Annotated in this window: 864 protein-coding genes, 9 tRNA genes, 1 other RNA gene, 15 pseudogenes and 1 riboswitch (2 of these 890 running past the window's edge); of the genes and pseudogenes, 372 read left to right on the top strand and 517 right to left on the bottom strand. The window is 59.7% G+C overall.

Features of this window, described 5'->3' with window-relative positions:
- Window positions 1-495: the 5' end (the start) of a beta strand repeat-containing protein gene (locus tag P0D52_RS04760; RefSeq protein ID WP_394694291.1), read on the bottom strand. 8682 nt of this gene lie to the left of the window's left edge; only the first 495 of its 9177 coding nucleotides appear in the window; its start codon is at window positions 493-495; its stop codon lies off the left edge, out of view.
- A 596-nt stretch (window positions 496-1091) separates the two neighbouring features.
- Between P0D52_RS04760 and P0D52_RS04755 the strand changes: the two genes are divergently transcribed.
- Both P0D52_RS04755 and P0D52_RS04750 read left to right on the top strand, forming a co-directional pair.
- Window positions 1092-2474 (top strand): MFS transporter, encoded by a 1383-nt coding sequence (locus P0D52_RS04755; RefSeq protein WP_394694290.1) that lies wholly within the window; start codon window positions 1092-1094, stop codon window positions 2472-2474.
- Between the two features lie 86 nt (window positions 2475-2560).
- On the top strand, window positions 2561-4333 hold the full coding sequence (locus P0D52_RS04750) for a hybrid sensor histidine kinase/response regulator (RefSeq protein WP_394694289.1): 1773 nt from the start codon (window positions 2561-2563) through the stop codon (window positions 4331-4333).
- On the opposite strand, the gene P0D52_RS04745 is transcribed toward P0D52_RS04750, so the two are convergent.
- Both P0D52_RS04745 and P0D52_RS04740 read right to left on the bottom strand, forming a co-directional pair.
- Window positions 4330-4980, bottom strand: coding sequence for a response regulator transcription factor (locus P0D52_RS04745; RefSeq protein ID WP_394694288.1), 651 nt, complete (start codon window positions 4978-4980; stop codon window positions 4330-4332). The genes P0D52_RS04750 and P0D52_RS04745 overlap by 4 nt on opposite strands.
- A 209-nt stretch (window positions 4981-5189) precedes the next feature.
- Window positions 5190-5265: transfer RNA gene (locus P0D52_RS04740), tRNA-Lys, on the bottom strand.
- Window positions 5266-5372: 107 nt separating this feature from the next.
- Here P0D52_RS04740 and P0D52_RS04735 point away from each other — a divergent pair.
- A complete protein-coding gene (locus P0D52_RS04735) occupies window positions 5373-5990 on the top strand; it encodes a hypothetical protein (RefSeq protein WP_394694287.1) in 618 nt (205 codons plus the stop codon).
- Here P0D52_RS04735 and tgt read toward each other — a convergent pair.
- Complete coding sequence (gene tgt / locus P0D52_RS04730; RefSeq protein ID WP_394694286.1) at window positions 5987-7117, bottom strand: tRNA guanosine(34) transglycosylase Tgt; 1131 nt, start codon at window positions 7115-7117, stop codon at window positions 5987-5989. The genes P0D52_RS04735 and tgt overlap by 4 nt on opposite strands.
- Window positions 7114-8172 (bottom strand): tRNA preQ1(34) S-adenosylmethionine ribosyltransferase-isomerase QueA, encoded by a 1059-nt coding sequence (gene queA / locus P0D52_RS04725; protein ID WP_394694763.1) that lies wholly within the window; start codon window positions 8170-8172, stop codon window positions 7114-7116. The genes tgt and queA overlap by 4 nt, the downstream gene beginning before the upstream one ends.
- Before the next feature lie 68 nt (window positions 8173-8240).
- Here queA and P0D52_RS04720 point away from each other — a divergent pair, with 68 nt between their 5' ends.
- Window positions 8241-9275, top strand: coding sequence for an endonuclease/exonuclease/phosphatase family protein (locus P0D52_RS04720; protein WP_394694285.1), 1035 nt, complete (start codon window positions 8241-8243; stop codon window positions 9273-9275).
- Window positions 9276-9423: 148 nt separating this feature from the next.
- Window positions 9424-9837 (top strand): hypothetical protein, encoded by a 414-nt coding sequence (locus tag P0D52_RS04715; protein WP_394694284.1) that lies wholly within the window; start codon window positions 9424-9426, stop codon window positions 9835-9837.
- A 180-nt stretch (window positions 9838-10017) separates the two neighbouring features.
- Here the strand turns inward: P0D52_RS04715 and P0D52_RS04710 are convergent, their stop codons facing one another.
- The 8 genes from P0D52_RS04710 to ssb all read right to left on the bottom strand — a co-directional run bounded on the left by P0D52_RS04710 (window position 10018) and on the right by ssb (window position 17505).
- Window positions 10018-10470, bottom strand: a complete 453-nt coding sequence (locus P0D52_RS04710) for a peptidylprolyl isomerase (RefSeq protein WP_394694283.1) — start codon at window positions 10468-10470, stop codon at window positions 10018-10020.
- Window positions 10471-10476: 6 nt separating this feature from the next.
- Window positions 10477-11478, bottom strand: coding sequence for a peptidylprolyl isomerase (locus tag P0D52_RS04705; protein WP_394694282.1), 1002 nt, complete (start codon window positions 11476-11478; stop codon window positions 10477-10479).
- Window positions 11478-11969: a pantetheine-phosphate adenylyltransferase gene (gene coaD, locus P0D52_RS04700; protein WP_394694281.1), complete on the bottom strand. Its 492-nt coding sequence runs from the start codon at window positions 11967-11969 to the stop codon at window positions 11478-11480. The genes P0D52_RS04705 and coaD overlap by 1 nt, the downstream gene beginning before the upstream one ends.
- Window positions 11966-14272: a DNA gyrase subunit A gene (locus tag P0D52_RS04695; protein WP_394694762.1), complete on the bottom strand. Its 2307-nt coding sequence runs from the start codon at window positions 14270-14272 to the stop codon at window positions 11966-11968. Before P0D52_RS04695 ends, coaD begins: the two co-directional genes overlap by 4 nt.
- Before the next feature lie 257 nt (window positions 14273-14529).
- The gene (locus P0D52_RS04690) at window positions 14530-15318 is read right to left on the bottom strand and encodes a penicillin-binding transpeptidase domain-containing protein (protein WP_394694280.1); all 789 of its coding nucleotides are present in this window, start codon (window positions 15316-15318) and stop codon (window positions 14530-14532) included.
- A gap of 104 nt (window positions 15319-15422) precedes the next feature.
- Entirely contained in the window at window positions 15423-16163 is a 741-nt protein-coding gene (locus P0D52_RS04685; RefSeq protein WP_394694279.1) for an EF-hand domain-containing protein, read from the bottom strand.
- Between the two features lie 125 nt (window positions 16164-16288).
- Entirely contained in the window at window positions 16289-17035 is a 747-nt protein-coding gene (locus P0D52_RS04680; protein ID WP_394694278.1) for a hypothetical protein, read from the bottom strand.
- On the bottom strand, window positions 17032-17505 hold the full coding sequence (gene ssb, locus P0D52_RS04675) for a single-stranded DNA-binding protein (protein WP_394694277.1): 474 nt from the start codon (window positions 17503-17505) through the stop codon (window positions 17032-17034). The genes P0D52_RS04680 and ssb overlap by 4 nt, the downstream gene beginning before the upstream one ends.
- Before the next feature lie 125 nt (window positions 17506-17630).
- Between ssb and uvrA the strand changes: the two genes are divergently transcribed.
- Window positions 17631-20507, top strand: coding sequence for an excinuclease ABC subunit UvrA (uvrA, locus tag P0D52_RS04670; RefSeq protein ID WP_394694276.1), 2877 nt, complete (start codon window positions 17631-17633; stop codon window positions 20505-20507).
- Here uvrA and P0D52_RS04665 read toward each other — a convergent pair whose 3' ends face one another.
- The 5 genes from P0D52_RS04665 to P0D52_RS04645 all read right to left on the bottom strand — a co-directional run bounded on the left by P0D52_RS04665 (window position 20508) and on the right by P0D52_RS04645 (window position 25457).
- Window positions 20508-21398 carry a hypothetical protein gene (locus P0D52_RS04665; RefSeq protein WP_394694275.1) on the bottom strand — a complete coding sequence of 297 codons (891 nt, stop codon included), beginning with the start codon at window positions 21396-21398 and terminating at the stop codon, window positions 20508-20510. It lies immediately after the preceding gene.
- A 70-nt stretch (window positions 21399-21468) separates the two neighbouring features.
- Window positions 21469-22449 (bottom strand): hypothetical protein, encoded by a 981-nt coding sequence (locus tag P0D52_RS04660; RefSeq protein ID WP_394694274.1) that lies wholly within the window; start codon window positions 22447-22449, stop codon window positions 21469-21471.
- A gap of 69 nt (window positions 22450-22518) precedes the next feature.
- Window positions 22519-23415 carry a hypothetical protein gene (locus P0D52_RS04655; protein WP_394694273.1) on the bottom strand — a complete coding sequence of 299 codons (897 nt, stop codon included), beginning with the start codon at window positions 23413-23415 and terminating at the stop codon, window positions 22519-22521.
- 72 nt (window positions 23416-23487) lie between these two features.
- Window positions 23488-24306 (bottom strand): hypothetical protein, encoded by an 819-nt coding sequence (locus P0D52_RS04650; RefSeq protein ID WP_394694272.1) that lies wholly within the window; start codon window positions 24304-24306, stop codon window positions 23488-23490.
- Complete coding sequence (locus P0D52_RS04645; protein WP_394694271.1) at window positions 24303-25457, bottom strand: energy transducer TonB; 1155 nt, start codon at window positions 25455-25457, stop codon at window positions 24303-24305. Before P0D52_RS04645 ends, P0D52_RS04650 begins: the two co-directional genes overlap by 4 nt.
- Window positions 25458-25559: 102 nt before the next feature.
- Between P0D52_RS04645 and trmFO the strand changes: the two genes are divergently transcribed.
- Together trmFO and P0D52_RS04635 are read left to right on the top strand one after the other, a co-directional pair.
- Complete coding sequence (trmFO, locus tag P0D52_RS04640; protein ID WP_394694270.1) at window positions 25560-26951, top strand: methylenetetrahydrofolate--tRNA-(uracil(54)-C(5))-methyltransferase (FADH(2)-oxidizing) TrmFO; 1392 nt, start codon at window positions 25560-25562, stop codon at window positions 26949-26951.
- A gap of 57 nt (window positions 26952-27008) precedes the next feature.
- On the top strand, window positions 27009-28979 hold the full coding sequence (locus tag P0D52_RS04635) for an alpha/beta fold hydrolase (RefSeq protein WP_394694269.1): 1971 nt from the start codon (window positions 27009-27011) through the stop codon (window positions 28977-28979).
- Here P0D52_RS04635 and P0D52_RS04630 read toward each other — a convergent pair.
- Entirely contained in the window at window positions 28976-29800 is an 825-nt protein-coding gene (locus P0D52_RS04630) for a squalene/phytoene synthase family protein (protein ID WP_394694268.1), read from the bottom strand. The genes P0D52_RS04635 and P0D52_RS04630 overlap by 4 nt on opposite strands.
- 114 nt (window positions 29801-29914) lie before the next feature.
- Between P0D52_RS04630 and P0D52_RS04625 the strand changes: the two genes are divergently transcribed.
- Window positions 29915-30520: a superoxide dismutase gene (locus P0D52_RS04625; RefSeq protein ID WP_394694267.1), complete on the top strand. Its 606-nt coding sequence runs from the start codon at window positions 29915-29917 to the stop codon at window positions 30518-30520.
- Between the two features lie 91 nt (window positions 30521-30611).
- Here the strand turns inward: P0D52_RS04625 and P0D52_RS04620 are convergent, their stop codons facing one another.
- The 16 genes from P0D52_RS04620 to P0D52_RS04545 all read right to left on the bottom strand — a co-directional run bounded on the left by P0D52_RS04620 (window position 30612) and on the right by P0D52_RS04545 (window position 44446).
- The gene (locus tag P0D52_RS04620) at window positions 30612-31238 is read right to left on the bottom strand and encodes a urate hydroxylase PuuD (RefSeq protein WP_394694266.1); all 627 of its coding nucleotides are present in this window, start codon (window positions 31236-31238) and stop codon (window positions 30612-30614) included.
- A 63-nt stretch (window positions 31239-31301) separates the two neighbouring features.
- Window positions 31302-32270, bottom strand: a complete 969-nt coding sequence (gene secF / locus P0D52_RS04615) for a protein translocase subunit SecF (RefSeq protein ID WP_394694265.1) — start codon at window positions 32268-32270, stop codon at window positions 31302-31304.
- Between the two features lie 10 nt (window positions 32271-32280).
- On the bottom strand, window positions 32281-33864 hold the full coding sequence (gene secD / locus P0D52_RS04610) for a protein translocase subunit SecD (protein WP_394694264.1): 1584 nt from the start codon (window positions 33862-33864) through the stop codon (window positions 32281-32283).
- Window positions 33865-33870: 6 nt separating this feature from the next.
- Window positions 33871-34248, bottom strand: a complete 378-nt coding sequence (yajC, locus tag P0D52_RS04605) for a preprotein translocase subunit YajC (RefSeq protein WP_394694263.1) — start codon at window positions 34246-34248, stop codon at window positions 33871-33873.
- A gap of 83 nt (window positions 34249-34331) precedes the next feature.
- On the bottom strand, window positions 34332-35315 hold the full coding sequence (locus P0D52_RS04600) for a peptidoglycan DD-metalloendopeptidase family protein (RefSeq protein WP_394694262.1): 984 nt from the start codon (window positions 35313-35315) through the stop codon (window positions 34332-34334).
- 76 nt (window positions 35316-35391) lie between these two features.
- The gene (locus P0D52_RS04595; protein WP_394694261.1) at window positions 35392-36039 is read right to left on the bottom strand and encodes a protein-L-isoaspartate(D-aspartate) O-methyltransferase; all 648 of its coding nucleotides are present in this window, start codon (window positions 36037-36039) and stop codon (window positions 35392-35394) included.
- Window positions 36036-36824: a 5'/3'-nucleotidase SurE gene (gene surE, locus P0D52_RS04590; protein WP_394694260.1), complete on the bottom strand. Its 789-nt coding sequence runs from the start codon at window positions 36822-36824 to the stop codon at window positions 36036-36038. Before surE ends, P0D52_RS04595 begins: the two co-directional genes overlap by 4 nt.
- Window positions 36821-38098 (bottom strand): serine--tRNA ligase, encoded by a 1278-nt coding sequence (gene serS, locus P0D52_RS04585; protein ID WP_394694259.1) that lies wholly within the window; start codon window positions 38096-38098, stop codon window positions 36821-36823. Before serS ends, surE begins: the two co-directional genes overlap by 4 nt.
- Before the next feature lie 67 nt (window positions 38099-38165).
- Window positions 38166-38984: a twin-arginine translocase subunit TatC gene (gene tatC / locus P0D52_RS04580; protein WP_394694258.1), complete on the bottom strand. Its 819-nt coding sequence runs from the start codon at window positions 38982-38984 to the stop codon at window positions 38166-38168.
- The gene (gene tatB / locus P0D52_RS04575; RefSeq protein WP_394694257.1) at window positions 38981-39433 is read right to left on the bottom strand and encodes a Sec-independent protein translocase protein TatB; all 453 of its coding nucleotides are present in this window, start codon (window positions 39431-39433) and stop codon (window positions 38981-38983) included. The genes tatC and tatB overlap by 4 nt, the downstream gene beginning before the upstream one ends.
- Before the next feature lie 9 nt (window positions 39434-39442).
- Window positions 39443-39685, bottom strand: coding sequence for a twin-arginine translocase TatA/TatE family subunit (locus tag P0D52_RS04570; RefSeq protein WP_394694256.1), 243 nt, complete (start codon window positions 39683-39685; stop codon window positions 39443-39445).
- Between the two features lie 77 nt (window positions 39686-39762).
- Complete coding sequence (gene scpB, locus P0D52_RS04565; RefSeq protein ID WP_394694255.1) at window positions 39763-40533, bottom strand: SMC-Scp complex subunit ScpB; 771 nt, start codon at window positions 40531-40533, stop codon at window positions 39763-39765.
- Window positions 40530-41333, bottom strand: a complete 804-nt coding sequence (locus P0D52_RS04560) for a segregation and condensation protein A (protein ID WP_394694254.1) — start codon at window positions 41331-41333, stop codon at window positions 40530-40532. Before P0D52_RS04560 ends, scpB begins: the two co-directional genes overlap by 4 nt.
- Window positions 41330-42343, bottom strand: a complete 1014-nt coding sequence (nagZ, locus tag P0D52_RS04555; RefSeq protein ID WP_394694253.1) for a beta-N-acetylhexosaminidase — start codon at window positions 42341-42343, stop codon at window positions 41330-41332. The genes P0D52_RS04560 and nagZ overlap by 4 nt, the downstream gene beginning before the upstream one ends.
- Entirely contained in the window at window positions 42340-43182 is an 843-nt protein-coding gene (locus P0D52_RS04550) for an SPOR domain-containing protein (RefSeq protein WP_394694252.1), read from the bottom strand. Before P0D52_RS04550 ends, nagZ begins: the two co-directional genes overlap by 4 nt.
- A gap of 73 nt (window positions 43183-43255) precedes the next feature.
- The gene (locus P0D52_RS04545) at window positions 43256-44446 is read right to left on the bottom strand and encodes a deoxyguanosinetriphosphate triphosphohydrolase (protein WP_394694761.1); all 1191 of its coding nucleotides are present in this window, start codon (window positions 44444-44446) and stop codon (window positions 43256-43258) included.
- A gap of 82 nt (window positions 44447-44528) precedes the next feature.
- Between P0D52_RS04545 and P0D52_RS04540 the strand changes: the two genes are divergently transcribed.
- Window positions 44529-44858, top strand: coding sequence for a HesB/IscA family protein (locus P0D52_RS04540; protein ID WP_394694251.1), 330 nt, complete (start codon window positions 44529-44531; stop codon window positions 44856-44858).
- Window positions 44858-45529: a nitroreductase gene (locus P0D52_RS04535; protein WP_394694250.1), complete on the top strand. Its 672-nt coding sequence runs from the start codon at window positions 44858-44860 to the stop codon at window positions 45527-45529. Before P0D52_RS04540 ends, P0D52_RS04535 begins: the two co-directional genes overlap by 1 nt.
- A gap of 27 nt (window positions 45530-45556) precedes the next feature.
- Here the strand turns inward: P0D52_RS04535 and P0D52_RS04530 are convergent, their stop codons facing one another.
- Both P0D52_RS04530 and P0D52_RS04525 read right to left on the bottom strand, forming a co-directional pair.
- The gene (locus P0D52_RS04530; protein WP_394694249.1) at window positions 45557-45910 is read right to left on the bottom strand and encodes a hypothetical protein; all 354 of its coding nucleotides are present in this window, start codon (window positions 45908-45910) and stop codon (window positions 45557-45559) included.
- A gap of 30 nt (window positions 45911-45940) precedes the next feature.
- Window positions 45941-46312, bottom strand: a complete 372-nt coding sequence (locus P0D52_RS04525) for a hypothetical protein (RefSeq protein ID WP_394694248.1) — start codon at window positions 46310-46312, stop codon at window positions 45941-45943.
- A gap of 33 nt (window positions 46313-46345) precedes the next feature.
- Here P0D52_RS04525 and P0D52_RS04520 point away from each other — a divergent pair, with 33 nt between their 5' ends.
- The 3 genes from P0D52_RS04520 to P0D52_RS04510 all read left to right on the top strand — a co-directional run bounded on the left by P0D52_RS04520 (window position 46346) and on the right by P0D52_RS04510 (window position 48400).
- Entirely contained in the window at window positions 46346-47134 is a 789-nt protein-coding gene (locus tag P0D52_RS04520) for an exodeoxyribonuclease III (RefSeq protein ID WP_394694247.1), read from the top strand.
- A 94-nt stretch (window positions 47135-47228) separates the two neighbouring features.
- The gene (locus P0D52_RS04515; protein WP_394694246.1) at window positions 47229-47600 is read left to right on the top strand and encodes a hypothetical protein; all 372 of its coding nucleotides are present in this window, start codon (window positions 47229-47231) and stop codon (window positions 47598-47600) included.
- Window positions 47600-48400 (top strand): DUF2145 domain-containing protein, encoded by an 801-nt coding sequence (locus tag P0D52_RS04510; protein ID WP_394694245.1) that lies wholly within the window; start codon window positions 47600-47602, stop codon window positions 48398-48400. The genes P0D52_RS04515 and P0D52_RS04510 overlap by 1 nt, the downstream gene beginning before the upstream one ends.
- Before the next feature lie 41 nt (window positions 48401-48441).
- On the opposite strand, the gene P0D52_RS04505 is transcribed toward P0D52_RS04510, so the two are convergent.
- The 5 genes from P0D52_RS04505 to P0D52_RS04485 all read right to left on the bottom strand — a co-directional run bounded on the left by P0D52_RS04505 (window position 48442) and on the right by P0D52_RS04485 (window position 55415).
- Window positions 48442-49434 (bottom strand): DUF3137 domain-containing protein, encoded by a 993-nt coding sequence (locus P0D52_RS04505; protein WP_394694244.1) that lies wholly within the window; start codon window positions 49432-49434, stop codon window positions 48442-48444.
- Between the two features lie 166 nt (window positions 49435-49600).
- Entirely contained in the window at window positions 49601-52462 is a 2862-nt protein-coding gene (locus tag P0D52_RS04500) for a valine--tRNA ligase (RefSeq protein WP_394694243.1), read from the bottom strand.
- A gap of 69 nt (window positions 52463-52531) precedes the next feature.
- Window positions 52532-53176, bottom strand: coding sequence for a DUF2497 domain-containing protein (locus tag P0D52_RS04495; protein ID WP_394694242.1), 645 nt, complete (start codon window positions 53174-53176; stop codon window positions 52532-52534).
- A 95-nt stretch (window positions 53177-53271) separates the two neighbouring features.
- Window positions 53272-54618, bottom strand: a complete 1347-nt coding sequence (locus P0D52_RS04490) for a TolC family outer membrane protein (protein WP_394694241.1) — start codon at window positions 54616-54618, stop codon at window positions 53272-53274.
- Between the two features lie 143 nt (window positions 54619-54761).
- Window positions 54762-55415, bottom strand: coding sequence for a protein-L-isoaspartate O-methyltransferase (locus tag P0D52_RS04485; RefSeq protein ID WP_394694240.1), 654 nt, complete (start codon window positions 55413-55415; stop codon window positions 54762-54764).
- Between the two features lie 141 nt (window positions 55416-55556).
- Here P0D52_RS04485 and P0D52_RS04480 point away from each other — a divergent pair.
- Window positions 55557-55630, top strand: a tRNA-Cys gene (locus tag P0D52_RS04480).
- Between the two features lie 34 nt (window positions 55631-55664).
- On the opposite strand, the gene P0D52_RS04475 is transcribed toward P0D52_RS04480, so the two are convergent.
- A complete protein-coding gene (locus tag P0D52_RS04475; RefSeq protein ID WP_394694239.1) occupies window positions 55665-56009 on the bottom strand; it encodes an Mpo1-like protein in 345 nt (114 codons plus the stop codon).
- Window positions 56010-56264: 255 nt separating this feature from the next.
- Here P0D52_RS04475 and P0D52_RS04470 point away from each other — a divergent pair.
- The 4 genes from P0D52_RS04470 to P0D52_RS04455 all read left to right on the top strand — a co-directional run bounded on the left by P0D52_RS04470 (window position 56265) and on the right by P0D52_RS04455 (window position 62686).
- Window positions 56265-56340, top strand: a tRNA-Asn gene (locus tag P0D52_RS04470).
- A gap of 146 nt (window positions 56341-56486) precedes the next feature.
- Entirely contained in the window at window positions 56487-57554 is a 1068-nt protein-coding gene (locus P0D52_RS04465) for an efflux RND transporter periplasmic adaptor subunit (RefSeq protein WP_394694238.1), read from the top strand.
- Window positions 57551-60754 carry an efflux RND transporter permease subunit gene (locus P0D52_RS04460; RefSeq protein WP_394694237.1) on the top strand — a complete coding sequence of 1068 codons (3204 nt, stop codon included), beginning with the start codon at window positions 57551-57553 and terminating at the stop codon, window positions 60752-60754. Before P0D52_RS04465 ends, P0D52_RS04460 begins: the two co-directional genes overlap by 4 nt.
- 57 nt (window positions 60755-60811) lie before the next feature.
- Window positions 60812-62686 carry a VWA domain-containing protein gene (locus P0D52_RS04455; protein ID WP_394694236.1) on the top strand — a complete coding sequence of 625 codons (1875 nt, stop codon included), beginning with the start codon at window positions 60812-60814 and terminating at the stop codon, window positions 62684-62686.
- Here the strand turns inward: P0D52_RS04455 and P0D52_RS04450 are convergent.
- The gene (locus P0D52_RS04450; protein WP_394694235.1) at window positions 62683-64527 is read right to left on the bottom strand and encodes an ABCB family ABC transporter ATP-binding protein/permease; all 1845 of its coding nucleotides are present in this window, start codon (window positions 64525-64527) and stop codon (window positions 62683-62685) included. The two genes, P0D52_RS04455 and P0D52_RS04450, sit on opposite strands and share 4 nt — an antisense overlap.
- A gap of 61 nt (window positions 64528-64588) precedes the next feature.
- Window positions 64589-64855, bottom strand: coding sequence for an HU family DNA-binding protein (locus P0D52_RS04445; protein ID WP_109260761.1), 267 nt, complete (start codon window positions 64853-64855; stop codon window positions 64589-64591).
- A 226-nt stretch (window positions 64856-65081) separates the two neighbouring features.
- Between P0D52_RS04445 and P0D52_RS04440 the strand changes: the two genes are divergently transcribed.
- Window positions 65082-65267 carry a hypothetical protein gene (locus tag P0D52_RS04440; protein ID WP_394694234.1) on the top strand — a complete coding sequence of 62 codons (186 nt, stop codon included), beginning with the start codon at window positions 65082-65084 and terminating at the stop codon, window positions 65265-65267.
- On the opposite strand, the gene P0D52_RS04435 is transcribed toward P0D52_RS04440, so the two are convergent.
- From P0D52_RS04435 to P0D52_RS04420, 4 genes are all read right to left on the bottom strand, one after another.
- On the bottom strand, window positions 65254-66246 hold the full coding sequence (locus tag P0D52_RS04435) for a hypothetical protein (protein WP_394694233.1): 993 nt from the start codon (window positions 66244-66246) through the stop codon (window positions 65254-65256). The two genes, P0D52_RS04440 and P0D52_RS04435, sit on opposite strands and share 14 nt — an antisense overlap.
- A 67-nt stretch (window positions 66247-66313) precedes the next feature.
- Window positions 66314-67066 (bottom strand): hypothetical protein, encoded by a 753-nt coding sequence (locus P0D52_RS04430; protein WP_394694232.1) that lies wholly within the window; start codon window positions 67064-67066, stop codon window positions 66314-66316.
- Window positions 67063-68055 carry an NADP-dependent oxidoreductase gene (locus tag P0D52_RS04425; RefSeq protein ID WP_394694231.1) on the bottom strand — a complete coding sequence of 331 codons (993 nt, stop codon included), beginning with the start codon at window positions 68053-68055 and terminating at the stop codon, window positions 67063-67065. Before P0D52_RS04425 ends, P0D52_RS04430 begins: the two co-directional genes overlap by 4 nt.
- A 27-nt stretch (window positions 68056-68082) precedes the next feature.
- On the bottom strand, window positions 68083-68943 hold the full coding sequence (locus P0D52_RS04420; RefSeq protein WP_394694230.1) for a hypothetical protein: 861 nt from the start codon (window positions 68941-68943) through the stop codon (window positions 68083-68085).
- Window positions 68944-69083: 140 nt separating this feature from the next.
- Here P0D52_RS04420 and P0D52_RS04415 point away from each other — a divergent pair, with 140 nt between their 5' ends.
- The 3 genes from P0D52_RS04415 to P0D52_RS04405 all read left to right on the top strand — a co-directional run bounded on the left by P0D52_RS04415 (window position 69084) and on the right by P0D52_RS04405 (window position 72304).
- Window positions 69084-70007, top strand: a complete 924-nt coding sequence (locus P0D52_RS04415) for a Gfo/Idh/MocA family protein (RefSeq protein ID WP_394694229.1) — start codon at window positions 69084-69086, stop codon at window positions 70005-70007.
- Window positions 70008-70050: 43 nt separating this feature from the next.
- A complete protein-coding gene (locus tag P0D52_RS04410; protein WP_394694228.1) occupies window positions 70051-71697 on the top strand; it encodes an NAD+ synthase in 1647 nt (548 codons plus the stop codon).
- A gap of 217 nt (window positions 71698-71914) precedes the next feature.
- A complete protein-coding gene (locus P0D52_RS04405; protein WP_394694227.1) occupies window positions 71915-72304 on the top strand; it encodes a hypothetical protein in 390 nt (129 codons plus the stop codon).
- Window positions 72305-72462: 158 nt separating this feature from the next.
- On the opposite strand, the gene P0D52_RS04400 is transcribed toward P0D52_RS04405, so the two are convergent.
- Window positions 72463-72735 (bottom strand): hypothetical protein, encoded by a 273-nt coding sequence (locus P0D52_RS04400; RefSeq protein ID WP_394694226.1) that lies wholly within the window; start codon window positions 72733-72735, stop codon window positions 72463-72465.
- Between the two features lie 190 nt (window positions 72736-72925).
- Here P0D52_RS04400 and gltX point away from each other — a divergent pair, with 190 nt between their 5' ends.
- The gene (gltX, locus tag P0D52_RS04395) at window positions 72926-74257 is read left to right on the top strand and encodes a glutamate--tRNA ligase (RefSeq protein WP_394694225.1); all 1332 of its coding nucleotides are present in this window, start codon (window positions 72926-72928) and stop codon (window positions 74255-74257) included.
- Here gltX and P0D52_RS04390 read toward each other — a convergent pair.
- Window positions 74254-74808, bottom strand: coding sequence for a TIGR00730 family Rossman fold protein (locus P0D52_RS04390; RefSeq protein ID WP_394694224.1), 555 nt, complete (start codon window positions 74806-74808; stop codon window positions 74254-74256). The two genes, gltX and P0D52_RS04390, sit on opposite strands and share 4 nt — an antisense overlap.
- 100 nt (window positions 74809-74908) lie before the next feature.
- Here P0D52_RS04390 and P0D52_RS04385 point away from each other — a divergent pair, with 100 nt between their 5' ends.
- A complete protein-coding gene (locus tag P0D52_RS04385; protein ID WP_394694223.1) occupies window positions 74909-75895 on the top strand; it encodes a LysM peptidoglycan-binding domain-containing protein in 987 nt (328 codons plus the stop codon).
- On the opposite strand, the gene P0D52_RS04380 is transcribed toward P0D52_RS04385, so the two are convergent.
- The 5 genes from P0D52_RS04380 to glmU are packed head-to-tail and all read right to left on the bottom strand — an operon-like array spanning window position 75892 to window position 82154.
- Window positions 75892-77256: a class II 3-deoxy-7-phosphoheptulonate synthase gene (locus P0D52_RS04380; protein WP_394694222.1), complete on the bottom strand. Its 1365-nt coding sequence runs from the start codon at window positions 77254-77256 to the stop codon at window positions 75892-75894. The genes P0D52_RS04385 and P0D52_RS04380 overlap by 4 nt on opposite strands.
- On the bottom strand, window positions 77253-78629 hold the full coding sequence (gor, locus tag P0D52_RS04375) for a glutathione-disulfide reductase (RefSeq protein WP_394694221.1): 1377 nt from the start codon (window positions 78627-78629) through the stop codon (window positions 77253-77255). Before gor ends, P0D52_RS04380 begins: the two co-directional genes overlap by 4 nt.
- A gap of 12 nt (window positions 78630-78641) precedes the next feature.
- A complete protein-coding gene (gene rpiA, locus P0D52_RS04370; protein WP_394694220.1) occupies window positions 78642-79343 on the bottom strand; it encodes a ribose-5-phosphate isomerase RpiA in 702 nt (233 codons plus the stop codon).
- Window positions 79340-80809: an NAD-dependent succinate-semialdehyde dehydrogenase gene (locus P0D52_RS04365; RefSeq protein ID WP_394694219.1), complete on the bottom strand. Its 1470-nt coding sequence runs from the start codon at window positions 80807-80809 to the stop codon at window positions 79340-79342. The genes rpiA and P0D52_RS04365 overlap by 4 nt, the downstream gene beginning before the upstream one ends.
- Window position 80810: 1 nt before the next feature.
- Window positions 80811-82154 (bottom strand): bifunctional UDP-N-acetylglucosamine diphosphorylase/glucosamine-1-phosphate N-acetyltransferase GlmU, encoded by a 1344-nt coding sequence (gene glmU, locus P0D52_RS04360; protein ID WP_394694218.1) that lies wholly within the window; start codon window positions 82152-82154, stop codon window positions 80811-80813.
- A gap of 110 nt (window positions 82155-82264) precedes the next feature.
- Here glmU and P0D52_RS04355 point away from each other — a divergent pair, with 110 nt between their 5' ends.
- Window positions 82265-82945: an HAD-IA family hydrolase gene (locus tag P0D52_RS04355; RefSeq protein ID WP_394694217.1), complete on the top strand. Its 681-nt coding sequence runs from the start codon at window positions 82265-82267 to the stop codon at window positions 82943-82945.
- On the opposite strand, the gene P0D52_RS04350 is transcribed toward P0D52_RS04355, so the two are convergent.
- Entirely contained in the window at window positions 82946-83200 is a 255-nt protein-coding gene (locus P0D52_RS04350) for a phosphoglycolate phosphatase (RefSeq protein WP_187165266.1), read from the bottom strand.
- A gap of 253 nt (window positions 83201-83453) precedes the next feature.
- On the opposite strand from P0D52_RS04350, the gene P0D52_RS04345 reads away from it, so the two are divergent.
- The 4 genes from P0D52_RS04345 to P0D52_RS04330 all read left to right on the top strand — a co-directional run bounded on the left by P0D52_RS04345 (window position 83454) and on the right by P0D52_RS04330 (window position 87339).
- Window positions 83454-83528: transfer RNA gene (locus P0D52_RS04345), tRNA-Val, on the top strand.
- Window positions 83529-83673: 145 nt separating this feature from the next.
- Entirely contained in the window at window positions 83674-84693 is a 1020-nt protein-coding gene (locus P0D52_RS04340) for an extracellular solute-binding protein (RefSeq protein WP_394694216.1), read from the top strand.
- Between the two features lie 7 nt (window positions 84694-84700).
- Window positions 84701-86308 (top strand): ABC transporter permease, encoded by a 1608-nt coding sequence (locus tag P0D52_RS04335; protein ID WP_394694215.1) that lies wholly within the window; start codon window positions 84701-84703, stop codon window positions 86306-86308.
- Complete coding sequence (locus P0D52_RS04330) at window positions 86305-87339, top strand: ABC transporter ATP-binding protein (RefSeq protein WP_394694214.1); 1035 nt, start codon at window positions 86305-86307, stop codon at window positions 87337-87339. The genes P0D52_RS04335 and P0D52_RS04330 overlap by 4 nt, the downstream gene beginning before the upstream one ends.
- Here the strand turns inward: P0D52_RS04330 and P0D52_RS04325 are convergent.
- From P0D52_RS04325 to P0D52_RS04315, 3 genes are all read right to left on the bottom strand, one after another.
- Window positions 87336-88406, bottom strand: a complete 1071-nt coding sequence (locus tag P0D52_RS04325) for a Leu/Phe/Val dehydrogenase (protein ID WP_394694213.1) — start codon at window positions 88404-88406, stop codon at window positions 87336-87338. The genes P0D52_RS04330 and P0D52_RS04325 overlap by 4 nt on opposite strands.
- A 117-nt stretch (window positions 88407-88523) precedes the next feature.
- Entirely contained in the window at window positions 88524-89096 is a 573-nt protein-coding gene (locus tag P0D52_RS04320; RefSeq protein ID WP_394694212.1) for a uracil-DNA glycosylase family protein, read from the bottom strand.
- Window positions 89097-89101: 5 nt separating this feature from the next.
- Window positions 89102-89347 carry a DUF3253 domain-containing protein gene (locus tag P0D52_RS04315; protein WP_394694211.1) on the bottom strand — a complete coding sequence of 82 codons (246 nt, stop codon included), beginning with the start codon at window positions 89345-89347 and terminating at the stop codon, window positions 89102-89104.
- 28 nt (window positions 89348-89375) lie between these two features.
- Here P0D52_RS04315 and P0D52_RS04310 point away from each other — a divergent pair, with 28 nt between their 5' ends.
- Complete coding sequence (locus P0D52_RS04310) at window positions 89376-90098, top strand: acyltransferase (protein ID WP_394694210.1); 723 nt, start codon at window positions 89376-89378, stop codon at window positions 90096-90098.
- On the opposite strand, the gene P0D52_RS04305 is transcribed toward P0D52_RS04310, so the two are convergent.
- Window positions 90095-91375, bottom strand: coding sequence for a NupC/NupG family nucleoside CNT transporter (locus P0D52_RS04305; RefSeq protein WP_394694209.1), 1281 nt, complete (start codon window positions 91373-91375; stop codon window positions 90095-90097). The two genes, P0D52_RS04310 and P0D52_RS04305, sit on opposite strands and share 4 nt — an antisense overlap.
- A 92-nt stretch (window positions 91376-91467) precedes the next feature.
- Here P0D52_RS04305 and P0D52_RS04300 point away from each other — a divergent pair, with 92 nt between their 5' ends.
- Window positions 91468-91659 (top strand): DUF1289 domain-containing protein, encoded by a 192-nt coding sequence (locus tag P0D52_RS04300; protein WP_394694208.1) that lies wholly within the window; start codon window positions 91468-91470, stop codon window positions 91657-91659.
- 4 nt (window positions 91660-91663) lie between these two features.
- Here P0D52_RS04300 and P0D52_RS04295 read toward each other — a convergent pair whose 3' ends face one another.
- Both P0D52_RS04295 and dusA read right to left on the bottom strand, forming a co-directional pair.
- Window positions 91664-92485, bottom strand: a complete 822-nt coding sequence (locus P0D52_RS04295; RefSeq protein WP_394694207.1) for a sulfite exporter TauE/SafE family protein — start codon at window positions 92483-92485, stop codon at window positions 91664-91666.
- On the bottom strand, window positions 92482-93477 hold the full coding sequence (gene dusA / locus P0D52_RS04290; RefSeq protein ID WP_394694206.1) for a tRNA dihydrouridine(20/20a) synthase DusA: 996 nt from the start codon (window positions 93475-93477) through the stop codon (window positions 92482-92484). The genes P0D52_RS04295 and dusA overlap by 4 nt, the downstream gene beginning before the upstream one ends.
- A gap of 108 nt (window positions 93478-93585) precedes the next feature.
- On the opposite strand from dusA, the gene P0D52_RS04285 reads away from it, so the two are divergent.
- The 3 genes from P0D52_RS04285 to P0D52_RS04275 all read left to right on the top strand — a co-directional run bounded on the left by P0D52_RS04285 (window position 93586) and on the right by P0D52_RS04275 (window position 97336).
- Window positions 93586-94134: a hypothetical protein gene (locus P0D52_RS04285; RefSeq protein ID WP_394694205.1), complete on the top strand. Its 549-nt coding sequence runs from the start codon at window positions 93586-93588 to the stop codon at window positions 94132-94134.
- A 56-nt stretch (window positions 94135-94190) separates the two neighbouring features.
- Window positions 94191-94700: a response regulator gene (locus P0D52_RS04280; protein ID WP_394694204.1), complete on the top strand. Its 510-nt coding sequence runs from the start codon at window positions 94191-94193 to the stop codon at window positions 94698-94700.
- A gap of 167 nt (window positions 94701-94867) precedes the next feature.
- The gene (locus P0D52_RS04275) at window positions 94868-97336 is read left to right on the top strand and encodes a PAS domain-containing sensor histidine kinase (RefSeq protein ID WP_394694203.1); all 2469 of its coding nucleotides are present in this window, start codon (window positions 94868-94870) and stop codon (window positions 97334-97336) included.
- On the opposite strand, the gene P0D52_RS04270 is transcribed toward P0D52_RS04275, so the two are convergent.
- From P0D52_RS04270 to P0D52_RS04165, 22 genes are all read right to left on the bottom strand, one after another.
- Window positions 97337-97873 carry a periplasmic heavy metal sensor gene (locus P0D52_RS04270; protein ID WP_394694202.1) on the bottom strand — a complete coding sequence of 179 codons (537 nt, stop codon included), beginning with the start codon at window positions 97871-97873 and terminating at the stop codon, window positions 97337-97339.
- On the bottom strand, window positions 97870-98283 hold the full coding sequence (locus P0D52_RS04265) for a hypothetical protein (RefSeq protein ID WP_394694201.1): 414 nt from the start codon (window positions 98281-98283) through the stop codon (window positions 97870-97872). The genes P0D52_RS04270 and P0D52_RS04265 overlap by 4 nt, the downstream gene beginning before the upstream one ends.
- Window positions 98283-98909 carry an RNA polymerase sigma factor gene (locus P0D52_RS04260; RefSeq protein WP_394694200.1) on the bottom strand — a complete coding sequence of 209 codons (627 nt, stop codon included), beginning with the start codon at window positions 98907-98909 and terminating at the stop codon, window positions 98283-98285. Before P0D52_RS04260 ends, P0D52_RS04265 begins: the two co-directional genes overlap by 1 nt.
- Window positions 98910-98954: 45 nt before the next feature.
- Window positions 98955-99485, bottom strand: coding sequence for a hypothetical protein (locus P0D52_RS04255; protein WP_394694199.1), 531 nt, complete (start codon window positions 99483-99485; stop codon window positions 98955-98957).
- 1 nt (window position 99486) lies between these two features.
- Window positions 99487-102423 carry a bifunctional [glutamine synthetase] adenylyltransferase/[glutamine synthetase]-adenylyl-L-tyrosine phosphorylase gene (locus P0D52_RS04250; RefSeq protein WP_394694198.1) on the bottom strand — a complete coding sequence of 979 codons (2937 nt, stop codon included), beginning with the start codon at window positions 102421-102423 and terminating at the stop codon, window positions 99487-99489.
- 31 nt (window positions 102424-102454) lie between these two features.
- Window positions 102455-103876, bottom strand: coding sequence for an ATP-binding protein (locus P0D52_RS04245; protein ID WP_394694197.1), 1422 nt, complete (start codon window positions 103874-103876; stop codon window positions 102455-102457).
- Window positions 103877-103893: 17 nt separating this feature from the next.
- The gene (locus tag P0D52_RS04240) at window positions 103894-104565 is read right to left on the bottom strand and encodes a winged helix-turn-helix domain-containing protein (RefSeq protein WP_394694196.1); all 672 of its coding nucleotides are present in this window, start codon (window positions 104563-104565) and stop codon (window positions 103894-103896) included.
- Between the two features lie 26 nt (window positions 104566-104591).
- Complete coding sequence (locus P0D52_RS04235) at window positions 104592-106073, bottom strand: Do family serine endopeptidase (protein WP_394694195.1); 1482 nt, start codon at window positions 106071-106073, stop codon at window positions 104592-104594.
- 114 nt (window positions 106074-106187) lie between these two features.
- Entirely contained in the window at window positions 106188-107408 is a 1221-nt protein-coding gene (locus P0D52_RS04230; protein ID WP_394694760.1) for an alpha/beta fold hydrolase, read from the bottom strand.
- An 81-nt stretch (window positions 107409-107489) separates the two neighbouring features.
- Complete coding sequence (locus tag P0D52_RS04225) at window positions 107490-107840, bottom strand: cytochrome c-type biogenesis protein (protein ID WP_394694194.1); 351 nt, start codon at window positions 107838-107840, stop codon at window positions 107490-107492.
- A gap of 2 nt (window positions 107841-107842) precedes the next feature.
- Window positions 107843-109765: a heme lyase CcmF/NrfE family subunit gene (locus P0D52_RS04220; protein WP_394694193.1), complete on the bottom strand. Its 1923-nt coding sequence runs from the start codon at window positions 109763-109765 to the stop codon at window positions 107843-107845.
- On the bottom strand, window positions 109762-110205 hold the full coding sequence (gene ccmE / locus P0D52_RS04215; protein ID WP_394694192.1) for a cytochrome c maturation protein CcmE: 444 nt from the start codon (window positions 110203-110205) through the stop codon (window positions 109762-109764). The genes P0D52_RS04220 and ccmE overlap by 4 nt, the downstream gene beginning before the upstream one ends.
- Window positions 110202-111140: a tetratricopeptide repeat protein gene (locus tag P0D52_RS04210; protein WP_394694191.1), complete on the bottom strand. Its 939-nt coding sequence runs from the start codon at window positions 111138-111140 to the stop codon at window positions 110202-110204. The genes ccmE and P0D52_RS04210 overlap by 4 nt, the downstream gene beginning before the upstream one ends.
- Complete coding sequence (locus P0D52_RS04205) at window positions 111137-111754, bottom strand: DUF938 domain-containing protein (RefSeq protein ID WP_394694190.1); 618 nt, start codon at window positions 111752-111754, stop codon at window positions 111137-111139. The genes P0D52_RS04210 and P0D52_RS04205 overlap by 4 nt, the downstream gene beginning before the upstream one ends.
- Window positions 111755-111828: 74 nt before the next feature.
- Window positions 111829-113172 (bottom strand): hypothetical protein, encoded by a 1344-nt coding sequence (locus P0D52_RS04200; protein ID WP_394694189.1) that lies wholly within the window; start codon window positions 113170-113172, stop codon window positions 111829-111831.
- A 54-nt stretch (window positions 113173-113226) separates the two neighbouring features.
- The gene (locus P0D52_RS04195) at window positions 113227-114609 is read right to left on the bottom strand and encodes an ATP-binding protein (RefSeq protein WP_394694188.1); all 1383 of its coding nucleotides are present in this window, start codon (window positions 114607-114609) and stop codon (window positions 113227-113229) included.
- Window positions 114606-115280 carry a response regulator transcription factor gene (locus tag P0D52_RS04190; RefSeq protein ID WP_394694187.1) on the bottom strand — a complete coding sequence of 225 codons (675 nt, stop codon included), beginning with the start codon at window positions 115278-115280 and terminating at the stop codon, window positions 114606-114608. Before P0D52_RS04190 ends, P0D52_RS04195 begins: the two co-directional genes overlap by 4 nt.
- 8 nt (window positions 115281-115288) lie before the next feature.
- Complete coding sequence (locus P0D52_RS04185) at window positions 115289-115618, bottom strand: PepSY domain-containing protein (RefSeq protein WP_394694186.1); 330 nt, start codon at window positions 115616-115618, stop codon at window positions 115289-115291.
- A 51-nt stretch (window positions 115619-115669) separates the two neighbouring features.
- Window positions 115670-116536, bottom strand: a complete 867-nt coding sequence (locus P0D52_RS04180; RefSeq protein WP_394694185.1) for a DnaJ C-terminal domain-containing protein — start codon at window positions 116534-116536, stop codon at window positions 115670-115672.
- A 42-nt stretch (window positions 116537-116578) separates the two neighbouring features.
- The gene (locus tag P0D52_RS04175) at window positions 116579-119182 is read right to left on the bottom strand and encodes a glycoside hydrolase TIM-barrel-like domain-containing protein (RefSeq protein WP_394694759.1); all 2604 of its coding nucleotides are present in this window, start codon (window positions 119180-119182) and stop codon (window positions 116579-116581) included.
- Window positions 119183-119210: 28 nt separating this feature from the next.
- Entirely contained in the window at window positions 119211-119651 is a 441-nt protein-coding gene (locus P0D52_RS04170) for a hypothetical protein (protein WP_394694184.1), read from the bottom strand.
- A gap of 133 nt (window positions 119652-119784) precedes the next feature.
- The gene (locus P0D52_RS04165; protein ID WP_394694183.1) at window positions 119785-120240 is read right to left on the bottom strand and encodes a YcgN family cysteine cluster protein; all 456 of its coding nucleotides are present in this window, start codon (window positions 120238-120240) and stop codon (window positions 119785-119787) included.
- 55 nt (window positions 120241-120295) lie between these two features.
- Between P0D52_RS04165 and P0D52_RS04160 the strand changes: the two genes are divergently transcribed.
- The gene (locus P0D52_RS04160) at window positions 120296-122248 is read left to right on the top strand and encodes a transglycosylase domain-containing protein (protein WP_394694182.1); all 1953 of its coding nucleotides are present in this window, start codon (window positions 120296-120298) and stop codon (window positions 122246-122248) included.
- Here the strand turns inward: P0D52_RS04160 and P0D52_RS04155 are convergent.
- Window positions 122245-123069 carry an ion transporter gene (locus P0D52_RS04155; protein ID WP_394694181.1) on the bottom strand — a complete coding sequence of 275 codons (825 nt, stop codon included), beginning with the start codon at window positions 123067-123069 and terminating at the stop codon, window positions 122245-122247. The genes P0D52_RS04160 and P0D52_RS04155 overlap by 4 nt on opposite strands.
- Before the next feature lie 147 nt (window positions 123070-123216).
- On the opposite strand from P0D52_RS04155, the gene P0D52_RS04150 reads away from it, so the two are divergent.
- Window positions 123217-124302, top strand: coding sequence for a DUF2336 domain-containing protein (locus P0D52_RS04150; RefSeq protein WP_394694180.1), 1086 nt, complete (start codon window positions 123217-123219; stop codon window positions 124300-124302).
- 5 nt (window positions 124303-124307) lie between these two features.
- On the opposite strand, the gene P0D52_RS04145 is transcribed toward P0D52_RS04150, so the two are convergent.
- The 3 genes from P0D52_RS04145 to P0D52_RS04135 form a co-directional block, all read right to left on the bottom strand.
- Window positions 124308-125510 carry a mechanosensitive ion channel family protein gene (locus P0D52_RS04145; protein ID WP_394694179.1) on the bottom strand — a complete coding sequence of 401 codons (1203 nt, stop codon included), beginning with the start codon at window positions 125508-125510 and terminating at the stop codon, window positions 124308-124310.
- Window positions 125507-127096, bottom strand: a complete 1590-nt coding sequence (locus P0D52_RS04140; protein ID WP_394694178.1) for a peptide chain release factor 3 — start codon at window positions 127094-127096, stop codon at window positions 125507-125509. The genes P0D52_RS04145 and P0D52_RS04140 overlap by 4 nt, the downstream gene beginning before the upstream one ends.
- Window positions 127097-127165: 69 nt before the next feature.
- The gene (locus P0D52_RS04135) at window positions 127166-127501 is read right to left on the bottom strand and encodes a DUF1491 family protein (RefSeq protein ID WP_394694177.1); all 336 of its coding nucleotides are present in this window, start codon (window positions 127499-127501) and stop codon (window positions 127166-127168) included.
- 56 nt (window positions 127502-127557) lie between these two features.
- Between P0D52_RS04135 and P0D52_RS04130 the strand changes: the two genes are divergently transcribed.
- Together P0D52_RS04130 and P0D52_RS04125 are read left to right on the top strand one after the other, a co-directional pair.
- A complete protein-coding gene (locus P0D52_RS04130; RefSeq protein ID WP_394694176.1) occupies window positions 127558-129123 on the top strand; it encodes a hypothetical protein in 1566 nt (521 codons plus the stop codon).
- A 30-nt stretch (window positions 129124-129153) separates the two neighbouring features.
- On the top strand, window positions 129154-130008 hold the full coding sequence (locus P0D52_RS04125; RefSeq protein ID WP_394694175.1) for a hypothetical protein: 855 nt from the start codon (window positions 129154-129156) through the stop codon (window positions 130006-130008).
- On the opposite strand, the gene P0D52_RS04120 is transcribed toward P0D52_RS04125, so the two are convergent.
- Entirely contained in the window at window positions 129994-131688 is a 1695-nt protein-coding gene (locus P0D52_RS04120; RefSeq protein WP_394694174.1) for an ATP-binding protein, read from the bottom strand. The genes P0D52_RS04125 and P0D52_RS04120 overlap by 15 nt on opposite strands.
- Before the next feature lie 214 nt (window positions 131689-131902).
- Here P0D52_RS04120 and P0D52_RS04115 point away from each other — a divergent pair, with 214 nt between their 5' ends.
- The 3 genes from P0D52_RS04115 to P0D52_RS04105 all read left to right on the top strand — a co-directional run bounded on the left by P0D52_RS04115 (window position 131903) and on the right by P0D52_RS04105 (window position 133858).
- Entirely contained in the window at window positions 131903-132913 is a 1011-nt protein-coding gene (locus tag P0D52_RS04115) for a hypothetical protein (protein ID WP_394694173.1), read from the top strand.
- Window positions 132914-133120: 207 nt separating this feature from the next.
- Window positions 133121-133396: a hypothetical protein gene (locus tag P0D52_RS04110; RefSeq protein WP_394694172.1), complete on the top strand. Its 276-nt coding sequence runs from the start codon at window positions 133121-133123 to the stop codon at window positions 133394-133396.
- Between the two features lie 39 nt (window positions 133397-133435).
- On the top strand, window positions 133436-133858 hold the full coding sequence (locus tag P0D52_RS04105) for a SufE family protein (RefSeq protein ID WP_394694171.1): 423 nt from the start codon (window positions 133436-133438) through the stop codon (window positions 133856-133858).
- Here P0D52_RS04105 and P0D52_RS04100 read toward each other — a convergent pair.
- The 13 genes from P0D52_RS04100 to P0D52_RS04040 form a co-directional block, all read right to left on the bottom strand.
- Window positions 133809-134453 carry a DUF6456 domain-containing protein gene (locus tag P0D52_RS04100; RefSeq protein WP_394694170.1) on the bottom strand — a complete coding sequence of 215 codons (645 nt, stop codon included), beginning with the start codon at window positions 134451-134453 and terminating at the stop codon, window positions 133809-133811. The two genes, P0D52_RS04105 and P0D52_RS04100, sit on opposite strands and share 50 nt — an antisense overlap.
- A gap of 143 nt (window positions 134454-134596) precedes the next feature.
- On the bottom strand, window positions 134597-134947 hold the full coding sequence (locus tag P0D52_RS04095; protein WP_394694169.1) for a helix-turn-helix domain-containing protein: 351 nt from the start codon (window positions 134945-134947) through the stop codon (window positions 134597-134599).
- 133 nt (window positions 134948-135080) lie between these two features.
- On the bottom strand, window positions 135081-136796 hold the full coding sequence (locus P0D52_RS04090; protein WP_394694168.1) for a Na(+)/H(+) antiporter subunit D: 1716 nt from the start codon (window positions 136794-136796) through the stop codon (window positions 135081-135083).
- On the bottom strand, window positions 136789-137106 hold the full coding sequence (locus P0D52_RS04085; RefSeq protein WP_394694167.1) for a hypothetical protein: 318 nt from the start codon (window positions 137104-137106) through the stop codon (window positions 136789-136791). Before P0D52_RS04085 ends, P0D52_RS04090 begins: the two co-directional genes overlap by 8 nt.
- Window positions 137107-137108: 2 nt before the next feature.
- A complete protein-coding gene (locus tag P0D52_RS04080) occupies window positions 137109-138569 on the bottom strand; it encodes a proton-conducting transporter membrane subunit (protein WP_394694166.1) in 1461 nt (486 codons plus the stop codon).
- Complete coding sequence (locus P0D52_RS04075) at window positions 138566-140095, bottom strand: monovalent cation/H+ antiporter subunit D family protein (RefSeq protein ID WP_394694165.1); 1530 nt, start codon at window positions 140093-140095, stop codon at window positions 138566-138568. The genes P0D52_RS04080 and P0D52_RS04075 overlap by 4 nt, the downstream gene beginning before the upstream one ends.
- Window positions 140095-140613 carry a cation:proton antiporter subunit C gene (locus P0D52_RS04070; RefSeq protein ID WP_394694164.1) on the bottom strand — a complete coding sequence of 173 codons (519 nt, stop codon included), beginning with the start codon at window positions 140611-140613 and terminating at the stop codon, window positions 140095-140097. The genes P0D52_RS04075 and P0D52_RS04070 overlap by 1 nt, the downstream gene beginning before the upstream one ends.
- Window positions 140613-141056, bottom strand: a complete 444-nt coding sequence (locus P0D52_RS04065; RefSeq protein WP_394694163.1) for a Na(+)/H(+) antiporter subunit B — start codon at window positions 141054-141056, stop codon at window positions 140613-140615. The genes P0D52_RS04070 and P0D52_RS04065 overlap by 1 nt, the downstream gene beginning before the upstream one ends.
- Window positions 141053-141616 carry a DUF4040 domain-containing protein gene (locus tag P0D52_RS04060; protein ID WP_394694162.1) on the bottom strand — a complete coding sequence of 188 codons (564 nt, stop codon included), beginning with the start codon at window positions 141614-141616 and terminating at the stop codon, window positions 141053-141055. The genes P0D52_RS04065 and P0D52_RS04060 overlap by 4 nt, the downstream gene beginning before the upstream one ends.
- A complete protein-coding gene (gene mnhG / locus P0D52_RS04055; RefSeq protein ID WP_394694161.1) occupies window positions 141613-141972 on the bottom strand; it encodes a monovalent cation/H(+) antiporter subunit G in 360 nt (119 codons plus the stop codon). Before mnhG ends, P0D52_RS04060 begins: the two co-directional genes overlap by 4 nt.
- Window positions 141972-142289, bottom strand: coding sequence for a monovalent cation/H+ antiporter complex subunit F (locus P0D52_RS04050; RefSeq protein ID WP_394694160.1), 318 nt, complete (start codon window positions 142287-142289; stop codon window positions 141972-141974). The genes mnhG and P0D52_RS04050 overlap by 1 nt, the downstream gene beginning before the upstream one ends.
- A complete protein-coding gene (locus tag P0D52_RS04045; protein ID WP_394694159.1) occupies window positions 142286-142768 on the bottom strand; it encodes a Na+/H+ antiporter subunit E in 483 nt (160 codons plus the stop codon). The genes P0D52_RS04050 and P0D52_RS04045 overlap by 4 nt, the downstream gene beginning before the upstream one ends.
- A gap of 110 nt (window positions 142769-142878) precedes the next feature.
- Complete coding sequence (locus P0D52_RS04040; protein ID WP_394694158.1) at window positions 142879-143979, bottom strand: DUF2336 domain-containing protein; 1101 nt, start codon at window positions 143977-143979, stop codon at window positions 142879-142881.
- A gap of 124 nt (window positions 143980-144103) precedes the next feature.
- Between P0D52_RS04040 and P0D52_RS04035 the strand changes: the two genes are divergently transcribed.
- On the top strand, window positions 144104-145345 hold the full coding sequence (locus tag P0D52_RS04035) for an MFS transporter (RefSeq protein WP_394694157.1): 1242 nt from the start codon (window positions 144104-144106) through the stop codon (window positions 145343-145345).
- Window positions 145346-145426: 81 nt separating this feature from the next.
- A complete protein-coding gene (locus P0D52_RS04030; protein ID WP_394694156.1) occupies window positions 145427-147724 on the top strand; it encodes a S9 family peptidase in 2298 nt (765 codons plus the stop codon).
- Between the two features lie 49 nt (window positions 147725-147773).
- Here P0D52_RS04030 and P0D52_RS04025 read toward each other — a convergent pair whose 3' ends face one another.
- From P0D52_RS04025 to P0D52_RS03985, 9 genes are all read right to left on the bottom strand, one after another.
- A complete protein-coding gene (locus tag P0D52_RS04025; protein WP_394694155.1) occupies window positions 147774-148385 on the bottom strand; it encodes an energy transducer TonB in 612 nt (203 codons plus the stop codon).
- 147 nt (window positions 148386-148532) lie between these two features.
- Window positions 148533-150020 carry a tetratricopeptide repeat protein gene (locus P0D52_RS04020; RefSeq protein ID WP_394694154.1) on the bottom strand — a complete coding sequence of 496 codons (1488 nt, stop codon included), beginning with the start codon at window positions 150018-150020 and terminating at the stop codon, window positions 148533-148535.
- Window positions 150021-150074: 54 nt separating this feature from the next.
- The gene (locus P0D52_RS04015) at window positions 150075-150692 is read right to left on the bottom strand and encodes an energy transducer TonB (protein WP_394694153.1); all 618 of its coding nucleotides are present in this window, start codon (window positions 150690-150692) and stop codon (window positions 150075-150077) included.
- 9 nt (window positions 150693-150701) lie between these two features.
- Window positions 150702-151106, bottom strand: a complete 405-nt coding sequence (locus P0D52_RS04010) for an ExbD/TolR family protein (RefSeq protein WP_394694152.1) — start codon at window positions 151104-151106, stop codon at window positions 150702-150704.
- A gap of 15 nt (window positions 151107-151121) precedes the next feature.
- Window positions 151122-151538 carry an ExbD/TolR family protein gene (locus P0D52_RS04005; protein WP_394694151.1) on the bottom strand — a complete coding sequence of 139 codons (417 nt, stop codon included), beginning with the start codon at window positions 151536-151538 and terminating at the stop codon, window positions 151122-151124.
- A gap of 4 nt (window positions 151539-151542) precedes the next feature.
- Window positions 151543-152064 carry a MotA/TolQ/ExbB proton channel family protein gene (locus P0D52_RS04000; protein WP_394694150.1) on the bottom strand — a complete coding sequence of 174 codons (522 nt, stop codon included), beginning with the start codon at window positions 152062-152064 and terminating at the stop codon, window positions 151543-151545.
- 14 nt (window positions 152065-152078) lie between these two features.
- Window positions 152079-153479, bottom strand: coding sequence for a MotA/TolQ/ExbB proton channel family protein (locus tag P0D52_RS03995; protein ID WP_394694149.1), 1401 nt, complete (start codon window positions 153477-153479; stop codon window positions 152079-152081).
- 24 nt (window positions 153480-153503) lie between these two features.
- On the bottom strand, window positions 153504-154271 hold the full coding sequence (locus tag P0D52_RS03990) for a DUF3450 domain-containing protein (protein ID WP_394694148.1): 768 nt from the start codon (window positions 154269-154271) through the stop codon (window positions 153504-153506).
- A 509-nt stretch (window positions 154272-154780) separates the two neighbouring features.
- Window positions 154781-154856: transfer RNA gene (locus tag P0D52_RS03985), tRNA-Gln, on the bottom strand.
- A gap of 121 nt (window positions 154857-154977) precedes the next feature.
- Between P0D52_RS03985 and P0D52_RS03980 the strand changes: the two genes are divergently transcribed.
- Together P0D52_RS03980 and sppA are read left to right on the top strand one after the other, a co-directional pair.
- Window positions 154978-155054 (top strand) — tRNA-Pro (locus P0D52_RS03980).
- Between the two features lie 138 nt (window positions 155055-155192).
- The gene (gene sppA / locus P0D52_RS03975) at window positions 155193-156962 is read left to right on the top strand and encodes a signal peptide peptidase SppA (RefSeq protein WP_394694147.1); all 1770 of its coding nucleotides are present in this window, start codon (window positions 155193-155195) and stop codon (window positions 156960-156962) included.
- Window position 156963: 1 nt separating this feature from the next.
- Here sppA and P0D52_RS03970 read toward each other — a convergent pair whose 3' ends face one another.
- Window positions 156964-158175: a DUF3667 domain-containing protein gene (locus tag P0D52_RS03970; RefSeq protein ID WP_394694146.1), complete on the bottom strand. Its 1212-nt coding sequence runs from the start codon at window positions 158173-158175 to the stop codon at window positions 156964-156966.
- Window positions 158176-158272: 97 nt separating this feature from the next.
- Window positions 158273-159889, bottom strand: coding sequence for a peptide ABC transporter substrate-binding protein (locus P0D52_RS03965; protein WP_394694145.1), 1617 nt, complete (start codon window positions 159887-159889; stop codon window positions 158273-158275).
- Window positions 159890-160016: 127 nt separating this feature from the next.
- Here P0D52_RS03965 and P0D52_RS03960 point away from each other — a divergent pair, with 127 nt between their 5' ends.
- Both P0D52_RS03960 and P0D52_RS03955 read left to right on the top strand, forming a co-directional pair.
- Window positions 160017-160652, top strand: a complete 636-nt coding sequence (locus tag P0D52_RS03960) for a hypothetical protein (RefSeq protein ID WP_394694144.1) — start codon at window positions 160017-160019, stop codon at window positions 160650-160652.
- Window positions 160653-160671: 19 nt separating this feature from the next.
- Window positions 160672-161472, top strand: a complete 801-nt coding sequence (locus P0D52_RS03955; RefSeq protein WP_394694143.1) for a hypothetical protein — start codon at window positions 160672-160674, stop codon at window positions 161470-161472.
- Here P0D52_RS03955 and P0D52_RS03950 read toward each other — a convergent pair whose 3' ends face one another.
- Together P0D52_RS03950 and P0D52_RS03945 are read right to left on the bottom strand one after the other, a co-directional pair.
- Window positions 161473-162378, bottom strand: coding sequence for an ABC transporter permease (locus P0D52_RS03950; protein WP_394694142.1), 906 nt, complete (start codon window positions 162376-162378; stop codon window positions 161473-161475).
- Entirely contained in the window at window positions 162375-163307 is a 933-nt protein-coding gene (locus P0D52_RS03945; RefSeq protein WP_394694141.1) for an ABC transporter permease, read from the bottom strand. Before P0D52_RS03945 ends, P0D52_RS03950 begins: the two co-directional genes overlap by 4 nt.
- A 327-nt stretch (window positions 163308-163634) precedes the next feature.
- Between P0D52_RS03945 and P0D52_RS03940 the strand changes: the two genes are divergently transcribed.
- On the top strand, window positions 163635-164561 hold the full coding sequence (locus tag P0D52_RS03940) for a hypothetical protein (protein WP_394694140.1): 927 nt from the start codon (window positions 163635-163637) through the stop codon (window positions 164559-164561).
- On the opposite strand, the gene pdxH is transcribed toward P0D52_RS03940, so the two are convergent.
- Window positions 164552-165217, bottom strand: coding sequence for a pyridoxamine 5'-phosphate oxidase (pdxH, locus tag P0D52_RS03935; RefSeq protein WP_394694139.1), 666 nt, complete (start codon window positions 165215-165217; stop codon window positions 164552-164554). The genes P0D52_RS03940 and pdxH overlap by 10 nt on opposite strands.
- Before the next feature lie 85 nt (window positions 165218-165302).
- Here pdxH and P0D52_RS03930 point away from each other — a divergent pair, with 85 nt between their 5' ends.
- From P0D52_RS03930 to P0D52_RS03915, 4 genes are all read left to right on the top strand, one after another.
- The gene (locus tag P0D52_RS03930) at window positions 165303-165797 is read left to right on the top strand and encodes a DnaJ domain-containing protein (protein WP_394694138.1); all 495 of its coding nucleotides are present in this window, start codon (window positions 165303-165305) and stop codon (window positions 165795-165797) included.
- A 50-nt stretch (window positions 165798-165847) separates the two neighbouring features.
- A complete protein-coding gene (gene aroC / locus P0D52_RS03925; protein WP_394694137.1) occupies window positions 165848-166936 on the top strand; it encodes a chorismate synthase in 1089 nt (362 codons plus the stop codon).
- A gap of 96 nt (window positions 166937-167032) precedes the next feature.
- Window positions 167033-168472: a hypothetical protein gene (locus P0D52_RS03920; RefSeq protein ID WP_394694136.1), complete on the top strand. Its 1440-nt coding sequence runs from the start codon at window positions 167033-167035 to the stop codon at window positions 168470-168472.
- A gap of 133 nt (window positions 168473-168605) precedes the next feature.
- Complete coding sequence (locus tag P0D52_RS03915; protein ID WP_394694135.1) at window positions 168606-169349, top strand: hypothetical protein; 744 nt, start codon at window positions 168606-168608, stop codon at window positions 169347-169349.
- Window positions 169350-169351: 2 nt separating this feature from the next.
- On the opposite strand, the gene P0D52_RS03910 is transcribed toward P0D52_RS03915, so the two are convergent.
- From P0D52_RS03910 to P0D52_RS03855, 12 genes and pseudogenes are all read right to left on the bottom strand, one after another.
- Window positions 169352-170086 (bottom strand): TlyA family RNA methyltransferase, encoded by a 735-nt coding sequence (locus P0D52_RS03910; RefSeq protein ID WP_394694134.1) that lies wholly within the window; start codon window positions 170084-170086, stop codon window positions 169352-169354.
- A 4-nt stretch (window positions 170087-170090) separates the two neighbouring features.
- A complete protein-coding gene (dxs, locus tag P0D52_RS03905; RefSeq protein ID WP_394694133.1) occupies window positions 170091-172007 on the bottom strand; it encodes a 1-deoxy-D-xylulose-5-phosphate synthase in 1917 nt (638 codons plus the stop codon).
- A 20-nt stretch (window positions 172008-172027) separates the two neighbouring features.
- Window positions 172028-172915: a polyprenyl synthetase family protein gene (locus P0D52_RS03900; protein WP_394694132.1), complete on the bottom strand. Its 888-nt coding sequence runs from the start codon at window positions 172913-172915 to the stop codon at window positions 172028-172030.
- Window positions 172915-173160: an exodeoxyribonuclease VII small subunit gene (locus P0D52_RS03895; protein ID WP_394694131.1), complete on the bottom strand. Its 246-nt coding sequence runs from the start codon at window positions 173158-173160 to the stop codon at window positions 172915-172917. The genes P0D52_RS03900 and P0D52_RS03895 overlap by 1 nt, the downstream gene beginning before the upstream one ends.
- Window positions 173161-173224: 64 nt before the next feature.
- Entirely contained in the window at window positions 173225-173818 is a 594-nt protein-coding gene (locus P0D52_RS03890) for a histidine phosphatase family protein (protein WP_394694130.1), read from the bottom strand.
- A gap of 44 nt (window positions 173819-173862) precedes the next feature.
- A complete protein-coding gene (locus P0D52_RS03885; protein ID WP_394694129.1) occupies window positions 173863-174801 on the bottom strand; it encodes a histone deacetylase family protein in 939 nt (312 codons plus the stop codon).
- Between the two features lie 39 nt (window positions 174802-174840).
- The gene (locus P0D52_RS03880) at window positions 174841-175245 is read right to left on the bottom strand and encodes an SET domain-containing protein (protein ID WP_394694128.1); all 405 of its coding nucleotides are present in this window, start codon (window positions 175243-175245) and stop codon (window positions 174841-174843) included.
- A 136-nt stretch (window positions 175246-175381) separates the two neighbouring features.
- A pseudogene (locus P0D52_RS03875) lies at window positions 175382-176109 on the bottom strand (SDR family NAD(P)-dependent oxidoreductase).
- A gap of 24 nt (window positions 176110-176133) precedes the next feature.
- A complete protein-coding gene (gene lepB, locus P0D52_RS03870; protein WP_394694127.1) occupies window positions 176134-176778 on the bottom strand; it encodes a signal peptidase I in 645 nt (214 codons plus the stop codon).
- Between the two features lie 21 nt (window positions 176779-176799).
- Window positions 176800-177585 carry a signal peptidase I gene (gene lepB, locus P0D52_RS03865; protein ID WP_394694126.1) on the bottom strand — a complete coding sequence of 262 codons (786 nt, stop codon included), beginning with the start codon at window positions 177583-177585 and terminating at the stop codon, window positions 176800-176802.
- Window positions 177585-177905: a YbjQ family protein gene (locus tag P0D52_RS03860; RefSeq protein ID WP_394694125.1), complete on the bottom strand. Its 321-nt coding sequence runs from the start codon at window positions 177903-177905 to the stop codon at window positions 177585-177587. The genes lepB (P0D52_RS03865) and P0D52_RS03860 overlap by 1 nt, the downstream gene beginning before the upstream one ends.
- Window positions 177902-178129, bottom strand: coding sequence for a hypothetical protein (locus P0D52_RS03855; RefSeq protein WP_394694124.1), 228 nt, complete (start codon window positions 178127-178129; stop codon window positions 177902-177904). Before P0D52_RS03855 ends, P0D52_RS03860 begins: the two co-directional genes overlap by 4 nt.
- Before the next feature lie 103 nt (window positions 178130-178232).
- On the opposite strand from P0D52_RS03855, the gene P0D52_RS03850 reads away from it, so the two are divergent.
- Window positions 178233-178610, top strand: coding sequence for a hypothetical protein (locus tag P0D52_RS03850; protein WP_394694123.1), 378 nt, complete (start codon window positions 178233-178235; stop codon window positions 178608-178610).
- On the opposite strand, the gene P0D52_RS03845 is transcribed toward P0D52_RS03850, so the two are convergent.
- A complete protein-coding gene (locus tag P0D52_RS03845; protein WP_394694122.1) occupies window positions 178607-180385 on the bottom strand; it encodes an acyl-CoA dehydrogenase in 1779 nt (592 codons plus the stop codon). The two genes, P0D52_RS03850 and P0D52_RS03845, sit on opposite strands and share 4 nt — an antisense overlap.
- 107 nt (window positions 180386-180492) lie before the next feature.
- Between P0D52_RS03845 and P0D52_RS03840 the strand changes: the two genes are divergently transcribed.
- Genes P0D52_RS03840 through P0D52_RS03810 form a run of 7 tightly spaced genes read left to right on the top strand, consistent with a single transcriptional unit; the run spans window position 180493 to window position 186331 of the window.
- Window positions 180493-181083, top strand: coding sequence for a YceI family protein (locus P0D52_RS03840; protein ID WP_394694121.1), 591 nt, complete (start codon window positions 180493-180495; stop codon window positions 181081-181083).
- A gap of 3 nt (window positions 181084-181086) precedes the next feature.
- Window positions 181087-181671: a cytochrome b gene (locus P0D52_RS03835; protein ID WP_394694120.1), complete on the top strand. Its 585-nt coding sequence runs from the start codon at window positions 181087-181089 to the stop codon at window positions 181669-181671.
- A 4-nt stretch (window positions 181672-181675) separates the two neighbouring features.
- Window positions 181676-182230: a YceI family protein gene (locus P0D52_RS03830; RefSeq protein ID WP_394694119.1), complete on the top strand. Its 555-nt coding sequence runs from the start codon at window positions 181676-181678 to the stop codon at window positions 182228-182230.
- A gap of 41 nt (window positions 182231-182271) precedes the next feature.
- Entirely contained in the window at window positions 182272-183225 is a 954-nt protein-coding gene (locus tag P0D52_RS03825) for an L-threonylcarbamoyladenylate synthase (protein WP_394694118.1), read from the top strand.
- On the top strand, window positions 183222-184628 hold the full coding sequence (locus P0D52_RS03820; RefSeq protein WP_394694117.1) for an FAD-binding oxidoreductase: 1407 nt from the start codon (window positions 183222-183224) through the stop codon (window positions 184626-184628). Before P0D52_RS03825 ends, P0D52_RS03820 begins: the two co-directional genes overlap by 4 nt.
- Window positions 184629-184686: 58 nt before the next feature.
- Window positions 184687-185478: a peroxide stress protein YaaA gene (gene yaaA / locus P0D52_RS03815; RefSeq protein WP_394694116.1), complete on the top strand. Its 792-nt coding sequence runs from the start codon at window positions 184687-184689 to the stop codon at window positions 185476-185478.
- 52 nt (window positions 185479-185530) lie between these two features.
- Window positions 185531-186331 (top strand): 3-hydroxybutyrate dehydrogenase, encoded by an 801-nt coding sequence (locus P0D52_RS03810; RefSeq protein WP_394694115.1) that lies wholly within the window; start codon window positions 185531-185533, stop codon window positions 186329-186331.
- Here P0D52_RS03810 and P0D52_RS03805 read toward each other — a convergent pair.
- A complete protein-coding gene (locus P0D52_RS03805; protein ID WP_394694114.1) occupies window positions 186328-186930 on the bottom strand; it encodes an SOS response-associated peptidase in 603 nt (200 codons plus the stop codon). The two genes, P0D52_RS03810 and P0D52_RS03805, sit on opposite strands and share 4 nt — an antisense overlap.
- A 64-nt stretch (window positions 186931-186994) precedes the next feature.
- Here P0D52_RS03805 and P0D52_RS03800 point away from each other — a divergent pair, with 64 nt between their 5' ends.
- On the top strand, window positions 186995-187384 hold the full coding sequence (locus tag P0D52_RS03800) for an NUDIX hydrolase (protein WP_394694113.1): 390 nt from the start codon (window positions 186995-186997) through the stop codon (window positions 187382-187384).
- A gap of 32 nt (window positions 187385-187416) precedes the next feature.
- Window positions 187417-187839 carry a TIGR02301 family protein gene (locus tag P0D52_RS03795; RefSeq protein ID WP_394694112.1) on the top strand — a complete coding sequence of 141 codons (423 nt, stop codon included), beginning with the start codon at window positions 187417-187419 and terminating at the stop codon, window positions 187837-187839.
- Here the strand turns inward: P0D52_RS03795 and P0D52_RS03790 are convergent.
- Genes P0D52_RS03790 through P0D52_RS03780 form a run of 3 tightly spaced genes read right to left on the bottom strand, consistent with a single transcriptional unit; the run spans window position 187836 to window position 190902 of the window.
- Window positions 187836-188603 (bottom strand): hypothetical protein, encoded by a 768-nt coding sequence (locus tag P0D52_RS03790; protein ID WP_394694111.1) that lies wholly within the window; start codon window positions 188601-188603, stop codon window positions 187836-187838. The two genes, P0D52_RS03795 and P0D52_RS03790, sit on opposite strands and share 4 nt — an antisense overlap.
- Entirely contained in the window at window positions 188603-189946 is a 1344-nt protein-coding gene (locus P0D52_RS03785; RefSeq protein ID WP_394694110.1) for a dihydroorotase, read from the bottom strand. The genes P0D52_RS03790 and P0D52_RS03785 overlap by 1 nt, the downstream gene beginning before the upstream one ends.
- Entirely contained in the window at window positions 189943-190902 is a 960-nt protein-coding gene (locus P0D52_RS03780; RefSeq protein WP_394694109.1) for a glycosyltransferase family 9 protein, read from the bottom strand. Before P0D52_RS03780 ends, P0D52_RS03785 begins: the two co-directional genes overlap by 4 nt.
- Before the next feature lie 64 nt (window positions 190903-190966).
- Between P0D52_RS03780 and P0D52_RS03775 the strand changes: the two genes are divergently transcribed.
- The 5 genes from P0D52_RS03775 to P0D52_RS03755 all read left to right on the top strand — a co-directional run bounded on the left by P0D52_RS03775 (window position 190967) and on the right by P0D52_RS03755 (window position 195897).
- Window positions 190967-191749 carry a YgfZ/GcvT domain-containing protein gene (locus P0D52_RS03775; protein WP_394694108.1) on the top strand — a complete coding sequence of 261 codons (783 nt, stop codon included), beginning with the start codon at window positions 190967-190969 and terminating at the stop codon, window positions 191747-191749.
- 45 nt (window positions 191750-191794) lie between these two features.
- A complete protein-coding gene (locus tag P0D52_RS03770) occupies window positions 191795-192388 on the top strand; it encodes a DNA-3-methyladenine glycosylase I (RefSeq protein WP_394694107.1) in 594 nt (197 codons plus the stop codon).
- A gap of 255 nt (window positions 192389-192643) precedes the next feature.
- On the top strand, window positions 192644-193765 hold the full coding sequence (locus P0D52_RS03765; protein ID WP_394694106.1) for a beta-ketoacyl-ACP synthase III: 1122 nt from the start codon (window positions 192644-192646) through the stop codon (window positions 193763-193765).
- Window positions 193762-194880, top strand: coding sequence for a beta-ketoacyl-ACP synthase III (locus tag P0D52_RS03760; protein ID WP_394694105.1), 1119 nt, complete (start codon window positions 193762-193764; stop codon window positions 194878-194880). Before P0D52_RS03765 ends, P0D52_RS03760 begins: the two co-directional genes overlap by 4 nt.
- Before the next feature lie 9 nt (window positions 194881-194889).
- The gene (locus P0D52_RS03755) at window positions 194890-195897 is read left to right on the top strand and encodes a TolB family protein (protein WP_394694104.1); all 1008 of its coding nucleotides are present in this window, start codon (window positions 194890-194892) and stop codon (window positions 195895-195897) included.
- A 5-nt stretch (window positions 195898-195902) separates the two neighbouring features.
- Here the strand turns inward: P0D52_RS03755 and P0D52_RS03750 are convergent, their stop codons facing one another.
- Both P0D52_RS03750 and P0D52_RS03745 read right to left on the bottom strand, forming a co-directional pair.
- Window positions 195903-196277 carry a hypothetical protein gene (locus P0D52_RS03750; protein ID WP_394694103.1) on the bottom strand — a complete coding sequence of 125 codons (375 nt, stop codon included), beginning with the start codon at window positions 196275-196277 and terminating at the stop codon, window positions 195903-195905.
- Window positions 196278-196330: 53 nt separating this feature from the next.
- The gene (locus P0D52_RS03745) at window positions 196331-197173 is read right to left on the bottom strand and encodes a universal stress protein (protein ID WP_394694102.1); all 843 of its coding nucleotides are present in this window, start codon (window positions 197171-197173) and stop codon (window positions 196331-196333) included.
- A gap of 99 nt (window positions 197174-197272) precedes the next feature.
- Between P0D52_RS03745 and P0D52_RS03740 the strand changes: the two genes are divergently transcribed.
- The 5 genes from P0D52_RS03740 (at window position 197273) to nadC (ending at window position 202478) form a co-directional block, all read left to right on the top strand.
- The gene (locus P0D52_RS03740) at window positions 197273-197908 is read left to right on the top strand and encodes a YfbR-like 5'-deoxynucleotidase (RefSeq protein WP_394694101.1); all 636 of its coding nucleotides are present in this window, start codon (window positions 197273-197275) and stop codon (window positions 197906-197908) included.
- Window positions 197905-198858: an NAD regulator gene (locus tag P0D52_RS03735; protein WP_394694100.1), complete on the top strand. Its 954-nt coding sequence runs from the start codon at window positions 197905-197907 to the stop codon at window positions 198856-198858. Before P0D52_RS03740 ends, P0D52_RS03735 begins: the two co-directional genes overlap by 4 nt.
- A gap of 145 nt (window positions 198859-199003) precedes the next feature.
- Window positions 199004-200137, top strand: a complete 1134-nt coding sequence (gene nadA, locus P0D52_RS03730) for a quinolinate synthase NadA (protein WP_394694099.1) — start codon at window positions 199004-199006, stop codon at window positions 200135-200137.
- Window positions 200138-200142: 5 nt separating this feature from the next.
- The gene (locus tag P0D52_RS03725; RefSeq protein WP_394694098.1) at window positions 200143-201636 is read left to right on the top strand and encodes an L-aspartate oxidase; all 1494 of its coding nucleotides are present in this window, start codon (window positions 200143-200145) and stop codon (window positions 201634-201636) included.
- Window positions 201633-202478 (top strand): carboxylating nicotinate-nucleotide diphosphorylase, encoded by an 846-nt coding sequence (gene nadC / locus P0D52_RS03720; protein ID WP_394694097.1) that lies wholly within the window; start codon window positions 201633-201635, stop codon window positions 202476-202478. The genes P0D52_RS03725 and nadC overlap by 4 nt, the downstream gene beginning before the upstream one ends.
- On the opposite strand, the gene P0D52_RS03715 is transcribed toward nadC, so the two are convergent.
- The 8 genes and pseudogenes from P0D52_RS03715 to P0D52_RS03680 all read right to left on the bottom strand — a co-directional run bounded on the left by P0D52_RS03715 (window position 202475) and on the right by P0D52_RS03680 (window position 212987).
- Window positions 202475-204013 (bottom strand): hypothetical protein, encoded by a 1539-nt coding sequence (locus tag P0D52_RS03715; protein ID WP_394694096.1) that lies wholly within the window; start codon window positions 204011-204013, stop codon window positions 202475-202477. The genes nadC and P0D52_RS03715 overlap by 4 nt on opposite strands.
- 60 nt (window positions 204014-204073) lie before the next feature.
- Window positions 204074-204832, bottom strand: a complete 759-nt coding sequence (locus P0D52_RS03710; RefSeq protein ID WP_394694095.1) for a cell wall hydrolase — start codon at window positions 204830-204832, stop codon at window positions 204074-204076.
- A gap of 197 nt (window positions 204833-205029) precedes the next feature.
- The gene (ppdK, locus tag P0D52_RS03705) at window positions 205030-207702 is read right to left on the bottom strand and encodes a pyruvate, phosphate dikinase (RefSeq protein WP_394694094.1); all 2673 of its coding nucleotides are present in this window, start codon (window positions 207700-207702) and stop codon (window positions 205030-205032) included.
- Between the two features lie 134 nt (window positions 207703-207836).
- A complete protein-coding gene (gene glyS, locus P0D52_RS03700) occupies window positions 207837-210146 on the bottom strand; it encodes a glycine--tRNA ligase subunit beta (protein ID WP_394694093.1) in 2310 nt (769 codons plus the stop codon).
- Window positions 210147-210158: 12 nt separating this feature from the next.
- Complete coding sequence (locus tag P0D52_RS03695; protein WP_394694092.1) at window positions 210159-210752, bottom strand: glutathione S-transferase family protein; 594 nt, start codon at window positions 210750-210752, stop codon at window positions 210159-210161.
- Window positions 210749-211589 (bottom strand): annotated as a pseudogene (locus P0D52_RS03690) (glycine--tRNA ligase subunit alpha). The gene P0D52_RS03695 and the pseudogene P0D52_RS03690 overlap by 4 nt, the downstream one beginning before the upstream one ends.
- Before the next feature lie 455 nt (window positions 211590-212044).
- On the bottom strand, window positions 212045-212773 hold the full coding sequence (locus tag P0D52_RS03685; protein WP_394694091.1) for a tRNA1(Val) (adenine(37)-N6)-methyltransferase: 729 nt from the start codon (window positions 212771-212773) through the stop codon (window positions 212045-212047).
- Window positions 212766-212987, bottom strand: a complete 222-nt coding sequence (locus P0D52_RS03680; protein WP_394694090.1) for a DUF2007 domain-containing protein — start codon at window positions 212985-212987, stop codon at window positions 212766-212768. Before P0D52_RS03680 ends, P0D52_RS03685 begins: the two co-directional genes overlap by 8 nt.
- Before the next feature lie 228 nt (window positions 212988-213215).
- Between P0D52_RS03680 and P0D52_RS03675 the strand changes: the two genes are divergently transcribed.
- Window positions 213216-214151, top strand: a complete 936-nt coding sequence (locus P0D52_RS03675; protein WP_394694758.1) for a polyprenyl synthetase family protein — start codon at window positions 213216-213218, stop codon at window positions 214149-214151.
- Here P0D52_RS03675 and P0D52_RS03670 read toward each other — a convergent pair whose 3' ends face one another.
- The 4 genes and pseudogenes from P0D52_RS03670 to P0D52_RS03655 all read right to left on the bottom strand — a co-directional run bounded on the left by P0D52_RS03670 (window position 214152) and on the right by P0D52_RS03655 (window position 219232).
- Window positions 214152-215147 (bottom strand): glycosyltransferase family 4 protein, encoded by a 996-nt coding sequence (locus P0D52_RS03670; RefSeq protein WP_394694089.1) that lies wholly within the window; start codon window positions 215145-215147, stop codon window positions 214152-214154.
- Complete coding sequence (locus P0D52_RS03665) at window positions 215144-216025, bottom strand: 4-(cytidine 5'-diphospho)-2-C-methyl-D-erythritol kinase (RefSeq protein ID WP_394694088.1); 882 nt, start codon at window positions 216023-216025, stop codon at window positions 215144-215146. Before P0D52_RS03665 ends, P0D52_RS03670 begins: the two co-directional genes overlap by 4 nt.
- Entirely contained in the window at window positions 216022-217749 is a 1728-nt protein-coding gene (locus P0D52_RS03660) for a tetratricopeptide repeat protein (RefSeq protein WP_394694087.1), read from the bottom strand. Before P0D52_RS03660 ends, P0D52_RS03665 begins: the two co-directional genes overlap by 4 nt.
- 45 nt (window positions 217750-217794) lie before the next feature.
- Window positions 217795-219232: pseudogene (locus P0D52_RS03655) on the bottom strand (electron transfer flavoprotein-ubiquinone oxidoreductase).
- Between the two features lie 86 nt (window positions 219233-219318).
- On the opposite strand from P0D52_RS03655, the gene P0D52_RS03650 reads away from it, so the two are divergent.
- The 4 genes from P0D52_RS03650 (at window position 219319) to P0D52_RS03635 (ending at window position 223605) form a co-directional block, all read left to right on the top strand.
- A complete protein-coding gene (locus P0D52_RS03650; protein ID WP_394694086.1) occupies window positions 219319-220194 on the top strand; it encodes a uracil-DNA glycosylase in 876 nt (291 codons plus the stop codon).
- A gap of 405 nt (window positions 220195-220599) precedes the next feature.
- On the top strand, window positions 220600-221733 hold the full coding sequence (locus P0D52_RS03645) for a PA0069 family radical SAM protein (RefSeq protein WP_394694085.1): 1134 nt from the start codon (window positions 220600-220602) through the stop codon (window positions 221731-221733).
- 155 nt (window positions 221734-221888) lie between these two features.
- On the top strand, window positions 221889-222458 hold the full coding sequence (locus P0D52_RS03640; protein ID WP_394694084.1) for a ribonuclease HII: 570 nt from the start codon (window positions 221889-221891) through the stop codon (window positions 222456-222458).
- A gap of 118 nt (window positions 222459-222576) precedes the next feature.
- A complete protein-coding gene (locus P0D52_RS03635) occupies window positions 222577-223605 on the top strand; it encodes a site-specific DNA-methyltransferase (RefSeq protein ID WP_394694757.1) in 1029 nt (342 codons plus the stop codon).
- Here P0D52_RS03635 and mutY read toward each other — a convergent pair.
- The gene (gene mutY, locus P0D52_RS03630; RefSeq protein WP_394694083.1) at window positions 223602-224669 is read right to left on the bottom strand and encodes an A/G-specific adenine glycosylase; all 1068 of its coding nucleotides are present in this window, start codon (window positions 224667-224669) and stop codon (window positions 223602-223604) included. The two genes, P0D52_RS03635 and mutY, sit on opposite strands and share 4 nt — an antisense overlap.
- 47 nt (window positions 224670-224716) lie before the next feature.
- On the opposite strand from mutY, the gene P0D52_RS03625 reads away from it, so the two are divergent.
- The 9 genes from P0D52_RS03625 (at window position 224717) to P0D52_RS03585 (ending at window position 232883) form a co-directional block, all read left to right on the top strand.
- Complete coding sequence (locus P0D52_RS03625; RefSeq protein ID WP_394694082.1) at window positions 224717-225235, top strand: DciA family protein; 519 nt, start codon at window positions 224717-224719, stop codon at window positions 225233-225235.
- A gap of 4 nt (window positions 225236-225239) precedes the next feature.
- Window positions 225240-225998 (top strand): DsbA family protein, encoded by a 759-nt coding sequence (locus P0D52_RS03620; RefSeq protein ID WP_394694081.1) that lies wholly within the window; start codon window positions 225240-225242, stop codon window positions 225996-225998.
- Window positions 225998-226720 (top strand): DsbA family protein, encoded by a 723-nt coding sequence (locus P0D52_RS03615; protein WP_394694080.1) that lies wholly within the window; start codon window positions 225998-226000, stop codon window positions 226718-226720. Before P0D52_RS03620 ends, P0D52_RS03615 begins: the two co-directional genes overlap by 1 nt.
- 55 nt (window positions 226721-226775) lie before the next feature.
- Window positions 226776-230210: a chromosome segregation protein SMC gene (gene smc / locus P0D52_RS03610; RefSeq protein ID WP_394694079.1), complete on the top strand. Its 3435-nt coding sequence runs from the start codon at window positions 226776-226778 to the stop codon at window positions 230208-230210.
- A 110-nt stretch (window positions 230211-230320) separates the two neighbouring features.
- Window positions 230321-230653, top strand: coding sequence for an AtpZ/AtpI family protein (locus P0D52_RS03605; RefSeq protein WP_394694078.1), 333 nt, complete (start codon window positions 230321-230323; stop codon window positions 230651-230653).
- Between the two features lie 10 nt (window positions 230654-230663).
- Entirely contained in the window at window positions 230664-231449 is a 786-nt protein-coding gene (locus P0D52_RS03600; protein ID WP_394694077.1) for a F0F1 ATP synthase subunit A, read from the top strand.
- Between the two features lie 48 nt (window positions 231450-231497).
- A complete protein-coding gene (locus P0D52_RS03595; RefSeq protein ID WP_109260931.1) occupies window positions 231498-231734 on the top strand; it encodes a F0F1 ATP synthase subunit C in 237 nt (78 codons plus the stop codon).
- Between the two features lie 76 nt (window positions 231735-231810).
- Window positions 231811-232377 carry a F0F1 ATP synthase subunit B' gene (locus P0D52_RS03590; protein ID WP_394694076.1) on the top strand — a complete coding sequence of 189 codons (567 nt, stop codon included), beginning with the start codon at window positions 231811-231813 and terminating at the stop codon, window positions 232375-232377.
- Between the two features lie 11 nt (window positions 232378-232388).
- Window positions 232389-232883 carry a F0F1 ATP synthase subunit B gene (locus P0D52_RS03585; protein WP_394694075.1) on the top strand — a complete coding sequence of 165 codons (495 nt, stop codon included), beginning with the start codon at window positions 232389-232391 and terminating at the stop codon, window positions 232881-232883.
- A 46-nt stretch (window positions 232884-232929) separates the two neighbouring features.
- Here P0D52_RS03585 and P0D52_RS03580 read toward each other — a convergent pair whose 3' ends face one another.
- From P0D52_RS03580 to argS, 6 genes are all read right to left on the bottom strand, one after another.
- Complete coding sequence (locus tag P0D52_RS03580) at window positions 232930-233247, bottom strand: hypothetical protein (RefSeq protein WP_394694074.1); 318 nt, start codon at window positions 233245-233247, stop codon at window positions 232930-232932.
- A 142-nt stretch (window positions 233248-233389) separates the two neighbouring features.
- On the bottom strand, window positions 233390-234973 hold the full coding sequence (gene gcvPB / locus P0D52_RS03575) for an aminomethyl-transferring glycine dehydrogenase subunit GcvPB (RefSeq protein ID WP_394694073.1): 1584 nt from the start codon (window positions 234971-234973) through the stop codon (window positions 233390-233392).
- Window positions 234970-236319 carry an aminomethyl-transferring glycine dehydrogenase subunit GcvPA gene (gene gcvPA, locus P0D52_RS03570; RefSeq protein ID WP_394694072.1) on the bottom strand — a complete coding sequence of 450 codons (1350 nt, stop codon included), beginning with the start codon at window positions 236317-236319 and terminating at the stop codon, window positions 234970-234972. Before gcvPA ends, gcvPB begins: the two co-directional genes overlap by 4 nt.
- Before the next feature lie 20 nt (window positions 236320-236339).
- The gene (gene gcvH, locus P0D52_RS03565; protein WP_394694071.1) at window positions 236340-236705 is read right to left on the bottom strand and encodes a glycine cleavage system protein GcvH; all 366 of its coding nucleotides are present in this window, start codon (window positions 236703-236705) and stop codon (window positions 236340-236342) included.
- 18 nt (window positions 236706-236723) lie between these two features.
- Window positions 236724-237818: a glycine cleavage system aminomethyltransferase GcvT gene (gene gcvT, locus P0D52_RS03560; RefSeq protein ID WP_394694070.1), complete on the bottom strand. Its 1095-nt coding sequence runs from the start codon at window positions 237816-237818 to the stop codon at window positions 236724-236726.
- 150 nt (window positions 237819-237968) lie between these two features.
- A riboswitch (glycine riboswitch) is annotated at window positions 237969-238059 on the bottom strand.
- 58 nt (window positions 238060-238117) lie between these two features.
- Window positions 238118-239800, bottom strand: a complete 1683-nt coding sequence (argS, locus tag P0D52_RS03555) for an arginine--tRNA ligase (protein WP_394694756.1) — start codon at window positions 239798-239800, stop codon at window positions 238118-238120.
- An 89-nt stretch (window positions 239801-239889) separates the two neighbouring features.
- Between argS and P0D52_RS03550 the strand changes: the two are divergent.
- Window positions 239890-240069, top strand: a pseudogene (locus P0D52_RS03550) (DUF1801 domain-containing protein); the annotation flags it as partial.
- Window positions 240069-240521 (top strand): ribonuclease HI, encoded by a 453-nt coding sequence (rnhA, locus tag P0D52_RS03545; RefSeq protein ID WP_394694069.1) that lies wholly within the window; start codon window positions 240069-240071, stop codon window positions 240519-240521. The pseudogene P0D52_RS03550 and the gene rnhA, both read left to right, overlap by 1 nt.
- A 3-nt stretch (window positions 240522-240524) precedes the next feature.
- On the opposite strand, the gene P0D52_RS03540 is transcribed toward rnhA, so the two are convergent.
- The 3 genes from P0D52_RS03540 to P0D52_RS03530 are packed head-to-tail and all read right to left on the bottom strand — an operon-like array spanning window position 240525 to window position 242467.
- The gene (locus P0D52_RS03540; RefSeq protein WP_394694068.1) at window positions 240525-240977 is read right to left on the bottom strand and encodes an NfeD family protein; all 453 of its coding nucleotides are present in this window, start codon (window positions 240975-240977) and stop codon (window positions 240525-240527) included.
- 12 nt (window positions 240978-240989) lie between these two features.
- The gene (locus P0D52_RS03535) at window positions 240990-241961 is read right to left on the bottom strand and encodes an SPFH domain-containing protein (protein WP_394694067.1); all 972 of its coding nucleotides are present in this window, start codon (window positions 241959-241961) and stop codon (window positions 240990-240992) included.
- A gap of 23 nt (window positions 241962-241984) precedes the next feature.
- Window positions 241985-242467, bottom strand: a complete 483-nt coding sequence (locus tag P0D52_RS03530) for a peroxiredoxin (protein WP_394694066.1) — start codon at window positions 242465-242467, stop codon at window positions 241985-241987.
- Between the two features lie 111 nt (window positions 242468-242578).
- Between P0D52_RS03530 and P0D52_RS03525 the strand changes: the two genes are divergently transcribed.
- Window positions 242579-243145, top strand: a complete 567-nt coding sequence (locus tag P0D52_RS03525; RefSeq protein WP_394694065.1) for a YqgE/AlgH family protein — start codon at window positions 242579-242581, stop codon at window positions 243143-243145.
- Between the two features lie 2 nt (window positions 243146-243147).
- Here the strand turns inward: P0D52_RS03525 and P0D52_RS03520 are convergent, their stop codons facing one another.
- The 10 genes from P0D52_RS03520 to coxB form a co-directional block, all read right to left on the bottom strand.
- Entirely contained in the window at window positions 243148-244278 is a 1131-nt protein-coding gene (locus tag P0D52_RS03520) for an EAL domain-containing protein (protein ID WP_394694064.1), read from the bottom strand.
- Window positions 244271-244852, bottom strand: a complete 582-nt coding sequence (locus P0D52_RS03515) for a GNAT family N-acetyltransferase (protein WP_394694063.1) — start codon at window positions 244850-244852, stop codon at window positions 244271-244273. The genes P0D52_RS03520 and P0D52_RS03515 overlap by 8 nt, the downstream gene beginning before the upstream one ends.
- A 44-nt stretch (window positions 244853-244896) precedes the next feature.
- Window positions 244897-245583, bottom strand: a complete 687-nt coding sequence (locus P0D52_RS03510) for an SURF1 family protein (RefSeq protein WP_394694062.1) — start codon at window positions 245581-245583, stop codon at window positions 244897-244899.
- A 12-nt stretch (window positions 245584-245595) separates the two neighbouring features.
- Window positions 245596-245895 (bottom strand): DUF983 domain-containing protein, encoded by a 300-nt coding sequence (locus P0D52_RS03505; RefSeq protein ID WP_394694061.1) that lies wholly within the window; start codon window positions 245893-245895, stop codon window positions 245596-245598.
- 69 nt (window positions 245896-245964) lie between these two features.
- Window positions 245965-246828: a cytochrome c oxidase subunit 3 gene (locus tag P0D52_RS03500; protein WP_394694060.1), complete on the bottom strand. Its 864-nt coding sequence runs from the start codon at window positions 246826-246828 to the stop codon at window positions 245965-245967.
- A gap of 72 nt (window positions 246829-246900) precedes the next feature.
- A complete protein-coding gene (locus P0D52_RS03495) occupies window positions 246901-247476 on the bottom strand; it encodes a cytochrome c oxidase assembly protein (RefSeq protein WP_394694059.1) in 576 nt (191 codons plus the stop codon).
- A complete protein-coding gene (locus tag P0D52_RS03490) occupies window positions 247454-247699 on the bottom strand; it encodes a hypothetical protein (protein WP_394694058.1) in 246 nt (81 codons plus the stop codon). Before P0D52_RS03490 ends, P0D52_RS03495 begins: the two co-directional genes overlap by 23 nt.
- Window positions 247696-248679 (bottom strand): heme o synthase, encoded by a 984-nt coding sequence (locus P0D52_RS03485; RefSeq protein ID WP_394694057.1) that lies wholly within the window; start codon window positions 248677-248679, stop codon window positions 247696-247698. The genes P0D52_RS03490 and P0D52_RS03485 overlap by 4 nt, the downstream gene beginning before the upstream one ends.
- 60 nt (window positions 248680-248739) lie before the next feature.
- Window positions 248740-250389, bottom strand: a complete 1650-nt coding sequence (ctaD, locus tag P0D52_RS03480; RefSeq protein ID WP_394694056.1) for a cytochrome c oxidase subunit I — start codon at window positions 250387-250389, stop codon at window positions 248740-248742.
- 11 nt (window positions 250390-250400) lie between these two features.
- Window positions 250401-251249: a cytochrome c oxidase subunit II gene (gene coxB / locus P0D52_RS03475; RefSeq protein ID WP_394694055.1), complete on the bottom strand. Its 849-nt coding sequence runs from the start codon at window positions 251247-251249 to the stop codon at window positions 250401-250403.
- A 236-nt stretch (window positions 251250-251485) separates the two neighbouring features.
- Between coxB and P0D52_RS03470 the strand changes: the two genes are divergently transcribed.
- The 4 genes from P0D52_RS03470 to P0D52_RS03455 all read left to right on the top strand — a co-directional run bounded on the left by P0D52_RS03470 (window position 251486) and on the right by P0D52_RS03455 (window position 256721).
- Window positions 251486-252040 carry a hypothetical protein gene (locus P0D52_RS03470; RefSeq protein WP_394694054.1) on the top strand — a complete coding sequence of 185 codons (555 nt, stop codon included), beginning with the start codon at window positions 251486-251488 and terminating at the stop codon, window positions 252038-252040.
- Window positions 252041-252128: 88 nt separating this feature from the next.
- Window positions 252129-253541, top strand: coding sequence for a metalloprotease TldD (gene tldD, locus P0D52_RS03465; RefSeq protein ID WP_394694053.1), 1413 nt, complete (start codon window positions 252129-252131; stop codon window positions 253539-253541).
- Window positions 253542-253655: 114 nt separating this feature from the next.
- Window positions 253656-255752, top strand: a complete 2097-nt coding sequence (locus P0D52_RS03460; protein WP_394694052.1) for a TonB-dependent receptor plug domain-containing protein — start codon at window positions 253656-253658, stop codon at window positions 255750-255752.
- Window positions 255753-255821: 69 nt separating this feature from the next.
- Window positions 255822-256721: an aspartyl protease family protein gene (locus P0D52_RS03455; RefSeq protein ID WP_394694051.1), complete on the top strand. Its 900-nt coding sequence runs from the start codon at window positions 255822-255824 to the stop codon at window positions 256719-256721.
- Window positions 256722-256819: 98 nt separating this feature from the next.
- Here the strand turns inward: P0D52_RS03455 and P0D52_RS03450 are convergent, their stop codons facing one another.
- The 3 genes from P0D52_RS03450 to P0D52_RS03440 form a co-directional block, all read right to left on the bottom strand.
- Window positions 256820-258535 (bottom strand): peptide MFS transporter, encoded by a 1716-nt coding sequence (locus P0D52_RS03450; protein ID WP_394694755.1) that lies wholly within the window; start codon window positions 258533-258535, stop codon window positions 256820-256822.
- A gap of 198 nt (window positions 258536-258733) precedes the next feature.
- Window positions 258734-260107: a glutamate--cysteine ligase gene (locus P0D52_RS03445; protein WP_394694050.1), complete on the bottom strand. Its 1374-nt coding sequence runs from the start codon at window positions 260105-260107 to the stop codon at window positions 258734-258736.
- Between the two features lie 70 nt (window positions 260108-260177).
- Entirely contained in the window at window positions 260178-260924 is a 747-nt protein-coding gene (locus tag P0D52_RS03440) for a 16S rRNA (uracil(1498)-N(3))-methyltransferase (protein ID WP_394694049.1), read from the bottom strand.
- Window positions 260925-261000: 76 nt separating this feature from the next.
- Here P0D52_RS03440 and ubiA point away from each other — a divergent pair, with 76 nt between their 5' ends.
- From ubiA to P0D52_RS03400, 8 genes are all read left to right on the top strand, one after another.
- The gene (gene ubiA, locus P0D52_RS03435) at window positions 261001-261933 is read left to right on the top strand and encodes a 4-hydroxybenzoate octaprenyltransferase (protein ID WP_394694048.1); all 933 of its coding nucleotides are present in this window, start codon (window positions 261001-261003) and stop codon (window positions 261931-261933) included.
- A 72-nt stretch (window positions 261934-262005) separates the two neighbouring features.
- A complete protein-coding gene (locus P0D52_RS03430; RefSeq protein ID WP_394694047.1) occupies window positions 262006-263472 on the top strand; it encodes a M16 family metallopeptidase in 1467 nt (488 codons plus the stop codon).
- 13 nt (window positions 263473-263485) lie between these two features.
- Window positions 263486-264898: a M16 family metallopeptidase gene (locus P0D52_RS03425; RefSeq protein ID WP_394694046.1), complete on the top strand. Its 1413-nt coding sequence runs from the start codon at window positions 263486-263488 to the stop codon at window positions 264896-264898.
- A 107-nt stretch (window positions 264899-265005) separates the two neighbouring features.
- Entirely contained in the window at window positions 265006-265398 is a 393-nt protein-coding gene (locus P0D52_RS03420) for a hypothetical protein (protein ID WP_394694045.1), read from the top strand.
- Between the two features lie 80 nt (window positions 265399-265478).
- Complete coding sequence (locus tag P0D52_RS03415; protein WP_394694044.1) at window positions 265479-265913, top strand: MarR family winged helix-turn-helix transcriptional regulator; 435 nt, start codon at window positions 265479-265481, stop codon at window positions 265911-265913.
- Between the two features lie 74 nt (window positions 265914-265987).
- The gene (locus P0D52_RS03410) at window positions 265988-266764 is read left to right on the top strand and encodes an enoyl-CoA hydratase (RefSeq protein ID WP_394694043.1); all 777 of its coding nucleotides are present in this window, start codon (window positions 265988-265990) and stop codon (window positions 266762-266764) included.
- Window positions 266764-267672: an aminotransferase class IV gene (locus P0D52_RS03405; RefSeq protein ID WP_394694042.1), complete on the top strand. Its 909-nt coding sequence runs from the start codon at window positions 266764-266766 to the stop codon at window positions 267670-267672. Before P0D52_RS03410 ends, P0D52_RS03405 begins: the two co-directional genes overlap by 1 nt.
- Window positions 267669-268403: an HAD family hydrolase gene (locus P0D52_RS03400; RefSeq protein WP_394694041.1), complete on the top strand. Its 735-nt coding sequence runs from the start codon at window positions 267669-267671 to the stop codon at window positions 268401-268403. Before P0D52_RS03405 ends, P0D52_RS03400 begins: the two co-directional genes overlap by 4 nt.
- A gap of 1 nt (window position 268404) precedes the next feature.
- Here P0D52_RS03400 and P0D52_RS03395 read toward each other — a convergent pair whose 3' ends face one another.
- Entirely contained in the window at window positions 268405-269484 is a 1080-nt protein-coding gene (locus tag P0D52_RS03395) for an MBL fold metallo-hydrolase (RefSeq protein ID WP_394694040.1), read from the bottom strand.
- A 100-nt stretch (window positions 269485-269584) separates the two neighbouring features.
- On the opposite strand from P0D52_RS03395, the gene P0D52_RS03390 reads away from it, so the two are divergent.
- Together P0D52_RS03390 and P0D52_RS03385 are read left to right on the top strand one after the other, a co-directional pair.
- A complete protein-coding gene (locus tag P0D52_RS03390) occupies window positions 269585-269884 on the top strand; it encodes a GNAT family N-acetyltransferase (RefSeq protein ID WP_394694039.1) in 300 nt (99 codons plus the stop codon).
- Window positions 269885-269917: 33 nt separating this feature from the next.
- Complete coding sequence (locus tag P0D52_RS03385; RefSeq protein ID WP_394694038.1) at window positions 269918-271261, top strand: serine hydrolase domain-containing protein; 1344 nt, start codon at window positions 269918-269920, stop codon at window positions 271259-271261.
- A 7-nt stretch (window positions 271262-271268) separates the two neighbouring features.
- Here P0D52_RS03385 and P0D52_RS03380 read toward each other — a convergent pair whose 3' ends face one another.
- Window positions 271269-271667, bottom strand: coding sequence for a hypothetical protein (locus tag P0D52_RS03380; RefSeq protein ID WP_394694037.1), 399 nt, complete (start codon window positions 271665-271667; stop codon window positions 271269-271271).
- Here P0D52_RS03380 and P0D52_RS03375 point away from each other — a divergent pair.
- Window positions 271666-273168 (top strand): UbiD family decarboxylase, encoded by a 1503-nt coding sequence (locus P0D52_RS03375; RefSeq protein ID WP_394694036.1) that lies wholly within the window; start codon window positions 271666-271668, stop codon window positions 273166-273168. The two genes, P0D52_RS03380 and P0D52_RS03375, sit on opposite strands and share 2 nt — an antisense overlap.
- A gap of 23 nt (window positions 273169-273191) precedes the next feature.
- Here the strand turns inward: P0D52_RS03375 and P0D52_RS03370 are convergent, their stop codons facing one another.
- Window positions 273192-273863: a DUF4386 domain-containing protein gene (locus P0D52_RS03370; protein WP_394694035.1), complete on the bottom strand. Its 672-nt coding sequence runs from the start codon at window positions 273861-273863 to the stop codon at window positions 273192-273194.
- Window positions 273864-273901: 38 nt separating this feature from the next.
- Complete coding sequence (locus P0D52_RS03365; RefSeq protein ID WP_394694034.1) at window positions 273902-274570, bottom strand: hypothetical protein; 669 nt, start codon at window positions 274568-274570, stop codon at window positions 273902-273904.
- A gap of 156 nt (window positions 274571-274726) precedes the next feature.
- On the opposite strand from P0D52_RS03365, the gene P0D52_RS03360 reads away from it, so the two are divergent.
- The 11 genes from P0D52_RS03360 (at window position 274727) to P0D52_RS03310 (ending at window position 283933) form a co-directional block, all read left to right on the top strand.
- Entirely contained in the window at window positions 274727-275914 is a 1188-nt protein-coding gene (locus P0D52_RS03360) for a helix-turn-helix domain-containing protein (protein ID WP_394694033.1), read from the top strand.
- A 140-nt stretch (window positions 275915-276054) separates the two neighbouring features.
- Window positions 276055-276492, top strand: coding sequence for a peptidylprolyl isomerase (locus P0D52_RS03355; protein ID WP_394694032.1), 438 nt, complete (start codon window positions 276055-276057; stop codon window positions 276490-276492).
- Between the two features lie 397 nt (window positions 276493-276889).
- On the top strand, window positions 276890-278221 hold the full coding sequence (locus tag P0D52_RS03350; protein WP_394694031.1) for a dicarboxylate/amino acid:cation symporter: 1332 nt from the start codon (window positions 276890-276892) through the stop codon (window positions 278219-278221).
- A 53-nt stretch (window positions 278222-278274) separates the two neighbouring features.
- The gene (locus tag P0D52_RS03345; RefSeq protein WP_394694030.1) at window positions 278275-278493 is read left to right on the top strand and encodes a hypothetical protein; all 219 of its coding nucleotides are present in this window, start codon (window positions 278275-278277) and stop codon (window positions 278491-278493) included.
- 59 nt (window positions 278494-278552) lie between these two features.
- Window positions 278553-278948, top strand: a complete 396-nt coding sequence (locus tag P0D52_RS03340; protein ID WP_394694029.1) for a hypothetical protein — start codon at window positions 278553-278555, stop codon at window positions 278946-278948.
- On the top strand, window positions 278948-279610 hold the full coding sequence (locus tag P0D52_RS03335; RefSeq protein WP_394694028.1) for a DsbA family oxidoreductase: 663 nt from the start codon (window positions 278948-278950) through the stop codon (window positions 279608-279610). The genes P0D52_RS03340 and P0D52_RS03335 overlap by 1 nt, the downstream gene beginning before the upstream one ends.
- A gap of 59 nt (window positions 279611-279669) precedes the next feature.
- Complete coding sequence (locus P0D52_RS03330) at window positions 279670-280101, top strand: hypothetical protein (protein WP_394694027.1); 432 nt, start codon at window positions 279670-279672, stop codon at window positions 280099-280101.
- A gap of 12 nt (window positions 280102-280113) precedes the next feature.
- A complete protein-coding gene (locus P0D52_RS03325; protein WP_394694026.1) occupies window positions 280114-280506 on the top strand; it encodes an MAPEG family protein in 393 nt (130 codons plus the stop codon).
- Between the two features lie 104 nt (window positions 280507-280610).
- Entirely contained in the window at window positions 280611-281912 is a 1302-nt protein-coding gene (locus tag P0D52_RS03320; protein ID WP_394694025.1) for a TldD/PmbA family protein, read from the top strand.
- A 16-nt stretch (window positions 281913-281928) separates the two neighbouring features.
- A complete protein-coding gene (locus P0D52_RS03315) occupies window positions 281929-282171 on the top strand; it encodes a DUF4170 domain-containing protein (RefSeq protein WP_394694024.1) in 243 nt (80 codons plus the stop codon).
- Entirely contained in the window at window positions 282152-283933 is a 1782-nt protein-coding gene (locus P0D52_RS03310; RefSeq protein WP_394694023.1) for an ABC transporter ATP-binding protein, read from the top strand. The genes P0D52_RS03315 and P0D52_RS03310 overlap by 20 nt, the downstream gene beginning before the upstream one ends.
- Here the strand turns inward: P0D52_RS03310 and P0D52_RS03305 are convergent, their stop codons facing one another.
- Window positions 283934-284587 carry a hypothetical protein gene (locus tag P0D52_RS03305; RefSeq protein ID WP_394694022.1) on the bottom strand — a complete coding sequence of 218 codons (654 nt, stop codon included), beginning with the start codon at window positions 284585-284587 and terminating at the stop codon, window positions 283934-283936. It abuts the gene before it with no gap.
- A 98-nt stretch (window positions 284588-284685) separates the two neighbouring features.
- Here P0D52_RS03305 and P0D52_RS03300 point away from each other — a divergent pair, with 98 nt between their 5' ends.
- The 4 genes from P0D52_RS03300 to P0D52_RS03285 all read left to right on the top strand — a co-directional run bounded on the left by P0D52_RS03300 (window position 284686) and on the right by P0D52_RS03285 (window position 288661).
- Window positions 284686-285435 (top strand): lysophospholipid acyltransferase family protein, encoded by a 750-nt coding sequence (locus P0D52_RS03300; RefSeq protein ID WP_394694021.1) that lies wholly within the window; start codon window positions 284686-284688, stop codon window positions 285433-285435.
- Between the two features lie 65 nt (window positions 285436-285500).
- Window positions 285501-286700 (top strand): 3-deoxy-D-manno-octulosonic acid transferase, encoded by a 1200-nt coding sequence (locus tag P0D52_RS03295; protein WP_394694020.1) that lies wholly within the window; start codon window positions 285501-285503, stop codon window positions 286698-286700.
- Entirely contained in the window at window positions 286697-287707 is a 1011-nt protein-coding gene (gene lpxK, locus P0D52_RS03290; RefSeq protein ID WP_394694019.1) for a tetraacyldisaccharide 4'-kinase, read from the top strand. The genes P0D52_RS03295 and lpxK overlap by 4 nt, the downstream gene beginning before the upstream one ends.
- Before the next feature lie 9 nt (window positions 287708-287716).
- A complete protein-coding gene (locus P0D52_RS03285) occupies window positions 287717-288661 on the top strand; it encodes a lysophospholipid acyltransferase family protein (protein WP_394694018.1) in 945 nt (314 codons plus the stop codon).
- Here P0D52_RS03285 and P0D52_RS03280 read toward each other — a convergent pair.
- Genes P0D52_RS03280 through xseA form a run of 3 tightly spaced genes read right to left on the bottom strand, consistent with a single transcriptional unit; the run spans window position 288610 to window position 291232 of the window.
- Complete coding sequence (locus P0D52_RS03280) at window positions 288610-289491, bottom strand: M23 family metallopeptidase (RefSeq protein ID WP_394694017.1); 882 nt, start codon at window positions 289489-289491, stop codon at window positions 288610-288612. The two genes, P0D52_RS03285 and P0D52_RS03280, sit on opposite strands and share 52 nt — an antisense overlap.
- Complete coding sequence (locus P0D52_RS03275) at window positions 289488-289715, bottom strand: DUF2093 domain-containing protein (RefSeq protein WP_394694016.1); 228 nt, start codon at window positions 289713-289715, stop codon at window positions 289488-289490. The genes P0D52_RS03280 and P0D52_RS03275 overlap by 4 nt, the downstream gene beginning before the upstream one ends.
- A 29-nt stretch (window positions 289716-289744) precedes the next feature.
- Window positions 289745-291232 carry an exodeoxyribonuclease VII large subunit gene (xseA, locus tag P0D52_RS03270; protein ID WP_394694015.1) on the bottom strand — a complete coding sequence of 496 codons (1488 nt, stop codon included), beginning with the start codon at window positions 291230-291232 and terminating at the stop codon, window positions 289745-289747.
- Between the two features lie 99 nt (window positions 291233-291331).
- Between xseA and purD the strand changes: the two genes are divergently transcribed.
- From purD to P0D52_RS03255, 3 genes are read left to right on the top strand one after another with little or no spacing between them, the layout of a single operon-like run.
- Entirely contained in the window at window positions 291332-292612 is a 1281-nt protein-coding gene (gene purD, locus P0D52_RS03265; protein WP_394694014.1) for a phosphoribosylamine--glycine ligase, read from the top strand.
- Between the two features lie 27 nt (window positions 292613-292639).
- Window positions 292640-293917 carry an amidohydrolase family protein gene (locus P0D52_RS03260; protein ID WP_394694013.1) on the top strand — a complete coding sequence of 426 codons (1278 nt, stop codon included), beginning with the start codon at window positions 292640-292642 and terminating at the stop codon, window positions 293915-293917.
- A complete protein-coding gene (locus P0D52_RS03255; protein WP_394694012.1) occupies window positions 293917-294981 on the top strand; it encodes a phosphotransferase in 1065 nt (354 codons plus the stop codon). The genes P0D52_RS03260 and P0D52_RS03255 overlap by 1 nt, the downstream gene beginning before the upstream one ends.
- Here P0D52_RS03255 and P0D52_RS03250 read toward each other — a convergent pair whose 3' ends face one another.
- The 3 genes from P0D52_RS03250 to P0D52_RS03240 are packed head-to-tail and all read right to left on the bottom strand — an operon-like array spanning window position 294982 to window position 297083.
- Complete coding sequence (locus P0D52_RS03250; RefSeq protein ID WP_394694011.1) at window positions 294982-295398, bottom strand: hypothetical protein; 417 nt, start codon at window positions 295396-295398, stop codon at window positions 294982-294984. It abuts the gene before it with no gap.
- Window positions 295399-295455: 57 nt separating this feature from the next.
- Window positions 295456-295863 carry a DUF4345 family protein gene (locus P0D52_RS03245; RefSeq protein WP_394694010.1) on the bottom strand — a complete coding sequence of 136 codons (408 nt, stop codon included), beginning with the start codon at window positions 295861-295863 and terminating at the stop codon, window positions 295456-295458.
- A 2-nt stretch (window positions 295864-295865) separates the two neighbouring features.
- Entirely contained in the window at window positions 295866-297083 is a 1218-nt protein-coding gene (locus P0D52_RS03240; protein ID WP_394694009.1) for an acyl-CoA dehydrogenase family protein, read from the bottom strand.
- 88 nt (window positions 297084-297171) lie between these two features.
- On the opposite strand from P0D52_RS03240, the gene P0D52_RS03235 reads away from it, so the two are divergent.
- Together P0D52_RS03235 and P0D52_RS03230 are read left to right on the top strand one after the other, a co-directional pair.
- Window positions 297172-297903: a TSUP family transporter gene (locus tag P0D52_RS03235; RefSeq protein WP_394694008.1), complete on the top strand. Its 732-nt coding sequence runs from the start codon at window positions 297172-297174 to the stop codon at window positions 297901-297903.
- 11 nt (window positions 297904-297914) lie between these two features.
- Window positions 297915-298499: a GNAT family N-acetyltransferase gene (locus P0D52_RS03230; protein WP_394694007.1), complete on the top strand. Its 585-nt coding sequence runs from the start codon at window positions 297915-297917 to the stop codon at window positions 298497-298499.
- On the opposite strand, the gene P0D52_RS03225 is transcribed toward P0D52_RS03230, so the two are convergent.
- Window positions 298483-298944, bottom strand: coding sequence for a nucleoside deaminase (locus P0D52_RS03225; protein WP_394694006.1), 462 nt, complete (start codon window positions 298942-298944; stop codon window positions 298483-298485). The genes P0D52_RS03230 and P0D52_RS03225 overlap by 17 nt on opposite strands.
- 14 nt (window positions 298945-298958) lie before the next feature.
- Here P0D52_RS03225 and P0D52_RS03220 point away from each other — a divergent pair, with 14 nt between their 5' ends.
- Together P0D52_RS03220 and rsmD are read left to right on the top strand one after the other, a co-directional pair.
- Window positions 298959-299732 (top strand): pseudouridine synthase, encoded by a 774-nt coding sequence (locus P0D52_RS03220; protein ID WP_394694005.1) that lies wholly within the window; start codon window positions 298959-298961, stop codon window positions 299730-299732.
- 1 nt (window position 299733) lies between these two features.
- Window positions 299734-300297: a 16S rRNA (guanine(966)-N(2))-methyltransferase RsmD gene (rsmD, locus tag P0D52_RS03215; protein ID WP_394694004.1), complete on the top strand. Its 564-nt coding sequence runs from the start codon at window positions 299734-299736 to the stop codon at window positions 300295-300297.
- Here rsmD and mutL read toward each other — a convergent pair.
- The 9 genes from mutL to P0D52_RS03170 form a co-directional block, all read right to left on the bottom strand.
- Complete coding sequence (gene mutL, locus P0D52_RS03210) at window positions 300294-302108, bottom strand: DNA mismatch repair endonuclease MutL (protein WP_394694003.1); 1815 nt, start codon at window positions 302106-302108, stop codon at window positions 300294-300296. The genes rsmD and mutL overlap by 4 nt on opposite strands.
- A gap of 31 nt (window positions 302109-302139) precedes the next feature.
- The gene (locus tag P0D52_RS03205; RefSeq protein ID WP_394694002.1) at window positions 302140-302427 is read right to left on the bottom strand and encodes a TMEM165/GDT1 family protein; all 288 of its coding nucleotides are present in this window, start codon (window positions 302425-302427) and stop codon (window positions 302140-302142) included.
- Window positions 302428-302499: 72 nt separating this feature from the next.
- Window positions 302500-303030 carry a DUF3035 domain-containing protein gene (locus tag P0D52_RS03200; RefSeq protein ID WP_394694001.1) on the bottom strand — a complete coding sequence of 177 codons (531 nt, stop codon included), beginning with the start codon at window positions 303028-303030 and terminating at the stop codon, window positions 302500-302502.
- Window positions 303031-303098: 68 nt separating this feature from the next.
- The gene (lspA, locus tag P0D52_RS03195; RefSeq protein WP_394694000.1) at window positions 303099-303683 is read right to left on the bottom strand and encodes a signal peptidase II; all 585 of its coding nucleotides are present in this window, start codon (window positions 303681-303683) and stop codon (window positions 303099-303101) included.
- The gene (locus tag P0D52_RS03190) at window positions 303658-304581 is read right to left on the bottom strand and encodes a bifunctional riboflavin kinase/FAD synthetase (protein ID WP_394693999.1); all 924 of its coding nucleotides are present in this window, start codon (window positions 304579-304581) and stop codon (window positions 303658-303660) included. Before P0D52_RS03190 ends, lspA begins: the two co-directional genes overlap by 26 nt.
- A 9-nt stretch (window positions 304582-304590) precedes the next feature.
- A complete protein-coding gene (locus P0D52_RS03185; protein ID WP_394693998.1) occupies window positions 304591-305034 on the bottom strand; it encodes a MaoC family dehydratase in 444 nt (147 codons plus the stop codon).
- Window positions 305035-305095: 61 nt separating this feature from the next.
- Window positions 305096-305941, bottom strand: a complete 846-nt coding sequence (locus P0D52_RS03180; RefSeq protein ID WP_394693997.1) for a TIGR01459 family HAD-type hydrolase — start codon at window positions 305939-305941, stop codon at window positions 305096-305098.
- A 42-nt stretch (window positions 305942-305983) separates the two neighbouring features.
- Window positions 305984-307198: an EAL domain-containing protein gene (locus P0D52_RS03175; RefSeq protein WP_394693996.1), complete on the bottom strand. Its 1215-nt coding sequence runs from the start codon at window positions 307196-307198 to the stop codon at window positions 305984-305986.
- A gap of 98 nt (window positions 307199-307296) precedes the next feature.
- Complete coding sequence (locus tag P0D52_RS03170) at window positions 307297-307968, bottom strand: OmpA family protein (protein WP_187165490.1); 672 nt, start codon at window positions 307966-307968, stop codon at window positions 307297-307299.
- Between the two features lie 247 nt (window positions 307969-308215).
- Here P0D52_RS03170 and groES point away from each other — a divergent pair, with 247 nt between their 5' ends.
- Window positions 308216-308503: a co-chaperone GroES gene (gene groES / locus P0D52_RS03165; protein ID WP_394693995.1), complete on the top strand. Its 288-nt coding sequence runs from the start codon at window positions 308216-308218 to the stop codon at window positions 308501-308503.
- Between the two features lie 59 nt (window positions 308504-308562).
- Entirely contained in the window at window positions 308563-310215 is a 1653-nt protein-coding gene (gene groL, locus P0D52_RS03160) for a chaperonin GroEL (RefSeq protein ID WP_394693994.1), read from the top strand.
- Between the two features lie 64 nt (window positions 310216-310279).
- On the opposite strand, the gene P0D52_RS03155 is transcribed toward groL, so the two are convergent.
- On the bottom strand, window positions 310280-311368 hold the full coding sequence (locus tag P0D52_RS03155) for a glycoside hydrolase family 3 protein (RefSeq protein WP_394693993.1): 1089 nt from the start codon (window positions 311366-311368) through the stop codon (window positions 310280-310282).
- Window positions 311369-311670: 302 nt separating this feature from the next.
- On the opposite strand from P0D52_RS03155, the gene P0D52_RS03150 reads away from it, so the two are divergent.
- Both P0D52_RS03150 and P0D52_RS03145 read left to right on the top strand, forming a co-directional pair.
- Entirely contained in the window at window positions 311671-312594 is a 924-nt protein-coding gene (locus P0D52_RS03150; protein ID WP_394693992.1) for a hypothetical protein, read from the top strand.
- A gap of 107 nt (window positions 312595-312701) precedes the next feature.
- On the top strand, window positions 312702-312854 hold the full coding sequence (locus P0D52_RS03145; protein ID WP_394693991.1) for a hypothetical protein: 153 nt from the start codon (window positions 312702-312704) through the stop codon (window positions 312852-312854).
- A 169-nt stretch (window positions 312855-313023) separates the two neighbouring features.
- Here P0D52_RS03145 and pgi read toward each other — a convergent pair whose 3' ends face one another.
- Window positions 313024-314628, bottom strand: coding sequence for a glucose-6-phosphate isomerase (gene pgi / locus P0D52_RS03140; RefSeq protein WP_394693990.1), 1605 nt, complete (start codon window positions 314626-314628; stop codon window positions 313024-313026).
- 48 nt (window positions 314629-314676) lie between these two features.
- Between pgi and P0D52_RS03135 the strand changes: the two genes are divergently transcribed.
- Window positions 314677-315138: a hypothetical protein gene (locus P0D52_RS03135; RefSeq protein ID WP_394693989.1), complete on the top strand. Its 462-nt coding sequence runs from the start codon at window positions 314677-314679 to the stop codon at window positions 315136-315138.
- On the opposite strand, the gene P0D52_RS03130 is transcribed toward P0D52_RS03135, so the two are convergent.
- The 4 genes from P0D52_RS03130 to P0D52_RS03115 form a co-directional block, all read right to left on the bottom strand.
- Complete coding sequence (locus tag P0D52_RS03130; RefSeq protein WP_394693988.1) at window positions 315135-317225, bottom strand: protein-disulfide reductase DsbD family protein; 2091 nt, start codon at window positions 317223-317225, stop codon at window positions 315135-315137. The two genes, P0D52_RS03135 and P0D52_RS03130, sit on opposite strands and share 4 nt — an antisense overlap.
- Before the next feature lie 97 nt (window positions 317226-317322).
- Window positions 317323-318099 carry a SapC family protein gene (locus P0D52_RS03125; RefSeq protein WP_394693987.1) on the bottom strand — a complete coding sequence of 259 codons (777 nt, stop codon included), beginning with the start codon at window positions 318097-318099 and terminating at the stop codon, window positions 317323-317325.
- Between the two features lie 139 nt (window positions 318100-318238).
- A complete protein-coding gene (locus P0D52_RS03120) occupies window positions 318239-318859 on the bottom strand; it encodes an OmpW family protein (RefSeq protein ID WP_394693986.1) in 621 nt (206 codons plus the stop codon).
- 100 nt (window positions 318860-318959) lie between these two features.
- Window positions 318960-321107: a TonB-dependent receptor gene (locus P0D52_RS03115; RefSeq protein WP_394693985.1), complete on the bottom strand. Its 2148-nt coding sequence runs from the start codon at window positions 321105-321107 to the stop codon at window positions 318960-318962.
- Window positions 321108-321210: 103 nt separating this feature from the next.
- Here P0D52_RS03115 and P0D52_RS03110 point away from each other — a divergent pair, with 103 nt between their 5' ends.
- Both P0D52_RS03110 and P0D52_RS03105 read left to right on the top strand, forming a co-directional pair.
- Window positions 321211-321639 (top strand): transcriptional repressor, encoded by a 429-nt coding sequence (locus P0D52_RS03110; RefSeq protein ID WP_394693984.1) that lies wholly within the window; start codon window positions 321211-321213, stop codon window positions 321637-321639.
- A gap of 18 nt (window positions 321640-321657) precedes the next feature.
- A complete protein-coding gene (locus P0D52_RS03105) occupies window positions 321658-322575 on the top strand; it encodes a thioesterase family protein (protein WP_394693983.1) in 918 nt (305 codons plus the stop codon).
- Here P0D52_RS03105 and P0D52_RS03100 read toward each other — a convergent pair.
- The 5 genes from P0D52_RS03100 to P0D52_RS03080 form a co-directional block, all read right to left on the bottom strand.
- On the bottom strand, window positions 322572-323405 hold the full coding sequence (locus tag P0D52_RS03100; protein WP_394693982.1) for a type IV pilus biogenesis/stability protein PilW: 834 nt from the start codon (window positions 323403-323405) through the stop codon (window positions 322572-322574). The genes P0D52_RS03105 and P0D52_RS03100 overlap by 4 nt on opposite strands.
- A gap of 35 nt (window positions 323406-323440) precedes the next feature.
- Window positions 323441-324250, bottom strand: coding sequence for a hypothetical protein (locus P0D52_RS03095; protein WP_394693981.1), 810 nt, complete (start codon window positions 324248-324250; stop codon window positions 323441-323443).
- A 74-nt stretch (window positions 324251-324324) separates the two neighbouring features.
- Window positions 324325-325215: a LysR family transcriptional regulator gene (locus P0D52_RS03090; RefSeq protein ID WP_394693980.1), complete on the bottom strand. Its 891-nt coding sequence runs from the start codon at window positions 325213-325215 to the stop codon at window positions 324325-324327.
- Between the two features lie 9 nt (window positions 325216-325224).
- Window positions 325225-326064: a class I SAM-dependent methyltransferase gene (locus P0D52_RS03085; RefSeq protein WP_394693979.1), complete on the bottom strand. Its 840-nt coding sequence runs from the start codon at window positions 326062-326064 to the stop codon at window positions 325225-325227.
- A 179-nt stretch (window positions 326065-326243) separates the two neighbouring features.
- Window positions 326244-327743 (bottom strand): amidohydrolase family protein, encoded by a 1500-nt coding sequence (locus P0D52_RS03080; protein WP_394693978.1) that lies wholly within the window; start codon window positions 327741-327743, stop codon window positions 326244-326246.
- Window positions 327744-328207: 464 nt separating this feature from the next.
- Here P0D52_RS03080 and P0D52_RS03075 point away from each other — a divergent pair, with 464 nt between their 5' ends.
- A complete protein-coding gene (locus tag P0D52_RS03075) occupies window positions 328208-328639 on the top strand; it encodes a DUF2141 domain-containing protein (RefSeq protein WP_394693977.1) in 432 nt (143 codons plus the stop codon).
- A 701-nt stretch (window positions 328640-329340) separates the two neighbouring features.
- On the opposite strand, the gene P0D52_RS03070 is transcribed toward P0D52_RS03075, so the two are convergent.
- Genes P0D52_RS03070 through P0D52_RS03030 form a run of 9 tightly spaced genes read right to left on the bottom strand, consistent with a single transcriptional unit; the run spans window position 329341 to window position 337686 of the window.
- Entirely contained in the window at window positions 329341-331530 is a 2190-nt protein-coding gene (locus tag P0D52_RS03070) for a 3-hydroxyacyl-CoA dehydrogenase NAD-binding domain-containing protein (protein ID WP_394693976.1), read from the bottom strand.
- On the bottom strand, window positions 331527-332066 hold the full coding sequence (locus P0D52_RS03065; protein WP_394693975.1) for a hypothetical protein: 540 nt from the start codon (window positions 332064-332066) through the stop codon (window positions 331527-331529). The genes P0D52_RS03070 and P0D52_RS03065 overlap by 4 nt, the downstream gene beginning before the upstream one ends.
- Complete coding sequence (locus P0D52_RS03060; RefSeq protein ID WP_394693974.1) at window positions 332063-332311, bottom strand: hypothetical protein; 249 nt, start codon at window positions 332309-332311, stop codon at window positions 332063-332065. The genes P0D52_RS03065 and P0D52_RS03060 overlap by 4 nt, the downstream gene beginning before the upstream one ends.
- Window positions 332308-332784 (bottom strand): cupin domain-containing protein, encoded by a 477-nt coding sequence (locus P0D52_RS03055; RefSeq protein WP_394693973.1) that lies wholly within the window; start codon window positions 332782-332784, stop codon window positions 332308-332310. Before P0D52_RS03055 ends, P0D52_RS03060 begins: the two co-directional genes overlap by 4 nt.
- Window positions 332784-333992 carry an acetyl-CoA C-acetyltransferase gene (locus tag P0D52_RS03050; protein WP_394693972.1) on the bottom strand — a complete coding sequence of 403 codons (1209 nt, stop codon included), beginning with the start codon at window positions 333990-333992 and terminating at the stop codon, window positions 332784-332786. Before P0D52_RS03050 ends, P0D52_RS03055 begins: the two co-directional genes overlap by 1 nt.
- 28 nt (window positions 333993-334020) lie before the next feature.
- Complete coding sequence (locus tag P0D52_RS03045) at window positions 334021-334410, bottom strand: hypothetical protein (protein ID WP_394693971.1); 390 nt, start codon at window positions 334408-334410, stop codon at window positions 334021-334023.
- A gap of 1 nt (window position 334411) precedes the next feature.
- Window positions 334412-335380 (bottom strand): acyl-CoA dehydrogenase family protein, encoded by a 969-nt coding sequence (locus P0D52_RS03040; protein ID WP_394693970.1) that lies wholly within the window; start codon window positions 335378-335380, stop codon window positions 334412-334414.
- A complete protein-coding gene (locus tag P0D52_RS03035; protein ID WP_394693969.1) occupies window positions 335381-337159 on the bottom strand; it encodes an acyl-CoA dehydrogenase C-terminal domain-containing protein in 1779 nt (592 codons plus the stop codon). It lies immediately after the preceding gene.
- A gap of 20 nt (window positions 337160-337179) precedes the next feature.
- The gene (locus tag P0D52_RS03030) at window positions 337180-337686 is read right to left on the bottom strand and encodes a MerR family DNA-binding transcriptional regulator (RefSeq protein WP_394693968.1); all 507 of its coding nucleotides are present in this window, start codon (window positions 337684-337686) and stop codon (window positions 337180-337182) included.
- Between the two features lie 130 nt (window positions 337687-337816).
- On the opposite strand from P0D52_RS03030, the gene P0D52_RS03025 reads away from it, so the two are divergent.
- From P0D52_RS03025 to P0D52_RS03005, 5 genes are all read left to right on the top strand, one after another.
- A complete protein-coding gene (locus P0D52_RS03025) occupies window positions 337817-339943 on the top strand; it encodes a hypothetical protein (RefSeq protein WP_394693967.1) in 2127 nt (708 codons plus the stop codon).
- A 177-nt stretch (window positions 339944-340120) separates the two neighbouring features.
- A complete protein-coding gene (locus P0D52_RS03020) occupies window positions 340121-343384 on the top strand; it encodes a peptidoglycan-binding protein (protein WP_394693966.1) in 3264 nt (1087 codons plus the stop codon).
- 12 nt (window positions 343385-343396) lie between these two features.
- Complete coding sequence (locus P0D52_RS03015) at window positions 343397-344332, top strand: sulfite exporter TauE/SafE family protein (RefSeq protein WP_394693965.1); 936 nt, start codon at window positions 343397-343399, stop codon at window positions 344330-344332.
- Entirely contained in the window at window positions 344329-345129 is an 801-nt protein-coding gene (locus tag P0D52_RS03010) for a TIGR02186 family protein (RefSeq protein WP_394693964.1), read from the top strand. The genes P0D52_RS03015 and P0D52_RS03010 overlap by 4 nt, the downstream gene beginning before the upstream one ends.
- 3 nt (window positions 345130-345132) lie before the next feature.
- Window positions 345133-345576 carry a DUF3429 domain-containing protein gene (locus P0D52_RS03005; RefSeq protein ID WP_394693963.1) on the top strand — a complete coding sequence of 148 codons (444 nt, stop codon included), beginning with the start codon at window positions 345133-345135 and terminating at the stop codon, window positions 345574-345576.
- Here the strand turns inward: P0D52_RS03005 and pdeM are convergent.
- Together pdeM and P0D52_RS02995 are read right to left on the bottom strand one after the other, a co-directional pair.
- Window positions 345573-346268, bottom strand: a complete 696-nt coding sequence (gene pdeM / locus P0D52_RS03000; protein WP_394693962.1) for a ligase-associated DNA damage response endonuclease PdeM — start codon at window positions 346266-346268, stop codon at window positions 345573-345575. The two genes, P0D52_RS03005 and pdeM, sit on opposite strands and share 4 nt — an antisense overlap.
- Entirely contained in the window at window positions 346261-348720 is a 2460-nt protein-coding gene (locus tag P0D52_RS02995; RefSeq protein ID WP_394693961.1) for a ligase-associated DNA damage response DEXH box helicase, read from the bottom strand. The genes pdeM and P0D52_RS02995 overlap by 8 nt, the downstream gene beginning before the upstream one ends.
- A gap of 148 nt (window positions 348721-348868) precedes the next feature.
- On the opposite strand from P0D52_RS02995, the gene P0D52_RS02990 reads away from it, so the two are divergent.
- Window positions 348869-349822 (top strand): hypothetical protein, encoded by a 954-nt coding sequence (locus tag P0D52_RS02990; protein ID WP_394693960.1) that lies wholly within the window; start codon window positions 348869-348871, stop codon window positions 349820-349822.
- A 55-nt stretch (window positions 349823-349877) separates the two neighbouring features.
- Here the strand turns inward: P0D52_RS02990 and P0D52_RS02985 are convergent, their stop codons facing one another.
- Window positions 349878-351509 carry an AbgT family transporter gene (locus tag P0D52_RS02985; protein WP_394693959.1) on the bottom strand — a complete coding sequence of 544 codons (1632 nt, stop codon included), beginning with the start codon at window positions 351507-351509 and terminating at the stop codon, window positions 349878-349880.
- Window positions 351510-351649: 140 nt separating this feature from the next.
- Between P0D52_RS02985 and P0D52_RS02980 the strand changes: the two genes are divergently transcribed.
- The 9 genes from P0D52_RS02980 (at window position 351650) to P0D52_RS02940 (ending at window position 357313) form a co-directional block, all read left to right on the top strand.
- On the top strand, window positions 351650-352480 hold the full coding sequence (locus tag P0D52_RS02980; RefSeq protein ID WP_394693958.1) for a mechanosensitive ion channel family protein: 831 nt from the start codon (window positions 351650-351652) through the stop codon (window positions 352478-352480).
- A 38-nt stretch (window positions 352481-352518) separates the two neighbouring features.
- Window positions 352519-352854, top strand: a complete 336-nt coding sequence (locus P0D52_RS02975; RefSeq protein ID WP_394693957.1) for a DUF6460 domain-containing protein — start codon at window positions 352519-352521, stop codon at window positions 352852-352854.
- Between the two features lie 63 nt (window positions 352855-352917).
- Window positions 352918-353742: a response regulator gene (locus P0D52_RS02970; protein WP_394693956.1), complete on the top strand. Its 825-nt coding sequence runs from the start codon at window positions 352918-352920 to the stop codon at window positions 353740-353742.
- A gap of 52 nt (window positions 353743-353794) precedes the next feature.
- On the top strand, window positions 353795-354289 hold the full coding sequence (locus P0D52_RS02965) for a PaaI family thioesterase (RefSeq protein WP_394693955.1): 495 nt from the start codon (window positions 353795-353797) through the stop codon (window positions 354287-354289).
- Entirely contained in the window at window positions 354282-354698 is a 417-nt protein-coding gene (locus P0D52_RS02960) for a PaaI family thioesterase (protein WP_394693954.1), read from the top strand. Before P0D52_RS02965 ends, P0D52_RS02960 begins: the two co-directional genes overlap by 8 nt.
- A 4-nt stretch (window positions 354699-354702) precedes the next feature.
- Entirely contained in the window at window positions 354703-355785 is a 1083-nt protein-coding gene (locus P0D52_RS02955; protein ID WP_394693953.1) for a helix-turn-helix domain-containing protein, read from the top strand.
- 85 nt (window positions 355786-355870) lie between these two features.
- Entirely contained in the window at window positions 355871-356611 is a 741-nt protein-coding gene (locus P0D52_RS02950) for a CPBP family intramembrane glutamic endopeptidase (RefSeq protein ID WP_394693952.1), read from the top strand.
- A gap of 221 nt (window positions 356612-356832) precedes the next feature.
- Entirely contained in the window at window positions 356833-357198 is a 366-nt protein-coding gene (locus tag P0D52_RS02945) for a thiol-disulfide oxidoreductase DCC family protein (protein ID WP_394693951.1), read from the top strand.
- Window positions 357173-357313 carry a DUF2256 domain-containing protein gene (locus tag P0D52_RS02940; RefSeq protein WP_394693950.1) on the top strand — a complete coding sequence of 47 codons (141 nt, stop codon included), beginning with the start codon at window positions 357173-357175 and terminating at the stop codon, window positions 357311-357313. The genes P0D52_RS02945 and P0D52_RS02940 overlap by 26 nt, the downstream gene beginning before the upstream one ends.
- 830 nt (window positions 357314-358143) lie before the next feature.
- Here P0D52_RS02940 and P0D52_RS02935 read toward each other — a convergent pair.
- Window positions 358144-359064, bottom strand: a complete 921-nt coding sequence (locus P0D52_RS02935) for a histone deacetylase (RefSeq protein WP_394693949.1) — start codon at window positions 359062-359064, stop codon at window positions 358144-358146.
- Window positions 359051-360070: an NAD(P)-dependent alcohol dehydrogenase gene (locus P0D52_RS02930; protein ID WP_394693948.1), complete on the bottom strand. Its 1020-nt coding sequence runs from the start codon at window positions 360068-360070 to the stop codon at window positions 359051-359053. The genes P0D52_RS02935 and P0D52_RS02930 overlap by 14 nt, the downstream gene beginning before the upstream one ends.
- Before the next feature lie 84 nt (window positions 360071-360154).
- Here P0D52_RS02930 and P0D52_RS02925 point away from each other — a divergent pair, with 84 nt between their 5' ends.
- Window positions 360155-361483: an MATE family efflux transporter gene (locus P0D52_RS02925; protein WP_394693947.1), complete on the top strand. Its 1329-nt coding sequence runs from the start codon at window positions 360155-360157 to the stop codon at window positions 361481-361483.
- A 93-nt stretch (window positions 361484-361576) separates the two neighbouring features.
- Here P0D52_RS02925 and P0D52_RS02920 read toward each other — a convergent pair whose 3' ends face one another.
- Both P0D52_RS02920 and P0D52_RS02915 read right to left on the bottom strand, forming a co-directional pair.
- Complete coding sequence (locus P0D52_RS02920; RefSeq protein WP_394693946.1) at window positions 361577-362617, bottom strand: quinone-dependent dihydroorotate dehydrogenase; 1041 nt, start codon at window positions 362615-362617, stop codon at window positions 361577-361579.
- On the bottom strand, window positions 362614-362964 hold the full coding sequence (locus tag P0D52_RS02915; RefSeq protein WP_394693945.1) for a DUF952 domain-containing protein: 351 nt from the start codon (window positions 362962-362964) through the stop codon (window positions 362614-362616). The genes P0D52_RS02920 and P0D52_RS02915 overlap by 4 nt, the downstream gene beginning before the upstream one ends.
- Before the next feature lie 121 nt (window positions 362965-363085).
- Between P0D52_RS02915 and P0D52_RS02910 the strand changes: the two genes are divergently transcribed.
- The gene (locus P0D52_RS02910) at window positions 363086-363712 is read left to right on the top strand and encodes a helix-turn-helix transcriptional regulator (RefSeq protein ID WP_394693944.1); all 627 of its coding nucleotides are present in this window, start codon (window positions 363086-363088) and stop codon (window positions 363710-363712) included.
- A 184-nt stretch (window positions 363713-363896) separates the two neighbouring features.
- Entirely contained in the window at window positions 363897-364253 is a 357-nt protein-coding gene (locus P0D52_RS02905) for a PRC-barrel domain-containing protein (RefSeq protein WP_394693943.1), read from the top strand.
- A gap of 12 nt (window positions 364254-364265) precedes the next feature.
- Here P0D52_RS02905 and P0D52_RS02900 read toward each other — a convergent pair whose 3' ends face one another.
- The 7 genes from P0D52_RS02900 to P0D52_RS02870 all read right to left on the bottom strand — a co-directional run bounded on the left by P0D52_RS02900 (window position 364266) and on the right by P0D52_RS02870 (window position 369379).
- Complete coding sequence (locus P0D52_RS02900; protein ID WP_394693942.1) at window positions 364266-364484, bottom strand: helix-turn-helix transcriptional regulator; 219 nt, start codon at window positions 364482-364484, stop codon at window positions 364266-364268.
- Window positions 364485-364486: 2 nt separating this feature from the next.
- Window positions 364487-364912, bottom strand: coding sequence for a hypothetical protein (locus tag P0D52_RS02895; RefSeq protein WP_394693941.1), 426 nt, complete (start codon window positions 364910-364912; stop codon window positions 364487-364489).
- A gap of 2 nt (window positions 364913-364914) precedes the next feature.
- Window positions 364915-365334: a hypothetical protein gene (locus tag P0D52_RS02890; protein WP_394693940.1), complete on the bottom strand. Its 420-nt coding sequence runs from the start codon at window positions 365332-365334 to the stop codon at window positions 364915-364917.
- A 2-nt stretch (window positions 365335-365336) separates the two neighbouring features.
- Entirely contained in the window at window positions 365337-365774 is a 438-nt protein-coding gene (locus tag P0D52_RS02885) for a hypothetical protein (RefSeq protein ID WP_394693939.1), read from the bottom strand.
- Between the two features lie 100 nt (window positions 365775-365874).
- A complete protein-coding gene (locus P0D52_RS02880; protein ID WP_394693938.1) occupies window positions 365875-367458 on the bottom strand; it encodes a lysine--tRNA ligase in 1584 nt (527 codons plus the stop codon).
- Window positions 367459-367551: 93 nt separating this feature from the next.
- The gene (locus tag P0D52_RS02875; RefSeq protein WP_394693937.1) at window positions 367552-368784 is read right to left on the bottom strand and encodes a hypothetical protein; all 1233 of its coding nucleotides are present in this window, start codon (window positions 368782-368784) and stop codon (window positions 367552-367554) included.
- 136 nt (window positions 368785-368920) lie between these two features.
- Window positions 368921-369379 (bottom strand): ABA4-like family protein, encoded by a 459-nt coding sequence (locus tag P0D52_RS02870; RefSeq protein WP_394693936.1) that lies wholly within the window; start codon window positions 369377-369379, stop codon window positions 368921-368923.
- Window positions 369380-369719: 340 nt separating this feature from the next.
- On the opposite strand from P0D52_RS02870, the gene P0D52_RS02865 reads away from it, so the two are divergent.
- The 7 genes from P0D52_RS02865 to P0D52_RS02835 all read left to right on the top strand — a co-directional run bounded on the left by P0D52_RS02865 (window position 369720) and on the right by P0D52_RS02835 (window position 375386).
- Window positions 369720-370370 (top strand): TetR/AcrR family transcriptional regulator, encoded by a 651-nt coding sequence (locus P0D52_RS02865; protein WP_394693935.1) that lies wholly within the window; start codon window positions 369720-369722, stop codon window positions 370368-370370.
- Window positions 370363-371295 carry an HlyD family secretion protein gene (locus P0D52_RS02860; protein WP_394693934.1) on the top strand — a complete coding sequence of 311 codons (933 nt, stop codon included), beginning with the start codon at window positions 370363-370365 and terminating at the stop codon, window positions 371293-371295. Before P0D52_RS02865 ends, P0D52_RS02860 begins: the two co-directional genes overlap by 8 nt.
- A 7-nt stretch (window positions 371296-371302) precedes the next feature.
- On the top strand, window positions 371303-372226 hold the full coding sequence (locus P0D52_RS02855) for an ABC transporter ATP-binding protein (protein ID WP_394693933.1): 924 nt from the start codon (window positions 371303-371305) through the stop codon (window positions 372224-372226).
- Window positions 372223-373326 (top strand): ABC transporter permease, encoded by a 1104-nt coding sequence (locus P0D52_RS02850; protein ID WP_394693932.1) that lies wholly within the window; start codon window positions 372223-372225, stop codon window positions 373324-373326. The genes P0D52_RS02855 and P0D52_RS02850 overlap by 4 nt, the downstream gene beginning before the upstream one ends.
- Window positions 373327-373413: 87 nt before the next feature.
- Window positions 373414-373896, top strand: a complete 483-nt coding sequence (locus P0D52_RS02845) for a SixA phosphatase family protein (protein ID WP_394693931.1) — start codon at window positions 373414-373416, stop codon at window positions 373894-373896.
- Window positions 373897-374010: 114 nt separating this feature from the next.
- Window positions 374011-374862 (top strand): glycosyltransferase, encoded by an 852-nt coding sequence (locus P0D52_RS02840; protein ID WP_394693930.1) that lies wholly within the window; start codon window positions 374011-374013, stop codon window positions 374860-374862.
- A gap of 32 nt (window positions 374863-374894) precedes the next feature.
- A complete protein-coding gene (locus P0D52_RS02835) occupies window positions 374895-375386 on the top strand; it encodes a hypothetical protein (RefSeq protein ID WP_394693929.1) in 492 nt (163 codons plus the stop codon).
- 506 nt (window positions 375387-375892) lie between these two features.
- On the opposite strand, the gene P0D52_RS02830 is transcribed toward P0D52_RS02835, so the two are convergent.
- Window positions 375893-376852: an IS1595 family transposase gene (locus P0D52_RS02830; protein ID WP_394693928.1), complete on the bottom strand. Its 960-nt coding sequence runs from the start codon at window positions 376850-376852 to the stop codon at window positions 375893-375895.
- Between the two features lie 103 nt (window positions 376853-376955).
- Here P0D52_RS02830 and P0D52_RS02825 point away from each other — a divergent pair, with 103 nt between their 5' ends.
- The 8 genes from P0D52_RS02825 to P0D52_RS02790 all read left to right on the top strand — a co-directional run bounded on the left by P0D52_RS02825 (window position 376956) and on the right by P0D52_RS02790 (window position 384186).
- Window positions 376956-377177, top strand: coding sequence for a DUF6471 domain-containing protein (locus P0D52_RS02825; RefSeq protein WP_394693927.1), 222 nt, complete (start codon window positions 376956-376958; stop codon window positions 377175-377177).
- The gene (locus P0D52_RS02820) at window positions 377138-378046 is read left to right on the top strand and encodes a hypothetical protein (RefSeq protein ID WP_394693926.1); all 909 of its coding nucleotides are present in this window, start codon (window positions 377138-377140) and stop codon (window positions 378044-378046) included. The genes P0D52_RS02825 and P0D52_RS02820 overlap by 40 nt, the downstream gene beginning before the upstream one ends.
- 54 nt (window positions 378047-378100) lie before the next feature.
- Complete coding sequence (locus P0D52_RS02815; protein ID WP_394694754.1) at window positions 378101-378802, top strand: glycosyltransferase family 2 protein; 702 nt, start codon at window positions 378101-378103, stop codon at window positions 378800-378802.
- Between the two features lie 228 nt (window positions 378803-379030).
- The gene (locus P0D52_RS02810) at window positions 379031-380500 is read left to right on the top strand and encodes an efflux RND transporter periplasmic adaptor subunit (RefSeq protein WP_394693925.1); all 1470 of its coding nucleotides are present in this window, start codon (window positions 379031-379033) and stop codon (window positions 380498-380500) included.
- Window positions 380497-381180 carry an ABC transporter ATP-binding protein gene (locus P0D52_RS02805; RefSeq protein ID WP_394693924.1) on the top strand — a complete coding sequence of 228 codons (684 nt, stop codon included), beginning with the start codon at window positions 380497-380499 and terminating at the stop codon, window positions 381178-381180. Before P0D52_RS02810 ends, P0D52_RS02805 begins: the two co-directional genes overlap by 4 nt.
- Window positions 381177-382409 carry an ABC transporter permease gene (locus tag P0D52_RS02800; RefSeq protein ID WP_394693923.1) on the top strand — a complete coding sequence of 411 codons (1233 nt, stop codon included), beginning with the start codon at window positions 381177-381179 and terminating at the stop codon, window positions 382407-382409. The genes P0D52_RS02805 and P0D52_RS02800 overlap by 4 nt, the downstream gene beginning before the upstream one ends.
- Window positions 382410-382428: 19 nt before the next feature.
- Window positions 382429-383133 carry a DUF4197 domain-containing protein gene (locus tag P0D52_RS02795; RefSeq protein WP_394693922.1) on the top strand — a complete coding sequence of 235 codons (705 nt, stop codon included), beginning with the start codon at window positions 382429-382431 and terminating at the stop codon, window positions 383131-383133.
- Window positions 383134-383154: 21 nt separating this feature from the next.
- Window positions 383155-384186: an NAD-dependent epimerase/dehydratase family protein gene (locus tag P0D52_RS02790; RefSeq protein ID WP_394693921.1), complete on the top strand. Its 1032-nt coding sequence runs from the start codon at window positions 383155-383157 to the stop codon at window positions 384184-384186.
- On the opposite strand, the gene P0D52_RS02785 is transcribed toward P0D52_RS02790, so the two are convergent.
- From P0D52_RS02785 to P0D52_RS02750, 8 genes are all read right to left on the bottom strand, one after another.
- Complete coding sequence (locus tag P0D52_RS02785) at window positions 384183-384986, bottom strand: sulfite exporter TauE/SafE family protein (RefSeq protein ID WP_394693920.1); 804 nt, start codon at window positions 384984-384986, stop codon at window positions 384183-384185. The two genes, P0D52_RS02790 and P0D52_RS02785, sit on opposite strands and share 4 nt — an antisense overlap.
- Before the next feature lie 70 nt (window positions 384987-385056).
- Entirely contained in the window at window positions 385057-385941 is an 885-nt protein-coding gene (rfbA, locus tag P0D52_RS02780; protein ID WP_394693919.1) for a glucose-1-phosphate thymidylyltransferase RfbA, read from the bottom strand.
- 13 nt (window positions 385942-385954) lie between these two features.
- On the bottom strand, window positions 385955-386995 hold the full coding sequence (gene rfbB / locus P0D52_RS02775) for a dTDP-glucose 4,6-dehydratase (RefSeq protein ID WP_394693918.1): 1041 nt from the start codon (window positions 386993-386995) through the stop codon (window positions 385955-385957).
- Window positions 386996-387159: 164 nt separating this feature from the next.
- Window positions 387160-389310: a M13 family metallopeptidase gene (locus P0D52_RS02770; protein ID WP_394693917.1), complete on the bottom strand. Its 2151-nt coding sequence runs from the start codon at window positions 389308-389310 to the stop codon at window positions 387160-387162.
- 141 nt (window positions 389311-389451) lie between these two features.
- Window positions 389452-391545 (bottom strand): M13 family metallopeptidase, encoded by a 2094-nt coding sequence (locus P0D52_RS02765; protein ID WP_394693916.1) that lies wholly within the window; start codon window positions 391543-391545, stop codon window positions 389452-389454.
- Between the two features lie 118 nt (window positions 391546-391663).
- Complete coding sequence (locus P0D52_RS02760) at window positions 391664-394873, bottom strand: efflux RND transporter permease subunit (protein WP_394693915.1); 3210 nt, start codon at window positions 394871-394873, stop codon at window positions 391664-391666.
- A 33-nt stretch (window positions 394874-394906) separates the two neighbouring features.
- Window positions 394907-396199 carry an efflux RND transporter periplasmic adaptor subunit gene (locus P0D52_RS02755; RefSeq protein WP_394693914.1) on the bottom strand — a complete coding sequence of 431 codons (1293 nt, stop codon included), beginning with the start codon at window positions 396197-396199 and terminating at the stop codon, window positions 394907-394909.
- A gap of 9 nt (window positions 396200-396208) precedes the next feature.
- Window positions 396209-397597 carry an efflux transporter outer membrane subunit gene (locus tag P0D52_RS02750; RefSeq protein WP_394693913.1) on the bottom strand — a complete coding sequence of 463 codons (1389 nt, stop codon included), beginning with the start codon at window positions 397595-397597 and terminating at the stop codon, window positions 396209-396211.
- 245 nt (window positions 397598-397842) lie between these two features.
- Between P0D52_RS02750 and P0D52_RS02745 the strand changes: the two genes are divergently transcribed.
- The 6 genes and pseudogenes from P0D52_RS02745 (at window position 397843) to phoB (ending at window position 404697) form a co-directional block, all read left to right on the top strand.
- Window positions 397843-399231 carry an ATP-binding protein gene (locus P0D52_RS02745; RefSeq protein ID WP_394693912.1) on the top strand — a complete coding sequence of 463 codons (1389 nt, stop codon included), beginning with the start codon at window positions 397843-397845 and terminating at the stop codon, window positions 399229-399231.
- Window positions 399232-399373: 142 nt separating this feature from the next.
- Window positions 399374-400999: a phosphate ABC transporter permease subunit PstC gene (gene pstC / locus P0D52_RS02740; protein WP_394693911.1), complete on the top strand. Its 1626-nt coding sequence runs from the start codon at window positions 399374-399376 to the stop codon at window positions 400997-400999.
- Window positions 400992-402728, top strand: coding sequence for a phosphate ABC transporter permease PstA (gene pstA / locus P0D52_RS02735; RefSeq protein ID WP_394693910.1), 1737 nt, complete (start codon window positions 400992-400994; stop codon window positions 402726-402728). Before pstC ends, pstA begins: the two co-directional genes overlap by 8 nt.
- Window positions 402722-403271 (top strand): annotated as a pseudogene (locus P0D52_RS02730) (phosphate ABC transporter ATP-binding protein). The gene pstA and the pseudogene P0D52_RS02730 overlap by 7 nt, the downstream one beginning before the upstream one ends.
- A gap of 20 nt (window positions 403272-403291) precedes the next feature.
- Entirely contained in the window at window positions 403292-403993 is a 702-nt protein-coding gene (phoU, locus tag P0D52_RS02725) for a phosphate signaling complex protein PhoU (RefSeq protein ID WP_394693909.1), read from the top strand.
- 14 nt (window positions 403994-404007) lie between these two features.
- The gene (gene phoB, locus P0D52_RS02720) at window positions 404008-404697 is read left to right on the top strand and encodes a phosphate regulon transcriptional regulator PhoB (RefSeq protein ID WP_394693908.1); all 690 of its coding nucleotides are present in this window, start codon (window positions 404008-404010) and stop codon (window positions 404695-404697) included.
- A 3-nt stretch (window positions 404698-404700) separates the two neighbouring features.
- On the opposite strand, the gene P0D52_RS02715 is transcribed toward phoB, so the two are convergent.
- Entirely contained in the window at window positions 404701-405216 is a 516-nt protein-coding gene (locus P0D52_RS02715) for a GcrA family cell cycle regulator (protein ID WP_394693907.1), read from the bottom strand.
- Between the two features lie 211 nt (window positions 405217-405427).
- On the opposite strand from P0D52_RS02715, the gene P0D52_RS02710 reads away from it, so the two are divergent.
- From P0D52_RS02710 to P0D52_RS02700, 3 genes are read left to right on the top strand one after another with little or no spacing between them, the layout of a single operon-like run.
- Window positions 405428-406243, top strand: coding sequence for an ABC transporter permease (locus P0D52_RS02710; RefSeq protein WP_394693906.1), 816 nt, complete (start codon window positions 405428-405430; stop codon window positions 406241-406243).
- A 57-nt stretch (window positions 406244-406300) separates the two neighbouring features.
- The gene (locus tag P0D52_RS02705) at window positions 406301-407482 is read left to right on the top strand and encodes an aspartate aminotransferase family protein (RefSeq protein WP_394693905.1); all 1182 of its coding nucleotides are present in this window, start codon (window positions 406301-406303) and stop codon (window positions 407480-407482) included.
- Between the two features lie 5 nt (window positions 407483-407487).
- Window positions 407488-408387: an Hsp33 family molecular chaperone gene (locus P0D52_RS02700; protein ID WP_394693904.1), complete on the top strand. Its 900-nt coding sequence runs from the start codon at window positions 407488-407490 to the stop codon at window positions 408385-408387.
- Here P0D52_RS02700 and P0D52_RS02695 read toward each other — a convergent pair.
- Together P0D52_RS02695 and apaG are read right to left on the bottom strand one after the other, a co-directional pair.
- The gene (locus tag P0D52_RS02695) at window positions 408382-409839 is read right to left on the bottom strand and encodes a TrkH family potassium uptake protein (RefSeq protein ID WP_394693903.1); all 1458 of its coding nucleotides are present in this window, start codon (window positions 409837-409839) and stop codon (window positions 408382-408384) included. The genes P0D52_RS02700 and P0D52_RS02695 overlap by 6 nt on opposite strands.
- A gap of 18 nt (window positions 409840-409857) precedes the next feature.
- Window positions 409858-410274, bottom strand: a complete 417-nt coding sequence (gene apaG, locus P0D52_RS02690; RefSeq protein ID WP_394693902.1) for a Co2+/Mg2+ efflux protein ApaG — start codon at window positions 410272-410274, stop codon at window positions 409858-409860.
- Between the two features lie 114 nt (window positions 410275-410388).
- Between apaG and P0D52_RS02685 the strand changes: the two genes are divergently transcribed.
- From P0D52_RS02685 to P0D52_RS02670, 4 genes are all read left to right on the top strand, one after another.
- Window positions 410389-411402 (top strand): 2'-deoxycytidine 5'-triphosphate deaminase, encoded by a 1014-nt coding sequence (locus P0D52_RS02685; RefSeq protein WP_394693901.1) that lies wholly within the window; start codon window positions 410389-410391, stop codon window positions 411400-411402.
- A gap of 49 nt (window positions 411403-411451) precedes the next feature.
- Window positions 411452-411525 (top strand) — tRNA-Gly (locus tag P0D52_RS02680).
- 112 nt (window positions 411526-411637) lie between these two features.
- Window positions 411638-412621 (top strand): hypothetical protein, encoded by a 984-nt coding sequence (locus tag P0D52_RS02675; RefSeq protein WP_394693900.1) that lies wholly within the window; start codon window positions 411638-411640, stop codon window positions 412619-412621.
- 42 nt (window positions 412622-412663) lie between these two features.
- Window positions 412664-413035: a tRNA-binding protein gene (locus tag P0D52_RS02670; protein WP_394693899.1), complete on the top strand. Its 372-nt coding sequence runs from the start codon at window positions 412664-412666 to the stop codon at window positions 413033-413035.
- Here P0D52_RS02670 and P0D52_RS02665 read toward each other — a convergent pair whose 3' ends face one another.
- The 3 genes from P0D52_RS02665 to P0D52_RS02655 all read right to left on the bottom strand — a co-directional run bounded on the left by P0D52_RS02665 (window position 413036) and on the right by P0D52_RS02655 (window position 419318).
- A complete protein-coding gene (locus P0D52_RS02665; protein ID WP_394693898.1) occupies window positions 413036-414634 on the bottom strand; it encodes a BCCT family transporter in 1599 nt (532 codons plus the stop codon).
- 3 nt (window positions 414635-414637) lie between these two features.
- On the bottom strand, window positions 414638-416608 hold the full coding sequence (locus P0D52_RS02660; RefSeq protein WP_394694753.1) for a tetratricopeptide repeat-containing sulfotransferase family protein: 1971 nt from the start codon (window positions 416606-416608) through the stop codon (window positions 414638-414640).
- A gap of 121 nt (window positions 416609-416729) precedes the next feature.
- Window positions 416730-419318: a TonB-dependent receptor gene (locus P0D52_RS02655; RefSeq protein ID WP_394693897.1), complete on the bottom strand. Its 2589-nt coding sequence runs from the start codon at window positions 419316-419318 to the stop codon at window positions 416730-416732.
- A gap of 324 nt (window positions 419319-419642) precedes the next feature.
- Between P0D52_RS02655 and P0D52_RS02650 the strand changes: the two genes are divergently transcribed.
- The 7 genes from P0D52_RS02650 to P0D52_RS02620 all read left to right on the top strand — a co-directional run bounded on the left by P0D52_RS02650 (window position 419643) and on the right by P0D52_RS02620 (window position 431038).
- Window positions 419643-420167, top strand: coding sequence for a MarR family winged helix-turn-helix transcriptional regulator (locus P0D52_RS02650; protein WP_394693896.1), 525 nt, complete (start codon window positions 419643-419645; stop codon window positions 420165-420167).
- A gap of 775 nt (window positions 420168-420942) precedes the next feature.
- Window positions 420943-421566, top strand: a complete 624-nt coding sequence (locus tag P0D52_RS02645) for an outer membrane protein (RefSeq protein ID WP_394693895.1) — start codon at window positions 420943-420945, stop codon at window positions 421564-421566.
- A gap of 283 nt (window positions 421567-421849) precedes the next feature.
- A complete protein-coding gene (locus P0D52_RS02640; RefSeq protein ID WP_394693894.1) occupies window positions 421850-423619 on the top strand; it encodes a histidine kinase in 1770 nt (589 codons plus the stop codon).
- Entirely contained in the window at window positions 423616-424329 is a 714-nt protein-coding gene (locus P0D52_RS02635) for a LytR/AlgR family response regulator transcription factor (RefSeq protein ID WP_394693893.1), read from the top strand. The genes P0D52_RS02640 and P0D52_RS02635 overlap by 4 nt, the downstream gene beginning before the upstream one ends.
- Before the next feature lie 128 nt (window positions 424330-424457).
- Entirely contained in the window at window positions 424458-426395 is a 1938-nt protein-coding gene (locus P0D52_RS02630; RefSeq protein ID WP_394693892.1) for a peptidoglycan DD-metalloendopeptidase family protein, read from the top strand.
- A gap of 33 nt (window positions 426396-426428) precedes the next feature.
- A complete protein-coding gene (locus P0D52_RS02625) occupies window positions 426429-427379 on the top strand; it encodes a hypothetical protein (RefSeq protein WP_394693891.1) in 951 nt (316 codons plus the stop codon).
- A gap of 341 nt (window positions 427380-427720) precedes the next feature.
- On the top strand, window positions 427721-431038 hold the full coding sequence (locus tag P0D52_RS02620; RefSeq protein WP_394693890.1) for a S8 family peptidase: 3318 nt from the start codon (window positions 427721-427723) through the stop codon (window positions 431036-431038).
- Between the two features lie 155 nt (window positions 431039-431193).
- On the opposite strand, the gene P0D52_RS02615 is transcribed toward P0D52_RS02620, so the two are convergent.
- From P0D52_RS02615 to P0D52_RS02590, 6 genes are all read right to left on the bottom strand, one after another.
- Window positions 431194-432371 (bottom strand): IS3 family transposase gene (locus P0D52_RS02615; RefSeq protein ID WP_394692203.1). Its coding sequence is split into 2 segments (ribosomal slippage): window positions 431194-432119 and window positions 432119-432371, totalling 1179 coding nucleotides; the frame shifts between segments, so codons are not numbered across the junction.
- Window positions 432372-432525: 154 nt separating this feature from the next.
- The gene (locus P0D52_RS02610) at window positions 432526-432960 is read right to left on the bottom strand and encodes a hypothetical protein (RefSeq protein WP_394693889.1); all 435 of its coding nucleotides are present in this window, start codon (window positions 432958-432960) and stop codon (window positions 432526-432528) included.
- A gap of 673 nt (window positions 432961-433633) precedes the next feature.
- Window positions 433634-434137: a hypothetical protein gene (locus P0D52_RS02605; protein WP_394693888.1), complete on the bottom strand. Its 504-nt coding sequence runs from the start codon at window positions 434135-434137 to the stop codon at window positions 433634-433636.
- Complete coding sequence (locus P0D52_RS02600; protein WP_394693887.1) at window positions 434130-434570, bottom strand: hypothetical protein; 441 nt, start codon at window positions 434568-434570, stop codon at window positions 434130-434132. Before P0D52_RS02600 ends, P0D52_RS02605 begins: the two co-directional genes overlap by 8 nt.
- An 88-nt stretch (window positions 434571-434658) precedes the next feature.
- A complete protein-coding gene (locus P0D52_RS02595) occupies window positions 434659-435030 on the bottom strand; it encodes a hypothetical protein (protein WP_394693886.1) in 372 nt (123 codons plus the stop codon).
- Window positions 435031-435171: 141 nt separating this feature from the next.
- Window positions 435172-435378, bottom strand: a complete 207-nt coding sequence (locus P0D52_RS02590; protein WP_394693885.1) for a helix-turn-helix transcriptional regulator — start codon at window positions 435376-435378, stop codon at window positions 435172-435174.
- A gap of 137 nt (window positions 435379-435515) precedes the next feature.
- On the opposite strand from P0D52_RS02590, the gene P0D52_RS02585 reads away from it, so the two are divergent.
- On the top strand, window positions 435516-436607 hold the full coding sequence (locus tag P0D52_RS02585) for a hypothetical protein (protein WP_394693884.1): 1092 nt from the start codon (window positions 435516-435518) through the stop codon (window positions 436605-436607).
- 3 nt (window positions 436608-436610) lie between these two features.
- On the opposite strand, the gene P0D52_RS02580 is transcribed toward P0D52_RS02585, so the two are convergent.
- Both P0D52_RS02580 and P0D52_RS02575 read right to left on the bottom strand, forming a co-directional pair.
- Window positions 436611-436964, bottom strand: a complete 354-nt coding sequence (locus P0D52_RS02580; protein WP_394693883.1) for a hypothetical protein — start codon at window positions 436962-436964, stop codon at window positions 436611-436613.
- A 913-nt stretch (window positions 436965-437877) separates the two neighbouring features.
- Window positions 437878-438732: a hypothetical protein gene (locus tag P0D52_RS02575; protein ID WP_394693882.1), complete on the bottom strand. Its 855-nt coding sequence runs from the start codon at window positions 438730-438732 to the stop codon at window positions 437878-437880.
- Window positions 438733-439010: 278 nt separating this feature from the next.
- Between P0D52_RS02575 and P0D52_RS02570 the strand changes: the two genes are divergently transcribed.
- Together P0D52_RS02570 and P0D52_RS02565 are read left to right on the top strand one after the other, a co-directional pair.
- Window positions 439011-439292 carry a hypothetical protein gene (locus P0D52_RS02570; protein WP_394693881.1) on the top strand — a complete coding sequence of 94 codons (282 nt, stop codon included), beginning with the start codon at window positions 439011-439013 and terminating at the stop codon, window positions 439290-439292.
- A complete protein-coding gene (locus P0D52_RS02565; protein WP_394693880.1) occupies window positions 439289-440362 on the top strand; it encodes a tyrosine-type recombinase/integrase in 1074 nt (357 codons plus the stop codon). Before P0D52_RS02570 ends, P0D52_RS02565 begins: the two co-directional genes overlap by 4 nt.
- Before the next feature lie 14 nt (window positions 440363-440376).
- Here the strand turns inward: P0D52_RS02565 and P0D52_RS02560 are convergent.
- From P0D52_RS02560 to P0D52_RS02535, 6 genes are all read right to left on the bottom strand, one after another.
- Window positions 440377-440453: transfer RNA gene (locus tag P0D52_RS02560), tRNA-Arg, on the bottom strand.
- Window positions 440454-440529: 76 nt separating this feature from the next.
- On the bottom strand, window positions 440530-442389 hold the full coding sequence (locus tag P0D52_RS02555) for an ABC transporter ATP-binding protein (protein ID WP_394693879.1): 1860 nt from the start codon (window positions 442387-442389) through the stop codon (window positions 440530-440532).
- A gap of 12 nt (window positions 442390-442401) precedes the next feature.
- Entirely contained in the window at window positions 442402-443829 is a 1428-nt protein-coding gene (locus P0D52_RS02550; protein WP_394693878.1) for a sulfotransferase family protein, read from the bottom strand.
- Window positions 443826-444677 (bottom strand): sulfotransferase, encoded by an 852-nt coding sequence (locus P0D52_RS02545; protein WP_394693877.1) that lies wholly within the window; start codon window positions 444675-444677, stop codon window positions 443826-443828. Before P0D52_RS02545 ends, P0D52_RS02550 begins: the two co-directional genes overlap by 4 nt.
- 169 nt (window positions 444678-444846) lie before the next feature.
- Window positions 444847-446973: a reprolysin-like metallopeptidase gene (locus P0D52_RS02540; RefSeq protein ID WP_394693876.1), complete on the bottom strand. Its 2127-nt coding sequence runs from the start codon at window positions 446971-446973 to the stop codon at window positions 444847-444849.
- A 77-nt stretch (window positions 446974-447050) separates the two neighbouring features.
- On the bottom strand, window positions 447051-448034 hold the full coding sequence (locus tag P0D52_RS02535) for a P1 family peptidase (protein WP_394693875.1): 984 nt from the start codon (window positions 448032-448034) through the stop codon (window positions 447051-447053).
- A gap of 32 nt (window positions 448035-448066) precedes the next feature.
- Here P0D52_RS02535 and ggt point away from each other — a divergent pair, with 32 nt between their 5' ends.
- Both ggt and P0D52_RS02525 read left to right on the top strand, forming a co-directional pair.
- Entirely contained in the window at window positions 448067-449755 is a 1689-nt protein-coding gene (gene ggt / locus P0D52_RS02530; RefSeq protein ID WP_394693874.1) for a gamma-glutamyltransferase, read from the top strand.
- On the top strand, window positions 449756-450187 hold the full coding sequence (locus P0D52_RS02525) for a hypothetical protein (RefSeq protein ID WP_394693873.1): 432 nt from the start codon (window positions 449756-449758) through the stop codon (window positions 450185-450187). It begins immediately after the preceding gene.
- Here P0D52_RS02525 and P0D52_RS02520 read toward each other — a convergent pair.
- Window positions 450165-451571, bottom strand: a complete 1407-nt coding sequence (locus P0D52_RS02520; RefSeq protein WP_394693872.1) for a sensor histidine kinase — start codon at window positions 451569-451571, stop codon at window positions 450165-450167. The two genes, P0D52_RS02525 and P0D52_RS02520, sit on opposite strands and share 23 nt — an antisense overlap.
- Window positions 451572-451743: 172 nt before the next feature.
- Here P0D52_RS02520 and rpmH point away from each other — a divergent pair, with 172 nt between their 5' ends.
- From rpmH to P0D52_RS02470, 10 genes are all read left to right on the top strand, one after another.
- Window positions 451744-451878 (top strand): 50S ribosomal protein L34, encoded by a 135-nt coding sequence (gene rpmH / locus P0D52_RS02515; RefSeq protein ID WP_109261113.1) that lies wholly within the window; start codon window positions 451744-451746, stop codon window positions 451876-451878.
- 20 nt (window positions 451879-451898) lie between these two features.
- Complete coding sequence (gene rnpA / locus P0D52_RS02510) at window positions 451899-452255, top strand: ribonuclease P protein component (RefSeq protein ID WP_394693871.1); 357 nt, start codon at window positions 451899-451901, stop codon at window positions 452253-452255.
- Window positions 452256-452276: 21 nt separating this feature from the next.
- Window positions 452277-454046 carry a membrane protein insertase YidC gene (gene yidC, locus P0D52_RS02505; RefSeq protein ID WP_394693870.1) on the top strand — a complete coding sequence of 590 codons (1770 nt, stop codon included), beginning with the start codon at window positions 452277-452279 and terminating at the stop codon, window positions 454044-454046.
- Between the two features lie 41 nt (window positions 454047-454087).
- The gene (gene yihA, locus P0D52_RS02500; protein WP_394694752.1) at window positions 454088-454690 is read left to right on the top strand and encodes a ribosome biogenesis GTP-binding protein YihA/YsxC; all 603 of its coding nucleotides are present in this window, start codon (window positions 454088-454090) and stop codon (window positions 454688-454690) included.
- A 9-nt stretch (window positions 454691-454699) separates the two neighbouring features.
- On the top strand, window positions 454700-455713 hold the full coding sequence (locus tag P0D52_RS02495; RefSeq protein WP_394693869.1) for a DUF1036 domain-containing protein: 1014 nt from the start codon (window positions 454700-454702) through the stop codon (window positions 455711-455713).
- Complete coding sequence (locus P0D52_RS02490) at window positions 455710-456408, top strand: pyrimidine 5'-nucleotidase (protein WP_394693868.1); 699 nt, start codon at window positions 455710-455712, stop codon at window positions 456406-456408. Before P0D52_RS02495 ends, P0D52_RS02490 begins: the two co-directional genes overlap by 4 nt.
- Window positions 456405-457229, top strand: coding sequence for a 2,3,4,5-tetrahydropyridine-2,6-dicarboxylate N-succinyltransferase (dapD, locus tag P0D52_RS02485; protein ID WP_394693867.1), 825 nt, complete (start codon window positions 456405-456407; stop codon window positions 457227-457229). Before P0D52_RS02490 ends, dapD begins: the two co-directional genes overlap by 4 nt.
- Window positions 457230-458372 (top strand): succinyl-diaminopimelate desuccinylase, encoded by a 1143-nt coding sequence (dapE, locus tag P0D52_RS02480; RefSeq protein ID WP_394693866.1) that lies wholly within the window; start codon window positions 457230-457232, stop codon window positions 458370-458372.
- Window positions 458369-458941, top strand: coding sequence for a hypothetical protein (locus P0D52_RS02475; protein WP_394693865.1), 573 nt, complete (start codon window positions 458369-458371; stop codon window positions 458939-458941). Before dapE ends, P0D52_RS02475 begins: the two co-directional genes overlap by 4 nt.
- 161 nt (window positions 458942-459102) lie before the next feature.
- Window positions 459103-459357 (top strand): 1-deoxy-D-xylulose-5-phosphate synthase, encoded by a 255-nt coding sequence (locus P0D52_RS02470; RefSeq protein ID WP_394693864.1) that lies wholly within the window; start codon window positions 459103-459105, stop codon window positions 459355-459357.
- On the opposite strand, the gene truA is transcribed toward P0D52_RS02470, so the two are convergent.
- The 6 genes from truA to rmuC are packed head-to-tail and all read right to left on the bottom strand — an operon-like array spanning window position 459354 to window position 464119.
- Window positions 459354-460091, bottom strand: a complete 738-nt coding sequence (truA, locus tag P0D52_RS02465) for a tRNA pseudouridine(38-40) synthase TruA (RefSeq protein WP_394693863.1) — start codon at window positions 460089-460091, stop codon at window positions 459354-459356. The two genes, P0D52_RS02470 and truA, sit on opposite strands and share 4 nt — an antisense overlap.
- Window positions 460091-461023, bottom strand: coding sequence for a methionyl-tRNA formyltransferase (gene fmt / locus P0D52_RS02460; protein WP_394693862.1), 933 nt, complete (start codon window positions 461021-461023; stop codon window positions 460091-460093). The genes truA and fmt overlap by 1 nt, the downstream gene beginning before the upstream one ends.
- A 48-nt stretch (window positions 461024-461071) precedes the next feature.
- Window positions 461072-461677, bottom strand: a complete 606-nt coding sequence (locus P0D52_RS02455; RefSeq protein ID WP_394693861.1) for a hypothetical protein — start codon at window positions 461675-461677, stop codon at window positions 461072-461074.
- A gap of 3 nt (window positions 461678-461680) precedes the next feature.
- Window positions 461681-462202: a GNAT family N-acetyltransferase gene (locus P0D52_RS02450; protein ID WP_394693860.1), complete on the bottom strand. Its 522-nt coding sequence runs from the start codon at window positions 462200-462202 to the stop codon at window positions 461681-461683.
- On the bottom strand, window positions 462199-462726 hold the full coding sequence (def, locus tag P0D52_RS02445) for a peptide deformylase (RefSeq protein ID WP_394693859.1): 528 nt from the start codon (window positions 462724-462726) through the stop codon (window positions 462199-462201). Before def ends, P0D52_RS02450 begins: the two co-directional genes overlap by 4 nt.
- Before the next feature lie 31 nt (window positions 462727-462757).
- A complete protein-coding gene (gene rmuC / locus P0D52_RS02440) occupies window positions 462758-464119 on the bottom strand; it encodes a DNA recombination protein RmuC (protein ID WP_394693858.1) in 1362 nt (453 codons plus the stop codon).
- A gap of 104 nt (window positions 464120-464223) precedes the next feature.
- Here rmuC and P0D52_RS02435 point away from each other — a divergent pair, with 104 nt between their 5' ends.
- Window positions 464224-465357: a GNAT family N-acetyltransferase gene (locus tag P0D52_RS02435; RefSeq protein ID WP_394693857.1), complete on the top strand. Its 1134-nt coding sequence runs from the start codon at window positions 464224-464226 to the stop codon at window positions 465355-465357.
- Here the strand turns inward: P0D52_RS02435 and recR are convergent, their stop codons facing one another.
- The 13 genes from recR to P0D52_RS02370 form a co-directional block, all read right to left on the bottom strand.
- On the bottom strand, window positions 465358-465963 hold the full coding sequence (recR, locus tag P0D52_RS02430) for a recombination mediator RecR (protein WP_394693856.1): 606 nt from the start codon (window positions 465961-465963) through the stop codon (window positions 465358-465360).
- Window positions 465964-465969: 6 nt separating this feature from the next.
- A complete protein-coding gene (locus P0D52_RS02425; protein WP_394693855.1) occupies window positions 465970-466293 on the bottom strand; it encodes a YbaB/EbfC family nucleoid-associated protein in 324 nt (107 codons plus the stop codon).
- Window positions 466290-468092: a DNA polymerase III subunit gamma/tau gene (locus tag P0D52_RS02420; RefSeq protein ID WP_394693854.1), complete on the bottom strand. Its 1803-nt coding sequence runs from the start codon at window positions 468090-468092 to the stop codon at window positions 466290-466292. Before P0D52_RS02420 ends, P0D52_RS02425 begins: the two co-directional genes overlap by 4 nt.
- A gap of 29 nt (window positions 468093-468121) precedes the next feature.
- Window positions 468122-468219, bottom strand: an RNA gene (ffs, locus tag P0D52_RS02415) — signal recognition particle sRNA small type.
- Window positions 468220-468265: 46 nt separating this feature from the next.
- Window positions 468266-469189, bottom strand: coding sequence for an SRPBCC domain-containing protein (locus tag P0D52_RS02410; RefSeq protein WP_394693853.1), 924 nt, complete (start codon window positions 469187-469189; stop codon window positions 468266-468268).
- Window positions 469186-469650, bottom strand: a complete 465-nt coding sequence (locus P0D52_RS02405; protein ID WP_394693852.1) for an SRPBCC family protein — start codon at window positions 469648-469650, stop codon at window positions 469186-469188. The genes P0D52_RS02410 and P0D52_RS02405 overlap by 4 nt, the downstream gene beginning before the upstream one ends.
- Window positions 469622-469987: an ArsR/SmtB family transcription factor gene (locus P0D52_RS02400; RefSeq protein ID WP_394693851.1), complete on the bottom strand. Its 366-nt coding sequence runs from the start codon at window positions 469985-469987 to the stop codon at window positions 469622-469624. The genes P0D52_RS02405 and P0D52_RS02400 overlap by 29 nt, the downstream gene beginning before the upstream one ends.
- Window positions 469988-470114: 127 nt before the next feature.
- Window positions 470115-471683 (bottom strand): VWA domain-containing protein, encoded by a 1569-nt coding sequence (locus P0D52_RS02395; protein ID WP_394693850.1) that lies wholly within the window; start codon window positions 471681-471683, stop codon window positions 470115-470117.
- 68 nt (window positions 471684-471751) lie between these two features.
- Entirely contained in the window at window positions 471752-471961 is a 210-nt protein-coding gene (locus P0D52_RS02390; protein ID WP_394693849.1) for a hypothetical protein, read from the bottom strand.
- A gap of 78 nt (window positions 471962-472039) precedes the next feature.
- Window positions 472040-473026, bottom strand: a complete 987-nt coding sequence (locus P0D52_RS02385) for a D-Ala-D-Ala carboxypeptidase family metallohydrolase (protein ID WP_394693848.1) — start codon at window positions 473024-473026, stop codon at window positions 472040-472042.
- The gene (locus P0D52_RS02380) at window positions 472932-474521 is read right to left on the bottom strand and encodes a murein L,D-transpeptidase (protein WP_394693847.1); all 1590 of its coding nucleotides are present in this window, start codon (window positions 474519-474521) and stop codon (window positions 472932-472934) included. Before P0D52_RS02380 ends, P0D52_RS02385 begins: the two co-directional genes overlap by 95 nt.
- A 61-nt stretch (window positions 474522-474582) precedes the next feature.
- Complete coding sequence (locus P0D52_RS02375; RefSeq protein ID WP_394693846.1) at window positions 474583-475371, bottom strand: metallophosphoesterase family protein; 789 nt, start codon at window positions 475369-475371, stop codon at window positions 474583-474585.
- Window positions 475368-476210, bottom strand: a complete 843-nt coding sequence (locus P0D52_RS02370; RefSeq protein WP_394693845.1) for a diacylglycerol/lipid kinase family protein — start codon at window positions 476208-476210, stop codon at window positions 475368-475370. Before P0D52_RS02370 ends, P0D52_RS02375 begins: the two co-directional genes overlap by 4 nt.
- Window positions 476211-476307: 97 nt before the next feature.
- Between P0D52_RS02370 and nudC the strand changes: the two genes are divergently transcribed.
- A complete protein-coding gene (nudC, locus tag P0D52_RS02365; RefSeq protein ID WP_394693844.1) occupies window positions 476308-477204 on the top strand; it encodes an NAD(+) diphosphatase in 897 nt (298 codons plus the stop codon).
- 69 nt (window positions 477205-477273) lie between these two features.
- Here nudC and P0D52_RS02360 read toward each other — a convergent pair whose 3' ends face one another.
- Window positions 477274-477813: a porin family protein gene (locus tag P0D52_RS02360; RefSeq protein ID WP_394693843.1), complete on the bottom strand. Its 540-nt coding sequence runs from the start codon at window positions 477811-477813 to the stop codon at window positions 477274-477276.
- Between the two features lie 306 nt (window positions 477814-478119).
- Here P0D52_RS02360 and P0D52_RS02355 point away from each other — a divergent pair, with 306 nt between their 5' ends.
- Complete coding sequence (locus P0D52_RS02355; RefSeq protein WP_394693842.1) at window positions 478120-478866, top strand: c-type cytochrome; 747 nt, start codon at window positions 478120-478122, stop codon at window positions 478864-478866.
- On the opposite strand, the gene P0D52_RS02350 is transcribed toward P0D52_RS02355, so the two are convergent.
- The gene (locus P0D52_RS02350) at window positions 478863-479711 is read right to left on the bottom strand and encodes a C40 family peptidase (RefSeq protein WP_394693841.1); all 849 of its coding nucleotides are present in this window, start codon (window positions 479709-479711) and stop codon (window positions 478863-478865) included. The genes P0D52_RS02355 and P0D52_RS02350 overlap by 4 nt on opposite strands.
- A complete protein-coding gene (locus P0D52_RS02345; RefSeq protein WP_394693840.1) occupies window positions 479712-481079 on the bottom strand; it encodes a leucyl aminopeptidase family protein in 1368 nt (455 codons plus the stop codon).
- A gap of 115 nt (window positions 481080-481194) precedes the next feature.
- Between P0D52_RS02345 and P0D52_RS02340 the strand changes: the two genes are divergently transcribed.
- Window positions 481195-482004 (top strand): tetratricopeptide repeat protein, encoded by an 810-nt coding sequence (locus tag P0D52_RS02340; RefSeq protein WP_394693839.1) that lies wholly within the window; start codon window positions 481195-481197, stop codon window positions 482002-482004.
- A gap of 6 nt (window positions 482005-482010) precedes the next feature.
- On the opposite strand, the gene P0D52_RS02335 is transcribed toward P0D52_RS02340, so the two are convergent.
- The 10 genes from P0D52_RS02335 to P0D52_RS02290 form a co-directional block, all read right to left on the bottom strand.
- Window positions 482011-482511, bottom strand: coding sequence for a hypothetical protein (locus P0D52_RS02335; RefSeq protein ID WP_394693838.1), 501 nt, complete (start codon window positions 482509-482511; stop codon window positions 482011-482013).
- Window positions 482512-482570: 59 nt separating this feature from the next.
- The gene (locus P0D52_RS02330; protein WP_394693837.1) at window positions 482571-483548 is read right to left on the bottom strand and encodes a type II secretion system F family protein; all 978 of its coding nucleotides are present in this window, start codon (window positions 483546-483548) and stop codon (window positions 482571-482573) included.
- Window positions 483549-483557: 9 nt separating this feature from the next.
- A complete protein-coding gene (locus P0D52_RS02325) occupies window positions 483558-484547 on the bottom strand; it encodes a type II secretion system F family protein (protein WP_394693836.1) in 990 nt (329 codons plus the stop codon).
- A 2-nt stretch (window positions 484548-484549) separates the two neighbouring features.
- On the bottom strand, window positions 484550-486034 hold the full coding sequence (locus P0D52_RS02320; protein WP_394693835.1) for a CpaF family protein: 1485 nt from the start codon (window positions 486032-486034) through the stop codon (window positions 484550-484552).
- An 8-nt stretch (window positions 486035-486042) separates the two neighbouring features.
- Window positions 486043-487581, bottom strand: a complete 1539-nt coding sequence (locus tag P0D52_RS02315) for an AAA family ATPase (RefSeq protein WP_394693834.1) — start codon at window positions 487579-487581, stop codon at window positions 486043-486045.
- A gap of 15 nt (window positions 487582-487596) precedes the next feature.
- Window positions 487597-488274, bottom strand: a complete 678-nt coding sequence (locus tag P0D52_RS02310; protein WP_394693833.1) for a CpaD family pilus assembly protein — start codon at window positions 488272-488274, stop codon at window positions 487597-487599.
- A gap of 12 nt (window positions 488275-488286) precedes the next feature.
- The gene (locus P0D52_RS02305; RefSeq protein ID WP_394693832.1) at window positions 488287-489744 is read right to left on the bottom strand and encodes a type II and III secretion system protein family protein; all 1458 of its coding nucleotides are present in this window, start codon (window positions 489742-489744) and stop codon (window positions 488287-488289) included.
- Window positions 489745-489754: 10 nt separating this feature from the next.
- Window positions 489755-490606 (bottom strand): Flp pilus assembly protein CpaB, encoded by an 852-nt coding sequence (cpaB, locus tag P0D52_RS02300; RefSeq protein WP_394693831.1) that lies wholly within the window; start codon window positions 490604-490606, stop codon window positions 489755-489757.
- Window positions 490607-490719: 113 nt separating this feature from the next.
- On the bottom strand, window positions 490720-491223 hold the full coding sequence (locus tag P0D52_RS02295; protein ID WP_394693830.1) for a prepilin peptidase: 504 nt from the start codon (window positions 491221-491223) through the stop codon (window positions 490720-490722).
- 139 nt (window positions 491224-491362) lie between these two features.
- Window positions 491363-491521 (bottom strand): Flp family type IVb pilin, encoded by a 159-nt coding sequence (locus tag P0D52_RS02290; protein ID WP_187165614.1) that lies wholly within the window; start codon window positions 491519-491521, stop codon window positions 491363-491365.
- A gap of 277 nt (window positions 491522-491798) precedes the next feature.
- On the opposite strand from P0D52_RS02290, the gene P0D52_RS02285 reads away from it, so the two are divergent.
- The 3 genes from P0D52_RS02285 to P0D52_RS02275 all read left to right on the top strand — a co-directional run bounded on the left by P0D52_RS02285 (window position 491799) and on the right by P0D52_RS02275 (window position 493429).
- Window positions 491799-492284: a pilus assembly protein N-terminal domain-containing protein gene (locus tag P0D52_RS02285; protein WP_394693829.1), complete on the top strand. Its 486-nt coding sequence runs from the start codon at window positions 491799-491801 to the stop codon at window positions 492282-492284.
- A gap of 88 nt (window positions 492285-492372) precedes the next feature.
- Window positions 492373-492900: a TadE/TadG family type IV pilus assembly protein gene (locus P0D52_RS02280; protein ID WP_394693828.1), complete on the top strand. Its 528-nt coding sequence runs from the start codon at window positions 492373-492375 to the stop codon at window positions 492898-492900.
- Window positions 492893-493429 carry a TadE/TadG family type IV pilus assembly protein gene (locus tag P0D52_RS02275; protein WP_394693827.1) on the top strand — a complete coding sequence of 179 codons (537 nt, stop codon included), beginning with the start codon at window positions 492893-492895 and terminating at the stop codon, window positions 493427-493429. The genes P0D52_RS02280 and P0D52_RS02275 overlap by 8 nt, the downstream gene beginning before the upstream one ends.
- Here the strand turns inward: P0D52_RS02275 and P0D52_RS02270 are convergent, their stop codons facing one another.
- The 8 genes from P0D52_RS02270 to putA all read right to left on the bottom strand — a co-directional run bounded on the left by P0D52_RS02270 (window position 493430) and on the right by putA (window position 505346).
- On the bottom strand, window positions 493430-494227 hold the full coding sequence (locus P0D52_RS02270) for an aminotransferase class IV (protein WP_394693826.1): 798 nt from the start codon (window positions 494225-494227) through the stop codon (window positions 493430-493432).
- Complete coding sequence (pabB, locus tag P0D52_RS02265; protein WP_394693825.1) at window positions 494227-495498, bottom strand: aminodeoxychorismate synthase component I; 1272 nt, start codon at window positions 495496-495498, stop codon at window positions 494227-494229. Before pabB ends, P0D52_RS02270 begins: the two co-directional genes overlap by 1 nt.
- Window positions 495495-496259, bottom strand: a complete 765-nt coding sequence (locus P0D52_RS02260) for a tyrosine-protein phosphatase (RefSeq protein ID WP_394693824.1) — start codon at window positions 496257-496259, stop codon at window positions 495495-495497. The genes pabB and P0D52_RS02260 overlap by 4 nt, the downstream gene beginning before the upstream one ends.
- A 111-nt stretch (window positions 496260-496370) precedes the next feature.
- Entirely contained in the window at window positions 496371-497834 is a 1464-nt protein-coding gene (locus tag P0D52_RS02255) for an AMP nucleosidase (RefSeq protein ID WP_394693823.1), read from the bottom strand.
- Window positions 497835-497879: 45 nt separating this feature from the next.
- Window positions 497880-498917 (bottom strand): ribonucleotide-diphosphate reductase subunit beta, encoded by a 1038-nt coding sequence (locus P0D52_RS02250; RefSeq protein WP_394693822.1) that lies wholly within the window; start codon window positions 498915-498917, stop codon window positions 497880-497882.
- A 136-nt stretch (window positions 498918-499053) separates the two neighbouring features.
- Complete coding sequence (locus tag P0D52_RS02245; protein ID WP_394693821.1) at window positions 499054-499875, bottom strand: lipid A-modifier LpxR family protein; 822 nt, start codon at window positions 499873-499875, stop codon at window positions 499054-499056.
- Between the two features lie 193 nt (window positions 499876-500068).
- Complete coding sequence (locus P0D52_RS02240; protein ID WP_394694816.1) at window positions 500069-501922, bottom strand: ribonucleoside-diphosphate reductase subunit alpha; 1854 nt, start codon at window positions 501920-501922, stop codon at window positions 500069-500071.
- 304 nt (window positions 501923-502226) lie between these two features.
- Entirely contained in the window at window positions 502227-505346 is a 3120-nt protein-coding gene (gene putA, locus P0D52_RS02235) for a bifunctional proline dehydrogenase/L-glutamate gamma-semialdehyde dehydrogenase PutA (RefSeq protein ID WP_394693820.1), read from the bottom strand.
- Between the two features lie 205 nt (window positions 505347-505551).
- On the opposite strand from putA, the gene P0D52_RS02230 reads away from it, so the two are divergent.
- Window positions 505552-506631, top strand: a complete 1080-nt coding sequence (locus P0D52_RS02230) for a glycosyltransferase family 4 protein (RefSeq protein WP_394694815.1) — start codon at window positions 505552-505554, stop codon at window positions 506629-506631.
- A 54-nt stretch (window positions 506632-506685) separates the two neighbouring features.
- On the top strand, window positions 506686-507159 hold the full coding sequence (locus P0D52_RS02225; RefSeq protein ID WP_394693819.1) for a hypothetical protein: 474 nt from the start codon (window positions 506686-506688) through the stop codon (window positions 507157-507159).
- A 111-nt stretch (window positions 507160-507270) separates the two neighbouring features.
- Here the strand turns inward: P0D52_RS02225 and P0D52_RS02220 are convergent, their stop codons facing one another.
- From P0D52_RS02220 to P0D52_RS02125, 20 genes are all read right to left on the bottom strand, one after another.
- Window positions 507271-508365, bottom strand: a complete 1095-nt coding sequence (locus P0D52_RS02220; protein WP_394693818.1) for a substrate-binding domain-containing protein — start codon at window positions 508363-508365, stop codon at window positions 507271-507273.
- A 99-nt stretch (window positions 508366-508464) separates the two neighbouring features.
- On the bottom strand, window positions 508465-509577 hold the full coding sequence (locus tag P0D52_RS02215; protein WP_394693817.1) for an OprO/OprP family phosphate-selective porin: 1113 nt from the start codon (window positions 509575-509577) through the stop codon (window positions 508465-508467).
- 184 nt (window positions 509578-509761) lie between these two features.
- Window positions 509762-511831, bottom strand: coding sequence for a phosphonate ABC transporter, permease protein PhnE (gene phnE, locus P0D52_RS02210; RefSeq protein ID WP_394693816.1), 2070 nt, complete (start codon window positions 511829-511831; stop codon window positions 509762-509764).
- A complete protein-coding gene (gene phnC / locus P0D52_RS02205; RefSeq protein ID WP_394693815.1) occupies window positions 511828-512628 on the bottom strand; it encodes a phosphonate ABC transporter ATP-binding protein in 801 nt (266 codons plus the stop codon). The genes phnE and phnC overlap by 4 nt, the downstream gene beginning before the upstream one ends.
- A gap of 69 nt (window positions 512629-512697) precedes the next feature.
- A complete protein-coding gene (locus P0D52_RS02200; protein WP_394693814.1) occupies window positions 512698-513171 on the bottom strand; it encodes a hypothetical protein in 474 nt (157 codons plus the stop codon).
- The gene (gene gspN, locus P0D52_RS02195) at window positions 513168-513893 is read right to left on the bottom strand and encodes a type II secretion system protein N (RefSeq protein ID WP_394693813.1); all 726 of its coding nucleotides are present in this window, start codon (window positions 513891-513893) and stop codon (window positions 513168-513170) included. The genes P0D52_RS02200 and gspN overlap by 4 nt, the downstream gene beginning before the upstream one ends.
- Window positions 513893-514393 (bottom strand): type II secretion system protein GspM, encoded by a 501-nt coding sequence (gene gspM, locus P0D52_RS02190; protein ID WP_394693812.1) that lies wholly within the window; start codon window positions 514391-514393, stop codon window positions 513893-513895. Before gspM (P0D52_RS02190) ends, gspN begins: the two co-directional genes overlap by 1 nt.
- Window positions 514390-515583 (bottom strand): type II secretion system protein GspL, encoded by a 1194-nt coding sequence (gene gspL / locus P0D52_RS02185; RefSeq protein ID WP_394693811.1) that lies wholly within the window; start codon window positions 515581-515583, stop codon window positions 514390-514392. The genes gspM (P0D52_RS02190) and gspL overlap by 4 nt, the downstream gene beginning before the upstream one ends.
- Window positions 515580-516566 (bottom strand): type II secretion system minor pseudopilin GspK, encoded by a 987-nt coding sequence (gspK, locus tag P0D52_RS02180; RefSeq protein WP_394693810.1) that lies wholly within the window; start codon window positions 516564-516566, stop codon window positions 515580-515582. Before gspK ends, gspL begins: the two co-directional genes overlap by 4 nt.
- The gene (gspJ, locus tag P0D52_RS02175) at window positions 516563-517207 is read right to left on the bottom strand and encodes a type II secretion system minor pseudopilin GspJ (RefSeq protein WP_394693809.1); all 645 of its coding nucleotides are present in this window, start codon (window positions 517205-517207) and stop codon (window positions 516563-516565) included. The genes gspK and gspJ overlap by 4 nt, the downstream gene beginning before the upstream one ends.
- Window positions 517204-517566 (bottom strand): type II secretion system minor pseudopilin GspI, encoded by a 363-nt coding sequence (gene gspI / locus P0D52_RS02170; RefSeq protein ID WP_394693808.1) that lies wholly within the window; start codon window positions 517564-517566, stop codon window positions 517204-517206. Before gspI ends, gspJ begins: the two co-directional genes overlap by 4 nt.
- A complete protein-coding gene (locus tag P0D52_RS02165; protein ID WP_394693807.1) occupies window positions 517566-518060 on the bottom strand; it encodes a GspH/FimT family pseudopilin in 495 nt (164 codons plus the stop codon). The genes gspI and P0D52_RS02165 overlap by 1 nt, the downstream gene beginning before the upstream one ends.
- Window positions 518057-518500, bottom strand: a complete 444-nt coding sequence (gene gspG, locus P0D52_RS02160; protein WP_394693806.1) for a type II secretion system major pseudopilin GspG — start codon at window positions 518498-518500, stop codon at window positions 518057-518059. The genes P0D52_RS02165 and gspG (P0D52_RS02160) overlap by 4 nt, the downstream gene beginning before the upstream one ends.
- Window positions 518501-518511: 11 nt before the next feature.
- Window positions 518512-519738 (bottom strand): type II secretion system inner membrane protein GspF, encoded by a 1227-nt coding sequence (gene gspF / locus P0D52_RS02155; RefSeq protein ID WP_394693805.1) that lies wholly within the window; start codon window positions 519736-519738, stop codon window positions 518512-518514.
- Window positions 519725-519898, bottom strand: coding sequence for a hypothetical protein (locus tag P0D52_RS02150; protein ID WP_394693804.1), 174 nt, complete (start codon window positions 519896-519898; stop codon window positions 519725-519727). The genes gspF and P0D52_RS02150 overlap by 14 nt, the downstream gene beginning before the upstream one ends.
- 22 nt (window positions 519899-519920) lie before the next feature.
- Window positions 519921-520733, bottom strand: coding sequence for a GspE/PulE family protein (locus P0D52_RS02145; protein WP_394693803.1), 813 nt, complete (start codon window positions 520731-520733; stop codon window positions 519921-519923).
- Entirely contained in the window at window positions 520730-522667 is a 1938-nt protein-coding gene (gene gspD / locus P0D52_RS02140) for a type II secretion system secretin GspD (protein ID WP_394693802.1), read from the bottom strand. The genes P0D52_RS02145 and gspD (P0D52_RS02140) overlap by 4 nt, the downstream gene beginning before the upstream one ends.
- Complete coding sequence (locus P0D52_RS02135; protein WP_394693801.1) at window positions 522664-523440, bottom strand: type II secretion system protein N; 777 nt, start codon at window positions 523438-523440, stop codon at window positions 522664-522666. Before P0D52_RS02135 ends, gspD (P0D52_RS02140) begins: the two co-directional genes overlap by 4 nt.
- Window positions 523441-523619: 179 nt before the next feature.
- On the bottom strand, window positions 523620-526223 hold the full coding sequence (locus P0D52_RS02130) for a TonB-dependent receptor domain-containing protein (RefSeq protein WP_394693800.1): 2604 nt from the start codon (window positions 526221-526223) through the stop codon (window positions 523620-523622).
- Window positions 526224-526304: 81 nt separating this feature from the next.
- Window positions 526305-529097, bottom strand: a complete 2793-nt coding sequence (locus tag P0D52_RS02125; protein ID WP_394693799.1) for a beta strand repeat-containing protein — start codon at window positions 529095-529097, stop codon at window positions 526305-526307.
- Between the two features lie 409 nt (window positions 529098-529506).
- Between P0D52_RS02125 and P0D52_RS02120 the strand changes: the two genes are divergently transcribed.
- Window positions 529507-530742 carry a type III PLP-dependent enzyme gene (locus tag P0D52_RS02120; RefSeq protein WP_394693798.1) on the top strand — a complete coding sequence of 412 codons (1236 nt, stop codon included), beginning with the start codon at window positions 529507-529509 and terminating at the stop codon, window positions 530740-530742.
- Between the two features lie 18 nt (window positions 530743-530760).
- On the top strand, window positions 530761-531807 hold the full coding sequence (locus P0D52_RS02115; protein ID WP_394693797.1) for a deoxyhypusine synthase: 1047 nt from the start codon (window positions 530761-530763) through the stop codon (window positions 531805-531807).
- A 147-nt stretch (window positions 531808-531954) separates the two neighbouring features.
- On the opposite strand, the gene P0D52_RS02110 is transcribed toward P0D52_RS02115, so the two are convergent.
- Window positions 531955-532263, bottom strand: coding sequence for a DUF1244 domain-containing protein (locus tag P0D52_RS02110; RefSeq protein ID WP_394693796.1), 309 nt, complete (start codon window positions 532261-532263; stop codon window positions 531955-531957).
- Between the two features lie 126 nt (window positions 532264-532389).
- Window positions 532390-533751, bottom strand: coding sequence for a mechanosensitive ion channel family protein (locus P0D52_RS02105; protein WP_394693795.1), 1362 nt, complete (start codon window positions 533749-533751; stop codon window positions 532390-532392).
- 146 nt (window positions 533752-533897) lie between these two features.
- Here P0D52_RS02105 and P0D52_RS02100 point away from each other — a divergent pair, with 146 nt between their 5' ends.
- Window positions 533898-534947 carry an aromatic ring-hydroxylating dioxygenase subunit alpha gene (locus P0D52_RS02100; protein ID WP_394693794.1) on the top strand — a complete coding sequence of 350 codons (1050 nt, stop codon included), beginning with the start codon at window positions 533898-533900 and terminating at the stop codon, window positions 534945-534947.
- A complete protein-coding gene (locus P0D52_RS02095; RefSeq protein ID WP_394693793.1) occupies window positions 534948-536252 on the top strand; it encodes an APC family permease in 1305 nt (434 codons plus the stop codon). It abuts the gene before it with no gap.
- Between the two features lie 13 nt (window positions 536253-536265).
- On the opposite strand, the gene P0D52_RS02090 is transcribed toward P0D52_RS02095, so the two are convergent.
- From P0D52_RS02090 to P0D52_RS02075, 4 genes are read right to left on the bottom strand one after another with little or no spacing between them, the layout of a single operon-like run.
- Window positions 536266-537642, bottom strand: coding sequence for a DUF3526 domain-containing protein (locus P0D52_RS02090; RefSeq protein WP_394693792.1), 1377 nt, complete (start codon window positions 537640-537642; stop codon window positions 536266-536268).
- Window positions 537642-539069, bottom strand: a complete 1428-nt coding sequence (locus P0D52_RS02085; protein ID WP_394693791.1) for a DUF3526 domain-containing protein — start codon at window positions 539067-539069, stop codon at window positions 537642-537644. Before P0D52_RS02085 ends, P0D52_RS02090 begins: the two co-directional genes overlap by 1 nt.
- The gene (locus tag P0D52_RS02080) at window positions 539066-539779 is read right to left on the bottom strand and encodes an ABC transporter ATP-binding protein (protein WP_394693790.1); all 714 of its coding nucleotides are present in this window, start codon (window positions 539777-539779) and stop codon (window positions 539066-539068) included. Before P0D52_RS02080 ends, P0D52_RS02085 begins: the two co-directional genes overlap by 4 nt.
- A 17-nt stretch (window positions 539780-539796) precedes the next feature.
- The gene (locus tag P0D52_RS02075; protein WP_394693789.1) at window positions 539797-541989 is read right to left on the bottom strand and encodes a TonB-dependent receptor; all 2193 of its coding nucleotides are present in this window, start codon (window positions 541987-541989) and stop codon (window positions 539797-539799) included.
- A gap of 560 nt (window positions 541990-542549) precedes the next feature.
- Here P0D52_RS02075 and P0D52_RS02070 point away from each other — a divergent pair.
- On the top strand, window positions 542550-543200 hold the full coding sequence (locus P0D52_RS02070) for a MarC family protein (RefSeq protein ID WP_394693788.1): 651 nt from the start codon (window positions 542550-542552) through the stop codon (window positions 543198-543200).
- Between the two features lie 85 nt (window positions 543201-543285).
- The gene (locus P0D52_RS02065; protein WP_394693787.1) at window positions 543286-543459 is read left to right on the top strand and encodes a hypothetical protein; all 174 of its coding nucleotides are present in this window, start codon (window positions 543286-543288) and stop codon (window positions 543457-543459) included.
- Here the strand turns inward: P0D52_RS02065 and P0D52_RS02060 are convergent.
- The 5 genes from P0D52_RS02060 to P0D52_RS02040 form a co-directional block, all read right to left on the bottom strand.
- Window positions 543456-545009: a GNAT family N-acetyltransferase gene (locus P0D52_RS02060; protein ID WP_394693786.1), complete on the bottom strand. Its 1554-nt coding sequence runs from the start codon at window positions 545007-545009 to the stop codon at window positions 543456-543458. The genes P0D52_RS02065 and P0D52_RS02060 overlap by 4 nt on opposite strands.
- Before the next feature lie 8 nt (window positions 545010-545017).
- Entirely contained in the window at window positions 545018-545854 is an 837-nt protein-coding gene (aguB, locus tag P0D52_RS02055; protein WP_394693785.1) for an N-carbamoylputrescine amidase, read from the bottom strand.
- Between the two features lie 13 nt (window positions 545855-545867).
- A complete protein-coding gene (locus tag P0D52_RS02050; RefSeq protein ID WP_394693784.1) occupies window positions 545868-547097 on the bottom strand; it encodes a serine hydrolase domain-containing protein in 1230 nt (409 codons plus the stop codon).
- 37 nt (window positions 547098-547134) lie between these two features.
- Entirely contained in the window at window positions 547135-548151 is a 1017-nt protein-coding gene (locus P0D52_RS02045; protein WP_394693783.1) for an agmatine/peptidylarginine deiminase, read from the bottom strand.
- A 112-nt stretch (window positions 548152-548263) separates the two neighbouring features.
- Window positions 548264-551551: a carboxypeptidase regulatory-like domain-containing protein gene (locus tag P0D52_RS02040; protein WP_394693782.1), complete on the bottom strand. Its 3288-nt coding sequence runs from the start codon at window positions 551549-551551 to the stop codon at window positions 548264-548266.
- A 340-nt stretch (window positions 551552-551891) separates the two neighbouring features.
- Between P0D52_RS02040 and P0D52_RS02035 the strand changes: the two genes are divergently transcribed.
- From P0D52_RS02035 to P0D52_RS01955, 17 genes are all read left to right on the top strand, one after another.
- Complete coding sequence (locus P0D52_RS02035) at window positions 551892-553445, top strand: ArnT family glycosyltransferase (protein ID WP_394693781.1); 1554 nt, start codon at window positions 551892-551894, stop codon at window positions 553443-553445.
- Window positions 553446-553514: 69 nt separating this feature from the next.
- Window positions 553515-555557 carry a type II secretion system secretin GspD gene (gene gspD, locus P0D52_RS02030; protein ID WP_394693780.1) on the top strand — a complete coding sequence of 681 codons (2043 nt, stop codon included), beginning with the start codon at window positions 553515-553517 and terminating at the stop codon, window positions 555555-555557.
- Window positions 555554-556315, top strand: coding sequence for a prepilin peptidase (locus tag P0D52_RS02025; protein ID WP_394693779.1), 762 nt, complete (start codon window positions 555554-555556; stop codon window positions 556313-556315). The genes gspD (P0D52_RS02030) and P0D52_RS02025 overlap by 4 nt, the downstream gene beginning before the upstream one ends.
- 12 nt (window positions 556316-556327) lie before the next feature.
- Entirely contained in the window at window positions 556328-558445 is a 2118-nt protein-coding gene (locus P0D52_RS02020) for a class I SAM-dependent methyltransferase (protein ID WP_394693778.1), read from the top strand.
- Window positions 558442-559494, top strand: a complete 1053-nt coding sequence (locus P0D52_RS02015; protein ID WP_394693777.1) for a rhamnan synthesis F family protein — start codon at window positions 558442-558444, stop codon at window positions 559492-559494. The genes P0D52_RS02020 and P0D52_RS02015 overlap by 4 nt, the downstream gene beginning before the upstream one ends.
- On the top strand, window positions 559494-561113 hold the full coding sequence (locus tag P0D52_RS02010; RefSeq protein ID WP_394693776.1) for a GspE/PulE family protein: 1620 nt from the start codon (window positions 559494-559496) through the stop codon (window positions 561111-561113). The genes P0D52_RS02015 and P0D52_RS02010 overlap by 1 nt, the downstream gene beginning before the upstream one ends.
- Entirely contained in the window at window positions 561113-562309 is a 1197-nt protein-coding gene (locus P0D52_RS02005) for a type II secretion system F family protein (RefSeq protein WP_394693775.1), read from the top strand. Before P0D52_RS02010 ends, P0D52_RS02005 begins: the two co-directional genes overlap by 1 nt.
- Before the next feature lie 9 nt (window positions 562310-562318).
- Window positions 562319-562720 carry a type II secretion system major pseudopilin GspG gene (gspG, locus tag P0D52_RS02000; protein ID WP_394693774.1) on the top strand — a complete coding sequence of 134 codons (402 nt, stop codon included), beginning with the start codon at window positions 562319-562321 and terminating at the stop codon, window positions 562718-562720.
- Window positions 562692-563165 (top strand): GspH/FimT family protein, encoded by a 474-nt coding sequence (locus tag P0D52_RS01995; RefSeq protein WP_394693773.1) that lies wholly within the window; start codon window positions 562692-562694, stop codon window positions 563163-563165. Before gspG (P0D52_RS02000) ends, P0D52_RS01995 begins: the two co-directional genes overlap by 29 nt.
- A complete protein-coding gene (locus P0D52_RS01990) occupies window positions 563152-563493 on the top strand; it encodes a prepilin-type N-terminal cleavage/methylation domain-containing protein (protein ID WP_394693772.1) in 342 nt (113 codons plus the stop codon). Before P0D52_RS01995 ends, P0D52_RS01990 begins: the two co-directional genes overlap by 14 nt.
- A complete protein-coding gene (locus P0D52_RS01985) occupies window positions 563490-564143 on the top strand; it encodes a type II secretion system protein J (protein ID WP_394693771.1) in 654 nt (217 codons plus the stop codon). Before P0D52_RS01990 ends, P0D52_RS01985 begins: the two co-directional genes overlap by 4 nt.
- The gene (locus P0D52_RS01980) at window positions 564140-565018 is read left to right on the top strand and encodes a general secretion pathway protein GspK (RefSeq protein ID WP_394693770.1); all 879 of its coding nucleotides are present in this window, start codon (window positions 564140-564142) and stop codon (window positions 565016-565018) included. Before P0D52_RS01985 ends, P0D52_RS01980 begins: the two co-directional genes overlap by 4 nt.
- Window positions 565015-566037: a PilN domain-containing protein gene (locus tag P0D52_RS01975; protein WP_394693769.1), complete on the top strand. Its 1023-nt coding sequence runs from the start codon at window positions 565015-565017 to the stop codon at window positions 566035-566037. Before P0D52_RS01980 ends, P0D52_RS01975 begins: the two co-directional genes overlap by 4 nt.
- A complete protein-coding gene (gene gspM / locus P0D52_RS01970) occupies window positions 566034-566519 on the top strand; it encodes a type II secretion system protein GspM (RefSeq protein WP_394693768.1) in 486 nt (161 codons plus the stop codon). Before P0D52_RS01975 ends, gspM (P0D52_RS01970) begins: the two co-directional genes overlap by 4 nt.
- Window positions 566516-566998 (top strand): hypothetical protein, encoded by a 483-nt coding sequence (locus tag P0D52_RS01965; RefSeq protein WP_394693767.1) that lies wholly within the window; start codon window positions 566516-566518, stop codon window positions 566996-566998. The genes gspM (P0D52_RS01970) and P0D52_RS01965 overlap by 4 nt, the downstream gene beginning before the upstream one ends.
- 138 nt (window positions 566999-567136) lie before the next feature.
- The gene (locus P0D52_RS01960; RefSeq protein WP_394693766.1) at window positions 567137-569347 is read left to right on the top strand and encodes a reprolysin-like metallopeptidase; all 2211 of its coding nucleotides are present in this window, start codon (window positions 567137-567139) and stop codon (window positions 569345-569347) included.
- A gap of 8 nt (window positions 569348-569355) precedes the next feature.
- On the top strand, window positions 569356-570036 hold the full coding sequence (locus P0D52_RS01955; RefSeq protein ID WP_394693765.1) for a hypothetical protein: 681 nt from the start codon (window positions 569356-569358) through the stop codon (window positions 570034-570036).
- 50 nt (window positions 570037-570086) lie between these two features.
- On the opposite strand, the gene argC is transcribed toward P0D52_RS01955, so the two are convergent.
- The 5 genes from argC to P0D52_RS01930 form a co-directional block, all read right to left on the bottom strand.
- Entirely contained in the window at window positions 570087-571007 is a 921-nt protein-coding gene (argC, locus tag P0D52_RS01950) for an N-acetyl-gamma-glutamyl-phosphate reductase (RefSeq protein WP_394693764.1), read from the bottom strand.
- Window positions 571004-572323, bottom strand: a complete 1320-nt coding sequence (locus P0D52_RS01945) for an acetylglutamate kinase (RefSeq protein WP_394693763.1) — start codon at window positions 572321-572323, stop codon at window positions 571004-571006. Before P0D52_RS01945 ends, argC begins: the two co-directional genes overlap by 4 nt.
- Window positions 572320-573333 carry an N-acetylornithine carbamoyltransferase gene (locus P0D52_RS01940; protein ID WP_394693762.1) on the bottom strand — a complete coding sequence of 338 codons (1014 nt, stop codon included), beginning with the start codon at window positions 573331-573333 and terminating at the stop codon, window positions 572320-572322. The genes P0D52_RS01945 and P0D52_RS01940 overlap by 4 nt, the downstream gene beginning before the upstream one ends.
- Window positions 573334-573436: 103 nt before the next feature.
- Window positions 573437-573751, bottom strand: a complete 315-nt coding sequence (locus tag P0D52_RS01935; protein ID WP_394693761.1) for a hypothetical protein — start codon at window positions 573749-573751, stop codon at window positions 573437-573439.
- Between the two features lie 166 nt (window positions 573752-573917).
- Window positions 573918-574202 carry a hypothetical protein gene (locus P0D52_RS01930; protein ID WP_394693760.1) on the bottom strand — a complete coding sequence of 95 codons (285 nt, stop codon included), beginning with the start codon at window positions 574200-574202 and terminating at the stop codon, window positions 573918-573920.
- 122 nt (window positions 574203-574324) lie between these two features.
- On the opposite strand from P0D52_RS01930, the gene kdsB reads away from it, so the two are divergent.
- The 4 genes from kdsB to P0D52_RS01910 are packed head-to-tail and all read left to right on the top strand — an operon-like array spanning window position 574325 to window position 578065.
- On the top strand, window positions 574325-575107 hold the full coding sequence (gene kdsB, locus P0D52_RS01925; protein WP_394693759.1) for a 3-deoxy-manno-octulosonate cytidylyltransferase: 783 nt from the start codon (window positions 574325-574327) through the stop codon (window positions 575105-575107).
- Window positions 575104-575724 carry a histidine phosphatase family protein gene (locus P0D52_RS01920; protein WP_394693758.1) on the top strand — a complete coding sequence of 207 codons (621 nt, stop codon included), beginning with the start codon at window positions 575104-575106 and terminating at the stop codon, window positions 575722-575724. Before kdsB ends, P0D52_RS01920 begins: the two co-directional genes overlap by 4 nt.
- Complete coding sequence (locus tag P0D52_RS01915; protein ID WP_394693757.1) at window positions 575721-576863, top strand: CaiB/BaiF CoA transferase family protein; 1143 nt, start codon at window positions 575721-575723, stop codon at window positions 576861-576863. The genes P0D52_RS01920 and P0D52_RS01915 overlap by 4 nt, the downstream gene beginning before the upstream one ends.
- The gene (locus P0D52_RS01910; protein ID WP_394693756.1) at window positions 576860-578065 is read left to right on the top strand and encodes an NAD(P)/FAD-dependent oxidoreductase; all 1206 of its coding nucleotides are present in this window, start codon (window positions 576860-576862) and stop codon (window positions 578063-578065) included. Before P0D52_RS01915 ends, P0D52_RS01910 begins: the two co-directional genes overlap by 4 nt.
- On the opposite strand, the gene P0D52_RS01905 is transcribed toward P0D52_RS01910, so the two are convergent.
- Both P0D52_RS01905 and P0D52_RS01900 read right to left on the bottom strand, forming a co-directional pair.
- Window positions 578062-578370, bottom strand: a complete 309-nt coding sequence (locus P0D52_RS01905) for a hypothetical protein (RefSeq protein ID WP_394693755.1) — start codon at window positions 578368-578370, stop codon at window positions 578062-578064. The genes P0D52_RS01910 and P0D52_RS01905 overlap by 4 nt on opposite strands.
- A 119-nt stretch (window positions 578371-578489) precedes the next feature.
- Complete coding sequence (locus P0D52_RS01900) at window positions 578490-579176, bottom strand: SDR family NAD(P)-dependent oxidoreductase (RefSeq protein WP_394693754.1); 687 nt, start codon at window positions 579174-579176, stop codon at window positions 578490-578492.
- A 169-nt stretch (window positions 579177-579345) separates the two neighbouring features.
- Between P0D52_RS01900 and P0D52_RS01895 the strand changes: the two genes are divergently transcribed.
- The gene (locus tag P0D52_RS01895) at window positions 579346-584217 is read left to right on the top strand and encodes an alpha-2-macroglobulin (RefSeq protein WP_394693753.1); all 4872 of its coding nucleotides are present in this window, start codon (window positions 579346-579348) and stop codon (window positions 584215-584217) included.
- Window positions 584217-586259: a penicillin-binding protein 1C gene (pbpC, locus tag P0D52_RS01890; protein ID WP_394693752.1), complete on the top strand. Its 2043-nt coding sequence runs from the start codon at window positions 584217-584219 to the stop codon at window positions 586257-586259. Before P0D52_RS01895 ends, pbpC begins: the two co-directional genes overlap by 1 nt.
- Before the next feature lie 81 nt (window positions 586260-586340).
- On the opposite strand, the gene P0D52_RS01885 is transcribed toward pbpC, so the two are convergent.
- The 6 genes from P0D52_RS01885 to P0D52_RS01860 form a co-directional block, all read right to left on the bottom strand.
- Window positions 586341-587270: a hypothetical protein gene (locus P0D52_RS01885; RefSeq protein ID WP_394693751.1), complete on the bottom strand. Its 930-nt coding sequence runs from the start codon at window positions 587268-587270 to the stop codon at window positions 586341-586343.
- A 128-nt stretch (window positions 587271-587398) separates the two neighbouring features.
- Window positions 587399-588253: an alpha/beta fold hydrolase gene (locus P0D52_RS01880; RefSeq protein WP_394693750.1), complete on the bottom strand. Its 855-nt coding sequence runs from the start codon at window positions 588251-588253 to the stop codon at window positions 587399-587401.
- 11 nt (window positions 588254-588264) lie between these two features.
- Window positions 588265-589371 carry a ferritin-like domain-containing protein gene (locus P0D52_RS01875; protein ID WP_394693749.1) on the bottom strand — a complete coding sequence of 369 codons (1107 nt, stop codon included), beginning with the start codon at window positions 589369-589371 and terminating at the stop codon, window positions 588265-588267.
- A 96-nt stretch (window positions 589372-589467) separates the two neighbouring features.
- The gene (locus P0D52_RS01870) at window positions 589468-590403 is read right to left on the bottom strand and encodes a sterol desaturase family protein (RefSeq protein ID WP_394693748.1); all 936 of its coding nucleotides are present in this window, start codon (window positions 590401-590403) and stop codon (window positions 589468-589470) included.
- Between the two features lie 5 nt (window positions 590404-590408).
- Window positions 590409-590819 carry a hypothetical protein gene (locus P0D52_RS01865; RefSeq protein ID WP_394693747.1) on the bottom strand — a complete coding sequence of 137 codons (411 nt, stop codon included), beginning with the start codon at window positions 590817-590819 and terminating at the stop codon, window positions 590409-590411.
- A gap of 70 nt (window positions 590820-590889) precedes the next feature.
- A complete protein-coding gene (locus P0D52_RS01860; protein ID WP_394693746.1) occupies window positions 590890-593442 on the bottom strand; it encodes a TonB-dependent receptor in 2553 nt (850 codons plus the stop codon).
- Window positions 593443-593617: 175 nt separating this feature from the next.
- Between P0D52_RS01860 and P0D52_RS01855 the strand changes: the two genes are divergently transcribed.
- The 9 genes from P0D52_RS01855 (at window position 593618) to rpmE (ending at window position 605180) form a co-directional block, all read left to right on the top strand.
- Window positions 593618-594826: a serine hydrolase domain-containing protein gene (locus P0D52_RS01855; RefSeq protein ID WP_394693745.1), complete on the top strand. Its 1209-nt coding sequence runs from the start codon at window positions 593618-593620 to the stop codon at window positions 594824-594826.
- The gene (locus P0D52_RS01850) at window positions 594826-596430 is read left to right on the top strand and encodes a GMC family oxidoreductase (RefSeq protein ID WP_394693744.1); all 1605 of its coding nucleotides are present in this window, start codon (window positions 594826-594828) and stop codon (window positions 596428-596430) included. The genes P0D52_RS01855 and P0D52_RS01850 overlap by 1 nt, the downstream gene beginning before the upstream one ends.
- Before the next feature lie 14 nt (window positions 596431-596444).
- Window positions 596445-597851 (top strand): coniferyl aldehyde dehydrogenase, encoded by a 1407-nt coding sequence (locus P0D52_RS01845; protein ID WP_394693743.1) that lies wholly within the window; start codon window positions 596445-596447, stop codon window positions 597849-597851.
- A 3-nt stretch (window positions 597852-597854) separates the two neighbouring features.
- Window positions 597855-598589 (top strand): SDR family NAD(P)-dependent oxidoreductase, encoded by a 735-nt coding sequence (locus tag P0D52_RS01840; RefSeq protein WP_394693742.1) that lies wholly within the window; start codon window positions 597855-597857, stop codon window positions 598587-598589.
- An 85-nt stretch (window positions 598590-598674) separates the two neighbouring features.
- The gene (locus tag P0D52_RS01835; RefSeq protein ID WP_394693741.1) at window positions 598675-600981 is read left to right on the top strand and encodes a penicillin acylase family protein; all 2307 of its coding nucleotides are present in this window, start codon (window positions 598675-598677) and stop codon (window positions 600979-600981) included.
- Window positions 600982-600991: 10 nt separating this feature from the next.
- Complete coding sequence (locus P0D52_RS01830) at window positions 600992-602674, top strand: alkaline phosphatase D family protein (RefSeq protein WP_394693740.1); 1683 nt, start codon at window positions 600992-600994, stop codon at window positions 602672-602674.
- 176 nt (window positions 602675-602850) lie between these two features.
- Window positions 602851-603846 carry a hypothetical protein gene (locus P0D52_RS01825; protein ID WP_394693739.1) on the top strand — a complete coding sequence of 332 codons (996 nt, stop codon included), beginning with the start codon at window positions 602851-602853 and terminating at the stop codon, window positions 603844-603846.
- Between the two features lie 3 nt (window positions 603847-603849).
- Entirely contained in the window at window positions 603850-604863 is a 1014-nt protein-coding gene (locus P0D52_RS01820; RefSeq protein WP_394693738.1) for a peptidoglycan -binding protein, read from the top strand.
- A gap of 98 nt (window positions 604864-604961) precedes the next feature.
- Window positions 604962-605180 (top strand): 50S ribosomal protein L31, encoded by a 219-nt coding sequence (gene rpmE, locus P0D52_RS01815; protein WP_394693737.1) that lies wholly within the window; start codon window positions 604962-604964, stop codon window positions 605178-605180.
- 75 nt (window positions 605181-605255) lie between these two features.
- On the opposite strand, the gene P0D52_RS01810 is transcribed toward rpmE, so the two are convergent.
- A complete protein-coding gene (locus P0D52_RS01810; protein WP_394693736.1) occupies window positions 605256-605765 on the bottom strand; it encodes a DUF1465 family protein in 510 nt (169 codons plus the stop codon).
- A gap of 67 nt (window positions 605766-605832) precedes the next feature.
- Complete coding sequence (locus P0D52_RS01805; RefSeq protein ID WP_394693735.1) at window positions 605833-606027, bottom strand: DUF1192 domain-containing protein; 195 nt, start codon at window positions 606025-606027, stop codon at window positions 605833-605835.
- A gap of 78 nt (window positions 606028-606105) precedes the next feature.
- Between P0D52_RS01805 and P0D52_RS01800 the strand changes: the two genes are divergently transcribed.
- Window positions 606106-607092: an NAD(P)H-quinone oxidoreductase gene (locus P0D52_RS01800; RefSeq protein ID WP_394693734.1), complete on the top strand. Its 987-nt coding sequence runs from the start codon at window positions 606106-606108 to the stop codon at window positions 607090-607092.
- A 155-nt stretch (window positions 607093-607247) separates the two neighbouring features.
- A complete protein-coding gene (locus tag P0D52_RS01795) occupies window positions 607248-607937 on the top strand; it encodes a DUF1013 domain-containing protein (protein ID WP_394693733.1) in 690 nt (229 codons plus the stop codon).
- Here the strand turns inward: P0D52_RS01795 and P0D52_RS01790 are convergent.
- From P0D52_RS01790 to P0D52_RS01780, 3 genes are all read right to left on the bottom strand, one after another.
- On the bottom strand, window positions 607913-608722 hold the full coding sequence (locus P0D52_RS01790) for an SDR family NAD(P)-dependent oxidoreductase (RefSeq protein WP_394693732.1): 810 nt from the start codon (window positions 608720-608722) through the stop codon (window positions 607913-607915). The two genes, P0D52_RS01795 and P0D52_RS01790, sit on opposite strands and share 25 nt — an antisense overlap.
- A 14-nt stretch (window positions 608723-608736) precedes the next feature.
- Window positions 608737-609606: a tetratricopeptide repeat protein gene (locus P0D52_RS01785; protein ID WP_394693731.1), complete on the bottom strand. Its 870-nt coding sequence runs from the start codon at window positions 609604-609606 to the stop codon at window positions 608737-608739.
- A gap of 88 nt (window positions 609607-609694) precedes the next feature.
- Entirely contained in the window at window positions 609695-609865 is a 171-nt protein-coding gene (locus P0D52_RS01780) for a YdcH family protein (RefSeq protein WP_187165709.1), read from the bottom strand.
- A 91-nt stretch (window positions 609866-609956) separates the two neighbouring features.
- Between P0D52_RS01780 and P0D52_RS01775 the strand changes: the two genes are divergently transcribed.
- The 3 genes from P0D52_RS01775 (at window position 609957) to P0D52_RS01765 (ending at window position 611303) form a co-directional block, all read left to right on the top strand.
- A complete protein-coding gene (locus tag P0D52_RS01775; protein ID WP_394693730.1) occupies window positions 609957-610559 on the top strand; it encodes a UbiX family flavin prenyltransferase in 603 nt (200 codons plus the stop codon).
- Window positions 610556-611023: a TIGR02444 family protein gene (locus P0D52_RS01770; RefSeq protein WP_394693729.1), complete on the top strand. Its 468-nt coding sequence runs from the start codon at window positions 610556-610558 to the stop codon at window positions 611021-611023. Before P0D52_RS01775 ends, P0D52_RS01770 begins: the two co-directional genes overlap by 4 nt.
- 64 nt (window positions 611024-611087) lie before the next feature.
- Window positions 611088-611303, top strand: a complete 216-nt coding sequence (locus tag P0D52_RS01765; RefSeq protein ID WP_394693728.1) for a YdcH family protein — start codon at window positions 611088-611090, stop codon at window positions 611301-611303.
- 2 nt (window positions 611304-611305) lie between these two features.
- Here the strand turns inward: P0D52_RS01765 and P0D52_RS01760 are convergent, their stop codons facing one another.
- Window positions 611306-612043 carry a GGDEF domain-containing protein gene (locus P0D52_RS01760; RefSeq protein WP_394693727.1) on the bottom strand — a complete coding sequence of 246 codons (738 nt, stop codon included), beginning with the start codon at window positions 612041-612043 and terminating at the stop codon, window positions 611306-611308.
- Window positions 612044-612194: 151 nt separating this feature from the next.
- Here P0D52_RS01760 and purE point away from each other — a divergent pair, with 151 nt between their 5' ends.
- Genes purE through P0D52_RS01745 form a run of 3 tightly spaced genes read left to right on the top strand, consistent with a single transcriptional unit; the run spans window position 612195 to window position 614593 of the window.
- Entirely contained in the window at window positions 612195-612686 is a 492-nt protein-coding gene (gene purE, locus P0D52_RS01755) for a 5-(carboxyamino)imidazole ribonucleotide mutase (RefSeq protein ID WP_394693726.1), read from the top strand.
- A gap of 6 nt (window positions 612687-612692) precedes the next feature.
- Complete coding sequence (locus P0D52_RS01750) at window positions 612693-613769, top strand: 5-(carboxyamino)imidazole ribonucleotide synthase (RefSeq protein ID WP_394693725.1); 1077 nt, start codon at window positions 612693-612695, stop codon at window positions 613767-613769.
- A 41-nt stretch (window positions 613770-613810) separates the two neighbouring features.
- Complete coding sequence (locus P0D52_RS01745) at window positions 613811-614593, top strand: metallophosphoesterase (protein ID WP_394693724.1); 783 nt, start codon at window positions 613811-613813, stop codon at window positions 614591-614593.
- On the opposite strand, the gene P0D52_RS01740 is transcribed toward P0D52_RS01745, so the two are convergent.
- Window positions 614590-615291, bottom strand: a complete 702-nt coding sequence (locus tag P0D52_RS01740) for a COQ9 family protein (RefSeq protein WP_394693723.1) — start codon at window positions 615289-615291, stop codon at window positions 614590-614592. The two genes, P0D52_RS01745 and P0D52_RS01740, sit on opposite strands and share 4 nt — an antisense overlap.
- 109 nt (window positions 615292-615400) lie before the next feature.
- Here P0D52_RS01740 and rpsU point away from each other — a divergent pair, with 109 nt between their 5' ends.
- Window positions 615401-615661, top strand: a complete 261-nt coding sequence (rpsU, locus tag P0D52_RS01735) for a 30S ribosomal protein S21 (RefSeq protein WP_394694814.1) — start codon at window positions 615401-615403, stop codon at window positions 615659-615661.
- Window positions 615662-615725: 64 nt separating this feature from the next.
- On the opposite strand, the gene P0D52_RS01730 is transcribed toward rpsU, so the two are convergent.
- The 3 genes from P0D52_RS01730 to P0D52_RS01720 all read right to left on the bottom strand — a co-directional run bounded on the left by P0D52_RS01730 (window position 615726) and on the right by P0D52_RS01720 (window position 618698).
- Window positions 615726-617186, bottom strand: coding sequence for an ABC transporter permease (locus P0D52_RS01730; protein WP_394693722.1), 1461 nt, complete (start codon window positions 617184-617186; stop codon window positions 615726-615728).
- Window positions 617186-618118: an ABC transporter ATP-binding protein gene (locus tag P0D52_RS01725; RefSeq protein ID WP_394693721.1), complete on the bottom strand. Its 933-nt coding sequence runs from the start codon at window positions 618116-618118 to the stop codon at window positions 617186-617188. Before P0D52_RS01725 ends, P0D52_RS01730 begins: the two co-directional genes overlap by 1 nt.
- Window positions 618119-618203: 85 nt before the next feature.
- Entirely contained in the window at window positions 618204-618698 is a 495-nt protein-coding gene (locus P0D52_RS01720) for a DinB family protein (RefSeq protein WP_394693720.1), read from the bottom strand.
- Between the two features lie 83 nt (window positions 618699-618781).
- Between P0D52_RS01720 and P0D52_RS01715 the strand changes: the two genes are divergently transcribed.
- Window positions 618782-619357 carry a YceI family protein gene (locus P0D52_RS01715; RefSeq protein WP_394693719.1) on the top strand — a complete coding sequence of 192 codons (576 nt, stop codon included), beginning with the start codon at window positions 618782-618784 and terminating at the stop codon, window positions 619355-619357.
- Between the two features lie 33 nt (window positions 619358-619390).
- On the top strand, window positions 619391-619720 hold the full coding sequence (locus tag P0D52_RS01710; RefSeq protein ID WP_394693718.1) for a TraR/DksA family transcriptional regulator: 330 nt from the start codon (window positions 619391-619393) through the stop codon (window positions 619718-619720).
- Here the strand turns inward: P0D52_RS01710 and P0D52_RS01705 are convergent.
- From P0D52_RS01705 to P0D52_RS01665, 9 genes are all read right to left on the bottom strand, one after another.
- Entirely contained in the window at window positions 619717-620337 is a 621-nt protein-coding gene (locus P0D52_RS01705) for a class I SAM-dependent methyltransferase (protein WP_394693717.1), read from the bottom strand. The genes P0D52_RS01710 and P0D52_RS01705 overlap by 4 nt on opposite strands.
- A gap of 507 nt (window positions 620338-620844) precedes the next feature.
- Window positions 620845-621129 (bottom strand): hypothetical protein, encoded by a 285-nt coding sequence (locus P0D52_RS01700; RefSeq protein ID WP_394693716.1) that lies wholly within the window; start codon window positions 621127-621129, stop codon window positions 620845-620847.
- A 56-nt stretch (window positions 621130-621185) separates the two neighbouring features.
- A complete protein-coding gene (locus P0D52_RS01695; RefSeq protein WP_394694813.1) occupies window positions 621186-621959 on the bottom strand; it encodes an inositol monophosphatase family protein in 774 nt (257 codons plus the stop codon).
- A 20-nt stretch (window positions 621960-621979) separates the two neighbouring features.
- Window positions 621980-622546 (bottom strand): elongation factor P, encoded by a 567-nt coding sequence (gene efp / locus P0D52_RS01690; RefSeq protein ID WP_394693715.1) that lies wholly within the window; start codon window positions 622544-622546, stop codon window positions 621980-621982.
- A 118-nt stretch (window positions 622547-622664) separates the two neighbouring features.
- Window positions 622665-623150, bottom strand: coding sequence for a hypothetical protein (locus P0D52_RS01685; protein WP_394693714.1), 486 nt, complete (start codon window positions 623148-623150; stop codon window positions 622665-622667).
- Window positions 623147-623734, bottom strand: coding sequence for a glycoside hydrolase family 108 protein (locus P0D52_RS01680; protein ID WP_394693713.1), 588 nt, complete (start codon window positions 623732-623734; stop codon window positions 623147-623149). Before P0D52_RS01680 ends, P0D52_RS01685 begins: the two co-directional genes overlap by 4 nt.
- A 144-nt stretch (window positions 623735-623878) precedes the next feature.
- The gene (locus P0D52_RS01675; protein ID WP_394693712.1) at window positions 623879-625135 is read right to left on the bottom strand and encodes a hypothetical protein; all 1257 of its coding nucleotides are present in this window, start codon (window positions 625133-625135) and stop codon (window positions 623879-623881) included.
- A gap of 12 nt (window positions 625136-625147) precedes the next feature.
- Window positions 625148-625768, bottom strand: coding sequence for a thiamine phosphate synthase (thiE, locus tag P0D52_RS01670; RefSeq protein ID WP_394693711.1), 621 nt, complete (start codon window positions 625766-625768; stop codon window positions 625148-625150).
- Between the two features lie 39 nt (window positions 625769-625807).
- Window positions 625808-626992, bottom strand: coding sequence for a hypothetical protein (locus P0D52_RS01665; protein ID WP_394693710.1), 1185 nt, complete (start codon window positions 626990-626992; stop codon window positions 625808-625810).
- Window positions 626993-627169: 177 nt separating this feature from the next.
- Between P0D52_RS01665 and P0D52_RS01660 the strand changes: the two genes are divergently transcribed.
- Both P0D52_RS01660 and P0D52_RS01655 read left to right on the top strand, forming a co-directional pair.
- Entirely contained in the window at window positions 627170-627562 is a 393-nt protein-coding gene (locus tag P0D52_RS01660) for a hypothetical protein (RefSeq protein ID WP_394693709.1), read from the top strand.
- A 165-nt stretch (window positions 627563-627727) separates the two neighbouring features.
- Window positions 627728-628195 (top strand): hypothetical protein, encoded by a 468-nt coding sequence (locus P0D52_RS01655; protein ID WP_394693708.1) that lies wholly within the window; start codon window positions 627728-627730, stop codon window positions 628193-628195.
- A 164-nt stretch (window positions 628196-628359) separates the two neighbouring features.
- Here the strand turns inward: P0D52_RS01655 and mltF are convergent, their stop codons facing one another.
- The gene (gene mltF / locus P0D52_RS01650; RefSeq protein WP_394693707.1) at window positions 628360-629724 is read right to left on the bottom strand and encodes a membrane-bound lytic murein transglycosylase MltF; all 1365 of its coding nucleotides are present in this window, start codon (window positions 629722-629724) and stop codon (window positions 628360-628362) included.
- Window positions 629725-629773: 49 nt separating this feature from the next.
- Entirely contained in the window at window positions 629774-630622 is an 849-nt protein-coding gene (locus P0D52_RS01645) for a CPBP family intramembrane glutamic endopeptidase (protein ID WP_394693706.1), read from the bottom strand.
- A 101-nt stretch (window positions 630623-630723) separates the two neighbouring features.
- Between P0D52_RS01645 and P0D52_RS01640 the strand changes: the two genes are divergently transcribed.
- A complete protein-coding gene (locus P0D52_RS01640; RefSeq protein ID WP_394693705.1) occupies window positions 630724-631206 on the top strand; it encodes a MarR family winged helix-turn-helix transcriptional regulator in 483 nt (160 codons plus the stop codon).
- Window positions 631207-631575: 369 nt separating this feature from the next.
- Here the strand turns inward: P0D52_RS01640 and P0D52_RS01635 are convergent, their stop codons facing one another.
- Complete coding sequence (locus tag P0D52_RS01635; protein WP_394693704.1) at window positions 631576-632583, bottom strand: beta/gamma crystallin-related protein; 1008 nt, start codon at window positions 632581-632583, stop codon at window positions 631576-631578.
- A gap of 181 nt (window positions 632584-632764) precedes the next feature.
- Between P0D52_RS01635 and P0D52_RS01630 the strand changes: the two genes are divergently transcribed.
- Window positions 632765-633475: a hypothetical protein gene (locus P0D52_RS01630; RefSeq protein WP_394693703.1), complete on the top strand. Its 711-nt coding sequence runs from the start codon at window positions 632765-632767 to the stop codon at window positions 633473-633475.
- Window positions 633476-633678: 203 nt separating this feature from the next.
- Here the strand turns inward: P0D52_RS01630 and P0D52_RS01625 are convergent.
- From P0D52_RS01625 to rfbC, 7 genes are all read right to left on the bottom strand, one after another.
- Window positions 633679-634856, bottom strand: a protein-coding gene (locus tag P0D52_RS01625; protein WP_394692869.1) for an IS3 family transposase whose coding sequence is annotated in 2 segments (ribosomal slippage) — window positions 633679-634604 and window positions 634604-634856 — 1179 coding nt in all. Because the reading frame shifts where the segments join, the coding sequence is not laid out codon by codon here.
- Window positions 634857-635011: 155 nt separating this feature from the next.
- Window positions 635012-635344: a hypothetical protein gene (locus P0D52_RS01620; RefSeq protein ID WP_394693702.1), complete on the bottom strand. Its 333-nt coding sequence runs from the start codon at window positions 635342-635344 to the stop codon at window positions 635012-635014.
- A gap of 710 nt (window positions 635345-636054) precedes the next feature.
- Window positions 636055-637083: a class I fructose-bisphosphate aldolase gene (locus P0D52_RS01615; RefSeq protein ID WP_394693701.1), complete on the bottom strand. Its 1029-nt coding sequence runs from the start codon at window positions 637081-637083 to the stop codon at window positions 636055-636057.
- A 42-nt stretch (window positions 637084-637125) separates the two neighbouring features.
- On the bottom strand, window positions 637126-638316 hold the full coding sequence (locus tag P0D52_RS01610; protein ID WP_394693700.1) for a phosphoglycerate kinase: 1191 nt from the start codon (window positions 638314-638316) through the stop codon (window positions 637126-637128).
- 21 nt (window positions 638317-638337) lie between these two features.
- The gene (gene gap / locus P0D52_RS01605) at window positions 638338-639351 is read right to left on the bottom strand and encodes a type I glyceraldehyde-3-phosphate dehydrogenase (RefSeq protein WP_394693699.1); all 1014 of its coding nucleotides are present in this window, start codon (window positions 639349-639351) and stop codon (window positions 638338-638340) included.
- 78 nt (window positions 639352-639429) lie between these two features.
- Window positions 639430-640296, bottom strand: a complete 867-nt coding sequence (gene rfbD / locus P0D52_RS01600) for a dTDP-4-dehydrorhamnose reductase (RefSeq protein ID WP_394693698.1) — start codon at window positions 640294-640296, stop codon at window positions 639430-639432.
- The gene (gene rfbC, locus P0D52_RS01595) at window positions 640293-640856 is read right to left on the bottom strand and encodes a dTDP-4-dehydrorhamnose 3,5-epimerase (RefSeq protein ID WP_394694812.1); all 564 of its coding nucleotides are present in this window, start codon (window positions 640854-640856) and stop codon (window positions 640293-640295) included. Before rfbC ends, rfbD begins: the two co-directional genes overlap by 4 nt.
- A 142-nt stretch (window positions 640857-640998) precedes the next feature.
- On the opposite strand from rfbC, the gene P0D52_RS01590 reads away from it, so the two are divergent.
- On the top strand, window positions 640999-642204 hold the full coding sequence (locus tag P0D52_RS01590) for an NAD-dependent epimerase/dehydratase family protein (RefSeq protein WP_394693697.1): 1206 nt from the start codon (window positions 640999-641001) through the stop codon (window positions 642202-642204).
- On the opposite strand, the gene P0D52_RS01585 is transcribed toward P0D52_RS01590, so the two are convergent.
- Entirely contained in the window at window positions 642201-642887 is a 687-nt protein-coding gene (locus tag P0D52_RS01585; RefSeq protein WP_394693696.1) for a sulfotransferase, read from the bottom strand. The genes P0D52_RS01590 and P0D52_RS01585 overlap by 4 nt on opposite strands.
- A gap of 6 nt (window positions 642888-642893) precedes the next feature.
- Window positions 642894-644057 carry an acetylornithine deacetylase gene (gene argE, locus P0D52_RS01580; protein WP_394693695.1) on the bottom strand — a complete coding sequence of 388 codons (1164 nt, stop codon included), beginning with the start codon at window positions 644055-644057 and terminating at the stop codon, window positions 642894-642896.
- A 126-nt stretch (window positions 644058-644183) separates the two neighbouring features.
- Between argE and P0D52_RS01575 the strand changes: the two genes are divergently transcribed.
- Together P0D52_RS01575 and P0D52_RS01570 are read left to right on the top strand one after the other, a co-directional pair.
- Window positions 644184-645731 carry a pilus assembly protein TadG-related protein gene (locus tag P0D52_RS01575; protein ID WP_394693694.1) on the top strand — a complete coding sequence of 516 codons (1548 nt, stop codon included), beginning with the start codon at window positions 644184-644186 and terminating at the stop codon, window positions 645729-645731.
- Window positions 645732-645838: 107 nt separating this feature from the next.
- The gene (locus tag P0D52_RS01570; protein WP_394693693.1) at window positions 645839-647323 is read left to right on the top strand and encodes a pilus assembly protein TadG-related protein; all 1485 of its coding nucleotides are present in this window, start codon (window positions 645839-645841) and stop codon (window positions 647321-647323) included.
- Here the strand turns inward: P0D52_RS01570 and P0D52_RS01565 are convergent.
- From P0D52_RS01565 to P0D52_RS01550, 4 genes are all read right to left on the bottom strand, one after another.
- The gene (locus tag P0D52_RS01565) at window positions 647320-647946 is read right to left on the bottom strand and encodes an FKBP-type peptidyl-prolyl cis-trans isomerase (RefSeq protein ID WP_394693692.1); all 627 of its coding nucleotides are present in this window, start codon (window positions 647944-647946) and stop codon (window positions 647320-647322) included. The two genes, P0D52_RS01570 and P0D52_RS01565, sit on opposite strands and share 4 nt — an antisense overlap.
- A 46-nt stretch (window positions 647947-647992) precedes the next feature.
- The gene (locus P0D52_RS01560) at window positions 647993-648502 is read right to left on the bottom strand and encodes an SRPBCC domain-containing protein (protein ID WP_394693691.1); all 510 of its coding nucleotides are present in this window, start codon (window positions 648500-648502) and stop codon (window positions 647993-647995) included.
- Between the two features lie 106 nt (window positions 648503-648608).
- Window positions 648609-651461: a M16 family metallopeptidase gene (locus P0D52_RS01555; protein ID WP_394693690.1), complete on the bottom strand. Its 2853-nt coding sequence runs from the start codon at window positions 651459-651461 to the stop codon at window positions 648609-648611.
- A gap of 94 nt (window positions 651462-651555) precedes the next feature.
- A complete protein-coding gene (locus P0D52_RS01550; RefSeq protein ID WP_394693689.1) occupies window positions 651556-653415 on the bottom strand; it encodes a dipeptide ABC transporter ATP-binding protein in 1860 nt (619 codons plus the stop codon).
- Between the two features lie 148 nt (window positions 653416-653563).
- Between P0D52_RS01550 and P0D52_RS01545 the strand changes: the two genes are divergently transcribed.
- The gene (locus tag P0D52_RS01545; protein WP_394693688.1) at window positions 653564-655816 is read left to right on the top strand and encodes a PAS domain S-box protein; all 2253 of its coding nucleotides are present in this window, start codon (window positions 653564-653566) and stop codon (window positions 655814-655816) included.
- On the opposite strand, the gene P0D52_RS01540 is transcribed toward P0D52_RS01545, so the two are convergent.
- The 4 genes from P0D52_RS01540 to P0D52_RS01525 all read right to left on the bottom strand — a co-directional run bounded on the left by P0D52_RS01540 (window position 655813) and on the right by P0D52_RS01525 (window position 660773).
- Window positions 655813-656745, bottom strand: coding sequence for an acyl-CoA desaturase (locus tag P0D52_RS01540; RefSeq protein ID WP_394693687.1), 933 nt, complete (start codon window positions 656743-656745; stop codon window positions 655813-655815). The genes P0D52_RS01545 and P0D52_RS01540 overlap by 4 nt on opposite strands.
- 157 nt (window positions 656746-656902) lie before the next feature.
- On the bottom strand, window positions 656903-658780 hold the full coding sequence (locus P0D52_RS01535) for a polysaccharide biosynthesis protein (protein WP_394693686.1): 1878 nt from the start codon (window positions 658778-658780) through the stop codon (window positions 656903-656905).
- A gap of 83 nt (window positions 658781-658863) precedes the next feature.
- Window positions 658864-659400: a DsrE family protein gene (locus P0D52_RS01530; RefSeq protein WP_394693685.1), complete on the bottom strand. Its 537-nt coding sequence runs from the start codon at window positions 659398-659400 to the stop codon at window positions 658864-658866.
- Window positions 659397-660773 (bottom strand): spinster family MFS transporter, encoded by a 1377-nt coding sequence (locus P0D52_RS01525; protein ID WP_394693684.1) that lies wholly within the window; start codon window positions 660771-660773, stop codon window positions 659397-659399. The genes P0D52_RS01530 and P0D52_RS01525 overlap by 4 nt, the downstream gene beginning before the upstream one ends.
- Window positions 660774-661090: 317 nt before the next feature.
- On the opposite strand from P0D52_RS01525, the gene P0D52_RS01520 reads away from it, so the two are divergent.
- The 3 genes from P0D52_RS01520 to P0D52_RS01510 all read left to right on the top strand — a co-directional run bounded on the left by P0D52_RS01520 (window position 661091) and on the right by P0D52_RS01510 (window position 667280).
- Window positions 661091-661417, top strand: coding sequence for a UrcA family protein (locus P0D52_RS01520; RefSeq protein ID WP_394693683.1), 327 nt, complete (start codon window positions 661091-661093; stop codon window positions 661415-661417).
- A gap of 227 nt (window positions 661418-661644) precedes the next feature.
- Window positions 661645-663357 carry an autotransporter assembly complex family protein gene (locus P0D52_RS01515; RefSeq protein ID WP_394693682.1) on the top strand — a complete coding sequence of 571 codons (1713 nt, stop codon included), beginning with the start codon at window positions 661645-661647 and terminating at the stop codon, window positions 663355-663357.
- On the top strand, window positions 663354-667280 hold the full coding sequence (locus P0D52_RS01510) for a translocation/assembly module TamB domain-containing protein (protein ID WP_394693681.1): 3927 nt from the start codon (window positions 663354-663356) through the stop codon (window positions 667278-667280). The genes P0D52_RS01515 and P0D52_RS01510 overlap by 4 nt, the downstream gene beginning before the upstream one ends.
- Here P0D52_RS01510 and P0D52_RS01505 read toward each other — a convergent pair.
- The gene (locus P0D52_RS01505) at window positions 667277-668881 is read right to left on the bottom strand and encodes an AMP-binding protein (RefSeq protein WP_394694811.1); all 1605 of its coding nucleotides are present in this window, start codon (window positions 668879-668881) and stop codon (window positions 667277-667279) included. The two genes, P0D52_RS01510 and P0D52_RS01505, sit on opposite strands and share 4 nt — an antisense overlap.
- Window positions 668882-668976: 95 nt before the next feature.
- Between P0D52_RS01505 and P0D52_RS01500 the strand changes: the two genes are divergently transcribed.
- On the top strand, window positions 668977-670173 hold the full coding sequence (locus tag P0D52_RS01500) for a 3-oxoadipyl-CoA thiolase (RefSeq protein ID WP_394693680.1): 1197 nt from the start codon (window positions 668977-668979) through the stop codon (window positions 670171-670173).
- Here P0D52_RS01500 and P0D52_RS01495 read toward each other — a convergent pair.
- From P0D52_RS01495 to P0D52_RS01450, 10 genes are all read right to left on the bottom strand, one after another.
- Window positions 670170-670415, bottom strand: a complete 246-nt coding sequence (locus P0D52_RS01495; RefSeq protein WP_394693679.1) for a hypothetical protein — start codon at window positions 670413-670415, stop codon at window positions 670170-670172. The genes P0D52_RS01500 and P0D52_RS01495 overlap by 4 nt on opposite strands.
- Window positions 670416-670419: 4 nt before the next feature.
- Window positions 670420-670812: a RidA family protein gene (locus P0D52_RS01490; protein ID WP_394693678.1), complete on the bottom strand. Its 393-nt coding sequence runs from the start codon at window positions 670810-670812 to the stop codon at window positions 670420-670422.
- Window positions 670809-671981 (bottom strand): acyl-CoA dehydrogenase family protein, encoded by a 1173-nt coding sequence (locus tag P0D52_RS01485; RefSeq protein WP_394693677.1) that lies wholly within the window; start codon window positions 671979-671981, stop codon window positions 670809-670811. The genes P0D52_RS01490 and P0D52_RS01485 overlap by 4 nt, the downstream gene beginning before the upstream one ends.
- A 1-nt stretch (window position 671982) precedes the next feature.
- The gene (locus P0D52_RS01480) at window positions 671983-672792 is read right to left on the bottom strand and encodes an enoyl-CoA hydratase family protein (RefSeq protein WP_394693676.1); all 810 of its coding nucleotides are present in this window, start codon (window positions 672790-672792) and stop codon (window positions 671983-671985) included.
- On the bottom strand, window positions 672789-675065 hold the full coding sequence (locus P0D52_RS01475; RefSeq protein ID WP_394693675.1) for a bifunctional salicylyl-CoA 5-hydroxylase/oxidoreductase: 2277 nt from the start codon (window positions 675063-675065) through the stop codon (window positions 672789-672791). Before P0D52_RS01475 ends, P0D52_RS01480 begins: the two co-directional genes overlap by 4 nt.
- Window positions 675066-675155: 90 nt before the next feature.
- A complete protein-coding gene (locus P0D52_RS01470; protein WP_394693674.1) occupies window positions 675156-675773 on the bottom strand; it encodes a DUF3501 family protein in 618 nt (205 codons plus the stop codon).
- A gap of 12 nt (window positions 675774-675785) precedes the next feature.
- Window positions 675786-677141, bottom strand: coding sequence for a (Fe-S)-binding protein (locus P0D52_RS01465; protein ID WP_394693673.1), 1356 nt, complete (start codon window positions 677139-677141; stop codon window positions 675786-675788).
- A 92-nt stretch (window positions 677142-677233) separates the two neighbouring features.
- Entirely contained in the window at window positions 677234-677653 is a 420-nt protein-coding gene (locus P0D52_RS01460; protein WP_394693672.1) for a rubrerythrin family protein, read from the bottom strand.
- Between the two features lie 109 nt (window positions 677654-677762).
- A complete protein-coding gene (locus P0D52_RS01455) occupies window positions 677763-678167 on the bottom strand; it encodes a Fur family transcriptional regulator (RefSeq protein WP_394693671.1) in 405 nt (134 codons plus the stop codon).
- 36 nt (window positions 678168-678203) lie between these two features.
- The gene (locus P0D52_RS01450) at window positions 678204-679664 is read right to left on the bottom strand and encodes a sodium/proline symporter (protein WP_394693670.1); all 1461 of its coding nucleotides are present in this window, start codon (window positions 679662-679664) and stop codon (window positions 678204-678206) included.
- Between the two features lie 125 nt (window positions 679665-679789).
- On the opposite strand from P0D52_RS01450, the gene P0D52_RS01445 reads away from it, so the two are divergent.
- Window positions 679790-680983, top strand: coding sequence for an acyl-CoA dehydrogenase (locus tag P0D52_RS01445; protein WP_394693669.1), 1194 nt, complete (start codon window positions 679790-679792; stop codon window positions 680981-680983).
- Window positions 680984-681031: 48 nt separating this feature from the next.
- Here the strand turns inward: P0D52_RS01445 and P0D52_RS01440 are convergent, their stop codons facing one another.
- From P0D52_RS01440 to P0D52_RS01405, 8 genes are all read right to left on the bottom strand, one after another.
- The gene (locus tag P0D52_RS01440) at window positions 681032-681811 is read right to left on the bottom strand and encodes a hypothetical protein (protein ID WP_394693668.1); all 780 of its coding nucleotides are present in this window, start codon (window positions 681809-681811) and stop codon (window positions 681032-681034) included.
- Window positions 681812-681881: 70 nt separating this feature from the next.
- Window positions 681882-682697: a hypothetical protein gene (locus P0D52_RS01435; protein ID WP_394693667.1), complete on the bottom strand. Its 816-nt coding sequence runs from the start codon at window positions 682695-682697 to the stop codon at window positions 681882-681884.
- A gap of 59 nt (window positions 682698-682756) precedes the next feature.
- Window positions 682757-683689, bottom strand: a complete 933-nt coding sequence (locus tag P0D52_RS01430; protein WP_394693666.1) for an RDD family protein — start codon at window positions 683687-683689, stop codon at window positions 682757-682759.
- A complete protein-coding gene (locus P0D52_RS01425) occupies window positions 683689-684690 on the bottom strand; it encodes a stage II sporulation protein M (protein ID WP_394693665.1) in 1002 nt (333 codons plus the stop codon). Before P0D52_RS01425 ends, P0D52_RS01430 begins: the two co-directional genes overlap by 1 nt.
- Window positions 684687-685976 (bottom strand): DUF58 domain-containing protein, encoded by a 1290-nt coding sequence (locus tag P0D52_RS01420; RefSeq protein ID WP_394693664.1) that lies wholly within the window; start codon window positions 685974-685976, stop codon window positions 684687-684689. Before P0D52_RS01420 ends, P0D52_RS01425 begins: the two co-directional genes overlap by 4 nt.
- Window positions 685976-686941, bottom strand: coding sequence for an AAA family ATPase (locus P0D52_RS01415; RefSeq protein WP_394693663.1), 966 nt, complete (start codon window positions 686939-686941; stop codon window positions 685976-685978). The genes P0D52_RS01420 and P0D52_RS01415 overlap by 1 nt, the downstream gene beginning before the upstream one ends.
- The gene (locus P0D52_RS01410; RefSeq protein WP_394693662.1) at window positions 686938-688407 is read right to left on the bottom strand and encodes a hypothetical protein; all 1470 of its coding nucleotides are present in this window, start codon (window positions 688405-688407) and stop codon (window positions 686938-686940) included. The genes P0D52_RS01415 and P0D52_RS01410 overlap by 4 nt, the downstream gene beginning before the upstream one ends.
- Window positions 688407-689171 carry a hypothetical protein gene (locus P0D52_RS01405; protein WP_394693661.1) on the bottom strand — a complete coding sequence of 255 codons (765 nt, stop codon included), beginning with the start codon at window positions 689169-689171 and terminating at the stop codon, window positions 688407-688409. The genes P0D52_RS01410 and P0D52_RS01405 overlap by 1 nt, the downstream gene beginning before the upstream one ends.
- A gap of 162 nt (window positions 689172-689333) precedes the next feature.
- Here P0D52_RS01405 and alr point away from each other — a divergent pair, with 162 nt between their 5' ends.
- From alr to P0D52_RS01380, 5 genes are read left to right on the top strand one after another with little or no spacing between them, the layout of a single operon-like run.
- Window positions 689334-690422, top strand: coding sequence for an alanine racemase (gene alr, locus P0D52_RS01400; RefSeq protein WP_394693660.1), 1089 nt, complete (start codon window positions 689334-689336; stop codon window positions 690420-690422).
- A 40-nt stretch (window positions 690423-690462) separates the two neighbouring features.
- Window positions 690463-693048, top strand: a complete 2586-nt coding sequence (locus tag P0D52_RS01395; protein ID WP_394693659.1) for a M14 family zinc carboxypeptidase — start codon at window positions 690463-690465, stop codon at window positions 693046-693048.
- A gap of 7 nt (window positions 693049-693055) precedes the next feature.
- Entirely contained in the window at window positions 693056-693853 is a 798-nt protein-coding gene (locus P0D52_RS01390; RefSeq protein ID WP_394693658.1) for an enoyl-CoA hydratase-related protein, read from the top strand.
- Window positions 693850-694242 carry a DUF4345 domain-containing protein gene (locus P0D52_RS01385; protein ID WP_394693657.1) on the top strand — a complete coding sequence of 131 codons (393 nt, stop codon included), beginning with the start codon at window positions 693850-693852 and terminating at the stop codon, window positions 694240-694242. Before P0D52_RS01390 ends, P0D52_RS01385 begins: the two co-directional genes overlap by 4 nt.
- A gap of 6 nt (window positions 694243-694248) precedes the next feature.
- Window positions 694249-695391: a CaiB/BaiF CoA transferase family protein gene (locus tag P0D52_RS01380; RefSeq protein ID WP_394693656.1), complete on the top strand. Its 1143-nt coding sequence runs from the start codon at window positions 694249-694251 to the stop codon at window positions 695389-695391.
- A 139-nt stretch (window positions 695392-695530) separates the two neighbouring features.
- Here the strand turns inward: P0D52_RS01380 and P0D52_RS01375 are convergent, their stop codons facing one another.
- On the bottom strand, window positions 695531-698422 hold the full coding sequence (locus P0D52_RS01375) for a TonB-dependent receptor plug domain-containing protein (protein WP_394693655.1): 2892 nt from the start codon (window positions 698420-698422) through the stop codon (window positions 695531-695533).
- A gap of 258 nt (window positions 698423-698680) precedes the next feature.
- Here P0D52_RS01375 and P0D52_RS01370 point away from each other — a divergent pair, with 258 nt between their 5' ends.
- Both P0D52_RS01370 and P0D52_RS01365 read left to right on the top strand, forming a co-directional pair.
- Window positions 698681-699466: a LytR/AlgR family response regulator transcription factor gene (locus tag P0D52_RS01370; RefSeq protein WP_394693654.1), complete on the top strand. Its 786-nt coding sequence runs from the start codon at window positions 698681-698683 to the stop codon at window positions 699464-699466.
- Between the two features lie 80 nt (window positions 699467-699546).
- A complete protein-coding gene (locus P0D52_RS01365; protein ID WP_394693653.1) occupies window positions 699547-700053 on the top strand; it encodes a hypothetical protein in 507 nt (168 codons plus the stop codon).
- Here the strand turns inward: P0D52_RS01365 and fghA are convergent.
- The 4 genes from fghA to P0D52_RS01345 all read right to left on the bottom strand — a co-directional run bounded on the left by fghA (window position 700050) and on the right by P0D52_RS01345 (window position 704711).
- A complete protein-coding gene (fghA, locus tag P0D52_RS01360; RefSeq protein WP_394693652.1) occupies window positions 700050-700880 on the bottom strand; it encodes an S-formylglutathione hydrolase in 831 nt (276 codons plus the stop codon). The genes P0D52_RS01365 and fghA overlap by 4 nt on opposite strands.
- Window positions 700880-701971: an S-(hydroxymethyl)glutathione dehydrogenase/class III alcohol dehydrogenase gene (locus P0D52_RS01355; RefSeq protein WP_394694810.1), complete on the bottom strand. Its 1092-nt coding sequence runs from the start codon at window positions 701969-701971 to the stop codon at window positions 700880-700882. The genes fghA and P0D52_RS01355 overlap by 1 nt, the downstream gene beginning before the upstream one ends.
- Before the next feature lie 10 nt (window positions 701972-701981).
- Complete coding sequence (locus tag P0D52_RS01350; protein ID WP_394693651.1) at window positions 701982-704087, bottom strand: amidohydrolase family protein; 2106 nt, start codon at window positions 704085-704087, stop codon at window positions 701982-701984.
- Between the two features lie 75 nt (window positions 704088-704162).
- Window positions 704163-704711: a DUF4334 domain-containing protein gene (locus tag P0D52_RS01345; RefSeq protein ID WP_394693650.1), complete on the bottom strand. Its 549-nt coding sequence runs from the start codon at window positions 704709-704711 to the stop codon at window positions 704163-704165.
- Between the two features lie 108 nt (window positions 704712-704819).
- Here P0D52_RS01345 and P0D52_RS01340 point away from each other — a divergent pair, with 108 nt between their 5' ends.
- The gene (locus tag P0D52_RS01340; RefSeq protein ID WP_394693649.1) at window positions 704820-707885 is read left to right on the top strand and encodes a TAXI family TRAP transporter solute-binding subunit; all 3066 of its coding nucleotides are present in this window, start codon (window positions 704820-704822) and stop codon (window positions 707883-707885) included.
- Here the strand turns inward: P0D52_RS01340 and P0D52_RS01335 are convergent.
- The 7 genes from P0D52_RS01335 to P0D52_RS01305 all read right to left on the bottom strand — a co-directional run bounded on the left by P0D52_RS01335 (window position 707882) and on the right by P0D52_RS01305 (window position 715591).
- Window positions 707882-708544, bottom strand: a complete 663-nt coding sequence (locus P0D52_RS01335; protein WP_394693648.1) for a sulfite oxidase heme-binding subunit YedZ — start codon at window positions 708542-708544, stop codon at window positions 707882-707884. The two genes, P0D52_RS01340 and P0D52_RS01335, sit on opposite strands and share 4 nt — an antisense overlap.
- Window positions 708545-708549: 5 nt before the next feature.
- Complete coding sequence (gene msrP, locus P0D52_RS01330; RefSeq protein WP_394693647.1) at window positions 708550-709527, bottom strand: protein-methionine-sulfoxide reductase catalytic subunit MsrP; 978 nt, start codon at window positions 709525-709527, stop codon at window positions 708550-708552.
- A gap of 120 nt (window positions 709528-709647) precedes the next feature.
- Window positions 709648-710874 (bottom strand): efflux RND transporter periplasmic adaptor subunit, encoded by a 1227-nt coding sequence (locus tag P0D52_RS01325; protein WP_394693646.1) that lies wholly within the window; start codon window positions 710872-710874, stop codon window positions 709648-709650.
- Between the two features lie 7 nt (window positions 710875-710881).
- Window positions 710882-713248: an FtsX-like permease family protein gene (locus tag P0D52_RS01320; protein ID WP_394693645.1), complete on the bottom strand. Its 2367-nt coding sequence runs from the start codon at window positions 713246-713248 to the stop codon at window positions 710882-710884.
- A complete protein-coding gene (locus P0D52_RS01315) occupies window positions 713242-713949 on the bottom strand; it encodes an ABC transporter ATP-binding protein (protein ID WP_394693644.1) in 708 nt (235 codons plus the stop codon). The genes P0D52_RS01320 and P0D52_RS01315 overlap by 7 nt, the downstream gene beginning before the upstream one ends.
- A gap of 77 nt (window positions 713950-714026) precedes the next feature.
- Window positions 714027-714662, bottom strand: coding sequence for a glutathione S-transferase (locus tag P0D52_RS01310; RefSeq protein WP_394693643.1), 636 nt, complete (start codon window positions 714660-714662; stop codon window positions 714027-714029).
- Complete coding sequence (locus P0D52_RS01305; RefSeq protein ID WP_394693642.1) at window positions 714659-715591, bottom strand: rhodanese-related sulfurtransferase; 933 nt, start codon at window positions 715589-715591, stop codon at window positions 714659-714661. The genes P0D52_RS01310 and P0D52_RS01305 overlap by 4 nt, the downstream gene beginning before the upstream one ends.
- A gap of 190 nt (window positions 715592-715781) precedes the next feature.
- Between P0D52_RS01305 and P0D52_RS01300 the strand changes: the two genes are divergently transcribed.
- Both P0D52_RS01300 and P0D52_RS01295 read left to right on the top strand, forming a co-directional pair.
- Entirely contained in the window at window positions 715782-716189 is a 408-nt protein-coding gene (locus tag P0D52_RS01300) for a YciI family protein (protein WP_394694809.1), read from the top strand.
- Entirely contained in the window at window positions 716189-716596 is a 408-nt protein-coding gene (locus P0D52_RS01295) for a DUF1761 domain-containing protein (protein ID WP_394693641.1), read from the top strand. Before P0D52_RS01300 ends, P0D52_RS01295 begins: the two co-directional genes overlap by 1 nt.
- On the opposite strand, the gene P0D52_RS01290 is transcribed toward P0D52_RS01295, so the two are convergent.
- Together P0D52_RS01290 and P0D52_RS01285 are read right to left on the bottom strand one after the other, a co-directional pair.
- Window positions 716593-718002: an FG-GAP repeat domain-containing protein gene (locus P0D52_RS01290; RefSeq protein WP_394693640.1), complete on the bottom strand. Its 1410-nt coding sequence runs from the start codon at window positions 718000-718002 to the stop codon at window positions 716593-716595. The genes P0D52_RS01295 and P0D52_RS01290 overlap by 4 nt on opposite strands.
- Window positions 718003-718085: 83 nt before the next feature.
- Entirely contained in the window at window positions 718086-718727 is a 642-nt protein-coding gene (locus P0D52_RS01285) for a TetR family transcriptional regulator (RefSeq protein WP_394693639.1), read from the bottom strand.
- 120 nt (window positions 718728-718847) lie between these two features.
- Between P0D52_RS01285 and P0D52_RS01280 the strand changes: the two genes are divergently transcribed.
- Window positions 718848-720155, top strand: coding sequence for an amidohydrolase family protein (locus tag P0D52_RS01280; RefSeq protein ID WP_394693638.1), 1308 nt, complete (start codon window positions 718848-718850; stop codon window positions 720153-720155).
- On the opposite strand, the gene P0D52_RS01275 is transcribed toward P0D52_RS01280, so the two are convergent.
- The 4 genes from P0D52_RS01275 to P0D52_RS01260 are packed head-to-tail and all read right to left on the bottom strand — an operon-like array spanning window position 720152 to window position 725704.
- Window positions 720152-720988, bottom strand: coding sequence for an alpha/beta fold hydrolase (locus P0D52_RS01275; RefSeq protein ID WP_394693637.1), 837 nt, complete (start codon window positions 720986-720988; stop codon window positions 720152-720154). The genes P0D52_RS01280 and P0D52_RS01275 overlap by 4 nt on opposite strands.
- Before the next feature lie 27 nt (window positions 720989-721015).
- Complete coding sequence (locus P0D52_RS01270) at window positions 721016-722389, bottom strand: spinster family MFS transporter (RefSeq protein WP_394693636.1); 1374 nt, start codon at window positions 722387-722389, stop codon at window positions 721016-721018.
- Window positions 722386-723330: an alpha/beta fold hydrolase gene (locus P0D52_RS01265; protein ID WP_394693635.1), complete on the bottom strand. Its 945-nt coding sequence runs from the start codon at window positions 723328-723330 to the stop codon at window positions 722386-722388. The genes P0D52_RS01270 and P0D52_RS01265 overlap by 4 nt, the downstream gene beginning before the upstream one ends.
- Window positions 723331-723382: 52 nt before the next feature.
- Window positions 723383-725704 (bottom strand): TonB-dependent receptor, encoded by a 2322-nt coding sequence (locus P0D52_RS01260; protein ID WP_394693634.1) that lies wholly within the window; start codon window positions 725702-725704, stop codon window positions 723383-723385.
- A 212-nt stretch (window positions 725705-725916) separates the two neighbouring features.
- Between P0D52_RS01260 and P0D52_RS01255 the strand changes: the two genes are divergently transcribed.
- Together P0D52_RS01255 and P0D52_RS01250 are read left to right on the top strand one after the other, a co-directional pair.
- Window positions 725917-726615: a TetR/AcrR family transcriptional regulator gene (locus P0D52_RS01255; RefSeq protein WP_394693633.1), complete on the top strand. Its 699-nt coding sequence runs from the start codon at window positions 725917-725919 to the stop codon at window positions 726613-726615.
- Window positions 726616-726708: 93 nt separating this feature from the next.
- A complete protein-coding gene (locus P0D52_RS01250) occupies window positions 726709-728265 on the top strand; it encodes a class I adenylate-forming enzyme family protein (RefSeq protein WP_394693632.1) in 1557 nt (518 codons plus the stop codon).
- Between the two features lie 138 nt (window positions 728266-728403).
- Here the strand turns inward: P0D52_RS01250 and P0D52_RS01245 are convergent, their stop codons facing one another.
- Window positions 728404-731286 carry a TonB-dependent receptor plug domain-containing protein gene (locus P0D52_RS01245; protein ID WP_394693631.1) on the bottom strand — a complete coding sequence of 961 codons (2883 nt, stop codon included), beginning with the start codon at window positions 731284-731286 and terminating at the stop codon, window positions 728404-728406.
- Between the two features lie 270 nt (window positions 731287-731556).
- Here P0D52_RS01245 and P0D52_RS01240 point away from each other — a divergent pair, with 270 nt between their 5' ends.
- Window positions 731557-732327: a LytR/AlgR family response regulator transcription factor gene (locus P0D52_RS01240; RefSeq protein WP_394693630.1), complete on the top strand. Its 771-nt coding sequence runs from the start codon at window positions 731557-731559 to the stop codon at window positions 732325-732327.
- A gap of 9 nt (window positions 732328-732336) precedes the next feature.
- Here P0D52_RS01240 and P0D52_RS01235 read toward each other — a convergent pair whose 3' ends face one another.
- The 3 genes from P0D52_RS01235 to P0D52_RS01225 form a co-directional block, all read right to left on the bottom strand.
- Complete coding sequence (locus P0D52_RS01235; protein WP_394694808.1) at window positions 732337-733455, bottom strand: class I SAM-dependent RNA methyltransferase; 1119 nt, start codon at window positions 733453-733455, stop codon at window positions 732337-732339.
- A 70-nt stretch (window positions 733456-733525) separates the two neighbouring features.
- Window positions 733526-734122, bottom strand: a complete 597-nt coding sequence (locus P0D52_RS01230) for a thymidine kinase (RefSeq protein ID WP_394693629.1) — start codon at window positions 734120-734122, stop codon at window positions 733526-733528.
- Window positions 734123-734179: 57 nt separating this feature from the next.
- Entirely contained in the window at window positions 734180-734959 is a 780-nt protein-coding gene (locus P0D52_RS01225) for an RluA family pseudouridine synthase (RefSeq protein ID WP_394693628.1), read from the bottom strand.
- 116 nt (window positions 734960-735075) lie between these two features.
- Between P0D52_RS01225 and moaA the strand changes: the two genes are divergently transcribed.
- The 8 genes from moaA to P0D52_RS01185 all read left to right on the top strand — a co-directional run bounded on the left by moaA (window position 735076) and on the right by P0D52_RS01185 (window position 741047).
- Window positions 735076-736095 carry a GTP 3',8-cyclase MoaA gene (gene moaA / locus P0D52_RS01220; RefSeq protein WP_394693627.1) on the top strand — a complete coding sequence of 340 codons (1020 nt, stop codon included), beginning with the start codon at window positions 735076-735078 and terminating at the stop codon, window positions 736093-736095.
- A gap of 2 nt (window positions 736096-736097) precedes the next feature.
- Window positions 736098-736355, top strand: a complete 258-nt coding sequence (locus tag P0D52_RS01215) for a MoaD/ThiS family protein (protein WP_394693626.1) — start codon at window positions 736098-736100, stop codon at window positions 736353-736355.
- The gene (locus tag P0D52_RS01210; protein ID WP_394693625.1) at window positions 736352-736825 is read left to right on the top strand and encodes a molybdenum cofactor biosynthesis protein MoaE; all 474 of its coding nucleotides are present in this window, start codon (window positions 736352-736354) and stop codon (window positions 736823-736825) included. Before P0D52_RS01215 ends, P0D52_RS01210 begins: the two co-directional genes overlap by 4 nt.
- Window positions 736809-737321, top strand: a complete 513-nt coding sequence (locus P0D52_RS01205) for a molybdenum cofactor synthesis domain-containing protein (RefSeq protein ID WP_394693624.1) — start codon at window positions 736809-736811, stop codon at window positions 737319-737321. The genes P0D52_RS01210 and P0D52_RS01205 overlap by 17 nt, the downstream gene beginning before the upstream one ends.
- Before the next feature lie 4 nt (window positions 737322-737325).
- Window positions 737326-737817: a cyclic pyranopterin monophosphate synthase MoaC gene (moaC, locus tag P0D52_RS01200; protein WP_394693623.1), complete on the top strand. Its 492-nt coding sequence runs from the start codon at window positions 737326-737328 to the stop codon at window positions 737815-737817.
- Window positions 737814-739004: a gephyrin-like molybdotransferase Glp gene (gene glp / locus P0D52_RS01195; protein ID WP_394693622.1), complete on the top strand. Its 1191-nt coding sequence runs from the start codon at window positions 737814-737816 to the stop codon at window positions 739002-739004. The genes moaC and glp overlap by 4 nt, the downstream gene beginning before the upstream one ends.
- On the top strand, window positions 739001-739759 hold the full coding sequence (locus P0D52_RS01190) for a sulfite exporter TauE/SafE family protein (RefSeq protein WP_394693621.1): 759 nt from the start codon (window positions 739001-739003) through the stop codon (window positions 739757-739759). Before glp ends, P0D52_RS01190 begins: the two co-directional genes overlap by 4 nt.
- 91 nt (window positions 739760-739850) lie before the next feature.
- Entirely contained in the window at window positions 739851-741047 is a 1197-nt protein-coding gene (locus tag P0D52_RS01185) for an NAD(P)/FAD-dependent oxidoreductase (RefSeq protein WP_394693620.1), read from the top strand.
- Window positions 741048-741055: 8 nt separating this feature from the next.
- Here the strand turns inward: P0D52_RS01185 and P0D52_RS01180 are convergent, their stop codons facing one another.
- The 6 genes from P0D52_RS01180 to P0D52_RS01155 form a co-directional block, all read right to left on the bottom strand.
- Window positions 741056-741427 carry a response regulator gene (locus P0D52_RS01180; protein WP_394693619.1) on the bottom strand — a complete coding sequence of 124 codons (372 nt, stop codon included), beginning with the start codon at window positions 741425-741427 and terminating at the stop codon, window positions 741056-741058.
- 84 nt (window positions 741428-741511) lie between these two features.
- Window positions 741512-743986, bottom strand: coding sequence for a zinc-dependent metalloprotease (locus P0D52_RS01175; protein WP_394693618.1), 2475 nt, complete (start codon window positions 743984-743986; stop codon window positions 741512-741514).
- A gap of 156 nt (window positions 743987-744142) precedes the next feature.
- On the bottom strand, window positions 744143-744346 hold the full coding sequence (locus P0D52_RS01170) for a hypothetical protein (RefSeq protein ID WP_394693617.1): 204 nt from the start codon (window positions 744344-744346) through the stop codon (window positions 744143-744145).
- 129 nt (window positions 744347-744475) lie between these two features.
- Window positions 744476-745936, bottom strand: a complete 1461-nt coding sequence (locus tag P0D52_RS01165) for an SLC13 family permease (RefSeq protein ID WP_394693616.1) — start codon at window positions 745934-745936, stop codon at window positions 744476-744478.
- A 69-nt stretch (window positions 745937-746005) separates the two neighbouring features.
- Complete coding sequence (locus tag P0D52_RS01160) at window positions 746006-746869, bottom strand: alpha/beta hydrolase (RefSeq protein ID WP_394693615.1); 864 nt, start codon at window positions 746867-746869, stop codon at window positions 746006-746008.
- A gap of 47 nt (window positions 746870-746916) precedes the next feature.
- Window positions 746917-750030: a TonB-dependent receptor domain-containing protein gene (locus P0D52_RS01155; RefSeq protein ID WP_394693614.1), complete on the bottom strand. Its 3114-nt coding sequence runs from the start codon at window positions 750028-750030 to the stop codon at window positions 746917-746919.
- 183 nt (window positions 750031-750213) lie between these two features.
- Between P0D52_RS01155 and P0D52_RS01150 the strand changes: the two genes are divergently transcribed.
- The 3 genes from P0D52_RS01150 to P0D52_RS01140 are packed head-to-tail and all read left to right on the top strand — an operon-like array spanning window position 750214 to window position 754213.
- The gene (locus P0D52_RS01150) at window positions 750214-751521 is read left to right on the top strand and encodes a TetR/AcrR family transcriptional regulator (protein ID WP_394693613.1); all 1308 of its coding nucleotides are present in this window, start codon (window positions 750214-750216) and stop codon (window positions 751519-751521) included.
- Window positions 751518-753011, top strand: a complete 1494-nt coding sequence (locus P0D52_RS01145) for a lyase family protein (protein WP_394693612.1) — start codon at window positions 751518-751520, stop codon at window positions 753009-753011. Before P0D52_RS01150 ends, P0D52_RS01145 begins: the two co-directional genes overlap by 4 nt.
- The gene (locus P0D52_RS01140) at window positions 753008-754213 is read left to right on the top strand and encodes a M14 family metallopeptidase (RefSeq protein ID WP_394693611.1); all 1206 of its coding nucleotides are present in this window, start codon (window positions 753008-753010) and stop codon (window positions 754211-754213) included. Before P0D52_RS01145 ends, P0D52_RS01140 begins: the two co-directional genes overlap by 4 nt.
- Before the next feature lie 284 nt (window positions 754214-754497).
- On the opposite strand, the pseudogene P0D52_RS01135 reads toward P0D52_RS01140, so the two are convergent.
- Window positions 754498-754713, bottom strand: a pseudogene (locus P0D52_RS01135) (IS6 family transposase); the annotation flags it as partial.
- 328 nt (window positions 754714-755041) lie between these two features.
- On the opposite strand from P0D52_RS01135, the gene P0D52_RS01130 reads away from it, so the two are divergent.
- Together P0D52_RS01130 and P0D52_RS01125 are read left to right on the top strand one after the other, a co-directional pair.
- Window positions 755042-756013, top strand: coding sequence for a hypothetical protein (locus P0D52_RS01130; protein ID WP_394693610.1), 972 nt, complete (start codon window positions 755042-755044; stop codon window positions 756011-756013).
- A 9-nt stretch (window positions 756014-756022) separates the two neighbouring features.
- Window positions 756023-757618, top strand: coding sequence for a hypothetical protein (locus P0D52_RS01125; RefSeq protein WP_394693609.1), 1596 nt, complete (start codon window positions 756023-756025; stop codon window positions 757616-757618).
- 122 nt (window positions 757619-757740) lie between these two features.
- Here P0D52_RS01125 and P0D52_RS01120 read toward each other — a convergent pair.
- Window positions 757741-757863: pseudogene (locus P0D52_RS01120) on the bottom strand (IS6 family transposase); the annotation flags it as partial.
- 328 nt (window positions 757864-758191) lie between these two features.
- On the opposite strand from P0D52_RS01120, the gene P0D52_RS01115 reads away from it, so the two are divergent.
- Window positions 758192-758782 carry a hypothetical protein gene (locus tag P0D52_RS01115; RefSeq protein ID WP_394693608.1) on the top strand — a complete coding sequence of 197 codons (591 nt, stop codon included), beginning with the start codon at window positions 758192-758194 and terminating at the stop codon, window positions 758780-758782.
- A 180-nt stretch (window positions 758783-758962) separates the two neighbouring features.
- Here the strand turns inward: P0D52_RS01115 and P0D52_RS01110 are convergent, their stop codons facing one another.
- Window positions 758963-760495, bottom strand: coding sequence for a glutamate synthase-related protein (locus tag P0D52_RS01110; protein ID WP_394693607.1), 1533 nt, complete (start codon window positions 760493-760495; stop codon window positions 758963-758965).
- 377 nt (window positions 760496-760872) lie between these two features.
- Between P0D52_RS01110 and P0D52_RS01105 the strand changes: the two genes are divergently transcribed.
- The 5 genes from P0D52_RS01105 to P0D52_RS01085 are packed head-to-tail and all read left to right on the top strand — an operon-like array spanning window position 760873 to window position 767973.
- Window positions 760873-761940, top strand: coding sequence for a galactose-1-phosphate uridylyltransferase (locus P0D52_RS01105; protein ID WP_394693606.1), 1068 nt, complete (start codon window positions 760873-760875; stop codon window positions 761938-761940).
- Window positions 761940-762956, top strand: coding sequence for a galactokinase (locus P0D52_RS01100; protein ID WP_394693605.1), 1017 nt, complete (start codon window positions 761940-761942; stop codon window positions 762954-762956). Before P0D52_RS01105 ends, P0D52_RS01100 begins: the two co-directional genes overlap by 1 nt.
- Before the next feature lie 21 nt (window positions 762957-762977).
- Window positions 762978-763955: a UDP-glucose 4-epimerase GalE gene (gene galE, locus P0D52_RS01095; RefSeq protein WP_394693604.1), complete on the top strand. Its 978-nt coding sequence runs from the start codon at window positions 762978-762980 to the stop codon at window positions 763953-763955.
- A complete protein-coding gene (locus P0D52_RS01090) occupies window positions 763952-766012 on the top strand; it encodes an alpha-galactosidase (protein WP_394693603.1) in 2061 nt (686 codons plus the stop codon). The genes galE and P0D52_RS01090 overlap by 4 nt, the downstream gene beginning before the upstream one ends.
- Window positions 766012-767973, top strand: coding sequence for a beta-galactosidase (locus P0D52_RS01085; protein ID WP_394693602.1), 1962 nt, complete (start codon window positions 766012-766014; stop codon window positions 767971-767973). Before P0D52_RS01090 ends, P0D52_RS01085 begins: the two co-directional genes overlap by 1 nt.
- On the opposite strand, the gene P0D52_RS01080 is transcribed toward P0D52_RS01085, so the two are convergent.
- From P0D52_RS01080 to P0D52_RS01060, 5 genes are all read right to left on the bottom strand, one after another.
- A complete protein-coding gene (locus P0D52_RS01080) occupies window positions 767970-769409 on the bottom strand; it encodes an SLC5 family protein (protein WP_394693601.1) in 1440 nt (479 codons plus the stop codon). The two genes, P0D52_RS01085 and P0D52_RS01080, sit on opposite strands and share 4 nt — an antisense overlap.
- Window positions 769410-769678: 269 nt before the next feature.
- Window positions 769679-770116, bottom strand: a complete 438-nt coding sequence (locus tag P0D52_RS01075) for a hypothetical protein (protein ID WP_394693600.1) — start codon at window positions 770114-770116, stop codon at window positions 769679-769681.
- 57 nt (window positions 770117-770173) lie between these two features.
- A complete protein-coding gene (locus tag P0D52_RS01070) occupies window positions 770174-770719 on the bottom strand; it encodes a hypothetical protein (protein WP_394693599.1) in 546 nt (181 codons plus the stop codon).
- Between the two features lie 9 nt (window positions 770720-770728).
- Window positions 770729-771133, bottom strand: coding sequence for a DUF1761 domain-containing protein (locus P0D52_RS01065; RefSeq protein ID WP_394693598.1), 405 nt, complete (start codon window positions 771131-771133; stop codon window positions 770729-770731).
- A gap of 66 nt (window positions 771134-771199) precedes the next feature.
- Window positions 771200-772090 carry a helix-turn-helix domain-containing protein gene (locus tag P0D52_RS01060; protein WP_394693597.1) on the bottom strand — a complete coding sequence of 297 codons (891 nt, stop codon included), beginning with the start codon at window positions 772088-772090 and terminating at the stop codon, window positions 771200-771202.
- 138 nt (window positions 772091-772228) lie between these two features.
- Here P0D52_RS01060 and P0D52_RS01055 point away from each other — a divergent pair, with 138 nt between their 5' ends.
- Entirely contained in the window at window positions 772229-772855 is a 627-nt protein-coding gene (locus P0D52_RS01055; RefSeq protein ID WP_394693596.1) for a TetR/AcrR family transcriptional regulator, read from the top strand.
- Here the strand turns inward: P0D52_RS01055 and P0D52_RS01050 are convergent.
- A complete protein-coding gene (locus tag P0D52_RS01050; protein WP_394693595.1) occupies window positions 772852-773544 on the bottom strand; it encodes a hypothetical protein in 693 nt (230 codons plus the stop codon). The two genes, P0D52_RS01055 and P0D52_RS01050, sit on opposite strands and share 4 nt — an antisense overlap.
- A 263-nt stretch (window positions 773545-773807) precedes the next feature.
- A complete protein-coding gene (locus P0D52_RS01045; RefSeq protein ID WP_394693594.1) occupies window positions 773808-776639 on the bottom strand; it encodes a TonB-dependent receptor plug domain-containing protein in 2832 nt (943 codons plus the stop codon).
- Between the two features lie 288 nt (window positions 776640-776927).
- On the opposite strand from P0D52_RS01045, the gene P0D52_RS01040 reads away from it, so the two are divergent.
- Genes P0D52_RS01040 through P0D52_RS01030 form a run of 3 tightly spaced genes read left to right on the top strand, consistent with a single transcriptional unit; the run spans window position 776928 to window position 779043 of the window.
- A complete protein-coding gene (locus P0D52_RS01040) occupies window positions 776928-777725 on the top strand; it encodes a LytTR family DNA-binding domain-containing protein (protein ID WP_394693593.1) in 798 nt (265 codons plus the stop codon).
- Window positions 777722-778402, top strand: coding sequence for a hypothetical protein (locus tag P0D52_RS01035; RefSeq protein ID WP_394693592.1), 681 nt, complete (start codon window positions 777722-777724; stop codon window positions 778400-778402). The genes P0D52_RS01040 and P0D52_RS01035 overlap by 4 nt, the downstream gene beginning before the upstream one ends.
- Before the next feature lie 14 nt (window positions 778403-778416).
- On the top strand, window positions 778417-779043 hold the full coding sequence (locus tag P0D52_RS01030) for a hypothetical protein (RefSeq protein WP_394693591.1): 627 nt from the start codon (window positions 778417-778419) through the stop codon (window positions 779041-779043).
- Window positions 779044-779129: 86 nt separating this feature from the next.
- Here the strand turns inward: P0D52_RS01030 and P0D52_RS01025 are convergent, their stop codons facing one another.
- From P0D52_RS01025 to P0D52_RS01015, 3 genes are all read right to left on the bottom strand, one after another.
- On the bottom strand, window positions 779130-779828 hold the full coding sequence (locus P0D52_RS01025; RefSeq protein WP_394692972.1) for an IS6 family transposase: 699 nt from the start codon (window positions 779826-779828) through the stop codon (window positions 779130-779132).
- A complete protein-coding gene (locus P0D52_RS01020; protein WP_394693590.1) occupies window positions 779825-780019 on the bottom strand; it encodes a hypothetical protein in 195 nt (64 codons plus the stop codon). Before P0D52_RS01020 ends, P0D52_RS01025 begins: the two co-directional genes overlap by 4 nt.
- Before the next feature lie 348 nt (window positions 780020-780367).
- Window positions 780368-781282, bottom strand: coding sequence for a LysR substrate-binding domain-containing protein (locus tag P0D52_RS01015; protein WP_394693589.1), 915 nt, complete (start codon window positions 781280-781282; stop codon window positions 780368-780370).
- Between the two features lie 115 nt (window positions 781283-781397).
- On the opposite strand from P0D52_RS01015, the gene P0D52_RS01010 reads away from it, so the two are divergent.
- The 5 genes from P0D52_RS01010 to P0D52_RS00990 all read left to right on the top strand — a co-directional run bounded on the left by P0D52_RS01010 (window position 781398) and on the right by P0D52_RS00990 (window position 784603).
- A complete protein-coding gene (locus P0D52_RS01010; protein WP_394693588.1) occupies window positions 781398-782264 on the top strand; it encodes a pirin family protein in 867 nt (288 codons plus the stop codon).
- Between the two features lie 153 nt (window positions 782265-782417).
- Window positions 782418-782957: an NADPH-dependent FMN reductase gene (locus P0D52_RS01005; RefSeq protein WP_394693587.1), complete on the top strand. Its 540-nt coding sequence runs from the start codon at window positions 782418-782420 to the stop codon at window positions 782955-782957.
- 1 nt (window position 782958) lies between these two features.
- Window positions 782959-783204, top strand: a complete 246-nt coding sequence (locus P0D52_RS01000; protein WP_394693586.1) for a DUF2798 domain-containing protein — start codon at window positions 782959-782961, stop codon at window positions 783202-783204.
- Between the two features lie 112 nt (window positions 783205-783316).
- On the top strand, window positions 783317-784024 hold the full coding sequence (locus tag P0D52_RS00995; protein ID WP_394693585.1) for a DUF4386 domain-containing protein: 708 nt from the start codon (window positions 783317-783319) through the stop codon (window positions 784022-784024).
- An 84-nt stretch (window positions 784025-784108) separates the two neighbouring features.
- Complete coding sequence (locus P0D52_RS00990; protein WP_394693584.1) at window positions 784109-784603, top strand: NAD-dependent epimerase/dehydratase family protein; 495 nt, start codon at window positions 784109-784111, stop codon at window positions 784601-784603.
- Here the strand turns inward: P0D52_RS00990 and P0D52_RS00985 are convergent.
- On the bottom strand, window positions 784551-785249 hold the full coding sequence (locus P0D52_RS00985; protein WP_394693583.1) for an IS6 family transposase: 699 nt from the start codon (window positions 785247-785249) through the stop codon (window positions 784551-784553). The genes P0D52_RS00990 and P0D52_RS00985 overlap by 53 nt on opposite strands.
- A gap of 51 nt (window positions 785250-785300) precedes the next feature.
- On the opposite strand from P0D52_RS00985, the pseudogene P0D52_RS00980 reads away from it, so the two are divergent.
- Window positions 785301-785804, top strand: a pseudogene (locus tag P0D52_RS00980) (transposase); the annotation flags it as partial.
- A gap of 206 nt (window positions 785805-786010) precedes the next feature.
- A complete protein-coding gene (locus P0D52_RS00975; RefSeq protein WP_394693582.1) occupies window positions 786011-786814 on the top strand; it encodes a TolB family protein in 804 nt (267 codons plus the stop codon).
- A 98-nt stretch (window positions 786815-786912) separates the two neighbouring features.
- Here P0D52_RS00975 and P0D52_RS00970 read toward each other — a convergent pair.
- A pseudogene (locus tag P0D52_RS00970) lies at window positions 786913-787611 on the bottom strand (IS6 family transposase).
- A 131-nt stretch (window positions 787612-787742) separates the two neighbouring features.
- Between P0D52_RS00970 and P0D52_RS00965 the strand changes: the two are divergent.
- The 6 genes from P0D52_RS00965 to P0D52_RS00940 all read left to right on the top strand — a co-directional run bounded on the left by P0D52_RS00965 (window position 787743) and on the right by P0D52_RS00940 (window position 796246).
- Window positions 787743-789094 (top strand): IS3 family transposase gene (locus P0D52_RS00965; protein WP_394693581.1). Its coding sequence is split into 2 segments (ribosomal slippage): window positions 787743-788078 and window positions 788081-789094, totalling 1350 coding nucleotides; the frame shifts between segments, so codons are not numbered across the junction.
- Window positions 789095-789424: 330 nt separating this feature from the next.
- Window positions 789425-790243 carry a LytR/AlgR family response regulator transcription factor gene (locus P0D52_RS00960; protein ID WP_394693580.1) on the top strand — a complete coding sequence of 273 codons (819 nt, stop codon included), beginning with the start codon at window positions 789425-789427 and terminating at the stop codon, window positions 790241-790243.
- A 146-nt stretch (window positions 790244-790389) separates the two neighbouring features.
- Complete coding sequence (locus tag P0D52_RS00955) at window positions 790390-792744, top strand: S41 family peptidase (RefSeq protein WP_394693579.1); 2355 nt, start codon at window positions 790390-790392, stop codon at window positions 792742-792744.
- A gap of 72 nt (window positions 792745-792816) precedes the next feature.
- Complete coding sequence (locus tag P0D52_RS00950) at window positions 792817-793446, top strand: TetR family transcriptional regulator (protein ID WP_394693578.1); 630 nt, start codon at window positions 792817-792819, stop codon at window positions 793444-793446.
- A 12-nt stretch (window positions 793447-793458) separates the two neighbouring features.
- Window positions 793459-794718: an MFS transporter gene (locus P0D52_RS00945; RefSeq protein ID WP_394693577.1), complete on the top strand. Its 1260-nt coding sequence runs from the start codon at window positions 793459-793461 to the stop codon at window positions 794716-794718.
- Between the two features lie 82 nt (window positions 794719-794800).
- Window positions 794801-796246 (top strand): FG-GAP-like repeat-containing protein, encoded by a 1446-nt coding sequence (locus tag P0D52_RS00940; RefSeq protein ID WP_394693576.1) that lies wholly within the window; start codon window positions 794801-794803, stop codon window positions 796244-796246.
- A gap of 80 nt (window positions 796247-796326) precedes the next feature.
- Here P0D52_RS00940 and P0D52_RS00935 read toward each other — a convergent pair whose 3' ends face one another.
- The 3 genes from P0D52_RS00935 to P0D52_RS00925 form a co-directional block, all read right to left on the bottom strand.
- Entirely contained in the window at window positions 796327-797025 is a 699-nt protein-coding gene (locus P0D52_RS00935; RefSeq protein WP_394693575.1) for an IS6 family transposase, read from the bottom strand.
- A 129-nt stretch (window positions 797026-797154) separates the two neighbouring features.
- The gene (locus P0D52_RS00930; RefSeq protein ID WP_394693574.1) at window positions 797155-797814 is read right to left on the bottom strand and encodes a pyridoxamine 5'-phosphate oxidase family protein; all 660 of its coding nucleotides are present in this window, start codon (window positions 797812-797814) and stop codon (window positions 797155-797157) included.
- Complete coding sequence (locus tag P0D52_RS00925; protein ID WP_394693573.1) at window positions 797811-799175, bottom strand: pyridoxal phosphate-dependent decarboxylase family protein; 1365 nt, start codon at window positions 799173-799175, stop codon at window positions 797811-797813. Before P0D52_RS00925 ends, P0D52_RS00930 begins: the two co-directional genes overlap by 4 nt.
- 108 nt (window positions 799176-799283) lie before the next feature.
- On the opposite strand from P0D52_RS00925, the gene P0D52_RS00920 reads away from it, so the two are divergent.
- Complete coding sequence (locus P0D52_RS00920; protein ID WP_394693572.1) at window positions 799284-800291, top strand: helix-turn-helix domain-containing protein; 1008 nt, start codon at window positions 799284-799286, stop codon at window positions 800289-800291.
- Between the two features lie 209 nt (window positions 800292-800500).
- Here the strand turns inward: P0D52_RS00920 and P0D52_RS00915 are convergent, their stop codons facing one another.
- The 6 genes and pseudogenes from P0D52_RS00915 to P0D52_RS00890 form a co-directional block, all read right to left on the bottom strand.
- Window positions 800501-801199 (bottom strand): IS6 family transposase, encoded by a 699-nt coding sequence (locus P0D52_RS00915; protein WP_394693571.1) that lies wholly within the window; start codon window positions 801197-801199, stop codon window positions 800501-800503.
- A gap of 621 nt (window positions 801200-801820) precedes the next feature.
- Window positions 801821-802522 (bottom strand): annotated as a pseudogene (locus P0D52_RS00910) (IS6 family transposase).
- A gap of 154 nt (window positions 802523-802676) precedes the next feature.
- Complete coding sequence (locus tag P0D52_RS00905; protein WP_394693570.1) at window positions 802677-804695, bottom strand: pentapeptide repeat-containing protein; 2019 nt, start codon at window positions 804693-804695, stop codon at window positions 802677-802679.
- 261 nt (window positions 804696-804956) lie between these two features.
- Window positions 804957-805445, bottom strand: a pseudogene (locus P0D52_RS00900) (transposase); the annotation flags it as partial.
- Window positions 805446-805498: 53 nt separating this feature from the next.
- On the bottom strand, window positions 805499-806197 hold the full coding sequence (locus P0D52_RS00895) for an IS6 family transposase (RefSeq protein WP_394693569.1): 699 nt from the start codon (window positions 806195-806197) through the stop codon (window positions 805499-805501).
- A 279-nt stretch (window positions 806198-806476) separates the two neighbouring features.
- On the bottom strand, window positions 806477-807478 hold the full coding sequence (locus tag P0D52_RS00890) for a TolB family protein (protein WP_394693568.1): 1002 nt from the start codon (window positions 807476-807478) through the stop codon (window positions 806477-806479).
- Between the two features lie 90 nt (window positions 807479-807568).
- Here P0D52_RS00890 and P0D52_RS00885 point away from each other — a divergent pair, with 90 nt between their 5' ends.
- The gene (locus P0D52_RS00885) at window positions 807569-807862 is read left to right on the top strand and encodes a hypothetical protein (RefSeq protein WP_394693567.1); all 294 of its coding nucleotides are present in this window, start codon (window positions 807569-807571) and stop codon (window positions 807860-807862) included.
- A gap of 178 nt (window positions 807863-808040) precedes the next feature.
- On the opposite strand, the gene P0D52_RS00880 is transcribed toward P0D52_RS00885, so the two are convergent.
- The 28 genes and pseudogenes from P0D52_RS00880 to P0D52_RS00745 form a co-directional block, all read right to left on the bottom strand.
- Complete coding sequence (locus P0D52_RS00880) at window positions 808041-810848, bottom strand: TonB-dependent receptor plug domain-containing protein (RefSeq protein ID WP_394693566.1); 2808 nt, start codon at window positions 810846-810848, stop codon at window positions 808041-808043.
- A 772-nt stretch (window positions 810849-811620) separates the two neighbouring features.
- Window positions 811621-812319: a hypothetical protein gene (locus P0D52_RS00875; protein WP_394693565.1), complete on the bottom strand. Its 699-nt coding sequence runs from the start codon at window positions 812317-812319 to the stop codon at window positions 811621-811623.
- Complete coding sequence (locus tag P0D52_RS00870) at window positions 812320-813456, bottom strand: serine hydrolase domain-containing protein (protein WP_394693564.1); 1137 nt, start codon at window positions 813454-813456, stop codon at window positions 812320-812322. It lies immediately after the preceding gene.
- Between the two features lie 214 nt (window positions 813457-813670).
- Window positions 813671-814282, bottom strand: a complete 612-nt coding sequence (locus P0D52_RS00865; protein WP_394693563.1) for a helix-turn-helix domain-containing protein — start codon at window positions 814280-814282, stop codon at window positions 813671-813673.
- 536 nt (window positions 814283-814818) lie between these two features.
- Window positions 814819-815793, bottom strand: coding sequence for a TolB family protein (locus P0D52_RS00860; protein ID WP_394693562.1), 975 nt, complete (start codon window positions 815791-815793; stop codon window positions 814819-814821).
- 62 nt (window positions 815794-815855) lie between these two features.
- Window positions 815856-816806 carry an alpha/beta hydrolase family protein gene (locus P0D52_RS00855; RefSeq protein WP_394693561.1) on the bottom strand — a complete coding sequence of 317 codons (951 nt, stop codon included), beginning with the start codon at window positions 816804-816806 and terminating at the stop codon, window positions 815856-815858.
- A 59-nt stretch (window positions 816807-816865) separates the two neighbouring features.
- Window positions 816866-817600 carry an alpha/beta fold hydrolase gene (locus tag P0D52_RS00850; protein WP_394693560.1) on the bottom strand — a complete coding sequence of 245 codons (735 nt, stop codon included), beginning with the start codon at window positions 817598-817600 and terminating at the stop codon, window positions 816866-816868.
- A 304-nt stretch (window positions 817601-817904) separates the two neighbouring features.
- The gene (locus P0D52_RS00845) at window positions 817905-818603 is read right to left on the bottom strand and encodes an IS6 family transposase (RefSeq protein WP_394693559.1); all 699 of its coding nucleotides are present in this window, start codon (window positions 818601-818603) and stop codon (window positions 817905-817907) included.
- Window positions 818604-818789: 186 nt separating this feature from the next.
- A pseudogene (locus tag P0D52_RS00840) lies at window positions 818790-818981 on the bottom strand (IS6 family transposase); the annotation flags it as partial.
- 54 nt (window positions 818982-819035) lie between these two features.
- Window positions 819036-820610, bottom strand: coding sequence for a M13 family metallopeptidase (locus tag P0D52_RS00835; protein ID WP_394694807.1), 1575 nt, complete (start codon window positions 820608-820610; stop codon window positions 819036-819038).
- A gap of 54 nt (window positions 820611-820664) precedes the next feature.
- Window positions 820665-821366 carry an IS6 family transposase gene (locus P0D52_RS00830; RefSeq protein WP_394693558.1) on the bottom strand — a complete coding sequence of 234 codons (702 nt, stop codon included), beginning with the start codon at window positions 821364-821366 and terminating at the stop codon, window positions 820665-820667.
- Between the two features lie 222 nt (window positions 821367-821588).
- Window positions 821589-822233 (bottom strand): response regulator, encoded by a 645-nt coding sequence (locus tag P0D52_RS00825; protein ID WP_394693557.1) that lies wholly within the window; start codon window positions 822231-822233, stop codon window positions 821589-821591.
- The gene (locus P0D52_RS00820; RefSeq protein WP_394693556.1) at window positions 822230-824068 is read right to left on the bottom strand and encodes an ATP-binding protein; all 1839 of its coding nucleotides are present in this window, start codon (window positions 824066-824068) and stop codon (window positions 822230-822232) included. Before P0D52_RS00820 ends, P0D52_RS00825 begins: the two co-directional genes overlap by 4 nt.
- Before the next feature lie 195 nt (window positions 824069-824263).
- Complete coding sequence (locus tag P0D52_RS00815) at window positions 824264-825829, bottom strand: hypothetical protein (protein WP_394693555.1); 1566 nt, start codon at window positions 825827-825829, stop codon at window positions 824264-824266.
- Window positions 825830-826184: 355 nt separating this feature from the next.
- Window positions 826185-827918: a UvrD-helicase domain-containing protein gene (locus P0D52_RS00810; protein ID WP_394693554.1), complete on the bottom strand. Its 1734-nt coding sequence runs from the start codon at window positions 827916-827918 to the stop codon at window positions 826185-826187.
- The gene (locus P0D52_RS00805) at window positions 827918-829486 is read right to left on the bottom strand and encodes an ATP-dependent endonuclease (RefSeq protein ID WP_394693553.1); all 1569 of its coding nucleotides are present in this window, start codon (window positions 829484-829486) and stop codon (window positions 827918-827920) included. Before P0D52_RS00805 ends, P0D52_RS00810 begins: the two co-directional genes overlap by 1 nt.
- Before the next feature lie 100 nt (window positions 829487-829586).
- Window positions 829587-830285 carry an IS6 family transposase gene (locus P0D52_RS00800; RefSeq protein WP_394693552.1) on the bottom strand — a complete coding sequence of 233 codons (699 nt, stop codon included), beginning with the start codon at window positions 830283-830285 and terminating at the stop codon, window positions 829587-829589.
- 83 nt (window positions 830286-830368) lie between these two features.
- Entirely contained in the window at window positions 830369-830818 is a 450-nt protein-coding gene (locus P0D52_RS00795; protein WP_394693551.1) for a hypothetical protein, read from the bottom strand.
- 127 nt (window positions 830819-830945) lie between these two features.
- A pseudogene (locus P0D52_RS00790) lies at window positions 830946-831092 on the bottom strand (IS6 family transposase); the annotation flags it as partial.
- A 142-nt stretch (window positions 831093-831234) separates the two neighbouring features.
- The gene (locus tag P0D52_RS00785; RefSeq protein WP_394693550.1) at window positions 831235-833142 is read right to left on the bottom strand and encodes an SHOCT domain-containing protein; all 1908 of its coding nucleotides are present in this window, start codon (window positions 833140-833142) and stop codon (window positions 831235-831237) included.
- A 545-nt stretch (window positions 833143-833687) separates the two neighbouring features.
- Window positions 833688-834320: a hypothetical protein gene (locus P0D52_RS00780; RefSeq protein WP_394693549.1), complete on the bottom strand. Its 633-nt coding sequence runs from the start codon at window positions 834318-834320 to the stop codon at window positions 833688-833690.
- Window positions 834321-834381: 61 nt separating this feature from the next.
- Window positions 834382-837216 carry an ankyrin repeat domain-containing protein gene (locus tag P0D52_RS00775; protein ID WP_394693548.1) on the bottom strand — a complete coding sequence of 945 codons (2835 nt, stop codon included), beginning with the start codon at window positions 837214-837216 and terminating at the stop codon, window positions 834382-834384.
- A 348-nt stretch (window positions 837217-837564) separates the two neighbouring features.
- Window positions 837565-838263, bottom strand: coding sequence for an IS6 family transposase (locus tag P0D52_RS00770; RefSeq protein ID WP_394693547.1), 699 nt, complete (start codon window positions 838261-838263; stop codon window positions 837565-837567).
- A 128-nt stretch (window positions 838264-838391) separates the two neighbouring features.
- The gene (locus tag P0D52_RS00765) at window positions 838392-839342 is read right to left on the bottom strand and encodes a hypothetical protein (RefSeq protein WP_394693546.1); all 951 of its coding nucleotides are present in this window, start codon (window positions 839340-839342) and stop codon (window positions 838392-838394) included.
- Between the two features lie 33 nt (window positions 839343-839375).
- Window positions 839376-841313: a peptidoglycan DD-metalloendopeptidase family protein gene (locus P0D52_RS00760; protein ID WP_394693545.1), complete on the bottom strand. Its 1938-nt coding sequence runs from the start codon at window positions 841311-841313 to the stop codon at window positions 839376-839378.
- Between the two features lie 128 nt (window positions 841314-841441).
- Window positions 841442-842212 carry a LytR/AlgR family response regulator transcription factor gene (locus P0D52_RS00755; protein WP_394693544.1) on the bottom strand — a complete coding sequence of 257 codons (771 nt, stop codon included), beginning with the start codon at window positions 842210-842212 and terminating at the stop codon, window positions 841442-841444.
- Window positions 842191-842889 carry an IS6 family transposase gene (locus P0D52_RS00750; RefSeq protein ID WP_394693543.1) on the bottom strand — a complete coding sequence of 233 codons (699 nt, stop codon included), beginning with the start codon at window positions 842887-842889 and terminating at the stop codon, window positions 842191-842193. The genes P0D52_RS00755 and P0D52_RS00750 overlap by 22 nt, the downstream gene beginning before the upstream one ends.
- A 194-nt stretch (window positions 842890-843083) precedes the next feature.
- Window positions 843084-843287: a helix-turn-helix domain-containing protein gene (locus P0D52_RS00745; RefSeq protein WP_394693542.1), complete on the bottom strand. Its 204-nt coding sequence runs from the start codon at window positions 843285-843287 to the stop codon at window positions 843084-843086.
- A gap of 111 nt (window positions 843288-843398) precedes the next feature.
- Between P0D52_RS00745 and P0D52_RS00740 the strand changes: the two genes are divergently transcribed.
- The 9 genes from P0D52_RS00740 (at window position 843399) to P0D52_RS00700 (ending at window position 851399) form a co-directional block, all read left to right on the top strand.
- A complete protein-coding gene (locus P0D52_RS00740; RefSeq protein WP_394693541.1) occupies window positions 843399-843977 on the top strand; it encodes a hypothetical protein in 579 nt (192 codons plus the stop codon).
- A gap of 141 nt (window positions 843978-844118) precedes the next feature.
- Window positions 844119-845099, top strand: coding sequence for a hypothetical protein (locus P0D52_RS00735; protein ID WP_394693540.1), 981 nt, complete (start codon window positions 844119-844121; stop codon window positions 845097-845099).
- Window positions 845100-845170: 71 nt separating this feature from the next.
- Window positions 845171-846484, top strand: coding sequence for a DNA methyltransferase (locus tag P0D52_RS00730; protein WP_394693539.1), 1314 nt, complete (start codon window positions 845171-845173; stop codon window positions 846482-846484).
- Window positions 846481-846930 (top strand): DUF5681 domain-containing protein, encoded by a 450-nt coding sequence (locus tag P0D52_RS00725; RefSeq protein WP_394693538.1) that lies wholly within the window; start codon window positions 846481-846483, stop codon window positions 846928-846930. The genes P0D52_RS00730 and P0D52_RS00725 overlap by 4 nt, the downstream gene beginning before the upstream one ends.
- Complete coding sequence (gene terL / locus P0D52_RS00720) at window positions 846920-848356, top strand: phage terminase large subunit (RefSeq protein ID WP_394693537.1); 1437 nt, start codon at window positions 846920-846922, stop codon at window positions 848354-848356. The genes P0D52_RS00725 and terL overlap by 11 nt, the downstream gene beginning before the upstream one ends.
- 112 nt (window positions 848357-848468) lie before the next feature.
- Window positions 848469-848681, top strand: coding sequence for a hypothetical protein (locus tag P0D52_RS00715; RefSeq protein ID WP_394693536.1), 213 nt, complete (start codon window positions 848469-848471; stop codon window positions 848679-848681).
- 134 nt (window positions 848682-848815) lie between these two features.
- Complete coding sequence (locus tag P0D52_RS00710; RefSeq protein ID WP_394693535.1) at window positions 848816-849217, top strand: DUF3489 domain-containing protein; 402 nt, start codon at window positions 848816-848818, stop codon at window positions 849215-849217.
- Window positions 849217-849711: a DUF2924 domain-containing protein gene (locus P0D52_RS00705; protein ID WP_394693534.1), complete on the top strand. Its 495-nt coding sequence runs from the start codon at window positions 849217-849219 to the stop codon at window positions 849709-849711. The genes P0D52_RS00710 and P0D52_RS00705 overlap by 1 nt, the downstream gene beginning before the upstream one ends.
- Window positions 849708-851399 carry a recombinase family protein gene (locus P0D52_RS00700; RefSeq protein WP_394693533.1) on the top strand — a complete coding sequence of 564 codons (1692 nt, stop codon included), beginning with the start codon at window positions 849708-849710 and terminating at the stop codon, window positions 851397-851399. The genes P0D52_RS00705 and P0D52_RS00700 overlap by 4 nt, the downstream gene beginning before the upstream one ends.
- A gap of 305 nt (window positions 851400-851704) precedes the next feature.
- Here P0D52_RS00700 and P0D52_RS00695 read toward each other — a convergent pair.
- A tRNA-Ser gene (locus P0D52_RS00695) sits at window positions 851705-851794 on the bottom strand.
- A 55-nt stretch (window positions 851795-851849) separates the two neighbouring features.
- Window positions 851850-852575 (bottom strand): hypothetical protein, encoded by a 726-nt coding sequence (locus P0D52_RS00690; RefSeq protein ID WP_394693532.1) that lies wholly within the window; start codon window positions 852573-852575, stop codon window positions 851850-851852.
- A 153-nt stretch (window positions 852576-852728) separates the two neighbouring features.
- Here P0D52_RS00690 and msrA point away from each other — a divergent pair, with 153 nt between their 5' ends.
- The 4 genes from msrA (at window position 852729) to P0D52_RS00670 (ending at window position 856888) form a co-directional block, all read left to right on the top strand.
- Complete coding sequence (gene msrA / locus P0D52_RS00685; protein ID WP_394693531.1) at window positions 852729-853373, top strand: peptide-methionine (S)-S-oxide reductase MsrA; 645 nt, start codon at window positions 852729-852731, stop codon at window positions 853371-853373.
- A gap of 172 nt (window positions 853374-853545) precedes the next feature.
- Complete coding sequence (locus P0D52_RS00680) at window positions 853546-854289, top strand: DUF4386 domain-containing protein (RefSeq protein ID WP_394693530.1); 744 nt, start codon at window positions 853546-853548, stop codon at window positions 854287-854289.
- Window positions 854290-854350: 61 nt separating this feature from the next.
- Window positions 854351-855907, top strand: a complete 1557-nt coding sequence (locus tag P0D52_RS00675) for a murein L,D-transpeptidase (RefSeq protein ID WP_394693529.1) — start codon at window positions 854351-854353, stop codon at window positions 855905-855907.
- Window positions 855908-855916: 9 nt separating this feature from the next.
- Window positions 855917-856888 (top strand): D-Ala-D-Ala carboxypeptidase family metallohydrolase, encoded by a 972-nt coding sequence (locus tag P0D52_RS00670; protein WP_394694806.1) that lies wholly within the window; start codon window positions 855917-855919, stop codon window positions 856886-856888.
- On the opposite strand, the gene P0D52_RS00665 is transcribed toward P0D52_RS00670, so the two are convergent.
- Window positions 856885-858204 carry an NADH:flavin oxidoreductase/NADH oxidase family protein gene (locus P0D52_RS00665; RefSeq protein WP_394693528.1) on the bottom strand — a complete coding sequence of 440 codons (1320 nt, stop codon included), beginning with the start codon at window positions 858202-858204 and terminating at the stop codon, window positions 856885-856887. The two genes, P0D52_RS00670 and P0D52_RS00665, sit on opposite strands and share 4 nt — an antisense overlap.
- Before the next feature lie 77 nt (window positions 858205-858281).
- Between P0D52_RS00665 and P0D52_RS00660 the strand changes: the two genes are divergently transcribed.
- Entirely contained in the window at window positions 858282-858944 is a 663-nt protein-coding gene (locus P0D52_RS00660) for an HAD-IB family phosphatase (protein ID WP_394693527.1), read from the top strand.
- On the opposite strand, the gene serA is transcribed toward P0D52_RS00660, so the two are convergent.
- The 4 genes from serA to P0D52_RS00640 all read right to left on the bottom strand — a co-directional run bounded on the left by serA (window position 858941) and on the right by P0D52_RS00640 (window position 864788).
- Window positions 858941-860146 carry a phosphoglycerate dehydrogenase gene (gene serA, locus P0D52_RS00655; protein ID WP_394693526.1) on the bottom strand — a complete coding sequence of 402 codons (1206 nt, stop codon included), beginning with the start codon at window positions 860144-860146 and terminating at the stop codon, window positions 858941-858943. The two genes, P0D52_RS00660 and serA, sit on opposite strands and share 4 nt — an antisense overlap.
- 63 nt (window positions 860147-860209) lie before the next feature.
- On the bottom strand, window positions 860210-860740 hold the full coding sequence (locus P0D52_RS00650; protein WP_394693525.1) for a peroxiredoxin: 531 nt from the start codon (window positions 860738-860740) through the stop codon (window positions 860210-860212).
- A gap of 62 nt (window positions 860741-860802) precedes the next feature.
- Window positions 860803-864231: a hypothetical protein gene (locus P0D52_RS00645; RefSeq protein WP_394693524.1), complete on the bottom strand. Its 3429-nt coding sequence runs from the start codon at window positions 864229-864231 to the stop codon at window positions 860803-860805.
- Entirely contained in the window at window positions 864228-864788 is a 561-nt protein-coding gene (locus P0D52_RS00640; RefSeq protein WP_394693523.1) for a hypothetical protein, read from the bottom strand. Before P0D52_RS00640 ends, P0D52_RS00645 begins: the two co-directional genes overlap by 4 nt.
- A gap of 129 nt (window positions 864789-864917) precedes the next feature.
- Here P0D52_RS00640 and P0D52_RS00635 point away from each other — a divergent pair, with 129 nt between their 5' ends.
- Together P0D52_RS00635 and P0D52_RS00630 are read left to right on the top strand one after the other, a co-directional pair.
- Window positions 864918-865601, top strand: a complete 684-nt coding sequence (locus P0D52_RS00635; protein ID WP_394693522.1) for a 2OG-Fe(II) oxygenase — start codon at window positions 864918-864920, stop codon at window positions 865599-865601.
- 37 nt (window positions 865602-865638) lie between these two features.
- Complete coding sequence (locus P0D52_RS00630) at window positions 865639-866511, top strand: DUF3883 domain-containing protein (protein ID WP_394693521.1); 873 nt, start codon at window positions 865639-865641, stop codon at window positions 866509-866511.
- On the opposite strand, the pseudogene P0D52_RS00625 reads toward P0D52_RS00630, so the two are convergent.
- Window positions 866508-867885 (bottom strand): annotated as a pseudogene (locus P0D52_RS00625) (elongation factor 4). The gene P0D52_RS00630 and the pseudogene P0D52_RS00625 overlap by 4 nt on opposite strands.
- A gap of 125 nt (window positions 867886-868010) precedes the next feature.
- Here P0D52_RS00625 and P0D52_RS00620 point away from each other — a divergent pair.
- From P0D52_RS00620 to P0D52_RS00605, 4 genes are all read left to right on the top strand, one after another.
- On the top strand, window positions 868011-868442 hold the full coding sequence (locus P0D52_RS00620) for a BLUF domain-containing protein (protein ID WP_394693520.1): 432 nt from the start codon (window positions 868011-868013) through the stop codon (window positions 868440-868442).
- 96 nt (window positions 868443-868538) lie between these two features.
- Window positions 868539-869135 (top strand): DUF1134 domain-containing protein, encoded by a 597-nt coding sequence (locus tag P0D52_RS00615; protein ID WP_394693519.1) that lies wholly within the window; start codon window positions 868539-868541, stop codon window positions 869133-869135.
- A 9-nt stretch (window positions 869136-869144) separates the two neighbouring features.
- On the top strand, window positions 869145-869660 hold the full coding sequence (locus tag P0D52_RS00610; protein ID WP_394693518.1) for a GNAT family N-acetyltransferase: 516 nt from the start codon (window positions 869145-869147) through the stop codon (window positions 869658-869660).
- Window positions 869661-869922: 262 nt separating this feature from the next.
- Entirely contained in the window at window positions 869923-871338 is a 1416-nt protein-coding gene (locus P0D52_RS00605) for a DEAD/DEAH box helicase (RefSeq protein ID WP_394693517.1), read from the top strand.
- Between the two features lie 168 nt (window positions 871339-871506).
- Here P0D52_RS00605 and P0D52_RS00600 read toward each other — a convergent pair whose 3' ends face one another.
- The 8 genes from P0D52_RS00600 to rpmI form a co-directional block, all read right to left on the bottom strand.
- On the bottom strand, window positions 871507-872121 hold the full coding sequence (locus P0D52_RS00600) for a nucleotidyltransferase family protein (protein WP_394693516.1): 615 nt from the start codon (window positions 872119-872121) through the stop codon (window positions 871507-871509).
- A 1-nt stretch (window position 872122) separates the two neighbouring features.
- Complete coding sequence (gene pheT / locus P0D52_RS00595) at window positions 872123-874522, bottom strand: phenylalanine--tRNA ligase subunit beta (RefSeq protein WP_394693515.1); 2400 nt, start codon at window positions 874520-874522, stop codon at window positions 872123-872125.
- Window positions 874519-875154 (bottom strand): hypothetical protein, encoded by a 636-nt coding sequence (locus P0D52_RS00590; protein ID WP_394693514.1) that lies wholly within the window; start codon window positions 875152-875154, stop codon window positions 874519-874521. Before P0D52_RS00590 ends, pheT begins: the two co-directional genes overlap by 4 nt.
- On the bottom strand, window positions 875147-875596 hold the full coding sequence (locus P0D52_RS00585; RefSeq protein WP_394693513.1) for a hypothetical protein: 450 nt from the start codon (window positions 875594-875596) through the stop codon (window positions 875147-875149). The genes P0D52_RS00590 and P0D52_RS00585 overlap by 8 nt, the downstream gene beginning before the upstream one ends.
- 59 nt (window positions 875597-875655) lie before the next feature.
- Window positions 875656-876738 (bottom strand): phenylalanine--tRNA ligase subunit alpha, encoded by a 1083-nt coding sequence (gene pheS / locus P0D52_RS00580; RefSeq protein WP_394693512.1) that lies wholly within the window; start codon window positions 876736-876738, stop codon window positions 875656-875658.
- Window positions 876739-876808: 70 nt separating this feature from the next.
- Window positions 876809-876994: a DUF1272 domain-containing protein gene (locus P0D52_RS00575; RefSeq protein WP_187165862.1), complete on the bottom strand. Its 186-nt coding sequence runs from the start codon at window positions 876992-876994 to the stop codon at window positions 876809-876811.
- A gap of 6 nt (window positions 876995-877000) precedes the next feature.
- Complete coding sequence (gene rplT, locus P0D52_RS00570) at window positions 877001-877357, bottom strand: 50S ribosomal protein L20 (RefSeq protein ID WP_394693511.1); 357 nt, start codon at window positions 877355-877357, stop codon at window positions 877001-877003.
- A gap of 35 nt (window positions 877358-877392) precedes the next feature.
- Window positions 877393-877596: a 50S ribosomal protein L35 gene (gene rpmI / locus P0D52_RS00565; protein WP_394693510.1), complete on the bottom strand. Its 204-nt coding sequence runs from the start codon at window positions 877594-877596 to the stop codon at window positions 877393-877395.
- Between the two features lie 33 nt (window positions 877597-877629).
- On the opposite strand from rpmI, the gene P0D52_RS00560 reads away from it, so the two are divergent.
- Window positions 877630-878517 carry a PepSY domain-containing protein gene (locus P0D52_RS00560; RefSeq protein WP_394693509.1) on the top strand — a complete coding sequence of 296 codons (888 nt, stop codon included), beginning with the start codon at window positions 877630-877632 and terminating at the stop codon, window positions 878515-878517.
- On the opposite strand, the gene P0D52_RS00555 is transcribed toward P0D52_RS00560, so the two are convergent.
- The 6 genes from P0D52_RS00555 to P0D52_RS00530 all read right to left on the bottom strand — a co-directional run bounded on the left by P0D52_RS00555 (window position 878514) and on the right by P0D52_RS00530 (window position 884422).
- On the bottom strand, window positions 878514-878945 hold the full coding sequence (locus P0D52_RS00555; protein WP_394693508.1) for a MerC domain-containing protein: 432 nt from the start codon (window positions 878943-878945) through the stop codon (window positions 878514-878516). The two genes, P0D52_RS00560 and P0D52_RS00555, sit on opposite strands and share 4 nt — an antisense overlap.
- A 139-nt stretch (window positions 878946-879084) precedes the next feature.
- Window positions 879085-880908: a hypothetical protein gene (locus P0D52_RS00550; protein WP_394693507.1), complete on the bottom strand. Its 1824-nt coding sequence runs from the start codon at window positions 880906-880908 to the stop codon at window positions 879085-879087.
- Window positions 880909-880947: 39 nt separating this feature from the next.
- Window positions 880948-881430: a peptidase S1 gene (locus P0D52_RS00545; RefSeq protein WP_394693506.1), complete on the bottom strand. Its 483-nt coding sequence runs from the start codon at window positions 881428-881430 to the stop codon at window positions 880948-880950.
- 214 nt (window positions 881431-881644) lie between these two features.
- Window positions 881645-882184, bottom strand: a complete 540-nt coding sequence (infC, locus tag P0D52_RS00540) for a translation initiation factor IF-3 (protein ID WP_394694805.1) — start codon at window positions 882182-882184, stop codon at window positions 881645-881647.
- A gap of 125 nt (window positions 882185-882309) precedes the next feature.
- Window positions 882310-883287 (bottom strand): glycosyltransferase family 9 protein, encoded by a 978-nt coding sequence (locus P0D52_RS00535; RefSeq protein ID WP_394693505.1) that lies wholly within the window; start codon window positions 883285-883287, stop codon window positions 882310-882312.
- A gap of 4 nt (window positions 883288-883291) precedes the next feature.
- Entirely contained in the window at window positions 883292-884422 is a 1131-nt protein-coding gene (locus tag P0D52_RS00530) for a glycosyltransferase family 4 protein (RefSeq protein ID WP_394693504.1), read from the bottom strand.
- A gap of 88 nt (window positions 884423-884510) precedes the next feature.
- Between P0D52_RS00530 and P0D52_RS00525 the strand changes: the two genes are divergently transcribed.
- Entirely contained in the window at window positions 884511-885287 is a 777-nt protein-coding gene (locus P0D52_RS00525; protein ID WP_394693503.1) for an alpha/beta hydrolase, read from the top strand.
- Here P0D52_RS00525 and P0D52_RS00520 read toward each other — a convergent pair.
- The gene (locus P0D52_RS00520; protein ID WP_394693502.1) at window positions 885269-886123 is read right to left on the bottom strand and encodes an SDR family oxidoreductase; all 855 of its coding nucleotides are present in this window, start codon (window positions 886121-886123) and stop codon (window positions 885269-885271) included. The genes P0D52_RS00525 and P0D52_RS00520 overlap by 19 nt on opposite strands.
- Before the next feature lie 59 nt (window positions 886124-886182).
- Here P0D52_RS00520 and P0D52_RS00515 point away from each other — a divergent pair, with 59 nt between their 5' ends.
- Window positions 886183-886836 carry a hypothetical protein gene (locus P0D52_RS00515; protein ID WP_394693501.1) on the top strand — a complete coding sequence of 218 codons (654 nt, stop codon included), beginning with the start codon at window positions 886183-886185 and terminating at the stop codon, window positions 886834-886836.
- Between the two features lie 8 nt (window positions 886837-886844).
- Here the strand turns inward: P0D52_RS00515 and P0D52_RS00510 are convergent, their stop codons facing one another.
- From P0D52_RS00510 to P0D52_RS00500, 3 genes are all read right to left on the bottom strand, one after another.
- Window positions 886845-888602 (bottom strand): DUF885 domain-containing protein, encoded by a 1758-nt coding sequence (locus P0D52_RS00510; protein ID WP_394693500.1) that lies wholly within the window; start codon window positions 888600-888602, stop codon window positions 886845-886847.
- Between the two features lie 72 nt (window positions 888603-888674).
- A complete protein-coding gene (locus tag P0D52_RS00505; protein WP_394693499.1) occupies window positions 888675-889559 on the bottom strand; it encodes an SDR family oxidoreductase in 885 nt (294 codons plus the stop codon).
- 14 nt (window positions 889560-889573) lie between these two features.
- A complete protein-coding gene (locus tag P0D52_RS00500; RefSeq protein ID WP_394693498.1) occupies window positions 889574-890449 on the bottom strand; it encodes a hypothetical protein in 876 nt (291 codons plus the stop codon).
- Window positions 890450-890534: 85 nt separating this feature from the next.
- On the opposite strand from P0D52_RS00500, the gene P0D52_RS00495 reads away from it, so the two are divergent.
- Together P0D52_RS00495 and P0D52_RS00490 are read left to right on the top strand one after the other, a co-directional pair.
- Window positions 890535-891926 carry an amidohydrolase family protein gene (locus P0D52_RS00495; protein WP_394693497.1) on the top strand — a complete coding sequence of 464 codons (1392 nt, stop codon included), beginning with the start codon at window positions 890535-890537 and terminating at the stop codon, window positions 891924-891926.
- A gap of 6 nt (window positions 891927-891932) precedes the next feature.
- Window positions 891933-892451: a hypothetical protein gene (locus P0D52_RS00490; RefSeq protein ID WP_394693496.1), complete on the top strand. Its 519-nt coding sequence runs from the start codon at window positions 891933-891935 to the stop codon at window positions 892449-892451.
- Here P0D52_RS00490 and P0D52_RS00485 read toward each other — a convergent pair.
- On the bottom strand, window positions 892448-894163 hold the full coding sequence (locus P0D52_RS00485) for a hypothetical protein (RefSeq protein WP_394693495.1): 1716 nt from the start codon (window positions 894161-894163) through the stop codon (window positions 892448-892450). The two genes, P0D52_RS00490 and P0D52_RS00485, sit on opposite strands and share 4 nt — an antisense overlap.
- 157 nt (window positions 894164-894320) lie before the next feature.
- On the opposite strand from P0D52_RS00485, the gene sdhC reads away from it, so the two are divergent.
- The 11 genes from sdhC (at window position 894321) to P0D52_RS00430 (ending at window position 903798) form a co-directional block, all read left to right on the top strand.
- A complete protein-coding gene (gene sdhC, locus P0D52_RS00480) occupies window positions 894321-894725 on the top strand; it encodes a succinate dehydrogenase, cytochrome b556 subunit (protein WP_394693494.1) in 405 nt (134 codons plus the stop codon).
- Entirely contained in the window at window positions 894722-895105 is a 384-nt protein-coding gene (sdhD, locus tag P0D52_RS00475) for a succinate dehydrogenase, hydrophobic membrane anchor protein (RefSeq protein ID WP_394693493.1), read from the top strand. The genes sdhC and sdhD overlap by 4 nt, the downstream gene beginning before the upstream one ends.
- Before the next feature lie 19 nt (window positions 895106-895124).
- Window positions 895125-896912 (top strand): succinate dehydrogenase flavoprotein subunit, encoded by a 1788-nt coding sequence (sdhA, locus tag P0D52_RS00470; RefSeq protein ID WP_394693492.1) that lies wholly within the window; start codon window positions 895125-895127, stop codon window positions 896910-896912.
- 382 nt (window positions 896913-897294) lie between these two features.
- The gene (locus tag P0D52_RS00465) at window positions 897295-897705 is read left to right on the top strand and encodes a hypothetical protein (protein ID WP_394693491.1); all 411 of its coding nucleotides are present in this window, start codon (window positions 897295-897297) and stop codon (window positions 897703-897705) included.
- A complete protein-coding gene (locus P0D52_RS00460; protein WP_394693490.1) occupies window positions 897698-898114 on the top strand; it encodes a DUF3052 domain-containing protein in 417 nt (138 codons plus the stop codon). The genes P0D52_RS00465 and P0D52_RS00460 overlap by 8 nt, the downstream gene beginning before the upstream one ends.
- A gap of 92 nt (window positions 898115-898206) precedes the next feature.
- Window positions 898207-900108: a PQQ-binding-like beta-propeller repeat protein gene (locus tag P0D52_RS00455; RefSeq protein ID WP_394693489.1), complete on the top strand. Its 1902-nt coding sequence runs from the start codon at window positions 898207-898209 to the stop codon at window positions 900106-900108.
- A gap of 44 nt (window positions 900109-900152) precedes the next feature.
- Window positions 900153-900560, top strand: coding sequence for a DUF2306 domain-containing protein (locus P0D52_RS00450; RefSeq protein ID WP_394693488.1), 408 nt, complete (start codon window positions 900153-900155; stop codon window positions 900558-900560).
- A gap of 65 nt (window positions 900561-900625) precedes the next feature.
- A complete protein-coding gene (locus P0D52_RS00445; RefSeq protein ID WP_394693487.1) occupies window positions 900626-901246 on the top strand; it encodes a hypothetical protein in 621 nt (206 codons plus the stop codon).
- An 89-nt stretch (window positions 901247-901335) separates the two neighbouring features.
- Window positions 901336-902115 (top strand): succinate dehydrogenase iron-sulfur subunit, encoded by a 780-nt coding sequence (locus tag P0D52_RS00440; RefSeq protein WP_394693486.1) that lies wholly within the window; start codon window positions 901336-901338, stop codon window positions 902113-902115.
- A gap of 84 nt (window positions 902116-902199) precedes the next feature.
- Entirely contained in the window at window positions 902200-903303 is a 1104-nt protein-coding gene (locus P0D52_RS00435; RefSeq protein WP_394693485.1) for an FG-GAP repeat domain-containing protein, read from the top strand.
- Between the two features lie 114 nt (window positions 903304-903417).
- Complete coding sequence (locus tag P0D52_RS00430; RefSeq protein ID WP_394693484.1) at window positions 903418-903798, top strand: VOC family protein; 381 nt, start codon at window positions 903418-903420, stop codon at window positions 903796-903798.
- Here P0D52_RS00430 and P0D52_RS00425 read toward each other — a convergent pair.
- The gene (locus P0D52_RS00425) at window positions 903795-904646 is read right to left on the bottom strand and encodes a 1-acyl-sn-glycerol-3-phosphate acyltransferase (protein WP_394693483.1); all 852 of its coding nucleotides are present in this window, start codon (window positions 904644-904646) and stop codon (window positions 903795-903797) included. The genes P0D52_RS00430 and P0D52_RS00425 overlap by 4 nt on opposite strands.
- 126 nt (window positions 904647-904772) lie before the next feature.
- Here P0D52_RS00425 and P0D52_RS00420 point away from each other — a divergent pair, with 126 nt between their 5' ends.
- On the top strand, window positions 904773-905327 hold the full coding sequence (locus tag P0D52_RS00420; RefSeq protein ID WP_394693482.1) for a hypothetical protein: 555 nt from the start codon (window positions 904773-904775) through the stop codon (window positions 905325-905327).
- 9 nt (window positions 905328-905336) lie between these two features.
- Here the strand turns inward: P0D52_RS00420 and P0D52_RS00415 are convergent, their stop codons facing one another.
- Entirely contained in the window at window positions 905337-906023 is a 687-nt protein-coding gene (locus P0D52_RS00415) for a hypothetical protein (RefSeq protein ID WP_394693481.1), read from the bottom strand.
- A gap of 141 nt (window positions 906024-906164) precedes the next feature.
- Here P0D52_RS00415 and P0D52_RS00410 point away from each other — a divergent pair, with 141 nt between their 5' ends.
- The 3 genes and pseudogenes from P0D52_RS00410 to queG all read left to right on the top strand — a co-directional run.
- Window positions 906165-907145: a cation diffusion facilitator family transporter gene (locus tag P0D52_RS00410; protein ID WP_394693480.1), complete on the top strand. Its 981-nt coding sequence runs from the start codon at window positions 906165-906167 to the stop codon at window positions 907143-907145.
- A gap of 31 nt (window positions 907146-907176) precedes the next feature.
- Entirely contained in the window at window positions 907177-907842 is a 666-nt protein-coding gene (locus tag P0D52_RS00405; protein ID WP_394693479.1) for a glutathione S-transferase family protein, read from the top strand.
- A pseudogene (gene queG / locus P0D52_RS00400) lies at window positions 907823-908722 on the top strand (tRNA epoxyqueuosine(34) reductase QueG); the annotation flags it as partial. The gene P0D52_RS00405 and the pseudogene queG, both read left to right, overlap by 20 nt.
- 73 nt (window positions 908723-908795) lie before the next feature.
- On the opposite strand, the gene arsC reads toward queG, so the two are convergent.
- Both arsC and P0D52_RS00390 read right to left on the bottom strand, forming a co-directional pair.
- Window positions 908796-909143, bottom strand: coding sequence for an arsenate reductase (glutaredoxin) (arsC, locus tag P0D52_RS00395; RefSeq protein WP_394693478.1), 348 nt, complete (start codon window positions 909141-909143; stop codon window positions 908796-908798).
- On the bottom strand, window positions 909140-909985 hold the full coding sequence (locus tag P0D52_RS00390; protein ID WP_394693477.1) for an HpcH/HpaI aldolase/citrate lyase family protein: 846 nt from the start codon (window positions 909983-909985) through the stop codon (window positions 909140-909142). The genes arsC and P0D52_RS00390 overlap by 4 nt, the downstream gene beginning before the upstream one ends.
- 23 nt (window positions 909986-910008) lie before the next feature.
- Between P0D52_RS00390 and P0D52_RS00385 the strand changes: the two genes are divergently transcribed.
- Entirely contained in the window at window positions 910009-911559 is a 1551-nt protein-coding gene (locus tag P0D52_RS00385) for a DUF429 domain-containing protein (protein ID WP_394693476.1), read from the top strand.
- Window positions 911560-911590: 31 nt separating this feature from the next.
- Window positions 911591-912724 (top strand): serine hydrolase domain-containing protein, encoded by a 1134-nt coding sequence (locus P0D52_RS00380; protein WP_394693475.1) that lies wholly within the window; start codon window positions 911591-911593, stop codon window positions 912722-912724.
- 9 nt (window positions 912725-912733) lie between these two features.
- On the opposite strand, the gene P0D52_RS00375 is transcribed toward P0D52_RS00380, so the two are convergent.
- The 5 genes from P0D52_RS00375 to P0D52_RS00355 all read right to left on the bottom strand — a co-directional run bounded on the left by P0D52_RS00375 (window position 912734) and on the right by P0D52_RS00355 (window position 917078).
- Complete coding sequence (locus P0D52_RS00375) at window positions 912734-913324, bottom strand: hypothetical protein (protein ID WP_394693474.1); 591 nt, start codon at window positions 913322-913324, stop codon at window positions 912734-912736.
- Between the two features lie 116 nt (window positions 913325-913440).
- On the bottom strand, window positions 913441-914394 hold the full coding sequence (locus P0D52_RS00370) for an alpha/beta fold hydrolase (protein WP_394693473.1): 954 nt from the start codon (window positions 914392-914394) through the stop codon (window positions 913441-913443).
- A complete protein-coding gene (gene rarD / locus P0D52_RS00365; protein ID WP_394693472.1) occupies window positions 914391-915284 on the bottom strand; it encodes an EamA family transporter RarD in 894 nt (297 codons plus the stop codon). Before rarD ends, P0D52_RS00370 begins: the two co-directional genes overlap by 4 nt.
- A 124-nt stretch (window positions 915285-915408) precedes the next feature.
- Window positions 915409-916425: an aspartate-semialdehyde dehydrogenase gene (locus P0D52_RS00360; protein WP_394693471.1), complete on the bottom strand. Its 1017-nt coding sequence runs from the start codon at window positions 916423-916425 to the stop codon at window positions 915409-915411.
- A 290-nt stretch (window positions 916426-916715) separates the two neighbouring features.
- Window positions 916716-917078, bottom strand: coding sequence for a hypothetical protein (locus P0D52_RS00355; RefSeq protein ID WP_394693470.1), 363 nt, complete (start codon window positions 917076-917078; stop codon window positions 916716-916718).
- 308 nt (window positions 917079-917386) lie between these two features.
- Here P0D52_RS00355 and P0D52_RS00350 point away from each other — a divergent pair, with 308 nt between their 5' ends.
- A complete protein-coding gene (locus P0D52_RS00350; RefSeq protein WP_187165903.1) occupies window positions 917387-917599 on the top strand; it encodes a cold-shock protein in 213 nt (70 codons plus the stop codon).
- Window positions 917600-917671: 72 nt separating this feature from the next.
- Here P0D52_RS00350 and P0D52_RS00345 read toward each other — a convergent pair whose 3' ends face one another.
- Window positions 917672-918673: a glycerophosphodiester phosphodiesterase family protein gene (locus P0D52_RS00345; RefSeq protein WP_394693469.1), complete on the bottom strand. Its 1002-nt coding sequence runs from the start codon at window positions 918671-918673 to the stop codon at window positions 917672-917674.
- A gap of 63 nt (window positions 918674-918736) precedes the next feature.
- On the opposite strand from P0D52_RS00345, the gene P0D52_RS00340 reads away from it, so the two are divergent.
- Complete coding sequence (locus tag P0D52_RS00340; protein ID WP_394693468.1) at window positions 918737-919261, top strand: hypothetical protein; 525 nt, start codon at window positions 918737-918739, stop codon at window positions 919259-919261.
- 7 nt (window positions 919262-919268) lie between these two features.
- Here the strand turns inward: P0D52_RS00340 and P0D52_RS00335 are convergent, their stop codons facing one another.
- Together P0D52_RS00335 and P0D52_RS00330 are read right to left on the bottom strand one after the other, a co-directional pair.
- On the bottom strand, window positions 919269-919577 hold the full coding sequence (locus P0D52_RS00335; protein ID WP_394693467.1) for a hypothetical protein: 309 nt from the start codon (window positions 919575-919577) through the stop codon (window positions 919269-919271).
- A gap of 90 nt (window positions 919578-919667) precedes the next feature.
- Entirely contained in the window at window positions 919668-919847 is a 180-nt protein-coding gene (locus tag P0D52_RS00330) for a hypothetical protein (protein WP_394693466.1), read from the bottom strand.
- A 170-nt stretch (window positions 919848-920017) separates the two neighbouring features.
- On the opposite strand from P0D52_RS00330, the gene P0D52_RS00325 reads away from it, so the two are divergent.
- Entirely contained in the window at window positions 920018-921949 is a 1932-nt protein-coding gene (locus P0D52_RS00325) for a transglycosylase domain-containing protein (protein WP_394693465.1), read from the top strand.
- An 84-nt stretch (window positions 921950-922033) separates the two neighbouring features.
- A protein-coding gene (locus P0D52_RS00320) for a hypothetical protein (RefSeq protein ID WP_394693464.1) crosses the window boundary here: on the top strand, window positions 922034-922746 show its beginning. 967 nt of this gene lie beyond the right edge of the window; 713 of the gene's 1680 nt are visible here — the first part of the coding sequence; its start codon is at window positions 922034-922036; the stop codon falls past the right edge of the window.

Here is a 922746-nt window from a genome sequence, read left to right as displayed (position 1 = left end):
CATGGCCGAATCGAAGGCGATCAGCCAGCTGACGGAATCCAGATTGGTTGATGCCGAATTGTTTCGCTGCAAACCGGTTATCAATGGCGCGAAATTATCGACGTCGAAAGTGTTGTCATTCGTTCCGGTCGGCGTGGTGTCGGTCAGGGCGTTGCCCGCGCTATCAGTAATGTCCTGCCCCCCTGCGAAGGACAGGGTGACGGTCGCATCAAGATCGGCCATGTCGCCGCCGGACACCGTCACATCGACCTGCGTTCCGGTGAAACCGGACGTGCCGATTGTGGCCCCGGTCGGGCCGCTTACCGAGAAGTCCGCATCCCCGACATTGGTCACGGTCTCGTCAAACGTCACCCGCCAGGTCAGGCTATCGGCATTGGTCGGCGAGGTCGACGGCGTCTGGCGCTCAATGGAGGCGATGCGAGGGGCGGTGGCGTCGGGAACATACGCCCCGCCGGACGCCTGAATGTTGGATATCGTAGTTGTGTTATTTGCCACCTCAGCCGTGACCGTGATGGGAGCGGCCCCAGGCGCTGTACTTGTAAACTGCCAGTTGAGGCTGCATGAGCCGCCCCCGGATGGAGCGTTGCATAGATACTGACCTCCACCGAAATCCGCGCCGCACCCCGCCCCCGAGCAGGCAGTGACGGAGGGCGAACTCGTCTGCCCATCCTCGTAAACAACAAACGAGACTATGGGAGGCCCGCTGAGGCGGTTGATCACAGAGAAACCATAAGTCAGACCACTTGGTGCCAGGCCGCCCCCAGAACCAGCTGAGCACGCCCCGGTGGCGTCATTGCCCCAAACTTCGCCGTTTGGAGCTATATCTGGACAACTGATTTGCGCCGAGGCCATTGAAGTCGCAGCCAGCGCAATCCCGATTGCGGCCGCGATGATTATTACGCCCCGACGAGCCGCAATCGCGAACCTGAACGAATTGAACATGATATTCCCCGCATTGACCTGATGTCCGGCTGCTACGCGAAAGCGCAATCCGGATTGCGGTCGATTAACGGCGCACAGAACAGAACAAACAATCGCCCAAAAGGGTGGGTCCGCGCTATAAAGGCCGGAAGTGTGGCGGGAGAGCACAGGTGAAACGTCCGGCAGATACAGGCGAATCAGGCCATTTGAGCTTTGCCAGCAAGGCAGGCTATGGCCTCGGCGATCTCGGCTTCCTGCTTGTCTGGCACGGCAGTGCGCTCTTCCTATTGTATTTTTATACCGACGTCCTCGGCCTGCCGCCCGGACTGGCCGGAGCCATTTACCTGATCTCCATGATCTGGGATGCCGTCTCGGACCCGATCGTGGCCGCATGGGCCGAGCGCCGGGCCGCTCGCACAGGCCGCTATGCGCCGATCATCGCCATGGCCGCCTTACCCGTTGGCCTGACCTATGGGTTGATGTTTATCGCCCCGCCCCTGTCCGGGCTCGCACTCGCGGGATGGGCGCTGGCCACGCATCTGGCTTTCCGTACCGCCTATACCATCGCCAGCATGCCCTACAATACACTGCCCGTGCGCCTGACAACCGATGGAAAGGCACGCAGTGCCCTCTCCGGCTTTCGCGTGTCCGGTGCCGCGACCGGCGCTGTGGTCACAGCTGTTCTCACCCCCGTCATCGTGCAGGCCAATCAGACCGCGGGCCGCACCGAAGCCTTCGGATATATGATCGCCGCCATTCTGGTCGGTCTGCTGGCTTCCGCCCTGCTCTTCACTTGCAGCCGGGTCGTTCGCGAACCGGAAATGCCGGCGCAGGACGCTGAACGCCCCGATTACCTCTCCGCCCTTTTCGGTCTGTTTCGCGCCGCACGCGGCAATACGCCCCTGCTTCGTCTGCTCGCCATCATGGTCGGCGGGACGATTGCTCAGGGCCTGTTCCTGCAGAATATGCTCTATTTCCTGACCCACGTGATCGGCCGGGCGGACCTCATCACCCCCGTTCTGGCGGCCTCGGCATTTGCGGTCATTCTCGCAGCTCCCGTCTGGGTCATTCTGGCCGCCCGCACGTCCAAACGTGTCAGCCTGATCAGCGGCCTCGCCGTCGCCGTGACCGGCTATGCGGCCATGGCGCTGGCACCGCCCGGCGGCGCAATGGTGCCAATGGTCTCCGTCGCGATTGCAGGCATTGGTGGCGCTGCCATTCCGGTGATGTTGTGGTCCATGGTCCCGGACGCGATCGAACATGGCGAACTGACGACCGGATTGCGCGTCGAGGCCCGCACGTTCGGGCTGGCCACCTTTGCGCAAAAATCAGCGGTAGGAATAACGGCCGTTATCATCGGTTTTATCCTGGCAAGCGCGGGGTATTCGGGAGATGCCGCTCCGCCGCAATCGGCACTGACCGCCATCCGCATCATGGTGTCCCTTGCGCCCGCGCTTTTGATGGCCGGCCTGATTGGGATCATCTGGACCTATCCGATCTCGCAATTGCGGCATCAGGAAATTCTCGCGGCACTGAAGCTGAAACAGAAATAGGCAGACCGCCCACCCTTTCAGGTGATTGCGCCTGACGCAAAGTGAGGGACAATCCATCCAAGAAATGTAGACACACGGGACGGTGAATGGCCGCAAACGACGCCACCTCTGACACGAACGATCTCAAAGCCCAGATTCAACACGATCTGGACGAGGTGCGTCTTGGACAAGCGCGTCTATTGCTGAAGCGGACACGAACGTCGTGTCTGATCGTGGAAGGCGTCATCCTCTATTTCACCGCCCTGATTGCCTTTTCCGGCCATCCTGTTTTCGCCGGCATCTGGCTGGCGCTGACCAGCATGATGGTCCTCATAGTTTTCCTCTACGGGCAAGCCTTCAGAAACGGCATCTCGCCGGAAAACCACAAGCGCTATCTGCGTGGCCATACGCTCATCTCTGCCATGACCGGGCTCGTATGGTCCGGCCTCGCCATTGCCTACCTGGACCCCTCTTCAACGCTGAACCTGTTCATTGCCGTCAATATCGTCGTTTCGATCGCCCTGGGCGGTATGTTGCCGAGTGCCGAATACCGGCCCACCTTCATCAGTCTTTCAACCGGCATGTTTCTGCCCTTCTCCCTGTTCTGGCTCGCAACCGTTGACGGGCCCGCCCGCTTGATCGGCGTCGGATTGCTGATCCTGTACGGGTTCGGCCTGCTGGTCAGTGCGCGCTCTGAACTGCAGACGATCGAAACGCTGGCCGCCGAGCGCAATCGGCGCCTGAACCAGAAACTTCAGGAACAGAACCGCAAGATTGAAAGAGCCAGCGCGGAAAAGTCGCGTTTTCTGGCGGCGACCAGCCACGACATGTCCCAGCCTCTGCAGGCCCAGGGCTTTTTCATTCGCGCACTGAAAGAAGAAGTCACCACAAAGGAGCAGGCCGACCTGTTGGCGAAAATCGAAGCGGCCTGGCGTAGTCAGAAAGACATGCTGCAAGCGCTCGTTGAAACCGCCCGCCTCAGTAGCGGCGCGATCACCGCCAGAACCAGCGCATTTGACCTCGCCGAAATCCTGACGGAAGTCGAGGCCGAATTCGCCGAACTTGCGCGCCAGAAGACACTCTCTCTGAGCATCGGGAAATGTAGCACTGCGGTTGAAACAGACCGGGTCCTCTTCGGCCGAATTCTGCGCAATCTGGTCGCGAATGCGATCAAATTCACCCCGCAAGGCGGGCGGGTCACGATTGATTGCCATGAATGCAAAGACGGTGTTCTGATTGAAGTAACAGATAACGGCCCCGGCATAAGCGAGGCTGATCAGGCTCGGATCTTCGAAGAATATGTCCAGTTGGGTGATGGCCCCGATCCGGAAGGCCTTGGTCTGGGATTGCCCATCGTCCGGCAACTGGCCGAAAAGCTCGCCCTTCCGCTGGAATTCAAGAGCCAGCCCGGATGGGGCACGCGCGTGGGTATCAGATTACTCGCAGCCAGCCGCGCCCCGGAGCGAAAAACAACATCCTTTCCGGATAAGCCCATCGAAGGACCACCGCTCATCCTGGTGATCGACGATGAAGCCTCCGTGCGTGAAAGCCTTGCGATGTTGCTGACCCAGTGGGGTTGCCGGGTCATCGCCGCAGCCTCCGGCCATGAGGCCAAGCGGATCCTGTCCTGGGCCAATGAAGCCCCCGGATTCATTATCGCGGACAAGCGTTTGTCGAACGGAGAAGACGGAATTGACGTCATTGCCGCCTTGCGTGACGAAGTGCTGGACGATATCCCCGCAGCCCTCCTGACGGGCGAAGTCTATGATTTTGCCAAGCTCGCTGAACTGGAAGATGTCACCATCATTCCAAAACCGGCGGAAAGCGAAGCGCTGCGTGCAGCGCTGGATCAGGCGCTCGAAGGCCGCACAGCAAACTAGATCAATCCCAGCAATACCGCCTTGTGGACACAAGCCGTCCGGGTTCGCACACCGAGCGCTTCAAAAATCGAGCGCAAATGCGATTTCACCGTGTTCTCACTGATATTCAGGCTCTCGGCGATCACCTTGTTGGTGGCACCTTCCCCTAGCATCTTCAGAACCACAATTTGGCGCGGGGCGAGCCTGGGCGGCTCCGCAGCCGAATTCCAGACCTCCTCACCTGCATCCAATACCACTGTTTGCGTCGCGTCAGGGGCATCAAAGACCGTCCCCCCGCCCAGAATACACGACACCGCATCTTGCAGGACGCTGATATCGGAAGACTTGGGAACAAACCCGCTCGCGCCCAGGCGCTGCATCTCGCTGACCGGCGGAGGGGTCGCAATTCCCGATAGCATTAAAACGGGTGGCGCATTCTTGTGCTTCGAGATCGCCGACAGCAGCGCCAGACCATTCATCCCTTTCATGACCAGGTCCAGAATGATCAGATTAAAACCTGTATCGCTCGACAACGCTTCCAGAAACACCACCGGGTCTTCAAAGGTCGAGACCTCATACCCGTCGCCGGTACCAGCCAGCAATGCGCTGAAGCCTTCGGTAAACATCCGATGATCATCCACCAGAGCGATGCGAACGGTTGAACTCATTTAATCTCTGGCCGGTCCATTTGCGCTTTTGCCGATACCGGTCATGCGAGCCGGGAATCAACCTGCCCACACAACTGTACATGCCACAGTTAGTGCAATCACAATCATCAGGCAAACCGCGGCGTGAACCGCGCATCGGGCCGCTTTTGTCGCCCGGCCTCCGATGCTGAGGCGCCGGACTATGCGTTATATTCGATAATTGGAAGAAATGGTGAGCCGGCAGGGGTTCGAACCGTGGACCTACTGATTAAAAGTCAGTTGCTCTACCGACTGAGCTACCGGCTCCCCGATGGGAGCGCCGGACCTATCCGCTTCGCATGGATACGTCAATAAGCAGCCATAATTTTGGGCAGTATACTGGCATATCTGTTTCAGCCGACTGGAGCACATTCATGAACCCGACGTCGCTTTTACGTTCGATCCCTGTTGTCTCGGCCATTCTGGTATCCTTGACGGCCTGCGCCTCCAATGGCGTCACTTCTGCCGGTATGGACGAAACCCGCAGCGCCGTGAGCGATGCCGTCGGTCTGCCCCGTGACCGCCCTGGCCGGATCATGGTCGATGAAGGCGACGAGACCGTCCCAACGCCTTATGGCGGTGAAGGGGCGCGCCGCGTCTGTTCGACAACCGCCCGTGACATTGCCCGACTGACCGCAGTCCTTGGGCCTGAGAACATTTATGTTCCCGAAGAACGCGAGGACGAAACCGAGGAGGAACGCAGCTGGCGGGAACGGTCCGCCATGTGGGCCGGCCGCAGCGGCAACGCCATCTCCAGCGGCGCCCGCGACCTGTACAGATCCACGATTGTCGGACTGAATCCGGCACGCCCTGTCTTGCGTTTTGTCGGCCGGGCGGGAGAAATCGAACGGGAAGCCCGGGCCCAACGCATCACCGCTCTTAATCGGCGCGCCTATCTGCGCGGGCTTTTTGATGGCTTCGGTTGTTCCGACAGCTACCTGACCCGTGCATTCGACGAGTACGAGCTATCGCCCGAACCGGGCACTGACTAGCCGCGCCGCGCTTCGCCTTCAGCCCACCGGGCGCGGAAGTCCGTTACGAACTGGTCGAACGTGCCCGCGGCAATGGTCGCCCGCATCCGCGCCATCAGCTGCTCATAATACGCAATATTATGCCAGCTGAGCAGCATGGCAGCGAGATATTCGCCGGCCCGGACGAGGTGGTGAATATAGGCCTTTGAATAGTCGCGGCTGGCGGGGCAGTCGATGGACGCGTCCAATGGCGATGTATCCTCGGCAAATTCCGCCCGCTTCAGATTGACCGGGCCGAAGTCCGACCAGGCCTGACCATGGCGTCCGGAACGGGTGGGCATGACGCAGTCAAACATATCGATCCCGCGCGCCACCGCCTCAACCAGATCAATCGGCTTGCCGACGCCCATCAGATAATGTGGCCGGTCGGCGGGGAGTTCGGGAACGGTGTAATCCAGCACCTCGCACATGGTTTCCAGCCCTTCACCGACGGCCAGACCGCCGACGGCATAGCCGTCAAACCCGGTTTCAACGAGGCGCTGCGCCGATTCCTTGCGCAGATTTTCGTACACCGCCCCCTGGACAATGCCGAAAAGCGCCTGGGTATCGCGTTCGCCAAATGCCGCCTTGCATCTCGCGCCCCAGCGCAGCGACATTTCCATGGAGGCTCGGGCTTCGTCCTTGGTGCAGGGAAAGTTCGTGCACTCGTCCAGCTGCATGGAGATATCCGCACCCAGAAGGTCCGCCTGGATCTCGATCGCCCGCTCCGGCGTCAATTGGTGTTTTGAACCGTCAATGTGGGACTGGAACTCCACCCCTTCCTCGGTCAGCTTTCGCAAACCCGCCAGAGACCAGACCTGGAAGCCGCCGGAATCGGTCAGGATCGGACCATCCCAATTCATGAATTCATGCAGCCCGCCGAGACGCTTCACCCGCTCGGCCCCGGGCCGCAGCATCAGATGATAGGTATTCCCGAGAATGATATCCGCGCCCGCTTGCCGGACCTGTTCAGGATACAGCGCCTTCACCGTCGCCGCCGTGCCGACGGGCATGAAGGCCGGCGTGCGGATATCGCCGCGCGGTGTTTTCAGAACCCCGGTCCGCGCCTTGCCATCTGTAGCGTGAATTTCGAAGGGAAAGGCACTCATCTTGCGGCCTCGATCAGACAGGCATCGCCATAGGAAAAGAAGCGATAGTTTTCCGCTATTGCATGGGCATAGGCTGCCTGCATCCGGTCCAGTCCTGCCAGCGCCGAGACCAGCATGAACAGGGTGGATTTCGGCAGGTGGAAATTCGTCAACAAGGCATCCGTCACCTTGAAGCGGTAACCCGGCGTAATGAAGATGTCCGTGTCCATCGTGCCCGCCCGGACGCCGCTCTCAGTCGCCAGACTTTCAATCGTGCGCAGCGCCGTGGTGCCGACCGGGATAACCCGCCGCCCCTCCGACTTCGCGCGATGGATCAGGTTTGCACTTGAATCAGATATTTCACACCACTCGGCATGCATTTGATGTTCTTGTACATTTTCCGTTTTGACCGGCAGGAACGTTCCCGCGCCGACATGTAGAGTAACCGTTGCGGTCTCAACACGTCGTGCTGCCAAGGCCTCCATCAAGCGATCGGTAAAATGAAGCCCGGCGGTCGGAGCCGCAACGGATTCGGTTTTGTTCTCTGCCGCGAACCGGGTCTGGTAATCCTCATCATCCGCCTCATCGACCGGGCGCTTTGATGCGATATAAGGCGGCAGCGGCAACGAGCCGGCCGCTTGAATCGACGCCTCAAGGGCATGACCTGACCTGTTGAATTGAATCAGGAAATCACCGCCTTCAGGCTTTGCTTCAATGGTCGCGACAAGGTCGCCGAAAATTATTTCATCGCCTTCGCGCAGGCGCTTGCCGGGCTTGGCAAACACCCGCCAACGGCTCGCATCGACCCGTTTGTGCAAATTGACCGAGACGGGCACATCACTACTGTCCGCATTCCGCGCGGGCCGAAAGCCGCTCAGAGCCGCGCGCATTACCCGGGTATCATTCAGCACCAGCAGATCACCGGGCTGCAAGAGCGCCGGCAGATCCAGCACCCCATGATCCCCTAGCCTGCCGTCAGACGCGATGTGCAGCAATCTGGCAGCATCGCGCGGCCGCGCAGGGCGCAGCGCAATCCGGTCTTCCGGGAGAACGAAATCGAAATCACTTAATTGCATGGTGGCGGGGTCTATCTTTTGCCGCATTGCACGGCAAGCTTACCGCTGTTCAGGCCAAGGAGAGGCGTGTGAATTTCAGATTCCGGCAACCGGCACGCCGCCTTCTTCTGGCCGATCTGGTCGTCCTGCCGTTATGCGCTGTTGTGGTCCTGCTGTGGCTCGCCCCATTCTGGAATTTTGCGGATCTCTACCGGCAGCTCTGGCCGGTTTGGGCAATGGCCGGGATCGTCATTCCGGGATTAACGGCGCTGTTGAAACGGTGGTCTCACACGGTTGTCAGCGCGCTACTCGTCGGGCTGATCCTTTTGGCGGCAGCAACCGAATTCTGGCGCAGTCAGACGCAGCCCTATTCTTTGACCATGCCTGATGATCCGGTCATGTTAACCGTCGCCACACACAATGTGTGGGGCCGGAATTTCGATCCTGAGCACACTATCAGTGTCCTTGAAAGTCTCGATGTCGATGTGATCGGCCTGCAGGAAGCTTTTGGCAATTCCCGCGGAATTGAATCTGCCCTGCTGGCAACCCACCCCTTCCGCGCCCGATGTGACCGGCACGCCACGCGTCTGGTCTCCCGGCTCGAAATCATCGACTCCGGCTGTCTGGAGTGGCGCGATACGGACTGGCCCGACAGCCGCCTCGCTTTATGGCGTTGGGAAGTGCCGCGAACGGTCTGGGCCCGTATCCGGCTGGCGGATGGCAGCGATGTGGTGGTCGTCGTAACCCATATGACCTGGCCCAACCCGTTATCCGTGCAAAATGAACAACGGCGCAATCTTGCCGATCTTATCGCCCGAAGAGACTGGGACAGTGTCATTCTCATGGGCGACTTCAATGCCGCCGCGCCATCCGTCGCGCTGGACCGGATTGAACGCGACATCGGCCTTCAAAGGCGAACGATCAGCCTTCCAACCTGGCCCTCATCGAGAACCGTCAGCCGCCGCATCGGCGTCCCGTTACCTGATCTGCCCGGCATGGTCGGGATCGACCATGTCTTCGCCAGCGCTGACTGGACCACACTCGACACCGCGGCAGGCCCAATAACCGGCTCGGATCACCGGCCCGTCGAGGTGACACTTTTTCGAATGCGGGAAGCAGGCTAAGCCGCTTCCAGCCTCGTCCGAGTCCAATTTTTGAGATAGTATTGGTGCAGTAATATCCTGTCGTTGTTTGTCTGCAAGAGAGCTCGTAGCAGCCATGAAAATCAGGGAGAATACTACGGACCGTCTCGTAATCGTTCGAAGTAGTGCAATGGAGCGACTCTTCTTCTCCGCCACAATCGCCATTGGCTTTGCAATCCTCTTTTTTGGAGATGCTTTGGACGCGCCTTTCTGGGTTCGCCTGTGTTTCTTCGCCCTGTTTGTTTCGGGCGGGATATTGTTCTGGTTGATGAGCGCTAAAGTAACAGTGACGCTCGATGGCCGAGTAGGTGAAGCGCGGGTTCACTGGGCGCGAATGACAGGCGAGAAAACTCGTTCGACGAGCCTGGAGGAGATCGTGGAGCTACGCGCCCAGATGGGGGAAGACGCGGGTCGGCTCAGATTTCATCTGGAAGACGGTTCAACCATACCGCTTACCCCATACAGCTACAGTGGCGGGGGCCACCCACTGGTTATCGAAAGCGTCAACGCCTGGCTTGCCAATTGGACCCAAGGAAAGACTTGAGGCATGCTGGTCTGATCAGCCCGCGCCAGTTTGGGGTAACGTTAGATATTGTCGCTGCGTTGCTCAAAGGGTCTTGGATCACGAGCTTGCTGCATCGACTGGGCCCCTTCTGGAATGGGCTCGAAGCCGACATCTGGCATCGTTGAGATAATTGGGTCCTGACCCTAGATTTTGATCCAACTAAGCGTCGACCAGTTTTGCTGAGATGATCTTGCCGGGATTGCGTGGCGGTTCGCCCTTGGGCAGGGCGTCCACATGTTCCATACCGGAAATGACCTCACCCCAGACTGTGTACTGGTTATTGAGGTAGGGCACTTCATCAAGACAGATAAAGAACTGGCTGTCGGCGGAATTCGGATCGGACGCCCGCGCCATGGACATGGTGCCGCGCACATGCGGCTCAGAATTGAATTCAGCATCAATATTCTGACCGGATCCGCCCATACCGTTGCCATTCGGGCATCCGCCCTGTGCAACAAAGCCGTCAATCACGCGGTGAAAGGTCAAACCGTCATAAAACCCGTCAGCCGCCAGCTCTGATATCCGGGCAACATGTTTGGGAGCGAGGTCGTCGCGCAGCTTTATGACGACATCACCGCCGTCGAGTTGAAAAACCAGATTTTTATCAGCCATTTGAATTTACTCCGTAATACGAACGGGAACGTCGACTTCACACACATCCGGTGCCTCGCCGCCCTCGCCCTGCGCCATCAACCAGTCGGCGAAAGCTTGTGAATTGGTATCAATCACCTCAACGGTAACCTGCCCGTCGAAGTCGGTATCCGAGCCGACGCGCATCGAACGAATCGTATCCGGTGTAAAGCCCGGATCCTGTCCAGCAGTGCCCACGGCGATCGCATTGACGGCATCCTGACCCGCGCGCACCCGGCCCCAGACCGTATATTGCGCATTCAAATGCTCTGCATCGCCCCGCGTGATATAAAACTGGCTGCCCGCGCTGTTCGGATCGCTCGTACGCGCCATGGAGGCTGCGCCCTCGCAATGAAGCAGCCAGCTTTCCACCCGGCCGTCAGCGGTAATGCTGGCCAGCGCGGCGGCTTGTGTGCCGGCCGGAAAGCCGTTCCAGAAACCGGCACGCGCCATTGACGGATTGCTGCGCGGATTGATGACGCGATCCTGTGTTTCGAAAATCGGCATCTCATTCGGGTCGCGGCGCATGGTGAATTCGCCGGGCACGCGATCCATATCGGTCGAATGCGACGGATTGGTCCGGCTGCCCCCGCCTTGCGCAACGAACCCGTCGATCACCCGGTGCCAGACCAGAAAATCATAGAAGCGCTCATTGGCCAGCGTCGTCATGCGCTCGACATGTTGTGGCGCGAATTCCGGCGCCAGCTCAATGACGATCATGCCATGATCGGTTTCAATATAGAGCAGATCGTCCTGCTCGACCGTCCGCCAGACACCGTCAGGAAAATCGTATTCCTGTGGATCGGCCGACACGGCCATTGTCTCGTTATCGTCCTGAACAAGCGCCGCCAGGCGGGTTTCATTTGCCGTTTCCGCAGCCTCATTGGCGGATTCTGCCGCACCGGCATCCACTTCTGTGCTAGTGTTTTCAGCGCACGCACCTGTCGCCAATACCAGCGCAATCGCGCTCGACATCCAAACTCGTTTCATCACGCAAACTTCTCCAGCAACATATTCTTGACCGATGGGGACACAAACGCACTGACATCCCCGCCCAGCCGGGCAATTTCCTTGACCAGTCGGGAGGCGACCGCCTGATGCCGCGGGTCCGCCATCAGGAATACGGTTTCAATCTCCGAATTCAGACGCTGGTTCATCCCGACCATCTGGAACTCATATTCGAAATCCGAGACCGCCCGCAAACCGCGCACAATGCTGCTGGCCCCGATTTCCTCGGCAAAATGCATCAGCAGGCCATCGAACGGGCGGACCTCAATCTCTGTGTCTGTTTTCAAGGCCTCGGCGACCGCTTCCACCATGGACACACGCTCGGACAGCGAAAACAGCGGCCCCTTGTCCTCATTGATCGCCACGCCGATCACCAGCTTGTCGACCAGCTTCACCGCCCGGCCAATAATATCCACATGGCCATTGGTGATCGGGTCAAACGTTCCGGGATAAAGGGCGACGCGTTGGGTCATGCCTCGCTATCGCCTTCAGTGGCTGGACCGTCAGTGTCAGGATTTTCGCCCTCGACTACCGCGTCCTCGTCGGCATCCTCTTCGCCACTGTCTGCCACGCGCACGACAGAGACAACCGACTCCCCGGCGCGTGGTTTGAGCAGCGTAACCCCCTTGGTGGACCGTCCCGCAATCCGCACGGTATCCAGCGGGAAGCGGATCAATTGGCCGCCATCGGTCACCGCCATGATCTGATCGGCATCTTCCACGGTGAAGCTGGCCGCCAGTGGCACGCCGCGCGACAAGTCATGAGCCGCAACGCCCTGCCCGCCGCGATTCATCACCCGGTATTCATAGCCGGACGAGCGTTTGCCAAATCCGTCCGATGCCACCGTCAATACGAATTGTTCGGCAGCGCCCAGCTCGGCGATCCGCTCGGACGAAAGCGCGGCATCCTCGCCCTCTTCGAGCGAAATTTCATCAATGTCCTCAGCCTCCTCGGCCCCGGACACAGCGCGCCGCATGGCCGCGGCATGCTTCAGATAGGCCCGCGCTTCCTCTGTGGTCACGTCGACATGGTGAAGCACAGCCATCGAGATGACGTGGTCGTCCTTGCCCAGACGTACGCCCCTCACCCCGACCGAATTCCGGCCACGGAAGACGCGAACATCGGTCGTTGCGAAGCGAATGGCCCGGCCTTTTCGTGTGGTCAGCAAGACATCGTCCGCCTCGGTGCACAGACGCACATCAACAATCCGGTCTTCACCTTCGAGCTTCATGGCAATCTTGCCATTACGGTTGACCTGCACGAAGTCGGAGAGCTTGTTGCGGCGTACCGTGCCGGACGCGGTCGCAAACATGACGTCCAGCTTTTCCCATTCGGACTCGTCTTCCGGCAGCGCCATGACCGACGTGATGGTCACATCCTCATCCAGCGGGAAGATGTTGACCAGCGCCTTGCCGCGCGTGTTCGGCGCACCAATTGGCAGTCGCCACGTCTTCGACTTGTAGACCATACCGTCCGACGAGAAGAAAAGCAGCGGGGCATGCGTATTCGCGACGAACAATGTCGCGACAAAGTCCTCGTCTTTCATGGACATGCCCGAGCGGCCCTTGCCACCCCGACGTTGGGCCCGATAGTCGGAAAGCGGCGTCCGTTTGACGTAACCGGCATGGGTGACCGTCACGACCATTTCTTCGCGTGCAATCAGGTCTTCGTCTTCGACTTCCAGCTCGACATCCAGAATTGTGGTCCGGCGCGGAACAGCGAACTGGTCGCGCGCTTCCAGCAATTCGGTCTTGATGATCTCCTGCACACGGGCGCGGGAACTGAGGATATCGAGCAGATCCTTGATCTTCTCCGCCAGCCCCTTGGCTTCATCGCCCAATTCCTCACGGCCCAGAGCCGTCAGGCGAGCAAGACGCAGATCCATAATGGCCTGGGCCTGTTCCAGCGTCAGGCGCAGCGTCTGGCCATCTGAGAGAACGGAACGCGGATCAGCGACAAGCGCCACAAGCGATGCCACGTCCTGCGCCGGCCAATCGCGATCCATCAACTGTTCGCGTGCCGTCGCCGGATTGGGCGCTTTGCGGATCGTCGCAATAACTTCATCGATATTGGCCACCGCCAGGGCAAGACCAACGATGACATGGGCGCGATCCCGAGCCTTTTTCAGATCATGCCGGGCCCGGCGTGCTACCACTTCCTCGCGGAAACGCAGGAAGGTTTCCAGATAGCCCCGCATCCCCATCAGAACCGGGCGGCCGCCTACAAGCGACAACATGTTGACGCCGAAATTCTGCTGCATCGGCGACCAGCGATAAAGCTGATTCAGGATTACTTCGGCATTCGCGTCCTTTTTCAGCTCGATATAGACGCGCATTCCCGTGCGGTTGGATTCATCGCGAAGATCGGAAATGCCTTCGATACGCTTGTCGCGCACCAGCTCGGCGATCTTCTCGATCATGTTGGCCTTGTTCACCTGATAGGGAATGGCCGTCACGACAATGGCCTGACGGTCCTTGCGGACCTCTTCAATGCTCGTCGTGGCCCGCATGATCACTGATCCGCGCCCCGTCGACAGCCCTGCGCGGGCTCCGGCGCGGCCGACAATCTGTGCACCAGTCGGGAAATCCGGCCCCGGAACGATCTCCAATAGCTCGGCATCCACTTCGCCGAGGTTGTGTGGCGGGATGTTGGTGGCCATGCCGACCGCGATGCCGCTGCTGCCGTTGACCAGCAGCGGCTTCAACCCGTCGCGCGCATCGGGAATCGCCCGGCTGACAATCACCGACATGGCGTAATCGAGATAGGAGGATTTCATCTCCTGCTCGATCGAGATGGAGGTCACGCCGCTCTCAAAGGGCGGGGTTTCGTCCGAAACGGGCGGTTCGTTTTCGTCGTTCAAAAGCGACTTCTCCGGTCTGTCAGGCACAACAGCCGGGACAGGCCGTCATGCGTATCTCACCGGCACAGGAATCACCGGCAATCGCTGACGGCCAGCCTATCGTCTGCAGGGGTATTTATCAAACAGCGAAGGCCGCAACGGCGCAGGCCGATTGAGGCTGAAACCGGGCCTGTTCAATCTTCCGGAGACAGATCAAGTCCCGTCACCGTCTCGAGGGCGTATCTGGCAATGCGGATCCGGTTACGTCCGTCGTCTTCGGCAAAATCGAGTTCCATGTTCATCGCGAAGAAAAACACGTCATCGCCGGTTTCAAGCCAGCCAACATACCATCCCGTATTCGGTTCATCGCGGATCGCCCAGCCGGTTTTCGCGCGTATAACCCAATCGTCGCCACGATCCGCTTCCATGATCTCGATCACACGATCCATGACGTCTGCGCGGAATGGCAGGTCGCGGGAATAAAGCCGCCCAAGGAAATCTATCTGCTCCTGCGCAGAAATCTCCAGCGGCCCTTCAAGCCAGAACAGGTCTGGGGAGTCCGGTGCACCGATATCGCCATTGCCATAGCCCATGGCTGATACCAGCTCCTGCATCCGATCATGACCCACCTCGCGGACCCAGGACTGATAAGCCCAGACGGCTGACCGGCGGAATGCAGATCGAAGGCTTTGATCCTGGTCCCAGCTACCGCCGCGTTCAACGCCGTCCCAGGCAATGGTATCGCTGACCGGGTCCTCGATCACGCCGGTCTCGAGAATGATGAGGGAATTGGCGATCTTGAAGGTCGAGGCTGGAAGGAAGCCCTGCGCCGCGCGTTCAGGATTGGCGGTCCATTGATGCTGATCAGACAGGCGCTCAACAACAATGGTGCCGACCGAATTGAAGAGTTCGAAGACGGGATCGAGCTCTTGAGCCTGCGCAGTCGCGGACATCATCAAGCCCAGAATTATCAGAAGCCGCATTCTTTCTCTCCTCATTTTCGCAAAGCCTTGCAGGAGATTACGGCGGCAAAAGGACAAAGCCGGGACGGTTAGGACAACCGCCCGCCCCGGCATCTTCCCGTGGGTTAGCTGTTTGCCATGAACTCACTAAAATCAAGCCGCTGATTTCCATCAGCATCAAGCTCGAGCACTAGCTCCTCGGCAGCATCTTGTGGCGACTGATTGGCCTCAAAGCCGACACTGCCCAGTGCGGTGGCCAACTCATCAATCGAAATCATTTCATCAACATTGCGGTCCAGAGCCACGAAGCTCGCTCGCATCAACGGCACATAGCGCCCCGAAAACTCATAGCGGGAAATCGCGCCGTCCTGGTTGCGGTCATAGCGAGAAAACTCCCGCCTCGTATGACCTTCCAGCTCGCGCAGACTGACTTCCCGCCGCAGGGCTGCTGGATCAGCGTTCGGATTCCAGATCAGCCCCTCATCACGGACCGACGACATGAATTCCTGGAGGCTGATGCTGTTGCTGCTATCGGAATCCATTTCCGCAAAAACGGCCGCGCCGTCCTGAGCCATCGAAGGCGAAGCCAATGCGAATGTTAGCGAAAACGCGCCGGCAACAAGCAAGCCAAGAGACTTCGCCGGATGATTGGAAACCACTGAGGTCATGGAAATAATCCTTTCGAGATTGGGAACAGCGCGTTCCGTACCCGGTTCGACTTCAGAGGAAACAAGCGATCGGACTGTCTCACTGACGCTTTCGCCACGTTCTCGGGATAGCGCCAGCAATGCCTGTTTCTGAGAATACGAAATTCTCACCTCAAGCATTTCGCTTTTCTTTTCAGAATAAGAACGATGTTTAGACAAAACGATATCTCCTGAGCGGCAACCGAACCGGCTACAAAGCACAGGACAATTCATGCCGGGTCGCGGGGAGATTTTAAGCGAAATCAGGTTCGGACACGAGAAAAAACATGTCCGGACAAGCCGATCTACTCGCTGTCGGCCTCCAGCTCTCTGGCCCCGATCGTCACCGCCAGAAGGGCCCGGTTGCGCGCCATGTTCTGTTCCACCATCCGCTGGGCGGAGGGCCAGACTTCGCGCGGCTTCAGCCATTCGTTTTCCGGCATCGGCGCAGAATTGGTCGCGGCGATATATACGCTGTCGGAGGCGGAACAAATCCACCAGGGCGTAAACTCACCTGTGAAAATCTCGCCATTTTCCTGCAACCGGTCCAACGCTGCCTGCATCCGGGTGACGTTGGCAAAAGACTGACCATCGTCTGAAATATTCATAAAGGACGCGACTTCACCGCCGGCCATATCTGTGACAATCGGCACACCGTTCGTGGCGGTCGAATCCAGACAACGCAATGCGTCATAAAGTGCCCTGCCGCGTGCCAGGAAAAACACATACACCGCCTGATCCGGATCGAAGGACGCATAACGGCGGGCCGCTTCAAACAGATAGGCGGCCGGAATTTCATTGCGGGCATTATAAAGCTGCTCGGCAATTTCCCGGTCACGAGAACGGTCTTCGCCACGCATGACGCCCATTTCGGCCAGCACTTCGCCCCACGCTCCATCTCCAACGACAAAACTGGTGCTGTTACCGTCGGACAGGGTGACTTCTGTCAAAACCGGGTGGCGCGTACCGCCAACCACCATCTGCGCAGAGGCCAGACCGGCAAAAGCTGCGGCGGCCAGAAGGCCGCCCATAAACTTGGAACACTTGATCAAAACGGTATCTCGTCATCCATGTCATCATTCCGGAAACTGTCGCGGTTGTCGGACACCTGTCCGCCGCCACCGGATTGATTGCTGGCACGATCATAACCCCCGCCGCCGGAATTGTCGCCCCGGCTGTCCAGCATCTGCAATTCGCCGCGGAAACGCTGCAGCACGACCTCGGTCGTGTACTTGTCATTTCCATCGCGATCCTGCCATTTGCGGGTCTGAAGCTGGCCCTCGATATAGACCTTCGAGCCCTTTTTCAGATAGTTCTCCGCAACCTTGGCCAGGTTCTCGTTGAAAATCACAACGTTATGCCATTCGGTTTTTTCCTTGCGCTCGCCGGAATTCTTGTCCCGCCAGCTCTCGGATGTCGCAATACGCAGATTGCAAACCGGGTCTCCGGAATTCAATCGACGGATCTCCGGATCCGCTCCGAGATTGCCCACAAGTATGACCTTATTGACGCTGCCCGCCATATCCCCATCTTCCTCTGTCTGCTCAAGTCCATCCCAACGGTGGACCGGAGATAAATGTTCACATAATGTTCCCGCAGTCAAATGCGTGATTCCCCGCAGTTGAACGCACCACGAGGCCGAAGTCCATGTCCGATCCCATGAAGTCCATCCGCGTCCAGGGCGCACGCGAGCACAATCTCAAGGATGTCTCGCTGGAAATTCCGCGCGACCAGCTGATTGTCTTCACTGGACTTTCCGGGTCTGGTAAATCCTCTCTGGCCTTCGATACCATCTATGCCGAAGGTCAGCGGCGATATGTGGAAAGTCTGTCGGCCTATGCCCGGCAATTCCTGGAATTGATGTCGAAACCGGATGTGGATTCGATTGAAGGCCTGTCGCCCGCCATTTCCATCGAGCAGAAGACGACATCTAAGAACCCGCGCTCGACCGTCGCGACGGTTACCGAAATCTACGACTATATGCGCCTTTTGTGGGCGCGTGTGGGTGTGCCCTACTCGCCGGCCACGGGGCTGCCGATTGAAAGCCAGACCGTCAGCCAGATGGTCGACCGGCTGATGGACCTCGAGGAAGGGACACGCCTCTATCTGCTGGCGCCCGCCGTCCGGGGCCGCAAGGGCGAATATCGCAAGGAGTTTGCGACCTGGCTGAAGGCCGGCTTTCAACGCGTGAAGGTCAATGGCGAATTCCATTCTCTGGAAGAGCCGCCAGTGCTGGACAAGAAATTCAAGCATGACATCGACGTGGTCGTGGACCGTGTCATCATCCGGGAAGGTTCAGAGCAACGCTTCGCGGAATCGCTGGAAGCCGCTTTGAAGATTGCCGATGGCATTGCCATTGCCGAATTTGCGGACAAGGACGAAGGCGAGGACGAACCGCGCCGCATCATTTTTTCCGAGAAATTCGCCTGTCCGGAATCCGGATTCACCATCGAGGAAATCGAACCGCGTCTGTTTTCGTTCAACAATCCGTTCGGCGCTTGCCCGGCCTGTGACGGGCTGGGCCAGTCGTTGAAATTTGACGAGCATCTGGTTGTGCCGGATCGCGGCAAGAGCCTGATGGATGGCGCTATCGCTCCCTGGAGCCGGACCACTTCCCGGCTTTACCAGCAAACCCTGACGGCGCTGGCCGAGCATTTCGGCGCTTCCATGGTGGAGCCATGGCGTGACCTGCTGGATGATTTCAAGAAGGTCGTGCTTTACGGCACGAAAGAGAAGATCAAATTCACCTACGAAGATGGCTTGCGGACGTTTGAGACGACCAAGTCATTCGAGGGCGTGGTCCCCAATCTGGAGCGCCGTTGGCGCGAGACGGATTCCAACTGGGTGCGGGATGATCTGGCCCGTTTCCAGTCGGCCCAGCCGTGTGAAACCTGCGGCGGCAAGCGCCTCAAGCCCGAAGCCCTCGCCGTCAAGATTGGCGAGCTCGACATTTCCGAAGCCAGCCACAAATCCATCGGTCTGGCGGCCGACTGGTTTGACTCCGTGGCCGAAAACTTCACGCCGCGGGAAAAGGCGATTGCCGAACGCATCCTGAAGGAAATCCGCGAGCGCTTGCGGTTTCTCGTGGATGTCGGCCTCGATTATCTCACGCTCGACCGGGCTTCCGGCACCCTGTCCGGCGGGGAAAGCCAGCGCATTCGCCTCGCCTCGCAAATCGGCTCCGGCCTGACCGGCGTGCTCTATGTTCTGGATGAGCCCTCCATCGGCCTTCATCAGCGGGACAATACCCGCCTTCTGGAATCCCTGCGGGGCCTGCGCGACCTTGGCAACACCGTGATCGTCGTCGAGCATGACGAGGAAGCCATTCTGACCGCAGATCACGTCGTCGATCTCGGACCGTTCGCCGGCGTTCATGGCGGCGAAATCATTGCCTCTGGCAAGCCGGAAGAGATCAAGGCGAACCCCAAGAGCCTGACGGGACAATACCTCTCCGGGGCGAAGGAAATCTCCATCCCCGATACACGCCGCAAGCCAAAGAAGGGCCGCAAGATCGTGGTTGAAGGCGCAACCGGAAACAATCTGAAGAACGTCACGGCCGAATTTCCTCTGGGGATATTCGTCTGCGTGACCGGCGTGTCGGGCGGCGGCAAATCCACCCTGACCATCGAGACGCTGTACAAGGCCGCAGCCCGCAAGCTGAACAAGGCCCAGAATGTTCCCGCCCCCTATGAACGGATCAAGGGGCTCGAATATCTCGACAAGATCATCGATATCGACCAGTCACCGATTGGCCGCACGCCGCGCTCCAATCCGGCCACCTATACCGGAGCCTTCACCCCCATCCGCGAATGGTTTGCCGGCCTGCCGGAATCCAAGGCCCGCGGTTACAAGCCCGGCCGCTTCTCCTTCAACGTGAAGGGCGGACGCTGTGAAGCCTGTCAGGGCGATGGCGTCGTGAAAATCGAGATGCACTTCCTGCCGGACGTTTTTGTGCCGTGTGATGTCTGCCATGGCGCACGCTTCAATCGCGAAACACTGGAAGTCACTTTCAAGGGCAAGTCGATCGCCGATGTGCTGGACATGACGGTGGAAGAAGGCGCGGACTTCTTCAAGGCGGTGCCTGCCGTGCGCGACAAGATGGAGACGCTGAAACGGGTCGGCCTCGGCTATATCAAGATCGGCCAGCCCGCCACCCAGCTGTCCGGCGGTGAAGCCCAACGTGTGAAGCTGTCAAAGGAATTGTCAAAACGCGCCACCGGCAAGACGCTCTACATACTCGATGAGCCCACCACCGGCCTGCATTTCGAGGACGTCAACAAGCTCCTCGAAGTACTCCACGAGCTGGTGGAGACCGGCAATACGGTTCTGGTGATCGAACATAATCTCGACGTCATCAAAACCGCTGACTGGCTGATCGATCTGGGTCCCGAGGGCGGCGATGGCGGCGGCGAGATCGTTGCCGTCGGCACACCGGAAAAAGTCGCGGACGTCGAGGCCAGCTGGACCGGCCGTTATCTCAAACCGATGCTGGAACGCGATATCGCCCGCAAGAAAAGCGCCTGATCAGGAGAAAGTATCTGCGAGTGGCCGGTTGCTTTCGTCGATCTGCAGCGCGGCATAGCTGGCGATGCCGCGCATCATGAGGGCGGGCGCCAGATAGATGAGCTGAACGATGGCATAAAAGACGAAGAGGAGTGGCCAGCTCGCCGTCTGGCCGGATTCCATCTGGCCCGTCTGATCAAAGGGCATGACACCAATGACCCCGACAAAGAGGCCATACGCGATCAGCGACAGGGCAATGGCAACGATAAAACTGCCCAGCAATGGCCAGAATATCCGCCGCGCACCCTGAATACCGGCACCGATGGAAATTCGCCCTTTCAGAATCCCCAGCGCCAATACCGGCGAGAAAAGTGTCATTATCGCGCCCGTCAGCACGAATATGACCAAAACGACGAGGCTGCCCGCCAGCATCGCGCCAGCCGGGCCGGCAGCCGCGAAAAGTGCGGTGATAATGACCGCTGCGATACTGACCAGAAGAATCGCACCGAACATGATGAGACCGAGCAACAAGCCGGTGAGCGCGAAGACGCCCTCATCCCGGCCGATCCGGAATGGAAAAATGCCGTCATCCTGTCCCCGCACAAAAAGCCGCAACCAGGCGCATTCAAACAGAACGCCCAGCACGAGGGCGATCCCCATGAACGGGAGAAGGCTGGAGATATAATCGCCGGTCACTCGGAGCTGTTCAGAATCCGAGACGGTGCCGCCAGCACCCATTGCCATTTCCATGTAGGCGGCCATCTCGTCGCCAGCAGCCTGCAATTGAAACGCACTCAGTGCCGCCCCGTAGACAATCGTCCAGACCGCCAGCGTTACAAAGGCGCGTGGCCGCGCACGAATGACTTCAAATGCAAAGCCCAGCGCTTTCCCAACATCAAAATTCGGCTTCATGTCCGGCTCCGGTCTGACTTGCACCCAGCAACTGTTTCAAACCAGACCGGATAGAACATCAAGCACGCCATCAGTCAGATTCTGACGTCGGAGCCGCCGGCCGGGTCGACAAGGCCGTATAGGCACCAACGCCATGCCAGATGGCATCCACAAATGACCGGAGAATCACCGACAGCAATCCCGCCGCAATCAGCGTGGAAACCGTGCCCGTCGACGTCAGCGATTCGGTCAAAAGGGCGACGATCTGGTCCGGATCCGGCTCCTGCCCGGCCTGCGCCATGGTGAAAAGCTCGCTCAGTGTTGGCCACAATGCGCCGAGGAAAGCGAAATTCAGGATCAGGCCGACAACAGACGACAGAACAAAGATGAGGATTCCGGCCACGATATAGCTACCCAGTACCGGCCAGAAGACGCCCTTCGTCGCGCTCCATCCCGGAAAAACAATCCGCTTTTCGAGAATGGAAAGGGCAGGCGCAGCCGACACCCGGATCGCGATGAACAGCGCGGCAAACAGCAGAGCCAGAACAAATATCCCGATCGCCAGACCTGCCGCCAGACCAGCCCCGGCCTCACCGCCGCCCGAGAACGCCATCGCAGCTGTTACTCCCACAATCACCATCAGGAACATGGCCGCGAAATAGAAACCCACGCCAATGGCAATCAGGCCGAGATTGGTAACGAACAGGTGCAGTTCGTCGCCGCCAATGCGGAACGGAATGATCGGAGCCATCTCTTCCCGGACCAGCAGCCGAAGCCAGGCCGCCTGCGCCATCAGCGACACCACAATGCCGCCGATTGAAATCAGCGGCATAAACGCCATCGAACTGCCCATCCGGCTCAACATTTCCGCTTCGTCGGGCGGCGTGACGGACGCCGCAATCTGGAGCATCCAGATGTAGAACTCGCCCAGTGTCAGCCAGGCCAGATAAACCAGCCCGCCGGTCAGCAGCGCTTGCCACAGCGCAATCCAAAGAACGGCGATCGGATGCTTTCCGGCAATTTGAAAGAAGCGGAAAACGGCGCTGCCGAAATCATATGATCGGGTGCTCATCGACACCTCCCCTATTGTCCCGAATGAACAATCGCAGATCAGGGCGAATCTGTCAGCGGGAATATGGGGTCAGTCGTCCCCGCCCCAGGCGCGGTAGAGCGCCGTGGTCAGCCCGGCAAATAACGGCGTCGTCAAAAAGGCCGCCAGCCAGCCATGCAGGAATGCCAGCGGCACATAAACCGGCCAGCCAGGAACAAAATCGCCGTCGGAAAACAGGCGCGCCGGCTGATGGACCGGTGCATCAAATGCGTGTTCCGTAATAACCCCCAGCCCGTGCACCAATAGCCCGGCCGGTACAAAACACAGGATTGCGCCCAGCACGACGGCGAAACCGCGCTTGTGCGTGATGGCCATCACCGACAGTGCCTGGACTTTGCGCCGGGCGATACTGGCGGCCGGCGCAATCAGCAATCGCCCGGCAAATCCACCCACCAGAACGGCAAAGATCACTCCCAGGCCAATCGCCACCCCCCATTCCGCCGGACCGTAGTAAGCGGTCAGATCAGGGATATTTCCCGTCGCAACAGGATCCTCCGGCGTCAGGCCTGCGGCCTCGCGGGACACGATGGATACAGCCCCCATCAGCGCCGCATAGATCACGAGCGCAATCCCGGCGGCAACAAAGATCAGAAAGAAGATCAGGGCCCAGGACGCGGCAAGCCTCAGCTCATCGGCGCCCAGCTGATATCCCAGAAAGCCGACCGGCTGCCCGCGCACCGCGATACGGAACATCGCGGCCTGGGACAGCGCCGTCGCGCCATACCAGCCCAGAAAGGCCAGGAGATAGAGCGACCAGTTTGGCGGCACGGACTCGTTGGTGACCGCCCCCGTCTGCCAGGTCAAGGCGATCGCGGCCAGGCCCGGCAGAATTGCCGCCAGGGCGGCCGAACCGGCATTGTGCCGGAAAAAGCCCAGCGTCTTGATGATCGCGCCCGGCAGGGCAGAAAAAGAGGATATCCGTGTCATGACCGCGAACCTATCCTGTCCGCCGGATACGGCAATGCGTCAATTGCGGCGAAACTGTCGGCCTTTGCCGTCTCAGTCTGACTCTGACGGCTGGAGGCAAATCGGCGATTCATCATCTACAATAAACCAGCTCGGAATGCAGGGTCCGAATTCGATCAGATGATATCCGTCAAAATAAATGTCATGACTTCGCCGCCCGCGTAAAGCGCGCTGCACTTCTCGTGGTATATCACCCGGATAGGAAAGGACCAGACGCGACCGCCGGATATCGCCGTCGCGGTCCGTTTCGATGTCAAAAACGGCATAAGCCGTATCGCTGGTGGACGCATCAAACCGGATAAAGAATTCGGGGAGCCCGCCGCATCGATCATCGTCAATACGATATGGACTCGCGATATATGGGCTTCCAAAAGCAAAAATATCGTCCGGTGGATAAGTACCGAAATCTTCCGCAAATTGTTGGGCCACAAAGCGCCACTCATCGCGCAGTCCGCCCGCTGAGTTATGGACACGTTGCGCGACGAAGAAGTAGAATTCGTCACCATCCAACCCGATAGCCCGACGTGAAAATCCAGTGGCAAACGCTAATCGGGCGGCAAGAGGTGTCCAGGCACACCCGCGATCTCCGATCAGCCGAAGGGCACTGGATGACAGCAGCGACACTGCCGCCAGATTCTGCTCTTCCCACGCTGTCTGTGCCGCAAGTACAAGCAACTCCTCGCGGCCAGCGCATTGGTCAACGAGTTCCGCGGCGCTGATAATGGATTGGGCCTGACCCGCGCGCACGGCGCGCCGCACTTCGACCCGATCAACGACGGCGGTGCATTCCGATTGGGCTTCAATCGAAGCCTGAGAAAGGACTGCGGCGAATATCAAGCTTTCGAGCATCATTGATTCGACAACTGAAAATCAAACTGAACATATTTTCCCGGACGTTCTACGGGCTCACCGTCCACCATTGCGGGCGTGAAACGCCACCGCCGCAAAACCGCTTCCGACGCATCCGCAAATATTGTGTTGGGGACCGAGAAAATGGTTTCGATATCGGTGGCGCGCCCTTCCACCGAAACAGTGTAGCGAAGCAGGACTGTGCCTTCGAGGCCGCCAGCCGCGGCGTCTGCAGGATAACGCGGCGGCAATCGACGATCCGGTTCGGCATCCACGACAACTGCATCTGGACCAAATGAATTAATCCATTCCGGCGTTTCGTAACATGACGATTGACCGATTGAGCAGGAAGCGGGTCGAAATCCGCTGTTTTCTAACCTGCTGATAAGTTCGGCGCGTTCGTCGGCAGACATCTCCCCGCGCATGTAGCTGGCCCAAGCAATGGCAATTCTGCTGGCCTCGTCGCCAGCAGCGATTTCATCATTAATGTAGCTGGTAAGCGTGAAATAATATGCGGCTTCGCTGGCTTGGCGGTTAACCGCGGCGTTCAATCCGGCCAGAAATGCCAGACTGGCGGTTTCGTCATTGGCGATCGGGCCGATATAGGCCAGCGCTTCGAGCGCTTCTTGGGCGAACCGACCACCGCGCACAGCATTGCCGTCCTGCATGTGTGCAAATGCCCGGATCATCTGGCTCTGATAAAGCCCCGTCCATCTGGCATCGCTGATCGGCAAATCATCAAAGGCACCTACAGCTTCGGTCGACAAATTGCGGGCGCTTCGATAGTTACCGGCGAGATAGTGGGACTGAGCGGCAAGTCGTAGATAACCAGCAGTGGTTTGAACATCAATTGAACCGTCATGCGAGAGCTCCGCCGCGCGTTCATACGCTTCTGCCGCGCCAGCATTATTGCCGACAATCAGCGCGACCTCGCCGTAATTCGCGGCCAATATGGTGGTGGTTGCGGCGTCAACATCGCCCGCTTCCGCCGCCCGCCAGGCGCGTTCAGCCTGATACGCCGCATCGGCCCAGTTTTCCGCATCGACAGCGGATTCATAGCCGCGATAGGCTTCGGCGACGTCTGACGGCAAGCCCTGGCCGAGCGCCGCAGACGCCAGCAACACACTGGCCAGAATTCCGATCAGAAACCGCATACAACTCCCCTGTCCTGAAGGCCTGAGCGATACCTTACACGCTGCGCTTGAAATTGCGAACAGTGCTTGGGTTAGTCGGCATCACCCGCTATATGCCGCTCCATGACAAAACCAGTCCATATTATCGGCGGCGGAATGGCCGGATCGGAAGCCACCTGGCAACTCGTCAATGCGGGCATTCCCGTTATCCTGCACGAGATGCGCCCGGTCAAACAAACCGAAGCACACCAGACCGATGGTCTGGCCGAGCTCGTGTGCTCCAACTCCTTTCGTTCCGACGATGCGCAGAATAATGCCGTCGGCCTGCTGCACGAAGAAATGCGGCGCGCGAACAGCCTGATCATGGCGGTTGGCGACAAGGTGCAGGTGCCAGCCGGCGGTGCGATGGCGGTGGATCGCGACGCCTTTTCCCGGGTCGTCACCAAAAACTTGAGCGAACACCCGCTCGTCACCATTGAACGCGGCGAAGTAGAGGGGCTTCCGCCCGAAGACTGGGACAGTGTGATCATCGCCACCGGCCCCCTCACCTCTCCGGCGCTGGCCAAGGCGGTGCTGGACTATACGGATGAGGATTCGCTGGCCTTTTTTGATGCCATTGCACCGATCATCGAGCGTGACAGCATCAATATGGATATCGCCTGGATGCAGTCGCGTTATGACAAGGGCGAAACCGAGGCCGACCGCGCCGCCTATATCAATTGCCCGATGGACAAGGAACAGTATGACGCCTTCATTCAGGCGCTGCTGGATGGTCCCAAGACGGAATTCAAGGACTGGGAAAAGGACACGCCGTATTTCGAGGCCTGTTTGCCGATCGAGGTCATGGCCGAACGCGGACCGGAAACCCTGCGTCACGGCCCGATGAAGCCGCGCGGCCTGACCAACAAGCATAATCCCGACGTCAAACCTTATGCCGTCGTCCAGCTCCGCCAGGACAATCAGCTCGGCACGCTTTTCAACATGGTCGGTTTTCAGACCAAGCTGAAATACGGCGCGCAGGGCGAGATTTTCCGCACCATCCCCGGGCTGGAAGATGCGAAATTTGCGCGTCTCGGCGGCATTCACCGCAATACGTTCCTGAATTCGCCGAAATTGCTCGACGAACAGCTTCGCCTCAAAGCCCGACCTGCCTTGCGATTTGCCGGACAGGTCATCGGTGTCGAAGGCTATGTCGAAAGCGCTGCCATGGGATTGATGGCGGGCCGGTTTGCAGCCGCCGAACGTCTGGGCCAAACGCTCTCGCCGCCGCCAGACACCACCGCCTTCGGAGCCCTGATCCGCCATATCACCGGCGGACACATGTCCGGCGCCAAAGCCAGTTTCCAGCCGATGAATGTGAACTTCGGTCTCTTCCCGGATATCGAAATCCCGCTCAAGACCGAAGACGGAAAGCGCATTCGCGGCAAGGACAAGTCGGTCGCCCGCAAGCGCGCCATGAGCGCCCGCGCGCTCTCCGACATCGACAACTGGTTACAGGCTCAAGCGAAGCCCTAGATTGAATTCCCGGCGAAGCTGGTCCAGCATCCCTCCAGAGTTCTGGGGAGATAGGTTATGCGTCTACTGATTTCAGCGAGCCTGCTGGCGTTCACATTTGCGGCAGCCGAGGCACAGCAACCGCCTGCTGAAGCCTTTGCGCGGTTGCCCGCCATCAATATGCCAACGCTGTCTCCTGACGGAAGCCGCATTGCCTATATCGCCAATGATGGCGATGCCAGCGCGCTCTATGTCTTGAATATTGATTCTGGTGAACGCGCGGGCGTCGGCGCTTCCGCAATCCGGCCGATAGATATCCTCTGGGCCGGAAACGAACGCGTCATGATGATCGCGAGCGAGACCCAGCGTTTTACCGTCGCGGCACGTCGCAATCCGATTGATGTCTCTGCCGCCTTTTCGGTCGAGGCGGACAATCCCTCGAACGTGGTCCAGCTACTGGCTGATGAGCGGCTCATCCACCCTTATGAAACGGGCCGCGGCAATATTGTTGGCGTCGATCACGATGCCGGCAATGTCTACATTCCAGCCATTGAAGCTCCCCGCCAGAGCGGCGTGAGTTCGTCGCGCGCCAGCGACGCGCAGCAAGACCCGAGATATTCGCTCTTCCGGGTGTCTGCCGACGGCGGCTCGGTTTTTCGCGCCGTACAAGGCCTGCCGGACCAGCAATCCTGGTATATCGACCCGGACGGCACGCCATTGCTGCGGGAATATTTTGATGACGAACGCGATGAATACCGGGTTGATGCCTATCGCGGAAATAGCTGGGTAGCGATCTATGAAGCCAATGATCCGACATTCCGGTCTGTCGTCGCCGGCGTCACAGCGGAAGACGAAGCGGCACTGGCTTCTTACCGGAATGGCTATCTGGGCCTTCGCACCTATGATCTCGCCACCGGCAATGAAACGCCCAACGCGATCGCGCTCGACAATCAGGACCTGTCGCATGTCATCGAAGACCCCTATTCGGGCCGGCTGATCGGGGTCACCTATCCGGATGGCAATATGCAGACCCGCTGGCTGGATGATGAAATGCAGGGCTTGCAGGACGCCCTTGTCGGTGCGCTGGGAGATCCGTCGGCGACAATCACCTCATGGTCGCGGGACCGGACCCGTTTCATTGTCCGGACGAATGGGGCGGATAGCGTCCCCACCTACTACGTCTATGATGACACGGCCCGCAGTCTCTCCATTCTGGCCAGCGAATATCCGGAACTGGAATCCGTTACACTCGGGACGCGGCAGGAATTTGAATTCACGGCCCGCGACGGCGCCACGATCTCCGGATTCATCACACTGCCGCCCGGCGGCGGAACCAATCTGCCCGCCATCGTTTTTCCGCACGGTGGCCCGGAAAGCTTCGATGTCGGCGGGTTTGACTGGCGTGCCCATTTCTTCGCCTCTCGCGGCTATGCCGTGATCCAGCCCAACTTCCGCGGTTCTGATGGTTTCGGTCAGGCATTTCGTGACGCCGGACGCGGCCAGTGGGGCACCGGCGTGATGCAGCACGACGTCACTGACTCGCTGGCGCACGCCGTGGCGCAGGGCTGGGTCGATGGCGACCGGGTCTGCATCTATGGCGGCAGCTATGGCGGATATGCGGCGCTCGCCGGCGGTGCTTTTACACCGGACCTCTATCAGTGCGTCGCCGCCTATGCCCCCGTCACCGATATCGGCCTGTTCATTGGCGAGATCGGCGTCAATCGGGGCGCCGGCAACTGGATTGTCGATGCCTGGACCGAAATCCTCGGCGGCAGCATGACGGCGGAAGACCGGCAACGGCTGGACAATATTTCACCCATCCACAACACCCGCAGCTACCGCGCGCCGGTCTTGCTGATGCATGGCCGCGAAGATTCGGTCGTGCCCATCGCGCAAAGCCGCCGCTTCGAAGGCGAAATGGAAAGTGCGCGGCAGCCGGTTGAATATGTCGAGATGCGCGATGCCGACCACTGGCTGACCAGTCAGGCCACGCGGCTGGAGATTCTCACACGGCTTGAAGCCTTTTTCGCAGAGCATATCGGCGACTAGAGCCGACCCGAAAGCGAGGCTTTGAGCAGGTCGAACTGACGCGCGATTTGCGGCCGTTGGAAATCCGTCCGGTAAAGGTCTTTCGACGCCTTTGCTTTGGCCAGCGTTGCGCGTGCCAGCCTCGCCGGTGCCAGCGCGGGAAACAGATGCGGCGGACATTTTTCGCCAGCATCCAGCGCGGTCAGTTCATTTTCGAGCACGCCGATGACACTGGCAAAAGCAGCATGCGCCCGTTCAGGCTCGCGTCCGCTGGCGAGGCGATGGACGTTGAATTGTGCGGCCGTCAGCGCATTTTCAGGAACAAGCGCCATCTTCGTGCCGGCCCGGTATCCGAATTCCCGGCACCAGTGCGCCAGTCCCGTGGCCCGGGCGGAGGCGCGGATCACGGCCTCGTCGGATTCTCCGCCGCAGATACGGGCGGCAATTTTTGTCAGCGTGCCCCAGCGCCGATCCATGATCGAACATAGGGCCGCTTCATCCATCAATCGCTCGGGCAGCGTGCCATCTTCCACACCGTCGATGATCCGGATCAATTCATCGGCCTCGATTTCGAAAGTCTGATCCAGCAAGCCCGCCATGCCTTCATAGGCGGCATGCCGGCGGACTTTGCGTGGCGTTGAAAACAGGTCGGCGACCGCCTCCCTGTGCCAGGCAAAGCGCATGGCCTGGATGGCCGGCTCACGCGCCTTGAACGGGATGGACTCGATTTCCTCCACCCAGGCATAAAGGTCGCTCAACGCCTGGCGAATGCCCGCCGGTGCAAAGAGCGCTGCCAAGGCGCGATCCGGGACACTGCCAGGATATCTCGCTGCGTTTGTCATGACTTAATCACGTAAACTCGCTGGAAATTCGGAACCAATTGCCCATATGCGGGGTTCAACACCTAACGCGCTGACCGCGTGAAGTCTTGGAAGTTCATCAGAAAGGACACCGATATGGCCCATACCCTCCCCGACCTTCCTTACGAACAGAACGCGCTGGAACCGCACATTTCATCCGACACGCTTGGCTTTCACCACGGCAAGCACCACGCCGCCTATGTCAGCAAGATGAATGCCGCGATCGAAGGCAGCGACAAGGAAGATCTGTCGCTGGAAGACCTCATCCGCAAAGCTGCCGCCGAGGGCGATCAGGGCCTGTTCAACAATGCGGCGCAAACCTGGAACCACACCTTCTACTGGAACTCGATGTCACCCAATGGCGGCGGCACGCCGTCCGGCGACCTCGGTGACCGGATTGATCGCGACTTCGGCTCGTTTGAAGGCTTCAAGAAGGCGTTCGCAGATGCTGGCGCGACGCAGTTTGGTTCCGGCTGGGCCTGGTTGGTCGTCAAGAATGGCAAATTGGAAGTGCGCAAGACGCTGAACGCCGAAACGCCGCTCACCGAAGACGGGGTTGTGCCGCTTCTGACCATGGATGTCTGGGAACACGCCTACTATCTCGATTATCAGAATCGCCGTCCCGACTATATCGAGACCTTCCTCGACAAGCTGGTAAATTGGGATTTCGCCGCGAGTAATCTGAAAGATTCCGGTCAATAGCAGACTCTGAAATGAGATCGCCCGGACAAGCCGGGCGATGACGCAACATATTCGTCATGCCCCGGTATATCCGGGGCATCTCTTTTTCAGCCTAGCCGAACAGGGTCTGGGCCCCTGCCATGGCTACCAGCATGGGCAGGGAAAGCAGCGTATTGGTCCGCGAGAACAGCATGGCCGTCCGCGCCGCTTTCGGCTTTGCATCGGCTTCGGCCTCAACAAGCCCAAGCGCGATTTTCTGGTTGGGCCAGATCACGAACCAGACATTGAACGCCATGATCAGCGCCATCCAGATGCCGATCCCCAGGAAGGAATACTGGGCGGAATATCCATCCGACAGGAGGCCAAAGGCCAGCACATCGAGGAAGCCGTAAGAGCCCGCGGCCTGACGCAGGCCGATAACGATCAGTCCGGTCAGGACCGTGAATGCCGCCCCCCAGCGGAACCAGAACAGGGCTTTGGGCGCAATATGCTTGCCGATTGCCGGTTTCATTTCGTCCGGAATGTCCGGCATGGTAGGAATCTGGACGAAATTGAAATACCAGAGCAAGCCAATCCACATGACGCCGGCCACAACATGGCTCCAGCGCGCAGCGGCCATCCAGAAAGCCGAACCAAAACCGATGCTGTCATAGGCAAAGGCGTACCCGACCAGGAAAATCACGGCCAGCGCCAGCGAAACGTGAATAGTTGTACGCAGATTTGTCAGTATTGAAGCCATATTGGAATCCTCCCCGATTCACATATCGGGGAGGACCATATCAGGCTCGCATGAAAAGCGAAATCAGGCTTCAGAGCTGTCGCGCTTGACCTTCGTCACCAACAGCAACGGTGCCGCTACGAAGATCGAGGAATATGTCCCGATCACGATGCCGAAGATCATCGCAAAGGCAAAGCCCTGCAAGGCGGCACCGCCCAGGAGCCAGAGCGAGAACAGGGCCACAAGCGTTGTGAGCGATGTCAGAATCGTCCGCGACAGCGTCTTGTTGATCGCCAGATTGAGAACCTCGTCGAGATCCTTCTTCTTGAACTTGCGGACCTTCTCCCGGATGCGGTCATAGACGACGACGGTATCGTTCATCGAATACCCCACAATCGTCAGAATGGCGGCAATGGTAGAGAGATTGAACTCAAGCTGCGTCACCGAGAACATGCCGATCGTGATGATCACATCATGCACCAGAGCCAGCACGGCGCCGACGGAATATTGCCACTCAAACCGGAACCAGATGTAGGCCAGCATCAAGACCAGCGCGACGACAATGGACATGATGCCCGCCTCGACCAGCTCACCGGAGACTTTCGGCCCCAACACCTGGACAGAGCGGTATTCAATCGTCGGATAAAGCTCACTCAGCGCCGCCTGCACTGCGAGGTTCGCCGCCTGCTGCGCCTGCTCGGCTTCAAGGCCTTCACCTTCCTGCGGCTGGACACGGATCAGGGCGCAATGATTGCCATAGCACTCCGAGCCTTCAGTCAGTTCCGACAGGCCCTGCAATTCGATCGCGCCGAGCCCCAGATTGTTCAGCACGCCGCGCATTTCATCGATGCGGGCGGAATCGATTTCCTCTTCCGTGCGCACTTCGAGCGTCACACCACCGGTGAAATCAATACCGAAATTAAGACCCATCGACAGGAAAGCGGCGACGGAGGCGATGATCATCAGGGCCGAGAAGCCGAAAGCGGCAAAACGCGCCTTGATGAAGGGAATGGACGTTGTGTCCGGGAAATAATTGATGAGTGCGAGGGACATGGGCCGGCTCCTAAATCGGGAGTTTCTTGGGCTTCAGCCCCTTCACCCACATCGCAATCAGCAAGCGGGAGAAGACGAAAGCGGTGAAAACAGAGGTGATGATGCCAATCCCCAGCGTCACGGCAAAGCCGCGCACAGGGCCCGCGCCGAGCATGTAAAGCACGCCCGCTGCGATCAGCGTGGTGATGTTGGCGTCCAGAATGGCCGACAGGGCTTCGGAATACCCCTTCTCGATCGCATTGGCCGGAGATCGTCCATTTCGCGATTCTTCGCGTATGCGCTCGTAAATCAGCACATTCGCATCCACCGCCATACCGATGGTCAGGATGATCCCCGCAATTCCCGGCAGAGTCAGCGTCGCCTGCAAGCCGGATAGCGCGCCGAGAATGAGCGTCACGTTCAACAGAAGGGCGAGATTGGAGAAGACGCCAAACAGCGAATAGGCCACCAGCATGAATACAATCACGCCGATAAAGCCGATGATGACGGCAATGGTACCGGAATCAATCGAGTCCTGCCCGAGACCCGGACCAACGGAGCGCTGTTCAACGACCGTCAGTTCTGCCGGCAAGGCACCCGCTTGAAGCAAGACGGCCAGATCATAGGCGCTCTCGAAGGTGAAATTCCCCTGGATCACACCGGAGCCCCCCAGAATCGGCCCCAGAATCACCGGCGATGAAATCACCACATCATCCAGCCTAACGGCAAAACGGCGGCCAACATTCTGAGCGGTCACCCGGCCAAACGCAGCAGCGCCTGTTGTATCGAAGCGGAATTCAACAACCGGGCGGCCTTCCTGAAAGGTTGAGCCGGCATAGGTCAGGTTTTCACCGGACACCATCGCCCGGCGTTCAACGGCGATATAGGGTTCCGACAAATCATCCTGCTGGAGGATCATCACGCCGGGCGGTGTCCGGCCCTGGCCATCGGCGCCGACCGGTACGTCTGAGCGGACCAGGTGGAAGGTCATGCGCGCCGTCGTACCGACAAGCTCGATAATGCGTTGCGGGTTACTCTCGCCCGGCACCTGAACCAGAATGCGCTCATCACCCTGCCGGGCAATGGTCGGCTCGGTTGTGCCCGAGGCATCAATCCGGCGACGGATCACTTCGATGGACTGGGCAATCGTGCGATCGCGAATATCCACCAGAGCGGCATCGGTCAGTGACATGCGAATCGTGCGCTCCGCATTATCGCGGCTGAACGCCACCGTCCGCGAGGCGGCGCCGGTCAGGCCCATACTGCCATCGCCAATCGGCCGGGACAGGCTTTGAAGCCGGTTATAAGCCTCATCCATATCCTCGGCACGGGCAATACGGATGACGACCTCTTCGCCAATCACCGCATTGGCGGCGGTCGGAATGGTCGGTTGCTGGCGGAAAAGCACACTGGCTTCCTGTGACAACCCATCCAGACGTTCGGAGCGAACCCCCGGCAGGTTGACCTCGAAAACGAGGTGCGAACCGCCTTGAAGGTCAAGACCGAGATTGACGGTCTGTCCCGGCACGGGGGCGAAATTCGGCAGGGCAAACCAGATGCCCAACAACGAGACGGCCGCGATCAGCCCGATTTTCCAATTGGCGAAATAGAGCATAAGCTCCTACTCCGAAACGGTTTTGCTGGCCGGCTTTTTGTCCGACTTGGTATCATTTGCCGCTTTCGGCTGGGTGCGGGCGCGAACTTCGGAAACGGTCGCGCGCATGACACGCACCTTCACACCGGTCGCGATTTCCACTTGCAGCTCGGCCTCGTCGACCTTGGTCACCTTGCCGACAATCCCGCCGGCCGTAACGACTTCATCACCCTTGGAGAGAGCTGCAACCATCTCGCGATGGGCTTTCATCCGCTGTTGCTGCGGACGGATCAGCAGGAAATAGAAGACGACGAAGATCAGCAGAAGCGGTGCGAACTGGATAAAGGCCCCTGCCACTCCGCCGGGTGCGCCTGCGGTGGATGCGATGGAAATAGCGTCAAACATGAAAAAGCCCCTGTGGCGTGCCGTTTATTGAAAGGTCGCGGGAATATATCGGGACGCGCGTCCCATGCAACAAGGGTTGGCGGTTAACTTCCCTGCAGATGCCCCATTGGATCTTCCGGAGTCACGCCCCGGCGGATCTCGAAATGCACCTGAGAGGTATCCACCGATCCGGTTGATCCGGCTTCCGCGATCAGTTGTCCCTGATCCACCCGGTCACCTTCCGCTACTAACAGGCGGGAATTGTGCGCATAAGCCGTCACCCAGCCGCCATCATGCCGGATCAGGACAAGTTCGCCATAGCCCTGCAACTCACCGCCGGCATACACAACGGTGCCTGCCGCGGAGGCGCGGACACTGTCGCCCTCATTGGCGGCGATATTGATGCCGTCATTGCGCCGACCATCCGGCTTGGGTCCGAATGTCGAGATGATATCCCCGCGAATGGGCCACTGGAATGTCACCGGCCCTGTACTCGCCGGTGGCTCGCTGCGCGCGGGCGGATCACGCCGCGGGGGCGGATCGGCGCTCTCCACAGTAACCGGCGTTTCGCGCGTCACATTGGTGCGGGGCCTTTCGGTCCGGACGGGCGGTGGCTCGAGCGAGACCGTGCGCACCTGACCGTTCGGAATCCGGATTTCCTGCCCCACCTCAATGGCATAGGGCGCGCCGATTCCATTGTGAGCGGCCAGGTCCAGATAATTGATATTATAGCGCAATCCGATCCGGTAGAGATTCTCGCCCCGCCGCACGATGTGCGAGGACGGACGCGGGAAAATCAGTTCCTGACCGGCGAATAACTCATACGGCGGATACAGCCCGTTGGCATTGGCCAGGTCTGACGTCGACACGCCGCAATCCTCGGCAATCTCTGACAGCGTATCACCGGACCGGACGGTATAGCGCTCGCCCGGATCGCAGCGCGGCGCTGAATTCAGGACCGATGGCGACGGTCCGCTGGTATTCGCGCGCCGGTAATCAATGTGCGCAGGATCCCGCGGCGACGGCGTCGCACAGGCGGCCACAAAGGCCACCAGCCATATCGATAGGATCAGACGAACGAACAACACGGTGCGATTTTCACTCTGGTAAACCGGCTACAGTAAGCCCAAGAGGCGTTAATCAGCCGTTAGCCCTGTTGCCGAATCAAAGTGTTTTTGTTTCGCCCTCCACCAGAGGAACAAAGCGGACATCCATTATGGCAGCCTCGTCCAGCTCACCGGTTTCGGTCCGGGTATAGCGAATGAGCGTCTGTGTCCCGCTGTCATTGTTCACCGGGACAACAGCAATACCGCCTTCTTTCAGCTGCGAAAGCAACATATCCGGCCGCACGGGGGCGCCGGCCGTGACAATGATCCGGTCAAACGGTGCCTGCTCCGGCCAGCCCTTGGTCCCGTCACCGATACGCGTGGTGATATTGGTCAGACGCAAGTCGGCAAACCGGGACTCGGCCTCCTTGGCCAGGGTCCGATATCGCTCGATCGTATACACGCGGCGCGACAGGCGCGACAGGATGGCCGCCTGATATCCCGACCCCGTCCCTATCTCCAGCACCTTGCAGCGATCATCCACCTTCAGAATCTGGGTCATCAGCCCGACAATCAGCGGCTGACTGATCGTCTGGCCGCAATCAATCGGCAGGGCCCGGTCGTCGAAGGCATGGTCCTGGAACCGTTCCGGCACAAAGACATTGCGGGGTGTGCGTTCAATGGCGCCCAGCACATGCCGGTCCGTCACGCCGGACCCGCGCAGGCTCATCACGAGCTGGATGACGCGGGGCTCGACGCCGGTCATTTGCGTGGCGGTGCCCCACCCAGAAGCCCCTTCAGGCGATGGTGGGTTTCCATATGCGTGAGATCGACATGCAGGGGCGTAACGGAAATGCGCCCGCCCATCACGGCATGCAGATCATCACCCTCCGGCGGGCTCTGCGGCGCGCCGCGAAATCCGATCCAGTAATAGTCAACGCCGCGCGGGTCGGTGCGCTTGTCAGCGTGCACAATCGCCTGATCGCGGCGGCCCTGCTTGGTCACCTCCACTTCCGTGACCTCTGCTGGATCACGATCCGGGAAGTTGATATTGATCAGCACATCCTCGGGCCAGCCTTCTTCAAGAAGCCGGCGGATGATCGGCGCGCCGAAGGTCTCGCAGACCTCCCAGCGCGGCTCGGCATTGGGCAGGAAGGAATAGACCTGGCTCAGTGCAATCGAAGGGATGCCCAGCTGCATGCCCTGCATGGCACCCGCAACCGTTCCGGAAAACGTCACATCCTCGGCAACATTGCCCCCGCGATTGACCCCGGACAGCACCAGATTGGGCTTTTTGTCCGTTATCAGATCCTGAACGCCCATCAACACCGCATCGGTTGGCGTGCCGGAGATCGCAAAGGATTTGTCGGCGACCTTGCGGACACGCAGCGGATCATGCAGCGTCAGCGAGCGCCCGGCCCCGGACTGTTCCTCGGCAGGCGCGGCAATCCAGACATCGTCGGACAATTCCGCGGCGATCTTTTGCAGCGATTTCAGCCCGCGAGCGCGAATGCCATCATCATTGGTCAGAAGTATGCGTGGGTTTTTCATGCGCCCAGCACCTCGAGGCCGCCCATATAGGGCCGCAGCACGTCCGGGATGGTGATCGAGCCATCTTCATTCTGATGGTTTTCCATCACCGCCAGCATGGCACGGCCGACAGCGACACCCGAGCCATTCAGCGTGTGCAGGAATTCCGGCTTCTTCTCGCCTTCGCGGCGGAAGCGCGCATTCATGCGGCGCGCCTGAAAGTCCCCGCAATTCGAGCAGGAAGAAATCTCGCGATACGTGTCCTGGCTCGGCAGCCAGACTTCCAGATCATAGGTCTTGCGCGCCCCGAACCCCATATCGCCGGACGACAGAAGCATCACCCGGTAGGGCAATTCCAGACGGCGCAGAATTTCTTCTGCGCAATTGGTCATGCGCTCCAGCTCGTCTTCTGACTCTTCCGGCCTGGTCACGCACACCATTTCCACTTTCTGGAACTGGTGCATGCGGATCAGACCGCGCGTATCGCGCCCCGCCGACCCGGCTTCGGCACGGAAACACGGCGTGTAGGCCGTCAGCCGTGCCGGGAAATCGCCCTCGGCATGGATGGCGTCGCGAAACAGATTGGTCAGCGGAACTTCAGCTGTGGGGATGAGCCAGCGATCATCATCCGTGTGGAAAAGATCCTCGGCGAATTTCGGCAGCTGTCCGGTTCCGAACATGGCCCCATCACGGACCATGTAAGGCGGGCTTACCTCGGTGAAGCCGTGCTCGGACGTGTGCACGTCCAGCATGAATTGCGCCAGCGCTCGCTCGAGGCGCGCGAGCCCACCTTGCAGAACCGCAAAGCGCGCGCCCGACATGGCGGCCGCGCGTTCAAAATCGAGTTGACCCAGCCCCTCGCCCAGATCGACGTGATCCTTCGGTGTGAAGCTGAACTCTTTCGGCGTGCCCCAGCCGCGTACCTCTTCATTGTCGGCTTCATCCTTGCCGACCGGAACATCGTCCATGGGAATATTGGGCAAGCCGGCCAGGTGCTGGTTCAGCGCCTCTTCGAATTTCGCCGCATCCGCGCCGGACTCTTCCAGCACCGATTTGAGACGATCCACCTCGGCCCGCAGCCGGTTGAACTCGTCCTCATCGCCCCTGGCTTTCGCCTGACCGATCTGTTTGGAGAGCGTATTGCGCTCGGTCTCGGCTTCCTGCTGGCGGCCAACCGCGTCCCGGCGCTTCCGGTCCAGACGCAAAATCTCGTCCGATTGCGGCTCCAGGAATCGCTTGGCGAGGCCCTGATCAAAGGCTTCGGGATTGTCGCGGATCAAACGGATATCATGCATGGCGGGACCTGAATGTCTGTTTCAGCGCGGGTGATAGCGAGCCGTCCTGCGGCTGGCAATGACCGGATCAGGATTCGGCGTCCGCCTCGGCGGGTTTGGGACGTTTTTCGACCATCCGGACCCCGGCAATCGACAGGCCATAAAGGGCCATCAGCACCGAGCCGAGGATAAGCTGGCTGATCGGGTCCGGCGGCGTCACAAAGGCCGCAAACACAAATATGCCCAGCAGCGCGATCTTCCACGACCCCATCAATTGCTTGGAACTGACGATGCCGGCACCGCCCAGAAGCATGAGCAGAACAGGCAATTGAAAACTGAGGCCGAAGGCCAGGATCAGCGTGGTCACCAGATTGAGATAATCCGATACCCGGGTCAGAAGCTGGATCGAGACCGAATTCTCGCCGCCAATCTGTTCCTGACTCAACGCAAAGCGCATCACAAAGGGCAGAACAAAATAATAGACAAAGGACATGCCCGCCACGAACAACGCCGGTGCGCCCAGCAGGAAAGGCGCGAAGGCACCGCGTTCATTCTTGTACAGGCCGGGCGAGACAAAAGCGAAAATCTCATAGGCCAGCCAGGGGAAAGCCAGGACCAGCGCGCCGAACAGCGCCAGTTTGACTTTCACGAAGAAGAATTCGAGCGGCGCTGTGAAAATCAGTTCCAGCGACAAATCCCCGTCGCGTACGCGGGCGGCGGCATCTTCAAATGGCACCAGCAGGAAATTGTAGATTGGCTCGGCGAAGGCAAAGCAAATCCCGAAACCGATGATCAGCGCGATCACCAGACGGATCAGCCGCATCCGCAATTCAACCAGATGCTCCATCAGGGGCGCACGGCTGGCTTCGACTTCATCCTCGATATCGGTGCCGATTTTCTCGTTCATTCCTCGACCGTCGGCTTGGCCGCCTTACGCTTGGGTTTTGTGTAGGGCTCGACCGTTGGCTGGCTCGGTTCGGCTGGTTCAACACCGGCATCCGGCTTCTTCTTGTCGATCGTATTGTATTGCTGCTTCTCGGCGGCGGCATGTTTGCGCTCGACGATCGTCTCGTGCTCCAGAGAGGCGAGATCGCGCTTCACGTCGTCCAGCTCACGCTTGGCTTTGGCAACCGGATTACCGGACTTCAGGGCTTCGATCTCACGGCGAAGCTCGGACATTTCGGCCTCGCGGCCCATATCATCAAAACTGCGCTGGAAATCGCGTGCCATCTGCCGGGCCTGCCCGACAAAGCGTCCCACCCGCCGGAACAGCATAGGCAGGTCTTTGGGTCCGACCACAATCAGGGCCAGAACCGCAAGCACAATCAGTTCGGGAGCGCCAATGCCGGGATTCATGTCCGGGCCCTAGTTCCGCGTCTTTTCTTCCTCGCGAGAGGTGGTCGCCGATTCCTCCGACGCCGCCGGTTCGCTGATTGCGGCATTGCCGCCCTCACTCTCGTCGGTTCCGTCCTCGCCTTCTTTCAGCCCCTTGCGGAAGCTGGTGATGCCTTTGGCGACCTCACCCATCAGACCCGAAATACGGCCCGCGCCAAAGAGCAAGGCTATAAGAACGACGATAATCAGAATTTGCCAGATGCCCGGTGCCATATTTTCCTCCCGCGGGAATAATTCACTGACAGGATTAGACGAGCGATCTGCCCGCGTCCATTTGCATGGTCAGGAAATTACGATTCGCTGTCATCCTCGTCCATGAAATCGACATGGAAGAGATGTGCATCTTCTTCCGGATCCAGCGGATCCTCGCCTTCCAGACCCTCTGACAGGCCGGGGTCGGGAATTTCAAAACCGGGCGGCAGACGCGCATCCAGGAGCCCGGCGGCTTTCAGGTCCGCCTGCCCCGGCAGATCGGCAATGGAGGCCAGGCCGAAATACTGCAGGAAGCCATTCGTCGTGCCATAGGTTACCGGCCGGCCCGGTGTCCGGCGGCGGCCTCTGGGGCGGATCCAGCTAAGCTCGAACAACAGGTCGAGCGTGCCTTTGGACACTGCCACACCGCGAATTTCCTCGATCTCGGCGCGCGTGACGGGCTGGTGATAGGCAATGATGGCGAGCGTTTCGAGTCCGGCATCCGAAAGCTTGCGCGGCTCCTCGCGGATGTCTTGCAGCAGCCCGCGCAAATCCGGAGCCGTTTCAAACCGCCAGCGCCCGCCGACCTCGGTCAATTGCACGCCCCGATCCGCATAGTCTTCCTGCAGCTTCGCCAACAGGGCCTCGACATCGCTTTCGGCCGGCAAGCGTGTTTGCAGGGTCTCGATATCCAGCGGCTCGACAGCGGCAAACAAAAGAGCCTCTATCCGGCGCAGGCGATCCTGCTCGGCATTCACCGCCAGACGCGGCCCTTTTTCGTCACTGCCCGTCTCGGTCTGGCCCTGACGCGATGCACGTTCGCGAAGCTTTTCAATCGCTTCGTTGATGGGATCGGGCTTGTCCGTCATGTCCTGGACCTGTCCTCCTTGCCTCTGACCTCAATGGGATCATAGGCTTTCGCCTGACGCAATTCGGCATGACCTTCCTTTGTCACTTCCAGAGCCGCCAGTGTCGAACTCGCCAGAACAGACCGGCGGGGCGGCGCATTCTGACCGAGCTCCATATCGGTCGGCAAAAGACTGTCCAGCGTCTTCCAGTGCTTGATCTCCGGCAAAATTCGCTCCAGCCGCGTCCGGGCGGCATCCAGCGCATAGACCTTCGGCAATTCCGGCCGGTAATTGGCGCGAACGGACGCCTGGCGGCGTTTGGAATAGGCGCTCAGCAAATCATACAGGCTGGCTTCGTATTTTGACGCCCGCAGCGTACGCACCCCCTCCGGCATGCCGCGCGGGAAAATATCGCGTTTGAACAACTTGCCGGCAAAGACAGCGCTGCCCGCCGCGCGCATGGCATCCAGACGGCGAAGACGAAACGCCAGGGCCGCCGCCATCTGTTCCGGTGCGATTTCCTCGTCATCCTTGGTGGGCTTGGGCAAGAGGAGGCGCGATTTCAGATAGGCCAGCCAGCTCGCCATGACGAGGTATTCCGCCGCCAGATCAAGGCGTTTCCCCGCAGCCCGGACAAAGGCGAGATATTGCTCCGCAAGTTCCAGGATGGAGAGTTTGGTGAGATCGATTTTCTTCTTTCGGGCCAATGCCAGCAAGAGATGCAGCGGCCCCTCATAGCCATCGAGATCAACGAACAGAGCTTCATGATCGGCGTCTTCGGCGGCTTCAAACGGCAGGTCTTCCTCGAACTCCTCGCTCATGTCCGGACTCCGGCCAGGAGCGATTCCAGCTGGGTGAGGCCCGACTGGACATCGAACTCTTCGAGCTGTTCGCGGGCCGCTTCGGCCCGGCCGACGCGCTCCAGCGCCTTGCCCGCTAGAAGAGGCGCCACATTCGCGATGGCCTCCATCTCGTGGCGATCACCATTGCAATGCAGGACGACATCGCAATCAGCGGCAATGGAGCGCTCGGTCCGTTCCGCGAATGAGCCCGACAACGCCTTCATCGACAGATCGTCGGTCATCAGCAAACCATCAAAACCGATTTGCTCTCGGATATAGCCGATGGCAATTTCCGACATGGTCGCCGGCGCGCTGTCATCCAGCGCGTCATAAACGATATGCGCCGTCATCCCCATCGGCGCATGCTTCAAGGCCGCAAAGGGGGCAAAGTCGGTCGCGGTCAGAAGGTCCAGGCCCTCCTTCACGCGTGGCAGGTGAAAATGGCTGTCGGCATCCGCACGCCCATGGCCCGGCACATGCTTGATCACCGGCGCAACACCGCCCGCTATCAATCCGTCCATGGCCGCCTGCCCCAGCGCAGCAATCACATCGACATCGGATCCATAGGCCCGGTCACCGATCACGGCATCCGCCCCTTCTATCGCCAGATCCAGGCAGGGCGCGCAGTCCGCATCAATACCGCTTGAGCGCAATTCATGCGCGATCAGCCGATGATTCAGCCAGACGGCTTCCTTTGCAGCCTCGGCATCGTCGGCATAAAGCTGGCCGAACATCGCGGCGGGTGGCGCATCCCGCCATTGTGGAGCGCGCAAGCGCTGAACCCGGCCGCCTTCCTGATCGATGAAAATCGGGGCTTCCCGGCCGACGACATCGCGCAGCGACACACACAAGCGCGCGAGTTGTTTGGGGCTCTCCACATTGCGGGCAAAGAGGATGAAACCCCACGGATCGGACTCGCGGAAAAAGGCGATTTCACTATCGCGGAGAGTCGGACCCTTCAGGCCGAAGATTGCGGCGCGCGCACTCATCTGCGGGTGGCGTAGCAATCCTGCCCGCGCGCCTGCAAGGCCGCACAGAAGGCAGAGGCTTCATCACGCCCGGCAAAGGCTGCAATCCGCAGACGATGATAAGTGCCGCGCCCCTCGATTTCGGCAGACTGGATATCCGGCGAGGCCCCGGCAGATATATCGGAATAACCGGTGATGAAATTCACCCAGGCGCTTTCCGCTTCATCCTCGGTCCGGAAAGAACCGATCTGCACCACCCAGCCGCCGCTGGACGTCGGGACAGGAATAGCCGACGTATCCGGCGTCTCGTTAGCGGGTGAAGTTACAGGGGGCGTGGACACCGGCGTTTCCGCCAGCTCGACCGTTTGCGCGGGTTCCGTGCGTTCCGGCTCCGTGCGTTGAGGCGGCGGTGTATTGACCGCGACATTCGTTTCGGCCGAACCACTGTCAGACGTACCCGATGTGGTCTGATCCGGCGTGGTCTCTTCCAGACGCAGGGCGGGACGCCCACTATCCTCGACCGGCTCTTCCGGGCCAGCACGCGGCGTGGCTCCACCGTCACCGGAGGTATCCCCCGAAATCCGCTCATAGGCCTCGATATCAAGGTCCGGCGTTTCCGTTCCGCCCGGATCGGCAGGGCGTTCCCGATAAGGGGTTGCATCCGCCATGATCCGCGAGGGTTCGTCACGGTCACGCACGCCCTGCTGATAGGCGCTCCAGACCACGGCGATGAACAGCACAAAGACCGCCGCAGCTGTCGTCAGTAGCAGCGGGCCGCGGCGCGAATCCTCGCGCGCGTCGAAAGTTTCATCATCCTCGTCATACTCGCCGAGGGGGTAATCGGTATCGCGATCGCTCATAGCGTTCCGTTCCTGATCGGCCGAATCACCTGACCACTTTCAGAATAACACCAAGAACGGGTGTTTTCGGGGGTCAGAAGTAGCCCTGAACTGTGAATAACCGATGATGCTCCTCCAGAGCATAGCGATCCGTCATTCCGGCAATGTAGTCGCAGACATGGCGCGCAAGCTCAACACTGCCCGCTTCTCCGGCCTGCTTCCGGAACCGCGTGGGCAGGAGGCCAGGGTCGGAATGGAAGAGGCCAAACTGCTCTCTGACCACCCGTTCGGCCTGCGCCATCATGCGGTTCACCTTGTAATGCCGATACATATTGGCGAAGAGATGGCGGCGCACTTCAGCCAGTCCGACCAGCATGTCATTCGAGAACGCCGCCGTTTCCCGGCCCGCCTGACGAATTGCATCGGCGCTTTCGGGCTGAAGCGCGTCGAGGCGCGTGCGCGTTTCATCCAGCACATCGGTCACCATGCGGCCGATCAGCTCGCGCACCATTTCCAGTATCAGGTTTTCCTCGGCGGTCGACGGATAGCGCTTGCGCACAGCGGCCAGCGTCTCACCCACCAACGGTAATTGGGCCAATTCCTCGAGATTGAGAAGGCCGGCGCGCAGTCCATCATCGATATCGTGGTTGTTATAGGCGATATCATCCGACAGGGCCGCAATCTGGGCTTCCAGCGAGGCAAAGGAGGATAATTCCAGCTCCCGCCAGTGCGAGTAATCGGTGATGCCCCACCCCAGCTGATCCTCGCCCCGGACCGGCGTCACCAGCGGACCATTGTGTTTGACGATGCCCTCGACTGTCTCCCAGGTCAGGTTCAGCCCTTCAAATTCGGCATAGCGAACTTCCGATTTGGTAATGATGCGCAGCGTGTGGGCGTTGTGATCAAAGCCGCCATATTCCTTCATGCATTCCGCCAGGGCACGCTCGCCTGCATGACCAAAGGGCGGATGACCCAGATCATGCGCGAGTGCCAGCGCTTCGGTAAGGTCTTCGTCCGCATCCAGCGCGCGGGCGATTGTGCGGGCAATCTGCGCCACTTCCAGCGAATGGGTCAGGCGGGTGCGATAATGGTCGCCCTCATGAGCGACAAACACCTGTGTCTTTTCCTTCAGTCGGCGGAAGGCTGTGGTGTGAATGATGCGGTCGCGGTCGCGCTGAAAAGCCGTTCGCGAAGCGCTATCCGCCTGCGGAAAGACCCGCCCGCGCGAGCGCGAGGGATGGCAGGCATATTTCGCCCGGCTGCGGTCTGTGGCGCCCACACTCATCATCTTGTCCTTCACGGGTTTGCGTTCCGGCGAATGCGGTCCATATATCACGTCACCAACAAACGAAAGCCGGAGCCGTCCCATGACCGCCCCCCAGATTGAACTGACCGCGCGCGCCGCCAAGCGCATCAACGCCATTCTCGAATCCGAGAAGGCGGGCGTCATGCGTATTTCCGTCGAGGGCGGGGGGTGTTCGGGCTTTTCCTACAAATTCGATCTCGATCAGGCCGCATCCGACGATGATACGGTGCTGGAGCTGGATGGCGCGAAAGTCGCCATCGACAGCGCCTCCCTGCCCTTTCTGGCGGATTGCACGATTGATTTTGCCGACGATCTGATCGGCGCGACCTTCAAGATCGAGAACCCGCATGCGACAGCGGCCTGTGGCTGCGGCGTTTCTTTCTCGATCTGATGGATATTCTCGACGCGCTCCGCTCGCGCATTTCCACGCGTGGCTTTCTGGACAAGCCGGTCAGCGAAGCCACAATCCGCGCCATTCTGGACGATGCCCGCTGGGCGCCGTCCGGCGGCAATCTCCAGCCGTGGAAAGTCCATGTCGTCGCCGGCGAGGCCCGGCAGGCGATCATCGACGCGGTGAAGGCGAAAATGGAGGCCGACCCGTTTGGCGATGAAAACGCTTTCCCGGTTTATCCGGAGGAGCTGTGGGACCCGTATCGCTCGCGCCGCTATGCGGTCGGCGAACAGATGTATGATATTCTGGCGATCCCGCGCGAGGACAAGGCCGGACGTTTCGGCCAGGTCCTGAAGAATTTCGAGTTCTTCGATGCACCGGTGGGCCTGTTCTTCACCATTGATCCACGCATGAACCCCAATCAGTGGGCGCATCTCGGCATGTTTATCTATGCCGTCACCCTCGCCGCTGAAGGCCACGGCCTCGCCACCTGCATGCAGGAGGCCTGGACGCGGTTTACAAAGACCGTCGGCTCCGCGCTGGGCCTGCCGGAAGATGAGCAGGTCTATTGCGGCATGGCGCTTGGCTATGCGGATCCCGAGGCCCCGCTAAACACGATGCGCACAGAGCGGGCGGAGGTGGACGAGATCGCCAAATTCCGGGGCTTCTAGCAGGGTGCTCTGAAAGAGCACTCGCTATCAGCAAATGCCGCCAGCGCAGCGGCCCTCGCCCGTTGCAACGAGCACAATCAATGGGATCAGCCAGACTAGCGGGACCAGCAAGCCGATCAGCATCCCGTTTCGCGGCCGGAAAAAGAAGGTCAGCCAACCGGCCGCCAGACCAATCAACGCGAAAAGCGGACCGGCCAGAATCCATAAAACAAGAAGATCCGGCAGCCCACCGATCTGGGTGCCCAGCGAAATCATTGTCGATGGCAGCCAGAGCAAAAAACTGCCCAGCAGAATTCCAAGATCAAACAGGCCGACCAGCACCATCAGAAACAGGGCCCAGATGGTGATCCGCCGCCGGGGTGTTGAGGGAGCGCCAGCCATCAGCTTTCCTCCGGTTTGACCGGTCCACACTCAACACACCCAGTCACCATCGCAACGCCCCAGCGCATTGGCGAAGATGGCCAGAACGCTCAGCCCCCAGAGCAGGGGCGGAATAATGACGATGCGGATGCCCGTCACCGGTCGGAAAAAGAAGGTGATCCAGCCGACCAGCAGGCCTGCACCTGCAACAAACGGCCCGGCAAACATGATCACGATCACCGCCCCCAGCGCGAAGCCCGTGTCCTGACCATCAAAAGCGGTGGTGAATGTCATCAAATTCGGCGCCCACATGGCGAGGCCGAACAGCCCGATCGCCACAGCGACAAGGCTGGCAAATAGCAGGCGAACCACTTTCCAGACCGTGATCCGCCGCCGCGGGGGTGCTACACTTCCATCAGCCATCAGAGATTCTCCTGCCCGCAAGAAAGACCGCCGATGACCATCACCATCGCCACCTGGAACGTCAACTCCGTCAAAGCCCGCTTGCAAAGCGTACTCGACTGGCTGCGCGAGGCGGCGCCGGACATTGTCTGCCTGCAGGAAATCAAGACGATAGACGAGAATTTCCCGCGCATGGAGATCGAGGATCTCGGCTATAATGTCGAAACCCACGGGCAAAAATCCTATAATGGCGTCGCCATCCTCTCGAAATTTCCAATCGATGAAACCGTCGTGGGACTGCTTGGCGACGACGAGGATGACCAGGCCCGCTATCTGGAAGCGGTGATCTCGACCGATGACGGCGTGGTCCGCGTCGCCTCCATCTATCTGCCCAATGGCAATCCCGCGCCGGGTCCGAAGTTTGACTACAAGCTGGGCTGGATGAAGCGCCTGAAAGCGCGCGCCGAGGAACTCCTCACTTATGAGGAAAACCTGGTACTCGCGGGCGACTATAATGTCATTCCCGGCGATGCCGATGTGCACGACCCGGCCGCCTGGGAAGGCGACGCTCTTACCCGACCGGAATCCCGAGACGCGTTCCGCGCGCTTTTGTGGCTGGGCTTTACCAGTGCGTTCGAGCAATGCGATGGCCGCGCGCATCAATATACGTTCTGGGATTATCAGGCCGGTGCCTGGCAGAAGGATCATGGCATCCGCATTGACCATTTGCTGTGCTCACCACAAGCCGCTGATCACCTCAAATCCGTCGAAATCCATAAGGCCACACGCGGCAAGGCCAAGGCGTCCGATCATGTTCCGGTCGTCGGCACCTTCGACTTTTGATGCAAATTTTATTCACGTAATCATTCATATTCCCGTCAGTCCCTGACTGCTTGTCTCCGCGATACCGGGGGGAAAGCAATCGGGGAGGTCTGTCATGAGACTCCGAACTTTATTGCTGCCGGTATTTGTGGCGGCCAGCGTGTCGCCGGCTTTGGCGGCGAATGGCGATTCCGTCCAGGCGTCGGGCGACTCGGTCGAGGCGTCGGCGCAGGTCGCGGCAGAACTGGCGGGCGCGAGCATCCCGGTCGCCATGGGATCCGCCGTCATCATCGCCGGCAGTGGCGCGGCCATTGCTACCGGAAATTTTGGCTATGCCGAACGCGGGTTTGATGTGGGCGGAGCGATCATTGATTTGCCGCGCGACGAAAACGGCGGCTTTGTTGTATCCGACACCGTCATTGTCGCAGACCCTCCACCGGATGTGCCATTCGACGCCCCGTCGCAACCGGACAAGGGAGAAGACTGATGCGCTGGCTCTTCCTGATCATCGCCGTCCTTGGTCTGTCCACTCCTGTTCTGGCAGGCTCGAACGCCGCACCTTCCGGCCGCTTCACGCCGCAGGAGGCTGCCGACTTTTCCAAGCAGATTGAACGCGATCTGGCCGCGCAACAGGCCCGTTTGGCCATTGTCTTTCGTGCCGGGGAAAGCCGTGATGAATTGCCCGACGGCGTGCGCTATACGCATGGCGCCTTCTGGATTTACCAGCCCATCGAGACGGCCGGGGGCACCACGGAATATGGCTATGCCGTGTACAATCTCTATCACGGCGAGGAGGACCGCCTTACGTCCAGCCTTGTTCAGGACTGGCCCATCGACTTCACCCTGCCCGACGGGAATGGTCAGGTCGGCATCATCATTCCATCGCCAGAGATGCAGCGGCGCCTGATCGCGCTGGTCGCCTCAACCGATTACGCAGCGCTGCATAATCCGGACTATTCACTCGTTTCCAACCCGCATGACCGGCGGTTCCAGAACTGCACCGAATTCATGCTCGATGTCATCGCGGCAGCCGCTTGGCAAACGACAGACATCGACCGGATCAAGACCAATCTCCGGGCGCATTTCCGTCCCGCACAAATTCGCCTTGGCCTATTGACCCGGATTTTCGGACCCATGGTGGACGAACGGTTTCGCACCGCTGATCACGATGGCCGGATCCGGACCGCAACCTGGCGCACCATGGCGGATTTCATGCTGGAAAATGGTCTGGCCGCTAACGTTTACGAGCTCTCGGCAGATCACTTGTCGGGCGATGGGACACTCTGATCCTTCAGCGCGGTGGCGAGAATGCCTCGCCACCTGTCGGTCTATGGACGGGTTTCTTCCAGCACGTTCTCGCCGAGTTCAGGCGGGCGGACCATCAGGTCCAGCATGCCGGTCACCAGTTCGATCTCGCTCAAGAGGGTACGCACGCGCTTTTCATCATCCAGCGGTTTGAACAGGCTGCCCGGTTCGAACAGATTTCCCGTTTCAACCGCGATCAATAGCTCGCCGCCGCCCTGACGCTCGTCGAAGGCCGCGCGGACCTTCTTGCCCTTCACGGCGGTTTCCAGTGCGATCAGCCGCTCCATGAAAGTCGGCGTCAGAAGGTAACGCGACATCACCTGGTCGGTGGAATAGACCTCGAATATCTTCTCGAATTTCGGATCAACCAGCCCGACGCGTTCCAGCTTGGTATTGCCGAAATTCTTACGTCCCCAACCTTCCAGCGCATTGAAAATACCGGCATCTCGGGTGATCACGGTCACGCCTTCAACGGTGCGCGGAAACTCGACGCGGATCAGCAGCCCGCGAAAGACGGTGACCCAGGTGGTTTTCTTGTTCGACCGGCGGCGCTGTTCCAGCTTGGCCTCGTAGAGCTCGAAGACAGAGCCATGACGTTCGCCGATGAAATGATCTTCGAAACTGTCGCGCTGTGAGGACGGGATCAGCCCGTGCTCGCGAAAAACGCTGAACCGAGCCGGGGCGGGCGGCCTCAGCGAATACTGCATGGCCGAGGCTTCGGCGAGCCGGTTCAACAAGCCGACCTTTATTTCCTTGCGTAGCTCCATGAATTTGGTGCTGCCGAGGAAGCTGCCGCCCATAACGGAAACGATAAAGGCGAAAAAGCCCAGCGGTTCGGCGGAGTTGGCGACAAAGAAAATCGCGGCAATGAGTCCGATCCCGACACCCCCTCCCACGCCCAGAAACAGGCGTTTCACGGCGTCCTTGCGGCGGTCCTCGCGTTCGGACAGGAAGGGCGAAAGCTCATCTTTCCAGATGGCTTCCATTTCGGGCGAAAGCGGCGTTGAGTCGGTCATGGGTGAACGTTAGCGGCAGCGCCGTCAGGCGCAAATCGAAATCTCCTACGTCCGTCATCCCGGACAGGCACGGCCTGATCCGGGACCCATTCCGGCGATTCAATGCCTCGGCATAGGTTCCGGGTTCACGCCATTGGCGTGCCCCGGAATGACGAGTAGTCGGCAGCTATCCCAAACGCGCCCTTGCCTCTTCCAGAGCGGCTTTTTGCGCAGCGTAATCGGCCATCTTGGCACGCTCCGCCTCAACCACCGCCGCCGGGGCGTTGGCGACAAAGCGCTCATTGCCCAGCTTTTTCTCCAACCGCGTGATCTCACCGGTCGTGTTGGCGATTTCCTTGTCCAGGCGGACCCGCTCGGCATCAAAATCAATGACGCCTTCCAGCGGCAGGGCATAGGTCGTATCCGCCACGACAATCTGGGCCGAGCCGTCCGGTGCTTCAGCCGCCGGGCCGATGCTTTCGAGGCGGGCCAGCTGACAGATCAGCGAGCTATGACGCTCCAGCCGCTCTGCCAGATCGCGGGACGCGCCCACAGCCAGACCCGCCGGCTTCGCTTTCGCCGGGATATTCATCTCCGAGCGCAGCTTGCGGATTTCGGTGATCAGGCTGACCAGCCAGTTCATTTCGTCCTGCGCCGCCGCATTCGTGAGACCGTCCAGCTGCGGCCAGCCCGCGACGATCAACAGCGTGTCGCGGCCCTTGTCTCCGGCCGTCTTTGCCCACAACTCCTCGGTGATGAAGGGCATGAAGGGATGCAGAAGCTTCAAGGCCACTTCCAGCACATAGGCTGTGGTCGCCCGGGTCTCGGCTTTCGCGGCCTCGTCCTCGCCATTGAAAAGCGGCTTGGCAAATTCCAGATGCCAGTCGCAGAACACATTCCAGACAAAGCGGTAGGCCGCGCTCGCCGCTTCGTTGAAGCGGTAGGTTTCAAGCCCGGTCGCAACGGCTTTGGCCGCGACCTCGGCTTCACCCAGCAGCCACTGATTGACCGTCTGCTTTACTGCTTTCGGATCAAAATCAGGATCCGGCAGGCAATCATTCATCAGGCAGAAGCGCGCCGCATTCCACAGCTTGGTGCCGAAATTGCGATAGCCCTCAACCCGGTCTTTCGACATGCGGATATCCCGGCCCTGTGCCGCCAGCGCGGCCAGCGTGAAGCGCACAGCATCCGCACCGAATTCATCCACCAGCTCCAGCGGATCAATCACATTGCCCTTGGATTTCGACATCTTCGCGCCGTGCTCATCGCGCACCAGGGCGTGGATATAGACATCCTTGAACGGCACGACGGGTTGGTCATTCTCATCCCGCATGAATTTCATGCCCTGCATCATCATCCGGGCGACCCAGAAGAAGATGATGTCGAACGCCGTCACCAGAACGGAGGTCGGATAGAAGCGCTCCAGCTCCTTCGTCTGCTCCGGCCAGCCCAGCGTCGAGAACGGCCAAAGGCCCGAGGAGAACCAGGTGTCGAGCACGTCTTCGTCTTGCCAGATCGCGTTGATTGGCTCGCCATCGGCAGACTTGTTCAACTTGATTGCGTCAGCCCTGTCAGACGCAATAACGACGCCACCGCCGAAATGCTTATTTGCTTCGGCAACTGCCTCTTCTTCGCTTTGGGCCACAAAAATTTCGACAGAACTCGTGATAAAGTGCCCTTCTTGGGCGCGCCTAAAACCATACCAAGCGGGTATCCGGTGCCCCCACCAGAGTTGCCGCGAGATGCACCAAGGCTGGATGTTGCGCATCCATTCAAAATAGGTCTTTTCCCAATTCTTCGGATGGAAGGTCGTGCGGCCGTCTTCCACGGCGGCAACGGCATCCTTGGCCAGCACATCGGCTTTCACAAACCACTGATCGGTCAGGAAGGGCTCGACCACCACGCCGGAGCGATCGCCGAAGGGCTGTTGAACTTTTTTGTCCTCAATCCCGTCCAGCAGGCCCAGCTCGTCCATGCGCTGCACCAGTTTCTCGCGCGCCTCGAACCGGTCGAGCCCTCGCCATTCTTGCGGAATGCGCATCGCGCCTACCGCCACTTCATCCATCGAACCAATATCTTTCAGGTATCGCGCTTCTCGATCGAAGATATTGATGAGCGGCAACTGATGCCGCTGACCGACTTCATAATCATTGAAGTCGTGCGCAGGCGTAATCTTCACCGCGCCCGAGCCCTGCTCCGGATCGGCATGCTCATCGGCGACTATTGGAATCTCGACGTCCGCGATCGGCAGGCGGATTGTCTTGCCCACCAGCCCGGCATAGCGCTCATCATCGGGATGCACGGCGACGCCGGTATCGCCCAGAACGGTTTCGGGCCGGGTCGTCGCCACGACGATATAATCACGGGTTTCCCATTCGGTCGCCTTGCCGTCCTCGTCGAAAGCGATCGGGAATTCATAGGTCGAGCCATCGGCCAGCGGATAACGGAAGCGCCAGAAATGTCCGTCGACTTCCTTGTTTTCCACTTCCAGATCAGAGATCGCCGTCTGGAAATGCGGATCCCAGTTCACCAGCCGTTTGCCACGATAGATCAAGTCCTGATTGTAGAGCTCGACGAAGACTTTCAGTACGGCCTTCGAGAGGCCCTCATCCATGGTGAAGCGCTCGCGACTCCAGTCGCAGGACGCGCCCAGCCGGCGCAACTGGTTCAGGATCGTCCCGCCGGATTCCGCTTTCCATTCCCAGATGCGCTCGATGAAAGCCTCACGGCCCATATCGCGGCGCGAGATATTGCCTTCGGCAGCCAGTTGGCGCTCGACCACCATCTGGGTTGCGATACCGGCATGGTCGGTTCCGGGCTGCCACAGCACCGCCTTGCCCAGCATGCGGTGATAGCGCACCAGCACGTCCTGCAGCGTGTTGTTCAGCGCATGACCGATATGCAGGCTGCCCGTCACATTGGGCGGCGGGATGACGATGGAGAACGTCTCCGCATTCGGGTCATCCTTCGGCTGGAAGGTCCCGGCTTCTTCCCATTCCGCGTACAGGCGCGGCTCGGCGGCTTTGGTATCAAATGTTTTGTCTAGCATGGCGGCGGATACATAAAGGGCGCCGACGATTTCGTCGACGCCCTATTCTTTTCTGTTTCAGTTACGGGCTTAGCGTCGACGCGAAATGCGCTGGATTTCACCTTCGACTTTTTCTTCCACGATACGCGGCAGGTTTGCATCCAGCCATTCTTTCAGCATCGGGCGCATCATCTCGCGAACAATGCCTTCCAGAGTCAGGCCATCGGCGCTGGCAACCCGAAGGTTTTCAGCGAGCGCATCAAATGCGCCAGCCGCCGCTGTTGCCGCCGGCGTACCAACGAGTGTTTCTTCATCGGATTCAGGTTCCGGTGCCGGCTCGGGCGCCGCTTCCATCGCGGGCTCGGGCTCAGGTTCCGGTTCCGGCAATTCCACAACAGGCTCGTCCTCTTCGCGGTCGACAATCATCAGATCGTCATCAATCGCGAGCGGGTCCGTGCCGTTGCCAACATCTTCAACTTTTTCGGTGAGCTCGAGAACTTCTTCCTCTGCAGCCGGTTCCGGCTCGGGAGCGGTCTCTGCAACGGGCTCGGGTTCCGGCTCCGGTGCCGGTTCCGGTGTTGGCTCTGGCGCCGCTTCAGCGGCAGGTTCGGCCGCCTGTGCCTCCTCGGCTGGAGCCTCGGCGTCGCCACCTTCCTCGTCCTCGTCAATGATCCGCCGGATCGATGCGAGGATTTCCTCCATGGATGGTTCGTTTTCTGCAGCTTCTGTAGGCATGAGCGGGCAATCCCTCTTCCGACGCTTCCCCTGTTGGGCGAATTAAAGCCGGTCTTCTGGCCAACTGTCCACCCGGAAACACCAGTTTTTTACGGTTAATTCCACGGCGTGAAGTCGAAATCACCGCCGGCAGCCTCGGACACATAGGGTTCCGGCTCGCCGACAATGTTCAGCGTATCCGCAGTGAGGAGCCCCATGGCCTGCAACAGCGTCAGTCCCGCGACATAGGAATCCCGCTGCGCGCTGGCGAGCGTCAGGCGGGCATCCAGCAATTCCTGCTCGGCGTTCAGCACATCGAGCGTCGTGCGCAGACCGACAAAGGCTTCCTGCTGCACGCCTTCGAGCGCGATTTCATTGGCTTCGACCGATTGCTGGCTGGACTCAATCACAGAGCGGCTGGCCACCAGATTGTTGAACGCCGTCGTGACGACTTCCGTCACCTGACGACGGGCAGCGGTAACGCGCATCCGCGCCTGATCGGCATTGAAGACGGCCTGACGGACGCGGGACCGATTGAGCCCACCCGTAAACAGCGGTACCGACACCTGAGCCGACACCGAAACACGGTCGGTTTGATCGCCGGAGATTTGCTGGTCGCGACCGCGGCTGGCCGACGCCGAGAGCGACACGTCGGGCACATAGGCACCGCGTGCGGTCTGAATGGAGGCACGCGCCGAATCTTCCGTGAATGCCGCAGCGCGCAACGGCGGGCTGAAATCGAGCGCAATTTCTAGAGCGTCTTCGAGGGTTGCCGGCAACTCCGGAAGCGGTGGTTCTTCTGCCAGCGTCGCCGGATACTGCCCCACGAGCGCCGCATAACGCGCGCGGCTGGCCGCCAGCTGAGACAGCGCCGCGGCAAACTGGGCACGCGCGCTCGAGAGCCGTGCCTCGGCCTGAGAAACGTCCGTGCGCGTAATTTCGCCGACTTCGAAACGATCTTCGGCCGCATCAAGCTGAGCGAGAAGTACTTCGACATTGTTGCGGCGGATTTCCGCGATCTCGACGTCGCGGCGGACATCCAGATAGGCGGTTGCCGCTTGCAGCAGAATATTCTGTTCAGCGCCGCGCAATTGCTCGCGCGTGGCCTGCACATTGGCTTCGGCCTGGCTTATCGCGCCATTGATCTCGCCGCCTCGCCAGATCGCCTGATTGGCGTCAATCCGGTAGGTTTGCGGTGTTACGGTATTGGACTGGTTGAAGAACCCGCCCGAACTCTCCGTTGTCGTATTGCTGATCCCGGCTGAAGCCGAAACGCTCGGCAACCATCCGGACCGGGCCTGGGTGATGGTCTCCTCAACGGCTCTGAGGCCAGCGCGCTCTGCCTGCAGTGTCGGATTGGAGCGATAGGTCAGCTCCAGCGTTTCCTCAAACGTTTGAGCCTGAACCGGAAGCGTGAGCAGGGCAGCCGCGAACGCGCCCGTGGAGATAATTTTTCTGAACATGTGAAACCCTCGAATTCCGCCCCAGTTTATACAGGAATGCGCGCAGGCATAGTGTCGGCTTTGTAAGGTTTGTAAAACCACCGCGTAGTGAACGTTGTTCACATAATAAACACAGCCAACAAATCAAGTGGCGCTTTGCCGCATCAGAAGACGAAGCCGGCGGCCTTCTCGAAACCGGGAATGATTCGCGGCGTTGAATCGAAGACCACGCGCTGGCCAATGCTGTCGCCGGACCGCGTGTAGATCATCGCTTTGCCAACAGAGCCCCGGCGAACAATCACGGCCAAACGGCCGCTATCTTTCAACTGGTCGAACCAGACGCGCGGCGTTTCCTCGACAGCGCCTTCGACAAAGATGACATCGTAAGGCCCCTGCCCCGGCGCGCCCTTGAGCGGGTCGCCCTCCAGCACGGCGGCATTGTCGCATCCGGCATCAGCCAGAGCGTCGGACGATTTCTTTACAAGCGCTTCGTCAGCTTCCACGCACACAACGGTTTCGGCCATCCGCGACAGCACGGCAGCGGCATAGCCGCGCCCGCTGGCAATGTTCAGGACCAGTTCGTCGGGCTGCACCTGCGCCGCATGAATCAGCAGGCCCAGATCGCGCGGACGCAGCATCCAGCGGCCCGCTGCCGCTTCGACTTCGCAATCGGCATAGGCGACGGCGGCCTTGCTTTTCGGCATGAATTTATGGCGCGGCAAGGTGCGCAGCGCTTTCAGAAGACGGCGGTCTGTGACGTCAGCTGTGTGAATCTGGCTGTCGACCATTGCATCGCGTTCACGGGAAAAATCCGGCACGTGGGCCCCCTCTGATTTACCAAGGCGTGGCGCTTATATCGCGCGTTGAAAGCCTGCGGCAACACTTGATGACGGCAATCGTGCGAGAACACGTTGCCGGAACGTTTTGGCTCGGTTACAAACCGCGCTCACCGCAAGGATGGCTCCGTGGCGGAGTGGTGACGCAGCGGATTGCAAATCCGTGTACCCCGGTTCGATTCCGGGCGGAGCCTCCAACTCAATCGAGACTTGCCAATAAACGGATGGCGATTATTCCGCAGCCTGCGGTGCCGACACACCCGCGCGCTGCAATTCCGATTCGAGTTTGCCCGTGACGGCCAAAAACAGCATGTGATAATCGCCCCGCAGCGACCACAGCGGATAGGTGAAGGTCGCCGGCTTGTTCTTTTCAATGAAGGCATGGCTGACCCAGGCGAAGGAATAGCCCGAGAGCGGAACAGCCAGCAAAAGCCACCAATTCATCGTCACCAGCGCAAAGATCAGCACACCAATGGCGAGAATCGAGCCGATATAATGAAAAATCCGCGTTTGTGGCTTGGCGTGCTCTTGTAGGTAGTAGGGAAAGAAATCGCCATATGTTGTGTATTCACGCATGTCTCCGCACCTCCCGCTAAGACTTCTGCAATCAGGTTGAATCTTTTTCGACCAAAAGGCCAGAGCGTTAACCTCGCATTTACCCTCTTCTGGGAATGTATGCATGTCTTCCCGTGAAGACACCCCACCATCCACCCAATGCCTTGTCGGGAGCCAATTTGGCTCCCGATTTTTCTTTGTGCATTTGTTGGAGCATCAAGGCTTGCCGCCGGAACAAATCCAGTGGTATAGCCCCGGCCTCATTGCTAAGGCTTTTCCCTGGTAGCTCAGTTGGTAGAGCAGGTGACTGTTAATCACCGGGTCGGCGGTTCGAGCCCGTCCCAGGGAGCCAGCAATGACGCCCCTCCCCTGACATAAAATACCACTCAGATTCGAAAAACACTGATCAATTTTGATGTTCGGTCTGTATTCCGGTGGGGATTCGGCCTATCTCGCACATGCAACATAGCCTGCGGGCGAATCAGACGGATACTCATCATGCGCTTCAATGGCCGCTATATCGCTGCGTTCGCCATCTTCGTCATTGTCGGGACATTTTTCCTGTTCGGTTCGGTTTTCAATAATCGCGACAACGGGCGCGCCGCAGAAGACGGGCAGGCACCGTCGCGGGCGCCGCGTGTCGTCTATGAAATCTTCCAAGCCGACGAACAACCCGGATTCATCTCGCTGCGGGGCCGCACCGAGGCGGTCCGTGAGGTATCGGTTCGCGCGGAGACCGGCGGCCGGGTCGTGGAAGCTCCGGCACCGGAAGGCGCGCGCGTCTCCGAAGGCGACCTTCTCTGCCGACTTGAAGTCGATGCGCGTCAGGCCGCGCTGGATCAGGCCCGCGCCGATCTGCGCGCCGCTCAGCAGGAATATGAAGGCGCGGTGACGCTCAGCGACCGCGGCTATCGCTCACAGAATTCGGTCGCCGCACTGGAAGCGGCGCGGGATGGCGCCCGGGCCCGCCTCGAAGCCGCCCAGCAGGAAATGGCGAACATCTTCATTCGTGCGCCTTTTGACGGCTGGTTTGACAGTCGCGACGCGGAAATCGGCGATTTCCTGTCGCCGGGCCAGTCCTGCGGCACCGTTCTCGAACTCGACCCGCTATTGGCGGTTGCTCAGGTCGCTGAACGTGAGGTCGGCGCGCTCGAGCCCGGCATGGCGGGACGCGTTCGCCTGATTACGGGTGAAGTCGAGGACGGCACCATCCGCCGTATTTCGCATCAGGCAGATCCGGCGACCCGCACTTTCCGGACCGAGATTGCCATTCCAAACCCGGACGGAGCCTTGCGGTCCGGCATTACAGCCGAGATCATTATTCCTCTGCCGCCGCGGCCGGCGCATCTGGTGCCGACCACCGTTCTGGCGCTGAACGATGCCGGCAATATCGGCGTGCGCATTATCGATGCCAACGACCGCGTCAGCTTTGTCGAGGTCGAATGGCTGTCTGATGAATCCGGCGGCAGCTGGGTGGCCGGCCTGCCCGATCCGGCCCGCGTCATCGTTCAGGGCCAGGATTTTGTCGAGGATGGTGCCGTCGTTGACTCGGTGACGGCACAATGACCGGCATTGTCGATTTTGCTGTTAATCGCGTCCGGATGATTCTGGTGATCTTCGGCGTGCTGCTGATGGCGGGGCTGGTCTCCTATATCACCGCGCCCAAGGAATCCGACCCGGACGTGCCCATTCCCTTCGTGGGCGTCATTGTTCCTCTGGAAGGCCTGTCCCCGGAAGACGCCGAACGGCTGATTCTGCGGCCGGCCGAAACGGAACTGCGCGCGATCGAAGGGCTGGAAGAGCTGAACACGACCGGCCAGCTGGGCGCGGGCTCGATGGTGCTGGAATTTGACGTCACCTTTGACGCCGATCAGGCCATCGTCGATGTCCGCGAGGCGATTGATCTGGCGCGCCGCGAGTTTCCGGAAGATGCCCGCGAGCCGGTCCTGCGCGAAGTCAATGCAGCCCTGGCTCCGGCCATTGTTGTCCAGCTTTACGGCGACGTTCCCGAACGCGCCCTCTATCGTCTGGCGCGAGACCTTCAGGACGAGCTGGAAAGCCTGCCCTCCGTGCTGGAAGCCAATCTGGCGGGGGCGCGTGAGGAATTGCTGGAAGTCATCGTCGATCCGGCGCGCCTGACCTCCTACGGCATTTCATCTGCGCAGGTGATCAACGCAGTTCAGTCCAACAATCAGCTTGTCGCCGCTGGTGCGCTCGATACCGGCGATGCCCGTTTCCAGGTCAAGGTGCCGGGCCTGTTCGAAACGGCTGAAGACGCGCTTTCGCTGGTCGTGGCCCGCAATGGCGATTCCGTCGTCACGCTCGCCGATCTGGCCGATGTGCGTCGCACCTTCAAGGATCGCGATGGCTTTGCGCGCTATAATGGCCGCCCGGCTTTTTCGTTGCAGGTCGTCCGGCGCCCCGGCGCCAATGTTATCGACATGACCGCTGAAGTCCGCGAAGCCGTGGGGATCGCCGCCGGCAATTGGCCGGAATCGGTGGGGCACGCCTTTTCGCTGGATGTATCGACCTATGTGCAGGACAGCCTCAACAGCCTGACCAGTTCCATCACGCTGGCCATTGTTCTGGTGATGATCCTCGTGGTCGCTGCGCTCGGTCTTCGTTCCGCTTTGCTCGTCGGCATCGCGATACCGTCCAGCTTCCTGTTCTCTTTCCTGCTGCTTAGCGTTTTCGGGTATTCGGTGAATTTCATGGTGATGTTCGCCATGGTTCTGGCCGTGGGGCTTCTGGTCGATGGCGCCATCGTTGTCGTCGAGTATGCGGATCGAAAACTCGCCGAAGGCACGCCGCGCCGCGAGAGCTACGCCATGGCCGGCAAGCGCATGTTCTGGCCGATTGTCTCCTCGACCGGCACCACGCTGGCCGCCTTCCTGCCCTTCCTGTTCTGGAACACGATTCCGGGACAATACATGTCCTATCTGCCCACCACGCTGATCTTCGTCCTGTCATCGGCATTGGTCATGGCGCTGGTCTTCCTGCCCGCCTTGGGGTCTGTCATCGGCAAACAACCAATGAAGGGCGATCCCGGCACGCTGGCCATGCTGTCCGCCGAGAGCGCGTCCAAACCAACGGAGCTGCCGGGTATCACCGGTCTTTACGCCCGCACCATCGCATCGCTCGTGCAGCGCCCCCTGACCGTCGCAGGCGTAACGCTTGCCATCGTGATCGGAACGGTTTTCTGGTTCGGCGCTACACCGCACCGTACCGAATTCTTCCTCGATACCGAACCGGAGCAGGTTTACGTTTTTGTGCGGGCGCGGGGCAATCTGTCTCCGGCCGAGCAATATGGCCTCGCCGTGCAGGTAGAAGAGCGCCTCGATGATATCGACGGCATTCGCGGCTACTTCACAACTGCCGGTGCCGCTGCCCAGTCCGGCAGTTTCAATGACGGTGTTTCCGGTGCGCCATCAGATGCCGTCGCGCGTATCTTCATCGAATTCTATCCGCACGGACAACGCCGCGATGGCCGCGAAATTCTCGCCGACATCCGCGAAGCCGTCGCCGACATTCCCGGCCTCGTGACCGAAGTCCGCCCCTTCGAGAATGGTCCGCCGGTCGGCAAGGATGTTCAGGTGGAATTACGGTCCGACAATTTTGAAGCGCTGGATGCCGCCGCCCGGGCCGTCCGTGCCCGCCTCGATCAGACCGAAGGGCTCGTTGACATCGAAGACACGCTGCCCCTGCCCGGTCTCGAATGGCGCCTGCAGGTCGACCGCGAGGAAGCCGGCCGCTTCGGGGCCGATGTTGCCCAGATTGGCGCCGCCGTTCAGCTCGTGACAAATGGCGCGCTCGTGGGGCGTTATCGCCCCGATGATGCCGATGAGGAGGTGGATATCCGCGTCCGTTTCCCTGCCGAATACCGGGGCATTGAGGCGCTGGACCAATTGCGTGTGAATACGCCGGAAGGCTCCGTACCCTTCAGCAATTTCGTAACGCGCAGCGCCCATCAGCGCGTCGACTCCATCAATCGCCGCGATGGCAAGCGGGTCATCGAGATCCGGGCCAATGCGGATGACGGTTTCGCCGCCAATCTCTTGCGGGACGAATTGCGGGCCTGGATCGATACGGAGCAGGCAGAGGGCCGGATTTCCACAGATGTCGACATCCGCTTCCGGGGCGCGGACGAGGAAACCGCCGAGGCCGCCGAATTCTTTGGTGTCGCCATGCTGGCCTCACTCTTCATGATGGCCGTCATCCTCTTGTGGCAGTTCAACAATTTCTGGCACGTTTTCCTGACATTGCAGGCCGTGGTCCTGTCTGTCGTCGGCGTCATGATCGGCATCCAGCTCTCCTTCCCCTACATCTCCGTCCTCTTTGTCGGGACGGGGGTGGTGACGCTGGCCGGAATTGTCGTGAACAACAATATCGTGCTGATCGACACCTTCCATCGCTTGCGGGAATCCGGCTTCGGCGTCGATGAAGCCATTGTGCGCACGGCCGCCCAGCGCCTGCGACCGGTCATGCTGACCACGATCACCACAATTTTCGGCCTGTTGCCCATGGTCTTCCAGATCAACGCAAATTTCGGCACTGGCGTCATCGGCATTGGCGGACCGTCATCGGAATGGTGGGTGCAGCTTTCCAGCGCCGTGGTCTGGGGGCTGGGCTTTGCGACGCTCCTGACGCTACTGCTGACGCCGGTCTTCCTCGGTGTTCCGCTGCGGATTGCGCGCTTCTTCGGCATCGCCAATGAAGACAACGCGGTTTCCACGCATAGCGACGCTGAAGCCGCCCCCGCCGAGTAAATCTGGTAAATCCTGAGTTGCCATGGCAATCTCCACCTAGATTTGGGGGAGACTGTCATGCGCGCATTCATCACATTCCTGATTCTTGTCCTGTTGCCCTCTGCCGGGTTTGCCCAGGACTATGCCATCGAGGCGACGCAGGAAGCCCACATTCGCCAGAGCATCGAGGTCAGCTGGACAGCGGCCGACGAGACCGGAAACATGATTGAAATCCGGCCATTGGAGGAGGGTGCCCGGCGCGTGGCCTATTCCTACCTTCAAACAAATCCTGAATACATCGAAGCGCCCGAACAGCCCGGCGTTTACCTCCTGGTCTTCACGCATGGCGGCGATGTCGTCGCCAGTCAGCCGCTAAGCGTCGTCATGGCGGAAGCGACAATTGCGGCTCCGGAAGCTGCCGGTGCCGGGGAATCGATCGAGGTGAGCTGGACCGGCCCTATCAGCCGCAGCGACTTTATCGCATGGGCGGAGCGCGGCGGTGATCACATCCGGGGCTCATCCTACGGTTATGTCGGAAATTCTCCCGGCGGCAGCCGCAGCCTGCGCGCACCCGCCGATGCGGGCGAGTATGATGTCGTTTACATCACCGGCAGCACTATTCTGGCCCGAGCGCCCGTCACGGTCGGCAGCATATCCGCAACCGTGACCGCACCAGCGACCATTCACGCCGGTGGCAACATAAACGTGACCTTCGAGGGACCAGAAAACTCCGGTGATCTCATCACATTCGGTGATCGCGATGGTGATTCTCGCGCCGGCATCGGCTCCTACACCTATGTCGGAAATGCCACCGGCAACGGCGTGACTCTTCGTGTCGGCGAAACGCTCGGCGAATTCGATGTCGTGTATGTGTCCAATGGCCGGGTCATTGGCCGCTCTCCCATCGACATTGTCGAAGCCAGCGTTGCGATTGACGGCCCCGGCGAAGTCCACGCCCGCTTCATTTTCAATGTGGCCTGGGAAGGCGCCGGCAATGGTGGCGACATGGTCTTCATTTCCGATGCCGATGGGAACCGGTTTGATTACAGCTATATCGACCCGCAAAGCCCGACGGTCGAATTGATCGCGCCAGAAAATATCGGCGACTACACACTCGTCTATCGCACGCCCGGCGGTGCCATCATGGATACCGAGCCACTGTCGGTCACGCCGGCACCCAATCCGCCCGGAGAGCTGATCGTGACCCAGAATCGCGCAGCCCTCGGGGCCGGCGATGCGGTCGAAATCATCCTGGATGCATCCGGCTCGATGCTGCAGCGTATTGGCGGCGATCGGCGCATTGAGATTGCAAAAACCACCCTCACCGCTCTCGTCAACGAGACGATCCCCGAAGGCACCGGCTTTGCCTTGCGCGTTTTCGGTCATCGCGAGGCCGATAGCTGCCGGACGGATCTCGAAATTCCGCTCGGTCCGCTGAATGCCGCGGAAGTCACTGCAACCATCGCCGACGTGAACGCCATGAATCTTGCTCGCACGCCGATCGGAGCGTCCATCGCTCATGTTCGTAGCGACCTGGCGGCCGCGACAGGTCAGCGCGTTCTGGTCGTCCTGACGGATGGCGAGGAAACCTGCGATGGCGATGCGGCCAGCGAGATTGCCGCTCTGCGCGCACTGGGATGGGATATCCGCGTCAACATTGTCGGCTTTGCGATTGATGATGCCGAACTGGAGCAGACATTCGAAAGCTGGGCGGCTGCCGGTAATGGCAGCTATTTCAGCGCGGTGGATGCCGAAGGCCTGGCGGACGCCATGACGCGGGCCGTCGCAACCCGCTTTGAAGTCATCAACGGAGACGGCGAGATGGTAGCATCCGGCCTGACCGGTGGCGATCCGATCACCTTGCCTACGGGCGATTATCGCATCGTCGGTGGCGACGCCGAGGTCAACGCCACGATCATTTCCGAAGAAGTCACGACCGTCGGACTGGATTAGGCCGGTTCTGACGCAGCCTCGGCCTGACGCCGCCACATCTGGGCATATAATCCGTCTTTCTGGAGCAATTCGGCATGCGTGCCACACTCGGCGATCCGGCCCGCTTCGAGGACCAGAATCTGATCGGCTCCGGCGATCGTCGAGAGCCGGTGCGCCACGGCCAAAGTGGTTCGCCCTTTCGCCGCTTCCGCGAGGGCGACCTGCACCTCACGTTCGGTCTCGGAATCGAGCGCTGAGGTCGCCTCGTCCAGAATCAGAAGCCGTGGATTCTTCAGGATGGCCCGTGCCACACCGACGCGTTGCTTCTCGCCGCCCGACAGTTTCAGACCCCGCTCGCCCACGCGTGTTTCCAGCCCCTCCGGCAAGTCGCGGATGAAGGCACCCAGCTGGGCACGATCCGCCGCTTCCATCAGCTGCGCGTCATCCGCCGCCGGATCGCCATACTGGATATTGGCGCGCAGCGTGTCGTTGAAGAGGACGACATCCTGCGGCACGAGTCCCAATTCGGCGCGCAAGGATTCCTGCGTCACTTCCCGAATGTCCTGGCCGTCAATCTCGATCCTGCCCGATGCCGGATCATAGAAGCGGAAGAGCAATTTCAGGAGCGTCGATTTGCCCGCACCGGACGGCCCACAGACGCCGGTAAAACTGCCCGCTGGCAGATCAAAGCTGAGCCCGTCAATCGAACGGTCACGCCCCTCATGGGAAAAGCTGACCTGATCAAACCGGACTGCCCCGCCCCGATCCTCGAGCGCAACAGCCTCCGCAGCATCCGCAACATCCGGCTCGATCGCCAATGTCTCGAACAGGCGTTCCATATCAACGGCCGCCTGACGGATTTCCCGATAGGCCCAGCCGAGAATGTTGAGCGGTTGATAGATATTCATCAGGATCAGCGTCACGGCGGCGATATCACCCACACCCATGACGCCATTCCAGGCTTTCCAACCCGCCACGACGGCCATCGCCAGAAGCCCGAGATTCATGACAAACGCCTGCAAGCCATTCAACAGGGCCAGCGAACTCATGGAGCGGGAGGCAGCGTCTGCATAGCGCGTCAGCGCCTCGTCATAGCGGTCGGTCTCGCGCCGCTCGGCGGCGAAGGACTTTACCGTCTCGAAATTCATCAGCGCATCGACGGCCCGCGCGCTGGCTTCGTTGTCGGCCTCATTCATGTCGCGGCGCAGCTTGACCCGCCACTCCGTCACCGCCGCCGTCGACACGGCATAAAGAGCAACCGTGACAACGGCGATCACCGGGAATTCCCAGCCATAGGCGACGCCCATGACGGATGCCGCGAGCAGCAATTCCACGACCGTCGGCCCGATATTGAACACGAAAAAGCGCAGGAAAAAATCAATCGCGCGCGCACCGCGATCAATAATGCGGCTCAGCGCGCCCGTGCGTTTGGTCTGGTGATAACCGATAGACAGGCGCTGGACATGACCGAAGGCGCGCACGGCCATCAGGCGCTGCGCATCCTGACTGACGGGGGCAAAGAAGGCATCCCGCAATTGCGGCGCTCCGACACTCATGAAGCGGGCGCCGGCGTACAGCAGAAAGGCGAGGACAAAGCCCCAGATGGCCGTATCGGCCGTTCGCTCGGTAATGGCATTCACCCCCTCGCCAAAGGCCACCGGGGCCGTCACGGCGAAGACCTTGGCGATCAGGGTCAGGATCAGGGCCAGCGCCATGCGGGGGCGCCAGCGCCGCATATCGTCTGACAGGAGAAGCTGGAAGAGCCGGCCCAGCGCTTTTCGAAAATCGCCTTCGGGCGGCTTTGTGTCGGTCGGTGTCATCAGCGTCAGATAGGATGAAGCCGGCGCAATAACCAGAGCCAAAAGAAAACGCCGCCCGGGTTTCCCCGAACGGCGCTTCTTCAACCGAAGTTGAAAGACAGACTTAGATGTCTTTCAGGCCAGCTGCCGGACGGAAAGCCGCCGACGTCTTGGCTTTGGACATCATTGTCTCGCCGGTGCGCGGATTGCGAACCTGGCGGGCTTCACGATGCTTGGCATAGAAGGTGCCGAAACCGGCCAGCTGGACATTGTCCTTGCCTTTGACGGCGCCAACAATGGCTTCGATCGTGGCATCGACAGCTTCGCCAGCTTGAGCTTTGGACATGCCAGTGGAGTCGGCGACAGCCTTGGCGAGATCTGATTTGTTCATTTTGGGTCTCCCCCAGAGTGTTGATTAGGTGCCCTGCAGACGGGTGCCTGCAAGGCGCAACAGAACTGTTGACCTCCCAATTGAGGACGGAGGCGACCTATAAAGCAAGGCCAAACCGCTGGATTTCGCCGCTGCAGCAAGGGATTCCGGCAGTTTTCCGCTGTTTTTTGCAGTCCGGCACGGCTTTTGCGGTTAACAAATCATTATGAACCGCAATGAGCCACCCATGAACACTGCCAACGCCCTGCGTATGATTCGGCTGATTCCCGCCCCGATTCTCGCTGCCATTGCCGGATTTGCTCTGGTGAAAGCCATCGGTCTGGACGGCCCCTGGCCCGAACTCGCCGGCGCAATCGCGGGCGGCTATGTCCTCGGCGTGATAGCGCGGCGGGCCAGGATCAGTTCGCGCTGAGCGACGCACCGTAAGCTTCGGCCAGTGGTCTCAGATCATCCGGTCTGTACAACGTGAACAGATCACGGACTGCCGCATCGGAGTCCGCCGCACTCTGATGATGATACTCACAAATCCGGAAACCCATCCAATAGCCGATCTGCGCCGGCCAATCTGCATGATCGGGATGACGTCCGGAAAACCAGCCCGGTACGGAAAAAGGCGGCGCATCCATCACGGCCTCAAACTCGGACCAAAGCGCCCGTTCATTGGCTTCACCGTAAACGTGCCGATCACCGAGGCGCCAGCCAGAGGCCAGATAAGTCAGATATTCCGCGCAGCCTTCTCGAACCGCGACCGCCAACATGTTGCCGCCTTCCGGACTGTAAATCGACCGATAAGCTTCCAGCCCGCCTTGGGCGGCGAGTTGAAGAACGTGGGCATTCTCATGAATGACAACCTGGGGCAGGTCACTGGCCTCAGCCCGGCCACCGGTGCCGCCGGGGAATTCCGACATGTCGGTTTCCGCCGTCAGCGCGATCATATCCACTGCGACGGCGATATTGATCTGCGGTCCCGCTGCTCCTGCGGCCAGCACCGGTGTCCCGCCCGCGCGCTGGTCAGCAACCATGAAATAAGTCGGCACCACCTCGCCCGCCGGCGCCATGGCTTCCAAGCGGCTCAGCGCTGACACGATCTCGGGTTCGCGCAATCGGATATAGCCCTCCAGTTCAGGAAGGCTGCGATAATAGCCCGGACGTTCCGAATAGGCGTCAGCGATGGACGCAGCACTGGTCTCATAGCGTTGCGCATACGCCTGAAAAACCGGACTGGCCTGCGCGACGTATGACTCCATCGCCGACAGAGGGGATTCCCCGGCCTCGATAGCATCCAGTGCCGCATTGAATTCCTGCAGGTCAACGAAGTGGAGTTCGGGGTCGGCATAAGCCGATGCGCCCCACACCAGACCGAGGCAAAAAGCGGTTTTGATCATTTTCATTGTGAGCTCTCTTTTTCAATCAACCGAAAAAGAGATGCGGAAAAAGCCACTTTCAGATGCACATCGATCAGCCAGCAGCGCCGTTATTGATCATGTAATAGGCATAACCCATGCCCATCAGGGCCATGACAATACCGCCAATCAGAACATAGATCATGGTGACAGCCGCAAATAGGGCACCCTTTAGAATCGTCCCCGTCAGGGTGGTCGCCAACACGCCCCTGCTACCTCTTACGAAGAATATCCAGTAGGACAGAAAGACGATCAGCGGCATCCAGCTGATCAGGAGTGTATTCCCGGTCAGGGCCGAAATAATCATGCCCGCAAGTCCGACGATCGTGCCGCCAGTGAGGACTCCGAATGTCAGATTTACGCGGGCCACCCAGTTCAGCGACTTGTTGAAGGTCCCGATCAGGAAAGCCGACAGAGCGGTAAACCCGCCAACGACAATGGCATGCAGAAATGTAGCGGCATTGCCGTAATGCTCAGCAATCTCCTCTATCGAAGCATTGAACAGCCCCTCTATGCGCGGAATGTTCTCAGGTTGAGCCTGCCACTGACTGACCAGAAGCCCCGCATAGCCGCCCCACAGGAAGGATATGAACACCTGCAGGGCAATCATCCCGACGAACAACCGGACAGCGGGCGTATAGGTTATCCGGTCATTCGCGGCATAAGACGCAAACACAACATTCGGCCGGATGACGATGTCCTTCAGCGTTTTCAGCGCACGAAAATTGACGCCAAACGCATCTTCCAGCGTGTTGTCGATTTCCTCGCGCTTGTCCGGACGCTGCGTATCATCCGGCTCCTGGCTCACACTTTCACCAGCATCTTTCCGGTATTGGCACCCGAAAACAGGCCAAGGAAAGCGTCGGGCATGTTCTCGATTCCCTCGACAATCGTATTGCGCGGCTTGACCTTGCCTTCGGCCATCCACTTGCCGAGATCGCCAATAAAGGCGGGCAGGAGGTCGAAATGGTCCGAGACGATGAAACCCTGTATCCGCAGGGACTTGCCGACAATATAGGTCAGATTATCGGTGATCTTCGCGCCCGGGTCATTATAGCGCTGGATCATGCCGCAAGCGGCAATCCGGCCCTTGGGCTTCAAAACTTCCAGTGCGGCGGTCCAGTGAGTGCCGCCGACATTTTCAAAGTAGGCATTCACACCGCCGCCATTTGCTTCGGCCACAGCCTTGTCGAGCCGGTCCACCGCCTTGTAATCCACCGCCGCATCGGCCCCGATGGACAGGCAATACTCCACCTTGTCCTGCCCGCCGGCCGTGGCCACGACCTTTGCGCCCATCGCCTTGGCAAACTGGATCGCGGCGGATCCCACCGCCCCGGCACCGGCGGAAACCCAGATGCTCTCGCCCGCCTGCAAATCGATGCAGCGCTTCAGCCCGACATAGGCCGTCATGCCGGTCAGCCCGGCAATGCCCAGATAGTCTTCCGGCGCAATGTGCGTGGTATCGATCTTGTTCAGGCCGGCTCCGTCCGAGATATAGGCTTCCCGCCAGCCATGCATGGAATTGACCCAGTCGCCTTCCTTGAACTTCGGATTATGGCTTTCCACAACCTGGCCGACGGCACCGCCATCCATCACGGCATCCAGAGCGAACGGATCGACATAGGTGCGCACACCGCTCATCCGCCCGCGCATATAGGGGTCAACCGACAGGAATTTGTTGGCCACCAATACCTCCCCTTCACCGGGGGATCCGATATCTGTCTCCGCCATTTTGAAATTGGCGGCGGTCGGCTCGGTCTTGGGATAGGCAGTCAGGTGAATTTCACGGGATTTCATAGCGTTACTTTCTGGGTCAAGGGAGGGTCAGCTCATCCGCATGAGCTCGAGGATGGACAGGTCATGCCCGATTTGCAGTGCAAAGTGCACCAGAGCAAGCTGCGCGATGGCAATCAGAACAAACATGATGGGCGTGACCATGACCTGGGCGAATATCTGCAGCCCGACCAGTAGCCGATTGGTCGAATAAAATCGGAACATGAGCCTGCCGATAGCGACGAAATACCAGATCAGCGATATTCCGAATCCGGCCCAGAAAATGGACGCATCGCGGAACAGGAAAAACAGGCCGAAGAACGGGAAAATGAGGATGTAGGACGCGTTCGTCGCCGACAGATAAACCAGCAAATGCCCGAAGAGTGACCGCCGCATATAGAAGAGTTTCAACAACAGCAGATAGGGCAGCGTCGACAGAAAGGTCAGCGGCATGGTGGTGAAAGAGGCGAGACGGCCGAGCGTCTGATCGACATTTGCCCGGCATTCCGCCATTGCATTCGACCTGAGAACCTCCAGCGCATCAGCCGACAAACTGCCTGGGTCCGGCATTTGCGAAAACATGACCTGACAATCCGGGGCTGTCATCAGCCACTCATTCATGGTCTCGGTATTCTCATTCACTTCCAGCGCCTGAAGCGTCATGCCGTTCGGCAGCTCGACCAGCGCCATGAAGACAAATTGAAGCCCGAACAGGACAAGAAAGAGCCGGATGACCGGCACGTATTTTTCGCGGTCACCGGCAAAGGCGGCCTCCACGACGCGCGGCGTATGAATGAAGGTGTCCCAGATGGTGCGGAATATGCGCGTATCCACGCCAATCGCGGCATCGGCGACATCATCGACGTCTGCGCGCGACGGGCGCGCATCGTCCGGCTTGTTCGGATCGCTCATCCGGTCCCTCCCTGCGCACAAACTAGCTGGCACGGCGAATCTCACAAGAGGCGAAACGCGGAAAAGTCCGGCAACAATTGTTGAAGCCTCTGACTGCAGCGTTTCCTTGCCGGTAAGGTCTTGCCTGCTAGTCAGCGTTCATGAGCACAACCGACACCCAGATGAAGGCGGGCGTGATTGGCGCTGGCGTTTTCGGCGGCCACCACGCGCGCAAATATGCAGCCTCTGATCGCGTGCAGCTGGCTGGCGTCTTCGACGTCGATGCCGAGCGCGCCGAATTACTGGCCCACCAGCTTGAAACCAGGCCCTATACCGACCTCGACGCCCTGATCGCAGATTGCGACGCCGTCACGGTCGCCAGTCCGGCAGTCAACCACTATGCCGGCGTGAAAGCCGCATTGCTGGCAGGCAAGCATGTCCTTGTTGAGAAGCCGCTGGCCGATACTGCGGCACGCGGCGAAGAGCTGATCCAGATCGCCCGCGCCCGAAATCTCGTCCTTCAGGTCGGCCATCAGGAACGCTTCGTGTTCAATGCCATGGGCGTGTTCGACATCGACGAAGCGCCCCGGCGCATCGCGGCCCGCCGCATGGGTGTGCGCTCGACCCGAAATCTGGATGTTTCCGTCACGGTGGACCTGATGATCCACGATCTTGATCTGGTCATGGCGCTGGCACGTTCGCCGCTTGCCAGCCTGGACGCAAACGCCAGCAAGATTTTCACAGACCTGCCGGATGCCGCCGATGTGCGCATGGTATTCGAGGATGGATTTGAAGCCGTGCTGGAATCCAGCCGGGCCGCCGAGGCGCTCGATCGCGTCATGCGCCTCGATTACGACAGCGGCTTTCTGGAAGTCGATTTCGTCGCCAAGACCTTCGTCAACGAGACCGGTTTTGATCTGAATGCCGACTTTGCCGAGGACCCGAAGGCGAAGGATTCGCTCGGTGCCAACGTCAATGCCTTCATCGAATCCGTGCTGGACGGAACACCCGTCGCCGTGCCGGCCGAAGCCGGTCTGGCCGCCCTCGCCGTCGCACGGGATATCGACCGGGCTGCGGCGCTCTGACTTCGCGCTTGAACCTGCGTCCTCGCAGGGCTAGATCGCGCCCATGACAACGCTGCGAATTGCTTCCGCCCAGCTGAACCCGACGGTCGGCGATATTTCCGGCAATCTGGAAAAGGCGCGGGCAGCCCGGGCCGAAGCCGCCGCGGGCGGCGCAGACCTTGTCGTTTACCCCGAGCTGTTCATCCTTGGCTATCCGCCTGAGGATCTGGTGCTGAAGCCGGCCGCGGTCGATGCCTGTCATGACGCCATAGAGGCTTTCGCAAAAGAGCCCGGCATCGCCGCACTGATCGGCACACCCTGGCGCAAAGACGGCAAGCTCTACAATGCTGTCGTCCTGATTGATGAGGGCAAGGTTCAAGCCGTTCGTTTCAAGCACGACCTGCCCAATTACGCCGTCTTCGATGAAAAGCGCGTTTTCGCGCCCGGCCCCCTGCCCGCACCGGTCGACTGGCGCGGTATCAAGCTGGGTCTGCCCATCTGCGAGGATATCTGGCTGGAAAACGCCCCGCGCGCCCTGGCCGCGGCGGGGGCCGAATTCTTCATCTCCATCAATGGCTCGCCCTGGCGGCGCACTATCGAAACCGAACGCCGCGAGGCGTTCAGGAACTGGTCCGACCTCAACGTGCCGCTGGTCTTCGTCAATCAGGTCGGCGGACAGGACGAGCTGGTCTTTGACGGCGCGTCCTTTGCCTGGAATCCGGATGGCGCAGAAATCCAGCGCCTGCCCGCCTTTGAAACCGCCATCGCCTTTGCCGACTGGACCAAGACCAATTCCGGCTGGACCGGCACCAGCGATCAGGCCTCCAGAGTTCTGACCGGGCTGGAAGCCGACTGGCAGGCCACCTGTCTGGCGCTGGGCGATTACGTCAACAAGAATGGCTTTCCCGGCGTCGTGCTTGGCATGTCGGGCGGCATTGATAGCGCCATCTCGGCCGCCATTGCCGCCGATGCGCTTGGCCCGGATCGCATCTGGGCGGTCATGATGCCGTCCAGATACACGTCCGATCACAGCCTTGAAGACGCCAGGGCCTGTGCCGAAGCGCTCGGCGTGCGCTATGACATCATTGATGTCGAGCCCGCCATTGCGGCCATGGGCGGCATCCTCGCCGATGCCTTCAAGGGCACGACGCCCGATGCGTCCGAGGAAAACATCCAGTCGCGCATGCGCGGCGTCGTGCTGATGGCGCTCTCCAACAAATTCGGCCCGATGGTCCTGTCGACCGGCAACAAGTCGGAAATGGCGGTGGGTTATGCCACCCTCTATGGCGATATGAATGGCGGCTATAACGCTTTGAAAGACATCTATAAATCGGAAGTCTATCAGCTCGCGCGCTGGCGCAATGAACAGAATGCCTCGCCCGGCCTTGCCCCCGCCGGCACGGTCATTCCGGAACGCATTATCACCAAGGCCCCGTCCGCCGAGCTGAAACCCGATCAGACCGATCAGGACAGCCTGCCCGATTATGATGTGCTGGATGAAATCCTTACCGGCCTCGTCGAAGACGAGTACGGGCCGAAGGAAATCGCGGCCCAAGGCCATGATCCGGCGCTGATCGCGCGCATCGAGAACATGCTCTACCGCGCCGAATACAAACGCCGGCAAGCGCCTCCGGGCGCCAAGATCGGGCGCAAGAATTTCGGCCGCGACCGCCGCTATCCGATTACGAACAAGTTCCGGTCGGTGAGGTAGCGACACTTTGCGGGTTTCTCGGCAGTTTAAGAGCTTGGGTAGCGACTAACCCGGGTCCCTCGGACTCGATCCGAGGGTCCATCTAGTTTTTCTGATGGATGCCCGGGTCGAGCCCGGGCACCCCGGTAATCGTGGGGCATCAAAGCCGGAAATTGGGGCCTTAATACTGCCTAGAAGCGGCGATTAGGTAATGCTGCGTCAAAATTGGGAGCCATTGATGTTCCGGATATTCATTATTTCGTTTGCACTGGCCTCGTCTCCCTCGTTTGCGCAAAGCTCCGAAGACTGGCCACCTCCACCGGGGCCAATTTGTGGTGAGGTCGAGTCCGGCGTAGTACCTGAGTTTCGTCGACATGAGGCAGAGCTAACCCCGGAACGATTTCGCGCCGCAATCGACGCGATGAATACGCATGTGCTGGAATGGACAATCGGAAGCACCGCTTACAATTTTCCGGGCTCAGAAGCCGACATGGCCTGGACAAATCATATGACCATCATCCGATTGTATGTCCTCAAGCTCGAAGCGTTGAGTGCAGAGGGCGAAGAACAACAACTGGCGATCAATCGGTTCTGTGATGCGCTTTCCACCGCGCTCGTTATGGATTAGCAGCACGGTCCAATTGCTATCCCTGCGGCAAATTCCGGCGGGGGTGGTGGTGCTGATTTCCCACCCACTCACCTCATCCTGAGGCGCTCGCGAAAGCGAGCCTCGAAGGAGGCGTCCAACGCTTTGCATGCTTCAAGGCTGCCCCTCCATAATGTCGGCTACTGTTGACCATCAATCATTTCACCGGGCGCGCCTTCGCCTTCATCGCCGTCAGTTTCCTCATCACCCGCTTGCGCTTCCACAGCGCGGGCGGCTTCGCGAGCGGCAGCGGCGCGAGCGGCTTCGCGCGCCGATGGACGGCGCATTTCCAGAGGCGTGACCAGATTGGAACTGGCCCCGCTGTCGCTCGTCCGGCGCGTCGCGGAATCTGTCGTTGTGGCGCATCCGGCAATGCACAGCCCGAAAAGGGCAACAAATAGAATTCTGATCATATCCCCGGCCCCTTCTGAACACTTGGCTCCACGATCGATAGCACGGATCGTTTCGTGAGGGTGAGTTGAATATTCAAAAGTATGGCAACATGACCGCCACCGCAGACCGGCGCTGCGAACCGCCCCTCACCCTTGCCGCAATCGCGCATCAGCGCTAAGCCGCGCGCTTCTGTTTCAGCAGGTAAATTCCATGAGCACCAAAGTCCGCTTCGCCCCCAGTCCGACCGGCAAATTGCATGTCGGCAATGTCCGCACCGCCCTGACCAACGTGCTGCATGCGCGCCAGACCGGCGGAGTCTTTGTGCTGCGGATTGACGATACGGATCTGGAACGCTCGACCAAGGCGTTTGAAGACGGCATCCGCAAGGATCTCAGCTGGCTGGGCCTGAATTGGGACGAGACCTTCAAACAGTCGGATCGCTTTGATCAATATGATGCCGCGGCACAGAAGCTGAAGGATATGGGGCTCCTCTATCCGGCCTACGAAACCGGTGACGAGCTCGACCGCAAACGCAAGATCCAGCGCGCACAGGGCAAGCCGCCCGTCTATGACCGCGCCGCTTTGAAGCTGACGGACGACCAGAAGGCCGCCTATGAGGCGGAGGGCCGCAAGCCGCACTGGCGCTTCAAGCTGTCGGGCAATCCGGTCAGCTGGAATGATCTCATTCGCGGTGAAACGACGATTGAAACCTCTTCGCTCTCTGATCCGATCCTGATCCGCGAGGATGGCTCCTATCTCTACACCCTGCCCAGCGTCGTCGATGATATCGATGCGGGCATCACCACGATTATTCGCGGTGAAGACCACACCACGAATTCGGGTGCGCAGATCGAGATTTTCCTTGCCCTTGGCGGCAAGGCCCCGGAATTCGGTCACCAGGCGCTACTGGTCGGTGCCGATGGCGGCAAGCTGTCAAAACGCCTGGGCACGCTGGCCATCGAGGATTTGCGCGAAAGCGAGGGCATCGAGCCGATGGCAATCCTGTCCCTGCTCGCCAAGATCGGCACGTCCGATCCGATTGATGCCTATACCGATATCCAGACCCTGATCGACCAGTTTTCGTTCGAGAAATATTCGCGCGCACCGGCACGGTTTGATCCGGAAGAGTTAAAGCGCATCAATGCCCGCGTCCTGCACCAGCTCTCCTATGCGGAGGTGAAGGACCGCCTTGCGGCCATGGGCGCCGATGGCGGCGAAGCCTTCTGGCATGCCGTCGCACCCAATCTAGAGCGCCTGTCGGATGCCACGAGCTGGTATACGCTGATCGAAGGACCGGTCACGCCGGTGATCGAGGATGCAGATTATATCGCCGCGGCCGCCGCCAGCCTGCCGGACGGCGAGTTGACCGGCGACAGCTGGGGGGAATGGACCGGCAAGCTGAAAGAGGCCACCGGACGCAAGGGTCGCGACCTTTTCATGCCGCTGCGCCTCGCTCTGACCGGCGAAAAGCATGGACCGGACATGTCGGAACTCTTGCCGCTTATCGGACGCGAACGTGTCCTGGAACGCCTGAACGGCTAGTCGCCAAGTTTGCCCAGAAGATGGTCGATGGCCTCGCCGGCTTCGGTGTGGACGCTGACATGATCGTGGAAGCCATCCGGCGTGAAGCCCTCCTGTTCTGTGCGATAGAGCAGCTTGAAGAAGGGCTCCCAGAAGGCCTCGACATCCAGGAAAGCCACCGGCTTGTCATGCTGGGACAAGCGCTGGCGAGACAAAACGTCGAAGATTTCTTCCAGCGTGCCAACGCCGCCCGGCATGATCAGGAAGGCATCGCTTTCCTCGATCAGCATGTTCTTGCGGATCGACATTGTGGTGACAATACGGGTCTCGGCTTCCTCGTACAGGCCCTCGGTCTTGATCATGAATTCGGGAATCACGCCCAGCACCTTGCCGCCGGATTCCAGGGCCGAATGGGCGGCCTGCCCCATCAGGCCAACATCACCGCCCCCATAGACCAGACGGCAATTGCGATCGGCGATAGCTTTTCCGGCTGAACGCGCTGCCGTGACATAGGCAGGGCTGCGCCCCGTAGCTGAACCGCAAAAAACACCAATCGACCGTAGTTTCGCCATTTCTATGTGCCCTTCTGACTGTGAAAGAGATCATAAGCCGCGATTGTGCATGTTGCGACAGTCGATGGCCGTGGTAGACCAGTAAAAAAAGGAGTTCGGCATGACCGCCATGCGGTCCCTCATTCTCGCCGCCATTCTGGGCGCTCTCGCAATCGGCGCAGCTGCCGTTTTCGTGCTTACGCGCGCGCCTGCCCCTGTAGAGGTCGCGGAGACATCGGCACCAACACAATCCGCGGTCAGTGAAGACATGTTGCCGACGACGCCGGCACCGACCTTCGACATTGTCCGAATCGACCCGGCCGGTACAGCTGTTATCGCCGGCCGCGGCGTGCCGGAATGGACGTTGCAGATTCTGGCCGATGGCGACTCCATCGCCGAAACCGAAATCGATGATCGCGGCGAGTGGGTGATTATTCTCAACGCCCCCTTGCCGGCAGGTTCAATCGAATTGTCTCTGGCCATGGAATCCCCGACCGGCGAAATCATTTCCTCCGAGCAAACGGTTCTGGTGTCGATTCCGGAGTCCCGCGACGAAATTCCACTCGTCATCATTACGCGCCCGGGCGAGGCCAGCGAGGTTCGCCAGGGACCGATGACCGGTGTTTCGACCGGACCGCTTTCGCTTGAAACCGTCGATTATGATGATGAAGGTGCCGTGATTTTCGCGGGCCGCGCGACGCCGGGCAATCGCGTCCGCGTCTTTGCCAATGGCGCCATCGTCGGTGAAACCAGCGCCAATCCGGATGGCCGCTGGTCCTTGCGGGCCGCGGAAACCCTCGCGCCGGGAATTTACGATCTGCAGATCGACATGTTGTCGATTGATGGTCAGGTGGAAGCCGTAATCGCTCTGCCGTTCGAGCGCGTTGCACCGGAAGATATCCAGCTTGGCGAAGGCCGGGTTATCGTGCAGCCCGGTAACAGCCTCTGGCGGATCGCCCGCCGGGTCTATGGCGAGGGTTTGCGCTATACGGTGATCTATCGCGCCAACCAGGACCAGATCCGCGATCCCGACCTGATCTATCCGGGCCAGGTTTTCTCGACACCCAGTCAAGGTGACATTCCGCAGGATGAAAACGACGACGGCTAGGCCGCGCGGGAGCTTCCCGTGCGGGCAGCCGTCAGCGCCTCGGCAATCCGGAACGCCATATCCAGCGCCTGATCGGCATTGAGCCGCGGGTCACAATGGGTGTGATAGCGGGACGACAAATCCGCTTCGGTGAGCGCTTTGGCGCCGCCAACGCATTCGGTCACATCGCGGCCTGTCATTTCAAAATGCACACCGCCCGGATAGGCACCCTCACCCGAAACGGCCTGCATGAAGCCTTCCAGCTCATTCAGGACTCGGTCGAAATCGCGGGTTTTATAGCCGCTATCCGTCTTTACGGTGTTGCCGTGCATCGGATCGCACGACCACACGACCGACCGGCCCTCACGTTCCACGGCCCGCACCAGATGCGGCAGTCGCTCCCGCACGCGGTCAGCGCCCATCCGGCTGATCAGGACGATCCGGCCCGCTTCATTATCGGGGTTCAGCTTGTCGAGGACCGGGAAGAGATCATCCGGCTCCATGGTGGGCCCGCACTTCATGCCGATCGGATTCATGACACCGCGCGCGAATTCAACATGCGCGCCTTCCGGATGGCGTGTCCGCTCGCCAATCCACAGCATATGCGCCGATGTCGCCAGCCAGGCATCTCCCGTGGAGTCGCGCCGCGTCAGCGCTTCCTCAAAGGGCAGATGCAAGGCTTCATGGCTGGTATAGAAATCAACGCCTTCCAGACTGCGCGCGGCATCACCGGTAACGCCGCAGGCCCGCATGAAAGCGAGCGCTTCCGAAATACGCCCTGCCAATTCGGCATAACGATCACTGGCCGGGGAATCCTTGATGAATTCCAGCGTCCACTGATGGACATTGCCAAGGTCGGCAAAGCCGCCGGATGCAAAAGCCCGCAACAGATTGATCGTCGCGGCCGATTGTTCATACGAACGGATCAGTCGCTGCGGATCCGGACGGCGTGCCTCCGCCTCGAACGCCATATCGTTGACGCTGTCGCCGCGATAGCTGGGCAATTCGACCCCGTTCTGCGTTTCAAACGGATTGGAGCGGGGCTTGGTAAACTGACCGGCAATCCGCCCCACTTTCACAACCGGCTTGGCAGCTGCAAACGTCAGGATGACCGCCATCTGCAGAATGACACGGAAAGTATCGCGGACATGATCCGCCGAAAATTCCTTGAAACTCTCGGCGCAATCCCCGCCCTGCAACAGGAAAGCCTTGCCGGCCGCTACATCCGCCAGCTGCCGACGCAAACGCCGGGCTTCTCCGGCAAAGACCAAAGGCGGCTTTACCGCAAGCTCAGCCTCGACGCGCTGCAGGTCCGCGGCATCGGGATAATCCGGCAGCTGGGCTGCGGCTTTGTCCCTCCAGGAGGCAGGTGTCCAGCTCATGAGATTTCCGGCGGTGTCCATTTTTCCTTGAGCGTCACCAATTCCTCGGCGACAGTCGGGTGAACCGCGCAAGTCGCATCAAACTGCGCCTTGGTCAAACCGGCTTTCACGGCAATTCCGACAGCCTGAATGATTTCCGGGCTGTCATCCCCGGCCATATGCACTCCGACAACGCGTTGATCATCCTGTTTGACGACGAGCTTCACCAGCATCCGGCTTTCCGATCCGGACAGCGCATTTTTCATTGGCTTGAAGGTCGCTTTGTAGATGTCGACATCGCCAAAGGTTTTGCGGGCTTCGTGCTCGGTCAAGCCAACCACACCAACCGGCGGCTGGGTAAAGACCGCGCTGGCGACATCGGCATGATCGAAGGCCGTCGGCTCGTCGCCGAAAACGGTTGCGGCAAACGCCGCGCCTTCTCGGATCGCCACAGGCGTCAGATTGATACGATTGGTGACGTCGCCCACTGCGTAAATATTATCGATATTGGTCCGGGAAAAACGGTCCACGATGATGGCACCATTGTCCGACGTCTCCACACCGGCTTTATCAAGCCCGAGGCCTTTGGTGTGCGCATCGCGTCCGACCGCCTGAATGACGACATCCGCTTCCAGTTCTTCTCCGGTATCGGTGAAGACCCGGCGCTGGCCGTTGAACGTGTCCTCGATGCGGACGATATTGGCGTGAGTCATCACACGAACGCCCGAACGCTTCAGCTCGCCATGGATATGGGCGCGAATATCATCATCAAAGCCGCGCAAGACGGTATCGCCGCGATAGATCTGGCAGACATCGGATCCAAGTCCGGCAAAGACCTGAGCGAACTCGCACGCAATATAGCCGCCCCCTGCGATCACGACTTTCTGCGGCCGTGATTTCAGCAGGAAGACTTCATTTGACGATGTGGCGAGTTCCGCACCTTCGATTTCCAGGCTGGCCGGCGAACCGCCGACGGCCACCAGAATGTATTTCGCCGTTATGGTTTTGCCGCCATTGACCAGCCGAACCGTATGCCTGTCTTCCAGCTCGGCGCGGTCCTGGAAAATCTCGACGCCCGAATTGGACAGGTTTTTCCAGTAAATGCCGGAAAGGCGGTCGACCTCATCGTGAAGGTTGGACGTGAGTTTGGACCAGTCATGGCTGACATCGCCGACACTCCAACCATAGCCTTCCGCCTCCTTGAAGGCCTTGCCATAGGCCGCCGCATAAACGAGGAATTTTTTCGGCACACAGCCGCGGATCACACAGGTCCCGCCGACGCGATATTCTTCAGCAATGGCCACACGGGCGCCGCGCATAGCCGCCATACGCGCCGCTCGGACCCCGCCGGAGCCCGCACCAATGACGAAAAGGTCGTAATCAAAATCTGTCAAAACTATTGCCGCCTACAATTCCATAATCCGTGCGCCACGATCTTCACCGACGATGACGACGCGCGCCAGACCGATGAACAGGCCGTGTTCCACAACGCCGGGAATGTGAACAAGCCGGTCAGCCAGGCCCGGCGCGTCCGGGATAGATTTGCAGGCGCAATCAAGGATGTAGTGCCCGCCATCCGTGATGAAAGGCTCAAGCCCATCACCGCGGCGGCGCAAATTCACCTCGCCACGTGCAATGCCGGTCGCCCGCATCGCATCAAATATCTTTTTAGCCGTAATCGTGAAGGCAAATGGATCCACCTCGACGGGCAAGGGAAAATCGCCCAATTGTTCCTTCAGCTTGGTTTCATCGATGATGACGACCATCAAATCCGAGGCATGGGCGATAATTTTCTCACGCAGCAGGCACCCGCCACCGCCCTTGATCAGCTGGAATCGGCCATCCACTTCATCTGCCCCGTCAACTGTGACATGGATCCGGTCGACATGATCAATGGGCTTCAGCGCAATTCCGACGTCCTTTGCGAGCTGTGCCGTTTGTTCCGAGGTCGGCACACCGATAATGTTCAAGCCGCCCCGAACCCGCTCGCCCAGCTGCTTTACAAACACTTCAGCCGTCGATCCGGACCCGAGTCCAACCGTCATGCCGTCGCTGACATATTCCAGCGCCGCCGCGGCAGCGTTGATTTTCTGCTGAGACGCGCTCACGAGTTTACGCCGGCCAGGAGGACGTATTTCAGCTCGGTGAATTCCTCCACGCCCCATTTGCCGCCTTCACGGCCAATGCCGGACTCCTTCATTCCACCAAACGGCGTCGAGGCCGACCCGACCATCGGGGCGTTCACGCCCACCATACCGTAGTCGAGCCCCTCGGACATGCGGTGCACGCGGCCGATATCGCGCGTGTAGAGATAGGCCGCCAACCCGTAGGGCGTGTCATTGGCGAGCTCGATAATCTCTTTTTCGTCCTTGGCGCGATAAACCGAAGCAACCGGACCAAAAATCTCGCTCCGGGCAATCGCCTGATCGAAGTTTCCGCCTTCAAGAAGCGTTGGCGCATAAAAGGAGCCGCCCAGCTCATCGGCGAGGGGCTGTCCACCGACCCGAACACGAGCGCCCCCGGCAACCGCATCCTTCACCAGTTGATCAACGCGGGCCACCGCCTCATCGTGGATCAGCGGGCCGATATCGCTGCCGGAGTCGAAGCCATCGCCGGCCTTGATCTTGGCAATTTTCGCTTCGAGCAATTCGAGAAACGGATCGGCCGCGCCGTTCTGGACAATGATACGGTTTGGCGACACGCATGTCTGTCCACCCGAGCGGAATTTGGCCTGCGCCACACCTGCAGCGGCGGATTCAAGGTCCGCATCGTCCATGACGATGAAGGGCGCATTCCCGCCGAGTTCCAACGCAACACGTTTCACGCCGTCAGCCGCCTGGCGCATGATCAGCTTGCCGACTTCGGTCGAACCCGTGAATCCGATCATGCGGACTTCGGGCGACCCGATCATGACGGGACCAAGGTCCTCGGCATTACCGCAAATCACATTGAAGACGCCGGCGGGAAAACCCGCACGATGCGCCAGCTCGGCCAGAGCAAGAGCCGTCAACGGCGTCTCAGGCGCCGGCTTGATCACAATGGAACACCCGGCAGCCAGCGCCGGTGCGGCCTTTCGGGTGATCATCGCTGAGGGAAAATTCCAGGGCGTGATACAGGACACGACGCCGACAGGCTGATGGAGCGTCCAGCCACGCGTACCCGGAAATGGCACGGTGACGGTCTCGCCATGAATACGGACGGCTTCCTGCGCCGACCATTCGATGAAGGCAGATCCGTAAGCCACCTCGCCTTTGGCTTCGGCCCACGGCTTGCCCATTTCGGATGTGATCAGAGTCGCCAGATCATCAGCATTCTCATTGATCAGGTTATACCATTTGATCAATATCCTTGTGCGCTCGAACGGTGACGTCTTGCGCCAAATTTTGAAGCCTTCCGATGCGGCAGCGATCGCTGCTTTCGCACCATCGGCCCCGACATCGGATACGTCAGCCAGCTTGCTCCGGTTGGCCGGGTTGTCCACCGCGAAGGTCTTGGCACCGGAATGCCATTCTCCGCCAAAATAGGACTGGGTCTTGAAAAGAGTCTTGTCCTTCAGCCGATCGGACAGGTTCATTTTAACGCTCCGCTTTTCGCTTTTGCATCGCCGCGCGAAAACGCGACGCCCAGCCGTTCTTGTTTACCTGCTTGGCGCGTCCCAACGCCAGAGCATCTTCTGGCACATCATCCGTCACCACGCCGCCCGAGCCCGTATAGGCACCTTTGCCGATGGTGACCGGAGCGACCAGCGACGAATTCGAGCCAACAAACGCGCCATCGCCAATAACGGTCTGATACTTTCCAAAGCCGTCATAATTGCAGGTGATGGTACCCGCGCCGATATTCGCCTTCGCGCCAACCGTTGCATCCCCGATATAGGAAAGATGATTGGCTTTTGCACCGGGGCCGAAGGTCGATTTCTTCACTTCAACGAAATTGCCGATGCGGGCCCCCGGCCCGATATCCGCTCCCGGGCGAAGCCGCGCATACGGCCCGATATCCGCACCGGAACGTATGATGCACCCCTCCAGATGGGAGAAGGCGTGAATGATGGCACCGTCCTCGACCGTGACTCCCGGCCCGAAAACGACATTCGGCTCGATGATGACATCACGGCCGATTTGCGTGTCATATGCGATGAAAACCGTTTCGGGGGCCGTCAGCGTCACGCCTGCGCGCATCACTTCTTCGCGGCGGCGGCGCTGCCAGCTGGCTTCGGCTTCGGCGAGGTCGACGCGGGAATTCACACCGAGCACTTCGGCTTCATCGCCTTCCACCGCAATCGCTTTCAGTCCGCGCTTGCGCGCAAGTCCGACCACATCGGTCAGATAATACTCGCCATTCGCGTTTTCATTCGTGACTTCACCGAGCAGGTCGAACAGGAGTGGCGCAGGCGCAGCCAGAACGCCCGAATTGACAAAGCCGATTGCGCGCTCTTCCTCGCTGGCATCTTTGAACTCGACAATCCGGTCGAGAATGCCGTCTTTCACAACAAGCCGCCCATAAGCGCCGGCGTCCTCGGGCGTAAAGCCCAGCACCGCGACCGACGCACCCGATTCGAGCGCCGAAAACACCTTTTCGACCGTCTCCGCCGTAATCAGGGGGGTGTCGCCGTAGAGAACAATGACGTTTCCGATGAAACCGGCCATGGCGGCTTCGGCACACTGGACGGCGTGTCCCGTCCCCTGCGGCGGATCCTGCAACGCCGTCAGCGTATTGTTCGCTTCGCCCAATTCACCGATTTGCGGGGATTTGTTGCCATAGACGGACACAATGCGCTCCGCGCCCGTTTTGCGCGCCAAATCAATCGACCATTCCAGCATCGGGCGTCCGCCAACCTGGTGCATACATTTTGGCAGATCGGATTTCATTCGAGTGCCAAGGCCAGCGGCGAGTATAATCGCGGCGCGAGGTGCGGTCATATGCGGCTCCTGATCCCTACTGCGTTGCAAATCGGATAACGGGCTATAGACCATTCAAATACAGGAAGCGACCGCCTGTTTGGGGGAGATCGCAGACTTGAGGGTCAGGAATGATGACAGACTGTTTCCATGGTGCCGGGATTGCCTTTGATCTGGACGGAACGCTCGTTGATACAGCACCGGATCTTGTTCGCGCGCTCAACGAAGTAGTGGCGGCAGACGGTCTCGGAAATGTGGCTCTGGAGGATGTCCGGGCGATGGTCGGTCGGGGCGCCCGCGTCCTGATCGAAAGGGCCTATGCCGCCCAGCACCGGAAGATAGAATCCGATACCGTTGATCAACGCGTCGCTGATTTCATCTCGGTATACAAATCCGGCATAGCCGATCTCAGCCGCCCGTTCGAAGCGGCGGTAGATGTACTGGACGTTCTGAAAGCGCGTGGGGCGCGTCTTTCAATCTGTACGAACAAGCCGAGCGAGCTCGCAGATGCTCTGCTCGAAGCGCTTGAACTGACAGACTATTTTGAACGGATTATCGGCCCGGATCGCACGCAGGCCAAAAAGCCCGATGCCGCCCATTTCTGGAGCGCAGTCGGCGATGCGGGACCCAATCTGGCCCTCATCGGCGATTCCATTACCGATGCCGCGTGCGGACAGGCAGCTGGCATTCCGTGCATCATCCTGACCCACGGATACAGCGAAATACCGCATCAGGCGCTAGGCGCTGATGCGGTAATCGATGATTTCAGAAGCTTGCCCGATACGCTGGAAAAACTCTGGCAGGGCCTATAATCAGGCCGAGCGCAGTTCCGGCATGCGGTCATTGGCCGTCCGACGATCAGGCGTCGAATCATTGGCCGCACTTTGACGGCGCGGCATGCCATTGACCATGTTCGAGCGGACATCGGTCCGTGCCGACCGCATGGCCGGCATGAATCCGGCATCCACCAGTTCAATATTTACATCATAGCCCCGGTCAGCCCAGTAGGCTTCAATCCGTTGCTTCAGTCGACGCGCGCCTTCCGGCGTGCAGAGGTCATTGCTCATAGCGATACTCCGAACCGGCGGGCCAATCCCGCCTGGGTTACGTGCGCTCCCCTCTTGGAAAACGGAGACTGCGTGAAAAACACTGCCTCTCCGCACCACCTGTTAACAGGCTGGGCGGCTCTATGACGATTTCATGTCGCCGCGTCAAGCCATCCCGGCCAATAATTTATAAAAATTTAGAATCCTCTCTTTCGATTGTTTGCGAGGCTTGACCTCAGCGGTTGCCACAGCCTATACGCCGCGGCTCTGGAATGGGCGATTAGCTCAGCGGGAGAGCACTGCCTTCACACGGCAGGGGTCGCTGGTTCAATCCCAGCATCGCCCACCATTCCCCTTCAATTCGTTGATTTTGTTATCCGCATCACAAATCGCCATTTGCGGTTTTCCGATGCGCTGCATTTCGCCGCAGGCCTACTACTTGCGAAACATTCGCAAAAATGTAAGTGACAGGATCAGAGATTACGGAGCTCATCATGACCCGCCTGTTTTTACCTGCGCTCATCGCGTTATCGGTTGTCGCTTGCAGCCAGCCCACCGAAACCGAGATCGTGAACGTCTATTCCGCCCGCCATTATGATTCGGACCAGGTGGCGTATGAGCGCTTCACGGAAGAAACCGGCATCGAGGTTCAACTGATCGAGGCCAGCGGCGACCTTCTGATTGAACGAATTCGGACAGATGGTGACCGCAGCCCCGCCGATGTCGTAATCACCGTGGATGCCTCGCGCCTTCAGCGCGCTGAAGAGGCCGGACTTTTCGCCCAGACCGATTTTTCGTCAATGGCCGCTGGCGTTCCCGATCGCTTCATTGACCCGGACGGTTACTGGGTCGGGTTTGCGTTGCGCACCCGCGTGATTGCCTATGCAGAAGATCGTGTCGATCCTTCCGAGATCACCAGCTACCTGGATCTCGCGGATCCCCGCTGGCAGGGCCGCATCTGCATTCGCAGCTCTGATAACGCCTATAATCAATCCTTGCTGGCCGCTATTATCGCCCATCATGGCGAGGAGACCGCAGAGGCCTGGGCCCGCAGCATGGTCGCCAATTTTGCGCGGCCGCCTCAGGGTGGCGACACCGATCAGTTGCAAGCCGTTCATGCCGGTGAATGCGACGTCGCCGTGGTCAATCACTACTATTATTTGCGCCTGAAAAACTCCGACAATCCGGACTATCAGAGTGTGGCGGACTCCATCGGGCTGGTTTTCCCGGCCGGGGAATACGGCACCCACGTGAATATTTCCGGCGCTGGCATCGCCGCCAACGCCCCTCACCCCGAAAATGCACAGGCCCTCATTCGCTTTCTGCTCAGCCAGGAAGGGCAGAGGATTTATGCCGAACTCACGAACGAGTTTCCCGCGGTTACCGGAGCCGAGTTCGACAATCCGTCTCTGGATGAACTGATGGGGTTCCAGGCCGACACTCTCAACATGTCGACCCTTGGCGATAACAGTGAAGCCGCCCGCCGGGTATTTGACCGCGCCGGATGGCCCTAACCCTCGCATGACCAGATCCAGATCGGGTCCCGCGCTATTTGGAAGTCTGGCCGCCCTCGTGGCGGCCGGACCGATTCTGGCGGTGGTCTGGATTGCGATGACCGCTCCCTGGGGCGATTATCTGCTGCATCTGATCCAGACCCGGCTTGCCGGCTACGTTCTGAACACGATCATCGTCACAGCCACGGCCATGGTTCTCGCAGGATTTGTCGGCACGGCAGCAGGCTGGATTATCGCCCGACTTGAATTTGTAGGGCGCGGAATCTTCGCCTGGGCGCTGGCGCTGCCTCTGGCGGTCCCTGCCTATGTCGCGGCCTATGGCTGGCTTGATCTCACGGAAGCGGCCGGCCCGCTGCAAACCCCTCTGCGCGATGCCGGACTCGCCTCACTTGCCAACCTCCTGCCAGTCGTAAGAGGCCCGCTTGGTGCGGGCTTCGTATTTGCCGTCACGCTTTATCCTTACGTCTATCTGATTGCCCGTCAGGCATTCTCGGATCAGCATCCGGATATGCAGAATGCGGCGCGCACTCTGGGGGCGTCCAACTGGCAAACGCTCACCGGCGTCACGCTTCCCCTCGTCCGCCCTGCACTGGCGGCCGGGCTGGCTCTGGTTGCCATGGAATCAATGGCCGATTTCGGCGCGGTAGCGCATCTGGGCGCGCCAACACTGACAGTCGGCGTGGTTCGCGCATGGGCGGGCGCAGGATCGGTTCCGGATGCAGCACGTCTGGCTGTGCTACTCGCCTTTTTCGCCTATCTCGCTTTTGCGCTGGAACGCCAGAGCCGGGCCCGCGCCCGCTTTGGCCAGTCTGGCGGCGGCCGGCAGCGCTACCAGCGCATACAGCTCGGCCTCCGACAATCTGTCATCGCCATTTTCGCTTGCCTGCTGCCCATCATACTGGGACTGGCACTGCCCCTCGGCCGACTGCTCTATCTGGCGCTCACGGAGCCCGCTGCGCGCGGCGTGGTGGAAGCACTTCAGCACTCACTGACTCTGGCCAGCATCACCGCCATCCTTGCCGCCATTATGGGATTGGGCGCGGCCTATGCCATCCGCGGCGGCACCAGATTTGGCATATTGTCTGCCCGCCTCGCCAGTCTCGGTTATGCGGCACCGGGCGCGGTTGCGGCTGTGGGGGCGCTCGTTCTGTTTGGCGGGCTCCAGAACGCACTGGATGGTGTTTGGGGCGGGCAATTTCCGGTCCTGCTGTCGGCAACGGCAGGCGCGCTGATTTTCGCGTATCTTTCACGGTTTGCGGCGGTCGCCATTGCGCCCAGTGAAACGGCTCTGTCGCGCGTGACACATCGCCTCGACGAGGCCGCCAAAACGCTTGGTGCCAGGCGCCGGCGCATTGCAGTGGAAATTCACTGGCCTTTGATACTTGGCGGCGTTGGCATTGCGGCGCTGATGGTGTTCGTTGAGGTCATGAAGGAACTTCCTGCCACCATGATTCTGCGACCGTTCAATACCGACACACTGGCAGTCATTGCCCATAACTATGCCGCGGATGAAAGGCTGGGACAGGCCGCCCTGCCATCCCTGATCATCGTGCTGGCGACCATTCCCGCCATGGTGCTTGCCGCGCGTTCGCTGACCCGCGGAGCTAGCCGATGAGCGCACCCATCCTGTCTGTCCGCGGCGCCAAAAAATCCCTTGGCGGCAACCCGGTTCTAAAGGGCGTCGATCTGGATCTGTATCGCGGCCAGGTGAGCGCGGTGCTTGGTCCGTCAGGCGCCGGTAAATCCACCTTGTTGCGCGGTATTGCGGGTCTCGAGAAACTGGATGACGGACAGATCCTGGCAGGCGAGCAGGTCTGGGATGATGGCCGGCATTCCACCCGCGCCGAAGCGCGCCGCGTCGGCGTCGTGTTTCAGGACTATGCACTCTTTCCCCATCTCACGGTCGAGAAGAATATCGCCTTCGGCCTGAAAGGCCGGATGTCGAATGAGGCGGCAAGTGAACGCGTATCGGCTTTGATCAAACAGGCCGAACTCACGCCCTTCACGCGGTCCTACCCGCATGAATTGTCCGGCGGCGAGCAGCAGCGTGTTGCCCTCGCCCGCGCTCTTGCGCCGCGCCCCGATATCATCCTGCTCGACGAGCCCTTCTCCAGTCTGGACCGCCGTCTGCGCGCCGATTTGCGAGCCCAAACCATGGCGGCCATTCGTGAGGCCGGAGCGGCCGCACTGATCGTCACCCACGATGCCGACGAAGCTTTCGAGACCGCTGACACGCTCTTCCTCATGGAAGATGGCCGCATCATCCAGTCCGGCGCGCCCTCTGAAGTCTATGGCCGGCCGGTGTCGCTGACATCGGCGCGCCTGCTCGGCGATATCAATGTCATCAATAGTGTCGCCAGAAGCGGGAAGATGAAGACTATTTTTGGTGAAATCGACGCGCCTTCCGGCTACGACGGTGTCGAAATGACTGTTCTGGCGCGCCCGGAAGACCTGCATCTTGCTGAAGATGGGACCGATTTCCTGATTGAAGATATTCGAATCCGGCAGGGCCGGCAGCGTATCCGCGCGACGGCGCCGGATGGCTCGCTGTGGATCGTGGAACTGCCGCTGACGCGCACCACCAGAAAGGGCGAGACATTGCGCCTCGCCCTCAATGAATCCTCGATTTCGGTTCTGAAAGCCTAAGCGGCCGCCGCTTTCGCCGCTGCGGCTTCTTCCAGTCGGGCACGCGCCATTTCATCGGCGATGACATTGGACGGCCGGCCTTCATTCTCGGCGCGGTCGAGAATTTCGCCCAGCGTCGCTTCCAGCCCGACCAGCTTGCCCTTCACCCATGCCGGATCGAAATCACCACGGATTTCGCCCATCACATTGATGATGCCGCCGGCGTTGATGACGTAATCAGGGGCGTAGAAGATGCCGCGCTTTTGCAGCTCGGCGCCCATGTCGCGAGTCGCGAGCTGATTGTTTGCGGCACCGGCCACCATCTTCACTTTCAGACGATCGATCGTGTCCGGATTGATAATCGAACCCAGCGCGCAGGGGGTGAATACATCTGCATCCTGATCGTAGATGGCATCCTTGTCGACGATAACAGCGCCGAAATTGTCGACGTGTTTCTGCAAGGCCTCGACATTCATATCCGCAATGATCAGCTCGGCACCAGCCTTGGACAGATGTTCACACAGATAACTGCCGACATGACCGGCGGCACCCTGAACGGCGACACGAATGCCGGTCATGTCTTCTGAACCGGTCGCGCGCTTCACACAGGCGCGAATGCCCCGGAATACGCCTTCAGCCGTCACCGGTGATGGATCGCCAGAGGCCGCCTTGCCTTCCGGCAGTCCGGTGACGTGGGCGGTTTGCTTATGGACGCTGACCATGTCGGCCGGGCTGACGCCGACATCTTCGGCCGTGATATAATTTCCGTTGAGCGCATCAACGGCGCGGCCAAAAGCCTGGAACAGCGCATCCCGGTCAAACGCCCCTTCCGGCTTCATGATGACGCTCTTGCCGCCGCCAATCGGGAGGTCGGCCATCACATTCTTGTAGCTCATGCCCTGTGACAGGCGCAGCGCATCCTGGAGCGCATCAGAGGACGTCTCATAGGACCAGAAACGGCAACCACCGCAGGACGGGCCCCGTGCGGTCGAATGCACGCTGATGATAGCTTTCAGACCGGTTTTCTCATCGGTCGCAAACAGGACTTTTTCGTGATTGTCGAAAGAGGGGTGTTCAAAAACACTCATGAGCCTATCCGTCATATCTGGCCGGCTTTTCCGGCGTCGCGCCCGCCGGGGGAGAATTCGGCGCGAGGCGGCGTGGGGATAGCTTTCCTTGACCTTTACGGCAAGCGCCGGACGCGCCTATTTCAGAAGAGATTCCATATTGCGCTGCACCATTGGCAAGAGCTCTTCCTCGAACCAGAGATGCCGTTTCAGCCAGGTATTATTGCGCCAGGAGGGATGTGGCAGCGGCACATAAAGCGGCGCATATTCGCGCCATGCCGCGACCGTATCGGTGACAGAGCCCTTATACCGGTTTCCCAGCACAAATTTCTGGGCATAGCCGCCAATAAGGAAAGTCATTTCGACGTTGGGAAGCGCCGCATCGAGCTTACTTTGCCATAGGCGCGCGCATCGGGGCCGGGGCGGCTTGTCGCCGCCCTTGGCATCAAGCCCCGGAAAGCAAAATCCCATGGGCGTGATGGCCACCAATTCCGGATCGTAGAATTGATCTGCGTCAATCCTCAACCATGCCCGCAATCGGTCGCCCGACGGGTCTGTAAAGGGGCGGCCGGACGCATGAACGCGGGTGCCCGGTGCCTGGCCGATAATCCGGATCCGAGCCGGGCGCGCCGCCTGCACGACCGGGCGCGGCTCCGGTATTTCGCCGACACACGCGCGGCATGCACGAATTTCTCTCAGGAGCGCGTCCATCAGACTTACGTTTTCAGGGTGATGCGGTAGACGCCCTTGAATTCGGATGGATCAACCGGTTTTCCCTTGCGCAGGATGTCGACCTTGCCCGCCAGAGCCAGACGCGTGGCGCTCTGCTTGACGGCCCCCAGCCGGCTCCGCCAGTTTTCGGGATCCAGCACCTGTGCCACTTCAGCCGGGCTGATTGACTTGCCAGCGCCGCTCGCCTCTACAAGGGACAGGATGGCATTATCGACCGTGTCATCATTCATGAACGTCTTCTAACCTGCGAAAGCCGATATGCGAAGAGACCACCGCCCCTACTGGATGCACGCCGCCTGGGAAAGTTTTGAAAACGCCTGGGCCCGGCATTTTCTGGCACCACATTTTGAGCAATTAGGGCCGGCAGCAAAACTGACCCAGCCCTGGCACATCGAGGCCTTCGGTCCGAATATCTCTATCGGCACCGCTCTGCATATTGTGGCCACCGCGGACCAGAAGGTGCGCCTGACCGTATGGTCACCGGCGGATCAGGGCGGAAAGATCGAGATCGGCGATGCTGTCTTTATTGCGCCCGGCACGCGCATTCAGGCAACACGGTCCATCAGTATCGGGCATGCCTGTCTGTTCGCCGCCAATACAACCGTCACCGATAGCGACTGGCATGGCCTCTATAACCGCGTCGATCCGGCACCCGAAGGCCGCCCCGTGATTCTGGGCAACAATGTCTGGGTCGGCGATGGCGCCTTTATCGGCAAGGGCGTCACCATCGGCGACAATGCCGTCATTGGTGCCCGGTCTGTCGTAACCAGAGACGTTCCGCCCTATGCAGTCGTGGCGGGAGCACCGGCCAGAATCGTCAAGATGCTAGATGAAAACACACCCATGCAAACCCGGCTCGATCTCGTCGGAGAGAGCCGCAAGCTGTCCGGCTTTATGGACAACGCCTATCGCAAGGCGCTCAAGGGCAATTCGACCCTTGGCTGGCTGAGGTCAAAACTCTTTCCGCGCCGGGGCGACTAGCTGAACAGGCTTTGCGGCAATGTCCCGATGACAGCGCCGGTCATCAGCGTGGCGAACGTTCCCGATATCAGCGCTTTCGGTGCCAATCCCAATATGTCCTCGCGGCGGCTGGGCGCGATCGCCAGCATGCCGCCGATCAGAATCCCGACGCTCGAAAAATTGGCAAAACCGCAAACCGCATAGGCCATGATCAAATGACTGCGTGGCGAGAGATCATCACCCAGCGCGGCCAGCCGCTCATAGGCAATGATTTCGTTGAGCGCCGTTTTCAGACCCATCACCGCGCCGGCATCCGTGGCTTCCGACCAGGGCACACCTGCCAGCCAGACGATGGGCGCGAATGCCCAGCCCAAAATGCGATCCACCGTTAGTGGCAGTCCGCCAACATCGGGCAAGGCCCCGAGCATCATGTTGACTAGCGCCACGATGGCGATGAATACCAGCAGCATGGCGATGATGTTGATGAACAGCTTCACGCCGTCTGTGACCCCGGTGGTCAAGGCATCCATCGAGGAATGATAGACCGTCGTCGGGATTTTTTCGGTTGTGCGGTCTTCGTCGCCATCCGCATCAGCAGGATGCATCAGCCGGGCAAGCAAGACGGCCGCCGGAATCGAAATGAGCGAAGCCGTCACAATATGACCGGCCGCGCCATCAATGACGCCGCTCAGCTGGCCGACATAAACGGCCATGACAGAACCTGCGACAGTCGAGAACCCGACCGTCATGATCAAAAAGAGGTCGCTGCGGCTGATTTGTGGCATGCGCGGCCGGATCAGCAGGGGCGACTCGGTCATGCCGAGGAAAATATTGGCCGAAGCCCCCAGGCTGGCGGCACCGGACAAACCCAGTGTTTTCCGGAAAGCAAATGCGAAGCCTCGGACCACAAATTCGAGGATGCGCCACCGCCAGAGCAGCGCGGAAAGCGCTGATAAAACAATGACCATTGGCAGAGCCTGAAAGGCAAAGATAAACGTCCGTCCCGAATTGGATTCGTCAATGACAAATGGCGCGCCGCTTCCGGAAAGATATCCGAAGACGAAGTCGACGCCTTCCATCGTCGCAGTTTGCAAGGCCTGAACGACGCCGGTCAGCGATCCGAGAAACGCCCGCGTCGGAGCGAAGGAATAGAGCGCGATCGCGATCAGGAATTGTAACGCCAGTGCGCCGCCAATCAGCTTCACCGGGACCGACTTCCGGGGACCCAGAACCCAACAGATCGCGATAAAGGCAAACAGGCCCAGAAAGCTGCGCAGCTGCAATCCCAGATCTTCCATGAATTCCCCCGTTTGAATATCGCAACCTATTCCCTGTTCTGGCAAACGGGCAATGCTTGCGTGCACGGCAAAGCGCGCTAGATATCGATCTCATGAGCATCTGGTCGCCCTGCGTCAAAGTCTGTTTCGTCGACCCCGACGCCGCAATCTGCGTGGGGTGTTTCCGGACCCTGCCCGAACTTGCGCAATGGACACGGTTTTCAGACGCAGAACGCGAAGCGATTGGCGCTGAATTACCAGAGCGCAAAAAGGCTTATCGCGAAAAGAAAGCTGGATCGTCCTGACGATCTAGCCGCCGACAGCAGCCTCGCGAAGCAGGCTCACCGCTGTTGCAATCAAACCCAGCGCAAACAGGCGGCGTAAGAGTTTTTCGGGCATGGAGTGCGCCAGTCTCGCGCCGATCGGGGCCACAAAAAACGCTGATGCTGCCAGAATCAGAAAGCCGAGCCCATCGACATATCCCAGCGCGGTAGGGGTCCGCCCCGGCTCGTCCCAGCCCCAGAGAATGAAGCCCAGCGCGCCCGGAACACCAATCGCAACGCCGAAACCTGCAGCCGTTGCAACGGCCTGGCGAATGGACTTGCCGCAAAGCGTCATCAGGGTGACACCAAAAACACCTCCGCCAATGCCGAGAAGAGACGACAAGCCGCCAATCATCGCGCCCAGACCTGCTCTGGCAGCACCGCCCGGCATTTTTTCGGCCAATTGCCAGTCAGGCCGGCCGAAGAAGAATTGCGCCGACAATAGCAAGGCCACGACCCCGAACAGCCCGGTCAGTCCGCGTCCCGGAATAACGTCCGCCACATATCCGCCGATCAGGGCACCGGCCACAATCCAGGGCGTCCAGGTCTTCAGGATCTGAAAATCAACCGCCTTGTGGCGGGCATGCGCCGAGACCGAGCGAAGCGATGTGGCCACAATGACCGCCAATGACGTGCCGACCGCCATATGCATGCGGGGACCGTCATCATACCCCAGCGCGCCGAGTACAAAGTAAAAGGCCGGCACCATCACGACGCCGCCGCCGATTCCGAAAAGCCCGGCAATGAGGCCGGCAAACAGGCCGGTTGCGATCAACGCTCCCGCCAGCCCGATCAGTTCGGCGCTCATGCGGTCGCCAATGCGGGTGATATGGCAGCAAGGGCGGCCATGACAACATCAATACCCGCCCCGTCCTTCACGGCATTCTCGGAGAGAATGCGCCGCCATTGTCGTGCGCCCGGGCGGCCGTGAAACAGGCCAAGCATATGCCGCGTCATCGAGTGCAGCCGAACGCCCTTCGCCAGCTGATTTTCGATATACGGCAGATAGGCCAGAACAGCATTATCGGGCGTACTAACGGGAGTTTCAGTGCCATAAATCAGCGGATCGACCCCCGACATTTCCCATGGTGTATGATAGGCGGCCCGCCCCAGCATGATACCGTCCAGGTTTTGTTGAGCTTCGATGCCCGATTCCACAGTCTCCAGCCCGCCATTGAGAATGATCTCCATATCCGGAAAGGCGGATTTCATCTGGTAGACAAGGGCATAATCGAGCGGCGGAACGCTGCGGTTTTCCTTCGGACTCAATCCTTTGAGCCACGCTTTCCGGGCATGAATGATCGCCGTAAAAATACCTCGCGACCGGACCCGCTCCAGTAAATCCGGCAATGCCTTTTCGGGGTCCTGATCATCGACGCCGATCCGGCATTTCAGCGTGACCGGAACACTGACTGCGTCCTGCATCGCCGAAAGGCAATCAGCGACGAGCTCCGGCTCCCGCATCAGGCAAGCACCGAATTTGCCCGATTGAACACGATCTGACGGGCAGCCAACATTGAGATTGATTTCGCAATAACCCAGATCCGCGACAATCCGCGAAGCCTTTGCAAGCTCGTTCGGGTCGGACCCGCCCAGCTGGAGCGCGACGGGTTGTTCCGCCGGGTCAAAACCGATCAGACGATCCACATCGCCATGTGTTACCGCAGCACTGGTCGCCATCTCGGTATAGAGGAGAGCATGACGGGTCAGGATGCGGTGGAAGGCCCGGCAATGGCGGTCGGTCCAATCCATCATGGGGGCCACGCAAAAGCGGCGGTCGGGTTTCACAGTCATCGTCATGGCCGCTCCATAGCGCGCCGCAACAAAATCAACAAACCGAACAGACGGCTTAACGCTGTTCTAAGGCCGTTTTGCTAGTTTTTCGCCAAGTGACCGGAGCAGACCGCCATGGCAAAAGCCCATTTTCACAAGCATCAGCGTGTTTTCGTGCGCCCCGTTGGCACATGGGCCTTGATCGAACAGGTCAAGCCACACTGGGTCAAAGGCATGGATGAGCCGGTGCGGATTTCCTATGATTGCGGTCTGGGACGGGACTTCACGACAGATGAATTGTCCGAAGAAGAGCGCGACGAACAGGATACGGGCCGCTGGCGCCTGATGCGCGCCAAGAATAAATGGCAATCGCCCGATGAATGCGCTCACCACCCCTTTCCGGGCACGTTTCCGATCGTCGTGACCGATCAGCAGGATTGGGGCGGCTGGCGGGTGCCCGGTGCGGAATATGACCGCGATCCGCAACTCATCGAGTTCCAGGCCCGCGTCATCACTGCTGCGCCGACCTTGATGAAGCTTGCGGAAAAGCTTGCAGAGCAAGCCGAGAAGCCCGACGAATTGCCAGACGAACTGAGGGAGATTGTGGAGGTGGCCCGGGCGACGCTCAAACGGATCAAGTCCCGGCCATCCGGCACTGCACCATCGAGCGCCCGCGCTGCTTAACGTCAGCCTAACCGTTTAGTGTTAATTGGACCGTTCAATTAATAACGGTTGGGCCGATGGCTGCAGATCTGAACAAGCTTTCCTTCCTGATTGTCGATGACAACGCCCATATGCTGAAGATCGTTCGCACTTTGCTGAACGGATTCGGCGTTACAAAGATTTATGAGGCCTGCTCTGGACAGGAAGCCATCGAAATCATGCGGAATGAGAAAATCGACATTGCGATTCTCGATTTCCAGATGGACGGCATGGACGGGCTGGAGCTGATCAAATATTTTCGGGATGAAGATCGTATGGAAAATCCTTTCATGCCGATTGTCATGCTGTCCGCCTATGCCGAAAAGACCAGAGTGCTGGCCGCACGCGATGCCGGTGCGACGGAATTCTGCGCTAAACCCATCACCGCCACGGACCTCTATCGCAAAATCGGAGCGGTGATCGACCGCGCCCGGCCCTTTGTCAGAACAAAGGTTTTCTTCGGCCCGGACCGTCGCCGGCATGATCCCGACAAGTATAAGGGACCGGAACGCCGGTCAGATGACCCGGCACAGCCCAACGTCGGCTGATCACCTGCCAAAATGTTGGTCGACAGCCTGCCTGTTGGGTCTCTAATCTGGGCAGAATGATTCGCCGTGATTCAGCCCCGCCCGCAAGGGCCAGAAATGTTCGCCCGGAGCGGCGGGGGAAAGCTGCCAGCGATAAACCCCATTCCTTTTCGGGTGAAGTCCGCGGCGTGGTCTGGATTGTGCTGTCCGTTATCCTGTTCACCGCCATGTTTGGCGGTGTCATCGGCTTCAAGCTTTATCAGGAAAGCGTCACTGCCAGATCGGAAGCTCAGGAAAATCATTCGCGCGAAGCGGTCTATCGCGCCGACGGGGCAACAGCGGTTCTGCGCGAAACCCTGACCGCTGTCCGCGTTGCCCTTTCGGATGCTGACAGCATCCCGCCGGAACAGTTTCACAACGTCCTTGATCAACGTCTGGATCCGGTTCGCTCGATCAATGCTGTGCGGGACGTGATACATCTGGCACCGGGTGAAAGCGTTCCGGCCAATCTTCAATCGCTGACCGGCGCAGCACTCGCTGCCCCGTCTGGTGTGACATCCGTTGTGGCAAATCCGGACGGGATTCCGGAAATTGCGGCCGCCATACCGGTGAGGACCCAGTCGGGTGAAGTGGGTGCCGTTCTTGTTCGGCTTGATCCCTCAGCCTTGTTACCCGTAGCCGATCCGGCCCATGTGGCGATCCTGCTGGGCGCGGATGGTCGCGCACTGGCCATGCAGCCACCGCGATCTGACGGTCTCTTTGCCGAGCCACTGTCGCGGCGTTTCGGATTGAGCGACGGGCGCGTGCAGCAGATTGCCCAATCGGGTGAAGCCCTGACGGGTATCCGTATCGGTGAGCGGGAAATGGTGCTGGCGGCAGCGGCATTGCCCTATGAGGGCCTGACGATCGCCGTGATCGGTGTGCCCAATATCAATCAGGGTGCCTGGACCCGGACGCGTATTCTCTACGGGCTTCTCTTTGTGGCGCCGGTGATTTTCGCTATTGGGTTATCGGCGGCCCTCTCGACCCAAATGAATAGTCTCAAATCGGCGCGTGTCGCTTTGGGCGATAGCGAGAAGCGGTTCCGCCTCGCTATTGAAGGCGCGCGCTGCGGGGTCTGGGACTGGGATCGAAAGCGGGACACGGTCTACCTGACGGACTCCTTTGCGCGCATTATCGGCCGCGATGAAGCCATGATGCTGTCCGGCTCGGAATTTCTCGCCCTCTTCAGCCAGCATGACCGGCAACGGATTGCGGCGGCCATTCGCGGCTCCAGCAAGGCGGGGGATATTGATATCGAGGCGCAGGCCAGCAGCATGCCGGTCTGGTTCCACCTGCGCGGGCGCCCCTGGGGCGAGATGCAGGACGGCCTTACGGACCGCCTCGTCGGCGTGGCGATTGATATTACCGAACGCAAGGGCGCTCAGGCGCGCGTCGCTGCCGCTGAGAACCGTCTGCGGGCCGCCCTGGAATCCATGTCGGAATCCTTTGTGCTGTGGGATCCGCGCCGCCGCCTGGTGATGTGGAACCGTAAATTCCGTGATTTCTTCGACTTCACTGAGAACGGGCTGAAACCCGGCATGTCCTATGGCGATGTCGAAGCCGGTGCCGGCCGCGCCATCCGGTCGGTGCAAGGCGGCGCGAATTCCGGTGAAGCCTATGAGATGGAGTTGAAGGACGGACGCTGGCTGCACTATTCAGAACGCGCCACCAGCGATGGCGGTCTGGTCAGCGTGGGCGCCGATATCACGGATCTCAAAAATCAGGAGCGCGCCCTCAAGGATTCCGAACAACGTTTGCGAAACACGGTCGAGGATGTCCGCAAGAACCAGCAGCGCATTGCTGAGCTTGCAAACAAGTATGAGCAGGAAAAAATCCGGGCCGAGGAAGCCAATCGCTCGAAGAGTGAGTTCCTCGCCAATATGAGCCACGAACTGCGGACGCCCCTGAATGCAGTGAACGGTTTCTCGGAGATCATGCTGCGCGAAATGTTCGGCCCGCTGGGCGACAACCGCTACGTTGATTACGTGAAGGACATCCACACGTCCGGACAGCACCTCCTGTCGCTGATCAATGACATTCTGGATATGTCCAAGATCGAAGCCGGCAAGATGCAGCTTCAGAAAGAACCCATCAGCCTGTCGGATATTGTCGAACAAAGCACGCGCCTCGTGAAAGCCCGCGCCGACGAAAAATCCATCCGGTTGGTCACGGAACTTGACGATAGCATTCCGGATATGACCGCCGATCCGCGGGCCTTTAAACAGGTGATCCTGAATCTCCTCTCCAATGCGGTGAAATTCACGCCGGAAGAAGGCCGCGTCACGATCCGCAGCTTTGAGTATGAGAGCCGGCTTGCGCTACAGGTCGCGGATACCGGCATCGGCATTCCGAAAGAAGACCTGCCACGCCTTGGCCGCCCCTTCGAGCAAATCGAGAGCCAGCACTCCAAGAGCCATCAGGGCACGGGCCTCGGTCTCGCCCTGTCAAAATCGCTGGTCGAAATGCATGGCGGCGAAATGAAAATCGACAGTGAACTGGGCGAAGGCACGACCGTGACAATCATCGTGCCATTCGATGGTGGTGAATCTGACGATGTCCCGGCCTTCGATGAAGGGCCCCGGTCTTTCAGCGAATCCGAAACAAACGCCGCCTGATCAGAAGCGCTCGGGTGGTGGCCTCCGATCGTCACCGCGCGGACCGCGCCGGTGCGGCGGTGGGCCGCGGCGGCCCGCTTGCATCGCTTGCATTCTTTCCTCTGCCGGCAGATCGGCAATGACGTCCAGTACGATCGCCTCGAACGCGCTCTCCATGGCGAAGCGCCGTTCCCGCAAATCATTCAATGCGGCCGCCGCAGACTCAGGATCATAGGGCGTGGCCGACAAGGCGCGTTCTGCCGCCAATTGTGCATCACGGGCATCCATCATCAGTTCGCGAATGGTCTCGCGCTCCGCGTCAAACCGATTACGCGCAATCTCCCGCTGTTCTTCAGGCAGGTTCCGCATGAAAGCGCGAATATTGAAACCGGGCCCGCCCTGCCGACCCTCACCGGGTGGCGGCCTGTGGCCATCGTGAGGCGGACCGCTGTCAATGCGCGGCCCTCCAACCACTTGATGCAGAACCAGCCCGGTCATCACACCATTGGCGGTCAGCGAGATCAGCAGGGCGACAATCCAGGGCAAGGCGCGGGTCATGCGTCACTCCATTCCCATGCGGACCAGTCTTCCATCAGGCCATCGAAAGCATCGGCATATTCCAGAGAAATTGTGTCGTCCTGTTGCGCCGGCACAAGCGTGCCGCCCGCAAATCCGCCCATCAGGCCAATCACCAGCGCCGCGGCTGCCGCGACCGCGGGGCGCCGCCAATCGGCATCAAATGCCGGTTTCGGAAAGGCGCGCATGATCCGTCGCTCCAGCAGATCGCTGGCAGGTACAGGCATTTCTTCAGCCAGAATTGCGTCCAGCTGGGCCGCCTCTCGCAAACACGCCGCAGCGGAGGGCTCGGCCTCCAGAAGCGCCGCAGCCGCCGGGCGCACCGCCTCCGGCCAGCGCGCGATATCCCCGCCCCAGCTCTCCGCCAGTGATTCAAATTCCTTCATGTCCATCACATCACCTCCGGCGTTGATCCTGTCGAACGCGACAGGCTGGACATCAACTCTTCTCGTTGCGGCATCAATAATGCCTTTAGTGTTCGTCTTCCGCGGGCCAGCAAGGATTCCAGCGCTTCGACACTGACGTCCAGGCGCTCTGCCGCCTCGATATTGCTGAAGTCCTGAAAATGGCAGAGTTCCAGCGCCAATCGTTGCCGCTCTGGCAGGGACCTGATGGCTTCCGTCACACTCATACCGGCCTGGTTTGCCACCATGGCGTCATCTGCTGCAATTGCGCCATCCTGCATTTCAGGCGGCGTTTCCATTGTCGCCTCGCGCTTTTTTCGCAATCGGTCCAGACACAGATTGGTCGCGATCCGGCACATCCAGCTCTCCAGCCTTGCCTTACCCGGTTGCCAGTTTGCGGCCGCCTTCCAGGCCCGCACAAATGTGTCTTGCGCCAGGTCCTCGGCCTCTATCGGATCCCGCAGCATTCGCCGTCCGATGGCCAGGACGGGTTTGAGCGATCTTTCCATCAATTCACGTCCGGCAGCCTGATCACCCGAAGCGATGCGGCGCATCAGCGCCGCATCGGCCTCGAAGTCAGGCGGCGTTCGACCGTGTGAGGGGCTTTCAGGCATATACGCTCAGCAACCTTTCATCCCCTCATCTGGATCGAAATGGTGTCAGTCACGCCACCAGAAACGGCGGCTCTCGCGCCGATTGCTGGCAGATTCGACCGCAGCGTCCAGCTCGTCCGGCGAAATCACGCTATCATTGTTCGTGTCGAGGCGTTCAAAAATCCGGCTCTCGCCACCCATGAATTCATCACGTGAAATCTGACCGTCGCCATTGGCATCACGGCCTTCATGACCACGGCGGCCGTGCCGGCCATGGCGGCGTCCGCGTGGGCGATCTTCGCTGGCACCTTCGGCGTCGCGGATCGCCGCCAGGCGCTGATGCATGGGAGAGCGGTCTGCCGACGACAGGACCCCATCGCCATTGCGATCCATCCAGTCGAACATCTCGCCTTGCAAAGCGCGGACTTCGGCGAGCGTGATATTATTGTCCTGATTGGCATCGGATGCGCGGAGCATCATCATGACCTGTCGGGGTCCATGATCACCGCGACCACCGGGCCCGCGATGCTGGGCGTCTGCTGCCGCAGCGAATACAAGCGTGCCGGCCAGACCGGCAAGAATAAGGGAGGATTTCATTTCAGTCTCCAGATTGTGACCTCGCACCCCATAGAACGAAGCGTGGCGGCTGATCCGTCGCATCGTCCTGCAATTTGCCCAGGCAGGTTTCAAAAATTGTGCGGATCTCATCCGCCCGTGCCTCAATGAAGTCGCCCAACGCATTGATATCATTCTGACCAGCGACGTCAGACAGCCTCTGCGCGAAAGCGCGCGACGCGGAGTAGGGATCAAATCCGCTGCCATGGGCAGTCCGGATGATTTGCGACAAATTGAGCCAGAGCCGCATGGATTGACGCAAGGATTGCGCTTCGTCTGCTGTCAGCAATCCGGCCGCCTCGAGCGAGGAAATCTGCGTGGCGGTATCCACGCAGCGTTGATATTGTCCACGTTGGGCGAGCAATAGCCGGCCGGTCTGGGCGAGAAATTCGATATCGAGAATCCCGCCGGGCCGCCGCTTCAGATCCCATGCGCCCTTGGCCGGGCGGTCACGCTCCAGGCGGCGGCGCATGTCCAGCACATCCTGTACGATCTGTGCCGGCTCAGCCTCGCTCGTCAGCGCGCGCTCGATGTCCTCGCTGATCCGCTTGGTCAATTCTGCGGATCCCGAGATCACGCGGGCACGCGTCAGCGCCATGCGCTCCCAGGTCCACGCGCTCGCCTGATAGTATTCGCCAAAACTGGACAGGCGCACCGCAACGGGGCCCGCCTTGCCCGAAGGGCGAAGCTGCATGTCTGTCTCATACATGCTGCCTTCTTCGGTGGGCGAGGACAGAGCGCTCACAAGGCGCTGCGTCAGCCGTGTGAAATAGGCAGGAGCCGCCTCATCCTGTCCCTCGGCCGGATCATAGATCACCATGATGTCGAGATCGGAATCTGCCGCCAGCTCATGGCTCCCCAGCTTGCCCAGTCCGAGCACCGCGAACTCACCGGGCGGCGGGCCGTATCGTGCTTCGATCTGCTGGCGCGCGACATCTGCCATCGCCTTGATCGCCGTATCCGCCAACTGGCCAAAAGCCGCGCCGGCCGACTTGGCATCAGCCCGGCCGACCAGAAGCTGCGACCCGATCCGAAAGCGTTCCTCGCGGACCAGTCGTCGCCCGCGATTCATGGCATCTTCGGCATCCATCGCCTCCGCCATCTGATACGCCATGCGGTCCGCCAACTCGGCCGACTCATCATCGCCAAGCGGGGTCGAAAAGCGCGTTTCCATCATGACGTCCAATACCGCCGGACGCTGCGCCAGAGTGGTCGCCATACGCGGTGCCAGTCCGATAATCGTCACCAGTTCCCGCGCCAAAGCCGGTTCGTTTTCCAGCATCGAAAGCGGCTGCACGCCCATGGGCAGGCCCTCGATAAAGGCCGCAAACCGCGTAAAGGCCGAATCCGGCTCACTCGTTTCCGACATGGCTCGCAGAAGGCGCGGCGCAACGCGTGTCAGCACTTGCCGGGCCCTGTTGGTGCGCAAGGCCCGCGCCTTGCCCGCCAGCCAGGCATTCATGCGCGACCATGCTGTCTCCGGAAATTCAAACCCCAAGGCGGATAATGTCTCGAGGGTTTCCGCCGTCGGCTCCACACCGGTAAAGACAAGGCTGCCGGACTCATCCGCCAGACTCTCTTCATGGGAAAACTGACGGGAGAATGTCGCATGCACGCCCTGCAGCGTCTCCACGATTTGCGTATCCAGCGCCGCGACGGACGGCAATCCGGCGAGGTTTGCAATGGCGGTGCGGCGATCATCGTCTACGGGGAGAGTCTGCGTCTGTTCGTCCGCGATCATCTGGATGCGGTGCTCGACCGTCCGCAAAAAGCGATAATGGCCTTGGAGCGATTCCGCACTGTCACGATCAATGATATCGGCATCGGCCAATACCGTTAGCGCTTGATAGGGTGATCTCTTCCGCAAGGCCGGCATGCGTCCACCCATCACCAATTGCGGCACCTGAGCATAAAATTCGATCTCGCGAATCCCGCCCCGCCCCAGCTTCAGATCATGCCCACCAGGCCGGATCTTCGCGCGGTCTCCGACGGCCTGAATTTGCCGTGCCAGAGAATGGATATCCTCGACCGCCGCATAATCCAGCGTGCGCCGCCAGATGAAGGGCCGCATATCCTCTAGAAAATGACCTGCCGCGTCTTTGTCGCCCGCACAGGTTCGCGCCTTGATATAGGCCGCCCGTTCCCAGTTCTGGCCGAGCGATTCATAGTAATTCATCGCCGCCGTCACCGACATGATGGGCGGCGTCGCCGAGGGATCCGGACGCAGGCGAAGATCGACGCGAAAGACATACCCGTCAGACGTATTGTCTTCCAGCAATCGCACGAGCGACTTGATCAGGCGCGGCAATCTCTTGCCCGGATCGTCTGCGACAGGCCCCGTCAGTAGATCAGGATCGAAAAGGGCCACCAGATCAATATCGCTGGAAAAATTGAGCTCGCTGGCGCCCAGCTTTCCCAAGGCCAGAATGAAAACACCCGGGATCGGGTTGTTGATATCTGTGTAAGGGTCGAACTTTCCGGCGTCCGCGCCCAATCGGACAAGCCCGGCCAATCCGGCTCTGACACAGGCATCCGCAAACTCAGACAGAATCGAAGCGGCTTCCATCACCGCCAGCGCGCCCGAAATCTCGGCAAGGCCGACCGCAAGATGCGCATCGCCTTTCAGCGTGCGAAGACTGGCCCCGAGGCTTTCTTCCGCATCCGCTGACTCAGCCGCCGCCATGACCTCGCGGGATAGTCTGCCAATGACGCAGCGTACATTCTGCTCTGCCAGCTGCTCCAGCAAGGCCTCACGCGTTCTTGCCAACCGTGCCAGATAAGGCGAGTTGGCAAACACGGTATCCAGAAAGCCGGCACCGCCGGGTCGCAATCCATCGGGATAGCGGCACGGCCGCTCATGCAGCTGGACGTCGATCGGATCGAAAGACCGGAGTGCGAAAAGAGAGTCAGCGAAAGCCATAAGAGGAAGCCTTACTGCTTCGCGCTCAAATTCAAGCCTTCTCTTCGTCGGCCGGGAAGATCATGGCAATTCGCAGCCCGGGTCCATGACCGTCAACGCCGCCCGCGCCTTCATCCAGCGTGAGAGCGGCACCGTGAACATCAGCGATGGCCTTGACGAGACTCAAGCCCAGCCCGGAGCCGGGTTGATTGCGCGATTTTTCAAGGCGGACAAAACGTTGCGTCACGCGGATACGATCCGCTTCGGGTATCCCTGGACCGGTATCCGTGACCGAGATTTCTGTCCGGCCATCACTACACTTGCGCAGACGTAACTGGATGGCCCCACCCTCGGGCGTGTATTTGACCGCATTGTCCAGCATGTTGGCCATGGCTTGCGAGACAAGGCTTTTATCGCCCCGGATCTCAAGCCCCGCCTCCACCTGCATACCAAAACTGTGACCGCTATCCTCGCAAACCGGTTCGTATAGCTCGCCGATATCTGTCACCAGGGGTGCCGCGTCGAAACTCTCGAAGGAATCGCGGCGCTCGCCCGCTTCAATGCGAGAAATGCTCAGGATGGCATTGAAGACGCCGAGCAATTCATCCGAATCGCTGAGGGCTTGTTCCAATGCTGCCTGCCGGCTCTGACGATCTCCGTCATCGCGCAGGGCATCTTCCATCCGATTACGCATCCGCGTGAGCGGCGATCGCAAATCATGCGCAATGGAATCACCGACATTGCGCATGCGCTGCATCAACTCTTCCAGACGCTCCAGCATGGCATTGAAGTTGGAGGATAGCTCGTCAAGCTCGTCGCCCGATCCATTGCGCGGCGCCCGTGGTGAAAGATCGCCGCCCTTGACCATCCGGGCCACAGCATTGATGGCATCCAGCCGCCTGGAAAACCGGCGGCTGACGACAACGCCCGATGCAATACCGAGCGCAATCACAAGCGCCGACGCGATCAGAATGGCGCGCAACATGCGTCCGATCAGCCGGTCTTCGTCTTCAAAGTCCACGCCGATGAAGACGGAATAACCATCGCCGACTTCCACCAGCCTTGCCCGGGCGCGGCGGCTGTCGCGGGCCTCGTCTTCCTCACCGGCGGGGGCCCGCCCGTAGACGAAGTCGAGCCAGCCCTCATTGTCCGGCTGTGCATCCGGCAATCCGTTGAGATTGCCGGACAAAACGCGGCCATTCGGGTTGATCAGGAGATAGAGGAAGTCACTGCCGCCGACGGTCCGTTGCAGAATATAGCGATTGACGCCGTCAATTCCGGAGTCCTCGAACCGCCGGTCCAGAGCCGCAAATTCGTCGAGAATGACGGCATCGGTACGCCGCAGCGCGGCCCCCGCCGACGCCGCATAGACGAAGGCCAGGATCAGGAAGCTGGACAGGGCAAACAGCGCCGCCGACAACAAGGTCAGACGGAAAGCAGTCGTTCTGACGAAAGACGGCAGGCGCCGTGTCATGATCTCTCGCTCCGGGCTCAGGCCTGAAGCCGATACCCTGCCCCGCGCACGGTGTGAAGCAAAGCGTCATCGAACGGCTTGTCGATCTTGGACCGCAATCGCGAGATATGCACATCGATGACATTGGTCTGGGGGTCGAAATGATAGTCCCAGACTTTTTCCAGCAGCATGGTGCGCGTCACAACCTGGCCGGAATGCTTCATGAGAAACTCCAGCAGTCGGAATTCGCGGGGTTGCAGCAGGATTTCCTCGCCACCGCGAATAACCGTCCGCGCCAGAAGATCCATTTCAAGATCGCCAACAACCAGCTTGGTCCTGACGGCTTCCGGATCGCGGCGGCGGGCGAGTGCTTCAACCCGGGCCAACAGCTCGGCGAAGGCATAGGGTTTGACGAGGTAGTCATCGCCGCCCGCCTTCAGGCCTTCAACGCGGTGATCCACTTCACCCAGCGCCGACAGGATCAGGACCGGGGACGAGACGCCTTCATCGCGAAGGGATTCAATGACGGAGAGGCCATCCAGCTTTGGCAACATGCGGTCAACGACAAGAATGTCGTATTCCGCCGAGCGCCCCATGGCGAGGCCCTCCTCGCCATCCGCGGCATGGTCGACCACATGGCCGGACTCCTTGAGGCCCTTGCGGATATAATTCGCTGCCTCGCGGTCATCTTCGATGATCAGAATTCGCATTTTCCCAGCCTTTTCTGTCGTTATCGCTATACGCGGTCCAGTGTCAGCGCGACGTAGCGCTGGCCGGCGGCGTTCTGAACAAGAAGAAGAATGGCGGTCCGGCCATCTTCGCGCGCTTCATCAATGGCATTTTGCAGATCATCCACATCGGAGAGGTCTTCCCCGCCGGCTTCCAGAATGACATCGCCCGGACGCAAGCCCTTTTGCGCGGCCTCGCTATTGGGCTGAAGGTCCACAACAACAATGCCGTTCTCCACCGTCACGCCAAGGCGATCGAGGCCCTCTGAACCTGCCGGAACCACCTGCATTCCGAAGAAGACCGTCTGGGGTGCGGCATCCGGTTCGATCGACTGCATCGTGCTCAGATCAGTTTCTGTTGGGCGGTCACCCAGCGTGGCGCGAACCACGACATCTTCGCCGTCACGAATGACGTTAAAGGTAACTTCGGTACCGGCACCGATACTGCCCACACGGCGGGTGAGCTCCGCAGAACTGTCAACGCTTTGACCATTGACGGCGGTGATCACATCCATCCGCTGGAAACCGGCATTGTCCGCTGGCCCGCCGGCGACAATGGACGACACGATGGCACCGCGTTGTTCATCAAGGCCCAGGCCCTCGGCAATATCGTCAGTCACATTCTGGATCTGAACGCCGAGCCAGCCACGCGCGACACGGCCATCGGCCAGCAATTGATCGACAATATTGGCCGCGACATCAGACGGAATCGCAAAGCCGATTCCGACATTGCCGCCGGAGGGCGAGAAAATCTGCGAATTCACGCCCACGACTTCGCCATCGAGGCTGAAGGTCGGACCACCGGAATTGCCGCGATTGATCGGCGCATCAACCTGCAGGAAGTTGTTGTAGACACTGGACGGGAGCTCCCGGCCCGTCGCCGAGACGATACCGGCCGTTGCCGTGCCGCCCAGACCGAACGGATTGCCGACCGCGACAACCCAGTCGCCCACGCGGATCGACGGATTGCGATCCAGGACGACAAACGGAAAGTCGGCGTCCTCATCGGTCTCAACGCGCAGCAGCGCGATATCCGTCAGCGGGTCTGTACCGACCACTTCGGCGGGATATTCCTCACCATTGGAAAGCGAGACCGTGATTTCACTCGCATTTTCCACGACGTGATTATTGGTAACGACATGGCCCTCCGCAGACACAAAGAAGCCTGACCCCAGAGACCGGCCCTCGCGTTGTTGGGGTTGATTGGGGAATTGACGTTCAAACCATTCGCGAAATTGCGGCGGCATGCCGTCAAAATTCGGCGTGACATTCCCTTGCAGGTCTGCAGACGGGGCAATCCGGGCATTGATGGACACGACCGACGGGCTCACCTCTTCAATCAGATCGGCAAATGACAGGGGCGCGCCTGCGGGAACCGCCGCCGAATAACGTGGCGCGTCGTCCGTCTGTGCAAAGGCAACGGGGCCGGTCAAAGCCAGAGCCGCAACAGCAGCCGGGATGATCGAGAAATGGCGAAGTCTGGAAAACATGGGATTTCAGTCCTCTCGCAGGTTTTGGATTCTGTCAGGCAATGTGTCGCCTCGCGGATATCATCGAGATGTCCGCTTTCTTACGAAAACATTACGAATGGTAGTTGTCTCTGTTCAATCGACAAGGCGCGATCGCACCTGGACCTCGGAATGCAGCGTTTTATGCACCGGGCAGCGATCGGCGATCTCCAGCAATCTCTGCCGCTGCGACTCATCCAGATCGCCCTCGAGACGGATGGATTTGTCGAATACATCTATCTTGGCCGTCTTGCCCTGCTCGCAGCTTTCACAATCCTCGGCATGGCTCTTGTTATGGACGACCGTCACCGTGACCCGGTCCAATGGCAGCTTCTTGTGCCGCGCATACATGCGGATCGTCATGGACGTGCAGGCCGCCAGCCCGGCGGACACATAGCCATAAGGCGTCATGCCGGAATTATCCCCGCCCACAGAAGCCGGTTCATCGGCGAGCATGGCAAATTCCTGATTCACCACCCAGTTCTGAAACTTGCCCAGGCCGGTTTCCTGCACGACGACGCCATCCTTGACGGGCTTTGGCGGCGCGGGCAACGGGTCCGGAGCCGCATAGCGTTCCGCCCAGGCCGAGATCACATCGGCCACGTGAAGGGCATCGCATTCGCGCGTCAGCAAATGGTCGGCATTATCCAGGCTGAGAAAACTCTTCGGATGCTTCGCGGCAACAAAGAGACGCGAGGCGTTGTCGATGCCAACCGTCTCATCCGTCGGTGAATGGCAAATCAGCAGGGATGCCTTCAGATCGCGGACGGAGTCTTCCAGTGTATGGTTGGCGATATCCTCGAGGAATTGCTGCTTGATCTTGAACGGGCGTCCGGCGAGCGAAACGGTCGCCTCGCCGTTCTCGTTGATCTCGTCCACCGAGGCCGCGAACTGGTCCGTGACGTGTTCGGCATCGGCCGGCGCACCGATGGTCGCCACGGCTTTGGTCGAGGGAATGCGATGCGCAGCAGCGATCACGGCGGCACCGCCGAGACTGTGGCCAATCAGGATCGCGGGCGCTTCATACTCGGAGGCCAGATGCTCCGCCGCTTTCACCAGATCGTCAATGTTGGAGGAAAAATTCGTATTGGCGAAATCACCTTCGGACTGTCCCAACCCGGTGAAATCGAATCTCAGGACCGCGATACCTTCCCTTGCCAGACGGCGCGCGATGCGGGAGGCTGCGTGAATATCCTTGGAACAGGAAAAACAATGTGCAAACAGGGCGTAGGCGCGTGGTTTGCCATTGGGCAATTCCAGCCTCGCAGCCAACGTGTCGCCCAGCGCGCCCTTGAATTCGATTTTTTCGGATTGCAGCATGAATTGTCTCCTCGGTCCTGCCGGAGGATTTGGGCTTTATCGTGCCCACCTGCAAGTCAAACCGCTATAATGCTTTCGTCACCTTCTGCGTGAGGCAACGCCCACCAGTGCGGCTCCAATCAGCAGGAAGACAATCGGAAGAATATAAAGCGGTGCTGTTCGCGCCGACAGGCGCGGCCGCATCAATACTTCATCGCCATATCGTTGAGCCAGCGCAATGCGGATGGAGTCCGGCTCGGCCCCAAGCCCGATCTGGGTTCGTACAAACAAACGCATATCCTGTGCGAGCGCCGCGTCAGAATCGGCAATCGACTGTCCCTCGCAAACGACGCAGCGAATTTCCTGCATCAAATGCGCCGCTTCCAGTTCCTGCGCGGGCGTCAGCTCGACCGATTGCAGCGAAAGGACCAGCGCGATCAGAGTAAACATGGCTACGCCTCCAGCCGTTTCGCGCTCAGGGCCCGGCCGACAGATGCCATCAACCCGCCCAGCACGATCAGCATGGCCCCAAGGCCCAGCAACCAGACCATCGGATTGAAGGTGACGCGGACTTCATAGGCAATCTCGCCATTGTCACGCGCTCGGGGCTCTCCCAACGAGACATAGAGATCGCCGGCAATTCCGGACCGGATCGCCACTTCCCGCGTCGTTGTATCGGCAGCCGCATAGAAACGTCTTTGCGGAAGCAGTTCGGAAAGCCGGCCATTATCGACCACAAGACGCGCTTCATCCGCCAGATAATTCGGCCCGTCCGCGCGCCGCACACCGTCGAGCGTCAGCGTAAAGTTCGGAATCTCGATCTGTTCGCCTTCGGCCAGCGCCTGCACCTTCTCGGGCGCACCGGTGGAATCGGCCACGGCGCCCAGCGCGATCGCCACAACGCCGGCATGAGCCATGACGCGGCCCGCAAGGCTGAATCGAGCCCCGGCACTTTGCAGAACGCGGTGTTGCCAGAGATCGGTGAGAACGCCCGCAATCGTCCAGCCGGCAAAGGCTGCAGCCGCAATCGCCACCGGCGACGCATCGATCAGAAATGCCCAGAGCCCCGCAAGCACGCCGGGCAATATCCAGGCCGCCGAACGGATCGCCAGCCGCCGGTTAAAGCCTTCCTTCTTCCAGGGCAGGAAGGGGGCCAGAGGCAGGAGGATCAGCAAAGCGGCCAGGAACGGCGTCGCAGTGGCATTGAAGTAGGCGGCACCCACCGAAATGCCGGTCACGCCAAAGGCCGTCATCACCAAAGGATAGAGCGTGCCGAACATGACCGTGCCGGTCACCGCCGCAAGCAGCAGATTATTCACGCCGATAAAGGCTTCCCGGCTGGTAAGGGCAAAGCCGTCGCCCGCGCCCAGTTTCCCGGACCGGAAAGCAAAGAGGGTCAGCCCGCCACCGGCCAGAATGGTCATGATGGCAAGAATCCAGAGCCCCCGTTCGGGATCAAGCGCAAAGGCATGAACCGAGGTCAGAACGCCGGAGCGCACGAGGAAGGCCCCCATGGTCGACATCGTGAATGCCATAATGGCAAGGAAGGCAGTCCAGCCGGCAAAATTACCGGACTTTTCCGTCGCAATGGACGAATGGATCAAAGCCGCCGCGATCAGCCACGGCATGAAGCTGGCATTTTCAACCGGGTCCCAGAACCACCAGCCGCCCCAACCGAGCTCGTAATACGCCCAGAAAGCGCCCAGCGCGATGCCGGCCGTCAACGCCGTCCACGCAATCAGCGCCCATGGCCGCAAGGCCGTCGCAATGGCGCGCCCCCCTCGCCCTTCGATCAACCCCGCAACAGCAAGAGAGAAGGCGGCGGAGAGACCAACATAGCCGATGTAAAGCGTGGGCGGATGGATGGCGAGCGCAGGGTCCTGAAGGATGGGATTGAGATCGGCCCCCTGGATCGGCACGTCCAGCAAGCGGTCAAACGGATTGGACGCAAAGGCCAGAAATCCGAGGAACAGGATCTGGAGAATGCCTTGAATGGACACCGCCCGGTTCCTCAATTGGTCGTCCTGCTTCAGGGCAAAGCGCGCGAGCGCGGCCCCCACCCCGACCAGCAAGACGCACCAGAGCAACATGGAGCCCTCATGCCCACCCCATGCTGCGGCGACCTTGTAGAAAAGCGGCTTGTCGACATGAGAATGCCCGGCGACATAGGCGACGGAAAAATCAGATTGCAAAAACAGAACGATGAGAAGCCCAAAGGCTGTCATGGCCGCGGCAAGCGCGATGTAAGCAGAACGCGCCGACAGTCTGGCCATCGGAACCGAGCCGGCGGATGCCGCGCGCCATCCGGCAAAAATCTGCAGGAAGGACAGCGCAAACGCCAGCGCGACAAGGAAGCGGCCGATTTCGGCAATCATTTCTCGTCCTCACCTTGCCAGACACCGCTATCGCGCAGCGCTTCCGCCACTTCGGGCGGCATGTATGTTTCATCGTGTTTGGCCAGTACAGAGCTGGCGGCAAAATCACCGGAAGGCTCAAAGGCTCCCTCGGCCACAACGCCCTGCCCTTCACGAAACAGGTCCGGCAATGAGCCCGAATACGTCACACGGATTGTGGCCGCACCATCGGTCACAACAAAATTGGCGCCGCCTTCCGCAGGGCGTTCCACACTGCCCTCTTCGACCAGCCCGCCAATACGAATGCGTTCACCGATGCCGGGATGGTCAGCCGCCACCTCGCTCGGACTGTAGAACAGCACGATGGCATCGCGCAGGGCGACAAGGGCCAGGCCAATCGCAGCAATGAGAATCACACCCGCGACGGCAACCATGATCAGTCTTTGCGAACGGGCTCTCATTCACTTTGTCCTTCATCGGGCTGGAGGGCTGCATAAAGCAGGTCCAGTATCGTCATCGCCCCGGCTTGACCGGAAAAACGGGCCCGGGCCTCCGCGAGGGCGGCCATGCCGCCCGCCTCATCCCCGACCATACCGCGAACCCGGATTAAACGCAGATAGTCCGCGAAACCGGCCTCGCCACTTGCAACGCGCGCTTCCAGCCGTTGAACCATGGATGCAATGCGCGTGCTTGGGTCGAAGTCTTCCGACGCAGCGGCCGCCTCGACCGCCTCGGCATTGACCTGCGGCTGCGAAAGCAGCTGGAAGGCCTGTTCGGCGATCAGGATTTTGTAGGGATCGCTATCGTCCAGCCTTTCGATCAGGCCGAGCCAGATCGCTTCGGCTTCATCGACATCCCCGGATTGAAATGCGCCCAGCCCCAGAAAAAAGGGCGGCTCCGGCATATCAGGGTCCAGGCGCGCCGCTTCGGAAAAAGCCGCCACCGCATCATCCGTTACCCGTCCCTCATTCAGATTCATGAAGGTCTGGCCCAGATCCGACAAAGTCCGCGCATTCAGCTCGAGATGTAGCGACCTCTGAAACGCGTTGATGGCTTCCAGCTCCCGTTCGGAGCGGGCAAGCATTCGGCCCAGTTGGGCCCAGGCGACGGCATCCGTCTCGTCTTCCCGGAGGATATCGCGCAGGCGCTCCATCTGCTCGTCGCGGCTGAGGTCTGCCGGATTGGCAGCTCGCCGTTCCGCCGCAGCTTGCTGATACGGGACGCCCGGCGCTTGTGGCTGCCCGCCTGCGAGATAGGTCGCACCCGCGAGCAGGATCAGTCCGGCAATAATCGCCGGCGCCAGCCATCGCGGTTGCAGCCGGGCTACCGGCCAGACCGCAATGCCAACAATTGCAAATCCGATGACGGCAAGAATAACGGCGAGCCAGACCATCATTCAGGCCTTTTGAAAATCAGCGACAGATTATTCGCCGGCATGTCGATCCGCTGCTCGAGTTCAAATCCGTGCCCGGCAAACAGTTCGACAACCTCATCCAGAGGGCGCACGCCCCATTCCGGGTTTCGGGATTTGAGACTGGCGTCAAAATCGAGATTTGACGGCGCAGATGCCGCCCCTTCGAGAAACGGTCCATAAAGGAATATCCGCCCTTTCGGATGGAGAATATGTGTGGCGCCTCGAACCAGCCCTTGCGCTGTCGCCCAGGGCGATATGTGAATCACATTGCAACACACCAGATTGTCGATCTCGGCCAGCCCGTCGCTCCAGCCGTCTCGGGAAACATCCAGATCCAGCGGCATTTGCATCGCGCTGATCTCCCTGGCACGCGCTGCCTGACTTTTGCGGGAGGCTGAATCAGGGTCGCTCGGCGTCCAGTGAACATCCGGTCGGCGCAAGCAAACCGCCTCGCCATGTTCGCCGGTTCCCGAACCGATTTCGAGCACGCGTGCTCCGCTTTTGAGGAGCGGGCACAAAATGTCGGCGATAGGCTGCGAGTTGCGCGCGGCACTCGGAGAAAAAAGCTTCTCCTCGGCCGACTCGCGGGATTCCATCGCAATCGTTTTTGGAGGGACGTTTCTATCCATACCTGCGGGATAGGCAGGACGGACCGTTTAGGCAAGACGCATCAGGCCGCGTTTGCGCGAACCGCGACACTCCGCCGCTGAATCAGATCGGCATTTTCATCATCATTGAATGCGTGCATGTAGCGAATGCAGATATCGAGCGCGGCCGTTGCTTTTTCGACGTCCTCGCCTTCGGCGGCGCGCAATATCTCCAGATAGGCCCGCACCGTGTCATCCATTTCCTGACGAACGGAATCCGCCGCATGTTTCTGTGAACTGCCAACCGCGGCCTGAGACGACCACTCCGTCGCAATGGCGAGAAAACGCAACTGTGCTTCGGTTTTCAATATGAGGTCTTCTTTCGGCAAGGCCCCCGGCTTAGCCAATCCCTGCTTGCCTTTCGAAACGCCTGGCACAGCTCGGGGAAAGTCTGTTTCAACCTGCTTGAAAAACTCTTCCAGCGCGGACGAGGCCTTGGCACGGATCGCGAACAGCGTCTTGCCCCAGTGACCATCCTTGCGAATGCCGAACTCCCGCGTCATTCCCACCGAGACTTTCACAAACTGCTCAAGCGCATGCCCGGCTGCATCAGCTTCTGCGATGGTCTCAGGGGCCTTGTCGAATTGTCCGGCGTAAAAATCAGCGTTCGCCAGAACAAGGTCACCGATGTCTGCCAGATCGGTTTTTGATACCAGGGCATCATCGCTCTTCCGGCCGATTTTCTCGACAACACGAAAAATTTGCGCGGTCCGGGTCAGGCGGGCCGTCAGGATTTTCAGAAACCAGAGACTGGCTTCTGGCGCCGCAGAACAGATTTCATCATAGGAATCGCGCGCGCGGCTCACGAGTTCCGGCGACAAGTCCTTAATGACAGGATCAAACGGCTTCAGCGCTGCGCCCAACGCCGCATCATGCGCCAGAAGACAGGCAGCGTCCTCAATCAATCGCGCATATTCAGCGCCGAAGGCGCCGGTCAGCCGCGTCTTCAGTTTCTTGTCCGATTCGGCTTGGTCAATCAAAGCACTAAGGCGTTTCGCAGCGTCCGACTTCCAGGCCTGAATGTCTTCAGGACCTGCGCCTTTGCTCGGCGCGTCCAAAGCCGAAAGCTCTGCCATTGCGTCGAGTTGATTCAGTGCGTCGAGTTGATTCAGATTGTCCGCCGAGAACCGTGCGTGGGACGGCGGGTCTGTTTCTCGCCCCGTAACGTCCACGAACTTGCTGAATAGTGGGGGAAGAGCAACCGTCTCACCAGCGTTTTGACGCCGGTCATCCTCAAGCATCTTGAGCGTTTCAGCCAATCGCCCGTTATCGCCCGCTGCCATGAGCAGCTTCTGGCGGATCTCGTCCGGCAGGCTCTCCCAGAGGGCCGACAGGCTTTTACGCTGGCTATCAGTTAACGGTTTCATCGCATTCACAGACTTTCCAGTCTGAAATCATACGGGAATAGAGTTAATCGGGCTTTATCGTTGACGCCCGGGTAAATGAAGCTCTGCCGACAGGCCTCCGAGCTGCGAAACGCCCAGCTTCAACTCCCCGCCATAGACGCGGGCAAGATCGACAACGATCGACAATCCAAGACCGGTTCCGGGTGTTTCCTCGTCCAGGCGCACGCCGCGTTTCAACGCCGCCTCGCGCTGGCCCGCATCCATTCCCGGCCCGTCATCTTCCACGCGCAGATATATCTGGCCATCGTCGCGAAGTCCGGCGGTGAGTTGAACAATTCCTGCTGCCCATTTGCAGGCATTGTCACAGAGATTTCCGACCATCTCTTCCAGATCCTGCCTTTCCCCGCGAAAGATCAGATCGGCTTCGCAATCGGCCGAAATGGATTTCGCCTGCCGCGCATAGATCTTGTTCAGGGTCCGCGTCAGGTCATCCACAACCGGGGTCACCTCACAGCGCGCACCAATGGCCTTGGCATGAGCCGCCGCGCGCGCACGGCGGAGATGATGATCGACTTGCCGGGACATGGTCTCGGTCTGTCGCCGGACCAGTGACGACAGCTCGCCATCATCGGCAGATGTCTCATTCAAAAGCACCGCGATCGGCGTCTTCAAGGCGTGCGCCAGATTCCCGACATGGGTTCGCGCCCGCTCGACCACTTCGCGCGAATGGTCCAGTAGAGAGTTGAGCTCGACACCCAGCGGCTGCAGCTCGACCGGATAATCGCCTTCAACCCGTTCGCTCCGGCCTTCGCGCACCTCGGCAACGGCGTCGCGCATCTTGAACACCGGATCGAGGCCGATGCGGACCTGGACGATAACCCCGGCCGCCAGCACCACACCAAAAACAAGAAATACGCCTATGGAAACAAAGGCAAAGCGGCGGACTTCGGCATCTGCTGGCCGCCGGTCCTCGGCGGCAATCGCGAGAATTCTCCCGACTTCGCCGGGCAGTTCCACGCCCTGGATTACGACCCGGAGCGACTGATTGTCGGGGCCTTTTGTATTGTAGGACACTGGCTGGCCAAAGTCCGCGAGTGCGGTTTCAAACGCGCTCGGCGAGATATAGATCACCTCGTCCAGCAGGGATTCGGATTCACCGAGCACCTCGCCCGGTTCGCCGTCATCAATATCGTTGATTTGCCAGTAGAGCCCCTGAAAGGCACGATTATACCGGCTATCCAGAGGCGGTTGAGCGGGCACAATCCGCCCGGATGACGTCCGCTCGGCGGTCGCGATCAGGGTCAATGCCACGGCTTCCAGACGGTCATCCAGCGTTCGCAGAACAGAGTTCCGGAATAGCGTCGTCAGGGCAAGCGCGACCGCAATAAGGGCGACAAGTGTCCAGGCCGTCGCCGTTAGTACAAGGCGGCGAAAAAGCGATCTGGAGCGCGTCTTCACGCGGCCTTGGCGTCAGGATCAATCAGCCGGTAGCCGAGCCCGCGAACGGTCTCGATGCGATCCGAACCGATTTTCTTGCGCAGACGGCCGACAAACACTTCGATCGTATTGGAATCCCGGTCAAAGTCCTGATCGTAGATATGCTCGACAAGTTCCGAGCGGGAAATCACGCGGTCCTGATGATGCGCCATATAGCTGATCAGACGAAACTCGTGAGAGGTCAGCTTGACCGGAGCGCCATCAATGAAGACCCGCGCACCGCGCGTATCCACCGACAGAGAACCGCAATCGATGCTCGAGGATGCGTGCCCTGCCGCGCGGCGGGTCAGCGCGCGCAGGCGCGCCAGCAATTCTTCGGGATGGAAGGGCTTGGTGAGATAATCATCCGCCCCGGCGTCAAACCCGGCGACTTTCTCGCTCCAGCGATCACGCGCCGTCAGGATCAGCACCGGGAAAACCCGTCCGTCCTGGCGCCAGCGTTCCAGCACCGTCACGCCATCAATCTGGGGCAGGCCCAGATCGAGCACGACGGCATCATAAGGTTCGGTATCACCCAGGAAATGACCATCCTCGCCATCGGTGGCGACATCAACGGCATAACCCGCATCGGTCAGGGCCCGATTGAGTTGACGGTTCAGATCCGGATCATCTTCTACGACGAGTACACGCATGTTTTCACCTATCGCTCGCCAATTACCTGGCCTGTCCGCGCATCGACAATAACGTTCACACGGCGGCCTTCGCGCGTCAGGATCGTCACCACATATTGTGGCGAAGAGCCGCCTTGCAGCTGTGCGTTCAACACCTCGGCACCGGGATAACGGCCGCGGACAATGGAAATCGCCCGAACCGCCGGGATGACATTCCCGGAATCGCGCGCATCCCGCGCCTGACCGGCAGAATAGTTATTCTGCATGCCCTGCGCGTTTGCCGCATTCATGGGCAAAACCGCTCCGGACACCGAGAGCAAAAGGGCCAGGCCCGCCGTTATGAAGTGTCTTTTGTCCATGAACGGCAATCTGCCCTTTCGTCACTGAACGCCCGCTGAATGAACAAATAATCAGATTTTGACGTTTTTGCGAGGGTTGTATCCCGCAGGCGGCGTCCAATCCGACAGAAAATCCCGGAGCGCTGCATCATCGGGAACATCGATCATCAAGCGGACGATCTGGTCGCCCGGCGCTTTGCCCTTCCGTTCAATGCCGCGCCCCTTGAGGCGAAGCAACGATCCGGATGTGGAATTTGGAGGGATTTTGACATCAACATCGCCGTGCAGGGTTGGCACGCGAACCTTGGCACCCAGAGCCGCTTCCTTCACCGAAACGGGTAGATCGAGCCGGATGTTGTCGCCATCGCGGCTGAACCAACGGTGCGACTTGACCTTCAGAGTGATCAGCAGATCGCCATTCGGGCCGCCTTGCTGGCCTTTCTGGCCCTGACCGCCCAGACGAAGCACCTTGCCGTCTTCGACACCCGCCGGAATTTTGACGGACACCTTGCGTCCATCCGGCAAATGAATGAGCTGGCTGCCCCCTTGAGCCGCCGTCGCGAATTCTATTTCGAGCGAGGCCGACAGATCGCCGCCACGCTGTGCCCGCGGCGCGCTGGCGCCAAAATCATTGAAAAGGTCCGAAAAAATGTCGGTAAACTCGCCGCCTTGCCGCCCCTGACGCGCAGACCGGAAATGATGATGCGGCGCGATCTCATCGCCATTGGCATCAATTTCGCCGCGATCATAACGGGCGCGCTGCTTCGCGTCGGAGAGCAAATGAAAGGCGCGGCCAACTTTCTTGAAGCGTTCTTCCGCTGTCTTGTCATTCGGATTGGCGTCCGGATGCAGCTTTTTCGCCAGCGCGCGGTAAGCCGACCGGATTTCGGCCGGAGACGCGGACTTGGAAATGCCCAGTATTTTATAAGGATCACTCATTGATCCAACTGCTGCCGGAAACCCGGCAGATTGGCAAGCTGGCTATGGAGTAATTCTCAAAGAGGCCGGGCGGCCGGGGCCGAAATGCGCCGACACCTGCTGCACTTCGACGTCGAATGCCGGAAGCGGACTCGTAATCCAGCTTTCCAGATCCGCCCATGCCAGCTGCGCGGAAGGCTGCGTCACCTCGAAGACATGGCGGTTTTCGTCTTCAACTCTGATCGTGATCTGGTAGCGCTCGTCATCTTCATTGAGCGGAATTTCCGGGGCAACCCAGTCATCCGCGCCGATACGGGCGCGCCGGATCCAGCCGACATCAAATCCACCAGGCACGCGGCGCGATTTGAGATGGGCCGGCGCAAGCGGCTGAATATCCCGTCCTTTATAGGTGCCCATCACTGACGAATACAGCGCAGCGTCCGGCGCGAGACCGGACGGCAATCCCATGAACGCGATCTCCTGACCACGCTCATAAGGCGCCAGGCTCAATGTGAAAACGCTCGAATCCAACACCACACATCTCGCATTTTCAGGCATTTCCGAAAAATCGGTGGGGCCATCCGCCAGCAATCCCGTCAGGCGATACCGCCGCTCTCCGACCAGCTCTGTGGACCGGAATTGGAGCGTAAACCAGCGATAGGCACCGCGGATCGCCAACCGGTTCGCTCCTGCCAGAACATGCATCCCGGAATCCGACGAGACGTTGCCGCCAAACAATTCAATGATGAGCGGCTGCGCCTCGATCCATCGGCCTTCGGGAAGGTCTTCCGGTGCGGCAACCACGATCCCGCACGTCGTCGGTTCGTTTATGGACAGCCTTTCGCGCCAGTCCGTCCCGGTTTCGCTCCAGACGGCGACCTCTCCCGGCCAGGGGTCGGCAAACGCTGCGGCCAACAGCCCGCCACGCGCTGCTCGCTCGCCGGGCTGAGGCGGAAGATCGATCAGGGTCAGAACAGGCTGTGACGCAGGCTGCAGAGGGTCGCCAACGCCATTGAGCGTCGAGCCGGAATAAGCCATTGTCCGGCCCAGATGTGTGGACGCTTCGATCGCCCGTTGCGACAGGCCGGTGACTGCATCCAGCGTGAGACTATCCCCTTCGAGGGCAAGCGTATCGCCCGCTTCAAAGGCCAGGCTCGACGGCGCAAGCATGAACTGCCACTGACGGGCCCCGGCATGTGTCTCCGCCAGAATATCCCGGGCCCAGCCTTCCGCTGTAACCTCATCGGCCAGCAGGGGAAGGCGGATGTCCACAACAGCTTCCAGATCAGACGTTTCGCGCCGCGCATAAAGACTGCTTGGACGGTAGTCCGGTGCATCCAGCTGATAGTGGAGGCGCACGTCACGCGGCAAAGAGCCGATATCGGTGAGTTGTATCGACATGGCCTGTCCCGACGCGGGCATCACCAGGCGCGAGGTGGACACATCCGCCAATGACTCCCGGCCTGAAACGATCACTTCCGGACCGCCGGAACGATCCACAATGCTGAAACCGTAGGCCGTCATCAATGGCCCGAGCGCGTCGCGTGCCGCCATGGGCTGATCGATCACAAAGCCGGACACCAGCCCGTCCAGCGTTCCGGAGACCGTCCCGAGCCCACTTCTTTCGGTCAGTTCATCGACGACGAGAGACAGCGGCGCCAACCCCGCCCGGCCATTCAGCCAATGCCCCAATCGCCAGTTATCGCCATCCGACCAGATATCCGACCGGCTTGGGAAATCCGGAAACGGCCGCGCATCCCAGGTCCAGACATGAATGAGGCCGTCTGCCACCATCGGTCCGCCATAAACGCTCGATACCGGGTTCTGGCCGCTCGTGTCGGACCAGTAATCAAGCACGGTTTCGATATACCGCCGCTGGATCAGATCATCTCGCGCACCGCTGGAATAATAAGGCTGAAAACTCTCCGCGCTCTTGGGATCGACAAAAACATTGGGCTGATTGGCCCCCTTGCCGATGGCCGGACAGCCCAGCTCGGTCAGCCAAACCGGCTTGGACTCCGGCGCCCAGCCTGTCGGACTGGTGGATTCGACTCCGGCCTTGCGATCATGGTGGGCATTGGACCACCAGTTCCGGATATCCTTGTATCGGAAAACCCATGGCTTTCCGTAGCCTTCATCCGCGATGGGGGTGCGGATCTGGGCATCGCGATCCGCCACGCTGGCATAATGCCAGTCATAGCCTTCACCGCCCTCGACATTGCTGCGCAGATAGTCCGGGTCGTGATCGGACGCCGCCACCGCCGCATCCAGATGGCTATCGCCTTCGCGCCAGTCGGAGAGCGGCGCATACCAGTCAATGGCGACCGCATCGATGTCCGCATCCGCCCAGGCGGCATCAAACTGGGGCCCGCGAAGGCTGTCAGGGTCCTCGGCCGAGAAGACATAGCCTTCCGCGCCATTGGGCCAGACCAGCCGCCGCCTGGAGCTTTCGAAGTGCGGGCGCTCTTCCGGCAGACCGATATTGGCCAGCCCGGACGGGCCGCCAATCAACACTTCGCGCGCATCGCTCAACGTTGGAGCAATCAGCCCGATACGGCGGCACCCGGCGGCAATCTGAAGCCGTATCCATTCGGCCCCGGCACGGGTTTTTCCGGCCCCGCGCCCGCCCAGAAACGCCCAGATATTCCAGTCCCCATCCGGTGGCAATTGCTCCGGCCGGGCCCAGAAAAGCCAGTCATGGCAAAGTGTCGGACCTTCCTGATCCGTCAGCGTTTCGAGAAATTCGGCTTGAATCTCGGGTGGCCCGTAGCCGATCGAGGCGGCGTTTGATCTCGGCCCGCATCTCGGCAATGTCTTCGGCTCCATACGCCGCGGGAGCTTCCGGAGCCGCCGCCGTTTTCAGTTCTTTTTCCAGTTTCACCAGCATGTTCAGCGCCCGCATCCGCTTGACCGCAGACTCAACGCCGCCCTTCAGCAATTCGGTTTCGGTCCGGATCAATTCCCTGCGCAGCGCTTCCAGATGATATCGCGCGCGGAGCGCCGGCTCGTCCTTTGAATGCGTGCGTATCCTGTCTCGGACCCAGCTATCGCTGAGCCCGGTCAGAGCCATGATATCCGCGATGGTGGCACCGGCTTCATACTGACGGATCAGCAATTCCCAATCCGTGCGGTCCAACCGCCTCGCCGTCATTTCTCCGACCATGCCGTTTTATAGCCCGGCGACCGCGCGCTCAGGATCGTTTGTCTGAATTAAGGTTCAGCGCTTTGGATTGTCCGGCCTTTTTTCGGATCGCCGGAAGGATAAGGCCTCACCTATCCCCGCTTTCACCCGGCCACTCCCGGATGAAGTCTTCATAATCGGCATCATCCACCCGCATTTCGCTGGTCACCTGACCGCGTACGGACATATTCGCCTTGAAGGTCGATTGCGGGTCGCCGGTCACCAGCGGATGCCAGTCCGGCAAATCCCGGCCTTCATGGATCAGCCGGTAGGCGCATGTCTTCGGCATCCAGGCCAGCTGCCCGACATTGTCAGGCGTCAGCCGCACGCAATCGGGCACCCGCACCGAACGATTGCCATAATCCCGGCACTTACCGGAAGCCCCGTCATAGAGCTTGCAGGAGAGCGAGGTGAGGACCCGGTCACCCTCTTCATCCTCCAATTGGACGAGACAGCATTTCCCGCACCCGTCGCAGAGCGATTCCCACTCTTCCGGCGTCATCTCTTTCAGTGATTTCACTTTCCAGAAGGGGGGATTGGACATATTCGCCTAAACCTTGCCACTTTGTGCGGGCTGATACCCGGCAGGGGAAATCCGGATGACTGCTTTCAGAGCCGACCTTCTAGAGGAAAAGCGCCGCAAGCGCGAACGGCGCGCATGGATTCTGACCATTGGTTTTGCAGCGACGGTCATTATTGGCGGAATTGTCGGCGGTATTTTCTGGCGATGGGCCTTCTCGGACATGCCCGCCCTTCCCGCCAATCTTGAAATCCTGGCGGATGTCCGGCGCGAAAACAGCATCACATTGCTGGACATGAATGGTGCGGTGATCGATGTGCGCGGACCGCTTTATGGCTCACCTGTGGAACTGGATCGTCTGCCCGATCACGTCGCGCAAGCCTTCATCGCCATCGAGGATCAGCGCTTCTACGAGCATTCAGGCGTTGATCTGCGCGGTACTTTGCGCGCCGTTTTTGCCAATCTGCGCGCCGGTTCAACCGTTCAGGGCGGCTCGACCATCACCATGCAGCTGGTGAAAAATCTCGTCCTGACGCCCGAGCGCTCCATGCGCCGGAAAATCCAGGAAATGCGGCTGGCCCTGCAACTCGAACAACGCCTGAGCAAGGACGAAATTCTCCAGCTTTATCTCAACCGGATCTATTTCGGCGCCAATGCTTACGGCATCGAAGCGGCGGCGCGGCGCTACTTCCAGAAATCCGCCGCCGAGCTCACCATTGCCGAAGCGGCCATGCTCGCGGCCCTGCCCAAAGCGCCCAGCCGCCTGGACCCGACGAGCAATCTCTCTGCAGCACGCGAACGCGCGGCGATCGTTCTCGCGGCCATGGAAGAGGCAGGTTTCATCACGGCTGAGGAGCGCGCCGAGGCGGAAGCCAATCCCGCTTCACCCATCGAGCCGGAGCCCGAAACCTACCGGGACCCCGCCATCTTCGGATATATTTTCGACTATGCCGTTCAGCTCGCAGAAGCCGAGCTGGGCGAATTGCCAGCTGACGCCATTCTTCAGGTGACGATTGACCCTGCGCTACAGGAGGATGCCTTTCGGACGCTGACCGCCCGGATGAATGAGGAAAGCGAGGCGCAGGGCGCTGGCGAAGCCGCCCTGCTGGCAATGACGCCCGATGGAGCAGTCCGCGCCATGGTCGGCGGGCGCGATTATCTGGCGACACAGTATAACCGTGCCGCACAAGCACGCCGCCAGCCCGGCTCGGCCTTCAAGCCCATCGTCTATCTGGCCGCTATTGAAGCGGGCGCATCCCCCTTCAGCGTCTATTATGACGAACCCGTAGATCTCGAAGGCTGGCAACCGCGCAATTTCGGCGGCAATTATCGCGGCCGCGTGACCCTGCAGGAGGCCTTGCGGCGTTCGATCAATACCGTCTCGGCTCAGATCATTGACGAAATCGGACCGGAAATCGTTGTGGACATGGCCGGTCGGCTGGGTATCGAGACCGATTTGCCTCCGCTTCCCGCCTTGTCTCTGGGCGCGGTCGAAGTCACGCTGCTGGAATTGACGGCGGCCTATTCCACCATTGCCAATTCAGGGACACGTCATCCCGCCCGTTTCCTGGAGCGTGTGACGAATTCTCGCGGTGATATCTTGTGGGAACACCCGGCCGCTGAACCGGAACAGGTTGTCGAGGAAGCCGATGCGCTGACCATCTCGACCATGATGCAGGATATCGTTCTGTCGGGCACGGGCACCGCTGCGCGCCTGCCGGACCGTCCAACGGCCGGCAAGACCGGCACCAGCCAGTCATTTCGCGACGCCTGGTTCCTCGGCTATTCCGCCGACTATATTGCGGGCGTCTGGGTCGGAAATGACGATGACACGCCGACCAATAATGTCACGGGCGGTGGCCTGCCCGCCCGCATCTGGCGGGACTTCATGATAGCGGCACACGATGATCTACCCGCGCGCCTTCTGGCAGCCCCGGCTCCGCGTGAGCGTTCCGCGCATGAAGAAGAACTGGCCGCCTTCTATTCGGAATTGCTGAATGCATTCGAAGCCGAAGTGAACGCCGTCCCCTAGCGATTCATGTCCGCCCGCAGCGCCTTTAATTCTTCCCGGATCGCCTTCATTTCCGCCATCAGCAAATCCCGGTCTTCCTGCGCCTCGGCTTCCGCTTCCAGCGCGCGCTCCTCTTCCTCATCGAAATGTTTCGATTGCAGGGAATCCACGATCACGGCGATGAACATGTTGAGGACGGCAAAACTGGTGAGCACGATGAAGATGAGAAAAAACAACCAGGCAAACGGGTAATCTTCCATCACCGGCCGCGCGACATCCATGGCCCAGCCTTCCAGCGTCATCACCTGAAACAACGTGAAGGCCGATGCCCCGAGCGATGCAAATTGCTCTGACGAGCCCCCAAACAGCTTCGTCGCCATGACCGCGGAGACGTAAAACATCAGCGCCAGAACGGCGAGAATCGCACTCATGCCGGGAATGGCCTTCATCAGGGCTTCGACGACCTTTCGCATGTCCGGCATGACGGAGAACAGGCGGAAGACGCGCAAAATCCGCATCGCCCGCAGAACCGTGAAGGCTCCCGCATCCGGGAAGAGCGAGACAGACACAATAATCAAATCGAACCAGTTCCAGCCGGATTTGAAGAAGCGTGGCCCGTAGGCGACCATTTTCAACAGCAGCTCAATGACAAAAATCGTCACGATGATCGTATCGACCACAGGTATGAGCGTTGCCACCCACTCCGCTTCAACCGGATAGGTTTCCAGCCCGAGCGTCACAGCATTGAGCAGGATCAGCCCGGTAATGAAATTGAGAAAAACCGGAGTCTCGACAAATTTGACCAGCTGGCCCCGCCAGCCCGTCTGCCTATCCACTGTCATACCGCCTGCTCCCGATTCCACGACGCCTGATTATCGCCACAGCCCGGCGGGCGCAATGCTGCATAACCCGGTCTGTTAACCAAAAGCGCCCACCGTTTCTTTACCGGTTTGGGCCATCATGGATGAAACAGAATTTCGGCGGGAAAAATGGCGGTCCAATCCAATCTTCACAAACTGATAGATCTCGCCAAGGAAAAGTCCAGCGAGCGTCGCCGTGAACTCCTTCGCGAGGTCACGGACCTGTTCTTTGACGATGTTCCCCGGCAGGGCTCTACCGAACTCGCACAGTATGATGGCGTCCTGTCCCGTCTTGCTGAAGACACGGCGGAGGACGCCCGCGCCGAACTGGCCGCACGATTTGCAGATGCGCCGGAAGCTCCGCATGGCCTGGTCATGCAGTTGGCGCGCGATGTCATTGAAGTGGCGGCACCGATTCTGAGAAAATCGCGGGCGCTCAGCGAAGAAGACCTGCTCACGATTGCCGAAAACACCAGCCAGTCGCATCTGAAGGCCCTGACCGCGCGCCCGACAGTGCCAGAGGCGGTCGCCGACACGATTGTCCGCCGGGGCAATGACGACACGGTCGTATCGCTCGTCAGGAATAGCGGCGCCCGTATTTCCCGCGCGGCCTTCGAAAACATCACCGAGCGTGCCGAAACCAATCCGGATCTCCATGCGCCACTGGTCGAGCGCAAGGAAATGCCGACCGATCTGCTCAACGACATGCTGACCGTGGTCGAAAGCCGCCTGCGCGATCAGATCCTGCAAAAATTCGACGGCATTGATCCGGACGAATTGCAGCAGGCGATTGATGCCTCTCATGCCCGCCTTGAATCGCGCCTGTCCAATGACAAGGATGCCGATGAGGCCAAGCGCTATGTAAATGCCATGAAACTGCGCCGCCAGCTGGACGGGGCTTTGCTCGTTCGCCTGTTGCGCGAGGGGCATATCATGCGCTGTGCAGCGGGCCTGTCGATCATGACGGATACCGATCTGGGCACGGCCAAGCGTGCCCTTGAAAGCCCGAGCATTGATCCGCTCTGCCTGCTTTGCAAAGCGGGTGGTCTGGATCGCACCCTCTTTGTGACGCTGTCGGTCATGCGCAACGCCGGCAAGGGCGACGCTCTGCGCGACGCGCGCGAATATGGCCGCATCTTCGACGAATTGTCAGAGCGGGAAGCCCAACGGGCCATGCGCTTCATGACCATGCGAAAGAATGCCAGCGCCGCGTAAGGGCGTCAGGATTCCCCGCCCGAATTTTCCGGTTGCTGGATCAATTTCGGCTCGGATTTCGATTCCGGCGGCAAGAAGACTTCCGAACCATCGTCCACATAAATGGTTTGCGACGGGAAAGCGAAGGCCGTGCCAGCCTCTTCGACGATCTTTTTCAACTCAAACGCCAGATCTTCCTTGATGCGCAGCCACTCCGTCCAGTTGGTCGTAATGGTGAAGGCATAAAGCTTGAAGTCGATCGAGGACGGACCGAAGGCATCCACGCGCATGAAGGTGGTCACCTCCGGCGGTTTTGCAAATTCGGGATGGTTCAGAACATAGGCCAGCGTTTTGTCGCGGATATAGGCGAGCTGTTCGGTTGTGGTCTTGTATTCCACCCCGATGGCCCAGCTGATCCGGCGATGCGTCATCCGTGAGAAATTGGTGACCGCGTTATCCGACAGCTTTGAATTCGGCACATAGACCGGCCCCTTGTCGAACCGGCGCACCACGGTGGATCGGAAATTGATCTTCTCGACCGTTCCCTCAACCACGCCATCAACCTTCACCCAATCGCCCGGCAAGAAGCGCCGTTCCGTCAGGATCAGCACGCCGGCAATCAGATTCTTGAACAAATCCTGCGCACCGAGCCCGACCGCGACCCCGAAAAGGCCGAGACCCGCAACAATCGGCCCGACCGGAATGGACCAGACTTCAAGCACCGCCGCTGCGCCGACAATGACGAACAGGATCTGCAGCGACTTGGTCATCCAGTCGATCATCACTGGCGTCAGTGACTTTGCGATCACGTCGAGGCTGCGCGCGACCGGGCGGACGGTATTATGAAGCGCCCAGAAAAGCGTGATGGCGATCAGTGACTGAACCAGACGTGCCCCGATGGATTCCGGCCCGCCCAGGCCGATAATCGTGGTGGCAATAAACAGGCCGATAATGACCGGTATCAGCTGGAAAGGCCCGGCCAGGGCCTCGACGACAGCGTCGTCAATCTGATTGGCGGTCTTTTGAACGACCCGCCGCATGGCACTGACCAGCCAGCGCGAAATCATGCCGCGCAGGAACAGGGCGGCAAGAACGGCCAGCATCGCCAGCAGGCCCTGCCCGATGCTCGCGCCCAGAAAGCTCGTATTCCAGACATCGACGACCAGTGCCCACAATTCGGTGGCCTGTGTCTGGGCGGTTTCAATCAGGGTTTCGCTGGACGTACTCAACTGTTTCGCTCCTTGGCGCGCAAGAATTTCAGATCGGGCCACTTTTCTTCCGAATAGCTGACTTCCCAGGAAGATTTGGCCAGGAAAACCGGGTCACCATCAATGTCTTCGGCAATCGCACTCTTGTGACGATCAGCAAACTTCTCGATGTCCGCTTCAGAGCCATTGATCCATCGCGCCAATTCGTAAGGCGCGGCTTCAAACGTCACATCCAGCCCATACTCGACGGCCACACGCTCCGCCATCACCTCGATCTGCAACTGCCCCACAGCGCCGACGATAAAGTCGCCGCCAATCACGGGCCGGAAGAGCTGGGTGACGCCCTCCTCGGCCAGGGATTCCAGCGCTTTCTTCAAATGTTTGGCTTTCAACGGATCAGCGAGCCGCGCCCGGCGCAAAATCTCCGGCGCGAAATTCGGAATACCGGCAAACAGGATGTCGCCGCTTTCGCTCAGACTGTCGCCGACGCGCAAAAGTCCGTGATTGGGAATGCCGATCACATCACCCGCGAAGGCCTCATCCGCAATCTCGCGATCCTGCGCAAAAAACATGATGGGAGACGACACGGTCAGCGATTTACCCTTGTCGGTTTTCAGCTTCATGCCGCGTTTGAATTTGCCCGATGCCAGACGCAGGAAAGCGACGCGGTCGCGATGGTTCGGGTCCATATTGGCCTGCACCTTGAAGACGAAGCCGGAGACTTCCTTGCCATCCGGCGTGACCTCTTCCGGCGTTTTCCGGATGACGGCCTTCTCCGTCTGGGGGCCCGGCGCGATGTCCGCCAGTGCATCCAGCAATTCGATAATGCCATAGCGGCGCAGGGCCGAGCCGAAATAGACCGGCGTCATATGCCCTTCGCGATAGGATTGCGGGTTGAAGTCCGGGCACAATTCGCGGGCCATTTCCGTGCCCTCTTGCAACTCCGCGAAGACATCCGGGCTGAGCAGTTTCTCGGCCTCAGCGGCCGGGACGCGCTGGCCCGACGACAATTCGCCATCATCGGGACGGAAGGGGATGAATTCGTTGGTCTGCAAATCCATGACCCCGCCAAAGCGTTTCCCGGAGGCCGCGGGCCATTGCATCGGCGCTGTATCAAGCGCCAGCTTCTCCTGGATATCATCCAGCAATTCTTCCGGCGCGAGCGCTTCCCGGTCCAGCTTGTTGATAAAGGTCAGGATCGGAATGTCGCGCAGGCGGCAGACCTCGACCAGTTTCAGGGTTCGCGGCTCAACACCGCGCGCCGCATCCAGCACCATGATGGCACTGTCGGCCGCCGTGAGCGTCCGGTAGGTATCTTCTGAAAAGTCTTCGTGGCCAGGCGTGTCGAGAAGATTGAAGGTCAAGCCGCGATGCTCGTACGTCATCACCGAGGCCGAGACCGAAATCCCCCGATCCTGCTCGATCTTCATCCAGTCCGAGCGCGTCCGCCGGTTTTCACCACGCGCCCGCACCTGACCGGCCAGCCGGATAGACCCAGCGGCGAACAGCAAATTCTCGGTGAGAGTGGTTTTACCGGCATCCGGGTGAGAGATAATGGCGTAGGTGCGCCTCTTGGCCCAGTCTTCGCCCGATGAAGTCGCGCTCATATCGGTTCTTTTATCTGATGTTGTGAGGGCCGGACCTAAAGGCCCTGAACTGAACTGGCAAGCCTCAACTCAGGCTTCCACCGGCTCGGTCAGAAAGTGGCGCCCCTGACGGTCCTCAATCTCCACGACCCAGAGGTCGGGATCATCCTCCAGACGCCGATCACAATAGTCATTGAGACGCGCATCCTCGACGGGATCCGGCCCCAGCGGCTGAATCCAGATTCGCTGCCCCTCCATGTCCCGGGCCGGTACATAGAAGTTGGATGTGCCGTCCAGACGGCAGACCCGCACCAGAACCGCGCCGGCGTCGACATCGCCCTTGCGGATAACCCCGCCCATGGCGCCCGCAACCTCTGCACGTCTCAAAAGGGCCTGCACCCAAATTTCTGAACGAATCCGATTCATTTCCATTGATGGCAAGCCAATTGCTTAATAAAGTGTGAATGGGTGGGGAGCGTATCATGACAGCACGTGTTTTGCGTTGGGTTTTCGCGGTATTCGTTGGCCTTCAAGCGGCGATGGCGATGGCGGAAGAGAGTGCCTCCGTCTCGATACACGAAGTTCCGCTTTCAAATCTCAACAATGAAATCAATGAATTGGGCATCAATGCCGACACGGGTGACGGGTTGCTTCAATTCGCTCTGGCCCCGACTATTACCCCCCTCGAAGGCCGGATTTTTCTGGGCCTGACCCCCGAAAGCTCCCATAGCGCCGCGTTGATTGTAATCGTGAATAATACACGCGCGGTCCGCATTGAACCGGCAGATGGGCCGATAACGGCTGAAATCGAACTCCCGGGGCATGTTCTGCGCACCGGCACCAATATTGTCAGCCTCGCCCTCGAGAACGATGAAAATGATGGCTGGCGGCTGGATGGAGCCAATTCGCGCCTGCGCGTCAGTTTTGAAACCACTGGCCAGGCCACCAGCCTCGGCGATATTGAAGCCATTCTGGGATCCGATATTCCACCGGTAAACACGGTCTATATCGAGGACCGGCGTAACGACGTCATGCTGGAAGCGGTCATCGCACAAGGCATTGCCATGCGCATGGGGCGGGCTCCTGAGTTCGTCGAGACCGCCGACGGCGCTGATATGCGTTTTGGCTATGTGATTGATCCGACACTCGATGGCCCGGAACTCCGCTTTTCCGGCGAGGACCTTGATGTCGTGGTCGCAGGCCGTCACCAGCAGGATATGGAAACCGCTGCGCGGCTCTTCGCCAGCCGCTCCATCCGCCTCGCAGAAGAGTCCTTCACAGTCGCAGACGCCCTGACGTCGGCAGCCATCGGAACGGAAACCACGCGCGTCCAGATGGACGGCCAAACGCTTCGCGAATTTTCCCAGGCCCGCCTGCCCTTCGGGGATGGTCGCGGCGCGCAGACCGCCGTGATTATCACCGAACCGGATGGTGAGGGCCGGCTCGCCGCCATGTCCATCATGGCGCGGACCGCGCTCGTCCACGGCACGGCCTGGATTTATGCCTGGTATGGATCAGAAAGCGACAATGCGCCGGAAGACCGCAACATGGTCTTCATTGGCACCGCCGCCCTCTCGGATCGAAACCTTCTTTCCGGAGCGCCGGTGGAATTCCGCACAGCGCTGCGGGCAGCCGCTGAACGGGCGGGCCGGCGGACCGGGCTCCGCCTGTCATCTGCGGCCTATGCCGACGACGCCATCAATCCCGCCGGAGTCGCTACCGTCTTTTCGGATCCGCAAAATCCGACGCGCTGGATTGCCGGCTTCACTTCGCCGCAACCGCAAGGCTTCAACCGGGCCTCGGAAATTCTGTCCCGATCTGCGCACTGGGCTGCGCTCTCCGGACGCGCCGCGCTGTGGGATGCGAATGGTGTGACCGGCTATGACTATTCCGTCGTCGGTACACCCTCCCTGGCCGAACGTTTTGGCCTGCCGGATTTCTCCATGCGCGAAATCGCGGCCCTGCTTTTCCTTCTGACATTGCTGTTCGTATTGCGGGGCGCATGGCGCCGCCGCCGTGTTCACGACAAATCAAGAGGTTGGAAATAGGCTCTGCTCCCGAATAACAGGGAGTCGTCCATGCGTGCCGCCTTGGCGGCTCTGGTCGTTATCAGCGCCGGAGCCGATGCTCAGACAAATCGCGACATCTATGCGCAGCGCGCCCTCGCCCGCGCGCTCGATGAACGCTGTCAGCTCTTCAGCGAAAACGAGCGGCTCGCTCTGGACGGAGCCTTTCTGCAAGCTCGCGGTGATCTCCTACGCGCCGGTTTCGACGCCAGACGGATCGATCAGACCTACGACCAGATATCGCGCAATGCGGCCAATCAGCCCTGCAACAGCGAAGCGACGCTAGCAGTCGCCGCAAACATCCACTCCGCCTATGTCGGCTGGCAAAGAGAGCGGTTTCAGGACTATGTCGGTGCCCCGACCTTATGGCGCGCCAACCGCCCATACGGTTATGACAGCTGGGTGGTCACCCAGACCCTTCTCGACGCCGACCATTCCCTCATGGTCGGGCTCTATAATTCGGATCAGACCTATGCATTGACGATTGCAGCGGCTGTGACGTCCGAGATCGCTTCGCTCACCTTGCATGTGCGGGATACTGATATGTCGCCCGAGCTGCACGATCCAAGCCTGGGCGGCCTGCTGGAGATCGAGGGCCTGCCATCCTGGACGCCTTACTTTCCGCCCGCGGCAGGCAGCCGCCGCTTCATACCCTCCGCCCGATGGTCGGATGAAGATCTCGCCTATTTCAGCTTCAGCGAGTCGGCTCTGGAAGCCTTTGCCAATCTTGATCCGCGGGAAGCCGCCCGGATCGAAGCTTTCAATTCCGAAGGAAATCTTGTGGCCACGCATTATGTCGGAATAGGTGACTTTGCGGCCGCGCTCGCCTTTGTCCGGTCTTCGCCGGACTGGTCAGGCGGACGATGACGCCAGAGACTGGCTGGCTTGCTGAGCGCGCTGAATTCGGGAATGCACTTCCAGCGGATCGCTTTCCGTCGGGCCGCTTTCTTCGCCGAGGCGAATAACCGGCATCCGGACCGACACGGTCGTGCCCTCACCCAGCGTGCTCTTGATCGTCATCTCGCCGCCATGCATGGCCGTCAGCGCTTTCACCAGCGACAGGCCCAGACCGGATCCCCGCTCGTCCGACTGATCCGCAGTCGAGGCCTGCATGTATCGCTGCCCAAGACGGTCGAGTTCGGCAGGCGCAATACCCGGACCGCTATCGCCGACGGCGAGCAGCAAATCCTCGCCCTGTATTTTGGCCATAACTACAATGACGCCATCCTTCGGCGTGAACTTGATGGCATTGGACAAGAGGTTCAGCAGAATCTGCCGCAACGCCTTGCGGTCCGCATTGACCGGAATGGGGCCAGAAATATCCAGCTCTATCTGGACACTGGCCTGCTCGGCGCGTTGAGACAGCATGCGCGTGCAAAGCTCAACGACATCCGTGGCGTCAAAATTTTCACGGCTGAGCGAATAGCTGTCCGCCTCGATCTTTGACAGATCAAGGACGTCCCCGATCAGCTCGAGCAGATGAAGGCCACTTTGGTGGATCAGCTCGGAATATTCCGCATACTTTGCCGGAACGGGTCCGAAAAGCCGCGACTTCATGGCATCGGAAAAACCGATAATGGCGTTCAATGGCGTCCGGATTTCATGGCTCACAGAGGCCAGGAATTCCGACTTGGCATGAGTCTCCGCCAACGCCGCATCACGTTGCTGAACCAGCTCGTCATTTGCAAAATGGCCGGACGCGTCGACAGATTCCGCCGGAACCATCGCAAGCACACCATCGGATGACCGGAAGAGCTGAACCGCTTCGGAGCGGCCTTTGGACCCGCGTACTTCTGCCCGCACCGGTGTTTCGTCAGCGGGCACAGAAAAGGCGACCGCATCATCGGGATCGAATGCGAGGTCGGATACCGGCACGCCCGCCATCTTCGGCGGCATGCCCGGCATCATGGCGCGCATGGCACGCGAGCAGGCGATAATCTCACCGTTTCTCTCGGCGACCAGAGCAACAGGCGCGCTCTCAAAGGCTCGGCTGCGCAGTCGATGCTTGGAAGCAAGCGCCCGTAATTGGCGGCGCGACCGCATTCCGCGGGCTGCTGACAATGTAAAGCCAACCGCGATAAATGTGGCCGCCGCAAGAAATCCGGGCGCAAAGACCATCAGCGCGCCCGGAGGTGTCACGAGCAATCCCGTGAACTGGAGCCCTCCTGCAAACAGAGCCGTGAAGCCGGCCAATGCGGCAGATTCTGTCACCGTCCGCCGGTCGGCATAGGACGCCGCAGACGCGACCGGCAGTAAAAACGCCAGGGCTGCCGGGCCGAACAGACCGCCCGAAGCCGCCGCAATAGAGGCTGCCAGCGATACCCATAGAAGCGCGAGTACCAGACGGCCAAACCGGCTGGCTTGGCGGCGCGCCAGGAACAATCCGGCGATTCCCGGTATCATGCAGGCAAATACGCCGCCCAGGGCAACGGGCGTCGCGGCCGATGAGGCCGCAATGATCATCGGCGCCACGCTTGCCAGAAGCGCCACCCACAAGAGGTGCGCCAGAATTCCGCCATGTCTGAGGAGCGGGTTTATCAAACGCATTATTGGCGTCAGCCTCCGATTGTCGCGACTCGGTCAATTGCCGCACATCGAACCTTGTCTCCCCCACTTAACAAGACGTTAATTCGTGGGCAAATTCGTTAACGCAACACTTCATCAAGCCTTGGTGCAAGAAATTCTGCAGGTGACTGGCGCTCGCGCCTCAGTCGGTTCAAGATACAAAGATCAGCGCCCGTCGGCATAGGAGAGTTCAATCGTGCTTAATGTCTTGTTTTCAGCGATAGCCATGGTGGCCGTGCTTCAGGATGACGGCAGTACGGCGGCCGATAGCCAGCCGGTTTTGCGATTGGACGCTGTTGAAAGCGCTGAACACAATGTCGACAACGACATCGTGCTGCGGTCTGCCAGCCAATATGCCGGTTTCCATCGGACGCTCGGAAATATCCGCGAGCGCGAAATCACATCCGGCGCTGTCCTCGACCAGTCGATGGACGAGATCTCGGTCTATCTGGCCCGGGAACGTCTGGTTCGCGCCTGGTTGGCCTATTCCTCGCTGATTGCCGAGCAACACCCGCAATTCCTGGACGATGTGCGTGACGTCGCCGATTATTATGGCCGGGATGCCGCTGTCGCAGCTCTGGCCAATGATCCGGCCTATGCGGGCGCTTTCAGATATGCCGATCAGGCCAGTGAATCCGTTCTTCAGGCGATTGACGAGGACTCCGGCCAGATCCGCGATCTGGGCGAACAATATCGCCAGTCCGCCTACGCCTTGCAGAACGAGCGCTGGGCAAATGCGATTTCACGCGACCGGCAGAACCGCCTGGCGGCGCTGCGTGCCGCGGACGATATCTCGGCACCGCTGGCCAGCGATATGTTCACCACGAGCTTTATCAGCGAAACCGATATCGGAGCCGCCTCCAGCCTGTTTGCGACGCCCTCGCCGCGACCAAGCCTCGCGCCATCCACGCCCAACCTGACCCTGGAAGCCGATGTGCCGTATGAGCCCGATCGGGTGCGGGTTGGCCGCATTCTGTCCATCGCGGCTTTGCGGGCAATTGGCGAGGATTCCCGCTACACAGAGGAATCGATCCAGTCACTTCTGGCCGATCCGCTCGCACAGCGCTGTATTTCGTGGGCGCGGGTCAACCTTGCACAGTGCGTGGCGGCCGCTCATTTCGAGTATGAAGACTCCTTCTGCATCGCCCAGCATGCGCTGATTGAGGTGTCAGACTGTCTCGAAGCGGCGCAGGATCGGCAGGATTAAGCCCTACTCGCGCCAGATTGGCTCAATCCGGCACACCGTAAACAACAAGTAAAGAATCAGCTTCGTTTTCTATTTATTAGAATTTGCGTGAAGCCTTTTGATCTTTATTTTCTATTAACACGCGTTTCGATGGAAAACCGCTCCGGGTTTGGCTAGCCTCCTTCTTGCAGTTGGAGAACTGTAGGTAATCGAAGGACTGGCCAAACCATGGGTTTTGCATTTAGAGCGATTTTCTGGATAGCCATCGTTGCGGCCTTTGCGCCCGCCAGCGTTTTTTCCAGCGAAGGCGTCAGTGCGCCCGACGAATTGACCGACCTCATCGCTCAGGGCCAGCGCGTCCATCAGGTGTGTACGGATCTCCCCGCACTCTGTGATCTGGCCAGCGAAGCCGGCGGCCTTGCTGCTATCGCCGCCAATGAGTCCGTCAGCCGGGTTGAAAACTGGCTGGACGAACGCGAGGCGGCTGCCGCCGACGCATCCTGATCCCTTGCCCTTGAGCGGGGAGCGTTATATTCGCCGGGCATGAGCCCTGATACCAAATCCGATATTGATGATCTGATCGAGGAATTTGAATTCCTTGGCGATTGGGAAGAGCGTTACCGATATCTGATCGATCTGGGACAGGCCATGGCGCCCCTGCCGGAGGCTGAAAAGACCGACGAGCGCAGGGTCAAAGGCTGCACCAGCCGTGTCTGGCTGGTCATTGATCCGCCCGAAGGCGATCATTTCCGGTTTCGCGCCGATTCCGATGCCCACATCGTCAAGGGATTGGCGGCCTTGCTGGTTCGGCTCTATTCCGGCCGATCCAGGGACGACATTGCCGACATTGATCCCCGGGACATTCTCATCCGAATTGGTCTGGCCGAGCACTTGTCTCCACAGCGCTCGAACGGACTCAATTCGATGATTGCGCGGATTCGTTCTGAAACCGGGGCATCGGACTGAGATTGCACGCCCGAACCATTCCGTAATGAATGGCGAGACGCTGCAGGGCGAGTTTGAGGATCGCCTTCCCCGAACGCCGCGGCCAGTTGGCCGCCCTCTCGGCGGCCTCCAGACCGGTTTCCGTCAGGCAGACCGCACTGAGCATGGTGTCGAGGCCCGGCCCGACAGCGTCAAGCGCATCGATAACGCGGTCCCGGGCGTCCATGGCAGACATTGGCGCGTCTTCCTTTGCCCGTGACCGCCCTGTTCGGACAGGCGCCATATAGCCCTCCCAGTCCGGGGTCACACGCTCGACCAGAACAGAACGGCTATAATCGTCCCGCAGGCGCTCACCAGCGTCGAACTCCACCTGGCTGAGCCAGGCCAGGCCGGTACGGGGGTCGGGTTTCAGCCAACGCGCCAGCGGCGAATCGGCCAGATTGATGTCGCGTTGAGAAATCCGGCCAGCCTCATCGATAAAATTGCGGCTAACGGATTGTGCCCGCGAGGACCGGAAATCGCCGACGGATCGCTCTGCGAGAGTTGAGAGCGTCACAGCCAGTCCATATTCGCCCGCATCCATCTCGGCAATCAGACCTTCGCCCCGCGCCCGCAAAAAAGTCCTCCGGTCAATCCGGGCCAACGGCCTTCGCCTTTGATCACCTTGCGGGTAAATACCAAATTCCTCTGCCGCGTCCGACACCGGCTTGAGGCGCGCACCGGGCGTTGCAAGGCGTCTTTGCCATCGCGGCACGGGCGTCATCGCCCGGCCTCGCCCACGGTTTTGGGTTCCGGTGCCGTCCGAAGACATTCTTCAAGGCCATCCAGCCAGGCATCAAAATCGGGATCATCCCGCCGATCCTCAACGATCTGGCAGGCATAGGAGGCCGTTGACCGGTCCCGTCCGAAGGCCTGCCCGACCCGGGCCAGATTCAGCTCGTACGCCACATGGGAAAGATACATCGCGACTTGCCGCGCAAACGCGACTTCTGATGACCGGCGCGTTGGCGCGGCGATCTCGTCTGCTGGCACATTGAAGGCAAAGGCAACCGTTTCACGCGCCAGCCGCGCCCGTGCCAGATCCCGTTCGGGAAATTGCTGTCCACACATTTGTCCATCCGTTCTTCACTCTTGAGGTCATCATAAGAGCGTTTCGGAAATGTGAGGATAACATTCCTATCGTTATGGCAGAATGCCCTTACACACCTTATGGGTGTGAAAGGGTATTGCGTTGCATAACAGGCTAACCGGCGACGTAGGCGATCACCATCACAAGGCCGAGCAATACACTCGTCCAGATCGCCAGCAATCCACTCGGGACGTCACGGCTGAGCGCACCGGCCGGGCTGAACAGATTGAACAGCTTGTCTGCCACATTGCGTCCGGCCGCATTCAGCCGATTGGTAATCGACGCCATCAAACGCCCGGTCATGGCCGCAATCCATTTGACGGCACCATCACCCAGGCGGCGATAGAACCAGTCCGTGTCCAGATTGATGGACCGGACCTCCTGCGGATACCATTTCAGTTTGACCAGAAGCGAGAAGGCAAACAGAGCCGCGATCAGAAGCTGCATCTGACCCACGACGTGGTCAAACGTATAGGGTTCGTATTCGACCGGGTACGGCAACAGGCTGTAGAGCACGCCATAATTGATGCCCAGATAGATGCAGAGGAAGGACGCAATCCCCATGGCCAGGAGCATGTTCCATGGCGCCTCCTTGACCCTGTGCCCGCGGTCGTGACTGAAGAAGGCAAAATACGGGATCTTGATACCCGAATGCTCCAGCACGCCGGCGGAGGCAAAGACGAGGATCACAAACGGAATCTCGTAACCACCATAGGCAACGGCAGACAGAGTCAGGGCCTTGGCCACAAATCCGGAGAAGAGCGGGAAGGCCGAGATCGCCCCCGCCCCGATCAGACAGAAGAAGGCCGTAAACGGCATGGATTTGTAGAGCCCGCCTAGCTCTGATGCCTTTGTATGGCCGACGCGCATCAGCACGGCACCCATGCTCATGAACAGCAGGGCCTTGTAGATGATGTGGACGAAAGCGTGAGCGGCCGCGCCATTCAGGCCAAGCTCTGTGCCGACGCCTATGCCCGCGACCATGAAGCCGAGCTGGTTGTTCAGCGAATAGGCCAGCACCTTGCGCAAATCATTCTCGATCACAGCATAGAAGACCGGGAAAGCCACCATGATCGCGCCAATCCAGACCAGAATATCCAGTCCGGCAAATCCGCGCGCGAGCGCATAGATGGCCAGCTTTGTGGTGAAAGCCGAGAGCACGACCGCGCCTGTGGCGGTGGATTTGGGATAGGCATCCTGCAGCCAGTTATGCATCAGCGGGAAGGCCGCCTTGATACCGAAGGCCAGAAGGATCAGCAGACCACCCGGCGCATTGACGTCGATCGCATTGAACTGCCAGCTGCCGGAATGGTTGGCGTAAAGCACTGCGCCCGCAAGCAGCAGAACACCGGACAGGACGTGGATGGCCAGATAGCGCAGGCCGGCGCGGAACGCTTCCGGATTGCGGCTCGCCCAGATCAGGAAGACCGACGAAATCGCGGTCAATTCCCAGAAGAAGAACAGCGTCAGCAAATCCCCGGCAAACACCGCCCCGAGGCCCGCGCCGGAGTAAATCAGCGTCGAGGCATCCGCAAGCTTGTCACGGTCATGCAGCGCATAAATGGAGTTCAGGAAAATGGCGAGGATGAAGACGAGGCCCCAGACCCGCGATAACGGGTCAAAACGGTAGGTTTCAAATCCGAAACCGGCCAGATCCATCGCACCGAAAATGCCGACTTCCGGCGTCAGGAACCAGACAGCCGCCGCCGCCAGAGGCGCGGCAATCATCAGCATTTTGCGCAGCGTATAGGACGGTGAAATCGCGGCCAGCAAGCCGGCGAGAATGACCGGTATGGCGGGCGAGAGACCCGCGGTGATCAGATCAGTCATGATCACCCTCCTGGTCGTAATAATTCTCCGGACGGCCCAGCAAGCGGCGCAGCGGCCACCCCATCAGAACGGCCAGACAGAAGCCGAAAAAGCCCTCGATCTCATAAAAACCGAATACATCGTCATATTTCGAGACGGCGTGAAACGGATAAAGAAATTCCAGCAACAGCATCAGCGCGGCCAACGCTCCGAAAAGATAGAGCGGGATCGCCTTGGTCAGCGGATGATCCAGCCACAAAAACGGTCGCGCGGCCGGATGAATATCATCCAGGTTTTCGGAAGTATCCGGAGGCGTTGTTTTATCGCTCATGCTTAAAGCTCCACCCCGAAGACGGGGGCAAGGAAATCAGTCAAAGGCCCGATGAGGAAGAACAGAACGGTGACGCCCGCAGCCGTAATCACCGGCGGCAAGACCACCAGCAACGGTCCGCTCTGCTTCAGCCCCTCTTTGGGAGCCGGGTCGAAGAAACCGCGACCGGGAATCGGCAGGAGATAGGCCACGTTCAGAATGGACGAGAGGATCAACGCCCCGATCAGCGCCAGCTGGCCGGTCGTGGCCGCACCCATCATCAAAAAGAGCTTGGGCCACATTCCGCCAAAGGGTGGCAGTCCGATGATCGCGAAGGCCCCGACAGCGAACGCCCCGAATGTCCACGGCATCAAGCGGCCCAGACCGCGCATATCGGAGATTTCGGTTTTCTTGCTGGCCGTATAGATCGCACCGGCACACATGAAGAGCGTGATCTTGCCCCAGGCGTGCATGACGACCTGCAAGGCCGCGCCCAGCAAAGCCAGGGGTGAAGCGATCATCGCGCCCAGCGTGACATAGGAGAGCTGGCTGACCGTAGAGAAAGCCAGGCGGCGTTTCAGATTATTGCTCGACATCGCAATGACCGACGCCAGCACAATCGATATCGCTGCAATCCATGCCAGCCAGTTGGACGCCGGAGCCGCCTGAATCAGCTCCGGACCGAAAATGTAGGTACTAACCTTGAGGATGGCGAACACGCCCGCCTTCACCACCGCCACGGCGTGCAGCAGGGCCGACACCGGAGTGGGCGCGACCATCGCATTCGGCAACCAAGGGTGAACCGGCATCAGAGCCGCTTTACCGATACCGAAGGCAAAGAGCACGAGCAGCACGCTGGCAACCAGCGGAGAGGCTTCTCCATTGAGGAGGCCGCCAACGGTAAAGTCCGTCGATCCCGCGATGAATTGCGTCGCGATTATCGCGGGCAGCAGCAGGCCGATGGAGGTGCCGAGGAGAATGGCCAGATAGATCGCCGCTCCCCGGCGCGCCTTGTCGTCGCCCTTGTGCGCGACCAGCGGATAGGTCGACAGGGTCAACGCCTCATAAAAGAGGAACATGGTAAGCAGGTTGGACGACAGCGCCACGCCCATGGCGCAGGCAATGGCAATCGTGAAGAAGACGAAGAAGCGGGTCTGATGCGTCTCTTTATTCCCGCGCATATAGCCTATGGAATAAAGCGAATTGACGATCCAGAGCCCGCTGGCCACCGCCGCAAAAAGCGCGCCCAGCGGTTCCAGTTTCAGGCCGAAGGACAGACCGGTCGATCCGATTTCATAGACCAGCTCCGGGCGCTGTCCGGTGACCGAGACGAGATAGGCGACATTCAACGCCAAGAGGATGGCCGCTGTCAGTGTCGCGCCTTCCCGCAGATTGGGGTATTTGCCCAAGAGACCGACGAAAACGCCGCCGATCAACGGAATCACCAGCGCCGCAATCATTGCGATTTCAGGAGTCCAGCTCATCGTGTCGCTCCCGCAAAGGCGGCTTCAGCGGCGGCATTCGCCATGGAAATCAGGAAGTCCGGCTGGAAGAAGAACCAGATATTGGCAAAGGCCAATATCCACATCGGCGCCAGCATCAGCCAGGGCGCACGTGCATGCGCAATCGCCCCGGTCCGGTCATGATGCGGCTCGGCGACCCAGATAGCAGCCAGCATCCGCGCCACATAGGCCAGCGCGATAAGGGAAGACAGGATCAGTGCGGCCACGGCCCACCACCAGCCATTCTCCAGCGCGGCAACGCCAAGATACCATTTCGACCAGAAACCAACCGTCATCGGCACGCCGACAAGGCTGAGCCCGCCAATTGTAAAGGCGACCGAGGTAAATGGCATGGACCGCGAGAAGCCGTTCAGATCGGAAATCCGGCGGATACCAAACCGGATCGCGAACGCACCGAGCGCCATGAACAGCGCGCCTTTCATCATGGCGTGATTGACCAGATGCAGCATGCTTGCAGAAACGCCGGCGGCCGTTCCCATACCAAGGCCGAGCATCATATATCCGACCTGCCCGACCGAAGAGAAGGCCAGAAGGCGCCGGGCATCATCCTGAAACACTGCCTGAACCGACGCGACGATCATTCCGATAATGCCAAGAATGGCGAATACCCACAGGAAGCTGACTTCCACGAAGGGCGCTTCCGGCCAAAACACGTCGAACAGGAAACGCACGAGGGTGTAAAACGCCACTTTCGTCGCGGTCGACGCCAGGAAAGACGTGACGAAATTGGGCGCATAGGCATAGGCATTGGGCAGCCACAAATGCAGCGGGAACATCGCCGCCTTCAGGCCGAGGCCGACAATGATGAAGGCGAAGGCCGCCTGCACCACCCGGCTATCCGAAATATCTGGCAGGCGTGAGGCCATATCGGCCATATTCAGCGTACCCGTCGCCATGTAAAGAAAGCCAACGCCAATCACGAAGAAGGTCGCGCCGATGGTTCCGAGAATGAGATAATTATAGGCAGCCGTCAGCGCGCGGCGATCCTTGTCCGCCCCCATGCCCACCAGCACATAGGTCGAAATCGAGGAAATCTCCAGGAAAACGAACATGTTGAAGGCGTCACCCGTGGTCGCCACCCCAACGAGGCCGGCAAAGCAGACCAGAAAGGCCGCGTAGAACAGCGCTTGCCGGTTTTCCGCAATTTCGTCGGCCACACTCGGCAAGGCATAAATCACGCTCAATATGCCAAGTACCGCGATCACCAGAAGGAGAACAGCGTTCAGCCCGTCAATCCGGAATTCAATACCGGCAGGCGGCGCCCAGCCCCCCATCGCGTAGGAGACCACTCCACCGGTCTGGACATCGACGATGATGGAAACGGCCATCAGCGCTGAGAAAACGACAGCCAGCACCGTTACACCCCAGCCCAGACGGCCATTCGGCATGACCGCCGCGACCGCTGCCATCAGGAGCGGCGCAACCACAACAATGGCCGGCGCATGCGTCGACAATGACGCCGGCAAAAGCGAAGCCAGAAACTCCATCAGGTGTTTCTCCTTGCACTATCAACGGCGTAATCCGCCCGGTTGATCGCTTCATCCTCGATGGTGCCATAGCTTTCGCGGATCCGGACGACGAGGGCGAGGCCGACGGCCAGCGTCGCCACACCGACCACAATCGCCGTGAGGATCAAGACATGCGGCAGCGGGTTGGAGTAGATCAATTCTGTCGTTGCATATGCGGGGTCAGGATGCTGAACCGAGCCGCCAATGATATCGGATGAAGCATTGGCAGCTGCGGCACCATGGTCGGTGGTCGCGGCGAGGCCGTCGCCGTATTCACCTTCTCCCCCATGTCCTTCGGAATACTCCGGAAGGATGGGTGGCTGCCCCCCAAAGACCTTGCCGATGGTGATATAGAGCAGGAAAACCGAGGTCTGGAACAGGGACAGGCCCACGAGGCGCTTCACAAGATTACCCGTAGCGACCACGGCATACAGACCGGTCATCATCAGAATGATGACGATGATGAAATTGAATCGTTCCGCGAGAATTTCGATCATTACCACTCTCCCTCCGGAATATCGGGAGCCCGGCCCGCAAACGCATAGAAAATCGCCATGATCACGGCGAAAACCGTGGAGAGAACGCCCAGCTCGACCAGAATAATGCCGATATGCTGGCCAGTATGGTGCGACAGATCCGGATGCAGAACGTCATAGTCCAGGAAATTCGCGCCCAGCAGCAGCGTCGCGACGCCTGTGCCGCCATAGAGCAGCACTCCGAACGCCGCGAGAAATTTCACAAACCAGGTCGGTACAGCCCTTTTGGCGTTATCCACCCCGAAGATGAGGGCGTAGAGGATCACGGCGGCAGCGACGATCACACCGGCCTGGAAGCCGCCGCCCGGGCTGTAGTCGCCATGAAAATGAACATATAGACCGAAGACAACGATCAACGGAATCAAGAGCTTCGAAACAACACGAAGGACCAGATGCGGGTTCATTCCTCATCTCCCTTCTTTTTGCGCGGATTCAAACCCAGCAAGAGCATCACCCCCAGACCGGCGGCAAAGATCACAACGGTTTCGCCAAAGGTATCAAACCCCCGATAGCTGGCGAGCACCGCCGTCACCACATTGGGAACGGCAATTTCATTGGGCGTCGACGTGATATAATCCATGCCGACATAGGAGTTGGCCGGAGAATTGGGGTCGCCATAGACCGGCATGTCCCCGACCGCATAGAACAGTGCCGCGCCGGCCACCGAGACCACAATCAGTGCCGCCCAGTGCCGTATGGCTTTAACCGGCTCGGCTTCACGCGCGGTCAGCAACATTGCGGCCAGCATCAGAACGGTTGATATCCCCGCCCCGACCGCAGCTTCGGTAAACGCCACATCGACCGCATCCAGCGACACAAACCAGGCCGCGGACAGAAGACTGTAAACGCCCATCAGCATGACGGCGGCAAACAGGTTTCGAAGCCGCACAATGGCGATGCCAACGGCCAGCAACATGCCCATCAGCGCGTAATCGAGCAGCTGGGTCCAATCAAACTCGGTCATGATTTGTCACCCGTATCGGCATCTCGCGGATGGGGAGGTTGGTGGCGCGACAATAGCGGATGCAGCCCCGCTCGGTGTGCGGCATTGGCCACAGCATGGGTCGCCGTCGGGCTGGTCAGAAACAGGATGAAGCCCACCAGCAGCAGCTTGGCTGACAGCAACGTAAATCCGGCCTGCAACATCAGCGCCAGCACAATCATTTCCGCGCCAAGCGTATCGGTTACGCCGGCAGCATGCATGCGCGTATAGAAATCCGGCAAACGCACGACACCAATGGCACCGGCCAGAACGAAAATCACACCAACCGCCATGAGGGCGATGCTGGCGATATCACGGATCAGGAGCAGCGTTTCCATCAGTCATCATCTCCGTCGATCGCGCGGCGGAGCGACATTTGCGCGAGCGCAATTTCCAGCGAGCGGTAGCGGAAGAATTTGAGGATGGCGATGGTCGCAACGAAATTGATCAGGGCGTACAGGAGCGCAATATCGACACCGTCCGCGCGCCCGACCAGCAGGCTGAAAATCAGCAATAACAAAACCGTTTTGGTGCCAAAAGAGTTGGCCGCCAGAACGCGGTCATACAATGTCGGCCCTGCAAACAGGCGTCCTAGCATGATCGCCATGGCCAGAGCCATCGCCAGTGCGGCCCCCAGATTTGCCCACTCCATCATGAGGGTTCTCCATCGGTGGCGCGCGCCGCATACAGATTCATTTCGGCAAAGCCTTCCGGCGCCGTAAATGACGTATCGAGTGCATGGACCAGATAGGCATCGTCCTCGACCTCGACTGTCACTGTGCCCGGCGTCAGCGTGATCGAGTTGGCAAACACGCAGCGCGCGAGGTCCGATTCGGCTTTCACCGGAACGCGCACCAGTCGCGGCGTGATATCGATTTCCGGCTTCAGGGAGGCCTTCAGAACGGACAGATTTGCTTTGGCAATCTCTCCGCCCAACCAGATATAATAGGGAATCAGGGTGTGAAGACGCAGAAAGGGCGCGGTTTCCCGATCAATAATCCGCATCCGCAAAACGAGCACCATGGTGATCACCACGCTGGCAGCACCAAAAGCCAGCAGGGTGATTTTGTCGTATCCCGACAAAACCCACCAGAGTAATGCCAGCACAAGACTGAGGCTTACCCCGTAAATCATGCTCCCTCCCGAATGCCTTTTTCGAATGCGTCGATGGGGAGGCTTTTAACCATGCCTATCCGGCTTGGCCAGTATTTCACTCGGATTACTGCACACCATTATGAATGGGGTTATTTCTGCCGGTCGTCACCGGCTTTGGACCAGTCCCAATATCGCAGGACTGTCTGGGCTTTTTCCACCGAAAGGGCATCATAGACAGCCATGGCGCGTCTCACGCCTTCCGATGCGCTGAACCCGCCCAGCCCTTCGCAGAGCTGATCCAGGAATTCCCGGTCCGCACCCGTTGCCTTGCAGAGAATCGCCAGTGGTTCCCCACCCGGGTCATCGCAAATCCGGCCGATCAGGGAATCGCTGATACCCGCAATCAGACCAAGCTCACCGATCAGTTCCGGTTCGGCACCGCGAACACGAATCTGGCTGATCACCCCCTCCATCGACCCATATTCGGAGGCGTCCGATGCATCGCGATTGCGTTGACGGCGATCAACAAATTTCAAAGCCCGATTAACGAGTGGATCCGCCCAGCCTTCGGCCGCCGCCATCGAAAACACTTCGTCGGTGGCCTCGATCATCAGCGAGCGGCCCACCGCAAATCGCTGAAGCACCAGCTTTCGATTGGCATGATCACAATACCAGAACAGTTGAAGCGCCGCGCGTGGCCGCAATTCCTGACGCTTCAACAGTGCCGCGACATAACCCGCCTCGTCCTGAGCTAGGGCCACGATGTGATTGATCGTGGGCGGTGCCAGACGGGCCCCGTGATTCCTGAGGAGTGTGGTGATGACCGCTGGCTCGCTCATGGATGCCAATGCCGCTGTTACCGTTTCAGACACCGACTGTCTCTCGGCAATGAGTACGCGGTGCCCCGTCGTTCCCGACCGGCTGATTTCCATCAGGTCGAAGTCGGAAACGGCCTCGGACGTTTGCAATAGCGGCGTCGCAATCTCGATTTCATCCGCCGCCAGAAGCTTTACAATATTGGCCGGCGCATCCTTGATTTCCGCCAGCCGCTGGGCACACCGGCGGCGAATGCGGGCATCGCTATTGCGCAGAATTTCATACAGCAGATCGCCGACAATCCAGCGTTCCTGCGGACTGATGACGCTGGAGGGCAGGCAGATAATATCCGCCAGACGCCGTGCAATCGCGGTTCTAGCCCGTCCGGTTTCGGCGGCAGTCTGGGTCAGGGTAAGGGGTTCGGGCTCGCTCATCACAACACCTGTTGGCCTGAAACTGCCTTCCAAGCCGTTAAACAAGCGTGTGCGATGCCATGACGCCTTGCACTCCGCTACCCGGCTGGCCAAGTTGATGATCGGGTCTTCGCCGGGGGGCGGCATGACAGCAGTGGAAATCCGAAAAAGTCCGGCACCATTCGCCGCCTATCTGGTTATCGTGGCCGGTTGGTTTTTCGGATTCGGCCTCCAGACCACCCTCTTTCCCGGCATCGTCTACTTCACGCTGACAGACAGCACGCCCCAGCAATTGGGCTTTGCGCAAATGGCGCTAACCGCCCCCATGTTGCTGCTGCTGCCCGCCGCCGGCGTTCTGGCCGAGCGTCGCGGCCGGCGCCGCATTCTGATGGTGTTTTACGCAATGGCTGCGGTCCTGGCGGCCATGCTGGGAGCATTGCTGGTTTATGGTTATCTCACCTACTGGCTGCTCGTCATCTACGCGCTGGCGGTCGGATCCTGCGGCGCCTTTGTTTTGCCGGCCCGCGATTCGGCCATCAATACCGTCGTCGATATCGCCAATCGCTCGGGCAAACCCATCACCCTCCAGAAAGCCGTTGTGATCGCATCGCTGGTCCAGTTCGCCGGACAGATCACCGGCATGGGCGTCGGCTATCTGGCCCGGTGGACCGGACCGGGGCCATTATTATTCCTGCAGGCAGGCGGCTTCCTACTGGGCGTCATCGCCACGGTCGGCCTGCCGCGTCTGAAGGCGCGGCGAACCGCGACAACCCATGCCATGCAAGACCTCGTCGAGGGCATAAAGACGGTCTTCCAGTCGCCCGTAATCGGATCCATGACAGCGGTGATGGTCGCCGTGGGCTTCTTCGTCGTCGGCGGGGCCTTTTTCGTTGTCATTCCGGTCTTGGTCCGGGATGTCTATCAGGCGGGCTACGGAACGCTCTCCAGCCTTCTGGTCGTATTCTGGATCGGGGCCTTCATCGCGAACGCCCTGCTGGCGAAGCTGAGCCATATCGAACGCCCCGGCAGAGCGGTCATGCTGGCCCAGCTCGTCACCGTCGTCAGCCTCGGCGGACTGGCCTTGCCACTGCCGCTGGAAGGCCTTTACGCGCTGGACTTCTTCTGGGGTCTGGGCGCCGGAGTCGCCATCTCGCTCAGCCGCTCGGTCGTCCAGGAAAATGCTCCCAAGGAGATGCTGGCCCGGATCATGTCTGTCTATCAGCTCGGTCTGTTTGGCGGCATGCCGGCAGGTGCGGCGATGATGGGCATTGTGGTGGCGGCATTGGGCCCCAGAGAATCCGTCCTGATCCCGATGATCGGCCTCGCCCTTGTCCTCGCCGCGATTTCGATCTTCACGCCCATATTGTCGGTTCGCCGGAAGAGCTGACCCGAACTGCCCAGCAACATGGCCAGCGCTGTTCGGTCGCGCGATACTGATGACAATAACAGGACCGGAGATTTCACGCTCATGAAAAACCTTCACGCCCGCACTCTGACCGGTGTAGCCGCGATGGCTTTGTTGTCTGCTTGCAGCGAGCCCGTTGAGACCGCTAACGCCCCGACCGAATCCAGTGGCGGATCGCATACCACCCAGACCGAAACCCCTGGCGAAACCAGCACAGAGACCTCGAATATGAATTTGATTGCCCGCGCACAGTCGATCACGCCGCCATCCGCCGCCCGGCGCCCTGTCACGATTGAACAATTGGGACGGACCCGGACCGACGAATATGCCTGGCTGCGCGATGATAACTGGCAGGAAGTCATGCGCGACCCATCCGTTCTGGACCCGGAAATCCGCGCTCATCTGGAAGCGGAGAATGCCTATTACGAAGAGGTGATGGCCCCGACATCCCAATTGCAGGAAACCATCTTCCAGGAAATTCGCGGCCGGATTCTCGAAGACGATTCGTCCGTGCCCGACCGGGATGGCGATTTCGAATACTATTCCCGCTTCCGTCAGGGCGGCCAGTATCCCATCTACGCCCGCCGTCCGATTGATCCCGAAACCGGGGAAGCGGGCGAAGAGCAAATCCTTCTGGACGGCGATGCCGCAGCCGAGGGCATTGATTATCTTGATTTCGGTAATGTCGATCACAGCCCGGACCACCGTTGGCTGGCCTATGGCGTCGATATCCGCGGGTCAGAATATTATGAAATCCGCATCCGCGACCTTGAGACCGGCGAGGATGTCGCCACGCTCACAGATGAGAGCACAGGCAATTTCACCTGGGCGAATGATTCCGAGACCCTGTTCTGGGTCTGGCGCGATGCCAATGGGCGCTCAAAACAGGTCTGGCGTCAGGGCCGCAGCGAGGCTGAGGGCGTCATGGTTTTCGACGAGGCCGATGATGGCTTCTTCGTCAATGTCGGCCGGACCGAAGGCGACAGCTATATCGCCATCTCCACCTCGGGGCACACGACCAGCGAAGTGCATCTGATTGACGCCAACAATCCTGCATCCGATGCCATGCTGGTGTCGGCGCGCGAAACCGATGTCGAATACTCGCTGACCGAGACCGGCGACGGCTTCTTCATTCTCACCAATCTTGATGGCGCGGTCGACTTCCAGATCATGCGGGCCCCTCTCGATGCCCCGCAGCGGGAAAACTGGGAGACGGTGGTCGAACACCGCCCCGGCACGCTGATCACCGGTTTGATGGGTTTCCGCGACTGGATGGTTCGGGTCGAGCGTGAAAACGCCCTGCCCCGGATTGTCATCCGCGACCTGTCCAGCGGCGAAGAGCATAATATCGCCTTTGCCGAAGAGGCCTACTCGCTGGGCATTGATGCAGGGTATGAATTTGCGACCGACGAGATGCGGTTCAGCTATGAAAGCCCGTCCACGCCGGAAGAAACCTACGATTACAACATGGCCACGCGGGAACGCGTCCTGCGCAAGCGCCAGGAAATCCCGTCCGGCCACAATCCGGAAGACTATGTGGTCCGGCGGATCATGGCCCCGGCGCATGATGGCGAGATGATCCCGGTCACCATCCTCTATCACCGCGATACACCGATCGATGGGTCCGCCCCGCTCATGCTTTATGGCTATGGCAGTTATGGCATCACCATCCCTGCGGCCTTCCGGGTCACGCCGCTCTCGCTCGTCGATCGCGGCATGGTCTATGCCATCGCCCATATTCGCGGCAGCCAGGCGCGCGGCTATGAATGGTATCTCGATGGCAAGCTTGGCCTGAAGATGAATACCTTCCGCGATTTTGTCTCGGCCGGCGAAGCGCTCGCAGCCGAGGGCTTCACCTCCCGCGGCAATATTGTCGCCTATGGCGGATCTGCCGGTGGCTTGCTCGTGGGCGCAGCGATCAACATGCAGCCGGACCTGTTTGTCGGCGCCATTGCGGCCGTGCCCTTCGTGGATGTGATCAACACCATGTCTGATCCCACCCTGCCGCTGACGCCGCCGGAATGGCCGGAATGGGGCAATCCGATCGAGGATGAAGAGGCCTATGATACCATCGCGGAATACAGCCCGTATGATAATGTTGCGGCCATCGATTACCCGCACGTCCTTGCCACGGCGGGCCTGACCGATCCACGCGTCACCTATTGGGAGCCAGCCAAATGGGCGGCCCGCCTGCGCGCCACCCGGTCCGATGACGGCCTCACCCTGATGCGCACCAATATGGGGGCCGGACATGGCGGCGCTTCGGGCCGCTTCGACAGCCTGCGCGAGACGGCCGAGAACTGGGCTTTCGCCCTGATGACGGTGGGCCTCGCCGACGCGGACGTCGAGTCTGGCGAATAGGCATGAAAAATGGACCGGGCGGGCATCGCCCGGTCCATAAGTCTGACGTCTAGTCGCCGAGATTGAATTCCAGACGGGTCTGAACGCCGCGATACATTTCCGGCACGCCATTGCGGACGCGCGGATTATAGCGCCAGCGCTCGACCGCCCGGACCGATTCCCGGGCAAAGCCGGATGAGGCACATTCCAGCACCTGGATATTCACGGGTGATCCCTGGGTCGTGACATCGAACTGCAAGACACAATCCCCCTCAATCCCGCGTTCGGCTTCCCGGACGGGATAGGCCGGCGGAATACGCACGAGTGGCTGCACGTCCCTATCGGAAATGTTGAAGTTGGTGGATCCGTTGTCGATCGGGTCAATCTCGACGCCGGGTATGGTGCCGGCAATGACGTTGAAGTCTTCAACGGGTAATTGCGACGCCTGAGCAATCACTTCGGGCGGTGGCGGTGGTGGATCCACCGGCAGGACCGGCTCCAGATCAGGCGGAGGCGTTGCATCAATCACCTCGACGGTCGGAAACAGGTCAAACTGCAAATCCGGCGTCGCCGGTCTGAGCTCTCCCTCGACCGAGATCAGATAGGACATGAAAAATGCCAGTGATACCGTCACAAGGCCGGCAAATGGCAGACTGATGGATGTTCTCAAGATACGCTGCATATGGCGCTCCCCTTCCAAGCGCCCCCCTCTCCCAACATGACAATCCCGTAAGATTGCGGCGAGTTTGCGCCCGCACGGCGACCATTTCGGCAACAAAAAACCCCGGTCCGAAGACCGGGGTTGGTTGTTTGCGAAGACAGGGGCCGGTCAGCCGGCTTCTGTTTCGGTTTCGGTTTCTGCCGCAGCCTGTTCAAAGCCCGGCCCACCGATTTGCTCGCCATAGGTATTGAAGAATGGCTGACACCGTTCCGGCACCGTCACCATGGCCCGGCCTTCATCGTCGAAGTCGTCCTCTGTACCGACAATCGTGATATTGGCGATCTCGGCATCGATCGTGATGCGGCACTCCTCGACCTCAACGCGGCGGCGAAGCAATTCACGTTCCCGCTCGGCGTTGATTTCATTGGTGATGAAGGTCACCCAGCCGCTGCAGGTCCGGCGGCTTTCAGAATACTGCGTGCACCCGCGGAAGGCCTGCAAGGCGCTCTGACGATTACCCTGTTCATAGCGAACGGTTCCAAGAAGCGCCTGAGCATCGCCGGTGCGGTTCAATCCGCCGCGCGCCAGCGCGGTCTCGAATGCCGACTCGGCCTCGGCCAGGCGGTTCTCCTGATAATAGGCTTCCGCCAGTCGCAGATAGTCTTCGCCACCGCCTTGCTGGGCGACGGCTTCGAGCACCGGAATGGCCCGGTCATACTCGCGCGCCTGACGCCACATATTTGCAAGGATTTCAAGGTTTTCAGCACTGCGCGAAACCCGGCCGGCATTCATTTCCCGTTCCAGGATAACGGCCCCGCGATAGGGATATTCGAAATAGCTGTAATACTGGGCGAGGCGAACCAGTTCGCGTTCATCCGTCAACATGCCATTGAGATACATCAGCTTGTTGGCTTCAAATGCGCCGGATTCATTGTTGGTTTGCGCCATCAGCGCCACCAGAGACGTCCAGATATTGCGCTCACCCGGCCAGCGTTCGACCATCTGGGTGATCAGGCGCAATTGGTCCTGAGTCCGGTTCAGCTGCTGGAAATAGAGCAGCAGCATATCGAAATTCCGCCGCTCGCGCGGGCTGGCATTGTCGAATTGCATTTGCGCGTAACGCAGACCTTCCGTGAAACGTTCGGCCTGAGCATAGGCCTGAGCCAGCAACATCGTCAGGCTGGGCGTCAGGGTCGCACCCTCGGAAATCGCGCGCTCAAGCTGGGCAATGCCTTCCGAGTAGCGTTCGGACACGATGTAGAGCTGACCGATATTGGTCCGCAGGGACGTCGATTCATCCTGTGTTGCGGCACCCGTGGCAATCGCGGCTTCAAAATCGCGGATCGCCAGATCAAGCCGGTCCTGATTGTAATAGGCCACGCCCCGCATACGGCGAATGATGAATTGCTCATACGGGTTCGGGCCCTGGCCAAGAAGCGGCGTCAGCGTGTTGATGACGCAGGACAGGTTGTCAGCATCCAGACATTCCTGTGCCGCCAGAATGGGCTCACCGATTTGCGGTGACATTGTGCGGTCTTCTGCACTGCCCTGTTGTTCGTCCTGATTCCGGTTTCGGCGCTGGGCATCAGCGCTGGGCGCCGCCATCACAAAAGTGAAGGCAGCCGCCACGGCAAGTAAGGAAATCCGATTAATCATCACGCTTCCTCTGCGTTCCTTTGGTGGTGACCGGAAATTTGCCGGCCACCCGATTTACTCGTCCAACTGATAGTCAAGTTGAGTCTGGACACCCGTCCGGGTCTGGGCCACGCCATCGACGATCCGGGGGCTGTAGCGCCAGCGCTCAACCGCGCGGATGGACGAACGCTCGAACATGCTGCTCGAACAATCCAGCGCCACGATATCAATCGGCGTTCCGTCCGGAGACACGTTGAACTGCATCAGGCAATAGCCTTCAATCCCGCGCTCGGCCGCCCGCGGCGGATATTGCGGCGGAATCCGGACCAGAGGCTGGGCATTCCGGTCCGAAATGTTGAAGCTGACATTGCCCGAATTCAGCTGCGGTGCATCGAATTCTGGAATACTGCCCACGATGGTCGACAGGCTTTCGGTCGGCAGATCGGAGGCCTGACGCTCCACCTGTGGCGGCGGGGGCGGCGGATCAACCTGCTGCACGTCATCGATCGAGGTGTCGCGACGCCGTGCGTCTTCCTGCGCGACTTCGGGATTGATATCGAACCGCAAGTCAGCACCCTCCTCCTCAGGCGGTGGCGTCTCAACAAAGATGAGCGTCCGCATAAGTGTGAAAAGCGCGAAGGTTACAATGATCGCAACCGGAATGCCGATGATAAGTCTGATTATACTTCCCATCAGTGTCCCCTAGCTTTCTTCCGAGATGTTGATTTCCTCAACACCCAGTTCGGTGAGTATCTCCTGGATATCGAGGACGGTGCCGATTGGCGCGTCCTGATCTCCCTGGATCATCGCTTCAGCGCGAGGATTCTCGGACAATAGCTGCTCGAGAACGCCCCGCACCTGTGTGATCTCGTACACATCGCGATTGATCCAGATCTCGTCGGCCGATGTCACCGCCACAAGAAGTGTCGGTTTCATCTGCTCGCTCTGATCTACATCAGGCCGGAAAACATCCACGCCCGGTTCTTTCACGAATACAGCGGTCACGATGAAGAAAATCAGGAGAATGAAAACGACGTCCAGCATGGGCGTCATGTTCAGTTCGACATCTTCCTCGTCTTTCTGTACCCGGCTCCCACGTCGAGCCATATCTCTCTCCCCGAGCTAGTTGTCGTCGTCGCCGCGTGAGCGCTGGATCGACACTGAAATTCCGTTGGATCGCATATCATCCCAGATCAACGATACCGTACCATGGAGCGCTTCATCATTGGGCTCGATCAGAACCGCACTCTGAGGCGCTTCGGCCCGGATCCGTTGAACCGCGGCCAATACCCGGTCTTCACTGGTCGGACGCTGGTTCACGAAAACGCGGTTATCAGCGTCCACCTGAACCAGAATAACTGGATTCGGCGGCGTATCCGGAGTGTCCGGACTTGGCGGCGGCGGCCGCATATCAAACCCCTGCTCCTGCAGGAAGGTCGCTGTCACGATGAAGAAGATCAGGAGAATGAACACGATGTCGAGCATCGGCGTCATGTTCACTTCGGCCTGATCATTTCCTCTATTGGAACGTCTGCGCATATCGCTACTCCAGTTCCAGCTTGTCGGCGAGGATATTGGTCCGGTGCTTGGCGAGGCGCTCGATCTGATTTGAGAAAATCAGACCCGACAGCGCGGCCACCATGCCGGCCATGGTCGGGATTGTCGCGCGGGACACACCCGCTGACATCGCCCGCGCATCCGACGATCCGGCCACAGCCATCACGTCAAACACCTGAACCATACCCGTCACCGTACCCAGGAGACCAAAGAGCGGAGCCACCGCAACGAGCGCTTTGACGAGCTCGACATTGTGTTCCGCCTTCTGGCGAGCCTCGGAGATCAGCTGATCGCGGATGGCGTGAGCTGTCCACGAAGTGTGATCGGACCGTGCAGACCATTCCTGAAGCGCCCGCTTCGCATCGCCCGCCTGGGCGAAGAAGAAGTAGGCCAAACGTTCCAGGATAAAAGCCCACATGATGAACGTGACCGCCATGATGGCGACGAGCACAGGCCCGCCGCGATCAAGGAATTCGTTCAGTCCGCCAATGGCTGTTTGGAAATCCATTTTCCGGACCTCCCCTAAGCTGAACGGCCAGCACGCTCTTCCGCGTGACGCGCGACGATGCCTGCCGCCTGTTCTTCCAGCGTTTGCTGTACGCCGCGAGAGAAGCTCGCTGCGAAGCTGTGAAGGAACAACAGAGGAATGGCAGAAACAAGGCCGAGCACCGTGGTGACAAGGGCTTCCGAAATACCACCGGCCATGATCCGCGGATCACCCGTACCGAACAGGGTAATCTGCGTGAAGGTCTTGATCATACCGGTCACCGTACCGAGGAGACCCAGCAGCGGAGCAATACCAGCAGCCAATTTGAGGAAGTTGAGACCGAATTCGAGCTTCGGCACCTCTTTGAGGATCGCCTCGTCGAGCTTCATCTCGATCACTTCTTCCGAGTGATCCTTGACCGATTCATAGGCCAGCATCACGCGGCCAAGCGAATTGCCCTTGCCAGGCGTCGAGCGACGCTTCTGACCGGCAACGGCCATCGATTCGAGAAGCAGCATCAACAAGCGGAACAGACCGAAGGCAACGCTGACAACCAGCAAGCCGATGATGATCTTACCAACGATCCGGCCCTGTTCGATCCGCTCGCCGAGATCCGGAATATCCCGGTAAACGAGCAGCAGACCACCGCGGGACGGATCAACCGGACCGGATGTAATCTCGCCACGCTCGGCATTATAAAGCCCCATGGCAGCCGAACGGATATTTGCCGGCGGTTGGGACGGCAGAGCTGTCAGGCGATAGCTGGCACCGGCGTTGGCTCCTTCCGGAATTGCCCACTGGGTGAAATACGCTTCGCCGCCACATGTGGCGTAGGAAACGAAGACACCCACGCGGGTCACGGACGGACCATCGCAGGAAAGGTCAGCGACGTTAGCCGAGTATGATGCGATCTCGGCCTGATAGATCATTTCTTCAGTGATCGAACGCCAGATCGTATCAAGCTCGGTGCGGGTCGGCAGCACGCGGCTGTTGGACAGGTCGAGAAGCGGCGCAGCACGACCGGTGTGCTGAGAGCTGGCAAGCGACGCCTGGATCAGCGAGCCGAATTCGCCAGCCGATTGCCGGGCGACGCCGAACAATTCGCCGAATTCACCCTGCGCGACGCGCAGCTCTTCGGCGAGCACGTCGACCTCTGCAGCGTTGGCTTCAAACTGGGCTTCAAGGCGATCTGCCTGGGCTTCCAGAGCCGCCAATTCCTGGCGGGCACCGGCGAGCAGCGAGGTCTGCTGGTTCCGCGCAGCGCGGAATTCGGACAGACGCTGCTGGTTTTCCGCAGACGCTTCACGCACGTCCGAGCGGACGCGGTCAAGCAATTGATTGATGCTGGATACCGGCTGCTGTTGTGCAACAGCGCCACCGGCAAGAGCGGTACCGAATGCGACCGCTGCGGCAAGTGTTTTGAGATTGAATTTCATCACAAATTCTCCGTCAGGGCCGAATTATTGATCTTCCGAGCCGGGAAGCGGCACGGTGAAGACTTCCGGCGTCGTCACTTCACGTGCGATGCGGAAAGCCCGTTGAACGTCGTTGTTGTAGCTGCTTGGCACTTCGACCCAGTCGGAGGCCCCGGCGTACAACATATCGAGCGACCCCTGTGTGTCACGGATCAGAGCAACACGGCCGATCTGCAATACGGCCTGCGTCACATCAGCTCCGTCAATCACGGTCGTTGATTCATAAACGCGCAATCCGCGGCCATAGGAGGCCTCAATGTCGTAGCGGTTCAGAATAACGCGATATTTCTCGGCAGCTGACACGTCGGGCTCGTCAATGAGCTCGTAAAGATCGTCGACGCGTTCAAGACGGGCTTCGTGCTGGAACGGAAGGTCCAGCTCAACAAACTGGCGGAGATTGTCCACCATTTCGCGAAGCATCGGGATCAGGTCGCGCTGAATATTGCCGACGCTGTCGATTTGCAGGCGAAGCGAGTCCAGCTCGTTTTGCTGCGACTGGATGAAGACTTCCTGCTGCGCGACATAGAGCCGCTGGCTTTCGATCTGCTGCAGCAGAGCCCGGTATTCCAGCTCGGCATTGGTCCGGTCATCGTCGATCGAGTCGATTTGCGACTGCGTCGAAGCGCCGTCCTGTGTCGATTGAGCGCCTGTAGAAAGCGCCGTCTGCAATTGGGCGTCCGCAATACCGGCCACGCCAACGGAAAATACCGCTGCTGCGACTGAAGTGCGAAGCCATTTATTCAAGTTCGCCATGTCTCGCCTCACGTTGAACAGCGCGGCTTTCCTCCGCCACGCCTGACTGACTGTTTATGCTATTCCGGCAACAATCGCCGAATAAGCCCCTGCTTGTTCTGAGGCCGGACGGCCGCAAAGCGCCGGCCCGAACCTGCAGATTCGAAATAGAAGTCGGGAAGCACCCCAATAAACAGAACCCTTCCCCTCGCTCTGCGGGAGTAGCCCTCCCGTCTCGTTCGGCGAATTACGCCTTCTTAATCTCGACGCTAACCAAGTGAAGCGCGTCAATCAATAGACAGACTCCTATTGAATACCGTGACAATGGCAGTTTTATGGTGAAACTTCCCGCGCAGGGTGAATTCTTGCCATCCGGTTGCCGCAGAACACGAAAAGCGCAATGGCAAAGCACGTTTCACGCAACGGCGGGCGCGGGTTCACGAAAACGTGTAGCCGATCCCGCTGCAAAAAGTCTTCATTCGCCGCTTCGCGAAGCCCTGAAAGGCGGGAGAATCAATTTCGGAAAGATATGGCTGGGGCGGGAGGACTCGAACCTCCGCTCTTCGGTACCAAAAACCGCTGCTTTACCAACTAAGCTACGCCCCAGCAGGCCGGCCGCATGTCGCGGCGGAGGCGGTAGATAACCGCTCACTGCAGATGATGCAACGGGGTGATGCTGTAGTGATTGAATCCGGCATCAGCTTTGTCTATAAGCCCGCGCTCCGGTCGGAGTATAGCTCAGCCTGGTAGAGCACCGTCTTCGGGAGGCGGGGGTCGCAAGTTCGAATCTTGCTACTCCGACCACTCTACCGCATTTCGTTGTATACAAGGCACATCCGCGGCGGAATCTCCCGCCCGGGATGGAAGACCTGACTTTCCCCCACGCCTTTCGGCACAATATGCGCATTGTAGGAAACAGCGTGCGCAATTCGGGACAGTCTCATGAAACAGTTTTTCATCGCCGTTATCGGCACCGTGGTCGGTTCAATCCTGACACTCTTCATTCTTTTCTTCGGACTGATCGGACTGATCATGGCTATGGGAGCCGACGCCGAAGAGGATACCGGTCTTCCTGCCGGGCGGATTGTGCTGGAAGTCGATCTGCGCGAAAGCCGTCTTGATCAACCCTCGCGATCGCCCTTCGCCTTCGTCGAATCAACCTCGACGGTGGATCTTGTCCGGCTTCTGGACAGGGCAGAGCGCGACAATCGTGTCGCCGGCCTGTTTATCCGCGCCAATGAATTCGGCATGGGCCCGGCGCAGGCTGAAGAAATCAACCGCGCGATTGCGGCTTTCCGCGACAGTGGCCGATCGGTTGTCGTTCACTCCCAGGGCTTTGTCGGGACCTCCATCACCAACTATCTCGCCATTTCCAGCGCCGATGAAATCTGGCTGCAGGATACGGCCAGCTTCGCAACATCCGGCCTTGCCGGCGAAGTGCCCTTCTATGGCGATGCACTGGAGCGCTTCGAAGTGGATGCCGATTTCATCCAGTTTCTTGAGTACAAGAATGCGCCCAACACCTACACGGAATCCGGGTTCACGCCGGAGCATTTGGAATCCACCCTCTCCTATTTCGGCTCTATCTATGATGTGGCTCTGGCCAATTCGGCCAGTGGCCGCAATCTCGATATCGAGGCTTTCAGATCGCTGATCGAATCCTCGCCACATTCAGCCGAAGCCGCAGCTGAGGCCGGCCTCGTGGACCAGCTCGGTCATGTCGCAGCCGCGCGTCAGGCCGCGATGGAGCGGGCCGGCGGGAATGTGACATTCGCGGATATCGACGCCTACCGGATGAGCGGCGTGCTGGCCGAGGCCGGGCCGCGCATTGCCCTGATTGAAGGTCAGGGCGCCATCGTCACCGGCCCGGGCATTGCCTCGCCCTTCGGCGGCGATCCGATCATCGGCAGCGATTCCATGGCCGAGGCCATTTCAAATGCCGCGTCGACGCCCGGCGTCCGTGCGATTCTGCTGCGGGTCGATTCGCCCGGCGGCTCTTCCGTTGCATCCGATCAGATCTGGGATGCCATACAGCGCGCGCAGGATCGCGGAATTCCCGTTGTCGTGTCGATGGGCGGCGCGGCCGCGTCCGGGGGATATTATATCGCAGCCCCTGCCGACCACATCGTCTCCAATGCCACCACCATCACCGGTTCAATCGGCGTCTATGGTGGCAAGGTCAGCCTCGGCGACACATTCGGCCTCGTCGGCATCAATTTCGAGGAAGTGGCCGTGGGCGGCGAATTCGCAACAGCCAATTCGGCGAACTCGCCCTGGACGGAGGAGCAGCGCGCTGCGGTCGAAGGCCAGCTCGCCGACATCTATGACGACTTCACACAGCGTGTCGCCGATGGCCGCGAAATCGATATCGAGACCGTCCGCGAGATCGCCCGTGGCCGGGTCTGGACCGGTACGCAGGCGCTGGAAAATGGCTTGGTGGACGAAATCGGCGGCTTCATGGAGGCGGTCGCGGCGGCGCGCCGCCTGGCAGGGCTCGAAGAGGGGCAAACCGTCAATCTGCAGCGCTTCCCGCGTGAGCGGACACCGTTTGAGGCCTTCCAGGAATTGTTCGGTGTATCCGCCGAGGGGGCCCAGTCGCTGGCGCAGCTGAATGCCCTCATGAACTCACCGGAAGTCCAGGCCCTGATCGAGGCGCGCCAGTCCTCCGGCGTCGGCAATGAATTGCGCGCACGGACGGCTCAACCGCGATAGATCAGGCCGTAAACAGGCCGACAATGATCAGGATCAGCAACGCGAAAAACAGCACGATGGCATAGGTGAAATCGAGCGAAATCGTTCTGAGCACGGACATGATCCGGCCGTGCTCATAAACGACCCTGTGCATGCGGTAGACGTAGAAATTGCTCCACAGAATGAAGATCAGGATGGTCCACTCATTCAGTATGCCGCCCAGCAGATTCAGAAGGGTCAGAAGAACAAATATGAAGGCATGAAAATGCAGCGATGCGATCAGATGATCGTAGAAATAGAAACCCCGGCGCCATAGCTGACCAAAGGCCAGAATGAGAGCGTGAACGGGAAGCAGCGCAACAATCAGATAGGTCGTGTTAGCCTTGATCGAGTCCAGCCAGCGCGACGGGTCGCGGATGATGACTTCAAGCTGGTTGGCAATGATCCGGCGCGCCGTAAGTGGCAGCTCATCGGCACCCGTCAGCTCCATGCGCCCAACACCGGGCAGAACGACGCCCTCATCCTCGATCCTGCTGACAGTCTCCTGTGCATCTGCCCCGGACGGCGCGGCATAATCTTCCGGCACCAGGAAATGGCGCATCCCGGCAATTCTCTGCTCGCGCAATACAGCACGCTCCTCAGCAGACAGCTCAGCCGTACCCGCCTCATCATCAGCGTTACCAGCGCCTTCAGAATCCGCCAGCGCCGCCCGCATGCGCGCGATATCATCGGCCGCTTCAGGGTTGCTGTCGCGCAATTGCGCTTCTGTTGAAGCGAGCTCTTCGATGGCGCGATCCGTATCAGGCAGATCCTCGCCGCTGAACAGACCACCGCCTCCCCCGAACCCGCTCCAGAAGACGAAGAAGAAGATGACGCTGGCAACCAGTAGCAAGCGGAAGGGTTGAACATAGCGGGCGCGAACACCTTCGAGATAGTGGCGCGTCAGATAGCCGGGACGGAACAGAAGTTTGGGCAGGGTCCTCCAGAGCTTGCCATCGAGGGAGAACATCAGACCGTCCAGAACCTCCCAGAAAAGGCTCCAGATCGGGCGGTGGAAACTGTCGCTGTCCTGCCCGCAACTATGGCAGACCGGGCCTTTCAGCACGGTTCCGCAATTCGAGCATTCTCCTTCAACCGATGTATCGAACCGCGAGCGCGAATGTCCCCGCCGGGCCTTGCCGGCTTCAGAGGCTACAGAATCGGCCACCATTGCATCGGTTATCGGATCTGACATGAAAAACCCCTCCCCCTGCGGCGCAACCTACGCCGAAGGGGAAGGGGTGCAAAGGCCATTTCCGGTCACTCATGTGACACGGTTGGTCAAAAGCAGATTATTCTGCGTCCTGAAGGCACATGAAACGTGTGCGATGAATGTGGACGATATTGTCTTCCCAGCCGGTCACTTCCGGACTGACCACCGCACGGTTGACGTAGAAAACCACCGGAATGATCGGCATGTCGTCAATCATCATCTGTTCGGCTTCCGCCATCATGCTGGCCCGGACTTCCATATCCAGTTCCTGGTTGGCGCGCGACACCAGATCATCATATTCGGGGTTGCGATACCGGGAATAATTCATCGGGATGGAGCGCTCTTCGGCCAGGAAGAGGAAGTTGTACGGATCATTATAATCCGCAATCCAGCCACCATCACCGGCCTGATAGTCGGCCGAGCGCAGGTTTTCATAATGGATCTGGGTTTCAATCTGGACGATCGATACATTGACCCAATCGGCAATGCTGTCCCAATCCTGCTGCACGACGGGCGCAATCCGCGGATTGTCGCCTGTTGACCGGTGCGAATACTCGAATTCGAGCGGATTATCCGGACCATATCCGGCTTCCATCAGAAGCTCGCGCGCGCGTTCCCGGCGCTGCTCCATGGGCCAGTCGGCCCATTCCGCCTCGACACCGCCGGCATAATTGGCGACATCCGGCGGAACCAGCGAATAGGCCGCAGACCGGCCATCGCGGTAGATTTCCTCAGCCAGGAATTCGCGATTGATCGCCATTCCCAGCGCATTGCGGACACGCGCATCGCTGAACGGCTCGAAATCATTGTTCAACGAGAAATAGACCGTGCCCATATAGGGGTGAACGCGGACATAGTCCGGCATTTCGCGGCGCAAGCGGTCGATATGCTGGCCCGGAAACTCGTTGTTCAGGTCAAGCTCGCCGTTCTGGACACGGCGGACGCCCGCTGCGGCATCCACGGTCGGATAGTAGAAGACTTCGTCAATGCAGACATTCTCATTGTCATAGAACAAGGGATTGCGCTGCACGTGAACAAAGTTGTTCGTCGACCATTGCACCAGTTCATAGGGGCCATTGACCGCAATATGTTCCGGCTGGATCCACTGATCGCCATACTGTTCGACGACATGCCGCGGAACCGGGAAAGTCGTGTAGTGGGTCAACAGGCCCGGAAGATAGGGAGCCGGGTTTTCGAGGCGAATTTCCAGCGTCCGGTCATCCAGCGCTTCAACGCCAACAGCCTCCAGCGGCATTTCGCCGGAATTGACGGCCTGGGCATTCTCGATCGGATAGAGCAGCGAGGAATACTGGGCCAGAGTTGCCGGGTTCAGAATACGCTGGAACGCATATTCGAAATCACCAGCGGTGACGGGCACACCATCCGACCAGACGGCTTCACGCAGAACAAATGTCCAGGTCAGGCCATCTTCGCTGACGGTCCAGCTTTCTGCCATTCCCGGAATGGGCGCAGCATTGGCATCATCGGTGAAAAGTCCGATGAACATATCGCCGATGACATTGTTTTCCCACGTTCCGCTCGCCTTGTGCGGGTCAAGCGTCAGGGGTTCAGCGCTATTGCCGCGGTGCAGGACAATGGCATTCTCATCCACATCTCCGGAGCCTCCGCAAGCCGCTAGCACGACGGCCGAAGCCGCCATCAACAAGGTTGTCCGGAAAATCGATTTATTCATCATGGCCAGGACTCTCTCCGTTCCCGTCTATCAATCTGTGACTCTGCATCTGGTATTGCGTCTCACGGTCGACAGGACCGGAGCGCTCACGCATAGTCTGCGAAATCAAGTAACTGATAGCAAGTGTAACATGAATACGCGATTACTATTCCTTCCGTTCACGCTTCTAATCACAGTCCCGGCTGCAGCTCAGGATGCGTCCTCCCCGCTCTCGCCGCTCTTCGAATGCCGGCAGATCAGTGATGAATCCGCGCGCCTCGCCTGCCTCGATGCGGCCGTTGACGAGCTCTACCAGTCTGAAACAAGCGGTGAAGTCGTGGCGGTGAACCGCTCCGACATTGAAGCTGTGGAAGAGGCAACCTATGGCCTCAACATTCCTGAATTCAGATTGCCAAGCCTGCCTAGTGTCAGCCTGCCCAGCCTGTCGGCCCGCCCCTCATCTGATATTGCGGATGCCGCGCAAGCACGTGACTCCGAATCCGATTCGGCAACGTCCGAACGTCGCGTTGTTCGCAATGAAGAAGGCGACATCACCGGCATTGAAGGCCTTGGCGTGGCAAACCTTGACCGCGATGCCTATGATCGCCTGATCATCACCCTGCAAAATGGCCAGGTCTGGCGGCAGATCGACGATACGCGGGTGCTGATTTCGCGGCGCCAGTCACCGTCGGATATGACCGTCGCGGTGCGCAGCGCCGCCCTCGCCTCACACCAGATGCAATTGAATGGCCGCGGACGCTGGTTCCGCGTAAGCCGTGAAGAATAGTCCGAAGGATTTTCGCAAAATGAGCAAGCGCCTCCCGTTGAGAACCACCATTCTGTCCGCCAGCGCACTGGGACTGATCCTGTCATCCGGCGCTATCGCACAATCGTCCGACCCGATTGACGATATTCTGGTCTGTCAGCGCATCGCCGAGGAAAGCGCGCGCCTGGCTTGCTTCGACGCGGCCGCCGGCCGCCTCACAGAAGAGCGCGAGAATGGCCTGGTGGCGATTTACCGGCAGGATGTCGAGGCGGTAGAGCGCGATTCCTTCGGCTTTGATCTGCCCAGCATGCCGCGCTTGAGCCTGTCGATGTTCGGCAATGGCGGTGGTAATTCACCTGATCCGCTGGATCCCGCTTCGACACCCGAACGCCTCGCCGCCGCAGAGGCCGGCGAGCCGGTCCGCACTGCGCCGACACAATCTGATCCGGATCCGGTTCAGCCCTCCGCTGACGAATCCGGAGACGACTCATCTTCTCGTGGCCTCTTCGCGCGCCTGACAGGCCGCGGTGGTGAGGAATCCTCGCCGCCTCCGGCTGCCACCCAAGGCGAACCGGTCAATGGCGTGCAAGTCGTCGAACGCGACGATGAAGGCGGCGTTGAACGCGTCGTCATGCAGATCGAACGTGTCCGGTCGATGGGATATAATCGAAATCGTTTTTACATGACGAACGGTCAGGTCTGGGACCAGTCCGCAGCCTCGCGCATCAGCTATGATGAAGACGAAACCAATTTCGCCGAAATCCGGCGGGCGTCACTCGACAGCTATCTGATGCAGATCAACGGTCGTGGCCGCGCCATCCGCGTCCACCGTCACCGGTAATCAGCGATCTTTCGGATCGATGGCGTCCCGGACGCCATCGCCGATGAAGTTGAAGCAGAACAGCGTCAGCATCATGGTGGCGGCGGGGACAATCAGCGTCCACGTCGCAATCTGCATGTCCTGGGCGCCAAAGGCGATCAACCGGCCAAGTGAGGTCAACGGCTCCTGAACGCCCAGCCCCAGGAAGCTCAGAAAGCTCTCCGCCAGAATGACCACGGGAATGGTCAGCGTCACATAGACGATCACCGGACCCAGAACGTTCGGAATGATGTGTCGGCGGATAATGGCGAGTCGTCCGACGCCGGCCGCTTCGGCGGCTTCCACAAATTCCATATTCTTGATGGCGATGGTCTGCCCGCGCACGATCCGCGCCATGGTCAGCCATTCCACCGCACCAATGGCGACGAAGATCAGGATGATATTCCGGCCGAAAACGACCATCAGGATGATGACGAAAAAGATGAAAGGCAGGGAGTACAGCACATCGACGATGCGCATCATGACCTGATCGACCCGGCCACCGATAAAGCCCGCCGTTGCGCCCCAGAACACGCCGATCACCAACGATACCAGCGACGCGACAACGCCCACCATCAGGGAGACGCGTAAGCCGATCAGAGTGCGCGCGAAAAGATCCCGCCCCTGCGCATCAGTGCCGAAAATATGCAGATTCTCGAATGTCGGCGCCAGCCAGACGCTTTCGCGATAGATCGTTTCATGGCTATGCGGCCAGACAAAGGGCCCGACCACGGCGATCAAGACCAGAATACCCAGAATGATCATACTGCCGACAGCCGCCTTGTTCCGGAAAAGACGCGCAATGGCATCGTCCCAGAGCGAACGGCCTTCAACTGCGGCCGTTTCGATGGCCGCTGCATTTTTCTCGGATCCAATCGTCGTGTTCATTCGAACTTCACCCGTGGATTCAGCGCCGCATAGACAAGGTCAGCAAGCAGATTGAGAAGTATGATCAGCGAAGCGTAGAGAATGACCACGCCCATGACGACAGTGTAGTCACGCTGCAGAGCGGCCATCACGAACTGACGGCCAATCCCCGGAAGCTGGAAAACCTGCTCGATCACGATCGAGCCTGTCACCAGCGCCGCAGAGGCCGGGCCGATATAACTGACCAGCGGCAATATCGCAGCCCGCAAGGCGTGGCGGAACAGCACGGCCGGGCCCGAAAGGCCCTTGGCGCGCGCCGTCCGGATGTAATTGGACCGCAAAACCTCGATCATGCTGGCTCGCATCAGTCGCGAGACGATGGCGATTTGCGGCAAGGCCAGCGTCACAACCGGCAGTACAAGGCGTTCCGGCGTCATGCCATATCGCGGATCCAGCCCGCCGACGGGCAGCCAACCGAGGCCGATACCGAAGACCAGAGCCAGAATTGGCCCCATCACAAAGGGCGGAATCGTAATGCCGCCCATGGCAAAGCCCATGACGGCAAAGTCCGTGAACTTGTTTTGCCGCAAGGCGGCAAGCGCCCCCATCAGGGAACCGACCATCAGGGCTAACAGGATCGACAAGCCGCCAATCGTGGCACTGACCGGAAAACCTTCGGAAATAATGTCGGAAACGGTCTTGTCGCGAAACCGCAAAGACGGGCCGAGATCGGCCTGCGCCAGATCACCCAGATAGGCGAAATACTGTTCATGCAGCGGGCGATCAAAACCGAAGTGTTCCAGAATATTCTGGCGCACTTCTTCCGGCATCGGCCGTTCGAGATCAAATGGACCACCCGGCGCGGCGCGCATCATGAAGAAAGCGACTGTGATAATGACCAGTAATGTGGGTATGGCGATCAGAAATCGCCGGGCAATGTATCCGAACATATACGTGCTAACCCTGCTTGTATCTGGTCACCGTTTCATGCGGCGCACCGGAATGTCAATCAATAGCCCGCCGCAGTACCAAGCTGCGATCTTCTGAAGCAGCATCGTCTTCCGATGCCGAAAAGGCACTCGGTGCGGCCTGTACAGCGGCAAGGATTAATAGAACCAGAACAGCCCTGCGCAAGCGCGCTGACACAAAATTGATAGCTTGAACCCATCCCGGCATGATACAGACCCGTTTCAACTCGGGGCTTCCCTCGCAAGCTTTGGACCGTTAATCACAATGTAAGTGTGCCCATTCACGGGCGATTTGGACAGGACGCGAGCATGAATAGCGCCTTCTGGTGGTCAGATTGGGCTTACAGGGACGGTGTCGTCTCCGTCAAAAGCACGGGGCACAAACTGCCCTTGCGCCGTAAATTCATTGCCGTCTGCCTGAACTGGCTGGTTTTCTATGTCTGTATGGAAGCCTGGCGTCTGGCCTCGCTGCGCCAACGCGGTCCGCGGATAGCCTTCACCCCGCAAAGGCCCCGCCCCTGGTATTTCATCTGGGCCTGCACGCATGCCATTGGCGGCCGGATCGTCCGCAGTCAGAACAAAGCCGATCTGACCATTTATTTCGAGGACACGACCGCTTCGCCTCCGCCGCAATTGCCGCAAACGGCGGCTCACATGAATTTTGGCTGCTGTGATGTGTCCAAATCCCATGTTGCGGATATTTTCGAGCAGACCTTCGGCTATGGCATCGCGGTCGACCCTTCGAGCTATGTGGGGCCGGTCGTCGAGAAATCGGAAATCAATGGCGCCCATGACGGCCGCGTGCTTCAGGCCCCCTTCGAGCCAAAGTCCGGTTGCGCCTATCAGCGTCTCGTCGACAATCGCTGCGGCGATAATCAGGTGATGGATTATCGCTGCGTCATTGTCGGCCGCGAAATGCCCTTGCTTTTCGTCAAGCGCCGCAAGATCGGAAAACGCTTCACCAACATCAATTGTGATGTGCGGCTGGTGGAAACCTCGGAGACATTCTCCGAGACCGAAACCGCTCAGCTCATCGAATTTGCCGCGCGCATGGGTCTGGAATGGGGCGCAATGGATGTGCTGCGGGACCAGATGGATGGCCGCCTCTATGTTGTGGACGTCAACAAGACGAATATCGACCCACCGATTGCCATGCCGCTCAAGGACAAGCTCAAAGCCACGTCGCGGGTTTCAAAATCCTTGAAAACCTTTGTGGATGCCCGCGCTCAGGGATAGAGGCGGTTCGTTGTCCATCCCGCGTCCGAACGATCAAACACAAGCCGGTCATGAAGCCGGAAGGGGCGGTCTCTCCAGAATTCGAAATGGACGGGCGCAAGCCTGAATCCGGACCAGTGTTCCGGGCGCGGCACGCTGCCAACCCCGAAGCGGGCCGCCGTCTTTGCCACCGCCTTCTCCAGCGCAAAGCGGCTTTCAAGCGGGCGGGATTGTTTTGACGCCCAGGCCCCGATCCGGCTGTCGCGGGCGCGGGAGGCGAAATAGGCATCCGCTTCTTCGTCGGAAACCGGTGTCACAGAACCGCGCAGGCGGACCTGGCGGCGAAGACTCTTCCAGTGAAAACAGAGCGCGGCTTGCGGGTTGGCGCTGATTTGCAGCCCCTTGGCGCTTTCCAGATTGGTATAGAAAACAAAGCCCTCGGTATCGAAATCCTTCAAAAGCACCATGCGGACATCCGGCAGGCCGGTCGCGTCTGCGGTCGCAAGTGCCATGGCGTTCGGATCATTGGGTTCCTTGACCTTGGCATCGGCAAACCAGTCGGCAAACAGAGCGAACGGGTCCTCCCGGTCGAAGATTTCGGCGGCATTGGCATTTGCGGTGGCCTGATACTCCTTGGCACTGGGGGATCGGGGAATATCGCTCGTTTTCCGGGTCATGATCTCAGCTCCTCGCTGCAAATGGATATAGGCGCTTCCGCCGCGTCAACCAATCAGGAACCTTCATCAACTTACGTTGCGCAATATGTGGGGATCTGATCCGGATATTGCGCGTGCGCTTGATGTGTTGGGGCTGCCCCCCGATGCCTCCATGGCGGAAGCCAAGTCGGCCTTTCGGCAAATCGCCAAACGCCTCCATCCCGACCATACGGCGCCCACGCCGGAAACCCTGTCCCGGCTGGCGGACGCTATCCACGCCATCCGGGCGCTGGAGAAATGCGACACGCTGGAGGTCGAACTGGCTCTGTCGACGGACGATGCCCGGGACGGCGTGACGCGGACCGTGACCCATCGCGGCCGGAGCGGTGTCTTTCGCATCCTGCCGGGCACGACGGCCGGCACGCGCATTGCCGCGATCGGCGATCCGGCATTTGCAATCGTGATCCGTATCGAGACGCAGACACAGGCCCATGAATCATCAGGAAATGCCGGCTTGCACCGCTTCGTAGATGACTTCGTCAAGGGCTCGCCCACGGCTCGTCTGGCTGGCTGGCTGCGAAAGGCCCGCTCGGCCGCGTGACGCTGCCGCCCGACTGATCTAGCTTGAGGCCGGAAAGAACGGGCCAACCCATGTCGAACAACACATTCGGACGATTATTCCGCGTCACTACCTGGGGCGAAAGCCACGGACCGGCGCTCGGTGCCATTGTGGATGGTTGCCCGGCCGGTCTGCGTCTCGATGAAGGCATGATCCAGCCCTGGCTGGATAAACGCCGCCCGGGCTCCAGCCGCCATGTCTCTCCCCGGCAGGAAGCTGATCGGGTTCAAATCCTGTCCGGAACGTTTTCGGACGACCGCACGAATGGCCCGGTGACCACAGGCGCACCGATTTCCCTGCTGATCGAAAATACCGACGCCCGGTCAAAGGATTATTCCGATATTCGCGATAAGTGGCGGCCGGGTCATGCCGACTACACCTATGACGCCAAATACGGGATTCGCGATTATCGCGGGGGTGGCCGGTCTTCCGCGCGGGAAACCGCAGCACGCGTCGCGGCAGGGGCGATTGCCCGCCAGATTCTGGGACCGGATATTCTGATTCGCGGCGCGCTCATTCAGCTGGGGACTGAGCCCGTCGACTGCTCCGCATGGGACTGGGATGAGATCGACCGCAATCCGTTTTTCTCGCCCGATGCCAATATCGTTGAAACCTGGGAAGCCCATCTCGACCAGCTGCGCCGGGACGGATCGTCAACGGGCGCCATCGTCGAACTGAACGTCAGCGGCCTTCCTGCCGGATGGGGCGAGCCGGTTTATGGAAAACTGGATGCCGAGCTCGCCGGAGCCATGATGTCCATCCCTGCCGCCAAGGGCGTGGAAATCGGCGCGGGCTTTGCCGCAGCCGCCATGCGCGGCGAAGAGGCGGCTGATGAAATGCGCGCGGGGGAAAACGGTCCCGAATTTTCGAGCAATCACAATGGCGGCGTTCTCGGCGGCATTTCAACGGGACAGGATCTGGTCCTGCGTATCGCCATCAAGCCGACCTCGTCGATCCGGACCGAGCGCAAGACGCTCGACCGGGATTTCAACGAGACCACCATTTCGACCAAAGGACGCCATGATCCCTGTGTGGGCATTCGGGCCGTCCCTGTTGCCGAGGCCATGGCCGCCATCGTTCTGGCCGATCAGATGCTCCGTCACAGAGGGCAGATGGGCTAACCTGAACCGGACGTTCATATTAGCGTCATGACGGCTTCGTTAACCTTGTGGCAATGGGTCGCCCCTGTGCGGCTTATCCGAAAGGAGAAGCAATCCATGCTTACAATCAGATTATCTTCGCTGGCCTTCGCAACGACGCTCGCCATTGCAGCGGTGGCTTCCATTGAAGCCCCTCGAGCCGAGGCTCTTGTTCAACAGACAGACGCGCCCCTTCTGGGCGCATCGCTCGATTCATCCCAGGACATCACACTCGCGCAGAATGATGGCCGGCGTGGTGGCCGGGGTGATGGTGCGCGCGGCGGCCGCGGTGGCGGCGATGGCGCTCGGGGCGGTCGCGGCGAAGGGGCCCGCGGCGGACGTGGCGGGCGCAATAATGACGGCGCACGCGGCGGACGGCGCGGCGGCGCAGTCATGCCCAACGAATCCGGCGGCAGGCGGACGGCAACAGCTCCCACAAATACCGGCGGCCGAGGTGACGGTGCGCGCAGTGGCCGTGGCGGCGGAGCCTATACAGGTTCCGGTGGACGCGGCGGCCGGGGCGATGGTGCCCGCGGTGGCCGGGGTGGCGGAACCTATACCGGCACCGGCGGACGCGGTGGTCGCGGCGATGGTGCCCGCGGCGGACGTGGCGGCGGAACCTATACGGGTTCTGGTGGACGTGGCGGCCGCAATGATGGCGCTCGCGGCGGCCGTGGAGGCCGGAACGACACCTATCGCGGTGGACGCGGAGGTCGCAACGATACCTATCGCGGTGGGCGCGGTGGCCGGAATGATACCTATCGCGGCGGCCGCACCGGCCGCAATGATGGCGCACGCGCCGGTCGCGGCGGTGCCTATCGCGACGGTTGGCGTGATGGCCGCACAGGCAATCGCAACGGCATTCGCGATCAACGCAATGGACGCGGTGATGCCTATAATCGCGGCGTAAGAGATGGCCGGGGTGCCCGCATCAACCGCCATAATGGCTATCGCGGTGGACACACCTTCCGGGATTCCCGAGGCTCGTATCGCCGTGGCTATGTCAATGGCCGCCTGGATGCCCGCCGCTATTACAGCAGCTATCGCCGTCCGGTTCGCAATAACTGGCGCTATCATGCCCGTTATTATGATCGCGGTTATAACAGCTATAATTACCATTATTATGATCGCGGATGCCGGGCCAATGGTGATCAGGTTCTGGCAGGAGCCATTCTCGGTGCCCTGTTCGGCGTCGCCGTGGCGGATGATGACGCAGCCGGTGCATTGGTCGGTGGCTTCTTCGGCGCGGGCCTTGGGTCTGCCCTGAACTCCTGCGACCGCGGACAGCTGCACTATGCCGTGAGCTATTCGTTCTCGAACAATAGCCCCTACTACTGGCACAACCCCTATTCGGGTGTTCGCGGCGTGGTTTATGCCCGCGACTACTACACGGTCGGCAATCGTCGTTGCCGCTGGGGTGATGCGGAGATCTACATGCCGGATGGCAGCTTTGTGATCGACGAAGTGCGCATGTGCCAGGATGCTTATGGCCGCTGGCAGGTCGCAAACTACCAGTAAGCCTTAACTCACGGCGAACAGAGAACCGGCTCCTGAACAGGGGCCGGTTTTTTGTTCATCCTGGGCTCATCCGGTGTGGCATAGGTTTTGATCAGAAGGTCAGACAGACTGGCCTCGGAAATGGAGTTTTATCATGATCGGTTTTCGTACACTGCTCGTTTCAGCCGCATCGGTGATGGTGCTCGTCCCGGCGGCTCAGGCTCAGTCGCAATATCAGTCCCAGGCCGAGTGTGAGTCCAATCGTCAGGGCCGCCAGGTGGCCGGTGCGATCGTCGGGGCCATTCTCGGTGGCGTGATTGGCGCGGAAATCGAGGATGAGATCGATGATCGCGACAGCTATCGCGGCCGGGGATACCGGGGTCATCGCGGTCACCGCGGCCATCGTGGTTATCGCGGACGTGGCGGCCATCGCTATAACGAGCGTCATGAGAATGACGTCGCCGTTGTCGCCGGTGCCGGTCTTGGCGCTCTCGTTGGCGCGGGCGTCGCAGGCGGACAGCCTTGCGAGCCGGACTACAACAACCGCAATGCCGGTTATTACAACAATGATTATGGCTATCAGGACCCGTATTACGACAACGGATATAACAATTCCGGCTATACCGATAACGGGTATTATGACGATGGCTATTATCAGGACGGCTATGCCGACAACAATTACGGCAATGATCCCTACTATGGCAGCACGACCCAGTACGGAAATGAAGGCCTCGCCGGCGCGCCCGTCACCTCAGGCCGCGTGTATCAGGCGGGCACGCCCCAGACCGGGAATTGCCGCTGGATGACGACCCGCAGCCAGAACCAATACGGCACAGTTACGGCGAATGACGTCTATATGTGTCAGGGCGTCGATAATATCTGGCGTCCGGCGCAATAGCGCTAACCCTTTCGGGCGTGGACGAGGAATTCGCGGTTTCCGTCCCCGCCCGCAATCGGGCTATCGGTCACACCGCGAATCTCAAAGCCGTGCCGGCCATTCAGCCAGATCCGGAAACGTTCCAGCGCCGCCCCCAGGGCGGCATTGTCCTTTACCAGCCCGCCTTTGCCAACATGCAAACGTCCGACCTCGAATTGCGGCTTGAACAGAGCGACCAGATCACAGCGCTCGGCCGCCAATGAGAGCGGCGTCTCGATCACTTTCGCCAGACCGATAAAGCTGGCATCGCAGGTGATGATCTCCGGCGGTGCCGGTAGACTTTCCGCCGTCAGATCGCGCGCGTCAGTCTGTTCCAGAGACGTCACCCGTTCGTCCTGCCGGAGCGTGGAATGAAGCTGGCCCGTCCCGACATCCACACCGGTCACATGGCGCGCTCCCGCTTCCAGCAGAACCTCGATAAAGCCGCCGGTCGACGCCCCGACATCCAGACAGGTCTTGCCCGCGACATCGACCTCAAACTCATCCAGAGCGCCTTTCAGTTTGAGCGCCGCGCGGCTGACATAGGGGTGGAGTTTTTCGGCTGAAATCACGGCACCTTCGGCAACCGGGAAGGACGCCTTGCGAACAATCCGGCCGTCGACCAGGACCTTGCCGGCCTCAATCGCCGCACGCGCCTGCGCCCGGCTGTCAAATTGTCCGCTTGAGACGAGATGGACGTCCAGCCGGGCCTTGCTCACGGCCTTATTGGGCAGCGCCGATGACGGCGGCAGCCTCATCCTCGCGTCCGAGCGCGTCGAGCACGCAGCTGACGATGTGCGGCGATGTCAGGCCGGCTTCGGCATACATCGCATCCGGCGTGTCCTGATCCTGGAAGATATCCGGCAGGGTCATCGTGCGGATCTTGAGCCCGGCATCGAGCGCCCCGCGATCCGCCAGCATATGCAGCACGAAAGCCCCGAAACCGCCGCGCGCGCCTTCCTCGATGGTGATCAGGACTTCATGCTCGCGCGCCAGACGCAGGATCAATTCCTCGTCCAGCGGCTTGGCAAAACGGGCATCGGCCACCGTTGCCGACAGGCCCCGGGCGGCGAGATCATCCGCTGCCTTGAGTGTTTCCTGTAAGCGGCCACCCAGTGACAGAAGCGCAATATGGCTGCCTTCCCGGACAATTCGGCCCTTGCCGATTTCAAGCGGTTCGGCGTTCTCGGGAATATCAATGCCTATGCCCGACCCGCGCGGATAACGGAAACCGCTGGGACCATCATCAATGGCAACCGAGGTCGCCACCATGCGCGCCAACTCGGCCTCATCAGAGGCCGCCATCAGCACAAAGCCCGGCAGCGCCCCCAGATACCCGATATCGAAGGCACCGGCATGCGTCGCGCCATCCGCGCCCACCAGACCGGCCCGGTCAATCGCAAAGCGGACCGGCAGCTTCTGGATCGCCACATCGTGGACAACCTGATCATAACCGCGTTGCAGGAAGGTCGAATAAATGGCCGCAAAGGGCTTCATCCCCGCCGCCGCCAGTCCCGCTGCGAAGGTCACGGCATGCTGTTCAGCAATGCCGACATCGAAGGTCCGGTCGGGGAAGGCCTCACCGAACAGGTCCAGCCCGGTGCCGCCGGGCATGGCAGCCGTAATGGCGCAAATGCGGTCATCGCGCTTTGCTTCCCGGATCAGCGACTGGGCAAAGACTTTGGTAAAGCTTGGCGGGCCACCGGCTGATTTCTTCTGCTCTCCGGTGACGACGTTGAATTTCGCCACACCGTGATACTTGTCGTCAGATGCTTCGGCAGGCGCATAACCCTTGCCTTTCTGCGTGACGACATGAACCAGAACCGGGCCGCGATCAAAATCCTTCACATTGTTCAAAACCTGGGTCAGCGCCTCCAGATCATGGCCGTCAATCGGGCCGACATAGTAAAAGCCCATCTCCTCGAACAATGTGCCGCCCACGGCCATGCCGTGCGCATATTCCTCGGCTTTGCGGATGGTTTTTTCCAGGCCAACCGCCTTCGCCATCGCCTTGCCCACCTTTCGGAAGGAGCGATAGCCGCGTGAGGAGACGAGATTCGCGAAATAATGGCTCATCGCCCCGACAGGTGGCGCAATCGACATGTCATTATCATTGAGAATAACGACCATGCGCTTGGCCATGGCGCCGGCATTGTTCATGGCTTCATAGGCCATGCCGGCCGACATCGCGCCATCGCCAATGACCGCAATCACATTGCTGTCTTCGTCTTTCAGATCACGCGCCACGGCAAAGCCGAGCCCGGCGGAAATGGACGTGGAAGCATGGGCTGCACCGAACGGATCATATTCGCTTTCCGAGCGCTTGGTGAAACCGGACAGGCCGCCACCCTGACGCAGCGTGCGGATACGGTCGCGGCGGCCGGTCAGAATTTTATGCGGATAGCATTGATGGCCGACATCCCAGATCAGAACGTCTTTCGGTGTGTCGAAGACGTGATGCAAAGCCACAGTCAGCTCGACCACTCCCAGGCCCGCCCCCAGATGCCCGCCAGTGGTCGAGACCGCATCAATCGTCTCGGTCCGCAATTCATCGGCCAGACGGGTCAGGCTGGCGAGATCCATATCCTTCATGTCTGCCGGTGAGGACACAAGATCGAGGGTGGGAGTTTCAGAGGCCATCAGCTTTCGCTTTCAGTTCTTCAAGAGCGCCGTTCAAGCACATAATCGGCCGCGCGTCGCAAAAGGTTCGCACTTTCACCGAAAGGTTCAAGGTGATCCTTCGCTTGCGCGGCAAGACGACGCGCCCTGTCTCGCGCACCATCAAGGCCAAGAATGGTCACAAAAGTGGCCTTGCCTTGATCATCGTCCTTGCCCACGGCCTTTCCGGTTTCATCGGCATCGCCTTCGGCATCCAGCAAATCATCGCGAATCTGGAAGGCCAGACCGATATCATGCGCATAGCCTTCCAGCGCCCGCCGGACATCTGCCCCGGCCCCAGCCAGGATAGCGCCCGCTTCTGCCGAAAACGCGATAAGGGCACCGGTCTTCATGCGCTGCATGCGCGTGATCACATTGATGTCGGCCTTGGCACGATCCGCGCTCATGTCAATCATCTGACCGCCGACCATACCGCGCGCGCCCGAACAGGCCGCAAGGCGCGCGATCAATTCAACGCGGCGCGCCGAGCTCGCATCCGTATCCGGGCTCGCCAGAAGCTCGAAGGCAAAGGTCTGCAAGGCATCGCCCGCAAGCACAGCCGTCGCCTCGTCATATTCCTTGTGCACCGTCGGACGGCCACGGCGGACATCGTCATCATCCATGCACGGCAGATCGTCGTGGATGAGCGAATAGGCGTGGATGCACTCGATCGCCGTGGCGACGCGCAAGAGGCCGCGCTCATCAGCGCCAACAATCCGGCCGGCCTCGATGGTAATGAACGGGCGCAGCCGCTTTCCGGGCCCCAGCGCCGCATATCGCATGGCCGACAAAAGTGCTGATTCCGGTCCGTTGGCGCGCGGCAGCAAGGCGTCCATGGCCACGGTGACGCGATCAGCGGTCTCCGCCAGAAGGGCGCGAAAATCGTCCATCAGGTCAGACCGGCATCTTCCGTTTTCATCTGGCCGTTATCATCCAGAACGATTTTCTCGACTTTGAGCTCGGCTTCGCGCAGCTTTTTCTCGCAATGGGCTTTCAGGGCTGCGCCGCGTTCATAGATCGCGATGGATTTTTCCAGCTCGACATCACCGGATTCAAGCTGCTGGACGATGGCTTCAAGTTCGGCCAGCGCCGCTTCAAAGCTCATTGTGTCGATAGCGGTTGGTGTATCGGACATATCGTCCTCCCGGGTTCAGTCATCAAACTAGGCGGGCGGCCGGCCCGCGGCAATCAGATACGGCTCAGTCGCAGCGCTCATAACGGCGGCTGGACCAATAGGTATCGCCTCCATCCTGAACGCATTTCCAGCCGCGGCGGCGAAGGGGCGGACGCAGCATCCGGTTAAACCAGCCATGCGCGCACAGGACAACCGGTCCATTCTGGGCAGCAATGACCAGCTTGTCAGCGGCGCGTTCCGCCCGCAGCTCGGCCTCGCGCCGTGTCTCCAGACCGCGCGCTGCACCGAACCACCACCAGATGCGCGCATAGACGCCCCAGGTGCCGGGTTTCAGCGTGCCGATCATCTGCGGCGGCGGCAAAGGCGCCTCCACGAAATCAGGATCAATCACCAGCCGCCGATTCGGAGCGGCGGCGCGCGCCGTTTCAATCGCGCGCGGCAAGGAGCTGCTGAACACCACGGACGCCTCGGCTGCAGCATTCACAAGCAATTCGGGCGGGGTCTGGCCGGGCGCGAGCCCTGCCGCATCATAGCCCTTCCACCAATGCTCATAGCCTTGCCAGTCAATACGCACCGTCCGGTCAGCATCGGGCTGTCCGTGACGGGCGATTGTGATGGAGCCGGGCTGCGGCTTTTCATGGGAAAGGGTCTCAGCCATAAAGTCCGTGGTTCGGGGCGTGACAGGGCTGCCGACCGGCTCCCCTAGCCCCTCGACAGTGTTTCGGTGAATGCGGCCGCCGAACGGCCCAACGCTCCGTTGTCGTAACCGCCCTCAAGGCAACACACAAGCCGCGAAGATGCCGTTTTGCGCGCCAAATCGCACAGCCGCGACGCCGCCCAGATATAATCGCTCTCATCGAGAAGGATACCGCCGAGCGGGTCCGCCCTGTGTCCGTCAAACCCGGCGGAGACAAATATGAATTCCGGCGCGAAAGCCTCGACTTTCGGTAAAAGATCGGCCTCCATCCGCGCGCGCCAGACCTCACCGCCACAACCGGCAGCCACCGGCACATTCACGACATTGCCATTGAGTCCCGTTTCATCCTCCATCCCGGTGCCGGGATAGAGCGGCGACTCATGGATGGACGCGAACATGACGCGCGGCTCGCTTTCCGCGAGATCCTGCGAGCCATTCCCATGATGCACATCGATATCGATGATGGCGACGCGGGACAGGCCATGATGTTCCAGCGCGTGCATGGCAGCTACACCAGCATTGTTGAACAGGCAAAAGCCCATAGGCCGGTCGCGCTCGGCGTGATGACCGGGCGGGCGCGTCGCGCAGAAGGCCGCCTCCCCCTCGCCGTCCATGATCATGTCCACCGCCTGCACCGCAGCCCCGGCCCCGCGCAGGGCCGCATTCAGCGACCCGCGGCACATGAAGGTATCAAAGTCGAAGCCGTGAAAGGCTTCATGATCGGCCGGTTCGCCATTGAACACGGCATCGACATGGCGGGGCGTGTGCATCCGCCCGACTTCTTCTCGGGTCGCAGCCCGTGCCTGAATACGATCGAGCCCGGCCAGTGACGGCGTATCCGCCATCGCATCCAGAACCGCCCGCAAGCGCGGCGGGTTTTCAAAATGCGGCGGCGGGACGCGATGATCGAAACCCGCATCGGAGGTCAGGATGAGTGTCTTCATCCCCCCGATCTAGACCGATGACGCTCCGGCGGGAAGGTGTCAGATATGCCGGTTCTGAAAATCCTGCACACGCGACGGCAGGATAACGAGGCTCGGCATGAATTCGCTGTAATTGCAGGTCAGCTCCTCACCCTTGCGGATCGCCCGCCGGGCAAAACCATCACCATCCGCGCGAAACTCGATTGAGGCATCATCGCTATGGTTCAGAAAGCGGGAGTGATCGCCGTCGAGCAGATACCCGCCCAGCCCGGCATCGAAATAGGCATAACGCTCGATGAAGCGCTGAAAGACGGGCGAGGCCCGGTCCAGCTCTTCGGGGGTCACCACCCGGTCGATGGAGATGTCGAGTGTCCAGACGCGTGCGCCTTTCCGGACCGGTTCGGCCGCAAACACGCCAACGCCCTCGATCAGGCTGGGACCGGCAAAAGTATCAATGAGCAACATGGGTCGAAAACGCCAATACAGCCTGCGTCGACAGGCTGGAAAGACAAGCGAATCTACCGATCCGCAGAGTACGACGCTCCAACGCCCATAATGGGAGTTTTACGAAAAACGCAATTCACATTTTTCGCCAGACCGGTCAGTGTGTCAGCGACACATTCATGATGTTGACGCCATCCGGCGCCGGGGGATTTTCCGGCACGAAAAAGTCCGGCAGCAATTCCTCGCCCGGCGAGACCGAATACTGGTCCAGATCGGTAATGCCTTCGGACACCAGGAAGCTGTCATCGATCAGGAAATTGCCCGTGAACTCGGACGCCGGCTTGTTCAGCACATGATAAGCTGTGTCGGCCAGAATCTCCGGCTTGCGGCAATTCTTGAAGGCTTCTGTACCCGCCAGCACATTGGCGATGGCGGCGGTGGCGACGGCGGTGCGCGGCCAGATGGCGTTCGCGGCGATCTTGCCCTTGAACTCGCCAGCCCAGCCCAGAATGCACAGGCTCATACCGTATTTCGCCGAGGTGTAAGCCACGTGCGGGGCGAACCATTGCTCGCGCATGTCGAGCGGCGGCGACAGCGCCAGAATGTGCGGGTTTTCGTGCCGCCGAAGTGATCGACCGTGTTGGCCACGGCCTGCTCGACATTCTCCCCATCGCGGATATCGACCACCAGCGGCAAGGCCTTGCCGCCCGCCTTCTCGATCGCCTCGGCCGCGGTGTAGATCGTGCCTTCCAGCTTCGGATGAGGATCGGCGGTCTTGGCGGCCACGACAATATTCGCCCCGTCGCGTGCGCAGCGCTCGGCGATTGCGAGGCCAATGCCCCGGCTCGCACCGGTAATGAAAATCGTTTTTCCTTCAAGCGACATGGCGCTCTCCTTCGCGTGATTTCGCTATTCCGCAACGCGGCCGATTATGTGACTGACAGGGACAAAGCCGTATCCACCCCGCGAGCTTGGCACGCGGCTATCTATGGCATTATCGCGATTGTCACCCAACACAAAAACAAAGCCCTCGGACACTCTAAAGGGGCCTGCATCGTCGAGGAGGGATTCATCATTTTCCTCAAGAATGTCGACTGTGGTGCCGTCTTGATAAACTTCCTGATACCGAACCAAATCGCGCGGGCGGCGTCCAGACGATGTCAGCGTGAGTGTACCGGCCTCAGTTCGCTCAACCTGAGCTCCGTCCACCACGACCCGTCCAGCGGAAAGCTCAACGACCTCTTCTGGCAGACCAATGACCCTTCCGACGACGCTTCGCTCGATTTCCTCTGACCAGAAAATGATCACGTCGCCTCTCTCAGGCGGTCTCGCGAACAGCCGGAACTGCATACCGCCGCTCCAGCGTCGACCTATTCCGAATGCAAGTGACTGGTTTGAAAAACCGTAGGCGATCTTGTTGACCGAAACGAGGTCACCAGCTTCGATGCCAGGCATCATGTTTGCCGAAGGCAACCGGTAAGCTGCCCAACAGGAGAAGATAGCCAAAACCCCGACGAGGCTGAATACAACAAGCGCCGAGACCAAGCGTATCATCAAAGCCCTCCTAGGGACTGACTAGTATTGCAAGCCACGCCAGACGCGGCCGGTCGGACAATAGAGCCCATCCTCACGACGGCAACGATTCAGCGTGAACATGACGGTCTCAGCCCGGCCGACAACCTCCGTCAATTCAATATAGCCCGGACCTCCGCTTTGCGGATATTGCGGATTGGGCGCCACGCGGCTGTCGGTCGAGCTGTCGCGATTATCGCCCATCACGAAAATCTCTCCTGCCGGCACGCGGAAGGGACCGGCATTGTCCAGCGGATGGGAATCCGAGCGCTCGTAAATATCGTGCATCACACCGTTTGGCAGCGTCTCCACATAGGCATCAACGGTCACCGGCTGGCGCCCGCGATGATCAATATAGGTGCGTTGCCCGATTGGCTCGCGTTCAACCCTCTCGCCATTGATAAACAGGCGGCCGTTCTGGACCATGATCACATCGCCCGGCAGGCCGATGACGCGCTTGATCAGATTGCGGCGGGTTTCCGGAACCCGGAAAACAATGACATCGCCGCGCTCGGGATCCCGCGGGAAAATCCGCGTCTCCAGATTGTCCGGCAGATAATAGCCCAGACCCAGCGGCAGCGAATGACGCGAATAGCCATAGGCCCATTTGGACACCAGCACCCGGTCCCCGACCTCCAGTGAAGGCTGCATGCTTTCAGATGGAATGTGAAACGGCGCAAACAGGAAGGTGATAATCGTCAGCCACACCCCGGCTACACCAGCAAAAAAACGAATTGTATCCATGACTTCACCGGCCGCATTTCCGGCCAGCCTTTTTATTGTCGACATCACTTGAGCTTTACCGCCGTTCCATAGGCCAGAATTTCAGATGACCCTTCCATAATGGCCGAGGTCGAGAAACGAAAGCTGATGATGGCGTCAGCGCCCATTTCTTGCGCATTTTTAAGCATCCGCGCATAGGCCTCGGAGCGGGATTTTTCCAGCAATTCGGAGTATTCATTCACTTCGCCGCCAATGAGATTGCGGAGCGACGCAAAAATATCGCGAACGAAAAACCGTGCCTTGACGACGCTGCCGCGGCAAATGCCCAGAATTTCTCCAACTTCCCGGCCGGGAATCTCATGCGCCATGGTTACGGGAAGGGTCATGATGAACTTTCTTTATCGGCGCTCGTCCGTTCCTCGACGGCGGTGAGGAAGACCAGCGCAATGCCGGCGGACGGGATGATGGCAAGGATGAGCCATAATATCGACCAGGGAAAGGCAAGTATCCAGTCAGAAAGCCGGGCAATCGTGATGGCAATCGCCAGCGCGATGGCGCCTCCGAATACCAGCCCGTATCCGAGCCGCAAGCGGGTCTGAATGCGCTGCATGGGGGATTGCCTCCGTCGGACCTTTTCTGGTCATATTTCTATGGTGCGTTGCTCCGGCAACGAAAACAAGCCTTTAAAGGTATGTCAGACGATTGAGGCGCAGATGAAAAATGTCACTCCCCAACCCACCGCGACCGAAAATTCCGATGATCGGCTGATCGCCGGTATCGGATATGTCCTGTTTCTGGTCGGCCCCACCAATCTGGTGACGATGATTATCGCCGCCGTCATCGCCTATATGCGGCGGGACAAGGCGCCAGAATGGATTGCCACCCACTATGAGTTCCAGCTTCGCACCCTGATTTATGCGGCGGCACTGCTCGTCGTTTCGATCATCTGTGCGGTGACCGTCATCCTGTTGCCGGTTGCGATTCTCATCTGGGCGCTCTGGTCGATCTGGGTCATCGTCCGCGTCATTGTCGGCCTGATCCGTCTGGTTGATGGACGTCCCAATCCGGACCCGACAACCTTCTGGGTCTAGGCGCCCAGAGCAACGTCATCCGCCAGAACCGCCATGCCGGACTGGATACCCGCCAGTGCGGCCGGAGCTGTGCTCAGAACCGTCTCGGCGAAATGCCGGGCCAGGGTGATCTTGCCATGAGCGAAAGCCGGATCACCCTCGGCGTTTTTCAAGCGCCGCTGCGCTGAAACCGCGCCGACACACAAGAGCCAGCCCCCGGTGACATCGCCCGCCAGTTTCAGGAAGGCGGTCGCACCCGCCAGCACATCCGAGCGATCCCGCCCGGACGCGGTCGCCCATTTGGCCGCCGCTTCGAGCGCATCCGCAGCCGGTCCCAAGCGCTTGGCCAGTTTCGGCAATTCCGGATTGGACGAAGTCGCGCAATCTTCCACGGTCTGACGAATGTCCGCCAGCAATTCCCGCATCGGCGCGCCGCCGGCCATGGAGATCTTGCGGCCGATCAGATCCATCGCCTGGATGCCATTCGTGCCTTCATAAATGGGCGCAATCCGCGCATCCCGGTAATGCTGTGCGGCACCGGTTTCCTCGATAAAGCCCATCCCGCCATGTATCTGGATACCGAGCGAGGCAACCTCCACCCCGACATCGGTCGCCCAGGCTTTTGATATCGGCGTCAGCAATTCCTCGCGGCGTTTGGAATAGGCGCGGTCTTCTTCATCGGGTTCGAATTCCGCCTCGTCGGCAGAGACCGCGCAATTATAGCAAATCGCGCGTGCCGCCTCGATCTTGGCTTTCATCGTGGTCAGCATCTGGCGCACGTCCGGGTGGTGGATGATGGCATGCGGTCCATCACCTTCCGCGCCGGGCGCGCGGCCCTGCTTGCGCTCCATTGCGTAGGCCAATGCCTGTTGATAGGCGCGCTCGGCAATGCCGACACCTTGCACACCAACGGCGAGACGCGCGGCATTCATCATGATGAACATGGCCGCCATGCCGCCAAATTCCTCACCGATCAGCCAGCCCTTTGCGCCGGACATTTCCATCACGCAGGTCGGGCTGCCATGAATGCCCAGCTTGTGTTCGAGGCCGATGGCCTGGATCGCATTGCGCTCGCCCAGCGAGCCGTCCTCATTCACCAGGAATTTCGGAATGACGAAAAGCGAAATGCCTTTTGTCCCGGCCGGACCATCCGGCGTGCGCGCCAACACGGTGTGGATGATATTCTCGGCGCAATCATGCTCGCCCCACGTGATGTAGATTTTCTGGCCGGTAATCGCCCAGCTGCCATCGCCATTGGGTTCGGCCTTGGTTCGCAGCGCACCGACATCGGAACCCGCCTGTGGTTCAGTCAGCTGCATGGTCGCTGACCATTCCCCGGTCAGCAATTTCGGCAGATACATCGCCTTTTGTTCGTCGGAGCCTTTCGCGATCAGCGCCTCAATGGCCCCGAAGGTCAGCATCGGCCCGAGACTGAACGCCATATTGGCCGATTGAAGCGTCTCCATGACAGCCGCGCCAAGAACACGTGGCAAGCCCATTCCACCCACCTCGGTCGGAAATTGCAGGCCCTGCCAGCCGCCCTCCACGAACTGGGCATAGGCTTCCTTGATACCCTTTGGCGTAGTCACAACGCCATTCTCCAGCGTGCAACCTTCCAGATCTCCGGGCCGGTTCAGCGGCGCGAGCACATCGCCGGAAAACTTTCCGGCCTCTTCAAGGATCGCGGCGGTCAGGTCAGAGGAAAGTTCCGGAAAGGCCCCCGTCGCCTTCAGCCCGTCCATGACGGCGATTTCTTCCAACGCAAAGCGAATGTCATCTATTGGTGCGCGATACATGGCCGGTCCCTCAGCTATTTCTCGCGACAAGATAACGCGGGAAAACGCCGCGTCGACCATTTGGAGATGCGGCAAAACACACTATTCTGATTTTTATGAGATTTCTCTTGCCCCTTCTGATCCTCACCCTGGCCGGTGCCTGCGTCAGCGCGCCGACACAAGACCCCGCCGAATTGCCGTCCGGAACATGGCAGCTGGATACCGACCACGCCTCGGTGCACTGGCGGTCCCGGCATTTCGGTCTCGCCTGGTACACGGCGCGGTTTGACCAGATTGAGGCCAGCCTGACTTTTGACCCCGCCGATCCGGGACAAGCTCAAATGACGGCCATCATCGATGCCGGCTCTGTGTCGACCGGCAATGAAACCTTCGACGACACTCTGCGGGGACCCAACTGGTTTTCGGCCGAGCGCCATCCGCAAATCCTCTTTCAGTCCCGCAGCATTGAAATCACGGGTGAAGATACGGGCGTTGTTGAAGGCGAGCTGACCATTCGAGGCGTTACGCAACCGGCGCGCATGGATATCACTTTCTATGGCGGAAACTTCAACTTTCTGGAAAACAGGGATGTTATCGGATTCGGAGCCGATATGATTGTGTCCAGAAGTGATTACGGCATCGGACCATTTATTCCGGCGGCCATCGCCGGTGACGAAGTCAGAATTCGAATCGAGGCGGAATTTCTTCGCGAGGACTAAGCAATGACCCAGACCCAACGTTACTCCACCGTCGCCATTACGCTTCACTGGCTGATTGCCGTCCTGATCATTGTCATGATTTTTGCCGGCTGGCGCACGGACGATATGCGACAGGCCCTGTTGGCCGGCGATATGTCCGTCGATCCCCAGACCGTGGCGATGCTGTTCAACTGGCACAAGACGATCGGCCTCCTCATTCTGACCCTCAGCATTGTCCGGCTCGTCTGGCGTCTCACCCACAAACAACCCTCCCTGCCGGAGGGCATGAATGGATTTGAGCGCTTCGCGGCCACGGCCACGCACTGGGCTTTCTATGTGCTGATCATCGGCATGCCGCTCTTTGGCTGGATCGCGGCCTCGGCGTCGAGCTTCCCGAGCTATTTTTTGAACATGGAAAGCCTGCCGATCCCCCAACTCGTGGGCGACGATGAAGCGCTCTACGGCGTGGTCGCACAGATTCATTCCAAGAGCGCCTGGGCTATTCTCGGGCTTCTGGCGCTCCATATTGCTGCCGCATTGAAGCATCACTTTATCGACCGCGACGATGTCCTGACCCGCATGGTCGTTTTCCTGAAGCCACGAGGCTAAACCGATGAAACTCCTCCCCCTTGCCCTGTCGCTTTTTGCGGCCGGCCCAGCTCTTGCGACCGACTGGACGCTGGACAGAGACGCCAGCGCCGTCACGATCGAGACGACGGCCTTCGGCCGCGAGGTCACCGGGTCTTTTTCGGATTTCAATGCCGAAATCCGTCTGGATCCGGCCGATCTGGACAACGCCCGTATTGTCGGTCTCGTCGACGTCACCAGCGGTGATACGGGCAATGCCCAGTATAACTCCCAGATGACGGGCAATTCCGGGCTGGATGGAGACGATCATCCGGTCGCCGAATTTGTGTCCGAAACAATCTCGCTTGGCGATGACTGCGAAGATGGCGATGGCGATTGCTATGTCGCCAATGGCACACTGACCCTCGCCGGAAACACCCAGCCAACCGATCTCTTTTTCCGGCTCTCGATCGACGGGGACCGCGCCGTCGCCGATGGTCGGATGACTGTCCTCCGTCAGGACTTCGGTATCGGTTCCGGTGAATGGGGCGATGCCGCAACAACCGTCGAGATTCACCTTCACATCGAAGCCACGCGCTAACCGGTCTTGATCATGCCGCCCGCCCGGCGCTAGGTGCGCATATGACGGCATCCATTCTTCCCGGCCACGACCCGGCCTCCATCGCGGCTGCCTGCCGCGTTTTGCGTGAGGGCGGGCTCGTCGGCATGCCGACCGAGACGGTTTACGGACTGGCGGCAGACGCCGCCAATGGCAATGCCGTCGCGGCGCTGTATGCCGCCAAGGGCCGTCCGAAATTCAACCCACTGATCTCGCATGTTACCGGGCTGGACATGGCCGAGACGCTGGGCCGCTTCAATCCTGTCGCGCGCGAACTCGCCCATGCCTTCTGGCCCGGACCGTTGACCCTGGTGGTGCCACGACTGACCGATTGCCCCGTCAGCGAACTGGCCTGCGCCGGTCTGGACACTCTTGCCGTGCGCGCGCCCGCTCATCCGGCCGCGCAGAATCTGATCGCGGCCTTCGGCGGGCCGCTCGTTGCCCCCAGCGCCAATCCCTCCGGCGGTGTCAGCCCCACACGCGCCGCGCATGTTGCCGAAGGGCTGGGATCGAGGATCGGCCTGATTCTGGATGGCGGCCCCTGCGATGTGGGCGTTGAATCGACCGTTATCGGATTCGACGGGGATAAGGCGCTCCTTCTTCGCAAGGGCGGATTGGCCCGCGCGGAGATCGAGGCCATCACCGGACCGCTAGGCCGCCCGGATGCGGATTCGCCCAAAGCCTCGCCCGGCATGTTGAAGAGCCATTACGCGCCACGAGCCGCCCTGCGCCTGAACGCCACAGATATCCGCGAGGGCGAGGTTCTGCTGGGCTTTGGTGCCGTCAGCGATGCCGAATTGAACCTTTCGCCGACCGGCGACCTTCAGGAAGCGGCGGCCAATCTCTTTGCCTGTCTCCGGGAACTCGATGCCCGCGGCGTACAAGGCATTGCGGTTTCGCCGATTCCCGATGAAGGTCTGGGCGAAGCCATTAATGACCGCCTGCAACGCGCCGCCGTGCCTAGGGATGCCGAATGATTTCCGCCGAAACTCTGGACGCCCTCAAAACCGCACTCGGTCCCAAAGGCTGGAGCATGGACCCGCACGAAGTGGCGCCCCACACGCGCGATTGGCGGGGGCGCTGGCAAGGTGAAACCCCCATCCTCCTGAAGCCGGCCTCGACGGATGAGGTCGCCGCCATCGTGAAAATTTGCGCCGATGCTGCTATCGCCATCACCCCGCAGGGCGGCAATACCGGTCTTGTCGGCGGCTCCATTCCGCAAGGTGAGGTGCTTTTGTCTCTCGCCCGCATGAAAGCCGTGCGTGAGGTCGACACGGCCAATGATTCCCTCACCGTGGAGGCCGGCTGTATCCTTGAGGCCATTCAAAACCTCGCCGCCGAACACAACCGCCTTTTCCCGCTCAGCCTCGGATCCCAGGGCTCGGCCACCATCGGCGGCTTGATCTCGACCAATGCCGGCGGCGTACATGTCCTGCGCTATGGCATGATGCGCGATCTGGTGCTGGGCCTTGAGGCCGTCTTGCCCGATGGCAGGGTATGGAATGGCTTGCGCGGCCTGCGAAAAGACAATTCCGGCTATGACCTGAAGCAAATGCTGATCGGGGCCGAAGGTACGCTGGGCATTATCACGGCTGCCACGCTCAAACTCTTCCCGCGTCCTGCGGAAACGACAGTCGCCTTCGCCGGCATCCCCTCTCCCGCGGCGGCGGTTGAATTGCTCGGCATCGCCAAGGCGGCTTCGGGCGGCGCATTGTCGGCACTGGAACTCATTCCGCGCAATGCGCTGGACATGGTGATTGAGCATATCCCCGGCAGCCGCGATCCCCTGTCAGCCTCTCACCCCTGGTATGCGCTCCTGGAGATCGGCGCGGGACGTCCGGGCGAAGGCCGCGCGGCCATGGAAGCGGCTCTGGAAGCCGGATTCGAGCGCGGTCTCGTCGAGGATGCCGTCATCGCGGAAAGCGAGGCTCAGGCGCTGGCGCTCTGGCAATTGCGCGAACCCATCGCCGAAGCCGAGAAAGCCCATGGCAAGGCGGCCAAACACGACGTCTCGATTCCGGTCTCGAAAATTGCCGCCTTCATCGAAGAAGGCACCGCACTGGCCGAGAAAATGGTCGATGGCGCCAACGTCATTGCCTTCGGTCATGTCGGCGACGGAAATGTCCATTTCAACGTCGCACACAAGACCGCCGGGGCCGGTGAGGACTTCGTGGCCGCCTGCCTTCCCGCCACGGAAGCCATCTATGATCTGGTCCAGACTTATGGTGGCTCCATTGCCGCCGAGCATGGCGTCGGCACGCTGAAAGCGGCTGATCTGGCAGCGCGCCGTCCGCTCGACGTCGAGCTTATGCGGGCCATAAAATCGGCGCTGGATCCGCAGGCGATCATGAACCCGCGCGTCCTGATCCCGGTGCGCTGAACTCCCACCCTTTAAACGCGCGCCGCATCAGCCTAAATCTTCAGATAAGGAGATTGCCATGCTTGTTCTTTTATCGCCCGCCAAGCTCATGAATTTCGATGATGTCGCGACGCCAACGCCGACTCAGCCGGAATTGCTGGACCGGGCGGCGACGCTGTCGAAAACCACGCGCAATCTGACCAAAACCAAGATCCAGCAAATGATGGGATTGTCGGATGACCTCGCCCAGCTGAACTATGAGCGCTTCAGGGCCTTCGATCCCGAAAACACGCATGGCAAACCCGCCGTGCTGACATTTGCCGGGGATGTCTATCGCGGTCTCGACGCCACAAGCCTCGATGAGGACAGTCTGAACTGGTCACAGGACCATGTGCGCATCCTGTCAGGCCTTTACGGGCTCTTGCGTCCGCTCGATCAGATTCAGCCCTACCGTCTGGAGATGGGCACGAAGATCAAGACCCGGCGCGGCGAAACACTTTACGATTATTGGGGCAGCGATATTGCCAGGGCGCTGAATGCCGCTCTGGAGACGTCACCCACGCGCACCATCGTCAATCTCGCCTCGAACGAATACTTCAAGGCCGTCGACAAGAAGACGCTGAAGGCTGACATCATTGATGTGGCCTTCAAGGAGGAAAAGGACGGCAAATCCCGTCCGCTCTTCATGTTCACCAAGCAGGCCCGCGGCAAGATGGCCCGCTGGATCATCGAGAACCGGATTGATGATCCGGCGAAGCTCAGTGAGTTCAACGTCGATGGATACCGGTTCGTAAAATCAGCTTCCAGCGAGACGCGACTGGAATTCTCCCGGCCTCAGCCCGCGCCAAAAGCCGCGCAAAAGGCCGCCTGACGCCTGAATCTTCAAATGGTGCATTGCAGCAAGTCCTGCTATGGGCTTTGCCATGAGCACGATTCAGACAGACCTCTCCGGCCAGACGGCCATCATCACCGGCTCCACCAGCGGGATTGGCGCCGCCCTCGCCGAGGGCCTCGCGGCCAATGGCGCGAATATCGTGCTCAACGGTCTGGGTGACGCAGATACCATCGAAGCCTTGCGCGCCGACATGGCCGGGCGTCATGGCGTCGACGTGCGGTATCATTCCGCCAACATGCTCAAGCCGGAAGACATCGCCGACCTCGTCCGGTTCGGACACGCGGAATTCGGCCGCATGGATATTCTCGTCAACAATGCCGGTATCCAGCATGTCGAGAAGATCGAGGATTTCCCGGACGAGAAGTGGGATGCGATTATCGCCATCAATCTCGCCTCCGCCTTCCATTCGATCAAGGCCGCCGTGCCGATGATGAAGGCACAAGGCCGCGGCCGCATCGTCAATATCGCGTCGGCTCACGCGCTCGTCGCTTCACCCTTCAAGTCGGCCTATGTCGCGGCCAAGCATGGCATAATGGGCCTGACCAAGACCGTGGCCCTGGAAGTGGCCGAACACGGCATCACGGTGAACGCGATTTGCCCCGGCTATGTTCGCACTCCGCTCGTGGACGGCCAGATTGCCGACACGGCGAAGGCGCGCGGCATCAGCGAAGAGGCCGTGGTGCGCGATGTCATGCTGAAAGCACAGCCGACAAAGAAATTCGTGGAATACGACGAACTGGTCGGCCTGATTCTCTATCTCGCGTCTGATGCGGGCGCATCCTGCAACGGGGCCGCTTTCCCGGTCGAAGGCGGCTGGACCGCCGCCTAGGCCGCAGTGACCGTCAGCGTTCCATCCGGCGCGGGCGCAGCCATTTCCAGCAGGAATTGCGGATCCGCCTCGGGATCGAGCCAGATTTTCTGCGCCTGAGCATCCAGAATCACCGGCATGCGGTCGTGATAATCTGCGGCATCGGCATTCGGCGTTGTGGTCAGCACGGTGAAGGTCAGCTGTTTCTGGCCATCGCCGCGATCGCGCGCCTCCCACAGGCCGGCAAAGATCAGAAGCGAACCGTCAGCCTTGGAAAACCGCCACTTCGTCTTGGCGCCCGGCTTTCCTGTCCATTCATAGAAGGCCACCGCCGGCACCAGCGCCCGTTTGCGCTTGAATGCGGCCCGGAACATGGGCTTTTCCGCGACAGTTTCCGCGCGCGCATTGAACATGGGCCGTTTGGGCTTTTCCCTGAGCCAGGCTGGCTCCAGCCCCCAGCGCATCAATACGACCTTGGTCTGCCCGTCCTGACCAACGGCAATGACCGGGCCCGTATCGCCCGGCGAAAAGTCCGCATCGCGCACAAAATCCGGCACATCCAGCCCCAGCATCTCGGCGAGCGTCTTGGGGTCGACCTCTATGTCATAGCGTCCACACATGGGGTGTTCCTGCCGCGATTCCGGTCTAGCTTGGCGCGCAGTACCGGATCGTCAAGGATGGAATATGACCGAGCAAAAACGACCATTGGCCTGTGTCGGCGTTGTCTGCCGGCGCGGCGAAGATGTCCTGCTGATCAAGCGTGGCCGGGAGCCTTTGAAGGGCAAATGGTCCATCCCCGGCGGCAAGATCGATTTCGGCGAAAGCGTTCGTGATGCGGCCTTGCGCGAACTAAAGGAGGAAACCGGCGTCGAAGGACGGATCACACGGCTGATTGATGTGGTCGATTCCATCATCGACGGCCAACACTATGTGCTGATCGATTTCGAGGCGGAATGGGTCAGCGGCGAGCCGGTGGCCGATGACGATGCCGACGCCGCGGAATTCGTGCCCGCCGAAGAAGCGATGCAACGTGTCAGCTGGGATGAAACCCGCCGCGTCATCACGCCCGCCTAGACCTTGCCGCATTCCTTTGCCAGTGAGTATCCATGCGCTGGATTGTCATCCTTTTTCTGATCATCTCCGCCCCGGCCCTTGCCCAGGACAAGCCGGGCACGCGCGTCTCTAACACGACCCAGAGGGTCACCCAGGACGAGACCGATCCGTTTCGCGATCCGGGCCGCACCCTGCCCTATCTCGCCTATACGCTGGGGCAATTGCACTATCTGGCCTATGCCTGTGAAGGCGATGAAACGCAGGAATGGCGCAATCGCATGATCGAGCTGCTCGAGCTAGAAGCGCCATTGAGCGGTAATCGCCGCGAACGCCTGATCGATGCCTTCAATGATGGCTATCAGGTCGAGCAGCGCGCCCGCATTCGCTGCGGTGCGGATGCCGAAGCCGAGCGGCGCGATCTGGCCCGGCGCGGCGCGCAAATGAGCCAGGCCCTGCTCAACGAAGTTCTGGACTAGCCGTAATAATCTCCTTCGGCCGCCCGCAGCTTGGATTCTTCCTTGTGCGGCGGGAAGACTTCCAGCTTCACATGCTGGCGGCGATTGGTGGAGATCACGAAAAACCGCTTGTCCGGATAATCCATCTTGCACTCCAGCATGGCCGAAGTGATGAGGTCGACATTCTTCGTGTCATCATCGGACATGCCGAAACTGTGCGGCAAATCCCGTCCATAGGCATCCAGTCCGCGCTCGACGCACATGCGGATGGCCTTGCGTTTCAGCCCCGCCGTCGTCAGGTGCGGCCCGAGCTCGTTTCGAACCTCTGTGTTGGATACGCCGAACACGGCAATGTAGAGCGGATCCTCCGGCAATTCGCCGGCCTCTTTCAGAATGGCAATCCCGGCCTTGATCGTTTCGCTGGAATGTTGGCGGGCCGTTACAAAGGCGACCGGCCGCTTTTTCAGAACGGCATAACGGAAAATGTCCCAGGACGGGCCTTTCCAGCCATCGCCCGCTTTCAGTGCCCGGCGGATATCCCGATGCAGATACTCCTCGCCATTGCGGTCCTTGCCATCGGCAAATTCGCGAAAGGCCCGCTCGGGCGGCGCCGCCCAGTCTTCCCAGTCGCCAGCCACACCCAGATAGGCCCGGATGCCTTCAAACTCTCGCTGCGACATCGTTTTTTCTTCGCCGGTGACGGTATTCAGCAGATGCACCTTGGTCGGCAGATGCAGGATATTCTCGTCGATATCGAAGAAATAGAAGCTCGTACGTTCTCCCATTACGCTGTCTCCTCGGGCAGCGTTTCCATGAAGCGGACCGGCGCGCCCTGTCCGTGTGCCAGCAGTTCATTGTCGCGCATCACGGTTGTGCCGCGCACGATGGTCGCCATCGGCCACCCCTTGGCGGTCATGCCGGTAAAGGGCGACCAGCCGCATTTGGATGCCACCCAGTCTTCGGTGATTTCGCGCTCCGCCTTCAGGTCGACAATGGTGAAATCGGCATCCCAGCCGACCGCCATCCGGCCCTTGTTGGCAATCGCGAAAATGCGTTGCGCGCCATGACTGGTCAGGTCGATAAAGCGCTCAAGGCTCAGGCGGCCTTCGGCCACATGGGTCAGCATCACCGGCACCAGTGTCTGCACACCGGGCATGCCGGACGGGCTTTGCGGATAGGGCCGTTCCTTTTCTTCGCGCGTATGCGGCGCATGGTCAGACCCGAGGACGTCAAACAATCCCTGATCCACGCCTTTCCAGAGACCCGCCACATGTTCGGCACTCCGGATGGGTGGATTCATCTGGGCAAAACCCTTCAGGCGCTCATACGCTTCCGGAGCCACCAGCGTCAGATGCTGAGGCGTCACTTCACAACTGGCGATATCGCGATTGTGCTGCAGGAATTCGACTTCCTCGGCGGTCGAGATATGCAGCACATGGATGCGCTTGCCGGTCGCGCGGGCAATCCGCACTAGACGCTTGGTCGACATCATCGCCGCTTCGGCATCGCGAACCTCGGGGTGGCTGGTCCAGTCGCCATCACGGGCGAGACCCCGCCGGTCAGCCAGACGGTATTCATCCTCGGAATGGAAAGCCGCGCGGCGTTTGATCGCGCGCAAGACGCGCTCCACGCCGGCATCATCCTGCACCAGCAGGGAGCCGGTGGATGCGCCCATGAAGACTTTCACGCCGCAGCAGCCCGGCATCTGTTCCATGATCGTCAGATCAGACGCATTGTCATTCGTGGCGCCGGCATAAAAGGCATGATCGCAATGCATGCGATCCCTGGCCCGCGCCAGCTTGTCATTGAGCGCGTCCGGGTCCGTCGTGGTCGGTTCGGTATTCGGCATCTCGAAGACTGTCGTCACGCCGCCCATGACCGCCGCAAGCGAGCCAGACTGGAGGTCTTCTTTCCATTCCAGCCCGGGCTCACGGAAATGCACCTGACTGTCGATCACCCCCGGCAGCACCGTCAGACCGGAAGCGTCGAAAACGTCACCGGCATCGGCTTGTGACAGATCGCCCATCTTGGCGATTTTGCCGTTGATGACGCCGATATCAGCCTTGCCGCGACCGGCATGATTGGCGACATCGCCGTTTCGAATAATCAGGTCGTAGGTCTGGGTCATTTTTCTTCCGTCCGTTCCAGCAGCCGGTTTGCCGCTTCCAGCACTGCGCCGACACTCAGATCATCCAGCAGGCTGGACGGGTGATGGCGCCAGTTCGGGAATTGCTTCTTTGTTTCTTCGAGCCCGCGCGGCCCGCGCACGGTCGCACATTGATCGCCATAGGGACCATACAACATTTCGTCCGATGGGCCGAACAGGCCCAGCGTCGGAGTCCCCATGGCCGCCGACATATGCATCAGCCCGGAATCATTGCCGATGAACAACCGAGCCCGCTCAACAACAGCCGCCACATCAGACAGGTAAAGTTTTCCGGTCAGATCCAGCACGCCATTGTCCGGCAGGGCATTGATGATCGGGATGGCATGGTCTTCGTCCCCGGGGCCGCCGACGATGACGACACCCGCCCCCGCCATGGCCCCTCCTGGCGAAACCAGCGCTTTCACCACCTCCGCGAAACTCGTGGCGGGCCACATCTTGAACGGCAGGCTGGCCGAAGGACACACCGCCAGCCAGTCGCGCCCCGGCGGCATCCAGGCCAGCGCCCGTTCGCGGGCTTCGTCAGCAAGATAGATTTTCGGCGAAGGCGGCGGATCGAGCCTCAAAACACCGGCGGCCTCGCGCACCTTGTGCATTTTGACCTTGGTACTTTTCAGCGGTTTGCGCTGATCCGCGATCAGCAGGTAGGAAATGGCAGATCCGCGAAGGTCCACGACCAGATCCCAATGGCGCATTACCAAGCGCCGCCAGAGCCCGAACCAGTGAAGGCCAAGGGGCTTCTTTCGAACGATAATCAACCGCTCCAGACCGGGTGTGTTTTCCAGCACCGGTTGGGCCAGAGGCCCGCAGGCAATGGTGAATTTCGCGTCTGGCCATTGCCGGACGAGATAGTCGAGCACGCCGGAATTGATCACGGCGTCGCCGATGCGCGTAGAGGTGATGAAAAGTATCCGCTTCATCACCTGCGGCTTAAACCATGGCTTGCCCCTTGGCCAGCAGAAGGCTCAATGCCATATGGCTGCCATGAGTGAACCGATTTCCCACCTCTCCGACCGCGCCGTTATCCGGATAAGCGGACCGGATACACGCGAATTCCTTCAGCGGGTCATCACCAATGACCTGAAGCGGTGCGCGCCGGGCACGCTGCAGGTCGGCGCCTTGCTCACCCCGCAAGGGAAAATCATCTGCGATTTCCTGATCCATGGCGAAGAGGCCGGCGTGGCGCTCGATGTCCAGGCGGAGGCAGCGGACGCGCTTGTCAGACGTATGACGCTCTACCGGCTTCGCGCCAAAGCGGACATTGCGGTGGATACCAATGCGTTTGTTGTTTCCGGAGAAGGTCTGCCCGACCCCCGCTCTCCCGAACTGCCCTTGCGCGCGATCGGGACCGACAAACCGGCAGCGGATGGCACAACCAGACAGGCCGATCTGGAGATCGCATCGGGCGTCCCCGCCTTCGGGCGCGATTATGGAGAAGCGGACGTCTTTCCCACCGACGTCAATCTCGACCTCTATGGCGGGATTGGCTGGCGAAAGGGATGCTTCATCGGACAGGAAGTACTCTCGCGCATGAAAAGACGGGGAAATATCCGCAAGCGCACCGTGGCAGTGGTCTCACCTTCCATCGAACTGGAAAAAGGCGATGCCATCACGGCAGGCGATGTCCCGCTCGGAAACATCACCTCGTCGGCGGGCAAATCTGCAGTGGCGATTCTCCGGCTCGACCGGCTGGAAGCGGCCAGTGAAGCGCCGGCCGTCAAAGGCGAAGCCGTGACAATTACACAGCCCCCGATTCCGTCTGACTGAATTCCCCCACTCGCCAACGGGACAAGCGGGGTCTAAAGCGGAGTCATGACGGTTACACCGATTTCGCGCTGTCCCTGGGCGCCGGACCATGATCCGCTCTATTCCGCCTATCATGATACGGAATGGGGCGTGCCCGAGTATGATTCGCGCGCGCTGTGGGAAAAGCTCGTTCTCGACGGCATGCAGGCCGGGCTGGCCTGGATCACCATTCTGCGAAAGCGGGAAAGCATTCGCGAAGCCTTTGACGGCTTTGATCCGGTAAAAGTCGCTGCTTATGATGACCGCGATATGGACCGACTGCTGGCCAATCCCGGCATTATCCGCTCCGGAGCGAAGATAAAGGCCGCCATTGGCGGTGCCCGCCTCTTCCTCGACATGCAGGAAAACGGCGAGAATTTCTCGGATTATCTCTGGGCCTATACGGGCGGCAAGCCGCTCCAGAATGAATGGGAAAGCATGGCCGACGTTCCGGCCAAAACGCCCCTGAGCGAAACCATCGCAAAAGACCTGAAGAAGCGGGGTTTCAAATTCTGCGGACCTGTTATCGTTTACGCCTTTATGCAAGCCGTAGGCATGGTCAACGATCACCTGGTTGCCTGCCCGCGCCATTCAGTTGTTCAGAAAATGGGAGTTCGCTGATGCTTCGCGGAATGATTCTCACCCTTTCTCTTTTGACTTTGGCCGGTTGCTCGACGCTTGAATGGCCAGAGCGCGATGACGACGACTTGACCGCGCAGGAATTGGGCGATGCCGATTGCCGCCTGGCGCGACCCTCCGATCCGGCAGGGCGAGGCGAATGGGTTTGTGAGAACCCGCGAACCGGCGAAATAGAACGACAATCGGAAAATCCGGTTTTCGGAAACGAACAGCGTTGAAACTGAACGGACAGAATTCATGACAAATGCGGTTATCCGGTCCTCGGGTCTCTGGACCCCGCCAGACAGTGTCAGCAATGACGAATTGGTGGCGTGCTATAATGCGTGGGTCGAGCAGTGGAATGGCGAGAACGCCGATGCGATAGCCGCCGGACAGGTCGAGGCAAAATCCCCCTCCTCCTCCGGCTTCATCGAGAAGGCCTCCGGCATCAAGTCCCGCTATTCGGTCGACAAGGCGGGCGTGCTCGATATCAACCGCATGCGCCCGCAAGTCCGGCGCCGCGAGGATAGCGAGATTTCCATGATGGCCGAAGCCGGTCTGGCCGCGGCGCGGGAAGCGCTGGAGCGTGCCGGGCGTGATCCGAAAGACGTGGACGGCGTCATCTGTTCGGCCACGACCATGCAGCGCACCTATCCCTGCATTGCCATCGAGATCCAGCATGCGCTGGGCATTGACGGATTTGGCTATGACATGAGCGTCGCCTGTTCGTCGGGAACTTTCGGCCTCATCAATGCGGTCAACGCAATCCAGACCGGACAGGCGAAATCCGTCCTGCTGGTGACCCCTGAAATTACCACGCCGCAGCTGAATTTCCGCGACCGCGACAGCCATTTCATCTTCGGCGACGTGGCCGTCGCCCTCCTCATTGAACGCGATGACATGTCAGAGGATGGCTGGAGTATTCTCAATACGCGCATGAAGACGTCGTATTCGAACAATATCCGCTCGAATTTCGGCTTTCTGAATGCCTGTGAAAGCCCGGAGCCGGCCTTTGAAGATCGCTATTTCACCCAGGAAGGCCGGCGGGTCTTCAAGGAAGTCTGCCCGATGGTCGCCGAACTGATCAATGATCAGCTGGCCGCAAATGACCTGTCAGCGAAGGACATGAAGCGCTTGTGGCTGCATCAGGCCAATATCAACATGAACATGATGATTGCGCGGAAAGTCTTCGATCGCGAATTTACGGTCGACGAAGCGCCCGTCATCCTGGACGAGTTCGCCAACACCGCCGGTGCGGGCTCGCTGGTGGCCTTCCATAGGCACGCGGACGGGTTTGCGGCAGGCGAAAAAGGGCTCCTGTGTTCCTTTGGCGCAGGTTATTCGATAGGCTCAGTGATCTTGGAGAAGCGAGCGGCATGAGAGATTGCGTCATTCGATCGGTCGGCTGGACCGCCCCGGAAGCCAGTATTTCCAATGAGGAACTGGTCGAGGTTTTCAATACCTATGCGGATCGGTTCAATACCGAGAACGCCGAGGCTATTGCGGCCGGCTCGCTGGCCGAAATCCCCCATTCCAGCGAAAAATTCATCGAGCAGGCGTCGGGCATTCTGAACCGCCATGTTGTCGACAAGGCTGGCCTGATGGATCTCGACCGAATGCGTCCGCGTATTCCCCATCGCGAGAAGGAAGCCCTCGCCTTTCAGGCCGAATTCGGGCTGTCGGCCGCGAAAAAGGCCTTGGAGAAGGCTGGCCGCACGGCCGAGGATGTGGATGGGGTTATCGTGGCCTCTTCTGCCCAACAGCGGAATTTCCCGGGCGTCTCCGTTGAAATCCAGAATGCGCTCGGCATGACGCGCGGCTGGGCCTTTGACATGACCATGGCCTGCGCCTCGGCGATTTTCGCCATGCAGCAGGCGCGTGAGCTGATCCGCACCGGACAGGCCGATGCCATCCTGATCGTCTGCCCGGAAATCATGAGCGCGATCAATCATTATCGCCGCCGTGAAGTTCACTTCATCTTCGGTGATGCGGCCGCAGCCATCCTTCTGGAAGCGGGCGATCGCGAGCCCGGCGGTTGGGAGCTGCAGGGCGTGCGTCTGGAGACGAAATGGTCGAATGCATTGCGCTCGGATTTCGGCTTCATGAACCACACCGAATTCGAGGAAGACGAACCGTTTGAAGCCTTCGTCGATCAGGACGGTCACCGCGTCTTCCGCGATGTTATTCCCATGGCATCTGGCGTGTCGTCGAAGCTGATCGCCGATCTGGGTTATCAACCGCACGACATCCGCCGCGCCTGGTTGCATCAGGCCAATATCCGGATCGTTCAGGCGGTCGCCAAGAAAGCGCTGGACCGCGAACCCACCGCCGATGTCGCACCGATCATCCTCAACGAATTCGGCAATACCTCGTCATCCAGCGTCCTGATGACGTTCGATATGCACTCCCGCGATATGAAGCCTGGCGAACGGGGCCTGATGTGTGCGTTCGGGGCGGGCTATGGCTGTGGCGCCGCAATCATCCAGAAGAGATAGGGACAAGTCATGAGGCAGGAATTCAAATGGACCGCCGGATTTGCAGCACTGCTGCTGGCCTCGTGCAGCGGTCCCGCAGATACGCCGGCCGAAACTGACGATATTTCGGACGCAGCGGCCACGTCTGACCCGGCCCCGGCCGAGACAGATATTGCTGCAACCGAGACCGACAACGACACCGCCGACGCAGAAGCCCTGCCGGGCACCGATATTTCGCTGTCCACACTGGTCTGGATTGACGGCCTGCCCCGAATTGCCGATCGACGCGTCGTGACGCAGCGCGGGCTTTACGACAACCAGCCTGCTTTCGATGGTGCGGGCGGCTTCTATTTCACCAGCGAAACCGAGAATAACCAGACCGATATCTTCCATGTGGATACCGCGTCCGGCGAAGTCAGCCCGGTCACACGGACGCCGGAAGAAAGCGAATATTCGCCGCGCCCGTCACCCGATGGCTTGTCCGTCACATATATTCACCAGGCCCCCGGTGGTTATGGCGGTCAGGTCTATCGCCACATGCTGGATGGTTCGTCGACCGGCCCCGTCCATGAGTATGGCCCGGCGGGATATTATGCCCTGTCGGCGGATCAATCGCAGATGTTGTTATTCGCGCTGACGAATCCCTTCAGCCTGCGCTGGGTGAATCTGGCACTCGGCATAGAGAGCGAAGTCACCACCGGTCTGGGCCGCGCGCTTTATTCGGCGCCGGACGGACAATCCGCCTATTTCACGCTGGAACACCCGGAAGGCGGATACATCATCAACCAGTTCAGCTTTGATGATTCCTCGGTGACGCCGGTCTTCCGCCTGCCCGGCGAGACCGAAGACTATGCCGTCTTCACAAACCCGGAAGGCGAACTGGCCTGGCTGGCGGCGTCTGACGGCACGCTCTATTATCGCGACACGCATGCCAGCTGGCAGCCGGTTGATGATCTGGCGGCGATGGGGCTGACCGGAATTTCCCGTCTGGCCGTTTCACCGGACGCGGATCAGCTCGCCATCGTCGCAAACGAATAAACGGGTCAGACTTTCACGACATCCGTGATCTTGTAGGTGAGATCCTCGCCATCCGCTTCGTGGATGGTGAGGTATTCGCCCAGCCGCAAGGCGTGATCGCCGAGACGATAGACCGGCTCATCCGGCCCCTCATCTTCTTCGTCATAGCGGAAATACCAGTGGCTGCCACGATGCGTCAGCCAGCCATCGGCCTTTTCGTCCTCGTCAGGAGAAAACCGCAAGACCGTGCAGTCCTGCTTGTTGGCGCGCCAGAGTTCCAGATCGAGATGTCCCGACGCATCCAGCGGCGCAACGACCGTATAACCCCGGTGGTCGTCGCCATCAGGATGGCTGGTTCCCGGATTCCGGGTCAATCTCATCACAACGCGCGATAACGCCATTCAAGCCTCCATGAATATCCATACTCACAAGAGGGAATTAAACATCGGCACCGTCAATGGGCAAGCAACATCGCCGGACCATCTGACGCAGCCAATAAAGTCCGGGTCACACCGCCGAACACAAATTCGCGCAGACGGGAATGACCATAGGCACCGGCGACCAGCAGGTCCGCCCCTTCAGCGCCCTGTAACAGACGCTCACCGACATTGCCTTCATAGTCATCAATGCTGACCATCTCCGCCCGCTTGCCGCGAACCGAAAGCCAGTCGAAGAGCCGATCGATAGAGGCCGCACGCCGATCGCGATATTCCAGCCCGCGATCCGACTGCAGTACTTTGACAGTCTTGGCAGATGAGATCAGCGGAACTCCGGCATAGATTGCGCGCGCGGCTTCCCGAGAGCCATCCCAGGCAATGGCAATGCTTTCCGGCGGTTCCTCCGACTCGCGGCAAATATAGACCGGCGTTTGCTCGTCAATCAGGATCGCCGTCACCAGCTCCGCCAGAGGTCCGTTGCCCGACGCCGCATGATGTGATGTCACGACGAGCCGCGACAGACGCGTCTCCGCCGCCGCATCGGCCGGTTGATCCGAAATCCTCAGGAACCGGCCCCGTACCGCCGTCAGCTCGGCATATTCCAGCGCATCAATAAAGGTATTCTTGGCGTTCTCGGCACTCTTGTCGGATTCCGTCTGGATCGAAGTCAACGCCCCGGCCATGACCGAGGCGGCGGCGCCGCTGGGCCCGGCCCACATCATGAAATCACTCGGGTCCGGCTCCAGCAGAACGGCATCAAGCGTCGCATCAAACCGGGCCGCCAGACGCGCTGCTGCGCGCGCGGGTATCAGGTCGTGCTCATCTCCCTGCAGGGTGACGATGATCCGCTCTTTGGCCATGATGTTCTCCGGCAGCTAACAGACAGGCTTGATCTCGAAAGGATCAAGTTTAGGAACGGGTGAAAATAGTAACGGCTGACTAACCAAGGATAAAGGGAATTGCGAAAGCCTTCACACGCAAAGGATGCTCCACCGCGCGCGTGGCAACGCATGCTCTCCGGTCGCCGGCTGGATTTGCTCGACCCGTCACCGCTGGACGTCGAGATTGATGACATTGCCCATGGTCTGGCGCGTGTCGCCCGCTGGAATGGCCAGACGCGCAGCGCCTATGCGTTCTCCGTCGCCGAGCACAGCGTCATCGTCGAGTCTATCGTCCGGACGCTCTATCCAAAGCTCGAACCACGCTGGTATCTGGCCGCGCTGCTGCACGATTCGTCCGAATATGTGATTGGCGACATGATCAGCCCGTTCAAGGCCGCTCTGGGCGTGAATTACCGGGAATTCGAGGACCGGCTGGAGGCGGCCGTTCACATCCGATTTGGCCTGCCGCCAAAAGCGCCCATCGCCATCAAGCGCAAGATCAAGCGGGCTGACCGGATCTGCGCGCACCTGGAAGCCGTTCAGATTGCCGGCTTTGGCGAGGACGAGGCGCGGCAATTCTTCGGGCCGGTTCCGGCAGATATCGATATCGAGATCCGCCCGGTTCCCGCCAACAAGGCCCAGGCCCTTTTCCTCGCGCGTTTCCATGAATTGATGGCGGATCTGGAACCGGCCGGAAAGCGGCGCTCCGCATGAGTATCCCGCCTGTCGCCGTCGGCCTGAATGCCGTCGTCATGGCGGCGGGCGAGACGGCACCGCAAGTGCTGGTCGTGCCGCGCGGCGAGGAGGAGCCTGCCCTGCCCTTCGGCCCGTTTGACCCGGCCCGGCACCGCACTTTCGAGATCGGCCTGCGCGAATGGGTCAGCGAACAGGCGCATTTCCAGCTGGGCTATGTCGAGCAACTCTACACATTCGGCGACAGGGGCCGCGAAGCGCCGCTCGCCGATCTACCGTCGTCCGAGGAGGCCCGGATTATCTCGATCGGTTATCTGGCGCTGACACAGGACGCCGCTGATCTGCCGTCTGGCGGCGGCGAATGGCAAAGCTGGTATCGCTTCTTCCCGTGGGAAGACTGGCGGACGGGCAAGCCCGCCATACTCGCCGATCAGATCGAACCGGCCTTGCGCCGCTGGATCGATGAGGCAGAAACCGAAGGCCGCCGCGAAGCGCGCCGCGATCGCGCCCGGATCACCTTCGGGCTGGATGGCCGGGGATGGCATGAAGAACGCTGTCTTGATCGTTATGAGCTTCTCTACAGCGCCGGCCTGATCGCCGAAGCCGCGCGGGACCGCAAGGAAGTGCAAGGCATGACACCGGTCAGCCGCTCCATGGCCTCCGACCATCGCCGCATCGTCGCCACCGCCATCAGCCGCTTGCGTGGCAAGATCAAATATCGGCCAATCGTGTTTGAACTGATGCCGGATCTCTTCACCCTGTCGCGCCTGCAACAGGTCGTCGAAGGCATTGTCGGCTTTCCGCTGCACAAGCAGAATTTCCGCCGCGCGCTGGACCGGACAGGATTTGTCGAAGGCACGGGCAAAATGTTGGCCGGAACCGGCGGCCGCCCCGCCGAGCTCTTTCGCTATCGCCGCGATGCTGTGCGCGATACACAGGCCACCGGCATCACCATTCCGCGTTCCCGATAGTTTACAGCCAAGCGTTTGTTCCGGGCTTGACGCCGGACAGGGAGAAGCCTAATTAGGCTCAATAAGAGCAAAAGGCGGTTATCCCATTTGACCGCCTTTCTCTGAACCTGATAAATGCTCATTTTGAGCATAAATGGAGAGACCGATGGATCGTATGGACTGGACCCGCCCTAACTGGCGTTGTGATTCGGAACCGGCAGATCCGTCTCCGGAAGAAAAGCTGGTTTATGACGACGAGGTCAAAGCGGAAACCGATCATCTCTATGACCGCGTCAAGGACGTCATCCTGCCGGAGGAATGGCCTGCGCACGCCCCCCTGATTGCGGCCATCAACCGCCTCAAGAAAGAGCGCGGCGCGATCATTCTGGCGCACAATTACATGACGCCCGAAATCTTCTCCTGCGTCGGCGACCTCTCCGGCGACAGCCTCGCCCTTGCCCGCATGGCAGCCGATGTCGAGGAAGACATCATCGTCCAGGCCGGCGTCCACTTCATGGCCGAAACCGCCAAGATCATGTGCCCGGACAAGACCGTTCTGATCCCCGACATGCGCGCCGGCTGCTCGCTGGCCGAAAGCATCACCGGCGAGGATGTCGCCGCGATCAAGGCGAAATATCCGCACCTGCCCATCGTCACCTATGTGAACACGTCCGCCGCCGTGAAGGCCGAGGCCGATGTCTGCTGCACCTCTGGCAATGCCGTACAGGTGGTGGAATGGGCCGCGAAGGAATGGAATACCGATACCGTCATCCTCATCCCGGATGAGTTTCTGGCGAAGAATGTCGCCGCCAATACCGATATCCGCATCCTGACCTGGAAAGGTGCCTGCGAGGTCCATGAGCGCTTCACCGCCGAAGATGTCGAAGCCTTGCGCGAAGGCCATCCCGGCGTTGTGGTCCTGACCCACCCGGAAAGCCCGAGCGATGTAGTCGCGGCCGCCGACTATGCCGGATCAACAGCGGGCATGGCGGCCTATGTCAAAAACAACCAGCCGGCCAAGGTCGTCCTCCTGACCGAATGCTCCATGAGCGACAATGTGGCGATCGAGAATCCGGGCGTGAAATTTGTCCGCCCCTGCAATCTCTGCCCGCACATGAAGCGGATCACCTTGCAGAATATCTATGACGCGCTGCGCTATAACCAGTACGAGGTCGAGGTCGACGAGAACGTCGCCGAGCGCGCCCGCGTCTCGATCCAGCGCATGCTCGATCTGCCCAAACCCGACAGCCCGGCCATGTTCAACAAGGACCGCCCGGCTGTTGAGGTAGAGCTGGTCTAGGGCCGTTGACCACCCCCACCCTCATCATCGGAGCCGGGATTGCCGGCCTCTGGACGGCGCTGAAGCTCGCGCCGCAACCGGTCATCCTTCTGACCGGCGCACCGCTGGGTGAAGGCGCGGCCACGGGCTGGGCGCAAGGCGGGGTCGCTGTTTCAGCCGGTCGCGATGACAACATCGACGCCCACACCATGGATACGATTGCTGCAGGCGCGGGCCTCACCCGGCGGGATGCGGCGCATGCTCTGGCTGCGGGCATCGGCGCGGAAATCGACGCCTTGCGAACGCTCGGTGTACCGTTTGAAACAGATGCAGACGGCGGCCTGGCCATGGGGCTGGAAGCGGCCCACAGCCATGCTCGGATCGCCCACATCAAGGGCGATCAGGCCGGGGCCCTTATTCTGGAAACCCTCATCCGGGCTATCCGCGCTGCCGGTCACATCACCATCCGCGAGAACATGTGGGCGACCGCCCTTCTGCCATCGGCAGACGGCGGCTGCGCCGGGGTCGTGGCGCGGGACGCACATGGCCGTCGTCACGAACTGATCGCCGCCCAGACCGTTCTGGCAACGGGCGGCTATGGCGGATTGTTTGCCGACACGACCAGCCCGCGCGGCGCAACCGGTCAGGCCATGGCCATGGCATCCCGTCTGGGCACTGAAATCCGCGATCCCGAATTTGTGCAATTTCACCCCACCGCGATCCGCACGGGGTCCGACCCCCTGCCGCTCGCCACCGAAGCGCTGCGTGGCGACGGCGCGGTTCTGGTGGATCGTGACGGCCACTCCATCACCGCCGGACAAGACCTGGCAGCACGCGATATCGTCGCCCGCGCCGTCCATCGCGCGCTTCAAAGCGGGCGCGGTGCCTTCCTTGATGCGCGAGACGCTGTTGGCCCGCATTTTCCGGAGGCGTTTCCCGGCGTCTTTGCCGCCTGCATGGCCGCCGGCATTGATCCACGGACGACACCCATTCCGATCGCGCCGGCGGCGCACTACACGATGGGCGGCATCGCGACCGACATTGACGGACGCACCACGATCGATGGTCTCTGGGCGGTCGGGGAATGCGCCTGCAACGGATTGCATGGCGCCAACCGGCTGGCCTCCAACTCACTTGCTGAAGGCCTGGTCTTTGGCCATCGGGCGGCGCGGACGATACGGCGCACGCCGGTCCGGTCTGCAAGGCCGCTCGCGATGTCCGAGCCACCTGCCCTGCCTGGCATAGTATTCCAGGGGCTGCGCCGGGCGATGAGCGATCTTGCCGGCGTCACACGCCATCGGGCGGGCCTGACGGATCTTCTGAGCCGGATTGAGCGCCTGCAGGCCCGCTTTGGCGAGACGAATGAAATCCTCGTGGCGCGCACGATTGCTGAGGCGGCCCTTGCCCGCACCGAAAGCCGCGGCGGGCATTATCGCGAGGACTATCCACGAAGCCGCGTGCAGGCTATCGACACCGTGCTCAATCCTGCGAACGTAGAAAGATTGGTCGCTGCCGAATGATTCCGCCCCTGCCCACCGATATTGTCCGTGACGCTGTCCGGCGCGCCTTTGCCGAAGATCTGACCGGCGCGGGAGACGTCACCTCGCTGGCCGTCATCCCGACAGAGGCCAAGGCGCGCTTTGAAATCCGCAGCCGCGACAATGGCATTGTCTGCGGGCTGCAACCGGCTATGGAGGCCTTCATTCAGGCCGGGCCGGATCTGTCGCTGGACGTGCTCGCAAATGATGGCGACCCGGTCGAGCCCGGCGATATCGTGCTGAGCGTCGATGGCCCGGTGCGGGAGATCATGCTGGCCGAGCGAACCGCGCTGAATTTTCTGGGGCGGATGAGCGGCATCGCCACCCTGACCCGCCGCTATGTCGATGCGGTCATGGGAAGCAAGGCGAAGATCGTCCATACCCGCAAGACCACGCCGGGCCTGCGCGCCTTCGAGATTCAGGCCGTCCGCGCCGGCGGGGGCTCACCGCACCGCTACAATCTGTCAGATGCCATCCTGATCAAGGATAATCATATCGCGGCGGCCGGTAGCCCGGCGAAAGCCGTTCGCGCAGCCCGCGAATATGCCGGGCATATGATGCGTGTATCGTGCGAGATTGACCGTATCGAAGATCTATCCAGCGTCATGAAGGCGGGTGCCGATGTGGTCCTGCTGGACAATTTCTCGCTGGAGGACTTGCAGGCCGCTGTTGTACAGGCGGCCGGCCGCGTCATTCTGGAAGCGTCAGGCGGGGTCAATCTCGATACAGTTGCGGATATTGCGGCGACCGGCGTCGACATCATCTCCGTCGGCGCACTGACGCACTCCGCCCCGAATTTCGATTTCGGACTGGATGCGGTCTAGCCGGGTGCCGCATTGGTTGTCACAGCCACCGACGTTCCGCCCCGCGCGTTTCCGTTCTCGGTAAAGTCCAGAAATATCCGGTTCACCGCCGGATCATTCGCAATGGCCTGTCCCTGTGCGGTCGCGAAAACCGTGAAGGTGCGCACCTGATTGCTCGCGAAATTGACGGTCAGCGATGCCGTGGGCGCCGCAAGGCAAGCGCCACCCGCCTGGTTCGTCGTTTCGCAGATCGATAGCGCCAGCAGTGGCGATGACAGTGCAAGCGGCACATCGACCGCGTCCGACGCCGGGCCACTGGCAAGACCAGAGCGCGGCGTGACGGTAATGGAACCAGCAGCGCCAATATCCATTCCAGCCACACCAATGCCCCCGCGTCCGGTATTACCGCCGAGATACAGAACGCCGTCACCGCTCGCCGTAGCCGCGATGGCAATCACATCCGGCTGCTGCACGGTATCGGAACTCATTTGCAATGTGTTGACCCCAGGAATGATAGCCGCCTGCGCCTCGTCGCATCGGAAGGCGAATTCCAGAGGCTCCGGTGTGAACGGGACGCCCGAATTGAAAAACTCCTGCACGGGCGTAAAGGCCATCACGAAGCTCTGGCTGCTGCCCGCCGGAATACCGACCGGCGTATCCACCGTCCCGGTCAAGGCATTCGTATTCGGGTCGGTCGTCTGATAGCTGAAACCGCCCTTCACCACGGTCAGTAAATCGATGCGGCAATTGCTGAGCGCCGAATTTCCACCATTCACAATCGTTGCAAAGGCCGTCGCCGCTGAATTGAAAGGCACGGACCGGCTGGTCGGAAGGACGGCAGCGGATACGGGTGAATTGGAAATCGTGATCGTCGTCTGCAGCTGAAAGGTTTCCGGCGGACTGCCGGCATTGTCATTGGCATCACCGCTATCGGGATCGACGGACGTAAAATCCAGCGTGGCTTGATACTGGCCGGCCGCGGCCGGCGTGGTGAATATCCCGCTGCGAAGCGATGCCATCACAGCGGAGCTGAAACCGGCTGTATTATTGGCGGTCGAGCCGTCACCGCCCCGCGGCAACGTGATCGTGATGATATTATTCTGTTGCCCGTCATAACTGTGCTCGATCTGCGGCTTGAGCGGGTTGGTATTTCCATCAAGATTGGAATCTACCCATGCACTATCTGAATCAATGGCATAGACCGGAAAAAGACGATCCGGTCCGGGCGAGCCCGCATTGAAATCAAATCCATACGCGCCGATCCGGGTGCCCGCTGGTCCCAGCGAATCAAAGCCGTTGAAAATGAATTCTGGTGGCAAGGTCAAAACGACCTGGTAGGTCTGGCTCTCGCCCAGCGAGATGGCAGAATCCACGCGGAAACCGGTCGGACGACCGGGCGCAAGATTGCTGAAAACCAGGCTCTGTGTGCCGGGCGCAGTGAAGGCCTCAGGACCATCCAGCGCAGCGAGCGGCGGCTGCGGCGGCTGATCGATACCCAGCTCCTCGCACCCCGCTAGCATGATGACGGCCAGAACAACGATCGCGGAAACACGCATGACGAACCTCCCCTGTTAGGAGAAGTCTAGCGCCATTACACTCGTGTTTGAAGTGCGCAGCTAAAGATCGCGTTCGCGCAGCTCGCGGCGTTCCCGGCTGTTCGGGAAGCGATAGAAGACGTGCACACCAATCTGACCGGTCTGAACCAGCGAGTCATTCCAGTGCGGATCAACCGCCGTCGTATGATAGTGCGTGGCGCGGCGGGTGCGCGGCGGCGCAAAGCCGATGGCGACGTGTTCGGCCACCAGTTGCGAGCGGCGCCAGGCGCGGCCACGCGGTGTCCGGCTCATCGAGCCATCGCAGGTAAAGCTGAACTGACAGCCTGTTGTCCGCTCGGACCCTTCATACACAACGCCGCAAATCGTATCCGGATAGACCCGGTGATTGACGCGGTTCATGATCACTTCGGCCACGGCAGTCTGCCCGGCAAAAGTTTCGCCGCGGGCTTCGTAATACACGGCCTCCGACAGGCAGTGGATTTCCGCCGCGTCAAAGCGGGCGCGCTGGATATGGGTGGCGTCAAACGTGCGCAGATCGGCACCGACCGGGCGCATCAGAACACGGGCCCCTTCCACTTCATCGGCAGCCAGCGACAGCGAGGCCGCACGCAAGCCATAAGGCGCGGACCAGCCCAGCAAATCCTCGAATTCGACATGACGGGCCGCAAGCTCGCGCCAGTAGGCGGCGTCATCCTGCGACTGCGCCCGCATGGCAGCCAGCGGCAGAAGCGCGGCGCAGAGCACCAGCGTCAGCACGGCAGCTGAAATCTTCGCAATACGCATCTGCGCATTGGTGAGTCGTGTTACGTCTGCAGTCATTCAAGCCCTGTTCCGGGTCACGGCATCCTCATCTATTCTATGCAATTAGATGACCAATCGCTGAATAGAGATAAGCTGAGGCGTGCGGTCGATTATAGCGGCCACCCGTCTGCGTCAATCATCTGTCACGATTACAAATGGGTCATTCAAGCCGGCATTTCAACACCGGCAAGTAATCACATCAAGGATTCAGAGACTTAAGCGCGAGCCTTCAGGGCCGCCTGTGCGGCCGCAAGTCGCGCAATCGGCACCCGGTATGGCGAACAGGACACATAATCAAGGCCGACCGAATCACAGAAATGAATCGATGCCGGGTCGCCGCCATGCTCACCGCAAATGCCCAGTTTCAGACCGGGGCGTGTGGCCCGGCCGCGCTCTGCGGCAATGCGGACGAGATCACCGACGCCGGACTGATCCAGTGTCACGAAGGGGTCTTTCTCGAAAATGCCCTGAGCAATGTAGTCCGGCATGAACTTGCCGGCATCATCCCGCGACAGGCCGAAGGTCGTCTGCGTCAGATCATTCGTGCCAAAGGAGAAGAATTCGGCTTCCTCGGCGATATCGTCTGCGCGCAGCGCCGCGCGCGGCAATTCGATCATCGTGCCAATCAGATAGACCGGCGCCTTGCCACTTTCAGAGGCCACTTCATCGGCGATTCTGGCGACGGCGGCTTTCAGGATGGAAAGTTCCTTGGCCGTGGCCACCAGCGGGATCATCACCTCGGCGACCGGCTTGATGCCGGTCTTTTTCTCGACATTGACCTGCGCCTCGAAGATGGCGCGCGCCTGCATTTCGTAGATTTCCGGGAAGGTAATGCCCAGGCGGCAGCCGCGATGGCCCAGCATCGGATTGGATTCCGACAGGGCTTCCGCGCGCTGCATCAACAGCGCGGCAGACAGGCCCGTCGCTTCGGCCACGGCGTGAACATCTTCCTCGGTATGCGGCAGGAATTCATGTAGCGGCGGATCGAGCAGACGGATGGTGCAGGGGCGCTCTTCCATGATCTCGAAAATGGATTCGAAATCGGCGCGCTGCATGGGCAGGATTTTCGCCAACGCGGCGACGCGGCCCATCTGGTCTTCCGCCAGGATCATCTCGCGCACGGCGGCGATCCGGTCCGCATCAAAGAACATGTGCTCGGTGCGGCACAGGCCGATGCCTTCCGCGCCGAACTCCTTCGCGGTCTGAACGTCGGCGGGGGTTTCGGCGTTAGTGCGCACCTTCATGCGGCGCGCCTTGTCCGCCCATTCCATCAGCCGGCCGAAATCACCGCTGAGTTCCGGCTTGATCATGTCGATCGCCCCGGCCAGCACTTCACCGGTCGAGCCATCAATGGTGATGAAGTCGCCGTCCTTCACCGTCCGGCCACCGGCGGTAAATTGCTTCGCGGCATAGTCGATGCGGATGCCTCCGGCACCGGAGACGCAAGGCCGCCCCATGCCACGCGCGACGACAGCAGCGTGCGAAGTCATTCCGCCGCGCGCCGTGACAATGCCCTGCGCCGCATGCATGCCATGAATGTCTTCCGGGCTGGTTTCAATCCGCACCAGAATGACCGGATCGCCCTTCTTGGCGCGCAATTCAGCCTCGTCGGAATCAAACACCACAATGCCCGCAGCCGCGCCGGGAGAGGCCGGCAGGCCGGTCGCCAGCACGTCGCGCACGGCGCTGTCGGCAATGGTCGGGTGCAGCAATTGATCCAGCTGGGCCGGATCAACGCGCATCACGGCTTCTTCCTCGGTGATCAGGCCGGATTCGGCCATATCGACGGCAATCTTCAACGCCGCCTTGGCGGTGCGCTTTCCATTACGGGTCTGCAGCATCCACAACCGCCCGCGTTCGACCGTAAATTCGATATCCTGCATGTCGCGGTAATGGCGCTCCAGAACATCGAACACCGCGGCCAGCTCGTTATAACTGTCCGGCAGGGCTTCCTGCATGGAGGGCTGGGCATCGCCCATTTCCTCGCGCATCTCCTGCGTCAGGCATTGCGGTGTGCGGATACCGGCGACCACGTCCTCGCCCTGCGCATTGATCAGGAATTCGCCATAATAGGCGTTGCGGCCCGTCGACGGATCGCGCGTGAAGGCCACGCCGGTGGCAGAGGTCTCGCCCATATTGCCGAATACCATGGCCTGGACATTGACGGCCGTGCCCCAGCTTTCCGGGATGTCGTGCAGCTCGCGATACTTGATCGCGCGCGCCGTCATCCAGCTATCGAAGACCGCGCCAATTGCGCCCTGCAATTGCTCGCGCGGATCGGTCGGGAAATCCCGGCCCAGCTCGTCGGCTGCGGCGCGCTTGTATTCGTCCACGATGACGACCCAGTCATCGGCTGACAGCTCGGTATCGAGCGAATAGTCATTCTCTTCCTTGAACGTCTCCAGGATCTCCTCAAAGATCGAGTGATCCAGTCCCAGAACGACGTCCGAATACATCTGGATGAAACGGCGATAACTGTCATAGGCAAAGCGCTTGTCGCCCGAGAGTTTCGCCAGACCTTCGGCGGTTTCATCATTCAGGCCGAGATTGAGGACGGTATCCATCATGCCGGGCATGGAGGCGCGCGCGCCGGACCGCACGGAGACGAGCAGCGGATTGGCCGGATCGCCAAACGCCTTGTCCGTCACGCTTTCCAGATTCTTCAGCGCCGCATCGATTTGCGCGTCGAGCTCGGCGGGATAGGCCTTGTTGTTTTCATAATAGGCGACGCAGACCGCCGTGGTGATGGTAAAGCCCGGTGGCACGGGCAGGCCCAGCTTGGCCATTTCCGCAAGGTTCGCGCCCTTGCCGCCCAGCAATTCCCGCTGGCTGGCATCGCCCTCGCTGGAACCGCCACCGAATGCATAGACCCACTTTGTCGCGCTCATTGCGTCGTCCCTTTTGTCTTCCCCCCTTCGAGGCATTCGTTCCGAATGCACCTCGCCGGAGAGGTAGAGCCAAATTTCTTTTCACCTCATCCTGAGGTGCCCGCGCCAGCGGGCCTCGAAGGAAGAGGGAAAAATTATCCCTCGATGCGGCCGAAATCGGCCACGCTGTGCGCCGCGGCCCGGATCGACGCCAGAAGGCGCAATCTGTTGCGGCGCAACATGTCGTCTTTATCGTTCACGGTGACTTTGTCAAAGAAGGCATCAACCGGTCCCCGCAGGGAAGATAGACCGCGCATCGCGCCGTCAAAGTCTTCCGCCTCAACCGAGGCCTGAATCGCCGGGCGCGCCTTTTCCAGCGCGGCAATCAGCGCCTTTTCCTCGGCTTCAACCGGGGCGTAACCGCCGTCGAGCTCGCCGTCGAACGCGCCCTCGCCATCGGTTTTTTCCTCGGCCTTGAGAATATTTGCCGCACGTTTGTAACCCGCCAGCAGCGCCTTGCCGTCTTCGGTATCGAGGAAGCCTTGCAGCGCCCGCGCACGGTCGGTGACGCGCACCAGGTCATCATCGCCGAGCGCAAACACCGCATCGATCACATCGTGCGAAATGCCATCATCCTTGAGGTGAACTTTCAGCCGGTCGGCGAAGAAGGAGATGATCGTCGGCAACATTTCATCCGGGAGCAGAAATTCCGCGATCTTTGCCTCGATAAAATCCGCAATGGCATCGGTACGATAAGTACCGTTCCAAACGCCATCGGCCTGCGAAATGACAATTTTTCCGGCGGCATCTCGACGCAGCTCATTGGCGTTTGCCAGATCAAGGATCGTAACCGCTTTGGCAGTCGTTCCTTCGAAATCATGATCAAAAGAATCGCTCTGCCAGTAGACGCTGCCATTTTTCCAAGAGGATTTAACAAGCATATCAAATGCCGAAACAATGGTGGCACCTAAATCCAGCCTGACTCCACATTCCAACAATATCCGAATAACCCCCAGCGCGGCGCGGCGCAGGGCGAACGGGTCTTTCGAGCCGGTCGGTTTTTCATCAATCGCCCAGAAGCCCACCAGCGTATCAAGCTTGTCGGCGAGCGCCACGGCGGCACTGACCGGCGCGGTGGGGACGGCATCGGAGGGGCCTTGCGGCTTGTAATGATCGCGGATCGCATCGGCGATTTCTGCCGGTTCGCCCTGCTCCAGCGCGTAATAGCGGCCCATTGCGCCCTGAAGCTCAGGGAATTCATAGACCATCTCCGACACCAGATCGGCCTTGGCGAGGCGCGCCGCGCGCTCGGCCATGTCCGGATCAGCGCCCACGGCGGGTGCCAGTTCGCGCGCCAGCGCGGCCACCCGCTCTACCTTGTCCGCCACACTGCCCAGCTTCTGGTGGAAGGTGACCTTGTCCAGCTGGGCCGCCATTTCCGACAGCGGCGTCTTGCGGTCATTATCCCAGAAATGCCGGGCATCCGAGAGGCGCGCCGACAAGACCCGCGCATTGCCTGCCGCAATCGCCACGCCGCCATCGGGCGCGTCCTGATTGGCGACCACGACGAAATTCGGCGCGAGGTCGCCCGTCTTGGGGTCGCGCACAGCGAAATATTTCTGGTGCGTCTTCATCGACAGCTGGATGACTTCCGGCGGCAGATCGAGAAAGTCCGGATCCATCTGCCCGAGCAGCGGAATGGGATGCTCGGCAAGGCCGGCGACTTCGGTCAGCAGTCCGGCATCCTCGATCAGTTCCAGACCGGCATCGGCGCAGACTTTCTTCGCGCCTTCGAGGATCAATTCCTCGCGGCGGTCGCGATCAATGAGGACATACCCCTCACCTTCCAGCTGGGCCTTGTAGTCGGCAAAATCCGTCACCGTGAACGGTCCCGGCCCATGCATGCGGTGACCTTCGGTAACATTCCCGGCCGTCAGGCCGAACACCTCAACCGGCACCACCTCGCCGCCAAACAGGCAGACAATGCGTTGCAGCGGGCGCACCCAGCGCTGGGTCTTGTCGCCTTCGCCAAACTTCATCGATTTCGGCCAAGGGAAATTCTTCACAATCTCCGGCACGACAGAGGCGATCACATCCGCCGTTTTCACGCCCGGCTTTTCAATCACGGCGACATAGAATTCGCCCTTCTTGTCCGACCGTTTTTCGCACTGATCGAGGCTGGAAATCCCCGCCCCGCGCATGAAGCCTTCCAGCGCTTTTTCCGGCGCGTCGGTGCGCGGCCCCTTGCGCTCTTCGCGTGTCGGTTCCGTCTCCTCGGGAAGATCATCAACGACAAGTGTAAGCCGCCGCGGCCCTGCGAAAGCTTTGACTGACCACCAGTCCGTGAAGTCCAATCCACGCGCTTTCATCTGTTGTTCGAACAGATTTACAAGCTCATGCTCTGCACGCGGTTGCATGCGCGCCGGGATTTCCTCGGAAAAGAATTCAAGCAGCAGCTGGGGCACGTTGTTCTGATCCTAACCCGCAAAGACTTTCTGGAAGGCCGGGCGCGACTGCACCGCCTTGATATAGTTTTCATAGCCGGGACGCATTTCGAACATGCCGAATTGTGTCGCCCAGCCCAGCGCACCGCCGATCAGCACGTCCGCCGCCGTAAACCAGTCGCCGAACAGATAGGGGTCGGCTTTCGCCAGGCGCGCATCCAGCACATCCATGACCAGTTCGACATTGCCCCAACCGGCCTGCTGGCGCTGGGTCTCGAATTTCAGCCCGGCCTGCATCATGGCCGGATCAATGCACGCGCTCTGATAGGCAATCCAGCGCAGATATTCACCGCGCCGCGGATCATCAATCGCCGGTGCCAGATCGTTTGGCGTTTTATATTTGTCGGCGAGGTAGATCGCGATAGCGGTCGTCTCGGTGACGATGGTGTCGCCATCCTTGATCGCCGGGATTTTCCCCATCGGATTGATCGCCAGAAATTCCGGCGTGCGCATCGAGCCGTCATCATAGGCGACCGGCCGAACCGTATAATCGCAGCCAATCTCTTCGAGCAGCCAGTGCGTCATCGCCGCCCGCGATTGCGGATTATGATAGAATTCGAGGCTCATGCCGCTTCTCCTTTTTGGGAATGGACCCACGCTTCTGCGCAGCCCTTGGCCAGTTCGCGCACCCGCGCAATCCAGCTGGCCCGCTCGGCCACCGAAATCGCGCCGCGCGCATCGACCAGATTGAACAGATGCGAGGCTTTCAGGCAGTAATCATAGGCCGGCAGCGGCAAGGGCTTGTCCAGCGATAACAAGGCCATGCATTGCTTTTCAGCGTCGGTGAATTGCCGCATCAGCATGTCGACATCGGCATGCTCGAAATTGAAGGCGGAATACTGGCGTTCGGCTTCCTGGAAGGTAAACATTCTCCACGCCCTGCAGATACATGGCGAGGCGTTCGAGGCCGTAGGTCAGCTCGCCGGAGACGAGCTCCACATCCATGCCGCCGACCTGCTGGAAGTAAGTGAATTGGCTCACTTCCATGCCGTCGCACCAGACTTCCCAGCCCAGCCCCCAGGCCCCGACCGTCGGGTTTTCCCAGTCATCCTCAACAAAGCGCACATCATGCAGCTTGCGGTCGATGCCGATGGCGTCGAGCGAGCCCAGATACAATTCCTGCAGATTGGCCGGGCTCGGCTTCAGCAGCACCTGAAACTGGTAATAGTGCTGCAAACGGTTGGGGTTCTCGCCATAGCGGCCATCCGCCGGACGGCGCGAGGGCTGCACATAGGCCGCTCGCCAGGGCTTTGAACCCAGCGAGCGCAGCGTCGTCGCCGGGTGCAGCGTGCCCGCGCCCACTTCGGTGTCATAGGGCTGCAGAATGGCGCAGCCCTGCTCGCCCCAATAAGCCTGCAGGCGAAGGATCAATTCCTGAAAGGACGGCGCAGCTTTTTTGCTCATGGAAATATCAGCCCCGACAGCCGGAAATCCGGCTCTGGATAAGTCGCGCGGACACTAGGAAAGCAGGGCCCGTCAATCAAGCAAGGATGGCGGTTGGAGCGGTGACTAGGGAATCTAGCTTTCGGTTTAATTTTCGCGCTGAATAATCTCTTTCCAGATTAAAATACCGATTATCGCGTCGACCTCGCATTTAACGCCAACTCCCAGTCGATCATAGTATTGGCTTCGCTTCCTGTGAAAAAATTCAACCGTCGCGGGCGAGGAATTCTGAATAATTTTTGGGTGGGAAATTAGATACTCAGCAAACAAGCAACCCAAAATCAAATCTTGAAATTTGCTTAGATTGTGAGGAATACACCGCCGCATTTCGGGAATGACACTCGAGGCTTCCGACAGAAATTCGTCGGGAACGCGTTTAAGCATCCAAAACCAGCGTTGGAATAACCAACCGTAAATCACCGCAACTCAACCCGGTCAGAACCGCGCAGGATGGACTCCGCCTCTGCGGTGTATTTCCGGTCAGATCCGTCATGCAGCACCAGTGGCGGCAAGAGCTTCATCGGACCGCGCACGCCCTTGCGGGCCGAGACCAGAATGCGCTTGGCCGGTTGATCGGCATAGGGCGCGACCGGTTTGACCACGACATCGCCGAACCACTTCTTCATCAGGATCAGAATGTCATCCAGACGGTCGGCGCGATGCACCAGCGTCACCCGCCCCTTGGGCATCAGCACTCTATTGGCCAGGCTGATCCAGGTTTCCAGCGGCACGCCCTGCCCCATATAGGCCGCCTGCTTCTGGAATTTCGGCGGCACCATTTTCTTCGGATCATCATAATAGGGCGGATTGAAAAACACCTGGTGCGCCAGACCCAGATGCCCCGGATTGGCGACATCGGCATGAAAGGCGACCACGCGATCCGCCCAGCCATTCGCCGCGATATTTTCATCCGCAAAGCCGAGCATGACGTTGTCTTTGTCAAAGCCCTGAAACCGGCTGACCTTGTTGTGATACGCCGCAACCAGCATCGCCGCGCCCGATCCACAGCCAAATTCCATACCGACATGTTCCGGTTTGAGGTCGATGGACGCGCCCAGAAGCACCGCATCCAGCCCGGATCGAAACCCGGCCTCGGACTGCCGGGCAATCACCTTGCCATCCAGCAGCGTGACCGGCTCAGTCATCGGGCAAATCGTCAAACGCCGCTTTCAGAGCGGATTTCGCCTGATGGGCTTCTTCATCAATCACCATGATCCTGCGTTTGATGAAAGGCACAGCTCCCGCATAGGCGCCGGCCGTTTCGCCATCCAGAACAATCGGTTCCAGCCCCGCCTGCCGCAAGACATTCTCGGCAAAGTTCAGCTCGACGGGATCATTCGTTCGAAAAACCTCGATCACGGACAGATCGCTCCTATTTGATGGGCTGCGACGATCAGCGCAGCGTTGCCAGCTTGCGGCAGTGTCCTCGCGTTTCTATTGTCGCTCAAGTCTAATGGGCCGTGGCTGTCGAAGGAAACCGGTTTGGATATCAGCGCAATTGCCAACCAGGCGCTTGAGCGCGCGGGCGAAGCAGTCGCGTCAAAGCCAAATGCTGCCGAGAAACTGGCGCGTCTGGCCGATGGCGAGATGAAGGCTGTGAATGCACTCATTCTCGAGCGCATGGGCAGCCCGGTGCCCCTGATTCCGAAACTCGCGAAATATCTGGTCGAGGCCGGCGGAAAGCGCGTGCGCCCGCTGGTCACCATCGCGGCGGCCAACATGATCGGCTATTCCGGCGAGGCGCATCTGAAACTCGCCGCCGCCGTTGAATTCATCCACACCGCCACCCTGCTCCATGACGATGTCGTGGACGAAAGCGATCTGCGCCGGGGCCGCAAGCCGGCCAATCTCGTCTGGGGCAATGCGCCCAGCGTGCTGGTCGGCGACTTCCTGTTTGCCCGCGCCTTCATGCTGATGGTGGATGCCGGCTCGATGGCAGCGCTGAAATCGCTGTCGCAGGCCTCCAGCATTATCGCCGAGGGCGAAGTCCGGCAGCTCGCCGTCAAGGGCGATATCGATGCCACGGTCGGCTCCTATATGGAGATCATCGAGGCCAAGACCGCCGCCCTCTTTGCCTCTGCTGCCGAAGTCTCCGCCATTGTTGCCGGCCGCCCGGCAGAGGAAATCGCCGCACTCGACACTTATGGCCGCGAACTCGGTCTCGCTTTCCAGCTGGTCGACGACGCGCTGGATTATGGCGGTCTCGCGCAGGCACTGGGCAAGAATACGGGCGATGATTTCCGCGAAGGCAAGGTCACCCTGCCCGTCGTTCTGGCGCTGCAAAAGGGCGATGACAGCGAAAAGCGCTTCTGGGCGCGCGTCATGTCCGAAGGCGAGCAAACCGACGCTGATTTCGAGACCGCGCTCGAATTGCTCCACAAGCATGAGGCGCTGAAATCCACGCTGGCCACCGCCGAGGACAAGGCCCGGACGGCTCAGGCGGCACTGGCGATTTTCCCGGACAATGAGTGGAAGACCGCGTTGAACGATCTCGCCGAATTCGTGGTGCAGCGCGCCAGCTGATCAGGATTTCAGATCCATCCCGGCTTTTGCCGCCTTGCGGCGGATCAGCGTATGCAGGGCGGTCAGCACAAGAACCATCGCACTGAAGGCGGCAAAGGGTGCAGGTCCGCCCAGCGCCTTCGCGCCAATCGCCAGCCCGACGCAAAGCATCGAAATCGCGAAATAGGCCAGCGCAACATGCCAGTGCGGCCAGTCCATCCTGACCAGCAATTGATAGGCATGGGTCCGGTGCGGGCTCAGGAAACCGATCCGGTTTCTGACCTTGCCAACGAGGGTCAGCAGCACGTCCGCCAGCACGGGCAGGATCAGCAGCGGAAACAGCCAGATATCGGTCGGCGCTTCAATAAGCTGCAACCCGGCTACGGCCACGATGGCGCCAATGGCCAGCGAGCCGACATCACCCAGAAACAGATAGGCTTTCGGCACATTGAAGATCGAAAATCCGACAAGGCCCGCGGCCAATGCAAATCCTGTAATCGACGTCACACCGACACCGATCACGCCCAGCCCCAGCCCCACCGGAATGAAAATGGCGACGATCAGCCCGTCCGATCCGTCCATGAAATTGGTCGCATTCGCGGCCACGAATATCCAAAGGACCGCGCCCGCAAACCCCGCCAGCCAGGGCAGCGCGAGGGCCATATCCGGCGTGATCCCGATGGCGGCCACCGGCCCGGTCAGCCAGACCAGAAGACTGGACAGCGCAATAATGATGACAAATTTCAGCCGCGTACCCAGCGCCAGAAGATCATCGCCCATCCCCAGAAGGCCAAAGCCCAGCGCGGCCAGCGCGAGGGGCCGCACCTCCTGCCCCATCCACATCGCCAGCATCAGGCCCAGACCGATCGCGGCCAGAATACCCAGCCCGCCGCCACGCGGCGTCGGCCGGGAATGACTGGAACGATGATTGGGGTGATCCAGCACACCGGCCCGCTTCACCAGCCAGCAAACGCCAAGTGAAAGGGCAAAACAGCAGAGGATCAGCACCGAGCTCATGCGGGCGTTATCGCCGAAGCGCCTGAAAAGACAACCGGCTGAACAAGCCAGTCCGGATGTTCAGACGTCAACCGGGCCGCTGCTACATCCCGTTCTGCCGCCGCCGGGTAGATCGCAAAACATGTTGCGCCGGAGCCGGACATACGGGCCAGATCTGCCTCATCCGCCGCCCCCAGCGCTGTCAGCACATCGCGAATGACCGGCTGAACCGACATTGCGGCATCAGTCAGATCATTCGTGGCCGCGCGAAGCGATTCGAGGATTGGCGCACGGCCTGTGTCCGCCGTCGGCCGGAATGCGGCACCGGTACCGGCAGGCATTGTGTCAAACGCCAAAAAAACCGGCCCGGTCGCCACCGGCAGACGCGGATTGACCAGCAGGGCGTGAAAATCCGGCCAGGCGTCGATAGGACGAATCCGTTCGCCGCGCCCCGTCATACGCAAGGGCTGTGACCAGACACAGGCCGGCACGTCAGAGCCGATTTCCGCTCCGATCCCGGCCAGCATGTCCAGCGGCCAATCCAGCTCCCAGAGCCGGTTGAATGCGCGCAAGGCGGCGGCCGCATCGGCCGAACCGCCTCCCAGCCCGGCCCCGGCGGGAATATGCTTTTCCAGTGTGATCTGACCGGCCGGTTCGCATCCGGCGGCGTTCGCCAGCGCACGGGCCGCACGGATGACAAGATTGTTCTCTCCGGCAGACAAGCCGACCGCTTCCGGACCACTGATATGCAAGGAGAGTTCGTCTGCTGGCGCAACGCTCAGCTGATCTCCCCAATCAGCAAAAACAACAATGGAATCGACAGGATGATAGCCATCCTCGCGCAAGGCACCGACGCGCAGGGCAAGATTGACTTTTGCCGCCGCAAATTCCCGGATCAAGGCGTTTCGGACGCCGCGTCCGCGACCCTCATATCGGCCAACTCGGGTGTTTCCCCGGCCAGACGCGCCATCAATCCGATGCGCTCATCCTCATCTGGGTTGAGCCCGAGCGCACGCTCCCACTGGAAGCGCGCTTCCAGTTCGCGGCCAACCTGCCAATAGGCATCGCCCAGATGATAATTGATCGTCGGCGCTTCCGGCGACAACTCGACCGCGCGCTCCAGATGCTGGACCGCCAACTCGTAATTGCCCTGCACATAATGGGCCCAGCCGAGACTGTCGATAATATGACCCTGATCCGGTGAAATCGACGCCGCCCGCTCGATCATGTCGAAGGCCTCGGCGATATTCATGTCGCGGATGACCCACATATATCCCAGATAGTTGAGCACTTCGGCTTCGTTGGGAGAGATCATCAGCGCCGACTGGAAATCAGCTTCCGCCTGCGCCCAGCGGCCGGTTTGTTCATAGCACATGGCCCGGAAATAATAGTATCGCCAGTCCGGCACCAGGTTTTGCGCCTCGCGGGCTTCCAGAGCGCGCGTGTACAATTCTGCGGCCAGCGTGAATTGTCCCGAAGATCGAAGCAGGTCGGCATAGACCAGCTGGGCCTCCACCGCACCGGTCTCGTCGGAAATCTCGCGCGCTTCGGCCAGCGCCGTGTCCAGATCACCTTGCGTGGCCCGCAACCAGATGCGGTCGATATCGGCGGGCAGGCGGAACGGGCCTTCGGGAACCGAATTATAGGCCTCGATGGCAGCATCCGACAGTCCGGTATTTTCCAGCGCCCCGGCCAGCAGCATGGCGGCGGGTGCATAATCGGGATCGAGACGATTGGTCAGACGCAGATAGACAACAGACAGATCGATTTCGGCTTGAGAGGCGAGCGCCGCAGACGGGCCGAAAAGGGACCGGGCTGCCGCCTGGCGAATCGTCATCGGACGCGGCATCCGCCGTGTCTCGGCGGCGATGCGCCGGGCCTCGGTAACGCTGCGCTCGATCGGATTCTGGCGCAGATAATTTTCATACAACTCGATGGCGTCGTCCCGGCGGCGTTGCCGCAGCAGGAAATCGCCATATTGAACCACAGCAATCCGGGTGAAAGGGCTTTCGCTGATCGCCGCCTGATAGGCCGCATCCGCCGCAGCGTCATCGCCGGCATAATCCGCCAGCAAAGCGCGGTGCATGGTCAGGAAGGCGGCCGCATATCCCGGCACGGACGCCGATCGGGCGCGGATCAATGCACCGTCGATATCGCCACTGCCCGCGCGGGCCCAGTCGGACATCAGGGACGCGATAAATTCGTTGAACGGACCCAGCTGCTCGGCATCCAGCCAGTCTGCCGCCTCGCTATAGCGTTGCTCGGCGATGGAATCGGCGGCCAGGAAAATCCGCGCGAGCCGCGTTTCATCTCCCGACAGGGCCGAAACCCGCGCCGCAGTGATGGCCGTCTCATCATCGCCCGACAAAACGGCCGAAAGGAAGGTCCGCTCCGCAAGTATGGGACTGTCCGGCTCCAGCTCCCAGGCGGTGGCATAATAATCAGCCGCGCCCTCGGCATCGCGTGACGTGCCGGCGACCCGCCCGGCGAGAAACGCGCCATAAGAGGACACGCCCTCATCTTCGGCATCGGCAAAGGGCGAGGACGGGTCAGAAGCCGTTGTCTGACAGGCCGTCAGGGCCAGTGCAGACATCCCGGCAAGCAGGAAAAGAGAGAACTTCATACCGTCACGATACGCCTTACATTGCGACACACAAGCCGGACCGGCCTACATGTTGGAGTAGATCGGTCCCTGCCCGCCTTCCGGCGTGGTCCAGTTGATATTCTGGTTCGGATCCTTGATGTCGCAAGTTTTGCAATGGACGCAGTTTTGCGCGTTGATAACAAACGACATTTCACCGGACTTTTCATCCTCGACCCACTCATACACACCTGCCGGACAATAGCGCGCCGACGGCCCGGCATAGACCTCCAGCTCGCTGGATTTCTGCAGCGCCATGTCCGCCACCTTCAGGTGGACCGGCTGATCTTCTTCATGATTGGTGTTGGAAATGAAGACGGATGACAGGCGGTCAAAGGTCAGAACGCCATCGGGTTTGGGATAATCGATCTTCTTGTGCTTGTCGGCCGGCTCGAGTGATTCCGCGTCGGTCTTGCCGTGGCTCATCGTGCCGAACAGCGACAGACCGCCAAGGATGTAGTTCATCCACATATCCATGCCGCCCAGCATGACGCCGAAGAAAGTGCCGAATTTCGACCAGAGCGGCTTCACATTGCGGACCAGCTTGAGATCCTTTGCGACCCAGGACGAGTCATAGTCGGACTGATAGCCACTCAGCTCGTCGCCCTCGCGGCCAGCCTGCACCGCTTCGAAAACGCGCTCGGCCGCCATCATGCCGGTCTTCATGGCGTTATGGCTGCCCTTGATACGCGGCACGTTTACAAAACCGGCTGAACACCCGATCAGCGCGCCGCCCGGGAAGGTCAGCTTGGGAACCGACTGGAATCCGCCCTCGGTGATCGCCCGCGCGCCATAGGAGAGACGCTCGGCCCCGTCGAACAGATCGCGAATTTGCGGATGGGTTTTGACCCGCTGGAATTCCTCGAAGGGCGAAATATACGGGTTCTTGTAATTCAGGTGCACGACATAGCCGACCGACACCAGATTATCGCCCCAGTGATAGAGGAAAGAACCGCCGCCCGTCTGGTTATCCAGCGGCCAGCCCATTGTGTGCTGGACCGTGCCCGGCTTGTGATGTTCCGGTTTTACTTCCCACAATTCCTTAAGGCCAATGCCGAATTTCTGCGGTTCCTTGCTGTTCACCCAACCATTTGCAGACCGCCCCGAGCGAGCCGGTATAGCAGCCATGATTGGTCATGAAGGGCGGAAAGGCGAAATTCGGAAAGCGGAAGCTGGAATGCTCTGACAGGGCGAGGAAAATATCGTCCTTCACTTCTGTTTCCAGCGGGCAGCCTTGCTCGCGCCAGTCCGGGATCAGCTCATTGAGGGCTTTCGGGTCCATGACAATGCCGGACAGGATGTGAGCGCCCACTTCGCCGCCCTTTTCCAGAACGGCGACGGAAATCTCCGCGCCCGCCTCGGCCGCCATTTGCTTCAACCGTATGGAGGCGGACAGCCCGGCCGGCCCCGCCCCGACGATGATGACGTCATATTCCATCGACTCGCGCTGAACGTCGTCTGACATGTTGTGCTGCTCCTTGCCCCGCAGTGCTTCGCTTTCTCTATGATCTGTCATAGCTTAGCTGTTCATATTCAGCTAGGGCACATTACGTGTCCGATCCAGCCGAAAGCCGCATGTTTCCGACGATGCCCGAAGCCGATACTCGATCCCGCGCCCTGAAAGCCCTCACCGGCTGGTGGGAGGATATGGGAATCGAGGCCGAGCTGGCGCCGCCGGCCAAACCCAAACGCCTCGCCCCGGCCGCCGCGCCCGAGCGGCCGCCGCGCGACCCGCTGCAAACGCCGCAAAAACCCGCGATTGCCACGCCTCAGGCCGCGCAGGCCGCCGGTTTCGGAACGCCCGATGGTGATCCGGAAGAGGCCCGCAAGGCGGTCGCCAGGGCCAGCACGCTGGATGAATTGAAGGCCGCCATCGAAGCCTTCGACGGCTGCGCCCTGAAGCGCACGGCGCGCAAGACCGTCTTTGCGCGGGGTAATCCCGAGGCCGCCATCATGATTGTCGGGGAAGCCCCGGGCCGCGATGAGGACGAACAGGGCAAGCCCTTCGTCGGCAAGGCGGGCCAATTGCTCGACCGGATGATTCGCGCCTCCGGCCTCGATCCGGAAACCGACGTCTATATTTCCAATGTCCTCAACTGGCGCCCGTCCGGCAATCGCACGCCGTCCACCGAGGAAACCGCCATCTGCCTGCCGCTGATCGAGCGTCATATCGCATTGGCGAATCCGAAAATCCTGGTCTTTGCCGGAGGCGTCTCGGCGCAAGCGCTGCTCCGCGCCACGACCGGCATCATGAAATTGCGCGGCCGCTGGTCTGAATATCGCGTCAAGGACGCCGACGGCGAAGCTGGCGAGCACATCCCCGCCATGCCGATCTTCCACCCGGCCTTCCTCCTGCGCCGCCCGCAGGAAAAAGCCCGCGCCTGGCGCGACTGGCTGGAAGTGGTGAAGAAGGTGGAAGGGGTTTAACCCCCTCACCCTGACCGCTCATCGCTTCGCGAATTCGCGCTCTTCCCTCTCCCTCGAGGGAGAGGGAAAGGGTGCGAGCCCGTCGGGCGAAGCGCCCGAGGGTGAGGGGGTACAAAGCGCGACAAACCTGATTGGCCGGCATTGACTGTAAGGCCTTTTATGTTCGCAGATTTTCTGCGCGCTCTTACACCGTCATCCCTGCGAAAGCAGGGAACCAGAGCGACATTGGCGACAAATAAATCCATGCGCGCAATCGGCGCAGCGGTGACACTCGCGGCTGGTTGGCTCAGGGCGTGCCGGTGGAAATTGCGGAACTGGGTCCCTGCTTTCGCAGGGATGACGGGAATGTGGATATCAGCGCCACTCGTTCTTGATTTGTTCCATTATTAGGAACATAATCCTGACATGTCGAAAGCCCCCCGCACCCCGCCCTGCCTGAATTCGTCGACCGACCTGACCGGCGATCCCCTGCCCCAGCCCTTGCAGCCCAGAGGCAGAGGGGCGCGGTCCAATCGCAGCAATCGCTTCGAGGACAAGGCCTATGAGCCCTTCGATGATGGCTGGCGCGAAACGGACCCCGAACCGGGACAACTGCGCACCGTCACCCTGATCGATTCCGCGCGTACCATCATCACCCGGAACACCTCGCCGGACATTTCCTTCAACCAGTCGATCAACCCCTATCGCGGCTGCGAGCATGGCTGCGTCTATTGCTATGCCCGCCCCAGCCACGCCTATTGGGGCTATTCGCCCGGCCTCGATTTCGAGAGCGTCATCTTCAAGAAGCCCGAGGCGGCACGCCTCCTGGAGCGTACCTTCCTCGACCGGCATTACCGGCCCGAACCCATCGTCATCGGGGCCAATACCGATTGCTATCAGCCGATCGAACGGCGCGAGGAAATCACCCGCGACATCCTGAAAGTCTGCGCCGCCTTCAGCCACCCGGTCAGCGTCATCACCAAATCCGCCCTGATCCTGCGCGATCTGGACATCATTGCCCCCCTGGCCAGGAAGGGATTATTCCGCGCCGCCATTTCCATCACCACGCTGGATCGCAAGCTGGCGCGGGATATGGAGCCCCGGGCGGCGACGCCCTCACGGCGGCTGGAAACCGTGCGCTCGCTCAGCGAGGCGGGCGTCCCCGTCACTGTCATGGCAGCGCCGATGATCCCGGCCCTCAATGATCGCGAGCTGGAAGCCATATTGAAAGCCTCCGCCGAGGCCGGCGCGATCTCGGCTGGCTATGTGCTCCTGCGGCTGCCAATGGAGATCAAGGGCCTGTTCAAGGAATGGCTGGCGACCACGCGTCCGGATTCAGCCTCGCATGTCATGTCGCTGGTGCGCCAGACGCGCGGCGGCGAAGAATATGATTCTGCCTATGGCAAACGCCAGCGCGGAGACGGTCCCTATGCCCGCCTGCTCGCCAACCGTTTCCGCCGCGCGATAGAACGCTATGGCCTGAAGACACGCGGTCCGGGCCTGCGCTGTGACCTCTTCGAACGGCCCCTCGCCCGCGGCAATCAGGGGAGTTTGTTTTGAACCCCTCACCCTCGAAAACCGGTCACTATCGTATCCGATTTTCTCTTCCCTCTCCCCTTTCGAAGGGGAGAGGGTAAGTGGGCGAAATCGCGAAAGCGATGAGAGCGCTGGGTGAGGGGTTTTTACACATGCGCCAATCAGGCTAGCTAGGTCACATGGAAAAAAGGCACACCATCGCCGGGATAGACGAGGCCGGCCGGGGCCCGCTGGCGGGGCCGGTGGTGGCGGCGGCCGTGATATTGCGGGAGTCTATCGACGGGCTGAACGATTCCAAGAAGCTCAGCGAGAAACGCCGGATCGCTCTGGCGCACGAAATTCGCGAAACCGCCCTCTTCGGCGTCGGTATTGCCGAGCCCGAGGAGATTGACCGCATCAACATCCTGCAGGCGACGATGACCGCCATGCGCCGGGCGGCCGTCAATCTGGGCGAAGTGCCAGCCGAATTCCTGATCGACGGCAATCGCACGCCCGATCATCTGCCGGCTCCGGCCAGATTTATCATCGGCGGCGATGCGCTCGAGCCGGGCATTTCCGCAGCCTCCATTGTCGCCAAGACCGTCCGTGATGACCTGATGATCCGCGCCGCCGAGCGCTGGCCTGCCTACGGGTTTGAGGGTCATAAGGGCTATGGGGCCCGCACGCATCTGGATGCGATTGCCACCCACGGCCCCTGCCCGATCCACCGGATGAGCTTCTCGCCCATGCGACAACCTGCATTCGTTTAACCGCCCGTTAGGCCCGAGGCGCGATTCTGGGCCTCAACAAGGTTAATTCGGGTGGAGTAAAGCAGTGACCAGCAAGCTGCCAGTCAATCAGATTCTGCAAGGGGAATGCGTGGATGTCATGCGCACCCTGCCGGATGAATGCGTCGATCTCGTCTTCGCCGATCCGCCCTATAATCTCCAGCTCGGCGGCGATCTGCATCGCCCGGACAATTCCAAGGTTGATGCGGTCGATAATGACTGGGACCAGATCGGCAATCACGATGATTACGACCTGTTTTCCTGTGCCTGGATGGAAGAAGCCAAGCGCATCCTGAAGCCGAATGGCGCGATCTGGGTGATGGGTGCCTATCACAATATTTTCCGGGTCGGCTCTTTCCTGCAGGATATGGGCTTCTGGATCCGCAATGACGTGATCTGGCGCAAATCCAATCCGATGCCGAACTTCAAGGGCACGCGCTTCACCAATGCGCACGAAACCCTGATCTGGGCGTCCAAGACCAAGGACGCCAAGCCGACCTTCAACTACGCCGCCATGAAGGCGCTGAATGACGGCGTGCAGATGCGCTCCGACTGGGTATTGCCTATCTGTTCGGGCGGTGAACGTATCAAGGCCAGCGATGGCAAGAAGGCGCATCCGACCCAGAAACCGGAAGCCTTGCTGCACCGCGTCCTCCTGGCGACGACCGCACCCGGCGATCTTGTCCTCGATCCCTTCTTCGGCACCGGCACAACCGGCGCCGCCGCCAAGCGGTTGGGCCGCAAATTCATCGGTATTGAACGCGAAGACGCCTATGTGCAGGTCGCGACCGAGCGCCTGGAAGGCATCCGCCCTGCGGCGGCGGAAACACTCGCGGTAACAAAATCCAAGCGCGCCGAAGTCCGCGTGCCGTTTGGCAATCTGGTCGAGATGGGCCTCGTAAAGCCCGGCGACACGCTTTATTGCTCCACGGGCAAACGCACAGCGCGTGTCCGCGCGGACGGCTCCATCCTGTCCGGCAAGATTGAAGGCTCGATCCACAAGGTCGGCGCCGAGATCCAGAATGCGCCATCGTGCAATGGCTGGACCTTCTGGCATATCCGCAAGAAAGGCACATACGCGCCAATCGACACGCTGCGCGCCGAAATCCGCGCCGCGATGGAAGCCTAGAAACTGGCCCGAACCGCCTTTTTCATCAGGCTGGGCAGGGCCAGCTGATCGATTTCGCTGACGGCATACCAGCCGCCTTCGATCGGTTCCCAATCATCGGCGGCCTCGGCGCGCCACATCTGCAAGTCCAGCGTGAAATGCGTGAAGACATGCCGGACCAGACCTCTTGTGTCCCAGCTCGTCTCAAACGGCGCGAGAGCCTTCGCCTCGGCCTCACGCCACGCATTTGTGCGCCACTCCGTCGACGGCACTTCCAGCATACCGCCCAGCAATCCCCGGGGCGGGCGTTTGCGCAGCCATATATCCGGCCCCCGAAACACAGCAAAGCCAATGGCCTGACGGTGCGGCTTGGCAACTTTCGCCGCCTTGACGGGATAGGCCTCCGGCTGGCCTTGCGCATGGGCGGCGCATTCCGCACGCCAGGGGCAGGACGGACAGTATGGCGAACGCGGCGTGCAGACCGTTGCGCCCAGATCCATGATCGCTTGCGCATAATCGCCGGGACGATCGGGTGAGGCCAGCGCCGCAGCGATACGCTTGATCTCCGGCTTGGAATTCTTGACCGGCAGAGGCAGGGCGCAGAGCCGTGTGATCACCCGCTCAACATTGCCATCGACCACACTGGCCGGCAGATCAAAGGCCGCCGCCCGGATCGCCGCCGCCGTATAAGGGCCAATTCCCGGCAAGGCCAGCAGGGCCGCCTCGTCGCTGGGAAAATCGCCCCCGGCCTCGGAGACGGCGCGCGCACAGGCCATCAGATTGCGCGCCCGGGCATAATAGCCCAGCCCCGCCCAAGCCGCGAAAACCTCATCCTCGCTGGCCGCCGCGAGATTCTGCACGCTCGGCCAGCGCTCAAGAAACTTGAAAAAATAGGGTGTGGCATGCGGCACGGTGGTCTGTTGCAGCATGATTTCCGACAACCACACGGCATACGGGTCCGCGATGCGTCCCGCCTTCCGGTCCTCCGGGCGGAGGCGCCAGGGCAGGCTTCGCCCCTCGGCATCATACCAATCCAGCAGGCGGGCGCGCATGTCAGCAATCGGAAGATCGGCGTCTCTTGTCATGGCGAATAAACTTGTCTTGTCCGCGCGCTCAGGCAACGATGATTGTCATGGCATCCTCCCAACGCCCGACCTCTCTGGAAACGCTGGCCGCGCGCTATCTCAACAAGCGCCGGGGCAAGCCGGCGTTTCGCGGTGCCCCGCCGGCCGGACGGGCGGCAGCCAAAATCCTGAAACCGCTGGCGGCAAAATTCGGCCCCGGCACGGACCGGATGGCCGAACACTGGGGCGAAATTGTCGGCGACCGGCTGGCCGGGTGGTCGTCGCCGGATGCCATTCGCGGCGGAACGCTCTATATCATTGTCAAAGGGCCCGCCGGGGCCTTGATCGAAGCAGATGCACCGAGAATTCTCGAACGCCTGAAGACAATTTCGGGCGCTTCGGCACCGGCACGCCTCCGGGTCAAGCAGGGCAATCCCCGCCCGGTGGGGGAAGGTTCACACGCGCTTGTGAACCGCGAAGTGAAAAAAGACATGAGTGAAGGGGTAGAGATTGACCCGGATGCCCGGCTATCTTCTGCCCTGAAACGGTTTGAGCGGGCGAATGAGCGCCGCAAACGCGGAGAATGAACGAATGACACTTACACGACGGGCTCTGGCCCTTACCTCGATAGCGTCGGCTGCCCTTCTCGTCGCGTGCGGCGGAGGCGGATCTTCCTCGTCCGGTGGCGGCACCCAGTTCGAACGGGCCGGCGACCGGGCTGTCGGCTCGGCTGATGCTCCGGTGACACTCATCGAATATGCCTCGACATCCTGCCCGCATTGCGCCGACTTCCACGATGAAGTCTATCCGACCATCGAGTCGCGCTATATCGACACCGGTCAGGTCCGTTTTGTGTTCCGCGAAATGCTGACGGGCCAGCCGCAACTGGCGCAGGCCGGATTCATGCTGGCGCGTTGTGCGCCGGAAGACCGTTATTTTGACGTCATCGGCCTTCTGATGGACCAGCAACAGGCCATCTTCCAGGCTGCCGGCAGCCCGACGGGCGCACGCGGTGAATTCTGGAATATCGCCCAGACGGTCGGGATGACACGGGATCAGTTCAACGCCTGCATTTCCGACGCCGAGCTGCGTCAGGCGGTCGGCGATGCGCACAATCAGGCCATCGAAGACGGCATTGACGGTACGCCGCGCTTCATCATCAATGGTCATGTTCTGGACGCTGACCGCACGGGCGGGCAGCTGGTCTATTACTGGAATGATGCGCCCCTGATGATCGATGGCGAGACCGTGCCCGCGACGGTGGATGAGGAAACCTTCGTTCGCATTCTCGACCACTTCGTCGCTGAATCCGGCGGCGCTGCCGCCCCAGCCGATTCCCCGGAGGAATAATGACTTTCAGGCTTCTGACGCTCGCTTTCTGCACGCTTCTGATCACAGGGGCCGCTTCGGCACAAACCCCTCATCCGGGCGAAGAACGCCCGGATGACCGGGCCGTCGGGGAGGTCGATGCACCAATCCGCATGGTGGAATATGCGTCGGTCGCCTGCCCGCATTGCCGATCCTGGTATGAAACCGTCTGGCCGATGGTGCAGGACGAATTCATCTCGACCGGTGAAATGCGCTTCATTTATCGGGAGATGCTGACCGGTCAGCCACAATTGGCCGCCATCGGATTCATGATCGCGGATTGCGCGCCAGAGGATCAGTATTTCAACGCCCTGCACCTGCTATTTGAAACCCAGAACGAGATTTTCGGACTGGTTCAGGAACAGCAAAGCACCGCGCCGGTCTACTATCGCGTCGCGAATGCTCTGGGTCTGTCGGAAGACGAGGCGAATGCCTGTATTGAAGATGAAGCCATGCAACAACGCGTGCTGGCACGGCATCAACAGTCGGTCGAAGACGGTGCAGGCGGCACTCCGGCCTTCTTTATCAACAATTATTTGCTGACCACGGACCCCACACCGGACGGGTTAGCCTATGTTTATCATGTAGATGGCGAGCCTTTGATGCTCGATGGCCAATTGGTGCCGTCTACACATGATGCAGACACATTCCGCCGAATCATTTTGTATTTGGCCTATGAGCACGGTGAAAACACCGGCGAATAGGATGGGTCAGACGGCAGCCACAAGGCATAGGACCGTCATGTAGGGACGGGACTGCGTGGAATTCAACTCGCTCAGGCTGACCGGCTTCAAGTCGTTTGTGGACTCGACCGAGCTCTCGATCGAGCCCGGCCTGACAGGCGTGATTGGTCCCAATGGCTGCGGCAAATCCAATCTTCTGGAGGCGCTGCGTTGGGTGATGGGGGCCACCTCCGCCAAATCCCTGCGCGGTTCCGGCATGGAAGACGTCATCTTCTCCGGCACCGATGCCCGTCCGTCTCGCGAGCATGCCGAGGTCAAGCTGGTCATCTCCAATGCAGACCGGACCGCGCCTGCCCGTTTCAACGACAACACTATTCTGGAAGTCGTCCGCCGTATCGTGCGTGGCGCCGGATCCAGCTACAAGGTCAATGGCGAGGAAGTTCGTGCCAAGGACGTGCAGCTTCTGTTCGCCGACGCCGGCACGGGCGCGAACTCGCCCGCCCTTGTGCGGCAGGGCCAGATCAGCGAGCTGATCAACGCCAAACCTGAAAACCGCCGCAAGGTATTGGAAGAAGCCGCCGGCGTCTCTGGCTTGCGCGCGCGCCGTCATGAAAGCGAGTTGCGGCTCAAGGGCGCGGAAACCAATCTCGACCGCTTGCAGGACGTCATTGACGAACTGGAATCCCGGCAGGCCGATCTGGAGCGTCAATCGCGTCAGGCCGCTCGCTATCGCAAACTCTCGTCTGATATTCGCGGGCTGGAAGCTGCGCTCTGGCTTCGCCGCTGGCGCGAGGCTGAAGCGGCTGTCGAAGCCGCAGCCGAAGCGCTGGAAGCCTCACGCGGCATCGCCAGTCAGGCCGCAGAAGCAGCGGCCTCGGCCAGCCTGATGGCCGAAAAATCAGCGGCCGACCTCGACCCGTTGCGGCAGGCGGAGGCTGAAGCCAGTGCGGCTCTGCGGCGCATCGAGCGCGAACGCGACACGCTTGACCGCGATGCCGCCGATGCCGAACGTCACGTACAGGCGCTGGAACAACGCCTTGCCGATCTGACATCGCAGATCGAGCGAGAGGGCCTGATCGGTGAGGACGCCGAAGCCGCCATCAACCGCATTCGGGAGGGCATCGCCGCCCTTGAAGCCGAAGCAGAAGGCGAAGCGTCCGCGATGGAAGCCGCTGCAGGCGTGCGCGATGAACGCGACGCCGAGCGTCAGGAAAAACAATCCGCGCTCGATGATGCCTCCAACCGCTTTGCCGCCATCCGCGCCGAACGCGATGCCGCCGCGCGCAACCGGACGCAGGCCGAACAGCGCGTTTCCCGTCTCAATCTGGAGCGCGATCGGGCCAATCAGTCCTTTGCCTTGCTGGGCGAAGGCGATGAAAGCGAGCTCACTGCCATCATCAAGGCTGCTGAAGCCGCTGAAGCCGCCGTGGAAGGAGCCCGCAATACACGCGACAAAGCCGAGGCAGCGCGGCTTGAAAGCGAAACCGCGGAACGAGCCGCTCTTGAGCCCCTGAGCGCCCTTCAGTCGGAAGCCTCGGCGCTGGAGCGGGAAATCGCCACTCTGACCCGGCTTCTGGAACAGGATCATGTGGAGGACCGGGCGCTGGATTCCATGCGCGCCGCTCCCGGATATGAAAAGGCGCTGGGCGCCGCGCTGGGTGATGATCTCGAAGCTTCACTGAACGAGGAATCGTCCCGGCATTGGGGCGGCAATGCCCGCAAGGCGGCTGACCTGCCATCTGGCTGTGAGCCACTCTCGAAATTTGTCGAAGCCCCAGCCGCCCTTGCCGTCCGGCTTGCCGCCATCGGTATCGCCGATGCGCAATCCGCCAGCGAATTGGCAGGACAGCTTCAGCCCGGACAGCGCATTGTCACACGTCAGGGCGATCTCTGGCGCTGGGACGGATATGTCTCGCGCGCGGACGCGCCGTCTGCCGCAGCCGCCCGCCTGGAGCAACGCAACCGGCTTGAAAATGCCCGGCAGGAAGCCGCCGCGCTGGAAGAGAAAATCCAGGCCGCGTCGGATGGCGTGGATGAAGCCCGCCTTGCCCTGGCACAGGCCCGCGAATTTGAACGCAAGACGCGCCAACAGGCCGCCGAGGCCGAACGCGCCGCCCGGGACGCTCAGTCAAAAGCGGCAGGCGCGCGCGAAAAGGCCGCACGCGATAATGAGCGCCGCGCCGCCCTCTCGGCAGAAATCGATCGGCTGACAGCCGAATGCGAAGACGCCCGCGAACAGCTGAAAGCGGCTGAAGCCTCGCTTAAGGATGAAGCCGGCCTTGCAGCCGCGCAGGAAAACCTGACCACCGCCCGCGAGGCTGCCGATCAGGCGCGCGCCATTTTCGACGAAGCGCGTCAGGCCTATGAAGACCTCGCCCGCGCCTCTGCCGACCGGCAACGCCGGATCGCGGAAATGGGCCAGGAGCGCAATGAGTGGCAGACCCGGGCACAAAGCGCCGCGACGCGCCTGGATGAATTGACTACTGCCCGCGACGACACCAGCCAGAAACTGGAAGCGGCGCGTCTGAAGCCGGGTGAGATTCGCGAACGCCTCGGCAAGATTGGCGAAGCGCTCACCGAGGCCGCGCGTCTCGCTGAAGAGGCCCGCGACCGCGCCCTGGGCGCCGAAACCGCCGCGAAAGCCGCTGACGGCGCAGCCCGCACGGCGGAACGCGATGCGTCGACCGCCCGTGAGAAGCGCGCGGCTGATGAAGCCCGGCTGGCGGCCGCCAATGAACGGCTTGATGAAACCGATTCGCGCCTGCGCGAAGCCACCGGCGAAACCGCTCTGGTACTGGCAGAGCGCGTCGAACCGGCTTTTGAAAAGCTGGGTCTGGATGATCTGGAGCGCAAGCTGGACGGATCCCGCCAATCGCGCGAGCGCCTGGGCGCGGTCAATCTGCGCGCCGATCAGGAAGCGACCGAGCTTCAGGAAAAGCGCGATGAGCTGGTCAAGGAACGCGAAGATTTGCTGGCGGCGATTGATCGCTTGCGCAAGGGCATTGATGCCCTGTCGCGGGAAGGCCGGGCACGCTTGCTGGAAGCGTTTGAACGAATCGATCAGCATTTCCGCCAGCTCTTCGAAACCCTGTTTGAAGGCGGCCATGCCGAGCTCGCCCTGACGGAAAGCGATGATCCGCTGGAAGCCGGGCTTGAGATCTTCGCCTGCCCGCCGGGCAAGAAGATGGAGCGGATGTCGCTGATGTCCGGCGGCGAACAGGCACTGACGGCGTCGGCACTGATCTTCGCGGTCTTCCTGTCCAACCCTGCCCCGGTTTGCGTTCTCGACGAGGTCGACGCGCCTCTTGATGACGCCAATGTGGATCGCTATTGCCGGATGCTGGATGAAATGCGGCGTCTGACGGCGACTCGTTTCCTCATCATCACCCATAATCCGCTCACCATGTCGCGCATGGATCGCCTCTATGGCGTCACCATGGCCGAACGCGGTGTTTCGCAGCTTGTCTCCGTTGATCTCGCACGTGCGGAACAACTCATCGCCGCTGAATAATTTTTCTCTTATTTTTCATAAGGATAATATGCGCATAGCTATGCTTGACTTGCCCTCCCCCCTTGTCTAGCTTGCGCGCGCTTTCCGGGGGTCCGGATGGCAACCAGATCATGATGTCCAAACGCGACGAACCAGACCGGAGCAATCCTGAAGATCACCTCGCCGATTTCGAGAAAAGGCTATCTGCCAAGCTCGAAGCCCGGAGAGTAGAGGATCACAAATATGACCGCCCGCAACAGGGCTGGGCAACAGGATTGAGGTACGGAACGGAGTTCATGGTTGGAGTATTGGTAGGGGCGTTGATCGGCTATCTGATTGACGTCCTCTTTAATACCCTGCCGTTTGGATTGTTGATCGGGACTTTTTTGGGATTTGGTGCTGGGACGGTCAACGTCGTTCGAGCCGCAAAAGAACTGAGCGAACGCGCATCGCGCGAAAATTAAGGGGCCGGCCGTGGTAGACACGAACCCGATCAAACAGTTCGAGATTCATGAAGTCGCTCCGCTGGAGATCGCGGGCTTCAACCTGGCTTTCACGAACTCTGCATTCTTCATGTTGCTGGCGACCGTGTCGGTAACCCTGCTGATGGTTCTGGCCACCAACAAGCGCGCCCTGGTACCGGGCCGCGGCCAGTCGATTGCAGAAATCCTCTACGGATTCGTGGCCGACATGGTGCGATCCTCGGCAGGGAATGAAGGCCTGCGCTTCTTCCCCTTCGTCTTCACGCTCTTCATCTTCATTCTGGCCGGCAATATGTTCGGCATGTTCCCCTATCTGCCGCTGCCGATTCCCGGCGTCGACAATCACAGCTTCACCATTACCAGCCACATCATTGTCACGCTGACACTTTCGCTGATGGTCATGGCCATCGTGGTCGGCTTTGGTGTTTACAAGAATGGCTTCAAATTCCTGAAGCTGTTTGTTCCGGCGGGCGTGCCGCCAATTCTCTATATTATCGTGACGCCGATCGAGGTCATTTCCTTCCTCTCGCGTCCGATTTCGTTGTCCGTGCGTCTGTTCGCCAACATGCTGGCGGGACACATTCTTCTGAAAGTGTTCGCCGGCTTTATCATCATGCTGGCAAGCGCAGGCGCCGCCTGGGGTATTGTCGGTGTCTTGCCGTTTGCAATGGTGATCGGACTGACGGCGCTGGAATTCCTCGTGGCCTTCCTTCAGGCCTACGTTTTCGCCATTCTGACTTGCATTTATCTCAACGACGCGCTTCACCCGGCACACTGACGGGTAAAGCCAGACTATCTAACCGGACCGCTTACAAGGAGCTCCAAAATGGAACAGGGTCTTATCGATCTCGGAAAATACATCGGCGCTGGCCTCGCTTGCCTCGGCATGCTGGGCGCCGCCATGGGCGTGGGCAACATCTTTGGTTCCTTCCTGCAAGGTGCCATGCGCAACCCCGCTGCTGCTCAACAACAATTCGGCACGCTGATCTTCGGCTTCGCCGTGACGGAAGCTCTCGGCATCTTCTCGCTGCTGATCGCGCTTCTGCTTCTCTTCGTCGTCTAGAACGACAGACAACGTATTGGCCGCGGGCTTGCGGGCCCGCGGCTGACGGTATTGTGCTAACGGAAAGAGTCGTCCCATGACGCTCATTGCGCTGATGAATCTGGCGGTCACCGCGGCTGAGGAAGCCCACGGCGGAGAGCATGAAGCTTCCGGCGCCTTCCCGCCATTTGATCCGACCTACTTTGCATCGCAGATCTTCTGGCTCCTGATTTCGTTCGGGGCGCTGTATTTCCTGATGTCCCGCTGGGTCCTTCCGCGGATTGGCGGCATCATTGAAGAGCGCCGTGACCGGATTGCCGACGATCTGGATGCCGCTCAGCAGGTCTCTGCCGAGGCCGAAGAAACCCGCGCAGCGTATGAGCAGGCTCTGGCCGATGCCAGGGCTCGCGCCCACAGCCTGGCCGCTGATGCCAAGGCCGCCATGGACAAGGAAATCGCCGCCGAGACCGCAGAGGTCGACGCCGCCATTGCCGCCAAATCTGCTGAGGCTGAAAAGGCTCTTGCCGAAGCGCGCACCAAGGCGCTCGCCGAAGTGCGCAACATCGCGTCTGCAACTGCGGTGGACGTGGCTAATGAAATCGGTGGTCTGAGCGTGACCGAAGCGGACGCCGACAAGGTCATCACGGCCCTCGAAGGCCGGTAGGAGAAACGCGTATGACTTATCTCCTGAACGACACCTCATTCTGGGCCACAGTCGCCCTGGTCATTTTCTTTGGTATCCTCGTCTGGGCCAAGGTTCCGAGCATCATCTCCAAGCAGCTTGATGATCGCGCCGACAAGATCCGCGGCGATCTCGATGAAGCCCGCCGCATGCGCGAGGAAGCACAGGAATTGCTGTCCAGCTTCCAGCGTAAGCAACGTGAGGCAGAAGCCGAGGCCGAAGCCATCATCGAGCAGGCAAAATCCGACGCCAAAAATCTGCGCGAAGAAGCCCGTGTCGAACTCGCCGCTCGCATGGAGCGCCGGACCGCGCTGGCCGAGCAACGCATCGCGCAGGCCGAGGCCCATGCGGTTGCAGAAGTGAAGGCGCTGGCCGCTGACCTCGCAACCGATGCGGCGGCCCGGCTGATCGCTGAAAACACAAAGAAGGCGGACCACACCAAGCGTCTGAAAGACGATCTGGCCGATCTGGAAACCAAGCTGAACTGATCAGCGCATTATCGTGAAAGAAAAGCCCCGGTTCGCCGGGGCTTTTTTATGCCTGACGGGTCGAAGGACCATCATCGGGATCGTCGTCTTTTTCGCCGAAGACGCTTTTGACGCGTTGCCAGATGCCCGGATGGCGCTTCAGGAAGCCGGTGATGATACGGTGGCCCCTGGCTGAACTGCCCGCCAGCATGATCGCGCCAAGAATAAACAGCGGCAAACCGATCGGGATGAAGGGCGTTATCAGCGCCAGAGGTATGGAAATCACCATCAGCGCCAGGCCCAGCGCGATCCCGATCATCCGCAGAACCGTCGCAATAACGCTGCCCAGCGGCGTCTTGCTCATATTGTTCAGCGTCTCGTTCATAGGCCTGCTTGCGATCCTGACATTCCGGTCAATGGCTTAGATGGCTCTGCCTATTCGATCTTCAAGTCGGCGGATATCACCCATTCGACACATAAACAGTGAAAAAGTCCGGAATCAGGCAAAACGCTGACTCCGGACTGATTTATTCAGCGGCTTGCAGATCGTCCGCCGGTGGCGTCCAGCGCAGAACGGGCTGGCGTGCAGCACGGGTTTCATCAAGGCGGCGCATGGGCGCATGGATTGGGGCGGTCTTGAACCGGTCCGCCTCACCGGCCGACGCGGCTTCGGCCAGCCCCAGCAGCACATCACAGAAGCGGTCCAGACCGGACTTTGATTCCGTCTCGGTCGGTTCAATCAGCATGGCCCCGTGCACGACCAGCGGGAAGTACATGGTCATGGGGTGATAGCCCTCATCGATCATGGCTTTCGCAAAGTCGAGCGTGGTGACGCCGGTGTCTTTCAGGAAGCGGTCGTCAAACAGCGCTTCGTGCATGCACAGCCCGTCAAAGGACGGCGTCATGACGTCTTTCAGGCGCGCCAGGATATAGTTCGCATTCAGCACTGCATCCTCGGAGGCTTGCTTCAGACCGTCCGAGCCATGGCTCATCATATAGGTCAGGGCGCGGGTAAACATCCCCATCTGGCCATGAAAAGCCGTCAGCCGTCCAAAGGGGCGGGCGTCAGATCCATCCATATCAGACAGGTTTTCAGCCATTTTTAGCTCGGCGCCGCTGGCCGTTTTCACAACAAACGGCAAGGGCGCAAACGGTGCCAATGCTTCGGAGAAGACAGTCGGACCCGAACCGGGCCCCCCACCGCCATGCGGGGTGGAGAAGGTCTTGTGCAGATTGATGTGCATGGCATCAATGCCGAGATCGCCCGGCCGCACGCGGCCAACAATGGCGTTGAAATTCGCCCCGTCACAATAGAAATAGCCCCCCGCCTCATGGATCAGGTCGGCGATTTCCTTGATGTCGCGCTCAAACAGGCCGCACGTATTGGGATTGGTCAGCATGATGCCGGCCACATCATCGCCCAGCTTGGCCCTGAAGGCTTCCATGTCCACGCGGCCCGTCTTGTCGGCGGGAATTTCATCGCAATAAAAGCCGCACTGAACAGCAGTGGCCGGATTCGTGCCATGGGCCGATTCCGGCACCAGAACGCGGCGGCGGCCGGTTTCACCGCGCGCATCCAGCGCCGCGCGGATCGCCATCATGCCACACAATTCACCATGCGCGCCGGCCTTCGGGCTCATAGCCACGGCCGGTGTGTTGGTCAGAACCATCAGCCAGTGCGCCAATTCCTCGATCAGCTTGTAGGCACCCTGCACCGTCTTTTCCGGTTGCAGCGGGTGGATGTCGGCAAATCCCGGCAAGCGCGCCATCTTCTCGTTGAGGCGGGGATTATGCTTCATCGTGCAGGAGCCCAGCGGATAGAGGCCCAGATCAATCGCATAATTCTTGCGCGACAGGCGCACATAGTGGCGCATGGCTTCCGGCTCGGCCAGACCCGGCAGGCCGATCGGGCCTTCACGCTTCATCGCGCCGAGGCGGGATGCCCCGCCCTTCGGCGTCGGCAGATCGACACCGGAGACATCCAGTGAACCGCGCTCGAACAGAAGCGGCTCGGCCTGATCCAGCCCGCGCGAGCCGGACAATGTTTCATAACCGCCGGGATCAATATCGTGTTCCATCTTGGTCGGACGGCCTTGCGTGTTCATGCTCATGACAGCACCTCCCGGAGAGCGGTCTCGAACGCCGCCAGATCGTCGTCGCTATTGGTTTCGGTCGCCGCCACAATCAGCACATCGTCCAGGCCGCCGCCGGGATAGAGGCGCGAGGCCGGCACACCGCCGAGCACGCCCTTGTCGACCAGTGCGTCCACGACGTCCGCTGCCGGCTTGTTCAGGCGCAAGGCAAATTCATTGAAGAAGGTGTCGGTCAGCAACTCCACCCCTTCGATACCGGAGAGGCGATCCGCCAGATCACAGGCGGTTTCATGGTTCAGCTGCGCCAGAGTGGTGAGACCCTTTTCGCCCAGCAGCGTCATGTGGATGGTGAAGGCCAGAGCACACAGGCCGGAATTCGTACAGATGTTCGAGGTCGCCTTGTCACGCCGGATATGCTGTTCGCGCGTGGACAGCGTCAGCACATAGCCGCGGCGGCCATCGGCATCCACCGTCTCACCCGCCAGACGGCCGGGCATGTTGCGGATGAAATTTCGATCATTCTTGCAGGCAAACAGGCCGACATAGGGTCCGCCGAAATTGAGGCCGACTCCGATGCCCTGCCCTTCGCCCACGGCGATGTCCGCGCCCATCTCGCCCGGTGATTTGACGAGACCCAGAGAGACCGGCTCGGTGAAGACGGCAATGACGAGCGCGCCGTGCGCATGCGCCTTCTCGGAGATATCCGAAAGGTCATGCAGGCGACCGAACACGTCCGGCGTCTGGATGACCACACACGCCGTCTCGTCATCAATCGCCTCGGAAATGCCCGACAGACCGCCCAGATCCGGATCGGTGGAAGCAATATCGATATCCAGATACTTGGCCGATGTGCGCGTCGTTTCGGCGTAATGCGGGTGCAGGGAACCGGCGAGGACGGCCTTCTTGCGCCTGGTGACGCGGGCCGCCATCAGCACAGCTTCGGCGCACGCGGTCGAACCGTCATACATGGACGCATTGGCGACATCCATGCCGGTCATAAGCGCGACCTGGGTCTGGAATTCGAACAGGGTCTGCAATGTGCCCTGACTGATTTCCGGCTGGTACGGCGTATAGGCCGTGAGGAATTCGGAGCGCTGGATGAGATGATCCACCGTCGCGGGCACATGGTGCTTGTAGGCCCCGGCCCCGACAAAGAAGGGCACGCTGGAGGCTGCCGTATTCTCACCGGCCAGTTTCGAAAGGGCGCGCTCCACCTGAAGCTCGGTCTGGTGCGCCGGAAGGCCTACCGGCCCATCCAGGCGCGCCGCTTCCGGTACGTCGGTAAACAGCTGATCGATCGATGACACACCGATCCGTTGCAGCATGTCCTGCCGGTCAGCCGGCGTCAGGGGGAGATATCGCATCCGCTTGTCCTGTCAGAGATTTAGGAGATATGCGCCGCATAGGCGGCTTCATCCATGAGGCCGTCCAGCTCGCTTTTGTCGCTGAGCTTCAGCTTCACGAACCAGCCATCGGCATCGGCGCTTTCATTGACTTTCTGGGGCTCGCCTTCGAGATCGCTATTGACCGCGACGACTTCGCCGGAGACCGGCGCATAGACTTCCGAGGCCGCCTTCACCGATTCCACAACGGCCATTTCGTCGCCCTGGTCAAAGGATTTGCCGACATCCGGCAATTCGACAAAGACAACATCGCCCAGCTGCTCGGCGGCATAGGCGGTAATGCCGACGGTGGCCGTGTCACCGTCCAGCTTCACCCATTCATGATCCTTGGTGTATTTCACGCTCATCGCGTTCTCCCCTGTTGGCTATTCGCCCCGATAATAACGTTGTGCAACGAAGGGCATTTTCGCCACTTTCGCCGGCCGCGCCTTGCCGCGCAGCAAAATCTCGATGTCTGTGTCCGCCGCCGCGTGTTCCGCGTCGATATAGGCCATGCCCACCGGGCCGCCCACGGTCGGGCCAAAACCGCCGGACGTTACGATACCGATGGATTGCCCGTCCTTGACGATCTCGGCGCCTTCGCGCGCCGGAGCCCCGGCCATGGTAAAGCCCACCCGCTTGCGCGCCGGCTTGTCGGCAAACATCTGCATCACGCGGGCCGCGCCCGGAAAGTCCAGCCGCTCACGGCGTGGCTTCGCCACCGCCCACATCAGAACCGCCTCGGCGGGCGTCGTTTCCTCGTTCATGTCATGACCATAGAGGCAGAGCCCGGCTTCCAGACGTAGCGAATCCCGCGCGCCCAGTCCGATGGGTTTCACCCGCTCATCATCCAGCAGCTTGCGAACAATGGCCTCGGCCTTGTCCGCAGGGATGGAAATCTCGAACCCGTCCTCGCCGGTATAACCGGAACGGGAAACGTAAATCTCCACGCCATCCAGCGTGAACACACCGCATTGCATGAAAATCAGCTTCGCCGCATCCGGCACCAGCGCGCCAAAGACGTCGGCCGCTTGCGGCCCCTGCAGGGCGATCAGGGCGCGATCCTCAATCACGCGCAATTCGCCCGCGCCCGCCGTATTGGCCGCGATATGCGCGAAATCATCGCCCTTGGTCGCCGCATTGACGACGAGGAAGAGACCGTCATCGCCGAACGGGCGCGACACCATGAGATCGTCGCGAATACCGCCCTGCTCGTTCAGGAGGAGGGTATATTTCTGCTCACCGGGTTTCAGAGCCGAGAGGTCCGCCGTGATCAGCTTTTCCAGCGCCGCTTCATCGCCGGTATAATGCGCCTGCCCCATATGCGAGACATCGAACAGGCCGGCCGCTTCACGGGTGTGATTATGCTCGGCCATGATGCCTTCGTATTGCAGCGGCATGTCATAGCCCGCAAACGGAACCATCTTCGCGCCCAGCGCGACATGAAGATCAAAGAGCGGTGTCTGCAGCGTATCCGTCATATTCTCGGGCCCCGTTTCCGGCATGTCCGGACTGTCCGGACGGCCCCCGCTGTCTTAATGACCTGAGAGATTCCGCAGGAAGAAGGACAATCCCTCTCCGGCTTGCTCCGTCGGTGGGACGCCGTATCCGGCGCCCGCTTTCCAGCGTTTCGTCATCCCGCGGTCCATTTGCCTGAGCGTTTCCGGGGCGGTTGCGCCTTCGGCGCCGGCCTTATTCGCCGGTCTCTCCCGCGGGGACGGGAGAAATCAGGTTTAGAGCGCGCGTATACAGAGTCAATCGCGCACAGCCGGTTTGCTGTTTACATCTTCTCCGGCGCGTCCATGCCGATCAGCGACAGGGCAATTTCCAGCTGTTTCAGCGTGGTCTGCGCCAGCGCCAGACGCGATGACCGGATCGCCGCATCTTTTTCCGGCAGGATCGGGCAGGCCGCATAGAAGGATGAAAACGCCTGAGCCAGCGAATAGACGTGATCGCAGATGTGATTCGGCGCGCGCAGATCATAGGCGCGTTGCAGGGCGGCATCGAAGCCATCCAGACGGCGCACCAGCGCCGCTTCGGCCGGGTCGGTGATCCGGATCGGTCCCGCTTCCAGTCCTTCAGCCTCCGCCTTGCGCATGATCGATTTCACGCGCACCGCCTGATACAGAAGATAGGGGCCGGTCTTGCCTTCAAACGAGATGAAACGGTCCAGCTCGAAGATGTAATTCGTGGTGCGGTAGTTCTGCAGATCGGCAAACTTGATCGCGGCATTCGCCACCATGCGGGCGACGGCATCGAATTCGTCAGCGGACAATTCCGCCCCCAGCCCCGCCTCGTTCAGACGGGCCCGGGCGCGCACATAGGCCTCGCTGATGAGGTCGGCGAGCCGGAATGTGCCACCGGCGCGCGTGCGCAAACGCTTTCCGTCCGGGCCGTTGACCGTGCCGAACTTGATGTGCTCCAGCGAGTCTTCCACCGCGAGGCCGGCCTTGTAGGCGGCGCGGTAGACCTGCTCGAAATGATCCGACTGGCCCAGATCCACGACATAGAGGATCATATCCGGATTATACTGCGTCTTCCGGTCCTGGATCGTCGCCAGATCCGTCGTGCCATAGAGGGCAGAGCCCTGCGATGACACGAGAATGAGCGGCGCCAGCTCTTTCTTGTCGTCTTCGCGCGCGACCCGGACCACCCAGGCCCCATCCGATTTCTCGGCGACGCCGCGTGCCTTGAAATCCTCGACCAGGGCGGGGATCAGATCATTGACGTCGCTCTCACCCTTCCAGAGATCGAAATGCACGCCCAGCGTATCGAAATCATGTTTCAGCGCGGCAATCGACACCGAGATAAAATGCGCCAGCAGCGCCCGGTAGCCCCGGCGTCCGGCCTGCAATTCCGCTGTTGCCTTGCGCGCCAGCGCCGCACGGGCCTCGTCTTCCTTCGCGGCAGCGGCAGCTTGCGGATAGAGGCGCGACAAATCCTCGATCGTCACCGGCGGCTCGGACGGATACTCACCGGCATAGTCCGCATCGAAATACGGCAGGTCCGGCTGCTCGGATTGCAGCTCGGTGACCAGCAGGCCCATCTGATAGCCCCAATCGCCCAGATGAATGTCCGAGATCACCGTATCGCCGCGGAAACGGAAAAGGCGCTGCAGACTGTCGCCGAGCACAGACGAACGCAAATGCCCGACATGCATCGGTTTGGCCACATTCGGCCCGCCAAAATCGATCATCACGGTGCGCGGCGTTTCAACCGGCAACGCCCCGGCCCGGTCATCCGTCGCAATCGCATTGGCTTGCGCCTCGTAAACGGCATCGGCCGGTGTGATATTCAAGAAGCCCGGCCCGGCAATTTCCAGCTCGGCGATCAGCGCATCGCCCTCCAGCTGAGAAACGATCTCGTCAGCGACGGCGCGCGGGGCTTTCTTGGCCTGTTTGGCCGCCGCCATGGCGCCATTGCACTGATAGGGCGCAAGATCGGGACGGTCGGATTCAAAAATCCGATGGTATCAATCGTGGCTGGCGTTGCTGTCAGCTCGACGGCCGAAGGAAGACATCTGCTACGCGACGACCAATCGCCAGAACGGTCTATATTCTGCCCGGCTATCAGGATTACGGGCCGATTCTGGCGCGCCTCGGCAAGCATTCGCTTGGCAAATCCTGCCTTTATATCAACAAGCTCGCCGATATTGATCTGGATGTGCTCGCCGAACTGATCACCGCCGGCATTGCCGATCTCGCGAAAAAATACCCGGTAAAGCCAAGCTGATGGGCCTGATCACCATTCACACGGACGGCGCCTGTTCCGGCAATCCCGGCCCGGGCGGCTGGGGTGCCATTCTTCAATGGAATGGTCACCGCAAGGAATTATCCGGCGCTGAACCGGACACCACGAATAACCGCATGGAATTAATGGCGGCGATCCGCGCCCTGCAGGCGATCAAGGGAAACGGCAAGCCGATCCGGCTGGTAACGGATTCCACCTATGTGAAGGATGGCCTGACCAAGTGGATCCATGGCTGGAAGAAGAATGGCTGGAAAACCGCCGCGAAGAAACCGGTGAAGAATGCCGATCTCTGGATGGAGCTTGAAACGGCCGCCGCCCGTCATGATGTCCGCTGGGAATGGGTCAAGGGCCATTCCGGCGATCCGGAAAATGATCGCGCCGATGAACTGGCCCGGCTGGCCATCGCCCAGATGCGCGATACCAGCCTGATGTAGGCCTCAGGCCCTTACGACCAGCCGTGTCCCGTCCAGCGCCGCCACGATGGCTTTGGCGCCCTCGGCAAGATCGGATCCGTCCTCCGTCTTGGCTGACCATTCGGTATCGCCATGACGCACGCGGCCGCGCCCTTCCGAGAAACCGCCCACGACCGTCACGCTCTCGCCCACCAGATAGGTGGCCCGGCTGTTGAGGCCGCTATCCGCACCGCTTTTCAGGCGCGGTTTCAGCCAGCGGTCGCCAACGACGAGAAAACTCACGCCCAGTATTGCGAACACGGCGAGCTCGACCGGCCAGCCGGTGAAGCTGGAGATCAGGGATGTGACAAAGGCCGCAGCGGCCGGCCAGAGGATATAGGTGGTGCCGGTCAGGAGCTCGGCGATCAGTAGCACTGCCGCCAGACCCAGCCACCACCAGAGATTCAGGCCTTCCAGCGCTGCGATAATGATATCCATGACCGGGTCTCCTTATTCCGCGGGAGGAACGCTGCCGCGCGACTGGTTGAGAGCCCCCTCGGCCGCCCCTTTTGCCGCGTCACGGGCTGCTTTGGTCAGCTCGCCGACGCCCATCACGGTTGAAACAATGTTCGAGAATTCTGCCGGAATGATCACGGTTTTCTGCTGATCGCTTTCGGCCAGCTTGGCGAAGGCCTCGACATATTTCTGACCCAGGAAATAGTTCACGGCATTGAGGTCGCCTTCAGAGATGGCTTTGGACACCATCTCGGTGGCCCGGGCTTCGGCTTCGGCGGCCCGCTCGCGTGCCTCTGCGTCCCGGAAGGCGGCCTCTTTCCGGCCCTCTGCTTCCAGAATCTGGGACTGTTTCTGGCCTTCGGCACGAAGGATTTCAGACTGCTTCTCGCCTTCGGCTTCCAGGATTTCCGCCCGCTTCAGGCGCTCCGCCTTCATCTGGCGGGCCATCGCTTCGGTAATATCCGGCGGCGGCGAGAGGTCACGAATCTCTATACGCGTGACTTTCACGCCCCAGGGATTGGTCGCCGCATCAATGACCGACAAAAGCCGCGCATTGATGTCATCGCGGTTGGACAGGGTTTCATCCAGATCCATGGAGCCCACCACGGACCGGACATTCGTCATCGCCAGGTTGAGGATGGAGAAATCGAGATTATCGACTTCATAGGCGGCGCGCGCCGGCTCCATCACCTGAATAAACACCACGGCGTCGACAGACACCATGGCGTTATCCTTGGTGATGACTTCCTGCTTGGGAACATCGAGCACGCGCTCGCGCATGTTGATCTTGTATCGGACGGTATCGACAAACGGGACAATAAAATGAAGACCGGGGCTCAGCTTGCGTGTGTAACGCCCGAAACGCTCGACCGTGTATTCCATGCCCTGCGGCACGGACTTGATCGTCATGGAAATGACCAAGAGTGCCAGAACGACGATAACGCCGATAAAGATCAACTCGCCCATGGGAAGGCTCCTTTTTTAAATTGTCAGAGCTGGCCGAGCATGTGTTCGGCACTGGAGGTCCGGAAGTCGCCGGGCTCTTCGGTGTTCAGAATCTCGACCACACCGTCCTTTACCAACATGGAGAAACGCTGCGAGCGCAGGCCCATGCCGAAACCAGAACCGTCCATCGTCAGGCCGGTTTCCTTGGCGAAGTCACCATTGCCGTCCGCGAGCATGACAATATCGTCGCCCACGCCCTGATCCTTGCCCCACGCATTCATCACGAACACGTCGTTGACCGAGACACACGCAATGGTGTCGATGCCCTTGGCGCGCAATTCACCGGCTTTTTCAACAAAACCCGGCAGGTGTTTGGCCGAACAGGTCGGCGTATAGGCGCCCGGCACGGCAAACAGGGCGACAGTCTTGCCCGCGAAAACATCGGACGTGCTTTTTTGCGTCGGTCCGTCTGCGGTCATGACGCCGAATTTGACGTCCGGAAGGCGGTCACCTTTTGAAATTGTCATTGGGTACTGCTCCTCGCATTTCCTGCTTTGGTTGAATGTGAACGAATGTCGCCGCGAAGAATAGCGGGAATTTGTCTTTACGTATCCCTGTTTTGCGGCAAGCATGGCGTTATGGCTGCAGACGGATATCTAACCGGCAAACTGTTGATCGCAAGCCCGGCGATTGGCGACCCGCGATTTGATCGGGCGCTGATCTATGTCTGCGATCATGATGACGAGCATGCGATGGGCATTGCCATCAATAATCCGGTTGAGGATTTGCGCCTGCCGACCCTGTTCGAACAATTGGGAATTGAAAGCGATATCCGTGTTCCGGATCAGGCCGTCCTGAAGGGCGGACCGGTCGACGGCGGTCGGGGATTTGTCCTGCACACGCCGGACTTCGCGCTTGAAAACGCCACGCTGCGGGTCTCGGGCAATATCTGCCTGACGGCCACGCGGGATGTGCTCGATGCCATGGCATCCGATCACCCACCGCAGAAAGCCGTTCTGGCCCTCGGATATGCCGGATGGGGACCGGGTCAGCTGGAGGACGAGTTACAGGCCAGCGCCTGGCTAGTCGCCGATCCGGAAGAGGCGCTGATCTTTGACGATCAGTTTGCCGATAAATGGGAACGCGCCCTGCACCAGATCGGGGTAAACCCGGCCCATCTTTCGGCGGTGTCCGGTCACGCCTGAGCTCAGCCCATTGCGGGCTTGATCCGGCCCGTCAGTCCCGAACGCACAATTTCCGCAGCCAGTTCCGGTGCCACGGCGCCCGCATAGCGGAATCCCTGACCATAATCACAGCCCATTGCCGCCAGCTGTTCGGCGGTCTCTGCCGACTCAATGCCTTCGGCGACAACGGTCATGCCGTAATGCTTGGCCAGTTGCAGGACAGATTCCACTACCTTGGTGGCACTGGCGGAGGTCGCCATGGCGCGCACGAAATAGCGGTCGATCTTGACCGTATCGAAGCTGAACTGATCGAGACGCGAGAGCGAGGAATAACCGGTTCCGAAATCGTCCAGCGCAATCTGGATACCGGCCGCTTTCAATTGCGTGATCACAGCCGCCGCCCGGTCTGGTTCCCGCATGATTTCGGTCTCAGCGATCTCCAGCTTGTAAGTGCCGGCGCGAAGGCCGGCCTTGGAAATGGCCGCGATCAGCCGGTCGGCAAATCCGTCCGCCAGAAGCTCGCCCACGCTCGCATTGGCCGCCATGAAAAGCGGTGCATGGGCCGCCGTTTGACGCCAGGCCGCGAGATCACGGGCCGCCATTTCGCGCACCCGGTCGCCGATCTCGCCCAGCAGGTCCATATCATCGGCCAGCGACAGGAAATCATCCGGCCCGATGATGCCGACCCCCGGCCGGTCCCACCGCGCCAGCGCTTCAAAACCGGCCAGTGCGCCGGTTTCCAGCGCGATTATCGGTTGATAGTGCGCGAGAATCTCGCCGCCCTCCACTGCATCGGAAATCCGCGTTTCCCGATCCAGTTGGTCGCGTGCATCGACCGAAAAGCGTCCCGCAGGCAGAACCAGCCCGGACACTGACCCGTTCTCGATCCGTGAGCCAATGAAGCGCAGATAGCGCACCGCGCCTTCCTCACCGACCAGCCGCACCCGCAAATCGATATCGCCAGCCACCAGCGCGGACGTAAAATCCTCCCGGTCGCCGGGGGCCAGCATGGCGATGATGTCATCCAGCGCATAGTCCGGCTTCAGAAGACCCAGTTCGCCGATCCGGCCCGAAAAGCGGGCGGTTTCAAGGTCGATGGCGAAAGCCACCGCTCCGGAAGCTTTCGCTGCGAGGCTGAACAGCGCCTCATCCACGGATGGGATCCATGGCCAGCAGCGCCAGCTTGTCATGATCGCGCCATTCACCGGCGATGTAGAGAAAGCGCCGCGCCAACCCTTCGTTCTGGAAGCCGATCTCCTCCAGAAGCTTGCGCGAAATGGTGTTTTCCGGCTGCACGGCGGCTTCGATACGGTTCAGCTTCAACTCGTTGAAGGCAAAGGCGAGCACGCGCCGTATGGCCTGCCGGGCATATCCCTGGCGGATATAGGGCGTGCCGATCCAGTAGCCGATATCGGCCGACTGCATGACCCCGCGTTTGATATTGTTGAGATTACACGCCCCGACCAGAAGATTGCCGCGCTTGCGGATCACGAAGAAGGGCGCGCCCCGCCCCTCTTTCCAGTCCAGATCATAGCGGCGCATCCGGCCGCGATAGGCGGTCCGGGTCAGCTCGTCTTCGGTCCAGGAAGGTTCCCACGGTTCGGTCCGGCGGCGGCTGGCAGCGCGCAGCTTGGCCCACGCCTCGTAATCCTCCGCCCGTGGCGCTCTCAGGATCAGGTCGCGGGTTTCCAATTCAATCGTCGGGGAATCATCGCGCCACAACGCCATAGGCCAGCCTCATGCTTGTCGATGATCTCTATACACCAAACCCGCTAACGCCGGGTGAAACGCAACCGCCCCGTCTGCACATGCATGACGAGGTAAACCGCCATCAGCCCGATTGCGAGCCCCCACCACGTCAGCGCATAGCCCAGATGCTGGCCCGGCGGGACATTCGCGAGTTGCGGCGGCATCTCCTCTGCCGCTTCGATCATCCAGAAATCCGTCGCGATCGGCCGCCCGTCCAGCGCCGATGAAAGCGCGTCCGGCTCATAGCGGAAGAACTCACCGGTCTCGACCGTGTTGGCGGCATCAAACGCGCCCTGCTCCGGTGGTCGCGTGATCATCAGCACCGAAGGTGCCGGAAGAGTCTCGCCGGTGAAGGTTTCAAAGCCGGTCTGGACCAGCATGTATTGTCCGGCAGCAGGCTCAAAACAGGCTGGCACTTGCACGGGCGACATCCGCCGCCATCCCAGCGCTCCGGAGGCCGAGCGTCCGTGAAAACGGATCTCATCCGCCTCCACGCCGTCCGGCGGCAGAATGGCCCGCCCGGTAAAACTGCTGCGGATATCGCAAAGCGCCGCCTGCCAGTCGACAGGATCGCCAACCTCGCGGCTTTCCCATGCGGCAATGGCCTCGGCCTTCTCGGACATGCGGCCGTATTGCCAGCTGCCAAGCCAGAGCAGCAAAGCCAGAGCCGGAATGAAAAAGAGCGTCAGGAGAGGGAGCGGGCGAAACATCAGCGCCTCGCGTCAGTGCTCGTCATTAAAGCGGGCTTCCTCGGCGGCATGCTTGTATTGCAGCGCAAACAGAATGCCTTTGCACGGCCGCAGCAACAGCAAGCAGAGCACAACTGTCACCGGCAGCCATAACACCATGTGGACCCAGAGCGGCGGCTCAAATCGCACTTCCATCAGAAGCGCCAGAAACACCACTGGAAAGCCGACAATCGACATGACGAAGAAGGCCGGCCCGTCGCCCGCATCCGCGAAGCTGTAATCGAGATCACAGACATCGCAGGATGGGGCAATGGTCAGAAAGCCGGAAAACATGGCCCCTTCCCCGCATCGCGGGCAGCGGCCTTTGGCGCCCGCGAGGAAGGGAGAGGTTTCAGCCATGACTTACTGGAAGGTGACGTAGACGAAGGCGAACAGGAAGAGCCAGACCACGTCCACGAAGTGCCAGTACCAGGCGGCCGCTTCGAGACCGAAATGCTTTTCCTTGCTCATGCCGCCCATCAGCAGACGGATCAGGCAGACCGCCAGGAAGATGGTCCCGATGATCACGTGCGCGCCGTGGAAGCCCGTCGCCATGAAGAAGGTCGCGCCATAGAGATTGCCGTCGAAGGCAAAGTGCGCGTGGCTGTACTCATAGGCCTGCACAAAGGAGAAGCTGACACCCAGGAGGACCGTCAGGATCAGGCCCTGGATCGCGCCCTTGCGGTCGCCATGCTGAAGCGCGTGGTGCGCCCAGGTGACCGTCGTCCCCGACAGCAGCAGGATCAGCGTATTCATCAGCGGCAGATGCCACGGGTCAAAGGTTTCAACGCCCGGCGGCGGCCAGCTTTCCCAGCCGGAGAAATCCGCGCCAATGGCTACGGCATCCCAGCTGCCGCCGGCCCGCAATTCGTGGAACAGCGCGCCTTCGAAGAACATCCAGAACCAGGCCACGAAGAACATGACTTCCGACAGGATGAAGAGAATCATGCCGTAGCGCAGGCCGATATCGACGACCGGCGTATGGTCACCGGCGCGCGATTCCTTGATCACATCACCCCACCAGCCGAACATCACATAGAAGATGCCGAGCAGACCGATGGCGAACAGCCAGGGCTGCCCTTCGCCAAAGACAAAACTGTCTTCGGCCAGGCCCTTCATCCAGACCACAGCGCCCAGCATCATGATGAATGCAAACAGCGACGCTACAACCGGCCATGGGCTCGGATTGACGAGATGGTAATCGTGTTTGACGGCGTGACCGGCCATGTCCTGTCTCCTGCGAGTCGTCCCCGGACGAATTTCAAAACCTGATACAGGCCGCCGGGGAAAGGATCAATGCTATGGTGCCGCTTCGCGGCGACCTGTCGCGCCTACGCCATCGGCATCCTGTTCAAAAAAGGTGTAGGACAATGTGATGGTGTGCACATCATCCATGCGGCTTTCTTCATCCATCAACGGATCGACGAAGAATAATACGGGCATTTCAACACTTTCACCCGGCTGCAGGGTCTGCTCGGTAAAGCAGAAACATTCCAGCTTGGAGAAATACGGCGCGGCCTTGAACGGGGTCACATTATACGACGCCATGCCGGTCACCGGGCGGTCCGAATTATTGGTCGCGCGATAGAAGGCCAGAGAGGTTTCACCCACCCGCACCGTCATCGACGACTGCATCGGCTCAAACGTCCAGGGCAGGTCGCGCGACTGGCTGGCATCAAACCGGACCTCAACCGTGCGGTCGAGAATGGAGCCCGCCTCGGCCGTGGCCACTTGTGTTGTGCCGCCATAGCCGGTCACCTGACAGAACAGATTGTAGAGCGGAACCGCCGCATAGGCCGCGCCCACCATAGCAATCGCCACGCCGGACAGCGTCACCATCAGGCGAGTATTCTTATTCTTCAGAAGTTGCTTCATCACCTGACACAGCCTCCTCTTCCGCTGCAATCGCGTCCTGACGGGCGCTCACATTCTGGGTCAACCGGATCGCCGTAATGGAGAAAACCAGAACCATGAAGGCGACCAGCGACAGGGCGATCATCACATTACGGCGGCCACGCGCCTTGATGAAATCGCGTTGTTGCTGCGCGGCATCGACGGCCGGTGTTTCGCTTTCAGGAGGCGTGCTTTCTTCCGTCATAGAAGACCTCCCAGCGGCGTTGCGATATAGGCGCCCATGGCGTGCTCGGCGATCAAAGCAGCAAACAGCGTCGCCAGATAGCCGATCGAATAGGCAAACAGATCCCGCGCCGCCTTGTCGCCCACGCGCACGGCGTAGAGCGCACCGTCCTCAGCGGACCCGGCCTCACCGGCGCGCGAATCAAAGATGCGCCAGGCCAGAATCAGGAAGACCGCGCCGCCCAGAAGCGCCGCCAGACCATAAAGCAATCCCCCCAGACCGGTCAGCACAGGGGCCAGGGCGAAGGGGGTCAGGATCAGCGAGTAGATCAGGATTTCCAGACGCGTGCGCTTGGGTCCCTTGGCGACCGGCATCATCGGCACGCCGGCGGCGGAATAATCGCCCGATTTGTAAAGCGCCAGCGCCCAGGAATGCGGCGGCGTCCACAGGAAGATGATCGAAAACAGGATGACCGCATCCATCGACACGCCGCCCGTGGCAATCACCCAGCCAATCATGGGCGGGAAAGCCCCGGCCGCACCGCCAATGACGATATTCTGCGGCGTCCGGCGCTTCAAAATCATGGTGTAGATGACGGCGTAGAAAAAGATCGAGAACGCCAGCATGGCGGCGGCGAAGACATTGGCCGCCAGCGACATCAGGACAATCGCCAGTGCGGACGCGACCAGGCCAAAGCCGTAGGCATCTTCCTGACGGACCTTGCCCAGCGGCACCGGGCGCAACCGCGTGCGGCGCATTTTCTGGTCGATATCGGCGTCATACGCCATGTTCAGTGCACCGGCCGCCCCGGCGCCCAGCGCCAGAGCGAAAATGGCAATTGCCGCCATCAGCGGATGGATCGAGACGGGCGCTGCCACATAGCCGGCAAAAGCCGTGAACACGACAAGCGTCATCACCCGCGGCTTCATCAGCGAGACATAATCCCGCCATTCTGCGGGTTTGGACGAGGCATGCCCCGTCATGGCGATGTCGCTTCGCATATCCATTGTGTCATTCGATTGCGGTTGGGGCGGAGGTTTGCCTCCGCCCCGTGACCATTTCTAGTGTTTGTCCGACTTCACCACCGGCAGTTCGTTGAACTGGTGGAAAGGCGGCGGAGAAGACAGTGTCCACTCCAGCGTCGTGGCACCCTCGCCCCACGGATTCGCCGCACCCCTGCGGCGGCGCAGGAAGAGGTCGACCAGCATGACGAAGAAGACGACAGTTCCCACCATCGTGACGACGTAACCGATCGACGAGACCTGATTCCACAACGCATAGGCATCGGCATAATCCGGAACGCGGCGTTGCATACCTTGCAGGCCCAGGAAGTGCTGCGGGAAGAAAATCAGATTCACGCCAATGAAGGTGATCCAGAAGTGCAGCTGCCCGAGGAGTTCGGAGTACTTGTAGCCGCTCATCTTCTCGATCCAGTAGTAGAAACCGGCGAAAATGGCGAAGATCGCACCCAGCGACAGCACATAGTGGAAGTGCGCCACCACGTAATAGGTGTCGTGCAGCGACTGGTCGATGCCGGCGTTTGACAGCATCACGCCGGTCACGCCGCCCACGGTGAACAGGAAGATGAAACCGATCGCCCAGATCATCGGGGTGCGGAACTGGATGGAGCCGCCCCACATGGTGGCGATCCACGAGAAGATCTTGATGCCTGTGGGCACCGCAATAATCATCGTCGCAGCCACGAAATAGGCTTTCAGGTCAACATCCATCCCGACCGTGTACATGTGGTGCGCCCACACGATGAAGCCGATGAAGCCGATGGCGACCATGGCGTAGGCCATGCCCAGATAGCCAAAGACCGGCTTGCGCGAGAAAGTGGACACGATGTGGCTGATCATGCCGAAGCCGGGCAGGATCAGGATGTACACTTCCGGGTGACCGAAGAACCAGAAAAGGTGCTGGTACATGATCGGGTCGCCGCCGCCGGCGGGATCAAAGAAGGTGGTGCCGAAGTTACGATCGGTCAGCAGCATGGTCAGGGCGCCGGCCAGAACCGGCAGGGACAACAGCAGCAGGAAAGCCGTAATCAGCATCGACCAGACGAAGAGCGGCATTTTGTGCATGGTCATGCCCGGTGCGCGCATATTGAAAATGGTCGTGATGAAGTTGATCGCGCCGAGAATGGACGACGCACCGGCGAGGTGCAGTGACAGGATCGCGAGATCCATGGACGGGCCGGGGTGGCCGCTGGTCGAGAGCGGCGGGTAGATCACCCAGCCGCCGCCGAAACCGTTGCCCGCACCGGAGCCCGGCACAAATATCGAGAGCAGAAGCAGGATGAACGCAAACGGCAGAAGCCAGAAGGAGATATTGTTCATCCGCGGGAAGGCCATGTCTGGCGCACCGATCTGGATCGGAACAAACCAGTTGCCAAAGCCACCAATCATGGCCGGCATGACCACGAAGAAGACCATGATCAGGCCGTGGCCGGTAATGAACACATTGTAGGAGTGTTCATTGGCCGCCAGCGCGCCGATCAGCGAATTGCCGTCAAAGACCTGGATGCCCGGCTCATAGAGCTCCCAGCGGATAACCCCTGACATGGCAAAGCCGATAATGCCCGCGACAATGGCGAACACCAAGTACATCGTGCCGATGTCCTTGTGGTTCGTCGAGAACAGCCAGCGACGCGGATCCCAGATGCTGGGCGAGTGATCGTGATCGTCGTGTTGAGCGATAGTTTCTGACATATCTCTTCTCCTCAGCGCGAGGCCATCCGGGTCTCACGGACACCGGCTTGATATTCGGCAATCATCGTCCGGCCGGCGTCGACGTCTTCGGCGGCAGTTTCCGCCCAGGCATCAAACACATCTTGCGGGACGACATGGATTTCAATCGGCATGTAGGCGTGACGCAAGCCACAAATTTCCGAACACTGCCCGTAATACACACCGGTTTGCTCGGCCCGGAACCAGGTCTCGTTCAGACGGCCCGGAATGGCGTCAATCTTGAGGCCGAAATTCGGCATCGCCCACGAGTGAATCACATCGGCAGCGGTCACATTCAGACGGACGGTCGCGTCGACCGGCACGACCAGCGGATAGTCGGTCGACAGCAGGCGAAGCTGTCCGGCCGCTTCGTCGATATCTTCATCCGCGACCATGTTGGCGTAGAACTCACCGATTTCGAGGTCGGCATATTCATATCCCCAATACCACTGATAGCCGGTCGCCTTGATCGTCAGATCTGCTTCCGGAACCACGTCCTGAAGATAAAGGAGGCGGAAGGACGGGATCGCGATCACGACCAGGATCAATACCGGAACGGCCGTCCAGATGATCTCGATCAGCGTGTTGTGGCTGTTCTTGGACGGGGTCGGGTTCGCCCGGCGATTATAGCGGATCATCACATACAGCAGCAGGATCATCACCAGAATGACGATCGCGGAAATGATGTACATGACCAGAGTATGGAATTCGACGACCGATTCCATCACGGGAGTAACGGCCTCGCGAAGGCCGATGGCATCAGGTGTCGGTGCTCCGACCTGCGCTGCAGCAGTCGCTGCAAGACCGGTCCAGATGGCGAGTAACGCGCTTAGAAATCGCATGGCTTCCCCAGATAATTGCTTTTGCCCACAAGTAGCCCTCTCGTGGATTGCGGCGGAATATAGAGCGCTATGTCGAGCCTGTCAGGCCGCTATCAGCGCTTTTTTGTCGCATACGTGGCTATGCCCGAATTGTCGACGAAAAACATCTGCCCGATTCAGTGTTTTCCATTCCGGGCGCAATCTGCTATTTTGAGGACTCGAACAATATACCGTTCGTTGCAGGAGGGCTCGGAGTGATGGCAAGGCTGACCATAGGGGTTCTGATCGCAGGCCTTTGGGCAGGCGTCGCAAGTGCGCAGTCACTCGTCGTGATCGGCGAAACACCGGCCGCCCGGTGTTACGAGCATGCGCGCTGGGCCCGCGCCCACTATTCCTCGCTGAATTCCTGCGATGACGCATTGGCATCGGACGATTTGCCCTTGCGCGACCGTCAACGCACCTGGGTCAACCGGGCCGTCATCAATCTTCATCTTGGCGAGGCCGAAGAAGCCTTGCGCGATCTGGATCGGGCTGTCGAACTGGGTTTCGAGTCGCCCGAGATTGCCATGAACCAGTCCGCCGCGCTGATTCGCCTGTCCCGTTACGAGGAAGCGATTGAAGCGGCCACGCTGGCGCTGGAAGGCGGATTGCGGGATGTCGAGAAGGCGTATTTCAACCGCGCCATCGCCCACGAACGTCTCGGGCGGATTGCTGAAGCCTATGATGATTTCCGCGCTGCGAGCGATGCGGCACCGACATGGGTTGCCGCACAAGAGCAACTGGACCGCTTCAGCGTTGCCAACGGCACCTGATCATCTGAATTATCCATCAACAGTTCGCAGGCTCGCAACCGGGGCGCGGCACGGCTATGTCTGACATAAGCCTTGCAGGAGTACCGAAATGTCGAGTGATCCCTTCGCCCCCTTTCAGTTCGATGCCGATTCAGCCCGGTCCGTTATCGCTGACCCGCTGAATGGTGCCGATGATGGCGAGCTCTTCCTCGAGCATGGCACGTCCGAAACACTGGTTTTCGATGATGGCCGGTTGAAGACCGCCTCCTTCGATGCCTTCCGCGGGTTCGGACTGCGCTGCGTGTCCGGCGAGGCCTCGGGCTATTCGCACTCGAGCGATCCGACGATTGAGGCATTGAAGCGGGCAGCCGGCACGGTCGGTGCTGCGAAGGAAGGCCGCAACGGCACATTCGCCGATGCGCCCCAGGGCACGAACCGCCATCTCTATGATGCGATCGATCCGGTCAACGAGCCCGGTTTTGAAACCAAATCCCTGCTGCTGCAGGAAATCGATGCCTATTTGCGGGCCCGCGATTCGTCGGTCGTACAGGTCTCCGCCTCCATCGCCGGATCCAAGCGGGTGGTCGGCATTCTGCGCCCGGATGGCGATCTGAAGACCGATGATCGCCCTCTGGTCCGGCTGAATGTGTCGGTGACCGTCGAACGCGATGGCCGCCGCGAATCCGGGTCGGCCGGTGCGGGCGGGCGCGATGCCTTCGAGGCCTGGATTTCGCCCGAGAGCTGGAAATCGCTGGCCGACGAAGCCCTGCGCATCGCCCGGGTCAATCTCGATGCCGTGGATATCAAGGCCGGCCAGATGGACGTTGTGCTGGGGCCGGGCTGGCCCGCCGTGCTGTTGCACGAAGCCGTCGGCCATGGACTGGAAGGCGATTTCAATCGCAAGGGCACATCGGCCTTTGCCGGGCGCATGGGCCAGCAAGTGGCGTCGAAAGGCGTTACGGTCGTCGACGATGGCACGATGGAAAAGCGCCGCGGCTCCTTGACGATTGACGATGAAGGCACACCGACAGAGCGCACCGTCCTGATCGAGGATGGAGTGCTGGTCGGCTACATGCAGGACCGCCAGAATGCCCGCCTGATGGGCGTCGCGCCCACGGGCAATGGCCGCCGCGAATCCTATGCCCATACGCCGATGCCGCGCATGACCAACACCTATATGCTGGGCGGTGATCACAAGCCGGCCGAAATGCTCGAGAGTCTGGAAGACGGCCTCTATGCCGTCGGCTTTGGCGGTGGTCAGGTCGACATCACCTCCGGCAAATTCGTCTTCCAGTGCACCGAGGCCTATCGGGTCCGCAATGGCAAGGTTGAAGAACCCGTCAAGGGCGCCACCCTGATCGGCGATGGTCCGACAGCCCTGACGAAAGTGTCCATGATCGGCAATGATTTTGCGATGGATCCCGGCGTCGGTGTCTGCGGCAAAGGCGGACAGGGCGTCCCGGTCGGCGTCGGCCAGCCTTCATTGAAAATCGCCGGTCTGACGGTCGGCGGCGCCGGTTGATCACACGAGCTCGCAGCTTGGTGATTGAAATTACCGCCATTTAATCCCGCCACGAAAAAACTTCCCTAGGTTGGCGTCTTGTTGGGCTTTGGGGGCCTGCAAGGGGAAGGTCTCATGCGAGGGACACTGACGGCCGGCGCGGCAGCGCTGGCATTTCTGGCAATGCCGGTTATGGCATTCGCCCAGAGTAATACGGATTATTCAACAGCCCCCCAAAGCTCGGCCATTGTCGGCTTTGACACGGCTTTCTTCACGGCTTTCAACCCGGTCACGGCGCTCGACATGGTCAGCCGCGTGCCGGGATTTTCACTCTCCGGCGGAGACACGGAACGGCGCGGCCTCGCCGATTCCTTCGGCAATCTGCTGGTCAATGGACGCCGGCCCTCCAACAAGACGATATCGCTGGAGACGGTACTGCAGCGTATCAACGCCGATGACGTCACACGGATCGAACTGATCCGCGAACCCCTGCCCGAATACGAAATGCGCGGCCATGCCCGACTGGTAAATGTCGTCTTGCGTGAAGGCGCTGGCTCGTCGGGCTCATGGAGTGCCCAGCTCAATTACTGGGACGGCGTTCGTCTGGGCGGTACCGCCGAGATCGCCTATTCCACAACCATCGGGGATACCGACATCAATCTCGGCCTGGAATCGCTTCAGAATGGGCCGCGGATCGTAAGGCGGGAATCACTGTTCGACGGTCAGGGCAACCAGATTGAGTCCCGACGCGACAATGAACAGCGCCTTTACTGGGAGCACGCGGGAACGGCGAGTATCGCCCGGCAGCTTGGCGACGATACGCGCCTGCAACTGGATGGCAGAGTGTTCACCTGGGAATGGGACCGCCATCAGAATTCCTTCACTGACGGATTTGCGGGCGGCATGCCCTCACCGCTGCGCTACGAGCAATCGCAGACCACCAATTACGGCACGGGAGGTTCCTTCACGGCGACGCTGAATCACGATTTCAGCGAACGTCTGGCCTCGACCACTACCTTCCTTTGGCGACGGGAATTCTGGGATGATGGACCGGAGGCGTTTGAAACCTATGACCCCGTCAATTTTGTCGACGCGATCATCTTTACGGCCAACGCCTACACTTCCGAGACCGTCCTACGCCAAAGCCTGAACCTGTCGCTCAACGTGCAGCATACAGTCGAATTTGGCGGTGAAATGGCGGTGAACTGGCGCGACACGTCACTGGCCCTGCAATCAGATGACGGCGTGACGATCACGCCGATCGCGGTCCCGGTTGCCAATACCCGCGTTGAGGAACGGCGCGCGGAAGCCTTTGTGAATCACGTCTGGTCACTGAGCGATGCCTTGGTGATCGAATCCGGCATTCGGTATGAAACATCAGAAATCGAACAGACCGGCGACACCAATCAGTCGCGCAGCTTCTCCTATCCCAAACCGTCCGTCGCGCTCACCTGGCAAGCCGATCCGAATACAAGCTTCCGCCTTGCCGGCCGCCGCGATGTGGCACAGCTGGAATTCGGGAAGTTCGCGAGCTCAGTCGATGTTGCGGACAATAACGCCGTTGTCGGCAATCCGGATTATGAGCCGCAGCGGACCTGGACGCTGGAAGCCGAGGTCGAACGGCGGATCGGCGAAGGCGGGTCGCTGACTTTCCGCATCGGACAAGACTGGATTGAAGGCGTTGACGACTTTATTTCCATCGTCACGCCGACCGGCGTGTTCGATGCGCCCGGCAATATCGGCAATGGCACAATCTTCCGCCTGACAGGCGAAGCCTCCCTGCCGCTCGACGCCATCGGCCTGTCCAATGCCGTGCTTGATGGTTTTCTGGAATGGTATGACACCGATATCTACGACACGCTGACGCAGCAGCAACGCCATCTCTCCAATTTTCGCGAATGGGAATTGCGCCTCGACTATCGCCAGTCTTTCCCCGATTGGAATATCACTTGGGGATGGGATTATTTCTGGCTGTCAGACGGTGAGGTTTTCCGCGCCAGCGAGTATCGCCTGGAGGGGCATTCGGATGGCGATCTCGACATCTATGTGGAAACCTCACGATGGTCCGGACTGACCCTTCGCGTCGGCGCAGACCAGATCCTCGACAATGGATTTTCTCGGCAACGGGTTTTCTACACCGGCTCCCGCGCAACCGGCGTGGTCAACAGCACGGAATACCGCAATCAGCGCCAGGGTCCTCTTTTCTATGTAGAGCTCCGGGGTACATTCTGATCGGCTAACGCTTTTGTGTTTTCCAGTTGACCCTCGTTAGGCCTAAGCGTGGAAGCGAAAGGGAGAGTTATGTCCATTCGTACAATGATATCTGCGGCCGCTCTCAGCATGACGGTCTGGGGAAGTGCTTCGGCAGAGGATATTCTGGAACTCAGACAATCCTATGCCGGGCATTATGTCCTGCCGACCATGGTTGGCGATCGGGGGCCCTTCCCCTTCATTCTGGATACCGGTGCCAACCATACCGCCATTCTCGAATTGCTCGCGCATCAGCTGGGTCTTTCGTTTCAAGACGGCGTTCCCGATACCCTCTATGGTCTGACCGGGTCGGATTCCACCGTCATCCTGGGCGTGGCGGCGCTGGATTTCGGCGCAGGCCCCGCGCCCATTGATCGCGCGGTGACCATTGATGCCGAGGTCAATGCCGATCTGGTGGCCTTTGGCATTATCGGCACGGACGCCTTCCGCGGCCAAAGGCTGGAAATTGACCTGATCGACTATGCCGCCACGGTCGATCCAGACGCGACCTGGCAGGAATCCGCCTTTGACGGCTATATAGCCCGCAATGGCATGTTACTGATGGAAGGACGCGTCGGCGGGGTCGACACCACTTTCATGATCGATACCGGTGCGACCCGCAGTTTCGTTAATCGCGCATTGGCGGAAGCAGTCGTCGCCAGCCGTCAGATGGATCGTATCGAAGTGATGGGCATGAGCGGTCCCGGCGGGAATGCCGGCGAAATCGGTATTGGCACGGTTCGCCTGCCCGGCCTGTGCCGCCGCAATGTGCGCGCGCTGGCCAGCGATTTTCCGATTTTCGACACGCTCGGCCTGAATGAACGGCCCGCCATGATTATCGGCCTCGATCTGCTGGATAATGGCATTATTCGCATTGATTTCGAGCAGGGCGTTTTTGCGATTGACAACACCGCCACGTGCCGGGGGCGCTCCACCAGCCTGATCGACTAGACGGATCGATCTCACGCCGGATCAGGGCCTCATTACCAAATAAAAACCGCCGCGAAGCCTGGCTCCGCGGCGGTTTCCTTGTCTGCGCCTGACGAGCCTTACGGCGCGCCGGACGACCGGTCCATCGAAGGCCCACCGGCCTCGGTGTCCTCGGGGTGCGGTGTCATCGTGCCGTCCGCATCACCCATCAGCTTCTTGATGATGGGCGAGATCAGCAACATGCCAACCGCGATGGCCATCGCAATCAAACCAACCTGCGTATAGACCGCCGAATAGGTGGCTTTCGCCGCAGCGACGTCCGTCAATTGTCCGCCAATGGTTTCCGCGCCAGTAGAGGACGCAATGATGCCGGCGAGGAAGTTCGACAGGCCCGAATAGAGGAACCAGGCCCCCATCGTCATGCCGACCACGCGGGCCGGGGCCAGTTTGGTCACAGCCGACAGGCCAACCGGCGACAACATCAACTCACCCATCGTATGCACGAAGTAGATGAGGAAGATGAAGTAGACGGCCGTCATGCCGGCCGTGCCACTAACATTCATGCCCAGAACAAGCGCCAGGAAGCCAAGCCCGACAAGGAAAACGCCAAAGGCGAATTTCACAGGCGTTGAGGGATTCATTCGCCGCTTGGCGAGGTATATCCAGAGCCACGCCATGAGTGGCGCAAAGATGAAGATGAAAGCCGCATTCAGACTCTGGAAGACCGGCGCAGGCACCGACCATCCGAACATGGTGCGGTCCACCAAGCGATCCGTGAACAGGTTCAGCGAAGAGCCGGCCTGTTCAAATAGCGCCCAAAACGGGATCTGCGCCAGCACGAAATAGATGGCGGCGAACATCTGACCGCGCTCCATTCCACTGGTTTTGAGAAAAGCATAGATCACGAGGAAGGCCAGCATGATCAGGCCAAGCGGGCCGAGAATGCCGCCCATATATTGCGGGTTCATCACGGCCAACATGGAAATGCCGATAATTGCCAAACCTGCCAGATAACAGGCCCATTCCACATTGATCGGCCCGAACACCTTCTTTTTCAGCTTTTCCGCGTCGGGCGGATCTGCGCGGCCCTCAAGCCAGCCCTGGAAGAACAGGAAGGTCAGCAGGCCAACCAGCATGCCGATACCCGCCAGTCCGAAGCCCCAGGCCCAGCCATAGACGATACCGATAATCCCGACCGTTATCGACGACAGGAAGGAGCCGAGATTGATTCCCATATAGAAGAGCGTAAAACCGGAATCCCGGCGCGTATCGCCCAGTCCGTAGAGCGTTCCGACAATGGTCGAGATATTCGCTTTCAGAAAGCCCACGCCGGCAATAATCAGTGCCAGAGCAAGATAGAGAATATTGACGTAAAGCTCTTCCTGCTCGATCCGGGTCATGTCGCCGGAAAAGTCGATCTGAGATGGTAGACCGACTGCATCCGGATCGGTGACGACCATCACGCTGCCTTCATTCTCGAATCTGACAACAGACTGACCCGTCTCGGAAATGATGATCTGGTTGGCGTCACCGCCCCGACCATCCAGCGTCAGCTGATATTCCGCGCCCTCATAGGTCAGGATTTCCCGTGAGCCGGAGCCTTCGAACGCCATCATGCCGTGACCGAGCACCAGGAGAATGGCCCCGAATGTCACCGCCTTTCGCTGTCCTAGATAACGGTCGGCGAGTGTCCCGCCGATAATCGTCATCACATAGACCAGCGCCGTATAGGCACCGTAAATCAGCGTCGATTGCTGATCCGAGAACAGGAAATGCTGGGTCAGATAGATGATCAGCAGACCGCGCATTCCATAGTAGGAAAAGCGCTCCCACATCTCGGTGAAGAACAGGATGGCCAGCCCTTTCGGGTGCCCGAAGAAACTTGTATCGCGCGAAGCGGCGTCGCCCGGCTGCCCCGCGACTGCTGGTGTATCTGTCACACTCATCCTCCCCAGATGAATTAAGTCTCGAATCCGGGCGGCACTTGACCACGGTGTTAACCACAGAACAAGTCGGGAGATGTCACGAAACTGTCAGTAAGCGCACTCGCGGAAGGCCGGATCGACGGAATGTTCCCAGCCGGAATGGTAGCGCTGCAGAAGCTCGCGCGCCGGACTGCGCCCGCTGGCAGCAATGGCATCCAGCTCATCCAGGAAGATGGTTTCATTCTCGCCATGGCCATTCAGCCGCGCCCGGGCCCGCAAGCCATCGCGGGAAATCTTCAGCACGTCCTTGGCAATATCCTGCAGGGTGTGATCGCGGAACGGCGTATGCAGCGCCAGTTTCGCCGCGCCTTCGCGCAGCCCTTCGCGTTCTTCGGCAGTCCAGTCCTTCACCAGCTGCCAGGCGGCTTCCAGCGCGGCATCATCATAGAGAATGCCCGCCCAGAAGGCGGGCAAAGCGCACAGCCGGTTCCACGGCCCGCCATCCGCGCCGCGCATTTCGAGGAAAGTCTTCAGGCGCACTTCCGGGAAAATCGTCGACAGGTGATCGTCAAAATCATCCATGGTCGGGAGTTCGCCCGGCAATGCCAACAGCTTGCCATCAAGGAAATCGCGGAAGCTGAGCCCGGTTGCGTCTAGGAATTCGCCTTTGCGCTTCACGAAATACATCGGCACGTCCAGCGCGTATTCGACATAGCGCTGAAAGCTCATCCCGTCCTCGAAAACGAAGGGCAGCATGCCGGTGCGGTTATTGTCCGTGTCTGTCCAGATGTGCGCGCGATAGGACATGAAGCCATTCGGCTTGCCATCGGCGAAGGGCGAGTTGGCAAACAATGCGGTCGCCACCGGCTGGAGCGCCAACGAGACGCGGAACATCTTCACCATGGTCGCTTCGCTGTCGAAGTCGAGATTGACCTGAACGGTGCACGAGCGGAACATCATCTGATGCCCCAGCGTGCCGACTTTCGGCATGTAGGCTTTCATCAGGCCATACCGGCCCTTGGGCATCATCGGGGTCTCTTCCAGAGACCATTTCGGCGAGAAGCCGAGGCCCAGGAACCCCGCGCCCACCTCGTCAGCCACTTCGCGCACTTCGCGCAAATGCCCGTTCACCTCGCGGCAGGTCTCGTGCAGGCTCTCCAGCGGCGCGCCGGACAGCTCGAACTGCCCGCCCGGCTCCAGGCTGACACTGGCTCCGTCACGTTTGAGCGCAATCGGATTGCCGTTTTCCAGAACCGGCTCCCAGCCAAAACGCGTCATGCCTTCCAGCATTTTGCGCACGGTCGGTCCGTCGCCCTCATACGGCAAAGGCCCATGATCATTCAGGCGAAAGCCGAATTTCTCGTGTTCGGTCCCGATCCGCCACCGGTCTTTGGGCTTGCAGCCCGTGGCAAGGTGTGCGGCCATCTGCTCGATGGACTCGATAATGGGCCCTTGGCCACCGTCAGAATAGGATCCGCTCAAAGCCTGTCGCTCCCTTGCCCTTTTCGCCTAGGTAGTCAGCCGACACCCCGGCGGCAAGGCGGAACACGCATTATTCACGCGGTTGTGCACCGCCGGCCCAGTCCCCGCACTGGCTTTGCCAGAGGCTCAAGGCGGCCGCCGCAGCTGTGTCGGCTCGCAATATGCGCGGGCCCAGGCTGACCGGCAGGGCTAGGGGCAGGCTGCGAATTCTGTCCCGCTCTTCCGGTGTGAACCCGCCTTCCGGCCCGATCAGGATGGCGGCTTTCTGTGTCGGCCGATCCCGCAAGGCGTCGGCCATCGGCAAGGCGTCTCCGGCCTCGTCGCAATAGATCAGCACACGATCCGCAGGCCAGGCATCCAGAATGGCCGACAGTTTTTCTGCTTCGAATATCTCCGGCAGGTCAAATCGCTCGGTCTGCTCGGCGGCTTCCTTCGCCAGCGCGCCCAGCCGGTCGATTCGGACCTTGTCGGCGATGGTGCGCTGCGTCAGCACGGGCCGGATCCTGCGCGCACCCAGCTCGGTGGCTTTTTCCACAATGAAATCGGTCCGCGCTTTTTTTACCGGTGCAAACAGCAGATCGAGGTCCGGAACCCCCTGCGCCACCCGTAGCCGGTCCCCGACATGCAGGACCGCGCCCTTGCGGTCTGCGGCCACGATATCCGCCACCCATTCACCATCTTGAGCATTGAAAAGACGCACTTTATCGCCGGTTTTCCGGCGCATGACGGAAATAAGGTAATGGCTCTCATCCCGCCCCAGCCGGATTTCGGCGGCGGGGCTGAGCGTCTGGTCGCAATAAAGGCGCGGGTCGGTCATATCCTGCCGGTACGCATGACAGGCTGCGGCGTCAACTCTCTTGCCCGGCTTTGCCGGTTCAGGGCAATTAGTCGTCATGGTTATGGAATCAGATCGACGCGTGGCGGACAGCCTGCCGAAAAGCTGGGTGGATGCAGCCCCCGTCCGCTTCCGGCCGTTTCTGCGCCTCGCCCGCTATGACCGTCCGGTCGGCTTCTGGCTCCTGACCATTCCGTGCTGGACCGGCCTGCTCCTCGCTCGCCTCGCCAGCGGCCTCGCACCGCAATGGAGCGATCTTGGTCTCGGCGTCCTGTTTGCCATCGGCGCGATCGCCATGCGCGGGGCCGGCTGCACCTATAACGACATCATCGACCGGGATCTGGATCGCCGCGTCGCCCGCACCGCCGACCGCCCGCTGGCGGCGGGAACCCTGACCGTTCGCTCGGCATGGCTCTTCCTGCTGGCGCAATGCCTCGTTGGTTTTGTGGTGCTGATGCAATTGCCGCCCCTGGCGATCTGGATCGCGCTCGGCTCTCTGGCGCTGGTGGCGGGCTATCCGTTCATGAAGCGCATCACCTGGTGGCCTCAGGCCTGGCTGGGCCTGACCTTCAACTGGGGGGTGCTGGTGGGGTATGCCGCCATTGCCGGGCAGATCGACGCGGCCGCGCTGGCCCTGTTTGCGTCCAGCGTTTTCTGGACGCTGGGCTATGACACCATCTATGCCTGTCAGGACATGGAAGACGATGCGTTGGTCGGCGTGAAGTCCACCGCCAGAGCCTTGCAGGCGCACCTGCATCGCTGGCTGTGGGGGTTTTACGCCGTGACCGCGCTCGGCGCGGCGCTGGCCGGCATTCTGGCAGGCGCGCCCGTCTGGTTCGCCCTCGCCATCCTGCCCTTCACCTTCCATCTGTTTGATCAGATCCGGAAGGTCGACACTTCAGATGGCGCGGCCTGCCTTGCCGTCTTCAAGAGCAACCGGACCACCGGCCTGCTATTGGCGGCCGCCTTTCTTATATGTTCGTTCATTTGACCTTTGCCGCGCATCGTGGCGGGATGGAAACAGGCTTGCGCCCCACATGGCGCGATTAGAGGGAGGCTATGAATGGCAAACCGGCTTTTGGCCGTATTGGGTGCCGCCGCATTATTTGCATGCAGTGAACCCGTCACGGAAACAGTTGTCGTCGATGAACCCGATACCGAAACAACGGTCTCGGGCATTCAGGTCGATGTGGAATATCACACGCTGGAAAACGGCCTGCGGGTCGTGCTCTCCCGGGACACATCCGTCCCGACGGCCACCGTGGCGGTGTATTACGGCGTCGGCTTCCGCAATGAACCGCGCGGCCGCACCGGCTTTGCCCACCTGTTCGAGCACCTGATGTTCGAAGGATCCGAAAACCTGCCCGGCGGCACGATGACCAATCTCATCTACAATGCCGGCGGCGTCCAGAACGGCTCCACCCGCTTTGATTTCACCAATTACTTCGAAGTCGTTCCCAACAACGCGCTGGAAGCCATCATCTGGGCCGAAGCCGACCGCATGGCCCGCCCGATCATCGACGAGGAAAACCTCGCAGCCCAGGGCGGCGTGGTTGAGAACGAGGTATTGGTGAATGTCATCAACCAGCCCTATGGCGGCTGGATCTGGATCGACCTGCCGATGCTCGCCAATGAAAACTGGCACAACGCCCACAATTTCTATGGCGATCTGGATGATTTGCGGGCCGCCACGCTGGACGATGTCCAGACCTTCTTCGACACCTATTATGCCGTCAACAACGCCACGATCGTGGTCGTCGGCGACATTGATTATGATGAAACCCTCGGCTGGATCGAAGCCAATTTCGCCAGCATCGAGCCGGGCCCGCCCCTGCCGGAGATCGATATTTCCGAGCCGCGTCAGGAAGAAGAGAAATTTGGCGTCATCTACGACCGGCTGGCACCCCAGCCCGCGCTCGGCTTCGGCTATCACATGCCGGAACGCGGCACGCCGGAATATTACGCCATGGCCGTGATCGACCAGATTCTGGTCCAGGGCGATGACAGCCTGCTGAACCAGCGCATCGTCAATGAGGAGGGCTACGCCTCCAGCGTCTTCGGCGGCATCAATCTGCTCGGCAATATGTACAACTATAATGGGCCGATGCTCTGGTCCGCCGGCATGATCCATGGCGATGAATACGACCATGAAGTGATCATGGGCACGGTCGATGACGTCATCGAGCGATTGCGCACCGAAGAGATCAGCGAGGAGCAACTCGACCGCGCCATCACCAAATTGCGCTCGCAATTCTACAACATTGTGGACTCCGCCTCGCGGTTCGGCCTCGCCGATCTGCTTGCGGTTTTCGCCATGTTTGATGATGACCCCACGCGGATCAACCGGATCGAGCAAGGCTTTGACCAGGTGACGCCGGAACTCGTTCTGGCCACCGCGCAGGAATATCTGCGGCCGACCAACCGGTCCGTCCTGCGGGTCATTCCGGATCCGGACGGCACATTGGGCGGTCAGGCAGACGACACAGATCAAGGCGACTCCGGGACTGAAACACCGGATGAGGGTCAATAGGGAGGACATGACGATGATGAAATCGACCACATTTCTGATGGCGGCATCCCTGATGCTGATGTCCGCTCCGACGGCTTTCTCGCAAGCCTTGCCGCAGCCGGAAATCGGCCCGGCACCGGCGTTCGAACTGCCGGAAACATCAACCGTCGTGCTCGATAACGGGCTCGAAGTTACCTTCATCCATTTCGGCCTGGCGCCGAAGGTGAACATCTCGGTGCAGATCCTGGCCGGCAATGTCTTTGATGGCGAGAATACCTATATCGCCGACCTGACCGCCGCCATGATGGAAGAAGGGGCCGGCGGGGAATCGCCGGAATCAATTGCCCGGGCCTTTGCCTCCATGGGCGGCGACATGAATGTCGGCGTCGGCATGCACACAACCAATTTCTCGGCCAATGTGCTGACGGAATTCGGGCCGGAAGCGATCTCCCGTATTGCGACCGTCATCCGCAATCCCGATTTCCCGGACTCGGAATTCGAACGTATCCGTCAAAGCCAGGTCCGCAACATAACCGTGGCGCGGTCCCAACCGGGCCCGATTGCCAACGAAGCCTATGTCGGCCTGCTCTACGGAACGGATCATCCCTATGGTCAGGGCATGCCGGACGAAGGCCAGTTGGAAAGCTACACCATGGATCAGGTGCGCGCTTTCTATGACGAGAATTTCGGCGCGGCCCGGACCCGCATCTACGTGGCCGGACGCTTTGACGAGGACCGGCTGGAAGCCGCCATTCGCGAGGCTTTCGGTGACTGGGAATCCGGCCCTGAAGCGAGCATTCCGCCCGCCTCGATCAATAATGGCCCCGTGGTTCAGCTGATTGATCGTCCCGGTGCGCCGCAGGCCACCATTCGCCTCGGCTTCCCGGTGGCAACGATCGGCACGGAAGATGCCTACCGGATGACCGTCATGAACGCGATTCTCGGCGGCTCCTTCACCTCGCGTCTGACCAGTAATCTGCGCGAGGAACATGGCTGGACCTATTCGCCGGGCTCCGGCGTCACCAACCGCATTGGCACATCCTACTGGACGTTCAGCGCGGACATCACGACCGGGGCGACGGTCGAGGCCTTTTCGGAAATCTTCAGCGAGATCCAGACCCTCCAGCTGAACACGCCGGACGAGGAAGAAGCCGGCGGCATGCGCAGCTGGCTGTCGGGCCTGTTCATTCTCCAGAACGCCTCGACCGGCGGGCTGATCGGCCAGATTTCCAACCGCGATTTCTACGGCCTGCCGGACGATTATCTCGAAACCTATGTTGACCGGATCAATGATGTCTCCAATGGCGACATCTCGGCCGTGGCCTCCGAATACCTGCAACCGGACCGCATGGTGCTGGTTGTGGTCGGCGACCTCGATTCGATTGGCGAAGGCCTGCAGGCCTTCCCGCAATTCGCGGATGCCGAATTCATCATGGACGAGGAGTAGTATCGCCGCGCTGAATTTAAGGGCCGGGTATATATCGCCCGGCCCATGGCTTTATGAACTCGCCTCGCATCACCAATTTGTTCTGTTCGGCAATCGAGAGAAATCCGATGGTTAAGATTGCCGCAACGGGGGTAATCGCCCTTTTAGTCGCTCTTGCCATTTCGACGAATCCGGACCCCATGGCTCTGGACGCCTTTTATCGCGCAAATCACGAGCAATTAAACCGGGGAGGCGAAGTGGGGGTGCTTCAAAGAGAAATTGTTTCAAGGTCTGGCGTTGAAGATACTGCTGATGCGCCGATAACGATATCAAATGTCATTTGTTTTCGTTACTCGAGCCACGCGCTCCCAGCCTTGCAGAGCGACTTTCCACGATTTGAATTTGTTGAGATAGGAGCGGAAGTCTATGACTCTGCTCATGAATGTGCCAGAAATCCCGCGTTTGTCGGCTATGACCCTCCGATATCGCGATGTGGCTTGGGTGAGGAATCATTTCGGTGAACCCGAGCCTAGCTGGGATATAGCCCCCTATTTCAATCCAATTTCTTTCGGAAACGAACGAATCGGCCTTATCTTCCGGAATGGCCAGAATCCGCGCCGTCGACCGGCGACTTTTCCTGTTGATCGAAATTGCCGCCCGGCGTCTCAACCGGGAGGCCGACAAGCGTCTGAAAGATGAAGCCGGCGTCTCTTCCGCGCAGGCCGGCGTGCTGTTTCTGCTGCTCCGCCGCGGGCAACGCCGGATGGGCGGTTTGAGCAAAATCCTGTCCCTGAACCCGCCGGCGGTCACCGGTCTGGTCGACCGCATGGTCAAGGCCGGACTCGTGTCGCGAACCACCGACAAGACGGACGGCCGCGGCGCCATGGTGGCGCTCACCCGAAAAGGCACGGAAGCGGCCGAGCGCGCGGATATCGTCCTGCGCGAATTGAATGCCGACCTCGAGGCGCGCCTCGGCGACGAGGTCTCCGACACGCTTCATGACGCCCTTACCCGGATCGTTATCGCGGAAAGTTGACGCTTACGCGAACTGGATTTGGCCGCCAGACTTGCCTACACATTGATCGAGCAATCGGTAACGGAGCCCGCCGCATGAGTAATCTGGTCTCGGTAGAAACATCTGACGGCGTGCGGACCATCCGCTGGAATCGTCCGGAAAAGAAAAACGCCCTCCTGCGTGAAATGTATGACGCCGCGGCAGAGGCTATCGAATCCGGTGAAACGGAAAAGTCGGTGCGGGTATTCGTTCTGGGCGGACAGCCCGGCCTCTTCACGGCAGGCAATGACCTCGTCGATTTCATGGAAGCCCCGCCTCATATTGGCTCTGGCGACATGCCGCCGGTTGAGCGCTTCATGCGGGCACTCATGACGGCAAAGAAGCCGGTCATCGCCGAAGTGGACGGCCTCGCCATCGGCATTGGCACCACCCTCCTGATGCATTGCGATCTGTCCTATGCCTCCGAGAATGCGGCCTTCAAGACCCCCTTTGCCGATCTGGCACTGGCACCGGAATTTGCCTCCAGCCTGCTATTCCCGACGCGACTGGGCCGGGCGGCGGCTTCTGACCTCCTGATGCTGGGCACAGTCTGGGATGGTGAGCGTGCCAAACAGGCCGGCCTTGTGACCGATGTCTTCCCGTCGGCCAGCCTGTCGGACGAAGTCCGCAAACGCGCCCTCGCCCTTGCCGCCAAGTCTCCGGGTGCGGTCCGCATGGCCAAGGAATTGATGATGACCCCGGACGAGCCGCTTTCCGATCGCATGGCGCGCGAAGGCAGTATCTTTGCTGAAATGCTGCAATCGCCGGAATTCAGCGAGGCTGTCACCGCTTTCATGGAACGCCGCGCGCCCGATTTCTCGAAGTTTGGCTGATGGGCAAGGGCGCTCACTCCTATATCGACGATCCGCGTAATGCGGATGTGAAAGTCTGGATCAATGGCGAGCTCTACCCGCGCGCCGAAGCAAAGATTTCCGTGCTCGATTCCGGTTTCATTCTGGGCGATGGCGTCTGGGAGGGGCTGCGGGTCCACAAGGGCAAAATCGCTTTTCTGGACACTCATCTCGACCGGCTGGAGGAAGGCGCCAAGGCGCTGGACTATGATCTCGGCCTGTCACGGGAAGAGCTGACCAAAGCCCTCTACGATACGCTCGATGCCAATGGCATGCGCGAGGGGGATGGCGTCCATATCCGCCTGATGACCACGCGCGGCCTGAAGGCGACACCCTATCAGGACCCGCGTGTCACCATTTCGCCTGCCACCATCGTTATCCTCCCGGAATGGAAGCGCCCGGACCCGGCCGTTGCGGAAAAGGGCCTGCGCCTGTTCACGGTGCATGTCCGGCGCGGCTATCCCGATGTGCAGGACCAGAAGCTCAATACCCATTCCAAGCTCAATTGCATCACCGCCTGCATCCAGGCCGCCAAGGCCGGCGCCGACGAAGCGCTGATGCTCGATCCGCATGGCTTTGTGGCCACCTGCAACTCCACCCATTTCTTCATCGTTAGACAGGGCGAAGTCTGGACCTCGACCGGGGATTATTGCCTTGGCGGTGTGACGCGCGGCGTGATCATCGATCTCTGCCGCGAGGCGGGCATTCCGGTCTTCGAGAAGAATTTCACCCTGACGCAGGTCTATTCCGCCGATGAAGCATTCACCACCGGCACCTTCGCCGGCCTTGTGCCCGTCATCGAGGTCGATGGCCGCAAGATTTCCGGCGGCCGCGGTCCCATGGTCGAGCGCTTGCAAGCCCTCTATCGCGCAAAACTCGAGGCGGAATGAGCGACACGATCCGCATCTGCCTGTGGTCCGGCCCGCGCAATATCTCGACGGCCACGATGCGGTCCTTTGAAAACCGCCCCGACTGCGCCGTCTGGGACGAGCCCTTTTACGGCCCCTATCTGGTCAAGACCGGCCTTGATCATCCCGGCCGCGACGCCATTCTGAACTCGGTGCCGCTGGATGAGGATGACATCGCCCTTCGCTGCGCCAGAGACGCGCCGGATGGCTCACCCCTCTTCTTCCAGAAGCATATGTGCCAGCACATGCTGGACGATATTCCGCGCGACTGGATGGCCGCTTGCCGCCACATCTTTCTGATCCGCGATCCCGCCGAGGTTTGCGCCAGCTTTGCCGCCACAACCGGCGCAGTCACCGCCGAAGATATCGGCCAGATCCGGCAGACCGGACTTTATGAAGATATCTGCCAGCGCAGCGGCCATGCCTGGCCGGTGATCGAGGGGCGCGACGTGCTGGCGGCCCCCGAAGCCATGCTGCGCGCATTATGTACCGCGATTGATATTCCGTTTGATGTCCACATGCTCAGCTGGCCCGCCGGCAAACGCGACACCGACGGCGTCTGGGCGCCCTGGTGGTATGATCGGGTCGAAGCCTCAACCGGCTTTGAGGCCCCCCAGCCCAGCCCCCATCATCTGCCAGAAGCCGCGCGCGATGCCGTGACTGCCAGCCGCCCGCATTACGAAAGAATGCAGGCAAGAAAACTGGTCGTCTGAACTACTCTCCCTGCAGGATCGGATCACCGGTGGCTTCTTGATAGGCAACACCGACGAAAGGCGTGACCCACCAGGCATTGAAACGATTGGCGATCCAGGCATCGCCTTGGGCAAACAGCGATTGTTGCGCGGACAGATCCACCTCGGCCCTGACCTCTTCAAGGCTCAAGCCTGCTTCTGCCAGCGGCCCGACCTGGGCGCGCACCTCGGCCATCAGAGCGATCAGCTGATCCACATAGGCTGTATCCGGCTGCACCGCGCCATGGCCCGGAATCAGATAGGCATAATCCAGTGCCCTGATGGCTTCGAGCGCTTCAATCCAGTCCGCTGGATAGCTGCCGAATCCATAAGGCGTCGGATGGACGACAAGATCACCGCTGGCGACAACGCGCTGTTCCGGCATCCAGACGACGGCATCGCCATCGGTATTCCCGCGCCCGAAATAGCGCAGCTCGACAGGCCGCATCCTATCATCCAGCACCAGCCGGTCCGAGAAATGCCGTGTGGGGGCAATAATCTCGATGGTGTCGACCGCCGCGATCAGCTCATCGAGATCTCCGGCCAGCATCGTGTAATATTCCGCGATGCGTGCCGGGATCACCGTGCCGTCGGGCAAAGCGCCCGTTGCCGCCACGGCGTCGACGACCGGGCGCGAGGCTTCAAGTTGTTCGCCCGCCTCGTGGATATAGTCCATCGCCGCACCGGCAATATGCCGAACCGTATTCTCGTGGGCGATGATCTCGATCTCGGGCCAGGCCGCGAGGAAGGCCGCATTGCCAAGATGATGATCGCCATGCCAGTGCGTGTTCACCAGATAGCGCACCGGCGCATCGCTGATCTGCCGGATCTGCGCGATGATCCGCTCGCCTGCCATCGTGCTGCCGCCGGAATCCACCACAGCCAGCCCGCCGCTTTGCTCGATCACGACGACATTGCTCTCCGCGGGCAAACGCATCGGATCAACGCGGTAAATCAGGTGGGTACCCTCAACCACCTCCTGCCGGTCATAGACAAAGGGATCCGCCAGAGCGCTGGCGGCGCTGGCGAGACCGAGAAGAATGGCAAAGAAAACTCTGGACATGGAAACTCCCCCCGTTGATTTTCGCCTTCATGCCATTCCGCTGCCGCTCCGGGGATGAAAACCCGGAAAGACGCTTCAACAGATCGTGAAAGGATTTTCCATGAATACCGCCTCCACGCCGGACATTCAGCATGAATCAACCGAAACCCGGGGCCGCTTCTTCATGGATATGGGCGACGGATCAGAGGCGGAACTGACCTATTCCATTGCCGGCCAGACCCGCTGGATCGCCGATCATACCGGCGTCCCGGAACAGCATGGCGGCAAGGGCATTGCCGGCCAGCTCGTGCGTGCATTGATTGCCGGTGCCCGCGAGGCCGATGTGAAAATCATCCCGCTTTGCCCCTATGTGAAAGCCTGGGCGCAAAAACATCCTGAAGAAGCGGATATTTTCGACTAGGCTACGGCCAACACGTATTCGGGGGAGATTTACATGACCATTTTGCGCTGGATCGGCGGCATCGTCGTCATCGCCATTATCGCCGGCCTTGTCTGGCTGAACACATCGGCCACGGGGCGCATTTTCCTGCCCACGGCTACCGGCATTACGGCCAAGCAAGTGTGCTCTCTCACCTTTGTCTCCGGCATGGAGCCGGAGCTGGCCCGCGAGCTCTATATCGACCCGCTGCTGGGCGGCCCGGCTTCGCTGATCAGCGCCAATGTCGACCGCGAGGACATGTCCGTGCATTCGCGCCTGCTCGGCCTCTGGCATCAGGAAGCGCAATACCGCGAAGGCATGGGCTGCACGCTGGTGCATGGTTCGCGCGAGTTTGACCGCGATCTGACCGTAGCCTGGGATGAGGCCCCGCAATATTATGAACTGGACGCCGCCCATCGCGACGCCACCTTCGATTCGGACGCCCTGCAGGCTGCCATCGACGGCGCGTTCGACGACGGCTTCGGCGCGCGCAATACGCTGGCCGTCGTGGTTCTGCATGATGGCCGTCTGGTGGCCGAGCAATATGCGCCCGGCTTTTCCCGCGAAAACCGGCTGCATTCCTGGTCGATGGCGAAATCCGTTGCCGCGACGCTGGCCGGCGCGATGACGCTTCGCGGTGATCTCGACGTTTACGAGGAAGGCACGATCGAGCTGCTCGACGGTCTGGGGGCCGAAGCCGAAGCGACCACGATTGATGACCTCCTGCGCATGACCGGCGGCCGCGCCGCGCATGAGATCAATGACGGCACGGATCCCAATTCCGACATGCTGTTTACAGAAACTGACATGGCCCGCTTTTCCGCGACACGCGAGCGCCTCTTCCCGCCGGGCGAGCACTGGGAATACCAGTCCGGCGACACAGTGCTGGCGACTTGGGAGATGCAGTCACGCCTCGGCGACACGCTGGAAGATCAGGTCCGCGCCCTGCGCGCCCTCATCTTCGAGCCGGCGGGTATTTATTCGCCGATCTTCGAAACCGATGCGTCCGGCACGCTGCAAGGCTCGTCCTACATCTATGCCACCCCGCACGACTGGGCCCGCCTGATGCAGGTCTATCTCGATGATGGCATGGCCAATGGCACCCGCATCCTGCCGGACAACTGGCGCGACTATATCACCACGGAAACGCCCGGCTCGGATGGCATTTACGGCTCCGGCTTCTGGCTCGCGCCGGAACTCTCGCCGCAGGCCTTCTACATGTCCGGCTTCCAGGGACAGTCCACGCTCGCCATTCCGGAATATGATCTGGTGATCGTGCGCATGGGCGCCACGAATTACGTCAACACAGGCACCTGGACCATGGCCCGCGCCATCATGGCAGCGCAGACTGCGGAGTAGCGCCGCGCTATTCCGCCTGCCTGTGCCAGCCATCGCTGTCTGTGCTGCGCAATATCCGGTCGAACGGGCCGGGCAGAAGCCGCTCGGCCTTGCGCAGCCATTGGTCCAGCTTGCGATGATCAGCCCGCAGATTGCGCAGGCGATTTCGGGCGCTGGCCGAATTGGCAAGGATCAGTCCGGCCCCGATGCCCACGACGACAATCCCGACGGGCACGGGCGAGAGGGTGAGCGGCAAGCCCACGAGCACCAGCACCCATCCGATCAATTGCAATAACAGCGTCATCCAAACCTCATCTTGCAAAAAGAACGATTGCGATGCGGCGCGGTTCCATTCGCCGCAGGCGAAAGACTGGACAATGCCAGCGTAAATCGCAGATTGGGCGGCAGGCAAGAAGGCATTGGCCATGGCATACAAATCCCTGCGCGATTATCTGGAAATGCTGGAAGCGAAAGGCGATCTGAAACGGATCACCCGACAGGTTTCCACCGATCTTGAAATGACGGAGATCCATCGCCGCGTTCTGGCCGAGGGTGGCCCGGCCCTGCTGTTCGAGAATGTCGTCAATGAAAAGGGCGAACGCTCGGATATGCCGGTGCTGGTCAATCTGTTCGGCACGGTCCGGCGCGTCGCCAATGCGGTCACGCTGGGCGGTGAGCCGCGCGAAACCGCCGAAGAATTGCGCGAAGTCGGCGAACTCCTCGCTTTCCTGCGCCAGCCCGAGCCGCCGCGCGGCATCAAGGATGCGCTCTCCATGCTGCCACTGGCGAAGACGGTGATGAGCATGCGGCCCAAAACCGTGCGCAACGCCCCCTGTCAGGAAGTCGTGCTGACCGGCGATGACATCGATCTCGACAAGCTGCCCATCCAGACCTGCTGGCCGGGCGAGCCTGCCCCGCTCATCACCTGGCCGCTGATTGTCACCAAAGGCCCGTCGGACTCAAAGGAGGACGACTTCAATCTCGGCATTTACCGCATGCAGAAGCTGGGCAAGGATAAAACCCTGATGCGCTGGCTCAAGCATCGCGGCGGCGCCCAGCACTTCCAACGCTGGAAAAACGAAAAGCCTGAGCCCCTGCCCGTGGCCTGCGTGCTGGGCGCCGATCCCGGCACCATCCTCGCCGCCGTCACGCCCGTACCGGACACGCTCTCGGAATACCAGTTTGCGGGCCTTCTGCGCGGGGCCAAGGCCGAGCTGGTGGATTGCAAGACCGTGCCGCTGAAAGTCCCCGCCGAGGCCGAGATCGTGCTTGAAGGCCATGTGATGCTCGACGAGTACGAGGATGAAGGCCCGTACGGCGATCACACCGGCTATTACAACTCGGTCGAGAAATTCCCGGTCTTCAAGATCAGCGCCATCACCATGCGCAAGGACCCGATCTATCTTTCCACTTATACCGGCCGCCCGCCGGACGAACCCAGCGTGCTGGGCGAAGCGCTGAACGAGGTCTTCATCCCCCTCTTCCAGCAGCAATTTCCCGAAGTCGTGGATTTCTGGCTGCCGCCGGAGGGCTGCTCCTACCGCATCGCCGTCGTTTCGATGAAGAAGGCCTATGCCGGCCATGCCAAGCGTGTGATGCTCGGCGTGTGGTCCTATCTGCGCCAGTTCATGTACACCAAATGGGTGATCGTCGTGGATGACGACATCAATGCGCGCGACTGGAAGGATGTGATGTGGGCGGTCTCCACCCGCATGGACCCGGCGCGCGATGTCACCCTGATTGAAAACACGCCGATCGATTATCTCGACTTTGCCTCACCGGTTTCCGGCCTCGGCTCCAAGATCGGCCTGGACGCCACCAACAAGCTGCCCGGCGAAACCAACCGCGAATGGGGCGACAAGCTGGATATGGACGCGGGGACGAAACGCCGGGTCGACGAAATGTGGGCGGAGCTGGGGCTGGGGTAAGTCCCAGCCACCATATCCCGGCGCTAAGCCTCTTGTGCCTGCCGGGGCGATTTGAGCAGGATCAAAGCAAGGCCCGCGACGATAAACCAGACGATAAATCCGAGTCCGAACACCATCGTAGCTGCGGAGAGAGCCGGGATCGTCGAGATAATCCCGGCCCCGCCCACGAGAAAGCCCAGCGCGTTCACGGCCAACGGCAGCGCCCTTGTCTGAAATCCGGCCAGGCTGAGCGCAAATATCCACATGCCGCCGGTGATTTCATTGCCGCCGCCAAGGCCGGCGCTGACGACCGTCGTCGACCGCCAGAGCGCGACCGCCGAATCCATATCCACCTCTGCCAGCCGCACAATCTGGCCAATGGCGATATTCTCGAGCATGCCGGTGGCGAGGATCAGCCCGGCCCAGATCAGCCCGAACGCCGAAGCGGTCTGCGCGATGGCGCCGCTGCCTGTCAGACGCCGGTGCAGGCCGATGACGATGAAGACCATCAGCACCGCATTGAGCACATAGATGACCTGGTTCCAGAGCGTCATCAGCGCCTGATTGTCCGCGAGAAAGCTGACATGGTTGGCGGCGGGCACAGCCGGGCTGCCATACTGGGCCGGTCCGAGGATCGAGAAATAGACCCAGAAGCCGATGATATAGGTGGCACCGGCGGCAATGGCCGCCAGTCCGCTGATTTTCTGAAAACTCATCTCGTCTTGCCTTTCGTGTTTCGTTGGATGGAGGAGGATCAGTCCGCGACGGCGCGGCCAAACCGGGTGCGCACCGCATGAAATAGGGTCCAGACGACGACCGCCAGAACCGGCAGCGCCAGAAAAACGGGTGTTCGGAGAACCTCCGGCAGGACATGGTTATTGCCGAAGAAGAAGATGCCGGTGGCGAGGAAGAAGGAAAATCCCATCCGCCACAAATGCCGCGTCAGGCGCACCCGGCGCGCAGGCGCAGATCGCCGCGCATAGTGGATATCCAGCCCGCACAGGAGCGCGCTCACAAATGCCAGCAAGTAAAAGGCCGCTGGTGGCAGATCATTGAGCACGCCGTCGGGACTTGCGCTTGCCATCATGCCGCCCGCCACGGCCCCGACCACAATCAGGCCGGATGCGAGAGGCGCCATGCGGCTGATCCAGCGCGACAGACGGGCACGGCTTCGCGCCGCCGCCCAGGCTGTGATCAGCGCGTGAAAGCTGATCGCGGATAGAAACACGGTGAACAGAATCTCGCGCGCCAGGCTGAGCCATAGACCGCTAAGCGCCAGCAATCCCATGCAGATCACAAACAGCGTGCCCGCTTTCCGGTGCACGCCCGCGCCCTTGCGCGCGGCAAAGGCGGCAAAGCCCGCAATGATCGCGCCGCACCCGATCCAGAAGTGAAGATCGCCGAGGAGTTCCGGTTCCGTCATGTATCGTCCGTTGCAAAGGCCGGTTGAGGGGCCGGCGTTTCGTCGTCTGCCACCTCTATTCCGCATCCCGCGATGGTCTGTCGTCCGCGCGGGACGGCGCGGACAAATTGCCTGCACAAGATTGATCGCTGGGCCGCGCTCCCCTAGACCACGCCGATGCAGACAGATGGCGTTCTCTTGCTTTCGGCGCTGGTGACCGGAATTGCGCTGGCGGGTGCGATGGCAGGCGCCGTGACCGGTGCGCGCCAGAATGCCAACCGGTCTAGCCGGATTTATCTGTTATGGGTTTTCGGATTGATGGCCGGCCTCTGCGCCCTGCCGCTGGCAACGGCCGTGCAGCCGTCCCTCTTCACCTTCTACATGCCCGCGCTTTTGCCGCTGATGTTCGCCTTGCCGGTCACCGTCTATCGCTATGCCGACAGCCGGATGGCGAATGGTGCCCGCCTGCGAAACTGGCGGCGGGATGGCGCGCTGCCGCTGGCGGGTCTGGGCGTCATGCTGGGCTATTGGCTGCTGCCATCAGAGGCCCGGCGCGAATTGTTCGTGAACGGCGATCTTCCCGAAGGCATCATCCCGGCGGCCCTGGCCCTTTTGACCTTCGCACTGGTCTTTGTGTGGGTCGCCACATCCATCCTCTATCTGATCGCCACCGTGCGACAGCTTTCCCGCTACCGGGCCAGGCTCAAATCCCTCTACTCGAACACTGAAACGTTTGAATTGCGCTGGATTGACGGGCTTCTCATCCTGCTGGTCGCCTTGTGGGCCGCCGCCGCATTCTCCCTATTGAGCGACAATCTGGGCATGGGCATTCTGACGCCGGACACGCTCGTATTGGCCCTTGCGGGCGGCGTCCTGTTGATGCTCACCGCCTTTGCCAATGGCCCCGTCCCGCCGGACCCGCTCGATCTGTCGACGACAGCGGCAGACGACCCGGCAGCAGAAAAATACGCACGATCAGCCCTGTCCACAGAGCGCGCAGAAAAAATCGCCGAGCGCATTCTCAAGGCCATGGAGGCCGAAAAACTCTACCTCGATTCCGGCCTGTCCCTGCAGAAGCTCGCCCGGCATGTCACCACCCCGCCCAACCTCGTCTCACAAACGCTGAATGAACAACTGGGCCTGACCTTCTTCGACTTCGTCGCCCGATGGCGCGTCGAAGACGCGAAATCGCGGATCCTCGAAGGCAGGGATTCCGTTTTGAATATTGCGCTGGAGGTCGGCTTCAATTCCCGCTCGACCTTCTACAAGGCCTTCAAGCGCGAAACCGGGCAAACGCCGAAGGAATTTCGCATCGCGCCGGGTCGCGTCACGTCGATACCGTCACCGGAACAGGCCGGGCAGTAAGGCCAAACGGGCCGGCCTGATTTGACTCCCCTGTCTGCGTTTGCGACCTATGGGGGCCGAGGGCGCAGGAACAGACCTGTTCAGCCAGCTGACAAAGCGCCCGATCTTTTCACCCCCCTTTACTCCGACAGGAAGAATTCATGCCAACAGCCAAGAAGGGCGACACCGTCCTGCTCACCTATACGATCCGCACATCCGACGGCACCGTCGTCGGCAAGACCCAGGACGATGCGCCCGTGCCCGTGACCATCGGCAATGCCGAGATTTTCCCAGAAGTGGAAGCCGTGCTGGATGGCATGGAAGTCGGCAAGGAAAGCGAAGCCGTGGTCAGTTCCGATAATGCCTTTGGCCCGCGCCGCGACGAGATGATCGTCGACATTCCGCGCGCCCAGCTGCCCGGCGATCTGACGCCGGAACCGGGCATGACGCTCGGCGCACAGCAGCCGGATGGCTCCACCCAGCAACTCACCATCACCAAGGTCGGCGAGGAGAGCGTCACCGTTGACGGCAATCACCCGCTGGCCGGCGAGGATCTGCATTTCGGCCTGACCCTGGTCGAGATCAAGACCGCCGCCTGAGGCGGCCATCACCTACCGGTCCGGCGTTGCGCCTGCGCGCGCGCCGCGCCGGGCGGGCTGTCTGACAGCGCCCGCACACCCTTCCCTTCGCCTTATCCCCGGCATTCGCTGCGCCGCTAGACTGCCCCGTTGCGATTGCCGGGCCGGTGGCGCGTGGACCACAGGGACAAGCGCCCCGGCTGTAGGAAACAGTCGGAGACTGTAGGAGAGTTGGAGACCCATCGGGTTCAGGACCGGAGACATCAAAGGCAGGATTCGGGCTCACGGAAGGCCGGAAATAATGTTACGAAACAGGGATATAAACATCCCCTCTCGGGGAATAGTCAGAACTGTCGTAACAGTCGTCGTAGTAGTCGTAGGAGACTCTTTTTCCTCGCAGAATTATGAGACATTCTGAATGACCGAGCCCAAACGCATCCGCACCCGCGAACTTCGCAAACAGCTCGAATCCTGGATTCGCGGCCGCCTGTGGGCACAAGTTATCGCCGCCCTCATCCTCGGTGGGATCACCGGCTTTCTGATCGGACCGGATACCGGATTCATCAGCGCCCAAACCGCCGATCTCGCCGGCCGCTGGCTGGCTCTGCCCGGCGGCCTGTTTCTCAACATTATCCAGATGGTCCTGATGCCGCTGGTCGCCGCCTCCATCGTGCTGGGCCTCGCCGCCGGGGCCTCCGACCCGGACAAGCTGCGGCGGCTGGGTGGAAAACTCGCGCTTTTCATCGCCGGCACCACGCTGGCCGCCGCCGCACTGGGGGCTGTGCTGGCACTCTGGGTCAAGCCCGGCCTGTCCGTGATGACCGGCCAGATGCCCCTGCCCCGGCTGCGCCCCGACCCGGAAAGCCTCGCCGATCCGCTGACCGAAGCGGTCGCCACCGCGCCCGACCTCATTGCCCGCATCGTACCCTCCAATCCGCTCGGCGCCGCCGCCGACAGCGAAATGCTGGCCATTGTCGTCTTCTCGATTTTTGTCGGCCTTGCCTTCGTCGCCTCGAAAAACCAATCCCGCCTCGCCCCGCTGAAACAATTGTTCGAGGCCATGCTGGAAGTCTCGATGACCGTGGTGAAATGGGCCATGCACCTGACCCCGTTCGCCGTCTTCGGCCTCACCGCCCAGCTGGTCGCGCGCATGGGCGTTTCGGCCATCTCCACGCTCGCCGCCTATGTCGGCCTCGTCCTCGCGGGCCTTGCCCTTTTGCTCCTGCTCTATGTCGCGCTCGTTCTGGTCTTGGGGCGCATGGGGCCGCTCACCTTCCTCAAAGCCATCTTCCCGGTCCAGCTTCTGGCCTTCTCAACCTCCTCGTCCGCCGCCGTCATGCCCCTGTCGATGGAAACCGCGCGCAACCGCCTCGGCACGCCGGGCGACACTGCCAGCTTCGTGATCCCGCTGGCCGCCACCATGAATATGGCCGGCACCGCGCTTTATCAGGCCATTGCGGTGATTTTTGTCGCGCAGGTCGCCGGCATCCAGCTGTCCCTGCCGGAAGTCTCGCTGATCGTGCTCAGCCTCGTGGCCGCTTCCATTGGCGCACCGGGCGCGCCGGGCGTTTCCATCGCCATCCTGTCCGGCATGCTGGCCAGCTTCGGCATCCCCGCAGAGGGGCTGGTCTTCGTGATCGGCGTTGACCGTTTGCTGGATATGTCGCGCACCGTCGTCAATGTCACCGGCGACCTCGCCGCCTGCCGGATATTGTCGCGAAATCAGGCAGAGGCAGAAACTGTTGATTAAACCTGTCGCGAAGTTTGGCTGGCATTTCCGGCGCATTTGACAATTCTGGTCACATGAATGCCGCCTTCAATACCTCGCTGAACGCCATGACCGCCGCTCAGGCGCAAGTCGCGCAATCCGCCCGGCAGCTCGCCAATCCCCGCGCCGACGAGAGCGGCGTGATCGAGGCCCTGATCGCCATCAAGGAAGCCGAGGCGCTTCACGCCGCTGCAGCCAGCGTCGCCCGCACCACCGCCGACATGGAACAGCATCTGGTCGACATCATGGCTTGAGGCCGCAGGCACAACAAGTCATCCTGTCCGCTGACACTTTCACCAGACAGGATTGATCCATGCTGACCTTGCTTGCCGCCGCCCTGACCCTGACCGCACAGGCCGACGAATTCACCCACGACCCCGACGTCCTCAGCACATATATGGTGCAGGCCTGTCAGGTTCAGCAGGTGGGCCGGAACGGTGCCACCGCGGAGGAAAACCTGCCGTTCTGCACCTGTCTGGATACGGAGCTCGCCAACAACGCGTCTGACGACCTCTACCGCATTTTCGCGCTCGGCAGTCAGGGCGCCATCGGCGCGGACGCACAGATTGATGCCGCCATGGCGCAGGCCGAAAGCCAGCGCATTTTCCTCGAAATGCCCGCCGAGGAACAGGCCACGGTTCAACCGATCCTGCAATCGGCCGTCTTCGCCTGCCGGGACGAAGCCCCCGTTATTACGAGCGGTCAATAATGCCGGGCCCGGTCCGGATTGACCTGGTCGCGGACTTTGTCTGCCCCTGGTGCTGGCTGGGCTGGCGCAACTGGATGGCCGCCAAAAAGCTGGCCCCGGACATCAGGTCTGAAGTGACCTGGCGGCCCTATGAACTCGACCCCACCCTCCCCGAGGAGGGCGCACCGTATCGCGATTATATGAAAGCGAAATTCTCCGGCCAGAATGCCGAACACTGGAAAGCCATGCGCACGCATCTGGAAGCGGCGGCACCAGGGGCAGGCATCGACTTTCGCTTCGATTCCATCACCCGCCGTCCGTCGACCCTCAATGCGCATCGCGTCATCCGCTGGGCGCGTGGGCAAAGCGCGAAGAAAGCCGACGCCGTCGCCGAAGGTCTGTTTGCGGCCTTCTTCCGCGACGGCAGGGATATCGGCGACGCCAGCGTTCTGACCGATATCACCGCCGACGCCGGGCTGGAGAGGGAAATCGTGGCCGATCTTCTGGCATCCGACCGGGACAAGGCCGATGTCCGCGAGGAGGCCAATTTCTTCCGCCAGCTGGGCGCAACGGGCGTGCCGAGTTTCATATTCGAAGGACAATTTGCCGTGCCCGGCGCCGCAGAACCGCAAGTTCTGGCCGACGCCTTGCGCCAGGCGGCAAGCCTGTCCGGACGCGAATAGGCTTTACCACACGGCGCTGTCGGGTTCATACTCCACCCCAATCGGGACAGGAGATTGATATGAGAAAGCTCACCCCTTTGGCCATTCTGGCTGCACTTGCCCTTGCCGCCTGCAACAATAGCAGTGCGGAAAACGCCGATGCGGCGGACAGCAATACCGAAATGCAAGACGGAAATTCCGGCGGCGAAAACGGAAATGGCTCTGACAATATGGCTGTCGAAACCGGCAGTTCGAGCGGGCCGTCGGACGATGAATTTGTCGCCGCATGCCTGCGTGCATCAAATCAGACCGAATCGATGTGCACCTGCCTGTCGGAAAAGGCGGAAGAAGATCTGACCGCCAACAGCCGGGAATTTCTGATCGCCACGCTGAACGAAGAATCGGATGAAGTCATGGAAATGCGTTCGCGCATGAGCATGGAAGAAATGTCGACGGCTGGAATGTTTCTGGTGACGGCGTCCACAGAATGTGCCCGCGAAGGCCGCCAGTAGAAAGCTGACCCCATGACCGCTCTGCAAGCTGTCGCGCTTTATGCCGGCATCAACATATTTCTTCTCGCCCTGCTATCTGTGCCGATTGGCCTGAACCGCAATAAGAAGAAAATCAGCATTGGTGATGGTGGCGACCCACAGATGACAGCCCTTATTCGTGCCCATGGCAATGCCGCCGAATGGGTTCCCGGCGCCTTGATTGGCCTGTTCATGATGGCTTCGCTCGGCTATGGGACGTTATTCATCCATACTGTCGGCGTGCTGTTCACGATTGCACGGGGCGCTCACGGCTATGCCTTTGTGTCCAACCAGACAAGCGGGCCGGCACGTCGTATAGGAGCGGGGCTGACGCTCCTTTGCTATCTTGTGATCTCGGGGGCGTTGATCTGGAAAGCAATTAGCTGAACGAAGCGTTGCACCCACAGGGCGTCACAGGCTAGGTCAGGAGCATGACGTCACCAACTGATGCCCCTGACACCGACCAACTCCTCTCGATTGCGGAGGATTTGATGAAACGCGCCCGAAAGCTGGGTGCAGACGCCGCTGAAGCGGCCGTGACCCAATCGCGAGCGACCGAAGTCGCGGTGCGCGACGGGAAGCTGGAAGCTGTCGAAGGGTCCGAAAGCAAGGATGCAGGTCTGCGGGTTTTCTTTGGAAAGCGGCAAGCCGGCGTCAGTTTTTCGGATCTCTCGGAAGACGGCGTATCGCTGGCCGTCGAGCGGGCCATTGCCATGGCAAAGCTCGCCCCCGAAGATCCATATTGTGGGCTAGTCGAGGCCGATTATCTGGCCCCGGACGTTCCCGAACTGGCGCTCTATGAGACCCCGCACTGGACCAGCGAAGATTTGTCACGGCTGGCTCAGACGGTTGAAACAGCCGCGCGAGACGTCTCCGGAATCACGATGACAGAAACGGCCTTTGCCAGCACGGGCGAGACCGCCTCCGCTTCAGTCTCCAGCAATGGCGTGAGCCATACGGCCCGCCGTTCCAACAGTGGTTATGGCGTCAGTGTTATTGCCGCAAGCGATAGCGGGATGGAACGCGATTATTCCATGACCAGCGCGCGGCGCGTTGCGGACCTTCGCGATTGCGCAGAAATCGGCAAGGAGGCGGGCGAACGCACAGTGAGCCGCCTGGGCGCAACCCAGATGTCATCGGGAAATCGCCCGGTGATTTTTGATCGGCGCGTTTCAGCGCGATTTCTCGGGTCATTGGAAGGCGCGATCTCCGGCCCCTCCATTGCCCGCGGCGTTTCTTTTTTGAGAGACCAGATGGGCCAGCAAGTGTTTGGCGAGCACATCAATATTATTGATGACCCGCATCGTCCCTGGGGGCTGGGCTCACGGCCCGTCGATGGCGAGGGACTGGCCAACATTCGGCGCAAGATTATCGAAAACGGCATGCTGACGACCTGGCTTTTGAATTCGCCGTCGGCACGACAACTGGGCCTTGAACCGAATGGCTATGCGACGCGGTCGCTCGGTGGTTCCCCAGGCGTGTCCTCGACCAACCTGCATATCGAGCCCGGCGAACAATCCCGCGAAGAAATTATTGCGGATATCTCCGATGGGCTGCTGATCACAGAGATGTTCAGCCCGTCCCAGAATCCCAATACCGGCGACTGGTCTGTGGGCGTTTCCGGCTTCGCAATTCTTTCCGGCGAAATTGCCCACCCGGTCAGCGAAATCACCGTCGCTGGCAATCTGAAGGACATTTTTGCGCGGCTCATTCCCGCCAATGATCTGAAATTCTGGTCTTCGACCAACGCACCCAGCCTTCTGGTGGACAATCTGTCCGTCGGCGGCGCTTGAACCGAAAGGCAGGCTTATGAGCGACGAGCAACTCCTCCATCTGGTGATCGGTGGTGAGCTGACTGATCTCGGACCGGACGCAAACCAGTTCAAGGACCTGTCACAGGTCGATTTCGTCGGCGCTTTCGCAAACTACGAGGATGCGCGCCGTGCCTGGAAATCGGCAGCGCAACGTACTGTCGACAACGCGCATATGCGGTATTTCATTATCCACGCGCACCGCTTGCTGGACCCCCGAAATGACGGGCACGATCACTAGCCCCGATCCCTCATCGCCCGAAGCGGCACCTGCGTCGGGCAATGCCCTGATCAAGCGATTCTGGCGCGACCGGATTGCGCCGCGATGGCGGCTGGTCGTGATTGCCGTGATACTCTCGGCTACAACGGCCGCTGCTGCGTCCAGTTATGCCTTTATGATCCGTTGGGCCGTCGGAATGCTGGAGCGCCAGGATACGCGTGTTGTCTGGCTAGCACCTCTGGTCATCATACTGATTACCGCAATTCGCGGCGTGTCACTTTACTTGCAAACGGTCCAGACCAATCGGCTGGCCCTTCGGGTCATGCAAGACTTGCAGGAAGCCTTGTTCATTCGCCTGATCCGCGCCGATTATGCCCGCATTATTGCCGAGCCCGTCGGCTCCATCGTGTCCCGCTTCACAAATGACATTACGATTTTGCGAGACCTGCTGGTCCGAGCTGCCAATAACCTGTTGCGCGATACGCTGACCATTTTGGGTGCAGTGATAGCCATGTTCGTCTTCGACTGGATGTTGGCCCTGCTGATCCTTGTCGTTTATCCGCTCGCGGCTCTGCCAGTTATTCGCATTGGCAATATGCTAAGGAAAACTTCTGGCGAAGCGCAGGCACAAATGGGGGAAGTTACAAGCTTTCTTGATGAGAGTTTTTCGGGCGCGCGAATGGTGAAAACCTACGGGTTGGAAGATCATGAAATCGACCGGTCCCAAAATGCTTTCTTGAAGCGTTTTCGCCTCGCCCTGTCGCTGGCCTCATCAAAAGCACGCGTCGATCCGATCCTTGAAGTCGTCGGCGGCGCGGCATTCGGGGGCGTTCTGGCATTCGCGGGATGGCGGATTTCACAAGGTGCCGCATCTATCGCTGATTTCACCGGATTCATTGCCGCTATCGGCATCATGGCGCCGGCAGTGCGCGCTGTCGGAACGCTCGGCGCGGCGATTCAGGAAGGCGTCGCCGTCCTGCAACGTATCTATGATGTGACAGACGAAACCGATGACGTGGTCGAACGCCATAATGCCAAACCTCTGGACGTCACGCGCGGACGGGTGGAGTTTGACAATGTCAGCTTTGCCTATGGCGATGACGCGACAGCCTTGTCCAGCGTCGATATCATTGCCGACGCTGGCAAGACGACGGCAATCGTCGGCGCATCCGGATCGGGAAAAACAACGCTCCTGAACCTGATTCCGCGCCTGTATGACCCAGCCAAAGGCGCGGTCCTGATCGACAATCAGGACATTCGCAGAGCAACGATCAAGTCTGTGCGCGAAGCGGTTGCCCTCGTCAGTCAAGACGTTGTCCTCTTCAACGACACCATCGCGGCCAACATCGCCTTCGGCCGGATGGATGCCAGCCGGGACGACATCGAAGCCGCCGCAAAAGCCGCGGACGCCCATGACTTCATTATGGAAATGCCGGATGGCTATGACGCATCGGTCGGTCCACGCGGCAGTCAGCTTTCGGGTGGCCAGCGTCAGCGTATTGCCATTGCGCGGGCCATCCTCGCCGACGCTCCGATCCTGCTCCTTGATGAGGCCACGAGTGCGCTGGATGCCGAAGCCGAAGCGCGGGTTCAGGCAGCTTTGAAAAGACTGTCCGAAGGCCGCACGACGATTGTCATTGCACACCGCCTGGCGACGGTCCGCGAGGCGGATCGCATCTATGTCATGGATAACGGGAAAATTGCTGAAACGGGCAGGCACGACGAATTGATCGCCCAGGGCGGCATCTATGCCCGACTTTGCAAGCTTCAGTTCGCCAACTGATTATTCCCGCCGCAGGATTTTTTCCGTCAGGAAACTGCCCCACCAGCTGGCCATAAAGCCATCATGCACGGCTTGCCGGTCATATTTGGTACGCACCCATTCGAGAAAATCAATGGGCTCTGCCGCATTGGCCAGACGATATTGCTCAAAGAAGTAATCCAGCATCCCCGTCTTGCCCTGCTTCACATGCAAGTATTTGAAAGAAAGGTGATCAATCGCCTCCTCGAACGGGGCTTTTTCATGCAGCAGCATGTACATTACAGCCACGATGCCGGCGCGATCCGCACCGGATTTGCAATGCATCATGGCCGGATATTCGATTGAATTGAAAACCTCGATCAGATGTTCGATCCGCTCGACATAGGGCGCTTCGCGCGATCCCCAAGGCAGATCGTGGATCGCCAGTCCAAGCCGATCACAGGTTTCATGCTCCAGATCATAATAGGAGCGTCCGGGCTGGGTGCCGCGCAGATTCAGAATGGTCTTGAAGCCCTGCTCCTTGAGCCATTCAAGCCGGTTGGGTGATGGCTGATTGGCTCGCCACATTCCCTTGCTGCCCACAGGGTGCATATTGTGAAAGCGCAGACGCAGAACGCCATGGTCCTGCCAGAGGTAATGGTTCCAGGCGCGTTTGCGATCTTCAGGATTCGTCAAATCGTAGCTCATAAACATTCATTTACGGGGCCGCGCAGCGGGCGGCAACCGTGACGAACGCTTGACGCCCGCGCCAATCAAAGCAAGCAAAGACGCCAATGTTGCGATCGCTCACATCCTCCGCCGCATTCCAGCAGGTGATTTCGTGGATTCTCGCGAAATACATGCAGTTTTGCGCCGCCACAAAAAGCTGGGACCGGCGCGGCATGGAGCATCTGGACGCGTGCACAGAGTCCGGCGAAGGACTGATCTCAGCCATGTGGCATTCCCGGCTGAGCCTGAGCTTCATGGGATGGGACAGAAAAGCGCCGCAAAAGCCGACCATGCTGATCTCCCGCTCACGTGAAGGCGATTTCATTGCCCGCTTTGCCCGCAATATAGACGTGGATGTTGTGCGGGGCTCCTCTCAGAACTCCCGCAAGACAAAGCAGAAAGGCGGCATGACTGCCTTTCGCGACATGCAACGGGCGATCGAGAACAAGGCCTGTATGGGCCTGACTGTGGATGGGCCACGCGGGCCGCGCCAACGCGCCAGCATGGGCGCGATTCAACTCGCCAGGATTACCGGCAGGCCCATCATGATTTTCTCGCTGTCGGTGACGCACAAGAAAATTTTCAATTCCTGGGACCGCTTCATGCTGCCCTTTCCGTTCGGCAAAGGCGTGGTGATCTGGAAAGAGCCGATCCATGTTCCGGCGGACGCTGATGACGAGGCGATGGAAATCCTGCGGCTGGAGCTGGAACGCCGCCTGAATGACGCCAGCCGGGAGGCCGACGAAGCGGTCGGAGGTCCAGTGATTGAACCGGCCGACCCCCGGCCCGCGCGCAGGGCGGCACGAAGCACGTGAGCCTCCCCGTCTCATTACAGTTCTATCGAACGCTCGTGTGGCTGGCATCTCCTCTATCCGGGTGGGTGCTGGATCGCCGGGCGCGGCGCGGAAAGGAAGATCCCGCCCGAATTCGTGAACGATTCGGATATCCGGCAGCCCCGCGTCCGCAAGGAAAACTGCTCTGGCTTCATGGCGCCAGCGTCGGCGAATCCCTGATCCTTCTGGAACTGGTCCAGCGCCTGTCTGATACCGCTGACCTGGAATTTCTGGTGACCACGGGCACCACAACGTCCGCGAAGCTGATGAGCGAGAAGCTGCCGGAACGCGCCCGGCATCAATACATACCGATAGACCGGCTGGCCCCGGTAAAGCGGTTTCTGGACCACTGGAAACCGGACGCCGCGGTCTTCGTTGAATCCGAGCTCTGGCCGAACCTGCTCCTGGAAATACAAAAGCGCGGCTTTCCAGCTGCGCTCGTGAATGCCCGCATGAATGAAAAATCGCTCGCAAACTGGCGTAAGCGGCCGCAGGCCGCCCGACATCTGCTCTCGGCATTCAGCTGGATCGGAGCGGCAGACGACCGCACCGCAAAGGGCTTGAGCGACCTCACCGGGCATAATGTTCCACGACTGGGTAATCTGAAGCTCCAGATTGCTGCGCCATCAGCCGATGACGGCCCGCTCGCAATCATCCGAACGGCGATCGGGGAGCGTCCGGTCTGGCTCGCCGCAAGTACCCATGACGGCGAGGAAGGCATTCTGCTCGATGCTCACCGGAAATATCTGCAAGCCCGTCCGGGTGCGCTCCTGATCCTTGCGCCCAGACATCCGGAAAGAGGTGATGGCATTGCGCATCAGATAGCGGCAGCAGAACTGACCTTTGCCCGCCGCTCCCGCGACGAGACGCCGGCTGCGGGCGTGCAGGTCTGGCTGGCAGATACATTGGGGGAAATGGCCTATTGGTATGCGCTCGCTGATCAGGCCTTTATTGGTGGCAGTTTGAGAGACGGTATTGGGGGCCATAACCCCATTGAAGCAACGCAGGCCGGATGCCCGATCATGACCGGGCCGTACACGGCGAGTTTTGAGGACGTCTTCGCGGCTTACCGGGCCCATAACGGTGTGGCAGTCGTTGAAACGCCGGACGACATCGTCAACACGCTCCAATTGCCAACTGAAGACCTGCTTGAAAATGCTCATCGCGCTCTCGAAGAATTGACAGGCAATGCAATGGACGAAACGCTGGTCGCCATCCATTCGCTCCTGCACGAAGACCGACAATGAAGCCGCCGCATTTCTGGTATCATGAACCTGCGACGCTGATCGATCAGATCACGTCCCTGCTCATGCGGCCGCTGGCGCCGCTCTATGGTGCTCAGGTGGCGGCGCGAATCCGGAATACGGAACCCGCAAAAGTCGATGCCGCTGTCATTTGTGTGGGCAATCTGACCATGGGCGGAACCGGAAAAACACCGGTGACCCGGGCGCTGATTGAATTGCTTGCGGAAGCCGGCACCAACGCCCAGGGACTGAGCCGGGGCTATGGCGGTTCGGTAAAAGGTCCGATCTGCGTCGATCTCTCCCGCCATACGGCAAAGGATGTGGGCGACGAGCCCCTTATCCTGGCACAGGCGGCCCCGGTCTGGATCAGCCGCAACCGTATTGACGGAGCCAGGGCGGCCGTCCTGCACGGGGCGCAGGCCATCATCATGGATGATGGCCATCAGAACCCGCACCTTCACAAGGATATGTCGATTGTCGTGGTTGATGCCGAAGCCGGCTGGGGAAATGATCGCGTCTTCCCGGCGGGGCCGCTGCGCGAACCGGTTTCAGAGGGCTTGTCGCGTGCCGATGCGATCATACTGATGATGCCGACATCCGGCTATGAACCGGATTATGACGCCCTTGCATTGGCCGATATCGAATTGCCAATCCTGAAAGCCTGGCTGGCACCTGTCGCACCGCCACCGGACGGACCGCTATTTGCCTTCGCAGGCATTGGGCGTCCGGAAAAGTTTTTCAATTCGCTGGCCCAGCAAGGCGGACAACTGGCCGGCACAAAAGCCTATCCGGACCATCATGATTTTTCGCGGAATGATTTGCGCCAGTTGAAATTGATGGCCGCGTCCACCGGGGCCCAATTGATCACCACCGAAAAGGATTGGGTCCGTATTCCCGCCGCCGAACGCGACGGCCTGACCGCCTGGCCCGTTCGCGCCGTATTCGCCGAACCCGCGAGAGCGAACGCTTTGCTCGCTCGGGCATTGGACGCGGCGGCTGCGCGGCGCTAAACCCCGGATATGAGCGCGGGCATACTTCAACGAATCGGCTGGCAGGCGGAAGCTCTGGCCTGGGACAGTTTTCAGCTGACCTTCCAGTCCATGGGGCTTGAGCGCGCATCGGCGTTCGGCAGTGCCGCCTTGCGCCGGATCGGGCCCATGACGTCCGTTCATCGCGTTGCGCGCATCAACATGCAGCGCTGTTTTCCCAACGCGTCAAAGCCGGAGCTGGATCGTCTACTGGATCGCATGTGGGACAATTTCGGACGTCTGGTCGGTGAAAATCCAAACATGCGGCACTATCGCCCCGAAGTTTACGATGAGCGCGGCGAGATTGCCGGCGAGGACATCGTGCTCGACCTGGAGCGACGCGGGCAGCCCTATGTTCTGGTGGCTGGCCATTTTGCCAATTGGGAAGTGATGGGCGCGGCCATCGCCAAGCTGAATCTCAACTGCAACATCACTTATCGGCACGCAAATAATCCGCTGGTGGACAAGCGAATTCTCGACTCGCGGCACGCCTACGGGATCAAGCTTCTGACCGCCAAGGGCGGCGTCGGTGCTAAGGAATTGCTGATGAATCTGAAGCAGGGCATGTCCGTCGCCCTGATGAATGATCAGAAAATGAATGACGGCATTGCCGCGCCCTTTTTCGGGCACGAGGCGATGACGGCGTCAGGTCCCGCGAAAATGGCGATGCGCTTTGGCGCGCCTATCGTACCTATCGGAGTAAGACGGCTGGGCGGCACGCGCTTTCGCGTCACTTTTTACGAGCCCATTCCGCATTCAACGCTGGACGATAAATCCGCCGCCGTGCTGGAAACCGTGACCGCCATCAACAAGTGGGTCGAAAACCGCATCCTCGAAGCCCCCGAACAATGGTTCTGGGTACATCGGCGGTGGGACAAGGCAATTTACCGCAAGGATGCCGGGTCGAGTTCCAGCACAAGCGCTGGATCGATATAGCGATTTCGCCATTTGATCCGCCAATCGAGATGCGCGCCGGTCGCGCGTCCACCTGAACCGATTTCACCGATCTGATCACCTTGCGAAACGATGTCGCCAACCTCGACCTGAACCGCTCCCAGATGCAGGAAGGCGCTGGTGAAGCCCTGACCATGATCAATAAAGATCAGGCCGCCCTCATAATACATGTCCGGATGCGCCAGCGTGACAATACCATCCGCCGGCGCATAGACCGGCGTCCCCGCAACATTGGCAAAATCCAGCCCGTAATGCGGGCGTCGCGGCTCGCCATTATACACCCGTTGTGACCCGTAAACGCCCGAGATGACGCCCTCGGCGGGTTGAATAAAGCCATCGGCAAATCCGGCACCTTCCCAACGGCTCGTATAGGCCGCTGCTTTCATACGCGACTGCTCGCGGATCAGAACCAGCGCTTCTTCCGGCGGATTGACCGTGCGTGGCGGAACCCCGTCCACGCGCTGGATGTCATATTCCCGCTGGTCGATCAGATGCACCTGCCGGATCATTTCGCCGGAAGGCAATACGGCGGTCAGCGTCATCTCTTCATCGCTGTCGCGGTTGAGACCAAGAATGAGCCAACCTTCATCATCGGCCGTCGCTGATTGATCTCCCAGCGTCACAACCGTGCCGGCCTCGGCCCGGCAGATGATCGCTGCGCCTTCGACAAAGTCACCGATACAATTCAGCGGCGGTGCAGACGATTCCTGAACGTCGCCGGCAAGCGGAAATTCGGAATCAGCCGTCAAGACATCGGCGATCGGATCGGAGGCGTGAGCCTGCAAGGCCATCAGGGCGGCAAGTATCATCATCGGCCCGGCTCCTCATTTACCGCCTTCCAGCGTTCGGCGGAGGCGGCACCGTCGCGGTAGGCTTCCTGCAGTTCGGCGCTCCAATAGCGCAAATCCTGCAATGGTATTTCTTCTTTCGTGACGGCACAGCGCACGAAGGCCCCCGGCTTCAGGATCATGAAGTCGGAATCTCCGAATTCCAGTACAGCCTCGCCCGAGAATTCTTTGCTGAAGGGTGTTTTCATAACCGTCATCCTAGCATGCTTGTCTCAGCCTAGAACAGTCGACCCTGCTTTTCAGCTGCAGCCGGTTTGCTCTTGCGAGATGCGGGCCGTGTCGTACCGGTGGGGCCGCCAATAACAGCATCCTTCCGTCCGTCGCCCAATTCGATGGAGACCGCCTGACCGCTCTTGAGGCGGGCCGCGGAGCGCACCAATTGACCGTCCGCGTCCCGGACAAGCGCAAATCCCCGCTTGAGAACAGATTGGTGACCCAGCAGCTCATGTCGCCCCGCCACCGCCGCCAGATCCCGCGCCTTTCGCTGCAGGGCACGGTGGCCCGCCTGAGCCAGCCGTTCGCCAAGCTTGCGCGATGTGTCGCGATTTTGTGCGGTGCGGCGCAACGGATTGGCGCGGCCAAGGCGCATGCTGATCGACGATAGGCGCTCGCGACCGGTGCGGGATTGCCGCGCCAGGCTGGCGGTCAACCGTCCACCTGCGCTGGCAACCTTTTCGGCTTTTGACCGAACGTCCCGGCGCAATGCGTCAGGGCGGATTCCGGCAGATGCGAGATCCAGTCTCTGCCGCATCGGGCCGAGCAATGCCTGCGTTGTCGGAAATGCCCGTGTCGTGGCGCGAAATTCGGTTTTCCGTCGATCGACCAACCGGGTAAGGCCGCGCGACAGGCGATCAGCCCACCCGCGCAAGTCCTGCATCAGCTCCGAACGGACCGGAACGGCAATTTCGGCAGCGCCGGTCGGTGTCGGGGCGCGGCGATCAGAGGCATAATCAATCAGGGTTGTGTCGGTTTCGTGCCCGACCGCCGATATGAGCGGAATTTTTGAGTTTGCGGCCGCCCGAACGACAATCTCCTCGTTGAAACACCAGAGGTCCTCAACCGACCCGCCGCCCCGCGCAACAATCAGCACATCAGGACGGGGTATGCCGCCCTGCCCGTCTATCGCGTTAAACCCGTCAATCGCCGCCGCAATCTGTGCGGCTGCGCCTTCGCCCTGCACCAGAACCGGCCATAGAAGCACATGCCTTGGAAAACGGTCTTCCAGGCGATGCAGGATATCGCGAATAACCGCCCCGGTCGGTGACGTGACAACGCCGATCACTTTGGGAAGGTAGGGAATCGCACGCTTTCGCGACGTTTCAAATAACCCTTCAGCGGCCAGCTTCTTCTTGCGCTCTTCCAGAAGAGCCATAAGGGCCCCAGCGCCAGCGGGTTCCATGCGCTCGATAATGATCTGGTATTTCGACTGACCGGGATAGGTGGTCAGCTTACCTTCGCAGATTACCTCCAGCCCTTCTTCGGGCTTGAAATTGAGGCGCGCAGCCATGCCTTTCCAGATAACGCCGTTGATGACGGCCTTGTCGTCCTTCAGATCAAGGTAGATGTGGCCGGACCGCGGGTTCGACACCCGTCCCAACTCGCCGCGCACCCGCACATGACCAAACGCATCCTCGACGGTGCGCTTCACGGAGCCCGCCAGCTCGGAGACCGAAAATTCGGGCGTATTGGACTCGGTTTCTGCCATTCCCTGTTGGTAATCGGTTGCCTTTGCGGCGGCAATGGCGGTGACAGACTCGCCAACAGCTTTCCAATCCGCTAGCCGTGGAGCATCAGGAGGTCGGCGATGAAAATACTGGTCGTAGGCGGCGGGGGCCGGGAACACGCCCTGTGCTGGAAAATCCGTAAAAGCCCACTGGTTAAGGCATTTTTCTGCGCACCCGGAAACGCCGGAATCGCACGGGAAGCCGAGTGCGTGGATATCGGCGCTGAAGATGTGCCTGCGCTGGTCGAGTTCGCAATCGAGCAGTCCATCGACCTGGTCGTGATTGGCCCGGAAGCGCCGCTGGTTGCAGGCTTGGGCGACCGCTTGCGCGCCATTGGCATTCCGGTCTTTGGCCCCAACGCCAATGCGGCCCAGGTTGAAGCCTCCAAGGCCTTCACCAAGGAGCTATGCGATCGCGCGAATATTCCGACCGCCCGTTATGGCAAATTCACCGATCCTGCCTCTGCCAAAGCCTTCCTTGACGACCTGTCCCCGCCATATGTGCTGAAAGCTGATGGTCTGGCCGCCGGCAAGGGCGTGGTCATTCCCGAAACCCGGGAAGACGCCGAAGCCGAAATCGACGAGATGATGTCGGGAAAATTCGGCGCCGCTGGCAAGACGCTCGTCATCGAGGAATTCCTCAAAGGCGAGGAAGCCTCATTCTTTGCCCTTTGCGACGGCAAAACCGCCATGCCGATGATCGCGGCGCAGGATCACAAGCGCGTCCATGATGGCGACAAGGGACCGAATACCGGCGGGATGGGCGCATATTCCCCTACGCCGATTGCTGATCACGCCCTCGTGCGACGGACCATGACAGAAATCATCCTCCCCGCGATAACCACGCTCGCGAATGAGGGCATGCCCTATTCGGGTGTTTTGTTCGCGGGCCTGATGATTGGCGAAGACGGACCGAAACTGATCGAGTTCAATGCCCGTTTTGGCGATCCGGAATGCCAGATTCTGATGACGCGCTTGCTCAGCGATATTGTTCCCTATCTGAAAGCCTGCGCCGATAATGAACTGGCGCTCATGCCGCCCATGTCCTGGCATGGCAGTGCGGCCGTCACCGTCGTCATGGCGGCGAACGGCTATCCCGGCGACTATGAAAAAGGCACTGAAATTCGCAATGTCGACGCCGCCGATGCGCTTGATCAGGTCACTGTTTTTCACGCAGGCACCAAACGCGGGGCCAATGGCGAACTCCTCGCCAATGGTGGGCGGGTGCTGAACGTTACCGCCAGCGGCAACACCTATGCTGAAGCCATTGAACGCGCTTACAAGGCTGTCGATACAATTGATTGGCCCGATGGTTTCTGCCGCCGCGATATAGGCTGGCGCGCCCTCGAGACTTCACGCTAGTCTGCAAGACATCCTGGGGAGGGTCATATGAAACCGATTTTTGCGGCCGTTCTGGCCATCGCACTGAGCCCCTGGGCATTCGCCCAGGAGGATGTCACCGTCATTCATGCAGGCTGGCTTCTGGCCGTCCCGGGAGAAGCGCCCGCGGACAATCAGTCCATCGTTATCATTGGTGAGCGCATCGACCGCATCGAGGATGGGTTTGTCGAAATCGACGGTGCTGAGACGATCGATCTTTCAGACCAGTATGTTCTGCCGGGTCTGATCGATAGCCACGTGCACTTGCTCTCGGAATTGAACCCCAATCGCCGCCTGCAGAACGTGACATTCTCCTCTGCCGACTGGGCAATGGATGGCGTTCGCAATGCGCGCTCGACCCTGATGGCCGGTTTTACGACGGTGCAGGACGTTGGCGGGGATCTCGAAGCGATCATCGCTCTGCGGGATGGTCAACGCGATGGCGATATCATCGGGCCGCGCATGCGGGTTTCAGGCCCGGCCGTCACGCCGACCGGCGGTCACGGCGATATCAATGGCTATAACGAGGACATCATGCATGCCTTCTCCAGCCAGTCGGCCTGCAATGGCCCGGCTGACTGCCGCCGCGCCGTACGCGAACTCGTCCGCGCCCGCGTCGACCTGATCAAGATCACGGCCACTGGCGGTGTGCTGTCGCAAACCGCGGCCGGAACGGAGCAGCAATTCTTCGACGATGAACTGGCCGCAATCATGGAGGCTGCCAGCATGATGGGCCGCTATGTCACCGCCCATGCCCATGGAGCCACGGGGATCAATTCGGCGATCGAGAATGGCGTTCATTCCATCGAACATGGAACGTATCTGGATGACGAATCCATCCGCCTTTTCCGCCGCAACAATGTCTATCTGGTGCCGACGCTTCTGGCCGGCGCAACCGTAGTTGAACTGGCCGAAAATGCCGATTGGATGACCCCGGAAACACGCCAGAAATCGCTGGAAGTCGGCCCGCAAATGCTCGACATGGCGCGACGCGCGCATGAGGGCGGCGTAATGATTGCCTTCGGCACCGATAGCGGTGTCTCTCGCCATGGCGACAATGCCCGCGAATTCGCATTATTGGTCGAGGCTGGCCTGTCACCCATGGAGGCCATACGGACTGCCACGGTGACAGCATCGGAACATGTCATGATGGACTCGGATATCGGCACCATCGAGCCCGGGAAGTTTGCCGACATCATTGCTGTGTCGATAAATCCTCTGGAAGATGTCACGGCGTTGGAAAACGTCGGTTTCGTGATGCAAGGCGGAGAGGTCTATTCCGACTGATGGCAAATATTGATGATACTTTCTCGGGCACCAAGGACGTTGCAGATGCCCTTCGGTTCGACGAGGCCGCTTTGCTCGGATGGATGGAAGCCAATGTCGGCGGTTTCTCCGGGCCATTGAAGGTCGGTCAGTTCAAGGGCGGGCAGTCAAACCCGACCTACAAGCTCGATTCGCCGAACGGGGCATACGTTCTGCGTCGCAAGCCACCCGGCAAATTGCTGCCGTCCGCCCATGCCGTGGACCGCGAGTTTCGCGTGATGCGCGCACTGGGAAGTCAGAATTTTCCGGTGCCGAAAATGCATGGCCTGTGTGAAGATCCGGACGTGATTGGCACGGCCTTTTACGTGATGGACTTCATTGACGGCCGCATTTTCTGGGATCCCTTCCTGCCCTCGGTTGACGGCGATGAACGCGCGGCAATCTACGACTCGATGAATGAGACACTGGCGGCACTGCACGCCTTTGATCCCGCGAGCATCGGCCTCGGTGACTACGGCAAGCCGGACGCCTATATTCCGCGCCAGATCGCGCGATGGTCGAAGCAGTACAAAGCCTCGGAGACCCGGACAATCGCATCCATGGACCGGTTGATCGAGTGGCTTCCCGCGGCAGCGCCGGAACAGGATCGCGCCAGTATTGTTCACGGCGATTTCCGGCTGGATAATATGATCTTTGCCAAGGACGAGCCGAAAGTCGTCGCAGTGCTCGACTGGGAACTTTCCACGCTTGGCGATCCCCTGGCCGATTTCACCTATCAGTTGATGCAATGGCGCACGCCCAAGGAAATGCGCAATGGTTTCCTGGGCGCCGATCTGTCCGAACTGGGCATTCCCGACGAAGCCGCCTATGTAGAAGCCTATTGCCGCCGGACGGGACGGTCGGGCCTGCCGCAGCTGGACTTCTACTTTGCCTACAATCTCTTTCGCCTCGCCGCGATCGTGCAAGGCGTCTATCACCGCTCCACCCTCGGCAATGCCTCGAATGCCAAGGCGAAGGAATACGGTGCCATGGTCGAACCCATGGCAGATTATGCGTGGTCGTTCGCGGAAAAGGCGGGCGGCTGATCAGCTGGCGATATGGCCCAAAAACGGGCTCCAGAGCGCCAGCCCCATAATTGTTTCAAAGCCGACGGCCGCAAGATTGTAGCCCGTGCGCGTTTCGTGTTGCTGATTGTCCGCCACCATGGAAACAACGCGCCCCAGCGCCATGCCAATCCAGAAGGCTCCCATGGCAAAGCCCGTGCCCATCAAGGCTGCTGAACCGGCCTGTGACCGCATGAAAAACGTCAGCAATATCGCAGCATGGCCGAGCAAAAATGCGCCGCCATAGCTGGCGCGAAATTCCGACCAACCGCCCTTCCATCTCGGATCAGCTTGAAGGCGAACAACAGATGCGCCCCAGCGCGGAACCGCCAGACTGGCACCGCCCATGAAACAGCCAATCGTGGCGGCGATGACCGTCGGAATCAGAATCATTTCCATTCAATGCCACTCCTGCCCGTGTTTGTAGGACATGACATAGATCGGATTGCGCAGAAGTCAGGCCGGTGGATGGATCACAAAGACTATCACTGGCAGCGCAAAGGCCATCGCAGCCACCAGCTCAACGGCCACCGACACATAATTATGCCGGGTTCGGACTGCAGGCCCGTCCAGAAAAAGTGACAAAACCCGGCCGAAAGCGGCACCGCCCCAACCAAAACACAGAACGGCGGCCGCACCAATGACCCCCTGCCCGAGCAAAACTGCTAGCAGGAATGCAATGTGCAGGAAGAAGAACACGCCGCCGAACGTTGCCCGGAATTCGGCATGGCCGTCAGGATTGTCCGGGTCAGCCTGCATCCGGACCAGTTTCGCCGCCCAGGCGGGAGAGATCATGGCGCCGAGCCCCAGCCCGGCGCCAATGACTCCGAAAATCCCGGCAATGCCTATGGCAAGGCTTTCCATGATCAAGCCTCGTTCGAAAGCCGCTTCATTTCCATGCGCGCAATCGCCCGCTCATGCACTTCATCCGGGCCATCTGCGAGACGCAGGGTCCGGATACCGGCATAGGCACTGGCCAGCGGCGTGTCGGCTGAAACCCCGGCACCGCCATGAATCTGGATCGCATCATCAATGACCTGCAGAGCCACACGTGGTGCCAACACCTTGATCATGGCGATCTCGCGCTGGGCAACTTTGTTACCCACCGTATCCATCATCCAGGCGGCCTTGAGCGTCAGAAGACGCGCGCTTTCAATGTCAATGCGCGCCTTGGCAATGCGGTGGTGCCAGATCGAATGATCAGCGACCCGCTGACCAAAGGCCACCCGGCTCATGCCGCGCTTGACCATCAATTCGAGTGCCCGTTCGGCCGCACCAATCGTGCGCATGCAGTGGTGAATACGGCCCGGTCCAAGCCGGCCTTGCGCAATCTCGAAGCCACGCCCCTCACCGAGCAGCATATTGGTCGCGGGAACGCGCACATCTTTCAGCTCAACTTCCATATGCCCGTGCGGCGCATCATCATAACCAAAGACCGGCAGATGGCGCTTCACCGTGACGCCCTCGGCATCGGCCGGCACGAGGATCATCGATTGCTGGCGATACTTCTCGGCATTCGGATCCGACTTGCCCATCACGATATAGATCGCGCAGCGGGGATCGCCGGCACCGGATGACCACCATTTGCGGCCATTGATGACGTATTCATCGCCATCGCGTTCGATCTTGCACTGGATATTGGTGGCATCAGATGAGGCCACATCGGGTTCCGTCATCAGGAAGGCCGAGCGGATCTTCCCGGCTAGCAGCGGTTCCATCCACTGCTTCTGCTGTTCCGGCGTGCCGTAGCGGGCGAGCACTTCCATATTGCCCGTATCCGGCGCGGCACAGTTGAAGACTTCGGATGACCAGGGGGCGCGGCCCATTTCTTCGGCCAGCGGCGCGTAATCGAGATTGGTCAGCCCGGCACCTTTTTCGGATTCGGGCAAGAACAGATTCCAGAGATCAGCAGCTTTCGCTTTCTCCTTGAGCTCCTCGATGATCGGAATCACTTGCCAGCGGTTTTCGCCAAACGCGGCGAGTTGTTCGGCGTATGTCGATTCATTCGGATAGATGTGCGCGTCCATGAAGGCGCGCAGACGATCCAGATAATCCTGGCATCGCGGTGAATACGAAAATTCCATGAGAGCTCCCCTTAAATCCCGGTCGGATATTTGAATACGATCTGACACCGACTATAGCCGGGTCAATAGCTTTGCGGGGATGATTCACATGACATGGCCTATCATTATTGTCGCAGCCCTCGTAACGGCCTTCATCTCCGGCATTTTCGGCATGGCCGGCGGGCTCATCTTGATGGGCATTCTGGCCCTGCTCCTGCCGGTTTCCGCCGCCATGGTGACGCATGGGGCCATTCAAAGCGTCTCTAATGGTTGGCGCGCCATACTCTGGCGCAAATTCATCGATTGGCGGGTGCTGACGATTTATCTGGCCGGCTCGGCAGCGGCATTCGCATTGCTGATCGGCTTTGCTTTCGAAGTTTCAAAACCCTGGCTGTTCGTCATTCTGGGGCTGGTGCCCGCCCTGATCTGGGTTCCGAGGCGCCACCTTCATCTCGATGCGCGCCGTCCCGGCCATGCGGTCTTCTGCGGTTTTACCGTCACCGGGCTGAACATCGTTGCGGGGGTCTCCGGACCTTTGCTCGACATTTTCTTTGTTGCGGACGGTATGGACCGGCGCGTGATCGTCGCTACCAAAGCCGCGACCCAGGTCGCCGCACACGCCGCGAAAATCGCCTTTTACCTGGCACCAGCGCTGGCCGGAGGGGCCCTCACCGAATGGCCATGGCTGTTGGCGGCCGCGCCGCTGGCCATTATCGGTACCACGCTCGGCGCGCGGGTGCTCAACCTCATGAGCGATGCAGACTTTCGCAAATATACGAAATGGATCGTGACGGGCGTCGGCGGGATCTATGTGATACGCGGCCTCATTCTGCTGTTCTGAGGTTGTTTGCGATGGAATTGATTCCAGCCGTTCTGGAAAATGAATGGGTTCGTCTCGAGCCACTGAACGACACCCATCGCGAAGCCATGCGGCCTCTGGCGGCCGATCCGGACATCTGGTCACTTACAACGCTGCGTGGCAATGGCGAGCATTTCGACGCCTGGTTCGACCTGATGCTGGCGACACAGCTGGCGGGCACACAGATCAGCCATGCCATTTTCCGGAAAACGACGGGCGAAATGGTCGGGCATTCCGCCTATCTCGTCATTTCGCCACCTCATCAGCGCGCTGAAATCGGCTGGACCTGGTACACGGCCTCCGCGCGCGGCACGGAGGTCAATCCCGCCTGCAAACTGGCCCTGCTGGGGCGGCTCTTCGAATGCGGCGCCGAACGCGCCGAGCTGAAAACGCACGGGCTAAATAAACGCTCTCAAGCAGCCATGTTGAAAATGGGCGCAAAACATGAAGGCACGCTGCGCCGGCAAATGCGGACCTGGCGCGGAGACTTGCGGGACACGGTCTGGTTTTCAGTCCTGAAGGACGAATGGCCGGATGTGAAAGCCGGGCTCGAGGCGCGGCTTAGCGCCTTGTCCTGAAAAACGTCCGGAGCAAATCTGACGATTCGCCGGCCAGAACGCCGGACACGATTTCCGGACGCCAGTGGCAGGTCGGTTGCTCGAAGAATCGCGGACCGTGGAGGACCGCACCGCCTTTTTCATCGGCGGCACCAAACACGACCCGGCCAATCCGGGCAAAGCTGATTGCGCCGGCGCACATGGCGCAGGGCTCCAAGGTAACAAACAATTCCAGCCCGCTCAGCCGGTAATTGCCGCGCTTTTCGGCGGCCATCCGAATGGCCCGGATCTCGGCATGGGCAGTCGGATCATGGCCCGCAATCGGTGCATTCCCGGCCGCTGCAATGACGGTATCGCTCGCCGGATCAACGATCACGGCACCAACCGGCACTTCGCCGGCTTCAGCCGCGGCTTGCGCCTCGGCCAGTGCCAATAGCATAAGGGATTGATCGCGGGTCTCGTTCATGACACTCGCGGCGTATGCGTGAAGCGCAGAAGGGTCAAGCTTTGGCAGATCAACAACATTCCGGCGAACGTATCGCAAAAGTGCTGGCACGGGCTGGCGTCGCCAGTCGGCGCGGCGCCGAACAGCTTATTCTCGACGGGCGCGTCACGGTAAATGGCAAGACGCTGAAGAGCCCGGCGCTCAACGTCACGGCCAAAGACAGGGTCTCCGTTGACGGCAAGGATATCGGCGAACCTGAGAAAACACGGCTCTGGCGCTATCACAAACCGACCGGCCTCGTGACTTCTCACAAGGATCCGGAAGGCCGCGACACCGTCTTCCAGAAACTGCCCAAGGAATTGGGCCGGGTGATTTCGATCGGCCGCCTCGATCTCAACTCCGAAGGCCTGCTTCTCCTCACCAATAATGGCGAGCTGTCCCGCGCTCTCGAACTGCCCTCAACGGGCTGGGCCCGGCGCTATCGCGTGCGCGCCTTTGGCCGGGTGACCGAGACCGAACTGGAAAAACTGCGCAAGGGTATAACCGCCGAAGGCGTGAAATACGGTCCGATCGAAGTCGAGATCGAACGCGAACAGGGCGGCAATAAATGGCTGAACGTCTCGCTGCGCGAAGGCAAGAACCGCGAAATCCGTAAAGCCCTGGCCGCCGTCGGCATGACGGTTAACCGGCTGATCCGGATTTCCTATGGGCCTTTCCAGCTGGGCAATCTTCAGCCCGGAGAAGTCAAACCCGTGCCGGAGCGCGTCTTGCAGGATCAGTGCGGGCATTTCCTCAAAGGCAAGGACTGACATGCGCATCGTCGCCGGTAAATTCAAAGGCCGTCCGCTGAATGCGCCCAAGGGAGCGAATACACGGCCCACTTCCGACAAGGCGCGTCAGGCCCTGTTCAATGTGATGGAACATGCCGCCTGGGCTCCTGCGCTGGAGGGCGCGCGGATTATTGATCTGTTTGCCGGCTCCGGCGCACTGGGCTTTGAGGCCATGAGCCGCGGCGGGAGCTTCTGCCTCTTTGTCGATACCGATGCCGGGGCGCGCGGCGCTATTCGCGACAATATCGAAACGCTCCAGCTGTTTGGAAATACGCGCCTGCATCGCCGCTCCGCCACCGATCTCGGCGAGAAACCGGCGAAACTCGGCATGCAATTCAATCTCGTTTTCCTAGACCCGCCCTATGGCAAGGATCTCGCACCGCCCGCCCTGTCCGGCTTGATTGATGGACACTGGATCACAGACGATGCTCTGGCCGTGCTCGAAGTTGCCGCCGATGAGGACGTCCCGTACCTGCCCGGCTGGGAGGCCATCGATGAACGCATCTGGGGCGCAGCGAAAGTGGTGTTCCTGAAACGGGATTAGCGCCGCCCGAACAGGCGCTCGATATCGGCCAGCTTCAATTCCACATAGGTGGGGCGGCCGTGATTGCATTGGCCTGAATGGGGCGTGGCTTCCATTTCGCGCAACAGCGCGTTCATTTCATCGCCCGTCAGGCGGCGGCCCGCCCGCACAGAACCATGGCACGCCATGGTGCCCACCACCTCTTCGAGCTTTTCCTTGAGCGAAAGCGCCGCGTCATAGTCGGCCAAATCATCGGCCAGATCGCGGATCAGACCCTGCACATTCAGCTTGCCCAGCAAGGCCGGCACTTCGCGCACGGCAATCGAATTCGCCCCGAATCCTTCCACCACCAGACCCAGTTCCGCCAGCTCATCGGCGCGAGACAGAACCCGCTCGGCCTCGGCGGCGTCCAGATCAACGATTTCCGGCACCAGAAGCGCCTGCTTCGAGACACCACTGGCGGCCAGCATGGTCTTCAAGCGCTCGTAGACGAGCCGTTCATGCGCCGCATGTTGATCCACGATCACCATGCCATCCTGCGTCTGCGCCACGACATAGGTCTCGTGCAGCTGCGCCCGCGCCATGCCGAGCGGATAGTCTTCAACCGGCGGCGCATCAGAATTCGATCCGGCAAAGCCGGCCGGCCGGGAGAAGTCAACCTCAACCCGAGCAGAGCGATCCTGAACCAGCGTCCCGGATTCCGGCGGGCGTGGACTGCCCCACGCCGCCATCAGACTATGGGGTGTCTGGTGAACCGCGCCATCAGGCCGGGCCCGGCCCAGCGCATAGCCCGCCACCGTGGTCGAGGCGCGGTGTCCCGCACCCGCCAGTGCGTGTCGCAAGGACCCGACAATCAGACCCCGGACGAGGCCGGGATCCCGAAACCGCACTTCGGCCTTGGCCGGATGAACATTCACATCCACCTGCCCGCCGGGCAGATCGACAAATAGCGCCACCACAGGGTGCCGGTCGCGCGCCAGAAAATCCTGATAGGCACCACGGACAGCTCCGCCGAGAAGCTTGTCGCGCACCGGACGTCCATTGACGAAGAGATATTGATGTTGTGCGGACCCGCGATTGAAAGTCGGCAGCGATCCTAACCCGGTGATACGGACCCCCTCGCGCTCCTGATCAATCTCCAGCGCGTTCTCGCCGAAATCCTTGCCGAGAATGGCTGAAAGGCGAAGCCGCCGCGCTTCTTCCCCGCGTTCCGCCGCCAGCGCCAACCGGCTACGGCCATCAATCGTCAGCGTAAAACCCACATCGGGACGCGACAGCGCCAGACGCCGGACGACATCGGCAATGGCGTTCGCCTCCGCGCGTTCCGACTTCATGAATTTCAACCGGGCGGGGGTGGCATAGAAAACATCGCGCACATCAATACGCGTCCCGCCAAGCCCCATGGGCGGCGCCGGTTTGATGTCGCTCTGCCGTCCGCCCTCAACGCTGAGGGAGAAAGCGTCCATCGTGCCTTGCGCCTGAGTCGTGATCGACAGGCGGGCAATCGAGCCAATCGACGGCAGGGCCTCGCCGCGAAAACCCATTGTGTCGATATTCAGAAGATCGTCTACACCATCCCCGCCAATGGGCAGTTTTGAGGTGGCATGACGCTCAACGCATAGCGCGAGCCGCTCCTCATCCATGCCTTCGCCATCATCGGTCACGGTCAGGCGGGCAAGGCCACCCTTCTCGGCATGAATATCGATCTGCCGGGCACCGGCGTCGAGCGCATTCTCGACCAGCTCTTTCACCACGCTGGCCGGTCGTTCGACGACTTCGCCGGCGGCGATCCGGTTGACGGTTTCAGGGCTGAGTCGGCGTATAATGGTCATGCCCACAGCCTCTTGAAGGCTGGGCGGCGGGTCAAGCCGCTGCGGCGGTTCTGAAATGATCAAAGATGGTCCAGCCGCCGACCAGGATAAAACCGATACCGGCGAGCAATTTCAGTGGCAGGAAAGCCAGCCAGCGCTCCGCTGCGGTCCCGAGCGCCACGGCCAGCGCGGTCGAGGCCACCAGTGCGGCAGACGCTGCCAGAAATACGAGGAGGGGTGACGTCTGGCGTTCGGAGGCAAACAGCACGGTTGCCAATTGGGTCTTGTCTCCCAATTCCGCCAGAAAAACAGTGACAAAGATCGCAAGCAGCTGCGTCATTCTGATCTCCATGGAAATGAAAAAGGCGGCGAGCCGAAGCCGCGCCGCCTTGAATCGGTAATAATCGGGTGTTTACAGACCCGGAATTTTGCCAATGCCGCCACGGTCGCGGTGGATTTCCACCGTACCGCCGCCGGTAACACGTTCGATAAGCTCGAGGCGCTCGGCTTCTTCCTCGGCGTCGATGGTCACGGCATTGTCGCCAATGCCTTCCGTGCCTTCGCGCCAGAACAGGATCTGGTTGCTGAAATCGGTCGACTTGCGAACCACAGCAGCGGTTTCACCATCGATGATAGCACGGATGAAGGGGTCCGCCTCGCCGCCGCCTGCGCGTGCAACAAGAAGGGCTTCGCCATCAGAGCCGGCAAAATCACCTTGCGCGCCGAACAGTGCGGCACGAGCGGCCTGGTCCGGATAGATTTCTTCCGGGCGCGGCTCACCGGGACGCGGCGGGCGCAAATTATATTCCGGCGGCACGGTCAAAGGAGCGATTGTAACAACGCGGAACTCATCCGGTTCGGCGCTGCCGCCACGAATGCCGGCGCATCCAGCTACCGCGATGGTCGCGGTCAGGACCGCGAGCGTGATCAGACGCTGACGCATAAATATACTCCCGAATAAACGTTCGACGGTTTTCTAGCGAAAGACAGGCGGTTTCACCAGCCCGGCCCTCACCTTGCGTCGCGATCGTTGAACAAAAGGTCGATCAATAACGCGACAACACCGATATTGATGGCAACATCCGCCACATTGAAGACCCAGTTGAACTGGAAACCGAACGGCAAGGGCAAGCTGGAAAAATCCAGAAAGTCTGCGACCGCGCCGTAGATGGCGCGATCAATCGCATTGCCCAGCGCGCCGCCAATGATCAGCGCATAGGCCGACGCCTGCAGCCAACGCGTGGCTTTCAGCATCCAGCTGGCCAGAAGGCCCGACACGGCGAGCGAGAACAGAATGAGCAGCAGGCTTTGCCAGAAGGCTTGTGCCTGCAGGAAACCGAAGCTGATCCCGCGATTCCAGACCATGGTCAGGTGGAAGAAGGAAAAGACCTCCACGCGTTGGCCCGGCGTCTGGTTGATCAGGTCCAGCCCGTAAAGCATCCAGTATTTGCTGGCCTGATCGAGCGCGACGATCAAAGCGGCTATGCCAAATCCGGAATAGGGAATGACAGGCGATATCCGGCGTTCAAACATGTCGTGTCCACTTACCGTCTGATTGATCTGAAAACCGTCAGGCTTGCCCGGCAAGAACCGCACGCGCCGCAATGGCATCCTGTCCAATTTGCGCTTTCAGGGCGTCGAGTCCATTGAACTTTTGTTCAGGACGCAGGAAGCGAATGAATTCGACCTCCGTCATCTGCCCGTAGATATCATCGGCGAAATCGAAAATATGCACTTCCAAGCGCTCGGTGGTGCCATCGACGGTCGGCCGCCGGCCTACATTCGCAACGCCAACATGAACCTGTGCGTCTACAGAGATGCGCACCGCATAGACGCCAAAAGCCGGACGGCAGTAGTCACCAAGGCTGATATTGGCTGTCGGAAAGCCGATGGTCCGGCCCCGTTGATCGCCGTGCTCGACCGCGCCGCGCACGACCCAGGGCCGCCCGAGCAGATCGCGAGCAGCGTCAATTTCGCCGTCTTCCAGAGCCTGGCGGATACGGCTGGACGAAACTTTTGTCTCACCCTCGGCTTTCAGCGCCACGCCCGTGACACCGAAACCGATTTGCGAACCGATTCCGGACAGGATTGGCACATCACCACTGCGACCTTTGCCAAACTCGAAATCCGCGCCCACGAAAACATGGCTCGCATGGACCCAGCCTGTCAGCACCGTCTCCGCGAACTCGCGCGGCATCATGCCGGACATTGCGGCATTGAACGGCAGGATGTGCAAGCGCTCAAAACCAAGATCGCGAATAGCGTCGGCTTGCTGCACGTCATCCATCAAGCGAAAGGGCGGCGAATCCGGCTGAAAAAAGCGCCGCGGATGCGGGTCAAAAACAGCAACAGCAGCCACCAGACCTGCGTCTTCAGCTTTTCTCAGCGTCGCATTCAGAACTTCGAGATGGCCCTCGTGAACACCATCGAAATTGCCGAGCGCAAGCGCACAGGGCGGCAATTCGGATTTTGGCGGGCCTTCGACAATCAGCATGAAACGTCGCTATTCTGCGGATTTTCGTTTGCGGGTCCGGACCATGACCGACGCGCGCGCGGTCATCACTTCAGTGTCCCCGACCCTGCAGGAACAGGCGAGTTCGATCATGCGAGATTTGAGGTCGATCGAGATCACTTCAGCGCGCGACCGCACGGTATCGCCAATTCTGACTGGAGACCGGAAGCCCAGATCCATACTGACGAAAATCGATCCCGGACCGGGCAATTCATTTCCCAGAAGGGCTGACAGATAGGACGCAATCAGCGCCCCGTGCGCGATGCGTCCGCGATAAGGCGTACGCCGCGCAAACTCTTCATCAAGGTGCAGCGGATTGTGATCGCCGGAGACTTCGGCAAAGGCGCGCACGGTCGCATCGTCTACCAGTCGCGTAATCTCGGCCGATTGACCAACGCGGAAATCTTCCAGCGGAATGGGTGCCTTTTGGGTCATGTCCGGGCTCCAATGAATTCACCGCCTTTAGACGGCAAGCAAGCGGCGCTGTCCAGACGGCTTACCAGATCAGCCGTGGCGCAAACCAGGTCGCCGAGGCGTTGTAATGCGCCAGCTCCTCCGCCACCGCAGACAAATCAGACGGGTTCAAATCACCGCCCAGAATACCGTCTCCGATAAAAAGCGAATCGACACCATTCCGCGCAGCGCCGGCGAGATCCGTTTCCGGTCCGTCGCCGATGACCAGAACCGTCTTGCGGTCACCTTTCCACCCCCGATCCAGAAGCATGCGATAGGCCAGCTCGTAGATGGGCTTGTGTGGCTTTCCGGCGATCACGCTCGTTCCGCTCAGCTCACGATAAAGCCGCGCCAATGCGCCCGCACACCAGACAAGATCATCACCGACCTGTACCACGATATCCGGATTGGCGCAGATCATGGGCAATTGCCGGTCAGCCAGCTTCGTAAGCAAGGCTTCGTAATCTTCCGGCTCCGACCCCAGCTCGCGAACCAGACCGGTACAAACGATGGCACGCGCCTCATCCACATCCGAAAACGCAATATCCAGACCGTCATAGAGCAGATCATCGCCCCCCGGAGGACCTATCTTGAAGAATGGCCCCGGTGCTTGCTCTTTCAGCGCAATGCGTGTCGCGTCGCCTGAGGTCACAATGCCATCCCAGGCATCATCCGGCGCGCCCATCAGCGACAATTGCCGCGAGACATCGTGAGCCGGACGCGGTGAGTTCGACACCAGAATGACCGGCACACCGGTGGCGCGCGTTTCCTGCAGGGCCTGAATCGCATCGGGCAGAATGGCATGGCCGTCCCGAATGACGCCCCAGACATCGCAAAAGAGGGCGGAGTAGCGACCGACAATGTCCCGAAAATGAAATGCAGCTTTCATATCGCCTTACCTAGCGGTCTGCCCTGTCGATGCAAGCGGCTATCAGGCAGAGCGGCGAATGGGCTGCGTCGTGGTCTCGTCGAGGATTTCGTCACGGACCGGGCGGGGCTCACCAAAGAGGTGTCCTTGGGCAAAGCCGGTATCGATATCAAGGAGCTCAACAACCGTTTGCTCCTGTTCAACCTTGTCCGCGATGAGATCCATGCCGAACTTGGCGAACAGGCTGGGAATGTCTTCCGGCTGGATGGACCCGGCGGAGAGCCCGCCAATGGGCTCCTCATTGCGGATGGCGGAGACCAGACGCTGGCCTTCGACCTTCGCAAACCGGACTCCCGCCCGCTGCATTTCTGCAAAATCGCTGTTGAGGTCAGTCATCTGATCGACCGAGAAGCGGAAACCGAAATCGGTCAGACGGCCCATATTCCGTGCGGCTCCGGGCGTGCGCGCTTCAAACGCCGCCTGCGAAACTTCAAAGATCAGGGAACTCGCGAGGTCCGAATTGCGCCGCATATAGTCGAGGAAATTCGGGAAGAAATCTTCATCCGCCAGAGACCGGAGAGAGACATTGCAGAATATGCCGATCCGCCGGTCTGATTGCGTCAGCCGGCGCACGATCTGCACGCAACGGAAGAGCAGAAGGTTGTCCACCTCTGCCATCAGGCCGGCATCCTCGGCAGCACGAATGAAAGCCGCCGGCGTGATGATATTACCGGCACGGTCTCTCAGCCTGGAAAAGCTCTCATAGAAATATGTCTTGCGTTGCGGCAGCGAGACAATGGGTTGCAGATAGAGATCGACCCGATTGGCCGCCAATGCATCGCGGACGATATCCATATTGACCGGTGACTGCCCGGTATTCGCGGGCTTGGCCGAGGTAATCGGCGCCCCCGCGCCTGCCCCCATGCGGCGCACCAGATCCTCAAGCACCCGCACCTCATTCGTCAGCGTTTCTTCACGCTGATGGGCTTCCGCGCGAATGGTGTCCGCAATCGTATCAAGGCGCGCTTGCGCTTCCGCCATTTCTTCGGCGAGATCGAGATTGGCGGCTTTCAGCGCGTCGATCTCGGAAATCATTTCCTTACGCTCGATGGCCCGAGCGGCGGCGGAATGGGCCTGCCCGGCAATCAGGAATACCCCGGCACCCATCATCCAGGCAAAACTGGTCGACATCAGCCCGAGGCGTTCAAACGCCAGCGCCGACACCACAGCAATCATGGCGTAGGTCAGGACGATCAGAATGTCGCTGGCGCGAGGCATGGGCGATCCAAAGCAATCTAGAGCGAATCAATTCGATTAGCTCCAGACTACGTTGGATCGCGCCGTGTTGTCAGATCGTTAACGAATGACCGACTGCGTTAGCTCGCCACGTGCGGACGAATGCGGATTTCGACCCGGCGATTCTGCGCGCGGCCCGACGGCGTGTCATTGGACGCGATCGGCGAGGTTTCGCCCAGACCGGCCACATAGAAGCGGTCGCGCAGAACGCGTTGCGAGATCAGATAGCCCGCTACCGACTGGGCCCGGCGCTCCGACAATTGCTGGTTATAATCCGCCGCGCCCGTGGAATCAGCGTGACCGATCACGTCGACATAGGTCGCCGGATAGGTGTTCAGCACGTCCGAAACATCGTTCAGAACCGTATAGAAACGCGGCTCGATATCGGCGGAATTGGTCGCGAAGGTGACGTCGCCCGGCATGATCAGAAGCAAATCATTTCCCTGACGGCGCACGCCGACACCGGAATCCCGCAATTGCTCGCGCATGGCGGCTTCCTGACGGTCCATATAATTACCGACGCCAGCCCCCGCCAAAGCACCGATACCGGCGCCAATCAGCGCATTGGTACGGCCTTCTTCGGAATCATTCGTGTTCGTCAGATAACCCAGGGCGGCACCCAGGCCTGCCCCGATCAGCGCGCCACGAGCCGTATTGTTTGGCCGGGTCTCGCCGGTATAGGGGTCGGTCGTCGTGCAGCCAGCTGCGAAGGAGAGAGCAGCAACAGATACGACAAGGGTACGAAACAACATGGGTAAACTCCGTTTTGGTTTCAGGGCGTCACTATACGCCGATCATGGCAGAAATACGAGTGTCAGTTGAAAGATTCGGCGGTGAACCGAAGATGAATGGGACGTGGCACCATAAAGCAGACGAGTCGCGTCATGCTACTTGACGCCTCCCCTCCACATGCCTATCTGCCCCCTCGTTAGCAGCCGGTGCATGAGAGTGCTAACCGGCTCTTCGCAACAACAATGAATACCAAACAGGGGTATGAACATGTCATTTCGTCCGCTGCACGATCGTGTGCTCGTGAAACGCGTGGAAGAAGAATCCAAGACCAAGGGCGGAATCATCATTCCGGATACCGCCAAGGAAAAGCCGCAGGAAGGCGAAATCGTGGCCGTTGGCGGCGGAGCCATCAAGGATGACGGTTCAGTGCGCGCACTGGACGTCAAGGTCGGCGACCGCATCCTGTTCGGCAAGTGGTCGGGCACTGAAGTCACCCTCAACGGTGACGAGCTGATCATCATGAAAGAGTCGGACATCCTCGGCGTGATGGGCTAAAGCCCCGCCGGTTTCTGCTCATTCAAAACCAATCAAGACAAAGAAAACGGAACTGAAAAATGGCTGCCAAAGAAGTCAAATTCGGCGTTGAAGCCCGCGAAAAGATGCTCAAGGGCGTCGATACGCTTGCCAATGCTGTGAAAGTCACACTCGGCCCGAAAGGCCGCAATGTCGTGATCGAAAAGTCCTTCGGCGCTCCGCGCACCACGAAGGACGGTGTCTCTGTCGCCAAGGAAATCGAACTCTCCGACAAGTTCGAGAATATGGGCGCCCAGATGGTCCGCGAAGTGGCATCGAAAACCAACGATGCCGCCGGTGATGGCACCACGACCGCAACCGTTCTGGCGCAAGCCATCGTTCGCGAAGGCATGAAGTCTGTCGCGGCCGGCATGAACCCGATGGACCTGAAGCGCGGCATCGAGAAAGCCGTTGCGGCCGTTGTGTCGCATGTCAAGGACGCCTCGACCCCGATCAAGGGCTCCGAGGAAATTGCCCAGGTCGGCACGATTTCCGCCAATGGCGAAAAAGAAATCGGTGAAATGATTGCCAAGGCCATGGAAAAGGTCGGCAATGAAGGCGTCATCACCGTGGAAGAAGCCAAGTCGCTGGAAACCGAGCTGGATGTCGTTGAGGGCATGCAGTTCGACCGCGGCTACCTCTCGCCATACTTCATCACTGACGCCGACAAGATGCAGGCCGAGCTGGAAGACCCCTATGTCCTCCTCTTCGACAAGAAGCTGTCCTCGCTGCAAGCCATGCTCCCGGTTCTCGAGGCTGTGGTTCAGTCCTCGCGTCCGCTGCTGATTATCGCTGAAGACGTTGAAGGCGAAGCGCTGGCGACCCTCGTGGTCAACAAGCTGCGCGGTGGTTTGAAAGTTGCGGCTGTTAAGGCTCCCGGCTTCGGCGATCGCCGCAAGGCCATGCTGGAAGACATCGCCATCCTGACGGGCGGCACGGTCATTTCCGAAGACATCGGCATCAAGCTGGAAAACGTCACGCTCGACATGCTCGGCACAGCCAAGCGCGTCACCATCACCAAGGACGACACCACCATCGTCGATGGCGCTGGCGAAAAAGCCGACATCGAAGCCCGCGTGGGTCAGATCCGTCGCCAGATCGAAGATTCCTCGTCGGACTACGACAAGGAAAAACTGCAAGAGCGCCTAGCGAAACTCGCCGGTGGTGTTGCTGTGATCAAGGTTGGCGGCGCCACCGAGATGGAAGTGAAAGAGCGCAAGGACCGCGTCGATGATGCGCTGAACGCAACCCGCGCAGCTGTCGAAGAAGGAATCGTGCCGGGCGGCGGCGTTGCTCTGCTCAAAGCCTCCAAGGCGCTGGACGGCCTGAAAGGTGACAACACCGACCAGACGCAAGGCATCGGCATCATTGCCCGTGCCGTGCAGGCCCCGATCCGTCAGATCGCGACCAATGCCGGTGTTGAAGGCTCCATCGTTGTCGGCAAAGTGCTGGAAAACGAGAGCGCGACCTTCGGCTATAACGCTCAGACCGAAGAGTATGGCGACATGCTGGCCTTTGGTGTGATCGATCCGGCCAAGGTTGTGCGTCATGCCCTGCAGGACGCCGCCTCCATCGCGGCTCTGATGATCACGACGGAAGCCGCCGTGGCCGAAAAGCCGAAGAAGGACTCCGGTGGCGCCCCTGATATGGGTGACATGGGCGGAATGGGCGGCATGGGTGGCATGGGCTTCTAGTCCGCGCCAACCTCGCTTGAATGATCAAGGGCGGCTCAATCGGGCCGCCCTTTTTCTATCGCGCCTAGTTGGATCGCGCCGCGAGAACATCCAGCCGCGCCATCGACTGGTCAATCCGGCCTTCGTCCAGTTCACCGGCTGCGACCGCCGCTTCAATCCAGTCGGCAAAGCGAACCGGAAGGTCAGGGTCCGGCGCGGCCGAGTTGGACATCATGATCATGTCATTGCCGGCCCGGATGGACCGGATTACGGCTTCGCGTTGATTATAGTTTTCGCGGATCGCCCCCATATCGAGATCGTCCGTCACCAGTGCGCCGGCATAGCCCATCTGCCCCCGCAGCAAGTCGGTCAGGATCGGACGGGAGAAGGTCACGGGATCACCCGCCGGATCAAGGCCGCGGTGGGTGAGGTGCCCCCCCATGATGAGATGCGCTTGCCCGGCATCAATCAGGCGGCGGAACGGGTCCAGCTCGGCTTCGCTCCAGCTTTCGGAGATATCGACGAAGCCGTGATGGCTGTCGCCTGATGACCGTCCGTGCCCGGGGAAATGCTTGATGGAACATGCCGCGCCAACACTTTCGAAGGCCTCGATGAAAGCCCCGGCATATTCGGCAATCCGTTCGCCGTCAGCTCCATAGCCCCGGCCCCATCGGCCGATCACGCCATTCTCGTCATCCTGGACATCGGCCACTGGCGCAAGATTGAGATTGAATCCTGCTTCATGGAATTCGGTGGCGGCGGCGCGGTAAAGGTCCCGCGCCTCCTCGACGGTTTTTTCTTCGGAAATGACATAGGCACGCGGAATGGGGGAATAACCGAGATCGCTCGACAGGCGCTGCACGGCACCGCCCTCCTGATCCACCGCCATCCAGGCATTCGGTGCAAGGGAGCGAAATTGTGCCGTCATTCCCTCAACGCCGTCTCGAGACCGCACATTATGGCGTAAGAACAGGACGCCGCCGATGTTGCCGGCTTCAAGATGTCCGGCAATCGCGGCAGCACCATCCGTCTCCATATTGTCGCCGATAAAGCCCATTAACAGCATGCGCGCAGCTTTCTGGCGAAGGGTCAGGCCCTGCCATGCAAATGCCGAGGCCGTTACAGCCGCGATGCCGCTGGCGGCTACGCCTTGCAAGAATGTCCGTCTGCGCATCTCAAACTCCGCCTGAACCGGTCTTTTGGCATTATTGCCGACAAGAGGAGCTCTGCAAACTCTGCGCCGCTTCATGAACTGTTGCTGACCAATTCGTCACGCCATCGCCAAGCCGCCGTAATGTGAAATCAACCAGCTTGGCCCGGCCTTCATGAAAGGCCCCTTCCCGCGGCGATGCATGCTTCCCCAAATCCCCATGCATCGCCGCAACACTTTCAACCACATGACGAAATATTCAGCGAACCGCACACCTTTGGTAATCAGCGCGGTGAGACGGTGCGGGCTCCTAACTGGAGGGACACATGAAAAAAATTCTCAGCCTTTCCGCCGCCGCCGCAGCGCTAATCGCTGCCGGTTGCACGACCGCTGCCATGGCCAGCGACCAGAGTGAATACCGCGAGAACGTACATGTTATCGTGGAGCGCGATGCGTCTGACGGCCAAACCATCATCATTCGCGGCGTGGACGTTGAAACGATTGATGGCGACGTCTTCATCAATGGCGATGCCCTCAGAACCGCCGCAGACGGCCGCATTGTCATTTCCGGCGACAATGTTCGCATCATCAATGGCGGGCACAGCACGTTTGCATTTGCGACCGCCGGCGAAGAGCTTGAACTCCATCTGGCAGAAATCGAAGTCCAGATGGAATCCATGCGGGACATGCGAATCGTCGTCGATGACCTGCATGGCGAGGAAATGGAGCGCGCACTCGCCCATGTCGAGGAAGAGCTGGCGCGCAATCAGGGTCGCCGCATGGTCATTGTCAACGGTGAGCGCCGCGAAATGACCGATGAGGAACGTGAGGAAGTGCAGCGGGAATTGACCCGTGCCCGCGAAGAAATTGCCGAATCCATGCGCGAGGTCCGGATCGAACTTCGCGAATCCGAAGGCGAACGTGCCGAAGCCTTGCGCGTCATGCGGATCGAGCTGGAACAGGCCGAGCGTGAATTGGCGGAAGCAGGCCGCGAAGCCCGGCGCGTTCATGTCATCGCCCGGCACAATCAGGACATGCATGAGGATGCGATCCACGAACTGCGTGTACGCGGCGGCCGCGAATTGCGATTTGTCAGCGAAGACGGTGAAGAGCGCATCTGGGTCGACGGCGAAGAACTGGAAGGTGACGCCCGAACCGAATGGCTGAATCGTCTGCAAGTGGAAGAACTGGCGGGCGGTGAAGGATCATCCAGCCGCAGCATTGTCATCGAAATCGACGAAGACGAGTAGACGTACTTTATCGGCCTGTTCGAACGGGGAAGTTTCGGGCAGGCCGACACATTGGAAAGGGCTTCAATTGAGGGCGCTTAGCGCTTTAACCTCGAGGGAGTTCCATTATGCGTTTCAAGAAAGCACTGGCCATGTTGGCCGCCACACTCTTTGCTGCCGCAGCGACCGCTTGTGCCAGCATGCCGTCAAATGACGAGGGCGAGTCGTCCTCATCATCATCAGAGCGTAGCGAACGCGAAGTGCGGCACGGGTATTTTTAAGCCCGGGCCGATATCAGACAAAAAAGCGGGCCGGATTAATCCGGCCCGCAATTGATTGGTCGATTGAGGCGTCTCCTCCCCGAAACGCCGAAGGACTGAACGGTCAGGTCCCGTCCTGATTGTTACCTTGGCGTCACAATCGGGGGACGTCAAGCGCCAGAATCCCCCATTAGCGGCGATAGTGCTCGATTTGCCGGAGAAGCGTAGCAGTAGACGCATCGTGCGCGCCGGAACCGCCCGTCGACATTTCGGTTTCCAGAGCACTGGCGAGCGTCTTGCCGAGCTCAACGCCATACTGATCAAACGCGTTAATGCCGAAAAGCACACTTAGAACAAACGTCTGGTGTTCAAAAAACGCCAGAAGCGCGCCAATCGATTCGGCGTTCAGCTCTTGTCCCAGGATGAAAGTGGACCCGCGCCCTCCCGGCATCACCATGTGGGGTGCCAGCTTCTGCGCATCGTCTTGTGGCAGAGACCTGTCTTCCAGCTCGGATAGGGCGGCGTCCAGATCGCGTCCCGCCAGCAGCGCCTCGGCTTGCGCGACGGCATTGGCCAGCAGCGCGTTTCGATGACGGGAATCGCCACCGGTCGCGAAGGCGATGATATCCACCGGAATCGCCTCCCTGCCCTGATGCAGCATCTGGAAGAAGGCGTGCTGACTGTCCGGCCCTTCGCCGCCAAATACCACCGGCCCCGCCGGCTCCGCCAGAGCACGCCCATCAATCGTGACGGACTTGCCCAGCGATTCCATCGATAATTGCTTCAGCCAACCGGGCAGGAGCCGGAGGTTGGTGGCATAGGGCACAACCGCCCAGGACTGGCTTTCGCGGATTATGCGATGCCACCAGCTGATCAGCGCCGATATGGCTGGGGCATTCGCGGCTATGCGGGCCTGGAGAAAATGTTCATCCATACGCTGCGCGCCCGCCAACAATTGCTCGAATTCCCGCCGCCCGATGGCTGCCATGACGGAAAGCGACACGCAGGACCACAGGGAATAGCGCCCGCCGACCCAGTCCCACATCTCGAATATGCGCTCATCGGAAATGCCGAGCGCGCGGGCCGCGTCCGGCCGCGCTGTGGCCGCCACAAGATGGCGGCCAATCCCGCCTTCCAGACCAGTTTCCAGCCATTGAATGGCCGATTGCATATTCAGGGTCGTTTCTGGCGTACCGAAAGATTTCGACACCACGAAGACCAGAGTCGTGGCGGGGTCCAGTCCGGACGTGGCGCGTTCGAAGGCATCCGGGTCCACACTCGACAAGAATCGTATTTCGACGGGTGCATTCGGACTGGATAGCGCGTCATGGATCAGCCTTGGTCCCAGATCCGAGCCGCCAATCCCAATGTGCAGGATATGCGTGAACGCCTCGTCACTGGATGAGGTGAAAGCCCCTGATCGAACGTCCTCGGCAAACGCCAGCGCACGGTCCAGCTCGGCGCGGGCTAGCGACTTGCGTGTCTCATCCTTGCCGCCGCCGCGAAGCGCCATGTGCTGGGCAGCGCGGCCTTCGGTCTGATTCACCGCGTCGCCGCGTGCGAGTGCCTGAATGGCTGTGTCCAGCTCCACGGCTTCGGCTAGCCCGAGTAGCGCTGCCATAGCGTCGCCGGAGACATCGTGCTTGGAAAAATCGAATGTCAGTCCAGCCGCCGACAGGACAAATTGTTCAAGGCGGCGGTCTTCCTGTTTCAGGAAATCGCGCCCGTCGCGGCCGGAATCCCGCTCCGCCTGCGCGCGGATCGCTTCAACGGCTTGTTCACGGGTCATCGCCATGATCATTCACTCCACATCCGGCACGGATTGGCCGCAGAAGAGAGTCCAATGCCCCTCCTTTCAGCCCTGTTAATCGCACTGAGCAGCTATCAGTCCGCACCCGGCGCCGAGTTTGCAGCGCTCGCCGCAGAACTGCAATCCGAAGCTCGGGAACGGCTCGTCGTGGCCCAGTCCTATCCGGCCCAGCTCGCGCCTGCCGTTACGGCGGATGATGCGCTCTATAGCGGGCTTAACGCTTTCTCTGCGCAGGCCATGCGGTTGTCTTTGGCGATGGAAAGGCGCAACGGCCCCGAGGATCTGCGCTGCATCTTTCGCGGCATGGCACAAGATGCGCTTCTCCGTCAGCAGGCACTCAACGCGGCAGAAATCCGCGCGGACAGAATTCAGGTCTTCACCGACCTCGAATATCTGTTGCAACACGCGGCTGAAATCGGGCCCATCGCCGATCAGGAGGAGATCGATCCTTTCACCGGCGTCGATCCCGGCTGTCCGCGCGGGCCGCTTCGCTAGTCGGCATTCAACGTATCAAGGATCAGGCCGGTGCTGATAATCGGCGGCAGGATCACTGGTTCCGAACTGCCCGGCGCATAATAGACATACAGCGGGATTCCCGCCGCGCCATAGCCGCGTATCGCCGCCGCAATACGGTCATCCCGATTGGTCCAGTCCGCGATCAGAACCGTCACCTCATTGGTCTCAAAGGCCTCGACCACCTGGCGGGAATTCAGCGTCATTTGCTTGTTGAACTGACAGCTGACGCACCAGGCCGCGGTAAAGTCGATAAAGACCGGACGCCCTTCCGCCACGAGCATATCGACCCGGTCCTGCGACCAGGGCTCACCGGCATATTCGACAGCCATCGTGCTCCGCGACACGCCAAAGAGCGCGCTCAGCAGCATGAGCACGCCGGCGGCGGCAGCGATACGCGCCGTGACATTCGAGAATTTCAAGGTCCAGACTAGGAATCCCAGTGCCAGAAAACCGATCAGCAGCATCAGGACGCCTTGGGGGCCGCCCTGCATGGAGAGAACCCAGACCAGCCAGATGGCTGCGCCAAACATTGGAAATGCGAGAAACTGCTTGAAACGAACCATCCAGGGGCCCGGTTTGGGCAGCCACTTCAAGAGCGATGGATAGAAAGACAAAATCAGATACGGCAGGGCAAGACCCAGGCCGAGCATCAGCGAGACCAGAACCAGCACGAAGCCCGGTTGCGAAAAGGCAAGTCCCAGTGCGCCGGCCGCAAAGGGGCCGATACAGGGCGCCGCCACGACAACCGCCAGCAGTCCGGTCATGAAGGCACCGGCATCACCGCCCGCATTCGCCCAACGCCCGCCGACGCCTTGCAGGCTCGTTCCCACCTCAAACAGGCCGACAAGATTGAGGCCAATGGCAAACATCACGAGCGAGAGAATGCCCACCGCCAGCGGGTTTTGCAGTTGGAAGCCCCAACCGATCGGATCGCCGATCGCCTTGAAGGTCAGCAAGACCGCCGCCAGCGCCAGGAAGGTGACCAGAACACCTGCCAGAAATAACAGGCCGTGCCGCCGCAATTCACCCGGTGCGGAATGCGCGCGCTCGACAAAGCCCAGCGCCTTGATTGACAGCACTGGAAACACGCAAGGCATCAGATTGAGGATAAGCCCGCCGATGAGCGAGAAGACCAGCGTTACGGCAAGGCCGCTGATTGTTACCGGCAGCACGGAGCCCGCGAACGCGTCTTGCGGCACATCGAAAACTTTGACACCGGGTTCGGGCGTGATGACAATTGCGCGGGTGATCCATTCGCCACCATCCTGAACCTCATAGGTCAAGACGCCCTGCGGGGCCCAGGTCAAGCCGGAACGGGCTTCGGGGGCCGGGTCCAGCTTCAACGCAATTCCATCGTCAGAAATGTTCGCGAGCTGCTCGGAGGCGTGATTGATCACCATATCCGCGTAAGGATAGAAGGCCGGATTGCGGACGGTGCGCCCGCCCTCAGGCGTTTCGATGGTCAGGATCAAGGAGCTTGCAGACCGGGCGATCCCGGCAGACAGATCACTTTCCGACGGCACGCGGTCCAGTCCGGACTGGATCAGTGCTGCCCCGGCATTATCCGGCGATGCCGTCTCACTGACCGTCAGGAACAGGTCGAGATCTGCCGATTCCGGGATGCAAACCTCTTCACACACCAGCCAGCTGGCGGCCGCGCGTATTTCCAGAAAGCGGTCAGAAAAGTCGTCGGCAATTGTCACGGGAATGGGCAGGACGACTTCATCGCCATAGCCATAATTCATCAACGGTCCGAACGGATAGGCAGTCGGAGCGGGCCAGATGATGTCGCCCGCAGTCACGCCCTCAGGCAAGGTCCATTCAATATCTGTTGGCTCACCGGAATCGCCGGGATTGCGCCAGTAGGTATGCCAGCCCGGCTCGATCTCCATCCTGAGACCGACATAGAAAGTTGTGCCCGGGGAGACGGTGACGTGATCTGCCACCAGCCGCGTCTCGACCATTGCATTATTGCCCAGCGCTGATCGCCCCGGCATGCTCGATTGCGCATTCACGGCCGGCACCAGCGCGAGAAGCGCGATCATCAGGGTCAGTAGACGGACCATATCCTGTCACTCGTTTTAGCTGCTGACAGGTCATATAGAAAAAGTGCGAGAGGGGGGTAGCCCTCTCGCACTTTTGTGATCAGCTAAGTTAGGTCAATCAGTTCGCTTTTTGCGCTGCATTCTGCTGGCGGCGGATGGCCTTGTTCAGAATACGGTCCCAGCGATTGAGCGAAATCAGGTGCGCATAGATCGCCGGCAGGAAGCCTTCATCGCGAAGCTTGAGGTAAACATCGGTCGGCAGAGCGTTGAGCTTGGTTTCGGAAATACCGAAATATTCCGCCACCTTCTTGCTTTCGCCGGTCGTATTGTCGTTCAGAGTGACGTCTTTCGGCTCGAACAGATCAAGGTCCATGATGCGTTGCACAAACATCTCGGTCGAACGCGCATCGGCATCGAATGCACTGACGAAATCGATCGCTTGCTGCAAGGCCTGCGTCGGCTCGCCATTGTCATCGAAGAATGGCAGCTGGCCGCCTTCACTGATACCATCGGCCTCGACATCGATGCAGACCGTGGACGGTTGGTCCGGGCCGTTGGAGGCGCTGACGAAGGGATAGCGGCGGGCAAATGCCGGCAGCATCGTGTCTTGCTCGTAATTGCCATCGGCATCGATGAACAGGTTTTCACCGCGGTTCAGACCCATGACGACAACCGGCAGGCGCTTCTCACCGAGGAAGATGACCGGAAAGAAACCGGCATACTGCGAAAATTCGCCCACAATGGCCGGCAGGAAATGCGCTTCCTTGAGGAAAGCAAACGGCTCTTTCGGAGGTGACATACCGAATTTGCGATGCTTTTCCTTGTTCAGCGGCTCCGGCTTTTTGTAAAGCGGGACCTGTCCGGTGAGAGGTTGATTGGCAGGGGCATCAGCCATGGCGTCGTCCTTTGGTTTTCGGAATTTGGGGCTAGATAGCGAATTCAGGCGCACATAACAACGCATTGCGTCACCCGGACGTTAAATGGCCGTCCGGCAAGCTGCCGAACGGCCATCAGGTGTGACATTTCGAAAACGTCTAGAAGCGGCGTCCGATACCGATCCCGAAGACCCAGGGGTCAATGTCAACATCCGCCGTAATGGCGTTGTTGATGGTCACATCTGTATTGATATCGATATATTTGACGTCGACATTGAAAAACCAGTTTTCGTTGACATCGAAATCGATACCGCCTTGCAGCGCGAGGCCAAAGCTGTTGTCGTAGTCGATACTTGTCGCAATGCTTCCGGCGGCCAGATTTTCATTGAAGAAAACCGTGTAATTCACGCCCGCACCCACATAGGGATGGATCGTGCCTTCAGGGCTGAAATGATATTGTATCGTCAAGGTGGGCGGCAGCAGCGTCACATCACCCAGATCCACATTCCCTGCCGCTGTCCCGACCGCCATGACATCATGCGGCGTTACGCCGAGGATGAGTTCGGCGGCAAAGTGGTCGGTGAAAAAGTAGGAAATATCGAGTTCCGGCACAAAGCTGGTTTCGATATCGACATCGCCACCAATCGGATTGATGGACGCACTTTCATTCGGGGACACGCTCAGCAAACGCCCCCGAACAAGCCAGTCACCCTGATCGGCAAAGGACGCGCCCGAGCCCAGCACGGTTGCGATGGCGGCTGTAATTAAAATCGATTTCATGGGAACCCCCTATGTCCATAATTGATGTATGGTTTTTAGAGGACTCCCGTTTGAAAAGGCAGTGTACGAAACGCCGCGCGGCAGCCTGCCGCAGGTCGAATTAGAAGGCGACGGAAAGCGCCGCCCGGAAATTGCGCCCAGGCAATGGCAGAAGGTCCTTGAGGAAGCTCGTATGAAGGCGGGCCTCTTCGTCCGTGATATTCCGCGCTTCGAGGATCAGGCGTACATCCCGATCCGCCACAGGCCGCAAAACCAGCTGCGTGTTCACCAGCGCATAACTGTCGGTCGGCAGTTCAAAGCTGGCGATGTCATCCTGAGCAGCGGTCCACACAACCTCGACATGAGCGGTAGCGAAATCGCGTTCCGCTTCAATCATGGCGGTCAGCCCAAGCGGCGGAATTCGCGGCAGGTTTCCACCATTGTCCAGCTCGCCGCGGACATATTCAGCAGTCAGCTCGCCGCGGAAATCCCAACCGGAGGCCGATCCGAATTCACGTTCGGCCCGCGCCTCGAAGCCCCATAAACTGGCGTCCTGTTGCGCGTACTGGAATACCGGCAGCGCATCCATCTCCGCGCCCGTCGGAAACAGGCCGATGAACCCGTCATAATCGGCATAGAAAAGGGCGCCTTCCAGCGACCAGTCGCTGCGGTCAATCCGTGCGGTAAGGTCAACAGAAGCGGCCAGTTCCGGCGAAAGATTGACGTCACCGATTTCGAAGGCCCGCGTCGCGAGGTGAGCCCCGTTGGCGAACAGCTCCACGTCGGTCGGTGCGCGCTCGGACAGTGCGCCCGTTATCGCAAGGAAAACATCCGTTTGCGGGCGGAAGAATACAGCAGCAGACCCGCTCGCTGTCTGGAAGGATCGGGACGCAGTAGCCGTGTCAACGTCGCGATTCTCGATGCGCAACCCGCCTTCAAGTCCCCAATCGCCCCGGTCAAACCGTTCCACGACAAAAACACCGAAGTCAGACGTCTCGACCGGCACAATATAGGCTTCGTCACCGATCGCCGCGAAATCACGGCTGAAGGTTTGAATACCAAACGCCCCTTCGACATCCCCGATAGGGCGATGGCGCAGCTCGACCCGGCCTTCCCAACCCTCATTGGTGAAGGTGGTGGCGATTTCATCGCCCTCAATCTCGCTGTGCCGATAGTCACCGGTTCCGAGCGAGAAGCGCACTCGTTCGATGGGGGCACCGTTGATGTTGATGTCACCGCGGGCATCCCAACGGTTCTGGGTCATGACAAGGCGCGGGTCGGCCTCTTCGGAATGGTCGTGATCATCATCTTCGGCAAATGCGATCAGGCTGCCGGCGTCGGCATGATCATCTTCGTGATCGTCATCTTCATGATGAGCATGTGAATGACCGGGCAATCCATAGGCACTGTCACTCGTCCGATATGACAGGCCGACGAAACCCCAATCGCCGACAAAGGAAACTCCGGCAGAACCGCTTGTGAATTCAAGGTCGGAATTGGGCACAGAGCCATAGGCCTCTTCCTCTTCCTCGTGGTGGTCATCTTCTTCGGCAAATGCCGTCAGAGGCTGCAGCTCATCATGATCATCGTCGTGCTCTTCCTCGGCCTCCAGTGCGCGCTGACGCGCGGATTCGGCGAATCCGGGGATGTCATAGTTTTCCGAAGCGCGTTGCATGCCTTCGACATGGAAAACGAAATTTCCAACAGAGAACCGGCTCCGGCCAGCGAATTGATAGCCTTCGTCAACACTGGTTGATCCCGCATAGAAGCGGCCTTCCACACCATTTTCGGGAAGGCGCTCGGGAATGCGGCCATCAATGACATTCACGACACCACCGATCGCGCCGCCGCCATAGGCAATCGCGGCCGGACCACGCAGAATTTCCACCCGTTCGGCTTCCAGTGCCTCAGAGGAAACAGCATGGTCAGGGCTCGCAGTCGACGCATCGACCAGGCCAACGCCATTCACCAGCACGCGCACACGGTCAGCGCCCAGCCCGCGCAAAACCGGCCGGCTGGCGGCAGGCCCGAAATAGGTGGTGGTGACACCCGGCTCATGGGCGATCGTATCGGCCAGGCTGCCGGAGAGGTTTTCCTCGATATGGTCCGCCGTCAAAACATCAGCGGATCCGACGATTTCATCGGCGAGCACCTGCAATGGTGAAGACGTGACGACAATACGGTCTACGACCGGTTCGTCATTATTCTGAGCCAAGGCGGGAACACTCAATAGCGCGGCCAGACAGACACCATACTTCAACGTTGACATGGGACACCTCTCGAAACTTCAGAAGTGTGATATTATAACATAACGACCATCACAAGCATCAAGGCTCGATTTTCGCAGCCGAACAGGATTAAATCTTCGCAATATGACCCACGCTGATTCCGTCTCTTCCGCTCTGGCCCATGCCGAGAAGCATTGCGCAGACCGCGGCATGCGCATGACACCGTTGCGGCGCAATGTTCTGGCTTTGCTGGTCAAGGCCGCCGAGCCCATCAAGGCCTATGATCTGCTGGACCAGATGCGCTCGGCAGACGGGTCAGCCAAGCCACCGACCGTCTACCGCTCGCTGGATTTTCTCATGGAGGTTGGCCTGGCGCACAAGGTCGAGGCGCTCAACGCCTATATCGCGTGTGCCCACTGCCACGACAAGGGCGGCGCCGAGCTGTATATTTGTGGCAATTGCGGATCGGTGGATGAGCGCCATGGCGCGCCCGAACCCCAGAACGCTCCGGACGGTTTCAGGACCGATAGATCTGTCGTTGAACATTATGGCCGGTGCGCCAATTGCAGCTAGCGGCCATCAGAGGCAAACATGATTGAGCTCTGGAGAGGATGCGCAAACGCGTGGGAGTGCGATGAGCTCGGCCATCTCAATGTCCGCTTCTATCTTGCGAAAGCCTGGGAAGCGGTCGGCGACCTCTCGGAACGCATCGGAATGGTGGGCGCATTCGGGCCCGGCAGTGTCGCGACCCTGCTGCCGCGCGATATCACCATCCGCTATCTCGGCGAAGTGCATCCCGGAACACCGCTGGTAATCGAAGGCGTCATTTTTGGCGTCAGGGAAAAATCGGTTGATGTCTGTCTGATCGTCCGAAACGCCGCCTCGAATGCCGTTGCCGCGATTTTCACTATGCGCCTCGGCCATTGTGTTGCCGGTTCCCGCAAACGGTTTGAATGGCCACATCGGATTCGCGCCGAACTCGAAGCCCTTCAAGCCAAACGACCTGAGCAGGCAACGCCCCGAAGCCTTTATACCGGCCCGCCCCAAAAGGGCATCCGCCTGAGCAATGCCGATGCTCTGGGGCTGTCGGAGATCGGCAGAGGCCGGATCAATCCGGAAGATTGCGGCCCATTCCGGCAAATGATGCCCGAGCATCTTCAGGGCAAGATTTCCAATTCCGCCGCGAATTTTTCTGAAGCCTTTCCCGAGCAGACCGCGGCCCATGCATCCGGCTCTGTCAAAATCGGAGGCGCGCTTCTGGAAGGACGCATTTGCATTCGCCGCTGGCCGAAGATTGGCGATGGATATGTGATCCGCTCCGGCGTGCAATCCGCCGACCGCAATATACGCTCCATCATCCATTGGGTCTTCGACAGTCAGGGACGGTTGCTCTGGTCGATGCAGGGCATTGCCGGCATTCTTGACCTTTCCGAACGCAAACTGGTCAAAGCCGATGACGCAACACTCGCGGAGCTGAATCGCGTCAGCAAACCGGAATTGCGCCTCTAATTGGCAAGCTCACGCGCGCGGGCACGGGCGGCAACCGCCTGCCCGTCTGTGGCGGCAACACTTGCGGCCTGCTCATAGAGTGCTCGGGCGGCATCAAGATCACCACGCGCCGCATGGGCTTCTGCCAACGCAATCACCGCATCAAACCGTCCGGGCTCGAAGGCTATAACCCGTTCAAGCAGCACCGCAGCCTGGTCGGCTTGTCCCTCATCCAGTAGGCATTCGGCATGACGGGTGAGTGCATCAATGTCCCATGGATCGGTTTCCACCGCAGCCGCCGCCGCTTCGCAGGCATTAGCCTCCATGGTTGGTGCCGGGGCTTCCGCCGTTTGCGGGTCTGGCGCGCGCTCGTCTGACGTTTCCGACGCCGGGATGTTCAACGTCGCGGTGTCAGGCCCTTCAGCAGAACTTGGAGATACAGTTTCAGAAGCAGCCGACGAAAAGGATGCCGCTGCCCAGTCGCCGTCTGCAGCGACCGCCGACCAGCTGAGGCGGTATCCACTTTCGGTCGGTGTAATGTTCAGATCATTGGCGCTATCGGGAAGTTCAATCCGGACCAACTGGCCAAATTCCGATGGCGTCGCCTCAACGGCCAGGATCCAGCGGCTGCGAAGTGGCTCGATCCGCCGGGAGAAAGCGCGCGGACCGGCAAATTCCAGCTCGATGGCGCGGCCATTCACGCGTGAGGCCAGCAATTCCGGCGCATCATCAAAGCCGATAAACAGCTCAGCCGGTTCGCCCGAACCGAGTTCGCGCAAATCATTGATATCCGCCGCCGCAAAGGCGGGGAGTATCAGCCCCGAAAGGCAGAAAAGAATAAATCGGCGCATGAACTCCGAGGTGAGCCGCGCCGGTTAAAGAATGCCTAACTGATCGGCGCTCTGGGCCCGGCACATGAATCATACCCGAAGGCACCAATCAGAGTGCCATCGGCATCACGGACCGTTTCATACACATAGCAGGCATCACCACGCGTCGGCATTTCGGAGCGGACGAAAATCGGATCCGCCTCGCCCAGCCGCACATCGACCGCGCTCAAAGGCACAATGGCATTCACCCGTGCATCATTGATGGTCACGCATTCCCAGCGATTACCGGTATGGTCCGCCATCCGGATAGCCGTCCCGCTGGCTGTGGAATAGGCGAAGGTGACGTGATCGGCATCATTGCGCAGCTCGGCCATGCAGAGATCAATCGCCGGCATCCAGTCGGCCAGATAATTGGACCAGCGATCATTCGCCGCATTCTCGGAGGCGCACCCGCGATATCTGTCGCTACCAATTACGAGCGTTGCAAAATAGGATTCCTCACCATCCGCGCACGGCCCGGCTTGCAACATGACAAAAACGTCCCGGCCATCGCCGGATTGCCCGGTGAACCGGCGCACCCCTTCATTCAGATAGGGTTCTTCCATCGCCAGATCAGCCGTCACACCGGCCTCACCGTCCGAAAACGTGAAGTCGACATCAATCGTCTGGCCGGAAGACTGATAAACCATCGCCCCGTCCCAGCCCGCGTCACCGGACATGACATATCCGAAATGGCTGTCGGGAAGCTCGGCCGCCCGCTGAGGCTCATAATCAAAGGCATTGCTGGCCAGACCGCCGCCCGGACTTGTCGTCGCGCAAGCCGTCAGTCCGGCTGCGGCAATCAATACAGCGATGATACGTTTCATGGTGACCTCCCCAGATCATCTATCCCCACATGTCCCGCCATACTGCCACGGGGGCCGGGAGACCGCTAGCTTCATCAAAGCTGGCCTTTGAAGCTGTCGGCAAGGTGGTCGACAAATAGCCGGACTCGCTGCGACAGATAACGGCTGGACGGGAAGACCGCCCAGAGGTCGCGATGGTCCGGCTCCCAGTCCGTCAGCACCGGCACAACCCGCCCCGCCGCCAGCGCATCCCGCGCGGCCCAGCTGGGACTGCAGGCAATTCCCAGACCCTGCGCAGCCGCCTCAATGGCTGCGGTCGCGCCGTTGAGCGTCAGGCGTCCGGAGACCTTCACCTCTTCGGCGGCATCGCCTTGCGAAAACTTCCACAGCTGCGGCGCCGGCTTATTGCGATCAATGATGCAATCATGGCTGACGAGATCTGATGGATGTTTCAGATTCCCGGTCGCCGCGAGGTAATCCGGCGAGGCCACCACCGACATGCAAGCGGGCGCAATCTTCTTGGCGATCAGGCTGGAGTCGGTGAGATGGCCAATCCGCACAGCCAGATCAAAGCCTTCATCGACCAGATCCACCATGCGGTCGGCCATCGCGATCCGCACATCCACGTCCGGCCATTTTCGCATGAAGTCGGCGACCACCGGCATCAGGATTCGCGCGCCGAAATCCACCGGAGCCGAAATCCGCAAAGTGCCCACCGGGGCTGCGCCTTCATCGGCGAAGCCGTCTTCGATCAATTCGAATTCCGACAGCCAAGGACGGATACGTTCCAGCAAGGCCTGCCCCGCATCGGTGAGCCGAACCGAGCGCGTCGTCCGTTCCAGCAGACGCGCCTGTAGCCGGGTTTCCAGAGCAGTGATCTGCTTCGATGCCGCGCCGGGCGTCATGCCTTCCTTGTCGGCAGCGCGGGTGAAGCTGCCAAGTTCCGCAACAGAAACGAACAGGCGAAGAGAGTCGATACGATCCATATTGCCAGACTAATCCGAAGCGGTGCGCCGGGCGATCACTTCCATCACCATCGGCGTCGTCAGAATACTGTTCGGGTCGGCCGCACGTTCGTTCGCCATTAGGTGAAACCGCCTGCCGTCCTCGGCGGACAGGAAGTCCAGCTCGACCAGCCGGTCAATACCGTCGGATTTCAGCCACCCCATCGGCCACTCCCAGACGAGTTCGCCGGGACGTGTTGTAAAGATATGGGGAGTCATGAATTCGGTGTGCCAGCCGACTTGCGCCAGCATGGCGGGCAATTGCTTGGCGATATTCGGCTCACCGCCAAAGGCGCGCCAGCTTTTCTTGACCGCATCGATAAAGCGGTCCTGCACCGGGTCAGCCGGGGAAAACCCGAAGGTTTCGTAATGACCGTATTCATGCGCGACAAAAACGCCGTCCGGTTTCAGGGCGGATTTCAGACGATCAAACAAATCCTGTGGATCCGCCAGGAAGGATAACACCCAGCGCGACCAGATCATGTCCACGCTATTGTCCGGCAAGGCGAGCTTGCCGAGATCGGACTTGAGCGTTTCGATATTGGTCAGCCCGCGTATCTTTGCGCCCTCATTGACCGCATCGATGAACAAGGCCGATTGATCCACCGCGATCACCTTACCCCCGGGGCCAACGAGCTGTGCAAGATCAAAGCTGGCATGGCCGGGGCCGCATCCGATATCGAGCACCGTCATGCCGGGTTTCAGTCCGGCCCGGCGCCATCCAGCCAGCGCCCGTTCCCGCCAGATGGCGTGCTGTTGACCCAGCCGGGCGATTTCCCGCTGGCTGGCACCGATGATGTAATCGTCTTCAGGCAGTGCTGTCTGGCTCATTTTTCCCCGCTTCGGAGCGTGGACAGGACACTCCTACAGTTTTTGATTCGTCTCCTACTACTACAACTCCGGCCGCGTTGAAGAGACAAACGACAAACGGCGCGAACGCATTCGCAGGCGAGCCACCAGTCTAGCCCGGATCGGTCATGCGGGGGTTGAAGCCTTGAGCGCGCGCCCGGCTATTCGCCGGTGATAAAGCCGTAATAGGCATTCGAACGGTCGGCACCGTCGCTCAGATAATCCGCCTTGTGCTGAGAGAGACGGTCGCCGGCATAATGTGCCACCGTCCGCTCGGCTGCGGAAAAGCCGTAAATATTCGCAGAATTCAGACCGAATATCTGCTGCTTGGTCGCACCTGTGGATGCCCCCAGCGCCGGAAGGCCGAAGCGCTCCTGCAAGTCTTCTGCGACCTCGATACGGCGGAAGGCCTCGATCTGCCATTGCGGAGAACCCCACCACACGGCGTCAGTCCCCCAGAGAACATGATCCGCCCCCATGCCCTTGACCAGGATGGACATCAGTGCCGCCGCCAGCCGCGGCTGGGTGATGGCGCCCTGCCCGAAACTCGTGCCGACATCGGCATAGACATTGGTCACGCCGAAACGGTCTGGAATATCAGCCAGATCGCTGACCCATTCCATCCTTCCCGTCTCCTCGAATGTCTGGACAAAGCCGGGATCAATTATCACCACCGGGCGCATGGCGGCATGGTAGATAATGAAATTCAGTTGCGGCCAGTCCTGCGCCGCCTTGCCGACATCATCCACTGTCGCATAAGGCCAGAGATCGGGCATTCGGGTGGCATAATCGGCCGGCATGAGGCCCTTGTGGATACAGACATTGGTGATACCCGCCTCGACCATGCGCTCATACGCCGGATAGACCAGTTCCTCATCATCCAGACGCCACGGCGCGATGGAGGTCGGCGAGAGCGGATCGCCCACCGTATAGCCCTTCCAGCTCATCGGCTGATGTACCTCGATCGCCTCTTCCAGCGCCTCCCACCAGCCCTCTGCGCCGGGGTGGAAGGCGGCATGCCCCATCAGCCGCCGCGATCCGGCGGCAGAATTGAGCCGCGCGACATCAGCGGCAATCTGTTCATTGGTCAGAAAGCGGCGCGCGGGGTCATCGGACGTTGCCGTTGAAATGATGCCAACCGTCGTATCGCTGTCGAAATAGACTTCCTTGACGAAATTCTCGAACTTCACATCGTCAAAATTCGGGTCGCGCTGGGGAATGCCATCGGCCTGCATGAATCGCGCGGCATTTCGAAAGCCCAGAATGCCCGGCCATTCATAGGCGTCATGCACGAAATGAAGGTGCCCGTCGAAGATAAACTGGTCTGCATGCCGCGCCGCCCAGTCGGCGACCGCCTCGCCATCCGCCATTTCATCCTGCGCCACGGCATAGCTGGTTCCGAAGACCGAATTGAGCGAGGCAAAGGCGGCCGCCATGCCAAAGCTGGATTTCAGGAAGGATCGCCGGTCCAGATTCAGCTTCGGCGCAAAGCGGTCGGCCAGATCAAACAGCGCCGCTTCGACGCGCCGTTGTTCGGCCGATTGCGGCAATGGCGAGTACTCACCATTCGACATGATACGGGTCGGGATGGGCAGGCCGGCCTCATCCTGCCCGGCCAATCGCCCCTTTGATGCCTTGTCCGCCTTGAACCACTCGCTCATGCCAGCCTCCCTTTTGCCGGCAAGTCTAAGGCGGACGGAAATATTCATCACATGAATAACGCGTAAGGGATTTCGCCTCCACGCGATATGGAAAGGTCAGCGCCTGATCGAAATTTTCAACGCATCGGAGACCGGCGCTGTTCCCGGGGAGGCCCGTCTGAAACGCCTGCTCGCCCGCTTCTGCCCGGTCCGCCAGATCGTCCCGGCCCCGCTGGCGCGCATCAACCGGCTTTCATGTCGTCTTTGGATGACCCGGCCTTAGCAGCTTTGTTCAAAGACGTATTTCGCAATCCCGAAAGTGAAGGCGCGCGGACAAATCTGTACCACTCGCGATGCGCGAACGGAGGAAGCGCACCATTCACCCGGGAATTCATTCCGCTCACGAAGTTCGTATTGCCCGCATCCAGCCGGCCCCGCAAAGCCGTCTCGCAAGGTCAAATTTCACAACACAAGGAGACAGCGACGTGAAACACCTCATCCTCCCCGCCCTGACGGTGGCCAGTCTTTTCGCATCCGGCGCATCCGCCAGCGATGACACCGCCCGCCTGACAGTAACGGTTCACGGCTATTCAGACGCGAATGCCGTGATCGAGCTCGGACTCTTTGCCGATCAGACCGGCTGGGACGAAGATCGCGCCGCCCGCGATATTCGTGTGGTCGCCAACGGCAGCAGCGTTGAGATCGTGATCGAGGATATCGAACCCGGCGTTTATGGCATCAAGCTTTTCCATGATGCGGATAATGACGGCGAGCTGGACTTCAACAGGTTCGGTATCCCCCAGGAAGACTATGCCTTCTCGAACAATGCACGCGGCCGCTTCGGCCCGGCCCGGTGGGAAAATGCCCGCTTTACAGTGGAAGCGGGCGAGAACTCGCACCGCATCGAGTTGAACTGATCATCGGGAAGTAGCGGTGCATCTTACCGATGCCCCATACACCTACCGCCCGTCTCTTCTCTCTTGCGAGCGGAGTGGCGGGCGGCGGCGCGGGGGGATTTTCCGTTTCCGGTCTTTCCCCGTTGCTGGTCCGGTTCCGTGCCGTATCGCCGGTTTGACCCTTTGATGTCTCCGGTGTGACCCTTCGACTGGCCGGTTTGTCCGAACCTGTCCCTTTCCATCCGGGTCTGACCCCGTCTGGTCCGGAACCCTTCAGCGCTCTGCTGTTTTGACACAGCGGCGGTCTGAAGGATCGGTCTCCGTTGGCTGTCCGTTTCCGTCTGGCCCCGGTGTGTCCCGATGACTGAAGTGAACGCCTGAATCCGCGTCCGGTCAATTATTGGCCCTGCGGTTTTTGTGGATAAAGGAGCGGTTTCGGTGGAAAACTCCGAATAAGGACGATTTTTGAGAGGGAAAGAAATTGCTCAGATTATCATCCCTACGAAAGCAGGGACCCAGATTTTCGAGGCCTCCTTCGAGGCTCCCCCGGACCTTGTCCGGGGTCGCACCTCAGGATGAGGTGAGTGGATTTCAGATAAAACCAACCTCATGGTGAGGTGCGAGCGCAGCGAGCCTCGAAGCACGCAATACCTAGCCACAAAAAAGGGCCGGACGCCTCACAGCGCCCGGCCCCTCTCTGCGTTGCTCCCGGTCCCTCCGGTTTACGCCGCAGCCTGTTTGCCGCCAAAGCGGCCATAGAAGGTCTCGCCCTTTGCGGCCATGTCCCGCAGAAGATCCGGCACCTTGAACGGATCGCCGAACGCCGCTGCCATTTCGTCCGCCTTTTCGACGAATGCTTTCGCGCCGATCGTGTCGATGAAGGAGAGCACGCCGCCGGTATAGGGCGCAAAGCCCCAGGCGAGGATGGAGCCAACATCGGCTTCGCGCGGATCCTTCACCACGCCCTCTTCCATGCAGCGTGCCGCTTCAATGGCTTGCGCATAGAGGATGCGGTCTTTCACTTCCTGCACATCCGGCTGGACCGATTTCAGGCCGTCCACGGCGAACTGGTTCATCTCCGGCCAAAGGCTCTTCGACTTGTCTTCGGCATAGTCATAGAAGCCCTTGCCGGTCTTGCGGCCATAGCGGCCGAGCTCATACATCCTGGTGATGATCGGATCGGACTTGCCGGCGACATAGATCGAGCCCAGGTCTTTCTTGGTCTGCTCCTGGATTTTCCAGGCGAGATCGATGGCCGTCATATCCATCAATTCCATCGCGCCCATCGGCATGCCCGCCATGCGGGTGCCATTCTCGATCAGCGCCGGGGCATAGCCCTCTGACAACATGGCCAGACCCTGTTCGCCAAAGCGCATCACACAGCGATTGCAGTAGAAGCCACGCGTGTCAGCGACGACAATCGGCGTCTTCTTGATCTTGGTGACGAAATCGATGGCGCGAGAAATCGCCCGGTCGCCTGTCTTGTCGCCGACAATGACTTCCACCAGCGCCATTTTTTCCACCGGCGAGAAGAAGTGGATGCCGACAAACTGGTCCGGCTTGCCCGAGGCTTCGGCCAGTGACGAAATCGGAATGGTCGACGTGTTCGAGCCAAAGATGGCATCCGCCTTCATATGCTCTTCGGCGGCCTTGGTGATCTTGTGCTTCAGCTCGGAGTTTTCAAACACCGCCTCGACGACGAGATCGACATCACTCAGCAGGGCATAATCCGTCGTCGGCGTGATCAGGGCGGCCATGGCATCGGCTTTTTCCTGAGCCACCTTGCCGCGGGCGACGCCCTTGGCGAAGTGATCAACCGCGTGTTGCGTGCCCTTTTCGGCGCCTTCCTGATTGACATCGATCAACACGACCTCGATCCCGGCCTGAGCCGACACCGTGGCGATCCCTGCGCCCATGAAGCCGGCACCGATCACGGCAATCTTCTTGACCTCTTCCTTCGAGGTTCCGGCCGGACGCGCCCCGCCCTTGTCCAGCGCCTGCTTGGACAGGAAGATGGAGCGGATCATGTTGCGGCTTTCCGGGCGCATCAACAGCTTGGTGAAATACCGGCTTTCAATGCGCAGACCGGCATCAATCGGCACCTGGATGCCTTCATAGACGCAAGACAGGATATAACGCTGGGCCGGATAATTGGCCTTGGTTTCCTTGAGCAGCATCGGATTGGCCGCGCCAAAGGTCTGCATACCGGCGGGCGTATAGACTTGCCCGCCCGGGATCTTGAACTTGTCCTGATCCCAGGGCTGCTTGCCGCCCATCGGATCGGCTTTGACCAGTTCCTTGGCCTTGGCGACGATCTCGGCCACCGGCGCGATCTCGTTCACCACGCCTTGCTGCTTGGCTTTTTCAGCGTCGAGCTGTTTGCCCTGCAGCATGATCGGGGCTGCGTTCATCACGCCGATCAGGCGCGGCAGACGCTGGGTGCCGCCGCCGCCCGGCAGAACGCCGACGAGGGCTTCCGGCAGGCCCAGCTTGGCGCCCGTATCGGTCGCCATGACGCGGTAATGGCAGGCGAGCGTCACTTCAAAGCCGCCGCCCAGCGCCAGACCATTGATGGCGGCTGCAATCGGCTTGCCGCAGGTTTCCAGCTGGCGCAGCTGCGCATTCAGGCGGAAGGCCATGTCAAAGAGTTTCTGCTTGGCTTCATCTTCCGACAGGCCCGACAGATCCATCATGCCGCTGCCCAGCTCGGACAGATCCGCCCCGGCGCAAAACGCTTTCTTGCCAGAGGTGATGACCGCGCCCTTGATGGCGTCGTCAGAGGAGATTTTCTCCACCAACTCGCCCAGCTCGGACATGACGCCCGCAGACAGGACATTCATCGAGACATTCGGGCTGTCGAAAGTGATCAGCGCAATGCCGTCGGCGTCGAGTTCAAATTTGAAATGGTTCATGGGTTTTGGTCCCTTGCTTGAAGGTCGTAATCGGGAATCTGAACGCAATCCATGACGGCGGTATCCGACCATTGCGTCAGCGTGTTGGTTTCAGGAATGAAGGTGAAATAGCCATTCGGTTCACCTACTTCGGTCTCGCAGTAGAGCCAGTATTCAAAAGGGTTTCGCTGACGGTTGGCGTGAGCCGTAAAGGTGCAGGGCGTGTCATAAGACTGGCCGTTTTCGTCAGCGAACGTTGCGACTGCCTGCATTTGTGTCAGGCCAATCGGCAATTCATGGATCCAGAATGCTGCCTGACTGTATCCGCCAAGCTCGGAACAAATACCGCGTATCGGAGGACGTTCCGGAAAAAACGGTAGATGCGGGCCGCTGGAAATAATTATGCGATCATCTTCTGAAGACGAAGATTCGCCAGTCACTGAAGATTGGCCATCAGAAGATTCAGCCGCCAAGCCTTCCATGGGCATGGCAGCCTCCGGCACACTCGCGCAGGCCATCGCCAGAAGCGGCAGACATATGACCGCCAGCCGGATCATTCGCTGGCATCCTCGTCAGCGGACTTGGCTGCCTTCTTCTTTTCCTCGGCCAGACGGGCCGAGCCGAACGCAACGCTGAGCGCCATGCCGAGGCCTATGCCCATGGCGATTCCGATGGGAAGGCTATCCAGCGCCACGCCGAGCGAGACACCGAGCGCGATGCCGACCGGCAAGCCGAGCGGCAGGCCCAGCGCCAGCATGTTGGCGCCGTGTTTCTTGTCCTGTTCCAGCTTGTCGTCGCTCATGCGCCCGTCTCCAGGTCGTAGGGCGTGCCGTCCTTGTGCAGGAAGGTCGCCTTTCCACCGGACATTTCGACCTTCAGATCGACGTCCGAATAGGTGGCGAATTCCGGATCAGCTTTTGATCCGACCACCAGAAAGCGGGCCACTTCATCGGTCTCGTTGATCAGATGATGACCGTCTTCTACACCGGCCGGGAATGCTGCACATTCGCCTGCTATCAGCACGGTTTTCCCACCGTCCTGAACCAGCGTGCAAACACCGCTCATCACCATCACAAACTCGTCTTCGTGCCTGTGCCAATGGCGCAAGGACGACATGGCGCCGGGTTCCAATGTCACCAGATTGACCCCGAACTGCGTCAGACCGCCAGCATCACCCAGGCGAACGGAAGACCGTCCGGCCATTTGCGCCGCGAACGGCGCCGGGTAGATGCTGCCGGTCCTGATCGGCAGGTTATCGAGATCGAGCTTCGGCATCAGACGCGTTCGATAATCGTCGCTGTGCCCATGCCGCCGCCGACGCAGAGCGTGGCGAGGCCGGTGGACTTGCCGGTGCGTTCCAGCTCGTCGAGCACGGTCCCGAGGATCATCGCGCCGGTGGCGCCCAGCGGGTGGCCCATGGCGATGGCGCCGCCGTTGACGTTGGTCTTGTCGTGCGGAATGCCCATATCGTCCATGAAGCGCAGGACCACGGAGGCGAACGCCTCGTTCATCTCGTAGAGATCAATGTCGGCCGCGCTCATGCCGGCTTTCTTCAAAGCCTTCTTGGCGGACGGGGCCGGACCGGTCAGCATGATGGTCGGTTCCGAGCCGATGGACGCCATGGAAACAATGCGCGCGCGCGGCCTCAGGCCCAGCTTCTCGCCCATCTCCTTGGAGCCCACGAGGATGGCGGCAGCGCCATCGACGATGCCGGAGGAATTGCCGGCATGGTGGACGAAATTGACCTTTTCCACTTGCGGATATTTCTGGATCGCCACGGCGTCAAACCCGACAAAGGCCGACAGGTCGCGGAAAGCCGGGTTCAGCGATGCGAGTGATTGCATGTCGGTTTGCGGACGCATCAGCTCGTCATGATCGAGCTGCGTCAGGCCAAGCTGGTTCTTCACCGGCACGACGGATTTCTTGAACCGGCCTTCTTCCCAGGCCTTGGCTGCGCGCTTCTGGCTCTCGACCGCATAGGCATCGACATCATCGCGCGAATACCCGCCCAGCGTGGCGATCAGATCCGCGCCGACACCCTGCGGCACGAAGTAATGATCGTACGCCATCTCCGGATCGGCCGCCATCGCGCCGCCATCTGAGCCCATCGGTACACGGCTCATGGATTCCACACCGCCACCAATCGCCATATCGGCTTCGCCGGACATGACTTTCGCCGCCGCCATGTTGGTCGCTTCCAGGCCCGAGGCGCAGAAGCGGTTAATCTGCACACCCGCCGTCTGCTCGGAGAATCCGGCATTGATCACCGAGGCGCGGGCGATATCAGCCCCCTGCTCGCCAACCGGCGAGACACAGCCGAGCACGACATCATCGACATGATTGGTGTCGAGATTATTGCGGTCCCGGATGGCCTGCAGCGCCTGTGTGGCCAGCTGGAGAGCGGTGATTTCGTGCAGGGAACCGTTTTTCTTTCCCTTGCCGCGCGGCGTGCGCATGGCATCGTAGATATAGGCTTCGGTCATTTCGATATGTCCTTTCGGAACTTGAAAATCATTGGTCTGACATCGATGGAGTGCACCGCCAGGCGGCGGGTGCAAATCCGGCAATCTGGTCACCGGCGCTGACAACGCCGTCCTCGACCAGCAATACGGTAATCTGGCGTTCGTCTCCGGGGCATTCGTATCCGATGCGGAATCCAGCCGTGTGTGGATCGCGGATCAGATAGTCGATCGGGCAGAAATCGCCTTCGGAATTGGTGAAGCCCGCATGGGTCACTTCACCGCCCTCGGTGCAGTTTTCCTCATAACCCCATTGCCCGGCCATGCAGCGATCGAATTGTTCCTCGATCGTGCCGTTCGTGGAATAGCCACAGCCATCGTCCACCGCCCCGTGATCATCGGCAGCGAACAGGGCCAGGGTGGAAAAGAGAACTGTCAGCATTCTACAGCGTCCGCGAGATCAGGAGCTTCATGATTTCATTCGTGCCGCCATAAATGCGCTGCACGCGGGCATCGCGCCACATGCGCGCCACCGGATATTCATTCATGAAGCCGTAGCCGCCGTGCAGCTGCACGCATTCGTCGATCAGCTCGCACTGTGTGTCGGAGACCCAGTATTTCGCCATCGAGGCCGTGGCCGCATCCAGCTCGCCCTTCAACAGAAGGTCGGAACAATGCTGGCAGAAGACTTCGGCAATCGTCGCCTTGGTCTTCAATTCGGCCAGTTTGAATTGCGTATTCTGGAAGGCCAGGATCGGCTTGCCAAAGGCGTGGCGTTCCTTGACGTAGCGGATGGTTTCGTCCAGCGCGCGCTTCATCATGCCCACGGCCTGAACCCCGATCTGAAGGCGTTCCTGGGGCAATTGCTCCATCAGCTGGAAGAAGCCCTGGCCCTCTTCCGGACCCAGCAGCGCGTCGTAGGTCTTGGCACCGTTGATCCGGTAGCCATTGCCATCCTTCTTGGCCGTCGTCTTGATCCCCTGAAGGTCAGAGCCGGCCGCCGGTTCGGACATGGCAATCGCGCCGACATATTCGCCGGAAATCATCTTCGGCAGGAGGCGCTTCTTCTGCTCTTCCGAGCCGTAATGCCAGATATACGGAGCGACGATGGAATTGTGCAGCGAGGCACCCCAGCCATCCACGCCAAGTTCGGAAACGGCCATGTGGAAGACATAGTCGTGACGCCAGTCACCGCCGGCACCGCCATATTCTTCTGGCGCGGCGGGACAGAGCAGCCCGGCCTCACCGGCCTTGGTCCAGACCTCACGGTCGACAACACCGGCCTTTTCCCAGCGGTCGCCATGCGGCAGGCATTCTTTCTCGATGAAGCCCTTGACCGCTTCATAGAAGATATTGACGTCTTCCTGGTCGAGCCATTCGGGACGTTTGACGTTGAGGGGATCTGCCAGCATTTAAAATGCCTCCGCTTCGAGGGCCATCATGGATGCTGCACCGGCCTTGACCTTGGCGAGGTGCATGCCGCCTTCCGGGACCCAGCGGTCCAGGAAATAGCGGCCGGTTGCGAGCTTGGTTGCATAGAAGGGATCGGACGCATCGCCGGTCTCCGCCGCCTTCGCCATCAATGCCCACATATAGGTGAGGCAGGTCAGGCCGAAGAGTTGCAGATAGTCGTGGCTGGAAGCGCCTGCATTGTTGAAGTCCTTCAGGCCGTTTTCCACCAGCCAGTCGGTCGCCTCTTTCAGCTGCGCCTTGGTCGCGGCCAGCGCGTCAAGGAAGGGCTGGGTCGCGTCAGATCCACCGGCGGCGGCCAGAGCGTCCAGTTCACCGAAGAAAGAATTGATCGGACGCATACCGTTCATGGCGAGCTTGCGGCCCACAAGGTCCAGTGCCTGAATGCCATTGGTGCCTTCATAGATCAGAGTGATGCGGGCATCGCGCATGAACTGGCTCATGCCCCATTCTTCCGTATAGCCGGAACCGCCAAAGACCTGCAGACCGTTGGAAACCGACAGGAAACCCTTGTCCGTCAGATAGGCTTTCACGATCGGCGTCAGCAGCGACATGTAATCGCCGGACTTTTCACGCTGGGCGGGATCATCGGACTTCTCTTCCAGATCGCCGTGCAACGCCGTCCAGGCGACGAGGCAGCGCGCCGCTTCGACAAACACTTTCTGGTCCATCAGCATGCGGCGCACATCGGGGTGCACGATGATCGGGTCGGCAGGACCGTCGGGGTTTTTCGGCCCGGTCAGGGAGCGGCCCTGGATGCGGTCTTTCGCAAAGGCGAGTGAGTTCTGATAGGCCACCTCGCCCAGCGCCAGGCCCTGAAGGCCCACGCCCAGACGCGCCTCATTCATCATGACGAACATGATCTTGAGGCCCTTATTCTCTTCGCCCACGAGCCAGCCGGTCGCTTCGTCATAATTCATGACGCAGGTAGCATTGCCGTGAATGCCCATCTTCTCTTCCAGACCACCGCACTGGAGCGAATTGCGCTCGCCCGGATTGCCGTCGGCATCCAGGATGTGCTTGGGCACGACAAAGAGCGAAATGCCTTTCACGCCTTCCGGTGCGCCTTCAATGCGGGCCAGCACCAGGTGGATGATATTGCCCGCCAGGTCGTGCTCGCCGGACGAAATCCAGATCTTCTGGCCAGAAATCTTGTAGCTGCCATCGCCATTCGGCACGGCTTTCGTACGCAACAGGCCGAGATCCGTACCGCAATGCGGCTCGGTCAGATTCATCGTGCCGGTCCATTCACCGGAAATCATCTTCGGCAGATACATCTGCTTTTGCTCTTCCGAGCCGCCTGCGAGAAGCGCCCGCACCGCGCCGCCGGTCAGGCCGGGATACATGCCGAACGCCATATTGGCGGCGGATGTCATTTCCGCGGTTGCTAGACCGAGCACTTGGGGCAGGCCCTGCCCGCCATATTCCTGCGGCTGCGAAAGCCCCATCCAGCCGGCCTCGGCAAATTGCTTGTAAGCGTCGATGAAGCCGGTCGGCGTGGTGACCGAGCCGTCATCATGCCGGGTGCAGCCCTCGATATCGCCGGTGCGATTGAGCGGTGCCAGAACCTGTTCGGAGACTTTCGCGGCCTCTTCGAGGATCGCATCGACCGTATCGGCATCCGCATCGGCAAAGCCCGGCAGATTGCCGTATTTGGACATGTTCAGAACGTCATGAAGCACGAATTTGTAATCGCGCGTGGGGGCTGTGTAGACAGGCATCAGGACCTCTCCCTTGAAATTCAGGTCTGTGTTTCGTGAGAGCCCGGTTCGGGCGACGCGCCCGTCCAGACATTCATGCGGGCCGCAGCCAGCGCTTCGAACGCGCGGGCGCGGTGTTTGATCTCTTCAGATGGTTCGCGTCTGGCGAGCCGGTCCTCCAGCCAGGTCCGGCCGGCTTCCAGTTCGGCAATGGCCGCATCGATATCGTCGCGCTGGCTGTTCAGCGCCTCAATACGTTCGTGGAAGCGCTCCAGCATGTCCGTCAGCGCCGACGGGTTCTGCGAGGTGATGGCTTCCATATCCAGCATTTCGCGGATTTCATCGAGCGAGAAACCGACGCGCTTGCCGCGCAGGATAAGAACCAGCCGGGCGCGATCGGCGACAGAATAGACGCGCGATGCGCCTTTTCGCCCCGGATTGAGCAGGCCTTTTTGTTCGTAGAACCGCAGAGTGCGCGCGGTCACGTCGAACTCGGAGGCCAGATCCCGGATCGTGAATTCGCTTTTGGTCAGAGTGGTCGTGCTCATGATGTGAATGTGACTCACCCTTACGCGAACGTCAACGTCAACTTTGTGACATTTTCTAACCCTCTGACTGTGTTGATGCAATCAGCGGTCCGGGCTTGCGTCCGGACGCCAGCGGAAAGATAACGTCGCCATGAAACGCCTCCTCACCCCCCTCTTCGCCCTGCTTCTTGCCGCCCCTGTCTGGGCGCAGGACGCACCCTCCGGCCTGTCGCTCCGCGGCGATAATGGAGATGACGTCGACGCTTCGGACGAAAGCGCCACCAGCGACGCGGACACACCGGCAGGTGACGATGCGGGCAGCGATGACGCCGAAGATTCGGCGGACACCGCAGAACAGGCCGGCGATGCTCCTAACGAGGTGCCTGCGGAAACGGATGAAGCGTCGAGCGAGCCGGCAGCTGATGCTGATGGCGGTCAGACAGATGAGGATCCCGCCATTGATGATGTCGACGCCGATGCCGCACCGTCCTCGGATGACACACCAGACAACGCGCCTGACGACGCGGCGGACGCCGCGGAAGAACCGACGGCAAGCGATGAGACTACGGCGGCAGATTCCGGCGCTGAGTCCGACGACTCCAATGATATCGAGGCCGCCGAAACAGTAGCCGCCGACATCGAAGGCGAAGAAACGTCCGCAGACATCGCGCCCCATTCGCTGTCTCCCGCAACGCCTTTCCTCGGAAGTGCGGAATACGCCGCCTTGCGCCCGTCCAGCGAAGGCGAGGCCTTGCGCCTGGAATGGTCTGTCCAGCGGCAAACGGCCGAGGGCGAGGCAAGCGGAGACCCAGTCACTCGGACACTGATCCTCGCACCGGATTTCGTGCGCGATGAATCGCCATCGGAAATCTCGGTCTATGACTTTCTGGCCAGCCGTCATCTGGAAATCGATGCCGATGCCGGCTCGCTGACCAACACGGCTTTTGCCGCCGAAGTCCGCCGCCGCCTCGATACCTATCTTGGCCTGTCGCAAGGAGGCCGGCTCGATGATATTCCGCTGGGTCCGGACACGTCATTCGACCGTTTCTGGCTGGAAGCTGCCATGGGCATTCGCCGCGCGCCGGAAACGCTGGCGCAATCCTATGACAATGGCGCGCTCACCGTGGCGCGCGCCGGTGGCCTGACCATTCTGTCTGCGCAATTTTCGACCGGTGATGAGACCGGGTCCAATGCAGATGACACCACCACCGAAGACACAGCCGACGAGACAGAGACAGACGGCCCGACAGATATCGATCTGGCGGCCACGCCCATTGACCTGTCCTCCGGTGAATCAGTGGTCTTTGATCCTTCGCAGGCGGCCAGCCCGATCAATCTGAATCTCAACGACAATACGGTGAACTATCCCGACGGTGATCCGGCCGAACAGGCGCAAGCCGAATTGCTGCGCCGCTGGATGCGTCACGCCTTGCCCATCCATCCCGACGCGCTCAGCGCACTGGAGGGGGCACCGCACATTCCGGACGCCTTCTCCTTCTTTGTCGTCAGCCCGGAAAGCCCGGAAGGACGGCGCGAAGTCTGGACCCTCGAATCGATCGAAACGATCGAGCCCGGCTTTCGCCTGGAAGAGGGGCTTGAGCCTGCCTTCAATGGTGGCGCTCTGATCAGTGACCGCCTTGTTCCGGCCGCGATGGCCGCGCTGGAGGCCGATCAAACCGCCGGCCAGCAACGCTTCCTTGATGAAATCGAGCGGCATGCGGCGGCGGGCGATCATGTTCGCGCCTACCTCGTCAGCCTGCAGGAACAGAACCATAGTGGTGCCTGCCCGCCGGCCGCTCAGGCTGCCGCGCGGCCCGTCTGCGGCGATGTCAGCGGACTGATTGCTGCAGGTCTCGGCGATCCGGCCTTCGAAGACCTGTTCGGTCTGATCGCCGGCCCCGTCGGCACCGGCAATGAAGCGATGGTGGACACACTCCAGCCTTATCTGGATGACGACAATCTGGCGGGCGCAGCAGCGCGCATCCTGACCGCAAAGGCCCTGCTGGCTTGGGCCGCCCGCGACCCGGAAGGTCCGCCCGAAGACCTGTCGCCCTTCGAACTTCTGGCCGAAGCCATCGAGATTGACCCGATGGCCAGTGCCGCCTGGTGGGAAATCGGCAATGCGCTTCTGGTCTCTCGCGACCCCTTGTCCGGCTGGACGGTCTTTGACACGGGCCGCGCGCTTCTGCCGCCGGATGGGCCCGGCCTGCTGGTTCAGGTCGAGGCGCTGGACGATCGCCTGCGCACGCTCGCACCTGAATTCTTCCTGCCCCGTTAAGGAATCTTTACCCGGGATTAACCCAAACCGCCGTCATTAACGAAGTGACGTGGATGACTTCGCGCGCGCTGCCCCTGCATGACTTGTGGATATACCACATCTGGGGGGCGGTTGACTGGTTTACACAAGATTAACCCGTCAGCTAGCGTAGGGCATCGGAATGGAGAGCGATTCGCTATGTCCTCGGCGGGACCCTGGAGTGTCAAAGGCATAGACCCCCGCGCCCGCGCTCGCGCCAAGACCGCAGCGCGCCGGGAAGGCATGACGCTGGGCGAATGGTTGAACACCGTAATCCTGGATGGCGGACCCGACCGCGATGGCGAGCCGCGCTGGGAATCCAATCTGGAAAGCTATCCCGGATTTGCCAGCCGCAGCGACGAGGGCGATGCCCTGCTGCGCGGCATGGTCGAGCGCCTTACTGAGCGCATTGAATCCACCGAACAGCATTCCGCCAGCTTCCTGAATGAAGTCGACCGCTCGCTCTCCGATCTGGCCGAGCGCGTTGAGGCCACCGACCAGACCTGGCGGCAAGACCAGCAAAAGACCCGCGACCTTGCCGAAGCCGCCCGCTCTGCGGCGGAAGCCCTCGCTCTGCGGGTGAAGCGGATCGAGGACGCTGGCGGCACCGCCGATCCGCAAACGCTCAAGACTTTTGAATCTGCTTTCGGCAAACTCGCCCAGCGCGTTTTCCGCAACGAGAATGACAGCCTGCGCTCGGCCGAGATCATGCAATCGGCGCTGGATGAATTCGGGCAGGCCACAGAGGCCGCGACCGTCTCCCTGCAAAAGCGCATCGAATCCATCGAGGCCGGACAAAGCCGCCTGAGCGAGGATTTGCGCAAGACCGCCAGCCGGTCTCATGACACCGGACAGGTTTTGCACGGGCTTCATAATGCAGCCGACCGCCTGCGCCGCCGGGTGGAGGACACCGAACGCCTGACCAATGACGCAGCCAGCGCGTTTGAACAATCCGTCGCCCGGATCGATGCCCGTTTGCGCTCGCTGGAATCCCGGCCCTTCTCCGCAGACAACGGCGATCTCGACCGGCGGTTTGATTTGCTATCCGATGAACTCGCCCGGGTCGTTGCCGACACCCGTGCTCAGGTCGCGCGCGAGCTGGAAGATGCCGTTTCCGAGCCGCGTGTCGAGCGACTGGAGCGCGCGCTGAAATCGGCCGAGACGCGGATTGCGGCTGCCGAGACTTCGCATTCTGAATCGCTCAGCCGCATCGGTCTTGAAATCACCCGCCTCGCCCGCGTCATGGATGACCGCATCAGCGAGAGCGAGAAGAAAGCCGAAGCGCTTCACAACACCGACAAGGCCGACCGCGAGCTGGCGCAACGCTTTGATGCCGTGCGCAATGAGAACCGCGAAGCCATCCAGAAACTGGGCGAAGATGTCTCCGCCCTCGGCCGATCACTGGGCGAACGCGTCGAGAAGAGCGAGTCCCGCGCCGCCGAAGCCATCGAAACCGCAACAAAATCGATGTCGGAAGCAGTGGCGCGCCTCGAGGAACGTCAGGCCGCCAAATCCCAGGAAAGCGATCTCGAAGACCGCTTGCGCCAGTCTGAAGAGCGGACCGCCAAACGGATCGAAGAAGCCATTAGCGGTATTTCCGGCAAGCTGGAACAGGCACGCGCGGAGGCCGAGGAAAGCCTCTCTCCGGTTCAGCGCGCCATGAATGCGCTCGCGGATCGTCTGGAAGCTATCGAAAATCGCGCGGTCGCGGAAGAACCGGCCGTGGAGGAAGCGCCCGCGCCTGAGCCCACGCCGGCCCCCGCCATGCGGCAGACCGCCTATTCCGAGCCGGATTTCAGCACGCCCCTGCCACCGCCGCCGGACGCAGAAACACCGCCGGGATATGACGACGATGAAGTCGATGACCCCTTCATCATTGCCGAGGCCGCCACACCACCTTCCCGCAATACCGTGCGGGAACCGGAAGAGCCGGATGAATTCCTGATCGATGAACAGGCGCTGGAGCAGGAACTGGCCGATACCGGGCAGCAGCGCCAACGCGGCCCTTCCGCCGATGCGGGGATGATTCTTCAGCCTATGGCGCCGGTGGACGAACCCGTCCGTCGGCAGCGCCCGCGCCAACAGCAGGCCGAAGCACCGCGTCCCAAGCCGCGCGCCCCGCTGGGCGCTACGGCCGACGCCGACTTCCTCGCGGCGGCCCGCAGCCGTACACGCGGCGACCGCTCGGCCAGCTTTGATCCCTATGTGACGGAGGAGGAAGAGGGCGGCAATGGTCTGAAAGTCCTTATTGCGGCCAGTGTACTGGGTTTCGTGGCGATCACGGCTGTCGCAGGACTTCTGGTTTTTGAAAGACTTGATGGCGAGCCCGCCAGCACGGCCGAAGCCTTGTCAGCAGACATATTGGGCGAAGGCACGTCGGACCTGACCATTGGCATCGCATCGGGTGACGCGGCAGATACCAGCCAGCCAGCGATCACACCCCCGCCGGCGGCCGACACAAATGCGGCTGAGGCGTCCGCAGCAGAAACGGCGAGCGTTGCGCCAGAGCAGACCGTAACGCCAAACGCTGCGCCACAAACCGCCGCGCCGGTTGAAACGACACCACCGCCCGCAGCCGAAGCCGAGACGTCCGTTGCGAGCGAACCGGTTGTCGTCACCCTGCCAACGCTGCAGCAAGCCGCCGCATCCGGTGACCCGGTCGCGCGCTATCTTCTGGGCGAGGAACGTCTGTCGAGCGGCGATGTGGCAGGGGCCGCCGCGCTCATCCGCCGCGCGGCCGAACAGAATGTCCCCGCCGCGCAGTATCGCTATGCCAAATTGCTGGAGCGCGGCGAAGGTGTGGATCAGGACCTGGCCGCCGCCCGCCAATGGACACGCCGCGCCGCCGATGCCGGCCATCGCCGCGCCATGCACAATCTCGGCGTCAAGTATGCCACCGGCTCCGGTGGGGAAGAAAACCTCGAAGAAGCCTTCCGCTGGTTTGAAGAAGCGGCTCTGCGCGGCCTGACGGACTCGCAATATAATCTCGCTGTCTTGTTCCAGCAGGGACAGGGCACAGAGCAAAGCCCGGGCGATGCCTATGCCTGGTTCTCCATCGCCGCAGCGGGTGGCGACACGGGTGCCGGGCAACAGGCGGCCGCCATTGCCGGCACGTTGAGCGCCGACATCCTGTCCCAGGCCAATGCCATCGTCGCCAGCTTCACGCCGCGCCCCTTCGATGCCGAAGCCAATGGCCAATACAATCGCAATTGGGGCGCCACCATCACCCTCGATCCCGGCCTGATTGCCTCGGCCCAATCCCTGCTGAACGGTCTTGGCTATGATGCCGGCGTGGCGGACGGCCAGTTGGGCCCGCGCACCGAAACGGCGGTTCGCGCCTTCCAGACGGATCGGGGATTGCCACCAACCGGCATTATCGATCCAGCCTTGATCGGGCGCCTGGAAAACGCCCGCTCCGGCTAGGGGCTGCGGGCGATGCAGATATACCTGCCGATCGCCGAAATTTCGGTCAACATTTTCCTCCTGCTCGGCCTCGGCCTGGGTGTCGGCTTCCTGTCCGGCATGTTCGGCGTCGGTGGCGGATTCCTGATGACACCGCTCCTCTTCTTCATCGGCATTCCGCCGGCGGTCGCCGTGTCAACGCAGGCCAATCAGATTGTGGCCTCGTCGGCCTCCGGCGCCATCGCGCACTGGCGGCGGCAATCGCTCGATCTGAAGATGGGCATCTTTCTATTGATTGGAGGTGCGGCGGGCTCGATCAGCGGCGTGCAGCTTTTCTCTTTCCTGCGAAGTCTGGGCCAGATCGATCTGATCATTTCACTTTGCTATGTCGGCTTTCTCGGCGTGATCGGCGGACTGATGCTGGTTGAAAGCATCGGCGCCATTCGCCGGCGGGCCCGCGCCGGGCATTCCACACAGCCGGTCTCGAAACGCCGCAAGCGCCGGATGATTGACCGTCTGCCCTTTAAGACACGTTTCCCCGAATCCGGGCTGTACCTGTCCATTATTCCACCCATTGTGATCGGCTTTTTCGTCGGCCTGCTATCGGCGATCATGGGCGTTGGCGGCGGCTTCATCATGGTTCCGGCCATGATCTATATCCTGCGCATGCCAACCAATGTCGTCATCGGCACCTCCCTGTTCCAGATCCTCTTCGTGACGGCACTGATCACCTTCCTGCAGGCCGCCCAGAACCAGACCGTGGACATCGTCCTGTCGCTTCTTCTGATCATCGGCGGCGTCATCGGGGCCCAGTTCGGCGCACGCGCCGGACGGCATATCAAGGCCGAGGAATTGCGCGTCGCCCTCGCACTGATGGTGCTGATTGTCTGCCTCAAGCTGGGCTGGGATCTGGTCGCCACACCGGCGGATCTCTTCACCATCCTGCCAGCAAGGGAGGTCGGCGCATGATGGCTCCCCTCGCTGCCGCTATTCTGATGCTGCAGGGCCAGCCGGCCATGGATATCGAGCCGGAAACCGGCCCGCGGATCGTCGCCGCCCTCAGTCAGGAAGAAGTTGAAATCCGCTCCGACTTTGCGGGCGCAGAGATCATTCTCTTCGGTGCCGTCACCGGTTTTTCCGACGAGGATGATATCGTTATCGTGGTGCGGGGTCCGCACACCGATCTGCGCGTCATGCGCAAGGAACGCACTTTCGGCATCTGGATCAATCGCGCGCCGGTGCGGTTTGAAGACGTGCCGAGCTATTATTCCGTCGCCTCGACCCGCCCGCTTCAGGAAGTCGGCGGATTCTCCGCCCTGCGCCGCGAGGGGATCGGACTGGAGCATTTGCGCCTCAGCGCACCGGACAGCGAACGCACCGAGGTCCGCCTCGGTGTCGAAGTCACGGTCAGCGAAATTGCCGAGGACATCATCGAATACCGCGAAGCCATCAGCCGCAACCGCCGGCGCGATGCCCTGTTTGCGGAAACGGCCACCGGCCTCGAAATTCTTGAAGGCGGCCTTTTCCGGGCGACGGTCGCCCTGCCCCCGGCGACACCCGTGGGTGACTATACGGCCGACGTCTATCTCTTCCGCGACGGGCGCGCAGTGGCCTCGGGCAGTGTCGCGCTGGAAGTCCACAAGGCCGGCATCGAACGCATCATCTACAATTTTGCGCACGAGCATGGCTGGCTCTACGGGCTGGTCTCGATTGCCCTCGCCCTTTTGTTCGGCTGGGGCGCCGCAGCCATCTTCAACAGGAGATAGGCGATGAGCCAACGCCCTATCCTGCCCTACGTGCTCGGCATCGCCGGGTTGGTGCCTTTTGTGGGATTGGCGATCCTCACACAGATGACACTTCACCAAACCGGCGCAGCGATGAACGTGTTCCTGCTGGCCTACGGTGCGGCCATCCTGTCCTTTCTCGGCGGCACGCGCTGGGGTGCCGAAATTCACAGAAATCCGGAAAGGCCTGACAGCCTGACGCTCGTTCTCGCCATGGCGCCGCCTCTCGCTGGATGGGCAGCGCTCATCATTGAAGTCGTGATGGCAAGCCCGCTTGCATATGCCGTACTGATTACCGGACTGATATTACAATTCATCTGGGATTTTATGGCGGTCCGGGCCTGCACGTTTCCGAAATGGTACCTGCCTTTGCGGATATTGCTGACAACAATTGCCGTCCTTAGCCTTCTGGCCGCCGCGGTCTTCTAACCCACCACCCGCCGCGCCGGGATCGGATAGACCGCATCGCGGCCCAGCACCCAGGCATCCGGGCAACGCCCGAAGACCGATGTGATGGCCGCATCCCGCACCGACAGCCCGCCCGCATAGGCCCCGAAGGCCGGCAGGATCATGCGGCGGCCATCGGTTGCAAAACAGCGCAGCCGCCGTCCGCGCCCGGCCACTTTCGCCGCCGGATGGAGGTGCCCACAGATTTCGCCCGGAGCATCGCCATTTACGGGTTCATGGCGCAGTGTCAATCCGCCCAGAACGAGTTCCGGCAAGGTCCGACCGCCAAACCGCGCGGGCGGTTCCGGGTCATGATTACCCTCGATCCAGATCCAGTCAGCGACAGACTGCACAAGCTCTGCCAGCGTCCCGGCATCTTGGTCATGAATACGGTTATCCGCCCCCAGGTCATGAAAACTGTCCCCCAGCGCGATGACGGTTTCGGCTCGCGTTTCTGATATGGCCGCAGCCAGGCGGGTGATCGTCTTGCGCGTATCGTAGGGCGGCAATAGCTGACCGCCCGCCGCATAGGCGGAGCCTTTTTCAAAGTGCAGATCGGCGACCAGAAGCGCGGCAAATTCCGGCACATACAAGGCGCCCGACAGATGCGGCTGCACGATCACGCCATTGACGCGGCACATCGGCTCTTCGATTGTCTTTGCGGCCTCAACCATGCGCCATTGCATCCCTCACCAGATCATCGGCGGCATCCGCCAATATGCTCTCCTGCGCTTCGCCATAGACAGGTTCGCGCCCGATTTCGAGCATAACCGGCACGGCCAGTGGCGATACCCGCGGCAGATCAATGCTGTGGATATTTCCCTTTACGCGCTTCAGCGCATCACCAAGCCGCCGAATGTCGAGCAGCCCGGTGGCCGCATCGCGCCAGGCCGCCTGCAGAAGAATATGATCCGGGTCGTGCTCGCGCAGCACATCATAGATCAGGTCCGCCGAGAAGGTGACTTGCCGGCTGGTCTTTTCATGGCCCGGCAGCCGCCGTTCGATCAGGCCGGAAATGATCGCGCATTGCCGGAATGTGCGTTTCATCAACGGGCTTTCCGCCAGCCAGGCATCGAGATCATCGCCCAGCATGTCCTCGGAAAACAGTGCATCCATGTCGACGCCCGCCAGATCGCGCAGCCCCCACACGGCCAGCGCATATTCATTGGCGACAAAGCCGGTCGGCCGCATCCGCAGGCGCTCCAGCCGGCGTGTCAGCAACATGCCGAGTGATTGGTGGGCCAGACGACCTTCGAAGGGATAACAGACCAGATAATGCTTGCCGCCACGCGGGAAGGTTTCGACCAGCAAATCATCCGGTTCCGGCAGACGCGATTTTTCCTTCTGCAAGGTGAGCCAGTCGCGCACCTGTTCGGGCAGCACCGCCCATTGCCCGGGATCATGCGCAATCTCGCGCACCCGTTTCGCCAGATAGGTGGAGAGCGGAAACTTGCCGCCATTATAGGAGGGCACTTTCGGTTCCGGATCAGACGAACGCGTCACCAGCGCCGCATTCTCGGAAATGCCCTGAAATTCCAGAATCTGGCCTGCAAAGATGAAGGTGTCGCCGGGCACCAATTGTTCCAGAAACCATTCCTCGACCTCGCCCAGCGATTTGCCGCCGCGCGGGCCGCGTCCCTTGAGGCGGACCGTGAGCATTTCTGCTTCAATGATCGTACCGACATTCATCCTGTGACGTTGCGCAACGCGCGGATTGCGCGCCTGCCACAACCCGTCCCGGCTGCGGATCAGACGCCGGAAGCGCTCGTAATTATCGAGCGCGTATCCACCCGTAGAACAGAATTCCAGCACCCGGTCGAACTCCTCGCGGGTAAGGCCGGCAAAGGGAGCTGCCTGCGTGACTTCGCCGAAAAGATCCTCGCTGGATATTGCTTCGCCGCAGGCGCGCCCGGTCATGTGTTGGGCCAACACGTCCAGCGCCCCGGCGCGAAGGGGCTCGCCATCCAGCACGCCTTCAGAGACCGCCAGGCGCGCAGCTTCACATTCCAGATGCTCAAACCGGTTGGCCGGGGCCAGCAAGGCCCGCGACGGTTCGTCCAGCCGGTGATTGGATCGGCCCAGCCGCTGGATCAGCCGCGCTGAGCCCTTGGGAGCCCCCATCTGGATCACCAGATCGACATCGCCCCAGTCAATGCCGAGATCGAGCGTCGAGGTGCAGACCACGGCTTTCAGCTGACCGGCGGCCATCGCCGCTTCCACCTTGCGGCGTTGCTCGACGGCCAGCGATCCGTGATGCAGGGCGATCGCCAGCCCGTCATCATTCAGCCGCCAGAGTTCCTGAAACGTCGCCTCGGCCTGGGCGCGCGTATTCACGAAGATCAGCGACAGCCGCGCCTGCCTGATCGTCTCATAGACCTCGCCCATCGCATGGCGGCCGGAATGCCCCGACCAGGGAATGCGTTCCTTGCTGGAGAGAATATCGATTTGGGGCTTCGGTCCTTCGCTACCGCGCACAATCCGCGCGAATGCCGGCGTTTCGCCTTGCGGGGTCAGCCAGCGCGCCAGCCCGCCTTCGTCGGAAACCGTCGCCGACAGTCCGGCGCGCCGCGCATCCGGTGCCCATTGTGCCAGCGTTGCCAGTCCCAGCGACAATAGATCGCCGCGCTTTTGCGGCGCCAGCGCGTGGATCTCGTCAATGATGATCTGTTTGAGATCGCAGAAGAAAGCCCGCGCATTGGGCGAGGCACAAAACAGCGCCAGCTGCTCTGGCGTCGTCAGCAAAATGTCAGGCGGCTTATCGCGCTGGCGCTGGCGCTTGGAGACGGGCGTATCGCCGGTACGTGTCTCGATTCGGATATCCAGCCCCATCTCCGCCACCGGCGTCATCAGATTGCGCGCCACATCCACGGACAGAGCCTTCAGAGGCGAAATATAGAGGGTGTGAAGCCGGTGCGGGCGCTTTGATCCCTCGGCCGCGACATCCGCCAGATCAATGAGGCTGGGCAGAAATCCGCCGAGCGTCTTGCCTCCGCCCGTCGGCGCAATCAGCAAGGCATCCTCGCCGGCCTGTGCGGCCGCAATCATTTCCAGCTGATGCGGGCGCGCTTGCCAGCCACGCGCCGCAAACCAGTCCGCAAAACGGGAAGGCAGGAGAGCTTCACTCATCGGATGCAAATCTAGCCCGGTCGGCCCTGTCCGCACAGAACAGAATCCGTCATGGGGGACAATGTGAATGGCATTCCCCCTGCTATTGTGCGGGTATTTTGCTAGACAGGGTGCGGCTCGGGGGAGCGAAAACATGTGAGGGACAGGTATGGCTCACTCGGCCATTGAAGAATATCGCACACTCGAAACCGCCTTTTTTGATGCCACAAAAAAATCCGAACGCATGTCCGCGCGCTTTGCCGCTGCGGCGTGTATGGGCGCAGGAGAGATACCGGATACGCTGGTACGCCGCACGCTGCGAGAGCGGGACGCAATAAACGCGCTTAAATCGGGATGGCGCAGCCCCTCAACCTCCATGCGTCTGGTTTACGGTGCAGCGCTCGCGGCCTCCAAGCGAGATGGCGGGGGGCTGGTCAAAATGATGGATACGCTGGCCGCCGAGCGAAAACGCCGTGGCGGACGCAGCCTGTCATCTGCGGGCGCTCCAGCCGCACTGGTCATGTTGTGCGCCGGAGGCAGCTATTCCCAGTCCAGCATGTTCTTTGACATTCTCGAGGAAATCGCCGGGCCCTGGTGGCGGCGCAACCCGCCCGCAGAAGAAACCTATGCCGCAATGATGGCCGCTGGAAACGAAACCCCGGCAACGGCGAAAGACCGGCTGGAAAAAGCACGCAATGCACTCGCCACCGCCGGTGTTCCCAAAAGCGCCCGCAGCAAATGCGAATACGATGTGGCAATCGCCCATCCGCGCACCGATGATTTCACCTCGGCATGGACCTCGCTCAATGTTGCGGTCCAACAGGTCCGGGGCTTGCGGCAGAGGGCGAGCTGGGCCGGGCTGGCGACGCTTGCCGCGCAGGTCGAGGATGGCTCGAATGCCGGCGATGCCCTGATCGAGGCTGATGCCTTTGTGCGCAGCCTGCGCCCGCGCATCACCAGCATGGTCGCGGGAAAGCTGGCCGTGCGGCTGGCTGCCACCATGACCGGCTTGCGCACCCCGGCCGGAGCCGCTGCCGATTACGCCGCCATTCTGGCCGCACAGGCCGCCATGATCGCGGCCACAACGGCAGCCACCACAGCCGCAGTGGTCGCCGCGACCTGATATTGTGCCAAAAGGACGTTTAAGGGGCCAGATTCGAAAATCTGGCCCCGTTTCACTATCCGCCAACAGCCGGCGCGATGTATTCAACACCGGCGCCCGGTCCCAATGGCCAGCCGAGATAGACCCAGCCCAGCATCATCAGGAAGCCGACCACCATCATCATGACGGAATACGGCACCATGATCGCGGTGAGACTGCCCAGACCGAAGCCCGGCAACCAGCGCCGTGCAAACACGAGGATGAGCGGGAAATACACCATCAATGGCGTGATGATGTTGGTCGCGGAATCACCCACACGATAGGCCGCCGTCGTCGCTTCCGGAGACACGCCGAGCAGCATGAACATCGGCACGAAGACCGGTGCGAGCAGAGCCCATTTCGCGCTCGCCGAACCCACGAACAGATTGATGAAACCGGTCAACAGAACCAGCAGGGCCAGAACGACCGGGATCGGCAATTGCGAGGATTCAATTGCGCCGGCTCCGGTGACGGCTGTGATCAGGCCCAGATTGGACCAGCCGAACATGGCCACGAAATGCGCCGCCGCAAATGCCAGCACCAGGTAGTAGGCCATATCGCCCATGGCCTTGGCCATCATGTCGACAAGGTCGCGATGGTTCTTGATGGTTCCCGCACACACGCCATAGGCCGTTCCGGCGGCGAGAAAGAGAATGAAGAAGCCCGCCACCAGAGAGGTGAAGAATGGCGAAAGTGCCGCCGTGACCGTATCCGCAGCCTCGTTATAGAGCGGCGTACCCGGCCCGAGGGTCAGAAAGGCCCAGACCAGCATGACGCCCAGGGTCGCAATGCCGGCCCACATCAGGCCCTTTTTCTGTCCGTCGGTCAGCGGCTTGGTCGGATCATCATCCTCCTCGGCAGCACCGCCCGGTGCCACGCCGCCTGTCCACTTGCCCAGCCGCGGTTCGATGATGCGGTCGGTGACAAACCAGATGATCGGCAGATAGAGGACCAGCAATCCGATGATGAAATAGGTATTGCCGGCGATATTCACGATATAACCCGGATTGATCAGATCGACGCCCGCCTGGGTAATCCCGAAGAGCAGGGCATCCAGCTGTCCCGGCGCGATATTGGCAGAGAACCCGCCCGACACACCGGCAAAGGCGGCGGCAATGCCGGCAATCGGGTGACGCCCGGCAGCGGCAAACAGGACGCCTGCCAGCGGGATCAACACGACATAGCCGGCATCCGCGGCGTGATTGCCGAGCATGGCGATCAGGGCGACCACGGGGGTCAGAAGAAATTTCGGCGCATTGCGCACACCGGCGCGCATGGCCGTGCCAAACAGGCCCGCGCGCTCCGCGACGCCCGCGCCCAGCATCACCACCAGCACATAGCCCAGCGGGTGGAAGTGGGTGAAGGTTGTTGGCATCTGCGTCAGCAATTGTTCGAGATTCGCCGGGCTGAGCAGGCTGGAAACCGAGATAATGCCATCATCGCCGATACCGAAGCGGGCCCGTCCGGACTCGCCCAGTCCCGCCAGAATCTGATCGTTCAGCGGCACGGCAACGCCGAGTGCGGCAAGAACGACACTGATCACCACAAGGGCGGCAATCAGATAGAAAAAGATGAAAACCGGGTCCGGCAGGGCATTGCCGGTCCGCTCGATGAAACCCAGAAATCCTTTCTGGGCATCCGGCTGCGCAGGTGTTGAATCAGACGCCATATCACTCCCCGAAAAATTGCGATTGAGAAGGGTTAGCAGCCTCCGCCAAAAAGGCAACGCAGGAGCCGTGAAACACTTGCGCGGGCAAGCCAACATGATAATCAACGGCAAATCGAGATTAAACGGGCAGGACCGTAACCATGGAACAATTATTGTCTGACAATCAGGCGCTGATCGATCAAGTCACCGAAATCGTGATGGATGGTGGCGTGAACGTCGTGCTGGCGCTCGGCATTCTTATCGTCGGCTACATGATCGCCGGTGGCGTGAAGCGCGCCGTCCTTCGGATGTCGTCGAAAAACCCGCGCATCGACCGGACGCTGGCCACTTTCTTCGCCTCCATGGCGCGCTACGGCATTCTTCTGGTGGTCTTCATCGCTGTGTTGAACCGCTTTGGCGTCGAGACCACGTCTCTGGTCGCCGCCATCGGTGCCGCCGCCTTTGCCGTCGGCCTCGCTCTGCAAGGCACACTCGGCAATGTCGCCGCAGGCGTCATGCTGGTCTTTTTCCGTCCCTATTCGCTCGGCGATTTCGTCGAGGTGGGCGGCGTATCCGGCACGGTCGCGGACATCAATCTTTTCACCACCGAACTCAACACGCCGGACAACAAGACGATCATCGTTCCCAATGGTCAGGCTTGGGGCAATGTGATCACGAATTTCTCGGTCAAGCCGACCCGCCGCGTCGATATCACTTTCGGCATTTCCTATGATGACGACATCAACAAGGCGATGGATGTCATCCGTGCCCATTACGACGCGGATGAGCGCGTCCTCAAGGACCCGGAATTCTTTCTGGGCGTTATTGCCCATAACTCGTCTTCAATCGACATCGTCACCCGCGCCTGGGTCAATACGCCGGACTACTGGCCGGTCTATTTCGATGCCATGAAGGGGATCAAGGAAGCCTTCGACGCCAACGACATCGAAATTCCCTACCCGCATCAGGTCGAAATCCAGAAGAAGGGCTAGGCCTCATTCATGCCGCATTCGCGGGAAAGATTGTGAAGATGTCTGAGACAGAAAACAAACCCGCCAATGCGGCGCCGCCGTCCGAGCCCAAAAGCCGGATTCAGCGTCTGTTATCGGTAACGCCGGGAGACATTCTGCGCGTCGCCCTGATTTCCGTGATCGTCGGCATCGTGCTGGCCGCCTTCAATATCAATCCGGGCGATCTGTGGCAGGATTTCTTCGGCACGCTGGCCGAGGTCTGGGGCGAAGCCTTTGAAACCGTGACACGTCTGGCGCGCGGCTCCGTCCAATATCTGGTCCTCGGTGCCGTGCTGGTTGTTCCCATCTGGCTGGTCGTGCACATCGTCCGCGCATTAGGAAAACGTTCACCCTGATTCCGGTTTTTGCGTGAAAAATCCGAAGCGTTGTCTTAAGGATAACCGGCTTCGGAGGGGTGTATGGGCGCAGCTGCTGCCATCGAGAGTTTTGCTCACTGGTCGTCACAAGGCGACACCTGGCGCGACAGGCCTGTCCTCGTGCTGGAGCATGCCGCTTTGATGCGCCGCCTTCTGACCGGGGCGCTGAAAAACGCCGGAGCCCGTACCATCATTACCGCAGGCAGCGAAGCCGAAGCGAAAACAATCATTGCCTCTGACATGCCCGGCATGGTGGTGGCGGACTGGCGCGCCGATCAGACGGATCACCGCCAGGCCCTGTCGCTCGTCAAATCGGTCCGTACCAGCGACAATCTCGCAATCCGAGACGTCCCCATCGTCCTCACCGGCCAATACACGTCCCGCACAGATATTGAGCGCGCCCGGGATTCCGGCGCCAGCGAATTTCTCAAGAAACCTCTGTCCACGGGGGATTTCCTGAAACGTATTGAATACGCGGCAGTCCCACGCCTTTTCATCAAGAAGACCCGCTATGCCGGACCGGACCGCCGCCGCAAACCCCGCGACGGCCGGGATCCCGCCTTCAAGCGGAAGATCGATGTTCAGGAAGGTCTGGTGGATTCTCTGACCGCGGCGCGCAATGCTTGCGTCGCGCTCGCCCATGAGGTCGCCCGCGATGGCTGCCAGCACGCCCGCCGCGTTGCGATCTCGCTCAATCGCTATCTCGGAGCGGTAAGGGAATTTGGCCCCACGGAAAACGAGATCGTGGAAATGCACCGCGCCGCGCTGGTTCAGCTGGAACAGGCCCGCGACGCAAACGACGCCATCCGCATCAGCGTGGTCCAGGGCCTCGAGGATGTGGTGAAGATGCGCCTCTCCCGCCTCTAGCCTCCCGAACCAATACCGCCTATCTCAGGGGCCTGCCCTTTCAGGATGCCCCATGTCGGAATCTCTTCAGGAATTACTCAACCGTCTTGCCCCGCTGATCGTCGATGGCTCGCCACACGCGCAGGCGCTCGGCCTGGCCCTTGATGGCCTTGGTCCGGGCCGCGCCACCATGCGCTCGCCCTACAAGGATGATTTGATCGGCGACCCGGAAACCGGCGTCATGCATGGCGGCGTGGTGACGGCCCTGCTGGATCATGCCTGCGGCGTGGCCGCCTTTTCCGGTCTGGGCGCGAAGGAAACGCCCGCCACGCTGGATTTGCGCATCGACTACATGCGCCCTGCCGAGCCCGGCAAGGACATCATTGCCGAAGCCGAATGCATTCGCGCCCACGGCCTGATCGCCTTTGTGCGTGCCACGGCGCATGACGGTGATGAGAGCGATCCGGTCGCCATGGCATCAGCGGCCTTCATGGTCACCCGGCCCTCCAAGGAAGCCGCGGAGAAAGCCCGGAGGATTATCGAGACCGGGAGCATGCCGCATGAGTGATGATCTCATCCAGACGCTGCTGGAAGCGCCCTATGTCGCCAAGTTCGGCATACATTTCGAACGCAAGGGTGATGAGCTGACCGGCGTCCTGCCTTATGGTGAACATCTGGTGGGCAATCCGCTGGTTCCGGCGCTGCACGGCGGCGCGGTAGGCGCCTTCATGGAAGTCGTGGCGTCCGGCGCTCTGCTCGCTTCGCAAAAACTGGTGCGCCTGCCCAAGCCGATTGATGTGGCGGTTGATTATCTGCGCCCGGCCCGGCCGGTCGATGTTTATGCCCGCGCCATAATCGGGCGCTCGGGTGCGCGCGTCGCCAATGTCCGCGTCGAAGCCTGGCAGGGCCGCCGCGAAGCGCCCGTCGCCACGCTGCACGGCCATTTCCTGATCAAGCCGGAACCGGTGGGCGACTGACCGGATGGCGGAAGCGGGCTGGATACTCTCCTGGGCCACGCTTTTGCAGGCGCTTGTCTTTGCGGGAATCCTGTTTCACCCGGGTTGGACGGAACGCAAGGCCAATCGGATCCTGCTGGCATTGATGCTGGTCTTCGCCATAGAGAAGGCCGATCAGATTTTCCTCGCCAGCGGCGCCGTTCTGGATCACCCGCAATTTGCGATGACCGGTAATCTGTTCGGCGCTCTGATCGCGCCGCTGACCTATTTCCATATCCGCTGCCGCATAAATCCTGCCGCGCGGCTCGGCTGGCGGCAATTCTGGGCCTTCCTGCCCTTCGGTCTGTTGATGGTGTATGCCATCGCCACCTATCACCGACTGGATGTTGAGGCGCAGCGAGCCCTCTTTGTCACGGGCGACATTCTCACGCCCGCCAACACGCTGATAATCCCGCTCATCGGCGATGCCGTCAGCCTGGGGTTTCTCGGCGCCGCGATCCTGGCATTGCGCCAGCACGATATCCGTGTGCGCAACTGGTTTTCCACCATCGAAAACCGGACCCTTTCGGGGGTACGCACCGTGCTGGCCCTGATGCTGGTAATCATTGCGATCCACTTTGCCTGGACGGTCACGGGAAATAGCGGCGTCGGAATTCTGCTCGGTATCGGTCATTTCCTGATGATAAATGCGCTGGCGCTTGGAGCACTGACCGCGCCGCGAGATACCGGCGATGCCGCCGCAGCCAACATGTCAGCACCGCAGCGCGAACAGACCACCGATCAGATTGAACTTTTGAGCCGCGCACAAACCCTGCTGTCGGCGGACGGGCTGTACCGGGATGCCGATCTCACGATTGCGCGGCTGGCAAGGCGGCTGGGCGTGGCACAGCGTACCCTCTCCGAGGCGATCAATACCGGCGCTGGCGTCAATTTCCACGCCTTCGTCAATGCAGCGCGAATCGAGGCCGCAAAGACCGCGCTGACCAGCGAGCCGGATCGCTCCATCCTCGATATCGCCTATGATTGTGGCTTCAATTCGAAATCAACTTTCAACGAAGCCTTCCGCAAGCTGACCGGCCAGACGCCGTCGCAATACCGGCAAACCTGAATCCGGACGTCCGGAATCGCGCATCCGGACGCCTGCGCGCGGAAAATGCCCAAAGACCGGTTTCATCAACTGATGGAGCCACGCAATGTCCGAATTCAAGCCACTCAAACCGATGGGGCTCATAACCTCGTCGCTGATCTTCTTCATCCCCGCCTTTATCACATTCCTCCTTCTCGTCCCCGGCCGCGATGCTGTCATTGCCATGGGATTTGAACCGCGTACCGCCTTCCTGATGATGGGCAGCATCGCCTTTGGCATGCTGTTTTTCATCACGGCCGGTCTCTACATCGCCGAGGGTCATCGCTGGACATGGAGCGCCTTCAAGCAGCGCTTGCGCCTGAAACGCATGAGCCGGAAGGAATGGATCGTTACCCTCCTCCTCACCGTTTTCATTACCGCCGTCTATCTCGGTCTCATGATGCTGGGCACCCGCGAGTGGATCGCGCAGTTCATCCCCGTTCCAGTCTGGTATTCCGGTGAAGGCGAGGTGAATTCGCCCATGCTCGGCGCTTACTGGATCATCTGGGCGCGGCTGGGCTTGTGGGTGCTGAACATTCTGGGCGAGGAATTCCTGTGGCGCGGCATGCTTTTGCCCCGGCAGGAAGTTGCACATGGCCGCTGGGCCTGGCTGATCCACGGCACGCAATGGACGCTCTACCATGCCTGGAAGCCATGGGAGTTGTTGATGCTCTGGCCGGGCGATATCGCGCTTGCCGCCGTCTGCCAGATATTCAAGAGCACCACGCCCGGCATTGTCGCCCACGCGCTCTTTAACTTCATTCCCATCGTTCTGGTCACCCTCGTCGTCTTCGGCGTGATCGGGTGACATCTGGAGCCCTCCTTCGAGGCTCGCTGACGCGAACAGATATCAACCGGGGTCCCCGGACTTGATCCGGGGATCCATCAATTATGGAGAGATGGACCCTCGGGTCGAGCCCGAGGGACCCGGATATAGTTTGGCCTCGAAGCACGCAAGAACTGCGGCAGGGCGTCGCGGGGCACCCTGTCACATTGGTTTTGCTTGAACGCCGCCCTACTTTCGCATCCATGAAAACCGATCCGATCATCGCCTATTATGACGGCCTCTGCCCGATCTGCGTGCACGAGATGAAGGTCTATCAGCGCCGCGGTCAGGGCCGTGTCCTGCTGCACGACGTGAATGGCGACATCCCGGAGGATGTTGACCGGCAGGCCGCGCTGGACGCGCTCTGGGTCCGCAAGAGCGATGGGGAACTGATCACCGGCTGGGATGCCTTCATCGCTATTTGGGAACGCAGCCCCGGCTTTGACTGGCTGGCCGCGATCACTCGCCCGGCCGTCATCAAATGGCCGCTCGACAAGCTCTATCGCTTCATCGCCCCCTATCGCCCCCGCCGGAAATGTGCTGATGGCGCGTGCGAAATCAAAAGCTGATTTACCCACGAAGATCTGCGCAACCTGCGGCCGCCCCTTCACCTGGCGCAAAAAGTGGGAACGCGTCTGGGACGAGGTAAAATACTGCTCGAAGCGGTGTGCCGGGCGACGTTAAAAAATACATGTCCAAGGGAACAAACTTTGTGAGAGAATGTATGCAACTTGATAACCGCAACTGAATTGTTACGTGTTATTTTGGCAACAAATGGTTTGCCCGTTCACGTTACAGACACAATTTGTCAGCATCTTGTAGCTTGAAGCGGCAATACTGTTGTTATAGAGAGGCCGTCATGACAACCAAAGCAAATCATCGCTCAAAGCCTCGTAGAGGTCCTCAACCGCCTAAGGCGAATTGCTCGCGTGAGCTCCGCGATTCTGAGTACATGGAAGTGCTCCAAGAATCCGGAAAGATCGACGCCAAGCGGTTTAAGGTTATCGATTCCATCGCTCTGTGACGGCCAAGCCCCGACCATTCGGGGTACGGCCCCATCCCTTTGACATTGCTTGGGCAAGGTTTCCCTTCCATGGTGAAGGGGGGAGGCCTGCGAACGATCTTCATCCATGTCTGATTATTCAGGTTGCCCAAGAGGACGACCTTTATTGGGCCGCCTGCGTTTACGGCACAAGTAAACTCAAGCTCCAGCAGCGCGATCAGATTGATGCTATTATTATGAACGCAGAGGAACTTACTGCGATGGGACTGAGAACAGCTACGAGGTTTGATTTTGACCGTGCAATGTGGCTCCCATGGAATGACAAATATTTCGTCGAATCAAAGAATAATCCCGGCTCTCCGGTTCATTCACGTGCTACTGAGATGCTACAGAATGAGGTTCGAGAAACACTTCAGATTCGCAGAGCTCATGGATTGCCAGCATATCCGCTAGACCCAGTTCCAACTGTCCAGCCAGATAATTCTTCTCCATGAATTTGGTTCACGAGACGCTACCCGGCCTTCACCACCTCCGAAAACGCCAGCGCATGCCGTTTCGCCAGCGCCTCCACATCGCGTGAATAGCCGCCGCCCATGACCACGCACAGCGGCACGCCCGCGCGTTTCACCGTGTCGATGACATAAGCCTCACGCCGCGCCAGCCCGTCATCGGACAGATCCAGCAGGCCGAGCCGGTCCTCGCGGTGCGGGTCGACCCCGGCATTGTAGAAGACCAGATCCGGCCGCTCCTGTGTGATCAGGCCCGGCAGCGTATCGGCGAGAACGCGCAGATAGGCATCATCGCCCGTGCCGGGCTCCAGCCCGATGTCGAGATCGCTGGCGATTTTCCGCCGCGGCCAGTTCTTTTCGCAATGCAGGGAAAAGGTGAAGGCGCGCTTGTCCTGCGCAAAGATTTTCGCCGTGCCATCGCCCTGGTGCACATCGAGATCGACGATCAGGATTTTCGAGACCGCGCCTTCCATCAACAGCAGCTTTCCGGCCACGCCGACATCATTGAAGACGCAAAAGCCCGCCCCGCCTTCGGGCAGGGCATGATGTGAACCGCCGGCCAGATTGCCCTCCACGCCGTGTTCCAGCGCCAGCCGCGCCGCCAACACCGTTCCGGCCACAGAATGGCGCGTGCGGTGCTCGATGAATGTCGTCACCTTGAAGCCGATCGTGCGCTGGGTCGCCTCATCCAGCGTCTGGCCCAGCACACCCGACACATAATCGGCTTCATGCGCCAGCGTCAGCCAGCTTTCCGGCGCCATGATGGGTTGGTGATACGCCTCCATCGAGGCCACCATCCCGCCGCGCACCAGTTCTTCGGCGACAGCGCGGTACTTGCCCATGGGAAAGCGGTGCGTCGGCGGCACGTCCGCCGCCACATAGAGCGGATGGAAAACCAGCGGCGTCAAATCAGTCGAAATCATTCTCCAGAACAATGCGATAGCGCGCCTCACCGGCCTTCAGCTTCGCAATCGCCTCATTCACTTTCGACATCGGCATGTGCTGTGTCTGAGGTGCGATATCGTGGCGCGCGCAGAAATCCAGCATGGTCGCGATGGTTGCTGGCGCACCCACCGCACTGCCGGTAATGCTGCGCTGATTACCGAACAGGGTCGCCGCCATAACCGGCACCGGATCCATCACCGCACCAACCATATGCAGCTTGCCGCGCGGGGCCAGCGCATTGATATAGCTCGCCCATTTCAGCGGCACATTCACGGTCGACAACACCATGTCATACCGGCCCTTTTCAGCTTTCAGGGCCTCCTTGTCGCGGCTATCGACGATGCGGTGTGCGCCAAAGCCACGTGCTTCCGCGGCCTTTGCCTCCGAAGAGGTAAAGGCGGTCACTTCACAACCCCAGGCTTTTAAAAATTTCAGCGCCAGATGGCCCAGCCCGCCAATCCCGATCACGCCCACCTTGTCGGTCGGCCGGATATTGTTCTGAACGATGGGGTTGAACACCGTAATCCCGCCGCAAAACAGCGGTCCGGCCTTTGCCGCATCGACGCCTTCGGGCAGCTTCACCGCCCAGGCGCCTTGCGCGCGCACCTTGTCGGCAAAGCCGCCGAACCGTCCCTGATGGGCTGCGGCAACGCCCTTGGCATCGTCGCACATATTGTGATCGCCGCTCATACAGGTGTGGCAAGTCAGGCAGGAATGCGCGAACCAGCCCACGCCGACGCGGTCACCGATTTTCAGATGCGTGACATGGGCGCCCACTTCGCTGACGCGGCCGATCACTTCATGGCCCGGTACTAGCGGGTATTCCGAGACAAACCACTCATTATCGACCAGCGACACATCGGAATGGCAGAGGCCACAGCTTTCAACCGCAATCTCGACCTCATCGGCCGGTAGCGGCCCCGGATCATAATCATGACGCTCCAGCGCGCCGCCCTGTTCTTTCGCTGCCCATGCCCGGATCATCGTGTCTCTCCCCGCAAATTGTTGTGATCAGCATATAGGTGAGAATTCATTGCGTCCCACCCCGTATGCGGATATCGGGCCGGAATGGATCCTGTCGCCCTCACCCGCAAGGATGTGCTCCTGCGCGCCTGGCCGCTCGTATTTGCCAATGCCGCCGTGCCCATGGCCGGTGTGGTGGACACCTTTGTGCTGGGCATTGCGGGAGATGAGACCGATCTCGGCGGCGTGGCGCTCGGCGCGGCCCTGTTCAGCTTCGTCTACTGGAGCTTCTATTTTCTGCGCATGGGCACGACCGGCCTGACCTCGCAGGCTGATGGTGCGGGCGATGAAACCGAGGTGCAGCGCTCTCTGGTACGTGCGGTATTGCTGGCAGGCGTGATCGGCCTCGTTATCATGCTGACGCGCCAGCCTGTGGCGTGGGCCGGTTTTTCCATCCTGCAGGGCGGCGAAGCCGTCGAGGCCAATGGCGCCTATTATTTCTTCGCACGCAGCTGGGGCGCGCTCGGTGCCTTTGGTGTCTTTGCCCTCACCGGCTGGCTGATCGGGCTTGGCCGCTCGACGGAAACCCTGATTGTCGCCGCTGTCATCAGCGCGGTGAATATCGGCCTCGATATCTGGTTCGTCATGGGGCTGGGTTATGCGGCAGGCGGCGTTGGCGCAGCCTCGGCGATTGCCGAATGGACCGGGTTGATTGTCGGGCTCTTCTTCGTCGCGCGCGTGATCGCCCGGCGCGGCGGCTGGCAGGCCGGCATTTTCAAGCGCACCGCTCTTCTGGAACCCGTCGCCCTGAAAAAGCTCGTCGACGTCAATCTCAATCTGATGATGCGCACCTGGGCGATGATTATCGGCTTTACCTGGTTTGCCAATGCAGGCGCGCGGCAAGGCGCGGCCGTCCTCGCGGGCAATCATGTCCTCCTGCAGGTCATCACCGTCTGGGCCTTCGTGCTGGATGCGTTTGCCTTTGTTTCGGAAACCGAATCCGGGCGCGCCGTGGGCCGCAAATCCGTGGCCACGCTGCGCCGGGCTCTGATACTGACCGCCGAGCAGGCATTGGTGGCCGGGGCGATTTTTGCGGTTATCACCTGGGCATGGGGCGATGAAGCGCTGACGCTGGTCATCGGCGATGAGGATGCGCGCCGCGAAGCCATCCGCTACCTGCCCTATTGCGCGATCGTGCCCTTCCTCGGCGCGATGGCGTGGATATTCGACGGCATATTCATCGGCGCGACGCGCGGTGCCATGTTGCGCAATTCCGCCATCGCTTCGGTGCTGATCTATCTTGCCGCTGATTTCGTGCTGTCACCGCTCTACGCCAATGACGGGGTGTGGATGGCCTTCCTGGTCTATTACATCGCCCGCGCGGGTACGCTGGCAGTGCAATATCCAAGGCTGGAGGAGCGGTTGATTTCCTGACGTCATCCCGGGCAGGCGCAGCCTGATCCGGGACCCATTCCGGAAAGTCAACAACACAGCATGGGTCCCCGCTTTCGCGGGGATGACGAGCGATTAGACGTCCACCCCCACAGCGGCACCCACACTCGCAAACCCGTCCGCCTTCAGGCGCTCGGCGAGACCGCGATTGATATCGCTGACGAGCCCCGGCCCCTTATAGACCATGGCCGAATAGAGCTGCACCGCCGCCGCGCCGGCGCGGATTTTGGCATAGGCGGTTGCCGCATCTTCAATCCCGCCCACGCCAATGAGCGGCACCTTGCCATCGAGCGTTTGGGCAAAGGCTTTCAACAGCGCCGTCGAGCGTTCAAACAGCGGCCGGCCCGACAAGCCGCCGCCTTGCGCGCGGTCCGCGCTCATCAGGCTGTCCGGCCGCTCGATCGTCGTGTTCGATACGATCAACGCGTCAATCCGGTTCTCGATCACGCTGGAGGCAATATCTGCGAGGTCTTCATCACGAAGATCGGGCGCCACTTTCAGGAAAACCGGCGCAGCCCGCTTCGCTGTCATCACCTGCCTCAGAAGATCATCCAGCGACGCTTTCGATTGCAGTGCCCGCAGGCCCGGCGTGTTGGGCGAGGAAATATTGACGGTGAAGAAGCTGGCCAGCCCCTCCAGCGCCGTCAGAGAGGTGACATAATCCTCGGTGCGATCCACCGAATCCTTGTTGGCGCCCAGATTGACCCCGACAATGCCCGTACGGCCCAGACGCGCAGAGAGCTTTGCCTTGAGCGCCACCAGCCCGGCATTGTTGAAGCCCATGCGGTTGATGACGGCCTGATCCGCGCTGAGACGGAAGACACGCGGTTTCGGATTCCCGGCTTGCGGACGCGGCGTCACCGCCCCGCATTCGACAAAGCCGAAGCCGAGCCCGAGCAGCGGATCAATGACCTCGCCATTCTTGTCATAGCCGGCGGCCAGCCCGACCGGATTGGGCAGGTCCAGCCCGGCCAGCGTCGTGCGCAAAATCGGATCGGGCACGATGGACGGCACTGGCACCAGCCCGGCCTTGAGCGCTTTCAGGCTAAGGCCGTGCGCCATTTCTGGCGGGAAGGCATGAAGCGCCTTTGTGCCGATTTTGAGAAAGGCGCTCATGTCGACAAATCATCCGGCAGCATCCAGCCGCCCTCATCGCCCTTGCGCAGAAGGCGCACCGTGCGCACCGCGACCATCGGCAATTCATCATAGAGATGCGGGAAAAGATCGCCGCCACGGGATTTTTCCCATTTCAGCTCCGCACCGAAATGATCGGCATCAATCTCGATCAGGGCGAGGCGCTCGAAATCGGCAAACCATTTTTCCAGTGTCCCCGGCAATTGGGTCGCGGTGGAAAGATGGATATAGCCATCCTTGATGTCGACGCCGACGCCCTTGAAGACGCCCGCCGACATGGCCTCGGCCCAGATCCGCGGATCGACCAGCTTGTAGATGGCGTTTGTCATGCGCAAATCCCCGGATTTCGACGGTTGCGGAAATAGTTCCTTCTGTTAATCTACTTATAGTTGTGGTCAAGGAATATATTCCTGTAGTAAGGAGCGACTCAGCTTGAGCGGAATAAACACCATGCTCACACATAATCAAATCTGGAAGGGCGTCGACCTTCTGGCGGCCCGCGCCGGGCTGTCCGCATCTGCTCTGGCCAAGCGGGCCGGCATGGATGCGACCACGTTCAACGTGTCCAAGCGTTATAGCCAGGACGGCACACGGCCGCGCTGGCCGTCCACCGAGAGCATCGCCAAGGCGCTGGCCGCAGTGCGCGTCGATTTCGAGGAGTTTGCCGCGCTGGCCGCCGGGACGGCACAGACCCGCTCCGTCCCGCTGATCGGCTTTGCCCAGGCCGGTGCAGACGGATATTTCGACGATGCCGGCTTTCCGGTCGGTCAGGGCTGGGAAGAGGTGATCTTTCCCGGCGTTGAGGATGCCCATGCCTATGCGCTGGAGATCTCCGGCGACTCCATGGCACCCGTCTATCGCGCGGGCGACCGTGTCGTCGTGGCCCCCGGCGAAACCCCGCGCAAGGGCGACCGGGTTGTGGTGCGCACGGTCGGCGGCGAAGTCATGGCCAAGGAAGTCGCCCGATTATCCAGCGACGGAATTGAATTGCTCTCTCTCAATCCGGATTATCCCGGCCGCACGCTCAAAACATCCGAAATCGCCTGGATGGCAAGAATTGTGTGGGCGAGCCAATGAAACACAATATGTAGTTATGCGTTACTTTCGGTGACAGGATTGTTCGTCACAATGCGGACATGTTCATGTCACTGAAAAGTCGCCGAATCACCGGCGTAAGAGACTTGCGTCTGAAGGCAAATCGCGAAGCGACGGCTTCAGGCGCGGTCGATGATGATGCCTCTTCATGAAAAGGAGCGAGGCCATGTCCATTCTCCCGCGCATTTCCTCCGCCACTGCCCTGCATGGTATTTCCGTTGTCAGCCCGTCCGGCCGCAAGCTGGGTACGCTGGATGATGTGATTGTCGGTGTCACCACCGGCCGCGTCATGCACGCCACCATCCTGCTGGATGAGCCCAGCGAACTCGGCGAACAGCTCTACGCTGTGCCGTGGGAAGCCCTCACCCTGGATGCCGCCTATGACCGCTGCGTGCTGAACGTGCCGATCGAGACCCTGCGCGCCGCCCCGGCTTTCCCCAGCCGCCATGCGGTCAATGATGCGGATCCGCGCCTGCGGCGCATGATCCACAATCATTTCGGCGAATACCGACCGGCGGCCTGAGCCGCCGGACGCTCACGCCTTCGGGTATTGAAACGCCTCTTCCAGAGGCACGCCGAAGACGGCCGCAATCTGGAAGGCGACCTCCAGTGAGGGCGAATACTTGCCCTGCTCGATCGCGATAATGGTCTGGCGCGTGACGCCGACGCGCTGCGCCAGTTCGGCCTGCGTCATCTCTTGTGAGTGAAACCGCAATTCGCGCAGACGGTTGGTAATGCGGGTAGGTTTGCCCATGACTATGCCCCCCTGCAGCCGGCGAGACGGATCACCAGCCCGGCGGCACCGCTGAGCATGACTCCGGCATAGAGCGCATTGGCTACCCAGAAGGCCGGCTGTCCGGCCATCAACAGGATCAGGGCAACAAACACGAAACCCTGGACAATATGCCCGGCCCAGGCATCGCCCCGGCGCTCGAATGCCCGGTCGCGTTCATCATCAATCCGGTCCTTGCTCTGCCTCAAATCCGTGTCGGTCGCGGCAATGATGACCCCCGCCACAATGATCAGGACAATGAACACGCCCAGGCTGACCGCCATCGGCATCTGCCAGGCGATAACACTCACATCACCGCCCATCTGCGGCACAATCCGCGCCAGATAGTAGCCAAACGCAGCCAGCCCCAGCACCAGCGCGGCGAGATTGAGTTTCTGCATCACACTCATGGCTACACGCCTCCCCGATAATCAATCAGCTTCGAAACCGCTTTCACGATTTCGCTGATGACCAGCCCCGCCAGCGCTGCATGTGCGATCCAGAAAACGGAAGCGCCTGTCATCGCCAGACCCATCGTCGAGAACAAGGCAATCGCCATCAGGAAACCACCGCGCTGATCCCCGCGTAGCTCAATCAGCCGATCGCGTTCATCTGATTGGTCCGCATCCTTGGGAGACAGGATAGCAATAACGATATGCGCAATGATGGTGAGCACCACCAGGGTCACAATCGCTCCGAACAGACGGACATTGTCCAATACCTCCGGTACGCCCGCTCCCAATGCTCCACCCAGCGTTGTCGCGAAATACCAGCCATAAACAATCAGTGTCACTGCGAGCAGGATCCAGGTACTTTTCTCACGAAAGCTCATGGTTATATCCCCTTCCGGTAGTCGATCATCTTGGATACCGCCTTGATAATTTCCGCTGCCACCAGACCAGCCAGAATCGTGTTGACGATCCAGAAATGCGGCGTCGCGATCATGGCCAGCCCCATCGCGCCAACCGCAAAAAATCCCATGACCAATCCGCCGCGTTGGTCGCCGCGCATCTCGATGAGCTTGTCGCGCTCATCCTCGCTGCCCGCTTCCTTGTGGTTCAACAAAGCGATCACGATGTGACCGAAGATGGCAATCGCAACCAGAGCGACCACGGTGACGATGATAAGACCGTTACTCATCAGCAGCCCGATCTCCGTATTGAGTTCACCACCCGCCATCACAGGCGAGCCCAGCACCAGCGCGAAATAGATGCCGTAAACCAGCACAATGGCGCCCAGCATCAGCGCATTGCTTTTCTCCTGAAAACTCATGTCAAACCTCATCGACCTTGTGTTAGTTATTTTTGACATGACGGGATGTAAGCCATCGCTGACGTCGTGTCAAACATTTCTTACCTGACGATGAGCGGGATTATGACTGCACCAATTCCCCGGCGAGGCCCCGCTCGATCAGGGCAATCGTTTCCGGAATGCCGTAAATGGCCACGAACCCGCCAAAGCGCGGGCCCTGGCTCTGGCCCAGAAGGACTTCATAGAGGCCCTTGAACCAGTCACGCAGATTCTCGAACGGCTGCGCCTTGCCGGCGGCATAGACCTCGTTCTGAATGGTCTCGCCATCGCGCAGATCCGGGTCCAGTGCCTTGAAGCGTTCGATCAGATCCAGCATCGCCGCGCGCTCCAGATCGGTCGCCTCGCGATAGACTTTCTCCGGCTTCACGAAGTCCTCGTAATAGGCCACCGCCCGTTCCGCGAGCCCGTCCAGGACGGGATGCGATTCCGGCGAAGTGCCCGGCGCATACTTCGCGATAAAGCCCCACAGCGTGGCCTTGTCATGCGCACCGGAGACCGAGGCGAGATTCAGGAGCAAGGCATAGCTGACCGGCGTGCCTTCCGCGGGCGGATTGCCATCATGAATGTGCCAGACCGGATTTTCCAGCTGCTTGGCCTCATCCTGCGTGTGATAGGCGGCGAGGTGCTGATAATACTCGTCCACCGCCTTGGGGATAACATCAAAGTGCAGGCGCTTGGCCACACGCGGCTTGGCAAAATTATACAGAGACAGGCTTTCCGGCGTGCCATAGCGCAGCCATTCCTCGACCGAGAGGCCATTGCCCTTGGACTTGGAAATCTTCTCGCCCACCGCATCCAGAAACAGCTCATAGACATATTGAACCGGCGGTTCGACGCCCAGAATCCGGCAGATGCGCGAATAGATCGGCGCATTGGTCTGGTGGTCCTTGCCGAACATTTCAAAGTCCACGCCCAGCGCCGCCCAGCGCATGCCGAAATCCGGCTTCCATTGCAGTTTCACATTGCCGCCGGTGACGGGGATCGTGACATCCTCACCATCCTCGTCGGTGATGGTGATCGTGCCGTCGGCGACATTGCGCGCCTTGGTCGGCACATAGAGGACATGGCCGGTCTTCGGCGAGATCGGCAAAAACGGCGAATAGGTCGCCTGACGTTCCGCGCCCAGCGTCGGCAGCATCACCTTCATGATGTCGTCGTACTTTTCCAGCGCCTTGAGGAGCACGGCGTCAAACGCGCCGGAGCGGTACTGCTCGGTCGCCGACAGGAATTCATAGTCAAAGCCGAAGCTGTCGAGGAAGGCGCGCAGGCGCGCATTGTTATGCTGAGCAAAGCCGTCATGGGTGCCGAACGGATCGGGCACATCGGTCAGCGGCTTTTGCAGATATTGCTGCAGCAATTCCTGTTGCGGGACATTGGTCGGCACTTTGCGCATGCCGTCCATATCGTCGGAGAAACAGATCAGCCGCGTCGGGATTTTATCATCCGTCAGCACACGGAAGGCATGGCGCACCATGGAGGTGCGGGCCACTTCGCCGAACGTGCCCATATGCGGCAGGCCGGACGGGCCATAACCGGTCTCGAAAATCACCTCATCCTTGCCGGTTTTCTCCACCCGTTTGAGGATCTCCCGCGCGAGCTCGAACGGCCAGGCTTTGGCGTTGGCGGCAGCGGCGGAAAGGGACATGGGATCAGGCTTTCTGTGATTGCAGGGATATGGGCCCCGGCAACTAGGCCCCGCGCGCGATTTCGTCAATGGTGGGGCGCGTGTGAGGGCGCGCTATTCGGGAAGGGCCAGCGCCAGCCAGGCGAGCGCTTCGACTCTGTGCTCGCCTGCCAGCAACTGCGCGTGTGACCAGCATCGCTGTCTGAACTGATTGGCCATGCCAGCTTGCCCCTCGCTGTCGAGCACAATCACAAGATAGCTGCATGCCGCGACAACATCGACGTCATAGACAGACGAGATTCCGGCTACGCGCGGCACGTTATATGCAAATTCTTCATCCCACTCGGCCAGCGCCTGATCCAGCCGCTCGGCATCCGCCGCAAGGTGATCTCCCAGCGCCCGGCGAAAACCCAGTTTTTGCTGACCGGATTGAACCATCCAGTCCCACCGTCTGAAATCGCTATCGAACACCATCGCCACAGGGTCGCGCGCTAATTCGGGATACTCGTTCAACAGCGCATCAAACTGCCCGCACCGGATCAGCGTTGCGCCGCGCAATCCCCGGCTGGACCGTTCGAATGGCAGCACGTGATGAGAAACAGAAATCAGATCACTCAGCGGGTCGCCGCCCAGTTCGCGCTCCAGCAGATTGTGTTGCGCGCGATCCATATCGTCCCTGATTTCGCCGACGCGCAGAATTTCCAACGCCAGGCGGCACTCATCATTTTCCGCAAATCTGAGGGCAAACCGCTCGATCGGCGCAATGCGTGGTGAGACATATTCGGACAGAGCATCACGCAAGTCCGCGGCTGACCGCTCCCGGTCAAAGTCAGGATGTCTCGGCACGGCCCAACTTGCATACACAGTGACATTGGCATTCAGGCGTTGCCGGAGCTGCTCCAGAAACGCCAGACGCTCTTCAGCGTCGTAAAAATAGTCACCGTTCGGCGGCGCAAGGCGTTCGCTCCACACCCGCGCCCGTTCAAGATAAGCCGCCGCCTGATCATCAGTGCCGTTTCTGGCGATCAGTTGCGCCACGCCGAACCATGCTTCCGTATCAGTCTCGGTAGCGTCCCTATCTTCCAGACGCAGCTGAATCGCGGCTCGGTTATTCTGCTGCAGGGCGGAGTCCATATTACCCGCGCCACTCCAGATATAATCAAGCGAGCGCCGTGCCTCTTCAACTTCCCATAAAACGCCTTCTTGAGCTGACACTTCGTCAATTGCCGCCTCAATCTCCGCCAGCACCTCGGCGCGCGTCGGCAAGGGCGGCAGCTCATCGTCTTGCGCGAGCGCTGGCGCGGCGAAGAGCGCAAAAGCGAGGGCGGACAGGAGAAGCCGGATCATGCCCGCAAAGGTAGCGGGGATTGTCGCAGGTGGGAATGGATAATTGGTGGCGTACCGCGACGGTCATCCACGACCAACCTCGTCATCACCCGGTTTATCCGGGTGATCCCCCGAACAAGTCGGGGTATGGCGGGTATTACTTTTCTCGAGCCCCCTCCACCAATGACCAGCCGCCCTTGCCGGAGAACTTGCGGATCAGGAGGTAGATGGCTAGGCCGATGGGCCCGAACATCAGGGTGAAGACCAGCGCCGGCAGGACGATCCATTTATTGAGGCCGACACGCAGGGCATCGCGGGCGATCCACGCGCCGACGAAGAGATCAAAGACGAGATAATGCGTCCAGCCGGTCAGCACGCCGACCGGGTGCGAAAACAGCGCCATCACCGCCGAGAGCGACGACATGCCCGCCTCCGGATCGGACTGGCCAAAGAAAATCCCGGCCGACAGGAAGGCCAGATAGATCGCCGCGAGAATGAGCGGATAGAAAGCGGCATGCACAATCCGCCGCGTCCAGACCCAGCCGGGCGCGATGGCCAGCAACAGCCAGGCTGGCGCGATGAGAATATGTAGGGCGTTGTAATAGGTCTCGAACATGGCAGCCTCCCGGTTTGCCGGCGATGTTAGCGCAGTGTTGGGCCTGTGGCATCCTTTTCCAGCTATGGTGCTGAACCCCTCACCCTCGAAACCCGGCCACAAACATGGCCAGCTTTCTCTACCCTCTCCCCTTGCAAATGGGAGAGGGAAAAAGGGCGAAATCGCGAAGCGATGAGCCACGCGGGTGAGGGGCTTATACAGCCGAGCTCTTAAACTCGGCTCGGAATGAGATGAATTTTTTCGTGTCCGGTTTCGCCTCTCCTACCTCTCTCCTCCCCCACACCCCCTTCTCCTGCCGCGCTCCATTGCAACTGACTGACTGGTCAGTTAAAAAGCGGACATGAAGACCCGGACCCAGACGAAAACCGCCCGCCGCCGCCCCGAAGACCGCCCGGACGAGATACTCTCGGCAGCGCTGGATATCTTCAATGAAAAGGGCTTTGCCGCCGCGCGCGTGGAAGACATCGCCAAGCGCGCCGGCCTCTCCAAGGGCGCCGTCTATCTTTACTTCGATAGCAAGGAAGCAATGCTCAAGGCGCTGGTCGAGCAATCGGCCGGGCAGATCGCCAATGCCGCCTCTGCCCTCGCCCTGATGGGCGCAGAGCGCGATCCGGAAAAGGCCTATCGCGCCATATTGAAAATGGCCCTGACAGCCTTGTCCGACCCCGATATTTCCGCCGCGCCGCGTCTGGTCCTGTCGGAAGCCGGGCGCTTCCCTGAACTGGCCGAATTCTATCGCCGCAGGGTGATCGAGGTGGGCCGGGCCGCGATCAGCCACCTGATCCGCACCGGCGCAAGGAATGGCCAGTTCCGCGACATTGCCGACGAAGCCGCCATCCTGGCCTTCATGGGCCCCGCCGTGGCCCACATGATGTTGTCGACGGTGTTTCGCCTGCCCGAAGACCCCGACCTTGATCCCGCCGACATGGCCGACGCGATTGCGGACATTGTCCTGAATGGCCTCAAACCGCGTGGAGACGTCGATGCGTAAGCTTCTCCTTCTTCTGCCCCTGACGCTGGCCGCCTGCGGCGAGCCATCCGAGCCGCGCTATCTCGGCTATGCCGAGGGCGATTATCGCCTGATCGCTCCGGAAACCGCCGGACAGATCGCCACCATCCATGTTGCCGAAGGCGCGCAGGTTGCGGCGGGTGATCGCCTGTTCGAGCTCGACAGCCAGCAGGAAGCCGAGCAGCTCGCCGCCGCCGAGGCCCGCATTGAAGCGGCCTCAGCGCGCTTTGACGATGCCGCCGCCGGGGGACGCGAACCCGAGATCGAGGCGGCCCGCGATCAACTCGCGGCGGCCCGCGCCACCCAGCGCGAGGCGGCGGAAAATCTGGAACGGCAGCAGGATCTGTTCGCACGCGGCATTGTGCCCCGCGCCCGTCTCGACGCGGCAGAATCCGCCGCCAGTGCCGCAAATGCCCGCGTCGCCGAATTGCGCCAGCGCCTGACGCTGGCCGCTCTGCCGGCAAGGGAAAACCAGTTGCGGGCGCTGACCGCAGAGGTCACCGCCGCCGAAGCCGAGCGCGATCGCCTGCGCGATATGATTCGCCGACGTACGGTCGATGCGCCGGCCGACGCCCTCGTCGAACGGCAGATCCGCTATGAAGGGGAATTGTCCGGTCCGGGTCAGCCCGTGTTTCGCCTGTTGCCGGATGATGCCATTCACGCCGTAATTTTCATTCCCGAAGCGGAAATCGGAAACTGGCCGGTCGGCACGACGCTCAATATTTCCTGCGCCTCCTGCGCGGACGGTCTGCAGGCGGAAATCAGGCGGATTGAATCAGCCCCGTCCTTCACCCCGCCCGTGATTTTTTCTGAGAACGAGCGTCATCGTCTGGTGTTTCGCGCCGAAGCGGCTTTTTCCGGCCCGCCCCCGCCGCCGGGAACGCCCCTGACCTATCAGCCTGAATGATGGCGCCATGACCGAAATCGCCATTGAAGTCGACGGCCTGACCAAGCGCTTTGGCGACAAGACCGTCGTCGACGATTTTTCCATGGCCGTGCCCAAGGGCGCGATCTACGGCTTTCTGGGCCCCAACGGCTCGGGCAAGACCACCACCATCCGCATGATGTGCGGCCTGTTGAAGCCGGACGCCGGCAGCGGACAGGCGCTCGGGTTCGACATTTTGAAACAGGCCCGCGATATCAAATCCCGCGTCGGATACATGACGCAGAAATTCTCGCTCTATGGCGATCTGACCGTGCGCGAGAATCTCGACTTCATGGCACGGCTCCATGCCTTGCCGAACACAAGATCCGTCGTCGATGGCGCATTGGAGGAATACAATCTCTCGCCGCGCGCCAACCAGATGGCCGACACCCTGTCCGGCGGCTGGAAGCAGCGCCTCGCCCTCGCCGCCGCCTCCCTGCATTCGCCGGGCCTCTTGCTGCTGGATGAACCCACAGCGGGCGTTGATCCCAAGGCGCGGCGCGACTTCTGGGACCGCATCCGCAAACTTTCCAAAGCGGGCGTTACCGTGCTGGTCTCGACCCATTATATGGACGAGGCCGTACAGTGCGATTTCATCGCCTACATCGCCTATGGCCGAAAACTGATCGATGCGCCGTCTGACGAGATTGCTTCCCGTGTCGGCCTGCATACCTGGCGGATAGAGGGCAAGGGATTGCAACCCGTGCAGGATGCACTGGACGGGGCTGACGGCGTTGATCAGATCGCGCGCTTCGGCTCGGCCATGCATGTTTCCGGCAAAAATGAGGACAAGCTGGAACGCGCCGTCCGTCAGTTCGAGGGACGCGCCGGGCTGACGATCAGCCCCGCCAAAACCGGGCTGGAAGAGGCCTTCATCTACCTGATGACCGGCGCGGAGGACAATTTCTCATGATGGCCTCCCTATCCCGCGTACTGGCGGTTCTGATGAAGGAATTCATCCAGATGCGGCGAGACCGCCTGACCTTCGCCATGATGATCGGCATTCCGCTGGTTCAGCTCCTGCTCTTTGGCTATGCGATCAATACCGATCCGCGCCATCTGCCGACGCTGGTGGAACTGGGCGATGACGGCCCGGCCGTCCGCGCCATCATCGAGGGCATGGAAACGTCGGAATATTTCGATATTCAGGGCATGATCGCCCCCGGTGAGGCCGACGCCGCACTGCGCACGAATGAGACAACCTTCATCCTCGTCGTGCCGCCCGATTTCGAGCGCGACCTGCTGCGCGGCGAGCGCCCTGACATCCTGCTGGATGTGGATGCGTCCGATCCGGTCGCCGCCGGAGCCGGGGCGGGTGCCTTCCCGCAGATCGTTGCCAATGCGACGGCAGATTATGGCGGCGGCGCACCGGCCGCGACGCCCGTCATTCACCGGCGATATAATCCGGCGGGCGAAACCGCCATGAATATTGTGCCCGGCCTTCTCGGCATCATCCTGACCATGACCATGGCCATGATGACCTCCATGGCCCTCACCAAGGAGGCCGAACGCGGCACGCTGGAAACCCTGCTCGCCACGCCGACCCGGCCGCTGGAGGTGATGGCGGGCAAGATCGCCCCCTATGTGTTGGTCGGCGCCACTCAGGTCGCGCTGATGTTGCTGGCGGCGCGTTATCTCTTCGGCGTGCCCTTTCTGGGCGCGCCCTTTGCCTTTGTGATCGCGGTCACGCTTTTTATTCTGGTCAATCTCTCGCTCGGCTTTCTGTTCTCGACCCTCGCCCGCACCCAGATGCAGGCCATGCAGATGACCTTCTTCGTTTTCCTGCCGTCCATCCTTTTATCCGGCTTCATGTTTCCCTTTGCGGGCATGCCAGCCTGGGCCCGCTTCATCGGCGAGATCATCCCGACCACGCATTTCATTCGCGCTGTGCGCTCCATCATGCTGAAAGGCGCGAATCTGGCCGATGTCCTGCCGGAACTCTGGCCGCTGATGATCATCTTCGTTGTGATCGCGACGCTCGCATTGACGCGCTATCGCCGGACGCTGGATTAGACGGCCACAGTGGAAAACCGCACTGGCCGGTAGCGTTTTGCGGCAAGTCGCGGCAAACTCGCCTTTCGACAGACTGAAAGCCCGCCCATGCCAAGACTGATCCTTGTTCGCCATGCCAAAGCCGTCGACCGGATGGACGCGGACGATGATTTCGATCGCGGCCTGACACCGGGCGGGCGCGAGGATGCCGCAAAGACCGCATCGGCACTGAAAGCTGCAGGCATCGAGACCGGTCTGGCGCTCGTCTCACCAGCGCAACGCGCCATGCAGACCTTCGTTACCATGCGCGAAACACTGGGCAACCCCAAATTCGACGACCCGATGACGCTCTATCATGCCTCTCCGGAAATGCTGTTCCGGGCTGCGATCGAAGCCTTCGAACGGTCCGGCAGCATAATGATTATCGGGCATAATCCGGGTATTGGCGCTCTGGCCCTGTCACTGGCCGAACGCGCTGGTCAGGACGACGAAATGCCGGACGGGTTTCCCACTTCCGCGGCGGCGGTTTTCACAACTGATGATATTCTGAACGACGTGTCGCTGGACCTTCTGATCAATCCCAAGGCCTGAAATCGCTCGGCGATTCGCTTTTTTCCACAATTCCCTTTAAGGTTGCGTCGATAAACATCGGGGTTGACGATGGACGGGATGGGGTATCCGGCAGGCAGACCTGCGGGACGGAATATGCGCGCGGTCGAGCGGCTCGCACCGCACAGACTGGCTGATGAATGGGCGGATATGGCTGCAAACGGCCTGTTTCATCGCACACCGGCCCTATCGGCGCGGGCCGGCATCACCCCCGCGCAGAAACACGCCGCCCTCTTTTTGACCCTCGCTGGCCTGACCGCCGTCACCCTCAATCCCGGCTTCAGCTGGATCTTGCTGCAATCCATTGCCGCCTTGTATTTCCTCAGTCTAATCGTCTTTCGTCTCGCCGCCGCCGCAATACCGGTTCACCGCGCAGAAGCTGCCACGCTGACCGACGGCGAATTGCCCGTCGTCACCATTCTCGCGCCGGTCTACAATGAAGCGGCGGTCCTCTCACAGCTCACACGCGCCCTCGCAGCGATCGACTATCCGCCGGACCGGCTCGACATCAAGATCATCATGGAAGCCGATGATCGCGATACCATCCGCACCGCACGCCAACTGGTGTTCGATAGCCGGTTCGAGATCATCATTGTCCCGGACGGCACACCCCGGACCAAGCCGCGCGCGCTGAACTATGCCCTTACCTTTGCTCGCGGGGACATTGTCACCGTCTACGACGCCGAGGACGTGCCGCATCCGGGTCAGCTGCGCGCTGCAGCAGAAGCCTTCGCGGCCGGAGATGCGCAATTGGGCTGCGTTCAGGCGCCGCTGAACTGGTATAACCATGAGCGCAACTGGCTGACGCGCCAGTTTGCCCTGGAATACGCGGTCCAGTTCGATGCCATTCTTCCGCTTTTGGCGCGGCTGGGCATGCCGCTGCCTCTAGGCGGAACCAGCAATCATTTCCGCGGTCTTATGTATCAAGAGCACCAAATATCTGACTGACAATCCATCCCGATAACTGGCACATTCCCGGCATGGCTATCGCACCCCTCACTCCATCCGGCACCGTAAAGCGTTCCCGCACTGATACCGGAGAACACGCTATCAACGGCCTACTCACCAAACGCTCGGACCTGTTCAATGAAGCCGAACGCATACGCGACAGGCTGGCAGAGATTAAGAACGATACAGAAGCCCTAGACCGTACACTGGCCATACTTGGCTATGAAGGCGATCTGGACGCCATTATGCCCCGTCAGAGGCGTCATGTTGTATTCGGCAAGGGTGAACTCACCAATGCCATCATTGATACGCTCAGGGACGCTGAGAGGCCGCTAGGCTCGCGTGAGATAGCCGCCGCAATAATCTCCATACGCGGCGATGATCCGCGCGACAGGCGGTTCCTGACAGACGTTACCCGCCGTGCATCAAAAGCCCTGCGTATCCTGCGCCAGTCTGGCGACGTGAAAGGCGTCAAAGACAAGCGTGGCAATATGCTGTGGGACTGGGCTTATCCACACAACTGACTCTTTTCGTTGGTTTTTCGGAATCGGTTCTTGCGATTCGTTTCGTCTATTAGATACTGGAAGTGGTGATTCGCTTTGCGACTCCACGTCCATCGACAACGTCTGTTGCTCTCAACAAAGGTTTGAGTGCGCAGTGCGCTCGAAGGGCGACAGACCCTTTCTGTTGATGGTCTATGGAGAGTAACATGAGTTACATCACCAGACGGTGGAAGGGACGAAAAGCTGTTTTCGTCAGCAGCTACGTCCGCTTCCGCAAAGGAAAATGGGAGCACGTTGTCTCCCATTTCCGTTCTTATCCTAGGAGGTAAGAAAGCCTAACTTGGGGGCCGCTTCGTGCGGCCCTCTTTTTTGCCTTACATTCACAACCTATGTGAAAACCTATTACAGTCAACCGAAATCGTCACCGGTTGATTGTGGATTCAATCAACGAATCCAACAACCTCCGAAACTCACTGAGGAAATGGTCAACGCTAACTGTCAACTGTCAACGTAAAAATCGCTTCGAGTTAACAAGCGCGTTGCCAATATCCTGCCCAATCACGACTCACGGGCGAAGCCATCGCAAGGCGCGTAATGCGGCCAGCCAACGCACCATTGCTTTCCCGGCGATGGTCCTCTTTCCAAGCCGCCTCGCTCGCATACTGGTGAAGGTATTGCGGGCTGACCTTGTGGTGCTGGCCACGGATCATGCGGCGAAGCCGTGAGAAATAGCTTTCGACGTTGTTTGTGTGCGCACCATCAAGGCTATACGCCTCGCTGTGATTGATCCGGCCAAGCGGGAAGGCACGGTAAAGCGCATCCCAATGTGCGGCTTCGTCTGCATAGAGCGTTGATCCCGCCTTCACAGTGCGTCCGGCAATCGAAACGCCCTCATCTTCGGTGCGGGTAACGAAAGGCAGTGTGCGGCCACCACGTTGACGCAGGGCCACCACCACGCGGCGGGTGCCGGTCTGGTGACGTGCCTTGCGGCGGTCGATACGGTCCTTTTTCAGGTTCGCAGGCTTGATATGGCCGCCGATATAGCAGCCGTCGATTTCGACCTCGCCAGACAATTCAAGTCCACGCATTTCAGCCGACAGGGCTTCACGCAGTTTGTGCATCATCACGAAGGCAGTCTTGTATTGAACGTCCAGATCGCGGCTCATTTGCAGCGCGCTCATGCCCTTTACGCCATTCACGAAAAGGCAGATCGCCGCGAGAAGATCCGTGAACTCCATCTTGCGGCTGGCGAATATGGTGCCGGACGTGACGCTGAATTGATGACCACAGGCCGCGCATTTGAACTTGCGGCGGGTGGTGATGTCATACGTCTCTACGCAGCCACAGCGCGGGCATACCGCCTCACCATTCGTCTCAGGCCAGCGCATGGCCCGGAATGTCTGATAGGCAGCTTCCTCGCCAGCCTTGTAAATCTCTTTCAAGGAGAGGCTGCGGGCTTCTGCGGAGAGGAGAAAATGCTGTGTCATGTCACTATTTCCGTTACCTATGTAACGTATATAGTGCGTTGACGTATCTAATGCAAGGGCATATGTATCTTTTATGTTACTTTTTCATACATAGGAGATACAAATGGCAGAGCAATCCACCTATGAAACCCGTGCGGCTAACCTCCTGAAAGCCGAATTAAAGCGCCATGGCGTAACCTACGCCCAGCTTGTTGAACGATTGGCCGACATTGGCGTCAGCGAAAAAGAAGTGAATATCCGCAATAAACTCTCGCGCGGTAAGTTCAGTGCTGCTTTTATGCTGGCATGTCTGACGGCAATCGAGACAAAAACCCTTCACGTCTGACGTGGATACAGGCGGCAAACGCGTTCACGGCTGTCGCAATCGCACTCTTGGCGCTCGGGCTAGTATCCCATAACTACCGCAGCGAACACGCCCAACAGCGTGACATAGCCGCTCAAGGCTATAGCGAACAAAGTCACGACGAAATTCACAGCAGCTGCGTGCTCACGATTGACCCGGTGGGCCTTGAATGCATCCGGCAAACGCCAAACACAGAAGGCGAACAGCGCACCACTCAATATGATTTGCAGGCGCAGCAGGAAATGGCTGAGTGGACGCTGCTGACCGCCATCTTCGCGGGCGCTGGTGTGTTGATTTCCGGCGTAGCTGTTGGACTGGTCTATTTGACTCTGGATGAGGCCCGAAAAACCACTAAAGCCGCGCAAGATACTGTCGATGTAACCCGCGAAATGGGACAAAAACAGGTTCGCGCCTATGTTGGGGCGCAAGAGTTTAGGTCCCGGCGCGGCAAAAAAGATAGAACTCGCGTAATCATTGTTCTGACGTTCAAAAACTATGGGCAATCCCTCGCCGACAACATAAGAGTCGAGCTTGAATACGGACTTAGCAACAAAGCCGGGCAAATGATTACGCCCGAACTTCCCATCGAGATCAAACAGCAAACCACGCCGCTTGCTCCGGGCGCAGAGGGAACATTTGCTCTTACGCCGCATGGAACCGAGGACCTGTTTGATCAAATAGAAACCGGCGACATCAAGTTCGTGATTAATGTTAAAATCAGATACCGCGACGTTTTCAAAAATGAATGGGTTGCCGAATCGAGCGGAATTGGAACCGGAGAAACCGTCTTCAAGGTTGGTTGGCCCGCTATAATTGTAGAAAACCCAAAAGAACAAAGCCCCCAAAGCTAACGCCTTAATCACGGCTCACTCCCGTTGCCCGCGTAGCTTTGGTGCTCTTGCTACATAAGGGCGCATTTCCGGCGCGCCGCTCTGGAAGATGCCGGAGGCTGGGATGCCTATAATGTCACCGAAGATGCCGATCTGGGCTTTCGTCTGGCCCGGCTGGGCTATCGCAGCGATGTGATCGCCCCGCAGACTATGGAAGAAGCCCCTGAAAGCATTCGCCCCTGGATTCGCCAGCGATCGCGATGGCTCAAAGGCTATATCCAGACACTGGCGGTCCAGCTTCGCCAACCATCGCAATTAACCGCCCTTGCGGCTCTCAGCCTCGCGCTCACAATTGGCGCCGCCGCCCTGTCTGCCCTGCTTCATGGTCCCGCCCTCCTGCTCTTGGTCAGCTTGTGGATATTGAACCTTGTACCCGCCAACCTGCCGGCGGCGGGATTTCTGCTGATTGGCTATGCCGCCTCCATACTCTGCAGCGCGGTGGCCATTCGTCGCGCAGGGTTGCGAACACGCTGGCTCGACTTTGCCCGAATACCGCTTTATTGGCCGTTGCAGACATTTGCCGCCATGACCGCTCTGGTGGAATTGCGCATCCGCCCCTATTTCTGGGCCAAGACCGAACATGGATTCACCAATGCGCCGGAGCCGGAATGTCCCTCACCCTCACTCTCATCCTGTTCTTCACCTCCGCCGCCGCCTTTGCGTTTTGCGCCTGGCAGACGCGTCACGAACCGGATCCGACAAAAGGCCCACGGCTGATTCCCTGGACCTTGTTGGCGATAACGCTCGGGTTTTTCCTGCTGCTACTGCTCGCTCACCTCGTCTCTTTTGTCGGGATCGAGACCGGCGGACGCTTCAATGATCGCATGGGCCTGTAGTCACCGGCCTCTTTCTGAACACGAATTCACTTGAAGATACGGCCAACTGCGTCATTTACGAAGAACAAAGGGCCGGAATGCTTTCCGGTGAATCAATCGGGGCATTAAAATGAACAGACTCTGGATCGCGGCGGGGGCAGCCGTTTTGATCGCTATTGCAGGTGCGTGGTATTTCTTCGGGCGCAGCGCACCGGATGGCGAGCTGACCATCGAGTCCGAAGCCGCAGAGCTGGCCGATATTCGCCGATCCGTCGCCGCCACCGGGGCTGTGCGCGCGCGCGTCACGGTCGAGGTCGGCTCCCAGCTATCGGGGCAGATTGCCGATCTGACGGTCGACTTCAACTCGCCGGTTGAAGAAGGCCAGGTCATCGCCCGCATTGATCCGCAGTCATATGAAACCCGCGTCCGTGAAGCAGAAGCCGCTGTTGCGACGGCCAACGCTCAGATCGCCCTGCAGCAGGCCGGCCTTCAACGCGTCGATGCCAATCTCCGTGTGGCAGAAGAAGAATTCCGCCGCATTGAATCCCTGCTGGAACGTGGCATTGCCAGCACCGCCGCCTTTGAAGCTGCAGAAGCCGCACTGGAATCCTCCCGCTCTGAGCGCGCCGTCGCCCTTGCCCAGATCCGCAATGCGCGCGCCACGCTGCAACAGCGCGAAGCCACACTGAACGGCGCCCAGATCGATCTGGAACGCACCGTCATCCGCGCCCCCATTGATGGCGTTGTCATTAATCGCGCGGTCGATGTCGGCCAGACCGTCGCCGCCAGTATGTCGGCACCCGTACTCTTCACCATCGCGCAGGACCTGTCCGTCATCCAGATCGACGCCCAGGTGGATGAAAGCGATATCGGCCAGATCCTTCAGGGGCAGACCGCCACCTTTACCGTCGATGCCTTCCCCGGGCAGGACTATGAGGGCACGGTCGATCAGGTCCGCCTCGCCGCGACGAATGAATCCAACGTCGTCACCTATACCGTCGTGATTACCGCCCAGAATCCGGGTCAGAGATTGCTGCCGGGCATGACGGCCAATCTGAATATTGTGACCGGCGAACGTGAAGGCGTCCTCTCTGTTCCCAACTCCGCCTTGCGCTTCCGCCCGTCCGGCGCGCTTGAAGCGCTCGCCCGCCCCGCCGAGGAGTCCCAGCAGGGTCAGCGCGGCGGCGGTGACCGCGGCGGGCGCAGTGGTGGTGGCATGATGGATCGCATCGCCGAGCAATTGGAGATGACCGAAAGCCAGCGCGAGGAGGCCCAGCAGGCCGTCCGGGCCGCCTTCATGCAGATGCAGTCCCAGATCCAGTCCACCGGTCAACCGCCGGATCGTAATGCGATGAATCAGCTTTTCGCCAATGCGCTGCGTCCGATCCTGACAGAAGAGCAAATGGCTCGCTTCACGCAGATGCAGGCAGAAAACGCCGAAACCCGCGCGGCGAGCGTCTGGATTGAAACCGAGGACGGCTTCCTGGAAGAACGTCGCCTGCGCATCGGCGTCGGTGATGGCCGGCGCACCGAGGTGGTCGCCGGACAACTGGAAGCAGGCGAAGCCGTCGTTACCCGCGCCCGGATGTCCGAAGGATGAGTTCTGCCCTGATCCACTGCCGGGATCTGACCCGCGTCTACAAGATGGGCGATAACGAAGTGCATGCACTTCGCGGCGTCAGCGTGGATATCCAGCGCGGCGAATATGTCGCTATCATGGGCTCGTCCGGGTCTGGCAAATCGACCTTCATGAACATGATCGGGGCCCTCGACCGGCCCACTTCCGGCACGCTGGAAATTGATGGCGAGAAACTCGAAGGCATGAAACCGGACGAGCTGGCCGCTTTCCGCAGCCGCCGCGTCGGTTTTGTTTTCCAGCAATTCAACCTTCTGCCCCGCACCGCCGCCGTGGATAACGCCTCATTGCCGTTGGTCTATTCGGGCATATCCGCCGCCGAGCGCAAACAGCGTGCCGAAGCGCGTCTGACCCAGGTGGGGCTGGGCGAGCGCATGGATCACCATCCCTCCCAGCTCTCTGGCGGTCAGCAACAGCGCGTGGCAATCGCGCGCGCCCTCGTCAACGATCCGACCATTCTGCTGGCAGATGAACCCACGGGCGCGCTCGACACCCAGACGTCCGAGGAAATCCTGCAAATCTTCGACGCGCTGAATCGCGACGGCATGACCATCATTCTCGTCACCCACGAACAGGACGTCGCCGATCATGCGCGGCGGCAGATCGTCTTCCGTGACGGGCAAATCATCGAGGACCGGACATGAATATCTTCGCCGCCATCCGCGTCGCCCTGACCGCTCTGCGCGTCAACGCTCTGCGATCCGCCCTCGCCATGCTGGGCGTAGTGATCGGTGTCTCCGCCGTTATCGTCATGGTTTCGGTGACAGAAGGCGCCAGCAACGCCATTGAGGAGCAGATTGCCTCCTTCGGCGCCAACCTCCTGATCATTCGCCCGGGCTCGAGTGCCTTCGGCGGCCGCCGCGGCGGTGCTGGCACAGCCACCTTCATGAATGACGAGGACGTGGAAGCGATCCGCAACGAGATCGACGGCATTGCGGCTGTTTCGGGCGAAATGTCCGGCACATCCACTTTTGTCGCTGATGGCGTGAACTGGTCGACCCGGATACAGGGCGTCCATGCCGAATATTTCGAGACGCGGGACTGGTTTCCATCCTCCGGCCGCACCTTCTATCCCGAGGAAGTCAATTCCGGCGCCCGCGTCGTCCTGATTGGCCAGACCCTCGCGCGTGAACTCTATGGAGCCTCCGATCCAATCGGACAGATCGTCCGGGTCGGCACAACGCCCATGGAGATTATCGGGGTCATGTCCGCCAAGGGCCAGTCCAGCTGGGGGCAGGATCAGGACGATGTCGCCCTGGCCCCGATCAACACCGTGCGCGACCGCATTCTCGGCTATGATCTGGGCGTCCGCGACCCGGTTTTTACCATCTATGCCGAGATCGACGCGTCGGCGAATGCGGACATGGTGACCGCCGATCTTGAGGACCTGATGCGTTTGCGGCGCAATATCCAGCCGGGCGCCGAAGATGATTTCTCGGTCAATAATCTCGGCGAGTTCATCCGCGCTCGAAATGAAACCGAAAGCCAGCTGGGTCTTCTGCTCGCCGCCGCGGCCGGCATTTCGCTGCTGGTCGGCGGGATCGGCATCATGAATATCATGCTGGTCTCCACGACCGAACGGACGCGGGAAATCGGCCTGCGGCTGGCCGTCGGAGCCAAGCGCGCCGATATCCGCAACCAGTTCCTGATCGAGAGTGTCGTTCTGTGCTTTACCGGCGGATTGCTCGGTCTCCTGATCGGAATCGGTGGGGCCGCCTATATTGACTCGCTGGACCAATTCCCCATCGAAATCCAGCCGACCGTGGCCTTCATCGCCATCGGAGCTTCGGCCTTTGTCGGGATTTTCTTTGGCTTTTATCCCGCACATAGGGCATCAAGACTGGATCCGATCGAGGCCTTGCGCTTCGAATAACGGCCATAAGGAGCCGAACATGATCCATCGCCGCCACTTCCTGACCGCCGCGGCGGCCGCTCTCATCGTGCCGGCTACAGCGCAGGCACAGGGCGCCGCGTCCGGCATCCGCTCCATGCTGGTAACGGCCACACGACAGGCCACGCAGCGTCTGGGCCAGCGCGACGGATTTTTCGGCGACCGCCTGGTCCGCATCCCATTGCCGGGTCTGCTGAATACCACCCAGCGCCGCCTTCAGCCGCTGGGCCTGTCCGGACCACTGGATGATCTGGAATTGCGGATGAATCGCGCGGCGGAAGCCGTCATGCCGCAAGCCCGCGATCTGGTGATCAACGCCATCCGGTCCATGACCATCTCGGACGGCGTCAGCATATTGCGCGGCAGCGATACCGCCGCGACACAATATTTGCGCTCCCGCACGGAAGCGCCACTCAACGGGCTTCTGCATCCGCCCATGGAATCCACGCTCGCCGCATCGGGTGCCTATGGTGCGCTGGACAGTGCCGCCGGACTGGTGGATCGCCAGTCAGATATTGGCCGCATTTTCGGCCGCAATCGCAATGCCCAGTCGACGGCTCGGGACTTTCGCGGCGAGGTCACCGACTTTGCGGTTGAAAAAGCCCTCGATGGGGTATTCCATTATGTCGGTGAGGAAGAGCGGGGCATCCGTAGCAATCCGGCCGGTCGGACACGCGATATCTTGAGAGGCCTGTTCGGCCAGTAGATACTAATCGGGGGGATTAGAATGGCGCAGGTTCTCGTTACAGGCATTAGCGGCTTCATCGCCAAACACGTGGCGCTTCAGCTATTGCAAGCCGGGCACGACGTCGTCGGCACAGTCCGCGACACCTCGAAAGCGGATCCGGTCAAGGAAACGCTGGTCCGTCATGGCGCCGATCACACCAATATCCGTTTTGTCGAAGCCGATCTGACCAGCGATGATGGCTGGGCAGAGGCCGTCTCCGGTTGCGATTATATCCAGCACCTCGCCTCGCCCTTCCCGCTCGCGCAGCCCGATGATCGCGAAGCTCTGGTGCCCGAGGCCCGAGACGGCATGCTACGCGTTGTGAAGGCAGGCCTCGATGCAGGGGCAAAGCGCATCGTCGTCACATCCTCGTTGGCCGCAGTGATGTACAACCCGGCCTTCAAGGGCGAATTCGAGGCCGGGCCGGAAGCCTGGTCCGACCCCGAATGGAAAGCGATCTCGCCCTATATCATTTCCAAGACCCGCGCCGAGCAAGCGCTCTGGGCCCTGCTGGACGAGCGCGGCGAGCGCGAACGGGCCAGTGTCATCAATCCGGGTCTGGTATTGGGGCCCTCTCTGGACGAGCGGATCGGCACCTCGCTGTCTGTTGTCGAAATGCTCCTGAAAGGCGCTTATCCGGCCTCCCCGCCCCTGCGCTTCCCGACGGTCGATGTGCGCGATCTCGCGGCCCTGCATGTGGCGGCGATGGAGTCACCCAATACCGGCGGGCTGCGTCTTCTGGCTGCCGCCGATACTGTCTCCATGCAGGAAATGGCGCTCATCCTCGCTGCCGCCTTCCCGGCCTTTGCCAAGAAGATCCCGACAAAGGAATTGCCGGCCTGGCTGGTTCGCTTCATGGCGATATTCGACAAGAATCTGAAATCCATCACGGCTGATCTCGGCCGCAAACGCATCGCCAAGACCGCCTATGTCACCGAGAAGACCGGCATTGCCTTCCGCCCGGCCCGGGAAGCGATCGAGGCCGCCGCAGAGTCGCTGATCGAATACGGCGTGGTGAAACCGCCGCGCTAGCCCGGCGGCATGGCGTGATAGAGAGTACGCAACCCGTCCACGGCGACCATCACGCCGACCGAAATGACGATGCCGGAAAAGACATAGTTCAGGGCCCGCTTGCGCACGGAGAGCGCTTTTGATGCCCAGCTTCCGGCGATGCCACCCAGAACGCCGCCGAGAATAAACAGGATGGCGATCCTCCAGACAATGAGCCCGGAAAACGCATAGCTGGCCGCCGTCGCGGAGCCAAAGGCCGTGACCGAAACGAGTGACGAGCCAATGGCATTCAGGAGCGGCATCGACGTCGCCACGATCAGGCCGGGCACGATCAGAAACCCGCCGCCAATACCGAAAAATCCCGACAATCCACCCACTACGAAACCGGACCCGGCCAGCCGCGGCGCGACTTTCCAGGTCAGCCGCACATCCCCGTTTCCACCCGAGCGCGGCCGCAACATCAATACGCCGACGACGATCATCAACAGTCCAAACAGGCCCAGCAGCAATTCACCGTCGACCTGCTGCCCGAGAAACGCGCCTGCCGCTGCGCCGAACACACCGGCGGCTGCAAACACCAGCGCGCATTGCCATTTCACATTGCCGGCGCGGGCATGGGAGAGAAGATTGAAGAGCGCGCTCGCCGCAACCGCCAGAGCCCCGGTCCCGATCGCCAAGTGCGGGCTGCCGATGCGCACGACATAGACCAGGAGCGGCACGGCCAGAATGGACCCACCGCCGCCTACCAGGCCGAGAATGAACCCGACCAGCGTGCCGGAAAAAACCGACAGGACATCCTGAAGCAGATGCGGGTCAGCCACCGCAAACCACCCGCATGATCAACCCGCCTGCCTTTTTCATGTATCCCCCCGGATGTTGCTGTCCGGGACCTTACTTCGTCCGGTCCAGCAAGTCTTTCAGGTATTTCTGGTATTCGGTTTTCGGGCTGTCATCCACCAGCTCGGCCAGACCCGCCCGATCAATGAAGCCCATGCGGAAGGCGATTTCTTCAGGACAGGCCACTTTCAGTCCGGTGCGTTCTTCAACCACCTTGATGAATTGACCGGCCTCGAACAGATCGGCATGCGTGCCGCCATCGAGCCAGGCCACGCCGCGGCCAATGGTTTTCACGTGCAGATCGCCGCGCTCCATATAGGCACGATTGACATCGGTGATCTCCAGCTCGCCGCGGCCCGACGGTTTCAATTTCCAGGCAATGTCCAGCACATCGGGATCATAGAAATAGATACCCGGCACAGCGAGCTTCGACTTTGGCTTTTTCGGCTTTTCTTCCAGCGAAATGGCGCGGCCATCCTCGCCCAGCTCGACCACGCCGAAGGCAGAGGGGTCCGCGACCTCATAGCCGAAAATCGTCGCGCCCTTGTCTTGCTTTGCGGCTTCCTGAATGCGTTTCGATAAACCATCGCCGTAGAAAATATTATCGCCGAGAATGAGCGCAATATTATGCCCCTGAAGTTCATTGGCGGCGACCCGGAAGCCTTCGGCTATGCCGCCGGGCTTGTTCTGCGCCACATATTCGAAGGTCAGGCCCCATTTTTCGCCATCCCCGAGCAAAGCCTGGATTTGCGGAATGGATTCCGGGTTCGAAACGATGACAAAATCCCGCACACCGCCCAGCATCAGCGTGGTCAGCGGATAATAGATCATCGGCTTGTCGAATACCGGCAGAAGGTGCTTGTTCACCGAAAGCGTCAGCGGATAGAGGCGGCTGCCCGTGCCGCCCGCCAGAATGAGACCTTTCCATTTGGATGCCATGCCGGATCTCCTTCTAGCGGCCGAGGCCGAGGCGAGCGATTTCTGCCGCATCACGCGACAACCAGTCAGGGTGCGCCAGATACCAGTCGACCGTTTCCGACAGCCCGCTGTCAAGCGTCACGGACGGCGCCCAGCCCAGCTCGGCCCGAGCGCGGGCGCTGTTGACGGCATAGCGCATGTCATGACCGGGACGATCAGCCACAAAGCGGATCTGGTCTTCATAAGGCTTTGGCGAGGGGCGCTTGTCATCCAGCAGGCGGCAAAGTGTGCGCACCAGATCGATATTCGTGCGCTCGGCATCGCCGCCGAAATTATACTTCCGGCCGACCTCACCGGCGTCAGCAGCCGCCATCAGGCCGGCGACATGATCGCTCACATAAAGCCAGTCGCGGATATTCTCGCCCTTGCCATAGACCGGAATATCGCCGCCGGACAAAGCGGTGCGGATGACCGTCGGGATCAGTTTTTCCGGATGCTGGAATGGCCCGTAATTATTCGAACAATTGGTGATGATGACCGGCAGGCCATAGGTCTCGACCCAGGCGCGCGCCAGATGGTCCGCGCCCGCCTTCGAGGCGGCATAGGGACTGTTGGGCGCATAGGGCGTGTCTTCGGTAAAGGCCGGATCATCGAAGCCGAGCGTCCCGTAAACCTCATCCGTCGAGACGTGGACAAAGCGGAATGCCGCGCGCGCCAGCTCATCGAGACCGCGCCAATACTCTCGGGCGGAATCCAGCATGACCGATGTGCCCACTAGGTTGGTCCGGATGAAAATCCCGGGCCCATCGATCGACCGGTCGACATGGCTTTCCGCCGCCAGGTGAAAAACGCGATGGGGATTGAAATCGGCAAAGGCGGAAGCAACGGCACCGGCATCGGCAATATCCACCTTCCGGAATTGATAGCCTTGCGCGTTGGCGATCTCCGCGATGGACCGCTCGTCCCCGGCATAGGTCAGGGCATCCAGATTCAGGACATCATGCCCCTCGGCCACCAGTTTGCGAACCAGTGCCGACCCGATGAAGCCGCAGCCGCCCGTAACAAGAATGCGCATTTATAGCTGTCCCCGTGACCTGCTGCAGGCAGAAAACAGGCCCGCAGCCGAAAGGCAACCGCCCACTGCATTTTTGAAAGCGGGCAAAGGACGGCCACAGGCACAATTTACGTCAAAAAAAGACCCGGCACAGTGGCCGGGCCTTCTTCAGATTTGGCAGGCTCTTACCAGATGCTGACCCGCTGTTCAGGCGGCAGGTAGAGCTCATCATCTTCGGAGATGTTGAACGCCTCATACCAGGCGTCCATGTTCCGCACGACGCCATTGGTCCGATACTGGTTCGGGCTATGAACGCCGGAGATCAGGCGCGACCGCATGGAATCTTCCGTGCGCAGACCGCGCCAGACCTGGGCCCAGGCGAGGAAGAAACGCTGATCGCCCGTAAAGCCGTCCAGCACAGGGGCTTCACCGTTGGAATGATCGGCCAGGTACATGTGATAGGCATGGCGGGCGATGGAGAGACCACCGAGATCGCCAATATTCTCGCCCATTGTCTGGTTGCCGCGAACACATTCGCCTTCTACCGGACAGAAGCCGTTATATTGCCCCTCCAGCACCGAAGTCCGCGATTCAAACTCGCTACGTGCAAACTCGGTCCACCAGTTGCGTTGCAGCCCGGTGCCGTCCGAACGGCTACCCTGATCATCGAAGCCGTGGCCCATTTCGTGGCCGATGACGCCGCCAATGGCGCCAAAATTGACGGCCGGATCGGCATTCGGGTCAAAGAAGGGCGGCTGCAGGATAGCGGCCGGGAAAACGATCTCGTTACGCTGCGAGGAATAGTACGCATTCACCGTTTGCGGGCTCATGAACCACTCCCATGAGCGGATCGGACCGCCGAGACGGGAGCGTGAATCGGCGCGATACCATTCCGCAATCCGGTGCGAATTGCCAATCAGATCGCCTTCGACAATTTCGATCGAGGAGAAATCGCGCCACACTTCCGGATAACCGATTTTCGGCAGGAAGGCTTCAAGCTTGGCGAACGCTTCAGCCCGCGTTTCGTCGTCCATCCATTCCAGGGTTTCGAGGCGATCAGCAAAGGCACGGCGGAGATATTCCACCAGCTCGGTCATCTGGTCGCGGTAATCGGCCGGGAAATACCGCTCGACATAGACCTGCCCGAGCGCTTCACCGAAGCTGCCATTGACCATCTGGACCGCCCGCAATTCGCGCGGACGCTGTTCTTCCGTACCGTTCAGCTGGCGGGAATAGAATTCCCAGGAAGCCTGATCATAGGCCTGCGGCAGCATGGCCGTATGATTGTCGATATAATGGAAGGTCAGATAGGATTGCAGCGTTTCGACCGGGGTTTCCGCGAAGAGCTGCGACAGGCTTTGAACGGCCGTGTTCTGATTGACGATAATCTCTTCCTGTCCGGCACCGCCACCAGCCTCGATAAAGGCCTCCCACGGGAAGCCCGGCGCATAGTCCATCAGGGCGTCAACGGTCTGCAGATCATAATTTGCGATCCGGTCACGGACCCGGTCCAGCGGCCAGTGAATGTCGGCGATCGCGGTTTCGAAAGCCAGGATGGCTTCGGCGCGTTCACGGCCATTCTCGATTCCGGCGCGGTCAAACAGACCGGCCATGTAATCGACATAGGCCGCCCGGTGCTCGGGGAAGGGGTCTTCATCGCGCAGATAGAAGTCGCGGTTCGGCAGACCCAGGCCAGACTGGCCGGTCGAGATCACATAACGCGTCGGGTCACCCGGATCGATGGTCACACCGAACGACATGATGGACGGATAGTTCAGCGCGCCCATCAGGCGAGCAATGTCTTCATGCGTCGACGCCGTCATCGCGGCATCAATGCCCTCTTCCAGCGGCTCCAGGCCAAGGGCTTCGATCCGGTCGGCATCCAGATAATCATTGTACAATGTAGCGATCTGGTATTCCGGCGTGCCTTCGGCATTATCAGCTTCAGACACTTCCTGGATGATGCCCTCGATCCGCTCCTCGGTCTGGAGGTAGAGTTCGGTAAAGCCGTTCAGGCTGGAAAAGCCCGGCGGGAATTCAGCCGTTTCCAGCCAGCCTTCATTGACATAGCGGAAGAAGTCATCGCCCGGATCAATCGTGTCGGAGATGTGCTGTGTCTCCACGCCCCAATCACCGAGAATGGCCTCGCCCGACGCCATTTCTTCTTCACCCGAGGCCATATCCTCCGACGTATCCGATGCGCCGGACGCATCCATGGCGGTCTCGTCCATGGTTTCGGTATTGGCAGACGTATCGGTATCGTCGGTCATCTCGGCCGGGCTACACGCCACGACGAGAGCAAAAGCGCTGGATGCCAGCAATAGTTTCCTGATCACAATCAAGCTCCCCAAGGTCAATTCGATGGAGATACCTAGCGTAGATCGTGACAGGCTCAACTGAATTTCCTGTCATTTTCGGAAAAGAAAACGGCTCCGCACGAAATGCGGAGCCGTCATTCAGTCAAGGTCTGTCTTGATTTACCAGATCCGGACGCGTTCTTCCGGCGGCAGGTAAAGCGCATCATCCTCGGTCACTTCAAACGCCGCATACCAGGCATCGAGGTTACGGACGACACCATTCGTGCGGTATTGCGACGGGCTGTGCGGGTCGGTGACCAGACGCTGGCGCAGATTGTCCTCACGATAGAGGCGGCGCCAGACCTGTGCCCAGGCGAGGAAGAAGCGCTGATCGCCGGTCAGACCGTCCAGCACTTCGGCTTCCCCGTCGCAGCAGGCGGCGAGATGGCGTTGATAGGCGGAGTAGGCCATTTGCAGCCCGCCCAGATCACCAATGTTTTCACCCATGGTGAAAGTACCGTTCACGAACTCGCCCTCGATCGGGGAGTAACCGTCATACTGGGTGCCAAGGCGGCCGGCACGCTCATTGAACGCTTCATTGGTCGCTTCGGTCCACCAGTTGCGATACAGGCCGGCTTCGTCGAATTCGCGGCCCTGATCGTCAAAACCGTGGCCGATTTCGTGACCGATCACAGCGCCGATAGCACCGTAATTGATGGCGGCGTCCGCATTCGGATCAAAGAATGGCGGCTGCAGAATACCCGCCGGGAAGGTGATCTGGTTCATCAACGGATTGTAGGACGCATTCACCGTTTGCGGCGGATACGGCCAGGCATTGCGATCGACCGGACCACTCAGGTCTTCAACCTGCTGGTTCCAGTTGAATTCGTTGATCCGGTGCAGGTTTCCGAACAGGTCATCGGCATCGATTTCCAGCGAGGAATAATCCGTCCACTCATCCGGATAACCAATGCGGGGCTCGAAGGTCGACAGCTTCAGCAGAGCCTGCTCGCGCGTTTCGTCGTCCATCCAGGCCAGGTTTTCCAGACGCTCGGCAAAGGCCGCCGTCAGATTGGCCACCAGATCTTCCATCTGATCCTTGGATTCCGGCGGGAAGTGGCGGTCAACATAGACCTGGCCGACCACCTCACCGAGGGATCCGCCCACCAGATTGACGCCGCGGCGATCGCGCGGGCGCTGTTCTTCGGTACCGTTCAGCGTCCGGCCGAAGAAATCAAAGCTCGCCGCATCAAAAGCCATTGGCAGGGCATTGGTGTTCGAATTCAGAAGGTGGAAGGTCATGTAATCGCGCAGAACGTCGATCGGCGTGTCCGCGAAGACAGCCGCCGATTCCTCGAGCGCGCTCGGCTGCGCCACGATATAGGTGCCAAGTCCGCCAATACCCAGCGAGTCAAAGCCCGCCGTGAAATTGAAGGCCGGGGCCAGTTCGGCCAGTTGTTCCGGCGTCATCGGGTTGAGAATCTCGGAAATGATCCGGCTGCGATCCTGGGTCCAGTGCGTATTCGCGATGCGGGTTTCCAGCGCCAGAATGGCGTCGGCTTTTTCCGCACCGCCTTCAATACCGGCCAGTTCGAAGATCTGCGTGATGTAGGCGACATAGGCTTCGCGGTATTCCTGATAGCGCTCACCCTCATTCAGGTAGAAGTCGCGATCCGGCAGGCCGAGGCCGCCCTGTCCGACGAAGACCGTGTATTCGGTCGTGTTCGCCGGGTTCGGAATGATGCCGACACCGAACATCGACTGATGATGCAGCGACGAGAAGAGAGCGGCAAAATCGTCATGCGTTTCCGCCGCATCGATTTCAGCCATCAGCGGCTGGATCGCTTCCAGACCGCGCGCATCAAGCGCCTCGGTATTCATCCAGCTGGCATAGAGATCACCAACCTGTTGTTCCGGCGATCCGGCTTCACCGCCCGTTTCGGCCAGCTCGACGATGATGTCCTGAACCTGCTGCTCTGCTTCCAGCGCGAGTTCGGTGAACATGCCGTAGTTTGACAGGTCAGCCGGAATCTCGGTGGTGTCCAGCCACTCGCCATTGGCGTAGCGGAAGAAGTCATTGCCCGGTTCGACTGTCGTATCCATACCCGCGAGGTCAAAACCCCAATCGCCGATTTCGGCAGACGCCATTTCGGTCTGACCGCCATCCATGGTCGAACCATCCGTCTGGTCGACGGTGGTGGTGTCCGTGGTCTGCGGCTCGCTACACGCGGCCAGCAGGGCCAGACATGCGCTACCCAATAGCAGTTTCTTCATCGTCAGCTTCCCTTTTGAGACCGGTTCCCCACCGGCAATATGAATTGTGATGGCGCCTTATACGCCAAGCCGGGCGGGCTGACCAATCCGCAATGCGGACCAATCAGCCCGAACCGGTTTACTCGGCCGGCTGGATCGTGCCGACATCGGTTTCCGGCGCGCCGCTTTCCGTCTCGTGATAGGTCGAGCCGATTCCCGGCAGTTTCTGGCCCGTCCACATGCCGACCACACCGCGCTTGATATCGACGCCAATCGCATAGAGCGCCGGCACCAGAAGCAGGGTCAGGAAGAGGGCGAAGACCACGGCAAAGCCCAGAGACACGACCATCGGCTTCAGGAATTGCGCCTGCGTCGACGTCTCCGCCATCATCGGCAGAATACCGAGGAAGGTCGTCACCGAGGTCAGGATGATCGGACGGAAACGCTGAACGCCGGCATCGACGAGCGCCTGGAAGGCCCCGACGCCATTGGCGCGCAAGCGGTTCACAAAGTCGACCAGCACCAGATTGTCATTGATCACGACGCCCGCAGCCGCACCCACCCCGAAGAAGGAGAAGAGCGCGAACGGCATGTCGAACAGCAAGTGCCCGAACACAGCGCCGGCATAGGCAAACGGGATTGCAATCATGATCAGCGCCGGCTGGGCGTAGGACCGGAAGGCAATCGCCAGCAGGATGTAGATGCCGCCCAGCACCAGGATTACGAGATTCATGAGTTCGGCCATGAACTCGGCCTCACCCTGCGCCTGTCCGAATTCCTGACGGCTGACATTGGGGTGCCGCTCCGACCAGGCCGGCCAGAAATCCGCATCCATGCTGTCCATGACCTCACCGCGTGCGGTCGGATCCGTCAGCTCTGCGGCCACCGTAATCGTCCGCATGCGGTCGCGGCGATTGATACGGTTGAGGCCCGGGGCGAATTCCACATCAGCCACAGCCGACAGCGGCACTTCGCGTCCATCTGCCGTGCGGATGCGGAAATCGCGCAGCGTATCCAGAGACCGGCGGGCATCTTCCGGGAAGCGCAGCATGACGCGCACATCCTGTCCGTTGCGGGGCAGGCGGACCACTTCCTCGCCATAGAAGGCCTGCCGCACCTGACGGGTCACATCCGCCAGCGTGATCCCGAGGGCTTGCGCATCCGGCCGCAAGGAGAATTGCAGCTCCTCGGCAGAAGACTGGAGATTATCGACCACGTCATAAAGCGTGTCATAAGAGCGGAGTTGCTCTTTCAGCTCGTCAGCCGCCAGACGCAATTCGTCAAGATCCTGACCGGAAATCGCAAAGCGGAGACCGTTACCGCCATTATTCAGCGTGGTATCGAGCCGTACCTCTTCCGCATCCGGGATCGGACCCAGAAAATCGCGAATCTGCTGTGCCACTTCCCGCGTCGTCAGGCCGCCGGGTCGGACTTCCGGTTCGGCCAGCGTGATCCAGGCCCGCACCCGGCCATCCGTGGCCAGTGTGGAGCGACTCTCGATCATGTCGCTTTCGCCGGGATAGACCTCGCGATAATGCTCCAGCGTCAATTCCTCGGCGCGCTCCAGCTGCTGACGTACCGCTTCGGTCCGTTGCCAGGGGGTACCTTCCGCCAGCTGAATGCTCGCCTGAATGGTCTCGTTCTCGATCTCCGGCATGAAAACGCTGCCGACGCGGTTGGTCGATTGCAGGACAATCGCGACCGCAAACAGGCCTGTGAAGAAAAGCAGGGTCGAATACCGGCGCTTCACCGCAAAGACGACCGCATGCCGGTAAATATGCCGGGCAAACCAGATCATCGTATCGGCGATTGCGCGCTGCAGCTTCAGCAACGGGCCGAAAAACCCGTCCATCTTTTCCGGCTTCATGTGCGACAAGTGCGCCGGCAAGATCAGAAGCGATTCAATCAGAGAGAAGGTCAGGGCCGCAATCACAACCAGCGAAATCTGGCGTGTAAACTGAACCTCCGGACCGGACAGCATCATCCAGGGTGCAAACATCAATATGGTGGTGATCACTGCAAAGATCACCGGCTTGGCCACCATCTGGGTTCCCAGCACGGCTGCCGTCAGCCCGGTTTCCCCGCGCTCCACCCTGTTGTGTATGTTTTCTCCGACAATAATAGCGTCATCGACCACGATCCCGATCACGATCAGGAAGGCGAACAGCGACAGCATGTTCAGCGTCACCCCCCACATCGGCAGCAACAGGAAGGCGCCGAGGAAGGCCACGCCGATTCCCACCGTTACCCAGAAGGCCACAATCGGACGCAGGAAAAGCACAAGTGCGATCAGCACAAACAGCATGCCCCACGTTGCACTACCGACCACAGTATCCACCCGCGCTTCGTACATTTCGGCGTTATTCCACCAGAGCGACATGGAAACGCCTTCTGGCAGGGTCGCTGACCGCCGTTCGATGAATTCCTGAACGCCATCGGAAACGTCGACGACATCCATTCCAGGGCTGGAGACAATGACCACCAGCGCCATCGGCTCGCCATTATACGTGCCGACCAGATTGGCATCGACAAACCCGTCTGTGACATCGGCAATATCGCTGATCCGGATCGTACCGCCGGCCGACGTCTGGCGGACAACAATGTTTTCGAAATCCTCTGCGGAATCGCCCAATTGGCGCGCGGTCAGAGAGACATCGCCAATGTCCGTCCGGACCTGTCCGGCCGAGGCATTCAGCGATGAACTCCGCAGCGCGCGAGCCACCTCGTCAAAGGTCAGATTATAGCGGCGAAGATCGCTTTCATTGACCTCGATCGCCACTTCCTCATTCAGCGTCGCCCAGATCTGAACCAGAGACACACCGGGCACATCAGCCGCGACTTCATCGCGGATTTCGCGCGCAATTCGTTGCAAGTCGCGGCGCGGCACATGTCCGTGCACGGCAAAGCCGACGACCTGGTCCTCATTTCGCCATTGGCTGACAATCGGACGATAGGCTGAAGGCGGCAGGTTGTTGACGGAATTCACCTGCTGCTCGATTTCATTGATGAAGGTGCGCATATCGACCGATCGCGACCCTTCGATATTGATGAAAGCCGCCCCTTCGCGTGCCGTCGAGGTCATGTTTTCAATGCCATCGACGGAGGAAACGGCCTCCTCGATGCGGACAACAATCTGTTCTTCCATCTCCTGGGGAGACGCGCCAGGCCAGGTCACCTGCACGGTTGCTCCGGCAAAACTGGCCGTCGGAAACACTTCGCGGTTCATGGTCCACAGACCCATGATGCCGCCGACAATGGCCACCAGCATCAGCAGGTTTGCGGCCACGCCATTACTGGCCCACCACGCAAGGATGCCCTTATGCTCTGTTTCGTGTTGTGGGTCTGTCATGACCGTCTCCCTGGTCTTGTTCTGTTGGCTGAACTAGTCAGCACTGGCGACTTGAGCGGCCTGATCCTCGCCACCATTTTCAGCAGCGTCGTCATCGGCTTCATCGTCGTCGCGATCGGTTTCAATCACTGCAGACCGCTCGGCGATCAGCTCGCCATCCTGATCGAAAGTCCGGATGCGCATGCCATCGCTGGCAGCACGGATCGGGCTCGTAATCACCATGTCGTCGGCTTCAACACCGCCTGAAATTACCAGACGTTCCGGATCAGACGTAATCACACTCACGTTACGGATGCCGAGCGTGCCGCCCTCCTGGGCGACATAAACGCTATCGGATCCGCGCAAGGCAGACCGCGGCAGGACATAGGCATCGGCCACTTCACGGCCCTGCACTTCGGCATCCACAAAGAGGCCGACGGGCAGAGGTGAACCGCCCGCTTCCGCGGCAGCACCATAGGGGTCGTTGACTTGGGCAATGGCGTAAAGCACGCGCGTCTGGGTATCGATCGAGCTGTCGGTCCGGACCAGCTGGGCCTCCCATTCGCGAGACTGGCCCGCCAGAACTGCCGAAACCCGCACACTGGGACCCGGATTGGCCTCGGTGGCCTGGAAGGCGACCGGAATATTCAGCATGGACAATTCATTGTCCGTCAGCGGCAAGCGGATCTGAACAGCCTCGGTGCCGAACACTTCGCCCAGAGGCGTGCCGGGTGACACGAACTGGCCGACATCAACACTCTTGACGCGAACGCGGCCATCAAACGGTGCCGAAATCCGCGTGCGTTCCAGACCCAAGCGGGCCTCCTGCAATTGCGCATTGGCGGCGGCCAGAGTGGCCCTCGCTTGCGCCAGCTGAGGTTCGCGCAGCGTCAGCGAGGAGGCTTCGCCTTCGCCCAGTTCTTCCCATTCGCGGGCGGCAAGATCGGCTTCGGCCTGTTCGCGGACCAGCGTTTGTTGGGCCTGAGCCACTTGCGCCTGAGCGCGGGTGACGGCAAGGCGGTAGTCGGCATCGTCGATCTCGATCAGGGTTTCGCCGGCTTCGAAAAAGCCACCTTCGATGAAGTTGGGGTTCACATAAACGATGCGTCCGGAGACCTGAGGCACCAGATTGATCTGGACCAGTGGCCGGACCTCGCCCTGCGTGGTCACCGTCAACGTCACATTGGTATTCTCAACCGGTGCCGCAAAGACCGCGACCGGCCGGGGCTCGGCGCTCGCGCGCTCGGGTTGGGGCGCGGTCATGATCATTACCGCGATCACGGCAATAAATCCTGCTATCACCAATAGCGGCAGCAACAAGATCAAACGGCCTGTAGATTTGGTCATAACGGTCTCCTAACCCTCAACGCCGCGCAGATCGGGAGCGTCAAAGCTTCCGCCGATAGCGAGGTAAATATCAACACGATTGGTGGCCCGCTCGCGGCGGGCAGCGATGTACTGGCCTTCTGAGGCAAATCTACGACTCTGAGCGTCCAGCAGTTCAAAAACAGTGGCGAGGCCCGATCCGTATTGGCGGATCACGAGCTCTTCCGCCGCGGCGGCCTGCTCATAGGCATCGCGCAGCGCTTCCACGCGCGCGGCCAGAATGCCATCGGCATAAATGGCATCTTCCGCCTCTCGCCAGGCCGACAGTACCGTCGTCGCATAGGCCGCAAGCTGGGCTTCCGCCGCCGCTTCGGCACGGTCACGCTCCGCGCGCAGAGCCCCGCCATTGAAGATCGGTGCTGTCAGCGAGCCGATGGCTGTCGCGACATAGGTGTCGATGTCGAAAATATCCGCCGGATCCGCACCGCCAGTATCCAGAGTGCCACGCAGTGTCAGGCTGGGCAAAAGCGCATCCCGGGCAATCTCGGCCTGAAGGCCAACGGATTGAAGCCGGGCTTCGGCAGCCCGCAGATCAGGACGGCGCACCAGCAATTCGCCGGGGGCACCGATGCCGGCCAGTCCGTCAAAATCAGGCAGATCGGCATCATGCTCGATCGCGCCCGCCGGATAACGGCCGAGCAGAATTTCCAGGCTGCGAGCGGCGGAGGCCTGTGCGCGCTGGCGCGATGCGAGAACCGCCTGACTGGAGGCCAGCGCCGAGCGGAAAGTCCGCACATCGGACGAGCGTGAGACACCGGCACCGAAACGGCGTTCAATCAGCGCCAGCGAACGCTCCTTGGCCTGCACATCGCGCGCGGCCAGATCGGTCTGAAGGCGCGCTTCAATCAGCAGGAACCAGGCGCGGGCAACCTGCCCGGCCACCGACAGACGAGCGCCTTCATAATCCGCATCCGTCGCCTGATATTCCAGAACGCCGGCTTGTGCGCGAGCGGCCAGACGGCCCCAGAGGTCCGCCTCCCACGACACGCCGAGCCCGGCACCATAACTGGTCGTGCTGCCCGGATCGGTTTCGCGTTGCGTAACGCCCAGATCGGCATTGACGCTCGGCAAACGGCCGGCGTTTGCTGCGCGGGCACTGGCGCGTGCCGCCCGGATGCGGGCTTCAGCGGACAGTATTCCGGGATTTTCGACAACCGCTTCGTCGATCAAAGCGGCCAGCCGGGCATCGTTGAACGTCGCCACCCAGTTATCGATCCGGGTGGTATCGGCATCACCGCCGGACGCCCACATCATGGGCGAGGATGGCAGTGCGTCGCGACCGCTCAGACCCGGACCTGTAGAAGCACAGGACGCCAGAGCAAGGGCGGTAACGGAGAGGAGGAGGCTTTGTTTGATCATACTGGACTCTTGATGCCGGGGGAGGCGAATTTGGATGCACCCTAGATTCAGCTTTTCGAAAGTCAACAAACTTTTATCGAAAAACAGTAATTTTTTAGCGATGATCATCAAAATACTCTCGAATATCACTATGATAGTTGGTGATTTCGAAAGTTGCGCGCGCCGCCAGCCCGTCTCAGAAGCGGTTGATTAACATCGGAATTGTGGCCCTTATGAGCCTCGGCTTTGCAGAAGGCGAATGAATTTTGAGCAAGGATTCCCCATCCGAGCAGGAAGGCCGGCGTCTTCGGCGGCGCGACACGTTCACCCTGACCGCGATCGCCCTCGCAGTCCTGCTCGTGCTCGCCCTGTCGGGAGCCGTGACTTTTTGGGTGGCGCTATCCGCCGCCATCGCAATCGGCGCCTTGTCCTTCATCTATTACCTTCTGGTCTCCACCGTATCCGCCCCGCGCGTTCAATCCGCCCCCGCCAGCCCCAAAGCCATCGCCGCGGGCGCAGCGTCGCCGGCGCGTGAAATCCTGGAACAACTGCCCTTGCCGGTTCTGCTCGTCGGTCCCGGTGGCCGTATCGAACGGGCCAATCCGGCCGCCCATGAATTTCTGGGTCTCGGCAATGAATCGGGCCTGTTATCGGCCTCGCTTCGCCAGCCCAAAGTGCTGGAAGCCGTCAGCGCCGTCTTGCAGGGCGACAAGGCGCGGATCGTCGAATATTCAACATTGGCCCCCATCGAAAGCCATGTCCGCGTCCACGTCATTCCGTTGAAAGCCGAAGAGCCGGGCGGCTATCCCTGGCGGGCGCTACTAGTGCTGGCGGATGAAACCTCCAGCAAACGCGCCGAGCGCATGCGCGCGGATTTTCTGGCCAATGCCAGCCATGAATTACGCACGCCCCTCGCCTCTCTGGCCGGATTCATCGAAACCCTGCGCGGACATGCGCGCGACGATCTCGCGGCGCGGGACAAATTCCTGTCCATCATGCAGGATCAGACCGAGCGCATGCGGCGCCTGATCAATGATCTGTTGTCATTGAGCCGCGTCGAAATGGACGAGCACGTACCGCCCAGCGGCGAGGCCGATCTGGCCGCCATGACACAGGACACAATCGATTCCGTGCGTCCGCTGGCGAAACCGAAAGATATCCGCATTGATTTCGAGGGCGACCGCAATGCCCCGGTCATCGGTGAGCGCGACCAGCTGTTCGAAATTGCCCAGAACCTGATCGAGAATGCGATCAAGTATTCCGAACCCGGTTCGCGAATTGTCTGCGATATCCACGCCGATATCGGCCGGGAGGACATTGATCGCCTAACTGGCAGTCTCGGCCCGGAGGCCGGCCGTCTGACCATTGCTGCACCGGGCCGGGCGGCGGGAATGCGATTCGCGATGTTACGCGTGCGCGATGCCGGCAAGGGCATTGAGCGGCGCCATCTGCCGCGCCTGTCGGAGCGCTTTTATCGCGTGGACGGTCAGAAAAGCGGTCCGAAGGAAGGCACCGGTCTGGGGCTGGCGATCGTCAAACATATTGTCAGCCGTCATCGCGGCGGATTCTTCGTCGAAAGCCTGCCGGGCGAAGGCAGCGTCTTTTCGGTGAGCATCCCTCGGCAGGTCGTCGACGTCACGTCTTCCGTCGGCTGACAGTCGGCCACAACTGCAGACAAAAACCCTGTTTCCGGCGGGGCCTCGGGCGGCGTCATCAAACTGTTATGAAAATGACATAAGCGCGCCGTGAACCGGCTGCTAGGGGTCGCGGAAGCGCAACTTTGGCGGCCAGCGCCGCATGACGGAAACCGACGGGACTTACATGCCGATCAACGCCCTCATCCTGTTGATGATGCTCGTGCTCATCTCGGCAGCATTCTATGTCGGCCGGACGCGCGCCTTGCGGTCCGCCGGACGCGAAGCCATCAGCCTGCATTCATTGCCGAATTACCATGGCTATTTCGTCGCCTTGTGGACCGGAATGCCCGCGCTTCTGCTCATGGCGGCGCTCGCCATGTTCGGCCCCGCCCTGACCGAAACCGTCGTGGAATCGCGCCTCAACCAGGCCGCGGCACCGCTCATTCAGGACTTTGAAACCCGTCAGGAAGACGATTCGCAGATCGTATCGGCTCAGCGCACACTCGAGGCATCGGAGACCGTCAACGCCGCGACCGATGCCCGTGCCACGATCCAAAGCCGCCGCACCGAGATTGCTGCCGAGATCACGGCAACCGCTCGGCAGAACAGCGCATCGCCTCTGGCGCTTGCCGGGTTCGAGTATGCCACCTTGCCGCCCGAGCGCCGGGGCCTTTTCATCAGCGATGCGCGGGCGCTCGCCTTCAACAGCCAACCCAGCGAAATCACGCCGGCCATTGAGGCCACCGCTTCAGCATTCCGCCCGGTCGATCAGGCGATTCGATATGGCGGGGCCGTTCTGGCGATTATTCTGGCACTGGCCGGACTGGCCTGGTCGCGATCGAGAGTTAAAGCCGGCTTCCGTGCCCGCAACCGCGTCGAAAGCGCCTTCATGGGCTTTTTGATGCTGTGTTCCGGCATCGCCATCCTGACCACGATCGGCATCGTCGCCTCGCTCCTGTTTGAATCGCTTCGCTTCTTTGAGGCCATCAACTGGCGGCTGGGTGAATTCCTGTTCGGCACCCAATGGAGCCCGCAAATCGCCATCCGGGCCGAGCAGGTCGGACAATCGGGCGCCTTCGGGGCCGTGCCGCTCTTTGCCGGCACCTTCATGATTACCGTCATTGCCATTCTGGTGGCCGGGCCAATTGGCCTGTTTGCCGCCATCTACCTCTCCGAATATGCCGGAAAGCGCACCCGCAACATCGTCAAGCCGGTCATGGAAATTCTCGCCGGTATTCCAACCGTGGTGTACGGCTTTTTTGCGCTTCTGACGGTCGGCCCGGCCATTCGCGCCGCGGCGCAATTCGTGGGCTTTGAGAGCGCCGTTACCCAGTCGGCCCTGTCCGCCGGTCTGGTCATGGGCGTGATGATCATCCCCTTCGTGTCATCCCTGTCAGATGATGTGATCAACTCCGTCCCGCAAACCCTGCGCGACGGTGCCTATGCCATGGGCGCCACCAAGTCGGAAACCGTCAAGCAGGTCATCCTGCCTGCCGCCTTGCCCGGCATTGTCGGGGCCTTCCTGCTGGCGATCAGCCGCGCCGTCGGCGAAACCATGATCGTCGTCATGGCAGCCGGTCAGGGGGCCAATCTGACGGCCAACCCGCTGGAATCCGTCACCACGATTACCGTGCAAATCGTCATGTTGCTGACCGGCGACCAGGAATTCGACAGTGCCAAGACGCTGTCCGCCTTCGCCCTCGGCCTTGTACTTTTCATCTTCACGCTGGCGCTGAACGTGATCGCGCTGCGCGTCGTGCAGAGATATCAGGAAAAATATGATTGATCGCACGGATATTCAGGCCGCTGTTCAGGCCCGCCTCGCCAAGCGCTATCGCGCCGAAGGCCGCTTCCGCATGTTCGGCATTCTGGCCATCATGGCAGCCATTGCTGTGCTCTTCCTGCTGATCGGCTCCATCGCCAGCCAGTCGATACCGGCCTTCCGCGTCCACGAACTGACGCTGCCAGTGACGCTTGAAGCCTCGCGCGTCGACCCATCCGGCGATCGCAGCGAAGCCTCGTTGCGCCGGGGATCCTATAACAGCCTGTTGCAGGAAGCGCTTCGCGCCGAATTCCCCCATATCGAAGACCGCGCCGAGTTGCGCGAACTCTTCGGCCTCTATACGCCGCTCAATTCGGCCCGGCTTCAGAATTATGTGCTGGACCACCCGGATCTCGTCGGTCAGACCATCGACTTCACCTTTCCGATTTCCGACGATGCCGACCTTTATCTTCAGGGGCTGACGACAACATCCAGCGAAGCCGCGCCCGGTCTCGTCGCGACCCCCTCGGGCACGACCGGCAATGTCAGCATTTTCGCCAATGCCAATGTGTTTTCGCCGATTGTTTCGGATATCCGGGCACGTCTGGCAACCGAAGCCGACGAACTGGAAGATCGGGCCCGGCGCTATGACGCCCGCGCCGCGAACTCGGCCGGTGATGAAGCCGCTGAAAGCCTGACCCGCGAGGCGGAACAGGCCCGCACCCGTGCCGCCAGCCTGCGCGAGCTCGCCGCCCCCGGCGGTGATGGTATCAACATGTCGCCGGAATTGCCGAGCCGTCTGGTGCGCATGAATGGCGGGATCGTTCATATCGACCGGATCAGTGATGGCGGGCGCACCGCCGAAGGCCGTGTCCTCGTCGCGCTGGATAGCACAGAGGCCGGGAGTGACTGGACCATCTGGACGCTGGACGTACCGCAGGCCGAACGCCGCATCACCGACGCACAGATCGCCTGGGCAGAAACCCTGCTGGCCCGTGGCCGGGTGGAGCAGGGCTTCAATTCCTATCTCTTCACCAATGCCGACAGCCGCGAGCCGGAACTGGCCGGCGTGCTGGGCGCCGTTATCGGCTCCGGCCTCACCATGCTGGTGACCATGCTGCTGGCCGTCCCCATCGGTGTCGCCACGGCGGTATATCTGGAAGAATTCGCCCCGAAGAACCGGATCACCGGCTTCATCGAGGTGAATATCAACAACCTTGCCGCTGTTCCGTCCATCGTCTTCGGCCTTCTGGGACTGGCGGTGTTCATCAGCCTGTTCGGCCTGCCACGATCAGCGCCGCTGGTCGGCGGTATGGTGCTCGCCCTGATGACCTTGCCGACCGTGATCATTTCCTCGCGCGCCGCGCTGAAAGCCGTGCCGCCCTCCATCCGCGAAGCCGCGCTGGGCGTTGGCGCCTCGCGCCTGCAAACCGTGGTACACCACGTGCTGCCACTGGCTGCGCCGGGCATTCTGACCGGATCGATCATTGGCCTGGCTCAGGCCATGGGCGAGACTGCGCCGCTTCTGATGATCGGCATGGTGGCCTTCGTCGCTGACGCGCCCAGCCTGTCTGTCGGCGGGCTGACCGAACCGGCCACGGTCATGCCGGTCCAGATTTTCCTGTGGTCCGACGGCGCCGAGCGCGCTTTCGAACCCCGTACGGCCGCCGCCATTCTGGTGCTGCTGGCCCTGATGATTGTGTTTAATGCGGTCGCGGTCCTGCTGCGCCGCCGGTTCGAGCGGAGATGGTAGGTATGGCGGATTCCGGTAGCCGGACCTCAACGGTTTATCACGACGCAGCAAAGGACATTAAGGGCAAGATCACCCTTGATGGCGTGAACGTCTTCTATGGCCCCAAACAGGCCATTCATGATGTCTCCATGGAGATAGCCGATCGCTCCGTGACCGCCTTTATCGGCCCGTCCGGCTGTGGCAAGTCCGGACGAGGTCGCCGACCGGCTGGATCAGCCCGGCACCGGCCTGTCCGGCGGACAGCAGCAGCGCCTCGTCATTGCCCGCGCCATCGCGGTCAGTCCGGAAGTCATCCTGATGGATGAGCCCTGTTCCGCGCTCGATCCGATCGCCACCGCCAAGATCGAGGAATTGATCGACGAGCTGCGCGAGAATTACTGCATTGTCATCGTCACCCACTCCATGGCGCAGGCCGCGCGCGTTTCGCAGATGACCGCCTTCTTCCACATGGGAGACCTGGTCGAATACGGCCCCACGGAAGAGATTTTCACCAATCCACACGAGCCCCGGACACAGGACTACATCACCGGACGCTTCGGCTAGGCCGCTGAAAGAGCAAAGCCATGAACAACCAACTCCCCTCCCACACGGTTCGCGCCTACTCCGACGAACTCAATGCGCTGTCCGACGAAATCGCGCGCATGGGTGGACTGTGCGAAAGCCAGGTGACGGATTGCATTTCAGCGGTCATGCGCCGCGATCCGGAGCTGGCCAAACAGGTGGTCGAGGGCGATCACCGGGTCGATGAGCTGGAAACCGCGACCGAAAAGCGCGTTATCCGCATGCTGGCCCTGCGTCAGCCCATGGCCTCGGATCTGCGCGCCACCATCGCCGCCTACCGGATTTCCGGCGATCTGGAACGCATTGGCGATCTCGCCAAGAATATCGCCCGGCGAACCCACGAGCTGAACAAGTCGGAGCCGCTGGATCTGACCCGCAGCGTCGAACGCATGGGCAAGATGGTCGTCAGCAATCTGCACCGTGTGCTGGATGCGTTTTCCGCCGGCTCCGCAGAGGAGGCCGTCGCCGTCTGCCGCGCCGATGAAGAAGTCGACGAGCATTATAACAGCCTGTTCCGCGAGCTTCTCTCCTTCATGATCGAGGACCCGCGCACCATCACGGCCAGCGCCCATTTGCTGTTCGTGGCCAAGAATCTCGAACGTATTGGCGATCACACCACCAATATCGCCGAAATGATCCACTACCTCGTGACCGGCGCCGAGCTGCGCCGGGATATCCGCCGCGATTCCAACGACGCGGCCTGAGCCCGGAGATCAAAATGGACCCGCATATTCTGGTCGTTGAAGACGAAGATGCTCTCTCCACCCTGCTCCAGTACAATCTGGAAAAAGAGGGATATCAGGTATCCGTTGCCGCAGATGGCGAAGAGGCGCTGATACTGGCTGACGAGGCGACGCCGGACCTGGTTCTGGTCGACTGGATGCTGCCGAAACTCTCCGGCATCGAGGTCTGCCGACGCCTGCGCAATCGCCCGGAAACCCGCAATGTCCCGATCATCATGCTGACCGCGCGCGGCGAGGAAGCCGACCGTATTCGCGGTCTGGACACCGGCGCCGACGATTATGTCGTCAAACCCTTCTCGATGACCGAACTCTTCGCCCGCATCCGCGCCGTCATGCGCCGCATCCGTCCCGGCCTGGCCGACGACAAGGTCACTCATGGCGACATCACGATTGACCGGGTCGCCCATCGTGTGCGCCGCGGCGATCAGGAAATCCATCTCGGCCCGACCGAATTCCGGCTGCTGGACTATCTCATCCAGCACCCCGGCCGCGTTTTCTCGCGCGAACAATTGCTGGATGCCGTCTGGGGCTCGGACGTCTATGTCGAGGTCCGGACCGTGGACGTGCATATCGGACGTCTGAGAAAAGCCCTCACCGCCAGCGGCAGCCAGACCGACCCCATCCGCACGGTGCGCTCGGCCGGCTACTCACTGGATGCGAAATAGGCCCTAGAAATTCACGCGGCGCGTAGCCTGCAGTGCATCGAGCGCGGCTTGCGCGTCGGAGACTTTCCGCTTGCGCTTCTGTTGCGGCTGGTAGGCGATCTGGGCATGGGCCTCGCAATAGGCATCGCCCGCTTTCGTGCGGTGGCCGCAAAAACGGAAATCGCCACTGGCCGGATCACCGATGGGCCATTTGCACATCGAATCCTTCAGCGTCAGCACGGTGGCGAATTCACCATTCGGCAGACGTTCGGGCGCAGGCGCTTCAATCGCCGGCTCCATGACTTTGCGCGGCGCCGGCGCTTTTGCTTTCACCGGTGCGACGACGCGCGGCTTCGGAGTCCGCGCCGGACGGCTGGACGGGCGCGACGGTGCGGCGCGGCCGGACAGGCCGAGACGATGCACCTTGCCGATCACGGCATTGCGGGTCACGCCGCCAATCTTCTTGGCGATCTGGCTAGCGGAAAGGCCTTCAGCCCACAGCTTCTTCAATTCTTCAACGCGATCGTCAGTCCAGGCCATGTTTCGCTCCACCAGCTTTACGGTGATACTATGGGCGGTAGCCCCGCCTCCGTCATCCGCAATATGTTGTGTCTTGTCCGAGATACAGTATCCAGAACGCTTCTCACCACAAGATGCGCTTGCTGATTCGCCTGTGGAAAGCTGATTCGGATGCAGTTGACCGCCATCATCCGGCTCGCCGGATAGGCCTGCGCGTGCTAGGTGGCTGGCTATGACAGAGACTCACAGCACCCGCCCCGCCCCTGTACCGCGCCGCTTCGGGGCGCTCAACACGCTTGGCCTGTGGACGCTATACCTCAAGGAAGTAAGGCGCTTCTGGAAAGTGATGTTCCAGACGGTTTTCGCCCCGGTCGTGACCACCCTGCTCTTCTTCGCGGTGATCAATCTCGCCTTCGGTGAACGCCGCGGCGATATTGCCGGCGTGCCGTTTGCCGATTTTCTGGCCCCCGGCCTCATCCTGATGGGCCTGTTGCAGAACGCCTTTGCCAATTCCTCATCCTCCATCCTCGTGGCCAAAGTACAGGGCAATTCGGTGGATTTCCTGATGCCGCCCCTGTCCGCGCTGGAGTTGATGATTGCCTTCATCGCCGGAGCGATTACGCGCGGCGTGGTCGTGGCGGCCGCGACCGGCATCGTCATGGCTTTCTTCGTCGATCTGACACCGGCGCACATCTGGGCGATTGTCTTCTACGCGATTACCGGTGCATCCCTCCTAGGCATGGTTGGGCTGATTGGCGGTGTCTGGGCAGAGAAATTTGACCACATTGCCGTAATCACCAATTTCATCATCACGCCGCTGACCTTCCTTTCCGGCACCTTCTATTCCATCGAGGTCCTGCCCGAGCCCTTCTATACGCTCAGCCATATCAACCCCTTCTTCTACATGATCGATGGCTTCCGCTATGGCTTCACTGGTCATGCCGACGGCAGCATTCTGGCTGGCGTGCTGACCATTCTGGCGCTGAATGCCATCCTGATGATCGCCTCATATCTGGTATTGCGCTCCGGCTGGCGCTTGAAGAGTTAGCGAGACAGGCCTAGACGGCTTCTGGAATAACACCACACATTCAAGGGAGATCACTTCATGCCTGCACCGCTTATGGACACCTATGCGCCGCCGGATCTTGTCTTCGAGCGCGGCGAAGGCGTCCGCCTCTATACGGCTGAAGGAAAATCCTATCTCGACTTCATTTCCGGCATTGCGGTCAACGCTTTGGGTCACCACCACCCCAAGGCCGTCGCCGCTCTGAAAGAGCAGGCCGACAAGCTCTGGCATTTGTCCAACATGTTCAAAGTGCCGGGCCAGATCGAGCTGGCGAAAAAATACACGGACGCGACCTTCGCCGACCGCGTCTTCTTCACCAATTCAGGGGCCGAAGCTGTCGAATGCGCGCTGAAGACGGCGCGCCGCTATTTCTACGACAAGGGCGAGCCGCACCGCTATCGCATCATCACCTTCACCGGCGCCTTCCACGGGCGCACCTATGGCGCCATCAATGCCGGCGGCAATCCCGCCTATCTGGAAGGCTTCGGCCCCCGGATGGAAGGCTTTGACCAGGTCGAGTTCGGGGACCATGAGGCGCTGAAGGCTGCGGTGACCGAAGAAACCGCCGCCATTCTGGTCGAGCCGGTGCAGGGCGAAGGCGGCGTGCGCGCCATTCCCGATGTCTGCCTGCGCGGCTTGCGTGAGCTCTGTGACGAACACGGCCTGCTGCTCATTTATGATGAAGTGCAGTGCGGCGCCGGCCGGACCGGCAAGCTGTTTGCCCATGAATGGGCGGGTGAAGCCCGTCCCGACATCATGGCCGTGGCCAAGGGTGTGGGTGGCGGCTTCCCGATGGGCGCCTGCCTGACCACCGAAGAGGTCGGAAAGGGCATGGTTGTCGGCACGCACGGATCGACATTCGGCGGCAATCCGCTGGCCATGGCCGTCGGCAATGTCGTCTTTGACGAACTGACCGCGCCGGGCTTCCTCGACAATGTCAACAAGGTCGCCAATTTCATGCAGCAACAGCTGACCGGCCTCGCCGATCGTCATTCCGGCGTCGTCACCGAAGTGCGCGGCAAGGGCTTGCTGATGGGGCTGAAGCTCGTCGATGGCGTCGTCGCCAAACAGTTCGCTGGCATGGTCCGCGATCGCGGCCTGTTGATCGGTGCTGCGGGCGACAATGTCGCGCGCATGGCCCCGCCACTGGTGATCGATGAAGCCGATGCCAGCGAGGCCATCGGTATTCTTGATGACACGCTGAGCGAGGTTTCAAACTAGGCCTCATGTCGGATCCACTGGGTGAAGCAGACGATCTGGTCGCCGCCTTTCAGGTCGACGGTCACGCGGCGCGTGGCCGGATCGTCCGCATGGGCGCGGCGCTGGAGGATATCGTCTCTTCCCATGATCATCCCCCGGCGGTGAAAAGACTGGTCGGCGAAGCGGTATTGCTGGCCGCCCTTGTTGGCGACTCGCTCAAATTCGACGGGCGTCTCATCGTTCAGGCCAATGGCAATGGACCGGTGAATTTCGTCGTCGCGGAATGGAATTCCGGCGGAGCCGTGCGCGGCTTCGCCCAGTATTCCGGCGAGCCGGTCAGCGATGAGGCCGGCGTCGCCCAATTGCTCGGCACCGGATCGTTTGCGATGACGATAGATCCGGGCGACGACATGGAGCGCTATCAGGGCGTGGTGGCGCTGGAAGGCGACCGGCTGAGCCATTGCGCCGAGCGCTATTTCGAGCAATCCGAACAAACCCCCACCCGCATCAAGCTGGCCGTGGGGGAAAACGTCCAGACCGGCGGCAAGTCCAAATGGCGCGGTGGCGGGGCCATCCTCCAGCAGATTGCCGCAGACGATGCGCGCGGCGATGCCTCTGCCGACTGGGACCATTGCCGGGCCCTGTTTGAAACCATTGCAGATGATGAATTGATCGATCCGGATATTTCAGCGGCCACGCTGATCTATCGTCTCTTCCATGAAGATGGGGCCCGCCTGTTTGAACCCCGGTCGCTGACCAAGCACTGCCCGTGCAATCGGGACCGGCTGGTGGAAATCCTCGCCCGATTTTCCGAAGACGAGCAGGCGGAGATGGAAAAGGACGGCAAGATCGGCATGACCTGCGAATACTGCAACCAGCTGTTTGAATTCACGCCGGACGATGTCGACGCCGCCAAGGCCTCATGACTGCCAGAAGCGCGGCGTGAACAGGATCAACACGGTCAGGACTTCCAGCCGCCCGATCAGCATATTGGCCGACATCACCCATTTGGCCGCATCCGGCAAGGGCTGGAAGGTTCCGGCCGGGCCGATGATTTCGCCGAGGCCCGGACCGACATTCGCCAGCGTCGCCGCCGCCCCTGACAATGCTGTGGTCGTATCCAGCCCGATTGCTCCCAGAATCGCCGCTGACAGCGTGAAAATGGCGATAAAGGCGAACAGAAATCCCAGCACGGAATAGACGGTTTCCGGCGAAACCGGCCGCCCGCCATAGCGCAGCGGCGTGATGGCACGCGGATGCGCCAGCGAGACCACGTGCTGTCGGATCGCCAATATCGCGATCTGATAGCGGAAAATCTTGACCGAACACGTCGTCGATCCGGCACACCCCCCGGCAAACATCAGGACGAAGAAGGCCGCCGTTGCCGGCGCGCCCCAGACCCCGAAATCGGCTGTCGCATAACCGGTGCCGGTGATCACCGAAATCGTGTTGAAGGCGGCTGTGCGTATCCCCGCTTCCGGCGCATAGACGTCGGCGGCAATAACGAAGATCGACATTGCCACAATGGCGGCAATGACAAGCGTGAAAAAGCCCTGGACCTGAGGGTCGCGCCACAAGGCCGCCGGGTGTCCCCGCACCAGCATCAGATAGGCCGCGAATGGCAGGGCCGCCATCAGCATGAAGACCATGGCGACATAATCCGCGCCGCCCTCGGTAAAGGCGCCCATGGACGCATCGCGGGTGGAATATCCGCCGGTGGCCACCGTCGTCATGGCATGGGCCATGGCATCAAATCCGTTCATGCCGGTGGCGGCATAGGCCATGGCGCAGATGAGCGTCAGCGCCAGATAGATCAGCGATATCGCGGTCGCAATCTGGGCGGCGCGCGGCAAAACCTTTTCCGACGAGGAATCCGAGGATTCCAGGCGGAAAAGCTGCATCCCGCCCACGCCCAGCAGCGGCCAGATCGCCATCGCCGTGACGATAATACCGATCCCGCCAATCCATTGCAGAATGGCCCGCCACATCAGGAAGCCGGGCGGGCGCGCATCCAGCCCCGTCACAACCGTCGCGCCCGTCGTGGTCAGCCCGGAGATCGCCTCGAACAGCGCATCCGTCCAGCTCAGCTCATGTCCGCCGAACCGCATCGGCAAGGCCGCAAAAATCGCCAGCACCAGCCAAGACCCCGCCGTCACCAGAAAGGCCGAGCGCGTCGTCAGATTGCGGTCCTCCGTGCGAACGCCCAGCGCCACGGCCATGCCCAGGAAGCCACCAACGGCAGACGACCAGAAAAAGGCCGAGGCGCTGTCCATCGCGCCGGCATTCATATCCATGAAAGCCGGAATCAGCATGGCCGCCGATATACTGGCCACCATGATGCCCAGCACAAACAGGACGGATCGGACCGATGCGCTCATCAGATATCGTCTAGCCGATTAATGGACGGATGTCCGGTCATACGGGCTGTCGAGCGAAAAGGCCGGTATCGCCGCGTCAAACCGCCCGCCGGATGCCAGCGACATTTCAAAACTGCCGCGCATGAAACCCGATGGAGTCTTCAGCGACGATCCGGATGTGTAGGAATAGCGCTGGCCCGGCTCCAGAATGGGCTGCTCACCGACCACGCCGGGACCCCGTACCGTCTCGACCTTGCCGGTCGCGTCCGTGACCAGCCAGTATCGGGAGACAAGCTGGACCGTCTCATGGCCATTGTTTTCGATCTCGATCGTATAGGCCCACATGAAGAGCTGCCGGTCAGGGTCGGATTGATCGTCCAGAAATTCCGGCGTCACCCGCACGGCCACGCCGCGGGTTTCGCATTCATAACGGGCGATTTCATGTGCCTTGACCATGGACGGATGATCCCCTCGAATGCCGGAGGCTTCAAGTCCCGCATTCTGCACTTTCTCGCAAGCGTATAATCCCGTAACCAAGGAACCGACTCTTTTGCGGTAATGGACGCCCTCATGAGCATTGCTGGCATTCTGCCCGATACCGAAATCACCGAACTGGCGGCCGAAGGCGGAATCCGCTGCAACCTGCCTTTCGTCGACAATCAGGTCCAGCCCGCCAGCCTCGACCTCCGCCTCGGCCATACCGCCTATCGCCTGCGCGCCAGCTTTCTGCCGGGCCAGAGCCGGACCGTTCAGGACGTGCTGGACAGCGGTCTGGTCATGCATGAGCTGGATCTCAATGGCGGGGCCGTTCTGGAAACCGGCTGCGTCTATCTGGTCCCGCTGATGGAGACGCTGACGCTTCCCGAAAATGTCAGCGCCGCCATGAATCCCAAGAGCTCGACCGGTCGGATTGATGTTTTCACCCGCGTCATCGCTGATCAGGCCACAACATTTGATCATGCGCCTGCCGGCTATGTCGGGCCACTCTATGTCGAAATTTCACCGCGTACCTTCTCCATCCTCGCCCGTCCGGGCGATCGTCTGGTGCAGGCGCGCTTCCGTCGCGGCTTGCGGCAGGCCACGCGCGAAATCACCGTCTCGGTGGATCTGGAAGGCTTTGATGGCAAGGTCGGCTACCGCGCCCGGCGTCATTCCGGCCTGATTGATCTGGCGAAAATCGGCCAGCATGATCCGCGCGATTTCTGGGAAGAGATCGACGTTCGGCAAGGCCGCATGATCCTCGATCCGGGTGAATTCTACATTCTGGCCTCACGCGAACCTGTTATCATCCCGCTGGACGAAGCGGCTGAAATGGCGCCCATCGCGCCCGAAATTGGCGAGTTCCGCGCCCATTACGCCGGCTTTTTCGATCCCGGTTTCGGCGTCGCCGAAGCGGGCGGCACGGGCGGGCGGGCCGTTCTGGAAGTCCGGGGCCGCGATGTGCCCTTCTTCCTCGAACACGGACAGGCCGCCGCGCGCCTTGTCTATGAACCCATGGCCGCCCGACCGGCCCGGCCCTATGGCACGATGGGCTCCAACTATCAGGCGCAGAAGCTGAAATTGGCGAAATATTTTTCAAGCTAGGGAAAACGCTTGCGAGCGGGATGCCGGCAGCCGTAAAATCATCCGCGATGCGGGTGTAGCTCAATGGTAGAGCAGAAGCTTCCCAAGCTTACGACGAGGGTTCGATTCCCTTCACCCGCTCCAGCTTTCTCCCGGTTTCGACGGCATAAGAATTCCCTTTGGTGCGGTCGTTTCTCTGCTAGGCTTTGCCGGACGGCGCACAGAGACTGAGGGCCGCCGGGCTCAGGGGATTATCATGAAATCAATGCTATCCATCGCCATGCTGGCCTCGGGCCTTGGCAGCGCAGGCGCGCTGGCCAACTCACCGCTGACCGACGCCCTGTCCGACTATCTCGGCACCTGCTGGGCCAACCGGCAGCCACAGCAATATGCCGACGAGATCTATTGCTTTGAGCATCTGGAAAATGATTTCGTGCGCATTCTTCGGCAGAATCCGGGTCCGCACGGCATGTTCTATAATGAGGAGCATCTGTTCTGGGATGCTCAGGACGCGCGTATCCATTCCGTCATGTACACATCCGGCGGACATGTGATCGAGAGCGATGGCGCGCTTGGCGAGGATCGTGTCACCCTCTTTGGCTATCGCGAGGAAACCGGCGAATTGTTTCTGCGCATGCACTGGGGTCCGGTCACCGGCGAGTCCGCCAGCTTCATCCGCGAGCAATATCTCGGCGAGGATTACGGCGGCTGGATTACAGAAGACGAGCGTGTGTTCACGCGCCAGCCCGCCGCCACAGGCGAGGAGCTGGCCAGCACCCTTTCCGGCAACGCCACATTTGGCGAAGCGATAGAGGCCTTCAGCCCTTTGATGGGAGCCTGCTGGTCGGCCTCCTTCGACGACTCAGCGGCGGTCGATACGCACTGCTTCACCGATCTGCTCGGCCGCTATGTGAGGGACCGCCACGTCGTGCCCGGCACGCCGGATTATTCCGGCGAGACCGTCTTTCACTATGACCGGGAATCGGGCGGACTTGTCTTTCGCTACGTGAATTCCATCGGTGGCCACTCGATCGGCTCTGCGACCCTTACGGACAATGGAATTGAATTTGGCGAGGAAACCTACACATCCCCGGACGGCCAGGAACAGACCTTCCGCGGGCGCTATTACGACATGTCAGATGCGGGCTATTCCAGCCAGACCGAACAACTTGTCGATGGCGAATGGGTCGTCGTCTCCGAACAGCGCTTCACCCGTGCCGCTGGACCGGACGCGGAATAACGCCCGCTTCGCCCCCCCGATGAAGCAAATGTCAGGTGACTCATGCACAAGGATTTCCAGCCCGACACGCCCCCGGAAGCCGAGATCGGATTTGCCGATTATCTGAAAGTGGATATTCGCGTCGGCCGGATTGTCCGTGCCGAGGCATTTCCCGAAGCCCGCAATCCCTCCTACCGGCTCTGGATCGATTTTGGGCCGACGATCGGGGAGCGCAAGAGCGCGGCCCAGATCACCGTGAATTACACACCGGACGATCTTGTGGGTCGCCGCATCATGGCCGTGGTCAACTTCCCGCCACGCCAGATCGGGCCCATGCGTTCCGAAGTGCTGGTGCTCGGCTTTGCGGACGAGACGGGCGCCATCCGGCTGGCCCAGCCGGATGGCGATGTCCCCTTGGGTGCCCGTCTCGCCTGATCAGGCTTTGACAGACGCGGCCTCGTCGCGCTCCAGAACGCGAAGCGCTCTGGAATCCGCCGACAATCCCTTCCAGAGACTGAAGCAGCATACCATCAGGACAATGGTGAAAGGCAGGCCGACGGCAATTGTGCCAGCCTGCAAGGCCTGAAGCGCCTGCGCGCCGCCACCATACAACAGAACGATAGCGATCAGCCCTTCAATTGATGCCCAGAAAATGCGCTGCGGAACCGGAGCATTGAGCTTGCCGCCAGCGGTAATGCTATCAACGACCAGAGACCCGGAATCCGATGAGGTCACAAAAAAGATCAACACCAAAACCACGGCAAACAGGGAGGAGATCGAGGTCAGCGGAAGGTTTTCGAGCATGTGGAAGAGGACGAGCGAAACCTCGTCTATGCCGTTCGCCAGCTCACCAACGCCGGTCTCAGCTTGCAGAAGCGCCACTTCGCCGAATGTTGTAAACCAGACGACCGTGACGATCAGCGGCACAAAAATCACCGAAAAAAGAAACTGCCGAACCGTCCGGCCTTTGGAAATGCGGGCGATAAACATGCCAACAAACGGTGACCAGGATATCCACCATGCCCAATAGAAAATGGTCCAGCCATGGAACCATTCGGTATCGTCACGACCGATCCAGTTTGAGAGCGGAATGAAATCGCGAATATAATTGAGCGTATTATCCCAGAAGCCGGTCAGTATGAGCAGTGTCGGACCAACGGCGAACACAAACAGCAGGAACATTCCGGCCATCGCCATATTGATATTGGACAGCACCTTCACGCCGCCATCCAGCCCACGAACGACGGAACCAATGGCGATGGCGGTAATAAAGGCAATAATGGCCACCTGCAGACCAATTCCGGCTTCAATGCCAAAGATATATCCCAGCCCGCTGGAAATCTGTTGTGCGCCCAGACCCAGCGACGTTGCCAGCCCGAAGAGCGTGGCGATCACGGCCAAGAGGTCGATCAGATGGCCCGGCCAGCCCCAGATCCGGTCACCCAGCAGCGGATAGAAAGCCGAGCGCACGGTCAGGGGAAGCCCCTTGGAAAACGTGAAATAGGCCAGCGCCAGGCCCAGAATAGCGTAGACCGACCAGGCATTCAGTCCCCAATGGAACATTGTCGAGCTTAGCGCCAGATCATGCGCTGCCGGCGTTTCGGCTTCTACACCCAGCGGCGTGCCGAACCAGCCTGTGTAATATGCCAGCGGTTCTGCGGCACCCCAGAACATCAAGCCAATACCTATCCCAGCGGAAAAAAGCATGGCAAGCCAGGATATCGTCGAAAATTCAGGTTTGGCGTCCCGTCCGCCAATTCTCAGTCGCCCGAGCGGCGATAGCATCACAAAGAGTGCAAACAAAAAGATGATATTCACCGCTGAAACAAACAGCCAGTCGAATGTCGCCAGCACCCAATCGCGTGAGGCAAAAAGGATGGCCGAGGCTGAATCCGGAAAAACCAGCGTCAGGCTGATAAAACTGATCACCAACACCGCAGCGATAAAGAAGACCGGATTATGAACATCGAGTCCGAGAACTTCGACGTTGTTTTCTCCGGTTTCATGGGTGGTCTTGTAATGTCTTCCGGGCATAAATCAGGCCCCTCCTGACGGGTTTGACAAATCGGGTCCAAGCGCGGCTTTCAGGGGATCAAGCCACGGCTCGAAATGCCGCCATTGCTCGACCCCGTCCTTGTAGATGGGCTGGCGCACCTGTTCGGAAGACGCCGTCCGGACAGCGCGCCGTGTCTTGTGAAAATCGATGCAGGCCTGCTCGAAGGGCAAACCGCAGAATTCAAGAATGCGATGGACCTGGGTCTCCAGATCATCGACGACATCCTCGTGATGCACGCGCAGAATCTGGCCGGGCAGCACCGCGTCCCAGTGGTCCATCAGCGCGACATAGTCCTTGTAATAGCGGCCAATCTCTTCGAGCCCGTAGGTGAATTCCTGCCCTTCGGCGAAAAGCTGTTTGAAGCCGGAGAAACAGCAGGCCATAGCACCGCGGCGGGCATCAATGATTTTCGCATTCGGCAGGATCAGCTTGATCAGGCCGATATGCCGGAAATTGTTCGGCATCTTGTCGGTAAAGAAGGGCGCGCCTTGCCGGTGAATACGCGTATTCTCGATATAGTCCTCGCCCAACGCTTGCAGCTTTTCCGCATCCAGATCGTGCAGGACGCGCGGATAGAAGGTCCGGTCGCTGACCCGCTTGCGCCCGCGCAGACGATGCGACAGTGCAAGGATATTGGGCAATTCCAGCGTGCCATCGACCTGACTGTGAGAGGCCAGAATCTGTTCAATCAGGGTCGAACCTGCACGCGGCAGGCCGACGATGAAGATCGGGTCCGGCGCGGGGCATCCCTTGCCGCCCTGTTTTTCAAACAGATCCGGCGTACAAATGCTGGCCTGCGCCGCCAATTCCTCTTCCATCTGATCGGATTTATAGCGCGTCTGGACCCGCTTCAGGTCATTCCCGCGCTCGTAATATTCAAACGCCTTGGCATAATCCTTCCGGTCCTCGAAGGCCTTTCCGAGCGCGAAACAGAGATAGATCCGGTCCTGGAACCCGAGATCGGTGCCGGCCTCCTGCGCCTGCATGGTCGCCAGCTCGTCATCGGAGAAAGCATAGGTCTTGAGATTGGCGAGCGCATACCAGGCATCGCCGTGATCCGCCTTGATCCGGGCGGCAGACTGATAAGAGGCAATCGCTTCATCCTGCTCGCCCAGCGTTTTCAGCGCATGGCCGCGGGAAGTCAGCGTGGCGGCATCTTCCGGCAGGGTTTTCAGGATGGTCTCAAACAGCGACAGGGCTTTTTCATAATCCCCGGTCTGCATGGACTCGATTGCCAGATGCGACTGGAAGAGCGGATTGTCAGGGTCGCGGTCATAGAGCGCCCGCGCCTGAGTCAGCGCCGCCTCGAATTTCTGACGCTTCCGCAACACATTGATGAAATCGAGCCGGACCTGGATATTGTCCGGATCGAGCTCGAGCGCGGTTTCCAGCAGGAAATCGGCATCTTCCAGCACACCAAAGCGCGAGCCGATTTCCGCCAGCAATCGCATACCCTCGATATCATGCGGGTTTTTCTGCATGAAGCTGCGGCAGAGCTGCTCGGCTTTCAGTAACTTGCCCTCATAGAGAAGGTGCGTGACCGAAACGAGATCGCGCGGCAAGGCCTCCAGCCGATTCACTTGTGCTTCGGCCTGGCCGGCTTCTGACGTCCGGCCCATGGCGCGCAGAATGTCCGCTTGCGATTTCCAGCTGGCGATCAGCGCCGGATTGAATTGGCAGGCCCGCTGATAGGCGAGCAGAGCGCGCTCCGCTTCTCCCGTATCGCGATAAAGATGACCCTCTTCCTGATAGGCGCGCCCGAAGTCCGGGGAGACCCGTTTGAGGGCATCAAGATCGGCCCGCGCCGATTCGGGCTTCTTGAGATAACGAAAACAGACCGCCCGCATATAGAGCGCGTCCACCGGCTCGGCTGTCTCGGCGACAACATCATTCAGGAGCGCTACGGCATCTTCGAAATCACCCGCATACATGAGCGATTGGGCCGATTGCATCGGGTCGGTTTGGGTCTCGTTTCCGTCGGGCAAATGTCTGTCCTGTCTGAAAAAAGTGGGCGCTCCGCCAAAGTGCGGAACGCCCACTCTACTGGTCAGCCGTACTCAGCCAAGGGCAGGATCAATATTGAACGCTGACGCGCACGCCCCAGGTCCGCGGCCGGGCAATCGTCACCCGCTCACGGTCATAGACGAAGTTATTGCTCAGCTCGGCCCGTTCATCCGTCAGATTGTCGACGAAGGCTTCGACGCTCCAGCGATCGCCGGTGAGACCGGTCGAGAAGCTGGCCATCGTGTAGCCTTCCAGATCAATCTTGTTGATCTCGATGACATCACTGACCGAATCCCCCGAGACGATGAGCTGTGGCATGACATGGGCGGTCAGACCGTTTTCAAGCTCCCACTCGTAGCGGGCACGGATATTCCCCTGGAAGTTCGGCGCAAACGCCAGTTCGGAGCCGACCAGCACATCATTGGTCGGGGTCAGAACTTCGGTGATTTCCGTATCCAGGAAAGAGAAGGCGCCCGTCACGGTCAGGCCCGGCATATCAGTAGGAGCCCAGGTGACATCGCCTTCTACACCGCGGATTTCGGCATTGGCCGCGTTATCCGAGAAGAAGAGGTTGGTGATCGACGGGTCGAAAATCGTGGTCTGCAAATTCTGCACATCCACGAAGAAGGCATTCCCGTTGAAGCGCAGCTGATTGTCCAGAAGGTCCAGCTTCCAGCCAAACTCGTAATTGGTCACTTCGTCGGTATCCAGCGCGAACGGAACGGTAAAGCCGTTCGGTCCGGCGGCACCGCCTGGACGGTTCAGGAGACCCGGACGGAAGCCTTCCGAATAGGTCGCATAGAGCATTATGCCCTCACGCGGCGTCCATTGACCGGTCGCCTTGTAGATCACGCCATCCGTGGCTGCGGTATCGGGCGCGCCCAGCGCCGCTGCGGCAGCAGCGGGAATCCCCGGTGCATTCGGATCGGTATAGGTGATGCGCGCCGCGTCATTGCACGATCCAATGAAAGTGAAGGATCCGTCGCCATCATAGAGGTCGGAAATATTCGTACCGAAGGCGTTTTCATCCACACCGCTGGAGTTACAGAAGGATGAATTGGCGCTGCCTTCCAGGTCCACTTCGATATCATAGGCGCGCGCCCCAAGCGTCAGGGCGAATTGCTCGTTCAGATCGAACGTCACCTCACCAAACAGGCCCAGCTGCACGTCAGTGCGCAAGACATCGTTCCGGAAAATCACACCCGCCGGGAAAGGTCCCGGATCGGAGTTGTAGACACCCGGCTGCGGGAAATTGTCCGGGAAACCATTCAGGCCAAACAGATTGATGTTCTCCGAGCCCGGATAGGTAAAGTCATTGCGTTCCGCCAGTTCCAGATCGCTGTAGAACCCGCCAAACGTGGCGCGGACGCGGCGGTCTTCCGGCGTCGTGAAGCGCAATTCCTGGGTAAAGACGGACGTCTCTGTCGTCGAATTCACATACAGGTTTGGCGCCTGACACGTTCCGGTCGGGTTGTTGCCCGCACCCGGATAGGACACCGAGCCGTCACAGATATAATACGGCAGGTATTGGCCGACGAAGAGATAGTCGGAATAGTCGACCCGCTGATCGGTCTGCCGATCCGTATAGGCACCGGTATAAACCGCATCCAGCATGCCGAGGCGGCCTTCCAGCGTCCAGGACGTATTGTGGAAGTCATCCTCCAGCTCGTCCTGTTCATAGCGCTGGATTTCCAGATCGCCGAGTGTCGGGTCGGAGAAGAAGACCCCGTCGGATTCCAGGCTCTGGCGGCTGTGCGTAACCCGCAGGCTGAAGTCCGGAGTGATGTCCCACAGGCCGCTGACGCGGAAACCCTGATAGACGGTGTCATTGAAGTTTTCCTCGACGAGACCGGCATTGTCGGCCGTCAGGAAAGTGACGCCGGACAGATCGGATGCGGCCTGGAAACCGGCCCGGTTATTATTCACCGGCACGCCGTTGGCGCGCACTGTCCCGGCGGCGCGGAAGCGGGCACTTTCCCGTGCGGTCCGCGTTCCCGCGACATTATCGATATAGCCGCCCTGGCTGTCGACATAGACGACGCCGCGAAGGGCAAAATTGTCGGATACGGGGAAGTTCACGACCGCTTCGACATTATTGCTCATCTCACCGTTTTCGGTGAAGGAAGTGCCAAAGCGTGCAGAGGCTTCAAAGACGCCGATCAGCGGTTCATTGGTGATCATCCGGACCGTACCGGCCTGCGAGCTGGCACCATAAAGCGTGCCCTGCGGTCCCGGCAGAACCTCGACGCGATTGATATCAGCGGCATAGACATCAAGATTACGGCCCGGCTGGGCGAGCGGCTGCTCATCGAGATAGAAGGCCACATTCGGGGCCAGGCCGGCCACACCTGCCGTTGTCAGATTCGGCGTCGTTGATGCCAGACCGCGAATGTAGATCGTGTTCTGCCCCGGGCCCGAGCCCCCTGCCGTCACACCCGGCAATTGCTGGAGATAGTCGGTGAAGACATCGACACGCAGTTCATCGAGCGTGTTCTCCCCCAGCGCGTTGACCGCAACCGGGATCGTCTGGGTGCTGGATTCGCGTTTGGTGGCGGTCACCGTGATGGTCTCGACCTGTGCGGCAGCAGTGCCGGTCACGGCCGTCGCCACAGCGAGAGATGAAAGAATGGTGGTCGTCAGCGCGCGCTTCTTGAGCATGGCTCTCAAATACCTCTTGTTATTTTGGATGAGCGGGGTCTAGGCGAAGCCGCTTGCCTTGGCTAGGCTTTCGTAGATATCTAAGCTTTATTGCCGAGGTACATGCTGCAATCGCGAAGACGACAACATGCTATATACTCAATCTTTTCAGCATGTTCTGTAATTTGTTGCATTACGACAACACCTTCGGGTCCGGATTCACGGTGTTTTGCGTGTAAAGTCACGCCCCGTATATGTTTCGTTGTCGAATGATTATTTTGAGCATGTTTCCGGTTTGGCAAACCGCCTAATAATATCGTGTTCGGACGAATCTGGAGACCTAGTATGAGCCGGCAGGATGATGTGTTGATTGCGGTCCGCCGGATTATGCGGGCAGTGGATCTGCATTCGAAAAAGCTGATGAAAGCCAGCGGCCTGACCTCTTCACAGCGTGTGGTTCTGCAAACGCTGTCACAGAGCGGGCCGAGTACGCCGGGCACAATTGCCCGCGATGTATCGCTTAGTCATGCGACCGTCACCGTGATTCTCGACCGGTTGGGCGAGCGGGGATTGATCACGCGGCAACGCAGTCAGACGGATCGGCGCAATGTTATGGTCGATATTACCGATTCCGGGCGGCAATGCCTGGCGGATGCGCCGGAAGCCCTTCAGGCCGGCTTTCTCAAATCCTTCGGCGACCTCGCCGACTGGGAACAGCTGATGCTGATCGCCTCTCTGCAACGCGTCGCCGAGCTGATGAGCGCAGAGGATGTTGATGCTGCGCCGATTCTGGATGTCGGGGATGTCCGGCGCACTGGCATGGACGATTCCGGCAACGGCGCGCCCCCGGCTGATGGCGACTCCAGCTGACACCGTTCTGAAAACATGATCCCCTCCATGACTCATTCGGCGTTAGTTTACAGCCCACAAGCAACCGATTGAAAACGTTAGCGCCATTAGCGCATCAGTTTACACGTAACCGTCTGAATTAGCTTGCAGAAAGCATAACTACGAATCTGGGGGTCGGGAGTTCGAATCTTCCCCGGTGCGCCATTCTTTTCAATGGGTTAGACGTTTTGTGAAATTGGCGAAAATGTCCGTGGGCGCACCATGGGCGCACCGATATATCGCGCTGCAAAATGTTGCGATGGGATTCAGGAAGCATATCCATGATTATCCTGCTGAGCTGCCATTGTGTTCTACTGTAGCCCACCACTCATGTGATTAAGTCGATTTCACCATGAGTTGGGTGCTCGCCTCGTCCAGGGTCGAATTTGGACGATCGGCATCAGGCTTGACCTATGCCATCCGCTCAGCTGCTTGCCGGGTTGCATCCCGTGCAAAACGACGTCAGTTCCAAAAAGTGCGGATCGAGAATCCTATGAGCCCCAAAAAAAGCCATCCGCGCACAAGGCGAAGTTCCTATAATAGGACCAGTCGGAGCAATCAAAACTAGTATTATTCCCTATCAACCGGGACCATCAACATCACACGAACGCCCATAATACCGTTCATTCTTAAAATGAGCAGTTCACGCCTTTCCATCTGTTTCCTTATCAGCAGTAGCGCTACGCAATCGACCTACACAAACGCCGCTATTTCTAGCTGTTTGGTGGCGCTTAATTCAGAAAGGTTGAGACACGAAATGAAATTTGTAGCACTCACAACCACCACTTTCATCTTGTTTTCGAGCACTGCTGCGGCACAGGATAACTATGTCTCAGGTCAATTTGGCATACGCGCCGTCGAGGAAACTGACGGCAGCTTGCAGAGCGGCTCCATTGATCTGGAACTCGCGAATGCTTCGTACTTCTCAGGAGTTTTTGGTCATCAGTTCGATCATGTGCGGATTGAAGGCGAGATCTCCCGTCGCGGCGGCGACTTTAACGCCTTGACGATCAATGGCACTGATGTCGGGGCCGCCGGGAGCGGTCTGGCGGCCACCGGGGTTATGGCAAACATACTGTATGATTTTCGGCCGGAACATGAATGGACCCCCTACATTGGGGCAGGCTTGGGAGTGGCTCGGGTTACGGCCGATTTCTCAGGTGCGGGCGGCACTATTGATGGTGACGCCACACCATTAGCCTTTCAATTGATCGGCGGCCTCTCTTACGACATTTCGTCTTCGGCGACGCTTTTCGCCGATCTGCGCTATTTTCGGGCACAGGACACCGAGTTCACTCTAGTAGCACCGCTTGGCACCTCTACGGTAACCTTCCAATATGATGGATATACGCTTGGTGCCGGTCTGCGTTTTCTGTTTTAGGCCGACAAATTGCGAAAGCTCGCTTAGTTAGAGGGGCGATTTCCTCAAGGGATTAAAGAGCCCTAAGATTCTGCCGGTTACTGACTGTTGCGGATACTATTCATGCCGAGATTGGCCAATGCGTGCAACTAATTCGCAGCGCTCGGAACGGTTTGACGGTCTGAATTTCAAATCTGCCATCTAATCAAATTGTGCAGTTTTGGGTCTGTAGTCTGGTACCCAGGAGAAACAAGGGTTTTGCGCTGAACATGAGCGTTTTGCGCCGGAAGGTTTGGACAGGCCTATGCTTTGCTATAATTCTGGATCGACTTTGGTTGTGGGGGCCGGACAACTGTTCGCAGAGTCGAAATCCTGGTTAAACCAATGGACGAAACGGCGTTGCGTATCTTTGCCGGTTCGGCTGCTCTGCATGTGTGTCTGCTTTTTGGCAGCGAGTCCCGCTTTGGCTCAAGATGGACCGAGTTTTCGCATGGGCGATAATCCGCTCTGGGCGGATGTAGTAATTGAGTCAGGAAATTGGCAGCCCATGGACACCATGAGCGAGACGCCCGAGGGAATATTTTGGATACGCCAGACAATTGAATTACCCCCGGGATACAGTCAGTTTCATGATCCGGTCATCGTCCTCGAATCCCATGCGGCTTACCAGATTTTCTGGGACGGGCGTATGATCGGCCAGTCCGGACAGGTCGGAGAAACTACGCAGGATGAAACGCCCGGGTTCGCGCGGGCGGTTTTTGGCCTGCCGCCGGCTTTCATGACGGCTGGTTCTCACATTCTAGCGATACGGGCCTCATCCATGAACCGGGCACCGGGTCAGGCGTTTTTCCTTACGGTAGATTTTGCTGATGCCGGAACGCTAATCCGAGGTGAACGCCACCGAAGCGCATTGGCCGGTGCCGCAGCAGGTCTGTCTCTGTTACTGATAGTGCTATTTGTTTATATCGCCACTATTCGTCCCGCGGATCGCGGTCGTTTTCTGCTTGCGGCAGGGCTGTCCGCTGCAGCGCTGGCGATCATCACGCTTGAGCTGTCCACACAGGCTTTCGCTTTCAACTATTCGTACACCTACTGGCTGGAGCGCTTGGCAGCCTTGCCTGCCGTGATGCTATATCTGGGGCTTCCACTTTTCGTGGCGCTGCGGTTCGAGTTTCGAAGACTTTATCTGTGGCCGGTTCTTGCAGGCGCCGGACTCTTGGCAAGCCTGTTTGCGGGTCAAGTGGTCGCAGCCGATGCCGACCTGATCGCTTTCGCGGCGCTCTGTCTTTTGGGCATGGTTATGGGTATGACCATGATGAGAGCGGCTCGACGCAATGCCGTGGTGATTTTCGGTGCATTTGGGATTTGTCTGATCGCTATTTTCCTGGACCGGCAGAATCTCTCCCTCTTCCTGGTAGCGATAGCCATTCTGCTTTCTGCCGAGCTGGTTTTTGATCTGGTGTATCAGGAAATCCGGATGGCCCGGCTATCCGCCAAGGCCAGCCGCCTTCAGGTCGAAGTGCTCAGCCGTCACATTCAACCGCATTTCATCATGAATTCGCTGACAACGGTGATGGAACTTTACGAGACCCGTCCCGACGAAGCGGTCGGTTTCATCGAGGATCTGGCCACAGAATTCCGCCAATTCGCCCGGATGGCAGACCAGACCCTGGTCACGCTGGATCGAGAAGTCGACCTTTGCCGCGCTCATGCCGGGTTGATGTCACGGCGTATGGGAAAGGACCTCCGGGTACTGGTTGACATCTCGGACATGCAGGCAAAGTTGCCACCCGGCGTGATTCACACCCTTCTCGACAATGCGCTGACACATAACAGCTATGATGGACCCGAAATTGCCTTTCATCTGGCTCAGTCTTGTGACGATAAGGGGACGGCGTATGTTTTCACCGCACCGATGGGAAAGCGCACCAGCCACACTGATGTCTCGAGCGGGACAGGAACGCGATACATAAACTCCCGGCTTAACGAAGCGTTCGGGAGCCAGTGGTCCATGAAGGCGGGCCCGGAAGGAAATAACTGGGTAACGCGCATTCACATCGAGGCGCACTCATGACCCCATCCGATATATCATCTGTCCTGATCATCGAGGACGAACCGCTGATTGCGCAGCGCCTCGGACGCATGTGCGAGGAAATCCTGCCGCCCGGCTGCCAGATTGAATTTGCTACCGATACTGTCGCAGCGCTGGGCTGGCTGGATACACATACCGCGGACGTCATTTTTCTCGACCTCAACCTCAAGGGCGAAGATGGATTTGACCTGATCCGCCACCTTTCCAGTTATGCCGCGCAAACGATCGTGGTTTCGGCGAATACTGATCGGGCCATTGAGGCTTTCGAATTCGGGGTGGTGGATTTCGTGCCAAAGCCTTTCAGCAAACAGCGCCTGTCGACCGCCATCGACCGCTTGGCACTGACATTGCCACCGGGTCAGACTGCCCTCAAATACGTCTCTTTCCGGGTCGCCGGAAAAGTTCGCACCTATCGGGTCGAGGATATCCTCTCCATTTCTGCCGATGACAAATACAGCCAGATCACAATGGTGGATGGCGAAACCCTGTTCCACGACAAGGCGCTAGGCGCGTTCGAGCAGCGCCTGCCAGATCGATTCATGCGCGTCCATAAATCCCATATCGTGAATCTGGACCGGATTGCCGCGTTCAGATCGGCACCCGGCAGCCGCTATCTGATCGATCTCGATGGCGGAAGCAGTGTTCCCGTCAGCCGGCTGCAAGCGCCGGTTTTGCGTAAAATTATCGCCTAACTTCGTATTTTTGAGACCCCGACGCCCGCTTTGAGCACTTCGCGAAGTGTTGTTTGAAGTTAATCGCCGGCGCGGGCACTTCTCCACCTGAACCGCAGATACGCCGCGCCCGCGGTATGGAGAATCAAATGAAAAAAATTCTTTCAATGACGTGCGCATTTGGCTGCCTTGCCTTTTCAACAGCCCTTGCCGCCCAGGATATGACCATGGGTGGTGGCCCACTGATTATGAATGCGCGCCTGCACCCGGCATATGACGATGCGGCCCTCGGTCCGGAAATCAATCGCGCGATTTCGGAACTGGGCTTGCAGGAGCAGGCAGAGACCACCGCCGCCGCCTTTACGCGGGACAACGCCGTGCCTCTGGGCTTCCCGCTGAGGGCGTCCGCAGGTGCTGAGGACGCGCAGATCCATGCCACCGTCAATTTTGTCGATCTCAATACTGTCGGCGGGGTCACGCGCGATTATAATTGTGGCGCACGCACCTATGACGGCCATAACGGCATCGACTATCTTGCTGCGCCCTTCTGGTGGGACAGGATGGATCAACGCGATGCCGAGGTTGTCGCTGCCGCTCCCGGCGTGATCCTTTTCAAGATCGATGGCAATTTCGACCGCCAGTGCCGCACCAATAGCAGCCAGGATAACCTCGTTGTCATCCTGCACGATGATGGCCTGGTCGGCGTCTATCGGCATCTGAAGTCCGGATCGCTGACCAGCGCAGAAGTTGGCAGCCGGATCGAGGAAGGTGATTTTATCGGTATCGTCGGAAGCTCGGGCTCGTCAACCGCCCCGCATCTGCATTTTGAAACGCAAATTTATGATGCCAATAATCCGGGTGGCGGGCAGGTCGTTGATCCGAATGCCGGTTCGTGCGGAGGGGGCACGTCGCTTTGGCGCCACCAACCTGCCTATTTTGACCCTGACGTCCTGTCCATTCGCACCCATGCCTTGCCGCCGGTTGTCTCGTCCTTCGCATCGGCCTGCGTCGCCGACCAGCCGAACTTTGCCGATCGCTTCCAGCCGGGGCAGCAAGCCTACTGGGCAGTCTATCTGCGCAATCAGCGCCCGGGCGAACTGGTTGAGCTTGAGGTTTTCCGGCCCGATGGCTCCAGCTTCCAGAACTGGACGCTGGGCACGACGCTTACAGGGTTTCAACCCTTTTCCTACTGGTATGCTGGCGCCCAACTGCCGGCCAATGCCCCGACAGGACGCTGGCGTTTCAGCGCAAGGTTCGCTGACCGGACGCTGGAACGCATGTTTCTTGTCGGCAATGAAAACGTGACCGGGGATGTGAGAGTGCGCGCATCTGTCCTCCCGGCCAGCCGGTCCGTTCGCTCCGGAACCCCTGCCACGGCCTTCGCAACGGTGCTTAATGCCGGTGCCCAGGATGCGCTTGGCTGCTCTATTCGAACCGCTCAGCCCTTTGATGGCGGTTTTGAATATAACGAGACCAACTCGGCAACCAATGAAGTCACCGGTACGACCAATGCCCTGTTTGACCTGCCATCGGGCACGTCACGATCCTTTGTGATCGCCGCTCAACCTGCAACCGGATCCGTCGGGGAATCACTGGACCTGACTCTTCGATACGATTGCGCGAATAGCGATGCCGCCCCGGTAATTGTCGGCGTCAATTCTCTACGTCTGTCCTTCGAGGCTGCGGATCAGCCCGACATGATCGCGATTGCAATCACGCCGGATCAGAATGGCATACTCACGCTGAATGGCACCAACCGGCCCGGCGCATTTGCGGTGGCCACTGCAAATGTCGGCAGCGCTGGCACGTTGACCGTCAGGCCTCGGATTGCCGGTCTAGACGCTTCAAACGTGACGCTGACGATCTGTGAAACCAATCCGGCATCAGGTCAGTGTCTCACTCCTCGTGCAGCTTCGGTGCAGCGGTCCTTTGCGACCAATGAAACCGCCAGCTTTGCGATCTTTGCGGCTGCCGCCAGTCCGATCAGCTTCAGTCCAGCCACACGGCGGATATTCGTAGAAGTAAGGGATAACGCCAGCGTTTCGCGAGGATCGACCAGCATTGCAGTGCGCACAGCTGCCAACTGACCCAAAGCCTTTTAGAAGAAATGGAGAGTCGTGATGCTGGCATTGTTTATCATACTGGCGGCTTTACAGGAGTCGGACGGGAACTACGCTGACGTGCGGCGCATAATGGTCGAAGCCACCGTGGATGTGGATTATCAGCCGGAATTTCCTGCTTTGGACAATGGACACAACACAACTGTCCTGATCGATCGCTATCACGATACAATCTACAGGATTGATGGGATTGCTTCCGGAACCTCGACCTTGCTCGAAATTCTCGCCGCGGATGGATTTCAGACTGCCTATCTTGATCAGGCCATTTCCGCAGAACGTTTGGCTGAATCAGATGTTCTGTTCATACACGGGCTTCCGAATGAGGAGGTCCAGCTTCCAAATGGCGGCACGTTCTGGCGCTCGCCTCTGGCCGCCGGGGAAATTGACTCTGTTGTTCGCTGGGTGGACGGCGGCGGGGGGCTTTTTCTGAGCCTCAGCCATTTTCCAAATGGCAGTGGTGCCCTGCCCCTACTGGAGGCGTTTTCGGTCAGGTTTCGCGATGGCTACATTTATTCGGACAGCTATCCGAGCTTTACCGATCCGGTGAACGGACATTGTTCGCACTATTTCGGCCTTTCATCGCAGGACCATACGCTGAACACAGATCACCCGCTTCTGCAGGATGGACTTCCGGTGTCGCGTGTTGATCTTCATTGCGGCGCCGGCGTTTTCCGCGAAGCAGAGGACGTCGTGCTAGGCTTTCCAGCGGGATCGATTAATTATGATGCAACAGGGCAGATATCAGAAACGTCAGATTTTTATGCCGGCATGATAGCCTTCAACTACGGTGCCGGGCGGGTCGTAATTGCGACTGACCAAGGATTGTTTCGAGACTTCATATTTGAATTCGACTCCGGAGATCAGGTCTTTGTCACGATAACCGGCCCTGAAAACGATAATGCGAATCTGTTTGTAAATACCGTGCGGTGGCTGTCGCCAAACCTCAGATAGTTGCCTCTCGATTTTTCGGTGCAGTTAGACCTAAGCGAATGCGTGGGGCGTGTCAGATTAAACCATGAGTTATAGGTTCACCCGCCAAAATCAGCGGGATGAACAGGCCCATTTAGATATTACCAATCGTCACCGGAGATTATCAGCCTCGTTGTGATGATGTATATCCAGTTTCCGCCGTCGCTTTTGGCTTGTCTCCATCGCTGTGGTTGTTGACAAATGGGAATTTCAACCACGATTTCAACGTGGCATATTGTTCGGCAAACTAGTTCCAGCGATTGGCGGATTGAAGGGCATAGACGGCTAGGGCAACCTATCTTTGCGTGTGTGAAGGGAAACTGATGATAAGAATATTTGCGGCCCTTTTTGTGATTGCGAATTTCCATGGGGCTTTTGCGACGGTTTCTGCTCAATCCCATGAGGAACAGCGAACCCGCATGATCGTGCAATTTTCAGTGCCAAGCAGCCTTGATGAGCTAGCCGTCGAGGAGCGGCAAGAAATCGTTCGACAAACGAGCCAACGTGTCTGGGAGAGGGTGATCCAACTTGAAAGTCAAATTTCGGAAAATGAACCCCCAGCGGTCGATCTGCCACGGCTAGTTCGCGAGTTCGATTACACGCCCGCTATAGTCGTTGAATTGAACGCGACAGAGGCCAGTCAACTGCGCCAAGACCTTGGAGTTATTTCTGTATTTCCGGATAGGTTAGACCGGCCAATGCTTGATCGTAGCATTCCTTCAATCGGCGCAGATCGATTGCACGCGCTTGGCATGAGAGGACAAGGAACATCGATTGCGATCTTAGATACTGGCATTGATGTCGATCACCCAATGTTGGCTGGAAGGGTGGTTTCGTCTGCCTGTTTCTCGACAGAAGATGAAGGCGTTTCGGAGACGCTTTGCCCGAATGATTTGAACGAGGACGCGACGTCACCCGATGCGGGTAGAAACTGTTCTTCCCCGCTTTCGGTGTCAGCAAATGGTGCAAGAGGATGTGCACACGGCACCCACGTTGCTTCGATAGCAGCCGGCGCTGAGATACCTGATCCTTCAAATAACGAGATCATGCTGATTGGAGTCGCCGCCGATGCAGGTGTGATCCCGGTGCAGGTGTTCTCGCGATTTAACGGGCGCGACAACTGTGGTTCGGCTCAACCATGTGTGTTGAGCTATCAGAGCGATCAGATCGCTGCATTGGAATGGCTATTCGAAAACCGCGACGCGTTTTCACTTTCTGTGATCAATATGAGCCTTGGGTCTGGCCGTTTTGAAAGCGATTGCCCGGCAGACCCTCGCACACATATCATTGAGATGTTGCGAGACGCCGGCGTCTTTGTCGTAGTTTCTGCTGGAAATGATGGGTTTTCAGATGCTGTTTCAGCACCGGCATGCGTTTCCGAGGCAGTAGCGGTAACAACCGATGCTTCTTTTGCCAATCAAAGCCATCTGGTAGATTTGTCGGCTCCGGGGGTCAGTATCACGGCTGCTTTTCCGCAGTCTGCAAACAACACCGAGACCCAAACTGCGACAAGTAGTGGTACTTCAATGGCTGCGCCTCACGTCAGTGGGTTGTTGGCAGTATTACGGGCAGCGTTTCCATCCGCCAGTTTAGATCAGATCGAGTCCACATTAGCAGGCGTTGTTTCGGGGGATGGCGCTTTCCACAGCAGGATACCACCAACAGTGCGTGGTGATTTGGCAGCGACCAATCTCGATACGACAAGCGGCGGTCGAATTGGCGATCTTCGTGTGAATACGCTTCAACCAATTACATTCGAGCAGCGATTGTTCTCGAATTCTTCGCTAGAAGTACCAATTTCAATCGAGAATATTGGCTCTGATACTATCGAGTGGCGTGTTCGCTCTTCGGTTTCGTGGCTGGCTTTTCAACAACAGACGGGCGACAGGGCATCTCCTCCAACGAATATATTGGATGCACCAAGTATCGAGGCAGTTCTTGAGCCGGGACAAACAATTCAACTCGACCCAACGATCTTAGATAGGGGGCTGTCACCCGGTGTATATCGCGGCGCAATATGGGTCGGCCAAAGCGGTAGCGGATCGGAAATACCGATATCGGTTGTCGGCCGGTTTACTGATCCAGAACCGGTAAATGATGACTTCGACCATCCAATAACGTTCCAAGGTCGAGCCGGCATTCTTTCTTTTCGCAACAGCTTGGCGACCTTCGAACCCGGCGAACCCGAGCATGGAACGCAAGGAGCTGGTCGGTCGCTTTGGTGGATCTATCAGCCCGATGTCACTGGCACGTTTTCCATTGCGGCATCAGGTGAGAGAGGGGCTGTTGTCGCGGTTTATTCCGGAAATGCCATTGATGGCCTCACATTGATTGGAAGTAGTGTCGAGAACGAGGCTTCGACTTTTGGCGAGCCCGTAGAATTTCAGGCGACGGAAGAAACGCCTTATCGAATTGCAATTATGAACCCGCAGTCGTCATCAGGTGGCAGCGGCGAGTTTCGCTATCGCTTCATTCCAACATCGCCACCAGCCAACGATGAGATTTCCAATGCGATTGAACTGGAAGGCGAAACCGGGATAGTTCGAGTAAGCCCTTGGGGAGCTACGCGAAGCGAAGTCGAAGAAGACTTTTTTAATTCTGCACATAGTCCGGTTTGGTATCGATGGACGGCACCGCAAACAGAATCTTACGTTTTCTATACAGTGAACATGGATGCTCCGGTCTATGCGTTTACGTCGATGACGCCGACCCAAGAAACAATGGTCATTGACTATGGTGTCCTCGACGAGCCCTATTTTGGTGGAACTATCCATGCCGAGGCTGGGACGACGTACTACATTGCCACGTATTATTCGACCGGATCATCCGAGGAATTTGAAACAGACCTCGCTTGGCGCAGGCAATCACTCCCAATAACAAGTCTAAGAGCGGCGGTTTTGCCAAGCACGCGGTCAATTTATCTTGGTGAACAGGCCACCGCATTTGCTACGATCATAAATCCCGGATCAAATTCTGATGCTCGAAATTGCCGCCTGCTTCCACCGGCCAACTTTCAAGGCACTTTTTCTTTCTGGCAGACTGATCCTGCGACGAACGTCGCCGTCGGGGAAGAAAACGAACCGGTTGATATTGCGTCAGGTGGCGCTCAAAGTTTTGCTTTTGCAGCTTCATTGCCCGAAGTTGGAAATGCGGTCGTAGGGCCTATGTTTAGGTGCGATCAATATTGGTACGATGGACGATCGTCCAGCGTTTCCAGCTTGGCACTTTCTGTAGAAGACGAACCGGTTTCAGATATTATTTCAATCGCTCTGACAGCGACCGGAGACGGGGTAGTCAGGCGGTCTCCCAATGGGGTTGGTGCATTCTCGGTAGCAGCCATCAATATTGGTAGTTTGAGCCAAGTCCGAGTGTCACCTTCTATTACGACTTCCAATGATATCGTGGCTTTGGAAGTTTGTGAGACGAATCCAGCGAACGGCCAATGTCTGACATCGCGATCAGAATATGTCTTGTCTGACTTTTTGAATGGCGACGTGCGAACTTACACCGTCTTCGTTCGATTCAACGAGGCTGACATACGATTGGCTCCGGCACATAATCGAGTGCAATTGGAATTTTTGGACGGCCGAAACCTCTCGGCCGTGCGCGGAGCAACAAGTGTCGCTGTAACTTCTCAGTGAGAAGACAGCTTCACTGGATACTGACCCTATGAAGCATCGGCTTCAAAAGGCGTAATTCAATTTCAGTGAAGCCGGAATATGATTAGCCGAAGAAGCGTCACAAGGGCTTGGTCTATTGGTTTACCTTGACCCAGCCCCCTGATCCGGGCTGATCGTTAGTAGAGTCTGTTCGCCTTTCTTTCTGGTTTTGGTTCAAGGTTCAAGGCCCGGTGAGCGGAGCCCATGCGTAGCTCAGGCGAACCGGGCCGGTGTTTGCGGGTTTGCTGGGCGTAGATGACCGGGGCCAGCCCTCCCAGCGAGGTGTGGGGCCGGCAGGTATTGTAGTCGATCCGCCAAGCCTCGATCAGGGTTCGCGCTTCGGAGAGTGACGAGAACAGGTGCTCGTTCAGGCACTCGTCCCGCAGGCGGCCATTGAAGCTCTCCACGAAGCCATTCTGCTGGGGCTTTCCCGGGGCGATGTAATGCCATTCGACACCGCGCTCTTTCTGCCAGCGTAGGATGGCGTGGCTTGTCAGCTCCGTGCCATTGTCCGAGACGATCATGGCCGGCTTGCCGCGCCGGGCGATGATCCGGTCCAGTTCCCGGCCCACGCGCACGCCCGAGAGCGAGGTGTCGACCGTGATCGCCAGTGCTTCACGGGTGAAGTCGTCCACCACGCACAGGGTGCGGAAGCGACGCCCGTCGGTAAGCGCATCCGCCACGAAGTCCAGGCTCCAGCGCTGGTTGGCGCCGCTCGGCAGCAGCATGGGACGGCGCGTTCCCGTGGCCCGCTTGCGGCCCCGGCGTCGGCGTACCGCCAGACCTTCCTCGCGGTAGATACGGTAAAGCTTCTTGTGGTTCGCATTCAGCCCCTCCCGGGCCAGAAGAATGCCCAGACGGCGATAGCCGAAGCGGCGACGTTCGCCAGCCAGGTCGCGCAACCGCTCACGTAGACGCTCATCGCCCGCATCGCGCTTGCGATACTGGAAGGTCGAGCGGTCCAGCCGGACCAACCGGCACGCCCGACGCTCGCTCAGCCCGTGCGCCTCCACCAGGTGACGCGCGGCCCGCCGCTTCACATCGGGCGTTAGAAGTTTTTTGAGGCGAGATCCTTCAGCGCCGCATTGTCCAGCATCTGCTCGGCCAGTAACCGCTTCAGCTTGGCATTCTCTGCTTCCAGCGTCCGTAGACGCTGAGCATCCGACACCGTCATGCCGCCGAACTTGGCCTTGTACTTGTAAAAGGTCGCGTCCGAGATGCCGTACTTGCGGCATAGCTCCTTCGTCGTGACACCCGCTTCGTGCTCGCGGAGCATCCCGATAATCTGTTCTTCCGAATAACGGCTCTTGCGCATCGTCCATCCTCTTCTCGATGGACTCTACCATCCCGTGGCCGGAATTCAGGGGGCTGGGTCATAATGTTAGCCGGCAAATCATGAGCACAGAAGAAAACCCGAGCGTGTTAGTTCGGCTCGGGCATCTTTCAATCTGATATACCGCCAAGAGAACTCAATCGGTCAGAGAAGCTCCGGCCAATTCGTGCTGCAGCTGTTGTTTCGCTTCAGCAAGGTCATCAGCCAATAGCTCTTGAGCCAGCGCCTGATCTTGCCAGACAAGTTTATCGCATTCGCATGTCACGAAGTCCGGCCCTTCTTCCATTGTGCAGAGAAAAACAGAGTTGATGTCGCCGATATCGTAGAATTCACGAACCCCCTTGGCGACATAGCGGCTGAACTCAATGAAAACCGGCTCTGCCCCGCATTTCGCACACCATGGAATACCGTTCTCGCTGATGATCGTCAGCATATGAACGCACTCCCCCCAATCATGATTAGGCAGAGACTGCATCAATTCCGCATTATACGTATTCTGGCGAAGCGATTGCAGCGAGTAGCGCTCGACGATGAACTGCTGCGTTTTCGATCTCATTTCATGGTCCGACATCACGCGGCCCTCCGCAATCTCATCGAAAGCACCGTAGTTTGTCGAGCATCTGAACAAACGGCTTCCCGATCGGGGATGGCGCAATGTTGGATGACGCGACAGGGGAGTTTAAACGCAGATATGCCTACACTGTGCTTCCGGCGTCTGTCGGCTTTCTGGCGCATCTCGATATAGTCCGGTTGCCCCTCAGCCGAATGAACCCTTGCCTTCAAGAAGAGACGCATCGGCGGCGCCGCCTTATACATTGGGCTTTGTTTGAAAAGATCAGGCAAACCAAGAATTTTGCCGATCATTGATTTCGTCCATCCACGCTGCAAAACTTCATTCTGTGAATAGTATTTTACTTTCTTCATTACATTTACTCATACGACAGAGTTAATTAATGTTCTCTCCCCTTTGTCGCTCGGCGTTTATATCCGTCTATAATAATGCTGTCAATACAAAAGGGGGTTCATTTCGGTTTTTTCTATATTTTGTTCTACATTGTCTTGTTTATATTTGTTCTATTTCGAAACTTCCCTAAATTCTATGTTTTATTTGAAATCTATGTATTCATCAAATGTTGATTTGTTTTCTTCGTTACTGGTTCCGACTGAATTTTTTCAGAAGAAAACCCGAGCGTGTTTGTTCGGCTCGGGTTTCTTGGTCATGCATCGATCGGATCGATTGCCCGTTAAACGAGGTATTCCTCAGGCATCATTTCATCAATGTCAGCCGGATCAGCTTCACAGATGTTCTCTGCGGCTTTGATGGACAAACGATAATCGTCGATGCCGACGAGAGCCTTGCTTATGTACCGCAACTGCGGCTTCACAATTCGCCATTGCCGGCGGTTGCAAAGGTTTATTGCAGACATCACCCCACCATCGATATGATTGGCCATCTCTTCGATATAGTGATCTGAGAACACGATCTGACAGTGCCTGTATTCGTTCTCTTGCACGACGCAGAAATCGACATCATCGCTATAGAACTGCCGGGAGCGGCTATAGTGATTGATCACCGACTCCAGACCCATCGCGTCCAGATCGTCACAGACCAACTCATAAATCCGACGTGGAAGCGGTTTGCCACGAGCCGGCATCTTCACCTGATACTCGGTATGTGACGACACTCCGGACAAATCGTTTCCGACATCGTCCGCTGGTTGTTGAATCGATCCCTTCACATCAAACATGATCCAGCTCCTTCTTTGTAGAATTCGCCAGATACTGATTTGAGCACGGCTCTGGCCGCAGGTGACAGTCGACACAGCGTTCGTCCGGATGGCAACCGCAAGGGTCAACGAACCGGGTTTGATGATCAATAAGATGATCGCTAATGGCTTCAATCACATCGATCAGATCAAACTCATCTGCTGTGAGATCGATCATCCAGATGGTTTGAAGGGGTTCACCACACTCTTCAAATTGGGGGTTGGGATCGATCAATTCGATTACCATCCCGTTGCCTGATAGAAGAGTTGTGTATTGAACGATTGGACGATTATTCAGCGAATACCCCCAATCATGTTCGCGAACATTGTGCAAATGAACGCGAATAGAGACACCCCGGCGAAGTTGATCCTCAACCAACCAGAGCGTTTGTTTCTTTATTTCAAAGAAAGACATATCTTCTCCTTTTACGACCGCCTGTGGCCGTAATAGGATCATATGACATTGGCTTAGAGCGTTATACAAAACCAAGTGTCATGGCAGCTTAACCGATTGTATTAGAACGAAATAATATGTGAAATTCATTCACGCGGCGGACGTGATCGTTGATGATCCGCAACTGTTCAGCACAGTTGGCGCCCGGCACAACAAAGAGCGTATTTCTCAACTCGACAGTTAGCGTCTCTTCATCAGTTTCTTCATCGGTTTTTATGAGAGGACTGAACAGATCAATCTCAATTAGATACGCATCACCTTTGAGTTCGATAACAGCCAGACCTTTGTAGAGATACCGATCGCCTCGTGCTTTGATGTTGCCGAGGTTAAAAAACAAATGACATTCGAGTTTGAACAAGAAGAGCTCAAACGTATCAGGGATGATCATTTTGAGTATATTTGCTGTGTTGAATAAACGCATAACATATTCCTTTTGAAATACTTATGCGAAATGCTCAAAAGTGGTGTGCATCGATCATGAGCGGTATGGAGTAATCACCTCCACACAAGAAAGGGCCAGCCCCTGATGAGACTGACCCTCCGTGCATCAGCTGGCGCCTAATCAGGCAAAACGGGATAACCAGCTGGTCGATTTGTCATCAGTTTTATCGGCTTTTTTCGTGACCTGATCAGCCCATTGTCTGACATCTTCAGGCTTCCACACCGTTCTTCGAGCGGTGATTTTGAATGGTGCTGGGAATGAACCATCGCGAACCTTGCGCCTGATGGTGGCCTCACTGAGTTTCGTGATCTCAACAAGTTCGCTCATTGAATAAAATAGCATCTGCATTACCTCCACAGATGTATTTACGGCGATTGTCCGAAACTGTGTGTCAAAGATCGGTCTTGGCCATATAATCGCCAGAATGAATGCTTATGAGAGGGCGTCGGTAATGAAAGGCGCTTATGACCGACACCTCCCACACATCCCGCATCAATTCTCATTCCCCAGTTCAGCACATTCAGATCAAACCGCGTATTAGCCATGCCCTTGATCAATTGGCGGGGCCTTGGGCGGATCATCTGGCTGAACTGTTTCCGTTTCCACATTCTGACTTTGTCGATCGCTCATCCATGTGGATGCATGTCGCCGGACTCGTTCTGGCAAACCCGATTTCCTCAAATAACAATGTCCGGGTGGTCTTTAATCATCACCGTGATTGGCGTGATGCGGCATTTGTCGGGTCACCGCGGTTCACCGCCGACAATGTATACGTATTGAAGAAGCTCACGCTGCCGCTTTGGACGCGTGAAGAATATCGCTTGTTCACGCCGCTTCTTGATTGTGACCGGGCACTGAAACTGATGGCGCATGCTGATCAGGTGACACCGGCACTGGTCCGCAAGATTGCCCATCTGCCGGCCGAATTTCGTGACCAAAAAATTGTCCAATTTCTCCTCACTGAGGGGGAGGCAACACTTCTCCACCGCCTGTTTAATCATCGCGGTGATCACGAGAAAAAGCGCATCGTTTCATCCCTGAAGTCGCAGAAGGACCGACCCTCCTTCTGGCGCAAGGCGAGCCAATATTTCTTTGAAGGTTTCCGTGAATTTTCCGGCGTATTGGATATCGCTGATGATCGCTTCCAGACAATCAGACACGTCCACGAGCTCATTCAGACTTCCCGTAAATACAAGGTTTGTGTGAATAATTACGTCTTTGAATGTTTGTCGGGAATGTGCGGTTTCTTGATTTTTCATGGGAAAGAAACGGCGATCATTTGCTATGAGCCCCGGATCGGAAATCGTTACATTATTGACGAGATCAACCTGCCGCAAAACAAGGCGCCGTCCGATGAAACCATCACGGAAATCACATCCGTTTTGAAAGATTATGGCTTTGATTTTGGCGATATCGATCCGGTGGAAGTCTTCCGTTCAATTGATAATCGCATGCACCGCCTCGCCATTGCTGGTCATGAATTGGATTCCAACAAGGCCACAGAAAAGCTGCATGACCGCCTCGATCAGATCGATCAAATTCGGTCAGTGGGATAATGATCAGCGGCTGGTTCGCCAGACCCGTATGCGATAGCGATAATCAGACCATCCTCCATCGCCCTGATAGGTTTGTTCCCACCGACACATCCAGATTTCTTCTGTCTGTGCACCAAAGGCATTTTCGCCACGAACGCGATATCGGTTCAGAAATGTATTGGTGCTGACCTCTTCACCTTCCAGATAATGAATTTGAACGTCACTTGGATTTCGCATTCGATCCCGTATTTCCGTTTTACAGTCCCAACTGGCATTGGCCCGAGGAGAAACATCGCAGGCAGAAAGAGCTCCAAGTGCTCCAACCATTGAAATGACCACCATCAATTTGGAGCCAATAATCTTTGTAGAATTACCCATCAGTTGAACCTCCCGACCTGTTCTTGCGGCGGTCCATCAGATCACAGTCATCAACTTCAACACCGGCGTCCTTCAATGCAGACAAAACAAAGCACCGAAGTGTCTGTTCATTTTCGAATGCCTTCACGGCAATTCGGCGCTTCAGGCTCTCGCTGACGCGTAATTGAAGGATGGTTTCAGATGATTGGGACAAGTTGCACCCCCATGTGAGGGCGACCCATATATGTGACAGATCAGATGAATTGAAGAACAATCAATCTTCATTCCATCAATATAGAATGAAGTCATTACATCGACTGATTTGGTCGCCATCCAATAAAAACGCCATAAACTCCCACAGAGAGCCGTCTTGTTCCAGATGATGAAGAAGGGCCGGTTGATGTAAGAACGCGTGATGCCAAGCCTCACACAGCCCTGTAAACGCCAATTCAGATCATCTGTGGCGATCACTCATTTCAAAACCACCTTCAAAGCCGAATTGCCCGGTGGTTCTGACTCTTCACAATGTCAAACATCGAGATCATTCTTTGACCGCCACGGCTGATCGCATCAGGCTGATCAGTGACGCGTGTGGTTCAAAGAGTGATCCTCTGTATGGATGATATGACATTGTGCCGGGGATTATATTTGGACCGCTGACGATGATCGTAGTGGGCAAGATGATGCGTCAAAACATAGCAATGGCTGTGAAGATGATACCTGTTCTTTGATCAATGCATGGCCGTGGGAACAGTTGTTCAGCCATCATCTGCAACTGCTCTTTTAAACTCATCGATACGATTGCGAACAGCGGTCTTCATAATTTCAGGCATGATTATACACTGGATCGTGCCTCCCCATTACACGCCCAGTTACACCAGTCTGATCATCAATCACGCTTCATCGGTTCCCGAATCCACGGTCACGCTGACAATCAAACTTGGTCAGAAGCCAATTCCAGAAAGTTGCATTCAATCAAATCGAGATTGTGGAATGCATCCTTCTGGGCATAGCCTGCATACCCGAAATCAACGGGTTGCATTTTGACGTCGACCTTTCGACCGTCAGCGTATTTATCCAGATACGCTTCTAGTTTCGCCTTTATTTGTGGCATGGCGATCTGCAGCAGCTGACCTTCATACTCAGAGAGGAACAATTCCGCATGGAAATGCCATCGGCATTCGCTGCCATGCTTTGTGTGGTTCTCTGGATAAATACAGAAAAAGAACATGTCTTTCGGCGCATAGGCGACATTTGCGTATTGCCGCCAAGCTCTTGTCGCCAGCTTCTTGGCCAGAGCTTTGACTATTGGCCGCTCTTCTTCATTTTTCCGAGACAACCATTCTGACTGATGGAATGGATTGCCCCGCTCCTTGAAACCGATGGTTATTTCGTGGGTCAGCACACGACCGCGTTTATAGGCTTCACGATGAATCCAGCTTCGCGTGGTCCAGCGATAACTTGGTTTTGTATGGGTAGTTGTTGCTTTGATGTTTCCGGTCCAACCGCCGGCCTTCATTGCTGAAGTCCAATTCCGGTTATTCACAAACCAGCTGTCCCATTCATGCTTGTCCCAGACATATGACCGGATGATCTGGCCATGGCTGATCTGCGTTCGCTCTTCAGGTAACGGCATTCCATGATGATGCATGAGATTCTGAATCACAGGATCATTCACACCGCCCAGCTTCGACCGAATTGCGGCGAGCCCTATGAACTCAATCTCTCGGGGTAAGGCTCGCAGCGCCTTTTCCAACCTCGTGCGTTTATCGATGACGTCCATCTGCATGCTTCATGTCCTTTGTGTATACCGTAGGACAAATGCCGATGAGATTCGCATGTCGCCCTACGATTATTTACACAGACATGAGCATTTTAGGTGCGTCAGGAGCGGTATCCAGTATTTTTTACGAAAGCGGGCTGGAATGTCCTATTATAGGTAGGTTTACCTGAATTCCAGACTGAGTTTTTAATGTTTTTTATTTATTCCCGCACTGCAGAGGTTGGTTTTTATGTAATATAATGAACTGTGGCTGCAGCATCAGCGCTGATGGCCACGAGGATTAGTTGAATAAAATCAAAATCGAAATCTTGAACGCGGCCAACCTGTCATTAACTGATGAGGCCGATGCAAAACCGAATGCCAACCAGAAGCGGAAGCGGAAGCCGTCGGAGTCTGTGCGATTGAAAGCACGCCTGAAAGACTTGGCTGAGACCGGGATAACACCCCATGCGTTATGGTTTGACCCGGAGGGTGGTTTCGAGCTGCGGCTGCATCCCGAGCCGAACGTTCAAACTGATGAATACGAAGACTGGTTCGCAGAGAGAATCGCGGAGGAGGTTGAATGAAACCTCCGTTCAAAGGCCTTCACCGTGTCCGGAAGCGCCTCTCCTCGGGCAAGCTGACAACTTATTACTATGCATGGCGTGGGGGCCCGCGCCTGACATCAGATTATGGCACCGCGGCATTCGTTTCTGAATTCGCCGAGGCTCATCGGCGGAAATCGAGACCGGAAAAGGGAACATTCGACGAAGCAATTACGGATTATCTGGCTTCCGCCAAATTCAACTCGCTGAGACCAAGAACAAAGATCGAGTATCGTTCATTGATAGATATCATTCGACGCAAGTTTGGCAGCGCAAAGCTTTCCTATTTTAACGATCGTAGAACTCGCCAGATTGTCTATAAATGGCGAGATGGTTTTGCGGACACAACACGAAAAGCGGATCACCTGATCGCGGTGCTTTCGGCTATTCTTACATATCTTGTTGATCAATCCCGCCTCGACCGAAACATCGTCAGAGGTATGGATAAACTCCATGTTTCGAACCGATCTGCAACGATTTGGACCAACGACGAAATTGAGAAAGTCTGCGAACAAGCATCCGATCAACTGGCGTGGACCATTCGGCTGGAATCACTGACCGGGATGCGAACTGGGGATTTGGTCAGAATTCCATGGTCCGCGGTTCAGCAAAAAAGCCTCGACTGGAAAACATCAAAGAACGACGTCGACGTTTTCATCCCAATGACAAAAGATATTCGATCCTTGCTCGCTGAAATTCCGAAGGTCGCGACAACGATTGTTACCAACACGAAAGGCAGACCGTGGACCGAAGATGGATTGAAGACCATGTGGGGCCGAGCAGTGACGGCATCTGGCATTGAAGGAAAACATTTCCATGATTTGCGAGGCACCGCTGCCACAAAGTTCTGCCTTGCCGGTCTAAATGACAACGAGGTCGCCGCCATCATTGGATGGAAACCGAACCGCGTGGCGGAAATCCGCGCTCGATATGTTCACCGTGATGTCATCATCCAAGGGTGGATTGACCAATATGAGGAAAACAAAGATCGAACAGAAACTGTAAACCGGGGTGTAAACCGCGTCGAAAAACGAAACGAGAACGACAGTTAAATCATTGAAAGTAATGGCGCACCGGGGAAGATTCGAACTCCCGACCCCCAGATTCGTAGTCTGGTGCTCTATCCAGCTGAGCTACCGGTGCGGACCCGTCAGAGCTGATCACCAGCCCCCGGGAAGGCGCGGAAACTAGCCGCGCGATTTTGTAATAGCAAGAGGCGTTACACGTCTTTTGCAGGCGGTGCCGCAGCGCTCTTTCCGCCATAGAATTCGGCCTGTTCCCGGAACAGTTCGCGATAGGCGCCGGGGGCTTCTGATAGTGCTGCCGGCGTACCCGATTGAACGATGCGGCCCTTCTCCAACACCACTATCCGGTCACACCAGCGCAGGGTGGAGAGCCGGTGGCTGATGACGATGAGCGTGCCCGCCTTCTCCCGCAATCCGCGGACGAATGCGGCCTCGGCAGCCGGATCGAGCGCCGCGGTCGGTTCGTCGAGAATGAGAATATCGGCCTTGTCGCGCAGCATGGCCCGCGCCAGCGCCAGCCTCTGCCACTGGCCACCGGACAATTCCCGCCCGTCGAGAAATTGCCGCGAGAGTTTTGTGTCGAGCCCGTCCGGCAGATCGGCCAGAACCGGCGCTGCGAGCCCGGCCTCGGCGGCTGTCGTCCAGCTTTCGCGGTCCTCATTGCGCAGCCCCTCGCCCATGGCGATATTCTCGCCCGCCGTCAGGCTGTAGCGCTGGGAGGGCTGGAAGACGGCCGAGGTGCGCGCAAACAGGGCGGCCGGATCCCAGTTGCGGGTATCAAGACCATCGAGCGTGACCTGCCCCGATTGCGGCAGGTAAAGCCCGGTCAGGAGTTTGACCAGGGTGGATTTGCCCGAGCCATTGGCCCCGACAATGCCCAGCTTCTGTCCCGCCGGAATGGAAAGCGTCACCTCTGTCAGGGCCGCCTTGTTGCCATTGGGATAATGATAGCTGACATCGGTCAGCTCATAGCCCCTTCCCGCCTCGGGCCCCGATCGGGCCCCGCCGCGCGCAACGCCGCTCTCCCGGCCCAGAAGCGCATAGAGATTAGAGACATAGAGCAAATCCTCATATCCGCCGCCCAGCGTCGCGAGCAGCGTGGTGACCGTATTCTGACCCTGTTTGAGGACGGCGGCATACATCGTCATCTGACCCAGCGAGATCGCGCCCATCACCGTCGCCCACACCACCCAGGCCTTGCCACCCAGAAAGAAAGCTGAACTGACCAGCAGCAGGATCACGCCGAATGTCGTGCGCCGGGCTTGCAGCCGCATATCCTCACCAAAGAGCCAGCGGAACAGGCCGGCATAGCGGTCGCGAATCGCCGGGCTGGAATCCGAATGCAGACGCTCGACCGCCGCGCTGTCACTTGTCATCAGGCCTTCGAGATAATTGCGTTGGCGCATTTCCGGCGTGCGGCCTGTGTAGAACCGGAACGCCGTACCGGAAAAGCGCAATTCGGCCAGGAATAGCGGCACACCGCCAAAGAGAATGATTGCGACCGCCAGCGGCGAGAAGGTCCAGAGCACCACGGCCAGCGACACCAGCGTCAGCGTATGCTGGCCACTCTCAATCACGCGATTGGCGAGATTATAGGGCCGCGCACTGGCATGCTGGCGCGCCAGCAGGATTTGTTGCTGCACATCCGGACGTTCAATGGTTTCCAGATCAAACCGGCTGGTCTTGTCGAAGATTTTTGTGCTTACCGCAAAGCCCAGCTCGGCGTGCAGCAGGCGTTTGAGATGCACCAGAATGCGCCGCAGTGCCATGCCTGCGCCAAGCACGCCCGCCTCGGCCGCCACCCAGATCAGCGCTTGCTGGCGGTCCGCAGCGGCCTGGCTATCGATCGCTGCCAGCACCGTATCGACGATCAGCTTGGCGATATAGGCGGCGAGCGCCGGCACCAGCGCCAGCATTGCCGTTGTAACCGCAATCACCAGCGTCAGGCGCGGCGCGGTCTGCCAGACCAGTGCCAGCGTCCGCCCGGCAAAGCCCAGCGACTGCCGGAAGCCGGGGGCTTCGATGTCGCTGAATGGGCTCTCCGGCTCGGCCATGACGGGGTTTGCCTACTCCGCCACTTTTGCGGCCATGCGGGCTGCTTCCACCCGCTGCGACATGATATTGCCCTTGTGCGGGAAAGGCTCGGCGGGTTTCGGCACGCCCATGAAGGGTGCCAGTTTTTCAAACCCTTCGCCCTCGCAGATATTGAGGATCAGAAGGTCATCCGGCCGGTCCTTGAAATACGCCTTCACCTCGGCAACGTGCTTGTCATAGACCCAGGCAAAGCGTTCCGGCTGATAATTGTAACAGCCATAGACCGCCGCCCGTAACAATTGGCGCATCAGCAGATGGGTCTCTTCATCAGGATCGTCCGTGTGCTTGAAGGCCGGCCGGTTGAACCAGTGATTCTGACAGGAGCGCAGCCAGCCCTCCCGGTCGCGCACGGTCAGCACGAATTTCGAACCCGGATATTGTTGATCCAGCTGCTGGTAATACGGCGCCGTCGTGATGTCGGTCAGCCCGTCATGATATTTCAGCAGGGTCAGATCATACTGCCCATAGGCCAGCTCGGTATAGGTATCCTCGTCGATCGGATAATGCGACGTATCCCAGCCGAGCATCTGGAGCCCGGCGGTCAGCGAGCGCGTGCCGGTGCGCGACAGGCCCAGACCGAAGACTTTCGGCTTGTCGCCGGACGATCCATAGACATGGCGCTGATCATTGGCTGCCAGCCAGGCCTCCAGATCCGCCATGGTGAACGCGTCTTTTTCCTCAATGCCCAGACGGGTCAGCTCGCGTTCGGCATGCTGCGGCAGGTTTTCGATGAAAGCATGGGTCTCGGCCGCGCTGGCATTTTTTGAGACGTGTTCGCGCGCATAGCGGACGGCATGCTGGGCAATGACATAATCATCCACCGGACCGGACACGTCCGGCCAGTGTTTCATGGCCGAGGACAGGCGTTTCAGTTGGACCTGCGTGCGGCTGCGCAACTCGCGCAACGCGTATTTCATGAAGACATGGCGGTAATACTGGAAATAGTCGTGCAGGATGTCGAAATTGCGGAATTGCTTGCTCATCCGCAAGGGCTTCATGGCCAGATTGCGCAGGCGCGATTCCGGCCGCAGCACGTATTTCAGATCATCCAGCGGCGGTTCGATGGCGGCCATGGCGCGGACCAGATCAATCCGCGTGATATGCACGCCGCAATGCAGACGCCCGCGGAACCGGTCAGTGACATAGGCGTCGACATAGGCCGCATCCGTCTGCTCGATGAACTCGCGCATGTCCTCCAGGATCAGGCAGTCGGCATCCAGATAGACGACATAGTCGCAATCATGCTCGATGCGCAGCATCTGGTTCACGCATTCGGTAAACGGCCGGACATCATCAATGATGTGCACCGCATCCGGACGGATATGTTTCTTCGCCAGCTCCAGCGACACATCCCGCGTGCGCTCGTCGATTTGGCGGAAGACCAGATCAATCTTCGTCATTTGCTATCCTGCTCCCAGGCCATATCGGCATTGAATGCACTGGCCATGTCATTGAACAGCGCCAGATGCGGCGCGGACATTTCGGTTTTCCAGCGAAGGTCCAGTTTGATGTCGCCGGATTGCTTCGCGTAATAATCATGCGTTCGCGGGGTCAGTTTCAGGATCGCATCGGGATCACCTTCCACCTTGTCGCGCGCCGCGACAAATTGTGTGCCGGTATTACCTCCCATCGGGTGGGATTCGCCTTCACTGAAGGCCAGCATTTCGGGCCGGAAATCGATACCGGCCAGCGCGCATATCTGGCGGACAATCGTGTCGGGTTGCGTGGCCAGTTCCTCATAGTGGACGGCAATTTTCGGGCCCGGATAGGCCGCGAAGACCTCCCGGCTATCCGTGATCTGATCCATCCATGACCTGATCTGCTCCGCCGCATCGCGGTCGGGATATTTGCGGAAACGGGAATTCAGGACGGCGCGGCCATCACGCTGCAGGAAGATCAGCGTGCCCTGATCCCCGGCGGCCGTCAGCTCGTCAGAGCGGGCTCTGATCCAGGCCGCATTCTTGGTCGAATCGACAATGATATGAGCGCCGGTATGGGCCGCCACCTGCCGGTATAATGGCTGGTCCTGATCCCAGTGAAAATCCGACCAGACCGGACAGTCTTCGCCGCACACCTTGCAGGCGCGCTTGCGCAACGGCTTGTTCAGATCATGAAGATAGCGGATTTTCGCGCCTTCCCCGACATAGAAAGCGCCATCGGCCCGGCCCAGAATCAGTCCCAGAAGGGTCGATCCGGAATGCCCCGCACCGCAAATCATCACGCCCTTGATGGGCGATCCATGTGTCATCTCAAAAATGTCCGTCCCGGCTGGCATTCCGGGCGTTTGAAGCCCGCACGAAATACCCTTCCCCTCGCAATGGTCTTAATCCGCTAATGCGAGGCCGGACGCAAGCAAATAGCGCGGTGAGAACACCGCGCTATCGCTCACTTATCAATGCAACGCATCAGGATGGCGGCTACTGGGTCCGGACCGCCACACTGGTGGCCCCGCGCGCATTCGCCCCCTCATTGAAACGCACGAAGATACGGTTCTGCGCCGGATCATTGGCAATCGCCTGACCATTGCCGCGAACGAAAACGCCGAATGTAGCCGTACCATTGGCGCCCACGTTCAACTGGGCCGTTGCAGCGCGGGGAGAGGTGCAGGCGCCCAAGGCGTCCGTCGGACAGATTTCAATGTTCTGGACCGCGATGGCCCGGCCGCCCGTATCCGCAGATGCCGTAATGGTGCCGGCAGCGCCAACATTCGAAATCGCAACGGCAAAAACGCCCACAAAGGCCCCGGTTGTCGGAACATTGACCCGGCCGGGATCGCCGGAGGTTGCAAGCGCCACAATATCCGGAACGGCCGTGGTTGAAGACGTGAAGGTCAGCGAATTCAGGCCAAGGAAAAATTCGGCAGAACGGCGGTTGGTACAGAACACCTCAATGAACAGGTCCGTTTCGTTGTTGGTCGAGGCCTGGGGCAGTCCCTGATTATCAGCGAAATCCGCCGCACTGGTTACCGAGAATACAAAATTCTGAGCGGCACCGGAGGCGATATCAACGGGCGTATTTGCGGTGCCGGACAAGGCATTCGCAGGGGTTGTCGTCTGATAGGAGAACTGCGCGGGCGTCGCCCCGGCCAGCCGCAATCCGCATTGCGTCGCCGTATTTCCACCTGCTGCCGGATTGATGATCGTGGCAAAGGCTGTCGCCGCTGTTCCGTTCTGTACCGAACGCGTGATCGGCAGAACCGAAGACACAACGCGCGGCGCCTCAGGGCGGAAATTCACCACATTCAGGCTTTCCTCCCGCGCGGCACGGGCAACGTCGGCCGGATCTGGATCGTTGAACGGGCGGCCGCAGGCGGAATTACCGTTTGGCGGGCAGCGCAACAATTCCGGATTCGAAAAGAAAAACACAGTGGTTTCACCGCCAATACCATTCGGCGAATTCGGCGGGCATTGCTGGATTTCCTGATTTGTCGAAGTGTAGGACATGATGGTCCCGAAATTACAATCAATCCGGTGACCATGGGCATAGGTTCGAACGCCGCCGCCAACCTGGCCTGACTCTTCCACGTTATGAACGAAGCCCATATTGTGCCCGATTTCGTGCGCAAAAGTTGCGGGGTCACAAATGGACGACTGATCGGGTGTGAACCAGTCAGCTGACACGGAATATCCAAAGGGCACATCCTGTGGGCCGATTGTCCCGTTGGGGCCATTGGTCCACGCCACGCCGCAGGACCCCTGCCCGGGCAACAGGCGCTGGAGAATGCCAACAAGGTCGGCACCGTAAGTCACGCCCGCCGCGCGCAAGGCACTGAGGTCCTGGGTTTCTGGCTGATTGCCGTTCGGATTTCCGGACAGATTGTTGAGTGTCACGGCCTGATCGGCATTATCGGTTGTCAGATTGACAGCGTCCAGATGAACCAGACGCGCCCGAAGGCCGGTGTCGCTATCCACCAGTGCCTGATCCAGAACGGCCATCAGGTATTGAACCCGGCCACCTGACGCAAGCCCCCAATGCGCTGAAAAGCTTTGGGAATAGAAAACAGCAATATCAATGATGCCGTTTGACCCGACCGGCACGGCTTCGGCAATCTCTTCAGAAAAGTCCAGTTCGCCAGCCTCGGCGAGAGACGCCAATACCATCGGATCGGGAATCATCATGTCGTTTGCGCTCATGAGCGACCGGGCACCGGCCGGCATCTGCATGATTCGGTGGCCGCCGTTTTCCGGAATGATGTGCCAGATACCGTCGTCCGTGACGATCCGGCCAAACGTATATCCGTTGGTTTGGGTAATCAGAATCCGGTCCAGAAGACTTCCGCCCTCTAGGCGTCCGACCCAGACCTGCGCACCCATGGCCTGGGTGGACATGCGATCAAGCTCGGCCACATAGCCAGACCCGAAATTCAATTCGATTGTCTCGCCGGGAGACATCCGCATCACCTCAGGTGACAGCGTATCGAAACGGATGATATCCGGGCCGCCTTCGGAGGCTGAAATGGTCTGAACATTGGTGAACATGTCCTGACCAAAGGCCGAAAAGGACACAGCAAAAGATGCGGCAAGGCCGACGAAAACTGATTTCATGAATCTCCCCCTTGGCGCGAAATAAGATGCGCCCAAGGCAGAAGGCTAACGCGTTAAAGGTCCGAAAGATATAAAAATCAGCCCTTTGCGGCTTCGAATACGCCGCGCGCGATCGCCCGCGTCAGGCAATCCGCGGCCATCGAGCCCAGCCGGGACAGGGTAAAGGCGGGCGGCTCTGCCAGCGCGCGCTGCCCGGTGGACAGGGCAAAGACAACATCGCCATCAAAGGGCGTGAAGACCGGGCGAATGGCGCGTGCAAACCCCGCCGACGCCATCTGCGCCAACCGTTTCGCCTCCGCCGGGGTCAGAACCGCATCGGTGGCGATGACCGCAATCGTCGTATTCGTGCCCGGCGCCGGGTTGATTTTGGCCGCGCCCCAGTCTTCGGCATCAAAGGCCATATCCGCCGGAAGGGATTGGCCGCCAAACTCGTCATCGATCTCGAATGGTGCGGCCCAGAAAGCGTCCGTGCCCGGCACTTTCACCGCGCCAAAGCAATTGACGGCAACAATCGCGCCAATCGTATAGCCATCATCGGTGCGGATGCTGGCCGAGCCGATCCCGCCCGGCAGCGTCCCGGCCCCTGCACCAAAGCCGGCGCCGGCCCGGCCCAGCGCAAACGTCTCGCTCGCCGCCTGAACCGCCTCGCGCCCCAGCGCCGCATAGGGCGGTATCTCGCCCCAGCTTTTCGCGCCACCATTCGCGAGGTCATAAAGAATCGCCGTGGGCACGATGGGCGAGACCGGCACATCCGGATTGGGCATCAGCTCGAACCCGCGCCGCTGTGCGCCCAGCACTCCGGCCACTCCATCCGCCGCTGCCAGCCCGTAGGACGACCCGCCGGACAGGACGAGCGCATCGACGGCATCGACCAGCGTATGCGGTTGCAGCGCATCGGTTTCACGGGTCCCCGGCCCGCCGCCGCGCACGTCCACGCTACAAACGGCGCGGTCGTCGGGCAGGATCACCGTAACGCCCGTCCGGACCGTCTCATCCTGCGCCTGCCCGACTTTCAGGCCGGGCACATCGGTAATCGTGTTCGTCGAACCGGGTTTTGCCATATTCGGGACTTTCGCTGTTTCCGCTTCGCGCTATGGTGCCATCGACTGGACCGGGAGCAAGTGTGTTGATCCGTTTATTAAGCCTCACTCTGTTTGGCCTTGCGACCGCTGCCTGTTCTGCGCAGGAGGCCGAGACGGGCCCGTCCATGGTGGCCGCCGCCAACCCGCATGCCGTCGAGGCGGGCCTTGAAGCCTTGCGCGACGGTGGCAGCGCCATTGATGCGGCGATCGCCATCCAGACCACGCTGTCGCTGGTCGAACCGCAATCGAGCGGGATCGGCGGCGGGGCCTTCATGGTCTATTATGATGCCGCGACGGGCGAAACCACCATCTATGATGGCCGCGAAATGGCCCCGGCGGCGACGACACCGGAACACTGGCTGGATGAAAACGGCGAGCCCCTGCCCTTCCTGACCGCCTGGACGAGCGGCCGCGCGGTTGGCGTGCCCGGCGTTATCGCCATGCTGGCAGCCGCGCATGAAGATCATGGCGCACGGGAATGGTCCGATAATTTCACCTTCGCCGAAGCCCTCGCCGAGGACGGATTTGAAATCAGCCCGCGCCTCCATTCCCTGATCCTGCGGACAGCCCAGATCCGCGATGTCTCGACCACGCCCGTCATGCAGGACTATTTCTTCGACGAAAACGGCGAGGCCTGGCCCGTCGGTCATGTGCTGACCAATCCGGACTATGCCGACAGCCTGCGCCTGATCGCGCAGGACTGGCGCAATTTCTATGAAGGCCCGTTGGCCGAAGAAATCGTAGCCGCCGTGGCCGCCGGGCCGGTGCCCGGCCAGATGACGCTGGAGGATCTGGCCAATTATCGCGCCGAAGTTCGCGCCCCTGTCTGCCGGGAATACCGGAGCTATGATATCTGCTCGGCCCCGCCACCCGCTTCCGGCGGCGTGATCGTCAATGAGATCATGGGCATGCTCGAACCCTTCGACATGGCGGAAACCGGCCCCGAAACAGCCGAGGGCTGGCGCCGTTTCATCGAGGCCAGCCGCCTCGCCTATTCCGATCGCGATGCCTTCATCGCCGACACCGCCTTTGTGGACGTCCCGGTCGAGGCCTTATTATCCGACGATTACATCACCGCGCGCTCTGCCCTGATCGAGCGCGACGCGGCCATTCCCACCATCCCGGCGGGCGAACCGGATGTGCCCGGCACCAGCCATTTCGTGGTCGTCGATAGTGCCGGCAATGTCGTCTCCATGACGACCACGGTGGAATTCCTCTTCGGCTCCAACCGCATGGCGGGCGGGTTTTTCCTGAACAATCAGCTCACCGATTTCAATTTCAATCCGCTGAATGCCGATGGCAGCCCGGCCGCCAATGCGCCCGCCGGCGGCAAGCGCCCGCGTTCCTCCATGTCGCCAACGATCGTTTTCAACGCGGACGGCGAATTTGAACTGGCGACCGGTTCACCCGGCGGTGCCTCCATTATCGCCTATGTCTCGAAGACACTGGTCGGCATGCTGGATTGGGGGCTGACGCCGCAGGAAGCGATAGACTTGCCGAATGTCGTCGGACGCGGTGACGTCATCCGGATCGAGGACAGCTTCCCGGCAGAGCTCGCCGATGAATTGCGCGCCATGGGCTTTACGCTGGATGCCAACCGCACCGAAAATTCCGGCCTCCACATCATAAGGCGTCTGGAGGATGGCACGCTTATGGGTGGCGCTGATCCGCGGCGGGAAGGCGTAGTGGGAGAGCCGTAGTTGGGAGATTTCTTTGGCCCGATTGTCCGGCGATTTCGACTGTCATCTGCTTTGATGACCGATCTTGCGGTTCTTCGGGCAGCCAAACAGCTTGCAACGCGAGACCAACACTGGCTCTGGCGCTCGGAGTCAGAAATATCCGACACCCATTTCTACATCATAACCCGTTATTACGGTTGGGTCTTGGCAAGCGGGGGAGCCACGTTCGGCTTTCTGACGCTACTTTTTGCAGCGGCAATTTATGCGGCGCTGGCAAATGATTCCTCGCTTTCGATTTTTGCAGCTTTGTCCGGTAGAATTGCGTTCGTTGCCGCTTTTCCTGTGGCCGGAATCGTTATTGCGATACTGGAATATTGGCGACAGCGCGAAGCCAGGTGGCTGCGCGAACGGGTTGCGATCCGCCTCGGTCTCACTCCGCCTTCGGAAGCGTAACCGCGAACACCGTTCCGTCCGGCCCCGTCCGGACCAGAACGATATCGCCGCCATGCGCACGGGCGAGTTCCCGCGCCGTGGTCAGACCCAGCCCCGTGCCTTCGCGGCGGGTGGAGGACGTGAACGGCTGGAAGAGATTTTCCTGCGCCTTGGCTGGCAGGCCCGGCCCGGCATCGGTCACCTCGATCCGGATGAAACCGTCCGCCTCGCGGCTCGTGACCGACAGGTGAATTTCCCGCTCCACCAGCGTCATCGCCTGGATCGCATTGCGGAAGAGGTTGAGGAATATCCGGTGAACATGGTCCGGGTCGGCCTCGATGCCCGTGCCCTCCGCGATCTCGTTGATCCAGACGCCCTCGCCCTCTGTCGCCATGGCATCGGCGGCCGCCTCATCCAGCGCTACGCGCAAATTCAGGCGCATCGTCTGCGGCGGACTTTCCTCGGCCTTGCCGTATTGCAATGTCGCCTCGGTCAGGCGGATCCCCCGGCCGACCGCGCGCACCATGCGCGCGCCCATCTTGCGCACACGCTCATCCTCGAAAGAGACGAGCCGGTCCGAGACCAGTTGTGCGGCCGCCAGCACATTGCGCAGATCGTGATTGATCTTGGCCATCGCCGCGCCCAGCGCTGCCAGCCGCTCGCGCTGTTTCAGCGAGGCGCGGACATCTTCCTGCATCTCCGCCAGAGCGCGTTGCGCCTGCCCGATTTCATCCTTGCGGTTTTCCGGCACGATCGCGCGCTTGGGGTCCAGCGGATCCTTCTGGAAACGCGCCATGGCCGCCGCCAGCTGTCGCATCGGCCGCACAAAGGCATAAAGCAGCGTCACATAGAGCAAGGCTCCGGTGACAATCGCGATGAAAAGCGAGAGCTGGATCAGCTCCACCGAATAGGACAGCAGGGCCGCTTTCAACGGGGCTTCCGGCACGATGACATCAATGATGTCGGCGGGCCGCGCCTGTGGATTGGCGATAATGCGGATATAGCGCTCCTCGGTGATGGTGAAGGTGCGCGCGGCGCTGGTAATACTGCCCCACCAGGTTTCGCGCCGCAGATCCGCCTCGATCAGACGCGCATCAATCGGACCGCCATAAAGCACCAACTCGTTACGGCCTTCGGTAACGCGCGCCACCGCGACCGCATCGGACGCTTCCAGAAGCTGGCTCACCTCCATATCACCCAGCGTGCCGCCTTCGGCGACATCGGCCGCCAGCGCCGCGATAAACGCCGTCTCGGCCTGATCGGACAGCCAGTTGGTACGGAATTGCGCCGCCAGCGGCAGAAAAATCAGTAACTGCGCCAGCATGACAAAGCCGAGTGTGAACAATAGAAGCCGCCCCGGCAGACTTTCGACTGTCGCCCGGCAGACACCGATCACAACGTTCATTATACGTTGAGCGGTTCGGGGAGGAGGTGGCTGTTCGTTCATATCCTTCGTCGCTCTAGGCGATAGCCCACACCGGCCCGCTGAACAAGCAAGGCTTATACCCTTGACGACCCTTATTTGCTCGCGTAATGACCGCGCCTCTTGAGATTTGCCCATGTAATGGAGCGCGCCCGTGAAACGTACATTCCAACCGTCCCAGCTCGTCCGCAGCCGCCGGCACGGATTCCGCGCGCGTATGGCCACCAAAGCCGGCCGTCAGGTTCTGGCTCGCCGTCGCGCCAAAGGCCGTAAGCGGCTGTCAGCCTGATCCTTTCAGGCGATACGAAAATGAAGATATCCCGCCTGCGCGTCAGGCGGGATTTTCTGTTTGTGGCCCAGGGCCGGAAAGCCGTGCGTTCCAGCCTTGTGGTTCAGGCCCGCGAAGGCCATTGCCCCGCCGATGAAATCCGCGCCGGATTTACCGCAACCCGCAAGATCGGGAACGCCGTGGCGCGCAACCGGGCCAAGCGCCGCCTGAAAGAAGCTGCGAGGCTGCTATTGCCCCTCCACGGACAGGCCGGAACCGACTATGTGTTCATCGCCCGCGTGACCACTGGCGCAACGGCATGGACGCGCTTACTTGACGATATGCAATCAGCGCTGCAAACCCTCGCCCGCCCGGCCACGGGCGATACAGACGACTAAAGCGGATCGGGACACCCCCTCATGGGCGACAATCGAAATATCATCCTCGCCATCGTGATCTCGGCGGCCATTCTTATTCCTTATCAGATCTTCGTTCTGGGGCCGATGAATGAGCGCCAGCAGGCCGCCCGCGCCGCCGAACAATCCGCTGCTGTGCAGGCCGAGCTGACAGAGCTCGCCGCGAACTCGAATGCCACAGCGCCCGATGGCAGCGCCGCCGCCGAAGAACAACGCATCGAAATCGTCAGCGAAGCCGTCACCGGCTCCCTCTCCCTGACCGGAACGCGAATCGATGAATTGCGGCTGCAGCGTTATGATACCGAGGTCGATGATGAAACGCCGGTGGAATTCCTGCGCCGCCGTGAAGGGGCCAATGCCTTCTACGCTCAGGATGGCTGGCAGGGACTGGGCTCCGGCCCGACCGATGCGCCGGGCTTCAACGCCAACTGGACGCTCGTTTCCGGCAATCAGCTGACCCCGGAAACCCCGGTCGTGCTGGAATATCGCGGCAGTGACGGTCTCGTCTTCCGCCGCACGATATCGCTCGACAACGATTACATGTTCACCTTCGCCGACGAGATCGAGAACACATCGGGCCAAACCGCCAGCCTGTCTCGGTTTGCACGCGTGCGGCGCGATGGCGAACCGCCCGAACCCTGGTCGCCCTTCTTCATTCTGCACGAAGGCCCGATCGGCGTGGTCGGCACGACCATTCTTGATGAAAAATACCGCTCCCTGGATGCCGGCGATGAAACCGACCGCTCCGGCACGGGCGGCTGGATGGGCATCACTGACAAATACTGGATGGCCGCCGTGATCCCCGACCAGTCCATGGAATTTGAAGGCTCCATCCGCCTGATCGGCCGTCAGGGCGATGACACCTACCAGTCCGGCTATGTCACCCAGCCGGTAGAGCTGGCACCGGGCGCGACCCTCGCGACAACGGCGCGTATCTTTGCCGGTGCCAAGCGGGTCGATCTCCTGCAAGCCTATGAAGAAGACCTGGGCATTTCCCGTTTCGACATGGCGGTCGACTGGGGCATGTTCTGGTTCCTCACCCGTCCGTATTTCTGGCTGCTGCACACACTGTCCGGCTTCCTTGGCGGCATCGGCTTTGCCATTCTGGCCGTGACCGTTCTGGTCAAGATCATCTTCTTCCCGCTCGCCAACCGGGCCTATGTCTCGATGGCGAAGATGAAAAACCTGCAGCCGAAAATGCAGGAAATCCGCGAGAAATACGCCGACGACAAACAGAAGCAGCAGCAGGAAACCATCGCGCTCTATCAGCGCGAGAAGGTCAATCCGCTGGCCGGTTGTTTGCCGATATTATTCCAGATCCCGGTTTTCTATGCGCTCTATAAAACGCTGTTTGTGACGCTGGAAATGCGCCACGAACCCTTCCCGGGATGGATTCAGGATCTGGCCGCGCCCGATCCGACCAGCGTCTGGAACCTGTTTGGCCTGCTGCCCTATGACCCGTCCGGCCTGCCACTCATCGGCACGACGCTCGCCATCGGGGCCTGGCCGATCCTCATGGGCATCACCATGTGGGCGCAGCAATCGCTCAACCCGCCCCCGCCGGACAAGATGCAGGCACGGATCTTCGCCTTCCTGCCAATTGTCTTCACCTTCATCCTCGCCAACTTTGCAGTCGGGCTGGTGATTTACTGGGCATGGAACAACTTCCTGTCCGTGGTTCAGCAATACATCATCATGCGGCGGCAAGGCGTCGAGACCCAGCTCGACAAGCTGATCAAGAAGCTCGCCAATCGCAGTGGAGAAGCAAGCTGACCGCCGAGCCGGCCCGCTCCTCCTCCGGGCGCGGCCGCGCCCTGTTCGTCCGCCCCTGTGAGTTTATCAAGGGGGCCGTCGACCTCGCCGGTCTGCCCCCGACCGACATGCCCGAAATTGCTTTCTGGGGCCGGTCGAATGTCGGCAAGTCGAGCCTGATCAACGCGCTGACCAATCGCAAGCAACTGGCCCGCTCTTCGGGCGAGCCGGGCCGCACGCGCGAACTGAATTTCTTCGATCTCGGCGGCGCAATCCGCCTCGTCGATTTGCCGGGTTATGGCTTTGCCAAGGCGCCGAAGAAAACGGCGCAGGTCTGGACCAAGCTGACCGAAGCCTTCCTCAAGGGCCGCCCCAATCTCAAGCGTGTCTATCTTCTGGTCGATGCCCGCCACGGGCTGAAGCCCACGGACGAGACGATGATGGACGGACTGGATGAAGCCGCTGTCAGCTATCAGATCATTCTGACCAAGGCCGACAAGCTGAAGCCGGGCGAGCTGGCGAAAATGGAAGCCGAGACGCTCAGGCAGATCGCCAAGCGCGCTGCGGCCTTCCCGGAGCTGATCCCGACCTCATCGACCAAGAAATCCGGCCTTGATGATCTTCGCGATGCGATTGCCGCGTTTACGCCGGAATTTTCCGGATAAGGTGAAGCGATGATGTTTCGCGCTTTTCTTTTTCTGAGCTTGCTGATCCCGGCCATGCCCGCGCAGGCCGCGGATATCTGCAATGAAACCAGCTTCATCGTTGAGGCCGCTCTGGGCTGGGCCACGCCCGAGCGCGACATCGCGGTCGAGGGCTGGACCCGGATTCGCCCCGGCGAATGCGTCGAGGCCGGCCCCGATATCGATCCCGACAGCGACGACCCCCTTCTATTCTACGCGCGTTCGACCGCCGCCTATCTGGGCGGCGTCCGCGAATGGGGCGGCCAGCTTGATCTCTGCGTTGGCGCCTCGGACTTTGCTGTGGAAGGCGTCAGCGATTGCGATGCCCTGGGGCTGGACCGCCGGGGCTTTGACATTCTGCGCGGCGAGCACCGCTTCCGCACCGTCCTGATCGAACCGGCGGATTTCGGGGATGATGCTCAGGAAGCCGGCACACAGCGCCTGCTGCGCGATGCCGGTTACGACATCCGCTCCATCGACGGGCTGGAAGGCCGACGCACGACGCGGGCAATTTCCGCCTTCGTGCAGGCGGAAGCCCTGCCGCGCACGCCGCCCCGGCCCGAATTGATCGATGCGCTGGAGGCCGCTGCCTTGCGCCGCAATGCCGAGGCCGGCCTGATCCTGTGTAACGAAACCGAAGGCCGGATTGCCGTGGCGCTCGGGCGCGAGCGCGAGGAGATATGGGAAGCGCGCGGCTGGTGGCGGCTGGATGCGGGCGGTTGTGCGCGCCTGATCGCCGATCATCTGACCGAAGCCAATGCGTTCTACTATGCCGAACGCACCGGCGAGTCCGGCGGGCAGCTGCAAGGCGGCACCGAGACTTTCTGCTTTTCCCCCTCGCGCTTTGTCGCCGAAGGCCGCGACGATTGCGCCGGCCGCGGATATTCCAGCGCGGCTTTCCGTCAGATACCTGAACCGGTCGAGGGAACCAGCCGTATAGAGCTGACCATTGCCGATTTCAGAATTCCGGCACAACAGGCAACGCCGGAGGCTGAACAGCCATGACACCGCCCGATCTGTCCCACGTCTCCAACTGGGTCTTCGACCTCGACAATACGCTCTACCCTTCGGACGCCGACGTCATGTCGCAGGTCGACCGCAGGATGACGGAATATGTCGCGCGTGAGCTGAACCTTTCGCATGCCGACGCCCGCAAGGTGCAAAAGGATTACTGGCGCGAATACGGCACCACGCTGAACGGGCTGATGGCCAATGGGCAAGTGCGAAATGGCCGTGAATTTCTGGATTTCGTGCATGACATTGATCACAGCGTCATCACGCCGGACCCGCAGCTGGCCGAACATATCCGGGCCTTGCCGGGCCGCCGCTATGTCTACACCAATGGCTCGATGAAGCATGCCGAGGATATCTGCCATCACCTCGGCCTGACCGATTGTTTTGATGACATGTTCGATGTCGAGGCCGCCGACTTCAAACCGAAGCCGCATCGCTCGGGCTATGATCTGTTTTCCTCGCGCTTTGACATCAAGGCGCCGGAAAGCGCCTTCTTTGAAGATTCAATCCGAAATCTGAAAACCGCCCACGAAATGGGCTGGACCACGATCCTGGTTCGCGCCCGGCCGGGCCCGCGCGATGAAGAAAGCGCCGGGCCGGACGATCATCCCGATCATGTCCATTTCGCCGTGGATTGCCTCAAGACCTTCCTTGCGACCGCCAAGACGAAAGACAAAGCCGCATGACCGATCTGGATATCGCCACAATTATTGACGACGCCTGGAACCGCCGCGATCAGGCTGGCGCTTTGAACGATACAGTCGTTTCAGCCGTCGCACAGGCCATATCGCTTCTGGATTCCGGCAAGGCGCGTGTGGCGGAAAAAACCGGCGGCGAATGGATCGTCAATCAATGGCTGAAAAAGGCCGTGCTCCTTTCTTTCCGCCTCAATCCGATGGGCCTGATCGACGGCGGCATTGGTGGCGCGAAATGGTGGGACAAGGTCCCATCCAAATTCGAGGGCTGGGGCGAGGCTGAATTCAAGGCCGCCGGTTTCCGCGCCGTGCCGCCCTGCGCCGTCCGCCGTGGGGCTTTCATTGCACCCGGTGCCGTGCTGATGCCGTCCTATGTCAATATCGGCGCCTATGTCGGTGAAGGGGCCATGGTGGATACCTGGGCCAGTATCGGCTCCTGCGCCCAGATCGGGAAGAATGTCCATGTCTCCGCCGGTGCGGGCATTGGCGGCGTGCTGGAACCCTTGCAAGCCAATCCAACCATCATCGAGGATGGCGCCTTCATCGGCGCGCGTTCCGAAGTCGTCGAAGGCGTCATCGTCCGCGAAGGCGCGGTGCTGGCTATGGGCGTTTTCATCTCCGGCTCGACCAAGATTGTCGATCGCGCCACCGGCAAAATCACCTATGGCGAAGTCCCGCCCTATGCCGTCGTGGCACCGGGAACGCTACCCGATCCGAAGGGCGGACCGTCGCTGGCCTGCGCCGTCATCGTCAAGACGGTCGATGAGCGCACCCGCGCCAAGACCGCCATCAACGAGCTTCTGCGGGACTGAATGACCGACCCACTCGACCTCGCCCAGGCCCTGATCCGCGCGCCGTCTGTGACGCCGAAGGATGAAGGCGTGATGGATGTCTTGCAGGGCGCGCTTGAAGACGTTGGTTTTGTGGCGAGACGCTATCCTTTCGAAGAGGTCGACAATCTCTATGCCCGCCTTGGCAAGGATGGCCCGGTGCTGGGTTTTGCCGGTCACGTCGATGTTGTGCCGCCGGGCGATGAAGCCAGCTGGACCAATGGCCCGTTCGAAGCGCGCATAGAAGATGGCGTCCTCTGGGGACGCGGCGCGTCCGATATGAAGGGCGCATTGGCGGCCATGGTCGCAGCCGTCTCGCAGGTAAAGGCCGGACACGATATTCCCGGTTCCATCGTTTTCCTGATTACGGGGGATGAAGAAGGCCCGGCCGTCAACGGTACCAAACGCCTGATGGAAGCCCTGCACGAAGAGGGCGAACGCTTTGACCATGTCCTCGTCGGAGAGCCGACCAATCCACACAAGATGGGCGAGACCATCAAGGTCGGCCGCCGCGGTAGTTTGAATGGCGTGATCCGCGTTATCGGCCGGCAAGGCCATGTCGCCTATCCCGAACTCGCCGATAATCCCGTCCCGAAACTGATCGAGCTTTTGAACCGCTTATTGTCGCACACGCTGGATGACGGCGCGCCGCATTTCCAGAAAAGCAATCTGGAAGTGACCTCCATCGACGTCGGCAATGAGCCGCACAATGTCATTCCCGGCGAGGCGCGCGCGAAATTCAATATCCGCTTCAACACCGCCCACAAGGGCGACGATCTCAAACGCTGGATCGAGGATGAAGCCCGTTCCGCTGGCCTCGGATTTGGCGGCAAGATCGAGCTCGACCTGAAAGTCACCGGCGAGGCTTTCCTCTCTACACCCGACCATTTCACCGAGGCGCTGAAAGCCGCCGTCGAAGCCGAAACCGGCCGCGTGCCGGCACTGACGACCGGAGGTGGCACATCGGATGCCCGCTTCATTCGCTACTATGCGCAGGTGGCCGAGTTCGGCCTGGTCGGCGCAACCATGCATCAGGTCGATGAGCGGGTGGACGTGGCGGATATCGAAACGCTGACGCAGATCTATGCGCGGCTGATCAAATCCTATTTCGGGCTGACACCATGATCCGCCTTCTGACCGATACGATGCAGGGTGTGAAAGCCGTCGGGCGCGCCCTGTCTTTTCGCGAGGACTGGGCCGAAACGCTCGATCTGTCCGCCAGCGGACTGGTCCGCAGCTTCTTTGCGGCAATCGTATCCCTGCCCATTCTGGTCTTTGTTCTGCTTGGCCTCCAGCAATTGAATATCGACAATATCGAGGGCTACGAGAATCGCCTCACCGCGCTCGACATGATCGGAACGCTGGCGCGCATCTGGCTGGTCTTCCCGGTTCTGTCGATTTTCCTGACCCGGCTGACCGGAACCAAACACCGCTTCGTGCACTGGGTGGTCCTGCACAACTGGGCGGTTTTGGTGCTGCTGATGGTGCCGGTCTTTCCGGTCGCCTTCTACCTTCTCGGCCTGACCAGCGCCGCCGGTGTCGCCTTCTCGATCGGCTTTCTCTATGAGGGCTTTCGCTATTTCATACATTTCCGCGTCGCGCAACTGGCGCTCGGCCTGCCCCTCGTCTGGACCATCCCCATCGCCATGATCCCGGTGATCGTGAACATGGTCCTCGCCTACGGGCTCAACTGACGCGCCGCAAATCTACACGTTCCAGATAGAAGCCGCCCCTATTCCGGGTCGATATTGTCAGAACAGTTGCATTCCACCATTATCGGTGGATGTTCAAACCGCGCATCATGTACATCGAAAATAAAGCCGGTTCGCTAAATGGTCAGGCCCGGATCGGGCGTGTGACATTTTCGAAAACGGGTAAATCCATCCATTATGATGGCCGCACCTTCCAGACGCTCCGGGGCAGGGGCTACAAAGCCAATTATTTTGATGTCGAGACCGGAGAAGAATTCTGGATATCCGGCCCCCGCAAAGACGGTAAGGACCGGCTCTATTCCGAAAGCACGCAGCCAGTCGATGTCGACGACGATGTGGCTGAGGAATATTGGCGGGACATCAGAGGACAGAAGCGCGCTGAAACGCCAAAACGCTAGTAATCCACCCGCTCCAGATAGAGACCGTCTGCGGGCGCGACCGGACCGCAGGCCGCGCGATCACGCGCCTCCAGTGCCGCTTTCATATCCTCCGGCGCCCATTTACCGCGGCCGATTTCCACCAGCGAGCCGGTGATCGACCGCACCTGCCGATGCAGGAAGGAGATGGCGGAACAGGTCAGCTCGACCTCATCCGCCACGCGCCGGACCGCAATCTTTTCCAGTGTTTTGACCGGTGATTTCGCCTGGCACTGGATATCGCGGAAGGTCGAGAAATCATGCGTCCCGACGAGACATTGCGCCGCGGCATGCATGACATCGACATCGAGCTTTTGCGTCACCCGCCAGATCTTGCCCTTGTCCAGCGTCAGCGGCGGACGGCGATCAATCATGCGATAGATATAATGGCGCTTGGTGGCGGAATGCCGGGCGTGAAAGCTCTCGTCCACGGCCTCGCACGACAGGACCGCGATCGGCTCGGGCCGCAAATGCTGATTGATGGCATCGCGCACCGTATCGGTCGGCAAATCCTTGTCGAGATCGAGATGGGCCACCTGCCCTAGCGCATGAACGCCGCTATCAGTGCGTCCGGCCCCGTGAACCTCCACGGATGATCCGTTCAGCTTTGTCGCGGCACGCTCCAGACTGCCCTGCACGCTCGGACCGTGATCCTGCCTCTGCCAGCCCATGAAGGGCCCGCCATCATATTCCAGCGTCAGCTTGTAACGCGGCATCAGCCCAGCACCGTTCCGGCGGGCAACGTATTGCCGCGCAGAAAATCCTCGGCGTCCATCGCCGCCTTGCCCTCGCGTTGTAACCGCGTCAGGCGCACAGCGCCCTCGCCACAGGCGATCAACAACTCATCATCCAGCGCGGTTCCGGGCGCGCCATCGCCTTCCTCGGATTTCGCCAGATGGGCTTTGACCCGGACCGGGCCTTTGGCGGTGGGAAGCTCGAACCACGCGCCCGGAAAGGGCGACAGGCCGCGAATCTGGTTGGCGACATGCTGTGCCGGCTGGGTCCAGTCGATGCGCGCTTCTTCATTGGTGATTTTCTTCGCGTAGGTCGCGCCGTCTTCCGACTGGGCAACAGCTTCCAGCGAACCGCGCTCCAGCGCCGCCAGCGCGCGCGGCCACATCTGCGCGCCCGCGCCCATCAGCCGGTCATGCAGGCTGCCCGCGGTATCGTGCGGGAAGATGCGCACCGTTTCCGACAGAAGGATCGGCCCGGTATCGAGCCCGGCCTCCATCTGCATGATCTGCACACCGGTCAACTCATCCCCGGCCATGATGGCACGCTGGATCGGTGCCGCCCCGCGCCAGCGCGGCAAAAGCGAGGCATGAAGATTGAGACAGCCCAGACGCGGCGCATCCAGTGCCGCCTGCGGCAGGATCTGGCCATAGGCGACGACGGCGGCCAGATCGAGATCGAGTGCCGCGAAGTCCGCCAGCACATCGGGATCGCGGAAGCTGTCAGGCGTATGGACCTCCAGCCCCAGAGTCTCGGCCAGTGCATGGACCGGCGTTTTCTGTTCGGCCTTGCCCCGGCCTCTCCGGCGCGGCGGCTGGGTATAGACGCGGACAATCTCGTGTCCGGCAGCGGCAATCTCAACCAGAGAGGCGGCGGCAAAATCGGGCGTACCCATAAAGGCGAGGCGAAGTGTCATGGCGGCGTTTCAACCAATCCCGCCGCCAAGATCAAGACTTATCCGCAATCAGTCCTCAAATCCCCACGGCGCCGGCGGCGCGTCTACCGGATTGGAGAGGTCGAAGACGGCGCGGAAAGTCCGGTCCGGCCGGTCCAGCCCGTAGGTGAAGATCTGCCCTTCGATCCTCATTTGCCAGATATTGTCTGCAGAAGCGGGGATGTCCTCACGCTCAAAAAGGTCGCGGCTGAATTCATCCGCCGGGAAGAATATGTGGAATGGAAAGACCACCGAGCTGTCACCGCCATACTGGGTGAGCACGTCCTCGGAGCCGTCTTCATGGCGATGGTCATGCTTCAGGCGATAACCGTCTTCAGTGCGCGTCAACACCCAGGTCCGCGAGCGGTCTTCGCCGACATGCAGCGGGATGCGGATTTCATCCTCGGAACATTCGCGCACATGCATGATGAGGGTCTGGCCGGCCCAGTCGGCATCGCGCTCATCCTCGCTCGCAACCCCACCTGCGAAGGCCTGCCCGCAATGAGCGGTCAAGGCTTCAAACAGGTTTTGCGGTTCTACAGCGGCCTCATCGGCCCTGTAACCGGGTGAGGCTTCCATCGAGCAGGCCGACACAAAAGCGGCTGCGCCAGCCAAAATTCCAATCCGGATCATCATATCTCAAACTTTCTCCCATTGCGTGCGCCGCAATTCCATCACCAGACACGCATCATCGTCGAAGTTGCGCTCGCACACATCAACAAATCCCAGCCGCCGGTAAAAGCGGATCGCTTTTTCATTGATGATCAGCGGGTCAATGATGATATTTGTCACCGCGGGGTCGGCAAAGCAGAGGTCAATGGCCTGCGCCATCATCTGCGTGCCGTAACCCCGGCCGAGATCCGTTTCCTCCCCAATCCAGATATCGATCGCCCGCTGATTGGGGGCGCAATGGCCCCAGTAATGGGTCTCTTCCAGATGCGGATCGATGATCTGAACCACGCCGATGGCGCGGCCATCTTCTTCGCCGATCAGGATATCAAACCAGCCGACATTCCGCGCGATCAATCCGGCCCAGTCCTCGCGCTCCTCGTCGGGCAAGGGCAGGTCCGGGTCAAAGCCCGTACACCATTTCACATGAGGCTTGTTGTCCCATCTCTCCAGCCGGGCGACATCATCCAGCGTCGCCGGCCGCAAGATCACGCCGCGTCGTCCTGCTCGCGCTGTTTGACCAGCTTCTTCACCTTCTGGACCGCGCGCTGACGCTTGAGGCGGGAAAGGTGGTCAATGAAGAGCACACCCTCCAGATGGTCCATCTCGTGCTGGATGCAGACCGCAAACATGCCCTCGGCAATCTCGGTCTTCGGCTTGCCGTCATAATCGAGATAATCAATCTGGATCCGGTCCGGGCGTTCGACCTCATCAAAATAGGTCGGCACGGAAAGACAGCCCTCTTCATAGGGCAAGGTATTTTCGGACGGATCCGACAGCACCGGATTGACGAAATAGCGCGGATTGCGCTCACCCTTGCCCCAGTCGAGATCCATGACGATGACCCGCTTGGGCACGCCGATCTGGATCGCAGCAAGACCGATACCGTCCGCCGCATACATGGAATCCAGCATGTCATCCATCAGCGAGCGAAGCTCCTCATCGACCTTGTCGACAGGCTTCGACACTTCTTTCAGCATCGGGTTCGGAACGGTGAGTATTTCGCGTACGGCCATGAGGCTTAAGTATGCGAGAGGGTGAAAATCTTCAAGTCTCGTTTTCGGATCTGGCTTCCAGTGCAGGCAGATCGTCGTCACCATCTGCCGCATCGAGATACCCTGCCGGCAGGGATTTCTTCGTCTGGGCACCCAGCGCCTTCAGCATTTCGGTCTGGCGGATGACATTGCCGCGCCCGGAGGACAGGCGCCCCTTCGCTGTCGACCAGGCATCATGAGCCTGATCGAGGCGCTGCCCCACCATGTCCAGCTCCTCCACAAAGCCGACCAGCTTGTCATAGAGCTGCCCCGCCCGGTCGGCGATCTCGCGCGCATTCTGGTTCTGGCGGTCAATCGTCCAGAGATTCTGCACCGTGCGCATGGCCATCATCAGATTGGTCGGCGTCGCGATCATGATGTCGCGCTCCCAGGCATACCCCGCAAGATCGGGGTCGCTCTGGAAGGCAAGGCTCGCCGCGCCCTCGAGCGGAATGAACATCAGGGTGAAGCTGACGCCTTCATAGAGCTTGGGATAATCCTTCTCGTGCAGGCTCTTGATATGATTGCGGATCGAGACGAGGTGCTGTTTCAGCGCGGCATCGCGGTCCTCGTCGCTCTCGGCGTTCACGCACACCTCGAAGGCTTTCAGGCTGACCTTGGAATCAATGACAAGTCGCTGATTGCCCGGCATGTCCACCACGACGTCGGGCCGCAGGCGCGCACCTTCGGAATCGGTCTCGCTTTGCTGGGTATGAAATTCCTGCCCTTCGCGCAGGCCGGCCTTTTCCAGAATACTGGTCAGGATCAATTCGCCCCAATCGCCCTGCATCTTCGACGAAGACCGCAGCGCATTGGCCAGATTGGTCGCATCCTCGGACATTTGCTGCGCATCCTTGTGAAGGATCTGCACCATGCGATCGAGCGAGGACGTCTGCTCCACGCGCTTGTGGGAATCGATCTCGACCTTCTCGCGGAACTCCTTCAGCTGATCGCGCAGCGGGTTGAGCATCTTGTCCAGCGATTCCTTGCTGGATTTGCTCAACTCCTCGCCGCTCGATTTCAGGATTTCACTCGCCGTGACCTTGAACGTCTCTTTCAGCTGCTCGCGCGCTTTTTCCAGATCGGCCAGCTTCTCGGCATGATGCCGTTCGGCCGATTTCAGTTCGCTCTCCAGCCGCGCAAAGCGGGTTTCCGCGGCCTCGCGGGCCTCATTCGCCCGTTTCAGCGCTGCTTCAGTTTCCGCCAGATCCTGATCCAGACGGTCGGCAATCGCCGCCTTGCTGCGCAAATCCGACACCTCCGCCTCCAGCCGGGACTTGGCACGGCTGGTCACCAGCCAGAGCGCAAACAGGCCCAGCGTGATCACGGGCGCAGCCACAATCAGAACAGTTTCAAGCGTCAGCGTATCCAGCATCGAATCATCCCGTCATATTGGGGGCCAGTCTAATCCCTCCCCGCCCGGCCTGAAACCGGCACTCTTCTTGCTTTCTCCTCTCACGAGAAAGAGGAGCGGGCAGAATGCGCGTAAAAAGCGTTTCGATACGGGACTTGAACGACGCCGAAATCAGCCAGTGGCGCGATTGGGCGTATCAGGATGGGCAATTGGTCAGCCCCTATCTCTTGCCGGATTTCGCACAGGCCGTCGATCGGGTCCGCTCTGATGTCCGCGTCGCCGTGATCGAACAGAATGATCAGACCGTCGGCTTTTTCGCCTTTCATGCGCCCCGTCATTTCGGCCTGCGCCCGGTCGGCGCGCCCATGTCGGATTATCAGGGCGTTGTCGCCAAACCCGGCGTGAGCATCTGCCCCAACGAATTCCTGACCCAGCTGGGCGCCGGATTCATGGCGTATGAAAACTGGTGGAATGGCGCGGGCTGCGCTCTCGAAAAGGCGCGCGAGCGCGATGGCTCGGTCGTGGTCGATCTCTCGAACGGCCCGGACGCCTATTTCGCCGAGCGCAAGGCCGCGCACAAGTCCCAGTTCAAGAAGATGGATCGCCGCCTGCGCAATGCCGAGCGTGATTTCGGCCCGGCGCGCCTCGTGGTTGGCGATCCCGACGGACAGCTCTTTGCCACGCTGAACCGCTGGAAGTCGGACCAATACAATGCGACCGGCAAACTGGATGTGTTCGATATCGACTGGGCGCGGCAATTGCTGGTGAATCTGAACGCCGCGGACGATGCCTGTTTTCAGGGTCTGACCTTCGCGCTCTATTTTGGCGATGAACTGGCCGCGGTGGAATTCGGCCTGCGGGCGGGCGATGTCTACCATTCCTGGTTCCCGGCCTATGATGACCGCTTCGCCAAAGTCTCACCGGGCTTGCTCTTGCTGCATGAAATCTTCAAGGCCGCACCGGACCTTGGTCTCAACCGCGTCGATCTCGGCAAGGGCGGGGCTCACTACAAGACCTATTATGCGTCCTACGAAGTGCCGCTCGATACCGGCCGGATCATCGCGCCCAGCTTTGCGGCGCTGGGTCTGCGGTCCTGGGATGTCGCCGAGCACTGCGCCAAAATCCTGCCCGGCAAACTGTCAGAACTACCCGTTCGGGCCCGCCGCCGCTGGTCGCAGGTCAGCGCTTTCGAACCGGATCTGGCCGCGCGCTTGCGCACTTTCTCGAAATTCTTCCGGAATCCGCCAAAAGCCGCGTAATCAGGCCGGCCGGCGCGATTTGAACGCGGCGGTCAGCGTCCCGTCATCAAGGTAATCGAGCTCCCCGCCGACGGGGACGCCGCGCGCGAGGCTGGTGATATCAACAGAGAGGCCCTCCAGCCGATCGGAGAGATAATGCGCCGTGGTCTGACCATCGACTGTCGCATTCAGCGCCAGTACGATTTCCTTCACGACCGGATTTCCAGCCCGTTCCAGCAAGCCGCCAATATTGAGATCATCGGGCCGCACCCCGTCCAGCGGTGACAACACCCCGCCCAGCACATGATAGCGGCCCTTGAAGGCCGCCGCTCGCTCCAGCGCCCAGATATCGCCGACCGTCTCGACCACGCAGATCACCGACGGATCACGCCCCGGTGCGGCGCAAATGGCGCACGGATCGGTCACATCCATATTCCCGCAAGTCGAACAGGCGGTGATCTTGTCAGCCGCATCGGCCAGTGCTTCGGCCAGCGGGCTCATCAGCGCGTCGCGTTTCTTCAACAGGTGCAACGCCGCGCGCCGCGCCGAGCGCGGGCCGAGCCCCGGCAGTTTGGCCAGCAGAGCGATGAGACGTTCGATTTCAGGTCCGGCGGAATGGGTCGACACGTCGGCTTATCCCGGAATCGAGAAGCCGGGCGGCAGGGGCAGTCCGCCTGCCGCCTCTTTCATCACGCGCGCCTGCACCGCTTCGATCTTGCCGCGCGCATCGGTGAAGGCCGCCTTGATCAGATCCTCCACAACTTCCTTTTCGCTTGCGACGAGAATGGAGGGGTCCAGCTCGATATCCTTGATATCGCCTTTGCCCGACAAGGTGACACGCACCAGCCCGGCACCCGATTCACCGGTCACCGATTCTTCGGCCAGCTTTTCCTGCGCTTCCTGCATGCGGGCCTGTAATTCCTGCGCCTGCTTCATCAATCCCATCAGGTCTTTCATGACTGGCCCTTTGCGGTTTCAGCGGTTTCGTCCGGCTCAGATATGGCCGGTCGCCGCACTTCGACAATTTCAGCGCCGGGAAAAATCCGTAAAGCCTGCTGCACGACGGGATCACGCGCCACTTGCTGGGCGTGTTCGCGCTCTTCCCGCTTCTGACGTTCGCGAATCGTCTCGCCACCCCGGCTGTCATGCGTGGCCATCACCGCCCAGGTGACGCCGGTCCAGTCCTGCAGGCGTTTGGCGACACGCTGTGCCAGATCCGGCGGCGCATGCTCGGCGGGTTCAAACACAATCCGCCCCGGCTTGAACGAGACCGGACGGATAAAGCGCATCATATCCGAGCGCAGCGCCGCATCGGCGCGTTCCGTCATCGCCTCGATCATGGCGTCCAGAGAGGCCGGCGCGTCCTTTATCTCCAGCACCGGCGCTGCATCCTCCCCCGGCACGTCATCGGCCGTTTCAATGGCCGGCGGAGGCGGCGGCAGCGATGTTTCAGCTTCCGCAACAGGCGCAGCGGGCGGCGTATCAACCGGCGCTGCCGGTTCAGACTTTGGGGCGGACGGCGCGGCCCCCTCATCGCCGCGCAGTAACCTGGCCGCATCTTCCGGCGAGGGCAGTGATGCCGCAGATCCCAGACGCAGCAGCGTCATCTCCGCGGCGGTCAGGGGATCGGGAGCACGGCGCACATCATCGAGACCGACCAGCAGGATTTTCCACAAGCGGGTCAGCTGCGCGATCGAGAGCGTTTCCGAAATTGTCACGAGGCGCTGGCTCGTCTCCTTCGCCTCGGCCAGATCGGCATCAGGCCCGGCGGCCTTCACGCGGGTCAGCGCGTGCACATAGTCCAGACAGTCACGGGTGATGATGGCCGGATCACCGCCGGCTTCATAAAGCGAGGCCATCTCGGCCAATGCCTTGGCATGGTCGCCTTGCAATGCCGCTTCGAGCAGATCAAGCACGCGGGCGCGGTCCGCCAGACCCAGCATGTCGCGGATTTGCAGCGCCGTGACCGGGCCGTCCGAGCCCTCACCCTGCACAATCGCCTGATCCAGCAGGGACAGCGCATCGCGCACAGAGCCTTCGGCGGCGCGCGCAATCAGGGCCAGCCCGTCCTCGGCAACCGATGAGCCTTCCTTGCCGCAAATGCCTGACAGGTGGTTGGCCAGGACATCGCGGTCGACGCGTTTGAGGTCAAACCGCTGACAGCGCGACAGGATCGTCACCGGCACCTTGCGGATTTCGGTCGTCGCGAAAATGAATTTGACGTGGGGCGGCGGCTCTTCCAGCGTTTTCAGAAGCGCATTGAACGCCGCATTCGACAGCATGTGCACTTCGTCGATCACATAGACCTTGTAGCGCGCCGACACCGGCGCATAGCGCACGCCTTCAAGAATTTCACGGATATCGCCGACGCCGGTCCGGGAGGCCGCATCCATCTCCATCACGTCGACATGGCTGCCCTTCTGGATGGCATCGCAATGCACACCGGGCGGATCCAGCGTGATGGACGGCCCCTCGGCCGCATCCGTGAGATAGTTGAGCGCGCGGGCGATCAGGCGCGCCGTGGTGGTTTTGCCTACCCCGCGCACGCCCGTCATCATATAGGCGTGGGCGATCCGGCCAGACGCGAACGCATTGGTCAGCGTCCGCACCATGGCTTCCTGGCCGATCAGCTCTTCAAAGCGCAGCGGGCGGTATTTGCGGGCCAGCACCTGATAGCCAGCATCGGTCTCCGCGACATCGAGCCCCAGAGACGGGCCCGGATCGGTGTCCGTCATGGGTTCGGGCGCGTCGTCCATATCACCTTGTTGGGCTGATTCCGGAGATAAGTGGAAGACCGGACGGCGACCCGAACCGAAACTCGTTACGGCTGCTTCCTTCCGGACCTGACCGGGTTGGCGAGGCGTCCGTCCGCGCCGATCTTCCACTGACTAATATCGGACGTTGGGCGCTGATGTGCAAGGCTTCGGACTCAGCTCTGCATCCAGGGCGCATCCGGCCGGGATCGGAGCGCCGTGTAATACGTGGCCATGACGAAGCGATCCAGCTTGCCCAGCGTCTGATGGCCAAGTTCGATCGCACCAAAGCCTTTTGCGTCGAGATATTCTGCCGCTGTGCTGAACACCATCCCCAGCGTCACTTTCGTCGCCCCGTCCTGATCCGTAAAAGCCACCCAGGCGTCGGCATGCTTTGGCCCGTTCTCGCCCTGAAGCAGCGAATACTGAAGCCCTTCTTCAGGCCGGACGTCGGAATAGCGATGATGGTTTGGATAAACCGTTCCATCCGGCCCGATCATATCAAAAAGCCATTCACCGCCCGTACGTAAATCTATGCGTTCGGTTTGACAGGTGAAGCCGTCCGGGCCCCACCATTGCGGCAGGGTGACGGGATTGACCCAGGCATTCCACACGGTGGATCGCGGGGCGTGAATCGTCCGCTGCAGGGTCATAGTGCGTTCCGCGACACTTGCGAGATTGTCCAGTCCCGCGCCAAAGCCGGCGCGATAACCGGACTCCATGTCTTCAGCGAGCGAGGACAATTGCACCGTGACGACAAGGCGGCTACGCGTCTCGTCACCCGAGATTTCGGCGGTGACCAGCGAGACCGAGTGGGTTTCTCCCTGACAGGAAATCACCTCGGAATTTACGCTGTACTTCAGGGGCACGAGCGCTAGCCAGACGCCTTCGCTGCGCACATCGGGCTGTCCGTCCACTTTGCAGAGCGACACCTCCCGGCCGCCAACCCTCGTATCGGCCTCCAGAAACTCCACTGCGACCGAAGGGGCAGGCGCAGCCCAGATCGCACGTGCTGCCGGGGCCGTCCACGCCTCCCAGAGGGTTGTGACCGGCGCGGCAATCTCCCGCTCGAAGGTCAGGGTAGCGAAACGGCCACTCATTTCGGCAGGCTCCGCGCATAGGCCTCAAGCTGCGTCGCCGCCGTGCCCCAGCCCATCTGTTCATGCTGTTCGCGGGTTTCCGGACTACGGTGGCGCGCGGTGGCCGTGTAGATGGTGCCGCCGTCAGCTGCGTCTTCCAACTGCAGGATGGCCGTCATGAAAGGCTCGGGCGCAGGTTTCCAGCCTTCGCTATAAGCATCGGTAAAGACCAACTTTTTGCCGGGCACCACCTCCAGATAGACGCCCACATTCTCCATAATATTGCCGTCGACATCAAACGTCGTGTTGAAGCGCCCACCAACCCGCAAGTCGATATCTACCGACGTGACCTTGTGCGGCGCGGGAACAAAGAAATGCGGAATATGTTCGGGCTGTGTCCAGCACTCCCAGACCAGCTGCCGGGGCACGGCGAGTGTGCGGGTAAAGCTCAGGTCAGTCTTCGGATCGAGTTTGAGTGTCATTTCGGTTTTCCTTGTTCAATGCCGTCACAAACGCATCAAACCGGTCGAGTCGGCCTTCCCACATCACGCGTTGATCCTCGAGCCATGTCTGCGCCGGCGTGAGCGCCTCAGGAACGAGGGCGCAGGTACGCACCCGCCCGTCCTTGGACGACACCAGCAAGCCGGCCTCTTCCAGTACGGAGAGGTGCCGCATGACGGTCGGCAATTTGAGGCCCGTGGGCTCCGCCAGATCGGTAACCCGTGTCGGCGTTTTCGCCAGCTGGGTCAGAATGGCCCGCCGGGTCGGGTCGGAAAGCGCGTGAAAGAGAAGCGAGAGTTGCGGTTCATGCTTAGTCATATTGCTAACTATTATGACGGATGCGGATGACGCAAGCCAAAACTTCGCTAATTCGCTAAGTTTTTACATCTGAGCGCGCAGGATTTCTTGCTTGGTCCCTGTTGCGGGCCCTTGCGTGGAATTGAAATCAGCCCGGAGTCACACGGATTTCATATCGGCTGTGGCGCGAGGCCAGACGGGGCTCCTGGGTGGAGATTTCAACGATGAAGGGGGCAGACGCCTCGACCGTGAATTCATGGCTTCCGGGCTCCGGACGCTCCCGCTGGATACGCCGCCCGGATTCCGCGTCATAGACGATAATCCCGTAGCGCATGTCTTCGCTCTCGAATGCGACGGTCAGCGCCACATTGCCGGTCGCATCAATGCGCCAGAGATCACTCAGATCATCATGCCCGACCAGACCTGTTCCGGTTTCACCGGCGGCCAGCGCGGGATAATCGCCGTCGCGCTCGGAATCCGCATCGCCTTCGCCATTGTCGGACACATCCTCGATGGCGATTTCAAACAGGCTCAAGGGCGTCACGGTTTCATAATTATCGCCCACGCCGAAGATGAAACCCTCACCCGTCGTATCGATATAATAGCCCACCAGGCTTTCACCCGGCAGGTTGCGTTCGCGAGGGAAGCCGGACCCGGCCCGCTCCCCGTCCGGCCCCAGCATCCGGATCGTCATCGCGCCCAGCGAAGCTTGCGTTTCCAACGCATCCTCACCGTCGCCGGAATACGCATAGCTTTGTAAAAGGCCGCGCACGACACCCATTTCGCCTTCATCGGTGTCCACGCGGTAATAACGATACTCGCCCTCAGGAACGAGTTCGCCAATCGTGTAGATACCGGGCTGCAGAGGCACGGCATCCTCCGGCGTTAGGCCGCCCCGCACCGGGTTTTCACAGCGGATCAGTTCCCGCGACGACCGGCTGACCGTCATACCCGCCACTTCCCGCATCGCCCTGGCCAGCGCCTCGCCATCAGGCGCAGGAATATACCGGCCTCCCGCAGCTTCCGCGACGGCGCGCATTTGCGCCTCCTGATCGGCATCCAGATCAAAGCCGACCACATAGGCCGACACATTGATATTCTCGGCGCGCAAGGCGGCGGCCGCGGCCACCGGGTCGCCATGGCAGGTCTCCTCCCCGTCAGAGAGGAGAACGATCAATCGCTCCCGCGCTTCAATGGCTTCAAGGTCTGCGGCCGCCGCCTCCAGGCTCGCGGCAATCGGTGTATATCCATAGGGTGACAGGCCGGACGCCGCATCGCGCAAAGGGCCGAGATCATCGCTTAGAAAATCCGTCAGTTGCTGCGTGTTCGGGCAGGAGGCTTCGGCGGTATGTTCGACGCTGGCATCAAAGCCATAGGCACGAAGCGACGCTGCGATATTCGCGTCCTCGATCACCTCCAATGCGTTGATGAAGGCGGTGCGGGCGGCCTCCATCTTCGAACGGCCACCGGCATCGCCGGCCATCGAGCCGGAGGCATCCAGAATGAACTGCACCGCCACCGGCCCTTCCCCTTCCGGCGCAACATCTTCGCTGCCTTCAAAGGAGACCCCGCGCACGACTTCCAGAAGGCGTTGCTGGATGACATCAAAGGCCGGACAGGCGTCGACGCCGTTTTCTACTTGCGAGACAAATGTTTGCGCCATCGCCGCACTGGTCGTCATGACAGTAGCAAGCAGGGCTGAATGAACCGATCTCATAGGCGCCTCCCCCATTTCGGGGGAATCCTATCACAAGCCGGCCAAAGGCCGCAAAAGCCGGAGCGGTATCAGCCCGCCGCCGAGCGCAGGAAGGTCTCATGCGCATCCAGGGCTTCGATCAGATCGATATCGCCATTGCGATCGACCAGCAGATCACGCCAATAGCTGGCGATACGCGCCTGCGTTTCCAGCCAGTCGCGAACCGCCAGCTCGGTTGCGGCTTGCGCCCGATTGTCGACCGCCGCTGACACTCCATCCACTTGAATCTGACCTGACACGTTTTCCTCCCGGCTCGATTGAATTGAGCGAGAGCAAACTAACCTATTTGCGAATGCGTCGCAACTGCAGAGTTGCCATCAGGATCGGCCCCAGCGCGCATTCCAGCCACGCTCATCGACATGCACGAACGGGCCATGCGCCGACGTCGAGCCGTATTCGCCCAGCCCGCCATGGAAATCCGTCCAGTCCGGTCGCGCCAGCGTGCGGTCGATAAAGTCATACAGCGCCGCCGCATCCTGCCGGTCGATGACGCCATCCCGGTTGAGATCGTCCATAATCCCGTCGCCATCCTCGTCGATATAGATATCCGCCGCCCCGCCATAGACGTGGCGCGAATAGCGGCCATTGCCGATGCCGGCATTATAGACCGGCGTCCGGTAGCCGCTCATCACGACAAAGCCGTCCGTCCGCCAGCCATGGGCATTCACTTCCTCCAGCAAGCGTTCCAGCTTCAGAAGCAGGCGTTCGCGGACAACGGCATAGCGCACCGGACCGCCCTCCTGCTTGCACAGGAACTGGCCGAGCGTGAAATGGGGAGAGATCGGCAAATCGTGCAATTCCGGCGGTACTTCAATGAAGCCCGCTGGCGGCAGATAGGCATCATGCCCGCGATAAGGCTCCTGCGGGTACTGACCGATGGCATAGCCCTGCAGCACGCCTGCCTCGATTTCCGTGGCCGGCCGCAGCACAAACGCATTCAGCCGGATCAGCTCGCCCGAAGAATTGCGGATTTCGATGACGTGATGGCCCGGCGTGTCCGGCGCCCGCCAGCTGGCCTCGGTCGGCGACAGCGTGTCCAGCCCGTATTCCGCAGAATAAGTCACCGCCTCGGCAGAGGACAAGCTCACGAGATCGCCCGGCATGACCAGCGTGGCAAAGGTGCGGTAATCGGCCTCGATCTCATTATTGATACGAACCGAAAACCCCACCCGACCGGCATCAAAGCCTGCGGTCTCCCGGGCCGCCGGATCAGGGGGCGCAGTCGCCGCCAGATCCGACGCCCGCGCGGGCAGAGTGGAGACCGTCAGGGCGAGGCCGAGAGTGGCGAGTTTGATCATTTTCATGGGACCGATCCATGGCCATAAGAATTGTAGGGTCTTTATCATATAGGTCGTGCACCATGCGAACGGAAGCATCTGCGTCTAGAAAAGCGGTAAAATACAGAAAATGAACACGAATTTCCGTATCGACATCGAGGCGCGTCTCCTGCCGGGTCTCGACAAGCGCCGCAATGTCCGCCGGTTCGGTCAGGCTGGCATCGGCCACCCATTGCGCCAATTCGACCGCATCGCGCACCCGCACACATCCGGAAGACAGAGCGCGCGGCATTTCATCAAATCTCTGCCGGCCGGGCGTGTCATGCAGGAAGGTGCTGTGCGGATTGGGGAAGATCAGCTTCACCACACCCAGCGCATTGAGCGGTCCGGGCGCCTGCCGCAGCCGATAGGGAAAGGTGGCAGCGCTGACCGTCGTCCAGTCAATCGTGGCGGCGTCCACCACCTGACCGTCCCGATCCAGGATCTGGAATCCGAGCCGCGCTACCGCATCCGGATCACGCCGGAAGAGCGGCAATTCATCATTCACGGCCAGACGGTGCGGCGTTTCCCACCAGGGATTGACCACCATATAGGCCAGAGTTGCCGACAAGACCGGCGTGGGGCGCGAGACCCGGCCCACGATCACATCATGGCGCCGGACAACCTGCCCTTCCTCCACGACCTGCAGCGTGAAGTCGGGGACATTGACCGCGATATGGCGCGCGCCGAAATCATCCGGCAACCAACGCAGACGTTCAAGATTGGCGCGGAGGGTCTCGGCTCTCTGGCTGGGCGTCCGGTTGATCCAGGCCAGCGTCGCCGGACCCGCAATGCCGTCAGGATGTATCCGTGCCAGCATCTGGACATTCCGGACCGCGGTCTGCACCTCCGCATCAAACCCGGGAGTAGCGTCGATCGTCTCGAAGTCCGTGGAAATCGCTTCAATCGGCACGACCGGGGATATCGGCTGTAACCGCCCCATCTGAATCAATCTTGCGCGTAAGGCGTCCACATCGGCGCCGCTATCGCCCAGCTCCAGATGATCACGCGAGGTGATCACGGGCGGCCAGTCATCATCCGATTGTTTCAGCCAGAATAGTCGCTCGCGTATCAGCGCCTGATAGGCCGGTGTCTGTGGCTCGAATCCGGCCAGAACCGCCGCAACATCGCCCGTTTCGAGGGCCCGGGCCAGCGCCGCATCAACATCTCCCCGGCGCGCGGCAAATGGCCATTGCTGTTCGATGACATGCGGGTCGAGACGTCCGGTCAGCAAATCCTGCGCGAAACTCCGGAACGCCTCTTCGGCGAGCCGGTCAATTGCCGCCGACGCCACAGCTGCATCCGCACTGGCGAGCGTGTTCAGGTGATAGTCTTGCGGCCTCAGGCCATGCCGTCCGGCATCGGCGATCACTTCGACAAGGCTTTCCAGCGCGCCGGAGCGATCAGGCCCCGTCCATTGACCGGACTGCGCCCATGCCGATGACGGCAGGCAGATGACGAGAAGAATGAAAACCAGCCTCATCCCAAAACCATACGCCCTATAAGGGCATTCTGGCTACGGGCATGTTGACGCGGTCGAAAGCCTAGCTGCGGTCAAGACGTGTCTGGTCTGAGGGTTCAAATCGCAGCCCCGTGTCACTTTCAATGGCGCGATATTGCAGTAGATCGAAATGGGTCGCGCCGATATCGATCAGATTGAAGCCGGCCGCCTCCTCCCGCGTTCGCGAGGAAAATGCGGTCGATGCGCCGACGAACCAGCTGGTGGAATCACCCGAGCGGACGGGGCAGGCAAAATGCTGGTGCAGATGCCCGGTCAGAACGAGATCGGCACTGTCTGCGATTTTCTGCGCAAAACGCGGCGCGCGCCGCGTCCGGGCACGGCCCCGATTCTCCAGCGGCGAGAGAATGGGATGGTGCGCGGTCAGAATGCGTGTCGGGGCCTGCCCATCCGCCAGTGCCTTGAGCGGCGCTTGCAGATGCCGCGAGGAGACAACGCCCAGCGACCAGTCAAAGCGGAATTGGGCACCACGAGCCGAATTGAAGCTCTCGATCTGAACCCGATCATTGGAGAAACGCGGTGCGGAATGCGCCTCGACCGCCTTCTGCAAGCGCCGCCAGGGCCGCGTCAGACGCGACCCGATGTTCAAAAGCGGTGTGTCGTGATTGCCGGGCGTCAAAACGACGGGGGCTTCAATCGCGGCCAGAAATTCGGCTGCTTGCGCAAACTCCTGACGCGAACCGGTCTGCGTCAGATCACCGGCCACGACAACAATATCGACACCAATGTCCGGCAATTGCTTCAGAAAGTCAGCGACGAGATCCGGCGACTCGTCGCCGAAATGAAGGTCAGCGATATGGGCTATACGGGTCATACAGACAGGACCTGTACCCGCTTGTGTCCGAATTCAAGGGTGACAGGACTGCTCATGATCGCCGGTTCGCCATCCAGAATGAGCGGAATGGCGCGCGGAGAGCGCACGGTCAGCCGCCGGGTCTCGACCGTCCAGTTACGGCCCGCCTCGTCCACGCCCGGCAGCGCTGCCATTGCCAGGCCGCTGATCAGGTCGGCAACGGTTTTCATGCGGCCGCCAAAGACCAGGAACTTGCCGTCTTCCACGATGGCGTCCGGGCAGGTCACATAAATCGCCGTGGCGCGCCGCGGACCACTTTCGCCCTCGATATCGGTCAGAAAAGGCTGCCGGAAGAAGGATCGCCACCCCACTCTCAGATAAGCGAGGGAACGTCGCGCCCGGCCAAAAAATCCGATCCGGCGAATATCTTCCCTGAATTTCACCAGTGCCGGCGACACGGCAAACAGATGACCATTGGCCTCGCCCAGTGGCAGCCACCTTGTCTCGGCGCGAAGCGCGCCGTCCAGAATAGCGTCAATGTCGATGGTATCGTGGACATAGCGGGCCAGAAGATTGGCCGTGCCGCAGGGCAGGATCAATGCGGGGGGCACATCATCCAGCCCGGCCAGCTCGTTCAGAACCGATATCAGCGTGCCATCGCCTCCGGCAATTGCGATCACATCCACGCCGGATCCTTTGAGCGCGGCAAGATCGATCAATTCGTCCGTTTCCAGATTGGTCTCGCCGGAAATCGTCCAGCCCGCAGCGCGGATTGAGTCCCGCAGCTCGGTAATGTCCAGACCCCGGACAAAAGCGCCGGACATGGCATTGTAAATGAGGTGGAGCCGTTGTCGGTCCATATTCGGGGTCCTTCGTTTCTGGTTGCACTCGTTCAACGGTTTACGCGGCGCCGGGTCTGTCTCATACACGCACTCAGTCCGAACCGGGGGACATTACATGAATCATCTGCCGCCATTGGCCTTTTGTCTGTCGCCGCTCGACCGCGCAGAAGTCGTCCGCCGCGACGCCGCCGCGCTGAAAGCACTCGAAAAGCAAACGGATGCACAGGCCGTATTGTTCCTCAGAGGCGACCCTGCGCTCGCCGACAATACACTTTTACGCTGGCCTTTCTCCAAAGCCGTCAGGATGAGCCAGGTCGCCGAGCCGATATTGCTCGGACTGCAGGACGGCGCACCGCTTTACGCGGTGGATCTGTTGCCGGATGCGGAAACACCCGGCCTGCCGGAATTCACCGACACGCGCACTGCCGGCATGCGGGTCTCTATCGAGGAAAGCGGAATACTGGCGCAGGCCCGGTCGTTGATCGAATGGCGGCGCAAGCATCGTTTCTGTTCCAATTGCGGGGCAGAAACGCACCAGGCCGAGGCGGGCCGCAAGCGAATCTGTCCCGACTGTGGGACCGAACATTTTCCGCGCATTGATCCGGTCGCCATCATGCTGGTCGTCAAGGATGACTGGTGCCTTCTGGGCCGTCAGGAATCCTGGCCGGAGCGGATGTGGTCCGCGCTCGCGGGCTTCATGGAGCCGGGCGAGACCATCGCCGATGCCACTGCGCGCGAGATCTGGGAGGAGGCCGGCATTCAGTGTGATCCGTCAACGGCAGAAATCGTCGACAATCAGCCCTGGCCCTTCCCCTCATCCCTGATGATCGGACTGATTATAGAAGCCGTGACCGTTGGAATTACCGTCGACGCGCACGAGCTGGAAGACGCACGCTGGTTCTCCAGGGACGAAATCCGCGCCATGCTGTCTGGGGCTCATCCGGAAGCGGATATCCCCCCGAAAATCGCCATTGCCCGGCGTCTGCTGGAGGTCTGGGCCTCTCGCAGTTGAATATGAAAACGGCCGCGCTAAACCAGCGCGGCCGTCCTTCAATCGTCAGTAATTGGCGATCAGGCCAGATTACCGGCCACCGCCGAAGCGGCGCACATAGGTGATGGCGTAGACATTGCCATCCGAATTGCCGAAATCGTAATTCGTGTAATCGACGCGGAAACCATTGCGCTCGTCGAAGAAATACTCGCCGCCTACGCCGAAGGCAAAGCCGTCAAGGCTGTCGGTGATGGACACACCCGGCACCGACGCACCCACATCCGCCGTCGCATAGCCGACACGGGCAAACAGGTTAGCGTTTTCAGAGACCGGAGCGCGCGCAATCACAAAACCGGCGAGAGCGTAATTCAGTTCAACATCAACCGGCGTGTTTGCCACGATGAGCGTGTCATCGCTGACACCAAAGTCCAGCTGGCCTTCGAAACCGAAATGCTGGGTGAACTGATAATCACCGCGCAGCGTAACCGCGCCAACATCAACGCTGGCGCTGGAATCGGTGAGGTTGGCAGCCGCATAGCCGATGCCATAGGTAAAATCGCCCTGACCGGCGAAGGAAGCTGAAGCCGCGGCAAGTGCCAGTGCGGAAGCAGAAACAAGAGTACGCAACATGTTATGCCCTTTCATGGGAAACTGGATATTCGATTGCTGGCCGGCCACATGTTGGCCGAATGCAATGTGAGCCCTCATAATCTTTTGCAAGCCTGATGCCATCAGAACTGCGAAAGCGTTGTTAAGCCGGGAATGTAGGCTGAATAATGGCAAATATCCAGCTTTCCTGCAGAACGTGCACCCCGCGACGATGCGCCACTGGACGAGACCGCATCAGACCGGTAAGTGACGGACAACATCAATTGGTTGATTGGCCGCTTTCTGCGTGTCAAACACCGCCGACTTGTCAGACTTTTGGGGACCAGCATGGGTGATCTCTTCTGGAACAAAGTAGCCGCCGCCGTTATCGGCCTCGTTTTGATGGTCATGGTGATCGGCGTCGTCGGGGACATTGTTTTCCCTGAGGAACAACATGGTGGCGACGAGCATGCGTCGCTGGCCTATCCGATTGATCTTGAAGCGGTCATGGGCGGCACCGGTGGTACCGGCCCCGTCGAGGAAGAAGTGATCGATCTCGGTACACTTCTGGCAAACGCGAATGCATCGTCTGGCGAGCGCACCTTCCGTCGTTGCGTCTCCTGCCACAATGCCGCGCCCGGCGCCGGCAATCTGCAGGGGCCGAATCTCTGGGACGTTGTGGGCCGCGAAGCCGGCACCTATCCCGGCTTTGCCTACACCGCCGAGATGAGCGCACATGGTCCCTGGACCTATGAGGCCCTCGACTCCTTCATCGAGAATCCGCGCGCCGATGTTCCGGGCACGGCCATGTCCTTTGCGGGTATCCGCAATGAGGAAGATCGTGCGGACCTGCTGGCCTATCTGCAGACCCTGTCTGACAATCCTGTTGCCTTCCCGGCCCCTGCTGCGCCGGAAGCCGAAGAGGAGATGGCGGGCGACGAAATGATGGAAGGCGCGGAAGGCGAAATGACCGAAACGGCCGGCGACATCGAAGATCAGATGCAGGCTCTGGAAGAGGCCGGCGAAGCGGTAATCGACGATCAGGCCGGTGACGGCGCCATGCCGGAGGACGCTCCGGAAGAAGGCGGCAACTAGCCGCTGATCCGGATAACGGATGTGACAGGCGAGTCGTGACCCACGGCTCGCCTTGTCGTTTCTGACAGCGGCTCGATCACCGTCTCCATGAAATGCGCATTGGCGTGGAGGATGCGGGCGGCGTCCAACATGATGCCCACATGCCCCGCCCAGAAAACGATGTCCCCGCGCTGAAGCGGCGCGTCGGCGTCGATGACCGTGAAGCGTTCGGCAAATTCGCCTTCCTGCATGCTGGTATCGCGCAGTACGGCAATACCGGCCGCTTCGAGGGAAGTCTGAACCAGCCCCGAACAATCCAGCCCCAGGCTTTCCTTGCCGCCCCATTGGTAAGGTGCTCCGAGGAAACGCTCGGCCACCGCCACAAAGTCGGGCGCCGCATGGTCCAGTGGCACAAGATGGCCGTCAAACACCCAGCCCCGGCCATTCGCCGAAACGAACCGGCCCCTGGTCTCGCCGGCCGCAATCTTCGCATTCATCGACAACAGGCCATGGGTGGCGGATTTGAGGTCGGGCTCTGAAAACAGATAGGTCCGCAAGGCGGATACGCGATGGGTCGGCGGCGTCACCGGAGCCGACAGGGCCGCCATGTCGACAAAGCCGACATAGCCGTCATGCCGGGAAAACCCCCAGGCCCAGCCGTCTTTTTCTTCCAGCACCGCAAAGACTTCACCGAACAGGGTCTGCGTTTCCATCGCACCGTCATCGCGCGGGTCGCGCCGGATTGCCGTCACACAGGCCGACACCTGCATATCGACCGGCTCGGCAAAGCGATCCGCCTGAACCCGACCTTTCAGATGGGCCGCGGCGAGATCGCCACGCGCAGGAAGCAGATTCTTGTGCGTCATCTATTTCCCGTACAGCGTTTTCAGCGCTTCCCACGCCGCGCGCGAGCCGAGCATTTCACCCCCCGCCGGACGGCCCGGCCGATCTTTCGGATTCCAGGCGAAAATGTCGAAATGGCACCAGCGGAGACCGCCGGTAAAACGGCGCAGGAAGAGGGCAGCGGTAATCGATCCGGCAAACCCGCCATCTCCCGTATTCTTGAGGTCGGAAATCGCCCCGTCGAGCTGATTGTCATAGCCATCCCACAGCGGCATCCGCCAGAGCGGGTCGGCCACTTTCGCCCCGCCCTTGCTCAGCGCGTCGGCCAGCGTCTCGTCATCGGTATAGAAAGGCGCGAGATCCGGCCCCAACGCGACACGCGCCGCACCGGTCAGAGTCGCAAAATCGAGGATCAGGTCGGGTTTGTCCTCAACCGCCTTGGCCAGAGCATCGCCCAGCACCAGACGGCCTTCGGCATCGGTATTGTCGATCTCGACCGTCAGCCCCAGGCGCGAGGTCAATATATCGCCCGGACGGAAAGCCCCGGCGCTGATCGCATTCTCGGCAGCGGCGACCAGCAGATGCAGCCGCACAGGCAGTTTCGCATCCATGATCAGGCGCGCCAGCGCCATCGCATTGGCGGCACCGCCCATATCCTTCTTCATGAGGCGCATGCCGGCGGCCGGCTTGATGTCCAGCCCGCCGGAATCAAACGTGATACCCTTGCCGACAATCGCCAGGCGCGGATGGGAAGGATCGCCCCACTCCAGCTCGATCAGGCGCGGCGCGCTGTGCGCTGCCCGGCCGACAGCGTGCAGCATGCCATAGCGCTCCTTCAGGAGATCATCGCCCGACGTGACGCGCACCTCCGCTCCGAAAGCCGCCGCCAGCGTCTCGGCCTCGGCCTGCAAACCGTCCGGGTCCATATCGCCCGCCGGCGTATTCACCAGATCCCGCGCCAGCCAGATGGAGCGCACAACGCGCGTCGCCTCATCCGCATCCGCGCCCTCGATCGGCGCCAGACGGGCGGGCTGGCGCGTCGGCTTTTTATAGCGCGTGAACTGATACGCCCCGGCCCCGAACGCAATCATCGCCAACGTCGGATCAATTTCACCGATATCCCCCGTCAGCGACCAGTCGCCTTCCGACAGCGTCTTGGCCGCATCGCCAAACGCAAACGCGTCCGTCCCGTTACCCAAGCCGATAATCGCATCGACACCGGCGCTTTCCGGCATCAGGACGATGTGTCCGGCATCCCCCTTGAACGCGTTCGCCTTCGCAATTGCACGGCCTTCATCTGTCAGCGGTGCGGGCAAATCTCCGGCCAGGCTGGCGGTCACGGCCAGAAGGCGGCGGGTGGAGGACGAGGCGGGCGGGAATATGTCGGTCACGGGCAGGGCTCCGGAAAATCTCTATGTGCAAACAAACCGCCGGAACAGATTAACGCAATCTTGACCGGCGCAGGGAAGAGTAAACCTCTGATTCTGACGGTAAAGGACTTCGCCCATGCGGACCCTGACGAAAATCACCCTGATGGCCTCCATCTCGCTGCTCACGGCTTGCGCCACAGCGCGGACAGATCAGGAGCAGGCGCTCGCCGACGATCTCACGCAGCGTGCCTCCATTGTTCCCGCCAGCGCCGCCGAGCGCGAAGCCATTCGCAGCCAGGACTTGCTGACTCAGGCCGCCTTCTGGGCCGAAGCCCATGAGCTCAATCCGGGCGACCGGGAAGCGGCGGTTGAACTATCCCGCGTTCTGCGCAGCCTGGGACAGACCCAGCGCGCCGCCGCCGTGGCGCGTCAATCCATGGCCCTCTTCCCGCAGGATATCGACCTTCAGCTGGCCTACGGTACGGCCTTGACCGAGGCCGGACGCGGGGCAGCGGCCATTGAATCATTGACCCGGGTGAGCGCTGCGCGTCCCGATGACTGGCAGGTGATGAATATTCTAGGCGTCGCCTACGAACAGGCCGGCCTGCGTCAGCAATCGCGGCAGAAATATATCGAAGCCCTGCAGATCGCGCCCGGCGAACCCTCCATCATGTCCAATCTCGCCCTGTCCTATGCGTTCGATGGCGATGCCGCGCAGGCCGAACGTCTGCTGCGGGAAGCCATGGCGCGTCCGACAGCCGCCGCGACGGTCCGGCAGAATCTGGCTCTGGTGATCGCCCTGCAGGGCCGGTTCGATGAGGCCGAAGCCATGGCCCGTGTGGATGTCAGCCCGCAAACGGCAGAGGCGAATATGGCCTATGTCCGCGCCATGCTGACCAGTGGCCGCCGCTGGGATGCCATCCGCGACGACAGCGGCGCCCGCTGATTGAGTTCAGACTTCAGTTGACCCCATACCCGCCGGATACGGCGGCGGTGGCACATCGTCCGGCTTTTCCTCCACGCGCTTGAGCGGGAAAAGCCCTTTCAGGGCCGGATCCACCAGCGTCGTATCAAAGCGGAAATTCTCGGCATGATCGCGCAGGGCGGACGGCGGACGCCCATCGCGCGTATTCTCGATCGCACGATAGAGCGCATAAAGCCGCAGATAACCCTTGTCGTCTTTGGAAAGACTGGTGTCGTCCAGGCGCTCGAACACCTTGATCAACTGGTTGAGGCCCGTCTTGCGCTTGCCTGCGGACAGGTCTGTCAGCGCCATGACCAGCGCCACCTTCCAGCCGGTTTCGGCAAATTCGACGCGTTTGGGCACCGCTGTCAGCTCGTCACGCGCACGCGCCACATCACCGCCGACCAGCGCCTTGAGCGCGGCCTCGCTGGCGCGGCTGGCAATCACATTCGATTGCGCCCGGTCTTCGCTGTTTCTGCGGCCTAACATGGGAAGGTTTTAGCGGCAGGACACGGCCTTGGCGAGGGTGAACGCCAGACAGGCGAATCCTACATCGCCTGGTAGCGCATGATGGCCGGGCCCAGAATGACCACAAAAAGCACCGGCAGAAAGAAGACAATCATCGGCACAGTCAGCTTGGCTGGCAGGGCGGCGGCTTTCTTCTCCGCATTCGCGAGGCGCATATCCCGGTTTTCCTTCGCCATGACGCGCAAGGCCTGACCCAGCGGAGTCCCGTAGCGTTCGGCCTGGATCAGCGCGGTGGCAACGGACTTCACGCCCGGATGATTGGTACGCTTGGCCAGATTTTCATAGGCCGTCCGCCGGTCCTGAAGGTAGGACAATTCCGCCGTTGTCAGCGATAATTCCTCGGCCAGTTCAATGGATTGTGCGCCCACCTCGCCGGAGACCTTCTGGAAGGCCGCTTCAATCGACATGCCCGCTTCCACACAGATCAGCAGAAGGTCCAGACCGTCGGGAAAGGCCATCATGATGGATTGCTGACGCTTGGCCGCAGCATTGGTCAAATAGAGATTCGGCGCATAATAACCGGCCATGCCGATACCGGCCGCCACGCACCAGCGCGTAATGGTGGGCAACCCGAAATCATTGATAAAGAAGACATAGAAAGCCGCCCCGCCAAAGAGCAGTATCGGCGCTGCCAGCCGGAAGAAATAGAAGGTCATCACCGGCCCGTTGCCGCGGAAACCCGCCTGGGTCAGCTTGTCCTTGAGGTCCGGGTCTTCAAACAGCTTTTGCAGATTCAGGCTCTGCACAATCGTCTTGGCCAGGCTCTTGTCTTCCTTGCCGCGCAGCTTGGAGGCATGCGCCTCCTCCAGCGCTTCGCGCGATTTGCGGCGCAGCTCTTCCTTGCGGTTCTGGACACCCTTGATGCGGTTTTCCAGCTTGTTCTGCCCCATCATGGGAGAGGTCAGCGTGACCACGGTCGCAAAGACGGCAATAGCGGCAATCACCGACCACAGAAATTGCGGGTTGGTGACGAGTTCGGCAATGTCCTGCATGTTCATGGCCGCCCCCTAATGCTTGAAGTTGATCATGCCGCGCATCATCAGAATGCCGAGGCCCATCCATATCCCGCCGCCCAGCAACATGAGCTGGCCCTTGGGTTCGACGAACATGGCCGTCATGTAGGACGGCGTCGTGAAATAAACGATGGCGAGCACGCCCGGCGGCAAGGCGCCAATGATCATTGAGGAGGCCTTGGCTTCCGATGACAGCGCGCCGATCTTCTCGCGCATCATCTTCCGCGCGCGCAGAACGGCCGACAGATTGCCCAGCGCTTCAGCCAGATTGCCGCCGGTCTTGGCCTGAATAGTCAGCACGGTCGCGAAGAAATTCAGCTCCGGCAGCGGCATCCGCGTGACCATTTTCTTGATGCCATCTTCAAGGGTGACACCCACAGCCTGGGCTTCCACCAGTTTCTTGAATTCGGAGGCCACCGGCTCAGCCGATTCGCGCGCAATCACCTTGATGCATTCATTCAGCGGCAGGCCGGACTTGATGCCGCGCACGATGATATCGAGCGCATTGGCAAACTCGGCCGTAAACTTCTTCTGCCGTCCGGAGCGCCGCATGCCGAGAAACCAGCGCGGCAGGCCCAGCCCGGCTGCGACCGACAAACCCGCCGAGATCAACAGGCTCTGCCCGGTCAGAATGGCGCCAAGAAAGCCCAGTATCGCCAGCACGCCCGAAGCTATCCAGAAGGTGCGCGGCGAGAAGCTGAAACCCGCCTGCTCGATCTGGGATTTCAGGGTCAGGGATTTTTTCTTCGCGCTCTTCTGCTTATCCTCGATTTCCTTCAGGGAATCCTGGACCTGCTTGCGGCGCTGAACGGTATTGTCCGCCTGTTGGGCGCGCGCCTTTCGCGGACCAGAGCTGGACACGACCGCCTTGCGGCGAGCCGATTTCTGGCTCTCACCCAGTGCGCCCGCCACAACCCAGCCAACACCACCCACGGCGATGAAGGCGGCGACGGCGGCAAACAGAAGCGGCATTTGTCCCTGCATCACTAGTCCTCCGACGTATCGAGCGCGGCGGCGAGCTCGCGTTCGAGGCCATAATAGCGGGCGCGGTCCCAGAAACGCGGACGCGCAATGCCGGTGGATTTGTGCTTGCCGATAATCTTGCCATCCGCATCCTCGCCTTCCATCTCGTAGACGAAGAGGTCCTGGGTCACGATGACATCGCCTTCCATGCCCATCACTTCCGTGATGTGCGTGATTTTCCGGGAGCCATCGCGCATCCGCGACGCCTGGATAACGACATCGATGGAGCCGGCAATCATTTCCCGTATGGTTTTGGAGGGCAGGCTGTAGCCGCCCATCGTGATCATCGATTCAATCCGGGACAGGCCTTCGCGCGGATTGTTGGCGTGCACCGTGCCCATCGAACCGTCATGGCCTGTATTCATAGCCGACAAAAGATCGAACGCTTCAGGCCCCCGCACCTCACCGACGATGATCCGTTCGGGGCGCATCCGAAGGCAGTTCTTTACCAGGTCCCGCATGGTGACTTCGCCGGAGCCTTCGAGATTCTTGGGGCGCGTCTCCAGCCGCACGACGTGCGGCTGCTGCAATTGCAGTTCGGCGGCGTCTTCGCAGGTGATGATACGTTCTTCTGGGCCGATGAATGCGGTCAGGCAGTTGAGTAGCGTCGTTTTACCGGAACCGGTACCGCCAGAGATCAGAACGTTACAACGGGATGTGCCGATGATTTCCAGAACCCGCGCGCCTTCCGGTGTGATCGAGTTGAAATCGACCAGATCCTGCATGCGCAGCTTGTCTTTTTTGAACTTCCGGATGGTGAGCGTCGGCCCGTCCAGCGCCAGAGGCGGCGCGATCACATTCACCCGCGAACCGTCGGCAAGGCGGGCGTCACAGATCGGGCTGGCTTCATCCACCCGGCGGCCGACCTGGCTCACAATCCGCTGACAGATATTCATCAGCTGGCCATTATCCCGGAAGCGGATATTGGTTTTTTCCACCCGGCCCGCGACTTCGATGAACACATCGCCCGCGCCATTGACCATGATGTCGGCGATGTCATCGCGTGCCAGCAAGGGCTCGAGCGGGCCATAGCCCAGCACGTCATTGCAGATGTCCTGCAGCAGGCGTTCCTGCTCGGCAATCGACATCGCCACATTCTTGATCGAGATGATCTCGGTGACGATATCGCGGATTTCCTCGGCCGCCGTCTCATTGTCGAGCTGGGCCAGTGCGCCCAGATCAATCGTATCGATCAGCGCGTTGAAGATCGTCGTCTTGGTCGCGTAATACTCGTCCGTCCGTTGCGTATCGGCGGTCGTTGCCACTGGTTTGACTTTCGGCGCGGGCTTCGGCCCGGGCGCAGCAGCCGGTTTGGGCGCGGGCTTGGGGGCCGGTTGCGCAGGAGCCTCTGCACGCGCAGCCGGGCGGCTGGCAGGTGCAGCAGAAGCCGGCGCGGGGGCCGGCTTCGGGTCAGGTCTGGGCGCTGTAGCGTCGCGCTTACCGAACATGGCTCAGATCACTTTCCAAACAGGCCTTTGAAAAGACCTTTCTTTTGAGGGGCGGCCACACGGCCGGACAACATGGCGGCAAGATGCGAGAAGCCCTCTGCGGCTTTCGATTTCGGGTCGATCTCGGCAATCATCTGCCCGTCATTTGCGGCCTTGCCGAAGAGTTGCGGCTCGAAGGGCAGAACCAGGGCGGGCTGCACGCCCAGCGCCTCGGCGAAATCCTTCACCGGAATTTCCGGGCGCTTGGCAATCCCGGCCATATTGATCACCACTTTCGGCGGTTCATCATTCGGGCGCGAGGCATGGATGAGATCGAACAGATTCTTGGCATTCCGCAGGGAGGCCAGTTCCGGCGTGACCGTCACCACCACCTGATCAGCACCGAGAATCGTATGCTTCACCCAAGGCGACCAGGTATGCGGCAGGTCCAGCGTGATAAACGGCGCCTGCCGGCGGATCTTGTCGAGCACCGTCTCATAGGCTTCGGGACCGAAATCCCAATCTTTGTCGAGCGTCGCCGGAGCAGAGAATAGCGAGAGGCGTTCCGTGCAGCGCACCAGAAGCCGGTCCAGCAGCGCTTCATCCAGCCGGTCGGGATCATTCAGCGCATCGCCCAGCGTCTGCGCCGGGTCCTGATTGAAATCCAGTCCCGCCGTACCGAACGACAAATCCATATCGACCAGTACGCAATCGGCTTGCGAATTCTCGGAAATACACCAGGCCGTATTGTGCGCCACCGTGGAGGCCCCGACACCGCCCTTGGCGCCGATGAAGGCAATCGTCTTGCCCGCAAACGGCGCTTCCGGATCAAGATAGAGGCCGGAAATCGTACGGATCAGATGCAGGGGCGACATGGGCGGTACGAGATATTCGCTCACGCCGCGCTTCATCAGCTCGCGATAGAGCGAAATATCATTGGCCGCGCCGATGATGATGACTTTCGTTCCCGGATCACACGAGCCGGCCAGTTCTTCCAGCTGATCAAACAGGCCCTGTCCGCGCATCCCTGATTCGATGATCAGGAGATCCGGCGTCGACTGGGTGGAGAAGCGGTTGATGGCCGCGGGCAGACCGCCCAGTTCCACCTCGACATGCGCCTTGGACAGGCGGCGGTCATTGGCGGCATTGTGCACAAGGGCACCGCTTTCCGGACGCTCGCAAAAGGCGTGGATGGTGATCCGCGGAATCGGCTGATCCGGGATGTCATCATCAATCTCGCCGACCAGCGGGTCGATAAGCTCGGGCGCATAGGCGTCTGGCGCATAGGCGTCAAAATCCGAGCCGGCATCGGCAACCGGATCTGCCGCATAATCGTCGGCTTCGGCCCAATCGTCTTCGGGCGCCGCCACTGGCTCTTGCGGTGAGGCCGCAGCGCGCGATCCGAACGGACGCGGCGCTTCACCGCCATCGCTGAAGCCGTCCAGATCGCCGAATTCCTCATAGCCGTCATCGGCACTGTCGCTCAGAAGGCGGCGTTCCACCTCTGCCGGATCCAGAAAGTCATCCTCGTCCAGGAAGTCGTCATCATATGTCTGTGGCTCAGCCATTCTTCTTATCCAGCTTTATTCGACCGCAGAGGAAACGGCGCCGCTTTCATCATCGCGGCGCTGCGTACCGGTGGGTTCACCCCGGCGATAGGTATCAAGGACGGTCTGACGGCGGCTGCCATCAGGCGCATCGGAATCGGTCGGCCCGACCAGATGATAGGGATCGCCCACCATGGCGGCGCGGTTCTGGGCCATAAAGCAGCCAAATCCGGCATAGGCCTGATTGTCGCGCTCGCGGACCAGATCGTCCCATTGCCGGTTTTCACATTCCGCCGGCATTTCCGCGACATAGTGTAGATAGCTGACAATCAGCGGCGCATTGCCTAGGCCCGACGCATTGTAGGGGCCTTCTTCGGTATAGCGGGCGGTGACGCCTTGCGCATCGAGGAAGGCGCGCAATTCGCTCAAGGCCGAATGCGCCGCCGCATCTTCGCTTCCGCCATGCGGATAGGAGACAACAAGCGGGCCGTGGCCATTGGATTTGTAATGGTCGACAAAGGCCTGAAACGTGCCCAGCTGGGACCACAGAAGGCCATTGGCCTCCGGATCAACCAGCAAGTCCATCCGCGCCGCTTCCTGCACAGGACGGGCTTCCGGAAAGCCGATCAGATTGGTCGTTGACGTTCCCGTGGTCCCGCAAGCAGCCAGAAACGCGGCGGGAATGAGGGCGGTGAGAGCTTTTATCATCTTCATTTGCCTTCTCCCCTAATCGATCAGGAACCCGACAGGACCGGTCCACGACCGGCCTTCTGTCTGTGCGCCCGGCACGGCGTAGGCGCGGTTGATATTGCCGAAGACAAGGGTTTCCACTTCGCTGGCTTGACGGAAGCCGTCCAGAGGCGTGGCCGCTTCATTCTGATTGATCGGATCCACCAGATAGGGCGTGACGATCACCACCAGCTCGGTTTCCTGGTTTTCAAAGTCGCGCGAACGGAACAGCGCACCCAGAACCGGCAGATTCTGGACGCCCGGCACGCCATCGAGATTCTGGCGCGTTTCTTCCTGGATCAGACCGGCCAGAACAAGGCTGCCGCCAGACGGCAGCTCGACCGTGGTTTCGGCGCGATTGACGTTCAGGCCCGGAATGGTCAGGCCCGGCACAGTGCCGATCACATTGCCCTGATCATCGGTGACATTCTGCGAACCGAGCTCCAGCGAACCCTGATTGGTCAGCTCGGAAATCTCGGTCGAGATGCGCAGCGAAATACGGCCTTCGGACAGGACGACCGGCGTGAAGCCCAGGCCGACACCGAATTGCTTGTATTCGACAGTAATATTGCCGTCGCGGTCGCGGCCGACCGGCACGGGGAACTCGCCCCCGGCAAGGAAATTGGCCGCTTCGCCGGAAATCGCCGTCAGATTGGGTTCCGCCAGCGTCCGCACCAGACCGACGCGTTCCAGCGCCTGGATCAAGGCCCCGGCAGAGCGAATATCGCCGCCGCCGGTATTGGTATAATCAAACTGCCCGCTGACACCGCTGAGGGCCCGGCCCACCAGCGAGAATTCCTGCTCGGTCGCCACATTGAAGGCCACATCATCCAGCTGGCCCGCGGCAGAGAGATTGATCCCCAGCTGGCGAACAATCGTGCGCTGCATCTCCACGATCCGCACCGACAACATGACCTGTTCGCGGCCCTCGATCGACAGCATGGACAGAACGTTTTCCGGATTGTCGGTCCAGCGTTGCGCCAGACGCAGGGCCGTATCCGCCTCGGCAGCGCTGCGCACGGAACCGGACAGGACGATATGATTATTCATCGCCTCGGCCATCACCACGCGGTCCGGAAGGAAACGGTCCAGCGCTTCCTGAAGGGCGCGCATGTCGCGCTCCACGCGGATATCCAGATCGAGGATGAGATTGCCGTCCGCATCAAAGAAGAAGGCATTGGTCTGGCCAATCGCCTGACCCAAAAGATAGGCGCGGGTCGGCGTGCGGATAACCGCGTCGGCGACTTCCGGATTGGTCACCAGCACATCCACGGCATCCACCGGCAAATGGATGATGGCAGCCTTGCTGAGCGGCAAATCGAGGACTTCCGATGTCGGCCCGTCACCTGTGCGGGTGATATAGACCTGCATGGTCGTCGAACCGGAGCTCGATTGCGCCATGGCCGTCCCGGCGGGAAGCGTCATGACCAGCGCGAGTATGAGGGCGCGTAACATTTCCGGCCTCCTAGTTGTCACCGGCCGAAACCACACGGGCCTGACCATAGCGATAGACAACCATCTGATCCTCATCGCGCAGCGGCTCGAAATCTTCCGGGTCCGGGCGATTCAGATTGGGGTTGGGTTGGCGCGAGACGAGACGCGGGCCGCCTTCGCCATCGGCAAGGCTGCGCAGCGACAGCGAGATATCTCCGCGCGCCACGGCCAGAACAACGGCATTGGCCTGTTCCGGCGTCAATTCAAGGGTCGCGGTTTCTCCCACGACGACGCTTTCGGCATCCTCTTCCCCGCCGAATGTCTGGTCGATAGCCAGGATGCGGGCATTCTCGACGACGGTCTCGGCCACAAAGAAGCGGCGGCGGGCATTCCCCTCTTCCTCGGCTTCGTAGGAAACGATGACGTCAACCCGGTCGCCGGGAAGGATGAAACCGCCAGCCCCGGTCTCGGCGCTGATTGGTACAGAGGTGGCGCGCATGCCCGGCCCGAGCACCGCCGACATGAAACCGGCCTCGCCGGCCTGCAATAAAAAGCGGGGGGAGACAGGCTCGCCCTCGGAAATTTCACTGCGAACCACGGCACCGGCAAATTCTTCGGCCGCATCCGGCTCGCGATCCCGGCGGATCTGCGACGGGCTGACCGCATCTTCCGGCCAGGCCTGCCAGTAAAGGTCGCTGGCCTGAACGCGGGAACCGACAGGCAAATCGCGGCGCGCCGCCAGCACATCCACCGTGCTGGCCTGCACGACTTGCGGCTGAGCCGTAGCCGGTTCCGGCGTGGAAGACGACTGGTACACAAAGTAGGCAGCGGCAGCCGCAGCCAGCGCAGCGGCGATCAAAACTATGATTCTGGCGGCATTCATCAGCGCGAATCCCCTCGGGTTACGCGCTCATCTCACCTGTAAATTCCAAAAGGGGAGTTAAGATTCGAATGTGATTGCAATCTATTGGGAAGGTTTCTTCACAAATCGGAAAATCACATCGCCGCCAGAAGGAAAATCTGGCTGTCCGGAAGAGTCCACAAAGCGCCTGCAGCAAGGGCAATCCCGTAGGGCGCAGGCGCGCCATCGGCGAGCAAAGTGTTGGTCATCCAGCGCTGCGGTAATCCTGTTGCCGGAGCGGCCCGGCGCAGCATGATCAGCGTCACCGCCAGCAAACCGCCCATCAAGGCGGCCTTTCCGAGGAACATCAGGGCATCCGGCCAGCCGAACCAGAGCGCGGCCGCGGCCACGAGTTTAGCATCTCCGCCGCCGATCCAGCCGGGGGCAAACAGGGCCATGCCGATGAGCAGGGCTACAAAGCCGACCAGGAGATGAAGACCGAAATCCATCCAGCTCAGCCCGAGAAACAGTGCCGCGACGGGAAAACTCAGGGCCAGTATCCCGCAGAGCCAGTTCGGAATCGTGTAACTCATGGCATCGCGCGCTGCGGCGAGCACCATGAGGAATACAAAGACCAATAAAACGAACTGACCCGCCATCTCTTTTCTCCGGATGATTTCGTATTGTCTATAGAGCAACAGGCTTAACAATCGGTTGGCTCCGATCCGGGCCCTATCCGGATAGCAAAAGGGGCCGCCCGATGGGCAGCCCCTTGAACGCTTTGGATTGTCTCGCGAACTAGATCGCGTCGGCAACCGTCTGCATGTTGTCACGAACGCCGGTACCGAGCGCCGTCACGGCACCGATAATAACCACAGCGATTAGAGCAGCGATCAGGCCATATTCGATAGCCGTTGCACCAGATTCATCTTTGAAAAAGCGAGTTACGATTTGCATTGGGTCTACTCCCGTGTTGCTAGCCACACATCCACTTCAAGGAGGCTTTTTGTCCCGACCTCTCTTGTCGTGTGCAAACAATAAAACACAGGACCGTTTAAAAGAGGTGAATACTCATACTTAATTATGTACTAATATTTCAGACCGTGATTTATAGTTAACATGGGCTAAACAAAACAAGTGTAAATCGAATGTGATCTTCGAACCTTTCCGTTTAGAAAGTCTTCACGCGGCTGCGCTCATATAAGAGAGAACAGCGACACCCGTGGAGCACGCCATGCGTAAAGCCCTGACCGCCCTTGCCTGCCTTCTGTTTGTCCCGGCCATGGCCGCAGCCGACCAGATGCTGGAAGTCGAGCACGCCGATGTTGTCCGCCTCCAGGCCTCAGCCTCCACCGTTATTATAGGCAATCCGGCCATCGCCGATGCGGTTATTCATGACCGGCGGACATTGATCGTCACCGGCCGCCTGTTTGGCCGGACGAATATCATCGCGCTGGATCGTCAGGGCCGGGTGATTTATTCGGAAGACTTTGTCGTTGGCCCGTCGACCTCCGGACAGCTTGTCCTGCAACGCGGCGCAGCCCGCACCACCATGACCTGCACGCCGCATTGCGTCGCTAGCCCGACCGTCGGTGATGATTCCGATGCATTTGATACGGCGACCGATCAACAAAGCGCGCGGATCGGTCTGGCAGCAGAGGCCACGGCGATCACAGAAGACTCCCAGAGCCCGCGCAGCCTTGAAGGCGGCAATGAGTAAAGCGGCTTAGCGCGCCATTAACCCTGCCTCTTCACGCGGGTTTAAGTGCTTCATGTATAGAAAGCGTGCTGATTTCCGGAGCCGGAACATGCACAGGACAGGTTTTTTCAGATCCTTCCGCAAAAATCGCGACGGCGCGACCGCTGTCGAATTTGCGCTGATTGCCGGCCCGTTTTTCTTTTTTCTGATGGCGTTGATCGAGGTTGCGGCCGTCTTCTTTGCCGAAACCGTTATTGAAAATGCCGTTCTGGAATCGGCCCGCCTGATCCGTACCGGACAATTGCAGGGCGGCGGCGGTGATGCGGCCAGCTTCCGGACGGAGGTCTGCGACCGGATTGAAGTGATCGCCGATTGCGATCAGATGGTGTTTGAAGTCGCTGTCTTTGACGACTTTGACGATATCAATCCGACCCCGCCCATTGCCGATGACGGCACGCTGAATGGTGGAAACATGGGGTTCAACCCCGGTGATGCCGGCGATATCGTGCTTGTCCGGGTCTATTACAGCTATCCGCTGATCCTGCCGAACATGTTCGGCGCCGCCAGCAATCTTCCGGACAATCGCCGCCTGATCCAGTCCTCCACCGTCTTCCGGAACGAGCCCTTCGATGATTAGGTCCGCGCGCAAATTTCTTCGCCGCCTGGGCGGCAACCGGGACGGCGTTTCAGCGGTTGAATTCGCCCTGATCGCCCCGGTCATGGTGCTCTTGTATCTCGGCATGGTGGAAATCTCGCTGGCTCTGTCGGTCGACCGGAAAGTCACCAATGCCGCCAGCGCCCTCGCCGACCTGGTCGCTCAGGATGACGTCATCACGAATGGCGAGATGGTCGATATTCTCAACGCCGGCGCCGCCATTATCGCCCCTTATGATCCGGCCAATTTCTCGGCCCGGATCTCCAGCGTCTCCATGGATCTGACCGGTGATGTCGCCGTCGACTGGAGCGATGCCCGCGGCACGCTGGCCCGGGCCGAAGGCTCGCAACCAACCCTCCCCGCCGGCGTGCTGACGCCGGGCCGGTCGATCATCTGGGTGGAAGTCGGCTATGCCTATGAAGCCCCCTTCCGCGAAGTCACCGGCGATTTCGACATAGAAGAAGAATTCTTCCTGCGTCCGCGCCAGTCCCTCGTGGTCAGCCGCGACTGATCAGAGATCAGCGGCTCGCAAGCGGTCAAGGACGTCCGACGCGGCCTCAAACACCTGTCCATCGATCGCAGATACCGGCATCACCCCGCCCACGGAATTTGTGATCCATACCGATCGCGCCGCCATCAACGTGTCAGGCCCGGCCTCGATTTCTTCGGCGGGCCAGCCGGCGTCTTCCAGCCAGCGCATGACGCACTGACGCATGACGCCATTGCGAATGCCGCACCCGGTGGAGGGCGTGAAGACCTGACCGTCCTGCTCCCAGAACAAATTGGCGCTATCGGCCCCGGATACGAGGCCCGATTCCGTCAGCAGCAGGGCCACATCGCCGCCGCGCGCAACAGCCTCCCGGCGGGCGGCCAGATTATCGGCATAGCTGAGCGTCTTGAACCGCACCGCCAGACTGCTGGCCGAGCGGCGCAGATCGACCAATGCCAGACGGATCGCCTCCGGCCGCGGCGGCACGGGGAAGTGCTCGAAAAACAGACGGACATCGGGATCAGGGATTGGTGCGAGCCCCCGTCCTCCGCCTCCCCGCGTCAGGATCAGCTTGCCAACACGTTCACCGTCCGCGCCTGTCACGCCGGCGATTGCGCGCTCAATGCCGGCCCAGTCCGGCACTGGCAAGTCCAGCGCCGCACACGCGGACGCCAGAGATGCCGCATGCGGATCAGAATGACGGATGCGTCCGCGTGCGATACGAAAGGTCTCGAACACGCCATCGCCGAGCAGAAATCCGCGATCCTCCACCGGCAGACCGTCAATCGGCCGGGCTTTTCCGTCTGTCAACGCCCACATCAATCAGTCTCCAGAGCCGCCTGAAGCGCGCTCAGCTTGTGCAACGTCTCTTCATACTCGGCTTCGGGTTCCGATTCGATGGTGATCGCTCCGCCCGATCGCGCCGCAATCTGCCAGTCGCTATCGGTGCGGAGAAGGTCCAGCGTCCGGATCATGACATTGAGGTCCATCGCCTGACCGCCCTCCCCGATCCAGCCCAGCGCACCGCAATAGGCACCGCGCCGCGCCTGCTCGGCCTCCGCAATCAGCTTCATCGCCCGGATTTTCGGTGCGCCGGTGATCGAACCGGGCGGAAAAGCCGCACAGATCAGATCGAACGCATCCTTGTCCGCCTGCAAGCGGCCTTCCACGGTCGAGACCAGATGATGGACATTGGCATAGCTTTCCACCGCATTCAGGCGCGGCACTTTGATACTGCCCGGCGTGCAGACACGGGAGAGGTCATTGCGCACCAGATCGACAATCATCAGATTCTCCGCCCGGTCCTTGCCGCTGGCGGACAAGGCGTCTGCTTCCGCCCGGTCCGCATCAGGATCGGCGCGGCGCGGCCGCGTGCCCTTGATCGGGCGGCTCTCGACGCGGCCAGCCTCCAGTTTCAAAAACCGTTCCGGCGAATTTGTAATCACCACATGTTCGCGTGTCGGCCGGAACCAGGCGGCATGGGGCGCATCGCTTTGCGCGATCAGGCGAAGAAAGACCGCCCAGGGATCTCCCTGCAGGCGTCCGGAAAACCCTTGCGACAGATTGGCCTGATAGATATCCCCGGCGCGGATATGCGCGATCAATGTCCGGCAGGCGGCCAAATAGGCATCGCGGGACCAGGCGGGCTGGACCTCTCCGCGGGCGGGTTTGGCCGGAGGCTGCCCGATATGCAGCCCGGTTTTCAGGCGCGCGCGGCCCTCTTCACTGCCCTCCAGCGTCAGGCTCTGCCTGGCCGGATCGAATACCGCCCAGGCCGGATAGACGCCGAGGCGGACCAGCGGAAACCATTTGTGCGGGGGCGCCAGCTTCGCCTCCAGCACCGCCGCGAACTCATAGTCGAACAATCCGGCCAGCTGATATCCTTCGGCCAAAATCGTCCGCGCACGGTCCAGGAATGCCGCCAGATCATCCCCCGGCCAGAATGTCAGGAATTCGATCGGCAAGGCATAAAGCCGCGATTGCGAGCCCTGCCCGCCCTGAAGCAGCAAGGAACCATCCTGTATGCGAAAGGGCGCAAAGGCCCGCTCCGGCGCGATCCAGTCCAGTGGTTCCGAACCGTTTGCGCTCACCTGGCTATCAGATTGGCCCGGACCGCCGCGACTTCATCTTCCGTCAGGCCGAGCACCTCGGTGACATAGCTTTCCGCCGAACCGATCTCGTCAAACGCCTCGTCGAGATATTCGCCCTTCACACCAAGGAAGACGCGCATCGATTCTTCGGGCACCTTGCGCTCATAGGTTTCCTCGATCCGCTTGTGGATCAACGGCACCAGCAAATCATAATCGACCGCCGTATTGGTCATCAGATAATCGTCGTAGATATCGTCCTTCGAAGCCCCGGCCAGAGACAGGGCCAACGCACAGAACAGACCGGTCCGGTCCTTTCCGGCCGCACAATGCACGACGAAGCCTTCATCGGGGCCATGCGTGGCCAGCTCGCGCAATCCGGCGGTAAACACCTCCTGATTGCCCTTCTCGTTCGGCAGGCGGCGATAGGTCGAGCGCATGAAATCGGCCACACCTTCCGGGCTCATATCCCCCGTCCGCAAAAAGCGCATATGCGGCGGTTCGGCATGTCCGGCGACATCTGATTGCAAAATGCGATAGCCTTCGCCCCAGCTGGAAGGTTCATTATCCCTCTCGCGCGGGCGGCGCAGATCGGCGATGACCGAAATATTCAAAGCGTCGAGCTTGGCCCGGTCCGCCTCGGTGACATTGTGAAAATGCCCGGAGCGGTAGAGCCCCGAGCGCACGCGCGTCCCGTCCCGTCCGGTGTAATCACCGAAATGGCGGAAATTGCGAATACCTTCAAAATCAAGAACACGGCTCATGCTGGTCTGCTACTGGACCGGGCCGAAAAGGGCAAGACACACCAAAAAACAATCGCCCATTCGGGTGAAAAAACATCGGAAATGCACAAGGCGGAAAAGCCGCAGAAACACCTACCGGAACGGCGGCTCGTCGAAGCTGCGCAGTTTGCGGGAATGCAGCGCATTCGCCTCATTGCTGCGTAGTATCTCGACGGTTTCAATACCCGCCATCAGGTGTTCGGAGACCGATTTCTGATAGAAGAGATTGGCCGCGCCGGGCAGTTTCAACTCGCCATGCAAGGGCTTGTCGGACACGCACAGAAGCGTTCCATACGGCACGCGCAGGCGGAAACCATTGGCGGCGATCGTCGCCGATTCCATGTCCACCGCAATCGCCCGGCTCTGGTTGATGCGCCGTGCCTCGGCATGATAGCGCAGCTCCCAGTTTCTATCGGCATAGGTGGCCACCGTCCCGGTGCGCAGGCGGCGCTTGATGTCCTCGCGGCTATCACCGGAGACGCGTTTCACCGCATCGGCCAACGCAATCTGGATTTCCGCGATCGGCGGGATCGGGATCTCCACCGGCAATTCGCGGTCCAGCACGCTGTCATAACGCAGATAGGCGTGCGCCAGCACGTAATCGCCCAGACGCTGGGAATGACGCAGACCGCCGCAATGGCCGATCATCATCCAGCATTCAGGCCGCAGCACGGCCAGATGGTCGGTGATGTTCTTGGCGTTCGACGGTCCGACCCCGATATTCACGAGCGTAATCCCGCGTCCGCCGGGCGCTTTCAGGTGATAGGCGGGCATCTGGAAACGCCGCCAGGGCGCGGCCTCGACATCGGCGCGCGGATTGGGCGTTTTGGCATCTACCTCGACAAAGCCGGCCGCCGAGAAGCTCTCATACTCATTATCCTCTTTCAGCTGCCCGATCGCCCAGGCCGCAAAGGCGTCCACATAGCGATGATAATTGGTGAAGAGGATGAATTGCTGGAAGTCTTCATACGGGCTGCCGGTATAATGCTTCAGCCGTTGCAGCGAGTAATCCACCCGCGGCGCATCAAACAGCGTCAGCGGACGCGGCGCGCCCGGCGGCGGCGTGCGCTCGCCATTAGGCAGGGCATCATCGATCTTCGCCAGATCGGCATAGGGAAAATTGCGCACCAGATCGGCCACAGAGGCCGCGTCCAGATCGAGATCCTCTGCCCCGTCGAGCACCGTCGAAAAGGCGATCTCGTCTGCGGACGGGCCGGTTTCGATCGTGATGTCATACTGATCATTCAGCAGGGTCAGCTGCTCGACCAGATAGTCGCGAAACAATTCGGGATGCGTGATCGAGGAGGCGTAGAGCCCCGGCTCGGAGAACTTGCCGAAGGCCCGGCTGACCGGCGGCGGCGAGCCTTCCGGTTCATAGCGCACGCGCAATTCGGGATAGGCGAAGGCGCCGGCCTCGCGGGCTTTCGGATCCGGCGCAATGCCGCCATCCAGATAGGCTTTCAGCGCAAGGCGGAGATTTTCAACCGAAGCGGAATGGAGGTCCACTAGCCGGTCAACGGCCGCCTCCGGTGTTTTTGCGATTTCAAACGTTTTCATGGCCAGCTAATGCCGGAAACAGGCGCAGGCGGCAAGTCGAAAACCCTACTCCGCCGGCAGGTCGTTCAGCGGCTTGCTCTTCTGGAATTTGTCGAAACTCGCCCAGACACCATCATCGCCATGCCATTCACCCTTGGTCGCGCCCTTGGAATATTCCGTGGCGCGCGCCTCGAAGAAATTGGCGTGCTCAACCCCGTTCAGAATCTCGGTCAGCCAAGGCAGCGGGTGTTTCTCGATCCCGAAAATCGGCTCCAGCTTCAGCTGGCGCAGGCGCCAGTCGGCAATGTAGCGGATATAGCGCTTGATATCGTCGGGCGTCATGCCTTCCACATCGCCGGCTTCAAACGCCAGCTCGATGAATTTGTCTTCCAGCGCAACGACCGTGCGGCAGCATTCCACGATCTTGTCCTTGACCGCTTGCGTATAGGCACCGGTTTCTTCCGCAAAGGTGTGGAACATCTTCATCATGCCCTCGCAGTGCAGCGATTCATCGCGCACCGACCAGGATACGATCTGCCCCATCCCCTTCATCTTGTTGAAGCGCGGGAAATTCATCAGCATCGCGAAAGAGGCAAAGAGCTGCAGGCCTTCCGTGAACGCACCGAACACCGCCATCGAGGTCAGCACATCCTCGTCCGTCTCCACTCCGAACTGGCCGAGATAGTCGTGCTTGGCGACCATTTCCTCATACTCGGTGAAGGCCGAGAATTCCGAATCCGGCATGCCGATGGTTTCCAGCAGCAAGGCATAGGCTGCGATATGGACCGTCTCCATATTCGAGAAGGCCGCGAGCATCATGCGCACTTCAACCGGTTTGAAGAGCGGCATGTAGTTTTCCATGTAGTTCGCGCCGACCTCGACATCGGACTGCGTGAAGAAGCGGAAAATCTGCGTCAGCAAATTGCGTTCGCGATCCGACAGATTCGTCGCCCAGTCCTTGCAATCTTCGCCCAGCGGCACTTCCTCGGGAAGCCAGTGAACCTGCTGCTGCTTTTTCCAGAACTCATACGCCCACGGATAGCGGAACGGCTTGTAGGAGTGGCTGACGGTCAGAAGGCCTGGACGCTGAGCGGTATCGGACATGGAAAACCCCGGTAATTCTATGAAAGCGACTCGCCTGACGGCGTGCCCTTAATCACTACATATTGGGGTTAATCGCCTCTAAAGGTCCAGACCTTGTAGGCACACTCTTCACAAGAAAATCGCGTTTTGTGGATAACTACCAGCGGCGGCTGAGCGAAAAGGCCGCAAAATCATCCGCCGCATCGTAATCATCAATGCCGATCCGCGCCGTGCGTTCGCGCCGGACATAGGCAAAGGACAGATCATTATCGCCAAAGCGCATGGCCACACCGGCCTGGGCATCGCCCACCACGGCATAAGGCTCCAGCGTCATGGCACCGCGCATATTCCAGCCCTCGGAGGGATCATACAAAAGCGCGCGGCGTTCCGCGCCGGCAAACAGATACCAGCTGGACCGGTCATCATCGTGCTGCAGATAGCGGCCAACGCGCACTTCCGCACCGGCCCCGGCGCCCGATCCTTCCGGACCGATGCTCACACCGGCGCGCGGTTCAAAGGACAGGTCCAGACCCGTTTCCCCACCATGAGAATCAAAGCGCGTGACATAATCGACCGCGACCGACGACCGGGTTTCCCGCATCGGACGGATAATCGCCGAATCAACGCCGGACTCCGGGTCAAACAGCCGGTCTGACCGGGACAGGAGATTCGGCTCATGCACGCGAACCTCGATCCGGGTCAGCTCGTCGAGCTGGCTGATCGCCGCCGAATAGCCGGAAAAGGCCGCCAGAGAGGCATTGTCGGTTCCGGTCTCGCCCAGAACGCCGGTTGCCACAGCAGCAGCGTTATTATCAATAAATGACGTGGATTCAGGCTGAGCCAGCAGAAATGGCGCCATGATCGCATCGTCAACATCGAAAGCGAGCGGCTGCCGCGGCGCATCCTGCGCATGGGCCAGCGCGGCGGTTCCGAAAACCACCAGCGATACCATCGCAATATGCCGACCCGGACGGCGCACGACTTCACTCCCCAAACTCAATTCGTTGATCAGGATATCATGGCTGTTTGTGAATTTCGCCTGAATTCAGCCGGAAAAACATGAATCTGACAGCTATGGTAAAGATATTTTTGAAAGCGTGACTCGAAACGCACATGGTGCAGCGCAACAAAAAGGGCGGCTCAATGGCCGCCCGTTTCGCTATTGATTTTACCTACTGACAGGCGAGGCATTCCTCGTAATCCGTCTTTGCGGCCTCCATCATCGAGGCTTCCGCATCCGTCTTGTCGGCGGCCCCGGCATAGGAGGCGCGCTGGATGGATTTCGACCGGCAGTAATAGAGCGATTTCACGCCCTTCTCCCAGGCCGTCCAGTGCAGCATGTGCAAATCCCATTTATCGACATCGCCCGGCAGGAAAATGTTCAGGGATTGCGACTGGCAGACATAAGGCGTGCGATCGGCGGCATGCTCGATCACCCAGCGCTGATCAATCTCGAACGCCGTCTTGAACAGATCTTTCTCGTTCTGGTCGAGGCAATCGAGATGCTGGACCGACCCCTCATGCTCGAGAATGGAATTCCAGACTTCTTGCGTGTCCTGACCTTTTTCCTCCAGCACCCGCTTGAGTTCCGGATTCTTGACCGAGAAGGACCCGGACAGGGTCTTGTGGACGTAGAAATTGGCCGGGATCGGCTCGATACCCGCCGATGTGCCACCGCAGATGATCGAGATCGACGCGGTCGGGGCAATCGCCAGCTTGTGCGAGAAGCGCGCTTTCACGCCCGCTTCCTCGGCATCCGGGCAGGCACCGCGCTCTTCGGCCAGCTTGACCGACGCCTTGTCGGCTTCCTGACGGATATGCTTGAACATTTTCATGTTCCAGGATTTTGCCATCGGTGATTCAAACGGCGCATTCATCTTCTGCAGGAAGGAATGGAAGCCCATCAGGCCCAGCCCGACCGAACGCTCCCGCTGGGCCGAATAGACCGCGCGGGCCATCTCGTCCGGTGCGCGCTCGATGAAGTCCTCCAGCACATTGTCGAGGAAACGGAAAATGTCCTCGATGAAACGCGGATCATCCTTCCATTCGAGGAATTTCTCGGCATTGAGCGAGGACAGGCAGCACACCGCCGTCCGGTCGCGGCCATGCTTGTCGACACCCGTCGGAAGCATGATTTCAGCGCACAGATTCGACTGGCGGACTTTCAGGCCCTGCTTCTTCTGGTGGGATGGCAGGGCGTCATTCACCGTGTCGGAGAAGACGATATAGGGCTCACCCGTCTGCAGGCGCAGATCGAGGATTTTCTGCCAGATCTTGCGCGCGGATACCGAGCGGACAACTTCGCCGGTGCGCGGTGATTTCAGCTCGTATTCGCCATCATTCTTGACCGCTTCCATGAAGGCATCGGTGACATTGAGGCCATGGTGAAGGTTGAGACTCTTGCGGTTGAAGTCGCCCGAGGGTTTGCGGATTTCGAGGAATTCCTCGATTTCCGGGTGGTGGATGTCCAGATACACCGCCGCCGAACCACGGCGCAGCGAGCCCTGGGAGATGGCGAGCGTCAGCGAATCCATCACACGGATGAAAGGAATGATGCCGGACGTCTGGCCGTTCTGACCGACCTTCTCGCCGATCGAGCGCACGCTGCCCCAATAGGTGCCGATGCCGCCGCCATTGGAAGCGAGCCAGACATTCTCGGTCCAGGTGTTGACGATGTCATTCAGCGAATCGCCGACCGTGTTCAGGAAGCACGAAATCGGCAGGCCCCGCATCGCACCGCCATTGGACAAGACGGGCGTCGCCGGCATGAACCAGAGATTCGAGATATAGTCATAGATGCGCTGGGCATGGTCGGTATCGTCGGCATAGGCCTTCGCCACACGCGCGAACATGTCCTGATAGGATTCGCCTTGCAGGAGATATCGGTCGACCATGGTCTTCTTGCCGAAATCGGTCAGAAGCGCATCGCGCGACGGATCCGTCTGAACCTGCTTGACCAGTTTCAGATCCGGTTTTTGCGCGCGCGGCTTGCCCGGGCGCAGCGTCTCTTGCGGTTGCGTGTCCATGGTGCTTTTGGCCAATGCTGCAGCGTCGTAAGGCGTCATTTTCTACTCGTCTCCCCCCGGAAATCAGAGCGCAGCTTGCCTGTCGCGCAAAACGCACGCTTTTGCGCCGCTGCTCTGAAAATCCCATGATGGTGTGTCCGCTGTCTCAGCCGACGCAACATATAGTGCGCAAGACAGGCGTCAGGGTCAACGGGGGAATTGGTCCGAAAACGGATTTTTTGGTTAACGAACGCCTAATGCCCTGTCGTCACTGACAAACTCCGGTAATGCTTTTTGCAGTAGGGTTTTTCACCCCCCTGAAACGTCAAAGACTTAGCAATTCCGGATCACCGCCCTGCGCCGAAATGTTAACGGTGACGGTCCGCTCTGCGGCGAACCGGGTCACATAATTCGGACCGCCGGCCTTGGGTCCGGTGCCGGACAGCCCCTCACCGCCGAAGGGCTGCACACCCACAACGGCGCCGGTGATATTCCGGTTCACATAGACATTGCCGGCGGGTACCGCCTCCATGATTTCCTCATGGAAGCGCGACAGGCGCGAATGAATGCCCAGCGTCAGCCCATAGCCCTTGGCCGCCAGTTCCCGCGCCATCTTGCCGACCTCTTTGCGCTTGTAGCGCACGATATGGAGAATCGGTCCGAAGACCTCCCGCTCCATCAGGTCCAACGAGGGCAATTCGATCAGGGCCGGCGCAAAATAGAAACCGTCCGCCGCCAGCGGGCCCGGATTGGCCTGTTTGAGCACTTTCGCATTCACCCGCATCCGGGTCATGTGCTGGTCGAGGATGCCCTTGGCCTCCTCGTCGATCACCGGACCGACATCGGTGAAGGCATCCGCCGGATCGCCCAGCGCGAGGGCATCCATCGCCCCCATCAGGCCGTCGATGAATTTGTCCGCCGTATCTTCTGGCAGGAATAATATGCGCAGCGCCGAACAGCGTTGCCCGGCCGAGCCGAAGGCGGAGATGATCGCATCGTCGATCACCTGCTCCTTGAGCGCGGAGGTATCGACGAACATGCCATTAAGACCGCCCGTCTCGGCGATAAACGGAACGATCGGACCGTCTTTTTCCGACAGCGACTTGTTGATGATGCGCGCTACCTCGGTCGAGCCGGTAAAACACACCCCGCCCGTGCGCGGATCATTGACCAGCGCCGCGCCGGCACGGCCATCGCCGGTGATCAGGTGCAGGACGTCCTTGGGCAGACCCGCCTTCTGGAACAGCTTGACCGCCTCGCAGGCAATGAGCGGCGTCTGCTCGGCCGGCTTGGCGACAACGGCATTGCCGGCTGCCAGCGCGGCGGCCACCTGACCGGTGAAGATTGCCAGCGGGAAATTCCACGGGCTGATGCAGACAAACACACCGCGCCCGCGCAATTCCAGATGATTCGTCTCACCCGCCGGTCCGGGCAGGCGGACGGGTCCGACAAATTTGGTCTCGGCCTCATTGGCGTAATAGCGGCAGAAATCGACCGCCTCGCGCACTTCCGCCACGCCATCGGCCAGCGTCTTGCCGCCTTCACGCGTCATGATGGCGATCAGACGATCGGTATCCGCTTCCAGCGCGTCACCCATGGCGCGCAGGATTTCCGCGCGCTTGGGTCCGCCCAGCTTGTCCCAGCGTAGATGCGCCTCCTCGGCTGCCTCGAACGCGGTCTCGATCATCTCGTCATCGGCATTGCTGATGATGGAGACGATCTCGTGCTGATTGATCGGTCTGGCATGTTTGAACGGCTCGTTCTCATACATCTTGCCGTTGATGATCGGCCCGGCGGCCAGCGGCAGTTTTTCATCCAGCTCGGCCTGAACACGCGCCAGGCGGCCGCGCACCAGAACCTGGCTCAGATCCACCCCGGCGGAATTGGCGCGGTGTTCGCCATACAGGCGCGGCGGCGTCGGAATGAAGGGATGGCGGTCAATGATATCGGCCTGGTCAAACGGACCGCTGGCGACATCTTCGGCCGGCACGTCCTTGTCGAGGAAGGAATGCACGAAAGAGGTATTGGCCCCATTCTCCAGAAGGCGCCGCACCAGATAGGGCAACAGGTCTTCATGACTGCCCACGGGCGCGTAAATCCGCACCGGATGGCCGCCATAGGCATCCTGCGCGGCCTTGTAGAGCGGCTCGCCCATGCCGTGCAGGCGCTGGAATTCATATTGCTCCACGCCCGCCTTCTGCGCCAGCAGGCGCACGGCGCACAGCGTGAAGGCGTTATGGGTGGCAAACTGGCTGTAAATCACATCCGGCGCGGTCAGCATCAGCTTCGCGCAGGCCAGATAGTTGAGATCGGTCGCCGGCTTGGTCGTCCAGACTGGAAAGTCCGGCCAGCCCATTTGCTGGGCGAATTTGATTTCCGTGTCCCAATACGCTCCCTTTACGAGGCGGACGAGGAAACGCCGCCCGGTTTCCCGGCCCAGCGCAATGATCATGTCGATCACTGCCGCGCAGCGCTTCTGATAGGCCTGAATGGCCAGCCCCAGCCCGTCCCAGCCAGCCAGAGACGGTTCGCGGGCCAGCCGTTCCAGGATTTTCAGCGAAATCACCAGACGGTCGGATTCCTCGGCATCCAGACACAGGCCGATATTCTGGGCCTTGGCCGCTTCGGCCTGTTCCAGAACCAGCGAATAGAGCTCTTCAAAGACCGATTTGGCCTTCACGGCATGATAGCGCGGGTGCAGGGCGGACAGCTTCACCGACACGCCATCCACCAGCTCGATCGGGCCCTCGCCGCGATTTTTCCCGACCGTGGCAATCGCTTCCAGATAGCGGGAATGATAGCGGGCGGCATCGGCATGGGTGCGGGCGCCCTCGCCCAGCATGTCGAAGGAATGCAAGCGGCCAGCCGTCTTGTGACCACGCTTGATCGCTTCCTTGATCGTCCGGCCCAGAACGAATTGTTCGCCGAGGATTTTCATCGCCTGCATGGTAGCGGCCCGGATCACCGGCTCGCCCATGCGCTGGGTCAGGCGCTTCATATAGATGCCGGGATTCTTCTTCGCCTCGCGGTCGACGCTCACGACCGATCCGGTCAGCATCAGGCCCAGCGTGGAGGCATTGACCAGCCAGTGTTCCGACTTGCCGATATGACCACCCCATTCGCCCGAACTGATCCGCTCGGCAATCAGCTTGTCGACGGTTTCCGCATCCGGCACGCGCAGCAGGGCTTCCGCCAGACACATCAGGGCCAGCCCCTCCTTGTTGGAGAGACCAAATTCCTGGAGGAAGGATTCCATCAGCCCGGCCACCTTGGTGGAAGCGCGGGCGCGTTTTACAAGGTCAATCGCCTCGCGGCGGGCTTCGGCACGGTCCTCTTCGCTGAAACCGATCTTGCCGGCCAGCGCGCGCGCCGCCTCTGATTCATCGGCAAATTTCTGCGCGTCGATCTTGTCCCAGTCGAGACGGATGGAGGCGGTATCAGGCATGGCAAATCTCCGCGGCGGCCAGACCACAAACGCGGTCCATTGATCATGCCAGTTGCCCGCTGGCAAGAGGCTGAAACGCCTCTTCGCCATGTGCGCAATATGGTTTATGGAGAACAGCATGAGTGAAGATCTGAACGATATCGAGCCGGACGAGGACTTCGAGGACGGCTATGAAGAGGGCTTCGAAGACAAGCCCAAACGCATCATGCTCGTCACCGACGCATGGGAGCCGCAGGTCAATGGCGTCGTCCGCACCCTCACCCGGACCACGGAAGAATGCCGGGCCATGGGCCATGAGGTGGAAGTCATCCACCCCGGCCTCGGCTACAAGACCATGCCGCTGCCGACTTATCCGGAAATCAAGCTCGCCTTCGGGGCGCGCAAGGACATCGAGCGGCGCTTCAAGGAATTCGAGCCGGAAGCGATTCACATTTCCACCGAAGGCCCTCTGGGCATGGCGGCCCGTGCGGTCTGTCTGAAATGGAAACTGCCCTTCACCACCAGCTATCACACCAAGTTTCCCGAATATGTGAATGCACGCCTGCCCTTTGTCCCGCTGGCAGCGGGCTATGCCTTCATGCGCAATTTCCACAATTCGGGCGGCCGCCTGATGGTGGCCACGCCCTCCATGCGAGATGATCTCGCCGCACGGGGATTCAAGAACATTACGCCTTGGGCGCGCGGGGTTGATACCGTGCTCTTCAACCCGTACAAGCGCGGCATTGATGGCGGCGTCTTCAAGGACCTTGAAGGCCCGATCTTTGTTTATGTCGGCCGCGTTTCGGTGGAAAAGAATATCGAGGCCTTCCTCGATTGCGAACTGCCCGGCACCAAGGTCGTCATCGGACCCGGCCCGCAGCTGGATGAATTGCGCAAGGAATACCCGGATATTCAATTCCTCGGCCCGCGCTATGGTGACGAGCTGGCGCGCTATTTTGCCGATGCCGATGTCTTCGTCTTCCCGAGCCTGACCGACACCTTCGGCCTGGTGATCCTGGAATCCATGGCGTGTGGCACGCCGGTCGCCGCCTTCCCGGCCCCGGGCCCGATTGATCTGATCCCGGGAACGGGTGCGGGCGCGGTGTCCGAAAACCTGCAGGAAGCCTGCCTGGAAGCGCTGACGATGAGCCGCGAACGCTGCCGCGAATATGCCGAAGGCTTTTCGTGGAAATCCTGCGCGGAAGAGTTTGTCAAAAACCTCAAACCGCAACCCAAGCCGGAAGGCCGCCGTTTCTGGAAACGCCTCCGCCGTCTGGGCCGCAAGGAACGCAAACCGCTATTCTAGAGAGCGGCCACGGGTCGGCTTGTTTTGATATTGCAGGGAGAGCGGTTCGAAAGCATGGCGCAAAACCGGATTCTCACCCAACGCAGCATCTCGGCCGGCCTGTCCTATCTGCTTTTCGTCATCCAGTGCGTGGTGATTATTTGTGTTGTCGGCGTCGCCACACTGCAGATTCAGGCCTTGGGCGCCATTATCCTCATCAGCCTCGCCTATCTGATCACCACCGCGATTTGCGCGCTGGTCATTTTTTTGCCGGTCCTTCTGACTTTGAAGGGCCGGACCCATCGCTTTTCCGTTATCTATGCCTTTGCCGGTTTCGCGACAGGCTTTCTGTCGACCCTGATTTTATTCGGCTGGTTTGTGCTGTTCGCCTCGGAGGACAGAAACGCCGCACTGATCGCACTCATGGCGTTCGCGTTTTTCAACGCCGCGGTCGGCGTCGGGTCCGGACTCCTGACGCGCTACTGGCTCCGGAAACGCCTGAAGGAAAGTCTCCAGGACAGTGCGGAACTTGTCCGAATATATGCGTAGATCGGCAGACGTATCGTTGCCGCCACTTTCCAACTCGCCATAAAATCGGAACACGTCCGTCATCCCGGGGCGCGCGATGGCGCGAACCCGGAATGACCAACGTATTGAACCCTAGTGGTGCTCAGGGGCTTCCGTCATGGTTTCCAGCGAATTGACGCGCTCGACCAGCTCGGCCCGGCGCGCTTCCGGCAGCGGGATCAGGCCGCGATCGGTCAGATAGCCGAAATCGCCCCAAGCTTCATCCGAGGCAAACTCCTGCAGATATTCCTGAATGCCCGGCACCACGCCGACATGCTGGGCCTTGGCATAGACGAACATGGAGCGCGAAATCGGATATTCGCCCGAGGCAATCGCATCAAATTCCGGGGCCACACCGTCAACGCGGGCCGCCTGAATGCGGTCGCCATTCTGCGCCAGGAAGGAATATCCGAACACGCCATAGGCGGTCGGCGTATTCACCAGCGTCTGGACAATGGCGTTGTCATTCTCACCGGAGTCGATCCAGGCGCCGTCCTCGCGGATGCGGGCCATGGCATCGTCGGGAATGTCGCATCCTGTTTCAGCCGCCACTTCTTCCGCCCCGGCTTCCATGCCGAGTTCGACAAAGGCATCGCGCGTGCCGGAGGTCGGCGGCGGGCCGAAGACTTCAATCCGCAGATCCGGAAGCGACGCATCAATGTCCGACCAGCTTTCATTCGGATTATCGACCATGGTGCAGTCTTCTGCCGGCACCTGGGCCGCCAGGGCGCGCCAGATCTGACCGCGGGAAATATCCAGTTGCGGACCGGTCGCGACATTGGAAATGACGATGCCGTCAAACCCGATGGGAAGCTCGACGATGTCGCGCACGCCATTGGTCTGGCACAGCTCGTATTCGCTCGGCGTCATCCGGCGGGACGCACCGGTCAGATCCGGCGTATCGACATCCACACCGCTGCAGAAGAGGCGCATGCCGCCGCCCGTGCCCGTTGATTCAACCACGGGGGTCGGGAAATTGGTGCGCGCACCAAAGCTTTCCGCCACCGCCGTCGTGAAGGGGAAGACCGTCGAGGAGCCGACGATCCGCACCACATTGCGCGAGCCGGAACCGGCACCGCCGCTGGACGCCGCCGTGCCGCCGGAAGACGCGGTGCTGCTCGAATCAGAGCAGGCCGCGACGCCCAGAAGGCCGGTAGCGATCACTGTCGAGAGAAGAAACTTGTTCATGATGTACATTCCCGTTTTTCTGAGTGGGTCCGTTTGTCTGTATGGGATCGAAATTGAGCGTTGTTTAGCCTGTCCGCCGCGCGGCGTTGTGTGAATTTTTTATGGCCAGGTCACCTGAAAGCGCATCTGCACGCCCTGGAAGTCGCCTTCGCCAAACCGCGCCGGCCCGTCCACATCGGCCATGATCACATTGGCCATGACCCGGACATTGCGTTCGACCTGCCAGTTGAGCCCCGCCGTATAGGAGGTCTGGCGTCCGGCGTTATCGGTATCGAGCTGGTCAATACGGCCGACGATCTCCCACGCGCCCCAGCCACCATTGCTCAGGGCTTGCGCCGGCGAAACACCGCGCATGATGCCGTCCGAAGCCCGGTACACACGGCTCTCACCCGTCAGCATCCAGCCGCCCGAAATGCCCCACGCCGTGGCATCCGCAGCGCCTTCGGCATCCTCGGTGGCGATCTCGGTCAGGACATGGAAGGGGCCATTGATATAGAGCGCTTCAACGCCGATCAGCGTTGAGCTCTCTGCTGTGGTGCGCTGATCGACATAGCGATCGGCCAGGCTGGCACCGAGGCGCGCCCGGAAACGCACCGATTCCGGCTCACCGGCATCGCGATTATACTGGCGGGCGTGAACGCCCAGATGAAGGACGCGGCCCGTCTCATTGATGGGCGCGAATGTCGCCCGGCCGGCGATCACGGTGGAGTCCGAAACCCTGAAATCCGCATTGCTGTCGCCAATGGCGCCGCCGAAGACGCCGACGGCAACGGAATAATTCTCGCCGGAATGATCGACCAGAATGCCAATCCGGCGGTCATAGCGGAAAGCCTGTGCCGGCTGGGCGCGTTCCATGAAAGTGTTGACCGTCGAGGAGGTGATATACTCGATCGAGTTGGGGGTTTTCTGATTCCCGACCGTGATCCGGACATTCTCCCCGCTCCAGCGCAGGCGGAAATCCTTGAACGAGACCCTGTCGCCACCAAAGTCCAGCTCGGTCACAAAGCTGAAATCATCCCAGCCCCCCTGAAGGCCCATGCGCGCCGCCCGCAGCGTCGAATCCTCGACGCTTTCCTGCAGCGTGGCGAAGTCCTCTTCATAGCTGGCGACATCCACAAACAGCCGGCCGCGCGCTTCGATATTGAAGGCGTTTTGCGCGAATGCCGGGCTGGCAAATGCCACGAGCGAAAGCAGGGAAACAAGGCGGAACATGGGGCAATCCTTCTGACCGGACGCCGCATGACATTTTGATATCAATACGACGACAAATTCGACGCCGATCTATGAAGGTTCGACTGCGCTTTTTTGAAGGTTGAGCGAAGCTTTTGTGACAGCGCCAGAGACCGGACCGATTAAAATCGGCCCGGCCTTCAGGTGGTTCAAAACGCTGGAAAAGCTACATCAGGCGCTTGCGCAACACTTGCGACAGCATGTCGACCAGCGTCACCGCAATGATGATGATGCCGATAATGACCGCCGTCTTTCCGTATTCGAAAGAGCGGATGTTCTCGATCAGAACCTGACCGATACCGCCCGCGCCGATGAGACCCAGAATGGTCGCGGAGCGCGTATTCGATTCGAACCGGTAGAGCGCATAGGATGCCCATAGCGGAATGACTTGCGGCACGACGGCCCAGGTCACTTCATTCATCGGTCCGGCCCCGGTGGCGCGCACGCCTTCAACCGGGCCTTCATCGATGGATTCAACCGCTTCGGAGAACAGCTTGCCGAGCACGCCCGCCGTATGGAAAGCCAGCGCCAGCACACCGGCGAACGGGCCCAGGCCCACCGCCGCGACAAAGACCGCCGCAACCACCAGCTCGTTGATGGCGCGCAACCCGTCCATGACGATCCGGACCGGACGCCGGATCCAGAAGGGTGCGATATTGGACGCGCCCAGAAGGCCCAGCGGGATCGCCAGCACAACGGCAAAGAACGTGCCCCAGAGCGCAATCTGGATGGTGACCAGAATCTGCTCCATATAATTGCGCCATTCGGAGAAGTCCGGCCGCGCAAAGCCCGCCAGATACTCGCCCATGCGGTCGGAATTCGCGCTCAGAAGCGGGAATTTGAACACTTCCGCCGGCCAGAAGCTCCAGATCAGGAGGCCGAAGAATCCGCCCCAGATCACGGCATCAATCAGCCGGTCGGTCATCAGACGCGTCGGCGCATATTTCGGCGGCTGTGAGACAAACAGGACGAGGCCAAAGACCAGCAGGCCGGCGATCAGGCCGATGCTCGCCCGGAACAGCGTCGGATCGCTATCATCGCGATGCGAGATGTTCTGCGATACCGATTGCGGCGGTGGCGCGCCCTGGTCCTGCAGGAAGGTCTCGACCAGCGAGCTGACTTCATCGCGGGTTTCATCCGGATTGGCGAGCATGCGCGCCCGCGCGGCCTCGATCTCGATGGAAACCTGCTGGGTGGCGATCTCGCGTTCCTGCCGCGCGACTTCCGCCAGTTCGGCTTCAATCTCGGCAAAGGTCGCATTCAGCTCGGCGAGGCGCTCATCGCGCAAAACGTCATTCAGCGTTTCATCGGCTTCGACCGCGGAGATTTCCGCCAGCGTCGCGCCGCGCCGGTCAATCAGTTCCAGCCGCTGGATGGGCAGGAAATGGTCATTCGTCGCCGGCAGAAAGCCGCCCATTTCCAGTTCGCGCAGAATGCCCTGTTCGCGGGAACGCTGGGCTTCATCGCCGCGCCAGCCATAGGTCAGGAAAAATTCCTGGATCCGGGAACGGGCTTCGGAAGACAGGTCACGGCGCCACATGATCGGGTCGGTCTGGATCAGCGGCGAGCGCCAGATGATCCGGATATCCTCGATCACTTCCGGGCGCGTGCGCTCCAGGCGTTCGATATTGGTGGTATTATTGGTCGCCGCATCCAGCTGCTCATTCGCCACCGTCAGCAGATTGGCTTCATGGCTGGCCCGTGTGACCTGATTGAAGCATTGCTGGGCATCAATCCCGCGCGGCGAGAAGATATAGGCGTTGGGCACCAGCGTGCCCGAGGTCGACAAGGGATCGCCGAAGCCGAAATCGACACTGCCATCACAGACCAGAAGATCATCCAGACTTTGCAGCGGGCTGTTGACCGGAACGATGATGATGGAGCGATAGCCCAGCTGCCCGTCCGGATAGATGAATTTGGCAAAGACTTCGGCATTGGCCCGGCGCGAGGCTTCCAGGCCGGAGCGATTGGTCAGCCAGGCGATCTGCACCTGATCGGCGCGCATCGCCTCGACCACGCCGGTATAATCACCCGCCGACACCAGTTGAACGTCGAAACCGGTATCCCGGCGCATGTCTTCAACGAAGGGCTCCCAGAGGGCCAGCACATTTTCCGACTGCTCGGTAGCCACCACGCCAAAGACGATCGTATCGCCCTGCTCCTGCGCGGACGCCGTCGCGGCCAGTCCGAGAAAGGCGAGCCCGGTCAGAAGGCGGGCCAGACAGCGCATCATCATGCCAGCTCTCCTTCTTCATCCATGACGTCGATATATTCATCGCCATAGATTTCGATCAGGCGTTCCCGCGTCAGCCCCCGTGTCGGGCCGTCATAAATGATTTCGCCGGCCTTCAGCGCGACCGCCCGGCGGCAATATTTCAGGGCATAATCAACCTGGTGCAGCGTGACGACGACGGTGATCCCGTCTTCCTCATTCAGCTCTGCGAGAAGCTTCATCACATTGCGGGCCGATACCGGGTCCAGCGAGGCAATCGGCTCATCGGCAAAAATCGCTTTCGCGCCCTGCACCATGGTCCGGGCAATGGCGCCGCGCTGCTGTTGACCCCCGGAGAGATTGGCCGCGCGGTTTCCTGCATATTGCGCAATGCCAACACGCTCGAGCGAATCCATCGCCTTCTTGCGGTCGGCCTGCGAAAAGCGCCCGAGAACGCCTTTCCATTCCGGCATGCGGCCCAGCGCGCCGAGCAAAACGTTGGAATAGAGGCTGATCCGTTTGACCAGATTGAATTGCTGGAAAATGAAACCGATCTGCGCGCGCGCCCGGCGCACGCCGCGCGACAGCTTGCCCGCTTCCTGCACCCGGTCGCCGAACAGACGCGTCACGCCGGACGTGGAATCCGCCAGCTGCAGCCCGGCACCGACGCGCAGCAGGGTCGATTTACCCGACCCCGATGGCCCGATCAGCGCGACCATCTCGCCTTCCTCGACGGTAATGGATACGCCTTTCAGCGCCTGGGTTGTCCCGAAGGTGACATTGATGTTTTCGGCCAGAAATGCCGGTGCCGTTTCAGACATGAAGGCAAAGCCCCTGTTAGTGGTTCAGTCCCACTTGCCGGTCTTGCGTGACAGTTTTGTGAAATCCCCTCACCTGTCGTCAGCATCACGGCAACTGATCAACCCCATTAGCGGAGAAACTTCCATCGCACCACCCGGCAGAGTCCGCCGCAAGACCGCCCGGCCGATGACGGCCTCGCCGTCTCTTGTCGCGGTAATTTCCCCCTCAACCGAAATGATTTCGTCAGAGGGCAGACGATAGGTCCGCAAGATGCGCTGTCCGGTCGCATGGGATTCGCCACGCGGCGCCGTGCCCAGCTCCAGGATCTCGCCGTCCTGCCACAGGCGCGCCGTGCCACGGCTCTGATTCTCGAACAGCCGCAGCGGATTGGGGTCGGCCCGGTCCCAGAAAAACGCCCCGCATTCCCCGGCGGCCAGTTCCTGAGCGGGCAGACCCGGCACGGCTGGGCTGGCATCGCCATCTTGCAACCCGCTGGCCATAGCGCTGACGCAGATGGAGAGCATCAGGGCCAGGCATCCGGCATATTGAGTCCGTGACCTCATAATTGCCCCTCGCCGCGCTGGCGCCAGATCGCGCCATCCTGTGTGAATCCCAGAGCCGAAAAGACCGGCGTCAGGGAGGCGTCCAGAATCTGCGCCTCCGCCGTCCACCGGTAAAGCCCCGAGGATGAGAGCGACAGGGTGAGCACGATCTCCATGTCCGCACTCTGACCCGAGAGGTCGGCAAACAACACCCTATCCCGGCAGGAGAGCGCGCCTTCCAGCATCGGCGCGGCAACGTCATAGCGGGCCGCCAGACCCATCAACGCCGAGGTCCGGATGACGGCATCCGCCGCCACACAGCCCGTATCGTCAAACGCCAGCTCGGCCAGATCGAGCGACAGGGATTCGTCCATCATGGCCGCAGGTACGGGCAGGCCGAGCGAGCGGAACCGGCTGGTCAGCTGCGCCTCGCGCAGGCCGAAACCGGTAAAGCCGACAAAGCCCTGTCCGCTGCCCCGCGCATTCGGATCGACGATTTGCCAGTCAAACCCTGCGCGGCCTGTAATAAGAGAGGCCGGGCGCAAGGCCGCATTCACCTGCGAAAACCGGGCGCTACCGGCCGCGACATTGTAAAGACGGCCATCCCACACCCGGCCATAGACGCTGGCTTGGGCACCCAATGGCTGACCCGCCATGCCATGGAGAAAGGCCAGCGGCATCATCGCAATCAGCGCCACCAGAAGCAGGCCTGAAGCCAGAAGGGACAGCGTGCGCAGAGACATCAGCCGCCCCTTTGCTCAAGCACGATCTGGGCCCGCGCACGACCATCGCCTTCGCGATCAATATTGGCGCGGACCGTTATAATCCCGTGACGCTGTTCAAGATCGGCCAGCCAGTTCATCAACCGTTCGGCATCGGCATTTTCCGTCCAGACATTCAGACGGCCCGCCTCGTCCGGCACCATGCGCGACAGGGGCAATTCCATCGCCGCGGCGCGTTCCGAGACCAGCGTCCGCAAGGGGCGGTTGTCGGCAGCAGCCGGACCGCCATCGCTGTTGGCCTGCGCCTGATACCGCGCAATGCCAAGGCTTAATTCGCGATAGCGATCCACCGAGTCGATATAGGCTGCCCGCGATGCATTCCGGAATTCCATCAACGGGGCCGCCACCCCATACCAGAGGCTCAAGGCCAGCAAGATTGCCGCCAGCCCGCCGAGAAGGAGCTGCTCGCGCGCACTGCGTTCCGCCCAGGCCGCGCCCAGCGTATTCAGAACCGACATCATCGCAGCCTCACCGAGAAATCACCATTGAGCGTATCGCCATTCTGACGGACGCCACCATCTTCCAGCGTCACGCCCTGTGCCGCAGCCGCGGCATTTAGCGCCTCGAAGTCCGAAAACTGGGAATAGGTCGCCGAGACGTTCAGCACGTTAAGGCCGCGATCAAAGCGCAGACTGTCGATCTCGACCGTCTCGACCTGACGCCCCAGCTCCGCCACCGCCCGCGCGAGCAGAAGGAAATCCGATCCGCCCGAACCATCCTGTGCCGCAAGGGCCTGCCGCAACTGGAATTGCGGATTCACGGCCGGCGTGCCCGGGAAGGTCGAGGTGAACAGCGCCGTACCGGCATCATCAATCGCATTGCGCTGATAGCCGTAATACGCCCCTTCTCCGGCCATCAGGGCAGCCGCAATCATCACGCCCGCCAGGGCGATAAGGCCGGCGCGGCGAAACGGCGTGACCCACATCAGCCAGCCCGCAGACGACGCAGTGCGCGTCAGGAATCCCGGCAAGCGGGCCAGCCGCTCGGGCGTCAGACCGGCAATGGCCAGCGCAGGGTCAACCGCTGCAAACCGGCGCGGCTGCGGCAGAGGGACACCCGCAATCTCCGTCCATTCGACATTATCGCTGACCGCCAGCGTGTCCGGCGCGGAAGCCACCAGCAGGGCCGGCAGGGTTTCCGCCAGCATGTCCGGATCAAGGCGCACGGCGGGCCGTGCATGGCGGGGTCGGCACAAGAGGATATCTCGGCCATCCCTGAACAGAATAGCATCCTCACCGTGGTCCAGCGCAGCGAAGGCATCCGGCACGAAATGGACGCGGCGCGCCGGCACCGCTTCGGCCATGGCCCGCCAGTCCTCGACCAGAGTCTTGCGCGCCGCATAAACGAAGCGCTGGCCATCTTCCCCGGCCGGACCGATGGCAAATTCGGTCTCTACCAGAGGGGCGGCCAGCTCGTCCTCGATCACAAAGGGTGCAGCCTGCCGGGCTTCGCGATCCGACCGGGCGGCCAGCGCTAGCCGGGATACGAAGATATCGCTCGACGGCAGGACAATGATCAGACGGTCATAGGCCGCGTCAGCGGCGGGCGGCAAACCCTCGCCCGAGCGCTTGCGGCGGCCTTCTTCCACCCGCACCCATCGGAGCGGTGGACCGCCATGTACCGGCGCAAACAGGACCAGATCGCGGCTCATAGAAATACTCCGAAGCGCTGGCTGTGCCGGGTCAGGCGCCGGGAACTTTCCAGCTCCACACGCTCTGTCAGACGATAACGGCTGTCACCTTGCTGCACGTCCACATGAATCTCGAAATAGCGGCTGTTGAGCGTAAAGACCGGGCGATTCTCCGGCGATATCTCCAGCTCGGCAACCAGCGGATCGCGCCAGAAATCCTCAACCTCCAGATAGCCCGTGGTCGGCCGCCGCGAAATCAGCAGCGCGGCTTCTGATCGGGAGACCTGATTATCCAGTGCCGCCGCCAGCAGAGCCGCCTGCTCCGGGCGCAGCGTGTTGAGATTGAGCGGTATCTCTTCCGTCACCGGATGGGCGCAAACGAGGGGCGCGAGGCGGGAAAAATAGAGCGGCGTCATCACCGGCAGGACCAGTATTTCCTCTGTCTCGACAAACAACGTATTGGCAGTCCGGTGCGGTACGCGTCGCTGCGCATACTGCATGTCTTCCGCGCCGCGCGCTTCCGGCCGCGTATCGCTGTCAATCCAGTCCGTGGCCTGTGCGGCAATGGCCTGCGCATCACCCGCCGGAATATTGAGCGCCTGAATCAGGGCAATAAACCGTTCGGCGGCCGCTTCGTCCGCTGCATAGCCCCCGCGCCCGGCCGCGCTCACCAGCGCATTCAGATTGAAGCAGTTATTGGCATCGCGCACCTCGCCGATCAGCGCGCCATTCTCGATCTCGAACTGGCGGGGCCCCTGTGCCCAGGCATCGCTGGCCCGCATCGGTTCACCGGTGGGCGGCAAGGATCGCAACAAGGCGCTCTCGGCGAAGTCCCGTGCACCAACCGCATACCAATAGGCCTGATCGCGGGCCTCGATATGACCGCTGCGGTCGATGCCAAAAAACAGGGCCTGCGACAGGCCGACCGCCACGGTCGACATCACCGCGGTGATCATCAGCGCCGTAATCAGCGCCGTGCCGCGTTTGCGGGCGACGCCCCTCATGACGGAAACTCCGGTGTCAGCAGCACGAATTCCAGATCGGTCTCATCCGTCATTTCCGCACGGAGCCGGACGGCGCGCGGCAGGCTTGTCGCCTGCCCCTGATCGGAACCGGACGCCATCGCCGTCACCCAGCTGTTGAGATTGAGAAAGTCGACGTCGAGTGAATCAACATTCGACAACAGGGCAAATTCACTGGCCGGCGTCTCGAACTGCCGGTCCGGATAGGCCCAGCTACGGCGGATCAGGCGGTCACCCGTCCGCACATATTCGACATATTGCAAGGAACCGCGGGGCTGAAGCGCGCCGGGATTCGGGCGTCCGGCGCGGGTAAAGGCGATAAGAGTGAGATCGGAGGCCCGGCCCGTCGATCCCGCCAGCCCGGATGTGGAGCCGGCAAATCCGATCTCGCCATTGCGGCCATCGGACAGGCGCACGGGACGATTGACCAATTGGCCGAAATCCTCGCGCATCAGAAGACGGGCGCGATCAATCATTTCGGCCCGGTCGGCACTGGCCTGATTGATATCGCGCGCGGTCAGGGAAGCGGTCAGCATACCGGTCGATATCACGCCGATAATGGAAAACAGCATCACCGAGACGAGCACCTCGACCAGCGAAAATCCGGCGCGCGAAGGGTTCATGACGCTCTCCGGAAGGTCACGATCTGATGCGAGCGGCTGCCGTCGGCTTCACGGATATCCAGCTGCAGGCGAACCAGACCGGCATCCGACGTCGGTAGAACCGACAGCGTCCAGTCAAAGGACTGCCCCGCCATTTCATAGCGGCCCTGATCGGATGACGGCCGGTATCCGGCCTGCTCGATCAGCGTGGCATTCAGGACATTCTCGCCCGCCAGCGCCAGCACGCTGCGCGAAGCGATGATCTGCGAGCCACGCGTGGATTGCTGTGTCGCTGTCATCAGTGCCATGCCCGCAATCGCCAGAATCGACAGGGCGACGAGCATTTCAATCAGGGAGAATCCGGCGTCGGAGCGGCGCATCAGAGATCGCCTCCCGTCAACAGGATACCGTCCGGCCCGCCAATGGAAATCCGCCAGCGCGCCTCACCCGTTTCCAGCGCGAAGGCCGCTGCCTCATTGGCACCCGTCGGGTCAAACCAGTAATCCGGCACCGGAGCAGAAGTGCGCGATGAATCCGCCGGCATCAGGCTGGAGACCAGCACCACACTGTCCGGCAAACGGCGCGCCGCCAGCGCGGAACGGCGCTCCACCGGCACCCATTCACCCGCCTGATAGATGAGAAAGTCATAACCCTCCGGCGAGGTCCGCAATCCGATGAAGGTCCCGCGCGTTACCGCCATTGTCTCGGCCCGCATCAGGTCGAGCTGCATCTGTTCGGCCATGGCCCGCGCAGGATTGCTGGCCGGGCGCATCGTCAGATACGCCGCCCCGGTCATCAGACCGACAATGGCCAGCACGACGAGAATCTCGACCAGCGAGAATCCGGCGCGGCCCGTATCTTTTGGCCGGATCAATTCTCCCAATTGCCGATATCGGCATCGAGCCCGTCACCGCCGGCACGGCCATCGGCACCGAGAGTGAATATATCAAACTCGCCATTCGCGCCGGGATAGAGATATTGATAGTCATTGCCCCACGGATCCGTCGGCAGGCGGCGAATGAAGCCATTGGCCGGAAAGCGCGCCGCCCGGGCGGCGTCGGAAGGGCCCTCGACCAGTGCGGCGAGGCCATCTTCGGTGGTCGGATAGGTCTGCAATTCAAGGCGATACAGTTCGACCGCCTGTTCCAGCGTGCTGATATCGGTGCGCGCCTTCTCGACCATGGCGCGGTCCTGACTGGGCAGGACGTTGAGGACAACCACCGTCGCCAGAATGCCCATGATGACGATGACCACCATCAGTTCGAGAAGCGAGAAACCGGCCTTGGCGGATGATTTTCTGGGTGGGGTGTTCATGATCGGGCCTCCTATCCGAGGGCGAGTGTATTAAGGCGCAGGATCGGCAACAGGATCGACAGAATGATCCCGGTCACAATCGCGCCCATGGTGATGATGATGAGGGGTTCGAGCAGATTCATGGCCGTCGAGGTGCGGCCATCGACATCCTGCTCCAGTTGGTGCGCCGCCCGGTCGAACAGATCGCCCAGCGCACCGGACCGCTCTCCGGCGGCAACCATGTGAACCAGAAGACCCGGAAACCAGTCGCTCTTGCGCAAGGCATCCGACAGACCCGTTCCGGTCTCGACATCGCGGAGCACCGACTGGATGGTTTCTGCAAACGCCCTATTGCCCGCCGCCCGGCCGGAAGCGCGCAAGGCATCGGGCAGGACCGCGCCGGACTGAACCAGAATTGCCATCGTGCGGGCAAAACGCGCCGCTTCCATATCGCGGATCCAGCTGCCGATCAGCGGCAGTCGGCGCAGGAGCCGGTCGCGTTGCGACTTCGCCGCTTCAGTGCGCATCAGGACAATGCCGAGGATCACGGCCACACCCAGCCCCGCCAGAAGCACAAGGCCATAGTCCTGCAAAAAGCCGGACAGGCCGATCAGTATCCGCGTCGGCAGCGGCAGGGAGACGCCCGTGCCCTCGAACTGCTCGGCAATGCGCGGCACGATGAAAACCAGCAAGGCCGAAACCACGGCAATAGCCACTACGGCCAGCGCGCTCGGATAGATCAGCGCCGCCTGGATCTTGCGGCGGATGACATCGGCTTTCTCGAGATAATCGGCGAGCCGATTGAGAACACGGCCCAGCCCGCCCGCGCTTTCGCCGGCCGCGACCATGGCGCGATAAACGGCCGGAAAGGAGTCCGGATGATCGCCCAGCGCTTCGGCCAGACGCCCGCCCTCCTGCACCCGCGAGCGCGCGGAGGACAGCACACGGCGCATCACCGGCGTATCGGCCTGCCGCGATAACAGGTCCAGCGCCTCCTCGACGGGAATTCCCGCCTCGATCAGGCTGGCCAGCTGGCGTGTGAAAATCATCAGATCGCGGCGGCTCAGCCCGCGTTTCTGAAACACGGTGAGCTGGGTCCCGGCACTCTGAGTACGCTTGTCTCCGGCGCGCCCGACTTTCAGGGGCGCCAGATTGCGGCGGCGCAATTCGCGCCGGGCCGCAACTTCGGATTCGGCATTCAGATAGCCGCGGCTGCGCTTTCCGCCAGTGTCGAGAGCCACATATTCAAACGCCGGCATGACGCTCGCCCTCCTCGCGGCAGACGCGCAGAACTTCCGACAGGCTGGTCTCGCCGTTCAGAGCGGCTGACACACCATCCTGGAAGAGATGTTTGCGATTCCGGAAAGCCTGATCGGACAGCGCTTTTTCCGAGGCATTATCGTGGATCAACGCGCGCAAGCCCTCATCCACCGTCACCACCTCATAGAGGCCGATCCGGCCCGAATATCCAATAGAGCGTGGTCGTCTTGCCCGAGCCGGTCGGGCCGGTGACGAGCACGATGCCGTTGGGCTGGGCCAGCGCCGTCTTCATGGCGGTCAGATTGGCCGGGCCCATGCCCAGCTGATCGAGCGTGAAGCGCGCCTGATCCTTGTCCAGCAGACGCAGGACCACCCGCTCGCCAAAGCGCGATGGCAGGGTGGCCACACGGACATCCACCCCCTTGCCGCCCAGATTGAGCGACAGGCGGCCATCCTGCGGCACACGCTTTTCGGCTATATCGAGCCGCGACATCACCTTGATCCGGGACACCAGCGGCGAGGCCAACGCCGGAGCGAGGCTGGCGCGCTCTGACAGAACGCCATCAATCCGGTAGCGCACCGAAACCCGATCCTCATAGGGCTCGACGTGGATATCCGATGCTGCCGTGCGGATGGCTTCGGCAATCAGCCCGTTGATCAGGCGAATAATCGGCGCATCGGAGGCTGAATCCAGCAAGTCCGCCGTCGGCGGAATCTCATCAATAATGCTCGACAGGCTCTCGCCCTCGGCCTGATCGCCCAGACTGCCCGCCTCGGCCTCCGAGAAGGCATAGATGTCGGACAGGGCGCGCTCGAATTGGGACGCGTCGATCTCTTCGACCGGGAATGTCTGGCCCACTGCCCGCCGCGCTTCGATCAGCGCCAGCCTGTCCCCGCCACGCTTCAGCAGGAAGGCAGGTTGCTCGCCGCCGCGAAACAGGATTCCGCGGGATTTGGCAAAGCCGTAGGAGAGCCGGTCGAGCGCAGCGGTCATTGCGGGGCCGGTGCTCCCGCTGAGCCGGTCAGAAGGTCGGCAATGGCGTCCAGATCATTGACGCCGCTATGCGCATCGCCGCGCGGCCCACGGATGCGGCCATAGGAGCGGCCGGTGACATCGCGCATATCCGCCTCGCTGCGGATGATGGTCGGGCGGATGAACACCATCAGATTGCGCTGGACAACGGATTCGCCTTCCGAGCGGAACAGCCGCCCGACGCCGGGAATCCGGCCCAGTCCCGGCACGGCGCTGGCCGTGGTTTGGCGGTCCTGTTCGATCAGGCCGCCGAGCACGATGATCTCGCCATTATCGGCGAGAACAGTCGTCGAGATTTCGCGCTGATTGGTGATGAGCTCGTCCGAGGACGCGCTGACCGTACCGGCGACGCTGGAAACTTCCTGCCGGATCGCCAGACGGATGGTATCGCCTTCATTGATTTGCGGGCGGACTTCCAGACGCACGCCGACATCGCGGCGCTCGATCGTACGGAAGGGATTCACATTGTTCGACCCCAGCGCCTCGCCGGTGGTCACCGGGATTTGCTGTCCTACCAGAATATAGGCTTCCTCATTATCCAGCGTCATCAATTGCGGCGTGGAGAGGACGTTGGAATTCTGGTCCTGCTCGACCGCATTGAGGACGAGGCCGAAGAGATTGCCGCTGGAATCCTGACCGCCAAATCCGGCGGTAATCCCGGTTGCGCCGAGCAGCGAATTGAGGGCGAGCGACCGCAAATTGGCATTGCCGCCATCGCCGCTGCCATCATCGACCTCGGCGATTGCGCCGGTCAGGGCGAGAATATCCGGATTGGCCCGGTTGAACCGGCTCATCACCAGAGGCGCATCGCCATCCTGATCGCCCGAGAACAGGAATTGCACGCCCAGCTCTTCGGCCACCGTGTCGGAAATCTCCACGATGATCGCTTCGACCAGAACCTGCGGCCGGCGGATATCGAGCTGACGCACCACCTGTTCGATCTGACGCTGTGCATCGGCCGGCGCATTGATGATCAGCGAGTTGGTGGGCGCATGGTGGGAGATCGAGATTGCCCCGCCCGTCGCGCCTTCACCCGTTGGCGCCAGCGAGGCGGCAACGTCTTCCAGAATCGGCAGGATGGATTCGCCATCCGTATGGCTGAGATAGATGACGCGATAATCCTGATTGGACTGGCTGACCGCATCGATCTGCCGGGCCAGCCGCATCATGTCCGCAATCTGTGCCTCATCGCCCCGCAGCAGCAGCGAGTTCGAGGAGGCCACCGGCACGATCGTCATCGCATAGCGGCGGCCCTCTTCGCCGGAACGCGTGCTGGACTGCGAGGATTCAAGGATGCGGGCCATATCCGCAGCCGACACATTCTCCAGCGCCACCATTTCAAACACCGAGGTGTCGCGATCCAGATTGGAGAGCACGGAGCGCGCGCGCTGCACATTGGTGGCATAGTCGACGATCACCACGGCATTGCCGGAATCAATCGCATTGACGATGCCCTGCGTACTGGTCAGCGGACGCAGAATATCCTGCGCTTCGCGCGCACTTGTATGCTGAAGGCGGATCACGCTGGTGATGATCTGGTCGCCCGACGTCGCCCCGGATCCACCCGTCCGCGTCCCTTCCTGTTCGGGGACGATCTGATAGGCGCCACTGGTCGAGCGGATCACCGCATAGCCCTGCACCCGCATCACCGAAAGAAAGACCTCGAACACGCCCTCATCCGACAGCGGCGTTTGCGAGGTGACATTGACCACGCCGCGGACATCCGGATCGACGATGAAGGTATAGCCGGTGAGGATGGAGACATCGTCGATGAAGGCGCGGATATCCGCATTGACGAAGTTCAGCGTGCTCTCCTGCTGAGCGCCGGACGGGCCGGGCCACATCAGGAACAGGGCAGCCGCGGCGGCCAGTATGCGGATCGGCTTTATGATCATCGGGAAGCATCCAGGGTGACCCGTTCACCATCGCGGCGCACGGTCAGTTGAAGGGAAGACGATTGTTGAAGGGCGGGCAGTAAGCGCGCCGCCGCCTCGGCGTTCTGCGGCAAGGCACGGCCATTGATTTCCAGGATGACATCGCCGCGCTCCAGTCCCAGAGCGGTGGCGGCAGCGCTGTCAGCGTTCACGCGGAATCCGAGGAGATTGCCGGCCTCGAAATAGGGTTGAAGCGCCAGATCGGTGATCAGCGTCTCCGGATTGACGGACGCCGCCGGGCGCGTCGCCGTCGCGCGTTCGGCCTCTTCGCGCAGGAAGAGAACTTCACGAACGCCCGCCCGCCGGATCACAATGCGGTCGGCATGGACGGCGGCCAGCTCGGCATCATTTGTAATCGCCTGCCCCACGGCATAGGTGCGCTGGCCATTGGCACCGGCCTCGATGATGGCGGTGCCGGTTTCCGGATCCGCCCCGGTGCGGACACCGAACAGGCGCAGGCCCAGATTGGTTTCCGGCAGTGCGTCCAGATCGTCATCCGGCTGGGCATCTCGCCGCCCGGAGAACAGGCCGGCAAAGGAATGGGCGGAAACCGTCAGCCGCGCTTCGCTAGCTGCCGGAGCCGCCTCCGGTTCGGCAAAGTCGAAGGGCTCGGCATAGGCGCCATAGGCGATGAACCAGATGGCCCTGGCCAGTAGAAAGGCAAGAAGGGAAAGAACCAGAATCTCGACAGCGATCACCACCACCCGCGGCACGGGGCTGGCTTTTACCGGCATTGTTCTGGAAGCTGTCAGCATCACCATCCACGACGGGGTTAGCAGCGCCTGAAACCACCGGTCAGGCCCGGACTGACCCCGCGTTTACGACGGAATTTTTCAGGCTTTGCGTCAGTTTTGATTCATTAATGTGACGACCCGCCTTTGGCAGGCGGGCCGTCTCATTAATGCGTCAGTCTCTAGAAGCGAGCGGTGAGGCTCATGGAGACTGTGGTACCGCGCTCATAGGTGTTGAAATCGGTCACACCAATGGTCGCATTGCGCTGGAATTCGACATGATCTTCATTCAGCAGGTTGCGGGCATTGAGCCCGAAAGTGACCGGCTGTTCGAAGAGGTCGAAATCACGGCTGTAGCTGAGATCGAGCTGGAAGCCCGGATCCTCGAGCACGTCCGGAAGCTCGGCACCCGGCTGGCTGAGGCCGCGCTGAAGCACGCGCTCATCCACCCAGTTCAGAAGCAGGGTCAGCTGTTCCACATCGCTTTCCCAGCCGATCTGGGCATTGACGATGTTTTCCGGCGTGCCCTGCAGAACCGATCCGTCCAGATTGAACAGGGATGCGGCCCGCTGGGTGCGGGTGATCGGGTCGAACACCGTATCATTGGCGCCGGCCTGAACCTCTGAATCGGTGTAGGTATAGTTCACCGAAACCCGGAAATCACGATCCGAGAAGAAGGGTTCGAAATAACCCGAATTCACCGGAATGTTGAAATACCGGCGGAATTCCAGTTCCGCACCCTGTACCACGGCCTCTGGCGAGTTGATGAAGGTGGTTTCGAACACGAAGGTCGAGGTCGAGAACTGCACTTCTTCAATCGGGTTGGTCAGCTCTTTGTAGAACACTGCGCCGGTGATGAACTGGTCGCGGCCCAGATAGTATTCCAGACGGGCATCGAAGTTCTGGATGGTGGAGTCCACAAGGCCGGAGTTACCGCGATAGAGCCGCTCTGATTCCGGATCGAAGAAGGAGGACAGAGCCAGTTCACGGAACTGGGGACGGGCAATCGTTTCCGAATAACCGGCCCGCAATTGCAGATCGTCGGCGAAGTTCCAGGTAATGGTCAGCGCCGGAAGCAGATACTCTTCCGACAGACCGACAGCCCCGGCACCGAGATTGCCAAAGCGGTCAAAGGTCTGAACGCTTTGCGTGCCCTCTTCATAACGCGCGCCCAAAGTCGCCCGGATGAAGTTGGTGACGTCGAAATCGGCCTGAAGATAGACCGCATCCACGTCGAGGCTGGCCGAATAGGAGTCATTCGGTGTGGTGATTTCGGTCAGAACAAACCGGTTCGGATCGATATTGTCCGGCCCGAACAGGAAGTCCGGACGCGCTACTTTCACATCATCCGGCAGGGAGTTACCGCCCGCAAACCGGTAGGCATAGAAGTTGTATTCGCGATCCGTGCGGGAGCTGTCCACACCGGCCATGAGCACCAGCTCGCGGCCACCGGCCATATCGAAGGTCCGCTGGATATCGACGCCGATATTGGCCAGATCATCGGTCAGATCCGAGAACCGGATGGCGTAGTTGTTGGCCACATCATAGGACGGGACACCGGTCGTGGCATCCGGGAAGCGGCGCAGCGTGCGTTCGTATGGCGCATCGCGTGTCGCCTGGGACAGTGAACCGCGCCAGTTGATCTCGAAATCACCGATCAGATGCTCACCGGCCAGTTGGCCCATGACCAGATTACGCTCGTACCAGCCGGTCGATTCGTCATGAATCTGGCCCGTCTGGCCGGGGGCGTTGAAGTCCACGCCGGTGTCGATCTGCGATTCCTTGGTCGTGGAATGCACATAGAAACCGGTGGCCTGAATCAGGTGATCGCCATTGTCGAAGCTGACAGAGCCCAGCGCATTGGTCTGGATGTTCAGGGTCGATTCCAGCGTGGAGAAATTATTCCCCAGAACATCACCCTGGACAAACTGGCGCGTCGCGCGCTGTGTTTCCCAGCCCTGGCTGTAACCGCCCGCTGCAATGACGCCGACTTCCCAATCGCCCAGCGAAAAGGCACGGCCCGCATCAAAGGAGAAGGACGAGTTCGGATGCAGACGTCCGGACTGGATCACGGTGACCGGTGTATTGGTCAGCGACTCACCAATCTGCTCGACGAGATCCGGATGCTGCGAGGACAGGGTCTGTCCGGTGACAATCAGGTTGCGCAGACCGCTCGGGAGACGGCGCACACCGTTGTCATAACCCGTCCAGTCTTCATCGGATCCATAATGGAAGATGCCCTGTTCGTGGGTGGTCTCGGTATTGTAGCTGAAGCTGGCCGAGATATTGGCAAAGTTGTCGATCGGGCGGCGCAGCGTGCGCAGATCGATCAGACCACCACCAAATTCACCCTGATAGTTGGCAGAATAGGTTTTCTGGACCGCAATCCGGTCGAGGACGCCAGACGGGAAAAGATCCAGCGGCACAGTCCGGCGGAGGGGCTCCGGGCTGGGCAGGGGCGAGCCGTTGAGCAGGGCGGAAGAATACCGGTCACCCAGTCCGCGGACATAGGCAAATCGGCCGCCGACGATCGACAGTCCAGAAACGCGGGTCAGCGCGATGGCGGCCGAGCTGTCACCGGACCGTTGCAGGTCTTCATTGGTCACAAAGCTGGCAACCTGCGCCGTTTGGCGTTGAGGTTCGGGGATAAACTGCCCGCGAACGACAATCGTGTCGCTTTCGGACGTATCCGCAGCGGCTTCTGCTTGCTGTGCCATCGCGGCCGAAGGCGCGAGGAACATTGTGCTTGCGAGCATGGCACCGCCAAATTTTGTTAAGGTATTCATGGCTTCAACCTTTGAATTTCGAGAGCTCTTGGGGGCAGAAGGCGGGGAGCGCCAGCCCGGAGGCCGGCGCACCGTTTCGCCCTAGCAAGGCGTTGTGGCCTCGAGGCCGCAGCTCCAGCCGGCCCACCAGCGGTCGCTGTTGTTCTGAACAGCGCCGGCATAGGTCGCGGCTGTGAACCACGGATCGACCGTGTTGGGGTTGATCGCGGTCACAGCGGTCTCGTTGGCGCCGTTGATGAAGGTGCCGCTCAGCGAATTGGTGCCGATGACATTATTCGTGCCACCTGCAATCGCCGCTGCCGCAAGACCGGCTTCGGAGTTCGCCGTTTCCAGGCCTGCTGCGCAATCGAACAGCACCGAGTCAAAGCTCGGATCCACACCGATGCCCTGGTATCCAGCCGTGCCGTTACCGGCCGAGCTCTGGAAGCGGAAGCACTCATCGCCCTGCTCGTTGAGCACGCCGTTGAGATAGCGGCCAACCGTCCCCGTATTCAGGCGGAAGCCATTGCCGCCGCCGGCACGGGCCACGAAGGTGAAGTTCGACACGGTCGCATTGGACAGTGGCACCACACCCGGAGCCGAAGAGGAAGCCTCGACCACATTGTCACCGCCATTGGCGCGCTGGACAACAATCGCGAACTGGATGTTGCCCTGATAGCCATTGTCGGTGTCGATCGAGTCATCGTCATTGCCGGTCAGAACCAGATTCCGGACATTGACGCCGCCGCCGAAGAATTCGACGCCGTCATCGGAGTTGTTGTGGACCTGGATGTTGTTGACCGTCGTGCCATTGCCGACACCGGCAAAGGTGATGCCGTTCAGCTCGTTGCCCGCCGTATTGATGGCGAAGCCGGCAAACTGGACCCGCGTATAGGTCAGTGAACCCGAGGAGTCATTGGCTGTGGCACCGCCATAGAGCGCATCCGGATTGGTCACGCCTTCGACGACGTTTTCACAGGCCACCGTGCCCGGCGTCGCCGCATCGCGGCAACGATTGATCGGTGCACGGCCCAGGATCACCAGACCACCCCATTCGGAAATGGCATCGATGCGGTCGCCCGCAGCATTGGTGATGTCATTCTCGGAGGTGAAGATGACCGGATTGGCAGCCGTACCGTTGGAGAAGAGCTGCGAACCGCGGTTCACGACGAGGTAGTCAGCGCCGCTGTCACCGAAGATCGAGACACCCGATTCGATGGTCAGGGAAGCCGGATCGCCGCCGGCAGCATTGCCGTCAGCACCGGTATCGATGCCCACATCAACGCGGCCATCAAGTTCGTAGATATTGCCGCGGGTCAGGCGGATATCGTCGGTGATGACACCGCTGATCCGGCAAACCGTTGTGCCATTGATCTGGAAGCCGGAATCCGTCGTGCCGGTCGGGCAGGTCGGGTCCGGGAAGAGAGCGAAGGTCCAGCCTGCAGCCCAGTTCTGGGTTTCGGTGTCGGCCGGGCCAAAGGCGCCTGCATAACCGAGGTTTTGCAGGAAGCCGTCAACGCCGGTCGGATCGAACGGAGTGATATTGCCTTCATTCGGTCCCGGGAAGAGACGGGCGGCCAGCGAGCTGGCGCCAATTACGTTATTCGTGCCGCCGGCAATCGCCGCAGCGGCCACGCCCGGATCGGAATTGCCGGTTTCAATGCCGCCATCGCAATCGAACAGCACCGAGTCAAAGCTCGGATCGACATTGACGCCGCCATAGCCCGGATTGCCGTCACCGGCGCTGGTCTGCCAGCGGAAGCATTCCTGACCGTAATCGACCACACCATTCATGTAACGGCCGACCGTACCCGTATTCAGGCGGAAGGCGTTCGAACGATTGCCGACGAAGGTGAAGTTGGAGATCGAGGCATTCGACAGCGGGGTCACACCCGGTGCCGAGGAGGAGGCCTCAACGATATTGTCGCCGCCATCAGCGCGCTGAACCACGATCAGGTTCTGAATGCCGCCCTGATAGCCATTATCGGTATCGACCGAGTCATCGTCATTACCGGTCAGGACCAGATTGCCGACATTGGCCGTGCCGCCGAAGAATTCGACGCCATCATCGGAGTTGTTGTGAACCTGGATATTCTCCAGCGTCGTGCCGTCGCCAACACCGCCGAAGGTGATGCCGTTCAGCTCGTTACCGGCCGTGTTGATCGCGAAACCGGCGAACTGGACGCGGACATAACGCAGGATACCGGAATTGTCGTTCGGCGAGGCACCGCCATAAAGCGCATCCGGATTGGTCACGCCTTCGACGACGTTCTCGCACTGGACCGTGCCCGGCGTGGCCGCATCGCGGCAGCGATTGATCGGCGCACGGCCGAGGATGACCAGACCACCCCATTCGGAGATGTTCGATCCGCCATCATCATTGGACGGGTCGGTGTCGGCCTGACGGAGAAGGTCAGCCTGGCTGGTCATGATGATCGGATTGGCGGCCGTACCATTGGCTTCAATCTGGGAGCCGCGATTGACGACGATATAGTCGGCACCGCTGTTTCCGAAGAGCACGGCACCCGGCTCGATCGTCAGGCGGGCGGCCGTTCCGCCGGCATTGCCGTCAGCGCCGGTGTCGGAACCGATGTCGAGGCGGCCATCAATGCGGTAAGCCACGCCATTGGCGGCCGGAATGGTGAGGTTGGCCAGAACGGCACCGGACAGAACGGCAACCGTACGACCGGCCACGGGGGTCGCAGCGCAGGTGAAACCGGCCGGACAGGCGGCACCACCGCCGCCACCGCCGCCGCCACCGCCACCGGTGCCGCCGGGAGGCGTGCCGGGGTTGGTCACGCCCGGAGACGCAATGTTGGAACCCTGTGAACAGGCGGCGAGTGTGCCGGCGGCTGCAATCAGCAACAGCTTTTTGAATGAAATGTCCAAGGACATGAATGACCCCCAATGAAGAGCGCGGAACAGACAGGTCGCACGCAGGCCTCATTGCCCACGTACGTGATCGGGCCGGAACAAATCGGAGAGTTGCAACAAAGCGATGACGGTTGTGCATCGGTTTTTTATCAGGACTGCGACCGCTTTGTGAAAGCCGCTATCCGCCTGATTTTATCAGGCATATTTTGTTGTTTTAATTGGTATATTTTCGGGTGTGACCGGAAGTCCCCGCTCCCCGGATCGAGGTATTAAATTTGTGTGACAGCGCGTTTGCGTGTTAGGCCCGTTTGCACCCGAAGAGCGCATCTCATTTTCCGCTTTACAGCCGGAAAGTTTGGACATAAATGCGTCTTCCCGGCGGAGGTGACGATGCCGGATTGGGTTAATAGCAGTCAGGGGGTTTCGTGCGTTGGACACGTTCAATACGCCCCTGGACCTGGTCCGCACTCGGCCCGTCGAGGTCCCGAACATTTGCGTTCGGCAAGATCGACTCTCCGTAGCGGTACGCTGGTTCCAGGACAATTTTAGCGGCGAAGTTCTGTACGCGGTGAAGGCCAATCCATCCGCATGGGTGATTGATGGCCTCTATGCGTCCGGACAACGCTGGTTCGATGTCGCTTCTCTCAACGAGGTGAAGCTGATCGCGGAGCGCTGCCCGGAGGCCACGATGGCCTTCCTGCACCCCGTGAAAAGCCGTCATGCGATTCGCACCGCCTATTTCGATTATGGCGTCCGAATTTTCGCACTCGATTGCGAGGACGAGCTCAACAAGATTGTTGAGTCGACCGATCATGCCGAAGATCTGACCCTGATTGTGCGTCTCGGCGTTTCCAATGCCGGCGCGGTCCTGCCGCTGGCCGGCAAGTTCGGCGCCAGCACGTTCGAGGCCCCGGCCCTGATCGAGAAAGCCCGCCACGTCGCCGGGGAACTCGGCGTCAGCTTCCATGTCGGCAGCCAGTGCATGGACCCGATGGCCTATCGCGCCGCCATGCTGGAAGCGAGCCGCCTGATTGCCCGAGCCGGTGTGACGGTGGATATCGTCGATGTCGGCGGGGGCTTCCCGTCCATCTATCCGGGTCTCACCCCGCCGCCGCTCTATGATTATATCGACGCCATCGAAGACGCCTTCGAGGAAATGATGGTCCTTGAAAACGCCGATCTGTGGTGTGAGCCCGGCCGCGCCCTGGTGGCGGAAGCCTCCTCCATGCTGACCCGGGTCGAGCTGCGCAAGGGTGATGCCCTCTATCTCAATGATGGCGCCTATGGCGGCCTGTTTGACGCCACCCACGCCAAATGGCCCTTCCCGATGCGCGTTTTCCGCGACAGCGGCGAGCTGACGGGCGAGGTCTCACCCTTCCGCCTGTTCGGGCCGACCTGCGATTCGATCGATTCCATGCCGGGACCGTATGATCTGCCGGCGGATATCCGCGAAGGCGATGTCATCGAGGTCGGCATGCTGGGCGCCTATGGCGAAGCCATGGCCACACGGTTCAACGGCTTTGGCGAATATACGTATTCGCACATGCGTGATTTTCCGTGGGAAAGCCTGTATGTTGCCCGACCGGCCCGCCGGGTCTCCGAGGGCGCCGAAATCGTCGCCTTTCCGCGCACCAAACGCCGCCGCGAGCGGATGCGCCGTCGCTAGAAGAAGCAAGAGTTTTACATGACAGAGAAAACCAACCGGAAGGCAGAGCTTCTGTCTTCCCCCGTCGAGCATTTTGACATCACGCAGTTCGACGCCCGCCCGGTCATTGATGCCTGGGAGAAGATGTCCTTTACCTCGCGCGATGCCGCGCGCGCAGCCCGCATTCTCGGGGCCGCCGTCGCCGATCCCGATTGTTCGGTCATCCTGACCCTTGCCGGTTCCACATCGGCCGGCGGCTGCATGCATGTCTGGCGCGACATGGTCCGCAACAACATGGTCGATGCCATCGTTGCGACCGGCGCCTCCATCGTCGACATGGATTTCTTCGAGGCCATCGGCTTCAAGCATTATCAGGCGCGCGACATTCCGGACGACCGCATCCTGCGCGATCTCTATATCGACCGCATCTACGACACCTATATCGATGAGGAAGAGCTGCAGGCCTGCGACCATATTCTGGGCGACATTGCTGACAGCCTCGATCCCAAGCCGATCTCTTCGCGCGCCTTCATCCACGCCATGGGCAAGTATCTCGCCGAGGGCGGGGCCAAGAAGGAAAGCTCGCTGATCCAGGAATGCTATGAGCATGGCGTGCCGATCTTCGTGCCGGCCTTTGCCGACTGTTCCGCCGGCTTCGGTCTGGTGAAGCACCAGGTCGAGCGTATGAAGGAGGGCAAGCCTTATCTCTCCATCGACGCGGTCGCCGATTTCCGCGAGCTGACCGACATCAAGATCAAGGCAGGCACGACCGGCCTGTTCATGATCGGTGGCGGCGTGCCGAAAAACTTCGCGCAGGACACCGTCGTCTGTGCGGAAATCCTCGGCCATGAAGTGCCGATGCACGCCTATGCGGTGCAGATTACCGTCGCCGATGTGCGCGATGGCGCCTGTTCCTCCTCTACGCTGAAAGAGGCCTGCTCCTGGGGCAAGGTGGATGTGGCGCTGGAGCAGATGGTGTTCGCCGAAGCCACCACCGTGGCGCCGGTCATCGTCTCGGACGTCTATCACCGCGGCGCCTGGAAAACCCGCAAGAAGCGCCGCTTCGCGGACATGTTCGAAGACTAGAAACCGGGCCGTGCTGGCCGCAAGCCCAAGGCCACCACACACCGCGTCATGCCCCGATTTATTCGGGGCATCTCGATCACTTTCAGAGATCCCCCGGACCCCGCAAAAGCGGGGCCGGAGGATGACGGCGGGTTGGGATTCACTCGCCTAGCCCTTCCCCCGCGCCGCAAAGGCCGCCTGTTGTTCTGGCGTCGCCGGGGTCTGGAAATTCGCTTTCCAGTCCTCATACGCCATGCCGTAAATGCGCGTCCGTGCCTCGGCATCGCTGATCTCCAGCCCGCGCTCCTCGGCGGCGGCGCGATACCATTTCGACAGGCAATTACGGCAGAAATCGGCGAGAATCATCAGATCGATATTCTGCACATCCTTGCGATCATCCAGATGCGCCAGCAAGCGGCGGAAGGCCGCCGCATCCAGCGCGTCCTGTTCGGCTTGGGAGAGATCGTCATGGGTCATGGGCAGCTCCGTCCGGCGCTTTGGAAATCTGTTGGCCTTGCCGCCCAGCTTAGCCGACGCCTTGCGCCGGAGAGAAGGCGCAAGTTTCCTGGCCCCGGCCCCACCGCGGCGATTTGCCCGCGACTCCTACTCAACAGGACTGGCATCGCTCAGTAAATCCTCTCCCGCCGTCTCCGAGCGTTCCTCGGCCACTTTCCGTTCAAGATGCCGGTCGGGCGTGACATCGGTCGAGGCGGTCGTCTGGACCGGGCCGGGCTGCCTCGCAGCTTTTTGCGGGCCTTGCGTGCGGGAGGATGGCGCGACCCGCTGGGGCAAATCCGCGCCCTGATCGAAGCGCAGGCGGTAAATGGGTTCCGGCAGGGTGAAGCCTTGAGCCTCCAGAACCGATTTGACCGCGCGAATCGCAAGACTGAGCGCCTTGAGGAAATCCGCCTGCGTCTGATCCACCCAGCCGGTGAATCTCACGACAATCGAGGAATCTCCGACCTCGACGATGGCGGCATCCGCTTCGGGTTCGGCGAGCACGAAATCGAGCCCGGACAGCGCTTTCAGCCCCGTATCCATGGCATCCACCGGGTCATCTTCGGCGTCCACACCCAGATCGAATGAAAACCGGCGTTCCGGATTGCGGGTATAGTTGAGAATGATCCCCTTGAAGACATCCGCATTGGGAATTCGCAAATGATTGCCATCGAGCGTCATCAGCACGGTCGCCCGCGATGTCAGCCGCGCCACAACGCCTTCATGCGTGTTGATGATCACATGCTCGCCGGCGCGGAAAGGCTGACGGATGCTGAGCAGAATGCTGGCAATGTAGTTCTCGATCGTATCCCGCACGGCGAATCCGAGCGCCAGCCCGATAATGCCCAACGCCCCCGCCAGCGCGCCGAGCATGGCCGTGGCCCCCAGAAGGGCAAAGGACACCAGCACGGCTATTGCAATCGCAACCATCCGGAAGGCCTGCGCCATCATTTCGGCAAGGAATCGATTGGGCGCGACCCGGTTCCAGAAGCCGGACCAGGCGGACAAGCGGAAGCCGGACCAGACAATCAGGACAAATACCACGGCGACAATCAGATAGACCGGCCACGACCGGGACAATCGCGTCAGTCCGGCTTCGACATCGGCGATGAAGGGGGAAACATTGGTTTCAATATCGAGTGTCCGGTCCAGCCGGTCATCTACCAGAACCACGCCTTCGACCCGTCCGGCGATCGCCACGGCTTGGGAGACCGCCGCCTCGCTGGCCACCTCACCTTCCAGCACGACAACGCCTTCGCGCACCTCCACATCGATACCGGACAGTCCGGACACCTCGGCAAATATCCCGTTGATGCGGCGGGCAATCGCCGCGTCCTGCTCCGCATCAGCGGCCTGGGAAATGGCCGGAACATTGTCATTCGATTGGGCAAACAGCGCCGCAGGACCGGCAAATAGCAGCGCGCAGGCGATAAGAACTGCCCGCGCTGGCCAGACTGGTTTTCGCATGATCATGGCAAATGAACGGTCCGGTCCCGCTTCCGGTTCCCGGTCAGGCTGTCACCGGTCCGGTTTTGTCAGACCGTGGCATGAGATCTGTTGGCCTTGCCCCCGGCTTGGCCTACGCTTTGCGCCGGGGAGAAGGGGCGGCACAGATGGCAGACACACCGACACGGCTGGAAGACGCGCACGCCCTGTCGCCGGATTACTATTCTGGCGACAGCTGGCACCGCTTCGACCAGCGCCACATCCTTGCTGCAGGCTGGCAGATTGTCGGCCCATCCGCGCAGGTCGCAAATAGCGGTGATCACATCGTCCGCGAGATCGGCGGCAAGCCGATCCTGATCGTGCGCAATACGCAAGGCAAGCTCAACGGTTTCTACAATGTCTGCCGCCACCGCGCCGGACCGATCGCGCTCTGCGATGGCACGGGCGCGAAACGCCTGCGCTGCGCCTATCATGGCTGGATCTATGATCTCGATGGCCAGCTGAAAGTCACGCCGCAAATGGACCGCGCAGAGGGTTTCGACATTTCCGGCATTCGCCTCGCACCGATCGAGGTTGCCGAATGGTCCGGCATGGTCTTCGCCCGCGCAGGCGAAGGTCCGGACTTTGCCGATATCCGCGCTGATCTCGACCGTGTCGCGCCGCCGGATTGCCTCGACGGCATGGTCTATCACCATACCCGGATCTACGAGGTCGATGCCAACTGGAAGACCTATGTCGATAATTATCTGGAAGGCTATCACGTGCCGGTCGTTCATGCCGGACTGAACGCGCTGATCGAATATGACGTCTACGATATCGCGCTGACCCAATGGGCCTCGGTGCAAAGCTCGCCCATGACCGACCCGGACCTCTATGGCACGGGCGAGGCGCGCTATGTCTTCCTCTACCCCAACACCATGCTGAACATCCTGCCCGGACGCGTGCAGACCAATCGCGTGGTCGCCATCTCGGACCGCAAATGCGTGGTCGAGTTTTCCTTCTATTACCGCCCCGGCGAGGAGGCCAAGGCCGACCGCGATGATGCCTTCTCCGAAGAAGTACAGGACGAGGACCGCATGATTTGCGAGCGCGTCCAGCAAGGCCTTGAATCCGGGTCCTACACGCCGGGCCGCCTCTCGCCCTCACAGGAATCCGCCGTCTGGCATTTCCAGAACCTCTTGCGCCGCGCCTATGCCGCGGCAGAAACCCGGGACTGAATGAGCAACATCACACCGCCGGACGGCACAATGATTTCCGCGAAAAAGCCCCTCGGCTTCTGGGGCTGCTGGTCGCTCACCGTCGGGGTGATGATCGGTTCGGGCATTTTCATGCTGCCCACCGTGCTCGCGCCCTATGGCCTGATGAGTTTCGGCGGCTGGCTCTTGACGGGTGGCGCCTCCATCCTGCTGGCCCTCGTTCTGGCGCGCCTGGCCGGGCGCACCACCCGCACCGGCGGGCCTTACGCCTATGCGCATGATGCCTTTGGCGATCTGCCGGGCTTTCTCATCGCCTGGGGATATTGGGCCTCGGTCTGGATCGCGACGCCGACCATTGCCCTCGCCTTTGTCGGCTATCTCGGCGTCTTCTTCCCCCAGCTCAATAGCGCGCCCATGGCGCAGGCCGCGATTGCGCTCGCCCTGTTATGGACGCTCACCCTCGTCAATATCCGCGGCGTGCGCGAAGCCGGCCTTGTCCAGCTCATCATGACCTTCCTCAAGCTCATTCCGCTGATCCTGATCATCTTCGCCGGTCTGGCCTTTGGCTCGGCCGACAATCTGCCGGAAGCCAATCCGACCGGCGGCCACCCGCTCGCCATTCTCGCCACCACGGCGCTGCTCACCATGTGGGCTTTTGCCGGCATGGAGGCCGGCGTCATTCCGGCGGGCGAGGTCGCCAATCCGCAAAAGACCATGCCGCGCGCGATTCTAACCGGCGTGGTGGCGGTTGCCATCGTCTATATCGGCTCGACAGCGGCCGTGATGATGCTGGTCCCGGCGGATCAGCTCGCGGCCTCCACCTCACCCTTTTCCGATGCCGCCCGCGTGCTCGGCACATGGGGTCCGCCACTGGTGGCGCTCGGTGCACTGATCTCCACGGCGGGATCGCTCAATGGCAATGTCTTCACCTCGGGGCAGATGCCGCTGGCCGTCGCGCTGGACCGGCTCGCGCCGAAATTTCTCGCCACCAGAAACAGAGGCCATGCGCCCTATTGGGCACTCATTCTCGCCACCTCGGTCTCGTCCATATTGCTGATGCTGAATTTCTCGCGCGGCCTGGTCGGCGCCTTCACCTTCCTGTTGATGATGAGCACGCTCACCACCCTCATCCCCATGTTGGCCAGCGCCCTCGCCGAATTCAAACACTCCTGGCGCACAGCCAGAGGCTGGGCGGCCGTGGCGGTTGCCGGTGCGCTCTATGCGACCTTCGCCATCCTCGGCTCGGGCCTTGAAGTCCTCGCCTGGGGCGCGGTCCTGCTGGCCGTCGGCGTGCCGGTGTTTTATCTAGGACGACGGAGGGGGTGAGGCAAAGATATTCCTAGTATCGGCGGGCGACTCCGGCCGTGGCCACAACGAGCAGGCCACCCGCAACCACAAGCCAGATGAACGAAATCCAAAGGATTGGACCATGTCCCGGTGGTGCAAACCGGAATTCCGGAATGGCTTCCGCCTGGGCGACCGTAATCCGTGAACGATTCACCGTAGCCGGGCCAATGGCTTCATGAATCACGGCCAGATGCGCGCGCGCCTGTTGCCGGAAGGCGGCGGCCCGCTCCGGTCCCGTGCCGGAGGCCCGGAAAAGAAGATCCTGCGCCATCATCGAGGGCGAAAGAAAGCCAACAGCATTGACGAATTGCCTTTGTGCGCTTTGCTGATCTTCAAACTCGGCGACAAGCGGCGCCGTTCTCGAATTGATATCCACATTGGCCAGATAGGAGGCGCGGTAAAAACCGGGCACGGCATCATCGGAGGCCCCGCCCTGACCGGGATGTTCAGCCATGTAGATTTCGGCGCGCTGGGCCAGGTTTCGGCGGGTTTGACCCTCTGCATCACGCGCCTCGCTCAGATAGGTCACCCGGGAGGGAACAGGATGGAGAGACTGGGCAAGGAACTGCGAGGCAGAGGGAATGAGAACCACGAAAACCGACCAGCTGACGAGCACCGCTATGGCCCCGGAAGCCGGCCGTTCCGTCAGCACCGCAATCATCGCAGACACCCCTGCCCAGAACAGGGCATAGGCGGTAATCGCGGCGAGCCAGATCAAACCGGAGACGGGCGAGGCCGATTTGACGGCGCTTGCGATCAGAACGCAGGCGGCGGGAATGAGGACAAGCGGCACCGAAACGGCCAGCAGACGGGCGGCAAGCAGCCTTGAAAGGCTCCCGCCCTGCATCAGGAAAACCCGGAAACGCCCGGCAACCCGTTCCCGGCTCACGACGTCGAACGTCAGCATCAACAGAAACAGCGGCATGAGAACAATGACGACAAAAGCAAGATCAATGCGCCCGGACCGGAGCACAGACGGCCCTTCAACCTCGTAGCGCCGGAACAGGGACGCCTCGCTTCGCCACCCGCTGATCAGCGCAGAATGGGGATGTATGGCCTCATTGCGATGCGCCAGCGCCGCCAGATCGCCGGGCATGTGAACGGCGCGAAGCGTCAGCGCCATCGGGCGCGCAGAATAGGGAGACACCTCTTCACCGGCTTCCGCGCGGCGCAAGTCCGCCATCCACGCTTCGCGGTCTGTGAACATGTCGGCAGGCGTTTCCGCCTGGATTTCCTGAACATGGCTTTGCCAGGTCAGACCGTCCATCAAAGCCCAGAATGCGACGCCAGCGTAAATGGCAATGGCCAGAATGCGAACCGGCGAACGCCAGAAATCCGCCCATTCACGTTGCATATAAAACCCGAACATCAGCGCGCCCCCTGCTGAAGCGAATTACGTATCGCCGCGATCGCCAGCCACCCGGCCGCCAGAAGCCAGAGAAACAGAACGCCCAGCTCGAAAAGATAATATTGAAACACATCGCCCAACGATGGTGGAGCCGGCTCGAATTCGGGAATGCTTTCCCAGAGCTCCCGGCCGGCCATGTAGGAAAAGGCCTGGTCACCAGCATTGACCATCATGTCATGATTTAACTGTTCGATGATCAATCGGCGATGGGCTTCGGCCTGCGTCGCAAAACGTTGCTGTGCCAACAAATCGGTGCCCGACAGACCCGATGACAGGCGTTGCAGGGCGAGGACGGGGGAAACCACGGACGCATAGCGCAGCACGGCATCCTGCCCGGAATGCGTCGCGGCAAGTTCGCCATAAATCCGGTCATAGACCGCATTGGCGAACTCTTCATGCGCCTGCAGGATCAGGGCTTCGCGATCAAATCCGAGACTATCGAAAGACTCGGCGCCAAACTCGGCCACGACGCGCGCTTCCAGTGACGCGATCGCAGCTGCCCGCTCTTCGGTTTCGCCAGACCAGAATGGCGACTGGGCGTGAATCTGGATGTCATTCTTGAGCTGTTGCTCATCAATGTCAGGGAAAAGCGTGACGGCAAACTGTCCGGCCAGCGCAGGCCATAACAGGGCCACAAACAGCCAGGCGGAAGCCGCCAGCGTAAAGGCCTTCGACAAGGTCGCAGATCGCGCAGACAGCCACAGCACGAAGAACGAAAACCCGATCAGGCCGAGCGCATATACCAGTATCAATGACACCAGCCGCATGGCCGAATAGCCGCCAGCGCCGGTCAGGATACCAACGAGGACAGGTAGCAGGATCAGCAGCACGGCCATTGCCCCGACAAACAGAAATGCGGTCGAGACCTTGCCCCAGGCGAAGGAAGACGGCGGAACTCCAGCTCCGGACAAAGCCCTGAGCGTGCCCTGCTGCCGCTCGCCCGCAATGGACGGAAAGAGCAGGATCACCAAGGCCAGGGTTCCGACAACTTGCACAATCCAGGCTGGGGAAAGCGCAGGAAACGGAGCCTGGACGGCAGCATCCTCGGCCCGGCGCAAAGTTGTCGGATTCTGTGTATGGGCTTCCATCCAGAAGGCCGCCCCGGCAAAGTCGAAAATGCCGGGATCGAATGCTGCCAGTGGCGGTGTTTCGCGGAAGGCATAGCGCGCAAAATGTGCCGCGCCATGCGGATTGTTTTCGCCCTGTTCGACCCATACTTCGCGGTCAGTGGCGACGGCCGCTTGCCGGGCCTGCATGTCGGACGCAGCCCGGTTCCAGCCGTCCAGCGAAGCAGCAGCCAGCAGCAGAACGAGAATGGCGATGATGCCGATAAACCGCCGGTCGCGAAGAAACTCTGTCAGCTCCTTGCCAAAGATGATCCCGGTCATGCTGCCCGTTCCGCCTGCATGTGGTTGAGATATATCCGCTCGATTTCCGAGGCATCGACGCTGGCCGCATTAATCATCTCCACCAGCTGGCCGCCCCTCATAATTCCAATGCGTGAGGCGCATTCCTTGGCCCGGAAAATATCATGGGTAGCGATCAGGACGGCGCATCCCGAATCCCGGAACTTTTCGAGACGTGACGTGAATTCGCTGGCCGCTTTCGGGTCGAGGCCGGACATCGGTTCGTCCAGAAGCAGGGCCTTGGCATTTTTTGCAAACCCGATCGCAAGACCGACTTTCTGGCGCATCCCTTTCGAGAAGCCGGAAACCGGCCGGCGGATCTGGTCTGTGTCGAGGCCCGCTTCGATCAGGATGGATTCAAGTTCGGACGAATTGCGCTTGTGGCCAGCCAGCCGATCAAAATAGGCCAGGTTTTCGACCGCAGTCAGCGCCGGATAGAGTGCTACGTTTTCCGGGATATAGGCGATCTGTTTGCGGGCAGCCGCCTTGCTTGGCCCCGGTGATATCCCCCCGACCGTCACCTCTCCCGAATCCGGCTCGATGAATCCCATGAACAGATTGAGCGTTGTGGTCTTGCCGGCACCGTTGGCACCCAGCAGGCAGACGATCTCGCCGGCTCTCACGTCCAGATCGAGACCTTCAAGCGCCACAACAGGGCCGAAGGTTTTTCGTGCAGACTTTGCGATCAGCATGGTCTGGATTTCCTTTCCTAGAAGGTCGCGCGAAGCGTGGCGCGAATCTGACGGGGCGTTCCGGGCGTGGCGTTTGTGGCCGCGGTGCGCGACCCGCCGAACAGGTAGAAATAGTCCTCGTCAAGAAGGTTGGTGACGGAAAGATCAATACCGACACCGTCAGCCGGCAATTGGATCCGCGCCGACGCATTCAGCAGGCTGAAGGCCCCGCCGCTGACACTGTTGTCGGCGGTCACGAAATAGTCGTCATACCACTCGAAGGACGCGGTCAGATCCAGCCAGTCTGTCGCCGCATGGTTCAGCTCGGCATAGATGATATTCTCGGCCACCCCTTGCGGCGTGGTCCCGGACAGATCGATCGGCCCGCCAAAGGAGCTTACGATAAACTCGTCCCATTCCGGGTCGAGATAGGTGTAATTGACCATCGCTGAGGTGCGGTCAGTGAAATTCCAGCGGAGCGACGCTTCCAGACCGCGGCTGGAATAGAGCTGCCCCGTGGTCGCCAGATTGGGCGGACCGTTGGGATCAGGATTGGAGACGAAGGCCCGGCGATCTTGCTGCTCCAGATAGAATATGGCGGTTTCCCAGACGAAACGATTGTCTGCGGTCGCGCCTTTCCAGCCCAGTTCGATACTGTCGATCGTGGTCGGACGTTCCTCACGCTGGTATTGAGACGGCTCCCACTGCCAGATGGGGCCGAAATTCGAATTGAAGCCGCGGCCATAACTGACATAGACGAGGCCCGGCCCGTAATCGTATGACAACGTCGCTTTCGGAGCGAAGGCCCCTGTATCGCCGGTCGCGACAAGATTGGACGGCGCGGCGCCGACGATGGAAAATGTCGACTCCCGCTCGAACCGGTCATATCGGCCGCCCAACGTCAGCGTCCAGTTGTCGTTGAGGGCGATTTCGTCCTGAACAAAGACCCCATAGAACTGGTTGGTGGTTTCCGCGGCAGATCGCACCTCGCTTGCAAAGCAGGGATGATTCGCATTGGTAACCTGCCCCGTCGAATAGTCGATCAGCACCGCATAGAATTTGAATCCGCAAGCGAAGGTAAATCCGTTCTGGCCGGTCCAGATATCCTGTTCGGTCTGGGTCGCGCGTTCGGCACTGACACCGGCCAGCAGGGTATGACGGCCCGACCGATAGGTAGCGGTCGCCTCACCAAAGAATACGCTGGCATCATTGGGCGATCGGAAGCCGTTAATCCCCATGATGTTGTTGGCGGGATCAAACTCGAAATAATCGTAGAAATTCAGGTCTGCCTCGCCGTCATAATTCCGGAATTGCAGACGGACATCAAATTCGAGGGCATCGCTGACCCGGTGGTTCATATGACCTGCCAGCATCCAGCCGGAGAGATTATTGGTCGGGTTGCCAAAGCCGAGAAAGGCCTCCGGCCCGCCCAGAACATCAATAACCGTACCGTCAGCCATGGTCGGGATTGTGCTGGGCACCTCGGCCTGACGGTCAAAGTAGTTCAGATAGCCGGTGAGCGTGGTTTGCGGTGACATCTCTGTCTCGCCGCGCAAAAAGACATTCAGCGTGTCTCGCGCACTATTCGCCCGCCAGCCTTCGAAGGATTCTGCGGAAACCGACGCGAGCAAACTGCCGCTTTCACCGATATTGGCGACGCTTCCGCTCACGCGGTAGAAACCGTCACTGCCAGCAGAGACAGAAATCCGCGTCTCGTCATCTTCCGGCACGCGGGTGATGTAATTGATCGCCCCGGCGATCGCGCCGCGGCCATAAAGCGCGGAAACCGGCCCACGCACCACTTCCACACGGTCAACGGCCGCATAGGGAATCTCGAACAACAGGACTTCCTCGTCCGGACCGACAAACGGTATGCCATCGACCATCGCCAGGAAGGTGTCATTGCCATGATTGCCGGTAACGCCACGGATCGAGATGAAGGGGAATTCTTCTCCATCGCCCTCGCCGCGGCGGAAAAACACGCCTGGAACGCCGCGGAATTCATCGGTTCCATAGGTGAAGCCCTGAGCGTTCAGCTCATCGAAATCCTGGACCGTTACAGCCACCGGTGTGTCCAGTAGCGACTGTTCCAGCCGCGTCCCGGTGACGACAATAATATCTCCACGATTGAGTTGGGCATCATCAACAGGATTTGCGGCGTCTTGCGCCATCGCGGCATTACTGGCCGATATCAGCGCCAATAGCGAAAGAGAATATTTCAACGGCTTCATGCCGACCCTCAATGTGTTATGTTATACTATAACATATTCAGGGAGTGAAGATGCGGAAGTTAATTGGCTGTAATGTTCTTCAAGCGTCTGCGAGGCCATAAATCCATGGCCGCAGCCGATCAAATGTCGTGCCGCCGCCCTTTCTATCTTCAAAGAAGCGCCAGCGCGAAAGCGGAGGCCTTCCCCCTTATCCCCACTTCTCCTGCCGCCCTTACACTCGCCGCCTGACGTCCGGGTGTGAGCGCGGGCGCGTCGCGTCGCTATTCCCGCATCGACCTGGAGACAGGGGCCAAAAACCGGAGACCAATCGGAGATTCATCGGAGACCGGTTGGAGACAGAACTGGAGACAGGGATTTGAGCGGATTCGCCAGACACATAAAGGAAATCACGGCGTCAGCGGCCCTTAAAACTGCAGGAGTCGTAGTAGGAGACGAAAAAAACGTATCCCCGTAAATTATCCACACCCTCTTTCATACCAGCCATGCACGAGACTGGCATCGCAATTGCGGCGGGCCTGTGATATGCGCCGGACCAGTCCCAGAAACGCCGGAACGCCGCCATGTTTGACCTCGCCCTTCTGACCGCCAGCTTCGTCACCTTCTTTGTCGTCATCGACCCGATCGGCGTTGCCCCGATTTTCGGTGCGCTGACCGAGGGCTCCACCGCGGCGCACCGGCGCGCCATGGCGATCAAGTCCGTCGCCATCGCCACCGCCGTTCTGGTCGGCTTTGCCTATGGCGGGGAATGGCTGCTGGGCGCTTTGCATATCAGCCTCGATGCTTTCCGCGCCGCCGGGGGCGTGCTCCTCTTCCTCATCGCGCTCGACATGATTTTCGAAAAGCGCACGGAACGCCGCGAGGAACGGGCCGACAAGATGGCCCATGAGGATGAGAGCATTCCCGGCACGAATGAAGACATTTCAGTCTTCCCCATGGCGATCCCCATGCTGGCCGGGCCGGGGGCGATTGCCTCCATCATGCTGTTCATGTCCGGCAATGGCGACACCGTGATGGGCCAGGCCGCCATCTTCGCCGGACTGGGCGCGAACCTCCTCGCCTGTCTGGTGATCTTCCTCGCTGTCGGCCCGCTGATGAAGCTGATGGGCGAGACCCTTGCCGCCATGATTACCCGCATTCTCGGCGTCATTCTGGCGGCACTGGCGGCGCAATTCATCTTCGACGGAATCTCCGGCGCGCTCCTGGGCGGCTAATGCCACGCCGGCGTCAAAATTCCGCCGCAAGCGTTTTTTAAAGACTCGGGTGTAGGGTAACAGCCGCATAGGAAAGGGTGTCGCCATGATAAGGCACGCAGTATTCCTGACAGTCCTGATGCTGGTTCTGACCGGCATGACCGCCAGCGCGGTTGCCTTTACCCGCGGAAATGTCGATGCCGGCATCGCCTTCCTCTGGCCTGCCCTTGCCATCGCGCTGGTGCTCGGCCTTGCCATGCCCGGCCGAAAAAATGCCTAGCGCTTGTTCCAGACCACACGGTAGAGATCAAACCGCCGGTCGCGCAGATTGCGCACCGTGCCGGAATGCCGCGCCGAGGTCAGATCATCCAGCCGGACATCCGCCACCACGATGGTCTCGACATTCTCCGCCGCCACTGCCGCCAGACCGTCGCGCGCAAACGGGAAATCGCACGGCGTGATAATGGCGCTCTCGGCATAGTTGACGTCCATATTCTCAACATCCGGCAGATTGCCGACATTGCCCGCCGTCACCACATAGACCTGGTTCTCGATCGCCCGCGCATGGGCGCAGTAGCGCACCCGCAAATGCCCGGTCCGGTCATCCGTTGCATAGGGCGCGAACAATATACCCGCCCCTTCATCGGCCAGCTTTCGCGCCAGTTCCGGGAATTCCGCATCATAACAGATCAGCACGCCGATCGGCCCGCAATCGGTCTGGATGGTCCGCACCTCGTCCCCGCCCTTGATCCCCCACCAGAATTTCTCGTTCGGCGTCGGGTGGATCTTCTCCTGCGCATGGACAGATCCATCCCGCAGGAAGACGTAAGCGACATTCTGGATGTCACCATCATCGGTTTTCGTGGGGTGCGACCCGCCGATGATATTGATGTTATAGCCCACGGCGAGCCCGCGCATGAATTCGATGAATCGCGGCGTATGCCGCGACAGGGCGTTGATGGATTCTTCCGGGCTCAGCTTGCGCTTTTCCATCGCCAGAAGCGCCACGGTGAACATTTCGGGAAAGACGCAGAAATCTGCCCGGTAATCCGAACAGACATCGACGAAGTATTCGACATTGCGCTCGAACGCCTCAAGGCTTTCCTCGGCCCGCGCCTGAAATTGAACCGCCGCCACGCGGACCGTGCGCGGTTCCGGCCGCACCGGCGCCTTCTCTTCTGCGGCATAGGACGGGTTGTGCCACGCCATCAGCAAGGCATAGCCAAGGGAATCCCGGTCCTCGTCATAATAACCCTTCATCAAGCGGACAGGCTCGAAGCCCTGACGCGTCTGGAAGGCATAAACGGGGTCGCGGGCTTTCTTGGATTTGACTGCTTCAATATAGGCTTCCGGTGTGCCGTATTCCTTGACCTTGCGGCGCAATGACGGAATTCGCGCGCCGTAGACGATGCCTTTCAGCCCCCAGTCCTCGACCAGACCGCGGCGGGCGTCATACAGGCGCTGGCCGAGGCGGATCCGGCGAACGTCCGGGTCGACGGCCACTTCAGCTCCGTAGAGCCAGTCCCCATCCGGATTATGCAGCGTGCCATAGCCATGACCGGTAATGCTGTCGAGCGTATGGTCATCAAACGCCAGTGCCTCGTCGACAATGAAGGTCGAGGCCCATCCGGCGAGCTTGCCGTCCAGCTCGATAACGAACTGACCTTCGGGAAAGCGTTCAAGGCGGCCCTTGATCATACCGGCCGTGTCCGGCTCCAGCTTGGGAAAGGCCCGCTTTTGCAGCGCAATGATCTGCTCGATATCCCCGGCCTCCGCATTGCGGATCAGCAGGCGGGCAGATTTGGTTTGTGCATTGTCAGCAGCGGGCATCAAATATCCTATTTGTAGAATTCGGGACGGCGGTCGCGGAAAAAGCCCCACGCCGCACGGTGGCGGTTGAGGAATTCCAGATCGAATTCCGCCGTAATGAAACCGGTTTCCGTCCGGTCCAGCTCGGTCACGACGCCGCCGGTATGATCGGCAATGAAGGACGTGCCATAGAAGACCTGTCCGTCTTCATTCCCGACGCGGTTGGACGCCACGACCGGCATGACATTGGAGACGGCATGGCCTTGCATCGCCCGGCGCCAGCGCGCTGCCGTATCCAGGCTGTCATCATGCGGCTCGGAGCCGATGGCGGTCGGATACATAAGGATATCCGCCCCCATGAGCGCCATGGCGCGGGCGCTTTCCGGGAACCATTGATCCCAGCAGATCCCGACACCGATTTTTCCGTGCCGCGTATGCCAGACCTTGAAGCCGGTATCACCCGGCCGGAAATAGTATTTCTCCATATATCCCGGGCCATCGGGAATATGGCTTTTGCGGTAGACGCCCAGCGCCGCGCCATCCGCATCGATCATGACCAGCGAATTGTAATAGCACGGCCCGTCTTTCTCGAAGATCGAGACCGGTATCACCACGCCCAGCTCCTTTGCCAGAGGCTGCAAAGCGGTCACGCACGGATGCTCCAGCGCCGGGTAGGCCGTCGCAAACCAGTGCTCTTCCTGCGTCTTGCAGAAATACGGACCCTGGAACAATTCGGGCGGCAGAATGACGTTCGCGCCCGCAGCCGCTGCCTGACGGACAAGGCCCGCCACGGTCTCGATATTCGCGTTGATATCATCACCGAAGGGCGCTTGTAGCGCCGCGACGGAAAGCTTTTGATCCGGCATGAAAATGTCCGTTCTATTCGTCGAGCTGGTCTATCCAGTCGCCCGGGCCATCGCCCGTCCGCAAATCCATCAGCGTCGGAAACAGCCACCACGGGGCATCACCGTCCGCATTCCACAGACCCACATAAGCAAAACCGGTCGCGGGTTCCAGATAGATTTGTGCACCATAACCTGAAAGGTATCCGGAGTGGGTCAATAATTGACGGCCATTCCAGTCATAGGTGCGCCAGCCGAGGCCATATCCGGTGGAGTCAATTCGATCGGCAAGCCGGTACAAGCGCCGGGTTTGCTCGGGCGTATCGCCCTGACTGGTCTGAACCCGGGCCAGAACTTCCGGCGGGATGCGCTGGCTCGCTCCCAGATGCGCCCGGGCATAGGCAATCATGTCGCGAAGCGACACATTCACACCGGCCGCCGATACGGTCGTGTCATAGGCCGATTGTGGATCACCCGCGACGGGCAGACCGCCCACCCGCTCGCGGCGGCGATGCGGACGCGCCCAACTTTCAGCGGTAATCAGGTCATCCACACCAATCGTCGCGTCTTCCATGCCAATCCGCTCGAACAGCCAGGCCCGCATGGCCATTTCAAACGGAAGTCCGGCGGCTTGCGCACCCAGCGTTTCGAGGCTGGTATAGGTGACATTCTGATAGCTGTAGCATTGACCGGGCCGGCAGACGGTTCTCTGCGCCCGGAAGCGGTTGCGCAGATCATAAAGCGCGACCCCGGCCTCCATCTGCCGATCCAGCGCATGCGGCGTTAGCCCGGTGCGTTGCGCCAGCACCTGTTCCACCGTTGCCGCGCGGCCATTGGGCAGGGGCAGTAATTCGCGCGGCACATCGTCAACCAGATTCAAACGCCCCTCATATTCCAGCAGCGCCATCAGCGTTCCGGTCATACCCTTGGAGACGGAAGCGGCCCGGAAGAGCGTCCGGTCGGTGATCGGCCGTCCCGACCCCACCGCCTCTTCACCGGACGTATAGACGAAGACCGGCTCGCCATGCTCGAGAACGGCAATCGCCAGCCCCGCCATATAATCGCGCCCGGCGACATCTTCGACACGCTCGCGAAAGGGGGTGAGATAATCCAGCTCGTTTGGCGGCCGCGGCGTGTGCGGCATGAAAACCGGCTCAAGCGCATAAAAAATGGCGGGAGAAACCTGAACGATAAAGGCCGGGCTGGACGCAGCGGCAGAGCCGGTCCAGGCGGTCAATAACACAAATATCAAACCCAGGGCGCGCATGCCCTTTTCCCCCACGTCTACAGCCGGGAGATAGCTCTCAGATCATGCGCGGCAAATTGCAGGTTACGCAATGAAAGGCGCCGCCGCCTGAAAGGATCGCCCGTGCCGGACTCGTTAACACTTTCTTATCTGGCAGAGCATCTTGCAAGGCCTGCGCCGCCGATTTTCCTGCAGAGTCGTCATAGACTGGCATAATGAGACGGTCGAAGGCCGACACCCAGTTCATGTGCGAGGCGGGCATGGGCTTGCCGTCTTCATCCTCGACTTTACCGGGCGATGGTATTTCGATCACCTTGAACCGTGTCCCGTCCGGCGTTTTCATGCGCCGGAGTTGCGCGGAAATTTCCTGCAGGACGTCGGCCTGCGGATCATCGGCGCCATTGGGCGACTGGCAGACCACGACGCCGGGCGCAACAAAGCGGGCGATATTATCGATATGGCCGTCCGTATGATCGAAATGCAGACCGCGATCGATCCAGTAAACCGTATCCACGCCCAGTGTTTCCCGAAACAGGTCCTCGACATCGGCTTCCGTCCGGTTGGGATTACGGAACTGGCTCATCACGCATTGCCGCGTGGTCAGAACGCCGCCCACTCCATCAAATTCCAGCGCCCCGCCCTCACAGGTCAGATCCACCTTTTTCAAAGGCACGCCGGCGAGGTTTGCGATCACACCGCCCACTTCATCATCGCCGGGCAATTCATACTTCCCGCCCCAGCCATTGAAGCGGAACTGGACCGCCTCCATGCGCCCCTTCCGCAGACGGAATACCGGTCCGGTATCGCGCGCCCAGACATCTCCATAGTCCGCACGAACAATCGTTGCGCGATCGCCTAATGCCGCCTTGGCTGACGCCTCGGCCTGATCGGTTGCCGCCAGAATGGTGATTGCCTGCGCGGTCTTGCCCTCACCGGCCAGCAGGCTGACGAATTGGGCAAACTCGTCCTGAGCCGGCTCGAGATCAGCTTCCCAGAGGTCGGGATCGGCGGGCCAGCAGGTAAAAATACGGTCCTGGGACGCAAATTCGTGGGGGATGGAAAATTCGTTTTTCATGATGCTCCGCTAGCATGAAGACAGCGTCCCTTCCAGCGGCATCAACGCAAAAGAAAAGGGGCGGCCCTGAGGCCGCCCCGATCCTGTGTCCGGTTGATTCGGTTACGAGGAATTAGAACTCGTAACGCAGACCGACGCGGATGTTGTAGACCGAACGGCCCGTGCTCAACGAGGAACCGTTCTCACGGAAATCGTTGTAGCGATTGTAGCGATAGACACAGTCGCTGGCCACGACACACACCGTGCGCGGTTGATCGCCGGTCAGAGCCGTCGCGCCGTCGACGCCATTCGCGGCAACATCAGCGGCGGAGACGAGATCAGCACGCACGAGAGCTTGGGCGTCGAACCCGGGTCCGTTGTACTGAGTGCCCCATTCGTCATTGAGCATGTTCAGGAAGTTCTCGATGTCGACCACCAGGTTGAAGCGGTTGTCACCGACAAACTCTTCAACGAAGGGCAGGCTGCCCAGTTCCTGCTGGATCCGGAGATCCCAGGTCTGGTTCCAGGACGAGAAGCTGCCATTGACCGGAGCGATCTGGCCACGCGTCAGACCTTCGCGATCAATGAAGGCATTGAACGCAGCCTGGTCGGCAGCGTCGAAGCTCGAGGCATACACAACACGCGCATCATTCATGGTCGGAATGTAGAGCGGGTCGTTGTCATAAGGAGCTTCACCATCACCGGCACGGCCGAACAAATGGTTATCCCGACCGAAGTCGTAATCGAACGTGTAGGTAAACGGATCGCCCGACTGGATCTCACCGAAGAGGTCAAACCGTGTCGTCAGATCACCGAAGAACTCACGCTCATACCAGAAGCTCAGAGCGAAACGATCTTCGACCTGATATGGCGACGTGCGAGCCGACGGATTGTTACGGTCGGTCGCGATCAGGCTACGCCAGTTCGAGATGCCGCGGGAAGACGAACCCTCGGAACCGATCTGGACGTCCTGATAGGCATAGGACCACTGGAAGCCGAGGCCGTTTTCGAACTCTTTGGCCAGGGTCACGGTGAAGATGTGGTTTTCACCTTCGTCGTGGTTGGTCAGTTGAGTGAAGTTACGGATGCCCAGCGATTGCAGGTTGGCATAGATCGGACGGCCGTCAGGCGACACGCCGGTCGGCTGGGTCGCCGCCAGTTGCGTCTGGGCCAGGTTTTCCCACATGAAGCCCTGATTGGTCCGGTTATACAGATACTGGAAGGTGAAGCGATAGTCGGTGCCGAGATTGAAGAATTCCGGCAGGCCGAACATGTCGCCCAGTTCCGCATCGAATTCCTGATCGAGGCGAACAGAGGCGCGCCAGTCGGACGGGATCTCGAAGTTCGGATCAATCGCATCAATGACGCTTGGCGTGCCATTAGCAACGCTGGTGAGCAGGTTTTGCGGAATATCAAAGCTGCCCGAAACGTTCACGTTGTTGGCGGAAGCAAAACCGGTCGATTGCTGGAAGGCGTTCGAAATCCACACCAGCGGGTTACCACCGGAATAGAGGCCGAAACCACCGGAAACCGTGGTGCGGTCAAGCGGCGTCCAGCGTGCGCTGAAGCGTGGCATGAACAGGTCGAGGCCATCGAGGTTTTCCTGTGAGGACTGACCGTAATTGGTCTGTGCTGCAGGATCGTTCGGCGGCAGGTCGTCCTGACCAAAGAATTCCCAGCGGAAACCACCAGAGATTTCCAGTTCCGGCAGGACCTGAACCGTGTCCTGAGCGAAAACGGTATAGCGCGATACCGACCACTGGGAGGCACCGGACGATTTGTCATTCGACGGAACATTCTGATATTCGATCCGGGCATTGCCATTAATGATGTCGTTGACGTCATTAAAGATGAAGCGTCCGTTGGCCGACGAAATGAACAGGTTACGCAGTTCAAAGTCTTCATACTCACCACCAAAGGTGAAGACATGGTCGCCCCAGATATAGTCACCCGAGCCGAAAACCGTCAGGCGCGTATCGTCATACTCGTTGGCGTGACGGAAACGGTCGCAACCGCCGACAATCGTATTTGAGCTGGTCAGAAGACCATCAAGGGCCGTTCCGGCAACATCGGTATCGTCAAGGCGGAATTCGAAGTGCGGCTGGTTTGAGCCGGCGCGGCAGTTCTGACCGCGCAGGAATTCCGTGTAGTTGATGCGGAAGGTTGTCGAGAAGTTCTGGTTCCAGTCGGAGAAAAGCTGACCGGTATAGGCCGTCACTTCTGTCGGCGTGTCATACCAGGACGAAACAAAGCCGGTTGAGCTCGTGCTCGTGCCGGTTTCTTTCGTGCTCTGATAGGTGAACGCCGCGCGGTGGTCTTCGTTGATGTTCCAGTCAATCCGGCCAAGGAAACGCTCGGAGGTAACCGGTGTGGCTGTCGTCAAGGGCCGGCCGCCCAGATCAACACCATAGGTGTTCTGGAACAACGTGTTCAGGGCCGCAAAGAAGCCCGGATTGATGCCGTTTTGCGCATCACTGCTGGAGAAGTTCTGGCCCGAACCGGATTCGAACTCGTCATACGACACGAAGAAGAAGAGCTGGTCTTCAATGATCGGACCACCCAGCGTGATACCATATTCTTCTTCAGTGAAGGCCGGTTGCGGGATCAGCACGCCGTCCGAAACATTACCGCGGAAATCTTCGTCAGCGCGGTAGTAGAAGAGCGAGCCATCGAACTCGTTCGAACCGGAGCGAGTCACGACGTTCACCAGACCGCCCGTGAAGTTACCGGCCGTCACCGAGTAATCGGAAGCAACGATCGACGCCGATGCAATGGCATCGAGGTTGATCGGAGAGCGGCTTGTGGCGTAGGTGTTCGAGCCGAGACCGAAGTTGTCTTGCTGCAGAGCACCATCAATGGCCAGAGCGTTGAAACGCGGGTTGATACCGGCGACCGAGAGATTGCCTTCGCCTTGCGACGTTGCGAGCGGGTCACGAAGCAGCGTGCCAATAACGTCACGATTGGCAGAGGGCTGGTTGGCAATGTCGCGGGCAGAGAATGTCGAACCGACACCATTGTTGATGTCGAGCGATTCAATGCGTTGACCAAGAACCACAATCGTATCTGCCTGACCGCCTTGCAGCGAAACACGAAGCGGCGTGTTCGAGCCCGGCACCAGGTTCAGATCCTCGATGATATCAGCCTGATACCCTTCAGCCTGAACAGCGATACGGTATGGTCCGCCGACCCGCAGACCGGACTGGAAGAAGTTGCCATTCCCTGACGTTACGGTCGTGGAGACCGTGCCCGAAGGAATATGGATAATCGTAACGGTCGCACCGTTAATGGCGGAGCCATCTTCGGCTACCACAGAACCGCGAACTTGCGATGACGTATTCTGGGCATAAACAGCGGCAGGCGCTGCAAGTGCGAACAGAGCAGCAGCCGCTGCGCTGTAGGAGAGTTTTCTTGAGAATGACATGGTTCTTCCAATCCCCACGAGTCGACGGAATGGGGACTGTCGCGGTCCCCGGTGAAACACGGGGCGGGCATTACGCCTCTGACGAAAAGGATCAATGACTAATTTGTGACGCTTATGTGACGAAACTCACGGTCAGATTGCTGCGGCGCACAATCGACATTTTGAGTCCCGGTAAACAAATTGTGAAATCACCTGAAAACATAACGAAAATTCTCCACGACGATGGCGGTCAGGATTTCCACAATGTCAGCCATCAGCGGCCAGACGCGGATGACGGGGCACGAACATTTCCCTAAAAGTGCGGCTTGTATGTTACACCTCACTCAGGCAGGAAGCCCTCATGTCCCAGCGTCAGAACCTGACCGATTCTCTCTCGCCTCTGCAATGGGGTTTGGCGGTCATTATCGGAGTGACGCTGGCCCGCCTGATTGTGCTCGCCAACACCCAGTTGCAACTCTATCCGGACGAGTCGCAATACTGGGTCTGGTCACAGACCTTTGACTGGGGATATTTTTCCAAACCGCCCCTCATCGCCTGGATGATTGCGGCCTCCACGACCCTGCTCGGCGATACCGATTTCGCCGTGCGTCTGCCCTCCCTTCTTTTTCATGCCATGGGGGCCGGCTTCCTGCTATTCAGCGCCCATCATCTGAAACAGGGCTGGGCCGGTCTGCTCGCCGCGCTCATCTATCTGTCCATGCCGGGCATCGGCTTGTCGGCGGGCGTCATCTCGACCGACGCCCTCTTGCTGCCGCTCTGGGCCGGCGCGCTCTACCTGTTGCTGCGCCTCCGAGACGGTTCGGGCGGCTGGACCGCGGCCGCAGGGCTCGGCGGGCTGACCGGGCTCGCCTTTTTGGCCAAGTATGCGGCCATCTATTTCCTTGTCGGGACGGGCCTGGCGATCATTCTGGATCCGCCCACGCGCCGCGCCCTCCTGTCGCCGCAGGGCGTGCTGGCAGCGGTCATCCTGGCGGCGATCTGGGCGCCGAACATCCTGTGGAATGCCTCCCATGATTTCGCGACCGTTCAGCACACGGCCGCCAATGCCAACTGGCAGGGGCAATTATTCAACCCGGAGGAATTGCTCGATTTTCTGGCCGGCCAGTTCGGCGTCTTCGGACTCCTGCTATTCCCGGTATTGATCGTGGCCATAATTCAGGCCTGGCGGCACTGGCGAGACCCGGACCGGCAGATCGACCGCTTCCTGACACTGTTCATCGCCCCGGCCCTGATGGTTGTTCTCGTCCAGTCTTTCATCAGCCGCGCCCACGCCAACTGGGCCGCGTCGGCCTATGTTGCGGGAACGCTTCTGGTCCTGTTCTTCCTGACGCGGGGCGAAAAATGGCGGCGCCACATCCTGACCGCGTCCATTGCGATCGGTTTTGCAGCCTCCGTGGTGATGGCGGTCCTGGCCGTCAATCCGTCACTTGTCGGCGGCATGAATGCGTTTCGCGGTTTGCGCCATTTGCAATCCTGGCCGGAAACGGCCGAAGCCCTGCATGCAGCCGAAACACGGGCCGAATTTTCGGCTCTGGTCTTTGATGACCGGAATATCTTTCACCAGATGCAACGCTATGGCGGCCAGCTGGAAACGCCCTTGCGCATGTGGCAGCGCTACAATGCGCCGCATAATCACGCGGAAAATGTCTGGGCGCTGGAAGACGGCGCTGAAGGACCGGTTCTGATCATATCCGAGAGGGAATGGGATCGCGACCGGTTGCTGGCCGATTTCGAGCGCGTGGAACAGCTGGATGACATCAGCATTCCGACGGGTGGGCATCGCGAACGCCGTTTGATCCTCTATGCAGGATATGACTATCAGCGCATTCCGCGAACCGCAGAATATGAAGCCGCTCCGGCAGAAACAGATGCTGCGCCTCAGGCGTCCAACTGACAGGAAACGCTTGGCCGATGTGCTATCAACGGTTTAACTAGTCCGACTGTGTCTTGAAGGGTTGCGTGTATGTCTGGGATTCGATTTGTCCGTGGAATGGGCTTGATCGCTCTGCTGGCCATTCTGACGGCTTGCGCCACGACCGCCACGCGACCCGCCATTGATGTCGGCGGCGGGCCACTGACCCGCCTGCCTGATACCAACCCGGCCACCAATCAGGGCACGCGCCGTACCGAATCCAGCGAAACGATTCAGGACGCCCGCAATTCGGATACCGTTGGCGAAACCGTTCGCTATGGCGATGGCGTTCAAATCCGGCCCAGCCGGGTCAGTTCAAATTCGCTCCCCAGCGGGGCCTACACCGTCAATTTCGTGGATGCGCGCGTCGATGAAGCCGCACAGACGATTTTCGGCGATCTGCTGGATGAATCCTACAATATCGACCCACGGGTTCAGGGCCGCGTCACCGTCAACACGCCGCGCCCGGTCTCCCGCGAGGGCCTGCTCTCGCTGTTTGAGGCCAGCCTCTCGATCAACAATGCGGCCCTCGTTTATGCCGATGGCGCTTACCGGGTCATGCCCGCAGGCGAAGCTCAGACCTCCGGTCTGGCCCGCTTTGCCACGACCAGCCAGCCCGGCTGGGGGGTCACGGCCATTCCGCTCCGCTTTGTGTCCGCGAATGAAATCCGCACCCTGATGGAGTCGGTCGTCACACGGCCCGGCGCCTTGCGCGCCGATCCCGCGCGCAACCTGCTGCTGATCCTCGGCTCCGCCCCGGAACGCAGGAACATGGCGGCTGCCGCAGAGGCCTTCGATGTTGACTGGATGGCCGGCATGTCGGTTGCCATGGTGCCACTGGTCAATGCCAGCGCCGACGACGTGATCCAGGAAATCCGGACGATCTATTCGTCCGGCACGGAAGGCAGCTCCGGGGCCTTGCGGCTGCAAAGCATCGAACGCCTCAATGCGGTTCTGGTGATCGCCCCCAGCCGGGAATTGCTGGATCAGGCGCGCGAATGGATCGCAACGCTGGATGTGGGCGGTGCGGACGGCTCAACCTTGCGCGTCTATTTCCTTGAAAACGGCGAAGCCGAAGAAACCGCCGCCCTGCTCAACGAATTGCTGGGGGACGGCGCGCTGAACGGCGTCGCGCCGGATCTGGAATCCGGCACCGCCTCGTCTTCGGGCTCCGGATCATCCGGCAGCCGGGCCAGCGGCGAGATTCGTGTCATTGCCGACACCATCAACAATGCCATCCTCGTCCTCGCCGATCAGCCGGGACAGGCCCTTGTCGGCCGCGCACTGGAATCGATCGACCGGACGCCGGTCCAGGTCGTCATCGAAGCCGTGATCGCCGAAGTGACGCTGAACGATACGCTTCGCTATGGCGTCCAGTTTTTCTTTGAAGGCGACGGCATTGCCAATGTCGCCGATAGTGGCCGCGGCGGATTTGGTGTCGATGCCTTTGATGCCAACGGCAATTTCCCCGGCTTCAACATGCTGCTGGAATCCGGTGACAATGCCCGGGTCGCACTCGACGCCCTGTCCCGCGTAACCGACCTGACCGTGGTCTCATCCCCGACGGTTCTGGTCCGCGACAATCACACCGCCAACTTCCAGGTCGGTGATGAAGTGCCGATTGTCACCCGCCAGTCCAACTCGGTGATCAACCCGGACTCTCCGGTCGTGAACAATGTCGAATTCCGTGATACCGGCGTTCTGCTCACCGTGACGCCGCGCGTGTCGTCCACCGGCATGGTCACCATGGAAATCGAGCAGGAAGTCTCGAACGTCGCCAGTGGATCGGCCAGCACGCTGACACCGACCATTTCCACGCGATCGCTTTCGACAACCGTCTCCATCCGCTCCGGACAGACCGTGATTCTGGGCGGGTTGATCGACGAAAGCCGTGATAGCGGCCGCGATCGTATTCCCGGCGTCGCCAGCATCCCCTTTATTGGCGACCTGCTCAGCCAGACCAATATCACGACGACGCGCACCGAATTGCTGATTTTCCTGACGCCGCGCGTCATCGACTCCGATGAGGACGCCGCCGCCATCACCAATGAGATCCGCCAGCGCATGGAACTCCTTCGCCCGGAAACGAATTGATCAGCCTCTATCTCGACGTCTTCCTTCTGGCGGCCAGCCCCTTTATCGGAAGCTTTGTGACCGCTTCGGCGCGCAGCTGGCCCGATTGGGGCAAAATCGTCACCGGCCGGTCGGCCTGCGATGCCTGCGGACGGACATTGTCACCGGCCGAGCTGATCCCCGTCCTCAGCTTTCTGATCCAGCGCGGGAAATGCCGGTCCTGCGGCGCAACGGTCTCCTGGACGCATCCGGTCGGCGAAGCCCTGGCCCTCCTGATCGCCATTCTGGCGGTTCTGGCATTTGATGGCTGGATGAGCCCTGTGGCCATGATGTTCGGCTGGGTCCTGCTCTTCGCCGCACTGGTCGATCTGCGCACCTTTCTCTTGCCGGATGTGGCCACGCTGGGTCTGATCCCGGCCGGGTTGGTGGTGGCGTTTCTGAACGGAGGCCTCAATACCGTCGGGCTCAATGCCCTGGCGGCCCTCATCGGATTTGCCAGCCTGGCCCTGATCAGCGAAACCTATAAGCGCCTGCGCGGCCGCGAGGGGCTGGGTCTCGGCGATGCCAAGCTGCTGGCGGCGGGCGGGGCCTTTGCCGGGCCATTTGCCCTGCCCTGGATCGTGATGACAGGCGCTGGCGCAACGCTCCTGATTGTACTGATCGGGCACGTTCTGGGCCGCAAGGCGTCTGCCGATACCGCCGTGCCGCTGGGCCCGGGTCTCGCAGCGGGCTGTTATCTGGCCTATTCTTTGCCTCCGCTGATCCTGCCTCAAATCTAGAAAGACGATCGCGTGTTCAAAAAGCATGCCCTCCAGATCGGTCCCAGCCGCGCCCTGTATCGCAAGCCGAAAACCTTGTGGGCGGAGCCGTGGATGGTCTGGCGGGAGAATGCCTGGCGCGAGCTGACCTGTCCGGCGTGTGAGACGACGGGCCTGATGCCCAAGCGCATTGATGCCAATCCGCCCTACAAGCCGCGCGAGCGCTATAATCTTTTCGCGTGCGAGACATGCGGCACGCTGCACTATCCGGACGCCGAGGTTTTTGAATATGAAAGCCGCCGGGATGCGGATCTCGCGCGCAAATTCTATCTGGAAGTCGGGGCCGGTCTGGATGCCATGATCGCACCACTCGCCTGGTCGGCGCGCAGCGATGTCGGCTCTTTTCTGGAAGTCGGCGGTGGCTACGGATTTTCGGTCGATTTCGCGAGCCGGGAACTGGGATGGAAAGCCGCCAATATTGACCCGTCTTTCCTCGCCCGCACCGGCGCTGCCGATCTCGGACATGACCATGTTGCGGCCTATCTCAGTCCCGATCACAAACTGGCCGATCAGTCCTTCGACCGTGTCCTGTCGTCGGAAGTCATTGAACACGTCAAGACACCCGATGACTTCATCCACGCCCTGACGGCGGCGCTCGCCCCGGATGGCGTTTTATTGCTGACCACGCCCAATGCGGCGGTCGTGAAAAAGGACGCCAGCCTCGACGAACTTCTCCCTGTGATCACGGCCGGCCACCATCTCGTCATCTATTCAAAAGCGGGGCTGGAAGCCGTGCTGCGGCGCGCGGGGTATGCCCACATCCGTATCGCGGAAAGCGGCCCGACGCTTCAGGCGGCCGCCTCCCGTGACCCGTTCGAGGTCGACTTTGACGCCCGCCCCGACCGCGCCCGGCTGCAATCCTATCTCGCCGGACGCCTGGAGGCGCTGGGAAAGGATCACACCCTTTTTGCGGCTTTCGCGGTGCGCCTGCTGAAAGAATTGGTCCATACCGGCCAGTGGGATGAGGCGCGAAACGTCCGCGACCGTATCGCACGGCGCTGGCTGGACGATTACGGCATCAATTTGCGGATGGCGGACGGTTTGAAACCGGATTTCCGCCTCGGTGAGAAAGGCCAGCGCCGCCAGCTTCGGAAATTCGCGGCCAACCATCCCTTTTCGCTCGCGATTGCCCTTTATTATTCCGCCCGGATTGATCAGCAGGACGGAGACCGGAAACAGGCGCTCGGCGCGTTCCGCGCATGCGCGCGCATCGCCACCACGCTCCAGACGGTCTTCAGCGCCATGTATGCGGCGTGCCGGGAAACCCAGGAGGCCGGGCTGAGGGCAAGGCTGGCCGCAGCGGAAATCGTTGCGTCCTCCGACCCTGTGTCCGCATGCGATGACCTGCTCGCCATCGCCGACAGGGTCGAGGATCTCGTTCAGGACGAATGGTGGCGCGTGGCCTGTCATGTCTACGCATCCAGTGCCCTGTCCGGCCGGCATGCCACCGTCTCCGGCATTGAACCCCATGTCCGCGGCTGGCTGGAAATGGCCCGCGATGACGGCCGCGCCCTGACACCGGCCGAGGGCTATGCCGCAGGCGGTATTGGCGAACACCATCTCGCCGACGCGCGCCCGGACCAGGCCGCGCTATGGTTTGACCGCGCGGCGAACGCCATGAGCGACCCGTCGGAGGCAGACGTTTTCCGGCGCAAGGCGGCAGAGCACACGCCCAGAGCCGTCAGCCGCGGCCGGCAATTGATCGATGCGTTGAATGCGGATGACCGGCACACCGCGCAACAGATCGGCCACGCCATGAGCCTCTTGCCGGTCAGCGCCGACGAGATTGACGCGTCGGTAGCGTATGCGCTGGGCATTTATCATCTGAACATTGCGCCCGATGCGAATGCCGCGATCAAATGGTTTGCCCGATCCGCAGAGCTGGCGGAGGGCGATGCCCGGCTGGATGCCGAGCTTCATATTGCCCTCGCAGCCGAACGCCTGCCAGACGGTCAAAAGGCCAGAATTCTGCCTGGCCTCCTTCATCAGCTTGAAACCGCGCATCCTCAGGACGGAAATTTGGGGTCGCGGATCAAGGAGTTAACCGATAGGTATAGAACGCAATCCGGTGCGAGGGAGGAAACCGCGTGAGCTGGCGGCGTTACATTCGATGGATCAAATGGCCGTGGCGCTGGGTTTTCGACCAGCGCGAGCGCAAAGACTATATCGCCCAGGCGTTCTCCTGGAGCGTCGCAACCTTGATCGGCTCGAAGTCCATGGTCCGCGAAAGCTGGGCCGGTGCCGAAACGCTGGAGGGCGCAAAAGACGTCGCCGTGCTGGTCACCTGGGACGCCAAGGGCCGGGTGCATGATTTCCTGATCGAACACATGCGCGCGCTGAAGAAGGCAGGCCGCGCCGTCATTCTCGTCTCCAACAGCCCCGAATTTCCTGAAAGCCAGATCGAGCGCGCAAGGCCGCATTGCGCGCTGATCGCCTGGCGCCGCAATCGCGGCTATGATTTCGGCGCCTATCGCGACGGTCTCATGCTGGTGCCGGACTATGATGCGCTGGAGTCAGCCATCATCATAAACGACAGCATTTACGGGCCGTTTCAGCCGCTCGCCCCCCTGCTCAGGAAAGCCAGCGCCGCCAGGGCCGATGTCTGGGGCATGACCGATAGCTGGGATACGCGCTGGCACCTGCAGAGCTATTTCATGCTGCTGCACCGAAATGCGCTTCAAAACCAAAAAATCCGGGGTCTCTGGTCCAGATGGAAGCACGTCCAGTCCAAATCCTGGGTCATCAACAAGCTGGAAATCGGCCTGACAGGACAATTCGAGCGGGCCGGCCTGACCTGCGCCGCCCTCTTTCCCTATCGCGACGAAGTCACCCGGTTTGCCCATACGGTTCGCAGCAATGAATTGCTCGCCGATGAAAGCCTCGCCAAACCGCACCGCGACCTGCTGGAGCGAATGCTCCATCTGGCCGATGCTGGCGCGCCCATGAATCCGTGCCATTTTTTCTGGGATCAGCTGATTGCCGAGGGTTTCCCTTATCTGAAACGGGAAGTGCTGACGGCCAATCCCATCGGCATGCCGCGCCTGTATGAGTGGAGCGATGTTGTCGCCAATGCCGGAAAATACGATCCGGACCTGATTGTCCGCCATCTCCGCACGATTTCGAAGAACCGGGTGGTTTGATGACAGACAGCGCCGATATCGACTGGATCGAAACGATTGCCGGCTTGTCAGATGCCGATATCAGTCGCGCGCGGCGCTTGTCCGTTGAGACCGGGGAGCGCCTCGCCCGCTCGCTGAAACGCCTTGGCGCGGCGTCGGATATCGCGATTGCCGACGCTCTCGCCGCGGCTTGCGGGCTGGAGCGCATCCCGCCCTCCGCCTTTCCGGCACACGCCGCAGAGGCCGGCGGGATTTCGCCTCAATTCCTGCAGGAATCGGCCGCCCTGCCGCTCGTCGAGGACGACGATCTGATCGTACTTGCCGTGGCCGACCCGACCGATCCCGCGCCGGAAGAAGGTGTGCGCCTTGCGACGGGTAAATCAGTAACGCTGAAAGTGGCCGCCTTTTCCGACATTGAAGAAGCCCATGCCCGGCTTTACGGCGCCGATACCGGCATCGGGGATATGCCGGGCGACGACTTCGGCGATGGCGAGGACCTCAAGGACCTCGCCAGCGAAGCGCCGGTCGTCCGCCTGGTGAACGATCTGTTCGCCGATGCGCTGAAATCGCGGGCCTCTGACATCCATGTCGAGCCCTTCCGGGACCGGCTGCGCATTCGCTTTCGCATTGATGGTGTCCTGCACAATCGCCCATCGCCGAAGCCCGGCCTCGCGCGCCTCATCACCAGCCGGATCAAGATTCTCGCCAGCCTTGATATTGCCGAACGCCGCCGGCCGCAGGATGGCCGGGCGCGCGTCACCATTGCCGGCAGTGCGCTGGATTTACGGGTCGCGACGGCGCCGACCGCCCATGGTGAAAGCGTCACCATTCGCCTGCTCGAGGATCGCGATACACAAGTAAAACTCGATGATCTGGGCCTCTCGCAAAAACAACGCGATCACCTGACGGGGCATTTATCCGCGCCCTACGGGTTGATCCTGGTCACGGGTCCGACCGGTTCGGGTAAAACCACAACGCTGGCCGGCGCGCTGGATCAGTTGAATACAACTGATCGCAAGCTGATCTCGATTGAAGACCCCATCGAATACCAGATCGAAGGCGTCAATCAGATCGCGGTGAATGCGCCCATCGGCCTGACCTTCGCCAGCGTGTTGCGTTCGGTTTTGCGCCATGACCCCGACGTCATTGTCGTCGGCGAATTGCGCGACGGCGAGACCGCAGAGATTGCCGTCAATGCCGCACTGACCGGCCACCTCGTTCTGGCCACGGTTCACACCAATACCGCCTCGGGGGCCGCGCCGCGCCTGATTGATATGGGCGTCGATCCTGCCCTGCTCCGTTCGACCCTGCGTTTGTCGGTCGCCCAGCGGCTGGTGCGGCAATTATGCCCCGACTGCCGCGAACCGACGGCCCCTCCCGCCGGGTTGGCCTCAGCCTGGAAAGCGGTTGGATGTGATCAGTGCTCTGGAACCGGCTATCGCGGCCGGATCGGCGTGTTTGAATTCGTCGATATGAAGGATGAATTGTCCGATGCGCTGAAGCCCGGCGTCTCGTCATCGGAAATCGAGAAGCTGGCGCGCAAGAAGAAAATGGTCTCGATCCGGCAGGATGCGCTGGAGAAAATCGAAGCCGGCATCACCAGCGCTGAAGAAGTCGACCGCGTCCTCGGAGTGATCTGATGGCGCTGTTTGCCGTATCGGCCATACGTCCCGATGGCGGTGCAGAAACCATTCGCATCGACGCCGCCGACAAGGCGGCGGCCGCGGCCGCCATTACCGCGCGCGGTCTGACTCCGATCCGGGTTCAGCCCGCCCGCGAAGCCCCGCAAAAGCAGGCCTCCGGCCGGGCCAAGAAAATGGCAACGCGCCTGGCGCGCGAATTGTCCGTCCTGACCGCAGCCGGCCTCAGCATTGAGCCCGCGCTGGCCGCTCTGTCGCGTCATGCCGCTGAAAAGAAGCTCAAAGAAGCCGCAGACATGTTGCTGGCCGATGTCCGCAATGGTGCCTCCTTGTCGGAAGCCTTTGCCAAGCGGCCTGAAATCTTTCCTTCGCCCTTCCCCGAGATCGCCGAGGCCGGAGAAGCCGGCGGGGCGCTCGGCAAAGCACTGGGCGAACTCGCCGACACCCGCGAGCGCCGGGAAGCGGTCGAGGCGACGATACAGGGCGCTTTGGCCTACCCCGCCTTCCTCATGCTGATGGCCATTGGCGCCGTTTCGGGTCTTCTGGTTTTTGTCATTCCCAGATTTCGTGGTCTCTTTGACCAGATCGGTCGGGAAATTCCGTCTCAGGCGGCTTTCGTTTTCGGCGCCGCCGATGCCATTGGCACCTATGGACCGTGGATCATCATTCTCATCGCGGTGATGGTGCTGATCTGGCGCGCCGCGTTGAACCGGCCGGGCTTTCGCGAAGCTTATGATCGATGGTTATTGGGTCTGCCGCTCATCGGCACCGCTTTGCGAACGATGATTGCGGCGCGCTTTTGCCGCGTGCTCTCGCTGCTCCTGAAGAACGGCCTGTCAGCGGTTCCGGCGCTGAGGCTGGCCTCACGTGCAGCGGGCAATCGCTGGGCCATCCGCCGCCTCAGCGAGGCCTTGGCCGAAGTCCGGACCGGCAAGGGGTTTTCAGAGCGGGTAGAAGCCTCGGACGTGCTGCCGCCACTGGCGGCGGAATTGCTGTCTGTTGGCGAGGAAACCGGCGATCTCGGCGCGGCCGCCGAACGCCTGGCCACATTCTATGAAACACAGTTCGAACAAAATGCGCGGCTGATCTCGCGCATTATCGAACCAGCTGTTATCGTCTTTGCCGGTCTTGCCATTGGTGGTGTCGTTGTCTCGATCCTGTCGGCACTGGTCAGCATCAATGAAATCGATTTCTAGAGGTTAGCCATGCACCGCAATTCAATCAGAACCTCCGACCATCGCGCCGGTTATTCACTCACCGAAATCATGGTCGTACTGGTCATTATCGGATTGCTCATTGCGCTTGTCGGTCCCCAGCTCTTCCGCTTTGTCGGCCGGGCCAATAGCGACACCGCAGCAGCCCAGGTCGAGAGCATCTCTACCCAACTCGATTTCTATCGTCTGGAAAACGGAGATTATCCGGATAGCGCACAGGGGCTGACCGCGCTTGTCCTCGAGGGCGGACAATCCGTGCCGGATGATCCCTGGGGCAATGCGTATGTGTATGAGTATCTGGGTCCGGGCCGGGCACGGGTCGGGACGTACGGACGCGATGGACAAGAAGGCGGTGAAGGTGAAGATGAAGACATCTTCCGAAATCTCCAGTAGTCGCCGCGGCTTTACGCTCACTGAACTCCTTGTCGTACTGGTTGTCGTCGGGCTGGCGATCGCGCTGGTCGCGCCCATGCTGTTTCGCAATTCGCCGGCCAGCGAATTGCGGCGCTCTGTCGAATTGATCGAGACGGCCGCGCGAATGGCCCGGACCGAGGCCCGCCTGTCCGGACGCGATACCCTGTTGAGTCTCGATCTGGACGCCCGGACGCTGACCGTCTTGCCCAGCGAACGCGGTTTCCAGCTCGGCCGGAACATTGATCTGCGCGCTACCGTTGCCGATCAGGAACTCGACGGAGATATCGCCTCGGTGCGTTTCTTCCCGGAAGGGGCCACGACGGGCGGAACTTTCCTGCTGGAACTGGACGACACGCAGCGTGCCATCCGGATCAGCTGGATAACCGGCGCAACCGAGAGGCTGGATCCCGATGACATCGAGTAAGAGTGGTTTCACCCTGCTGGAAACAGTCATCGCCATTGCCCTGGCCAGTGCCGGACTGGCAGCGGTCTATCAGGTCTATGCGTCCTCCGCCCGCGCCGAACAGGCCGCCGATGAGACCGAAACGGCGGCCCGCATTGCAGAATTCCTCTTGCTGACGGCAGATGCAGAGGCGAGCGGCGAAACCGATGGCTTTGCATGGTCGATCCAGCGGTCTGAAAACGCGGAATGGGAAGGCCTCGAAACACTCATTCTTCGCCTGACCTCTCCGTCGGGCCGGGAATTTGAACTGATGCTCGATCGCCAGGATCAGGCGGAGACGCCCGGATGAAACGCGGCTTCACCCTGACCGAAATGCTGATTGCGCTGGCGCTGACCGCGGTCGCAATCACGATCATTTCCGAAGGCGTACGGCAGACGCTGAATTTTCAGCGCCAGCTCCAGTCTGTGCGCGGGGAACGCGAGACCGAGGCGGTAACGCTCGAAGCGATCCGCAGCCGCCTCGAACACCTTGTTCCGGCGACCCGGCCGGGCGATGGCAATGACGAGGCCGAGATCCTGTTCAATGGACAGGCGCAGCGTCTCGTTTTTCTCGCCGCCGACCCGGGCTATCCGTCCGCAGCAGGCGTCTATGAATACACGCTGGAGCTTGTCGGCAGCAGCGATGACGCGGCGCAGGACGACGAAATCGTCTCCCCTCAATTGATCCTGCATCGCCGCCTGCTGACCGATCTTGATGAGTTCGACCGGCCCTCCCGCGCGGAAATCGCCTTCTGGGAACTCCCGCTGAGCCAGCCCCTGAGCTTTGGATATGCTGCAGCAGGAAGCACGCCCTCGCCGGGCTGGCAGGATACGGCGGCCTTTCCGGCGCTGGTCACATTGCAGTCCGGCGATGCGGACTATGCCGCCCTGACGGTCTTGCTGCCCCGCCAACGGCCCGAGGAGAATGAGGAAACGCCCGCGCAGGAGACGACGCAATGACGTCCCGCCGCGGCATTGCCCTGTTGATCGTGATCGGGCTTCTGGCCGTTCTCGCCATGGCCGCCGGCATGACGGCGCTCGCGGCCCGCGTCTCGACCTCCGCCGCTTTCGCAAGCCTGGAGCGGCTGGAGCTGCGCACCGCCATCGACAGTGCCGTTGCCCGCACCGCCGTCCGCCTGTCGGACGAAGAGGATCGCTGGATCGCCGATGGTCGTCTGTATGAAATGGAAATCGGCGATGTTGATCTGCGCATTCGCGCCCTCGCCGAACCCGGCCGCTATGATCTCAATCAGGGCAATGTCGAGACCCTCACCGCCCTTCTGGAGGAGCTGGACGTCCCGACCCTGACCGCAAGGCGCATTGCCGGGGCGGTGTCTGACTGGCGCGACGAGGATGATGATGTCGGCGATGACGGCGCCGAAGCCAGCGCCTATCGCGCCGATGGACGCCCCCCGCCCGGCAACCGGCCATTCATTGCCGTTGAGGAATTTCGTCAGGTTTTAGGCGTCGACGCCACCCTCTATGCAGCTGCTGCGCCCTACCTGACTCTTTATGGCGGCGAAGCCGTGACGGGCCGCTATGCCCCGCCCCGCCTGATCGGGACGACAGGCGTATCCGCCGGCGATGCGCGCCGTATTCTGTCGGCCCGCGCGGGCGGACGCGACATCCCCGAGGTCAACGGATCGGCCCAGTTTGATCCTGCCCAACCGGCGGCCTATGCCATCTTTGTCGAGGCCGAAGCGGCATCAGGGGCGCGCCTCTCGCGCGAGATCATCATCAGTCTTCCCGGCGAGGAAGGCTTGTATGAGACGCTGTCCCGTCATAGCCATGTATTCGGATATGCTGACTTTCTTGATCCGGAGCCCGATGCGTGACGACATTCCTTGAGGCCATTGGACGCGGGCTGAACACCTGGCGGGACGATGTCGACAGTGCGGCAGCAGAACTTCCGGTGATCGGCGGCCTGTTTGCGCGCAATTGGCGCGTGCTGCGTTACGATGCGGGCAAGGTCGTTTACACAACCGCCAGCGGCGAAAGCCTCGAAATCCCGGCCAGCGAGGAAGCCGCCATTGCCAGCGCCGAGATTGCCCGCCTCGGCAAAAAGGGGCCTCTGGTTCTGCGTATTGCAGCCTCACTCGGGTTTCGCCGCTCCGCCAGCTTTCCCGAAGCCGCACGCAAACATCTGGACGAAGCCATAGAGCTGGCCCTGCCGCGCCTGTCGCCATTGCCAGCATCCGACATTGTCTTCGCAGCGGATCGCTCGCGCCTGGAGGAAAGCGACGGCCGGATCAGCCTGCCCGTCTCCATTGTGCGTCGCTCCACGCTGGACGAGGCCGTGAAACGGGCCACGGCGCTGGGACTCGAGATCGCGGCCATTGATCTGGAAAACGGAGATGCGGACGCTGCGCCCGGCCTGGATTTACGGGAGGGACGTGCAGCCCCCTCCGGCGGTCGATCCGCCTTTGCCTTTATCGGCATCATCAGCGCGCTCCTGATTGCCGCCACCGGCGGATTTCTGATTGACCGGGCTGTGCGGCTTGATCCGGAGTACGCCACCGCGCGCCGCCCGGCGAGCCTCGAAGCCCGTCTGGAAGCGGCCATCGCCCATGCCGAAGACAAGGCGCAGTCCGGGTCTGCCGTTGCGGCGCTTGCGGATTTGAGCCGGCGCCTGCCCGATGGCGCTTACATCACCAGCTTCGCCTATGAGAATGGCAATGTGCGCATTTCCGGCCTCGCCTGGGATGCCGCCGCCGCGCTCCGGGCGCTGGATTCGGCCGAAGAATTTACCGGCGCCGCCTTTGATGGCGCGACCGTTCGCGACGAGGACTCCGGACGCGAACGATTTGAACTGACGGCGCGGCACCGCATGATCGGATCGGGAGGCGGATCATGACACCCGATATTCGCCGTCTTGTTTCACTGATCGCCATCGGCCTCGTCCTGATTATTAGCTTGACCGGCTTTGGCGTCACGCTGGCCGGTTGGCTCGGCGTGCAGTCGGATATCGAACAGGCGATTGCGGATCAGGCCGTGCCACCTGCAGCCGATCCGGCGCGCTATCTGTCGCCGGGAGAAAGCCATGCGGTCGCAGGGTCCAATCTCCAGACCCGGCTCAATGAGGCGGCGCGCAATGCCGGCCTGACCACGGGGCGCGTGAATATTTCACCGGTGGATGCAGCCGATCCGCTCGCCATTGTTGTGGACTTTCAGGCCGAAGGCGAAATGGATAACCTTGCCCGCCTCCTGCATACGATCGAGGCGTCATTGCCGGCACTGATTGTCGAGGACGTCCGCCTGACCCCGATCCGCAATTCCAGCCGCCTGCAAATGACAGCCAGCATTCGTGCCCGCCGGGAACCCGGAGGCAGATCATGAACCAGCGCACCCTCATCCTCGCCGGCATTGCGGCGATTCTGACCGTAATCGTCATATTGCGCTACACGGTCTGGAGCGATGGCGGCGAATCCCGTGTCATAGCGCCCTCTCCGCCGCCCACCACCACAGCCGCCATTCGCGAGGAAAGCGGCGATTTCCTGCCGCCCTATTCGGCTTTTCCCGCCATTTCCGATCGCCCGTTATTTCGTCCGGATCGTCGGCCGGAGCCGGCGGTTGTGATCGAAACGCCAGTGGACGTGCCGGTGCAGACATCGGATGACGCACCGGAATTTGTCGTGATCGGTACGGTGACCGGCCCCAATGGCGGTGTCGCCACCATCCGCAGCCAGAATGAAACCCGCCGGGCCTATGTTGGCGATACGGTCGAAGGCTGGCGGATTGACGCCATCAACGGCACGGGCGTTGAAGTCTCCCGGAACGCGGACCGGTTTCGCCTGTCGATCGGCGAACCCGAATAGGCCGCAATGGCCCACTGTTCGGGCAGTAAAATCCCAGTTACCACGGAGCGAGCGGCATTGCAGGCTTGCGGTTTCGCGCTATGGTATCAACCAGGCGAGGAAGTTTCCGCCCCAAGTGTGGCGTTCAGGGAGTTCAGCATGCAAAAGTTCCTTATTTCGGCCTTGGCGCTGACGGCTATTTCAAGCCCGGCAGCCTTCGCAGATGACATGTTTCAGGGTGTTGAAACCCTTGGCTTTTCGGGCGGAGCCGGAGACGAAGTCCGGTTCACATCCCTCGCTCCTGATGTCATGGAAATGCGCGTTGGCGACCGGATCGATCTGAATTTCGGCCCGGGATATGTCGCCGAGCTCGACCGGATTGACCAGCAAGCCATGGGCGCGCGCACCTGGATCGGCCGCATTGAAGGCGGCGATATCCATGACCGCGTGATCATTTCTGAGCTGAACGGCTTCACCTTCGGTTCAATCTCGACCGATGACGGCATCTGGACGATCATTCCGGGCGAAAATGGCGGCCATCGCATCTTCCAGCACCCGGAAAATGCCGTTCTGGAAGGGTGGGGAGACGACGAAATCGTCCCAACGCCGGACAGCGTAATTGCAGAATTCCAGGAATCGGCCGCGGAAAGCGGCGAGCTGTCATCGACCGATGCCGTAGCCGTCGGCTCGAATGGCACGGTCGATCTGATGGTGCTCTACACGCAGAGCATGGAAGACACATGGGGTCTCGCCGTCGGTGGCCGGGTTCAGTATCTGGTAGCCTTACTCGACCAGGCGCTGATCGACAGCGACACCGGCCTGCGTGCCCGCCTCGTCTACCTGGACAAGCTGTCCGCAAGTGAAACGGCGAGCAATACGGATACACTCTACGATCTGCAGGACGGTGCCGGCCGGGGGCTGGCATCGGACAATTCTCCTCAGGGTGCTGGTCAGGACTTCAGCGCACTGCTCGCCATTCGCGATGCCGTTGGTGCGGATCTGGTCTCCATTATCCGCCGCCACTATAGCGGCTCCGGGGCCGTCAACCGGTCCGGAAGTTCTTGCGGTGTCGCCTTTGTAAACGGCGGCAGCGCCAAGACCATTGGCGCAGCCAACGCCGTCAATGGCGTGGGGGTTGTCAGCGACTGGGTGAATGGCAACGACACCAATCTTCTCGACGGGTATAGTCTCTGCTCCGACTTCACCTTCGCGCACGAGACCGGCCACAATCTCGGTTTCTCGCACAATGTCGAAGACACCACGCTCGGATCGGGCGTGCGCAGCTTTGCCCACGGTCACCGGGTCGATTGCGAATTCAGAACCATCATGGCCTATGGCTCAGACGGCGATGTGACCTGCCCGGGTACAGGCCGCAATGAAACTCAAGTAGCTTACTTTTCAAATCCGGATCTGAATCTTTGCCCGGGCGGCGCAGCATGCGGTATTGCGGCCCCGGCGACCGATTTGTCCGCGCCTCTGGCAGACAATCAGGATCCGGCGGACAATGCCCGTGCCGCACGCGAAGAAGGCAAGAATGTTGTCATCTTCCGCAGCGAAGCACCGCGGGTTGTTTCCTCGGTCTTGCCCATAACCCGTTCTGTCCAGAATGGCTCGGCCGCCACCGCCTTCGCGACCATCATCAATCCGGCGGCAACCGGCTCAACCGCGACCGCCTGCGGTCTGCGTCTGGCGGGATCCGATGCCTCGAGCTTCTCGTATCAGACGACGACGGCAGCGAATGCCCTGTCAGGCACGGCCAACACGCCGGTCGATATCGCAGCCGGTGCCGCGCAGAACTTTATCTTCTCCGTCACATCGGCTTCGGATTTCTCTGACAACAGCAACCAGATTGGTGCGACCGTACCGAGCAGCAATGTTGAAACAGACCTTTTCATTGAAGCGTTCTGTTCCAACCGCCGCTCTGCAGAATACACGCTGGGGCTCAACTCTCTGACCTTCCTGTCGCTGACCAATGCACCGGCCGATGTGATCGCGCTGGCCGCAACGGTGAACAATGACGGCCGCATCAATGTTCCAACGACCGGCAATCGGGTGGGCATTGCGTCCGTGGCCGTTTCGAACGTGGGAGCGGGCGCTGTCATAACGGCCTCCGCCGATACCGGCGGACGGTCCATGGCCATCTCGGAAATTGAAGTCTGCGCGACCGATGCGGCCGGGGCCTGCATTACGACACGGGGACCGACCGCGACATTGGCCCTGAACACCAATGCGACCGCCACCTTCGCTGTGTTCGTCCGCGGCACCGGCGCTGCAATCGCCGACGATCCCGCGCGAAACCGCGTCTTTATCCGGTTTAACGAGGGCAGCGCCCCACGGGGTGCTACCAGCGTTGCTGTTCGCACCCAATAGGAGGAAATATGCGTACTCCTTCCAAAATCCTGATGGCGGCGGCTTTTGCTCTGGCAACGGCCACTTCGGCATCGGCGGATATCAACGTCGAGGACAATGACGGCGTCTGGACTGTTTCGGCCACGGGCGAGCCCCTGTCCGAGGTGCTGTCCGCCATTCAGGCCGAAGCCGGATTTCGCCTTGTCGGGGCAGACCGCCTGATCGATGACAATCCCGTTTCTGCTGATATGAACGGCTCGCTCGATGACGTATTGGCGCGTTTGCTTTCCGGCTTTGACTACGCGCTGGTTTACGGCGAGACACCGGAAACCACCGATCAGCTTCAACGCGTTGTCCTTTTGTCAGGGCGCGCAGGCGATGCACCCGATGAAACGCAACGGCTGACGGTCGAACGACTTCCCGCAGAATTGAGCGAGGAAGATGGCGAGCGGGTGAGCGATCTTCTGGCCCGTCAGGTTCAGCCGCTGATCGATGCAGAATCCGGGACGACAACCACGGCGGAAGCCGAGACAAGCCCCTTGACGTCAGCGGGTTCATCTTCCGCGTCTGAAACACCCACGACTAGCGGCGATGATTACGAGCTGGATCCGGAAACACAGGCGGCACTGGCGGAAGCCACCCGGCGGGCGCAGCAGGACCTGCAAGCCCTGGTCAATGCGCTTCAGGCTGCCGAAGACAACGGCAACTAGACAGCCAGATGATCTGGAAATCAGGCCCCGACGATCCGTCGGGGCCTTTTTTATTCAGGCAAGCCCAGCGCCAGCGCCAGATTCTGCATGGCCTGAACCGCCGCGCCTTTCTGCAGATTGTCGAGCACCGAAACGACCGTCAGATGCCGGCCATCTCCGGAAAGGCCGACCCCCCCGACCATGGCTCCGGGTCGGCCGGATATCATCGCCGGTTCGGGAATGTCCTCGACCACCTCGATCAGGGGCTCACCCTCATAAAAGGCCCGATAGGTCTCCAGGCATCCTTTTGCCGTCATCATGCCGGTGATCGGAATATGGACGGTGGTCACCAGCCCGCTGAAAAAGGACGCCACGTGCGGGGTGAAATGAATGTCCACGCCGGTATGCGCGGCCATTTCGCGCTCATGGATATGCCCCGTCAGCGCATAGGGCATGAGATTGTCCTTCAGCGCCTTCGTGTCATTCTTTCGCGATGGTGTCGTGCCGGCGCCCGAATAGCCCGATACGCCGAAGACATGAACCGCCCCGGATACCATCTCGCGGATCGGCGCAATGGCCAGCTGCCCGCACGTCGCATAGCAGCCAGGATTGGCAATACGTTTAGCGCCTTTCAGCTGGTCCCGCCCGTAGATTTCCGGCAGACCATAGACCCAGTCATCGCTGAAGCGCTGATCCGCCGACAGATCGACAATGACGGTCTCGGCCAGCGTCTCTGCCACAAAGGGTGCACCGGCACCATTGGGTAGAGCCAGAATAATTCCGTCGAGACCGCGCGAGGCGATATCGCCCGGATCGACGCTTTCAAAGCGAAGGCCGGTATCCAGTTCCGGTGCCGTGTCCTGCACCTTCTGTCCGGCGAGCTCGCGAGAGCTCGCAAGCACCAGCTCCATATCCCGCCGCCGCGACAACAGGCGCAAAATCTCGCGGCCGGTATAGCCGCGCCCGCCGATAAGCCCGATCCGGGCGGTCACCGATGTGGCTCCAGTGTCTCCGGCAGGCTGGCGATGTCGCTGACCATGCCGGGAATGCGTGAAAGGTCCGTCTCGCCCTTCCAGAATATGGTCCATGGGCCCGACTTGATCGATCCGTCACTCTCATGAAAGTAGAAGCTGTTCACAGGATTGCTGGTTTTGGACCGCCAGTAGAGATAGGGCGCATAGTCCACCATTTCCTGCCAGACGGCGCGCGCCAGCCCTTCGCCGCGCGCTTCTTCCAGCACCGCGAATTTGTCGAGATAGGCGACCCCCTTCATGCGGGTAATGACCGCGGCTGCGCGATAATTCTCGGTCACAAACAATCGGTCGAAAGCCAGAGCGTCCCAGTATCCGGCCACCGGCTTGCGCCCGAAGGAGGCGGCAATCAGCGCGTCAAGCCGCGGACCATCGACCTCGGCTTTTTCGGTCAGGGTCAGCAATTTCTCGCCGCGGCGGATCAATGTGCCGGCCCCGGCATGAGTGAACAATTCCTGGCTCAACCCCTCCGGTGAGGTGATCGACACCGAACTCGTCAAGGGAAGATCATCCAGCAGGCTCTGGATCTGATCGATTTTCACCCGCATGCCGCCAGTAATCCAGCCCGCCGTCATCAGGCGATCCCGGTCACTGGCAAGGTTCAGGGTCGAGATCACCTCGCCCTTGTCATCCAGCAATCCGCCGGTCTCGGTAAGGAAGATGATCTTGTAGGGCTGCAGCGTCTTCACCAGTGCCGCAACCGCGTGATCCGCATTGATATTGACCAGACGCCCGTCCCCGGTTTCGCCCAGACAGGCCAGAACCGGAATCTCTCCACCCCGGACAGCCGCATCGACCAGGTCCAGATTGATCTCCGCCGGTTCTCCCACGCGGCCATAGACGGCTTCATCCAGAAGCCGCGCCGAAAACACGCCCGTCGGTATGCTGGCGGCCCGGCCGCCGCTTTCGCGGATGGCATCGACAATGGCGATATTCGCCGCACTCAGGGCTTTTCGGATAACCGGAATGGCCTCCGGCGGCGTGACGCGAAGCCCGTCCACCCGCTCGCTCGTGATCCGGGCCTCTTCAAGCGCCGCATCCAGCTGCGGTCCGCCGCCATGAACAATGATGGGTGACAGCCCCACCGTCTGCAGAAAGGCCAGTGCCGCCGCCAGCCCGTCCAGATCATCGCGAATGACAGCGCCACCCACTTTGACAACGGCAAAGCGCGATTGGTCCAGACGCGAAAACCGGTTGAGGTAATCACGCACTTCCTTGCCGTCGCGCATATGCGATAGCAGGCGAATAATGGTGGAACGCGTCGCCGTCTGACTCATGAGTGCGTGTCCATATCGCGCGCCAGGGCTTCCAGCATCGCCTTTTGAACGTGTAGGCGGTTCTCGGCCTCTTCAATGCCCAGGAAAGCCGGAGAATCCACAACGCTGTCGGCAATTTTGACATTGCGCCGCATCGGCAGGCAGTGGCTGATGGTCGCCGCATTGGTCAGCGCCATCTTGGCGTCATCGACCATGAAATCCCGGCCCTTGGCGCGATAGGGCGCTTCGTCCGCCCACTGGCCATAAAAGGGCAAGGCGCCCCAGCTTTTGGCATAGACGGCATCCACGCCGGAATAGGCGGCTTCCACATCGGTCATCAGGTCAAACGATGTCCCATGCGCCTGACAGCTGGCCTGCGCCGCGGCCATATAACGCTCGTCGAGGCGATAGACCTCGTCCGGCACCAGCATCCGGACATTCATCCCGAATTTGGACGCCATCAGAATGGCCGAATTGGCAACCGCCGTATTGAGCGGCTTGGGGTGGGGCACCCAGGTCAGAAGGAAGGTCTTGTTTTCAACGCGGCCATGCTGTTCCTGCAGGGCCATCATCATGGCCAGCTCCTGACAGGGATGGACGATGGTTTCCATATTGACGATCGGAACACTGGCATGACGCGCGAAGGTCGATATCAGCGGATCTTCGCGTTCGGTTTGCCAGTTCTCGAATTTCGGGAAGCAGCGAATGGCGATCATGTCGACATAGCGCGACAACACTCTGGCCGCCTCGACGACGTGCTCCTCGGCATCGCCATTCATGACCACACCGTCCTCGAACTCCATCGGCCAGGTTCCAGCACGGGCATCCAGCACCACACCCTGCCCGCCCAGCTGGGCAATGCCGATATCAAATGAGGTCCGGGTTCGCAGGGACGGGTTGAAAAAGACCAATGCCACCGATTTTCCGGCCAGGGCAGAGCTTGACGCGCCCGCCTTCAGGGCTTTCGCGCGATCCAGAATGGATTGCAGCTCGTCCTGTTCCCAGTCTTCGGTCGTCAGAAAATGGCGCATCGTTTTGATCCCATAGCAAAAAGCCCGGCTCGTGGAGCCGGGCTTTCATAACATCTGACTGCGTGCTTGAAAGCCAGCGATTTCACGCTGGCGGCGCAAGCCTCTATTGCGGGCTCGACTGATAACCGGTCGACTGATTGCGGCTGAGCGCATCCCGGCCAGCTTCCTGCATGGCGTCCCACTGGGCCGCCGTGCGGCAGATACGTTGACGGCGCAACTGACCCGTGACGCGCTCTGCGCGGCAGATCATCCGGTTGGGGTCGTCTTCGTTCGACGCTGTATTGGTCGCCGCAGGCGCGATCTCGGCAGGAGCTTCAACCGGCGCAGGCGTATCATTGCTTGCCATATCGCCATCTTCGGATGTCGTGGCGCACGATGCCAAAGCCAATCCAGCAATCAAAATCAAAAACGTTCTCATCAGTCCCCTCCTGCGTACACACGCTTTGTTAGAAAAAAATACCGCGAAACACTCTGCGATCCGCAATTACTGGAAACAACCTGCTGTATGCACTCGGCCCTGTCAAAATACAAAACTGTAAGTTTCTCAGGCGCGGCGTGATTTCAGCGATCAGCCGGCTTTAGGACTAGTAGTTGCGGTAACCGGTTGATTGCCGATGCCCGATGGTTTCACGGCCGGCTTCCTGGATCGCCTCCCACTCGGCCTGTGTCCGGCAGACGCGCTCACGCATGCGAGTGCCGGTCGGGGATTCAATGCGGCAGACAAGGTCATCATTCTCCGGCCGCACACCCGGCCCCTGCTCAACGACCTGAGGCGCGGGCCTCGCTGCCATCGCCATATCGTCGGATTCAGATGTCGTTGCGCAAGCCGTGGCAAAGCATGCTGCGCCCATGATGATCAAAAACCGCATATTCTTCCCCTTTTCTTGAATGGAATCAGTGTCGCGCAGGCGTTCGGCTCACTCAAATCAACAATAGTTGATCAGCTGGCCGGATTGCCGCAAAACAGCGGCTCGAAATCCGATAGGTCTCCATGTCCGTTCTAGCCGTTATTCCCGCCCGCTATGCTTCCACCCGCTTTCCCGGCAAACCCCTGACCGACATTGCCGGACGAAAAATGATCGAGCGGGTCTGGCGTCATACCTCCGCCGCAGAGGGTGTCGATCAGGTTGTGGTTGCCACCGACGATGCCCGGATCGCCGATGCTGTCGCCGCCTTTGGCGGTCAGGCTGTCATGACGCCCGAGACCTGCCGCAATGGCACCGAGCGCGCGCTGGCGGCGCTGGACGAGCTGAACTCTACCGCCGAGATCATCATCAATGTTCAGGGCGATGCCGTGCTGACGCCGCCCTGGGTGATCGGCGCCGTGCCGGTCGTGATGCGCGCGGATGCCTCCATCGAAATGGCGACGCCGGCCGTGAAAATGCCGCCCGACACCGAAGCCAAATTCCGGGCCGCCAAGGCCGCAGGCGAAGTGGGCGGTACGACGGTTGTCTTCGACGGGAATATGAAGGCGCTCTATTTTTCCAAAACCGTCATCCCGTTTCAGCGTAATCCGGACGCCGGCACACCGACCTGGCAGCATATCGGCCTTTATGGCTATCGGGCCGAGACCCTGCGCCGGCTGGTCGCGCTGGATCCCAGCCCGCTGGAACAGGCCGAAAGCCTGGAACAATTGCGCGCCCTCGAGAATGGCATCCCGATCCGCATCGTGGAGGTCGATTATCGCGGCCGCTCCGCCTGGTCGGTGGACGCCCCCTCCGATGTCGCTGAAGTCGTGGCCATCATTGCGCGCGAAGGCGAGCTGGTTTCGTGAGCCTGCTTCTCCTCGCACGGCACGGCAATACGTTCGGCCCCGGTGACAGGATCGTCTGGGTTGGCGCCAGGGAAGACCTGCCGCTCGTCAAATCCGGCGAGGCGCAAGCGGCGGCCCTGGGCGAAGCCCTGCGCGAACAGAGCATCGCGCCCGCGCGCCTTGTCTCCGGACCGCTCAAACGCACACGGCGCGCAGCGGACATCGTCAAGGCCATCACCATGTCGGATGCCGATATCGGGATTGATGCCCGTCTGACCGAGATTGATTATGGCCAATGGGGCGGCAAGACGGATGATGAGATCACCGCCGCATTCGGCCCCAGCGCCATTTCCGACTGGCGCGAGCATCATAAACGCCCGGACAATGCCGGTTGGTCTCCTGATGACCAGACACTGAAATCCAATGCGCTGGGCGTGCTGGCAGATATGGAGACAGTCGCATTTCCGGGGCTCGTCATCACCTCCAACGGTATTCTGCGATATTTCCACGCCGCCATCGGGTTTGACGGCGATGCCAAGGTGAAAACCGGCCATGTTTGTGCGGCCCGGAAGACGGCGCAGGGCTGGCAGCCCCTGTTCTGGAATGCCCACCCCGAAGATCTTCCGGAGCTGACATGAGCGGTCCCTTGAACGGCATTAAAGTCATCGAGCTGGCAGGCATCGGACCGGGCCCACTGGCCGGACAATTGCTGGCGGATCTCGGCGCCGAGGTAATTTCCGTCGATCGCAAGGCCGAACCCGTCGGCATGGCGAGACCCAAGGATGCCAATCGCCGCGGCAAGCGCTCCATCGCGGTCAATCTGAAAGCAGACGGCGCCAAAGACGTCATCCTGAAGCTTTGCGAAACCGCCGACATTCTGATCGAGGGATTCCGCCCGGGCGTTGCCGAGCGGCTGGGCCTCGGCCCGGATGCCGTGCACGCCGTCAATCCGGCGCTCGTCTATGGCAGGCTGACGGGCTGGGGACAGACCGGACCTCTGGCCGACCGCGCTGGCCATGACATCAACTACATCTCCATTACCGGCGCGCTCGCCGCCATCGGCGAAGCGGGCCGGCCCGTCCCGCCACTCAATCTCGTCGGCGATTATGCCGGCGGCTCCCTGATGCTGGTCTATGGCGTCATGGCAGCACTGGTATCCGCAAAGAGCACCAGTAAAGGTCAGGTCGTAGATACCGCCATGACCGACGGCTCGGCCGCGATCATGAGCCTGATCCACTCCTTGCGCGCCTCCGGCATCTGGCAGGACAAGCGCGAAGCCAACATCATCGACGGCGGCACACCCTTTTATCGCTGTTATAAAACCGCCGACGGGAAATTCATGGCGGTTGGCGCGATCGAACCGCAATTTTTCGCCGAGCTCATCAACGGGCTCGGCCTCGATGAAAGCTGGTGCGCCCGCCAATATGATGCCGCCGGCTGGCCCGACATGAAGGCCGCCTTCGAACGCGTCTTTGCCACGCGAACCCGCGAGGAATGGACAGGCATCTTCGAACCCACCGATGCCTGCGTCTCGCCGGTTCTGGACATGGCCGAAGCGCCCGCCCATCCGCACAATGTCGCCCGGCAGACTTTTGTCGAAATCGACGGCTTTCCACAGCCAGCCCCGGCCCCGCGCTTCTCTGAAACCGCGACCGGCCATCCGGAAAGCGCCTTCTTCCAGGGGGAGCACACAAGTGAAATACTGGCAGGCGCCGGATATTCCGACGATGAAATCGATGCTTTGATCCGCGATGGAAAGGTTCAGCTCGCCCAATGATGAACCACATTGTCATTCTCGGGGCCGGACAGGCCGGCCTTCAGCTCGCTGACAGCCTGCGGCGCGAAGGCCATGATGGCCCGATCACCCTGATCGGCGAGGAAAGCCAGCCGCCCTATCAGCGCCCGCCCCTGTCCAAGGCCTTCCTGCTCGATCAGCTGGAGGAAGACCGCCTGCCCCTGCGGCCCTACAGCTTCTTCGAACAGCGCAATATCATCACCCGCTTCGCAACGCGCGCCACCGCCATCGACCGGGCCAACAAAACCGTCGAGCTCGATACAGGCGAAATCCTGGCCTATGACCAGCTCGCCCTGTGTCTCGGCGCGAATGTACGTATTCCGCCCATTCCGGGCGCTGACCTGCCGCACGTTCTCGCGCTCCGCACGCTGGACGATTCGCTGGCGCTCAAATCCGCACTGGCCAGAGCCAGCTCGGTCGCCGTCATCGGCGGCGGCTTTATCGGCCTCGAGGTCGCGGCCTCGGCTCGCAAAATGGGCAAGGATGTCACCATTATCGAAGCGCTGGATCGGGTCATGAAGCGCGCCGTCAGCGAAACAGTGTCCCGCTTCTTTGAGGACTTGCATCGATCCCACGGCAGCACGCTTTTGCTGAACACCTTGACCGAAGCGATCACGCCCGGCGGGGTCCGCCTCAAGGATGGACAGGAGGTTGCTGCGGATCTTGTGGTCATGGGCACCGGCGTCTCACCCTGTCATGAGCTGGCCCTGTCGGCCGGTCTACGCTGTGAGAATGGCATTCTTGTGGATGAGTTCACGCGCACATCCGATCCGGACATCGTCGCGGTCGGTGATTGCGCCGCGCATCCCAATCATCTGACCGGACAGGTCTTGCGGCTGGAATCCGTTCAGAATGCGATCGATCAGGCCAAGATCGCCGCAAAAACGCTCACCGGAAAGCAGGACGCCTACAAGGCTGTGCCCTGGTTCTGGTCCGACCAGTTTGATATCAAACTGCAGATGGCCGGGCTGTCCATGGACACCGATCAGGCGGTGACCCGCGGCGATCCGGCGGCAAACAGCTTCTCGATTTTCTACTTCAAGGACGGCGTCCTGATGGCGGTCGACTCGATCAACGCCCCCGCCGATCACATGGCGGCGCGCCGTATCCTCGCGCAGGACCATCGCTCCTTGACACCGCAGGAAGCCGCCGACCCGGCGTTTGACCTGAAGCTCGCCTTCTAGGCGGCGTCAGACTCGGTGTGAACCACGCGGGCGGGCTGCATCTCTGCGCTCCACGCCAGCCGGGCAAACCAGCCCGCCGCCAGCATCGCGCCGATAAAGGCAAGGCCATACAGGACCCACATGACCACTTCGGCCGGATGGAACATGCCGGCCATCGCCCAGACAGAGGCGAAAGCCACGACAAGGGCTTCCGAGCCGACCAGCAGGGTAACGGCGATCACCGATGCAAGTGCGGTAATGGAATAGGTTCGAATGCGCGCAGATTTCTGGACAGGATTCTGCGAAGCCTGATTGTGAGACGTCATGTGCCTGTTCTCTCCACCAAGATCAGTCCCGACACGGGGCGGATAGCGCATACGTGGGAAAGCTGGCCGCGCTTGCAATAGGAATGGCGAGTTGAAACTGAAAAAGAGTCTCGAAGCGGCTAGACCTTGCCGGTCACCGGCACAAGCGCGCCGGTAATGGCACGCGCCTCGTCAGAGGCCAGAAACAACATGACCGATGCCAGATCGGCCGGTTTCACCCAGATTTCCGGATCGGCATCCGGCATGTCCTGACGGTTTTGCGGCGTGTCGATGATCGACGGCAGCACAGCATTCACCGTGACATTTGTAGACTTCAATTCTTCCGCCAGCGCTTCGGTCAGGCGCATCACACCGGATTTGGACGCCCCATAGGCGCCCATGCCCATACCGGCTTTCAGGGCCCCCGCAGCCCCCACATTGACAATCCGGCCAGCGGGCGCGGCTTTCAGATAGGGCAGCGCCATCTTGCACGCGGTTACAGCGGTTTTCACATTGATCTCGTAGAGAAAATCCCAGCTCTCGATGGATCCGTCTTCCAGCGTCTCCCAGCGGAATCCGCCCGCAATATTGAGGAGCGCATCGAGGCGTCCGTGCTTTTCAACGATGGCGTTGAAAAGATCGGCCGTGGCTTCGGCATTCGTCAGGTCGACACCGCCGCGCTGGTCCACGCCATCGGGAAAGGTCTCGCGGGGCGCATCGGCCCGGTCAATGGCCACCACCGTCCAGCCCTTTGACAGCGCAGCCTTGACGGCCGCCTCTCCCAGAATGCCGAAGCCGCCCGAAATCGCGATCACCTTGTCTGACATGTCGATCTCCCTCGTGATTGAGCCGGACACTAGCGCGGGAAATTCCGGCTGCAACCCGATCGGCATCGAAAGACCCGTTTTGTGCCCGCAGATCGACACAAATCAGGGGGATGAAGTTTCGTGCTACTCGTGAGAGACTGCACATTCGGGGAAGGGACAGGGAGATTCCATGATGACGACCGGTTTGACACGCATCGGCCTCGGCGCCGTAGCATTGGCATTGGCACTGACGGCTTGTCAGGAACGACAGACCAATGCGCCAGAGACAGACCGCGACGGCATTCAGCTCTCGGATCGATCCGCTTCCGCCCCCCGGCCCGAACCGGAATATCCGGACCAGTTTGACTATCTTCGCTACCGGATTGACGTCTCGGCCGCCCAGCCCGCGGCCTGCTTTGTATTCTCACAGGCGCTCGATCCCGCCGTTGATTATGCGCCCTATGTCGAGCTCGACCCGCCGGCGAATATCGCCCTGCAGGTGGATGGATCATCGCTCTGTGTAGGTGGCCTGACCTTCGGCCAGTCCCCCGACATCACATTGCTGGAAGGCCTGCCCGCCGCCGACGGCGACACACTGGCGGACTCCGAAACAACGACCATCGAATTTGGCGAACGCCCGGCCTATGTCGGCTTCTCCGGTGATGGTGTCATCCTGCCGCGCATTGATGCCGACGGGATTCCCATCGAAACGGTGAATGTCGATGAAGTCGACATCGAGGTCTTGCGGATCACGGATCGCGCCCTCGTCTTCCGCGAAATCACGCAAGGCTATACCGCCTCGGAAAATGAATGGGGCTATCTCTATGGCGAGGAAAGTCCGAATGATGTCGGGCGGACGATCTGGCAAGGCACGATGGATACATCGGGCGAGCCCAATGCCCCGGTGATTACCGTCATGCCGCTCGCCGAAACGATCGGTGTTCTGGAGCCAGGCGCCTATTTCGTGCGCGTTCGCGACGGCACGGTTGATGAGTCGGAAAACCAACCCGCCCGGTCGGAACGCTGGTTCATCATCACCGATCTGGCCCTGACCTCCTATGTCGGACAGGACGGCATCGACGTCACGGTGAGGTCGCTTCAGACCGGCCGGTCCGTGGAAGGCGTCGAGATCCAACTCCTCGCCCAGTCCAACGAAATTCTGGCCACCGTCGAAAGCGATGAGGATGGCCGCGTCCGTTTTGATGATCCCCTGACCAATGGCACGGGGGCCAATTCGCCGCGCTTGCTGGCTGCCTACGGTCCGGACGGTGATTTCGCCCTGCTCGACTTTGACCGCGCACCGGTGGATCTCTCCGAGCACAATATCAATGGCCGCCGCACGCCCGATGGCGCGGATGCCTATCTCTATCTGGACCGCGGCATTTACCGTCCGGGTGAGACGGTTCACGCCACCGCGCTGATCCGCGACCGGGAAGCCAATGCGATTGACGACCGTCCGGGCAGCTTCATTCTCTATGCGCCCAATGGCATTGAATCCGACCGCCTGCGTTTTGATGACGCTGATATGGCGGGTGGCCTGCAGCATGATTTCGAAGTTTCCACGGCCGCCGCGCGCGGTATCTGGCGCCTGTCGCTGGAGCTCGATGGCGTTGGCGTCGTGGGCCGCACCAGCTTCTCGGTCGAGGACTTTGTTCCCCAACGCATTGAACTCGACATCGACGCGGATGATACGACACCGCTGAAAGCCGAAGAGAGCCGCGGCATCGAAGCCAATGTTCGCTTCCTCTATGGCGCCCCCGGAGCCGGTCTGCCGGTCGAGGGTGAAGTGCGCATCGAGGTCGATCCCTCACCCTTTGACGATTTTTCCGGCTACCGTTTCGGCCTACATGACCGGGCCTTCCAGCAGATCGCCTATGATTTGCCGGATGCCGTGACCGATGGTGCCGGCCGCGCCGTGCTCGGGCTCGATGCCGGACGCCGCGGTGCCGAGGCCACCCAGCCCTTGCGCGCCCGCGTCGTCGTCTCGGCTATTGAGCCGGGCGGCCGCCCGGTGCGGGATGATGTCCGCATCCCCTATCGTCCGCGCGACCTCTATATCGGGATGGAACCGGATTTTGACGGCCGGGCCGAACGCGATTCGGCAACCGCCTTCAATGTCGTCGCGCTCGATTCCGATGGTGATCAGACCGATGCCCGTCTGGAATGGCGCCTGACCCGTCAGGACAGCCGCTATGACTGGTATCGTACCAGTGGCGGGGCCTGGCGCTGGCGCCGGACCACCTTCACCGTTCCGATTGAAGACGGTGTGATCCAGACCGGGGCTGAGATCACGGCGATCAACACGCCGCCGCTCGACTGGGGCAATTATCGCCTCGAAGTTTCCGGCCCTGATGGCGCGGCCAGCAGCTATGGCTTCTGGGTCGGCTGGGGCAGTGTGGCGCAGGATGGCGTGGAAGCGCCGGACCGCGTCCGGATTGCAACGCCGGAAGACGCGCCTGCTGTGGGAGATACGGCACAGATCACGCTGCAAGCTCCCTATGCCGGCGAAGCCGAAATCGTGGTGGCCACCGACCGCGTGATCGCAAGCTACAGTATCAGCCTGCCCGAAGGCGGGACCGGCTTCACCCTGCCCGTCACCGATGAGTGGGGCACGGGCGCCTATGTCATGGCCACGGTCTACACGCCGCGCGATGCCGCCGAACAACCGCGCCCGCGCCGCGCTGTCGGGGTCGCCTATATTCCGGTCAGCGCCGAGGAGCGCACAATCGATCTGGCCTTCGACATGCCCGAACTGGTGCGCCCGCGTCAGATCGTCAGCGTGGATCTCGAAGCCAGCCGGAATACGCGCAATGCCTATGTCACGGTGGCCGCAGTTGATGAAGGCATTCTCTTGCTCACACGCTTTGAATCGCCGGATCCCATCGACTGGTATTTCGGACAACGCGCGCTCGATGTGTCGCTCTATGATGATTATGGCCGTCTGCTTGACCCCAATCAGGGCGCAGCCGCGCCGGTGCGCTCCGGTGGCGACCAGATCGGCGGCGCCGGCCTGACGGTCGTCCCCACGCAAACCGTCGCCCTCTTCTCCGGCCCGGTCGAATTTGATCGCGATGGCAATGCCTCGGTCGATATCGAGGTGCCGGACTTCAATGGCGAATTGCGCCTGATGGCGGTGGCCTGGTCGAACACAGCGCTGGGTTCGGCCTCACAGGCTCTGACCGTCCGCGATCCGGTTCCGGCCGAGCTGATCCTGCCACGCTTCCTGTCACCGGGAGATCAGGCACAGGCAACGCTGACCATTGATAATGTCGAAGGCGATGCTGGCGATTACATCGCCATGTTCTCCAGCACCGGGCCGGTCAGTTTCGACCAGCCGCAGAATGGTGCGGCCATGGAACCGGGCGAACGCCGCGACGATACGGTCGGCGTCACGGCCAGCGATATCGGTATCGCGCGACTGTCCATGGATGTGATCGGCCCGGATATCGAACTGGAGTCGAGCTATCCGATTCAGGTGCGCTCCGCCTTCCGGCCGCAAGCCGATTACCAGCGCATCACGCTGGCCTCCGGTGAAAACTGGTCGCCCGATCCGGCGCTTCTGTCGGAATTCAATCCGGGCGATGCCGAGCTGGCCCTCAGCTTCTCGGCCATTCCCATGGATGCGGCCGCCATCTATCAGCATCTCAGCCGCTATCCCTTCGGCTGCACCGAACAGCAGACCAGCCGCGCCATGCCGCTGCTCTATGCCGGACAGATGGCCGCATTGGGCGGGCTGGAGGCGGATAGCGATATCCATCTGCGCATTCGCGAGGCGGTTGAAACCATCCTCAACCGGCAAAGCTCGGACGGTGCCATTGGTCAATGGCGCATGGGCGACCGCTATGCCGATGGATGGCTGGGGGCCTATGCCACCGACTTCCTCGCACGGGCCGATGCAGCCGGCTACGACGTGCCGGACGCCGCCCTTGATCGCGCCTATACGGTGCTCGGCCATATCGCCCGCGGGGATTTCTACCGCGCTGGCGGGTATGACACGGACATCCGCCGCGGCCCCTGGCAGCGCGATACGCAGCAACGCCTGAATGATCGCAGTCAGGCCTATGCCTTCTACGTGCTGGCCCGTTCCGGCCGCGCAGACGTTGGCCGGTTGCGTTATTTCCATGACGAGCGGATCGACCAGATTTCCAGCCCGCTGGCCCGCGCCCATGTCGCCGCCGCACTGGCCATGGTGGGAGATCGCTCGCGCAGCCAGAATGCGTTTGACCTCGCCGAACGCGTCCTCGGCTACAACAATCCTGGCGACTATTACCAGACGCCGCGCCGCGATCTGGCGGGCGTGTTGGCACTGGCCGCAGAGGCCGGCGATACGGACCGCGTCGAGCGTCTTGGCAGCCGTGTGGCCGTTGAGCTCCCGGCGGTAGACAGCCTGACCACGCAGGAAATGGCGTATCTGCTGCTGGCCGCCAACGCCCTCACACAGGAGGGCGACGAGGTGGACATCGCTCCGGATGGTGCCGTCACCGTGCGGGCGGAAAACCGCAGTTTCGCGATGTCGCCGGATGATCTGGCGCAAGGGGCGAGTTTCACCAATGCCGGAGATAATCCGGTCTGGTTGACCCGCGTGGCGCGCGGCACACCCAGCGAGCCACCGGCGGCCGATTCGTCGCGCCTCATCGTCAGCAAGCGTATCCACAATACGGATGGCAGCGAAGCCGACCTTGCCAATATTTCGCAAGGCGACCGGCTGGTGGTCTCGTTTGAAATCGTCAATCCGGAATCGCGCCGCGCACCATTGATCCTCGCGGATCTCTTGCCGGCCGGTTTTGAAATCGAGGCTGTCGTTCAGACCAATGAGGGCGGACCCAATGGCGTCTATAGCTGGCTGGGTTCCATCGATTCGGCCCGCATCCAGGAAGCGCGGGATGATCGCTATGTAGCGGCCATCGAGGTCTATGGCCGGCGCACGGAACGCTACGCGTACACGGTGCGTGCCGTCACGCCCGGCCGGTTCACTATTCCGGGTGTCGTCGTCGAGGACATGTATCGCACCGATGTCTTCGCCCGCACCGAAGCTGGTGAGGTCGTCATCCGGGCCCGCTGATGTCACGCATTCTGACCGCCTGGCGCTGGACCAGCCTCGCCGCCCTGCCCTTGATGGTTCTGGCGGTCGGGCTGGACCGGGTCTTTCCGCCGCCTCCTCTGGCGGAGCGCTCCATAGTCGTCACCGATGAGCGGGGTCAGATGTTTCGCGCCTTTCCGGTTGAGGGAGGGCGCTGGCGATTGGCCGCCGATCTGGAATCGATCGATCCGGCCTTTGTCACAGCATTGATTGCGGTCGAGGATGCCCGTTTTTACGGGCATCGGGGTGTCGATCCGTGGGCGGTTGTCCGCGCTGGTGTCAATTCGCTTCGCGCGGGCGAAATCGTCTCCGGCGCCTCCACCCTGACCATGCAGACCGCCCGGCTTCTGGAGCCACGCCCCGAGCGCAATCTCGGCTCCAAACTGATGGAAGTCTTGCGGGCGCTGCAACTGGAAGCCCGGTATTCAAAAGACGAGATTCTCGAAACCTATCTCACGCTGACGCCCTATGGCGGAAATATTGAAGGCGTCACCGCCGCCAGCTGGGCCTGGTTTGGCCACGCGCCCGACCGGCTGACGCCCGGTCAGATCGCCATGCTCATTGCCCTGCCACAAGCGCCCGAGGCGCGCCGCCCGGATTTGCGGCCGGAGAATGCCCGCGCCGGTCGCGCGCGGATCCTCGACCGTCTCGCCAGCTATGACATCATCGCGCCGGATATCGCGGCCGAATCCGCAACCGATCCGGTACCGGTCCGCCATGATTTTCCGGGCCTCGCCTGGCATGCCAGCCGGTATTTGCGGTCCGCAAACGCCGGTGAAACCGTCCATATCCGCTCGACACTGGATTATGCTCTCCAGCAGGATATCGAGCGTCTCGCCCTCGACGCGGCCGAGGCCGCCGGACCGGATGTGCAGCTGTCTGTTCTGGTGGTCGAGAATGAAAGCCGCGCCGTGCGGGCGGCCATCGGGTCGGCCAGCCGCGCCCGCGATGGCGGATGGATTGATCTGTCCGACCGGCCGCGTTCACCCGGCTCGACGCTGAAACCCTTTATCTACGGCATGGCCTTCGACGACGGGCTGGCGATGCCGCATACGCGTATCACCGATGCGCCGCGGCGCTTCGACAGCTATATGCCGGAAAATTTCGACCGCATGTTCCGCGGTGATGTGACCGTCGCGGAAGCCCTGCAACACTCACTGAACGTGCCGGCCGTGGAAACGCTGGATGCGGTCGGTGCCAGCCGCTTTGCCGCCGGGCTTCGTTTTGCCGGGGCGGCTCCCAGCATCACCGACGGCGCGGATACCGATACCGGTCTTGCCATTGCGCTCGGTGGCGCCGGGCTGACCGTACGGGATCTGGCGACGCTCTATACGGGCCTGGCCAATGGCGGGGAAGTGCGGCCGCTGGTCTGGCAGGCCGATGCGCTGGCCGATGAGGCACCCGGCATGCAGATCATGAGCGCCGAATCCGCCGGTGAAATCCTGGCCATTCTGCGCGGCGCACCGCAACCGTCCGGCCGTGCGCCCGCCAGCCTGACCAGCAATGCGCCGGCGATTGCCTTCAAGACCGGCACGAGCTGGGGGTATCGCGATGCCTGGGCCGCCGGAATTGCGGGTGGTTATACGGTGGTGGTCTGGGTCGGCCGCGCCGATGCCCGCCCGCGCACCGGACAGACCGGGCGCGAAGCGGCCCTGCCGGTCCTGTTTGATATCTTCGATTTGCTGCCGCAACGCGAAACCCCGCGCGAGGACCGCGAGCCCTGGCGTCTTGAGCAGGACACGCCCGAACCCCTGGCCCGGTATAATCGCGATCCGCAGCCGGAAATCCTGTTTCCGCCCGACGAGGCCGAAGTCTGGATGGAGGCCAGCGGGCGCGATTATGTCCTCGCCGGCCGGGCCGAAAGCGCCTTGCGCTGGTATGTCGATGGGACCCCCGTCGCGCTTAACGCTGCCGGAGAGCCGGTCTGGACGCCGCAGGGTCCGGGCTTCTATGCCGTTCGCGCCGTCGATGCGGACGGGCGCTCTACCGTTTCCCGGGTCCGGATCATCACCCCCGCCGGGTAAACCTGACATGCAAAAGAAAACGCCCCGCCCGGTTTCCCGGACGGGGCGCTTCATCTGCCGGGCCGGAGCCCGGATCAGACCTTATTGACGGCCGAGGATGCGGCTCTGGGCAGCACCATCATAGTCGTCATTGTGGCTGTCGAAATCCACGCCACCGGAATGGTCCTGATAGGACATCGGCGTGCGCGAACGTTCAACGGTCGGTGCGTCGAAATTCGGCAATTCGATTTCTTCGCAATCCATCATCCGCCACTCATAGCGCTCGCTGGAAACGAGGCGATAGCGCGTAATGGTTTCCGAGCGGCCCTGAACGGTGCGGCTCTCAACCGTTGCCGGCTGGGTCAGAACCTGAACCGTATAGGTGTCATATTCGGCCGGGATCGGAATTTCCTCAACGCGGCCACGCTCTACGAGCACTTCACGCGACACCATGGCGTATTCGGCCGGGGTCTCGATTTCATCAATGCGGGCAGGCTGGACAACCACATTGCGGGTGACCGTGCGGTATTCGCCCGGCTCTTCAACCAGACACCAGACTTCACCGGTTTCCGGATCATAGCGGGTAATCTGGGCACCCGGCACGCGGCCACGTTGCCAGGCCATGCGGGGCTCGCGAACCATAACCTGCTCGGTCACGGTTTCGTGGACGGCCGGACGCACGACGTATTCGGTGTAGGCTGGACGCACGAGCACATTCTCGGTGACCGTTTCATAGACCGGCTGATGCACGACATAACGCACACCGGCGTCACGGCGGACATATTCCTCGACACGCTCTTCAATGCGCGGCGGAGCCACGTCATAGGTCTCGTAGGCGTCAGACGACGTGATGGTTTCCGTATAAGGCTCGTAAACCGGCTCAACACGGACACGGGCATAGCACTCGCCCGGGGTCGCATTCGCGGGTGGCTCGGACGGGAACCAGGACATGTCGTCGGCTGCTGCAACACCTGCAGTCGGTCCGGCGATCAACGCGGCGGTGCCGCTGAGAAGAAGAAGACGTCGAAGCATTGGATACATTCCCCCAAAAAGAATTTCGATGACCAATCGTATACCGGGGTCAGGCCGGAGTTAAGCGAAAATTAATATTTTCGCCAAATTTGACGTGGAATACTCAGGCGACTCTCGCGTGAGGCGAATTATCGCGGCGCCAGCCAGTCAAAAATCGCGTCTAGCGCGACTGATTCTGTCAGAAGGGGCGTATGACCCGTATTCGGGACCTCGATATAGCCCATATCCGGCTTTCGCCGCATCATCCGGTCCGCGACTTCGCGTGTCACGAGTTCTGAAAGCGCGCCGCGAACCAGAAGTGTGGGGATTTCCCGCAACAGGTCGAAGGCTTTCCATCGATCTTCGGACGAGGGACCGCCACCCAGAGACGCCAGAATCGCCGGATCATAGTCCGAGCGGAAACTTTCCGGGCCCGTCTGACGATGGGTTCGCCGGGCAAATGTCAGCCAGAAGTCCTCTGATTCCTCATCGGGATGGACATGACCATTCACGTCCCGGCACCGCTGCGCCGCATCGCTCCAGGAGCGAATGGGCCCGCCCTTGCCTGCAATCTTGCGGATATTCTCCACGCCCCTGGGGTCAATTTCAGGCGCAATATCATTCAGGATCAGACCCCGCACCCGGTCCGGCGCGACGGCTGCGGCATACATGGCGATACCGCCTCCCATGGACGAGCCGATCCAGATGGCCGATTTGGCGACGAGCTGATCGAGCCAGGCCAGGCAGTCCCGGACATAGGTGTCCATGGAATAGGTGGCGGTGTCTTTCGCGAATTCGCTCTCCCCGCGCCCGCGCATGTCGAGGGCGAGCACCGGAAAGCCCTGTTCGGCCAGAGCCGGCGCGAAATCCTCGAAGTCCCGCGAATTGCGCGTCAGGCCATGCAGGCACAAACAAAGAGGCTTCGCCCCATCGCCGGCATTATAGCGGCCAAAGAGGCGAAGCCCGTCAGATGAGGTCAGCCACATCGGCTGAAACTCGGGCATGAGCAGATCCCTTATTCAGCGTGTCCCACTGCGGAGACATTACCCTCGCCGCCGGCCTTGGCAACGGCTTCGACATAGGCGCGCCGCGCGTCGAATTCCTTGGCCTTGGCCTCGTCATCGCGTTGCAATTCTTCCGGATCGAGATTGGCGTATTGGAGCACGCCCATCTCTTCATAGGTCTTCTGGATGTCCTTGCCCCAGATGCCGATATCCTTGACGATCGGCACAATGCGCTGGAACAGCATCTGGCGGTAAAGCTGCACAATTTCGGAATTTTCGGAATAATCGACGCATTCCTGTTCCGGCAGATCGAGCGCCCGATAGACTTCGCGGGCATCCGTCATCCGGCCGCGCATCAACCAGCAGGCTTCAACCAGGAATTCCTCGCGCTCATCGCGTTCGGCCTGGGTCAGTTGCGGATAGTAATCCTTCAGGGAAATCCGGCCAAATGCGACGTGGCGGGCCTCGTCTTCCATGACATAGGCATTGACCATCCGGGCCAGCGGGTTTTGCGCCATATCGCGAATGGCACCGAAAGCGGCAAGCGCCAGACCTTCAATGACAACCTGCATCGCCAGATAGGTCATGTCCCAGCGGCTGTCGCGCAGGGCCTGATTGACCAGCTCCTGCAAGGGGTGGGTCATGGGATAGGCGACTTCGAATTTCTTCAGAAGCTTGGCATAGGCTTCAACATGGCGCGCCTCGTCCATCACCTGCGTAGCGGCGTAGAATTTGGCATCGAGATCGGGGACCTGTTGGACAATTTTTGCGGCGCATAAAAGCGCGGCCTGCTCGCCCTGCAGAAACTGCGAGATATTCCAGGATTGCGAATGGCGCGTCAGCTCCGTCCGGTCTTTCTCGCTCATCCGCTCCCAGAGCGGTGAGCCATAAAGCCCGCCGACTTCCACCGGCAATTCCATCGGGTTTTCCGGATCGAGCTCTTGCGTCCAGTCGATGCGATTGACCGCATCCCACTGCATATCCTTGCCTTTTTGATAGAGGTGCATGAGCGTCTGGCGACCCTCATCAAACTCCCAGTCAAAAACAGCATCAAATTCCTGCGGAATGGTCCAGCTCGGATCAATGTCCGGCAGCGGATAAAGGTCACGCAAGCTCATCAGTCTCTCCCCGGTCGGTGCAGCATTTTTCTAAAAGTAAACGCTGTTCACTTCCGGGAGAGTGAGCGAAATTTACGGGAAACGCAAGGGGGGCGCCTATTCCGCAGGCGAAATTTCGCGCTGCGCCGCGACCGGCGCCGGCACCGGCTTTTCGCAGCCGGCCTTTTGCTTGATGGCCTTGCTGGTCAGGCGCGATCCGTCTGGCGACCATCCCGGCGGCGCAAACACATAGGCCAGCGCATGCTTGACGGATTTCGCCGAGGCCACGTCTTTCACAATGCCCCACCATTCATGGATGGAAATGCGCAGGGGATTATAGGTGCCCAAATTGCGGATGATGCCATACCGGCAAGGCTCGTCGTCCAGCTCGGCCTGAAACGTCCCGAACATGCGGTCCCAGATAATGAAAACGCCGGCATAATTCCGGTCGAGATAGAGCGGGTTGGTCGCATGGTGAACCCGGTGATGCGAGGGCGTATTCATGATCGCCTCGATCGGCGCCGGCAGACGCTTGATCACTTCGGTATGGATCCAGAACTGGTAGATCAGGTTCAGCCCGCCACAGAAGGCGACCATGGCCGGCGGGAAACCCATCAATATCATCCACGATCCGAACCAGATGAATTTCAGCGTGAAGACATTGAACCAGGGCTGCCGCAAGGCGGTCGTCAGATTGTAATGCTGCGAGGAATGGTGCGTGACATGATCGGCCCAGAACCAGCGGATCGTATGCGCAAACCGATGTGACCAGTAATAGACGAAATCATCCAGCACAAAGCAGATGATCCAGACATACCAGGCCCAGCCAAAATTAAAGACGGCATACTGGCCGATAAAGGCAAACCAGCTGGCCCCTACGGCCGCAAAGACCACGCCCGCAATCGTATTGCCGAGCCCCATGGCGAGGCTCGCGCCGGAATCGCGGGGCTCGAACTTCGCCTTGCCCGTTCGCTGCGCATAGATCAGCTCGGCGACAATCAGGAGCACGAAAAACGGGATCGCAATCTGTATGGGATCAGGAAGATCAGGCATGGCGGTCAGCTTTCCCCCGTCAGACGCGCGCGCCACTGCGCGGCCACATCTGCGTTGTCGAACTCGAAAATTGTATTCGGAAATGTGAAATCGCGAAAGCGCAGATCAAGCGCGGTGCCGTTTTCCGTGATGCGCGCAATATCGATGGAGGACATCAATCGGGAGACGAGAATGTCGCCCTGCGCGACAACCAGCCCGATGCGGCCCGTTGCTTTTTCCATGACCAGGGCGGCGCGCTTGTCTTTGGCGAGAACGCCTTCATCCGGCTCGAAGGCCAGAAGGTCCTGCCGCAATCGGGCCGCAGCACTGTCCAGAGAATCGATTGTGGACGGCGTCCATCCGCCCAGCCAGGCATTGAGGCCGATCAGCCCCAGAATGAGCACGGCCGAAACCGCAATAATGATCAGGGTCGTCATTCTGGAATGTTTGCCAAGAAAAAGGGCGGAGGCAAGGCCCCCGCCCTATCCCTGTTGTCGCAGGTAACGACTAGTTACGCAGACGGAACGTCACACCATAGGTGCGCGGATCGCCCGGATAGCCGTTGATATTGCCCGGCAGGGTCGAGTCGAAGGAGCCCTGCAGATATTCTTCATCTGCCAGATTGCGGCCCCAGACCTGAACTTCCCAGCGGCCATCTTCAGCCGTAAGGCCGACACTGCCGTTGAAGAGCTGGAAGCTGTCCTGAACCTGCAGCGGATCGAGCTGCGTGGTCAGGAAGGCTTCCGACCGGAAGAACATTTCACCGCGAAGGAAGAACTCCATATTGTCCGAAACCGGACGCTGATAGAGCGCTGTGATATTCCCAGTGAACTCTGCGCTGCCGCGCTCGCGGCCGGACAGATCCTGCACCGGCACAAGAGCCGGAGAGGTCGCACTCGGGCGGAACTGACAATTGGACGTATCGGAGACCGGGCACGGACCATCGGTGAAGGTCACATACTTGTCTTCCCACAGCCAGATCACGCCACCGGAAAGGGTGAGGTATTCGGTTGGCTGGAACAGGGTTTCAAGTTCGATACCCGAAATCTGGATCTCGCCCGCATTATCCGGCACGAAGGACGAGCCGGTAAACACGTTGGTCTGGAAGTCCTCGACATTCTGACGGAAGACCGCTGCGTTGATCATCAACACATCGCCGATCGTCGTCTTGATACCGGCTTCCCATGCGGTCACGGTTTCCGGATCGAAGGTAAAGCTGCCGACACGCGCCGCAGCCGAGTCGAGCGCAAAACCACCGCCCTTATAGCCCTGCGTATAGGACGCATACAGGTTGAGATCGTCCGTGGCGTCATAGCTGGCAATGATCGTGCCGGACAGGTTGGAGTCAGACCGCGAGGAGTTGAAATCCGGTGCCGGCGGGAAGAATTGGAGAGCACCAAGGCCGAGCAGCGTATTGATCGTCGGGTCCGCCGCTGCCGCTTGAGCGCCAGCAACAATCTGTGCGAAGCCGGCCGGGTTGTTGGTCTGCACGAAATTGACGTTTGCAGGCGTGAAAGGCAGGCCGGTCGCTTGCGTGAAGGCACCCGGGAAGATCAGCGCATTGAAGCCGATCTGCACAAAATCCAGAGCCGCGAACGGGTCCTGAATGGAGATGTCGGAACGCGCATCCTTGTCGTCATTCGTGTAGCGCAGACCACCGGTCAGGGTGAACCGGTCCGTCACATGCCAGTCCAGCTGACCGAAGAAGGCCATACTGTCATTATTCTGCCAGAAGGTGGACGACTGACCGGAACCGGCTGCCAGATACTGGCCCGGCACACAGCCACCGATGAACGGACCCTGAGGGCCGTTACACAAACCCTCAACGAGGCTCACACCGCTTCCGGGCGTGAACGGGTTGCCGTCCAGATCCGAGAACAGGTCCGCAAACGGGCGCAGAAGCGGGCCCTGGCGGGTGATGTTTGTCGTGTTCAGGTTCTGGTGGAAGAAATAGGCACCGAACAGATAGTCGACGCGGCGGTCACCGGTCGAGGTCATCCGGAATTCCTGAGTCGTGGTCTGATAGTCCTGATCCAGGAAACGGCGCTGGTTGAACGGCTGGTCCACCCAATCCGGATCGATGTCCTGATCTTCGTCATAGGCGCGGTAGGCCGTGATCGAGGTGAAGGTGAAGCCGTCGAACTCGTAATTCAGTTCTGCCGACAAACCGCCACTATTGATCAGCGACGCAATGCTGCCATCAATGGCGATCTGACCGGAATACGGATTTACCGGCAATTGGGTCACACCCAGAATGGTGAAGGCGCCGGCATTGCCCGGAGACACGCGTGTGAACGGTGCGGCGCAGCAATTTTCGTCGATCTGCTGCATGTCACCGATGATGCGCAGCGACAGGCGGTCATTCGGTTCGAAGAACAGCTGACCACGCCAGCCCCAGCGATTGCGCTCATTCACATCCCGGCCATCCGTCACATTGGTGATGAAACCGCCGCGCTGGTTGATATTGACGTCGAGGCGGCCGGAAATGCCATTGCCCAGACCATTTTCAATCATACCGCGGAAGGTGCGCTGATTGAAGGAGCCCAGCGTCACTTCACCCTCATAGCCGAATGTATCAGCCGGAGTTTCGGTGACGAAGTTGATCACGCCGGCAGACGTGTTCTTGCCGAACAGGGTCGATTGCGGGCCACGCAGGACTTCAACCCGCTGCAGGCCGAGGAAGTCACCGATGGATGCACCATTCCGGGACCGGTACACACCGTCAACGAAGACGCCAACCGACGGCTCGATACCGAAGTTGAAGGTCGAGGACCCGATCGCGCGAATGGAGAAGCTCGCATTGGAGGATGAGGAGTTCTGCGAAACAGACAGTGACGGAACCAGTGTCTGGAGGTCACGGACATCGCGCAATTGCGACTGTTCGAGAATGTCGCCGGAGACAGCGGTCACGGCGACCGGGGTGTCCTGAAGCGTTGTTTCACGTCGTTGCGCGGTCACGGTGATCGTGTCCATGCCTTGCGAATAGACGGGTGCCGCCGCGATTACGGCAATGGCCAAAGCGGTCGAACCGAGTGCCATCTTGCGAATGGATTTCTGCATATTTTTCCCCCTGGATCACCGCGTTTCTCTTGCGGCGTGAGCTTTTATTGCGCCTACTAGATCAAACTTCGATGCTCTTGTCAGTAGCGAACGCGCAACAGGCGAGCATCAGAATGCATCATCACGTGCAAGACGTGTGCCTGATCGGGGTTAACAGGGGGGAAATACAACTGTCATGCTTATGAGAATATTGGGCGGCCTGGTGCTGCTGATCGTATTACTGGCAACGGCTGCAGCGGGCTGGTTCTATCGTCCATGGTCGGATTATTCACCGGCACTCGTGCAACAGGCATTCGAGCCGGAGAATATTATCGATGTGTCACTGCACATGTCGGACTATTTCCCGTATGCTGGCCTGGTAGCGACGCAACCCGCCCCTTTCCCGCGCGATATTCGTCCGCTGGATGTGTCCTATGACTTCGATGGCGAAAGCCGGTCGCTGCAGCAATATCTGGAAATGACACAATCCCTGGGCCTGGCCGTCATTGTCGATGGCGTGGTCGTGCACGAACAATATCTCAATGGCGCGGATGAAATGAGTCTGCCGACCTCCTGGTCGGTCGCAAAAAGTTTTGTCGCCACGCTGATTGCCATGGCGATGCAGGAAGGCCGGATCGACAATCTCGACCAGCTCGCGCAGGACTTTGCGCCGCAATATGCCGGCTCCGCATTCGGCGAAACCTCGCTGCGGCATTTGCTGATGATGTCCACCGGTATCGATTTCGTCGAGGATTACAGCGACACGGAGTCTGACATCGGCGTTCTGTTTGCCGATCCCTTCGTCTGGGGCAGCAATATCGACCAATCCCTGCTGCAGTTCGAGCGCGTCACCGAAGCCGGGACCGAGCTCGACTATATCTCCTCGGCATCACACGTTTTGTCAGCCGTACTGCGCGGCATCTATGACCAGCCGCTGCATGAAATCGTGCAGGAAAAAATCTGGACCCCGCTCGGCATGGAAAGCGATGCCTACTGGAACCAGAATGTCATGGGCGAGGGCGGCATCGCGCTCGGCTATTGCTGTCTGAATGCGCGCCCGGTGGATTATGCCCGCCTCGGCCTGCTTTATCTCAATGACGGTGTCTGGAATGGCGAGCGCCTCCTGCCCGAAGGCTGGGTCGAGATGGCCACCCACGCCAATGCGCCCTTCCAGGAAGCCGATGCGACCTACCCGCTGCGCGGCTATGGCCTGCATTTCTGGTTTCCGGAAACCGACCGGGACGAGTTTTTCGCCGCCGGCATTTATGGCCAGTACATCTGGGTCGACCCCTCGCGCAATCTGGTGATCTCCCGTTTTGCGGCTGACCCACAATGGGGCGCACATACGGCGGAGACTTTTGCCGCCTTCCGCGCCATCGCCGCTGAAGCCGCGGGAGAAGAGTGATGGCCGGACACGCAACCGAATACGACTACATCATCGTTGGCGCCGGGTCGGCCGGCTGCGTCGTTGCCGAGCAACTCTCGCGGGATCGCGACGTGACCATTTGTGTGCTCGAAGCCGGCAAGTCGGACGATCACCCGAATATCCGCACGCCCATGCTCCTGAAGGAGGTCGTGTCCGGCGGCCCCTTCAACTGGAATTATGAGACCGAGCCGCAGGAACGCCTCAACAACCGGCGCATGTTCTGGCCGCGCGGCAAGACGATTGGCGGTTCCTCCTCCATCAACGCCATGCATTATATGCGCGGCGCACCGGAAAATTTCAACGAATGGGGCGAGATGATCGGCGATCCGGGCTGGAGCTGGACGGACGCGCTAAAGCGCTTCAGACGCCATGAGAACAATAATACCTATTCCGGTCCGCTGCATGGCACGGACGGGCCGCTTCATGTTCAGTCCATTCCGAAGCTCAACCCGCTGACAAAACTTTTCCTCGAAGCCGGGGGCGAGCTGCAATACCCGGAAAACAATGACTTCAACGGCGAGAAGCAATTCGGCTTCGGCCCCTATCAGGTGACCATGAATGGTCCGCGCCGCTGGAGTGCCGCCGATGCCTTTCTGCGTCCGGCACTGGAGCGCGGCAATATCACCGTCATCACCGAGGCGCTCGGCCACAAGGTCCGGCTGGAAATCGGCAAGGCCACCGGCATGCTGGTGGATATCAAGGGCGAGCTCACCGAACTGACCGCCCGCAAGGAAGTCATCCTGTCCGGCGGCGCGATCAATTCGCCGCAATTGCTGCAACTCTCCGGCATTGGCGATGCGGACTGGCTGAAAGCCGCCGGCGTATCGGTCGAAGTCGATCTGCCGGGCGTGGGCCGGAATTTGCAGGACCATCTCGATGTCGCCGCCGTGGCGCAGGTTAAGACCGCCGAGGCCATCGGCCTCTCTCTCCAGCGCTTCCCGAAAAATATGTATGACGTACTGCGCTGGATGATCCGCGGCGATGGCGATTTTACCATCAATCCGGTCCAGGGCGGGGCTTTCATCAACTCGTCAGTGGCCGGCGATATACCGGACCTGCAACTCGTCTTCATTCCCGGCTATTCCCTCAATCACGGCAAGGAAACCAAGATGGGTCACGGCATGACGCTGCATGTCTGCCATCTCTATCCGGAAAGCCGCGGCGAGATCCGGATCAAGAGTGCCGATCCGGCCGAATACCCGGCGATCGATCCGAATTATCTGGCCACCGATTTTGATCTGACGGCCCTGACCGATGGCTATGAGAAAGTCATCGAAATCCTGAAAGCGCCTGCCTTCAAGGACGAGTTTGTTGAATGGGTTCATCCGGAAAAATCCGGGACGCGCGATGATCTGGTCACCGACATTCGACAGCGCGCCGAAACGCTTTACCATCCCACATCGACCTGCGCGATGGGATCGGGAGAGCTGGCCGTTCTGAATGCCGATTGCAGCGTGAAAGGTGTCAAAGGCCTGCGTGTGGTGGATGCCTCTGCCATGCCGCGCCTGGTCGGCGGCAATACAAATGCGCCGACCATGATGCTGGCTGACAAGGCCGGCGAAATGATCCGCGAAAGCGCCTGAGGGAGGCTCGAATTATGAGTGATTTGGACAACAAGCAGATCGAGCGGATGGACGCCGTTTTTCGGGCGCAGAAAGCCGCCTTCGAGGCCGAACGCCATCGCAGCTACAAGGATCGCCTGCGCGATATTGATGCCATCGGGGCGCTGACGAAGAAGCATGGAGACGCCATCAAGGACGCCGCGGCGGCTGATTTCGGCGTGCGTTCGCGCTGCGAAACCCAGCTGACCGAAGTCACCTATATGACGACGGCGGTGAAACATACGCGCCGCCATCTCTGGAGCTGGATGAAAAACAGGAAGGTCTCCATCCCCGGAAATCTGGCACCGGGCAAGGCCTATATCCGCCGCGAACCCAAGGGCGTCGTCGGCATCATCTCGCCCTGGAATTATCCCTTCCAGCTCGCCTTTTCACCCATTCTCGCCGCACTGGCTTCCGGTTGCCGCATCATGCTCAAACCCTCCGAGCTGACGCCGAACATGTCCGAATTGATGCGCAACATGCTGGCCGAGGAATTTGACGAAACCCATATCGCCGTCCTGCTCGGCGGACCGGCCGTCGGCGAAGCCTTCACGAAAATCCCGTTTGATCACCTGCTGTATACCGGCTCGACCCATGTCGGCCGGATGGTCGCAAAAGCCGCGGCGGAAAACCTGACACCGGTGACGCTGGAACTGGGCGGGAAATCACCCGTCATTGTCGATTCCGGCTTCAAGCCGGAAGCGGCCGCGGCCTCCCTGACTTTCGGCAAATACATGAATGCCGGTCAGACCTGTATCGCGCCCGACTATGTCATGGCGCCGGCCGACCAGACCCGCCCGATTGCCGAAGCCATTATCGCCAAGGCCGAGAAATCCTACCCGGACTGGGCTACGGACGAAGACTACACCGCCATCGTGTCCGACCGCCATTATGACCGCCTCAATGCGATGATCCAGGAGGCAAAAGCCGGCGGCGCTGAAATCCTTCAGGCCAAAGGCGGCGATCCCGGCAATGCCCGCAAGATCGCGCCGACCGTGGTGCTCAATCCGCCCGAGGATTCCAAACTGATGCAGGAGGAAATCTTCGGTCCGGTCCTGCCGATTATCGCGCATAACGGACTCGACGACGCCATGAAGCGGGTGAATGCAAAAGACCGCCCGCTCGCCCTTTACGTCTATTCGAAAGACAAAAAAGCGGCCCGCCGCGTACTGGCCGGCACGATTTCGGGCGGGGCCGTGGTGAACAATACCATGCTGCACTATTCGGTCGAGGATCTGCCCTTTGGCGGCGTCGGCGCGTCCGGCTATGGGGCCTATCACGGCGAAGCCGGGTTCGAGACCTTCACCCATGCCCGCAGCGTGTTTGAAGCGCCGGTCTGGCACCCCTCCCGCCTCATCGCTCCGCCCTATGGCAAACTCTTCGACATGATTGCGAACAAATAGACCATGCTGAAAGACAAGACCGTATTGGTGACCGGCGCCTCGCGCGGCGTCGGCAAGGAAACCGCCCGCGCCTGCGCCGCTGCGGGCGCAAAAGTCATCCTGCATTTCAACGTCAATCAGGACGAAGCCGTAGCGCTTGCAAAAGAGATTGACGCGGTCGGCTGTATCGCCGCCGATCTGTCGCAAAAGGGCGCAGCTGACCGGATCTGGCTGAAAGCCAAAACCATGGCCGGTGGTGTCGATGCGCTCGTCAACAATGCCGGCGTCTATCGCGAGACCCCGCTGCACAATGCACAAAACTGGGAAGCCGGCTGGACCGAGCAATTGCAGGTCAACGTCATCGCCCCCTGCGAATTGATGCGCAATGCCATCAATGAGTGGAGCACAAAAGGCGGCGCTATCGTCAATCTCGCCAGCCGTGCCGCCTATCGCGGCGACGGGCCGGATCATGCCGGTTATGCGGCGTCCAAGGGCGCGCTGGTCGCTGCAGCAAAAACCCTCGCCCGCGCGCACGCGCACAACAATGTCCTGATCTACACGCTGACCCCCGGCTGGATCGAAACCGATATGGCCCCCTCCCGCGTCGAGGCGCGCGCCGAAGCGGTAAAAGATATTCCGCTCGGCCGTGTCGCCCAGCCGCAGGAAGTCGCTGCCATGGCGGCCTTCCTGTTGTCAGGCCAGTGCGGATCGGCCACAGGGTCGGTGATCGACATCAATGGCGCGAGCTTTATGCGCTGACCCGACTCCCCATCGGCGCAAACCCTGCTAGATTTGCCGTGAACGCCGTTCACGAAGCGGGCGGGCATCATTAGGGGGAATTTTCATGCGTTGGGTAATTCGCGGTATTGCGGCCATTCTCGGCCTTGGCATTCTGGTTGTGGCTGTGGGCCTCGGTTACGGGTATTGGCGCTTTTCCTCCTCCCTGCCGCGCACGGAGGGCACGGTCGAGGTCGCCGGCATATCCGGCGATGTGCAGATTGTCCGCGACGAATACGGCGTCCCGCATATTTTCGGCGAGACTGACGAGGACATCTATTTCGCCATTGGCTACGCCCACGCGCAGGACCGCTTCTTCCAGATGGATATGATGCGCCGCTATGTGCACGGCGAATTGTCTGCCCTGCTCGGCCACCTCAATCCGGCCACCGTCACCGCCGATGCCCGCAGCCGCAATCGCGGCTATCACCTTGTTGCCAATGCCGCGGCAGAAAACCTGTCTCCGGAATTCCGCACCGCCGCCGAAGCCTATGTCGCCGGTGTGAATGCGCGTCTCGCCGAAGGCCATTACCCGCCGGAATATCTGATCCTGCAAGCCACGCCCGAACCGTGGGAGCTCCATGATTCCATGGCCGTCGTCGTCTATATGGCCGACAGCCTCGCCGCCGGTGAAGGCGAGGAGGTCGCGCGCCGCGAACTGGCTGAAATCCTCTCCGAAACGCAATTGTCCGAATTCCTGCCGGGATATCCGGACTGGGCACCGAACATGTTGCAGGCCGAGGATTTCGCGCCCGCCCCGGAACCGGTTGAGCCCACCACCGAAGCCCAGCCGGACTTTGATGATGGATCGAACGCCTGGGTCCTGTCGGGCGAGCATACCGCAACCGGCGAACCGCTTCTGGCCAATGATCCGCATCTGGCGCTCGGCGCACCGGGCATCTGGTATTTTGCCCGTCTGAACCTGCCACAGGGGGCCGTCGTCGGCGCAACCATTGCCGGCTCGCCCCTCGTGGTTCTGGGCCGCAATCAGGTCTCGGCCTGGGGCTTCACCAATACCGGCTTCGACGTCATCGACATGGTGCCCCATGCGCCGGGAAGCCTGACTACCACCGAACGCACCGAAGTGATCGAGGTGCGCGGCGGTGAGGCTGTCACCCTCACATTGCGCGATGCCCCCGAGGGGCCGGTGCTGGACCCGGATTATTTCAATCTGGATGTCTTCGGCAATCAGGACGTTGTTTTGGTCTCGACCGCACTGGACCGCTCCAATCAGGTCGCCAGCGTCTCCTACAATCTGATGCTGTCGCAATCCTTCGACGAATTTGTCGAGGCAGGCCGGGGCTTTACAGCGCCGATGCAGAACATGCATTACGCCCATATCGATGGCACGATCGGCTATACAACGCCCGGCCTGCTGCCCATCCGCGATGAGGACGGCAACTGGACGGGATATGTCCCCTACGAGGACCTGCCGCGGGTTGAAAACCCCGTCTCTGGCCGTATCGCCTCGGGCAATAACCGCATTGTCCCGGACAATTACGGCTATGACACGCCGGGCAGCTATGCCGCCTATCGCGCCGAACGGATCGAGGAGCGGCTCGACGAAACAGACGCCCACACGCCCGATACCTTCCACGACATCCAGATGGATCAGGTTTCGGCCCAGATCCAGCGCATCCTGCCGGCCCTTCTGGCCGCAACGCCGCAGACCGAACGCGGCCAGCAAGCGCTGAACCGGCTCCGGAACTGGGATGGCGATATGGATGCGCTGCTGGCCGAACCGCTCATCTATTCGCTCTGGTATCGCGATATCCAGGAAGGCATCTATGCCGACGAATTGGGCGAGGACTTCCTGCGGCATCTTTCCACGCGGCGTGTCTTCACCGAAAACGTGCTGATCGGCGATGATGGCCATTGGTGCGACAACGTCACAACGGATGCCGTCGAGACCTGCCCTGACATTCTCGGTGCGGCCCTCGATACCGCCATGGAGCGCGGCATCGAAACCTACGGCCCGGACATCGACAACTGGACCTGGGGTGAAGCCCATCAGGCCGTCTTCGACCACCCCGTCTTCACCGGCTCCGGCCTGCCATTGCTGGAGGACTGGTTCACCGTGCGCCAGCCCGTTGGCGGTGACAGCTCGACCGTGAATGTCGCGGTCTATTCGGTGCGCGCCGGGAATTTCGACGTCTTCCATGGCCCGTCATTGCGCGCCATCTATGATTTGTCGGATCTGGACGCCTCCCGCTTCATGCATGCGCCGGGGCAATCCGGACACCCCTGGTCGGACCACTACCGCGACCTCGCCCCGATGTGGGCCGCCGGAGAAACCTTTGAAATGCGCACTGACTGGGCGCCGGAATCGGCACCGGACGGCGCCCGCACGCTCACCCTGACTCCCGCCAACTAGGACGCTCACCATGTCGATACGCATCACACGACGCGGCGCGCTTTTCGGCGCCTCCGGCCTCGCCTTTGCCGCGGCGGCCTGCTCCTCAGGACCACGACGGCCCGAGCCGGAACCGCAAACCGGCCCCTTCCGGCATGGCGTCGCCTCGGGCGAGCCGGATCAGTCCAGCGTTGTCTTGTGGACGGCGATTACAGATGATGCGGGCGGGGAGTACGTCTTCCAGGTCGCGACCGACGAAGGCTTCGAAAACATTGTCTTCGAGGATCGCGAAGAGCGCACCTATGTCACCAGCAATGCGATCTCGACCTTCAAGGTCATCGCCACCGGGCTGGAACCTGCCACCACCTATTTCTATCGCATGCTGTTCAACGGCATTTCCTCGCCGGTCGGCCGCACCCGGACCCTGCCCGCCGGTGCCGTCGACCGCTTCAACATGGCGGTTTGCTCCTGCTCGAATTACCCGGCGGGATATTTCAACGCCTATCGCGAGCTGGCCAATACGCCCGATCTCGATCTGGTGCTGCATCTGGGCGATTACCTCTATGAATACAGCGCCGACGGCTATGCCTCCGAGGAGGCCGAGCGGATGGATCGGGTTGTCGATCCGCGTCACGAGCTGATCTCCTATGGCGACTATGCGCGCCGCCACGCCCTCTACAAGACCGATCCGGATCTGCAGGCCGCCCACGCAGCCGCCCCCTGGTTGATGATGTGGGACGACCATGAAGTCGCCAATGACGCCTGGGCCACGGGCGCTGAAAATCACAATGAAGGCGAAGGCAGCTATGACGAGCGCGTCTATAACGCCATGCTCGCCTATCATGACTGGAATCCGACGCGGGAACCGGGCGACCAGATCGGCATGGCCCGGATTGCGGAAATCGGTGATCTGGCAACGCTGGCCGTCACCGAGTCCCGCCATGTGGCCCGCGACCAGCCCATGGATTTCTCCACCTTCCCGATACCCGACGATGCCGACCCCGATGATCCGGCCAACCAGCAGGCGATTGCCGACTGGCGCGCCAATGAGGTCGGACGTGAGGATCGCGAAATGCTGGGGGCGGCACAGATCGCGCAGATTGCCGATGCCTTCCGGGCGGCGGCCGGCAAGCCCTGGCGCTTGCTCGGGGGTCAGGTTGTGATGGGCCGGGTGGAAACGCCCGACATGATCGAGGCCCTGCCGGGCTGGCTGAAATTTATTGTCTCGAGATCCGATGAGCTGGCCTGGGGCTATATCCAGCGCTCCCAGTTCGACATCCCCTATAATCTGGACGCCTGGGACGGTTATGTCGCCGAACGCGAACGCCTCTATGATGCCGTCCGCGACGCTGGTGGCGACATGATCGCCTTTGCCGGTGACAGCCATAATTTCTGGACCAATCAGCTGATGGACGATGAAGGCCATCGCATCGGCTATGAATTCGGAACCACCTCGATCACCTCGCCCTCACCCTTCGAGCGCGTCCCTGCGCCGGGTGTGTCCTTTTCCCGCCTGATCGAGGAGAAAAATCCTGACGTCCTCCGGCATAATGATCGCGACAAGGGCTTTATCCGCGTCACGCTGACACCTGATGCGATGGAGGCGGAGTTCGTGACCGTCTCCACCATAAGGCGGCGTGGTTATACGGCTGGCAGTGACAGCCGCTGGCGGGTCACGCGCGGGCCGAACGGGCTGGAAATCGACACGATCTGACGGCGAATTTCCTGATTCAATTCAAACAACTGAATCGATTCATGTTTTTCGATTCGGAATGAGATTCCGATTCCGCTTTGAAATTGTTGCACAAGCTGTAACTGGTCGCCCTCAAATCGTCATGATAGGCAGGCATCACGCTTTTTCATGTCAGACCGACGGGAAGGACTTCGGGCATGCCCTCACGTTTTGAAGACTCTGGAAACGAGACCATCCCCACGGTGAAGTTCACCGGACCGGGACGCTATCTCTTCTGGATGACGGTTTTTCTGGCCGCAGTCGGCGTCATCGCCGTCCTGCTGATCGGACCGCTGGAAGAAGCCTTCATGGCCAATATGGCGATCAACGGGCTGATCGTGGTGGTGCTGCTGATCGGCATTCTCTACACCTATCTTCAGGCGCTTTCGATTGCGCCGGCGGCCCGCTGGCTGGTCCGCTTCCGGACCTCGGAGGACTCTTCCAGCCTGCCCAACCCGCCCAGCATGATCGCGCCGATGGCCTCGATGATGGGCGATGCCGGCTCCCGCGTGCGGATCTCGACCAATTCTGTCCGCACCGTGCTCGACTCGGTCGGCGCACGCATGGCGGAATCCGGCGCTTTCACACGCTATTTCGGGCGCTTGCTCATCTTCCTCGGCCTGCTGGGCACCTTCTGGGGCCTGCTCGCCGTTGTGTCCGAAGTGGGCGAAGCCGTCCGCGCCGTGACAGCCTCCTCGACCGGTGGTGAAGCCGATGTGTTGCGGCTGATGGCGGCGATTGAAAATCCCATCCAGGGCATGGGCACCGCCTTTGCCTCCTCGCTCTTTGGTCTGGCCGGATCGCTAATCATCGGCTTTCTCGATCTGCAGGCCAGCCGCGCCCATAACCGCTTCTTCAACGAGATCGAGGAATGGCTGTCCTCCATCTCCCGCGTCGCAGCGGCCGGTCCGTCAACCACGGCGGATGGCGAGATGTCGCCCGCCTATGTCGGGGCCTTGCTCGAACAGACCGCCGAAACGCTCGACCGCCTTTCCCACACGCTGGAAAAGCATACGCGGGACCTTGATGGTGCCTTGCGCCGGATCGCCGAGGACAGCGCCACGGGTCAGCAGGAAGCCGCGCGCGCCCTGCGAGAGGAAATCCGCGTCATGGTCCGCGCCATCGAGGCGCAAAACCGGTCACGGGGCAACTAGTCCATGAGTTTCGCGCCACGTCTTTCGCGGTTTACCGAAACAGATTCCGGCGATTACTGGCCGGGATTTGTCGATGCGCTGGCGACGCTGTTGCTGGTTATCGTCTTCCTTTTGTCGATCTTCGTTGCTGGACAATTCGCGCTGAGCCGCGCCTTGACCGGACGCGATGAACAACTGGCCGCGCTGAACCAGCAACTGGCAACGCTGACCGATGAACTGGCCCTGGCCGAAGGTGAAAACACCCGTCTCGAACAGGAAATGACGACATTGCGCGCCACCCTGTCGGATGTTCAAGCCGAACGGGACGACCTTTCCGACCAGCTCGTCATCGTCATGGGCCAGATGGAAGACGTCCAGTCCCGCCTGATTCTCGAAGAGGAAGTCACCGCAAACCAGGTCGATCAGCTGACCGCCCTGAATTTGCAGATGCAGGCCCTGCGCGATCAGATCTCGCAGCTCACCGGACTGCTGGATGCCGCCGAAGCGCGCGAGGAAGAGCTCGAAAGCCAGATCTTCAATCTCGGCGAACGCCTCAATGCAGCCCTCGCCAGCCGCGCGGCGGAACTCGCCCGCTATCGCTCGGACTTTTTCGGGCGTTTGCGCGAGATTCTCGGCAACCGCTCGGGCGTCAGTGTTGTCGGCGACCGCTTTGTGTTTGAAACCGATGTGCTTTTTGCGTCTGGCTCGGCAGCCTTGTCGAATGATGGCCGCGAAAGCCTGCGCCCCATTGCCGACGCCATCATCCAGCTGACGACCGAAATTCCCGATGATCTTGAATGGATCATCCGGATTGACGGACATACCGATCCGCGGCCGATCCGTACGACCTACCCGTCCAACTGGCACCTTTCGGCGGCGCGGGCGATTTCGGTGGTGAACTGGTTTGAGGACCTTGGCGTGCCATCCGAACACCTTGTGGCCGCCGGTTTTGGCGAGTTCCAGCCCATCGCCGAAGGCACCAGCGAGGAAGCCTATGCCCGCAATCGGCGGATCGAACTGAAACTGACCAGCCGGTAGCGGTAAAGCCGCTTGCCCTTTAAATACCGCTCCGCTATAAGCCGCGGCTCATTTGGCGGAGATATCCGCAACACAGCCTGACGTGCCGGAGCGCTACGATGCAAAAAGATATTCATCCCGATTATCACATGATCAATGTGACCATGACCAACGGGACGGTTTTCCAGACACGCTCTACCTGGGGCAAGGAAGGCGATACGCTGAATCTGGATATCGACCCAACGACCCACCCGGCCTGGACCGGTGGCGACCAGAAGCTGATGGACCGCGGTGGCCGCGTGTCCCGCTTCAAGGACAAGTTCAAGGGTTTCGCCTGATCCTTTCAAGGATATCGGAATCAAAGAGGCGCGAGACTTCGGTCCCGCGCCTTTTTCTTTGCCGGTTGTGCGACGCTAGCTGAACGCGTTCTTGAGACGGTTCATCTGATCCTCGACCGGGCTGCTGCCTGTCGTGCCGCGTGTGTTTTCAAACAGGGAATCATCAATGCGCTTCAGCCGCGCATAAAGCTGCCGGGACCGCGCGGCGAGATCGGCCAGAACGCCCGGAACCGGGTCCCCGTCGGCGGGCCACAAATCCTCGACATCATCATCATCGGGCAAGCGATACTGGCCCGTGACCAGCTGATCAGCCGACAGATCGCCTTCCGCCACCTGACGCTGCGCCAGAAGCCAGGACGCGGCCTGCATCAGGCGGGTGGTCAGCTTCATGCTTTCCGCCGCATAGGCCAGAGCCCCGCCTCGCCCGAGCGATTTGGCATCCTCGCGGCCCGGACCATCAAGATAGGCGGCGGTTTCCTCCACCATATCCATGCCGTCCCGGAACAGGCGCGAAAAATGCTCGCTGCCCGCAAACTCGGCCACGCGTTCCGCCGGATTGCCCGACTGAAAGCCCGTATCACTCACAACATCACTCATACATGCCTACTTTGATCCACGTGCCATAATGACTGCAATCGCCGGGCCAGCCCAATCAACCCTGCTTGAAGATCGACTCGGCGGCTTCCCGCCCGGATTCCTTGGACGCGATCATCGCATCGATCCGCGCAATTTCGCCTTCAATGGTATCGCGCCGCTCCTTCAATCCCTCGATTGAAAATTCCGACAGATCTTCGCCCGGAATGATGGCATTCGAATGTGTCTTCAGGGGTGCATCATCATCAAACATATCCACCTCCCTCTCTTGCGATCCCCCACACTAACGCCCACCATCGCGCTTGTCGCCCCTTCGCCTGAAAGGTCCTTCATGCCGCTTCCGACCACACACCGCATCGCCATCACGCCCGAACCCGGCGGCCCGGAGGCGATTCAGATTGTCGAGCGGCCGCTGCCGGCGCTGGCCGACAATGAAGTCCTGATCCGCACCGCCGCTTGCGGCGTCAACAAGCCGGACACCTTCGAGCGCATGGGTTTCTATCCCCCCCCGCCCGGCGCACCGGAGGGGCTCGGGCTGGAAGCCGCCGGGACGATCGTAGCCGTTGGCGCCTCAGTTGATCGCTTCAAGGCCGGAGACGCCGTCTGTGCGCTCGTGACCGGCGGGGGCTATTCCGATTACGTCATCGCCAAGGCGGGCAGCACATTGCCGGCACCGACAGGCATCGATCTGACGGCGGCGGCGGGATTGCCGGAAACCGTATTCACCGTCTGGGCGAATGTGTTTCAGGCCGGGCAGCTGAAAGCCGGCGACACGCTGCTGGTCCATGGCGGGGCGGGCGGCATTGGCACAACGGCCATCCAGATGGGCAAGGCCGCCGGAGCGCGCGTCTTTGCCACCGCCGGGTCACCGGAAAAATGCGCGCTGTGTGAACGTCTGGGCGCCACGCGCGCCATCAACTACCGGGAGGAGGACTTTGTGGCCATCCTCAATGAAGCGGGCGGCGCCAATGTCATTCTCGACATGGTCGGCGGGCCCTATTTGCAGAAGAATATCGATTGCGCCGCCTTCCGGGGGCGCATCATACAGATCGCCTTCCTGCAGGGCTCCCGGATCGAGGCCGATCTGATGCGGCTCATGCTCAAGCAGTTGACCCTCACCGGCTCGACGCTTCGCGCCCGGCCCGATGCGGAAAAGACGGAACTGGCGAATGCGATTGAAAACACGGTCTGGCCGTGGATTGAAAGCGGACGGTTCAAGCCGGAAATCCACGCAACCTTCCCGCTGGAGAAAGCGGGCGAAGCGCACCGCCTGATGGATGCCGGGGACCATGCCGGGAAAATCCTGCTCACCCCCTGAACCTCCTCCCTTTTCAGGTGCAGGCGGACGCGCTATACAACGCGCAAATCGCTGGCTTGCGTGAAGTTCTGAGCCAGCGTCGGAAGGCCATCCAACCCGGCATCCGTGCCGGGTTTTTCTATGGCCGAAACACATTACGTCTGGAGACGCTGAAAATGACCGAAATTCTGATGCCGAAAGCCACGGCTGTCTGGCTGGTCGACAACACCGCGCTGACCTTCGAGCAGATCGCCGATTTCTGTGGCCTTCACCGCCTCGAAGTCAAAGGCATTGCCGATGGCGATGTCGCCGTCGGTGTACGCGGCTCTGACCCCGTCTCCAATGGCCAGTTGTCCCGTGAGGAAATCAGCAAGGCCGAAGCCGATGCGGACTATCGCATGACGGCCATCAAGCATCGCTATGACGATCTGCACCAGCCGCGCAAGAAACGCGGCCCGCGCTACACGCCGCTGTCGCGCCGTCAGTCCCGCCCGGACGCCATTGCCTGGCTTGTCCGCAATCACCCGGAGCTGACCGACCCGCAGATTTCCAAGCTCATCGGCACGACCAAGACGACGATTGAAGCCGTCCGCGAGCGCACGCACTGGAACTCCTCCAACATCAAGCCGACAGACCCGGTCACGCTGGGCCTGACGACGCAGATTGATCTGGACGAACAGGTGCGCAAGGCGTCGGCCCGCCGCGAGAAGCTGGAAGAGGAACGCCGCGCTGCCGGTCAGGACCCGATTGCCGGCCCCGCCGAGCAGGAAGCCGAAGAGCAGGAATCCGCAACCAGCATGGACGAGGTCAATCTCGAGACTTTGTTCGGTGGCAAGAAGACTCAGTCGGACGACGACGACAGATAGTTGAGGGCCAGACGGCCTCCATCGGCGTAGATGCATTCGCCGGTGATATAGCTCGCATCCTTCGATGCCAGAAATGCCACGACCCCGGCGATCTCGTCGGGGTCGCCTATTTTTCCGACCGGCGTACGCGACAGGACTTTCCCCATCGCCTTGCGGTCTTCCAGCACGGCTTTCAGCACATCCGTATTGATGCTGCCCGGCCCGACGGCATTCACACGCACGCCTTGCGCCGCCAGCGCCAGCGCCATGGACTTGGTCATCTGGTTGATCGCGCCCTTGGTGGCGCAATAGGCCAGCTGTTCCGGAATGGCGACCACCGCATTCACCGATGACATGTTGATGATGGCATAGCGCTTCCGGCAATCGTCCGGACGCTCGTCATCATGCTCGATCTGGTCGATCATTTGCCGGGCGGCGGCGCGCGCCACCAGAAAGGCACCGCGCAGATTCACGGCGATCACCTTGTCAAAATCATCGGTTTCCAGCGACAGGACATCGCCCTTGGCGATAATACCGGCATTGTTGACCAGCACATCCAGACGGCCAAACGCCGACCGCGTTTCGGCCATCAGATTGGCGACGGACAGCTTGTCGGACACGTCGCAATCGACAAACAGCGCCCGTTCCTTGTCGGCACCGAGTTCTTCCGCCAGCGATTTGCCGGAGTCCCGGTCGCGGTCCGCTATGACGACTTTCAGCCCGTCATCGGCAAAGCGGCGGGCGCAGGCGCGGCCGATTCCATTGGCTCCGCCGGTGATGATGGCAACGCGGTCAGATTGGGCCATGACTGTTTTCCGCTCTATTCGGTGTCGGCGCGGGTGCGCAGATAATCATTTTCAAGGGTTTCATTGTCCGGCATCAGCTCATAGGCCTCGGCAAAGAGGTCGCGCGCTTCATCCATGCGTCCGACCCCTTCCAGAGCCGAGGCCAGCGAATGCACGATCGCGCCACTCTCCGGCTCGGCCGCAACCGCCTGCTCGCAAAGCGGCAAGGCCGTCGCATACTGCTCATCCACGATCAGCGCCCAGCACAGCGCATTCAGGGAATACCCGCTCTCCGGATTCAGCTCGACGGCCCGGCGCGCCTGATCAATGGCAGGCTCATTCATACCCAACTCCAGAAAGGCGGCCGACAGATTGATCCAGCCACTGGGCCATTCCGGCTCCAGCCGGGTGACATTCTGATAGGCGACAACCGCCTCGGCTTGCCGGCCGAGACGATCATAGGTCCGGCCCAGATTGAGCTGGGTGGAAATATCGTCGGGCATTTCACCGGCCGCGACTTCCAGATCGACCAACGCCCCTTCTGAATCCCCCGTCATCAGCCGGGCAATGCCGCGATTGCGGCGGACATAGGCATCGTCGAATGCAACGCCGCGCGTTTCGGCAATGGCATAGGCCAGATTGAACGCCTGCAGCGCTTCTTCAAAGCGTTGTTCATAGAGATAGGCACCGCCCAGGCGGGTATGAATGATGGCTTCTTCGCCCGGATCGAGGTCTGCCGAATTGAGACAGGTTTCAAAGGCCGAAATGGCGGCACCGGCATCGCCTTCCGTCAGCGCGTCTTCGCCGGCCTGACAGGGATCGCTATGGGCCACCGCGCCGGAATCTGCCGGGGTGCAAGCCATCACCATCGCGCCGATGGCCAGAAGGAAAGGGAGTCGAAACATGCGTGGGCTCCAGAATATTCCGGTGCGATCATGCAATAAGGGCGGCCTTTCGCAAGGCCGCCCTACTGTAAGCGTGATCAATTTGACGTCAGTGACTTCGTCGAAGGAGCTCTATCTGTTCCTTAAGTCGAAGTTTTTCTTTCTTGAGTGAGGCAATTTGAAGCGTGTCAGACCCGGGGCGCTTGCATTCGTTTTCAATTTTGTGGTCCAGTTGATTGTGTCGAGCGTCCAGTTCACGGATGTGCGCTTCAATCGTCATAAGTCGCCTCCTTGCGATAACTACAACGGAATAGGGAATTGAAACACCGTCCGGCCTATGTGTCACTTCACAATTCGTAACGGAGCAAAAAATGTCTGAACGCGGACGGATTATTGTCGGAATTTCAGGCGCCTCGGGCGTCATTTACGGCATCCGCGCCTTGCAGGCGCTTCGTGAACTCGGCATCGAAACCCATCTTGTGGCCTCCAAAGCCGCGGAAATGACCCTCGGATACGAGACCAATACCACGCCGGCAGAGCTGAAAGCCCTCGCCGATTATGCCTACAAGCCCTCGGATATCGGCGCGTCGATTGCGTCCGGTTCGTTCGGCAATATGGGCATGCTGGTTGCGCCCTGCTCGGTCCGGTCGATGTCTGAAATCGCCACCGGCGTCACGTCCGGCCTGATTGCCCGCGCGGCAGATGTCACGCTGAAAGAGCGGCGCCGTCTGGTGCTGATGGTGCGGGAAACCCCGTTTCACCTTGGCCATTTGCGTACCATGACGCAGCTGACCGAGATGGGGGCCGTCATCCAGCCGCCCCTGCCGGCCTTCTATACCAATCCCGAAACCATCGATGACATCGTCAACCAATCCGTCGGGCGGGCGCTCGACCTATTCGGTTTGAACTGGAAGCCGACCCGCCGCTGGGGTGAAGATCTGGACGGCGGCAAACGCCCCGCCGCGCGCACATGAGCCAGGCTTTCTGGGATTGGTCTCTGCAGGTTTATGAGCAGCCCGGTGTCGCAGCCGCCTGTCTGGATTTGCAGGATCGTCACGGTCTCAACGTCAATATCTGCCTCTGGTGTCTGTGGCTGGCGACCGAAGGCCGCAATGCCGCACTGCACATCGAGGCGGCAATGGATGCGCTGGAAAACTGGTCTGGCGAGGTCACGTCCGCCCTGCGCGAGACACGGCGCAAGCTGAAAGACCGGCCCCGTGCCGAGACGCTCTATAAATCCGTACTGGCTTGTGAGCTGGATGCCGAACATGTCGAGCAGGACATATTGTTCGAACTCGCCGCCAGCGCGCCGGAAAGCGGGACGGAGGCGAGAATGACGGCGGCACAAGCACTTGCCGAATATGCCCGTTTGAAGGGCCTTCACATTGATTTTACTTCCCTATTGAAAGCCGTTTTATCTCCCGTCAAAAAAGTGTAAGACACGAAGCCCGCCCCGGGATAAGGGGGCGGTTTCTGGCAACAATGAAGAAACGCGACCGGCGATGAGCGAAGACGAATTCCTCGAGCAATCCACCATTCGGGCGAAGATTGACGAGCTGAAATTCCGGCACCGCGCGCTGGATTCCGAAGTGTTAGCGCTTCAGGAGATGGGCGTGGCCGATCAGTTGAAAGTCGCGCGTCTGAAAAAGGAAAAGCTTCAGCTCAAGGACCGCATCGCCGAGCTCGAAGACCGCATGACACCCGATATTATCGCCTGATTTCAGCCGGTTACGGCTGTCTTCAATTCCTGTTTGCGGGCATACATGGCGGCATCCGCCTGGGCCATGGCCGCATCGACATTCACACCGGGTTGCAGCGGGTGAACGCCCCAGGCCGCATTGATGTGCAGCTCGCGCCCATCATGCATGAAAGCGGTATTCTCGATCGCATCGGCCAGATCACTGGCTTTGTATTCGGCCTGGCTGACCGTGGTCAGGGTCAGCACCACGCCAAATTCATCCCCGCCCAATCGCCCGACCGAATCGGTCTCGCGCAGATTGGCCGTCAGCGTCGCAGCCACATGATGCAGGGCCGCATCGCCTGCCGCATGGCCATAATTGTCATTGATGTCCTTGAAGCCATTCAGGTCAAAATAGACCAGCGCGGACGGCGCTTCATGGCGTTCCGCCAGAGCCAGCGCGCGCGAGACTTCACGGACAAAGGCCCGGCGATTGAGCACCGGCAACAATACGTCATGATCGGCGAGCGATTCCAGTTCGCGCACGCGGCTGCGCAAACGCTCGGTATCCTTGCGGAGCTGGTCCACCTCGCCCATCAGGCCCAGCAGGGCGCGCTGGACATTCGGGGTCAGTTCATTCTCCGGAACGCCCATGATCTGGGCCGCATCGCGCGGGGCCGACATTGAGGCCGTCGAAGACGTACCGCTGGCGGCAGACGCCTTACTGGCCTCGCCGGTCGACTTCATTTTATTCAGCGCATCAAAAGGACGAATTCGCATATGTTCAGCCCGAAGTATCTGATCTGACTCAAATCTTGGCGAAGGGCAGTTAAGAAAGGGTCAAGGTTAATGGAGGGTTTTTCCCTTTTCCTTGACGCGCGCTGGCATCTGCGTATGTTCCCGCGCTTCCTGAAAGCCGAGGAGGCTGACCGTGAGCGCCAAAGCGCCCCGCATTGCCATCATCATGGGGTCCCGGTCCGACTGGCCGACCATGAAAGCCGCTGCCGATATTCTCGACGCCCTCGATGCGGACTATGAGACGCGCGTTGTGTCCGCACATCGCACGCCGGACCGCATGGCCGACTTCGCGAAATCCGCAAAATCAAACGGCGTTCAGGTGATCATCGCCGGCGCCGGCGGCGCCGCCCACCTGCCCGGCATGGTGGCCTCGCTCACCACCCTGCCGGTGATCGGCGTGCCGGTGCAATCCAAAGCTCTGAAGGGCATGGACAGCCTGTTGTCGATTGTCCAGATGCCGGGCGGCATTCCCGTCGGCACACTCGCCATCGGCGAGCCCGGCGCGAAAAATGCCGGTCTGATGGCCGCCGCCATCATCGCCTTGCAGGACCCGGCGCTCGCCGGCCGTCTTGAAGACTACCGGGCAACGCTCGAAGCCTCGGTTCCCGAAACGGTGGAAGACTGATCCGGCATGACTGACGCCCTCGCGCCCGGCTCTGTGATCGGCATTCTCGGCGGCGGACAACTGGGCCGCATGCTGGCGCAGGCCGGATCGCGTCTGGGATTTGATATCCATATTTTCGATACCTCCGCAAACGGCCCCGCCGCGCGAGTGGCCGCCCGCAGCTGGGCGGCCCCGTGGGAAGATGATGGCGCCGTCCAGACCTTTGCCGCCAAATGCGATGTCCTCACCTTCGAGTTTGAAAACATTCCCGCCTCTGCCCTCGCCGCCGCCGAGAGCGCCGCGCCGGTCCGCCCCGGCCGAAAATCCCTGGAATTGACGCAGGACCGCCTGATCGAAAAGACTTTCATCCGCGAGGCAGGATGCGCCACGGTGGATTTCGCCGAAGTCAATTCGGTGGGCGATCTCGAAACCGCTGTGTCAAAGCTCGGACGGCCAGCCATCCTGAAAACGCGGCGCTTTGGCTATGACGGCAAGGGACAGGCCGTGATCCGCGAGGATACGGATCTGACCGAAGCCTGGACCGCCATCGGCCAGCAGCCCGCCATTCTGGAAGCCTTCGCGCCCTTCAGCCGCGAATTGTCGGTCGTCGCGGCGCGGGCCGCCAATGGCGACATGGCGATCTATCCGCTGGCCGAGAATTCCCATTCCGGCGGCATTCTGCGGGTCTCGACCGCCCCGGCAAACGTCTCTCCGGAAATCGAATCCCGGGCGATCGAGATCGCGCGCGCCATCGGCGACGGGCTGGATCATGTCGGCATATTTGCCGTGGAATTGTTCGAGGTCGATGGCGCGTTGATCATCAACGAGATCGCGCCGCGCGTGCACAATACCGGGCATTGGACGATGGATGCCTGCACCTGCAGCCAGTTTGAAAATCATATCCGCGCCGTGGCCGGCTGGCCGCTGGGCGCAACCCGGCCCCATTCCGCCTGTGAGATGACGAATCTGATCGGCGATGATGTGGCGCCCTGGCACGCCCTTGCCAGCGAATCGGACGCCTGTCTGCATCTCTACGGCAAGCGCGAGGCCCGCCCCGGCCGGAAAATGGGGCATATCAACCGGCTTTCTAAACTTTCCGTCTAGTCCACCCTTGCACTCTGCGCTGCCGCCGTTATGGGAAAGCCATGACGGTTCAGCGCCCCGATATCTGGCAAGAGGAGACCGGCCCCTTTGACATCATCGGGGACGTCCACGGCTGTGCCAAAGAGCTCGAAAAGCTCCTTGAAAAACTGGGCTATGAGCTGAAATCGCGGGGGCCTAGAGGCCGCCGGACGACCCATGTCCAGCATCCCGAAAACCGGAAAGTAATTCTCGTCGGCGATCTCGTTGATCGCGGACCTGCCTCCATGGATGTTCTGCGGATGGCCATGTGCGGCGAGATCGACGGCACGATCCGCTGCGTTATCGGCAATCATGACGACAAATTCCTGCGCTGGCTGAAGGGCCGCGATGTGCGCGTCACGAAAAGCCTCCAGACCACGATTGACGAGGCGGAAAAGGAAAAGCCGAAATTCCTGGATGATGTCCGGCACTATCTGGAACACCTGCCCAGCCATCTGATCCTCGATAAAGGCCGGCTGATCGTCGCCCATGCCGGCCTGCCGCAAAAATATCACGGGATTGAAAGCCGCGCCTCGCGTGTCTTTGCCATGTATGGCGAAACCACGGGCCAGACCGATGATCTCGGCCTCCCGATCCGCCGCGACTGGGCCCGCAATTACCGCGGAGACGCTACGGTTGTGCATGGCCATGTCGCGGAAAAGAAAGTCCGCCATGTCAATAATGTGTGGTGTCTCGATACCGGCTGTGTCTACGGCCACAAGCTGACGGCACTGCGCTGGCCGGAGGCGGAAATCGTCCAGGTCAGGGCCAAATGCGACTGGTTCCCTCACCCAAGATTCAGCTAGACACGTCGGCGCCCGCCATATCGCAAGCCGGCCAGAAGTTTAGCCGGATCCGGTAGATCCTTGGTCAGTTTCCGCCAGTTCGCCTTGGCCTTTTCAAATTCCATGACGTTTTCGATGCGCCGGTCCAGAAAGGCCCTGGCCTTGTCTTTCTCCGGCGTTTCATCATTCAGCCAGACGGCCAGGCTGGAGGTATAGACGGCCGACAATATCGTCCGCTTGGAATACCAGTTGAAATCCGTCGACGTGTCGTTCAGTCCGCGCCAGATCGCATCGGACGTTGCCCAGATGAGCTCTGCCCCCAGCGTTGCCGCATCATGCAGCAACAGGCGGGCGCGGGCACGGCGCGCGGTCTCCTCATGAGGTCCGATGGCCTCCAGCCGCGCCTGCACGGCAAAGGTCACGCGCTCGCGAATCTTCATCGATCCCATATCTGCCGCTTCCATGCGCGCCAGCACTTCGCTGTCCATCTGCGCCGACCAGTGGGCGATGAGGTCCAGAGCCCCGCGCGGCGCAGCCAGTAGCGCGGCCTCCGCGCTGAGACCGGCATCGGCGCGGGCCAGACGGAGCGTCTCGTCGGACCAGCCATCAAAGCCCGCATGAGGCAAAGCCGACTGTGTCAGGCGGTCAAGATCGGAAGGAGTCGTGTTATGGGTCATGAGGACTATGTAGATCAGCTTGACCGCGACGTCGATGTGCATGTCGTCACAGGCGTTTATGGGTGTGGACAGGGTGCGTTAGCTCTGCTAATAGCCCCGCCTCTCGGCAAGAGACCTGCGGTCGTACGAATCTGGTGCGACTGCGCAACAGATAACAACGAACCCAGGAGAGCGGACCATCGTTCAGATTATTGTGCGCGAGAATAATGTGGAGCAAGCGCTCCGCGCGCTGAAAAAGAAGATGCAGCGGGAAGGTACTTTCCGCGAAATGAAGCGTCGCAATCACTTCGAGAAGCCCTCGGAGAAGCGCGCGCGCCAGAAGGCAGAGGCCATTCGCCGCGCCCGTAAACTGGCCCGCAAGCGCGCTCAGCGCGAAGGTCTCATTGCAGGACCGAAGCCACGGCGCCCATAGCCGCAGGTTCAAGCCGATACAGGTTTAAGATCAAACGCCGCGCTGTCACCAGCGCGGCGTTTTCTTATGCGGATTTGGTCTTCTTAAAACTCAGGAGTTTCTTGATGGACGAGGCATTCGCCCGTCCCATCGAGCCCTGCCGGAAGACATAGCTGGCCAGAAAGATAACGGTGATCGCGGTGGTCACCATCACGATAGTCGTGCCAATCAGTTCAAATGTGCTCGGATCCGTCTGAAGCCGCGCCATCATGAGAAACGGCGTCCAGAAGGGAATCCAGGACGCAATCTGGACGAAACCGCTATCGGGGCTATCGATCGTGCTCATGATGATGAAGAGCGGGATGAACATGATCAGGAAAATCGGGCTCAGCAATGACTGGGCTTCCTGTAGCGTGTCACACAGCGACCCGATCGCCAGGTAAACCGTGCCGAACATCAGATAGCCGACCACGAAGTATCCTACGGCCGGCAAGAGCAGGCCCGGATCGAAGATCGCGCCGATGATCTCCGCCACTGGAAGATTGGTCGCCTGAGCAAATTGCTGCAGGGCAATCAATCCGCCGGAGCCCAGAGCCCCCCAGACCAGAAGCAGCGTGCCGGACACCGCGGCAAGGCCGAGCAGCTTGCCGATCAGGATCTCATGATAGCGGGCCGAGGCGAGCAGGGTTTCCAGAATCTTGTTGCCCTTTTCCTCGATCATGGCGGTCAAAAGCATGTTTGTGACTGAAAAGACCACCACCCAGAGCCCGAAGGCAAAGGCGATGCCGACAAAAAAGGGCACGCGTTCGGCATCCGACACTTCAGCCGTCGCGCCCGAACGCTCCGGATTCAGCTCGCGAGCTTCCGGATCGATGGAATTGATCTCGGCCAGCGCCGCGCCGGGGATGCCAAGTTCCGACAAGCGTGCGTCTCTCAAGCGCGCCTGGACAGCGTCCTCGACGTCCGACCGCAGGCGGCTGGAATTGAGATTGGCACTCCAGTAATCGATCTCGACGCCATACTCACCGCCCGGCCGGAAGAAAACGGCCGCAAACAATGGCACGTCCTCCCCTCCCACCGACATGAGCTGTTCGCCAAGCAGATAGGGACGCAATTCGTCTATGGTCCGCGCTGGCGGCTCGACCCTGACGAAACGCCCGAAGACCTGGTCGAGCGGCAGGTCGATAGGGGCGCCAATGGCCTCGATTGCCGCGTCCAACCCTTCCAGGCCGGGCTGGGCCTCCAGAGCGGTCTGGGCCGCCGGCATGTTGTCCGACAAGCCCAGCGATCCCGCCGCCGCTGACAGCAGTCGCAGCGCATCGTCTCGCCGATTGTCTTCCATCTCGCGGATAACGGCCGTTTCATAGCCGGCACCCGTTTCATCGATCAGCGCGTAATACCGCGTCGGCTCCGAGCTTTCGATCAGGACCGGCAACAGACCGCCAATCAGCATGAACATCGGAACGGACGCCAGTGACAACCAGAAGCCCCAGGTGGCGACATAGGAGAGGTATTCGCGGCGGGCCATGAGATAGATTGCGCGCATCACACGGCCTCCCGGTTGGAATTCTCGACAAGTTCAACAAAGACATCGTGCAGGTGCGCACGCATCGGCTCGAACCGGGCAAGCCTGACACCGGCCTCGACGCAGGCTTTCAACACGTCCTGCGCGTCCTTGCCGGGCGCAAGCTCGACCGTCCATCCCGACAGCCCATCGGGCGCTTCTTGAGGCTCGACCGCGCCCTGAGCGGACAGAACCTGCCTCAAATCATGTTCGGAAGAGGTCTCGATGATCACCCGGCGCGGCACCTGCGACAGAGCCGCCGGCACATCGCCGTCAAAAACTTTCCGGCCCTTGGAAATCAGCACGATCTGGTCGCAAAGGCGTTCGGCATGTTCCATGACATGGGTGGAGAACAATATCGTCTTTCCGCGCCGGGCTTCGTCGCGGATCATTTCCTCGAGCATTTTCTGATTGACCGGATCGAGCCCGGAGAACGGCTCGTCCAGAATAATGAATTCCGGATCATGGGCGAGGGTGGCGATAATCTGCACCTTCTGCGCCATGCCCTTGGACATGTCCTTGATCTTCTTTTTCACTTCGCCGCCCAGGCCGAACCGTTCCAGCCCCTCGCGCGCCGCCTTGCGGGCGGCCGACATCGACATGCCCTTCATCCGGCCAAAGAAGATGATGACGTCTTCCGCCTTCATTTTCTTGTAGATGCCGCGCTCTTCCGGAAGAAAGCCGACGCGCTGCAGCGTCGTGGCATTCGGCGTCTTTCCAAACAGGCTGACTCTGCCGGCATCGGGTTTGATGATGCCCAGCGCCATGCGCAGGGAGGTGGTCTTCCCCGCGCCGTTGGGCCCCAGAAAGCCGGTAATCTGTCCGCGATTAACCGCAAGGTCGAAGCCGGAAACGGCGGTATGGCCAGAATAGCGCTTGGTGACGCCCTCCAGCGAGAGAATGGTTTCGGTCATGACTGTCCCTGTCTACCCGATTTGGGCCGCACCATAGCCCCGCGACAGGTCAAGGAAAGCGGGACAAGCGGCCAGTCGGTCTCTCCTATGCAGCCGGCAGGGCAAAATACAACAGATCCAGAGGCGGCGGATCAACGCCTTCCACCGACAGCATGTGATGCACCTGTCCGCGATGATCGGTCTGGTGATTGAAGACATGCGTCAGGATGATCTGCCGCGCCAGATGATGGGGTTCGCCGCGCGTATTGGTATAATGGGCCTCTCCGGCATAATCGGACTCCGGCAAGGCATCGATAAAGGCCTCGATGCGCCGGTCCATGGTTTCACGTTCCATCCACAATTCGCCCAGCGTTTCAAAAGGCCGGTCCCGCAGATCGGTGTGGGTCGGCCCCGCCCCCGTCAGGCGATGCATCCAGATGCGGTCGGCAATGAGAATATGCGTCAGCGTGCCGAAGACGCTGCCGAAATAAGCCCCGTTTTCCGCCATCAGGCGGTCGCCCGGCAATTCGTTGACGGCGTCGTACAGTCGTTCATTGGCCCAGATATTATAGGCCGCCATTCGCCGGAAGTGATCACGCATTCGTGCTTTACCCTTCCCATCCGTCATTTGAATCCGATCGTATCATCCGCCAGTCTCGTTGCGAAGAAAAGGGGGAGGCTTTCATGCGCACACTTATCTCAATCGCAGCTCTGGTGATGGCGGGTACGCCCGCACTTGCACAGGACGCTTATGATCTGGACCCGTCCCACACCCAGGTCGTGTTTTCAGTCGACCGTTTCGGTTTCACGACGATTTTCGGCAGCTTCATGGACGCGGGCGGCACGATCCTGCTCGATGCCGAGAACCCGGAGAACTCCAGCGTGACGGCCCATGTCGAGACCGCATCCGTCTTTCTCGGTCACCCGACCCGCGACGAACATGTGGCCGGGCAACACTGGCTCAATGCCGAAACCAATCCGCAACTGACCTTCACCTCCACCGGCGTCACCCGCACCGGCGAGAATACGGCTGAGGTTACGGGACAGCTCACCCTCTGGGGCGAAGCCCGCGATGTGACCTTTGATGTCACGCTCAATCAGCTCGGCACCGATCCCGCCACGCGGCGGCAGGCGGCCGGCTTCACCATCACCGGCACCATCAATCGCGCCGATTGGGGTCATCAGACAGCCGCGGCGCTCGTAGGGTCCGAGATCGGCATCCGCATCGAAGCGCTCGGACATCTGCGCGCGGAAGAGTAGCGCCTGTTAGCCAGCAGGTGTTAGGCTTCGGCCATGTCAATGGATATGGCCACCGCCCGCCAGCGCCTGCTGGACCTCAAGGATGAGTTGATTGCCCTGTCTGAAGGCGGCGGCGAGGACCGCAAGCCTGTGACGCTTGATCAGCAATCGGTCGGGCGATTATCACGCCTCGATTCCATGCAGGTCCAGGCCATGGCCAAGGCCGCCGAATCCCGCCGCGCCATGGAAATCCGGCGCATAGACGCGGCGTTGAAACGGATCGAGGCAGGTGAGTATGGCTGGTGCGTGGAATGCGGCGAGGCCATCGCGCCCAAACGGCTGGAGAGTGATCCGGCCGCCCCGCGCTGCGCGGCCTGCGCCTAGGCGATGCGGGCCACACCCGTATAGTCATAGCCGACAAATTTCGGCGTCTTCTTCACATATTCGGTGACCAGATGATCGAAGCGGAATCCGCCCGCCTCCACCATTTTGTCGATGGGGCGCGTCAGGTGACAGCCGCCGCCGATCATCTTCCAGACCGGCTCCAGCCGCCTCTGCCATTTGAAGACATCGGCATCCGGTGCCGCGCCATGTTCCAGAACCAGCAATTTGCCGCCGGGCTTCAGGATGCGCCGGATCTCGGAAAAGGCACCCGGCACATCCGGCAGTGAGCACAGCGTATAGGTCAACACCACCGTATCCGCCTGCCCGGTCTCCAGAGGCAGATTCTCGGCCACCCCTTCCACCAGCTCGATCGGAAAGGGCAGGCCTGCAATCGCCCGGCCGGCTTTCTTGCGCATCCCGGGATTGGGCTCGATGCCGATCAGCGCCTTCACCTTGCCGGGATCATAGAATTGGAGATTGGGCGCAGCGCCCATGCCGATCTCGGCGACCACGCCGTCCGCTTCGGGCACGATTTTCGAGCGCTGTTTCATGATCGGCCCCTGCTTGCAGGAGGTATCGATCAGATTGGGCAGGATAAAACGGTTATAGAAAGCCATGGGAGAATTCCTGACATTGCTGCGAATGCGGATCAACTTCTTTCTCACTAATTCCTTGTTTGACAAAGAGAAAATTTCTGACCTAATTCCTTATTACTAGTATGGTTATACATAGGGAAGGGACCAGAATGGCCAAGAAGGGAAAACTCAGCCGCCGATCATTCCTGACCAGCGTCGCAGGCAGTGTAGCGGCAATCGGGGCGATCGGCGCGGTGACAGGAAGCGCTGTCGCCTAGACCTATACCGGACGCTCGGATGCTGACAGCGGCGCATACGCGGACCGGACCGGCTATGGCCGGGGGCAGCGAACGGGATATTCCGACAATGACACTGGCTCCAATGCCGACCCGGCCAATTACGGACGCAACAGCCCATCCAACACCAACCGCACCAACGTCACCGACCGGGACAGCGGATCATCAGCCGATCCGGCCGGACGCGGACGTCGCTGCCGCTAGGTAGCCGCACGAATGACATTGGCGTTGGCCCAACCTCGTCGGGCCAACGCTAGTCGACGCCGGGAAAACTCTCAACAAACTTGATTGTGATGTCGCCAAAGCTGTCCACAAAGCGGATGGTAAAATCGGGAAAACTCTCGACAAACTCCCATTCACCGCAGTCATCGGGAAAGCTCTCGACGACTTTCACATTGAGGTCGGGAAAGCTGCTCACCACCTCGACATCAATATCGGCAAAACTTTCAACGACCTGCACCTCGCCATAAAGCGGGATGCCGTTCCAGGTGCAGTCTTCGCCAATGTCGGACGCCGCCAAGGCCAGTAATTCAAGCATGGTGTTTCTCCCCGCATCGCAGGACAGCACACATTACATGAATGCAGGCTGACGGATCAGGCCGCCGCTTTCAGCTTCTCGGCGATCTGACGCGAAATATTCTCATTGCCGGCAACAATCGCGCCGGTCTCCAGAGGATCGCCCTGACCATCGGCTTCGATGTGATAGCCACCCGCCTCGCGGATCATGATGATCCCGGCGGCAATATCCCACGCCTTCAGATCCCGCTCCCAGAACGCATCAAAGCGTCCGGCGGCGGTCCACGCCAGATCCAGCGAGGCCGCGCCGTAGCGGCGGATACCCGCCACGCTCGGCATGATCTGGTGCAGCTCTTTCAGGAAGCGCGCATGCCCCTTCTTGCCGAAATACGGCGTGCCGGTGGCAATCACGCAATCCATGAGTTCCTTGCGGCCGGAGACGCGCAGACGCCGGTCATCCAGCCAGGCCCCATAGCCTTTTTCGGCATGGAACATGTCGCCATTGACCGGGTTGTAGATCACCCCGGCGACGATCTCGCCCAGACGTTCCAGCGCGATCGACACGGCAAAATGCGGCTGGCTGTGCAGGAAATTCGTCGTCCCATCCAGCGGATCGACGATCCAGCGGTGGGTCTTGTCCGTCCCTTCGACCTCGCCGCGCTCTTCCATCAGGAAGCCATAGCCCGGCCGGGCCGCATCCAGCGCTTCATAAATGACGTCCTCGGCCTTGCGGTCCGCAGCGGACACAAAGTCTGCCGGGCCCTTGCGGGAGACCTGAAGGTGTTCAACTTCGCCAAAATCACGCGCCAGACCACGCCCCGCCTTGCGGGCCGCATTCTGCATGACTTCCATGAGGGCGGTGACGCGTCCCACTATTCGGCCCGCTTCTGATAGCTGCCGTCTTCGGTCGAGATGATAACGCGCTCGCCGACACCGACGAAGGGCGGCACGGCCGTGCGCACACCATTGCTCAGCACGGCCGGCTTGTAGGAATTGGCCGCCGTCTGGCCTTTGACGACCGGCTCGGTATCGGCAATTTCCAGCTCGACAAATTGCGGCAGGGTCAGGCCGATCGGCCGGTCTTCATAGAATTCCAGCACCACCACCATGCCATCGGTCAGGAAGGACGCCGTCTCCTCGCCGATGAAATCCATCTGCAATTCGATCTGCTCGTAATTTTCCTGATCCATGAAGGTCGCCATCGCATCGTCCTTGAACAGGAACTGGAAGTCCTTCTGTTCCAGACGCACGCGCTCGACCTTGTCCGCCGCGCGGAAGCGTTCATTCAGCTTGCGGCCATCGAGGATATTTTTCATCTCGACCTGGGCAAAGGCACCGCCCTTGCCGGGCTTGACCGCGAGGGTTTTTACCACCGTCCAGAGCGTGTCCTGATGCTGCAGCACCATGCCCGGCTTCACTTCATTCCCGTTGATCTTCATGGACGACCATCCCGTTCGCTGTCTTCACGATGAAACCCGGCCCCCGCACGCAAGGGCGAGGGCCGGAAAGTTGCGCGCGTCCTATCAGGCAGCGCGGCGGGCGGCAAGCGCGAAGGCGCTATATGTCCTCCTGCCGCGGCAGGCGATATCCACCGAACAGCCAGTTGAAGACATCCTTCACGATAAAGCTGGCCCCGCCGAGCGCCGCAATGGCGGCATCGCGGCTGGCACCGCCTTGCAGGAAGGCCGGCAATTGCGCTTCCAGCTCCGGGAAGAACTGGCCAAGGAACATGACCGCCAGAACGGCCGCCCCCACCCAGGCCAGCGCGAGAATGAAACCCTTTCGGCGGCCCCGCCGCCGGGCGGTGCCAAAGCGGTCGCTTCTGTCGGCGTCCGACATCACCGACCGGACCGCTTCGCGAAGTTCGGGGCTTTCCAGAAGCCGCGCACGGATCTGTTGCGGTTCGCGTTCGCCGGTCGCCGTAGCGGCCAGCGAGAGGACTTGCGCACCCTGCCCGCCCGAGCGGACCCGGCGCGCCATGGCGTCATCGAAACCGGCCAGCAGCAAGAGCTCGCGCGCCTGATTGCGTCGTTGATGTATCATACCCAGCTCCCGTAATTCTGATCGCCCGGAATATCCTGCGGGCTGACGACCGGAGGCGGGTCGGAATAACCGGCCACCGGCTTTGGCTGGGACAGGGCATAGGCGCTCATCAAACGCCGGGACCACCCCATTCCAAACACGGAGAAGGTCGAAAGCTGACCATAGAAATGCATGCGCCGCGCGGCATATTCCTCGACCAGCGCATCCGGATCAGCGGCATTGACCGCGCCCATCGTCTGCGGACCGATAATGCCATCATCCGCCACACCCGCCGCCTGTTGCAGGAAGCGTTTCGCCCGGTGCGGCCCGTGATTTACCGCCGCATCGAACAGCATGAAGGCAATGCCATCGGGCATCTCGCCACAGCGGCAGACATCCCAATAGCGATCCTTGTAGATCTGGCCCGCTTCCTGAAGTGTCAGATGCTCCACATCGCTCTTGGTGACCGGCGTACCGCGCCATTCGGCCAGCGTGCCGATGGTGATGCCCATATTGGTGGCACCGCCGGGATCGCTGGGATGATCCACATATCCGCCCTCGAAGGACAGGACGTGTTCCAGAGCCGTATCAAAAACAACCGCCATGACAATCTCCCCTGTTCTGTCTGACGGATGAAAGCTGGCCGAGGGTCAAGGCTTCAAATAGGCCCAATCAGGGTTTTCACGCCCGATATGGGGCGATTTCGGACCCGATCTGTTCATCTTCGATTGGGGTTGGCGCTCGCCGGTCTAACGAGAAATGCGGTTGCGATAGGCTTCGACCTCGGACTGGACATCCTCAACCACGGCTTCGGAAAACACATTGGCCAGGTCGGTTTCCAGTGCCGCGGCCAGACGGGCGCGATCGACATTCACAGACCGGGAACCGTCCATTTCGTATTCGGCCATCAGCGCCCAGTAATAGGCCCGCACCGGATCACGCGGCACGCCATAACCGCCCGCCAGCGCGACGGCATAAAGGAAGCGCGATTCCGCATCCCCGCCGACTGCGCCCTGTGCAAACCATTCCGCCGCCGTCGCCGCATCGGCTTCGCCGCCGCCAGTCCCGTTGAGCAGCATCAGACCGTATTGCCCCATGGCGGGCGCAAACCCGGCTTCGGCCGATTGCCGGACCATGGCAATAGCGAGCTCGGCATCTTCCGGCCCGCCCTCGCCAGCGCTTGCCATCAGGCCGGCCTGCAAGGCCGCCTCGGCATGATTGGCCTCTGCGGCGCGGACATACCATTCGCGCGCGGCTTGTGGATTGTTCGGTCCGCGTTCCCAGACATCATACATCTGGGCCAGCTGGAACATGGCCTCGGCATTGCCCTGACTGGCCGCCCGCTCGGCCCATTCCAGCGCAAAGGGCGCATCCTGCGGCACGGGTGAGGCTTTCAGGATCAGGGCATAGGCCAGCATGGCGTCGATATTTCCCGCCTGCGCGGCGCGCTGGAAATAGCCCCGCGCCTCGGTCGGCAGAAGGCTGGCCCGGGCCGCCTGTGCCATCCGGCCCAGCCGATAGAGCGCCACGGGTTCGGTCTGGTCCGCCGCCCGGCGATACCAGCGCACGGCCTGCGCATCACTGGCTTCTTCGATCTGACCGTTTTCATGCAGCAGGCCCGCCAGCGTCGCCGCCCGCGCATGCCCGCCGGAGGCCGCATTGCGCGCATGCACATAGGCGGTTTCAAAATCCTCCGTCGCATAGGCCAGCTGCGCCCGGTCAAAGATCTCGGCCAGGTTCGCTGTGCTCGATGGCGCCGTGGTCACCGGCGCATCTTCATCCTCCAGCGACAGGGCATCGTTCTGACGTTCCGCATCAATCAGCTGCAGACCGCGCAAGAGCGGTGCCGGCGTATCATCGTCGGACGCCGCCTCTTCGGCCGGTGCATCGACAGTCGGTGCATCAACAGATGGTGCATCAACAGATGGTGCATCGTCCTGTGCGGATGCCTGTCCGGTGATCAGAAGAAGGAAAAGAAACAGCGCGGCCAATACGCGACAGACCATGGTCAACCTCGTCTACTCGCCCCGCATCAATGAATGGAACGCTATAACGGCTGCTGCCGGTCCGTCCACATGCGACCACACACCCGAAGACACGGCGAGGAAGTCCGCGCCCGCCTCGATCAGCGGTTTGGAGTTGTCCACCGTGATCCCGCCAATGGCGACACAGGGTAATTCAAACAGGTCCGACCACCACTCCAGTATCTCCGGATCCGCCGTGGTCGGCGCGTCCTTGGTCGTGGTCGGATAAAAGGCCCCGAAAGCGACATAATCGGCCCCGGCCTCGCCCGCCTCCATCGCCAGATGGCGGCTGTTGTGACAGGTCACACCCAGCATGCGGTTGGGCCCGATCGCCGCGCGCGCCGCCTTGGCCGGGACATCGCCCTGCCCGACATGCACACCATCACAGCCCAGCGCCACAGCCAATTCCGGATCATCATTCAGGATGACCGCCACGCCCATCGATTGCGCGAGTTTGATCAGCGGCGGGGCGAGGCGTTTGATCTCCTCGACCGGATGATCCTTCAGCCGCAGCTGCAGGGCCGCCACCTCACCGGCCGACAGGGCCTCGGCGAGCGTGTCTTCAAATCCGGCCTCAAGGCGCGGCGGCGTGATCAGATAGAGCTGGCAAGTCATGACGTGCTCTTAGCGCGGAACGGCGTTCACGCGAAGCGGCTATTGAAGCGGGAACACCCAGTTGCCGTCCTCGCGCTGGACGGCGCTGAAGCAGCGGTAACTATCATAAACGCTATCGAACAGCTGATCACGTGTACGCGGCCGGTGTTCGGCAAAGCAGCTAGCCGCAACACATTCGCAAGCGCCCGCCTCCCAATGCCATTCAACGCGTTCGTCTGGATCATGGTATTCCGAAATCCAGAAGAATGTGTCCGGTGGCTGCCGCGTATACCACCCGCCAACGGCAACGTCGGAATAGGCCACACGAAGTTGGTCCAGCAGATCACCGGTAGGCTCCACTAGCCGCGGGCGTTCGTCAGGCAATTGCATCTCAAGGGCTGAATGTTCCCGAAGTATATCAACGATAGCGGTGTCGTAGAATTCTGTAGAACGGTCGCCACAAACAACAAAACGGTCGACACCGGGCTGAGGCGTTCCAGAACAAAAGGCCGAGTATTCGCCCTCGATCAGGATCGTATTGTATCGCGCAGTGGCGTCTCCCGCGCGGCCGCCTACAAAACTCACTCCGGCGCAATTATGGCTCCCGCCATGCATGCTCCGTGGACTGGGCCAGGGCTCGCCTTCGCCGGGCTCATCACAAATCGCACAATTGAGATCAAAACATTCATTGGCGCGAACAATCGCTCGGACCCGTCGCCCATCCCACGCCCAGGGGTCCTGATGGATTTCTTCAATCGTCACCAGAGGCGGCAGCCCTACATCCCGTTCCCAGACCTGTAAAAGCGAGGGCTCTGTCAGCTCTCCTGCCCGGTCAGTGCAAAGTGCTACCGTGTGGCGCGTGATGGTCGCATATTCAAAGTCGTAATCGACATCGCCAACACATCGCGTGCTATATGTCGCTTCGATCAGGGCGAGGCTATTTCGGACGGCGTGATCTGCGTTCCGCCCGGTAGAAAAGCTCTCAACGCCAGCGCAGTATGGTGATGACCATGATGCCGGATCACCGTCGTCATCAGTTTCGGAGTGAGTTTCGGGCTCATCGCAAACCCGACAATTAGGCCCGATGCACTCGTTGAAGTACCCGGCCACGCGGATCCGCTGAGCATCCCAACTGTCTGGATCACGATGCAATTGCTCAATCGTCACCAGCGGTGGCGCGGTTTCTGGCTCGACCGCCTCCGACTGGAGCAGCACCGCCGCAATCATCCATTCCAGCCCCATCATCCTGTCACTCCTGATACGCTTTGAACTCTAACGGACAACCGTCACACCTCACAAGTAGAGCGTTTAAATCTGTCGCCATGTCCTGCCGCGCGAACCCGCTCGCCTTCCACGAGAATGATGTTGCGAAACCGTCATATTTCACACAGCGTCCGGACCGGGTGGGGAGGACATGCGAAAATGATGCGTATTCTCAATATGCTGATCCTAAGCGGATTGGCGATCTGGGCGGCCTCGTTCTTCTTGAGCGGCCCGGCCTCCAGCGCGGGAACAACCACATTGACCATGGAAGAAAGAGCCGCCTTTGCCAAAGAGGCCTGCACCGCCGCCTGGGCGGCCATGCCCGGTTTCGGTCCGGTGACCGCAGGCGCGGCTGAAGCGCGCGAGGATTATGACGAGGTCTATGCCTGTACCGGCATCGTGCCGCAGGCGGGCGAAGTCCTGCTGGTCGCGCGCTATGCTGGCGGTCCGCGCGAACACGCGGTCAGTTACCGCATTGATGCCTTGTGCGATGCCACGGGCAAGTCATTGCTGGAAGATGGCGGCCGTATGCCGGAGGCGTGCGAGAGCTGAAGGCAGAGCTACAGAGAAGCCAGCACGCAGTGCATGGTCCAGCGATTGAGACGCTATGGATCAACCGCGACCGTCTTCCAAAGGCGCTGAAAATCCGGCAAGGTTGAGCTCCCTCAGCTTTCAACAGGCGGAAACGTCATATTCAATCCTGCTCTATTCCTGGCTTTGGGCCTTGCATCGCAAACAGACGACGGCGCACCGGACACAATTTTCGTCGATCTGGTCTATGAGTTTTCCATCACCAACAACGAAGACGAACCTGTTTGCATACCGTCGGATTTGCTAACCAGAACAATTGTGGCGAACGCCTTCCAGATGGTCCTTGAAGACGGAAGCCTGGAGGTTCGGGAATACGATGCGGGGGGCGCTATCGATTTCGACGCAATTGATTGGGTTTCCCTTGCGCCCGGGCAGTCGGCAAATGTCACGCAAAGAATTATCGAGCGGGTCGCGCATCCGTCATTGCACCGGTGGCGCAGTATTGCGGTTCGCTATCTATACATAGATTGTTCGATACTTGATCTGACAGATAAGCAACGCGAACGTCAGGATGACGCTCTGATCAGCCACGGGCTTTCAGAGCCTCACGAATTCTCGATATCGGCAATGCGCCTGACGAATATCATCGACTGACCGGATATGGCGCGCCGTCCGCCCGTTTGAAAAAAGTCTTCATGTTTCACGGCGCCAACACAATGACGACCAGGAGCTCAGCCCGGTGACAAGAGTGGCAGGTCTGGTCCACACCCGTCTCCACATTGTTCAACACGTCATCGGCAGTCTCGCGCCATCGCCCCTCACCGCAGATTCGCCTCCAGCATGGCGCGATAGGTGCGGATGCGTTCGACATAGCGCACTGGTTCATGCCCGCGGGCATAGCCATAACGGACAGTCTGGTAGTATTCCGGCCGGGTGAGGAGCGGCAGCACCTCTTCCATCACCGCCCAGGAATTCTTGTCGCGCCCGAGACGTTCGGCCAGCGCCCGCGCATCATAGATATGGCCCATGCCGATATTGTAGGCCGCCAGCGCGAACCAGAGCCGGTCTTCGCCCTCAATGGCGTCGGGCAGGCGATCATAGAGATCGGCGAGATATTCCGCCCCGCCCTCGACCGACTGGCGCGGATCAAGCCGGTCGGAGACGCCGACGCGTTCCGCTGTGGGCAGGGTGAGCATCATCAGACCCCGCACGCCCGTCGGGCTGACGGCCTCCGGGTCCCAGTGCGATTCCTGATAGGCCTGCGCGGCCAGCAATTCCCAGTCGAAGGGCCGACGATCCGATGCGGCCCGGAAATAGCCCATATAGCGCGGCAGGCGCTCTTCCAGACGCCGCACAAAACGCGCGGTCTCGACATAGTCGAACACGCCATAATCGCCGAACCAGCCCGCCTCGATCTCCTCGATCAGACCAAAGGCATGCGCCTCGGCAAACCATTGATCGAGCGCTTCGGCGAGCCCCTCCACCCGGCCGGAATGCGCCCAGGCGAGCGCGGCGTCTTCCGACAGGTCGAGCGGGGTGATCAGTTCGGGATGCCGGCGGCGCGCGAAAGTGACAATGTGCGAATCCGCGACCGTGCAATCGATGCGCCCGCGATCCACCGCCTCCAGCAGGGGCAGGGCCGAGCCCGCCGGACGCTCGTCAAATTCAATGCCGGGATAATCCGCCTGCAGGGCCCGCAAGGTTTCCGCATAGGAGGAGTCCGCGACCACGGCGAGGCGCAAACCCGCCAGCTCCTCGACCGAGCTGGCGCTCTCCCCGCCCCGGCGGCAGACCAGACGCTCACGCACATTCTTATAGGCCGGACCGAATGTGATGCGCTCGGAACGCACCTCATTGATCGTCAGATTGGCGGCGGCCAGATGGCCTTCGCCATTCTCCAGCGCATCGATCAGCGCGCCGATATCGCGCATTTCGCGGAAGCGCACGCTGAGCCCGTATTCGTCGGCAAAGGCGGACACGAGGTCCACCTCGAAGCCGTCCGGCGCGCCATTGCGCTGCTCGTAGATGGTCGGACCTTCCAGGGTCAGCACGACCAGCTCCCCGCCTTCAAGAATGGCATCGAAGGTCGCGTCCTCGCGGGTTGGCGCAGAACACTGGACGAGAACCAGCGCACTGGCCGCAATGGCCAGTCCCGCCCATGTCTGCAAGATCATTCGGGTCATGGTCATCAAGACTAGGGCTTAAACCCGCACTGTCAAAAATGGCCCGCCCTCACAGGCCTTCGGCGCGCGCCTTTCGCCAGTAGATCAATGCCAGAACGGTGACGACCAGCGGCACCATCAGGCCATATTCGTCGATCCAGAACTCGGTCTGTTCCGTTTCGAGCGTCAGCGGCGTGTAGATTTTCTGGATAAAGATATTATGCGCCCCGTGGAACATGACGGCGGGCCATAGGGAGCCCGAACGGAAGGTGTAATAGGTCATGATCACCGACATGGCGACGATCATCAAAGTGAAGCAGGCCAGCTGGAACAGCGTGTTGCCGCCGCCATAGGCGATGATGACCGGAAAGTGCCAGACCGCCCATAACAGGCCGCTGACCAGACAGGTCGCCTCGAACGGCATCAGCTTGCGGAGCTCCCAGACCAGAAAGCCGCGCCAGCCGATTTCCTCACCCGCAATCGTGCCCAACGATTTCACGAATTGAACCACCGCCATGAGGACCACCATCACGGCGATCACGATCCAGGTGGACGCTTCGGACAGGCCCAGCTGCGCGCGCCATTCGGCGAACGTCTCCGGATTGCCCATGCCGCCAAAGCCGAAGAACCAGGCGAGGCCATAGGCGGCCGAGACATAGACCACCGGCACCAGATATCCGGCCCAGTTGGGCCCGAATCCACCCCAGCGCCAGGGCAGGCCGGTTATTGTCCGGCCCCTGAGCTTCAGCGTCACAAAAGCCGACAGGGCGGGCATCATCATCAGCGTCCCGACATAGAGCGAGGTCGGCACCAGACGCACGATTGCAAAATGGGCAACGCCGCTCCCGATCGTCAGGATCACCAGAAACAGGCCGAGCGTGGCGATGGTCGATCGCTTGTCCGTCGCGTGTGTGTCCATGGCCTTATTCCTCCTGCATCTCTGTTCCGGATTGACCGGACCGGTCGCGATATCTATAATTACACAATCAATTGTGCAATTAATTGTGGAATAATCAAGGCATGCAGAACAGCAACATCATGGACACCCACCCGCTAAGTGGAGCCTTCCTGTCGAACAAGCTGTTACGGCTGGTTGAGACGATTGCGGACCAGGGCGAGGTCTTGCTGGCCTCGGATGGCATCCAGATCCCGCCGCGCGCCATCTCCACCGTGCTGATGATCGGCGAGACGAAAGACGTCACCGCGGCAGACATTGCCGGCGCGCTGGATCAGCCGCACCAGCTCGCCACCCAGCGCGTGGCCCTGTTGATCGAACTGGGCCTTGTCACAAAGCGGCCCCATGCTACCGACAGCCGCAGAAAGGTTCTGGAGCTCACCGCAGAGGGTCAGGCGCAATATGCCCGGATAATGGACATGCTCGGCCATATCCGGGCGGCCATGGACGCATTGTATGAAGAGCTGGGCTGCAATCTGGCCGACATGGCGGTGAAGGCCGTCGACGCTTTAAACGACCGCCCCCTGATCGCACGCATCGGCAAATAGGCCGGCACGGGCAGAAATACGGACCAATGTAACCTCGCCCGGCGGCTCCGCTTGCCGCGCCTCCGGCTTTGCCGCGTCATTTTATGTTATGGCATCAAAAAGATGTCTGGATTGGACCGGTCTCGGCTAGCACCGAGCCGCGCTCATCCGCGATATGCCCGGAGATGGCCTAGCCCGTGTCGCACCCGAATGTGCCGGTAGAGGCCGAGGTGCTGTCATAAAGCACCAGCGGCGCATCCATACGCAAAACACGCCAAAGCACAATTCAAAGAACTCACCAGACATTGGTGTGTGTCCCCGTTTTTACCCTGCGCCGGGATTGCTGCGGGTCAATTCGGCGTGCCGACGGTCTGGCTTCGGGGCTGAAACCTAGTTCGCACTACACAGCAGATTGACAATCGCTCCGCAATTGCCGCCGCGGCATTGAGTGCCGCTTTCGACATGGACGGTTCCGCCATACTGGCGGGGATCCGCGACCGTGTAGCCCGCCGCTTCACGCGCGCCGGCAATTTCGCAGATCAGGTCCGCACCGGAGTCACCGCAGGTGCGCATGGAGGCGTTCGCACAGTGATCAACTGCGCTGCCATTCACGCGGGGAACCGCAAAAAACAGCACGCCGCCCTCGCCGCGGCTTTCGCCGGTCACATTCAGAAAAGCGGGGCGCTGCGGGTCAAAGCCATTGCCCGGAACTTGCGGTCGTTGAGGCGTGGTGGGTCCACCGCCAACCCGTCTCATCGAAGAAATTGTGTTGTCCAGACTGAATATGGACAGGTCGGGAATAGAGGATCCGAGTCTCTGGCACCGGCTCCCGTAATTGGCATCTACGCAAACTTCCCAGACCTCGCCTGCGGCAATGGCCAGCGAACTCGCGCGATCATTGAATCCGGAGGAGCGGAGATTGCTGACATCGGTCGGCGCGTCATACCGGTCACCGAAATAGCCCACCGAATCGAACAACCGGATTCCGGTGCGTGGAGCATCCACAGGCCGGGTCCCGCTCGGCGGAACAGTTGGACGTTGGGGCGGCGCAGAAGCCTGAAGAAAACGCACCGAACTGATACGATTGTCGAAACTGCCCAGACTCGCCGCATCGCCGCTGAAGCGCCGGCACTCACCGCCGTAATTTACATGTTCGCAAACCTGCCAGTCGCCGGCCACCTGGATGGACGAGGCGCGGTCGTTGAAGTTGAGGTTGACAAGATTGGAGCCATCCTGATCGACACGGACAGTCACGGCGCGGCCCGTGAAGTTGGGACCATCCCACAGGATGATGGATGCAATCCGGCTGGCTTGCGGCGATTGGGCTCCCGCAATGGAGGCCGGAATTGCGAGCATGAGGCCCGCCAATGCGCAAGCTTTCAACATAAGTAACTTCATAATTTCCCCCCGACTTTCTATCAGCTTAGCACCGACAACAGGAAAAGGGAAACCGGCCTGGAACGTCCATTATCGGCATTGTTCTGATTTTGCCCCGGGGGCGCATGGACGCTCTTGGGCCAGACTCGCCAATACGTATTCGGTGTGATTAGTATCCCGTATATCAACCGGGGGGTCTTACATGTTGCGTTCTCTATTGGTGTCGGCGCTATCTGCATTGATCGGCGGACTTGCGGCGGCCGATGAGGTTTGGGAAGGCGAGGATGGAAGCCGGATTATCTATGAACGCGACGAAGCCAGCTACGCCGTCTTCCGCGGTCCGGGTAATGTCTTGTATTATTTTGACGGGCTGGCTGGAAACTATTCGAACAGGCAAGGTGTATTCACCGGCTATTGGTTTGTCGAGAATGGCCAATCCGATAACAGGGAGCAGGCATGCCGGACCGGAAATGACGGTTCTCTGGTTTATGCGAGCGCCGCCATCCGCTTTTATTCGCCATCCTTTCCTTCGGGCTTTGAATTGGCTCGCGGCTACTGCGAGGGGCCGCGCGGTGCGGACGGGTATCCTCAGGAGTTCATCATGACATTCCACCACTACTCGCCGGTTACCAGTGTAGCCGGCGATGAACCGGAGGTGGATACGGGCTATAACGATAATCGGCCCGGAATGAACCAACAATACGAATGCATCGACAGGCTTCGTAACTTCCAGAGTTCATTCGCCAGGGTCCAGGACGTCGAGAGCGTTTATATTGAACAAAGCCAAAATTGGCGCGTAACAGGTACGATGATCAGCCAGTTCGAGTATCATCGACCGTTCGAATGCTTCCATGCCAATGGCCGCGTCGAGCGGATCGTCTTCGGTCAGGGACAACAACTGCCCTACCACTGACGGGGCGGGTCAAGCGGCCGAATGCCTGGGGCGTGCGAAAGCTGGACCCTCACACCCCCTCGGCGCGCGCCCGAGGATCAGCGCCAGCACCGAGCCGCGCCCATCCGCGATATACCAGGTGATGGCAGAACCCGTATCGCACCCGAATGTGCCGGTAGAGGCCGAGGTGCTGTCTGACCCAGCCCCCTGATCCGGGCTGATCGTTAGTAGAGTCTGTTCGCCTTTCTTTCTGGTTTTGGTTCAAGGTTCAAGGCCCGGTGAGCGGAGCCCATGCGTAGCTCAGGCGAACCGGGCCGGTGTTTGCGGGTTTGCTGGGCGTAGATGACCGGGGCCAGCCCTCCCAGCGAGGTGTGGGGCCGGCAGGTATTGTAGTCGATCCGCCAAGCCTCGATCAGGGTTCGCGCTTCGGAGAGTGACGAGAACAGGTGCTCGTTCAGGCACTCGTCCCGCAGGCGGCCATTGAAGCTCTCCACGAAGCCATTCTGCTGGGGCTTTCCCGGGGCGATGTAATGCCATTCGACACCGCGCTCTTTCTGCCAGCGTAGGATGGCGTGGCTTGTCAGCTCCGTGCCATTGTCCGAGACGATCATGGCCGGCTTGCCGCGCCGGGCGATGATCCGGTCCAGTTCCCGGCCCACGCGCACGCCCGAGAGCGAGGTGTCGACCGTGATCGCCAGTGCTTCACGGGTGAAGTCGTCCACCACGCACAGGGTGCGGAAGCGACGCCCGTCGGTAAGCGCATCCGCCACGAAGTCCAGGCTCCAGCGCTGGTTGGCGCCGCTCGGCAGCAGCATGGGACGGCGCGTTCCCGTGGCCCGCTTGCGGCCCCGGCGTCGGCGTACCGCCAGACCTTCCTCGCGGTAGATACGGTAAAGCTTCTTGTGGTTCGCATTCAGCCCCTCCCGGGCCAGAAGAATGCCCAGACGGCGATAGCCGAAGCGGCGACGTTCGCCAGCCAGGTCGCGCAACCGCTCACGTAGACGCTCATCGCCCGCATCGCGCTTGCGATACTGGAAGGTCGAGCGGTCCAGCCGGACCAACCGGCACGCCCGACGCTCGCTCAGCCCGTGCGCCTCCACCAGGTGACGCGCGACCCGCCGCTTCACATCGGGCGTTAGAAGTTTTTTGAGGCGAGATCCTTCAGCGCCGCATTGTCCAGCATCTGCTCGGCCAGTAACCGCTTCAGCTTGGCATTCTCTGCTTCCAGCGTCCGTAGACGCTGAGCATCCGACACCGTCATGCCGCCGAACTTGGCCTTGTACTTGTAAAAGGTCGCGTCCGAGATGCCGTACTTGCGGCATAGCTCCTTCGTCGTGACACCCGCTTCGTGCTCGCGGAGCATCCCGATAATCTGTTCTTCCGAATAACGGCTCTTGCGCATCGTCCATCCTCTTCTCGATGGACTCTACCATCCCGTGGCCGGAATTCAGGGGGCTGGGTCATGTCATAATGCGCCAGCGGGGCATCCATACGCAAAACACGCCAAGGCACTATTCAAAGGACTCACCAGACATTGGTGTGTGCCCGTTTTCTCCGTCAGAAAACGATGAAAAAGACCATCACGATAACCAGGACGACCAGGGGCACCCACAAAATGAGAGAAAAAATTGTCAGATAGCGGGCCCATATCGCTTCGCGGGGATCAATGACAACTTTGTGGGTTCGGCGATAAAGCCAAATACGAATGAATGTGATTATCACAAAGGCGACCATGGCAACATTGCTGGCAACAAACCACCAAATCGCCCATTGAAACGGGACAATAGAAAATCCACTCGCCAGATTGGGGAGGTATAGAAAAAAAGCAGACGCCACCCAGGACGATAGGACAACGATTTTAACCCAACCCCACCAATTACGATTTTTCATAGCTCTCTCTCACTCGTGAGCGTCGGGACACGATATCAAGTCCGGAGGCGGAGCGGCAGCGACACGACGGCTCGGACATGACGCGCTACGAACCGCATTGATCGAACCATAGCGTGCCAAAGCACGTTCACAAGACAGGGCTCCCGGGTCGTTCCTGCCCATGTCCGATGCCACTCCTGACTCCGCCGACTACCACTGCCTCCAGCGCTCGACCGGCTCCGCGAACCCCTACACGTCTGATGACGCCCCTGACTCCACCCGCTACTTTGTTTCATTGTGTTAAAATGATAAATCGAAGAGTGGGGCGGAGTCTCGGGACTGCAAGGCCAGAGCGCGGCAGCATTCTCTACCGATGAGCGCCAAAGCGCCGCGCGGCCTTATCCCCGGCCTGCCCTCACCGCCTAGACTCGCCGCCGGAGACCGTGCCGCCGCGCCGCCATCCTGACCGGTGCGGCGCGCCTTATGCCCCTAAAGCGGTCGGAGACAGTCGGAGACAATCGGAGAAAACCGGAGATGAACTGGAGACAAACTGGAGGCTCGCCGGAGGCATGCCGTTGACCGGCCACGCCTTGCCGCACAGGGCTTTACGCCCGGCACAGGCCGGATTTGCCGCAGTCGTAGTAGTAGGAGACGAAAATCGCTATCCCCGCAAAACTATCCACGCCAGCCGGAGGGCATGGATTTCATGCCTCCGGCCAGCGCCATGGATATCAGCCCTGCTGTTCCAGCTCCGGTGTCCACTCCCCGATGGAGGCCAGGCCATTCATGCGGGCGCGGTGATTGAATGCCTTTTGTCCAGCCTCGGCATCCTTGCCATTCCAGGCTTTCAGCGGCGCAGCCTGCAGCGCGCGGCCATAGGAAAAGGTCAGCGCCCAGGGCAGATCATACGCCGCATTCATGGCGTTGAGATGCGCGGTGGCTTCCTCGTCCGACTGCCCGCCCGACAGGAAGGCAATGCCCGGCACCGCCGACGGTACGCAATTGGACAGGCACTGGACCGTCAGATCGGCCACGTCCTCGACGCTCGCCTGTTCGGGGCACTTCTTGCCGGCGATGATCATATTCGGCTTGAGGATAATGCCTTCGAGCTGAACACCTTGCGCATAGAGTTCATCGAAGAGCTTCTTCAGCGCATATTCGGTGACTTCATAACAGCGCTCGATCGTGTGATCGCCATCCATCAGGACTTCCGGCTCGACAATCGGCACAATGCCCGCTTCCTGACACAGGGCGGCATAGCGCGCGAGGGCGTGCATGTTCACATCCACGCAATAGGGCGAGGGAATGCTGTCATCACCATCGCGGCCCATCTCGATCACGGCGCGCCATTTCGCAAAGCGGGCGCCGAGTTCGTAATACTCGTTCAGGCGGTCGCGCAGACCATCGAGGCCTTCGGTGATTTTCTCGCCCGGCGCACCGGCCAGATCCTTGGCGCCCAGATCAACCTTGATGCCCGGCACCGCGCCGGCATCGGAAATCAGCTTGGCCAGCGGCGTGCCATCGGCGGCTTTCTGGCGCAGGGTTTCATCATAGAGGATGACGCCGGAGATATACTCATTCATCGCCGGCTGGGTGCGGAACAGCATTTCGCGCCAGTCGCGGCGGCTGTCCTCGGTCGAGGTCAGCCCGATCGTGTCAAAGCGCTTTTTGATCGTGCCGGTGGATTCGTCCGCCGCCAGAATGCCCTTGCCATGTGCCACCATCTGGTTGGCGATTTCGTTGAGTTGTTCGAGATCCATCGTCTTGTCCCCAGCAGATCAGAAATTTTTCGAAGTCTAGCGTTAATCGGTAACGGCTTCCACGCCCGGAAGTGTTTTGCCTTCCATCCATTCCAGGAACGCGCCGCCCGCAGTGGAAATGAAGGTGAAATCGCCCGACGCCCCGGCCTGGTTGAGCGCCGCGACGGTATCGCCGCCACCGGCGACCGCAATCAGATTGTTTTCCCGCGCGCGCTGTCCCGCATATTTGGCCGCTTCCACCGTGGAGGTGTCAAACGGCGGCGTTTCGAACGCGCCCAGCGGACCATTCCAGATCAGCGTCTTGCAGGCATCAATGGTATCGGCCAGCGCATCCACCGTCGCCGGGCCGCAATCCAGCGCCATCATGTCGGCAGGGATCGCATCGACCGGCACGGTCAGCGTGTCCGGATGGGGCGCAAATTCGCGCGCGCAGACCAGATCGACCGGCAGGATCATCTCGCAGCCATGCTTGCGGGCAGCCTCCATGATCGCGCGGGCCGTGTCGGCAAAATCGGCTTCGAAGAGGCTCTTGCCAACATCATGGCCCTGGGCCGCCAGAAACGTATTCGCCATCGCCCCGCCGACAAACAGCTTGTCGACCTTGGTGACCAGGTTTTCCAGAAGCGCAATCTTGGTCGAGACTTTCGCCCCGCCCACAATCGCAATGACCGGGCGTTTGGGATCGCGCAGGGCCTGGCCCAGATGATCCAGCTCCCGCTGCATGGCGAGCCCCGCATAGGCGGGCAGCAATTCCGCCACACCGGCCGTGGAGCCGTGCGCACGATGCGCCGCCGAAAAGGCATCATTCACATAGATATCGCCCAGCTTCGCCAGCTCGGCGGCAAAGGCGGGATCATTCTTTTCCTCGCCGGCGTGAAACCGCGTGTTTTCCAGCAAAAGGACGCGGCCCCGTTTCAGCGCCGAAACCGCAACTTCGGCCGCCGGACCGATGCAGTCCCCGGCAAACTCGACCGGTGCCGCGATCATGTCCGCCAGCGGCGCAACCACCGGCATCAGAGACGCATCTGCCACGCGCTGGCCTTTCGGCCGGCCGAAATGCGCCAGCAGAATGATTTTCGCTCCGGCCGATTTCAGATGGGTGATGGTCGGCATGGCCGACATCAGGCGGGTGGCATCGGTGACAATGCCATCCTTCATCGGCACGTTGAAATCGACGCGGACCAGAACCCGCTTGCCGTTCACATCCGCGTCTTCAATCCGGCGCAATCTCATAACGTGTCCCGTCACTGCCGATTAGATAAACTTGCCCATGGCAACTGCCGTATCGATCATACGGCAGGCAAAGCCCCACTCATTATCATACCAGGTCATGACTCGCGCCAGACGGCCATCGATGACATTGGTCTTGTCGATGGCCACAATGGAAGAGCGGCTGTCGTGATTATAGTCGATCGAGACGAGCGGAATGTCGTCATAGCCAAGAATGCCCTTCATCGGGCCGTCGGCTGCCGCGCGGATCGCAGCGTTGATCTCTTCGGCGCTGGTTTCCTTCGACGGCGCGAAGACCATGTCGATCAGGGAAACATTCGGCGTCGGAACGCGCACCGCCGCACCGTCCAGCTTGCCCGCCAGTTCCGGCAGGACGAGGCCCACAGCTTTCGCTGCACCCGTCGAGGTCGGCACCATGGACATGGCCGCCGCACGCGCGCGGTGCAGATCCTTGTGATTGCGATCCAGTGTAGGCTGATCGCCGGTATAGGCGTGGATCGTGGTGACGTGACCGCGCTCGATACCGACGGCGTCGTTCAGCACCTTGGCGACCGGCGCGAGGCCATTCGTGGTGCAGGAGGCATTCGAAACCACCAGATCATCGGCAGACAATTGATCGTGGTTCACACCATAGACGATGGTCTTGTCCGCATTCTTGGCAGGTGCCGAGCACAGCACTTTTTTTGCGCCCGAACCCTCGATGTGCGCCATCGAAGCTTCCTTGGAATTGAACTTGCCCGTGCATTCCAGCACCAGATCAACACCCATATCACCCCAGGGCAATTGCGACGGGTCGCGGTTGGAGACCTTCTGGATCTTGCCAAAACCGGCATCAATCCAGTCATCCCCGACCGTGATCTTGCCCGGATAGCGGCCATGCACGCTGTCATAGGTCAGAAGGTGAGCGTTGGTTTCCGGTGTGGACGAATCGTTGATGGCGACAACTTCGATCTCGCCCCAGCGCTGCTCCTCAAGAACCGCGCGCAAAGCCAGACGACCAATGCGGCCAAAACCCGTAATAGCAACCCGAACAGCCATGCGAAATTCCTCTCGATGCGGATAGGCGCGGGCCCCGCAGGCCCGCCTGAAACAGAGTCGCGCGCCGTTTACCCGCTCTTACGCGCGGCGTCCACTCACACCCATCATTTCAAGGCATCTTTCCAGCGATTCCTGCCAGTCGGGCAGGATAATGCCATAGTCCGATTTCGCTCGCGTCAGATCGAGACGCGTATCTCCCGGACGTCTGGCCGGGGTTGGGTATTCGCTGGTCGGTATGCCGGACACGCGCGATGAAAGCCCGGCTCCGGAGATGGCGGCCTGCGCCAGATCCTTCCAGCTGGCTTCGCCGGTATTGGCGACATGCAATAATCCGCCGGGCGCGCCGCTTCGCAAATGTTCGCCCAGCGTCAGCAAGGCAGCCGCCAAAGCATTGGCTTCCGTGGGGCGGCCAATCTGGTCATCCACCACTTTCAACGCATCGCGCTCGGCAGCCAGACGCAGCATCGTGCGGACGAAATTTCTGCCCCCTGGCGCATACACCCAGCTGGTGCGTACGATCAGCGCCGAGGGATTTATCGCGAGCACGGCCTGCTCACCATCGGCCTTGGTCTGGCCGTAAACATTGAGGGGAGACACCTCGGCCGCTTCCAAATAGGGCGCGCCACCCAGTCCGTTGAAGACATAGTCGGTGGAGATATGAATGAAGGGCACACCCAGCACCGCGGCAGACCGCGCCAATGCTGCCGGCCCGGTCTCGTTGAGGGCGCGGGCCGCTGCGATCTCCGCCTCGGCCTTGTCGACGGCAGTGTAAGCGGCCGCATTGATGATGGCATCAGGTGCGATCTGCCCGACCAGGTCCGCGATCCCTTTCGGGTCGGCCAGATCAAACTGCGGTCGGCCCAGCCGGATCACTTCATGCGAACCCGCCTGCCGGGCAAGCGCCGTCGCCACCTGACCGCTGGAGCCGATCACAAGGACTTTCATGATTCAAACCGGAAAAGTTCGGGAAGGTCCGCGAGCCTTGGCGCAATACGGTCTTTGTCAGATGTCACTGCGGCATCCGTATCAAACGGCCAGCGGATTCCAATCGCGGGGTCGTTCCAGAATATCCCGCCGTCATGTTCGGCCGAATACGGATTGTCGACTTTGTAAGCGATCTCGCTATCCGCCTCCATCGTTACAAAACCGTGCGCAAAGCCCCGTGGAACCCAGAGCTGGCGGCCATTTTCTTCGGTCAAGGTTGCCCCCGCCCATTGCCCAAAGGTCGGCGAGCCATGGCGAATATCGACAACGACATCATAAATCGCGCCGCGCGGACAGCGAACCAGCTTGCCCTGCGCCATGGGCGGAGACTGAAAATGCAAGCCCCGCACCGTTCCAGGAGCCTTTGACCGCGAGGCATTGTCCTGAACAAACCGCGGCGCAGTCCCTACAAGTGCCTGAAAGCGTGCTTCATTCCAGGCTTCTTCAAACCAGCCACGCTCGTCTCCAAACCGCTTGGGCTCGATCAGAAAGGCGTCGTCAAACGGCCCGAAGCGTTCTATTTCTGGCAATTGCGGCTCCTGTTGGTGCGCGACTGACATTATTCTACCTGCTTGTTTAGAGCAGCAAAGCCTTGTCATCAGGCGCATCCCTTGCGAGAAGGCTCGCCAATCCGGAATTATTAATACAGCGCAGGTGTCCATTATGAAGGTGATCGTTCTCGGCGGCGACGGTTTTTGCGGTTGGCCTACAGCCCTACACCTTTCCAACAAAGGCCATGAGGTTGTCATCGTCGACAATCTTTCGCGTCGCAAGATCGACATCGAACTGGAAGTCGACTCGCTGACGCCTATCCAGCCCATGAGCGTTCGCCTGGCCGCATGGAAAGAAGTCTCCGGCAAGGATATCCGCTTTGTCGATCTGAATGTCGGCAAGGATTATCAGGAATTGCTCGATCTGATCCTGTCCGAGAAGCCGGACTCCATCGTGCATTTCGCCGAACAGCGCGCGGCACCCTACTCAATGAAATCCGCGCGTCACAAACGCTATACGGTCGACAATAATCTGAACGCCACCAATGATGTTCTCGCAGCCATCGTGGATTCCGGCCTCGACATTCACCTCGTCCACCTCGGCACGATGGGCGTATATGGATACGGCACGGCCGGAATGAAAATTCCGGAAGGCTATCTCAACGTGAAAGTGGAAACGCCGCTCGGCCTGATCGACACGGAAATCCTGTATCCGGCCAATCCCGGCTCCATCTATCACATGACCAAGACGCAGGATGCGCTCTTCTTCCATTTCTACAACAAGAATGACGGAATGAAGATTACCGATCTCCACCAGGGGATCGTATGGGGCACTCAGACCGAAGAAACCCGCAAGGATGAGCGCCTGATCAACCGGTTCGATTATGATGGTGATTACGGCACCGTGCTCAATCGCTTTCTGATGCAGGCGGCGATCGGCCACCCGCTGACAGTGCATGGCACAGGCGGACAGACCCGCGCCTTCATTCATATTCAGGACACAGTGCATTGTATCGAACTGGCCCTGACCAATCGTCCGAAGCCGGGCGAGCGTGTGCATATCATGAACCAGATGACGGAAACGCACCGCGTACGCGAGCTGGCCGACATGATTGCCAGCAAAACCGGCGCCGAAATCGCCAATATGCCTAATCCGCGCAACGAAGCAGACGAGAACGAGCTGCACGTCGAGAATGAAACCTTCCTGAAGCTCGGCCTGAACCCGATCACGCTGGAAGAGGGCTTAATGGATGAGGTCACCGAGATTGCGCGTAAATACGCCGACCGTTGTGATCGCTCGAAAGTGCCCTCTGTTTCCTATTGGAACAAGGACCGCGAAGCCGCTCAGACCGATACGACTCTGAAGGCGGTTTCCTAAAGCGCACCTTGCCGCGGCCAGCCCGGATCATTCGGGCTGCCATGGCCGCGCTCCGGATAGCAGAACGCAATCGCTTCATCGACGACCGATTGCGACGGCGTTAGCCCGCAAAAGTCGATCACTTGCTCGACAAACCGTTCAGGCCGCACCAGAGACTTTTCGTAACTGACCAATGCCGCTGGCAAGTCACACCCGGTCAAATATGTCAGGCCGCGCTGATACAGCGTCAGGGTTTCCTCAAGTGCCGTCAAAACCGGCTTTTCCGTCAGCAGGCTCACACGTTGGGCGGCCGCCTGTGGGTCACGCAGGACGCAGATAATGCGCGGTTTCGGCAGCAAGTCCTGAACCTGCGCCGCATAGAGCGCACCATGCGGGTCCTTCCAGCCCCATGATGAGCCGGACGCCGCGCGCTTCTCTATCACCGGGCGCATTCGGGAGACGGCGGCCTGAAAAACGTCTGACGCCGGGTCGCCAAGCTCCGCCACCCCGCCCCGGGCCTCCTGAATATCGAGATCCTCGTTATTTCCGACGCCTTGGCGCGCCCCCATATCCACGCCGAGAATGCGCAAGGCACCCGCCACCATGGACGTGCCGCCGCGCGGCGCACCGAAAACAAATATGCCCCTCCCTTCGCCTTGTTGCGGCGGATTGAGGACATGTAGCGGTTCAGAGCGTTCATACATGGCGTATTACTCGGTCAGCCAGTCAGACAGGCGGTTCAGAAAAACGATACAGGCTTCGAGCTGGCTGATATCGACAAATTCGTCCGGCTTATGGGCCTGTTCAATAAATCCCGGCCCACAGACCACCGTCGACAGCCCGGCCGACTGGAATTGCCCGGCTTCCGTCCCGAAAGACACATAGCGCTTGGCATTATCACCTGTCAGGCGTCGCGCCAGCTCTTCTGCCGGGCCATTCTCCTCGGGCCGAAGCGGCGGCGCATCCGAGCGCTGGATCACATCGATGCGCGCATCGGGGGCGTAGCGACGCATCTGAGCCTGCACCTGAGCGGCGTGCGCGCGCAAACCTTCCCCGACGGCACGCGCATCGTCCCAGGGCGCCGGACGCATCAGACTTTCAAACCAGGCGCGGCGGGCGAGAATGTTCGTCGCCGTCCCGCCTTCCATCTGACCAATTGTGATCGTGCCATAAGGCGGGTCAAACGGGCTGTCCGCAGGCGCATTGGATCGCCAGATCTCAGCCTGATCGACCAGATATTGCATCAGCGGGACAGCATGGGTCACCGCGCAGGCCCCGTCCTCGACCTTGGACGAGTGCGCCTCAAGCCCTTCGATGTCCACGCGTACGGAATAGAGCCCCTTATGACCGGTCACGACTTTCATGCCCGTCGGCTCTCCGATGATGGCGATGCGCGGCTGTGGCCCGCCTGCCGTCATTTCGCGGATCATGTCCGGCGCCCCCAGACACCCCACTTCCTCATCATAGGAAAATGCAAAATGGACCGGGCGCTTGAGCTCCATCAGGGCATAACGTTCCGCCATCACCAGACAGCAGGCGATAAAGCCCTTCATATCGCAGGTGCCGCGGCCGAAAAGGCGGCCATCAGCTTCAGTCATCACGAAGGGGTCGGTCGACCAGTCCTGCCCATCCACGGGCACAACATCGGTATGGCCGGAAAGCACGACGCCGCCATCGACTGCTGGCCCGAGAATGGCATGTAAATTCGCCTTTGTGCCAGAAGCATCGGCGGTGCGCTCGCACCTCGCGCCAAGCGCGCCGAGGCGTGATTCGACATAGTCGATGAGCTTCAGATTGCTATCGCGGGACACCGTGGCAATGCCGATCAGATCGGCCAGGCAGGCTTTAACGGAATCGAGAACTGGGTCGGTCACGGGCTTTTCCTTCAGGGAATGTCTGACTAGCCCGGCATTAACGTCCGGGAAACCCTCTCTTTCCACGCGATTTTAAGAGATTTCGGCCATTCTTCGCTCTTGAATGGTAAACAAAGGCCTGTTCCGATGGGTGGAATTTATTCAAAGCTGCGGCGCTTTCTTCGGTCAACGAGCGGGAATGTTGCGACGATATTCGCGATTGCCCTGATGCCGATATCGGTCATGGGCGGGGGTGCTGTCGATTTTGCGCAAGCCATGAATGCGCGTGGACGCCTTGCGGAAGCACTGGATGCCGCCGCGCTCGCCGTCGGCTCCCAACCCAATATTTCCCGGCAAGCCGCCGAACAGATGGCCATGGATTACATTGCTGCCAACTATCCGGCACGCGAGATAGGCAACGTTCACTCCGTCGCTATCAGCATTGATGATGAAAACGGCATAGTCCGGATTTCCGGTCAATCGCGCGTTGAAACAACGCTCCTCGGCCTGATGGGCATGGACTACATCACTGTCGACTGGACCAGCGAAGTTCGCCGCGCCCAGCAGAATCTCGAGCTCGTCATGGTTCTCGACAATACCGGCTCCATGGGCGGATCAAAAATCCGGTCGCTGCGCGACGCCGCGCATTTGCTGACCGATATTCTTTATAGCGGCGCGCAAGAGCCGGAAGATGTCCGGATCGGACTGGTCCCGTTCGCCGCGACGGTGAATGTCGGCACCCAATATGAACGGGCCTGGTGGCTGGATCCGAACGCCGAAAGTCCGCTGCATGCGCAATGGGCAGGCGGCACCCAGGAAATCGAAACCTGTACGGGCCGGCGCCGTCGGCGGACGTGCACCACGGAAACCATCACACCGAATGCATGGGAACTCTTTGACCAGCTGCGCAATACCAGCTGGGCGGGCTGTGTCGAAGCCCGCGCCGTTCCTCTCGACATTGAGGATGTGGCGCCCAACCGGTCCAACCCTGAAACGCTGTTTCTACCCTTTTTCGCACCGGACGAACCGGATATCTCGAATTTCCGGAATGACTATCTCGATGATGACACGGGCGGTGGGATTCACGAACGGCTGATGAATTTGACGAAATACGATGATGGGCGTCCTTCTGGAGGCGGGCCAAATAATGGCTGCACCACGACCCCGGTAACGCCGATGACCAGTAATCGCCGCACGGTCGACGATGCCATCTCCGCCATGGGGGCCAGCGGCAATACGAATATTCCAAATGGAATCGGCTGGGGCATTCGCCTGCTGTCACCGCAAGAGCCGTTCACGGAAGGCACCGAATACGGTGACCGGGAAACGATTAAGGCGATGGTCATCCTGACTGATGGCGAGAATGTACTCAGCGGCCATAATTCAGCATTCATGTCGCGCTATAATGCCTACGGCTATATCGCAGACGGCCGCCTCGGCATCCGGACCTCTTCGAGCAACAGGCTCTCCGAGGCGCTTGATGAGCGCACGCTGGCCGCTTGCCGCTATGCGCGCGATCAGGGCATTCGGGTCTATACCATAACCTTTCAGGTCAACTCGTCCTCGACCCGCCGGATGATGGAAGACTGCGCGTCTCATCCGAGCCTTTATTTCGACAGCCCGTCGAATGAAGCCCTCGAGAGCGCCTTTGAAGTTATAGCTGGCGATCTCGCAAACCTGCGCATTTCGCGCTAAATCAGAAGCGATCCCGCGACCCATTTTTAACCTCGTGCACCGGAAGTCCGTGCACGGGGTTCATTTTTGCGGATTCCTCTCCCCGGCTGGAATGAGGAAATGCCGGAATGCGCCGCACTTGGCTTCGATCCTTTGCACAAGATAACCATGGCAATGTGGCCATGCTCTTTTCGCTGATGCTGGTACCGATTGTCGTCATGGGCGGCGGTGCTGTCGACTTCAACATGGCGATTAATGCGCGAGCAAGACTGGCGGAATCGCTCGATGCCGCCGCATTGGCCGTTGGTTCCTCTCCGAACCTTCTCGCAGAAGATGCCATTGCTCTGGCTCAGGCGATGGTCGCTGCAAATTATCCTGAATATGAATTCGGAGACCTCGGGCCGATCAGTGTCAATATCGACGAGACCAGCAATATTGTAACCGTCACTGGCACGTCTCAGGTTCAAACCGCTTTTCTGGGCCTGGTCGGTATCGAGCATTTGACGGTAGAATGGGAAACCGAGGTAAGGCGTGCGCGCACAGCACTCGAGCTCGTCATGGTGCTGGACAATACCGGCTCCATGTCAGGCTCCAAGATCAGCGCCTTGCGCGACGCTGCTCACATGTTGACCGATATCCTGCATGATAATGCCGATGATCCTGACATGCTGGAAATCGGACTCGTACCATTCTCCTCCACCGTCAATGTGGGCACGGAGCATGAGCGCGCCTGGTGGCTCGATCCCGACGGGATTGCCCCTAATCATTCGAACAATTTCTATCCCGATGCCAATCGCTGGGATGTTATTGACTCCATGCAGTATGAAAGCTGGGACGGGTGCGTGGAGGCTCGGGACATCCCGCTCGACATCGAGGACGTCCCGCCATCGCCGTCCGATCCGGATACGCTCTTCCTGCCGTATTTCGCGCCCGATGAACCGTCCTATTATTCCGGCTACAGCAATAGTTACATGTCAGACGGGACTGGCAGCTCCAACCAGCTTTTCCGACTGATGAACGCCTACAAATATGCCGGAGTGAACCCGTCCGGCGCGGCCTCGAACTGGGGCTGCACGGCGCGCCCGATCACACCATTGACCCAGAGCCGGTCCGTTATTGACGCCGCAGTGGACGATATGATCGCCAGCGGGACGACGAATATTCCTATCGGCATCAGTTGGGGCGTGCGTGTCCTGTCACCACAGGAGCCCTTCACCGAGGGCAATGCCTACGATGATGACGAAAACATCAAGGCCATGGTCATCCTGACGGACGGTGAAAACGTCATCAACGGACGCGGCAATATCAATTACTCGGACTATTCCGGATATGGCTATATCCGCGAAGGACGTCTCGGACTTGTCACCTCCAGCTCATGGGCGCTTGGCAATGCGCTCGACGAGAGGACCGCAGCGGCGTGTGCGTACGCGCGCGAACAGGGCATCCGCGTCTACACGATTACCTTCCAGGTCAATTCAACATCGACGCGGGACATGATGCGCGATTGCGCCTCACATCCCAGCCTCTATTTCGACAGCCCGTCGAATGAGGCTCTGCGCAATGCATTCGAACTGATCGCCGGTGATCTCACCAATCTACGGCTCTCGCGCTAGGCCTCGCATCCGCCGTCGTCACGTCCGGGCAGGCAAATCAGTTCCATCCGAAAATAGAGCGCCTGATTGGGACCGATCGGGCTGCCCGGAATTCCCCTTGCGCCGTAGCCGAGCGCGGATGGAACAAATAATTCCCACTCTTCACCGGGCCGCATCAAGGTCAAAGCCTCGTTCCAAGCCGGGATGAAACGTCCCACACTTCCTCGTAATGGCTCGCCTGTCGCGAAGGACGACTGCATGATCTCGCCTTCGGCAGGCCGAATCTCGTAATTGGCGATCACCATTTCGCTCGCTTCCGGGCTAGGCAAGGTTTCATCCGTCATCGCCCGCAAAATCCGGAAGTGGAGCCCCGACGGCAAGGCGTATACACAAGGCTGCAAATTCATGCGCTCGATATAGAGTTCGCCTTCCAGCTGATTGCGGTCAGCTAGCGACGGATTGCCCTCAAATTGAGGGCGGCCGATATCCGGCATATCCATGCCTTCAAAATCGGCTGGATCACACTGGCGCGCGGCCGCCACGACCGATAGCGCATCGGATGAATCTGCCGGAACTGGCGGCTCCGCCGGGGCGCTGGTACAGGCCGCCAGAAGGGCAATCGATGAAAGAGCAGCAAGACGCATGACAAACTCCCGGTCAGAAATGAAAATGATTTGGCGTCATGCCAACCTATTCGGCGACGGGGGTCAATGCTTCCGACATGGCCGTCAGCACCATCGGCCAATTCTGCTGAAAATAGGCAAAGGCGTCATCCCACTGACCGCCCTCGCCCCATCCAATGTGGGTAATCGTCACATTGGTCAGCCTGTCTGACACAGGAATGATCTCGATGGTCAGCGAAGTCAGATGCGGCCGAACCTCGGGCATGTAGGGCGGCAAGGCCCACGTCACGTTCAGCATGCGTTCGGTCTGAAAACCGAGGATAGTCGTGCCTTCGGACCCGCGTTGCCCCGCAGGCGCTTCCGGCAGGAAATAGACCTCATAGCTGCCACCGGGCCGCAATTCGATGTTGGAAGCGGGTGCGAAAAAGGTGAGCCCCTCTTCCGTAGTCCACAAGTCCCAAATATCCGCTGGACTGGCTTCCACCTCGACAGACGAAACGATGATCCGGTCCGTTGCCTGCGCGGTGCCAAATGACAAAGCGCAGCAAAAGATCGCAACCAGCCAAATCCGGTTCATGGAAGTCCTCCGTGCCAAAATCCTCGCCGCCAACGCTAGGACATTCCTGAATTGGCGGCGAGGTATTTCTTGTTCCGCGGAAAACGATCCGAACCGGACCACTGCGCTATTCGGCGCTCGCCGGCACAACGGTGACCCGATAGGCCGTGTCGTCGGACAGATAGGTCCGGGCGACCTCGATGATCTCTTCCAGCGTAATGTCGGAATAATCATCCGTGATGGTCCGGATCCGGTCGAGGCGCTCGGGGTATTCAAACGACTGCGACAGCCAGCCCAACCAGACGCCATTGCTTTCAAAAGCATTCTGGATCTGTTCGAGAAGCGGACGGCGTGCGCGCAGCATCTCGTCATCCGTAATCTCGCCATTGGCCATGTCGGCGGCAATCAGACCGATCGCTTCGTAAACCGGGTCAATGTTTTCGACCCGGATGTCGGCACCGACATAGAGATAGCCGTAATCCGGGTGATAGAAGCTTTCGACATTCGAGGATGATGCCGAATAGGTGAAAGCTTCGCCTTCGCGCAGCCGCTCCGTCAGCTTCAAGGCAAGAACCGCACGCATCAGACGAATGGTGCGCGACACGTGAACATCGCTGTCATCTGTCGTGGGCCAATAGACATTCACCAGAGCCTGATCGTCACCGCCATTATGGGTCAGGACAATCGGGGTCTCTGTTGGCTCCGGGAATTCCAGAATACGGTTCTCGTCGTAGTCCGGCCAGTCATCCGCACGCTCCGGCAGGGCACCAATGGTGGCAGCTATGGCGTCAATGACAGCCTGCTCCTCAAAATCACCAACGACCGTGATTTCAATGGGTGCGCTTTCAAGTGCCGGCGTCAGGAATGCCCGGACATCATCAAGATCGACCTCGTCCGCTTCCGCCTGGGTCGGGAATCCGAAGCGTTGATCACCGGACCGCAGCATGCGTGAAATATCCCGTGTGCGAACGCCGCCCGGGGTCGAGCCGAGATTGCGACGCAACTCCGGCAGGCTGGCCCGGAATTGGGCCAAGCTTTCCGAGCGATAGCCCGGGGCCGTCATATAGGCGGCAAACAACTGGAATTGCAGCAGCAAATCGTCGGGCGTGGTTGAGCCGGACATGCTGAAAGAGCCCGCACTGACGCTGAAGTTTCCACCGACATTCCGTCCCGCCAGAATACGTCCAAGATCATCGAATGAATGCGCTTCAAGTCCACCGGACGTGAAGACACTGCTGGCCACCGTATCGACAACTGCTTCATTGCGGGGTTCAAGGTCGCCCCGGCCAAAGGTCATGTTCATCCGGATGACATCATTCTCGAAATCGGTCTGCTTGAGAGAGACGCGAACGCCATTGTCGAACACCAGACGGGTCACGCCCAGATCTTCGATTTCTGTCCGCTCGACGACCTCCCCGGGCGTTCCGAAGTCTTCATAAGCCCAGGCCGCAATTTCGACATCCTCCATGGCGTCAACAGCGATTTGGGCACTTTCATTCCAGACCTCCGCGATACGGCTTTCGGCGTCGTCGATTTCAAGGGAGGTTGCGAGAAACACCAACGGACCATTGCCGGACCACTGCTCGCGGAAAGCGGCATTCACCGCCTCGAGTGTGATGTCGTCCTCATAGCCATTGAAACGCGCGAGGGCGTCAGACGGGTGTCCGAAAACCTGATTGAACCGCCAACTGCTCCATATCGCGTCGGAAAGGGAAGATGAGGCCCGCGTATCGGCCTGCTCCACAGACGTTTCCAGCGCGGTGCGCAGATTGGTCAGCTGTTCATCAAGTTCCGATTGCGTAAAGCCATGCTCGAGGGCACGGCGCAATTCCTGTTCGACGACGGCCAGCCCCTCTTCCCAGCGTTCCGGCTGCGCGACTGCCAGAATATTGGCGCGCGCCGCAAAGCCGTATTCTGCGGTCGAGTAACTGGCACCGCCTTGCAATAGCGGTGAGGTTCCCGAGCTGATGATGGTCGACATGCGGCGCGACACAATGCCGGTCGCAAGCGAATCCAGAAGGCCGTCAAAACGACGGGCTGTTGTATCGTCTTCAATTGTATCAGGCTGAACCGATTCAACGGTCAGGACAGTGAAAAAGTCCGGGTCATGGAAATACCCGGTATCAAAACCACGTTCAGGATCAACCGAGCCTGCCACGGGCGGCTCTGCCGGATCTTCCGATGCAGTCCAATCTGAATAGACCGACGCGATTTCAGCTTCGACCCTGTCGACATCAATATCACCGACAATGACGAGCATTGCCCGGTCTGGCCGGTAGAATTCATCGTAATAGCGGGCGAAAGCTTCCCGCGGTGCGGTCCGGATCACTTCGGGAATGCCAATGGCATCGCGTTGCGCCACGAGAGAGCCCGGATAGCGGAACTCCATCAGAGCATTGCTCCAGCGGCGCACCGGCGTATTCCGCACGCGTTCTTCGGACAGGATGACATCGCGCTCGCGATCAATCGCCCCGATATCCAGCGTCAGATTCGACGCGGTTTCCCGCATGATGAAAAGACCGGTGTCGATGGTCTCATCATCGACTTCGGGCATGTCGAGCTGATAGACGACGTATTCGCGATTGGTGCCCGCATTTGTGTCCGGCCCGAACTGCAAGCCGTATCGCTCCAGCAAGGCGACCATTTCACCTTCCGGGACATTTTCAGACCCGTTGAAGGCCATGTGCTCGATGAAGTGCGCCAAACCGCGCTGGTCGTCGTCTTCTACCATGGAGCCGACATTGAAGGCCATGCGAATGGAGGCGGTATTGGGCGGTGTGTCATTTTGCAAAATGGCATAGCGCAGACCATTGTCCAGCTGGCCATAGCGGATCGCCGGGTCCGCCGGGATATCGCTTCGATCCTGCGCGAACCCTTCACCTTGCACGGCATGGGCAACCGCAAGCGGGGCCAGGGCCATGGCGAAGCCGACAGCAAGTGCCGTTACCGGTCTGCGCAGAACGCGAATATCTGGAAACATGGTCGATCCTTCTTGAAAACAGACTTTGAGCGCCGCACCCTACAGGTCCGGCGCCAAATCACTTAGTGAACAATAGGTCAGATTGACGGCGCGCCTAATCGCTCGCGAGGACAGTCTCGATTGGATCGTGTTCCGCCACAAAATGTCCGGGCGAAACTTCTTCCAGCTGCGGTCGATATTGCTCGACCCCTGCCTCATCCACCAGCTTCGACTTGAGGAAGCGCAATTGGGCCCGCGGGTCCATCGGAGACGGCAAATCGCCCTCAAGTTTCAGCCGCTCGCGCGACTTTTCAACGGCGGGGTCCGGGATCGGGACGGCAGAAATCAGAGCCTGTGTATAGGGATGGCGAGCATCATCATAAATCGCTTCGCGATCGGCCAGCTCCACCACACGCCCGAGATAAAGCACCATCACGCGATGCGAAACTTCCCGCACGACAGAGAGATCGTGTGAGATGAAGATCATCGACAAATCCATCTCTTTTTGAAGATCGATCAGCAATTTGATGATCTGGGCCTGGATGGACACGTCCAGCGCAGACACGGCTTCGTCGCAAATAACCAGTTTCGGGCTCAGGATCATGGCGCGGGCAATGCCCACCCGCTGGTTCTGCCCACCGGACAATTCATGCGGATAGCGATTGATCATGTCGGGGTCGAGACCGACCTTCTCCATCATGGCGCGCACGCGGTCCTGTCTTTGAGATCGATTGAGGCGCGTCTCATAGGTCAGAAGCGGCTCGGCAATTGACGCGCCAATCGTCATGCGCGGATCAAGCGATGCCAGCGGGTCCTGAAAAACGATCTGCAAATCCCGGCGTGTCTTGCGCAGGCTGCCTTTGCTGATCGACGTCAGGTCGCGGCCCAGCCAGGCCACGGAACCCGCTGTCGTTGGCACCAGTTGCAAAACGGCACGGGCCAGCGTCGATTTTCCGCAACCGGATTCGCCCACAACACCCAGCGTTTCACCCTTGCGAAGGTCGAAGCTCACGCCATCGACTGCTTTCAACGGCTTGCGTTTGGGAAACAGGCCGCCCCCGACCGTGATCGGAAAATGCACCTTGACGTCATCAATGGCGAGCAGGGGCTCGGAACCCTTGATCTCTGTATAGGAAGGCAGGGCGACATGGCCCAGCTTGTCAGGCTGGTCGATGCGCGGCATCGCATCCAGCAACATCTGTGTGTATTCGTTTTCCGGCTTGTTGAAGATCTGATCGACGGATCCACTTTCAACATAAACGCCATGTCGCATCACTTCGACGCGATCCGCCATCCGCGCCACCACACCCATATCGTGGGTGATAAGGGCGATCGCGGCTCCGGTTTCGCGTTTCAGATCGTCCATGATGTCCAAAACCTGGGCCTGAACCGTCACATCCAGCGCCGTTGTCGGTTCGTCCGCGATCAGAAGGTCAGGCTCGCAGAGCATGGACATGGCGATCATGACGCGTTGGCGCATGCCACCGGACAATTCATGCGGGTATTGCTTGAGGCGGCTTTTAGCTTCTGGAATCCGGACCCGTTCGAGCCAATCGAGCGCGCGCTTGTCCGCAGCTTCACCCTGAAGGCGCATGTGCTTTTTCAGAACTTCGCGCATCTGGTCGCCGACGCGCATATGCGGCGTCAGCGATGTCAGCGGGTCCTGAAAAATCATCGTCATCGACTTTCCGCGGATATTGTTGAGCTTCCCGGGCCGCAGATTGAGAATCTCTGTCCCGCGATACTTGATCGACCCGGTTGCCCGGCCGTTCGAGGCCAGCAAGCCCATCGCCGACAAAAACGTCTGACTCTTGCCCGATCCGGATTCGCCCACAACGGCGAGGCATTCACCCGGATTGATGTGAAGATTGATCCCTTTCACGGCCTCGACGGCACCGTCGGGCGTAGAGAAAGTAATTGCCAGATCTTCAACCGAAAGAATGGGGCTGGAACCAGTGCTGGGCTGTTGTGTCACGCGGGGTCATCCTTGGTTTGGCCAACAAAGTGAGGATAGAGCCCACGACTGTTTTGGCCAGCCTTCACATCAGGCGGGTAACAGCAATGCGAATATGGTTACGAATTGGTGGGGATTTCGTATCCTGAGCTGTGATTCGGGAGGCTGAATGCCGCAAGATCAGGATTTTCACACGGCCGTTCTCGAGGCTCTTTATCGGCACACGACCAATGCCGTCATTGTCGTCGACAAGGACAGGCACGTCCAGTTCGTCAATCCTGGCTTTACGAAAATGTTCGGCTATGAGCCCGGCGAGGTCATCGGGCACACCACAGAAGGCCTGTACCGAGATAGCGCGCAATTTGAGGAAATTGCCGCTGAACTCACCCGGTTGAGCGGACAGCCACCCGACGATATCTATTATGCAATCTACAGATCAAAATCCGGGCAGGAAATCATCGGCGAAACCAAGGCGGCCGTTTTCGCAGACAACCAAGGTGGCTATGCTGGTTTCATTGGCATTATCAGGGACATCACCGAAACGGTGAATCGCACCGGGCTGGCGGAAGAAACGGAACAGTTATTCCGGGACGCACTGGAATCCGTCCATGATACCGCCTGGCGGATGGACCTCGTGACAAACGAGATTGAACTGGCCGGCCCAGCCGCACACAACATTTTCGGTATCAAGGAAAAAAAGGGGCGGCTTTCCCTCAACGAATGGAAACAGCGCCTCACAGAGGCAGGTGTCACTGCCTGCAATCAGTTTGTGCAGGACCTCCTGGATTCGGGACAGGCACAGACGTTTCTGACATTCGAGCGACCGGACGGGACTTTGATTTTTGCAAAGGATACCGGACGCGTGATCAGACGGGCACCCGATGGAACGCCGCTCGTCGCCGCCGGAACCTTTGCCGATATCACCGAGCGCAAGGCGCTGGAAGAAAGGACGACCGAGACCGAACAATATCTCGATTCCGCTTTGGAAGCCGCCGACCTGGCGGCCTGGCGGTTTGATCTGGTCGAGAATACGTGCCGTTTGAGCGGCCCACTCGCACGGCTGGTCAATCTTGAAACGGAGAATGAAGAATTCACCGGCGCCTATTGGTGCTCCTTGCTGCACCGGGCTGACGTCGGCGAAGTCATTCGGCAAACCGCGGCGATGGCTGAAGGCCGTTCGAATTCAGTGGACGTGCTCTATCGCCTCAGGGACAAAGCCGGACAATGGCGATGGATACGATCCATCGGCGGCGTAACACGGCAATCGGAAGACGGCCTTGGGCTTGTGGCGAACGGAATCATCAAGGATGAGACCGAGACCGTTGCCCTGCGCAAAAATCTTGAAGCTGAGAGAAACCGCTTCGAAACCATCTTCCGGAACACGCCGGCCATGCTGCATCAGATCGATGAGAACGGCATTGTCAGAGACGTAAGCGCCTATTGGCTTAGCCATATGGGCTATGTGCGTGACGAGGTTGTTGGAAAGCCGTTCAGCACATTTCTAACAGATGAATCAAGAATTTATGCCGAGAATTTCGCCTTGCCGGACTTCATGAAAAATGGACAGGCCAGAAATGTGGCGCTGGAGTTCAAGAAGAAAAATGGCGAGGTCATAGACGGGCTGATGAACGCCTATCTTGAAACCCGCTCGGGCACAGGCGAGCGTGTTGGCTATGGTGTGATTACCGATGTTACCCAGTTGCGGCGGGCCTATCGGGACCTTGAACGATCCAATCGGGAACTCGACCGGTTTGCGACCATTGCGTCACATGATTTGCAGGAACCGTTGCGAAAGGTCACCGCTTTTGCGGGAATTCTGGCCAGCCGGCATGCCGGGCAGCTCGATTCTGACGGCGTTCAGTATCTTGACCTTCTGTCGGATGCCGCCGCGCGGATGCAGAAACTGATTGATGACGTGCTGGAATATTCGCAACTCGAAATCCGGCCCATGAAGCCGGAGCGCCTGTCTCTTGTCGCGCTCATCACGGACATCAAGGCGCGTTTGTCCACGTCCATAACCCAGAGCGGCACAACCATCACAATCTCTGGAAGCGATACAATTCATGCCGATCGGTTTTTGTTAAACCAGATCCTGCAGAACCTGATTTCCAACAGTATCAAGTATCACTCCGAGCAGGCCCCCGACATTCGAATCCGGATGGTGGATGAGCCGGGCGGCTGGACGGTAACACTCTCCGACAATGGCATCGGGTTTGATCCCAAATTCACCAATCAGGTGTTTGAGCCCTTCCGGCGCTTGCATCCGCGAGGCGAATACGAGGGCGCCGGCATCGGGCTCGCCATCGTCCGACAGGCTGTGGATCGGCAAAACGGCCGGATATCCGTGGATACCCGGCCGCAAAAAGGAACGACATTCACAATATTCTTGCCGCGCCATTCAGCGCAGCAAAGCGTCGCCTAGCTTCTCACCGGCACTGGCGCGGGCAGAAATTGCGGCGCAATTTTCAAGTCTTTTGCCAGCTTCAGCTTGTTCATGATCAACAATGCTGTGCCGTTATAATCGACAATGCGGTTCCAGATGCCCCGCTTTGGCAAATGCAAGGCGCTGCGCGGGAAGTCGTGATGGTGACCGTGGAGGGCTTCGCCACCGGTCAGGAAAGCCAGCACATAATCGAACCATTTGGGTGTATTCAGATGCCCGAACACATTCACGCCAAGCGTGGTCGCATGGAATTGCAGGCCGCGCCCGATCACCAGCGACGCATGAAGAATCGCGATCAGGATCAGCGGACCACCCAGCGCCCAGGTGATTGCATAGGCAGCGAGCGGCACCAGCAGGTGCGCGATGAGATAGAGCCACAGAAAATGCTTGTCGTGAAAACGTACAACTGAATAGCGCTCCAGCCAGCGCGCTGTCGGGCGTTCCAGATCCGCTTCATCACGCCACATCAGCCAGCCCACCCAAGCCCAGAGCTTGCTTTCATGCGGATTGTGCGGGTCACCGGCGCGGTCGGCCCAGTGGTGGTGCTGGGTGTGATAATTCACCCAATCCTTCATGCGTCCCTGCATCGCGATGATGCAATTGATCATCACCATGATTTGTGCCGGCACAGCGAGCTGCCCCGCCCTGTGCTGGAGAACCCGGTGGAGCGGGCCGATACCCATATTGCAGATGAATACTGCGGCGGCGATCGTCACAATCGCCAGCGGCGCATACCACCAGTGAATGGCGACGCTCTCCAGAGCGAGCCCGACAATCACGGCGGTCAACAGTGCCGTGATGCCCAGCGCCGGATAGATAATAGCGGAAAAGACGCTGGCCCAGTCCAGCGTGCGCCAGTTCTTAAGGATCGCTTCGGAACGCGCGATGATGGATTCATCAGGTGTCATGCACTTTACCTTCCAGACATGTGTCGCGTGGGTGTCACGCCGTTCAGTGATGTGGTGCAGAATGAGATAAGTTCAAACAATCTGACAAGTGCACCTGAACTGTCCGTAAACGCACTACCCGTCAAAAATACCGCCTCTGATTGTCTATTTTAGAGCTTCAATTTTTACGAATTCGTCCGACCTCGGAACGAATACGGTCAGAAACCTCTACAGCGCTGTGTTTTTGTGAAAACTCGATCAGGTTTTCAATTTCCGGCCATGCCAAGCGGCTACCTGCATTCGGCTTCACTTTTTGCAGCCCGTCCATGGCCGAAATCAGCTTTTCGCCAGAATCGATCAGGGCTTCACGAATCTTCTCACCCGGCCGAAGACCGGTTACTTCGATTTCAATCTCGGATTCCATGCCCGCGGGCGCACACAGCTCGATCAATCGTTGCGCCATGTCCATGATTTTGACGGGCTCGCCCATATCCAGAACATAGACCGCCGGATCTCCGCCATTCTTGGCCGCTTCCAGCGTCGCATGCAGCACCAGCTGGACCGCTTCGGGAACGGTCATGAAATACCGCTCCATATCCGGATGGGTGATTGTTACCGGTCCCCCGGCCTCGATCTGCGAGCGGAAAATGGGCACGACCGAGCCATTGGACCCCAGCACATTGCCAAACCGGACGACGCCAAACCGCGTCAGGCCTTCGGCTTCGTCCGCCATTTTGTGAACGACGGCTTCGGCCAGACGTTTGGCTCCGCCCATGACATTGACGGGCTCGACGGCCTTGTCGGTCGATATGAGTACCATCTGCGCCACATCAAATTCGCGCGCGGCCCGCGCAACATTTGCCGTTCCGAGCACATTGGTTTCCACGGCCTGCCGAGGATGATCCTCCATCAGCGAAACATGTTTGAGCGCTGCAGCATGAAAAATCACTTCCGGCCGCGTCATTTCCACAGCCTCGCGAATGGCTGCTCCATCGCGAATGTCCCGCAGCATGGTCCGGCGCTTCACCGAGGTGAAACGTTCCGAAATTTCACGATCGATATCGAAGAGCGGTGTCTCTGCGAGATCGAGCATGACCAGTTCGGAACATCCGAGTGCCGCCGCCTGACGGCAAAGTTCAGCGCCGATTGTCCCGCCGGCCCCCGTCACCATGACGCGGCGGCCACGAAAACCGTCTCGAAGGGGTTGCACTGGCAAATTGACCTGCGGCCGTGACAACAAGTCTTCCAGTTTCAATTTGCGCAACCGGAAGCGGCGATGATCGCTCTCCGACAATTCTGCCGTTCGCGGCAGTGTCAAAATCCGGAAGTCGCGCTTTCGAAGCCGCGCAATGGCGGCCCGATCAATACCTTTCAAAGAGGTCGGTGACGCGGTAAAAACGAGCGCCAGATCGCTCTCGCTACCATCTGTCTGCGCGTCGGCAATAGCCTCCAGCACCTTTGTACTGCCAAGCACTCTTATGCCGCGTATGCCCTGCCCGGACAGGCTATCCTCGTCCAGGACAATACCCACCGGCTCATAGCCGAAATCCGCGCGGGCGATCACTTCACGCAGCGTGGCATCGACGTCCGACGGCGTTCCGATCAGGATCATGCGGGGTTTGCCCGCATGCATCGGCTTGACCGGAAAGGGCGACAGTAATTCGGACAATCGCTGTTCGCGGGCCGCCCGTACAGCTGTTCTCACCAGCATCATGCCACCGGTCGCCAGCATCCATGTAAAGCCGTAAAACTCTCCCGGACCCATCGCTTGCCGGAACAGCAAATAGTTAATGGCTGCGAGACCAAGCGTAGCAAACAGGGCCACCTGCACGATGCGCAACAGATCCGGAGGGGAGACATAGCGCCAGGAGTGCCGGTAGACCCGTGCCGGCAATTGGGCGATTGCGATAAGGGCGGCATAGAGAAAACCGTTGGCCAACCACGCCCAGAGGCCGCCGGCCGGCAGACCATTCGCTGATGCGAGAAACCAGCCGCCCGCGAATGCCCCCAGCGCGATCAGGACATCAATCAGCAACTTGGTGGTTATGGTCAGCAAAAGAGCCCCCGCTCCTGCGAATTGAATGAGGAGATCATCTTATACGGATTGTGGCGCTGGCATGCGCGAATTTTTGCAGCCCGTCAGAACGGATTTAGCGTATAGCCCGCCTGTTGTAATTGCGCGTGTGCGGTCATGGCCGAAAGTGCCATTGTAACGCCTGGCAGCAGGTCTTCTGTCGCGACCTCGTAATAGGCCGCTGATTGGCCGCAAACATAGATATCGACATTATGTGCGAGAAGTGCGGCGATGAGTTCCGCATTGGCGGCAGACTGGCCGCCCTCGACATCCGCGACATCACGCACGGCACGGCCATGGATCACGACCCCGATATGAATATTGTCCGGATCCACGCCCGCTCTGCCATGCATGTTGATAAAGCGCGCCGCGGAGACGAGGGTCCGGTTCAACTCGCCTTCCTCCGCTGGCGTTGACGTGTTGAACGCCACGTGAAATTCGGCATCGGCCGGAATAGCTTCTGCACCGGGGATTGCTGCATTCGGCCCGAAGCCCTCGATCACCGGCCCCGTCGTAAAGACCTCTTGAGCGAATATCGGGGAGGCGCCGGCCAGCAATAATCCACTGATCAGGCTAGTCATAACAGCTTTTGGATATTTCATTCTCCAGCCTCCCAATCCTTCGCAATTGATCGCGATGCCAGCAGGAACAGCCCTGCCGCAGGAATGATCATCGCGGCAATCGTCAGGATGGCATAGCGCAAAGCGGCATCGCCATAGGCCTCGCGCAGATAATCGCTCAGCGCCCCCACCGCGGGCGGGCCCATGCCCAGACCGATGACATTGATGATGAAGAGCAGGACAGCGGGCGCCATGGCGCGCATGGACGGTTTCACCAGATTCTGCGCGACCGCCCAGACCGGCCCGTACCACATCGATCCCAATGCACTGGCGATGCCCAATAACAGGAAGGCGATCCAGGTTGGCGGAATGGAAAGCGACACAAAATAGATGGGCAGCGAAATCAGCAGTGCCGCGCCGGGAATGGCCACATAGGCCCCGAGCCATTTGCCCGAAAATCTGTCCGTCAGATATCCGCCGGCCAGCGTCCCGACAAATCCCCCTCCGCCGATTACGAAGGAATAGGGAATAGCGGCGTTAGCCAAAGCATCTTGAAGCGACAGCGTCGGGTCATGGATAAAGGCCTCGCGGATGAAATAGCTGAGCAACCAGGGAAACAGGCCATATCCGACCAGAGAGGCTATGGCAGCCGCGAACGCCAGGTACCAGAAAGAGGATTTTTTCGACAAGGCCCGCACGACATCACCAAGCGAGGCCCGCGATCCATCCTGCGCGGCGCCATCAAATCGCCCGCGGACCGGCTCCTTGACTGTCAGTTTGACAAGAATGGCCAGCAGCACGCCCGGAATGCCGATCAGAAGAAAGGTCACGCGCCAGGCCACATCCGCGCCAATGGCGGCGAGGAATTCCGGCGCGCCGTTTTCGGCGTAATAATCAGCGATCCAGCGATAGACGATGGCCGTAATCAGAATTCCGAGAACCGATCCGATCGGGATCCCCAGAGAATAGACGGACATGGCGCCGGCGCGTTTGCGCGGTGGGACATAGTCGGAAATCAGGGAGTGAGCCGGCGGGGAACATCCCGCTTCGCCAATCCCGACACCGACCCGCATCAGGAAGAGCATCCAGTAGGAATTCACCAGGCCGAAGAGCGCGGTGAACGCACTCCAGACCGCCAGCGCAATGGAGATAATCGAAACCCGGTTCCATCGATCTGCCAGATAGGCGATCGGCAGACCCAGAACCGCATAGAGCAAGGCGAAAGCCGGCCCGGTCAACAGTCCGAGTTGCAAGTCCGAAAGGTCGAAATGGGCCTTGATCGGCTCCTGCATGACCGCAACGATTTGCCGGTCGATGAAATTGAACGTGTAAACCACGAACAATGCCAGAATGACGTAATTGGCATAGCCCGAACCCTGCGGGCGCGCTGCCCCCGCCGCCGCTTGATCTGTCATCAGCTCTCCCCTGACCCGCCCCTTTCCCGGAGCGTGGTTATGTTTGGGACCTTAGACCAAGCCTCCGCCGAGGCAAATCATTCCGTCGCCAAGCGATGCTTTGTCATTTTCCGGGCAAGAAAGGCCGCTTTACCTGCATCCGGGCGCACCAGAGAATGATCGACCGCGACATTCTAATATATTGATATAAATCGGATATAACCTCTTTCTGCAATTGTCACAAAAATCCGCTTTTAGTCCGTATTCAAATCGTTTACAAATATGTGACAAACACGTGACGGTTAAATAACGAATCTGACACATTCGGGGAGAACAAAATGAAAAAGACACTTCTTGCTCTGGCCGCAACGGGCGCATTGGTTGCGCCGGCTTTCAGCGCTGGCGAAATCTTCCAGTTCGCTGCGGAAACGTCGGATCTCGACAACACGCAAAGCGTCGCTCAGCTCTACGAGCGTCTGGATGCGGCCGTAATGGAATATTGCGCAGACCTGGTCGATGAACCGCAGCTGGAAACCTGCCACATTCAGGTACTCGACGCGGTGGTCGCACAATTCGACAGTCCGGATCTTCTGGCCCGGCATGAACGCGCAACGCAAGCCTCCGGTACTATTGAACTGGCCGCGCGCGATAATGGCGTCCGATAGCCGCGCCAGCAGGTAAGCCCGCCCGATGGAGCGGTTCGTCTGAATCTGTACAACTCGATATCTTGTACAAACACCCGGCCCCGCGCCGGGTGTTTTCTTGTGAGGCGTTGCCCGTTTCCATCAAATTCTGGCCACACATACGTTTTACTGACCGCAGCTCATCGAACGGCGGCGACTTCCGCAGTTGAAAGTGTTTAACTGCAACCGACGGCCAATCCGGGAAACGAATGTACAAACTGGCAGTGATAGCTCTTTTGGCATTGGCACCTTCAGCTCATGGCGAGGGGCCTCTGGCACGTGTGCAAGGCATCGAGAACGCCGGACTGGAAGCGGGTATTTATGAAATCCTCGGCACCAGCAAAGCAAATCCGGAAGACGAAATCGCCATACGCCGCGACCTGCGCACCGCAGAGGATCGGGTCGACCGCTATCTTCGCGCTCAAGGCTATTATGCCGCCAGCATCGATGCTGAAATCGGCGATGATGGCCGGCCCGTACTCACCATCGACTCCGGGCCCGCATTCTCGATCCGAAATATCGCGATAGAAACCGGCAACCGGGAAGCAGACATGACCGCGCGCATGGCTGTCGAGCCGCCCGAGGACAATATCCTCTCCGCCGCATGGGTGCTCGCGGCCGAGGCAGAGGCTCAGGCCGCGCTCGAAAATGCCGGGTGGCCGGAAGCGGACACCCTGCCGCGCGAAGTGGTCATCGATCATGCCAGTACAAGCGGCGATGTCCGCTTTCTGATCGAGCCTGGACCGTTCACGCGCTATGGCGGAACGCGGCTTCAGACCGAAGGCTGGCGGCCGGACTTCATCCATCGGCTAACCGCATTGGAAGAAGGGGCGCCGGTGCGCCTTTCGGCAATACAGGCGTTTGAACGCCGCCTTGAAGGGCTATCCAGCGTCCGGGAGGCCCGCATCGATCTTGCTGACATGGCCGATGGCGAGACGACCCGCGCATTGGATGTCAGCCTGACACCAGCGCCCCGCCATGCGATTGAGACTACGATCAGCCTGTCGACCACAGAAGGCGCAGGAACCAGCCTGTCCTGGTCGCGGCGCAATCTGTTCGGCGGTGACGAAACACTGACGCTCACGGCCGAGCTGGCATCTCTGGTTCAGTCGCTGGGAGCGGAAATGAGCCTGCCCTACTGGCAGCGCATTGATCAGCGCCTGTCCCTCAATACCGGTGTGAAATCTGAAGATACGGATGCCTTCCAGCAGAACGAATTTACGGCGGGCGTCACACTGTTCCGGGAATTGCGCGAAGATCTGGATGTGCGTGTGGGCGGACTGGTCGATATATCACGCGTGACCGACGCCTCGGGCGAGCGGGACATTCATTCGCTTCGCCTCACCTCCGCGATCGCACTGGATCAGCGCGATGATCCGCTCGATCCGCAATCCGGCGTTCAGGCTGCGCTGATCGTCAATCCGGGATTCAGCTTTGGCGATGCCGATGCCACCTATCTGCAGACCGAGATCCGGACCAGCGCTTACTATCCGATATCGAACCATTTCACTGCCGCCGCCCGCATCCGCCTCGGTACAATTGTCGGCGCAAGCGCCATCGACCTGGCAGCCGACCAGCGCTTTTACGCGGGCGGGGGCGGCTCGGCGCGCGGCTTTGAATACCAGTCCCTGTCACCCATCGGCCCGGACGGCGCGCCGGCGGGCGGCCTTTCCGTATCAGAACTGAATGCCGAATTGCGCTGGCGCGGCGAAGGGCGGTGGGGCGCTGTCGCCTTTGTTGACACTGCGTTTGCCGGTGCCAGCCGCACGCCGGAATTCGACAATCTTAGAACCGGCGTCGGCATGGGGTTGCGGTATTATTTCGATTTCGCGCCGGTACGTTTTGATGTCGCAACACCTTTGGATCGACGCTCGGGCGAAGACCCGGTCCATGTCTATATCAGTATAGGACAAGCCTTTTGATCCTGTCCGAACGTCCTCTCCTACGGCGCTGGTTGATCCGTTTGATCATCACGTTCGGCGTCATAGCCGTGCTCGTCCTGGGCGTGCTCTGGGCCGCGACAGGGCCAGCTGGCCGCTGGGCCGTCATGCACTTTGGCGATGATCGCGCCCTGGCCCGCGGTCTTACACTCGAAATTGACGGATTGAGCGGCAATGTCCTGCATCGGCCCCGCATCCAGCGCCTGGCAATTCGCGATACCGAAGGCGTATTTCTGGTGTTCGAGAATGTCGCCGTGGATTGGAACGGGCTGGCGCTCTTGGGTGGCGAAATTGATATTGCCAGGATTGAAGCGGCTCGCATGGATGTCTCACGCAGGCCGGTTCTGGCACCATCATTGGGTGGCGGCGGATCCCTGCCATCGCTGCGAATTGGCGCGATCAATCTCCCCCAACTCTTGCTCGGCGAAGACGTATTGGGCGAGGCCGCGACCTTCTCGGTCGAAGGACAGGGCCGCGTCCGCGAGAATGGCCGGCTGGCGCTCGACATTGCCCGAACGGACGTCACTGGCGATCATATTTCCGGCGAAGTGATCTGGTCGGAAACAGGCGCCCTTGACGGGCAGGCCTCGGCCTTCATTGCCGGCTCCGGCCCCATCGGGGCCATGCTGAGGCTCGACGGTCGCGATGCAGAAATCTCCGGCACCCTCAGCGGAACAGTCGAGTCCGGAGCTGGCGAACTCTCATTCAGTCTGGCCGGACAAAACGCCGCCGACGCCGAATTCGACTGGCAGGCCCGTCGCTGGACGGCCCGCATCGACGCCGATGGAAGCGTTCTGGAGGCTATCCGCGCCTTGCCCTTTGATCCCCGCGCCCAAATCGAGGCAGAAGGCACACTGTCGCCGCTTCGGCCCGTTCGGGTCGATGCCGATGGCCGGGGCTGGGAGCTCGATATCACCCCGGACGGGCCACAGCGCGTTTCTGCTGATATCGCGCTCTCGCAACCGGTCTGGCAAGCGCTTGCAGGTGATAATGTGAGGGTGGGGCAGGCCCGATGGTCCGGAACGATTGACTATTCAACCGGCATCACCGCCGACGGTGTTTTGCATATGAATGCCATACGGGCGGGAGAGGCTGAAATCGATGCTCTTGGCGGTTCGCTGCTCTTCACGCGGATTGAGGGCCAGAATGCGATATTTGCGGATCTGACCGCAACGGACCTCCGCCTGCCCGGCAGTACACCTGTGTCCATATTGCCCTGGGCCGGGCTCACGGTCGAAGCGCGCCAGGAAAATGGCGTCTACCGTTTCGAGGCCCTCAGCCTGACATCCGACATTGCAGAACTGACGGGCGATGTTCAGCTCGACAGCGACGGCTACGTGCTCAACGGCGATGCCCGGATGACCCTGCTCGATATGAGCGCTCTGACCGATATGGCATCAGGCCAAGCGAATGCGGACCTGCGCATTCAAAGCCTGTCCGGCGATGGCATCATTTTGCAGGCCGACGTCGATGGTGGTGGTATTCAATGGCGTGACGAAACGCTCGCAACGCTCCTGACCGGGGCCAGTGCCTCTGCCCGGCTGGAAAGCGATTATTCCAGCTGGCGCATCGACGGCCTGACGCTGGATAGCAATGCTGTGGCACTTCGCGGTGAGGCGGCGGGTGAAAGCCGGAACTGGTCCGCCACACTGGATGCAGCGGTCAATACCGACCTGCCGGTCAGCGACGTGAGGATCGGCGGCGGCGCCGTGATCGCGATGGAGGCTCAGGGTGAGGGCCTTAACGGGGCGGGCGAAGCGGTCATCTCGACGCCGCGGCTCGAAATCTCCGGGCAATCGCTTTCCGAGCCGCGGGTCGGTCTCGACTTCACCTATGCGCCCGAACAGCAAACCGCCGACTGGCAGCTGGAAACACTGTCGGACTATGGACAGGTGCAGGCTACAGGCACGCTCGAACGCACTCCGGGAGAGATAGATATCGTTGTCAATCAGGGGCAGATCGATTCCTATACGTTTGAAGGCCGCGCCAACAGTCAGGCAGAAGGATTCTCGGCCGAATTACATGCGCGCGACTGGCTCCTGCCGAATGGCACTCTGACCCGCCTGGACGTCTCAGCCTCAAATCGCACCGGCACGCTCGCGATCACCACCCAGGCCGACGGAGAGTTCCGCGATCCGTTCAGCCTGACAGCGCAGACGGTCGTTGACCGCGGAGAGGTATCCACGGAGCTGACTGCCGACTGGGCCGGCATTCCGGTTTCCACAACCGATCCAGTTGTCTATCGGTTTGGCCGAGAGACTCCGTCGCTCACCGGGCGCCTGAATACGGGTGGCGGCGAAACCCGGATCAACTGGACGGCCGGAGGGCAATTGCAACTTCGCATCAGCGATTTGCCAGCCAACATTCTGGCAACCGCTACGGATCTGCCGGAGATGGATGGTTCGATCAATGCGGACCTCGGTCTTCGCTATTCGGAAAACCGCTGGAGCGGATCGATAGAGGCCGACGCGCGCCAGCTTCAGGTTCGCGAAATTCGTCTTGGCAGCGCGGTGGAGATCGCCGTCTCGGGAGAGCTGGACGACAATCTCGAAATAACATTGACAGTGACGGGCGATGATCTGTCGGGGCGGGCAACAGCGCAACGGGAGGGCATAATCACAGACCTCCGCCAGCTCACAGATAACGCGCCGCTGTCAGGCCGCATCGAAATGGCCGGTGCAATCGAACCCTTGCTCGCGCTCGTCTTGCCGGATTCGCGCCAGCTCGCGGGTCAACTGAATGCGGACCTGGCGATCTCGGGCAATGTGTTCCGTCCAGAATTGCGCGGCGAAACGCAATTTTCCAACGGCCGCTATGTCTCCGAGGAGTTGGGTGTCTCGGTGGACAACGTGAATGCCACCGCAATGTGGGAGAATAACCGCTTGCGTATCGAGCGCTTCACGGCGACCGGGCCACGCGGCGGCGAACTGAACGTCTCGGGCGAAGGCGGACTGGGTGAGAATGGCTGGGAGGCCTCCGTTCGGTCAGAGTTCAGCAGCTTCAACGCCGTTCGCCGGCCGGACCTGTCCGTCATTGTCTCGGGGCAATCAGACGCAGATATTTCCGTGCAGGGCATCGATATAACGGGCGACATCACAATCGAACGTATCGAGGCACGCCCTCCGGAAGCCTCGGCGCCGTCCTTCGCTGAAATCGACGTGACCGAAGTCAATCACCCACAAGGCAATAATGGGCAATCGACCGCGCGAATTCCCGTTTCCCTGGATGTCCAGATCCGCGCTGACGACAGCATTTTTGTGTCGGGCGAACCATTCTCGACCGAATGGCGCGGTGATTGGCACGTCACCGGCAGTCCGTCTGAGCTCAATATCGATGGCGATGCGGTGCTGGTTTACGGTCGCGCTTTCCTGCTCAATCGCGCTTTCCGTATCGAAGAGGGCATTGTCTCCCTCTCAGGCGATGTACGAAGCGCCGAGGTCGATCTGCTCGCCCGGCATCAACGCGAAGGCCTGACCGTCGAGGCACGAATTTCCGGCCCGGTCTCATCACCGGAACTGACGCTTTCCAGCCAACCGGCCTTGCCGGAGGACGAAATTCTGGCCCGTCTGCTGTTTGACCGGAATTCGGGACAGCTCAGCCCGCTGGAAACCGCGACCATTGCCGCGCAACTGTCCGGACAGAACCTGTTTGGCATCGTCGGCGGATTACGCCGCGCGGCCGGGCTGGATCGTCTGGACTTTGCCGCAGGTGAGAATGGCGAAGTCGTCGTGACCGGCGGCCGCCAGCTGACAGACGATGTCTATCTGGAGCTGGAAAGCCGGGGCACGGCGCTCTCATCTGCCCGGCTGGAATGGACGCTGACGCCGGACTTCACCCTGCTCTCGCGCCTGACCGGCGACACCGAAGCCTCAATCGCCCTGCGCTGGCGCACCGAATACGACTAGTCGCCCGTTTTCAGCCGGAAACGCTGGATTTTCCCGGTCTGGGTCTTGGGCAGGGCATCGGTGAAGTGAATGGCGCGCGGATATTTGTAAGGCGCAATCGTCAATTTGACGAAATCCTGCAATTCCTTCGCCATCTCCTCGCCCGCCAGAAGCGGCTGTTTCAGGACAATGTGGGCGGCGACAATCGTCCCGCGATCTGCGCATGGCTGACCCACGACCGCGCATTCCGCCACCGCGTCATGCATCAGAAGGGCTTGCTCCACTTCGGGGCCAGCGATGTTGTAGCCCGACGCGACAATCAGATCATCGGCCCGGCTGACATACCAGAAATAGCCATCCGGATCGCGGCGGTAGAGATCTCCGGTTATATTCCAGCCATCCTTGACATAGACCTTCTGCCGGTCATCCGCGAGATAGAGACAACCGGTCGGCCCCCGGACAGCCAGCTTGCCGATTTCACCATCCGGCACAGCCTGGCCATCCTCGCCCATGACTTTCGCCTCATAGCCCGGCACAGCCTGTCCCGTCGCGCCCGGGCGGATTTTTCGGCCCGTTGCCGAAATGAAGATATGGATCATTTCCGTGGCACCGATTCCGTCCACAAGGCTGACACCTGTCGCCTCTTTCCACGCCCGCCAGGTGGCCTCCGGCAAATGCTCTCCCGCCGAAACCCCGCCTTTAAGCGAGGACAGGTCGTAAGCATCCTTCATAGCGATCATCGCGCGGTAACCGGTCGGGGCGGTGAAGGTATGCGTCACGCCAAAGCGCTGGATTGTCTCGCACAACGCCTCAAAGCCCGGCTTCGATGCCAGCGCGACGGCAATCCCCGCCCGAGCCGGAAACACGACAAAAGCCCCCAGCCCGAAGGTGAAGGCGAAGGGCGGCGTACCGGCATAGATGTCGCCGTCTTGCGGATCGAGCATCGCACCAAACGTATCGGCCATTGCCAGAATGCTGCGATGGAAATGTGCGCAAGCCTTGGGGTCTCCCGTGGTGCCCGACGTGAAGGCCAGCATCGCAACGTCATCAGCTGCCGTATCGCAGGCCTCAAACACATCCGGCTTGCCGGCCATAAGGCGCGCCATTTCCTCCTCGTCGCCCGTGAGCGCAATACGGCTTAGCCCCGATTGCTGCGCCATCGAGTTTTCAACCGCTTCTTTCAGCGGGGCGGCACATAGTGCGAGGCGGATTCTGGCTTTGCGGACAATTTTTGTGATTTCAGGTTCACGCAGCAGCGGCATGGTCATCACCGCAATGCCACCCGCTTTCAGGACACCATACCAGGCTACCATCATATCGATGGAATTTGGCCCGTGGATCAGAACTCGCTCGCCGCTGATCAGGCCGAGATCATCTACCAGCACATGGGCCAGCCGGTTCACTTCGGCATTGAGCTCGGCGTAGGTGAGGCTCCGCGCTTCAGAATGGACGGCCACCCGGTCACCCCAGCCCTTTTCGATCGCCCCATCCAGCAATTCGGCGGCGGCATTCAGGCGTTTTGGATATTGAACAGACGGAATTTCAAACCGGAAGTCCGGCCAGTCGGATTCATCCGGCAGGCTGTCTCGCGCAAAACCATCCGCATAGCCTGAAGGCTCCATCGGCATGGCACATCTCCCCATTTGCCGCGCAGCTGTTTAGTCTGGTCATGAATCGCCGCGCTGTTATTGCGGTTATTGTGCACGAGGATACCCCTATGACGGAAGCTTTTCTCTACACCGGCCTGCGCACACCCATTGGCCGCTATGCCGGTTCGCTGTCGGCGGTACGGGCAGATGACCTTGCAGCCTTGCCGATCCGGGCACTCGCCGAGCGCCATCCCGGATTGCCAGACGTGGTGGAAGAAGTCGTTCTGGGTTGCGCCAATCAGGCCGGCGAAGACAACCGTAATGTCGCGCGCATGGCCGTTTTGCTCTCCGGACTGGGCGACACGATTCCCGCCGTCACCGTCAATCGCCTGTGCGCCAGCGGTCTGGAAGCCGTCGCGCAGGCCGCGTTCCGGATCAAGGCTGGCAGTGTGAAAGCCGCCATCGCTGGCGGCGTCGAAAGCATGTCGCGCGCGCCCTTCGTCATGGCCAAGGCCGAGACCGGGTTTTCGCGCGCGGCGAAAATCGAGGATACGACGATAGGCTGGCGGTTTGTGAATCCGGAAATCGAGCAGCTCTACGGCGTCGACTCCATGGGCGAAACCGCTGAAAACCTCGCAGAGGAATTTGCAATATCCCGAGACGATCAGGACGCGTTTGCCGCCCGCTCACAAGGATTGGCAGGCGCTGCTGTCTCACAGCTGCAATCGCAGATCACACCGGTCAGTCTGCCCCAGCGGAAAGGCGACCCGGTTGTCTTTGATACCGACGAGCATCCGCGTCCGGACGTCACGGTGGATAAACTCGCCAAACTTCCCGCCGCCTTCCGCAAGAGCGGCAGCGTCACCGCGGGAAATGCCTCCGGCGTCAATGACGGGGCGGCGGCCCTGATCGTGGGAGACAAGGCGACAGGCGAAGCACTTGGCGTCGAGCCAATGGCCCGGATTGTCTCCTATGCCACCGCCGGTGTGCCACCGCGCACCATGGGCATTGGCCCCGTTCCGGCTTCGGCAAAGGCGCTCGCACAGGCGGGGCTGACGATGAACGATATCGACGTGATCGAACTCAACGAGGCCTTTGCCGCTCAAGTCCTGGCCTGCACGCGCAGCTGGCAGATCAGCGATGATGATGAGCGTCTGAACGCCTGGGGCGGCGCGATTGCTCTGGGTCACCCGCTTGGCATGAGCGGAGCGCGCCTCGCCCTGACCGCTGCCCATCGCATGAAAGCAACGGGCGGACGTTATGCGCTGGTCACCCTTTGTGTTGGCGTCGGTCAGGGCGCGGCGATGGTGCTGGAGCGAGTTTAGCGGCGATCGATTGGTGGCAGATTGCGTTTCGCGCGGGCGATCGAAAATTCGACAATGTCTAGCGGTATAGAATCCGCGAGAGCCATAAAGCTCATTTCATGGGTTTCATCGCTGTAGAAAATTTCAAAAAGCGGCGTGGCCTCTTTGCCCTTACTGGCAACTTCCAGAAACATTCCATCGCGCAGCACATCGCTCCCTCTAACAAAGCTGGATTGCAATTCCAATCGAGACGGTTCGGGCATAATTCTACTCTCCCACCACAGCCGTGGTTTCAATCTCGATCTGCGCGCGTTCCTCGATCAGTCCGGCGACAATCACAAAGGCCATGACGGGATAGTTCTTGCCCATCAGCTTTTTCCAGATTGCACCCAGTTTGGGACCAGCCTCCAGATAGGCCTGACGATCGGTGATATAGCCGGTCATGCGCACGACATGCTCCGGCCCGGCATCCGCTTCGGCCAGAACGGAGAGTGTGTTCTTCAATACCTGTTCGAACTGATCGGCGAAGTCATCCGAGACAATGGTTTCCGTCTCATCCCAGCCGATCTGGCCGGCCACGAATATCTGACGGCCCTTCGCCACTATTCCGTTGGAATAACCCTTCGGGCGCGGCCAGCCGGGAGGATTGAGCACTTTCATGATCCGGTCTCCGACAAGAGGTGGCGCGCAATGATCAGCTTTTGCACTTCCGATGCGCCTTCATAGATCCGAAGCGCACGAATATCGCGATAGAGCGCTTCGGGCACCGAACCTTTTGTCACGCCCAGCCCGCCGAAAATCTGGACCGCTTTATCGATGGTCTGCTGAGCGGTTTCGGTCGCATGGAATTTCGACATCGCCGCCTCGCGGGAGATCCGGCCAACGCCGGAATCCTTCATCCAGGCACCGCGATAGATCAGCAAGGCACTGGCATCGATATCGATCGCCATCTCGGCGAGCTGCGACTGCACGACCGGCAGATCGGCCAGCTTGTCGCCAAACAATTCGCGCGTTTGTGCCCGTGAACGCGCTTCATCCATCGCCCGCCGCGCAAAGCCCAGAGCCGCCGCCGCAACGGTGGAACGAAAGACATCCAGCGTGCCCATCGCGTATTTGAAACCGGCATTCTCCTCGCCGATCAGCGACGACGCCGGGATGCGGCAATTTTCAAACTTCAAGCGCGCCAGCGGATGCGGCGCAATCACTTCGATGCGTTCGGCGACCGAAAGGCCGGGCGTATCTGCCGGAACGATAAAAGCGGAGATTCCCTGCGCGCCCGCCTCGCCCGTGCGTGCGAAAACAACGTAGAAACCGGCAATCCCGCCATTGGAGATATAGGTCTTCTCACCGTTCAGAACGTAATCCTCGCCATCGCGGACTGCGCTCAGGGCCAGCGAGGCCACGTCCGACCCCGCCGCCGGTTCGGTCAGGGCAAACGCGGCGAGGGTTTCGCCGGATGCGACTTTCGGCAGCCACTCTGATTTCTGCGCATCGGACCCGAACAGCGAGATGGTGCCCGAGCCCAAACCCTGCATGGCAAAAACAAAATCAGCAAGGCCGGAATGATAGCCCAGCGTCTCGCGCATGAGGCAGAGCGAGCGAACATCGAGTGTCTCGTTTGCCCCGCCATAAGCAGCGGGCACGCAGTTTTTCAGCCAACCGGCCAATCCCATTTTTCGTGCTATCTGGCGGCAGTCCTCATCAATATCGGCATGAACCGCAAAGCCATTGGTTCCGATCTCTGCTGTACACCAGTCACGCGCGGCATCGGCCAGCGCGCGGTGCCGGTCCTCAAAAAACGGCCATGCAAGAAAGCTTCTGTCCGCCATTTCAATTCCCCTCGAAGACGGGCTTTTCCTTCGCAATGAAGGCGCGATAGGCGCGGCGGAAATCCTCGGTCTGCATGCAGATGGCCTGCGCCTGGGCTTCGGCCTCGATCGCCTGATCAATGCCCATATCCCATTCCGCATTCAGCTGGGTCTTGGTGATGCCGTTTGCGAAGGTCGGGCCGGCGGCGATGCGCGCACCCCATTTGCCGGCTTCGGCCAGCAAGTCATCGGCAGACACGATCGCATTCCAGAACCCCCAGCGCTCGCCTTCGTCCGCGCTCATCGAGCGGCCAAAAAAGAGGAGTTCGCTCGCCCTGCCCTGCCCGATGATGCGAGGCAGGATGGCGCACGCACCCATATCGCAACCGGCCAGCCCGACGCGATTGAACAGGAAGGCTGTCTTCGCGTCTGGTGTCGCTATCCGCAGATCGGACGCCATGGCGAGGATGGCCCCGGCGCCGACACAAACGCCGTCCACCGCCGCGATCACGGGCTGCGGGCACGCACGGATGGCCTTTACCAGATCACCTGTCATACGGGTGAATTCGAGGAGTTGCGGCATATCCATTTCGGTCAGCGGACCGATGATTTCGCGCACATCGCCTCCAGAACAGAAATTCCCACCGGCGCCGGTCAGGATAATCGCTTTCACCTCGGGCGCATAAACCAGTGCCCGAAAGAAATCGCGCAGCTCGGCATAGCTTTCAAAGGTCAGCGGGTTCTTCTTGTCGGGGCGGTTCAGCGTGACCGTGCCGACACCCCCTTCAAGCGCCCAGAGAAAATGTTCGCGCGTGTGAGTTGTAAAATTCATGCCTTGAACTCCTGCATCAGGGCCGCTTTCTCCAGATTGCGTTTCAGCTGAACATGACCGGCAATATACTGGTTGGGCACACCCGCATCACGATAGCCCAGCTCCGCTGCGGCGCGCAGTGTCCAGTAGGGATCGGCCAGATGCGGCCGCGCAAGTGCCACCAGATCCGCCCGGCCAGCGGCGAGGATCGAATTGACGTGATCGACTTCGTAGATATTACCCACCGCCATGGTGGAGCAATGCAGCGTATTGCGGATCTGGTCGGAGAACGGCGTCTGGAACATGCGGCCGTAAACGGGCTCGCCCGCCGGCGTTGTCTGTCCGGCAGACACATCGATCAGATCCGCCCCGACCTTGGCAAAGGCCTCTGCCACCAGCACCGTATCATCCGGCGTAATGCCGCCTTCACCCACCCAGTCTGTCGCCGACAGGCGCACGGCCATAGGCCGGTCGGCGGGCCAGACAGCCCGCATCGCAGTGAAGACTTCCAATGGAAAGCGCAAACGGTTTTCCAGACTGCCACCATATTCATCCGTTCGCTGATTGGAGACCGGCGTGATGAAAGAGGAGAAAAGATAGCCATGCGCACCGTGCATTTCGACCATATCGAATCCGGCCTCAAGCGCCCGCTTCGTGGCCATCACAAACTGATCCTTCACCCGGTCCATATCTTCCCGCGTCATCTCGCGCGGGACTTGGTTCTTCTCTGACCAGGGAATCGGCGACGGACCGATCAGCTCCCAGCCCCCCGCCTCCAGCGGCTCGTTATTGCCTTCCCAGGAGAGCTTGGTCGCACCCTTTCGACCGGCATGACCGATCTGGATCGCCATTTTCGCATTATTCGCATGCACGTGATCGACAACGCGTTTCCACGCAGCGACATGTTCGTCCGTATAGATACCGGCACACCCCGGAGAAATCCGGGCATCTGCGGCCACATTGGTCATCTCGGTATAAATCAGCCCCGCACCACCCATGGCGCGTGAGCCGTAATGGACGAAGTGGAAATCATTGATCAGCCCGTCATCACTGGAATACATGCACATGGGCGATACGACGACACGGTTTTTAAGCTCCATACCCCGCAGCGAATACGGCACGAACATGGGCGGGCGAACCGACACCCCGTGCTGGCCGGCAAACCATCCTTCCATCTCCGCCATCCATTTCTCGTCCCGCTCCCGCAGGTTGTCATGGCTGATCCGCTGCGAACGGGTGAGAAGCGAATAAGCAAATTGCTTGGGTTCAAAGTCGAGATAGCGGTCCAGCGTTTCAAACCATTCCGTGGAGTTTCGCGCCGCAGACTGGAGTTTCAGAACCTCGATCGTCCGGACGTCCTGATACTCCTTCAGGCCTTCCTCGATGGGCTGGGTCTTCGAGGTCAGAACCTCGGCCAGCATGATCGCGTCTTCAAAGGCCAGCTTGGTACCGGACCCGATGGAAAAGTGCGCCGTATGAGCGGCGTCGCCCAGGAGAATGATATTCTTGTGCGTCCAGTTTTCACATAATACCCGACGGAAATTCAGCCAGGCCGAGCCCCGCAAATGCCGGGCATTGCTCATCAGCGCATGACCGTCGAGCTGGTCGGCGAATAATGCCTCGCATGCGCGGCAGGTTTCGTCCTGATCCATCTGGTCAAAACCAAGACCCCGCCAGGTCTCCTCGGAACACTCGACGATGAAGGTCGAGAGGTCATTGTCGAACCGGTAGGCATGCGCCCAGACCCAGCCGTGCGGGGTCTCCTTGAAGGCAAAGGTAAAGGCGTCGAATACCTTGTGCGTGCCCAGCCAGACAAACTTGTTGGCCCGCACATCAATGTCCGGCTTGAAAACATCTGCATACTGCTCGCGGATGCGCGAATTGATGCCGTCAGCCGCAATCACCAGATCCGCATCGGGCAGGTTGGCCGGGTCCGTTTCGACCTCGAAATGCAGATTGACGCCCAGCGCGGCCGCACGGTCCTGAAGGATGGCCAGAAGACGTTTGCGGCCAATTCCGCAAAAGCCGTGCCCGCCCGAACTTTCCACCGTGCCCTTGAAATGGACATCGATATCGTCCCAATGGGCCAGAGAGTCGGCGATCAGTTGCGCGCTTTGCGGATCAGTCGCCGCGAGATTGGCCATGGTCTGGTCAGAGAAAACCACGCCCCAGCCAAACGTATCGCCCGCCTTGTTGCGCTCATAGATATCGATTTCGCAATGGGGGTCGCGAAGCTTCATCGCGATCGCAAAATAAAGGCCTGCCGGGCCGCCACCGATGCATGCGATTTTCATATGAAAAGGCCTCCCCGAATGTGTCCGCGTCAGACAATCACACAACGCGGAAAATGGGGAGGTCTGAACTGGTTTTAGCCGCCGGCAACGCTAGACGAGATCGGCAGCCAGCGTCGCCTTGGTCTCAGCCGACAACAAGGTCATGTGGGGGTAGTTTTCATGGCGAATGCCAAGCATCACATCGCCATCGAAATTCTTGAAAACCGCCGCCTGCTCATCGCTGAAGTCGAAATGAATGAATTGCACGGACGACGCTTTGCCGTCAGCCGTGGTCCGGTCGACATCGGTTTCGGCGCGCGCCTGAATTTCGTGATCGCCGAATTTGAGGAAAATGGTTTCCTCCACACCGCCCAGTCGCCCGAGCACGCTTTTCCGCAGCTTCTCATCATCGATCTCGAACATCAGGGTCGCCGACAAGTCCCGGCCTTTCGGGATAAGCGGATTGTACGCGTTCAGCTCGTCAGGAATCTGTTCGGGTCCGCCCTTCTCGATGAAAAGCATTTCGTGGATCTGGAGCCACATCGTCTCATAACTCTCGAAATAGAAAGTCGCATGCGGACCGATCGGCACGCGGCGTGCCTTCTTGAGCGGCACCAGCTCGGCGCGCTTCTGCTTTCGAACCTTCCCGTATTCGGCAAGGTCCATCAGGTCCGTGGCCTTGACCTCGGTCTTGTGCCGGGCTTCGGAGAGATTGACGACATTTCCCATAAAACTGGTCCTTTAAAGTCCGTAGGCTTTCGCAAAAATTTCAATCGGGTGCCAGGTCCGGGCCGGAGCGGATTCAGACTGGATGGCATTGATACCTGTCTTGATGTGATCGCAGGACAAGGGGCAGGTCGAGGAAACAAATGTATTGTGGTGCTCCAGCGCCTTGCGGAAGACCGGCGTCCCGACCTTGATGGCCGTGTCGTGATTGGCCTTCTTGATGCCCCACGTTCCGCCATGCCCGGAGCACCGCTCGATGACATTCACCTCCGTGTTCGGGATCATCTTCAATAGCTCTGTCGATTTCTGCCCGATATTCTGGGCGCGGGAGTGACAGGACAGGTGAAGCGTGATGCCCCCCTTGAGCGGCTTCAGGCCCTCGGCCAGCCCCTCATTCCTGGCGATATCCACGACCAGCTGGTCAAAATCCATAGTCGCGGCCGACAACGCTTTCACGTCTTCATCATCCGGCAGGATGAGTGGCCATTCGAATTTCAGCATCAACGAGCAGGACGGCACCAGACCCATAATGGTATAACCGTCATCGACCAGCGGGCGCAGCGCCTTGGCGACTTTTCGGGCATTGGCGGCAACCTTGTCGAGATTGCCCTGTTCCAGCTCCGGCATGCCGCAGCATCCCGGATAGACCACCTCGGCATCAATCCTGTTTTTGGCCAATACATGCAGCGTGGCCTCGCCGATCTCCGGCTTGTTGTATTCGCCGAAACAGGTCGCATAGACGGCGACCTTGCGCTTGCCATAAGCGGGCGCGTCGGCGTTTATCTCGCGCTTGGCTTTCGCCCGGCTGGTCAGCGTGCGGGTATTGAATTTCGGCAGTTCGGCATCCGGACTGATATCTCCGAGCGTATTGATCAGCGTTCGAACGCCCGAGTTCTTCTTGTCTGTCGCCCAGTTGATCACGCCGGCCACAGGCCGGGCCAGCGTGCCATTGCGGTCGGTCTTGACCAGCTGATTGTCGGCAAAGGGAATCTCGCCCTTTTTCTGCTGGATGGCGCGGTAGCGCAGCATCAGATGCGGAAAGTCGATGTTGAATTCGTGCGGCGGGACATAGGGGCATTTGGTCAGGAAGCACATATCGCACAGCGTGCAGCCATCGACCGTGGCCTTTATGTCTTTTTTGGTCAGATCATCGACAGAGAAATTCTCGCTTTCATCCACCGCGTCAAACAGGGTCGGGAAGCTGTCACACAGATTGAAGCAGCGGCGGCAGGAATGGCAGACTTCGGCCTGACGGCGGAATTCCTCGTCAAACTTTTCCTCGTCATAATAATCGGGATTCTGCCAGTCGATCGGATGGCGCATCGGCGCATCGAGCGAACCTTCGCGCGGCTGTGTCGGTGTGTCACTCATGATATTGCCTCCCCCGGGCCTGCCGTAACAGAAACGCCCGAGCCCGCCTTATGGCCAGCCCGGGCGCAAAAAGTCATCTGCAACGAAAGGCTCTAGCCCGCCATTTCGTCCAGTGTCTTCTGGAACTTGCCGGCGTGAGAGCGCTCGGCCTTGGCCAGCGTTTCGAACCAGTCGGCAATCTCGTCAAAGCCTTCTTCGCGAGCGGTGCGCGCCATGCCCGGATACATATCCGTGTATTCGTGGGTTTCGCCGGCGATGGCCGATTTCAGATTGGCTTCGGTATTACCGATCGGCTCGCCCGTCGCCGGATCGCCGACTTCCTCGAGGTATTCGAGGTGACCGTGCGCGTGGCCGGTTTCACCTTCGGCGGTGGAACGGAAAACCGATGCCACATCGTTATAGCCTTCAATGTCGGCTTTTTGCGCGAAATACAGATAGCGGCGGTTCGCCTGGCTTTCACCGGCAAACGCTTCCTTCAGATTTTCTTCGGTTTTCGAACCCTTGAGCGACATTATCTTCCTCCCATTGAGCCGGACATCCGGCGTGAATATGAGGACGAACCTAATCGCGCGACAGGCGAAGTCAACATTTTAGAATCGTTCTAAAAAATGAGAATTATTCTCATTTGGAGCGGGTGCGGATCACCAGCTCGCAGGCAACGATCTCGCTGCCATCCACCGGTTGCGGCAGAAGGTTCAACGGGATGGCGCCTTCCGGAATATCCGTCAGTTCACCCGTCGTCTCGTTCAGGAAATGATGATGGGAACTGGTATTGGTATCGAACCGGGTCGCGTCTGATCCCCGGGCCGCAATCGGCCGCAACAGACCTGCCGACACAAAATGCCCGAGCGTATTATAAACCGTCGCCAGCGCCATCGGCGCACCATTCCGCGACAACTGCCCGTGAATCTGTTCCGCCGTGACATGCCGGTCCCGGCCATCGGCAAACAACAGGCGGGCAATCTGCACGCGCGGCCGTGTGACGCGCAGGCCGGCGGATTCAAGGAGGGCAACGGGATCAGTCATGGGCCTTGTTTAGGTCAATCGCGAATTGCTCGCAACTCACGCCTTTGACGATGTCGAAGGTCGCGAGGCAGCGATCAAAAGAATGAGGGGCAATACCCACGGCACGATCCGCTCGAACGGATCGCCGGGCAGGCGCGCCAGTGATCCCGCCCAGCTGTCCCCGCCGATTTGACCGGCCAGATAGAAAAACACAGTCATGGCAAAGCCGGACAGGATTGCGGCCAGAATGGCCCATCCCGCCGACTCTCGCCGGAATACCCGGACCAGGACGACCGGACCAAATGCCGCGCCGAGCGCCGACCAGGCGAACAAAACCCGGCTGAAAATGGTGGCAGGCAAAGCGAGCGCCAGTGCCACGGCCAGAGCCACCAGCACCGCCATCACAATGCGCGAAATCAGAACTTCCTTTCCGGGAAATCGGCGCGCCACCCCCATATCATGCGCGACAGCAGCCGAAGTGGCGATCAGGAGCGAATCCACGGTCGACATCACGGCCGACAGGACGGCAGCAATGATCAACCCGGCGATCATCGCAGGGAAAAGGTCGCCAGCGAGCAGATAAAGCAGGCTTTCGCCATCCGCCGCGCCGCCGGTCAGCGCCCGGCCGGACAGGGCCAGCGTGATCATGCCGGTATAGACGATCACCGCCCAGCCCATCGCGATCCGGAATCCCTGTTGGCGGGATTTCTCGTCCTTCACGGCCATCAGCCGCGCGATCAGATGCGGCTGCCCAAACGGGCCGAGTCCAATGGCAGCGATACCGAGAACGAAGCCGATAAAAATGAACCCCGCATGTGGTCCCGTCCAGGACAGATAGCCTTCGGGCGCTGAGGCATTAAGGGTCTCCCACACCCCGCCGGGCCCGCCCGCTGCGATCAGGGCCGCGGCCGGCAGAAGAATGGCAACCAGTGCCATGAGCCCGCCCTGCAGCATATCGGTCACGCTGACCGCCCAGAACCCGCCCAGCAGCGCATAGATCAGGATAACAAGCGCGCCGATCAGAAGGCTTTCGACATGCGGCAGATTGAGCTGGGTTTCAAAGGCCGCCCCGGCCGCGCCGAACTGGGCGGCGATATAGAAGATGAAGCAGAAAATGATCAGCACAGCGCTGGTCATGGCGATCATCGTCTTCATTCCGCGACCAGCTTCAGCCGTCATGAAATCGGTGAGCGTGACATGACCGCGTGTGGCGGTTTCCTCGCGCAACCGTTTGCCAAAGACCTGCCAGACAACGACATAGCCGCCCAATATGCCCGGCACCATCCAGAGCGCACTCAGGCCATTGGCATACACAAAGCCGGTAAATCCAAGCAGCACCCAGGCCGAGGAGGTGGACGCGGCATAGGAGAGCCCCGCCACCCAGGCGCCCAGCCCGCGCCCGCCGAGGAAGAAATCATCCTCGGTTTTGTTGCGGCGGGAGGCCCAGAGGCCAATGCCGATCAGCGCCAGCTTGTAGACGATGAGCGTCGCGATAATGATCAGCGTATTGGTGTCCATGACATCTCCCCTGCATCGACCCTAGCCCGGCAATTCCGATGCGAATAGTGCCCTCGCCAATAGACGCCTGCGCGCTAAAATGTCATCAGACACCCAACATTCCGACCGATTACAGGACGACCGTCATGAATAGCCACACCAATGTCGACGCCAAAAACTTCAACTGGGAAGACCCGCTCGATCTGACCGGCCTCTTGTCCGAAGAAGAGCGCATGGTTCAGGAAACCGCGCGCGGCTATGCGCAGGAAAAGCTGATGCCACGTGTCATCGCTGCGGCGCGCGAGGAAAGTTTCGACCGCAACATCATGACGGAGATGGGCGAGCTGGGCCTCCTCGGCGCGACCCTGCCGGAAGAATATGGCGGGGCCGGCCTGAACCATGTCGCCTACGGCCTGATCGCGCATGAAGTGGAAAAAGTGGACTCCGGCTATCGCTCCGCGATGAGCGTCCAGTCCTCACTCGTCATGTATCCGATCTATGCGTTCGGTTCCGAGGAGCAGAAGCAGAAATATCTACCCAGGCTCGCAACCGGCGAATGGGTGGGTTGTTTTGGTCTGACCGAGCCGGACGGCGGGTCGGATCCGGGTGCCATGCGCACCACGGCGACCAAAGTCGCCGATGGCTACATCCTCAATGGCTCGAAGATGTGGATCACGAATTCGCCGATCGCGGATCTCGCCGTGGTCTGGGCCAAGCTGGATGGCGCGATCCGCGGCTTCATCGTCGAGCGCGGCACGCCCGGTTTCGAAACGCCGAAGATCGAGGGCAAGATGAGCCTGCGCGCCTCCATCACCGGCTCGATCACGCTGAGCGATTGCAAGGTCGGCGAAGACGCGCTGATGCCGAATGTGAAGGGCCTGCGCGGACCCTTCTCCTGCCTCAACAAGGCGCGCTACGGCATTGCCTGGGGTGCGATGGGCGCCGCCACCTTCTGCTGGCATGCCGCCCGCGAATATGCGCTGGAGCGTGTCGTCTTCGGCAAGCCGATTGCCGGCACGCAGCTGGTCCAGAAAAAGCTCGCTGACATGCAGACCGAAATCTCGCTCGGCCTGATGGGGGCCTGGCGGCTCGGGCGTCAGCTTGATGAAGGCGCCTGGATCCCGGAAACCATCTCGCTGATGAAGCGGAATAATTGCGGCAAGGCACTCGCCATTGCCCGCGAGGCCCGCGACATTCACGGCGGCAATGGCATCGCCGAGGAATATCATGTGCTGCGCCATGCGGTGAATCTGGAAACCGTGAACACCTATGAGGGCACACACGATATTCACGCCCTCATCCTCGGGCGCGCCCAGACCGGCATTCAGGCTTTTGCCTGATCTACCGGATGCCGGATGAATAAAGGGCGGCTTGCGAGCCGCCCTTTTTTATTCAAAAACCTTGCGAAGCGTTTCCGATGCGCCGCCTTCCTTGATCTCCTTGAGACGCACATAGGCGATCGCCGCGCTGATACCGCCAACCGGGGCTATGATGGCCAAACCGAACGCCGTCACGCTCACGCGGAGCAGGCCCCGAATTGCCGGATTGCCGATTTCCAACGAGTCGAGCCACAGCGCGCCGGGCGTCATGATAAACGATGCCAGAAAAGCCAGTATGAAAACAATCAGCGTCGTGAGAATCGAGAGGCCTAAAAGGGCCCAGCGATAATCCCGCGTCAGATTCATGCTCCGGGGTATAGCGCGAAGTCCAACCTGCTCATCAAGCAATACCGGCATGGCCACGAACAACATCAGCGAAATGATCACCCCGGGAACAAACAGCAGGATAAATCCGAGCATCGTCACAACAGGAATGATCAGACAGAGCGCAACCATTGGCGCCAGCAACAGCAATAATCGCCGGGTGGATCGCAAAACACCTATTCGGCCATCCCGGAAAAGATGAATGGCAGGCAATACGACCAGTGCCTGGACGCAGAGGCCATACAGCAGATTGACCATCGCTTCACCGAAACTCAGGGCCAGATTGAGCCAGATCGTCGGCGTCAGTGAACGTGCAATAACGCCTGATATCTCGGCGCTGACCGCCTCGAAGGCGACCGTAAACAGCAATATGGCCGGCAGGAAATAAAAGAGCCCACGCCAGTAGACGCTGAAAGTCGATGTAACGATATCAATAACGTTCAGCGACGGACGTGCCGGAACCATAGGCGGCGCAGCGTCCGTCACCGGCGTTGGGCCCCGGTTTCAGGGTGAAAACAGCGGGGCCCGGTCACGCTTACTCGAAGACTTTCAGAAGGTCCGCGGCCTGCCCGCCTTCCTTGATCTCCTTCAGACGCGCATAGACCACGCCGCTGGCAATCAGAGACAGTGGAGCTGCAAGTGAGGACACGGCTGCATTCACGACGCTGTACCAGATCGGATAGGAGGGAGTTGCGTCCTGCAGGAAGACGTCACCACCTCCGGTCGCCATAAAGGCGCCGATCAGTATGGCACCGCCGATCGCAGCGACGATCCAGATAATGATGGCGAGAACAACGACCGTTCCCACAATCGCCCAACGATAATTTTCGGTCAGCTTCAGGCTCCGCTCGAAAGCCCCGAAACCGGCATTTTCGAACACGATGGTCGGAACCATCACATAGAACATCGCCATGATGTAGAGGCCCGGAACAATCAGCAAAAGAAAACCAATGCCCGACATGATCCCGACCAGAATGCCGAGAATCAGAATGGGAAAAAACCCGGCCAGTGCCGCGCTGATCGCTTTGCCCACCGCTGTTCCCTGACCAACCTGCACGCTCACGGCCATGCGCACAATCACCGCCTGCGCCAGAACCATCAACACCAGATAGAGGATGAGGGACACGAGACCGGATAGCAGCATGGCGCCGATATTGTTCGGGTCGTTCTCGAGACTGCTGGAAATCAAACGATTGTAGAAGAATTCGAAAAGCAGAGTTGGAATGAAGACAATCAGGAAAAAAAGCGGCAGGTTCTTGAAATAGATGCTGAAGCTTTGAGAGAGCATCCGGCCGACATCAAGCGGAATCTTGCCGCCTTCTGGTGTCGGTGTGTCTGTTGTATCCGCCATATTCCCCTCCCCGGGATTGTTGAATCAGATTCTTCAGTCTGCCGGGCGCGCCGGCACAATCAATGATTATTTTTCGTTTTCTGCCCGCTTTCATCCCGGTGATGCTTGTCATCCCGCACATCGCCGAAGAGCTGCCTCTGCTCCAGATAGGCGCGTTGAGCGGTATAGAAGGCGTGCAGAAAGGCCAGCACGCGCTCATCCGGCACGGGCTCGTCAAAGCCGATTTTCTTGCGAATCTGCGCCGCCACTTCGACCAGTGTCTTGCGCATGTCGGCCTTCACCGGCTTGTCGAGAGGATTGGCACGCAACAATGTTTCCAGCGTCTGCAATTCGAACCGGCCATAATGTTCAAGGTGAGACGCTGAAAAGACAAATTCCTCATCCGGCCCGGCGCTGGAAAGGTCCGGCATCAACAAGGTCTTGGGCTGACGCGCGACATAGGTGTTGGCGAGAATGTCCCCGAGTCGCTGACGCCGTTTATTGGTGAGCGGCACGATCAGCAGGATCGCGATCCAGGCCAGCAGCACAATATTCCAGAAAAGCCCCATCTGACTGGCGGCCAGCACCATCGTCCCTGGAATAAAGACCTCGACTTCCTTCATGATATTGCGTGCCACAACGCCATGAGTGGTCAGGCCGCGCCCGTCCGCAGACAGGACCCGCAGCCCGGTCAGGCGCTTTCCCAGCGTCTGACCATTCCAGAACAACTCGGCCATGATGTAATAGGGCGCGCGAATAAAAAGTGTGAGCAGGGCAAACAAAATACCTGCAGCACTGCCGCCCAGATTGAACGGCAGGAGGGCGATCACCAGCGTCAGCGCCAGTGCGCCGAACGCGGTAATCAGGATATCGGCAATCTGGGCCCCCATCCGCGCCATCAGGCTGGCGACCTCGAAATGGATCGGGACCCCTTCCGGCGGTGTCAGAATGGAAAACCGCTGCGCCTTCTCATACTGGCGCGCCGCTTCGGCAGGTGTCTTTGCGCGGGCCATTAATTGCGCCTCCACCCGGCCAGCAGGAACCAGGCCGCCCAGAGCGCGCCTATTCCCCAGCCAATGACGATGCGCACTTCGGTATCCTGTATCAACTGGCGTCCGAAGCCTTCCAGAAGCCCCGCCACAAACAGCATCAGCGCAGAGATCAGGGCCAGCTTCACAGCATCCTTCGAGGCCGCCCGCAGCGCATCCTTTCGGGGCATGTCGCCGGGAAAGAGGAAGGCCAGCCCCAGCATGAACCCGCCACCGGCCGCAATCATGATCGCCGCCAGCTCGGTCACGCCGTGAATGCTGAGCCAGCCAAACAGTTCATAGCCGAGATCGCGGCTGTCATAGAGGGCATAGAACGCCCCCAGCATCAGCCCGTTATAGAGCGTCAGCAGGAAGCTGGGCACGCAGGCAAAAATGCCGAGCGCAAAAGCAAAGAAGGCCACCCGAGTATTGTTGGAAAACAGATAGGCCGCGAAAGCGCCGAGACCGGCCAGATACCCGCCACCATCATCAAACAGCGCCGCACGAAGCGATTCGGTACTGGCGCCCGGGCCGCGGTCGCCAGCCAGTCCGGCTGGCACAAATGTGTAGAACCAGGCCGTGTCCTGCATGAAGAGCGCATAGGCAATGACCGCCCCCAGCGCCATGGCCAGAAAGCCGAGGACCAGGCCGATCCAGCTGCGCCGCATGGCCTGAGGAGCGGATGAGGCAAAGAAGCGCGTGACCACGCCGGAGAGACTTTCCTGCGGCGCATAGACCGCAATATAGGCCCGTGCGACCAGCGCTTCGAGATAAGCCAGAAGTGCCTTGTCCAGAGAGATGTCGCGAGCCACTGACAGGCTCGTCGCCGTGGAGCGATAAAGCCGCGCGAGATCCTGCGCCTCCTGAAAGGTGAGCTTCGCCGCAGCGCCGCGTTCAGCCTTCCTGACCAGTTCCTCCAGCGCCCGCCAGTCGGCTTCGCGCTGTTCGCGGAAACGGGTGGAGCGGATACGGGCAATATCGGTCATGCGACCTCCCGCGCTTTCAGGTCGAGATAGGTCGACACCAGACGCGGCGTCAGCTTGTCGGGCTCGACGTCGAGACACATCACGCCCAGGCGGTTCAGGCGTTCAAACACGATCCGGCGCTCGCGCACAAAATCTGCGGCGGCGACACTGGCGGCCGCCTCTTCGATTGAAATCACCGGATTACTGACCAGCGCTTCCGTTTCGGGATCCCGCAAAGCGATGAAAATCACCAGATGTTCACGCGCCAGATGGCCGACCTGTTCGACCATCAACTCCGCTGTCGTCGTATCCACAAAATCGGAGAAGACGATCACCAGGCTGCGGCGCTTCAACTGACCTTTCAACGTCGCCAGCGCGAGCGTGTGATTGCTCTCGCGGCTTTCATAGGCCAGGTCCGCAAGGGTTCGGCGCATTTTCGGAAAGGCCTGACGCCCGGGCGATGGCGGCAGCCAGACGCGCGGCCGGGAATCATAGGTATAGAGCCCGACCTGATCCCCGCCTGCTGCCGCAGCCCAGGCCGTGGCCAGTGCCGCATTGATCGCGTGGTCGATCTTCGGCAGGCCAAGGATTTCCTCGCGCATCAGATATCCGTTATCCAGCGCGATAATGACCGAGTGATTGCGTTCCGCCCGTGTTTCCTTGGAAAGCATGCGCCGTTGCCGCGCCGAGCGTTTCCAGTCAATCCGGCGCAGGCTCTCGCCGGGCACATAATCGCGCAATTGGTGGAATTCGGACCCTTCGCCTTCATTGAATGTGTTCTTCTGCCCCATCAGGCTGGTGCGGACCTGCAGATCGATTTCACCATTCAGCACGGGACGGATGTCCGGCATGACCGCAATTGGCTGCGGCATCCGGGCCTTCGGGACAAATTCAAACAGACCCAGTCGGCTGGGCCAGCACATCCAGATATCGCTGAACGTCCAGCTGCCACGGCTCGTGGCGCGCACCTCGAAAGACAGAACCCGCTCGGCATCAGGATCCTGATGCTCGCGCGGCCCCGTGAGCCCCTCCGGCCAGTCAAACCGGAGACGGAAATCAGTCGGCAAGGAACGCCGGAAGGCCAACTCATACCGGCCGGTCTCATTGCAGAAGAGCTGCAGCGGGCCGGATATCTCGAATTGCGGGCGGAGCCGGAAACTGGAAAGCAGATCAAACAGGATCACAAGCCCGAGGACGGCCCAGGGCAAGGCCAGAAATGTGCCATTGCCGGTCGAAACCGGCAGCATCAACCCGGTCACCAGCAAAGCGCCCAGAGACAGCCACAGAAGGCGAGTTGTTGGACGCACTAGCGCGGCACCTCGATCCGCCCCAGCACAGACGTTAGAACATCATCGGCCGTGCGGCCCTCGATTTCAGCCGACGGCCCGAGCACGATTCGGTGACGCAAGGACGGCAGGAAAAGATCCCGGACATCGTCCGGAATGGCATAGTCGCGGCCATCCAGTGCGGCCGTCACGCGCACCGCCCCTGCGATCGCATCAGCCGCCCGCGTGGATGCGCCTTCGCGGATATCCGGGTCGGAGCGAGTCTCGCGAACCAGATCGACGATATAGGTCAGGATTTTCTCATCGAGCCGGATGCTGTCGATCAGCCCTTGCGCCGCCGTCAGCTGCTCGCCCGACATGACCGGTTCGATACGGTCGGTCTGGCCGGATTTGTTCAGCGATTGAGCGGCGTGACGGCGCAGGATTTCCAGCTCCGCATCCCGGTCAGGAAAGTTCAGGACAATTTTGAACAGGAAGCGATCATTCTGGGCCTCCGGCAGCGGATAGGTGCCCTGCTGTTCAATGGGGTTCTGGGTCGCGATCACATGGAAATGCTGGCCCAGCGACAAGTCCTGTCCATCAATGGTTACAATGCCTTCCTGCATGGCCTGCAGGAGCGCCGCCTGGGTCTTGGGCGGTGCACGGTTGATCTCGTCAGCCAGCAGGATGTCAGTGAACACCGGCCCTTTCACCAGGCGAAAGGCGTTCGCACCAAAATCAAAGAGGTTGGCGCCAAGCACATCGCCCGGCATCAGATCCGGCGTGAACTGGATACGTCCGAAATCAAGCGCCATGGCGGCTGCAAAGCTGCGCGCCAGTAGCGTCTTTGCGGTTCCGGGCGGCCCCTCCAGCAGGCAATGCCCGCGTGAAAAAACCGAAACCAGCAGCTGGTTGATCACCGCGTCCTGACCGTGAACGGTCTTGCGGATTTCCTGTCGCAGCGCCTCGGCGCGTGTGGCGAAATCTTCGAGCGTAAAATCCGTCATGTCAGCTTCAGCGCCTTTTTGTAAGCGGTTTCCAACCGGGAAAGTGCGGGAACGGTCTGATCCAGACCAGCGGTATCGGGCAGATTGCGAATTTCGGCGATAACATCGCGGAAGGATTTTCCGACCTCTGCATCAGCGTGATCCAGCCGCCGGAGAACACGCGCTTCGCGATCTGCAATGCGGGCATCGCGGCCGAGAATGCGTTCTGCCAGTGTTGTGATATGCGTCGACAACAAGGTTTTGAGGAGCGCGCCATCGGCGCGCGCACGGCGCATCAACCGGGCCTGCGCGATCAGGGACGTGCGCCGCGCCGCACCATGTCCTTCGGTAAAGCGCCGCACCAGCGGAACCCCGCGAACGCCCCCTCGCCATAACAGAATGATCAGGAAGCCGAGCCCGGCCAGCCAGAGCCAGCGGAAAGGCGGCTCGAAATAGCGCAGCAAATCCGACAGGGATCGCGCATGCTCCGAGACATCGCGCAGAAGCCAGGGCACCGCAGTATAATCGACGATTACCACCCCTTCACCCGCGAGGCCGCGGATCAACTCGACCGCCAGACGCGCATTCTCGCCGCGCGCCAGACCATGATTGTTCAGGAGATCGGGATCACTCAGCAGCCAGTAGGTTACGTCATTGGTGACACACTCGAACAGGAGACCGCGCTCACCCTCGCCGATCAGAGCCTCACAGCCAAGCGGAGCAACCGCATATTGCGGCGCATAGACTGACGCGCTTCCCGCCAGACGTGGTGAGAGTGACACTGGCTCGACCTGTTCCGGTTGTTCGGTGGCCAGTCTGTAGAAAGTGCCGAAATCGGCCTGCTGATAATCGTCAGCCGGCTCGTCCACGACGATCTCGCCCGGCGTTTTCGGCGGCAGGTATTCATTCTCCGGCTGGAGTTCCACGACATCTCCATCACCGGCAAAGCCCTCGACGTCCCAATCGTCGTCCGTTGTGGAATCTTCGGGCGCGATGTCGGCATTGCCGTCATCCTCAACAACATCAGCCGGCTCCGCAGACGCCGGAATGTCGCTCGAAAGCAGAAAGTCCGGATGAATGAAGCCAGCTTGCCGGATGCCGTCGCGCCATTTGGACATCACGACGAGCGTGGGAAGCGTCTCGATCTTGGTCGAAATCACACCATTGAAAATGCGCTGTATTTCCGGCCGGAGATATCGCCCCTCCCCGCCCGGACTCGTTGAATCGATGCCCGCCGTGTTATTGTCGTAGAGTGGCAATATCCGAAGGCCAATGCCCTCGGGATCCAGCGCATCGCCGCCATGAAAGGCGCGGGTTTCGAGGCCATGTGCATCCAAAAGAGCCACCAGCCCGTCCAGACCGATCACACTGCGCGAAATGCGCGGCGCGCGCTCAAGCGTGAGTAACCAGGCGATGCAGGCCGCGACCAGCAGAAATAGAATGCCCCCGGTGATAAAGGGGAAACCGGGTTTGGTACGGCCCGCCACTACGCTCGACCTCTCACGTCATGTAAAATCGGGCGCGCGTCCTCGACTGCGGCGACCAGTCCGGCCCGGTCCAGCGTTTCGCCCGCAAAACGCACGCGCTCGGCCAAACGCACAAGCGCCGCGACGGGCGCATAGTGCCGCCAGTCCCGCGGCAGCCGGAACAGCACAGCTCGCGCCGTCTCGCTCTTTCGAAGTGTTGCGTTAATGGACGCCAAAGCCGTCTCGAGCACCAGCCTTTGCAAGGCACCGATCGCAACACTTTCGTCTTCGATGGCAAGCACTGCTTCAAGCGTCGTTGTCTTTTCTTCATTTGCCAGTGCCGGCCCCGCCTCAACAGTCCCGGCACCCGTTACACCGGCGTCGGCCTCACCCCTTGTCCCGACCTGGATGACCGATCCGTACCGCCAGATCAGATAGATGATCACGCCAAGGATGGCCGCGCCAATCGTCCACAAAAGGATCTGGATCACGCTGATTGGGTTGAGGTTTCTCAAAAAGTTAGTGAACCAGTTTGAGCCATCGCGGTCAGACTCTTGCACGCCCGCGCGGTCCCGCCAGTCATCCTCTGCCGGGTAGATCTCGGGTTCAGGCTGCAAATCCAGCCGGTCCGAAATCTCGGAAAAATCCGGCGCAGCGCCAGCGATAGCTACTTCGTCAGTCTGGCGCGCAAAAAGGCTGAAGCTGCCGACCAGAAGAAGGCCCGCAATTACCGCGAGACAGACCAGCAAAACGGGTCGTGACAATCCGGTTCGGGCCGAACTCACACTCACAGTTGAACACCCCTCATCACCAACGCCACCCCCTGGGGAACGACCGTAGATAGCGGTAATAGCGAGGGCAAGTCCGGTGTATGATTCTTCGCGAAAATCGCGGCCAATGTGGATTTCCCAATTGCTAGACGCGGCGCTGCCTGAAACACTTGTGCCATGTCCGCGCGCCCCCGCCTCACCGTCGACCTCGACGCCATTTCGGCCAATTATCGCTTGTTGCAAGAGACCGTTGCGCCGGCGGAGTGTGCGGCTGTTATCAAGGCCGATGCCTACGGTCTGGGTGCCGGCGCCATCGGCCGCCGCCTGCTGGCAGAGGATTGCCGCACCTTCTTTTTCGCCCACTTGCCGGAAGCGAATGATATCGGTCCAGCCGTTCAATCCGCAGGCGGCAAGGCGTTTATCCTGAACGGGTTGGGCCTCTATCCGGTCGCTGACTTCCTGAACGCCCATACCATTCCGGTCCTGAATACGCTTGAAGAAGCACGCCAATGGTCAGAAGAAGCCGGCAACGCGCCGGCCGCCCTTCATCTGGACACCGGCATGAATCGTCTGGGCCTGCCGCCACGAGATGACGCGGCGGTTGTCAAATTACAGGAAGCCGGCCTCAACCTGATCCACGTCATGAGCCACCTTGCCTGCGCCGATGAAGCCAACCATCCGGCAAATCAGGCTCAACTGGAGCGTTTCCGTGAGCGCGCGGCGGCTTTCGGTGACCTCCCCAGATCCTTGTCAAATTCGGCCGGATGCTTTCTGGGCAGCGCGTTTCAGTTTGATCTTTCACGGCCTGGCCTCGCCCTCTACGGCGCACAGCCCCTCACCGGGAGAATTGTACCGTTAAGCCTGCCCTACCGGTTCGAAGCGCCCGTGCTACAGGTCCGGCGTTTTTCCCGGCGTGAGACATTCGGCTATGGCGGCACGCATACGGCCGAATCAGACGGATTTTCCGCGACCATCGGCGCGGGCTATGCGGACGGAATTCCCCGCTGCCTGTCCAATCGCGGGCATGTATGGCTGAGCGGTATCAAAGCGCCCATCATCGGGCGCGTCTCGATGGACTCGTTTACCGCGGACATTTCGGCCCTGCCGGATCCGGAAAGCCAGCTTCACGCGAGCGCCCAGATTTATGGTCCGGACCTGACCATTGACGCGCAGGCGGCGGCTGCGGGATTGAGCGCTTATGAATTACTCACCCGAATCGGCGGGCGCACAGAACGATATTATATCAACGAATTGGCATCGCGCTGACACCGCGCTAAGTCAGCAGGAAATGAAATTGGGGATAATCATGCAACGCATTTTGCTCGCCTTGAGCCTCTTCATCGGTGCCGCGACGACCGCCATCGCCGATCCGATAGAATATTTTCAGGTTGACGGCATCACCTATGACGAGTCCATCCCGGCGCCCGAAGACCGGCTGGGCTTTGGCGTCGGCGACCGCCCCATCCGGCATGATGCCATGGTGGCCTATCTCACAGAGCTTGCTGACCTGTCCGACAGGATATCTGTCGAGACGATTGGCTATTCTCACGAACACCGCCCCATTCTTTTCTTCACCGTCACCTCGCCCGGCAATCACGGGCAGATTGACGATATCCGCCAGCAACACCTGGCCCAATTAGAGCCCGGCAGCGCACCCGGAAATGGCCCTGCCATCATCTGGCTCAATTATGGAGTTCACGGCGCGGAAAGCGCGGGCATGGATGCCGCCATTCCCACGCTTTATCACTTCGCCGCCGCGCAAGGCGCGGAGATCGAAGAGACACTGGCCAACAGCGTCATTCTGATCACGGCCATTTTCAATCCGGATGGCCATTCCCGGCGCGTCAATCATGTCGAGGCCTTCGGCGCGGAAATCGCGGTGACCGATCCCGATCACGAACAACACAATCTCTGGACCGAGGCCCGGACCAACCATTACTGGTTCGACCTCAACCGTCAGTGGCTGCTTCAGACCCAGCCGGAATCCCAAGCCTGGCTGGAGCAATGGCATCGCTGGAAACCACAGGTCTCTGCCGATTTCCACGAAATGCAGACCGAGGCGACCTTCTATTTTCACCCGGGCGAGCCGCTGCGCCGCAATCCGCTGATTCCGGAACGCGCTCGCGAACTGACCGAAGGCATTGCGCAATACCATGTCCGCTTTCTCGATAGCGAAGCGCGCCTCTACACTTCGGCCGAGGGTTTCGACAATTTCTATGTCGGCAAGGGCTCAACCTATCCGCAGGTCAATGGATCTCTGGGCATATTGTTCGAAATCGGTGCCGCGCGCGGTGGCCTCATCGAGGCCGATCGCGGGCTTGTCCGACACGGGGAGAATGTCCGCACGCACTTCCGCACGAGCCTGACAACGGTTGAGGGCGCACTCGCTCAACGCGATGCCATTGCCGATTATCAACGGCAATTCTTTGCTGACGCCGCCGCACAAGCCGCGCGCGATTCAGATCGCGCTTTTGTGTTTTCCGCCAATGGAGATCCGGAACGCCTGAACCTGTTTGTCGATCTGCTCGATCGCCATGACATTACGGTCCATGCCCTGGCGCGGAATGTGCGGGTTGACGGCCAGGACTTTCGGGCCGGAGAAGCCCTGGTCGTCCGGCTGGATCAACCGCAATACACCATGATCCGCAGCCTGTTTGATCGCGTCTCCGAGTTTGACGAGAACATTTTTTACGATGTGTCCGGTTGGACGCTGCCTCTGGCTTACGATCTCGAATACGCCCCGCTGGGCCGTGCCTTTGCGGCCGACCTTCTGGGTGATGAGATTTCGCCGCGCGCCGTGGGTGCCACTCCGCCGCAACGATCTTCCTATGGCTATGTGGTTCGCTGGTCGGATTATTTTGCGCCGCGCAGCCTCTATCGTCTGCTCGATAATGATATTCGCGTCCGCATCGCGACCGAAGACGTGACCATTCCCGTGACCGGCGGACCGCGCCAGTTCGGGCCGGGTAGCGTCTTCATCCCGCTGGTCGGGCAGGATGTGTCCAATGACCGGATTTACGAGCTTGTCTCCGAAGCCGCGCGCGAGGATGGCGTGTCTGCCCATGCAGTCGTTTCGGGTTCCACACCCGGTAACACGCCCGATCTGGGTGACAGCCGCGGCTTTCGCTCGGTTGATCAACCGCGCGTTCTGGTCCTGTTTGACGATGGTCTCGCCTCCTATGATGCCGGCGAGGTCTGGCATCAGCTGGACTACCGGATGCATATCCCGGTGACCTTGCGCCGCAAGGACGAGCTCGGCGGCCTCGACTGGTCCCGCTATACGCATCTCGTCATCGTCGGCGGCGGGAATACGCGCCTGTCTGAAAGCGCGGCCAACCGGGTCCGGCAATGGGTCCGTGAAGACGGCGGAGTCATCATCGCCAGCCGGCAGGCGGCGTTGATGGCACAGGACGTCTTCCTTGGCGTTGAACCGGATGAGGACGACAGCGAGGAAGACGGCGAAGAGGAAGATGGCAGACCGGATCGCCGTAATTATGCCGACCTGTCCGTCGACGATGCCGAGCATATTATCGGCGGTGCCATTTTCGAAGGCGATCTCGACCCCACCCACCCTATCGGATTTGGATATTCCGATCGATTCATCGCGCTTCACCGCAATATGGTCGAGACACTGGAATGGCCGGAAGAGGATCCCTTCGCTGTGGTAGTCCAGTACGCGGATGAACCGCTTCTGTCGGGATATGCCTCCGAGCGGCGGCAGGAAGAAATCGGGGGAACGCCCGCAGTTATTGCCCAACGCATGGGCCGGGGCGCGGTCATTCTGTTTGCGGATAATCCCAATTTCAGGGCTACCTTCCGCGGCAATGAGCGCATGTTCATGAATGCCATTTTCTTCTCGCGCCTGATCACACCGCCCAGCGGCGAGTACTGATCAGACTATGCCCGACGCGCCGCTTTTCTTCGTCCGAAACGGCCCCATCGGGGAATTGGTGCTCAACCGGCCGCACAAGCGGAATGCGTTGACCCGCGCCATGTGGCAGACACTCCCGCGCCTCCTTGACGAGGCCATGGCAGAGCCGGATCTGCGGGTGCTGATCGTGCGCGGAGAAGGCGGCGCTTTTGCAGCAGGCGCGGATATAGGCGAGTTTGAAGACGTCTATGCCACGCCGGAAAGTGCCGATGCGTTTTCGGCTGAAGTGGCGACCGCACTGGATGCGCTCGCCAGCTTCCCGCTCCCGACGCTGGCGCAGATTGACGGTGCCTGTATCGGGGCCGGATGCGGGATCGCGCTCGCTTGCGATATTCGCTATGCCAGTGCGGAAGCGAAATTCGGGATCACGCCCGCAAAGCTCGGCCTGCTCTATCCGCTGAACGATACGCGAAGGCTGGTGGATGCCGTCGGGCAATCGATAGCGCGCGATATTCTGTTCTCGGCCCGCCATCTGGATGCCCGCGAGGCGGCAGCTACAGGACTGATCAACGCCTGTTTGCCTGCAACCGATCTCGAAGTCCGAACCCGCGAAATGGCCCGGCTCATTGCGTCACGGTCCAGAGACAGTCTGCGCGGACTCAAATCCATCCTCGACCTCATTGCCGACGGGGTCCACAATGACACGGCGGAAACGCGCGCACTTTTCCGCCAGGCATTTGACAGTGATGATTTTTCCGAAGGCTATCGTGCTTTTCTTGAAAAGCGCCCTCCGGATTTTTCCGGCCCAGACAAGGACAAGACATGAAACGCGGACTTCAGATTTTCCTCGCCGTCTTCAGCCTCGCTCCGCTCTATTTCGGTGTTACAGGCGTCCTCTTCGGCGCAGCGGGACATATGTCGGCCGAAGCGGTAACGCCCGACCTCGACAGCCAGTTTCGCTATCTCTCCGGCCTGTATATCGGCTTTGCCGCTCTCATCTGGTGGTTCATTCCCAATGTCGACCGCCATGTCTGGCTGTTCCGTCTCATGACGCTGGCTGTGTTTCTTGGAGGCCTGTCTCGGCTATACTCCTACCTGACGGTCGGCGCGCCGGGACCGGAACTGGTCGCCGGAATTGCCATCGAGATCGCCCTTCCATTGATCATCATCTGGCAAACGGCGGTCGCGCGAAAAGCACGGCAGAACAACGGATAATTCCCCATGGCGGATGCGCCTCTGAAAGGCCTCAAGGTACTGGAGCTGGCCCGTGTACTCGCGGGACCATGGATTGGACAAACGCTGGCCGATCTCGGGGCGGATGTCATCAAGGTCGAGGCGCCGGGCGGGGATGACACACGGCGGTGGGGACCGCCCTGGGTCGATCATGATGGTGAACGCTCGGCGGCCTATTATCATGCCTGCAATCGCGGCAAGCGCTCCATTGTTGCCGACTTCAAGACCGAAGAAGGCCGGGATCTGGTGCGCAGGCTCGCCGCGCAATCGGATGTTCTGGTCGAGAATTTCAAACATGGCGGGCTCGCCAAATACGGGCTGGACTACGACTCGCTCAGATCGATCAATCCCCGGCTCGTCTATTGTTCTGTGACGGGCTTTGGCCATACCGGCCCTTATGCCGACTTTGCCGGCTATGATTTCATCATCCAGGGCATGTCCGGCCTGATGGATCTGACGGGCGATGCCGGCGGTCCACCTCAAAAGGTGGGCATTGCCATCGCCGACCTGTTAACCGGATTGTACGGCGTCATTGCGATTCAGGCGGCGCTTTCAGCCCGCCAGAATTCCGGCGAAGGCCGCCATATCGATATGGCATTGATGGACTGCATGACCGGCGTGCTGGCCAATCAGGCCCTGAATTATCTGGTGACGAAAGAAAGCCCCCATCGCATGGGGCCGGCGCACCCGAATATCGTGCCCTATCAGGCCTTCCCGGTGAAAGATGGCTATCTGATCATCGCCGTGGGAAATGACGGGCAGTATCGGCGCCTTGTCGAACTGCTGGACCTTCCCGAAGGCAGAGATGCGAAATATGCCACCAATTCGGGCCGGGTCGAGCACCGCGAGGAGCTGGTGCCCCTGATTTCGGCCCGGACCCGGAACTGGTCTCGGGATGAGTTGTTGCTGGCCTGCGAGGACCACACGATACCGGCCGGGCCGATCAACACGCTCGCCGACGTCTTCAGCGACCCGCAGACCATTGCGCGGGAAATGGCTATTCTTGTCGATGGCGTGCCGGGTGTCCGTACACCCATTACTTTTACTGACGGCACACTGGCGCTTGGAAAGCCGTCCCCGAAGCTGGACGAGCATCGCGCAGACATTCTGAGAGAGCTGTATCAAGCCTAGAAAAAAGGCGGGCCCGAAGGCCCGCCCAGCATACGCATAACACTGTTTTCGGAGGGCGAAGCCGACATCCGGAACCGAGAACTCACCAAAGTTCCGGATGCCCGCCTCTAAGTGCTGCGTATTACCTCGTTTGACCTGCCTAGCGGCTGATCGTGATCCGGCCGTAGAAGTAACGGCCAGCCGTGTCATAGGTCTGATTGAGTGTGTTCATATCGTCATTGTTGGTGACATAAGGCGGCGTCTCATTCGCGAGGTTACGCACACCGAAGGTCAGGCCAACGCCTGCGTCGACGAAGTTATATGCCGCCTGAACATCGTGGTACATCACGCGCTCAGCGGTATCCGACAAGCCACCACTCGGGCTGAATGCCGTAACTTCGTCAAGATACCGGCCGACATAGTTGAACTGCCAGTTATCCCCGACAACACCCAGACGAAGCAGGGCGGTGATTTCAGGGAAAGCCGCAGGGTTCGTTGTGAACGGATCCTGTGCAAAGGCACCGGCATATTCAGACACGGCACCACCTGGCAGCACCTGATAGGCGAAGCTTTCCAGATAGGTGACATCGAGACCGGCAACGAACTGAGCCGTCGATTCAAAGATGTCGAAGGTCGGACCCGAATAATCGATTCCGATATCAACACCCGATGTCTCATAGGTCGACAAATTGGCATTGGTGATCAAGACACCGGCCAGAACACCCGTTGCGCCGCGCCGCGCACCACCCGGTCCCGGGAAGGGAGCAGACAATGGCGTGCCACCAATCTGGAAACCCGGACCAGCAATCAGAGCGCAGAGCGGATCCGAGAAGTTCGCGGATGCATAGCACTGCGACGCAATCGTGTTGACGTCAGCTGACCCGATAGCGTCCGTGATCTCGAACGAGAAGTAGTCGGCCGAGAAGGTGAAGTCCTCGAGGATTGGCGTGCCTGACGGCGTGAAGACCACACCGAAGGTATAACCCGTCGATTCTTCCGGCGTCAGGTTCGGGTTACCACCCGTCACACCCGAAGCCTGTGTCGAGGTCAACGTGAAGCTCGGGCTGGCGATACCGTCAGCCTGACAGTTGGCAATCGTCGTCGCACTAACGCCCGACGTGCCATAGTTCACGCATGGATCCGTGTACTGAACAGCCGATTGTGCCTGAGGCGAAAAGAGCTCAGCAATCGACGGAGCCCGGAAGCCGGTCGAGTAAGAGCCACGGATCCGCACCTGGTCATTCGGTGCCCACTCGGCTTTGATCGAATAGGTATTCGAGTCGAAGCTGTTGGAAACATTCGTGCCATTCACGTCATAGCTGGATGAACGAGCGGAAAGCTCGACGGCCAGGATTTCAGCGAACTCGACGCCCGACAGAATTGGCAGGCGTACTTCGCCGTAGAATTCCTGAGACGTGATGTCGCCCTGTGTGGCGTTCCCGGACACGAAGTAAATCTGACCGATCTGCGCCGCACCATCCGGAATGAACTCGCCGGTATCACGGCGGCGCTCATAACCCACAGCCCAGCCGATTTCACCACCTGGCAGCTGAAGACCACCGAGATCACCTGACAGGTTGGCTTGGTAAGACAGGCGAGTCGTACGGCCAACTGGCGAGTGCCGGACCAGCATGTAATTGGCAATGGCATCCGTCAGCGTATCGCGGCGGAACGGGTCCCAGATCAGGTTGGCAGGCGTCTGACAAGCACCGGCAGCCAAAGAGGCCGGGTCATTACAGAGCACCTGCGCTGCGCGAACCGGGTTCACCTGACCGTCAATGACGCGCGCGTCAACATAGCGGCCATAAGACAGGGACGTATCCCAGAAAATGCCCGCTGGCAGCATGCCTTCAAGGCCGAAAATCGACCGCCAGGACGAGGCGTCCTGCGTGAAGAAGCGACCGCTATCCAGCTCCGCCAGACGCCGGGCGACGAAAACGGATTCGCCGGTCGGATTGCCAGGGTGGAAAGCTGGAACCAGTGGCGACCAGAAGGTGCCGACAGGTGCCAATTGCTGCTCGGATGCCCGAGCTGCGTACATGAATTCACCGAAAGCGGTGGCCTGACCGAAGCGATCAGAATTCATGACATCATATTCGGCATCGAAGAAGCCGGTCCACACCTCCATTGGCGTGACCATGTAGGAACGTTCGGCAAAATTGAAGCCGTCCGCCGGTGTAAAAGCGCGGAGCGTATTCGTCGCCGGATCCAGCACTGCTCCGCCATTACCGAATTGAGCGGTGAAGTTGGGCGAATTGGCGCCATTGCCGAAAATCTGACCCGGGTAGGCGGTACCTGAACCACCGCAGATCAGCTGACCACCCTGCTCTGCCCAAGGACAGGCGGAGAACGGACGATCACCCTGAAGGATGGTGCCACGGTCGAAATATTCAACATTTGCGGTAAAGCGGCCACCGTCAAATGACCGACCAAAGGTCGCGCCATAACGATAAATCTGACCATCGCCTTCAGACGTGACATCGTATTGAGCAAAGGCTTCAAAGCCTTCGACATCGTCACGCGTGATGATGTTGACCACACCGGCAATGGCATCCGAACCATAAACGGTCGAAGCGCCATCGCGCAGAACCTCAACACGGCCAATGAGCGACACCGGAATAAAGTTAAGGTCGGCGGTGCCACCGGTGTTTGCCGGCGTGACGCGACGACCATTGACCAGAACCAGGGTCCGGTTCGGACCGAGGCCGCGAAGCGAAATCGTGGCCTGACCGCCAGAACCGTTGTTCACGCGCGAATTGGTTTCACCACCCGGCGCAAACGTGATCTGGTCCGCAAAATCTTCCAGCGTGCGCACGGCCTGAACATTCAGGTCATCCGCACCCACAACCGTGATCGGGCTGACGGACGTCAGCTCACTACGGCCAATCCGTGAGCCGGTCACGATGATGCGGTCATCCGTTGCACCATCCTGAGCAAAGGCAACACTGCCCCCGAAAGTTGAAGCCATTGCGACCGCCGCACAGGACGACAAGGCCAATGTCTTCAACGAGACGCCTGAGCGCCGTTCAAACACTTTCATCTGAGTCTCCATATTTTTCCCCTCCGAACGCCATGACGACGCAGGAACCTGTTCCACTAGACGAGCGGAACAGTGTTCAAAAGGGCGGAGCGATAAAACGAAAACTAATCACGACGAAGCGTATATTCTGGACGCTATATTTATGATTTTTAACATTAAATGCCGGTTAGAGTTCACGATTCTGTGATGGGAGTTTAGCTGATCGTGAGTATCCTTAGCCCGGCGAAGTGCCAACGATTGGCAACACTGGGAGGACATTGTTTTAATCTGATGCACGCGCAGGAAAACCGGCCCGTCATTCTGATGTGCGCGCCCGATGAAATCGGCGACGGTCTGCAATCACATATTGCGGACCGCTGTGAGCTGGTGCGCGTCACGCGTGAACGGGCCCATGGCCAGTTCGACAAGCTGGTCGACGATAGCGGTGCTGGGGGTATCATTCTCGGTGCCCATCAGGTTGATCGCGAAGTCCGGGAGTTTGCCGCGAGCGCTGACCGGACGGAGACGCCCTACCTTCTGGCCGTCGAATCCACCCACCAGGCGCACCTCATGTTCGAGTTGTCAGCGCGCGATTATGTCCTCCTGACCATGCCGGACGGCTATGTTGCGGCCTGCCTTGACCGGTTTCTGGACAGCCTTCAAAGGCAAACCTCAGGCGCGGGCGCTCAGCCGCAAGACAATTCGCCGTCCGCGCCTCCCGCCATATGGGTCCGGACCGGCCATGCCGAACGAAAGATCTTGCACTCCGCAATCCGTTCTATCTCAGCCGATAGGGATTATGCCGTGATTGAGACAGACAACACATCGCTACTGGTGCGCAGCACAATGACCGCGCTGGAAGCAGAACTCGAGAGCGACGCTTTCCTGCGCATTCACCGCTCGCACATCGTGCCGGTGAACGATATCCGCGAGGTCCGTACACTCGGACCCAACCGGCACGAGGTCACGCTGCGCAATGGGCGGTCCTTCCTTGTTGGGAGAACCTATTGGCCGCGCATCAGAGCCCTGCTGCGCGGGCAAAGTCGGAAGGTTACATCGCGTTTGCAGCACGGATAGACGCGACCGTATAAAAATAATTCTCCGGTCAGGCGTCACACAAGTGTAGGTTGATCGACGAAACGGCTGGAGGATAGACTATGAAACTTGCCTGTATTTCATTGGCCCTCATCGGGCTTTGCAGCACACCGGCACTGTCACAGGAGGCTTGCGCAGATCGCGATCCCGGTGTCCTCGCGGATTTCGAAGGCGACTGGCAGTCGGATGGCAATGCCTTCGGACAGCCTGCTGAAAGCCGGATGAGCTGGGCGCCGATCATGGATGGCTGCTTCTGGCGCCTGGAATATGTCATCGACACCAATCCCGGGACAGAGCAGGCCAACACCTTCCACGGCATGGGCACACACCATCATGAGGGTAGCGAGATTACCGGTCACTGGGTCGACAATTGGGGGGCAATGCACAGCCTCCGGGGGTCAGCGACAGAGACCGAACTCATCGTCTATTGGGGAGAACCCGATGCACAACTCGGCCGCTCTCGCTACACGCTGACAGAGGATGGTGCGATTCAGGTGACTGACTGGATCCTCAATGAGAGCGGCTGGCAACAATTCAACGACAACCGGTTCGAGCGGATCGAAGACTAGCCCAGCGCCCTGGCGTGATGCGCGATGTGGTCATCCATGAAGGTCGAGATGAAATAATAGGAATGATCATAACCAGCCTGCCGGCGCAGGGTCAGTTTCTGACCGGCTTCTGAGCAGGCGGCTTCGAACAATTCCGGCTTCAGCTGTTCTTCCAGGAAATTGTCCGCCATCCCCTGATCAATCAGGATATGCGCGTCTGACGCCTGTTTCCGGACCAGCTCGCAGGCATCATATTCTGCCCATGCAGACCGATCCGCGCCCAGATAAGTCGAGAAGGCCTTCTCACCCCACGGCACCTGAGTTGGAGCCACGATCGGCGCGAAGGCGGAGCAGGTCCGGTAAGCCTCCGGGTGTTTCAGATGCAGGGTCAGCGCGCCATGTCCGCCCATGGAATGACCGAAAATGCCCTGCCGGGCCATATCCGCCGGGAAATGCTCGGCGATAATCTCCGAGAGTTCTTCAGTGATGTAGCGGTCCATCGCGAAATGCTTGGCCCAGGGCGATTGCGTCGCCGTCAGGTAGAAGCCCGCTCCCTGCCCCAGATCATAAGACTCATCGTCCGGAACACCCTCGCCGCGCGGGCTCGTATCGGGTGCCACCACGATCACACCATAACGCGCAGCAGCGGCTTGCAGATTTCCCTTCTCCATCACATTCGACCAGTTGCAAGTGAGGCCGGACAGAAACCAAAGCACCGGCACCGGGCCTTTTTCTGCCTGCGACGGCAGATAGACGGCAAACCGCATCACCGTGCCGGTCACGGCGGAGTCGTGATCATGGACGGACAGCGTGCCGTTGAAGGTGCGGAAGGTGGAGACGCGCTCCATCAATAAACCACCACGCTGCGGATGCTCTCGCCTGCATGCATTAGGTCGAAGCCTTTGTTGATCAGCGAGTCGATATCGATGCGTCCGTCCATATACATGTCGACGATTTTCGGCACATCCGTGCGCCCTCTCGCACCGCCAAAGGCCGAGCCGCGCCAGACCCGGCCGGTGACCAATTGGAAGGGCCGTGTCGAGATCTCCGCACCCGCCGGAGCGACGCCGATGATGACACTCTCGCCCCAGCCTTTGTGACAACATTCCAGCGCCGCGCGCATGACATCGACATTGCCGATGCATTCAAAGGAATAATCCGCCCCACCGCCGGTCAGCTCGACGAGATGGCCGACCAGTCCGTCATGGCCGCCCGGAATTTCTTTCGGATTGACGAAATCCGTCATGCCGAACTGGCGCGCCATGCTCTCGCGGGCCGGGTTAAGATCGACACCGACGATCTGCCGCGCGCCGATCAGCCTCAGCCCCTGGATGACATTGAGCCCGATCCCGCCGAGCCCGAAGACAACGGCGGTGGAATTGGGCTCCACTTTTGCGGTGAACATCACCGCGCCAATGCCCGTGGTCACGCCGCAGCCGATATAGCAGATCTTGTCAAAGGGCGCGTCCTTGCGGACCTTGGCCAGCGAGACCTCGGGCAGGACGGTGTGGTTCGAGAAGGTCGAACAGCCCATATAATGCAACAGCTTCTCGCCCTTGTAGGAAAACCGGCTGGTCCCGTCCGGCATCACACCCTGACCCTGGGTCGCTCGAACCTTCTGACAGAGATTGGTCTTGGGATTGAGGCAGTATTCGCACTCCCGGCACTCGGCCGTGTAGAGCGGAATGACATGATCGCCGGGTTCCAGGCTGGTGACGCCCGGCCCGACTTCCAGCACCACACCCGCGCCTTCATGGCCGAGAATAGCCGGGAAGGCGCCCTCCGGGTCCGCGCCGGACAGGGTGAACTCGTCGGTATGGCAGATGCCGGTCGCCTTGATCTCGACCAGCACCTCTCCGGCTTTTGGGCCTTCCAGATCGACCTCGCAAATTTCCAGCGGTTTGCCCGCTTCGAAGGCGACAGCAGCGCGTGTTTTCATCATGGCCTCTTTACTCGGTTGGTTCGGTCACATTTGGCGTGTCGGTGAAGGGCACGATACCGAATTCGGGATAGATTTCGGTCGGGAAATAGACCCGGCCATCCGCCATCACCATGGAGATCGTCTTGATCTCGCGCAAATCCTGTGTCGGATCACCCGGCACCAGCAGGAAGTCTGCCAGATACCCTTCCTCGATCAGGCCGACCTCGTCCCCGACACCCAGATATTCCGCCATGCCATGGCTGGCCCAGGCGAGAATTTCCGGCGGCGTCATGCCAATCCGCTGATAAAGCTCCAGCTCGCGATGATAGGTAAAGGAGCCCCCCAGATCCGTGCCAGGCACGATGAAGATGCCACGATCACGCATCCGCCGTAGCGTCTCGGTGATCTGCTCGAACGCGCCGCGGTAATTGATGTCATCCTCTTCGGACTCGATCGCCGCCCAGGCCGAACGGGCCTGACGCTGTGCATCGACCGGCAGATGATCGATATAATCGACTGTCCCCGGCGAAATCTCGCCATTGCGCGACAGGAGCAGGGCTTCATGAATCGCGAAGGTCGGATCAATCGCCACACCATTTTCGACCATCGCATCCAGCGTGGCCTGAACTGGCGCACTGTCGAGATCCAGCGCAGGAAGGCGGCGCAGGGCCGTCAAACGCAAGAGCTGGCGCGTGTCCTCGCCCTCTTCCAGCACCCAGCCCAGCATGACCTGATTGATGTGGGTCATCTCATCATAACCCGCCGCAATCATCGCATCCGCATTGGTGAAGGCGGGTACGTGCCCGGACACCCGCAGACCGCGCTCATGGGCCCGTGCAATCATCGCCGGCACCCATTCCGGCGTCATCGAATTATATATCTTGATCTGGTGATAGACGCCGGCATCGGCATAGAAATCGACCGCCGCAACAGCTTCTTCTTCACTGGAAACGATAATGCCATTGTTGGAGCTGTAATCACTCTGCCCCTCGATAAAACCCGACCGGTGGATGCGCGGTCCGGCCAGCTCGCCGGATTCAATCCGATCGACCAGGGCGCCCAGGACTTCATTATCATTTCCCATATCGCGCAGGGAGGTGACGCCCGCCGCGATATTCAGGAAAGCGGCGGTTTCGCCCATATGGCCGTGCATTTCGAAAAAGCCGGGCAGCAATGTTCCGCCCGCCCCGTCAATCTCGACCGCATTGGCTGGGGCCGCCATGTCAGCTGCCCCGATCGCGGCAATCCGGTTGCCCTCGACCAGAACCGATGCGGCCTCGCCGCGGGTTTCTGTCTCGGCATCGAAAATATGGACATTCCGGATCAGGACCGGCGCGTCATAATCGCGGACCACGCGGGACTGGATTTCTTCAAACCGCCGCGCGCCATAGTCTGCCGACAGATTGCGCAAGCGCTCATCCTCGCCTTCAAACCCTTCCGCCAGAATGGAAAAGCGCGGCGTTATCAGCCCCATGAAGGCCTCGCCCGACATCAGGAAATAGGTCGGGTTCACACTGGTTCCCGACATAGCATAAGTCATGGCGTCGACGGTTTCTTCGCCATTCGAAAGCGTCAGCGTCTCGATCGGTGCCATCCGCAACTCACCGCCCGGAATAGCGGGCAAGACACCGTCCTCGTCGGCGATCAGGGCGCGCGCGGCAATCGCCAGCCAGTACGGGCTGCCATCTTGCGGCACATAGAAGCCTGGCGACTCCATCACCGCCTCGTCAGACCCTGTCGCATCCGTCCAGCTCGCCTGGCTGTCGGTATAGCCATAGGTCTCGTTGACGGCATTGCCGAACGTCGTATTGCCCTCAACCGTCCAGCTGACCGGCAAGCCGTTTTCATCCAGCAGCACGCGCTCGCTGATCGTCGGACCCCGGCCATTATTGCGGAATTCGTATTCGACCGAATAGCCGTTCTCGATCTCGCTGATTTCCAGCGCACCGATCACCGTGCCGCCGACCATAATGGTGAAGACATCAGCTTCCGCGATTTGTGCGGTCCCGGAGTCTATCTCAGCCGTTTGCGTGCCGGTCGCTGGCGCCGGTGCCGTTGCTTCTTCTGCCGCTGGTGAACAGGCGGCAAGCACAAGGCCTGCGCTCGCCAACAGGCTTAATCTGATCGCATTCATGTCATTCTCCCCCGAAATCCTGCCGGGAGACTAGCAGGCTGATCTGGCGCTGTCGCGGTCGCGGAGACGCAAAAGTCAGGCCGGAAAATCAAAGCCTGCCTTGCCCTCGCGCGTCAGCGTGAAAACATAGGGCCGCGCCATGCGCTTCATATCCATGAAGCCCAGCACATTGTCGTCGTCCAGCTTGCGGAAAACGTCGTGAATGGGCAGCTGATCATAGCACATTGTGGCCGACAGCTTGCCGCGATACTCGGTCGTGCGCAGACGCGCGCGGCTTCTTGTGGTCTGCATATAGGCTTTCATCCCCCAGCGCAGGGACGGCAGCATCCAGTCCGGATAGTGCGGGGTTTTCATTCGCGGTCCCATCGGCATCTTGCCGGGGTCAGCGAAATATTTTCGGCCCTGCCCGTCGAGATGGACCAGCGGATGGACATTCTCTTCGTCAAGAAAAGTCTTGCCATACCAGCGGGCCAGCGCCAGCGATCCGTCCATATTGTGCCCGGTCGACACTTCCCGGCCCCACCATTCGCCAATCATGAAGTCAGTCGGGATGGGCTCCAGCCTGTCATACAATGACTCGGCCGCTTCAAAGCTCATGGAAACGGGATTTGTGTCATGGGTCATGGCGATATTAGGCCATGAATTGCAGGACCTGCCTAGCCGTTCTCTTGACGACCCCTCGCGCACGCAATCTATAGTCACACGCATCATTCTGTGGGGCGTGGGGACGAAATGCCAAGATTTTTCCTGATGTTGCTGGCCGCGATTGTCTTGGTCCCCGCTTCAGGGCGGGCATGGTCAGCGGACCCGTCCTGCCTCGCAACCGGGCAGCCCGGCGGTCGCTATCTCGCCTTCGCGGAAAGACTGCAGGAATTGTCGCCCGATTCTCTTCCCTGCATCATCGAAACGGATGGAAGCGTTGAAAACCTCCGCGGTCTGCAGGCCGGCCGTTTCGGTTTGGCCATAGCGCAGAGTGATCTGACCTATCACGCATTCAACGGCGATCACGGTTTTGATCGCTGGCGGGATTTCTCCGTGATCGCGCCGCTCTTTCCGGAATTTGTCCAGGTGCTGGTGCGTCGGGATGAAAACGGCATTTTCCTGCTGGGGGATCTGCGCGGCCAGACCATCAATATCGGTGTGCCGGGCTCGGGCGGTTTCATCAATGCGCGTGACGTGCTCGCGACTGCGGGCCTAAGAGAAGGCGTTGATTTTCTGCCCCACAATCTACCGGCAGCCGACGCGTTGGACGCTCTGGCAGACGGGACGGTGGATGCGGTCTTCCTGACCGCGAATGCAGGATATGAATACGATCAGCAGGCCTTTCGCCAGCTGTCGCTTCCGCCCGGCATCATCGCGGATCTGGCCAGCACAAACGTCTATTACGAAGCGTCGGAATTTCTCATTGAGGGGCAACAGGCCGACGCCCTTGCCGTCCGGGCCTTTCTCCTGACGCGCAATGATACGCCGCGCAGCGACATTCGCGCTCTGACACGGAGCCTGCTGGACCGCTGGGAAACACTTTCCGGAGAGTTTCCGGGCCTGCATAGTCCGGAGAATTTTCTGCTGCGAACCCCGCTGCCCTACAATGCCGCAGCAAGATCGGAGCTCGTCCGTCAGGGTTTCGCCAATCCGCCCCCGGCCTATGCGCTCTGGATCGCGATCTGGGCGACCATCCTGCTTTCCAGTTTTCTGGCCGTTTCCTTCCAGACGACATATGACCGCACGGGCACCAAACGTGAGCGGCGGGGACGATATGCCTATCTGCAAATGGCCGCCGATATCTGGGCCAGGCCCAGCCCCTGGGTCATCGGCATCAGCCTGTTTGTTCTGACGCTGCTGATCGCGCTCGTGGGCCTGAGATCAGCCGAAGCGGCGCATGCCCGCGCCTTCAATCTGGACAACCCCTTTGCGGACCTCACCCTGACCGAGGGCTTTATCTGGATGCTGACCTTCGTGGCCAGCGGCTTCACCGAGAACAATGCCTACCCCCTGAGTATTCCGGGCCGGATTCTGGTGGCGGTTCTGGCCTTTATCGGCGTCAGTGGACCGATTGCCGCGATCATCATCGTCGTCAATCTCTGGGGCAAACGGCGCGCAGAAAAGGTCGCGGGGCTGACCACAATTGGCTGGAAGGATCACATTCTGGTTTGCGGCTGGAACGAGCATCTCGACGGCGTCGTCTTTGCCCTCACCGGAAATGATGCAGAAACCGCCAAAAAGGTCTGTATTATCGGCGAGTCCGGTGACGCAACGCCGCTTCAGGACCACAAATTCGATCCCGGCAAGGTCCGCTTCCGGCGCGGCGATAGCGCTGATCGCGAAACACTCGAATACGCCAACGCCAAGCAGGCCAGTCACGCCATCATCCTGGCCGATTATGCCCGCCGCTCATCGCGCAATATCGGTGCGGTTCTGACGGCCATGAATCTGAAACGCCAGAATCCGGACATCCGCATTTCTGCGGAGCTGGCCTTCGATCAGAATGCTGACCACTTCGCCGCATTCGGCTGCTCGACCCTGATCACGCCGGACATCTTCATCGCCAAGGCGGCCTCGCTCTGCACCGTTCATCCGCTGATGATCGACTACCTTCTCGAAGTCCTGACCTATGACAGTTTCGACGAATTGTTCTCGATTGATTTCGCCGACCTTTGCGAAAGGAATAGCGACATCAAGGCCGGCATGACGACAAGCGAGCTGGAGGAATGCCTCTGGTCCTCCGGGGCCAATCTGGTCGGATTGGTTCAGGGAGATTTGCAGCGCGATGCCGTCTTCGACGCGGAAGTTATCGATGGCGGGCCGATCATTTCATTCACCCGGCGCGCCGGATACGCGCATGTTCTGGCGCCGCACGACCGTATTATCTACAGCGCCCATAAAAGAGATTCCGTGTTCAAGACACGCGGCTATCGCGACGTTCTCGATGCTCCGCCCATCGCGAAGGACAAATTCGTTTTCGAGCGAAGCGTCGGCAAACGGATATTGCTCTATGCGTCGCGATCACACCTGAGACGGCTGGAAGCCAATCTTCGGGCTTTCCATCTGGACGCGGATTTCCATTCCATCGCGATTGAGGACACGCCGTTTCTCACCGCCGGCTCACTCGCCGCGGCACTGCCACCGGATGTGGCCTTCGACCATATCCTCATTCTGGCAAATTCGGAGACCAAGCGGCGGGCCGATAGCGATACCGCCGTCCGGTCTGTGGACGCGGCCACCTTGCTGGCCACCAAGCTGCTGCGCGAACACGCCCGGGCCCGTGGCTGGGAGTGCGAGATCGTGTCCGAGGTATTGGCGCGCGAAGACCGCGACGCCTTCTCCGGAAAACATTCAATCGAAGCCTCGGAAGAGATCTCTTTGCGGCGTCCGTCCGCATCCACCGATCAGGGCGCCGGAGCCACCGCCATTGTGCCCAGCGCCACCCTGGTTGAGCGCTTCCTCGTCAAGGACGTGTTCGATGGCAACGCCATGCTCGACTTCCTGATCGCCGTCATGAACATGCGCGATGGCACGCATCTGTTCATGCACGAAATCGGTGAAGCGGACGCCCTGATCGGCGAGACCTATGCCAGCCTTGTCCGCACCCGCCATCCGGGGCTTCACCTCGTGGGCTGGCTTCCGGTTTCCAAACGCGGCGAACTGCGAAACCGGGCCGGCGATTTCGGATACCATTTCCGCACCTCATACGACTCGCGGATCGATCAGAAGGAAATCCGGGCCGGTGACCTGCTGGTTTTCACGATCTGCTTCGACATATGGGACGGCAAACGTCCAGGCGATGCAAACGATACCTAGCCCTTTGCGATCGCCGTGAAACGTGAAGTGAGCGCCGGAATCCACCGCGTCCAGAGCCGCCATCCCAGCAGCAGCGCAAGGATGCCCGCATGCACCAGCGGGCCGGGCTGCAAGCCTTTTTCCGCAAAGAAATGGTGAGTTACGGCAAGGATTGCCAGCGGATAGACCAGCATGTGAAGGCGTTGCCAGCGTTGCGCGCCCAGACGCCTGATCATGGAATTGAACGAGGTCACCGCCAGCGGCACCAGCAAGGCCAAAGCCGCCATGCCGAAGGTGATATAGGTGCGCTCGACAATGTCTTCCCACAATGCCGACAGGGAAAAGAAGAGGTCCGCGCCAAAATAGGCCAGCAAATGCAAGAGCGCATACCAGAAGGCAGCCAGCCCGATCCGCCGCCTCACCTGCAGGATCGGTGCCCAGCGCGTGATGTCCCTGAAAGGTGTCACGGCCAGCGAAATCAGAAGGATGCGTAGCGCCGTCTGACCCAGTAAATGATGTGTCGCGGCCACCGGCTCGAAACCGAGGTCATTATCCATTCCGGCCAATAGCAGACCCCACTGGCTGGCAATCCAGACAAAGGGCAGGACCAGCAAAAGCAGCGTTACCGGCTTCAGCCAGTGTCTGGCGAAGCTGCGCAGGAAGGCGGAACGTTGGGCCATCGGCTTTAGTAGTTTTCTTCCAGATCCATGCCGGCATAGAGCGAGGCGACCTCGTCATAGCCATTGAACATCTCCGTATCGCGCCGGGCAAAGGGACCGGCGCCGATGATCCGTTCGCTCGCCTGGCTCCAGCGCGGATGCGACCGGTTGGGATTGACGTTCGAATAGAAGCCGTACTCACGCGGTGCCGACTGTTTCCAGCTGGTTGGCGGTTGTTCGGACACAAAGCTGATCCGCGAAATCGACTTGATCGACTTGAAGCCGTATTTCCACGGCACCACCAGACGCATCGGCGCGCCATTCTGGTTCGGCAAGACCTCGCCATAAAGACCAACGGCCATCAGCGTCAGCGGATGCATGGCTTCATCCATCCGCAGACCTTCCTTATAGGGCCAGTCCAGCACCGGAAAGCGCGTGCCGCGCATTTCCGAACGGTTCAGATAGGTTTCAAACGCCACATAGCGGGCATCGGATGTCGGCCGAAAACGCTCCAGCACCGAGCTCAGGGGCACACCGATCCAGGGAATGACCATCGACCAGGCTTCGACGCAACGCAGACGGTAAATCCGTTCTTCCAGCGCGTTGAAATCTACCAGATCCTCGACGCTGAATGTGCCGGTCCGCTCGGCATGACCGTCAACCTGAACCGACCAGGGGTCGGTGGTCATCGCATCCGCATAGCGCGCCGGATCATCCTTGCCAGTGCCGAATTCATAGAAATTGTTATAGCCGGTGACGGCGTCATACGGCGTGAGATCACCATCCGTGACCCGATAGGCGGTCTCGGAAAAATCCAGCGACCCATTTGAAACACGCGGGGCGGCGGGCGTCCCGGCCGGCTCTTGCGCCGAACAGGCCGACGTCAGGCCGGTCAGGGCGAGCGCGCCACCCGCCGCCATGATCTTGCGGCGATTGAGATAAAGGTGCTTGGGCGTCACATCGTTTTCGGTGACGCCAGCGAGCGGTGGTCTCTTGATCAGCATGTCGGTCCCTTGTGTCGCGCAGTACTTGTGAGGGACATAGCACGATCAGGCCCCACGTCTCCCCGCCTTCCCGAATTGTGATCGGCCGTGAGGTGCCGCGAGCCGGGCGTGATCTATGCGCTACCGCTCCACCGTGTTCCGCGCGGTGACGGCAGCTCCGTCTGTAACAGCAGAAGATGGATACAGCACCACCCGGTCCCCGGCCTCGAGACCGGAGAGAATATGCGCCTGCAGTCCGTTATTGCGGTCGATCTCGACCCGCACCGGGCGGGCCCGGCCGCCTCTGACCGCAAACACGGCCCAATGCTCGCCATCGCGATAGAGCGCACTGGAAGGCACCACCAGCGCGTCGTCATCCTCCCAGATCACAATCCGGGTCACCACGCGATAACCATGGCCCAGCCCTGCGGGTCGGTCTTCGGGATTGGCAAAACGGATGACGGTATTCACGCGTTGCTCCTCGACGCCCAGCGCCGAAAATTTTGTGAAGCCCCAGGGGTCGACCCGGTCAACAATACCTTCGATGTCTTGGTCGCCTCCCCAATCCTCGATCAGCACGCGCTGGCCCGGAACAACCTGAACCGCGTCCGTGGACAAGAGCTCCACCAGCACTTCCAGGTCATGTTCAACATTGCCGATTTCCAGAATGGGAGACCCAGCCGGCAATGTCGTTTCGCTCTGCTGGATGAGTCGCAAGACCCGGCCCGACGCCGGCGCGTGAATCGGAATATCGGCAATCAGCTGCGGGGTATCGCCCGTATCGCCCTCCATCCCGTCCAGCATGGCGCGGGCATTGGCGAGCTCCGCCTGCCGGACAGACACGGCCGCTTCAGCCGTATCCATTGCAGCACTGGCAGACCGCGCTTCGCGGATCGCGCGATCCAGCGCCGCCTGGCTGGCAACTTCGCTCTCGCGAAGGAAGCGCTGGCGTTCGAGGTCCGCCTCCGCCAGTTCCAGATCCGCGACGGCGCGATTGCGTTCCGCCTGCGCCAGGCGAAGCGCCGCTTCGGCCGCGCTGACATTGGCACGCGCCTGCTCACGCGTGCGGACATCCAGAACGGCCGGATTGGACGGGGCCATATAGGCGACAATGTCTTCGCCGCGCAAAACGGGATCGCCGGGCTCGACCTCCACCCGGCGCAGCCGTCCGGCAACCGGTGTCGAAACGACATAGGCATCGTGAACGCGCGTACGGCCTTCCTCGGTTACGGAATCGATCATCGGCTCACGGACGACAACGCCGATATCGACGGGAATGGGCCGGGGCCAGAAAGCATAGACCAGAGCCGCTGCCAGAAAGATGACGGCGATCCCGATGAGCAGGGTGCGCGAATATTTCTTGATCATCTTCCCCTTATTCCCTCGATTTCAGAGCGGAGACGAGATCCGCACGGTCGCTGTCACGTTTGACCATCCAGCCGGAAAAGACCGATGCGGCGAGCACCGCCAGACCGGCCAGACCGAGACTGGCCGACGAGAACCCGGCCGGTATCTGATAAAGGTCCGTACTGAAGCCCTCTGCAATGGCATAACTCAGACCATAGCCCAATATCGCGCCGACCGGCAGCGCGATCAGGACGATCAGGCCCAGCTCGCCCAGCAGAACGAAGGCCGCCTCGCCCTTGGTGAACCCGATCACTCTCAGACTCGCCAGATCGTGCGCGCTCTCCGCATAGGCGATCCGCGCCGTGTTGAAGACGATGCCGAACGCGATGAGACCCGCAATCGCTGCCATGATGAAGCGCATCGCGCCGGCACCCTGATCCATCATTCGCTGGAAAGCCTCCCGCGCATCCTGCTTGACCGAAATCCCGGCCACGACCGGCATCGCGTCCAGCGCCGCATAAATGTCATCGCGATAACGCGAATCGATCCGCAAATAGGCACCGGATGTTCGGTTCGGCTCACCCATTGACCGGTTGAGCGCGCCAAGCTCCATATAGGCGGGAGAGCCCATCAGCGATTCCGCAATGCCGGTGACGACGAGCTCCAACTGGGGCCGGCGGCCCTGCCGCACATCGACACGGACGCGATCCCCCACGCCAACACCCAGAATATCAGCAAGGCCAGGCGAGAGCACGATCCCCTCCCCGCGCAAAGGTAAGGACTGGCCGTCAGAGTCGATCGCCCGGAATAGGCGCGCCTCTGGCGGAACGCCGAAAATACCGCCGCGATAGGAATTCACGCCATGGTGGAGAATCACGGCCACATTTCGGGCCGCTTCCACCTCGATCACACCATCAAGCTGGGCGAGCGCATGTAAGGTCCGGTCCGAGAGTGGCTCGATAAAGGTGACGGTCACATCGCTGCGATCAATGACGCTGAAAGTGGTGTCGACCGTTTCGTCAAACCCGGCCATGACCGACAGCATTCCGGCCGACAGCGCCATACCGGCGGACACCCCCGCAATCGCGCCAAGACTCCGGCCCGGATGGCGGATAAACCGGCGCAGCACCATGCGGGTGGGTTGATCCAGAACCTGCCGCAGAACGCCGCCAAAGCGGCCCGTGCCGCGATAATCCGGCGGCGTTGGCGGGCGCATGGCAACGGCCGGTGCCAGTGCAAAAATCTTTCGCAGGGCAAACAGGCCGCCAAAGGCGGCGGCGGCGACACTGGCCGCCACCGCGATAATGAAAGACGCCGGATCAATCTCGAAAACCAGAAACGGGAATTTGTAGTATTGCACATAGACCCCGATCAGACCGGCACCGGCCGCCAGTCCCAAAAGACAGCCAAGCAAAGCGCCGCCAACGGCGATGATCAGGATCAGTTTGAAGTAATGCGTTGTGACTTCCAGATTCGTGTATCCGAAGGCCTTGATGAGGCCGATTTGCTGTCGCTCGGCCTGCAGCAGACGGGAAATCACGATGTTCAACAGGAAGGCCGCCACGGCGAGAAAGATCGGCGGCACACCGGCGCTCGAAGCGCGCAGCCCGGAGATTTCTTCGGAGATGAAACGATTGGAAAACTGGTCTTCCAGCCCATAGGCGCCAATCGCGCCATAATCATCCAGAATACGGTCTGCGGCGGCCAGAACCGCCGGCAAGTCTTCCGCCCGGCCGATATCCAGCAAGGCTTCATTGAAGGCGCCGTCCAGATCATAGGCCGCTTCCATGGCCGTGCGGCTCATCCAGATTACGCCGAAACGGGAGTCATCCGGCACCAGTTCGCCGGGCGCGGTTGTATAGAGAAACTCTGGCGACTGGGCGATACCGACAATTTCAAAGGACCGCCGCGCGCCGTGCATCGTGGCCGACAACCGGTCGCCAGCCTCCAGCCCGTGCGCATCCGCAAAACTCTTTAAAAGCAGGATTTCATTCGATCGCCGGCGATCAATCTGACGGCCGGAAGTCAGAAAGACGGCGTTCAGACGCGGCTCGCCAAAATCCGGCAGGGAAACGGCCCGGGCCTGTACCGGCAAATCCGTGTCCGGCATGTCGATCAGCGCACTCCCGGCAATCCGCCCTTCAACCGCCGAAACTCCCTCTATGGCAGCCAGCTGATCCAGTGCCTGATCCGGCGCGCGTACCACAGGTGCAAATACGTCGGCGAGCCGGTAACGTTCATAGTAAGCGCGCCGTGTCTCATCGAGTGACTCGACCAGACCGGACATCATCACCAGCAACATGACGCCGACGGCGACCACCAGACCGATCGCAAGCGCCTGTGTCTTCATCCGCCACAGATCGCGCAGCAGCTTCCGATCCAGAGGGCTCACCATTCAATGTCCTCCGGCGCCAGCTTGGTGGCGTTGGACACGACCTCGCGGATCGCGCCATCGGAAAAATGAATGACCCGGTCCGCCATCTTCGCGGTGGCGGCCGCATGGGTAACGATCATCACGGTAGCGCCGAGCCGCTCATTCACATCCTTCAAGGCGGTCAGAACAGCCCGGCCTGTTGCCGAGTCCAGCGCCCCCGTCGGCTCGTCGCAGAACAGAACGGTCGGATTCTTGGCGATCGCGCGGGCGATTGCGACGCGCTGCTGTTCACCGCCCGATAATTCGGAAGGAAAATGCCCGGCACGATTGGCCAACCCGACAAGATCAAGCGCCGCCTCTGCCGTCATCGGATCTTCGGCAATCTCCGTGACGAGTTCGACGTTTTCATGAGCCGTCAGGCTGGGCATCAGATTATAGAACTGGAACACAAAGCCGACATGATCCCGGCGATAGCGCGTCAGTTGACGGTCCGTCATCGCCGTCAGCTCCTGGTCCAGAAACCAGGCATCGCCCGCCGTGGCCCGATCCAGTCCGCCGATAATATTCAACAGGGTGGATTTCCCGCTACCCGACGGGCCCAGCAAGACGACAAATTCACCTTCGGGAATGTCGAGATCCACACCGCGCAAGGCATGAACAGCGGTCTCGCCCTCGCCATAGACCTTGGTCAATCCCCTGGTGCTGAAGGCATTCCGGCTCACGGCAGGTGCGTCCTCGACCTCAATCCTTGCCAGTGTGGGGATTTTCGCCGCGCGCGCAACATGGCGGCGCTGCTGGGCTAGTCGCCAGAAGGACCGGCAGGATCAACCCAGAGCTCATGCTTGACCATGATGTCGGCAAACAGGGCAGACTCCAGATGCCCTGCCAGCCAGGTCTGCAAATTCGGCAAATCCTGAGCGTCAAACCAGTCGCGGTCGTGATTGGCGAATTGCCGGATGAAGGGGAATATCGCGATATCCGCCAGACTGATGGTGTCGCCAAATAGCTGGGCCTGTTCCGAAAGGCGCTGGTCCAGCGTCTCCAGAAAGGACCGCCCCGCCGTCCGGTGCGCAATCGCGTCCACATCGTCATAGCGATTGGGATATTTATAGCGGTCCAGATGATGTTTGAACGGACCGTCATTCTCCGCGATCAGATCAAACATGGTAGAGCCCGGTGAGAGCCAGTTCTGCGGGTCCTGCTGCGACAGGGCCCAGCGCATCACATCAAGGCTTTCCTCAATGACCGCGCCATCGGGCAGAACAACGACCGGCACGGTGCCTTTGGGCGACGCTTCCAGCATGGATGGCGGCTTGTCGCGGAGGAGGGTTTCGCGATGTTCCAGATGAATCCCCGCTACCTTCAGCGCCATCCGGCCGCGCATGGCATAGGGGCAGCGGCGAAATGAGTAGAGGATGGGGAGCGCGGCACTCACGTTTGCGCCTCGTCCTCATACTTTGCACCAAGGTGCTTCTCGCCCCGCAACGCTGCCAGCTCCTGCTGCTTCTGACGTTCGGCAAAACGGGCGCGTTGCTCGTCACTGGTCAGCCCGTGACAATGCGGACAGGACTCTCCCTTCACAAAAAGCGGGGATTTCAGATCCTCGGGCGCCAGTGGTTCGCGGCAGGCATGGCAGGACACGAACTCACCAACCTCCAGCCCGTGCTTCACAGCCACGCGGCGGTCAAAGACAAAGCATTCGCCTTCCCACAGGCTTTCGGTCTCCGGGATGGTTTCCAGATATTTCAGGATGCCGCCCTTGAGATGGAAAACCTCGTCTTCACCTTCGGCGAGCGCAAAAGCCGTGGATTTCTCGCAACGAATTCCGCCAGTGCAATACATGGCAATGCGGGCATTCGGCCGCGTCTCACGGAACTTCCGATACCACTCCGGAAATTCGCGAAAGCTGACCGTTTCGGGATTGATCGCCCCCTTGAACTGGCCGATCCGCACTTCGTAATCATTGCGCGTATCAATGGTCACGACATCCGGCGATGAAATCAGATCATTCCAGTCTTCTGGCGCGACATAGGTGCCCACCGCCTTGTTGGGATCAACACCCGGCACGCCGAGCGTGACGATCTCCTTTTTCAAGCGAACCTTGAGCCGGAAGAAAGGCTGCTCGTCTGAATAGCTTTCCTTGTGCTCCAGATCCGCGCAGCCCGGCAGGCCACGCAAGGCGGTCAAGACCTGCTCGACACCCGCTTCCGGGCCGCCAATCGTTCCGTTGATGCCTTCCGGCGCAATCAGAATGGTGCCAACCACATCATTCCGTGAACACACCTCAAAAAGCGCCTGTTGAAGCGGCTTGTCCGCAACCAAGGGCGTGAATTTGTAAAAGGCGACAATACGATATTCAGGCATGACTCGGCGGTCCGTCCGGCAACTGGCGTAACAATCCCTGTCCTATTGGGACGCTCCCGGCCTTGCAAGACTCGGTACGGCTTTCCTGCCGGAGACACGAGGCAGCTTCACAATAACATTCAGTATTGACTCTTTTTGAAAAGCACGACTTCCTTGCATCATCAGATATTGGGGGATGACATTGAAATACGTGTTCTTATTGGTCGCCTTTTGGGTCGCGGGATTCAGCCCGTCACTGGCGCAGACGCCCGAGATCGAGGAGCGGCTTTTCGTTGTCTTGAGTCCCGCCGAAGCCGAGCGGCCCGGCGCCGAGGAAATGCAGCGCCTTCAGGCCGGCCATCTGGCCAATATTCGCGCCATGGCAGAGGCTGGCATTTTGCTGCTTGCCGGCCCCACCCGCCCCCTCGCGGTTGAATCGACGCCGGCGGCCGGCATTCTCGTTTTTGCAAGCGCCGATCCGGAGATGATCGCACAGGCCGAAAGCATGCTGGCCGGCGATCCGCTGATTTCCGCCGGACTGCTGCGCGCAGATCAATACGTCCTTTTCTTTGAATCCGGCGACAATCTCTATGAACGCCGAGCACGGGAGCAAAACTGATGGAATTGAGCAATCTTTTGGGCGCCGGCATTGGCGGAATCGCAGCCTTTCTGCTGGGCGGTTTCTGGTATTCGCCGGCGGCTTTCGGCAAAATCTGGATGCCGGCGGCCGGCCTGACGGAGGCCCAGGTGAAATCAGCCAATGTCGGACGCATGCTGGCCATGACGATTCCGCTTTCACTGATCGCTGCGATTGTTTTTGCCGGCTTCCTGGGGCCGGAAACGGGAATCGGTTTTGGAACGGCCGCAGGGCTCGCAGCCGGCCTGTTCTGGGTCAGTGCCTCCTTCGGCATCAACTACACTTTCGAACAACGCCCGCTTGCCTTGCTCCTGGTGAATGGCGGCTATCACACCCTCCAGTTCACGCTGTATGGCTTCTTCATCGGGTTGATGAATACGCTGCTCTAATCCCGCGGATATTCGGCCACCACAATGGAAGGAAGCGACACGTTTTCGATGCGTGTCAAAACCTCTCCATGGTAGCGGACTTCCAGCCAGTCGAGCGGCTGATCAAGTCCAGAATGCAACAGGATGGCGGGCGCAGACTGGCTTCTCAGGCCGGTCGTGCCCTCCAACTCCCGGTAAAAATACCGCCCCTCGGCGCCGGCATGTATCTGTGCCCCGAGAAGCGGCGCGCCGGCCTCGGTAATGGCCAAGACCATAACACTCGGCAAGTTTGTATCCGTCGTATTGGTCAGAACGGCGTTGGGCAAGCCGTCCCACATTGCGGCAATGATGTCCTCATCACCGTCAAAATCGATATCCAGAGCGGCGAGGCCTGAAGCCCGGCTTTCCGCGTTGTTTTCAGCAAATCCGGCATATTCTGGCCCGGCGATCAGCTGGCCGTGGCGGTTTTCGTAAATCTGGATCGGACCATCATACTGGCTGACAATCAGGTCCAGATCTCCGTCGCGGTCCATATCCGTCCAGACCGCCGACCAGGACTGGAAAGCGCGTTCGGCGAGAGCTTCGTTTTCGACACGAAGGAAACACCCATCATCATTCCGGTACAGGCGGTCCGGCCCATCCAGCCGGGCGACGAACAGGTCCGGATCTCCGTCATTGTCAAGATCGCCAAAGCTCGCCCCGCCCGACATACCGGCATCTGTCAGCAGGTCGCACTCGGCGGTAGGACGCGTGAACACCCCAGCGGTGTTCAGATAGAGCCGGTCAGCGCCCGCAGGGCTGGTAATCAGAAGATCTGGATCGCCGTCGCGATCGACATCAGCAAAACTGCCGCCGCCACTGGACCAGGCCTCACGCGTCCAGGGAAACCGGGCATGATCCTCCACGACCACAAAACCGTCCGCGCTAAAGGCGATAACGCGCGCATTTCCCTGCACATCGAACAGATAGGCTTCCTGAAGACCGTCTCCGTCGGTATCGGCCCAGCTGCAATGATAATTATCGCCACCCGGAAGGCTGAGCCCGGAACTGCCATCGCCGGGACGCAAAATGCTGGCTTCGCCATGCTGATTGGCCTCCAGTTCATCCAGCAGGCCGTCGCCATCACCGTCGCCATAGCATAATCCGGACGTACTCGCCGGTGAGCCGGCCGGATGACCAGCGGCAACAAGCTCCGGTTCTTCTACGCGGAAGGCCAGATTCGGGCTCGATTGGGCCTGGGCAAAATGAATGGCCGTCGAGGCATTACCGCCTGGCCGCACGACATTCACACCACCCGCGACGCCTTCCGAGGCCGGAATGGCGTGGACATCGAAAGAAATCGGTTGGGTTTGATCAGTTACCTCCGGCGTCACGGCACAAGCGGCGACTCCGGCCAGTAGAATGGCAGACAAGCTATTATTGCGCATGGAAAATCCTCCCCCGCCATAATAGTTCAGACGTGAATGTTTACAGAGTGAAATTTTCGTGAGACGGAGAGACCAGTGGCGACTCAGCCGGTCCGCAAAGCGGAAATTCTGTCCAGTTCTGCTGAGAAAAGTGGCGCGACCGCGTCAATCACGGCCCGGCTTTCTGCCTCGGTCCGGACGACTTCCATGACCTTTACGCCGCGGAAAAAATCGGCGATCGCCTCAAGCAGGGGATAAGCCTGCCCCACAGCGATATCAGCCGGAAAGATCTGCATCAGGACTTCCTTGCGCCGTATGGCAAATCGCTTCGACTGGTAATTCCACTCGCGGGAGAGATGATCGTCATGCCGGGCCAATAACATCATTTCATATCCGGCGAAGAATGTGTCCGGATAGGCCTGCTTCCAGATTGTATAGAATAATCCGTCTGGCCGCTTCGGTGCGAACAGGCCGAGAATGCCCGCTTCGATATTGGCCATCGCGTCTTCCACCATGAGCGCCACCGCCGCGGCGACCAGCATTTCGCGCGATTTGAAGTGGTGGAGATAAGCCCCCCGGGTCACACCGGCGGCATCCGAGATCATGGTGGTATTGGTCGCGCCCACACCGCGTTCCGAAAAGCACGCAATCGCGGCTCTCAGCAAACGTTCGCGTGTCTCCACGCTGCGGTCCTGTTTGGCCGGCGCAATCGACGTCGTCGGATGGGAGGCAGTTTTGGCAACCATGCCCCCAATTCACGCCAGCAGGCGCGAATTGTCCAGCACGCTGACCGCGATTTAATTGGACACGGCATTCGGCACATTTATATCCTTCAGTATTGAATGTTTATGATCGGAGAATAACGCATGTTCACAATTCTGGCGTTGGCTCTTGCGGGCCTCCAACCGGGAGCGGTCTGTGATCTACGGATTGAAAACGGGCAGGTCTGGAATGGCGAGGCTTTTGAAGCCGCCAACCTTGAGGTTTCCGGTGCGATGATCGTCGACCTTCCGGAGGCCGAATGCACCACCGTGATTGACGCAGCGGGTCAGTTTCTAAGTCCCGCCTTTGGTGAAGGGCATTCGCATAATGTCGAGACGGCCTGGCTTTTTCCATCAGTCAATCAGCGCCATCTCGAGGAGGGTGTTTACTACGTCCAGAACATGAATGCGCGAGCCAGCACGGTGGCGCAGCTCGGCGCTCAACCGGACCAACCCGACACGATTGATGTCAGCTTTGCCATGGGCGGACTGACATCCTTCCGCGGTCATCCCGATCTGTCCTACACATTGTTTCTGTCCAGCCTGCTCTATGGCGGCGCAGACCGCAGCGCTCTGGTTGAAGACGCCTTTCATACAGTGGAATCAGTAGACGATATCGGCCCGGCCCTGGACCGGCTGGAGGCTGACGGCGCCGATTTTGTGAAAGTCTTTCTCGAAAATTCGGAGCGCTTTGCCGCCAACAATGCCTGGCTGGCCGATGACGCGAACTGGGAAATGCTCGTGAATCAGATCCAATCCGGCGAGTTGGAAGGCGATGCGCTGGTGGATCGGTTGACCGAAATCGGCACGGGCCTCAATCCGGATCTGGTGGCCCCCATCGTCGAGGCCGCTCATGCGCGCGGGCTGCGGGTTATGGCGCATGTCGGCAGCGCTTTTGACTTCGAAGTTGCGGTCAGGGCGGGCGTCGATGCCATGGCGCATCTGCCCGGCCCCTATCTCGCAGAAGGTGAACGCATTGAGGATGTCGAACTCTCGCCCGAAATCATCGCTGAGGCGGCCGAGCGCGGACTGACCGTCATTGCCACCGCAAATGTGCGGCCGGAATTCGTGCGTCCGGAAACGGCCGATACCGTCTACGATATGCAGAGGCAGAATATTCGCGCACTTCTGGAGGGCGGCGTACCGGTTCTGATCGGCACGGATCGCTGGAATATCATGTCGTTCGAGGAAGTTCGTTTCCTCGTCGAACAGAATATGATGTCGCCTCAAGAGGCCTATGAGGCCTGGATCGCGACAGGACGGCAGATCTTCCCGGATCGGGCGATCGGCTGTCTTCAGGCCAGTTGCGAAGCCGATATCCTCGTCTTCGCTTCAAACCCCGGCGTAAGCCTGGACGGGCTGCAAAGCCTCCAGATGCGGATCAAGCAAGGTGTTGTGCTGGGCGATACCTAGTCCAGAAAGTGCCGGATTGCGGACCAGGCCGCCTCTTCCGTCAGAAAGGGTGCGTGGCCGACATCCGGCACATTCACAAATTCCAGGTCCGGCTTGCGGCGTTGCATTTCCTCGACGGTCGACATCATCAGGAGATTGGTAATCTCTCCCCGCACCACCAGCGTGGGAATATCTTTCATGGCATCAAACAGCGGCCATAGATCGACATCGGTATCCCCGCCCTCGGCGACGGATTTGGCAATCGCCGGATCATAGTCCAGCACAATCATGCCCTCGTCTTCGCGGCACGTCTTGTGCGCAAAATCCAGCCAGAAAGCGTTTTCGGTTTCCTTGGGGAAAGCGACGCCATTAATGGCGCGTATCGCATCTGCTGCCGCTTGCCAGCTGTCAAAGCGGCCATCCGTCTTTCCGGCATAGGACCGGATGCGCGCAATGCCGACGGGATCCAGTTCGGGTCCGATATCATTCAGAACCGCCTTTGCGATGCGCTGCGGTGCCATCGTGGCTGCGACCATGGTCATCAGCCCGCCCATGGAGGTGCCGATAAAGACCGCCCTGTCGATCCCGAGATGATCGAGAAGGGCCAGCATGTCCTGTGTATAAACGCCGGGGTTATAGCGCGCATGCTCCGGATCATGATCCGAGCCGCCGCGGCCACGCTGCGTCGCCGTGATCACCTTCCGGCCCAGACCTGCAATCTTTGGCGCAAAATCCTCGAAATCTTTCAGATTCCGGGTCAGCCCGTGCAGGCAGAGCACGGGCGGGCCGGTCTCTTCTGCCGTTGCCGGATAAACCCGATAGTGCAGCTTCAGACCGTCTGATGTTTCAAACATGTGATCCGTGTATCCACCCGCCATCGGCTATTTCTCCCAATCATTGGCCAAGGTCCGTGAGGCCAATAGGAACAGAAAGCCCGCAACAAGATAGAGCGACGCGCCGATCATGATCGAATAGCGCAGCGCGTCGGCGCCAAATGTCGGCGTAAGCAAGGTCGACAATTCGCCCAGCACGTACACTCCGACCCCGATCCCCAGGAGGTTGTTGATCAGGAGGAAGACGGCGGACGCCATGGCGCGCATATTCGCCGGCGCCAGATGCTGGAAGGCCGAGAGCGTCGGGCCAAGCCAGGCCAGGCCCAGACCGGTGGGAATGACGAACAACAACGCCGCAATCAGCGGCGTCGTGGCCATCGTGCCGGCGATATACATCGGGAAGGTAAGCAGGAACGCGATCGCGGGAACGATGGCGTACATCTTCTTCGACCCCTTGCCCATGAGATCGCCAAGCACGCCGCCCAGGATAATTCCGAGCGAACCACCCACGAACAGGACGCCGCCGAACAGCCAGCCAGTCGTGATGATATCCAGCTCGAAGCTGCGCGCGAAGAAGCTGGGGACCCAGAAAAACACGCCATAGCCCATCATGGATGAACAGGACGCGCCGAATACGAGGAACCAGAAGCTTGGCTTCTTTGCCAGAACCGCAAACACACTGAAAAAGCCGGGTTTTTTCTCGTCAGCCGCCTCGGCCGGCGCTGCGGCGCTCGTCGCTTCCCCGGGTTCGGGCTGGAGCTTTGCCGCCTGCGTCTGCGGTTTCACGTCGAGACCGCCGCGCTTGGGTTCACGCAGGGTGAGCTTGAAGACCGGCGCGATCGCGATGCCGGCGATCCCGACGATGATGAAGGCGGCGCGCCAGTCGAGGCTTTCACCCAGATTGCCGCCGGCGATCTGCGCCCCGGCAATCACTCCGAAGGCCGAGCCAATGGGTATGCCCAGCGAATAGAGCGCCAGCGCGCGAGCCCGTTTATCAGGCGGAAAATAGTCAGCAATCAGCGAATAGGACGGCGCCACGCCGCCCGCTTCGCCCACGCCAACCCCGACACGGGCCAGGAACAGTTGCCAGAAATTCTGCGCCATGCCGCAGACCGCCGTGAACCCGCTCCAGACCACCAGCGAAACCGTGATGATCGAGGTCCGGCTCTTGCGATCCGCCAGCCAGGCGATTGGAACCCCCAGCGTGGAATAAAGGGCAGCAAAGGCGATACCGCCGAGCAGACCGAGTTGCCGGTCCGACAGGCCCAGCTCGTCCTGGATCGGGATGGCCAGAATGGAGATGATCTGCCGGTCCAGAAAATTGAACGCATAGACGACAAACAGCATAACCAGCACCCAGGCGCGATAGCTCGCCGTGGTCTCGCTGGCAGCGGATGTGGCCGGAGCCGTTGATTCACTCATTCGGAAGTCTCCAGAAAATTCAGCACATCCGCAACGGTGCGCTCGGGATCGTCTTCATGCGGCGCATGGGCGAGATCGTCATAAACAATGAGCTGTGAATTGGCGATGGCCTCGGCAACACGCGGGCCATGACTGGCGGGTATCAGAAAATCACGGCCACCCCACATAACGAGCGTCGGCGCGGTGATCTGCGACAGCAGTCCGCTGGGATCGGGCATGGTGAACTGACGGATATGTTCGATGAATGCCTCGCCATTTCCTTCGCGGCGCATCATGTCGATAATGGTTTGCACCCGCTCATCGCTGACCGAGGCCGGGTCGGCATAGGTAAAGGCGAGGCTCTGGCGCACACCCGCCTCCGGGGCCAGTTGCAGGAAGGCCTGAATGGCCGCAGGCGGCTCGACAGGCTCATCACCGACTTCGTTGAACTGGAAGACTCCCGCATCCACAAGGATGAGCTTGTCGATTCGATCCGGATAGGCGGCGGCAAACCGCCAGGCGATCGTCCCGCCCAGCGAATTCCCGGCCAGCGAAGCCCGCTCGACATCGAGCGCATCCATCAACTCGGCCAGAAACTCGGCCCGGGCTTGTGGGGCATAGCGTTGCTGCGGGTCCGGCCCCGTCAGCCCGTGACCCAGAAGGTCATAGCGAATGACGCGATAGTCCTCGGACAGGCGTTCGGCCCAGCCATCCCAGCTTTCCAGCGAGAAACTGAAGCCGTGAATCAGGATGATGACATCACCGCCCGAGGGCCCCTCTTCGCGTACGCGCATCCGGGCGCCCGCAACATCAATGAACCGATCATTGTCGGCCATATACCGGGCTTCGAGCGCCGATGCCGGTTCACCGCTCGCCTGATCTTGATACCAGAGAACCCCCGCTCCAATAGCGAGGACGAGAAGGGCCAGCACCAAGCCGGCAATGATGAGAATCGTGCGCATCACAATACCCTACACGGCTCTGGTCCGGAGACCAGAGCCGCGAGGTGCTGCATCAGTAACGGAAGGCGATTGTGCCGGTTACCGTGCGAGGATCGCCATAGAAAGCGGTCAGCGTGCCTTCCAGCCCGAGCTCGGGCGCGTTGGTGGCATTGTTGACGAAGTCATATCCCGCCACTTTGTAGCGTTCATCGGACAGGTTCCGGCCATGAACGCCGAACTGCCAGCGGCCATCATCTGAATCCCAGACGACGCTGGCATTCCAGAGCGTGAAGGCTTCCTGATCGATTGCCGCAAACGGGATTTCGAACTGGCTGGAGTCACCGCGATAGGAGAGCGTATTGAGAATGGTCAACTCGCCCTGACGTACCGGCGTTGTATAGGCCAGCGTCGCAGATGCCGTCATATCCGGCGTATTCTGGATCTGGACCTGATTGGAGATATCGACACCAAAAGCGTTGATGAAACTGTCATATTCGCCATCCAGCAAACCGACCGCCCAGTTCAGGGCCAGCGTGTCGCCACGACCAGACATGTCATCGGAAATGAGGGCCGAACCTTCATACTCAATACCCTGGATGGTCGCCGCCGCCGCATTGGTGGTCACGCCGGTGAAGGTATCATTGATGCCGTCACCATTGGTATCGACGCCAACCGAGCCCGGGATCTGGACATCCTGGTAGTCCATGAAGAAGGCCGCAATGGCATGACGATACCGGCCATTGTCGAAGCGCCAGCCGACTTCGTAGGAATCGACCTCTTCCGGATCAAAGCTCATGAAGCGGAAGACTTCATCGGCCGTGACCGCACCGCTATTGTCAAAGTCAGGGGCCGCCGTTGTTTGTCCGCGCGGGTCAAAAGAGCCGCCCTTGAAGCCCTGGCTGTAAGCGAAATAGACGCTGTTCTGATCATTAACCGTGAAGTTCAGCGAGGCACGTGGGCTGAAGTCGGTCCACTCATTTGACCCGGTGAAGTTCGACGTCGTCGCGATCAGCGTCGGCGTGCCGCCGAAATACTGCGAGAAACCGCCGATATAGGTCCGGCGCAGAACGGTAGAGTTACGCTGGTCATTGGTATAGCGGCCGCCGATAGACGCGCTCACCCAGTCATTCAGGTCAAAGCTGACATCGGCGAAAATGGACCAGGTTTCGGTCGAGACATCACCGAAGGTCTGGGCGTTGAGGCCCGGCAGATTGATCAGTGCACCCGTATTGGCGAGCAGCACGTCAAACACCGTGCTGGAATTGGCATCAAGGTAGTAGAACCCGGCCACACCGCTGATCCGGTCCCCTTCATAGAGCACCTGGAATTCTTCGGAGAACTGCTCGTTGGTATAGATGGCCGGAACGTCGAGGTCACCGCTGGGCAAGCTGTCGAAATCGATGGGAGTGATCGAGTCGTCTTCGCGATAGGACAGGATGTTCCGGAAGGTCCAGCGATCATCATGTCGATATTCTGCCAGAAGCGAGCCGCCCGACGCTTCAACGTTCTGGCTGACGACATTCAGCCCGGCGCGCGTATCATAGACATTGTTCAGAACCGGAGCACCGGAGAGAGCCCCCGGAATCAGGCGGTGACCCTGGCGCGGCGCGGAATCATCGGTCAACGTGTCGGCCGAAAGGCGGAAGAACCACTGGTCATTCGGCTCGAATTCAGCCGAAGCCCGGAAGGCCAGAACCTGCTTGTTGTAATTGTCTTCGCCGGTCGTGAGGTTGGTGCCGTACCCGCCGCGATTGAGGCTGGCGACAGCGCCGCCCACACGGAAGGTGTCGCTGAGCGGCACCGAGCCGGAGACGATGGCATCGACCTGCTCATAGCTGCCAACATTCAAACGCGCATTCAGCGTCGGGTTTTCGGTGTCCAGACGACGGGTCACGTATTTTACAGCGCCACCAATCGTGTTGCGGCCGTAGAGCGTTCCCTGTGGTCCGCGCAAAACCTCGATGCGTTCAACGTCGTAGATATCCAGCACAGCCGCCTGCGGACGATTGAGATAGACATCGTCCAGATAGAGGCCCACGCCGGATTCAAAACCGGAGACCGGATCCTGCTGGCCAACGCCGCGAATAAACGCCGACAGCGTGGTGTTGGTGCCGCGGGACACTTCCAGCGTCACGTTCGGCGTGGTCTGGCCGACATAAGTGATGTCGGGAGAGCCCTGACGTTCCAGCTGTTCACCGGATATGGCCGTCACGGACAACGGAACATCCATGATGGTTTCTTCGCGGCGGCGCGCTGTCACCGTGATGACGTCCTGCGTCATCGGTGCATCAGCGGAATCATCCTGTGCCACCGCCATAGGGGCGGCCAGGACCGGCAGCATGGACGCGCTGGCCAACAGGGCGGCCAGCCGTGCGGAACGGTTACGTAAAATCATAATGCTCTCCCTTTGACCTTGCGGACCCGCCGCTGCCGGAGTGTCCGGCAATCCAACGCGCCTCTTTTTTAAAGGTCGGTTCCTTTGTGATGGTGCACAACAAATTCAACGCTAGTTGAAATGTCAAATGAAATTAAATGAACGTTGAAATTAGTTTCCAATCTTGGTCATCTTTGCAACACTGGCCACCGGTTTGCGGTTGACCTCAAACTGTGTATGGATTTTGCCATCAACAACCGTACGGGGAGACAATCGGGGTGACACGCGGCGAGAAAACCCGGAAGAAAATCCTTGATTCGGCTGAAAAACTCTTCGCAAGGCGAGGGTATCACGGGGTGACGATACGTCAGATCACCAAGGAGGCCGGCGTCGACACCGCACTCGCAAACTACCATTTCGGAACCAAGCGCAATCTGTTCGACGCCGTATTGCTGCGACGCGCCGAAGAGCTGAACAAGGTGCGCCTCGAAAAGCTGGAAGAGATCGAATCCGCTGCCGAAAACGGTGTCGCCAGCCTCGAAGACATCATCGACGCTTTCTCTCACCCCCTGCTCGACCGGTCTGAACGCGGCGGCCCCGGATGGAAGAGCTATTTCGCCCTGATTGCCCAGATCAACAACTCGCCGGACTGGGGCGGGAAGCTGATGACGGAGTATTTCGATCCGCTGGTCCGCCGCTTTATCGCGGCTTTGCAACGCGCGCTTCCGGATGCGCGCGAGGAAGACCTCTACTGGAGCTATCACTTCTTCTCGGGCGCACTCGTGCTCACCTATGCCGAGACCGGCCGGATCGACAACCTGTCGGACGGCAAGGTCCATTCCAGCGATCTTGACGCGGTCCAGCTGCGGATGCCGCCCTTTATTGCGGCGGGTTTCCGGCGCTTGTGCGAACCCAAGGCAACTGAGAACTGACCGGCCCAATTTCAACGCTTGTCGAATTTTGGTTGACGAAAGCGTTATCCTCGGCTCAGCTTGCGGTCTTCCGAGACTGACCCGAGGGTGCAAATGCAGCGCGGCCTGACCTCTCCGCCTCCGCTTTTTCCGGAAATATTGCAGCTGAACGCAAAGTGGCGCGGCAACGCTCCGGCTCTGGTGGCAGGCGATGAGACGCTGAGCTGGGCTGATTTTGACAAGCAGACGAATGCGCTGGCGAACGGCCTGTTAAAAACCGGCCTGAAGTCAGGTGACGCAGTCGCGTTGGTCATGTCAAATAGCATTGATATGGCGCTGGTTATCGCTGCGGCGATGAAAGCCGGGCTGGTGACCGCCCCTCTGAATACCAGCATCCTGCCGGACGCCATGCTGGCCATGATCACAGATTCCGGTGCCAAAGCGATCATTGCATCCGCGCAATTCTGCAATGCGCTCGAAGCAGCTGAAGCCTCTAACGCCACGTCCTTGCCCGCCATCCGGATCATTCAGGGCGGGGCGGCAGACGGCTGGCAAGATCTCGGGGGCTTTCGCGCACATGCAGACGCCTCGCCGCCAGCTGTTCGGGCAACGCGCGAGCATCCGCTCAATATCATCTATTCCTCCGGAACGACCGGACAGCCCAAGGGCATTCTCCATACCCATGGAACGCGGCTCGACTGGGCCTATGATCTGGCACTGGCGCTGCGCTATCATTCCGGCGCACGCACACTGGTTACGCTCGGCCTCTATTCGAATATCAGCTGGGTCATGATGCTGTGTACCTGGCTGTGCGGCGGCACGCTCTTCATTCGCGGCATCTTTTCCGCAGGCGATGTGCTCGATCAGGTCTCCCGCCATCGCATCACGCACACAGCGATGGTGCCCATCCAGTATCAGCGCATTCTGGACGACCCGGCTTTCAGCCCCGATAAACTGGCCACCCTGCAATACGTCATGTCCTGCGGATCACCCCTTCTCGCCCACACCAAGTCGGCCTGGCTGGAAATCTGCCCCGGCATAATCGAGCTCTATGGTCTGACCGAAGGCCTGATCACGACGCTCGATCCGGAGGATGCGCCCGGTCGTCTGGCATCTGTCGGCAAACCCTTGCCCGGAACCGATATCAGAATTCTCGATGAAAACGACGAAGACTGCGCGCCCGGCGTGGCGGGCGAAATTGTCGGTCGCGGACGCATTGCCATGCCGGGCTATCACGATCGCCCGGAAGCGACGGCAGACATCACCTGGATAGACGCGCATGGCGATGCCTGGCTCAGAACGGGCGATATCGGCAAGCTGGATGCCGACGGCTTCCTCTATATCGTCGATCGCAAGAAGGACATGATCGTCTCCGGCGGTCAGAATATCTATCCGAAAGACATTGAACAGGTTCTGATCGCCCATGACGACGTCGAGGATGTCGCTGTTATCGGCATGCCCGATGAAACCTGGGGCGAAACGCCGGTCGCCATCATCGTTGCGAGCTCTGATACCAAGCCCGATCCCACAGCTCTGATCGACTGGGCCAATACGCGTCTGGGCAAACAGCAACGCATTCGAGGTGCTCACTTCATTGACGAGCTCCCGCGAAACGCAAACGGCAAGGTCCTCAAGCGCGAATTGCGAAACAAATTCTCAAACGCCCGATAAAAAAGGGCGGACCCGAAGGCCCGCCCAGCATACGCCAACACTGTACTCGGAGGGCGGAGCCGACATCCGGAACGGAGAACTCAGAAAAGTTCCGGATATCGACACCTGAGTGTTGCGTACTACCCTGTAGCGACCTGCTTAGCGGCGGATCGTAACCCGGCCGTAGAAGTAACGGCCGGCCGTGTCATAGGTCTGGTTGAGCGTGTTCATGTCGTGATTGTTGGTGACATAGGGCGGCGTCTCATTTGCGAGATTGCGCACACCGAAGGTCAGACCAACACCGGAGTCCACGAAGTCATAAGCGGCCTGAACGTCGTGATACATCACACGCTCAGCGTCATTGGACAGATTGCTTGCGATTCCGGAGAAGTCGCTGACTTCATCAAGATACCGGCCGACATAGTTGAACTGCCAGCTATCCGAAACCACGCCCAAGCGAAGCAGGGCCGTGATTTCCGGGAAAGCCGCAGGGTTGCCCGTAAACGGATCCTGAGCAAAGAAGCCCGAATAGTCCTGAACCGGACCACCTGGCAGCACCTGATAGGCGAAGCTTTCCAGATAGGTAATATCGAGACCGGCCACAAACTGAGCCGTCGATTCGAAGATGTCGAAGGTCGGGCCAGCATAATCAATACCGATATCAACACCCGATGTCTCATAGGTCGACAAATTGGCGTTTGTTGTCAGAACACCGGCCAGAACACCTGTTGCTGAACGACGCGCTCCACCCGCGCCCGGGAACGGGCTGGCCAGCGGCCGACCACCCACTCCCGTATATCCCGGCCCCACGATCAAGGCGCACAACGGATCGGAGAAGTTCGGAGAGTCATAGCACTGATTGGCAATAGTATTCACATCAGCCGTACCGATCGCATTCGTGATTTCGAACGAGAAATAGTCAGCCGAGAAGGTGAAGTCCTCGAGGATCGGCGTACCGGACGGCGTGAATACAACACCGAAAGTATAACCTTCTGACTCTTCCGGTGTCAGATTCGGGTTACCACCGGTGACAGCAGCAGCCTGGGACGTACCAGCGAGGTTGAAGCCCAAAGGCAGTCCGTCCGCCGCACAATTCACATTCCGGTTTCCGGTAGTGGTCGTATCCCACTGCAGGCAAGGGTCGGTATAGGTCGTCGCCGACTGAGCCTGCGGCGCAAACAATTCGCCGATCGACGGCGCCCGGAAACCGGTCGAGAATGAACCGCGAACCCGGACCTGATCATTCGGAGCCCACTCAGCCTTGATGGCGTAGGTGTTGGCATCGAAGCTGTTGTTCACATTCGTACCGGTCACGTCATAGCTGGACGCACGGGCCGAAAGCTCAACCGCCAGCAATTCGGCGAATTCAACACCCGACAGGATCGGCAAGCGAACTTCGCCGTAGAATTCGGACGAGGTCTGCTCACCTTGCGTGGCATTACCGGACACGAAGTAGATCTGACCGATCTGTGCCGCACCATCGGGAATGAACTCCGCAGTATCGCGGCGGCGCTCATAACCGACTGCCCAGCCGATTTCACCACCTGGCAACTGCAGGCCACCCAGATCACCCGAAAGGTTGGCCTGGTAGGACAAGCGTGTAGCCCGTTGCACAGGCGAGTGGCGCACCAGCATGAAATTGGCAATGGCATCCGTCAGCGTGTTCACGCGGAACGGGTCCCAGATCAGATTGGCAGGTGTCTGACACGCACCGGCTGCCAGAGACGCAGGGTCATTACAGAGCACTTGTGCCGCGCGAACAGGGTTCACCTGACCGTCGATGACGCGGGCGTCAACATAACGGCCATAGGACAGCGACGTATCCCAGAATATGCCGGCTGGCAGCATGCCTTCAAGGCCGAAGATCGACCGCCAGGACGACGCGTCCTGGGTGAAGAAACGACCGGAATCCAGCTCGGCCAGACGACGGGCCACAAAGACAGCCTCACCGGTCGGGTTGTTCGGGTGGAAGGCCGGAACCAGCGGCGACCAGAAAGTCCCCACAGGCGCCAGTTGCTGTTCGGACGCACGGGCGGCAAACATGAATTCACCGTAAGCGGTCGCCTGACCGAAGCGGTCAGAGTTCAGCACGTCATATTCGGCGTCGAAGAAGCCCGAGAATACTTCCTGCGGCGTGACCATGTAGGAGCGCGCAGCAAAGTTATAGCCATCGGCGGGTGTGAATGGGCGTAATGTGTTGGTCGCAGGATCTAAAACAAGACCAGACCCGAGCGTATTCAAGGCCGTTGTATTGGGCGAGTTACCGCTGGGAATGATACGCCCGGGATAGGCCGTGGTTGAACCCGAGCAGATCAGCTGACCGCCCTGTTCGGCCCAAGGGCAGGCGGAGAACGGACGATCCCCCTGAAGGATGGTGCCACGATCGAAATATTCGAGGTTGGCGGTAAACCGGCCACCGTCGAAGGAACGACCGAAAGTCAGACCGTAACGGTAGATCTGACCATCGCCTTCGGACGTCACGTCATACTGACCGAATGCTTCAAAGCCTTCGACATCGTCACGTGTGATGATGTTGACCACGCCGGCGATCGCGTCCGAACCGTAAACGGTCGATGCGCCATCGCGCAGAACTTCAACACGGCCGATCAAGGAAACCGGGATCATGTTGAGGTCAGCGGTACCGCCCGTATTGGCCGGCGTCACGCGGCGGCCATTGACCAGGACCAGCGTCCGGTTCGGGCCGAGGCCGCGAAGCGATATGGTGGCCTGACCGCCCGAACCGTTGTTCACGCGCGAGTTCGTTTCACCGCCCGGCGCAAATGTGATCTGGTCAGCAAAGTCTTCCAGCGTACGAACAGCCTGAACATTCAGGTCGTCGGCACCAACAACTGTGATCGGGCTGACCGAGGTCAGCTCGCTGCGGCCGATCCGTGAACCGGTCACGATGATGCGGTCATCCGCAGCACCATCCTGAGCAAAGGCAACACTGCCCCCCATAAAGGCCGTCATCGCAATAGCGGCGCACGATGAGAGCGCAAGCCCCTTGATTGAGGCGCAAGTGCGTCTTTCTGTCGTTTTCATTTTAGTCTCCATTATTTCCCCTCCGACGCCCAAAAAGGCGTTCGAGCGACGATTCCTAATGAGACAGAAAGGCAGTCGACAGACGCCAGCGACCGACTCCGCCAATGAAGCGACAAACGCAGCGAATTATGAGTTGAATGGCGGTTTCCTAGCTCAAATAGCGCTCGAGATTACGGGATTGTGATTTTAATGGCGGAATTTTGAGTTTCCCCGGCTCATCGAATTCGGCAATTTCGGTGCGGGGGTGCGGCGTCTGAATGGGTTCAAGCCATGTCGACGCCTCGATTGAGTCTGGTTTTATCATCAGATGCCGATAACCGGGAAATGTTCAGGTCGTTTCTGGGACGCGCCTGCGATGTAACGACAGCGCCACTCCATCTTACCGGCCAGCTCGTTGCGACGATGGTCGAGACCAGCCGCATAGATGGCGTTGTCATATTCGCAGCTGATGCTGACTTCGAAACCATCGCACTCGCGAAACAGGTGGATACGCGAGGCATTCCCTACATGCTGGCACTGGAAAAATGCGCGTCCGCCCAGGTCCTGTTTGAACTCGCATCGCGTGAATTTATTCTGATTTCTCAAGAACGTGCTCAGATCGAAGCAACAATCACCCGCTTCCTGTCCTACCTGACCAATCCCGCGCAGAATTACCGCAACCCCGCGCCCCGCGCCGCGGAATTGCCCGGGGATATCTGGGTACGCCAGGGCTATGCTGATCGCAAAATTCCACTCAACGAGATCCGTTCGATTTCGGCAGACAAGGACTATGCCGTCATCGAGCTGCCGAATGCCTCACTTCTGGTGCGCGCCACATTATCGACGCTTGAAGATGAGCTGGGCGCGCAGGATTTCATCCGCATCCATCGATCCCACATCATTCCGGCCCATCGCATTCAGGAAGTGAAGAATGTTACCCGGCACAGCCACCAGGTTTTGCTTGATGACGGAGAAGCTTTTCCGGTTGGAAAAACCTATTGGCCACGGGTCCGACGCCGATTTCGCGGTCAGACACGACGCCAGGCCGCCCGGTCCGGCTGACACAGGCCGTCAATGTTCAGGAATTCTGGCCTGATACAGCCGGACCTTGATGCCGCCATGATCCACCGGGCGTGACGGCTTGGCAAAGGGCAGGCGCGTGGCCCGCGCCAGCTTGTCCTCGCTGGTAATCAGCGCGACGCGCCAACCTGAAAACCGTGATCGCAGGCTCTGACCCAGATCATGATAGACGCTGTATAGCGCCTTCAGATTACCGATCCGCGCGCCATAGGGCGGATTGACGATCACAAGGCCCGGCGGCCCCTCCGGCGGCTTAATATCAGCGACGCTTTTTTGCTGGAATGCCGTCCACCCGGCGACGCCCGCACGCGCCGCATTGGCCGCGCTCGCGCTTATCGCGCCCGCATCACGGTCCGAGCCGGAAAAGCGAATACTCGAAGCCAAATCCCGAGCGCCCTGTTTCATTTCCCGCCATTGCGCCGCATCAAAACCGGCAAGATGTTCAAAGGCAAAGGCGCGCTCGCGGCCCGGCTGAAGGCCGGCGGCGATCTCCGCCGCCTCGATCACGAATGTGCCCGACCCGCACATCGGATCATAAACCGGCTCGCGACCTGTATAGCCGCACTGACGCAGGAAGAGCGCCGCCAGAGTTTCCCGGATCGGCGCTTTGGCCACGGCTTCCTTGAAGCCCCGGCGATGTAGTAAATCGCCCGAAGTGTCGATGCTGATCGTACAGACATTGTCGTCAATTCGCGCCAGGATCCGGAGCTCGGATTCCTTGGAAAGCAGTGCGCCAAAACCCTCGGTAATCGCGGTCTCAACTCGTTGGGCAATCGCGCCTGCATGATAGAGCTTCGATTTGCGCGCAGAGGCCTCGACCCTTACCGACACGTCGGACCGTAAAAAGCGGCCCCAGTCGATGGCGCGGGCGCGTTTGTCCAGTTGCGCCAGATGGACCACACGAAATTGCGCAATGCGGGCCAGAACACGGCTCGCGCCCCGGACTTCCAGATTGGCGCGCCAGACATCCGGCCATCCGCCCTCAAAGGTGACACCGCCCATCGTGATGGTCGAATCCGGAAAGCCTTTCTCGCGCAACTCATCCGCCAGAACCGGCTCGAGCCCGGGCGGGACCGTCAGGAAAATTTCAAAGCGCTCATCCATTGTCATCGCACCGCTATAGACGGGAAGTTCGGCCGGATCGATTCCCGACGGGCAGGTCAATGTTCAGTCTTGAAAATCAAACCTTCCGGGATTGGTCGAGCCGCTCGCGCCAATGGACCCGGCAGAGCGAGACATAGTCCGATTTCGCCACCCCGACCTGATCGCCTTCAGACACGGCACCGCCGGTGGAATCCTGCCGCAAATTCATGGTCGCCTTGCGCCCGCAATGACAGATGGTGCGCGCTTCGCGCAGATCATCGGCAATGGCCAGAAGTTCGGCGGCACCCTCAAACAATTCGCCCTGAAAATCGGTTCGCAACCCGTAGCACAAAACCGGAATGCCCAGATTATCTCCGACCCGCGCCAATTGCCAGACATGATCTTTCGACAGAAATTGCGCCTCGTCGACAAAGACCGCATTCAAGGGTCCGGCCACTTTCCGGCGCGCAATGGCATCGAACATATTGGTCTCGTCGCGGAAAATATGGGCGGGGGCGCGCAGGCCGATACGGGATTCAATCTCGCCCATTTCAGCGTCCGGATCGCTGGCATGATGGCCAGACGTCCACAGCATGACGGACATGCCGCATTCGCCGTAATTGTGCGCGGCTTGGAGCAATATCGCCGATTTCCCGGCATTCATGGCGCTATAGGTAAAATAGAGCTTCGACATGATCGCTGGATAGCTTGATTCCGGATTTCGTCTACCGCCGGACAAAGCTCCCATAGCCTAAAATGGCACCGGGCTTTCAAAACACATCTGTTCGTGCGTGACGGGATGCGCGAATTCCAGCGAGTGCGCGTGCAAACAGAGCCGGTCGCTCGCCGCCAGAGCCGCTTCCGGCGCATAGAGATTATCACCGAGAATGGGGTGGCCGAGATACGCCATATGCACGCGTAATTGATGGCTCCGTCCGGTCAGCGGCGTCAGACGCATCCGCGTCGACCTGGCTCCGGCCTCCAGCACGGTCCAGTCCGTAATTGCCTGACGGCCATGGACCGGGTCGATATGCTGTTTGGGCCGGTTCGGCCAATCCGTCATCAAGGGCTGATCAACCCGCCCTTCCGTGCCGGAAACCTGGCCCCAGACCAGCGCAATGTAGGATTTGCGGGTTTCGCGACGCTCGAACTGGCGGCTGACGCGGGCCTGCGCCTCCAACGTCAAACCCAGGACGATCACGCCCGATGTATCCATATCCAGCCGGTGGATGATGCGGGCGGTCGGAAACGTGACCCGTGCCCGCTTTTCCAGGCAATCCGCCCGTTCGGGCCGGTTGCCCGGCACGGTCAACAAACCGCTGGGCTTGTCGAGCACCAGAATATGATCGTCCGAAAACAGGACCGGCAAGGGGCCCTCTTCTGGCGGTGAATAGACAAACGGGCGCGGCGGAACCGGGGATATAATCAAAGCTCCTGAAACGGGAAGAATGTGGTCACCATCAAAACCGAGTGCCGCAAGCCTGTCATCCTCGCGAGGCAGGCTCTGGCTGGCCCCTTCAACTGCCAACATTGCGGGCTGCTTCAGGCCGGATCGCGGCATTGTGCGCGCCAGACACCTTGTCGTGACTGGATACCCAACGCAGACTGGATATATGGCAGGCCATGAGCTGACCCGACGGAGTTGTTTTGGATCGCACAAGTCACATTGGTGAAAAGCCGAAACTGATCGACCAGTTCGGACGGCAGATCACCTATCTGCGCCTGTCCGTCACCGACCGCTGCGATTTGCGTTGCGTGTATTGCATGAAGGCGCGCCCGGAATTCCTGCCCAAGGCCGACTTGCTGTCGCTGGAGGAATTGACCGTCCTGTGTGACGCCTTCATTGCGCGCGGCGTCACCAAAATCCGCCTCACGGGCGGCGAACCGCTCGTCCGCAAGGATATTCTGACCCTCATCGACAATCTCGGTGCCCGCATCGGTTGCGCCGGCCTGAAAGAGTTGTGCCTGACCACCAATGCGACGCAATTGCCGAGATACGCGATGCGGCTGGCCGAAGCGGGCATCAAACGTCTGAATGTCTCGCTGGACACGCTCGATCCAGAGGTCTTCAGCCTGCTCACACGCGGGGGCAAGGTCGAACAGACACTGGCCGGGATTGCCGCTGCCAAGGCCGCCGGCCTTCACGTCAAAATCAATGCCGTCGCGATGAAAAACCGCAATGACACCCACCTGCCCGATCTCATCCGCTGGGCCCATGGTGAGGGCCATGATGTCTCCCTGATCGAGGTCATGCCGGTCGGCGACGTCGGCGCGGACCGCTCCACCCAGTTTGTGTCACTTCTCGATATGCGGCGGCAATTCGAGGCCTTCTGGACTTTGACCGATCTGGCCGACGATACCGGCGGCCCGTCCCGCTATGTACAGGTCAAGGAAACCGGCGGGCGTCTGGGATTCATCTCGCCGCTGACCGGGAATTTCTGCGCCGGGTGCAACCGGGTCCGAATGACGTGTACGGGTGAACTCTTCATGTGTCTGGGCCAGAATGGATCGGTCGATTTGCGGCGCGCCCTTCGCGAGGGCGGTCCGGGCGAGGTTGACCGCTTGCTGGACCTCGCGATGGCCACCAAGCCCCTGCAGCATGAATTCGATGTTACGCCCGGCGCGAAAACGGCTGTCGCCCGCAATATGGCCCGGACCGGAGGGTGAATATGAAAATCTTGCTCGAATTCTATGGTCCGGTCCGCGACCGGGTGGGCACGCCTCCCGGCACTCTCGAAGTCGACACCGTACCGCCAACGCTCGAGGCGCTGGTGAATTTCTTGGCGAGCAAACTGACGGCCGGCGACGCCCTTCATGATCCTCATTTGCGCATTGCGATCAATGATCAGATATGCGGGAAGGGTGAGACGCTTACGCTGAAGGACGGGGATCGCATCGCTGTTCTCTCACCCTTTTCCGGCGGATGATGTCCCGATTCGACGCCCTCCTGACCCCGGACCCGCTCGATCTGGCGGGACTGAATACGCGCCTGCCCATCGCGCGCCAAACTGGCGCAACCGCAAGCTTTACCGGTTATGTGCGTGGCGAAAACGGTCTCTCCGGGCTCGAATTGCTGGCACATCCCGTACTGACACAAGCGGCGCTGACTCAAATCGCGGAGGATGCGACAAGGCGCTTTGAGCTGACCGGGCTGTTGATTGCGCACCGCCATGGCCGCATGCAGGTCGGCGAGCCGATTGTGCACATCATCGCCGCCGCCGCGCATCGCCGCGCTGCACTGGAGGCCGTCAGTTTTGTGATCGACGTTCTGAAAACCGGCGCCCCCTTCTGGAAACGCGAATGGCGCGGCGACACCTATCAATGGATCGAGCCCACGCCGGACGATCATGACAAGGCCGCACAATGGCTGGGAGAGACGAATGACAGGCATTCCTGAAACCGTCGGCTTTGCGGTGATGACCGTTTCGGACACGCGCGATGCCGCCACCGACAAGACCGGACCTTGGCTACGTGAACAGATAACCGCGGAAGGTCATGCGGTGATCGATCACGCCATTATCCCCGACGATATCACGGCCATTCAGACCACGATGAAACGCTGGATCGCGCATCCGGATATTCACGCGATCATCGCCACGGGCGGCACCGGCCTGACCGGCCGCGATGTCACGCCGGAGGCCCTCCGGCCCCTTTTCGACAAGGAAATGGACGGGTTTGCGGCTGTTTTTCATCAGGTCAGTTTCAGATCGGTCGGTGTTTCCACCATCCAGTCGCGAGCTGTCGCAGGTATTTCCGGCGGCACCTATCTGTTTGCCATTCCGGGATCCTCGGGCGGATGCAAGGATGCCTGGAACCATGTTCTGCGCGATGAATTCGACCGCACCCATCGCCCGTGTAATCTGGTTGAACTGATCCCCCGGCTGACGGAGTAACCGGATGAGTAAATCCCTGACGCATCAGGACAAAGAAGGCCGCATTCGCATGGTCGGCGTTGGCGGGAAATCCGTCACCTCACGCCGCGCTCTGGCCGGGGCCCATATCGCCATGTCCGCAGACGCCTTCAACGCCATTCGCGACGGTCAGGGGCCCAAGGGCAATGCCCTTCATACCGCAGAACTGGCGGGCATCATGGCGGCCAAGCGGACCGCCGATCTGATCCCGCTCTGCCACCCCTTGCCGCTGACATCGGTGAAGGTGAGCATCGAGCCCGACAACGATGGCAATGGCTATGATATTCGCGCCGAAGTCATATGCGATGGGAAAACCGGGGTTGAAATGGAAGCCCTGACGGCGGCGTCCATAGCCGCCCTGACGCTCTACGACATGACAAAGGCGCTCGATAAATCCATGACGGTCAGCGCCATCCAGCTGCTTGAGAAAAGCGGGGGACGTTCCGGCGATTACAAGCGAGCTTTGCCGGATACATGATCACGCTGGACGACGCCCTCGCCTGCATCCGGGATCGAATTCAGCCACTCGGCGCGGAAACGATTCCGCTGGGCGACGGCCACAGACGCTGGCTCGCAGCGCCTCTGGTGGCCCGGCGGACCCAGCCCCCCTTTGATGCCTCCGCCATGGATGGCTATGCGGTCCGGTCCGGGGATCTGACAGGCGTGGAGGTCACACTCACCCTCGCCGGTGAATCCGCCGCAGGCCATGCCAGTCATCGCCCGCTAGGTGCCGGGGAAGCCATTCGGATTTCAACCGGCGCGCCTCTGCCCGCCGGAGCGGACCAGGTCGTCATTCAGGAAAACTGCCAGACAGCAGATGGCCGCATGACAACCGCCGAGCCCCCTCGCCCGGGTGCCAATATCCGCCGCGCCGGGATCGACTTCATGACCGGCGATACATTGCTGGAAGCAGGCCAGCGCCTGACGCCAGCGGCGATATCGCTCGCGACCAGCGCGGGACATTCAACGCTTCTGGTCTCCCGCCAGCCCGTTGTCGGCATTCTGTCGACGGGCGATGAATTGGTAGAGGCAGGCGAGGATGCTGCGCCGGATCAGATCATCAATTCGATCGCTCCGGGATTAAGCGCCTTGATAGAGGCATGTGGCGGACAACCGCGCTATCTGGGGATTGCGCGGGACGATCCCGCCCAGGTTCGCGGCAAGCTCTCTCAAACCGGCGCGCTGGACCTTCTTGTAACGATCGGCGGCGCTTCTGTCGGCGACCATGATCATCTTCGCCGGGTCTTCGGCGAGCTTGGCGGCACGCTGTTCTTTGAGAAAATCGCGATCAAGCCGGGAAAACCAACCTGGTTCGGTCAGCTTGCAAAAACGCCTGTCATCGGACTGCCGGGCAATCCGGTCTCGGCGCTGGTCATGGCGCAGCTTTGCCTGAAGCCCACCCTTCACCGAATGCTCGGCATTGAAATCCCTACAGTCTTTCAAACGGCGAGATTGAAAAGCGCTCTTCCCGCCAACGGCCCGCGCGAAAACATGATCCGCGCTCAATATGACGGCCCGACCGGCCAGATCCGGCCGCTTGCCAATCAGGATTCCTCCGTCCTGTCGGCATTGGCCGCCGCCAATGCCCTGATCCGCCAGCCCGCCCACGCGGTAGCGGCAGAGAGCGGCGAGACGGTTGAATTTCTGCCTCTGGAGTCAGAATGACGGCGCTGCTCGGGCTGGCCGGTCTGTTTCTGGCGACGGCTCTGGCCTATGCCATGGTCGGCTTTGGCGGCGGATCCACCTACACGGCCCTTCTGGTTCTGGCCGATACGGATTACCGCATCCTCCCCGCTATCTCCCTTGCCTGCAACATCACCGTCGTGACCGGATCGGTCCTGCAATATTCATCTGCCGGACTGGTGCGCTGGAAGCAGCTTGTACCACTGGTGGCCCTGTCCATTCCCATGGCGTGGCTGGGCGGGCTGATGGAAATTCCCGAACGCCTCTTCATCACCATTCTGGGACTGGCCCTTCTGGCTTCGGCCGCGGCACTGATGATCCGGCAGCCAGCTCCGGCAGGCCCCCGGAAAAGCCTGCCGCCCTGGTCCGGTCCCGCACTCGGTGGCGGCATCGGATTTCTCGCTGGCCTCGTTGGTATTGGCGGCGGGATATTTCTCGCGCCGATCCTGCATTTTCTCCGCTGGGGCAAGGCGCGCGAGATCGCGGCGGCAGCCTCGGTTTTCATCCTGGTCAATTCCCTCGCCGGACTGGCCGGGCAATTCCAGCGCCTGTCCGGATCGGGTGATATCGGCGCGATCATCGACTATTGGCCGCTTCTTCCAGCGGTATTGATCGGGGGCCAGATCGGCGTCTGGCTGGGCCGCACCCGCACATCGGAGGTTTGGCTCATCCGCCTCACGGCCTTGCTGGTGCTCTTTGTGGCAGTACGGCTTTTATGGCGGGCATCCGGTTTCTAGGGCCGCCCGTATTGGCCCGGCCCGTCATGAACCCGCCGTTCGACCGCGCCCGGCGCTTGACGCATCGCGCGCGAAACCCAAAAGCAGGGCGATGAATGGTATTCCAACCCAATCCTTCGATGCACTGGTCATTGGCGCCGGAGCGGCCGGACTGTTTTATGCCGCGCGCGCCGGCGAATGCGGCCTTCGGGTTCTGGTTATCGATCACGCCGCCAAGCCGGCCGAGAAAGTGCGGATATCCGGCGGTGGCCGGTGCAATTTCACCAATATTCACACCCGCCCCGAAAACTTCATTTCTGACAATCCGCATTTTGCGAAGTCCGCGCTGGCGCGTTTTACCCCGCAGGATTTCATTGACCGGCTGACCCGCCACGACATCACATGGCACGAAAAGACCCTCGGGCAGCTCTTTTGCGATGGCCGGTCGGCGGCCATTATCGACATGCTGGTCGGCGAGATGAGAGAGGCGGGCGGCGAATTGCGGCTGGGCACAACCGTCGGCGATGTTTCCAGAACCGCAGACGGTTTCCGGGTTGAAACATCGGGGGGTGTTGTCGGCGCAAGGCGTCTGGTGATCGCCAGTGGCGGGCTGTCCATCCCCAAAATGGGCGCGACCGGCTTTGCCTATGATGTCGCGCGCCAGTTCGGTCACACGATTATGGACCCGCGGCCGGCTCTGGTGCCTTTCGTATTTGAAGGACGCGACAAAAGCGACTTTGCCTCCATAACGGGTCTCGCCTGCCCGGTCGTGGCGTGCTCGGAACGCGCCGCCTTTGAAGAGGCGATGCTGTTTACCCATCGCGGCCTGTCGGGCCCGGCCATTCTGCAGATATCGTCCTATTGGGCAGAAGGCGAGCCGATCCGGATTGATCTTCTGGCCGGGCTGGACGCCGGCGCGCAACTGAAAGCGTTCAAGACGCAACACCCGAAAAAGAGTTTCGCCAGCTCACTGGAAATGCTTCTGCCCAACCGGCTGGTCAACTTGCTGGCCATGCGCGGCGACATTCCCGGGATACCGCGAATGGCCGATATGTCCCATGCGGCCATCGACAGCGTGGTGGATGGCCTCTCGAACTGGAAGATCAAGCCCGCCGGCACCGAAGGCTGGCGCACCGCCGAGGTCACGGCCGGGGGTGTGGATACGGCCGGTCTGTTCTCCAGCACGATGGAGAGCCGCCTTGTCCCGGGACTCTATTTCATCGGCGAATGTGTCGACGTGACCGGTTGGCTGGGCGGCTATAACTTCCAATGGGCCTGGGCCAGCGCATTTGCCGCCGCGCAAGCCTGACGCAGGATTCAGGGCCCGGTCTGACCGCCGTCCAGATGCGGCAGAGTCCGGTTCAGGAGAGTGTCCGCCGCAAAGGGTTTCTCGATCAGATCCGTAAAACCGGCACTTGCGAAATCCGGATCGTTTCGCACGCTTTCGTCCGCCGTCAGAGCGATAATCGGCCCGTCAAATCCCGCAGCCCGGATCGCGCGGCACGCCGCGACCCCATCAATACCCGGCATCCGGATGTCCAGAAGGATTCCATCGAAAGTTCGGGCTTCTGTGGCGTGAATTGCGGCCTCACCACTGCTCACGGCCTCCACCTCGCAATGCGGGCTTAACAACCGTATCAGCACGGTTCGCATCAGCTCATGATCGTCGACGACAAGAAGGCGGTGCATCGCCTGTTCCTAATTCGTCTGGATCACAGATGAAACAGCCGGTTTGCAGCTATTTCAACCTATGCCGTTCCATTGCTGCGCGGCCTATTCATACAATCCCAGCCTCGCGCCACTGTCGCAATGCCAGCAAGTGTCCGCACCGATCGGGCTTCCGGGCGGAATATCTGTATCCCTCACGTTCAGATCCTCTCCTGCATCCAGACGCGAAAGACCGGCTTCGATTTGCCGGGCCAGCCAAAAAGAATGAGCGTCGCGGGAGGTGCGATTCCATTGTCCGGCATAGTCCTCCAGCCGGGCGCGGGCCGGGCTGGCGGCTGTGGGTGTATCGGACGCTGCGAGCCGCAATAGCTGCATCACGTATTCGGTCTGAATAGCCTCCCGCAGCGCCACCAGCCGATCCGCTTCACCGCGGGAAGATCGAAGGACGGCCCGGTCCAGCGCATCCAGAACCTCATCTGGCGAATGCTGCCGGGAATCCCGCGCACTCTGATCCGCCATACGGGCCATGCGCGCCGGCGATAACACCGCCGCCAGCGTTATCCGGGCCGCGGCCGCGGCGGCATTGGGACGGCTGAAAGCCGGGTATTGATCGCTTTCAAAATGCTCACGCTGCGCGATGGGATCATAATCTGTATAGGGCGACGGGATGAGCAGAGACAGAATGTCCTCATCAATATCAAGCAGGGCAGGATCGAGAGTCTCCACCAGAACGGACAGCGCGCGGCGTTGCTCGTCAGCCTCATAGGGCGACAATCCGCCCACCCCGGACGGATTGTTTTCATAGGCGAAAATCACACCGCCCAGAGCGGAGGCCGCCGCCTCGACCTGATAACGATGGTAGAGATAGATCGGTGAAAATGCGTCGCGAATCGTCGACAAGGCGACGCCTTGCTCCAGACTTCCGGTGCCAAAGCGCTCCAGAGCCACGCGCCGCACGGCCAGAGCCTCTATCAGGGCATCCGTCGGGTTGGCTCCATTATCCCAGAGATTGGCCAGCGGGTGGCCGGAATCATTGCCGCGCGCATGCCGGTCCGAGATGTAGAGTAGCCCCGCTTCCCGCGCTTCGCGCAATATCTGCTCCTGCCCCTCCACTTCTTCCGCCGGATCGGAATACTGCGCATAGAGCCATCTCACAGAGGCGATATCCCATTCCCCGATACCGGTATCATAGGCGGCTGACGTATCCAGTCGGCCGTCTGGCGACACCGTGACCAGGGGAGCCGGGTAATCCATCACCGAAGCGCGGTCTGTGACGCTGGCCGCGAAATTATGCATCAGGCCGATCGTATGCCCGATCTCGTGGGCCGACAATTGCCGCACCCGGTCCAGCGCCAGCTCCAGCGGATCATCGGCGGCACCTGAGCCTGTACCGGCGCGCCCCAACAGGCCTTCAAAAATCATGCGATCCTGACGCACGCGCTGACTGCCCAGAAGAACATGTCCCTTGATGATTTCGCCTGTACGCGGGTCAATCACCGATCCCCCGTAGGACCAGCCCCGCGTCTGCCGGTGAACCCACTGGATGACATTGTATCGAACGTCCAGCGGGTGGGCCCCTTCGGGCAGAACCTCCACACGGAAGGCATTCTCGAAACCCGCGGCCGCAAATGCGTCCGCCCACCAGCTTCCCCCTTCGATCAGCGCGTCGCGGATCACATCCGGCGTGCCGCGATCCACATAATAGACAATCGGCTCCACCACGGGTCCGGACGCTACCGACGGATCCACGCGCTGCAACCGGTGCCGAAGGGCCAGCTGCCGGCGGACAGATTGATCCAGCGGCGCCGCCATATCGAAAATTTCCAGATTGATCGCTGCGGACCGCTCATCCGCAATGCGGACCTGATAGCCGTCATCCGGCAAGGCCACAAAAGAATGATGGACCGTCAATGTGATCGATTGGGGGGATGGCGTCACCGCCCGTACTTCAGATCCTGGAGAATCCCCTGCCAGCGTGATCAGAGCGTCAATCTCGACATTCTGCGGAAAAACCAGCGTGCTGTCGCTCAGCGGCGCCGAACGATCCTCATCGATCGAATAATCTCCCTGATCCGCATTGGACAGAATACTGATCGTGCCAACCGGATCACGCGTCAGAAAACCGGCCAGATCGATCAGAACATCGCCGCCCTGCTCGGCGACGATTTCCGTGCTCCAGACAACGGATCGCGCAAAGGACTGGCGGGTGGCATTGGTTTCATCAATGCCCGCGCCATCCGCGCGATAACGTGTGTTTTCAAACTCGGCAAAAATACGATCATTGACCCGGAAGAAGCGCAGGATTTCGGAGGAGCCGCCCAGTCCGCGATCAATTCCGATGGGATTGGAGCCCATGCCCGACGTCAGGCGTGACGTATAGATCATACGGCCATAATCGCCGGCCGCATCCGCGCTCAGCCGCGCCAGAATCCGGCCATCGCCATCATCGACATAGATCGGAATGAAACCATCGCGTAGATCAAGTCCGGCTATGGTCTCGTCATAGCTGGCCGGCGCATCTTCTGCGCTCGCCATGGCGACAACAATGATCAACATGACGCTGGCAATTACGGCTTTCATATTACCCCCCGCGAAACTGGTAGGACAGAAAGCTAGACGATGATTCTGGTGAGGTATAGCGCGCCGACCGCCTCAGACCGTGCTGCCAGACGAATGCGAACCCGTCTCGGTTGAGCAGAATTGCCGGCATTCAGGCAGCCAGGCACTCCCCCGGTTTTACCGGGTGCCGGTTCTGGCTAACCGCCATCCGCGATCATCATTGGCGATCAGGAAGGCCGGGTTGGCAGTGTCATTCGCGGGCAAGTCGATTACCCCGATATAATTACCTCCCAGCTCGTCAGGCTGGCGCTCCAGATCGGGCGCGGCTGAGCCCGCTCGGTTTTCCGGGTCAGCCTGAACACGCGTCGGTCGTTCAGACATCGGTCTCGATTGACGTGGTTGTGGGCGGAGGAAGGGACGACGCCGAAGTGGATTCGAGCTTGGCAGCTACCCCGTAACGCCAGATTTCCGGAGACAGCGCCTGACCGAAAGCATGCTCGGGCGGCTTTTTCAAAACACACGTGGCGCAATCAGCAAGGCGACGGTGCTCAGAACGGCGACGGCGACAATGTTCAGGATCAGGCCGACGCGGACCATGTGCGGAATGGCCACCATGCCGGAGCTGAACACGACCGCATTGGGCGGCGTCGCGACCGGGAGCATAAAGGCGCAGCTTGCTGCCAGGGTAACCGGAATGACATAGACAAGAGGGTCCTGACCGGTCTCGACTCCGATGGCGGCAATCACCGGCAGGAAAGTGGCCGTCGTTGCCAGATTGCTGGTCAGCTCGGTAATGAAAATGACCAGAGCGGTCGCGGCAACGATCAAAAGAATCGCATTCAATCCGCCGACAGCGACCAATTGTTGTCCGAGCCACAAGGCCAGACCGGACGCGGAAACTGCCGTTGCGAGGGCCAAGCCTCCGCCAAACAGCACCAGAACGCCCCAGGGCAGCTTGGTGACAGCGTCCCACGTCATCAAGGCCTGACCCTTGTTTCCCGACGGTATCAGGAAGGCGGCGACGGCCGCCGCCATGGCCACGCCCGTATCTGAAACTTCGCCGAGATAGGGAATATCATTCAGCCAGCCACGGGACAGCCAGCCGACAACGAGGAAGCCGAACAAAAGTGCCGTGCGTACTTCAGCCTTGCTCATTTTTCCAAGCCCGGCGCGCATGGAAAGGATGTGCCGGACCGCTTCGTCAGATGCCTTGAAATTGATGGGAAAGACCATCCGCGTGAGCACCAGCCAGGCGATGGGCAACATGATCAGGGAAACCGGCAACCCGACCAGCATCCATCGGGCAAAGTCTATCTGAACATCATAATTGTCGGACATGAATCCGACCATGAAGGCATTGGGCGGCGTCCCGACCAGCGTCGCCAGCCCGCCAAGTGTTGCGCCATAGGCAAGGCCCAACAGCAGGGAAACCCCGAAATTCGTCCGCTGCCGCTCATCCAGCGTCGGCATGGTCTCATAGATCACGGTCACGACCGACATGGCGATCGGCAACAACATCAATGTGGTCGAGGTGTTGGATATCCACATGCTGACAAAAGCCGCCGCCATCATGAAGCCGCCGACAAGGGCCCGGGCATCCGCCCCGGCGAGCGCGAACACGGCCAGCGCAATCCGCCGATGCAGACCGCAGCGCTCGATCGCCAGCGCAACAACAAAGCCCCCGAAAAACAGGTAGATGATGGGATTGGCATACGGCGCCGCAATATCGCGTGTGGACATCACGTCGAGCAGAGGCAGAGCCACAAGCGGCAGGAATGCGGTGACGGCGACCGGAATGGCTTCAGTCGCCCACCAGATCGCCATCCATGTTCCGATAGCCGCGACGATCACGCCCTCCCGCGGCAAGCCTTCAGGCGCAAAGGTCAGCCCGATGAGCAGGGCCGCCAATGGTCCGAGCAGCAGGCCGATCCGCTGATACAGTGCGGGGCTGGAATCCTCTTTTGCGGTCATCGGGTCACCTGTTCTGGATCATTGCTGCTGGAAGATGGCAAGACAGATTGCGCCGGGCGCTGCCTGTCGTCATGGAACTGCTCTTATCCGGTCCGGCTGCGCCGCGATCAAGGCTGCGGCCGCTTCGGCCATTCCCGCATTGTCGTGGGCAATCCCGGGAACACTGACAATATGCCATGAAAAGGGCGCACCGGACTGGTTGGCCTGCGCCTGTGCGACCGCGAAGAAGTATTCGCCGCGGGCGTATCGATGCGGCCCCTGCACCATCGCCTCTGGCGTACGGCGCAGATTTACATCTTCCGCATCCGTGTCCTGATCGCCCAATAGCAGCACCATCGGCCGGCCCAGCCAGCGGCGTACATCGCTCTGATCTGCCGGTGTGCCCTGAAGCCCATAGGGCCAGGGCGTCCCGGCATCCGGTAATGTGTACCAGCCGGCATTTGCAGGATAGGCCGTATTCAGGCGCGGCAAGTCCTCGAACAGAAGGGCGCGGTGAACAAATTGCGCACCCGCAGAATGGCCAAAAAGAACATATCCCTCCGCTTCGCCACCGCGCTGCATAATCGCATCGAAGAGCGGTTCGATTGCCGAGTAGGCATAGGGACCGTCAGTGCCGATTCCGCCCAGATTGTACAAAGCGGCTCCGGGAAAGGAGTCGACCGAAAATTCCGGCGCATAAATCCGCAACCCGTATTCCCGGGCCAACGTCACCCAGTTCGCGGCGTAATCGTCCGCATTCCGGTTCACGCCGTGCAGGACGATTACCACGGGCGCACCGTCCATGGCATCCGGCAGGGGCTCGACAAAGAAGACGTTCATCGCCGGACCGGACCAGGCGGAAAAGACAAAACTTCCCGTACGAACGTCACCGGCGAGCGCCGGCCCGGCGGGAAATATCGCAATCAAAAGGAAGGCAGCCAGACGGCGCAGCATGAAACAATCGGGGTGCCGCTGGAAAACGGCGCCCCTGCAATCCCGCACTAGAAGAATTTGCGAATGTCGAGATAGATCTGACGTCCGCGAATGCTGTGATAGGCCGCATCATAGCCGTTGGTTTCATCGGCCAGCGGCGGATCTTCATCGAAGATATTGTTGGCGCCAACGCGAATGCGCAGGCCATCGAGGGATCCATTGCTGTCGATGTCATATTCCATATAGGCGTTTACCTGGGTCCACTCATTGACGATGAACGGATCGCCATTCGGATCCAGGCCTGCGCCTGTATCAATAAACTCGCTGGTATAGTCGGCGCGCACACCACCGCCAAAACCGCTGGGGTGACGCCAGGTCAGGCTTCCTGCGACACGCCATTCCGGCTGACCGTCCTGGCGGATGATGTCCCCTTCCTGCGAAACGGTGATTTCATTGGAGATCAGGCCGCTATTCACAGCATCCCGGATCTGCTGGGCACCGGGCGACAATGCGATGAAATAGGTATCGAGGAAGGACGCATTCAGGCTGAGGTCAAAATCGCCGAGCGGCGTATCCTCGAGCTCATAATAAATCCCGTAATCGATTCCATCGACATCGATGTCTTCATTATTGTCGTACGTATCGCGGACGAACTGGATTTCACCCACCGGGGTCAGGCCTGCGGCGGTGAAAAAGTTGATCTGGTCCTGATTGGGTGCCGCGCGAACCACATTGGGGTTCGACGACCCCTGCAATCGCAGCAGGTAATCCAGGCTGATATGGTTTTCCGCACCAAACACACCCACCACGCCGCGGCGCTGGATCTCCCAGCGATCGACCGTGATTGTCAGTGGGTTCAACACGCTGAGCGGCCCTTGCAGGCCCCGCGGTTCGAAAACGAATCCATAGGTGACGTTGATATCGTCTTCCGGACCGATATCGTCTGCGACGGAACGGCGCTCGGTACGGCCTTCCGTGAAGCCGTTACAGGCCGCAAAGTTGGCGAAGGTTCCATTTCGAACGCCGGCTTCGCAGAAATAGCTGTCTTCGCGGGAATTGGAGCGATCAACGCCTTCATTGACGACGAGCAGGTTCGGTGCCCGGAAGCCCTCCGAATAGGCGCCGCGGAACATCAGACCTTCAAAAGGCGTCCAGGCGGCTGCTACACGCGGCGTCACCCCACTGCTGCCGAAATCCGAATAGTGTTCTGCCCGTGCGGCGATCTGGATGTCGAATGTATCAATCAGCGGAATATTCATGTCCGGGCTGACGAGCGGGATCGACGTCTCGACAAAGGCCGCGAAAACATCGCGTGCCCCGCGTGAATCCGGCGTCGGGCTGGTGCCATAAATGTCGGTTTCGCTGGTTTCACCGGTGACGGAATCCGTGAAGGTAATCGTGCCATCGACGCGGGCGTCGCGATCTTCCTCATACCGCTCATTGCGGAATTCAACACCGGTCGCGATACCGATATCGCCCCCGGAAATGCTGAAGACGCTGCCATTGCTGGCCCTGAAATCGATCAGGGAAAGCTCTGTCGTACTCTTACGGACCACATCGACGAGGAAGGGCTCGATCAGATTGCGCGCGTTTGGCGTGGCATCGCCGATGGATGGATTGTTCGGATCGCCGCCGTTGAAAATGTTGTAAACATTCGGTGTCTCGTTCGAGAGAGTCTGTTGCAACAGCGTCCGGGAAATAGAGTTATTGACCGTGTCTTCTGCATAAGCACGGTTATACAGCATCGCCGTATCCCAATCCCACCCGGACGTGCCAAACTCGCCGCGCGCACCACCGAGCAGGCGCCATTGCGTGTTCACGACCTCGATATCGCGGAATCCGACATCAACGAAACGATAGCGGCCGGCATCTGTAAAGACCGGCAAACCGCCCACGGGAACGTTCGTCAGGCCGGGCAAACGGTTCGGGTTGGGAGAGCCATCGGAGAAGGTGACCGGGCCGAACGGATTGTAATAATAATTGGCCGGAATGGAGATATTTGTCGCGCCAATGCCGTTGCGGGGTTCGTTGGTCGATTGTGTCTCGGCGTAGTAATAGCCGAACTCACCATAGAGACGGATACCGATATCCATGTCGTGATTGACGAAACCAAAGAGGTTGACGCGCTCTCGATCGGAGATGATCGAGCGCTCATAGGCTCCGTCAAAACGCAGATCGCGATCCTGACTGCCATCATCAATACAAATATTGGCCGCCGAAAGCGCACCAGCCGTATTGGCGCGGCAACCGGCAAAGCTGTCCGGCTGGATATGGAAGACACCGGACGCCGTCGTCAGCGTCGTGCCATTTTGCCGGACACGCGTGCCAGACGTTGTCCGCAACGTCCATTGCCCCCAGGGCGTTTGCGTGGCCCGGTTGTCAAATGAAACATCGCCCTCGAAGCTCGTGCCGATCAGAAACGGGCGTCTGTCCTCGGTCGCCGAGAAAGGATGCTCTGATGCAAACATGCCGTCGCGCCGTGAATACTCTGCCGCGAGCGAGATATTGGTCCGGCCATTGTTGAAATCATCGCCGGCCCTGATCGTCAGCGTTTGCTCATTGAGTCCGCTACCGGTGGCAAACAGATGACGGGCGCGCGCGTAGAGACCATCGACATCGTCGTCGAGAATTGTGTTGAACACGCCCGCAACAGCATCGGAGCCGTAAATGGCCGAGGCTCCGTCATTCAGCACTTCGACGCGCGCAATACCCGCGACTGGAAGCGAATTGACGTTAATCGTGGTGACCGGAGTCGACAATTCCGCCTGGGTGGAGGGGTGATTGACGACGCGGCGGCCATTGAGCAGGACGAGCGTACCACTGGAGCCGATCGAACGCAGGTTGATAGACGCCACATCACCACGTGCATTGTTGTTCGTGGTGTTGTTGTCGGTCCGGAACTGCACGCCACCCTGTGAGGGCAGGGAACGGATCAGGTCTTCACCATCGACGCCGCCGATGGAGTCGATCTCGTTCTGGCCGATAATGGTGACGGGCAGGGATTCGTTGATCCGAGCGCCCTGAATATTGGTTCCGGTCACGACAATAATGTCAGCCGGTTCAACCTGGGCGGGCCGGGCCTCCGGCGTTCGCTCAGCTGGCGCATCTTGCGCAAACGCGCTACCGCCAAAGGCCAGAACGCTGAGAGCGATCCCCGAATTCAAGAAACCCCGATACGTCATTGTGTACTCCCCTACACGATTTGAGGGTGACGAAAGCAACGCTGCTGGACAGTGTCAACAAAAATTATACACTCGGTTCAAATTGAATACAGTCAGTTAGCTTGGATTTCCGGCAAGCATTTTCCATGATGCGCCCGCCGGTGCAGTTTCGTTTCGGCGATGGAAGCAATGGCGAAAACCAGAATGACCGTTCTCAGACCCAAGTTTCCGGACCACAGATCGCCTTTCTCCAGGCAGCAGGAGCGGGCCCGCAAGACGGCCGCCATCCGGGCAGCAGCAGCCCAGCGCTTCAGCACTTTTGGCGTTCAGGGGACCCGGCTGGAAGATATCGCGGCCGATCTCGGCCTGACCAAGACCAGCATCGCTTATTACTACCCCTCGAAGGATGACTTGGTGGAGGCCGTCTTTCTGACCGCCGCGGAGTTTCTGGAGGAGGCCATAGCGCAGGCGGAAGAAACGCCGGTAACGGCGGATCGCCGGATACTGGGCCTGTTCCAGGCCTATGTTGATCAGCTTACCGAAGCGGTGGATGGCCAGCGCAGCCATCCGGCTCAGCTGCAGGAGCTGGATACACTGCCCGGGGACATTCAGGCGCGGATCGTCAAACGCCTGAGTGCGGCCGTCGGACGCGTCAACGCGATGGTTCAGGATTGGCTCGATCAGACAGACCAGACTCTGGGACGCAGCGAGCCGGTCACCTTCTGCCTGTTTGCCTTGCTCGACTGGTTGAAAATCAGCGCCAATGAATTGTCCGCCGAAGACTTCAGAAAGGACTCTGGCGTCTTGCTGGATATCCTCAGCGGGGGGCTGGCCGAGAGCGGCACCCTGTCCGGCCAGATCAACCCCCAATTCAATACTCAGGATGAAGTTCCGCAGATCTTTGACCGCGAGGCCCGCAACCAGATCAAGCGGGAGGCATTTCTCAAAGCCGGAATAAGGTTCTTCAACCTGTATGGTTTTGAGGGCGTCTCGCTCGCGGACGTCGCCGGATCGCTGGGGGTGACACGCGGCGCATTCTACTACCACATTCCGGACAAGGAGAGTTTTCTTGACCAGTGTCTTGATCATTCCCTCGATACGGTGGAGGCCACCCTTGATGCTGCAGACAAGACCCACAGCGGTCTCGGCTTTATTCAGCGGGCATTGTTCGACCTGATCTACATGCAGGCCAGCGGCGTAACACCCATCATCCGCCCCGGCCTGATGTCTGCCCTGCCCTCGACCCGCCAGAACCGCTTTCGCGGACGGCTGCGAAATATTTCACGCCGTCTGGGCGATGCCCACGATGCCGCCATCGCCGATGGCACGGCGCGCCAGCATGATACCGCGGCCGTCGAAGCCATTCTGGCCAGCATCATGTTTCTCAATGACGGCTACACGCTGGCCGCCGCCAACAGTTTCAACGACTGGCGCATATCCGAAAATCCGCAGTCGGCGACGAATGATTACCTCTACAGCCTGCTCTTCGGATTGACGGCGGGTGACGCGTGAGACGGGCCGCCATCCTGATGGCCGTACTGGCATTCGCCGGCTGCTCACAGCCCGAAGGCGGCGAGACCGAGACACAAAATGTTGCGGCCGCAGCGATCGAGGCCGAAGTCATGACGGCACCTCGGGAGCCGGCTTTCATACCCCAGACGGCGCCCCTGACGCGCAATAGCGAAATCGCGGATATTTTCTCGACCGCATCCTTGAATGCCGAAGTGCTCCGGCTGGAGGCCGCATTGGCACGTGCGCAGGCTTTTCATGGTGTCATCCCGCAATCCGCCGCAGATGCGATCTCCGCCGCCGCCGTGCCGGAGAATATCCCGCAGGCCGAGATTGATGCCGAATATGCGGTCGTCCGCCACCGCATGGTGGCCTTCCTCAATGTTTTCCGCAGATCGCTGGACGAAGAGAGCGCCAATTATCTTCATTTCGGGGCGACAACCGTCGATCTTTACGACAGCGCTGCCATGCTCCAGATGCGCGCTTCCGTCCTCGAAATGATCGCGGACTTGCGAACGATCGAGCTTCAGCTCATCGAACTCGCCGATCACTATAAACACACACCCATGATCGGGCGAACTTTGGGCCAGCATGCCCTGCCCATCACCTTTGGCAAAAAGCTCAGCGGTTTTATCGGAGAGAATCGCCGGCACATTGATCGCCTGGTGGATCTGCTCGGCCGGATCGAGCGCTCGATCATCATGAAAGGCGCCGTCGGCAGCTATCTGGGCCTGGGGCCGGAAGGACAAGATATAGAAGCGCGGATGGCGGTCGAGCTCGGCTTGCCACCGCCCTACCCGGATGACTGGCATGCCAGCCGCGACGTGTTCGCCGAATTTGCCCTGGTGCAAGCGATGATGTCGCGCACCTGGGACCGGCTGGGCCAGGAGATTTTTCTGCTCCAGATGACAGATATCGGCTCGGTCATGGAAGCCGTGCCAGCAGGTTCGGTCGGATCCAGCACGATGCCGCACAAGGTCAACCCGTCGCTGTCCGAGGCGCTGATCCAGCATGGCCGGACGATTCCCCGTCTTGCCGAGATCGTGCTGGACGACATGGTCAACTTCTTTGAACGCGACAACACTTCGCGGCCCAACCGCGCCATCGAGGACGTGGCCCTGGCCACCGAGGAAATGCTCGGCGATGCCAGCCGATTGCTGTCGCGCATACGGGTGGACGAAGCCCGCATGGCCGAAAATCTGCAACGCAGCCAGGGCTGGATCTTGACCCAGCGCATCGTGTTTGCCGTGCAGGATGATCTCGGGCGCGAAGCCGCAGAAAACCGCCTGCGCGATCTGGCCGCCGCGGCCACCGGCACAGGCGTCTCGCTACGCGATGCCATCAGCCGCGACGCTGAATTGTCGGCGCTCCTGTCCGCGGAAGAGCTGGATGCCCTGCTCGATCCGAATACCTATCTGGGCCTCGATGCCGCGCTGGTGGATGCGGTCATCGCCGAGGCCCGCTCTGCCCGGCTGGAGGACCCCGTCCGATGAGTTCGCGCTCACACCTTTTCATCATGGCCCTTCTTGGCGCCGTGATGACGCTAACGGCCTGCACCACTTCACCTTCGGAACTAGGCGGATGCGCGCGGGGCGATGTCCGCCTCACACAGGATTTTTCCGGTTCCCCTGCTTATGACTGCACGCGAACAGGCCCGGCCGCCTTTGAACTGACGGTGAGACCGGAAAGCACGCCCATCAATCCCAGCCCCTGGTTTGCTTTTGACCTTGAAGCCGAGCGCGAGACGGCGGTCAGCATCCAGCTCGACTATGGCGAGTACGAACATCGCTACCGGCCGGAGATCGATCGGGGCAACGGTATCTGGGAGGCCTTGCCCGATACCGCTGTCCGGCTTGAAGCCGGCGACAGCGTGGCCGTGATACGGGTGGATGTCGGGCCGGGCGGCGCGCGGATCGCGGGACAGGAAGTTTTCGGCGTGGAAGACCGGGCGCGTTGGCGAACAGATTTCGCCGAGCGTCACGGGCTCTCTCGCCAAATGATCGGCCAGAGTATCGAGGGCCGGGCGATCGAGGCCCTGTCGCGGCCCGCCACGCGGCAAGGCGCGCCCCTCATCGTCATACTGGGTGGCCAGCATCCGCCGGAAGTCACGGGCGTCCTGGGCCTGCGCGCCTTTCTGGAAACCCTGTTTGAAACTCCGTCCGGCGAGAATCCGCTGGATCACTATGAATGGCTGATCGTGCCCGATCTCAACCCGGACGGCGTCCATCACGGACACTGGCGCCAGAATCTCGGCCGGATGGATTTGAATCGCGATTGGGGACCCTTTACCCAGCCCGAAACCGCTGCCGTGCGCGCCGAGCTCGAAGCGCGCGTGTCAGAAGGGCAAACGCCGTTCCTGATGCTGGATTTTCACAGCACACATCGCGACGTGCTCTACACGCCGCCTGATGATCTGGGTCTGTCACCCGAGAATTTCGCCGCGGACTGGATCGCGATTCTCGACCATATCTGGCCGGGAGAGGGCGATGTCTTTGAGCGCGGGCCGGGACATAATCCGGACCTCCCCACATCAAAGACCTGGTTTGCGACGCGCTATGGCGCGCCGGGAATAACGGTAGAATTCGGCGACGAGACCGACCGCGACCGGGTCACAATGTTGGCGCAAACCGCCGCACGGGCACTCCGGATTTATATGGAGCGTGCGCCCGCCCGGAATGCAGCCGCCGAACCCTGATCGGCCGGGGCTCCGCTCGGCGAATGAGCTGGCTTCGATTAATGGCCGTCGTCAGACAAGGGCAAACCGGTCCTTGTTCATGCCGCCCATCTGGCAGCCAGCCGCCAGCGCCGGATATCCTGTGACAGCATGCCTTTTGCGCCAATATCCCTGTTGGCCGCCAATGACGGCGGCGAAAAATATCTAAAGCGTTGATGTAATGAAAGAATATTCCTGGCGGTGCTGTCAGACGAAAGCGAACCGGTCTCCGTTTCAATGGCATTCGCGGATTCAGGCGGCCAGTCGCGCATCCGATCGGCATGCTTTCGCCTTATCTCCACAGCGAACATCGGCCCGAACCGGTTCCACCAGAAACGGATCGTTTCATGCGTGATATCGATGCCCCGTTCGTGGAGCAGATCCTCGACGTTTCGCAGCGAGAGCGGAAAGTGGATGTACATCATCACGGCCAAGCGGATGATCTCGGGCGAAGTTTTGAAATATTTGAACGGATTACGCATCCGGGGAGGCTAGGGAACTACGCCGCCGTGCTCAAGGCGAAGTTCCTCTGACAGAACCATCTGTAGGCTTTTTGGACCTGGTTGTTGTAGGTCACATCGTCATTTCTTCGTCATTACGACGAGAACCAAACGCTTCCTAAATCACAACCCCTAGCCTGTTTCATGGTTGCCGACGGGATACAGCTTTCAAAATATGATTGCCTTCAACCTTTTTTGTCTTTCCCTCACACCCCTTGGCATTAATGTATGGTTAATGCGTTGAGGGCGGCAGCATTAAAACAAGAGTTCTTGCGTTTCGTGTTTTTGACGATGGGGGGAAGGAACGCTGATGGAATCATGGGTTTATATTGGCATCGCTGTTATACTCGTTGTGCTAACTGCAATTGGCGCGGCGAGGTCTTGGGCTAGTCAAAAATCCCGAGCGGACGTTGAAGACATACTCAGTCGCCAGCGGGCGTCCCGGCAACGGGACTATGATGCGGCCAAAAAGGACCTTGAGAAGGCGCAAAAGGAAATAGAAAAATCATACGGCAATGGCGTCATCATCGTTGACTTGATCTGCGATATAAATGATGGCGCAATTGATCGCGACGCCCCAAAATTCATCTCATACCAGCAAGCCGTCCAAGCCCAGCAGTTGATTGATGCTTGGATCGGGATAAAGCGACGGCACCCTACTCTAGTTGTTCTTATGCACACGCTGGGCGGCTACTCTCAACCGGCCCAACTGATTGCCTCAGCCGTTGCCTCCTATCCCGGACCAAAAGTCTGTTTTGTACCATACATAGCAATGTCTGGAGGTACTAAAATTGCGCTGGCTTGTGAGAAAATTCATTTGGGCAACACCGGCGTACTAGGCCCAACCGACACGCAATTCTATGGACATTCCTATGTTGATCTTCAACGTGTGACCGATGACGATAAGCGTACAGATTTGCCAGCAGCGTTGAGATTGGCGACCTTTGCCGCGGAGAAATACGATAAGCATGCAGTCGAGCAAGTCACAAAGGTGACCCACCCAAATCATAATCGGGGAGATAGCGAGAACGTTGGGCAATTGCTCTCCTCTGGTAAGTACTCACATTCCCACTCGATTTACTTTGAGGAGGCCAAGCGAATAGGCCTGAACGTTGACCCCAAGATTCCCAAAGCCATGCGAAAGTACGTGGATGCACGGATAAAAATGATCGACACAAAAATCGAGCAGGAGCTTCAAGCGCTGTTTGGCCCAGCAACCCCGCCGCCTACGCCCAACGACGAGCCTGAGGGCGGCATGCGGCTTGGATGGGCCAGCCGGTAAGGAACGATCATGGTTGCACTAATACTCACTACGCTGTTCGTCGTCGGAACCGTGCTTGGAGCAATCGGTTACCTTCGGCCGCAAATGAGCGGCGCAATTTCTACGAAAATTAATGAGTTTTGGAATAAGGTGGCCGAAGATAACTGGGCCGATGTCCCGGTTCAGTCAGTTCGATTTTTTGTTGAAAGTGGCGAGCGGGCAGCTTACCTAACCACCCAATCTGCTCGAAATCTTTTTGTTGTGATCCCGGTCATAATCGGATCACTTGCGATTGTTCTGTTCATCATCGACCAACCAGAAGGGGCTGTCTCTAACGATTGGAGCCTTGTCAGCTTACTGGACCCTCGGACTCACCCGGCCGCGTGGGCCGCTGCGGGTGTCGCTTTGGCCGCGGTGCTTATTTTCCGATATTTTGAAGGACCACTGGTTGTCGTTGCTAGATTTGTGAAGCTCTCATCCGAACGCGTCAATCTTTATGCAAGTCGCCGCAGTTTCACTGGAATGATTAAGTGGCGTAAGGACCGCATAAAAGAGTTTGAAGAACAGGACGAGCCCGAAAATGGACGGGCTCAACGATCTCGCAAAGCCCGTATCGATAGACTCGAGTGGGAGATTCACAACCTACAAGGTCTTCGTCAAGAAATAACTACTCGGATTGAAACAGTTAGCGAAGAAATCAGTTCTATTTTTAAGTCAAATCTTATTGAAAAGGCGATCGGATCTCTGTTCCGAATTTTCTTGATATCTACGTTGGCGTTATTTTTCTATGTGTATTTCAATTTGTCATATATTTTCCAAGATTATTATAACGCTCTATTTGGTGTTGGACCACTGGACGCCTTTATAAACGTATTTTACATATTGGCTCCTTTAGTTGTTGTGTTCTTGCTGCTTCAAATGCTGGTTCCAGCATTCATTATTTTACTCAACCCAGAGAGTTTGCAGCGTCGGCTTGAGTTGCAGGCAGGGCATAACAGATCGAAACTCAACGACCCGCTAGGCACCAGCCGCGTTTTTCTGTTTCTTTTTGGAATAACGGTGAGCTTAATGCTCACATATTCAGCATTCGTTATCGGTCATTTAATCGACCCCGAAGCCTACGTTCCCCAAACCTTTCAGATGGTGGCGGCGAACGCGATTTTTGATGGCCTGACTTTCTCGGTCACCCTCTTTCTGCTCGGCTATCTGCCCGTTTGGGATAGCGACAATTCGAAAACGATCCTGATACTGGCTGGACTCGTCATTGCGGACTTGATTGTCGCGGCGCTTCTAGCGGTTTGTAGCGCATATTTTGGACTTCTGGGCACAGAGGCAGCTTTGCCGAACTTAACCGACTACCTGTGGTTGCTGGTTGGTGTCGGTCTTGGCGGCCAAGGAACAGAATTCGGACCGTTGTTCTGGGTGATGCACACCGCATTCATTCCCACGATAATCTATCTCATTTATGTGGTCACCTATACGCTGGCGAAAGCTGTTATGGCACTGGTGGTTTGGACCACAAAAGAGGCGGTAGCTGAAAATCGGGGGTTGGCTGCGACGGGAGCCTTTCTTTTGATCTTGGTGGGTTTGTTTCAGGCGATTTGGTTTGGCTTCGCTTGGTCATGACAGCCTCGAGTGATCTCGTAACAATACCATCTCGGGTGCTGTCAGACTAAAGCGAACTGGTTTCAGTTTTCCAGGGAAATCGGAGTTTAGGCGGCGAGTTCACGCCATTCGGCCCGCTTTCACCGCATTCTCGAGGCGAACACTGGACCGAACCGGTTCCACCAGAACCGCACCGTCTCATGGCAAATATCGATGCCGCGCTCGTGCAATGGCGCGGTCAGACGAAAGCGAAGCGGTCTCACATATCCAGGTGAGCTGAAATTGGGCCGCGAGTTGCCGCCATGCTACCAGCGCGGCGGTGCGGCTCTCCTTGAATCAGTTCTGCTGGTTGAGGTGGCGGCCACCGGACGACATCACCGCGAGACGGATGACCTCAGGTGATGTCTTGAAGTAGCGAAATGGGCTCTTGCTCATCCGCCAAAATTATCGACCAACCCGCTAACGGCCCGTTTAATCTGACAACGCCCTTCGAATTCATTGGCCATAGTCTCTTTTTAGGCCTACTGCAGGGGAAGGTCCGCGCTGCAGACTGGGCGTCACGCGCCCCGGTTTTTACCGAAGTCAGGAAATTCCATGAAATCGACCCTGTCCTGGATGGCCCGCCTGGGCACCGGAGCCCTGTCGCTTGGGGCAATAGCCGTCGGGACCGCCGCCTTCAGCGCTGCCGCCGACGCTCAAGACGAATATATCTGGGTGCGTCAGGATACGCCGCCGGTCGACTACGTGCACGCTGTCGGCGCGCCGCAGCGCCCGCTTTGCCGTGTGACTGATAGTCGGGAAATCTCTGGCAGTTTTGGCTCTTTGTGGATCGGCTGGTTTGATGGCACGCGATGCAATGCCTGGTATGCAGGAACTGTCGAAGGCGCGCAGACAACAGATTTACAGTTTCTGGTACCGACACCGGGGCATACAACGCGCTGGGTCGAGATGGCCAGCACGTCGCCGTATCACACGTTCGATGGCGATGCCCTGGTGGGCGGTCACAGTACATATATGAACCGGGATATGCATATTTGCAGCGAGGCCGGTACGACGGGCTTTGTCATTTGGGGCAGGCCAACGGCGGGCGAGGAAGGCTATTGCTCAACGGATTCGCCCGATCATCCTGGCGGTTCTCCACCCATCTACAAGCTGGTTGGCAACATCGTCTCGATCTACGAGTAAGCGGGCGTAAAATTGGCGCGCGGAACATTCACATGGGTGGTGTCAGACAAAAGCGAGCTGGTCTCTGTTTGCCAGCAATTTGGTGAATTAGGCGGCGGAACCGATAACGGCCCGTTTAATTTGACAATGCCCGCCGCTTCCTCTGAGAGGATCCGGTAGGCGGCTGCTATCCAAAAGGAGTCACCGTTTGACGCCCGCAAAACGTACGCCGCTCAGGTCAGCCATATCCCTTTTCCAGGTGGTGACATCACGCAGGTTAAGGTCGCTCAGAGATGCATGACCACAGGCTCGAGCCAACACTTGCATCAGCTCCACGCTGGCTCCGAAATACCGCGACAGACGTTCCGCCCCAACCTGCACATCAAGCCGCTTGCGAAGCTCTGGTTTTTGCGTCGCAACACCAACCGGACAATTGTTGGAATTGCACATCCGCGCAGCTATGCACCCAACTGCCTGCATGGCAGAGTTGCTAACCGCGATTGCATCAGCACCCATCGCCATCGCTTTTACGAAGTCTTCGGCGACGCGCAAACCACCCGTGATAACAAGAGTCACTTCGCGGCCTGTTTTGGCGTCAAGGTGCGCGCGTGCCCGCGCAAGCGCAGGAATTGTCGGAACAGAAATATGATCACGGAAAATCAACGGGGCTGCCCCCGTTCCACCGCCACGCCCATCAAGGATGATGTAGTCAGCGCTTGCTTCCAAGGCAAAGTCGATGTCGTCTTCGATGTGATTGGCTGACAGTTTAAAGCCAATGGGGATGCCGCCGGACCGTTCGCGCACCTGATCGGCAATGCGTTTGAAATCCGCAGGCGTGTGCAAATCCGGGAACGTCGCCGGGGAAATCGCCGCTTGACCGGGCTTCAACCCCCGAACTTCGGCGATCTTGCCTTGCACTTTGTCGCCGGGTAGATGCCCGCCAGTGCCGGTTTTGGCGCCTTGGCCGCCTTTGAAGTGGAACGCTTGAACACGGGCGGCGAGGTCTAGATCCCAACCAAATTTGGCGGATGCCAATTCATATAGATAGCGGGTATTCTCGGCTTGTTCTTCGGGCAGCATACCGCCTTCGCCTGAACAAATTCCGGTACCTGCCATCTGCGCACCACGTGATAGTGCGGTCTTTGCTTCTTCAGACAATGCGCCATAACTCATGTCTGAAACGAAAAGGGGTATATCCAATTGCAACGGTTTCGCGGCACGCGGGCCAATGGTCACGGATGTAGCTACGGGGACGTGATCTAACAATGGTTTACGGGCCATCTGAGCGGGCAAAACCTGAATGTCGTCCCAGTGCGGTAAATCTTTGCGCGGCACACCCATCGCACCCATTTCTCCGTGGTGACCCAGTTTTGAAAGCCCGTCACGGGCCAGTGCATGGATGCGTGCAACGGTCGGTTCTTCCGGAGTAGGATTCGCTGTTGGAACGTCCGTTTTCGGCTTTGGGGATGGGTCACCGACGGCCAGATCGCCGAGGCTGGCGTGGGTTCCATCACAAAAAGGGCCAGATCCGGTCGCCTTGCACTGGCATAGTGCTGCTCCGCCCGTGGTTTCGGCGGTAAAATTGAGTGGTGTTATGTCAGTTCCAGCATGGGACCCGTCACAAAACGGCTGACTTTTGGACATGCCGCACTGACACCAATAATAGTCCTTTCCCTTTTCCAAATCGACTTTGGCAGGGTGTTTCGCGGCAATGATTGGTATGGATTTTGTCATGTTGAGATCTTTCGATGTAAGCCGTCGTTTCTGCAGGCGTCAATTGGTCGAGGGCCGCCCTGTGACGAAATTATAGGAGCTCTCTACAAGCTGGGCGACGACTTCAAGCTCGCTTTCCGTTGTTGGCGTGAATATCATGACGAATCCTTCCCAAGGTGCTGTCAGAACAAAGCGAAGCGGTCTCGAAAAAACCGCCGGAAATCCCGAATAGAGTCGATTTCCATACCGGCATTTCACCGGCAATCCGGTAACGAGCCGTTTAATCTGACAATGCCCACAGCACCGGCTGCTTTTACCGGCTCCCCGTTTTCCGAGCGACAGCAAGCGTTGCGTCTCGAGGGTAATCGTTTCATGCTTTGCGAACGCAGGGGACGATCATGCAAGCTGAGAGTTTGAAGGGCCGGGCAATTCAGTTCTATCGCCGCCGGCATGATAAGCCAGACGGCCGCTCGCTTTATCTCTATGGCTATGAACCCCATTCTGGCGAGCCGGGCCAGGAGTTCGAAGACCCGGTTTCTTCCGCCTCAGAGATGCGGTTCCACCCCTTGCGGCAGGAATGGGCGTTATACTCGCCGCATCGGCAGAATCGGACTTTCCAGCCCTCCAAGGCGGCCAATCCGCTCGCCCCGGCCACACCGGGCGGCGCGATCACCGAGATCCCGTTTTTTGACTTTGAACTGGCGGTGTTCGGCAATCGCTTTCCCAGCCTGCATCCCGAGGCGCCCGATCCAATAGCGGCGATCTGGAAAACCCAACCCGCCAGAGGCGATGCGGAAGTCGTGGTCTATTCACCCGAAGATACCGGCTCGCTCGCGACCATAGGGCAGGACAGGCGTATCCTTCTGATCGAAGCGATGATCGACCGTTATCAGCATCATTTTGAGGCCGGTGCTGCTTGTGTTCTACCCTTTGAAAATCGAGGCGAAGCCGTGGGCGTAACGCTCTCTCATCCGCATGGCCAGATTTATGCCTTTCCTGTGGTTCCAGAGCCGCAGGCGAAAGCCGAAGCCGCCTTTGCCGCTGGCTATGATCTGGAGGCAGATCGCCGTTCCTGGGGCAAAGATTTCGCGATAGCCGAGGCGGGCAGTTTGCAATCCTGGTGCCCGCCTTTTGCGCGGTTTCCTAATGAAGTCTGGATCTCGACACAGGCTCGGCGCGCGGGACCCTGGGAGTTTTCAGCGGAGGAGGTCGAAGGTCTTGCCACCCTGCTCGGCGATACGGTGGCGCGATACGATCGCCTGTTTGAACTGCCGATGCCGTATATGATGAGTTTTCAGGCGGCTCCGGCGGATACGTCCGGCGCCTTCCAGTTCACCGTTCAATTCTATCCCATCATGCGTTCGGCGGGACGTTTGAAATATCTCGCCAGTGTTGAGCAAGCGACGGGCATTTTTACCGTCGATGTGGATCCAAAGGCGGCGGCGAAGGCGCTGCGGGACACCTGATGAACTTGCAAAGCTGGACACCGGGCCGGGTGAATCTGATCGGCGAATGGATCGATTTCAATGGCGGAACCGTCCTGCCGGCATCCCTGCCGCTCGGCGTTGAGATCACCTTAGAGTCAAGCCCGGATCGCTTTGATCATGTGACCTCGGCCCAGTTTCCTGGAACGGCTTCAGCGGAGCAGAATGCGCCAGCGCAGAAGCACTGGGCGGATTATGTTTTTGGCGCCCTTAAGGCGGCCCGCAAACAGCGCTGGATCAAAGGCGCGCAGGCGGTTCATCTCGACAGCATAATTCCGGCGGGGGCAGGTGTGTCTTCATCCGCCGCGGTTACCGTAGGCGTGCTTAAGGCCTGTGCTCCGAACGGCGTCGATCCAACAAGGATCGCGCTTCTCGCTCAATCGGTAGAGAATGATTTCATCGGCGTTCCTTGCGGGATCATGGACCAGATGGCGGTCGCCCATGCCCGACCCGGCGAAGCGCTCGCACTGAACACCCGCACATTGAACATTGAACAGCTGGCGATCCCGGAAGGCTGGACGTTTGCCGTCATTCATTCCGGTATTGAACGCAAGCTGGCGGATGGACGCTATAAAGAACGGCGCGATGACTGTCTGGCGGCGGCAAAGCTTCTCGGCGTCGATTATTTGTGCGATGCCGAAGACCTGTCCGCCTTGCCACCAGACCTTCATCCCATCGGCCAACACGTGCTAAGCGAGGGTGCCCGTTCCAGAGCCGCAATCATCGCTTTGCGCGACTCAGACGCTCGCGCTTTCGGTGATCAGATGACGGCCAGCCATGCCTCCCTGCGGGATGACTTCAAGGTCTCAACGCCGGAAATAGATGCTCTCGTCGATGATGCCGTGAAGCTGGGTGCCCGCGGCGCGCGCATCACGGGCGCCGGTTTCGGAGGCTGCATTGTCGCGCTGCTGGAGGACAACAAACCCGCACAGTGGTGGACAAATCTTCATGCAGCCCACCCCGCTTCCCGCTGGATTTGCGATGTCAAAGCCGGTTAGCGTGTCGGAAGGGAGAGCGTGATGAAAATTCTCGTGCTCGGCGGGGCCGGCTATATCGGCTCGCATGTTTGCAAAGCCCTTGCCGCGCGCGGCGATACACCTGTCGTGTTCGATAATCTGTCCACTGGGCACCGCACATTCGTGCAGTGGGGCGACCTTGCGGAAGGCGATATTCGCGATGCGTCCTCGCTCGACGACGCCTTTGCGCTGCATAAACCCGATGCCGCCATGCATTTTGCCGCTTCCATTGAAGTCGGCATTGGCGAGCGGGAACCCTTGGCATTCTGGCAGAATAATGTCGCCGGCACGCTGAATGTTCTGGAGTCCATGGCCCGGCATGACTGCGTACACTTTGTGTTTTCATCGACCTGCGCGGTCTATGGCCAGCCGGATCGTTTGCCGATAAGAGAAGAAGAACCGCGAAAGGCGGGCAATGTCTATGGACGCACCAAGCTGGCGGTAGAACGCATTCTGGAAGATGTCTCCGCCGCCTCGCCCTTACGGTTTGCGGCGCTTCGTTATTTCAATGCGGCCGGGGCCAGCCCGGAGGCCGAGATCGGTGAGAAGCATGACCCGGAAACCCACCTTATTCCCAACGCGCTGAAAGCGGCAGCCGGTGTTATCGAGCGCTTTCACCTGTTCGGTGATGACTATCAAACGCGAGACGGCACCTGCGTGCGGGACTTTATCCATGTCGAGGATCTGGCAGCGGGTCATCTGGCAGCGCTGGATCGGCTGGTTGCTGGCCATCAGAGCTTCGCCTGCAATCTGGGCACCGGTCAGGGTACGACCGTGAAAGAGATCATCTCAGCTGTCGAAACAATAACCGGCAAGCCAGTGCCGTTGGACATTCACCCAAGGAGACCGGGGGATGCCGCAAAGCTCTATGCTGATAACGGAAAGGCGCGCGACCTGCTGGGCTTCAATCCAGCCCGCTCCGACATTCAGACGATTGTCGAGGACGCCTGGCGTTTTCATCAAAGGGATTGGGCACTGTGAAGGCGCGGCTGGAAGGTGAAACGCTCTCCCTGATGGTCGAGCAGGGCGAAGATGGCTGCGCACATCTTGTCTGGTTTGGACCCAAAGAGTTTGAGGAAATGGCGGGCGTTCCAGCGTTTCAGCGGCTCCCGGCCAGTCCGGATTTTCCCGTCGGCCCGGTGCTGATGCCGGAGCACGGCAACGGGTTTCACGGCAATCCGCAGATCGAAGCCCATGGTGTTTCATCCAATCGTCGTATCCGGCTGGCTTCGCCTGTCATCGAGGCCAACTCAGAACTGATCTGCCTCGTTAGCAAGGATGAATCTGCCGGTTTGTCCGTGCAGTGCGGGATCAGGTTCGAAGGCGATGCCCTGATTATTGAAACCAATGCGGTAAATGGCGGAATCGAGCCCACGTGTATCACCCGACTGGCCTCGGCCCTTTTGCCTGCACCCCATTGGGCCAAGGAAGTCCTGACCCATGCGGGGGCCTGGGGCCGTGAGGGTCATGTGGCACTGCGGGCTTTTGAAACCGGGCGGGTTGAACAGCTCGGCCGCGGGGGACGGCCCGGCTTTGATGGCGGGCCAACGCTGACGCTTCTGGACGACCGCGCCAATGAACATTCAGGCAAGGCCCTGACAGCTCATCTGGCATGGAGTGGCCCCTTTCGTCTGGCGGCAGAGCGGGCGGTGGATGGCACCGGACAAATTCTGGCCGAACAACTCTTCGCGCCGGGCGAATGTACTCTCGAGCCCGGAGAGCACCTCGATCTCCCTCCGGCTATTCTGGCGCTTTCACATTCCGGCCTGCAGGGTGTTTCGGACATTTTCCATCAGGAATTCCGTCGGCGCTCTGAGCCCCTCAAACGCCGTGTTCACTTCAACACCTGGGAAGCGCGATATTTCGAGGTCAATGAAGGCGATTGCATTGAGTTGGCGCAACAAGCCGCCGAACTCGGTATTGAGCGCTTCGTACTCGATGATGGCTGGTTCAACGGCCGGAATGACGACGCCACCAGCCTCGGTGACTGGGTGGTTGATGAAGAAAAATTCCCCGATGGCCTTAGCCCTCTGATCGACGCAGTCCATGCGGCCGGTATGGATTTTGGCCTCTGGGTTGAACCCGAAATGGTCAGCCCGGACAGCGACCTCTATCGCGCGCACCCGGACTGGGTGCTGGGTTATCCCGAAACCGGATTGCCGACTGGCCGCAACCAGCTCGTCCTCGACCTCGCCCTTCCGAAAGTTCAATGCTTTCTCTTTTCATCGATCAGTGGACTGCTGGATCTGTGGCCGATCGTCTATCTGAAATGGGATTGCAATCGCGACCTCTATCCGGCCACACGCAATGGTGTTGCGCGCGCCGGATTGCAAACAGATGGGCTCTACGCCCTGCTGAACCGATTGCGGGACGCCCACCCGAATGTCGAAATTGAAAGCTGCGCCAGTGGGGGCGGCCGGATTGACGCCGGCATCGCGCGCTATGCCCAGCGATTCTGGACGAGCGATGCGACCGATGCCATCGACCGCATTCGTATCCAGCGTGCGGCCAGCCTGATTGTCCCGCCGGAAATGCTCGGCGCCCACATTGGCCCCAGCCCCAACCCCATGACCGGCCGGCAGATTCCAATGGCTTTCCGGGTGCTGACCGCATTTTTTGGACATCTGGGACTGGAGGCGGATCCAGCAATGCTGGGCGGTCAGGATCGTGCGGTCTTGATGCGAGGTATTGATCTCTACAAACGTCACCGTGACTGGATGAGTGAAGGACGGCTGGTCCGGATCGGTGAAGCGGGTGATGATCCGGATGTCCAGATTCTGGCGTCCGAAACAGGCGATCAGGCGCTCTTGCGTATCCTGCGTCTCAACACGCCGGAGCGCCCGCTTCAGTCGCGCATCCAACTGGCGGGACTGGAAAGAGCAGCGAAATACGAGCTCAATGAAATCGCCCTCGAAGGCGAACCAGACCTCTGGCCAGTTGGCCAGTATTCGGGCGCAGGCCTGATGGCAAAGGGCCTGGCGCTTGATCCTGGCAAAGCGCTGATGGGCCGTCTTATCCATCTGAAAAGGATCACCTGATGCGGTTGGGCGTTTGTTATTATCCGGAACACTGGCCGGAAGAAAAATGGGCCGATGATGCACGCCAGATGGCCGAGCTTGGTTTGTCTTGCGTCCGGATCGGGGAATTTGCCTGGGCGAAATTCGAACCCGAACCGGGCCAGTATGATTGGGACTGGTTTGACCGCGCCATCGAGACGCTCCACGCGGAAGGTCTTGGGATAATCCTCGGAACGCCGACGGCCACACCTCCGAAATGGCTGATCGACCGGCATCCGGACATTCTGGCGCAAGATGAACACGGTCGCCCGCGCCGCTTTGGTTCGCGCCGCCATTATTGCTTCTCCAGCGAAACCTATCGCCGGGAATGCCGTGGAATCGTAACCGAGATGGTCCGGCGCTATGGCGAACATCCCGGCGTGGCGATGTGGCAGACTGATAACGAATATGGCTGTCACGATACGGTGGAAAGCTATTCACCTGCTGCGCAAGCCTCTTTCCGGGTCTGGCTGGAAAACCGCTACGGCACAATCGAGACCCTGAATGACGCCTGGGGCGCGGTTTTCTGGAGCCAGACCTATCGGTCGTTTGAAGAGGTAGATCCGCCTGGCGCAACGGTTACCGAGGCAAATCCGTCTCATCGGCTGGATTTCCAGCGTTTTTCTTCCGATCAGGTTGCCAGCTTTAATAGCGAACAGGTCAAGATCATCCGTGAGTTTTCACCGGGACGCGAGATCACACATAACTTTATGGGCGCGTTCACGGCATTTGATCACCACAAGGTCGGGGCCGATCTCCATATTGCGACCTGGGACAGCTATCCGCTGGGATTCCTGGATCTCATGCCGCTGCCCGAAGATCTCAAACGATACTGGCTGCGTCAGGGCCATCCGGATTTCCAAGCCTTCCATCACGATCTTTATCGCGGATGTTCACCCAAATGGGGGGTGATGGAACAACAACCCGGCCCGGTGAACTGGGCGCCCTATAATCCTGCACCACTGCCCGGCATGGTCCGGCTCTGGTCGCTGGAAGCGATCGCCCATGGTGCCGATCTGGTCAGCTGGTTTCGATGGCGGCAGGTGCCTTTTGCGCAGGAACACATGCACGCCGGGCTCCAGCGCCCGGATGGCGCACCCGCCCCGGCCTATGATGAAGCCCGTCAGGTCGCGGCAGATTTGGAGGAGATCAAGTCAGGCCAAACAACCCGCAGCGATGTCGCCCTGATCTTCGATTATGAAGGCCAATGGGCGCATATGATCCAGCCGCAAGGACAGGGCATGGATTTGTTGCGGCAAGCGTTTGAAACCTATTCCGCGCTGCGGCAGCTCGGGCTTTCCATCGATATTCTGCCGCAGTCAGCTGACCTGACAGGCTATAAGCTCATCATTCTGCCCGGCCTTCCAATCCTGAATCCGGTATTGATCAAGCAGTTGAAAGAAACGCCCGGAACGATTCTGGCTTTGCCGCGCACCGGGTCCAAAACCGACAATTTCCACATTCCCGAAACGCTCGCGCCGGGCGCGCTGCAACCGCTTATGCCAATCCAGGTGACCCGGGTGGAGAGCCTGCGACCGTCAGTGACCGAGACCGCGATCTGGGTGGATAGCGAGCGCAGAGTTATCAACTGGCGTGAACATGTTGAATTGCCTGCCCCCGACAGTGAACTGGGCGTGCATGTTGAAGCGTGTTTCGCGGACGGGTCACCGTTCTGGATCGAGGCGGGGCAGGTCCATTATCTGGCGGGCTGGCCAGACAATGAGGCTGCGGTGAACATTTTCGGTGTCATCGCCAAGCGAGCCGGACTTGAACCCAGACTCCTTGGCCTTAGCTTGCGCTTGCGCCGATTGGGCCACCTCGAATTTGCCTTCAATTACGGGCTCGACGCAGAGACATTGGAAGGCTTTGTCCCGGATAATGCCGAGTTCCTGATCGGCGGAATGGATCTGCCTCCGGCTGGCGTTGCGGCCTGGAAAACCTAGCGCGGCAAGCCCAAGAATTCCGCCCGGTTGCCCAGGATCAGCCGATTGTAGATTAGCGAGATTGCGATCGAGGCGATCAGTGTGATCAGCATCAGATGGATGTAGTGCAGCGGCGTCCAGACGAAGGTGAAGCCGGCATAGATCATTGTGCCGGACAAAACGCCCGTCATTGCCGCACCGGCGCCCACATTGCGGAAAACCAGCCCGACAATGAAGGCTGACAGGATCGGCATCGACAACAGTCCGAAGAGTTGCTGGACCAGGTTGATGATGCTTTCAGCGCTTTGATAGACCGGCACAAGAAAGATGGCGAGGCCGACGAAGATCAGGGTGATGACCAGATTCATCCGGCCGACATTCGGCGTGGAATCGAAATAGGTTTCGTGAATATCCAGCACATAAAGCGTGGTGGAAGAGTTCAGCACCGAGTTGAAACTGGTCAGCACGGCGGCTGCGATCATCGCTGCAAACGCACCGGACAACCAGGGCGGCAGAACCGCGCCGACGATCTGGCCATAGGCGGCATCACCGACATCCCCGAACAGCTTGTAAGCGACAATGCCGGGAATTACGACAATGGCCGGGACGATCAACAGGCGGATCCCGGCCGCTGCCAGAACGCCTTTCTGGGCTTCGCGTAGACTCTTCGCCGCCATGGCACGTTGGGTAATGGTCTGATTGGTGCTCCAGTAAAAAATCTGGATGAAAATCATGCCGGTCAGCAGGGTGTGCCAGGGGATGGGCGAGTCATTATCGCCGATCATGGTCAGGCGCTCGGCCGGAATACCCGACAGATCAAAATCAATGGCCAGCAGGGCCAGGATGACAACCAGAACGGCGACACCCAGCACGCCGACGCCCGAAATGGCATCAGAGACCGCAACCGCTCTTAAGCCCCCGAAAATGGCATAAGCCGATCCGATCAACGCCAGTGGAATGGCAAAGGCCAGGATCGGCCATTCGACCCCGAACATGGATTTCAGGAAAAGCGAGCCGGTATAAAGCATGACCGGCAGGAACACGATGATATTGCCGAGCAGGAAAAGCGCCGCGATCAACGCTCTGATATTCTTGTCATTATAGCGCTGGCCCAGCAGCTCGGTCGTGGTGCGGCAATTATTCTTGTAGTAGATCGGCAGGAAAACAAAGGCGAGGATGATCAGCCCGACAACGGCTGCCAGCTCCCACCAGGCCAGCAGAGCCATCTGGTTTCCATTCATGCCCACCAGCTGATCCGTTGAAAGATTGGTCAGCGTGATGGAGCCGGCCACCAGGATCCAGCCCAAGCTGCGCCCGGCGAGGAAGTACTCGCTTTCGTCGTCGGTGGTCGTTTTCTTCATCGCGGAAACGCGCCACCAGGTGAGCACGCCAATTGCCAGCGTCAGTGCCGCGAAAATTCCAACCTGTAACGGATCAAGTGCCAGATTATCAGCCATGTCGCCCCCTTGTTCGACCATGAACGATTCGACGGGTGTTGTCAGACAAAAGCGAAGGGGTCTCGGTATTCTAGCATAAGCGAACTTTAGGCGGCGAGATCCCGCCATTCTTCCAGCGCGGTCTGCCGGCTCTCCTTGAACCGGTCGCGGTGACGAAACGCCGTGAGAAAGAGTGGCGGTGGATAGACAACACGAATCGAACCGCGCGCCCGTCAGAAGTGACATGGATAACGCGGCGGTCGGATCGGCGACATGTCCGAGCCCAATTCCTATTCGGCGGGGAGTGCGAGCCCGTTGGCGTGCAGGAGACACCACCCGCCGGATTGCAAGGACCAGGTTTCGACCAGTGCAGACCTCGAACTGGATTCCTCACCGTCCGGCCCTGTGTAGGTTTCGGCTACATTGCGCCGTACGAAAGCATGCTTGCCCGAAAGCGTCACCTGAATCCATTCGGTTTCTCTTTCCGAGACCCGCCAGCCTTCATCCCACCAACCCCGAACACCGTCCAGCCAGGAATTCTTGTCTGATGTCTCATCGGATCCAGGCGTCCAACGGGTAAATCCGGGGCAGAGCGATCCGGCATAAACATCCGGTCCCCCGCCATCAGTTTCGGAACTTTCGGACAATCGCGCGATTGCTTCCAGCACCGGAGCCGTTTCGTCAGCCTGCACCGAGGGCGACATCGCCAGGGCAAGTAATTCGATCATGTTTGCATTCTCCGATTGGTAGATTTGTCTCGCCTGGGCAATGCGCCCAGCGCCTGACTAATCGGCGCTTGAAGGCGCTGGCCAGTCCCTGAGCTCTGCCCGTGTATAAGTGATTTCCCAGAGCGTCCGCCGGTTGTCGCCCGACACCTCCTCAACGGATTGCCGCCAGCTTTCCGCTGACAGAATTTCCCATCGGCTCGAAATCACAACCGAACTGCCGTCTGGACTCTCATAGGTTTCATCGGGCGCCTGTAGCCCCCAGTCGGTCGGGATCATCGTTCCCCGGCTTATTCCGCCGCTGGTATCCCAATAGGTGTATTCAACGCGGCCGGTTTCATCGTTCCAGCTGAACAGGGTTTCGCCGCCATATGGGCCAAGTGCCCCTTCAACCAGGTGATTGGAACGCACGAACAGACCGCCATAGACCGGGCGGAAACACTGTGTGTCAGTACTCTGACCGTCCGAGAATTCGCCATTCCAGCAGGCGCCTGTCAGAAACCCCAACGCGTCATCCAACTCGGACGGCGCCGCATTCTGTGCGGCACTCGCGCAGGCCGAAAGCCCGAGTATTGTTAGTGAAGAAATCAGATATTTCAGGGCCATAGCCTTCTCCTATCCCAAAAAGCCGAAAGCAAGACCGATAAGGCCATACTGAAGAATATGAAAACCGCCATTGATCAACGCGAGGCGCAGGGGACGACCTTCGAAAATATAACTGATCCATAAGCTGCCGGCCGCCCATGCTACTCCCGCCCCCAGTCCGGCGCTAACAGCAAATCCGATATCTGGCGAAGTGCCGATAAAGGCACCAAAAACAATCGCCCCGACAAATATCAAGGCAAAAGCGCCACCGTAGGTCAGGAGTGGATTGGCTTGGGCGCTGTCGGGCACGCTGGCCAGCCTTTGCCATGCCGATCCGAAGAAGACTGGCGAATACCAGATACCGCCAAGGACCATGGCAGCTACCGAACCCGCCAAGGCGGCAATTAGAGTGGATATCTCCATCGAATCCTCCATTGATCGCCGAAAACCGGCCAGTCGGAACTCCTTACCAGCGGGTCTGGTCTCGGGATTGTAGATTTGTTACCCGGCCGTCTCGAACAGAACGCTTTCCCCGTCAGCAGACACATTGCGGAGATAGTTGGCTGGGCTCTCACCTGCGAACGATCTGAATTCGTGGATAAAATGCGATTGATCCGCAAAGCCGAAATCCGCTGCAAGGCCGGCAAATTCATGGGCTTGTCTGCGGTCAATGATCGACATAATTGACCGAAAACGTACGATTTTTGAATAGGTCTTTGGCGTAAATCCGATCGACCGTTTGAAAAGGTCAGCGAGATGTTTCCGGCTGATATCCAGATCCGCGCACATGGTCTGGATACTGGCCCCACCACGCGCTCTGGATATTTCCGAGACCGCCCACTGAACCGAGAAAGGCGTTGGCCTCGACATTCGATTACGGCAAGACTGCAAAAAAGCCATGAGGGCCTTGTAGCGGGCCATTGGACCGTCGGCATTCGCGATCTGATCCCATATTGTGTTCACTGTGGATCCGAAAATTTCTTCCGCCTCAACCACTCTGTTGGCCAATTCAGATGCGGCGATGCCGAACAGGTCATAAATGCCCCAGGGCGTTATCGAGACGCCCACAAGATGGGTGCCATTTACTCCCGCATCATAAGCGGGGCCGACAAAAAGCGGCCTGTTGAACAACCCCGAGATCCAAGCCTTCCGGAAAGTTCTCGGCGTTTCGAGCGTTTCGCCGGAATACATCCGTTGAGGGCCGCCAAGGTTGAAGATCAACTCGGCACTGCCGCGAGGTGGCATCCTCTCGAAGCCATAGGCGACACTGCCGCGCGACTCCCAGTATTGCAGCACACTCGCCGAGAGTTCCGCGGCCGGTGGAGCGCTTGCCAGAGACCACTCGCCAAAAGGTGAGTCGAATATCTCAGAATGGAAAAGCGACGCAGTCATGGTCGGGATCCAGGCTTTGGTCGCATTCCATCCGGTTTGGACATCAGGACGGAATATGTCATTGGAGTAGTGCGTATCATAGATTCCGACGATTGGCTCATAAGGTCGAATATGTATTATTGTTAATATGGAGGCGGGATGAACGTAAACATCGGACGATCGAGCGCTCGAGGCGCCGCTAAAACGAAGTACCTGATCGACGTGGCAACTCGTCTTTTCGTGGAGTTCGGCTACGGACGTATGGGGCTCGACGTGCTGGTTCGCGACGCCAAAGTCTCCAAGACAACGGTATATTCCCGTTTTTCGTCCAAGACCGAACTTTTCAAGGCCGTTATCCAGGACGCCTGCGCTGAAGCTGGATCACGCACGCCGGACGCTATCCCCGACCTTGATGATTTGCCGGGTACCCTGACAATGGTCGGGCATGACGTATTGGCTCGCTTTTCGCTGCCAACGATGCAAGCCATACTTTTTGGAATTGCTGAAGCCAGCCGGACGGACCCGACAACCAGCCGATTGTTCTGGGATGCCGGACCCGGGCGCGGCGCACGGATCATCGCGGAATCCATAGATCGCAAGAATCCATCCGCACCGGCATTCGAGCTGGGAAATCAATTCGTGCTGGATATCAGCGGCGTCATCGTCGGACGATCTTTGTTGGGGTTTGACGATTTTTCCAAGCTTGATTTCGATGCGATTGTTGACGAGCACGTCGCGACATTCCTGGCCCGGAACAAGAGTTTGCTGTCCAAAGCTGCGCGCTAACCGCCCGGCGGAAAAGGCTGGTATCGGTCCAGATCCGGCAACTCGCCATCGCACGCCGCCAACACAGCCTCCTGGCCAGTGCCATGTTCCACGAATGACACCAGATAGGACATAGGTCCCGGGTTGGCGATTATCGGCATGCCGCGGTTTTGCATGGCAATGGTCTGTGTCGAGGCGATATCTTCCATGGTCAAGAAGGGCGCATGAAACATGATGTGCGGCGCGACCCTTAGATAATTGCCTCCAGCATTGATCAGATTGAACTCGGACAGCATGTAGACAATGCCCGGTTCCGTTACCGGCGAGACGTCTCCGGTTTCAAATGGCTCCAGACGGCTGGCCCTGATGTCGGCAAAATTTTCACCAGCGCGCAGGCGCTGACCCTCTCCAAGGAATATCTGGACCTGAGTGCGCTGTGCCGGCCGGTCAAAACATTGCGGGACAATGGCATTGGGCGCTTCACGAACGGCCATACAAACATAACCATTTGTACCTTCACGTACCAGTTCATACCCCTCCACACCAAGGACATAGACGCCGGCATTCTCCTGAAGATATGGGGTCCCTGCCGACAGAGCGAGGGCTGTTTCACAGGCCTGGCTGACTTCTACAATTCCGTTATCAGCATCCGCGAACACAATAGAACCAATGGTCACCGAAGCGAGTCCGGCAAGAAATGAACGTTTCAACTCAAAACTCCTCTTCAAAACACCCACGCCCCAAAATCAGATCGGCTTGGCGATGCACGTCGGTGATGCGTCATCTTTTTAGTACGCCATTGTACTTATGAATAGCACGCTCTCGTTTTTGTGATCAAAAAAAGGCGGGCCCGAAGGCCCGCCCAGCATACGCAATACGCTTAACCTTGACTCGGAGGGAAAGTTGACGGCCGGGACGAGAACTCATTGCCCCGACCGCCAGACTTATAAGCGTTGCGTATTACCTCGTTGAACTAGCGACGGATGGTGATCCGGCCGTAGAAGTAGCGGCCAGCCGTGTCGTAGGTCTGCTGCAGTGTGTTCATGTCGTCATTGCCGGTGACATAAGGCGGCGTCTCATTTGCGAGGTTACGCACGCCGAAGGTCAGGCCAACACCTGAGTCCACGAAGTCATAGGCTGCCTGAACGTCGTGATACATCACGCGCTCAGCCGTGTCGGACAAACCACCCGTCGGGTTCGCGGCATCGACTTCGTCGATGTAACGGCCAACATAGTTGAACTGCCAGTTATCCCCGACCACGCCCAGACGAAACAGGGCAGAGATTTCAGGGAAGGCTGCAGGCGTACCCGTGAACGGGTCTTGAGCAAATGCGCCCGCATATTCAGACACCGGGCCACCTGGCAGCACCTGATAGGCGAAACTTTCCAGATAGGTGATATCGAGACCGGCCACGAACTGTGCGGTCGATTCGAAGATATCGAAGGTCGGACCGGCATAATCAATGCCGATATCCACACCCGACGTCTCATAGGTCGACAAATTGGCGTTAGTCTGAAGAACACCGGATATTACGCCAAGACCTGACCGACGAGCACCGCCTGGGCCAGGAAATGGCGAGGCAAGCGGGACTCCCCCCACGCCTGTATAGCCAGGGCCAGCAATCAGAGCACAAAGTGGATCAGAGAAGTTTGCCGAGCCGTAACACTGAGAAACAATTGTGTTGACGTCGGCGGTGCCAATTGCATTGGTCACTTCGAAAGAGAAGTAATCCGCCGAGAAGGTGAAGTCTTCCAGGATTGGCGTACCCGACGGCGTAAATACAACACCAAAGGTCATCCCTTCAGATTCCTCCGGATTGAGCGTTGGGTTACCACCCGTAACGGCATTTGCTTGGGTGGATGCCAACGTAAAGTTTGGACCCAAACCATCTGCCTGACAGTTGGCAATAACCGTCGCGCTTGCTCCGGAAGTGCCGTAACCTACACACGGGTCAGTGTACTGTGTCGCGCTCTGAGCTTGAGGCGAGAACAATTCGCCGATCGACGGGGCCCGGAAGCCGGTCGAGAACGATGCACGGACGCGAACCTGATCATTCGGTGCCCACTCACCCTTGATCGCCCAGGTATTGGCATCAAAGCTGTTATTCACATTGGTGCCGGTCACATCATAGCTGGACGAGCGAGCCGAAAGTTCGACAGCCAGAATTTCGGCAAATTCGACACCCGACAGGATCGGCAGACGCACTTCGCCGTAGAATTCTGACGAGGTCTGCTCACCCTGCGTGGCGTTACCGGATACAAAGTAGATCTGACCGATCTGAGCTGCACCATCCGGAATGAACTCACCGGTGTCACGGCGACGCTCATAACCGACTGCCCAGCCGATTTCACCACCTGGAAGCTGCAATCCACCCAGATCACCCGACAGGTTTGCCTGGAAGGACAAACGGGTCTGACGGGAAACCGGTGAGTGACGCACCAGCATGTAGTTGGCGATTGTGTCCGACAGCGTATTAACGCGGAACGGATCCCAGATCAGATTGGCAGGCGTGACACAAGCACCGGCAGCGATCGAGGCCGGGTCATTACAGAGTACTTCTGCGGCACGGATCGGGTTCACCTGACCGTCGATGACGCGAGCGTCAACATAACGGCCATATGACAGCGACGTATCCCAGAATATGCCGGCTGGCAGCATGCCTTCAAGGCCGAAGATCGACCGCCAGGACGACGCGTCCTGGGTGAAGAAACGACCCGATTCCAGTTCGGCCAGACGACGTGAAACGAAAACGTCTTCGCCGGTCGGGTTGTTCGGGTGGAAAGCCGGAACCAGCGGTGACCAGAAAGTGCCGACCGGTGCAAGCTGCTGTTGCGATGCCCGCTGAGCGAACATGAACTCACCAAAAGCGGTGACCTCACCGAAACGGTCAGAATTCATCACGTCATACTCGGCGTCGAAGAAACCGGACCACACTTCCTGAGGCGTAACCATGTAGGAGCGCTCTGCGAAGTTATAACCATCGGCAGTTACAAACGGGCGGAGTGAGTTGGTGGTTGGGTCAAAAACGACGCCGCCACCGTTGTTGATCTGAAAAGTTGGACCAGTGTTGTTGGAAGGTGAAATCTGGCCGGGATAGGCAGTGCCCGAACCACCACACACCAATTGACCACCCGTTTCACGAAGCGGGCAGGCAGAGAACGGACGATCACCCTGAAGGATGGTGCCACGGTCGAAATACTCGATATTGGCGGTAAACCGGCCACCGTCGAAAGAACGACCAAAGGTCATGCCATAACGGTAGATCTGGCCATCGCCCTCAGACGTCACGTCATACTGGCCGAAAGCTTCAAAGCCTTCGACATCGTCACGTGTGATGATGTTGACCACGCCGGCAATTGCGTCAGAACCGTAAACGGTCGACGCGCCATCGCGCAGGACTTCAACGCGGCCGATCAGCGAGACCGGAATCATGTTGAGATCGGCCGTACCGCCGGTATTTGCCTGAGTGGTGCGACGGCCATTGACCAGAACCAGCGTCCGGTTCGGGCCAAGGCCACGAAGCGAAATCGTGGCCTGACCGCCAGAGCCGTTATTGGTCCGGCTGTTGGTTTCACCACCTGGCGCGAATGTGATCTGGTCAGCAAAGTCTTCAAGCGTACGAACGGCCTGAACGTTCAGGTCATCCTGGCCCACAACCGTGATCGGGCTGACGGACGTCAGCTCGCTACGGCCGATGCGTGAACCGGTCACGATGATGCGATCATCGGAAGCGCCATCCTGGGCATGGGCGACACTTGCCGAGCCCAGCGCTGTGCCCAACGCCACCAGGGCGGTCGTCGCCATGGCGGTCGTCCGGAGCAATGCTCCACCTTTATGAATGCAGGATTTCATAGTCTATTCCCCTCAGTTAAAAGTACGAATAAAACCAATTAATGGACGTGTGTTGTGGAAAGAAGCCTTATGCGATGAACGTCAAGAAAGACACGATGAGCGCTCAAAACAATTATATAATAATGATTTAAGGACACCGCAGCTCGTCGGATGACACACTTGTGATCGGCGATGCAATTGATATCGCCCATCCATTGTGGCTTAAAAGATACGCTTTTGTACGTTAATGGAATGCTGGTAATGAAGTTGCTTTTGATTACCGAGGAAGAGCTGAAATCATGCCTGCAAGCGCACCTGGCCGGTTTGCCTTTGCGTGCTGAGGCGCTGCCGTTACGGCGCGCGATCGCACAGCTGGGAAAGCTGGGTTGGGAACGCGAAAACCTGTCAGCCATATTGTCAGCCGACCCGCAAAACCCGGACCTGGCGACGGCTGCAGAGAAAATCCAGAAAGCGAAAATTCCCTATCTTCTCGCATTGTCCGGTGGCGTAACCCCTTTGGGATTGCGGTCCATGACACCAGAAGACGTCATCTTTCTGGATGCACCCGATGACCATATACGCAAACGCTTGTCCCGCTTTGTAAGCTGGCTTGGGCAGGAAATGTCGGCCGGCGAAAATGAAATCATCGTTCGGACCAACGCTACCCGGCTGCCTATCCGAATTCCGGTCAACGAAGTCGAGGCCATTCATGCCGAGGGTGATTATGCGGTCATCCGGTCGAGCGGGTCATCTTTTGTACTGCGGACGTCCCTGTCACGCATCATGCTTACACTTGATCCGCAACAATTTGTTCGCATTCACCGGACCCACATCGTGGCACGCGACGCTATCGAGCAGATTTGCCATCGCGGCCAACAGAGCCTTGAGGTCAGGTTGAGAAACGGCGACCGCCTGCCGATCGGACGAACCTATAAACGCCGGTTGAAACGCCTGCTGTCTGATCATCTCGATAACGACGTCATGGCGCCTGAAGCAATCGTGACAGACTCTGGCGCCTCCACTGGAAATCTAGCCGGCATCCGGGACGGAATATCATGAACTTACAGAAATTGTCGCGAAATCGCTCATTTCATAGAGCCTCCCGTTTCTTTGGTTGGTCGCCCAACGACTTCATTCCTCCTCCGGTGCCGGGAGAAATTCAGTTCTGGTTTGATCTAGGTCACCCTTGGACGTTCCTCGCTGCCCATCGGATTGCTGCTACAGCACGGCTGCACGGGGCTTCCTCGGTCTGGATTCCGATTAATCCAACTCAGAAGAATGGCGTCCCCCGTCGGCAAGGCGTGAATATTGCCACGATCGAAGGCTTCGCAGCGCAGTGGGAATTGCCCGAGCCCTGCCGCTGTAATTGGCTATCGGATTCCGGCCGATTGACGCATATCGCCCACGCCGCTTTTGAACGTCATGTCGGCATCGATTTCTGCCTCGCGGTACTGGCTTCCCTGCATGCCGGAGAATCCGGCGTGTTGGATGACGCATGGCTGCTGGGCATACTTGGCCAGATCGTAAAGCGAAGCGAAGCTCGCGAGATTGTCGAATTGGCAGCTGGGACCCGCGTGAAAGCCCGCGTCCGGCGCGTCAACGTTCTTGCGGAGCGGTTCGGGCTGACAGGCCAACCTGTGATCCGGACCCATCAGGACATTCTATGGACCGCGGAACAGACCGATCAAGCCCTTGCGGAATCTGTGAATCACGGCCCCGGTCCGGCCATCCCCTGAAAGTGGAGCAAGACATGCAAAACATTCTCGATAATGGAACGCTGCCCGGCCCCCTTACATTGATGTTTGTTGCCGTCTGGTTTGGGGCCATGCTGTGGCTGGGGCTGGCGGGCGTATTCGCGACACCCAACGGTCTGCCGGTCTCCAACCTCCAGCTGGCGATTGTCATACCAATGGTCCTGTTCTGGACATTGTTCGCATTCGCACCGCCATTCCGGCGCTATGTGCTTGGCCTCGATTTTCTGTTCCTGAACCTGATGCAAACCTGGCGCATGATGGGCGGAGCAATTTTTGTATTGTGGGGATACGGGCTGGTGCCGGGGGGCTTTGCTGTGCCCATGTCCGTGCTCGACATGTCCGTCGGCATACTTGCGGTCTATGTTGTGATCGTCATTGTCCGCCGTTCATCAATGTGGCGGGTCAAGGCTTGGGTTCTGAATTTGTGGGGATTCGCAGACTTCTGGATAACCATCGCTTTGGCGCTGTTTGCCTTCATACCGCTGTCGTTTGATCCCGCGTTTGTCAACACTCCGCAGGCAACCCTTGTTCATCCGCCACTTTCCATATTTCCGTCCTTCGCAATTCCTTTCTTCTCGTGTTTGCACTTCTGCGCCATTGCTCAGTTGGCGACCAGGAAATGAGTCCGCGCTGCACCGTCGGCACGACAAGCCAAAGGGTGGTGTCAGACTAAAGCGAAGTGGTCTCGCCTATCCAGGAAAATCGGAGTTTAGGCGGCAAGTTGCCGCCACTCTGCCAGCGCGTTTTGCCGGTGCTCCTTGAACCAGTTTCTGTTGTTGAGATGTCGTTCGAGATTGAAGTGATTGTGGATTGAGGAATGAACGGAAGCGAAGAGTTGTAGACTTCGCATTCGTCGGAAACGAAGCATGGCTCGCTCTCGTCTTCGTAAGGGTAAGTGGCTGTTCTCGGCTCTGTTGTTGAGCCACCTCCCGACATCCTGTTTGCCCTCATTGCCAATCACTTTCATGGCCGCCCGATACGACTTTAGTCGATCAGTCACGACGACCTCTGGATTGCCATATCGCTTCATCGCCCTGCGCAGAAACTTCAACGCAGCATGGCGATCGCGGCGCTTTGTGACATAGGCTTCGAGGACCTCGCCTTCGTGATCGACGGCGCGCCAGAGGTAGTGAGTGACCCCATTTATCTTCACGAAGACTTCGTCCAGATGCCATTGCCACTGGGGCCAGGCGCGAAGGCGATCCGCCCGCTTCCGGCGGATTTCACCTGCGAACATTGGCCCAAACCTATTCCACCAGAACCGCACCGTCTCATGGCAAATATCGATGCCGCGCTCATGGAGCAGGTCCTCGACGTTTCGCAACGACAATGGAAAACGGACATACATCATAACCGCAAGGCGGATCACCTCAGGCGACGTCTTGAAGTAGCGAAATGGGCTGTTCATCCATGCATTTTTACCGGCGAACCGATAACGGCGCGTTTAATCTGACACTGCCCTTGAAATAGCGAAATGGGTTCTTCATCCCGGCATTTCACCGGGAAACCGATAATGGGTCGTTTTATCTGACAACGCCCGCTGGCGAGTTCAGCACGATCCAGGAACTGGCCGAAGCCGTCGGTCTGGCCGAACGCCATGTCAGCCGCCACTTGCGGCTGGCGTACTTGGCACCGGAGGTGCTGAAGCGACTGACCTGCGGGCGAGAGGTGTCATCAGTCAGCCTGTACGATCTGTGCTTTCTGGCGGGAGCGGCTTGGGGTGAGCAGGAAAAGAGCGTGTTCGATTGAAGTATGAACTCTAGCCTTCAAAGAAGCCTGAACAGTGCCACTTAGGGGAGCGCGAACGTTCGTGCCGCATGCAGCGAATGCCACGTGAGAGCCCTCTGTCCCGCAATTTTGTACCGCAGCCAAAGTCCGTTTTCGGGAATGGAGATTTGAAGCTTGGCAGAGCCGGCCCAAACCTGCAATCAGTTGAAGGAATGATCGCTACGACCCGCCGACACAGCTCATGACATCCGGCAGCTCGCGGCGTAGAAACGCGGCAAGGGCGTCGACCTGTGGTGGGTTACCCCTCCGCCCGTGCATCAAGAGGCTGATCTCCGGCAAACCGGCATTCCATTCCGGCAAGAGACGGCTCAGCCGCCCTGCGGCGACGTCCTCGGTACAGGTGTAAACTGGCAGGGCCACCACACCGAGCCCGGCCGCTGCCGCCAGTTTCAACGTGACCATGTCATCGCTGCGCATGCGCGTTGCAAAGGGAACCGAGGCATTGGCCCCGTCCGGCCCCTGTAACGACCAACTGTTGCCGCCGGGCCGCCAGCCAAGTGTTAGCCCGGGCAGACCGTCGAGATCAGCAGGTGAACCCGATGGACCGATTTGTTTCGCAATGCTGGGTGAGCCGAACAGGTGCCAGGGAACTTCGGTAAGCCGCCGGTGGATCAGTCCCGAGTCGGGGAGCAACTTGAAATGCCCCCGGATGGCGAGATCGATGCCATCACTGATCAGGTCGGAGAAGTCATTGGACGCCTGTATTTGCAGAATGACGCGAGGGTTCTCAGCCAGGAAACGCGGTAGAATCCGGCCAAGCGCGAACTGCGCAACCCCGACTGAACAGGACAGTGTGACGGTGCCCTCTAGCGCGTCCTTGTCTCTGCGCACCGCCGTTTTTGCCGCCGCCATGCATTCCAGCGCCATCTTGGCGTGACGATAGTAGGCCTCGCCCGCCTCCGTCAGGGACATGCGTCTTGAATCCCGGTTCAAGAGCCGTGTGCCAAGGGTTTCTTCCAGGGCCTTCACCTGCCGGCTGATCCGCGATTTGGGAATACCCAGCGTTCGCGCTGCCGCCGAGAACCCGCGCTTATCAACGACATGCACTAGATAGTAGGCTTGATTGAGGTCCAAGGTCTGGTCTTCCTCATTTGATACCGTTCCAAATATAGAACGAAGAGTTCTGAAATCAACGGATTTTCCGGTCAACGTCCCAATTGTAGGTTCACATTCAACACAGGAGACGAATATGACCGTTCAATACGCAGATCAGACCCACAAGCCCCAAGCAGCAATCACAAGATCCCAGCAAGGCGAAAAGATGAGCAGGGGCACAGGCTTCGAAGCGCTCAGCTTCGTCCAACACCAGCTTGACGGGCTGATGGACCCGCTGATCATGGTCGATCACTTCACCATGACAGAACCGACCTTCGCACCCCATGCCCATGCTGGGATCTCGGCGGTCAGCGTGCTCTTCGAGGACAGCACCGGCAGCTTCCGCAACAGGGACTCTCTGGGCAACGACATCGAACTCGCACCGGGCGATCTCTATTGGTTGAAGGCCGCCCGGGGCGCGGTGCATGACGAGGCTCCGACCCCCGGGTCGCGCACCCATGCTCTGCAGATCTTTGTCAACCTGCCGGCAGCACAGAAACAGGACATGCCTAATGCGCGACATGTGCCCGCAACAGAGATGCCAGTGATCGAAAGTCCGGGCCATCGGGCGCGGGTGATGACGGGCAAAAGCAATGGTGTTGTCGGTGCAACCTCGCCCGCGATGCCCTTTACCATCCTCGATATTACCCTGCAGGCGAACGGCAGCTTCATCCATCGCACTGATCCCGGAGACGCCGCTTGGTTGCATGTTATCCGCGGTGAAATCGAGGTCGAAATCGACGGCGTCCACCACCGGCTCAGCAATGACGCAGCGCTGGCCGCCCACGGCGCCGACGAGATCCGGTTGGTGAGCGGTGAAGGAGGACAGGCTGTGCTCCTGAGCGGCGCCCCCCTGCACGAGCCTTTCGTGCAAAAGGGCCCTTTCGCGATGCGCGACGTCGACCAACTGGCCGCGGTGATTGCCACCCATGCGGCTGGCGAATTGGGCACCATCGACTGAGCCACCGTCCGCGAGTCGCTCTGGCCTGAAACGCCAGACAACCGCTTCGGTCAAGAAAACAGGAATTGGCCTGCCTTGATCCCCGACCGATGCCGATGCGGTCCAAGGGCAGGAAGACTTGGAAAACCTGTGAAACGGAAACTGGAGAAACCCATGAGAATCCTAACGTTCGGTGCAAGCAACACCAAGAACTCCATCAACAAAGCACTCGCGCGGTTTACCGCGACGCTGGTCCCCGGCGCTGAGGTCGAGGTCCTGGACCTGAGTGACTACGATCTGCCGATCTTTAGCGAAGATCTGGAAAAAGAGATCGGTCAACATCCGACGGCCAAGGCGTTCTTCGAAAAGATCGGCGCAGCCGACGGGGTGATCGTATCCTTCGCGGAACACAATGGATCCTATACCGCCGCCTACAAGAACCTCTTCGACTGGGCGAGCCGGATTGACCAGAAAGTGTTCCAGGACAAGCCAACGGTCTACCTTGCGACCTCACCGGGGCCCGGGGGCGCGGCAAGCGTGCTGGCTTCCGCAAAAGGTTCGGCCCAGTTTTTCGGGGTGGACCTGAAGGCGGCTGTTTCCGTTCCCAGCTTTTACGATGTCTTTGATGCCGAAACCGGGCGCATCAATGAGCCGAACGCGTTGGCAGACCTGACCGCCGCGGCCGAGACCTTGGCCCTCAGAGAGGCCGCTTGATATGATACATCGTGGGCGTCTACAGCGGCTCTCAGGCTCATTGGTCATGTCGTCTTTCATGTCCATGGCTCTGTCGGGGGTGTTTAGCCTCCTGGAGTTCGGAATCTCGTGGACGTGGCTGCAAGCCTGGGGGCAGAGCATTCTGATTGCACTGCCGATCGCGTTCTCACTGGATATGGTTTTCGGAGACAAACTCCGATTTCTGTCAGGCAAACTGGCGGACAAGGCCGCAAGCGTTTGGCCCTGAAAGCTGACGCTGGCCAGGCCGATGGCCTCTCCGCCCCCCTCACACCGACGTATCGCGAACCAGGCACCGGTTTCCGGCGCGACCAACAGAACTCAATCAACGGAATCTTTCCATGAGACACCACCTTTCCCAATCCGAGCTGTCCACGGCGCGTTTTGCCGGACTGCTCTACCTTGTCATTATCGTCCTCGGCATCAGCTCTGAACTTGTGCTGCGTGCTCCCCTGATCAACCTGTCGAACGCGCAAGGAACGGCCGAGTCTATCCGTGCCGCCACGGGCAGCTTTCGGGCTTCGCTTGCCGCAGATCTGATAATGGCGCTCGCCGATGCCGGGCTTGCGGTGCTGCTCTTCGTGCTGTTCCGGCCCGTCGCGCCAACGCTGGCGCTGGCCGCGATGGTTTTCCGGCTTGTGCAGTCGGTGCTCATCGGCGCCAACCTGATGAACCTGCAGGCCGCTGTCCTGCTCATCAACGGCGGGCAAGACATCTCGGCGCTCGCTCCCGGTCAGGCCGACGCAATAGCAGCACTGTTTCTAAACATGCACGGGCATGGCTATGACTTGGGGCTGGTGTTCTTCGGCCTCAACAGCCTGATGACCGGTGTCCTGATCTGGCGCTCTGGTTTCATGCCGAAGATCTTAGGTGGCGGAATTGCTGCGGCTGGCCTGGTCTACCTGATCGGTTCTACTTTACGGTTCTTCGCTCCTGAGCTTTCAACCGCGTTCGCCCCGGCCTATGGCCTGACCGTTCTGGCTGAAACGGCTTTCTGCCTTTGGCTCCTGTTAGCGGGCTGGGCGTCGCGGCGACTGCGCATCGCATAGGCCAGAACCTCCAACTGCGACGGCCGGGCTGGCGCAAAGATACCGCTGCCATGACCTACACGGATTGAAACAGGGAAACTGACAATGAAGGTCCTTGTCCTCGGTGCAACCGGCTTGATCGGAACCGCCGTCACGAAAGAGCTGCTTCAAACTGGTCACGAGGTCACAGGGCTCTGCCGCACCGAGCGGTCGGCGGCGCACCTCGAGCGTCTCGGGGCAACACCACTCCGCGGCGACCTGGAGGATCCGGCCCCCTGGGCAGGGGTAGTGGCGACAATTGACGGCATTATCCAGACCGCCGCGACTTTCGAAGATGATATGGGCTCGGTCGACTGGTGCGTTCTGGCAGCATTGATGCAAGCAGCGGAAACGGCCGGCTCCAGACCGAGGTTCATCTATACCGGTGGCTGCTGGCTCTATGGCGAAACCGGCGATGTAGTTGCCAGTGAAGAAAGCCCGTTCAACCCATTGCCGGGTGTTGTCAGACCAAAGCGAACCGGTCTCAGTTTGTCAGGGTTTCGCCGGTTTAGGCGGCAAGTTGCCGCCATTCTGCCAGCGCGATTTGCCGGTTCTCCTTGAACCAGTTCCGGTCGTTGACGTGGCGCTCTAGATTGAAGTGGTTGTGGACGGAAGAGTGGACGGCGACGAACTTTTGGAGACTTCGCATTCGTCTGAATCTAAGCATGGCCCGTTCGCGTCTTCGTAGGGGTTGATGTGAGTTTTCGGCCCTGTTGTTGAGCCACCTCCCCACGTCCTGCTTGTCCTCATTGCCGATGACTTTCATAGCGGCTTTGTATGACCGCAACCGGTCGGTGACGACGACCTCGGGGTTGCCATATCGCTTCATCGCCTTGCGCAGAAACTTCAATGCAGCATGTCGATTCCGGCGCTTTGTGACATACGCCTCGAGCACCTCACCTTCGTGATCCACTGCCCGCCAAAGATAGTGCGTCACGCCGTTTATCTTCACGAAAACTTCGTCCAAATGCCACTGCCATTGAGTCCAGGCGCGCATCCGATCGGCTCGCTTTTTTCTGATCTCCGCCGCAAACTTTGGCCCAAACCGGTTCCACCAGAACCGCACCGTTTCGTGACTCAGATCGATGCCACGCTCGTGGAGCAAGTCTTCGACATTCCGAAGCGACAGCGGAAACCGGACATACATCATCACCGCAAGGCGGATCACCTCAGGCGACGTTTTGAAGTAACGAAATGGATTGGTCATCGGGCGAAAATATCGGCTAACCTGCTAACACTGAGTTTCCTCTGACACTGCCTGCTCGACGATTACTCGCGCTACATCATCGCATGGAAGCTGTGTTCGACCATGAAGGCCGAAGACGTCACCGACACGCTGGATATGGCTCTAGAAGCCTCGGGTTGTGAGCACGCCCACGTCAAGCACAGGCCGCGTCTGCTGAGCGACAACGGTCCCAGCTACATCGCTGAGGAACTGGCTGACTACCTTGGCAAGAACGGCATGGATCATGTGCGTGGCGCGCCCTTCCATCCGCAGACACAAGGCAAGATCGAGCGCTGGCACCAAACGCTCAAGAACCGCGTGCTGCTGGAGAACTACTTCCTGCCCAGCGATCTGGAGCGCCAGATCAAGGCCTTCGTCGAGCATTACAACCACCGGCGCTACCACGAAAGCCTCGACAACGTCACACCTGCCGACGCCTACTTCGGCAGAGCCACAGCCATCATCCAACGAAGACAAAGGATCAAACGACAAACACTTGAACATCGCCGCTTGCAACACCGCAAGCTAGCCGCCTAAAACAAACAAACCAGATGAGACCAAACACTCGCTAAGCCAAAATCCAAGCATGTCTCAATTTATCTGACGACGGACACGCTGGGTTTCCTCTGACACTGCGCTCCGCCCAGCTCAAGCCGAACTTCTTCTGACACGACTGTCCGCACTTTAACTCAACATATCCATATACTTTCAATAAATAGGTGTATCGAGGTCTGGAGGTCGGTATGCGCGAGGCAATATTTCTGGTTCTGTCGCTGAGTCTGGCGGCTTGTGCCACGACCGGTCCATCGGTTTTGCAGGGCGTTCCGGATTTCCCGGAACCCGCACACATTTCGGCTTCAGTGCCGGACGGCTTCGATGCGATCTGGTGGCTGACGCGGGCAAGTCCCGATTTCTCTTTCTCGGAGATTTTTATCGTGTCCGACGGTGAGGCGACCCGCGCTGCGATTTCAAACGGTGGCTACGACGCCGCTCCAGCGCATTGGAATCGCGGCGTCCTTTTCACATCTACCCGTCAGGGAGGTTGGGACCTCTGGTTTGCCGATGATAACGGCGAACTGTCACGCCTGCCAGAGCCGGTGAATTCGCCAGCCTCTGAATGCTGTTCTGTTGTCCTGCCGGACGGCAATTTTCTGTTTTCTTCTGACCGCGGCGGTGACTGGTCGATCTATGAAGCGGTCATTGTGACGGACGGATATGAAGTACGTCCTCTGGCCGGATCGGTTAATTCCGAACATGGAGAATGGCCAAGCTATGTTTCTCCGGACGGCACACTCCTGTTGTTCAGCTCAATCCGTCCGAACGGAGTTGGCGGAGACGATATCTACGTCAGCCAGCTGGGACGCGAGGGCTGGAACCGCCCCTGCCTGTTGCCAGAGCCGGTCAATCAGCGAGGCTATGAGGATGGTGCGTCGATCGTTAATGGACAGCTGATCTGGTCAGCCCGGCCCCCTGAAACCGGGGCCGTATCCCGAATCTATACATGGCCAGGGCATTTAGCTCTTTCTGCCTGCGGGGCTTCGCCGTGAATGCGTGGCAGGCAGGGTTGAATGTTTGAAGACGAACACCCTCAGGGTTGGTGTCAGACGAAAGCGCACGCGTCTCAGTTCGCCAGGTTTTCGCGAATTCAGGCGGCAAGTTGCCGCCATTCGGCCAGCGCGATTTGCCGGTTCTTTTTGAACCAGCCTCTGTCGTTGATGTCGCGCTCTAAATCGAAGTGATTGTGAACGGAAGAATGGATGGCGACGAGCTTCTGAAGACTTCACATTCGCCTGAATCTTAGCATGGCCCGCTCACGTCTGCGTAACGGCAAGTGGCTGTTTTCGGCCTTGTTGTTTAGCCACCTCCCGATGTCTTGTTTGTCCTCGTTTGCGATGGCTTTTTTCGTGGCTTTGTATGATCGCAACCGGTTAGTCACATTGACCTTTGGGTTGCCGTATCGTTTCATCGCTTTGCGTATAAACTTCAATGCAGCATGTCGATCCCAGCGTTTTGTGACGTAGGCTTCCAACACTTCAACCCCGTGATCGACAACCCGCCAGAGATAGTGAGTGACGCCGTTTATCTTCACTAAAACCTCGTCCAAATGCCACAGCCACTGAGACCGGGCACGCATCCGATCAGCCCGCCGCTTTCTGATCTCGGCGGCGAACATCGGACCGAACCGATTCCACCAGAACCGCACCGTCTCGTGGCTCAGATCGATGCCGCGCTCTTGCAGCAGGTCTTCGACGTTTCTCAGTGACAGCGGAAAGCGGACATACATCATCACCGCTAGGCGGATCACCACAGGCGACGTTTTGAAGTAGCGAAAGGGGTTTTTCATCCGCCAAAATTATCGGCTAACCAACTCATGCCGAGTTTCTTCTGACTGTTCCCCGTCAGCGCCTATGGCACAGAATTGGGGTTGTGATTTAAGGAGGATTTGGTTCTCGTCGTAATGACGAAGGAATGAAGATGAGAGCCAAATATACAAAGTCCAAAAAGCCTGCAGATCGTGTGGTAAAGGACATCCGCCGGGCGACGCGGCGGCACTTCTCGGCTGAAGACAAGATCAGGATCGTCCTGGAAGGCCTGCGCGGCGACGACAGCATCGCCGAGCTATGCCGCAAGGAAGGCATTGCGCAGAGCCTGTATTACACATGGTCGAAGGAGTTCATGGAGGCTGGCAAACGCCGGCTTGCCGGTGACACTGCGCGTGCAGCCACCAGCGCCGAGGTCAAGGATCTGCGCCATCAGGCGCGTGATCTGAAAGAATGCGTGGCTGATCTGACATTGGAGAACCGTCTGCTCAAAAAAAGCATGATTGCGGATGGGGGAGACGGCGTATGAGATATCCTGCAGCTGAGAAGCTCGAGATCATCAGGCTCGTCGAGCAGTCCCACTTGCCTACCAAGGTCACGCTTGAGAGGCTGGGTATAGCGCGGCGAACCTTCTATCGCTGGTATGACCGGTATCTGGAAGGCGGACCCGAAGCGCTGGCTGACCGGCCATCGACGCCGAGCCGGGTCTGGAACCGCATCCCGCCCGACATCCACGGTCAGATTATCGAACTGGCGCTGGAGCAGTCCGAGCTGAGCCCACGGGAACTGGCTGTGCGGTTCACCGACGAAAAGCGCTACTTCGTGTCTGAGGCCACGGTCTACCGCTTGCTGAAGGCCCATGATCTGATTACCAGCCCGGCCTATGTGGTGATCAAGGCTGCTGATCGCTTCCATACCCAGACGACCCGGGTGAACGAGATGTGGCAGACCGATTTTACCTACTTCAAGATCATTGGTTGGGGCTGGATGTATCTGTCGACCGTGCTCGACGATTACTCGCGCTACATCATCGCCTGGAAGCTGTGTTCGACCATGAAGGCCGAGGACGTCACCGACACACTGGATATGGCTCTAGAAGCCTCGGGTTGTGAGCACGCTCACGTCAAGCACAGGCCGCGTCAGCTGAGCGACAACGGTCCCAGCTACATCGCTGAGGAACTGGCTGACTACCTTGGCAAGAACGGCATGGATCATGTGCGTGGCGCGCCCTTCCATCCGCAGACGCAAGGCAAGATCGAGCGTTGGCACCAGACCTTGAAGAACCGCATTCTACTGGAGAACTACTTCCTGCCCGGCGACCTCGAAGCCCAGATCAAGGCCTTCGTCGAGCACTACAATCATCAACGCTACCACGAGAGCCTGAACAATGTGACGCCTGCAGACGCCTACTTCGGCAAGGCTCCAGCCATCATCAAACGACGAGAAAGGACCAAGCGACAGACCATCGAACATCGACGCTTGCAACACCGCAAGATCGCCGCCTAATATCAACCAACCAGACGAGGCCGATGCTTCGCTAATCTACGACACCTTCTGTGCCAAATGTTCTGACGACGGACACTGTTCACAACCACTTTAATCTCGAACGCCACTTTTATCGCCGCGACGATTTCAAGGAAAACCGCTCCGCCGCCCTCGCCGAATGGCTTCAGCTTGCGACCTAACGGACGCGCGACCTGTAGCTTTCGAGACTTGTCCGTTTTAGTCTGACACCACCGATGATCGGGAATCCAATACGCCTGGAAAGGAAAGGCGGACATGTCCTTCCGCCCCACATGCCAGTCAAACAATTGAATACGAAAAGGGTCGATGGAAATGAAGTCATCACTTCGAAGCTTCGATAAACGTACCCGCTCAATCGCGCTCGCGGCAATTCCAGGTGTAGGATTCGGATTGTCGAACTATGTGCAAAATGCCGTCATCGACCCGCCATTTGAAAATCTGTTTTTGATGTTGGCAGGGCCCGCAATCTTTGTCGTTTGTTTTCTTGTGGGCTCTCTGGCGATTTTTGTCGGCTATCGGATATTGGATCACAAACACCTGGCGCCAGGGCGCGTCGGGGTCAGTTTGCTTGTTCAGGCCGCGTATTTTTTAACGACAAGCGTTGTTGTTTTTGCGGCATTGGCATTCGCAACGACGCTGTTCCGAATGCCCAATCAATTCGGACAGGGCTATTTTGTCTATTACCGGGAAATTGCTCTGACCTGTTTGCCTGTATGGGCGGCAGTTTATAGCGCGTGCGTCTTGCTGATGCTCCGCATTAATCGCGGCGGCGAGGACAATCCGAGTAATGCGGGTGACTCTGGTCGATTAACGATAAAGGCGGACCGACGTATTTACAGCGTGCCGCTCGATGACATCAGCTTTCTGAGAGCTCAGGGTAATTACGTGGAGATCGCTTGCAAGAGCCGATGTATAACCGCGCGGCGTTCGCTTGGGTCTCTTGAATGCGTTTTACCCGAAGCAATGTTCATTCGCATTCATAGAAGCTTTGTCGTCCGTAAGGCGGCAATCGCCGCGCTTTACAATACGGATTCACGTCGGCCAGAAATAGAATTGAACGATGGGACTCGCCTGCCTGTCGGTCGAAATCGTTTCGATCAAATCAGATTGGCGCTTGCGCCGATAAATTGAACAATTCGCATCTGAAACAGCACGTTTCGTCCCATATATACAAGATCCAAAAAATGCTGTGTTAACCGATGAGGTCACCCGCCAACTAAGTCTGGAGACCATTAGTGCTACGAATAATCGGTATAACGCTGGTCGGGATAATCACGTTGCTGGCCGGGACAGGCTTCTACTTGGCCAATAATATCTATTTGCGGGATGGACACGTCGTCGTTCCAGGCAACGAATTGGAGCGACCAATTCCTCCAGAGCAACTTCGCGAGGACCTTTCAACCCTGATTCTGGTTTTTGAAGAAACGCACATTGATTTCGCCGCGGTCAACGGCACTGCGTATATCCAGGCCGTAACTGCACTGCGCGATTCGATTGATCGGCCGATGTCGCGGCTAGAATTCTATCGTGTACTCGCCCCCCTCAACGGGCTGATCAGCGACGGTCATACCGACGTGATGCGCCCTGCTGAAGAATTGGCCTCATACGAACGGTCTGGCGGCCTCTACCTGCCGCTTCTGGTGCAAATTCGGGGCAATCAGATCGCCGTGTCGCGAGAATTTGCGCCGGGTCACCCGTTAATCCCGGGTGATCTCGTTACGGCCATTAATGGGATTTCATCCGAGACCCTTTCGCAGCAGGCGCTTGCGCATCAAAGCGGAGAGAATATAGCGCTTCGACAAGTGTATGCGGAGCGGAGTTTTTATCGCAATTTGCCAATATTGGGCGTCCAATCACCGTTCATCGTTGAATATGTCCGCGATGGAGAAGCCCGGCAGGTCAGCTTTGATGGCGTAACGCGCCCCGCCTACGTTGAAAGGCGTGAAACCTCCGGCGGGCCGGGAAATGCGTATGAGATTCTTGGCGATGGCATAGCGCTTCTGACGTTCGCTGAAATGCCGTCCCAAATGAATGAGTTTCGCCGTTTCGTGGATGCGGCGTTCGCTGCATTTGCAGAGCAGGGGGTTGAGACGCTTATTCTCGATATTCGTACAAATGGCGGTGGCGATTCCAGAGCCGGCGATCTGCTGATGAGATATATCGCTGATCAAGACTACCCTGGTTTGGAAAGCGTTGACGTTCGGGTTACCGCCCGCATCAAGGACTACTATCGGACGCTGCTACCGCCTGCTTTTCGTTGGCTGCCATTGAACCGGTTTGTACCGATATTGCGGCAGATTGAAACCGCGGAACCCGGCTCAATATTCTCTGTCTTCCCAGACGGCGAAACACCGCTTGATTGGGAGCGGCGGCCAGACAACGCCTTCACCGGAAATCTCTTTGTTTTGATCGGGCCAGCGACGTATTCGAGCGCCGCAATTTTTGCCGCGCCGCTGAGTCATTACGATCAAGCGACATTCGTGGGTGAAGAAACCGGCGAGCCCATGGTTTTCTATGGTGAGAATTATATATTCGACTTACCCAATTCGAGAATTCAGGCGGTCGTATCCCATAAACGATTTGATCTCGTTGGTGATGGTGACAACCGCACGGGCATAATACCGGACGTCGCCGTTGAGGCCGACAATGCGCTTGTTGTCGCTATGCAGATCGCCAATGGTGAGCGCCTTACACCAAACCCTGCTCAGCAGTATGGAGAGATCACCAACCGAATCATTGAGATCGCAGAAGCTAGTTTGTTTGACCCTCGGATAATAAGTTCCGACGCATGGGTGAGCTTTCGTCAGGACCTTCTTGCCGCCAGCGCAACGATCACGTCCGATGCCGGCCTCGTTGAAGGTTTTGAGAGTATACGCGGCGACTACCTTGATTTTTCCCATTTCGAGCTCCGCCTCTCAGGCACTTCTTCGGAATCAGGTGTGCAACAAGCCCAATCTGTCTTTCTTGAGCGGATCGACGAGCGAACATCTGTGCTGAGAATTGACCGTTTTATGGGTGATGGCGTTTCAGCGGCGCTGACAGATGCGTTGAACGCAATCATAGAGCAGGATGTCGACCACCTCGTGATTGATCTTCGGGGAAATCCCGGCGGCGATTTCAGCGCTTGGCCAATCGGCGCACGGCTGATCGGTACGCCGACGCAGATTGCGGCAATATCAACGGCGCAATGGATTCATGCGAACGGCACATTGCCCGATGCCGAGACTTTGCAAACCTATACCACAACCCGTTCGCCGGACCGGGCATCATTAATGTCGGACCTGATGGACGATGGCTTGATCGTATTAGAGGTTATGCCCGAGCTTCCTCAATATTCAGGATCCGTAAGCGTACTCATCGATTCTGATACAGCCAGTACCAGTGAACTCGTCGCCGCCGTTTTGCAGTCATCAGGACGTGCCAGATTATTCGGGGAACGAACGGCTGGCGAAGTATTGAATGCGCAGCTGATTAATGTGTCTGACAGTCTATCGCTTATCGTTCCAATTGCTGACGTCCAATTGCCAAATGGCGACCGTCTCGAGGGCATGGGTGTAGAGCCGGACGAAGCTGTGACTGCTTCTCTAGCGCTTCAAACAGCGCTGGCGAGGTTCGACCAGCAAGAGCAATAATCCTGTCTGGCTTGGCTGATTGGCAAGAGAGTCGGGCTGGACAAGCATGCCGTTGGTGTGACAATTGGGTTCATGGGTTCGTCCGCCAAACAACATCCGAGCAATCAGCTTTTGCCTGCCAAACAGGATCGAAGCGTCGATACGCGTGAACGATTACTGCGGGCGGCAATAGATTGTTTTTCAAAATTTGGCGTAGGCGCGACGAATACAACCATAATTTCAGAAGCCGCTGGCGTGACGCGCGGAGCGTATTTGCACCATTTCAAGCTAGTTGCAGCGGCTGTGGCGCTCATGGTTGAAGATGCCATGGGGCAAATCGAGACTGGAATCAAAGCGCTTTTTCAAACGGAACGCTCAAGTACGGTCTTTATCGACATCTGGAAAAAGGCCTATCCGGACACCTTTTTTGCTGGCTATGAAATGATGTTACTCGCGCGCCATGACCCTGAGTTGAAGCGGGAATGGCTATATCAATCCAAACGCTTTGCCATTCGCCGCAAAGAAGTGTTGATGAATCTGTTTCCCGCCGATGTTGCCGTCAACGAAGCCTACCCATTTCTCGAGGCAGTTGCGGATTTCTTCCGCGGCATGAAAGTCATGGAAGTGGTGCGCACCGAAGAAGAAAGCCGAGCTGTGATTAAATCTATCGGCCGGCTTTTTGATGCTGAACTGACGCGCATAGCCAAGCTCAGAATTTCGTAGGACGTTCGGAACATGAACAACGGGCGTACCGAACGGCCCACCCGCTGGGCATTCATTCTATTTCTAGCGACTATCAACTTACTGGCCTTTATGGACCGGCAGGTCTTCGCGCTTATGATACCGGCGATTCAGGCGGATATCGCGTTGAGCGACTTTCATTTGGGATTGATTGGCGGTTTGGCGTTTGCTTTGGTGTTCTCGCTGTTCAGCTTCCCTTTGGCTTGGTTGGCTGATCGTTTCTGCCGCAAAGGCGTCATTGTCGGCGGATTGCTTTTTTGGAGCCTGATGATGGCCATTTCCGGCCTTGCGCGCGGATTTGCAACATTGTTTGCCGCTCGCATGGGGGTAGGTGCAGGCGAGGCGGCGCTGACACCTGCCGCTCACTCGCTTATTCGCAGTGTTACAAAGCCCAATGACCTTTCGCGAGCCATGGCGTTATTTGGCGCCGGCTCGGCTTTAGGCTTGGGTCTAGCCTACCTGCTCGGCGGTCAAATATACACTCTGTTTGCGGGTATTGGTGACCCTGACGTTTTGGGTCTGGCGCCATGGCAATGGGTATTCATTTCGTTCGCTTTTCCTGGCCTCGTCCTCGGGGTTTGGTTATCGCGCCTTAAATCACCAGCCAAGTCGACTGACGAATCCACACCATCCAACCAATTGCCGGCCAGGCATCCAATTGGCAACGGGCCCCTGATTCTATTGTTTGCAGGAATTGGCTGTTTCAGCACGGCCATTCATGCCTTCAATACGTGGCTGCCTGCCCATTTTGTCAGGGCCTTTAATTGGTCCATCGGCGATGTCGGGACGACCTTTTCGATTATTGTCGCTATTGGCGGGCTCGCCGGGATGTTTGGAAGCGGATGGATCGGTGATCGCCATTTGGCCAAAAAGGGTGCGCCCGCAATCTTGCTGATTTTCATGGCAATCGCGGCGCTGGTCGCCATACCGGTTTTGGGCCTTGCCGCTTTATGGCCGAAGGCCTGGATGACAGTTTTAGTACTTTTCCCCGCTGTGACGTTGACCGCTGCCCCGGCCGTCTTGGGACCCACCTTCGTCCAGGTCATTGCGCCCTCTGATCAGCGCGCTCGGTATTCTGCTCTCTATTTGATCAGCTATACGCTTATCGGGTCGGCATTCGGCCCGGCTTTAGTGGGGTTGGTGAGCGATTCCGGTATCGGACTGGCGAATGCCATTTCGCTTGTCGCTTCGACAGGCCTGATCTTTGCGACCGGCTTGTTTTGGTGTGCGTCCCGCAAGCCTATTTCCAGTTAACTGAAGCCTACCATTTGGTTACACTGATTTAACTCCAAAAACATTCAGGACTGCACTAATTTTCTGGCAAAGGAGTTGGTCCATGTCAAAAAATGAATTCGTGGTTTCGATGGTATCGTTACTGGCCGTTTCGGGGTGTGCAATTATTGTCGTCGTTCCCGATGTGCCTGAACCTGCCAACATCGAGATGGAAACGGCATTTGAAATAACCACGCTCCCTGGCAGCGATGGTGTCGGAGCAGGAGTAAGCTTCTTCCGCGTGCGCGGCGAGAATGTGGCAGGACTTGCCTTCGCCCAAGCGCAGACCAGCAGCAATTTGTTTTATGAAGTGGCTCCTGATGGATTCTATGTCCCGCTTAATGAGATGCCTTACAGCGCGGACGAGAGCACATCGGACATTTGTTTTGGCGACGGCGACGGCGATGGTATTTTGGAATTCATTACGGCCAATCAGCATGGTGAAGACAATCATCTATTCCAAATGGGGAAGGCGGATCCGGTTCTTACCATTCCAGGTGGAGACAATTATCACTGTGTCTGGGCGGATATCGATGGCGACGGCCTCCATGAAGGCTTCCTGTTTGATGTCGCCGGCCAATCCGTCGTTATAGAGCTTGAGGGTAACGTATTTGGTGTTCTTCCACCTTCCAGCCGGTTTCCCTGGACCCAAGACGGGCTACCCGCGGGCGGCGGCAGCTTCGCCGATGTCGACCTTGATGGCGACCCGGACTTGATTGTGACTAGTCCTGTCGGTGTGGATCGTTTGTACATCAATACCGGCGGGTACTTTCAGGAGCATAGCGCCGGCGGTTGTGATCTGGGTGCCGAGGCCGGTATGTCGGCTGGCGCCAGCCTGGGTGATTTGGACGCAGATGGTGACGCCGATCTGTTCATTGCGCGCCTTGACGGCGCAGACCGCCTTTTCAGAAATGAGGGGGGGTGTTTTACGAGAATTGATTCTCCTGCTTTAGCTCAAGAGACTTTTCAGTCTTGGTCGGCTGTCTGGTTCGACCCGGACGGCGACGGTGATTTGGACCTGGCCGTCGCTCAATATAATGGTCCCATCCTCGTCTATGAAAACTCCGGTGGTGAGCTAAGGGTTGTTCAGCGGATATCCGAATTCAATCACGTCACGGCAGAAAGCCGTGCATCGGGATTGGCAGTTTTTGACGCGGATGGTGACCATGATCCAGACCTCATGGCGGCCATTTGGGATGGTTTTCCAAACATTTTTATCAGGAACAATCTTAACCACACCGTTTCGGGTGTGTCGATTTCGGCTTGGACGCAGAACGGTGCGCCGCTTTTCGGCAGCCAAATCCATGCCAGCGCTCAAGGCCAATTGTTCTATCGCGAATTGAGCGCGAACGAGGGGTTGAGGAGCCAATCTGACCCCTTAATCCATCTGCCAATACAACCGGCAGATATCGATTGGCTTGAAGTTCGGTATTTCGGTGAGGTGATTTACCGAAGTGAGAGACACAACATCGAGCCGGTTGTCGAAGTCAGTTACGTTGCGCTGGAATAGCGTTAGCCTGCCTGAGAGTAGGCGAGTTGGTGGTGTCAGACAAAAGCGAACTGGTCTCAGTTTGCCAGGTTTTCGCCAGTTTAGGCGGCAAGTTGCCGCCATTCGGCCAGCGCGATTTGCCGGTTCTCCTTGAACCAGTTCCGCTCGTTGATGTGGCGCTCGAGATTGAAGTGATTGTGGACGGAAGAATGGATGGCGGCGAACTTTTGTAGACTTCGCATTCGCCTGAATCTGAGCATGGCTCGCTCGCGTCTTCGTAAGGGCTGATGGGAGTTTTCGACCCTGTTGTTGAGCCACCTCCCGACGTCCTGCTTGTCCTCATTGCCGATGACTTTCATGGCGGTGCGGTATGATTTCAAGCGGTCCGTCACAATGACCTCGGGGTTGCCATATCGCTTCATCGCTTTGCGCAGAAACTTCAATGCAGCATGGCGATCCCGGCGTTTGGTGACGTAGGCTTCGAGCACTTCACCTTCATGATCGACGGCGCGCCAGAGATAGTGCGTGACGCCATTTATCTTCACGAACACCTCGTCCAGATGCCATTGCCACTGGTCCCAGGCGCGAAGCTTATCAGCTCGTTTTCTTCGAATCTCGGCGGCGAACATCGGGCCGAACCGGTTCCACCAGAACCGCACACTCTCATGGCTCAGATCAATCCCGCGTTCGTGCAGCAGATCCTCGACGTTTCGAAGCGACAACGGGAATCGGACATACATCATCACCGCAAGGCGAATGACCTCAGACGATGTTTTGAAGTAGCGAAATGGGTTCTTCATGCGCCCAAAATATCGGCCAACCCGCTAACACCGAGTTTCCTCTGACAAGGCCGCAATCCGGCTAACGCCGGGTTTCCTCTGACAACGTCCACAGTGTCCCTGAGCGGCTGTACGCAGAATGCGCCCTGCTCAAATTGAACGGCCGATATGTCGTTGGACGCTCTGTGGAATGTCGAAATCCTCGCCGCCTACCGAATGAGTTACAGCTGTTCCAAACTGATGGCGAAGAGGTATGACGCCCACCCAGACCGGGACATTCTGATCTTCGTCCGCAACTGTTGGCGGCCCGGTCCGAATCTTCGCAGCACACTCATCGATTGCCATTCGGACAATCAGCGTACCTTTCAACTCCTGATCCTTGACCGGGCGAAGTTTATCCCAACGCCCAGGAAATAGCTGCTCCATGAACGTCCGTAAACTCTCTAATTTAGCATCGGGATCGAGCACGACCTCGGGTCTGCCATATAGCATGACTGATCTATAATTCGCGGAATGATGAAACGCCGACTTGGCAAGCACCAAACCGTCAAAATGAGTGACGGCCAAACAAACCTCGTTCCCAACAACAGATTTCATTGCGCGACTTGCTTGGGAACCGTGCCAGTAGACATAGCCACCCTCTCGCCAGTAAAGCATCGGTGTCACGATCGCTGAGCCTTCATGCTGATGTCCAATATGGGCGAGATATCCGCTGTCCAAAATGGCGTTCACCGTTTCTCGGTCATAGCTGCCCAAATGGTGACCTCGTCGCAGCCGCGCCCTGTCTGTTTTCGGTTTCGTATGGGTCATTTTTTTGTCTCGTTGAAGGCTGCGGTCATTATTGAGATACACTCGAGCACTTCATCACCAGTGGTCGCTGCGGACGAAACGCTAATTCGCATAGCGTGATGGTTTTTCCACGTCGTTGGTCCCAACCAAAGGCGCCCCGAGTCCTGAATGAACTTCAGCGCCCGACGTGTGTGCGCTTCGTCGTCTCCAACAAATACGATCTGGTTCAGAACGACATCGTTGAGGATTTTGTACCCCGCGCTTTCCAAGCCTTGAGCGATCAGCTGAGCGTGGTCACAACAACGATCGATGATAGAGGCAACGCCGGAGGCTCCGAGAGTTTTCAGGACTGCCCAAAATTCGATACCTCGCGCCCGTCGGCTGAGCTCAGGCGTATAATTATTGGGTTGCCGATTTGCGTCTTTCATCAAATAGGTCGCGTCCACACCGAATACGTCGTGGACAGCATCTTTGTCTCGGCAAAAATAGACGGCTGAGTCTTGGGTGAGGTTCGGCCATTTGTGCCCATCAACGCTCCAAGAATCTGCCATCTCAATCCCATCGGTCAGATGAGCTTTGGATTGGCTGGTGCGGGCCCAAAGCCCGAATGCGCCATCGACATGGACCCACGCCCCTGCTTCCTTTGCAATCGCGCAGACCGTTTTGAAGTCGTCAAACGATCCTGAATTAATATTGCCCGCCTGAAGCATCACAATCGTGAGCGAATCCAGTTCAGGCATCTGGTCCGGTATTATTCGGCCCTGATCATCGACAGGACAGTATTCGATCTGATCTGTCCCGATACCGGCATAGCCCAAGGACGCGATATTCGTCGGGTGGATTTCTTCGCTCATTACGACACGCAATCGAGGCGTATCAACGAGGCCAAGCTTCTTGATATCGTAGCCTTGGCGCTTCAACAGGCTTGAACGCGCAGCGGCGACGGACGAGAAAGTCGCCATTGTTGCACCGGTCACAAATCCAAACGCCGCATCGCGCGGAAGATCTAGAAGCTCAAGCAACCACCCTCCTGCTATAACCTCCAATTCGCCAGCGATGGGTGACAAAAGCCAGCTGCCCGCATTTTGATCCCAGGTCGAAGATAGCCAGTTGGCCGCAACTGAAACCGGCAACGCGCCACCAACAACAAATCCAAAGAATCGGCCGCCAGTAGATGCGACGGTGTTTGGCGAGCCAATCTCGTGCAGCTTTTCGATAACCGCCGTCTCGTCCGTTCCCTCCCCAGGTAAAGGCTCGTGCAAGTGCCTTAGCCGAATCAGATCCTCATGCCGCGGCATCACGGGCCGGTCTTCTAGCTGGGTCCGATATTCACGACTGGCAAAATAGGCTGCTTCGAAAACACTATTATGGGTTTGCGCCACGACATTCTCCTTTTGTGAGAAAACTAGGGTGAGAAGCCTGCACATGCTATTAGGATTTGTGTCAATGATCGCGCAAATGTTGACAATTATGGTAATATAACTGCGATTATGATTGATTCTGGCAATAATTCGCTTGTAGGTCCGAAGGTGGTTGCGTTGGTTTACGACGCGTTGTCGACCTTCGAGTTCGGAGTTGCTGTCGAGGTGTTCGGATTGCCAAGACCCGAGTTTGGTCTGAACTGGTATCGCTTCAATGTCGCCAGCGCTGACGGTTTTACAGTCAATGCTACCGGTGGCGTTCAGGTCGTCGTCTCACAAGGGCTGGAGGCACTTGAGGATGCCGACATAATTGTTTTGCCAGGGTGGCGCGATCCGTTCGTCGACGTGCCAAATGATCTGATTGCGGCCATTACGGATGCCTATGCGCGCAAGGCACGTATCGTTGCCATCTGCGGAGGTGCTTACGTGCTAGCTGCGACCGGCCTATTGAAAGGACGCAACGCGACAACCCATTGGCGGTTCATCGACCACTTCGTGCGTGAATATCCCGAGATTAAGTTGGAGAAGGCACCTTTGTTCTGCGAAGAGGATAATTTGTACACCTCGGCAGGGAGTGCAGCAGGTATTGATCTTTGTTTGCATGTTGTTCGTCAGGACTACGGCCTTGAAAAAGCGAATAGTGTCGCACGACGTCTCGTCACCACGCCTTTGCGCGCTGGCCAACAGCCCCAAACTGTGGACCAGCCGGTTCTCCCACAAGGTAAGCACTATCGCTTTGCCAGTGTCCTTAATACCCTGAAAGCTGACCTGGCGGCGGGTCACACCATTGAGGACGCTGCCGAGATTGCCGGACTGAGCCCGCGAACATTCATGCGGCAGTTTGAAAAAGTTACCGGCGTGACGTTCGGGAGCTGGATGGCATTGCAAAGGCTAGACAGAGCAAAAGGGTTGCTCAGGGAAACCGATCTGTCGATTGAACTTATTGCGGACGCTTGCGGTTACGCGTCCAGCAGCTCGCTGCGCCGACTATTCGCTGACGAAGAAGGCATCAGCCCATCGGCTTATCGCAAGCGACAGCAGGCTGTTCGTCGATCCGCAATTGAATACAGGGGTTGATGAATGAAATTTCGAGACGCAAACGAACAGGATCTGCCGTCGATTATCGGACTGCTTGCAGACGATATCCTCGGTGCCGAACGTGAAATTGTTTCGGATCCGGTTGCCCCTGCGTATGTCGTTGCATTCCGGGATATCTCTGGCCAGGGAGGAAACCGGTGGTGTCAGACGAAAGCGAACTGGTCTCAGTTTACCAGTAATTCGGTAATTTAGGCGGCAAGTTGCCGCCATTCGGTCAGCGCATTTTCCCGGTTCTCCTTGAACCAGCTTCTTTCGTTGATGTGGCGTTCGAGATTGAAGTGATTGTGGACGGAAGAATGGACTGCGGCGAATTTCTGGAGACTTCGCATTCGCCTGAATCTGAGCATGGCGCGCTCGCGTCTACGAAACGGAAGATGTGAGTTTTCGGCCCTGTTGTTGAGCCACCTCCCCACATCCTGCTTGTCCTCGTTACCAATGACTTTCATCGCAGCTTTGTATAAGCGCAGCCGGTCGGTGACGAGGACCTCGGGGTTGCCATATCGCTTCATCGCTTTGCGCAGAAACTTCAATGCTGCATGGCGATCCCGGCGTTTCGTGACATAGGCTTCCAACACCTCACCCTCGTGATCGACCGCTCGCCACAAATAGTGAGTGACGCCGTTTATCTTCACGAAGACCTCGTCTAGATGCCATTGCCATTGGGCCCAAGCGCGCATGCGGTCGGCACGTTTCTTCCTGATCTCGGCCGCGAACATTGGACCGAAGCGGTTCCACCAGAAACGCACCGTCTCATGGCTCAGATCGATCCCACGTTCGTGGAGCAGGTCTTCGACATTCCGCAACGAGAGCGGAAAGCGAACGTACATCATCACCGCAAGGCGAATGACCTCGGGTGACGTTTTGAAATAGCGAAATGGGTTTTTCATCTGGCGAAAATATCGCCTAACACGCTAACGGGCGGTTTCTTCTGACAGGACCCTCTGACGCCTTCATACGCGTGCGGGCCAATCTCGCCTTCCTGTCACCGCGAATTCAGGAGGCGATCCTGGCTGGAACCCAGCCGCCCGATCTCAGCCTTGAATGCATCGTGCGGTCCGGAATCCCCTTTGATTGGGACCAACAGGAACGAAAATTCGGTTTCCGGTAAACAGACTATAAGCCACAAAAATTCCCTGCTCCTGTGTGCATTTTCCCTGCTGGCTTGAAAAAATTCCCTGCTCTGATTGCAGATGAAACGCCACAAGTCATTGATTTTACGTGCCGACGTCGGTCCACGCGCCGTATTTTAGCTCAAATTCCCTGTAAATTTCCCTGACAGCAGGGAATTACCCCTACCCGAAGCGCCAGATGCACTGGACAGAGACACGCGCAGAAAATGGCTGGAATGGCCGGAATTGCGACCGTCTACAGTTCCACTGCAGGCCGCTAACCCGCGGAAACGCGGCGCTATTTGGCGCGCCTTCGCGAACAATCGAACGAGACAGGGATAGGTGGCGGTGCTGTCAGACTAAAGCGAACGGGTCTCTGTTTGCCAGGATTTCACCGGTTTAGGCTGCAAGTTGCCGCCATTCGGCCAGCGCGACCTGCCGGTTCTCCTTGAACCGGCCTCTGTCGTTGATGTGGCGTTCTAGATTGAAGTGGTTGTGGACGGAGGAATGGACGGCGGCGAACTTTTGAAGACTTCGCATTCGCCTGAATCGGAGCATCGCGCGTTCCCGTCTTCGGAACGGTAAGTGGCTGTTCTCAGCCCTGTTGTTGAGCCACCTCCCGACCTCCTGAACGCCCTCGTTTCCGATCACTTTCATGGCCGCTTTGTATGACCGCAATCGGTCCGTCACGATGACTTTTGGATTGCCATATCGCTTCATCGCCTTGCGCAAAAACTTCAATGCCGCATGGCGATCCCGGCGCTTGGTGACATAGGATTCCAGCACTTCGCCTTCGTGATCGACGGCTCGCCAGAGATAATGCGTCTGGCCGTTTATCTTCACAAATACCTCGTCCAAATGCCATTGCCATTGAGCCCAAGCACGCATCCGGTCGGCCCGCTTTCTCCGGATTTCCGCGGCTAACATTGGCCCGAAACGGTTCCACCAGAACCGGACCGTCTCGTGGCAAATATCGATTCAGCGCTCATGGAGCAAATCTTCAACGTTTCGAAGCGACAGCGGAAACCGGACATACATCATCACCGCAAGGCGGATCACCTCGGGTGACGTTTTGAAATAGCGAAATGGATTCTTGCTCATTTGCCGAAGTTATCGGCTCATCCGCTAACGGCGGGTTTCCTCTGACAGCACCGCGAAATGGGTTCTTCATCCCGGCATTTCACCGGGAAACCGATAATGGGTCGTTTAATCTGACAACGCCCCCAAACGACGTAAGGAATGGTCCGCCCGGTGTTCACCTTCCGCCTTGAGGGCAGTGGTGATTTGAGACCTGGCCATCAGGGGCAACGGTTTCACAAAAGACCGTGCCGTCAAAACGTTGGAATATTCCTGTATCGAACTGCGACTGCAGCATGGTGGCGCGGGTCAGATCCGCGCCGGCGAAGCGAGCACCGTTCAGGTTTGCCCGGGATATATCGGCGCTCGTCAGATTGGCGTTCTCCAAATTGGCATTGGTCAGGTTCGCGCCCTGGAAATTGGCTCCGGTCAAATTGCTGCCGGAAAAGTTCACGCCCTGAAGATTTCGATTGGTGAAATCATATCCGGCCAGATCCCGGCCGCTATAATTGCGATTGGATTGATCAGTATCGCGGAACTGCGTCGGCGTGATGCAGTTATAGTTTATCACCTCGCCGTTATAGCCGGTTGTGTTGCACAGCACGGTCTCTTCATTGATGTTAAAATAAGCGATGTTCTGAACATTTGTGAGGTTAGCACCTGTCAGATCAGCGCCTTCCAACCGGGTTTCGCGCATGTCGGCACCGGTGAAAGTCGCATTGCGAAGAATCGCACGATTGAAATTGGTGTTGGTGAGATTTGCGCCTTGGAAATTGGCCCCGGTCAAATTGCTGCCGGAAAAGTTCACGCCCTGAAGGTTTCGATTGGTGAAATCATATCCGGCCAGATCCCGGCCGCTATAATTGCGATTGGATTGATCAGCATCGCGGAACTGCGTCGGCGTGATGCAGTTATAGTTTATCACCTCGCCGTTATAGCCGGTCGTGTTGCACAGCACGGTCTCTTCATTGATGTTAAAATAAGCGATGTTCTGAACATTGGTGAGGTTGGCACCTGTCAGATCAGCGCCTTCCAACCGGGTTTCGCGCATGTCGGCACCGGTGAAAGTCGCATTGTGAAGAATCGCACGATTGAGATTAGTGTTGGTGAGATTTGCGCCAGTGAGGTTCGCGCGACTTAGATTCGCGCCCTGGAGGTCTGTTCCGGACAGATCGACTCCGGAGAGATCCGCGCCGACAAAATTGGTGCCGGTCAGGCGCGCACCCGATAAGTTGGACCCTGCGAGGACTGCGCCTTCAAAATTGAATCTTTCAAGATTGGTGCCTGTGAAGTTGGCCCGCACGGTCGTCCCAGCAAAAATATCCCGGTTCAGCTCCGCTGGAGGGCGGCAGAACACGATGTCACCAAACGCCATGTTTTCGCGCGGAGCCGCGACATAAAAACTGGCGTTGGCCGCCTCGCATCTCGCGTCGTGAATACGATTATTTTCCGCAGTTTCCGCAAACCAATTGAAAACTTCTCTGCTGATGTTTAGCTGAGCCTGGCAAGTGATCCCTTCGATGTCGTTTCTGCATTCGCCAGGGCGTCGCAGGGCGACGCGCTCAGGCGGACCAATAAAAACAGGCCCCCTAAACACATACGTTAAGATCCCTAGTCTATTGGTGTCTCTTTCTTGGCCCCTCCCTTCTGTTGGAACGAGCGATATGCCGGAGGATTGCGCTTCGACACCAAGCATAATGCCGGTGCGTTCCAATTCGAGACTGCGCTCATCCGCCCAGTAGCCATTGTAATAACCTGGTACGGAAAGACCGTGATAGAGACAGTTTGTGAGCTCTTGTCGACTGTAGATGCGAGTCGTTCCATCCCTCTCATAGATGCCGCCACCCCAGACCTCTAAAGTGAAACGATATCGTGGCGGATACCCCGAAAATCCATTTGGGTTTAAAGAGCCGGGAAACCGTACGCTGTATTGGATATTGTTCAAACCTGAAAGGGCGGTAACGACGATCGTGGTCAGTCCGGTTGGCCTGATATTGCCGAGTACGTTGTTTTGCCCGTCGACAAGTTCAAATGCCTGGTCGAGCCGGTTATCAAACACCAACCTGCACTGATGGTTGGCCCAACTTGGGGCCGTTACGGTTAGCGCGACAAAAATAGCTGTCAGAACGCAAAATACCCCCCCAAACGCTCCTAACGGCTTCTGGCGTGTTTCCTCTTGGAACAACTTGTCTCGCATGGTCTGCCCCCCGGCGGATTGGCGCCTTGCTCGGGCGCAAGACCTGTTTCAGGTATCAGGCTAGCGAGAACTCCGAGGTTTTGCCAACTAAAGGCACATGTCGGGTGTTGTCAGAGGGGGGTGCTGTCATGTGTGGACGGCCCCCGTTTAGCAAGGGTTGATTTGAGTGATTTTTGATCATTGCGGTGTCCGTCGTCAGGACATTTGGCACAGATGGCTGTGTAGATTAGTGGAGCATCGGCCTCGTCTGGTTGGTTGATTTTATGCGGCGATCTTGCGGTGTTGCAAGCGTCGATGTTCGAGTGTCTGTCGCTTGATCCTTTCTCGTTGTTTGATGATGGCAGGAGCCCTGCCGAAGTAGGCGTCTGCAGGCGTCACATTGTTCAGGCTCTCGTGATAGCGCTGGTGATTATAGTGGTCGACGAACGCTTCGATCTGGGCTTCGAGATCTCCTGGCAGGAAGTAGTTTTCCAACAGGATGCGGTTCTTCAGGGTTTGATGCCAGCGCTCGATCTTGCCTTGGGTTTGGGGATGGAACGGTGCGCCGCGAACATGGCTCATGCGCCGGGCCTCGATATAGTCTGCCAGCTCGCCCGCGATGTAGCTCGGCCCATTGTCGCTGAGCAGGCGCGGCTTGTGCACCACGTTGGCATGATCGCAACCTGACGCCGCAAGCGCCATGTCCAGTGTGTCGGTGACGTCCTCGGCGCGCATGGTCGAACACAGCTTCCATGCGATGATATAGCGCGAGGGTGCTGTCAGACTAAAGCGAATGGGTCTCTGTTTGACTGGTTTTCGCCGGTTTAGGCCGCAAGTTGCCGCCACTCCGCGAGCGCTACGGTGCGGTTCTCCTTGAACCGGTCGCGTTGGCTAAGATGTCGTTCGAGATTGAAGTGATTGTGGATGGAAGAATGGACGGCGGCGAACTTTTGTAACGTTCGCATGCGCCGAAAGCGGAGCATGGCTCGTTCCCGTCGTCGGAACGGTAAGTGGCTGTTCTCAGCCCTGTTGTTGAGCCACCTCCCGACCTCCTGAGCGCCCTCGTTTCCGATCACTTTCAAGGCCGCTTTGTATGACCGCAATCGGTCCGTCACGATGACTTGCGGGTTGCCATATCGCTTCATCGCTTTGCGCAGAAACTTCAATGCAGCATGGCGATCACGGCGTCTTGTGACATAGGCTTCCAGCACCTCGCCTTCGTGGTCGACGGCCCGCCACAGGTAGTGTGTGACGCCGTTTATCTTCACAAACACCTCGTCCAGATGCCACTGCCACTGGATCCAGGCACGCATCCGGTCGGCGCGCTTTCTGCGGATCTCTGCGGCAAACATGGGGCCAAACCGATTCCACCAGAACCGCACCGTCTCGTGGCTCAAATCGATCCCGCGCTCGTGGAGCAGGTCCTCGACGTTCCGAAGCGAAAGCGGAAACCGGACATACATCATCACAGCGAGGCGGATCAATTCCGGCGATGTCTTGAAATAACGAAATGGGTTCTTCATCCGCCCAAAATATCGGCCAACCCGCTAACGGGCCGTTTAATCTGACAATGCCGGTCTTCGACGTTGCGCAGCGAAAGCGGAAAGCGAACGTACATCATCACAGCAAGTCGGATGACCTCCGGCGATGTTTTGAAGTAGCGAAATGGGTTTTTCATCTGGCGAAAATATCGCCTTACCCGCTAACACCGAGTTTCCTCTGACAAAGCCCCTCGATTGCAGTGCTCATGGGCTACCCCACTGCGCTTGGCTCGAATCGCAATAGAAATCGAAGGCCTTAAGCTACGGTCGGATTGACGTTTGGGTAAGATTGCGCTCGTTCGAGCGATCAATCCCAATGGCAAAGATGTCCATGAAGCCCTCCCGCGTTGAGCCAAAGGTCACTGTTTGACCATCTGGCGACCAGCTGGGATCCATATTCATGCCGTCTGATGCGGTGAGCCGGCGAACCTCGGACCCGTCGGTTCTGGCCAGGTAGATTTCTCTCTGGGCAGCCCTTTGATCTGGGCCATCGCCCTCCCAACTCTCGACGACTGTGATCGCAGCCCGAATGCTGAAAGCCATCCACTCGCCATCTGGCGAAACCGAAATGGCGTCTATTCGCCCGCTAGCATCATAGAGCTTTTGCTCTTGACCGCCATCAAGAGCATTTTTGAAAATACCGGCGCCACCGTCCCTGAAGCTGGCATAATACACCGATTGGCCGTCCGACGATATTGCCGCTGCATAGTTTTGATGATCTGGGTCATCTGCGTACTCGAATTGGATACCCCGCTCCAAATCTGCAACCCAGATTTCCACAGGGATATCTAATCCGAAGCCATCTGAACGTACGTAAACGGCGAGGCTGGCTTCAGGTGCAAGCCGTGGAAATGCAGCCCACCAGTAGCCCGTCTCTTGAGTGACTTGCTCCATCTCACCCGAAGCGATGTCGAGAATATAGAGATTGGAGCCACCAAAAGGCTCGGCAGAATCTCGATCTGAAGCAATCAGGACTTTTCCATCCTCATTCAGAGGCTGGACCCACCACTCACTATACGGCGTTTGGGTAAGGCGCGTTTGATTGCTGCCGTCGGGATCCATCCGATATAGCTCAGCATTGCCATCGCGATAGGAGTAAAAATAGACAGTCTCTCCATCGTGACTCCAGGCCGGAGCCACATCGGTCCAGTTAACAGTCTCCGATTGGGCCCACGTAACCGATGCACACACCGCTAACAGGCCGATGGCGCAAGCCGTGCGCCCGCAAACGTCACGCATTTTCCTCTTAAATTCATGTGGCATTTGACCAATTCCTATCTTCGACGCGCCGAGAGGCGCTGCCTAACTGAAGTCGCGAAGTTTTCGCGACACATTTCACTAAAGGGTGGATCGATGAATACTTTTCGAGCACAAGCCGCAACATGGCGCTCGACGAGCCGCCCTCTAAAACCATTCATCAATCCACCTGAACAGCTCACGACCCTTCTCGGTCTCCTCGAAAAGGAAGTGATCTCCTCCCTCAATGACCAGGAGCTCCGTATCAGTGCCCAAATCCAGGAATTGCTGGTGCGCTCGTCTGGCGCCCCGCAGCCAATAGGTGTCGCGGTCGCCGACAATGAACCGGATTTTCAGGCCCTGCCAGCGGAATGGGTTTTTCATTCCGCTAAATTATCGGTCAACCGATAACGGCCCGTTTAATCTGACAGCACCTGCCGACGAGCGTAAAAAAAAAAGGCGGGCCCGAAGACCCGCCCCAGATACGTGACACTGCACTCGGAGGGCGAGACCGGCGTCCGGAGCGGAGAACTCAGAAAAACCCAGGATGCCGACTTCTTGATGCCGCGTATTTTTTCGCTTGACCTATCTAGCGGCTTATCGTGACCCGACCGTAGAAGTAACGGCCAGCGGTATCATAGGTCTGGTTCAACGTGTTCATGTCGTCATTATTGGTGACATAAGGTGGTGTCTCATTCGCGAGATTGCGCACACCGAAGGTCAGGCCAACACCTGAGTCCACGAACTCGTAAGCGGCCTGAACATCGTGATACATCACGCGCTCGGCCGTGTCGGAAATGCCGCCACTCGGGCTAAATGCGTCAACTTCGTCCATAAAACGACCAACATAGTTGAACTGCCAGTTATCCCCGACAACGCCCAGGCGAAGCAGGGCAGTGATTTCAGGGAAGGCTGCCGGATTCGTCGTAAATGGGTCCTGCGCAAAGGCACCAGCGTATTCCGACACTGGTCCGCCGGGCAGCACCTGGTAAGCGAAGCTTTCCAAGTAGGTGACATCCAGACCGGCCACAAACTGAGCCGTCGATTCAAAGATGTCGAAGGTCGGACCGGCATAATTGATGCCAAGATCGACACCTGATGTCTCATAGGTCGACAGGTTCGCATTGGTGATCAAAACACCGGCCAGAACCCCTGTTGCACCCCGACGAGCACCACCTGGTCCTGGGAAAGGCGCTGAGAGTGCGTTTCCGCCAATCTGATAACCCGGCCCCTGAATCAAACCACAGAGTGGATCCGAGAAGTTTGCGGACGCATAGCACTGCGACGCAATCGTGTTTACGTCAGCTGACCCGATGGCATTGGTGATCTCGAAAGAGAAATAGTCAGCCGAGAAGCTGAAGTCCTCTAGGATCGGCGTGCCGGACGGTGTGAACACTACTCCCAAAGTAAAGCCCTCAGACTCTTCAGGTGTGAGGTTCGGATTGCCGCCAGCAACAGCAGAAGCCTGTGTCGAGGTCAACGTGAAACTCGGACTAGCAATACCATCCGTTTGACAATTGGCGATTGTCGTCGCGCTAGCGCCAGACGTGCCATAGTTCACACACGGGTCAGTATACTGAATGGCCGATTGCGATTGAGGCGCAAATAGTTCCGCAATCGACGGCGCGCGGAAGCCAGTCGAGAACGAACCGCGGACTCGAACCTGATCATTTGGTGCCCACTCAGCCTTGACGGCATAGGTATTGGCATCAAACGATTGGCCGACATTCGTTCCGTTCACATCATATGAAGATGAGCGGGCAGACAATTCGACGGCCAGGATTTCAGCAAACTCGACACCAGACAGGATTGGAAGGCGAACCTCACCATAAAATTCCTGCGACGTGATATCACCCTGCGTCGCGTTACCGGACACGAAGTAGATCTGACCGATCTGCGCTGCGCCATCGGGAATGAACTCGCCGGTATCACGGCGGCGCTCGTAACCGACTGCCCAGCCGATTTCACCACCCGGAAGCCGCAAGCCACCCAGATCACCCGACAAATTGGCCTGGAAGGACAAACGGGTTGTCCGGCCAACCGGTGAGTGACGCACCAACATATAGTTGGCAATTGCATCGCTCAGAGTATCGGTCCGGAACGGGTCCCAGATCAAATTGGCAGGTGTCTGACAGGCACCGGCTGCCAAAGAGGCCGGGTCATTACAGAGCACTTGCGCGGCCCGGATCGGGTTCACCTGACCGTCGATGACACGAGCGTCAACATAACGGCCATAAGACAGAGACGTATCCCAGAAAATGCCAGCCGGCAACATGCCTTCAAGGCCGAAGATCGACCGCCAGGACGAGGCGTCCTGCGTGAAGAAGCGACCGGAGCTCAACTCCGCCAGACGCCGGGCAACGAAAACACTTTCGCCGGTCGGATTACCCGGATGGAAGGCGGGAACCAGAGGCGACCAGAAGGTCCCGACCGGAGCCAATTGCTGCTCCGACGCCCGGGCAGCATACATGAATTCACCAAAAGCGGTGGCCTCACCGAAGCGGTCAGAATTCATCACGTCATATTCAGCGTCGAAGAAGCCGGTCCACACTTCCATCGGCGTGACCATGTAGGAGCGAGCCGCGAAATTATAGCCATCCGCCGGCGTGAATGCGCGAAGCGTATTGGTCGCCGGATCAAGCACCGCACCGCCATTACCGAATTGAGCGGTAAAGTTGGGCGAGTTTGCACCATTACCAACAATCCGACCGGGATAGGCTGTACCTGACCCACCACAGATCAACTGACCGCCAACTTCTGCCCATGGACAGGCGGAGAACGGACGATCGCCCTGCAGGATGGTGCCACGGTCGAAGTATTCAACATTTGCAGTAAAGCGGCCACCGTCGAAAGACCGGCCAAACGTCGCACCATAGCGGTAGATCTGGCCATCACCTTCCGACGTCACATCGTATTGAGCGAAGGCTTCAAAGCCTTCGACATCGTCACGGGTGATGATGTTGACCACACCGGCAATCGCGTCGGACCCGTACACGGTCGATGCACCGTCGCGCAGAACTTCCACACGACCGATTAGCGAGACCGGAATAAAGTTGAGGTCGGCGGTGCCACCCGTATTGGCTGGCGTCACGCGGCGACCATTGACGAGAACCAGTGTCCGGTTCGGGCCGAGGCCGCGAAGCGAAATGGTTGCCTGTCCCCCGGAACCGTTATTGACGCGCGAGTTGGTTTCACCACCCGGCGCGAATGTGATCTGGTCCGCAAAGTCTTCCAGCGTGCGTACAGCCTGAACATTCAGGTCATCCTGGCTGACAACTGTGATCGGGCTGACGGACGTAAGTTCGCTACGGCCAATCCGTGAGCCAGTCACAATGATGCGGTCATCCGACGCGCCATCCTGGGCAAAGGCGACGCCACCCCCGAAAGTCGAAGTCATGGCAATCGCCGCGCAGGACGACATGGCTAATGACTTCAACGATATATATGAGCGTTTTTTTTGATTTCTCATGTGTAACTCCTTATTTTCCCCTCTTAGCGCCGCACCGACGCACAGATCTACCAGCATATAAAAGCAGATCAGTATATAGTTATCGCGCACACTACATGGGGAGCAATCGACGAATTAAAGTAGGTATATACATTGTTTAGACAATCTTATATAAATTGCCAATGTATAATAACAATACACGAGTTTTAGTAATAGATTTTATATGTTTATTCGGAGATAGCATAATATTTTTCGATAAAGTATAGGTATAATATTATTAATCATACATTTGATTAAAAGCATTATGAAGCTAAATATTACGACGACACAGGTTATTGATGCTGTATAACGGGCTCAATCGTAACATTTATAATTCGTCTATGAAATAGACATATATTTTCCGGAAATCCGTAAATATATACTTATGAGCGTAATTTATAATAGAGGTAATTCTATTTATATGATACTAATCGCACCAGATGGTAAATCGACGCTAGCACTCAGCGCGTTTCACCGGCGCCGCCTGAACCGACCCTTCCAAATTCGGCATCCGCGAAAATCCCGAGATTTGTTTCTCTGAAATTCACTTCTGCATGAGTTCTGTCGCCATAAAAACAGAATTCGATCTCAAATGCTGGACCAACCAGCGCGGGTTGTTAAAGCAAAACCCATTGGGAGATTTGAGACTTTCAATGCGGTGGTGATAATTTTAATTGTAATATCAATTCTGCTGACGCCTGCGATATACCATTCGAACACTCGGCTCCCATGGTTGGTCGGCTCGGCCAGATTCGGCAATCATTTCTGGCGCGTCTAGCGTCGCCCACTCCAATACAAATCCATCAGAAGAGATTTCGCGGATCTCAATCTGGTTCTTTTGAACAGACCGACCTTCTCCTGTTCGATTAAACGTCTGCGTATCAAAGTTAGAGAGGACGAGATTTCCGTCTGAATGCTGGCCTTCATATATATCCTCCAACCCCCAAAGATTGTCGATAATCACGGCGCGATAGGTTTGGCTGAACCGGTCGAAACTCAAACGCATTTCGTATTCCCAGTTTGAGAATAGTCCGGCTCCGGTAGCATTTTCGCCAATCGGAAATCCCTGATTTCGCTCATACAGTGCCGCGCCGCCAAGTATCGTTACGATTGTCGATGATGTTGTCGCCCACTCCACCCATTGCCATTCTCCTTCACCGTCGCGCCCGGTCTGGGCAAACAACGTAATGTCCCACTCACCCTGCAACTCGTAAAACTGGGTAATCTCTGCAGGCGGGCCAGGCTCAAAACCGGGAGTATAATCAAACTGGGCATATGCCGATGATGACCATGCGATGGAAATCAACGCCTTTAGCATGACTGCGACCAAGCTTGTCTTGGCGGCCTCGTATGGCCTGGCGATAATCCGGTTCCAGGACATTTACTGGCACTCCTCATTGCTAATCTGGTGCGTGAGCGCGGCAGCGAGATTGCTAGCCATTGGAGGATCTACATTGGTCAGCGCAACCACAATGGTGCCGGTCTCACGGAAGAATCTTAGACTGCCATTTACGCCAGGGCCGCCTCCACTATGCCCGGCGCTCCCATCGCCATAGAGCGCAAATCCATATCCGTATTCACCATCGACGCCCGCACGCGTCACTCTCCCAACCCGGCCTTCCAATAATGTGTCGACTTGAGTGGATGAAATCAGTTCATTGTTCAAAAAGGCTCGTGCAAACCGAAAGATGTCTTCAGCCGTGCTGAACACGCCCCCGGCTGGAGTGCCTCGATGTTGGCCGATCGGTGATCGAGTCAGTGATCGCTCTTCACCGTCACGCTGCTGTCGCTCACTGCTCGGCATTCTTCTGCGCGTAAATGGCTGGGCCATACCTCGATCCGGTCGAAGCGTAGTATTCGTCATTTCCGCAACATCGAGAACGTTTGATTGTATGTAGGATTCGTAATCGAGCCCGGAAACTCCCTCAATGAGCAAACCAAGAATTATGTATCCGGCATTCGAATACCGATGGTCGCCCCTTGTCCCCAAAGGCTCGCTGAACACAACATGACGGAGCTCCGGCAGCGATTCATGTGAAAGGACCAGCTCCATATCTTCCGGAGAAGGGAAATTTCCTGCACCGCCGGTATGGGAGAGCAGTTCAGCAATTGTAACCTCCCGATACGCCAGCGGGATTCCTTGCATATGCATGCCCAAAGTATCATCATAGGAAAGCAAACGTCGCTCGACGAGTTGGGCAATCGACACGGCCGTTACCACTTTGAACATGGAGCCGGTGTTGAAGCGGGTCGCAGCTTCAATTTCACCAACATGACCAGCCTGTTGGTCGCGCACAACAACCTCGAACGACCCGTCGGCTGACCCGATTAGGGCGACGCCGTGAAACTGGCGCGAATCGACCAGCCGCAGAACGCACTGCACGCTTTGGGGGTCCATCACGTCGTCAGACGAGGGCGCTTCAGTTTGATCCGCGCCCAGCGAGAATCCAGCTCCGTCGGCCAACGACCAAACCGAAACCGATACTATTACCGTGATAGCCGTCAACGAAAAATGCATGCGATATCTACCAAATACGTTGCATCCAGAAAGATCCGGTGCTTACTTGCTAACAAACATGCTTGTTATCCAGCAACATCTAAATTCAAGTAGGTTATAATAATCGATTATTTCAAGAGAGTTGAATAAATTTATTATTACATTAAATAGAATTGTGCTCGGATTTGTTCTACGTAAGTAAATCGGGAGTCTACTATATGTGAACTGGGCGCCCTCATCTATCAATGTCTCTGAGCAAGCCCTCAGCTACGCCGCTCCAGAACAAATGCGGCTTCAATCCTAAACCTTGATTCGGAGCCCGGTATTTGTTCAGAAGTGCAAGCAATTCGTTTCTAAAATCCACTCTGGTATCAGCAGATAAGTACAGCTGGAAGGTGTTGGAGAACGCTCTGGCATGCCTGTAGGAGCCGTTAACCCTGGTCATTTTTCTGCGATTGCTGTTATCGAATCCAACCCAAAGCCCTTCATCCACCGCTTCTGCTTCTTCAATTTTTTCAATCACCATTTTTCTAGTTGAGGCCGACGGTGATGGTGTGAAAATTGAGGGAACAAAATAACTTTTTGATATTGCTGTATACTGCTTTATCGGGCGACCCTTTCTTGGAATCACAGAGGATGTTTTTATCAGTTTGGCCGCTTCAAGTTTTCTTATTTTATAATAGACATCATTCATTTTTAGCCCGGTGGCCTCAACCAACTCGGAAACACTTTTTGGGCCCTCAACAAGATCAAGAAGAATGTGTCTGGTAGTTGCTTTCGAAATCAACCTACCCTGAATGTTGTTGACGACATGATAGCAATCATCCGCATATATATTCGGTATCAAATTATCGCCTCCTTATTCTATCGGCGCAATTAACGGGCACTTAGCTTGAAGCGCTTCGCTGATTAGCATACTGAAACTTCCCGATAGGAGCGAACCGAATTCTGACTGTTTAGCTTTCGGCGATCCAAGAGGAAGGCGGCCGTCATTCATAGAGCGCGTTTTGCCGACACTCCTGAAGCCGTTCCGATCATTGATGTATCTTTTTGAATTGAAGAGGCTGTGGGCTGTCGTAAAGACACGATCCCAATTCCACGGACCGTTGGAACATACGCGGAAGCGCACAGTGTGTTTCTCTCTATCATCGGACGAAAACACTGGGCCATATCAATTCCATCAGAGACAAGGCTCTCCTGGATCGGATCGAAACCGAACTCGTTTACCAAATCGTCGACAGTCCCAAGCCAAAGAGGAAACTGAATCTACATCATCACCTCGTGACCGATCACTTCTGGCGAGACCTGGAAATAGAGAAAGGGCTGCTTCATGCCAGTAGTTGCGTCGGCAATCCGCTAAGGGCGAATATCCTTCAGTATTTCCTAATCCGTCCTTCCCCCTTCCGAGCACTGTGCGATTACCTGCGCTTCCCACCCGCCAGGAATGCAGAGGCTCTCAACGGACTGCGCAGCGAAGTCGAACTTAGCAATGACCGCTCCGCTTCGAATGATTTCATGGTAAACAATACCGGTACCATCGGGCATCCACGATGGACGAACATGAAACTCTGCGCTCGCATCCAGATCGAAACTGGCCGATCCATCCGGTCGGTGTAGTGTGAGTATGTACTGCTGATAGAATCCCGTTCCGCTGGACGCGGCGATGAGAGTCCCGCTTGGATTGAACGAAGGTCCCATTTCAACGGTATCCGGCGTGTCGGTGATCCGAATTGGATCGGTCCCATCAACTGCGATGGTCCATATATCCGTGATGAGGGACTCACCATCGCCATGTACAAAGGCAACCCGCGATCCATCTGGTGACCAGCTTGCCATCTGGGTAAACCCAAAGCCGCCAGGGACGTCGTCCAGTTCGGTGCCCACAGTGATCGCCCGAACGTTTGTACCGTCGGCATTCATTACATGAACATGTTGCTGCCCATTCTCGATTTGCGAGATGAAAGCGATCTGGACCCCATCTGGCGAGTAGGTTGGCCCAATATCAGCATATTCACTGTCGTAGACCATTTGATCTTCCGTACCATCCCGTCGGATTTTCCTGATTTGCCAGTTTGCTCCATCGATATCGCCCGATTGGTAGATCACCCACTCACCGTCCGGGCTCCAAGTCGGAAATCGCTCTTGACGCTCAGGCGTCCGCAGCAGGTGGACGAGAGCGCCAGTTTCGAGCTCGAAGACATAGAGATCATCATCGCTTCCGCTTCGCTCACTATTGAAAACGATGAAGCGTCCGTCATTTGAAACCGAAGGATTCCAGTCCCATGGCTCCGCCCCAATCTGGGCGTATCCGACCCCAGAAAACAGCAGAGCAACCAGGCTGTTTATGAACCAACTCATGATCAAATCTCCGTTCCGCCGACTTTAGTCCAAGGGCCCTGGTCGTAAACGAACCAAGCTGGCTATCGAGCCTCCACAGCAAGCAGCCATTCGGTGACCTGAGTCACAACACGGTCGTCGAGAGTTAGATCTTCGAGCGCACGGTAGTCTCTTGAATGCGTAGGGTCATTCACCATCAAGTGGTTCACATCAGGGTATACATAGACTTCGACAGTCTGCCCCGAGCCCGCAGTCGCCTGGGCTAGCGCTTGGGCCTGCTCCGGCAAGACCTGTGTATCAGCCGCGCCTTGAAGGATCAGGGCCGGAGCATTAATCCTTCTGGCAATTTCCAACGGATCGATCTCGAAACCGTCCTGGAAAGACTGAACGTTAGCCATTCGCGCCATGAAACCGTTGCGAAGGCGTTCTTTTGCTTCTTCATGGGTTTCGCCATCCTGCCGATCATTCTGAGCGATGCCTTCAATCTGGTACTCGATCGCCTCCCGAGCGCTCACACCTGGACCAGCGAGGTGGACAATGCCGTCAATGGACGGGTCCTGCGCAGACATCATCGAAACGATCATGCTGCCTTCTGAATGGCCAAAAGCATAGGTATTAGGTGGCTGGGCGCCGACTGCGGCCTCGGCATAGTTGAGCGCAGCCAAGGCATTGTCGCGATGTTCGGCCAGGCCCATCTCAGACCAGTCCCCGCCGCTTGCGCCTGTGCCGGTTTCATCAAACGTTACGACCGCAAAGCCGATATTGTTCAGAATTTCCCGCCATTGCCGGTGAGCGCTGTACCCGCCACGCATCATATCTGCGTCCCGGTCTTGCGCACCCGAGCCGGACACCAAAATGGCTACAGGCACATCGCCATCGTGATGCTCAGGCCAGTCGATTTGTCCGGCAAGCTCGTAGCCGGCGGGGCTTTGGATCATGAAATCCTCAACTTGCTGGCCATGAGCAGGGGAATTACTGCAGCCCGCCAAACCAATCGCCAGTAAAGATAGCAATAGAGTTGATTTCAACATCATATATTCCTTTCTAACCGCTGGCCAACAGCCCATTTTGGGGTGCTGGCCGACGAAACCCGCTAAATGTCTTCAAGAAAGCTCACCAGAATGCTCAGAAATTCGGATTGCTGCTGTGATCGCGATAGCGACGCGTCTTCGAAATCCCGGCCATAGTGCCCAAAGTAGTGATGTTGGGCGTCGTTCATTTCAATGATCGCCGTTGTATCCGGAAGGAATCTATACCCCTCACGCACCGCATCTATTTCGACAACACGATCCGCGACGGCAGAGATTTTCAGAATTGGGCCTCCAAAATCTGTCAAGCTGTCGTCACGTGGGAAGCTGGTCGCGACCAGAATCAGCGCATCTGGCATTTGGCCCAATTGGTTGGCGAGAAGCGTTGCGGCCGCCCCGCCCATCGAATGCCCCAACAACACAAAGGGGCGACCGTCGTCGATGATTTCTTCTACAGACGTGCCAAGCACAGCAATATCGTCGACCGATCGCAGAACACCGTTCGGCAACTGCAGAATCGTAACCGGATAGCCCAATGCGGCCAATTCCCGGGCCGTTGCAGCGTAGGCCTCAGCTGGCACATTCCGACCTGCCAACCAGACAATGGATGGGTGGTCAACACGCGATGGTTCGAAACCTATCCACTCGTCTGTTCGGATCACCTCGATGTCGGCGGTGCTTTCAAGAACCTCGTCACCGAGCCCCGAAACCGGGAGAAAATCCTGGGAGCGTGTCGCAAGCACCGAATCAGACACGAGCGCTGACAAAACCACGGCAACTAAGACACGGATATTGTGCATTTTTTTGCTTACTCAATTTGGGGGCCCGTTGGCGCATGCTGCTGTGCTAGCGGTTCTCCATGTCCCACTGGATTCTAAAGTTGGTTGCGAATCCTGTTTCAACGTCATCGCAAACCAACAACTTCGTCTTTCCGCAATCATCTAGATTGCTCATGGAGATCCACCAACACCAACATATTCAGCTTCCCTACCAGCTGACCTAGTTGATCTCATACACAATAAATCAAGTAGAAGATTTCGTTTATTTTTTTAGGTGCTGTCAGACGAAAACGAACTGGTCTCATTTTGCCGGTAATTGGGTGAATTAGGCGGCAAGTTGCCGCCATTCGGCCAGCGCGTTTTCCCGGTTATCCTTGAACCAGTTTCTGTCGTTGAGGTGGCGTTCTAAATTGAAGTGGTTGTGGACGGAGGAATGGACGGCGGCGAATTTTTGAAGACTTCGCATTCGCCTGAACCGGAGCGTCGCTCGCTCTCGCCTTCGGAATGGTAGATGCGAGTTTTCGGCTCGATTGTTGAGCCACCTCCCGACGTCTTGCTTATCCTCATTGCCGATAGCTTTCATCGCCGCTTTGTATGAGCGCAACCGGTCGGTTACAATAACCTCCGGGTTGCCATATCGCTTCATCGCTTTTCGTAGAAACTTCAATGCAGCATGGCGATCCCGGCGCTTGGTGACATAGGCTTCCAGCACTTCGCCTTCGTGATCGACGGCTCGCCAGAGATAATGGGTCTGCCGATTTATCTTCACGAACACCTCGTCCAAATGCCATTGCCATTGGGGCCAGGCACGCATCCGGTCGGCGCGCTTCTTTCTGATTTCCGACGCGAACATTGGCCCGAAACGGTTCCACCAGAACCGCACCGTCTCGTGGCTCAGATCGATTCCACGCTCGTGGAGCAGGTCTTCGACGTTCCGTAACGAGAGCGGAAAGCGGACATACATCATCACCGCCAAGCGGATGACTTCAGGCGAGGTTTTGAAATAACGAAATGGGTTCTTCATCGGGCGAAAATATCGCCTAACCCGCTAACACCGAGTTTCTTCTGACAACACCGAACGGGTTCTTCATGCCCCCAAATTATCGGTCAACCCGATAACAGGCCGTTTCCTCTGACAGGACCTCACAAACACTTCGTCCAGATGCCATTGCCACTGGGCCCAGGCACGCATCCGGTCGGCGCGGCGCTTCCTAATTTCTGCCGCGAACATCGGGCCGAAACGGTTCCACCAGAACCGCACCGTTTCATGACTTAGATCAATACCGCGCTCGTGGAGCAGATCTTCCACATTCCGAAGCGACAGCGGAAACCGGACATACCTCATCACGGCCAGGCGGATCACTTCGGGCGATGTTTTGAAATAACGAGAGGGGTTCTTCATCCGGCAAAAATATCGCCCAACCTGCTAACGACGCGTTTCTTCTGACAGACCCATCTAGTCCACTCCCCAGAAGCTCACCCGTTCATCTGCCGGCAGATAGAGCGCATCGTCCGCGGACACATCGAACGCCGTGTACCAGGCCTCCATGTTCCGGACCACGCCATTTATGCGGTATCGGGGCGGCGCGTGCGGGCCTTCAACGAGCTGGGCTCTCAGCGCGTCCTCGGTATAGAGATTGCGCCAGATCTGCGCCCAGCCCAGGAAAAAGCGCTGATCTCCAGTAAACCCGTCGATGGTCGGGGCCTGACCATCATGGTGCTCGCGGACATAGGCCCGCCAGGCTGCATAAGCGATTTCCAGACCGCCGAGATCAGCAATGTTCTCGCCCATGGAGGCGTCCGGATTCACACACAGATCATCGATCGGGCAGTAAGTGGCGAATTGTGCACCGAGCCGGGCCGCTCTTTCGCTAAATCGCTGTTCGGTTTCCGCTGTCCACCAGTCCCTGAGAGAACCGGCGGAATCGTAGCGCCGCCCCTGATCGTCGAAACCGTGTGTGATTTCATGCGCAATGATTGCGCCGATGGCGCCAAAACTCACGGCCGGGTCGGCGTTCCGGTCAAAGAAAGGCGGCTGGAGAATACCCGCCGGGAAAGTGATCTGATTCTGGACAACGTTGTAACTGGCATCGACGGATTGCGGGGCCCGGTTCCATTCTCGCGGATCGCCTCCCTGAGTCAGCGCTTCCACATTCCGGGACCAGATATACTCGGCCAGTCGCTCCCGGTTGCCGAAATAGTCATCAGGCCGAAGCATCAGGCCTTCATATTCATCCCAGATTTCCGGATATCCGATGCGGGATGAGAGAGTGTTGACCTTGGCCAGTGCCTCGGTTCGCGTCGGCTCATCCATCCAGCCGGCACCCGCCAGACGTTCGGCGTAGGTGGACATGATCTGATCCACCATCTCCTGCATGCGGCTTTCGGCGTCTGCCGGGAAATAGCGTTCGACATAAACCTGGCCGATGGAGTCGCCCAGCGCCCGGCTTACGAGGTCCACACCGCGGCTCGTCCGATCGCGCCGTTGGTCCAGCCCGGCCAGCGTCCGTCCGAAGAAGTCGAACTTGGCGGCATCAAACCGGTCGCTCATCCAGTCTGCCCTGTTGGATAAAACGCGGAAGCTCATCCACAGGCGAAGCGTCTCGAGGCCGGTTTCGGAAAAAATCTGCGAAGACGCCGATATGGCACTGGGGTGCACCAGGATCAGGCGATCCACCTCCACCCCGTGAGACGAGAAAACGCCCGGAAAATCAAACGCCGGCGCAAGCCTGTCCAGCTCTTCAACACTCATGACATTGTATGTCGCCTGGACATCACGAGACTGTTCACGAGTCCAGTGCACCTCGGCGAGCCGGGTTTCAAAGGCCAGAATACGGTCGGCGGCGTCATCTGGGACCGGGCGTTCCGCCAGGGCAAACAGCGTCCGGATGTAGTCGAGATAGGCTGCGCGATAGGCGTCAAACCGCTCGCCTTGCCGCAAATAATAGGCCCGGTTCCGCAATGTCAGCCCGCTTTGATAGACACGCAGCAGGTTGACGCTGGAATCTCTCAGGTCTTCGAAAACCGTCAGGCGGTGGTGTCAGACAAAAGCGAACCGGTCTCTGATTGCCAGACTTTCGGTAAATTAGGCGGCAAGTTGCCGCCACTTAGCCAGCGCATTTTCCCGGTTCTCTTTGAACCAGTTTCTGTCGCTGATGTGGCGTTCTAAATTGAAATGGTTGTGGATAGAGGAATGGACGGCGACGAATTTCTGAAGACTTCGCATTCGTCTAAATCTGAGCATCGCTCGCTCCCGCCTTCGAAACGGTAAGTGCGAGTTCTCAGCCCGATTATTGAGCCACCTCCCGACGTCTTGTTTGCCCTCATTGCCGATGACTTTCATCGCAGCTTTGTATGATCGCAACCGGTCCGTGACGATGACCTCGGGGTTGCCATATCGCTTCATCGCTTTGCGCAGAAACTTAAACGCAGCATGGCGATCACGGCGCTTCGTAACATAGGCTTCGAGCACTTCGCCTTCGTGGTCCACTGCGCGCCAAAGGTAATGGGTCTGCCCATTTATCTTCACGAACACCTCGTCCAAATGCCACTGCCATTGGTGCCAGGCCCGCATCCGATCAGCGCGCTTCCTTCGGATCTCAGCGGCGAACATCGGCCCGAAACGGTTCCACCAGAAGCGCACTGTTTCATGGCAAACGTCGATACCGCGCTCGTGAAGCAGGTCTTCAACATTCCGGAGCGACAGCGGGAACCGGACATACATCATCACCGCAAGGCGGATCACTTCGGGAGATGTTTTGAAATAGCGAAACGGATTCTTGTTCATGCCGCAAATCTGGCGGCTAACTCGCTAACGCCGAGTTTCCTCTGACAGGACCTCTGAGAGGGACCCGGCACGCGGACTTCATCAGGGCCAGCGGTCATATCAACCGCGTCAACAGGCCGGACACATGACCGCAACCCGCAATGATCAATAATCACCCAAATCAACCCTTGCTAAACAGGGGCCGTCCACACATGACAGGACCATATAGACCATAGATCGCTTTCAGACCTGAGGGGATGACAATCCCAAACGGGTCGCATGCCAGGACGCTTCGGCGCGCGAACTGATCCCCAACTTTCGATAGATTGACTTGATGTGGCTGGCGACGGTGCTTTCCGCGAGCTTCAGGTCGGCGGCAACGTCGGCATTGCGCAAACCTTTTCCAATCAATGCCAGCACTTCGGATTCTCGCGCTGTCAGAGCCGTATCAGGTTCGGCAGCGGGCCCGGTCAGGCGAAAATGGTTCATGATCCGCCGGGCGATGGAGGGCGAAATCGCCGGTATACCCTCAGCCAGTTGTACCAATTGCCGTGTCAGCATGTCAGGTGGCGTTTCCTTCAGCAAATAGCCGCTTGCCCCAGAAGAAAGTGCTGAAACAATATGGGTATCGTCGCCCATTACGGTGGTGACGATCGAGATCGTTTCTGGTCGCAGCAGGCGCAGGCTTCGCAAGACCTCAAGGCCCGACCCGTCCGGCAAACCCAGATCAATCAGGGCCATGTCAAAATCCCGGGAAGCGACAGCCGCGAGCCCGGCGCGCATGGTCGCGGCTTCCTCGACGCGGCAGTCCGGGTAGGCTGATGTGACAATTCCAGCCAGCCAGCGACGCGTTTCTCCAACATCTTCAACAACCAAAGCGGTTTTCATGGTGTACCTCCGGCGTGATCAGCAGGCAGGAAAGCGATGATTTGTGTTCCGCTCTCATTGCTCTGGAATTCGATGCGACCCTTCTGGCTTGTGACCCGGCTGCGCATATTGTCCAGACCATTGCCGCGCGTGGTCTGTTGATCATCAAAGCCATCGCCATCATCGCGGATTGTGACGGACAGGCTGGCATGATCAGACACCAAATCGACACCGGTCGTCTTTGCGCCTGAATGCTTGATCACATTGCTGACGCCTTCCCGGATGACCGAACGCAGGGCATGAACCGATTGAGGCTGAATGCTGATATCAGCCGCCAATGTATCGTTCCAGTCGAGCCGGATTCCGGCACTGGCTAGCCGCTCAGCGGTTTCGGCGCGCAAATCGGCGAGCATGTTTGAAAGCCCCAATCCGGTATCAGGCGCATCGTTGATGATATTGCGCAGATCGGTGAGCGTTTCACGGATCAGGGTATCCTTGCGGTCACTCTCACGGCTGTGCAGTGCGCCCAGTAATTGCGCGCCGATATTGTCGTGCATATCGCGGGCGATGCGGCCGCGCTCTTCGTTGGCACCGCGCTCATGGGCGGCGCGGCTTTCCTCCGCCTGCCGCATCAGATCGACCAATTGCTGCGCGGTCTGGGCATGGCGCGGCCCAAACAAGCCCTGCCCACGCCACGGATAGTGCAGTTCCAGAGCCGGGCTGTCGGCCAGCGCCGGTACGCACAGCAACAGACCCTCATCTGCGATTCTGACGTCAGAATTCGGTGTTTCGCCCACGCGCAATTCCAGAGGTTCGAACAATTTTTGCAGGCTGGCGCGCCACAATTGGGCGCGCTCTCCAACTGGAGAGAAAGCTGAATCGATGACTTCGCGCAACAGATCCTGATCGCTCAGATTGGTACGTTTGAGAACGAGCCGGGCGATGCTGTCGCGAAAAGGCAAGTACAGGAATGTCACCGCGATGAGGGACATTCCCAATGCCGGCCCCTGATCAAGGGGCAGGAAGACAATCAGCATGGCATCGAGCGCGATCAGCAAGACCGCGGCGCTCGCATAAAACAGGGCGCGATAGGTCCAATCGCCCAACTCGAAAAGCCGATAGCGAACCAGCCCGGCTGCGCAACCGATATAGATGATCAGAAAAAAACCGAACGCCCATCGCGGATTGATCAGGCTTGGCAAATCGAACGATCTCGGCAGGGCAACTGTAGTGATGAAAGCCCCTGCGCCAATGAGCACCGCGCCGCCAAGCCAAATCAAAATGGCGCGCGCCTTGGGGTCCTGCCGGGCTGCAAAATACTGCGCCAGCAAGGCCGCAAAAATCGCGAACATTTCAATCAATGTGACCTGATGCAAATTGTTGATGCGCGGCACAGCTCCGATAATCACGATTGTGCTCCAGACGCCGAATATCAAAAGCGCCAGACCGCCCAGCCATTTCCACCCGGGCAATCGATTGGGATAGACCAGAAACAGCGCAATCATCGATATGCCGAAGGCCGTTGCACCGCCAGAATTCAAAAGAACTAGAATCGAAATCAGGGTGTCTGTTGGTGCCAGCCCCTCCACATTGAAGGGTGCGGGCGCGAAGGTGAAGGTCAGCGTCGCCAGGCCACTCAACAAAAACAGGCGCGTCGCGATATCACGGGGTTTCAGGCTCCACACCCATCCCGAAATCAGGAAGGCGCCGAGCCCAACACCGATTTGCCACCAAAACAGGACGGGAAAATGAACCGGGCCATCGACATGATTGAAGACAACCATGAAAACGCCAGCCAGAGCCAGCCCAGCAATAATCAGAACGCCGGCGAGGCGGGTCATTGGCGAAATGAACATGCAGCATGCCTCCCTCGCTGAATTCATGCATCTTTCATGCGCAAGCCTTGTCTATCAACAAGCTGGCGACAATCGTGCTTCATCTTATCCGACTAGAAAGAAAAAGTGTCTCCCTTGATTAGGGGTCAGCGACAACAAAGAAAAAAGGCCGCACCCTGACAATCAGGATGCGGCCTTTTGGTACGTGTTGTCAGATTATTGGCGAAGGAGTTCGACGCGGAACAGATCCAGCGTACCATTGCGAGAGCCCTGTTTGACGGCATACCCCGTCAGGACGCGCTGAGCGCCGCGATCTTCATAAGTGCCATGGAAGTAGAAGCTCGGCCCACATCCATCAGCATTCACGATGAACGTCCCGAGATTGAACCCGGCTCGACCGCCGCCACCTGTCAGGCCTTGAACGTCACAGGTTTCGGACGCTGCGCCGTCAGCCACTGGCCAGGTCATTGAGCCGTCAATGTTTCCGCCTGCATCTACAGTTACCGTACCGATGGATGCGCCCTGATAGCGAACGTCCCAGCTGCCTTGCGGGATATCATCAGGATAGATGGGATTGAGCGAATTGGGATCCCAAACTGCCTGAAAGTCGTAAACTGGTGTTCCGTCAATATGCGTATAATTGCCGCGAATAAATGACCGAGACTGATAGGTCGCTCGTGTGGTTCCGACTCCGACTCGGGGCAAATATTCACCGTCGGCGATGCCGGTTGTCGTTGCTTGATAGTTTCCGTTGCTGGGGAAGCCTGCGCCCGAGCTGAAGCCATCAACCAGAGCGCCTTCACCGGCCATGATCAATTGATTGAAGCCATGAACAAAGAGAACGCTGGGTTCGCCGTTAAAAATGCCCCGGTATACGCCTAGGAATTCGTCTCCCGATGGACCTGGCGCAATAGCAGCAGATGATGTGGCACCAAAAACGGGTGGGGTGGCCGGGAAAATTCCGGACGCACCGTCCACACCATCGGGCGTTGCCACGACACCGTTAAAGACCAGATAGAGACGTGACACGGCAGGCAGGTTTGGGATGCCGGCATTGTCAGCGGCATCGGCAAAGATGGCGAATGTGCGGGTCTCGTTCTGCGCAAAATTCACGCGAACGCTGGCGCTGCGCGGTGCCAGGCAAGTGCCATTGGCCGGGTTGGTTTCACAAACCTGCAGCCTAACCGAATTGGGCAGGAAGGGAGCCGTCGCTGACACATCAATGTCACCGGCCTCACCGATATTGATGGCGGCTGCCGACATGGCGCGAACCTGGCCCTGTGTCTCAAATCTCAAAACGCCGTCGGCGGTGGGTGTTGCCAGAATGGGTACGATATCCGGGGTGGCGGTCGCTGACGCCGTCAGGAAGACCGTATTGACGCCCGGTGTGACGGGCGCGGTGACATTGCCGTCACAGGCATAGGTCAACTGGACCTCATCACCGGCAGCGGCGGCAGTGGGTGTGAATGACAGCACAAGCGATTGCGAACTGTTTGCCGGAATGTTGAACGGCGTATCGGCGGTGCCGACCGGTGTATTGGTGGCATCCGTGCGTCGGTAGGCAAAGGTATAGGGATCTGTTCCCGCCAATGCGACAGAGCAATTGGTCAGCTCGCTATCGCCGGAATTGAGCATTGAGCTGAAGACGGTCACGGTTTGTCCAATTGTTGCTGCACGCGAATTGGGCAGGACAGAGGACCGCAAAACGACTTGCGCCAGAGATGGCGCACTGACCATGACGGCAGCCAGAAACGCTGTAGAAACAAGGCGGATGGTCGACATGAGGAGACTCCAAACAATGATGCGAGAACGTCTGCAAACGATAGCCGCCGCTTTCATGGGTCGCGATAACATGGGTTTAGCGGCAGCTTGCGACAGGTTTGAAAAATCCCACAGAGGCGCGCGCGCCGGTATCCCCTGAACAGGGGAGAGTGGAAATTTTGGTTAGAGCGGGATTCGAACTCACGCCTCACAGGTCACATAAGGAAAATTATGCGCATTCGGAGTTCCCGCTTCCCGGTGTCGCATCGCTCAGCCTCGGGGCAGCCGAGCACCGATTCTCAAAATAATTGAAGGACGCGAGGGATCCAGATCGGCGGGCGAACCGACAACGGCCCGTTTAATCTGACAATGCCATCTATAGGGCTAACGCGGTCACGTTATCCTCGCCAAACCAGCTGTTCAACGTTTGAAGGGCGGGAGCATTCAGCTCTTGCGTGAACAGCACGGCCAGTTGCTTCTTGGGCCGAGAACAGGCCACATAAAAGAGATTTCGATTGCGAATAAACGCTTCTTGCTTGGCGGCCGGAATAGCGCCGCTCGCAAAAAACTCTAGCATTTCGCCGAAGTTATATTTGTTCCAACCTCGCCCTACTACAACAACTACGTTTTCAAACTGCGCTCCCTTCACGCCATGTTTGGTTTCAAACGGTGAGTGGCCGGTATGATACTCAGCCAGAGCCTGGATCTCTGCGTATCGAACCTCTCGCAACTTAGCGATCTCTGCGAGCGATGAGGACATCGCTTCATCGCCCTCACGATCGAAGTCACGAAGCTCCCGCTCCCGATCCGCCAACTTGTCAGGCAAACGGGGCTTCTTCGTTGCCAGCAGGTGGTCCAACACATCGCCTACCGAGCCCGTTTGACGCAAACGAATAAGCGTATCCATTGAGGTCGCCCAATCAGCCTTCTCGCTTGCGCTACGCAAAAGAGGGCGACCGCCACCGAGGCACTCGAACATCAACCCGTATCTATTGTCAGAATACGCCCCGCAAGCAGGCTCAAGAACATCAACAAAATAGGCGATGTACGGATGCTCTTTTCGCGTGAACGCGTCGTTGTACCGGAATACATCGCGAAGACTGGAGTAGCCTTGTTCATCTGCCAACACTCGGTGCGTGAGCATAAGGATCTTCGTGCTTCCGGACGAGAGATCCCAACCTGCTTGGATGAGGGTCGCTTTCACCTGCTCTAGCGCTTCATGCCCTATTTTGGTGGGAAGGTCGCCCTTCCAGTGGTTTCCCTTTTGCCTTTCACCCACCCAGTCGTTTGAATGAAAAACCTTGATCTCACCTGGCGCTTCAGAGTCAACGACAAACTGCGGAAGTTCAGGGCGCATACGATTGAGGACATCTACAACCGCCTGTACAGAGCGGAAGTTAGCTTCCTTTCCGATTTCCTGAACCGCACCATGCTCAAGAGCACCACAGCCCTCATCATAGATTTTTTGCCAATGGTCGCCGAAAAAGCCGAAAAGCGGCGCACCTTCTTGACCAAGAAAATGGGTCTTCATTGCCTCAACCCAATCGGCATCCGTATCCTGATATTCGTCAATCAAAATAATTGGGAAGAGCGACGAGACCAGTCGACGAAACTTCTCGTTCTCCATAAGACGGATCGTCAGCGGAAGAATGTCATCATGGTGAAGCGTGATCCGGTCATCGGAAACGGTTCGAAAACCCAGTTTATATTCCACCAAGCGGCTGCCTATGCCACCCACTTCTTCAAGCAGTTCGTTCCATTTTGGAATTTCATCGACGAATTCTCGCAATTGCCGCTGGAAACCACGAATAAGCGACCAGCAGAACGCGTGATTTGTGTCGCACAGGATCAATGGGTTGCCATCGACCCGGTCAATGATCTGATCTTTCGCTACGTTGGTAAATGTGATGCAAGCAATCTTCTGATTTTGCTTGGGAAACGTGAGCTGGCAGCGCTCAACGAGAAACTCAAGAGCTTTGACGAGGGAATAGGTCTTCCCTGCGCCGGCGCCGGCTTCAAGCCGAAAACTTCGGTTCGCGTCGAGACAGGCGTAGACCTCTTCGAGCGCCTTCTTGCTAGCGATTTCGGCCGGATTTTCGGTATCCCCCATTACTGAGCTTCCCCGTCACCAGGCTCAACAGCGAGCGCTGCCACACCTGCGTCAAGGGAGACGGGTGCATCCTTAGCAAGCCACTGCACGCCTTCATTGAGATACCGTGGGACATTCCAATCGGTTTCTTCGATCGCGTATTTCAAAGCGAAATCAGACTTCTTGAAACCCGATGCTTTGGTCCTCGCTTCCTCCTCCAGAGCCTTCCGACCCGTTTCCGCGAGACCAAATTTCTCCGGATTGGCAAGAATGAACGCGTCTTCAAATGTGCGACCACATGGCCCACCTTCCTCCTCTGGGCACTGAAATGCTATTCGGTACTTGCCCTGCTGCTTTTCACCCGCCGACTTCGCAGCAAGAATTTCCAAGGTCAGCGGATCGTCATTCGAAAACCAGGCTTTGATACAAGCGTTGCTGGTCGCTGTGCCTTTATGAACCTCACACGCTTTGCCACCGGCTTTTTCAACCGAATCCAAGTCAGTGATTATGAGCGTTCTCAGCTCCAGGAAATCGAGTAACTCGAAGAAGCGATGAGCGTATGCTCCGCCCACTTCCATTATCGTTACATACTGCGATGAGAGCTTAGGTGCAGCTTCGTCGGAAGCCTCATACTTCTCGACCAACTTTGGGAATAACATGCGCTCGCTCAGACCTTCTACCAACACCGCCTTGTCAGCAAAAAACAGGTCGCATCGCGTCAGAGTGAGATACTGATGTAGAAATTTTCGATCTTCCTCCGGCTTATCAGCCAGCCCCAGTCGGAGATCCTTCACCTTGGTTTCTCGAACACCTTCCATGGGGCCATCGCATTTCGCACTCAAGAAGTAGCGGATGGTCTCAAAGCCGGCCTCATTGGCCACGTGCGATGCATGCGTGGAAACAACGAACTGGACCGGCCAGGGCTCTTTCCCCTCAGACGACGAGACTAGGTGCTCAGCAATCTTGCTTAGTTGCCGAATGAAGACCTCTTGCATTTGTGGATGCAAGTGAGCTTCAGGCTCTTCAACGAAAATTAGATGCGCCCCCGGAGAGGTCGCCTCCGCGCGATATGCCTTATAGAATCCGACAACCTTCAGCAGAATGTAAATGAGGTTTCGAACGCCGAGACCGTTGTAGGATTCGGGCAGTGGCAACCCTCCAACCCCCTCGTAGCGAACCTTCGTGAATCCAGAGAGCAATCCACTGACGTCCAATTTCGTCTCTGTTTGCAATACCTGCCCTCCCAGACCGGGATATCCAAAGGTCTGAAGCGTGGGCAAAAGTTTCGCCATCTCACCGGCAAAACTCGTGTCGATGCTTTGCTGGATCTCCTCAACGGCCTCTGAAAGCGCTTCGACGATGTTACGATCCTGTTCGTCGGCAAGCCCGGAACTGGCAGCGGCGAACAAGTCTTCCAACACTTTCCCGAGAACGTCTGAATCTTTGGATGTGACGTCATCCAGCCCGCGCTGCGCGTTAATAAATCCCGATTTGAGCAAAGAACGGAGAGCTGGCAGTTCCAGTGCCCGGCGATTTTCAGCGTCATTAGGGTCTTCGGCCCATCCAACTGTCGTATAGCTGCTCGACACTCTTCCTCGGATCAGTCGCAGGAATTCACCCCGCTGATCGCTCGAAAGGGTGCTGTCAGACTAACGCGAACGGGGCTCTGTTTGCCAGGGTTTAGCGAATTTAGGCGGCAAGCTGCCGCCATTCGGCCAGCGCGATTTGCCGGTTCTCCTTGAACCAGTTTCTATCGTTGATATGGCGCTCTAAATTGAAGTGATTGTGGACGGAGGAGTGGACGGCGGCGAACATTTGAAGACTTCGCATTCGCCTGAATCTGAGCATGGCTCGCTCACGTCTGCGGAACGGTAAGTGGCTGTTCTCGGCCCGATTGTTGAGCCACCTCCCCACTTCCTGCTTGTCCTCATTGCCGATGACTTTCATAGCGGCTCGATAGGACCGCAAATGATCGGTGACGATGATTTCTGGATTGCCATATCGCTTCATGGCCTTGCGTAGAAACTTCAATGCAGCATGGCGATCCCGGCGTTTTGTGACATAGGCTTCCAGCACTTCGCCTTCATGGTCGACGACGCGCCAGAGATAATGAGTGACCCCGTTTATCTTCACGAAAACCTCGTCCAAATGCCATTGCCACTGGTCCCAGGCGCGAAGTTTATCAGCTCGTTTTCTTCGAATCTCGGCTGCGAACATCGGGCCGAACCTGTTCCACCAAAACCGCACACTCTCATGGCTCAGATCGATACCGCGCTCGTGTAGCAGATCTTCGACGTTTCGAAGCGACAGCGGAAACCGGACATACATCATCACCGCAAGGCGGATGACCTCGGGCGATGTCTTGAAATATTTGAACGGACTACTCATCCGATGAGGCTAGGGAACTACGCCGCCACGCTCAAGGCGAAGTTCCTCTGACAGGACCGGTCGTTTCCTCTGACAAGACCCATTCAACCTACCGTCGCTATATGGATAAAATAATTCCCGGGATGAACTGTAGATTCGAAGACAGTCACTTCCAGGAAACCGGCAACAGTTCCAGACTCGATCCGACCAGCAAGCTCTTCCAGTGGCTCATAGCACCACGTCACTACATTCATACTCTCAAACAGACCGCGGCGTTCCGGCGTTGTAAAAAAACTGTCAGGTGTCTCGATCGAGTCTGTAGTTTGACCGCGATGCACATTGGCACGGTCTTGTCGCAGAACATCGCGAAAACCCGAAAATGGTACGCCGTCAGACCCAACGAGGTCATCAGGATCAATAGCGGCAATATAATCCGTCACTTCCATAGAACGGTGATAAAGCTGATGGGGTTCGTCATAGGAAATGCAGGAAGCCGCACTCCCATTGCTAGCGATACTGTTCATGAAAAATAGCGATGTTATTAGATCTAACATTACTCATCTCCGTTACCAGCGTTATAGATTAGCACCATAGCGTTTTGGGCTTTGTGTTACTACACCGGTCAAAGTTTTGTCCGTCGCTGCAGTAAGGAGCCGTGGATCCAAATCGATTCCACTACTACCGCACAGTCTCGTGGCTCAAATCGATACCGCACTCATGGAGCAGGTCTTCGACGTTTCGAAGCGATAGTGGAAACCGGACGTACATCATCACCGCAAGGCGGATGACCTCAGGCGACGTTTTGAAATATCGGAACGGGTTCTTCATGCCGCCAATTTTGCGGCTAATCGGCTAACACCGAGTTTCCTCTGACAACACCTCTTCGGAGAAGCTTGAAAAGCGGCAGAAGTCGATCATGTCAAAGCTAAAGCCGTTGTGTTGTCACAGGAAAACTCCGCCAATCGGTATCCTATTCCGTTTCGGTCAATGAACGCAAAACCTCGGTCCGCAATTCTTCAAACTCGGACTCACTGATCAGACCAGCATCGCGGAGCTCGTAAACCTGGCGTAGCCTGTCGACCGTCGAGTCTTGCGAATCTTGGGCCACAGCAGGCGAAGCGGGGGAGCTATCCTGCCGAGGATTCAGGGCAGCGGCGGCCTCGGCGGCCTCACCCGTCAGCCTTTCACGGGGAGCTTCTCCTGCCAGATAGGTGGCGAGACGCGGGGCCGGATTGGACGGAACGCGCATCGAAGCCATATCAAGCAACTGCCGGATGACGTCGGATGCGACAACCGAAATGGAATCGCCATTCGCAAAGTTCGAACCGCGAGAATAGGGTTCTGTTTCTTCGCTCAAAAAACTATCTTCGAAGAGGAATTCGCCTTCGAAACAGGCGCTGACTCCAAGCCGGCCGGTCCCGGACCAGCGCGTCCTCAATCCGGCCCTGTTGCGATACTGGAAATCCATTCCCGTGAGATGAAGAATGAGCGGACTTTGAGCCTCATCATAGCGACTGATGAGATTCACTGTTCCGAAGTGGTCGTCCAGTATGCCGGCCGAGAGGTCAGCCAGCGCCTTGCCAAGCGCGACATGGGCCGTACGCCAGCTGCCACCGAATGACTGAGGGCTACCTGACCACACCATCGCGAGCACGTCCGGCGGGATGAGCACATCAACACTTGCAGAATGGGTCCTGTTCACCGCCCTTTCCTCGAGATCGGCGGTTGAAAACTGCGTTGATATATCCGTCAGCAGGCCACCGGGCAGCTCGGACCGGAAAGACTGCTCGAAAGATACGAGATCAAACCCTTCAGCCGCGGTTATCTGACGAAGCTCTTCGCGCAGCTCGCGTACCCGCCGATTGGCCTCATCGTCCTGCAATTCGCCGTCGAACCCCGGCTGGAAAGCGGCTGCGGTGCGACAGGCCATTGTCAAATAGGGCTGCGGCCGATTGAGTTCCGCCAACGCTGCCCGATAGGCATCGATGACGTCCTGCCGGCGTTGACGCGCGAACCGACGCATATGTTCCGCCTCAACAAATTCATGAAGCTCGACATAGGTCTCCAGATTCCGGCGCGTGGCCTGATGGTAGAAGTAGTTGAAGAGACGCCGAGGCTCGGGTTCGTATCCGAGTTCTTCGCGGATCATTGCTGCAAATGACTGGGTATAAAGCCCGCTAACACCGCCGCTATTGGCGGTATAATCCGTTGCAATCAGCGCGTCCATGAATGGCTGGGAATTCCATCGATGGAAGAGTTGCGCTTCGAATGCCCTTGCGCGCGTCTGAGCCTCGGACCCAACCGGCAAGGCGTAGCTCGGCACGAAGGCATAAGTGTCATCGTTGACATAGCCATAAAACGGATCACCGATAACATCGATCAGGGGCATACGCAGCCGTTGATACTCGGCTTGCACTTCCTCGGCCACCCAGCGATAGGACTCGTGCTCGTAGAGCTGCCGGGACCAGGTGTCTGTCGCACGGTCTATCTGTTGAGCAGCGCTCTGGATCAACTCGATATATTGGCCGACGCCCGGAAGGTATACAGATAGAAGTGCCGGTCCGGCCGTCTGGCCGGCATGGCGCCAGTCTCCATCGGCCGCCGCTTCAAGTGTCTGAAAAACAGCCTCGCCGGTGTCGCGTTCAATTGCAGAGCCAAAGACCTGTTCCGTCGCCATTTCGGCAGCATCCCAAAGGCTGTCTTCGGCCTGACTTCCTGACAGCGATTGAAGCTCGCTCCACAAATCCGCGTCGGATCGCTCTTCTGCAGCAAGTGTTGGCGCGACTTCTGTCTGAAGCTCGGTCTGTGCTTGAGCCGGTGAAACCGCAAACATCGCCAATACTAATCCGGTGACGGTGAAAGAGACTCGATGAAACATATGTTATCCCTACTCGCGACCAAAAAGTCTGACATCGGCTTGCGCCGTACCTAGTAGTTAGTCTGCTTAGTTCATGACGGTGATTAACATCGTTGGCTCAAGGTTTGAACCGCATCAAGGCCGTCTCGTCATGCGACTATAGAGTCCTGCGCTGGCCATTCCGGCTATACCGACAATTGCCATTGCAACGAAGTCGGCACCCGATAGCGCGCTGGTTCCTGATTGGGTAACAACCATTAGAAGCCAAATAGCTGACCCCATTAGAAACCCTGCGACCGGCAGCACCCAACGGCGCGACACAGACGTTAAATATACAATCCAGCAAATCGCGAACCACGGTAGCGCAGTTGTAACCAGAATCGTCAGCAACACGGCCAAGCCCAGGCCAGCTCCCATAATACTTGCCCCAGTCAACGCTCCGTCGCCTGTGCCCTGGAAACCGCTGCCTACCATGACCGCAATGCTTCCCAAGGTCAGGATGATGGCCGCCAACAGGCAGGCCAAGAGCCAAGCGAAAACTGGTCGGATGAAGCGCGTATAGAGCATCACCAGTCAATCACCGCATCTTCGCCATAGACGTCACGCTGATAGGTTTCCCAAACCGAAGATATTTCTTCATCGGGTGCAGTAGCTTCTGTCATCAGGCGAGCAAAAGTGTCTGCCACACCCTCCGGGTTGTGCGCGGTTGTTTCACCCGCGGGTGTCAACGCCAGCTCCAGGTAGTTGAATGCCTGGGGCGGCGCATCAGAAGCTTCGGCCATCAGCACGTAATAGTTCCGGGCGCGTTCGCGCCAGTTTGCAGGGACCGGACCAGATGGCGTGGCAGCCGCTTCACGTTCCGACAGAATTTCGGCCATGTGGATGAGATAGGCGAAGTGATCCTGATACTCACCATAGACACCGGGCGCCCAGTCAAAACCTGACAAGGGGTCAGCACCATCTGCCAAGGCATCGACAATCATACCCTCGGATGTGCCAGGATCACCGCCCTGTATCAGGGAGCCCATCCCGATCCGCATCAGAAGCGCTGCGGATTCAGGATCGGATTGCAGGCTGTTGGCAGCTATTGCGGTACCGGTTTTACCATGACGCTCAATGGTTTCATTTTTCGCCATGGCCTGTGGCGATACAATCAATATGGCCGCAGCCAAGGCAGACACTACCTCTAATTTGACCATGGAATTATCCTAACTTTGAAGACATTATTCAGGCGCGGTATCGGCCTTTATGCCTTCGACCCTACTCGCATGACGCCAGTATTTCACCTGACCGGGTTTTCACAAACAGACGATCACCACCGGGACCCGATGGTGTCCCGGGAGCTTCCGATATTCCCCCGGCCTCCCAAACGTAAACATTCATGCCACAATAATTTGCGCGTCCAGTAAATGAGCCACAAGGCTCGTTTAGCCTCACATCAATTCCATCCGTCCCGGTGCGGCTCAGTGTGACAACGCCATCTGGTTGACAGCTGCCCGACGCAGACCCGCTGCTTTGACCTTGCGAGGCACCGCTCGACGCGGAAATATCATAATCCCAGCGCTCAAATTCCTCGATGACAAAATCCTCGTCATCGTCCTGCCAATCCTGATAATTCTGTGCCTGAGCGGCCTGTAATTCCTGTACAGTTGCCGCAAGGGCCGGCTGCATTTCGCGCGCAAACTCGGCCCAGTCAAAACCGGGCTGATTCCGGCGGCGTTCCCGGTCGCCATAGCGGCGCGCATCCTCATACCCCAGTTCAATCGCCAGATTTTCATCCCGATGCAGCCAGTAGGTATAATAACCCGGAGGGTTACCCCGGTCGTCGGTCTGAATTTGCGCGCCCGCCTGACGAAGGACATTGATCATGGATCTGTTGTTGTGGATCGCCGCCGCATGGAGGGGAGAAATTCCGTTCAGCCGTCCCACATTGGGGTCCGCGCCTGCGCGCAACAGAATTTCAACCATGCGGGTTGCGTTGCGATCCGTTGCGAAGCTGAGAGCCGTAGCGCCATTGGACATGACGGCATTAGGGTCAAGCCCCTGCTCGAGAAGATACCTCAGAGCCTCATGCTGTGCGCCATTCATGGCCGCGATAAGCGTGCTGGTTGTGCCGTCGGTATTGACAAAGTCAAGACTGAGACCGGTTTCGGCTAATCGCGATAGGGCCGCCAGGTCTCCCGAATACGCCATATGGTAAGCTGCAAAACCGCCAATTCGCGTCCCATCACAAAATGGGGCTTCGCCGCGGGCACATGCATAAAGCGGATTGCGTTGATGTTCCGGGCCCAACTCATCAAGAATCCTGATTAGTTCCCGACCGTCGAAATTACGTACCGCCTCCAGAACCTGCGGAAGATACATCTCACGGATTTGAAGGGAGTCCATCGACGCCAGCGGATCGGCTAGCTCATCAAGGTAGTCCGCGATGTCTATATGGCCGTTCGCTCGGGCAAGGTCGGCAGCGCTGCCCCGGTCTGTCTCAATGCGGGCGTCGGCACCGGCTGAAACAAGGGCCTGAACCGTGCTCATATGCCCCTGCATTGCTGCTATCATTAATGCCGTGAGGGGACGGTTTTCCGGGTTCAAGAGCGCGTTGATCGGGGCTCCCGCCGAGACCAGCGGCGCGATGAGTGCGGCACGATTGTGCAAGGCGGCGAAATGAAGGGCGTTCCCTCCCTCGTGTCTGACCATGGAAGGGTCTGCTCCCGCCGCCAGAAGCATTGTAACAATTTCAGTTCTGTCGTTCATCACCGCAGCGTGAAGAGGTGTAACGCCATTCTCAGTCGCTACGTTCGGATCATGACCCGCAGCAAGTAAGCGACCCACAATCTGGGCGTAATTCTGTTCCACAGCGGCCCTCAGCATCTGGCTGTTGGGGCCGGTTTCCGTTCTGTATCCGGCGTCGATCAGGGCCAGAGCGCTGGTTTCACCATAATTGCGCAATGCAATCAGCAAGGGTTCAGGCGTATTGGCCGCGACGCGAGGCCGGACATTTCCACCCGCCGCAATCAAAATGTCAAAAGTCGACTGAATGTTCGGGTTTTCAGCCAAGACGAGCCCGGCATAATACATGAAGGGTAATTGTGATGCGCCCGGCTCCCCGACGATTGCATTGATATCAAATCCGGCATCAATTCCGGCGCGTAAGCCGTCGTTATCATTATTCTGCAGCGCTTCCAGCATGGTGTTGAAATCGACTGGTTCAGCATCCCTTGCTGCACGGTAGGCGTCGATCAGGTCCTGGCGTGTGCGCCGAGCCGCGCGACGCATGTGTTCCGCCTGTACATATTCATGAACCTCGAAATAGCGGTCGAGTCGGTCGCGTGTATAGCGGTGATAGAAATGACTGAATAACCGGCGTGGCTCGGGCTGATAGCCCAGTTCTTCACGGATCATCGCGGCATAGGAATTTTCGTACAAGCCTGAAGCGCCGCCACCATTGTCGGTATAATCGGTCGCAATCAACTCTGCATAAAAGGACTGGGACTGAAAGCGCTCGAACAGTTCAGCTTCAAACTGGCGGGCACGCTCCTTGGCTGCAGAGCCATCTGGCAGGGCATAGCTGGGCATAAAGGCTTCATCATGGTCGTTGATTCGGCCAAAATAGGGATCGCCATAATCGTCCATCATGGGACGATTCATCCGAGCCTCGCGGGCATCGACCTGAGCGACGATCCAGCGGTAAGAGTCATGATCATAAAGTTGTACAGCCCAGCGATCCGTCGCGCGATCAATCTGGTTGGCGGCTCCCTGTATAGTCTCGATATACTGGCCAATTCCGGGCAGGTAGGCGCTCAGTGCGGCAGGTCCTGCAGTTTCCAGAGCGCTTCGCCAATCGCGATCCGTGGCGGCTTCAAGCGCTTGAAAAACTGTTTCCCCTGTGTCGCGATCCAGAGCCCGCCCAAAGACTCGTTCCGTCGCGGTTTCGGCAGCGTTCCATAGCGAGTCTTCCGTCTGTGTACCTGACAGCGCCTGGAGTTGCTCCCAAACACCCGCATCGGATTGCACCGGTGAATCTTGTGATTGCGCCTGTGCACTAACGACAAAAATGAACAAGCTGATACCGACAAAAAAAAGTGATTGAAGGTTCATCGCACACCTCACCCATATTCTTGACTGACAGATTAACGATAGGGCTGCGTAGAATTTGTGACAATGCGGCCAGATGATCCCGGACTCCATCTGTGAGGATGTCCGATAAAATCTAGCTGTTTTCGGTTGGGCAGCCAAGTCCGGCGAAAGGAACTCAGAATGTGGCGTAGTTGATACTTGGCCTGTTCCGGGGAAGCTGAACTAAACGAGCGGGTGCTGTCAGACGAAACCGAACTGGTCTCAGTTTGCCAGGCTTTCGCCGGTTTAGGCGGCAAGCTGCCGCCATTCGGCCAGCGGGTGGTGTCGGACAAAAGCGAACTGGTCTCTGTTTGCTAGGACTTAGCGAATTTAGGCGGCAAGTTGCCGCCATTCGGCCAGCGCGATTTTTCGGTTCTCCTTGAACCAGTTCCGGTCGTTGATGTGGCGCTTGAGATTGAAGTGATTGTGGACGGAGGAATGGACGGCGGCAAACTTCTGTAGACTTCGCATTCGCCTGAATCTGAGCATGGCCCGCTCTCGTCTTCGGAATGGTAGATGTGAGTTCTCGGCCCGATTGTTGAGCCACCTCCCGACATCCTGAGAACCTTCATTTCCGATAGTCTTCATGGCGGCGCGATACGACTTTAACCGGTCTGTCACGATCACTTCAGGATTGCCGTATCGCTTCATCGCCTTGCGCAAAAACTTCAATGCTGCATGGCGATCCCGGCGTTTGGTGACATAGGCTTCCAGCACCTCGCCCTCGTGATCGACCGCGCGCCAGAGATAGTGCGTCTGGCCATTTATCTTCACGAACACTTCGTCCAGATGCCTTTGCCATTGAGCCCAGGCACGCATCCGGTCGGCCCGCTTTCTCCGGATTTCCGCGGCGATCATGGGGCCGAAACGATTCCACCAGAACCGCACCGTCTCGTGGCTCAGATCGATCCCGCCCTCGTGCAGAAGGTCTTCGACATTCCGAAGCGAAAGCGGGAACCGAACGTACATCATCACCGCGAGACGGATCACCTCGGGTGATGTTTTGAAATAGCGAAATGGGTTTTTCATTTGGCGAAAATATCGCCTAACCCGCTAACACCGAGTTTCTTCTGACACTGCCCTTTTTCCTGATGTCGGCTGCAAATATCGGCTAATCCGCTAACACGGAGCTTCTTCCGACAAAGCCCGCCCGACAATCACCGCAGAACTGGCGAAAGCCACCGCACGGTATTCACAAACAGGTTCGCATTGTCGTTTTCGGGCCCGGTTATCGTAACGAAGACCCGGTCCCCGGAGTCGAATTCAAATATGAAGTCGCGGAACAACCCTTGGTCGGTCGCAATGACGACCCGCCCGGTACCGTAGTTGAAGGCAATCATGCCGGCATAAAAATCTGACGTTTCTGAAATCTGCCCTGTCGCATCATAATTAGCCGATCCCGCAGGAAAGCGTAACACGACGTCCTCTGCTTCGCGGAAAACGCCGGCGCCGCAATGAAGGTCAACACGCGACACCGGAAGTCCATCCTGTAGAAGCGGGTGATCCTGGTTCAACGTATTATCGTGCGCGGAAAGGCCGAAATAGTGCGAACAGTTTCCGTTTACCGGATCGGTAAAGCTCGGATAGCTGTCAGAATAGATGTAGCCATCGCGAAACCGGACTGCAAACGCCTCAAGTAGTGGCAAGGCACCACTGCCATTGGGAAAATGGCTGAGGCTTAGAAAAAGCCCCCCGCCTCCGTCCACCCAGCGAACAATTGAGTCCACTTCCTCAGCGGCCAATGGCGAGCGCCAGAATATGCCGCCATTTGGAAGCTGGACGTCATCGTTCGGAAGACCGTGAATGAACAGAACATCCGATTCTGCAAGACGTTCTGCAGAAATGGCTTCATCGAGATAGTCAGTCTGAAAGCCATCCGCCGCGAGAATTTCGAGCATGGTCGCGGTTCCGGACGCGATCCCATTAATCCTGTAGATTGTATCGTGATAACGATCGATCAGGACAGTTGTGTTGTGTCCATTGTCCAGAGCAGGAAATTCTGGCTGATAATCCACATCCACGGTGGCTTCGACCAATGTCCGCCGCACGTCACCGTGGTCCCCGTCGGGTTCCTGTAAAGCCGCCAGTATTATAAACAATGCCAACATTGAGACACTCCATTTCTTCTGAACGGTTTTGGGTCAGTTGACCGCTGTACGCACTGCAATGCTGGTCGAGCCGCGCGAAACGCTCCCGTTATCGGTCACCTCTACAAAAATCCGTCGTGTGGCCGGGCTGAAGCTGATCGGATTGGCCGAGACCGCAAAGACCGCAAAGCTGGAAGTTTCATTGTCGCCAAAGTTGCGCTGCACCGAAGCGGCACGCGGGGCAAGGCACTGGCCTGTTGCCGGATTTGTTTCGCAGATCGTCAGCGTCATGTCTGAAGCCTCAAGCCCGGCAATCCGCGGCCTGACGGTCAGTGTGCCAGCGCTTCCGACATTTGCCGTCGCCACCGCAAACGCTCCAGGTTGGTTGGTTCCATTCAGCGTGAGGATGCCATTCTGGTCCGGCGTGATCGCGATAGCGATCATGTCCGGCTGATCCGCAGCCTCGAAGGACAGGCGCAGAGAGTTGACGCCGACAATCACCGGAGCGGCGTCGCTATTCGCGCAATCGTATCGAAGGGTCAGGTCCAGCGATTCTCCGACGGCACCCGCAGCAGGACTGGCGGCGATGATGAAGGATCGCGAGGTGCCGGATGCAAGATCAAACAGGGCATTCGCCGTGCCGGTGACGGCATTGGTGGCCGGATCCGTCTCGGTATATTCAAACCCGCCGTCGAAAGGCTGAGCGGTTCTAATGGAGCAACCAAGCGCATCCTGAGCGCCGGCATTCAGAACCGTTGCAAAGGCCGTGGCAGGCGTTCCGGAACGAACTGACCGGCTGGCTGGAAGGACCGATGAGCGGACTCTGACATCCCCCGTCACTGTTTCATCGCCAACAATAAACATACGTTCCAGCGTCCGGTCTTCGAATCTTGCCCGGAACCGCCAACGACCGGTCGGCGCATTCGTCGGCAATTGGGCTCCGGCATACCAGTAAGTAAATGGCTGAAAGCCGGTCAGCGTCGTGCCCAGCGTCCAGCTCTGGAAGCTGGTGCCATCGGGCCGGAACACCTCGAGTTCAACCAGTTCGCCCGGGCGCTGATTGCGCAGATAGACAGCCCAATAGGCTTGCTGTCCGGGCTGGAACCGGTCGGCAAAATTCGGCTGGTCGGCGACGCAGGCCGATGAGAAGGACGATACAACCGGCGGCAAGGCATGGGTACGAATGGACAGGACGTCCGGGTCAAAATAGGCGGGCTGGTGACGCCATAGCGACGTTCCTCCACCGCAAGCCCCCGCGTTAGGGTCGATAACCTGGCCGCCACCCGGATTGTTGGCATCATAGATCTGCGTTTCGAAATGCAGATGCGGCGCTGTTGACGAGCCGGAACTCCCGACAATGCCGATGAAGTCGCCTTCCTCGATCCGAGTGCCAACTTCCGCATTCGTTAGAGACCCGGATTTCAAATGCCGGTAAACTCCGACCAGGCCATCGTCGTGCAGGATGACGACCAGATTGTCCTGATTTGCATTGGTACGGCACTGGCGGTCGAAATTGCCGTCGATCTCGAACAGAATTATGCCTGGAGCTGCCGCGACGACCTCGGCGTCCTGCTGATCCATCCGGTCCCACCAGAACGGAGCGGCAAGATAATCAATGCCGTTATGGCCATCATATGTGCGGGCACCGCAATCATAATCGCGTGTGGCTCCGCCCGCAGTATTGAGATCGACAAAATTGACAGTGGCGTGGATCTGCGAATCTTCAGCGCCGGCGGCAGCCCGCAACGGAAATCCGAGCGGAGCAGCGTTTTCCCGGGTAAAGGCGGCGGCGGCAGTCTCTGCCTGCTCTTGCAATCCAAGCTCTGAAATTGCGCGGTTAACTTCCAGACCAAGCGCCGTATCATCATGCGCCGGATGCAGCGGCGTATTCATCATCAGAGCGCCGCCGCCTGTGGTCATATCCTGAGCGGCGATTGCCGTTGAGAAGGCAAAGCAACCAAATGCACAGGTCATTGAAAGAAGTTTTTTCATCGGACTCTCCATACCGCGAGGGCGGCGTATCTTCAGGTTCAGATGGAGAGGTGCCCGGACCGGAGCATGCCTTCAAGCTACACTTCGCGAAGTGCTCAAAGCGAGCGTCAGGGTCTCAAAAAACGAGGTCAGGCGATAATTTTGCGTAATACCGGCGCTTGAAGCCGGCTGACCGGAACGCTGCCCCCGTCCTCGAGCTCGATTTCATAGCGGCTGCCCGGCGTCGATCTGAACGCGGCGATACGGTCCAAATTGACGATATGGGATTTATGCACCCGCATGAAGCGATCTGACAGCCGTTGCTCGAAAGCGCCCAGCGATTTGTCATGAAACAGGGTTTCGCCATCCACCATCGCGATCTGGCTGTATTTGTCATCGGCCGATATCGAGAGGATGTCCTCGACCGGGTAGGTGCGGACTTTGCCCGCGACCCGGAAAGAGACATATTTGAGAGCCGTTTGACCCGGTGGCGACGTCTGGGACAAGCGGTCGATGGCGGTAGACAGGCGCTGTTTGCTAAACGGCTTTGGAACGAAATCCACCACCCCGAATTCGAAAGCCTCAATGGCCCGGTCGGTATTCGCCGATACCACGATCGTTTGCGCAGCATAGCTCGAAAGATGGCGGATCAAGTCGAAACCATCTTCGCCCTTGAGGTTGAGATCGAGGAAAATGACATCGGCGGTATGTGTGTCCAGCCAGCCCAGCGCCGCGACAGTATCGGCAGCAAATTCAATCCGGCAGCCCGGCGGCAGGATGTCCTCACACATGCGTCCAAGGCGCTGCGCAATCAGCGGTTCGTCCTCGATAATCAGAACAGATGAGGGTGCTGTCAGACTAAAGCGAACTGGTCTCGGATTGACGGTAATTCGGTGAATTAGGCCGCAAGTTGCCGCCATTCGACCAACGCGTTTTCCCGGTTCTCCTTGAACCAGTTTCTGTCGTTGAGATGACGCTCGAGATTGAAGTGATTGTGGACGGAAGAATGGACGGCGACGAACTTTTGAAGACTTCGCATTCGCCTGAATCTGAGCATGGCCCGCTCTCTTCTACGGAACGGTAAGTGGCTGTTCTCAGCCCTGTTGTTGAGCCACCTCCCGACATCCTGTTTGCCCTCATTGCCAATCACTTTCATGGCCGCCCGATACGACTTTAGTCGATCAGTCACGACGACCTCTGGATTGCCATATCGCTTCATCGCCTTGCGCAGAAACTTCAACGCAGCATGGCGATCGCGGCGCTTTGTGACATAGGCTTCGAGGACCTCACCTTCGTGATCGACGGCGCGCCAGAGGTAGTGAGTGACCCCATTTATCTTCACGAAGACTTCGTCCAGATGCCATTGCCACTGGGGCCAGGCGCGAAGGCGATCCGTCCGCTTCCGGCGGATTTCACCTGCGAACATCGGCCCAAACCTATTCCACCAGAACCGCACCGTCTCATGGCAAATATCGATGCCGCGCTCATGGAGCAGGTCCTCGACGTTGCGCAACGACAATGGAAAACGGACATACATCATAACCGCTAGTCGAATGACCTCCGGCGATGTTTTGAAGTAGCGAAATGGGCTTTTCATCCATGCATTTTTACCGGCGAACCGATAACGGCGAGTTTCCTCTGACAGCACCACAGATTATGAGTCTGTTTTTCTCGTTGACTTTGACCCATGGCTACGCCTTGTGTGGTGGCCATGACGACCCGCCCCACATACGCACGGCGGTGAGGTCGGCATTCGAACCATTGAAGTGGTTACGAATATGGCCCCAAAAGTCAGCCCAACAACTCCCCTGCCGAAACCTCCAACGCCTTCGCTATCTTCTCAACCACGGTGATCGTCGGGTTTCGCACGCACCGCTCGACGGCTGAGATATATGTGCGGTGTAGCCCGGTGCGGTCGGCCAGCTCCTCTTGAGACCAGCTTTTCTCTTTTCGAAGGCGTACGATGTTGGCGGCGAGGCGTTGGCGAATATCCATGCCTGCAAGCGGACCGCGATGCAGCCGATTGATCTACAGACTATAAGTCTCATTTTCGCTTGACCTTTGTCGGCGGTTAAGGATTGCATTGAGACTCATAGAATACAATGATTGGAGATCAATATGCGCATTCTTATACCGGTTCTTGCTTTTACTCTGACCGCCTGTACCAGCGTTTCGCAATCAACGCGGCTTTCCACCGGACTTGAGGCCGTCGAGTTCAATTCAATCGCATCAGGCTATCTGCCGCGACCAACCTTCGTATCGCTCGAAATGATGAGTGATGGCCAGGAAGCCCTCGCCATCCAAATGGATCAAGTCGGCAACACGCGGTACGAGTATGGAATTGATGTCCATCATCAATTCCGGATGCTGCCCTCAGCTGTGCCTGAATATCTCACATTGCTCGATCAATATGATCGCTGGCGTGAGACCGCTATTGATCGCGGCGACGCCATCACACGCGAGATGGGTCGGGCACCGGCCTGGAATGGCGAACTCAAATTTGAGTTCCATTCAGGTAACGCGCAGCGCCACTATCTTTTGGTCTCATTCTGCGCAGTTGGCACCTGTCTGGATGACGAATCACTAGGCTTTGATTCGGTCAATGTCGGCCGGTTACGCCAGATATTGACCGATTGGCAGGCCGGTGAACTCCAGTCCCTGAACGTCGATGCGATCTACAATTGATCTGTTAGTTTTGGCCATAGACCGTTTGTTTTCGCGAAATCCAATGTAGGGGGACACGCCCCCTATATTGCTGTTCTCTATGAGATAATTGGTTTTCGTGGTACAAATTATCAACGAGTCGAATCTGTTGGAACTAGAACTATGCCAAGCTTCCCAGCTACCGCTATTGATGGCCTGCGAAAAATGCGCCCGCGCTATACCAGCGCCTCGGTTCATGAACAGGCCGAATCGAAACTCGAGGCGCAAAACTCCCTAGAAGCGGCGTCCAAAAAACTAATAGCCAACGAAATCGGAGAGCTTGTGAATCTGAGTTCGCAAGAGCTTGAATGCCATGTGGCTGACATTCTTGAGATACGACAACGTCATCGCCGAAATGTGATTTCGATGGATATGGTCGCCAGTTATGCAAGCGCTCGTCACATCATCAAATCAATCGTTAGCGCCTCACAAAACCTCGTCGAGACTTTCAGCGGCCTAGAACCAGAAACAATTGCCAATCTCTCACGCCACTTAGCCGCTGACTGGACCAATGACGGCACGATTAGTTCAGTTGAAGATGGCGTCGAGGTTTTGAGTTTTGCTGCTGAAAATCTGGCACGCTCACAGCCCTGCACCGCCGAGAGCCGTTCTGAACAATTGCTAGCAATCGCATCTGAAGCAATGAATTTTGTAGGCGCCACAAACGCGCTGGATCAACTTCAATCTGATCGCATTTTTAGGTCGTGGCTCAAGACAAGACCATCGACTGGCTGCCGCGAGAATGGTCTAGCAAGTCTGATTATATTTATTGAGCGCTATCATGATGCGGCGGCATCCGCATTGGTTTGCATTTCATCTAGCGGACCACACCCGCCTTTGGCGCGAGAGGAAACGGCAAGCTATCTGATCGCTGCCTATGAAGTGATAACTGGGCTACCAGCGACTCATACACCGCGGTCGGGCACTAAATATGACGGTGGCCCGCATTCGGCTGCGGCAGTTTTTGTCGCCGGTTTGATGATGGATTTCGAGATTGGACTGGATGTATCGACCAGGAAGTTGACCCCACAAAAAGCAGCCGGGCTAGTTCGAAAACGGCTGGAAATACGCCGTGATTGTCGCAAGCGTGGTCAGATAATTTGAATTTTGTGATCGCCAACTCGCAATAGTCGTATGAGTGGAAGGCTTCTTTTTCGTTTCAAAAGGAGCCTTTCATGCCTGTATCAAACATTCCGCAAATCGACATGGTGCCGCTCGGAGACCTGCGGGCGCGTGGATCGAACCCTCGCAAACACCCTCAAAAGCAGATCGAATTGATCGCTAAATCGATCCAGAATTTCGGATTTACGGCTCCGGTTCTGATTGATGAAGCCAATGGCATCGTTGCGGGTCATGCTCGCATCGAAGCGGCCAAATCGATTGGCATGGAGGCTGTGCCCGTCGTTCGCCTGGCCCACCTCTCAGAAGCTCAAATCCGTGCTTATGTGATTGCTGACAACAAGCTGGCTGAGCGCAGCGACTGGGACAGCGATCTCTTGCGTATCGAGTTGTCCGCCATCGCTGATCTGGACTTTGATTTGGGTGATCTTGGATTTGAGGCGCCCGAATTGGACATCCTGTTTGCTGATAATGTCGAGGATGATGATGATCCTCCGCAGATGGTTGATCGCGCCACAAAGGCGATCTCCCAGCCCGGCGACATCTGGCAAATTGGGCCTCACCGGCTTGGTGTCGGAGATATCCGTGATGAGAGCCTTCTGAACGCTCTCATGGACGGTCGCGAAGCACGGATGGTGCTAGTTGATCCGCCCTACAATGTGAAAATCGCGAGCCATGTGCAGGTTAAGCCGAAAACCGATCACGCCGAATTTGCCTTTGCCTCTGGCGAGATGTCGTCAGAGGAATTTGCGAGCTTCCTGTCCGACACCTTCAAGCCAATGCGTAACCATCTTGTCGACGGTGGCCTGTTTTATTCCTGGATGGACTGGCGCCATCTGCCTGAACTGAACCGTGCCGCGTTTTGTCTTGGAATGGACCAGATCAATCTGTGTGTCTGGTGCAAAACCAATGCGGGCATGGGCTCGCTTTATCGCAGTCAGCACGAGCTTTGCGTCGTCTTTAAGTGGGGCAACCAACCGCACATCAACAATGTCGAACTGGGAAAGCACGGCCGCAATCGCTCGAACGTCTGGGACCATGCTGGCATGACGAGTTTTGGGGCAGAGCGCGATGATGCCTTGAAGGATCACCCCACCGTCAAGCCGGTCAAACTCCTGGCCGACGCAATTCAGGATGTAACGCATCGCTCAGACATTATTCTCGATGGTTTTGCCGGATCGGGTTCAAGCCTGGTCGCAGCCCATCAGACTGACCGCATCGGGATCGGCGTAGAAATCGATCCTCACTACTGCGATGTGGCGCTTCGGCGTTTGTCGCAGACCACCGGCCTTCCGCCCATTCATTCCGCCACGAATGACACTTTTGAAACGCGCGCTAAAGCGCAAAACCAACAGGAGACGGCGAAATGAGTACGACCGGAAACAACCGAGCAATCGGATACGCAAACCCACCCAAAGCCCATCAGTTCAAGCCCGGACAGTCAGGCAATCCCAATGGCCGGCCGAAAGGCTCGCGTGGGCTGAAGCAGGTGGTCCGCACAGCGCTAGCTAATGAAGTCGATCTCATCGCGGGCGGAAAGGACGTGACGATGACCAAGCGCGAAATCATCGTTCACAGGCTGGTCCAGAAAGCGGCAAACGACGATTTTCGCGCCATTGGTCTGGTCCTCAATCTCGACCTCAAATTCGACATCGCAGAAGAGGCGCGCGACGCGTTGCATGACCCCGCCCAGCTTGAAGCCGAATACCGCGAAATCCTTGATCGCTATGTCGTCCAGTTGGGTGCCGACGAACAAGACGCACCGGCAGTTCGCAAATCTCGCAAGTCGAAGAAGGAGGCCGGTCATGAGGGATGATCTGCCGCTATCACAGCCGACGCCGCGACTGTTTGGCGCTCTGGTCCATTTGAAGTTTCGCGCCTTCTTGGCAGCGACGTTTAAGACGCTGGATCCAGGCCGGACATTCAGCGATGCACCCTATCTGCACATTCTGGCCGATCATGTCGAGCGTATCGAGCGTGGGCAAATGGCACGTAGCTATGTCAACGCACCGCCGCGCTGCGGCAAGTCGATTACGTTGACGGCGGCCCACATAGCCTGGCGTCTGGGCCGCAATCCACGCACGCGTATCATTCTGGCCTCCTACTCAATGGACCTCGCGATCGAACAGCTCAAGCGCGTTCGCCGGATCATGGAAGCCAAATGGTATCGCCAGGCTTTTCCCTACACCATTGCTGGCATCGGTCTGACAGACGGACTTATCTCGACCCAGCTGGGCGGATATGCGCGTGCCACATCGGTTGATGGTCTTTTGACGGGAACGGGCGGCGATCTCATCATCATGGACGACATCATCAAGGCTGACGACGCGCTTCGCCCCGAGGCCCGCGCCAAAACGCTTTCCTGGTTTCGGTCAACGGTTGCGACACGGCTCGATGATCCCAAGACTGGCGCCATCCTCCTGGTCATGCAGCGTCTGCATGAGCAGGACCTCACCGCCGAGCTGCGCGACACGGGGCGTTGGTCGGAGCTCAGCCTGTCGCTGACGGCTGACGTTCAGGAAAGCTACGAACTTCTCGACGGCCATATCATCGAGCGTCAGCCCGGTGATGTTCTGGACCCGGAGCGCATGACGGATGACTGGGTCGAGCTGCGCAAGGCCGAAATGGGTAGCTATCACTTTCTGGCCCAATGCCAGCAGCGCCCAACAGCTGACGGATTAGCCATTTTCAAACCAGAATGGTTCAAGCGCCGCAAGCGCATCCCAACTCAGGGGCAAATCACCATTTCGATCGACGCGGGCGTGAAAACCGGGCCTGAAAATGATTTCACCGTGCTCCAGGTTTGGAAAAGCCATAAGAACAGGTTTTACCTCATGGATGTGATCCGCGTGAAAGTGGAGATGCCCGGCCTGGTCAAATTGGTGCGCGACCAATGCCTCAAACACAGCTATTGCGAGTTGCTCGTCGAGGATGCGGCTAATGGATCGCCGCTCATCCAGACGCTTCGCGGCAATCTCAAAGGTGCTGATCTTATTTCAGTACGGCCCAAGGGCGATAAATTTTCCCGGGCTTTGGCCTGCATTGACATAGTTGAATCAGGTCGCGTCCACATCCCTGCGGATGCACCCTGGGTCAAAGATTTCGAGGACGAAGTACGCGTCTTTCCGGGTGGTCGAAATGATGATCAGGTTGATGCCATGAGCCAGTATCTGGGCCGCGAGCAAAGAAAGCCGGACACGGGCATTCCAGTCGCTCCCATCACGGTCACCGGCGATGACTAAATTGGTTGAGGCTTAGCCATCGACTTCCCAAATAGCCCGATCAGAAGGCCTACCTATCGCCAACTGACCATCACGCTCGACTTGTTGGCCGCGCCAAGCATGGGTGCGGCCCATGGAGTCCGACGAGACATTTCGCCGCTTGATGGCAGACGCGACCGGCAAGCTCGAAGACGCCGCCACGATTGCTGCTGATGGTCAGGCGCGCGGCCTTGATACTGGCGCCCGCACAAAACTGACCCATGACATTGAGCGCCTGGCGGCTGACGCTGGCGCGCTCGCCCGTGCGGCCCGATGCGTTCTCGAGGCCAACCCACCGAACGACTGATCAAAGCCAATGTTTGCGCTGGACTTCGCGGCCACACCAAGCGTTGGTCACATCCATGCCAGGCCCCAAGCGGGTCTCATGTCAGTAGGGGCAGGCGCACCGCCTGCCCTGACAACAGGAAAAGGCATACACCCATGACCAAGACAGCAACCCAAGCACAAACGACGCCCAAGCGCTCTGCACAGGCGAAGACCAAAACTGCCGCCAAGGCACCAAAACCAGTGACCAAGGCTGCCAAGGCCAAGGCATCCAGCCCACCCAGACGCCAGACCAAGCAGGCCCAATTCATTGCCTTGCTCAAGCGCAAGGACGGCGTGGATATCGCGACTTTGAGCAAGGCCCTCGGCTGGCAGGCCCACACGGTCCGCGCCGCCCTCTCCCGCCTCAAACAGGCCGGCTATACGCTGGATAAATTCTCGGACGGTTCGCCGCTGCGGACTTTCTACCGCATCGAGTCCGGCTCAGGCGAAGCGGGCAATGCCGCCAAGTCCCTGCCGCATGGCGCGGTGGCGGATAACCACAAGAGCGCGGCCTGATGGCGACTCGTACAACGTTCCGACGCAGCGCCGAAGAGGTTCGCGCCATTATCGCGGACCTCCCGGCCCGCTCACGCGAGAATCTGATCACGCTCTGGCGGCGCGAGCTCAAAGACCATCCTCCGCGCAAAATGAGCCGCGAGATGATGGTGCGCATCCTGGCCTGGGAGATGCAGGCTGCCATCTTCGGTGGTCTCAACGCGGCTACCCGCAAAAGACTGGAACGCATCGCATCGGGAGCAAGTCTTCGAACGCCCGCCCCAGCCGTAACGCCCGGCGCGCGTCTGGTGCGCGAATGGAATGGCGAGACCCATGTCGTTGATGCCGGCGAAGATGGCCACTTTGTCTGGAAGGAGACGCGCTACGCCTCCCTCTCGGCTGTCGCGCGCGCCATCACAGGCGCGCGCTGGTCAGGCCCGCGCTTCTTTGGGCTGGTGGCAAGAAAGGGGGACCATGCTTCCGGCAGCGTTCAAAATGGGGACGGCCACCCATGAGGGAGAAACGCCTCATCCGATGCGCGGTCTATACCCGCAAATCCTCCGAAGAGGGTCTCGATCAGGATTTCAATTCGCTCGATGCTCAATATGAAGCGTGCTGCGCCTATATCGCCAGTCAGCGCGGTGAGGGCTGGAAGCTCGTAAATTCCCGATATGATGATGGCGGCATCTCGGGCGGGACGCTCGAACGCCCCGGCCTTCAACGCTTGATGGACGACGTTGATGCCGGGCGTGTCGACATGATCGTCGTCTACAAGATCGACCGGCTCACCCGGTCACTCTCGGACTTCGCCCGTCTGGTGGATCGGCTCGATGCCCGCAACTGCTCCTTCGTCTCAGTGACGCAAGCCTTCAATACCTCCACCTCGATGGGGCGGCTGACCTTGAATGTCCTTCTCTCCTTTGCCCAGTTTGAACGCGAGGTCACCGGCGAGCGCATTCGCGACAAGATCGCCGCTTCGAAAAAGAAGGGCATGTGGATGGGGGGACGTGTCCCCATTGGCTATCGCTCAGAAGGACGATCACTCATCCTCCATGAGGAAGAAGCCCGTATCATCCGCCTGATCTACGAGCTCTACCGCAAGCATGACTGTCTGCGTGAGGTCGAGCTGGAACTCAGGTCAGATGACATCTGCACACCGACCCGGACCTATTCAAATGGACGGGTGACCGGTGGAACATGGTTTTCAAGGGGGCAGATCCACCGCATCCTGACCTCGCCGCTCTATGCCGGGCGCATCGCCCACAAGGACGAGGTTTTCGAGGGCCTGCATGAGGCCATCATCCCAGACGATGACTGGGCCGATATGCAAGCGCGCCTCGAAGCCAATGCCGGTGGCCGATTGCGGCGCCAGCCTGGCGATACCAAGCGCACGCCCATCCGCCATGCTTCACCGCTGGCTGGAAGGCTTTTTGATGAGACAGGCGACAGGCTCACACCCAGCCATGCCAACGCACGCGGCAAACGACTTCGCTACTATGTCTCGCGGCGGCTGATCACCAAAATGGGGGACACATCCCCACAAAGCCCAGGTTGGCGATTGCCTGCCTTGCCGCTGGAAAAGGCAGTGGGCCGCGCCATAGCAAACCATCTCGAACACTTGCAACGCAGTCATCGCCTGCTGACAACGCCCGATGTGGCACAGCTTCGCGCAATCGGATCTCGCCTCACACCCCTGATCGCAAGGCTGGAGGCGGGAAAGGCTGACACGCTCCGGGCTCTGGTAGGCCGTATCGACATCGAAACCGGACTATTTAGGGGGCACATCCCAATCAAGGCACTCAGCGATGCACTCAGTGTCGAGCCATCCAGAATCGACGCCAATAGCCTCACCTTCACCGCCCCCTTCACCATCAAGCGGCGCGGCATCGAAGCCAAAATCGTCTGCGGGACGACAAGTGCGAACGTTGATGAAGTGTTTGTACGGGGGCTGGCGCAATCCCATCACTATTTGAAGCGGGTTCGAGACGGAGAACTGGTCTCGAGTATCGCTCGCTCCAATGGGGGGACACAGCCCCCAATTCGGCACAGATTGAAGGTGGCTTTCATCTCGCCGCGCATCGTTGAAGCCGTTCTTGAAGGTCGCCAGCCCGCCGACCTGACCCTTGAGCGGCTCCTGCGAACACCGATTCCACATGATTGGGCCGACCAGGAGCGGCTGTTTGGCCTGAAAACACCCTCCTGACAGTACTGCATTTCCCTGCTCATTTCCCTGTTAATTTAGACACCCAACGAATGGGTCACCCAATGCTGGCTGAGAAATCGCGAGATTCAGCGTCCGAAACATGTCCGAAAATCGAAGAATTTCCCTGTAAATTCCCTGTAAACAGCCCAAACCGCTTCGCCAATACAGGCGGGCAGAGACCAGGCGCGAATTTCGCAGGCAATGGTGCAGATCATCCGGTCTCTGGATTTTCACTGCACGCTAAGCGCCGCAAACACGGGGGGATTCCCAGTGTGGATGTTTTTATCTTTGTATTTAAGGGTTTATGGCGGAGAGAGAGGGATTCGAACCCTCGAGACTCTTCCGAGCCTACACACTTTCCAGGCGTGCGCCTTCGACCACTCGGCCACCTCTCCGCTGGAAGGCGCGCACAATAGCCAAGCGGCCTTGCGGGTCAAGCGCAACAGGCCGCTAGAAGCGCCGGTAAATGCGCAAGCGCAGATATTGATCCCGCGCCGCGTCCGAGACGGCCATTTGCGCCCCCGCATACCAGCGCCACTGATCATTGAAAGCGCCACTGGCCACCGGTCCGACCGTATGGCGCTGGCGGTCAAATCCGGGCAGGCCGTCCGAGAGATTGCCATACCGGCTGAAGGCCTCCGCGCCGATGCGAAGGCCGTTATCCAGACGGTAGGTGAGTTGAGACCGCGAGCTGAAACGCAAGCCGTCTCCGGCATTGCTTCCGGCATCCCGATCGGCAATCAGAATGGCGCGCCCCCGCCAGCCACTCTCGAAATTCCATTGATGCGCCCAGTTCACCCCCAGCCGGTGCGGGCCGTTGCCTTCATTCAGCCGCGCATCAAAACGCAACCCGGCGGCATAGCCGGATTGTGTTTCCTCGCGATATTGCCAGAGCAATTCCGCCCGGGCGAAATCAAACCGGTTGCGCTCACCGGTCTCGGACGCAAGCTGGACTACACCGCGCAAGCGGAAACGGTCATCAAAGGCGTGCTGATAATGCAGGCGGGTTGAGAGCCCCCATTGCGACTCTGCCTCCAGCACACCGCCCGCACGCCACTCCCAGGACCGGTCACCGGCCTCGACTTCGGGACTGAAGACATTGCCGCCCTGCGCCCCGGCCGTGGCCGGCGCCAGACAGGTCAGGACCAGAGAGAAAAAGAAGACGCGCCATATCATGCGGTCACAATAGACGCCGGAGACCCGGATCTCGCGCCTTGGATACACCTCATCCCATCACGTATTCCGCCGCATTTTGTGATCAGACCCGGTCTGGCAGTCGGAAGCGGACGGCTTATCTAAGGAGCTCAATCTTGATCACAGGAGGCCGCCATGGCCTGGTGGAATAGTCGTTGGAAAACCGAAACCATCCCCGCCGATCAGGCGCTGCCGGGACGGGATGCGCCAATTATCGCGCCGCTTCCGCATTATGTGTCCGGGGCATCGCTGACCGATATCAATCCGGGCGAGGAAGTCATCTTCTTTGCAATGGGCTGTTTCTGGGGCGCGGAGCGTATTTTCTGGGAAACGCCGGGCGTGGTCTCCACCGCCGTTGGCTATCAGGGCGGGCATACGAAGAACCCGACCTATCAGGAAGTCTGTTCCGGCGGCACAGGTCATACCGAATCTGTGCGCGTCGTCTATAACCCGGCCCGCATCTCGCTTGAAGACCTGCTGAAGCGCTTCTGGGAAGGCCATGACCCGACGCAATGCATGCGCCAGGGCAATGATGTCGGCACGCAATACCGTTCCGCCGTCTACTGGACGACGGACGCACAGGAAGCGGTCGTCCGCGCCAGCGCAAAAATGTATGCCGAGGCGCTGGATCAGGCCGGCCGGAGGGACATCACGACCGAGCTCGCCCCGGCCCCGCCCTTCTATTACGCCGAGGATGACCACCAGCAATATCTCGCCAAGAATCCCGGTGGCTATTGCGGACTGGGCGGTACCGGCGTCGCTTGCCCGATCAGCGCCTGACCGACTAGCTGCCCTGGAAATGTGAATCCCCGCAATGCCGCCGCGCGGCATTGACCGGCGCGGTGCGCTCATCTGCAAGAGGTTCGAAAACAATTCGCCGATTTCCAAATCGGCAAGACGCCGGAGCATGGGACAGAGAGGATAGCCGAATTCAATTCCGAATGGAGCTCGCTTGACCCTCTCATCCCTCCCCCGCCATCCCGTAACGATCGCTCGTCTGTCGGGACTCGCCTATCTCGCCATCATACTCTGTGGCATTTTCGCCCAGATCGCTGTCCGTGGCAGTCTGATCGACTGGCAGGACGCCCAGACGACGGCGTTATCCATCGTGGCGCAAGACACACTGTTCCGGCTCGGCCTGCTGGCCGATTTTGTGGTCTTCGCACTAGATATCCTGCTGGCGGTGACCTTCTATCGCCTGCTCGCCCCCGTGGATCGGGGGGTCGCGCTCTTCGCCTTGTCCGCGCGGCTGGTGATGAGCGCGGTGATGGTCACAGCGCTGCTGGCCCAGACAGCCCCGCTCCTGCTGCTGGGCGATTCGCTGATAGCAGGCCAGCTTGACGCCGAGACCGCGAATACGGTCAGCCTGTTTTTTCTGGGACTGCACAATGAAGGCTATATTCTCGGCCTGATGCTGTTCGGGCTTCATTGTGGCGCGCTGGGCATCCTGCTCGTCCGCTCCAGCTATTTTCCGGCCTTTCTGGGTCTACTCATGGGTCTGTCCGGTATCAGCTATCTGGCGCTGGGCGTCGTTCATTTCGGAATACCGGCGCTCAGCGGTGTCAGGGGGCTGCTGCTTCTGCCCGCCGCCTTGCCGGAATTCGTCTTCGCCGGCTGGCTGATTGTCATCGGCCTCAACCGGAAGAAATGGGAGGCGCAGAACGAGCCGGCCAGCAATGCGCCGAGGGGCAAATGATTTCTCTCAGGTGAGGGCCGAATTCATGTATCCTGCCTGAAACCTTTGGCGGAGATCAGACATGATGCAGCAAGTCCTGAAGATAACGGCGAGCACAATTGCAGTGTTTTTGCTGCTGTCTGCGCCCGAGAGTGCGGCGGCGTCATTTGACTGCCGCGCCTGCGAGACGGCCGAGCGGTTTTATGAAACCCGTGAAGAGGCACTGGCCTGGACCGGACCGGCCAACGCGCATTTGCTGGAAGATCTGGTCGAAGCGGTTCGCAGTGCGTCAACGCATGGTCTGGATCCTGAGGATTATCATCTGGCTGCGCTGGAAGCGCTGGACCCGCAAACCGCCAATCGCGATGCCGACGAATTGGCCACGGATGCCTATCTGACCCTCGCCGCACATCTGTTGAGTGGCCGGATCAATCCGGTGTCGATTGAACCGGATTGGACCGCCGCCCGTCGCGGACGTGACCTTGCCGCCTATCTGCAGGGTGCGGTGAGCAGCGGTGCCATTCATGAAAGTCTCGACGCTCTCGCGCCGGTTCAGCCGGGCTATCAGGCCTTGCGGGAGGCGCTGGCGCATTATCGCACCCTCTCCGAAGAGGGAAACTGGCCCACAGTGGACGCTGGTCCGACCTTCCGCCCCGGCGACCGCGATCCTCGCGTGGCGCAGTTGCGCGCCCGTCTGGCCGCCACCGGTGACATTGACGCCGCCAGTGACGATCCCGAATTTTTCGATGAGGCCCTTGCGGCGGCCGTGCGGGCGTTTCAACACCGCGCCAGCCTCGATGCGGACGGAATTGTCGGTAGCCAGACACTGGCCCAGCTGAACACACCGGTCACCGACCGGGTCCGCCAGATCGAGGCCAACCTGGAACGCTGGCGCTGGTTGCCGGACGATCTGGGCCGCCGCCATATCCGCGTGAATATTGCCGATTACCGGCTGGAAGCCTGGAATAACGGCACGGTCGAACGCACGCATGATGTCATTGTCGGTCAGCTCTTTCGGCGCACGCCCGTTTTCTCCGGCAATATGAGCTATATGGTTCTGAATCCGTGGTGGGAGACACCGCCAAGTCTGGCGGTTCGCGACAAGCTGCCCGCCTTCCGGCGGGATCCGTCTGCGGTGAGCCGGTTGGGGTTCCAGGTGATTGACCGCTCCGGCAATCTGGTCGACCCGGATACAATCAACTGGGCCGAAATTCCGGCCCGCAACTTCCCCTATCGCCTGCGGCAGGCCCCCGGCCCGCTGAATGCGCTGGGAGAAGTGAAATTCATGTTTCCCAATCAGCATAACGTCTATCTGCACGACACGCTGACGCGGGGCCTCTTTGCCCAGCGGCAGCGCAATTTTTCGTCGGGCTGTGTGCGGGTGCGTGATCCTCTGGAACTGGCGCAATGGGTGGCGGCGGACGCCGAAGGCTGGACGCCGGAAAGACTGATGTCGGTGGCGAGCGGAAATACTGAGACGCGCGTGACGCTCGCGCGCCACATACCGGTGCATATTCTCTATTCGACGGTCGTGCCGGATGATGTCGCTGGCGTCCGCTTTCTGAACGATATATATGAGCGCGATCAGGCCGTGATGGACGCAATGGATGCGCCGCCGCCGGCCCTGGAGTCACGTTAGTTGATCAAGATGATTGGCCGGGCATTCATGCCCCTGTGTCTTCTCGCCGCCGCGCCTGCGCTGGCAGACAGCAATTTCCTTTCGCCTGAAACGCCGCCCCCGGCAGGCGGGCGAGTCGATCAAACGGCTTTCGATCCCGGAACGGTGGGTTTCACCCTGACCGCACGCGGCGATATCGACGTCAATCTGCGGATTTTCACGCTCTTCGCCCATCCCGGCGAAACCTTGCCTTTGAGCACAGATCAGGCGGTTCGCTGGGCCACAGACCGAGGAGAAACATTCTATGGTGATCGATTCGACTGGACCACGCCGATATCCCCCGGTCTGACCGTCGCAACGCTGACCTCGGACGATGGTCAGGTCATGCGTCTGAACCTCATCGTTATGCATGAGGCTGTTGGCGAGCATGTCGGAAATTACCGCCTCGGCGCTTACCCCGACGAGCCCTATCGCGGCGAAGAGGCCTATATCGCACCCACCCATTTTGCCGAAGTGCCCGAAGGGCTGAGATCACTGCAGATTTCGCCGCACTTCACACTCGGTCAATTCCTGTGCAAGCAGGAAACATCGGGCGAGCCTTTTCTGGTGCTCAGCGAACGGCTGCTGATCAAGCTCGAAATCATTCTGGCTGCCGCGAATGAGAATGGCTGGCGAACCGACAGTTTTGTGGTGATGAGTGGATATCGTACGCCATCCTATAATGCCGGGATCGGCAATGGCCGTTATTCGCGCCATATCTATGGCGGTGCCGCCGATATCTTCATCGACACAGACGGCGACGGACGGATGGATGACCTCAATGGCGATGGCCGGATTGATCGCAATGATGCAGCGGCGCTCTACGATCTCGTTGAATCGCTCTCACAGAATGATGAATTCGGAGATCTGTTGGGCGGCCTCGGCGAGTACGACGCCAACGCCGTTCATGGTCCTTTCGTTCATGTCGATGAGCGGGGCTGGCGGGCGCGCTGGGGCCGCTAGATCGGCCGCCCGTCCGCGGCCAGCTGTTTGCGATAGGCTTTCGCCATTTTCGCATCCAGCCCGTAGAATTTCAGGAAGACCCTGAGGCCACTGGCATCGAGGTCCACCGGCCTGCCATCCGCGACTTCGTGAATCTGGTGGTAGAACCAGTGCACGCTGGCCAGCGCATTGACCACGCGCAGCATGGGAATGGATGAGGCCGGGCCCAGGAGGCCAGGCCCGATGCGGATGGATTTTTCATAGCTCGGCAGATGATCTATCTCGCCGGAGATCAGCCGCGCCGGGCCATCCAGCGCCACACAGAGGGGTCGCGCGAGGCCAATAAGGTCCGCCTCGCCGGCTTCCAGCGCATCATTCATCGCGACGGCGGTGCGAAACCCGCCCGTCACCATGAGCGGCATCTGCGCAAGGTTTTGAACCTCACGCGCATAGTCGAGAAAATAGGCTTCGCGCGCCCGCGTGCTGGCTTTGAGCGGCGGCTCCTCGCCATCCTTCAGGCCTTCCGTGTCGAACATGCGGGGCTGTTCATACGTGCCACCGGAAATCTCGACAAAATCCAGCCCTTCGCCATTCAGCATCTCGATGACCGCCATCGACTCCCCTGATGAAAACCCGCCTTTCTGGAAATCCGCCGAATTCAGCTTCACCGCCACCGCAAAGCCCGGCCCGGCTTCCGCCTTGCAGGCCCGGACCACTTCCAGCAGCAGGCGCGCGCGATTTTCCAGGGGGCCACCCCACTCATCGGTTCTGAGGTTGGACCGCGGCGACAGAAACTGATTGATCAGATAGCCATGCGCGCCATGAATCTGGACGCCGTCGAAACCGTGCTCGCGGCAAATCCGCGTCGCTTGCGCGAAGCGCGCGATCGTAGCCGCAATCTCTTCACCCGTCATGGCCCGCGGCGTTCCGCTCAGCCCGCCCGGCAGGTCCAGTGCGACATCGCTAGCCGAAAGCGGGTTCGGATTGACCGCCTTTGGCGTCTGACGCCCGGCATGGGATAATTGCACCATGATTCTGGCACCTTGTGCCCTGGCGGCCGCCGACCATTCCGCAAGCTTTGCCGATTGGGCATCCGATGGCAGCCCATCGATCACGACATTTCCGGCGGCTTCAAGATTATACCGGTCGATCATGACATTGCCGGCAATCATCAGCCCGATCCCGCCCTCACCCCAGCGCCGATAGAGCGTGATGAGCCGGTCCGTCACACCATTGCGGACATCAGCAAGGCGCTCAGTCATCGCCGCCTTGACCAGGCGATTGGGCAGAGTGAGGCCGCATGGCAGGGTGAGTGCTGAGGCAAGAGGTTGGGGCATTTGTAAATCCGAAAGCAATGACAGGCTGAATGGTCAGTCTCACTCTTCGGCCATCCGCCCGGGAAGGTAAACCTGTTATGTTCAACGCGCCGCGCCTTGTCTGTTTCGATGTCGATTCAACGCTGCTCGCCGTGGAAAGCCTCGACTTTGTTCTGACCCGCAAGCTCGGCCCGGCAGCTGCGGAACAGATAGGGGCGCTGACCTCGGGCGGGATGAACGGCACGATGTCGTTTCGCCAGTCCCTGATGGCGCGGCTGGACCTGACCTCGCTCAAGCGCAGCGATATTGCCGCCGCAGCCGTCGAACTCCGCCATCATCTGACGCCCGGCATGGCAGACCTCCTTACCGATCTGCGCGCGCGCGGCGATCAGGTGCGCGCGGTTTCCGGCGGGTTCGAGGATGTCCTGCGGCTCGCCTTGCGCGATCTGGGTTTTGGCGTCGGCGAAGCTTTTGCCAATCGCTTCCTGTGGGAGGGTGAGACGGTGGCCGGCATTGATACCACGAATCCGCTTTCCGATAATGGCGGCAAGCCGAAACTCCTCTCCGATCTGCGCGCCAAGGGTCAGTATTCAGCGATCTGGATGGTCGGGGACGGCGTTACTGATCTGGAAACCCTGACCCATGGCGCAGCAGATCATTTCATCGGATTTGGCGGCATTGCCCGCCGCGAAGCGGTGGCAGAGAAAGCACCTGATTTTGCAGAAGATGTCAGCGCCTTGCGGCATTTCCTGCTGGGCTAGCCGGCAATCGTCCGGATCCGGATCGTGCCCGTCGCGGCGCGCAACTTGTCGAGCAAACCGCTTGGCACGTCCCCCTCCACATCGGTCGACACATAGCCAATGCCGCCGGACGTATTGAGATATTGCGCAGCAATATTCAGCCCGGCCTCGCTGACTACCCGGGTCAAGGCCGAGAGATAACCCGGCGCATTGCCATGCAGGGCGAGGATGCGCGTCCGCCCGGCGGCCAGGTCGCCCGCCTCCAGTTCCGGAAAATTCACCGATTTGGCAGATCCGCCCGAGCTGGCAAATCGCGCCAGCTTCATCCCGGCATCCATGCCGATGGCCGCCTGCGCCTCTTCCGTCGAGCCGCCGATATGCGGGGTCAGAAGCGCGGTGTCGCACGCCCGTAAGGGGCTGGTGAATTCCTCCTCCTTCGAGGCCGGTTCGACCGGAAAGACATCCACTGCCGCGCCCGCGAGATGCCCGGACTTTAGCGCGTCTGCCAGCGCCTCGACGTCCACAAGGTCCCCGCGCGCATGATTGATCAGGAAGGCGCCGGTTTTCATTTTCGCTATCGCAGCGGCGTCCATCATCATCCGCGTTTGCGGTGTGGACGGCACATGCAGGGTGACGACATCGCTGATGGCCAGCAATTCATCGAGCGAGGCGACGGGCCGCGCATTGCCATGGGCGAGCTTTGGCTCGGTGTCGTAGAAATAGACGTGCATGCCATGACCGGAGGCGAGCACGGATAATTGCGAGCCGATATTCCCGTATCCGATAATGCCCAGCTTTTTCGACCGCACTTCGTGCGAACCGGCCGCCGATTTCTGCCACTCACCCCGCCGGATCGCCGCCAGCTTTTGCGGGATGCCCCGCATCAGCATGACGGTCGAGGCCAAAGTCAGTTCGGCCACCGAGCGTGTATTGGCAAAGGGCGCATTGAAGACCGCGACACCGCGTTGGACCGCCGCGTCCAGATCCACCTGATTGGTGCCGATGCAAAAGCAGCCAATCGCCAGAAGGTCCGGCGCGGCGTCGAGTATATCAGCGGTGATTTTGGTGCGGGACCGAATGCCCAGAAGAGACACGCCCTCAAGCCGGGCTTTCAACTCATCAGGGTCCAGCGCATGGCCGACGCGTTCGATCTCCACACCGGGAATGCGGCGCAGAACCTCATCCGCGTCAGGGTGCACATTTTCAAGAAGCAGAGCTTTCATCGGGCCGGACCTGTTTCACTGCACGGCAGCAAAATCCGATTCCGGCCCGGGGTGAAGCCGTCTTTACTCGGCCGCGGCGATCGAACGCAGCGCTTCCAGGGAACGATCCACGTGCTCATAGGGGCTCATCGCATTGTGGGTCATAACCACATGCGATGTCTGGTCGATCACATAGGTGGTCCGCTCGGTCCAGCCGGGGCGGGCCAACAGCCGCACTTCATACTCACCCATCATGCCGTCAGCGATGGCAAAGACCGGAAAGGCCGACGCGCAGTGCTGAGTGGAGAAATCCGCGAGGCGGTCCGTATTGCCGCCCGTAATGCCGATCACCTGCGCACCCAGCGCCTCGAATTCGCCGATGCTTTCGGCAAAGCTGGCGGCCTGGGCTTCACAGCCCCCGGTGAAAGCGGCCGGGAAAAAGAAGACCACGACCGGTCCATCATTCAACGCCTCGGACAAGGTGAAGCTGGCGGGCTCACCGGCCTGAAATCCCTCAACGGTGAAATCCGGCGCGCTTTCGCCCGGCTCGAGATCGGCCAGAGCGGCAGTGGAAACAAGCGCGGCAGCAGCGGTAGCAAGAAGCGTGCGGAACATGGTGAAACTCCGTATTGTTCACGTCTTGATATAGGCGAAAATTCAGGCTTGGCGAGCCCGCCCTATTTCGGACTGCTATCAGCGGGGCCGACCAGGCGGGTTTCGCCGCTTCCGGGGCCGGTCAGAGCCGCCTGATACGCGTCTTCTGTGGGCCAGGTGCGCAACATGCGCTCATGGCCGTCCGCGGTCAGGAAGGTCGAGCCCAGCAGCCCCAGCACTGGCTGTGCAACAACAATATGTCCGTCCATCATATCGGCTATCCAGTTGGAGAGCTCGGCATAAGCATCGATATCCGGCGTTTCGGGCGGGACCACAACACAACCGTCACCGGATGGCTGCGAGCAGTCGGGGGCATACACACTCAGCGCCGCTTGCAAATTCTGGTTGGCTTCGGCGTGTATCCGTGAATTCTCGACCTGCAATTGCGGCAGGGCGCGCTGGGTAATGGCGTGCTGGGTCTGGGTCCAGGTTCGCAAGCCCCGCAGTGTTTCAGCAATCAATTCCTGTGACGCATCCGAAAGGGTCTCAAGTTCGAACTGGAGATTGATGGCGCTCGCCTGCAACAGGGAGGCACGCATTTCGCGCGGCAGATTGTCGGGCATCTGGAAGCTGCTCGGCACGAAGCCACGGGCAAAGGCGTCCTCGGCCGAGACGGAGGTGCGAACGAGATCATGCAGGGCGACAGAGTTTCGCTGCATGGGCTGATCCGGATCCCAGGCCCGGGCCCAGGCCGACATCACATAGGATTGGCCTTCCAGAAACCGCATCGTACCGTCGAGCAGCTCGATATAGGTCGTGTAATAATCCTGCCAAAGCGCGATATCCGACTGATCCAGAGGCGCTTCCGGCGCCAGTCGCTCAATCGCCGGGAATAACGCGACAGGGGAGATCGAGTAAAACGGGCCCTGCCGCGCAACGACCGCCGTGGAGGCCAGTATCCGCGCATCATTCAGCGCGCCGATCCGTTCAGATCGCAATTGGCGCATACACGCCAGCTGTTCGTTGAAGTAGGCATTCACCTCATCGATATCGTCAGAAAACTGTTCTGTCAGAGTCTGGAAATCCTCCGGCGTAATGCCGGCGGTGAACGAGGCACCGGGATTCACGATATCGAATGTCTGAACCGCATCCATGCACGGCCCCACGCCGCCTAGATCAAGCGTCACGGTACGGATTTCCGGCGGTTCGCGGACCTGAAGATAGAATTCACCCACGCTCGGCCCGCGCGTCCAGCGCGCATCGGTTTCCGCCGGAGTCAGGGTGAGCGCAAATTCGTCCCCCGCCTCCCAATCATAATTGGAGACATCCAGCCTCACCTGCGTTGGCCGCCAGCTGATAACATTGGTCAGGACACGATTGCGCCCCGGCCCGACCGGGATGGCCGTCACCTGCCCCGGCTCCACGCCGAAATCATACCCTTCCAGCACCAGCTCGTCCTCGTCGGTGAAGAGGACGGCCGCGACATTCTCGTCGCGCAATTCCGGCGTGCTCGACAGGGTGATCACCGGCACACGGGCGCACCAGTTCACCACGGCATCAATATCGGTGAATGTGCCCTCATAGCTCTGACGGTCCGGCTCCATCGGCAGGTAGCCCTGATCCAGCCAGTAGGGATTGTTCACATCATCGCTATTGTCCGATTCCACACCCGCATTGCGGATCTGGCACATGGAGCGCACCGGCTGGCCTTCATATTCCCGGCTTTCCGTATTCGGTCCGCCATAATCGGGATGAATGCCCTGATACATGCGGCCCGCGAGGCGTTCGCACAGCTCGCGATTGCGCGCCGTCGGTTCCATTCGCAGCTCTTCCAGCACGTCGCGATGTTCACACCAGTAATCCGATTGTGCGCCCGTAAAGGCGCCATAGAGCGTCTGGATATCGCGGCCGCGCGCATCAATCTCTGCCAGAACGGCGACCTGTCCGCCATTGCCTTCGGTGATCAGCCCGATCGGTTCGGCATAGTCCGGCAGGGAATAGGCACCGCCTTCCTGAAAGCCCCAGATCGTATTGGGATTAAGCTGCTCTTCCTGACCAAACAGACTGCCAAGGCTTTGCGCAAAAGAGGTCATTTCCCCGCGCGCAACCTGAGTCCCGTTCGGGTCATCGCGCCCATAGAGCCAGAGCCGCCCGGCAAGGGCCACAAACTCCGACCTGGGGCCTACCACAACGCCATCGGTATTAATTCCAACATCCGGCCCCAGATCGGATACGGCGAAATCTGTTGCTGCTATCATCGCAAGTGATTGCCCGGCATTGGGGCCCAGAAGACCGATCATCATCGATTCATTCGTCGCCCACATATTCCAGCAATCATCCTGATCGATGATCGCAAAGTCAGGCGCAGACTCATCGAGATTGGCACCATAAATGCCATAGCCACCGTTTTCGCCGGGGCCCAACTCGCGAATAACTTCTGACCATCCGGCACCGGCGCATTCCATCAGGCCATCCATCTGGGTTTGCACATTCAAATTTTGATCCCGGCGATCAGGTTCATAGCGATTGAGGCTGAAGCGACCATTGAGCGCATCCTGAAATCGCTCATCGCCAATGCCCGGCGTGACCGGCCCGTCTTCGCCATCCCGGACATGACGATAATTCATCGGAATGGCGGTGTTCCCCGGCCCCGCCACAGGCGAAGACATGGAATCGGCGCGCGTCAGTAAAACTTCCAGCACGGGATAGTCATTTATCAGCGCCTCGGCGCCGTGGATGAGTCCGGACAAGCCGCCAATGGCGATATAATCGGGCAGATTGTCAGGCTCCTGCTGCGGATCCGGCGCACCCCAGCGCTCCCACATATGGCCCATCGCCCAGCGGTCCTGCAGGAAATGCTGGGCATAGCCTTCATAAGCCAGAGCCAGCAATTCGGCTTCGCGCAATTCATCCTCATAAGCCTCCCGCTCGACATCCGTCATGGAGGCGCGCATTTCGCGCGCCCGTCGTGCCAGCGCCAGCGCATTGCGGTGATGATGCGCATACATGTCGGTCGCCTGTGATCCGAAATGAACGGAATTCATTGCGCCCAACCAGCCCAGAAACTCGTGACAACGCCAGGCATAATTTCCGTCAGAAAACGCCGGGCAGGTCGTGTTCTTGTTCAGCCAGTCATAAAGACCATAGCTGTAATCCGGCAGCCCCGCGAAAAGCCCCGGTGGCGGAATACGTCGCTCTTCAACGTCGGTCGCCGGATCATCGCCCACCGGCGCCACGCCCAGCAATTCATCCACCCGGAAAAAACTGGCATTGAGGTCCACCACATCCAGCGTCGCGCTGCCGCCGCGGCCAAACAAGCCGCGTAATTGGCCAGACGAGTCAAGATAGTCGAATGTGGTATCCGAAACATGGGTGTGTTCCGGCAGAGTTGTTGACGGCGCCTCCTGATAAATCGCCTGCCAGGCATTATTGGTAATGACGCGCGTATCCCAAGCGGCCAGCGCCAGCCAGCCAGCGGCAACAAATGCCAGGGTCGAAAACTTTCGGTTCATGGCTGACCCTCCTCGGGGCGGCATGGACTGCCCGCGGTCAGAAAGACCGCATCAAAGGCCGCCATTTCATTGGCCAGACCCGTCAGGCGGTCGAACTCGTCCTTGCAGACCTGCTCAACGTCCGCGACCGCGACACAGGCGGCAATCGTCTCGCCGCCATCTGCACAATTCATGATGCTCCCCAACGCATTGCCCCAGCGAACGATCGCGTCATTGCGTTCGGGATCATAGTAAAGCTCGATCCCGGGCTCGCCATGACCGCCGGAGATCGTGCCCGCATGGACACAGGTATCGGATCCGCCACACGGCGGGCGCAACTCAATCGGGGGATTGGGGATAGCGGCCGGGCGCTCGGCCTCTGTGGCAGGCTGGACATCGCCCTGTGGCAATTTGACGGGAACCGGCTCGGGCTCGGACGCCGGCGGCACTTCCGGCTCGATGACCTCGGCAATCTCCGGCGTTTCGGCATCCGGGGCGTCGCCACCTCCGCCACAGGCCGTCAGCCAGATCGCCAGCGATATCGCGGCAACGGCCCGAACAGTTCCGGTTTCGGTCATGAGCATCTCCCCTGAGGCACAACCCTAGCACCCGAAGGCCGGCACTCAAGAAAAAAGCCGATCACATTTGGCTTGCCTTGCCGGCCCATTGGCCCTAGAGCGCGCCACGCTTTTTCAAGGCCACACCCTTTGACCCTTCTCCGTCCGGCGCGCCCTACGCCCGCCCCCTTCTTCGGTGACAATCGCACCACGGCCCTGATCGAGGATCTGGCCGTGAAGGGCTGGGCGCATCTGCCGGACGCCCTGCCATCGGCGTTGACGCAGGCCTTGCGCACGCGCCTGTCAGAGCTGGACGCAGCCGATGCGCTCCGGCTCGCCGCCATTGGCCGTGGCGGGAATGAGATGAAGGCGACCGCCATCCGCAAGACGCAGATCCGCTGGCTGGACGGCACCGACCCGGCTGAGCGGCAATTTCTGGACGGGTGCGAAGCCTTGCGCCGCGAGATCAACCGGGCCCTCTTTGCCGGCCTGTTTGAATTCGAAGCGCATTTTGCCCACTACCCGCCAGGCGGCCACTATGCCCGCCATCTGGATGCCTTCGCCGACCGGCCGCGCGACCGCGTCGTCTCGCTCGTCCTCTGGCTGAACGAAAACTGGCAGCCGGGCGATGGCGGCGAGTTCGATCTCTGGTCCGGACCGGATGATATCGGACTGCCCGTCGCCACACTCGCCCCGCGCGGCGGGGACATGCTGCTGATGCTGTCGGAACGCATCCCGCATGCCGTGCGCGAAACCCTCGCCCCGCGCCTTGGCCTCGCCGGCTGGTTCCGGATCAATCCCGGCGTCGGCGGTGTGCTCGATCCGGCGGTGTGAGGTTTGTGCTACGGCTGTGAACCATTCGGAATACTGGTTGACCAATGACCCAAGACCGAATGAGATCATTTCCATGGCGCAAAGCAGCATCCATGGCAATCAATGGACCGATGACGAGCTCGACCTCATTGTAGCCGACTATCTGGCAATGTTGCGCGACGAGCTGACAGGGGTGCCATTTGTAAAGCTTCATCGCGCCAAAGCGATTATGGAGCTGACCGGGCGTTCCCATCGTTCTGTAGAATTCAAGCATATGAATATCTCGGCAGTTCTCAGAGAGCTCAGTTTCCCGACAATCAAGGGCTATCGGCCGATGCAGAATATCCAGCGCGCTATTTTCGATGCCATTGAAAGAGCCTTGCCACAACACGATTGGCTCCACGCCGTTGGAGTTGGCTCCACTATCGGTGTGGGCGAACGGCCAGCGTTATTTGAAGAAGAAGCTCCTTCACTTGCAAGGGCGAAAGCGCCTCAGGAAGGCATGACTCGCCTCATTCGGAAATTTGACCCGGTCAAGCGCGACGCGGCAAATCGGGCGCTCGGATTTGCCGGAGAGGAGATGGCGCTTGAGAACGAGAAGCGCCGGCTCTCAGATGCCGGACGAAAGGACTTGGCAGAAAAGGTATTTTGGGTTGCACAGGAGGAGGGCGACGGTGCGGGTTATGACATTCTGTCATTTGAACCCGATGGCCGTAAACGATTGCTCGAGGTGAAGACAACCAATGGGAGCCAAAGAACTCCATTTTTCCTGTCACGAAACGAAGAATCTCTTTCGCGCGAACGACCCGAAGCTTTTCAGATCCTGCGGATTTATGATTTTTCGCGAAAGCCGAGTGCTTTTAGAATCGATCCACCGCTGAGCGAGCATGTTCGGTTGGAAACTGACACTTTTCGCGCCAGCTTCGCCTAATCACTATCCATCTTCAGGGCCGCGATGAAGGCTTCCTGCGGGATGTCGACGCGGCCGAACTGGCGCATCTTTTTCTTACCCTTCTTCTGCTTTTCCAGAAGCTTGCGCTTGCGGCTGGCATCGCCGCCATAGCATTTCGCGGTCACGTCCTTGCGCAGGGCAGACAGGGTTTCGCGCGCCACGATCCGGCCGCCAATGGCCGCCTGGATCGGAATTTTGAACATGTGCCGCGGGATCAGATCCTTCAGCTTCTCGCACATGGAACGCCCGCGCGCTTCGGCGCGGCTGCGGTGCACGATCATGGAGAGCGCATCCACCGGCTCGTCATTGACCAGAAGCGTCATCTTCACGAGGTCATTCTCGCGATAATCCTTCCACTGATAATCGAACGATGCATAGCCCTTGGTCACCGATTTCAGCCGGTCGTAGAAATCAAACACCACCTCGTTGAGCGGCAGATCATAGACCACCATCGCGCGGCTGCCTGCATAGGTCAGAGCCCGGCAGCATGGAATCGGTCGGGCGCTTTTCATCGGTGATCGTGTCACCGACGCGCGCATCGCGGACCTGTTTGATCGAAGCGTTGAGGAAGCCGATCTCGCCGGGGCCGAGCGCATCGACATTGGTCTTGGCCGGCGTGAACACACCGACGCCGTCCACGCCATAGGTGCCGCCCGTGCCCATCAGGCGCACGCGCATGCCCTTTTTCAGCGTGCCTTCGATGATGCGCACCAGACAGATCACGCCCAGATACGGATCATACCAGCTGTCCACCAGCAGCGCCTTGAGCGGCGCATTGGGGTCGCCATGCTTTGGCGGCGGCAGCTTGGTGACAATGGTCTCCAGCACCTGATCGACATTGAGGCCGGTCTTGGCGGAAATCTCCACCGCATCATGGGCCTCGATCCCGATCACATCCTCGATCTGCTGCTTGATGCGTTCCGGCTCGGCGGCGGGCAGGTCGACCTTGTTCAGCACCGGCACGATCTCATGATCCGCATCAATCGCCTGATAGACATTGGCCAGCGTTTGCGCTTCCACGCCCTGGGCGGCATCCACGACCAGCAGCGCACCTTCGCAGGCATAGAGCGAGCGCGAGACTTCATAGGCGAAGTCAACGTGGCCGGGCGTGTCGATCAGGTTCAGCGCGTAGGTCTGGCCATCCTTGGCGGTATAGCTCAGACGCACGGTCTGCGCCTTGATGGTAATACCGCGCTCGCGCTCAATATCCATACTGTCGAGAACTTGCGCCTTCATCTCACGATTTTCCAACCCGCCGGTGAGCTGAATCAGCCGGTCAGCAAGGGTCGATTTACCGTGGTCAATATGCGCCACGATGGAGAAGTTCCGGATAAGGGATTGATCAATGCTCATGGGGCGGGACGTAGCACTGGCAAGGGCGTCCGCCAAGCGTCCTGTGCGCATGATGACCGGACCCTTGCGAGCGCCGGAATCGCGGCTATTATTCCCATAAGAAATATAAGGTTATGGGGGAGCGGGTGACCGTATCACGACTGGTATATATTTCCCGCGCGCGCCAACCGGTCGCGGACGGCATGGTCGAGGCCATTCTGGAAACCGCGCGGACGAAGAATGCAGAACGGAATGTCTCGGGACTCCTGCTGTTTGACGGCTTGAATTTCATGCAATTGCTGGAAGGACCGACCCCGGATGTTGAGGCGGTTTTCAATGCCATCATTGCCGATGATCGCCACAGCGATGTCGTCCGGATTGTCTCGGAAACCGGCGTCCAGCGGCAATTTCCAGGCTGGTCGATGGGCTATGCCTTTGCCCCCGGGGATCGCCTGCCCGAGGGGAAAGGCTGGTTTCCACTGACCAATGGATCGCTTCAGGCCGCCCTGCCTTCAAAGGTCGATCCCGCCGTGCGGATGCTGTTCACCAGCTTCCTCAGCGTAGCGCGCGCCGCCTGATATTAACGACACCCTAACCGGATCGTCATTGTCTTGCCTGAATTGATGTGCAGATTCGAAACCGAATTCGCGCTGATTGTCAGGAGACAGATCGCCATGTCCATACGCCAGTTTGGTTTTGCATTGATCGCGGCCTTCGGGCTCAGCCTGCCGGCTGCCGCCCAGGATGAGACCGATTACGGCCAGCCCAGCCGCTATTCCGAGGACGTTGACGGTTATTCCCAGGAAGAAGTCGTCGATGCCGTGTCCGATTTCTTCGGCGTCACCGCAGAGGCCGCCGCCGCCGTGGTGGAACGGGTCTTCTCCGATCTCGGCCGCCCCGTCGGCTATGTCGCCGGTGAGGAAGTCGCCGGAGCTGTGGGCGTCGGCCTGCGCTATGGCGAAGGTTATCTGACCATGCGCGATGGCCGTCAGGAACATGTCTACTGGCAGGGCCCCTCCATCGGTTTTGACACAGGCGGCAATGCCAGCCGCGTCTTCGTTCTGGTCTACCGCATGGATGATCCGGACCGCATCTTCCGCCGCTTTCCGGGCGTGGAAGGATCGGCCTATTTTGTGGGCGGCATGGGCGTGAATTATCAGCGCGCAGATGGCATCACGCTCGCGCCGATCCGCTCTGGTGTCGGCCTGCGCGCCGGTGCCAATGTCGGCTATCTGGCCTATTCCCGCCGCCGCAACTGGCTGCCCTTCTAGGCTGACTTCATGCAGATCCGCACCGCTGATCGCGCCGATTACTTTGGCATAAAGGCGGTGCTGGATACCGCCTTCGACCAGCCGGACGAGAGCCGTATCGTCGAGCGCTTGCGCAGCGATGACGCCGACAGTCTCGAACTCGTCGCCGATCATCATGGCGATATCATCGGCACGGTGATGTTCTCCCCGGCCAGTTGTGAACTGGCCTCCGGAGACATTTTGCGAGGGCTCGGCCTTGGCCCGGTCGCCGTGACACCCGCTCAGCAATCCAAAGGCATTGGTGCCGCCCTGATCGAAGCGGGGCTGGAGCATTTTGCGCCCTATCCGGTCGCCTTCTTCTGCGTGCTCGGCGCCCCGGATTACTATGCCCGTTTCGGCTTTACGCCGGCCATCGAGCGCGGCTGGCGATGGGCCGCCGATGACGGCTCCATTCCAGAGATGCAGCAAGCTTTCCAGATCCGGCTTCCGCGGCCGCTGCCAGCGGGTGCGGGCGTCATTCATTACCACCCGGCCTTCGGCCTTTGACACGAATTCGTTTGCTATTGCCGCAAATCCGTGTGACAGAGCGCCCGTCTTCGTGCCGCGCGTAGATGTCCGGTCTTCCGGTCAGGCGGTACGCCATAGGCCGAGCCATCCCTCATGTTGACGGATCGCCGTAAGCCCCACCCTCACATTTGATGAGGGGCCATCAGGCGGCTGGTCTACGCAAGCTCCCTATTTTGAAAAACCGCAATGCGCGGGACCGGCCCTGGCCGTTCCGGCGCGGTGTGTCTGTGAAAGTTGAATTTTGACCCAGTTTACCGATTTCGGCCTTGCCGAACCGATTCTCAAAGCCCTCCAGTCGGAAGGCTATACCACCCCCACCCCGATCCAGGCCGAAGCCATTCCGGCTTTGATGGCCGGCCGCGACCTTCTGGGCACCGCCCAGACCGGCACCGGCAAGACCGCCGGCTTCACCCTGCCGATTCTCGACGCGATTGCGAAATCGAAGGGCCGCGCGCAAGGCAAGTCCTGCATCGCCCTGATCCTCGCACCGACGCGCGAACTTGCCCTGCAGATCGCGGAATCCGTCAAGACCTATGGCCGCAATATGCGTCCGAATGTGGCCGTCGTCATGGGCGGTGTGAAGCCCGGCGGACAAATCCGCGCCATGCGCCCCGGCGTGGATGTGCTTATCGCCACACCTGGCCGTTTGCTGGACCATATGCAAACCGGTGCCATCAATCTCGGCAGCCTGAAAACCGTCATTCTCGACGAAGCCGACCAGATGATGGATCTCGGCTTCATGCCGGCCATTCGCCGCATTCTGGCAGCCACACCGTCAAACCGTCAGACGGCCCTTCTGTCCGCCACAATGCCCAAGCCGATCCGGGCCCTGGCGCATGACTTCCTGACCAATCCGGTCCAGATTTCGGTCGCGCCGGTCGCCCGTCCGATCGAACAGATCACCCAGACGGTTCAATTCCTGGATCGGTCCCAGAAACTCGAACGTCTTGTCCGCGTACTCAGCGTTCCGGAAATGACCAGCGGAATTGTCTTCACGCGCACCAAGCGCGGCGCAGACCGTGTTGCCCAGCGTCTGGTGAAAGCCAATCTCGCCGCCGACGCGATTCACGGCAACAAGAGCCAGAACCAGCGCCAGCGCGCCCTCGATGCCTTCAAGAAGGGCAAGGTCAATATTCTGGTGGCCACCGATATTGCCGCGCGCGGCATTGATATCGACGGCGTCTCGCACGTTGTGAACTTCGAACTGCCGAACGTGCCGGAATCCTATGTCCACCGCATCGGGCGGACCGCACGGGCCGGCAATACCGGTATCGCCGTCGCCTTCTGTGATGACGAGGAAAAGCCGCTCCTGAAGGATATCGAACGCCTGATCGGCTATCGCCTCGCCGTAACCAATGAGGACGGTGTTGAACAACACCCCTCAAAGCCCTTCACCGAAGAAGCGCGCGGTCCGGCACCGGTGAAGAAATCGCGTCCGCGTGGCGGACGCAACCGCAATCGCGGACCCCGTCCGGACGGTCAGGGCGAAAATCGCTCTGCCAAGCCGGCCGGTCAAAAGCGGTCCGACAAGCCGGGCAATGACAATGCTGCACCGAACCGTTTCGGGAAGAGCAAGTTCAAACCGGCTCAGGGCGGCGGAAAGCCGGCCCAGTCGCGGCGCCCTCACTCGGGCGGTCCGAACCGCCGTTCGGCCTGATCACGGGAACAATTTGATCGTCATTCCGGGGCGCGCCCAGGCGCGCACCCGGAAACCCTTCCGTTGCGTCACTATTCCGGCATGGGTCCCGGATCGGGCCGAAGCCCGTCCGGGATGACGAAGAAGGTCAGTGAAGCCGGTATTCGAGGGTGAGAGGGTAGCCGCAAGCTACTCCACCGCCGGAACAAACTCGATCTCCGGCCAGAGCTGTTTCTGGCGGGCGATCTTGGCATTCCACAATTCCGGCGTGGAAATGTCCGGCACGGGCTTCACGACCAGCGAGAACAATTCACCCAGCCCGTAAGGCGCGATCAGTTCCGGCTGGCCATCTGCGTCCAGCCGGATAGCGACCGAGTGCGTGACCGACGCGAACTCTTTTACCGCATCTTCGGTGCAATGGATGGGTTGGCGTTCAACCCCGTATTTCACGCCGAACCAGAGCGGAACCCGTGCCTGATTGCACACTTCAACCTCGGCATCGACTCCAGCAAAGGCTTCAGCGGCGCGGGCAATGACCGCCGCCTCCCCGGCTTCGCTCAGATCTTCCGGATCGCAATAGGCAAGATCATAATCATTTACGCCATGATCCGCTGGCCGTCCGGTCAGCCGGTTCCACACGGCCTGATAGACCGCTCCGGCCATCAGCGCCCAGTCGGGCAAATCCAGCTGATGCGCGATTGCCAGAACTGCCTTCGCTGTTGGATTGGACAGGACCGAAGCGATGACGAATTCCCTTTGCTCGGCTTCCGGGGCATTCGCCAGTCTGCGCGGGTCCTGATCCATTCTACCCTCTGAGACTGGCGCCCGTGGCTTTTTCCACCGAGGCGACAATCTTCGCCGCCACCGCATCGATTTCCTTGTCCGTGAGAGTTTTTTCGCGCGGCTGGATGACCGCCTCGATGGCCAGCGAGACCTGCCCTTCGGGCACACCCTTTCCGGCATAGACGTCAAACACGGACACGTCGGCGATCATCGCCTTGTCCGCGCCCTTGGCAGCCCGGATCAGCGCATCGGCGGCCACCGATGCGTCGACGAGGAAGGCAAAGTCACGCTTGACCGGCGTCAGCTCGGCGCGGTCCAGCGCCGGACGGGCCTTGGTGGCGGCCTTCTTCTTCGGATCGGGAATACCATCGAGAATGATTTCAAATCCGATGACGCGGCCATCAATGCCGAGGGCTTTCAAAACCCGCGGATGAATTTCGCCAAACTCGGCCAGCACATTCTTCGGTCCCAGACGCATCACACCTGACCGCCCCGGATGCCACCAGTCACGTGCTTCCGCCACGACCTGCAGCGAGTCGACCGGCGCGCCGGCGGCGTCCAGCGCCGCCATGGCATCGGCCTTGGCATCAAACAGATCGGCTTCGCGCGTCCCGGCCCAGTGCCGGCCAGCGGCGACAAAGCGCACGCCGGAAACCGCCATGCGCTGTCCATCGGGTTGATCGGTCAGATAGATCGGCCCGGCCTCAAACAGGCGGGGATCATCAACACCCTTGTCGGCATTTTCCTGCAAGGCGGTCAGCAGGTGAATGAGCGCGGTCGGCCGCATCACATCCAGCTCTGAACTGATCGGATTGGCCAGCTCCAGCCCCTCGCCATGACCACCAAACAGGGCGGCCTGGTCGCGGTGGCAGAAGGACCAGGTGACGGCCTCATTATAGCCGCGCACCGCCAGAGCCCGGCGCGCATGCCGCGCCCGGTTCTGCCCGGTCGTGGCAGTGGGTTCGCGCCGTCCCGGCAGCTTCGGCAGGGAGACCGCCTCGATGCGGTTATAGCCGTGAATGCGGGCCACCTCTTCAACGAGGTCGGCTTTCATCGTGCAATCCCGCCGGAAAGTCGGCACTTCCACATGCAGCGTATCGCCGGTACCGGCAACGCCGAAACCGAGGTCTCGAAGCATATTCGCGACAATACCGCCCGGCAAATCCAGACCGGTCAGGCGTTTGACTTCCGACACCGGAAACGCGATGGGCGCGGGCGCAGAGGGTGCTTCACCGGCAATCGTCACTTCCGAGACTTCCCCACCGCACAGCTCAACGACGAGCTGGGTGGCGAGATCAATGCCAGGCTCCAGCGACGCGGTATCCACCCCGCGCTCGAAGCGATAGCGCGCATCGGATTCAATGCCGGTCGCGCGGCCCGTAGCGCGGGTAATTTCCGGTTCAAACCAGGCGCACTCGATAAAGACATTGTGGGTGTCATCCGACACGCCGGACTCCTCCCCGCCCATGATCCCGCCAAAACCGAGGCAGTTTTCTTCATCGGCAATGACGCATTGCTCGGCCGTCGGCGTATAGGTCTTGCCGTCCAGCGCCTCGAATGTATCCGCCTCTCCCTTGCCCCGGCGCGCAATAATGGTCGGACCGATCTTGTCGGCGTCATAGACGTGCAGCGGCCGGCAACGGTCATAGGACACCAGATTGGTGATGTCAGCGAGGATATTGATCGAGCGCAGACCGATCGCTTCCAGCTTGCGCTTCAGCCAGTCCGGCGACGGGCCATTCTTTACGCCGCGTACAAAGCGTCCGGCAAAGACCGGGCAGGCTTCCGGATAGTCCAGCCGGATCTCGATCGGGCACGGGAAGGCACCCTTGATGGATTTCGGCGCTGGCGTTTTCAACCTGCCCAGCCCGGCAGCGGCAAGATCGCGGGCAATCCCGTCCACGCCCAGCCAGTCCGGGCGGTTCGGCGTGACTTCAAAATCGATCACCGGATCATTCGCGCCCAGCGCTTCGGCAGCGGGGTCACCGACCTTCCACTCGCCCTTCAGGTCGATAATGCCGTCATGATCCTCACCGGCATTCAGCTCCTTGGCCGAACACAACATGCCGTAAGACTCAATGCCGCGAATCTTGCGGGGTTTTTTATCCAGCGCGAAATCCGCGCCGGGAATATAGGTGCCGAGCGGGGCATAGATCGCCTTCATCCCGGCATGCGCATTGGGCGCGCCGCAGACGATCTGCTTGATGCCTTCAAACGTCTCGACCGTGCAGACTTTCAGTTTGTCGGCGTCGGGATGCTTTTCCGCATGGGTGACGTGCGCCACTGTAAAGGCCGACAGGGCTTCTGCCGGATTGTCGACATGCTCGACTTCCAGACCGGCCATGGTCATGGCCTCGACGATCGCGTCGACGGAGGCATCGGTTTCCAGATGTTCTTTCAGCCAGGAGAGGGTGAACTTCATTGGTCGGCTCCTGCCGTTTCTTGTGTGTCGTCTTCAAGGGGCGTTGGCGGAATGAAGGCTTCCGAACCATAACGTTCGAAGACATCGATCCCGGGATCGGGACATGCACTGACAAGTCTCCGGTCCTGCACCTGAACGGTGGCGACCCAGCAGCGGTCAAAGACCGAGCAGTAGCAGACCTCGACATCCCAGCGTTCCCATTCCGCGAACAGCGCAGAAATGTGGTCCGTATCGACACTATCAGAGGGCCAGGCAGCCGAGATCGGCGTGACCAGCTCGCCCGGCGCGATCACGCGGCCGGTCAGCGTCACCCACGACCGGTCGACCTGTCCTTCGGGCATGGCGCTGAACATGGCATCAATACGATCGACGGGTTCACCATCCTGCAGTGGCATAACGCTCCGGATAAAGGCCGGACCGACGCCATTATTCGCCACGCGCAGGCCCAGCGTGAGCTGGTCCTCAACGGTTCGCGTAAAGGCATCCACCTGCAGGGCCGGCACGACAGCGCCATGTTGCTGGGCGCGCATCACCCGCGCTTGGTCCCACGCCACATAGAGGGCCGCGAGACCCACGACCATCGCGCCGATGGCGGTCAGCGCCTGATGATTGGATTTGAACCACTTAAGCATTTCGCCCTCTTACCTGCCACGAACGATCAACGGGCGGATCACACGGCTCCCATACGCCTGATGCCATCATCGCATTTCCCGTCACATTAATTCGGCCATCATCGAGGCGATCTATAATGATCGGCTCACGACCATCAAAAGACATTGTCCAGGGCGCATATTTCTGGTCAGGAATCATGGGCACAAGACGGGGCGAAAAACTTGTAATGCCGCGCCTTTCAAGAAACTGCCGGTCTTCATCGCTTCGCGCCCGATAGAGATAGAGTTCATTGCCGGTTCGGCTGCCACGGGACCCATAGAAGATAGCCATGTCATGCTGACCGTCCTGCTGCCAGCATCCCGGCAGTACTCTCACGGCGACACGATAAAGATTGTTCTCCAGAAATCTCGGCATGATCACGAAGCCACCGATTACAAAAAACATACTCCAGCTGATGAACATCCAACCAAACCAGAATGCTTTTGGAATGCGCGTCCATCGACCATAACCGAACCACCACACTAGCTCAGCCCGGTCGCGAGATTGGCCTGCAAGAGCGGCGAGAAGCCGTAATGCGCCAGCCAGCGCGTATCATTGGAGAAATAATCGCGCAGATCCGGTGCGCCATATTTCAGCATGGCGAGGCGGTCCACGCCCATCCCCCAGGCAAAGCCCTGATATTCATCCGGATCGAGCCCGCAGGAGCGGATGACATTCGGATGCACCATGCCGCAGCCGAGAATCTCCATCCAGCTATCGCCCTCGCCGATCTTCACGGCATCGCCAACACGGGAGTATTTCACGTCCATCTCGGCGGAGGGTTCGGTGAAAGGGAAATGATGTGGGCGGAATTGCGCTTCGACCGTATCGGTCTCGAAGAAGGCGGTGAGGAAATCCATCAGCACGCCTTTCAGGTGACCCATATGCGCGCCCTTGTCGATGACGAGGCCCTCGACCTGGTGAAACATCGGCGTATGGGTCTGGTCCCAGTCACAGCGATAGACCCGACCCGGCGCGATGATGCGGATCGGCGGTTTCGTATTCATCATGGTGCGGATCTGGACCGGAGAGGTGTGCGTGCGCAGCACCATTTGCGAACCGTCCGCGCGGGGCTTCATGAAGAATGTGTCGTGCATTTCCCGTGCCGGGTGGCCTTCGGGGAAATTCAGCGCCGTGAAATTATGCCAGTCATCCTCGACATCGGGCCCTTCCGCGACGGTGAAGCCCATGTCGGAAAAGATCACGGCGAGCTCTTCCATCACCTGGGTCACAGGATGCAGCTTGCCGCGCGGTTCCGGGCGGATGGGCAGGGTGACATCGGCCCGCTCGGTCGCCAGGCGCGCATCGAGGGCCGCATCGGCCAGCGTCGCCTTTTTGACGCTGATCGCTTCGCCGATCGTGTTTTTCAGCCCGTTCAGGGCCGGGCCCATCACCTGACGCTCATCCGGGCTCATCTGGCCCATGCCCCGCATCATCAGCGAGATCTGGCCCTTCTTGCCCAGCGCCTCGACGCGCAAGGCCTCCAGCGCGCCTTCGTCCGCGGCAGCATTCACCGCGTTCAGGAGTTCGGATTTCAGGGCTTCGATATCGCCAAGTCCGGCCATGGATTTCGTCCTCGCATTGCACAGCGCACGTGCACTGGTCTACCGCCCGGAAACGGAATTGGCGAGGGGATCAGGACCGCTTTATGCGTTTGGGCCGGGCCACAAGCTCGCCGCCGCAATTCGGGCAGACATGTTTGTGAACATCCTCGGTGCAGGGCGCACAGAAGGAGCATTCAAAGCTGCAGATATAGGCCGGGCCATCGGGGAGAATGGCCCGCTCGCAGGTCTGGCAAGCGGGCTTCATCTCGAGGGCCATCAGACGTTAGTCCAGTGCGGCCTGTGCCTGGTCGACCAGGGCTTTGAAGGCCTCGGGTTCCCGAATGGCCAGATCGGAGAGGACCTTGCGGTCGACTTCGATACCCGCCTTCGTGAGGCCGGCCATAAATCGCGAATAGGTCGTGCCGTGCAGACGGGCACCGGCATTGATCCGCTGGATCCACAGCGCGCGGAAGGTGCGCTTCTTGGCGCGACGGTCGCGATAGGCGTACTGGCCGGCTTTTTCGACGGCCTGTACGGCAACGCGGTAAACATTTTTCCGGCGGCCATAATAACCTTTGGCCTGGGAAATAACTTTTTTGTGGCGGGCGCGGGAGACAGTACCGCGTTTAACTCGTGCCATGATTCAAGCTCCGTAACGGGTGATTCCAGTACGCCTTAAAGGCCGTAGGGAATGTAATTCTTCTTCACGATCTTCTGGTCGGCTTCCGCCATGACGGTGGTGCCGCGCTTGTTGCGGATTTGCTTATTCGTCCGCTTGATCATGCCGTGACGTTTTCCGGCCTGGCCGGCTTTCACCTTGCCCGTGGCCGTAAGCTTGAAGCGCTTTTTGGCGCCGCTCTTGGTCTTCAACTTCGACATTTTCGCTCCATTTCCGGCGGGATGGACTCCGCCTTGCGTTCGTCGGCTGCCGGGCATGTCGATCTGGCCCGGGTGGCCGGTGTTTCAAAGAGCGGGCGTCATATGGGAAAAGCTGCGCGATTGCAAGTCAGGCATGCGGCGCGATTCTGCACCCTTCCGGCCCTCGACTTGGCGGCCCTGTTCGGGAATATAGCCCATCAAATCAAGCTGGGGACGATTGAAATGTGGAGATGGCTGATCACGCTGCACAAATGGGCCGCCCTGATTATCGGCCTGCAGGTGCTGGCCTGGGTCGGCGGCGGTCTTGTGATGAGTGCCATTCCCATCCAGCAGGTGCGCGGCGAACATAATATCGCCGAACAGACAGCAGAGCTGGATCTGTCTGGCGTCATGTCCCCTGCAGACGCTGCAGCCTCGGCGGATATCACGCCGACCAGCGTCGAGCTCCGCGCCTGGCTGGGCCGGACCGTATATGAATTCGGCCGCGAGAGCGGGGCGTCGCTGATTGTCGATGCCGTCTCCGGCGAGATCCTGTCACCGATTGATGCCGACACCGCCCGAGCGGTCGCGCTGGCCGACTATGCCGGAGAGCCGGAGATCGATTCCGTCACCTTCTTCGCCGAAGCCACCTGGGAATCCCGCCGCGACATGCCGACCTGGCGCGTCGACTTTTCCGACGGGAACGGCACGCGGATCTATGTCAGCACGGCGACCGGTGAAGTCGTCGCCCGGCGCAATGATGTCTGGCGGTTTTATGACTTCTTCTGGATGCTGCACATCATGGATTATGGCGACCGGTCGCACTTCAACCACCCGCTATTGATCCTTGCCAGCCTGTTTGCGCTGGGGATGAGCCTGTTCGGCTTTGTCCTGCTGTTTCCATGGCTGGGACGAATGATCGCCCGGCGGAAGCGCGGCTAGTCCTCGCACATCCCGCATTCGCGTTCATGATTGTGACCGGCGGCCTGACGACGGCGCCAGTTGGCGATGTGCGCGCCGATCAGCAGGCTGACACCGGCAACCGTCAGAATTGACTCAACCGGCTGGGCCACAATGTGCGACGCGCCCGTCAGCATCAGCACCAGGCCGAGCCCGGCAAAGAGCATCGTCCAGCGTCCGGCCCGCATTGTCCGTTCGCCCCAGAAAAACGCCAGAAGCGTGATCGGCGCGGCAATCAGGAAAAGATAAAGATGCGCCTGACCGTCCACCAGAGACAGGCGCTCGGCGAGTTCCGGTGCGAGCGCCGGTGCCGCAACCGCCGCCGTCGGCAAGGCGAGGCAGTGCAGGAGGCAAATCACCGATAGCCCGGCGCCGGAAACGTCCAGCAGGGATTTTGTGTGGTGGGTCATGGAAGCGGCGCTCTTGTGAATTCTGGAAATGATATAATGTAACATTGGAAAAATTCAAAGCGCTGTTTGCCGAAAGACTGTGGATCAAAAAAGGGCGGCTCCGAAGAACCGCCCTTCTCTGTCAGATTTGGGATCGGAATTAGTTGTCGCCGAATGCCAGCTCCGAGATATGCAGTGTGGCCGGCGGTGTGCCGGCGGAAGAGGAATACGTCCCCACCCAGATATCATAGACACCGGAATCCGGATTGGAGAATTCAATGCCGGGATTGAGGCCTTCAGCCCCGTCATCATTACACCACCAGCTTCCATCCGGCGCATTGACGATCAACACGGTATCGGTGTCTGACGTCGCCGAGACAAACAGGTCGAACGCATCACTTGCTTCATAGGTCAGTTCGAAATCCGGCGCGGCCGTTGCATAGCCCCAGCAGCCATCCGGCCCGTTCTCGCGGACATCAACATCGCCGCCCGCGGCGATCTGGACGTTATACGGATCCGGGACGAATCCCGAGGTCAGCGATGTCGATCCATAATTCGCATTCAGCGTATAATCGAGCAGGTTGACGTCGGGAACAGGTGTTCCGCCATAGCCGATCTCCGAAATGTGGAGTGTGGCAGGCGGTGTGCCGGCAGCTGAGGAATACGTCCCGACCCAGATGTCATAGACACCCGATTGCGGGTTTTCGAACGTCAGACCCGGATTGAGGCCTTCGGCGCCGTCATCATTACACCACCAGCTGCCATCGGGTCCGTTGACGATGATCACCGTGTCACGATCCGACGTAGCCGAGAGATAGAGGTCAAAAGAATTGCCCGCCTGATAGGTCAGCTCGTAATCGGGTGCCGCCGTGGTGTAACCCCAGCACATATCGCCGATGGATGTTGAAGAGACATCAATGTCTCCGCCAGCAGCGATCTGGATATCCACCGGGTCCGGAATGAAGCCCGACTGCAGGGACTGGCCACCATAATTGGCAGGCAGTGAGAAATCGAGTTCGGCGGATGAACCCGCACCTTCATAATCCTCGTAGACATCGTCCGTATCGGTGCCCTCCGGCCCGAAGCCCAGCTCCGAGATGTGGAGGGTCGCCGGCGGCGTACCGGCACCGGAAGAATAGGTCCCGACCCAGATGTCATAGACACCCGATTGCGGGTTTTCGAACATCAGGCCCGGATTGAGACCGGTCGAGCCATCATCATTACACGCCCATTGGCCATCAGGCCCGTTGACGATGATCACCGTGTCGCTGTCCGACGTGGCCGACAGGTAGAGGTCAAATGTATTGCCGGCCTCATAAGTCAGTTCGTAATCGGGCGCGGCCGAGGCATAGCCCCAGCACATATCGTCGATGCCGGTTGCTTCCACATCGACATTGCCGCCCGCCGCGATCTCGATATTTACGGGATCCGGAATGAAGCCGGTTTGCAGCGTCTGACCGCCATAATTGGCCGGAAGCGTGTAATCGAGGCCACTGCCCGACGCCATGGGGCGCGGACCAAAGCCGATTTCGGAGATGAACAGCGTTGCCGGAGGCGTTCCGCCGCTGCTTGAATAGGTGCCGACCCAGACATTGTAGAGGCCGGAAGCCGGCCGTTCGATCCGGACCCCCGGATTGAACGCGCCTTCGCCGCCATCATCATCGCAATACCAGTTCCCCCGGGCGTCATTGACGACGATCGTGGTATCGGTCTGCGACATGGCAGAGAAAAAGAGATCAAACGAACCGGCCGTGTAATAGACATTGAAATCGGGCGCGCTGGCGATATTGCCACGGCACACGCCGTTTCCATCCACCGTGACGGGCACGGCGCCGCCCGCGCGGATCTGGACGCTATGCGGATCCGGCAGATAACCGGAATCCAGCGTGATCGAGCCGTAGCTGGGTGGTGCAGAGATGTCTTGGGCGGCGACCGACGCGGCGGCAAGAGCCGCCACGCCGAGAGCCGGAAGGATGTATTTCATGATGGGCCTCCCCGGTCCGTTGATCGTCAATCGTGTCGATTAATAGGAACGCAGTTCCGAAATCGACAGGGTCGCATTCTGATACGACGCATTGCCGTATGTGCCCACATAAATGTCATACTGACCCGATGGCGGGCTGTTCCAGCGCAGGGACGGGTTGAGGCCCTGGCCGCTGTCATCATCGCAATACCAGCGGGCATCCGGCCCGTTGATCACCAGCGTCGTATCAGCGTTCGAGCTGACCGAAATGATCAGCGGAAGCACATTGCCGGCGCTGTACTGCAGGCGGAAATCCGGTGCGTTCGCGATATAACCGCGGCAGGAACCGCCAATCGATTGCGACGCATTGATCGAACCGCCCGATTGCAGGCTGACCAGATATGGATCCGGAGAGAAGCCGGACACCAGCGAAACCGTGCCATAGGATGGATTGAGCCGCCAATCCTGCGCCTCGGCGGCGCCGGCCATCGCAACGATGGCCAAAGCGGAAGCAGCGGCTGAAAGTGTGAGTTTACGAAGCATATAACTGTCCCCTGTTTTCGCCCGACCCCGACCATCGGGGGCGGCACGGAACGGAAAGGTCCTCCCCTCCATTCTCGCGATAGAGACTAGCATTAAAACCCGGTAATAGGTGAACCCCGCTTGAACGAAAAAATCGTCGCACCGGCAGAAAAACGGCAAACTCCCGCCACAATTCGCGTGTGACGGGAGTTTCAGGCCTTTTGAGGCTACCGAACTAGCGCGGAGCGAGCACCATCGTCATCTGACGGCCTTCAAGCTTCGGCTCGAATTCGACTTTTGCGATCGAGGCGAAGTCTTCCTTGACGCGATTCATCACATCCATGCCGCGTTCCTGGTGCGCCATTTCACGCCCGCGGAACCGCAAAGTCACTTTGACCTTGTCGCCGTCTTCAAAGAAGCGCGTCATGGCCCGGGTCTTGACCTCGTAATCATGCGTATCAATGTTCGGACGCATTTTTATCTCTTTGATATCCTGCGTCTTCTGCTTGCGGCGAGCTTCCGCCTTCTTTTTCTGTTCAGCGTATCTCAGCTTGCCGTAATCGAGGATCTTGCAGACCGGCGGATCACCATTCGGCGAGACCTCGACGAGATCCAGCCCCGCCTCCACGGCCGCTTCGATCGCAGCTTCGGTTGGCATGATTCCCTGCTTTTCACCGTTTTCATCGATGAGCAGGACGCGCGGAACGCGAATATCTTGATTTATGCGTGGGCCCTCTTTTTTGGGGGGCGTCGCAGCAACAGGTCGGCGAGCTATGTAACTTCTCCACTATCAGCCAGAATTCGAAAAATACCACAATTGCAGGAAAAGGCGACGGTCAAGAGACAGCCCTCTCGCCTGCAAGGCAGCGGTGCAGTGTTATGAGGGTCACGGGCAGAAAATCAAGCCGCACGCGGTGATTCCTCGAACCCGCCCGCCACGCGCATGGCCTGCAAGGCCTCGTCGGCTGTGACCTGCGCCAGAACCGGGGCGTGCAACAACACGACGGGAGACGCGCCGCGCGGGGCCTTGAGCGCCGGATCTTCTCCATCCGGGTAAAGTGCCGCCGCAGGCGGGCCCGCTGCAACGAGAAGATGGATAAGGTCGGTATCCTCACCAAAGACAAAACGCGTCCGGCGCGCCAGCCCGGCCAGCTGGACCAGCTTGGCCTTGCCAGTCACATCGCGCGCGTTTGGAACATTCTCGGACACAAAGCGCCCCACATCGCGCGCCGACGGCCCACCCACAATGGCGGGTGTAATGCCCTGCTCCAGCAAGGCCGCGGCCAATGCCGCCCAGCGTTCCCGCGGCCAACGCAGATTGGCTTTCACTTCCTCGCCAGCCGGTGCCAGCATGGCGTAGGGACCATTGAGGCCGAAATATTCAGGTTCCAGCATGCGCGAAGTGCGGGCCAGATAATCCACCCAGGATACATCCGGCGCCGGCGCTTCACCCAGACGGTAATCCTCCCGTCCCAGCCCTGAACGACCCAGCGCTGCAGCCGCCGCTTCGACAGGGTGAACCCCGTCCATGGGCCGCGGGGCGGCATCAATCCATTTGATCCGCGAGAAGCGCAGCCCGCCCTTGATCCGCCGTGCATCGCCATCGCCCACAAGATCATAAACGTATTTGGGCTTGGTCACCTTGATCCGCTTCGAGGTCAGCTTCCCGGCCGGTCCCGTGGCCGTGGCATCGGTCTCGATCTGGCTGAAATGCGGGCAATGCTTCAACAGTGCTTCATAATCAGGCGCGGTCAGAAGGATCAGCTTGGCGCGCGGATGCGCTTCGCGGATTCGCTGACACGAGGCCAGCCCGCGCACGGTCGACGGCAGATCGCCCCACAACAGGACGTAGATGATATCTTTGACCGCTTCGTTCATGCACTCACTCTAGAAGCTCGCGATAGACCCGCAAGGTGGAAGTCTGCAAGGCGGACACCGTAAAGCGCTCCATCACCCGTTGGCGTCCGGCCCGCCCCATGGCCTGACGCGCGGCGATATCAAGCTCCATCGCGACTTGCAATGTTTTTGCCAGCGCTCCGGCATCGCCGGGCGGCGTTCGCCATCCGGTCACACCCTCTTCCACAACTTCCCGCGCGCCGCCATGATCGGCGACGATCACCGGCAGGCCCGCCGCGCTGGCTTCAGCAGCCGTCCGCCCGAAGGCTTCCGGATCGGTGGACGGGTTGAGCGCAATATCGGCGAGGGCCAAGGCAGCCGGCATGTCATCGCAATGCCCCACCAGCCAGACATTTTTTTCCAGGCCATGACGGCCGATCAGCCATTCGATCTCTTCACGATAGGCGGTTCGGCCCTGGTCCCCGCCGACCAGAACAAGGACCGGAACGTCCTGACCTTCGGCTTTCAAACGGCCCAATGCCTCGATGGCGACCAACTGGCCTTTCCAGCGTGTGAGCCGGGCGGGCAGGACGGCAATGAAGCGCCGCTCGGGCAGGGCCCATTCGGCGGCAAGGTCCCGCCCGCGTTGCTTGACCGCGTCTGTCATTTCGAAACGGTCGACATCGACACCGCGCGGAATGACTGTGATGGCCTCGATGGCGAGCCCATGCTCGGCGACAATGTAGTCGCAAATGAATTCGGAGTTGGCGATAACCCGGTCACCGCGCGCCATGACCGAGTTGTAGAACCGTTTCAGGGCGGATTGGGCATTATAGGTGCCGTGATAGGTCGTGACGAATTTCGCATTCGTCTGTTTCACAGCCCGCAGGGCGGACCAGGCCGGGGCACGCGAGCGCGCATGGACGATATCGATATCCCTTGCCTTGATCAGCGCCTTCAGACGCGCCGCATTGTCCAGCAGGGTAAAGAGGTTTTTCGAAGCGAGCGGCAAGCGGATCAGCTCGCCACCGGCCGCCGCCAGCTCCGCCTCCATCGCGCCGCCTTCGCTGGCCACCAAAGCTTCATGCCCGTCTCGGACAAGCGCCTCGGCAATCTCGATCGTGGTGCGTTCCGCCCCGCCGGTTTCCAGTCCGGGAATGACTTGCAGCACTTTCATCGAGGCGTCGCTCTCCTGTTGGCGGTCTTGACCCGTGCATCCGGATTGCGGGAAAGATGCCACCATCTTGTTTCACAGGACTTAAACCATGACAAATGCGCCGGACATCCAGTTTCTTGATCGCCCGGATGGCGAAAAAATCGCCTATGTCCGGCAGGACGCGCGGCCGGGCAAGGCCAGCCTGGTCTGGCTTGGCGGCTTCAAGTCCGACATGGACGGCACGAAGGCATTGGCGCTGGAAGCCTGGGCCAGGGCCACCGGGCGCGGTCTTTTGCGATTTGATTATTACGGGCATGGCGCTTCCTCGGGGGATTTCGAGGAGGGCACGATAGGCCGCTGGCGCGAGGATGCGCTGGCCGTCATCGATACGCTCACCGAAGGCCCGCAAATTCTCGTCGGCTCCTCCATGGGCGGCTGGATCAGCCTGCTGACGGCAAAGGAACGCGCCGAACGGCTTGCTGGAATGCTGCTGATTGCCCCGGCACCGGATTTCACCTCGGACCTGATGTGGCCCTCCTTTTCCGAAGACGTCCGCCAGCAAATCCTCGAGATCGGCAAGTTCGAGGAGCCTTCGCCCTATGACGACGAGGTCTTCATCGTCACGAGAAAGCTGATCGAGGATGGCAAGAACTGGTCAGTGCTGGGCAAGCCCATCCCCTTTGACGGCCCGGTTCGCATTCTCCAGGGCATGCTGGATGACAGCGTGCCGTGGGATCATGCGCGCAAATGCGTCGATGTCCTGACCAGCGAAGACATTGTCTTCACCCTGATCAAGAATGGCGATCACCGCCTGTCATCCGGACCGGAGCTCGCGCGCCTGATCTCGACTGCCGAAGCCCTCGCCGCTCAGATCGAGGCCGCATAAATCGCCTGCAGGCCATCGCGATAGGTCGGATATTGCAAGGTCCAGCCCAGCGCCGCGCGCGTCGCTTCGCTGGAGACGCGCCGCGAGGACGAGAAAAAGCTGCGCATCATCGCGCTCATCTCCGCCGTATCGAAATCCTCGACCGGCGGCGGATCGACACCCAGCAATTCCGCCGCAAAAGCTGTGACATCGGCCTGAGGCGCAGGCATTTCATCCGCCAGATTGAACGGCCCGGCAGCCTCGGGACGGGCAATGGAGGCCATCAGGGCCGCTGCGATATCGTCGACATGAATACGAGAGAAGACCTGCCCCGGCTTGACGATGCGCCGCGCCGTGCCGGCCTGCACCTTCTCCAGTGCCGAACGGCCCGGCCCGTAAATTCCGGCCAGGCGGAAAATCCGGGTTTTATCCGACAGGGCCTGCCAGGCCCGTTCCGCCTCCAGCCGCCGGACGGAGCGCGCTTCAACCGGCGCGGGCGGTGTCGCTTCGCTCACCCAGCCGCCGTCTGCATCGCCGTAAATACCCGTGGTCGACAGATATCCGAGCCAGTCGAGACCGGAGAGATCGACATCACCGCCCAGCGCTTCCAGCACGGGGTCTCCTGTCTCGCCGGGCGGTACGGACACCAGAATATGCGACGCGCCAGCCATTGCCTCGCGCAGATCCCCGGTGGCCGGATCAATCAGGGGCGCGACGCCCAGCGCGCGCATTTCACGTGACTTTTCAATGGATCGGCTGGTCCCGGTCAGCTGAAAGCCGGCCGCCCGAAGATGAGGAGCCGTGGCTTTTGCGACATAGCCGAAACCCAATAGCAAGGCTGAGCGGGTGTGTGTCATGGACGCCAATCTACCCCCCGCCTATGCTGGGTCCAGTGGGCATACGGGAGCTTATCGACATGAAGCGTCTTCTTTTTGCAGCTGCGGCGAGCGTGGCCTTTACCTCTATGGCATTTGCGCAGGCGCGCGATCATGACCGCTATGAAGCCTGTCTCAACGGTATCGAGGCCAATCCGGACGCCGCCTATGAGGAAGCGCTCGCCTGGCGGTTTGAAGGCGGCGGCTGGCCCGCCCGCCATTGCGTCGCCCGCGCCCTGATCGCTCTGGGCGAAGAAGCCGAAGGCGCATTCCGCCTGCAGGCGCTGGCCGAAGCCCCCGATGGGGGGCCCGCAGCGATGAAAGTCCTCTATCTGGCCGAGGCCGGTGAAGCCTGGATGTCCAGCGGTCATCCCGAAGAAGCCCGCCGCGTCTATTCCCGCGCCGTCGAATTCTCCCCGCAATCAGCTCCGCTCTGGCTGGGCCGCGCCCGTGCCGCCGCTGAAATGGGTGAATGGGCAGCGGTCGAGGCCGATGCCGCACAGGCCATTTCCCATGAGCCTCAAAATTTCGAGGCCTGGCGCATCCGTGCTCAGGCGCGTCTGGAGCTCGGCGACCTTGATGCGGCCGAAGCCGACATGCAGCGCGCCTTGTCTCTGACCACAACGGATGAAGAGACGGTCTCTGTCCTCCTCATCCGGGGCCACATCAACGAGGCGCGCCGGACGGGGGGCTAGTCCGCAGACTACTCTTCCATCATTCCGGCTTCCTCGACCTCTTCCAGCGTAGCTTCAATCCACGCCATGGTGCGGTCTTCCAGATAGCCGAGCGGTACCGCGCCTTCACGCAGCAACTCGTCATGGAAATCGCGAATGTCGAAATGCTGTCCCAGCCGGGTCTCGGCGCGCGTGCGCAGATCCCGCATCAGCAATTCGCCGGTCTTGTAGGCCAGCGCCTGTCCCGGCCATGAGATATAGCGCGAGACTTCCGTGCGGATATTGTGCGGGGCCAGGGCCGAGTTTTCGAGGAAGCAGGCTTCGGCCTGTTCGCGGGTCCAGCCCATATAGTGAATGCCGGTATCCACCACGAGGCGGCAGGCGCGCCACATCTCGTAGGTCAGACGGCCGAACTGGTCATAGGGCGTAGAATACATGCCCATTTCTTCGGCCAGAAACTCGGTATAGAGGCCCCAGCCTTCACCAAATGCGGTGATATAGGTGTTGCGGCGGAACTCCGGCACATCTTCCAGCTCCTGTGCGAGCGCGATCTGGTGGTGGTGGCCCGGCACGGCCTCGTGCACGGTCAGGGCCGGCAGATTATAGAGAGGACGCTGGGACAGGTCATACGTATTGACCATATATCCACCGGCCACCCCATTCTCCAGCGACCCCGGCCAGTAGCGGCCCGTCGTGTAGGTCGGCGCCATGGAGGCCGGCACCGGACGTACGCCATAGGACAGGCGCGGCAGGCGGCCAAAGAAACGCGGCATGGCATCATCGGCCCGCTTGGCCAGCCATGACGCATACATCATCAGCTCTTCTTCGCTCTCCGCATAGAATTGCGGATCGGTGCGCATGAAGTTGAGGAATTCGGCGAATGTGCCCTCGAATTCCACCTCTTCAATGATGGCTTCCATCTCGGCGCGGATCCGCGCGACTTCGGCGAGGCCGCGCTGATGGACTTCCTCGGGCGAGGTATCCAGCGTGGTGTGATAGCGCACCAGTGCCTGGTATTGCGCACGGCCATTCGGCACCGAGGAAATGCCCAGTTCTTCCCGCGCTGCCGGCACATATTCATTGTCCATGAAGTCCAGCAATGCCTGATAGGCCGGCAGGACATGATCGGTCACCGCGGCCTCGGCTTCGGCGCGCAGACGCGCCCGCTCGGCCTCCGGCACGCTGGCGGGCAAGGCGTCGATCGGTGCCACCATCCCCGTTTCTTCAACGCTCATCGCCGCAATGGCCGCGATCTGGTCACGGACCCCGCCGATGATATTGGCAGGCTGGGTGTAGCCGGCCTCTATGCCTTCCCGCATCCAGTAGATGTTTTCATCCAGATAGCGGGGCAAGTCTTCCAGCCGGGCAATCCAGTTCTCCGCCGCCTCGACATTCCGCGGACGGGTGGAGGATGCCGTATAGAGCGGTGTCGAGAAGAAGCCGCTATCATTGGAGAAGGGCGCGCGCTGCATGTCATATTGCGCCAGCTCAACGCGGAAGCGCAGGAGATAGTCCAGCGTCGCGAAATTGACGATCTCGTCCGCCGGCAGATTGTTCTCGTCTATCGCTTCGAGGCGTTCGAGGAAGGCTTCATCCGCCGCCCGGTCCTCGGCAAACCGCTCTGGCGAAAGATCACCCCAGCGCCCGGCAGCGTCCGGGTTTTCTTCCGGATCATCGCGGTTTTCAAACGCCTCGAAATCATCAATCAGCGATTGGAAATCCTCGGCATCATCGGCCAGAACAGGTGCCGAAAACAAAAGGCCTGAAATCAGAAGCGCGCGCAGCATGTCTCTCTCCCCGAGTGTTCGCCGGAGAGACTAGACCAGATTCTTCAGATGTCAGCCCTGTGGGTCAGGGCCTTAGTCGCGCTTCAGGTCTTCCGGACGCAGGGCCAGGCGCTTGATGACCTGCTTGTCGACGAATTCTTCCGGCAGGAGGCGCGGCATGGTCCAGTTTTCAAACCGCTGCGGCACTTCCGCATAACGGTTCTTCGGCTTCGGCGCCGTCAGGCAGAAATGCACACGCTCGCCGATCTGGCGCGGCGGCAGGCCTTTCGGGCCGCGATCCAGCATCCAGTTAAACACCCGCTCCATGGATTTGATGTAATCGGTGTGGCGGTATTTATCGAGCTCGCTGGTATCATCCGCCTTGTCCCAGATCGGGGTTGCGACCGCGCCCGGCCCGATGATGTGAACGCCGATACCATAAAGCGCCAATTCCTTGCGCAGGGATTTCGACAGGCCTTCCAGCGCGTGCTTGGACGCCGCATAGGGACCGACAAAGGGCATACCCATTTTCCCGGCGACAGACGACATCGTCACCACCCGGCCCGGCTTGCCGGTGAGGGACTGGTCCGCGCCCAGCAGCGGCCCGAAGGCCTGCACGGTGCGCACCACGCCCAGCACATTGATGTTCAGCTGGTTTTCAAATTCCTCGACCGGAATGTGCAAGATCGGCCCCGTCACGGCGACACCGGCATTGCAGACCAGACCCTGCAAGGTCTTGCCGCCCAGCGCCTCGCGCACCTTTTCCCCGGCCGCATTCATGGAAGCGGAATCCGTCACTTCCATTTTCAGAGGGCTCACGCTGTCGCCAAACTCCTGGCTCAGACGCGCGGCATCCTCATCCTTGCGCACCCCGGCAAAGACATGAAAGCCGTTCTCGATCAGCACCTGCGTCGTCGCATGACCGATCCCGGTCGAAGCGCCGGTCACAACAGCGGCGGGTTTGGTGAGGGTGGTCATGGCGTGGGCTCCAATTAATCGGTCGTGGGATCATAAGTGTAGGTCAGCACAGACGCCTGTCCATCTATCGGGATAGCAAAGCCCAAATCATTCATTTGAAATGCGTTACACTGCGCATATTCGAATGATCCACCGAGCCGGTATCCAAACATGGAATCCAGTTCAAATAGGTGGCTGATTTGAAAACGGATATCTTTCGTCTCGCCCGGAACAATCCTGTGCATCATCGATCGCGACTGATGAGCATGACCTCGACTCTCGGCCCTTCGTCCAGTCTGTACGTCAAAAACCTGAACGTAGTTAGCTTCCAGCTCATGATAGGGTATGCACGCTGGCTCATCTCCAACGTTTCGTAAAGTGACGAACAGATCATTCCCATCGAAACTTGAGTTCACGAATTCGAGCAAGCCGTATGAAAGAGCCGCCGGTGCGGTTTCGGATGGTGTGATGTAACTAACACGCGTGGAGCGAATGGGCGCGTTTTCGGCTACCCGGCGAGGATGCGCGGAATTGTCTTGGCCGCATGGCGCATAATTCAGCCATCCGGAGACAGCGTAGCGCCCATTCACGTCAATGGAATGCACGCGATACAATTCGATTTTTATGAGTCGGCTTGCGCCCGCCGGCAGCAAGATCGCGGCGCGGTTATCGTACCGAACCGTTGACAGGCCCTGAACCGGCTGGGACTCGGAATCTAGATTGACCACCGACCAACGCGACGGATCGAGTGAAACTTGCTGAATACACCGTGTTTCGTCGGTCAGGTTTGAGACCGTTACGTCCAGCCGCAACGCATTGTCGCCCGCGATCAATTCTACCATATACTCGGTCAACACCGCGCCTTCCACCACAAGGCCGTCGGGTGCCGCGCTTTGCAGAACGGCGATCATTAATCCCTGCCACATCTCCGCAATCCTCTTTGACGCCGCCCCGCGCTCACCCTATCGTTTTTGAAACGCTTTGGGAGGGGCCATCATGATGATTCGTACGCTCACACTTGCCGCCAGCCTGACGCTCACCGGAACGGCGATGGCGCAGGAGCGCCAGGCACTGGTCGGCGGCACCTTGCTGGACGGCAATGGCGGCCCGCCCGTCTATAACTCCGTCATCCTGGTTGAGGATGACCGCATCACCGCTGTCGGCAATCAGGATTCGCTGATCGTGCCGGAGGGCTATGAGATCATCTCCACCGAAGGCATGACGGTCCTGCCCGGGTTGTGGGAGATGCACGCCCATCTGATGCTGACCGGCCATGCCGATTACTCCCACTGGCACCCCACCTATGCGGATCGTCTGGAAGACGAGATCATGCCAGCCACCGCCGTGCAGCTATTGCTGGCGGGGGTTACGACCGCCCGCGATCTGGGCGCGCCGCTGGAAGAAAGCCTCTCCATCCGCGACCGCATCAATTCGGGCGAACTGCCCGGCCCGCGCCTCTTTGTTTCCGGACCTTTCCTGCAGAACGAGCCCTATCCCGGCACGGAGAATTATCGCTGGGGCATCTCCTCGGTGCGCGAGGCGCGTGCGCGCGTGCGCGAACTGGCCGAAGCGGGCGTCGATGTCATCAAGCTGGTCGATCAGGACGAGATGGAGCTGGAAACCGTCCGCGCCCTGGTCGAGGAAGCCCATGCCCACGGGCTTCGCGTCGTCGGTCACTCGCACCGGGCGGATGAAATCATCGTCGGCCTCGAGGTCGGCGTGGACAATTTTGAACACACCGGCCTGACGACCGCGCCGGAATATCCACCCGAAGTGATCGAGGCGCTGCGCCGCCGCACCTCGCAGGGACGGGTGCGTGGCGGTCCGCTCTACTGGACGCCAACGATTGAGGGTCTGTGGAATTACGAGCGCACGCGCGACAATCCCGAACGTCTGGACGATACCTGCTGGCATCGCGGGCTCCAGCCCGACACGATTGCCGACATCGAAGCCTCGCTGCAGCATGTCGACCAGCTGGAATACATGCAGCTCACCCCACTGCGCCGCCCGACATTGCGCCGCAAGTTCGAGCAATTGCGCGAAGCCGGCGTCGTCATGCTGGTCGGCACGGATAGCGGCATCCCGACGAAATTCCATTGCCAGTCGACCTGGAATGAAATCGATATCTGGACCCGCGAACTGGACGTGCCGGTGATGGATGTCATCCGCTCGGCCAGCTACTGGCCGTCCGTTCTGATGGGCGTTCAGGATGAATGGGGCCGTATCCAGGAAGGCATGTATGCCGATATCATCGCCGTGGATGGCGATCTCCTCACCTATCCCAGCCTCCTCCAGAATGTCGATTTCGTCATGAAGGGCGGCGTGGTTTACGTTGAAGACGGCAATGTCAACGAGGCGATCCTGCCGGAAAGCCTGCGGGTGGAGTGATGCAAATTGGAAGGTGACTGGATCACTGTCTGGGATTTCCGGGATGCCTTTCCGTGGGATCTGGCGATTGCGCCAGCACTCTCGATCATGTCGATTCTAATTTTCGCTTTCTACGCCCGCGGTTTCCTGTTTTGGCTGTCTGATGTATTCGGCCCGTTTTGGCTTTGGACGGGACGGGTATTCTGCTATCCGACATTCGTTTTGGGCCTTTTTGTCGGCATCGCTGCAACCTATTTCGGAACAACCCATTATCTTGGTCAGCGCTCGGCTTTCGCAAACGGCGATTATGCCGTCTCGGAAGGGATGGCCACGGTCATCAACCCGTCGCCTGTTTCCGCGGAGCAGGTATTGGAGGTCGGCGGCGAAAGCTTCGAATATTCGGTCCATGAAGGTGCATTCAATTTCGCCGGACGTTTCACTGACGGCGGTATTGTGCGCACCGGAATGAATTTGCGCATCTCATATATCGACGGCGAGATCCTGCGCGTCGAACGCCGCGAACAGCCGGAAGCCGACACGGCTTAAAGCCCGGGTGTGCGCAACACGAACCAGAGCAGGTAGTCCTCGGTAGCATCAACTCGCGAAAGGACGATTTCCAATCCGTTTTCCAGCGGCTCGCCAATGCTGGTCAACGGCTGGTAGATCATCACGCCGTGATAGTTGCCTTCAAGGGCCGTCGCATTCGCTCCACCGGTACAATTGGAAAAGGTTCCGTCCAGAACACGGTAATGCGGATTGGGCGGTTGATCTCCAAGAGACGAAGGGATGATCACGCCGCTATGGCCAAGCATTACATCACACTCTGCGTCAAACTCACTTTCGCCGGACCCGGGTCGATAGGACAGTCGCCCCGTCACAATATCATCGGAAACAATCCATTCATTCGCCGTTGGATGCGGGCCTGCCGCCGCAATGATCGTCGGGGAATACGTGCCGCTTAACCCCTGCGCGGGTGTCGTGACCGGATCATTCACAGGCTGAAAGGAAATCGGGAACACACGAACATCTGTATGGGTGTAAAAGGCGCGAAAGGAATTGCTGATCGTCACGCTTTCGTCCCGGCTCGCATCCCGTCCGAAAATAGCCCCCCGTGTTCGACGTATCGGACCACTGAAGCTTATTGAATCCTCTTGCAGGCCCGGCCCACTGCTTGTGGCATCAAGAGTGAAGGAGCCTCCGCGCACATCAAAACAATTGGAATCCGGATCGGGGACAGGGTTTGCAATGCTCCCGGAAAAGCGGGTGCCCGTTCCATCAATCGGCACTGCATAAATAACACCAAGCCCGTCGCTATAAAAATTCAGGTCGAAAACCAGATTGTTGAACGAAAATCCGGAACCGTCCTGTTCAACAGATTGGTGCTGGATCGTGCCGGACCACGGTGACGCCGCCACGTCTCCGACACACGCCTCCCGGAAAACGAATCCGTCATGCGCAACGCTTGTCGAACCCACTATTTCCCGACTATCCCTTTCGCGAACCAATGTGCGAATGCGAACGATGTCGTAATAGGGTGGCGTGTAGGAAAAATGCCCTCCGACCCACACAGCGAAAGCTCTGTTTTCACGACCCGATAGCGTTGTTTGAATACTCTCCTGTCGTGGCGAAATGCATTGCGCTTGCGCGTCAATCTCGCAAATTTCCAACCGGACATGATAGCGGCGGTCCAGCAAGTCAGCGCCAATTTCAATTGGCACATCAATACCTTCAACGCCATTCAAGTTGGTTATGGCAACCGCAAAAACCGAATTGCCCTGGCCCCTGTTGATTCCGGGCGCAAAGCTCGTGCTGGCAAGTACAAGCACATCTGGCTCGCTAATCGCTGACGCGGCAATCGACAAAGATGTGACGCCATGAACAGGCAGTGCTTCCCCATTATCGCACGCGTAGAGCGGTTCAAAATCAGTGCGAGCAAGCGCCGTTGCAACCGTCACGCCCAGTACGAATACCTGGGCGCTATTTGCAGGAATATCGACTGGCGTATTTGCATCTGCAACAAATCTGTCGCCGCCAACATCGTACGCGCGGTAGACGAAGTCTGCTCCCGGAACGTCCACTTCGATCCGGCAATTCTCTGCCGGATTAGTGCCCGCATTGGAAATCGTTGCGAAATAGGTGACGGGGTCACCACCGACTTCAGCATGCCGAATTGACGGCAAGATCGATGCAACCAGCGGAACGGGTTCGCTCGCCGATAGTAAAGTCGCCACTAGCATGCCGCTCAACATGAAGTTCAACTCCGGCCTCTCTCGAACACTAATGGCAATCTGCGGTCGCAGACAAGCAAGTAGTGGCGGCAACGAGTTCCGCCTCACCGCACCCGCGCATTGATTCCACCACGACGCGGCTTATTGTCTGCCGCGAAACGGGCTTTGTCTGATCAGGGAAATCCAAATGGCCAGCGGAAATACCGATACACGGCCGCTTTCGCCGCATCTTCAGGTGTGGCGTTGGCATCCGACCATGCTGTCTTCCATCTTTCACCGCGTCTCCGGCATCGGAAATTATCTCGGCGCGCTGGCGCTGACGATCTGGCTGGTCATGCTGGCGACGGGCACAGAAGGCAGTGTCGCCTTCCTGTTTGACGGCCCGATGCTGTGGATCACGCGGCTCGGCCTGATCCTTCTGACCTGGTCGGTCAGCTTTCACTTCCTCAATGGTATCCGGCACCTCTTCTGGGATGCGGGCATGGGGTTTGATCCGAAAGCCTCGAACATGCGCTCGGTCGGGATCATTGTCTTTTCCTTTGTCCTGCCGGCCATTCTGTGGGGCTTTGCCCTGACGGGAGGCGCATCATGAAATCGATGATGACCCCCGCCAAGCGCACCAACCGCCTCGGCTCGGCCAAATCCGGCGTGCACCATTTCATCACCCAGCGCGTCAGCGCCATTGCTCTGGTGATTGCCCTGCCAATCTTCGTGATCGCCTTCACCTTTTCCGGTGCACCCGATGCGGACGCTTCGCGCGCCTTTTTCGGCTCGGCCTTTGGCGCGCTGATCACGCTGATCACAATGATTGCGACGCTTTATCACATGCGGCTGGGTTTGCAGGTCGTGATCGAGGACTACATCCACGGAGCAGGGCTGAAATTCACCCTGCTGATCGCAAATACGCTGATCACTTACGGGCTGATGCTGGCTGGCGCCTATGCGCTGATCCGCCTCGCCCTGGCTGGCTGATACGGGAAAAGAGAGACACATGTCTGACTATAAGTGGATTGATCACACCTATGATGTTGTGGTGGTCGGGGCTGGCGGCGCCGGTCTGCGGGCGGCGCTTGGCGCGGCTCAATCCGGGCTGAAAACCGCCTGTATCTCGAAAGTCTTCCCGACGCGCTCCCACACCGTGGCCGCGCAAGGCGGCATCTCCGCCTCGCTCGGCAATATGGGTGAGGATGACTGGCGCTGGCACATGTACGACACCGTCAAGGGGTCAGACTGGCTGGGCGATCAGGATTCCATCGAATATCTGTGCCGCAATGCACCCGCCGCGGTTTACGAGCTGGAGCATTGGGGCGTGCCCTTCTCCCGCACCGAAGACGGCAAGATCTATCAGCGCGCCTTTGGCGGCATGACCCGCAATTATGGCGAAGGCTCGGTCCAGCGCACTTGCGCCGCCGCCGACCGCACCGGTCACGCCATTCTGCACACGCTTTATGGGCAGTGCGTGAAGGAAGAGACCGAATTCTTCATCGAATATTTCGCCCTCGATCTGATCATGGATGATGATGGCGTCTGCCGTGGCATCACCGCCTGGAAGCTGGACGATGGCACGCTGCACCGCTTCCGCGCCAAGAATGTGATCCTCGCAACCGGCGGCTATGGCCGGGCCTATTTCTCCTGCACCTCGGCCCACACCTGCACGGGTGATGGCAATGCCATGGTGCTGCGCGCCGGCCTGCCGCTTCAGGATATGGAATTTGTCCAGTTTCACCCGACCGGCATTTATGGCGCGGGCGTCCTCATCACCGAAGGCGTGCGCGGCGAGGGTGGCTATCTGACCAATTCCGAGGGCGAGCGCTTCATGGAACGCTACGCCCCATCCGCCAAGGACCTCGCCAGCCGCGATGTGGTGTCACGTTCGATGACGATCGAGATCCGCGAAGGCCGCGGCGTGGGTCCGAAGAAAGACCATATCTATCTCCATCTCGATCACCTTGATCCGGAGATCATTCACAAGCGCTTGCCAGGCATTTCCGAAAGCGCGCGCGTCTTCTCCGGCGTCGATGTGACCAAGGAACCCATCCCGGTTCTGCCGACCGTCCACTATAATATGGGCGGTATCCCGACCAATTATCATGGCGAGGTTCTGACCGTGAACGGCAAGGGTGAAGAGATCACCGTGCCGGGCCTGATGGCCGTGGGTGAAGCGGCTTGCGTCTCGGTTCACGGCGCCAACCGCCTCGGTTCGAACTCGCTGATCGACCTCGTCGTCTTTGGCCGCGCCGCCGGCCTGCGCGTTGGCGAAACCGTCGACGCCGCGGCCAGCCAGCCGGAATTGCCGAAAGGCGCAGGCGATAATTCGCTCGCCCGTCTCGACAAATACCGCAATGCCAAGGGCAAGACGCCGACAGCGCGCCTGCGCGATGACATGCAGGCCGCCATGCAGGAAAACTGCGCGGTCTTCCGCACCGGCGAGGTGATGAATGAGGGCGTGGAGCGGATCAAGCAGGTCTATGCCGGCCTGCCGGACATCCATGTCTCCGACCGGACCATGATCTGGAATACCGATCTGATGGAAACGCTGGAGCTCGACAATCTCGTCGCCCAGGCTGCCGTCACGGTGAATGGCGCGGTCGCCCGCGAGGAAAGCCGCGGCGCCCATGCCCGTGAGGATTTCCCGGATCGCGACGACAAGAACTGGATGACCCACACCCTCGCCTGGATCGACGAGACCGGCGAGGTCAGCCTCAAATATCGCGGCGTGCATAATTTCACCCTGTCCAACGACATCGCCTATATCGAGCCGAAAGCCCGGGTTTATTAGGCCCGGTTTCACCAATGACATCGTCATGCCCCGCCTTGTGCGGGGCATCTCGTTTCCAGGATCACCCGGATAAACCGGGTGATGACGAGTAAATGGCGAAGATGGGAGTTTCGTTGTCCCCGATTAGGACGTCATCCCGTCGAAAGACGGGACCCAGTTGCGCCTTTTTCGCTGGCAGGACTTGCGCCAACCAGCCGCCCGCTTCGCCGATGCGCATATTGCGCGCATGGAATGGTCGCTTCACCGCCGCTCTGGGTCCCTGCTTCCGCAGGGATGACGAAAAAAGAGCATAGGTTCAGGGCCTCCCCACAAAGAAGGAGGGGAATGACGTCGATTGGGCGGGCGCCTTTAAACCGCTACGGATTGCGGCTAACTTGCAATCATGATCGTCCGAATCTTCGTCGTTCTATTGCTCGCCTTCACCTGCGCTGCCTGTGATTCCGATCAGACGCCGCTAGTCGGCGAATACTCAATCTGCTGGATCGATCTCCCTGAAGATACACGGCTCTGCCGCGCCACCGATGATCGCGCCAGATCTATGTTTTCCAGTGCCTCCGTGGTGGCAGCAGGTTACAGCAATACGCATATCGGCTTACAGACATGCGGCCCGGACGGCATTCAGCACTACTCGGTCGAGCGCGACTACACGACCTCCGACCGTTTTTTGGCGATTGGCCCCATCGAGACGGCGGAGCGGGTTGAGCGGCGAATGACCTCGCCGGAGCAATGGCCAGAATACTCCTACAGAAGCGAGCCGCTTGGGCGACGATTATGCGAGGTCGGCGGTGCCTGACGCAGGCTACACCACCACCCCCCTACCAAAGAAGCTCGGCCTGAAAGACGGTCAGGCGATCTGTTTCATCAACCTGCCCGAGACCCTGCGCTGGCTGACCGATGCCGCACAGTTCATCGACCTGACCGACACACCCGAACCGGGTGGCGAGCTGGACGTTGTCCACCTCTTCGTCATGTCGCGCGACCAGCTCAATGCGCTTCTCCCGCAAACCCGGCTCGCCATCGCGCAGAACGGCATGATCTGGGTGAGCTGGCCCAAGAAGGCCTCCAAGGTGGAAACCGACATGACCGAAGACGCGGTGCGTGAGTCCGCCTTTCCCATGGACCTCGTCGACATAAAGGTGTGCGCGGTCGACGAGATCTGGTCGGGCCTGAAACTGGTCATCCGCAAGGAAAAGAGGCGCTGAACGGCGGCGCCAACACATCGACGTGAACGCACTGGTCAGACACGGCTTGGCGCAATATCATTCATTCTTGATTGTTTTCGGGGAGAGAGCTCATGCTGATGAATGCAAGTGGGCTGGGGCTGATCGTGATGGCAACGACACTGGCTCAGCAAGAGGCTGACCCCGGTCTGATCTATGCCCATACGCCTTATGAGGATGCGGTTCTGGCCGCGCGCCAGCACATGCGCTGGGGCGCGAGCGGACCCTCGGAATTGGTCCTCATCGCCATGGATGACGCCGGACTTGAAACCGTGCGGCCTCTCTTCCCGGACGATCCATCCGATAATTCCGACCCGGCATGGAATCCGGTGCGGCAGGAAATCTGCTTTGTCTCCACCCGCACGGAGACGGCGCCGGCCTCATCCTACGAGAATGCCGATATCTGGTGCGCCGCCCGCACACAAGGCGGCTGGAGCGAGCCCCGGCGATTACCTGCACCGGTCAATTCGGAGGGGCCGGAATGGAGCCCGTCCTTTGATGATGCAGGCCATCTCTATTTTGCTTCCGCGCGGGCGGGAGGTATGGGCGCGGGCGACATCTATCGCGCGGTCGAGGATGAAAACGGCCTCTGGCAGGCAGACAATGCCGGGCCGGCCATCAACACGCCGGGCGGCGAATGGAATGTGGGTATCAGCCAGGACGGCGAGACGCTGATCTTCGAGGCCTCCGGACGTCCGGAGAGCTTTTCCGCGCCCGGCGACCTTTATCTCTCGCAGCAGGTCGATGGCGTTTGGCAACCGGCGGTCGCCCTGTCGCGGCTGAATACCGGCGGCAGCGATCTTTATGCGCGCGATTTTGGAAATGGCCTCTGGCGCTTCACCAGTGCCGCGCTGGACGCCGAACGCGCGGCATCGCCAACCGTCGCGAGGCAATCATTTGCGCCCCTGCCGCCCGTGCTGGCGGCGGTCTCGCGCTCCACCGGAGAGGTCGTGTTGCTCGATCCGGAAACCCTTGCGGAACGCGACCGCTTCCACGCCGGAACCGGACCGCATGAAATCGCCGCCTCGGATGATGGCCGCCGCGCTCTGGTGCCGCTTTTAGGCATCTACCCCGAGCCCCATACAGAACCGGTCACTGCGCGTCCGCCCTTCCTGACCGAACCCAGCGAAGGCGCTGCCCTGATCGATCTGGCCACCGGAGAGACGCGCACCATGGCCCTTCCCGGCTGTGACCGGCCGCACGGTGCTGCAGCCCACCCGCAAGCCCATCGCTTCTGGGTGACTTGTGAGGATGTGGGAGAGGTTATCGAAATCGACGGCGAGAGCGGAGAGATTCTCCGCCGGTTCGACGTCGGGAACGGCGTCCACAAAGTCATTCTCCATCCGGACGGCACAAGCCTCATCACGTCCAATCCCGATCGCGGCGAACTGGGCCTGATCGATCTGGAGACCGGCACGGTCCAAACCTTGTCCACCGGCGCGCAGGCCGAAGGTCTGACCCTCTCTACCGATGGCGAGGCGGTATTCATCGCCAATGCCGGCGACCGCACCCTCTGCCGGATTGATCTCGAAGCATTGACCATCCGCTGGTGCCAGCCCGTGGAGGGCGTGTTTCCGATTGCGGTCGCGTTCCACGCCATCGCGGGAGACGTCTGGGTCGCCCGGCTGGGGGCTTCCGACATAGCGGCATTTGACGCAGACACCGGCGACTTCCGCGCCAGCATCGACCTGCCATCCATCCCGTTAAACCTTGCCCTCGATGCCCGGAACCGGCGGCTCTATGTCAGCCTGCCGAGGGAGAATGCCGTGCAGGCCATCAATCTGGACACCCGCACCCTGGCCGGACGCGCGGACCATATCATGGAAGTCGACGACCTCGATCTGATCCCGGCCAGCGCCTTTCTGGCCGCACCGGATCCGCAAAGCCTGACGCCGCCTCCTGCCGTCGGACCCTTAACCGTTCAGCTCCTTGATGATGGACCGCAACCCGCACCGGCCATTATTTACTTTGAATAACAGAGTAATTGTATTATCAAATTCTGGGCAATGAGGGGAAGACCATGGATTTCGAGCCAATGCAGGCGGCCTCGCTGGCCATTCAACTGCATTTCTATACCGTTGTCCCGGCTTTTGTGCTCGGAACCGTACAGATGGCCCTGCCCAAGGGCACGCCGCTGCATCGCTGGAATGGCTATGTCTACATGGCGCTGATGATGATCACGGCAACAGCGGCCATCTTCATCCCCAGCTTCATGGAAAGCGGACGGGTATTCGGCCATTTCGGCTTCATCCATCTATTCGTCCCGCTGACCTATGTCTCGGTCCCGCTGGCGCTTTATAACGCGCGAAAGGGGAATATCCGCGCCCATCGCGGCGCCATGATCGGCCTCTATATTGGCGGCATTCTGATCGCCGGCGGACTCGCCTTCATGCCGGGCCGCATCATGCATGACATGTTCTTCGGCTAGGCGGCTCCCTTGCCGCAAGCTTCCGGCTGCGTCAGTCTCAACGTCCTGATCCGATGGAGACTGCCATGTTGCTGACCGCCCTCCTCTCCCTGACCGTGGCGCAGACCGAAGCTGCACCACAGGAAGTGCAATCCATCCTGTTTCTGGAGATCGTGGCCCGCCGCGCCCCGCAATGCGAACTGCTGGAAGACTGGCAATCCGCCGCCATCCGTACCCAGACGGCGCAGGCCTTGCGCGGCTATGACATTGCCTCTCAGGATCTGTTCGAGACCGAAATCGCCGCGCGTGTGCCAACAGTCGCCTGTGACGATCCGCAAATGACAGCGTGGATCGACGGCATAGAGCCGGGCATTGCGCGCGAATTCCTGCCGCAATTTCTTGTCGCCTATCGTGCCTTTGCCCGTCTGGACACACCGCCCGCCATTTTCACATCCGAAGCCGATGCCGACCAGGAACTGGCTCTGGCCCGGATTGATGCCGAGATTGCGCGCCTGGCCGACGCCGGCATCACCCCGGAAGGAGGCGGCGACTGGGCCACGCATCAGGCCCGGGTCGATGCTGCTGCCCTGTCCATTGCCGACATCCTCGCCACCGGAGAATCCAGCGGCATGCCGCCCGCAGAAGCGGCCATTCTGGTGCGCGATGCTGTCACGGTCACCGAGCTGTGGCTCGCCGCGCAGGAATAGGCTGAAACGTCTGCCGCTTGCGGGTCGACTTCCCCGCCGCGGGGTATACATTCAGCACCAGTCTGAAATGAACATTTGTGGAGTCTCAAATGGTTGAGCTGGCCCTGCCACGCGGATCAAAGCCCAAAAAAGGCAAGACATGGGACAAGCCGGAAGGCGCGACCAACACCCGCACCTTCAAGGTCTACCGCTATGATCCGGAAGCGGGCGGCAATCCCAGCTGGGACACCTACCACGTCGATCTCGACGATTGCGGGCCGATGGTGCTCGACGCCCTGTTGTGGATCAAGAACAATGTCGACTCCTCCCTGGCCTTCCGCCGCTCCTGCCGGGAGGGTGTATGCGGCTCCTGCGCCATGAATATCGGCGGCCGCAACACGATTGCCTGTACAAAGGGCATGGACGAGGTGAAGGGCGACATCACCGTCGCGCCGCTGCCGCACCAGCCCGTGGTTCGCGACCTTATTCCCGACCTCACCGATTTCTACGCCCAGCACGCCTTCGTGCAGCCCTATCTGCAGACCAAGACGGCCGCGCCGGAAAAAGAGTGGAAGCAATCGGAAGAAGACCGTGCTCAGGTCGATGGCCTGTATGAGTGCATCATGTGCGCCTCCTGTTCGACGGCCTGCCCGTCCTATTGGTGGAATGGCGACAAGTATCTCGGCCCGGCCGCCCTGCTGCAGGCCTATCGCTGGATTGCCGACAGCCGTGATGAGATGACGGGCGAGCGCCTTGATGATCTGGAAGATCCGTTCAAGCTCTATCGCTGCCACACCATCATGAATTGCGCACAGGTCTGCCCGAAAGGGCTGAACCCGGCCGAAGCCATCGGCAAGATCAAGCAATTGATGGTCGAGCGCGAAGGCTAGGCTCACGCCGGAATAACAGGCTTGTCAGTTGTCCGAAGGCCCGGCTGTGCGAAGATGCGCCCGTTCTGGTTTCGGGGAAATTCAATGCGCACTGTTCTGATCGCCCTCGCCATTGCCGGTTGGCCCGCCGCCGCCTTCGCCTCGCCCTTCCTGATTCACCCTTACAATCTGTTCGGCTCCGAAGACGAATTTACCGCCTCGGTCAATCTGGGCGATCTCGATAATGATGGCAATCTCGACGGCTTTGCCGTGAATGGCCGCCACTGGATCCAGCAGGACCGCGTCTACTTCAATAATGGAATGGGTTTCTTCCGCACGTCGCGTCCAGCCGGCACGGTTGAAGGCACGGGCTATACTGCGGCGCTGGCCGATTTTGACGGTGATGGCGATCTTGATGCCGTCGTCGCGCGCGATCTTCTGCCCAGCCTCTATCTGGAAAATGACGGGACGGGCCGCTTCTCCGATGGCGAGGCCTTCGGGCCGGTCACCCAGGCCCGCTCATCCATTGCCGGTGATCTGGATGGCGACGGGGATGCCGATCTCGTCATTTCCCAGCGCGGCGATGTCAATTTTCTTTTCCTGAATGAGAACGGTTTCGGCGACCCCGTTACATTGGACGGCGAATACCAGACCATTGGCGGCACGATGGCCGATATTGATGAGGACGGCGATCTTGACCTCGTCTTCTCCAATCGGGGCGGTCAGGGTCTTCTGGTCTACGTCAATGATGGCGCGGCAGGCTTTGGCGAACCGGTCTTCATCGGCGCCGAGGACCGGCTGGAAACCCGTTCCCTTGCCGTGGGCGACCTGAATGACGATGGCCATGCCGATCTGGTCGTTGCCGTCATTGGCGGCGCGAATGCGATCTATCACGGCGATGGCGCAGGCGGTTTCACACTCGGCGAGCGATTTGGAACGGCAGAGGACGGCGTTTACGGCATCGCGCTGGCCGATTTCGACAATGATGGCCAGACAGACATCGTCACGGCCCATACCGGCACGCCGAGTGCCGTCTGGCTGCGCGATGGAGACGGCTTCGAGCGGATCACGCTTTATGACGAGGCCGTCGCAGCTTATGGCGTCGCGATTGGCGATCTCGACATGGATGGCCGACCGGATCTCGTTTTTGCGGTCTCCGAGAATGTCAATTTCGTCGCATTGAACCGGATCGACCCGGACGGCGATTAGACTGTCAGATTATTCGCAGCCTGATTCACGTTGAAATGTCGATTCCACCCGATCGGGTGATGTCCTGCGCGCTTTTTGCGCTAGCGTGATCGCACAAACGCGAAAGGACACATCATGACGCAAAGCTCTCTGGGCGCCTTTTCCATCAGCCTCGCCGTGAAGGACATTGAGGCGTCGAAGACGTTCTATGAAACGCTCGGCTTTTCAACCATGGGCGGAGATCAGGCACAGGGCTGGCTGATCCTGAAGAATGGCCCGACCATTATCGGCCTGTTCCAGGGCATGTTCGAGAAGAACTGCCTCACCTTCAATCCCGGCTGGGATCAGGACGCAAAGAATGTGGACGAATTCGAGGATGTCCGCGCCCTGCAAAAGCGCCTCGCCGCCGCAGGTCTGGAGGTCGGCGAGCTGATTGATGCCTCAAGCGAAGGCCCGGCCCATTTCACCCTGACCGATCCGGATGGCAATCCGGTGCTGATCGACCAGCATCGTTAGCGCTGCCAGGCCAGCTGCTCGCAAGCGGCCTTGACGATGGCCGTCGCCTCGGCCTCGCTCTCGGGCAGGGTGGCCGGATCAATCGGCGCGCCAAACCGCAAGGGATAGCGCGCGCCCTTCTTGCCCATGAAGCCGTGAAACACGGTCATGTCCTTCAGCTCGGTATGCACCTGGGCGAGTGCATAATAGAGGATGGGCATGCGCTGGCGCACGCCCAGCGGAATGATGGGTTGTTTGAACCGGCGGGCAAAGCTTACGGCGGTTGGCGCCCAGGGCTTTTCATCCAGCGTAAAGCGCTTCCAGTTCCATTCGGCCATCCGGCCCGCCGGGAAAATCACCACGCACCGGTCTGACTTGAAGGCCTCCAGCGCCGAGCGCAGCGTCTCGCGCGCATTCTCGCGGCTGCGCAGATTCTGTCGCCATTCGACCGGAATGATCAGATCGGCCAGACCCGGACTGACCCGCAAGGCATCGCGATTGGCGAAGAAACACACATCCGGACGTTTGGCCCGCAATGCATCCCAGACCGCCACCCCATCGGCAATCCCGCCGGGATGATTGGCAATCACCACGACGCCGCCCTTGTCCGGCACGATATCCAGATTTTCCGGTTCCGGCTGCAGGTGTAGATACTCGCTCACCCAGTGCAGCGTCTCATCGCCGGACTTGTCGGCAATCGCATCGGCGATGGCCACGGCTTTCCTGTAGCCCAGCATCGGGTAAGCGATATTGCGAATGGCCGTCCAGAGGCGCGGGCGCGAGATGAGACGCGGCGCGCGCTCTTCAATCAGACGGTCCACGACATGGCGGGTCATATCGTCATTCGGCGGAGCATAGGCATATTCCATGTCGCATTCATCGCACGACCAACAATACCTGCAAGCAGGAACGGCATTAACCTCTTGGCAAGACTTGGCCTTCGCCTTGCGAGGGAATGTTCCAACGTTAACACACTGTACACGATTGGGACGATCATGGCTGTTGTCGATACCGCATTTGCTCCGTCATTCCTGAACCGCATCGCCTCTCCGCTGCGCAAGATGCAGCGCACCGCCCTGCGCCGCCGCGGCCCGCTGGATGCCGCGCTGGAGGATTATCTGGGCGAGATTGCCCATGCCGGAGACAAGGTCTTGCAACTGGGCGCTTCGGACGGCATCTCGGCGGCATTTCTGGAACGCGGCGTATTTCATCATCTGGTCGCCCCGGCAGCCTCGGCGGACACGGTTGAAGCCATCTGCCAGTTGCGCGGTTGCAGCGCATCGCGCCTGCGGGTCTTTGCCAATATCGGCCATTCCGGATCGGCCGGAGAAGTCGACACCGTCTGGCTGTCGCGCACCACATCACTGGCCGTGCTGGCCGCGCATTTCCGTCATGCCATGAGCCGCCTGAAAACCGGCGGTCTGCTGCTGGTTGAGGGCATTGATACCGAGTTCGGCAAGACGCTGTTCAAACAGCTCTCGCACGATCTGGACTGGCGTCTGGACGAGACGATTGCCGGTCAGGTCGCCGCCTTTCGCCGCCTGGCCTGATCCCTTGCCTCAGTAAGGCGAGCCGGGCTGGCCGCGCCGCTGATTTGGCGGTGAGGTGCGTTGCGGACGCACGGCACGTTGGGGCCGGTCGCTTTCATCCCGCGCCCGGTCGCCCTGGATCGCGGCATTGCATTCCTCACTCGGACGGCCGGGCGGAATGCGCTGCGGTACAAATTGTTGTGCGCGCAGCTGGGTTTCCGCGAATTGCTCGGCAGACACGCTGTCACGGATTTCGGTGATCGTCTCGGTGTCCATCCGGGTCAGGCCCAGCGACATTTCCCGCACATTATTCGTGTAGAGCATCGTCCAGTAGACAGCCTCATCGGCATTGCCCTGTGCATGATAATATTCTGCCAGCGCCGCCTGTGAGGCACCCCAGCCGGCCAGGCCGGACGTGGTCAGATAATATTCGCCATCCTCGCGATAGCCTTCAGCATCCTCGCCGCCCGCCTCGGCCAGCTCCAGCGCCGTGGTGCCGGCATAATACCAGGCGACTTCATACCCGCCGCCAAATTGCGCCGCGCAGGCAAAATACTCATTCGCCTGATCGATCCGGCCGGCTTCCAGCGCGCGAAGACCGCGGCCATAGGCGGCGTCGCCGCCCGCTCCGCCACGGAATGTCGGGGCCCGGTCGTTGGTGGAACCACAGGCCGCGAGGCCCAGAGCGAGAGCGAGGACAGGAAGCGAATATCTCATTCCGGCATCATCGCGCAGCAAAGCGGGTCGGCGCAAGACCAACGTGCTGTAATCGCCAATCCGTCGGCCCGGCCTGACAATCATTCTTTGTCGCAAACTCGGGATTTGACGCTGCAATCCGCATTACGTCATAAGCAGGACATGCCACATGATCATACCCATCACGACGCAGGACCGGGCCGGATGGACCCGGGCGAAGCGCGCAAGATTACCAGCCGCGCCACGACGCTTTCGGTTCTGGTGGCGTCGACACTGGTCATCACCAAGCTCGCCGCCTGGATCGCCTCCGGCTCTGTCGCGCTCCTGGCCTCGCTGGCCGATAGCGCGCTGGATCTGGCCGCCTCCATCACGACTTTTCTGGCGGTCCGCTATGCGGCGGCACCCGCCGATGACGATCACCGCTATGGCCATGGCAAGGCGGAGGCCTTTGCCAGCTTCCTGCAAGCCCTGTTCATTGCCCTCTCGGCCGTTCTTCTGCTGCGGGAAGCCTGGTTGCATGCCATGGATCCGCGGCCCGTTCTGAATGGAGGCTGGGCCATTGGCGTCATGGTATTGTCCATCATCCTGACCGTGGGTCTGGTCTGGGCGCAGACAAAGGCCGTGCAGAAAACCGGCTCCGTCGCTGTTTCCGGCGACCGGGCGCATTATGTGGCGGACCTTGCCTCCAACTTTGCCGTGATTGCCGGCATCGGGGCCGCGGCCTTTCTGTCCATTCCGCTGGCCGATCCGACCATTGGCGCGGGCGTGGCCATCTGGCTGGCCTGGTCGGCTATCGAGGTCGGGCGCGGGGCGCTGGCACACCTGCTCGATCAGGAATTGCCGGATCGCGAACGCTGCCGGATTATCGAAATCGCCGAAGATGATCCGCGCGTCATTGACGTCCATCAGGTGCGCACACGCGCCGCCGGCCCCCTCATCCATATCCAGATGCATATGGATCTGGATGCCAAGCTGACGCTGGAAGCCGCGCACGAAATCGTCGTCGCGGCGGAAAAACGCCTGCTGGAGCGCTATCCGGCCGCCGATATCCTCATCCACGCCGATCCGCACGGCAAAGCCGAGCCGCACGGACTGGACTTCTTCCGGTCGGAAAATGAGGCGGAAACAGCCAAAGACACTTAAACGCGGCGAAAAATCACCCTAGCGTGCGCCCATGCGACGTCTTCACCACTGGCCTCTTGATCCTGGATCCCGCGCAGCGCGTTTCGCGCTTGCGGAAAAGGGGCTGGATTTTGATCTCGAGGAAGAGCGCCCCTGGCTCAGGCCGGAACCGCTCTTTCGTCTGAATCCGGCGGGCAGTCTGCCCGTCCTGCAGGACAATGGCGCGACTATCGCCGAGATGCGCCCCATCCTCGAATATCTCGAAGACGCCTATCCCGGACAGCCGCTCATGCCGCGCGGCGCGGTTGAGCGCGCCGAAGTGCGCCGTCTGATGGGCTGGTTCGAGCTGAAATATGATGGCGAGGTCAACGCCTATCTCCTGCATGAAAAGCTGGAAAAACGCGCGCAATCGCTCGGCGCGCCGGACCCGCAGGCCATACGCGAAGGGCGCGACCATCTACGCTGGCACATGGATTATCTCACCGGGCTTCTCGATGAACGCGACGGTCTGGCCGGACCGCGTTTCACCCTCGCCGATATTGTCGGGGCAGCTCACTTGTCCTGCGCGGATTATCTCGGCGATGCCCCGTTCGAGGAGTTTCCGGCTGTAAAGACCTGGTATACCCGCATCAAATGCCGCCCAGCCTTCCGCGGACTTCTGGCCGACCGCTTGCCCGGCGTGCCCCCGGCAAAACATTATGATGACCTCGACTTCTAGAGCCTCACTCGGAGAAATCGCCACCTCGCTCGGCTTCGATGCCGTCCGCATCTGCCGCGCGGATGAAGCCTGGGCGGCGGCGGGGCGGCTGCAGGAATTCGTCGCGCAAGGCCGTCATGGCTCGATGGGCTGGATGGAAGAGACGCTGGAGCGGCGCAAGCAGCCGACGAATATGTGGCCGGAAGCGAAATCCGCGCTGGTCGTCGCCATGAATTACGGGCCGGACACCGACCCGCTCGAAGGCCTGAAAGCGGCCTCCACCGGCAATATCTCCGTCTATGCCCGCCACCGCGATTATCACGACATCATGAAGGGCAAGCTGAAACAGCTGGCCCAGACATTTGCGCGCGAGACCGGCGAAGAGGTGAAGGTTTTCGTCGACACCGCGCCCTTGATGGAAAAACCGCTGGCGCAAAAATCCGGGCTCGGCTGGCAGGGTAAACACACCAATCTGGTCAGCCGGGAACATGGCTCATGGCTCTTCCTCGGCGTCATGCTGACCACGGCCAGGCTGGACCCGGATACGCCCGAGGCCGATCATTGCGGCTCCTGTACCGCCTGCCTCGACATCTGCCCGACCGATGCCTTTCCCGCGCCCTATCAACTCGATGCGCGGCGCTGTATCTCCTATCTCACCATCGAACATGCCGGCCCCATCCCGGAAGAATTTCGCAAACCGATGGGCAACCGGATTTATGGCTGCGATGATTGTCTGGCCGTCTGCCCCTGGAACAAATTTGCCGCGACCGCCTCCGAGGCCAAACTCGTCGCCCGCGACGATCTGAAGTCCCCGCCACTCGCCGATCTGCTCGTGCTGGATGATGCCGGTTTCCGCAGCCTGTTCTCCGGCTCTCCTATCAAGCGGATCGGGCGGGATCGGTCGGAGGGTGACGTGTAAATACTTGCCTCATGGTGAGGTACCGCCGCAGGCGGCCTCGAACCACGCAAAACGCCTACAATATCCCCAGCACATTCTCCGGCGGGCGGCCGAGCGCGGCCTTGCCATTGGCGATCACCACCGGGCGCTCGATCAGCTTGGGATGGGCGGCCATGGCTTCCAGCAACTTGTCGTCCTTGTCCTCGCCCTTGAGGTTCAGCGTCTTGTAATCGACCTCATTGGTGCGAATCCATTCCCGCGCCGAGCTGAAGCCGAGCTGTTCCAGCACGGTTTTCAGTTCCGCCACGCTGGGCACATCCACCAGATATTCGCGCACTTCGGGCTTATGGCCGTGGTCTTCGAGATATTTCAGCGTCTCGCGCGACTTCGTGCAGCGGGGATTATGCCAGATCACAACACTCATTTTGCGTCCTTTACCTGTTTCAGTATCGCTACGGCCTCGGCCAGATGCAGCCGCTCCGCCATTGTGCCTTCAAAGGGTATCGCCCCCTTTTCCGCATGCTCCGGCAGAGCAAAGGCGGCCACAAGCCGCTTCGCGCGGGCGATCTCGTCTTGCGACGGGCCGAAAGCGTCATTCGCGCCCGCGACCTGTGAAGGGTGGATCAGCGTCTTGCCGGTATAGCCCAGCGCCTTGCCCTCTGCGGCTTCGGCGGCAAACCCGTCTCCATCCTGATAGGCATTGTAAACGCCATCCAGCGGCACCAGCCCCCAGCCCCGCGCGGCGGCCACGATCAATGCGAGGTGCGGCACCAGCGCCGCCCGGCCCGTCGTCTTCAATGCCTTGGCGAGATCATTCGTCCCGGCGATCAGCCCGGCCAGCCCCAGCGCCGCAGAGGCCTCGCCGATTTCGCGCAGATGGAACAAGGCTCCCGGTGTCTCGATCATCGCCCACAGCGGCGGGCCTTCAGGGATCAACAGGCGCGCGGCCTGCAGATCGGTCACGCTTTCCACCTTGGGCAGGACAATCGCATCGGCTCCGCGCGCCGCGGCGATGTCACCGCCCTCAAGGCCGGAGCCGATACCATTGACGCGCACAGCGCGGATCGCGCCACACCCTGCCCACTGGGCCAGCGCGTCATCCACACGGCCGCGGGCGGCGGATTTCTCCTCCGGCCCGGCGGCGTCTTCAAGATCAAGGATGAGCATGTCCGCGCCCAGACCGGCGGCTTTTTCAATCGCACGCGGACGCGATCCCGGCACAAACAGCGCCGACCGGATGAGGCGAATCGAGCTCTGGTCAGTCATGTCCATCCCTATAACATGTGGGCATGACGCGCGTCCTGATTCTCTCCTCTCATGTTGCAGCCAGCCGTGTCGGCGGGCGCGTCGCCGTGTCGGCCATGGAGGCACGCGGCATCGACACCGTCTTCTGCCCGACCGTCCTTCTGGGGCGGCATCCGGGTCATGGCGCGCCGGGCGGCGGGGCGGTAATACCCGAGCAATTCGGCTCCATGCTGGAAGGGGTCGCGGCACAAGGATTATTCGCGCAATTCGACGCCGTCCTGACCGGCTATTTCGCCAGCGCCGAACAGGTAGAGATTGCCGCAGCCGCCATCGGCGAAATCCGCAAGGCCTCGCCGCACCCGCTCATCGTCGTCGACCCGATCATTGGCGATCATGGCGCGCTCTATGTCGCGGAAGACGTTGCCATTGCCATCCGCGATCAGCTTCTGCCGCTCGCCGACATCATCACCCCGAATGCATTCGAGCTGGGATGGCTGAGTGGTGAATCGGTGACAGATTTGGGTTCCGCCCGAAATGCGGCTTTGCATCTCGGACGACCGGCACTCATCTCTTCGATACCGGATGGCGACAACCTGGCTGTGCTTTATGCACACGATGGCGAGAACTGGATTCGCAAACACAAAATAATCGAAGACGTGCCGAATGGTACGGGGGACTTGCTGGCGGCAGAGTTTTTGGCGTCCCGTCTTGTTCAGAACTCCAACGAAGCGGCGTTGGACCGCGCCATCCACCGGACATTCGATACAATATTGAAAACGAAGGGGTGGCGCCTTAGCGAGCTTGCGGACCTTCAGGGACGCCAGAACGGATTGCATCCCAATCTCCGGATCGAAGGCGGCGAACTCGCGCGGCGAGGTATTGGAGACGGCCCGCTATGGGTGTTGGGTCTGGATGGTTGTAAGGCCGGATGGATCGGCGTGTGGTATGATATTCACGGTCATGCGTCACCGCGTCACCAACTGTTTTCGAGCTTGTCAGAAGTCGCCGATGCCGAGATCAACCCTGAGATTATCGCCATCGACATGCCGGTTGGTTTCCCGGAGCTCAGCGAACACGGCGGACGCATCTGCGAGCGTGAAGCCCGAGCGTTGCTCGGACGAAAATCGTCGTCCGTTTTTTCGTCGCCCAGCCGCAAAGCCCTTGCCGCAAGCACTTACCAAGAGGCTTGCGAACTGAATAGTCTCGAAGGCGGCCCGAGGCTTTCAAAACAGAGCTATATGCTCTTTCCGAAAATGCGTGAGGTTGATGCTTTCAAGAAATCGGAAATGGGTTCGATCGTTTTTGAAACTCACCCGGAAGTCGCATTGGCCATATTCGAGCGAGCACCTATTCTCGAGGCAAAGAAAGCGGTCGAAGGACGCGCGGCTCGCCTGACAGCGCTTCGAAAACTCGGATTTCCCATTGGTCTTATCGACCCGCATACCTACCCAAATTCGAAAGTCGCGCCGGATGATCTTGTCGATGCGGCGATTTGCGCCGTCACCGCCCAACGCATCGCGAATGGACAGCACATCACTTTGCCAACTCACCCGCCAGTGGATTCCGACGGGATCGAGATGGCCATTCATGCTTGATTACGTGAAGCCAAAGTTCTAGCTCCGCTCCATGACCGACACACCCGACATCCACGGATTTACCGCGCCCGGCTTTGAACCCGTCCGCGACGCCTTCGCGTCTCTCTGGGACGGCAACGATGAAATCGGCGCGGCCTTTGCCATCGAGATCGATGGCGAGCCTATCGTCGACCTCTGGGGTGGATGGACCGGCAAAAAGCGCGAGGCCGAATGGGCCCGGGATACAATCGTGCCCGTCTTCTCCACCGGCAAGGCGATCACGGCGCTGGTCATGGGCTGGCTGAAGGACCAGGGCCATTTCGCCTTTACCGACCGGGTCGCGGATTACTGGCCGGACTTTGCAAACAATGGCAAAGGCGAGGTCACCATCGCACAGGCCCTGTCCCATCAGGCCGGCTTGTCGGGCCTTTCCGAACCGATGGAAGCCAGCGACTGGTTTGACCGCGACTTCATCGAAGCGCGCATCGCGGCGCAAGCCCCACTCTGGCCGCTCGGGCAGGGCTCGGGCTACAGTCCGCTCGTCTATGGTTTCATCGCCGATGCCATTGCCCTGCGGACAGATGGCCGCTCCATCGGGCAGATATTGAAGGCCGAAATCACAGGTTCACACGGCATTGATTTCTTCATCGGCACGCCGGAGAGCGAGCACGCCCGCACCGCCGAGCACCGCCTGCCGCCCAAAGCGCCCGATCTGGGCGAGATCAACGAGATCACAAAGCTCGCCTTCCTCAAACCCTGGTCCAGCCCGGGCCGCCGCGGCGCATCAGAATGGCGCAAGGCGGAGTTTCCCGCCGCCAACGGCCACGGCAATGCCCGGTCCATCGCGGCGCTGATGGGGCTTTATGCCAATGAGGGCCGGCTGGGCGATGACGCGCTCATCGCACCCGCAACGATTGCCGAGCTCATGGCCGAACAGGTGCGCGGACCCGACCGGGTTCTGCCCTTTGACCTGTCGCTGGGCATGGGCGTGATGCGCAATACGACCAACGGGTTTTACGGCCCGGAGAGCGCCAGTATCGGTCATTACGGCATGGGCGGGTCGTGCGGCTTTGCCGATCCGGTGCGCCACCTTTCCGGCAGCTACACGCCGTGCCAGCTCAGTTTCCATCTTGCAGGCGACCCCCGCGCCGTGTCGCTGATCAATGCCGGCTATGGGTGTTTGTAGCCGGCCCTGCTAAGCCGGGAGCTCGCACCGCGCCTGCATTTCCAGCCGCTCACGCACCACGTTCAGAGCCGCTTCCATGGTCGAGCGCGCCTCGGCAAAACTGGTGCGCGGATCATTGTTATAATCCTGCATGCGATGCGCGTAATCGCGGCCTTCCGACCGCTCGCCGATGATAAAGCGAACTTCCTGCAAGGCCGTGCGGCGATGCTGGTATTCACCGATCACATCGATTGAGGCCTGCTGCAGCGCGCAGAAAATGGAATAGAGATCGCCATCCGGACCACAATCGCGATCATCCTCGCGATTCCAGGCTGCCTCCGAGCTGAACAATTCCAGCGCCCGCTCCAGAATGGCGGCATCGGCCGCATCGACCGGGCGTTCGCGATCGGACAGCAAGTCGAAAGCGGCGGCCACCCAGCCAAGCTGCTCTTCTGTCCGCTCGTCGGGATGGACACGGGCATAAACCTGAATGCCGCGATCAATGATCGCCATCTCTTCCGCCTTGATCGCCGCATAATCAAGGGGGCATTCGGATTGATCCGCGCTGGCCGTGGCACAGGCCGTCAACGCCAGAAGAGAGGGAATAACAAGAAATCGCATCGCACACATCCGCTTGGTCAGGACCGCAACTTTTGCATGAGCGCTCTCACCCGGCAACGGACCAGCCGCCCATCGCACGCAGTTGCGCTTGCCGGTGATGGCGCGCCCTAGCCCGCTCAGAACCGGCGCTTCACCCAGTCTTCAATAAAGCCTGCCAGATCATGGGGCCGCTCCCACATCGTCCAGTGGCCGCAGCCCTCCAGCACATGGGTCTCCAGATCCGAACACAGCGCCGGCATCCATTGCATCAGCACGGGCGGCAGCATGAAGTCGGCATCGGCCCCGATCATCAGGCAGGGCATGGAGAGGCGATGATCCACCCCGCCCATACGCTCCCAGTTGCGGTCAAAATTGCGATAGATATGCGTCGGCGTGACAGCCCCGGTCTGCGCATAGGCGCGGGCATAGACATCGCGGTCAGCCTTCGGAACGACCAGCTCGTCCTCTGACCGGCCCGGATGCTTTTTGAAATTCTTGATGATGTGGGTCACACCCGGGAAGAGCTGATCCAGCATGTCAGCGGGTGGCGGCGCGGCGAAGATGTAGTTGAAGAAAGCCTCTTCCTGGCCTTCAAACGCCTCACTTACCGTATCGGCATTCTGGAATTGCAGGATGTAATGGTCCTCGCCGCCCATGCCCATGAAAGCCTCCGAGGGCGGGGTGGAGGGGCGCGGCAGATGCGGCGTATTCACGCCAATCGCACCGAGAAACCGTTCCGGCACGAGGCAGGCCGCCTGCCACATGATAATGCCGCCCCAGTCATGTCCGCACCAGACGGCTTTCTCTATGCCCAGCGTATCCAGCAGGCCCGTCAGGTCTGCCGTCATTTCGTCAATGCCATACTGGTCCACATCATCCGGCGCATCCGAGGCACCAAAGCCCTTGAGATCCGGCGCAATCACGCGGAAGCCGGCATTCACCAGCGGATCCCAGATCGGCTTCCAGGAATACCCCAGCTCTGGCCAGCCATGCAGAAGCAGCAGGGGAATGCCCTCGCCCGGCCCGCCAATGTGGACGGACATCTCGATATCACCGCTCTTGACCCGGACCGGATTGGGGAATGTCGTCATGTAGATTGAACCTTTCGTCGGCGCAGCATGGAGACGGTGAAACAGGCCAGCCCCGCCCAGATGAAGGCGAAGGTCAGCGCATGCGCCGCCGTGAACGGTTCACCATAGGCCACTGCGACGGCAAATTGGAGCGTCGGTGCCAGAAATTGCAGTATGCCCACCGTGGCAAAGTGCAGCCCCCGCGCCCCGATGATAAACAGGAGGAGCGGCGCCACCGTCATCGGCCCCGCCATGATCAGAAGAAAGGCCTGCAGCGGGCCATCCGTGAAATGCCCGGCCGGCGAGGTTTCGATGAAAGACAGAACGATCAGCGAGGGCAGGAAGATCACCAGCGTCTCGATAAAAAGGCCGACCCGGCCATCAACGGCAATCGTCTTGCGGATATAGGCATAGACGGTGAAAGACCCCGCCAGCGCCAGCGCAATCAGGGGCAGACTGCCCACGGTCAGGATCTGATTGATCACCCCGATGGCCGCCAGAAGAATGGCGGCCGCGCGCCACCAGCCAAAGCTTTCCCGGAAGATGAAAATGCCCACCGCCACATTCATCAACGGATTGATGTAATAGCCGAGCGAGACTTCCAGCACCTGATCGGTCTGGACGGCGAAGATGAAGAGCCACCAGTTGGCCGCAATCAGAATGCCGGAAAAGACCAGCAGGCCGAGCGTTTTCGGCCGGGTCAGTACGGAGATGACCTGGGTCCAGCTCCTGGCCAGCCAGATCACCAGCGCCAGCGTCGGCACCGACCACACCGCCCGGTGCAGGACGATCTCGGCGGCGCCCGCAAAGCCCAGAAGCTTGTAGAAGATCGGCGACAAGCCCCAGATCGTATAGCTCGCGATCGCCGCGCTGGCGGCGCGAACGGGGCTGGCATGACCGGATTCAGACATCCACAACGCTCCTCGAAGAGAGCGTGTCTCTAGATTATCCGGAAACGATGCGCGACCCGATTATTGCACCAGGACGGTCACGATTATCCGCCCCGTGTTTCACTGCCGTCTGTGTAAGGCGTGATCAGCCGAACAGGCCGCGATTGTTCAGCGCTTCGGCGATCTGCACCGCATTCAGGGCCGCGCCTTTTCGCAGATTATCCGAGACCACCCACATGGCGAGACCATGCTCGACCGTCGGATCCTCGCGCACGCGCGAAACAAAGACGGCAAATTCGCCGACGCATTCCACCGGCGTGACGAAGCCGTCATCCTCGCGATTATCCACCAGCATCAGGCCCGGCGATTCGCGCAGCAGGTCCCGCGCATCCTTGGCTGAAACGGGCTTGTTGAATTCGACATGCAGGGTCATGCCATGGCCCACAAAGACCGGCACCCGCACGCAGGAGGCGATGACGCGGATATCCGGATCGAGCATTTTATGGGTCTCATCGACCATTTTCTGCTCTTCGGTGGTCGTGCCGCCCTTCACCAGGTCCCCGATGCGCGGGATCACATTGAAGGCGATCTGCTTGGTAAATTCGTGCTTCTCCACCCCGTCATTGACGAAGATGCCGCGCGTTTGCCGCCAGAGCTCGTCCATGGCCGCATTGCCCGCCCCGGAAACGGACTGATAGGTCGAGACAGAAATCCGGCTTATATCGGCGAGGTTATGCAGCGGCTTGAGCGCCACCACCATCTGGATAGTCGAACAATTGGGATTGGCCACAATCCGCTTCGCCTTCACGCCTTCCAGCGCGTCCGGATTGACCTCCGGCACAACGAGCGGCACGTCCGGGTCCATGCGGAAGGCCGAGGAGTTATCAATCACGATTGCGCCGGCCGTCGCAATTTTCGGGGCCATTTCCCGCGCGACATCCGCACCGGCGGAAACCAGCACCAGGTCAACGGTCGAGAAATCGAATTGCGCGGCATCTTTCACTTTCAGGTCGCGGTCGCCATAGGAGACTTCCACACCCATCGACTTGCGCGTGGCGAGTGCATGAATTTCGTCTGCCGGAAAGAGGCGCTCGGCCAGAATCGTCAGCATTTCCTTGCCGACCGCTCCCGTGGCGCCCAGTACCGCAACTTTCAAACCCATGGTGAAATCCCTTAACGTCAATGATGGATGCGCGGCTTATACCGTTTATGCCGATATGGGGAGAGGCCAGATGAATATCAGGGGCAAGCGCCTGCGTTTCGGTCCGGCCGCCCTTATCCCCCTGCAAAATGCCGGCGGCGATAATCCCCCTTTGGTGCAGCGCCCGCCTGCTCTATTCTTTTCCGGATGAGCGGTTGGACCATTTTCACCATCATCTTCAACGCAGCCATATTCCTTGGCCTGTGGTCGATCGATATTCGTCCGAGGCCCGCAAAGCCCCGCCACAAGCGTCATCGCGATGACGATGCAGCGTCGTCATCTTCATCCTCATCATCCTGAGGCCGCGAACGCGACGACCGCCACAACGCCCAGGCGGCATAAGCGCCAATCGACAGAATGATCGCATATTCCAGAAGCGATCCGCCGAGAAAGACCGGCCGGGTAATGGCATCGAGGCTGGCGAAATTCTGCATCCAGCCCGATTCCATCCGCTCGGAATCAAATCCGATAAAGACCGCAATGCCGATCAGGATCGCCGCCACCAGCCCGGCAAATCGCATCATGGCGGCCGGATTGATCAGGTCGCGCGATTGCTTCGCCTTGCGCTGGCGGGCCCGATAGGTGCGGTCGAGGAAGTCTCTGCGGCGATTCATGTGTCGGTCCCGGACGTCATTCTCATCGTGAATACAATATCATTCCTGGCGGCAGATAGCGTCAAATCAAGCATCACAAAGACTTTGATTGCTTTCTCTCCCGCTTTCAGGCATATACCGCCTTGCACGGGCGGCCTTGTTTACAGGCCCGGCGGAAATACAAGACTGTCCTATTTGATTTCCTGAGTCATCAGGCACGTAAGACTTCAGACTTTCCCCGAAATAGCTTGCTCGTCGCCCCGCTGGGACGCTGGCCGGGCTATGATTGCTTAAGCGGTGGACGCATCGCACGAGGAAAGTTCTTCACTATGGCTCAAGGTACAGTCAAATTCTTCAACCACAGCAAAGGCTTCGGCTTTGTCACTCCTGACGAAGGCGGCGCAGATGTGTTCGTTCACATCTCTGCAGTCAACGCGTCGGGTCTGCCAGGCCTCGAAGACGGCCAGCGTGTCACCTTCGACACCGAGCCGGATCGCCGTGGCAAGGGTCCAAAGGCTGTGAACCTGCAATACGCAGAATAGTCACACCTTCGTTCTGATTTCAGGACAGGCAAGCGGCCGTCGGTTCAACCGGCGGCCGTTTTCTTTTGCCGCCTATTCTCCCGCCATCTCGGCCCGCACGCGCACCGCCGTGGCCGGGAAATCGGTGAAGACCGCATCCACGCCCAGCGCATAGAGCGCCCGCAATTCATCCTCGACCGTTTCGCCGACCAGCGGTTCACGGTCATCGCGCACCGTCCAGACATGAATGTCGAGGCCCAGCGCATGCGCCTCCTCCAGCAAGCCGGTCGACGTGCCATCCGGATTGAGCAGCAGGGCCTTGTTCGCGCCCAGACCGTCGGCAAATTGCGCGACCGCTTCCAGCGGATAGCCATTCATATCCCCGCCCGGCTCGTCCGGAGACGAATACAGCATGGCCAGGCGGACCGGCGCGACCGCACTCATGCGGATCAGAAAACCGGCATCAAAGGATTGCACCACAATCGGCGCGTCTTCGGAATAGAGGCCATGATCGAGCAGGACCTGATTGAGGATGGGCAAGGGATCAAGGCCCGCCTCCGCAAATTCTTCCGGGTGCTTCACTTCCGGTTCGATCCCGATGACGCAGTCACACTCGGCTTCCGCCGTATCAACCAGCGCCAGAACCTCTTCAAAGGTCGGGATATTATAGAGCCCGTTATACGACTGATCACGATTGGGCTGGGGCTGGACGGCGCGCAGTGTGCGCAATTCCTCCAGCGTGAAATCATGCACCCACCAGTCGGTATGACCGAGATACTCTCTTCGGCGATCCGCAAATTCGGGATGATCGGCGACATTTGTTGTGGTCGAAAGATACCCATCGTGACGCGCCACCAGCACACCATCTGCCGTGACCACAAGATCAGGCTCGATGACATCGGCCCCCTGTTCGATGGCCAGCGCATAGGCTTCCAGCGTGTGTTCCGGCAAATCCCCGCTGGCCCCGCGATGGGCGATGACCAGCGGCGGCGCGCCGCTGCGCGTATTCCACATCACCGTCTCCGATGACGGCGAATCGGCGGCGGGCGAACACGCCATCAAACCCAGTCCGGCCAGTAATATTGCTGTGCGCATGACACCACTCCCCAATCACTCGGCAACAGGCTAGCCTGTCTTCATGATGATTGGGAGACAGAGATGAGCGCGCCCACCCGTTTTGACACCCTGGCCGCCGCCGCCAGCCGCTATGGCGAGGCCAGTCTCGAGAATTATGCGCTGGTACGATCCCTTGCCGAACAAATCTCGACGGGGTTTTGCAGATATCTCGGCTACCGGAAGAAATGCGTCTATCTGGTGCCGCCCGATGGGCCGTTTGCCCCAATGGATCATGGCTCGGGCGCGTTCTCCGTGTCCGGTCAGGGCTTTCTGCCACTGGGCGAGATCAAGTTCGGCCTCGCCGTACGAGTCTCCCACACAGGCGACTGGATCCGCATCGTCCTGTCAGCGGAAAAGGAAGGTCCGGATCTGGATGTCGGCATTGTCGGCGGCCGCAATTTTGCCTTCCGCCTGCCGATCACAGAAGAACGGTTGCAGGAATTCTTCGTCATCCTGTTTGAGCATCTGACGGACTGGTTCAATGATCAGGCCGATCATTATGCCAATGGCGTCTATGGCGGCGGGGCCATGGGCTTTGAATTCCTGCATTCCGAAGAGGGCGAATAGCGAGGCCCTAGTCCGGCAAGGCGTCCATCAATTCAGCCGCCTGGGCCATGTCCAGGAATTGCGACTGGAACCAGCCGACCGCATCGCCCATTTCCACCGGCTGAACGCCCAGTGCACTGGCTGCCGCCAGCCCGGCAGACGCCGTCGCGCCAAGCAGGGCCGTCGACACACCACGTCGGCGCATCGCGAAGCCCGCGACATGGCGCAGCGCGGTAAACAGCCATTTCGAGCCAAAGGCCCGGACAGCGCCACCGATCAGCAGGGCGCAAAGCGCCGCGACCGGAATGATATCAAGATAGTCTGGCAAGAATTCCATGATCATCTCCCCTGTAGGTCAGGGAAGACAACACAAGCCCGATTGAGCAAAGCCTGAAAGCCTTGCTCATCCGGTGTTCATGCGGGCCGCCTAGGGCCAGTCGGACGGTTCGCTGCCACCGGGCTGATCGCCCGAGCAATACGGCCAGTTCGGATCGCTTGGGCCATTGCCTTCGCACACCGACGGGCGGCCCTCATAGGGCGTGATGCAGCCCGACAGGGCGAGCGCGCCGGCGGCGGCCAGAATAAATACGCTGAGACGCTTCAACATGGATTCCCCTCTCAACCCCTGCAAAAGAGGCCGGAATCATGGTGCGGCAGGGAAAAGCGCGGCGCAAGGGCGCAATATGATGAATCGCCACATTCACGCCGCCTTAACGCCGTCAGGCGATCAAGCTTGCAGACTAGAGAATACTGATTCCTGCCGGAGCGACGCCTTCTTTGAGCCAGACCCGTAAACCCCCCGCCCCCTGGAGGCGGCGTCAAAGCCCGCAGCGCCGGTCCGCGCCGCGCGGCGGGCAGCGCTTTGGCTGGTTTCGCTTCATTCTGTCGATTGCCGTCATCGGCTTTCTGGCGGCGGCCGCCTTTCTGGTCGCGATCACGCGCGACCTGCCCAATGTCTCGGACATCGAACTGGCGCAGCCCCGGCTCGGCGGCGAAGTCTATCTCGATCGCAATGGCCAGGTCATCTCGCGGCGTGGGGCCAGCCGCGGCGCTTCGCTCTCGGTCGATGAATTGCCGGACTATCTGGTCAATGCCGTCCTCAGCGTCGAGGACCGGCGCTTCTATGAGCATGGCGGGGTCGATTTTCGCGGCGTGGCGCGCGCCATGCTGGCCAATATCCGGGCCGGACGCGTTGTGCAGGGCGGCTCGACCATCACCCAGCAGCTGGCCAAGAATCTCTTTCTGACCTCTGACCGGACCTTTGTCCGCAAAATCCAGGAAATGGTGCTGGCCTGGCAATTGGAGCAGCGCTTTTCCAAGGATGAAATCATCGCGCTCTATCTCGACCGCGTCTATTTCGGTGCGGGTGCCTATGGTGTTGAAGCCGCCGCCCAGCGCTATTTCGGCCGCTCGGCGCGGGATGTGAGCCTCGGAGAGGCAGCGCTTCTGGCCGGGTTGTTGAAAGCCCCGTCGCGCTATTCACCCGCCAATGACATGGAGCGCGCCGCGGCCCGGGCCACCGTCGTTCTCGATCTGATGTACGAGACCGGCCGCATCACCGAGGAAGAGCGCATTGAAGCCGCCCAGACGCCCATTCGCGTCGCGCGCGCCGCTTCGACGCCGGGGGCCGGCTATTTCATCGACACCATCGAATCCCTGGCCCGCGAGCTCGCCGGTGACCGCGAGGCCGACATCGTCGTTTACACCACGCTGGACATTCAGGCCCAGCGCGCCGCCGAAGCGGCGGTCCGCAGTGTCATGACCGACCCGGAAACCGCGCGCGGTGCCGATCAGGCTGCGCTGGTGGCCATGTCCGGCAACGGCGCCATCCGCGCCATGGTCGGCGGCATAGACTATGCCACAAGCCCCTATAATCGCGCCCTCAATGCAAGGCGTCAGCCCGGCTCGGCCTTCAAGGCCTTTGTCTATGCCGCAGCGTTTGAAAGCGGTTTGCGGCCCGAGGATGTCCGCGATGACATGCCGGTCTCCTGGGGCAATTGGTCCCCGACCAATTATAACGGCCAGTATTCCGGCCCGATGACGCTGGAAACCGCCTTTTCGCGCTCCTCCAATGTGGTCGCCGCCCGCGTGGCCGAAGAAACCGGCCATGGCTTCATCGCCGAGCTGGCGCATCGCCTCGGCATCGAGAGCGAAATTCGCGTCGACCGCTCCATGGCGCTGGGATCCTTCGAGGTCACGCCCGTCGAGCTCGCCACGGCCTATACCGCCTTTGCCAATGGCGGCCAGCGCGCCCATTCCCACATGATCGATCGGATCGAGACCGTCGATGGCGAACTCCTCTGGCAAAGGGATATCCCGGAGATCGAGACGGTGCTGGACCAGCGCACCCTGTCCTGGATGCGGCGTCTTCTGGAAACCACGGCCCGCTCCGGCACCGCGCGTTTTGCAGCGCCGCCCGGCACGGTGACCGGTGCCAAGACCGGCACCACGAATGATAATCGCGATGCCTGGATTGCCGGATATACCGGCGGACTGACGGCTGCGGTCTGGGTCGGCAATGACGATTCTTCGCCCACCGACCGCGCCGCCGGATCCGGGCCGCCCGCCGCCATCTTCCGCGCCTTCATGACCGCCGCGCCGCCCGAAGCCGGCGTCCCGGCCAACTGGACGGCGCCGGAGATTCCGGAGGAGGAAGAGGAACGCGACCCGATCTCTTCCCTCTTGTCTCGCATCGGCGTTGGCGGCTAGCCTTAACAAAGTCATTTTTGGCTGCAGAACTGCCGATGAGCGGCAATTCTGTTTGCCTTGTCACATTTTATCCGGGGACCCTTCATGAAAACGGCATTGATTATTTCTGTATCTGCACTGGCGCTGGTCGCGTGCAGCAATGAGACTGCGACCGAAAGCGACGATATCCAGATCACCCAGGTCGACGAGACGACCGCTTCGAGCGCGCTGGAAGCGCTGCATCTTGCCAATTCCGGCGATGGCGCGGTCAGCTGGGACAGCCGCACATTCGACGACGGCACCTATACCTTTACCGGCCTGACCTTCACCTTCCCCGATGACAGCGACGACATGGAAGACGCCGGAGAGGATGGCACCAAGAGCCAGGATACGGATGACACCGGGTTCATGGACGATGAAAACGGTGGCGGCGGTAATAACACGCTGACAGCGGCGACCATGACTTTGGCCGGACCCCGTTTTGACGAGGCCGGCAATGTGATCTTCGACCGGCTCTCCATCGACGACATTCTGGTCGGTGCAAATGACGAGGACTTTGACGGCACGCTCGACCGCTTTGTAATCGAACAACCCAATGCCGCCATGGCCTCTGCGGTCGCGCTCGGTTTTTCCGGCGAGTCGGATATCGACGTTGAAATGGACCAGGACAACTGGACCTATGGCCTGTTCGCGGTTGAAGGGCTGAATGTTTCCGGCTCTGAAGACGGCAACACCTTTGCCGTATCGCTTGGCCGCCTCGCCATCGACGATCTGGCCGAATATACGATTGGCCGTTTCGAGCTGATGAACTTTGTCAT

This window comes from Hyphobacterium sp., from assembly GCF_043584775.1.
GTDB lineage: Bacteria > Pseudomonadota > Alphaproteobacteria > Caulobacterales > Maricaulaceae > Hyphobacterium.
This window is presented reverse-complemented; position numbering and strand designations above follow the sequence as displayed.

Coding starts and splice junctions, on each gene's coding strand:
- P0D52_RS02910 (WP_394693944.1), top strand. CDS start 363,086: ATGCTCACACATAATCAAATCTGGAAGGGCGTCGACCTTCTGGCGGCC.
- purD (WP_394694014.1), top strand. CDS start 291,332: ATGAAAATACTGGTCGTAGGCGGCGGGGGCCGGGAACACGCCCTGTGC.
- P0D52_RS01875 (WP_394693749.1), bottom strand. CDS start 589,371: ATGAGCTTGCGTGACCTTTATCCGCTGCCGGACATTGATCCGAGCTGG.
- arsC (WP_394693478.1), bottom strand. CDS start 909,143: ATGAGTGTTGTGATCTGGCATAATCCCCGCTGCACGAAGTCGCGCGAG.
- P0D52_RS03335 (WP_394694028.1), top strand. CDS start 278,948: ATGCCGGGCCCGGTCCGGATTGACCTGGTCGCGGACTTTGTCTGCCCC.
- putA (WP_394693820.1), bottom strand. CDS start 505,346: ATGCCTGATACCGCCTCCATCCGTCTCGACTGGGACAAGATCGACGCG.
- P0D52_RS01215 (WP_394693626.1), top strand. CDS start 736,098: ATGAAAATCTTGCTCGAATTCTATGGTCCGGTCCGCGACCGGGTGGGC.
- sdhC (WP_394693494.1), top strand. CDS start 894,321: ATGGCCAGCGGAAATACCGATACACGGCCGCTTTCGCCGCATCTTCAG.
- P0D52_RS02890 (WP_394693940.1), bottom strand. CDS start 365,334: ATGAGCTTTCGTGAGAAAAGTACCTGGATCCTGCTCGCAGTGACACTG.
- secF (WP_394694265.1), bottom strand. CDS start 32,270: ATGTCCCTCGCACTCATCAATTATTTCCCGGACACAACGTCCATTCCC.
- P0D52_RS02840 (WP_394693930.1), top strand. CDS start 374,011: ATGCGCGCGGTCGAGCGGCTCGCACCGCACAGACTGGCTGATGAATGG.
- P0D52_RS00940 (WP_394693576.1), top strand. CDS start 794,801: ATGTCAAAAAATGAATTCGTGGTTTCGATGGTATCGTTACTGGCCGTT.
- P0D52_RS01155 (WP_394693614.1), bottom strand. CDS start 750,030: ATGACGTATCGGGGTTTCTTGAATTCGGGGATCGCTCTCAGCGTTCTG.
- P0D52_RS04155 (WP_394694181.1), bottom strand. CDS start 123,069: ATGACAGTGGATAGGCAGACGGGCTGGCGGGGCCAGCTGGTCAAATTT.
- P0D52_RS00950 (WP_394693578.1), top strand. CDS start 792,817: ATGGGTTCGTCCGCCAAACAACATCCGAGCAATCAGCTTTTGCCTGCC.
- P0D52_RS04400 (WP_394694226.1), bottom strand. CDS start 72,735: ATGATCAGAATTCTATTTGTTGCCCTTTTCGGGCTGTGCATTGCCGGA.
- P0D52_RS02795 (WP_394693922.1), top strand. CDS start 382,429: ATGATCCATCGCCGCCACTTCCTGACCGCCGCGGCGGCCGCTCTCATC.
- P0D52_RS02095 (WP_394693793.1), top strand. CDS start 534,948: ATGAGCAACATCACACCGCCGGACGGCACAATGATTTCCGCGAAAAAG.
- efp (WP_394693715.1), bottom strand. CDS start 622,546: ATGAAGATCAACGGGAATGAAGTGAAGCCGGGCATGGTGCTGCAGCAT.
- P0D52_RS01765 (WP_394693728.1), top strand. CDS start 611,088: ATGAGCGAAGACGAATTCCTCGAGCAATCCACCATTCGGGCGAAGATT.
- P0D52_RS02005 (WP_394693775.1), top strand. CDS start 561,113: ATGGCGCTGTTTGCCGTATCGGCCATACGTCCCGATGGCGGTGCAGAA.
- P0D52_RS00510 (WP_394693500.1), bottom strand. CDS start 888,602: ATGCTGCGCGCGCTTCTGATTTCAGGCCTTTTGTTTTCGGCACCTGTT.
- P0D52_RS01905 (WP_394693755.1), bottom strand. CDS start 578,370: ATGACGTCTCACAATCAGGCTTCGCAGAATCCTGTCCAGAAATCTGCG.
- P0D52_RS01345 (WP_394693650.1), bottom strand. CDS start 704,711: ATGACCCATGACACAAATCCCGTTTCCATGAGCTTTGAAGCGGCCGAG.
- P0D52_RS03260 (WP_394694013.1), top strand. CDS start 292,640: ATGAAACCGATTTTTGCGGCCGTTCTGGCCATCGCACTGAGCCCCTGG.
- P0D52_RS03900 (WP_394694132.1), bottom strand. CDS start 172,915: ATGGACGATTTTCGCGCCCTTCTGGCGGAGACCGCTGATCGCGTCACC.
- P0D52_RS02050 (WP_394693784.1), bottom strand. CDS start 547,097: ATGCGCGCCCTGGGTTTGATATTTGTGTTATTGACCGCCTGGACCGGC.
- P0D52_RS00555 (WP_394693508.1), bottom strand. CDS start 878,945: ATGACCCACCACACAAAATCCCTGCTGGACGTTTCCGGCGCCGGGCTA.
- P0D52_RS01895 (WP_394693753.1), top strand. CDS start 579,346: ATGATGACGACCGGTTTGACACGCATCGGCCTCGGCGCCGTAGCATTG.
- P0D52_RS00360 (WP_394693471.1), bottom strand. CDS start 916,425: ATGGGTTTGAAAGTTGCGGTACTGGGCGCCACGGGAGCGGTCGGCAAG.
- P0D52_RS03820 (WP_394694117.1), top strand. CDS start 183,222: ATGATTTCCGCCGAAACTCTGGACGCCCTCAAAACCGCACTCGGTCCC.
- P0D52_RS02825 (WP_394693927.1), top strand. CDS start 376,956: ATGGCAGAGCAATCCACCTATGAAACCCGTGCGGCTAACCTCCTGAAA.
- P0D52_RS01480 (WP_394693676.1), bottom strand. CDS start 672,792: ATGAATTTTACAACTCACACGCGCGAACATTTTCTCTGGGCGCTTGAA.
- P0D52_RS03065 (WP_394693975.1), bottom strand. CDS start 332,066: ATGATCCGGCTGGCGGTCATATGTCTGCCGCTTCTGGCGATGGCCTGC.
- P0D52_RS03585 (WP_394694075.1), top strand. CDS start 232,389: ATGACTTATCTCCTGAACGACACCTCATTCTGGGCCACAGTCGCCCTG.
- P0D52_RS04210 (WP_394694191.1), bottom strand. CDS start 111,140: ATGATGGTCTGGCTCGCCGTTATTCTTGCCGTCATCGGATTTGCAATT.
- P0D52_RS01560 (WP_394693691.1), bottom strand. CDS start 648,502: ATGAACCGGATTTGGCTGGTTGCGATCTTTTGCTGCGCTTTGTCATTT.
- P0D52_RS02080 (WP_394693790.1), bottom strand. CDS start 539,779: ATGCTGATCGCAAAGTCTGCACGAAAAACCTTCGGCCCTGTTGTGGCG.
- P0D52_RS02295 (WP_394693830.1), bottom strand. CDS start 491,223: ATGGCGGGTCAGTTCGTTTTATTGGTCTTTGTATTCCTCATGGTGCTC.
- P0D52_RS04620 (WP_394694266.1), bottom strand. CDS start 31,238: ATGGCTTCAATACTGACAAATCTGCGTACAACTATTCACGTTTCGCTG.
- P0D52_RS02240 (WP_394694816.1), bottom strand. CDS start 501,922: ATGGACACGCAACCGCAAGAGACGCTGCGCCCGGGCAAGCCGCGCGCG.
- P0D52_RS03255 (WP_394694012.1), top strand. CDS start 293,917: ATGGCAAATATTGATGATACTTTCTCGGGCACCAAGGACGTTGCAGAT.
- P0D52_RS04440 (WP_394694234.1), top strand. CDS start 65,082: ATGAACACTGCCAACGCCCTGCGTATGATTCGGCTGATTCCCGCCCCG.
- P0D52_RS03785 (WP_394694110.1), bottom strand. CDS start 189,946: ATGACCCAGACCTACGACCTGATTATTCGAAACGGCGATGTCGCCAAT.
- P0D52_RS02060 (WP_394693786.1), bottom strand. CDS start 545,009: ATGCCCGCTGCTGACAATGCACAAACCAAATCTGCCCGCCTGCTGATC.
- P0D52_RS03775 (WP_394694108.1), top strand. CDS start 190,967: ATGAGTGAACCGATTTCCCACCTCTCCGACCGCGCCGTTATCCGGATA.
- pstC (WP_394693911.1), top strand. CDS start 399,374: ATGACGGAAACCGACGGGACTTACATGCCGATCAACGCCCTCATCCTG.
- P0D52_RS04750 (WP_394694289.1), top strand. CDS start 2,561: ATGGCCGCAAACGACGCCACCTCTGACACGAACGATCTCAAAGCCCAG.
- P0D52_RS02230 (WP_394694815.1), top strand. CDS start 505,552: ATGCTCGTCACCGACGCATGGGAGCCGCAGGTCAATGGCGTCGTCCGC.
- P0D52_RS04300 (WP_394694208.1), top strand. CDS start 91,468: ATGAGCATCTGGTCGCCCTGCGTCAAAGTCTGTTTCGTCGACCCCGAC.
- P0D52_RS04495 (WP_394694242.1), bottom strand. CDS start 53,176: ATGCCTACAGAAGCTGCAGAAAACGAACCATCCATGGAGGAAATCCTC.
- msrA (WP_394693531.1), top strand. CDS start 852,729: ATGGCCTGGTGGAATAGTCGTTGGAAAACCGAAACCATCCCCGCCGAT.
- gcvPA (WP_394694072.1), bottom strand. CDS start 236,319: ATGCGATATCTCCCCCTGACGCCGGCTGACCGGCAGGACATGCTGCAA.
- P0D52_RS03375 (WP_394694036.1), top strand. CDS start 271,666: ATGGCATACAAATCCCTGCGCGATTATCTGGAAATGCTGGAAGCGAAA.
- P0D52_RS02940 (WP_394693950.1), top strand. CDS start 357,173: ATGGCGCGTGCGAAATCAAAAGCTGATTTACCCACGAAGATCTGCGCA.
- P0D52_RS02930 (WP_394693948.1), bottom strand. CDS start 360,070: ATGATCCGGGCATGGGCAGCGAAAGAACAGGGCGGCGCGCTGGAGCGT.
- P0D52_RS03525 (WP_394694065.1), top strand. CDS start 242,579: ATGGCTGCAGACGGATATCTAACCGGCAAACTGTTGATCGCAAGCCCG.
- P0D52_RS04260 (WP_394694200.1), bottom strand. CDS start 98,909: ATGCCTGAAAGCCCCTCACACGGTCGAACGCCGCCTGACTTCGAGGCC.
- P0D52_RS01370 (WP_394693654.1), top strand. CDS start 698,681: ATGCACGCGCAGGAAAACCGGCCCGTCATTCTGATGTGCGCGCCCGAT.
- P0D52_RS04125 (WP_394694175.1), top strand. CDS start 129,154: ATGCGTGCCGCCTTGGCGGCTCTGGTCGTTATCAGCGCCGGAGCCGAT.
- P0D52_RS00445 (WP_394693487.1), top strand. CDS start 900,626: ATGTTGCTGACCGCCCTCCTCTCCCTGACCGTGGCGCAGACCGAAGCT.
- P0D52_RS04085 (WP_394694167.1), bottom strand. CDS start 137,106: ATGAGCGATAAAACAACGCCTCCGGATACTTCCGAAAACCTGGATGAT.
- P0D52_RS01995 (WP_394693773.1), top strand. CDS start 562,692: ATGAAGACATCTTCCGAAATCTCCAGTAGTCGCCGCGGCTTTACGCTC.
- P0D52_RS03835 (WP_394694120.1), top strand. CDS start 181,087: ATGACCCAGACCCAACGTTACTCCACCGTCGCCATTACGCTTCACTGG.
- P0D52_RS01475 (WP_394693675.1), bottom strand. CDS start 675,065: ATGAAAATCGCATGCATCGGTGGCGGCCCGGCAGGCCTTTATTTTGCG.
- P0D52_RS01795 (WP_394693733.1), top strand. CDS start 607,248: ATGACCGAAATTCTGATGCCGAAAGCCACGGCTGTCTGGCTGGTCGAC.
- P0D52_RS03625 (WP_394694082.1), top strand. CDS start 224,717: ATGGCATCCTCCCAACGCCCGACCTCTCTGGAAACGCTGGCCGCGCGC.
- P0D52_RS01190 (WP_394693621.1), top strand. CDS start 739,001: ATGACGGCGCTGCTCGGGCTGGCCGGTCTGTTTCTGGCGACGGCTCTG.
- P0D52_RS04000 (WP_394694150.1), bottom strand. CDS start 152,064: ATGGATTTCCAAACAGCCATTGGCGGACTGAACGAATTCCTTGATCGC.
- P0D52_RS03915 (WP_394694135.1), top strand. CDS start 168,606: ATGATCGGTTTTCGTACACTGCTCGTTTCAGCCGCATCGGTGATGGTG.
- P0D52_RS04635 (WP_394694269.1), top strand. CDS start 27,009: ATGCGTCTACTGATTTCAGCGAGCCTGCTGGCGTTCACATTTGCGGCA.
- P0D52_RS01805 (WP_394693735.1), bottom strand. CDS start 606,027: ATGTTTGATGATGATGCACCCCTGAAGACACATTCGAATGCCATCATT.
- P0D52_RS03240 (WP_394694009.1), bottom strand. CDS start 297,083: ATGGAATTTTCGTATTCACCGCGATGCCAGGATTATCTGGATCGTCTG.
- P0D52_RS04220 (WP_394694193.1), bottom strand. CDS start 109,765: ATGATTGCCGAAATCGGCCGCTTCCTTGTCGCGCTGGCGTTTGCGCTG.
- P0D52_RS04405 (WP_394694227.1), top strand. CDS start 71,915: ATGTTCCGGATATTCATTATTTCGTTTGCACTGGCCTCGTCTCCCTCG.
- P0D52_RS03220 (WP_394694005.1), top strand. CDS start 298,959: ATGCGTGAAGCGCAGAAGGGTCAAGCTTTGGCAGATCAACAACATTCC.
- lepB (WP_394694127.1), bottom strand. CDS start 176,778: ATGATACGCTTGGTCTCGGCGCTTGTTGTATTCAGCCTCGTCGGGGTT.
- P0D52_RS03020 (WP_394693966.1), top strand. CDS start 340,121: ATGTCCTCGGCGGGACCCTGGAGTGTCAAAGGCATAGACCCCCGCGCC.
- P0D52_RS04465 (WP_394694238.1), top strand. CDS start 56,487: ATGCGCTTCAATGGCCGCTATATCGCTGCGTTCGCCATCTTCGTCATT.
- P0D52_RS02760 (WP_394693915.1), bottom strand. CDS start 394,873: ATGACAGACCCACAACACGAAACAGAGCATAAGGGCATCCTTGCGTGG.
- P0D52_RS03365 (WP_394694034.1), bottom strand. CDS start 274,570: ATGACGGAACCGGAACTCCTCGGCGATCTTCACTTCTGGATCGGGTGC.
- P0D52_RS03930 (WP_394694138.1), top strand. CDS start 165,303: ATGTGGGGATCTGATCCGGATATTGCGCGTGCGCTTGATGTGTTGGGG.
- P0D52_RS02225 (WP_394693819.1), top strand. CDS start 506,686: ATGGCGCAAAACCGGATTCTCACCCAACGCAGCATCTCGGCCGGCCTG.
- P0D52_RS01960 (WP_394693766.1), top strand. CDS start 567,137: ATGCAAAAGTTCCTTATTTCGGCCTTGGCGCTGACGGCTATTTCAAGC.
- P0D52_RS00915 (WP_394693571.1), bottom strand. CDS start 801,199: ATGAAAAACCCATTTCGCTATTTCAAAACGTCACCCGAGGTCATTCGC.
- fghA (WP_394693652.1), bottom strand. CDS start 700,880: ATGGAGCGCGTCTCCACCTTCCGCACCTTCAACGGCACGCTGTCCGTC.
- P0D52_RS04435 (WP_394694233.1), bottom strand. CDS start 66,246: ATGAAAATGATCAAAACCGCTTTTTGCCTCGGTCTGGTGTGGGGCGCA.
- P0D52_RS02070 (WP_394693788.1), top strand. CDS start 542,550: ATGTTTGACCTCGCCCTTCTGACCGCCAGCTTCGTCACCTTCTTTGTC.
- P0D52_RS04135 (WP_394694177.1), bottom strand. CDS start 127,501: ATGAATCGGATTCGTTCAGAAATTTGGGTGCAGGCCCTTTTGAGACGT.
- P0D52_RS04190 (WP_394694187.1), bottom strand. CDS start 115,280: ATGCGTGTACTCGTCGTAGAAGATGATCCGGATCTGAACCGTCAACTC.
- gspN (WP_394693813.1), bottom strand. CDS start 513,893: ATGTCTCTGCGCACGCTGTCCCTTCTGGCTTCAGGCCTGCTTCTGGTG.
- P0D52_RS00405 (WP_394693479.1), top strand. CDS start 907,177: ATGCGACGTCTTCACCACTGGCCTCTTGATCCTGGATCCCGCGCAGCG.
- P0D52_RS04250 (WP_394694198.1), bottom strand. CDS start 102,423: ATGGCTTTCGCTGACTCTCTTTTCGCACTCCGGTCTTTCGATCCGATC.
- P0D52_RS02620 (WP_394693890.1), top strand. CDS start 427,721: ATGATAAGAATATTTGCGGCCCTTTTTGTGATTGCGAATTTCCATGGG.
- gspD (WP_394693802.1), bottom strand. CDS start 522,667: ATGATCATAAAGCCGATCCGCATACTGGCCGCCGCGGCTGCCCTGTTC.
- P0D52_RS02945 (WP_394693951.1), top strand. CDS start 356,833: ATGAAAACCGATCCGATCATCGCCTATTATGACGGCCTCTGCCCGATC.
- P0D52_RS03025 (WP_394693967.1), top strand. CDS start 337,817: ATGAAACGCCTCCTCACCCCCCTCTTCGCCCTGCTTCTTGCCGCCCCT.
- P0D52_RS03635 (WP_394694757.1), top strand. CDS start 222,577: ATGCGCACCCTGCCGGATGAATGCGTCGATCTCGTCTTCGCCGATCCG.
- P0D52_RS04460 (WP_394694237.1), top strand. CDS start 57,551: ATGACCGGCATTGTCGATTTTGCTGTTAATCGCGTCCGGATGATTCTG.
- ctaD (WP_394694056.1), bottom strand. CDS start 250,389: ATGTCAGAAACTATCGCTCAACACGACGATCACGATCACTCGCCCAGC.
- P0D52_RS01725 (WP_394693721.1), bottom strand. CDS start 618,118: ATGACCGAAACCATTCTCTCGCTGGAGGGCGTCACCAAGCGCTATTCT.
- P0D52_RS01005 (WP_394693587.1), top strand. CDS start 782,418: ATGAGAATCCTAACGTTCGGTGCAAGCAACACCAAGAACTCCATCAAC.
- P0D52_RS03370 (WP_394694035.1), bottom strand. CDS start 273,863: ATGAGTTTTCAGAAAATCAGCGGACTGGCGGCCATTGCCGCCGGTGCC.
- P0D52_RS03355 (WP_394694032.1), top strand. CDS start 276,055: ATGCCAACAGCCAAGAAGGGCGACACCGTCCTGCTCACCTATACGATC.
- P0D52_RS01140 (WP_394693611.1), top strand. CDS start 753,008: ATGAGTTCGCGCTCACACCTTTTCATCATGGCCCTTCTTGGCGCCGTG.
- P0D52_RS03490 (WP_394694058.1), bottom strand. CDS start 247,699: ATGACGGAAGAAAGCACGCCTCCTGAAAGCGAAACACCGGCCGTCGAT.
- P0D52_RS00705 (WP_394693534.1), top strand. CDS start 849,217: ATGGCGACTCGTACAACGTTCCGACGCAGCGCCGAAGAGGTTCGCGCC.
- thiE (WP_394693711.1), bottom strand. CDS start 625,768: ATGACTTGCCAGCTCTATCTGATCACGCCGCCGCGCCTTGAGGCCGGA.
- P0D52_RS02115 (WP_394693797.1), top strand. CDS start 530,761: ATGACAGAGAAAACCAACCGGAAGGCAGAGCTTCTGTCTTCCCCCGTC.
- P0D52_RS02250 (WP_394693822.1), bottom strand. CDS start 498,917: ATGTCCGATACCGCTCAGCGTCCAGGCCTTCTGACCGTCAGCCACTCC.
- P0D52_RS01380 (WP_394693656.1), top strand. CDS start 694,249: ATGGCGGATGCGCCTCTGAAAGGCCTCAAGGTACTGGAGCTGGCCCGT.
- P0D52_RS03950 (WP_394694142.1), bottom strand. CDS start 162,378: ATGAACACGACGATTGGATCCGAGAAAAATGCAGCGGCCATCGAAACG.
- P0D52_RS00975 (WP_394693582.1), top strand. CDS start 786,011: ATGCGCGAGGCAATATTTCTGGTTCTGTCGCTGAGTCTGGCGGCTTGT.
- P0D52_RS04020 (WP_394694154.1), bottom strand. CDS start 150,020: ATGATTAATCGGATTTCCTTACTTGCCGTGGCGGCTGCCTTCACTTTT.
- P0D52_RS04150 (WP_394694180.1), top strand. CDS start 123,217: ATGGCGGTCCAATCCAATCTTCACAAACTGATAGATCTCGCCAAGGAA.
- P0D52_RS04520 (WP_394694247.1), top strand. CDS start 46,346: ATGACCATCACCATCGCCACCTGGAACGTCAACTCCGTCAAAGCCCGC.
- P0D52_RS04065 (WP_394694163.1), bottom strand. CDS start 141,056: ATGAACCCGCATCTGGTCCTTCGTGTTGTTTCGAAGCTCTTGATTCCG.
- P0D52_RS02075 (WP_394693789.1), bottom strand. CDS start 541,989: ATGAAGCCGTTGAAATATTCTCTTTCGCTATTGGCGCTGATATCGGCC.
- P0D52_RS04515 (WP_394694246.1), top strand. CDS start 47,229: ATGAGACTCCGAACTTTATTGCTGCCGGTATTTGTGGCGGCCAGCGTG.
- P0D52_RS04540 (WP_394694251.1), top strand. CDS start 44,529: ATGACCGCCCCCCAGATTGAACTGACCGCGCGCGCCGCCAAGCGCATC.
- P0D52_RS02490 (WP_394693868.1), top strand. CDS start 455,710: ATGACACCGCCCGATCTGTCCCACGTCTCCAACTGGGTCTTCGACCTC.
- P0D52_RS02675 (WP_394693900.1), top strand. CDS start 411,638: ATGAAATCAATGCTATCCATCGCCATGCTGGCCTCGGGCCTTGGCAGC.
- P0D52_RS04695 (WP_394694762.1), bottom strand. CDS start 14,272: ATGAAATCCTCCTATCTCGATTACGCCATGTCGGTGATTGTCAGCCGG.
- P0D52_RS00920 (WP_394693572.1), top strand. CDS start 799,284: ATGATTGATTCTGGCAATAATTCGCTTGTAGGTCCGAAGGTGGTTGCG.
- P0D52_RS04265 (WP_394694201.1), bottom strand. CDS start 98,283: ATGGACATGAAGGAATTTGAATCACTGGCGGAGAGCTGGGGCGGGGAT.
- P0D52_RS04500 (WP_394694243.1), bottom strand. CDS start 52,462: ATGCTAGACAAAACATTTGATACCAAAGCCGCCGAGCCGCGCCTGTAC.
- P0D52_RS04160 (WP_394694182.1), top strand. CDS start 120,296: ATGACTGCTTTCAGAGCCGACCTTCTAGAGGAAAAGCGCCGCAAGCGC.
- P0D52_RS02885 (WP_394693939.1), bottom strand. CDS start 365,774: ATGAGTTTTCAGGAGAAAAGCAATGCGCTGATGCTGGGCGCCATTGTG.
- P0D52_RS02715 (WP_394693907.1), bottom strand. CDS start 405,216: ATGGCCTGGACTGACGATCGCGTTGAAGAATTGAAGAAGCTGTGGGCT.
- P0D52_RS02145 (WP_394693803.1), bottom strand. CDS start 520,733: ATGACCGCTGCGCTCGACCGGCTCTCCTACGGCTTTGCCAAATCCCGC.
- P0D52_RS03055 (WP_394693973.1), bottom strand. CDS start 332,784: ATGCCGAAGCTCGATCTCGATAACCTGCCGATCAGGACCGGCAGCATC.
- P0D52_RS03320 (WP_394694025.1), top strand. CDS start 280,611: ATGAAACGCGCCCGAAAGCTGGGTGCAGACGCCGCTGAAGCGGCCGTG.
- P0D52_RS02435 (WP_394693857.1), top strand. CDS start 464,224: ATGCGCGTAAAAAGCGTTTCGATACGGGACTTGAACGACGCCGAAATC.
- P0D52_RS03590 (WP_394694076.1), top strand. CDS start 231,811: ATGACGCTCATTGCGCTGATGAATCTGGCGGTCACCGCGGCTGAGGAA.
- P0D52_RS03455 (WP_394694051.1), top strand. CDS start 255,822: ATGTCCATTCGTACAATGATATCTGCGGCCGCTCTCAGCATGACGGTC.
- P0D52_RS03015 (WP_394693965.1), top strand. CDS start 343,397: ATGCAGATATACCTGCCGATCGCCGAAATTTCGGTCAACATTTTCCTC.
- P0D52_RS04315 (WP_394694211.1), bottom strand. CDS start 89,347: ATGAATGATGACACGGTCGATAATGCCATCCTGTCCCTTGTAGAGGCG.
- P0D52_RS03135 (WP_394693989.1), top strand. CDS start 314,677: ATGCCCCTCCTTTCAGCCCTGTTAATCGCACTGAGCAGCTATCAGTCC.
- P0D52_RS03110 (WP_394693984.1), top strand. CDS start 321,211: ATGACCCACGCTGATTCCGTCTCTTCCGCTCTGGCCCATGCCGAGAAG.
- P0D52_RS01225 (WP_394693628.1), bottom strand. CDS start 734,959: ATGTTGGCAGTTGAAGGGGCCAGCCAGAGCCTGCCTCGCGAGGATGAC.
- P0D52_RS02710 (WP_394693906.1), top strand. CDS start 405,428: ATGACAGAGACTCACAGCACCCGCCCCGCCCCTGTACCGCGCCGCTTC.
- P0D52_RS03080 (WP_394693978.1), bottom strand. CDS start 327,743: ATGAGCGAGTGGTTCAAGGCGGACAAGGCATCAAAGGGGCGATTGGCC.
- P0D52_RS03340 (WP_394694029.1), top strand. CDS start 278,553: ATGCTGACCTTGCTTGCCGCCGCCCTGACCCTGACCGCACAGGCCGAC.
- P0D52_RS02685 (WP_394693901.1), top strand. CDS start 410,389: ATGAGCATTGCTGGCATTCTGCCCGATACCGAAATCACCGAACTGGCG.
- P0D52_RS03090 (WP_394693980.1), bottom strand. CDS start 325,215: ATGGATCGTATCGACTCTCTTCGCCTGTTCGTTTCTGTTGCGGAACTT.
- P0D52_RS01915 (WP_394693757.1), top strand. CDS start 575,721: ATGAGCGGTCCCTTGAACGGCATTAAAGTCATCGAGCTGGCAGGCATC.
- rpmI (WP_394693510.1), bottom strand. CDS start 877,596: ATGTCGAAGTTGAAGACCAAGAGCGGCGCCAAAAAGCGCTTCAAGCTT.
- nadC (WP_394694097.1), top strand. CDS start 201,633: ATGATTCCGCCCCTGCCCACCGATATTGTCCGTGACGCTGTCCGGCGC.
- P0D52_RS03805 (WP_394694114.1), bottom strand. CDS start 186,930: ATGTGTGGACGCTATGACATAGAGGTCGACCCCAAGACGCTCGCCGAG.
- P0D52_RS02610 (WP_394693889.1), bottom strand. CDS start 432,960: ATGTCGGACCATGAAATGAGATCGAAAACGCAGCAGTTCATCGTCGAG.
- P0D52_RS04535 (WP_394694250.1), top strand. CDS start 44,858: ATGGATATTCTCGACGCGCTCCGCTCGCGCATTTCCACGCGTGGCTTT.
- P0D52_RS02655 (WP_394693897.1), bottom strand. CDS start 419,318: ATGCTCAAGAAGCGCGCGCTGACGACCACCATTCTTTCATCTCTCGCT.
- P0D52_RS01445 (WP_394693669.1), top strand. CDS start 679,790: ATGAATAGCCACACCAATGTCGACGCCAAAAACTTCAACTGGGAAGAC.
- P0D52_RS02765 (WP_394693916.1), bottom strand. CDS start 391,545: ATGAAGAAACTGCTATTGGGTAGCGCATGTCTGGCCCTGCTGGCCGCG.
- P0D52_RS01355 (WP_394694810.1), bottom strand. CDS start 701,971: ATGAAAACACGCGCTGCTGTCGCCTTCGAAGCGGGCAAACCGCTGGAA.
- rplT (WP_394693511.1), bottom strand. CDS start 877,357: ATGGCACGAGTTAAACGCGGTACTGTCTCCCGCGCCCGCCACAAAAAA.
- mutY (WP_394694083.1), bottom strand. CDS start 224,669: ATGACAAGAGACGCCGATCTTCCGATTGCTGACATGCGCGCCCGCCTG.
- gspK (WP_394693810.1), bottom strand. CDS start 516,566: ATGAGGGGCGTCGCCCGCAAACGCGGCACGGCGCTGATTACGGCGCTG.
- P0D52_RS03440 (WP_394694049.1), bottom strand. CDS start 260,924: ATGACCGACCCGCGCCTTTATTGCGACCAGACGCTCAGCCCCGCCGCC.
- P0D52_RS03115 (WP_394693985.1), bottom strand. CDS start 321,107: ATGTCAACGTTGAAGTATGGTGTCTGTCTGGCCGCGCTATTGAGTGTT.
- P0D52_RS03085 (WP_394693979.1), bottom strand. CDS start 326,064: ATGAGCCAGACAGCACTGCCTGAAGACGATTACATCATCGGTGCCAGC.
- P0D52_RS02925 (WP_394693947.1), top strand. CDS start 360,155: ATGGATCCTGTCGCCCTCACCCGCAAGGATGTGCTCCTGCGCGCCTGG.
- P0D52_RS00535 (WP_394693505.1), bottom strand. CDS start 883,287: ATGAACGAAGCGGTCAAAGATATCATCTACGTCCTGTTGTGGGGCGAT.
- P0D52_RS01100 (WP_394693605.1), top strand. CDS start 761,940: ATGAACTTGCAAAGCTGGACACCGGGCCGGGTGAATCTGATCGGCGAA.
- P0D52_RS02585 (WP_394693884.1), top strand. CDS start 435,516: ATGACCGACACCTCCCACACATCCCGCATCAATTCTCATTCCCCAGTT.
- P0D52_RS04645 (WP_394694271.1), bottom strand. CDS start 25,457: ATGCGGTTTCTGATCGGAATTCTGGCCAGTGTGTTGCTGGCGTCTGCG.
- P0D52_RS03780 (WP_394694109.1), bottom strand. CDS start 190,902: ATGAAGCGGATACTTTTCATCACCTCTACGCGCATCGGCGACGCCGTG.
- P0D52_RS03010 (WP_394693964.1), top strand. CDS start 344,329: ATGATGGCTCCCCTCGCTGCCGCTATTCTGATGCTGCAGGGCCAGCCG.
- P0D52_RS01040 (WP_394693593.1), top strand. CDS start 776,928: ATGAAGTTGCTTTTGATTACCGAGGAAGAGCTGAAATCATGCCTGCAA.
- P0D52_RS03040 (WP_394693970.1), bottom strand. CDS start 335,380: ATGCTGGCAGATCCCCTCAACGTCAAACGTCCCGAATGGCTCGACCAG.
- P0D52_RS04475 (WP_394694239.1), bottom strand. CDS start 56,009: ATGCGTGAATACACAACATATGGCGATTTCTTTCCCTACTACCTACAA.
- P0D52_RS03715 (WP_394694096.1), bottom strand. CDS start 204,013: ATGCGTGTTTCCGCGATCGTTGTTCTGGCCGTCATCATGCTAGCGGGG.
- P0D52_RS01850 (WP_394693744.1), top strand. CDS start 594,826: ATGGCCGGACACGCAACCGAATACGACTACATCATCGTTGGCGCCGGG.
- P0D52_RS03150 (WP_394693992.1), top strand. CDS start 311,671: ATGAAAAAAATTCTCAGCCTTTCCGCCGCCGCCGCAGCGCTAATCGCT.
- yaaA (WP_394694116.1), top strand. CDS start 184,687: ATGCTTGTTCTTTTATCGCCCGCCAAGCTCATGAATTTCGATGATGTC.
- P0D52_RS03105 (WP_394693983.1), top strand. CDS start 321,658: ATGATTGAGCTCTGGAGAGGATGCGCAAACGCGTGGGAGTGCGATGAG.
- P0D52_RS01745 (WP_394693724.1), top strand. CDS start 613,811: ATGACGGTTCAGCGCCCCGATATCTGGCAAGAGGAGACCGGCCCCTTT.
- P0D52_RS02065 (WP_394693787.1), top strand. CDS start 543,286: ATGATAAGGCACGCAGTATTCCTGACAGTCCTGATGCTGGTTCTGACC.
- P0D52_RS01390 (WP_394693658.1), top strand. CDS start 693,056: ATGCCCGACGCGCCGCTTTTCTTCGTCCGAAACGGCCCCATCGGGGAA.
- P0D52_RS04380 (WP_394694222.1), bottom strand. CDS start 77,256: ATGAGCTGGACACCTGCCTCCTGGAGGGACAAAGCCGCAGCCCAGCTG.
- P0D52_RS01065 (WP_394693598.1), bottom strand. CDS start 771,133: ATGGAGGATTCGATGGAGATATCCACTCTAATTGCCGCCTTGGCGGGT.
- P0D52_RS01785 (WP_394693731.1), bottom strand. CDS start 609,606: ATGTTTCGACTCCCTTTCCTTCTGGCCATCGGCGCGATGGTGATGGCT.
- P0D52_RS01910 (WP_394693756.1), top strand. CDS start 576,860: ATGATGAACCACATTGTCATTCTCGGGGCCGGACAGGCCGGCCTTCAG.
- P0D52_RS03230 (WP_394694007.1), top strand. CDS start 297,915: ATGGAATTGATTCCAGCCGTTCTGGAAAATGAATGGGTTCGTCTCGAG.
- dusA (WP_394694206.1), bottom strand. CDS start 93,477: ATGACGATGACTGTGAAACCCGACCGCCGCTTTTGCGTGGCCCCCATG.
- P0D52_RS01395 (WP_394693659.1), top strand. CDS start 690,463: ATGCAACGCATTTTGCTCGCCTTGAGCCTCTTCATCGGTGCCGCGACG.
- P0D52_RS03120 (WP_394693986.1), bottom strand. CDS start 318,859: ATGAAATCGATTTTAATTACAGCCGCCATCGCAACCGTGCTGGGCTCG.
- P0D52_RS04545 (WP_394694761.1), bottom strand. CDS start 44,446: ATGAGTGTGGGCGCCACAGACCGCAGCCGGGCGAAATATGCCTGCCAT.
- rfbB (WP_394693918.1), bottom strand. CDS start 386,995: ATGCGCATTCTTGTTACGGGCGGCTGCGGCTTCATCGGGTCGGCACTG.
- P0D52_RS01045 (WP_394693594.1), bottom strand. CDS start 776,639: ATGGCGACGACCGCCCTGGTGGCGTTGGGCACAGCGCTGGGCTCGGCA.
- P0D52_RS00730 (WP_394693539.1), top strand. CDS start 845,171: ATGCCTGTATCAAACATTCCGCAAATCGACATGGTGCCGCTCGGAGAC.
- P0D52_RS00585 (WP_394693513.1), bottom strand. CDS start 875,596: ATGTTCATCAGCTGGAGTATGTTTTTTGTAATCGGTGGCTTCGTGATC.
- P0D52_RS00340 (WP_394693468.1), top strand. CDS start 918,737: ATGAGCGCGCCCACCCGTTTTGACACCCTGGCCGCCGCCGCCAGCCGC.
- P0D52_RS02960 (WP_394693954.1), top strand. CDS start 354,282: ATGAGTGATGATCTCATCCAGACGCTGCTGGAAGCGCCCTATGTCGCC.
- msrP (WP_394693647.1), bottom strand. CDS start 709,527: ATGCTGATCAAGAGACCACCGCTCGCTGGCGTCACCGAAAACGATGTG.
- P0D52_RS00640 (WP_394693523.1), bottom strand. CDS start 864,788: ATGACCGAAACCGGAACTGTTCGGGCCGTTGCCGCGATATCGCTGGCG.
- P0D52_RS04710 (WP_394694283.1), bottom strand. CDS start 10,470: ATGGCTGATAAAAATCTGGTTTTTCAACTCGACGGCGGTGATGTCGTC.
- gspF (WP_394693805.1), bottom strand. CDS start 519,738: ATGCCGGCGTTTGAATATGTGGCTCTCGACACTGGCGGAAAGCGCAGC.
- P0D52_RS03890 (WP_394694130.1), bottom strand. CDS start 173,818: ATGGCTGAGACCCTTTCCCATGAAAAGCCGCAGCCCGGCTCCATCACA.
- mutL (WP_394694003.1), bottom strand. CDS start 302,108: ATGACCATTATACGCCGACTCAGCCCTGAAACCGTCAACCGGATCGCC.
- P0D52_RS00765 (WP_394693546.1), bottom strand. CDS start 839,342: ATGTTGGCATTGTTTATAATACTGGCGGCTTTACAGGAACCCGACGGG.
- P0D52_RS00945 (WP_394693577.1), top strand. CDS start 793,459: ATGAACAACGGGCGTACCGAACGGCCCACCCGCTGGGCATTCATTCTA.
- P0D52_RS04180 (WP_394694185.1), bottom strand. CDS start 116,536: ATGAGTGATCCTTATAAAATACTGGGCATTTCCAAGTCCGCGTCTCCG.
- P0D52_RS00845 (WP_394693559.1), bottom strand. CDS start 818,603: ATGAAGAACCCATTTCGTTATTTCAAAACCTCGCCTGAAGTCATCCGC.
- P0D52_RS00905 (WP_394693570.1), bottom strand. CDS start 804,695: ATGCGAGACAAGTTGTTCCAAGAGGAAACACGCCAGAAGCCGTTAGGA.
- P0D52_RS03495 (WP_394694059.1), bottom strand. CDS start 247,476: ATGAAGCAACTTCTGAAGAATAAGAATACTCGCCTGATGGTGACGCTG.
- P0D52_RS03800 (WP_394694113.1), top strand. CDS start 186,995: ATGACCGAGCAAAAACGACCATTGGCCTGTGTCGGCGTTGTCTGCCGG.
- P0D52_RS02575 (WP_394693882.1), bottom strand. CDS start 438,732: ATGCAGATGGACGTCATCGATAAACGCACGAGGTTGGAAAAGGCGCTG.
- P0D52_RS04420 (WP_394694230.1), bottom strand. CDS start 68,943: ATGAGCGATCCGAACAAGCCGGACGATGCGCGCCCGTCGCGCGCAGAC.
- P0D52_RS02305 (WP_394693832.1), bottom strand. CDS start 489,744: ATGTTACGCGCCCTCATACTCGCGCTGGTCATGACGCTTCCCGCCGGG.
- pbpC (WP_394693752.1), top strand. CDS start 584,217: ATGTCACGCATTCTGACCGCCTGGCGCTGGACCAGCCTCGCCGCCCTG.
- P0D52_RS01705 (WP_394693717.1), bottom strand. CDS start 620,337: ATGGCTTTCTATAACCGTTTTATCCTGCCCAATCTGATCGATACCTCC.
- P0D52_RS02200 (WP_394693814.1), bottom strand. CDS start 513,171: ATGAGGTCACGGACTCAATATGCCGGATGCCTGGCCCTGATGCTCTCC.
- P0D52_RS02355 (WP_394693842.1), top strand. CDS start 478,120: ATGGGTGATCTCTTCTGGAACAAAGTAGCCGCCGCCGTTATCGGCCTC.
- P0D52_RS01565 (WP_394693692.1), bottom strand. CDS start 647,946: ATGCGTCTTGCTGCTCTTTCATCGATTGCCCTTCTGGCGGCCTGTACC.
- P0D52_RS00885 (WP_394693567.1), top strand. CDS start 807,569: ATGAATACTTTTCGAGCACAAGCCGCAACATGGCGCTCGACGAGCCGC.
- P0D52_RS02085 (WP_394693791.1), bottom strand. CDS start 539,069: ATGACCGGGATCATCTTTGGCAAGGAGCTGACAGAGTTTCTTCGCGAC.
- P0D52_RS00500 (WP_394693498.1), bottom strand. CDS start 890,449: ATGATCGCCGTTCTGCAAAGCGCGGCACCCGACGGCCTTGTGGTGGAA.
- P0D52_RS02280 (WP_394693828.1), top strand. CDS start 492,373: ATGCACAGGACAGGTTTTTTCAGATCCTTCCGCAAAAATCGCGACGGC.
- sppA (WP_394694147.1), top strand. CDS start 155,193: ATGAAACAGTTTTTCATCGCCGTTATCGGCACCGTGGTCGGTTCAATC.
- P0D52_RS04560 (WP_394694254.1), bottom strand. CDS start 41,333: ATGAGCGAGGAGTTCGAGGAAGACCTGCCGTTTGAAGCCGCCGAAGAC.
- P0D52_RS03385 (WP_394694038.1), top strand. CDS start 269,918: ATGACCATTTTGCGCTGGATCGGCGGCATCGTCGTCATCGCCATTATC.
- P0D52_RS00880 (WP_394693566.1), bottom strand. CDS start 810,848: ATGACTTCGACTTTCGGGGGTGGCGTCGCCTTTGCCCAGGATGGCGCG.
- rarD (WP_394693472.1), bottom strand. CDS start 915,284: ATGTCTGAATCCGGTCATGCCAGCCCCGTTCGCGCCGCCAGCGCGGCG.
- P0D52_RS04095 (WP_394694169.1), bottom strand. CDS start 134,947: ATGTGTGGACAGCAATTTCCCGAACGGGATCTGGCACGGGCGCGGCTG.
- P0D52_RS01010 (WP_394693588.1), top strand. CDS start 781,398: ATGACCGTTCAATACGCAGATCAGACCCACAAGCCCCAAGCAGCAATC.
- P0D52_RS00795 (WP_394693551.1), bottom strand. CDS start 830,818: ATGTTAGATCTAATAACATCGCTATTTTTCATGAACAGTATCGCTAGC.
- serS (WP_394694259.1), bottom strand. CDS start 38,098: ATGCATGATATCCGTTTGATCCGCGACAATCCCGAAGCCTTTGATCAG.
- P0D52_RS04660 (WP_394694274.1), bottom strand. CDS start 22,449: ATGAGCACCCGATCATATGATTTCGGCAGCGCCGTTTTCCGCTTCTTT.
- P0D52_RS02580 (WP_394693883.1), bottom strand. CDS start 436,964: ATGGGTAATTCTACAAAGATTATTGGCTCCAAATTGATGGTGGTCATT.
- P0D52_RS03735 (WP_394694100.1), top strand. CDS start 197,905: ATGAGTATCCCGCCTGTCGCCGTCGGCCTGAATGCCGTCGTCATGGCG.
- P0D52_RS04280 (WP_394694204.1), top strand. CDS start 94,191: ATGGCTGCAGATCTGAACAAGCTTTCCTTCCTGATTGTCGATGACAAC.
- P0D52_RS04650 (WP_394694272.1), bottom strand. CDS start 24,306: ATGATGCTCGAAAGCTTGATATTCGCCGCAGTCCTTTCTCAGGCTTCG.
- P0D52_RS00770 (WP_394693547.1), bottom strand. CDS start 838,263: ATGAAAAACCCATTTCGCTATTTCAAAACATCACCCGAGGTGATCCGT.
- P0D52_RS01385 (WP_394693657.1), top strand. CDS start 693,850: ATGAAACGCGGACTTCAGATTTTCCTCGCCGTCTTCAGCCTCGCTCCG.
- P0D52_RS04305 (WP_394694209.1), bottom strand. CDS start 91,375: ATGGAAGATCTGGGATTGCAGCTGCGCAGCTTTCTGGGCCTGTTTGCC.
- P0D52_RS00415 (WP_394693481.1), bottom strand. CDS start 906,023: ATGAGATATTCGCTTCCTGTCCTCGCTCTCGCTCTGGGCCTCGCGGCC.
- P0D52_RS03765 (WP_394694106.1), top strand. CDS start 192,644: ATGACAAATGCGGTTATCCGGTCCTCGGGTCTCTGGACCCCGCCAGAC.
- P0D52_RS00820 (WP_394693556.1), bottom strand. CDS start 824,068: ATGTTCATTTCGCCAATGACCCGCCTCGCCGGCGTTCTGATTATTGCT.
- P0D52_RS01505 (WP_394694811.1), bottom strand. CDS start 668,881: ATGGAGCCTTCAGGCTATGCGGATGGTTTTGCGCGAGACAGCCTGCCG.
- P0D52_RS03005 (WP_394693963.1), top strand. CDS start 345,133: ATGAGCCAACGCCCTATCCTGCCCTACGTGCTCGGCATCGCCGGGTTG.
- P0D52_RS04385 (WP_394694223.1), top strand. CDS start 74,909: ATGACCGCCATGCGGTCCCTCATTCTCGCCGCCATTCTGGGCGCTCTC.
- P0D52_RS01275 (WP_394693637.1), bottom strand. CDS start 720,988: ATGTTTGAAACATCAGACGGTCTGAAGCTGCACTATCGGGTTTATCCG.
- P0D52_RS01645 (WP_394693706.1), bottom strand. CDS start 630,622: ATGGACACACACGCGACGGACAAGCGATCGACCATCGCCACGCTCGGC.
- P0D52_RS02325 (WP_394693836.1), bottom strand. CDS start 484,547: ATGCAGGGACAAATGCCGCTTCTGTTTGCCGCCGTCGCCGCCTTCATC.
- P0D52_RS04340 (WP_394694216.1), top strand. CDS start 83,674: ATGACCCGCCTGTTTTTACCTGCGCTCATCGCGTTATCGGTTGTCGCT.
- P0D52_RS03190 (WP_394693999.1), bottom strand. CDS start 304,581: ATGCTGATTGTCGAAGGCCCGCCAAAATCCGAATTGCCGCCCTGTGCG.
- P0D52_RS04090 (WP_394694168.1), bottom strand. CDS start 136,796: ATGACTGATCTGATCACCGCGGGTCTCTCGCCCGCCATACCGGTCATT.
- scpB (WP_394694255.1), bottom strand. CDS start 40,533: ATGACGGACAAGCCCGATCCCATCAACGAAGCGATTGAAAAGCTTCGC.
- P0D52_RS03505 (WP_394694061.1), bottom strand. CDS start 245,895: ATGTTTTCCGGCTTTCTGACCATTGCCCCATCCTGCGATGTCTGTGAT.
- P0D52_RS00670 (WP_394694806.1), top strand. CDS start 855,917: ATGATTGGCCGGGCATTCATGCCCCTGTGTCTTCTCGCCGCCGCGCCT.
- P0D52_RS04285 (WP_394694205.1), top strand. CDS start 93,586: ATGGCAAAAGCCCATTTTCACAAGCATCAGCGTGTTTTCGTGCGCCCC.
- P0D52_RS02985 (WP_394693959.1), bottom strand. CDS start 351,509: ATGGCGTCTGATTCAACACCTGCGCAGCCGGATGCCCAGAAAGGATTT.
- P0D52_RS03170 (WP_187165490.1), bottom strand. CDS start 307,968: ATGTTGTTTCGTACCCTTGTCGTATCTGTTGCTGCTCTCTCCTTCGCA.
- terL (WP_394693537.1), top strand. CDS start 846,920: ATGAGGGATGATCTGCCGCTATCACAGCCGACGCCGCGACTGTTTGGC.
- P0D52_RS03425 (WP_394694046.1), top strand. CDS start 263,486: ATGATGAAATCGACCACATTTCTGATGGCGGCATCCCTGATGCTGATG.
- P0D52_RS00600 (WP_394693516.1), bottom strand. CDS start 872,121: ATGGATCAGGACCCGCGCAGACTGGCGAATGCCCCGGAAGCCGAGCAA.
- P0D52_RS00645 (WP_394693524.1), bottom strand. CDS start 864,231: ATGAACCGAAAGTTTTCGACCCTGGCATTTGTTGCCGCTGGCTGGCTG.
- P0D52_RS04165 (WP_394694183.1), bottom strand. CDS start 120,240: ATGTCCAATCCCCCCTTCTGGAAAGTGAAATCACTGAAAGAGATGACG.
- P0D52_RS04335 (WP_394694215.1), top strand. CDS start 84,701: ATGACCAGATCCAGATCGGGTCCCGCGCTATTTGGAAGTCTGGCCGCC.
- P0D52_RS02880 (WP_394693938.1), bottom strand. CDS start 367,458: ATGTCCCTTTCCGCCGCTGCCGCCAACGCCAAAGCCTGGCCGTTCGAG.
- P0D52_RS01525 (WP_394693684.1), bottom strand. CDS start 660,773: ATGACAGATCAAGCGGCGGCGGGGGCAGCGCGCCCGCAGGGTTCGGGC.
- groES (WP_394693995.1), top strand. CDS start 308,216: ATGTCATTTCGTCCGCTGCACGATCGTGTGCTCGTGAAACGCGTGGAA.
- P0D52_RS03050 (WP_394693972.1), bottom strand. CDS start 333,992: ATGACCGAAGCCTATATCTACGATGCCATGCGCACGCCGCGCGGCAAG.
- truA (WP_394693863.1), bottom strand. CDS start 460,091: ATGCCGCGTTACAAGCTGACGCTGGAATATGATGGCGGGCCCTTCATG.
- P0D52_RS02850 (WP_394693932.1), top strand. CDS start 372,223: ATGATGGCCTCCCTATCCCGCGTACTGGCGGTTCTGATGAAGGAATTC.
- P0D52_RS02045 (WP_394693783.1), bottom strand. CDS start 548,151: ATGAAAAACGAATTTTCCATCCCCCACGAATTTGCGTCCCAGGACCGT.
- P0D52_RS01855 (WP_394693745.1), top strand. CDS start 593,618: ATGCTTATGAGAATATTGGGCGGCCTGGTGCTGCTGATCGTATTACTG.
- P0D52_RS02550 (WP_394693878.1), bottom strand. CDS start 443,829: ATGACGAAGATTGATCTGGTCTTCCGCCAAATCGACGAGCGCACGCGG.
- P0D52_RS00995 (WP_394693585.1), top strand. CDS start 783,317: ATGAGACACCACCTTTCCCAATCCGAGCTGTCCACGGCGCGTTTTGCC.
- P0D52_RS04655 (WP_394694273.1), bottom strand. CDS start 23,415: ATGACACGGATATCCTCTTTTTCTGCCCTGCCGGGCGCGATCATCAAG.
- P0D52_RS01740 (WP_394693723.1), bottom strand. CDS start 615,291: ATGCACATCGACGTCGCGGTCAAGCTGATCTACATAGTCCTCATGACC.
- P0D52_RS04505 (WP_394694244.1), bottom strand. CDS start 49,434: ATGACCGACTCAACGCCGCTTTCGCCCGAAATGGAAGCCATCTGGAAA.
- P0D52_RS00785 (WP_394693550.1), bottom strand. CDS start 833,142: ATGTTTCATCGAGTCTCTTTCACCGTCACCGGATTAGTATTGGCGATG.
- P0D52_RS01985 (WP_394693771.1), top strand. CDS start 563,490: ATGAAACGCGGCTTCACCCTGACCGAAATGCTGATTGCGCTGGCGCTG.
- P0D52_RS01180 (WP_394693619.1), bottom strand. CDS start 741,427: ATGCACCGCCTTCTTGTCGTCGACGATCATGAGCTGATGCGAACCGTG.
- P0D52_RS01965 (WP_394693767.1), top strand. CDS start 566,516: ATGAACCAGCGCACCCTCATCCTCGCCGGCATTGCGGCGATTCTGACC.
- P0D52_RS02905 (WP_394693943.1), top strand. CDS start 363,897: ATGTCCATTCTCCCGCGCATTTCCTCCGCCACTGCCCTGCATGGTATT.
- P0D52_RS00960 (WP_394693580.1), top strand. CDS start 789,425: ATGAAGTCATCACTTCGAAGCTTCGATAAACGTACCCGCTCAATCGCG.
- pdeM (WP_394693962.1), bottom strand. CDS start 346,268: ATGGTTGAGGCCGCAAAGACAATCGAAGAGCCGATGTGCCGCGTCAAT.
- P0D52_RS01870 (WP_394693748.1), bottom strand. CDS start 590,403: ATGCCTGATCTTCCTGATCCCATACAGATTGCGATCCCGTTTTTCGTG.
- P0D52_RS02315 (WP_394693834.1), bottom strand. CDS start 487,581: ATGGCTGAGCCACAGACATATGATGACGACTTCCTGGACGAGGATGAC.
- P0D52_RS04110 (WP_394694172.1), top strand. CDS start 133,121: ATGGGTTTTGCATTTAGAGCGATTTTCTGGATAGCCATCGTTGCGGCC.
- P0D52_RS04105 (WP_394694171.1), top strand. CDS start 133,436: ATGAGCCCTGATACCAAATCCGATATTGATGATCTGATCGAGGAATTT.
- P0D52_RS04745 (WP_394694288.1), bottom strand. CDS start 4,980: ATGAGTTCAACCGTTCGCATCGCTCTGGTGGATGATCATCGGATGTTT.
- P0D52_RS01305 (WP_394693642.1), bottom strand. CDS start 715,591: ATGCCTGAATATCGTATTGTCGCCTTTTACAAATTCACGCCCTTGGTT.
- lepB (WP_394694126.1), bottom strand. CDS start 177,585: ATGTCGACAATAAAAAGGCTGGCCGGAAATGCGGCCGGTGAAGTCATG.
- phoB (WP_394693908.1), top strand. CDS start 404,008: ATGGACCCGCATATTCTGGTCGTTGAAGACGAAGATGCTCTCTCCACC.
- P0D52_RS01485 (WP_394693677.1), bottom strand. CDS start 671,981: ATGGCGGACAGAAGCTTTCTTGCATGGCCGTTTTTTGAGGACCGGCAC.
- P0D52_RS02835 (WP_394693929.1), top strand. CDS start 374,895: ATGGCTATCGCACCCCTCACTCCATCCGGCACCGTAAAGCGTTCCCGC.
- groL (WP_394693994.1), top strand. CDS start 308,563: ATGGCTGCCAAAGAAGTCAAATTCGGCGTTGAAGCCCGCGAAAAGATG.
- P0D52_RS04425 (WP_394694231.1), bottom strand. CDS start 68,055: ATGAAATCCCGTGAAATTCACCTGACTGCCTATCCCAAGACCGAGCCG.
- P0D52_RS03845 (WP_394694122.1), bottom strand. CDS start 180,385: ATGTATCGCGCACCAATAGATGACATTCGCTTTGCGTTGGAAGAAATC.
- P0D52_RS01880 (WP_394693750.1), bottom strand. CDS start 588,253: ATGCCCGAGTTTCAGCCGATGTGGCTGACCTCATCTGACGGGCTTCGC.
- P0D52_RS04365 (WP_394694219.1), bottom strand. CDS start 80,809: ATGAACCTGTCCGATCGGCTGAAGGACAAGACTCTTTTCAAGACCCAG.
- P0D52_RS04665 (WP_394694275.1), bottom strand. CDS start 21,398: ATGAAGCCGAATTTTGATGTTGGGAAAGCGCTGGGCTTTGCATTTGAA.
- lpxK (WP_394694019.1), top strand. CDS start 286,697: ATGAAGCCGCCGCATTTCTGGTATCATGAACCTGCGACGCTGATCGAT.
- P0D52_RS03540 (WP_394694068.1), bottom strand. CDS start 240,977: ATGGATATCATTATCGCAGCGCTGGAAGGCCTGAATCTCTGGTGGTGG.
- moaC (WP_394693623.1), top strand. CDS start 737,326: ATGAGTAAATCCCTGACGCATCAGGACAAAGAAGGCCGCATTCGCATG.
- P0D52_RS01675 (WP_394693712.1), bottom strand. CDS start 625,135: ATGGTCTGTCGCGTATTGGCCGCGCTGTTTCTTTTCCTTCTTCTGATC.
- P0D52_RS02805 (WP_394693924.1), top strand. CDS start 380,497: ATGAGTTCTGCCCTGATCCACTGCCGGGATCTGACCCGCGTCTACAAG.
- P0D52_RS00380 (WP_394693475.1), top strand. CDS start 911,591: ATGACCGACACACCCGACATCCACGGATTTACCGCGCCCGGCTTTGAA.
- P0D52_RS03640 (WP_394694084.1), top strand. CDS start 221,889: ATGGAAAAAAGGCACACCATCGCCGGGATAGACGAGGCCGGCCGGGGC.
- xseA (WP_394694015.1), bottom strand. CDS start 291,232: ATGGCAGAAACCGAGTCCAATACGCCCGAATTTTCGGTCTCCGAGCTG.
- P0D52_RS00875 (WP_394693565.1), bottom strand. CDS start 812,319: ATGTCCTGGAACCGGATTATCGCCAGGCCATACGAGGCCGCCAAGACA.
- P0D52_RS03330 (WP_394694027.1), top strand. CDS start 279,670: ATGAGAAAGCTCACCCCTTTGGCCATTCTGGCTGCACTTGCCCTTGCC.
- P0D52_RS01035 (WP_394693592.1), top strand. CDS start 777,722: ATGAACTTACAGAAATTGTCGCGAAATCGCTCATTTCATAGAGCCTCC.
- P0D52_RS02360 (WP_394693843.1), bottom strand. CDS start 477,813: ATGTTGCGTACTCTTGTTTCTGCTTCCGCACTGGCACTTGCCGCGGCT.
- P0D52_RS01340 (WP_394693649.1), top strand. CDS start 704,820: ATGCCAAGATTTTTCCTGATGTTGCTGGCCGCGATTGTCTTGGTCCCC.
- P0D52_RS01060 (WP_394693597.1), bottom strand. CDS start 772,090: ATGACTGCGTCGCTTTTCCATTCTGAGATATTCGACTCACCTTTTGGC.
- P0D52_RS04625 (WP_394694267.1), top strand. CDS start 29,915: ATGGCCCATACCCTCCCCGACCTTCCTTACGAACAGAACGCGCTGGAA.
- P0D52_RS04140 (WP_394694178.1), bottom strand. CDS start 127,096: ATGAGCGCGACTTCATCGGGCGAAGACTGGGCCAAGAGGCGCACCTAC.
- P0D52_RS00590 (WP_394693514.1), bottom strand. CDS start 875,154: ATGCTTAAGTGGTTCAAATCCAATCATCAGGCGCTGACCGCCATCGGC.
- P0D52_RS01530 (WP_394693685.1), bottom strand. CDS start 659,400: ATGAAATATCCAAAAGCTGTTATGACTAGCCTGATCAGTGGATTATTG.
- P0D52_RS00545 (WP_394693506.1), bottom strand. CDS start 881,430: ATGCTTCGTAAACTCACACTTTCAGCCGCTGCTTCCGCTTTGGCCATC.
- gspJ (WP_394693809.1), bottom strand. CDS start 517,207: ATGAACCCTTCGCGCGCCGGATTTTCGCTGGTCGAGGTGCTCGTCTCG.
- P0D52_RS00525 (WP_394693503.1), top strand. CDS start 884,511: ATGACAAATGCGCCGGACATCCAGTTTCTTGATCGCCCGGATGGCGAA.
- P0D52_RS03450 (WP_394694755.1), bottom strand. CDS start 258,535: ATGTGGGAGCGCTTTTCCTACTATGGAATGCGCGGTCTGCTGATCATC.
- P0D52_RS01460 (WP_394693672.1), bottom strand. CDS start 677,653: ATGTCGCTCAAGGGTTCGAAAACCGAAGAAAATCTGAAGGAAGCGTTT.
- gcvPB (WP_394694073.1), bottom strand. CDS start 234,973: ATGAGCATGAACACGCAAGGCCGTCCGACCAAGATGGAACACGATATT.
- P0D52_RS00660 (WP_394693527.1), top strand. CDS start 858,282: ATGTTCAACGCGCCGCGCCTTGTCTGTTTCGATGTCGATTCAACGCTG.
- P0D52_RS03280 (WP_394694017.1), bottom strand. CDS start 289,491: ATGATGATACTTGCCGCCCTGATGGCCTTGCAGGCTCACGCCTCCGAT.
- P0D52_RS00750 (WP_394693543.1), bottom strand. CDS start 842,889: ATGAAAAGCCCATTTCGCTACTTCAAAACATCGCCGGAGGTCATTCGA.
- P0D52_RS01620 (WP_394693702.1), bottom strand. CDS start 635,344: ATGAAAAATCGTAATTGGTGGGGTTGGGTTAAAATCGTTGTCCTATCG.
- P0D52_RS03275 (WP_394694016.1), bottom strand. CDS start 289,715: ATGAAAACACCCTTCAGCAAAGAATTCTCGGGCGAGGCTGTACTGGAA.
- galE (WP_394693604.1), top strand. CDS start 762,978: ATGAAAATTCTCGTGCTCGGCGGGGCCGGCTATATCGGCTCGCATGTT.
- P0D52_RS03760 (WP_394694105.1), top strand. CDS start 193,762: ATGAGAGATTGCGTCATTCGATCGGTCGGCTGGACCGCCCCGGAAGCC.
- P0D52_RS01860 (WP_394693746.1), bottom strand. CDS start 593,442: ATGCAGAAATCCATTCGCAAGATGGCACTCGGTTCGACCGCTTTGGCC.
- P0D52_RS00495 (WP_394693497.1), top strand. CDS start 890,535: ATGATGATTCGTACGCTCACACTTGCCGCCAGCCTGACGCTCACCGGA.
- P0D52_RS04490 (WP_394694241.1), bottom strand. CDS start 54,618: ATGTTCAGAAAAATTATCTCCACGGGCGCGTTCGCGGCTGCCCTGCTC.
- P0D52_RS01680 (WP_394693713.1), bottom strand. CDS start 623,734: ATGGCGGTTGTTTTTGATACGGCTCTGGAACACGTCCTGTCCTTCGAG.
- P0D52_RS00425 (WP_394693483.1), bottom strand. CDS start 904,646: ATGGAATATGCCTATGCTCCGCCGAATGACGATATGACCCGCCATGTC.
- P0D52_RS02520 (WP_394693872.1), bottom strand. CDS start 451,571: ATGAACGTTGTGATCGGTGTCTGCCGGGCGACAGTCGAAAGTCTGCCG.
- P0D52_RS02035 (WP_394693781.1), top strand. CDS start 551,892: ATGTCCCAGCGTCAGAACCTGACCGATTCTCTCTCGCCTCTGCAATGG.
- P0D52_RS03235 (WP_394694008.1), top strand. CDS start 297,172: ATGACATGGCCTATCATTATTGTCGCAGCCCTCGTAACGGCCTTCATC.
- P0D52_RS02255 (WP_394693823.1), bottom strand. CDS start 497,834: ATGAAAACGTTTGAAATCGCAAAAACACCGGAGGCGGCCGTTGACCGG.
- P0D52_RS03710 (WP_394694095.1), bottom strand. CDS start 204,832: ATGACTGCAGACGTAACACGACTCACCAATGCGCAGATGCGTATTGCG.
- P0D52_RS03940 (WP_394694140.1), top strand. CDS start 163,635: ATGAATAGCGCCTTCTGGTGGTCAGATTGGGCTTACAGGGACGGTGTC.
- P0D52_RS00385 (WP_394693476.1), top strand. CDS start 910,009: ATGACGCGCGTCCTGATTCTCTCCTCTCATGTTGCAGCCAGCCGTGTC.
- coxB (WP_394694055.1), bottom strand. CDS start 251,249: ATGCGATTTCTAAGCGCGTTACTCGCCATCTGGACCGGTCTTGCAGCG.
- P0D52_RS02700 (WP_394693904.1), top strand. CDS start 407,488: ATGTCGGATCCACTGGGTGAAGCAGACGATCTGGTCGCCGCCTTTCAG.
- gspM (WP_394693812.1), bottom strand. CDS start 514,393: ATGATGTCGGTTCTGAATACGCTGGGCGCGGCCTGGGCGGAACGCAGT.
- P0D52_RS00830 (WP_394693558.1), bottom strand. CDS start 821,366: ATGAACAAGAATCCGTTTCGCTATTTCAAAACATCTCCCGAAGTGATC.
- yajC (WP_394694263.1), bottom strand. CDS start 34,248: ATGTTTGACGCTATTTCCATCGCATCCACCGCAGGCGCACCCGGCGGA.
- P0D52_RS02285 (WP_394693829.1), top strand. CDS start 491,799: ATGCGTAAAGCCCTGACCGCCCTTGCCTGCCTTCTGTTTGTCCCGGCC.
- rmuC (WP_394693858.1), bottom strand. CDS start 464,119: ATGCTGGATACGCTGACGCTTGAAACTGTTCTGATTGTGGCTGCGCCC.
- P0D52_RS03810 (WP_394694115.1), top strand. CDS start 185,531: ATGAGCACGATTCAGACAGACCTCTCCGGCCAGACGGCCATCATCACC.
- pgi (WP_394693990.1), bottom strand. CDS start 314,628: ATGGCGATGACCCGTGAACAAGCCGTTGAAGCGATCCGCGCGCAGGCG.
- P0D52_RS01515 (WP_394693682.1), top strand. CDS start 661,645: ATGTACAAACTGGCAGTGATAGCTCTTTTGGCATTGGCACCTTCAGCT.
- P0D52_RS04270 (WP_394694202.1), bottom strand. CDS start 97,873: ATGACCCGCGCCTTGCCCTGGATTGTCGCCCTGCTGATCTCGCTGACC.
- P0D52_RS04320 (WP_394694212.1), bottom strand. CDS start 89,096: ATGGACGCGCTCCTGAGAGAAATTCGTGCATGCCGCGCGTGTGTCGGC.
- P0D52_RS03850 (WP_394694123.1), top strand. CDS start 178,233: ATGAAAAATGTCACTCCCCAACCCACCGCGACCGAAAATTCCGATGAT.
- P0D52_RS04030 (WP_394694156.1), top strand. CDS start 145,427: ATGAAAAACCTTCACGCCCGCACTCTGACCGGTGTAGCCGCGATGGCT.
- P0D52_RS04130 (WP_394694176.1), top strand. CDS start 127,558: ATGACAGCACGTGTTTTGCGTTGGGTTTTCGCGGTATTCGTTGGCCTT.
- gcvH (WP_394694071.1), bottom strand. CDS start 236,705: ATGAGCGTGAAATACACCAAGGATCATGAATGGGTGAAGCTGGACGGT.
- P0D52_RS03035 (WP_394693969.1), bottom strand. CDS start 337,159: ATGCCTGTCTACACAGCCCCCACGCGCGATTACAAATTCGTGCTTCAT.
- P0D52_RS01425 (WP_394693665.1), bottom strand. CDS start 684,690: ATGACCGATATTGCCCGTATCCGCTCCACCCGTTTCCGCGAACAGCGC.
- P0D52_RS03285 (WP_394694018.1), top strand. CDS start 287,717: ATGAGCGCGGGCATACTTCAACGAATCGGCTGGCAGGCGGAAGCTCTG.
- P0D52_RS02845 (WP_394693931.1), top strand. CDS start 373,414: ATGCCAAGACTGATCCTTGTTCGCCATGCCAAAGCCGTCGACCGGATG.
- rpmE (WP_394693737.1), top strand. CDS start 604,962: ATGCAAAAAGATATTCATCCCGATTATCACATGATCAATGTGACCATG.
- P0D52_RS01575 (WP_394693694.1), top strand. CDS start 644,184: ATGGGTGGAATTTATTCAAAGCTGCGGCGCTTTCTTCGGTCAACGAGC.
- P0D52_RS01770 (WP_394693729.1), top strand. CDS start 610,556: ATGAGCCAGGCTTTCTGGGATTGGTCTCTGCAGGTTTATGAGCAGCCC.
- P0D52_RS01570 (WP_394693693.1), top strand. CDS start 645,839: ATGCGCCGCACTTGGCTTCGATCCTTTGCACAAGATAACCATGGCAAT.
- P0D52_RS04715 (WP_394694284.1), top strand. CDS start 9,424: ATGGAGCGACTCTTCTTCTCCGCCACAATCGCCATTGGCTTTGCAATC.
- P0D52_RS04040 (WP_394694158.1), bottom strand. CDS start 143,979: ATGAGCGAGCCCGAACCCCTTACCCTGACCCAGACTGCCGCCGAAACC.
- P0D52_RS01105 (WP_394693606.1), top strand. CDS start 760,873: ATGCAAGCTGAGAGTTTGAAGGGCCGGGCAATTCAGTTCTATCGCCGC.
- P0D52_RS02410 (WP_394693853.1), bottom strand. CDS start 469,189: ATGAGTGGCCGTTTCGCTACCCTGACCTTCGAGCGGGAGATTGCCGCG.
- P0D52_RS01700 (WP_394693716.1), bottom strand. CDS start 621,129: ATGCTTGAATTACTGGCCTTGGCGGCGTCCGACATTGGCGAAGACTGC.
- gap (WP_394693699.1), bottom strand. CDS start 639,351: ATGGCTGTTCGGGTTGCTATTACGGGTTTTGGCCGCATTGGTCGTCTG.
- tldD (WP_394694053.1), top strand. CDS start 252,129: ATGTCGAGTGATCCCTTCGCCCCCTTTCAGTTCGATGCCGATTCAGCC.
- P0D52_RS00855 (WP_394693561.1), bottom strand. CDS start 816,806: ATGATGTTGAAATCAACTCTATTGCTATCTTTACTGGCGATTGGTTTG.
- P0D52_RS01585 (WP_394693696.1), bottom strand. CDS start 642,887: ATGTATGAACGCTCTGAACCGCTACATGTCCTCAATCCGCCGCAACAA.
- P0D52_RS02625 (WP_394693891.1), top strand. CDS start 426,429: ATGCTGGCATTGTTTATCATACTGGCGGCTTTACAGGAGTCGGACGGG.
- P0D52_RS03615 (WP_394694080.1), top strand. CDS start 225,998: ATGACTTTCAGGCTTCTGACGCTCGCTTTCTGCACGCTTCTGATCACA.
- P0D52_RS03620 (WP_394694081.1), top strand. CDS start 225,240: ATGACACTTACACGACGGGCTCTGGCCCTTACCTCGATAGCGTCGGCT.
- P0D52_RS00870 (WP_394693564.1), bottom strand. CDS start 813,456: ATGCATTTTTCGTTGACGGCTATCACGGTAATAGTATCGGTTTCGGTT.
- P0D52_RS00375 (WP_394693474.1), bottom strand. CDS start 913,324: ATGCGATTTCTTGTTATTCCCTCTCTTCTGGCGTTGACGGCCTGTGCC.
- P0D52_RS03855 (WP_394694124.1), bottom strand. CDS start 178,129: ATGCAGCGCATTCAGACCCGCTTGCGGCTCGGATACGGGCTGGTATTC.
- phoU (WP_394693909.1), top strand. CDS start 403,292: ATGAACAACCAACTCCCCTCCCACACGGTTCGCGCCTACTCCGACGAA.
- sdhD (WP_394693493.1), top strand. CDS start 894,722: ATGAAATCGATGATGACCCCCGCCAAGCGCACCAACCGCCTCGGCTCG.
- P0D52_RS02695 (WP_394693903.1), bottom strand. CDS start 409,839: ATGAGCGCATCGGTCCGATCCGTCCTGTTTGTGCTGGGCATCATGGTG.
- P0D52_RS02600 (WP_394693887.1), bottom strand. CDS start 434,570: ATGTCTTTCTTTGAAATAAAGAAACAAACGCTCTGGTTGGTTGAGGAT.
- pheS (WP_394693512.1), bottom strand. CDS start 876,738: ATGGCCGGACTTGGCGATATCGAAGCCCTGAAATCCGAACTCCTGAAC.
- P0D52_RS02990 (WP_394693960.1), top strand. CDS start 348,869: ATGGCTCACTCGGCCATTGAAGAATATCGCACACTCGAAACCGCCTTT.
- P0D52_RS02380 (WP_394693847.1), bottom strand. CDS start 474,521: ATGAGGCTGGTTTTCATTCTTCTCGTCATCTGCCTGCCGTCATCGGCA.
- P0D52_RS04060 (WP_394694162.1), bottom strand. CDS start 141,616: ATGACCGAGTTTGATTGGACCCAGCTGCTCGATTACGCGCTGATGGGC.
- P0D52_RS04455 (WP_394694236.1), top strand. CDS start 60,812: ATGCGCGCATTCATCACATTCCTGATTCTTGTCCTGTTGCCCTCTGCC.
- P0D52_RS00675 (WP_394693529.1), top strand. CDS start 854,351: ATGATGCAGCAAGTCCTGAAGATAACGGCGAGCACAATTGCAGTGTTT.
- P0D52_RS03460 (WP_394694052.1), top strand. CDS start 253,656: ATGCGAGGGACACTGACGGCCGGCGCGGCAGCGCTGGCATTTCTGGCA.
- P0D52_RS01295 (WP_394693641.1), top strand. CDS start 716,189: ATGGAATTGAGCAATCTTTTGGGCGCCGGCATTGGCGGAATCGCAGCC.
- P0D52_RS03185 (WP_394693998.1), bottom strand. CDS start 305,034: ATGACCCAAAAGGCACCCATTCCGCTGGAAGATTTCCGCGTTGGTCAA.
- P0D52_RS03955 (WP_394694143.1), top strand. CDS start 160,672: ATGAGCAAGCGCCTCCCGTTGAGAACCACCATTCTGTCCGCCAGCGCA.
- P0D52_RS01240 (WP_394693630.1), top strand. CDS start 731,557: ATGTCGACGCCTCGATTGAGTCTGGTTTTATCATCAGATGCCGATAAC.
- P0D52_RS00450 (WP_394693488.1), top strand. CDS start 900,153: ATGGATTTCGAGCCAATGCAGGCGGCCTCGCTGGCCATTCAACTGCAT.
- P0D52_RS01075 (WP_394693600.1), bottom strand. CDS start 770,116: ATGATCGAATTACTTGCCCTGGCGATGTCGCCCTCGGTGCAGGCTGAC.
- P0D52_RS02340 (WP_394693839.1), top strand. CDS start 481,195: ATGCGGACCCTGACGAAAATCACCCTGATGGCCTCCATCTCGCTGCTC.
- P0D52_RS01115 (WP_394693608.1), top strand. CDS start 758,192: ATGAAATCGACCCTGTCCTGGATGGCCCGCCTGGGCACCGGAGCCCTG.
- P0D52_RS04630 (WP_394694268.1), bottom strand. CDS start 29,800: ATGACAAACGCAGCGAGATATCCTGGCAGTGTCCCGGATCGCGCCTTG.
- P0D52_RS01130 (WP_394693610.1), top strand. CDS start 755,042: ATGGAATCATGGGTTTATATTGGCATCGCTGTTATACTCGTTGTGCTA.
- apaG (WP_394693902.1), bottom strand. CDS start 410,274: ATGGTCAAGGCACATGAAATCGCCCGTTATGAATGCGAAACCCGCGGC.
- P0D52_RS01055 (WP_394693596.1), top strand. CDS start 772,229: ATGAACGTAAACATCGGACGATCGAGCGCTCGAGGCGCCGCTAAAACG.
- P0D52_RS01640 (WP_394693705.1), top strand. CDS start 630,724: ATGCAGAACAGCAACATCATGGACACCCACCCGCTAAGTGGAGCCTTC.
- P0D52_RS02135 (WP_394693801.1), bottom strand. CDS start 523,440: ATGCCGGTAAAAGCCAGCCCCGTGCCGCGGGTGGTGGTGATCGCTGTC.
- P0D52_RS00370 (WP_394693473.1), bottom strand. CDS start 914,394: ATGACGACATTCCCCAATCCGGTCCGGGTCAAGAGCGGTGATATCGAG.
- ubiA (WP_394694048.1), top strand. CDS start 261,001: ATGGTTATGGAATCAGATCGACGCGTGGCGGACAGCCTGCCGAAAAGC.
- def (WP_394693859.1), bottom strand. CDS start 462,726: ATGGCCGTACGCGAAATACTCACCGTTCCGAACCCGATGCTGAAAGAA.
- P0D52_RS00440 (WP_394693486.1), top strand. CDS start 901,336: ATGGTTGAGCTGGCCCTGCCACGCGGATCAAAGCCCAAAAAAGGCAAG.
- P0D52_RS01900 (WP_394693754.1), bottom strand. CDS start 579,176: ATGTCAGACAAGGTGATCGCGATTTCGGGCGGCTTCGGCATTCTGGGA.
- P0D52_RS01415 (WP_394693663.1), bottom strand. CDS start 686,941: ATGACGGATTTTACGCTCGAAGATTTCGCCACACGCGCCGAGGCGCTG.
- P0D52_RS03795 (WP_394694112.1), top strand. CDS start 187,417: ATGCGCTGGATTGTCATCCTTTTTCTGATCATCTCCGCCCCGGCCCTT.
- P0D52_RS02555 (WP_394693879.1), bottom strand. CDS start 442,389: ATGGCCGAGCCGGAGAGCCCATTCAGCGACATCGAAGCCCCCGGCTTC.
- P0D52_RS03410 (WP_394694043.1), top strand. CDS start 265,988: ATGAGTAATCTGGTCTCGGTAGAAACATCTGACGGCGTGCGGACCATC.
- P0D52_RS04570 (WP_394694256.1), bottom strand. CDS start 39,685: ATGGCACCGGGCATCTGGCAAATTCTGATTATCGTCGTTCTTATAGCC.
- P0D52_RS00420 (WP_394693482.1), top strand. CDS start 904,773: ATGGCTGTTGTCGATACCGCATTTGCTCCGTCATTCCTGAACCGCATC.
- P0D52_RS02565 (WP_394693880.1), top strand. CDS start 439,289: ATGAAACCTCCGTTCAAAGGCCTTCACCGTGTCCGGAAGCGCCTCTCC.
- P0D52_RS04045 (WP_394694159.1), bottom strand. CDS start 142,768: ATGATTTACGGGGTAAGCCTCAGTCTTGTGCTGGCATTACTCTGGTGG.
- P0D52_RS01935 (WP_394693761.1), bottom strand. CDS start 573,751: ATGAGAACGTTTTTGATTTTGATTGCTGGATTGGCTTTGGCATCGTGC.
- gspM (WP_394693768.1), top strand. CDS start 566,034: ATGACACCCGATATTCGCCGTCTTGTTTCACTGATCGCCATCGGCCTC.
- P0D52_RS03605 (WP_394694078.1), top strand. CDS start 230,321: ATGATGTCCAAACGCGACGAACCAGACCGGAGCAATCCTGAAGATCAC.
- P0D52_RS00330 (WP_394693466.1), bottom strand. CDS start 919,847: ATGTTGAAGCGTCTCAGCGTATTTATTCTGGCCGCCGCCGGCGCGCTC.
- P0D52_RS00515 (WP_394693501.1), top strand. CDS start 886,183: ATGAAGCGTCTTCTTTTTGCAGCTGCGGCGAGCGTGGCCTTTACCTCT.
- P0D52_RS02385 (WP_394693848.1), bottom strand. CDS start 473,026: ATGAAAATGATCAAACTCGCCACTCTCGGCCTCGCCCTGACGGTCTCC.
- P0D52_RS01615 (WP_394693701.1), bottom strand. CDS start 637,083: ATGGATCTCGAACAACTCAACGAAATCGCCAACCAGATGGTGGCACAT.
- P0D52_RS00815 (WP_394693555.1), bottom strand. CDS start 825,829: ATGTCGACCATCCGCCTTGTTTCTACAGCGTTTCTGGCTGCCGTCATG.
- glp (WP_394693622.1), top strand. CDS start 737,814: ATGATCACGCTGGACGACGCCCTCGCCTGCATCCGGGATCGAATTCAG.
- P0D52_RS02755 (WP_394693914.1), bottom strand. CDS start 396,199: ATGACCAAATCTACAGGCCGTTTGATCTTGTTGCTGCCGCTATTGGTG.
- P0D52_RS02010 (WP_394693776.1), top strand. CDS start 559,494: ATGACAGACAGCGCCGATATCGACTGGATCGAAACGATTGCCGGCTTG.
- P0D52_RS04510 (WP_394694245.1), top strand. CDS start 47,600: ATGCGCTGGCTCTTCCTGATCATCGCCGTCCTTGGTCTGTCCACTCCT.
- P0D52_RS00935 (WP_394693575.1), bottom strand. CDS start 797,025: ATGAAGAACCCATTTCGCTACTTCAAAACATCGTCTGAGGTCATTCGC.
- P0D52_RS00990 (WP_394693584.1), top strand. CDS start 784,109: ATGAAGGTCCTTGTCCTCGGTGCAACCGGCTTGATCGGAACCGCCGTC.
- P0D52_RS01285 (WP_394693639.1), bottom strand. CDS start 718,727: ATGGTTGCCAAAACTGCCTCCCATCCGACGACGTCGATTGCGCCGGCC.
- P0D52_RS03405 (WP_394694042.1), top strand. CDS start 266,764: ATGGGCAAGGGCGCTCACTCCTATATCGACGATCCGCGTAATGCGGAT.
- P0D52_RS00505 (WP_394693499.1), bottom strand. CDS start 889,559: ATGACCACCCTCACCAAACCCGCCGCTGTTGTGACCGGCGCTTCGACC.
- P0D52_RS02855 (WP_394693933.1), top strand. CDS start 371,303: ATGACCGAAATCGCCATTGAAGTCGACGGCCTGACCAAGCGCTTTGGC.
- P0D52_RS01125 (WP_394693609.1), top strand. CDS start 756,023: ATGGTTGCACTAATACTCACTACGCTGTTCGTCGTCGGAACCGTGCTT.
- P0D52_RS01210 (WP_394693625.1), top strand. CDS start 736,352: ATGATGTCCCGATTCGACGCCCTCCTGACCCCGGACCCGCTCGATCTG.
- P0D52_RS01205 (WP_394693624.1), top strand. CDS start 736,809: ATGACAGGCATTCCTGAAACCGTCGGCTTTGCGGTGATGACCGTTTCG.
- P0D52_RS04120 (WP_394694174.1), bottom strand. CDS start 131,688: ATGCGTTTGATAAACCCGCTCCTCAGACATGGCGGAATTCTGGCGCAC.
- ccmE (WP_394694192.1), bottom strand. CDS start 110,205: ATGAGAGCCCGTTCGCAAAGACTGATCATGGTTGCCGTCGCGGGTGTG.
- P0D52_RS02820 (WP_394693926.1), top strand. CDS start 377,138: ATGTCTGACGGCAATCGAGACAAAAACCCTTCACGTCTGACGTGGATA.
- P0D52_RS03515 (WP_394694063.1), bottom strand. CDS start 244,852: ATGGCGTTGTGGCGCGATGATTCCCCGACGATTGAATTGGAAACCCGC.
- P0D52_RS03695 (WP_394694092.1), bottom strand. CDS start 210,752: ATGAGCCTCGAATTCTATCATAATCCGCAATCGCGGGCGGCGATGACG.
- P0D52_RS03390 (WP_394694039.1), top strand. CDS start 269,585: ATGAATACCGCCTCCACGCCGGACATTCAGCATGAATCAACCGAAACC.
- P0D52_RS02260 (WP_394693824.1), bottom strand. CDS start 496,259: ATGAGCCGTGTTCTTGATTTTGAAGGTATTCGCAATTTCCGCCATTTC.
- P0D52_RS03095 (WP_394693981.1), bottom strand. CDS start 324,250: ATGAAACGTATCATCGCTGTATTGATTGCCGCAGCCGGACTGACGGCT.
- P0D52_RS01450 (WP_394693670.1), bottom strand. CDS start 679,664: ATGGACACCAATACGCTGATCATTATCGCGACGCTCATCGTCTACAAG.
- P0D52_RS03420 (WP_394694045.1), top strand. CDS start 265,006: ATGGTTAAGATTGCCGCAACGGGGGTAATCGCCCTTTTAGTCGCTCTT.
- P0D52_RS01750 (WP_394693725.1), top strand. CDS start 612,693: ATGACTGACGCCCTCGCGCCCGGCTCTGTGATCGGCATTCTCGGCGGC.
- P0D52_RS01845 (WP_394693743.1), top strand. CDS start 596,445: ATGAGTGATTTGGACAACAAGCAGATCGAGCGGATGGACGCCGTTTTT.
- P0D52_RS03100 (WP_394693982.1), bottom strand. CDS start 323,405: ATGCGCCGATTTATTCTTTTCTGCCTTTCGGGGCTGATACTCCCCGCC.
- P0D52_RS00610 (WP_394693518.1), top strand. CDS start 869,145: ATGCAGATCCGCACCGCTGATCGCGCCGATTACTTTGGCATAAAGGCG.
- P0D52_RS01320 (WP_394693645.1), bottom strand. CDS start 713,248: ATGGTGAGCCCTCTGGATCGGAAGCTGCTGCGCGATCTGTGGCGGATG.
- P0D52_RS04415 (WP_394694229.1), top strand. CDS start 69,084: ATGAGCACAACCGACACCCAGATGAAGGCGGGCGTGATTGGCGCTGGC.
- P0D52_RS04255 (WP_394694199.1), bottom strand. CDS start 99,485: ATGAAATCCTCCCTTATTCTTGCCGGTCTGGCCGGCACGCTTGTATTC.
- P0D52_RS03415 (WP_394694044.1), top strand. CDS start 265,479: ATGGCCAGAATCCGCGCCGTCGACCGGCGACTTTTCCTGTTGATCGAA.
- P0D52_RS02350 (WP_394693841.1), bottom strand. CDS start 479,711: ATGACGCACAAGAATCTGCTTCCTGCGCGTGGCGATCTCGCCGCGGCC.
- P0D52_RS00345 (WP_394693469.1), bottom strand. CDS start 918,673: ATGCGCACAGCAATATTACTGGCCGGACTGGGTTTGATGGCGTGTTCG.
- P0D52_RS01885 (WP_394693751.1), bottom strand. CDS start 587,270: ATGCTTCGACGTCTTCTTCTTCTCAGCGGCACCGCCGCGTTGATCGCC.
- P0D52_RS04200 (WP_394694189.1), bottom strand. CDS start 113,172: ATGAAACCGTTAACTGATAGCCAGCGTAAAAGCCTGTCGGCCCTCTGG.
- P0D52_RS00550 (WP_394693507.1), bottom strand. CDS start 880,908: ATGAAATACATCCTTCCGGCTCTCGGCGTGGCGGCTCTTGCCGCCGCG.
- ppdK (WP_394694094.1), bottom strand. CDS start 207,702: ATGAGCGCGACAAAGTGGGTCTATGCATTCGGTGGCGGTTCCAGCGAG.
- pheT (WP_394693515.1), bottom strand. CDS start 874,522: ATGAAGTTCACCCTCTCCTGGCTGAAAGAACATCTGGAAACCGATGCC.
- P0D52_RS03310 (WP_394694023.1), top strand. CDS start 282,152: ATGACGGGCACGATCACTAGCCCCGATCCCTCATCGCCCGAAGCGGCA.
- P0D52_RS02270 (WP_394693826.1), bottom strand. CDS start 494,227: ATGTGGGCGTTGACAGACGGAAAAGCCCGGCCGATTGACGGTCTGCCG.
- P0D52_RS02100 (WP_394693794.1), top strand. CDS start 533,898: ATGGCAGACACACCGACACGGCTGGAAGACGCGCACGCCCTGTCGCCG.
- P0D52_RS01375 (WP_394693655.1), bottom strand. CDS start 698,422: ATGGAGACTCAGATGAAAGTGTTTGAACGGCGCTCAGGCGTCTCGTTG.
- P0D52_RS02425 (WP_394693855.1), bottom strand. CDS start 466,293: ATGAAAGACCTGATGGGATTGATGAAGCAGGCGCAGGAATTACAGGCC.
- P0D52_RS01775 (WP_394693730.1), top strand. CDS start 609,957: ATGTCTGAACGCGGACGGATTATTGTCGGAATTTCAGGCGCCTCGGGC.
- mnhG (WP_394694161.1), bottom strand. CDS start 141,972: ATGGAAACGCTGCTCCTGATCCGTGATATCGCCAGCATCGCCCTCATG.
- P0D52_RS03395 (WP_394694040.1), bottom strand. CDS start 269,484: ATGTCCAGAGTTTTCTTTGCCATTCTTCTCGGTCTCGCCAGCGCCGCC.
- P0D52_RS02915 (WP_394693945.1), bottom strand. CDS start 362,964: ATGACAAACGCCATCTACAAGCTGGTCGATCCGCGGATCTGGGCCGAG.
- P0D52_RS02455 (WP_394693861.1), bottom strand. CDS start 461,677: ATGATGATCCGGATTGGAATTTTGGCTGGCGCAGCCGCTTTTGTGTCG.
- ggt (WP_394693874.1), top strand. CDS start 448,067: ATGGTGCCATCGACTGGACCGGGAGCAAGTGTGTTGATCCGTTTATTA.
- yidC (WP_394693870.1), top strand. CDS start 452,277: ATGGGCGACAATCGAAATATCATCCTCGCCATCGTGATCTCGGCGGCC.
- P0D52_RS02975 (WP_394693957.1), top strand. CDS start 352,519: ATGTCTGAGACAGAAAACAAACCCGCCAATGCGGCGCCGCCGTCCGAG.
- queA (WP_394694763.1), bottom strand. CDS start 8,172: ATGCAATTAAGTGATTTCGATTTCGTTCTCCCGGAAGACCGGATTGCG.
- P0D52_RS01835 (WP_394693741.1), top strand. CDS start 598,675: ATGCGTTGGGTAATTCGCGGTATTGCGGCCATTCTCGGCCTTGGCATT.
- P0D52_RS01830 (WP_394693740.1), top strand. CDS start 600,992: ATGTCGATACGCATCACACGACGCGGCGCGCTTTTCGGCGCCTCCGGC.
- P0D52_RS04015 (WP_394694153.1), bottom strand. CDS start 150,692: ATGGGAAGTATAATCAGACTTATCATCGGCATTCCGGTTGCGATCATT.
- P0D52_RS03045 (WP_394693971.1), bottom strand. CDS start 334,410: ATGCTGACAGTTCTCTTTTCCACCCTGGCCCTGTTCGCTGCCGATGAT.
- P0D52_RS02980 (WP_394693958.1), top strand. CDS start 351,650: ATGGAACAATTATTGTCTGACAATCAGGCGCTGATCGATCAAGTCACC.
- P0D52_RS02400 (WP_394693851.1), bottom strand. CDS start 469,987: ATGACTAAGCATGAACCGCAACTCTCGCTTCTCTTTCACGCGCTTTCC.
- P0D52_RS03645 (WP_394694085.1), top strand. CDS start 220,600: ATGTCGAAAGCCCCCCGCACCCCGCCCTGCCTGAATTCGTCGACCGAC.
- P0D52_RS03960 (WP_394694144.1), top strand. CDS start 160,017: ATGAATACGCGATTACTATTCCTTCCGTTCACGCTTCTAATCACAGTC.
- P0D52_RS01865 (WP_394693747.1), bottom strand. CDS start 590,819: ATGACGACCCTGATCATTATTGCGGTTTCGGCCGTGCTCATTCTGGGG.
- P0D52_RS03200 (WP_394694001.1), bottom strand. CDS start 303,030: ATGCGTCAGCGTCTGATCACGCTCGCGGTCCTGACCGCGACCATCGCG.
- P0D52_RS02875 (WP_394693937.1), bottom strand. CDS start 368,784: ATGATCCGGCTTCTCCTGTCCGCCCTCGCTTTTGCGCTCTTCGCCGCG.
- P0D52_RS02660 (WP_394694753.1), bottom strand. CDS start 416,608: ATGCAATCGGCCCAATCGCTCATGTATGCGGGTGATTTCGAAGATGCC.
- alr (WP_394693660.1), top strand. CDS start 689,334: ATGTCCGCGCGCCCCCGCCTCACCGTCGACCTCGACGCCATTTCGGCC.
- P0D52_RS03245 (WP_394694010.1), bottom strand. CDS start 295,863: ATGGAAAGCCTTGCCATAGGCATTGCCGGGATTTTCGGAGTCATTGGC.
- P0D52_RS01150 (WP_394693613.1), top strand. CDS start 750,214: ATGACCGTTCTCAGACCCAAGTTTCCGGACCACAGATCGCCTTTCTCC.
- P0D52_RS01720 (WP_394693720.1), bottom strand. CDS start 618,698: ATGCGTGATCACTTCCGGCGAATGGCGGCCTATAATATCTGGGCCAAT.
- P0D52_RS03325 (WP_394694026.1), top strand. CDS start 280,114: ATGACCGCTCTGCAAGCTGTCGCGCTTTATGCCGGCATCAACATATTT.
- P0D52_RS02665 (WP_394693898.1), bottom strand. CDS start 414,634: ATGCCCGGAAGACATTACAAGACCACCCATGAAACCGGAGAAAACAAC.
- P0D52_RS03380 (WP_394694037.1), bottom strand. CDS start 271,667: ATGGCCAATGCCTTCTTGCCTGCCGCCCAATCTGCGATTTACGCTGGC.
- P0D52_RS00810 (WP_394693554.1), bottom strand. CDS start 827,918: ATGGGGGATACCGAAAATCCGGCCGAAATCGCTAGCAAGAAGGCGCTC.
- P0D52_RS03535 (WP_394694067.1), bottom strand. CDS start 241,961: ATGGGCGAGTTGATCTTTATCGGCGTTATCGTCGTTCTGGCACTCTTG.
- P0D52_RS04390 (WP_394694224.1), bottom strand. CDS start 74,808: ATGGCGAAACTACGGTCGATTGGTGTTTTTTGCGGTTCAGCTACGGGG.
- P0D52_RS03595 (WP_109260931.1), top strand. CDS start 231,498: ATGGAACAGGGTCTTATCGATCTCGGAAAATACATCGGCGCTGGCCTC.
- P0D52_RS02860 (WP_394693934.1), top strand. CDS start 370,363: ATGCGTAAGCTTCTCCTTCTTCTGCCCCTGACGCTGGCCGCCTGCGGC.
- cpaB (WP_394693831.1), bottom strand. CDS start 490,606: ATGAATGCCGCCAGAATCATAGTTTTGATCGCCGCTGCGCTGGCTGCG.
- P0D52_RS01555 (WP_394693690.1), bottom strand. CDS start 651,461: ATGTTTCCAGATATTCGCGTTCTGCGCAGACCGGTAACGGCACTTGCT.
- P0D52_RS03685 (WP_394694091.1), bottom strand. CDS start 212,773: ATGACTGAGCCGGTCACGCTGCTGGATGGCAAGGTGATTGCCCGGCAG.
- P0D52_RS00775 (WP_394693548.1), bottom strand. CDS start 837,216: ATGAACCTTCAATCACTTTTTTTTGTCGGTATCAGCTTGTTCATTTTT.
- P0D52_RS00735 (WP_394693540.1), top strand. CDS start 844,119: ATGCCAAGCTTCCCAGCTACCGCTATTGATGGCCTGCGAAAAATGCGC.
- P0D52_RS02040 (WP_394693782.1), bottom strand. CDS start 551,551: ATGTCATTCTCAAGAAAACTCTCCTACAGCGCAGCGGCTGCTGCTCTG.
- phnC (WP_394693815.1), bottom strand. CDS start 512,628: ATGTCTGAAACGGCACCGGCATTTCTGGCCGAAAACATCAATGTCACC.
- rsmD (WP_394694004.1), top strand. CDS start 299,734: ATGCGCATCGTCGCCGGTAAATTCAAAGGCCGTCCGCTGAATGCGCCC.
- P0D52_RS03125 (WP_394693987.1), bottom strand. CDS start 318,099: ATGGCTGATGCCCCTGCCAATCAACCTCTCACCGGACAGGTCCCGCTT.
- P0D52_RS01715 (WP_394693719.1), top strand. CDS start 618,782: ATGCGCACACTTATCTCAATCGCAGCTCTGGTGATGGCGGGTACGCCC.
- P0D52_RS03885 (WP_394694129.1), bottom strand. CDS start 174,801: ATGAAGACACTCATCCTGACCTCCGATGCGGGTTTCGATCATCGCGTC.
- dxs (WP_394694133.1), bottom strand. CDS start 172,007: ATGGCCTCTGAAACTCCCACCCTCGATCTTGTGTCCTCACCGGCAGAC.
- P0D52_RS04035 (WP_394694157.1), top strand. CDS start 144,104: ATGACAGCAGTGGAAATCCGAAAAAGTCCGGCACCATTCGCCGCCTAT.
- P0D52_RS04050 (WP_394694160.1), bottom strand. CDS start 142,289: ATGATGGAGTGGGCAAATCTGGGGGCCGCACTGGCGATGGCTCTGGCC.
- P0D52_RS01590 (WP_394693697.1), top strand. CDS start 640,999: ATGAAGGTGATCGTTCTCGGCGGCGACGGTTTTTGCGGTTGGCCTACA.
- P0D52_RS04005 (WP_394694151.1), bottom strand. CDS start 151,538: ATGCGCAGACGTTCCAATAGAGGAAATGATCAGGCCGAAGTGAACATG.
- P0D52_RS02970 (WP_394693956.1), top strand. CDS start 352,918: ATGGGCGCAGCTGCTGCCATCGAGAGTTTTGCTCACTGGTCGTCACAA.
- P0D52_RS02545 (WP_394693877.1), bottom strand. CDS start 444,677: ATGACACATGGATCGCCCATCAAGGGCGTGATGATTTGCGGTGCGGGG.
- P0D52_RS03510 (WP_394694062.1), bottom strand. CDS start 245,583: ATGTTTCGCCCGCTCCCTCTCCTGACGCTCTTTTTCATTCCGGCTCTG.
- P0D52_RS02595 (WP_394693886.1), bottom strand. CDS start 435,030: ATGCGTTTATTCAACACAGCAAATATACTCAAAATGATCATCCCTGAT.
- P0D52_RS04010 (WP_394694152.1), bottom strand. CDS start 151,106: ATGGCTCGACGTGGGAGCCGGGTACAGAAAGACGAGGAAGATGTCGAA.
- P0D52_RS03945 (WP_394694141.1), bottom strand. CDS start 163,307: ATGTTCGGATACATTGCCCGGCGATTTCTGATCGCCATACCCACATTA.
- P0D52_RS03225 (WP_394694006.1), bottom strand. CDS start 298,944: ATGAACGAGACCCGCGATCAATCCCTTATGCTATTGGCACTGGCCGAG.
- P0D52_RS03895 (WP_394694131.1), bottom strand. CDS start 173,160: ATGTCCGATACACCAACCGCTATCGACACAATGAGCTTTGAAGCGGCG.
- P0D52_RS00930 (WP_394693574.1), bottom strand. CDS start 797,814: ATGACCCATACGAAACCGAAAACAGACAGGGCGCGGCTGCGACGAGGT.
- P0D52_RS02290 (WP_187165614.1), bottom strand. CDS start 491,521: ATGCAAATCGTAACTCGCTTTTTCAAAGATGAATCTGGTGCAACGGCT.
- P0D52_RS03470 (WP_394694054.1), top strand. CDS start 251,486: ATGGCAAGGCTGACCATAGGGGTTCTGATCGCAGGCCTTTGGGCAGGC.
- P0D52_RS04530 (WP_394694249.1), bottom strand. CDS start 45,910: ATGGCTGGCGCTCCCTCAACACCCCGGCGGCGGATCACCATCTGGGCC.
- P0D52_RS01495 (WP_394693679.1), bottom strand. CDS start 670,415: ATGCCCGAACCGTCTCGATTGGAATTGCAATCCAGCTTTGTTAGAGGG.
- rnhA (WP_394694069.1), top strand. CDS start 240,069: ATGGGCCTGATCACCATTCACACGGACGGCGCCTGTTCCGGCAATCCC.
- P0D52_RS03300 (WP_394694021.1), top strand. CDS start 284,686: ATGTTGCGATCGCTCACATCCTCCGCCGCATTCCAGCAGGTGATTTCG.
- P0D52_RS04350 (WP_187165266.1), bottom strand. CDS start 83,200: ATGAGCAATGACCTCTGCACGCCGGAAGGCGCGCGTCGACTGAAGCAA.
- tatC (WP_394694258.1), bottom strand. CDS start 38,984: ATGAACGAGAAAATCGGCACCGATATCGAGGATGAAGTCGAAGCCAGC.
- P0D52_RS02310 (WP_394693833.1), bottom strand. CDS start 488,274: ATGAAGATGATAAAAGCTCTCACCGCCCTCATTCCCGCCGCGTTTCTG.
- P0D52_RS01430 (WP_394693666.1), bottom strand. CDS start 683,689: ATGGCCCGCGCAAAGACACCTGCCGAAGCGGCGCGCCAGTATGAGAAG.
- P0D52_RS03060 (WP_394693974.1), bottom strand. CDS start 332,311: ATGAGCGACGACAAGCTGGAACAGGACAAGAAACACGGCGCCAACATG.
- nudC (WP_394693844.1), top strand. CDS start 476,308: ATGAATCATCTGCCGCCATTGGCCTTTTGTCTGTCGCCGCTCGACCGC.
- P0D52_RS01230 (WP_394693629.1), bottom strand. CDS start 734,122: ATGTCGAAGCTCTATTTTACCTATAGCGCCATGAATGCCGGGAAATCG.
- P0D52_RS02495 (WP_394693869.1), top strand. CDS start 454,700: ATGATGTTTCGCGCTTTTCTTTTTCTGAGCTTGCTGATCCCGGCCATG.
- P0D52_RS04295 (WP_394694207.1), bottom strand. CDS start 92,485: ATGAGCGCCGAACTGATCGGGCTGGCGGGAGCGTTGATCGCAACCGGC.
- P0D52_RS02900 (WP_394693942.1), bottom strand. CDS start 364,484: ATGGGCAAACCTACCCGCATTACCAACCGTCTGCGCGAATTGCGGTTT.
- P0D52_RS03180 (WP_394693997.1), bottom strand. CDS start 305,941: ATGAAAGCTGCATTTCATTTTCGGGACATTGTCGGTCGCTACTCCGCC.
- P0D52_RS02375 (WP_394693846.1), bottom strand. CDS start 475,371: ATGACCCGTATAGCCCATATCGCTGACCTTCATTTCGGCGACGAGTCG.
- P0D52_RS03965 (WP_394694145.1), bottom strand. CDS start 159,889: ATGATGAATAAATCGATTTTCCGGACAACCTTGTTGATGGCGGCTTCG.
- P0D52_RS02405 (WP_394693852.1), bottom strand. CDS start 469,650: ATGACACTCAAACTCGATCCGAAGACTGACCTGAGCTTTACCCGCACA.
- P0D52_RS04595 (WP_394694261.1), bottom strand. CDS start 36,039: ATGACCGGCGTCGAGCCCCGCGTCATCCAGCTCGTGATGAGCCTGCGC.
- P0D52_RS00725 (WP_394693538.1), top strand. CDS start 846,481: ATGAGTACGACCGGAAACAACCGAGCAATCGGATACGCAAACCCACCC.
- P0D52_RS03400 (WP_394694041.1), top strand. CDS start 267,669: ATGAGCGACACGATCCGCATCTGCCTGTGGTCCGGCCCGCGCAATATC.
- P0D52_RS02130 (WP_394693800.1), bottom strand. CDS start 526,223: ATGAATACCTTAACAAAATTTGGCGGTGCCATGCTCGCAAGCACAATG.
- P0D52_RS01730 (WP_394693722.1), bottom strand. CDS start 617,186: ATGCGCGCAATCTATCTCATGGCCCGCCGCGAATACCTCTCCTATGTC.
- P0D52_RS03030 (WP_394693968.1), bottom strand. CDS start 337,686: ATGAGCACGACCACTCTGACCAAAAGCGAATTCACGATCCGGGATCTG.
- P0D52_RS02705 (WP_394693905.1), top strand. CDS start 406,301: ATGCCTGCACCGCTTATGGACACCTATGCGCCGCCGGATCTTGTCTTC.
- P0D52_RS02810 (WP_394693925.1), top strand. CDS start 379,031: ATGAACAGACTCTGGATCGCGGCGGGGGCAGCCGTTTTGATCGCTATT.
- P0D52_RS03155 (WP_394693993.1), bottom strand. CDS start 311,368: ATGCGCAGACGGACATTCTTGCAAGGCGTAGCCGCCAGCGGCATCGCG.
- P0D52_RS00455 (WP_394693489.1), top strand. CDS start 898,207: ATGCTGATGAATGCAAGTGGGCTGGGGCTGATCGTGATGGCAACGACA.
- P0D52_RS03070 (WP_394693976.1), bottom strand. CDS start 331,530: ATGAACCATTTCAAATTTGAACTCGACGCCGACGGCATTGCGCTGATC.
- P0D52_RS03530 (WP_394694066.1), bottom strand. CDS start 242,467: ATGACAATTTCAAAAGGTGACCGCCTTCCGGACGTCAAATTCGGCGTC.
- P0D52_RS01025 (WP_394692972.1), bottom strand. CDS start 779,828: ATGAACAGCCCATTTCGCTACTTCAAGACGTCGCCTGAGGTGATCCGC.
- P0D52_RS03315 (WP_394694024.1), top strand. CDS start 281,929: ATGAGCGACGAGCAACTCCTCCATCTGGTGATCGGTGGTGAGCTGACT.
- P0D52_RS00860 (WP_394693562.1), bottom strand. CDS start 815,793: ATGAGTTGGTTCATAAACAGCCTGGTTGCTCTGCTGTTTTCTGGGGTC.
- P0D52_RS04240 (WP_394694196.1), bottom strand. CDS start 104,565: ATGCGAATTCTGATCATCGAAGATGACCGCGAGGCAGCGAATTATATC.
- P0D52_RS03430 (WP_394694047.1), top strand. CDS start 262,006: ATGGCAAACCGGCTTTTGGCCGTATTGGGTGCCGCCGCATTATTTGCA.
- P0D52_RS01945 (WP_394693763.1), bottom strand. CDS start 572,323: ATGAGTCAGACGGCGACGCGTTCCACCATTATTCGCCTGCTATCGCAT.
- P0D52_RS00700 (WP_394693533.1), top strand. CDS start 849,708: ATGAGGGAGAAACGCCTCATCCGATGCGCGGTCTATACCCGCAAATCC.
- P0D52_RS02395 (WP_394693850.1), bottom strand. CDS start 471,683: ATGAGATCGGTTCATTCAGCCCTGCTTGCTACTGTCATGACGACCAGT.
- P0D52_RS02635 (WP_394693893.1), top strand. CDS start 423,616: ATGACCCCATCCGATATATCATCTGTCCTGATCATCGAGGACGAACCG.
- P0D52_RS02670 (WP_394693899.1), top strand. CDS start 412,664: ATGCACAAGGATTTCCAGCCCGACACGCCCCCGGAAGCCGAGATCGGA.
- P0D52_RS03920 (WP_394694136.1), top strand. CDS start 167,033: ATGCTTACAATCAGATTATCTTCGCTGGCCTTCGCAACGACGCTCGCC.
- P0D52_RS04525 (WP_394694248.1), bottom strand. CDS start 46,312: ATGGCTGATGGAAGTGTAGCACCCCCGCGGCGGCGGATCACGGTCTGG.
- P0D52_RS02535 (WP_394693875.1), bottom strand. CDS start 448,034: ATGGCAAAACCCGGTTCGACGAACACGATTACCGATGTGCCCGGCCTG.
- rnpA (WP_394693871.1), top strand. CDS start 451,899: ATGAAGATATCCCGCCTGCGCGTCAGGCGGGATTTTCTGTTTGTGGCC.
- P0D52_RS01280 (WP_394693638.1), top strand. CDS start 718,848: ATGTTCACAATTCTGGCGTTGGCTCTTGCGGGCCTCCAACCGGGAGCG.
- P0D52_RS04690 (WP_394694280.1), bottom strand. CDS start 15,318: ATGCGGCTTCTGATAATTCTGGGCTTGATGATGTCCGCGACTGCGCAG.
- P0D52_RS01545 (WP_394693688.1), top strand. CDS start 653,564: ATGCCGCAAGATCAGGATTTTCACACGGCCGTTCTCGAGGCTCTTTAT.
- P0D52_RS00615 (WP_394693519.1), top strand. CDS start 868,539: ATGTCCATACGCCAGTTTGGTTTTGCATTGATCGCGGCCTTCGGGCTC.
- P0D52_RS02955 (WP_394693953.1), top strand. CDS start 354,703: ATGGCGGAAGCGGGCTGGATACTCTCCTGGGCCACGCTTTTGCAGGCG.
- P0D52_RS00530 (WP_394693504.1), bottom strand. CDS start 884,422: ATGAAAGTGCTGCAAGTCATTCCCGGACTGGAAACCGGCGGGGCGGAA.
- P0D52_RS01710 (WP_394693718.1), top strand. CDS start 619,391: ATGTCAATGGATATGGCCACCGCCCGCCAGCGCCTGCTGGACCTCAAG.
- P0D52_RS01840 (WP_394693742.1), top strand. CDS start 597,855: ATGCTGAAAGACAAGACCGTATTGGTGACCGGCGCCTCGCGCGGCGTC.
- tgt (WP_394694286.1), bottom strand. CDS start 7,117: ATGAGTGCCTTTCCCTTCGAAATTCACGCTACAGATGGCAAGGCGCGG.
- P0D52_RS02830 (WP_394693928.1), bottom strand. CDS start 376,852: ATGACACAGCATTTTCTCCTCTCCGCAGAAGCCCGCAGCCTCTCCTTG.
- P0D52_RS00665 (WP_394693528.1), bottom strand. CDS start 858,204: ATGCCCCAACCTCTTGCCTCAGCACTCACCCTGCCATGCGGCCTCACT.
- P0D52_RS03675 (WP_394694758.1), top strand. CDS start 213,216: ATGAAGGCTGTGAATGCACTCATTCTCGAGCGCATGGGCAGCCCGGTG.
- P0D52_RS01000 (WP_394693586.1), top strand. CDS start 782,959: ATGATACATCGTGGGCGTCTACAGCGGCTCTCAGGCTCATTGGTCATG.
- P0D52_RS00895 (WP_394693569.1), bottom strand. CDS start 806,197: ATGAAGAACCCATTTCGTTATTTCAAGACATCGCCGGAATTGATCCGC.
- gltX (WP_394694225.1), top strand. CDS start 72,926: ATGAGCACCAAAGTCCGCTTCGCCCCCAGTCCGACCGGCAAATTGCAT.
- P0D52_RS01085 (WP_394693602.1), top strand. CDS start 766,012: ATGCGGTTGGGCGTTTGTTATTATCCGGAACACTGGCCGGAAGAAAAA.
- P0D52_RS00710 (WP_394693535.1), top strand. CDS start 848,816: ATGACCAAGACAGCAACCCAAGCACAAACGACGCCCAAGCGCTCTGCA.
- P0D52_RS01630 (WP_394693703.1), top strand. CDS start 632,765: ATGTTGCGTTCTCTATTGGTGTCGGCGCTATCTGCATTGATCGGCGGA.
- P0D52_RS02330 (WP_394693837.1), bottom strand. CDS start 483,548: ATGAACATGCAGGACATTGCCGAACTCGTCACCAACCCGCAATTTCTG.
- P0D52_RS02420 (WP_394693854.1), bottom strand. CDS start 468,092: ATGGACGACGCGCCCGAACCCATGACGGACACCGATCCGGGCCCGTCT.
- P0D52_RS01265 (WP_394693635.1), bottom strand. CDS start 723,330: ATGCGCACGATTCTCATCATTGCCGGCTTGGTGCTGGCCCTTCTCGTC.
- P0D52_RS00390 (WP_394693477.1), bottom strand. CDS start 909,985: ATGACTGACCAGAGCTCGATTCGCCTCATCCGGTCGGCGCTGTTTGTG.
- P0D52_RS01365 (WP_394693653.1), top strand. CDS start 699,547: ATGAAACTTGCCTGTATTTCATTGGCCCTCATCGGGCTTTGCAGCACA.
- P0D52_RS01435 (WP_394693667.1), bottom strand. CDS start 682,697: ATGGCGGATACAACAGACACACCGACACCAGAAGGCGGCAAGATTCCG.
- P0D52_RS01030 (WP_394693591.1), top strand. CDS start 778,417: ATGCAAAACATTCTCGATAATGGAACGCTGCCCGGCCCCCTTACATTG.
- P0D52_RS02870 (WP_394693936.1), bottom strand. CDS start 369,379: ATGTTCGAGACCTATTACAACGCCCTACATATTCTCATCGCGCCAGCC.
- P0D52_RS00520 (WP_394693502.1), bottom strand. CDS start 886,123: ATGACACACACCCGCTCAGCCTTGCTATTGGGTTTCGGCTATGTCGCA.
- P0D52_RS01820 (WP_394693738.1), top strand. CDS start 603,850: ATGAGTTTCGCGCCACGTCTTTCGCGGTTTACCGAAACAGATTCCGGC.
- P0D52_RS02590 (WP_394693885.1), bottom strand. CDS start 435,378: ATGAGCGAACTTGTTGAGATCACGAAACTCAGTGAGGCCACCATCAGG.
- P0D52_RS03745 (WP_394694102.1), bottom strand. CDS start 197,173: ATGGCCAAAGAGCGGATCATCGTCACCCTGCAGGGAGATGAGCACGAC.
- dapD (WP_394693867.1), top strand. CDS start 456,405: ATGACCGATCTGGATATCGCCACAATTATTGACGACGCCTGGAACCGC.
- P0D52_RS02125 (WP_394693799.1), bottom strand. CDS start 529,097: ATGTCCTTGGACATTTCATTCAAAAAGCTGTTGCTGATTGCAGCCGCC.
- P0D52_RS03485 (WP_394694057.1), bottom strand. CDS start 248,679: ATGCGAAGCGACATCGCCATGACGGGGCATGCCTCGTCCAAACCCGCA.
- P0D52_RS01610 (WP_394693700.1), bottom strand. CDS start 638,316: ATGAGATTGCGCCGGATTGAAGACGCGGATGTGAACGGCAAGCGGGTT.
- P0D52_RS02965 (WP_394693955.1), top strand. CDS start 353,795: ATGTCGGAATCTCTTCAGGAATTACTCAACCGTCTTGCCCCGCTGATC.
- P0D52_RS01260 (WP_394693634.1), bottom strand. CDS start 725,704: ATGATTTTACGTAACCGTTCCGCACGGCTGGCCGCCCTGTTGGCCAGC.
- P0D52_RS01110 (WP_394693607.1), bottom strand. CDS start 760,495: ATGACAAAATCCATACCAATCATTGCCGCGAAACACCCTGCCAAAGTC.
- P0D52_RS01020 (WP_394693590.1), bottom strand. CDS start 780,019: ATGGCGTTCGGCCAGACCGACGGCTTCGGCCAGTTCCTGGATCGTGCT.
- P0D52_RS01955 (WP_394693765.1), top strand. CDS start 569,356: ATGCGTACTCCTTCCAAAATCCTGATGGCGGCGGCTTTTGCTCTGGCA.
- P0D52_RS01335 (WP_394693648.1), bottom strand. CDS start 708,544: ATGGCCCAACGTTCCGCCTTCCTGCGCAGCTTCGCCAGACACTGGCTG.
- P0D52_RS01470 (WP_394693674.1), bottom strand. CDS start 675,773: ATGGGAAATGTCGTCAATCTCTCCGAAGCCCGGCACAAGACCGAGGTC.
- P0D52_RS02800 (WP_394693923.1), top strand. CDS start 381,177: ATGAATATCTTCGCCGCCATCCGCGTCGCCCTGACCGCTCTGCGCGTC.
- P0D52_RS02935 (WP_394693949.1), bottom strand. CDS start 359,064: ATGATTTCGACTGATTTGACGCCGCTGGTTTTCCATCCGCTCTATGTG.
- P0D52_RS01235 (WP_394694808.1), bottom strand. CDS start 733,455: ATGACAATGGATGAGCGCTTTGAAATTTTCCTGACGGTCCCGCCCGGG.
- P0D52_RS01760 (WP_394693727.1), bottom strand. CDS start 612,043: ATGCGAATTCGTCCTTTTGATGCGCTGAATAAAATGAAGTCGACCGGC.
- coaD (WP_394694281.1), bottom strand. CDS start 11,969: ATGACCCAACGCGTCGCCCTTTATCCCGGAACGTTTGACCCGATCACC.
- P0D52_RS04550 (WP_394694252.1), bottom strand. CDS start 43,182: ATGAGCGATCGCGATACCGATTACCCCCTCGGCGAGTATGACGAGGAT.
- P0D52_RS01440 (WP_394693668.1), bottom strand. CDS start 681,811: ATGGTTCCGGCACGTCCGTCGCTGAACGTTATTGATATCGTTACATCG.
- P0D52_RS02865 (WP_394693935.1), top strand. CDS start 369,720: ATGAAGACCCGGACCCAGACGAAAACCGCCCGCCGCCGCCCCGAAGAC.
- P0D52_RS02540 (WP_394693876.1), bottom strand. CDS start 446,973: ATGAAATCAGTTTTCGTCGGCCTTGCCGCATCTTTTGCTGTGTCCTTT.
- P0D52_RS04235 (WP_394694195.1), bottom strand. CDS start 106,073: ATGTTTTCCAGACTTCGCCATTTCTCGATCATCCCGGCTGCTGTTGCG.
- P0D52_RS01980 (WP_394693770.1), top strand. CDS start 564,140: ATGACGTCCCGCCGCGGCATTGCCCTGTTGATCGTGATCGGGCTTCTG.
- glmU (WP_394694218.1), bottom strand. CDS start 82,154: ATGACCGCACCTCGCGCCGCGATTATACTCGCCGCTGGCCTTGGCACT.
- P0D52_RS02895 (WP_394693941.1), bottom strand. CDS start 364,912: ATGAGTGTGATGCAGAAACTCAATCTCGCCGCGCTGGTGCTGGGGCTG.
- P0D52_RS04245 (WP_394694197.1), bottom strand. CDS start 103,876: ATGACACGGCGCCTGCCGTCTTTCGTCAGAACGACTGCTTTCCGTCTG.
- P0D52_RS02645 (WP_394693895.1), top strand. CDS start 420,943: ATGAAATTTGTAGCACTCACAACCACCACTTTCATCTTGTTTTCGAGC.
- P0D52_RS03770 (WP_394694107.1), top strand. CDS start 191,795: ATGACGGTTACACCGATTTCGCGCTGTCCCTGGGCGCCGGACCATGAT.
- P0D52_RS02605 (WP_394693888.1), bottom strand. CDS start 434,137: ATGTTTGATGTGAAGGGATCGATTCAACAACCAGCGGACGATGTCGGA.
- P0D52_RS01665 (WP_394693710.1), bottom strand. CDS start 626,992: ATGATGGGGCTGGAATGGATGATTGCGGCGGTGCTGCTCCAGTCGGAG.
- P0D52_RS04410 (WP_394694228.1), top strand. CDS start 70,051: ATGACAACGCTGCGAATTGCTTCCGCCCAGCTGAACCCGACGGTCGGC.
- P0D52_RS03750 (WP_394694103.1), bottom strand. CDS start 196,277: ATGGCGTTATCGCGCGTTGTGATGAGATTGACCCGGAATCCGGGAACC.
- P0D52_RS01465 (WP_394693673.1), bottom strand. CDS start 677,141: ATGAGTGACACACCGACACAGCCGCGCGAAGGTTCGCTCGATGCGCCG.
- P0D52_RS03580 (WP_394694074.1), bottom strand. CDS start 233,247: ATGAACGAGACGCTGAACAATATGAGCAAGACGCCGCTGGGCAGCGTT.
- rfbD (WP_394693698.1), bottom strand. CDS start 640,296: ATGAAAGTCCTTGTGATCGGCTCCAGCGGTCAGGTGGCGACGGCGCTT.
- P0D52_RS00715 (WP_394693536.1), top strand. CDS start 848,469: ATGGAGTCCGACGAGACATTTCGCCGCTTGATGGCAGACGCGACCGGC.
- gspG (WP_394693774.1), top strand. CDS start 562,319: ATGCACCGCAATTCAATCAGAACCTCCGACCATCGCGCCGGTTATTCA.
- P0D52_RS01070 (WP_394693599.1), bottom strand. CDS start 770,719: ATGGCCCTGAAATATCTGATTTCTTCACTAACAATACTCGGGCTTTCG.
- P0D52_RS01160 (WP_394693615.1), bottom strand. CDS start 746,869: ATGCTGCGCCGTCTGGCTGCCTTCCTTTTGATTGCGATATTTCCCGCC.
- P0D52_RS00430 (WP_394693484.1), top strand. CDS start 903,418: ATGACGCAAAGCTCTCTGGGCGCCTTTTCCATCAGCCTCGCCGTGAAG.
- mltF (WP_394693707.1), bottom strand. CDS start 629,724: ATGACCCGAATGATCTTGCAGACATGGGCGGGACTGGCCATTGCGGCC.
- fmt (WP_394693862.1), bottom strand. CDS start 461,023: ATGACACTTCGCCTCGCCTTTATGGGTACGCCCGATTTTGCCGCCGCC.
- P0D52_RS03145 (WP_394693991.1), top strand. CDS start 312,702: ATGCGTTTCAAGAAAGCACTGGCCATGTTGGCCGCCACACTCTTTGCT.
- P0D52_RS01660 (WP_394693709.1), top strand. CDS start 627,170: ATGATGCGTATTCTCAATATGCTGATCCTAAGCGGATTGGCGATCTGG.
- gspD (WP_394693780.1), top strand. CDS start 553,515: ATGTCTGGGATTCGATTTGTCCGTGGAATGGGCTTGATCGCTCTGCTG.
- P0D52_RS04310 (WP_394694210.1), top strand. CDS start 89,376: ATGCGAAGAGACCACCGCCCCTACTGGATGCACGCCGCCTGGGAAAGT.
- P0D52_RS02640 (WP_394693894.1), top strand. CDS start 421,850: ATGCTTTGCTATAATTCTGGATCGACTTTGGTTGTGGGGGCCGGACAA.
- pstA (WP_394693910.1), top strand. CDS start 400,992: ATGATTGATCGCACGGATATTCAGGCCGCTGTTCAGGCCCGCCTCGCC.
- P0D52_RS00780 (WP_394693549.1), bottom strand. CDS start 834,320: ATGGTCAAATTAGAGGTAGTGTCTGCCTTGGCTGCGGCCATATTGATT.
- P0D52_RS01325 (WP_394693646.1), bottom strand. CDS start 710,874: ATGATCAAGAAATATTCGCGCACCCTGCTCATCGGGATCGCCGTCATC.
- P0D52_RS01790 (WP_394693732.1), bottom strand. CDS start 608,722: ATGGCCCAATCTGACCGCGTTGCCATCATCACCGGCGGAGCCAATGGA.
- P0D52_RS02215 (WP_394693817.1), bottom strand. CDS start 509,577: ATGTTCCGCCTTGTTTCCCTGCTTTCGCTCGTGGCATTTGCCAGCCCG.
- P0D52_RS02750 (WP_394693913.1), bottom strand. CDS start 397,597: ATGATCAAACAAAGCCTCCTCCTCTCCGTTACCGCCCTTGCTCTGGCG.
- P0D52_RS01290 (WP_394693640.1), bottom strand. CDS start 718,002: ATGCGCAATAATAGCTTGTCTGCCATTCTACTGGCCGGAGTCGCCGCT.
- trmFO (WP_394694270.1), top strand. CDS start 25,560: ATGACAAAACCAGTCCATATTATCGGCGGCGGAATGGCCGGATCGGAA.
- P0D52_RS00350 (WP_187165903.1), top strand. CDS start 917,387: ATGGCTCAAGGTACAGTCAAATTCTTCAACCACAGCAAAGGCTTCGGC.
- P0D52_RS00755 (WP_394693544.1), bottom strand. CDS start 842,212: ATGGCGGCAACTTGCGGCCTAATTCACCGAATTACCGTCAATCCGAGA.
- sdhA (WP_394693492.1), top strand. CDS start 895,125: ATGTCTGACTATAAGTGGATTGATCACACCTATGATGTTGTGGTGGTC.
- P0D52_RS03345 (WP_394694030.1), top strand. CDS start 278,275: ATGAATGCCGCCTTCAATACCTCGCTGAACGCCATGACCGCCGCTCAG.
- P0D52_RS04330 (WP_394694214.1), top strand. CDS start 86,305: ATGAGCGCACCCATCCTGTCTGTCCGCGGCGCCAAAAAATCCCTTGGC.
- P0D52_RS02790 (WP_394693921.1), top strand. CDS start 383,155: ATGGCGCAGGTTCTCGTTACAGGCATTAGCGGCTTCATCGCCAAACAC.
- P0D52_RS02335 (WP_394693838.1), bottom strand. CDS start 482,511: ATGTTAGGCCGCAGAAACAGCGAAGACCGGGCGCAATCGAATGTGATT.
- gspG (WP_394693806.1), bottom strand. CDS start 518,500: ATGAACACCCCACCCAGAAAATCATCCGCCAAGGCCGGTTTCTCGCTT.
- P0D52_RS03790 (WP_394694111.1), bottom strand. CDS start 188,603: ATGGGAGAACGTACGAGCTTCTATTTCTTCGATATCGACGAGAATATC.
- P0D52_RS02920 (WP_394693946.1), bottom strand. CDS start 362,617: ATGAGCGCCTTTCTCAAAATCGGCACAAAGGCGCTTCATGCCTTCCCG.
- kdsB (WP_394693759.1), top strand. CDS start 574,325: ATGTCCGTTCTAGCCGTTATTCCCGCCCGCTATGCTTCCACCCGCTTT.
- P0D52_RS03660 (WP_394694087.1), bottom strand. CDS start 217,749: ATGAAGTTCTCTCTTTTCCTGCTTGCCGGGATGTCTGCACTGGCCCTG.
- P0D52_RS03205 (WP_394694002.1), bottom strand. CDS start 302,427: ATGACGCAGCTGCTTGCGATCTTTGTCACTGTTTTTCTGGCGGAATTG.
- P0D52_RS02220 (WP_394693818.1), bottom strand. CDS start 508,365: ATGAACAAGTTTCTTCTCTCGACAGTGATCGCTACCGGCCTTCTGGGC.
- nagZ (WP_394694253.1), bottom strand. CDS start 42,343: ATGAGTGCGCGCGCCGCAATCTTCGGCCTGAAGGGTCCGACTCTCCGC.
- P0D52_RS02320 (WP_394693835.1), bottom strand. CDS start 486,034: ATGTTCGGTAAGCGCGACGCTACAGCGCCCAGACCTGACCCGAAGCCG.
- P0D52_RS03825 (WP_394694118.1), top strand. CDS start 182,272: ATGACGGCATCCATTCTTCCCGGCCACGACCCGGCCTCCATCGCGGCT.
- P0D52_RS03860 (WP_394694125.1), bottom strand. CDS start 177,905: ATGACCCTTCCCGTAACCATGGCGCATGAGATTCCCGGCCGGGAAGTT.
- dapE (WP_394693866.1), top strand. CDS start 457,230: ATGACCGACCCACTCGACCTCGCCCAGGCCCTGATCCGCGCGCCGTCT.
- P0D52_RS04070 (WP_394694164.1), bottom strand. CDS start 140,613: ATGATCGAAATTCTCGCGGAACGATTCAATTTCATCATCGTCATCATT.
- P0D52_RS00355 (WP_394693470.1), bottom strand. CDS start 917,078: ATGAATCGCCGCAGAGACTTCCTCGACCGCACCTATCGGGCCCGCCAG.
- P0D52_RS01490 (WP_394693678.1), bottom strand. CDS start 670,812: ATGAAAGTGCTCAATCCTCCCGGCTGGCCGCGCCCGAAGGGTTATTCC.
- P0D52_RS02105 (WP_394693795.1), bottom strand. CDS start 533,751: ATGCGAAAACCAGTCTGGCCAGCGCGGGCAGTTCTTATCGCCTGCGCG.
- P0D52_RS00650 (WP_394693525.1), bottom strand. CDS start 860,740: ATGTTCCGCACGCTTCTTGCTACCGCTGCTGCCGCGCTTGTTTCCACT.
- P0D52_RS04080 (WP_394694166.1), bottom strand. CDS start 138,569: ATGAGCTGGACTCCTGAAATCGCAATGATTGCGGCGCTGGTGATTCCG.
- P0D52_RS01990 (WP_394693772.1), top strand. CDS start 563,152: ATGACATCGAGTAAGAGTGGTTTCACCCTGCTGGAAACAGTCATCGCC.
- P0D52_RS03500 (WP_394694060.1), bottom strand. CDS start 246,828: ATGGCCGGTCACGCCGTCAAACACGATTACCATCTCGTCAATCCGAGC.
- P0D52_RS01685 (WP_394693714.1), bottom strand. CDS start 623,150: ATGATACATCAACGACGCAATCAGGCGCGCGAGCTCTTGCTGCTGGCC.
- P0D52_RS00335 (WP_394693467.1), bottom strand. CDS start 919,577: ATGGAATTCTTGCCAGACTATCTTGATATCATTCCGGTCGCGGCGCTT.
- P0D52_RS00745 (WP_394693542.1), bottom strand. CDS start 843,287: ATGGATATTCGCCAACGCCTCGCCGCCAACATCGTACGCCTTCGAAAA.
- P0D52_RS04735 (WP_394694287.1), top strand. CDS start 5,373: ATGAACCCGACGTCGCTTTTACGTTCGATCCCTGTTGTCTCGGCCATT.
- P0D52_RS02475 (WP_394693865.1), top strand. CDS start 458,369: ATGATCCGCCTTCTGACCGATACGATGCAGGGTGTGAAAGCCGTCGGG.
- phnE (WP_394693816.1), bottom strand. CDS start 511,831: ATGATGATGCGCTGTCTGGCCCGCCTTCTGACCGGGCTCGCCTTTCTC.
- pdxH (WP_394694139.1), bottom strand. CDS start 165,217: ATGACCCGGAAAACGAGCGATATTCCCCGATCCCCCAGTGCCAAGGAG.
- P0D52_RS01940 (WP_394693762.1), bottom strand. CDS start 573,333: ATGCGCCATTTTCTGACGACCGAAGACTGGGAACAGGACGAGCTGCAA.
- P0D52_RS01780 (WP_187165709.1), bottom strand. CDS start 609,865: ATGACGATTGAAGCGCACATCCGTGAACTGGACGCTCGACACAATCAA.
- P0D52_RS00825 (WP_394693557.1), bottom strand. CDS start 822,233: ATGAAAACCGCTTTGGTTGTTGAAGATGTTGGAGAAACGCGTCGCTGG.
- P0D52_RS03360 (WP_394694033.1), top strand. CDS start 274,727: ATGCAGACAGATGGCGTTCTCTTGCTTTCGGCGCTGGTGACCGGAATT.
- P0D52_RS01250 (WP_394693632.1), top strand. CDS start 726,709: ATGCAGCGCGGCCTGACCTCTCCGCCTCCGCTTTTTCCGGAAATATTG.
- surE (WP_394694260.1), bottom strand. CDS start 36,824: ATGAAAAACCCACGCATACTTCTGACCAATGATGATGGCATTCGCGCT.
- P0D52_RS03250 (WP_394694011.1), bottom strand. CDS start 295,398: ATGGAAATGATTCTGATTCCGACGGTCATCGCCGCCACGATTGGCTGT.
- P0D52_RS02090 (WP_394693792.1), bottom strand. CDS start 537,642: ATGTTCGGGTTTTATATGCAACGTGAATGGGCGGATTTCTGGCGTTCG.
- P0D52_RS00690 (WP_394693532.1), bottom strand. CDS start 852,575: ATGATATGGCGCGTCTTCTTTTTCTCTCTGGTCCTGACCTGTCTGGCG.
- P0D52_RS01695 (WP_394694813.1), bottom strand. CDS start 621,959: ATGGAAGTCATGCAGAATGCGGCCCGCAAGGCGGGGCGTGGTCTGGCG.
- P0D52_RS04705 (WP_394694282.1), bottom strand. CDS start 11,478: ATGAAACGAGTTTGGATGTCGAGCGCGATTGCGCTGGTATTGGCGACA.
- P0D52_RS00575 (WP_187165862.1), bottom strand. CDS start 876,994: ATGGCCCTCGAGATGAAGCCCGCTTGCCAGACCTGCGAGCGGGCCATT.
- P0D52_RS03755 (WP_394694104.1), top strand. CDS start 194,890: ATGAGGCAGGAATTCAAATGGACCGCCGGATTTGCAGCACTGCTGCTG.
- P0D52_RS01170 (WP_394693617.1), bottom strand. CDS start 744,346: ATGTCTGAACGACCGACGCGTGTTCAGGCTGACCCGGAAAACCGAGCG.
- P0D52_RS02650 (WP_394693896.1), top strand. CDS start 419,643: ATGAGCCGGCAGGATGATGTGTTGATTGCGGTCCGCCGGATTATGCGG.
- ssb (WP_394694277.1), bottom strand. CDS start 17,505: ATGGCGGGCAGCGTCAATAAGGTCATACTTGTGGGCAATCTCGGAGCG.
- P0D52_RS01930 (WP_394693760.1), bottom strand. CDS start 574,202: ATGCGGTTTTTGATCATCATGGGCGCAGCATGCTTTGCCACGGCTTGC.
- P0D52_RS04075 (WP_394694165.1), bottom strand. CDS start 140,095: ATGGAGTTTCTGGCTTCGCTTTTGCCGGCGTCATTGTCGACGCATGCG.
- P0D52_RS00760 (WP_394693545.1), bottom strand. CDS start 841,313: ATGAAAAAACTTCTTTCAATGACCTGTGCATTTGGTTGCTTTGCCTTC.
- P0D52_RS04225 (WP_394694194.1), bottom strand. CDS start 107,840: ATGTTTACTCTGATCGCGCTGGTCCTTTCGCTGCAATCGGTCGAGCTG.
- P0D52_RS01270 (WP_394693636.1), bottom strand. CDS start 722,389: ATGAGTGAATCAACGGCTCCGGCCACATCCGCTGCCAGCGAGACCACG.
- P0D52_RS01520 (WP_394693683.1), top strand. CDS start 661,091: ATGAAAAAGACACTTCTTGCTCTGGCCGCAACGGGCGCATTGGTTGCG.
- P0D52_RS01500 (WP_394693680.1), top strand. CDS start 668,977: ATGACGGAAGCTTTTCTCTACACCGGCCTGCGCACACCCATTGGCCGC.
- rfbA (WP_394693919.1), bottom strand. CDS start 385,941: ATGGCATCCAAATGGAAAGGTCTCATTCTGGCGGGCGGCACGGGCAGC.
- P0D52_RS04355 (WP_394694217.1), top strand. CDS start 82,265: ATGATGACAGACTGTTTCCATGGTGCCGGGATTGCCTTTGATCTGGAC.
- gspL (WP_394693811.1), bottom strand. CDS start 515,583: ATGAGCCGCGATCTGGTCCTGTTTGCGCCGGTACATGGCGGTCCACCG.
- aguB (WP_394693785.1), bottom strand. CDS start 545,854: ATGCCGGATCAAAAGCTTTCCGTCGCGGCGCTACAAGCGCCCTTCGGT.
- P0D52_RS02630 (WP_394693892.1), top strand. CDS start 424,458: ATGAAAAAAATTCTTTCAATGACGTGCGCATTTGGCTGCCTTGCCTTT.
- P0D52_RS00435 (WP_394693485.1), top strand. CDS start 902,200: ATGCGCACTGTTCTGATCGCCCTCGCCATTGCCGGTTGGCCCGCCGCC.
- P0D52_RS01825 (WP_394693739.1), top strand. CDS start 602,851: ATGCCCTCACGTTTTGAAGACTCTGGAAACGAGACCATCCCCACGGTG.
- P0D52_RS01635 (WP_394693704.1), bottom strand. CDS start 632,583: ATGAAGTTACTTATGTTGAAAGCTTGCGCATTGGCGGGCCTCATGCTC.
- P0D52_RS00850 (WP_394693560.1), bottom strand. CDS start 817,600: ATGCACAATATCCGTGTCTTAGTTGCCGTGGTTTTGTCAGCGCTCGTG.
- P0D52_RS01540 (WP_394693687.1), bottom strand. CDS start 656,745: ATGACACCTGATGAATCCATCATCGCGCGTTCCGAAGCGATCCTTAAG.
- P0D52_RS00800 (WP_394693552.1), bottom strand. CDS start 830,285: ATGAGTAGTCCGTTCAAATATTTCAAGACATCGCCCGAGGTCATCCGC.
- P0D52_RS00410 (WP_394693480.1), top strand. CDS start 906,165: ATGCCACATGATCATACCCATCACGACGCAGGACCGGGCCGGATGGAC.
- P0D52_RS03970 (WP_394694146.1), bottom strand. CDS start 158,175: ATGTCAGATCCGATAACCGATGCAATGGTGGCCGATTCTGTAGCCTCT.
- P0D52_RS04325 (WP_394694213.1), bottom strand. CDS start 88,406: ATGAGTGTTTTTGAACACCCCTCTTTCGACAATCACGAAAAAGTCCTG.
- P0D52_RS02995 (WP_394693961.1), bottom strand. CDS start 348,720: ATGAGTGAAGCTCTCCTGCCTTCCCGTTTTGCGGACTGGTTTGCGGCG.
- tatB (WP_394694257.1), bottom strand. CDS start 39,433: ATGAATCCCGGCATTGGCGCTCCCGAACTGATTGTGCTTGCGGTTCTG.
- P0D52_RS01080 (WP_394693601.1), bottom strand. CDS start 769,409: ATGGCTGATAATCTGGCACTTGATCCGTTACAGGTTGGAATTTTCGCG.
- P0D52_RS01455 (WP_394693671.1), bottom strand. CDS start 678,167: ATGACTGATCCCGTTGCCCTCCTTGAATCCGCCGGCCTGCGCGTCACA.
- aroC (WP_394694137.1), top strand. CDS start 165,848: ATGTCGAACAACACATTCGGACGATTATTCCGCGTCACTACCTGGGGC.
- P0D52_RS03130 (WP_394693988.1), bottom strand. CDS start 317,225: ATGGTCCGTCTACTGACCCTGATGATCGCGCTTCTCGCGCTGGTGCCG.
- P0D52_RS04185 (WP_394694186.1), bottom strand. CDS start 115,618: ATGGACAAAAGACACTTCATAACGGCGGGCCTGGCCCTTTTGCTCTCG.
- P0D52_RS01165 (WP_394693616.1), bottom strand. CDS start 745,936: ATGACCGCAAAAGAGGATTCCAGCCCCGCACTGTATCAGCGGATCGGC.
- P0D52_RS02110 (WP_394693796.1), bottom strand. CDS start 532,263: ATGACCCATGACGATCTCTCCCAAGCCGAACAGGACGCGCTGGATGCG.
- nadA (WP_394694099.1), top strand. CDS start 199,004: ATGGATCGTATGGACTGGACCCGCCCTAACTGGCGTTGTGATTCGGAA.
- P0D52_RS02370 (WP_394693845.1), bottom strand. CDS start 476,210: ATGGACCGACAACGGCTCCACCTCATTTACAATGCCATGTCCGGCGCT.
- P0D52_RS03670 (WP_394694089.1), bottom strand. CDS start 215,147: ATGAGCTCGGTGCTGATCCTCTGCTGTTTTGCCCTTTCACTTGGCGTT.
- P0D52_RS02275 (WP_394693827.1), top strand. CDS start 492,893: ATGATTAGGTCCGCGCGCAAATTTCTTCGCCGCCTGGGCGGCAACCGG.
- P0D52_RS03175 (WP_394693996.1), bottom strand. CDS start 307,198: ATGCCTCGCGCCAGCGACATTCTGATCGTCCTGACCTACGCCATGATT.
- P0D52_RS01185 (WP_394693620.1), top strand. CDS start 739,851: ATGAATGGTATTCCAACCCAATCCTTCGATGCACTGGTCATTGGCGCC.
- P0D52_RS03995 (WP_394694149.1), bottom strand. CDS start 153,479: ATGAAATTCAATCTCAAAACACTTGCCGCAGCGGTCGCATTCGGTACC.
- gcvT (WP_394694070.1), bottom strand. CDS start 237,818: ATGACGGATACGCTGCAGACACCGCTCTTTGATCTTCATGTCGCGCTG.
- P0D52_RS03350 (WP_394694031.1), top strand. CDS start 276,890: ATGACCGAGCCCAAACGCATCCGCACCCGCGAACTTCGCAAACAGCTC.
- P0D52_RS00985 (WP_394693583.1), bottom strand. CDS start 785,249: ATGACCAATCCATTTCGTTACTTCAAAACGTCGCCTGAGGTGATCCGC.
- P0D52_RS01245 (WP_394693631.1), bottom strand. CDS start 731,286: ATGAAAACGACAGAAAGACGCACTTGCGCCTCAATCAAGGGGCTTGCG.
- P0D52_RS01175 (WP_394693618.1), bottom strand. CDS start 743,986: ATGAAAGCCGTAATTGCCAGCGTCATGTTGATCATTGTTGTCGCCATG.
- P0D52_RS03830 (WP_394694119.1), top strand. CDS start 181,676: ATGAAACTCCTCCCCCTTGCCCTGTCGCTTTTTGCGGCCGGCCCAGCT.
- P0D52_RS04025 (WP_394694155.1), bottom strand. CDS start 148,385: ATGCAGCGTATCTTGAGAACATCCATCAGTCTGCCATTTGCCGGCCTT.
- P0D52_RS00465 (WP_394693491.1), top strand. CDS start 897,295: ATGATCGTCCGAATCTTCGTCGTTCTATTGCTCGCCTTCACCTGCGCT.
- P0D52_RS01350 (WP_394693651.1), bottom strand. CDS start 704,087: ATGAATGCGATCAGATTAAGCCTGTTGGCGAGCGCAGGCCTTGTGCTT.
- gspI (WP_394693808.1), bottom strand. CDS start 517,566: ATGCGCCGCTCCGACGCCGGATTCTCCCTGATTGAAATGCTCGTCGCC.
- P0D52_RS03990 (WP_394694148.1), bottom strand. CDS start 154,271: ATGGCGAACTTGAATAAATGGCTTCGCACTTCAGTCGCAGCAGCGGTA.
- P0D52_RS04205 (WP_394694190.1), bottom strand. CDS start 111,754: ATGGAATCCCGCGAGTCGGCCGAGGAGAAGCTTTTTTCTCCGAGTGCC.
- serA (WP_394693526.1), bottom strand. CDS start 860,146: ATGAAAGCTCTGCTTCTTGAAAATGTGCACCCTGACGCGGATGAGGTT.
- P0D52_RS02950 (WP_394693952.1), top strand. CDS start 355,871: ATGTCCGAATTCAAGCCACTCAAACCGATGGGGCTCATAACCTCGTCG.
- P0D52_RS03880 (WP_394694128.1), bottom strand. CDS start 175,245: ATGTTGCTCATTGATACTTTTGCCGGTCCCAGCCTGATCGAGGGCGTT.
- P0D52_RS00890 (WP_394693568.1), bottom strand. CDS start 807,478: ATGCCACATGAATTTAAGAGGAAAATGCGTGACGTTTGCGGGCGCACG.
- P0D52_RS04445 (WP_109260761.1), bottom strand. CDS start 64,855: ATGAACAAATCAGATCTCGCCAAGGCTGTCGCCGACTCCACTGGCATG.
- P0D52_RS01800 (WP_394693734.1), top strand. CDS start 606,106: ATGCCGCTTCCGACCACACACCGCATCGCCATCACGCCCGAACCCGGC.
- secD (WP_394694264.1), bottom strand. CDS start 33,864: ATGCTCTATTTCGCCAATTGGAAAATCGGGCTGATCGCGGCCGTCTCG.
- uvrA (WP_394694276.1), top strand. CDS start 17,631: ATGTCCGATCCCATGAAGTCCATCCGCGTCCAGGGCGCACGCGAGCAC.